This window comes from Klebsiella sp. F11 (genome assembly GCF_056712265.1).
In genome coordinates this window covers 2834344-3738942 of the sequence record NZ_CM160060.1, presented here as the reverse complement: position 1 = coordinate 3738942, position 904599 = coordinate 2834344, and the positions used below count along the sequence as shown (strand labels likewise).

The window sequence follows — 904599 nt, the reverse complement described above, 5'->3', positions numbered from 1 at the left end:
GCGTATACCAGCCGTTGTCTTTGCCGGTTGCCAGGCCCAGCAGCTCGCGAACGCGGGTAAAGTCGTCATTACCTTCATCATCCAGCTGCTCAATCAGCGCCAGATAGTCCTCTTTCTCCCATTCGCTGCCCGGCAGAGAGAGGAGCGTTTCGCGCAGATGGCTGCCCATGCTGTTGTTCGCCAGCCACAGGTCTTCTGCCGGATAGATATCCGACATCCCCGGGACGATGATCCGGCAGGCATAGACGCTCAGGTGCTCGTAATCGGCGATGTAGACCTCTTTATCTTCTTGTTTAAAGATGGCCATCAGGGTGGCGAACTCCTCTTCCGTGGTACCGGAGAAGTTCCAGTCGACGAACGGATAGTCGGCATCCTGTTTGAACATATCCCAGGAGATCAGGCCGCTGGAGTCGATAAAGTGGGTTTCAAGGTTGGCGTGTTCGGCCACTTCTTCGTCATCGAAGGTGGGCGGCGTGAAGACGTCGAGATCCTTCAGGCTGCGGCCCTGCAGCAGCTCGGTGACGGTGCGTTCCAGCGCGACGCCGAAGTCAGGATGCGCGCCGAAGGAGGCGAAGCAGGTTCCGTTTTCCGGGTTAAACAGCACCACGCAGATCACCGGATACTTGCCGCCCAGCGAGCCGTCGTAGGCAAAAATCGGGAAACCTTCCGCTTCCAGCTTATTAATCGACTCCACCACGCCCGGATAGCGGGCCATCACCTCGGCAGGGATTTCCGGCAGGCTGATGCTTTCCGCAATGATGCGGTTCTTGATATGGCGCTCGAAGACTTCCGACAGCCCTTGAACGCGCGCTTCGTTAGCGGTATTGCCCGCGGACATCCCGTTAGAGACGTACAGGTTGCCGACGATATTCATCGGAATATAGACCGTTTCGCCGTCGGACTGGCGGGTGAACGGCAGGCCACAAACGCCGCGATCGTCATTACCGGACTGCAGATCGACCAGCATGCTGGCGGTCAGCTGATCGTCAGGATCGTAGAAGGCGCGCAGGCGAGGATCGAGCAGCCCTTCCGGCACTTCGTCTTCGGTCAGCGGGAACCATTTTTCGTTTGGATAGTGAACAAACGGCCCGTTGGCGATGGTTTCGCCTAACCAGAAATCGGCGAAGAAATAGTTGGTCGACAGGCGTTCGAAGTATTCGCCCAGCGCGGAGGCCAGCGCCGCTTTTTTGGTCGCGCCTTTGCCGTTGGTGAAGCACAGCGAACAGGCTTTATCGCGGATATGAACTGACCACACGTGCGGTACCGGATTCAGCCACGAGGCCTCTTCAATATCAAATCCGAGGTCGAGCAATTTCTGCTGGAAGCGGGCGATGGAATCTTCCAGGGCGGCGTCTTTGCCGGGGATAAACGTTTGAGTCATAGCGGTCACTTTTTTCGTACGTAAAGCGCGCAATGATACGGGGTTTGCGTGTCAGGCGCTATCTTCGCGAGGGTCCCGGCGAAAATAAAAGCCTGGGCTATGCTTACAGGCAGTAACATACTGTTAAGGCATTAAAAAATGAAAGCGTTCGATCTTCATCGCATGGCGTTTGATAAAGTTCCGCCGGAGTTTTTAGGGGAAGTCGCGCTGCGCAGCCTCTATACCTTCCTGCTGGTTTTCCTGTTCCTTAAAATTACCGGCCGGCGCGGCGTCCGCCAGATGTCGCTCTTTGAAGTGCTGATCATTTTGACGCTCGGCTCCGCGGCCGGGGACGTCGCCTTTTATGACGACGTGCCGCTGATCCCGGTATTTGTCGTTTTTGTCACTCTGGCGCTGCTGTACCGCCTGGTGATGTGGCTGATGTCCAAAAGCGAGAAGCTGGAAAACCTGCTGGAAGGGAAGCCGGTGATCATCGTCGAGGAGGGCGAACTGGCGTGGGAGAAAGTCCGCAGCGCCAACATGACCGAGTTCGAGTTTTTTATGGAGCTGCGTCTCTACAGCGTGGAGCAGCTCGGCCAGGTGCGGCTGGCGATAATGGAAACGAACGGCCAAATCAGTATGTACTATTACGCTGATGAAGAGGTGAAGCCGGGTTTATGTATTCTGCCGGACGGCTGCTACGAGCGTTTTGTGACCATCCCTGAGAGCGGCGAATATGCCTGCGTGCGCTGTAGCCAGGTGATTGCGCTGCAGGCCGGGCAAAAGCAATTATGTCCGCGCTGTCAAAATCCAGAATGGGCGAGGGTTAGCAGAGCTAAACGCGTTACCTGACAGCCTTTTTGTCGGTTTTGTTACGAAGGGGGAGTGAATTCTTTTGTGTGAAGCCGATCATATTTTTCCGCTCATAAGTTTTAGGCATTGCGATGCGTGTCGCTGAATGATAAAACCGATGTTCCCGTCATACTTCAGGCTGCATGCGCGCTGGCTGCATTCATTCAATCCGCCCGCATACTTCAGCAGGCCCCAGCGGATTAATCCGCTGGTCGTCCGCCCGCAGCTCGAACGATCGGGGTTCAGATACCGGAATAACTTATGCGCGCGATGGTTCGCGGGCAAATAACTATAGCAACGTGGTGAGGGGAAATGGCTCAGGTCTATAACTTTAGTTCGGGCCCGGCAATGCTGCCGGCGGAAGTTCTCAAACTGGCTCAGCAGGAGCTTTGCGACTGGCAGGGGCTGGGAACGTCGGTCATGGAGATCAGCCATCGTGGTAAGGAGTTTATCCAGGTGGCCGAGGCGGCGGAGCAGGATTTTCGCGATCTGCTCAACATCCCCTCCAACTACAAAGTTTTATTCTGCCACGGCGGCGGCCGCGGCCAGTTCGCCGGCGTACCGCTGAACCTGCTCGGCGACAAAACCACCGCGGACTACGTTGACGCCGGCTACTGGGCGGCAAGCGCCATTAAAGAAGCGAAAAAATACTGTACGCCAAATACCATTGACGCCAAAGTCACCGTTGATGGCCTGCGGGCCGTTCGCCCGATGAGCGAATGGCAGCTGACGCCGGGCGCGGCCTACCTGCACTATTGCCCGAATGAAACCATCGACGGCATCGCCATTGATGAAACGCCGAACTTCGGCGATGACGTCGTTGTTGCCGCCGATTTCTCCTCGACTATTTTGTCTGCGCCGATCGATGTCAGCCGCTTTGGCGTTATCTACGCCGGCGCGCAGAAAAACATCGGCCCGGCGGGGCTGACGCTGGTGATCGTTCGCGAAGATCTGCTGGGCAAAGCGAGCGTCGCCTGCCCGTCAATCCTCGATTACTCCGTGCTTGATGCCAACGATTCCATGTTCAACACGCCGCCGACCTTTGCCTGGTACCTCTCTGGCCTGGTCTTCAAATGGCTGAAAGAGCAGGGCGGCGTGGCGGCAATGGATAAAATCAATCAACAGAAAGCCGATCTGCTCTACGGCGCCATCGACGGCAGCAGCTTCTATCGTAACGACGTGGCGGCGGCCAACCGCTCGCGCATGAACGTCCCGTTCCAGCTGGCCGACAGCGCGCTGGACAAGCTGTTCCTCGAAGAGTCCTTCGCCGCCGGCCTGCATTCGCTGAAGGGACACCGCGTCGTGGGCGGCATGCGCGCCTCTATCTACAACGCAATGCCGCTGGCTGGCGTGAAGGCGCTGACCGACTTTATGCAGGACTTTGAACGTCGTCACGGCTAATCATCGTTGTGCTTTTCATCCCCGCAGCCGGTCTGCGGGGTTTTTATTCCGTTTTTTTGAGAGTTGAGTTTGATGGAATCCCTGACGTTACAACCCATCGCGCGTGTGGATGGCACCGTGAACCTGCCCGGGTCTAAAAGTGTCTCTAACCGCGCTTTGCTGCTGGCGGCATTAGCCCGTGGCACCACGGTGCTGACCAACCTGCTGGATAGCGACGATGTACGCCACATGCTGAATGCTCTGAGCGCCCTGGGAGTTCATTACACCCTGTCCTCCGATCGTACCCGCTGCGAAGTGACCGGCAACGGCGGCCCGCTGCGGGCCAATAGCGCGCTGGAGCTGTTCCTTGGCAACGCCGGGACCGCAATGCGTCCGCTGGCGGCAGCCCTGTGCCTCGGAAGCAACGATATTGTGCTGACCGGCGAACCGCGGATGAAAGAGCGTCCGATTGGTCACCTGGTTGATGCGCTACGTCAGGGGGGCGCGCAAATTGAGTATCTGGAGCAGGAGAACTACCCGCCTCTGCGCCTGCGCGGCGGCTTCGCCGGCGGCAGAGTTGAGGTTGACGGCAGCGTTTCCAGCCAGTTCCTTACCGCTCTGCTGATGGCTGCGCCGCTGGCGCCGCAGGATACCGTTATCACCATTAAAGGCGATCTGGTTTCCAAACCCTATATTGATATTACGCTGCACCTGATGAAGACCTTCGGCGTTAACGTTGAAAACCAGTCTTATCAGCGTTTTGTCGTCCGCGGCAACCAGCAGTATCTCTCCCCGGGCGACTACCTGGTTGAGGGCGATGCCTCTTCGGCGTCCTACTTCCTCGCGGCGGGCGCCATTAAGGGCGGTACGGTGAAGGTGACCGGCATCGGCCGTAACAGCGTGCAGGGCGATATTCGCTTTGCCGACGTGCTGGAAAAAATGGGCGCTACCGTGAGCTGGGGCGATGACTATATTGCCTGCACCCGCGGCGAGCTGAACGCCATCGATATGGATATGAACCATATCCCGGATGCGGCCATGACTATCGCCACCGCGGCGCTGTTCGCCACAGGCACCACCACGCTGCGCAATATTTATAACTGGCGGGTAAAAGAGACCGACCGTCTGTTTGCGATGGCCACCGAGCTGCGTAAAGTCGGCGCCGAAGTGGAAGAGGGCGAGGATTACATCCGCATTACGCCGCCGCGCAAGCTGCAGTTTGCTGAGATTGGTACCTATAACGATCACCGCATGGCGATGTGCTTCTCGCTGGTGGCGCTGTCCGACACGCCGGTGACGATCCTCGACCCGAAGTGCACGGCGAAAACCTTCCCTGACTACTTCGAGCAGCTGGCGCGGATTAGCACTCAGGCGTAAGCGCCTGCGGTTGCGCCAACGTAAAGCTTTGTCATCTGCGGGCTGATATTCCGTCAGCCCGCTATAATTGCGCAATTATTCTGCATTTCATTTCCGGTCGTCCGTATTTTGCATCCAGTGCTCACTTTCCGTCGTATAGATGCGTATAATGCGCGGCGTTTATATTCTATGCGCCTTGCTGAAGGAGAAAAAGATGACGGCAGCTATTCCGGTAATCACCATTGATGGCCCTGGCGGTGCGGGTAAGGGAACGTTGTGCAAGGCGATGGCGGAAGCTCTGGGCTGGCATTTGCTGGATTCCGGCGCTATCTATCGCGTTCTGGCGCTGGCAGCGCTGCATCATCATGTGGATGTTGAATCTGAAGAAGCCCTGGTGCCGCTGGCCGCGCATCTGGACGTGCGCTTTATTTCCACCGACGGTAGCCTCGAAGTTATCCTGGAAGGTGAGGACGTCAGCGCGGCGATCCGCACGCAGGAAGTGGCGAATACCGCCTCGAAAGCCGCGGCTTTTCCCCGGGTGCGTGAAGCCCTGCTGCGCCGGCAGCGCGCGTTTCGCGAACTGCCGGGCCTGATTGCCGACGGGCGAGATATGGGCACCGTGGTATTCCCCGATGCGCCGGTGAAAATTTTCCTTGATGCGTCCGCGCAGGAACGTGCGCATCGGCGCATGCTGCAGTTGCAGGAAAAGGGCTTTAGTGTTAACTTTGACCGCCTTTTAGCCGAGATAAAAGAGCGTGACGACCGCGATCGTAATCGCAGCGTGGCGCCGCTGGTCCCGGCTGCCGATGCTTTAGTTCTCGATTCTACTGAACTAAACATTGAGCAAGTAATTGAAAAAGCGCTACAATATGCGCGCGAAAAATTGGCAGTCGCTTAACCGTTATCGGCAAAGCGCAGCGGCCTCCGAATTATAGCAGTACCCCCGCAGCAACGGAGTGTTAGCGGGTATGTTAAACAACCCCATCCGGCACGGAGCCAGGTGGACGTTAAATATGAAACCTGAAGATTAAACATGACTGAATCTTTTGCTCAACTATTTGAAGAATCCTTAAAAACAATCGAAACCCGTCCGGGTTCCATCGTTCGTGGTGTTGTTGTTGCTATCGACAAAGATGTCGTACTGGTTGACGCCGGTCTGAAATCTGAGTCCGCCATTCCGGCAGAGCAGTTCAAAAACGCCCAGGGCGAGCTGGAAATCCAGGTCGGTGACGAAGTTGACGTTGCTCTGGATGCAGTAGAAGACGGCTTCGGTGAAACCCTGCTGTCCCGTGAAAAAGCTAAACGTCACGAAGCTTGGATCACGCTGGAAAAAGCTTACGAAGAAGCTGAAACTGTAGTCGGTGTTATCAACGGCAAAGTTAAAGGTGGCTTCACTGTTGAGCTGAATGGTATTCGCGCGTTCCTGCCGGGCTCCCTGGTTGACGTTCGTCCGGTTCGCGACACGCTGCACCTGGAAGGCAAAGAGCTTGAGTTCAAAGTCATCAAGCTTGACCAGAAGCGTAACAACGTTGTTGTTTCTCGTCGTGCCGTTATCGAATCCGAGAACAGCGCAGAACGCGATCAGCTGCTGGAAAACCTGCAGGAAGGCATGGAAGTCAAAGGTATCGTTAAGAACCTCACTGACTACGGCGCATTCGTTGATCTGGGCGGCGTCGATGGCCTGCTGCACATCACCGACATGGCGTGGAAACGCGTTAAGCATCCGAGCGAAATCGTAAATGTTGGCGACGAAATCACTGTTAAAGTGCTGAAGTTCGACCGCGAGCGTACCCGTGTATCTCTGGGCCTGAAACAGCTGGGCGAAGATCCGTGGGTAGCTATCGCTAAGCGTTATCCGGAAGGTACCAAACTGACCGGTCGCGTGACCAACCTGACCGACTACGGCTGCTTCGTTGAAATCGAAGAAGGCGTTGAAGGCCTGGTTCACGTTTCCGAAATGGATTGGACCAACAAAAACATCCACCCGTCCAAAGTTGTTAACGTTGGCGACGTAGTGGAAGTTATGGTTCTGGATATCGACGAAGAACGTCGTCGTATCTCCCTCGGCCTGAAGCAGTGCAAAAACAACCCATGGCAGCAGTTCGCGGAAACCCACAACAAGGGTGACCGTGTTGAAGGTAAAATCAAGTCTATCACTGACTTCGGTATCTTCATCGGCCTGGACGGCGGCATCGATGGCCTGGTTCACCTGTCTGACATCTCCTGGAACGTTGCAGGCGAAGAAGCAGTACGTGAATACAAAAAAGGCGACGAAATCGCAGCAGTTGTTCTGCAGGTTGACGCAGAACGTGAGCGTATCTCTCTGGGCGTTAAGCAGCTCGCAGAAGATCCGTTCAACAACTGGGTTGCACTGAACAAGAAAGGCGCAATCGTAAACGGTAAAGTCACTGCAGTTGACGCGAAAGGCGCAACCGTAGAACTGGCTGACGGCGTTGAAGGTTACCTGCGTGCTTCTGAAGCATCCCGTGACCGCGTTGAAGATGCGACTCTGGTTCTGAGCGTTGGCGATGACGTTGAAGCTAAATTCACCGGCGTTGATCGTAAAAACCGCGCAATCAGCCTGTCTGTTCGCGCGAAAGACGAAGCTGATGAGAAAGATGCAATCGCAACTGTTAACAAACAGGAAGACGCAAACTTCTCTAACAACGCAATGGCTGAAGCTTTCAAAGCAGCTAAAGGCGAGTAATCTTAGTCTTTCAGGTTACAACAACCTGAATTACGACGAGTTTACTTGACAGATTGCAGGATTCGTCCTGTAATCAAGCACAAAGGGCGGCTACGGCCGCCCTTGTTTAACGCTGTTAGCTAATTTGGCCTTGAAGGAAACCGGAGGAAAAATGACCAAGTCAGAATTGATAGAAAGACTTGCCAGCCAGCAATCTCACATTCCTGCGAAAGCGGTTGAAGATGCTGTTAAAGAAATGCTGGAGCATATGGCCTCAACGCTTGCTCAAGGTGAGCGCATTGAAATCCGCGGTTTCGGCAGCTTCTCTCTGCATTACCGAGCACCTCGCACCGGGCGTAACCCGAAAACTGGCGATAAAGTCGAACTGGAAGGCAAGTACGTTCCGCACTTTAAGCCCGGGAAAGAATTACGCGACCGCGCCAATATTTACGAAGAGTAAGTTCCGCTGAACGGCGTTAACGTACTCCGAAGATAAAAAAAGCACCTGAGGGTGCTTTTTTTATGCCCGCAATCCAGCTCGCCTCGCAAACGATCGTCTGCCTTACTGCAACGAACCGAACTCTGTGGAAGCCGGCATCCACGCCGCCGCATTGCTGGCTGACGGCCTGCCGTCGCGGCGCGATACTTCCCTGAAACAGGGAGGTTGGCATGCGTTTACCCCAGCTTGCTGGTTGTGCGATTGTCGGGATCCTGCCGCTGCTGCTGTTAGCGCGACTGCCTGGGCTGTCTACGGTCTGGTGGCTTATGGGGCCGGCGCTTGCCGCGTCGCTATTGCGCTGGCGGCCCCTACGTTTCGTGGCGCTGATTCTGCTTTTTTTCCTCTGGGGCGTGCTGAGCGCCCATCAGGTTCTCTGGCCTACGTACGCCTTACCCGGTAGTCCGCGGCGAGTCGAGGTTGAGCTGACGGCGACGGACGAGGGGACTCGCCATCAGGGAAATATCATCCGGGTGGACGGGCGGCGGCTATTTCCGGCGCCGGGGATCGCGCTTTATGGCCAGCCTCTTCCCGAACCGCCGTGCGCAGGGCAGCGCTGGAGGATGACGGTCCATATCCGGCCGGTACACGGCCAGCTTAACGATGGTGGTTTTGACAGCCAGCGTTTTGCCCTGGCGCAGTCTCGTCCCGTGACCGGGCGCTTCACCTCCGCAGAGCCCCTCGACCTGCGCTGCAGCCGACGCGCGGTCTATCTGAGCTCGTTGACCCGTACCCTCGATGCGCTGCCGTGGCGGTTGGTGATATTAGGATTAGGGATGGGGGAGCGACTGGTGGTGCCGAAGGAGATCAAGCTCCTGATGCAGCAAACGGGGACCTCCCATCTGATGGCCATCTCCGGTTTACATATTGCACTGGGCGCCATACTGGGTGGGCTGCTGACCCGCGGCGCGCAGTTCTTTTTCCCCTGCCGCTGGATTGTCTGGCAGCTGCCGCTGCTGATTGGCCTGGCCTGCGCGCTGTACTATGCCTGGCTTACCGGCATGCAGCCACCCGCGCTGCGGACCTGCGTAGCACTCGCCGTCGGCTGCGGGCTGCGGCTATCCGGCAGGCGCTGGTCGTCATGGCAGATAGGGATATGCTGCGTGGGCGCCATTCTGTTTGCCGATCCGCTGGCCGTGTTATCCGATAGCCTGTGGCTGTCGGTATTTGCCGTGGCGACGCTCATTTTTTGGTACCAGCTGGCGCCGCTGCCCGCGACCTCCCGGGGCTGGCTGCTGCGCCAGCTGCTGGGGTTAAGCCACCTGCAGTTTGGGCTGATGCTGCTGCTGTTGCCGATGCAGATTGTTATCTTTCACGGTATCAGCCTGACCTCGTGGCTGGCGAACCTTGTTGCCGTGCCGCTGGTCACCTTTGCCATCGTGCCGCTTATTCTGGCGGCGATGCTGCTGCACCTTTGCGGGCCGGCGGCGGTTGAGATGGCGCTATGGCTATCGGCCGATCGCCTGCTGGCCGCGTTGTTCTGGTTCCTGCGCGCGCTGCCGCAGGGCTGGCTGCCGCTGGATTCTCGTTGGACGGGCGTCAGCGCGCTGCCCTGGCTGCTGCTAATTGTCTGGCGCTTTCACGCCTGGCGCTCGCTTCCGGCGCTGTGCTTTTGCAGTATGGTGCTGCTGAGCTGGCCCTTCTGGCGACCGGTGGTGAAGGAGGAGTGGCGGGTAACGATGCTGGACGTCGGACAGGGGCTGGCGATGGTCATTGAACGGCAGGGGACGGTAATCCTCTATGATACTGGTCTGGCCTGGCCCGAGGGCGACAGCGGCCAGCAGATCATCATCCCCTGGCTGCGCTGGCATCATCTGCGGGTAGAAGGGATTATTTTGAGCCATGAGCATCTTGACCACCGCGGCGGCCTGAATTCGATACGCGAAGTTTGGCCCGCGGCCTGGATACGCAGCCCCCTGGGATGGGCGGGGCATCAGGCATGCCGCAGGGGAGAGAGCTGGCAGTGGCGTGGCTTAACCTTTCGCGTGCTTTGGCCGCTGCCGGGAGCGACGGCGATCGGCAATAATCGCTCCTGCGTGGTGCGCATTGATGACGGCCAGCGCAGTATTTTGCTTACCGGCGATATCGAAGCGGAAGCAGAGCAGGCAATGCTGAGCCGCTACTGGCAGCATCTGGCGTCTACGCTTATCCAGGTTCCACATCATGGTAGCAATACCTCTTCGACCGTTGCGCTGCTGCAGCGCACCGGCGGCGAGGCGGCGCTGGCGTCGGTATCCCGCTATAATGCATGGCGTATGCCCTCGGATAAGGTTGTCCAGCGCTACCGACAGCAGGGGTACCGCTGGTTCGACACGCCCCATCAGGGGCAAATTACGGCTATTTTTTCCGCAGACGGCTGGCAAATCCTTAGCTTACGAGATCAACTTTTACCTCGTTGGTACCATCAGTGGTTTGGCGAGACCGAGGATAACGGGTAGAATATGCGGCTATTTCAACATAAGCTGGTTTACTGAATGCAGAATGATAAAGATCTCTCCACGTGGCAGACCTTCCGCCGCCTCTGGCCGCTTATTGCGCCATTTAAAACCGGACTGATCGTCGCGGCAGTTGCGTTAGTCTTTAACGCCGCTAGTGATACCTTCATGCTATCGCTTCTTAAACCGTTACTGGATGATGGTTTTGGTAAAACGGATCGCTCAGTGCTGCTATGGATGCCGCTGGTGGTGATCGGGCTGATGCTGCTGCGCGGCGTCACCAGCTATATTTCGAGCTACTGTATCTCGTGGGTTTCCGGCAAGGTCGTGATGACCATGCGACGCCGTTTATTCAGCCACATGATGGGGATGCCGGTCTCCTTCTTCGATAAGCAGTCCACCGGTACGCTGCTGTCGCGTATTACCTATGATTCCGAACAGGTTGCGTCGTCCTCATCCAGCGCGCTGATTACCGTTGTGCGCGAAGGCGCGTCGATCATCGGCCTGTTTATCATGATGTTCTACTACAGCTGGCAGCTGTCGCTGATTCTGATCGTGCTGGCGCCGATCGTCTCCGTGGCGATTCGCGTGGTATCGAAGCGTTTTCGTAATATCAGCAAGAATATGCAGAACACCATGGGCCAGGTGACCACCAGCGCGGAACAGATGCTTAAAGGGCATAAAGAGGTGCTGATGTTTGGCGGCCAGGCGGTGGAAACCAAGCGCTTCGATAAAGTCAGCAACAAAATGCGCCTGCAGGGGATGAAAATGGTCTCCGCATCGTCGATCTCTGACCCTATCATCCAGCTGATCGCCTCCCTGGCGCTGGCGTTTGTGCTGTACGCCGCCAGCTTCCCAAGCGTCATGGAAACGTTGACCGCCGGTACGATTACCGTGGTCTTCTCCTCTATGATTGCCCTGATGCGTCCGCTGAAGTCTCTCACCAACGTCAACGCGCAGTTCCAGCGCGGGATGGCCGCCTGCCAGACTCTGTTTGCTATTCTTGATTCCGGGCAGGAAAAAGACGAAGGCACGCTGGTCATCGAGCGCGCGAAGGGGAGCCTTGAGTTCAATAACGTCACCTTTACCTACCCTGGCCGTGAAACGCCGGCGCTGCGTGATATCAGCCTGAATATTCCGCAAGGTAAAACCGTTGCTCTGGTAGGACGTTCGGGATCGGGTAAATCGACAATCGCGAGCCTGATCACGCGTTTTTATGATATCGATGAAGGCCAGATTCTGCTCGACGGTCACGATCTGCGCGAATACACCCTGGCCTCTCTGCGCGATCAGGTGGCCCTCGTTTCGCAAAACGTGCACCTGTTCAACGATACCGTAGCCAACAACATTGCCTACGCGCGCAACGAAGAGTACAGCCGTCAGCAGATCGAAGAGGCGGCGCGGATGGCCTACGCCATGGACTTTATCAGCAAAATGGATAACGGCCTCGATACCGTCATCGGTGAGAACGGCGTGCTGCTTTCCGGCGGCCAGCGCCAGCGTATCGCCATCGCGCGCGCGCTGCTGCGTAACAGCCCGATTCTGATCCTCGATGAGGCGACGTCGGCGCTGGATACCGAATCTGAACGCGCCATCCAGGCGGCGCTGGACGAGCTGCAGAAAAACCGCACCTCGCTGGTTATCGCCCACCGTCTGTCGACCATTGAGCAGGCGGATGAAATCGTGGTTGTTGAAGACGGACGCATCGTTGAACGCGGCAGCCACGCTGACCTGCTGGAACATCGTGGCGTTTACGCTCAGCTGCATAAAATGCAATTTGGCCAATGATCGCGCGCATCTGGTCCGGTGAGTCGCCTTTATGGCGGCTGCTGCTTCCGCTCTCCTGGCTTTACGGCCTGGTGAGCGGCCTGATTCGGCTCAGCTATCGGCTGGGGCTGAACAAGGCCTGGCGGGCGCCGGTCCCGGTGGTGGTGGTAGGCAACCTTACCGCCGGCGGCAACGGCAAGACGCCGGTTGTCATCTGGCTGGTGGAGCAGCTGCAGCAGCGCGGGATCCGCGTTGGCGTGGTTTCCCGCGGCTACGGCGGCAAGGCGGCGAGCTATCCGCTGGTGCTCAACGGCTCCACCGCCACCGCGGAAGCCGGCGACGAGCCGGTGCTGATTTACCAACGCACCGGCGCGCCGGTGGCGGTCTCTCCCCGACGCAGCGATGCGGTGAAGGCGCTGCTGGCCGCACACGACCTGCAGCTTATCATCACCGACGATGGCCTGCAGCACTACGCGCTGGCGCGCGATAAAGAAATCGTGGTTATTGACGGCGTGCGCCGCTTCGGCAACGGCTGGTGGCTGCCGGCCGGGCCGATGCGCGAACGCGCCTCACGCCTGCGCAGCGTCGACGCCATTATCGTTAACGGCGGCGTCGCGCGACCCGGAGAGATAGCCATGCAGCTGCGTCCCGGGCAGGCGGTAAATCTGCTCAACGGCGAACGGCGTGACGTGGCGAGCTTTAATAACGTCGTGGCGATGGCCGGGATCGGCCATCCGCCGCGCTTTTTTGCCACCCTCGAAAGCTGCGGCGTGCGGCCAGTAAAAACCGTGGCGCTGGCCGATCATCAGGCTCTCACCCGGGCCGATGTTGTCGCGCTGGTGAGTGCCGGGCAGACGCTGCTGATGACCGAGAAAGACGCGGTAAAATGCCGGGCGTTTGCCGAAGCCGACTGGTGGTATCTGCCCGTCGACGCCATAATGACGGATGAACGCGCACAGCGGCTGCTTACGGATCTGGTGACGCTGGCGCAACGTTAGTTTTCGCCACGCCAGCCTTCGGTGCCGCTGTATTGGGATCCTTAACGGAGAACCTGCATGTCGGTACTATCGCTTTCGCTTAAAGAAGCCCGCCATCTTCACCTCGCGGCGCAGGGCCTGCTGAAAAAGCCCCGCCGTCGCGCCCGCCCGGCCGATATTCTGCAGGCTATCCGCCAGATGTCGCTGCTGCAAATTGATACCATCAACGTCGTCGCCCGCAGCCCCTATCTGGTGCTTTTCAGCCGCCTCGGCGGCTATCCGCAAAGCTGGCTGGATGAGGCGCTGCGCGCGGGCGAACTCATGGAGTATTGGGCCCATGAGGCCTGCTTTTTACCACGCAGCGATTTTTCGCTGGTGCGCCACCGCATGCTGACGCCGGATAATATGGGCTGGAAGTATCATCAAGGGTGGATGACGGAGCATGCGGATGATATTCAGCTGCTGCTGGAGCACATCGCGCAAAATGGCCCGGTACGCTCGGCCGATTTTAGCCATCCGCGTAAGGGTGCCAGCGGCTGGTGGGAGTGGAAGCCGCACAAGCGTCATCTGGAGGGGCTGTTTACCGCCGGCAAAGTGATGGTCGTGGAACGGCGCAACTTTCAGCGGGTGTACGACCTGACGCAGCGGGTGATGCCGCACTGGGATGATGAGCGCGATGCGCTGTCGCAGGCGCAGGCTGAAGAGATGATGCTGCGCAATAGCGCCCGCAGCCTGGGTATTTTTCGCCCGCAGTGGCTGGCCGACTATTACCGCCTGCGCCAGCCGGCGCTCGCCGGCCTGCTGGCGAACTGGCAGGAAGAGGGGCTGGTGACGGCGGTGAACGTCCAGGGGCTGGGCGATATGTGGCTGCACCGGGAGGTCCTGCAGCAGCTGGAAGCGGCGCCGGGCGGTAAGCTTGCGGCGAGCCATAGCGCGGTGCTGTCGCCGTTTGACCCGGTGGTCTGGGACCGCAAGCGCGCCGAGCAGCTGTTTAATTTTAGCTATCGCCTCGAGTGCTATACGCCGGCGCCAAAGCGCCAGTATGGCTATTTTGTGCTGCCGCTGATGCATCAGGGCAGGCTGGTGGGGCGAATGGACAGCAAAATGCATCGCAAAACCGGGGTGCTGGAAATTTTCTCGCTATGGCTGGAGGAGGGCGTCAAGGTGACCTCCGGTCTGGAGAGCGGTCTGCAGCGGGCCATTAACGATTTTGCCAGCTGGCAGGAGGCCGGGCGGGTGAGCTTCGGCCTCCTGCCGCCGGAACTCTTTGCCGACCGCCGGCAGGGCTGGCTGCTCGACGCTATCTGAGCGTCCGATATCCGCCCGTTCACGTCGCCAAACGCGGCGCGCCGACGGGCTTTCACTTCCCTGGCCGCGAGCGCAAACGGATCCCGGTGTCAGGTATCCTGTGCTATGCTGCTGCGGAATCTTTTCGGTCCATCAGGAGGAAACATGGATCACCGTTTACTTGAAATTATCGCCTGTCCTGTTTGTAACGGTAAGCTGTATTACAGCCAGGATAAGCAGGAGCTGGTCTGCAAAATTGACAACCTGGCTTTTCCTCTGCGCGACGGAATTCCCGTATTGCTGGAAACCGAAGCCCGCTCGTTAGCCGTTGGAGAGAGCCACTCATGAGTTTTGTGGTCATCATTCCTGCGCGCTTTGCCTCCACCCGTTTGCCCGGCAAGCCGCTGCAGGATATCAACGGCAAACCGATGATCGTCCACGTGCTGGAGCGCGCGCGCGAGTCCGGGGCCGAGCGTATTATCGTCGCTACCGACCATGAAGAGGTGGCGCGCGCGGTTGAAGCCGCCGGTGGCGAAGTGTGCATGACGCGCGCGGATCATCAGTCCGGCACCGAACGCCTGGCGGAAGTTGTCGAGAAGTGCGCCTTCAGCGATGAGACGATTATCGTCAATATTCAGGGCGACGAGCCGATGATCCCGCCGGCGATCGTGCGTCAGGTGGCCGAGAATCTGGCCGCCAGCACCGGTGGGATGGCGACGCTGGCGGTGCCGATCCACGACGCCGAAGAGGCGTTTAACCCGAATGCGGTGAAGGTAGTGATGGATGCCGAAGGCTACGCTCTCTACTTCTCTCGCGCCACGATTCCCTGGGATCGCGATCGCTTTGCGCACTCCCGCGACGCCATCGGCGATTCGCTGCTGCGCCATATCGGCATCTACGGCTATCGCGCCGGCTTTATTCGCCGCTATGTCAGCTGGGCGCCGAGCCCGCTGGAGCAGATCGAAATGCTCGAGCAGCTGCGCGTGCTGTGGTACGGCGAAAAAATCCATGTCGCGGTGGCCGAAGTTGTCCCGGGTACCGGCGTCGATACGCCGGAAGATCTGGAGCGCGTTCGCGCCGAGCTGCGTTAACCCCCCGATCCCCTCCATCAGGAGGGGATATCCTCAGGCTATTTTTCCATACTTTTTGCCGTAATTTTTGATCTCACCCGATGACAACCTCGCGACCGGCGCTCATGATGAAACCAGTAGTATTCATGAGGGTAATTCAAATGGAACAGTTGCGAACCGAGCTGAGCCACCTGCTGGGTGAGAAGCTCAGTCGGGTAGAGTGCGTTAGCGAGAAGCCCTTGACGGCGCTGTGGGCGCTCTACGATGCGCAGGGAAATCCGCTGCCGCTGCTGGCGAGAAGCTTCACCACGCCCGGCGTCGCGCGCCAGCTGGCGTGGAAGATATCGACGCTGGCTCGCAGCGGCTCCGTGCGTATGCCGGTGGTGTACGGCGTCATGACGCATGAAGAGCATCCCGGGCCGGATGTCCTGCTGATCGAGCGGCTGCGCGGCGTCTCCGTCGAAGCCCCGACCCGCACCCCGCAGCGCTGGGAGCAGCTGCAGGAGCAGATCGTCGAAGCGCTGCTGTCTTGGCACCGGCAGGATAGCGGCGGCTGCGTCGGGGTCGTTGATAGTACGCAGGAAAACCTGTGGCCAAACTGGTATCGCCAGCGGGTGGAGGTGCTATGGGGAACGCTTAATCTCTATCAGGATACCGGCCTGACGATGCAGGACAAGCGGATCCTCTTCCGTTCGCGAGAGTGCCTCGGCGAATTATTTAAAAGTTTCAACGACAACTGTGTCCTGGTGCACGGCAGCTTCACGCTGCGCAGCATGCTGAAGGACGCGCGTAGCGACCAGCTGCTGGCGATGGTGGGGCCGGGGATGATGCTGTGGGCGCCGCGTGAATATGAGCTTTTCCGCCTCTGCGACGGCGGGCAGGCGGAGCAGCTGCTGTGGCACTATCTGCACCGCGCGCCGGTCGCGGAATCCTTCCTCTGGCGGCGCTGGCTCTATCTGCTGTGGGATGAGGTCGACAGCCTGGTCAACACCGGGCGCTTCGATCGCGCCCGCTTTGATTTAGCCGCCAAATCACTCCTGCCCTGGCTCGCCTGACGAGCCTTTAAGCCACTGCCAGATGCGCCCGAGGGTTTCATAGCCGACGCGATCGCTGTGCATCAGCCAGAAGGGGGACGGGATCGCGCGCTCCCACGGGTTGAGCGGCGATTCGATCGCCAGCTGGTTGGCCGGCGCCGGCAGCGGATTGAGCCCAGCGTGGCGGAAGAAGATCATCGCCCGCGGCAGATGCGACGCGGAGGTGACCAGCAGGAAAGGCGCATCGCCGATCGCCTGCTTCACCGCCGCGGCTTCCTCTTCGGTATCTTTTGGGCTATCGAGAACGATAATCTCGCTGCGCGGTACGCCAAGGCTTTGCGCCACGCGGGCGCCGGCCTCCGCCGTGCTCACCGGGTTGGTTTTCGCCGCGGCGCCGGTAAAGATCATCTTCGATCCCGGGTTTTCCTGCCACAGGCGGATCCCTTCGGCCAGCCGCGGCAGGCTGTTGTTAATCAGGTTCGAACTGGGGGCCCACGTCGGATTCCACGTATACCCGCCGCCGAGCACCACTACGTACTGAACGCGCTCTGCGCCGCGCCATGTCGGATAGGTCTCTTCTATCGGTTTAAGTAAACCGTCGGCCACCGGCTGCAGGCTGAGCAGGGCCAGCAGCAGCCAGCCGATGCTGACGCAGGCCTTGCCGGTTTTTTGCCAACGGCTAAACCACAGCAGCGCGATGCCGAGGGCGATCAGCATCAGCAGCAGAGGAAGGGGCAGCATCATGCCGCCCAGATACTTTTTCAGCGTAAAAAGCATGCCAGATGGGTCCTTTTTAACCACATAACCAAACTTATGCCCCGATCTTATAACAGATCGCTTCACTCTCAGCGCGGGTATGACAAAATAGCGGTTTTGTGTTGGCTTGTGGAGTCGCCCGTGCAGGATCGCAATTTCGATGACATTGCCGAAAAGTTTTCGCGCAATATATACGGCACCACCAAGGGCGAACTGCGTCAGGCCATCCTCTGGCAGGATCTGCAGCCGCTGCTGGAGCGGCTGGGCCCCGTGCCGCTGCGCGTCCTCGACGCCGGCGGCGGCGAGGGGCAAACGGCGATAAAGGTCGCGCAGATGGGTCATCACGTCATGCTGTGCGATCTTTCTGCCGAGATGGTGGCTCGCGCCCGGCAGGCGGCAGTCGATAAAGGTGTGATCGACAACATGCATTTTGTACAATGCGCTGCTCAGGATATTGCGCAGCATTTGGAAAGCCCGGTCGATCTGATACTGTTTCATGCGGTGCTGGAGTGGGTGGCCGAGCCTCAGGAGATGCTGCGGGCGCTGTGGTCGGTGCTACGTCCCGGCGGCGCGCTGTCGCTAATGTTCTACAATGCTAACGGTCTGCTGATGCACAATATGGTCGTCGGGAACTTCGATTACGTGCAGATCGGGATGCCCAAAAAGAAAAAACGCACGCTATCGCCGGACTATCCGCGTTCCCCGGAGCAGGTGTACGGCTGGCTGGAAGAGCAGGGGTGGCAAATTACCGGCAAAACCGGCGTGCGGGTGTTTCATGACTATCTGCGTGAAAAACGCAGACAGCGCGATAATTTTGCGGCGCTGCTGGAGCTGGAGACGCGCTACTGTCGCCAGGAGCCGTATATCAGCCTGGGTCGCTATATTCACGTCACCGCGATTAAGAACCAGGCTCAGAGCTGCCGATGCAAGGATAAAGTATGAGTGAATTTTCCCAGACAGTCCCCGAACTGGTTGCCTGGGCCAGAAAAAATGATTTTTCTATTTCGCTGCCGGTCGACCGACTCTCTTTTCTGCTGGCGGTTGCCACGCTGAACGGCGAGCGGCTTGAAGGGGAAATGACCGAGGGAGAACTGGTGGACGCGTTCCGCCACGTCAGTGATGCGTTTGAGCAGACCAGCGAAACCATCAGCCAGCGCGCCAATAACGCGATTAACGATATGGTGCGCCAGCGTCTGCTGAACCGCTTTACCAGCGAACTCACGGAAGGCAATGCCATTTATCGCCTGACGCCGTTAGGTATTGGGATTACCGACTACTATATTCGCCAGCGCGAGTTCTCCACTCTGCGCCTGTCGATGCAGCTATCGATCGTCGCCGGCGAGCTCAAGCGCGCCGCCGACTCTGCGCAAGAGGGCGGGGATGAGTTTCACTGGCATCGTAACGTCTTTGCGCCGCTGAAATATTCGGTGGCGGAAATTTTTGACAGCATCGATCTGACCCAGAGAATCATGGATGAACAGCAGCAGCTGGTGAAGGACGACATCGCCCAGCTGCTGAACAAAGACTGGCGGGCGGCGATCTCCAGCTGCGAGCTGCTGCTTTCGGAAACCTCCGGGACTCTGCGCGAACTGCAGGATACTCTGGACGCGGCGGGCGATAAGCTGCAGGCTAACCTGCTGCGGATCCAGGACGCGACGCTCGCGCGCGACGACCTGCACTTTGTCGATCGCCTGGTGTTCGATCTGCAAAGTAAGCTCGATCGCATCGTGAGCTGGGGCCAGCAGGCCATCGACCTGTGGATCGGCTACGACCGCCACGTGCATAAATTTATCCGTACCGCCATTGATATGGATAAAAACCGCGTATTTGCCCAGCGCCTGCGCCAGTCGGTGCAGACCTACTTCGATGCGCCGTGGGCCCTGACCTACGCCAGCGCCGACCGCCTGCTCGATATGCGCGATGAAGAGATGGCGCTGCTCGATGAGGAGGTCACCGGGGAGCTTCCCGAGGATCTGGAGTACGAAGAGTTTAATGAAATTCGTGAACAGCTGGCGGCGCTCATTGAAACGCAGCTGGTTATCTATAAAGACAAAGGGCTGCCGCTGGATCTCGGCCTGGTCGTGCGCGAGTATCTGGCGCAGTATCCGCGCGCGCGGCACTTCGACGTGGCGAGAATCGTCGTCGATCAGGCGGTACGCCTGGGCGTAGCGCAAGCAGATTTCACCGGACTGCCGGCACAATGGCAGCCGATTAATGATTACGGAGCCAAGGTACAGGCGCATGTCATCGACAAATATTGAACAAGTGATGCCGGTTAAGCTGGCGCAGGCGTTGGGCAATCCGTTATTTCCGGCGCTGGATAGCGCCCTGCGTGCGGGCCGCCATATCGGCCTGGACGAACTGGATAATCACGCATTTTTAATGGATTTTCAGGATTACCTGGAGGAGTTTTACGCTCGCTATAACGTTGAGCTGATCCGCGCGCCGGAGGGGTTCTTCTATCTGCGCCCGCGCTCCACCACGCTGATTCCGCGCTCGGTGCTTTCCGAGCTGGATATGATGGTCGGCAAAATTCTTTGCTACCTCTATCTTAGCCCGGAGCGTCTGGCGAACGAAGGGATCTTCACCCAGCAGGAGCTCTACGACGAGCTGCTGACCCTGGCGGACGAGGCCAAACTGCTGAAGCTGGTAAACAACCGCTCCACCGGTTCGGACCTCGACAGGCAGAAGCTGCAGGAAAAAATGCGCGCGTCGCTTAACCGCCTGCGCCGCCTCGGCATGGTGTGGTTTATGGGCCACGACAGCAGCAAATTCCGCATTACCGAATCGGTGTTCCGCTTCGGCGCCGACGTCCGCGCCGGCGACGATCCGCGCGAGGCGCAGAAGCGCCTGATCCGCGACGGCGAAGCGATGGCGCTGGAGAATCACCTGCAGCTCAATGATGAGAATGAAGAGAATCAGCCGGATAGCGGGGAGGAAGAGTAATGATTGAACGCGGTAAATTTCGCTCGCTAACGCTGGTTAACTGGAACGGCTTTTTTGCCCGTACTTTTGATCTGGATGAACTGGTTACTACGCTTTCCGGGGGCAACGGCGCCGGGAAATCAACCACCATGGCGGCCTTCGTCACGGCCCTGATCCCGGACCTGACCCTGCTGCACTTCCGTAACACCACCGAAGCGGGCGCCACCAGCGGCTCGCGCGATAAGGGCCTGCACGGCAAGCTGCGCGCCGGGGTGTGCTACTCGGTGCTGGACGTGATCAACTCCCACCACCAGCGCGTGGTGGTAGGCGTACGTCTGCAGCAGATCGCCGGTCGCGACCGCAAAGTCGATATCAAGCCGTTTGCCATTCAGGGCCTACCGACCTCTATTCAGCCGACGCAGCTGCTGACGGAAACCCTTAACGAGCGTCAGGCGCGCGTCCTGAGCCTCAACGAGCTGAAAGATAAGCTTGAAGAGATAGAAGGGGTGCAGTTCAGGCAGTTCAACTCGATAACCGACTACCACTCGCTGATGTTCGACCTGGGCGTGGTCGCCCGTCGCCTGCGCTCGGCCTCTGACCGTAGTAAATACTATCGTCTGATCGAAGCCTCGCTGTACGGCGGGATCTCCAACACCATTACCCGCTCGCTGCGCGACTACCTGCTGCCGGAAAATAGCGGCGTACGCAAGGCGTTCCAGGATATGGAAGCCGCGCTGCGTGAAAACCGCATGACCCTGGAGGCGATTCGCGTCACCCAGTCCGACCGCGATCTGTTTAAGCATCTGATCAGCGAGGCCACCAACTACGTGGCGGCGGACTATATGCGTCACGCCAACGAGCGTCGCGTCCATCTGGATAAGGCGCTGGAGTATCGTCGCGATCTGTTCACCTCCCGCGCGCAGCTGGCGGCCGAGCAGTATAAGCACGTCGATATGGCCCGCGAACTGCAGGAGCATAGCGGCGCGGAAGGCGATCTTGAAGCCGACTATCAGGCCGCCAGCGATCATCTCAACCTGGTGCAAACCGCGCTTCGCCAGCAGGAAAAAATCGAGCGCTACGAAGCGGATCTCGATGAGCTGCAGATCCGTCTTGAAGAGCAGAACGAAGTGGTGGCGGAAGCGACCGATCTGCAGGAAGAGAACGAGGCTCGTGCGGAAGCCGCAGAGCTGGAAGTGGATGAGCTGAAAAGCCAGCTTGCCGACTACCAGCAGGCGCTGGACGTGCAGCAGACCCGCGCGATTCAGTACAACCAGGCGCTGCAGGCGCTGGAGCGCGCGAAGGCGCTGTGCCATCTGCCGGATCTGACTGCGGATAGCGCCGGCGAATGGCTGGAAACGTTCCAGGCGAAGGAGCAGGAAGCGACGGAGAAAATGCTGTCGCTGGAACAAAAAATGAGCGTTGCGCAAACCGCGCACGGTCAGTTCGAGCAGGCTTTCCAACTGGTGGCGGCCATCAACGGCCCGCTGGCGCGTGACGAAGCCTGGAGCGTGGCGCGCGAGCTGCTGCGCGACGGCGTTAACCAGCGCCACCACGCCGAGCAGGCTCCGGGGCTGCGCAGCCGCCTGAACGAGCTCGAGCAGCGCCTGCGCGAACAGCAGGAGGCTGAACGCCAGCTGAACGAATTCTGCAAGCGCCAGGGCAAGCGTTACGATATTGACCGCCTGGAAACGCTGCACGAGGAGCTGGAGGCGCGGATCGCCTCCTTGTCGGACAGCGTCTCCTCCGCCGGCGAGCAGCGAATGACGCTGCGCCAGGAGCTGGAGCAGCTGCAGTCCCGTACCCAGACGCTGCTGCGCCGGGCGCCAATCTGGCTGGCGGCGCAGAACAGCCTCAGCCAGCTCTGCGAGCAGAGCGGCGAGCAGTTTGAATCAAGCCAGGACGTCACCGAATATCTCCAGCAGCTGCTGGAGCGCGAGCGCGAGGCGATCGTTGAGCGCGACGAAGTCGGCGCGCGCAAGCGGGCCATTGATGAAGAGATTGAGCGTCTTAGCCAGCCGGGCGGCTCGGAAGATCCGCGGCTGAACGCCCTGGCCGAGCGTTTTGGCGGCGTGCTGTTGTCGGAAATCTATGACGACGTCAGCCTCGACGATGCGCCGTACTTCTCCGCGCTGTACGGTCCGTCGCGCCATGCCATCGTGGTGCCCGACCTGTCGCAGCTTACCGGGCAGCTTGAGGGGCTGGAAGATTGTCCGGAAGATCTCTACCTGATCGAAGGCGACCCGCAGTCGTTCGATGACAGCGTCTTCAGCGTGGATGAGCTGGAAAAGGCGGTGGTCGTCAAGGTTGCCGATCGGCAGTGGCGCTACTCGCGCTTTCCGACGCTGCCGCTGTTTGGCCGCGCCGCCCGCGAAAGCCGTATTGAAAGCCTGCACGCCGAGCGGGAGGATCTCTCCGAGCGTTTCGCGACCCTGTCGTTCGACGTGCAGAAGACCCAGCGTCAGCACCAGGCCTTTAGCCGCTTTATCGGCAGCCACCTGGCGGTGGCCTTTGAGGACGATCCGGAAGAAGAGATCCGCAAGCTGAACGGCCGCCGCGGCGAGCTGGAGCGGGCGCTTAACGCCCATGAGAGCGACAACCAGCAGAACCGACAGCAGTACGAACAGGCGAAAGAGGGCGTTTCCGCGCTTAACCGCCTGCTGCCGCGCCTTAGCCTGCTGGCGGACGATACGCTGGCCGACCGCGTTGACGAGATTCAGGAACGCCTCGACGAAGCAGAGGAAGCGGCCCGCTTTATCCAGCAGCACGGCGGCCAGCTGGCGAAGCTGGAACCGATGCTCTCGGTGCTGCAGAGCGATCCGCAGCAGTTCGAACAGCTGAAAGAAGATTACGCCTACTCGCAGCAAACCCAGCGCGATGCGCGCCAGCAGGCGTTTGCGCTCAGCGAAGTGGTGCAGCGTCGCGCCCACTTTAGCTACTCTGACTCCGCAGAGATGCTCAGCGGCAACAGCGATCTCAACGAAAAACTGCGCCAGCGCCTCGAGCAGGCGGAGAGCGAACGCAGCCGGGCCCGCGACGCCATGCGTACGCATACCGCGCAGCTGAACCAGTACAACCAGGTTCTGGCCTCGCTGAAGAGCTCGTATGACACCAAAAAAGAGCTGCTGGGCGATCTGTATAAAGAGCTGCAGGATATCGGCGTGCGCGCCGATAGCGGGGCGGAAGAGCGCGCCCGCGTGCGCCGCGATGAGCTGCATACGCGGCTGAGCAATAACCGCTCGCGGCGCAATCAGCTGGAAAAAGCCCTGACCTTCTGCGAAGCGGAGATGGACAACCTGACCCGCAGGCTGCGCAAGCTTGAGCGCGACTACAGCGAAATGCGCGAGCAGGTGGTCAGCGCCAAAGCCGGCTGGTGCGCGGTGATGCGGCTGGTGAAAGACAACGGCGTTGAGCGCCGCCTGCACCGCCGCGAGCTGGCCTATCTTTCGGCCGATGAGCTGCGTTCGATGTCGGATAAAGCGCTCGGCGCGCTGCGCCTGGCGGTCTCCGATAACGAACACCTGCGCGACGTGCTGCGCATCTCCGAAGATCCGAAGCGCCCTGAGCGCAAAATTCAGTTCTTCGTCGCCGTCTACCAGCATCTGCGCGAGCGTATCCGTCAGGATATTATCCGCACCGACGATCCGGTCGAGGCGATTGAGCAGATGGAGATCGAGCTCAGCCGCCTGACCGAAGAGCTGACCAACCGCGAGCAGAAGCTGGCGATCAGCTCCCGCAGCGTGGCCAATATCATCCGCAAGACCATCCAGCGCGAGCAGAACCGTATCCGCATGCTCAACCAGGGTCTGCAGAGCGTCTCCTTTGGCCAGGTCAACAGCGTGCGTCTGAACGTCAACGTGCGGGAAACCCACTCGACGCTGCTTGACGTGCTGTCGGAACAGCACGAGCAGCATCAGGATCTGTTCAACAGCAACCGCCTGACCTTCTCGGAAGCGCTGGCGAAGCTCTATCAGCGCCTCAATCCGCAGATTGATATGGGCCAGCGTACCCCGCAAACCATCGGCGAAGAGCTGCTGGACTACCGCAACTATCTGGAGATGGAAGTGGAAGTTAACCGCGGCTCCGACGGCTGGCTGCGCGCGGAGTCCGGCGCGCTGTCGACCGGGGAAGCGATCGGTACCGGGATGTCGATTCTGGTGATGGTCGTGCAGAGCTGGGAAGATGAATCCCGCCGTCTGCGCGGTAAAGACCTGTCGCCATGTCGTCTGCTGTTCCTCGACGAGGCGGCGCGTCTTGATGCCCGCTCCATTGCCACCCTGTTTGAGCTGTGCGAACGTCTGGAAATGCAGCTGATTATTGCCGCCCCGGAAAATATCAGCCCGGAAAAAGGCACCACCTATAAGCTGGTGCGTAAGGTGTTCAATAACCATGAACACGTGCACGTGGTTGGCCTGCGCGGCTTTGCGGCCCAGCTGCCCCAAACTCTGCCGGGCACGGCTGACGCCTCTTAGCGGCGTTAAATTAGTGAATAAAAGGGCAACAATGTGTTGCCCTTTTTGTTATCTAATCTGGTATGGTAAGGTTGGATAATCTTTAAACTTCTTTACATTTGGTAAGGCAAAAGCGTTACCACCTTTATATACTGTGAATAAGCCCCATTTTGTGGGGAGCAATGTGTTAACAGGGGGCAAGGGATGTTGCTAAAAAAACGGTATGGTCGTCAATTGTCGGCGCTGAGCTTGAGCCTGGCTTTTGCATTTGCTCCACTGTTCAATGTCCAGGCCGAAGAGCCTGAAGTGGTCCCTACGGACAGCTCCGCGACGCCGGGAGAGCCCTCGTCTGCGCTGCTCCAAAACGTCGGTCAGTCTGCCGCGGTGGCGAAAATGGCCGGCGAGCAGCCGCTGGCGGCGGACGTCGCCGCGAAAAGCCGGACTGAGATTGAAGCGCTGCTTCCGGCGAGCTATCAGCCCGTCTTTATGAACCCGCTGGTCTCGCTGTACGCGGCCAGGGATATGAAGCCGATGTGGGATAGCCGTGAGGCGGTACAGGCGTTCCAGCAGCAGCTGGCCGAAGTCGCTATCGCCGGCTTCCAGCCGCAGTTCACCACCTGGGTGAGCCTGCTGACCGATCCCGCGGTGAGCGGTATGGCGCGCGATATCGTGCTGTCCGACGCCATGATGGGCTACCTGCATTTTATTAGCGGTATTCCGATTCAGGGTAACCGCTGGTTGTACGGAACTAAACCCTACGTCATGGCCACGCCGCCGCTATCGGTTATTAATCAGTGGCAGCTGGCGCTGGATAACGGCTCTCTGCCGCAGTTTATTGCCGGGCTTACGCCGCGTCATCCGCAGTATGAGGCTATGCATCAGGCGCTGCTGCAGCTGGTGGCCGATTCGCGCCCGTGGCCGCAGATGACCGGCAGCGGGTCGCTGCGTCCGGGGGAGTGGAGCAATGATATCGGCGCGCTGCGCGAGATATTACAGCGTACCGGCATGCTGGATGATTCGGCGAAAATTACCCTCCCGGGCGACGTTGTCAGCCCATCGGCGGGCAACAAAGGCAAACCGGCCACGCGCGGCATTTACGATCGCCAGCTGGTTGAGGGCGTTAAGCGCTTTCAGGCCTGGCAGGGGCTGGGGGCAGATGGCGTGATTGGCCAATCCACGCGCGACGGGCTCAACGTCTCGGCGGCGCAGCGCGCTGGCGTTCTGGCGCTCAATATTCAGCGCCTGCGCCTGCTGCCGGGCAATTTGTCGACCGGCATTATGGTGAATATTCCGGCCTTTTCGCTGGTCTATTACCAGGACGGTAGCCAGGTGCTGGCCTCGCGGGTGATCGTCGGTCGTCCGGACCGTAAAACGCCGATGATGAGCAGCGCGCTGAATAACGTGGTGGTCAATCCGCCGTGGAACGTGCCGCCGACGCTGGCGCGCAAGGATATCCTGCCGAAGGTGCGTAACGATCCGGGCTATCTTGAACAGCATGGCTATACCCTGATGCGCGGCTGGAACAGCAAGGAGACGATCGATCCTTATCGCGTCGACTGGTCGACCATCACCGAGAACAATCTGCCGTTCCGCTTCCAGCAGGCTCCGGGCGCGCGTAACTCGCTGGGGCGCTATAAGTTCAACATGCCGAGTTCGGACGCTATCTATCTGCACGATACGCCGAACCACAATCTGTTCCAGAAAGACGTACGGGCGCTGAGCTCCGGCTGCGTGCGCGTAAATAAGGCCTCCGAACTGGCGAATATGCTGCTGCAGGACGCGGGCTGGAACGATACGCGAATTTCCGCCGCGCTTAAGCAGGGCGACACCCGCTATGTGAATATCCGCAATAATATTCCGGTGAATCTTTATTATCTCACCGCGTTTGTTGGCGCTGATGGACGGACACAATATAGAACAGATATTTACAATTACGATCTCACCGCGCGATCTGGCGCACAAATTCTGGCAAAAGCTGAACAATTAATCAGGTAAATGAAGTAGTTCAACGGATCTCGTTGTCCTAACTCTGGATGAAAACAGGCGCTGTTCGTCTACAGGGCCCGTTTTCTCTGGGGTTAGGCCGCCTTGACGTTGGCAATAATGCCCGGTAAGGTGCCTTTCGTGCGCCAGAAGTGCATATTACACAACACCATTAAAACTGCATTGAGGTGATGAGTCCGGGAACCTCCTGACGCTGTCTTTAGTAAGCGCGCGGGGGAATAGACATCGCCAATAAAGAGGCAGCTTGAAGGATGGCGTGTATATTTCGATTCATTTACTTGTAGACCTGATTATCATGGACAAATTTGACGCTAATCGCCGCAAACTGCTGGCGCTAGGTGGCGCTGCGCTAGGTGCCGCTGCCATTTTGCCTGCGCCGGCATTTGCCACCCTCTCGACCCCCCGACCGCGTATTTTGACGCTGAATAACCTGCATACCGGTGAATCACTCAAAGCGGAATTCTTCGATGGCAGAGGCTATATTCAGGATGAATTAGCAAGACTTAACCATTTTTTCCGTGATTTCCGCGCGAATAAAATAAAGTCCATCGATCCGAGCTTATTCGATCATCTTTATCGCCTGCAGGGATTACTTGGCACTAATAAGCCTGTCCAGCTGATCTCCGGCTATCGTTCCCTCGATACCAACGATAAGCTACGTGCACGAAGCCGTGGTGTAGCTAAACATAGCTATCACACCAAAGGCCAGGCTATGGATTTTCACATTGAAGGCATTTCGTTGAGCAATGTTCGCAAAGCGGCGTTATCTATGAGCGCCGGTGGTGTAGGATACTACCCACGTAGCAACTTTGTGCATATTGATACCGGTCCGGTAAGGCACTGGTAACGAAAGGAGCGTCATGAACTATCGTATTATTCCGGTTACCGCTTTCTCCCAGAACTGTTCTTTAATCTGGTGTGAGCAAACCCGACTTGCTGCGCTGGTCGATCCCGGCGGTGATGCAGAGCGAATCAAACAGGAAGTAGCGGCAGCGGGCGTGAGCCTGATGCAGATTTTGCTCACTCACGGTCATCTCGACCACGTTGGCGCGGCGGCCGAGCTGGCGCAACATTACGGCGTGCCGATTATCGGGCCGGAAAAAGAAGATGAGTTCTGGCTGGAGGGGCTTCCTGCGCAAAGCCGGATGTTCGGCCTGGAGGATTGCCAGCCGCTGCATCCTGACCGCTGGCTTAATGAAGGCGACGTCGTCAGCGTGGGGAACGTTTCTCTGCAGGTGCTGCACTGCCCGGGGCATACGCCGGGGCACGTCGTGTTCTTCGACGCCGCGTCGCGGCTGCTGGTTTCCGGCGACGTTATCTTCAAAGGCGGCGTCGGGCGCAGCGACTTCCCGCGCGGCGACCACGGCCAGCTGATCGAGGCGATTAAACGCAAGCTGTTGCCCTTGGGCGATGACGTGACGTTTATCCCCGGCCACGGGCCGATGTCGACGCTGGGTCATGAACGTTTGCACAATCCTTTCCTGCAGGATGAAATGCCGGTCTGGTAACCATACCGGACGCTAAATAGAAAAAAGGCCGCGGATGCGGCCTTCTTTTTTAGGCGACTGCGGCGTTACAGCACGGCGACGATCGCTTCACACAGCGGCGCCATATTGTCCGGCGTCATGCCGGCAACGTTAATGCGCCCGGAAGCCACGGCGTAAACCGCGAACTCTTCGCGCAGGCGCAGAACCTGCTCTTTGGTCAGGCCGCTAAACGAGAACATGCCGTTTTGCTTAATGATGAAGGAGAAGTCGCGGTTAGCGCCTTTTTCCTGCAGGGTATTCACGAACAGCAGGCGCATACGCTGAATGCGCTGGCGCATGTCGGTCAGCTCCTGCTCCCAGATAGCGCGCAGCGCATCGTTGCTGAGGATCGTTGCTACAACGGCAGCGCCGTGCGCCGGCGGGTTGGAGTAGTTCGCGCGAATCACCGACTTCATCTGGCTGAACGCGCGGTCGACGGTGTCGCTGTCGCTCGCCACCAGCGTACAGGCGCCCACGCGCTCGTTGTACAGGCCGAAGTTCTTCGAGTAGGAGCTGGCAACCAGCAGCTCTTTGTGCAGCGCGGCAAAGGCGCGCAGGCCTTCCGCATCTTCTTCCAGGCCGCGGGCAAAGCCCTGATAGGCGAAGTCGAACAGCGGCAGCCAGCCTTTATCAACGGAGAGCTGCGCCAGCTGCTGCCACTGCTCGAGGGTCGGATCGATACCGGTTGGGTTATGGCAGCAGCCGTGGAACAGAACAACGTCGCCAGCCTGCGCTTCGTTGAGGCTGGCCAGCAGGCCGGCAAAGTCGAGAGTGCGGTTAGCCGCATCGTAGTAGGTATACTCGCGAACCTCGAGGCCGGCGGAATTGAATACGCTCTTGTGGTTCGGCCAGCTCGGATTGCTCACCCAAACGCGCTTAACGGCGGTATTTTTTGCCAGGAAATCGGCGGCAACGCGCAGGCCACCTGTGCCGCCCGGGGTCTGGGCAGTGCGGGCGCGCTTATCGCTGACGATCGCGCTTCCTTTACCGAACAGCAGCTCCTGCGTGCATTGACCAAATTCCGCAATACCGTCGATACCCAGATAGTTTTTGGTGGTCTCATTCTCCAGCAGATATTGCTCTGCCTTCTTCACGCTGGTCAGGACCGGGGTTTTACCCGTTTCATCTTTATAAACGCCAATTCCGAGGTTAATTTTTGTAGGACGGTCATCGGCACGAAACAGATCGGCCAGGCCCAGAATAGGGTCGGCAGGGGCGGCAGTAATGTTCTCAAACATGACGAGGTTCCATTGTGATTACTGAAGGGAGTTGCGCTATCAGGTTAACGGGAGAATTGCCAATTGCCAACCGTTTGCGACAAAAAGCGCGAAGGTTTTGCAAAGTTACGATCTTTGCCTTAGTAACGCAGAAAAGCAGGACCGAAGTCCTGCTTTTTAGGCATATCACGAAGGGGTGTAGTGATTAAAACTTAGAACTGGTAAACGATACCCACGGCGACGGTGTCGTCGGAGTTCACGCCCAGCTTGTTGTCGCTATCGATCTGGTTGATCTGGTAGTCAACATAGGTGGACATGTTTTTGTTGAAGTAGTAGGTCGCGCCGACATCGATGTAGTTGATGTAGTCTTCGTTACCCACGCCTTCAACGTTTTTCGCTTTAGATTTGTAGTAAGCGATGGACGGACGCAGGCCGAAATCGAACTGGTACTGCGCAACGACGGAGAAGTCCTGAGTCTTGTTAGCAAAACCGTCGGTAATGCGGGTCGCATTGCGGGTTTCACCGTACAGCGCTGCCAGGTAGATGTTGTTTGCGTCATATTTCAGACCAGTTGCCCACTGCTCAGCTTTATCGCCTTTACCGCGAGTCAGAGCCTGCTGTGCATCGGTACGATCCGCTGCGCCGTATGCGCCGACAATGCCGAAGCCGTCGATGTCATAGCTCAGAGAGGTTGCCCAGCCGTCGCCGTTAGAGCGGGAAGCGTCTGCGTGCTCGTTTTTGCCCAGGTACTGTACGCCAAAGCTCAGGCCGTCAACCAGACCAAAGAAGTTGGTGTTACGGTAGGTTGCGAGACCGCCGGTACGACCTGCGAAGAAGTTATCGCTGGAGCCGGTGTCGCCGCCGAACTCAGGCAGCATATCGGTAATGCCGATTGCGTCATAAACCAGGCCGTAGTTACGACCATAGTTGAAGGAGCCTGCATCGCCGAATTTCAGACCGGCGTAAGCCAGACGAGTTTTGTTACCGCTCTGAGCGTCGCTACCTTCGGTGTTGTTACCCTGGAAGTTGTATTCCCACTGGCCGAAACCGGTCAGCTGATCGTTGATCTGAGTTTCACCTTTGAAACCTAAACGAGCATAGGTCTGGTCGCCGTCGTTATCCTTGTTGTCAGAGAAATAGTGCAGACCTACGGTTTTGCCGTACAGATCGAGTTTGTTGCCGTCTTTGTTATAGATTTCTGCAGCGTTAGCTGCACCGGCTACCAGCAGGGCAGGGATCACCGCTGCCAGAATATTGCGCTTCATCATTATTTATTACCCTCATTAGTATTTTTATATGAACACTTGCCACTGCCGCCAATACATTCTGTCAATGAAAGTTTACAGAACCATTGATGATAGTTTGGTGTCTGAAGGCATCTTTCCATCCGCGACATCGTTTCGCTAGCCGGAAAATGCTACCAATGTCGTATATGGGTAACAATTGGAAAGTGTATGTAACAAAATATGAATTTTGGGGAACTTTGTGAACTCAATCAAAATTCCATTCCACTTTGCGTATAAAACCGCCGTTGCTTATATATCTATATGAATTAATTATGATTAATTTAGATAAATGCCGATTTGTGCATTTTGTGGCTGGTTTTTGCTTCTTTTTTACGCAGCGTTTGTCTTTGCATGTTGTGCGGTGTGTGGTTAAAAAATGAGCAAAATAATCAGGTATTTCGCCCATGAATGAACATAAGGTGCGCTTTCTCGTTTCGGTGGGGGTCGAAATAGTGAGTAACATAAATGTGAAGCAGAGGGCTTGATGTTTAAATTTCTTAATGTTTGTTAACGAAAGTTGACATAAAAAAGGCCAGCTTACGCTGACCCTTTTTACAAAGCGGGAATAATATTTAGAACGTCGCGCTGCGCGGGGTGCGCGGGAACGGAATCACGTCACGAACGTTCTGAACGCCGGTTACGTAAGCAATCAGACGCTCAAAGCCCAGCCCGAAGCCGGAGTGCGGAACGGTGCCGTAGCGGCGCAGGTCGCGATACCACCAGTAGTCTTCTTTATTCAGACCCATTTCCGCCATGCGTGCGTCGAGGACGTCCAGGCGCTCTTCACGCTGTGAGCCGCCGATAATTTCCCCGATCCCAGGGGCCAGAACGTCCATTGCGGCGACGGTTTTGCCGTCTTCGTTAAGGCGCATGTAGAAGGCCTTAATATCTTTCGGATAGTTTTTGACCACCACCGGCGCTTTAAAATGCTCTTCCGCCAGGTAGCGCTCGTGCTCGGAAGAGAGGTCTACGCCCCAGTAGACCGGGTTTTCGAACGGCTTACCGCAGTTTTCGAGGATCGTTACCGCGTCGGTATAATCAACCTGGGCGAAATCGGCAGAGACGAAACGCTCAAGGCGATCGATCGCATCTTTATCCACGCGCTCGGCGAAGAATTTCATGTCATCCGCGCGCTCTTCCAGTACGGCCTTGAAGACGTACTTCAGCATCGCTTCCGCCAGGCCCGCGACGTCGTTGAGGTTGGCGAACGCCACTTCCGGCTCCAGCATCCAGAACTCCGCCAGATGGCGGCTGGTGTTGGAGTTTTCGGCACGGAAGGTTGGGCCGAAGGTGTAGATTTTCGACAGCGCGCAGGCGTAGGTTTCGCCGTTCAGCTGGCCGGATACGGTAAGGAACGACTCTTTGCCGAAGAAGTCCTTATCGAAATCCACTTTGCCCTGGTCGTTACGCGGCAGGTTTTCCAGATCCAGCGTGGAGACGCGGAACATTTCGCCGGCGCCTTCGGTATCCGAGGCGGTGATCAGCGGGGTAGAAACCCAGAAGAAGCCCTGCTCGTCAAAGAAGCGATGCAGCGCCTGCGCCAGGGTATGACGCACGCGGGCAACCGCGCCAATCAGGTTGGTGCGCGGACGCAGGTGGGCGACTTCACGCAGATACTCGATGCTGTGGCGCTTGGCGGCCATCGGGTAGGTATCGGGATCTTCGACCCAGCCGGTAACTTCTACGCTGCTGGCCTGAATTTCGAAGCTCTGGCCCTGGCCCTGCGAGGCCACGACTTTACCGGTGACGATAACCGAGCAGCCGGTGGTCAGACGCAGCACTTCCTGATTGTAATTGGGAAGAGAATTACTAATAACGGCCTGTACAGGATCAAAGCAGGAACCGTCATAGACGGCCAGGAAGGAAAAGCCAGCTTTTGAATCTCGGCGGGTACGTACCCATCCGCGGACGGTGACTTCGCTGTCAACCGCAACACGGCCCTGGAGTACGTCGGCTACAGGCACAACGCTCATAATAGTCTCTCTATTCGTAGTCCAATAAAAATATCTGTATCCCCCGGCAATCGGGGGATATCTATGTTACCTGTCATCTTCCATCAGACAAGCAGATTTCGCACCGGGAGCGGGAGTTTTCGGAAATAAATAAGGAACAAGGAGCCAGAACGGCTCCTTAGGGTGTTTAACTGGCCTTTTTAATCGGCGGCAGGTCGAAGGCTTCGCGCAGGGCGCGTACGAACGCCTTATCGTGACAGATGGTTTTGCCAGGGCTGTCAGAGAGCTTGGCCACCGGCTTGCCGTTGCACTCCACCAGCTTAATCACGATATTGAGCGGCTTAACCTGTGGAATATCGCAGGTTAAGCGCGTACCGATGCCGAAGCTGAGATTCACCCGCGATGAGAAATGACGATACAAATCGACGGCTTTCGTCAGGTCGAGGTTATCGGAGAAGACCAGCACCTTGCTCAACGGGTCGATGCCCAGCTTCTGATAATGGGCGATGGCTTTCTCACCCCATTCAACCGGTTCTCCGGAGTCGTGGCGCAGACCCTGATAGCGTTCGGCGAATTCCGGGCCGAAATCACGCAGGAAGGCGTCCATCGTAATGCAGTCGGTCAGGGCGATGCCCAACTGGTCCGGATACTCTTCCAGCCAGGCGGCAAGGGCCGCGCGCTGGCTGCTGGCAAGGTTAGGGCTGATCTGCTGATGGGCCTGGAACCACTCATGCGCCTGAGTGCCCATCGGCGTCAGATGCAGGCGCCGGGCCAGGTCGTAGTTGCTGGTGCCGGTAAACCACGGCTCCTGCTGCAGGCGTTCGACGATAGCCTGCTGGACTTCGCGCGAGAAGCGACGGCGGGTGCCGAAGTCCATCAGGCGGAAGCGGCTCATATCGATATCGGCGGTGATATCCCGGAAGTCGCTCAGCTTGCGCTCGAGGGTCTCCAGCGCCAGCTCAACGCCGATTTCCGGCGAGCGGTAGCGGTGAACCAGCTCGCTGATCACCGCCAGCAGCGGGACTTCCCACATAATGACTTCGCGCCAGGGGCCGGAAAGGCGAATATTCAGCTTGCCGTTGTCGTTGCTGACGCTGACCTGCTGCGGGTCGTAGCGGAAATCGCGCAGCCAGTCGAGATAATCGCGCGCAAAGAACGGCAGGGTCGACAGCCAGTGATACTCATCGTCCTGCAGCTTCAGATCGCGCATAGCCTCAACCTGCTCGCGAATCGCATCGGCGTAGATGCCGAGCAAATCATCCCCGCGGCAGCGGAACTCCGCCGCAACGTGTACATCGTTATAGCGGTGGAAGACGGCCTGCTGCATGTGCAGCTTGTAGGCATCCGTATCAAGCAGCGAGTGCAGTACAGGAGAAGTGAATTGTGTCATGGTGCGCGGTAGCATCCTCTCACTGGAGCGTTGCCATCAAAACCTGGGCAGAAAAAAGGAGGCGGAGTTATAGCTTTATTCCCCGACTCTGTCCCGCTGTGAAGGTCGATGGCGACGCTGACGGTCATTTGCGAGGCCTAGTTTAATATATTGAACACGGATCACACCACAAGCTTTGCACCGGGTCGAGCGCATTTCGTGCCTCCTGTGTTATCAATATGTAGCATGGTGATATGTAACATAATGATATTTCGATACATTAACCATTCAATGCAATGTCATGGGGCAGGGATGGGGCAAAATCAGATAGTTTCTGGTTCAAAAGCGCCACCTGCTCCGTGTTTTTTTCCGCCATCCATTTTCCATACACCTTGTAAACCATCTGCGCATCTGCGTGACCCATTTGCGTTGCGATAAAGTTTGGATTTGCGCCAGCTGACAATGACCAGCAGGCGTAAGTATGTCTCGTCTGATAAGCGTTACGGTGTCGAAGGCCGGCGCGCTTAATGTGAGCATCCCAAATTTTCTTTATCGACCCGACAGCATAATGGTCTCCTGCAAGATAGTTCCTCCCTGTAAGTCGCGGATCAAACACAAACGTGCATTCGTGCTTTTCCTTTCGTCCGTACTCCCGGAGGTTTACTTCTACCTCGTGCTGTTTACCAAACCTTGTCATCTCGGCCTGGCTGCGAAGTGCTTCTATTGCTGGTTCGATCAAGAAAACAACCCTGTTCGTACCAGCTTTAGTTTTTGGCATGGTAAATTCATTTGTGGGCGTGAAGTTCCTCCTGATCATCATCGTCCCTGCTTTCAGATCGATATCCTCCCAGGCCAGTGACGCCAGCTCTCCATGACGAATGCCGGTGTATACTGCAAGGGCCCATATGTTCCTTATCTGAGTATGCTTGCAACTATCAAGCAGTCTCAGAAACTCATCTCTCGAAAGAGGATCCGGGTCTGGGCGACTTCTCGTTAAAGCTGATATACCGTTAAACGGGTTTTCTGTCGTGTACCCACTCGCTACAGCAAAATTGAACATTCCTGAAATAATGGTCATGTAGTTGTTAACGGTGGGTACCGTTCTTCCTTTTGATGGCTTATGCCCTTTTTTAGGCACCTTCCACCCCGTAAGAAGCTCCTTCCTGATAAGCAGCAAATCCTCTCTGTTAACTGAAGAGATGAACCTGTCACCACCGATCCTTGGCACCATGTTTTTCACAATGGACACATAACCAACAAATCCGTTGCTACTCATCTCTATTTTTTTGAGTTCAAGCCATTTCTCAGCAATTTCGCTTACTGTTATTTCCTTTTTCTCAACCCCGAATTTTTTCAAGTTAAGGGATTCGGGAAACTGACTGGCATTGTTGAAGTTACCCATTTTAATTGAGAAACATACTGAGCTTCTTAGCTCGCCAGCCGTCTTTCTGTTTTTTGGAGTATCAGGAACGCCAAGGTTTTCCCTAACCCTGACACCCTGATAAATGAACCATATGCGAAGTGAACCACCATGGTTCTCAACGCCAGTTGGATATGACGATTTAGCCATTCTTCCTCCCTGGCGCCCAAGAGCATGTTAAGAATATCTCTTTCAGCATGAATGAGCACCAGGCTGTTTCGACGACTGACGCTCTATCCACTGATTTATTGCTTCCAGGTTATACATGCATTGGCTGTTAGGGTTAGGATCGCCATCAGGTGATACATGCATATACTCCCGGCCAACGAACCAGGAGTTCTTTCTGGCTCTCTCGATTGTTCCAGAACGAAGGCCGGTAATTTCTGTGAGTTTCTTTTCTGTAACCCACTTATTGGGCATCAGTTTAATTACGTCGCTCATATACTCTCCTGAATCAGGCCGCGTGATCGGTGCGCAGCCTGTTTGATTGTTACACTAATGCCTGACCTGGTAAGCGCCGCAGCCGCCGGGCGCAGTTCATGGCTGTGGCCACGTAGCTGCAACGCCGGTTCACGACCTCGACCGTAATTTTCGAACCCTGCACGACAACCGTGTAGGTCCGCTTTGTTTTCTGGCGCCCATACTCTCCGTAGAGCTCGACGTGTTTGGCCAGCGCCGCATCGCATGCCTGGCGCCCCAGCGGAGACTGCTTGCTTCGGTTTATCAGTCGCATGCTCACCTCACACAAAGACGTCAACGGGATCGCCGACGGCGCGTGCGTTGTCGTTCGCTTCACGGCGAAGTCCCAGCACATAGCCAACCGGATCCCAACTGGACAGAATCGCGTTGAGCTCTTTCTGGCTATGCCAGGTCGTAAGACGCATTTTCAGTCCAGTGGCGCAGGCGCGAACATTCGCCCGAGTGGGGCCGGCCATCTTCATGCACAGGCAGAGAGTTAGCAGCAGATCGGAATACTCATCGGCGGCCGCACGTAAAGCCGCCGGGTCAATGCTGGCTTCCAGCTCGGGTAATCGATGTTTGAGGCTCATGCTGCACCGCCTTCAACGCGCGCAAAATTAATTACCCAGACCCAGGGGTTAGCGTTCCAGTTTTCTTGCCCATAGATCGATTGCCACAGGTAGGCAAAGGCATCTGTCGCGTCAGGCTCTGGATTAGCGCAACCGCATGGCTCAGATTCCCCGCAATTGAGGCAGCCGCCGTCAATAATTCCCTCTGATCGCGCATCCTCCTCGCTGATATCGTTAAGCCGCTCAACCCGCACGTCTGTGATTTCCAGCAGAATGCGGCTGGCCCAGCGCGGCATGTGGATTGATGGACGCCATTTAGCCGTGCACACCGTCTCCTTGCGCATTTCATCAATCCAGTCATGGTCGGCGCGATAAGTGAGAAGACCGCTGTATTTGTTCCACGTCTCCCGTACCCATATGCGATCGCCTACAGCACCAAAGTGGCACGGATGCCAGTAATCGCACGCGTTCTCTGCATCTTCGCTCCAAGGCCATTTGCTGCCATCGTCAAGCTCCGCAATTTCGGTTGCCCGAGTCTGTCTCCATTTGATAGGGCGCCGGGTCTGCGTTTTCCGGCCGTCCAGCAGCGCCTGCACCATTTCCCCGTTGAAAATCATTCCGCGCTCAGTCATTCCATGCCTCCAGCTCGTTCTGAATTTCATCGTCGATTTCTTCAGTGGTGGCTTCTTCGTTCAGAAAGTCGCGCGCCTCCTTGAGATACTGCTCCCTGCGTTCGTCATACCAGTTCGAGAACTCTGGTGACCAGCCAACAGCAGAGCCGTCGAAATCAACTTTGGCGTTGCGCTCAGCCATACTCTCAACCATGCAGTAGGCAGTGATCAGCCCGGATTCGCGGATATAACCGCGCAGATCACGCTTGCGCCATACCGTGCTAAATTTCGAGTCGCAGCGGTCTTTAAATTCAACCTGCCAGCGGCGGATGCAGCGTGCGTTTAGTGATTTGCTCATATCATTACCGGGAGGGCGAACCCTCCCGCCTCCCTTAGCCCACGTATTCCGGTTTCATGTCGTCCAGGGTGATACGGAACTGGTCGTACAGTTCATCGCCCAGGTGACGTTTGGCTGCATTGAGGGTGCCTTCCGCTTTAGCAAACAGCTCTTCGGCCTCCGGTTCGCCGGGGTTAGGAAGGGAATTGATCGCGGCTTCAACCTTGTTGCGGGCATCGACCAAGTAGTAGCGCTTCACTGCCTTATTTTTCAATTCAGTAAATAGCGCGATACCCAGCAGTGCCTTCTGTGACTCAATATCGGCGCGGATGGCTTTCGCCTGGTCAACGGAGCTGGCGGCATCGATGCGATCGCGTATTTCGTCTGCAACCGTATCAACGTTAGTTGCTGATTCCTGCGCACTGGCCGTAGCACCTACTGCGCTAGTGATCTCGCTTAGCGTGATTTTTTCTGCCTGAGCCGGGTTGATTATTTTTTCCTCGCGCTCGTCAATCTCGTCTGCGGTATAGACGCCGAGGATCACATCCGGGCAATAGAGTCGCGCCCAGCGTTTAACAGCGAGATATGCTAACTGCTGACGAGGGTCGGTGGCCCATAAAGTTGAATTACGGACCTGCGCCTGATACAACATAAGCACCAGCTCGCGCGGTTCAGACTCACCTTTAAGCGTTGCCCAAGCGCGAACGCCCACTCCAGCTTCGTCATTCAAATTCCAGCCCGGAGCGATGTACTTTTTGTTCTGGCTGCTTGTTTTCTCCACGAAGCGGCCAACGATGTTTTCCCACGCTCCGAACCATTCAAAGTGAATACGGTCTTTCGTTGGTGCCATTGTGTTGATCACCGCATTGACGAGCTGAGCTTCGTACCCAAGGACCCCGGAATTACCGACGATGAAAGTTTTTTGGGCGACGGCGAATGGATCCATACCCCAGCGCGCTGCCTGCATAACAACTGCCATGCAGGAATCAGGCTTGCCGCGGTAATGTTCAGGAACAAAATTACCGCTGTTTGCCATCACCTCAGATATTTTCAGGAGGCGGTTAAATAATTCGCCATTCGTCAGAATCGAAATGTTGTCGATTTTCTGGGTCTGGTTATCAGTCGTAGTCATTAAATTGGACATAGTTATTTCCCCCTTAAGCCTGTACGCGCAGCGCTTCGACACGGCGCACATCAAAATCGTTGAGCTCTTCGGCGTAGTCTTCGGTGATCGGCGCCGGCCACTCGCCTGTGTCGAAACCGTGAGCTATGGCGCGCATCGCTTTGCGGTATTCCAGTATGCCGAGTTCCAGCAGCTCTTCGGATGCCTCAATGATGGCGATCCAGTGGTAGTTCTCGTCTTTGTTGACGAAAATCCAGAAGAACTGATCGAGGGCTGCGGTTTCGCAGTACATTGCTGCGCTCAGGTGGTAGTCGCGCTCGATGATTTCCCGGTGCAGTTTGGCGCGTAGACCTTCCTGTTTGATGTTCCACATGCTGATGGTCTTCAGGTCTGCGCCAATGCGCAGGCCTCCCATGTCGATCTCAAGGTCAGGGCGCACACGGATTTCCAGTCCAGTCTCTTCATCGATACCGAAATAACTCACCTCTACTGCGCGGCTCGGGTGTGTCAGCAACTTGCCGGCGGTCGGGTGATTCAACAGTGCTTTCTGAATGGCCAGCGCAGTGCTTAGCTGCTGACGGGTAACCAGCACTTTTCCTTCCGGGTTCTCGCGCCAGGCATCCAGCAGTTCGTCGGCAAACACGGCATCCGGCTTAACCGATTTCACAACCTGAATGAGATCCGTTTTGGTACCGGAGACTTTCAGTGGTTGCGGCTTCTGGGCTTCCTGTGCGACCAGGTCAGGGTTAATGATTGCCAACTGTTCCAGCAATGCGTCGCGGCTGCCGCTGGTTTTAATCGGCGCGGGCAGGATGGCGTTGTATTCTTTGATGCAGGCTTTCATCGCCGTAGCCGTATGCTTAGTCCCGTTTTCGATGCGCTGGAACTCTTCCGGGAGTTGCTCATATGACGCATAGGACTCGTCAACGGATGCCCCAAGCGGGAACGGCGCGGGCAGGGTGGCGTTATGTGCATCCAGCAATGCTTTGATATCGTCACTGCTCAACAGTGCCGGCAGAGTAGCGTTGTATTCGTCGATATAAGCGCGGATCGTCGCAGTGGTGGTAAACGCACCTTCCGGGATTTCCGGCTCAACGCTGAATTCTTTGTCCATATCGTCAGGCTGCAGCGCCAGCGCATGCACCAGATTCCCCATATCCAGAACCAGCGATCGTACTTTCTGGATGGTTTTGGCAACGTGGCGCGCTTCGAAATACATCAGGCTGATCCGCGCATCTTTAATCTGCGTCGAGCTGATACCGTTGGCGGCGTGATAAACCTCATTCGGCAGACCTTCGTAGCGCCCCGGCTCGAAAGACTCAGGCCACTCCGCCTTTAACTCTTCAGCGGTCGCGCTGAGTTCAGGCTGTGCTTCCGCCGGGGTTACGGCATCTGTTTGCGCAGCAGTTGCATCAGCGCTTTCGCCTGTTGAAACCGCAATGTCAATTTCGTTTTTGACCGGCTGAGCCGCTTCCATCTGCACATTGCTGGTGGCCTCTTCTTTGGTGCTTGTTGGGGCAGGAGAGGCCATCAGGCCTTCAATGGAGAACTTGCCAGCGCCGAGGTTGGAAACTTCAGGCTGTTTGGTTTTGGTCAGGTCTTCACTGACCCATTTTGGATCTGCCGGGTCGCTAATGCCCTCGACAAATTCACCGCGTTCGGCGGCCAGCAGTTTGCTGGTTTCATCACCTGCCGGATCTTCAACAACAGCGCCTTTGTTGGCGATAGCTACAGTTTCGGCTGCCGGCTTGTCATGAACGCTTTCTGTTAGGCTCGAATTGATGTAACGACGCAGGCTGTCAGGGAAATGATGGACGTTATCGCCAGCACCGCGGATCATGGCGAATATTGCTGCGCGGGAATAATCAAGGATGCCTGGTGTTTTTCGCAGCGCGGCCGACCATTCTTTCCACGGACTTTCTTTGGCTGCAATGATGTCTTTTGCACGACGATGAACCGAAACCGGGAAATCGTAGATATCAAAATCCATTGGCAGCGTTGCGAGTGCAATCTCCTGATCCAGCGTATCCAGAGTATGGTCATAATCCGGGTTACGGTCTGTCGTGTTGCCGCCGCCGGCGTTCGTACCGACATCCGTGCGCTGCACTGTGCTAATACGGTTGCCTGAGACCCATTCTTTAACCAGAAGGCCACGGTCAATATGTGGAGTTTCCATCCAGACTTTCAGGAAATTAAGCAGCAAGCCGAGCTCAGTCCGCTTGTCTTCGGGAAATACTTTTTTAACGGCGTCGGTTAATTTCCAGAGGTTGGCTGTCGAGAGTTCGTCGATCTCAGGAATACTACGCGTAACCAGCAACAGGTTCTGGATGTAGTTATTGTCGGTGTCCATTTCCAGCGCGCCGATTTGGATCCGCTGCCTCTGGGTGACATGGTGAGTCATGGCATCACTGATGAATTGCGAGATAACCCGCTGCGGGCGACGGAGCTGCGCCACCGGATAAAGGGTGTTTTTATCATCGTCTTCAGTGATATCGGCATTACCGGTGCCGGACTGGCCATCCAGAACTTCACCGGTCGAAGTATCGACACCATCTACGATGACAGCCCCGCTATCCGGGGTCTCTTCTTCCTGGTGAAATGCATCGGCAGGAACTGCGCCCGCCTTTAACTGCCAGGTGCGTTGGTCGTCGGCGAGCTCGTAACGAGTGCACCATTCGAAATCGAGCACGCCTTCCGCCGGCAGGTCGTTAAAGACCGGGAAATCGGTGCGGATCGGCTTATTGTAGTCATGACCACGGCCCGTTTCGATTCCCGCATCTTCCAGGTCTACTTCGAGCTGCAGGTTAGCGCGAGCTTCAGATTTTGCGGTGCGCCAGATAACGCCGTCAGGTTTACCTGATTTTTGAGTGGCCCTTATCAGATTAAAAAATTCCATGTCGTTGCCTCGATTTTGGATGTTAGAATCCACGGGCCATTGATAGCGCCCATTGGGTGTTCATTGGTTTTGGGTAATTTCCGGTGTACTTTGGTCGGTGGCACCGGACGTACAGCCCGCTTCGGCGGGTTTTACGTTATGCCTCGTTGGCCATCTGGTCGTATTGACCACAGAGCTTCGAGTAATACGTTCTTTCTCGTGGCGCCAGCTGCGAACCGTGAATGATGAGGATGGTCATTTTCACTTCTGTACCTTCCTCGATAGGCTTGCGGCAGTACGCGCAGTGTTTCTGCATCGTGCCTCCTACATCTGCGCCGTGAATGCGGCGGGGTGCTCTTCCAAAATGCCCTTCAGCGGCAAACATTCACCTTTAACTCCCTGCTCAACAGCGGCCTTCTTGCACTCCGATTCGCTGTCATAAACACCGAGCAGAACATCCTGATTCCCGCCAGTTAGCATGCCGACGGTGAGAATCAGCGCGAACATCGTGCTCATGACGGGTCACCTTTCTGTGCCAGCAGGTAACAAACCCGGCGAATGAAAACGCTGACCGGACCTAAGCGAACAGCCTGCTGACGAGCGGGCTTACGTGCGAAATCAACCATGAAATAACCCCCATCAAAGGTTTGTAACTAACAGCCCAGAAGATGAGCCCGAGTGCTGCCGAAATGACCATAGAGCGAATGCCGTTTTTACTCATTTCAACCTCTGCCTTGTCGCCGGCCAGCGGAACGTTTGAACCTACTGCGCATTGATAAATCCACCTCATCCCGGTCTTCGTATGCGCCGGGCCGCTACTTCGTGGGCGTCCTGCCTGGGTGGTTTGTTGCGATGGAGTAATTAAACACAATGTTTATTCTGGTGTCAACAAAATGAGTTATTGCAAGTAAACAAAAAGTTCAATTAAGGGTGCGTTTTTGCAGGGGGAGTCTGTTTTTAGTGCTTTTATAGGACGTAAAACAGACAATTGGGGTGAGCTATGGACTATGAGGAGATTGGACAGATCCGCTATCAGGAGATGTGCCGTATTGTCGGGTATTGTCGGGGATGTCGTGTTCGCTATGGTCGCCGAAGGTCACGAAACCAAGCACGTGACCATAGCTGACGTGATAAGAACAGAGATTGCAAAGGGGTTGGGTAAGTGGGATTAAGATCAGATTCAGGTGATGGAACTGGCGGTGAAGCTGCTGGAAGAGTAGTGCAGTAAAAACCCGACGCGGGGCCGGGTTTAGATTAGGTTAGTTAGTTCTAGATCAGGGATGAACAAGTATTTTCTTCGCGAAATTAATAGTATCTTTATGATTATCAGCAGAAGTGTGATTAATCTTCTTAGCGTCCATTGTTCTCTTGATTGTATCAATTACTTTTCGCTGCCCCGAGCTTGGATAGTCGGGAACCTCAAGAGTGAACAGAATGTCTTCTGTTGCCAGTAAGTTTTCTTCTGCCGCTCGGGTTATCCTCATTACCCATGTGTCACTGTGCTCCATCATTTTTCCTGGCTCAGATTGCGTGAAGGCCAATGGTTTGATTGCACACTGAATTAAATTCTGTTTTTTGGCAACTAATGGCATTGTGAATTTTGCATAAAACCCATCAATAGATTCTGGTTTGAAGGCGTTTTTTAACCCATCAATTCGATCGATGCTTCGCTTTATCTCTCTTGCCAAAACATCTTCCCTGCGCTCTTTGGTGTAGTCAGAATGGTTTACATATCTATTGTAAATATGCTCCAGCTCTTCCTTTGGATTAGCGCTAAGCACCACCCTTGTGGAGCTAAACTGGAAGATTGACTCTTTCTTGGATGTAAAGTACCGAAAAAACTGAGCAAGTTGTTGATACCCAATGATCTGGCTAGCCTGGACTTTTGCAAACTGCAACTCTCTCTGGATAGTATCTTTCGCTACAGGGAAAATACAATCGTCATGGAAAAAGCTTCGAACACGAGAGTCGTTGCGCTTAGTTATCTGAAAGTCAAAGAAATTTTCTTTAGGTGCGCACATGACTACGCCAATGTTTGCGAATTCTTCAGTCTCCGCATAAGGCGCATATCTAACAATGCTATATAGACATGGTGTGGTCATGCTATCGCACTCCAAAATTCATCACGGTCGCCTTTCTCTAAGGTGCTATTGACGAAAGGTAAAAAATCATCATCAACTACCCAGTCATTTGGTACATCGCCAAAAATCTCCGGCACTTTGCATAAACTATCAACAACTTTTTGACGGTACTCTACGCGGTCAATCAAATCATACTGCCATTTGCGATTACCCGGCCCATAGACATGAACAATAAAATCATCTGGTTCTGCATTTTGATCAAAGGATAGATTATGGTCAATCAGATAATACTTATCGTTGCCAACATCATAAATGATATTGACGTTGCCGCCTTTATCCGTAAGTGTTCTGTCCGCATTTAATACCCATCTATCAAAAGCATAGATTAACTTCTGCTGTTCTATGGGTATGATCGCCTCATTTCTGGACTGAATAAATGTTAGGGCAACGGCACCGTCAATGTACTGTGATGCAAAGGCATGACCGGTAGAAATTTCACGTTTTAATTCAGGTGCATATTCTATTAGTTCTTCAGGAACAAATACGACTTTAAAGTCTGGTAGCGGAAGTCCGATATCACTCGCCAAACAACCAGCAACAAACTCAGCAACAAGATTCTTTGGCGGCATTGAAGGTTTTGATTTCAAAACATACAGTTTCCCATCATCACACTTACAAAGAAACGGCTGAGTCGACCCCTCGTTGATGCGGCGAATTATTTCAATGACATGGGGGATTGCACCATCATTATTTTTTTGGAGTTCCATCACCAGTCCTTAAAAGAATAATCACCTAAACACCCCGTTGATGCGCCTAGCTTAAGCTTTATCGTCCTTCTGGGCGGCAAGCCACCGGGCAACGGTATTATCCATGCTTCCTGTACGTCGGCTGTGAGCTACTCGGTATCACTCTTAATCCGCCGCCCCATGTACTTGGCGTACAGCTCATCGAGTTCCTTTAGGCGCAGAGATACGATCCGCAGCATGTTCTGCTGCTCTTCATCATTCGGTAACTGGTTGTAGAGTTCCAGGAGTCTCCGTTCGTCGGGTCTTAAGCCGTCTTTGGAATCAACATCCTGCCCTAAAACCCACTCAAGACTTACACCTAGCGCATCAGCAAGTTTTATTGCAGAGCTTTTCCCGACCGCTCCTCTAACAAACCAGTTGTTAACAGATTGCGAGCTCACACCACAGATCCTCGCTATATCAGCTTTAGATATGCGCTTCTGCTCAATGATTTCGTTAAGCCGCTGTACCTGCGGGTTATCTGCTTGGTGCGTATTTTTTCTCATATATCACGATTTTAAACTAAAAGTTTATCGTCTCAACATTCATAAAGTTGACAATAAAATAAACATAATGTTTAATTGCGGTGTAACTTAAAGGGAGTGGTTTATGAACGCACTTGAAAAAGCCATACATATCGCCGGTGACGCTACAAAACTGGCAGAAAAACTGGACGTCTCATCAATGACTGTCAGTCATTGGAAAAAACGCCATAGCGGTGTTGTACCGCAAAAGCGGGTTTTCCCAATCTTTAACGCAACCGGCGTTACGCCGCACGAACTTCGCCCGGATCTTTATCCAAATCCGAATGATGGTTTGCCCTCTCAAGATTTGGGGGACTGATTATGCACTCACTTCATTTTCAGCAGGATACCGGAGCGTGCCTTCCAAGATTGATAAACCGGTATCAGCATAAAACCGAAGTTACCCATGAAATGATCTGTTCTGCCGTTCGGGCGTGGGCTTCAGCTCTGGATAACCAGGATGTTGTTGCTGGGCTCATCGTTGCGGAATGGGAACGGCAGGGCGGTACCGGGCTGGATTTTCCTGACGACCTGAGTCGCCGGCGCCAGAAGATGTTCCGCTGGCTCGATGGTGATACAGATTACGCCCGCGAAAATATCCGGAAATTAACCCCGGCAATTCTGGCCGTTCTCCCCCTCGAATTCCGTAATCGGCTGATGCCTCAGGACGACGCTTTGTCGCGTCTGGCTTCAGCTATCAAGGAGTGCGCAGAGGCCAAGCAGGCTGTGATGTTGAATGCTCCCGAGCACCAAAAACTGAAAGAGGTCAGCGAGGGAATAGCCTCCCTGTTCCGGCTGATGCCAGAACAAACCGGCGCCCTGATGACCATCGTTAGCTCAATGCTGGGTGTGCTGTAGGAGGGTTTATGGGCTGGGGTGATTTTGTTCGTAACCAGGTGGAAAAAACACTGCTTCAGGAGGGCTTCTCGCTTTCTGTGGCTCAGGGGGGGGCAAGGCATGTTGAGGACCTATACAACCGGATGTCACAAGCCAGCCGGAAAGGCGCGATTTTTGATGACGCGCTCAGACATGGCCGCTTGTGGGCAGAGAAACAAACCAGCACAACGGAGCGCCGTGAAGCTAAGCGAGCGGTACGAAAGGGTAGTAAGCAGGCTGGGTTGTTCTGAAAAAGGCGAAAGCCGGACTGCTCGAACAGTACCGACTTTCAGGTGCAAAAACGAAGAGGTAATTGCGAGGTAAGTATGTCAGTAACCCGTGTTGAGGTAAACATCCAGCCAACTCACAAGTGTTCTTTTTGCGGCGCGAGCAATGTTGAGGTTGCAGGCGTTCTCATTGCCGGGCCCGGAGTCTCTATCTGCCAAAAATGCGTCTTTCTGTGCGTCGAAATGGTTTTTCAGTACGCCGAAAAGACCGATAAGCCAACGTCATAAGTTCAGGAGTATCTATGCGTGACTATGCAACAGTCGCACCGCAATTCTGGCTTGGAAAAACAGGCCGTGAACTGCGGAAAAAAGGCGCTGAAGCGCAGGTGGTCTCGTTCTATCTGATGACCTCGCCACACGCAAACATGCTCGGATTGTATTACCTGCCAATTCTCTACATCGCCCATGAAACGGGCTTGGGTTTGGAAGGGGCTTCGAAGGGGCTTAAAAGTGCCATCGAAGCGGGGTTTTGTAGCTATGACGAGGACACTGAGATGGTCTGGGTGCATGAAATGGCCGCCTATCAGGTAGGCAAAGCATTAAAGGCGGGTGATAACCGCTGCGCAGGGGTCAGGAACGAGTATGCGTCACTTACTGAAAATTCATTTCTTTCATCGTTTTACGAGCGTTACAAAAATGATTTTCATCTGGATGTTAAACGTGAAACATGCCGAATTTTGGAAGGGGCCACGAAGGGGCTACTAAGCCAAGATCAGGAACAGGATCAGGAACAAGAACAAGATAAAGATCTTTTGGGGCATGGCGACGCCACGCCCCCAGAAGGTGGGGCTTCCGATGATGCTCCATCTGAAAAGCCAAAAAGCAAATACCCGGAAGAGTTCGAACAGGCATGGCGGGAATACCCAAAACGTGCCGGTGGCAACAGCAAGGCCGATGCGTTCAAAGCCTGGACTGCCCGAATTAAATCAGGCGCAACAGTCCAGGAGCTAACCGATGGCGTTCGTAGGTACGCGGATTACGTAACAGCTGCCGGAAAGCTACATACCGAGTTCGTGAAACAGGCATCTACGTTCTTTGGACCCTCAAAGCACTACGAGGAGCTGTGGACGTTCGTAGCGCCTGCTGGAAAACGGGACCCAAACACGGTGTCCCAACCCGGCAAATCAATTCCTAGTGGGTTCAGGGGGTAACGATGAAAAACATGATTGGTACTGGTAGTGCGTTGGAACGGCTGAAAAAACTCATCCCACCGGGTGTAGAGCCGAAGTTCGGCAGCGTCGATGAGTGGCGTGCCTGGCAAGCCGAGGAAGGGCGCAAGCGCTGTGAGGAACTGGACAAGCAGAATCAACGCGCACGCTCTGAGAAAATCTTTGGACGCGCAGGCATTCAGGATCTGCATCGGAGCTGCACGTTCGCAAATTACCAGGTGGCAGGCGATGGCCAGCGCCGGGCGCTCACAATGGCAAAAAGCTATGCGCAGAACTTCGGTTCCGGATTTGCCAGCTTCGTATTCAGCGGCGCGCCGGGAACCGGGAAAAATCATCTTGCCGCGGCAATCGGTAATCACCTGTTAGCTGGTGGACACTCTGTGCTGGTGGTGACCATCCCGGATCTGATGTTACGCGTTCGGGAATGTTACGACGGCGGGCAGTCGGAGGCTTCGCTTCTGGACGACCTTTGCCGGGTAGATTTGCTTATCCTCGACGAAGTAGGCATTCAGCGCGGCAGCAGCGGCGAAAAGGTCATTCTGAATCAGGTTATCGATCGCCGCCTGTCATCCATGCGTCCTGTCGGCATCCTGACCAACCTGAACTATGAATCGCTGAAGGAAACCCTCGGGGCAAGGATTCTTGACAGGCTCCAGATGGACGGCGGCATGTGGGTGAATTTTGACTGGGATAGTTACCGCAAAAACGTACGCCACCTGCGCGTCGTTAAGTGAGGAATGTATGGCTAAGGCACTATCAGCTACAGAGCGCCGGGAATACATCCGCGCGATTATCCGCATTACCCGACAGCATGGCCGCCTGACGACCGCAGACGCAATTAAAAAACTGGGTCTGTGCCGTGACACCGTCCAGAAATATTTCCGCGATGCAGAGGCTACCGGTGAGGTTGTTCGTCACGGCCGATTAGGTTTATTTCGCGACCAGCGAGCCGTCATCGACTTTGACATGAAGCGATATGGGCTGGCGCCAAAAGCAGCAACCGGACTGAATTACAGCCTGCTCGGTAGTCCAGTATTTCAACGCGTTTTAGATATTCAGGAGGCTATGCATGGCTAAAAATTCAATCGACGCTTACGGCGCCAGCGGCAAGACGAACGTTTTGATGTTCGAGCCGGAAAATCTGCATCTGGTAACTGACAAAGCGCATCCACTTTACGACGAGCGTATTCACCTGCCCATCAACGAGGCGATGGTGTTGAACATCATGGATCAGGGTGTGCTTGAGCCGATTATTGTCTGGAAGGACCCCGAAAGCGGGCTGGCCTGTGTGGTTGATGGACGTCAGCGTGTCGCCACACCCTGGAAGCCAATAAGCGCCTGGTAAAATCGGGTGAATCCCCGCTGCTGGTTCCAGCAGTAACTAAACGTGGCTCTGCCGTTCGTATGGCGCAGGCGATGGTCAGCGCAAACGAAATCCGCCAGGCGGACACTCCATTAGGCCGGGCGAAAAAAATGGCCGACGCGCTGGAGCGTGGGCATGACGAACAGGACCTCGCCCTGATGTTCGGCGTCAGTATTCCAACCGTTCGCACAACGCTTGCGCTGCTGGATGCCACTCAGGCAGTTAAAGACGCCGTGGAAGCCGGGACCGTCACATTTACCCAGGCTCGCCAGCTCGGCACGCTTCCGCCTGAAGAACAGCGGGAAAAAGTTAAGCAACTCGAAACGGCGACCGCCGGCACTAGGGGGCACGAGAAAGCCCGCCGGCAGTGGCAGTTTCTCGGCGATGCAAAGCCGCGGGTCAAATCTCGCAAAGAAATAACCAAAGCCCTCGACGGTGTCAGTGGTGAGTATGCCGCGGCTCTGCGCTGGGTGCTCGGGGAGGCTGTATGAACATCGAAACGGTAAACGAGCTGATTCAGTCGCTGGAGAGCGCAGGCGAGCTGTCGATCAGAGAGGAAAAGTTTCTGAAGCTGGCGAGGTCTTATCAGCAGCTGGCTGCGGAGAACGTAGGGCTGAAGGCTGGGCGCAATTTTTTCATGTACAGCGATGATGCAGGGTTTGAGACGTACCCGACTCGCGAAGAGGCAATCAAAGCGGCTGAAGAGATGATCGATGATTATCGCGGGGATGCTGGCGATGGATGGCCGGAGGAAGCAGGCACAACCCGCTGGGGCGTGATTATCCAACAGGCCACTGAGTGTGATTACGAAAAGCCGTCAGCTGAAAACGGGTGGCAGGGCTCCTGCGACTACAGATTGCTGCCAGAAACCCCCGCCACCGTTCGCCGAGGCACTGGTGAGGGCTAATTTGCCGGAGCTATGCCAGTCAAAAGATATCGCAGCTTAAAAAAACGCATCAATTCAACCCGCTACGGCGGGTTTTCTTTTGCGGCCACCACTGCATAGTTAACAATTCGCGCTCTTAAGATATTGATCATTCCTAGTTACAGGTGTACTGTATATTCAAACAGTACTGTGTATAAATACATATATCAATACCTGTCAGGAGAATCCACCATGGCGAACGACAAGAAGAAAGTTTTGAATGAGAAACCTGTTACTCAGGAAGAAAAATCAAAAGCGCTACAGTCCGCCATGGGGCAAATTGAAAAGCAGTTTGGTAAAGGCTCAATTATGCGGCTGGGTGAAGGTTCTTGCATGGCTGTTGAAACCATTTCCAGCGGTTCGTTGTCTCTCGATATTGCGCTGGGCGGCGGTCTCCCGGTAGGCAGAATTGTTGAGATATACGGCCCGGAATCATCTGGCAAAACCACGGTGGCGCTATCTGCAATAGCCATCGCGCAACGGCTGGGGCTTCAGTGTGCTTTCATCGACGCAGAGCATGCGCTTGATCCGTCTTATGCGGCAAAGCTGGGCGTTAACATTGATAATCTGCTGGTGGCACAACCTGACACGGGAGAACAGGCTCTCGAAATCACTGATGCCCTGGTCCGTTCTGGCGCGGTTAGCGTGGTGGTAGTTGACTCTGTAGCCGCACTCACGCCAAAGGCAGAAATCGAAGGTGAAATAGGTGACTCTCATATGGGGTTGCATGCGCGCATGATGAGTCAGGCGATGCGCAAGCTGAAGGGAAACATCAATACCTCTAAATCAATTGTTATTTTCATTAACCAGATCCGAATGAAAATTGGCGTAATGTTTGGAAATCCCGAAACGACAACCGGCGGCAATGCCCTCAAATTCTACGCATCGGTGCGTATGGATGTGCGCCGGATCGGCTCTGTGAAAGATAAGGACAATAATCCGGTAGGTAATGAAACCCGCGTTAAAGTTGTAAAAAATAAAGTGGCGCCACCATTCCGTCAGGCTGAGTTCAATATTCTTTATGGTGAAGGTATCTCCCGCGCAAGCGAGGTTCTTACCTTGGCCGAAAATGCCAAAATCATCACTAAGGTGGGAGCATGGTATAGCCTGGGCACTGAACGCATCGGGCAGGGTAAGGCAAACGCTATGGAGTGGTTAAAGCAGAATTCAGAGGTGTTTGCCGACGTAGAGTTGCAGGTTCGCGAATGGTATCTGCGTCCGGACGCTGAACTGCCAGCATCCTCCCGCAAAAAAACCGTATCCGACGATGATGAAACTGAGGCATACACGGAATCCGAAGAATAATTGTCGCGAACATGATTTGTCATTGTCGCCTGACGTGGTAAGAGATAATGAAAATTGAACTGACGATTGATAAGAGTAAATCTTTACCAGACGGTGCTGTGCCAGCTCTTGAAGAAGAACTCCTGCGTCGCATCAGCAAAGATTATGCAGACTGCTTATTACGGATCCGGGTAGCAGGCTCAGACGGCCTTAGCGTAATCGGTGGTGCAGACGGAGACAAGCAACGTATACAGGATATTCTCCAGGAAACGTGGAAAAGCGCTGACGACTGGTTTTATTAATTCACCTTTAAAGGTGGCGGGCATTTTTAAAGTATCGCAACAAGCGTTTCCCTTTGATGCTGCTACCGGATTTTATTTTTGCGTCGGAATGTCGCTCTGGGGGATCGTGTGAGTGATAGTGTTGAAGTTCCCGATGGTCACGCGTGGTATGATGTCGTAAGGAGATCTGATGGAGCAATCATCTGTAGTTTCCCTTCCTCTGGAAGACATTTGATATACAGGTCTAATGGTATTGTTTCGATGCGACCATTATTGTCTGATGAAGAAATTTTTACGCTTAATGGGTTCATGAGGTTTGCTGAAAGACTGGGCTACCGCCTCATTCCACCTTCTGATAATATGAAATCAACGGCCTGAACAACCGTTAACCTACTGCGCCACGGAGATATACCATGGCGCAAACACTGCAATTCGAGAAAAGCTTTCAAAACGTCCTGATTTCTGCTGAGCCGGGAACCAGCGAATACCTGCAACTGATTCCCGTCGGGCAATTGCTCTGCGGTGAGTTCCGCAAGCCCCGCAACTACGCCTTCCACAAAAAGTTTTTCAAGCTTCTTACGCTTGGATATCACTACTGGACGCCGACTGGCGGACTCATTGAGCCAGCCGAGCGCGCTCTTATCTCCGGGTATGCCGATTTCCTTTCATCTGACATGGAGCAGCGCGCTGCGCTCCATAACGCCGCAGAGATGTACCTCTCTTCGGTGGGGCTTTCTCGTTCCCGTGATATGGCGCTGCTGAAGAATTTCGAATCCTTTCGCGAGTGGGCAACCATTCAGGCCGGTTTCTACGACGAATACCAGATGCCTGATGGCAGCCGTCGCCGAATAGCCAAATCCATCTCCTTCGCCAGCATGGACGACAGCCAGTTTAACGGCGTCTACAAATCGGTGCTGAACGTGCTGTGGAACTACATTCTGCGTCGCAAATTTCATTCTCCGGCTGAGGCAGAGAATGCTGCCAGCCAGTTGCTGAGCTTCGCGGGGTGATGACTATGAAAAAATCATGGTTCGCCCACACCGAATGCACAACAGCCCAGGCAGACGAGCTGGTGGCTAAATACCGGCAGCGGGGGATCAAAGTTGAACGCAGCTTAAACCCTGACTTCCTTACCTGGACCGTCAGCGCGCAACTGGTGGAGGACGAGAATCCACCCCGCCCGGATTCCCGCTGGCGTAACCGGATGTGGGGGTGAGCATGGCTAAGAGATCTCGCCGTAAATGTGCCCACTGTCGCGAGTGGTTCTATCCGGCCCGGGAAGGGCAGACCGTTTGCTGCTTCGAATGCGCCAGCGCGATCGGCAAAAAACAGGCGGCAAAAGCCCGAGAAACCGCAAAGAAAAAGGCGCTACAGCGTCAGCGCGAATCGGAGAAAGAGGGCCGTCAACGCCGCCGGGCTAAGCGTATTGAGCTGAAAACAAAATCTCAATGGCGCGGCGAAGCACAGACAGCGTTTAACAAATACGTACGCCTGCGCGACGCCGGTAAGCCCTGCATCAGCTGTGGGCGACTGCCAGAACAAAAGTTGGGCGGAACTATGGATTGTGGACATTACCGCACCCGGGGCGCCGCTCGTCATCTGTCGTTCAATCTGCACAATACCGCAGCGCAATGCGTCTATTGCAACCGTGACCGCGCCGGCGCTCAAAAGGCATTCGAGCAGGGGCTTATTCAGAGAATCGGCCCGGCAACCGTGGATGCCCTGAACAACGACAACGCCATTCGCAATTTCGACATCCCATACCTGCAGCGCATCAAATCAATATTTACCCGTAAAGCCCGCGCGCTGGAGAAGCGCCGCACTCGCCGTTCGGAGGCAGCATGAACCACTTCGACTTCCTGCGATACCAGGCAGAAAGCGTTAAGCGCGCCAGCATGCCGCCAGTAGCGAAACATAGTCAGGCCAAACCCAAACAGAAGGAAGCCGCATGAACACTCAATACCTTCAGTACGTACGCGAGCAGCTCATCGTGGCAACTGCCGACCTGAGCGGGGCAACAAAAGGGCAGCTGATGGCATGGCTGGAAAACGCCCAATTCGACACGAACACCTTCCCACGTAAAAAACAGCGCATTTGGGATGAGGAAACGGAAAAGTGGATAACGTTGAACAATCCTCCGATCCCCGGAAAGCAGTCACACGCTAAAGGCTCACATATACCGCTGGTACAACCGGTGGAGTACGTAACCGCATCATGGCGCCGTGCGCTGCTGTCTTTGGACGAACATCAAAAGGCCTGGCTGCTGTGGAACTACAGTGAAAACATCCGCTGGGAGCATCAGGAGACGATCACCCGGTGGGCGTGGGAGCAATTCAGTGCGCAGCTGGCCGGGAAGCGCATAGCGAAGAAGACCATGGACAGACTGCGTCAACTTATCTGGCTGGCGGCGCAGGATGCGAAAGCGGGGCTGGCAGGGCGTGAAATGTATAAGTATTGCGAGCTTGCTGAGATGGTAGGTGTAGAGGAAAAAAACTGGTCCAAGACATTTACTGAGCATTGGCAGGCCATGCTAGCTATTTTTGTTCAACTTGATCGAGAGTCATTGCTCGCTTTAACAAAATCACGTTCGCAACAAAAATCGACTTTTTCGCAGCAGAGTGTTGCAAAAGTAGATTGATTGGCATATATTTCGTGTAAATCTGATATTGTGCCACTGTTGTATGCACTGGCAATAAGTTGAATTTTAAGCCCGAGGTTAACGCCTTGGGTTTTTTGGGTCTTGGCCATTAAGTTATCGAAAAAAGAGCTATAGCCTTACAGACTTATGGTTCAGGTTTAAGTCCTCAGTGACGAGCATACCTAAATACCTCGGCACAACCATTTGACGGTTCAGGGGTTAAACAATTTTAGCGAGTAGAATACAAACTTTGATCTAAATCAAAGTGATATACACCCAACTTAAGAAATATTAAAGAATCGTAAATAATACTTCTAAGTGGTGGATTTATGGCGTTAAAAGACCTTTTTGTACAGACCGAACCTCGTAGGCGGCGTTATGGCGTTGCTTTATTGATTGGGCTTATTTCGGGTGTGGTTTCGGCATTTGTAAAATGGGGCGCTGAAGTGCCTCTTCCTCCTCGTAGCCCTGTGGACATGTTTACCACTGCATGTGGTCCTGAATCGCTAATCCGAGCTGCTGGCCAAATCGACTGCTCCAGAAACTTCCTTAATCCTCCATACATTTTTCTTCGTGACTGGCTGGGATTGGCAGACCCCAACGCGGCTGTCTACACCTTTGCAGGACATGCTTTTAACTGGGTTGGTGTAACACACATTATCTTCTCTATAGTGTTCGCAGTTGGGTACTGTATCGTTGCTGAAGTGTTCCCAAAAATTAAGTTATGGCAAGGGCTGCTAGCCGGTGCACTTGCACAGATCTTTGTCCATATGATTTCATTCCCACTTATGGGCTTAACTCCTCCGCTTTTCGACCTTCCATGGTATGAAAACGTGTCTGAGATATTCGGCCACTTGATATGGTTCTGGTCTATTGAGATAATTCGACGGGATCTCCGAAACAGGATTACGCATGAACCTGATGCAGAGGTTTCTCTAAATTCAGCGTCCAGATAAACTGAGCTACAAACACTAAAAGCCCAACAAGTTCGGGCTTTTACTCTCAAGGGCTGCGCAGTCGCGCGGCCTTTTTCATTTCTGGAAGATGCTGCTCAGTGGTGGGCGAACCGGTTTGAACCCCGTGGTGCCGCTAACGACACGGATTGGACTCCTCCATCTTCCGCCAGCTTTAAAGGTCAGCGAAGTGATGCTTAGTTGGTAACAGTAGGGCCAACAGCCTGAAATAGCATTCAGTGTTAAAGAAACTGGTCAAATTTTGATTGATACAAATGCAGAAATTAATATGATTTCTGTGTGATGAATCCCCCTGAGCGGAGGGCGCATCAGCAGACTTTGTTCTAACCCTACAGAGTCATTGTCAGTTATGGCGGAACACTATTGCTGAGCAGTGTTCACCGGGAGGCACCCGGCATCACACACATTACTGCGCGACACCCCCAAAGGCTCACTCCGGTGGGTCTTATCTTTGGGCGAAAAAAAAGCCTGCAACAGGAGCAGGCTAAAACAGTGTTCAATCAAATTGGACAAATCTCTGCTTTTATAACAGACAGCCTCATAAATTTAACTACATCCTTGAAGATGCATTAACCATAAAATGCGAAGGGTTATTTTTTTGTTTGACATCTTGAACTCTTCCCGCCAGTCCGCACCCATAAAAAACCCCTAGACGGCCTGAGCCATCAAGGGGAATGTTGGGTAGTGTTATCTTTTTTTTGGGGAGCCGGGACAAAGTGTAGTCGAAAAAAAAGCCCGCATCAGAGAGCGGGCGGGAAATAAAACAACTATGACACATATAAGGGTTCTGGAGGTCTCAATTCCAGAGCGCTCATGATAGTTTTCTAAGGCAGTTAAGTAAATCCTGATTTCAATGGCTATGCATATGCGTGGCCTTTTCTGTTTTGTGCCGCCAGAACGTCACTCACTCTGTGTTTTGTCGTAAATCCATCTGGCGGCCTTTCCCTATATAGGGCTCACCGACGGCGGTACATAACCCAATCGTCGGGCGCTTGCGCAGAGCCCGCCTATTTCCTTCACACCGCGCCATCCGTCATCAACGGAGGTGAGGCCTATGAAAATGCCCTACAAACAAGATTTCATCGCCGCTCTGCTGGCAGCTAAGGAGCAGGGTATCGGCGCAATACTGGCTTTCATTATGGCGTATCTCCGTGGTCGCTATAACGGCGGAGCCATGACCAAGACGCTAATCGATGCGCTTATGTGCGCGATGATTGCCTGGTTCGTTCGCGACCTTCTCGACTTTACAGGGCTGAGCAGCAATCTCGCCTACATCGCCAGCGTGTTCATTGGCTATATCGGTACGGACTCGATCGGCAGCCTGATTAAGAAATTCGCCGCCAGAAAGGCAGGAGTTGATGATGCAAACCAGTCCTGAAGGCATTGCACTGATTAAAGGTTTCGAAGGCTGCCGGCTTACAGCATATCCCGATCCGGGTACGGGTGGTACTCCGTGGACGATTGGCTTTGGATGGACATTGCCAGTTGATGGTAAGCCAGTAAAGCCGGGAATGACCATTAACCAGGCTACCGCTGACCGGCTGCTGAAAACAGGGCTGGTGAGCTACGAGAACGACGTGCTTAAAATCGTTAAGGTTAAGTTAACCCAGGGTCAGTTTGATGCGCTTGTATCGTTCGCGTACAACGTCGGCTCCCGCGCGCTTTCAACCTCTACTCTGCTGAAGAAGCTCAACGCTGGCGATATCAAAGGAGCTGCTGATGAGTTCCTGCGCTGGAATAAATCGGGCGGAAAGGTGATGGTGGGTCTGACCAACCGACGTCAAGCAGAGCGTGAGGTATTTCTGTCATGAAGATTGAACTGGTTGAGGACTGGAAAGGGTGCTGGAAGTGGTTTTCGTCATGGGCACTGACGCTGGCCGGTGCGATACCAGTGGTATGGGTGGAACTGCCTGAAGACCTGAAAGCGTCCATACCGCCGGGAGCCATGAGCGCCATCACGGCGGTGGTGGCGGGATGTGGTCTGGTCGGGCGTCTGGTAAATCAGGCTAAGCCAAAATGAGCGCCTCACTGAAAGTGTCTGTCATCATTGTACTGTTTGTGCTGGTTATCTGTGTTGGTGGCTGGCTCGGGTATCGCTATGAACGCAACGTCAGCCGGGCAGATGCTGCAGAGAGCCGGGCGGAGGCTGCCGCTCAGGACTCGAGTCAGGCAGAGACGGTGACAGAGAATGTCATGAAAACCGTATCGATAATCAACACCATTTCGCAGGCGGTCACTGATGAAAAGCAGCAGAACAGTGAAGAGAGCACGACGCGGGCGAGTGATATCAGACAGGCCGTTAAGGACGATAGCTGTGCTGTTAAGCCTGTTCCTGCTGTCGCAACTGACAGCCTGCGTACGCACCGAAACAAAATACGTACCCGCTCAGCCGGTACCACTTCCGGCAAACCTGACGGCTGACTGCCCTGTACCCGAAATCCCTGACCCGTTCACCTGGGGCGACAGCCTGACTCTGAATGAGCAGCTGCTGACAGCGCTGGAAAACTGCAATACCGATAAATCCGCTATCCGTAAAATTGAACAATCGAGGCAGACCCGATGACCACACTACTGACGTATATCAATTCCTGCATTCTGGCCGCAATGCTTATCGCCGGAGGCTGGGTGAAAATCCGCGACTATTTCCGCAACAAGACCGCAGCAAAAGCTGAAGCCGCAGAAGTAGCAGCAAAAGCCAAAGCTGATGAGATTGAAGCCGCTGTGCAGGAACGCCTGAAGAAATTGCAGGCTGATGCTGCAGCCGCGCCAGAAGCAACGGCGACAAGCGGCACCGGCCCCACTGTGCAGTAAACCAGTTCACACAACAGAGGAAATATACATGGATATAACCAAATCCGACCTCGCCATTGTTCTCGCTGATGCAGAAGTGGCGGCGCTGGTGAAAAACAAAATCATCGCGCTGAAAACTGACGGCATCGACGCGGCATTGCAGGAGGAATTCAAAAACGCGGGTTTTGTGAAAGACGCTGACGCGCTGACAGTGAGTGACGACAACGTGGAAGTGGCTAGGGGCGCCACCGTGGTTATCGACGTGACCGCCACCGGCGACAGTCCGATCACGGTCAGGGCTGCTGATGAAAACCTGTCAACGGCAACCTATGCAGACGGCAAACTGACGATTAAGGGCGTTAACGCTGGCGCAACCACGGCGACGTTAACAAAAGGCGCCGTTAACGTGCCGGTCAAAATCACGGTTAAGTAAGGCATTACAGAAGCCCTTCCCCGAGGGGCTTCGATAATGCTTTGAGTGGGCTGATGCTGGATGTATTATAAAATCTGCCTATTATCTAGGGGATTAAAATGTTAGAGAATTTTCCACTAAATGCCCACACTCCTGAGCTGGAGACACTGCGAAGAGTTTCAGCTATGGCTGCAGCTTTAGAGATTGCAAAGGCTTCTGCGGCTTCGTCAACACATAAAACGCACAGCGATAAAGTAGCTGACGATTTGAAATATGCCTCACAGCACGTTGAGGCATTAGCAGATAAAATCCTTAACTACATAAACAAATGAGCTAAAAGCCATTTGAAGTCGTTGATATAAACCCTGCGATGCGGGGTTTTTTATTGCCATCGCGAAGGCCGCCCACGGGTGGCTTTTTTAATGGCTTTAACCAAGGGAATTCAGGCATGACAACAGTTGCATGGGATGGGGTTACTCTGGCAAAACGCTTGCATCGATATCACTTCAATCAGACCCCTATGCAATTGGAAGTGGTGGCATGATTTCCCGAGCAGCTATGCACTGCGGGAAAAACGCAATAGATGCCGTACAGATAGCCATTGAGATGGATGTGTGCAGTGGCGGTAAGGTCCAGTCATTTACTTAAAGTGCAGAAGTTCAAATCATCAAACAGGATTAACTCATGGCAAAACCGGACTGGGGCGAGCTTCAGCAACGGTTCCTGTCCGATCATGCCGCAACCGGCGTATCACCGAAGGATTGGTGTGAAGCGCAGGGACTGAACTACGCTACCGCCCGTCGATATATCAAAAAACCTGCTGCGCAAACTGCGCAAAAACCTGCGCAGAAGAAATTGCGCACTGCGCAAAGGGAAAACTGCGCAGAAGAGCTGGTAGACGATGACGGCCTTACAGCTCAGCAGCGTTTATTTGTCGCGGAATACCTGAAGGATGGCAATGCCACACAGGCAGCTATCCGCGCAGGCTATAGCAAAAAGACTGCTGAACAAATTGGCTATCAGCTACTTCAGAAAACTTCAGTTGCGCAGGCCATTGCGCAGCAGCAGAAAGCGTCCATTGTGCGCACGCTTGGCAGCGCTGATGAAGTGCTTGAGCAGATGTGGAAGCTCGCTACCTTCGATGCCAACCAGCTATCACAGTATCGCCGCGGGAGCTGCCGTTACTGCTGGGGCTTCGGGCATCAGTATCAATGGCGTGACGTCGTGGAGTTCGATGAGGCTGGCGAAGAAGCCAAGGCGAAGAAAAGAGGCGCACCGCGCGATGTTGGCGGCTACGGTTACGATCACACCAGCGCACCTAACCCTGAATGCCCTCGTTGCAATGGCGACGGCATCGGCCAGCCGTTCTTCGCTGACACGCGCAAACTGGCTCCAGATGCTGCGCTTGCCTATTCCGGCGTGAAACTCGGGAAGAATGGCGTTGAGATAACCGCCATCAGCCGCGAACGAATGTACGAAGCAGTGATGAAACGCCTCGGCCTGGCTGACAGTGAATTTGCTCAGCGTCTGCAGCAGATTGAAATCGAGCGCCGGCAGCTGGAGGTCGAAAAATTACGCAAGGAACTCGCAGCTGATCCTGAAGATGACGAACCAACGCCGGTAGCAATCAATATCAATGTCGTGGATGCGAGAGTGGAGGGAGACGATGATATCGCCGACGCTTAACATCCCTCAGGCCCGCTTCCTCGCGATGAAGCACAAATTTAAAGCCTACGTGGCCGGGTTTGGTTCCGGTAAGACGTGGGTAGGCTGCGGCGGTATCTGCAAGGGGATGTGGGAACACCCTAAAATCAACCAGGGCTACTTTGCACCAACTTATCCGCAGATCCGCGACATCTTTTATCCCACGGTTGAAGAGGTGGCCTTTGACTGGGGGCTGAATGTCAAAATCAACGAGGGGAACAAAGAGGTTCACTTCTACGCCGGGAAACAGTTCCGCGGGACGACTATCTGCCGCTCGATGGAGAAACCGCAAACCATCGTGGGTTTTAAAATAGGTAACGCGCTGATTGATGAGCTGGACGTGATGCCAGCCAAGAAGGCGCAGTTAGCCTGGCGAAAAATCATCGCGCGTATGCGTTACAAAGTGGCCGGCCTGCGTAACGGAATAGACGTCACCACTACGCCGGAAGGGTTTAAATTCGTTTATCAGCAGTTCGCAAAAGCTGTACGCGATAAGCCTTCGCTCTCAACGCTGTACGGCCTGGTGCAGGCATCGACGTTTGACAACGAAAAGAACCTGCCGGCGGACTACATTCCATCCCTGATGGAGTCTTATCCGCCGGAGCTGATTAAAGCGTACCTGCGGGGCCTGTTTACCAACCTGACCAGCGGCACGATTTACCACCAGTTCGACCGCAAGCTGAATAACTGCAAAGAAGAAGAGCAGCCAGGGGAGCCGCTGCATATCGGCATGGATTTCAACGTCGGAAAAATGGCCGGAATTGTTCACGTTCTCCGCCTCGGGCTTCCCTGTGCAGTAACGGAAATCATCAAGGCTTACGATACCCCGGACATCATTCGCATCATCAAAGAGCGGTTCTGGCTGTATGACGGCCATGACTACCGAAAGGTGCGTGAGATCTACATTTACCCGGATGCCTCTGGTGATTCTCGGAAATCAGCTCATGCCAGCACTACGGATATCGCTCAGCTCAAGCAGGCTGGCTTCAACGTGATAGTGAACGATTCAAACCCACCGGTAAAAGACCGCATCAACTCAATGAACGCCATGTTTTGTAACGGTAACGGTGAGCGTCGCTACAAAGTGAATGTGAGGCGGTGCCCGGTCTATACGGAATCGCTTGAGCAGCAGGTATGGGGTGAAAACGGCGAGCCTGACAAAAAAGCCGATAACGATCACCCCAACGATGCCGGCGGCTACTTCATCGTTAAACAGTTCCCAATCGTCAAACCAACCGGCAAAGTCACTCAACTTCGGATGTAAACCATGCCTGATATCTCAACACCCAATCTCGACTACAACGATATGGTTGAGGCGTGGGACATTAACGATGCGCTGATGGGCGGTACGCTTGAAATGCGCCGGCAGAATACAACCTATCTGCCTAAGTGGCCTAAAGAGGACAAAGAGGCATACGAACAACGTTTGGCCGTGGCTACGCTTCTCCCTGCATATGAAGAGGCGATTAAGCAAAACATCGGTCGCGTGTTCGCTGAGCCGACGAGGCTTAGCGAAGACACTCCCGAGAAGATTGTCGAGCTGGCTGAAAACATCGATATGGAAGGAGACCGGCTTGATGTATGGGCGCAGCAATTCTTCTCGCTCGCGTTCCAGTACGGCCTGGCGCATGCCCTTGTGGATTATCCACGAACGGATCCAGAAGCGGTTAAGACGAGGGCTGACGAGCAAGCAGCTGGTGGTCGCCCATACGTGACAATGCTTAATCCCCGGCAGGTCATTGGCTGGAAGTCTGATGTTCGGGGAGGCAAAGTCATTCTGACCGATTTGCGCGTAAAAGAGGTTATCGTCGTTGATGGCAATGACTACGGGCAGACGAAGGTAGAACAGATACGCCACATTATGCCGCGCAAGGTTGAGATATATCGCCGCAACAAAGGTGATAACGGCGAAAGCCAGTGGCAACTTCACGACGCGTGGGGTACCAGCCGTGATGATATTCCTCTGGTGACGCTATACACCAAGCGCACCGGATTTATGCGCGGATCTCCGCCGCTGCTGAACCTGGCACTGCTGAACATCAAACACTGGCAGAGTCAGAGCGAACAGGACAACATCCTGCACGTCGCGCGGGTGCCATTGTTGTCGGTATTCGGGCTCGAGCAAGGGCAAGAACTGACCATAGGGTCATCGGTAGCAACTCAGTTTACTGACCGCGCAAAGCAAGGGCTGGAATACACCGAGCATACCGGATCGGCTATAGATTCAGGAAAAACGTCTCTTGATGACCTCGAAAATCAGATGCGGCAGGCCGGGGCTAAATTGCTCCGTACCGAAAATACGTCCACCAAATCTGATGACCAGACGCATGAAGAGCATATGCAGGAGAATTCACCCCTCTACACCATGTCGAATTCGCTCGAAGACACTCTCGATAACATCCTGCAGATCATGGCGGAATGGCTTGGCGAATCGGAGGGCGGTAACGTCGATGTTCGCACTGAGTTGGATGTTTCGGCTCAGACCTTTGATGCTACCGCAGCGACAGCTATTCAGTCGCTACGGCAGGGCGGAGATATTCGCCAGATTGATGCCATTCGTGCGCTGCAGGCTCTGAAATTCATCGACCCGGACGCCGATCCGGAAGGGGTGATCGACGAGCTGAGAAATCAGCAGGTCACGCTGGCCAATGTCCTGAATAATCCAGGCGGTTGAGATGGCAACGGCGAATGAAAAGCTCAGTGACGAAAGTCTGGCTCATTCAATTTGGGTGAGTCAGTACAGTACCGGCGTCGCAAACAGGATGATAAAAATCCTGAATGACAGCGATGCAGAGCTGACGGCCAGGCTGCTGGTGGCGATGGATACGCTCGATGCGGAGAGCTTTACTGTGTCGCGGCTGGAAGCTTTGTTGGTCAGCGTCAGGGCGCTAAATCGTGATGTGGTTCAGTCGATGAGCGAAAGCCTCGCTGGCGAGCTGCAGGAGCTGGCGCAGCATGAGGCAGGATTTCAGTTAAGTCTCTTCCAGTTTGCGATCCCCGATGATGTGCTGGCGCTTCATCCGCTGGTGGGCATTTCCCCGGACGCCGTTTATGCTGCGGCAATGGCCCGACCTTTTCAGGGGCGCCTGCTTTCTGAGTGGGCGGATAACCTTGAAGCTGACAGGATGACGCGGATATCCAATACCGTGCGGCGGGGGTTCCTGCTGGGCGATACAACGGAACAGATTGCGCGTAAGGTTCGCGGTCATGCTAACCGCGGCTACCAGGATGGCGCCTTGCAGATGAGCAGGGCAAACGCCGGCAGCATTGCCAAAACTGCTGTTGGGCACCTGGCGGCGACGGCGAGGCAGAGTTTTGCGACTGCCAACGATGATATTCTGAAGGGTAAGCAGTGGCTGTCCACACTCGACAATAAAACGTCAAAAGACTGTCGAATTCGCGACCGCCTCAAATACACCCTGGACAATAAACCGATCGGCCACAAGGTGCCATATCTGCAGGGCCCCGGGAAAATCCATTTCTGCTGCCGCAGTGTTGAAACCTACATTCTGAAATCCTCCGATGAATTGGGTATCAAAGTCGGTGAGATTAAGGACAGCTCCCGCGCCAGTATGGATGGACAGGTGCCTGCGGATACCGATTATCAGGGCTGGTTCTCGCGGCAGTCATTCACACGGCAGTCCCAGATTGTCGGCGTGACGCGCGCCAGGCTGATTCGTGACGGTGGCATGTCTCCTGATGAGTTCTACAACGACAAAGGCGAATGGTTGACGCTGGAGCAGTTACGGGAACGTGACGAACAAGCATTCAGTAACGCCAGTCTTTAATTTTCCATACAACATCAAACAGGCTGCCTCCGGGCGGCCTTTTTTATTGCCGCGATCCGGATGGTGAGCGGTGCAACGGTCGGATGACCAAACGAAAGGTAACAGCATGAAACTCAAGACAGTAGAAGTGAATGGTAAGCATTACGCGGAAGTTGATGCCAACGGTCTGCCGGTGTTCATTCATGACGACGGCAAAGAGATTGGCTTTGATGCGGCACAGGCTGTCAGCAAAATCTCTTCGCTGAATGGCGAAGCGAAAACTCATCGTGAAGCTAAAGAGGCTGCTGAAGCCAGCCTGGCGAAGTTCTCGGGTATCGCTGACCCGACCAAGGCGCTAGAAGCACTGGATATGATGACCAAAATCGACCAGAAGAAACTGCTCGATGCTGGCGCCGTTGACCAGGTGAAGGCCGAAATCACCAAATCATTCCAGGCGCAGTTGGATGACGCTAACGGCAAGAGCCAGAAACTGGAAAGTCAACTCTACGATGCCATGATCGGCGGTAGCTTCTCAGGTTCGAAGTTCATCACCGATAAAATTGCCATCCCTTCTGACATGCTTCAGGCGCGCTTTGGCCAATCGTTCAAGGTCGAAGAGGGAAAGGTTGTGGCCTATGACGGCACCGGCAATAAGATTTACTCTCGTGCTAAACCGGGTGAACTGGCCTCATTTGACGAGGCGCTCGAGTTCCTGGTGGAGCAATACCCACAAAAAGACCACATCCTGAAAGCCAGCGGAAACAGTGGTGGTGGTTCACAGCAGTCGCAACATCAGGCTGGACAGAAAACCATGAAACGCAGCGCGTTTGATTCACTGGATCAGACGGGTAAGCAAACCGCACTCAAAGACGGTATCACCATCGTCGATTAATCCTCTTTTGCCAGTCTCCGGATGGTGGCTGGCGCCAGAGCTGGATAGCTCAACCAACCCTATTATCAAATCAAAGGAATTAAATTTATGAGTAACACGCTCACCGGGTTGATCCCGACTATCTATACCGCTCTGGACATTGTCTCCCGCGAGCAGGTGGGCTTTATTCCCGCCGTCGCCCGCAATACCAAGGCAGATGCCGCGGCAAAAGACCAGACGGTTACCGCGCCGGTTGCTCCGGTAGCTGTCACTGAAGACATCGTGCCGGGCCCTTCAGCTCCGAACACGGGCGATCAGAACATCGGTACCGTCGATGTGAAAATCACCAAATCCAAAATGGCGCCGGTCAAATGGAATGGTGAAGAGCAACTGGCCCTCGGCCCTGCCGGTACTTACAACACCATCCTTGCCGACCAGTTCAAACAGGCGTTCCGCGCGCTGGCGAATGAAGTCGACGCGGATCTGGGCGCGCTGTACTTCAACGCATCCCGTCAGGTCGGCACGCCGGGCACGACGCCATTCGGTATCAAGGAAGACCTCAGCGATGCCGCGCTGGCGCGTAAAGTGCTGGAGGACAACGGCTCACCGACTACCGATCTCCAGATGGTTCTCGGTTCGGCGGCTATCGCAAATCTGCGCGGTAAACAGTCTGTATTGTTCAAGGTGAACGAAGCAGGAACGGAACAGTTACTGCGTGAAGGTACCCTGGGTCGTCTGGAAGGCTTCAATATCCATAACTCTGCAGGCGTTAAAACTCATACGGCCTCTGCTGCTGCTGACTACCTGGTGAACGGTGCGAAAGTCGAAGGTGACCGTATCATCGCCATTGATACCGGTACCGGAGCGTTTGCCGCTGGTGATGTGGTGAGCTTCGCGGGCGACGAAAATAAATACGTAGTCGCCGCGGCAACTGCCAGCACTATCACTCTGGCTCAGCCTGGGTTGCGCAAAGCGCTGGCGGATAATGCTGCTATTACCCGTGGTGCAGGGTATGTGGCGAATATGGCGTTTGACCGTAATGCGCTGCTGTTGGCATCTCGTACACCGGCAATGCCGCAAGGCGGGGATACTGCGGATGATGTGATGAACGTTACCGACCCGGTATCAGGCATTACCTTCCAGGTGGCGCTGTACCGCCAGTATCGCCAGATCCGTTATGAAGTTGGTCTGGCGTGGGGTGTCGCTGCTCCGGTTCCGCGTCACAGCGTCATCATCGCTGGCTAATAACCATCAACCATGAGGGGCTCCGGCCCCTTTTTTAATGGAGGGCTTATGGCCGGATTGACGAAAGGGCAGCGGGCGGCGGAAAAGCTTGCTGAACAAGTCGAAGACGATCTGCAAGGATTGGTGTCAATGGTTATTGACGCGCCTGAGTTCCCCGGCGCAGCCACTGAGGCCAACGTACACGCTGACGAGGTGGAAAACTGGAAAGCGCACGGCTGGAAAGAAATGGAGTGATGCATGATTACGTTCATCACCGTTGAAGAAGTCGATTCGATTCTGGGCGCCACCTGGACGGATGGAAGCAAAAAAGCCAAATCTGTGCTGATGGCTAACATCTGGATGAATGGCCTCAATCTGAAACTGCCATGCAATCGCGTAACTAACGAAACCATCATTCCCGACGATGTGAAACAGGCTGGCGTCTATGCGGCCCTGGCTGCGTCAAATGGCGGCCTGTATCAGCAGAAAACCGATTCCGGGGTACTGCTCAGTAAGACTGTGGATGCTGACGACGTATCTGTGTCGAAGACGTTTGCTGAGCTCGCCACCAATAGCTTAGCATTGCTTGATTCTGACCTGCAGCTGGCTCTGGCGATGCTTAAGCCTTATGGCGTCAATCAGTCTCAGATACGGTTGGTGAGGGGGTGATATGCAAAATCCAGGTGTGCATTATGCCGGTGACGGGCTCGGCCCTCGCGATGTGTTTGTGAATGGAAACCAGATCAATCATGTCGTTTACGCAAACCCGGCAAAGGGCGTTGTTGAGTTTGCTCCTCGGCCGCTGCGGATTAAACGCAACGGCGAAATCTATACCCGCCGGCTTCTCGGTACTGTAACCGTTAGTTTTCGTCAGGGCGGCGGTGAATAAAATGGGCATTCGTGACGAGCTTCAATCCGAAGTCGCCGCGGCGTTCGATACCGACCTGAGCGATGCCGTTAATGAGTTCACCGGCAGTTACACCGTTCGTGGCTCATGGGATCCGGTAACGGAAACCGGCAGCGAAACGGTGGTGACCTATTCAGGGCGCGGTATTCTGGCGCGGTACAAACTCCGCCGTATCGATGGCGTTAACATCCTGCATGGTGACCTGAAATTAACCGCCCTGGTTAACGAGGTCACCGATAAACCGGCGGTCGGACATTTCATCACAGCGCCGGATCCGATTACCAAAGAGGCTCAGCGCTACGAGGTCATAACAGCCGCGGCTGATTCTGCCGGTGCTGCATATTCCATCCAGTTACGGAGGGCGTGATATGGCTAAGGGCTGGAGTATCGACCCGGCGGCGTTTGCCGGGCTGGTGGCCGACGATGTCAAACTTCGCCAACGAACGATCGCCATTCAGCTGCTGAATGAAATCGTTCAACGGTCGCCGGTTGGCAATCCTGAACTCTGGGCCATCAATGCCACTGCCGTTCAGTACAACAAAGCAGTGGGCGAGTGGAACGAATCCCTCTATGCCGATCCTGCCAACCTGACCAAAACTGGACGCCTAAGGAAGAAAGTCCGCGTTAACGACAGTATGGATATCCGGCGCCCGGCGGAATACCGCGCAGGCACCTTCAGGGCATCGCATTTCGTGAGTATTGGCGCGCCCGATTATACGGTGCCAGCCGAACCGGATCCGCGGGGCACGACGACGTTTCTCAACGGAAAAAACATCATCGACCAGGCGCAAGCCTATTCGGTGATTTATATCCAGTCAAACCTCCCGTACTCCGTACCGTTGGAGAATGGACACTCAACACAGGCGCCGACTGGCGTCTATGCCGTCTCGTTTAATGGTGTGATTCAGGCCTACAAATGACCCTCACAGAAATCAGAAACGCTGTCATTTCCCGAATGGCGGCACAGACTGCTATTGCCTCTGATGCGGTGGATTATCCCAATGGCCCGGTATTCGACCCCAGCGGTCGCAGTATCTGGGCACGCTTCACCAACATTTCAGGGCAGCCGGGAGCCAACGAAATCGGAGATGGCCCGGTAGTTCATCGAACCGGTGTACTCATTATTCAGCTATTCGTGCCGGTTGGCTCCGGCACGCTGCTGATTACTCAGACGGCGGACAAATTAACGGCGCTTTTTGAGTTTCAGGATGACGGGAGACTGAGTTATTTCGCCGTCTCTGCTGTGCCGGCCGGTGAAACAGACGGCTGGTCACAGCTAAATCTTCAAATCCCTTATCGCGCTCTGTAGCGCACAATAACAGGAGGCTCCTGTGAGCTCAGGTGCAAAAGTAGTAACCGCGTTTATGCGCGAAACCACCCCGGGTGTTACACCTACCGTCGGCGTGTGGGATCTGCTTCGGCGTGCATCCTTCGGCCTTGCTCCAACCCAGAACACCAATGACAACGATGAAATCGGTGGCAACCGGATGTCTCAGGGCGTATCGCGTGGAACTATCGATGTCGGCGGTGATATCGGCATGAAATTTCGCTGGAATCAGCACGATGCCTTTCTGGCGAGCTGCTTTGGCGCCGAATGGCTGGACAATGTGCTCACAGTGGGCAACAGCCGCATCACCTTCTCAGTAGCGTCCTACGCTGAAGATGTGGGTATTGCATCCATCGCCCGCGGCTGCCAGGTTGCTACCTTACAGATCGAAATTCCGAATGATGGCGACATCACTGCCACGGTTACGTTTGCTGGTCTGGACTGGGAAACTAAAGGGGACGATACCAGCTTCTTTACCGCGCCAGTCGATAATGCCGGAGCGCTCCGCTATTCGTTCAAAGAGGTAACAGCACTTAGCCTGAATGGCGTTGCTGGTGGCAATGGTTTCTGCGTCGATACCTTCAACATCCAGTTCGACAACAATATGCAGACCCAGCGCTGCGTCGGTACCGGTTCGGCGTTTGCCGGCGCGAATATCCCGACAACCTTTACGCCGTCCGGGCAGATCACGCTTTCATGGTCAAAAGCAGCCTGGGAAATCTATAAGAAGACGTTTACCGGAGAAACAGTGCCGTTCAGTTTCACCCTGGAAAATGCTGAAGGTGCATATACCTTCGATTTTCCGGAAGCGCAGATCTCAGGCGACTGGCCGGACGCCGGCAACACCGATATCGTTCAGGTTCAGCTCGATATCACGGCAGCCAATACGCCACCGACGATCACCCGCGTTCCTACCGTGCCAGCAACGGCCATTAGCGTAGCGCCGGCGACGTCTTCCGGCGCTGTTGGTTCCACTGTGAACCTTACCGCCACTTTAACCCCGGCAGACTCCAGCGACACCGTTGTATGGGATTCTTCGGATCCGGCGATTGCCAGCGTGGTATCTACTGGCCAGAAAACAGCGAAAGTTACACGCAATGCTGCGGGTACTGCGACCATCACCGGTAAGGCCCGGACATTTACCGCAACGTCTGAAATTACCGTCACCGCCCCTTAATTTCCCTGACCCGTTCCGCTGAGCATCGCGGTTCGGGCTTTTTCATGGAGTTTTTATGCTTATCATTACCACGAAAATTGACCTCAACGGCGAGCGCTGGTTTTCCCCCTACAAAAAACCAGAAGACAGCAAAAAGAAATTCACGCCTGAAGAAGAGTCGTTGTTCACACTTCGCTTGCTGGTGGCCAGCAGTGAGAATCATCAATACCGTTCGCGTAATGCCTTAGTGCGCCGGCACATCGATAAAATGGACGCCAGCTATCAGGTGGGAACTAAAAATTTTGACCTCGCCAGCGTCGGCGAGATTGATTCCGTTGATGACCTGATGATCGACAACTGTACGCGTTATCTGCTGAAGGGCTGGGAGGGGGTGGGGGAAATGGTGGATGGCGCGGAGGTTGCTATCAACTATACGCCAGAGCTTGGGGCATCCATGCTGAAACAGAAACCTGAACTGTACTGGCTGATACTGGCCGAGGCCGCCAGCATTGCTCAGGGTAAAGAGCAGCAGACTCAGGAGACCGTGGGAAAGCCCTAGAGGCTCAGCAGTGGCTAAAGGAGTTCGGGGGGGATCAGGGCGAAAAAGCAAAGTGGCGACGAGAGAAATTAAATCTCCCGCCAATCCCTGAACCTGTTATTGATGCTGTAACCGGTGAGATCCTCAACGCATATGCCATGATATCGCGTGGAAGGCAGTATGCAGGAATGGCTGGCGTTCCTCTTCCGCTGTCTCTGGGCGACATTGAACGCTATCTGGCTTCGCGCTACATATTGATTGACCGCACTGAGTTTGATGCCGCGATAATGGCTCTTGATGATGCCTGGCGCGATGAGTGGGCTGCGGAACAGAAGCGGAAGAATAAAACTAAATAGTCGTGTCGTTGCCTCTCTCTATCCCTGTGCTAATCTGTGTGAAAATGTTAATAATGGGGAAAGGGATATGAAAAAAATTCTGGCTGTAGCTTTTGCCGCCTTACTGTTGGCAGGGTGCGCCAATAATGTTGGATTAAATGCTGAAACTAGCGTCAGCAAATTTGACGGCGTTAAAACTGTATCCATCCAGCCTCATGGTGCGGATTGCTGCATGGCTATTGGTGCATTTTGGACAGAAAAAGTACCTGATATGGCGGTTCTGAATTTAACAACGTATGTTCAATATATGAATCTTGAGGAGGCTGAATTACGTGTCGATGATAAGATCATCAAACTTCAGCCTGTAGATACATTAACCAAGTTTGAACAAATGACGCCCGGCGATAACGTAGTCAATATGCCAACGTCGACGCGAGGCTTTGCCCTGCCTCTTTCAGATTTAAAACAAGTTATGGCCGCGAAAACGTCAATGATTAGACTTACCACCCTTTCAGATGGGGCAATTGTTGGCACGATTAAAGATGGTCAGAATGACACCAAAGCCTATTATGCTTTGCAAAGGTTCTTAAACCAGATCCCTAATAAATGAAGTACCAAAATGGTTGACTAAACCTCGCTCCGGCGGGGTTTTTTATTGCCCGGAGAAAGGTAAATGACAGAACAAACATCCCGTCTCGCGATTATTCTGGATAGCTCTGGGGCAGAGAAAAACGCTGATAGTTTAGCCGGCGCCCTCAATAAGATAACTGTTGAGGGAGGAAAGGCGGAGGTAGCGACCGATAGCCTGACCGACGCGACTAAAGACCTAAACTCCTTTCTCAAAGTTGGCCCAAAGCATGCCAGTGAAAATGCGAAGGCGACGAAGGAGCAGCGAGAAGAGATCGAACGACTGCTGGACAAGCTCGATCCCACATCAAAGGCGTTTGATGAACTTGACAAAGCAATGGACCGGCTGTCAAAAGCTAATATATCTGGTGTGCTGGGAATTGAGGAATTCAGCCATTACAGCACCATCATTGACCAAACGCGTAACCGTCTTCAGTCTGCGCAGGATGAGTTAACAGGATATACGCAGGCTCAGAGGGAGGCGGCTAAAGCCGCCCAAGAGTCTGCGGCACAACAGGCGCAGCAGGAAAAAACTCTTTCTCAGTTGCAGGCAAGGCTTGACCCTGTAACCCATGCATTACAGGCTCTGGACGAGCAGCAGCGGCAGATCTTCGAATATACCTATAGTGGTGCGCTCAGTATCCAACAGTATGACGCCTATAGCGCTAAAATTGCCGAAGCTTGCTGTGGTCGAATAATCAGGACACTAAACTTACATCCAAAATGGAGGTGTTTAGTGAATCAGAAGCGAAAGTTTACGCCAGAATTTAAGAAGGAAACGGTGGCCCTGGTGCTGACGCAAAATTACTCCATTGCGCGTGCCGCAACTTCTTTGGGGATCAGCGCCAAAACATTGCGCAGTTGGGTCGCCGCCGCGCGCCAGCGCCATGAAAGTCCGCTTAGTGAAGATGAACAAGCTGAACTCCGAAGGCTACGTCTAGAAAACAAAGAGTTACGCATTGAGAAGGAAATATTAAAAAAGGCGAGCGCCTTCTTTGCGAAGCACATGTCGTGAGATACCAGTTTATCCTCGATAACGCAGGTAATTACAGGCTACGGACGCTTTGTCGCGTGATGCGCATTAGCCCGTCCGCATGGTATGCCTGGCGAAAAAAGCCGATAGCCTGCCCGCCGAAAGATACCGCAGTCAGGGTGATGCTCAAGGCGTTATTCTCTGCCAGTCGGGAAAGTGCCGGGAGCCGAACGCTGGTTAAAAAGCTCCGTGAAGAAGGCGTCACCATAAGTCGTTGGCGCGTTAGAAAAATCATGAGCGAAGAGGGACTTCTCTGCCGGCAACGTCGTGCCTGGAAGGTCACAACGAAACCGAAGAAAGGGGCTGATTTTGCACCAAATCTGTTGAATCAGAACTTCAATCCTCCCGGACCGGACCAGATATGGGTGAGTGATATTACGTATCTGAAAACGGGTGAAGGCTGGTTGTACCTGGCTGCGATCATGGATTTATATTCCCGCCGGATCGTCGGTTGGCACATTGACAAGAGAATGACATCGTCGCTGGTTTGCCGGGCTCTCATGCAGGCTTACAACCTGCGCAATCCACCGACAGGGCTGGTCGTCCATACCGATCGTGGAGCGCAGTATACCAGCAAGCGCTTCCAAACGCAGTTAACCAGTTACGGACTCAGAAGCAGCATGGGAGATGTTGGCGCCTGCTGGGATAACGCGGTAATGGAGCGTTTTTGGGGCAGTTTGAAACATGAATGGGTGCTGTTGATCCCGCAGCAGACGCGGGCAGGTATGAAACGTGATGTTGCAGACTATATGCGTTATTACAATCTTGACAGAAACCATGCTTCGAATGGGTATTTATCGCCAGTGCGATATGAACAGATGGCTGAGAAAAAAGTGTCCTGTTTAACTTGACCAGATCAGCTCGTCGCGAGTTGAACGGTGAAGCACAGGCAGAGCGCGATGCAGTAAAGGCACAGGAGGAGCAGAGGGCTTCTTTACAGCGATTAGTTGGTCAGCTTGACCCCTTTTCGGCGGCCCTTGATAAAATCAAGAAGCAGCGCGCAGAACTGTCGGCAGCCAAAGATGCGGGGCTGCTTACCCCTGAGTATCACGCAGAGCTTTCAAATAAGCTGGATTTGACGGAGAAGGGACTTAATCAGGTCAGTAATGAAATGCGCTACGGGGCCATTTCTGCTGGTCAATATAAAAACGCGATGCGTCTTCTGCCGATGCAATTTAATGACATTTCCACGTCGATTGCTGGTGGCATGCCGCTGTTTACCATTTTCATGCAGCAGGGTTCGCAAATAGCCGACTCGTTTGGTGGTTGGGGTAATCTGTTCGAAATCATAAAAGAGCAGCTACTGGGTGCTGGTGATGCCGCCGACGACTCCAGTGATTCTCTTTCAGATAACGCTAATTCGTTGTCAGAAAATGCAGAGAACGCCAAGAAACTCACTGGTTTTCTGAATCCAATGACTATCGGGATCGGTGCTCTCGTTGCTGTTGTTGGTACGCTTGCATATGCATGGTACAGGGGCAGTCAGGAGCAGCAGGAGTTCAATAAGTCCCTTGTTCTGACCGGGAATGTTGTGGGGAAAACAACAGGACAGCTTTCCGATATGGCTAAAGCTGTTGCTGACAGTACCGGTAATCCCACAGCTGTTGCAGCTCAGGCTCTGAATCGCGTGGTTTCCGGCGGCAAGATCGCGGCGGATTCAATGCAGTCGGTGACTGAGGCTGTTGTAGCTATGAACGATGCGACCGATGAATCTGTAGATAGTATGGTGGCTGAGTTCGAAAAAATAGCCCAAAACCCGGTGGCGGCGATCGGTGAACTGAATGACAAGTATCACTTCCTGACACTGGCGACCTATAACCAAATTAAAGCTTTACAGGATGAGGGTAACCAGCAGGAAGCTGCCCGACTGGCGACTGAAACATATGCTGCGACTGTGAAGCAGCGTGCAGATGAAATTGCTGGAAGCTTAGGTTCATTGCGAGAGGCATGGAAATGGCTCGGGGATGAGGCTAAGGGAGCATGGGATGCGATGCTGGATATTGGCCGAGAAAAAACTCTAAAAGAGAGGTTGGATACCCTAAATGAAACCATTGCCGACACGCAACGTGCGCAATCAGAGGGTGGAATTTTCAACAGGTTGAATAACCGATTTACCAACCTGCCTGAAATGCTGAAACAGCGGGATGCATTGTTGTCGCAGATTGCAGCTCAAGATGTGCTAAATGATTCGATCAGCAATTATAACAACAGACAACAAGAAGGCATCAAAGCCCAAACTTATATCAATACGCTAACGGAGCAAACATTAACAAATTCTCAAAAGCGCACCAAAGAGCAGGATAAGTTAACCAAGGCACTAGAAAAGACCAGAGCGGCAGGAATTGCTATAAGTGCTGAAGAAGAAGCCAAGCTCCGTGCAAATATCAACGATAAGTACAAAGACCCTAAAACCCCGAAGACACCAAAAGGCAAAGCCTACACCGAGGACGCAGCCACGCGGCTGCTCGACCAGATAAACCAGCAGACTGCCGCGATGCAGTCTCAGCTTGATGCCAGCGACAAGCTAAACAGCGCAACCCAGGCACGGGTTAAGTTCGAACAGCAGATTGCTGACCTCAAGTCTAAAACGCAACTCACTGCTGACCAGAAGTCGATTCTTTCTCGTTCTGATGAAATATTGCAGGCCTACAAACAGCAGGAGGCGCGGCAAAACTCCGTCAAGACCTTGGACGACTACCGGAAGATGCAGGAGCAAATTGCGCCAAAAGAAGTTAAGCAGAACGATATCCTGCAAAAACGTCTGCAGATACTGCAGGAAATGGTGAGGCTGGGTAAGTTAAAAAAACCAGAAGCTAATAAGCAAGCATCTGACCTTATTGCCAGCATGCCACTGCCAAATTCTGTAATTTCAGCGGTAAACAAAACAGGAGGGACGCTTACATCTGGGGCTACGAGCCACGACATGGCAGGTCAGGGGCAAAATATGATTGGCCTGCAAGTTGATCCTCAGCTGGATGTAATTGAAAAGCTCAAAAGGGCACAGATTGACTATGCCGAGTGGATGAAGGTGCAAAATCGGTTGATAGCACAAGACTCTATTCTGACCGAGCAGCAGAAGGCTGATAGATTGATGGAAATTCGTAACAATCAGCAAACTTTGGAAGCTGCCATGTATGTGGCGCAGGCCCAATCTGCACAGAACTCCTTTACCAGTATCACCGACTCAATGGGCACAATGTTTGGCGAGCAGTCAGCAATGTATAAAGCTGCCTTTATGACGCAGAAAGCATTCGCGATAGCCCAAGCAGCCTTGCAGCTCCCGATGGCAATGGGGCAAGCCCTGGCTGGGTTACCGTTCCCGGCTAACATTGCGGCCATGGCCTCGGTTGTAGGATTGATGGCAACGATTACCTCCAGCATAACGAGCGCGGCAGCTGTTGGTTTTTCCTCTGGCGGCTATACCGGTCCCGGCGGGAAGTATCAGCCTGCTGGTGTCGTCCACAAAGGGGAGTATGTCTTCGACCAGGCATCTACTAACCGGATCGGCGTGTCTCAGCTTGAGGCGCTTCGAAATGGCAAGCCGCTTGATGCAACGCTGGGTCGCACCGGGTACGGTACGGGCGTGCAGAACGTCAGCAATAATCAGCAAACGACTGTAATCCAGCCTACCGTTATGGTGCCGCCAATAACCATTAACGGGAACCCGTCTGATGCGACTGTGATGCTTGTGAAACAAGCCGCTCGCGATGGTGCCAAGCAAGGTTACCAGCAGGTAGCTAGCGATCTCGCTAAGGGGGTTGGGCAGGTGCATAAGGCGCTAACTGGCGGTTATAACACTGGCAGGAGGCAAGGATAATGCCTGACATTTTTTACCCGCATGACTATCTCCCCATGCCTCTACAGGATGGCTATGGGTTTCAGCCCGTAAGTCCCCTGAAACGTACCGATATGGCCACCGGCCGATCGCGGCAGCGTAGGGCGTATACATCAACGCCAACCCAGGCGACCGTTGCCTGGTTCATGGAGACTGACGCTCAGGGCCTGGCGTTTGAATCATGGTTCCGGGATGCCCTTTCCGACGGTGCCGCCTGGTTCATGATGAAGTTGCAGACCCCCGCAGGCGTAAAGTTCTACAAATGCCGCTTTACGGATATCTATCAGGGACCGGTGCTGGTGGCACCGATCTACTGGCGTTATTCCGCCACTCTGGAACTGTGGGAACGTCCTCTTATTCCTGCGCCTTGGGGGAATTATCCGGAGTGGGTTGTCGGGAGCTCGTTACTTGATATAGCTCTGAACAAGGAGTGGCCTAAACATGACGATTCTTGATCGGCTTTATGCCAGCAGCGGTTCGGAGGTCATCATTGAGACGCTGCAAATTAATATTGGTTCTACAGTCCATTTTTTCTGTAAAGGTTATGAGGACATAACAGCAACGGTTGAAAATGGTGATGTGCTTAACTTTTCCGCCGTGGGCATTGATATCGCCCTACCAGCCAGAAATAGTGACGGCACCCAGGATTTGCAGTTTGCTATCAGCAATATTGATGGCGAGGTGAGTACGGCTATTCGTAAAGCCCTCTCAAATCTTGAAATCGGCTCGCTGACATATCGCCAGTTCGTTTCAACTGACCTGAGCGCGCCGGCGACAGTGCCATACACCCTGGCGATAAAATCGGGCTCCTGGACGGCATTACAGGCGCAAATCACCGCTGGCTACATGAATGTGCTCGATACCGCCTGGCCCCGTTTTCGCTACACGCTGAATGAATTCCCCGGTTTACGCTACATGAGTTGAGGTTCCTCAATGTTCAACCCTGACAAATACCGTTCAGTCACCTGGCTGAAGGGCGGCAGAGTGTACCCGCAGCTCGACTGCTTTGGCATCGTGAATGATATCCGGCAGGATCTCGGATTACCTGAATGGCCAGATTTTGCCGGTGTGACGAAAGATGGCGGTGGCCTCGACCGCGAGGCGAGAAAACTGATGCTGCGCCTTGAGCGTTGCGAACCTTGTGAGGGCGCAGGAGTGGCTTGTTATTCCGGCTCCATCGTGACCCACGTAGGAGTTGTGGTGATGCTGGACAATCAGCTGCAGGTCGCCGAATGCAATCCCGGTTCAAACGTAACGTTTATGCCCGTATGGCGTTTTAAGCGCCGGTTTATCAAGGTGGAGTTCTGGCGATGACGATCCGTATATATCCCTCCCGGCTGCCGGGCGAGCCGCTGGAACGGCACGAACACGGCACCCTGACTTTTCACGACTGGATGTTAAAAAACGTCAAAGACTACTCGACGGCAACCAAACATCCGATTGCCGTTGAATTAAATGGTAAGCCCCTCCCTCCAAATGAGTGGCCCTTGTGCCTGTTAAAGCCAGAAAACGACATTAAAATGTTTCCCGTTCCCTACGGTACTGGCCTTGAAATTGCTGCCTGGGCAGCGATAGCCGTCGCGGTTGCTTCTGCTGCCTATTCCATTTACATGATGTCCACGATGGATAAGGGGGGAGGTTATTCATCTACAAATGGCCTGGGGCTTGATTTAAACCCTGCAAAGGCAAACACAGCCAAACTCGGCGATCCCATTCGCGAGCTGTTTGGCCGCTATCGCATTTACCCTGATTATGTGGTGCAGCCTGTAACGAGGTTTGACCCGGATGACCCGACCCGCATGATCGTCGAAATGCTGATTTGTGTGGGTGTTGGGGATATCGCGTTTACAAACGGCGATATTCGCGTTGGCTCAAGCCCTGCAACCTCCCTTGGGACTAAATTCTCCTATAACGTTTTCTCGCCTGGCGCGGATGTGTCGGGAGATCATCGAAGTGAAAACTGGTTTAACTCCACTGAAGTCGGCGGCACGTCCAGCGGTAGCGGGCTTGATATGGCCCAGACTTCACCAGATTCGACGGACATCAACGCCGATAGCATGACAGTTTCTGGCGCGTCGGTGACGTTTAACGGGCTGGATGACGGCAACGATGATGACGACGCTGGCAATGCGCTTCCTGAGTCGTGGGTTGAGGGTGCCATTGTCACGATCGTCGCCCCGATGAATTTTCTCGTTTCAACCTCGTCGGGTTATAGCGTTCTGTCCAGTAATTCGCTGGGTGAAATTATCCCACAGTAAGCGTAAACCCAGTGCCGTATGTAGCCATTAAACCAGTACTGGTAACTTAGACGCCCACTTGTTACAGACGGACATCTAAGTATGGAATCCCAATACTGGCGAAAAGAACCCCGCAAGAATTATTCGAATGACTTCAAGCTCCGTATGGTTGAACTGGCTTCCCGTCCCGGCGCCTGCGTTGCTCAGATTGCCCGTGAAAACGGCGTTAATGATAACGTCATCTTCAAATGGCTGCGGCTCTGGCAGAATGAAGGCCGCATATCGCGCCGCCTTCCGGCTACCGTAGTGACTTCATCACTACCAACGATACTACCTGTTGAGGTTGTACCTGATCCGACTCCATCTGGCAGGATGAACACTGAGCCAGCTCAGTTCTCAGCGCTGAACGCCTCCTCCTGTTGCGTCGAGTTCCGCCACGGCAAAATGACGCTTGAGAACCCGTCACCGGAGTTGCTGGCCGTGCTGCTCCGCGAGCTGACCGGGAGAAGCCAATGATATCCCTCCCGTCAGGCACCCGTATCTGGCTGGTTGCTGGCGTCACGGATATGCGTAAATCGTTCAATGGACTGGGCGAGCTGGTACAGCATGCACTTGATGAAAATCCGTTCTCCGGGCACCTGTTTATCTTCCGTGGCCGCAAAGGTGACACCGTGAAGATCCTCTGGGCTGATGCTGACGGTCTGTGCCTGTTTACCAAACGGCTGGAGGAAGGCCAGTTCATCTGGCCTGCTGTACGCGAGGGTAAAATCGCCATCACCCGCTCACAACTCGCCATGCTCCTCGATAAGCTGGACTGGCGTCAGCCAAAAACAGCCCGACTTAACTCACTGACAATGTTGTAAAAAGAGCATGACCGCATTATAAATGAGGTCATGAGTCAGGACTATATCGCCCGTATCGCCGCGCTGGAAGACGCGCTTCGCCAGAAAGACAGTCGGCTCAGCCTCGTTGCAGAGACTGAGTCGTTCCTGCGTTCTGCGCTGGCCCGCGCAGAAGAGAAAATAGAGAACGAAGAGCGCGAAATAGAGCATCTGCGGGCACAGATAGAAAAACTACGGCGGATGCTGTTCGGTACCCGCTCCGAAAAACTTCGCCGACAGGTTGAAGACGCCGAAGCCCTGCTGAAACAGCAGGAGCAGCAAAGCGATCGTTACAACGGCCGGGATAACGATCAGCAGGTTCCGCGTCAGCTTCGACAGTCGCGCCATCGCCGTCCTCTGCCTGACCATCTTCCACGCGAAATAAACAGGCTGGAGCCCGCCGAAACCTGCTGTCCGGACTGCGGCAGCGATATGGCATACCTCAGAGAAGTCAGCGCAGAGCAACTGGAGCTGGTCTCCAGCGCTCTGAAAGTGATCCGCACGGTCAGGGTGAAAAAGGCCTGCACCCGATGCGACTGCATCGTTGAAGCGCCTGCGCCATCACGCCCTATCGATCGGGGTATCGCCGGTCCGGGTCTGCTGGCCCGGGTGTTAACGGCCAAATACTGTGAACACCTGCCGCTATATCGCCAGTGCGAAATCTTTGCCCGTCAGGGCGTGGATCTGAGCCGGGCTCTGCTCTCCAACTGGGTGGATGCCTGTTGCCGGTTGATGGTCCCGCTGGATGAGGCTCTTTACCGCTACGTGATGGACTGCCGCAAACTGCATACGGATGACACTCCGGTGCCGGTACTGGCACCGGGCAGAAAGAAGACGAAAACCGGGCGCATCTGGACGTACGTTCGCAATGACCGGAACGCGGGGTCGTCAGACCCGCCCGCAGCGTGGTTCGCCTTCTCGCCGGATCGGCAGGGGAAACATCCTCAACAACATCTTCGCCATTACCATGGCGTTCTGCAGGCCGATGCCTTCGCTGGTTACGACAGGTTGTTCAGTGCAGAGCGTGACGGCGGCCCGCTAACAGAAGCAGCCTGCTGGGCTCACGCGCGCCGAAAAATCCACGACGTCTATATAAGTACTCAGACGGTCACAGCAGAGGAAGCCCTGAAACGTATCGGTGAACTGTACGCGGTAGAAGAGGAAATACGCGGCCTCCCGGCAACTGAGCGGCTGGCAGCCAGGCAGTCCCGGAGTAAGCCGCTGCTGGCATCCCTGCATGTGTGGTTGGAGGAGAAAAGCGCAACGCTGTCGAAAAAATCCCGGCTGGGGGAGGCGTTCGCATATGCCCTGAACCAGTGGGATGCGCTGTGCTACTACTGCGATGATGGCCTGGCAGAGCCTGATAACAACGTGGCAGAACGCGCGCTGCGAGCTGTCTGCCTTGGCAAGAAAAATTATATCTTCTTCGGGAGCGATCACGGTGGTGAGCGTGGAGCCCTGCTGTACGGTCTGATCGGTACGTGCAGGCTGAATGGCATCGACCCGGAGGCTTACCTACGCCATATCCTGAGCGTTCTGCCGGAGTGGCCCAGCAACAAAGTGGCTGAACTTCTGCCCTGGAACGTGGATCTCACCAATAAATAGCCGTCAATACGGCACTCGCTGAACGCTTACATCCCACATGCCGGTTACCCTGGAAATTAACGGCACTGAATATGAGCTGGTCATTGCCACGTATACGGCAAAACAGGACGCGATACCGGGGACGGGTGGAAATGCTGCCAGTCTGAAAGCAAACGCCTCCCCATCAACATATGATTACTCCGGTACCGGGCAGACGTTCACGATCACCTGGCAGGGACACGTATACACCATTTCCCTCGTTGCAGACTATATGAATATGTCCGGTCTGCTGGCGGTGATAAATGAGGGCCTGACGGGGTCAGGATTACTGGCTCAGGATGGCGGCGGTGTTGTGCTGATTGCTGAGACATCGAGCCCCTGGCTCGGCGGAAACATTACCTCATCATCGTTGCCGGTAACCGTTTTTGGCGATGGTCCTGTATTCACGTCCGGTACCGCGTCCAGCGGCGGGAGCCCGGCACTTACTGCTAACGTCACGCTGGCTTACGGCAGTGCAGCCGGAGCGGCATTTTCCGGGATACCGGAGGGAACACAACGGTTGTCGTTGTCTCACCGCGGTAACGAGTACCGTATTGCGGATGCTGGCGGCACGACCGCAACTGTTCAGCGGCTGATTGACGGCGTTATCGATCCCTCATGGCTGGGATTTTCTCCGCGCACGATGATCGACTACCAGGCCACCGGTATAAACGACAATGATACGTGGATGGGTCCATTCCTGGCCTGCCCTGAAAATGAGGTCGTTGACGCATTCGAATTGAACGTTTCGTTCCCGAGCGGGCTTTGCGGGTTTGACAGTAAAGGCAAGAAGCGAATTAGGCACACCGGTATCGATGTTCAATATCGGGCATACGGAACCGGCGGCGGGTGGCAAACACTATCATTCCCGTACGCTGAGAAAAACGTTAATGCGCTGGGATACACGCATCGCATAACGCTGTCTGCACCCGCGCTGGTTGAGGTGCGCATGCGGCGCCAGAATGAGCAGGGGAGTAACAACGCCCGAGATTCTATGTACTGGCAGGCGCTACGGGGCCGATTGTTGGCGCGTCCATCGTCTTATGCTGGCGTGACCCTCATGGGGGCAACGGTCGAGACAGGCGGAAAACTGGCGGCACAGTCAGATCGCCGGGTGAACGTTGTTGGTACGCGCATTTATGAAACTGGTGCAGCACGCAGTATTTCAGGCGCGCTGTATCACGTCGGTAATTCGCTGGGGCTGACAATGGATACCGAGGCTATCAATGTTCTGGAATCCACGTACTGGACGCCAGGCAGCGAGTATTTTGATTACGCCACCGGCGACAGCATTTCGGCGCTTGAAATGTTGCAGAAAATCACCAATGCGGGGAAATCGTATTTCCTGCTCAGCGACGGGCTGGCATCGGTTGGTCGGGAGGGGGTTAAAAACTGGTCCGGCATTATCAGCCCTCATGAAATGACGGAGGAGTTACAAACGTCATTCTCCGCGCCTTCGGCTGATGATTACGATGGCGTCGATGTGACATACATCAACGGGACGACCTGGGCGGAGGAAACGGTGCAATGCCGGACACCGGACAACCCAACGCCACTGAAAGTGGAGAAATATACGCTTGATGGTGTCCTGGACCCGGATCGTGCTTATCGTATCGGTATGCGTCGCCTGATGAAATATCTGCATCAGCGACTTGGCCACACAACGAGCACGGAGCTTGATGCGTTGGTATACCAGTTTGGCGACCGCATACTGCTGACCGATGATATCCCTGGCAATAAAACAGTGAGCTCCCTTGTCGTAGATATGACAACCGAGGGCGGGCAGACCACGTTTTTGGTGACGGAGCCGCTCGACTGGTCATTTGAAAATCCGCGGGCGATTTTGCGTTACCAGGATGGTTCTGCCTCTGCTTTGCTGGTGGCCACGCGGGTAGGGGATTACGAGCTTACGGTACCGTGGCAGCCGGCCTTTGACGATATCTTCCTTGACGATCAGTGCATCGAACCACCGCGGCTTATTTTCTGTAGCTCCACGCGCAGTTATTACGACGCAATTTTTGACGAAATAGGTTCACCGGCAGACGGCACCTGCGCGATAACTGCCAGGCAGTATTCCGAGATTTTCTATCAATATGACAACGCCATCTACCTCGGCGACGTCGCGTAACACCCACTAAAACCCCTTTCAACATTTCTTTCGCACAAACCCTCGTTTGCGCGAACGCTATTTTTTGGAGCAAAAAACATGGCTTTTACTCCCCCGCTCGGGAGCACTTCCCCGGAGGTGCTGCTCGGTAATGCCGCGCGCCTGGATGAACTGGCGAACGGGCCTGCGGCTACTGTTCCCGATCGTGCAGGTGAACCACTGGACTCCTGGCGGAAAATGCAAGAAGACAACGCTGCACTGGTGGATGAAACCCGCCAGAACCTGGTCCCCTTGAGCAAGCAGTACATGACGCTGGCAGAGGCGCAGGCTGATATTGCGAATATCCCGGAGGGCTCTACCACGTATGTGCGCAGCGCAGACGGGAGTTCGCTGGCTGACGAGTACATCAACAACGCTGGTACGCTGGAAGCTACCGGGCGCCAGATGCCATCGGATTTAACAGTAGATAATAAAATAGATGCCAGACTCACTCCCGGAGACTACCTTCCAGAAATGATCCCATTATTTCACGACAAAGATGGCTACGTTCCTTTGTGGTTGGTTAACAGTCTGTTGGACGCCGCAGGGTTCGGGCCTCAACTCAAAGAAGCCGTAGCATCAATACCTAACCTACTGGTTAGTAAAATGATCAACAAACTCGATTACAACACATCATATTTCCCCTTGATTTATGACGAAGATGGCAATGTTCCCTTCTGGTTGGATAATGGAAGAATAGACGCCGCAGGGTTCGGGCCAACTCTTCAGGCAATCATTAGTGCAGCCGGCGGAGCGGACTCAAAATATATTGAAGGGGATATTTTTAAATTCCTTTTCAAGAAAGGCCAGGTCTTTAATTCCGAAGCACCGAGCGTTAACGTGGCTTTCACTGGTGACTCCTGGACAGAAAAAAACACCATTCCTAAATCACTAATCAGTATGTTGGGTGGGGCGTATAAAGACCCTGGCTGGATTAGCGTATCTACGCGTCCCGATGCCGTGATGGCCGGGATTACGCTCTCCTCTACCGGCTTCACAATTTATGATGGTGACAACGAGCACAATAACGCTCCGCCGGCATATGGTTGTGGTCCGGACGGAAACGCGATGTATAACACCGGTTCTGTGGCCACAATGACCTGGTCAGGCGTGAAGGCTACCGAACTTTCACTTTTTTATTACGATGGCACCGGCAGCTTTAACCTGATTGTTGACGGCACTACAGTGGCAACGATTGCCGGTACCAATACCGGGCAGGGTAAAAAATATGATTTATCAGGCCTGACCTCAGCAGCCCACACAGTCATGATCACCACCGTAGGTAACGGGTTAGTTTCAATCTTTGGTATGTATGGTAAGGATTCCGGAGTGGCTTCCGGGGTGACAATTTCTCGCATGGGGAACGGCGCTTCAACAGCAGGCGATTACCTTAACTGGTCAAACTGGATAAAGCCTACCGCTCAGTATCTGGATATCGATCTGTTATTCATTATCCTCGGGACAAATGACTTCAGGAAGAGCAAGGGACTGGACCAGTATCGCGAAGGTATCACGGAGATCATTACGCAGTATCAGCAAGCAATCCCAGGCGTATGTATCTGCCTGATATCTCCAGCGCAATCAAATGCGACAGGGGTTCCTGCTCTGTCTGACTATGATAATGAAATGCGCGATATCGCCATTGAAACGAACTGCAGCTATATCAGTGGCTATAAAATTTTCCCCAAAACCTACAGCAATTCTAATGGGGCGTGGGAAGACACTTTGCACCTGAGCAATCTTGGCGCTTTCGTTTTGACCAAAAGCATAAAAAAAAACTTTTTTGAGGAATAACTGATGTCAATCACTTCTATCTATATCGACGGGAAATTGCCGGTTATTTCTGGTATGAAAACGCTGGCTGATTTTACAGTGAAAAACTGGTTTAAGGATTTTCCTGGTTTAAGTACTGCAACGCCCTATGCTGGGTACTACTTTGGTCAGGATGTAACAGATGTCGCGAACAATAGCTTTAATCCCGAAAATCCAGCAAAGATAACTGGTTCACTGGCCAGCAGCAAAGGCTATGTTTCCGTGAGTGCTGATAATTATCTTGATACGAATGAAAAAGCCGCATTGCAGCTCACCGTTGGCGGGTGTTTTAAACGTCCAGCGGTACCATCCGGTAGTCTGTATTTTATCAGCGATTTCACCGGTTCCGGTTCAGACGGAATCGGTTTTGCTGTTGGGGTTAGCGCCGCCGGACAACTACGAGCTGCTGCACAAAATTCCGGGGTTGCTCAGACGACTATTGCTGATGTTGATTTCCCGTCATCAATCGCGGTTGGCGATTACTGTGCTTTTACAGCCTTCATCCGCAATGGTACGGTGACTGTTGTCGTCTATAACCCGGATACTCAGCAATATGATTCTACTGCTGTAGGTCTGGGCGGAGAGCGTGCAGCTGGAACTAAAAATGTACTCATTGGAAGAAAACAAGACAACAACGCAACATCATTAAGCAGTGATGTCCGCTCAGTCATCCTGATTAATGGAGCTTTATCTACAGCTGAGCATATCGCCGTTCAGCAATATCTCCTTGCTAAATAATCAGCAGCATCATAGCGCCTGTCACAAAAATTGACAGGCGCAACCGAGCTTGATCTGCCTCTTTGATGAAACCACTGTATTCACAACCAGTATTAATAAGGAGGCTAGCATGCTCTGTCAATCATTTCACGAGAAAAAATACCATCCAGAACCACTCCATCGTGCTCGTGCGAGGGAGTAATTTTTAGCCGGAGTGAGTGAATATGAAGTTTCATCATTTACATTCACAGATAAATTGTTAGATTTCACCGTGATGGTTTTCATTCCGAATATTTCGAAATCGATCTCCTGTCCTGCAGTAAGGTTTGTAGTTGGTAGAATAATGATAAATTCTGATGTGTTATTGTTAATGAAATAAGATGCATAATCTAAAGTTAAAGTAGCTCCTGAGACGGCTTGACTGATAACTGAACCCCCTTTAATCTTGAATCCATTAGGGTTTAATGCTGCGGGATATATATCGGTGCCGGGATATCTCCATAGTATTGAGTATCTGGAGTTTTGTCCCTGAAACCGTATGCCGGTAACATTTGATGAGGCGTCAACAAATGAGCCAAGGGATGCGTTAACACCCGCAGAACCATTCGCAATGTATATTCCGGCATAAGTGATATCCTCTAGGCGCATACCTGATGACCAGCCTAAACCATCTGCCGCGCTTCTCACCCGAAGAGCAGTATCCATTCCGTAAGTGCTGGATGAGTGCAGCACTTGATCCAGACCGTTCTTTTCGGTGATTGCTGAGCTGGCAATCATATAGTCCCATTCCGCACCGACCACTTTGGTTCCTGTATACGTTGATGGGATCCACATCACCAAGTTAGAAAAGTATGTTTTATCAATTCTATTCAGCTCAGCAGTGGTCCCGGCAGGGACCCCAGCAACTTTTGATTTATACCAAAAATCTACACTGAGTGTTTTATTCGAGATACTGGTGACCTTTCCCCAGTATCCATCAGATGTTTTTATAACACTATCAACTTTAATCTTAGAAATATCTGCATCATCATTGATGGTTATTGTTTTTTCAGTGTATGACGGAGATGATGTAGTTACAGATGACTTACCAATGATACCGCCATAAACAAGCAGGTCCTCTACCATTGCATAGCCAGACATTACAGAGGTGTTGCCACTGACAATCTGGGACCTGAATGAATTATTATTATTGCCAAGCAAATTTAGTAAGGCTGCATTATTTGAAGTGCCATATAAATCGGAGGAAATATTCAGTTTTGCGGGAAGATAAAGGTCATTATCAGCAGGCTTATCTGTAAATACTTTTGTGTAGAAATCCATGTCGTAGCCATCAATCGGCAACTCTTTTCCGTAATCTGAATAGGTTTTTGTTCGCTTAATACTGTCGCGAACAGTGTGGTGTACATTAGCAGAAACTAAATCTGCACCAAGACCATCTTCGCTAGATGCAAGGTCTGCCCGTAAATCGTCGTCCGAAGAAATATCACTCATTTCACATCTCTCTCATGTCTCTGGTTTAGATTGAATTTAGTTATAGCGTAGAAACAGAGATTACGGGCGGATTGGGGCATTAATAGTTAGTGCCAGCATTGACTGTTCCGAAATACAGCCATGCAATCTAAGTGTAGTAAAACCCCGCCCGACAGCCGTATGCAAGAGCTGACGGGCGGGGACTAGGCTGAAGATTTTTCGATAGTGCGAATATTGATAAATAACCAGCCGACACGGAGTCTACATAAGGATCAGCGTACAAACCAGTCGTCAGCCGTCTCCCTGGCATCTTTCAGAGTAGTCTCGACAATCAAATATGCTACACACAGTACCTGGAGCCTAACCTGTGGTTAGATTTACCGGTCTTCATCCAGTTTGTAGTTTTTCATACACGAAAGCATTACACCGTCAAACCACATACATTTTTTTCTGACGACCTCTACTGAAGGTGTTTTGATGAAGGCGTTAAAAATTAATATCAAGAAAATCAGCAACAAGGGAAGAACCAGAAAACCTTTCACTGTCAGTTAATCCATGTAAACAGTAATAATATCCACTAATTTACACCTGAAGTGTGATTAATGACTCATTAATTATTCTAATGTTCCCAGACAGACAACGAAAGCAGAGCTCAAGGGCGGGCAAGTTGAGACGATAAGGCGATCGAGGGTGATGGAGTAGAGGTGTTCGGTGTCGTCACGTTCACCGTCAACAATCTGCGTCGGGACGACTGCACGATTTGATGATGGGGCATGGATGGGGCATAAAATGAGTGTGAACATGGGCGAACTTAGTAACCATGTATCCATCAAGGCCATAACCTGTTGTTTGTGAATGCGCTCTTGGGCGACCTTGGATGTTAATAGAAACTACGCTCTTATATTATCAAAATGTAGCGATTTTCGTGTTTGACGTTGAAAAGATGAAGATTCTGCATAGCGAGAACATCACAACAGGAATAGACTGGGTTTGACACTTTATGGAACATGCTAAAGGTGTTTTATGACACAACAGCCCCAAGCCAAATACCGCCACGACTATCGTGCGCCGGACTATCTGATTAGCGATATCGATTTGACCTTTGACCTGGATGCCGCGAAAACCGTTGTTACGGCCGAGAGTAAAGTCTCCCGTCACGCGGCTGCGTCTGATGTGCCATTGCGTCTGGATGGCGAAGACCTGACGTTGGTCTCTCTGCAGGTTAACGGTCAGCCGTGGAGCGACTATAGAGAAGAAAATAACCAGCTGGTTATTGGCGGATTACCGGAACATTTCACCCTGACTATCGTCAATGAAATCAGCCCGGCGGCCAATACCGCGCTCGAAGGGCTGTATCAGTCAGGCGAAGCCCTGTGCACGCAGTGTGAAGCGGAAGGTTTCCGTCATATCACCTGGTATCTCGACCGCCCGGACGTTCTGGCGCGCTTCACCACCAAAGTTATCGCCGATAAGGCGAAATACCCGTATCTGCTCTCTAACGGCAACCGCGTGGCGCAGGGCGATCTGGAAAACGGCCGTCACTGGACGCAGTGGCAGGACCCGTTCCCGAAACCGTGCTACTTATTCGCGCTGGTGGCCGGTGATTTCGACGTCCTGCGCGATACCTTCACCACCCGTTCCGGACGCGAAGTGGCGCTGGAGCTGTTCGTCGATCGCGGCAACCTTGACCGCGCGCCCTGGGCGATGACGTCGCTGAAAAACTCGATGAAATGGGACGAAACCCGTTTCGGCCTCGAGTACGATCTTGACATCTATATGATTGTCGCCGTCGACTTCTTTAATATGGGCGCGATGGAGAACAAGGGGCTGAACGTCTTTAACTCCAAATACGTGCTGGCGCGCACCGATACCGCCACCGATAAAGATTACCTCGATATCGAACGCGTGATTGGCCACGAATATTTCCACAACTGGACCGGCAACCGCGTGACCTGCCGCGACTGGTTCCAGCTGAGCCTGAAAGAAGGCCTGACCGTGTTCCGCGATCAGGAGTTCAGCTCCGACCTGGGCTCGCGCGCGGTGAACCGCATCAACAACGTCCGCACCATGCGCGGGCTGCAGTTTGCCGAAGACGCCAGCCCGATGGCCCATCCGATTCGTCCGGATAAGGTTATCGAGATGAACAACTTCTACACCCTGACGGTATATGAAAAGGGTGCGGAAGTGATCCGCATGCTGCATACCCTGCTGGGTGAGGAAAACTTCCAGAAAGGCATGCAGCTGTACTTCGAGCGTCACGACGGCAGCGCCGCCACCTGCGACGATTTCGTTCAGGCGATGGAAGACGCGTCCAACGTTGACCTGTCGCACTTCCGCCGCTGGTACAGCCAGTCCGGTACGCCGGTAGTGAGCGTGCATGATGACTATAATCCGGAAACCGAGCAGTATCGTCTGACCATCAGCCAGCGCACGCCGCCGACTTCCGAGCAGGCGGAAAAACAGCCGCTGCATATTCCGTTCGATATCGAGCTATATGATAATGAAGGCAAGGCGATCCCGCTGCAGAAGGGCGGTCACCCGGTACACCACGTCCTGAACGTCACCCAGGCCGAGCAGACCTTTGTCTTCGATAACGTCTACTTCCAGCCGGTTCCGGCGCTGCTGTGCGAATTTTCCGCGCCGGTGAAGCTGGAATATAAGTGGAGCGATCAGCAGCTGACGTTCCTGATGCGCCACGCGCGCAACGACTTCTCCCGCTGGGATGCGGCGCAGAGCCTGCTGGCGACCTACATCAAGCTTAACGTCAACCGCCATCAGCAGGGTCAGCCCCTGTCGCTGCCGGTTCACGTCGCCGATGCGTTCCGCGCGATCCTGCTGGATGAGAAGATCGATCCGGCGCTGGCGGCAGAGATCCTGACGCTGCCGTCCGCCAGTGAAATCGCCGAGCTGTTTGCGATTATCGATCCGCTTGCCATTGCGGCGGTGCGCGAAGCGCACACCCGCACGCTGGCGAAAGAGCTGGCGGACGAATTCCTCGCTATTTACAACGCCAATAAGCTCGACGGCTATCGCGTAGAGCATGCCGATATTGGCAAGCGTTCGCTGCGCAATACCTGCCTGCGCTATCTGGCGTTTGGCGACGTTGATCTGGCGGATAAGCTGGTGGTTGCCCAGTATCGTCAGGCCGACAACATGACCGACGCGCTGGCGGCCCTGTCGGCGGCGGTGGCGGCGCAGCTGCCGTGCCGCGATGCGCTGATGCAGGAGTATGACGATAAGTGGCATCAGGACGGCCTGGTGATGGACAAATGGCTGATTCTGCAGGCTACCAGCCCGGCGGATAACGCGCTGGAGACGGTACGCGCGCTGCTGAACCACCGTTCGTTTAGTATGAGCAACCCGAACCGCGTCCGCTCGCTGATTGGCGCCTTTGCCGGCAGCAACCCGGCGGACTTCCACGCCGAAGACGGCAGCGGCTACCGGTTCCTGGTGGAGATGCTGACCGAACTCAACAGCCGCAACCCGCAGGTGGCGTCGCGTCTGATTGAGCCGTTGATTCGTCTGAAGCGTTATGATGCCAAACGCCAGGCGCTGATGCGCGCGGCGCTGGAGCAGCTGAAAGGTCTGGAGAATCTCTCCGGCGATCTGTTCGAGAAAATCAGTAAAGCGCTGGCGTAAAGGGCATTGCGCTCCCGGATTGCGGCGGCAGCGTCGCGCTCCGGGAGCCGTTTAGCCGTGACTAAACAGGCGCGGTGAGGCTTCGTGCCTGCCGCGCTTCATTACCCTGTTGAGCACTTCCGCCTCCAGCTCCGCCATGCGCGCCGATCCGGTGTGCCGCGGGCGCGTAATATCCACCGCGACGTCCAGCCCAATCTTGCCCTCTTCAATCAGCAGCACCCGATCTGCCATCGCCACCGCTTCGCTCACGTCGTGAGTCACCAGCAGTACGGTGAAACCATGTTCCTGCCAGAGCGAGACGATTAAATCCTGCATTTCGAGGCGGGTGAGGGCGTCCAGCGCGCCCAGCGGCTCGTCAAGCAGCAGCAGGCCGGGGCGATGGATCAGCGCCCGGGCCAGCGCCACGCGCTGCTTTTGTCCGCCGGAAAGCGCCGCCGGCCACTCGTTGGCGCGATTTTCGAGGCCGACGCTGGCCAACGCCTGCAGGGCCGCCTCCCGCCACGAGCCCTTCAGCCCGAGGCCGACGTTATCGATCACCGTTTTCCACGGCAGCAGGCGCGAATCCTGAAACATCATGCGGGTGTCGTCCTGGACCTGCGCCAGCGGCGTCGAGCCCGCCAGCAGCTCGCCGGCGTTGGGCTTCTCCAGCCCGGCGAGCAGACGCAGGAGGGTACTTTTACCGCCGCCGCTGCGCCCGACCACCGCGACGAACTGCCCGCTGGGAATGTGTAAATCAAGCGCGTTAAGAATCGTATTCTCGCCGTAGCGTTTGGTCACGCCGTTGAGCAACAGCGGGATCCCAGGGTTCAGACGGGCGGTGGTCATGCGTTAGCCTCCTGAAGATGATAGGCCGGATTCCAGCGCAGCCAGACGCGCTCCAGCAGCTGCGCGCTGAAGTCGGCCAGTTTGCCCAGAATGGCGTAGAGAATGATGGCCACGACCACCACGTCGGTCTGCAAAAATTCGCGGGCGTTCATCGCCAGGTAGCCGATGCCGGCGTTAGCCGAAATGGTCTCGGCGACGATCAGCGTTAGCCACATCAGGCCAAGCGCAAAGCGGATACCCACCATGATTGACGGCAGGGCGCCGGGCAGTATGACGTGGCGGAACAAGGCAAAGCCCGACAGGCCATAGCTGCGCGCCATCTCGACCAGCCCGCGGTCAATATTACGAATTCCGTGCCAGGTGTTGATGTACATCGGGAACATGGTGCCCAGCGCAACGAGAAATATCTTGGCGCTCTCGTCGATGCCGAACCATAAAATCACCAGCGGAATCAGGGCCAGGTGCGGAACGTTGCGCAGCATCTGAATCGAGGTATCCAGCAGGCGCTCGCCCCAGCGCGAGAGGCCGCTAATCATGCCTAACGTCAGGCCGATGGAACCGCCGATCGCGAAACCCAGCAGCGCGCGCCACGAGCTGATGGCCAGATGCTGCCAAAGCTCGCCGCTGGCAGAGAGGGTCCAGAAGGCCTTCAGCACGCCTTCCGGCGAAGGCAGGATCCGGGTGGAGAGCCAGCCCACCGACGAGGCGAGCTGCCAGACGATGACGGTGCCTACCGGTAAAAACCAGGGGGCGAGGCGAATCAGCAGTTTTTGCCCGGGGGTTGCCATATGTCGCCCCTTAGCTCTGCGCCGCTTTACGCGGGATAAATTCATTCGCCACCGCTTCACCCTGTGGAAGCAGGCGCTGCGGCTGCGGGATTGACGGAATATTGACGTCCAGCAGCGGGAACAACAGCTCGCCGACGCGCAGGGCTTCTTCGAGATGCGGATAGCCGGAAAGCACGAAGCTATCGATGCCGAGCGCGGCATATTCGTTGATGCGTTCGGCAACCGTGGCGGCGTCGCCGACCAGCGCGGTTCCGGCGCCACCGCGCGCCAGCCCGACGCCGGCCCACAGGTTAGGGCTGATTTCGAGCCTGTCGCGCTGGCCGTTGTGCAGCGCGGCCATGCGGTGCTGGCCGACGGAATCGGTTTGCGCAAAGGCGGCCTGCGCCCGGGCGATAGTGTCATCGTCCAGATGGGAAATCAGGCTCTCCGCCGCCTGCCAGGCCTCTGCGTTGGTTTCACGCACAATCACATGCAGACGGATGCCGAAGCGAACCTTACGCCCGTGAAGCGCGGCCTTTTCGCGCACCTGGGCGATTTTTTCCGCCACCTGCGCCGGCGGCTCTCCCCAGGTCAGATAGAGATCGACCTGCTCGGCGGCAAGATCCTGCGCCACCTCAGAGGATCCGCCGAAGTAGAGCGGGGGACGCGGCTGCTGCAGCGGCGGGAACATCAGCTTCGCGCCGCGCACGCGCTGGTGCTTGCCGTTGAAGGTCACGGTTTCGCCCTCCATCAGCCGCCGCCAGATATGGGTAAATTCCGCCGAGGCTTCGTAGCGCTCGGCGTGATCGAGGAACACGCCGTCGCCGGCAAGCTCCTGCGGATCGCTGCCGGTCACCAGGTTAAACAGCGCCCGGCCGTTGGAGAGCCGATCCAGGGTTGCCGACTGGCGCGCCGCGACCGTTGGCGAAACCACGCTCGGGCGCAGGGCGACGAGAAACTTCAGCCGCTGGGTCACCGGGATCATCGAGGCGGCCACCAGCCAGGCGTCCTCGCACGATCGTCCGGTGGGGATCAGGACGCCGGTAAACCCCAGCCGATCGGCGGTCTGCGCAATCTGCTGCAGATAGCCGTAATCAACCGGACGCGCGCCTTGTTCGGTGCCAAGATAGCGGCCGTCACCGTGGGTGGGTAAAAACCAGAACATATTCAGACTCATGATTTCGCTCCTTGCAGGGCTGCGGGCTGCGCCGCGTGTCCCGGGGCGGAGAGCATCAGCATCCCGCTGAGTGCCAGGAGTTTACGCATGTTCGACTCCGCGGGTGGTTTTCAGGGCCGGCGCGCGGCTGGTTGGCCGATGCAGCGCCTGCCAGAAGGTCTCCAGCGCAAGGTCGAGGCGACTCTGCAGGTTGGGCGTAAACTGCGGCTTGTGCTGATAGTCGGTCACCTGGCTATCGTCGGCAAACACGCCGTGGAGGATCTCCTGGGCCTTCAGCGCGTTGAGAACCGGCTTCAGGGCATAATCTACCGCCAGCATATGGGCGATAGTGCCGCCGGTCGCCAGGGGCAGAACGATTTTGCCCTCCAGCGCGCGTTCCGGCAGCAGGTCGAGCAGCGTCTTCAGCGCGCCGGAAAAAGAGGCCTTATAGATCGGCGTGGCGATAATCAGCCCGTCCGCGCCGGCCAGCTGTTCGTTGAGGGTATGCAGCGCCGGGTTATCGAAACGGGCATAAAGCAGATCTTCCGGGGCAAAATTCTGCAGATGCCAGTGGCAAACTTCAACATCAGCGGCGGAGAGCGTCTCCCTCGCGTATTCCAGAAGGGCGCTGGAACGGGAAGGGTAGCGCGGGCTGCCCGCAAGTGTGATAACGCGCATGTTCTCTCTCTCCTTATAACCAAATGTCTGCATTTATCTAATATTGATAACATTTACCGGCAGTGTGACAGAGGCGATTTATTTACCTAAATGATTTTTCCACCCTTGTTTTGTCAAAATTTGCATAAAGAAAGGCGGAAAAGTAAACGTTTGCGTGGGATGGGCTATTTTTTGTCGCAGGTCAATTCCCTTTCCGCTGAGGATCGAACATAATACGCCCCCGGTTTGCACACCGGGAATCCAGGAGAGTTCATGTACTACCCCTTCGTTCGTAAAGCTCTTTTTCAGCTCGATCCTGAGCGCGCTCATGAAGTAACCTTCCAACAATTACGCCGCGTATCGGGAACGCCGCTTGAAATGCTGATCCGCCAGAAGGTGCCGGCTAAACCGGTGACCTGCATGGGGCTTACGTTTAAAAATCCGCTGGGTCTTGCCGCCGGGCTGGATAAAAACGGCGAGTGCATCGATGCGCTCGGGGCAATGGGTTTTGGTTCCATCGAAATTGGTACCGTGACGCCGCGCGCGCAGTCGGGCAACGATAAGCCGAGGATCTTCCGTCTGGTGGCGGCAGAAGGGTTGATCAACCGCATGGGCTTTAATAATCTCGGCGTTGATAATCTCGTCGAGAACGTTAAAAAGGCGCATTTTGACGGTATTCTGGGGATTAATATTGGTAAAAATAAGGATACCCCGGTTGAGCAGGGCAAAGATGATTATCTGATTTGTATGGAAAAAGTCTATCCCTACGCCGGCTATATCGCCATTAATATCTCCTCGCCGAATACCCCGGGGCTGCGTACGTTACAATATGGCGACGCGCTCGATGATTTACTTTCCGGTATTAAAAATAAGCAGCTTGAGCTGCAGCAAAAGCATCAGAAATATGTTCCTGTGGCCGTGAAGATCGCCCCGGATCTTTCTCTTGAGGAATTGATCCAGGTAGCCGATAGCCTCGTGCGCCATAATATTGACGGCGTCATTGCCACCAATACCACTCTCGATCGATCGCTGGTGCAGGGCATGCAATATTGCGATGAAACCGGTGGCCTCAGCGGTCGTCCTCTGCAATTAAAAAGCACTGAGATTATCCGCATGCTGGCGACAGAATTAAACGGCCGTCTGCCAATTATCGGAGTAGGTGGGATTGACTCTGCTATTGCAGCCCGGGAAAAAATCGCTGCCGGCGCGACGCTGGTTCAGATTTATTCTGGCTTTATTTTTAAAGGCCCGCCGCTGATTAAAGAAATTGTTACCAATATCTAATCTTTTCCCCCTCTGAAACACCCCCAGGGCTTTATTTCCGGCCCTGGTTGTTTTATATTCCCTCATTGTTGCTTATTTAGACATTTTAGTCTTTTCTTAATTTTGGAAATAATTCTGTTGCCGTATGCCGTGCATTACAGATAGAAGTGAAAGAGGACGGGGGAAAAATGCGGATTAAACCTGACGATAACTGGCGTTGGTATTACGATGAAGAGCACGATCGCATGATGCTCGATTTGGCCAATGGTATGTTGTTCCGCTCGCGCTTTGCGCGCCGGATGCTGACGCCCGATGCATTCGCGCCATCCGGGTTCTGCGTTGACGACGCCGCTCTTTATTTTTCCTTCGAAGAAAAATGCCGGGATATAGAATTATCGAAAGAGCAGCGCGCGGAATTAGTACTTAACGCGCTGGTCGCCATTCGTTTTCTGAAGCCTCAAATGCCGAAAAGCTGGCATTTCACCACTCATGAAGAGAGCTGGCAGCCCGGCGGCGGCGATGCCGCCAGCGCCTGGATCAGCGAAACCGGGCAGCAGGTGAATCTGCTGGTGGTGGAGCCTGGCGAAAATGCCGCGCTGTGCCTGCTGGCGCAGCCGGGGTTAACCCTGGCCGGGCGGGTGATGCAGCTTGGCGACGTGATTAAAATTATGAACGACAGACTGCAGCCTGCCCCGCGTATCTCCAGCTACAGCCTCGGCGAGGCGGTTTAGGCCGGCGAGCCTCTTTGGCCCCGCCGACCGATGCGCTCCTGAAGACCTCAGGGCGCCAGGCGTAAGTCGGTTTTTGGTACGCAGCTACAGCACAGAATAGTGCCATCCGCCGCAACGGCGTCGTTCTTCAGCGGGCTGACTTCACCCTCCTCAAGCCGAATGCGGCAGCTGCCGCAGATGCCCGCCCGGCAGGAGTAGGGCACGCGGATCCCCTGCTGCTCGAGCTGTTCCAGCAAAATCTGCTGGTTATTGCCGGTAAAACGCTGTCCCTGCCACTCAATATCCACCGTCGCATTCTGCTGAGCTGCAGAAGGTTCGCTATCATTGCTTTCGCCCGCGCCGTAGGCCTTTGCCGGGCCGCGGCTCAGCACCTCGACTTCGTCACCCACGCGAATAACGCCGCTGCTGCGGGCAATCAGGTTTTGACCGAAATCGACATCGCCATTGTCCAGCGCGGTGCGAAAACGCTGCAGCGTGGCCAGCGGCTCGCCGGAAGGATGCTTTTGCCCGCGCTCGGGACTAACGGTGGTAAAAATACAGCGGCTGCAGGGCTTGGCGACATCAAAAATCACTTCGCCAATGCGAATCACCTTCCAGCTATCTTCCTCCCATGCCTCGGCGCCGGTGACCACAAGGTTAGGGCGAAACTGCTCCATACGTACGCTGGCCGGGCAGCGCTGCTGCAGATCGCGCAGCGAGGCTTCGTTGGTGAGTAAATAGGGGAAACCGTCGGCAAAGGTGAGCGGGACGGCGTCATGGCGCTTAACGCGGCGGGTTAGCTGCGGCCCCAGCCAGCGCAGCTGCACCTGGCGATTAAAAAAGCCGCTTAGCCACTGGTTAACCGTTGGCGGCGCAACCACGGCGGTGAAATGGTTTCCCCACACCTCGGTCGGCTCGCCCTGCGGCGCGAAATCCGCGAAGCGTACGATTGCGCTGCTGCCGTCAGGGGCGGTCAGGTGCACGCCATCCTGCAGCGGAGCGGGGGTGAATTTCACCATCTGTGGAAACTGGCGGGCGGTAATAAAGGTGCCGTCCGTTTCCGTCACCATAAACAGGCGATCGAAGGCCAGGCCGCTGATATCGGCAAACGCATGCGTCAGGCCAATTCCACGCATCGATTTGACGGGATGAATAAAAAGTCGCGATAGCGTTGCCATGTGGAGTCTCTGGGCTTAAAAATAAGCCTTTAACTTTATGACATGGGGCGCATATTGGCTATAATGCGCACCAATTTTCTTTTAGTAAAAGTGACGATATGAATTCTCTGTTTGCCAGTACGGCTCGTGGGCTTGAAGAGCTGTTAAAAACTGAACTGGAATCACTTGGCGCAGCGGAGTGCCAGGTAGTCCAGGGCGGGGTCCATTTTCAGGGAGATACGCGCCTGCTGTATCAAAGCCTGATGTGGAGCCGGCTGGCCTCACGCATCATGATGCCGTTAGGCCAGTGTAGCGTGTATAGCGATTTGGACCTTTACCTCGGGGTACAGGCCATTCCCTGGACGGAGATTTTCACCCCTGACGCCACCTTCGCCGTACACTTTAGCGGGCTGAACGAAGAGATTCGTAACAGCCAGTACGGTGCGCTGAAGGTAAAAGACGCCATCGTCGACAGCTTTACGCGTAAAAACCTGCCGCGGCCGAATGTCGATCGCGAAAATCCCGATCTGCGAATCAACGTCTGGCTGAACAAAGAGACGGCGCATATCTCTTTAGATCTGAGCGGCGAAGGCCTGCATCTGCGCGGCTACCGTGACGGTACCGGTATGGCGCCAATTAAAGAGACCCTCGCCTCGGCGATCGTCATGCGTTCCGGCTGGGTGCCGGGAACGCCGCTGCTCGATCCGCTGTGCGGTTCCGGTACGCTGCTGATCGAAGCCGCGATGCTGGCTACCGACCGCGCGCCGGGCCTGCATCGCGGTCACTGGGGCTTCAGCGGCTGGCTTCAGCACGATGACGCGGTCTGGAAAGAGGTGAAGGCCGAAGCCCAGACCCGCGCCCGCAAAGGGCTGGCGGCCTATGAGTCGCGCTTCTACGGCTCCGACGTCGACGCGCGGGTTATTGAGCGCGCGCGCAGCAACGCCCGCCGCGCGGGCGTCGGTGAGCTGATTACGTTTGAAGCGAAAGACGTTGCTCAACTGAGCAACCCGCTGCCGAAAGGCCCGTACGGAACGGTGATTAGCAACCCGCCGTACGGCGAGCGTCTGGAGAGCGAGCCGGCGCTGATTGCCCTGCACAGCCTGCTTGGCCGGACGATGAAAAGCCAGTTCGGCGGCTGGAACCTGTCGCTGTTCAGCGCTTCGCCGGATCTGCTGAGCTGCCTGCAGCTGCGGGCGGACAAGCAGTTTAAGGCTAAAAACGGCCCGCTGGACTGCGTGCAGAAAAACTACCACATTGCCGAAAACGAAGGCGGCAAGGCGGTATCGCTGGCCGAAGATTTCGCCAACCGTCTGCGTAAAAACCTGAAGAAATTTGAGAAATGGGCGCGCCAGGAAGGTATTGAGTGCTACCGTCTGTATGATGCCGATCTCCCGGAATATAACGTCGCTATCGACCGCTACGGCGAGTGGGTGGTGGTGCAGGAGTACGCGCCGCCGAAAACCGTCGATGCGCATAAGGCCCGCCAGCGTCTGTTCGATATTATCGCGGCGACGATTTCGGTATTAGGTATCGCGCCGAATAAGCTGGTGCTGAAAACCCGCGAACGGCAGAAAGGCAAAAACCAGTACCAGAAAATGGCTGAAAAAGGCGACTTTATCGAGGTGCAGGAGTACAACGCCCGTCTGTGGGTCAACCTGACCGACTATCTCGATACCGGTCTGTTCCTCGACCACCGCATCGCGCGGCGCATGCTGGGTGAGATGAGCAAAGGCAAAGATTTCCTTAACCTCTTCTCCTACACCGGCAGCGCCAGCGTCCATGCCGGTCTCGGCGGCGCGCGCTCGACGACCACCGTCGATATGTCGCGCACTTACCTCGAGTGGGCCGAGCGAAACCTGCGCCTCAACGGCTTAACCGGCCGATCGCACCGCCTGATGCAGGCCGACGTGCTGGGCTGGCTGCGCGAGAGCACCGAACAGTTTGACCTGATCTTTATCGATCCGCCGACGTTTTCTAACTCGAAGCGGATGGAAGAGGCCTTCGACGTACAGAGCGATCACCTGCGCCTGCTGACCGATCTTAAACGTCTGCTGCGTAAAGGCGGCACGATTATGTTCTCGAACAATAAACGCGGTTTCCGTATGGATCATGACGGGCTGGCGCAGCTTGGGCTGAAGGCGCAAGAAATTACGCAAAAAACGCAGTCTCAGGATTTTGCCCGTAACCGTCAGATTCACAACTGCTGGCTGATTACCGCAGCTTGAAAGGAATAAAGAATGTCATTGATTAGTATGCATGGTGCCTGGCTCTCCTTCAGCGACTCTCCGCTGCTGGATAACGCCGAGTTGCATATCGAAGATAACGAGCGTGTGTGCCTGGTTGGGCGTAACGGCGCGGGCAAATCCACCCTGATGAAGATCCTCAACCGCGAGCAGGGTCTGGACGACGGGCGCATTATTTATGAACAGGATCTGGTTGTGGCGCGTCTGCAGCAGGATCCGCCGCGCAATATTGCCGGCACCGTGTACGACTTCGTTGCCGAAGGCATCGAAGAGCAGGCGGCGTATCTCAAAGGCTATCACGACGTTTCGCGTCTGGTGATGACCGATCCGAGCAACAAAAATTTAAACGAGCTGGCGCGTCTGCAGGATCTGCTGGATAACCTCGGCCTGTGGCAGCTGGACAACCGCATTAATGAAGTGCTGGAGCAGCTGGGCCTTGATGCTAACGCCGAGCTGGCTTCGTTGTCCGGCGGCTGGCTGCGTAAAGCGGCGCTGGGCCGCGCGCTGGTCAGCGGCCCGCGCGTGCTGCTGCTGGATGAACCAACTAACCACCTCGATATCGAAACCATCGACTGGCTGGAAGGCTTCCTGAAGACCTTCAAAGGCACCATTATTTTCATTTCGCACGACCGTTCATTTATTCGCAATATGGCCACGCGGATCGTCGATCTCGATCGCGGCAAGCTGGTGACCTATCCGGGTAACTACGATCAGTATTTGCTGGAAAAAGAAGAAGCGCTGCGCGTTGAAGAGCTGCAGAACGCGGAGTTCGATCGCAAGCTGGCGCAGGAAGAGGTCTGGATCCGTCAGGGGATCAAGGCGCGCCGTACCCGCAACGAAGGCCGCGTGCGTGCCCTGAAGGCGATGCGTCGCGAGCGCGGCGAGCGCCGCGAAGTAATGGGCAGCGCGAAGATGCAGGTAGAAGAGGCCGCGCGCTCGGGCAAAATCGTCTTTGAGATGGAGAATGTTGATTACCAGGTGGGCGGTAAAGTGCTGGTGAAAGACTTCTCGGCGCAGATTCAGCGCGGCGACAAAATAGCGCTGATTGGTCCTAACGGCTGCGGCAAAACCACGCTGCTGAAGCTGATGCTCGGTCAGCTGCAGGCCGACAGCGGACGGGTTCACATCGGCACTAAGCTGGAAGTTGCCTACTTCGATCAGCACCGCGCCGAGCTGGATCCGGATCGCACGGTGATGGATAACCTCGCTGAAGGTAAGCAGGAGGTGCTGGTTAACGGCAAGCCGCGCCACGTGCTGGGCTATCTGCAGGACTTCCTGTTCCATCCGAAGCGGGCGATGACGCCGGTTCGCGCGCTCTCCGGCGGGGAGCGTAACCGTCTGCTGCTGGCGCGTCTGTTCCTGAAGCCCAGCAATTTGCTGATTCTCGATGAACCGACCAACGACCTGGATGTCGAAACCCTCGAGCTGCTGGAAGAGCTTATCGACGGCTACCAGGGCAGCGTGATGCTGGTCAGTCACGATCGTCAGTTCGTCGATAACACCGTCACCGAATGCTGGATCTTCGAAGGCGAAGGGCGCATCGGTCAGTACGTTGGCGGCTACCACGACGCGCGCGGACAGCAGTCGCAGTCGTTGGCGCAAAAACAGCCCGCGGCTAAAAAAAGTGTTGAAGCAGCGCCGCCGAAAACGGAAAGTGTCAAACGCGCGGCGAGCAAACTAAGCTATAACCTGCAGCGCGAGCTGGAGCAGCTGCCGCAGCGTCTGGAAGAGCTGGAGGCCCGGCTGCAGAGTCTGCAGGATCAGGTCGCTGACGCCTCCTTCTTTGGTCAGTCGCATGACCATACGCAGCAGGTGCTGGCGCAGCTGGCCGAAGCGGAACAGGCCCTGGAAACGGCCTTTGAGCGCTGGGAATATCTCGAAGGATTAAAAAACGGCGCATAAGCCGAGGAGTTTTCATGTGCGATCATCATCATGCTGCGCGGCATATCCTGTGTCCACAATGTGATCTGCTGGTGGCGTTGCCCCAGCTGGAGCATCGCCAGAAAGCCGGATGTCCGCGCTGCGGTACAACCTTAACGACTTCATGGGACGCGCCCCGGCAGCGTCCCACAGCCTATGCGCTGGTCGCGTTGTTTATGCTGCTGCTGGCAAACCTGTTTCCCTTTGTCTACATGAAGGTGGGGGGGCTCAACAGTGAAATTGAGCTGCTGGAGATCCCCAACGTGCTGTTTAGCGAGGATTACGCCAGCCTCGGCACCTTCTTTCTCCTTTTTGTGCAGCTGGTTCCGGCCTTTTGCCTGATAACCATTCTGCTGCTGGTCAACCGCGTGCGGATGCCCGCGGCGCTGAAGACTTTCCTCGCGAGGATCCTGTTCCATCTCAAAAGCTGGGGGATGGCGGAAATCTTTCTCGCCGGGGTGCTGGTGAGCTTCGTGAAGCTGATGGCCTACGGCGATATTGGCGTTGGTCTGAGCTTTTTCCCCTGGTGTATGTTCTGCCTGCTGCAGCTGCGCGCGCTGCAGTGCGTGGACCGACGCTGGCTGTGGGACGATATCGCGCCAATGCCCGCGGTTAGTCAGCCGCTGAAGGTTGGCGTCGCGGGTATTCGCCAGGGGCTGCGCTCGTGTTCCTGCTGTACGGCCATATTGCCCGCCGAGGCAACGGTATGCCCGCGCTGTCAGACGAAAGGAACGGCACGGCGTAAGCACAGCCTGCAATGGACGCTGGCCCTGCTGATCACCTCGTGTCTGCTCTATCTCCCCGCCAATATCATGCCGATTATGATAACCGACCTGCTGGGCGACAAAATGCCGTCGACGATCATGGCCGGGGTGATCCTGCTATGGAGCGAAGGATCGTATCCGGTGGCGCTGGTGATATTCATCGCCAGTATTATGGTGCCGACGCTGAAAATGATCGCGATTGGCTGGCTGTGCTGGAACGCCAACGGCAACGGCTCGCGTGATTCAGAACGCATGCATCTGATTTATGAAGTAGTGGAGTTTGTTGGCCGCTGGTCAATGATTGATGTTTTTGTCATCGCTGTACTCTCGGCGCTGGTGCGCATGGGAGGGTTGATGAATATCTATCCTGCGATAGGGGCGGTGATGTTTGCGCTGGTGGTTGTGATGACCATGTTTTCAGCGCTGATGTTCGACCCTCGTTTGTTGTGGGACCGTGAACCAGATTCAAGCCATGAGGAAATACGGCAGCATGGAAAATAATAGCGGAGAAGCAAAAGTGCAAAAGGTGAAGAACTGGTCACCAGTGTGGATCTTCCCCATCGTCACTGTGCTAATCGGCGCATGGATTCTGTTTTATCACTACAGCCATCAGGGGCCGGAGGTGACGCTGATCACCACCAACGCCGAAGGCATTGAGGGTGGTAAAACCCGGATTAAAAGCCGCAGCGTTGACGTCGGCGTGGTGGAAAGCGCCACCCTGACGGACGATCTGACGCACGTAGAGATTAAGGCCCGCCTGAACGCCGGTATGCAGAAGCTGCTGCACCAGGATTCGGTGTTTTGGGTGGTAAAACCACAGGTAGGGCGTGAAGGGATCAGCGGGCTTGGGACGCTGTTATCCGGCGCCTATATTGAGCTTCAGCCCGGAACGAAAGGGGAGGATGCCGCGCAGTATCCGCTGCTGGACTCTCCGCCGCTGGCCTCGCCGGATGCGAAGGGGATCCGCATCCTGCTGGAAAGCAATAAGGCCGGTCAGCTCTCTCCCGGCGATCCGGTGCTCTTTCGCGGCTATCGGGTCGGGTCGGTCGAGACCAGCACCTTCGATCCGCAAAAGCGCAATATTACCTATCAGCTGTTCATCAACGCGCCGAACGATCGGCTGGTCACCACCAACGTTCGCTTCTGGAAAGACAGCGGTATCGCCGTGGATCTGACTTCCGCCGGGATGCGGGTTGAGATGGGCTCGCTGTCGACGCTGTTTGGCGGCGGGGTGAGCTTTGATATTCCGGAAGGGCTGGATCTGGGTGAACCGGTGGCGAACAAGACCGGCTACCATCTGTTTGACGATCAGAAAAGCATTCAGGATTCGGTCTTTACCCAGCACATCGACTACGTGATGTTCTTTAAAGATTCGATCCGCGGGCTGCAGCCCGGCGCGCCGGTAGAGTTCCGCGGCATACGCCTGGGCACGGTCGGTAAGGTACCGTTCTTCATTCCAGGGCTACAGCAGCCGCTGAATGACGATTATCGCATTCCGGTTGAGGTGCGTATTGAGCCGGAAAGACTAATCAACCAGCTTGGGAGCGATCCGGATATTCGTACCCATATGGACGATCTGATCAATCGTGGCCTGCGCGGTTCGCTGAAAACGGGCAATCTGATTACCGGCGCGCTGTATATCGATCTCGACTTCTATCCTAAAGCGCCTCCGCGCGGCAGTATGCATGAGTTTGGCGCGTATCCGATCATTCCAACGGTTAGCGGCGGTCTCGCGCAAATTCAGCAGCGCCTGATGGATGCGCTGGATAAGATTAACAATCTGCCGATTAATCCGCTGCTGGAGCAGGCGACCAGTACGCTGGCGCAGAGCGAAAAAACGATGCAGCACGTTCAGGCAACGCTGGATAGCCTGAATAAGATCACCTCAAGCCAGTCGATGCAGCAGCTGCCTGGCGATATGCAGAACACGCTGCGCGAGCTGAACCGCAGTATGCAGGGCTTCCAGCCGGGGTCCGCGGCGTACAATAAGATGGTTGCGGATATGCAGCGACTCGATCAGGTTCTTCGTGAACTGCAGCCGGTACTAAAAACGCTCAATGATAAGAGCAATGCGCTGGTATTTGAGGCCAAGGGTAAAAAAGATCCGCAGCCGAAGGGAGCGAAATAATGAAAAAGTGGTTAGTAGCGGCAGCGGTGTGCGCGCTGGCGGCCTGCAGCAGCAGCGGAGAGGATAAAACCTACTATCAGCTGCCCGTTGCCCAAAGCGGTGCGCAAAGCGCGACCCATCAGGGGAAGAACCTGCTGTGGGTTGAACAGGTGACGATCCCGGACTATCTGGCGGGCAACGGGGTGGTCTACCAGACCACCGACGTGCAGTACGTGATTGCGAGTAATAATCTGTGGGCCAGCCCGCTCGATCAGCAGCTGCGCACGACCCTGGTCGCGAATTTAAGCAATCAGCTGCCCGGCTGGGTGGTGGCCTCGCAGCCGCTGGGCAACGAGCAGGATACGCTTAACGTCTCGGTTAACGGCTTCCATGGCCGGTATGACGGGCGGGTTATCGTCAGCGGAGAGTGGCTGCTGAAGCATCAGGGGCAGCTGATTAAGCGGCCGTTTAATATTGAGCTTAAGCAGCAGCAGGACGGCTATGATGCGATGGTGAAAACGATGGCTCAGGCCTGGACTCAGGAAGCGAGCGCTATTGCCAACGAGCTGAATCGCCTGCCATAAGTAAAATTAATGAAGCTAAATAGCCGCCGCGGTCTGCAAAACCGCGGCGGTTTTTTTATTTGTCTCGTCAGATTGTTACTTGTGCTGGTTCACAGTTTTTGTACAAATTGCTGTGGTCGAATAATCAGGACACTAAACTTACATCCAAAATGGAGGTGTTTAGTGAATCAGAAGCGAAAGTTTACGCCAGAATTTAAGAAGGAAACGGTGGCCCTGGTGCTGACGCAAAATTACTCCATTGCGCGTGCCGCAACTTCTTTGGGGATCAGCGCCAAAACATTGCGCAGTTGGGTCGCCGCCGCGCGCCAGCGCCATGAAAGTCCGCTTAGTGAAGATGAACAAGCTGAACTCCGAAGGCTACGTCTAGAAAACAAAGAGTTACGCATTGAGAAGGAAATATTAAAAAAGGCGAGCGCCTTCTTTGCGAAGCACATGTCGTGAGATACCAGTTTATCCTCGATAACGCAGGTAATTACAGGCTACGGACGCTTTGTCGCGTGATGCGCATTAGCCCGTCCGCATGGTATGCCTGGCGAAAAAAGCCGATAGCCTGCCCGCCGAAAGATACCGCAGTCAGGGTGATGCTCAAGGCGTTATTCTCTGCCAGTCGGGAAAGTGCCGGGAGCCGAACGCTGGTTAAAAAGCTCCGTGAAGAAGGCGTCACCATAAGTCGTTGGCGCGTTAGAAAAATCATGAGCGAAGAGGGACTTCTCTGCCGGCAACGCCGTGCCTGGAAGGTCACAACGAAACCGAAGAAAGGGGCTGATTTTGCACCAAATCTGTTGAATCAGAACTTCAATCCTCCCGGACCGGACCAGATATGGGTGAGTGATATTACGTATCTGAAAACGGGTGAAGGCTGGTTGTACCTGGCTGCGATCATGGATTTATATTCCCGCCGGATCGTCGGTTGGCACATTGACAAGAGAATGACATCGTCGCTGGTTTGCCGGGCTCTCATGCAGGCTTACAACCTGCGCAATCCACCGACAGGGCTGGTCGTCCATACCGATCGTGGAGCGCAGTATACCAGCAAGCGCTTCCAAACGCAGTTAACCAGTTACGGACTCAGAAGCAGCATGGGAGATGTTGGCGCCTGCTGGGATAACGCGGTAATGGAGCGTTTTTGGGGCAGTTTGAAACATGAATGGGTGCTGTTGATCCCGCAGCAGACGCGGGCAGGTATGAAACGTGATGTTGCAGACTATATGCGTTATTACAATCTTGACAGAAACCATGCTTCGAATGGGTATTTATCGCCAGTGCGATATGAACAGATGGCTGAGAAAAAAGTGTCCTGTTTAACTTGACCAGATCAAATGAACTTTCTTGTAGCTCACAATTATGACAATGGCGTGAATTTTGCGCATTGACGTTACCCCTGATTCGCGGTATTCGTTAACCGTGGTTGCATATTTAGTGACCACTGTTTTCTTTTCCACCAGATCAAAGAATGAGGGAAACGAGGCATGAAGAGACAAAAACGAGATCGCCTGGAACGGGCACATCAACGTGGATATCAGGCCGGGATAACCGGAAGATCGAAAGAAATGTGTCCCTACCAGACCCTGAATCAGAGGTCCTACTGGCTAGGAGGCTGGCGAGAAGCCATGGAGGACAGGGTACAAACTGCCTGACTGTCTCTTTAAAAAAGAAGCCTCCGCAAGCGGGGGCTTCGCCTTTTTTAAGCGTTACTGCTTATCAGAACGCAGAAGTATCCTGGAACAGGCCTACTTTCAGATCGGCTGCGGTGTAGATCAGACGATCGTCAACCAGCACCTCACCATCCGCCAGGCCCATAATCAGACGACGGTTAACAACGCGTTTAAAGTGAATACGATAGGTCACTTTCTTCGCAGTCGGCAGCACCTGGCCGGTGAATTTAACTTCACCCACGCCCAGCGCGCGGCCTTTGCCTTCGCCGCCGAGCCAGCCCAGATAGAAGCCAACGAGCTGCCACATTGCGTCCAGGCCCAGACAGCCCGGCATGACCGGATCGCCGATAAAGTGGCAACCGAAGAACCACAGGTCCGGGTTGATATCGAGCTCAGCTTCGACATAGCCTTTATCGTAGTTACCACCGGTTTCGGTCATTTTGATGACGCGGTCCATCATCAGCATACTCGGCGCGGGCAGCTGCGGGCCTTTTGCGCCAAACAGTTCACCACGGCTAGAGGCAAGAAGGTCTTCTTTCGTATAGGATTCGCGTTTATCTACCATGTTTTAAGTAAGCCTTATTTTGAGTTCGGGACGCAGGATAGCTAACACGTGTAAGCTGAACAAGTCCGATCAGTTAGAACCTGAACCACCTAACCAGCGTAGCGGCCACGGAAAACGATGACGACTCTCTTGCTGCGTCGCCTGCGCAATCCGCTCCTGAATGGTTTGCCGTAAGGTTTGCCCTTCGCCATCCCACAACAGCTGGGTCAGCATGGGCAGCGCTTCCGTAACGTCTTCCACCGCCCAGATGGAAAACTTCTCTTCAGCGACGGCCTGCTGGAGCTCTGGCGCCAGGCTCAGATGGCGAACATTCGCCGCAGGAATGATGACCCCCTGTTTGCCGGTCAGCTCGCGCTGCTGGCAAATGGTGAAGAAGCCTTCAATTTTTTCATTAAGCCCGCCTACCGGCTGTACGCGGCCGAACTGGTCGACCGAACCGGTGACGGCGATACTTTGATTAATGGGCACGCCGGCCAGCGCGCTGATTAAGGCGCACAGTTCGGCCATGGAGGCGCTATCGCCGTCCACTTCGCTGTAGGATTGCTCAAAGGTCAGCGATGCGGAGAAGGGGAGCTGCTGCTCGAGTTCCAGTTCGGACATCAGGAACGCCTGCATAATCATCATGCCTTTGGCGTGGATATTACCGCCCAGCTCGGCCTTGCGTTCAACGTCAATGAACTCGCCGTCGCCGATATGTACGACGCAGCTGATACGCGATGGCTCACCAAAGGCCCGCGGATGTCCGGGGAATTCGATGACCGACAGCGCGTTGATTTGCCCGATGCATTCGCCTTCGGTCTCAATCAAAATCTGTTCTTGCAGGATTTCGTCCTGTATCCGCTCGGCCAGATAGCCTTCGCGCCATTCGCGACGCGCCAGCATGGTCTGCATCTCTTCAGCGGAGATAATCTCGCCTTCGCAGAAAGCGGCGGCTTCGCGCAGCTGACGGGCAATCCACAGCGGACACAGCGGCAGCGTTTCCCGATCGCCGGTATAGCGTGCGCCTTCCTGAATCAGCGGCGGCCAGGCATCGACGTCCGGCCCGGGCAGCTCAAGCTGCTGGGCGTTTTGCCACACCCATTGACACCACTGCTTCAGGGTGTCGCCATCCGTGATTTGCAGGTTATCTTCATACTCGCTGTAAATTGCCTGGGCAGAGAGTTCGGGTTCCATATCCTGGAAATCAGCCAGCGAGTCGCGCTCGCCGACCAGAACAATCTTCAGATTGAGCGGCATCGATGGAATGCTGACCGGCAGCGGACGCGACTCATCGATGGAGAGCCAGTCAAAGCGCTGGCGGGTAACGATGTTCTTCAGGCGCATCCACAGCAGCGGTTGGGCTAATAACGCACGCAGGGCGATAATCAGCACGCCGCCGTTGCTACGATGTACCAGGCCCGGCTGCAGGGATATTTCGCCGTTAAACTGGCGCACGCAGCCAAAAAGCTGCTCTGCTTCAATCCAGTCGGCTGATTCAACCGGCGCGGTGCTGGCAAAATTATCATCGGCGCTTTTTGCCGGCGAAAGGGTGACGTTTCCGCCGTTAACCTGGTAGCGTACGCCGTAAAGCGGCGCGGCCGGCTGGTATAAGCTGCGGGTCTCTGCGGCTAACCACTGCAGGTATTCCGGCTCTTCCGGGGCCTTAACCAGCATGAACGGCGAAATGGTCGGAGTCACCAGAAGCTGCTCCAACGCATAGAATAGACGGGGCTGCAGTTCGCCTGACAGGGAAGCTTCCGGCTGGGCTAAATCAGCTTGTGCAAACAGCGCCTGATAACTTTCCGTATCAGGAGCAAGGTCGTTTCGGGTAAGTTTCGTAATGGTCAAAGTCGCTGTTTTTTAGTGAGATGTAAAACGCGCGATTATACCTTATGCCGCGTCCGAGCACACGGAGGATCGTGTTTGCATTAACGATAACGACGCAACGTATATCACGAATGATGATTTATTCTCAGCACATCGAAAAAAAACTGATATCCTGAAGTGAGTTACACGGTCACATTGAGATCGCAATGAAATATCAACAACTGGAAAATCTTGAAAGCGGCTGGAAATGGAAGTACCTGGTTAAAAAGCACAGGGAAGGTGAGCTGATTACCCGCTATATTGAAGCCAGCGCAGCGCAAGCCGCGGTCGATGTCTTACTGACGCTCGAGAATGAACCGGTTCTGGTGAACGCCTGGATTGAGCAGCATATTAATCCGGAGCTAATGAACCGGATGAAGCAGACTATCCGCGCGCGCCGCAAGCGTCATTTTAATGCCGAACATCAGCATACGCGTAAAAAGTCTATCGATCTGGAGTTTGTGGTCTGGCAGCGTCTCGCGGGTTTGGCGCAGCGACGGGGAAAAACGCTGTCGGAAACTATTGTGCAGCTGATTGAGGACGCTGAGCATAAAGAGAAGTATGCCAGCAAGATGTCCAGTCTGAAGCGCGACCTGCAGGTATTGCTGGGTAAAGAGTAGCCCGCAGATGCAGGGCTGATGGCGCTGTGCACGAGCGCTTTTCGCGTTGACGCCAAAGTCGAGACAAAAAAAACCCCGCGTTAGCGGGGTTTTTTATCGGTAGTAAAACTTAAGCCTGCGGCTGAGTTACTACGTCTTTGTAACCTTTAACTTCGATCTCTACGCGACGATCCGGAGCCAGGCAATCGATCAGTGCAGCGCGAGCTTTCACGTTGTCACAGGTGTTGCCAGTAACTGGGTTGGATTCGCCCATACCGCGAGCGGAGATTTTACCAGCCGGGATACCTTTAGAAACCAGGTAATCAACAACGGACTGAGCACGTTTCTCAGACAGCTGCTGGTTGTAAGCGTCAGAACCGATGCGGTCAGTGTAGCCCAGAACAACTGCGGAACCGTCTTTCGGATCCATGTTGCTCAGCTGGGTGTACAGCTGATCCAGAGCCTGCTGACCTTCCGGTTTCAGAGTAGATTTGTTGAAGTTGAACAGTACGTCAGACTTCAGGGTGAAGTGCTTGGTAGTCACTTCCGGAGCCGGAGCCGGAGCCGGAGCTACAACCGGAGCTTCTTCCTGACCGAAACGGTAGGAAACGCCTACGCTCAGCATGCCGTTATCAGGACGTGTACCAACGGTACCTGCATCACCGATGTTGTTAACCCACTGGTATTCCAGACGGGTAGCGATGTCGCGAGTCATTGCCCACTCGATACCACCAGCAAATACCGGAGATACGCCAGTGTCGTGTTCGCTGCGGGAAGTACCGGTAGAACCGTAGTTACCTTTCGAATCTGCACGCCAGACCATACCACCCAGACGGGTGTAGATGTCCAGATCGTCAGTGATCGGGTAACCCAGTTTAGCGGTCAGCTGAACGCCCTGAGCTTTGAAAGCGCCGTTATCAACGCTGCCTTTATAGGCCATACGTCCCAGCCAGTCGTAACCCATTTCGAAACCGAGGTACGGGTTAACCTGATAGCCACCGAACGCACCAGCACCCAGCTGATCGTTACGGGTCGGGCCATTGTTGTTCTGGAAACCGTTACCGTAGAAACCGGTATCGTGATACTGGGACCAGCCCAGTTTACCACCTGCATACCAGGTGTTATCTTTCGGTGCGGCCTGCGCTACGGTAGCGAAGCCAGCCAGTGCCACTGCAATCGCGATAGCTGTCTTTTTCATTTTCTGCGCCTCATTATCATCCAAAATTCGCCATGAAGGTACAAAAGACCTCACGGTTAGATCCTTCACCCGGGGCGTGACTTGTTGTTAACTATGCTGATACATGCAGCGTAAGCCGATCACCCCTGGCGATGTAAAGTCTACAACTTAGTTCGAAACTTACAAGTGTGAACTCCGTCAGGCATATGAAAAAAAAGGGTTGTATACACAATATTTAACAAATATGGTGGGTTTTCGTTCACCGACGAAACCCGCGAGACCGCATCAGACAGGCCTCCGCACCAAAACAACCCTTATAAAAGTACGCCTGTGGAATGCGCAAAAAAAATTCCAGGATTAATCCTAATTTAGCTTAATGATACAAATTAGAGTGAATTTTTAGCCCACTTAGTTGTCTTCCATGCTGGCTTGTATTTCCTACAGGCCTCATGATAAACCCCATCGCATGACCTTCTTCCGCGGCGCTGACCAGCCGTTCATGTTCTTCGGCAGTCAGCTCATCTGCCAGCCAGCCGATTACTACGCTATAGTTACCCGTGCGCAGGGCGCGGATCATTGATTCTACCGTGTTGTACGGAGAGAGCTGGTTTATCTGCATGACTTTCGACAGCGGCAGGCCGGAGGATTGCACCCACTCGCGGCTCAGCTTCTGCTTTGGCGTGAGCCAGAGCTGCCAGCGGGATTGCTGGCCCAGCTGCTGTAATAAAGGAAGCAGCAGCAGCTGAGTCATCATTGGCTGATCTTCACGGTAGACAATCTCGCTAATCAGCCCGCTAGCCGATTGTTCGACGGCGTCATGGGAGCGGCGACGTACTGAAGCAGAAGTCAGTGATGAACGATTTGCGTAAGCTGAAGTAAGCATTGTCTATTTCCGCCTGTAGTTACTGTATGCATGTACAGTATATCCAGCCAGTGAAAAGATCAACCTCATTTATCGTGCTGTCGCGTGAAATTTGTTCGACACTGTTGGCCATCATCGGCCGCGCTCGCGACGAACGGCTCTCACCGGAGTGAAGCTGCGCCTGAATTTTTGCGCAATAAAGGTCAAACCGCACGAGCCTGGCCGCGCATTTTTACGTAGCCCCAGGCTTAGCGCTGCTCTCCCGGGACACCAACTATTTGTGCAACTATTAATTAATGCCCTGTTTATATTTTATTTTGAATACATCCACTTTCGGCCAGGAGTAATTTCTTGAAAGCACCTCGCAAAATGGCGAGTTAATTGCGTGGAACGTTAAAATCATCTTGCTGCAATAAAGGAACTCACTTATTTTCTGAACTAACGGATCCGTTAACTAAATAACTCCGTATTCGCATGATTAACCAAGGAATAATCATGAAAAAGATATCATCCCTACGTTTTCATAAATTTCAGAAGTGCTTGTTACCATTGGGGAAAATAATCTGTCGTCCTTTGTTTGGCGGCTATAGCCTGGCAATAGACGATACCGTATTTGCGATGGTTGCCGAGGGGGAAATCTATCTTAAGATTTGCGAGCAGGGTGCCGCATATTGCGTGGCCCACGCCAATCCACTTTTAAAAATGCGCAAAAACGGGCGGCCAATTTTTCTTAAATATTATCAGATAAACGAAACGCTTTGGAGTGATAGTAAAATGCTTTTCAAACTATCATCGCTTTCATTGCAGGCCGCGCAAAATGAAAAGAACCAGCAGCGTTATTCCGGCAGGTTGAAAGATCTGCCAAATATTAGTTTTCATATGGAGCTACTATTAATTAACTCGGGCGTAATAGATCAGCAGGCGCTACGTCATATTGGTGCACAGCGCGCGTGGCTTAAGCTGCGAGAGTCGAATAAGGCGCTGACGCTGAATATTCTCTATTCGCTGGAAGGGGCAATTACCGGCGTTCACGCCGCTGCGCTCCCGACGGCGCGGCGCCGGGAGCTGCAGGAGTGGGCTCTCAACCAGCGGTAGGCCTGGCCATGGTTTACTCGGGCTGAACTACCACCTGCTGCTGCAGGCGGCAGATTTCCGGTAATAGCGCTAACAGCAGACTGATTTGCTGGAGCACCAGCGGCTCTTTGCTATCTGCCCGAGGTTCCAGATGTTGGATTCGGGTCTGCAGGCGGGTGAGCGCCTGCTGTACCCGCTGTTCATCGGCCGGGGAATGATGCAGCGCATCGTCCACATAGCAGACCGCGTCATCCAACAGCGCCAAAGTCTCCGGCGTGGTCAGCTGTTCACGATGCGCGCCCAGCGCGGAAATATAGCTGGTGAAGGTATGATTCAGGCAAAGCAGGCGAAAGGCCGTTTCGCGGATGTCGGCATTTGCCCGTGGCTCCGTGGATAAATTTGATACCACGGAGGCCAGCTCACCGTCCCGACTATGGGCATCCCGGCGCGCAACCCGATACGCCAGACGGTTATCGCGACCCTGATGATACTGTTCAAGAATGGCGTCGAGGTAGTGGCAGTTGGCGTTTATCGCCTGATCCAGAGCCCGCGGCAGGTTACGGAACTTCCAGTCCGGCCAAATAAAGCTGACCGCAGCCCAGGCAATCGCACAGCCGATGAGGGTGTCAAAGATGCGCGGCAGGGCAACCTCGAAGCCTTCACCCAGCAGGTTAAAGCACAGCAGCACCAGTAAGGTAATGAACATGGTGGCGTGGGCATATTGTACATTGCGAAAGGCAAAGAACAGGACGCCGGTAAGGACGATCAGCAGCAGCTGGCCTTCGACCGAGGGCACCAGCAGCAGTAGCGGTAGACCAACAGCCACCCCTATCAGGGTGCCAATAATCCTCAGGGCCAGGCGGTGGCGGGTGGCGTTATAGTTTGGCTGACAAACAAACAGGCTGGTTAGCAGGATCCAGTAGCCGTGATTGAGCCCGGTTAACTGGATAAACGCATAGCCTGCGCACAGTACCAGCGACATTCTCACCGCATGACGAAAGAGGGCCGATTCCGGTGACAGGTTGCGGCGTAAGCGAAGCCAGATATCGCTAAGGCCGCTCAGACGCTCTTCCGCGAGCAAATTCTCCGTCGTCCCGTGAGCCGGTGCGGCGACCTGAGCGGACTCGATGGTTGCCAGCTGGGCGTCAATCGCTCTCAGGTTATTCAGCAGGAAGCCCAGCGCTTTAACTTGCTCCAGCGGCTCTCCGCTGGCACGCACGCGATCAAGCGCGGCATCGAGATGCATAAACGCGCGCTCGAAATGCGCATCATGCTGGTACGGTTCGCGCAGCAAAATCGCGCGGGACAATTTCTGACACGCCTGGGCCTGCATCGACAGCATGCGCTGAAAGCGAAACATGATATCGCTGTAGCGGAAGCGGTCGCGTAGCGTTTGATACTGAATATGCGATGAGCTGGCGCGCTCGTGGATATCCTGGGCCACGAAGTAATACTGCAGCGTCCTTCGGGTGCCTCGCTGCCCGCGGTCGCCGCGCAGGCGGGTGAGCAGCGACGTTTTTGTCTGGTTGAGCGTCGTAACCAGCTGGCCATTCGCGATGGCCAGATCGTAGAGTGGCGCCTGGCTTTCATCTTCAATATCCGGGTCAAACATGCGCGATTTGAGATCCAGATAGCGCGCCAGCAGCTCATAGCTGCGCGCAAGGTTGTCCTGAAGCGGGCGAATCGGGAAAATAATATGTCCGGCCAGGGTCAGCAGGTTGTACCAAACGGCGCCGGTCAGCAAAAATAGCGGCTGCAGGTACCAGCGATCGTAGAGCGTGACCCCCAGCATGGTGTAGATAGCGATCAGCAGCGCGCCGAAGGCGATAGTGGCGTAACGCTGCCCCAGGCCGCCGAGTAAAATAAATCCGGTGGTAGAGAGGGTTAAACCGATTGCAAACAGCCACGGCCAGGGAAAAAGGAGCTCCACCGAAGCCGAGGCGATAAAAAAGCACACCAGGGTGATGGCCAGATTGCGTAACCGTCCGGTCAGGCGATCGTCGAGATCGGTTAACGCGGCGGCAACCACCCCCAGCGTTAAAGGAATAGTCAGTTTTACTTCGCCAAGCCACCATGGAACGGCGGTTGTGCCGCAAAGTGCGACGAAAATCCTGGCGTTATAGAGCCAGGCGCTGTTCCATGTATAACGGCGTAGCAGAGGGCTAAGCATGTCAGTATTCCGTTCGATTACTGGAAACGGCGGCGCGCGTTAGCTTCACGCGCGGCGCGGGCAGTTTCGACGGAAACAACCCGACGTCCCACGGGCCACAGCGCAATGGCAGCGATTTTAAAGTTGGCGATACCAACCGGGATACCGATAATGGTCAGACACTGGGCGATGCCGCTAAAGATATGCATCAGGCACAGCCACCAGCCGAAGAAAATAAACCATAAAATATTCAGCACGGTACCGCCTGCATTCAGCAGGCTGTTTTTGCCCTGCGGCTCGAGTTCATCGACGTGAATGGCTTCATTGCCATAGGGTAGAAGGGAGAGTCGGGTAATTTCCCAGCATGAGCGGGTCAGCGGCAGCGTGAAGATCAGAATGATGCTGACCAGCGTCGCCAGCAGCCAGCCCAGCGTAGTGGCGAAACCGCCGAGGATAAAGTTCAAAATATTCAGAATGGTACGCATAAACCCTCCGTTCACTCCTGTGGATAATAAGACCCGGCCATTGTAACGTTTTTTACGCTGGAGCACCCGGTCACTGGCGGTTAAACTTAAAAACATCCAACCTGATTGATATTCGGCATGATATGGAACTTAAAGCGACAACATTGGGCAAACGCATGGCGCAGCATCCCTATGACAGGGTGCAGCTGCTTAACGCCGGGGTGAAGGTTTCCGGCGATAGCCACGAGTATCTTATACCTTTCAATCAGTTATTGTCAGTTCATTGTCGGCGCGGGCTGGTCTGGGGCGAGCTGGAGTTCGTACTACCGGACGGTAAGGTTGTGCGTTTGCATGGTACCGAATGGAGTGAAACCCAGCGTTTCTTTCATCATCTGGATGCGCTATGGCAGCAGTGGAGCGCGGAAATGAGCACCATTGCCGCCGACCTACTGAGCCAGCAGCTGGCGGAGATCGCCCGCTCCAGCGCAGAAGGCAAGTGGTTGACCCGTCAGCAGGTCAGCGAAGTGCAGGGTAAAATTCGCCGGGCGCTCACCGGGCTGCCGATACCGACCAGCCGGCTTGACGCTTTCGACAACTGCCGCGAGCCGTGGCGCCAATGCCAGCGCTGGCTGGGTGATACCGAGGCGGCCAGAGTTGCCCATAATCAGGCTTTCACGGCGTCGATGCTGGAGCAGTACGGCGCATTTTTTGCGGGCGTGGAGTCGTCGCCGCTGAACCCGGCGCAGGCGCGAGCGGTGGTGAACGGCGAGCGTTCTCTGCTGGTCCTTGCCGGCGCCGGCAGCGGCAAGACGTCGGTGCTGGTTGCCCGTGCCGGATGGCTGCTCACACGAGGCGAAGCGGCGGCTGAGCAGATCCTGCTGCTGGCGTTTGGTCGTCAGGCGGCGCAGGAGATGGATGAGCGCATTCGCGAGCGGCTGGGCTCAGATGATATTTCGGCGCGGACGTTTCATTCCCTGGCTCTGCATATTATTCAGCAGGGCAGTAAAAAAGTACCGTCTATTAGCCAGCTCGAGAGCGATAGCCAGGCGCGTCAGGCGCTGCTGGTGAAAAACTGGCAGCAGCAGTGTCAGGAGAAAAAGGCGCATGCCAAGGGGTGGCGACAGTGGCTGGAAGACGAGATGGGCTGGGAGGTGCCGGAGAGCGGCTTCTGGCAGGATAAGAAAATAGCGCGGCGAATGGCGAGCCGTCTCGATCGCTGGGTCAGCCTAATGCGCATGCACGGCGGCTCGCAGGCAGAAATGATTGCCGACGCGCCGGAGGAGATACGCGAGCTTTTTGCTAAGCGCGTCAAATTAATGGCCCCGCTGCTGAAGGCGTGGAAAACGGCGCTGAAAGAGGAAAACGCGGTCGATTTCTCCGGCCTGATCCATCAGGCCATCAATATTCTTGATAAGGGACGTTTTGTCAGCCCGTGGAAGCATATTCTGGTTGATGAATTCCAGGATATTTCACCGCAGCGGGCCTCGCTGCTGGCCGCGCTGCGCCGGCAGAATGCCCAGACCACGCTATTTGCGGTCGGCGACGACTGGCAGGCAATCTATCGCTTCAGCGGCGCCCAGCTTTCGCTGACGACCGCGTTCAACCACTATTTTGGTGAAGGGGATTGCTGCGCGCTGGATACCACATATCGCTTTAATGGCCGCATTGGCGAAGTGGCGAACGGCTTTATTCAACAAAACCCGCACCAGCTGAGCAAACCGCTCAATAGCCTGACCGCCGGGGATAAAAAAGCCGTCACGCTGCTGGCGGACGATAAGCTTGATGATTTGCTCGATAAGCTGAGCGGCTATGTGAAAGCGGATCAGCGGATCCTGCTGTTGGCGCGCTATCACCATCTGAAACCCGCCGCGCTGGAGAAGGCCGCAACGCGATGGCCGAATCTGCAGCTCGATTTTATGACGATTCACGCCAGTAAAGGGCAGCAGGCGGATTTCGTCATTATTCTTGGGCTTCAGGATGGCGATGATGCGTTCCCGGCTCCGGCGCGAGAGTCGATCATGGAAGAGGCGTTACTGCCGCAGCCGGAGGATTTTCCCGATGCAGAAGAGCGGCGCCTGCTCTACGTTGCCATCACTCGTGCGCGTCTTCGCGTCTGGCTATTGTTCAGCAGGGAACGACCGTCGGCCTTTGTGGAGATGCTGGAAGCGCTGGATGTGCCGGTCGCGAGAAAACCGTAACGGCTGGCGGCCGGGCCGCCAGCCGCAGAGGCTACTTAAGACGTTCCGCCAGGTAACGTTGATAATCCGGGATCAGAATATCAAGAGGCTCGCCAAAGTTTGGCGACAGGATAATAAAGTCGGCGGTTGAGGCGTTGGTGGCGACGGGAATATTCCATACCGTCGCCAGGCGCAGCAGCGCCTTAACGTCCGGGTCGTGAGGCACGGCGTTGAGCGGATCCCAGAAGAAAATCAGCACATCAATTTTCCCTTCCGCAATTAGCGCGCCGACCTGCTGGTCGCCGCCCATCGGGCCGCTAAGCATCGCGTTAACTTCAAGTCCGGTTGCCCGGGAGATGAGGTTGCCGGTAGTACCCGTTGCGTAGAGTTCGTGTTGCGTCAGCAGCGTCTGGTGGCGAGCAACCCACTTCATCAGCATATCTTTGCAGTGATCGTGAGCAACCAGGGCGATATGTTTGCGCGCGGGCAGCGTACGTGTCGTCAGTTCCATAGTTTTATTCCACATTTTAGTCTGCAGACAGATTACTGGAAGTGACTGCTGCTGCAAGCCTCAGGGTGAAAAATTTTGACGTATCCATTAATCGGAGCGGATGGCCGGTTAGCCTGGTTTAGCTTACACTTGGGCTAAATAGCGGGAGGATAAAATGAAAGAGAACGATATTGCCGGCATTCTGACCTCAACCCGGACTATTGCGCTGGTGGGCGCCAGCGACAAACCGGACCGCCCAAGCTATCGGGTGATGAAGTATCTGCTGGAGCAGGGGTATCACGTGATCCCGGTTTCGCCAAAGGTGGCGGGTAAAACGCTGCTGGGGCAGCAGGGCTACGCAACGCTGGCTGATGTGGCGGAAAAAGTGGATATGGTCGACGTATTTCGCAACTCCGACGCGGCGCTGGGCGTCGCTCAGGAAGCTATTGCCATCGGCGCCAGGACGCTGTGGTTGCAGCTGGGAGTGATTAACGAGCAGGCGGCCGTCCTGGCGCGTGAGGCTGGGCTAAACGTGGTGATGGATCGCTGCCCGGCGATTGAAATCCCGAGGTTAGGGCTGGCGAAGTAAATAAAAAACCCCGCAGCGGCGGGGTTTTTTCTGCTAGTTGCGCAGTCGAGGCGCCTGCAGCTGCTGGCGAATGGTCCTTGCCAGCTCGTCCATTGAGGGTTGCTCAGGATGCTCGTCGCTGGGCTCGCTGCTGAGCTGCGCTTCGGCAAGATAGGTATGAACGGGCTGACCATCCTCATCTTCCATCACCACATGATACCAGGGCAGTGCCCGCAGCTCGTCATTGGCCGCAATTTCGTCCTCCGCCGGCTCGGCAAGCGAATATTCTGGATCGATATCAACGACAACGCCGAGGAAGCCTAACAGAGTATGGCGAACCTGCTGGCCGATACCGAATTTGCTGGCAATCATAGGCACCTCCTGGGAAACGTTATTACCTGCTATATGCGGGCGACGTTCCACTTTTCAAGTTACATGATGCGGCAGGCAAACCCTTTCAGATACAGACCTTCCGGGTAGGTTGCGATCACGGGATGGTCGGCAGCCTGGCGGAACTGTTCTATAAATTGTACATCACGTCCGGCGTCAATTGCGGCATCGGCGATGATTTTCTGAAATAAATCGGTAGTCATCAGGCCTGAGCAGGAGAAGGTCAGCAGAACTCCGCCGGGATTGAGCAGCTGGATAGCCAGCATGTTGATATCTTTATAGCCGCGGCAGGCGCCCATCAGCTGGTTTTTGTTCTCAACAAATTTCGGCGGATCCATCACGATCACGTCAAACTTTTCATTCTGGTCACGATACTTACGCAGCAGCTTAAAGACGTCGTCGCGGACAAATTCAGCTTTGGAGAGATCGAGCCGGTTCAGTTCGATATTCTGCTTCGCCACGTCGAGCGCCTCCTGGGAGGTATCGACGCTGATGACCTGGCTGCAGCCGCCCATTAGCGCGGAAACGGCGAAACCGCCGGTATAGGAGAAGCAGTTGAGGACGCGTTTGTCGGCAACGTAGCGGCGGGTCGCCAGGCGGCTATCGCGCTGATCGAGATAGTAGCCGGTTTTGTGGCCGCCCTGAATATCTACCAGCAGCTGCATTCCGTGCTCGGTGATGGGCAGCAGCGCAGGCGGCATTTCGCCGGTAACCAGCCCCTGGGCCAGATCCAGACCCTCTTTTTTACGTACCGCGACATCGCTGCGATCGTAAATAGAGCAGGTGGGGAACAGCGTCTGCAGTGCGCTAACGATGGAGGCACGCTGGTATTCGGCGCCGGCGCTGAGCAGCTGCAGAACGAAAAAATTGCCGAAACGGTCAATGGTGGCGCCCGGAAGCCCGTCGGACTCGCCGGCAATCAGGCGATAGCTGTCGAGGCCATCGCGTGCCGCCAGCCATTCGCGCCAGGTTTGCGCCTGCTGCAGACGGCGTTCGAAAAAGGCAATATCGATCTCCTCGTTGCGGTCAAAGCTCCAGACGCGGGCGCGGATCTGCGACGACGGAGAGAACGCGCCGCGGGCCAGCCATTTCCCCTGCGAATCGACAATATCGATGGTTTCGCCGGAACGGGCTTTACCTTCCATACGGGCGACGGCGCCGGAGAAAATCCAGGGATGGCGACGCAGCAGGGATTTCTCGCGTCCTTTGGTCAACACTAAGCGGGGGAAAATGGAATCTGTCATGGGGCTACCTTTAGCAACGGGAATGTCGGCACCGAAAAATGGCGCGTAGGTTAGCACATGTGGCCGCCGCAAGCACCATGCCCTCTGCGCGAGCAGGTGAGCGTTTCGGCACAAAACGCAGGCACTTTGGCACAATAAAGATCACCCGCGGATCTTACAGTGTTTTCCTCAACCCAACGGAGGAAAATACAATGAAAACGGGATTTGGCTTGGCAACGGCCTTGATGTTAGCGATGAGCGGTAGCGCGGCGGCGGCGCAGTTTCAGGCGACCAGCGGCGATATGCGGGATGAAGGAAGCCTCGCCCAGGCTCATTGGTTCAGCGGTTTTGGCTGCAGCGGCGGCAACGTCTCGCCGCAGCTGGCCTGGAAAAATGCGCCGCCGGGGACCCGTAGTTTTGCCGTCACTGCCTATGACCCGGATGCGCCAACCGGCAGCGGCTGGTGGCACTGGACGGTGGTGAATATCAGCAGCAGCGTGACGAGTTTAGCCGCTGGCGCCGGGGATAAAAACGGCGCTAAACTGCCGGGCGGAGCGGTGCAGGGACGCAATGATTTTGGCTATGCCGGATTTGGCGGCGCCTGTCCGCCCGCCGGGGATAGGCCTCATCGCTACCGCTTTACCGTATGGGCGCTTGATACGCCGACATTACCCATTGATGCGCAGGCCAGCGGCGCGCTGGTCGGATTTATGTTGCATAGCCACGCTATCGCCAGCGCGCAGCTGACGGCAAGGGCGGGGCGCTAACCCCATAAGGATGGCCTGATGCAGAATATAAACTTTCGCCATAACGCCTTAAGCGCGGCGGAAATCACTTCCCGGCGGCTGTATAAACTGCATCGCGTGACGCTATTTGCCCCCGCTCTGTGCCGGGTCAATCGCGGCAGCAAAATTATCGTTCAGGGCGTCAGCCAGATGCTGGCCACCCCGCAGCAGCTGATTATTCTGCCAGCCGATCTTGAGCTCGAGGTGATTAATCAGCCGGATAACGGGCTTTTTTGCTCCGATCTGCTCTCCCTGACGCCCGACCTGCTGGCGGATTTTAAAGCGCGCTATATGAGCGAGCCGCAGCCCGGGCGGCTCACCTCCCTGTGCGCGCCGGTAACGCCGGATCTGCTGTTTATGTGGCAAAACGTCCTGCAGGCGGTGCGCGGCGGGCTGTCGGCGGAGCTTCAGCATCATCAGGCGATGGGGCTGCTGCTGGCGCTGCATCAGGCGGGCTACGCCGGGCCGCTGCTCAATGAGAGGCAGCAGAATCTGAGCGGCCAGGTGCGGCAAATTATTATGCTGTCGCCCGCGCAGGCGTGGAGCGTCCCGCGGGTGGCGAAGATGCTGTTTCTTGGCGAATCGACGCTGCGCCGTCGCCTGCAGCAGGAAGATCAAAGTTTTCGCCAGATTGTTGAGGAGGTGCGTATGGCCTATGCCCTCGGCCAGCTACAATCGACCTCATTACCGATAGGTGAGATCGCCCTCAACAGCGGCTATCAGTCCGGTTCGCGTTTCACGGCGCGCTTTCGCCAGCACTATGGCCTGCTGCCGAAACACGTACGCTAGCCAGAATTTGCTATTCTCAGCATAGAGTTATTGGCAACAAAGGAGATTAATCATGGCGACGCTCTGCACGATGGCATGGGTATATGGTTCAGTTCAGGGGGTTGGCTTTCGCTACACCACGCAGCGGGAGGCGCTACGCCTGGGGCTAACGGGCTATGCGCGCAATCTTGACGACGGCAGCGTCGAGGTTCTGGCCTGCGGCGAGGCGGAGCAGGTGGCGGCGCTGGTTAACTGGCTGAAGGAGGGCGGGCCCCGCAGCGCGCGGGTCGACCGGGTGCATACCGAGCCCCATCAGCCCACCAGAGAGTGGCAAAAGTTCTCTATCCTGTACTAGATGCATTTCACCGGTTTGGGCAGGCCGGCAATTTTCGTTGCCTGTTTGGCGGGGCCTTTGGGGAACAGACGGTAGAGATAGCGGCTGTTGCCTTTCTCTTCGCCGAACTTATTTGCCATCGCCTTCACTAACATCCGAATGGCCGGCGAGGTGTTGAACTCCAGATAAAAGTCGCGAACAAAACGCACGACCTCCCAGTGTTCAGCCGACAGGACAATACCTTCCTGCCCGGCAATGGCCGTGGCCAGGGCTTCACTCCAGAGGGTGGTATCTTTCAGATAGCCTTCGCTATCGGTCTCAATTTCATTGCCTTCAAAGATCAACATAATTCTTCACACACCGCTAAAACTGGCGGCAGTTTAGCAAAAAAAAAGGCCCCGCATAAGCAGGGCCCGAGAAGAACGCGGGAGAGATTAGTCTTTGCTGGCGAAGCCCAGAATGCTCAGCAGGCTGACAAAGATGTTGTACAGCGACACGTACAGGCTCACGGTTGCGCGGATATAGTTGGTTTCGCCGCCGCGGATGATGTTGCTGGTTTCAAACAGAATGGCGCCGGATGAAATCAGAATAAACACCGCGCTGATGGCCAGATGCAGAGCCGGCAGCTGCAGGAAGATATTCGCAACCATACCGATCAGCACCACCACGACGCCCGCCATCAGCATTCCGCCAAGGAAAGACATATCTTTGCGGGTCGTGAGCACGTAAGCCGAGCAGCAGAAGAACACCAGCGCGGTACCGCCCAGCGCCAGGCCGATCAAATCACCCATACCTGCTGACAGATAGGCGTTAAGCATCGGCCCAAGGATATAGCCCAGGAAGCCGGTAAAGGCGAAGGCCGCGAGGATACCCGAGGGCTTATCGGCCAGCTTATAGGTCAGGAACATCAGCCCGTACATGCCGACCAGGGTCAGAATCAGCCCGGGAGAAGGCAGCATCAGGACCGTGCTTGCCGTTGCCGTGATGGCAGAAAATGCCAGCGTCAGGCTGAGCAGGAAATAGGTATTCCGCAGAACTTTGTGCGTGCTGAGCAGCGATGAACGGTCACGCGACGACGTAATTATACGATCCATGAGTCACTCTCTTATGACAGATGTTATTAATAATGCAGCATAAAAAAACCACGCCGGAAGCCATAGTGCTTTTACCCATCTTTACTTAGACCTCAACGCAAGTGACTAGCATATTATTCCGATGAATAACCAAAAGGCAGTGTGTTTGTGCGTTTAGCGTCGAAAACCAGATCGAAATCTGATAGGTTACTGAAAAATATTGCGTTATAGCCATTCTGTGGCTAAGTGTGGAGAGGGTACAAACGAAGCGTCATAAAGGCAAGGGATATGAAATTACAAAAATATAACGACATCACGCAGGCATTAATGATGGTGGGTTTACTCGCCGCAGCGGCGCCGGCTCTGGCTGCGCAGGTCCCGGTTGGGACCGCGCTGGCAGAGAAGCAGGAGCTGGTCAGAAATAACGGCAGCGAGCCCTCATCGCTGGATCCGCATAAAGTCGAAAGCGACGTTGAATTCAACATCATCAGCGATCTCTTCGAAGGGCTGGTCAGCGTCTCTCCCGGGGGCGAGATTGAGCCTCGTCTGGCCGAGAAATGGGAAAATAAAAATAACACCGTTTGGACGTTCCATCTTCGCCCGGGCATCACGTGGTCTGACGGGACCGCGATTACCGCGCAGGATATTGTCTGGAGCTGGCAGCGGCTGGTCTCCCCGGCTACGGCATCACCCTACGCCAGCTATCTGGGGAATATGCATATTGTGAATGCTCAGGATATCGCGCAGGGTAAAAAAACGCCCGATACGCTGGGCGTGAAGGCTATCGATGACGCCACGCTGGAAGTCACCTTAAGCCAGCCTAACGCGGCGTTCTTACCGATGCTGGCGCACCCGTCTCTGGTGGCGCTTGATAAAGTGCTGGTTAGTCGCTTCGGCGAGAAGTGGACCAAACCCGAGCATATGGTGACCAGCGGCGCCTATAAATTGTCCCAGTGGGTGGTGAACGAGCGTATTGTGGCCGAGCGCAATCCGCGCTATTGGGATAATGCCGATACCGTCATCAATAAAGTGACCTATTTGCCCATTAGCTCCGAGGCGGCAGATGTTAACCGCTATAAAGCGGGGGAAATCGATATCGTTTATACGGTGCCGATTAACCAGTTTGCTCAGTTGAAAAAAACCATGGGCGAGCAGCTGGACGTCTCGCCGCAGCTGGCGACCTACTATTATGAGTTCAATACCACGAAGCCGCCGTTTAACGACCCGCGGGTCCGGCTGGCGCTGAATATGGCGCTGGATAAAGACATCATCGCGGAGAAGGTATTGGGACAGGGTCAGCGTCCGGCATGGCTAATTAGCCAGCCTGATATTGGCGGCGTAAAGCTGCAGAACCCTGACTATGCCAGCTGGCCGCGCGACAAGCGTATTGCCGAGGCGAAAAAGCTGCTGAGCGAAGCCGGTTATAACGACAGCCACCCGCTGGTGTTCAATTTGCTCTACAACACTTCCGAATCGCATCAGCGTGTGGCGATTGCCGCCAGCTCGATGTGGAAGAAAAACCTCGGCGTTGAGGCGAAGCTGCAAAACCAGGAGTGGAAAACGATGCTCGACACCATGCATACGCATAACTTTGATGCCGTGCGCTATGCGTGGATTGCCGATTATGATGATGCCGCAACCTTCCTCAATAACTTCCGTACCGGCGATAGTGAAAACACCAGCCAGTACAGCAACCCTGCGTACGATGAAGCGTTGCGTAATGCGGCTAAAGCGCCGGACGTTGCCACCCGCGGCAAGTTTTATCAGCAGGCGGAGGATCTGTTGGGCAAAGATGTCCCGGCCGTCCCGGTTTACCACTACGTCCGCACGCATCTGGTGAAGCCGTGGGTTGGCGGATTTACGCCGGATAAGCTGGGGTACTACTTCACCAGGGATATGTACATCAAAAAACATTAACGCTGAGAGGGCGCCTGACGCTGAAATTCTGCACAAACCGCCTGATTTTCAGACGAATAACACGTTTTTGTTTATTTTTAAGGCAGTTGAACAAGATCGTGCTTTACAGCCTGAACAGAGGTGTTTATAGTGCGCCCCATACCGGAAGCGTGGCCGAGCGGTTGAAGGCACCGGTCTTGAAAACCGGCGACCCGAAAGGGTTCTAGAGTTCGAATCTCTACGCTTCCGCCAAATAAAACAAGGGGTTACCGAAAGGTAGCCCCTTGTTGCTTTGGGCTCTTGGTATAGTGTTGGTATATTCACTTGGTATATTCCATGATTGATTTCCTTCATATACATATCTTTTACATCTCGCACTCATCCCTTTCAGAATTTTCTTGATACAATAACCCTACTTTGCAAAGAACAAAGCATTGTGCTCACTTCTTGGTCGTTTTAGCCCTATCATTGCTTTTTTATTGACCGTTGTTTCTTTGCTGTTATGTGATTAAGTATCTGTTTTACCTATATTAAAATTTTGATTCTCCTTCAAAACTCACGGGTTAGTAAGAAACACTTATATTCATGATGCTTCTTACGCGACTTTTCCGTTACAATGTCTGCAACTGGATTTTAGTTGCAATCAGGCCCTTGATGGATATACTGGAATGAGTAAAAGTAAGAAACTACGCGAGCGACTTGGATCGCTTCCGAAAGATTTTACCTGGGATGAGCTCGTTACTTTGCTGGGTCAATATGGCTTTAATGTCCTCAATGGCACTGGTTCTAGGCGAAAATTTGTTAATCAAAATGGTCGTTTGGTCTCCTATCACTGTCCTCACCCAGGCAATATCGTAAAAGAGTACGTGCTGAAGGATGTTAGGGCTCTTTTAGATGAGCTAGATAATTATGAGTAATATGCTGAAATTTAAAGGTTATTTTGGAAGTGTTGAGTTTTCTTTAGAGGACAAAGTTCTCCATGGGAAGATTCAATGCGTAAATGATCTTGTTACGTACGAGGCGGAAACACTTGATGGTTTGCAGTCTGCCTTCGAAGAAGCTGTCGATGATTATCTTGAAACCTGTATGGCTCTCAATAAAGATCCAGAGAAGCCTATGAGTGGTACGTTTAACGTTCGTATCGGACCTGATTTGCATAAGAAAGCGTATCTGGCAGCATGTGCTGACGGTAAAAGTCTCAATGATTATGTTAAGTCAGCAATCGAAGAGAAAGTCGTCGGTAAAACGGAATACCACTTCCACATTGAAAAGCGCGAGAAAACAGAAGTATTCGCCCATGAATACAATGCCAGTTCATTGCGTGAGACTAAGTGGGTCGGTGCTATCAGCAAAGGGACGCGTCACTGATGCTAGAAAAAATTAAATACGGCGGATTCGAGATTTCATCTTCGCAGTTCGTACAGCATAAGGACAGCGAAGGCGGTCGATTTAAGCTATCCGTGGATAAATGCCAGTTTGGATATGATTATGATGAGTCTGAAGAGAAGGGTAATATTCAGATCATTGTCGAATCATCAATCAAAGGTTTTGACGAACAGGCTCTAGAAGATCCTGAAAACCCAAATGAGGACGGTCTCGCCTTCGAGGTAAATTCTAAAATTTTAGTTTACTTTGATGTTGAAGATAAACAGCCTATTACAGATGAGTTTTGTAAAGAAAACTCTTGGTTTTTTGAGAACTTTTATTCGATATCCATGAAGTTGGCCCTTGAGTCAACGATGCAGAATACACCTATGCAAAGTATCGATTTGCCTTGGTACATTCCTTCGGTTGCAACGGAAGAATAAAATTAAAGCCCTGCTCTAACAGGGCTTTAGAGGAGCGGAAAGTGCTCTAACACATTCCGCAGAGTATGGAGGTAATTCAACCGCAACACTCTTCTTTGACAAGCGCAGTGTAGTGGTTCTCCCAACAAAGTGCAATCTGTATGGATTTACAGGTATGCAGGGAAGTAAGCTTATGGCTACTGGAACCTGTCGCAAATGTGGCAATACTTGCGAGATTATTTTTCGCTATACCGTATGTGTAGATGGTGTAGTGCGTCACGCAAAGAAAGGAAGACCATTTCCTATTCCACTTTGCAACTGCTCTGAGAAAAAAGCAGCGTAATCTTTCTATATCAAAGCCCGCGTTAGCGGGCTTTTTCTTCGGCGACAAGAGGATCAAAGTTTAGAGTTGGTGTGATTTTTACTTTTCGATCATAGATTATAACTTGACTTTCAGTTTTATGACCTGAGAAAAGTTGTTTATCCCTGCTACTGCCTTCATAGTCGGAAATCGCCTTTGCCTTGATATCGTGAAAGGTCCCGGGGATCTTTCTGCCTAATTTTAACGCTGCCTCTCTCTTGGCATCATTCCACCAGGTGTTAAACGTTTTTCGGTTTAGCCTGCCACCTGATGGGCTTGGGATAACGTAACCTGCAGCTGACCGACCAACTAAATGGATCCGTGCCATTTCGATCGCATCGCGCAGACGAGGGGACCATTCTTTAATCTGCTTTTTCCCTGTTTTATTCTGTTCAATGAAAATCCCGCGTTCCATCAGGTCAGATATCTTTAAATCAAACACATCGCCTTCTCGTGCTGCGCACAGATATGAGATCTCCATTGCCACCTGAATCTCTGTGCGAGCATGTTGATAAATTGCCAGATAATCCTCATCGGGTAATGCCTTCAATCGATAGAAAACCATGATATGCTACTGGTATTTAGGGCTTTCTATGGCTACCGTTACTGTTCATTGTCCTCGTTGCCATTCCGATTCTGTTTATCGCCATGGGCACAGCTGTTCCGGGCACGAGCGCTTTCGTTGCCGGTCATGTCGCCGCGTTTTTCAGCTGGCTTATACCTGTGAAGCCAGAAAACCCGGTGTAAAAGAACAGATAGTTGAACTGGCACACAACGGTGCCGGCGTCCGCGATACCGCCAGAGTTCTTAAGGTCGGTATCAATACCGTCATACGGACATTAAAAAGCTCTCGCCGTCCCGGATAACCGCTTCTCCTGTCGCTCATGCCGATGTGGCACTCATCTGCGAGCTTGATGAGCAGTGGGGCTTTGTTGGCAGTAAAGCCCGGCAGCACTGGCTCTGGTATGCTTACAATACCAAAACGGGTGGCGTACTGGCTTATACTTTCGGCCCACGTACCGATGAGACATGTCGGGAACTGTTGGCCCTGTTGACGCCCTTTAGCATCGGCATGATTACCAGCGATAACTGGGGCAGTTATGCCAGAGAGGTGCCGAAGGAGATACATCTGACTGGTAAAATTTTCACACAGCGCATTGAGCGAAACAATCTGACGCTGCGAACCCGTATCAAGCGGCTGGCACGCAAAACAATATGTTTTTCACGTTCCATCGAATTGCACGAAAAGGTCATCGGTGCCTTCATCGAAAAGTACATGTTCTACTGATTGGAGGCATTACCAAATACTGAAACTTAATGTAGATATTTTAATTTGCAGGTATCGCCATGTTAAAAATAAGTGACGTTGAGCCACTCACGGCCCTTGATGGCCTTTTTACTAACGGAAAAGTTGCAAGCGGTATTGCGCCAACAAGGCTGGTTGCCGAATGGTTTAATGCAGTTCAAACTGAACTGGTAAATGTTGTTGAGGGATTTGGTCTTACACTTAACCCGGATGATTCGACCCAGATTTTTCAGATTTTAAAAACAATATCGTCCGCAACTGTACCAGCGGGCACGCCTATCGCATGGCCATCTGACTCCTTACCTTCCGCCGGCTCCTTTGCATTTATGCAAGGACAAACATTCAGCCTGACAGCTTACCCGTTACTCGCGGCAGTATACCCATCTGGTGTTCTCCCTGATATGAGGGGATGGACTATCAAAGGTAAGCCGTCTTCAGGTAGAGCGGTGCTTTCGCAAGAGCAGGATGGCGTGAAGTCGCACGCACATACAGCCTCTGCGACATCCACAGATCTCGGTACGAAAACAACAAGCAGTAACGGAGATCACTCTCACACGTGGGGTGGTGGTATGCAGAAGCAGGGTGGTAGCGATCAGGAGGTTGGCAGCAACAGCGCCAATAACTTTGGCACAACCTCTACTGCCGGCGCGCATACGCACACCCTGGCTCTTGGCGCCCACTCGCACATCATTACGGTTGATGCTGCTGGTAACGCAGAAAACACCGTCAAAAACATCGCATTTAACTACATCGTGAGGCTCGCATAATGGCTTTTGAAATGTCTGACAAACCTCAGGTGGTAACTGCTTATCATATCAGCAGCGATACGGGGGAGCTGGTGGGCGTTGAAGAATTATCGATCCCGCCTCACACTGGCTTGCCTGCCTACAGCACTCAAAATTCACCACCCGAAACAATCACAGGAGAAACGGCGGTTTTCAATACCGCTGCGGGCCTGTGGTCTATTTTTGAGGACCATCGCGGAAAAATCGTATACAGCATCGTATCTGGAGAACCCGTAGAGATTTCTGAGCTAGGTGCCCTGCCGGATGACGTGACAGCAATAGCACCTGCTGACAGCTACCAAAAATGGAATGGCGATGGTTGGATTGGTGACCCGGAAGCCAAACACCAGGCCGATGTTAATGCAGCAGGTGAACTGCTGACTAAGTTGATGCGGGAGGTTAACGAAAAAATAGCCCCCCTGAATGATGCCGTCGAACTGGGCATTCAGACTGATGATGAAATAGCTCAGTTGGCAGAGTGGAAAAAATACCGGGTCGTTCTTAGCCGTATTGATACAACTACCGCCCCTGATATCGCCTGGCCCGAAATCCCCGTCTGATCTGTTTCTGAGGTAATACTAATATGCCATTTTATTTAACGGGCAACCCTGTTCCGTCGGCAAGCGTGCTCGACATTCGCGATAACTCGCAGAATTTAGATCTGGCCCTGAACGATGTTACATCAGCCCTTTGGGCTGACAGGCTTGGCCGCAACCGTATGACATGGTATGGCATGGAGTCTGCCTTCACTGTAAAGCTGAGTGACTTTGAATCTCTATTTACCTCGCAAATCACGGAACAGGAAACTGCTTTCGATGTTGCACAGGCAGACAAAGAAAGTCGCTTCCTGCAGTTCCTGAACAGCTCTGGCTATGTTTTCCTGGGCGACTATGAAGACGGCCCGTTCCAGTTTAGCGCCCGTAACCAGTATATCCGCTACGATAACCAGTATTACCGCCTGAATGCCACTACTGACGTCGGTTTTACCACCACTGGTATCGATGCGGTCAGTTTCGCAAATGACGTCACTCACTTCGTTCTGATGGATGGAGACACGCTTCGTCAAAACTTATTCTCAAGCGACGGACAATTACTGATTGGTGCACCATCCACAATTGAGGATTTGAGGCTTATTGCACCTATAATTTCCGCGAGAATTCAAACTAAAGGGGCGTTTAGTGCTTATGATATGGGGCATGGTGATTGGATATATGACATTTCAGACATGAGCTCTTTTGTAACACAATACCCAAGGCTGTTTATTGCACCTAACATTGACCCGACAGGTGCTTCAGGTGCATGGAAACTAAACTTAGGTAACGACATCCCAACTAGAAGCTACGGAGTTGGTTTAACATCTGATCCAAATATCAATGCTGAAATATTGAATCAAACATTCAAATATAATAATGGGAAAAGATGGGTGGTTCTTCCTCCTTTTAGTATATGGCTATCATCTGTTGAGGTGCGAGGAGCGGACCCAAAAGTTAAAGGAACTCCTGGTGCGACTGCAGGTGTTAATGGAGGTAATGGTACTGCCATAATTACAAGGGACTCATTTTCATCCGCAGATGTTTTTAAGGTTACATCATCGTCTGACTCTAGTGCTAACAGAGTTACAGGATGTAATATTAAAGACATTAAAATAGTTTCATACGATTTCTTTAACACTCCTGGTTACGATACTTTCTCTACCAGAACGAATAGAAGGGCATTCTCATTTAATTACTGTGGGGCACAGCTTGAGATTAGCGGTCTTGTTGCAATTGGATTCAAACAGGGCATGTATTGCAATGAGTTATGGGATGGTAGCTTAAGCAATATAAGATTAATGTACTGCTCTGACTCCGCTGGAGCTGGTATTACACCTGCCTGTTATATTGGATCTGCAGGGACAGATAACTCAAACAACTTAAGTTTAAACCATTTGCACATTGAGTTTTCACCATACGCACTTAATCTAGGATTTGTCGAGCACTGTAGATTTAAAGACATTAAATGTGAATCATGGCGGAATCTTGATGCTACAAATAATGTTGTCCGTATAGAGGCTTCTGCAACGAAGAATGTGTTTGATGGTGCTTTATTCTCCACTCAGAATTCAACACTTACGCATTTCATGTATAACGCCGGGCAATTCATAACCTTTAATGACCCTAATTTTGCAGCTGGTGAATCTGCGGCATATCCATATGCTGGGGTGAAGTGGTATTATGGTGCAGCAACAACGAATTCAAGGTGTGTATTTAAAGATGCGCATTTCAACAGGTGCAATCCAGGAGATGGAACAAATGCAGACGATTACCCAATAGTTGTTGGGAATTACACTAGGTTTAGTGGGGTAATCAGAGCGTCAACAACTTATCAAACATCGTCTGGATCGCTAACAAATACCAAGTCAGGATTGTTAGCTGTTGGAACATCGTGCTTAGTTGATGCTTTACATATTATTGTTGGGACAACAGAAAAGACATCTGGTCCAGTAATATATTTCAAAGGTTCAGGGAACGTAGTTGAGGACGTTACCCATACCGCTAATGACTTAATTTATTCACTAGCAGCAGGTAATGCTGATAATGAAATCAGATCGTATGGTTCGCCTTTCCTAAGAACGAGCAATTCGGTCATAAACGCATACGGTAAAAATACTATACTCAATAAACTTCAAAGTGCAGATTGTTTCAGGGAGCCACATTAAGTCCTGCAGATGAAAATATTTATTTTTGACTTTATTGAGTATTTTAACCTTGGTCTTTATTATCAGCAGCCATTAACTCCAGCAGATTTCCATCAGGATCCCGAAAGAAAACAGATTGTGATGGCTGACCTGAACTCGTTTCACGGGGCACCGGGCCATGGATTATTTCGATATCGTTTTTCTCAAGTAGCTCTAACACGCTGAGAATTGTCCCTCCCCACCGGAAGCATAAATCAGCACTCCCTGGCATTGGCCTTTTAGCTACAAGTTCCACGCCATTCTCAACCTGATGTAAACTCAGGACAATATCACCCAGCGATACCTGCCTTACAAGCAGTTTCCCAAAGGGGGCGTACTCTGCATGAATTTTTGCACCAAACAATTTATCGTAAAAACAGTAAGATACTTCAAGGTCGGCAACAGTTATTGCAACATGATCAATGAGAGTTATTTTGTTCACAGGTGAACACCTTACGCTATACGTCGTTATGTCTCTGACACGGAACTGAGCACCTGAAAATTGTCGTTGATACGACAGCCCAGTTTCTGCCCCAGTTCCGGCAGGGTTCGTTCAAAAAATCCTCTTATCGCGTCCCTGAAGGCTTTCGCTGACGCAAAATACCGGTTATTCCGCACATGCTCATTCATCACCTTCCACAACCGTTCTGTCGGGTTCAGGTTCGGGCTGTACGGCGGCAGATAATGCAGTTCAATATTCATCACGAAGGCCCAGTCCTTAACCAGCGATGCCCGGTGATAAGGCGCACCGTCCAGTATCAGATGCACTTTCTGCGACACCGGATAAGTCTGGCGAACTGCAATAAAAAAACGGCAGATAGCATCCGCATTAATCTGCGGATAATCACGGGTCACCGTCCGGGCCAGGTCGTTCACGCTGAGGGCGCTGATGATGTTCAGGCGGGTCCGGCTCCCGGTGGTTTTCACCGCTTTCAGTTCCCCCTTTCTTATCCAGCCACAGCTCAGCTTCGTTGACTGCGTCGGATGTACCGCATCCATAAACAGAATGGGTTCGCTGTCACCGGCAGCCTGCTTCAGCGCTTCATAATGCGTCATGAACTGCTGCTGTTGTGCCGGGCAGAACTTATGGGGAATACCTGACGGTTTTTTCCAGGTGAACCCGTTGCGGTGAAGCCACTTATTCATACCCGGAATGCTGTAGCGCACACCGAAGCGGTCACGGACAAGCGACACGATACTGGCCGTCGTGATGTGAACAGTGTCAGTCAGAAGCTGACGAAGTTCGGCAGACTCCCCGGGAGTCAGATGCTCCTGCGAACCGCCGTTATCAGAGGTGAGCTTACCGTCGCTGAGATAATCCGATAGATGACGCAGAACCGTGGTCTCATGAATGAGCTGAGACTGCGCAATCATGGCAGGAGACCAGCCCTGAGCAGAAAGCAGCACGCAGCGTATCCGGTCGCAGACACGGCGGTCACGACTCTGCCGGTGCTGAGCCTCAAGGGCGGCAATCTGTGCGGAGGTCAGTTTTACGTTCATGGCCTGAGCATGATCCTCAGCACCGACGAAATCAAGCAGTTTCAATGATCACGGGTATATAATTTTAACTTCAGCAACTGCTGTGACACAAATTTTGGGCCTGACCGGTCAAGAAGTTACAATTTGGTCGGATGTTACTGGTAGTTCTTTGGTGAACAATTCATCTCTATTGGTAACTGATACGGGGGCTAACATATCAATGGCCTCAGGGAAGCCATTTAAATTCGCCCTGCAATCTGGAACAAAATCAAGACAAATAGTCTAAGGAGGAAATGTGTCATTTTCTATAGAGCAAGAAATTGTAAAAAGATACCGACTTCCAGGGATAGGGATTGAAATGAAAGATGAGATATCAACGGAAGTGTTATTGTATGAGGTTGTCAGCATGACGCTATCTACAAGTAATCAAGCGGTAGCCCAGTTTGAGGTCTCAGTAGAAGGCGGGTTTCTTAAAGGAGGCAAGGAGTATTCATTCACCTACTCTGGGGAGGGAAACCCTTTGGTTGAGGCTGAAATCAAATACAGAACCGAGCTACTGGGCAGCTAACTATACGCAAGTATTAATTTTTTACGACAAGGAAGTCCCTGATCCATAAAAAATAAGAATACCCTCATCTATAGCTGTCAAAGATTAAGTTTTCTTGCTGGACAAAGCGAGGTGGTTTTGATAGAAGTGATTTCTTTGGCTTTGGCCTTTGTGAATGATCTTGTGTAGGGCTCACTGGTGAGGGGTTACAATGAGCAGTATTAAATATCGTAAAGATATTGATGGTTTACGTGCGGTAGCAATATTGCCTGTATTGCTTTTTCATGTTGGGTATTCTGGATTTAGTGGTGGGTATGTTGGTGTAGATATATTCTTCGTTATCAGCGGGTATTTAATCACAAAGATTTTAATAAACGATATTAATAATGGAACCTACAGTCTATTAACCTTTTATGAAAGAAGAATTAGGAGGATAGTTCCAGCTCTGACATGCGTTATTTTATTTGTTTTGATTGCATCTCCTTTTTTTCTTGCCCCAGATAACTATTCCTTTCTACCAAAGGAAATAATAGGGACTCTTCTTTTTGCTTCGAACATTGTAAGTTTCTTAAAGTCTGGTTATTTTTCGACTGATGCAGAGCAAAGACCTCTTCTTCATACATGGTCTTTGGGTATAGAAGAGCAGTTTTATATTATATCTCCGATTGTGTTATTTTTATCATTTAAATACTTTAAATCAAGAGTAGGTTTGATTCTTTCGCTCTTTGCTATTGTATCATTTGCGTTTAGCGCAATTCTTACAAAGAACCACCCTACAGAATCATTCTACCTTCTTCATACAAGGTATTGGGAGCTGTCTTTCGGTGCTCTTGCAGCTGCAGGAGTATTCAAAAAAGCGAAAGGGAGGGGCAAAAACGAGGTGCTTTCCATTCTTGGTTTGTTGCTAATATTATTTTCTATATTTACATTTACATCGAAGACTGTTTTCCCCGGCTACGCCGCACTTCTACCAGTACTTGGAGCAACCCTCATTATACTGAACGCAGAGGATACTCTCGTAGGAAAAATGCTAGCTTTAAAACCGTTTGTCTTTATCGGTGTGATTTCTTATTCCCTTTATTTATGGCACTGGCCGCTTGTAGTCTTTTCTCATGATAAATATATAATAGATCTCAATCTATCAAGAGAGATGTTGGTTGTTTTATCGATTCTAATCGCTTGGTTTTCGACAAGGTTTATTGAGGCACCTTTTAGAAACAAGCAATCCTATGATAGAATGAGAATTTTCAAACATTCTAGTGTTGCATATTCATTACTATTTTTGACTTCGTTAGCAATATGGCCTCTTAAGGGATGGTCAGATAGACTTAGTGATGAAAAAGCATATATTTTATCCTCAACTAAAGACTACAGCCCTGTAAGAGACAAGTGTCATTTCAGTTCAGGCGTTCCGGAAACTACGCAGTATTGTGTTTTAGGTGCAAAAGATATTGAACCGAGCTTGTTTGTTTGGGGTGATAGTCATGGGGCCGAGATGTCCTATGCGCTGTCTAAATTGACAAGCCTATATACAGCCACTTACTCAGCGTGTCCGCCAGTGGTAGGCTTCACCTCAACCGAAAGGCCGGAGTGTCAAACTCATAATGTCCGCGTTCTTGATTTTATTCTAAATAATAAAAACATTAAAAATGTGGTTCTTGCAGCCAACTACAGCAAGTATGAAGGGGATGAGAAATATAGTGGTTTTGTTAAAGGTTTTGAAAATACAGTCAAGAAGCTTACTGACGGCGGTAAGAGAGTAACAGTTTTAGACCAGATTCCATCACCCGGTGTAAACGTACCTAACGATTTAGCAAATGCAAAGTTCATAGTTAATAAGGGTTTCGCTTATGATGATGCAACTTTTAAAAAGATTGAATTTAAGAATGGCGTAAATATATTCCATTTCGAAAAATATCTATGTGACGGTAATTCTTGCTCCATGATGTATGAAAATCACCCTATCTCATTTGACGATAATCATTTATCTTTAACTGTTGCTAAGATTATGGCCCCTCACGTATATGAAATGATTAGTGATAATAGAAAAACGAATGAGAGGCTTTAAACATTACTAAGAGCCTATCCCAATAGGATTTTGTTCCAGACAATGATGCCGCAGGCAAAATGCAACATGGCCTCGTAATTTTCGGCCTTCTTTTCCCATCGGGTCAGAACCCGGCGAAAGCGATTCATCCAGCTATGAGTCCTCTCGACAACCCAGCGATGGGCTTTGAAGTCGGTGTTTTTACCTGCATCAGACTCCTCTTTACGGGACTGGATATGCGGCTCGTAGCGGCGGCTCTGTAGATACGTTTTCAGCCAGCCAGCTTCGTAACCTTTGTCCAGGCAGAGTCTGAGTTTTTGCCCCGGACGCCCCGTCTGAAGTGCATCGAGCGTATCTGCAACCAGTTTGATATCGTGCGTGTTCGCTGCTGCAACAACCAGCGACAGAGGAAGCCCGTTGGCGTCTGTCAGCAGGCTACGCTTTACGCCTTGTTTCCCTCTGTCCGTGGGATTACGGCCTGTTTTTTTGTTCCTGACAATGGCGATTTGGTCATACAGCCGTCCATCGACAGCCAGGACCAGTCAATGCCGTCCAGATGTTCGCAGGCAAGCAAACCGTTCTGCCAGAAGCGTTCGAAGACTCCCGCATCGCGCCATTCCTGGAAGCGTCGGTGTGCAGAACTCGATGAACATATCCCGGTGGCGTTCAGGGCGTTCCACTGGCAACCGGTCCTGAGGACGAAGAATATGGCATCCATGGCAGCACGGTTATCAACGCGTCTACGATGAGTCCCCAGTGGGTGGCTGGTTTTATGCTCCGGGATGAGTGGAGCCATTTTTTCCCATAGTTCGTCGCTGATCTGCCACTTGCTACCCGCCATACATTCCCCCTCAGAAATTACCGTAACGTATTATACGATAATTCCTTTTGGGATAGGCTCTAAAGATTAAGTAAAACAGTTAAATCACCCACTGGCAGAGTTTTAGCGCCAGTGGGTGAGTGTGAAGTTTAAAATTTAAGTCTGTAATTAAATTTTTCTTCAATTTTTCCCAAGAAATTATTTTTTATTTTTCTTCAACATATCATTCAGATTATCAATACGTTATGTCAGGTCGGGAAATTGATAGGCGCAACCTCTCTTGATCTAAACCATCGATAAAAATACTGTATATAAAAACAGTATCATTGAGAGGTCCAGATCATGCCGCGTTTGTACGAAATTGAGGTCGCCTGCCGCAATGCGATCGAGATACAGCCTAACGGTCGGCGTATCCTTACCACTAGGCGTTTTCTGCAGGAGCTTGAGTGGTATAACTGGCACTGGTCACCACGACAGGCCAATCAGTGGATAGAGGGATATGTGACGACGTTCCGCGACTGATGTAGCCCCCTGAAACACCGGACAGTAGCTGTATCTCCAGATAAGAGATAGGCTTAAATATATGTCTAACAACCATGTTAATTTTGAGATGACCGGGATCCTGTTAGGGCAAGAAGCCCGTAAGCGTAAGACTCCGCAAGAGAAAATTGCCATCATCCAGCAAACAATGGAGCCGGGTATGAATGTCTCCCACGTTGCTCGTCTGCACGGTATTCAGCCCAGTCTGCTGTTTAAATGGAAGAAGCAATATCAGGAAGGTAGCCTCACCGCCGTTGCGGCCGGAGAGGAAGTGGTTCCGGCTTCGGAGCTGGCGACTGCACTCAAACAGGTCCGGGAACTACAGCGTCTCCTGGGTAAGAAGACGATGGAAGTTGAGATCCTCAAAGAAGCGGTGGAGTACGGCCAGTCGCGAAAATGGATAGCGCACGCGCCCTTGTTGCCAAAGGACGGGGAATAGCTCTGGTTAGTCGCACCATGAGCGTGTCGCGTGCGCAGTTATCACTGCGGGTGAGCCGCTCTGCCGACTGGCAGGACAGGCGCAGCAACCGGCGTAATGACGAAGCTGATGCAGAGATACTGTCGGAGATCCTCGGCATCATCAGCGACATGCCCAGCTACGGTTACCGGCGGGTGTGGGGTATCCTGCGTAAGCAACGCCGTGTAGAGGGACTTCCACCGGTGAACGCCAAACGGCTTTACAGGATAATGAGCGAACATAATCTGCTGTTGTTGCGTGATAAACCAGAGCGTCCGAAGCGGGAGCATAAAGGCAAAATCGCGGTAGCGGAAAGCGATATGCGCTGGTGTTCAGACGGCTTCGAGTTCGGTTGTGACAACGGCGAGAAGCTTCGGGTGACGTTCGCACTGGACTGTTGCGACCGGGAGGCCATAGACTGGGCAGCGAGCACGGGAGGCTACGACAGTTCAACGGTACAGGATGTGATGCTGAGGTCAGTGGAAAGGCGCTTCGGTAGCACGCTGCCGGGTAAACCAGTGCAGTGGCTGACAGATAACGGTTCAGCGTACACCGCGCATGAAACGAAGAAGTTCGCGCGAGAACTGAATCTGGAGCCGTGTACAACAGCGGTGAGCAGCGCACAAAGTAACGGCATGGCCGAACGGTTCGTGAAAACGATGAAGGAAGATTACATCGCGTTCATGCCAAAACCAGATGTGGGAACAGCGCTACAGAACCTTGCAGCGGCGTTCAATCACTAGAATGAAAATCACCCGCACAGTGCGCTGGGATATCACTCTCCGAGAGAGTACCGGCGGCAGCGGGCATCGTTAACTTAAGATACAAAAGCTGTCCGGAGATGGCGGGTCAAGATCAACGACGTTCCGCGACGTCTCCACCCAGGAAGGCGACGACCGTACGTTTCAGCTCTACAACCCGAACGGAGGGCTATGATATGGGCTTTCCGTCGCCAGCTGCTGATTACATCGAGGATACACTCACCGTCACGAAACTGTGCCAGGTGGATGGCAACTCACGGTTTGTTAAAACAGACTCCGGTTATGCAATTTTGGATATGTCTCTGCACCCAGGGCAGGGAGATTATCTGCTAATCCGCTACGACGGCATGACCGATTTCGGTCGGATAATGGGGCGCTCGTTTATCACCAGAGACGGTGAGGCGATCGAGGGTGATGGAGTCGAGGTCTTCGGCGTGGTTACGTTTTCCGTTAACGATCTGCGTCGGGACGACTGTCCTGTATAGCAAGGGATCTAAATATTGTTGGTATACTATGTGCGAGAAAGTGTCTAACTTATTGAAAATAGAGCCAAGAAAAAATACCAAATATACCAGCTAATTACGCTATATCATTGATTAATATGTCTTTTTCTCCGGTCTTGAAAACCGGCGACCCGAAAGGGTTCTAGAGTTCGAATCTCTACGCTTCCGCCAAATAAAAGAAGGGGTTACCGAAAGGTAGCCCCTTTTTGCTTTGGTCTCATTAAGCCATTCACGTAAAAAAAACGACCCGCCCTGCGCTAAAAAGATTTGCGGACGTAGTCAGCGCGCTTGCGTAAGTCAACGGATTCGTACCGTACCGATCGCCGCCTTCGGACTTGGTCGGTTGCATAGCGACTGATACCGATACCGTTGCCGGAGCGAATTAGCGGGCTGGGATGTCGTTACTTATTGCTGCAATACGGGGCATGCTGCTGCATCAATTGTAAGCGTAAACCCAGTGCCGTATGTAGCCATTAAACCAGTACTGGTAACTTAGACGCCCACTTGTTACAGACGGACATCTAAGTATGGAATCCCAATACTGGCGAAAAGAACCCCGCAAGAATTATTCGAATGACTTCAAGCTCCGTATGGTTGAACTGGCTTCCCGTCCCGGCGCCTGCGTTGCTCAGATTGCCCGTGAAAACGGCGTTAATGATAACGTCATCTTCAAATGGCTGCGGCTCTGGCAGAATGAAGGCCGCATATCGCGCCGCCTTCCGGCTACCGTAGTGACTTCATCACTACCAACGATACTACCTGTTGAGGTTGTACCTGATCCGACTCCATCTGGCAGGATGAACACTGAGCCAGCTCAGTTCTCAGCGCTGAACGCCTCCTCCTGTTGCGTCGAGTTCCGCCACGGCAAAATGACGCTTGAGAACCCGTCACCGGAGTTGCTGGCCGTGCTGCTCCGCGAGCTGACCGGGAGAAGCCAATGATATCCCTCCCGTCAGGCACCCGTATCTGGCTGGTTGCTGGCGTCACGGATATGCGTAAATCGTTCAATGGACTGGGCGAGCTGGTACAGCATGCACTTGATGAAAATCCGTTCTCCGGGCACCTGTTTATCTTCCGTGGCCGCAAAGGTGACACCGTGAAGATCCTCTGGGCTGATGCTGACGGTCTGTGCCTGTTTACCAAACGGCTGGAGGAAGGCCAGTTCATCTGGCCTGCTGTACGCGAGGGTAAAATCGCCATCACCCGCTCACAACTCGCCATGCTCCTCGATAAGCTGGACTGGCGTCAGCCAAAAACAGCCCGACTTAACTCACTGACAATGTTGTAAAAAGAGCATGACCGCATTATAAATGAGGTCATGAGTCAGGACTATATCGCCCGTATCGCCGCGCTGGAAGACGCGCTTCGCCAGAAAGACAGTCGGCTCAGCCTCGTTGCAGAGACTGAGTCGTTCCTGCGTTCTGCGCTGGCCCGCGCAGAAGAGAAAATAGAGAACGAAGAGCGCGAAATAGAGCATCTGCGGGCACAGATAGAAAAACTACGGCGGATGCTGTTCGGTACCCGCTCCGAAAAACTTCGCCGACAGGTTGAAGACGCCGAAGCCCTGCTGAAACAGCAGGAGCAGCAAAGCGATCGTTACAACGGCCGGGATAACGATCAGCAGGTTCCGCGTCAGCTTCGACAGTCGCGCCATCGCCGTCCTCTGCCTGACCATCTTCCACGCGAAATAAACAGGCTGGAGCCCGCCGAAACCTGCTGTCCGGACTGCGGCAGCGATATGGCATACCTCAGAGAAGTCAGCGCAGAGCAACTGGAGCTGGTCTCCAGCGCTCTGAAAGTGATCCGCACGGTCAGGGTGAAAAAGGCCTGCACCCGATGCGACTGCATCGTTGAAGCGCCTGCGCCATCACGCCCTATCGATCGGGGTATCGCCGGTCCGGGTCTGCTGGCCCGGGTGTTAACGGCCAAATACTGTGAACACCTGCCGCTATATCGCCAGTGCGAAATCTTTGCCCGTCAGGGCGTGGATCTGAGCCGGGCTCTGCTCTCCAACTGGGTGGATGCCTGTTGCCGGTTGATGGTCCCGCTGGATGAGGCTCTTTACCGCTACGTGATGGACTGCCGCAAACTGCATACGGATGACACTCCGGTGCCGGTACTGGCACCGGGCAGAAAGAAGACGAAAACCGGGCGCATCTGGACGTACGTTCGCAATGACCGGAACGCGGGGTCGTCAGACCCGCCCGCAGCGTGGTTCGCCTTCTCGCCGGATCGGCAGGGGAAACATCCTCAACAACATCTTCGCCATTACCATGGCGTTCTGCAGGCCGATGCCTTCGCTGGTTACGACAGGTTGTTCAGTGCAGAGCGTGACGGCGGCCCGCTAACAGAAGCAGCCTGCTGGGCTCACGCGCGCCGAAAAATCCACGACGTCTATATAAGTACTCAGACGGTCACAGCAGAGGAAGCCCTGAAACGTATCGGTGAACTGTACGCGGTAGAAGAGGAAATACGCGGCCTCCCGGCAACTGAGCGGCTGGCAGCCAGGCAGTCCCGGAGTAAGCCGCTGCTGGCATCCCTGCATGTGTGGTTGGAGGAGAAAAGCGCAACGCTGTCGAAAAAATCCCGGTTGGGGGAGGCGTTCGCATATGCCCTGAACCAGTGGGATGCGCTGTGCTACTACTGCGATGATGGCCTGGCAGAGCCTGATAACAACGTGGCAGAACGCGCGCTGCGAGCTGTCTGCCTTGGCAAGAAAAATTATATCTTCTTCGGGAGCGATCACGGTGGTGAGCGTGGAGCCCTGCTGTACGGTCTGATCGGTACGTGCAGGCTGAATGGCATCGACCCGGAGGCTTACCTACGCCATATCCTGAGCGTTCTGCCGGAGTGGCCCAGCAACAAAGTGGCTGAACTTCTGCCCTGGAACGTGGATCTCACCAATAAATAGCCGTCAATACGGCACTCGCTGAACGCTTACCATCAATTCAACGATCCAGTCAATAAAAACTCGCAGTTTGGCGTTGACGTGGCGGTTCGGCGGAAACGCCAGGTGCAGGGGCATTGAATTTATACGCCATTGCGTAAATAGCGGAATTAAAGAGCCGCCAGCCTGATGCGTTGCCGCCATATAGATTGGCAGCGCAATCACTCCTAACCCAGCTAACCCAGCCTCGAGGTAAGCATTGCCATCATCCACGGCAAGCACATAGCTGCTCGTGATTTCAATATGTTCACTTTCACGGCGCAGTACCAGAGGATCAATCTTACCGGTGCGTGAGGAAAAAAATCCGACTATGCGGTGGTCGGTGTTTTCCAGCTCTCGCGGGTGCGCAGGGGCCCCAAGGCGTGCCACATAACTCGGTGCGGCGTAGACGCCGATTTGCAAATCGCCGACGTGGCGTGCGATCAGGGACTGGTCGTTGATTTCTCCACCGCGCAAGACGCAATCCACGTTGTCGCCGATCAGATCCACCACCCGGTCGCTCACGCCCATGTCGAACTGGATATCAGGGTAGCGTGCGTGGAAATCAGGTAGCGCCGGCACCAGGACGAGGCGGGCCAGCGGGCTGGGCACATCCACCCGTAGCCGTCCCCTGGGCGTAATCGCCGCGCTGGACAGGCTGTTTTCAGCATCTTCCATGTCCGCCAGCAGGCGGATGACGCGCTCGTAGTAAACCGCTCCATCGGGAGTGACGCTGAGCCTGCGGGTGGTGCGATGGAGCAACCTGACGCGCAGGCGCGCTTCCAGCTGCTGAATGAGCTGCGTCACCGTGGTTTTGCTCATATGAAGCGTTTGGGCAGCCTTGGTGAAGCTGCCTGCTTCCACCACGCGAGCAAAGGCACGCATCGCATCGAAACGATCCATTCCTTAATCCTCTCTTTTCACAGATTGTTTGGATTTTACAAACAATGATGGACAAAGTCGCCTGTTTATCCGCCCGATCCGGCTGCTGTACAGTGTCTTTATGTTCACCGGGCAGATTTTGCCCCATAGCAAAGGTACAAACATGACGGCACGCGAAGCAGTATTTCCCATCGGTCGGCAGGCGCTGTATGAGCGCAATCGGTATTCACCGGCCATCAAATCTAACGGTTTCTTGTTTGTTTCGGGGCAGGTGGGTAGCCGCGAGGATGGTTCCCCTGAACCGGATCTAAAAGCGCAGATCGGGCTGGCATTCGATAACCTTAATGCCGTTCTCGCGGCTGCGGGCTGTACGTTCGGTGATGTGGTTGACGTCACCCTCTTTGTCGTCGATCCTGAGTCGAACCTCGACGCTATCTGGAGCGTCCTGCCCGAATATTGGGGGGAAGCGCCTTATCCCACGTTGACCGGGATCGGCGTGACATGGCTTTACGGATTCCAGTTTGAGATTAAGGTGGTTGCCAGGCTGCCCTAAGCGTTACGGAGCCAGGCGACAGCGAGCGGCGGTTGTGACTGCCGAGCGGTCAGAGATACGGAGGAAGACTTGTGAAAGCAGCGGTTTATGACGCGGAAGGCGCTCCCGGCGTCCTGAAATATGTCGATATCCCCGAGCCGGTCGCCGGGCCTGACGATGTCCTGATTTCTGTCGAGGCCATCTCGATTGAAGGGGGAGATCTGATCAACCGCCGTTCAACCCCGCCGCCTTGTCCTTCATGGATCGTCGGCTACGCGGCCGCGGGCACGGTGGTTGCCGTCGGAGCGAACGTCCGTAGCCGGGCGGTTGGGGACAGAGTTACTGCTTTTAACATGCAGGGCTCCCATGCGGAACGTTGGGCCGTGCCCGCGGAACGAACGTGGCTGATACCCGATGGCGTGGACGCGGCAGAAGCGGCGGTGCTACCGATCTCTTTTGCCACCGCGCATCACTGTCTTTTCACCCGCGGCATGCTCCGGCATGGAGAAACCGTCCTTATTCAGGCGGCGGCCGGTGGAGTGGGGCTCGCCGCCGTCCAGCTGGCCTCGCAGGCGGGCGCGACGGTCATCGCCGTGGCGAGCGGCACGCAGCGCAGAGGCCGGCTGCTTGAACTTGGTGCCGACCATGTTGTGGATCGGGCTGAGAATAACGTGGTGGAGAGCGTCCGACAGCTCACCTACGGCGCCGGCGTTGATCTCGTCATCGATCCCGTTGGGACGACGCTGTCTGCTTCCCTTTCGGCACTCGCTGAGCAAGGACGTCTGGTCTTCGTCGGTAATGCGGGCGGTGGTAGCCTGACCGTCGATCTGTGGCCGCCAATGCAGTCTAACCAGACGCTGATGGGGGTATTTATGGGACCTCTTTTTGCAAGGCCCGAAGTTCGCTCAAGCGTGGACGATATGCTGCAGGCCGTAGCAGCAGGGCGTATCAAGGTTGTCATCGACCGCATATTCCCTCTGGCCGACGCTGCCGAGGCTCACGAATTCGCCGAGACGGCAAAACCGCTTGGCCGTATCGTTATGAAACCATGAGGCGCCGGAAGCCGGCATGCGCCGTTCATTGATGGATCTGCAGGCGGATGCCGCCGTGCCGGCTACTCTTCACTCTGACGACGCAGCATCTGCAGCGCCACCTGGCAGGCATTATTGACGTGTAAAGAGGCAATTGCCTGGGCCTGTTCGGCATCCCGATCGCGCAGCGCCTGGGCTAACCGATCGATCTCCGCCAGGCTGGACGGCATACGATGCGGCTCCATCAGCGAGGTAGCGCGCAGGAGGTTCACCCGCGAATGCAAGCTGGTGAGGATCTCTTTCACCAGGCTGTTATTACAGTTATCAAAAATGATGTCATACAGGGCGGTTTTGGCACGCAGGACCTCTTCCTGCTGGCCCGTCTCGGCGGCTGCGCGCAGCTGAGTCGCGGCCTGAGCGAATTGCGCGATGCTGGCGTCGCTGCCCTGCAGCGCAAATTCTCTGGCGGCAAACCCTTCCAGCACGCTGCGCAGCGCATACAGCTCCTCGGCCTCTTTCAGGGAGATACTGGCGACGGTGGGGCCTTTATGCGGCACGATGCAGATTAGTTTTTCCGCTTCCAGCTGGCGTAACGCCTCACGGATAGAGGTACGGCTCACGCCGAGATTTTCGCACAGCTCGCGTTCGATCAGACGCTGGCCGGGATGAAAGCGACCGGACATGATGGCTTCACGAAGGGCATTTTCCACCTGACGGCGCAAGGTATTCGGCCGGACTAAGTTCATCTCCGTGTTCATTTTTGTATTCCTGTATGACAAAAGACACCGCAATTTGTACCACATCTTTCTAAGTCACAGCAAGTTGCCCTGCTGTGACTCAGCTATTCAGCGCTGGTTCAGCGCCTGTTCCAGCAGCGGCGCCGCCGCTTCCGCCCCGTGCATACCTATCAGGCTAACGATCTCCAGCACTTCCATAATCTCTTCTTTCGTGGCGCCGTAGCCGATTGCGTTGCGCATATGCAGCTTCAGACCCTGCTCATACAGATGCGTGGCCGAGGCGTCAAAGGCACAGTAGATAAGTTCCTTAACTTTGGGTGATAGTACGCCCGTTCGCCAGGGGACGGATGAAAATTCGATATAGTATTCAAACAAATCTGGATCCAGCTCTAACAAACCGTCCCATGAGGCGTGCCAGTAGCCGCGATTTGCAACAAAGCTCGCCTTCAGCGCCTGCTGACGCTCGCTCAGCGGCGCCGGCCCCTGGCGTAGCCCTTCCTCCTCCAGCACCTCCAGCAGCAGGGGGACGCCAATATTGGCCGCGTGAATCCCCAGCGTGCTGGTGAGCTCGAGGATTTCCACCAGCTCTTCGCGGGTCGCGCCGTATCTTAGCGCCACGTCGATATGGCGGCGGATCCCCGGCTGATAAATATGCGTCGAGGCCAGGCTGGCGCTGAGCGCGACCATGGCTTTCACTTTGTTTTCCAGATGATTTTTTCTTAACGGCACGCAGGCCAGCTGGTGCCAGGCCTGCAGGAAACCGGCATCAAGACGCAGCAGCGCATCCTGACCCTCTTCCCAGTAGTGATGCGCATCCAGCACCTGCTGGCGTAAATCGGGTTGGCTATTATTCATTGCGCCCTCTATCAACGTGTTGACTGTTCGTATTGGTCCTGAGTGACTTCGTCCTGCCATCCGGTTTTGCCGATCGAGGTCGCGGTATGCAGCATATAGCTATCCTGCGCCGCGCCGTGCCAGTGGCGTTCGCCGGCGGGGATCCATACGGTGTCGCCCGCGCGGATCGGCTGCGCGCTTTCTCCGGCCACGCAAATCCAGCCTTTACCCGCGGTGACCTGCAGAATCTGCCCCTGCTCGTGGGTGTGCCAGAAGGTGCGTGCGCCCGGCGTAAAAAAGACGTTGTTAATGGTGATCCCGTCGGCTGCCGGCATCACCACATCGGCCCAGACCTCGCCGGTGAAGGTGGCTCCCCGTTTTTCGGAAGGTAAGTTCGCTTCGCGGCCATGAAAAATACGCATAATGTGCTCCGTATCAGTTATCGGAAGAAGAGAGGCGGATACCGCCAGAAATATCGCCGATGGCGTCAACCACGCGATTGCTAATGGCATCGCCGTAGCCCAGCGCGGTGGCCAGACCGAAGCTGGCGAGCGGCCCGGCGCTGTTTAACGATGTTACGCCGAGCTGGTGCAGCAGATCGGTATATAGCACGATATCTTTGGTCATCAGCTTGCCGGTTAATCCGCCTTCCAGGTAGTCGCCCTGCACGATCCGCGGGAAGCGGTTGAGGGTGGCGAAGTTCACCCCGCTGCTGCTGTTCAGCACTTCCAGCAGCCGCGGTAAATCGAGACCGGCCTTTTTACCGGCGACCATCACCTCGGCGGTTGCCGCCAGGCTGACCGCATTGAGGAAATTATTCAGCAGCTTGGTGGTGTGGCCCGCGCCGCTGGCCCCCATGACCACCACTTTGCTGGCGATGGGGGCGAACGCCCACTCAATCGCCTGAATGGCGGCCTCCTCGCCGCCGACCATCAGCGTCAGCTGGCCTTTCTCCGCCGCCGCGGCGCCGCCGGAGATCCCCGCGTCGATATAGGCTACGCCTTTGTCCCGCAGCAGGTCGTGCAGGCGCACGGTTGAGGCCGCCGCGGCGGTGCTCAAATCAACGATAATCTGCCCGCTGCGGCAATGGGTAAGCAGCCCCTCTGGCTGTAGCATCACCTTTTCAACGACGTTGCTATCCGGCAGCGACAGCAGGATCAGGTCGCACTCCGCCGCCACCTGACCAACGTCCCGTGCTTCGCGGGCGCCGGCTTTTTGCACCGCGCCGGGCTGGGGATCGAACCCCAGCACCTCGATACCGGCGTCCACCAGGCAACGGGTCATGCGTCCTCCCATGTTGCCTAAACCAATAAAACCTAACTTTTTACCGGACATCACTTTTCTCCTGTGATTGTGATTAGTGTGCGCTGAAATCGACATTTTTGGTTTCGGGCCCCATCAGGGCGCCCACCATGCCAATCACGCCGCCGAGCACCAGCAGGCAGACGGCGGTCAGGGCCAGCGGCATCAGGGCGCTTAGCCAGCTCATGTAAAAGGCGTAAAACGACGGCAGGATCACCGACAGGCTGAAGCCCACGCCAAAGCCGGTCGCCCGGACATCGGTCACGAATCGTTCGTTGATATAGGTTACGATCACTCCCCAGGGGGAGGTCACCAGCACGGCCAGCAGGCAGACCAGCGTCATCACCGCCCACAGCGGCAGATGCGGCACGCTGCTGAGGAAATAGAGGATGGCGGCGCCAACGGTGGCAATCAGCGGCCCGACGACGATAAAGAAGCGACGGCGGCCATATTTTTGCCCCAGCAGGCCGGCGCCGATATAGCTGAAGAACAGCACCAGGTAGGTGAGCATCAGCGTGGCGGTCATTTCGAAGCCGCTCAGATGCAGGGTATTGATCAGCAGGCCGGTCGGCAGATAGATGGTGACGATATTCTGCGTTAACCAGAAGCCGGTCATCATAATCAACACCTGCAGCAGGTTGCGGGCGCTTTTGCCGCTAATCAAATCACGCAGCGGCAGCTTCTCTTTCACCGCGCCTTCTTCGCTTTGCCAGACCTCCGACTCCGCCACCTTATGGACATAATAGAGGGCGAGAGCGCCCGCCAGCAGCGCGCCAATGATGAACGGAATACGCCAGCCCCACTGCGCATACGGCGAGTGGATGCCGTCGAGCGGGAACAGGAAGAACATCAGCATGGTGATTAAGTTGATGGTCACATAGGCGGCCGGGAAACCGGCGATGATCAGCCCGCCGACAAAGCCGCGCTGCTCTTTTTTGGCGTACTCGATGGTCAGCGGCATGGCTCCGGTATAGCCGCCGCCGAGAAAGATGCCGTCAATAAAGCGCAGCAGCACCAGCAGTACATAGGCGGTGAGGCCGAGCGTCTCGTAGCCCGGGAGCAGGGCGATCAGGAAGGTGACGACCCCAAACCCGGACACCGAATAGATGGAGGCTTTGCGCCGCCCGAGCTTGTCGGCCACGATGCCAAAGATCAGCGCCCCCAGCGGCCTGCCCAGCAGGGTGGTGATAAACACCAGCGAAGCCAGAATGGTGGCCGTGCCGCTGGAGAGGTTTGGCGGCTGGAAATAAAACAGCACCGGCGACAGCGCAACCACCGGCAGATAGATGTCAAACATGTCGATATATTCGGAAAAGAACGCGCCGCGCACGGCGCTCTTGCGCTTCTCTTCGTGTGATTGTTGTTGTTCCATTTCAGTGACGGCCTGGTTGGCACCGATGCTTACCATGTCTGTCTCCTGCTTTGTTCGCGCCTCTCAGGGCGCGTTTGGCGTAGGGAACTCACCGCCTGCGGCGGTGAATGCGTAGGGTCAGAATGCGTGGCTATGTCCGGGGTATATTCTCCTTTTCCCATTCGCCAATGGCGGCGCTGGCGACGCGAAACGCGGCGAGCGCGGCAGGCGCGCCGCAGTACACGGCGGTTTGCATCAGCACGGCCTGGATCTCGGCCTTGCTGACGCCGTTGTTGAGCGCGCCGCGGACGTGAACCGCCAGCTCATGGTGCTGGCTCATCGCGGTCAGCATGGCGATGTTGAGCATGCTGCGGGTTTTAAACGGCAGGGTCTCATCACCCCACACCCGTCCCCAGCAGAACTCCGTCACCAGCCGCTGGACGGGGCGGTTAAAGTCGTCGGCGCTGGCCCAGGATTTATCCACGTGCGCCTCGCCTAAAACCTCTTTGCGGTTCGCAAAGCCTTGTTGAAACAGTTCACTCTCTTCCATCATGCCTCCTTGAGGAACGACTCCTCATTTTTCGTATGATTGTATGACACTAAAAATGGCTAAAATTTTTTGGCCGATCAGGCCGGGTGATAGCCGATCATCGCCTTCACCTCCAGATACTCGCGCAGGCCGGCCTCTCCCCACTCGCGTCCGTTGCCGGAACGGCGATAGCCGCCGAAGGGAGCGTGAAAATCCGCGGGGGGATAGTTGATATGCACCTGGCCGGCGCGCAGCCGCCGGGCAATCGCCCGCGCGCGTTCGGGATAGCCAGACTGCACGTAGGCGGCCAGGCCGTAGTCGGAACCGTTGGCCATATCGATGGCCTGGTTTTCATCGTCATAGGGCAGGATGCAGAGCACCGGGCCAAAAATCTCTTCGCGGGCAATGGTCATGTCCGGAGTCACCCGGCTGAAAATCGTCGGCTGCACGTAGTAGCCTTTCTCGACGCCTGCCGGCCTGCCGGTGCCGCCGATCAGCAGTTCCGCCCGTTCATCGATGCCGCGCTGAATGAGCTGCTGAACGCGGTCAAACTGCGTGCGGTTGACCAGCGGGCCGAGCCGGGGTTTATCATCGTCGCCGGGCCCCGAGCGATACTGCATGGCGGCCCGCCGCGCGATGGCGTTGACCTCATCCAGCCGGGCGCGAGGGACCAGTAAACGCGTCGGGATTGAGCAGGACTGCCCGCTATTGGTAAAACAGGCGGCGACCGCGCGGGTCACGGCGTTTTCCAGATCGACATCATCCAGCAGGAGATTGGCCGATTTACCCCCCAGCTCCTGCGCCACGCGCTTGACGCCCGGAGCGGCCAGCCTGGCGACTTCGATCCCGGCGCGAGTCGAGCCGGTAAACGAAACCATCTCTACGTCCGGGTGCGCCGCCAGAGCGGCGCCGACGCCGGGGCCGTCGCCGTTGACCAGGTTGAATACCCCGGCGGGCACTCCGGCGTCATGCAGCACTTCGGCAAGCAGAAGGGCGCTGAGCGGAGAGTATTCGCTGGGCTTCAGCACCATGGTGCAGCCCGCCGCCAGCGCCGGCAGCACTTTCACCACCACCTGATTCACCGGCCAGTTCCAGGGGGTTATCAGCCCGCAAACGCCGATCGGCTCCAGGCGCAGGCGGGTGCTGCCGCGCCGTTCTTCAAAGGCGAAATTTTCCAGCACCGCAATCAGCGTCTCCAGATGGGCTACGCCGCGTACCGCCTGCCCGTCGCGGGCGAATGCGCGCGGCGCGCCCATTTCACGATGAATCGCGTCGACAAATTCGTCGTAGCGGCGCTGATACCCGCTCAGAATGCGTTTTAACAGCGCGATGCGTTCGGCGACTGCGGTTTCAGCCCAGCCGGGAAAGGCCCGGCGCGCGGCGGCGACCGCCCGATCGACGTCCTGCACATTCCCGAGGGCTAACTGACAAATGGGCTGTTCGGTGGTCGGGTCGATCGCCGTGAACCAGCGCGGCGCGACGGGCTCAACCCAGCCGCCATCGATATAAAACTGTGTGGTATGGGACATGGTCAGCTTCCTGTGGATGGCGCGTTATCGTCCAGCAAACGGTACATCTCCGTATGGTCGGCGCTGGCCGATACGGTTGCCGCGCACTGGTGCCAGAGATCGATACACTGCTCGCCGAGGCGCAGCGGATAATCGACCGCGGTGGCCAGCCCTTTGGCGATTTGCAGATCTTTATCCATTAACTTCAGGGCAAAGCCTGAAGCGTAGCTGCCGCTCAGCATAAATTGTTTCACCTTGTTTTCTGAGGTGTTGCTGCGGCCGCTGGAGGCGTTTAGCACATCGGTCATCACCTGAGGGTCGATACCGAAACGGCGGGCAACCTGCAGCGCTTCCACCGTGGCGGTCAGCCCGGCGGCGGAAACATAGTTATTCAGCGCCTTCGCCGCGTGACCGCTGCCGGCAGAGCCGATATGCAGGACGGAGCTGCCCATCGCCGAGAGCAGCGCCTGGCAGCGGGCTAGCACCTCCTCCTCGCCGCCAACCAGAATGGCCAGCTTGCCCTGTTCCGCGCGCTTGACGCCGCCGGAAACCGGGGCATCGAGATAATGTAAGCCCTGCTGCTGCAGGCGCTGCGCCAGATCCCGCGAGCGGGACGGCACGGAGGAGCTCATATCAATGACCACCGCGCCAGCGGGCAGGCGTTCGGCCCACCGCTGGCCGAACAGCACCTCCTCGACGATGTCGGAGTTGGGCAACATGGTGATGAGCACGTCCAGGCCGGCGGCGCCGTCCGCCGACAGCAGTCCGGCGCGCAGGGATTCCGCCAGCGCGCCGGCGCGCGACCGATCGGCGTCATGCAGCTGCAGGGCGTAGCCCGCCTCGCTCAGGCAGGTGGCCATGGGCGTTCCCATCATGCCTAAACCAATAAATCCCACGGTGTGGATACTTTTCACGTCAACCTCTCTTAACGACAGAAACGACGGCGCTAGCGCAGCGCCGAAAAATCAGTGGGTAGCAGAAAGCTATTTTCGATACGGCAAACAATGGCCTGCTGACGCTCGCTCTCCGCGCGCTTCTCCTGCCATTCCACGTCGGCCTGGAACGCATTCCAGCATTTTTCGCGTTCGGCCATATCTTCCCAGCTCAGCAGATAGGTCAGGGTGTGGTTGCTCTCGCCGACGGCGGTCGTCCAGAAACCAATTTGTTTAATACCGTATTTCTCAAAGAAACCGAGGGTGGTATGGCGAAAACGTTCCAGCAGCGCCGGTAGGCGGCCTGGCATACAGTGGTAAATGCGCATTTCAACGATCATGGGATGCTCCTTTTCAGCATGAAGAAACCGGCAGCGGCTGCCGATCGACGCGGACGATCCATTCCTCCGTTTCGGCGGAGAATGCCGGGTAGCGGCGTAGAACCAGGGGATCGTGACCGGGAACGATATGGTCGGCGGAGTCGGCCAGGCGTTTGACGATGTCGTAGCCTTCCATCATATCGCCAACGTTGAACACCACCGGATAGGGGCGGCCCTGCTCGATATTGGCGTAAAAGTGCGCCGCGTCCGAGGCCAGTACCACCCAGCCGCGGGCGGTATTGACGCGCACGATCTGCAGGCCGTCAGAGTGGCCGCCGGTGCGATGCAGGGTAATGCCCGGCGCCAGCTGGCCGTCGCCGTTATGAAAGCGGACGCGGCCGACGAACAGCTTATCGATCATCGCTTTTACGTCTCCCACGTCGAAGGGGTGACGAACTTCCTGGTGGCACATGCAGCGCCCGGTGCAGAAGGCCATTTCGCGATCCTGCAGATGAAAGGTCGCGGCCGGGAACAGGGCGTGGTTACCGGCGTGGTCGTAGTGCATGTGGCTGATAATGACGTAGGCGACGCTTGCCGGATCGACGCCAATTTGCGCCAGGCCTTCGGCGATCGGATGGATGATGGTGCGCCCGCGCTGCTGCGCCATCTGCTCATCGAAGCCGGTATCCAGCACGATGGTGCGGGCGTCGTTCTGGATCACCCAGATGAAGTAGTCGATGGGCATCGGGCCATCATGGAGATCGCCGCCGATAAAGTTGTCCCGCGCCATCCGATGGTGATGGGCATAGCGGATTGCGTAGATTCGATACTGTTCAACGCCGGAAGACATAGCTGACTCCTTGTTAAAAGGCCGATAACTGCACGATCGTTTTTTGTAGTAAAGAAGTTATAATCTTGTATGACAATAATTCAATAATACAAATATGATCGATTTCACAAATTTCGACCGCTGGCCGGTAAAGCGCGGCTTAATGTGATGTCCGTTTGATTTTCTAAGCTGATTTAGCGGGTTTTGAGTCAGAGAGGGGCCAGACGCGGAGCAAAGCGCGGGTTTTATCGTGCAAGGGCGTAAAAAGGCAGCAGGAGGCGTATTACGCTTCCCGCCGCGCTGCCGGCTATCGTAAGCGGGCTGGAAACTTGACGAAGCGCTCTATCTATCTGACCGCATTATCGTTTTGAAGCAGCAACCCGATCGTGTACATCACCAACAGGAGGTCGCTTTATCACGCCCCCGATCGTTGGACGCTCCCGCTCTGCTGGATGGGGGAATAACGGCGGCAGGCGAACCCGGCGAGGCGATTCGCAGCCAGAGTCGTTTTTGCACCACACGGCCAACTAAAAAAGTTACCGATTTTAGTTGGGCAAAGAGGGGTTATGGCCGGCAGCCGGCAAATAATGGCGTTAAAAACACTCAATAATAGTCGTGACAAACTCCTGCCACGTACGGCATTCGCTGGCCTTTTTCAAATTCGGCGGCTCGAGGAGCAATACGATAAGGTTATCGAAAATATCGTAGAACAGGGCTCTTTCGGCCTGATTAATCGAAAATAGCAGCACCACGTTGACCATATTATTGCCCCACGGAAAGCTTTTTTCGCTAATCACGACGCAGAGCCCGGTTTTGTCCGCATTCATCTTCATTGAGTGCGGAACGGCGATATTGCCAAAGGTGGTGGAGTAGTTGTGCTCCCGCTGGAAAACATCGTGCACGAAATCCGCATCCACGTAGCCGTGACGGTGCAGCGCATCCGCCATAAACGGAATCGCTTCGTTTTCATCCGCCAGCGGTGGATTATGGAAAAACAGCTTTTCGTTGGAGATTAGCTGCAGGTTTTCCAGCAGCCGGGCTCGTTTCTTCTTCTGCCGCACGCGCTCGACTTTATACTGCAGGGCCGAAATATCCCTGTCGGTCAGGAACGGATTAATATAGACCCATTCCATCAGGGTCTGCGGGATCCGCAGCGTGGAGATCAGAAAGTCAGGCGCCGGCAGGTTGGCAAACTCTTCATAGGAGGTCACGATCGCCCGAATAATAAGCTGCTGGCCGAACAGGCTGTCAATCTGCGATATCAGCTGGTTGGTATGGTTATGATAGTGCGGCACCAGCAGCACGCAGCTCACCTTATTTTGTCCGGCGATCTGGTTGCCCAAAATGCTGCCAATATGCAGCGCAATATAGGCAATTTCATGCTCGTCCACGGTGAAGCCGGTGGCCTGGCGAATTTTTTCCGAAATCGCCACCGCGCAGTCAAAAATAAGCGGACAGGATGTCCGAATCTGTTCAGTCAAGGGATTACGCGTAACGTGCCCATGCTGAAGCCGCACCAGCAAATTTTTAATATGGATAGTGAAACGCACCAGGAACTGCTCGCTGTCGCCATCAATAAAATCATAGCGCCGCATTTCTTTGCACAGTATCGCCACCAGCTCCATGCACTCTTTGCCGGCCAGCATCTCGATATTGCCGGCGTGGATTTCGTCCATGTCGATTCTGATAAGGCTGCTGAGCAGGACCACGGTGAGGGCTTCGGCCTCCTGTTCGCTATAAATCACCTCAAAGTGCTGCTCAATTTCGTTAATGACGTGACGCGCCAGCGTGGTTTCGCGCTCATCATATTTTCTTTCACCGGCAGCGGGCGAGGTGGCGGAACACGGATTAAAGGTGTGGTCGTTACGAATACGGTCAATGCTGATAACAACATCCAGCACCAGGCTTAGCAACGCATACTCATTGATGAAGTAGTGCCAGGATTTGCACGACTCGACCAGAATAGAGACCAGCTGGTCGATGTCGTAGCGGGGAAATATCCGCCCGATTTCCGTCAGGCTGAGGATATTTGCGCTAAATTCCGCGTACAGAATGCTGGAGAACATCCTTCGTTTGTCCTGCTCCAGCCCCTCAACCGCCAGGCAATCGTTGGTCACGGTGAGGTACAGATTAAAGTCCTTCAGTTTTTTTCTCACCAGCAGCAGATCTTTTTTGACGGTTTCATAGCTGACGCACAGCACATCGCTCAGACCGTACAGGTCGGGTAATTCCGCCGCCGGCTGCCGGCTGTTGAGGAGCTGGGTCAACAGATAGTTAATTCTCTCTTCCGGCGTTTGCGGCATTTTATGGGCATGGCTGGAGAGTACGCGCATGATGCGCTCCTTATCCACCGCATAGCCGCGATGCGAGGACTGGATAAGCCCGGGCTCATTTGCGTTTATCTCGGCGATGTAGTTCTTCACGCTGCGATCGCTGACGGCCATGTTCATAGCCAGCATCTGTGCGGTTTGCGCGTCAGCGCCGTCGAGAAACAGCCGCAGCAGTTTCAGATGCTTGTTTTGCATTTCCTCTCCTGTTTGTCTGACGCGTTTCAGCGCGGACCTGAGCCTGCCGATAGGGAGCCTTCCCGCCGCGGCGAGCGGTTCATCACCATGAGTCCTGCGATCGTCAACAGCATGCCCAAACATGCCCACAGCCCCAGCGTTTCATGGAAAAATATCATTCCTGACAGCGTAGCCACTACCGGTTCTATCGAGGCCATCATCGCCGCCTTGCTCGCTTCCCCCTGGCCGACCGCCTGAGTATAAAGCAGATAGGGTAGCGCCGTATTCAGTATGCCAATAACGGCTATCCAGACTGCCGACCCGGGCGCCGCGCGCAGGATGCCAAGCCCATGAGGTATATCGATCGCACACAGCGCGGCCGCGGCGCCGAAGATAAAACACCAGGCGGTCACCGTCAGCGGATTGCCGCGCCGCGCCTCTATCTTCGCCAGCACGGCGTAAAGCGCATACAGCAGCGCGGCGAGAAGACCAAAACCGATCCCGCGCGCGGAATAGTGCTGAGCCGCGGGGGTGATACCGGCCGCAAGGCAGATCCCGCCTAACGTTAACCCCAGCGCCGCCGTTTTACGCGGCGTCAGCGGTTCATGAAATACCCGGACCGAAAGCAGCATGACGATGGCCGGCGACGTATAAACCAGCACCGCGGTTAGCGAGAGCGAAAGTTCCCGTACCGACAGCACGTAGCACAGCGAGTAGAAGAACAGGCAGCCAGCGCCCATCATCGCCAGCGAGGGAAGCTGGCGCAGATGGATACGCATTCCGCCGGGGCGGCGCAGCGCAATGAGGCTCACCGCCGCGGCGGCAACAGTCAGGCGCAGGGCGCCGATTTCGGCCGCCGTGAAGCCACAGGCGCCAAGATGGCGCATGACTACGCCTGACGTACCCCAGCAAATGCCGGCGCCCAGCGCCAGCAATGCGGGTTTCTCTGATGCTATCAAAGCTCTTCACCGTGGCTGGCAATCGCCCGCTGATACCAGCTATAGCTTTTCTTCGGACTCCGCGCGGCGCTACCCCGGCCGTAATCGTCCAAATCAACATAGATAAAGCCGTAGCGTTTGCTCATCTCCGAGGAGGAACAGCTGACGATATCAATCGGCCCCCAGGGGAAGTAGCCCATGACGTCAACGCCGTCGCGAACCGCTTCTTTCACCTGCGCCAGATGAGTACTCATATAATCAATGCGATAGTCGTCATTAACCTCGCCATTCTCTTCTTTCTTGTCGAATGCGCCAATCCCATTTTCGGCAATCATGATAGGAACCTGATAGCGATCCCAGTAGAGGTTGAGCTTGGTGCGCAGGCCGATAGGGTCGATGCCCCATCCCCAGTCGCTGGCCTGAATATTGGGGTTAGGGTAGGACGTTTTATGCTTCAGCACGCTCTGCGCGTCGCTTATGCGGGTGTAGTAGTATGAGATGGCGAGAAAATCGGCCGTATTGCGTAAAGCCTCTTCGTCGCCGGGATAGAAATGCAGCTGAATATTATGCTCGGCAAAATAGCGGAACGCATATCCCGGATAGCGACCCCGCAGCAGCACATCGCCGTAAAAATACTCCATTTGATTGCGACGCACGGTCGCCAGCACGTCTTCCGGTTTGCAGGTCGCCGGGTAGCTAATACCGTCGGCAAACATCATACCGATACGAAATTCCGGGTTGATACGGCGCGCAATCTCGGTGGCTTTTGCGCAGGCGACCATCTCGTTATGCACCCCCTGATATTTTGCTTCATGAAGATTGGCGACTTTATCTTCCGCAATCCCGAGGTGGTTGAATGACTCATGAACGATCAGGTTAATCTGATTCACGATAATCCAGTACTTCACCTTGTGCTGATAGCGGGTAAAGACCGTCTCACAGTAGCGTACGAAGAAATCAACCAGCTCGCGTGAATACCAGCCGCTATAGGCGGTGGTCAGATGCAGCGGCATTTCGTAGTGGGAGAGAGTAATCACCGGCTCCATGCCGTTGGCGATAATCTCATCGATCAGATTATCGTAAAACTGCAGTCCGGCCTCGTTGGCGACCCGATCGTCACCGTTAGGATAGATTCTCGACCAGTTAATCGAGGTACGGAAAGCGTTCATCCCGGTGGCGGCTAGCAGCTGCAAATCTTCTTTGTAGGTGTGGTAAAAATCGATGGCATTACGTTTTGGATAAACACCCTGGTCATCCGCCATCGCATTGCGGATATATTCGGTAGTGATCTCTTCGTTGTATTTTTTGTCGAGCGCGACGTCATTACGGAAAAGGTTAATATCCGCCACGCACCATCCTTTGCCATCCTCCTGCCAGGCACCTTCACATTGATTAGCGGCGACCGCGCCGCCCCACAGAAAGTTCTTGGGGAATCCATCAGGAACGCGTTTACTGGTCAAAATAGGTCACTCCTTTTATTAAGCGGCCGGCCGGCCGCTGTTTGGGTACAGGATATAAAGTATTGTTTCAGGATGCCGCAGCTTCCGATTCAACCTGCTGTTTTTCATACATTTTGAAAAAGGGATACCAGATCAACGTACTCACGGTCGCCACAACGGCGAACAGCACCAGCCCGCTTAAATCTTGCGACACAATCCACGTCGAAATAGGGAACGGGCAGTACCACATATCAAATACGGCGGCCGGGATATTGACGGCTCCCATATCGAGAACGACATAGGTAATGAGCGGTAAAATAATGCCCTGCAGCCACAGCGGTACCATTAATATTGGGTTCCAGGCGACGGCGCCAAAAATAACCGGTTCATTAATATTAAAGATCCCCGGAACCAGCGATGCCGACCCCAGCGCTTTCAATCTTTTAGATTTCGATCTGACCAGCATAATGACCAGCGGTAGGGTTGCGCCAATCCCGCCGATCGCCACCCACCCGGAATAGAGCACTTCTGCCGTCACAATGTTTTTGGCTACCCCTCCGGCGGCCACCGCCGCCATATTGGCGGTAATACCGGCGAGGAAAATAGGTTTGGTGATCGGGAACAGCACCCAGCCGCTGATCCCCATTGAGTAGAGAAACACGCCTAAAAAGGTTATCAGTAAAAATCCTGGCAGCGTTTGCGCGAAGCTGGTGATCGGCATAAAAATATTAAGTAATATTTGATACAGATCCAGCTGCAGTACGTATACCGCCAGCCATCCGGTCACCGTGACCACCAGGATTGGAATAATCGCATCAAACCATACCCTGACAAAATCTGGAATCGCGCTATCTTCTTTAAAAAATGAATACCTGCCGGCAATCCCCATAATAAAGGCAACATAGATCCCGGCAATAATAGAAACAAACATCCCGCCAGCGCCAAAGTATTTAAACTGCAGGACTGAAACCTCCTGCAGTTTGACAATAATCATAAACAGGGCAACCCCGGACATACCGGCAATTAAGCGCATTTTATTGATTTTCTTTTTTTCCATATAGTTAAATGGAATCAAAAATGCAATAAATACGGAGATCAGTCCCATCGTGTAGCTGGATATTGTCGATAGGTTGGGGAACCAGGGCAGAAAATTTTTCAAAATCGATAAAACGGTTACCAGCGAGCCAACCAGAATCATCGGCAGCACCTGCATGATTGAGTCTTTCAGCGTTAAAACCCAAACATTACGGTTGACCTTGTTCATTGGCGGTGCAAAATGCACCTCCATCCAGTCGATAAATTTTTGCATATCGGTTATGCCTCGCTTAACCTTTATTTAATTCGCTAAGAAGATGATCCAACGCTTTAGCACCATCCAGCAGGGAGTAATACGACTTATCCATTAAGATGACTTTGATGTTCATTGTTGCCACTTTCTCTTCCAGTTCCGGAATTAAATATTTGAGGTGTGGGCCAACCATCAGGCAGTCGATTTCCTGTAAAAAACTTTCAACTTCGGCTTCGCTACGGGCGACGACGCTGCAGTCGAGTCCGCGCTTTGCCGCTTCCTTGCGAATGTTTGCGGCAAGAAAACCGCTGGATGCTCCTGAGCCACAAATCAGCAATACGTTTAATTTTTTCATTTGCGTATGAACCTTTATATAAGTGTTGTGATGTAGGGTCATCTTATTATCGTCATCGTTATTACTGGCATTCAAATATGCTGTTTCACTGTCGAAGTGAAAATATTTACTTACGCCGTGAACGATGAAAATAAGTGATCGCCATCACGCTGAGTGAATGTTTTTATTTCAAAATAATTTGCTGAATCGCTTTTTTTAACGGCAAGAGTCCCGGAGGCGATACGGAAAGTTCAGCAACACCCAGACGAATAAAATATTCGCTCAGCGCTAAATCTGCTGCCAGTTCGCCGCAGACGCCCACCCATACTCCATGCTGATGCGCATGGGCGCAGACCTGTTCAATCAGGCGTAATAGCGCCGGGTGCGTCGGATCGCCGTAGGGGGCAAGGGCCTGGTTCTGGCGATCGACCGCAAGGGTGTACTGAGTTAAATCGTTGGTACCGATACTAAAGAAATCCACCTCCGGCGCTAACAGGTCGCCGGTCAGTGCGGCCGCGGGCGTTTCGATCATGATCCCCAGCTCAATATCCGCCCGATAGGGGATACCTTCCGCATCCAGCTGCTGGCGACACTGCTGGTAGAGAGCTTTCAATGCCCGCACTTCCCAAAGCGACGCCACCATCGGGAACATAATGGCAATACGTCCCCAGGCGCTGGCCCGTAAAATCGCGCGGAGCTGGGTTATCAGCAGTTCGGGTTGCGACAGGCACAGGCGAATTGCCCGGCAGCCCAGCGCCGGATTTTCTTCCTTCTCCAGGCGCAGCGCTGCGGTCTGTTTATCCGCACCGAGATCCAGCGTACGAATAATCACCCGCTTGCCGTTCATGCCTTCGGCAACGGCGCGATAGGCGGCAAACTGCTCCTCCTCGCCGGGCAGATCCTCGCGGCCGAGGTAGAGGAATTCGCTACGAAACAGGCCGATGCCTTCTGCTCCGTTGTCCAGCGCCGCCGCCAGCTCCTGCGCTGAGCCGATATTCGCGTACAGCGCGATGCGGCGTCCGCAGCGCGTGATAGCCGGTTCATCTTTGGCGGCGAGCAGCATCTCGCGCTGTCGGGCCTGCTGTTCCAGCTCCTCCTTATAGCGTTGACGCGTTTCATCATCGGGCGTCAGGCAGATGCGGCCGCGATTGCCGTCAATAACTGCCTCCAGACCGTCCCACGCGGAGGGAAGTTCCGCCAGATCCAGGTCGACGAGCGCGGGGATCCCCATTGCGCGCGCCAGAATCGCGGTATGGGAATTGGCTGAGCCCTGGCGGGTGACGATGCCGGTGATGCGCTGCCTGTCGAGCTGTACGGTCTCGCTGGGGGTCAGATCGTCGGCAAGCAGAATAGCCTCTCCGTCGGGCTGCTGTAGTCCACAGGCCTGATGGCCGCAGAGAATGGCCACCAGTCGCCCGGATACATCCCGCACGTCAGCGGCGCGCGCCTGAAAATAGGCATCCTCCATGACGGCCAGCTGGTTGGCAAACAGCTCTCCGGCCTGCTCTACGGCCCAGGCGGCGCTGCGTTTCTGTTCGCCGATCGCCTCGCGTATTTCCTGCTGGAAATCGTCATCCAGCAGCATCAGCTGATGGGCGGCGAACAGCTGGGCGGTTTCTTCTCCGGTTTCCGCACGGACCTTATTCTCCAGCGCCTGCAGCTGTATCAACGCGGTACTGCACGCGCGCTCCAGCTTCGCCAGTTCCTGCTGTGGATTGTCGATGGGCTCCGGGCTGACGGATGATTTTGCGGGCCGGTAGCACCATATTTGTCCCCGTGCGATACCTGATGAAACGGCTTTACCTGCTACGATCTGCATGAACTTTCCTTAAGACTTAATCAGAGATGCTGCTGGAAAAAGTCGTGCAGCGCGGCGATCGCCTGCTGCTCGTCCGGGCCGCTGGCGCTGATCGTCACCGTATCGCCAACCTTCACGTTCAGGCCCATGACGGTGAAGATTTTTTTCAGGCTGACCTGCCGATCGTCCCTGGCAATATGCAGGGTCGAGCTGAAGCCCAGCGCCAGCCGTACCAGCAGACCCGCCGGGCGAGCGTGGATGCCGAGATCGTCGCGGATAGTGTATTGAAATTGTTCCATTAACGTTTCCTGTTAAAAGGGCGGGGAGTTTTAGCGCTATCTGCGTGGTTCCAGCTCGCCTATGCGCTTATCAAGGGTGCGAAAGATTTTTAGCAAATGACGGCTCATCAGCAGCTCGCTATTAATGGTCATCAGCGTATCCTGCGCGTGGGTAAATAGCAGAGAGGGCGGGAAGACTTCACCGTGAATTTCGCTCTGCACAATATCGGTCTGGTTGCCGTGGGCCGTTTTTATTTTCTGCTGGGCCTGGGTGATTTTCTCATCGGCCAGGGAAAACTGATTTTGTTCAATGGCAGAGAGCGCATCGGTAATCAAGGCGCGCGCATCGCCGGCATCCATAATTATATTCATTGCCGTACTATTAATCTTTTCTGTTTTATCCATTGGGTATCTCACTATGCAGTTGAACTCTCCATTAGCGTTATTTATTCGCTGCGGGTGGAGAGGATAATTAATTCTTGCTGCGGAGCAGTTCACCACGGGCCCCAGGGGAGCAACAAATAAATAATTTCCAGGCGGCAGGGAAGATTTTTACTTTTTGATGGGTTTTATTATAATTGTTTGTTTTTTTAGGTGGTTATGTAATGTTTATGATGCGAGCGGTGCTTGATAAACGCGATGCGGCTGGTTTTAATTTAATTGTGATGCGTATCACATTATTAGTTTATAATATGCATATTGTCGCTATTGCGATCTTTTTTGTTGCCGTTTAATTCTCATTTCAGCGCCTGAAGTCCAGCATTTATAAAAGCAGCATCAGCCGCTGGCAAATAGAATAGCCGCATTCATTGCGACGTTTTATTCAGAGTTCGTGCGATAGTCCACGAGCGGCAAGCTTACGATATAAAACCCTGCTGTTACTCTCCGCTCGGGTACCAGGAAGATATCGACTATCGGCAGAGTATTTTTTAAACCGCTGCGTGCCGAACCCGGGTTCTACGTACTCTGTTTAAATAAACTCAATCTGCCCCGCGGTTTCCCAGTGCCGATATATCAACGGGAGCGTCATCAGGTTTTGAATCATTGTACGACGTCCGTCTGGCGCAGATGATGATGCAAAGCGGAATATTTGTCTGCGCAGAGTATTTCTGTACCGATATCTGCAGTCAGGAGCGGGCTCTCCGTTCCAGAGCCCGCGGAACGGAGAGGTTTTCTCTAAATCATCGTCATGACCAAAAAGCCGGCCGCGGTCATCAGCAGCGAACCAAAGACGTGCGCCAGTACCGAAATGACGGCCCACGAATAATTACCGTTCTGAAGCAGCACCACAACTTCGGCAGAGAAGGTGGAAAACGTCGTCATGCCGCCGCATAGCCCGGTAGTAATAAAAAACTTCCACGCCGGATCAAGATGCGGTTGTCTGACAAAAAAGGCCAGAGCGAGTCCGATAATAAAGCCGCCAATCAGGTTAACCAGCAGAGTGCCCGGCGGCAGATTGGGAAAAGATCCATTAAGGCGCATGGAGAGCACCCAGCGGATCACACAGCCCAGCGATCCGCCGATAACCACGGCGAATAATGATTTATACATAAAACCTCACAGGTATTCGGGACCATCGGCGCCGGTTTCAGGGATTAACGTTTTTTAAAGGCGGATTTACCCGCAAAGACGGCCGCATCGCCCAGCTCGTCTTCAATTCGCATCAGCTGATTGTATTTTTCAATCCGCTCCCCGCGGCTGGGGGCGCCGGTTTTCAGGTGCCCGGCGCGAAGCCCTATGGTCATATCGGCAATAAAGCTGTCCACGGTTTCTCCGCTGCGGTGCGAAATAAAGGTCCCCCAGCCGTGGTCCTGACACAGCTGCACGGCCGCAATCGTCTCACTCAGGGTGCCTATCTGATTGAGCTTAATCAGCGCCGCGTTGGCCAGATTCTCATCAATGCCGCGCTGGATATATTTCACGTTGGTCACAAAAATATCGTCGCCAACCAGCTCGATTTTATCGCCCAGCGCGCCGCTCAGGATTTTCCAGCCGGCCCAGTCATCTTCCGCCAGGCCATCTTCAATCAGGACGATCGGGAACTCATTCACCAGCTGCTCATAGTAACGGGTCATCTCCTCGGCGCTAAGCTGGGCATTTTCCGTGCGCAGGGTATATTTTCCATCTTTATAAAACTCGCTGGATGCCGGATCCACGCAGATCGCGATATCCTCCCCTGGCCGGTAGCCGGCCCGCTTAATGGCTGCGACAATCAGCTCCAGCGGCTGCCGGTTGGAAGAGACCACCGGCGCAAATCCCCCCTCGTCGCCCACGCCGGTGGAGAGGCCTTTTTCAAGTAAAACCTGACGCAGATTCTGATACACCTCGCTGCCCCAGCGAATAGCCTCGCGCACGGAGGAGGCTCCCCAGGGCGCAATCATAAACTCTTGAAAATCGGCTCCCTGCCAGCGGGCGTGAACCCCGCCGTTAATGATATTCATGCAGGGAACCGGCAGCAGATTAGCGCCGATGCCGCCCAGATAGCGATACAGCGGGATACCGGATAGCTGCGCGGACAGGCGCGCGACGGCCAGCGAGACGCCGAGGATGGCGTTGGCGCCTATTCGGCCCTTGTTTTCCGTCCCGTCCAGGGCTATCAGGCGGCTATCGATATCCTTCTGCCGGCGGACGTCATAGCCCTGCAGGGCCCCATTAATTTCCGTATTGATGCAGTGAACGGCATCCCGTACTCCCTTGCCGCCAAAGCGCCGCTCGTCGCCGTCGCGACGCTCAATAGCCTCACGTGATCCCGTGCTGGCGCCAGAAGGCACCGACGCTCGCGCCGTGCGGCCATCGGCGGAGGTCACTTCCACTTCGACGGTCGGATTACCCCGGGAGTCGAGAATTTCTCTGGCAATTACGCGTTCGATTTCATAGCTCATACAATGACCTTATTTTACGGAACAGGGATATGTTTAATCAGTACATCAACGGAGAGGTGGTTGATTAACTCAAAAGAGAACGAGGAGTACACCCCGAACAGGCGGTTCTTATGTCCCAGCATGACCAGGTCGATATCCTCATGCTGTACGACGGCCTCAATGTCTCTGAAACGATGAATACTGACGATAGATTTGACTTTGATATCAAGACTGCAGGACTCCACCAGCCGGCTCAGCATCGCCTTTGCGTCGATAATCTCGCGCGACTGGCGGTCCATGGTGAGTGAATCGCTGGTGTAATACATTTCCCGATAATCGGCGCTGAGATGGCCTACGGTGATGCGGGTTGCCATCTCCTTTGCCAGCCGTTCGGCATGCTGGAGCAGCAGCAGCCCGTCGGTTTCGTTTTGAACAAGTAACAGTGCATGCCGGTAGATGTGCATAGCTCACCCCTTCGCCGGAGCGAAATGAAGGATCATCGAGGGAAGTCCGTCTTTTACCGGGCGCAGCGCTGGTCGCGCGGCGGCGGATTGATGCCGAACGGATGGCGTTTTCGGGGGCGTGTCCCCGAGATAAGAGGGTCTTACGCTATGGCCGGGCCGGCAGGCCATAGTCGGCGCGCGGCTAACGTCAGGATGGCCATAGCCTAAAACGCGAACAGGAAATTCGCTTGCCGATGAGAAACTAATGAGAAGTGCAGAAAAATCAATTACGTTTTGCATAGCAACACCTGACATACATGCCTAAAGGAAACAGCAACGGTTGTATATCAGGCGTCATCATCCGGTTCGACGGAACCGGCGGTTGGGAAAGGTGGAACACCATCACCTTGTAAATTGAGCTTATATGACGATTTTCGCGAAATCAATATTTATTGATGCCGAGGGGGTGCTTTTTCTTCCGCGGCGGCGGTGAAACGAACACCGTTTTTTACGCAGGATTGAGTTTGTTCTCATTCTGTAACCTTTAATAAAAATGAGCTCCGCGGCGCCCGGAAGATGAGGGAATGATATTCATACCCATGCTTTAAATAGTGACATAACTTTTATGGCGTTAATTTTTGTGCCATCAATAAGCCCGCTTAGGCTATTTTCCTCCACATCTACCGATGCTTCTTGCCCATATTACTGGCGGAGCCTGCGGTGGCGCTGCCGGCCAGAGATGCTTGTGGCAAGAGCCGTAACGATGGGTTACATTGTGATTAACCTGTTTGCACAATTTTCTCCTGTGATTCTGTCAATGCATACTGCTATACCTCTGGATTGGTTTATATGGATAACATAATGTTAACTGATATTTCATATCGTCATTTCGTTGAAAATGTTAAAGATTATGCTATCTACATGCTGGAACAGGATGGCACGATAGCCAGCTGGAATGAAGGCGCGCGCCGGGCTAAGGGCTACACCAGCGAAGAGATTATTGGCCGCAACTTCAGCACATTTTATAGCGCAGGCGAACAGCAATCAGGAGAGCCGGCGAGAAACCTGGCGATCGCCCTGAAAACCGGGAAATTTGAGGGGGAAGGGTGGCGCTACAGAAAAGACGGTTCATGCTTTTGGGCGCACGTCGTCATCGATGCGATCAGAAATGACGACGGGACCTTATTGGGATTCGCCAAAATAACCCGGGATATTACCGAACATAAGGAAGTGATTGATAAGCTTTCGTGGCTGGCGAGGTATGATTCTCTGACCGGGTTGCCTAATCGGGTGGCCTTCTTCGCGTTTGTCGAAGGATTGATGGCGGGTAATAACTATAGCCAGCTGGCTATCTTTACTATAGACCTTGATAAGTTCAAGGAAATTAATGACGTTGAGGGTCATCTTATTGGCGATCTCCTCCTGCAAAGGGTTTCGGCAAACGTGACTAAAATGGTCAAGAACGATGAGCTCGTGGCCAGGTTTGGCGGCGATGAGTTTGTGGCGGTAAAGCCGTTTGAGTCGGCCGACGAGCTCGATCTCTTTATCGAAAAGCTGCAGGGCTGTTTTACCGGAATACACGATTTTGCCACGACGTCGGTTGCCGTCATTGCGAGTATCGGGATTTCCATTTTTCCTCGCGACGGTTCCGATATTAATACCTTAATCAGCAACTCCGATTTGGCGATGTATCGTGCCAAATCGGATATCGACAACAAGGTATGCCGGTACGAGCCCGAGATGGATGAACGGACGCGCAAGCGTAATCAAATGATTTCGGATATCAGGCAGGGGATGAAGGAGGGGCAGTTTTACCTTCATTATCAAGAAAAACGCTCGATTTCCGGAAAGCAGGTGACGGGATATGAGGCTTTACTACGCTGGCAGCACCCGCAGTTCGGGTTGATATACCCTGATGAATTTATTCCCATGGCGGAAGAGAGCGCGACGATTATACCGCTGGGCTATTGGATATTAGAGCAGGTATGTCGTGAAGCGCTGGTGAACAAAATTCACAAGAAAGTTTCGGTAAATATCTCCCCGGTGCAGCTGCGCCATCGCCATTTTATTGACAACGTCCGCAGCATTCTCATGAAAACCTGTTTCCCGGTTAGCCTCCTTGAATTTGAGGTGACGGAGACGGCGTTTATTGTCGATAAAAAGCTGGTGTTTAACGTTCTCTCTCAAATCAAAAATATGGGCATCAGTATTGCCCTGGATGACTTTGGAACCGGCTACTCCTCCATCAGTATGCTGCGTGAATTTCATTTCGACCTGATCAAAATGGACCGCAGCTTTTTGCAAAACATAGAGAACGATTCCGAAGTGCGCTCCTTCGTGAGAGCGGTTATCTCACTCAGTAAATCGATTAATACCCCGCTGATTGCCGAGGGGGTTGAGACCCTGGAACAGCTGAAAATTCTGGAAGATGAAGGCTGCAACGAAGTTCAGGGTTTTCTTTTTGGCAAGCCGACGATTATTGAACAATTAAAAAAGTAGCCCCTCGGGGTCTTTATCCCCGCGCGGCGAACAGGCCCGCCTGCCGGTAGAAAGCCGGCTTCTCCAGCGGCTCGCTCAGCAAATAACCCCCTGCGCATGAAAAACGTTAGCGCTCCCCCAACGGGGAAGGCGTGATGGCATTGACATTTAATCTACCAACTAGTAGGTTGTTTTGATTTGCCGATATCCCGCCGCCAGATCCTGACCGCTGCGGGTCGGTGAATCAACGCCAGCCGCGGTCTTTAAAGCGGCTGGCTGCCATTAGATTTTTCCCGCGGGAATCGCTTCTCGCGTCTTTCTTTGTGGGTTCAATGTTAATAGTGTGAGCAAAAATATGACAACCTCTTCACTTTCCGCTGGCCAGAAAATAGCGCGCCTGCTGCTGGTGGCTGTTATCCCTTTAGGCGCGATACTGCTCTTTCTGTGGGCGGGCGGCTGGCTGACGCCTAACCGCCTCAGCGCAGACAAACTGGTCACGGTGCTGCAAAAATCGGGCGGCGAGCATCCGGGCTTTCGTCGCAATCATGCCAAAGGCGTATGCGTGGTAGGGCGTTTTATCTCTAACGGCAACGCCAGCTCCCTGTCGCGCGCGGCGCTGTTCGCCGCCGGGGAAACGCCGGTAACGGGTCGCTTTGCCATCGCCGGCGGCAACCCCAACGCGCCGGATTATGCCGTCCCCATACGCAGCATGGCGCTGGAGTTCAGGCAGGGGAACGGCGAGCAGTGGCGGACGGGGATGAACGCCATGCCGCTGTTCCCGGTCTCCACCGTTGAAGAGTTCTACACGCTGCAAACCGTCACCTTGCCCGATCCGGCAACCGGCAAGCCGGACCCGGAAAAGCTGAAGGCGTTTGTCGGCTCGCACCCCCAACTGCAGCGCTATCTGGCCTGGGCGAAGCAGTACGTCCCCTCGTCGAGCTGGGCGAGCGATCGCTATAACAGCCTGAATGCGTTCCGCTTTATTGATAAGAGCGGGGCCGAGCATCTGGTTCGCTGGAGCATGGTGCCGCATACCGGCTATCAGCCCATCAGCGAGGCGGATAAAAACGATAAGGATTTCCTGCAGCGCGATATTACGCAGCGTCTGGCGCAGGGGCCGCTGCGCTGGGATCTGGTCATCACCGTCGCCCGGGCGGGCGATGCGAGCAACGACGCGGCTAAGCTCTGGCCTGACGATCGGCAAACCATCAATGCCGGCACGCTTGAGCTGGTAAGCGCCAGCGCGCAGGAGAACGGCCCGTGCAACGATATCAACTACGATCCGCTGATTCTGCCATCCGGGATCGCCGCCTCGGACGACCCTCTACTCAACGCGCGTTCGTCGGCCTACGCCAAATCGTATAACGCGCGCACCCGCGAACAGTCCCAACGCTCAGGAGCCCACTTATGAAACCGGTAACCCATTTTCATCCGGCGCTGCGCTGGCTGCACTGGCTGATGGCCGCGGCAATCGTGGCGATGCTGTTTATTGGCGTGGCGATGGTTTCCACGGTTTCGTCGCTGCATGCGCTGCTGGTGTCAATTCACAAGCCGCTGGGCCTGATGATTCTGCTGCTGGTGGCGGTGCGGCTGTGGCTGCGCTTTTACACCGCCGTGCCGCCTCTGTCGAGCGCCATACCCGCCTGGCAGCGGCGGCTGGCCCATCTCTCGCACTGGATGCTGTACGCGATGATGATCCTCCAGCCGCTGGTTGGCTGGGCGATGCAGTCGGCCGCGGGGTATCCCGTTAGCGTCGGCGGGGGATTTGTGTTACCGCCTCTCGCGCCGGTGAATAATGACTGGTATGCGATCCTGCGTCCGCTGCACTCTGCGGTTGCGCTGCTGCTATTTATCACCGTGATGCTGCATCTGGCCGCCGCGCTATTTCATGCTTTAGTACGCCGCGACGGCGTCTTTGAAAGTATGTCCGGCAGGCGATAGGCGCCTGAAGCCAGCCCCGTGGCGAACTATTTCGGCACGGGGCTGGGGGCTAATCCGGGTTCATAGCGCGGAAAAGCGTCGCAAACGTGCCCTCTTTTTCCGCCCAGCGGCGGCCCTTATCGCCATCAAGCAGGATCTCGCCGTTGGGGTGCCGATGGTGCTCAATCAGCTCCATCGCCCTTGAGATATACTCCGCCAGCGGCATCGCCCTCGGGTCCGCGGCCTGAGCGCTGCCCGTCAGCCCGGTCTGCACGTACGGCGGCGACAGCTCAAGGACCTCAACCGGGATATGCCGCATCTGGTGGCGTAACGAGATCATCCACGAGTGCAGGAACGCCTTGCTGGCGCAGTAGGTGAGGAAGTCAGCCTTAGGCACAAAGGCCAGCGCGGAGCTGGTTGCCATAAAGGCGGCGTCAGGCCGGCCCTGAATCAGCGGTAGAAATGCCGCCGCGAAGCGGAGGGTGCCGAGAATGTTAGTCCTGACTATCTCCTGCGCGATGGCCATATTTCCGCCGTCGACGAGGAAATTTTCGCTGCGCGAAATACCGGCGTTGGCGATCAGCACGTTGAGCTGCGGAAAGCGCGTTTTGACCTCTGCGGCCACGGTAGCCGTCATCGTCCGTATCGAGCCTGAAGCCCGTCATTCCGGGATGTACGTGGGTGATTTCATCGAGCAGGGCCTGGCGGCGTCCGGTGATGATGACCCGGTTGCCGCGCGCGTGAAACGCTTCGGCCAGCGCGCGGCCGATACCGCTGGTGGCGCCGGTAATCAGAATGGTGTTACCGCTAATGTTCATAGCAATGTCCTCTCCGAATAGAGCAGATGGAAAGGCGGCGAGGGGCTATCGGGGCTGTCGTAGTCGCTGATAGCCGCCTGAAGGGGCAACGTCGCCGCATAGATCCCCTATTCTCTGCTGAGACCCTGGGGTATCCGGGCGCGTTGGATGACGGTAACGCCTACGGCATTGTGGAAATGCCCGGTGATTATATTAACGCCCTCTCATGTCGGCAAGGGAATTATCCGATCGGCGCCCCTCGGCGCAATCCCGCCAGCAGCGGGGCTACCTGTTGGTAGGTTTCCTGCCAACGCTCTGATAATATGCACCTTATTCAGTATCATATGCACACGCGGATCCAACTATGGCGACTGAGCGTTCACCGAAAGCAAACGAAATTATTTCCTATACCCGACAGCTACTTACCACCGGCGGCTATCAGAGCTTCAGCTTTGCCGATATCTCTGCAAAGGTGAATATTCGTAAGGCGAGCATACATCACCATTTCCCGAGCAAGGCGGAGCTGGTGAAGGCCGTGGTCACCGAATATCGCGAAGAAGCCCGGGCCGGAATGCAGGCGATGAGCCAGCAGATGAATAATCCGGTGGCGGAGCTTCAGGCCTACGTCGACTACTGGGCGACCTGCATTCGCGAGGGCTCCTCGCCGTTTTGCATCTGCGCCATGCTCGCCGTCGAGCTGCCGACGCTGCCGCCGGAAGTGGCCAGCGAAGTGAGCGGACATTTCAGCGACCTTACCGAATGGCTGACCTCTTTGCTGCGCAGAGGGGAAAGCGAGAGGCGCCTGCAGCTACCCGGCACCCCTGCGGATGAGGCGAGCCTGCTGATGGCTACGGTACATGGCGCGATGCTGTCGGCGCGCGCCTTTAACGATGCGGATATTTTCCGCAGAATCGTGCAGCCGCTGATCGATAACATCGTGCTTCGCGCCTGATCGTTCGTGGAAAGTACCGTTATTGCGCCGGCGAGCGGGAACCGACGCGGCGAAATATAAGCGCAAAAAGATTGATAACCCCCACCATGCGCGGGCAGGCGGCAGCAAATTCGCCGCTGGTTTACGAAAATAAGGATTAATAGCATGAAAACTATCGGTATTCTTGGCGGCATGTCCGCGGCTTCGACGCAAACTTACTATCGGCAGCTTTGTAACCTGACCCGGGCGCGTTTGGGCGGCCTGCACTCCCCGGAGCTGCTGATACGCTCCCTCGATTTTGCCACCATCGAGAAGCTGCAAATGGTGGGCGAGTGGGAGCAGGCTGGCGAGGTGTTGAACCGGGAAGCGAAAGCACTTGAGCGCGGCGGCGCCGACTTTATTGTGCTGGCGACGAATACCATGCACAAGCTGGCCGACCAGCTGATGACGGGCGTTTCGATCCCGCTGCTGCACATCGCCGACGCCACCGCCGCGGCTATCCGCCAGCAGGGATTGCGCGCGCCGGGACTGATGGCGACGGCCTTCACGATGGAACAATCCTTTTATACCGACCGTCTGGTCGCGGCCGGCCTGACGCCGATTATCCCGCCGAGCGCCGACCGGGCCACAACGCACCGGATTATCTATGACGAGCTGTGCTGCGATATTGTCACCGGTGAAAGCGAGGCGGCTTACGTCGGTATTGCGCAGCGGCTGGTTGAGGCCGGCGCCGACTCGCTGATTCTCGGCTGTACGGAAGTGGGGATGCTGCTTAACCAGGGTAATGTAGCGGTGCCGGTCTTCGATACCACGCTCATTCACTGCGATGCCGCGCTGGCGATGGCCCTGGAAGAGCCGGTCGCCTGATCTTCAGCGTGCCGCCGCCGTTACTTCAGCGGCGGCAATCGCGGCGCCTGGAGGCGGTGGCAGGTTATTCATCCGCAAAAAGCGCGTTCATTTTGTCTGCATCATAATAGCCCCATATTTTTACGATTTTCTGGCGCTCAAGGCGCAGCACCCAGCAATACTGCATATTAAAATCTGCGCCGTTTTTACCTTGACCGCCGGTGGCGTGGAACTGCAGGCAGGCAAGATCGCCGTCAACGATCAGGCTATCGACGATCGGTACGGGCCACGACGCCAGGCGCTCATCCAGCCGTTTAAGCAGCCGCTGGCGGTAGTTTTCTTTTCCCCGATAGCATCCAGCGATCGGCGAGGTGCCCATCGCGTTGAATTCCAGGTCGTCATCTAATGCGGCGATAAAGTTCTCTCCCCATCCCCGATCCGCTATCGAAAGGAAAAGCGACGATAAAAACTGGCGGTTCTCTTCACTCATGATTTTGCTCCGTAGCGCTTAATGGATTGTGGTATGTCGCCTTAAGGACATCCGTGAGGCCTTGCGCCAGCAGGCGACGCGGGGCATCGCTCCCGTCAACGGGAAGCAGCGTTCGGCTGCGTATTTTCCAGCGCCCGTCGCGGCACTCAAGCTCCCAGCGGTTAACGACAACCCGGTGGATGCGGTACCCGGTGGAGATGCCGTGGTTGGCCATCTCCCGCGGCGCGCCTTCTTTATCCAGCTGCAAAAGCTGCAAATAGGAGGTGACCACCGCCGTATCGCCGCGCAGATCGATAAGCGGCAGGCCGGCAAAATGCGCCAGTCCGCTCCTAATCGCCTCTTCGTGGGCCGGCCTGAGGATAAAGGCCGCAATCGCCTCCACGCCCTTCGCGCCGTCCAGCCCCTCGCCGCGGTTGAAAACGCCGTCCTGCGTATAGACGGACGCCGTATATTCAGCGAGCCCGCTGTCGGCGCTGGGCGGATGAGAGGCAATAAGTTCATAGATCGCTAATTTGGCCTCGATGATGCGCAGCCGTTGTTCGGTCGTCAGTTGATTTTCATTAGCCATACGGCATCTCTTCCTGTTGTTGCAAGCTTGACTGAAGCGGTATGAGCATCATAATTGTTTTGTTGATCTGCATAATCAGCTTAAAACTTGATGAAGTGATTAGTAATATTTAATAAAGGGGTAACGAATGCTCAGCCGCGTGCAGTTTCCGGCGCTGAATACCTTTGTGATGGTCGCCGAGAAGCTGAACTTCAGGGCCGTAGCGGACGCCCTGGGCGTCTCCGCATCCGCCGTGAGCCAGCAAATTAACGGGCTTGAAGAGCAGCTGGGGCTGCGGCTTTTCAATCGAACAACGCGTTCCGTCAGCCTCACCGAAGATGGCAGGGGGCTGTATCTGCAGGTCGCTCCGCTGCTGGAGAACCTTGCCGGCGCGCTGACGCAGGCGCAGTCCCGCAGCCGAATTATCAAGGGGCATATTCGCCTTCACGCCTTTCGTTCGGCGGCAGAAATGTTTCTCGACGCCAGGATCCCCGCTTTTCTCGCCGCGTTTCCCGACGTACGCGTGGATATTGCCGTCCACGACTCTCCCGTCGATCTTATCGCCGGCGGATACGATCTTTCGCTACGCCTGGGCGAGGTGCTGGCGCCCGGGCTGGTTGCGGTCCCCGTTGGCGGGCCGCTGCACCAAATCGTCGTCGCGGCGCCGTCCTGGCTGCAAACGCATGGCAGCATCGAGAGACCGGAGGATTTAATCCATCACAACTGCATCGGCTGGCGCTGGCCGGGAGCGGCCGCGCCGGAGCCCTGGCAGTTTGCTGATAACGGACGGCTAAAAAATATTGCGGTGAGCGGGAATCTGGTGGTGGACGATCGCGAGCGGCAGTATCAGGCGGCCATCGCCGGCGTCGGGCTGGCTCAGGTTACCGAGGAGAGGGTGAGGCCGCATCTGCTTTCCGGCGCCCTGCAGCGCATTCTTGGCGCCTGGGAAACCGAATTCGCCGGATATTATCTGTGCTGGACGGCTGGGAGGACGATGTCGCCGGCGATGAGGGCCTGTATCGACTGGCTGCGCCATGAGCCGCCAGAGCCTCGGGCATCAGACGGCTTTTCTCCGCACGGAGAACCTCATGGATAATCAGCGGGAGGCCGGCGGCTACTTGCCGAATTTTTCATGAAACCTGCGCACTATTCCGCCGAGGTGCCAGTGCAGCTTCTCTTGCGCCTGCTGGTCCAGCTGCTGCTCCAGCAGCCCAACGATGGTTTCATGATCGACCTGGGAATTGTGAAACTCTTCCGGCGTTCTGGTCAGATGGTTCAGGAAGGCGCGGATGCGGTTGATGCTGGTTTTATAGAAGCCGATTAGCTCCCGGTTCTGGCTGGATTCAATAATCGCCATATGGAAATCCGCGTCGGCCTGACGGTAGTTCTCCGGCGCATTTTGTAACGTCTCGCGTCCCCGCGCAACGTGCTCTTTCAGCAGCGCAACCAGCGCCTGGCGGTCTCTTTGCAGCGCCAGGGTTAGCGCGCCGGCCTCCAGAATTTGCCGCATTTCGCAGGTTTCCCGCATCTCCTGCTCGTTGAACTCAAAGACGAAGGTGCCGCGCTGGGGAAATATCTGTACCAGGCGTTCCATCTCCAGCTTTTGCAGCGCGGCTCTTACCGGCGTCCGGCTCACGTTGAGCTGGGCCGCAATCTCATTTTCTGAAATTAGCGAGCCGGGCTCTATTTGGCAATTGACGATGAGGTCGCGAATGTGGTCGGCCAGAATACTACTCAGTGACTGAGGGCGGATTATCTTCTTCGAGGACCAGTCAACAAATAGTTTATCGGAGGACATAGCGTGGCGTAGTTCCTTAAAACAAATAGCCTTTATTGCCGCCATAGTTGCACGATCCGATTTAAGATGCAAGGAGTAGTATACAAGATACATCCCCCTCAGGCGGCAGCAAATTCGCCGCCCGAGGGGGCCGGATCAGGAGGTGAACAGGTACTCCTGGTGCCGGATGTGCTCAGGGTTGAGCGCCATCCCCATGCCCGGAACTTCAGGCACCCGAATCAGACCATTTTCCGGGACCAGCGGTGCGCTGAGGAAATACTGGTGAATATCGTTCCACTTCACCAGGTACTCCTGATACGGCGTGTGGATCGGCGACTGGGTGGTAGTAAAGTGGGCCGTCGCGATGGTGGAGTGGCCGTGCGGAATGACCTGCAGATCGTACATCGTGGCGGCGGCGGCGATTTTTAAGGTTTCAGACAGGCCGCCGCACCAGTAGATATCCGGCTGAATAACGTCCAGCACGTCGGCCTCAAAGAAGCGTTTGAAGCCCCAGCGGGTATATTCATGCTCGGCCCCGGCCAGCGGGATGGTCAGCCGCTCTTTCAGGCGACGCATGCTGTCGATTCTGTCCGGCATCACGCACTCTTCCAGCCAGCGCGGGCGGTAGGGCTCGATGGCCTTCGCCAGCTCGATGACGTAGGTCACGTCCATCGACTGCCAGCAGTCAAACATCAGATCGTAATCCTCACCCACCGTCTCGCGCAGGGTTTTCACCAGCTCAACGTTTTTCCTGAACCCCTCTCTGCCGCTCATTGGCCCATGACGGAAGAACCATTTTTGCCCGCGATAGCCCAGCGCTTTGTACTGCAGCGCCCGTTCACGCACTAAGCCCATATCCTGAACGGCAAAGCCCAGCATCGAGGCGTAGGCCGGGATCTCCTCGCGAATGGAGCCGCCCAGCAGACGATAAACCGGCTGCTGCATCCACTTGCCGCGCAGATCCCACAGCGCGCAGTCGACCGCGCTGATCGCCAGCATAGCGTCTCCCTGGCGGCCGTGGATCAGCGCCCGATGCATCTGGTCCCACAGGCGCTCGCTGTCGCGCGGGTCCTGGCCCAGCAGTAAAGGGCGCAGCTGGCCGTGGACAATCGAGGCGACGGCGTGGGGGACCGGGCCCGCCAGCCCTTCAACGCCTTCGTCGGAGATAATTTCCACAAACACGGTGGAGATGGCGAATCCCTCTTTTAGCTGCACGCCGCCGTCATGGTTGTCGACGACGCGATACTGGGCGTACACGTCGGTCGGGCGAGCGAGGCGCTCCTCCCAAAAATCCACTTCCCCGGGTAACACGCCCTTAACCTGAAGTAACCGGACATCGATAATCTTCATCTTACTGACCCTCACGTTGTTCATTGCTGTTTTGATATGCCGATGCTTGCTGGCGGCGGAAAATGATGCTCAGGGTAATGATGGAGAGCAGGGCCATTGCCGCCAGCCAGTAGAATCCGCCGTTATAGCTGCCGCTGCGATCGCGGATAATGCCGATGACCCACGGGTTAACTACGCTGGCCATGCTGCCGAGGGCGTTAATCAGCGCGATGCTGCCCGCCACCACCGAGGCGGGGAAAAACTGCGCCGGCAGGCCCCAGAACACGGGCATCGCGCCGAAAAAGCCAAACGCCGAGCCGCAGAGGAACGCCATTTTGAGCAGTGAGTTATCAAACCATGCCACGCAGAGCAGGCCGAGGCATGAGATAAGCAGTGCGGCATAGTTAGCCAGCAGGCGCGAGCCGGGACGGTCGGCGATGCGTCCTAATACCAGCATGCCAATCAGACCGAAGATATAAGGAATGATGGTGATAAAGCCGGTCTGCACGTGGCTTAAACCCGTTTCGCTGATGATTAACGGCAGGAAGGTGCTGACCGCGCCGTTGAGGTTAGCCAACCCGTAGTAGGTGAGGCTAAATAGCAGCACCAGCGGGCTAAACAGCGCTTTGAGCAGGCCGCCGTGTCCGCGCGGCGGCAGCGTTTTTTGTTCCGCGGCGAGGGTGGCCATCAGCCAGCGCTGCTCGTCGGCTGCAAGGAATTTGGCGTCTTTAGGCCTATCGGGCAGCGCGAAGGGGACAATCAGGCCCAGAACGATGGCCGGAATGGCTTCAATCAGGAACATGATCTGCCAGCCGCTGAGCCCCATCCAGCCGTGCAGCTCCAGCAGCAGGCTGGAAATCGGCGTGCCGATAATCAACGCAATCGGGATGCCGGTCATGAAGGAGGCAATAATGCGTCCGCGCCAGGCGGCGGGGAACCACATGGTGAGATAGAACACGATCCCGGGGAAGAAGCCTGCTTCGGCGGCGCCGAGCAGGGCGCGCATTACGTAAAGGCTATTTTCGTTCCAGACGAAGATGTGTGCGCCGGAAACGAGCCCCCAGGTCACCATGATTCTGGCTATCCACCAGCGGGCGCCAATTCTCTCCATCAGCAGGTTGGAGGGGAGCTCAAGCAGCGCATAGGGGACAAAAAACAGTCCTGCGGCCAGGCCAAAGCTTGCGGCGCTGAGGCCGATATCCGCATTCATGGTTAACGCGGCGACCCCGATATTGGCGCGATCGATAACGGCGATGACGTAGCAAGCGATCAGCAGCGGGATCAGCCGCCAGGAAAGTTTGCGTATAACCCTTTTTTCAATTTCAGAATCTGTGGTTTGCATGGTGTGTCCTGATGATGAGGTTATAAGTACCTAAGGTTCTTGTATACAAGTTCTGTTGTATTCATCTCCCGCCTGGAGTTCAATACCGTCATTATCGAAATGAGATGTGAAACGTTTCAGCCTGCGATTATCGCCCCTGAGTGATTGGCAATCCTGGGCGCTGGCCGTAAAAAAGCCGGCGGCGACCTGCGCGGGCGGCGCTCCGCTGAGTCAGGGAGGCAGGGAGAAGGCGCGGAGAAAGCTACGGAGATACTACGGATAAAGCAGGGTAAAGAATGGCGAGGGGCGCCGACGCTGAGCGGGAGCGCCGACGCGCGGCGCAATTAGCGCCCGTTGCGGGCGCCTCCGCCCGATGCTACTTTGCCGGGGAGTGGGGAAAGAGCAGCCAGAAGCGCGTCTGCCGCTGCCCGGAGCTTACGCCGCAGCGTCCCTGGTGCAGCTGCATAATGCCGCGCACGATAGACAGGCCCAGCCCGCTGCTGTTTTTCGAGGCGTGGCGGGCGCTGTCGGCGCGCCAGAAGCGATCGAACAGCCGCTCCTGTTGCTCCGGCGAAATCGTCTCGCCGCGGTTGGTGACGCTAAGCAGCACGCCGTCGGGCTGGTGGCGCGCTTCGATCTGCACTTCGCTATCGCCGTCGGCGTAGCGAATCGCGTTATCGAGCAGATTGGCGACCGCCCGCCGCAGCAGGTCGGCATCGGCGGTAATGTTTCCGCTGGCGGAAAAGCGCAGGGCGATCTGCCGCTCTTCGGCCAGGCCTTCAAAATATTCCGCCAGCGGAAGCAGAACCTCATCCAGCGACAGCGGCGCTTTGTTAATCGCCTGGCTGGCGTTTTCCGCCCGGGCGAGGAACAGCATTTTGTCGATCATGGTGGACAGGCGCACCAGCTCTTCAAAATTGGAGCCCAGCAGCGCGGTGTAATAGTCTTCGCTGCGTTTTTGCGTCAGGGCTATTTCGGTCTGCCCCAGCAGATTGCCGATGGGCGTGCGCAGATCGTGGGCCATATCCGCGCTGACCTGGCTGAGCTGCTGAAAGCTGTTTTCCAGCCGCTCCAGCATCTGATTAAAGGCGCCGATCAGCGGCTGGAGTTCGGCCGGCGGGTTGGGCAGCGCGATGCGCCTTCCCAGATGGCGTACGTCAATCGTCGAGGTCTCTCTGGCCAGGCGCTGCAAAGGCCGCAGGCTGCGGCGGGCGAACAGGGCGCTGAGCGCTACCGCCACCAGGGCCGCGCACAGCGTGATCAGCGCAATCTGGCGCAGGTAGTTCGCCTGGGTTTGCGTCCGTTCGGTCATCAGCCTGCCGGTAATAATTTCCAGCTGGCGGGAAGGCGAGTGGCCGGTCACCGCCAGGGCGGCGGCTGAGATAAAGGGCACGCCGTTTGGCGTCTGCTGGTGATGGACGTCCTCGGGGACGATGGGCCGGCTGGCGGTCACCGGCGCGATCGCCGGCAGCGGACGCTTGCCCGGATTGACCTCAATCAGCGGAGGCTGGCCCGGAAAACGCAGCACCAGCAGCGATTCGGTGTTGCCCAGCATGTTGGTAAACAAATGCGGCTTTTCGCGGATCATCTGCTGGACGTCCTCGTTAAGCACCAGGGTGCGGATTTGATCGAGGCGGTTGGTTAGGGCGATGTCGTCGCGGATGCTGAGCTGCTGGCAGAGGGAGCGGTAGAGCGCCGTACCGACGCCGAGCAGTACCACCAGAACTGCGGCGCCCATCATCAGCGATAATCGGGTGCTGATCGACAGGCCCCTCATTCTTGTTCCTCACAGCAGTAGCCCACGCCGTGCACGGTATGGATCAGTGGAAGGTCAAAGGGCGCATCGACCTTTTGCCGCAGGCGGCGCACCGCCACGTCAACCACGTTGGTGTCGCTATCAAAATTCATATCCCACACCCGGGAGGCGATCAGGGTTCGGGTCAATACCTGGCCGGGGTTGAGCATAAACAGCTGCAGCAGGTTGAACTCTTTGTTGGTCAGGTCCAGGCGCACGCCGGCGCGCTCCACCCGCCGCGTGGTGAGGTTGAGGCGCAAATCGCCGACCGCCAGCTGCTCTTCGCGCTTCGCCTGTCCGCCGCGGCGCAGGGCGGTGCGGATGCGCGCCAGCAGCTCGGCAAACGAGAAGGGCTTGACCAGATAGTCATCTGCGCCAAGCTCCAGCCCTTTGATTTTGTCCTCGACGGTGCCTTTGGCGGTGAGGAAAATCACCGGGGTATCAAGCTGCTTGTCCAGCTGCGCCATCACTTCCCAGCCGTTCATCTGCGGCATCATTACGTCCAGCAGGATGAGATCGTAATGGTGCTCCCGGGCCATAAATAGCCCCTCCTGGCCATTTACGGCAACGTCGACCACGTAGCCGGACTCGGTCAGGCCGCTGCGCATGTACTCACGAGCTTTGGGTTCGTCTTCTATCACCAGTATTTTCACCATGGCTCCTGAACGCGTTTCCCAGCGCAGCGGCAGCAACTCACTTCTGCGCGCCGGTAGCCGCCTGCTCAATCAGCGCGGCGACCTCTTTGGGATGAGATTGAAAAACGGAATGGCTGCCGTCAACTTCCACGGTATGGCTTTTCGCGCGTTTAGCGTACATACGCTCCAGATCGGGGTTAATAATTTTGTCCGATTTCGCCACCATATACCAGCTAGGTTTGGTTCGCCACGCGGCTTCGGTTACCACGGCGCCAAGCGAGGTCGGCGAGGTGGGGATCTGCGACTGCGCGCCAAACTGAGCCTGCTCGCGCGGCAGGTCGGCGGCAAAATCCCCCGGGAAATAGTGCGGATCGAGCATCACGTAGCCGTCAGACGTCTTGATAAACGGGTGCGCGGAGTTGGGATATTTTTTGCTGACCTCCGCCCGGTTCTCGCCGGCATCCAGCGCGTGGGCGGCGATATAAACCAGCCCGGCGACCTTCGGATCGTTACCGGCCTGGGTAATAATCGCGCCGCCGTAGCTATGGCCGACCAGAATAACCGGGCCATCCTGGCGATCCAGAATACGTTGGGTGGCGGCGACATCGTCGGCAAACGAGGTCAGCGGCTCCTGCACCAGCGTAACCCTGTAGCCGTCGCGGCTCAGAATGTCGTAGACCGGCTTCCACCCGGAACCATCAACAAAGGCGCCGTGTACCAGCACGATATTTTTCACCGGCGCGGCCTCGGCCGCGTGGCTGGCGCCGGCCATCATCATGGCCGCGGCAACAAGGCTCATTACTGCTTTATGTTTGATTTTCATGCTCATTCTCACTCTCTCCTCAACGGGACTGTTTTTCGATACAGGAGGGAGTGTAGCGGGAGGGTTCTGACAGGAGGGTGAGCCAGTTATGACAAAAAAATGACGGCCGGATAGGGCGGGTTACGTCCGGGAGCCGGCCTTCGGCGTATAGCCGAACTCCCGGCGGAAGGCGTGGGTAAAGGCGCTCTGCGACCTATAGCCGACCCTGCTCGCGATGCTGGCGATAGTCGGATCGCCGCGCATTAGCGCCGTACGCGCAAGGGTGAGGCGCCACGTGCGTAAATAGGAGAGCGGGGGCTGCCCCAGGCGACGGCTGAACTCAGCGGAGAAGGCGGCGCGCGACATGCCGGCTACGCCCGCCAGCCTGGCTACCGTCCACGGCTGCGCGACGTCCTGATGCATGGCGTGAAGCGCCCGACCGAGACGCGGATCTGAAATCGCGCTGAGCCAGCCGATTTCACCCGGCCCGATATTTTCTGTGTAAGCCCTAATCGCCTCCACGACCAGAATATCGGCAAGACGGGCGCTGACTATCTCGCGTCCTGGCTGGCCGCGTTCGATTTCGCCGTTGACCAGGTCGAGAAGCGTCGCGATCGCCGAGGAGGCGGGCGCGGAGCGGGGAATAATCATGAACACCGGCATTCTTTCAAGCAAAAAATCGGCGTTTGGTACGGCGAAGGTGACCGTTCCTCCGATGCTCACCGTATCATTTCCGCCGATGCGCACGACGTCGCATCCGGGGCCGTAAAGGGCCTGGCCGTCAATCGGCGCGGCGTCCGGGTCGCTGGCCACGGCGTATGCCGTGGGGCCAAGCAGGCATATGTCCCCCTCGTGCAGACGCTGCGGTTCCCACCCCGGCACTATCATCCACTGGCTGCCCCGCAGCAGGGCGACGAACTTGAGCCGGTCGATGGCGGGGAATGCTAGCGCCCATCTCCCCGCCGCTTCCAGGCGCGTGCGTCGGGTCACCCTGGCGCCGAGCGTGTCAAGGACATCCGATAGAGGGTCGAGCCTATTTTTAGATGATTTCGCTAATTTCATGGACGTTTGAGTATAGATGATCTTAAACCTAACGCTTATCATGACCAAAATCATCTTGCAAAGGAAATCATCATGAGCGTCGTGGGAAAAGTTGTCGCGATTACGGGAGCCAGCAGCGGCATTGGCCGCGCCAGCGCGAAACTACTGGCGCAGCGTGGGGCGTTCGTTGTGCTGGGCTCGCGTAATGCCGCAGATCTGCAGGCCGTTGCCGACGAAATTATCTTCGCAGGCGGCAAAGCCGCGTTTAAGGCCACTGATGTGCGTCTGCGCAGCCAGCTTGATGAGTTTGTCGCCTTCGCGGTGGCGCAAGGCGGCAGGCTGGACGCCATCGTCAACAACGCCGGAGTCGGTCCGATCTCCCGTTTTGACGCGCTCCGCGTGGAGGACTGGGACCTGATGATCGACGTGAATTTCCGCGGCACGCTTTACGGCATCGCTGCCGCGCTGCCGGTATTTGCCCGCCAGGGGAGCGGTCATGTCGTTAACGTGATTTCAACGGCAGGCATCCAGATCGTCCCCACCATGGGGGTTTATGCGGCGACCAAAAACGCGGTGCGCACGGCAACAGAGGTGCTGAGGCAGGAGGCGGGTCCCTATCTGCGGGTGACCGAAATTTCTCCGGGGGCGATCGCCACTAATTTCGGCGACACTATCCCGGATCCGGCGACGAAAAAGCTGATCGATGAGCGCCTGGGGGGCATTGCTATCTCGCCGGATGCCATCGCTCGCGGAATTCTCTTTGCGCTTGAGCAGCCGCCTGAAGTCGACGTGGGCAGCATCGTTATTCGCCCAACGGCACAGGGCTGATCGTTCGCCGTCCTGCGCTCATCCGGTTTGTCTGCCGTACCCGGCGGCTTCAGCGTTCGCTGATGCCGACGAGAAACAGGTTGACCAGGTGCGCGATGCGCGACAGCGGCGAGCCATCCTGCTCGGCGGCCAGAGAGATTGCCGTGATCACATACACCATATCGTCAAAGGTCACGTCGCGGCGCAGGATGCCGGCCTCCTGTCCGCGGCGGAGCAGGCGCTGGCCCTCTTCGGTTATCGCGTGGCAGCCGGGCGTGCCGCTTTGCAGAACCGTTCCGAGCGAGGCGGCAAAGCTGCGATAGATAATGGTGTTAGTCACCAGCTCTTCAAGATAGAGGCGTATCGCGCTCGCCGGATCGACCTCGGCATCCCGGGCGCGGCTGACCTCAGCCAGCGATAGGAAGCGCTCGCTGCAGGCGGCGGCCAGCAGGGCTTCACGGGTCGGGAAGCGTCGATAGAGCGTACCGATGCCGACGCCTGCCCGTTTAGCCACGTCCTCCAGCGAGACGGCGGCCCCTCTGGTCAGAAATACCTCTTCGGCAGCGGCCAGAATGCGCTCGCGATTTCGCAGCGCGTCAGCGCGCAGTATGGATTCATCGTTCAATTTTTTTCTCCCCCTTTGACAAGTGGAGGATACCTCCGTATTTTAAGTGGAGCAACACTCCACTTATTGATTGAGAGGGCGGTAAAATGACGAAGCGGTTTGAGAACAAGGTGGTGGTTATTACCGGCGGCAGCGACGGTATCGGCCTGGAGACGGCGAAAGGGTTCGCCGCTGAAGGCGCCCACGTCTACATCACCGGGCGTCGGCAGGAGCATCTCGATGCCGCCGTGCGGGAGATCGGCGGCGGCGCGGTGGGGGTGCAGGGGGACGTCGCCGTTTCAGCCGATCTCGATCGGCTCTACGCGCGGATCCGGGATGACCACGGCAGGGTGGACGTTGTCTTTGCCAATGCGGGGATTGCCGAAACGCAGACGCTCGAGGCGATCGACGAGGACCATTTCGACCGAATGTTCGCGGTGAACGTTAAGGGCCTGCTTTTCACCGTGCAGAAGGCGCTGCCGTTGATGAGCGCGGAGGGCGCGATCGTTCTCAACGGGTCGGTTGCCGGCAGCAAAGGCTTTGCCGGCCAGTCGCTGTACAACGCCAGCAAGGCGGCGGTGCGCTCGTTCGCGCGAACCTGGACCAATGACCTGAAGGAGCGGGGCATCCGCGTGAACGTGGTCGCGCCGGGCGGCACCGAAACGCGCCTGATGCGCGGCTATCTTGACGCGCGTCCGGGATTTGAAGAGGCGCTGAACCAGCAGGTTCCGCTCGGCAGGCTGGGGCGGCCGGACGAAGTAGCGAAGGCGGTGCTGTTCCTGGCATCCAGCGAGAGCAGCTTCATCGCCGGCAGCGAACTGTTTGTCGATGGCGGCAGCGTCGCGGTTTAAGAGCCTCCGGTAAAAACATAAAGCGCGGTGAACAAACCGCGCTTCTTTTATGGAAGGTTAGCCCTGCCTTTATCGTACCGGGGCCGCGCTTACGCCCCCCGCACGGCAATACACTTTATTTCGACCAGCAGGCCGGGATGCGCCAGGCTCGTCACCTCTACGCAGGTCCATGCGCTTCTGCCGCGCGGGAAAAGAGCGTCCTTCACGCGGCGAAAGGTGCCCATGTGTTCAGCCATATCAACGTGATAAGTGGTCATCTCCACCACGTCGTCAAAGCTGCAGCCCGCTTCGTTGAGCACTAACTCCAGGTTGCGCCAGCAGGCAATAAACTGCTGCTCCGTGTCGCTAATCACCTCCAGATCGGCCGTGCGGCCTACCTGTCCGGCGCAGTAGAGTGTGTTGCCGACCAGCACGGCGGGCACGTAGCCGGTGCGTTCAGAGAGCGCCTGCATGGCGGCGGGGATAATGAATGTTCTATCGGTCATGACGTATTTAATCCTTCGTTACGCAGACGAGCGGCTTGCGTTTGTCCTTCCGCCGCTGCTAGTATAGGAACCAATCGGTTTATAATTTAAACCTCCTGACTGGGTTTATCAATGAAAAATCTATCTGCTGTCGGGCGTCCGCGGGAGTTTGAGCTGGAAGAGGCCGCCCGCGACGCGATGAACGTTTTTTGGGATCTCGGCTATGAGGCGGCGTCGCTGCCGGATCTGATCGCCGGTACCGGCCTGTCGCGCGGCAGCCTTTACAAGGCGTTTGGCGATAAAAAGGGGCTGCTGCTGGCCGCCCTGGATCTCTACACCGCCGACGGGCTGAAGGCGACGGCGGATATTCTGTCGCAGCCCGGTTCGGTCAGCGAGGCGATTCGCGCCTCGCTGCTGCGCTACGCCGCGCTCTCCTGGGGAGAGAAGGGGCGGCGCGGCTGCCTGGTGGTGTCGCTGACTACCGAAATGGCCGCGCGCGATGAGCAGGTGGCCGAGCGAACCGGGCGCATGTTCCGCCGCTTGCAGCAGCTGTACGCCGCGGCGATTGTGCGCGGGCAGGTCGACGGCGAGCTGCCCGAGTGCGATGAGCAGGCGGTGGCGCATTTTCTGGTTTGTCAGATTGAAGGTATGCGGGTGCTGGGCAAAACTGGCGCCAGCGAAGAGGAGATGCGCGCCGTGGTCGATTGCACGATGCGCGTTATCGGGCGTTAATTTTTTTACCCTATTGGGAACTGAATGGTTCCATTTGGAGAGCGTATATGTCCCACTTAGGTCCTGGCTCAGTCGAACCTCACCGCTGGGCGATGTTTATCGTCCTGCTGGTGGGCGCCTTTTACCGCCGCTGGATTTCTTCATCGTGAACGTGGCGCTGCCTTCCATCCAGGAGGAGCTGGGGACCTCGGCGTCGGCCGAGCAGTTTGTTATCTCTTCCTACGCCGGATTCTATGCCGTTACGCTGATCACCGGCGGGCGGCTGGGGGATCTGTTTGGCCGCGGACGGATGTTTTTTGCCGGATTGATCGGCTTTGCCGCGGCGTCGGCGCTGTGCGGTTTTGCCTGGTCGCCCGGGGCATTGATCGGCGGCCGCGTGCTGCAGGGCATCGCCGCCGCGGTTATGGCGCCGCAGGCGCTGGCGTCGATTCAGGCGATTTTCCCGGAAGCGGAAAAATCGCGCGCGCTGGGCCTGTACGGGGCGGTGTTCGGCCTGGCGTCGGTTATCGGCCAGGCGCTGGGCGGCATTCTGATCTCTTTAAATCTCTTTGATAGCGGCTGGCGGGCTATTTTCCTCGTCAACCTACCGATTGCGCTGCTGGTCCTTCTGTTCGGCATTCCGCTGATCAAAGAGACGCGCGCGCGGCAGGCCCGCAGGTTAGATATGGGCGGGATGGCGCTCTCCGTCATCGCCCTGGGGCTGCTGATCGTCCCGCTAATCGAAGGTCGGGAAGCGGGCTGGCCGTGGTGGGCCTGGCTGGCGTTGGCGCTGGCGCCGGTCGCTGCCTGTCTGTTCTGGCGCTATGAAAATCGGCTTGCGCGCAGGGGCGGCGATCCGCTGATCGACCCGATGATTTTTCGCGAGCCGGACATGGGGCTCTCCCTGCTGCTGGCGCTGCTGTTCTATTCGATCGGCGTCTTTTTCCTCCTGTTCTCGATCTATTTGCAGAGCGCTCTGCAGCAAAGCGTGCTGCGGGCAGGGCTGATCTTTCTGCCGTTCGGCGCCGGCTTTTTGCTGGGGCCGCTCTCCACGCCGTCTGGCAGGCGGATCGCCGGCCCTTACGTCAATCCTATTGGGATGGGGCTGGAAACGCTGGGTCTGCTGGGGTTTGCCGGGCTGATGACCACCACGGCGGAAGGTATTCCACCGGCCTCGCTTCCTCTGTCGGCGGCGCTGTTTATTATCGGCTTTGGCCAGGGGCTGGCGCTCCCGACGCTGATGCACATTATTACCGGCCGCGTTGCGCCGGCCTATGCCGGGATGATTGCCGGCGTGGTCAGCTCGACCCTACAGCTCAGCACCGCCCTTAGCGTGGCGGTGATTGGCGGCATTTTTTACGCCGTTCTGGGTTCTCGCAGCGATCCCGGCGCTATCACCCACGCGTTTATCGTCGCCATTTTGTGCATCGCCGCCTGCCTGACGGCCGGGGCAGGGCTGAGTATCCGCCTCGCCCGGAAGTCGGCGGCTGCGCCCAAGCTCAGCAAATCGAACGTATGAGTCATCCAGGCCGCGCTGGGGCAAAACCGATAGCAGCGCGGGTATTTCAAATCCCTTTAACAGAAGAGCATTATGAATAGAGAGAATACGCAGGTTGTTATCTACGTCAGCTACCAGGGTCGCGCGGAGGATCGTTTCGATCGGCAATACTATGTTAACGGCCATCTTCCGCTGGTGATGGACCTTTGGGAAAAATATGGTCTGGTCAGCGTGGCCGCTTTCTTCCCGCTGCGGGAGCAGCCGGGAACCCTGGCCATTTGCGAATGTATTTTCCGCGATGAGGCGGCGGTATCCGCGGTATTTTCTTCGCCGGAAGTCGCCGAAGTGATGGCGGACGTGCCGCTGTTTACCGATATCCACCCCGTACGCATGCGCGCGCATCCGCTTTGATTGCGTAAATAAGCCACCTGCGGAGCAGGTGGCATTAATCTACTTTGCAGAAAATAGCCGAACGTTGCCGATGTACCTTATGGCTGCCGTGCCAGGGGGCGTAAGCTCAGGCGCAGGCCGCAGAATTTGAGGCTCAAGGCCCGGCATCACTCGGTCAATTTATTTGATGCATTATGTTAAACAAACGATATTTATCCTCAGCAGCGAATGCGTAAAGTAGAGGTTAACCTCGGCAGGCGCTGATTTACGGCATCACCGCCTGCGGATCATTTCCCTGCAAACCAGGATGAATACGTCATGAAAAAGATTGGATTTTTGTCATTTGGTCACTGGACGCCGTCGGCGCAGTCCGCAACCCGTTCGGCCGCTGACGCGCTGCTGCAATCCATCGATCTGGCCGTTGCCGCCGAAGAGCTGGGCGCGGACGGCGCCTACTTTCGGGTGCATCATTTTGCCCGCCAGCTCAGCTCGCCGTTTCCTCTGCTGGCCGCGATAGGCGCGAAAACCCGCAGCATTGAAATCGGCACCGGCGTTATCGATATGCGCTATGAAAACCCGCTGTATATGGCCGAGGACGCGGGGGCGGCGGATTTGATCTCCGGCGGTCGCCTGCAGCTTGGCATCAGCCGCGGCTCTCCGGAGCAGGTGATTGACGGCTGGCGCCATTTTGGCTACGTGCCCGCGGATGGAGAAAACGAGTCAGATATGGCGCGTCGCCATACCGAAGTGCTGCTGGACGTCCTGCGAGGAGAAGGTTTTGCCAAACCGAATCCGCAGCCCATGTTCCCCAACCCGCCGGGCCTGCTGCGCCCCGAGCCGCATTCTGCGGGGCTGCGCGAACGTATCTGGTGGGGCGCGGGCTCCAACGCCACCGCGGTATGGGCGGCGAAGCTGGGCATGAACCTACAAAGCTCGACGCTGAAAGATGACGAGACCGGCGAGCCTTTCCATATTCAGCAGGCCAAACAGATTCGGGCATACCGCGAGGCCTGGGCGCAGGCGGGGCATGTCCGTACGCCGCGGGTCTCGGTCAGCCGCAGCATTTTTGCCCTGATGGACGATCGCGATCGGATGTATTTCGGTTCCGGCCGCGATGAGGGCGATACGATCGGCCTGATTGATGAGAAAACGCGCGCGATATTCGGCCGCAGCTATGCCGCAGAGCCGGACCGGCTTGTCGAGCTGCTGAAGAAGGATGAAGCGATTGCCGAAGCGGACACCCTGTTGCTGACCGTGCCGAATCAGCTCGGCGTGGATTACAACGTCCACGTTATCGAGTCGATCCTCAAACACGTTGCGCCGGCGCTGGGCTGGCGCGGTTAATTGGCTGTAAGGCAAAACGCCCCGCAGGCATTGCGCCATGCGGGGCGTTAATCATCGATACGCTGCACGCACGACCCTACGGCTGAACCTGCGGCTGTAGCTGATAGATCCACGCGGACAGGCATTGCCCGTCGGCCGTCGTCACCTCAGTCTGCACCCGGTCGTAGCCCGCTTCAAATTCATCCAGCGCCGGCCAGAACTCCGCCAGCCTGCTGGACATAAACAGATAGCCGTGGACCTGCGGCCCGCTTTTACTCAGGACGATCCCCGGAAAATCAGCGGCAGCGCCCCAGCCGCGCTCGTAAAAGGTGCCGCTCACCGCGCCCGGCAGCCACTCTCCGCCGATATTTTCCAGAATATGGGCATTCGCGTGGCCCGGACGCAGCGTGCCGTAGACAAATAAGCGTTCCATTATCCCTCGTTAAGCAAAGTGATGAATTCCCCGGCGGGCGGGGGAGAGAGCCCATACTGGCGCAATCGCGACGTTTTTAAAAGCGCTGCGGCCCGGTCGGTCATCCGCGTGGACAGGGGCTTATTCTGCCCGATTGCGCAATGGCACGACGGGCTGCTGTTTCTTACCGCCCCTTTGGTGATAAACATTCGCCATATTGATGCCCCTTGAGTTCACCCAATGAATGGACTACTGTAGAGCGCGCCTGTTTATTGCACGTTCAGTGGGTCCGACAACCGGCGTAAAAATACTAATAAGATAATCCTTGCCGGTCCTTTTTATCAGGGCGACGGCGCGATGCGTTTTTACACACACAAAATCATAATGCGGCTGCTGGAGTTGGAGTTCATATGTGGACGATAATTGGCATTCTAATTGTGCTGGCGGTTATTGGTAATTTAATAAAAAAAAAGGAAACTCCCCCTACTAAATCAGGTAGCCAGTCGCCGCCGGGGTTCATCAGGCCTGAGCCGCTCCGGCCGGAGAGCGACTTTTTACGCGAGGCCGCGCAAAGGCGCAATCTGCAGGTTAACCTCCTTGCGGGCGTGAATAAAGAAAATCCGCCGCCCAGCCGCGAGCTTAATAATATACCGGCGTCGATTACGATGAGCGAGGCGCTGGCTATTATTATGCACGTCGTCGGCTTTAAGGATTATATGCTAATGCGCTATGCGATAACCGGGCTAACCCATCTGGCGCCGGCCTATATGTCGGATTTACACCATGCGTTTATGGGTAATGCCTTCAATCGATAGAAAACCATGATATGCTACTGGTATTTAGGGCTTTCTATGGCTACCGTTACTGTTCATTGTCCTCGTTGCCATTCCGATTCTGTTTATCGCCATGGGCACAGCTGTTCCGGGCACGAGCGCTTTCGTTGCCGGTCATGTCGCCGCGTTTTTCAGCTGGCTTATACCTGTGAAGCCAGAAAACCCGGTGTAAAAGAACAGATAGTTGAACTGGCACACAACGGTGCCGGCGTCCGCGATACCGCCAGAGTTCTTAAGGTCGGTATCAATACCGTCATACGGACATTAAAAAGCTCTCGCCGTCCCGGATAACCGCTTCTCCTGTCGCTCATGCCGATGTGGCACTCATCTGCGAGCTTGATGAGCAGTGGGGCTTTGTTGGCAGTAAAGCCCGGCAGCACTGGCTCTGGTATGCTTACAATACCAAAACGGGTGGCGTACTGGCTTATACTTTCGGCCCACGTACCGATGAGACATGTCGGGAACTGTTGGCCCTGTTGACGCCCTTTAGCATCGGCATGATTACCAGCGATAACTGGGGCAGTTATGCCAGAGAGGTGCCGAAGGAGATACATCTGACTGGTAAAATTTTCACACAGCGCATTGAGCGAAACAATCTGACGCTGCGAACCCGTATCAAGCGGCTGGCACGCAAAACAATATGTTTTTCACGTTCCATCGAATTGCACGAAAAGGTCATCGGTGCCTTCATCGAAAAGTACATGTTCTACTGATTGGAGGCATTACCAACGTGGGCATACCACATCAATCTTTGCCATCAGAAATCCAAAAAGCAAAGCATACTACAACACTAAATTTGAGTCATGACCGCCGAATTTACACCACGTCCTAAGACTCTACCCTCATTCATCGAGAAATACATGTTCTACTAATTGGAGGCATCACCCGTTTATGCAGCAGGTTCCGGGTAAGCCCTTTTATGCCATTCAGCAATTTAACTGGTCAAGAGCCATCGACTTTTCGCAGGTCAGACGGCGGAATATCTCTTCGCTGTATCATTTCACCCACCTGAATAATCTGCAGGGAATATTTTCATCGGGCATTATGACCCGCCAGCAAATTGAAAATAAAGGCTATCCTTTTCACTATAATGATGAGCTGCGGCTGGATGGCGTGAGGGACTCAATATCTCTCTCGATTGGCCACATTAATAATAAAATGCTCTACAAATATTCCCGTGGGTTAAGCGATAGCGACTGGGTGATTTTGAAAATCAAAAAAGAGCTGCTGAGCGGACCCGTCGAACCCTCTTTTGACTTTCCACAGCTGTTAAACCGGGCGGTGTTCTGCCGCAGCAACGCGGCGTCGAGCGCGGTTAAGGCAGTAAGCCTTGGCGAGCGTAAAAAACATGCGGCCTTTCAGACCATGTTTGTCGGGGAGAACGGCGAAGAGTCGGGAGATCGTCCGTATGATATCCAGGCCGAGATCCTCTATCTTGGCAATATTGCGCCCGGGTTTATTAGCGAGGATATTTTTTACAGCGCCGCGAGTATTCCTTTATGGCTACGCGAGAGTTCGGTGATAATCACCGTCGATCCTTCCCGTTTTTCTTTCAGGTAAATTTATGGCCGTACGCCCCGTCTTTATCCCGAGGAGCCAGGGGGATACCCTGGTCGATATTGCTAACGTGGATTTCAGCTGGTCAGCCGGGCTGGCGGTGTCGCAAAAGCAGAAATCAATCGCCTCCCTGCACGAGAACTATCGGCAAAGCGTCCCGGAAGCGAAAATTCTCGAAGTTTCCAGTAAGTCCACGCAGGAGACGGGCAGGGCGCTGAGCGCCTTTAATATGGGGGTACAGAGCAGCGGCGGGCAGTTTATTAGCGTGGAGTCGCTGTTTCAGTCTTCGAAAGTCTTTATGGATAACGGAGCGCTGCGCGGGCCCTTTCGCGAGCTGATGCGTATGGCGCCGAAGGACGCAAAGCGCGCGGAGCAGCTGAAAACCTCCGGGCGGCTGGCGCACTTTTCCTTCCAGCCCAGCGAGCAGCGCGCGGCCATCATCTGGCCGCTCGAGCCGAAAACCGCCTTCTATGACTGGCTGTACCTTAACGCGCTCAGCCATTCGCCGCTTAAAGAGAGCGTGCTGGAGTACTCCGCGTTTACCGACATTGAATTCAACCCGGAAAAATCGGTGAACTGTCAGGCCTACTCCGTGGCGCTGTGGTGCGCCCTGAGCCAGCGCAGGCTGCTGGAGAACGGGATCCCACCGCGCGACGAGTTTATTGAATTAATCGAGAGATTCACGATTTACAACACCAGCGACGGCGATCCGCGCAATATGCGTCTGTTTTAAATTATCAGGAGGCACGATGGTCAGGCGACTTTCCGGCATGGTTTCCCCAGCCGGCTCTTCATCAACGGATGCCTTTGCCGATATTGGTAATGCCTCCAATTAGTAGAACATGTATTTCTCGATGAATGAGCCGATGACTTTTTCGTGCAATTCGATGGAACGTGAAAAACATATTGTTTTGCGTGCCAGCCGCTTGATACGGGTTCGCAGCGTCAGATTGTTTCGCTCAATGCGCTGTGTGAAAATTTTACCAGTCAGATGTATCTCCTTCGGCACCTCTCTGGCGTAGCTTCCCCAATCGTCGCTCGTTATCATGCCAATGCTGAAGGGGGTCAATAACGCCAGCAGCGCCTGACATGTCTCATCATTACGGGGGCCGAACGTATAAGCCAGAACGCCCCCTGTTTTGGTGTTGTAGGCATACCAGAGCCAGTGCTGCCGGGCTTTACTGCCGACAAAGCCCCATTGCTCATCGAGTTCACAGATAAGAGCCACATCTGCATGGGCAACCGGAGAGGATGTTATTCGCTTCGGCGCGAGTTTTTTAAAGTGCGGATGACGGTGTTAATGCCGATTTTTAGCGTTCTTGCCGTATCCCGGACACCGGCACCGTTGAAGGCCATTTCGGTAATTTTCTCTTTGACACCCGGCTTACGGGCTTCATAGGTATAGGTGAGTAAAAACACGCGGTGGCAGTCACGACAGCGAAATCTGTCACGGCCTTTAGGGTTCTGACCATGGCGATAAACCTGAGCAGACTGACAACGGGGACAATGAACGTTAACGCTGGCCATGAGAAAACCTCAAAAGCGGGCATTATACATCATTCAACTAATTAGAGGCATTACCCCGATATTCCCGCCGAACGTCGGCGGGAGATTGAGGCGGAGGTGCAGCAGGCGTACTTCGCCCGCGTCAGCGCGGTGAAAAAGCAGGTGGATGCGCTGAGCGTCGCGCAGCGGGAAATGTTTCATCGCCAGCTGGCAGAGACGCTGAGGCTGGTTTCGGCCGGGGGAACCGAGCAATGATCGAGAATAAAATATTGGCCGCCGTCGCCGAATCGCTGCAAAAAAGCAGCGCCGCGATTGAGCAAGCCAATCGCAAAATGGGCCTGCTGGCGCGGGAGTCCCTCTACCGCTCAAAGCTGGAAAGCGAGCTGGCAGGAGAGCTGATGGCGATGGAGGCGGCGCTGAAGTCGGTGCAGGAGAGTATCCGCAGGCACGAGCAGCATGAGGCGCTGGTGGCGGGCTTAGACCCGCAGAGCCGCGAGACGTTTAACGCCCTCTTTGCGCACAACCACGCCCGGCTAAGCGACCTGCTAAAAAACGAAAAATCAGGCCAGTAACGGCCAAAAAAAACCAGCCAAAAGTCTGGCTGGCAAATACTCGGATAGTGCTCAGTTTTATTGTGGATGTTCAGAATGATTCCTGAGCATCGGTCTGGAGGCTGCGCCAGGCAGTACCCAGACGGCTGGTCAGGATCCTCGCGCGCAGCGTCCGCCTGAGGCGTTCTTCTCATACTCCCGGCCAGCAGGCTGCGTCCGGCGATACCGAATTTGTCATACAAATATGGCAGTATTTGTTTCAGAATGAAAATGAATAATTTTTATAAAAATTATGCCATTAGGGAATGACAGGTTAACTTTTGCTATAGCGTGATTGGTCGGCGGGCAGGGCGCCGGTCTGCTCTCTGGCAGTCCGGCGCCGGCGGAAAGCGAGCGCCTCCGCTAGAGATCGATCAGCAGGTTGGGCGAGCGGCTACGGGAGCAGCAGAGCGCGATACGCTGCGCGACGGCGGCCTTCTCCGCCGGGGACTGTACCGTATCCCGATGATCGACCACCCCCTCGATAACCGGCGTGAGGCAGGCGCCGCACATCCCCATTTCGCAGGAGAGCGGGACCGCAACTCCCTGCTGCTGGAGCACCTGGGCGATAGTCTGGTGCGCCGGAACCGGCCACCGCGCGCCTGACGAGGCCAGGGTAACGGTAAAGGTGTCGGCCTCGCCGCCGACGTCGGCGACCGCCGGCGCTGCCTGAAACGCTTCGCTATGGATCTGCGCCTCCGGCCAGCCCTTTGCCGCCGCGACTTCGCGTGCGCAGGTCATAAAACCGTGGGGCCCGCACAGATAGAGATGCTGCCCGGCGCGCGCCCCGGCAAGGGTCGAGGCGAGATGCTGGCGCGGGCTGTGCCCCTCTTCTGAGCAGTACAGGGCGCAGGTTCCCTGGCTGAAGCGCCGCGCCAGCGGGCGGATAAAGGCCGCGTTCTCCCGGCGCTTGACGTAATAGTGCAGCTCAACCGGCACGCCGTCCGCTTCGAGCTGCAGCAGCATCGCGTAGAGCGGCGTAATGCCAATACCGGCGGCCAGCAGCACAACGCGTTCCGCCGGCTGTAGCGTAAACAGGTTGCGCGGGGGAGAGATGCGTAACGCCTGGCCCGGGCGCAGCGTCTCGTGGATATAGCGCGAACCGCCGCGCGAGGCGCGATCCCGGGCGACGCAGATAAGATAGCCCTCCGCACCGCTCGTCGGGCCGGTCAGCGAGTACTGGCGCATCATCCCATCCGACAGATGGAGATCGATATGCGCCCCCGGCCGCCACTCGGGCAGCGGCTTGCCGTCCCTGGCCACCAGCCTGACGGCGAGGCTGGCATCCCCCTCGCGCCACATTCCGTCAACCACCACCTGCAGCAGTTCGCTCATTTACGCCTCCGTCTAGACGAGGAAAAAGTCGCCAAAGCCCATCTTCTGCAGCCCGCGACGATAGGCAATCGAGCTGCGGTCGGCGGGAATATGCGCCTCAAGGGTTAAGTCCAGCGGCAGCCTCTCCGGGCGCTGGGTTTCGACCATCAGCCGGTCCTCCTCGAAGACGCGCAGATTGAACGCGTGCACGTCGGCAACCGGAACGTGGAGATCGAAGTTGCGCGCAATCGGCGCGAACATGCGGGTGACGCGCGACGATACCGGCGAAGCGGCGTTCATAATCACCAGCCGGGCTTCGCCGGGGAAGTGGATGGTCAGCGTCGCGGTAAAGGGCAGATGCATCTCGAAATGGCGCAGCCACTGAAATCCCTCCGGCGCGCGGAATCCGGCGCTGGCCGGATAGTTGCCGACCGAGCTCCAGTAATCGGCAATAAAGCCAAAAGACGTTTCCTGCGGGCTGTAGGCCGGCACCTCCTGATTATCCGGGTCGGCGAAGGTATCGGTATGGATCCAGGCAAAGTGGGCGACATCGAGAAACCCCTCCACCTGACGGCCGGCAAAGCCGTTGACTTCAAACGCCGGGCAGTTGATCTGCTGAAACCCCTCATCGTGCCAGTGCGGCATGGTGGGCAGCGGCATCGGGTTCTCCGGGTCGAAGGCCATGCACACCCAGATCAGCCCAAAGCGCTCCTCCACCGCATAGTGGGTCAGGTGGAGCCTGGCCGGAACCGGCTGGTCGGGGCTGGAGGGGATTCGGTTGCAGCGCCCCTCTTCGCCGAAGCGCAGGCCGTGATAGGGGCAAATAATCCCTTCGTCGTCGTGAGAGCCGAGGGTCAGCGGTACGCCGCGGTGGGGGCAGACGTCGCGGGCGACCACCACCGAGCCTTTAATCCGGTAGATAACCAGCGGTTCGTCCAACAGGGTCGCCTTCAGCGGGGCGCCGCCGACGTCCTCGGCGCGGGCGACCGGGTGCCAGCATTTCGCCAGCCTGAGCCAGTCGTCCGGTTCGAAGGTGCAGCGGGCCGGTGGGGGGGGATTGGTTCTGTTCATCATGTTCCTTCCTGCTCACGGAAAAGCATTTGTTTAATTGTTGTGAGTTTATTGTTGTCATATTAGGGTGTTGACATCCATCGCCATTAATTCACTCAGGCGTTGCAAAAAAGAGAACAGGTGGGATATGAGTCCGTTTTCGCGTTTCGCTATCTATTTCGCCGCGGTGGCCCGCAGCGGCAGCCTGCGCCGGGCGGCTGAAAAGCTGCATATCTCGGCCTCGGCGATTAATCGCCAGATCCTGCAGGCCGAAGAGGAGTTCGGTACGCCGCTGTTTGAACGGCTGCCGGAAGGGCTGCGCATGACCACCGCCGGAGAGCTGCTCTATGACAACCTGCTGCGCTGGCAAAAAGAGTTTCAGCTTACCCGCCAGCAGTTTGACGAGCTGCAGGGGCTAAAGCGCGGCAGCGTCAGCATCGGCATGGTGCAGGCTCTGGCGGAGGGCAGCTTTGCCGCGGCGCTGGCCGATATTATTACCGGGTGGCCGTGGCTGGAGCTCAATCTGCGGGTGGCGGAGAGCCACGCGGTGAGCGAAAAGGTTCGCCAGGCCGACGTCGATTTTGGCCTGATCCTCGACCCGGAAGGCCAGGCGGGGCTCAGCGTGTTGGCGTTCGTCGAGCTGGAGATGGGGGTGGTGATGCGCCCGGACAGCCCCCTCGCGCAGGCGGCGACGCTGTCGTTGGGCGATCTTAGCCAGCAGCGGCACATCGTTCCCGGCGCGCCGCTTATCGTGTACGATCGGGTGGCGATGCTCTACCGGCACTACGGCTTTTCGCCGGCCAACGCCGTTAGCTGCAATGATATTCGGCTGATTAAATCGCTGATCCTCAAAGGCAGCGGCGTGACGGTACTGAGCCTGCTGGACGTACTGGATGAGGTCAAAAGCGGGCAGCTGGCGTTTATTCCGTTGCGCAATAAGCTGCTGCGGCCGCTGACCCTGGCGCTGTGCGCCGCGCCATCGCGCCAGCTCTCGCGTCCGGCACAGATGGTGATTCAGAAGCTAACGGCGGTAATGGAGGAGATGCGCGCCGTTGGCGAAACCCGGCGTGCGCTCCCTGAAGGCGGCGGTTAGCCGAGCGGGCCGCCCTGTATCGTCTCGCACAGGCCGTTGATGATCCGCTCTCCGCTCTCCTCTTCGAGCTCCCGGTACCAGGCCTCGGTCAGCGCCATCTCCTTGCCGTGGGTGATATCGCAGCGTTTGCGCGCCTTCAGTATCAGATCGCGAACCCGCTCGCAGCGCCGGGCTTCGTAGCGGAGCAGCGCGGCGGCGATATCCCCGCCTTCGCGTAACGCCTCGCCCAGAACCACCGCGTCCTCCAGCGCCGCGCAGCCGCCCTGGCCTATATCCGGAGTGGTGCTGTGCCCGGCATCCCCGAGCAGCGCTACCTTCCCGCGCACCAGCCGGTCGAAGGGCTCAATATCGTGAATTTCGATACGGTTGGTGGTGGCCGGATCGAGGCGGGCGATCAGCTTCTGCACCGGCGCCGCCCAGCCGCTGAAATAGCGCCTAAGATCCGCCCGCAGGGTGCTGCGATCTTCCGCCAGTCCGGCCGGCAGGGGGACGTCAAAGAAAAAATAGAAGCGCCCCCTGGCGACCGGCATCAGCGAAACGCGCTTGCCCTCGCCGACAAAGGTGGTCCACTGATCGGCGGGGGCGATGGACTCGTCAATTTCCACCAGGCCGTTCCAGTTAACGTAGCCCGCGTAGCGCCGCTCGGGGGTAAAGCCGAGCACGTAGGGGCGCAGAGCTGAGTGGCTGCCGTCGGCGGCAATCAGCATATCGCCGTGGGCGGTGGTTCCGTCGCTGAACCACACCGTCACGCCGTCGTCATCCTCCGCCACGCGGGTGGCTCGCTTGCCGAACCGTACCGCGTCGCGGCCCCAGAAATTGAGCATCTCGCCCTGCAGTTCGCTGCGCGAGACCGGGCAGGGGCGGCCGCCGGTGCGTTCGACCAGCGGCGCAAGGCTAAAGCGGGTCAGGGTTTTTCCCTCCAGGTAATCCTGATAGGCCATATAGCGCATCGGGCCGCCGTAGGTCTCCGTGATGTCGCCCATGCCCAGCCGGTTCATGCACTTCACCCCGTTGGGCCAGATTGAGATGGCGGCGCCAACCGGCTTAATCTCCTGCACCGCCTCAAACACCTCGCAGCTAATCCCGGCCTCTTTCAGCGCGACGGCCGCGCTCAGGCCGCCGATACCGGCGCCCATCACTAATGCTTTCATTATCTTCTCCTGTGGCATGCGTCGGGAAGAAGCCAGCAATTTGCGTACCAGCTTGCCGCCGGCGCGATAGAGGCGTCTGGCGGACGCGGCAGCGGAGGGTATGCGCTAAAGTGGTGCATTATCGGGCAATAATTGCCTTTTTTTGCATCAAAAATTGTAAATTGGACAACGCCGAATCAACCGTTTCACCTGGCCGCGGCGGCCAGACCCGGAATAAGGGAATGTGGCCTGCTTTGTGCAAGCCGCTCTGTGCAATACTGCGCTAACGCTATTGACGACAAAAAAGGGGCGAAACATGTCCGAAGAGGCCGCGACGATCGCGATTGAGGAGTTTAACCGGCTGGATGAAGAGGCGGCCTGCGGCCTGCTGCGGCCCTGCGTGGCGATCCCCGCCTGGGCCGCGGCGCTGGTGCGGGGCCGTCCTTATCCTGACCTTGCCGCGCTGCTGGCCGCCGCGCAGGACGCGGCCCAGGGCTGGGGGGAGGCCGAGCTGGACCGGGCGCTGAGCGCCCATCCGCGCATCGGCGAAAAGCCGCCCGCAGGTGGGGCGCACGCCGCGCTGTCGCGGCGGGAGCAGGCGGCGGTCAACGAGAAGGATGCGCGCCTTGCTCAGGCGCTAAAAGAGGGCAACGCTCGCTACGAGGCCCGCTTCGGGCGGGTGTTCCTGATCCGCGCCAAAGGCCGCAGCGGGGAGGAGATCCTGCGGGCGCTGACGCAGCGGCTACAGCACGACGAGGCGCAGGAAGCGGAAGAGGCGCTGGCGCAGCTACGCGAAATTACCTTATTAAGACTGACGGGAGTCATAGGCGAATGAATACGTTGAGTACCCATATTCTCGATATCTCCAGCGGCAGGCCCGCCGAGGGCGTGGCGGTGAACCTGCTGCTGGGCGGGCAAACGATCGCCAGCGGCCTGACCGACGAGCAGGGCCGCATTGCGCTGCTGGCGCCCGGTATGCTGATTGCCGGGCGCTATCGGCTGGTGGCTGATATTGGCGACTGGTTTACGCGCGACGGGCGGGAAACGCTCTACCTTAGCGCACAGATCGATTTCGCCATCGGCGAAGATGACGATGAGCACTTTCACCTGCCGTTTTTGATCGCCCCCGGCGGCTGGTCAACCTACCGGGGGAGCTAACTTTTCCTGGCGGCCCGGCCCGCGGCGTCAGCCCTGCTGGCGCCAGACTCGCTCGCCGTTGACCCAGGTCTCGCTGATATTGCGCTCGTCGCCGAGGGTCATCAGCACAAACAGCTGCTCGTAGATATCCTTACAGCGGCCGATGCGCAGCCGCTGCAGCGGCGTGGCGGCCGGGTCGATAACCACGAAGTCGGCCTCTTTTCCCGGCTGGAAGTTGCCAATTTTGTCGTCGAGGCGCAGGGCGTGGGCGCCGCCGAGGGTGGCGTGGTAAAAGGCTTCGCAGGCGGGCAGGCGATAGCTCTGCAGCTGCGCAACTTTATAGGCTTCCCCCAGCGTGCGCAGCATGCTGAAGGTGGTTCCCGCCCCCACGTCGGTGCCGATACCGATCCGCACCCGCTGCTGCCAGCTGGCGGGCAGGCGAAACAGGCCGCTGCCGAGGAACAGGTTCGAGGTTGGGCAGAAGGCCAGCGCGGAACCGGTCTCGTGCAGGCAGCGCCACTCCGCGTCGGCCAGATGAATACCGTGCGCAAACACGCTGCGCTCGCCGGTCAGCCGGTAGTGGTGATAGACGTCGAGATAGTGCTCATGCTCCGGCCACAGGCTTTTCACCCACGCCACCTCGCTGAGATTTTCGCTCAGATGGGTATGCAGCCAGGTGTCCGGAAACTCCTCCCTCAGCCGCTGAACGGCCGACAGCAGCTCCGGCGTGGAGGTGGGGGCAAAGCGCGGGGTAATGGCGTAGCCCAGGCGCCCGCGGCGGTGCCAGCGCTGGATCAGCTCTCGGGTTTGCCGGTAGCTCTGCGCAGCCGTTTCCGTCAGATAATCCGGCGCGTGGCGGTCCATCATCACCTTCCCGGCGAGGAGCCGCATATTCAGACGCAGCGCTTCGCTAAACAGCGCATCGACCGACTCGGGATGCAGCGTGCAGAACACCAGGGCGGTGGTGGTGCCGTGGCTGAGCAGCTGGTTGACAAAAAACTGGGCGATCTCCGCGCTATAGGCCTCATCCGCGAACTGGCTCTCCACCGGGAAGGTGTAGGCGGTGAGCCACTCCAGCAGCTGTTCGCCGTAGGCGCCGATCATCTCCGTTTGCGGATAGTGGACGTGGGCGTCGATAAAGCCCGGCAGCAGCAGCCGGCCGCGCAGGTCGCTATAGCCCCTGTGCGGATGGAGAAACTGCTCGCCCTCCTGCCACGGCAGTAGCGTCTGGATCGTACCGTCCTTAATAAACAGCAGTCCGTCGGCAAGATAGCGCGCGTGACGGGCGATATCGTCAGCGCCGTCGGCGACCCGGGCAATATCAAAAAACGCCCCGCGAACTGCGGTATCGTACGACCTGATGGTTTCCGTCATGTTGGCTCCCTGTTGCATCGCGCATTGAGCAAAATCTAAAGCAATATTGATGCCAGCCGCCGCGGTTGCGGAATATGCCGCGCCGGCGGGCGCGGCCAGAGAGGGGAAACTACTCTTTTTGCGCCACGGCGCGGGCGTCATAGCGCGCGGCGGCGACGGCGGCGCGATCGTCGCGGGCAATCCAGCGGTAGGCGGCGCCGCTCAGGAACACGCCGATAAACCAGCTAAAGTTGGCGACCTCATGCAGGGCGGGGATAAAGCTGATCACCAGGCCGATAGCCACGGAGGGCACCAGTGCGGCGATGGCCTTCGGGTTAAAGCCGTTGCGATACCAGTATTCTCCTTTCGGCGTGTCGTCAAACAGATCGTCAACCGAAACTTTCCCGCGCTTAATCAGGTAGAAATCAACCAGCAGAATCCCGAACAGAGGGCCGATAAACGCCCCCAGCACGTCGAGGGTGTAGTGGATAAGCTCCGGGGAGTTGAACAGGTTCCACGGAGTGAGCAGGATCGATCCCACCGCAGCGATCATGCCGCCGGTGCGGAAGCTGATTTTTTGCGGCGAGCAGTTGGAAAAGTCGAAGGCCGGGGAGACAAAGTTGGCGACGATGTTGATCCCGATGGTCGCGGTGATCATCGTCAGCAGACCGATGGCCACCGCCAGGTCGTTACCGACGCGGCTCACGGTCTCAATCGGGTCGGTTATCATGCGGCCAAACAGCGACTGCGTCCCGGAGACAATTACCACCGTAACGACAGAGAACAGCAGGAAGTTAAACGGCAGGCCCCAGCGGTTGCCGCGGCGGATTTCGCCCATGCTTTTGCCATAGCGCGAGAAGTCGCCAAAGTTAAGCAGCGGGCCGGAGAAATAGGAGACCACCAGCGCGGTAGCGGTGATCATCTGCCAGGTTTGCTCCCCGGCGCTCAGCGACTTGCTGGCGAGGGTAAAGGAGATCCCGTCGAAGCCGGTCTGGTATACAATCCAGCCCGCCAGCGCCAGCATCACCACGTAGACCGCCGGACCGGCGATATCAATAAAGCGCTTGATGGCGCTCATCCCGTGCCAGAACACCATCGCCTGCAGCAGCCACATGGTGGCGAAGCACAGCCAGCCGAGATGCGACAGCCCGAGGAAGCTGCCGGCGGTAAGCGTCGCCAGCGACGGCCAGAACTTGAGCAGCACCAGCATCAGGGCGTTGGCGGCCAGATAGGTCTGGATCCCGTACCAGGCAAAGGCGATAAGCCCGCGGATCACCGCCGGAATATTGGCGCCGAAGACGCCGAACGCCTGGCGGCAGATCACCGCATAGGGCACGCCGGCCATCTGGCTGGGGCGGGCCACCAGGTTGGCGCACAGCTGGACGATACAGATGCCGACCAGCAGGCACAGCAGCACCTGCCAGCTGGCTAATCCCAGGGTAAAGAAACTCGCCGCTACCACATAGCCCCCCATGCTATGCACGTCCGACATCCAGAAAGAAAAGATGTTGTACCAGCTCCAGTTCTGGTCGCGCGTCGGCGCCAGATCCTCATTGCACAGCCGTGGACTGTAGCCGGCGCTGGAGCCCGCGGCCTTAACCTGATGCGTATTTTGTGAATGTGGCATGAAACCTGCTCCTCTTGATGAAACCCCTGATATGGATTGCTGAGGCCGTTGCAGGAATTAGGCCAAAATAGTTAATCTTGTATGCAATACTTAATTTTTATGTATACAGTCTGGTATCGAAACGTGAATACGGAGCCGGTTAATGAGTCACGAAAATCATCTGCACGCCGCGCCAGGCCTGCAGGACAAGGATGAAGCCATCTATCAGGCGCTGATGACCGCCATCGTCGAACATCAGCTGCCGCCGGGCAGCAAGCTGCCGGAGGAGGCGCTGGCGGAGGTCTTTGGCGTCAGCCGCACCGGGATCCGCAAGGTGCTGCAGCGACTCGCCGCTGTGCAAATGGTCACCCTGGCGCCCAAACGTGGTGCACAGGTTGCCAGCCCCACGGAGGAAGAGGCGCGGGATATCTTCCGTACGCGGGAGCTGCTGGAGGTGGCCAATCTGCCCGACGTGCTGGCCCGCTGCCGGCCGCCGCATCTGGCGGCGCTGGAGGCGATTATTCGCCAGGAGCAGCAGGCGCATGAAGCCTGCGATGGTCCGGCGGCGATCCGCTACTCCGCCGAATTCCATATTCAGCTGCAGGCGATCTCCGCCAACCAGGTGCTGACCGAGATGGTCACCCGCCTGAGCCAGCGCTCGTCATTAGCCATTGCGGCATGGGGCTCGCCGTGGCGCCAGGGCTGCCGCTGCGACGATCACGGGCAGCTGATCGGGCTGCTGCGCGCCGGGGAGCTGCAGCCCCTGAGCGAGGCCCTGACCCACCACTTTGCCCATATTGTTGCCAGCCTGCGCTTTGACCGGGCGGGCGTTTCCCTGCCCGATTTCGCCCGGCTGTTTGCCGGCTACAAGGAGCCGTAATGTCTTCCTTTTGTATACAAGTGATTAACCCCAACACCAGCCGCGCGATGACCGAGACCATCGGCGCCGCTGCCCGCGCCGCCGCCGCGCCGGGAACCGAGATTCTGGCGGTCTGCCCGACGGAGGGAGTGCCCTCTATCGAAGGGCACTTCGATGAAGCCATCGCCGCGGTCGGGGTGCTCGAACAGGTTAAGGCCGGGCGCCAGCAGGGCGTCGCAGGCCACGTGATCGCCTGCTTTGGCGATCCGGGACTGCTGGCGGCGCGCGAGCTTGCGCAGGGGCCGGTGGTCGGTATCGCCGAGGCGGCGATGCATATGGCCACCCTGGTCGCCACCCGCTTTTCCATCGTCACCACGCTGCCGCGCACGCTGATTATCGCCCGCCACCTGCTGCACCAGTATGGCTTCTACCACCACTGCGCCGGGCTGCACGCCATCGACCTGCCGGTGCTGGCGCTGGAGGACGGCAGCGGCCGGGCGCAGGAGCTGGTGCGTCAGCGCTGCGTTCAGGCGCTGAAGGAGGATGGCTGCGGGGCGATTGTGCTGGGCTGCGGCGGGATGGCGACGCTGGCGCAGGAGCTCACTCGCGAGCTGCGCGTGCCGGTCATCGACGGCGTCAGCGCGGCGGTAAAAATGGTCGAGTCGCTGGTGGCGCTCGGCCTGTCGACCAGCAAGCAGGGGGACTTAGCCTTCCCGGAAGCGAAAGATTTAGGCGGCAGATTTCAATCATTCAACGGATAGCGATTAGTGAAGAGGTGGGAGATGGGTCAGCAGTCAGCGCTTTTTAATCAGGACTATCCTCGCGATCTGCGCGGTTACGCCGGGCAGACGCCGCGCGCGCCGTGGCCGCAGAACGCGCGTATCGCCGTGCAGTTTGTTCTAAATTATGAGGAGGGAGCGGAGAACCACGTCCTGCACGGCGACGCGGGCTCCGAGCAGTTTCTCTCCGATATTATCGGTGCCGCCAGCTACCCTGACCGGCATATGTCGATGGACTCGCTGTACGAGTACGGCAGCCGCGCCGGGTTCTGGCGCATTCACCGCGAGTTCAGCCAGCGCGGGCTGCCGCTGACCGTGTTCGGCGTGGCGATGGCGCTGGCGCGGCATCCGGATATCGTGGCGGCGATTAAGGCCGCCAACTACGACGTGGTCAGCCATGGCTGGCGCTGGATCCACTATCAGCATATGGATATCGAGACCGAGCGCGCGCATCTGCAGCAGGCGGTGCAGGTGTTAACCGATCTCTTCGGCAGGCCGCCCAACGGCTGGTACACCGGGCGCGACAGCCCCAACACTCGCCGGCTGGTGGTCGAGCACGGTGGCTTCGATTACGACAGCGACTACTATGGCGACGATCTGCCGTTTTGGGTCGAGGTACCGTGCGGCGACGGTTCGCGCAGGCCGCATCTGATCGTGCCCTATACTCTCGATACCAACGATATGCGTTTTGCCACCGCCCAGGGGTTCAATACCGCGGAGCAGTTTTATACCTACCTCAAAGATAGCTTCGACGTGCTGTATGAAGAGGGGCGCGAGGCGCCGAAGATGATGTCTATCGGCATGCACTGCCGCCTGCTGGGTCGGCCGGGGCGCTTTCGGGCCCTGCAGCGCTTCCTCGATTACGTCCAGCAGCATGAGCAGGTGTGGGTCTGCACCCGCCAGCAGATTGCCGACCGCTGGCGGGAGGCGTTTCCGTTTCGCCCGTAGCCGCTGAGCGGACCGGAGCCTGCTCCGGTCCGCTTGTCTGTTAGTTCATCAGGCTTACATGGGCGGCGACGATGCGCCAGCCGAAGGGAAAGCGCACCCAGGTCTGCTGCTGGCGGCCTACGCGATCGCTGCCCTCGCGGGTGAACTCGGTGCTGCACACCGCGTAATCCTCGCCGAAGCTGGTGATGACCGTGTGGCGCAGCTCGCGCTGGAGCCCGGCCGCCGGACGGGCGGCGCGAAAAGCGCGGATCTCGTCGGCGCCGTAGAGATTCTCCCCGGCGCCGAGGCGCACCGTGCGTTTATCCTCCCAGAACAGCTCGTCGAGTACCGCGACGTTGTTGCTGATCAGCGCCTCTTCATAGCGATAAAAGGCGGCCGTGACCTCGGCCAGAACGCGAGGCCGGTTAATATTATCCTGATCGATCATGCTATTACCTCCGCAGGGCTGGCATCGGTAAGCCCCATCTCTTCCAGTACGCGCGCTGCCCGCAGGCAGGCCTGTTCATTAAACGGAGCGGCGATCAGCTGTAGGCCAATCGGCCGCCCGGCGGCGCTGCGCAGCGGCACCGTAACGACCGGCAGCCCCACGAAGGAGATGGGCTGGGTGAGCATTCCCATGCTGGCGCGCACCGGCAGCATATGACCGTTGATCTCCATCGTCTGCTCGCCGATGAGCGTGGCGCTGCGCGGCGTTGCCGGGGCGATCAGAATATCGGCGTGGGCAAACAGCGCCTGAAACGCCTGCCGGGCGTGGCGGCGAAAGCGCTGGGCCTGAATATACCAGCTTCCCGGGATCATCGCCCCGGCCAGCAGCCGCTCGCGGGAGTGGGGCTCGAAGCGTTCCGGCTCGCGGCGCAGCGCCGGCAGGTAGTGGTTGCCGCCTTCGGAGGCGCTGATGATAAACGCCGCCGAGCGGGAGAGCTCGGCCTCAGGGAACTGCAGCTCTTCACGAGCGTCGAGGGCCCGGGCCACCCGGACGACGGCGGCCCGCGCGTCGTCATCGCACCAGCGGCTAAAATAGCCGCCGAGCACCGCGCAGCGCAGGCCTTCCAGACCGCGCGGCAGCAGGTTGCTGGTGCGCTCGCTGGCCTTATCCGCCTGGAAACCGTCGCCGGGATCGCGCCCCTGCAGCGCATCGTAGACCGCGGCGAGGTCGCCGACGCTGCGGGCTAAGGGGCCAATGTGGTCGAGGCTGGCGACAAACGGATGGCTGCCGGATCGCGACAGGCGGCCAAAGGTCGGCTTGAGGCCAAAAATACCGCACAGGGAGGCCGGTACGCGGATGGAGCCGTTGGTATCGCTGCCTAAGGCGAAGTGCACCAGCCCGGCCGCCACCGCCGCCGCCGAACCGCCGGATGAACCGCCGGCGATGCGCGCCAGGTCGTGCGGGTTACGCGTCGCGCCGTAGTGGCTATTTTCGGTGGTAAAGCCGTAGGCGTAGGCGTCCATATTGAGCATCCCTGACAGCAACCCGCCGGCGGCGTGCAGCTGGCGCACCGCCCAGCCGTCGGCCGCAGCGGGGGCGCGTTCGCTAAACAGCCGGGCGCCGGCGAGGGTGGTCTGTCCGGAGACGTCGAACAGATTCTTTACCGCGTAGGGGACCCCGGCCAGCGGCGGCAGCGGCTGCTTGCCCCGGCGCAGGGTATCAATGCTCTCCGCTTCGGCGAGCATTCGCCCCTCCGTTACCGTGGTCCAGGCGTTGATGTGCGGGTTGACCCGCGCAATATCGTCGAGGGTCCGGTGGGCGATCTCCCGGGCGCTGAGCTCCCCGGCCTGCAGCGCGCGCTGGATCTCGCTAATCGTCATTTGGTTAAGCGTCATGCTTTATACACCCCGGCGATCTCCAGGCGTTCATCAAGGGGGAAGGCCATCAGCGGTTCGGCCATGGCGGCGATGCGGCTGAACTGCAGCTGAAGCTCGGCGCGGCGGGCTTCATCCAGCTCCATCCCGAGGATCTGCTCCATTTGTGCCAGGTAAGTGCTCCAGTCGAGAGTGGTTTCTTGCATGTTGAACTCCTAATAACCGGCGGCTGAGCCGTTGCTGCGCGGATCGGATGCCCCTTCAAGCAGGCCGTTCGGATGACGGACGATGGCGCCGGCGTGGCCCATGACCTCGCTGAAATCGTCGAGCACGTCGACCTCATGCCCCAGCGCCCGCAGATGGGCGATGCTCTGCGGCGTAAAGCGGCCCTCCAGCTTCAGCGAGTCGGAGGTTTGTCCCCAGGTGCGCCCCAGCAGCCAGCGCGGCCGGGAGATGCTCTCCTGCAGCGGCACGCCCTGCAGGACGTAGCGGGTGAAAAGGGCGGCCTGAGTTTGCGGCTGGCCATCGCCGCCCATCGAACCGTACACCATCACCCGGCCGTCGCTGAGGCGCGCCGCCGCCGGGTTCAGGGTGTGGAACGGCTGCTTGCCGGGAGCCAGCGCCAGCAGGTGCTGCGGATCGAGGCTGAACGAAGCTCCGCGGTTCTGCCAGACAATCCCGCTTTCCGGCAGCACCACGCCGCTGCCGAACTCGTGGTAGAGGCTTTGAATAAAGGAGACCGCCAGCCCGCTGTCGTCCATCACCCCCATCCATACCGTATCGCCGGGGCCTTTGCCGGCGCCCCACGGGGCGGCCTGCCGGTCGCTGACCCGCCCGGCCAGCTCCCGCAGCGCATCGGGTTCGAGCAGGCTCTGGATATCGACATCGAGGTGGCGTGGGTCGGTGATATGGGCGTCGCGCAGGCCGAACGCCAGCTTGGTGGCCTCGACGATGCGGTGCACGGTCAGGGCCTCATCGGCCTCGGCCATCGCCAGGCTGTCGGTAATGCCGAGAATCGCCAGCGACACCAGCCCCTGGGTCGGCGGCGCGAGGTTCCACAGTTCGCCGTGCCGATGCGTCAGCTTTAGCGGCGCAGGGCGGCGGGAGCGATGCTGCCGCAGGTCGTCGAGGGTGACGGGCAGCCCGTACTGCGCCATGCCCGCGGCCAGGGTTTCGGCCAGCGGGCCGCGGTAGAAGCTGTCCAGCCCCTCGTCGACCAGCCGCCTGAGGGTGTTGGCCAGCGCCAGCTGGCGAAAGCGGCTGCCGGCGACCGGCGGCCGGCCGTCGACCAGAAAGGTTTCGGCAAACCCCGGCAGCGAGCGGAGTTCATCGAGCTTGCCGGCGGTGGCGCTGGCCTGGGATTCGGTGACCGGAATACCGCCGCTGGCGTAGCCGATAGCATCTTCCAGCAGGCGCGCCAGCGGCAGCGCTTTTCCGCTCAGGGAGCGCGACACCCGGAGCGCTTCGTCCCAGCCGCTGACGGTGCCGGCGACGGTCAGCGCGGCGCGCGGGCCGCGGTGCGGGATCTGCGTCAGGTCGGAATAGGCGCTCAGCGTTGCCCCCGAGCCCGCCGCGCCGCTGGCGTCGATCGCGATCGGCTCGCCTTCCGGCGGTACGATAAGCCAGAAGCCGTCGCCGCCGAGGCCGTTCATATGGGGATAAACCACGGCGATGGTGGCCGCCGCGGCGACCATCGCTTCGATTGCGCTGCCGCCTTCGCGCAGCACGGCAAGCGCGCTTTGGCTGGCCAGGTGATGGGGGGCGACCGCCATCCCCCGGGTGGAAACATGACTGTGCATTGGTTGTCCTCGTGACGCGATGTATTCTTTCAGAGTGCAAAAGCCGTTCCACTTCTGAACCCAAAGTTTCATTCCCTGCCGCCGACGCTTTTTTGCGGACTGGCACGCATCGTGAAAGGAAGGGGATGCAACGTTGTGTGCGCCGCCGGTCGGGCATATATAGCGAAAACCGCGGCGGACGCATCGCCAGCGCGGAGTATCACGGGTATAGTTTGGTGAAACAAAAGTTACAGGGGCCTTATGCAACAGCTTGATGAACGACTGAAAGAGCAGTACGCCGCCCTGTCGCCCCAGGAGCAGCGGGTGGCGGATTTTATTTTCGATCACTTCGATGATCTGATTAGCTACAACAGCGCCGAGCTGGCGCAGCTCAGCGGGGTGTCGAAGGCGACGGTGAGCCGCCTGTTCAAGCGGCTGGGGTATGAGAAGTATAAGGATATGCGCGACGAGCTGCGCACCCTGCGCCAGAGCGGGATGCCGCTGACCGATAACCGCGACGCGGTGCAGGGCAACACGCTACTGGCGCGCCATTATAAGCAGGAGATGGCCAACCTGACCCAGTGGGTCAACGCCCTCGACGCGCGCCAGTTTGCCGAAGCGATTAACGCAATGGTGACCGCCGAGCGGGTGGTTATCGTCGGCATGCGTAACTCCTGGCCGGCGGCGCTGCACCTGCGTCAGCAGCTGCTGCAGGCGCGCGGGCAGGTGCAGGTGCTGCCGCAGCCGGGGCAGAGCCTGAGCGAGGAGCTGGTGGATCTGTCGGCCAGCGACGTGGTGGTGGTGATGGCCTTTCGCCGCCGCCCGCGCCTGATTCGTCCGCTGCTGCAGCAGCTCCAGGCCCGCGGCGTTCCGGTGCTGCTGATGTGCGAGCCGCAGGCGCACGGCCTGTTCCCGCTGGCGCGCTGGCAGCTCTGCGCGCCGCTCGATAGCGTCTCGGCCTACGATAGCTATGCCTCGGTCAACAGCCTGATCAACCTGCTGGCCAACGCCTTTTTGCATGAGATCCTCGATAAAGGTCGTCCGCGCATTCACGAAATCGCCACCCTTTATCAGCAGCTGGACGAGCTCGAGCAGCGATAATGGGGCGTCAGTCTGGTGCTTTGCCTTATTTTGGTGCGTATTTCCGCCGATGAGAGAGGGCGGTATTTCCCCGCTTTCTCTCTCTTTTCCTTGTTTAATCGCTAGTTAATGGCGCCTTTCGCGTTGGTGTTGGCGTTGCGTATATCTGGCACATTAGTTGCAAAAGTTTATTTAAAGAATCTTTTGTTTCATAATAATGTAACGGGTAAACATCATGAAAAAACTGTTGATCGCACTGGCCGGGGCCGCCTGTCTGTTCACGCAAATGAGCGCGGCCAAAGCCGACCAGCTGCAGGATATCGAAAAGCGCGGCGTTATCCGTATCGCGGTACCGCAGGACTTCCCGCCGTTCGGCTCGGTGGGCACCGATCTCCAGCCCCAGGGATATGACATCGATATGGCGCGCTACCTGGCGAAGCAGATGAAGCTCAAGCTGCAGCTGGTGCCGGTAACCAGCGCCAACCGCGTGCCCTATCTGCAGACCGATAAGGTCGATCTGGTGATCTCCAGCCTCGGCAAGAATGCGGAGCGCGAGAAGGTGATTGATTTCAGCCGCGCCTACGCACCGTTCTTCCTCGGCGTCTTCGGGCCGAAGGGGCAGGAGCTGAAGGACGCGGCGGCGCTGAGCGGGAAAACCGTCGGCGTTACCCGCGGCGCAGTGGAGGATATGGTGCTGACCGGCATCGCCCCGAAAGAGGCGCAGATTAAGCGTTACGAGGATAACAACACCACGCTGTCGGCCTACCTCTCCGGGCAGGTGCAGTACCTGGCGACCGGTAACCTCGTGGTGGCGGCGATCTCCCGGCAAAATGCGCAGAAGGCGCCGGTGGCGAGCTTTATGCTGAAGGATTCGCCGTGCTTTATCGGCCTGAAAAAGAACGAGCCGGCGCTGAAGGAGAAGGTGGACGCGCTGATTGAGCAAGGGGTTAAGGACGGCACGCTCAACGCGCTGTCGCAGCAGTGGCTGAAGGCGCCGCTGCCCGCAGGCTTTGGCGCATAAGGTCTGCGAATGACGGAGCAACTTCATTTTTCTGAGCTCTGGCCGCACTGGCCAGAGCTGCTGGCAGGGCTGTGGGTCACCGTGCAGCTGACGGCGCTGGCAACGGCGGGGGGCCTGGCGCTGGGCATTTTCGGCGCCGCGATCCGCAGCGGACGCGCGACGTGGTTTAGCCGCATCTGGGGCGGCTACGTGGAGCTGATTCGCAATACGCCGTTCGTGGTACAGCTGTTTTTTATCGTCTTTGGCCTGCCCAATTTAGGCTTAAAGATGACCGCCGGCGAGGCCGCGCTGCTGGCGATGGTGGTTAACCTCGGAGCTTACAGTACTGAGATTGTGCGCGCCGGGATTCAGGTTACTCCCAGGGGGCAGTGGGAGGCCGGGCGCGTGCTGGGGCTAAGCCGCACGCAGACCTTTATTCAGGTGGTTCTGCCTCCGGCGCTGCAGCGGATTTATCCGGCGCTGGTGAGCCAGTGCATCATCGTGATGCTGGGATCGTCGGTAGTGTCGCAGGTTTCCTATGAGGAGCTGACCTTCGCGGCGAACCTGATCCAGTCGCGTACCTTCCTCAGCTTTGAGGTCTATCTGGTGACCACGGGGATCTACCTGGTGCTGTCGATAACAATGCGCCAGCTGCTGATGGCGGCGGGGCGAAAATGGCTGGGAGTACAGGCATGATGGCCACCTTTACCGACTGGGACATTATCCGCAATCTGCTGCTGGCCGGACGCTGGACGGTGCTACTGTCGCTGGCGGCGTTTCTCGGCGGGGCGCTGGTGACGCTGCCGCTGCTGCTGCTGCGCCTTACCGGCGGGCGGCAGGTTAAGCGGCTGATCCGCGGCTACGTCGAGCTGTTTCAGGGCACGCCGCTGTTAATGCAGCTGTTCCTGGCCTTCTTCGGCGTGGCGCTGTTCGGCATCGACGTCTCGCCGTGGACCGCCGCGTCGCTGGCGCTGACCTTCTACACCAGCGCTTTTTTGCTCGATATCTGGTTCGGCAGCATCCGTGCGCTGCCGAAAGGGCAGTGGGAAGCCTCGCGCTGCCTCGGGCTGAGCTTCGCCCAGACCCTGTATCGCGTGGTGGCGCCCCAGGCGCTGCGCATCGCCATCGCCCCGACGGTGGGCTTCGCGGTACAGGTGGTGAAAGGCACCGCCCTGGCGTCGATTATCGGCTTCGTCGAGCTGACCAAGGCCGGGACGATGCTGACCAACGTCACCTACCAGCCGTTTAAGGTCTTTGCGCTGGTGGCGCTGGGCTACTTCATTCTGTGCTACCCGCTGTCCCGCTACAGCCGCTATCTGGAGAACAAATTCAATGCCTCTCATCACCATTAATCAGATGCAGAAGTACTACGGCGACAACCACGTGCTCAAGGGCGTCGATCTGGATATCGATATGGGCGAGGTTGTCTCGATTATCGGCCGCAGCGGCTCGGGGAAAAGCACGCTGCTGCGCTGCATCAACGGCCTGGAAGGGTATCAGGACGGCAGCATTAAGCTCGGCGGCATGACCATTACCGACCGCGATTCGCAGGCCCGCGAGATCAGCCGCTCCGTCGGGATGGTGTTCCAGAACTTTAACCTGTTCCCGCACATGACGGCGCTGGAAAACGTGATGCTGGCCCCGCGGCGGGTGCTGAAAAAGAGCGCCGCCGAGTGCCGGGAGCTGGCCCGGCGGATGCTGGAAAAAGTGGGGCTCGGCGACCGCCTGGACTACTATCCGGCCAATCTTTCCGGCGGCCAGCAGCAGCGGGTGGCGATCGCCCGGGCGCTGGCGATGTCGCCGAAGGTTCTGCTCTGCGACGAGATCACCTCGGCGCTGGACCCCGAGCTGGTGGGCGAAGTGCTCAAGGTTCTCGAGCAGCTGGCCGCCGAGGGGATGACGCTGATCCTCGTCACTCATGAAATGAATTTTGCCCGGGAAGTGGGCGACCGCGTGGTGTTTATGCATCAGGGGCGCGTCTGGGAGCAGGGCGACAGCAAAACGCTGTTTGCCAACCCGCAGACTCTCGAGCTGAAGCAGTTTATCTCTTCCGTGCGCGGCTTAAATCAATAAGGAATTAACGATGGATATCACTCAGTTTTCGCAAATCAATCCGCCGCCGCGCCTGCTGATGGGGCCGGGGCCGATCAACGCCGACCCGCGCGTGCTGCGCGCCATGTCGAGCCAGCTTATCGGCCAGTATGACCCGGCGATGACCCACTATATGAACGAAGTGATGGCGTTCTATCGCGGCGTGTTTCGCACCGCTAACCGCTGGACGATGCTGGTAGACGGCACCTCCCGTGCCGGCATTGAGGCGATTCTGGTCTCCGCCATTCGTCCCGGCGACAGGGTGCTGGTGCCGGTATTCGGCCGCTTTGGCCACCTGCTGTGCGAAATCGCCCGCCGCTGCCGCGCCGAGGTTCACACCATCGAGGTGCCGTGGGGCGAAGTCTTCACCCCTGACCAAATTGAAGAGGCGATCGGGCGCGTCCGCCCGCGCCTGCTGTTAACGGTGCAGGGCGATACCTCCACCACCATGCTGCAGCCGCTGGCCGAGCTGGGGGAGATCTGCCGCCGCTACGACGTGCTGTTCTATACCGACGCCACCGCGTCGCTGGGCGGTAACGTCCTCGAAAGCGACGCCTGGGGGCTGGATGCGGTATCGGCGGGGATGCAGAAGTGCCTTGGCGGCCCGTCAGGCACCTCGCCCGTCACCCTCAGCGAGCGGATGGAAGAGGTGATACGCCGCCGCAAATGCGTGGAGGAGGGCATTCGTACCGACGCCCATCTCGACGGCGTGGAGGAGATGGTGTACTCCAACTACTTCGATCTCGGCATGATCATGGATTACTGGGGGCCGGAGCGCCTGAATCACCATACCGAGGCCACCTCGGCGCTGTTCGCCGCCCGCGAATGCGCCCGCCTGATCCTTGAGGAGGGGCTGGATAACGGCATTGCCCGGCACAAGCTGCACGGCGATGCGCTGCTGAAGGGGATCCAGGCGATGGGGCTGGAGACCTTCGGCGACCTGCGGCACAAGATGAATAACGTGCTGGGGGTGGTTATTCCGCAGGGGATCAACGGCGACCAGCTGCGTAAAATCATGCTCGACGATTTCGCGATAGAGATCGGCACCTCGTTCGGGCCGCTGCACGGCAAGGTATGGCGCATTGGCACGATGGGCTATAACGCGCGCAAAGATTGCGTGATGACCACCCTCAGCGCTCTGGAGTCGGTGCTGAACCACCTCAAATTTGCGACCACTCAGGGCGCCGGCATGCAGGCGGCATGGGACCACTACCGCAGCGAGAATCCGCAATGAGCCAGGCGCTACGCCAGCAGGCGGAGTGGGCGCAGGCCGCGGCACGGGTGATGGCGCGGGCCGATGAGCTGGCGGCGATCAGCGAAAGCGCGGATGCGCTGACCCGGGTTTATCTTTCACCCCAGCATCTGCAGGCCAACCAGCAGGTCGCCCGCTGGATGACCGAGGCCGGGATGCGCGTCTGGCAGGATAGCGTCGGCAATATCTGCGGGCGCTACGAAGGGGAGCAGGAAGGGGCGGCTGCTATTTTACTCGGCTCCCACCTCGATACCGTGCGCAACGCCGGGCGCTACGACGGCATGCTGGGAGTGCTGACGGCGATTGAGGTCGTACACCGCCTCCATCAGCAGGGCCGTCGTCTGGTGAAAGCCGTTGAGATTGTCGGCTTCGGCGATGAGGAGGGGACGCGCTTCGGCATTACCCTGCTCGGCAGCCGGGGTTTGACCGGCACCTGGCCCGAAGGCTGGCTGGCGCAGACCGATGCCGAAGGCATCAGCGTGGCGCAGGCGATGGACCAGGCCGGGCTCGATCCGACGCGGGTCGCGCTCGCCGCCCGCCGGGTGGAGGAGATTGTCGCCTACCTTGAGCTGCATATCGAGCAGGGGCCGTGCCTCGAGCAGGAGGGGCTGGCGCTGGGCGTGGTTGAGGCGATCAACGGCGCGCGCCGTCTGAACTGTCGTTTTAGCGGCGAGGCGGGCCACGCCGGGACGGTACCGATGAGCCATCGCCGGGATGCGCTGGCCGCCGCCGCCGAATGGATGACGCTGATTGAAAACCGCACCCGCCAGCGGGGAGGCAACCTCGTGGCGACGGTGGGTACCCTGCACTGCGCGCCGGGGGCGGTCAACGTGATCCCCGGCGAGGTGACGCTGAGCCTGGATATTCGCGGCCCGCAGGAGGGGCCGCTTGAGGCGCTGCTGGGCACGCTGCTCGACGATGCGCGGACGATTGCCGACCGCCGCGGCCTGCAGTTTGGCTCCGAGGAGTTCTACCGGATTGCGGCCACCGCCTGCGATGAGCGGTTGCAGCAGGTGATGAGCGCGGCCGTATGCCGGGTACAGGATCGTTCCCTGGCGCTGCCGAGCGGCGCCGGGCACGACGCCATCGCGATGGCCGAACGCTGGCCGGTAGGGATGCTGTTTGTCCGCTGCAGGGGCGGCGTCAGCCATCATCCGGCGGAGTCGGTGACGGCGGCGGACGTTGCCCTGGCGATCGCCGCCTTTAGCCAGGCAACCCTGGCGCTGAGCGATATGACCTGAGGTTTCCCCCGGCGCTTCGACAGGAGAAAGTTGGGGTGATTTGTAAATAAATTAGCACTAAATGCTAAAAATGCCGCTGACGATCGCTATACCATCCGCGGCACTGACCTCGTCGCCATGGATTGGTAGTCAGTTGGAAAAATTCCGCGGGGTCAGTCCACTCTCTTTATCCACCGTTTTTACCCACTCCATGCCACTTTATTGACGCGTCCGCGACGCGGGTTTTTAATGTGCCGAATTTCACCGGACTGCTATGCTGCGTTTGAGAGAGACAACGTTGTTTGAGAGACATGCCAATGCCTGATTTACAAAAACATTTGCCTCCCAGAGCCCCGCAGGCCACCTCCCCGTTTAACCTGCTGCCCGCGCTATTGGTGATTATCGCCGTTTCGGCGCTCTGTATTTTCATCTCGCAACCCTTAGGCCCCTGGAGCGTGATATTTGCCAACTCCGGACTCTATATCGATCTGCTGGCCCTGCTGTTTCTGGTGTTTATGCTGTGGACTTCGGCAAAAGTCAGAATGAGCCACGTGGCGGTTAACTGGGTGCGCTACGGGCTGCTGCTGTGGATCGCCGGCGGCACCTTCGACTTAATGGACGAGATTTTCGTCCAGCCGCGATGGATGGGCTACTACTGCGAAGATCTGCTGCGTCTGTCGGGCATGCTTCTGACCACTATCGGGATCTACAAAATTATCGATCGCATTAACATCCTCTACGTCAATGCGCGCTCGCAATCGCTGAAGGATGAGCTAACCCAACTGCCCAACCGGCGCTTTTTTATTGATACCATTCGCGAAAAGCAGGGCCACCAGCTGGCGCTGATGATTCTCGATATCGATTTCTTCAAGAAAATAAATGACACCTACGGTCACCTGGCGGGCGACGAGGTGCTGTTTGCGCTCGGCAAGCAGCTGGCAAAATTAACCAGCGATAAAATACAGCCGGCGAGGATTGGCGGCGAGGAGTTCGCTATTATCGTTGACGGCATGTCGCCTGCCGAGGTGCGGAGCCTGGCGCAGTCGATTCTGGAGAACGTCCGCACCATTTTGATTAATAGCGACTACCCGCTGTCGGTAAGCATTGGCGTCGGCATGCGCGGCCGCGATGAGCCGCAGGACGCGTTTATCAAGAAAGTGGATGAAGCGCTGTACAAGGCGAAAAATAACGGCCGCAGCCGGGTGGAGTGGGCCTGAGGCGTGAACTACGCCTGCTGCGCGCTGCGACAGTGGCGACGATATTCTGAAGGGGAGCGCTCGGTGTAGCGCTTAAAGACCCGGCAAAAATAGTTGCTGTCAACGAAACCGCAGTTATGGGCGATCTCTTTAACTTTTAAATCATAGCCGCGCAGCAGCTTTTTGGCTTTTTCCAGCCGAACGCCGGTCAGATATTCGTTAAACCCGACGGAGCCCGATTTCTGGAATATATGCGAGAGGTAGTTGGGAGTAATATGGAAACGTTTCGCCACCGACTCCCGGCTTAAGGGCTGGCTGAGATTGTCCTCCAGATAATCCTGGACGGCCAAAAACAGATCGCGGCTCCGGCTGACCCGCATCTCAAGCCCGACGAGCTGCTCAAGACAATGGCTTAATAGTGCCGACACCACCAGCCTGGCGGTGACCGGGTCCGGCTGAAGGCAGATTTCATTCAGCGCCAACAGCAGATACGATCCGACGCGAGGCCCAAGCCGGGCGACGTTTTGCTTCTCCGTGCGCAGCTGCTTGCCATCCCAGCGCTGGATGCAAAATCCCAGCTTTTGTCTGCCGAACAGGATGCTCAGCGTAGACGCCGGGCCGGTCCACTCTGGTAACGTCCATTTACCTGCCTGCACGTACAGCGCCTGCGATAGCGTTAGCTGGCTATCAGACAGCGGCAAACCGCGCTCTCTTAGCTCGCCGTCCAGTACAATTTCCAGCCGAGGGAAGGGCACCTTATAGGCCAGCTCAGGGACCGATACGTCCGGCTCAGGGAATCTGACCTGCAGCGTATCCTGCTGATTGACCAGGCGATGTAGAATTTCCGGCAGATCTGCAATCATCCTCTAAACCCCGAAAGATAGCTATTATCCTTTTGATTATAAAATATTTTATAAATAAATGACGCGGTTGGATCACCTTGCAGCGCGTTGGCTTCACCGCGGGCGGCAGCGAATGTGGAGATTTTGATGGCAATCACAGTTTGCTCCCCCGCGTACGGATATCCAGTTTTTCGTAGGATTAGCCTCATGTATTTCAGCAGGCCGGCGTTTAAAGTTTATTTCGTGTTATCGAAAGGTTAAAGGAAATAAATATGGAACATCAGTCTGCCGTATATCTGGATGCGCTTGGCGCCAATATTGCGCTTACAGAAAAGATGAAAGAGGAGTTGAATACCCTCGGCTACATCGTGGTGCATGGCGTCGCCGATCCGCAATGGCTGGAAGCGATGCGGGACCTGATCGACGCGATTGTTGAAAAAGAGGGGGATAGTCTCGCTATCGAACACCACCAGGAAGCGACGGCGATCCGTATTGCCAACCTGATTAACAAGGGAGTGATTTGGGAGAAAGTCTGGGCTCATCCGCTGATCCTCTCCGCCTGTCGCTATATTTTTCAGGGCGATTTTAAGATTTCCAGCCTCAACGCGCGAGAAGCGTTGCTCAACGGCGGCAGCCAGCCGCTGCATGCCGACTGGAAAAAGCCGCGACCGGATTTTCCGAAAGTCCATCTGGTGAATACGATTTGGGCTATTGACGATTTAAGCGCCGAAAATGGCGCGCCGCGCATTATTCCCGGTACTCATCTGCGACCGGAACTGCCGGAGGAGGTGCTGGAGGACCCCGAGCAGCCGCATCCTGACGAGGTGGTATTCGCCGCGCCGGCGGGAAGCGTGATGATCTATAACGCCCATACCTGGCATGGCGGTACCCGTAATAACATCGGCAGCAGAAGGCGAGTGCTGCACGGTCTCTATATCGACAGACAAGATACGCCGCAGCAGGACCAGCAGCGCTGGCTCAGGCCGGAAACGGCAAGTCGTCTGACGCCGGCGCAAAAATGGTTGCTTGATGTGAAGTAGGCCAGCGAAATAAGGGCGGCTCAGGGGAGCCGTCCTTTGCTGAAGAGAAGGTCAGGGAATATCCAGATAGACGACCGGTTTTTTCATGATGCACTTCACCGCCTCAATAACCTGCTGCGGCTGAAGTAAAAAAGTTTTGATGCTGGTTTTAATGGTCCGTACGCCGATAAAGCGTTGCGCATCGTCAATTTCAATATCTGTCACCAGCAGCACCACGTCGGCATGGGTAATTTCGTCAGGGGTAATCTTATTTTCAACGCCTAATGCGCCCTGGGTTTCAATTTTCATATGCCATTTTTCATGGTGAGCTACTTTTACCAGACGTTCCGCCGCCATATAAGTGTGCGCCACGCCGCTGACGCAGGCGGTCACCGCTACGATATTCAGTTCCATATTCTCCTCCCGGCGCTAACCGCCGATGGTGACGCGAAAACCCGCTTTCTCAGCCATAATCCTGAATGGCTCAATCTGTGACGCGTCCGGGGCCTTAATTTTCGCCATCGACCACTTCCTGCCGAGCAGCGCGTATTTAGGCTCGCCATATTGATGGAACGGTAGAAGATGTATTTCAGGAAGCTTAAATGGCGCCAGAAACGCCAGGATTTGCCGGAAGTTCTCTTCGCTAAGCGTATACCCGGGAATGAGCGGAGCCCTGGGAATAACCTGAATGCGCTTGTCCACCAGCCTGCTGAAATTGTCTAACACCCGCGGTAGATCGATCCGCAGCAGAGTCTGCGCTTGTTCAATATCCATGATTTTCAGATCGAACAGCACTTCGTCACACTGCCTGGCGAGCGGGTAAAAGCGGCTGAATGCCGCGTCGCCGGCCGTTTCAATCGCCGTGCGTATTCCCAGCTGGCGTAAGGTTTGCAGAAAGCGGGTTGCAAACCCGGCCTGCATTAATACTTCTCCGCCTGACAGGGTGACGCCGCCGCCGGAGGCGCGAAAGAAAACGTCATCCTTGAGGACTTCCCTAACTAAATTATTTAGCGTCACGTCGCGACCGATTTGCTCCCATGCGCCGGAGGGGCACTCTTCGACATCCTGCTGGCAGCGCGTACAGTGCAGGCATTTGCTCTCCCGGCGTACGGTTTCTATCCTGGTGGAGATAGATTCCGGGTTGGCGCACCACGGACAGACGTGCGGGCAGCCTTTAAAAAAGACCACCGTCCTGATCCCCAGTCCATCGTTCAGCGAGTAGCGCTGGATGTTAAAAATGCGCGCCCGATCGGCGCGCGTCTCCAGAACCTCACAGCTGATGCGCGGTGCGGTGGATAATGTCATCCTGAATCTCCTTTGATAGCTCGACAAAGAAGGCGCTGTAACCCGCTACGCGTACCACCAGACCGGCGAAATCCTGGGGACGCTGCTGCGCTTCGCGCAGGGTATCGGCATTGACCACGTTGAACTGGATATGCTGAAGCTTGAGCTTGCTGAATGCCTGCAAAAAGTCAGCCAGCTTATTGAGGCCGCCGTCACCGGCAAGGGTAGCCGGCGTAAACTTCACGTTAAGCAGCGTACCGTTGGATAAAAGATAGTTATCCAGTTTGCTAACGGATTTCAGTACCGCCGTCGGCCCTTGGGAGTCCTGGCCGACCATTGGCGAAAGTCCGCCGTCGGCCAGCTGATCGCCAGCCAGACGACCGTCGGGCGTTGCGCCAACCACTGACCCCAGGGGCACATGCGCTGAGACGGTGTAGGAGCCCGGCGTGAAATGCCCGCCGCGCGGGTTGAGATACTGCTCGACCTCTTTACAGTAAAAACGCAGTAAATCGGCGCTGATATTGTCGACTTCATCGATATCATTGCCATATTTTTCGAAACGGTTAATCAGCCGCGCGCGGAGTTTTTCCCCTTCTGGAGTTTGGTAATTGGCCTTAAGAACCTGAATGAGCTCATCAAAACTCATTCGCTGCTGCTCGAACACCATTCCCTTGAGCGCATGCAGGGAGTCGCTGAGGTTGGCGATACCAATGCCCTGCACGCCGGAGAAGTTATAGCGCGCTCCGCCCTCGGTGATATCTTTACCGCGTTCAATACAGTCCAGAATAAAAGAGGAGAGCAGGGGAACCGGCGCCTGGTCGCGATGGCCGATATCGCAAATATTGCTGCCGTTAATCATCAGCTTGATGTAGTAGCGAATTTTTTCGCGGATTTGGTTGAGCAGCCCGTTCCAGCTAACGTCGGGATTGCCCTCATTCTCCAGGATTACGATCTCCATAACCTTGAGCAGGTTAAACATTGCAATATCGTGCAGTCCGTATGTTCGTCCGGGGATCGACAGCTCAACGCAGCCGACGACGGCGTAGTCGCGAGCATCCTCAAGCGATACCCCGCGGTTCAGAAACGCCGGAATCACGACTTCATCATTAAAGACCTGCGGGATACCGGTACCAAAGCGGATCGTTTCTGCGGTTTTGCGCAGGAATGGACGATCGATCAGCTCATTGACCCGAACGCCAAGATTAGGCTGCGGTAGCCTGACGTTCTGATACGCGTCAAGAGCCAGAAACGAGAGGACGTTCACCGCGCTGCGTCCGGTTTCGCTCAGCCCGCCGAGCAACGCGGTATAGCCGGTCGGGAAGCCGGCAAAATAGCGAGCGCTGCTTGACGAGCGCAGCAGGACGATATCGTTACACTTGACCCACAATGACTCCAGCAGCTCCTGCAGGAAAGCCGGGTCCTGGCCGAGATTTAACGATGTCTGATAGAACGGCAGCATGTACTGGTCGAAGCGCCCCAGCGAGAGGGAGCTGGCGTTAGATTCATGCTGCAAAATAATATTTATATGCCAGAACAGCTGACAGGCCTGGTAGAAATCCTCCGGCCGATGAACCGCGTTATGCCGGGAGATCGCGGCGATTGTTGCGAGCTCCTGACGCCGCTTAGCGTCGCTGCAGGCGGCAGCCATCTCCTCGGCCAGCAGCGCATAGCGTAGAATGTGCCGCTGCGAGGCCTCCAGCAGAATCAGCGCGGCCTGATAGAAGTGGTTGCGGGGCGCGCCCTCGGCCGCCGCCCGGAGTTCTGCAACCAGGGCCGCGAGGCCATTATTGAGCAGCCGGGGGTAGTCGATAATGATATGGCCCTGGCCCTTATCGGTCTGGTTGACGCTGAAAATCTGGGTGCTGACGGCCGCTTTGACCTCGTCGGTCATTCGGGCGTTAATAAAGTCTTTCATCGAGCGCTTTTCCCAGTAAGGAAACAGCGCTTCGCGGTAAATGCGTTTATCTTCTTCGCTGATGACAAAACGATCCTGGGGGCGAGAGGCGAAATCGTCCAGTTCGTTCAGTAACCAGTAAGGGTCCATTTCCGGGGAGACTATCCCGGCCCGCGGCTTGACCGTGCGGTTGCCGACAATGAGTTCATCCTCACGAATCGATATCTGCACATGGTCAAGGATCCACGCGGTGGCTTTCGCCCGGCGTAATAGCATCGGTTCACCCGCCGTTTGTTTGTGGCTTGCGGTATACAGCAGCGCCCGCTCAAGCGAGATCTCCCGCGGCTGGGCGAACAAACTCTCTTTTAAGCGTTGAGTACGATTCGTCATGACAAACTCCATGTTAGTCCGGCGGAGCGCCAGGGCGCTCCGCTCTGTTCAGGCTTTCTGTGCAAGATGGCCGTCGATTTTTTGCATGATGGTCTCCGCGCGTTTCACCGCATCGCTGATATTGACGCGGACGATGGTTTTGCCGGAGAAACGCTCTTCAAACTTGATGCCGATATCCTTAGTCAGGATGACCATATCGGCGCGGGCGACATCTTCCGCCGTCAGTTCATTTTCGATCCCGATAGAGCCCTGGGTCTCAACTTTGATCTGCCAGCCTTTAGCTTTGGCGGCGCTCTCCAGCGACTCGGCGGCCATATAGGTATGCGCTACTCCCGACGGGCAGGCGGTGACGGCAATAATGTGGGTCATAGAATTATCCTCTCTGCTTCTCAGTTAATTTCGAAATCAAGATCCAGCTCGTCATCGGCTTTAGCGGCCGGCGTTTTCTTTTTTGTCAACGCTTTAAGAGTAATGACGCAGGCGGCGGCGACGCATGCGCCGACCAGCAGGCCAGCGACAAATCCGCCTTTACCCTGCACGACCGGCAGCACGATTAGCCCGCCCCAGCCGGCATAGCACTGCACGCCGAGCAGGGCGGTGGTGACGCAGCCGCTGGCGGCGCCAATCATAATTGAGGGGATCACCCGCAGCGGATCAGCGGCGGCAAAGGGGATGGCGCCTTCGGTGACGCCAACGCAGCCCATCACCAGCGCGGCTTTGCCGGTCTCACGCTCTTCGGCGCTGAAATATTTGCGGCCGATAAGCGTTGCCAGCCCCATGCCCAGCGGCGGAACGGCGATACCGACGGCGGCAATGGCCACGACGCTGTAAATGCCCTGGGAGACGCAGATCAGCATAAAGGCGTAAGCTACTTTATTGACCGGACCGCCCATGTCGAAGGCCAGCATCAGGCCCATAATGATGGCGAGCAGGACAATACTGCCCTCGCGCATTCCCTGGAGCCATCCGGTGAGGCTGGCGGTCAGCGCACCGACAGGCTCGCCTAAACCCCACATCATTATCCCGGCGGTAATAAAGGTGCCGACGATCGGGATGACAAAAATGGGCATCACCGAGCGCAGCACCTTGTGGACCGGGATCTTCTTGAGGTAATAGACCACCAGACCGCCGATAATCCCGGCGATCAGCGCGCCAAAGAAGCCGGCGCCAAAGCTGTTGCCTACCCACGCCCCGATGGCGCAGGGCGCCAGAGCCGCGCGGTCCGCGATGGAGTAGCCGATATACGCCGCCAGAAAGGGCACCATTAGCGTCAAACCGGCGACGCCAATATCAAACAGCTTTTTCAGATTCGGATCGGTCGCGACATCCGGGACCGCGCCCTTGCCGTACAGCATGACGGAGATGGCGAGCAGGATGCCGCCGGAGACCACGAAGGGGATCATATGTGAAACGCCGGTCATGAGATGCTGGCGTGTATTTTTTAGTATTTGCACCAGTTCGATCATTGCTTGCTCCTGAGCGTGCTCTCGCTCGTGACGGTATTGATGTCTCAACAGTAGGAAAATGGCGGTACAGAAAATAGAAGAGAAAAAGTGCATTTACTGGATATTTGTAAGATGAGAATAAAATTGCGATCCATCTCAAATCTTAGCGCTGGCGGCTATAAAACCAATTTATACGCCGCATTTGTGACCGCGGGCATGGAAAAGAATGCTGTGTACAATAGTCCAGTAATTAAGAGTTATTTCGCGTAGTGCCGTCGGGGTTCTTTCTTTACCTTTTGGGTAACTAACGTATTGCTCAGGAGAAAGGCGATGGCTTTGGTCATTAAATTCATATGCGATTTGTCGAATGGCGTTCACGCCCGCCCGGCCAGTCTGGTCGAAACGCGCTGTAATACCTTTTCGTCCTCCGTTGACTGGCTGAATACGCGTAGCGGAAGGCGCGGGAATGCGAAAAGCGCGCTGGCGATCATCGGTACCGATACGATTAAGGGGGATGAGTGTCAGTTAATTATCTGCGGCGATGACGAGCAGCAGGCGTTTACCGCGCTGTCGACGTTTATTGTGGAGGAGTTTCCGCACTGCGATGCGCCGCTGGTAATGGTAAACAGCATGGACGTGCAGCCGGTTCCTGAATCGCTTTCCCGCCTCAACCCGACGCTATTTCGCGGTCAGCCCGTCTGTGGCGGGAGCGCGGGAGGCAGGCTCAGTCATCTGAAATCCCTTGAGCTTAGCGACCTCGGGCCGCTGCCCGCAGCCGGCAGTATCGAAGAGGAACAGGCGCTGCTGGATAAGGGATTGCTGCTCCTGGTCAGAAATATCGAATTCCGCCTGCTGGACAACGACGGTACCGCCGGCGCCATCCTTGAAGCGCATCGTTCTCTGGCGACCGATGCCTCCTTGCGCCAGCATCTGCTCGACGGGCTGCTTAGCGGATTGAGCTGCGCGCAGGCGGTTGTCGCCAGCGCGGAGCATTTCTGCTCCCGGTTTAGCGAATCCGCGAATAGCTACCTGCAGGAAAGGGTGCTCGACGTCCGCGATATCTGCTTTCAGCTGCTGCAGCATATCTACGGCGAGGCCCGCTTTTCGGCGCCGGGTCAACTGAACGCACCGTCTGTTTGTCTGGCGGAAGAGCTAACTCCCGGCCAGTTTCTTGAACTGGATAAGACCCTGCTCAGAGGCCTGCTGCTGCGCAGCGGCGGGACCACCTCGCATACCGTGATTCTGGTGCGTTCGTTTAATATTCCCACGCTGGTTGGCGTCGATATGGACGCGCTGCTCCCCTGGGTCGGCCAGGCGGTGCATATCGACGGCAACGCCGGGCTGGTGGTGGTCAATCCCGATGAGGCGGTCGCGCGCTATTATCAGCAGGAGGCCTGGGTTCAGGCGCAGGTACACAGCCAGCAGCAGGCGTGGCTGGATAAGGAAGGACAGACCAAAGACGGCCTGCGTCTGGAGGTGGCGGCAAATATCGCGCACTCCGTTGAAGCCGCTGGGGCATTTAATAACGGAGCGCAATCGGTAGGTTTGTTCCGCACCGAAATGCTGTATATGGACCGGCCCGGCGCGCCGTCCGAGTCCGAGCTCTATAATATCTTCTGCCAGTCGCTGGAACCGGCCGGTGGGCGCAGCATTATCATCCGCACGATGGATATCGGCGGAGATAAGCCGGTGCCCTATCTGAATATTCCGGCTGAAAACAACCCGTTCCTCGGCTACCGTGCGGTGCGGATTTATGAAGAGTATCAGGCGCTGTTTCATACCCAGCTCAGGGCCATTCTGCGCGCCTCCGCGCACGGTTCGCTGAAAATCATGATCCCGATGATTTCGTCGATGGAGGAGATTCTATGGGTGAAAGATCGGCTGGCGGAAGCCAGGCAATCGCTGCGCGACGAGCATATTCCGTTTGATGAGAAGATCCCGCTCGGCATCATGCTTGAAGTGCCGTCGGTGATGTTTATCATCGATCAGTGCTGCGAAGAGGTCGATTTCTTTAGCATCGGGAGCAATGACCTGACGCAATATTTGCTGGCGGTAGACCGCGATAACGCGAAAGTGACGCGCCACTATAACAGCCTCAACCCCGCTTTTTTACGCGCGCTGGACTACGCGGTTCAGGCCGTACATCGCCAGGGAAAGTGGATCGGTCTTTGCGGCGAGCTGGGCGCGAAGGGCTCCGTTTTACCGCTGCTGGTCGGCCTCGGAATGGATGAGCTGAGCATGAGCTCGCCGTCAATTCCGGCAGCTAAATCGCGCCTGGCGCAGCTCGACAGCCGGGCGTGTCGCCAGCTGCTGAACCAGGCGATGCAGTGCCGAACCTCGCTGGAAGTGGAGCATCTGCTGGCCCAGTTCCGTATGACCCAGCAGGACGCCCCGCTGATCGCCAGCCAATGCATCACCCTGAACAGCGACTGGCGCAGCAAAGAGGAGGTGATTAAAGGCATGACTGACAACCTTCTGCTGGCGGGCCGCTGCCGCTATCCGCGCAAGCTGGAGGCCGATCTCTGGGCGCGGGAGGCGGTGTTCTCCACCGGGCTGGGCTTCAGTTTCGCCATTCCGCACAGCAAGTCGGAACATATCGAACAATCAACCATCAGCGTTGCCCGCCTGGCTGAGCCGGTGGAGTGGGGAGATGACGAGGTGCAGTTTGTCATTATGCTGACATTGAATAAGCACGCCGCCGGCGACCAGCATATGCGGATTTTCTCCCGTCTGGCGCGGCGCATTATGCATGAAGCGTTCAGAAATTCGCTGGTCACGGCGCAGAGCAGCGAAGCTATTGCTGAACTGCTACGCCGCGAACTCGAACTGTAAACCGCTACGGACTGCGCGGACCTGAGTACGGAACGGAAAAAAGCAGATACCAGAGCCCGGTATCTTCGAGGGGCAGGCCGCGTCGGCGACGCGGCATCTATTCTACCTGCTGCACTTAACGCAGAATAGCCTGACAAATGGCCTCGCTGACCTGCCGGGTCGAGGCCGTGCCCTGCATATCCGGCGTTTTTGGCCCGCTGGCGATAACCTGTTCAATCGCCGCCAGAATACCGTTATGCGCTGCCTGGTAGCGCGCGTCGTCCGCGCCGAGGAAATCAAGCATCATCGCTCCGGCCCAGATGGTCGCTATTGGGTTCGCGATATTTTTGCCGTAAATATCCGGCGCCGAGCCATGGACCGGCTCAAACAGCGAGGGGAAGGTGCGCTCGGGGTTGAGGTTCGCCGAAGGGGCGATACCGATGGTGCCGGTACAGGCCGGGCCGAGGTCGGAGAGAATGTCGCCAAACAGGTTGGAGCCGACCACCACGTCAAAGCGTTCGGGCTGCAGCACGAAGCGGGCGCAGAGGATATCGATATGCTGCTTGTCCCAGCGGATCTCCGGGTAGTCCTGCGCCATCGCCGCAACCCGCTCGTCCCAGTAAGGCATGCTGATGGCGAGACCGTTGGACTTGGTCGCCGAGGTCAGGGTTTTGCGCGGCCGGCTTTGCGCCAGCTCAAAGGCGTAGCGCAGAATGCGGTCGACGCCGCGGCGGGTGAACACCGACTCCTGAATCACCACCTCGTGCTCGGTGCCCGGATTCACGCGCCCGCCGAGGGAGGAGTATTCACCTTCGGTATTTTCACGCACTACGTAGAAGTCGATATCCCCGGGCTTTTTCCCCGCCAGCGGGCAGGACACGCCCGGGAACAGGCGTACCGGGCGCAGGTTGACGTACTGATCGAACTCGCAGCGAAACTTCAGCAGCGACCCCCACAGGGAGACGTGATCCGCTACGGTATCGGGCCAGCCGACGGCGCCGAAATAGATGGCATCGAACTCTTTGAGCTGAGCATGCCAGTCGTCCGGCATCATTTTGCCGTGCCGGGCATAATATTCGCAGCTCGCCCACTCAATCTGCTCAAAGCTCAGCGCCAGATCCCAGCGTTCGGCCGCGGCCTGTAAGACGCGAATACCTTCAGGCAAAACTTCTTTACCAATACCGTCACCGGGGATGGCGGCAATGCGCCAGGTTTTCTTCATAGCGGTTCTCACTTATTAGCGTTCGGAATTGACTTCCCCCTTATCCTATAATTGACTGGTTCATAATTAATCACGCTAACTGGTGAAACATAAAATACAGTTCATGAATAATCTGCCGCTGCTAAATGATTTACGCGTGTTTATGCTGGTTGCCCGCCGCGCCGGTTTTGCCGCCGCCGCCGAAGAGCTGGGGGTCTCTCCTGCCTTCGTCAGTAAGCGAATTTCCCTGCTTGAGCAGACCCTGAACGTGGCGCTTTTGCACCGCACCACGCGGCGGGTCACCATCACCGAGGAGGGTGAGCGCATCTACGAATGGGCGCAGCGCATTTTGCAGGATGTCGATCAGATGCTGGACGAACTCTCCGACGTCCGTCAGGTCCCGCAGGGTACCCTGCGCATTATCAGCAGCTTTGGCTTCGGCCGACGGGTGGTGGCTCCCGCGCTGTCGGCGCTGGCCTCGCAGTACCCCCAGCTGGAGCTGCGCTTCGACGTCGAAGACCGGCTGGTGGATCTGGTCAACGAGGGCGTGGATTTAGATATTCGGGTGGGGGACGACATCGCGCCGAACCTGATAGCCCGCAAGTTGGCGAGCAATCACCGCATTCTCTGCGCCTCGCCGGGCTTTCTGGCGCGCTATCCGCAGCCAAAACAGCTCAGCGATCTGGCGGCCTTGCCGTGCCTGGTGATTAAAGAGCGCGATCGGCCCTTCGGCGTGTGGCAGCTGCAGGGTAAAGAGGGGGAAAGGGCTATTAAGGTCACCGGTCCGCTGTCGTCGAACCACGGAGAAATTGTCCATCAGTGGTGCCTTGATGGTCAGGGCATCGCTTTACGCTCCTGGTGGGACGTGAATGAAAATATCGCCAGCGGCCATTTGGTTCACCTGCTGCCGGACTATTACCAGCCCGCCAACGTTTGGGCGGTATACGTGTCGCGGCTGGCGACCTCAGCTAAAATTCGCGCTACCGTAGAGTTTTTGCGCCACTATTTTCAGCAGCACTATCCGCAGCAGCGCATCGTCAGCGACGAGGTGAAATAGCCGGCGGCGCGGGCCGCCGGCCGAGGGAGCTACGAGCGAGTCACGTTTTGCAAAATAGCCAGCGCGCTGGCGAACTGCGCGTCCGGGATGGTCAGCGGATAGAGGAAGCGGATCACGTTGCCGTACTGGCCGCAGGTCAGCAGCAGCAGGCCCTGCTCCAGCGCCCGGCGCTGGATTGCCTGCGCCAGCGCCGCCGAAGGCTCGCCGCTCGCCGGGTCAACGAACTCGGCGGCAATCATCGAACCCACGCCGCGTACTTCCGCCAGGCCCGGACACCAGGCCTTTGCCTCTTCCAGCGTTGCAGTCAGGCGCTCGCCGAGGGCCTTCGCGCGGGCGCACAGCCCCTCTTTATCGATAATATTTAGCACCGCGTGGGCGGCGGCCACCGCCAGCGGGTTACCGGCATAGGTGCCGCCTAGCCCGCCCGGCGCCGGCGCGTCCATAATCTGCGCGTTGCCGACCACCCCGGAGAGCGGCATGCCGCCCGCCAGGCTCTTCGCCATGGTCATCAGATCCGGCTGGTCGGCATAGTGATCCATGGCGAACAGCTTACCGGTACGGGCGAAGCCGCTCTGCACCTCATCGGCGATCATCACGATGCCGTGCTCGTCGCACAGGCGGCGCACGGCGGCGACCAGCTCTTTTGGCGCGACGTTAAAACCGCCTTCGCCCTGTACCGGTTCAAAAATAATCGCCGCCACCTGTTTGGCTTCAATGTCGGCCTTAAACAGACGTTCGATGGCGGTTATCGAATCCTGAGTGGTAATGCCGTGCAGGGCCGATGGATAGGGGACGTGGTAGACGGAGCCGGGGAACGGTCCGAAGCCCAGCTTATAGGGGGCGACTTTACCGGTCAGCGCCATCGTCATATAGGTGCGGCCGTGGAAGCCGCCGCCAAAGGCGATAACGCCGGGGCGTCCGGTATGGGCGCGGGCGATTTTAATCGCGTTCTCTACCGCTTCGGCGCCGGTAGAAAAGAAGGCGGTTTTGGCCGGACCGCGCACCGGCGCCAGCTCGTTAAGCTTCTCGGCCAGCGCGACGTAGCTCTCGTAGGGCACAATCTGGTAGGCGGTATGGGTAAATTGCTGCAGCTGCTGCTGTACGGCGGCGACCAGCTCCGGATGGCGATGCCCGGTATTCAGCACGGCGATGCCGGCGGCAAAGTCGATGTAATCCCGACCTTCGACGTCGGTCAGGGTGGCGTTTTGCGCCGATTGGGCAAAGAAGTTGCACATTACGCCCACGCCGCGCGGGGTTGCTGCAAGACGACGCTGATGAAATTCGCTGTTGCTCATGTTTCACACCTTTTAGCAAAAATTAATGACGTTGACCAGCGCGGGGGATTACACCCCGAGGCGATCGCGCAGGCTGTAGTAGGCGGCGCCCATCGCGGTGAACGGAATGCGCAGGCTGCGCCCGCCCGGGAACGGATAGTGCGGCAGTTTGGCGAAGGCGTCGAAGCGCTCGGCGTCGCCGCGCAGCAGCTCGGAAATCAGCCTGCCGGCGAGGTGCGTACAGGTCACGCCGTGGCCGCTGTAGCCCTGCATGTAGTAAATGTTCTTATCGAGACGGCCGAACTGCGGCATCCGCGACAGGGTCAGAAGGAAGTTGCCGGTCCAGCGATAGTCGATCTTCACCCCCTTCAACTGGGGGAAGGTTTTCAGCAGCTTGGGCATAATCAGGCGCTCAACGTCGTCCGGATCCCGGGCGCCGTACACCACGCCGCCGCCGTAGAGCAGGCGGTTATCGCCGGTTAAGCGGTAGTAATCCAGCAGGTAGTTGCAATCCTCCACGCAGTAGTTCTGCGGGATCAGCGAGCGCGCCACCTCATCGGAGAGCGGCTCGGTAGTGACCACCTGGGTGCCGCAGGGCATGCTGCGCTTCGCCAGCTCTGGCTCTAGCTTGTCGCCGAGATAGGCGTTACCGGCGACGATAACGTAGCGCGCGGTGACCTGGCCGCGGGCGGTGCTGACCACCGCCGGGCTGGTGTGCTGAATCTGCGTGACCGGCGAGCGCTCGTACACCCGGCCGCCGTTGAGGCGGATAGCGTCCGCTTCGCCGATGGCCAGATTCAGGGGATGAATATGACCGCCGCTGCGATCGAGCAGCGCGCCGGTGTAGCGGTCGCTGTTGACTTCGCGACGGATAGCGGCGGCATCCAGCAGCTCCAGCTGGGTATTGCCGTAGCGCTCCCAGTTCTCTTTTTGCTCTTCCAGCGTCTCCAGCTGCTTGTGGTTCATCGCCACAAACAGGCCGCCCGGGCGGTAGTCGCAGGCAATCTGATAGCGCTTGATGCGTTCGCGGATAATATCCCCGCCCTCAAACATCATGCTGCCCAGCATTTTTGCCGCATCCGGGCCGTAGGTGCGTTCAATGACGTCGATGTCGCGGCTGTAGGAGTTAACCAGCTGGCCGCCGTTGCGGCCGCTGGCGCCGAAGCCGATGCGCGCGCCTTCCAGCAGCACCACGTCATAGCCCAGTTCCGCAAGATGCAGGGCCGAAGAGAGGCCGGTATAGCCGCCGCCGACGACGCAGACGTCGCAGCTGATGGATTCATCCAGCGTCGGGAACGGCTCATAGGCGTTGGCGCTGGCGGCGTAATAGCTGGTGGTATGTTCGGTCATGATTAGGACTCCAGAGCAATCCAGATGGTTTTCAGTTCGGTGAATTTTTCCAGCGCATGCAGGGACTTATCGCGTCCGTTTCCGCTCTGCTTGTAGCCGCCGAAAGGTACGGTCATATCGCCATCGTTGTAGTTGTTGACGAAGACCGAGCCGGCTTTAAGGCGGCGGCTCAGGCGGTGGGCGCGGGAGAGATCGCGGGTCCATACCGCGGCGCCGAGGCCGTAGCGACTGTCGTTAGCCAGCCGCAGCGCCTGTTCCTCGGTTTTGAAACGGGTCACCACCAGTACCGGGCCGAAGATCTCCTCCTGGCTGATGGTCGAGGCGGGATCGACGTCGACAAAAATGGTCGGGCCAATGGCTGCCGGCCACGGATTTTTGCGCCCGTCGAGCAGCAGGGCGCTTTTGCTCTCCCCGGCGCGAATAAAGCTGTGAACGCTGTCGGCGTGGGCGTTATCGATAAGCATGCCCATCGTGTTGTTCGGGTCGAGCGGATTGCCCGGCTGCCAGAGGCTCGCCTGCTCCTGCAGCAGGGCGAGAAACGCGTCGGCGATGCTCTCTTCGAGCAGCAGGCGGGTGCCGGCAATGCACACCTGGCCCTGGTTATAGAAGATGCCGCCGGCGGTGGCGTTCACCGCTTTTTGCAGATCGGGGCAGTCGGCGAAGACGATGTTGGCGCTTTTGCCGCCGGCCTCCAGCCACACGCGCTTCATATTGCTGTCGCCGGCATCTTTTAACAGCTGCTTGCCGGTGCGAGTCGAGCCGGTAAAGGTGATGACTTCAACATCCGGGTGCAGGGAGAGGGCCTGGCCCGCCTCGTGGCCGAAGCCGCTGATGACGTTGAGCACGCCGTCCGGCAGCCCGGCCTCTTTCGCCAGCCCGGCAAGGCGTAGCGCGCTGAGCGGCGATTTTTCTGACGGCTTCAGGATCACGCTATTGCCAGCCGCCAGCGCCGGGCCCAGCTTCCAGCAGGCCAGCAGCAGGGGGAAGTTCCACGGCACGATCGCGGCGACGACGCCAATCGGCTCGCGGACGATCATTGCCAGCTCGCTGGCGCCGGTCGGGGCAACCTCGCCATAGACTTTATCGATGGCCTCGGCGTACCAGCGGATCGCCCGCGCCGCGCCGGGAATATCGTCGCGCAGGCTGTGGCGAATCGGCTTGCCGGTGTCGAGGGTTTCCAGCAGCGCCAGCTCTTCGCGATGGGCCTCCATCAGGTCGGCAAATTTGTGCAGCACCGCCTTGCGCCGGGCCGGCGAGGCCTGGGACCAGTCGCCGCGATCGAAGACGCTGCGCGCGGCCTGAACGGCAAGCTCGACGTCGGCCTTTTTACCGCGCGCCACGTGGGCCAGCGTCTGCTGGGCGGCGGGGTCGATGGTTTCAAAGGTGCTATTATCAGCCGCGGCGCAATACTCGCCGTTAATAAATAACCGGGTTTCCGGTTGCAGGCTATTTGCTTGTTCCTGCCAGTAGGTCAGATGCTGAAAATCCATATATAGACTCCATCATAATATAAGCGGGTAATATAATCGGATAATAATATTCGGTATTTTTAGACAGCGCGGGGCGGCTTCGGCCAGAGTGCTGCCGATGCGTTGGGATACGGAAGATCCCCGGAGTCAGATACCGTTCAGCGCTATTTATTTGCGCATCATATTGCGGCCGGCGGGGAATAATATTCCCGCGCTACGCAAATAAACTATTTGCGTACTCTGCGCGCCGGCGGAAATATTTCATCCGCCGCCGCGGGCCTGAAGAAAACCTGAAACCAGCTCAGGCTAAAAATTAGAACGTGGTAGGGGTATGGGCACTGATAATTCGGCAAACGCCTGCCGAGGTGTTGCTGAAGCTGTGCGGTATGCCGGTATTAATGGCATAGCTCTGTCCGGCAACCAGGTGATACGACTGACCGTTAATAATCAGCACGATCTCACCTTCCAGTACGGTGCCTATCTCCTCACCCTGATGTTTGATCCTCTCCCCGGTGGTGGTTCCAGGCTGGTAAGTTTCAAAAATCATCGCCAGCGTACGGTTCGGATTTCCGTTGTGGACCAGCTTCATCGAAACGCCCTGACTGCCCATTTCGATAAGGTCATCCTGATTAATAACCACCTGCGGTTCATCAGGTTTTTCTGGTTCAGAAAAGAATTCCGAGAGCGACAGCCCATAGACTTTCAGCAGCTTTTGCAGCGTACTGATGGCAGGACTGACTTTATCCTGCTCTATGGTACTGATGGCACTATGTGTTAACCCAGACAGTTCGGCGGCACGACGCTGTGAGAGACCCAGCTGTTGGCGGATCTCTGACAGACGTTTCCCTGGCGCCAGTCCGTCATCGCTCATATTTGCATTTCCTTAACTGTAGTGGTCAGAGCCGCTGCTTTTCAGCAACGTGGTTCTGACAGGCGGTGATAAAACCTTCAAACAACATACGCGACAGGGCGTATTCGCTACTGTTCCATTCAGGATGCCACTGTACGCCCAGCGCGAAAGGGTGGTCGCTAACGCTGACCGCTTCCGCCAGCCCGTCCGAAGAGCGGGCCTCCACGCGCAGGCGTGGGCCTAACGTTTTTGCTCCCTGGCCGTGTAGTGAGTTTACCCAAAACGTGTTGCAGCCCGGTATTAACTGAGAAAGTAATCCTCCTTCCTGAACCTGAACTTCGTGAGAGGGAGCGTACTGCTGCTCTACCGGAAGCTCGGGATCTTCGCGATGTTCAAGCAGTTCCGGCTGCTCGAAAAGACGACGATACAGAGTCCCGCCGGTGGCGACAACCAGTTCCTGCAACCCACGGCAGATGGCGAAAATGGGGATGCGCCTTTCGAGTGCGGCGGCAATTAATGCCATGCTCAGAAGATCACGCCCGGGATCGGCGTCAGGCTCATCGCCGTTTTCACCATAAAGGTGCGGCTGAACGTTGCTGGGGCTGCCTGGCAGATAGATGCCGTCCAGTTTGGGGAGCAGAGCGGCAAGCAGCTCCGGCTCGGCCAGCGCGTGCGGCAGGGCAATCGGCAGTCCGCCGGCGTGAATAATCGCATTCAGGTACTTTTCTTGCAGGGTCTGGGTCTGGTGACCCTTCAGTCTGTTCCTGCACATCACGACGCCAATAACTGGCTTGTACATTATATTTTCCATGATCGCCCTCACAAAGTGGACTAAATTATGACCGTTTAGGGTGTTAAAAGGCCATATCGTTCAATATTTTCTCAATCTAGCAGTGAGAATAGCCGTTTGCAAACTTAATTTAACATTTGACAAACATTTTGTTTGCATACACATTCGAAGAGTGGACATTATATTTAACGGCAAGCAGGCCAAAGTCCGAAACCAACACAACGGCGGTGAATGATGGAAACCAATATCGTAGAAGTTGAGAATTTTGTTCAGCAGTCAGAAGAGAGACGGGGCAGCGCTTTTACTGCCGAAGTAAAGCGCTACCTTGAACGCTACCCTGATACCCAGTACGTCGACGTGCTGTTAACCGACCTGAACGGCTGCTTCCGCGGCAAGCGCATCCCGGTCTCCAGCCTGAGCAAGCTGGAGAAAGGCTGCTACTTCCCGGCCTCGGTTTTTGCGATGGACATTCTGGGTAACGTGGTGGAAGAGGCGGGCCTCGGCCAGGATATGGGCGAGCCGGACTGCACCTGCGTTCCGGTGCCGGGCACCTTAACCCCTTCCGCCGCCGATCCGCAATACATCGGCCAGGTGCTGCTGACCATGGTTGATGAAGATGGCGCTCCCTTTGACGTTGAGCCGCGGAACGTACTGAACCGTCTCTGGCAGCAGCTGCGCCAGCGCGGGCTGTTCCCCGTGGTAGCGGTAGAGCTGGAGTTCTATTTACTCGATCGCAAGCGCGATGCCGAAGGCTATCTCCAGCCGCCCTGCGCGCCGGGCACCGACGTGCGCAACACCCAAAGCCAGGTTTACTCGGTTGATAACCTCAACCACTTCGCCGACGTGCTGAACGATATCGACGAGCTGGCCCAGCTGCAGCTGATCCCGGCCGACGGCGCGGTCGCGGAAGCCTCGCCGGGACAGTTTGAAATCAACCTTTACCATACCGATAACGTGCTCGATGCCTGCGATGATGCGCTGGCGTTAAAACGCCTCGTGCGTTTAATGGCGGAGAAGCATAAGATGCACGCCACTTTTATGGCTAAGCCCTATGAAGAGCACGCCGGCAGCGGGATGCATATCCATATCAGCATGCAGAACAATAAAGGTGAAAACGTGCTGGCGGACGCGCAGGGCGAAGATTCCGCCCTGCTCAAGCGCGCGCTGGCCGGGATGATTGACCTGATGCCGGCGTCGATGGCGCTGCTGGCGCCGAACGTGAATTCGTACCGTCGTTTCCAGCCGGGAATGTATGTCCCGACCCAGGCGTCGTGGGGACACAATAACCGCACCGTGGCGCTGCGCATTCCCTGCGGCGATCGCCATAACCACCGCGTCGAGTATCGGGTGGCGGGGGCGGACGCCAACCCGTATCTGGTTATGGCGGCAATCTTCGCCGGGATTTTACACGGGCTGGATAATACGCTGCCGCTGCAGGAAGAGGTCGAGGGCAACGGGCTCGAGCAGGAGGGGCTGCCGTTCCCGATTCGCCAAAGCGACGCGCTGTGGGAATTTATGCAAAACGACTCCCTGAGAGAGCTGCTCGGCGAGCGCTTCTGCCACGTTTACCATGCCTGTAAGCATGATGAGCTGCTGCAGTTTGAGCGCCTGATCACCGAAACAGAGATTGAGTGGATGTTGAAAAACGCCTGATCGCCGCCCCGTAAGGGGCCAACGGGCGAGAACCATCGGTAGCATCATACGGCCTGAGCGGAGCCTGGCCGAATATTTTTGCTGGGGATCCAGCCGCTTCCCGGATGTCGCGTTAAGGAGCGCAGGCGACAGCGGGGTTTCAGTTAACGACACAGTGTGTGACGAGGTAGGAGATGATGCAGATGTTCAAATATCCGCAGGGAGAAGGGGGCCGCGAGGGCCGCTATGAATGTGAATCCGCCGCCGTTTGCCGGTACGTTTTACCCTGTTATTTCCGATTAACCCCCTTGCTAAGCAGGTTTGTAACCCGGTCGCCGTACCCACAAACCCGCGCCTGCATGGGGGAGAGCGTCTATGGCTGCTAATACCTCTCTTAACCTCCCGGCCGAGGCGGGAAAGCCCCGGCTGCGCAAGTCGCTCAAGCTTTGGCAGGTGGTGATGATGGGACTCGCCTACCTGACGCCGATGACGGTGTTCGATACCTTCGGTATTGTCTCCGGCATCAGCAACGGTCACGTGCCCGCCTCCTATTTACTGGCGCTGGCGGGGGTGCTGTTTACCGCCATCAGCTACGGTAAGCTAGTGCGCCAGTTCCCGGAAGCGGGATCGGCGTATACCTATGCCCAGAAATCGATCAGCCCCCACGTCGGCTTTATGGTCGGCTGGTCGTCGCTGCTGGACTATCTGTTCCTGCCGATGATCAACGTTCTGCTGGCGAAAATCTATCTTTCCGCCCTGTTCCCTGAAGTCCCGCCGTGGGTGTGGGTGGTGTCGTTTGTGGCGATCCTCACCGCCGCCAACCTCAAGAGCGTCAGCCTGGTCGCCAACTTCAATACCCTGTTTGTGCTGGTGCAGATCGCGATCATGGTGGTCTTTATCGCGCTGGTGGTGCAGGGGCTGCATAAAGGTGAAGGGGTGGGGACCGTCTGGTCGCTGCAGCCGTTTATCAGCCAGAACGCGCATCTGATTCCGATCATCACCGGGGCGACGATCGTCTGCTTCTCGTTCCTCGGCTTTGACGCGGTGACCACCCTGTCGGAGGAGACCCCGGACGCCGCGCGGGTGATCCCAAAGGCGATTTTCCTCACCGCCATGTACGGCGGCATTATCTTTATCGCCGCCTCGTTCTTTATGCAGCTCTTTTTCCCTGATATCAGCCGCTTTAAGGACCCCGACGCGGCGCTGCCGGAGATCGCGCTCTACGTCGGCGGCAAGCTGTTCCAGTCGATTTTCCTCTGCACCACCTTCGTCAATACCCTGGCGTCGGGTCTGGCTTCGCACGCCAGCGTCTCGCGTCTGCTATACGTGATGGGGCGCGACAACGTCTTCCCGGAGCGGGTTTTCGGCTATATCCACCCGAAATGGCGGACGCCGGCGCTGAACGTGATTATGGTCGGCATTGTCGCCCTGTCGGCGCTGTTCTTCGACCTGGTCACCGCCACGGCGCTGATCAACTTCGGCGCGCTGGTGGCCTTTACCTTTGTCAACCTGTCGGTGTTCAACCACTTCTGGCGGCGCAAGGGCTATAACAAAACCTGGAAGGACCGCTTCCACTATCTGCTGCTGCCGCTGATTGGCGCGGTGACGGTTGGCGTGCTGTGGGTGAACCTGGAGGCGACGTCCCTGACCCTGGGACTGGCGTGGGCCGCGGTTGGTCTTCTTTACCTGACCTGGCTGACCCGGCGCTTTCGCAAGCCACCGCCGCAGTTTGACGGCGCGAAGGCGGAGCAGGCCTGGGAGTCGTAGCGCGCAGTCGGGCGCTGAATAAAGAAAAGCAGGCATAGTGCCTGCTTTTCTTTTGTCGCTATAGTCTCTCTATAGCGGAACGGGGGTTATTTTTTCTTCTTGTGAAAAGGCAGCTGGCTGGCGCGACGCTCTTTGACGTATGACACCAGACTGTAAAGCGCAACCCCCAGCAAAATGACCGCAGCGAGAAGGAGAATAATACCGGACATACACAATCCTGGGTCCTGGTTGAAAACGATGCACTTTATAAATGCGCGGCTAAGATAGCATCGGGATGTGTCTGAAAGATGAATCTTCCATCGGTAAAACCTAACAAGCGCGGGCTAAATCTGTTGTTTTGTCGGCCGGAGTAACACTCCGTTAAGCGATTTTACAGACGCGCGGCCCCGAGGCTGCTACCCTGCAGGCGAGTACGAATTGTCTGAGAATAATATTGAATGCGTAATAAACATGTCGTCATCCTGTCAGGGCTGGCACTTATCCTGGTCTCGTTTGCCTCACAGGCGGAGTCCGAACGTCAGCAAACCCGGGAGCGGATCGTCGATCAGGTGCTTAAACCGTGCGAAGGCAAGAAGGCCGGAGATAAAGTGGTGATGGTCGATCGCCGCGGCGGAGAGCACGAGGCTATCTGCACCCTGGCGGCGGTACCGCTGCCGGAGTAGCGTCTACCGCCGCCGGGGAGATTAGAGATTTCCCGTGCCGCCATCCACCAGCAGCTCGGTTCCCACCACGTAGCTGGACTCGTCCGAGGCGAGATACAGCGCGGCCTTCGCTAGCTCCTGGGGCGTATCCATTCGCCCGAGCGGGACCAGATTTTTAATCTCCTCCTGCAGGGCGCCGAGCGCCTGCGCGCTGAGGCCGAGCTTATCTAACGCCGGCGTGCGCACCGGGCCCGGGCTTAGGCCGTTAACGCGAACGCCGCGCGGCAGCAGCTCTGCCGACAGGGTGCGGGCAAGCGACAGCAGCCCGGCCTTGCTGGCGGCGTAGGCGCTGCTGGTCGGCAGGCCAATATGGGCGCTCACCGAGCCGCAGAGGATCACTGAGGACGGGTTCGCCAGCAGCGGCAGCAGGGCCTGAAGTAAAAAGAACGGCCTTTGAGATTGGTATTCATCAACCGATCCCAGCTCTCTTCACGCCAGTCGCCAATATTCGCGTGGCTGACGTCGCCGGCGTTAATGAATACCGCATCGAGGCGCTCCCAGCGGCCGGCAAGAGTTTGCGCGAGCCGGCGCTGGTCTGCGGCGTCGCCCGCATCGGCGGCGATGGCCCATCCCCGATCCCCCAGCAGCGCCTGCGCCTGTTGAAGCGCCTCAGGGCTGCGGCCGGTGACCGCAACCTGGGCGCCCTCGGCGATAAACTCCTGCGCCGTCGCGAGGCCGATGCCGCTGGTTCCACCGGTAATCAAGGCTAATTTTCCTGCTAAACGTCCCATCGTGATGCTCCCGTTCGCTTACTGGAAATCACACTATAAAAGCATTGGTATCCAAAAGGTACCAGGTACCAATTGGATACTAATGAGGGAAGAGGTGTGCTATGGCGAAAACAGCGGCGCAGGCTGCGGAAAATAATTTTGTCCCCCCGGTCTGCCCGATGACCAGCTTCGTTAACCTGATCGCCGGGAAGTGGGCGATCCCGGTGCTCTATCGGCTGATCGTGCTGAATGCTCCGCTGCGCTTCGGCGAACTGCTGCGCGCCATCGCCCCGATTACGCAAAAAGAGCTGACCCGCCAGCTGCGGCTGTTTGAGCAGCGCGGGCTGGTGTCGCGCCGCGTCTATCCGGAGATCCCGCCGCGGGTTGAGTACCAGATAACCGAGCTCGGGCTATCGATGCGCGAGGCGCTGCAGCCGCTGGCGGAGTGGATGAACCACAACGGCCACCGGCTTAAGCGCTAAAAGGATGCCCGCTGCCTCAGTTTGCGCGCTGCTGTCTGGCAAAATGTCATAAATTTGTCACAATCAGAGCGATGATAATCACTGACTGAGGGTAAAGGGATGAGAAAAAGTCTACTCGCCGGCGCGATCGCCGCCGGCGTTTTGCTATCTGCGGGCGTCCAGGCACAGGAGCCAGCGGCTCCGCAGGGCTATCAGCTCCAGCAGGTGCTGATCATGAGCCGTCACAACCTGCGCGCGCCGCTGGCGAATAACGGCAGCGTGCTGGAACAGTCAACGCCGAAATCGTGGCCGGAGTGGGACGTTCCCGGCGGCCAGCTGACCACCAAGGGTGGGGTGCTGGAAGTCTATATGGGGCATTATATGCGGGAGTGGCTGGCGCAGCAGGGGCTGGTGACCAGCGGCGAATGCCCGCCGGACAATGCGGTATATGCCTATGCCAATAGCCTGCAGCGTACCGTCGCCACCGCTCAGTTCTTTATCACCGGCGCCTTTCCCGGCTGCGGCGTAACCGTCCATCACCAGCCGCAAATGGGCACTATGGACCCAACCTTTAACCCTGTTATCACCGATGACTCCGCGGCGTTCGGCGAGAAAGCGGTGCAGGCGATGGAAAAAGAGCGGCAAAAAATGCAGCTCACCGACAGCTACAAGCTGCTCGAAGAGATGACCGACTATCGCAACTCGCCCTCCTGCAAAGAGAAGCAGCAGTGCTCGCTGAGCGACGGGAAAGACACCTTCAGCGCCAAAAATCAGCAGGAGCCGGGCGTCTCCGGGCCGCTGAAGGTCGGCAACTCGCTGGTGGATGCGTTCACCCTGCAGTATTACGAAGGCTTCCCGCAGGACCAGGTGGCGTGGGGCGAAATCAAAACCGATAAGCAGTGGCAGGTGCTGTCGAAGCTGAAAAACGGCTATCAGGACAGCCTGTTTACCTCAACGGAGGTGGCGCGCAACGTCGCTAAGCCGCTGGTGAAATATATCGACAAGGCGCTGGTGGGCGACGCGGCGCAGGCGGCGAAGGTGACGCTGCTGGTGGGGCATGACTCCAACATCGCTTCGCTGCTGACGGCGCTCGATTTTAAACCCTATCAGCTGCACGATCAGAACGAGCGCACGCCGATTGGCGGGAAAATCGTCTTCCAGCGCTGGCACGATAGCGGCAGCAACCGCGAGCTGATGAAGATTGAGTACGTCTATCAAAGCACCGCGCAGCTGCGCAACGCCGAGGCGCTGACGCTGCAGTCGCCGCCGCAGCGGGTGACCCTGGCGCTGAACGGCTGTCCGGTGGACGCCAACGGCTTCTGCCCGATGGAAACCTTTAAAACGGTGATGAACCAGGCCGCAAAATAAAACAAAAAACCCGGAACGGTCCGGGTTTTTTTATTCTGCCGCGTTGCGGCTACACGTTTTTACGCTCGATGGTTTGCTCGCCCCAGAACAGCGAATCCTTATCGGTTTTCGCAAAGGCCAGCGATAGCACGTCGTCGCTGCCTTCTTCCCAGATTTTTTCCGCTAACTTTTCATCGTATTTAGCTAATTCGAAAATCGCTTCGGCGATCTCCACCGAGGTATTGCGTAAACTTGCCCATTCACCGACGTGGTGAGCTTTTGCTTCTTGAGTTGGCATGCAGATCCTCCTGCTGAGGGTTAACCGTGTAATTTAACCGCCAGGCCGGCGACGTGTTCGCCCTGGTAGCGGGCGATCGCCAGCTCTTCCTCGCTCGGCTGACGAGAACCGTCGCCGCCGGCGATGGTAGTTGCGCCATACGGGGTCCCGCCGCGAACCACCGAGATATCAAATAATTCCTGCGCGCCGTAGCCAATCGGCACGATCACCATCCCGTGATGGGCGAGGGTGGTCCAGGTCGAGGTAATGGTCTGCTCCTGCCCGCCGCCGGTGCCGGTGGAGCTGAATACGCTGGCCAGCTTGCCGTACAGCGCGCCGGAGGCCCACAGGCCGCCCGTCTGATCGAGGAAGGTGCGCATCTGTCCGGACATGTTGCCGAAACGGGTTGGGGTACCAAAGATGATGGCGTCATACTCTGCCAGCTCCTGCGGCGTGGCGACGGGCGCATTTTGCGTTTTCCCGCCCGCTTTGGCGAAAGCCTCAGCATGCATAGTTTCCGGCACGCGCTTCACCACCACGTCCACGCCGTCTACTCTGTTCGCCCCTTCGGCGACGGCATGAGCCATGGTCTCGATGTGTCCATACATTGAATAATAAAGCACCAGAATTTTAGCCATTTGCATCACTCCTCGGTTGCGTTATAGGCCAGCCAGACGACTGGCTATCTTTAAAGATAAGGCCTCTGGCGGAGAGTGCAAATCTAACAATCATTTATTTGATTTATAACAAAATTGCAAAGATTGCTTTTGTCGCAAAAAGATACATTTTGCGCTGCGCTGTTTTCGTCCGCCTTAAGAGAGGCTTAGCGCACGGCAGGGGCGGAAATATGTCTGCAAAGCCGAAAGCTGTTGCAGGATGTTACTATTGGCGAGATGAATGAGTTTCGTTCGCTACGCTTAAAGGCACGCGATACGATAGTGGTGATGCCACAGGCCGCAGCCGCTGTGGCTGCGTATCGCGCGTAATGCACTATGATGTCTAACCAAGTGGAGGTCAGTGATGGCAAACCATCGTGGCGGTTCCGGCAACTTCGCCGAGGATCGTGAAAGAGCATCAGAAGCAGGTCGTAAAGGAGGTCAGCACAGCGGGGGGAACTTTAAAAACGATCCCCAGCGCGCCTCGGATGCGGGCAAAAAAGGGGGCAAAAACAGTCACGGCAATCGTCATAGCTGATGTGTCGCCAATGACGTTGAACGACCGTTTATGATGCGGGGTTAATCTCCCCCCGGCACCCTCCGCATCGCCCTCGCCGCCGGCAGCCGCCGGCGGTTTTTTTATCGCCGACGGTTGCGCTCGCGGCCGGCTGATTGCACACTAGCCGGCTACCACTCGTTACCGGCCACGCTATGTCTTCATGCAAATTCTCCATTAAACCCCAGGAAGCGATCCTCATCGCCATCACCATGTTCTGGGGCGGTACCTTCCTCGCCGTACAGTATGCCGTGACGCTCAGCGGGCCGTTCTTTTTTGTCGGCGTGCGTTTTGCTACCGCGGCGCTGGCGGTGGCCCTGCTATCGCTGCGCGTTATGCGCGGGCTGACGTGGCTTGAGCTGAAGGCCGGGGTAGCGATTGGCGTCTCGATCGCGCTGGGGTACAGCCTGCAAACCTGGGGCCTGCAGTCGATCTCCAGCAGCAAGTCGGCTTTTATTACCGCCATGTACGTGCCGTTGGTGCCGCTGCTGCAGTGGCTGTGCCTCGGGAAAATGCCGGGGGTGATGTCCTGCCTGGGGGGGGTGCTGGCGTTTACGGGGCTGATCCTGCTGGCCGGGCCGGAAAATAATCTGCTGGCGCTCGGCGTTGGCGAAGCGATCACCCTCGCCAGCGCGCTGGCGATCGCCGCGGAGATTATCTTAATCAGCGCCTGGGCCGGGAAGGTGGACGTCCGGCGGGTGACGGTGGTGCAGCTGGCCACCGCCTCGCTGGTGGCCTTTGCCGCGATGGTGCCGGCAGGGGAAGCTATCCCGGCGATGTCGCCGGGGCTGCTGGGCGTCGCGCTGGGGCTGGGCATTTTCAGCGCCATTATTCAGGTCACCATGAACTGGGCGCAGCGCAGCGTGTCGCCTACCAAAGCGACGCTTATTTATACCGGTGAGCCGGTGTGGGCGGGGATTTTTGGCCGCATCGCCGGCGAGCGTCTGCCGCTGTTGGCGCTGGTGGGCTGCGCCTTTATCGTGGCCGGCGTTCTGGTGAGCGAGCTGAAGCTGAAGCGGAAAAGGGCCTCCGATGTACAGGAGGCTCCGGCAGAGGTCGCGGCGCTGTCCGATCTTGCCGAGCGCCCGGACCCGGAATCCCGGTCGGCTTAGCGCGACCGGGAAACTCCCGTTTATACGATGGCGTTAGGCGCTTCCGCGACCCGCGCGCGGCGGTTAAGCAGCGCGTGTAGAAGGATGGCGCCAAAGGTCGCGGTGCCGATCCCGCCGAGGGTGAAGCCGCCCAGCGAGAGGGCAAAATCACCGGCGCCGAGCACCAGGGTTACCGCCACCATAATCAGGTTGCCGTTCTGGCTCAGATCGACCCGGTTTTGCACCCAGATCCGCGCCCCGGCCACCGCAATTAGCCCAAATACTACGATCGAGGCTCCGCCGATGACCGGCCCGGGAATGGTGTGGATCAGCGTGCCAAACTTGGGCGAAAACCCGAGCAGGACGGCAATCAGCGCGGCGGCAACGAACACCAGCGTCGAGTAGACTTTGGTTACCGCCATCACCCCGATATTCTCCGCATAGGTGGTCACGCCGCTACCGCCGACGGCGCCGGAAAGCATCGTCGCCAGCCCGTCGCCGACGAACGCCCGGCCCATGTAGGGGTCCATATTGCGCCCGGTCATTCCGGCCACCGCCTTCAGATGGCCGAGGTTCTCCGCCACCAGAATCACCGCCACGGGCGCAATCAGCATCATCGCCTGGCCGTTAAAGGTCGGAGAGGTGAAGTGGGGAAGACCAAACCACGCCGCCTGTTCCAGCAGGGAAAAATCGAGCGGCTTGCCCAGTCCGAGGCCGTTTGCCAGCAGCGCGTAGAGCACGCAGGCCGCGATCAGGCCGACGAGGATCAGCAGCCGCTGCAGCATGCCGCGGGTGAAGACCGCCACGAGGCCGATGCACAGTACCGTCAGCACCGCCATCCAGCCGTCAAACGGCGTCGCCGAAACGCTGTGTACCGCAATCGGCGCGAGGTTGAGGCCAATCGCCATCACCACCGCGCCGGTGACCACCGGCGGCATCAGGCGCTCAATCCAGCGGGTGCCGGCCTTCATCACCACCAGACCAATCAGGGTATAGAGCAGGCCGCAGACGATAATCCCGCCGAGGGCGACGTCCAGATGCGGGTTCAGCCCCTGGCCGTTAAAGCCGGTGACGGCGATGACCACCCCGACAAAGGCCGCGCTGGAACCCAGATAGCTCGGCACCCGGCCGCCGGTCACCAGGAAGAACAGCAGGGTGCCGATGCCTGACATCAATATCGACAGGTTGGGGTCGAGCCCCATCAGTATCGGCATCAGCACGGTGGCGCCGAACATGGCGACCGCGTGCTGCACGCCCATAACCGCGGTCTGTCCGACGGAGAGGCGTTCATCGGGGGCCACCACGCCGGACGCGGCGGAGGGGGAGGTTAACTGCCAGCGAGGAAAATCGAAAAGTGCCATGATGATATCCCGGGTTCAAGGTTAACAGGCTGGGCGCATAAGCGTGTGATAGCCGCGGTCGAACCACATCAACCCGCGCGGCTGCGGATGCTTGACGATGGCGGCGACCTCGCAGAACAGAATGTCGTGGCTGCCGACGCTGACGACCTGGCTGATGCGGCAGTCGAAGCTCGCCAGCGCGTCGTTCAGGCGCGGGCAGCCGGTGGCGCCGGGCTGCCATTCGGCGGCGGCGAAGCGCTCCGCCATCGGTGTTTTACCGCCAAACAGATTGGAGAGCGGCTCCTGTCCCGCCGCCAGGGTATTGACGCACAGCGCCTGATGCTGGCTGAAGGTCGGCCACACCGAGGCGGAGCGGTTCAGGCAAACCAGCAGCGTCGGCGGCTCGTCGGTCACGCTGCACACCGCGCTGGCGGTAAAGCCGGCGCGGCCCGCCGGGCCGTCGGTGGTAATAATGTTCACCGCGGCGCCGACCTGGGCCATGGCGTCGCGAAAGCTTTGTTTATCCGCTATAGGCATGGAGGCTCCTTATGCCAGCCGGCAGGCGTCGTCAAAGGCGAGGCGCGGCAGGCGATCGTAGAGCTTTGTTTCATCGCCGTAGCCGATGTTAATCAACAGGTTGCTTTTCCAGCCGCTGTCGGCAAAGAACGCCGCGTCGACCTTTTCCCGATCGAATCCCGACATCGGCCCGGTATCCAGGCCGAGGGCGCGGCAGGCGAAAATCAGATAGGCCGCCTGCAGGGAGCTGTTGCGGAACGCGGTCTCCTCGGCGAGCTGGGGGCTGGAGGTGAACCAGCTGCGGGCGTCGCCGTGGGGAAACAGCTCCGGCAGGAGATCGTAAAAGGCGCTGTCCCACGCCACGATGGCGGTGACCGGCGCGCGGAGGGTTTTTTCCACGTTGCCGCTGGAGAGCGTCGGGCGCAGCTTCTCTTTGCCCTCCGGGGTGCGGACAAAAACGATCCGCGCCGGGGAGCAGTTGGCCGAGGTTGGGCCCATTTTCATCAGCGCGTAAATTTCCTCCAGCAGGCTGTCGGCTACCGGCTTATCCAGCCAGCCGCTGTGGGTCCTGGCGTGGCTGAACAGCGTGTCGCAGGCGCTTTGGCTAATACTCTCACTCATAGATTCTCCTGGCCGGCGGGCAGCATCGCGGCCAGCCCGTCGCATAAAATAGGGTTGAAGGTCTCGGGATCGGTAACGTTACAAGCATGGCCGCCCCAGGCCATCTCTACCAGCTGGCTGCCGGGGATCGCGGCCTGCAGCGCGCGCGAACAGGAGGCGGGCACCAGCAGATCGTCATGGGCGCTGACGATCAGCGTCGGGCAGCTCAGCGTACCGGCCTGACGGGAGAAGTCGGCCTGCTTCAGCGCCTGTAGCCGCTTCAGCAGATTGTCCTTACCCTGAAAATGGCTGAGCGCCAGGGACTCCTCCGCCTCCAGCCGCGGGGCGCGGGCGGCCATCCACTCCGCCGGATAGAGGAACAGCGGCTGTGCTTCCACCCACGCCTGGGCGCCGCCGGTATGCAGCAGGCGTTCGCGCACCTGGAAGCAGCGGCGGGTGTGGGTCGACAGCGTCAGCCAGGCGTTGACCAGCACCAGCGCGCTGACCGCCCGGGGGTTGTCCAGCGCCAGCTGCAGGCCGATCAATCCTCCCAGCGCGTGGCCCACCAGCGCGAAGCGCGTAATTCCGGCCTTCTCCAGCGCCTGCCACAGCTCCTGAGCCATGGTCGCCATGCTGTAGGCGGCGGGCAGCGGGCCGGCGTTTTCGCCGGTGCCGTTCTGGTCATAGGTCACCAGCTGGTATCGCGCTGCCAGCGGCGCGCGCTGGGCGGTCCAGTAGCTGCCTGCGCCGCCCAGTCCGGCGCTCAGCACCACAACCGGAGCGCCCGCATAGGGCGCAGGGGCGATATTGAGCTTCATGGCGCCGGTTTCCCGATATGCGCCACCGTAGCGATCTCCACCAGCGCCTCGGGCTTCACCAGGCCGCACTGAATGCAGAACCGCGCCGGCTTATCGCCGGGGAAAAACTCGGCGTAGACTTCGTTAATCGCGGCGTAGTTTTTCCAGTCGGTGATAAAAATGCTGTTGAAGGTCACATCCGCCATACTGCCCCCCGCCGTTTCGATAACGCTGCGGATGGTCTGCAGAACGTGACGGGTTTGCGCCTTTGGGTCGCCGATGTAGACCACGTTGTTTTGCTTATCGAACGGCAGCGTGCCGGAGACATAGACCACGCCATCGGCCAGCGTGCCGGGAACGAAAGGGGCGATCGGCGTAGTGGTGCCGGGTGGAATAATGACCTGTTTAGGCATAACGTTTCTCCTCCGGGAACGGAACTGGGGTGGCGGGCTGCAGGGCGTCGCAGAAGCTGGCGACGTCGCTGACCCAGCCAAAGAAGGTCTCAATGTTGAACAGCGCCGCCTGCTGGGCGAAGGCCGGCCCGGCCTGGTGGGTGGCGTCCTCCAGCACGATGCCGAAATATTCGAGGAAGAAGCCGTCGCGCAGCGTCGACTCGACGCAGACGTTGGTGGCGATGCCGGTGAACACCAGGTGGCGAACGCCGTGGCTGCGTAAAATGCTGTCCAACTGGGTGTTGTAGAAGCCGCTGTAGCGCGGTTTTGGCAGCACTACGTCGCCCGGCTGCGGCTTGAGCTCATCAACCAGCTGGTAGTCCCAGCCGCCTTTAGCCAGCAGCTTGCCCTGCAGCTCGGGGCGGCGGCGCATGGTCTTCAGAGCGTTGGATTTATGGTAGTTCGGCGAGCCGGGGCCGCCGGCCTCCATGTACTGGTCGTCCCAGCCGTTCTGAAACCAGATAATCAGCATCCCGGCGGCGCGAGCGGCGGCGACGGCGGTGTTGATGTTGTCGATAACCGGCCGGGTGGCGGAGACGTCAAACCCGGCGAGGTCGAGATAGCCGCCCTGGCTGGCATAGGCGTTTTGCATATCCACCACGATCAGCGCGCTGTTTTGCGCCGCAAAGGTTAAGGGTTCCGGGCGAGCGGGAAGGGTAATCATCAGGCAACCTCGCGAGTAGCGGTAGCAATGTGGTCGCGGCAGCGCATCAGCGGCTGAATGCGCTCGCCGAAGGCGTCAATGCCGGAGAGGAAATCATCAAAGGTCAGCAGCACGCCGTCGGTACCGGGGACCGCGGCGACCTCATCGAGCATGCGGGCGACGTTGGCGTAAGAGCCGACGAGAGTGCCCATGTTGATATTGACCGCTGAGGTGGGGTCGGCCATCTGGCGGACGTTGGTATCGCTGCCGGAGCGGGTATCCTTCTGGCTCTGCTCGGTGAGCCACGCCAGCGCCTCTTCGTCGGCGCCGGCCTTGTAGTGCTCCCATTTGGCGCGCGCGGCTTCATCCGTTTCGTCGGCGATAACCATAAACAGCACGTACGAGCCGACGTCGCGGCCGGTTTTTTCCGCCGCCTGCATCATGCGCGCGGCGGTCGGGGCGAAGGCGGCCGGAGTGTTGACCCCTTTGCCGAAGCAGAAGTTGTAGTCGGCGTACTGGGCGGAGAAGGCCATACCGGCATCGCTCTGCCCGGCGCAGATCACCTTCATCGGCTGCGACGGCTGCGGGCTGACGCGGCAGTCGTTCATCGTGAAGTAGTCGCCCTTAAAGTCGCTCTGCCCGGTGCCCCACAGGTCGCGCAGCACCTGGACATATTCGCTGAGATAGTCGTAGCGGCTGGCGAAATAGTCATCCCCAGGCCAGATCCCCATCTGCTCGTACTCCGGTTTTTGCCAGCCGGTCACCAGGTTGACGCCGAAGCGGCCGCCGGAAATCGAGTCAATGGTGGAGGCCATGCGGGCGACGATGGCCGGCGGCAGGGTCAGGGTGGCGGCGGTGGCGTAGATTTGGATCCGCGAAGTCACCGCCGCGAGGCCCGCCATCAGGGTGAAGGATTCGAGATTGTGATCCCAGAATTCGGTTTTACCGCCAAAGCCGCGCAGCTTGATCATCGACAGCGCGAAGTCAAAGTTGTAATGCTCGGCTTTCTGCACAATCGCTTTATTCAGCTCAAACGTCGGCATGTACTGCGGGGCATGGGTGGAAATCAGCCAGCCGTTATTGCCGATCGGAACGAAGACACCAATTTTCATATGCACCTCTTTGCGCTCGTTAAACAAGAAGGCGTGCGGCGCTGCATCCTGCATCTTCCTGAGCCACCTCGCTAATCTGATAAAGCAAAGACGATGCCAGTTTTACAAAAGCCAATGTTATTAATGTGTTGATTAATAGTTGCCGGAAGTGAGGTCTGAAAAAGTAGACTAAATGGTCAAAATCAGTGCACGAATAAACGGCAGTTGTGCGCAATTGGGGTGCAGGAGGTCGTGTCGGCGATGGGCTTTTGCTATGCTGATGGCGTTGAATGAAGGAGATAATAAATGGCACAGGGCGCCGGGAAAAAAAGCGGCAAGCGTTCGCTGGCGGTGAGCGCAAAAAAAGAGGCTATCCTCGCCGCCGCGCTGGACGCGTTTTCGCAATTTGGCATTCACGGCACGCGGCTCGAGCAGGTTGCAGAGCTGTCCGGGGTCTCGAAAACCAATTTGCTCTACTACTATCCCTCGAAAGAGGCGCTGTACGTCGCCGTTTTGCAGCAGATTCTTACCATCTGGCTGGCGCCGCTGAAGGCCTTTCGCGAAGATATCAGCCCGCTGGTGGCGATCCGCGAGTACATCCGCCTGAAGCTGGAGGTCTCACGCGACCATCCGCAGGCCTCAAAGCTGTTCTGCCTCGAGATGCTGCAGGGCGCGCCGCTGCTGATGGGGGAGCTAACCGGCGATCTGAAAGCGCTGGTGGATGAAAAGTCGGCGATCGTTTCCGGCTGGGTCGAAAGCGGCAAGCTGGCGCCGGTCGACCCGCAGCATCTGATCTTTATGATCTGGGCCACCACGCAGCATTACGCCGATTTCGCCACCCAGATTGAGGCGGTGACCGGCGCAACGCTACGGGATGAAGCGTTCTTTCAGCAAACCGTGGAAAACGTCCAGCGGATGATCGTTGAAGGGATCCGGGTGCGCTAGTTGGCCGGCGGCAGCGGGCAGCTCTGATCGCCATCTTCGCACTGCAGCAGCGAGGAGAGGTACGATTCGCGCTCCACGGTTTTGTCCGCCATGCACTGGTTGATCAGCATCGGCTGGATGCTGCCGCCTTCGGCTCCGGAGGCCAAAAACGCGCAGTCGGCGTCGCGCAGCGCGATCCACGCCAGCTGGGATTTTTTCAGCAGCGCCTGCTGGCCGTCTGAGGCGCGCTTCAGCGCCTGCTGATAGGTCTGGTTGAGCTTGCCGTCGGCCGCCTGATACTGCGCCGCCGTGCACTGGTTCATCTCCATCTGATTATTGGCGTTAGCGCATTCGTCCGCCAGCGCCTGTCCGCTTGCGATCAGGGCGGCAAGAGCGAGAAAAGTGCGTTTCATTGTTCCACTCCCATACATAAAAAGGCCCCCGTCCGGGAGCCTTAATTAACCACAGCTTTGGCCTGCTGTCATCCGGTCCGCGATCCCCGGCCGCACGCTGGATAAGCGCCGCCGGGGATCGGCCCTAGCCGATAGTCATCAGGCTGGCGTTGCCGCCCGCCGCGGCGGTATTGACGCTCAGCGAGCGCTCGATATAGAGGCGCTCCAGCAGCAGGTTGCTCTCGCCGCGGGCGAATCCCTGTACCGAAACGATCGCCCCGTCGCGCGCCGCCACCTGCTCGCACAGCGCGCGCAGCTGATCGGAATCGCCGTGGTAAATCACCGCGTCGAAGGCCTGAGCGGTCAGTTCGGCCTCTTTGGCGAAGCGGATGCGCTCGCTGACTTCGCGCGGCAGCTTCTTCGCCAGATCGCGATGCAGGGCGTTATCCGGCCACAGGATCTCGCAGCCGACGGCGGTCACCGCCGCCAGCTGGGTCAGCGCATCCTGTTCATTATCCGCCACGCACAGCACGCGGTCGCGGGGGATAAAGGTCAGGGTGTTGCGCTCGCCGGTCGGCCCCGGCAGCAGACGCTGGGTGCCGGCCTGCGCCTGTTCGCTATACTGCCGGCACAGCGCCTGCAGCTCCGGCCGGCCGGCGGCCCACTGCTGCAGGGCGAGCAGCGGTTTTTCCAGCAGGGTTTTCAGCTGGGCGTCCAGCGGACGTTCCGCGTCCTGACGGGCGAGGGTGGCGCCGACGGCGTTGTGCGGACGGCTTGAGAGCAGACGGTAGAGATACAGCGGACCGCCGGCTTTCGGGCCGGTGCCCGATAGCCCTTCGCCGCCGAACGGCTGAACGCCAACCACCGCGCCGACCATATTACGGTTGACGTACAGGTTACCGACTTTTGCGCTGCCAGTGACCTGGGCAATGGTTTCGTCGATGCGGGTATGGACCCCGAGCGTCAGGCCGTAGCCGGAAGCGTTGATCTGCTCAACCAGCCGATCCAGCTCATTGCGACCGTAGCGCACCACGTGCAGGACCGGGCCAAAGACCTCTTTTTTCAGCTCGTCAAAGCTGTCGAGTTCGATAAGTGTCGGCGGAACGAAGGTCCCGCTCTGCCATTCGCGCGCGTCCTCACCGTTCTCGCGCACGGCCTGGAAGACGTTGCGCCCCTTGGCGCGCAGGGTCTGAATGTGACGCTCGATATTCTCTTTCGCCTCGGCGTCAATCACCGGCCCGATATCGGTGGTCAGGCGGCCGGGGTTGCCCATCCGGCATTCGCCCATCGCGCCGCGCAGCATGGTCAGCGTATGGTCGGCGATCTCCTCCTGCAGGCACAGCACCCGCAGGGCGGAGCAGCGCTGGCCGGCGCTATCGAAGGCGGAGGCCAGCACGTCAACCACCACCTGCTCGGTCAGCGCGGAGGAGTCGACGATCATCGCGTTCATGCCGCCGGTTTCGGCAATCAGCGGCGTCGGGCGCCCCTGGGCATCGAGGCGGCTGGCGATATTGCGCTGCAGCAGCGTCGCGACCTCGGTTGAGCCGGTAAACATCACCCCGCGCACGCGCTGGTCGCCGGTGAGCGCGGCGCCGACGGTTTCCCCGCGGCCCGGCAGTAGCTGGATAACGCCCGGCGGGACGCCGGCCTCCAGCAGAATCGCCACGCCCTGAGCGGCGATCAGCGGCGTCTGCTCGGCGGGTTTCGCCAGCACGCTGTTGCCCGCGGCCAGCGCGGCGGCAATCTGGCCGGTGAAGATCGCCAGCGGGAAGTTCCACGGGCTGATGCACACCACCGGACCCAGCGGACGGTGGGTTTCATTATCAAAGTCGTCGCGGACCTGGCCGGCGTAGTAGTGCAGGAAGTCCACAGCCTCGCGAACTTCGGCGATGGCGTTGCTGAAGGTTTTACCCGCTTCGCGCACCAGAATCCCGATCAGCGTCTGCGTTTGGCCTTCCATCAGGATCGCCGCGCGCTCAAGGATGGCCGCGCGCTCCTGCGGCGGAGTGGCGAACCAGATCGGCGCGCAGTTGACCGCGCTGGTCAGCGCCTGCTGCACCTCTTCGTCGCTGGCTTCGCGCACGTGGCCGACGATATCTTTCGGCTCCGCAGGGTTGACGATCGCCTGCAGCTCGCCTTCGGCAACCGGATGCTCCAGCATCGGCAGGGCCTGCCACTTATGCAGGGCGCTGTTGAGTAAAGAGGAGGAGAGGGAGGCGAGGCGGTGCTCGTTCGCCAGATCCAGTCCCGCCGAGTTGCTGCGGCCCTGACCATAGAGATCGCGCGGCAGCGGAATTTTCGGATGCGGCAGGCCGGCCTGGCCCTCCTGCTGGGCCAGCTTCTCCACCGCGCTGACCGGGTCGGCGACCAGCTCGTCAAGCGGCAGGCTGGTATCGGCGATGCGGTTGACGAAGGAGGTGTTGGCGCCGTTCTCCAGCAGACGGCGTACCAGGTAGGCCAGCAGGGTTTCGTGGGTGCCGACCGGGGCATAGATTCGGCACGGTCGGTTGAGCTTACCGTCGGCCACTTTACCCACTACCTGCTCGTACAGCGGCTCGCCCATGCCGTGCAGGCACTGGAATTCGTACTGTCCCGGATAGTAGTTTTGCCCCGCCAGCTGGTAAATAGCCGCCAGGGTGTGGGCGTTATGGGTGGCGAACTGCGGGTAGATCAGGTTCGGCACCGTCAGCAGCTTTTTCGCGCAGGCGAGATAGGAGACGTCGGTATACACCTTGCGGGTATAAACCGGATAGCCTTCCAGGCCGTCCATCTGCGCGCGCTTGATTTCGCTATCCCAGTAGGCGCCTTTAACCAGGCGGATCATCAGACGGCGGCGGCTGCGGGTGGCAAGATCGATCAGCGAGTCAATGACGAACGGACAGCGCTTCTGATAGGCCTGAATGACGAAGCCGATCCCGTTCCAGCCCGCCAGCTCCGGCTCAAAGCACAGCTTCTCCAGCAGGTCGAGCGAGATCTCCAGGCGATCGGCCTCTTCGGCGTCGATGTTGATGCCGATATCGTACTGGCGCGCCAGCAGGGTTAACGACTTCAGGCGCGGATAGAGCTCTTCCATCACCCGATCGTACTGCGCGCGGCTGTAGCGCGGGTGCAGGGCGGAGAGCTTGATGGAGATCCCCGGGCCCTCGTAGATGCCGCGGCCGTTGGAGGCTTTGCCGATAGCGTGGATAGCCTGCTGGTAGGAGACCATATAGGCCTGGGCGTCGGCGGCGGTCAGCGCCGCTTCCCCGAGCATATCGTAGGAGTAGCGGAAGCCTTTCTCTTCCCGCTTGCGGGCGTTGGCCAGCGCTTCGGCGATGGTTTCGCCGGTGACGAACTGTTCGCCCATCAGGCGCATCGCCATATCGACGCCTTTGCGGATCAGCGGTTCGCCGCTTTTGCCAATGATGCGGTTCAGCGAGCGCGACAGGCTGGTTTCATTGTGGGTGGAGACCAGTTTGCCGGTAAACAGCAGTCCCCAGGTGGCGGCGTTTACGAACAGCGACGGGCTGCGGCCGATATGCGACTGCCAGTTACCGTTGCTGATCTTGTCGCGAATAAGGGCGTCGCGGGTGGCTTTATCCGGAATACGCAGCAGCGCCTCCGCTAGGCACATCAGCGCCACGCCCTCCTGCGAGGAGAGGGAGAACTCCTGCAGCAGGCTCTGCACCATGCCGGCGCGCCCGCTGGCGGTTTTTTGATTGCGCAGCTTTTCCGCCAGCGTCCAGGCCAGCTTATGCGCCTGTTCGCCCAGCGCCTGCGGCAGACGGGCCTGCTCGAGGAGCATCGGCACGGCGTCGGTTTCGGCGCGGCGATACGCTGCGGTAATGTCCGCCCGCGCCACCGACTGGGGCAGGATCTGCTCGGCAAATTCAAGGAACGGCTGGTACGGCTCTTCGGTCAAAGGACCCGATTCGTCGCTTTCGTTGGCCGCGCCGGAGAGCAGCGCCGGCAGCTCGGGCAGCGATTCATCGCTCTCCAGCTTTTCCAGATAGTTGAAAATCGCCTGCTTAATCAGCCAGTGCGGCGTGCGGTCGATACGGCTGGCGGCGGACTTGATGCGGTCGCGTGTGGCTTCGTCAAGTTTAACGCCCATGGTGGTGGTGCCCATGTCAGGAACTCCTGTTATTGGTCATTCGCTGCATTCATTGCCCGGCCTTGCTGGCGCGGCATGCTGCGGCGAATTTGGCCTCTGTGCGGTTATGCGGTTGCGTAGGAATATCTACTATGTTGCAACTTTGTGCAACCTTGTTAATCGCAACTTGTGGGCCAGGTTGAAAAAGGCGCTTATTGTTAAATTTAATCGCAGAACTGGTGACGGTATAACCTTTATTAAATGACGTATTTATCTGCGTCAGTTAACAGTTTTACCCGGTGCAACCGATAAAAACGTGAGAGAGTGCAACTTATAACAAAATGAGGTTTGGCCATTGGCGGAATTAGTGTAAATGCTGTGTTAAATCGTTTGTGAAAAACCGAAGCTTCCGTCAGGATACGGTCGCCCAATACAACCCTTATGCCATTACCCCGTTCCGGTAGTGGAATAAACGACAAATCTGGACGTTGTCGACAAAAAAATCTGGAGATTTGCATGGCTATTAGCACACCGATGTTGGTGACTTTTACTGTTTATATATTTGGCATGGTACTGATCGGGTTTATTGCCTGGCGATCGACGAAGAACTTCGATGATTATATTCTTGGCGGCCGCAGCCTCGGGCCATTCGTGACCGCGCTGTCCGCCGGGGCCTCGGATATGAGCGGCTGGCTGCTGATGGGGCTGCCGGGAGCCATATTTCTTTCCGGTATTTCCGAGAGCTGGATTGCCATCGGCCTGACCCTGGGGGCGTGGATTAACTGGAAGCTGGTGGCCGGGCGCCTGCGCGTTCATACCGAGGCGAATAACAACGCCCTGACCCTGCCGGACTATTTCACCGGCCGCTTTGAAGATAACAGCCGGGTGCTTCGTATTATCTCCGCGCTGGTTATTTTGCTGTTCTTCACAATTTATTGCGCCTCCGGCATCGTTGCCGGCGCGCGTCTGTTTGAAAGCACCTTCGGCATGAGCTACGAAACGGCGCTGTGGGCCGGTGCCGCCGCGACGATTATTTATACCTTCGTCGGCGGATTCCTCGCGGTAAGCTGGACCGATACCGTGCAGGCCAGCCTGATGATCTTCGCCCTGATCCTGACGCCGATGATGGTGATTATTTCCGTCGGCGGCTTCGGCGATTCGCTGGAGGTGATTAAGCAAAAGAGCATTGAAAACGTCGATATGCTAAAAGGGCTTAATTTCGTCGCCATTATCTCGCTGATGGGCTGGGGGCTGGGCTACTTTGGACAACCGCATATTCTGGCCCGCTTTATGGCCGCGGACTCCCACCACAGCATCGTCCACGCGCGCCGCATCAGCATGACGTGGATGATCTTCTGCCTGGCGGGCGCGGTGGCGGTTGGCTTCTTCGGCATCGCGTGGTTTAACAACAATCCGGCGCTGGCCGGGGCGGTCAATCAGAACTCCGAGCGCGTCTTTATTGAACTGGCGCAAATCCTGTTTAACCCGTGGATTGCCGGGATCCTGCTGTCGGCGATTCTGGCGGCGGTGATGTCAACCCTGAGCTGCCAGCTGCTGGTCTGCTCCAGCGCGATCACCGAGGATTTATACAAGGCCTTCCTGCGTAAGAACGCCGGCCAGCAGGAGCTGGTGTGGATCGGCCGGGTAATGGTGCTGGTGGTGGCGCTGGTATCGATTGCGCTGGCGGCTAACCCGGAAAACCGCGTGCTGGGCCTGGTGAGCTACGCGTGGGCGGGCTTCGGCGCGGCCTTCGGTCCGGTGGTGCTGTTTTCGGTGATGTGGTCGCGCATGACCCGCAACGGCGCGCTGGCCGGGATGATTATCGGCGCGCTGACTGTCATCGTCTGGAAGCAATTTGGCTGGCTGGGCCTGTACGAAATTATCCCCGGCTTTATCTTCGGCAGCCTCGGGATCGTGGTCTTCAGCCTGCTGGGCAAGGCGCCTTCGGCAGCGATGCAGCAGCGTTTTGCCGAGGCCGACGCGCACTATCACTCCGCGCCGCCGGTACCTGCGACCGCAGAGTAACCCTCGGCCTTCTGCTATAGCCCGCCGTCGGCGGGCTTTTTTGTGCCTGCGGCTCGCCTCCGCTGGTCGATGTGGGCTGGCGTCCTCTTGCTAATTCTCTGAAAATACGCTGATATCTCAGCACAAATAACAATGAGGATAGCAATATGAGTTTCAGACAGGGTGCGCTGGCGTTGGTGCTGGCAGGGCTGCTTGGCGGCTGCGTGGCGCCGGGCAAAACCACCGTTTCAGCGCCGGCAGCCGGCGCCTGCCCGGCGGACAATACGATGGAGCAGACCACGCTGTACTTCGGCCTCAGTCGTCCGGCGGGTAAAGATATCATCCCCGCGGAGTGGCAGCAGTTTGTTGATCGCGATGTCACCCCGCGCTTTCGCGATGGTTTGACGGTGTTTGACGCCCGCGGCCAGTGGCTGGGTAACGACGGTAGCGTTGCCCGCGAGCAGAGCAAGGCGCTGATGCTGATCCACGCTAAAGATGCGAAGAGCGAAGAGGGGATTGAAGCGCTGCGCACGCTCTATAAGTCGCGCTTCGCCCAGGAGTCGGTGATGCGCGTCGATCGCCAGGTTTGCGTGCATTTCTAAAAATCGTTCATTTATAAATAGAAGGCGGGGCCACGCCGGCCCCGCCTTGATTGTCTCCGCTGGCGTCTCGCTTACAGCACCAGCCCGGCGAAGCTGGCGGAGAGCAGGCTGACCAGCGTCGCGCCGTAGACCAGGCGCAGGCCGAAGCGGGAGACGATGTTGCCCTGCGGCTCGTTAAGCCCTTTAATGGCGCCGGCGATAATGCCAATCGAGGCGAAGTTGGCAAAAGAGACCAGGAAGACCGACAGAATGCCCAGCCCGCGCTGCGTCATGCCGGCGGCAATTTTCTGCAGCTCGATCATCGCGACAAATTCGTTGGCTACCAGCTTGGTCGCCATAATACTCCCGGCGTTCAGCGCGTCGCTGAGCGGAATACCAATCAGCCACGCCAGCGGGTAAAAGACGTAGCCCAGAATCTGCTGGAAGCTGAGGCCAAATAGGGTGGCGAAGAGGGCGTTAACGGCGCTGATTAAGGCAATAAAGCCGATCAGCATCGCCAGAATAATCATCGCCACCTTGAAGCCCGCCAGAATATATTCGCCGAGCATTTCAAAGAAGCTCTGCGACTCATGCAGCTTCTCCAGCTTAATCTCCTGTTCGCTGCCCGGGCGCGTCGGGTTAATAATCGACAGCACAATAAAGGTGCTGAACATATTGAGGATCAGCGCCGCGACGACGTATTTCGCCTCCAGCATGCTCATATAGGCGCCGACAATCGACAGCGATACCGTCGACATCGCGGTGGCGGCCATGGTGAACAGGCGGCGGGAGGAGAGATCGCCGAGCACGCCTTTATAGGCGATGAAGTTTTCCGACTGCCCGAGGATCAGTGAGCTGACCGCGTTAAAGGACTCGAGCTTGCCCATGCCGTTGACTTTAGACAGCAGGGTGCCGATGACGCGAATAAAAATGGGCAGAATGCGCCAGTGCTGAAGAATACCAATCAGCGCCGAGATAAAGACAATCGGACACAGCACGCCGAGGAAAATAAAGGCCAGCCCTTTTTCACCCATGCCGCCAAATACAAAATTGGTGCCCTCGGCGGCAAAGCCGAGTAATGAGGTGAAAAAGCCGGAGATATTTTTAACTATCCACAGGCCGCTTTCGGCGTGGAGAAAAAAGAAAGCCAGCGCAATTTCAATAACAATTAACTGGATAATATAGCGAACGCGGATTTTTTGTCGGTCGTAGCTGGCAAGCCAGGCAAGGCCGAGGATAACCGCCAGCGCCAGCAGGAAGTGTAAAAACTGTGTCATATTGTTCTTTTCGCAGGTAAATAAGGCCGCTATTTAGCCACAGCCGCTACGCCCGGTAAATATTCTGCTGCGAAAAAACCGCCGATCCCGCCCGCCGCCGCGGGGGCAGGAGAATGCTTGCCTAAGTAATTATTTTCCAGCAATTAATTTACAACTCGTCACTATTCTCTACACATTTCACTTGTGTTTCTGATTATTGTAATGATAATCACTATCAGAAATATTTACCTATCTTTGCATCCGTTGACGGCGGCTCACATTTAAGGATGTCGGCATGTTTGTTCCATTTCTCATCATGTTACGTGAAGGTCTGGAAGCAGCGCTGATTGTCAGCCTGATCGCCAGCTACCTGAAGCGCACTCAGCGCGGAAATTTGATTGGCGTAATGTGGGTTGGGGTGATCCTCGCGGCGGCGCTGTGCCTCGGGCTGGGGATCTTTATCAACGAAACCACCGGCGAATTTCCGCAGCGTGAACAGGAGCTGTTTGAGGGCATCGTGGCGCTGGTCGCGGTCTTTATCCTGACCTGGATGGTGTTCTGGATGCGCAAAGTGTCGCGTAACGTGAAGCAGCAGCTGGAGCAGGCGGTGGATAACGCCCTGCAGCGCGGTAATAACCACGGCTGGGCGCTGGTGATGATGGTCTTTTTTGCCGTGGCGCGAGAAGGACTGGAGTCGGTATTTTTCCTGCTGGCGGCGTTCCAGCAGGATGTCGGCATCTGGCCGCCGCTGGGCGCGATGCTTGGCCTCGCCACCGCAATCGTCCTCGGCTTCCTGCTGTACTGGGGCGGCATCCGTCTTAACCTCGGCGTCTTCTTCAAGTGGACCAGCCTGTTTATCCTGCTGGTCGCCGCAGGCCTCGCCGCCGGCGCCATTCGCGCCCTTCACGAGGCCGGGCTGTGGAACCACTTCCAGGACGTGGCGTTCGATCTGAGCGGCGTGCTGTCAACGCACAGCCTGTTCGGCACCTTGCTTGAAGGGATCTTCGGCTATCAGGAAGCGCCGACCGTCAGCGAAGTGGCGGTGTACTTTATCTATTTGATTCCGGCGCTGGTGCTGTTTGCGCTGCCGCCGCGTAGCAATCCAGCAGCCTCGCGTACCGCCCCGCTTAAGTAGGGCGCCGCAGGATATATCGTTACCACATACTTACCGAAAGGGATGATCATGATGACTCATTTTCGCCGTAGTGCGCTGCAGCTTGCCGTCGCAGCGTTGTTCAGCTCCGCCTTTTGCGCCCAGGCTGCGGATATTCCGCAGGTAAAAGTGACCGTTAATGACAAGCAGTGTGAACCGATGGACGTAACCGTGAAGGCGGGTAAAACGCAGTTCATCATTCAGAACCATAGCCAGAAGGCGCTGGAGTGGGAGATCCTCAAGGGCGTGATGGTGGTGGAAGAGCGCGAAAACATCGCCCCGGGCTTTACGCAAAAGCTGACCGCTAACCTGCAGCCAGGCGAATACGATATGACCTGCGGCCTGCTGACCAACCCGAAAGGCAAGCTGACCGTCACCGGTACGGCCACCAAAGATGCGGCGAAAGCCGACGCGCTGCTGAGCCTCGGCGATGCGATCACCGCCTATAAAGCCTACGTCACGGCACAAACCGCCGAGCTGGTTTCCGGCACCAAAGCCTTCACCGACGCGGTGAAAGCGGGCGATATCGAAAAAGCGAAAGCGCTGTACGCCCCGACGCGTCAGCACTACGAGCGCATCGAGCCGATCGCCGAGCTGTTCTCCGATCTTGACGGCAGCATTGACGCCCGTGAAGACGACTATGAGAAGAAGGCGGAAGATCCGAAGTTCACCGGCTTCCACCGTCTGGAAAAAGCCCTGTATGGCGACAACAGCACCAAGGGCATGGAGAGCTATGCCGACCGCCTGAATACCGACGTGCTGGAGCTGCAAAAACGCATCAGCGAGCTGGCGTTCCCGCCGTCTAAAGTGGTGGGCGGCGCTGCCGACCTGATTGAAGAAGTCGCCGCCAGCAAAATCAGCGGCGAAGAAGATCGCTACAGCCACACCGACCTGTGGGACTTCCAGGCTAACGTCGACGGCGCGCAGAAAATTGTCGACCTGCTGCGTCCGCAGCTGCAAAAAGAGAACGGCGCGCTGCTGGCGAAAGTTGACGCTAACTTCAAGAAAGTTGACGTGATTCTCGCGAAATACCGCACCAAAGACGGCTATGAAACCTATGACAAGCTGACCGATGCGGATCGTAATGCGCTGAAAGGCCCGATCACCACCCTGGCGGAAGATTTGGCTCAGCTGCGCGGGATCCTGGGTCTGGACTAAGCCGATGGCAGAACAGAAGCAATCCGACGTGAATGAGCCTTCACGTCGTCGGTTATTAAAAGGGATCGGCGCGCTAGGCGGCGCGCTGGCCATCGCCGGCGGCTGTCCGGTTGCCCATGCGGCCAAAAGCACCAGCTCGCCGGGAACGCTGGCGCCCAACGCGCGTATGGAGGCGCAGCCCTTTTATGGGCCGCACCAGGCGGGGATCCTCACCCCGCAGCAGGCCGCGATGATGCTGGTGGCCTTCGACGTGCTGGCCAGCGATAAGGCCGACCTCGAGCGCCTGTTCCGTCTGCTGACCCAGCGGATTGCCTTCCTGACCAAAGGCGGGCCGGCGCCGGACACGCCGAATCCGCGCCTGCCGCCGATGGACTCGGGCATTCTTGGGCCGTGGATCGCCCCGGATAACCTGACGATGACCGTGTCGGTCGGCCATTCGCTGTTTGACGAGCGCTACGGGCTCGCGGAACACGCGCCGAAGAAGCTGCAGAAGATGACGCGCTTTCCTAACGATTCGCTGGATGCCGCGCTCTGTCACGGCGATCTGCTGCTGCAAATTTGCGCCAACACCCAGGATACGGTGATCCACGCCCTGCGCGATGTGATTAAGCATACCCCGGATCTGCTGAGCGTCCGCTGGAAGCGCGAGGGTTTTATCTCCGATAGCGCCGCGCGGAGCAAAGGCAAAGAGACGCCGGTTAACCTTCTGGGCTTTAAGGACGGCACGGCGAACCCGGTCAGCACCGACAGCGCGCTGATGGATGAGGTGGTATGGGTCACCGCCGGCCAGGGAGAACCGGCGTGGGCGACGGGCGGCAGCTATCAGGCGGCGCGGATTATCCAGTTCCACGTGGAGTTCTGGGATCGCACGCCGCTGAAAGAGCAGCAGACGATTTTCGGTCGCGACAAGCACAGCGGCGCGCCGCTGGGGATGCAGCACGAGCACGACGTGCCGGATTACGCTAAGGATCCCGATGGCGATATTATCGCCCTCGATAGCCACATCCGCCTCGCCAACCCGCGCACGCCGCAGACGCAGTCGAACCTGATGATGCGTCGCGGCTACAGCTATTCGCTTGGGGTGACCAACTCCGGACAGCTGGATATGGGGCTGCTGTTTGTCTGCTATCAGCACGATCTGGAAAAAGGTTTCCTGACGGTGCAAAAGCGGCTCAACGGCGAAGCGCTGGAGGAGTACATTAAACCTATTGGCGGCGGCTACTTCTTTGCGCTGCCGGGCGTGGCGGATAGCCAGCACTACCTGGCGCAGTCGCTGATTGAAGCCTGACGTTCCTGCCCGCAAGGGCAGGGCGTTTTCTGCTGTTTTTCCATTCTTTTTTTGTATTTCCTGCCTTGTGTTATTTTTCTGTAATCTATTTGTCGGAAACTCTTCTGAGCTGCGATGAGAATTATTTGTTGTCTATATGTAAGAAATAAGTTGCATTAAGAATTATTTTTGATGTACTTATTACAGACGCGGTAGTTCCCGGCAGTGATGTCGTTTCACTATGGAGATCGCGAATGCCCGATTGCTGTAACGGAAAATGTAAATCTTCTTACCGTACTCATCAGCACGGGGGCCAGACTTCCGGCCGCGATTCCCACACCTCGAATTTTTCTCCAGTCACCACCGATAACCTAAACCCAGACCGGGTATGCGGTGCGCGTAGCCGCGACCCGTTGTCAATTCGACAGGCAAGCAATGGCTTACAAGGAAGCCAAACCTCAATCGTTCGTGCGCATAATCGCGTCGATATTGACGCGTGTGATGTAAACCAACAACGCAAGGTGCTATCCATGGGAAGACAAAAAGCAGTGACCAAAGCTCGTCGTGAGGCCAAACGTGTGCTGAGACAGGATTCGCGCAGCCATAAGCAGCGCGAAGAAGAATCGGTCACATCGCTTGTGCAAATGAGTGGCGTAGAAGCAATTGGTATGGCGCGGGACAGCCGCGATTTGTCGCCAATTGAAGCGCGTAATGACGCTCAGGTGCATTATTTGAATGCCATTGACAATAAACAGCTGATCTTTGCCACCGGCGAAGCCGGATGCGGGAAGACCTGGATCAGCGCGGCGAAAGCAGCTGAGGCTCTGATCCATAAAGACGTGGACAGAATTATTGTTACCCGTCCCGTTCTGCAGGCCGATGAAGACCTCGGCTTCTTACCGGGAGATATCGCCGAGAAATTCGCCCCCTATTTCCGCCCGGTGTATGACGTGCTGGTGAGAAGGCTGGGCGCTTCCTTTATGCAATACTGCCTGCGGCCGGAAATTGGCAAGGTGGAAATCGCGCCGTTCGCCTATATGCGCGGACGTACATTTGAAAATGCGGTTGTGATTCTGGACGAGGCTCAGAACGTGACCGCCGCGCAAATGAAAATGTTTTTGACCCGCCTCGGGGAGAACGTGACGGTTATCGTCAACGGCGACGTTACCCAGTGTGATTTACCCTCTGGCGTAAGGTCTGGCCTGGTCGATGCGCTGGCGCGTTTTGAAGAAGACGAGATGGTCGGTATCGTTCGCTTTACGACCGACGACTGCGTCCGCTCGATGCTCTGCCAGCGGGCGCTGAAAGCCTACTACTAGCGGTTACATGGTGTGCAAAGCCCGGGGAAACCCGGGCTTTGTTTTTTCTGCGGCCCGCCGGCGCGGTTCGCGGCTTAGCCAATCGCCCCTAGCGCATCTTCGTTGCCCTGTTTTTTTGGCAGCAGGAACAGGGTGGCGAAAATATCCAGCAGATAGAGCAGGGCCAGCAGGGTGATCGCCGCGGTAAACGACCACTGGCTGACGAACAGGCCAATCACCAGCGGCCCGAAGCCGCCGACGCCGCGCCCGAGGTTAAACAGGACGTTCTGCGCGGTGGCGCGCACTTTTAGCGGATAGGTATCGGAGATCAGCGCCCCGTAGCCGCCGATCATCCCGTTGACAAACATCCCCATCAGGGCGCCGGTAAACAGCATGACGGTAGGGTCGCGCAGCTGGGCGTAGATAATCACCATCACCACGGCGCCGACCTGGTAAATGAGGAAGATTTTCCAGCGCGAGAAGCGATCCGCCAGCACGCCAAACAGCCAGATGCCGAAGGTCATTCCGACCACCGTGACCGCCGTCCATAGCCCCGATTTGGTCAGCGAGAAGCCAAAGCTGGAGGAGAGATAGCTGGGCATCCAGATCATCAGGCCGTAGTAGCCAAAATTCTGCACCGAACACAGGATCAGGATACCGATGCTGGCCTTCGAGGTGGCGCTGTCGGCAAACAGCATCCTGATCCGCGACGTGAACGATATTTCCTGCGCGACGCGGCTATCTTTGGTAAACGCCTCCGGTTCCCCCATCCCGCGGCGGATGGCAAATGAGACCAGCGCCGGCAGGAGGCCGACCAGAAACATCCCGCGCCAGCCGATGATATCCAGCAGCAGCGGGGTGATAAAGGCGGCAAGCAGCACGCCAAGCTGCCAGCCGATGCCGACCCACGCCGAGGCGCGGTTGCGCTTATGGGCCGGCCAGACTTCGGCAATCAGCGCCATGCCGATACCGAATTCGCCGCCAAGCCCCATACCCGCAAGGGTACGATAGGCCAGCAGATCCCAATAGCCCTGGGCGACCGCGCACAGACCGGTAAAAACGGAGAACATCAGAATCGTGAAGGTCAGCACGCGAATGCGTCCGAGGCGATCGCTGAGATGGCCAAATAAAATCCCGCCCAGCACTGCGCCAATGAGCGTCCAGGTCACCAGGGAACCTGCCTGAGAGGTGCTGAGCGCCAGAGAAGCGCTGATTGCCGGCAGCATGAAGCCGAGGATCAGCAGGTCGAAACCATCCATTGCGTAGCCGCTGATCGCCGCGACCATGGCTTTAGCCGGCGTCACGCCGCGTTTGTTTTGTGGGGAAGAGAAGGTCATGTCCAGGCCTTAGGATTAAATTGTGCGCCAAGTATAGATTTGTCAGCGGCCGCAATCTACCTCAAAGAGGAGCCGGGGGGCGGGGGAGGTGAGCAAAGCCGGAGCATCGCCAGATGCTCCACCGTCGCGAGAAACGAGACTAAATAGTTATGGATAGCGGGAGGAGCGGCCGGTGCCGCTCCTTTGCGAGGGATTGCGGATGGACTAGCCCGCCAGCTGGCGGTCCAGGTTGAGCAGGGTTTGCGCCATCACCGCCGCACCATCCGCCAGCTGCTGTTCGGTAATCGACTCTTCCGGGCAGTGGCTGCGCCCGCCGAGGCACGGAATAAACACCATTCCCACCGGGCCCGTCGGGGAGACGTACACCGCGTCGTGCCCGGCTCCGCTTGGCAGGCGCTGGTATTCCAGTTGCAGGTGCTCGGCGGCTGCGGCGATCGCCCGCATCACGACGTCGGAGCAGGGAGTTGGGCTGGCGCGGCTCACGTGCTCAAGGGTGGCGGAGAGCCCCATAGCCGCCAGCTCCGATGCGCACAGCTGCAATCAGGGCGTTGAGCTGGCGCTGAACAACGATCTCAGCGAATTGGCGCATAGCCTGGATGGGCTCAGCCTCTATTCCACCTATACCTATACCCGCGCGGTATCCGTCAGCGGCGAGTTTTCGGGTAAAGATCTGCCATTCTATTCCCTCCAGGTGCTGACGGTGGGCTCCCGCTACGCGACGGGCAGCTGGGTGTGGAACGTCGATGGCTATTCGCAATCGCGCCAGCATTCTCCGGGATCGTCTGATGCCGGGAACGGTTATATCACCCGGGAGAGCGATGATGGCCAGTACGGTAATATTGCCGGCTATATGGTGTGGAATATGCGCGGTGAATATGACATGGGGCCGTCGTGGTCCAACCTGAAGCTGGGCGCCAGGGTTAAAAACCTTTTCGATCAGCGCTACTACACGCGTTCAACGGATAATAACTACGGCAAATATGTCGGCGAGCCGCGTACCTTCTTTGTTCAGGCGTCGCTGGCTTTCTAAACGTGTGACGCTTCGTGGGGCAGGGATGCACCGCGAAGCGGTCAGGTCAGAGAGCGGGGGACTGGCGGAGGAGTGATAAAGCCATACCTCCGGCTGGGTGCAATATGCGAAAAAAAAAGCCCGTACGCAAGTACGAGCTCTTCTTCAAATATGGCGGTGAGGGGGGATTGACTCGCTTCGCTCGCCCTGAAGGGCAGCCCGCTCGCAGGCTCGCGGTCTGTCCAGCTGGCTTTGCCAGCTGTCGAACCCCGGTCGGGGCTTCTCATCCCTCCCGGTGGGTGCAATATGCAAAAAAAAAGCCCGTACTTGCGTACGAGCTCTTCCTTAAATATGGCGGTGAGGGGGGGATTGACTCGCTTCGCTCGCCCTGCGGGCAGCCCGCTCGCAGGCTCGCGGTCTGTCCAGCTGGCTTTGCCAGCTGTCGAACCCCGGTCGGGGCTTCTCATCCCCCCGGTGGGGTGCAATATGCGAAAAAAAAGCCCGTACTTGCGTACGAGCTCTTTCTTAAATATGGCGGTGAGGGGGGGATTGACTCGCTTCGCTCGCCCTGCGGGCAGCCCGCTCGCAGGCTCGCGGTCTGTCCAGCTGGCTTTGCCAGCTGTCGAACCCCGGTCGGGGCTTTTCATCCCCCCGGTGGGGTGCAATATGCGAAAAAAAAGCCCGTACTTGCGTACGAGCTCTTTCTTAAATATGGCGGTGAGGGGGGGATTGACTCGCTTCGCTCGCCCTGCGGGCAGCCCGCTCGCAGGCTCGCGGTCTGTCCAGCTGGCTTTGCCAGCTGTCGAACCCCGGTCGGGGCTTCTCATCCCCCCGGTGGGGTGCAATATGCGAAAAAAAAGCCCGTACTTGCGTACGAGCTCTTTCTTAAATATGGCGGTGAGGGGGGGATTGACTCGCTTCGCTCGCCCTGCGGGCAGCCCGCTCGCAGGCTCGCGGTCTGTCCAGCTGGCTTTGCCAGCTGTCGAACCCCGGTCGGGGCTTCTCATCCCCCCGGTGGGGTGCAATATGCGAAAAAAAAGCCCGTACTTGCGTACGAGCTCTTTCTTAAATATGGCGGTGAGGGGGGGATTGACTCGCTTCGCTCGCCCTGCGGGCAGCCCGCTCGCAGGCTCGCGGTCTGTCCAGCTGGCTTTGCCAGCTGTCGAACCCCGGTCGGGGCTTCTCATCCCCCCGGTGGGGTGCAATATGCGAAAAAAAAGCCCGTACTTGCGTACGAGCTCTTTCTTAAATATGGCGGTGAGGGGGGGATTGACTCGCTTCGCTCGCCCTGCGGGCAGCCCGCTCGCAGGCTCGCGGTCTGTCCAGCTGGCTTTGCCAGCTGTCGAACCCCGGTCGGGGCTTCTCATCCCCCCGGTGGGGTGCAATATGCGAAAAAAAAGCCCGTACTTGCGTACGAGCTCTTTCTTAAATATGGCGGTGAGGGGGGGATTGACTCGCTTCGCTCGCCCTGCGGGCAGCCCGCTCGCAGGCTCGCGGTCTGTCCAGCTGGCTTTGCCAGCTGTCGAACCCCGGTCGGGGCTTCTCATCCCCCCGGTGGGGTGCAATATGCGAAAAAAAAGCCCGTACTTGCGTACGAGCTCTTTCTTAAATATGGCGGTGAGGGGGGGATTGACTCGCTTCGCTCGCCCTGCGGGCAGCCCGCTCGCAGGCTCGCGGTCTGTCCAGCTGGCTTTGCCAGCTGTCGAACCCCGGTCGGGGCTTCTCATCCCCCCGGTGGGGTGCAATATGCGAAAAAAAAGCCCGTACTTGCGTACGAGCTCTTTCTTAAATATGGCGGTGAGGGGGGGATTGACTCGCTTCGCTCGCCCTGCGGGCAGCCCGCTCGCAGGCTCGCGGTCTGTCCAGCTGGCTTTGCCAGCTGTCGAACCCCGGTCGGGGCTTCTCATCCCCCCGGTGGGGTGCAATATGCGAAAAAAAAGCCCGTACTTGCGTACGAGCTCTTTCTTAAATATGGCGGTGAGGGGGGGATTGACTCGCTTCGCTCGCCCTGCGGGCAGCCCGCTCGCAGGCTCGCGGTCTGTCCAGCTGGCTTTGCCAGCTGTCGAACCCCGGTCGGGGCTTCTCATCCCCCCGGTGGGGTGCAATATGCGAAAAAAAAGCCCGTACTTGCGTACGAGCTCTTTCTTAAATATGGCGGTGAGGGGGGGATTCGAACCCCCGATACGTTGCCGTATACACACTTTCCAGGCGTGCTCCTTCAGCCACTCGGACACCTCACCATATTGTTTTGCTGCCCACCTTGGGTGGGCAACGGGGCGGTACTATAGGGAGTTGCGCTAAAACGGTCAAGCAGTATTTATGCTTTCCTTACCGTTCGCTCAAGCAATGAACACCGCCCCGGTAAAAAACGCCAGGCCGGTGACTTTAACGCTGTGAATCAAACCGTTTGCTAACGCTTATCGCTTCCTGAGCGTGTCGGCATCGCCGCAACAGAATCGCTAACGCTGGCAGGAGCAAACATATTATTCCCCTCCGCCGTCTCAGATTTGGCCAAAGCGGCCGCTATTAAAATCGCGTACCGCCTGCGCGATTTGCGTTTTGCTGTTCATCACAAATGGGCCATAGCCGACAACGGGCTCGCCCAGCGGTTCGCCGGCCAACAGCAGGACTTTGGCATCAGCGGTAGCGCTGAGGTACAGCGTTTCACCCTGCTGGCTCAGCACTACCAGCTGGCCTTCGCGCGCGTTCCCGGCGTCGTTAACGCTGACTTCACCTTCAAGCACAACCAGCGCAGTGCTCCAGCCGGCAGGCTGACGTAACTCGACCTCGTGGCCCTGCGTCAGCTGCATATCCCAGACGTTCAGCGGCGAGAAGGTATGCGCCGGACCGGAAGCGTCGGCGTAATGGCCGGCGATGACCCGCACGTGGCCCGCGCTATTCGGCAGAGCGACGCGGGGAATCAGGTCAGCGGTGATGCTCTGGTATCCCGGCGCGGCCATTTTATCTTTGGCCGGCAGGTTGACCCACAGCTGAATCATCTTCAGCTCGCCTCCGGTACGGGTAAATTCCGCCGAGTGGAACTCTTCGTGCAGGATCCCGGCGCCTGCCGTCATCCACTGCACATCGCCGGGGCCAATCACGCCGCCGCGGCCGGTCGAGTCGCGGTGCTCAACTTCGCCTGAATAAACAACGGTTACGGCTTCAAACCCGCGATGCGGATGCTCGCCGACGCCGCGTTTGCCGCTCCCCGCCGGGAAGCTATGCGGTCCTGCGTAATCCAGCAGCAGGAAGGGGCTCAGCTGCTCGCCGTGGGTCTGATAAGAAAACAGCGAACGCACCGGGAAACCGTCACCGACCCAGTGCTGAGGTGGTGCGGTATAGATGCCTGTAATCTGTTTCATTACTCTCTCTCCTGTGCAGGTGCTGCGATGTCAATAAGCTTAGATGCGCGACCTGTAGCCCGGTAGATAGCAAAAATGACCTATACTGTTCTAAAAATGGAACAACGGGGGAAGGATGCAGGATCTCAACGACTTAGCCTGGTTTGTCCAGGTGGTGGATCATGGCGGATTCGTCGCTGCGGGGAGGGCGCTCGATCAGCCGAAATCGAAGCTAAGCCGCCGCATTGCCCAGCTGGAAGAGCGTCTCGGCGTGCGCCTGATTCATCGCACCACCCGGCAGTTCGCGGTAACCGAGATCGGCCAGGCCTTCTATCAGCACTGCAAAGCGATGCTGATCGAGGCGGAAGCGGCGCAGCAGACGGTTGAAACGCTGCGGGCCGAACCCTGCGGAAGCATCAGGCTGACCTGTCCTGTCACCTTGCTGCATGCCCACGTCGGGCCGATGCTGGCGCGGTTTATGCTGCGCTACCCGAGCGTCAATATTCTGCTGGAGGCCACTAACCGGCGGGTCGATGTGGTCGGCGAGGGGATCGATGTTGCGATCCGCGTGCGGCCGCGGCCCTTCGATGATAGCGATCTGGTGATGCGGGTGCTGGCCGATCGCGGACACCGGCTGTTTGCCAGCCCGGCGCTGGTGGCGCGTATGGGGCAGCCGCGGGCGCCGTCTGAGCTAAGCGGGTGGCCGGGATTGAGCCTCGACGCCGGCAGGCATCAGCATAAATGGCAGCTGACCGGTCCGCAGGGCGCGCGGGCGGAGATCTACTTTACGCCGCGAATGGTGACCACCGACATGCTGGCGCTGCGTGAGGCGGCGATTGCCGGAATTGGCGTCGTGCAGCTGCCGTTGTTAATGGCGCGCGATAAGCTGGCGACGGGTGAGCTGGTGGTGGTACTTGATGAGTGGCAGCCGCGGCGGGAAGTGATCCATGCGGTCTTTGCCTCCCGCCGCGGGCTATTGCCGTCGGTGCGCGCGCTGGTGGATTTTCTCAGCGCAGAGTATCAGCGGATGGAAGAGGATTGATGCAGGGCCGGGTGCGCCGGCCCTGGTCAAAGGTCTATGATGACTTTTGTTCTCTGAAGGCGACGACCGTATCCCATGCGGTTTGCTGCAGGGCGCGGGCCGTCTGTTCGGTCATATCGCTGTCGACGGGCAGGGCGCCGCCTACCGGAGATTGATTATAGAGGGTAGCAAACAGCACGCAGGCCGTCAGGTAGGTGCCGGCCAGCGATGGGTGGTTGCCATCGCTGTGGTATAAATTTATCTCCGGATGCTGCGCAATGGCGCGCGCGAAAGCGAGGCCGACCGGGGCCACGTAGCCGTGCGTCTGGCGGGCGATATCAAGATAGGCCTTTTCCAGTTTATCCGTCTGCTCCGGTTTATTTTTGCTGGCCCAGGTCATGAACCAGACGACCTTTTCATTCGCTTTATGCGCAATGTCCGCCATGGTTATCGCCGACTGGGTAAAATACTCCCGGGTGGCGGCCTTTTTGCTGATAGCTTCCGTCGAGTTTCCCTGGAAGATGACCACGTCCCATTTTTGCAGACCGTTCTGGAACTGTAGGTTGGGGATATGCCAGCCCAGGTGTCCGGTCGAGATGGTAATACCGCGATACGCATAGCCTTTGCCGCGCTCGGGCAGCAGCGAGCGGGCGAGGTCGCGCAGGCGAGTATTCACATTGTTATTATAATGGGTGTACGAGTTGCCATATATTGCGACGGTTTTATTTTCGCCATCCATTATCGCCCGTGGAGAGGGCGCAATAATGGTATCAGCCAATGCGAGGCTTGACAGGCACAGGTAGCCGGCCAGCAAATAACGTGCTTTTTTCATCTTACTTATCCTTAAAAGTCGTAGCGCAGCCCGGCGATAAATGCATCGTCATGGGTTGGCTTATTTTTATTGGCTAACTCCTTCACATAGCTCAGAGACAGCCAGATATCTTTCGCCAGGGTTAATTGCGTTTCGGCACGCCAGCCCCGGCGTTCGGCATATTTTTTGCCATCTTCATTCAGCGTACTATATCCTCCTAAGAATCTGACTTTTTGAAATTTCCATGAGGCTAAAGAGTCGAAACTGGTATAATCATTATCGCTATTATTATCGCGGGCGATAGCCACACGGCCTACCGTGGTAGCGAGCGAAATATCGCCATAGTCCAGCTGCAGCCCGCCGAGATATTGCGTATGCTTTTTCCGCCCATCCGTGGTTTTGACGCCTTCCTTACGCTTATATTCGCTGGCGGCGATGGCCGGCGTTATTTGCAGATCGGCCAATGACCAGGTTTTTCGATAGCTGGCCATCATGCCGTCATCGAGGGCGTCGGTATCGCTATTACCGTTGCCCATCACGTACGCCAGCTGGAGCTGATGTCCGGCAAAATCGCCGTTCCACTGAACGGTGCCGTCCTGGCGGTTAAACTGGTACGAGCTATCTATCGTCGTGATCCCGTAGCTATAGACGTTGGGGGTAAAGTTTTTATAGCGGTCGGTCATTTTCATCACCTGATAGAGCGGGTTTTTGGTGCGCCCGCCAATTAATTCACCGTAGCGCTTGTGGGAAAGACCGAGGTAGGCATAGCGAGCGTCCAGATCTTTATCTCCGGTTTTATTATCGTTTTTTTCAGTTCGCACCTGCCATTCAACCCGACCGACTATTTTGGTCTCATCTAATAGATCTAGTTTATGCGTTAAATAGAGCCCCAGGCGGCCGCCGAGCTGGCTGCGCGAATCGTCTTCGGCGAATGAAGCGTCGCCGTGGGCGAGCTGCCATTCAAACCTGCCATATATATCCAGCGTGCTCTTGTTATCTTTATAAACGTTCATTGCCGAAGCGGAATAGCTGACACTGATTAATGCGCCAATGATGATGGCTTTCGTTGTTATATGCATAGGATCCTCGGGCCAGAGAAGGAGTGAGGTAACGGTTTATGTTCTATTGTTGGGAGTACGCGTTTTTTTTAAACCTGAACGGCGGCGGGAAATAGGGGAAACATTTTTTCTCATGACCAATTGTGAGCTTAAACACAAATTGTCATAAACTCGCCTCTTTTTGCTGCGAATAAATCCCTCGACGGCGCGGGGGATAATTATTTTAACCGCCGTAATGGCGTAAATCAGGGTGGATTTGTTAAGCCGCTCACATTCCAGCAGGGGGATCCGGGCGCGACTGCGGGAAATAAACTTTCCCATTTTTCCGCTTAATTATTTAACGCACAATCGGCGCAGATAGAGAAAACCATTCGGTTGTTGCAAAATGGCGCCATGCTGTTGGTAAGGGCGCAATCCATACAGGAGTTAATGATGCGAGGTAGTCAAAGTTCGGTATTTGATTCAGAACTCTATTCCTCTCTGTTTACCCAATCGGAGATGAAGGTTATCTGGTCGGATGAAAATCTGATTCGCTGTTGGCTAACGTTCGAATCGACCGTGGCGCGCGTTCAGGCAGAGCTGGGGATTATTCCGCAGCAGGCGGCGGATGATATTGGCGAAACCTGCCGGACGCTTTCCCTTGACTGGGACCGCCTTGCCCAGGAGACCCGCAGCGTGGGTATGCCAATCAAGCCGCTAATCGATCAGATTGCCGATGCCGGGACGCCGCGGGTGAAAAAATATCTGCACTGGGGCTGCACCACCCAGGATCTTCTGGATACCGGACTGGCGATGCGTCTTCATCAGACGCTGACGCTGCTGCGGCGCCTGACGATCGGGCTGGGAAACGCGCTCAAAGAGATGGCAGTAGAGCATAAGTACAGCGTCATGGTGGCGCGTACCAATTCGATAGATGCATCGGCTACCACGTGGGGGCTGCAGGTAAGCGGCTATCTGGGAGAGCTGACCCGGCATTTGCGGCGTCTGGATAATCTGTTCGCGACGGCGACAACCGGTTTATTTGGCGGAGCGGTGGGTAACCTGGCGTCGGTCGGCGCGCAGGGGCTGACTATTCGCAACCGTTTGATGGGCGAGCTGGGATTAAGCTGTCCATCAGGCGCCATGAACGCCAGCCAGGATAACGTCGTTGAGGTGGTGCAGTTTTTCGCCCTCGTGCACGGCACGCTATGCCGGATCGCCAATGACGTCGAGACGCTGGGGCGCACGCCGATTGCCGAGCTGCGGGAAGGGGAAGGCGGCGGCGGTTCCAGCGCGATGCCGCATAAAACCAACCCGCGCTCCAGCAATATGATACAGACGCTGGCCCGCATGGGCTGGATGTACTCCTCAGGCGCGCCAAACCTGCTCGATCAGCATGACGTCCGTTCCGCCTCCGCCCGGGTGCTGAACTGGACGCTGGTGCCGGAAGCGGCGCTATGTCTTGCGACCAGCCTTGAGCGCGGCGAACGCCTGATTCGTCATCTGGTAGTGGATACCGCTAAGATGCGTGAGAACTTCAGCGCCTCGCATCACTTTATTATGTCTGAATCCGTCTCCATGAAGCTGGCAGAAAAGGTTGGCCGCAGTGAGGGATACAATATGCTGAAAAACCTGCTAAACCAGGCGGACGGATCGCAGAACCTGCGCGAGACCCTCACAGGATGTCCGGCGATCGTCGATCTCCTGTCCGAGGAGGAGATCCGCGAGGCCTGCGAACCGACCAGCTGGCTTGGCAGCAACGATGCGTTAATCGATGAAGCGATCGATGCCTTCGATCGTCAGCTATCCCCCCCGGTCTGATCGGCGATTTCTGCTCATCCGGTGGCCCTTCAGGTACCGGATGAGAAGGTTTCAAAAAAGCCGAAAAGATCTTCCAGCTGTTCAAAATTGCCTTCCCCGCCGCCTTTTTCATAGGCCAGATGCAGCGTCAGCTCAATAAAGAAAAAACCAATGATCCGACTTTTAAATACCGAATGAGTATCGCTTGGTAACACGAATTGCAGATTGCAAAATTTCCCGTAGGGGTTGGATTCAGAATTGGTGATCAGCACTACCAGCGCTTTTTTACTGCGAAACCATTCGGCGATGCGTAGCGCCATATTATTAAATCGATAGTATGAGAAAACGATCAAAACGTCGTTATCGGTCAGGTTTAGCAACGATTTTGGTAATTCTCCGGCATCCAGCGATAATAGCGTGACGCGATCGCGAAAATACTTGATGAGCGTGACGAAGTGCGTTGCCATCGCATGGGATGATGAGGGGCCGACGACATATAATTTACGCTCGTCGTTGAGGATAATATCGATAAATTGATTCAGGCTGTTGATATCGATACTCTCTTTGAAGCTGGCAAAAAGGCCCGCCACGTTATTATTGAACTCCGTGACCACCTGTTCGGTTGCCACGTGGTCTCTGGCCGGCGAGCGCGAGGCCAGCTCATAGGGGGAAATCATCTTTTGTGGCGACAGCGACTCCTCAACGACGCGCCGGAACGCCGCGTAACCGGTGAAACCGAGTTTATTTAAAAACCGCCCAATAGTTGCTTTACTGACCGCCGCGTTGTTTGCGATATCGACAATGCCGTGATAGGGAATTTCATTAAAATGGTCGCGGATATAGTTATCCAGGCGCTGTTCTGACTCGGTTAAAGCGGATAAATGCGCGGTGTTGGCTTTATATTCATCCAGCGTTAAGGGTGATTTAATCGGCATTTCATTGACCCCGAAGACTTATTTCTCTGTGAAATATCTCATAGTTAGAGAGATAAGTAAGTATTACGCTAATGCCATCAGCAGGGACGCTTCAGGTTATGGGATCGTGCGCACAGTTTGCTGTGGGAAAATCATTTTCTCATTTTTTACGCCGTCCGCGAAATTTACTCTGTTGCCATCTAAAAAAACAACCCACGACCAGAAACGAAGCATTTCATATCTTACCCGGCTTCATACAAGGATATCATCCATGATCGCATTTATAATCGCCATTGTGATTACCATTATTGCTGCATGGTTAATCATCAAAAACGTTCAGCCCCAGACGGTTCTGCTGCTGGCCGGTCTGACGCTGCTGACCGTCACGGCGCTGTTTTATCCGCAACAGAGCATTCTTTACGGGAGTGCGAAATCGACAGGTTCAATATGGCTCGATATTTTCGCATTTGCCAAAGAGTCCCTGGCCACCCAGGTTGCGGGGATAGGGCTTATCATCATGGCGGCCGGGGGCTTTGCCAGCTACATGGATCATATCAAGGCGTCGAATGCGATGGTGAACGTTTGCATTCGCCCTTTACAGGTAATTAAAGCTCCGTACGTGATTCTTGCGCTGGGATATATTTGCGCTCAGCTACTGCACGTGGCGATCTCCAGCGCCGCCGGGCTGGCGATGCTGCTGCTGGTGACCTTTTTCCCGGTGCTGGTGCGTCTGGGTGTGAGCAAAGCGGCGGCGGCTTCGATGATCGGCCTGTGCGCATTTATGGATTTAGGCCCGGCGGTTGGCACCGCTAACCTCGCGGCTAAGCATGCCGGCATGGAGGCGGCGGTCTATTTTGCCCACTACCAGATGCCGGTGGCGCTGGCCGTGATGCTGGCGGTAGCGGTGCTGATTTTCTTCACCGCGAAATATTACGACAAAAAAGAGGGGCATTATCCAGGCGAGGCGTTGGTGGCGCAGGAGAGCGTCAGCGAAGCCGGGCCGCGGGCGCTGACGTTTTACGCCATTCTTCCGGTCTTTCCCGTGATACTGGTGCTGGTATTCAGCCCGTTAGTCATCACCTCGGTTAAGGTTGATGTGGTTACCGCGATGATCGTCGGTACGCTGCTGGCCTTTGTCTGCGAGCTGGCGGTGACACGGGATTTTCGCGCCAGCTGTAAAGGCGTGCAGAGCTTTTTTAAAGGGATGGGCAGCATGTTTACCAGCATCGTTTCGCTGCTGGTGTGCGCCGATATTTATGCCCAGGGGATGCAAAAGATTGGCGCTATCGACTATTTACTCGACGCCGTACGCAACGCCGGTTTTGGTTTTGCCAGCATGACGCTGGTCATGACCGCCCTGGTCGGCGTGACCGCCGTGCTCACCGGCTCCGGCGTGGCGGCCTTCTTCTCCTTCTCCGGTATGGCTCCTTCTATTGCAAAGACCTTTGGTGAAAGCGCGGTAAAAATGATCCTGCCGATGCAGATGATGGCCGGCATGGGACGCTCTATCTCTCCGGTCGCTGGAATTATCATCGCCGTCAGTAAGGCCGGAGAGTGTTCGCCATTTGCTATCGTCCGCCGGACGCTCATTCCCGCTATCGGCGGCATTATCGCCATGCTGGCGGCCAACTATCTCCTGTTTTGAATATCAATATTTCGTCACTTTAGCCACAGGATCTTGTTATGGAAAATGAACCAAGGGAACATCCGCTGTATATTCCGTATGCCGGTTCGCTGCTGCTTGAAGCGCCTTTATTAAATAAAGGAAGCGGTTTTACCCAGGCCGAGCGCGATAATTTTAATCTGCATGGTTTGATTCCGGCGGCGGTCGAATCCATCGAAGAGCAGGTGCAGCGCGCCTGGCAGCAGTTTCAGGATATTGAATCGGATATTGCCCGCCATATCTATTTACGCAATATCCAGGATATTAATGAGACGCTGTTTTATCATCTTATCGAGCGCTATTTACCGGAGATGATGCCGATCATTTATACCCCGGTAGTTGGACAAGCCTGCGAGCATTTCTCGGCGATGTTCCGTCGCCCGCGCGGGGTGTTCATTGCATGGGAAGATCGCGATCGTATCGATGATATTCTGCACAACGCCTCCCGCCAAAATATTCGGGTTATCGTGGTTACCGACGGCGAGCGTATTTTAGGCCTCGGCGATCAGGGGATGGGCGGTATGGGGATTCCGATCGGCAAATTGTCCCTGTATACGGTCTGCGGCGGCATCAGCCCGGAACATACGTTACCCATTTTTCTCGACGTCGGAACGAATAATTCCCGCTTGCTCAACGATCCGCTGTACATGGGGCGCCGCCATCCGCGCATTACCGGTGAAGACTATTTTGAGTTTATCGACCGCTTTATTCGCGCGGTGAAGCGCCGCTGGCCGGAGGTGCTGCTGCAGTTTGAAGATTTTGCCCAACAGGCGGCGATGCCCCTGCTGGAGCGCTACCGCGATGAGCTGTGCTGTTTCAACGATGATATCCAGGGAACCGCCGCGGTAACCCTGGGAGCGCTGCTGGCGGCGAGCCGGGCAAGCGGACGGGCGCTGTGTGAACAGACGGTGGTGTTCCTTGGCGCCGGGTCGGCAGGATGCGGGATTGCCGAACAGATTGTGACGCAGATGGTTGCCGAAGGTTTAAGCGACGCCCAGGCCCGGGCGCGGATCTATATGGTCGATCGCGCAGGCCTGCTCACGCAAGATCAGGCGGGGCTCCTCGCCTTCCAGCTACGCCTCGGCCAGCCGCGTAGCCGTCTGGAGGAGTGGGAGGGTAAGGACGGTAATTACGGCCTGCTGGAGGTGATGCGCCGCGCGCAGCCGACGGTGTTGATTGGCGTAAGCGGCCAGCCCGGTCTGTTCAACGAAGCCGTGATAGCCGGGATGTATCGTCATTGCCGGCAGCCGATTATCATGCCGCTCTCTAATCCGGACTCCCGGGTCGAGGCGCGGCCGGAAGATATTCTGGCCTGGACCGACGGGCAGGCGATCGTCGCGACCGGTAGTCCCTTTAAACCCGTGCAGCGGCAGGGGAAAAGCTACCCCATTGCGCAATGCAATAACGTCTATATCTTTCCCAGCATCGGGCTTGGGGTTGCGATCGGCGAGGCCCGGAGGGTGACGGAAGGGATGCTGATGGCGGCAAGCCGAACGCTGGCGGAGCACTCTCCGCTGGCGCTTCACGGTTCGGGGCCGCTGCTGCCTGACATCTCGGATATTCAGTCGATCACCAAACATATTGCGATTCGCGTAGCGCAGGCGGCGCAGCAGGACGGCGTTGCCCCCGTGCTGCCAGAAGAGACGCTGCGGGCACGTATTGCGGACAACTTCTGGCATCCGGTATATCGACAGTACCGGCGCACGCCGTTCTGAACGACCTGATTATCCTGGAGGGGGAGGACGGACGGCGAGCCTGGTCGACGCTCCCCATCTCTTGCTGCGAAAGCCTGTTCTATCGTGATGGCGTATATCTCCCGCGAGCTCAAATCAATGACCCTCGTTGCGTCGAAATGGACGAGTGGAACGCGAAAAATTAGCCCTCAGAAAATCAACCCGCTTATTTCGTTATCAATACTATACTCCTCGGATGACACCCCGCATTTGGTCCTCCTGACCCCCTGAAGAAACTGCGCATTCCCTTATTTTTAAGAGGGGGGATAATTCCTAATATTCACCGCTCAAATCCATTAATCTCTGATTATTATTGATAATGCTAATGATATTGGTAATCATTATCATTAGCATTCGTTATTGGGCTTTTATCTGGCAAGGTTATAGCAGAGGTCGCGAGGGAAGCGGGGCGATTGATCAACGGTATCTCTTCTCTTGTCGGCGAGCGCATGCTGACGCCATCAGGATGATGGCAACAGGTTTTGTCAGCAGGAATAACCGACACAGCAAAAACTCGTTGACCGATCTCTGTGCCCGGCGGATGCGCAAGGCCAGATCGGCGCCAGGCAGCACGGCGCCGTTTCTGGTTGTTTGAGGACAATGACGCTCAGGCGTTACCGGTAGTCGGGACACGGAAAGCCCGATTCGCCAGCGGAGGTCTCCGGGAGCCGAAGGTCCGCACTGGCTGCGGCATCGGGAAGCCGGCGACCTGCCTCTGGCGAAACCTACTCTGACGCAGGTTCTGACGCCGGGCGGCGGCCTGATGAAAAATATATCGCCGTCCTGGCCGCAGAGCGACTGCGTCAATTTCCAGACTTCAGTTAGTCAAGCGGAGAGGGATTTTCTCATGCGTATTCTGTTTGTGGGCCCACCTTTATATGGGCTGCTGTACCCGGTGTTGTCTCTTGCTCAGGCTTTTCGCGTCGATGGTCACGAAGTGCTGATCGCCAGTGGCGGAAAATTTGCGCAGAAAGCGGCAGAAGCGGGGCTGGTGGTGTTTGACGCCGCGCCTGGTTTTGATTCCGAAGCCGACTATCGCCGCCGGGAAGCGTTACGAAAGGAAAGCAACATCGGTACCAAAATGGGGAACTTTTCTTTCTTCAGCGAGGAGATGGCCGACCAGCTGGTGGAGTTCGCCGGACACTGGCGGCCCGACCTGATTGTCTACCCGCCGCTGGGGGTTGTCGGGCCGCTAATTGCCGCCAAATATGGCATTCCGGTAGTGATGCAAACCGTAGGCTTCGGTCATACCCCGTGGCATATCAAAGGCGTGACGCGATCGCTGGCGGACGCCTATCGCCGCCACGGCGTCGACCAGCCGCCGCGGGATATGGCGTGGATCGACGTGACGCCGCCGAGTATGAGCATTCTGGAAAATGAAGGGGAGCCGATTATTTCTATGCAGTACGTCCCCTACAACGGGGGCGCCGTCTGGGAAAAATGGTGGGACAGGACGCCGGATCGCAAACGCCTGCTGGTGAGCCTGGGGACCGTCAAACCGATGGTCGATGGCCTGGATCTGATTGCATGGGTCATGGACTCCGCCGGCGAGGTGGATGCCGATATCATTCTTCATCTGTCCGCGAATGCGCGGTCTGATTTGCGAACGCTGCCGCCAAATGTACGCCTTGTCGACTGGATCCCGATGGGGGTCTTTCTCAACGGCGCCGATGGCTTCATTCACCACGGCGGGGCGGGAAACACTCTGACGGCCCTGCACGCCGGGATACCGCAGATCGTGTTTGGCCAGGGCGCCGATCGTCCGGTCAACGCCCGCGCGGTTGTGGAACGCGGGTGCGGGATCATCCCCGGCGATGGTGGGCTGACCAGCGGAATGATTAACGATTTCCTCGGCAACCGCGCGCTTCGTACAGCGTCAGAGGAAGTCGCCGCAGAAATGGCGGCGCAAGCCACTCCGTCCGAGGTGGCGAATAACCTGGTCGCCCGGCTGCAACGCGGCTGATCGCTGTCTGCTGATGATGACGTTGCGTCAGGGCGAACGCTTCTGTTTTTCTCCCGCTGCGGGGCCGCAGAATGCCGCGCTGGCGCAATTTTTTGCGCGGATCTTTCCGGCGGCGGTTTGTCGCCGTCGTATTGAGGGATCCCACTTTTTATCGATGAAGGAGGCTTGATGCCTGCATCTCACTCTCCCATGCCCGCCCGCTCCTGGATAGTTCGCCTCGCCGGCGTGTGTTGGGAACGTAAGAAACTTAGCCTTATTGTGGTGGTGGCATCGGTGGCGACGATCGTTCTCGCCGCCTTGACGCCGCTGCTGACCCGCCAGGCGGTTAACGATGCGCTGGCGGGTAACCCGACCCGGCTGCCGTGGCTTGCCTGCGGCCTGTTGCTGATTGGACTTTTTGATTTTATCGGCAACTACGTGCGGCGCGGATACGCCGGGGAACTCTCGCTTTGGGTTCAGCATACCCTGCGGGGAAGGGCCTTCGACAGTATCCAGAAACTGGATGGCGCCGGACAGGACGCCCTGCGCACCGGGCAGGTGATTTCACGCACCAACAGCGATCTGCAGCAGATGCATAACCTGCTACAGATGTGTCCTGTTCCCCTCGCGGTTTTCACCTACTACGTCGCCGGCATCGCGGTGATGCTGTGGATGTCGCCGGCGATGACGCTGATTGTCGTCGGCGTGCTGGCCTGTCTGGCCGTTACCGCGCTACGCGCCCGCCGTCGCGTTTTTGCCCAGACGGGGCTGGCTTCCGACAGGCTGGCTCACCTGACGGAACATATGCGCGAGGTGCTGACCCAGATCTCGGTGGTGAAGTCATGCGTGGCGGAGCTGCGCGAGACGCGCTGGCTGGATCGTCAGTCGCGGCAGATGGTTCGCGTACGCATCGGCGCCGCTATCTCACAGGCGATGCCGGGGGCGACCATGCTGGCGCTGCCGGTACTGGGGCAAATCGTGCTGCTCTGTTTCGGCGGCTGGTCGGTGATGAACGGCCGAATTGACCTCGGTACGTTCGTCGCTTTCGCCAGCTTCCTGGCGATGCTCACCGGGCCGACCCGCGTGCTGGCTTCGTTTCTGGTCATCGCCCAGCGCACCCAGGCGTCGGTAGAGCGCGTTTTCTCTCTGATCGACACTCGGTCGCAGATGGTGGATGGGACGCAGTCCGTCAACGGGCAGGTCGTTGGCCTGGAGCTGGAGCAGGTGAGCTTTCGCTACGGCAGCGGCGCGGGCGTTCTGCAGGACGTTTCGTTTTCCCTACGCGCCGGTGAAACGGTGGCGGTGGTCGGGGCGTCAGGCTCGGGCAAATCAACGCTGTTGATGCTGCTCGCGCGCTTTTACGATGCCACCGCCGGCAACCTGTGGATCAATACGGCAGATGGCAGACAGAACATCCGCGATCTCAAACTGGAAGAGCTGCGCCGCGCCGTTGGCGTAGTGTTTGAGGACGCTTTTCTGTTTGCCGGGACGGTGGCGGAGAATATTGCCTACGGCCACCCGCAGGCGACGGACGAAGACATACGACGGGCCGCCGATGCGGCCGGCGCCACCGGCTTTATCTCGGTGCTGCCGCAGGGCTTTAAAACCCGCCTCAGCGAGCGCGGCACCAATCTCTCCGGCGGGCAAAGGCAGCGTATTGCGCTGGCCCGGGCGCTGATCACCGCGCCGGGAGTACTGGTTCTCGACGATACCACCTCGGCGGTTGATGCCGGCACCGAAGCGGAGATCAATGCTGCCCTGGGACGCTATGCGGACGAGCGGCATATGCTGCTGGTGATTGCGCGCCGCCGCTCAACGCTGCAGCTGGCCAGCCGGATTGTGGTGCTGGACAAAGGAGAGGTGGTGGATATGGGGACGCAGGCGCAGCTTGAGGCTCGCTGCCCGGCGTTTCGCGCGCTGATGTCAGGGGCGGGCGATTCCCTGGAACAGCCTGTGGCCTCGCATGTCGAACTGTGGCCGACCCCGTCCGCTCCGGAGGACGAGGTGGCAGCGGAGAGACCGGCGGCCGAGGAGAAAGGTTTTGTTGCGCGCATGACCCGCGTGCCGGATAAGGCGGTGCAGCTGGCGTTGGCAGGCCAGGGAAAACGCGTGTCGTCGCTTCTGTCGCCTGTCGCATGGATGTTTGCCATTGCCGCACTGCTGATCGCGCTGGATTCAGCCGCGGGCGTCGGCGTCCTTGTGCTGCTTCAGCGCGGTATTGACTCCGGCGTGGCCGCCGGCGATCTGTCCACGATCGGCATTTGCGCCCTGCTCGCGCTCTGTCTGGTGACCATTAGCTGGTGCTGCTATGCCCTGCAGACGGTGTTTGCGGCGCGAGCGGCGGAATCGGTGCAGCATACGGTACGCTTACGTAGCTTCGGGCATTTGCTGCGGCTTGGCCTGCCTTACCACGAGAAAAATGTCGACTCCCGGCTTACCCGTATGACGGTCGACGTCGATGCGCTTGCCCGGTTCCTGCAAAATGGTCTCGCCGGCGCGGCAACCAGCCTGGTGACGATCGTCGCCATTGCGGCGGCGATGTTCTGGCTCGATCCGATCCTGGCGCTGACGGCGCTAAGCGCGGTGCCGGTCGTCGTGCTGGCGACGTGGATTTATCGCCGCCTGAGCTCCCCTGCGTATGCCCAGGCTCGCCTTGAGATTGGGAAAGTCAACAGCACGCTGCAGGAGAAAGTGTCCGGTCTGCGGGTCGTGCAGTCTCACGGTCAGCAGGCGCAGGAGTCGGCAAAGCTGCACGCGCTGTCGGACCGCTTTCGCGCCACCCGCGTGCGGGCGCAAAAATATCTTGCCGTCTACTTTCCCTTCCTCACGTTTTGTACCGAGGCGTCCTATGCCGCCGTGCTGCTGGTGGGAGCCACCCGCGTCGCCGATGGCGAGATGACCGCCGGCGTGCTGGCGGCGTTCTTCCTGCTGCTGGGGCAGTTCTATGGTCCGGTCCAGCAGCTGTCGGGTATTGTGGACTCCTGGCAGCAGGCGACGGCCAGCGGTAAACATATTGATGAACTGCTGGCGACCGAGGGGGTGGAGCCAGTCGAGCCGACAGCGGCGGCGTCGGTCAGAGGCGCGCTGAATCTGGAAGAGGTAACGTTTCGCTATCCGGGCAGCGACGAGCCCGCGCTGGATAAGCTCACCCTTTCCATTCCGCAAGGAACGGTGGTGGCGGTGGTGGGACGCAGCGGCGCGGGCAAGTCAACGCTGATCAAGCTGATTGCCGGCCTCTATGTTCCCACCGGCGGGCGGATCCGCATCGGCGAACACGGCGTCGATGAGATCTCCCTGGCGGATTACCGCATGCAGGTGGGGCTGGTCGATCAGGATGTAGCGCTGTTCAGCGGCGATATTGCGGAGAATATCCGCTATGCGCGGCCATCTGGCAGCGATGCCGAGGTGGAAAACGCGGCTCGGCGGGCAGGTTTGTTTGACATGGTACGTTCGCTGCCGCAGGGGTTCCGTACGCCGGTGAATAACGGCGGCGCCGATCTTTCCGCCGGTCAGCGTCAGCTGATCGCGTTAGCCCGCGCCCAGCTTGCCAGTGCGCACGTTCTGCTGCTCGACGAGGCCACGTCGCGGCTGGATCGGACCGCCGAAGAGACCTTAATGACGTCGTTGACGGAGGGCGCGCGCGCCGAAGGAAGAACGGCGCTGGTGGTCGCGCATCGGCTCACCACCGCGTGCCGCTGCGACCGGATTGCCGTCCTGGACAAGGGGCGGATTGCGGAATATGGCACGCATGACGAACTGCTTGCGGCGGATGGCCTCTACGCCCGTTTATGGCATGATAGCGTTGGCAACGCAGACCCTGGCAGCGCAGCGCGCCAGACCGCGGGGGAAATTGTGGGATAACCGTTGCGTGCGGAGCGATGATTCCGCCCCTTTCGCGTGAATAAACTACTGCGGCCGTTCTTTGAACGGCCGCAGTAGTTAACGATAGTTAAGAAAAAACACAACTTTTCAATGATATGGAATGCTGAAAATGAGACATACCCCGCCCGAAGCGCCAACCGATATCCGCACCGCGGCCACTCTTCTTAGACAGATGGCCGAAGGCTCCCTGCCGGATGTCTCTCTGTTCTGGCGCGAGGTTGCCGCGATGAATATCCCGCTGGTCACCAGGGCGGCCGACGACCGCGATGAGCGCGAGGTGACGTTCCTGTGGCGTGCGGAAAAGCCGCTGCAGGGGGTTTACGTGCGCCTCAACCGCGTGACGGATAAAACCAACGTCGATAAGGGCCTCATGCGCCGCCTTCCGTCCAGTGATATCTGGACCTTAACTCTGCGCCTGCCGGCGACCTACTGCGGCTCGTACGCGATCGTTGAAATTCCGCAGGAGACCCCGGACGAGGTGCTTTCCCAGCTGGGTGGGCGCTTCTCAACGCTGAGTGGGCAGGCCGATCCGCTGAATAAGACGCCGGGGATTAACGTGCGGGGGAGTGCGAAGGAGTCGGTTCTGGCGCTCGACATGGCGCCGGCGCAAGATGAATGGGCGGGGGAACCGCATATTTTTTCCGGCAGCCTGAGCGTTTCACAACGGCTTATTGCCGGGAAACAGCGCCGCGTGCGCTTTTACCTCCCGGACGTGCCCGTATCGCAGCCTCTCGGGCTGCTGGTGCTGCCGGATGCCGAAACCTGGTTTGATCACGTCGGGGTTGCGCCGGCGATTGACGCCGCCATCAGGAATGGCCGTATCCCGCCCGTAGCTATCCTCGGCGTGGATAACATCGATGAGCGCGATCGTACCGCCATTCTCGGCGGACGCCGCGAACTGGTGCTCGATATTGCCGGGCGCCTGCTGCCGGAGATTCTGGCGGAACAGGCGCACCGGCGCTGGGCGGGCCGTTCGCAGACAGTGCTGGCGGGGCAGAGCCTCGGTGGCGTGACCGCGCTGATAGCGGCCCGGGATGCGCCGGAAACCTTCGGTCTGGTGCTATGCCACTCTCCGTCGATGTGGTGGACGCCGGACGGCAATGGCCGTCCTTTTCTGTTTTCCGCCAGCGATACCTCGTGGGTAAGCGAGCACCTGCTCTCTATGCCTCCGCAGACGGTACGCGTTCGGCTATGCGTAGGATCGTTAGAAGGTTCGACGGTTCCGCACGTGCAGCAGTTGCACCAGCGGCTGCTCGCCGCGGGAGTCGATAGCCGCTGCGCCATTTATACCGGCGGTCATGATTATGCGTGGTGGCGCGGAGCGCTCATCGACGGCCTGACGCTGCTGTAGCGGTTCGAGAGCCATTTCCGTTAACCGTATGTCATGTAATAAAAATTCAACTTTCACCTGTAATTAAGGAATAACAAACAGATGTATGGCCGCAAGTATCAAAACGGGGGCCGTCGCAGGGTGCTGTTTTCAGCGATCTCTTGTATGACTCTCCTCTACGGCGCGAAAGGGATTGCTAAACCCGATATGGCGCCGCTGGGGCCGAATATCGCCGATCGGGGCTCCGCGTTTTACCATTTTAGGGTCGACAATTTCGACTCCGCCGATGGAAAGAGACACTATAGGGTCTGGATCGGCATTCCGGATAAAACCCCACCGGCGTCAGGTTACCCCATTCTTTATATGCTGGATGGCAATGCGGTGATGGATCGTCTGTCGGAACCATTGCTTAAGCAGCTTGCGGAAAAATCACCTCCCGTTATTGTCGCCGTTGGTTACCAGACCAATTTACCTTTTGATCTGAACGGGCGGGCTTACGATTACACGCCCGCGCTGGATATGAAGAGCGGGGACGTGGAGGAAGTGAACGGGCGCTACCGTCGCAAGGGCGGCGGTAGCGAGGGTTTCCGTCAGCTGCTGCAGGTGCGTATTTCGCCGAATGCGGAACGAGGCATTAAAATCGATCCTGAGCGGCGCGGCCTCTGGGGGCATTCCTACGGTGGTTTATTCGCCCTGGACTCATGGTTGTCGTCCTCTTTCTTTCGTGTTTACTACAGCGCCAGCCCGTCTTTGGGAAAAGACTATGTTTCGTTATTGACCCGGTTAACGGCGATCGATAAGGCGCAATATTGCCATAAGAGTTTATTTTTCATGGAGGGCTCCGCATCTCCGGGGAAAAATACGCAAACTCAATCCCACGATATTCTGAATCAAATCCACAACAGCGTTTCCTCCCTACAGCAAAATGGGCTCACGGCGGAATATTGGGATTATCCGGGGGTGACGCACGGACCGATGTTTAACGCCTCTTTTCAGAGCGCGTTAGTACATATGAGTACGGATAAGGGGCGCGGACCAGCGCAATGTGATGAGTCTGACGGGCGTTGAAGGAGAGCGGCGTAAGGTCAGACCTGTCCGCCGCCCTTATTTATCACGCGATAGTGCGCGACAGGTTGTTATCAGAAATGCAGCCCCACCTGCATGTAGTAGGTACGACCTGATTCGTTATACGTGTTCGCCCCCGCGCCCCACAAATAGGCGCCCGTGGTGGCGTTGCCGGTACTCTGGGCGTTGCCTTCGCGGAAGTGGCGTTTGTCGAACAGGTTATCGATCCCTGCCGTCACGTCGAGGTTTTTCGTCATGGCATAGGTTGCGCTCATCCCCACCAGCGCATAAGGCGATACCTGACGGATTTCGCTACCTGAAGTGGGTTCACCCTTATAATTATATTTTTTCGGTTTCTGTCGGCCGTACCAGGTCAGCATCCCTTGCACCGAGAGATCGCTGGTGGCCTGCCACTCCAGCGTCGAGTTGATGGTGTATTTAGGAATAACCGACAGATAATCGCCGGTCTTTTTATTTTTGTTCTCGATGATATAGGTGAAGTTATTGTTCATCTTCAGCGTGTCGGTGATCGGGAAGTTGAAGGTCCCTTCCAGCCCCTGTACGACCGCTTTGGGCACATTTTCCCATTGGTAGATATTCGCAGAAGTGGTTGTGCCCGCTAATGTGTCGCCGGCTTCGATTTTGTCATGGTAGTCATTACGGTACCAGGTCAGCCCGGCCTGTACGTCGTCATGGTTGTACTCAATCCCGACCTCTTTATTGACGCTGGTTTCCGCTTTCAGGTCGTTGTTGCCCTGCAGGTAGCAGGCCTGACCGCCGGAGCAGCCCTGGCCTTTACTGTAGAGCAGGTAGTTGGGGTTGGTCTGATACAGGTTCGGCGCTTTCCACGCCCGGGCGATGCCCAGCTTGAGGGTGAAGTCGCTGCCCAGTTCCTGGGAGAGGTTCAGCGCCGGGCTCCAGTTACTGCCGCTGATGCTCTGGTGGTTGAAACGGATGCCCGGGGTCAGACGGGTTGTGTCGGTCAGCTCAATGTTATCTTCGGCAAAGATGCCATAAATATCCGCTGAGCTGTATTTGCTCCGTCCGGTGTCGGCAATCCCGGGAACCGAGCCGCCGCCGCTGGTGGATTCGGTATTCGACGCGGGATCTTTCATCGCCTGGTGATTAAACTCCGCGCCGAGGGTCAGGGTCTGGTTGACCCACAGATCAAACGGGATATTCACATCCGAGTGCAGATTGGTGTCATACAGCGTAATGGTCGAAAACCCTTCATTGGAAGGGCTGAAAATCCCCGCGATACCGCCGGACAGGCCCTCATTGAGTCGAGTATTACGCGTTTTTTCAAACTGCACGTAGTTGTTGGTGGTCACGCCGCTATCCCAGGCGCCGGTATATTTCAGGTTGAGGGTCTGGCGATAGAGAACGTTGGTTTCTTTGCCGTAATACTTTTTCACCAGCGCATTACTGTTGGTATTTTGCGTGTCACCGGCGTACAGGTTGCCCTGGCGGCTGTAGCCGGCCCCCAGCTCCAGCGCCTGCATTGGCATAAATTCCCAGCGCAGAACCGAATTGATGTCCTTATTGATAAAACCTTCACGGCCAGAGGGATAGGAGCCGGCATAGGAGCCGATACGCGGGGTGGTATGGCTTTCATTAATATCCTGGGCATCCGCCTGGGTTTTATTCCAGTTCCCGTAGAGACGCAGGGTCAGGTTATCAGCCAGCGCGCCGCTTAAACTACCGTTGTAGCGTTTGGTGCTGCCTTCAGATTTATGTTGCGGAACGTTGTAATAGGTGTTGAAGCTGCCGTGCCATTCATTCGTGGCGCGCTTAGTGATGATATTCACCACTCCGCCCATTGCGCCGCTGCCGTACATCGCCGCGGCCGGGCCGCGAATGACCTCAATGCGCTCGATCATTTCGGGGGGGACCCAGTTGGTGTCGCCGCGGGTATCGCGTTCATCGCTCCAGCCGTAGCGCACAGAATTGCGGCTGGAGACCGGCATACCGTCAACCAGAATCAGGGTGTTTTCCGGTCCCATGCCGCGGATATCAATCTGGCGGTTATTCCCGCGCTGCCCGCTGTTTGAGTTACCCGTGAGGTTAACCCCCGGCATGGTGCGGATTATCTCAGCGACGTCGCGCTGTATTGGGTGCTTTTTGATGGCCTCGCTGTCAATGATCGAGACCCCCGGCGCCTGCAGCGTTTGCTCTTTGGCCGTGACGACCATGGTTTCATCGCTGGTAACCTTTTTTGCACTTTGGTCACTGCCGCTTGTTTGTTCTGTTTTCTGGTTTGTCGTTATATTGGCGTCTGCGGCCTGTACCGCCGGAATTGCCAGACAACCAGAAATAAGTGAACTCAGAAGTGAGTATTTATAGACGTTTTTTATCATAAAATTAGCCACTTGCCATTGTTAAAAAGAGAGATGCGCAAAGTAATTTATTGCTAATGGTTATCATTTGCAACAAGGTAATGAGTATTATTCTTATTTGAGTTGCGCGTAGAACAAAATAGGTTAGCTATTTCAGATGATTAGAAACGTACAAAAAGGCGTCGGTTATAAGGATTATTTTTCAGTGCCCGATGTTTGCGGATGAGAAACTACATGCGTATACAGGGGAGCCGATGTCTACCTAAGCGTGAAAACTGTAGCTGGAGCGCAAAGGCTGGGGAGGGCAAGGGTTGGGACACTCATTCCGCAAATACCGGGGCGGACCGACCCGCTCCGGGATTTTCGTAGTCAAGTCATATTGGCCACGGTTTTACAGTAAAAATGGTATTTGTTCTATGGCTCTTGCGGTGGCGTACCCGGCTCTCAGGCGTGGCAGAACCGACATTCATCGCTTCGCTGGCTTGTCGATATGAATAACCCTTATCAACAATCCGCTGCGCATATTCCAGCCTGAACTCAGGGGGGAAGTACTTGTTCATTAGCCACCTGTTTTTTTGAGGTGAGAATATCACCTTTAATCAGGTGGCCAAATTGACTGCGTCACTACAAATATAAGGGAGAGGCGGGAAATCCTGTTGTTCGTTTATCCCGCTCCCTTAATTCACTCGTTCGCTCCTGCGTGGGCGTATCGCTGACGTTTTATCAACCCGCCTTCACGGCAATCACGTCGATCTCAACTTGCCATTCCGGACGCGCCAGATGTGAAATCATCAGTCCGGTAGAGACCGGGAACACGCCTTTCAGCCAGCGCCCCATGATGTTGTACACCGTTTCGCGGTGGCGAACGTCGGTCAGATAAACGGTGATTTTGCAGATCTCTTGCAGATTGCTGCCGCTCTCTTCCAGCAGCATGTTGATGTTGTACATCGCCTGCTCGGTTTGCGCCGCAATATCACCAATACCCACTGATTCACGGGTGTCTAAGTTTTGCCCAATTTGCCCGCGTAGAAAGACCATATTCCCGGCGACAACGGCCTGACACAGGTCGTTATCGAGATTTTGCTCCGGATAGGTCTCTTTGGTGTTAAACGGACGAATACGCGTATGTACCATTTTTTTGCTCCAGGTGGATAAGCGGCCCTCAGGCCAGGAATTGACGAAGTTCTGCCGTTTGCGGCTGAGTAAACAGTGTGTCCGGGGTGCCCACTTCGTGGACGCGTCCTTGATGCATAAACACCACCCGGTCGCTGACTTTGCGCGCGAAATTCATTTCGTGCGTGACCATGATGATGGTCATGCCTTCCTGCGCCAGCGACTCAATCACCTGCAGCACTTCGCCGACCAGTTCCGGATCCAGCGCGGAGGTTATTTCATCGCACAGCAAGATTTCCGGATTCATCGCCAGCGAGCGGGCAATCGCGACGCGCTGCTGCTGACCGCCGGAGAGGCTATCCGGCCAGGCATCAAATTTATCGGCCAGGCCGACGCGTTCCAGCAACCGTCTGGCCGTGCGCTCGGCTTCGCCCCTGGCCATCTTTTTCACCAGCGTCGGGGCCAGCATTACGTTCTTACCCACGGTAAGGTGAGGAAAAAGATTAAAGCTCTGAAAAATCATGCCGACGTTCTGCCGCAGTTCGCGCAGAGCGGCGCCGTTGTCCTGCTGCACCGGCTGCCCGTCCACCAGCAGCTCTCCCGCCTGATAGGTATCCAGGCCATTAATGCAGCGTAATAAGGTGCTTTTCCCCGAGCCGCTTTTGCCGATAATGCACACCACTTCCTGACGCTTTATCTGCAAATCAATGCCTTTCAGCACCTCGTTTTCACCAAAACGCTTACGCAGCGCGCGTATATCCACCAGGGAAAAATCGGCCGTCTGGGTCATCAGTTGGTTCTCCGTGACAAACGTTGTTCAAGATGCCGGCTCCATATGGAGAGCGGAAAGCACAGAAAGAAGTAAAACAGGGCCACGCTGCCGTAAATCAGGAAGGGGGAAAACGTGGCGTTCGAGATAATCTGTCCGGCGCGCGTCAGTTCGACAAAACCAATCACCGACGCCAGCGCCGTGTTCTTAATGGCCTGCACCAAAAAGCCGACGGTAGGGGCGATGGCCACGCGCAGGGCCTGGGGCAGAATGATGTAGCGCAGCTGCTCGCGAAAGTTAAGCGCCAGACTTTGCGCCGCCTCCCACTGCTGGCGCGGAATGGCTTCCACGCTGCCGCGCCAGATTTCGGTTAAATAGGCGCTGGCGTACAGCGTCAGGCAGAAACTGGCGGTAAATAATGGTGAAGTATTAATGCCGGCGATCGCCAGGCCGAAATAGACCAGAAAGAGCTGAAGCAGCAGCGGCGTTCCCTGAAACAGCTGCACATAGCCGCGGACAAAATAGCCGGCGATACGCGAACCAGAGAGGCGCAGTACCAGCAGTAGCCCACCGACGACGCCCCCGCCAATAAATGCGATAGCGGACAATCCAACCGTCCAGCGCAGCGCCAGCAGCAAGTTGCGATAGATATCCCACAAGGAAAAGTCGCTCATCATGGATCCTCAAGGTCGACGGAAAATAAAGCGCGGGCCTACCCAGTTCAGAATCTGGCGCACGGCGATTGCTAATACCAGATAGGCAGCGGCGGCGATAATGTAGGCTTCGAAATTACGGAAGGTGCGGCTGGCAATCAGGTTGGCGCTGAACGACAGCTCCTCGGTTGAGATCTGGCTGCATACCGCCGAACCCAGCATGATGATAATGACCTGACTGACCAACGCGGGCCAGACTCTGCCAAGAGCCGGAGGCAGCACCACGCGGGTAAAAATTTGCCAGCGGTTCAACGCGAGGCTCTGCGCCGCTTCGATTTGGCTACGCGGCGTGTTGTCAATACCGGCACGGGCGATCTCACTGGCGTACGCGCCAAGGTTGAGGATCAGCGACAGCACGCTGGCCGTCAGCGCCGACATCTGTACCCCGACCGCCGGCAGGCCGAAAAAGATAAAAAATAGCTGGATGATGTAGGGAGTATTACGGACCAGCTCGACATAGCTGGCAATGAGCCACCGCAGCGGGCGCGGGCCGTTGGCGCGCCCCCAGCCGCAGGCAATCCCCAGGGCAATCCCCAGCAGCGTGGCCACCAGCGTCATCATGAGGGTGATGGCGATGCCGTTAAGCAGCATCGGCCACTGGCTCAATACCGGCGCAAAATCAAAGCTCATGGTCTGGTTTCTCCAGTAGTCGTGACAGCTGCGCCACGGAGGGCAGGGCGATAACCTGGCGTAGCTGGGCCAGAAGGTGACGACTCGTGGCCGCGGGTAGAGCACGCTGGGCGCATGACAGGAATTTTTCATCCAGCGCTTCATCGCTCAGAGGATGGGCGGCATTGCCCAGCGCGCGATCGACACGGCAGCTGAGCTGCCGTCCCGATTTCAGATTCAGGGTGACGCAGGCGCCTTCCGGGGCGGTTTGCACACTCTGCGGGTGTTGCCACTGCGGGCTGCTTGCGATCGTGACTTTCGCCATCAGAGCATAGATCTCCGCCGGTTCCAGCGACGCCTGCGTCAACTGCTTCAGGGTTAACTCGCCATAAAATAGCGTAGCGGCGATGGCATAGGGCAGGCTGAATTGCGCCTGTTGCGGAGTCTGCGGAACGGCGTAAATCAAGTTTGCGAGCACGATCTGCGGCACATCGCAGCGGATCTGCTCTATTTCATCCACCGCAAGCGTATGCCGTTGCACCAGGGCGACTACCGCATCGACCGCCGCGTGAGCAGACAGGCATACAGGGATGCGTTTAACGTCCAGCCCCGGCTGCAGCAAGCGCCAGCCGGGAGCGGTTAACCGCTTCGGCTGCCATTGGGCATCGTTCATCAAGGCTGGCAATCCGTAATGATGCTCCAGCGTATTGAGCGGACCCGTGATTCCCGCTTGCGCCATCAGCGCCGCCTGAACGCCTCGCTCGGCGGCCAGTCCGGCCATCACGGCTTTCGCATCGCTGCCAAAGGCGCTTTTACTGCCGCCGGCGGCGGCGAGAGCTAACGCAATGGCGTGCGCAACCTGAGGCGTATCCAGGCGTAGCAGGTGGGCGGCGGCAACGGCGGCGCCGACCACGCCCAGAACCCCGGTTGTCCACCATCCGCGTTGATACAGCTGCTGGCCCAGCGCTTCGCCGAGCCGGTATTGGCATTCGCTTCCCGAGACAATGGCCGTCAGCAGACTGGCGCCGTCGCGGTCATACTGCTGAGCAACTGCCAGTGCGGCCGGGATGATGACCGCGGAGCCATGGACGAATCCGGCGTAGCAGTTGTCATCGAAATCCAGCGCGTGCGCGGCGCAGCCGTTGATCCGCGCGGCGTCCAGCGGGTTGACGCGCAGCGCGCCGCCCAATGTGCTGGCCTTACCCTCGCTCATTAGCGTCCGTTTCAGACGCTGTACTATCGGCATTGTGCTGCCAGCCAGCGCCACGCCCAGCGTGTCGATCAGCGCGCGACAGGCGATCCGCCGCACGTCGTCTGGGATCGACGACAGCGTCATGGCCGTTGCCTGCCGGGCCAAAATATGGGTTGCGTAATGGTTCATGCTATTCCTCGCCAGAGAAAAGACTCCCCGCCCACAGGGAGCCACTATGCTCAGGATTCAGGCAGATCGCCCGCTGGCGCGCCCAGCCACTTCTGCGAGATCCGATTGATAGTGCCGTCGGCTTTCGCGGTGCGCAGAATTTCATTCACTTTGGCAACCAGCGCAGGGTTACCTTTCGGCAGGCCGACGTAGCACGGGGCGTTAGCCAGAATCACTTTTAACTGGATATCCAGGCCGGGGTTTTTCTGCTTCAGCGCGCCGGCGACGGTGGTCCCGATTGCCACTAATTGCGTTTGGCCGGACATGAACGAAGCGATAGTGCTGTTGTTATCTTCGAAGCGTTTGACGTTAGCTTTCGGTGCCAGGGTCGTTAACTCTTCATCCTGCATTGAGCCGCGGGTTACCGAGACCGTTTTGCCCGCCAGCTCGTCGGCGTTGCTGGCTTTCACCTCAGCCTTGCCAAACACCGCATCAAAGAAAGGCGCATAGGCGATGCTGTAGTCGATCACTTTGGCGCGCTCCGCGGTTTTACCCAGCGAGGAGATGGTCATATCCGCTTTGCCGCTTTGCAGATAGGGGACGCGATTTGGGCCCGTGACCGGCACCAGCTGCAGCTTCACGCCCAGTTTGTCGGCGATTAGCCTGGCGGTGTCGATATCAATGCCCTGCGGCTGCATATCACTCCCCACAAAACCATAGGGGGCGTAATCCTGAGGGACCGCGATACGCACCACTTTTTGCTGCATAATGGTATCCAGCAAATCGGCGGCGCTGGCGGAGAGGCTGGAGAAAGCGCAAGCGAGCCCCAGCATTGCTGCAAATGCAAACTGTCTTTTCATCTCATTATTTCCCGTTCAGGTTATTGTTACGTAAATACGCGGTCATGAGGCGGATTGACTATTTTTATTGAAATAACCCGCGCGCACCGCGGTGCCAATTAAATTGACAAAGAAGCGACAGGCGGTAATAGCGGTAATTTGGTTAATATCTTTCTTCGGCGTGATTTCAACCAAATCCATACCCACGACTTTGCCTTTTGCCACCAGTCCGTGGATTAATTTGCGCATTTGGTGATAAGTTACTCCACCTAATGCCGGGCCGTTGACCGCGGGCATAATCGTTGGGTCAATACCATCGGCGTCACAGGTAATATAATAATGACCGCCATCAGGAATACGTGCTAACAGGCTGTCGATACCTTCATCATGCAGCTGATGGGCAGGAATCAATTTCGCACCATATTCCAGCGCTGCGTCCACTTCTTCCTGGCGGGCCGAACCGTTTGCGCGCAGGCCAATTTGCCAGATTTCGCCGATGTGCTTCATTTCCGAGGCCCGGCGAATGGGGCTGGAGTAACCATCGGTCACGCCGTTGACATCCTGACGCCAGTCCAGGTGAGCATCGACATGGATCAGGGTGATGGTTTCATTCAATTCATCCAGCGCGCGCAGCACCGGAATCGGAATACCGTGGTCGCCGCCAATCACCAGCGGCATGCCGCCCAGCTGTAGAATTTTACGTACCACCGCTTCGGCCGCTTCGTAATGTTGACCCAGGGCGCGCGCATCGCCTGCGATATCTCCGCAATCGATCATGCGGATATCCTGATTATCCATCAGCGGGCCGCCAATATCGAAATCGTAACGCTCGATGCTGCGCACCGCGCGATCGGTTGCCTGACGCACTGCCGTTGGTCCATTGGTTTGATCGTTGGTGACTTCGTCAATGGAATAAGGCGAGCCATAAGGAATCCCTAATACGGCGATATCTACACGATCCAACATATTTAAATCACTGACTACTTCGGAATAAAGCAGGCTCTTATGACCATGTTTCGGTGCGGTGGTCATTTCGGGTTTATATCTCATTTTATCCTCTGATCTGTCGTGAATAACTAGTTAAGACTCCACCACTCTCCGGTGGCCCATAATTGCTCTTCGGTTCTTTTTACTGCTGAATGAATATTGATCCGGGCGTTGGCGGCAAATAATGCCACCAGCAATTCACTAACTAATAAGGCAGGCGTAATCGTGTCGAAAAACGACGCCGTTTTCTTTTGTACCAATATTGATTCCGCTGCCAGTCTTGCGACAGGGGAACTGGCATTATCGGTAATTGCGACAACGCGAATTTTCCGTTGCGCTAAGTAGCGGGCCAGCGTGACGGCCCGTCGGGAATAGGGAGCCAGACTGACCACCAGCAGCACATCTTTGGCATTAATCTCCCCCATCAGCGTCATCATGCCGCTTTCGCCTGCGCCATCAATCAGGCGCACATTGTTGGCGAACCAGGCGCTGACGTGTTGAAAATGGAAGGCGACAGGAAACGATGATCGAAGCCCCAGACAGTAAATGGTCCGCGCGTCTGCCAGCAGCCTGCTGGCTCGGATCATCGCCTCAAGATTCTCCTGACGACACAGTGTTTCAATATGGGCCTGCGTGGTGGCGGCCAGATCGCGCAGCAAAGAGTCTTCTCCCTGCTTATTCATCGCAACCAGCCCCGGCACTCGTGATTCATAGATGCTGCTTTTGCTACGCAAGGCGGCGATAAACACTTCGCGCAGCGCATCATAGCCGCCGAGTCCGAGGCGTTTTGCCAAACGGGTCATCGTGGAGGGCGGAACGCCGGCAAGACGCGACTGCTCACGCATCGACATCACCGCTACTTCCTGGGCGTGGTCTAACACAAAGCTGGCAGCCAGCCGTTCCTGACGAGGAAGCTGTTCGTACATCGCTTTTAGTCTGGAAATAACTTCAGCCTGTTCCATATGTGATTCCCTTTCGGTTTGACTCAATCACAATTGCAACGGCTGTGCCAAATATGATTGCTGTTGATTGGAATGAATCAAAATTAAACCAACAGTAAGACCCCCTGGTGGTACAGGAGGGGAACGCTGATTCCCGGAATGATTAGTCTGATTCAAAACGGCGTGAAAAAAGTGGCGGGCGTTATTTTTCCAGGCCGTTAACGGCCTGAGGCTGTGCGTTTTTTACGCGCCAGCATGGAGCATCGACTGCATGCTGCCAGGGCAAAGGGACGTTAATGAAGCAAACTGCCGGCGATGCCAGTAGTCGAACCCTGGTCGGGGAGCTTATCCCTCCCGGCGGGTGCAATATGCGAAAAAAAAAGCCCGTACTTGCGTACGAGCTCTTTCTTAAATATGGCGGTGAGGGGGGGATTCGAACCCCCGATACGTTGCCGTATACACACTTTCCAGGCGTGCTCCTTCAGCCACTCGGACACCTCACCATATTGTCATTCCCGTTGCTGCCGGGAACGGGCGCTAATTTAGGGAAATACCTATCTCTCGTCAATCAACTTTTTAAAAAAAACGCGCGTTTAGCCAAACTTCGCGCAACTTGCTGGCTAAGTGCGCGACAATCGTTTTTTTTGTCACCACTCTCTTTTTATCCGCCAGCCAGGCGAAATTTGCTATGCTGGCAAACCAATAGAAAACAACAAGTAAAATACGGCGCTAACGCAAACCTGCTTAAGACATTCGCTATCAGGAGTCACAATGGAGATTATCTTTTACCACCCGACGTTTGATATCCCATACTGGATTGCCGAGCTGGAAAAACAGCTGCCCGGCTCGCGCGTACGTGAGTGGAAGCCTGGCGACGATCGGCCCGCCGACTACGCGCTGGTCTGGCATCCGCCGGTGGAAATGCTCCAGGGCCGCGACCTAAAAGCCGTCTTTGCTCTCGGCGCGGGGGTGGACTCAATCCTCAGCAAACTGCGCGAACATCCGGAAATGCTGCCGCTATCGACTCCGCTGTTCCGCCTCGAAGATACCGGTATGGGGCTGCAGATGCAGGAGTATGCGGTCAGCCAGGTGCTGCACTGGTTTCGCCGGTTTGACGATTACCAGGCGCTGAAACAGCAGGCGCGCTGGCAGCCGCTGGAGGAGTACCTGCGCGAAGATTTTACTGTCGGCATCATGGGGGCCGGCGTGCTCGGCGCGAAAGTCGCGGAAGGGCTGCAGGCATGGGGCTTCCCGCTGCGCAGCTGGAGCCGCAGCCGCAAGGCGTGGCCGCGGGTGCAAAGCTTTGCGGGGGCTGAGGAGCTGAATGAATTCCTGCGCGGAACGCGGGTCCTGATCAACCTCCTGCCCAATACGGCGGAAACCGTCGGCATTATTAATCAGCAGCTACTGGCGCAGCTTCCGGATGGCGGCTATGTTCTCAATCTGGCGCGCGGCGTCCACGTCGTTGAGGACGATCTGCTGGCGGCGCTGGAAAGCGGTAAACTTAAAGGCGCGATGCTGGATGTCTTCAGCCGCGAGCCGCTCCCGGCCGCAAGCCCGCTGTGGGCGCATCCGCGAGTGGCAATGACGCCGCATATCGCCGCGGTGACGCGGCCTCAGGAAGCGATTGCCTATATAGCCGCTACGATTAGCCAGCTGGAGCGAGGGGAAACGGTCAGCGGGCAGGTCGATCGCCTGCGCGGTTACTAAAAGAGAACCCCGCTGCGGCGGGGTTTTTACTAATCATGCGTCCTGATTCCTGCTATTCTTGCCACAAACAGAGAAGGAGATTGTGATGTATCCTGTTGACCTGCACATGCATACCGTCGCCAGTACCCACGCCTACAGCACCCTGCACGATTATATTGCCGAAGCAAAGCGCAAGGGGATCAAACTCTTTGCGATCACCGACCACGGCCCGGATATGGCCGATGCGCCGCATTACTGGCACTTTGTCAATATGCGCATCTGGCCGCGGCTGGTGGACGGCGTTGGCATTCTGCGCGGTATTGAAGCCAACATTAAAAATATCCACGGTGAAATTGACTGTTCCGGTCCGATGCTCAGCTCTCTGGATCTGTTCATCGCCGGTTTCCACGAACCGGTTTTCCCGCCGCAGGACAAAGCAACCCATACCGAGGCGATGATCGCCGCGATGGCGAGCGGCGCGGTGCACATTATCAGCCACCCGGGCAACCCTAAATTCCCGGTCGATATCCCGGCCATCGCCGAGGCGGCGGCAAAATATCAGGTGGCGCTGGAGATCAACAACTCCTCATTTATCTCTTCACGCGTCGGCAGTGAGGATAACTGTCGGGCCATTGCCGCCGCGGTGCACGATGCCGGAGGCTGGGTGGCCCTTGGCTCGGATTCGCATACCGCCTTTACGCTTGGCGAATTCAGCGAGTGTCGCAAGATCCTCGATGAGGTGAACTTCCCTGAGGAGAGGATCCTTAACGTCTCTCCGCGCCGGCTGCTGAACTTCCTTGAATCTCGCGGGATGCCGGCGATCGCTGAATTTGCCGATCTTTAATTTGTATAACTGGAATAAATGAATGAACGAGTTTTCAATCCTCTGCCGCGTGCTGGGCTCCCTGTACTATCGTCAGCCCCAGGACCCGCTACTGGTGCCGCTGTTTACCCTTATTCGTGAAGGCAAGCTGGCGGCAAGCTGGCCGCTGGAGCAGGATGAGCAGCTGGCGCGCCTGCAAAAGAGCTGCGACGTGCAGCCGCTGGCCGCTGATTACAACGCGCTGTTTGTCGGCGAAGAGTGCGGCGTCCCGCCGTACCGCAGCGCCTGGGTTGAGGGGGCAACGGAGGCCGAAGTTCGCGGTTTTCTGAGCGAACACGGGATCCCAACCGGCGAGGGGCGGGCCGATCATATTGGTTCTCTGCTGCTGGCCGCTTCGTGGCTGGAGGATCATGCGCCGGAAGATGAAAGCGAGACCCTGGAAACGCTGTTTGCCGACTATATCCTGCCGTGGTGCGGAATTTTCCTCGGCAAGGTCGAAGCCCATGCGGTGACGCCCTTCTGGCGGACAATGGCGCCGCTGACGCGCGAGGCGCTCTCCGCCATGTGGGACGAGCTGCAGGAAGAGAATGAAGAATAAGTGTGACTTTTATCACGCTATAAATGCAACGAAAGGAACGTAGTTTAAGATAGTGTGCTTGGGGTCACATTTGAACGCCGCGTATCTGCTATGATACGCGCCATGAATATACTTCTCGCAATTGCAATAACGACGGGCATTCTCTCCGGTATCTGGGGATGGGTGGCGGTCGCGTTCGGTCTGCTGAGCTGGGCCGGTTTTCTCGGCTGCACGGCCTATTTTGCCTGCCCGCAGGGCGGCCTGAAAGGGCTGCTGATCTCTGGCTGCACGGTAATGAGCGGCGTGATATGGGCGCAGGTTATTATTTACGGCAGCGCGCTGGCGCCGCATCTGGAAATCCTCGGCTATATGATGACCGGGATCGTGGCGTTTTTGATGTGCATTCAGGCGCGTCAGCTGCTGCTCTCCTTCGTTCCCGGAACCTTTATCGGCGCCTGCGCAACCTTTGCCGGCGGCGGCGACTGGCGGCTCATCGTGCCTTCTCTGGCGCTGGGGCTGGTTTTTGGCTACGCGATGAAAAACAGCGGACTTTGGCTGGCGGCGCGCGCGGAAAAGCGTAAATTACTATCCCACGAAACGCCCGGCGAAGCCTGAGCGGCATTCTCCCACACCGATAAACAGGGCCTCCGGCCCTGTTTTGCTTTCCTGCAACTTATCCTTTTGCTGTGCTTCTGTTCTCCGCGGCGGGGGCAATCTGCGCCCGGATATGATTTATCCGATGGATATTCACATTGTTACGATCCGCCTGCGGTGAAAAATTGTACGAATTGCCGATCGGGAAGCCGGAAAAGGGGGGCTGGATGATGAAAACAGCGAATCAGTGCAATTAAAGTATATTAATCCGCAACATACCCTTGCTATTCTGGCAATCGAATATCGGCCGTTGCCGGGCCCTGGGCTTTCGTCCTTTGGCCCGTCATGCGAAATTACCGCTAAGCTTTACTATAAGACGTTTGCCGACAGGAGGCGAAATGGCTGTTAAACCTGAGGTTATTCTCGGAGACATCACAACGCTGGCCGTCGATGTTATCGTCAACGCCGCTAACCCTTCGCTGCTCGGCGGCGGTGGCGTTGATGGCGCTATTCATCAGGCTGCCGGGCCGGAGCTGCTTGCCGCGTGCAAAATCGTGCGCCAGCAGCAGGGCGAGTGCGCTCCCGGTCATGCGGTGATCACCACCGCCGGCAGGCTTCCGGCCAGCGCGGTTATTCACGCCGTTGGCCCGGTCTGGCACGGCGGCGATCGGCAGGAGGCTGAACTGCTGGCCGATGCCTATAAAAATAGCCTGCAGCTGGCGGCGGCCAATAGCTACCGCTCTATTGCCTTCCCGGCAATCAGCACCGGCGTGTACGGCTACCCTAAAGAGGCCGCGGCGGAGATCGCCGTGCGGACGGTGAACGCCTTTCTCACGCGCTACAATCCGCTGGAACGCGTCTGCTTTGTCTGCTTTGATGCCGAAACGGCCGAGATTTATCGCCGCCTGCTGCAGGCGCAATAGCCGCGATACGGCTTGTCTGCCCGCGGGCAAATAATCTTCGCCGATCCGGCGGGGCTGCGCGCCTGGCGCGGCCCCGATGAGGCTATCCGTTGGCCGAAACCTGCGATTTCGCCGTTTTAGTCTCGAATTTGCCCGAAAAGAGGAAGCGCAGCAGCGGGATCCGCAGATGAATTTCGTAGAGGATCAGCGCAATCCCCACCACAAAAATCAGACCGGCGATAAACCCCAGGGTATTCGATTTGATGGCCGGAGCAACCCACGCGCCGTACAGTAGGGTGAGCGGGTGGTGCACGAGATAAATGAACAGGGATGCGTTGACAAAATAGGTCACCCGCGCCGAACGGAAGTTCAGCAGGCGGTGGCCAAGAGAAAACACCACGTTCACCATCCACAGGCCGAGCACCATAGTGATAACGTACTCGGTTTCAAACATCCACGCGTCCCCGGAGCCATACTGCTGGTTGAGGCGATAGGCGATAAAACCCAGCAGCGCCCCGACGAAGCACCACGGAGAAGGCTGCGTAAACAGCGCCTTCAGGCGCGGGTTAATGAAGGTCTGCGCCCCGAGAATGAAGAAGGGCAGGTAGAACAGCGTCTGCATAACGATAAAATTAAACAGGCCGTTGCTGAGAATCGGCGGGTAGAGGATAAACAGCGTGCGGCGGATCAGCGCGTAGAGCACGCCGAGCGCGAGAAAAATCATCGATAGCTGAGACAATGTGACGGTGTCACCAAAGGTCGCGCCGCCTCCGGTACGCCGCCCGGTGAGCCATTTGAACAGCACCACGCCGAGGGTGGTCAGCACCACCAGCACCAGCAAAAACCATAGATGCGAGATCAGCTCCCAGACGAGGGTGTTGAATTTGTCATACCCCGAGAGGGCGTGCCAGCTATCGGCTTTACCGTTGACGTACTGCAGCATAATAAACTGCGGCAGGGTCAGCAGCGGGATGGCGGTTAGCAAGGGGATGCCTACGCGCTCGACCCGCACCTTCCACCATTTTTTAAGCGGGTAGCGCAGAAAAAGCATGTAGGAGAAATAGCCGGAAATGACGAAAAACACCTGCATGCGGAAAGCATGAATAAAATCGTTGAACAGCGTTAGCCACCAGGAGGGCTCGGCGCTATTAACATGCCAGCTGTGGCTGGAATAGATAAGCGATATGTGAAAAGGTATGCCCAGCAACATTAACCACGCGCGGATGCTATCGAAGAAATATTCACGTTCTACTGGCGCATTATTCATACAGTTTCACTACATTCTCAGACAATTCGTCTTATCACTCAAGGTGATAACGTTTAAATTCTCAGCAACCCTACATCAACTCTGGATATCTGTCTCCAGGATAAGCACGCAAAATGCAAAAGTGACAGACAACTGTCCATTACCTGTACTGCTAAGCTGAACAAAGCAGGGATTATGTTGTCGGATTGCCTGAATTTCCATTAAAATAGATCGGATCGATTTAAGCACACAAAGGGGGAAGTGCTTACTTATATGAAACATAAACCACAGATGATGAAAATGCGCTGGTTAAGCGCAGCCGTAATGTTGTCCCTGTGTACTTCATCTGCATGGGCGTTTAGCATTGATGACGTTGCAAAAGAGGCAAAATCGTTAGCCGGGAAGGGCTATGAAGCGCCGAAGAGCAACCTGCCCTCCGCTTTCCGCGACATGAAATACGCGGACTACCAGCAAATCCAGTTTAACCACGATAAAGCATACTGGAATAACCAGAAAACCCCGTTCAAACTTGAATTTTATCATCAGGGTATGTACTTCGACACGCCGGTCACCATTAATGAAGTGACTGCCAGCAGCGTGCACAAGATCAAATATAGCCCGGACTACTTCAATTTTGGCAGCGTCCAGCATGACAAAGACACGGTAAAAGACCTTGGCTTTGCCGGGTTTAAAGTGCTGTATCCGATCAACAGCAAAGATAAGAATGATGAAATTGTCAGCATGCTCGGAGCCAGCTACTTCCGCGTACTGGGCCAGGGCCAGGTTTATGGGCTCTCCGCTCGCGGGCTGGCTATCGATACCGCGCTGCCTTCAGGCGAAGAGTTCCCGCGTTTTCGCGAGTTCTGGATCGAGCGTCCAAAAGCGACCGACAAGCGTCTGACGATTTATGCTCTGCTCGATTCCCCGCGTGCAACCGGAGCATACCGTTTTGTCATTATGCCGGGCCGCGATACCGTGGTTGACGTGCAGTCGAAGGTATACCTGCGCGATAAGGTCGGCAAGCTGGGCGTTGCGCCGCTGACCAGCATGTTCCTGTTCGGGCCAAATCAGCCCTCTCCGGCGACGAACTACCGTCCGGCGCTGCACGACTCTAACGGCCTGTCGATTCTCGCCGGCAACGGGGAGTGGATCTGGCGTCCGCTGAACAATCCGAAGCATCTGGCCGTCAGCAGCTACGCGATGGAAAATCCGCAAGGGTTTGGCCTGCTGCAGCGCGGACGTCAGTTCTCCCGCTTTGAAGATCTCGACGACCGCTACGATCTGCGCCCGAGCGCGTGGATCACCCCGAAAGGCGATTGGGGCAAAGGTAAAATCGAGCTGGTTGAAATCCCAACCAACGATGAAACAAACGATAACATCGTGGCCTACTGGACGCCGGATCAGCTGCCGGATGCGGGTAAAGAGATGAACTTCAAATACTCGATTACCTTCAGCCGCGACGAAGACAAGCTGCACGCGCCGGATAACGCCTACGTCATGCAAACCCGCCGTTCCACCGGCGACGTGAAGCAGTCAAACCTGATTCGTCAGCCGGACGGCACCATCGCGTTCGTCGTCGATTTCACCGGCGCTGAGATGAAAAAAATGCCGTCAGATACGCCGGTAACGGCGCAGGCGAGCATTGGCGACAACGCGGAAATCGTTGAGAACACGGTGCGTTATAACCCGATCACCAAGGGCTGGCGTATGATTCTGCGCGTGAAGGTGAAAGATCCGAAGAAAACTACGGAAATGCGCGCTGCGCTGGTCAATGCCGACCAGACGCTGAGTGAAACCTGGAGCTATCAGCTGCCTGCCAATGAATAACATAACCAAGTACATTGACGCCTTACCGCTGCCGGGTGCGGAGAAATCCGCACTGCCTGATACCAGCCTGAAGGCGGTACATGACGCGCTGGACGCCGATCGTCACAACTTTCCCCGCGAAGAGGACTCCCCTCTCGGTTCGGTGAAATCGCGGCTGGAGCATAGCTGGCCAGACGCGCTGGCGGGCGATCAGCTCATCAAAGATGATGAAGGCCGCACCCAGCTGCACGCCATGCCGAAGGCGAAACGCTCCTCCATGTTCCCGGATCCGTGGCGGACCAACCCGGTTGGCCGCTTCTGGGATCGGCTGCGTGGACGCGATGTCACCCCGCGCTACCTTTCTCGCCTGAGCAAAGAAGAGCAGGAAAGCGAACAGAAATGGCGCACCGCCGGTACCATCCGTCGCTACATTCTGCTGCTGCTGACCCTGGCGCAGACCGTCGTCGCGACCTGGTACATGAAAACCATTCTGCCGTACCAGGGCTGGGCGTTAATTAACCCGGCCGACATGGTGGGGCAGAACCTGTGGGTTTCATTTATGCAGCTGCTGCCGTATATGCTGCAAACCGGCATTCTGATCCTCTTTGCGGTGCTCTTCTGCTGGGTATCCGCGGGATTCTGGACGGCGCTGATGGGCTTCCTTCAGCTGCTGATGGGGCGCGATAAGTACAGTATTTCCGCCTCCACCGTTGGCGATGAGCCGCTGAATCCGGAGCATCGGACGGCGCTGATCATGCCTATCTGCAACGAAGACGTCGATCGCGTTTTCGCCGGTCTGCGCGCCACCTGGGAATCGGTGAAGGCGACGGGCCAGCAGCAGCACTTCGACGTCTACATCCTGAGCGACAGCTATAACCCGGATATCTGCGTCGCGGAACAAAAGGCGTGGATGGAGCTGATTGCCGAAGTGCAGGGCGAAGGGCAGATTTTCTATCGCCGCCGCCGCCGCCGCGTGAAGCGCAAAAGCGGTAACATCGACGACTTTTGCCGCCGCTGGGGCAGCCAGTATAGCTACATGGTGGTGCTGGATGCCGACTCGGTGATGACCGGCGAGTGTTTGACTGGCCTGGTGCGCCTGATGGAAGCGAACCCGAACGCCGGGATCATCCAGTCGTCGCCGCGCGCCTCCGGAATGGACACCCTCTACGCCCGCTGCCAGCAGTTCGCGACCCGAGTATACGGCCCGCTGTTTACCGCCGGTCTGCACTTCTGGCAGCTTGGCGAGTCGCACTACTGGGGCCATAACGCCATTATCCGCGTCAAACCGTTCATCGAGCACTGCGCGCTGGCGCCGCTGCCGGGTGAGGGCTCCTTCGCCGGATCGATTCTGTCGCACGACTTCGTCGAAGCCGCGCTGATGCGTCGCGCCGGCTGGGGCGTATGGATTGCCTACGACCTGCCGGGCTCCTATGAGGAGCTGCCGCCGAACCTGCTGGATGAGCTGAAGCGCGACCGTCGCTGGTGTCACGGTAACCTGATGAACTTCCGCCTGTTCCTGGTTAAAGGCATGCACCCGGTACACCGGGCGGTGTTCCTGACCGGCGTCATGTCCTACCTCTCCGCTCCGCTGTGGTTTATGTTCCTCGCCCTGTCGACCGCGCTGCAGGTGGTGCACGCGCTCACCGAGCCGCAGTACTTCCTGCAGCCGCGCCAGCTGTTCCCGGTCTGGCCGCAGTGGCGTCCGGAGCTGGCGATCGCGCTGTTTGCCTCGACGATGGTGCTGCTGTTCCTGCCGAAGCTGCTGAGCATCATTCTGGTGTGGTGCAAAGGGTCGAAGGAGTACGGCGGGTTTATCCGCGTGACGCTCTCGCTGCTGCTGGAGGTGCTGTTCTCGGTGCTGCTGGCGCCGGTGCGCATGCTGTTCCACACCGTGTTCGTGGTCAGCGCGTTCCTCGGCTGGGAAGTGGTCTGGAACTCGCCGCAGCGCGATGACGACTCCACTCCGTGGGGCGAAGCGTTTATGCGCCACGGTTCCCAGCTGCTGCTGGGCCTGGTGTGGGCCGTCGGCATGGCGTGGCTGGACCTGCGCTTCCTGTTCTGGCTGGCGCCGATCGTCTTCTCGCTGATTCTGTCGCCGTTCGTGTCGGTGATTTCCAGCCGCTCGACCGTTGGTCTGCGCACCAAACGCTGGAAGCTGTTCCTGATCCCGGAAGAGTATTCCCCGCCGCAGGTGCTGAAGGATACCGATGCTTATCTGACCCTGAACCGTCAGCGTTCGCTGGATGATGGCTTTATGCACGCCGTGTTTAACCCATCGTTTAACGCGCTGGCAACGGCAATGGCCACCGCTCGCCACCGCCACGGCCCGATCCTCGAGATCGCCCGTGAGCGTCACGTTGAGCAGGCGCTGAACGAGACGCCGGACAAGCTTAACCGCGACCGCCGTCTGGTGCTGTTAAGCGATCCGGTAACGATGTCGCGCCTGCACTATCGCGTATGGGCCGCGCCGGAGAAATACTCTTCGTGGGTGGACGCCTATGACCAGCTAACGCTGAATCCGCTGGCGCTAAAAACGAAGTAAGCCGCGCGTTAAGAAAAATACCGGCAATGTTGCCGGTATTTTTTTCTCCAGGAGCTGAGATTACAGATGAGAATTTTGCTGGTCATCGTCATGACCGTGTTACTCAGCGGCTGTGGCAGCATTATTAGCCGCACGGTGCCGGGGCAGGGGCATGGCAATCAGTATTACCCCGGCGTCCAGTGGGACGTTCGCGATTCATCGTGGCGCTATATCACCATCCTCGACCTGCCATTTTCACTGGTGTTCGACACGCTGCTGCTGCCGCTTGATGCGAGCCATGGACCCTACAATTAGCTAGCGCTCGTCCCACTCATCGGCCGCCGTCTGACCCTCTTCCGTATCCAGAGAGGGTTCAAGCTGGAACTCGCCTTCGTCCCATTCGTGGAGCGTATTCTCCTCCAGCCACTCCTGGCGAAGCTCTATCTCATCGTAGTCGCCGTCAAAAACGCTCTGCGCCGCTTCGCCGCTGAGTATCGGCAGGCACTCTCCTTCTCCTTCATCATCGGCAAAGAACTCGGCCTGCCAGGCGATATCGCCATCCTGCAAAACGTACTTCTGGATATTTAGCTGTTCGACGTTGGCGCTCTCTTCGTCGCTATCCGGATTATTGGCCAGGTACTCTTCGCGGGCCGCATCGATAGCTTCTTCGAGCGTGGCATAGAAAACGGAATCCTTTGGCATGGCTAACCCCCTAAGAAGAATGAGAAATGGACTCGATTCAATCTATAGAAGTCGGCGGGCGATGCGTCAAGGGGAAGGGCGCCTTGCCGACCTAATTTACCGAACGATCGCCGGAGCCCCGGCCGTCAGAGGGTTCGCTGCTTCGCGGCTGGCGTAAGGTGATAGTCGAATAGATGGCGTTAAACATCACCACGCAGGCGGTGACCAAGAAGACCGCCCGGAAGCCATAGTTGGCGGAGACGGAGGCGCCGATGAGCGGGCCGGTGACGTTGCCAATATCGCGAAACGACTGGTTATAGCTGAAGATGCGGCCGGCGACCTGGCTGGTGGAGTTGTACACCAGCAGCGTTTGTACCGCCGGTAGCAACGCGCCGTCGGCGGCGCCGAGCAGAAAACGCAGGACGCCCAGCTGTAGCGGGGTCTGGACGAATGACATCGGGATGAGCAGCAGCACGGAGAGGATCAGCGCCACGATGAGGATTTTTTCCGGCCCGATGCGGTCGCCCAGCCTGCCGAGACGCGGGGCGCTGATCAGGGCGGCAACCCCGGGAACGGAGGCGATCATCCCGCTGATAAAGGCAATATTGCTGATATCCCCGCTCAGATCCCGTACGTACAGCGTCAGGATCGGCGCAATTGACCCGGTAGCGACCTGGATAATCAGGGTGGTAACGAACAGGCTGAGCACCAGTTTTGGGCTTTTCAGCGAGGAGAAAACCTCTTTGGCGCTGAGCATCTCTTTTTTCGCCACCGGCGCAAACTGTTCGCGAATGAAGAACAGCGTCAGGAGGAAGCAGGTAAACAGGACCCCGGCGGTGAGAAAGAAGACCGGGCGCAGGCCCCATAGATCGGCGAGAAAGCCGCCGGCCAGCGGGCCAAGCAGGGCGCCGCTGACGGCGCCGGTGGAGAGCGTCCCCAGCGCCCAGCCGCTCTTCTGGCGCGGGATTTGGGTGGCGATAAGGGCGTTGGCGTTCGGCACAAACCCGCCTAATAATCCCAGTAGCGCGCGCAGCAGCAGAAATTGCCAGATATTTTGCGCCAGCCCCATCAGCACCATGACGATAGCCATGCCGAGTGCGGAACGGAGCAGCATGATTTTGCGCCCCTTGCGGTCGGCCAGTCCGCCCCAGAACGGCGAGGCGACGGCGGAGAAAAGAAAGGTAATGCTGAAGACCAGCCCCGACCACATATTCAGGGCCGCGTGGCCCGTGACGCCGAGCTGTTCAACGTAAAGCGGAAGGAACGGCATCACCAGGCTGAAGGCCGCGCCGGTCAAAAAACAGCCGAACCAGGCGACGGTAAGATTGCGTTTCCAGTTAACGGGTAGATCGGCAGACGACATAGGATCCCACTGGCCTGCGCCGCAGGTCAAAAGTTGAAAATATGAGCCTGCTAATTATGCGCCTGAGAAACGGTTGCCGCAATGGGAGAGCGCGTTTAATGCTAAGGTCGTGGCCCCCGAAACGGGGGCTTTGTGCGGAGTAACGGCGGTTATTCGTAGCGTGAAGGGACGCCGGGCGGGCGCGACTTGAAGCGGCGGTGCATCCACATATACTGCTCCGGCGCCATCAGAATGCACTTCTCGACGATATGGTTCATCCATACGGCGGTCGTTTGCGGGTCATCCAGCGGCGGATCGCACTCCGGCGGCAGAATAATCAGCTCGTAGCCTTTGCCATCGGGCTTGCGGCGCGGCACGAAGGGCACGACGCAGGCTTTCGACATTTTTGCCAGCATCCAGGTACCGGACGTGGTGGCGGCCTGGTCGACGGCGAAAAACGGCACAAAGACGCTGGAGGCCGGGCCGTAGTCGTGATCCGGCGCGTACCAGATAACGTCGCCTTTTTTCAGCGCCCGCACCATGCCCTTCAGATCCTTACGGTCGATCATATCCTTGTTGGAGCGCAGTCGTCCCCACGTCTGCAGCCAGTCGATGACCGGATTATCGTTCGGACGATAGACGCCAATCCCCGGCTCATTCATCCCGAACATGCGGGCGCCCATCTCTAGGGTGAGGAAGTGGATACCGATCAGCAAAATGCCGCGCTTTTGCGCCTGCACGGCCCGGATATGTTCGACGCCAATAGAATCCGTCCAGCGCGCAATGCGCCGCGTGGGCCAAAACCAGGCCATGCCGGTTTCCATCAGGCCCATGCCAACGGATTCAAAGTTTTGTCTGATTAGCTGATGGCGCTCCTGCTCGCTCTTCTCGGGAAAGCAGAGCTCCAGGTTGCGATAGGCAATTTTCGCCCGCCGGGTCATCAGGCGCATCGCAAGGCGGCCCAGGGCGGTGCCCAGACGATAAATCAGCGGATAGGGAAGTTGGACAACTAACCACAGCAGGCCGATTCCTGGCCAAAGTAGCCAATAGCGTGGGTGTAGTAACGCCATGGTAAATTTAGGTAAATGGGTCATCTCATACCTGTTCAATTAAGCAACGCGTTCTATTATCGCATTTTTTTATGGTTCAGCCAAAACGAGCGGCCCGGTTGGCATTTATTGTTAAATCATAGCTAAGGTTGCTATCAAAAATGTAGCGCGAAATGTAGGGATGTAAATTAACGCCTTTTACTATATGATGCCGGCCGTTTGTTTTACTCATTTTTATGTCGAGCAGGTACACCATGCCAGTGTTACATAACCGCATTTCAAATGAGACGTTAAAAGCGCAGATGCTGGCCGAGACCGAGCCGCGCACGACGATCTCTTTCTATAAGTACTTCACTATCGTTGACCCAAAAGCGACGCGCGACGCCCTGTGGATTGCGCTCACAAAGCTAAACGTGTTTGGCCGTATTTACCTGGCCCACGAAGGGATCAATGCGCAAATCAGCGTCCCGCAAAGCCGCGTCGAGGCCCTGCGCGAATATCTGTACGCTTTCAACCCGGCGCTGGAAGGGCTGCGCATGAATATCGCTCTTGACGATGACGGGAAATCGTTTTGGGTGCTGCGCCTGAAGGTGCGCGACCGAATTGTTGCCGACGGTATCGATGATGAGACATTTGATGCCTCTAACGTCGGTGACTACCTGAAGGCGGCGGAAGTTAATGCGATGCTGGATGACCCCGACGCGGTCTTTATCGATATGCGCAACCATTACGAATACGAAGTGGGGCATTTCGAGAAGGCGATGGAGATTCCCGCCGATACTTTCCGCGATCAGCTGCCGAAGGCGGTGGAGATGATGCAGGAGCATAAGGATAAAAAAATCGTTATGTACTGTACCGGCGGCATCCGCTGCGAAAAAGCCAGCGCCTGGATGAAGCACAACGGCTTCAGTAAGGTCTGGCACATTGAAGGCGGCATCATTGAGTACGCGCGTCGCGCGCGCGAGCAGGGTCTGCCGGTACGCTTTATCGGTAAAAACTTTGTTTTTGATGAGCGCATGGGCGAACGTATTTCTGACGATATCATCGCGCACTGTCACCAGTGCGGCGCGCCCTGCGATAGCCACACCAACTGCCTGAACGACGGCTGCCATCTGCTGTTTATTCAGTGCCCGAGCTGCGCGGAGAAGTTTGCCGGCTGCTGCAGCGAATCCTGCATGGAGGAGCACAAGCTGCCGGAAGAGGAGCAGCGCAGGCTGCGCGCCGGGCGTGAGAACGGGAATAAGATCTTCAATAAGTCCCGCGGACGTCTGAATACCAAACTGGGGATCCCGGATCCTGAGCCTTCAGAAAAACCATAGCCAGACAAGGTCGATGACCGCCAGCAGCAGCCACAGCGCGAGATAAATCATAAAGTGCTCGCGGACGTTGTTGATCAGTAAGTCATACAGGCGACGCATAGGATCTCTCAGTGATAAACGGCCTCCGGTGAGGCCGTTTTTTTATCGGCGCGCGGGCACCGCGGGGTGGCTATTATTGCTGAAAGCGCGCCAGCGAGAAGGAGGTCAGATCAAAGGCCGGCGATTCTCCCTGGGCAAACTGGACGGCAATCTCGCCCAAAACCGGAGCAAATTTAAAACCATGACCGCTTAATCCGCTAATCAGCAACGTCTGCGGATGACCGGGGAGGGTATCGATAATGAAATCCTCATCCGGCGTATTGTCGTAGGTGCAGGATGCGCCGTGCAGGCAGCCGCCAATGCCGGGCAGGACGTTGCGCAGGAAATTGAATGATTCCGAACCGTCCGTCGCTACGCTGCCAAACGGCGTACGTTCTTCCGCGCTGGAGATGAGCTGCCCGCCGTTGTGTTTGCCGATTTTCAGTTCATTATCCTCCGCCGGGAAGCCGTAGAACTGATCGCCGTTGGGCAGCTCGCCGGTAAACGCCGGAAAGTTATTTTTGCTGCTGTAGCGGCCATCGGCCTGGAACCAGGCGAAGATTTTGCGCACCGGCTGAACCGGCAGCTCAGGCAGCAGGCGGGTCACCCAGGTACCGGCACTGATCAGCAGCTTTTTCGCGCTGTACTGACCATCCGCGGTGTCGATAGTAACGCCATCCTGGTGATGATGGATCGCGGTGACCGGACAGTTGAACAGCTGCGCACAGCCTGCTTCACGAGCCAGGCGAATCCAGGTTTCAACGGCCAGCTCGCTGCGCAGGACGCCTGATGCCGGTTCAAATACCCCGCGATAGCCTTCTGGCACACGAATTTCCGGCCAGCGGGCCATAATAGCCCGGGCGTCCATCTCCTCAACGTTGAGCGCAAATTCGCGCGCGCTGTTCATGACGTTAGTGAGAAACGCGGATTCGGCCGGGCCGAGGTTAATCACCCCGGTACGCTCAAAAACGGCTTCACCGCTGAGGGTGGCCAGTTCGTCCCACAGCTGCTGCGCCCGCAGCACCAGCGGGACATAGCGTTCACCTTCACCATAGGCGTGGCGGATAAGGCGCGTGCTGCCGTGATGGCTGCCTTCCTGATGCGGAGGCTGGTGGGCGTCGGTCATCAGTACGTTGAGTCCTGCGCGACGAGCGTAATAGCCTGCGGCGGCGCCGGTTGAGCCGCTGCCGATAATGATGAGGTCGTATTGCATGGTATGTTCCGGGTTTTTGCTTTATTAGCAGGGTAATTAACAACCCGCACTTATACAAGTCTGAAAATAAATCAGGCACCAATTCGGTGCCCGTTTAGTTAGAGTATATGGATGACAGCAGAATCACTAATGTCTGCGGTACTCATTGACCTGGTATTCACCTGCTTCAATCTTGGCAATGCCGGCTTCAAGGATAGAAATAAATTGACGTGCGACGTCCGTCGTCAGCCATAAAGTCTGGCCAATTTCAGCTTCATTACAGCTTTCATGAGTGGGGTTCTGGTAGTGCAGGCGCAGCATCAGCGCGTCGTAGCTATCTACGGTGCTGATGTCCCATCCGACGAGGGGATGGGTCTGGATGACTTCATTATTCTTTTCCATCATAACCCCTTATTCATATGTTAAAAGACAACAATTCTCGAGGTTTAATGCATGTTTTCTGAAGCAAGTTAATTATATCAGGAGTTAAGTATAAACTCGAGAAATTAACGCAAACGGGGCGAGCTTTTCTCTTTTTGTCGCTTTTTTGCGCAAATCTTGTCCCGCTGTACGTTATTTTGTAAGGAAATAATCAGCAAATTAAAGAAAAGTCTGAGTATTGGCGAAGGGAATAAAAAAAGCCGGGGCGACCCGGCAAAAAAAGCACAATGAGGGAGCAAATTAATTTGCTGTACCGGTCAGGCTTCGAACCGCATGAGCATTGCGCGGGCAAAAGCCTCGATTAATCGCCCGAGGCGTTCTGCGCCGCCGCTGTCATGCAGCCCGAACGACTCAGGGTACGTCGTGGATAAACCAGTCATCAGCGCTTTCCCAGGTTTCCTGCAGGATTTCGCTTATCCGGTCTTTATCTTCTTTAAGGCCACCGATAACGGAAAGATTGTTAGCGGTGGCGAAGCGTACGGTTACCTGGCTTGGTTTGGCCGGGAACTGCCGATCGATTCGTCGGGAGAGTTCGCTATTCAGCGCTTCTAAAGCGCCGCTCGGTAAGGCGGTAGTTTTGGCGATAGAGACTTCGATACGCATGATGGCCCCCTGTGCAATATGCTGTTTATTTATACAGTATCTTTTCTCTATTTACAACAGAGGGCGGCGTTTTATTTTTTCATCGTCCAGCGTACGGTTTCACCGGCGAGGAAGGGGACCAGCGTGTAGTTGGGCAGTGCGATGCTCTCCGCCACAACGCTCTCTTCGCGTACCAGCTCAACGAAGGTTTCGTTGACCGGCAGACCGTAGAAGCGCGGGCCGTTAAGCGAGCAGAACGCCTCGAAGTGCGGCAGCGCATTCATCTCTTCAAACACCGTCGCGTAGCTACCCAGCGCGGTTGGCGCATTAAAGCAGCCGGCGCAGCCGCAGCTGGTTTCCTTGCGGTGGCGGGCGTGCGGCGCGGAGTCGGTACCGAGAAACGCGCGGGTAAAGCCGCTGGCGACCAGCTCGCGCAGCGCCTGCTGGTGAACGTTACGTTTCAGGATCGGCAGGCAGTAAAGGTGCGGGCGAATACCGCCGACCAGCATGTGGTTGCGGTTAAACATCAGGTGCTGCGGCGTAATGGTGGCGGCCAGCAGCTCGTTGCCGTCGCGAACGTACTCTGCGGCATCCCTGGTGGTGATATGTTCGAATACCACCTTCAGGCCCGGCAGACGCTGGCGCAGATGCTCCATCACCGTTTCAATAAAGCGCGCCTCGCGATCGAAGATATCGATCTCCGCGTGCGTGACTTCACCGTGTACCAGCAGCGGCATGCCGAGTTTTTCCATGCGCTCAAGCACCGGCATAATGGTATCGATGCTGGTTACGCCGTGGCTGGAGTTAGTGGTGGCATTGGCCGGATAGAGTTTAGCCGCGGTGAACACGCCGGCCGTAAATCCGCGCTCCAGCTCGGCGGGATCGAGCGTATCGGTCAGGTAGCAGGTCATCAGCGGGGTAAAGTCATGCCCGGCGGGCACGGCGTTAAGGATTCGCTGGCGATAGGCGACGGCGGCTTCAACGGTGGTGACAGGCGGCGCCAGATTCGGCATCACGATCGCCCGACCGTAAAACTCGCTGGTGTAGGGCACGGCGGTTTCCAGCATATCGTCATCGCGCAGATGGATGTGCCAGTCGTCAGGGCGACGGATTTTCAGTACCTGGGGTTGTGCTGTCATGGAAGGCTCCGGCTAATAGGTTCAGTCATCAGGGCTGTTTTTCACCGGGCACAAAGGATAAGCGTAAACGTTTTCCTTTGCATCAACTTCCGTAAAAAAACGGGCGCCGGGGCGCCCGTAAGGTTAATTGGTGAAGGGGATGATTATCTCACCCGGCTTGACCTCGATGCCTTTGGCGTATTTTTTCGCCAGCGCTTCGCCGGTGCTGGCATCTTCGCGCAGAACGTAGGCGGGCTGCTGATTAAAATAGCTGCGCAGGGATTGATTCAGGTAGGGGATCAGCGTCTGCACGACCGATTGCAGCTTCTCCGGCGCGACTTTCGCATCGACGACTTCCATCTCCTGCAGGAAGATCGCTCCTTTTTCCTTATTGAACACCGGCAGCGCCTTCAGCTTGAGGTCAATAGTGGCTTTTTGATTGCCGAACAGCGAATTGAGATCGAGGTTGGCCACGCCGCTGAGGGTCACTTTATTCGGCTCTTCGCGACCAATCGCACTGGTTAAATCGTGCAGCTCGATATGCGCATCCGCCACGCCCGGCAGGCCGATATCCTTGGCGAAGTGATTGCGTTTCTGCAGCGCCTGGTTAATTTCCTGTTCGCTTACCGAATATTGCGTAAGCTGGTTACAGCCGCTCAGGAGACCGCTTACGATCAGCGCGGCCGCGATAAACATCTTTTTCATTGGGTTCCTTAACGTAATGCGATGGGCTCATCCTGACACAAAGCAGCATGGCCTGCCAGCATCGTAGGCGCTAGCGGAAAATGCTGAAAATCAGCCATGCTGAATCAGGTGCGCGGCTCCAGCATACCGGAGGCTGAACGCTTCGCGCTGAACTGCCACCACAGGGCGATAAAGGTGATAAAGCCGATAATACCCAGCATCAGCCACGGCAGCTCCGGCTGATTGACCGCTTTACCGGCGTCAAACAGCCACCCGCCGCCGGCGTAGCCGAAGGCGCCGCCAAAGGCCAGCCCCAGCCGGCTAAAGCCCATGTAGCTGCCGCGCGCGCGGGCATCGGCCAGCGAGGCGCCCAGAGTTTCACGGGCGGGTTCAGCGATAATCGAACCCATATAGAAAATGCAGATCAGCGTAAACAGCTGCTGCAGGTTGCTGGTTAGGCCAATCGGCAGCATGGCGAGCGTCATGACCAGCAGGCCGGCCATCAGCCGGTGCTCCAGCCGATAGCGCTTTTCGCTCCAGCGGGCAATTGGATACAGCAGCGTCAGCGAGATCGTCGCCTCAATGGCATACATCCATTTGACCGCCGAAGGGGAGCCCGCGATGTCGTTGACCATAATCGGCAGCATCAGCATTACCTGCACCGCCAGCATGTAGTAACCGGTGAGCGTCAGGACATAGGTCACGAAGCGCCTGTCGCGCAGCACGCGCCCCAGCCCCTCGCGTACCGGCGTTTTCACCGTCGACAGCTTCCAGGCCGGGAGATACCAGGCGTTAAATCCGGCGCAGGCGACGAACAGCGCCGCGCCTACGCTGCAGACGAGGCGAAAATCGTACTGTAACAACCAGCTGCCGAGCAGAGCGCCGATGACCGCGCCGGCGCTGTCCTGCATCATCAGGAGCGAAAAGAAGCGGCCGCGCTGATGCGGGCGCACCAGCTTCACCACCAGCGCCGCGCGCGGCGGGTCAAACAGCGTCCCGCCGAGGCCCGAGAGAATGCAGGAGAACCACAGCACCCACGGCTCATGGGCCACCGCCATCGCGGCAAAGCCGCCCGCGCGCATCAGCATGCCGGTAACGATCATCGGTTTGGCGCCGAAACGGTCGGCCACCGCGCCGCCAAAAATCCCCAGCCCCTGCTGCACCAGCTGACGCAGGCCGAGGGCGATCCCAACCATCAGCGCGGCCCAGCCCATCTGGTCGACAAAGCGAATGGAAATCAGCGGGAAGACGACAAAAAAGCCGAGAACGACCAGCATATTGTCGACCAACAGGAAGTATTTACCCAGGCTCCTTGCCTGCGATACGCGGGACATTTCCCCTCCTGGGAAAATAGAGATTAGCCCTTCTAGTGTGCGGGGAAGCCCGGGCGTTTCCCAGCGGACTTGCGACAATATTTTTTTATCAAAAAGCAAGTTTGATAGAGGCTATTCATCGAAAAGGGGAGATGGTGCAGAAAATGGTATGTTGCTGTTTTCACTCCGCCGTTCAGGACAGGTATAGTGAAGGGAGCAGGGTAATCAGTCAGGGGAACAGGAGAGGGAAATGTTTGGCTATCGCAGTAACGTACCAAAGGTGCGTTTGACGACGGACAGGCTGGTCACGCGGCTGGTTCACGATCGTGACGCCTGGCGTCTGGCCGACTACTACGCGGAGAATAAAGGGTTCTTAAAGCCCTGGGAGCCGGTGCGCGACGACAGCCACTGCTACCCCTCCGGCTGGCAGGCGCGCTTGTCGATGATTTCGGAGTTTCATAAACAGGGTTCGGCATTCTATTTTGCGCTCCTCGATCCGCAAGAGAAAGAGATAGTCGGCGTGGCGAATTTTTCAAACGTGGTGCGCGGCTCGTTTCACGCCTGCTACCTCGGCTACTCCATCGGTGAGAAGTGGCAGGGGCAGGGGCTGATGTTTGAAGCGCTAACCTCGGCAATTCGCTATATGCAGCGCACGCAGCATATTCATCGCATTATGGCCAACTATATGCCGCACAATCAGCGCAGCGGCGCTTTGCTGGCGCGTCTTGGCTTTGAAAAAGAGGGCTACGCCAAAGATTATCTGTTAATCGATGGCCAGTGGCGTGACCACGTACTGACGGCGTTGACGACACCGGACTGGATCCCGGGTCGCTAAGGAGAGAGCATGAAATATCAGTTAAGCGCGCACGAAGCGCGCGTTATTGGCTGTCTGCTGGAGAAACAGGTCACGACGCCGGAGCAGTATCCTCTATCGGTCAATGCGGTGGTGACCGCCTGTAACCAGAAAACCAACCGGGAGCCGGTGATGTCGCTCAGCGAAAGCGATATTCAGGATCTGCTGGATACGCTGGTTAAGCGCCACTTTCTGCGCACGGTGAGCGGGTTTGGCAACCGGGTGACCAAATACGAGCAGCGCTTTTGCAATTCCGAGTTCGGCGATCTGAAACTGACGCCGGCGGAGGTGGCGGTGGTCACGACGCTGCTGCTGCGCGGCGCGCAGACCCCGGGTGAGCTGCGCAGCCGGGCGCAGAGAATGTACGAATTCAGCGATATGGCGGAAATCGAAAGCGTACTCGAGAAGCTGGCTGGCCGTGATGACGGCCCGTTCGTCGCCCGTTTGCCCCGCGAACCGGGGAAACGCGAAAGCCGCTACATGCATCTGTTCTGCGATGATATGGACTCGCTGATTACGGCGGTAGAAGCGGTATCGCCGTCGGGAGACGATCTCCAGACGCGGGTTGAGGTACTGGAGGCCGAAGTGGCGGAACTAAAAGAGCGGCTGGCATCGCTGCTGGCCCATCTGGGGGATTAATCGTGACGGCGAAACTACGCGTTGGAGTGGTGGGACTGGGCGGCATTGCGCAGAAGGCCTGGCTGCCGGTATTGGGCGCTGCGGACGGCTGGACGCTGCAGACGGCCTGGTCACCGGGTAAAGAGAAGGCGCTGCGCATCTGTGAAACCTGGCGCATTCCCTACGCCGATTCCCTGGAGCAGCTGGCGGCGCAATGCGACGCGGTCTTTGTCCATACTTCGACGGCCTCGCACTTTGAGGTCGTCAGCCGGCTGCTTAATGCCGGAGTGCATGTCTGCGTGGATAAACCGCTGGCGGATAAGCTTAGCGAAGCCGAATCCCTGGTTGAGCTGGCCGTCCGCCGCGGGCTGACGCTGATGGTAGGATTTAACCGCCGCTTTGCGCCGCTGTATCGTGAGCTGAAGGCGCATCTGGATGACGCCGCCTCGCTGCGCATGGATAAGCATCGTAGCGACAGCGTCGGTCACGATCTGCGCTTTACCCTGCTTGACGACTATCTGCACGTGGTCGATACCGCGCTGTGGCTGGCGGACGGCAAGGCGCGTCTGAGCGGCGGCCTGCTGCAAACCACCGCCCAGGGCGAAATGCTCTATGCCGAACACCGCTTCAGCTCGCCGCAGCTGGAGATCACCACCAGCATGCACCGGCGCGCCGGCAGCCAGCGGGAGTGGGTGCAGGCGGTTACCGACGGCGGCCTGTATGAAGTTCGCGATATGCGCGAGTGGCAGGAGGAGCGCGGCCAGGGCGTGGTGCAGCGTCCGGTTCCCGGCTGGCAAACCACCCTTGAGCAGCGCGGATTTGTCGGCTGCGCGCGTCATTTTATCGAATGCGTGCAAAATCAGACGGTTCCTGAAACCGCTGGCGAACAGGCGCTGCTGGCCCAGCGCATCGTTGAAAAGCTGTGGCACGAGGCGATGAGCGAATAATTCGTTGTAACAACTGGCAGTAGTATTTCATGACGAACCCGGTAGACTATCGCCACTTTCCAGCGCCCGCCATTGCGGGCGTTTTACTTCAGGGTTGTGGAAAACACCTTAATGAACCTTTTAAAATCACTGGCGGCAGTCAGTTCGATGACCATGTTTTCGCGCGTGCTGGGCTTTGCGCGAGACGCCATCGTCGCGCGTATTTTTGGCGCAGGCATGGCGACGGACGCCTTTTTTGTGGCGTTCAAATTACCCAATCTGCTACGGCGTATTTTTGCCGAAGGCGCGTTTTCTCAGGCCTTTGTGCCGATACTGGCGGAATATAAAAGCAAGCAGGGCGAAGACGCCACCCGCGTATTCGTGGCCTACGTTTCGGGTCTCCTGACGCTGGTGCTGGCGGTGGTTACCGTGCTCGGCATGCTGGCCGCGCCCTGGGTCATCACCGTGACCGCGCCGGGGTTTGCCGACTCCCCGGATAAATTTGCGCTGACGACGCAGCTGCTGCGCATCACCTTCCCCTATATTTTGCTTATCTCGCTGGCCTCGTTAGCCGGCGCGATCCTCAATACCTGGAACCGCTTTTCCGTTCCCGCCTTTGCGCCCACCTTTCTTAACGTTAGCATGATTGGCTTTGCGCTTTTTGCGGCGCCGTATTTCCACCCGCCGATGCTGGCCATGGCGTGGGCGGTCACCGTCGGCGGCGTGCTGCAGCTGGCCTATCAGCTGCCGCATCTGAAAAAAATCGGCATGCTGGTGCTGCCGCGTATCAGTCTGAAAGACGCCGGTGCGATCAGGGTGGTGAAACAGATGGGGCCGGCGATCCTCGGCGTATCCGTTAGTCAGATTTCGCTGATTATCAATACGATTTTCGCCTCTTTCCTCGTTTCCGGGTCGGTCTCCTGGATGTACTACGCCGATCGTCTGATGGAGTTTCCCTCCGGCGTACTGGGCGTGGCGCTGGGGACGATCCTGCTGCCGTCGCTGTCAAAAAGCTTCGCCAGCGGCAATCATGACGAGTACTGCCGGCTGATGGACTGGGGGCTGCGCCTCTGCTTCCTGCTGGCCTTGCCGAGCGCGGTAGCGCTGGGGATCCTCGCGAAGCCGCTGACGGTCGCCCTGTTCCAGTACGGCAAGTTTAACGCTTTTGATGCGGCCATGACCCAGCGCGCGCTGGTGGCCTATTCCGTCGGGCTGATGGGGCTGATTGTCGTGAAGGTCCTGGCGCCGGGGTTCTACTCGCGCCAGGATATTAAAACGCCGGTCAAAATCGCCATCGTCACCCTGATTATGACCCAGGTGATGAACCTGATCTTTATCGGCCCGCTGAAGCATGCCGGCCTGTCGCTCTCTATCGGGCTTGCCGCCTGCCTCAACGCCGCGCTGCTCTACTGGCAGCTGCGTAAGCAAAAAATATTCACCCCGCAGCCGGGCTGGTTTACCTTCCTGCTGCGTCTGGTGATTGCGGTGCTGGTGATGTCCGCGGCGCTGCTCGGGATGATGTCTATCATGCCGGAGTGGTCCCAGGGGACCATGCCGTTCCGCCTGCTGCGCCTGATGGCGGTGGTGGGGGTGGGCGTGGTGGCCTATTTTGCCAGCCTGCTGCTGCTGGGCTTCCGGGTGAAAGAGTTTGCCCGACGCACGGCCTGATGCTAAACGCCGGGTAAGAAAAAGACCCGTTCCGCAGCGCGGAGCGGGTTTTTTTATTCTCCCGCCCGCTCTAGCGCCGCGATCCGCGCGTTTTCCAGCAGGCGAATCGCAAGGGCGATAGCGCCCGCGGCTACGGCGAGGATCGTCACGCCGCTCCAGCCGGCTATCACGTACAGTTTGCTGCCGAGCACGGAACCGAGCGACATGCCAATAAAGACCCCGGTGAACAGCAGGGCGTTGAGCCTGCCGCGGGCCTGCGGTTCCAGGCCGTAGACCAGATTCTGGTGCGCCACGAGGCTTGACTGCAGCCCAAGGTCGAAGCCGATAGCCGCGATAGCGATTAGCACCAGCTGGCCGTGGGGCGGCAGCGCCGGCATCAGGAGCATCAGGGCAAAAGAGAGGGTAACCAGCGCGGCGCCCATCTGGGTGACCTTGCCTGCGCCGTATTTATCCGCCAGTCCGCCGGCCAGCGGCGCGGCAAGCGCTCCCGCGGCCCCGGCGATGCCGAATCCGCCGGCCACGGCGCTGCCCAGCTGATAGCGTTCGAACAGCATCACCGCCAGCGTTGACCAGAAGGCGCTGAAGGCGACGGAGAGAAAACCCTGCGCCAGCGCGGCGCGGCGCAGAGCGGGGTAACGCCGCCAGAGATGCGCCATCGACTTCATCAGCTGCGGGTAGCTTAGCGCGGAGTGGATTTCAAACCGCGGCACCACGCGCCATATCAGCAGGCCAATCAGCGCGATGCTCACCGCCGCGGCCTGGTACATTACTCGCCAGCCAAACAGCGCGCCGACCACGCCACTCACCGTTCTTGAGAGCAGAATGCCCAGCAGCAGTCCGGTCATGACCGTGCCCACCATTTTCCCCTGTTTCCCCGCCGGAGCGAGGATGGCGGCCGCCGGAACGATATCCTGCGCCATTGTCGCCGCCATGCCGATCAGCAGGCTGACGATTAGCAGGGAAGCGAGCTGCCCCGTCAGGCTACACAGCAGCAGGAGTACGGCCAGCGCCGCGCTTTTCAGTAAAATCAGCGTACGGCGGTCATGACGATCGCCCAGCGGCAGCAGAAACAGAATACCTAGCGCATAGCCCGCCTGAGTCAGGGTTGGCACCAGCCCCATGCCTTCGACGCTGAGATGCAGGTTGGCACCCATTAATGGCAGCAGCGGCTGGGCGTAGTAAATCGAGGCAACGCTAAAGCCGGCGCCCAGCGCGAGTATGAAGATAATCCAGCCGGCTTCACGGGAGGATAGGGTTGTCGGTGCCATGGTAAAGCCCTCGTAGATGCAATGGCGCTATTTTCCCTGAATCAGGCTGGCGCGGTAGATAGCGTGGTGGTAAAACGGTTATACGCAAAACGTATAGGCATAGTAAATATGAAGCGCCAGGAACGTATAGACCGAATTGAACTGATGCGTACCTTTATTCGAATCGTCGAAGCCGGGTCGCTTTCTGCCGCCGCGCTTCAGCTGACTACCACCCAGGCGACGGTAAGCCGGCGACTGCAGTCGCTGGAGGGCCTGCTGGGGAGTAAGCTTATTCTGCGAACCACCCACGCGATGAAGCTGACCGACGACGGCGAGCGCTGCTATCAGCATGCGCGTCGGGTGGTCGATGCGTGGCTGGCGCTGGAGGACGATCTGCGCATTGCCGATGACCGGCCCGTCGGCGTGCTGCGGGTACGCGCGCCGCACGCTTTTGGTCAGCAGCATCTGCTGGGGCCGCTGGTCAGCTTCCTGCAACGCTATCCGCAGCTGTCCGTCGAGTGGATGCTGAATGATAAAAACGTCGATTTTCTCAGCGATAATATCGATTGTGCGATTCGCGTGGGGGCCGAAGTGGACCCGGAGACGGTATCGGTGCTGCTGGCTGAGGTACCGCGCAGCGTGGTTGCCGCTCCCTCGCTGCTGGCGCGCTATCCGACATTAGATACGCCGCAGGAGATGTCGCAGCTGCCGTGGGTGGCGATCAGCACTTTTTATCAGCACGAGGTGAAGTTATTCCATCAGGAGTGTAATCAGCAGCAGGTTTTCGGCATCGTGCCGTGCCTGAGCACCGACAGCGTGTACGTGGCGCGCAATACCGCGCTGGCGGGATTGGGAGTGGCTATCGTTTCAAGCTGGGCGGTGGGGGAGGATATCGCCGCCGGGCGGCTGGTTGAGCTGTTCCCGCAGTGGCGAGCCTCTTCCCTGCCGGTTCACCTGGTCTATCCGTGGGCGCGGTACTATCCGACCCGTTTACGCAAGTTTCTCGATCTGATGCGCGAGGTTATGCCGCAGGTTGCCGGCATGCAGCGTCCGGAAAGGGAATAAAAAAACCGGCCAGAGAGGCCGGTTTTTTTAGGCTTAACGCTTACTTGACGGGCTGTGGGCGGGTAGGTTCCGCAGTCGCCTGATGAGTTGCGCTATGGCCGCCGGCAGAACCTTTGCCGTCGAACGCGAACGACGGGCGAACCCAGTCGCTGCGACGCGGTGCTTCCGGTTCGTAAGCCGGAGCCGGGGCGCGGGTCATCGGCGCGGTCGCGTGGCGGTCAGAAACGATAACCGCTGCGGCGACGGGAGCTGGCGCCACCGTGGCAACAGGGGCCGGCGCTGCTGCCGGAGCCGGAGCTTCGTCAACAACCTGCGGCGCTGCCGCTTCTTCAGCTTCAACCACCGCTGCTGCTGTCGGCGCTTCGTCAACACCCTGCGCTGCTACGGTTTCTTCCACTTCAGCTTCAGCCGGTGCGGCTGCCTGGATTACCGGTGCTTCGTCAACGACGGCGGCTTCAGGCTCGGCGGCAGCCTGCTCAACCACGACAACTTCGTCTGCGGCTGCAGATTCAGCGGCGATAGCCGGCTCGGCTGCGGTTTCGGCTTCCGCTACGGTCTCAGCAACGACTTCCTCAGGGGCCGACTGCGGTTCGCTGGCGATAACCTGCGGAGCCGGTTCTGACGCTTCAGCTTCGTTGGCGGTGGCTTCAGCCGCTACCGGAGCGATGGCTTCAGCAACGGCCGGTTCGTTAACGGCCTGCTCGGCAATTGCCGGCTCAGCGACGGCAGCCGGCGCTGCGGCTTCGGCAACGAAAGCCTGAACCTGTTGCTCTTCCTGCTGCTGTTCCTGCGAACGGGCTACCGGGTAACGGATCCAAACTTTACCCGAAGCCATTTCCGGCGACGCGCAGGCGACGCTCAGCGGCATCGGCGATTGGGTCGGATAACGCTCATCGCGATAACGGCGACGACGCTGGCCGCTCACGCGCAGATGGCGCGGCGAACGACGGGAGCGACGCGGCATACCGTTAGCATCGCGAGATTCGCTGTTCTCTTCTTGCTCGACAGGGGCCTCGACCACCGCAGGCAGGTCAACCTTCGCCAGTTCAGTACGCGGTTCAGGTTTCGCTTTCTCAACCACGGCTTCAGCGGCCTGTACGGCGACTTCCGCTACTCCAGACTCGATGCGAACCTTCTGGGCCAGCTGGCGTGGTTTACGACGCGGCATGTTCTGAACGCGCTCTTCCTGCTCGGTTTCCTGTTGAACAACCGGCTCATCCTGCGCCTTAACGGCTTCCAGCGGCGCCTGACGCTTATCGTCATTATTACGACGACGGTTACGTTCACGGCGCGGCTGCTGCTCGTCGCGGGATTTAGCTTTTTCCGCTTCGTCGCCGGTCGCCTGGCGCGGTTCGCGCTGCTCAGCGTTCTGCTGCTGCTTCTCACGACGGTTACGGCGGTTCTCTTCGCGAGATTCACGGCCTTCGCCATTTTCGACGCGGTTGTCGCGGTCGGCACGGTTATCGCGTTCTGCGCGGTTGTCACGATTTTCGCGGTTATCGCGACGATCGTTGCGATCGCGGCGGTTATTTGCGCGCGGTTTACGGCGCTCCTGCGGACGTTCCGGCTTCTCTTCGGCTTTTTTCTCTTCCTGAACTTCAGCCGGTTTGGCTTCTTCCGCACCAGAGAAGATGTTTTTCAACGCGCCAAAGAAGCGAGAGAGCAGGCCCGGCTGGGCCGGAGCGGAAGCAACGGCCGCTGTCGGCGCGCTGGCGGCTGCGGCGACGGCCGCAGGCTCTTCATGCGCAGGCGCCGGCGGAGCATCCGGCATCACGAAGGTCGCCAGGGCCGGCTGTTCCGGACGTTTACGTTCCGCCGGTTCTTCATCGGCCGGCAGAGCCATCTCCTCTTCATGCAGCTTCGGCAGCAGATAGCTCAGGGTCGAGGTCTCTTCGCCTTTGCGCACGCGCAGCACGGAATAGTGCGGGGTTTCCATCTGATCGTTTGGCACGATGATGACGCGCACGTCGCTCTGGCGGGTTTCGATTGCACTTACCGCCGCGCGCTTCTCGTTCAGCAGGTAGGAGGCGATTGGCACCGGAACGATCGCGTGAACTTCTTTGGTGTTCTCTTTCAGCGCTTCTTCTTCAATCAGACGCAGAATGGAGAGCGACAGGGATTCATTATCGCGCACGGTGCCGGTACCGCTGCAGCGCGGACAGACGTGATGGCTGGATTCGCCGAGCGACGGGCTCAGGCGCTGACGCGACATTTCGAGCAGGCCAAAGCGAGAAATATGGCTGATCTGGATGCGCGCGCGATCCTGACGGACGGCTTCGCGCAGGCGGTTTTCTACCGCACGCTGGTGGCGTACCGGGGTCATATCGATAAAGTCGATAACGATCAGACCGCCGAGGTCGCGCAGGCGCAGCTGGCGGGCAATCTCGTCGGCCGCTTCGAGGTTGGTGTTGAACGCCGTTTCTTCGATGTCGCCGCCGCGGGTTGCGCGGGCGGAGTTGATATCGATGGCGGTCAGCGCCTCGGTGCTATCGATAACGATAGAGCCGCCGGACGGCAGGCGCACTTCGCGCTGGAAAGCGGATTCGATCTGCGACTCAATCTGATAGTGGCTAAACAGCGGGATTTCACCGGTGTACAGTTTAATTTTGCTGCTGAAGTCCGGACGACCCAGCGCGGCGATGTGCTGGCGAGCCAGCTCAAGCACTTTCGGGTTATCGATAAGAATTTCACCGATATCCTGACGCAGGTAGTCGCGGAACGCGCGCACGATGACGTTGCTTTCCTGGTGGATCAGGAACGGCGCCGGGCGGCTTTCTGCGGCTTTCTGGATAGCTTCCCAGTGCTTCAGGCGGAAGCTCAGGTCCCACTGCAGCGCTTCGGCAGATTTGCCGACGCCCGCGGTGCGCACAATCAGCCCCATGCCGTCCGGCAGCTCGAGGCTGGCCAGCGCTTCTTTCAGCTCCGTGCGATCGTCACCCTCGATGCGGCGGGAAATACCGCCAGCGCGCGGGTTGTTCGGCATCAGTACCAGGTAGCTGCCTGCCAGACTAATAAAGGTTGTGAGCGCGGCGCCTTTGTTGCCACGTTCTTCTTTATCAATCTGCACAATAACTTCCTGACCTTCACGCAGCACGTCCTTAATGTTCGGACGGCCGTGAGCGTTGTAGCTGGCAGGGAAGTATTCGCGGGCAATTTCTTTAAGAGGGAGGAAACCATGACGCTCGGCGCCGTAATCAACAAATGCGGCCTCCAGGCTAGGTTCAATACGGGTGATTTTGCCTTTGTAGATGTTCGCTTTTTTCTGTTCGTGCCCGGGGCTTTCGATATCCAGGTCGTACAGGCGCTGCCCATCAACAAGGGCGACGCGCAACTCTTCCTGCTGAGTTGCGTTGATTAACATTCTTTTCATCGTAACTTACTCATTATTCTTACATTGACGACTAAGCTGCGGGCAGAGTAACGCCTTGCCGGGGGAAACCGATGGCCTCGTGTCTGTTTCACGTCGCCAACCTCACGGTTGTCGCGCGCTTAAGAGGCGCAGAGTGTCGGTCGCCTGCATTTCAAACGGAAACACAGCGCAATTGTCAGGGGAATTGCCTGGGATGTATCACCAGAGAATATTCCATTTATACACTTCATGCATCGAGCTGCTTCTGCACTGGCTGCGCTCGCTCATCCCTGTTACCTGGCGATGCAGGCTTCCGGGGATTCACTCTCTTGCTGCCATGACGCATCTCGAATAATTTTGCGTATATTCTATCGTCTTTCACGTTGCAGGCGTGTTGGCTTAACCTGCTCATCACAATCATGTGATTATAATGAGCTCCCGGGGATACCCGGAGTCGACGCCTTCCTGCGACGTGAAATCCATAGAGCCTGTACCGGTAAGGACTGCAACCCGCAGCCCGCTAACTGTCTGAAAGATCAATACGTCTTACGCCATTGCTGCGTTGATGATCGGTCAGACAAAATTGGTCATTCCGCTAATCCCTTGTTCTAACAAGATTCAACACGGAAAACGGCATCATTATTCCATTGCTAAGCTTGTTATAGCAAGTTGACTTTTACCTTTTATCACCCGGTTACTCACAGTTTTATCACCAGCGTATACAGATTGTTCTAATAACAAACAAAACGACGATGATGCATACGATGAAAACCGGATAATGATAAATATAAGCATATAAAAATGAGTGGCGCTAATGCGTCGGGCTATTTAGAATCGCGCACCATGAAAACTGAGACCCCAAGCGTAAAAATGGTTGCTATTACCGCTGATGAAGCGGGGCAACGTATCGATAACTTTTTGCGTACGCAGCTTAAGGGCGTACCGAAGAGTATGATTTATCGCATCCTGCGTAAAGGCGAGGTGCGGGTGAACAAAAAGCGCGTTAAGCCTGAGTATAAGCTGGAAGCGGGCGACGAAATCCGTATTCCGCCGGTACGCGTTGCCGAACGTGAGGAGGAGGCGGTCTCCCCACATCTGCAAAAAGTCGCGGCTCTGACGGAGGTGATTCTGTATGAAGACGATCATATCCTGGTGCTCAACAAGCCTTCCGGTACCGCGGTTCACGGCGGTAGCGGCCTGAGCTTTGGCGTGATTGAAGGCCTGCGCGCGCTGCGTCCTGAAGCGCGCTTCCTCGAGCTGGTGCACCGCCTTGACCGCGACACCTCCGGCGTGCTGCTGGTGGCGAAGAAGCGCTCCGCGCTGCGTTCGCTGCACGAGCAGCTGCGCGATAAGGGGATGCAAAAGGATTATCTGGCGCTGGTGCGCGGCCAGTGGCAGTCGCATACCAAAGTGGTGCAGGCGCCGCTGCTGAAAAATATTCTGCAAAGCGGCGAACGCATCGTGCGGGTGAACCAGGAAGGCAAGCCGTCGGAAACCCGCTTTAAGGTAGAGGAGCGATTTACCGACGCTACGCTGGTGCGCTGTAGTCCGGTAACCGGTCGCACCCATCAGATTCGCGTGCATACGCAGTATGCCGGGCACCCGATCGCGTTTGACGATCGTTACGGCGATCGGGAGTTTGATAAGCAGCTCACGGGTACCGGCCTCAATCGCCTGTTCCTGCACGCCGCGGCGCTGAAGTTTACCCACCCGGGAACGGGCGAGGTGATGCGCGTTGAGGCGCCGCTGGATAGCCAGCTGAAGCGCTGCCTGCAGGTGCTGCGCGACAAGAAGTAACGCTGCGGCGGATCCGCTATCGGCCGCCCGGGCCGCTAAGCCCGCGTCGGCGGTGCAAATTCGCGCCTCAGGCGAGCAGCGGGTTATAGTCTTCCCGGCGCAGCATCTGACAGAGCGCAATCAGCGGCAGGCCGACCAGCGTATTGGGGTCCCGGCCTTCCAGGCGCTCGAAAAGCGTGATCCCCAGTCCTTCGCTTTTAAAGCTCCCGGCGCACTGCAGCGGGTTCTCTTTACGCACATAGGTCTCTATCTCCCGGTCGCTTAAATGGCGAAAATGAACGTCAAAGGGCTCGCATTCGGTTTGCAGATGGCCGTTCGCCGAATTATAGAGCGCCAGCCCGGTGTAAAAGGTCACGATGGTGCCGCTGGCTTTTCTTAACTGCAGGCGGGCGTTCTCTTCGCTATGCGGTTTGCCGGTTATTTCGCCATCAAGGACGCAAACCTGATCGGAGCCTATAATTAAATGCTGCGGGTAGCGGGCGGCGAGAGCCTGCGCCTTAGCCTGCGCCAGACGCACGACCAGCTGGCGAGCGGGCTCGCCGGGATGGGGCGTTTCATCGACCTCAGGCGCCGCGCATTCAAACGGTACCGACAGTTTTTCCAGCAGCATCCGCCGCCAGGGCGAGGTTGACGCCAGGATAAGCTCAGACATATTTTTTCATCCACATATAGCGCTTCGAAGAGCATCATTTTAAACTATGGGCCGCAATGTGTGCGAATAAATGGCAAAAGGCAACCTGAGGCTGCCTTTTTCTTTGACTCTATGACATTACAAAGTTAATATGCGCGCCCTATGCAAAAAGTAAAATTACCACTGACTCTTGACCCGGTTCGCACGGCTCAAAAACGCCTTGATTACCAGGGCATTTATGCCCGCGATCAGGTAGCGCGTGTGGCCGATTCTGTAGTCAGCGTGGACAGCGATGTGGAATGCAGCATGTCGTTCGCTATTGATAACCAGCGTCTTGCCGTTATAACCGGCGATGCGAAGGTGTCAGTAACCCTCGAATGTCAGCGTTGCGGGAAACCGTTCCCCCATCATGTCCACACAACGTATTGTTTCAGCCCGGTCAGAAATGACGAACAGGCCGAAGCACTGCCGGAAGCGTATGAGCCGATTGAGGTTAACGAATTCGGTGAAATCGATCTGCAGGCGCTGGTTGAGGATGAAGTTATTCTCTCCCTGCCCGTAGTTCCGGTGCATGATTCTGAACACTGTGAAGTGTCCGACGCGGACATGGTCTTTGGTGAACTGCCTGAAGAGGCACAGAAGCCAAACCCATTTGCCGTATTAGCCAGCTTAAAGCATAAGTAATTGAGGAGTAAGGTCCATGGCCGTACAACAGAATAAACCAACCCGTTCCAAACGTGGCATGCGTCGTTCCCATGACGCTCTGACCGCAGTCACCAGCCTGTCTGTAGACAAAACTTCTGGTGAGAAGCACCTGCGTCACCACATCACTGCCGACGGTTTCTACCGCGGTCGCAAGGTTATCACTAAGTAATCACGCGATACTCTGTGAATTTCGTGTTGCAGAAAACCCTTGCAGTTAACGGTTCTGCGGCATGAAGGACAACGAGTATAAGCGTGGTGAAGCTTAGTGAGGATTTCCCCAGGTAACTGGGGAATAACCGAACCGGGCAGCGACGATACCTTGACACGTCTAACCCTGGCGTTAGATGTCATGGGGGGCGATTTTGGTCCTTCCGTGACGGTGCCTGCAGCACTGCAGGCACTGACCTCTAATTCGCAACTCACACTTCTTTTAGTCGGCGATCCCGACGCCATCACGCCATTACTTGCCAAAGCTGATTTCGAACAACGTTCGCGTCTGCAGGTTATTCCTGCGCAGTCGGTTATTGCCAGTGATGCGCGACCCGCGCAGGCGATTCGCAGCAGTCGCGGTAGCTCAATGCGCATGGCGCTCGAGCTGGTGAAAGAGGGGCGGGCGGAGGCCTGCGTCAGCGCGGGAAATACTGGCGCGCTGATGGGGCTGGCAAAATTATTGTTCAAGCCCATAGAGGGGATTGAGCGCCCGGCGCTGGTGACGATACTTCCGCACCAGCAGAAGGGAAAAACGGTGGTGCTGGATCTTGGCGCCAACGTCGACTGCGACAGCACAATGCTGGTGCAGTTTGCGGTGATGGGGGCGGTACTGGCGGAAGAAGTGGTCGGTATTAAAAATCCCCGCGTCGCGCTGCTGAATATTGGCGAAGAAGAGATGAAGGGCCTCAGCAGCATTCGCGACGCCGCGGCGGTTTTGAAAACGCTGCCGTCCCTCAACTATATAGGCTATCTTGAAGCCAATGAACTATTGACGGGCAAAACCGACGTCATGGTTTGTGATGGATTCACGGGCAACGTCACATTAAAAACTATGGAAGGCGTTGTCAGAATGTTCCTTTCGCTGCTGAAATCGCAGGGAGAGGGCAAAAAACGGTCGTGGTGGCTGCTGTTATTGAAACGTTGGTTACAAAAAAGCCTCGCAAGGCGATTCAGTCACCTCAACCCCGACCAGTATAATGGCGCCTGTCTGTTAGGATTGCGCGGTTCCGTGATTAAGAGTCACGGTGCTGCCAATCAGCGCGCCTTTAGCGTTGCAATAGAGCAGGCAGTGCAGGCGGTGCAGCGGCAGATACCTCAACGGATCGCCGCTCGCCTGGAATCTTTATACCCAGCAGGTTTCGAACTGCCGGGAGGCGGCAAAGGCGGGAACTCCCGACAGCAAAGCGGGACGAACGAGCAGGACTGACGCCCCGGCGGTTTGAACAAGGCGGGTATGTTACCCAAGAGTGACTGAGCGTACATGTATACGAAGATTATTGGTACCGGCAGCTATCTGCCCGAGCAAGTGCGTACTAACGCCGACCTGGAAAAAATGGTAGATACGTCTGACGAGTGGATTGTCACCCGTACGGGTATCCGTGAACGTCGTATTGCCGCACCGAATGAAACCGTTGCTACGCTGGGTTTTGAAGCTGCAAAAAACGCGCTGGAGATGGCGGGCGTTAAGCCGGAGCAAATTGGTCTGATTATTGTTGCGACCACCTCCGGCACCCACGCCTTCCCGAGCTCGGCCTGCCAGATTCAGTCGATGCTGGGAATTAACGGCTGTCCGGCGTTTGATGTCGCCGCGGCCTGTGCCGGCTTCACCTACGCCCTGAGCATCGCCGACCAGTACGTCAAAAACGGCGCGGTAGACTACGCGCTGGTTATTGGCGCTGACGTTCTGGCGCGCACCTGCGATCCTGCCGATCGCGGGACGATCATTATTTTTGGCGACGGCGCCGGCGCCGTGGTACTGGGGGCTTCTGAAGAGCCGGGGATCATCTCGACCCATCTGCACGCAGACGGCCGCTACGGTGAGCTGCTAACGCTGCCGAACGCCGATCGCGTGGATCCGCAAAATCCGATCTATCTGACGATGGCGGGTAATGAAGTCTTTAAAGTGGCGGTGACCGAGCTGGCGCATATCGTTGACGAAACGCTGACCGCGAACAACCTCGATCGCTCCGCGCTGGATTGGCTGGTGCCGCATCAGGCCAACCTGCGTATTATCAGCGCGACGGCGAAAAAGCTCGGGATGTCGATGGAGAACGTGGTGGTGACGCTCGATCGTCATGGCAATACCTCCGCCGCCTCCGTCCCCTGCGCGCTGGACGAAGCGGTGCGCGATGGCCGCATTCAGCGCGGTCAGCTGATTCTGCTGGAAGCCTTTGGTGGCGGTTTCACCTGGGGTTCCGCGCTGGTTCGTTTTTAGTATAAGGATTTAGAGATGACGCAATTTGCTTTTGTGTTCCCGGGACAGGGCTCGCAGGCGGTAGGAATGTTGTCCGATATGGCAGCAGCTTACCCCGTTATTGAAGAGACGTTCCGTGAAGCCTCCGCGGCGCTGGGTTACGATCTGTGGGCGCTTGCCCAGCAGGGCCCGGCAGAAGAACTGAATAAAACCTGGCAGACCCAGCCCGCGCTGCTCACCGCCTCCGTGGCGCTGTACCGCGCGTGGCAGCAGCAGGGCGGCAAAGCGCCGGCGCTGCTGGCAGGCCATAGTCTGGGCGAATACTCGGCGCTGGTTTGTGCCGGAGTCCTCGACTTCGCCGACGCCGTGCGTCTGGTTGAGATGCGCGGCAAATTTATGCAGGAAGCGGTACCGGAAGGGACCGGCGCCATGTCGGCCATCATTGGCCTCGACGATGCGTCCATTGCCAAAGCCTGCGAAGAGTCTGCTGAAGGCCAGGTGGTTTCACCGGTTAACTTCAACTCCCCGGGCCAGGTAGTTATCGCTGGCAACAAAGAGGCCGTGGAACGCGCCGGAGCCGCCTGTAAAGCCGCCGGCGCCAAGCGCGCGCTGCCGCTGCCGGTGAGCGTACCGTCCCACTGCGCGCTGATGAAGCCGGCGGCAGAGAAGCTGGCGGCTGAGCTGCAAAAAATCGCCTTTAACGCGCCGGCTATTCCGGTGGTGAACAACGTTGATGTGAAGTGCGAAACCGCGCCTGAGGCCATTCGCGACGCGCTGATCCGCCAGCTGTACAGCCCGGTTCAGTGGACCAAAAGCGTCGAGTTTATGGCCTCTCAGGGCGTAGAACACCTGTATGAAGTGGGCCCGGGTAAAGTCCTCACCGGCCTGACTAAACGTATTGTTGACACCCTGACCGCTTCCGCGCTTAACGAGCCTGCAGCGCTGTCTGCGGCGCTTGAGCAATAAAAGAGGAATATCATGAGTTTTGAAGGAAAAATCGCGCTGGTTACCGGTGCAAGTCGCGGGATTGGCCGTGCAATCGCTGAAACGCTCGTTGCCCGCGGCGCGAAGGTTATCGGCACGGCCACCAGCGAGAGCGGTGCGCAGGCCATCAGCGACTATTTAGGCGCTAACGGTAAAGGTCTGCTGCTGAATGTGACCGACCCGGCATCTATCGAATCTGTTCTGGGAAATATTCGCGCAGAGTTTGGTGAAGTTGATATCCTGGTTAATAATGCCGGTATTACTCGTGATAACCTGTTAATGCGGATGAAAGATGACGAGTGGAACGATATTATCGAAACCAACCTGTCATCAGTTTTCCGTCTGTCAAAAGCAGTAATGCGCGCTATGATGAAAAAGCGTCACGGCCGCATTATTACTATCGGTTCTGTGGTCGGTACCATGGGAAATGCTGGTCAGGCTAACTACGCTGCGGCGAAAGCGGGTCTGATTGGTTTTAGTAAGTCGCTGGCACGTGAAGTCGCGTCCCGCGGTATTACTGTTAACGTTGTTGCTCCGGGCTTTATTGAAACGGACATGACGCGTGCGCTATCTGACGATCAGCGTGCGGGTATTCTGGCGCAAGTTCCGGCGGGTCGCCTCGGCGATGCAAAAGAAATCGCCAGTGCGGTTGCGTTCTTAGCTTCTGACGAAGCGGGTTACATCTCTGGTGAAACCCTGCACGTCAACGGCGGAATGTACATGGTCTGACCGAGTTTTGCGCAAAACGTTCAGGAACCGCGCAGTCTGTGCGGTTCCGGGTACGGTTTTGTGCAAAATGATTTGCGTTATGAGGGCAAACAGCCGCAAAATAGCGTAAAATCGTGGTACGACCTGCCGGGATTTAGTTGCAAATTTTTCAACATTTTATACACTACGAAAACCATCGCGAAAGCGAGTTTTGATAGGAAATTTAAGAGTATGAGCACTATCGAAGAACGCGTTAAGAAAATCATCGGCGAACAGCTGGGCGTTAAGCAGGAAGAAGTTACCAACAATGCTTCCTTCGTTGAAGATCTGGGCGCTGATTCTCTTGACACCGTTGAGCTGGTAATGGCTCTGGAAGAAGAGTTTGATACTGAGATTCCGGACGAAGAAGCTGAGAAAATCACCACTGTTCAGGCTGCCATTGATTACATCAACGGTCACCAGGCGTAAGTGAACATCTCCAGGCGGTCATTCGACCGCCTGAGTTTTATCTTTAGTTTGTCCCACAAGCATCTATTTTCCCTCCCTGGAGGACAACCGTGTCTAAGCGTCGTGTAGTTGTGACCGGACTGGGCATGTTGTCTCCTGTCGGCAATACCGTAGAGTCTACCTGGAAAGCTCTCCTTGCCGGTCAGAGTGGCATCAGCCTGATCGACCATTTCGATACTAGCGCCTATGCAACAAAATTTGCTGGCTTAGTAAAGGATTTTAACTGTGATGACATCATCTCGCGCAAAGAACAGCGCAAGATGGATGCCTTCATTCAATATGGAATTGTCGCTGGCGTTCAGGCCATGCAGGATTCTGGTCTTGAAATAACGGAAGAGAACGCGGACCGCATCGGCGCAGCTATTGGCTCCGGCATCGGCGGTCTCGGCCTGATCGAGGAAAACCACAGCTCGCTGACCAACGGCGGACCTCGTAAAATCAGCCCGTTCTTTGTACCGTCTACAATTGTTAATATGGTGGCCGGGCATCTGACCATCATGTTTGGCCTGCGTGGGCCGAGCATTTCCATTGCCACCGCCTGTACTTCCGGGGTGCATAACATCGGTCAGGCCGCGCGTATCATTGCGTACGGCGATGCCGACGCAATGGTTGCCGGCGGTGCGGAAAAAGCCAGTACCCCGCTCGGCGTGGGCGGCTTTGGCGCAGCTCGCGCGCTCTCTACCCGCAACGACAATCCGCAGGCGGCAAGCCGTCCGTGGGATAAAGATCGCGACGGCTTCGTGCTTGGCGACGGTGCGGGTATGGTGGTGCTGGAAGAGTACGAGCACGCTAAAAAACGCGGTGCGAAAATCTACGCGGAGATCGTCGGTTTTGGTATGAGCAGCGATGCTTACCACATGACCTCTCCTCCGGAGAACGGTGCGGGTGCCGCGCTGGCAATGGTTAACGCCATTCGCGATGCGGGCATTGAGCCGGGCCAGATTGCCTACGTCAACGCGCACGGTACTTCGACGCCAGCGGGCGATAAAGCGGAAACTCAGGCCGTTAAGTCAGTCTTTGGCGATGCGGCTCGCCGCGTGATGGTCAGTTCGACTAAATCGATGACCGGGCACCTGCTGGGCGCCGCAGGAGCGGTAGAGTCTATCTACTCCATCCTCGCGCTGCGCGATGGCGTGGTTCCGCCAACCATCAACCTGGATAATCCGGACGATGGCTGCGACCTTGACTTCGTTCCGCACGAAGCCCGCCAGGTCTCCGGCATGGAGTACACGCTGTGCAACTCCTTCGGCTTTGGCGGCACCAACGGTTCGCTGATCTTTAAAAAGGTCTAAGCGCGCTAATCGCCTTGCCCAGCCATGACTCAGGCCTGCATTTATGCGGGCCTTCTTTTTTCTTCAGCTTTCTCTGCTTGTCCTGCGTAATTCATCCTGCGACACTGGCGGGCCACCGATAAGGAGCCACTATGTTCTTGATTAATGGCCGCGAACAGGACGTTCTGGCCGCTAACGACCGGGCGATACAGTTTGGCGACGGATGCTTTACCACCGCGCGGATTGTGGAAAGTCGCGTGCAGATGCTGCCCGCCCACCTGCGGCGTTTGCAGCAGGCCTGCGAAAAGCTGATGATCCCCTATACCGACTGGCAGACGCTGGAACAGGAAATGCTGCGTCTGGCGCAGACTCAGAAAAGCGGCGTCCTCAAGGTTATCCTGACGCGCGGTTCCGGCGGCCGCGGCTATAGCGGTACGCTGTGCCAGCAGCCGACCCGTATCCTCAGCGTATCTCCGCTGCCGGCACACTACGCTCGCTGGCGAGAAGAGGGCATCGCCCTGGCCCTCAGCCCGATACGGCTGGGGCGCAACCCGTCGCTGGCCGGCCTTAAGCACCTTAACCGCCTGGAGCAGGTGCTGATCCGCTCTCATCTTGAGCAGACGGACGCCGACGAGGCGCTGGTTCTTGACAGCGAAGGGTGGCTTACGGAATGCTGTGCCGCGAATCTGTTCTGGCGCAAGGGAATGGAGGTCTTTACGCCGCGTCTCGACCAGGCGGGCGTGAACGGAATCATGCGCCAGTATTGTATCGCCCGGCTGGCACAATCGCCGTTTGGCGTTGTCGAAGTCACCGCGGGTCCTGATGCGCTGCGCGATGCCGATGAAGTGCTGGTTTGCAACGCCCTGATGCCGCTGGTGCCGGTTCGCGGCTGGGACGAAAGCCATTGGTCCTCGCGCGAGCTTTATCATTTTTTAGCCCCACTGTGTGAGCTGTCTGGTTAGTCATGAAGAAAATGTTACGTTTTACTCTGCTGTTGTTAGTGGTGTTCGGCATTGCCGCAGGCGTGGGGATGTGGAAAGTCCGCCAGCTCGCTGACAGCAAGCTGCTTATCAAAGAAGAGACCATCTTCACCCTTGCAGCAGGCACCGGGCGCATCGCGCTGGGCCAGCAGCTATACGGCGATAAGGTCATCAACCGGCCTCGCGTCTTCCAGTGGCTGCTGCGCATTGAGCCGGAGCTGTCGCACTTCAAAGCCGGGACCTACCGCTTCACGCCGCAAATGACGGTGCGCGAAATGCTCCGCCTGCTGGGCAGCGGCAAAGAGGCCCAGTTCCCGCTGCGTTTTGTCGAAGGCATGCGGGTGAGCGACTATCTGCGCCAGCTGCGCGACGCGCCGTATGTGAAGCATACGCTGGCCGACGACAGTTATGAAACGGTAGCGAAAACGCTCGACCTTGAACACCCGGACTGGGTCGAAGGCTGGTTCTGGCCGGATACCTGGATGTATACCGCCAATACCAGCGATGTGGCGATCCTCAAGCGGGCGCATCAGAAGATGGTCACGGAGGTGGACAAGGCTTGGGAAGGGCGGATGGATAACCTGCCGTACCAGGATCAAAACCAGCTGCTGACCATGGCGTCAATTATCGAAAAAGAGACGGCGGTGCCGGAAGAGCGCGATCGCGTGGCGTCGGTATTTATCAACCGCCTGCGCATCGGCATGCGTCTGCAAACCGACCCGACGGTGATTTACGGCATGGGTGAGAGCTATAATGGCAAGCTGACGCGCAAGGATCTCGAAACCCCGACGGCCTATAATACCTATGTGATTAGCGGTATGCCGCCGGGGCCGATTGCCGCGCCCGGGGAGGCCTCGCTGACCGCCGCCGCGCATCCGGCGAAAACGCCGTACCTCTATTTTGTCGCTGACGGCAAGGGCGGACATACGTTTAACACCAATTTGTCCAGCCATAACCGCTCGGTTCAGGATTATTTAAAAGCTCTTAAGGAAAAAAATGCGCAGTAATTACATCGTTATCGAAGGCCTGGAGGGCGCAGGGAAAACCACCGCGCGTAACCTGGTGGTGGAGGCGCTGGAGCAATACGGCGTCAGCGATCTGCTGTTTACCCGCGAGCCGGGCGGCACCATCCTTGCCGAGAAACTGCGCAGCCTGGTACTCGATATCCAGTCCACCGGCGATGAAGTGATTAATGATAAAGCCGAAGTGCTGATGTTTTATGCCGCTCGCGTTCAGCTGGTGGAAACGGTGATTAAGCCGGCCCTGGCCCGCGGGCAGTGGGTGATTGGCGATCGCCACGACCTCTCAACCCAGGCCTACCAGGGCGGCGGTCGCGGCATTGATCAGACGATGCTGTCGACCCTGCGCGACGCGGTGCTCGGCGATTTTCGCCCGAACCTGACGCTCTATCTCGACGTCACGCCCGAGGTGGGACTCAAGCGCGCGCGCGCGCGCGGCGAGCTCGACCGCATTGAGCAGGAGTCGCTGGACTTCTTCAACCGCACCCGCGCGCGCTACCTTGAGCTGGCGGCGCAGGACCCAACGATCCTCACCATCGATGCCACCCAGCCGCTGGAAGCGGTCGCGCGCGATATCCGCGCGGCGATCGGCCAGTGGGTGGCGGAGCAGCGCGCATGAAATGGTATCCGTGGTTACGCCCGCCGTTCGAGCAGTTAGTCACCGGCTATCAGGCCGGGCGGGGTCACCATGCGTTACTGCTGCAGGCGCTGCCGGGAATGGGCGGCGATGCGCTGATTTACGCGCTGTGCCGCTACCTGATGTGCCGACAGCCGGAAGGGCATAAAAGCTGCGGTCACTGCCATAGCTGCCAGCTGATGCAGGCCGGTACCCACCCCGACTACTACACGCTGCTGCCGGAGAAGGGCAAAAGCGCCCTCGGCATTGATGCCGTTCGCGAGGTGAATGAAAAGCTCTACGAGCGCTCGCGTCTCGGCGGAGCCAAGGTGGTGTGGATTAACGACGCGGCGCTGCTGACCGACGCGGCGGCCAATGCCCTGCTGAAAACGCTGGAAGAGCCGCCGGAAAATACCTGGTTCTTCCTCGCCTGTCAGGAGCCGGCGCGGCTGCTGGCCACGCTGCGCAGCCGCTGTCGCCTGTATCATCTTGCCCCGCCGGCGGAATCCTATGGCCTGGCGTGGCTGGAGCGCGAGGTAACGCTGGAGCAAAACGCCTTGCTGGCCGCGCTGCGCCTGAGCGCGAATGCGCCAGCGGCGGCGCTCGAGCTGCTCGCAGAGAGCCGCTGGGCCGCCCGGCAGCAGCTTATCCAGGCTCTGACAAATGCATTAACCGGCGGTGACTGGCTAACGCTGCTGCCGATCCTCAATAATGAACAGGCCGCCGTTCGCCTGCACTGGCTGGCATCGCTGCTGCTGGATGCGCAAAAAAGGCAGCAGGGGATCTCTTTGGTGAGCAACCCCGATGCCTGGACGCTGATAAACCAGCTGGCGCAGGCGCTGCCGGCCAGCCGCCTGCAGGCTATTGCTCGGGACGTCAGCGCCTGCCGCGAGCAGCTGCTGAGCGTGGTCGGCGTCAACCGCGAACTGCTGCTAACCGAGCGCCTTCTGCGCTGGGAACATTATCTGCAACCTGGGGCGGTTCTTCCCGTTTCCCACCTCTGAGCGAGACATTATGTTTTTAGTCGACTCCCACTGCCATCTTGATGGCCTGGATTATGAAAACCTGCATAAAGACGTGGACGATGTGCTGGCAAAAGCCGCCGCGCGTGACGTGAAGTTCTTCCTTGCCGTTGCGACAACGCTGCCGGGATATCGCGGGATGCGCGAGCTGGTCGGGCAGCGTGACAACGTGGTTTTCTCCTGTGGCGTGCATCCGCTCAACCAGGATGAAGCCTACGACGTTGACGAGCTGCGCCGGCTGGCCGCGGAAGAGGGCGTGGTGGCGATGGGGGAGACCGGGCTGGACTATTTTTACACCCCGGAAACCAAGCCCCGCCAGCAGGAGTCCTTCCGCGATCATATCCGCATCGGCCGCGAGCTCAACAAGCCGGTGATTGTGCATACCCGCGACGCGCGGGCCGATACGTTGACAATTTTGCAGGAAGAAAAAGTGACGGATTGCGGCGGAGTACTACACTGTTTCACAGAGGATAGAGAGACCGCGGGTAAGTTGCTGGACATGGGGTTCTATATCTCGTTTTCCGGTATTGTCACGTTCCGCAACGCCGAACAGCTGCGCGATGCCGCGCGCTACGTTCCCCTCGATCGCCTGCTGGTGGAGACCGATTCGCCGTACCTCGCGCCGGTTCCCCATCGTGGTAAAGAGAATCAGCCGGCGATGGTCCGCGACGTTGCCGAATATATGGCGGTTCTGAAGGGCGTTTCGCTGGAGCAGCTGGCGCAGCAGACTACCGATAATTTCGCCAGATTGTTCCATATCGACCCCTCCCGCCTGTAACCTGCCGATCTTCCTATTATTTTAAGGCTCGTAATTAATACTTAAAGCGAGTAAAGTTCACCGCCACAAAAGGGGCGGTGACGTGCTTTTGGTTACATTTAGATACAGGTTATGTAAGTTGATGTAAACTTTTCCACGCCGACTGATTGAAACGTGATAGCCGTCAAACAATCATTTCGCCAATTATTTTACTCTGTGTAATAAATAAAGGGCGCTTAGATGTCCTGTCCACGGCGCGGTTCTCCCCCCGTGCCAATGCGTGAAAACGTAAAAAAGTACCAAATACTCAGGAGCACTCTCAATTATGTTTAAGAATGCATTTGCTAACCTGCAGAAGGTCGGTAAATCGCTGATGCTGCCGGTCTCCGTGCTGCCTATCGCAGGTATCCTGCTGGGCGTCGGTTCCGCAAACTTCAGCTGGCTGCCAGAAGTCGTTTCCCACGTTATGGCAGAGGCGGGCGGTTCAGTATTCGCTAATATGCCGCTGATCTTTGCTATCGGTGTGGCACTTGGCTTCACCAATAACGACGGCGTATCCGCGCTGGCGGCGGTCGTGGCTTACGGCATCATGGTGAAAACCATGGCGGTCGTTGCGCCTCTGGTTCTGCATTTACCTGCGGAAGAGATTGCGGCGAAACATCTGGCTGATACCGGCGTACTCGGCGGTATTATCTCCGGTGCAATTGCCGCGTATATGTTCAACCGCTTCTATCGCATCAAGCTGCCTGAGTATCTGGGCTTCTTTGCGGGCAAGCGTTTTGTGCCGATTATCTCCGGTCTGGCCGCTATTTTCACCGGCGTGATCCTCTCCTTTATTTGGCCACCGATCGGCTCTGCTATCCAGACCTTCTCTCAGTGGGCTGCGTACCAGAACCCGGTTGTGGCGTTCGGTATCTACGGCTTCATTGAGCGCTGCCTGGTGCCGTTTGGCCTGCACCACATCTGGAACGTTCCTTTCCAGATGCAGATTGGTGAATACACCAACGCAGCGGGTCAGGTCTTCCACGGCGATATCCCGCGCTACATGGCAGGCGACCCGACCGCGGGTAAACTGTCCGGCGGCTTCCTGTTCAAAATGTACGGTCTGCCGGCCGCAGCTATCGCTATCTGGCACTCCGCTAAACCGGAAAACCGCGCGAAAGTTGGCGGTATCATGATCTCCGCGGCGCTGACCTCGTTCCTGACCGGTATTACCGAGCCGATCGAGTTCTCCTTCATGTTCGTTGCGCCGATCCTGTACGTTATCCACGCAATTCTTGCGGGTCTGGCGTTCCCGATCTGTATCCTGCTGGGTATGCGTGACGGTACGTCGTTCTCCCACGGACTGATCGACTTTATCGTCCTGTCCGGTAACAGCAGCAAGCTGTGGCTGTTCCCGATTGTCGGTATCTGCTATGCGATCGTGTACTACGTTGTCTTCCGCGTGCTGATTAAAGCGCTGAACCTGAAAACTCCGGGTCGCGAAGATTCAACCGAAGACAGCAAAGTGGGCGCAACCAGCGAAATGGCTCCGGCTCTGATCGCGGCGTTCGGCGGTAAAGAAAACATCACTAACCTTGATGCGTGCATCACCCGTCTGCGCGTTAGCGTGGCTGACGTCGCGAAAGTTGATCAGGCTGGCCTGAAAAAACTGGGCGCTGCCGGTGTGGTCGTTGCAGGTTCAGGCGTTCAGGCTATCTTCGGGACTAAATCCGATAACCTGAAAACTGAAATGGACGAGTACATCCGCACTAACTAAGTTGTGATGTGGGGAGACTAAGGCAGCCGAATGGCTGCCTTTTTTAATGGCTATAGCCGGTAAAAAGGGGAGCCGGATGGCTCCCCCTGGTTCTGGCGATCGGCCTGCTGAAGAACAATCAGAACTGATAGCTGGCGGTAATGCTGAAGTTGCGCGGCTCGCCGTAAACAATCGATCCGTCAATGTTGGTATCGTAGGTTTTATCGAACAGGTTGTTGATATTACCCTGCAAGGCGAAGTTTTTGGTGACCTGGTAGCGGCTGAACAGATCAACCAGCGCGTAGCTGCCTTGTTCTGCGCGGAAGGTACCGTACGGCGTGACGGTGTCTTTATAGACGCGGTTTTGCCAGTTCACGCCGCCGCCGACGGTCAGATCGGGCATTGCCGGCAGGCGGTAGCTGGTGAACAGCTTGACGCTGGTGCGCGGCAGGTTAGGGTTTACCGCGTTGCCTTCATTATCTTCCGCGACAAAGCGCGTTGCCCCGAAGGTCATCTGCCAGTTATCGGTAATCGCCCCGTTAACTTCGAACTCGACGCCCTTGCTCACCGTACCGTTGGCGGTTTTATAGGCCGTCTCGCCGTTGCTGCCGGAAATCGGCGTCCCGGTAGACTGGCCCAGGTTATCCTGTTCGATACGGAACACGGCCAGCGTCGTGGTCAGGCGGCTGTTCATCCAGTCCGACTTCAGACCCAGCTCGTAGTTATTGCCGGTGATCGGCGTCAGGTATTTACCCGAGCTGTCGCGGACGTTCTGCGGCTGGAAGATTGAGGTATAGCTGGCGTACGTCGACCAGTTATCATCAATGTCGTAGACCAGCCCGGCGTACGGCGTCGTATGGTTTTTCTCCATGCTGTAGGAGAGCGTGTCGATGCGCCAGTTGGTGTAGCGAACGCCGAGAATTAAGTGCAGCGGGTCGGCCAGGGAAAAGCGAGTCGCGGCATATAAGGACTTCATGCGCGTGGTGTCGTCCTGGGCGAGGCTCTGCGGGCCCCAGCTGGTTTCCGGGAAGCTGGCGCTGTTATAGTTATAGAAGCTGCCGATCTCATCCGGGAAGACGTTTGCCCAGGAGCTGAAGTAGCGGTTATTTTGCTTACTGTAGCTGCCGCCAAACATCAGGTTGTGCTGGCGGCCAAACAGGTCGTAGCCGCCGTCGGCGAACAGATCCGCGGCGTCGACTTTACGTTTTCCGCTGTTCCAGCCCGTTCCGCCAACGTAGTCATAGCCGGGGCCATAGTTGCCGTATGGGCCCACCAGCATGCCGGTCTCTTTGTTGACATACGCATCCACGTACATCATTTTGCTGTCAAATTTGATCTCGGAGTGGGTTGCATTCAGGGTTGCCTGCCAGGTATCCGCAAAGCGCTGCTTCAGCGCCACGAAAACCTTGTTGCTCTCTTTATCGTTGTAGGCCCAGTCCGGCGAGGTGCTGTGGGCGCGGTCGTAGTGGTTTTTGCTGCCATCGGTATTCCAGCGCGGCAGCCCGCCCCAGGTCGGGCTGTTAACATCGATACGCTGATACTCGTAGCCCGCGGAAAGGCTGGTGGTCTCCCCCAGATCGGCATCCAGAATACCGGAGAAGAACGTTTTCTCGCTGTTGTACCGGTCAAGCCAGGAGTCATTGTTCTGATAGCCGGCGACAATTCGGGCGCGAACGTTGCCATCTTCGGTCAGGTAATGCCTCCAATCAGTAGAACATGTACTTTTCGATGAAGGCACCGATGACCTTTTCGTGCAATTCGATGGAACGTGAAAAACATATTGTTTTGCGTGCCAGCCGCTTGATACGGGTTCGCAGCGTCAGATTGTTTCGCTCAATGCGCTGTGTGAAAATTTTACCAGTCAGATGTATCTCCTTCGGCACCTCTCTGGCATAACTGCCCCAGTTATCGCTGGTAATCATGCCGATGCTAAAGGGCGTCAACAGGGCCAACAGTTCCCGACATGTCTCATCGGTACGTGGGCCGAAAGTATAAGCCAGTACGCCACCCGTTTTGGTATTGTAAGCATACCAGAGCCAGTGCTGCCGGGCTTTACTGCCAACAAAGCCCCACTGCTCATCAAGCTCGCAGATGAGTGCCACATCGGCATGAGCGACAGGAGAAGCGGTTATCCGGGACGGCGAGAGCTTTTTAATGTCCGTATGACGGTATTGATACCGACCTTAAGAACTCTGGCGGTATCGCGGACGCCGGCACCGTTGTGTGCCAGTTCAACTATCTGTTCTTTTACACCGGGTTTTCTGGCTTCATAGGTATAAGCCAGCTGAAAAACGCGGCGACATGACCGGCAACGAAAGCGCTCGTGCCCGGAACAGCTGTGCCCATGGCGATAAACAGAATCGGAATGGCAACGAGGACAATGAACAGTAACGGTAGCCATAGAAAGCCCTAAATACCAGTAGCATATCATGGTTTTCTATCGATTGAAGGCATTACCTTCGGTCAGCGGGCTCTGCATATCGGCGACGTAGCGCTGCTTGTTCCAGCTGCCGTATTCCGCCGACACATTACCTTTAAACTCCCGGCTGGTGGCATGTTTACGGATCATGTTGATCGACGCAGAGGGGTTGCCGGTGCCGGTCATCAGACCGTTAGCGCCGCGAACGACTTCAATCCGCTCAAAAAGGGCGGTATCAGCGAGGGCGTCGCCCAGGTTCCAGCGGGATTCAAAATAGGTCGGAATACCGTCGACCATATAGTTGTCTATCTGAAAACCGCGGGAGTAATAGCTGCTGCGATCGGAGTCCGCCTGGCTCCGGCTGATCCCGAGCGTGTTATCCATAACGTCGCCAAGGGTTTGCAGCTGCTGATCCTGCATCCGCTGCTCGCTGATGATGCTGACCGACTGTGGAATGTCGCGCTGGGTCATCAGCATTTTCGTGCCGGCCGACGTGGTTTTAACGCTGTAATCCTGCTGCTGTTCGTCGGTGCCGGCTGGCGTGGTCCCTTCGACAATGATGGTGTCATCGGTCGTTCCGGCGGCAAGGCCGAGGGCGGGGTGGAGCGCCAGCGCGATGCCGACGGCGAGTAGAGACGGCGCGCGGCGACCGTCCCGTGAGCTGATGGTGAAAGACATTATTAACCCTTAGTTAGAAGACAAGCATTTTACGCCGAGGCTCTGTGGCCGCGGTCAAACCATTCCCGAAGTGCGTTGCGTCCATGAGATAAATACAAATGAGAAATATACGCATTTATATTTAATGTGTAAACAGACGTAAGAATGGTGGTCAGGAATGGTCTTTATCGCTGCCGCCGGCGGACATAATCAGGGATATGCCTAATCCGTCATCAGCTAAGTCGGCCGCGGAGTAAGAAAAAGTGCATTCGGGTTGAAAGAGGGGGAGTAACTCGCTCATACTCTTAGGCGAATCCTGTGCGTTCGCGTTTATCTGCAGAGGCAGGCCAGAGCACGGTATAAAAATTAATAAGGAATCAGTCATGGCAGAAGAAACGATTTTTAGCAAAATCATTCGCCGGGAGATCCCGTCGGATATTGTTTATCAGGATGAGCTTGTTACCGCCTTTCGCGACATTTCTCCCCAGGCGCCGACCCATATTCTGATTATCCCCAATATCCTGATTCCTACCGTCAACGACGTCACCGCCGAGCACGAGCTGGCGCTGGGACGGATGATGACCGTCGCGGCGAAAATTGCGCGTGATGAAGGTCTTGCCGACGACGGCTATCGCCTGATCGTCAACTGCAACCGCCACGGCGGCCAGGAAGTCTACCATATCCATATGCACCTGCTTGGCGGTCGTCCGCTGGGTCCCATGCTGGCTCACAAAGGCTAATCAATGCGCGCAGCTCATTTCGGCACTCTTCTGGCGGCGGCGCTGCTGGCCGGCTGCGGTTCTCACGCGGAAATTCCGGTGGGAGAGCAGCAGACGCTGGTGATGGAATCTAACGTCTTAGCCGCAGGTATCAGCGCCGATGCGCCTGAGGTCACCGCCTCACAGATTCAGGCCACCGCAACCTCAAGGCTGTTCAACGAACGCCAGGAGCCGATCGTCGTGCATTACCGCTTCTTCTGGTATGACGCCAGAGGACTGGAGATGCACCCGCTGGAGCCGGCACGCAGCATCACGGTGCCCGCACGCTCATCGGTGACGCTTTACGGCAGTGCGAATATTTTGGGGGCGCATAAGGCCCGACTTTATCTTTATCTGTAAGAGGTAATTGTGATGATGAAAATGTGTCGCTATGCGTTGATCACAGCACTGGCGATATTCCTTGCCGGGTGCGTCGGGCAGCGTCAGGAGCCCTCGCCGGTAGGGGAGGCGCAGCCGAAGCCGGAACAGCCCGCGCAGCCGCAGCCTACGGTGCCGACCGTGCCGGGCATTCCGGCAGTGCCGGCGCAGCCGGGTCCGATTGAGCATGAGGAACAGCCAACGCAGCCGACGCCGCGCGTTCGCCACTACGACTGGAACGGCGCGGTACAGCCGATGGTTGGGCAAATGCTGCAGGCGGGCGGCGTGAATGCGGGCAGCATTCTGCTGGTCGATAGCGTCAATAACCGCACTAACGGGACCCTGAACGCGGGTGAGGCGACCGAGGCCCTGCGCAATGCGCTGACGGGAAACGGCAAGTTTACGCTGGTCTCGGCGCAGCAGCTGGGCGTTGCGAAACAGCAGCTTGGCCTGTCGCCGCAGGATAGCCTCGGCAGCCGCAGCAAAGCGATGGGCATTGCGCGCACCGTCGGCGCCCAGTACGTGCTCTACTCTAATGCCACCGGTAACGTCAATTCGCCTGAGCTGAAGATGCAGCTGATGCTGGTGCAAACCGGCGAGATTATTTGGTCAGGTAAAGGTGCAGTTCAGCAACAGTAAGCTAACGCGCGATGAGCTATTGTCGCGCTATTTCCCCCGCTATTCGCCGCTCGACGATCCGGCCTTTGCCGGTCTGAGCGGCGGTAGCTGCATTATCAGCAACGGCACCCGGCGGCTGGTATTACGCCAGCCGCACGATCCTGCCGCGCCCGCCAGCGATTTCCTTCGTCAATATCGCGCGTTATCACGGATGCCGGATACGCTTGCGCCGTCGCCTATTTTTTACTCCCCGCGCTGGATGGTGGTGGAATACTGCGTCGGTGAAATGAAAAGCGCGCTGCCGCCGTGCCCGCAGCTGGCCGGAGTGTTGTATCATCTGCACCGCCAGCCGCGCCTCGGCTGGCGCATCGCGCTGGCGCCGCTGCTGGAGCGCTACTGGCAGCAGAGCGACCGCGCGCGACGAACCCCGCTCTGGCTGCGCTGGCATCAGCGTCTGTTACGTCGCGGAGAGCCGCGGCCGCTGCGCCTGGCGCCGCTGCATATGGACGTGCATGCCGGCAACCTTGTCCATACCGAGGGCGGGCTGCGGCTGATCGACTGGGAATATGCCGGCGATGGCGATATTGCGCTGGAGCTTGCAGCCGTGTGGATTGATCCCGTGCAGAGGCGGCGGCTGGCTGCGGAGTATGCCCGGCTGGCGAACGTTAATGAACGCCAGCTGTGGCGACAAATTCAGCGCTGGCGCCCGTGGGTATTGATGCTCATGGCTGGCTGGTACGAGCGTCGCTGGCGGCAAACCGGCGACCGGCAGTTTATCGCCCTGGCAGATGCGGCCTGGGGTCAGTTAGACACATAATATAAGAGAGGTCAGTGTGGGTCCGGTAATGTTGGATGTCGAAGGTTTTGAGCTGGATGCGGAAGAGCGGGAGATCCTCGCGCATCCTTTGGTTGGCGGACTGATTCTCTTCACCCGCAACTACCACGATCCGGCGCAGCTGCGCGAGCTGGTGCGGCAGATCCGCGAAGCTTCGCACAATCATCTGGCGATCGCGGTCGATCAGGAAGGCGGGCGCGTGCAGCGCTTTCGCGAGGGCTTTACCCACCTGCCGGCCGCGCAGTCCTTTGCCGCGCTGCTGGGGATGGAAGAGGGCGGCAGGCTGGCGGCGCAGGCCGGCTGGCTGATGGCCAGCGAAATGATCGCCATGGATATTGATATCAGCTTTGCGCCGGTGCTCGATGTCGGCCACATTAGCGCCGCCATCGGCGAGCGCTCCTATCATGAGGATCCCGAGAAGGCGCTGGCTATCGCGCGCTGCTTTATTGACGGTATGCATGAGGCGGGCATGAAGGCGACCGGGAAGCATTTCCCGGGCCACGGCGCGGTAACCGCGGATTCACATAAAGAGACGCCGCGCGATCCGCGGGCTGAGGCGGAAATTCGCGCCCGGGATATGGCCGTTTTCCGCACGCTGGTGGCGGAGCAACGCCTCGATGCGATTATGCCTGCCCACGTTATTTACACCGACGTCGACCCGCGTCCGGCCAGCGGTTCGGCGCACTGGCTGAAGACGGTGCTGCGCGGGGAGTTAGGCTTTGACGGCGTGATTTTCTCTGACGATCTGTCGATGGAAGGCGCGGCGATTATGGGCAGCTACGCCGAGCGCGGGCAGGCTTCCCTGGACGCGGGTTGCGATATGATCCTGGTCTGTAATAATCGTAAGGGGGCGGTCAGCGTGCTGGATAACCTGTCGCCGATCAAAGCAGAGCGTGTTACGAAATTGTATCATAAAGGTTCCTTTACCCGTCAGGAACTAAGGGATTCCGCCCGCTGGAAGGCGGTCAACGCGCAGCTGGAGCAGCTCCACGCGCGTTGGCAAGAAGCGAAGTCCGCGTAGCAAACCTGAAGGGCGTTGTTGTCTGGTGAGGATACGATGATTATCTATTTACACGGTTTTGACTCTAACAGCCCCGGTAACCATGAAAAGGTGCTGCAGCTGCAGTTTATCGACCCCGACGTGCGGTTGATTAGCTACAGTACGCGGCATCCGAAGCATGACATGCAGCACCTGTTAAAAGAGGTCGATAAGATGCTGCAGCTCAACGCCGACGATCGGCCGCTGATTTGCGGCGTTGGTCTCGGCGGTTACTGGGCGGAACGCATTGGCTTTCTCTGCGATATCCGCCAGGCGATTTTTAACCCGAATCTGTTTCCCGACGAGAACATGGAGGGGAAAATCGATCGCCCGGAAGAGTACGCGGATATCGCTACTAAGTGCGTGAATAACTTCCGTGAAAAAAATCGCGATCGTTGCCTGGTGATGCTCTCCCGCAAGGATGAAGCGCTGGACAGCCAGCGTTCGGCCGAGCTGCTGCATCACTACTATGAAATCATCTGGGATAACGAGCAGGGCCATAAATTCAAGAGTATCTCCCCGCACCTGCAGCGGATAAAGGCCTTTAAGACCCTGGGCTAACAGCCTCCCTCCGGCCCGCCGTGCGAACGCACCGCGGGCTTTTTTTATCTATTCTGTGATTGTCTGCTCAAAAAATATGCGGTAAAACTTGATGCATATCAATTTTGGTATGACCAATGAACCGTTCATGTTATTCTCGATTTCGCTGAATGGTTTCAATGCTGTAACCTGTTGTTAATTAAAGGCTATTTGCATAACTTTTAATTAACAATTGGTTAATACTTTTAGGGGGTCACGTGACTACACCATTGAAAAGAATAGTAATCGTGGGTGGCGGTGCCGGCGGGCTGGAACTGGCTACTCAGCTGGGTAAAAAGCTGGGCCGCGGCAAAAAGGCGAAAATCACCCTGGTGGATCGCAACCATAGCCATCTGTGGAAACCGCTGCTGCATGAAGTGGCAACGGGTTCGCTCGACGAAGGTGTAGACGCGCTGAGCTACCTGGCTCATGCCCGCAATCACGGTTTTCAGTTCCAGCTCGGGTCAGTCGCGGATATCAACCGCGAAGCAAAAACCATCACGCTTTCCGAACTGCGCGACGAAAAGGGCGAGCTGCTGGTGGCCGAGCGCAAGCTGCCTTACGACACGCTGGTTATGGCGCTGGGCAGTACCTCGAACGACTTTAATACGCCGGGCGTAAAAGAGAACTGTATTTTCCTCGATAACCCGCACCAGGCGCGCCGTTTCCATCAGGAAATGCTAAACCTGTTCCTCAAATACTCCGCGGACCTCGGCGCCAACGGCAAAGTGAATATTGCTATCGTCGGCGGCGGGGCCACCGGCGTTGAGCTTTCTGCCGAGTTGCATAACGCGGTTAAGCAGCTGCACAGCTACGGCTACAAAGGGCTGACCAACGAAGCGCTGAACGTCACCCTGGTTGAGGCCGGCGAGCGTATTCTGCCGGCGCTGCCGCCGCGCATTTCCGGCGCCGCGCACAGCGAGCTGACCAAGCTCGGCGTGCGGGTGCTGACAAAAACCATGGTCACCAGCGCCGATGCCAACGGCCTGCACACCAAAGACGGCGAGTTTATTAATGCCGATCTGATGGTCTGGGCCGCCGGGATTAAGGCGCCGGACTTTATGAAAGAGATCGGCGGTCTGGAAACCAACCGCATCAATCAGCTGGTGGTCGAACCGACGCTGCAAACGACCCGCGATGCCGACATCTATGCCATCGGCGACTGCGCCTCCTGCGCCCGTCCGGAAGGCGGATTCGTGCCGCCGCGCGCGCAGGCCGCACACCAGATGGCAACCTGCGCGTTGCATAACATCCTCGCGCAGATGAAAAACAAGCCGTTGAAAACCTATGCTTATAAGGATCACGGCTCGCTGGTTTCGCTCTCCAACTACTCGACCGTCGGCAGCCTGATGGGTAACCTGATGCGTGGTTCAATGATGATCGAAGGTCGTATTGCGCGCTTCGTTTACATCTCCCTGTACCGCATGCACCAGATTGCGCTGCACGGCTACTTTAAAACCGGCCTGATGATGCTGGTGGGGCGCATCAACCGCATCATTCGTCCGCGCCTGAAGCTGCACTAATTTTCGGACGCCCGGCTCCCGGATGATGGCGTTAGCGCCTTCTCCGGGGGCGCGAAACGCGCCGAACCGCCGCCCGGTCAGATAACGCGCTGCCGGGCGATTATCCGGAATATCATTCTGTAATATTCGCTATATCCTCTCGGATTCCTCTGAATCACCGCAGTTTGCTGCATATCCTCGCATTTTTCATCCGCTTTCTGATTTGCAAGCTCCCCGGGCTGATAGCAAAATTATCGCTATCAGCAACAAAGGAGGATGTCCCGTGAATAAATCAATGTTGGCGGGTATAGGGATTGGCGTGGCCGCCGCGCTGGGCGTGGCCGCCGTCGCCGGTCTTAACGTACTGGATCGTGGCCCGCAGTATGCGCAGGTGGTCTCCAGTACGCCGATAAAAGAGAGCATTAAAACGCCGCGCCAGGAGTGCCGCAACGTCACCGTTACCCACCGTCGTCCGGTGCAGGATGAAAACCGGATTGCCGGCTCGGTGCTCGGCGCGGTTGCCGGCGGGGTTATCGGCCATCAGTTTGGCGGTGGCCGCGGCCGCAGCGTTGCCACGGTAGTGGGCGCGCTGGGTGGCGGCTATGCCGGTAATCAGATTCAGGGATCGCTGCAGGAAGGCGACACCTACACCACCACGCAGCAGCGCTGCAAAACGGTGTACGACAAATCGGATAAAATGCTGGGCTATGACGTCACCTACAAAATCGGCGATCAGCAGGGCAAGATTCGCATGGAACATGACCCCGGCACGCAAATTCCGCTGGATAGTAACGGTCAGCTGATTCTGAATAACAAAGCGTAAAAAAGCGTTTATTGCTATTTGCCCCTCATCACTCAGGATGAGGGGCTTTTTTTATCAGAAGCTCAGGGCGTAGTTCAGACCAAAGGTGCGGCCGCGGCCTTTGTACTCATACAGCGAACTGCTGCCGTAGGTTGGGCTATAGAGCAGCGGCGCGCGCTGGCCCCAGAGGGTGACGTAGTCTTCGTTCAGCAGGTTTTCGATGCTGAAGGTCAGCTTGCCCAGCGGGAGCGCGTAGCTGCCGATAAAGTCAACGGTGTTGTAGCCGTCAAGCTTGTTGCCGCTGGCGTCGCTAATATCGAACACCTGTTGGGTTTGCACGCGCAGCGACCACGGATCCGGCGCCCAGCCGACCCAGGCGGTGGCTTTTGACGGCGAGGCCAGGGTTACGTCCCATTTCTGCCAGCTGCCGTCGCTCTTCACCTGCGATTTCAGCACGTTGAAGTTAGCTCCCGTGCTCCAGTCGCTCTGCGGGAAGGCGTAATCCACCGCCCCTTCAACGCCGTAAATACGCCGCTTATCGGACTGAACGTCTATCGTCATATCGGCGCGATTGACAACGATATTTTTGTCCGACGTCGAGTAGTAAGCCGCCAGCTGGGTGCGCAGGTTATCGCCGGTGTAGCGCCAGCCCAGCTCGTAAGAGTTAACTTTTATCCCCTGCAGCGGCGAGTCGCCGACGTTGACGCTCGACACCAGCGGAAGGTTGCCGTTAACGGCGGCGCCGTATTGACCAATGCCGTAGTATTTACCCGGATCCGGCAGCTCGACGCCCTGCGAGAAGTTAAACCAGGTCTGCTGACGGTCGGTAATGTGGGCGACAATCCCGGCGTTAAACAGGAAGTTATCGTAATCCGTTTTCCCGCCGGGGATGGCGTCCGCCGAGCGGGCTTTCCCGTTGGCGACGTCCTGCTGCTGCGCGTAGCCGACAAAATCATCTACCCGGTTTTCCGTCCACTGGTAGCGCACGCCGCCGCTGACGGTAAAGATATCGTTCAGGTCATAGCTGCTTTGCAGGAACGGGGCGAGGTTGGTGATGCTGTAGCCCGGGTAGCGGCCGGTGGTGTAGATCGACTGATTATTCAGCCCGCCGGAAGCCATCGATTGGTTGAGATCGAAGAACATCTGGTTGGCGTTGAAGGTTTCATGATCGGCATCGAGCCCCCAGGTCAGATCCAGGCCCTCCAGCGGCTGGCTGTTGAGGGTAATTTTGGCCCCGTACTGATCGGTATCCTGCTTCGAGGAGGAGAAGCTGCTGACCTGGCCCTTAGAGAGGGTTGGGAAGGGGTAAAAGGTCAGGGATTCGTCGCGATAGTAGATCTGGCTGACCAGATTCTGGCCGTAGAAGTCGGCGTCGGAATACTGGAGGCTGATCAGATGACGCTCGGTGCCGGGCACGCGGTCGGAATCCAGCCCGCCGGTGGTGTAGGCCTTGCCGTCGCCGGTCACCGCCGACATATTTTTCCCCAGGTACAGGCCGTAGTCGTCGCCCTGGCTTTTATAGTATTGCGTCACCAGCTGGAGCTGACGATTATCGTCTATGTCGATGGTGCCGGTGCCCATCACGTCGAGGCGGTCGGAGTGCTGTAAGCCGGTCTGGGTATTATCGAGGATCAGCGCATCGTTATTGCCGTCATACCAGCCGCCGAAGCGCTGATAAGCCACCGATAATCTGCCGGATGCGTGGTCGGTTCCGCCGCTGACCGCCGCCGCCACCCGCTCGTCATGGTCGTTACTGTTGGCAAACCCCGTTTTGCCGCCCAGTTCGAGATCGACCTGGCTATCCTGCTGGCCTTTTTTGGTCACAATATTGATCAGGCCGCCGGTGCTACCGCCGCCGTACAGCGAGGTGGCGCCGGAGATAACCTCGATATGTTCAATATTGAACGGGTCGATAGCGTCGAGCTGACGGCTGTCGGTGCGGGAGGAGTTCAGCCGTACGCCGTCGATCAGCACCACGATCGCGCGACCGCGCATATTCATGCCGTAGTTCGTCCGTCCCTGGCTGCTGACGTCGATGCCCGGGATAAGCTGCGCCAGCACGTCTTTGAACTCCTTGCCGCCCTGAACCTGCTGTTCAATTTCGTGACCTTCAATAACCCAGGTGGTCTGCGCCATTTCGGCAACGGTACGGTGCGTACGGTTGGCGCTAACGATAAGACTTTCTTCGGCCGCCTGGGCGCTAAAGACGGGGAGGGTGGTAGCCAGCAGCAGTGGGTTAAGCACCCAGAGACGCGTGTTCATTCGCATTCCTTTTATGAGTTAATTGCTTTGTTGTTAAGCATTGTTGTTTTAGTTTTTCGGCGCGGGCGCACCGATTGTTACAGGGTGAAACAAATTGAAAAACGCAAATGCGAATTCTGCACGCAGTGATTATTGTTATCAATATCATTTACAACAAATTAACGCTTAAAGGTGTGAAAACATTAATAAAAATGGGGTCAAAGCGGAGGGGTAACGCAGGCCCGGTGACTTAGGTCACCGGACAGCAGAGCGGATTAGGGCTGGAGAATTTGCGGCCACAGGCGCAGGGTGGTGTCGGCAATTTGCATTAATTTGCTGAAATCGGCGCCTTCGCGGGCGCTTATCGACATGCCCTGCAGCACGCAGCTTAAGAACTGCGCGAGCTGGCGAACGTCGCCATTTTCCGGCAGCTCACCGCGCAGCTGGCGCTGCTGCAGGAACTGGATCAGGGTCTGCTCCTGCATCGCGTGCCGCGACTTAATAGTGTTGGCGATGTCGGTAGAGGAGGCCGCCAGCACCGCGGAGGTGTTGATCATAAAGCAACCCGCCGGCGTGTCTTTACTGGTAAAGCAGGTGGCAATCGCGGTGAAATAGTCCCGCAGCGCCTGGTCGACCGACTTATCTTCGTCAAACAGCTGCGCTTCGTGCCTGGCGGCAAAGCGCGAAATATAGCGATCCAGCACCGCGCGAAACAGCCCTTCTTTGTTGACGAACTCGGCGTAGAGCGTAGGGGCTTTTGCCCCGGTGGCTTCCACCAGGTCGGCAAGGGAGGTTGCCTCATACCCATGCTGCCAGAACAGTGCCATGGCCTTATCCAGCGCCGCTTCCCTGTCGAACACTTTAGGTCGGCCACGGCTTTTTTTTGTGCAACTTTGGACGTCAGTTGTCATGATGCCGCTTGTACCTATGTTGGTTTGTTGAGGGGCCATTATAAAAACAAACGCCGCAACCTACCAGCAGAGTCGGCCCAAAAATAAATAATTCATATATATATGAATTTTAAGTTGTTTATAAATAATTAAACGATCGTTATAAAAATGCGTTGACGTGTGATGTGAGTCACATTATTATTTACCTATCGATCGTTAAGTTAATTCTTGCGACCCTAATAAAAAATCATCTGCATAGGTACAATAATCATGAAAACCATCAAAACGCTGACCCTCGCTGCTGTCCTGAGCTCGCTCTCTTTCGCCAGTTTTGCCGCCGTTGAAGTGCAATCCACTCCTGCCGGCCAGCAAAAAATCGGCACCGTTTCCGCCTCCGCCGGCACCAACCTGGGCTCTCTGGAAGACCAGCTGGCGCAGAAAGCGGAAGAAATGGGCGCGACTTCATTCCGCATTACGTCGGTAACCGGTCCTAACACCCTGCACGGCACTGCGGTTATCTACAAATAAGCTGTTCCCTCTGTCATGCCACTGACAAACGTGGCTCTGATCCCTTTATCAGGCCGCGGTAGTAAGCAGTAAGCTGTTCCCCTGTTATGCCAATATTGCGAAGCGGTCCACACCCCTTATGGGACCGCGACTCGCTCTCTGAATGCCCGGCTCTCTTCCCCATAAAACGTCATCAAGAACCCGTCGATTAATCGGTATTCCGCGCGTCGTGCGATTACAGTGCCTGTCCGGCGTTCGGCTGATGGCGGGTGACATCAATCGGCATCCCCGATCGCAGTCCCATCGCCCGCTCCATGACCGGCTGGTCGGTGAGCTGCGCCTGCTTAAAGGCCTGCATTGCCGCATCAAGTACGATTGGCAGCGTTTGCGGATCGTCATCAAGATGCTTCGATAGCGGCTGATGAATCTCGACCAGCCGGCTGCCGTTTGGCTCAACGGAAACCTTGATCGGCGCGTTGATAATATTGACTCGGGTTCCGGGGGTAATTTTGTTGTACAGCGTTTTAATATCGTTGTCGCGCAGGCGAATGCAGCCCGAGCTTACGCGCATGCCAATGCCAAAGTCGGCGTTGGTGCCGTGCAGCAGATAGACGCCGCCGTAGGCCGCAAGGCGAATTGCGTGGTGCCCCATCGGGTTATCCGGCCCGGCGGGAACCACGGCCGGCAGCTCGATCCCCATCGCCTTATAGCGCGCGCGAATATTGGCCGTCGGCGTCCAGGTCGGGTTGGCGCGCTTATCGGAAACGGTCGTCATCATTGTCGGCGTCAGGGTATCGCCCCCGAGCTGGCCGATACCGATAGGGTAGACGGTCACCTGATTCTTGCCCGGCGGATAGTAGTAAAGACGAAGTTCGGCGAGGTTAATCACCAGCCCTTCGCGCGGCGCGTCCGGCAGCAGCGTCTGCAGCGGAATGGTCAGCACGCTGCCGGCGCGGGGAACGTAGGGATCGACGCCGGGGTTGGCCTGCAGGAGCGCCAGAAAACCGACGTTATACTTTTTGGCGATGGCTTCCAGCGAGCCGCCGTTGTTCTGCACCACGTGGAACTGATTTTGCCCTACCAGGCGGCTGCCCGGCGGCGGTAAAGGCCAGGTGTTAGCGCGGGCCGGAAGCGCCAGGACGGCGACAACGGTAGCCAGCGCCAGCCACAGAGAGATACGCGAAGAGTTTATAGCCATAATAAGTAAGTGGTTATTTTTTTACGAAAACAGAAACAAATTATGGCGCGGGAGAGTGTGGTGAAACCCTGGTAGATTGCAAAACATTTGTAAAGCTTGCTGAATGTGTCAGATGGAAAAATGGCTGCGATGAATGTCACCGCAGCCATTTCCCGGTTACGATCAGGCGACGGCGTTCTCTTCCAGCTGGCGCATAAACTGACGAACCCAGTCCATCCGCGTTTTACGCTCGGCGAGATCCTGCATAAACTTCAGCCGCGTCGGCCCGTCAAGGCGGAAGCGCTGCGGCTGCTTCTGCAGCAGGCCAATCAGCCACACCGGGTTGACGTGGTTCTTTTCGTTAAACTCAATGATGCCGCCTTTTTCGTTGCCCTCCAGCTTGCGGATGCCCAGCTTTTGCGCCTGCTGGCGCAGGCGGGCGATATCCAGCAGATTTCTGGCCGCGTCCGGCAGCAGGCCGAAGCGGTCGATGAGCTCAACCTTGATCTCTTCCAGCTCGTGCTCGCTTTTGGCGCTGGCAACGCGCTTGTAGAACGAGAGGCGGGTATTCACATCCGGGATAAAGTCGTCCGGCAGCAATGACGGCATACGCAGTTCGACCTCGGTTTGCTGGCTGGTGAGATCTTCCAGCGACGGCTCGCGCCCGGCCTTCAGCGCGTCGACGGCGTTCTCCAGCAGCTCCATATACAGCGAGAAGCCGATGGTGGTCATCTGCCCACTCTGGTCTTCGCCCAGCAACTCCCCGGCGCCGCGAATTTCCAGGTCGTGGGTTGCCAGGGCGAACCCGGCGCCGAGATCCTCCAGCGAGGCGATTGCTTCCAGACGCTTTTGCGCATCGCTGGACATCGCCTTCGGATGCGGAGTCAGCAGCCAGGCGTAGGCCTGGTGGTGCGAACGCCCGACGCGCCCGCGCAGCTGGTGCAGCTGGGCCAGGCCGAAATGATCGGCGCGCTCGATGATAATCGTATTGGCGGTCGGAATATCGATCCCGGTTTCAATAATAGTGGTGCAGACCAGCACGTTAAAACGCTGGTGGTGGAAATCGTTCATCACCCGCTCAAGCTCGCGTTCGCGCATCTGCCCGTGGCCGATGGCGATGCGGGCCTCCGGCACCAGCGCGGCCAGGCGATCGGCGGCTTTCTGGATGTTTTCTACGTCATTGTAGAGGTAGTAAACCTGGCCGCCGCGCAGTATTTCGCGCAGCATGGCCTCGCGGACCACCAGCGCATCGTACTCGCGCACGAAGGTTTTCACCGCCAGGCGGCGCGCCGGCGGGGTGGCGATAATCGACAGATCGCGCATGCCGCTCATCGCCATATTCAGGGTACGCGGGATCGGCGTCGCGGTGAGCGTCAGAATATCGACATCGGCGCGCATGGCCTTGATGCGCTCTTTGTGCCGCACGCCGAAGCGGTGCTCCTCATCGACGATCAGCAGCCCAAGATCGCGCAGCTTCACTTCGCTCTGCAGCAGCTTATGGGTGCCGATCAGAATATCGATTTTGCCCTCCGCCGCCTGTTCCAGAATCTGCGCCTGCTCTTTGGCGCTGCGGAAGCGGGACAACATTTCGATGCGCACCGGCCAGTTGGCGAAGCGGTCGCGGAAGTTGTCGAAGTGCTGCTGCGCGAGCAGGGTCGTCGGCACCAGTACCGCCACCTGCTTATGGTTCTCTACCGCCAGGAAGGCGGCGCGCATGGCGACTTCGGTTTTACCAAAGCCCACGTCGCCGCACACCAGACGGTCCATTGCCAGCGGCTGGCACATATCGCTCAGCACCGCGTTGATGGCCTGGGCCTGATCGGGAGTGGTCTCAAACGGGAAGCCGTCGCAAAAGAGCTGATACTGTTCGCGATCGTGCTTAAAGGCAAACCCGGATTTGACCGCGCGCTGGGCATAGATATCCAGCAGCTCCGCCGCCACGTCGCGCACCTTCTCCGCCGCTTTTTGCCGCGCCCGCGTCCAGGCGTCGCCGCCGAGCTTATGCAGCGGGGCGCTCTCTTCCGCGCCGCCGGCGTAGCGGCTAATCAGATGGAGCGAGGAGACCGGCACGTACAGTTTGGCGTCGTTGGCGTAGGTGAGCATCAGGTATTCACCCTTGATGCCGCCGGCCTCGAGGGTGGTCATTCCCGCATAGCGGCCGACGCCGTGCTCAAGATGCACCACCGGCTGGCCGGTATGCAGCTCCGCGAGGTTGCGAATCAGAGTATCAGGATTGATGGTGCGCCGCGAATCCTGACGTCGGCGCGCCACGCGCTCGCCCAGCAGATCGCTTTCACAAATCAGCGCCAGGCCGCGCGGGCTATCGATAAAGCCGTGCTCGGCGGCGCCGATCATCAGATAGCGGCCGCTGCCGGTGGCCTCTTCGAGCCGCAGGATATGCTTTGGCGCAACCTTAATGCGCGCCAGCATTTCGCCCAGCGCTTCGCGGCGGCCCTCGCTCTCGACCGAGAAGATAACCGGCCCGTTGAAGGATTCGAGGAAGCGGCGCAGGTTATCCAGCGGCGCTTTGTTCTGCGCCTGAATCGCCAGCTCCGGCAGCTTCTGATAGCCGAGGTTGGTATGGGCCGCTTTCTCCGCCAGGCGGTCGGTTTTTAACTGCACGCGCGGCCATTTTTTCAGCTCGCTGAACAGCTCATCGCTGCGCAGCCAGAGCAGCTCCGGCGGCAGCAGCGGGCGCATGGGGTCAACGCCGCGGCTTGCAAAGCGGGCGTGCGTTTCGCTCTGGAAACGTTCGGCGCTGGCTTCCAGCTCGCCGGTGTTGACGATCAGCGTATTCGCCGGGAAGTAGCTGAACAGCGGCGGCAGCGGCTCGTTGAAAAACAGCGGCTGCCAGTATTCGATGCCGGTGGGCAGGGTGCCTTTGCTGACCTGTTGATAGATGTGCTCGGCATCGCGCTTGACCTCGAAACGATCGCGCCACTGGCTGCGGAACAGCTCGATGGCGGCCTGGTCGGTCGGGAACTCGTGGGCCGGCAGGAGATCGATCGCCGCCACCTCTTCAAGCGTGCGCTGGCTGTCCACGTCAAACAGGCGCAGGCTGTCGATTTCGTCATCGAAGAAATCGAGGCGATAGGGCTGTTCGCTGCCCATCGGGTAGAGGTCGAGCAGGGCGCCGCGGGTCGCGTATTCGCCGTGCTCCATAACCTGATCGACATGGCGATAGCCCGCGCTATCCAGCTGCGCGCGGAGGGTATCCCGCGACAGGCGCTGGCCCTTTTTCATCACCAGCGCGTGGCCGTGCAGGTAGTTATGCGGGCAGACGCGCTGCATTAAGGTGCTGACCGGTACGATCAGCACGCCGCGCTGCATGGTCGGCTGCTGGTAAAGGGTCGCCAGCCGGGAAGAGATAATATCCTGATGCGGCGAGAAGCTATCGTAGGGCAGGGTTTCCCAGTCCGCCAGGGCGATGACCATGCTGTCGGTAAACTGCCGAATTTCATCATTCAGGCGCAGGGCGTTTTGCATATCGGGGGCGACGAGGATCACCGGGCCGTCGTGACGTTCGGCCATTTCCGCGACCAGGGTCGCGCAGGCCGCGCCGGTTAGTTCGCCGAGCTGCCGCTGATCGCCGGGTTTGACCGGCAGTGAGTATCGATATTGTTGAGACATAGCGGTTGTCAGGATCCCTTAGAGCCTATCCCATTAGGCTTTTTTATGTGCCAGCAAAGTACGCCTACCGCAATAGGCCCTGAGTGATTCGCTCTACGATGTAGGGGCAAATTGCTGATATTCAATGCCTCTGATTATCCGCGATTGGTCTTAATTCGCCAACCTGAATGACAAAAGGATGTTCGGCGGCGGGGAAAGATTCTGATAGATAAGAACTGACATATCAAATATCCGGTTGATTTATCTTTACTTTTTCCCCGTTCGGCGACAAAAACTTACCGTTTCAGTGATTTACGCGTTGTGCTATGACATATATACTCGTGTATCGGCTATCAGCAACCAGATGGAATACATGTACCAACCTGCCGCACTCTTTATCGGCCTTCGCTACATGCGCGGGCGCGCAGCCGACCGCTTCGGCCGTTTCGTCTCCTGGCTCTCAACCATTGGCATCACGCTCGGTGTGATGGCGCTGGTGACCGTCCTGTCGGTGATGAACGGCTTTGAACGAGAACTGCAGAACAACATCCTGGGGCTGATGCCGCAGGCCATTCTTAGCGCCCAGCAGGGCTCAATCAATCCGCAAACGCTGCCGGAAAGCGCCGTGAAGCTGCAGGGCGTCAGCCGGGTCGCGCCGTTGACCACCGGCGACGTGGTGCTGCAAAGCGCGCGCAGCGTTGCGGTTGGGGTGATGCTTGGCATCGATCCGGCGCAGAAAGATCCGCTGACGCCGTACCTCGTTAACGTCAGGCAGAGCGACCTGCAGGCCGGGAAATATAACGTTATTCTCGGCGAGCAGCTGGCCGGTCAGCTCGGGGTTAATCGCGGCGATCAGATTCGCGTGATGGTACCGTCCGCCAGCCAGTTTACGCCGATGGGCCGGGTGCCGAGCCAGCGCCTGTTTAACGTCATCGGTACCTTCGCCGCCAGCAGCGAAGTCGACGGCTACCAGATGCTGACCAATATCGACGACGCCTCGCGCCTGATGCGCTACCCGCTGGGCAATATTACCGGCTGGCGCCTGTGGCTCAACCAGCCGCTGCAGGTCGATACGCTCAGCCAGCAGACCCTGCCCGAGGGGACGAAGTGGCAGGACTGGCGCGAGCGCAAGGGCGAGCTGTTCCAGGCCGTGCGGATGGAAAAAAATATGATGGGCCTGCTGCTGAGCCTGATTGTGGCAGTGGCGGCCTTCAATATCATCACCTCGCTCGGGATGATGGTGATGGAAAAACAGGGCGAGGTGGCGATTCTGCAAACCCTCGGCCTGACGCCGCGGCAGATTATGCTGGTGTTTATGGTGCAGGGCGCCAGCGCCGGGATCGTCGGCGCGCTGCTCGGCGCGCTGCTCGGCACGCTGCTCGCCAGCCAACTGAATAACCTGATGCCGATTATCGGCGCGTTTCTTGACGGCGCCGCGCTGCCGGTCGCTATCGAACCGCTGCAGGTGACGATTATCGCCCTGGTGGCGATGGTGCTGGCATTGTTATCTACGTTGTATCCTTCCTGGCGCGCTGCCGCCATCCAACCCGCTGAGGCTTTACGTTATGAATAAGATCCTGCTGCAATGCGACAACCTGTGCAAACGCTATCAGGAAGGCAACGTGCAAACGGACGTGCTGCACGATGTCAGCTTCAGCATCGAGGAGGGCGAGATGATGGCGATTGTCGGCACCTCGGGTTCCGGCAAAAGTACGCTCCTGCATCTGCTTGGCGGCCTCGATACTCCGACCTCGGGCGACGTTATTTTCTCCGGCCAGCCGATGAGCCAGCTCTCCGCGGCGGCCCGCGCCGACCTGCGTAACCGCGAGCTGGGCTTTATCTATCAGTTTCACCACCTGCTGCCTGACTTCACCGCCCTCGAAAACGTGGCGATGCCGCTGCTGATCGGCAGGCAGAAGGCGGCCGATATCGAACGCCAGGCCAAAGAGATGCTGCGCGCGGTCGGCCTTGAGCACCGCAGTAACCATCGTCCGTCCGAGCTTTCCGGCGGCGAACGCCAGCGCGTGGCGATCGCCCGCGCGCTGGTCAATAAGCCGCGGCTGGTGCTGGCGGATGAACCGACCGGCAACCTTGACGCCCGCAACGCCGACAGCATTTTCCAGCTGCTGGGCGAGCTCAATATCGCTCAACGTACCGCGTTCCTGGTGGTGACCCACGACCTGCAGCTGGCAAAACGGATGAACCGTCAGCTGGAGATGCGTGATGGCCACCTGAACGCGGAACTGACCCTGATGGGGGCCGAGTAATGGCCTCTCCGTTATCCCTGTTGATCGCCCTGCGCTTTAGCCGCGGCCGCCGACGCGGCGGCATGGTATCGCTGATTTCGGTGATTTCGACCATCGGCATTGCGCTGGGCGTGGCGGTGCTGATCGTCGGCCTGAGCGCCATGAACGGCTTTGAACGCGAGCTCAATAACCGCATCCTGGCGGTGGTTCCCCACGGGGAGATCGAGCCGGTTAAGCAGCCCTGGAACAACTGGAGCGACGCGCTGGCGAAGGTTGAAAAGGTCAAGGGCATCGTGGCGGCGGCGCCCTATATCAACTTTACCGGGCTGGTGGAGAGCGGCAGCAACATGCGCGCCATTCAGGTGAAGGGCGTCGATCCGCAGCAGGAGAGCCGCCTGAGCTCGCTGCCGACCTTCGTGCAGAACAACGCCTGGGCCGGCTTTAGGCCCGGCGAGCAGCAGGTTATTTTAGGCAAGGGCGTCGCCGATGCCCTGCACGTCAAGCAGGGCGATTGGGTCTCGATAATGATCCCCAACTCCGACGCCGAGCACCAGCTGCTGCAGCCGAAACGCGTCAGGCTGCAGGTCACCGGGATCCTCCAGCTGAGCGGCCAGCTCGATCACAGCTTCGCGATGATCCCGATGGCGGATGCCCAGCAGTATCTGGATATGGGCAGCAGCGTTACCGGCATCGCCATCAAGGTCACCGATGTCTTCCACGCCAATACCCTGGTGCGCGACGCCGGCGAAGTCACCAACAGCTACGTCTATATCAAGAGCTGGATCGGCACCTACGGCTATATGTATCGCGATATCCAGATGATCCGCGCCATTATGTATCTGGCGATGGTGCTGGTTATCGGGGTCGCCTGCTTTAACATCGTCTCCACCCTGGTGATGGCGGTGAAGGATAAAAGCAGCGATATTGCGGTGCTGCGCACGCTCGGGGCGAAAGACGGCCTGATCCGCGCGATTTTCGTGTGGTATGGTCTACTTGCCGGTTCGGTCGGAAGCCTGATTGGGGTCGCCATTGGCGTGGTTTGCGCGCTGAAGCTGACGTCGATTATTAACGGCCTTGAATCCCTGCTTGGGCATAAATTCCTCTCCGGCGACATCTATTTTATCGACTTCCTGCCGTCTGAACTGCACTGGCTGGACGTCATTTACGTGCTGGTGACGGCACTGTTGCTGAGTTTGCTGGCCAGCTGGTATCCCGCCCGCCGCGCCAGCCGCATTGACCCGGCGAGGGTGCTGAGTGGCCAGTAATTTACCGTCATGACCCGCTAATGCGCTTCATTTTGCAAGGTGGAGCGCAGGGTTAGAAAGAGGAATTGCTGAAATGTATTACGGATTTGACATTGGCGGCAGCAAGATTGCGTTGGGCGTATTTAACAAGGAGCGGCGGCTGCAGTGGGAAAAGCGCGTCGCCACTCCGCAGGACAGTTATGAAGATTTTCTCCAGGCGGTAGCGGCGCTGGTGCTTGAGGCGGACGCCCGCTTCGATTGCCAGGGCTCGGTCGGGATCGGCATTCCGGGAATGCCGGAGACCGCGGACGGTACGCTATACGCCGCCAACGTGCCCGCCGCCAGCGGTAAACCGCTGCGCGCCGACCTGAGCGCCCGCCTGGGGCGCGAGGTGCGTCTCGATAACGACGCCAACTGCTTTGCGCTCTCGGAAGCCTGGGACGACGAGTTTACCCGCTATCCGCTGGTGATGGGGCTGATTCTCGGCACCGGCGTAGGCGGCGGCCTGATCCTCAACGGCAAATCGATTACCGGACATAGCTATATCACCGGCGAATTTGGCCATATTCGCCTGCCGGTGGACGCGCTGGAGGTGGTCGGACGCGATTTTCCGCTGACCCGCTGCGGCTGCGGCCAGCTGGGCTGTATTGAAAACTATCTCTCCGGCCGCGGCTTTGCCTGGCTGTATCAGCACTTTTACCAACAATCCCTCACCTCACCGGAAATTGTCGCGCTGTGGCAGCAGGGCGATGAAAAAGCGCGCGCCCACGTTGAGCGCTATCTTGACCTGCTGGCGGTGTGTCTGGGTAATATTTTAACCATCGTTGACCCGGATCTGCTGGTAGTTGGCGGAGGATTGTCTAACTTTACTGCAATAACCGAAGGGCTGGCGCAGCGCCTGCCGCGTCATTTACTTCCCGTTGCCCGGGTGCCGCGTATTGAGCGGGCGCGCCACGGCGATGCGGGAGGAATGCGCGGTGCGGCCTTCCTTCATTTGACTGATTAATCACAGAGGTAGCTATGTTGTCGCGCCGCTTACATCGATTGAGCCGTTTTCGCCGCAATAAACGACGCCTGCGCGAGCGACTGCGTCAGCGAGTTTTCTTTAAAGAGGATAAGGTGGCTCCGGAAACGATGGACAAACCCAGGATAGTGGTGCTGACCGGCGCAGGGATTTCGGCTGAGTCGGGAATTAAAACCTTCCGCGCGGCCGACGGCCTGTGGGAAGAACATCGGGTGGAAGACGTGGCGACGCCGGAGGGCTTTGCCCGCGATCCGGCGCTGGTGCAGGCGTTTTACAACGCCCGCCGCCGCCAGCTGCAGGGGCCGGATATCGCCCCTAACGCGGCGCATCTGGCGCTGGCGCGGCTGGAAGAGGCGCTGGGCGATCGTTTTGTGCTGGTGACGCAAAACATCGACAACCTGCACGAGCGCGCCGGCAACCGCCGGGTGATCCATATGCACGGCGAGCTGCTGAAGGTGCGCTGCGCGTGGAGCGGGCAGGTGCTGGAGTGGACCGGGGACGTCACCGTGGACGACAAGTGCCACTGCTGTCAGTTCCCGGCGCCGCTGCGCCCGCACGTGGTGTGGTTTGGCGAGATGCCGCTGGGAATGGACGATATTTATAGCGCGCTGGCCGATGCCGATATTTTCATTGCTATCGGCACTTCCGGGCACGTCTATCCGGCGGCGGGCTTCGTTCATGAGGCCCGCCTGCAGGGGGCGCATACCGTTGAGCTCAACCTTGAGCCGAGCCAGGTGGGCAGCGAGTTTGCCGAGAAGCACTATGGCCTGGCAAGCCTGGTGGTGCCGGAGTTTATCGACCAGCTATTAAAAGATCTCTGATCGATCGGCGAGCGTTTCGAAGCCGCAGGGCGCCAGCGCTCTGCGGCGTATTTCCATACGCGATCCCGGCATTATCGTCTGAGGTTGTGGAATTGATGCGGTGATGTGACAGGGAAAACGGTATTGCATGCTTTTTTATGACATCTTCCTACATTCTTGTAACGGAAAGGGAGTGTTAGCGTGCACCCGGAGTATTTTGACTACCTGATCCTCGGCGATGAACATCACGGCGAAATCTACAGCGGGGTTAAAACCCAGCGTCTTGCCGTTCGTTCGAAATATCCGCTGACGCAACATGCACACTCTTCGACCGAAGAGGCCCCGGGCGCTCAACCGCGGATGGTGAATTACAACGTTCATGAGTATCCGGCGCAGGACGGCCGCTTCTATATGGTGGCGACAAACTATCCGCTGAGCGATTTTGACGTCGAAGATGCGCTGATTAAATCGCGGGCGCACCCCGTTCGCGCCTGATCTCTGGCCGCGAAACCGAATCCGGAAATTTGCATATCCCATAAGGCGCCCGTATTGGCGCTTTTTTTTGCCCGAAAAGCGCGCCGACGCCGCGGAGAACCTGCCATGCACCCATCGATGATGTATCAGGATTTAACCACCGGAACGTTAATCAATCACGCGGGGCGCTATCATGCCGATAGCGAAATCGTCTCCGTGAGCACGGGCGGGGAGACGGAGTACAGCAGCTGGGGGGCGGTGGCGGCTAACGCGCGCCGTCTGGCGTCCGCCGTCGAACGGCTGGGTATCCCCGCCGGCGCCCGCTGCGCCACCCTGGCGTGGAATAATCGCCGTCATCTGGAGATCTACTTTGCTATCGGTTCGGGAGGTTGGGTCACCCATACCCTCAATCCGCGGCTGTCGATCGAGCACCTGACGTTTATTATCAATGACGCCGCCGATCAGGTGCTGTTTTTTGACGCCACCTTTCTACCGCTGCTGCGCCAGCTGCGGCCCCATCTGCCCAGCGTGCGCTACTTTGTCCTGATGGAACCCCGCAGCGAAGAGGCGCTCAGCGAGCTCGATGCGCTGCTGTTTTATGATGAGCTGCTGGCCTCAGGCGATCCCGGCTACGACTGGCCGGCGCTGAGCGAAACCACCCCCGCGTCGCTGTGTTACACCTCGGGCACCACCGGGCAACCCAAAGGGGTGCTCAACACCCATCGTTCGCTGGTGCTGCACGCGCTGAGCGGCAATCAGCCCGACGCCGCCGGCATCTCGGCGCGCGACTCCCTGCTGCCGGTGGTGCCGATGTTTCACGTCAACGCCTGGGGTACGCCCTTTATCGCTGCGATGGTTGGGGCGCGGCTGGTGCTGCCGGGGCCGCATCTCGACGGCGAGAGCCTGCTGCGGCTGCTGAGCGTCGAACGGGTCAGCGTGGCCTTTGGCGTGCCGGTGATTTGGGCCGGGCTGCTGGCGGCGCTGCGCAAATCGGATATCCGCCTGCCCTGTTTTAAACGCTCGTTCGTCGGCGGCTCAGCCCTGCCTCCCTCGATGGCGGAGGCGTTTCGCCGCGACTACGGTATCGAGCTGATCCACGCCTGGGGGATGACCGAAACGTCGCCCATCGGCACCATCAATATGCCACTGGGCAAGCATCAGGCGCTGACGGATGAGCAGCGGCAGCGGGTGGCCGAGGGGCAGGGAAGGGCCATTTTTGGCATCGACCTGCGGGTGGTGGACGTCGACGGAGAGCCGCTGCCCAGCGATGGCGAAAGCCGGGGCTATCTGCAGGTGCGCGGCCACTGGGTGGTGGCCAACTACTTTGGCCGCAGCGAAACGGCGCTCACCGACGACGGCTGGTTTGATACCGGCGATATCGGCACCGTCGATGAGAACGGCTATCTGACGATTCAGGATCGGGCCAAAGATATTATCAAGTCCGGCGGGGAGTGGATCTCAACGGTGGAGCTGGAAAATATAGCGCTTGCCCACCCGGCGATTCGCAGCGCGGCGGCGATTGCCGCGCAGCATCCGCGCTGGGACGAGCGCCCGGTGCTGCTGTGCGTCAGGGCGGAAGGGGCTGAAATCGAAGAGCAGGCGCTGCTGGCGTGGTACCAGCAGCGGGTGCCGAAATGGCAGGTTCCGGACCGCATCGTGTTCATCGATGCTCTGCCGGTGAGCGCCACCGGCAAGGTCCTGAAGAATCAGCTGCGGGCTGAATTCGGCCAGATACTGATGGACGATCGGCGGGATTAACGGCCGGCCTTGAGCTTCTGATAATACTCTTCGTACAGGGTACTGGCGCTGCCGACATCGTTCTGCCATTCGCCTTTCTGGATCGTTCCCGCGTCCGGGTAGAGCGATTTATCGTTGGCAACGCTCGGGCTCAGCATCCGGCGCGCGGCGAGGTTCGGCGTCGGATAGCCGATGGTTTCGGCGACCTGTTTGGCGACATCCGGGCGCAGGAGGAAGTTAATCAGCTTCAGCGCGCCGTCGACGTTTTTGGCGTTGGACGGAATCGACAGGCTATCCATCCAGAAGATCCCGCCCTCTTTCGGCCACACCACCTCCAGCGGCGTCCCGGCCTGGCGAGCGACGAACGCCGAGCCGTTCCATACCATGCCGAGATTCACTTCCCCTTCCATATAGGGGTTCGCCGGGTTATCCGAGTTGAATGCCGCGACGTTTGGCATCAGCTTTTTCAGCTCGTCGTACGCGGCGGCAATCTCTTTAGGGTCGGTGGTGTTGCCGGAGTAGCCCAGCTTGCGCAGCGCAATCTGGAACACTTCCCTGGCATCGTCGGTCAGCAGCAGGCTGCCTTTATATTCCGGCTTCCACAGGTCGGCCCAGCTGGTCACGGTTTTCGGGTCGATGGCGTCGCCGTTGACGCCGATGGCCGTGGCGCCCCAGATGTAGGGAATGGAGTAGTCGTTGTCCGGGTCGAACGGCTTGTTCAGCATCTGCGGATCGAGGTTGCTGAAGTTAGTCAGCTTGCTCTTATCGATCTTCTGCAGCATACCCTCTTTGCGCATTTTATCGACGAAATAGGTCGACGGCACCACCAGGTCGTAGGCGCCGTCCTTGTAGGTTTTGAGCTTGGCGTACATGGTTTCATTCGATTCATAGGTCGAATAGATAACCTTGATCCCGGTCTCTTTGGTGAACTGCTCCAGCAGGCCCGGCGGTACGTACTCGGTCCAGTTATAGAAATAGAGCGTTTTGCTATCGTCCGCGTGCGCGGCGCTCATCCCGACTGCCAGAGCACCCGCCGCGAGCAGGTGGCGTGACCATTTTTTCATTTTAACGTCCCCTGAGTTTTATCACGTGCAATCAACTGGCTGGCGATAACCATCACCAGCGACAGAACTAACAGAATCGTTGCCAGGGCGTTCACCTCCGGCGATACCCCCACTTTGACCATCGAGTAGATCTTCAGCGGCAGGATTTCGTAACCGGGACCGGTCACGAACGACGAGACCACCACATCATCCATCGACAGCGTAAAGCTCAACAGCCACCCGGCGGCAACCGCCGGCAGCGCCAGCGGCAGAATAATCTTGCGCAAAATGGTCAGCTCGCTGGCGCCAAGATCCTTCGCCGCCTCCAGCATTCGCACGTCGAATCCCTTGAGGCGCGAATAGACCGTGACCACCACGAAGGGCAGGCAGAAGGTGATATGCGAGAACAGCAGCGACCAGAAGCCGAGCTGGATGCCAATCAGCATAAACAGCACCAGCAGAGAGATCGCCATCACGATATCCGGCGACATCATCACCACAAACAGCATTCCGCTGACGAACGGCTTGCCGCGAAAGCGGTAGCGGTAGAGCGCGACGGCGGTCAGCGAACCGATCAGGGTGGCAAAGGTCGCCGACAGCACCGCCATGGTGAGCGAGTGCTGCGCGGCCTGCAGCAGACTGTCGTTGTTCATCAGCAGGCCATACCAGCTGGTGGTAAATCCCTGCCAGCTGATGCCGAAACGCGAACTGTTAAACGAGTTAACGATCAGAATAATAATGGGAATGTAGAGATAGGCGTAAATGGCGGTCATAAAGCCGCCGCGCAGCAGTCGACCGATCATTCCAGCTCCGCCTTGTTGTTAAGCAGCCTTGCCGCGCGCCAGTAAATCAGCAGCATCAGGCCCATCACGAGGGTTAACGTAATGCTGGTGGCGGCGCCAAACGGCCAGTCGCGAATATTGAGGAACTGGCTCTTAATGACGTTGCCGATCAGCAGGTTCTTCGCGCCGCCCATCAGGTCGGAGACGTAGAACAGCCCCATCGCCGGCAGCATCACCAGCAGGCAGCCGGCGATAATCCCCGGCATGGTCAGCGGGATGATAATGCGGATAAAGGTTTGCAGCCGGCTGGCGCCGAGATCTTTTGCCGCCTCCAGCAGCGGGCGGTCCAGCTTCTCAATGCTCGAGTAGAGCGGCATCACCATAAACGGCAGCAGAATGTAGACCAGGCCGATAATCACCGCCGACGGGGTGTACATGATGCGCAGAGGCGTCTCAATAACCCCCAGCCACAGCAGAAACTCGTTGAGGTAGCCTCGGGTGCTGAGAAAGATTTTCAGCCCGTAGATGCGGATCAGCGAGTTGGTCCAGAACGGGACGATCAGCAAAAACAGCAGCAGCGGGCGGACCTTCTCCGGCAGCCGGGCGAGAAACCAGGCAAAGGGGTAGCCGAGCGCCAGGCAGGCGAGCGTCGCCAGCAGCGCCATATTCAGCGAGTGCAGCAGCACCGCGTAATAGAGCGGGTCCAGCAGGCGCGCATAGTTATCCAGCGTAAAGACCAATTTGACGAAGTTCGCGTCGTCGCGGGTCAAAAAGCTGGTGGCGATAATCATCAGGTTGGGCAGGAACACGAACAGCACCAGCCAGCCGACGATGGTGGCAATCACCACGTTTTGGAATTTACTGGTGTTCTTCATCAGCCAGTACAACCTCCCAGCTCTCTACCCAGTTGATGGCCATTTTCTGGTCAAGCGGGTGGTCAAAATCGGGATCGTCCTCGTTAAAGAATTCGCTGACCAGCACCATTTTGCCGTTTTCCAGCTCGACCACCGATTCGAGGGTCATGCCTTTGTAATTGCGCTCGCGGATGTAACCGATCAGGCCGTCGGCTTCGCTGGCGTCGTGAACCTCATCGACGCGCAGGTCCTCCGGGCGCAGCATGACGTTCAGCGACTGCCCCTGCTCAACGGTGAAGTTAACGTAAATATTGCATTCGCGTCCCTCAACGCGGGCGCGGACGCGCTGTTCGTCGAGGCGCTCGATCACCGTGGCGTTAAAGATATTGATCTCGCCGATAAAGCTGGCCACGAACAGGTTCTTCGGCTCTTCGTAAATTTCGCGCGGGGTGCCGTCCTGCTCGATTTTGCCGTCGCGCATCACCACGATGCGATCGGACATCGTCAGCGCCTCTTCCTGATCGTGGGTGACGAAAACGAAGGTGATGCCGAGCTTGCGCTGCAGCGCTTTGAGCTCGTTCTGCATCTGCTTGCGCAGCTTATAGTCCAGCGCGGAGAGGGATTCGTCGAGCAGCAGCAGGCGCGGCTTGTTGACCACCGCTCTGGCGATGGCCACGCGCTGCTGCTGGCCGCCGGAGAGCTGGTGCGGCCTGCGCTGGGCAAACTCCTCCAGCTGCACCATGCGCAGGGCGTCGAGGACGCGCGGCGCTATCTGCGCCGCCGGCGTTTTCTGCATCCGCAGGCCGAAGGCGACGTTTTCAAACACCGTCATATGCGGGAACAGGGCGTAGCTTTGAAAGACGGTATTGACGTGGCGGTTTTCCGCCGGAACGTGGGTGATATCGTGGTCTTCGAGATGAATGTGTCCGCTATCGACATTTTCCAGCCCGGCAATAAGACGAAGAACGGTGGTTTTACCGCAGCCAGAAGGGCCAAGCAGAGTGAGAAACTCACCGTTATTGATGGTCAGATTCAGATCGGCGATAACCGTTTTACCATCAAAGCTTTTGCCAATTCCCGCCAGCTGAACCAGCGGCGAACGTGAACGCGGTTGTATATTCAATTTTTGACTCTGTCCCATGTAGACGCAGCGGAGGGCTTACCGATGCGGGGTTTGTGGTTAACCACCTTTGGGGCTGCACATAATTAATAAGGGCAAGCATTCTACGGCAAACGCTACCGATCGCCAATCCTTGTCGCCCGCAGAGAGCTTACCTTTACAACATTACGCGCGTTAATGTATTAAATTCCTCTTTGCCGGGCTAAAAATGACCTGACGCAATATTTGTCTTTTCGGGCTTATGAATAATGTTGTCACAAATGATGAGGGTGGCCACATGGATAAATTGCTTGAGCGTTTTTTACAGTACGTTTCTTTAGACACGCAGTCGAAGCCCGGCGTGCGCCAGGTTCCGAGCACGGAAGGGCAGTGGAAGTTGTTGCGCCTGCTGCAGGCGCAGCTGGAAGAAATGGGGCTGGTTAACGTGACGCTAAGTGATAAAGGGACGGTGATGGGGACCCTGGCCGCCAACGCGGCGGGCGATATTCCCCCCGTTGGCTTTATCTCCCACGTCGATACGGCGCCTGATTTCAGCGGCAAGCACGTCAGTCCGCAAATTGTCGAAAACTATCGCGGCGGCGATATTGCCCTTGGCATCGGCGACGAGGTGCTCTCGCCGGTGATGTTCCCGGTGCTGCATCAGCTGCTGGGGCAAACGCTGATCACCACCGATGGCAAAACGCTGCTCGGCGCCGACGATAAGGCCGGCATCGCCGAGATTATGACCGCCCTGGCGACGCTGAAGGCGAAAAACGTTCCCCACGGCGATATCCGCGTGGCCTTTACCCCCGACGAAGAGGTGGGGAAAGGGGCGAAGCACTTCGACGTTGCCGCCTTCGACGCGCGCTGGGCCTATACCGTGGACGGCGGCGGCGTCGGCGAGCTGGAGTTTGAAAACTTCAACGCCGCCTCGGTGACCATTAAAATCGTCGGCAATAACGTTCACCCCGGCACCGCCAAAGGGGTGATGGTTAACGCCCTGTCGCTGGCGGCAAGAATTCATGCCGAGGTCCCGGCCGACGAGGCGCCGGAAACCACCGAAGGCTATGAAGGCTTTTACCATCTGTCGAACATCAAAGGCACCGTCGATCGCGCCGAGATGCACTACATTATCCGCGACTTTGACCGCAAGCAGTTTGAGGCCCGCAAGCGCAGGATGATGGAGATCGCCAAAAAGGTCGGCAAAGGGCTGCACCCGGACTGCTATATCGAGCTGGTGATTGAAGACAGCTACTACAATATGCATGAAAAAGTGATGGCGCATCCGCACGTCGTGGAGATCGCCCGTCAGGCGATGGTCGATTGCCATATCGAACCGCAAATGAAGCCGATTCGCGGCGGCACCGACGGGGCGCAGCTCTCTTTTATGGGCTTACCCTGCCCGAACCTGTTTACCGGCGGCTATAACTACCACGGCAAACACGAGTTCGTGACGCTGGAAGGAATGGAGAAGGCGGTACAGGTTATCGTGCGGATAGCCGAGCTGACGGCAAAGCGGGGCGCGCAGTAGCGCCGCGCTGAATCGGGCTACCGGCGACGACCCCGTAGCCCGGCCCGCAGGCCGGGAACGCTGGTCTAGTCTTCGAAGAACCAGTAGCCGCTGTTAACCAGCGCCGCCAGCATTGCGAGGAACGACGGATCCTCCAGCGCATCGCCGAAGTGCTCCGCGCTGAGCGCCAGATGCATTGCCAGCGCGTCCAGCGCCGGGCGATGCGGGGAGTTAATCTTCTCGCCGTTAACGAACACCTCGCCGTCAATGCGCACCACGCGCAGCCCGCCGAGCCTGACCAGCCTGTCGCCCTGCTGCAGCGCATCGTAAACCTCATCCGGCTGATACGGCGGCTCCGCGGGGGCCACGTCCAGCTCGTGACGGGACTGGGTAATAAACTCGCCAAACCACTGTTTGAAGTGCTCAGGCTGATTAATCAGGCCCAGCATCATCTCGCGCAGGCGGTCCAGCTCGGCCGGTAAAATATCCGCCGGATGGTCGCGCGACGGCACGTCGGGATCGGCGTAGCGCTGGCTGCCGAGCTCGCGCTGCAGGATATAGTCGGCAAAACCGCTGAACAGCTCGCGGGCGTTCGGCGCGCGGTAGCCCACGGAGTAGTTCAGCGAGTTTTCCAGCGAATAGCCTTCGTGCGGGAATCCCGGCGGAATATAGAGAATATCGCCCGGTTCCATCTCTTCATCGATAATCGCCTCGAACGGGTCAACCTGCAGCAGATCCGGATGCGGGCAGTGCTGTTTCATCGGCACCTTCTCGCCCACGCGCCAGCGGCGGCGGCCGGTTCCCTGAATAATAAATACGTCGTACTGATCGAGATGCGGGCCGACGCCGCCGCCGGGCACCGAGAAGGAGATCATCAGATCGTCGATACGCCAGTCCGGCAGGGCGCGGAACGGGTGCATCAGCGCCGCCGTCGGCTCGTGCCAGTTGTTGACCGCCTGCACCAGCAGCGACCAGTTGTTCTCGCTCAGGTGATCGTAGCTTTCGAACGGGCCGTGGCTGACCTGCCATTTTCCGTCCTGGTGGCTGACCAGGCGGCTATCGACTTCGTTTTCCATCGCCAGTCCGGCCAGCTCATCCGGGCTAATGGGATCGACGAAATTGGCAAAGCCCCGTTTTAATACCACCGGGCGTTTTTGCCAGTAGCGTTCGATAAAGTCAGGCCAGTTAAGCGTTAATTGATAATCCATTTTTATATTCCACAGCAGGTGTCTGTTTGGGATTATACACGCCATCCCTCAAACTGCCTCTTTGTTGGCAGCGTTTGTTTGTCTGGTCACAGAGATCCGCGACGCCCGCCGGAGGCAGGCGTCGCTGGGGGAGAGGGGGCGGTTAGTCTTCCGCCTCGTCGGGCAGCTGGCGGCCGAAAATCACCTCCATACAGGTGCCGCCGAGCAGGCTGTCGCCAGTAAGAATATTGCCATCGTACTGCTCGACGATATCGCGGGCGACGGCGAGGCCGACGCCCTGGCCGGGACGCAGCGTATCGGCGCGCTGTCCGCGATCGAACACCGCGCTTCGTTGGCCGTGCGGGATCCCCGGTCCGTCGTCCTCCACCAGAATATGCAGGTAGCTATCGTTGGTCTGACGGACGGAGACTTCAACAAACTCCAGACAGTATTTACAGGCATTATCCAGCACGTTGCCCATCACCTCCATAAAGTCGTTCTGTTCGCCGACAAAGCTAATTTCGGGCGAGATATCGAGGGTGATGTTGACCCCTTTGCGCTGATAGACCTTATTCAGCGCTGAGGTGAGGCTGTCGAGCAGCGGGGCGATGGGATGCAGCTCGCGGCTGAGTAGAGTTCCGCCGCTGCGCATGCTGGCGCGGTGCAGGTAGTAGCCAATCTGCTGCGAGATGCGGCTGATCTGTTCCAGCATCACCGGCTCCGCGGCGTTGACGTCGATCTTTTCGCTACGCAGCGAGCGCAGGGTGCTCTGCATTACCGCCAGCGGCGTTTTCAGGCTGTGGGTCAGATCGGTCAGCGTCGTGCGGTATTTGTCGTAGCGCTCGCGCTCGCTTTTCAGCAGGCGGTTCAGGTTGCTGACCAGCCGCGTCAGCTCGCGGGTGGTATTGGGATCGAGCATTTCGCGATGGTGCTCTTCCAGCTCGCGGACCTCTTTGGCCAGCGATTCGATCGGCCGCAGGCTCCACCACGCGGCGACCCACAGCAGCGGAATGACCAGCAGCAGGTTGGCGACCAGCACGTAGATAAACCAGCTCCACACCATATAGGAGCGTTTGAGCTCCACTGGGATGGTGTCGACCACCACGATGCTCAGCTGCGGAATTTTGTCGGTTGCCGGGTAGATGTTGATGGCCACCGAGTGGGTCATCTCGGAGCCGTCGTCCTGCTGGCGCAGGGCGTCCAGCTCCTCCTGTACCTCATGATTATTGCGCAGCAGCTTGCTGGTGCTGTCGACGTCGGATTCGATTTCGTGAAAGCCGTTGCTCTTCAGCCACTCCGGCTGGATGCGTTTTGCCAGCCACGGGACGTCGTGCTGGGTCCACAGCAGCTTGCCGCTGGCGTCGTAGATTAGCGTGACCGTCGGGCTCTGCATATTGAGGTTTTCGGGGATATCAACATCGATGCGGTTGTTTTCCCACTTCGCCAGCATATAGAACAAATTGCTTTCGCCGCGCAGCAGGCGGAAGGTGGTTTTGTCGAAGCTGACGCTATAGCCGACCAGCGCGACCATGCCGTAGGCCAGCGAGAGCACCAGCACCACGGCCGCCGTCGCCAGCAGAAAGCGGACGCGCAGGGAAAGCGGCAAAATATGCCGTAGCGGACCTTTCATCCGCGCAGTTCGAACAGATAGCCCTGGCCGCGCACCGTGGTAATCACGTCGTGCGGGTGCTGAGCCTGGATTTTTTTGCGCAGACGGCCCATCAGCACGTCGATGGTGTGGCTTTCGCGCAGCTCGGCGTCGGGATAGAGCTGCAGCATCAGCGAATCTTTGCTGACCACCTTGCCGCGGTTGCGGATCAGCGTTTCCATAATGGTGTATTCAAAGGCCGTTAGCTTAATCGGCCGATCGTTGACCGACAGCTCGCGGCGCGACAGGTCGACCTGGAAAGGCGGCAGGGATATAACCTGCGAGGCGAGGCCGCTGTTGCGGCGCAGCAGGGCCTGCATGCGGGCGGCGACCTCTTCGATATGGAAGGGCTTGGTGACGTAGTCGTCCGCCCCGGCGCTCAGCACCTCGACCTTATCCTGCCAGCCTTCGCGGGCGGTGAGCACCAGCACCGGTACCGACACCTCGTGGCTGCGCCAGCGGCGGATCAGCGACAGGCCGTCTTCATCCGGCAGGCCGAGATCGACAATGGCGATATCCGGCATGTGTTCACCGAGATAGTAATCGGCCTCTTTTGCATCCTCCGCCGCATCGACCTGGTGGCCTAACTCCTGGAGCTGAACCTTCAGGTGATGGCGCAGTAAAGCGTTATCTTCAACCACGAGTACGCGCATGCCGCTTCTCCATATTCATTATTTGATTTGGATAGTTTAGCTCTAATTATACACCTTGAATATAAACGGCTGTTAAATAACGAATTTCAATTGATTTTCGCGTGTTTTTGCGCGGCACCGACCGGGCAGGTGCGCTATTTCAGCAGCAGGTCATTGATAAACTGGCGGAATATTGAAAAGCGCGCCGCCCTGGCTGGTGGGGAAACCGGCCGCGTGGGAAAGTGGGCCGACGCGGTTACGGGTAGTGAACCAGCGCCGCGGGCGTTTAGACGGTCGGGATGGTGCCGCCGTCAATCACGTACTCGGCGCCGGTGATGGCGCTGGCGCGGTCGGAGGCCAGAAAAGCGATCAGATTGGCTATTTCATCTGGCCGGCACGGCCGGCCGAGCGGAATGCCGCCGAGGGCGTCCATAATGATCTTTTGTCCGCCGGCGTAGTCCGTCCCCGCCTGCGCCGCCAGCCGGTTGGCTAAGCCGACGGCGGCCTCGGTTTCAATCCAGCCGGGGGAGACGCTAAGCACGCGCACGCCCGCCGGGGAAACCTCTTTGGATAGGCTTTTGCTGTACACCGACAGCGCGGCTTTGGCGGCGGCATAGGCGGTGGTCGCTTCCGGCAGCGGTAGCGTCCGCTGAATGGATGAGACGTGGATAATTACCCCGGATCTTCTTTCGACCATTGCCGGCAGCAGCAGTCGATCCAGGCGCACCGCCGGAAAGAGATTAAGCGCCAGCTCCCGCTGCCACTGCGCGTCGTCCAGGGCGGTAAACCCGCCCGCCGGGGCGGAAGAACCGCCGAGCATATGCACGATAATATCGATGCCCCCCAGTTGCTCTTGTACGCGCTTTGCCAGCAGGGCGCAGCCCGCCTCCTCGCTTAGATCGGCGCTGACAAAGAGCGCCTCAGAGGACCGGGTGGGCGGATGGCGAGCGCAGGTTATCACCCGCGCGCCGAGCTGGCTGAACAGCGCGACGGTGGCGGCGCCCGCGCCTTTAGTACCGGAGGTGATCAGAACTCGTTTTCCGCTGAAGGTCAGAAAATCAGCCATTATTTAATCTCCAGCCGGGCGATGTGCGCATCCGCCAGCTGAAAGCGATAATCGAGCACCACCGGGCTGCCGGGGAAATTACCGCTCACTTTAGCGCGCACCGTCACTATATCGTCCCGGGTCAGGGCTTCGAAAGGCTCGGCAATAAACTGATACTGCGCTCTTGCCGCGATCCTCCATGCCCGAATGGCCTGTCGCCCGCTGTAGGTATGACCCTCATCGCGAACGACGGCGTCGGTGGTGAACGCTTCGGCAATCGCATCCGCATCCCGGGCGGTGAAAAAAATCTGTATGGCTGCTGGCATATCCATCGGTAAACTCCCGTAATTAAATGACCCGCTTACTGTAAGAACTCTTTATAATTTAAACAATTGGGCCCAACCGGGATGCCACAATGAAGGAATCGGGACAATGTCGCGTATTGCGCTTACTGATTTAGATGCCGTTATGGCGATAGCCCGCCGCGGAACGTTTCGCGCGGCGGCCGTTGAGCTCGGGGTGTCGACCACCGCGCTGAGCCACGCCGTGGCCAAATTTGAGGCCAGCCTCGGCGTGCGGCTATTTAATCGCACCTCGCGCAGCGTGGCGTTGACCGACGCCGGGCAGCTGTTTATCGCGCGGATGGGGCCGTCGCTGCAGGGCGTTCACGACGCGCTGACAGAGGTTCGCTCGCGGCGGGAGACCCCGTCGGGCGTGCTGCGGATAAACGCGCCGCCGTTTGCCGGGCGCGCGATTCTGACGCCGCTGGTGCTGGAGTTTCTGCGGCGCTATCCGGAGATGCACGTCGATCTGGTGACCGAGGGGCGGCTGATTGATATCGTCGCCGAGGGGTTTGATATCGGCGTTCGCGTCGCGCATCTGGTTCCCAATGATATGATCGCGCTCTCCCTCGGCCAGCCGCAGCGCTATGCGGTGGTCGCCTCGCCGGGCTATCTGGCGAACCATGAGGCGCCGCGCGAGCCGGCGGATCTGCAAAATCATCCCTGCATTCGCGTGCGGCTACCCGACGGCTCTCTCTATCGCTGGCATCTGGAAAAGCAGGGGGAGGTCGTGCATCCGCAGATCGAGGGCCCGCTGACCCTGGACGAGGCTTCGCTGGCCCGCGCGGCGGTGCTTGAAAACGTCGGGATCGGTTTTTTTCTTGAGCAGAACGTTGCCGAGGATATTGCCGCCGGGCGGCTGGTGCGGCTGCTATCGGACTGGACGCCGCCGTTTCCGGGGCTGTGTCTTTACTATCCAGGAAGGCGTAATCCCTCCGCCGGGCTGGCCGCTTTTCTGGCGCTGTCGCGCGAGGTGGCAAAACCCTCTTCCCCTGCGGGAAGAGGGTAGCGGAGCTTACTTCAGCTCATCAACCATGGTGGCCGCGCGGCCGATGTAGTTGGCCGGCGTCATGGCCTTGAGGCGCACTTTTTCGTCTTCCGGCAGCGGCAGGCCGTCGATGAACTGCTGCATGCCTTCGGCGTCCACGCGCTTGCCGCGGGTCAGCTCTTTCAGCTTCTCGTACGGCTTTTCGATTCCGTAGCGGCGCATCACGGTCTGAATCGGCTCGGCCAGCACTTCCCAGTTGTGATCCAGCTCGTCGAGCAGGCGATCGCCGTTGAGCTCCAGCTTGCCGACGCCTTTCAGGGTCGACTGGTAGGCGATCAGGGAGTAGCCGATACCGACGCCGAGGTTGCGCAGGACGGTGGAGTCGGTCAGATCGCGCTGCCAGCGGGAGACCGGCAGCTTGCTTGCCAGGTGCTGCATCATGGCGTTAGCCAGGCCCAGGTTGCCTTCGGAGTTTTCGAAGTCGATAGGGTTCACTTTATGCGGCATGGTGGAAGAGCCGATTTCGCCGGCGACGGTTTTCTGTTTGAAGTGGTTGAGCGCAATGTAGCCCCACACGTCGCGATCGAAATCGATCAGGATGGTGTTGAAGCGCGCCATGCAGTCGAACAGCTCGGCGATATAGTCGTGCGGCTCAATTTGCGTGGTGTACGGGTTCCACTGAATACCCAGCGAGGTGACAAACTCTTCGCTGAACTGGTGCCAGTCAACTTCCGGATAGGCGACGATGTGGGCATTGTAGTTGCCGACCGCGCCGTTAATTTTGCCGAGGATCTCGACCTGGTTCAGCTGGCGATACTGACGCTCCATGCGGTACGCGACGTTAGCCATCTCTTTCCCCATAGTGGACGGCGTTGCCGGCTGGCCGTGTGTGCGGGAGAGCAGCGGCACGTCGCGGTACTGGGTGGCGAGGTTTTTGATCGCGTCAATCATCTGGCGCCAGTAGGGCAGGATCACTTCGTCGCGGGCGGTTTTCAGCATCAGCGCGTGGGACAGGTTGTTGATGTCCTCGGAGGTGCAGGCGAAGTGAATGAATTCGGAAACCGCGTGCAGCTCGGCAACGTCGGCCACTTTTTCCTTGAGGAAATACTCAACCGCCTTCACGTCGTGGTTGGTGGTGCGCTCGATGGTTTTAATACGCTGGGCATCTTCGACGCTGAAATCGGCAACGATTTTATCAAGGAAACCGATTGCGTCAGCAGCAAAAGCAGGAACTTCCTTGATCGCTGCGTGCGCGGCTAATTTCTGCAGCCAGCGTACTTCTACCTGAACACGGAACTTCAGCAGACCGAATTCGCTGAAGATACCGCGCAGCGCGCTGACTTTATCGCCGTAGCGTCCATCGACAGGGGAAACGGCGGTCAGTGAGGATAATTCCATAGATCATAACTCCGGGGTTAAATGAGCAAGAATTTGTTTTGCCTGGTTAACCAGACGATTACGAGAAAACATGAGCTGCAGACGTCCGCCGCCTACCTGGTGCCACAGCACGGCGGCGCGAATGCCGGCCAGCAGCGAGGCGCGAACCTTCGCCTGCACCTGTGGGCTCTGCAGCACGGCGGGAGAGCCGGTGACCTGAATGCGCGGCCCCAGCGGGCTGATAACGTCAACATAGATGCCCGCCATGGCGCTAAGCAGGGTTTCGGACTGCAGATCGAAATGTTCCAGCTGGCGATGCAGGCCGGCGATGCGGTTGCCGAGGGTATCCATGGCGCCTTTGCCTGCCGCAAGCTTACGTTCAAGCACCATCATGCTGAGCGTGTAGCGGGTCAGCTCGGCGTTCAGCCCCTGGCGGTTGCCGGTATTCAGAACGCCGAGCAGGGTTTCAAGCCCTAGGCGAAGATTGGCTTCACTGCTACCGAACACCGCCAGCGTTGAATCCGGGTTGCGGTCGATGATGCTGTTCAGCGAGACGTGCAGGGCATCGCTATCGCAATGCCCTTGGTGCGCCAGCTGCTGAACCAGACGGGCTGCCTGGCAAACGCCAGCCAGCGCCAGCGTGATGTCATAGTAATTCTTCGCCACACCTACTCCTTGTAAGCCGCCGCTGGCCAATTCAGCCGTCGGCGGTAAAAACGCTCTGTCAGGCCTGCAGCGGCAGGCGCTGTTCGATAATGCCGCCGCCGAGGCACACTTCGCCGCTGTAGAACACCGCCGACTGGCCCGGCGTCACCGCCGCAACCGGCTCGTCAAAGATGACTTCGATGCGCTCGTCGTCCAGCGCCTTCACGGTGCAGGGGATATCGGTCTGGCGATAGCGGGTTTTCACCGTACAGCGCAGGGTGCCTTTCAGCGGCTGGCGATCGACCCAGTGCAACTGCTGGGCAATCAGCCCCACCGACATCAGGCGCGGATGGTCGTGACCCTGGGCCACCACCAGAATATTTTTTTCGACGTCTTTATCGACGACGTACCACGGATCTTCGCTACCCTCTTTGGTGCCGCCGATGCCAAGGCCCTTACGCTGGCCGAGGGTATGGTACATCAGCCCCTGATGCTCGCCGATCTCCTCGCCGTCGACGGTGAGGATTTTACCCGGCTGGGCGGGCAGGTAGCGGCCAAGGAATTCGCGGAACTTGCGTTCGCCGATAAAGCAGATGCCGGTAGAGTCTTTTTTCTTCGCGGTGACGAGGTCCAGCTCTTCGGCGATTTTGCGCACCTGCGGCTTTTCCAGCTCGCCAACCGGGAACAGGCTCTGGGCAATCTGCTCGTGGCCGAGGGTATAGAGGAAGTAGCTCTGATCTTTGTTGCCGTCGAGCCCGCGCAGCAGCTGGCTTTTGCCGTTCACGTCGGCGCGGCGCACGTAGTGGCCGGTGGCGATATAGTCGGCGCCAAGATCTTCCGCCGCGAACTCGAGGAAGGCTTTAAATTTGATCTCTTTATTGCACAGAATATCCGGGTTCGGCGTGCGTCCGGCTTTATATTCAGCCAGGAACAGCTCAAACACGTTGTCCCAGTATTCGGCGGCAAAGTTTACGGTGTGAAGCTCAATGCTGAGCTTATCGCAGACGGCCTGAGCGTCGGCGAGATCGGCAGCGGCCGTGCAGTATTCCTCACCATCGTCTTCTTCCCAGTTCTTCATGAACAGGCCTTCGACCTTGTAGCCTTGCTGGATCAGCAGCCAGGCGGAAACCGAGGAGTCGACGCCGCCGGACATGCCGACGATCACTTTTTTTGGATTTTCTGACATTGGAATACTCACCACATTGAACTTCAAGGCGGCATATTCTAGCACGCAGTCGCGCCTCAGGCACCCCCTCTTGCGCGCCGCTGCACGGGCCGGACTTATCGCCGGAGGGCTAGCTGTGAGATCCGGGAGCGCTGGCCCCCGTTTTGCCTGTTAAAACGGCCAGTTAAAGGCCCCGATCAGCGACAGCGGGTGGCGCTGATCGCGCTGATAGCTGTGGATACTTTCCGCTACCAGCTGCGAGCGCAGGTTGGGCGCATTGAGAATTTCCTCGGCGCTTAGCCACAGGCAGCGGTCGATGTCGCTATCGTGCGGCTCGGTAGCGCACGTATCGTCAAGCTCAATGGCGAACAGAAAGCGCAGAAACGGCGTACGGTCCGGGGCAATCCACTGATGCAGGCGGATAAAGTGCTGCACAGTGGCGCGGATCCCGGTCTCTTCCCACAGTTCGCGCTCTGCGGCCTGCACCAGGGTTTCATCTGCTTCAAGATGACCGGCCGGCTGGTTCCACAGCGCTTTGCCGTTGATCGTCTCCTCAACGACCAGAAATTTGCCTTTTGCGTGTACCACGCAGGCGACGGTGACGTGCGGCTTGAACATAGGCATCCTTATTAAAGCGGCTTATTGATGCTGGCGTACATCTCATCCAGCTGTTTCAAACGCTGGTCGTAGGCTTGCGTCAGGCAGGAGAGGTTTCCGCCGCACTGCTGGCGTTTTTTGAGCCAGCTCTGCTGCGCGTCCTGAATGGCGCCGCGTCCGCCCATGGCGAACAGTCCTTTCAGAAACTGGTATTTAGTGGCCATTTCGACATCTTTATCGTTTAGCGAGAGATGGGCGCAAATGGCCTTTTCATCCGCCGCCCTGGCCTGCTGGCAATCAAAGCTCGCCGCGCCGGCGGCGAAGGGGCTAAGCAGGATGAGGGCAAGGATCGGTCGCTTCATGGTTTGTTCTCCTGGGGGATCTCCCGCCACTGGCCGTTGTTCAGGCCGTCGAGAGTATAGTCGCCCATGGCGTAGCGAATCAGGCGCAGCGTGGGGTAGCCCACGTGCGCGGTCATGCGCCGTACCTGACGGTTGCGGCCCTCGTAGAGGGTGATTTTCAGCCAGCGGGTGGGGATCGCCTTGCGTTCGCGGATCGGGGGATTGCGCGCCCATAGCCAGTCGGGTTCCGCCACCGTTTCAACTCCGGCGGGCAGGGTGGGGCCGTCGTTAAGAGTGACACCGTCACGCAGCGCGGCCAGCGCCTCTGGCGTCGGTTCGCCTTCAACCTGGACGTAGTAAATTTTGCCGGTGCGTTTGCCCGGCTGGGTGAGCCGCGCCTGCAGTGCGCCGTCGTTAGTTAACACCAGCAGCCCTTCGCTATCGCGATCAAGGCGACCCGCTGCGTAGACATCTGCGTGCGGAATAAAATCTTTTAGCGTGCTGCGCCCGGCTTCGTCGGTAAACTGCGGCAACACATCGTAGGGTTTATTAAACAAGATCACGCGGGTTGGTTGGCGTTCTTTGCGTTGTCTGGTGACTTGTTGTGAGCTGAATCGCTCAACGCGATGTTTTCTAAATGAAGTTTTCTGCATGGTATTTTCAGGCCCCGTCAATTGCCGCATTATAGCCTAATTACGAATGCCTTTCATGGACGCAAACATTCAGGTAGTATTGACATGCTCATCACAATTTTTTAACAAAAATATTGCTCAAACTGATTCGCGCTACTAGAAGGCGGCACGGACGCGAATCTCCGCTTAGCGGGATCACCCGGTAGCGGAGTGGGCGGATAAAGCCAACGCTCGGTTAGTGTGAAAAGGAAGAGCAGAACCAGAAGCGCTCGAAGGAGAGGTTAATGGAAAGCAAAGTAGTAGTTCCGGCGGAAGGTCAAAAAATCACCCTGAAAGATGGCAAGCTGAACGTCCCTAATAACCCGATTATCCCGTTTATCGAGGGTGATGGTATCGGTGTTGACGTGACCCCGGCGATGCTGAAAGTGGTGGATGCCGCCGTTGAGAAAGCCTATAAAGGCGAGCGTAAAATTTCCTGGATGGAAGTTTACACCGGCGAAAAATCGACCCAGGTTTATGGCCAGGACGTCTGGCTGCCTGCCGAAACTCTTGATCTGATTCGTGACTATCGTGTTGCTATCAAAGGCCCTCTGACGACGCCAGTTGGCGGCGGTATTCGTTCTCTGAACGTTGCCCTGCGCCAGGAGCTGGACCTGTACGTCTGCCTGCGCCCGGTACGCTACTACCAGGGTACGCCGAGCCCGGTTAAACATCCTGAACTGACCGATATGGTTATCTTCCGTGAAAACTCAGAAGATATCTATGCGGGCATCGAATGGAAAGCGGACTCCGCTGAAGCCGAAAAAGTCATCAAATTCCTGCGCGATGAGATGGGCGTGAAGAAAATTCGCTTCCCGGAACATTGCGGCATCGGCATCAAGCCGTGCTCCGAAGAAGGTACCAAACGCCTGGTGCGCGCGGCTATCGAATATGTCATCACCAATGACCGTGATTCGCTGACCCTGGTGCACAAAGGCAACATCATGAAGTTCACCGAAGGCGCCTTTAAAGACTGGGGCTACGAGCTGATTCGCGAAGAATTCGGCGGTGAACTGATTGACGGCGGCCCGTGGCAGAAGGTTAAAAACCCGAACACCGGGAAAGAGATCATCATCAAAGACGTGATCGCTGACGCCTTCCTGCAGCAGATCCTGCTGCGTCCGGCCGAGTATGACGTTATTGCCTGTATGAACCTGAACGGCGACTACATCTCTGACGCCCTGGCGGCGCAGGTTGGCGGTATCGGTATTGCACCGGGCGCGAACATCGGCGACGAGTGCGCGCTGTTTGAAGCGACCCACGGTACTGCGCCGAAATACGCAGGTCAGGACAAAGTGAACCCGGGTTCCATTATCCTGTCCGCTGAGATGATGCTGCGCCACCTGCAGTGGTTCGAAGCCGCAGACCTGATCGTTAAAGGCACCGAAGGCGCTATCGCCGCTAAGACCGTGACCTATGACTTTGAGCGTCTGATGGAAGGCGCTAAACTGCTGAAATGTAGCGAGTTTGGCGACGCGATCATCGCGAACATGTAATCCAGTCTCTGGGTTAGACAAAACGGGAGCCATTGAGCTCCCGTTTTTTATGATTAGCTTTCGCATGGATATCTAAGATTTATCAAGACAGGCTGTCAAAACCCCGGCATAACCTTCAGCACCTGCCCGGCGATAAGGTTTCGACAGCGAAACCGCTGGCTGAGACAGAAGTTATTCAGGCGCAATAATTCAGGATGTTGAAGGTCGAATCCCGGCGGACCAGGGCTTTCTGGTTCACGCCGGCGTCTGATTGCCTACATTTCTAATCGAGAAATTATCAATGGCGACTACAGAAGAAAAATAACTAAAACTTTTCATTTTTTAGTTTTAATAAATAGGCATAAACTATTTTTCTGTTTTCCTCGCCGGAATAATAAAATTCTTTCAGAGGACAAATGATAGCGACTTTCCCTATATCTTCCTCCCGGAAAGGGTTTATTGAGTCAGCGCAATAATTTTCACCGCTTAAAGCTTTTAAGTTAAATTTCTTATCCGCATGCGGCTTTTCTTTGAATTTATTTATGCCGATGAGAGTAAATTCATTGGCTGTTGAATAAACGATGTACCATGTTTTATTTGAATAGAGGATGGATCGTTTTAGCTTGAATATATCAGCAAGATCAATTTTCTCCTGAGCGTGTAATTTTTTTAAAGCTCTTGATATGCATGCGCTAACTAACACAGAGTCAATCGCTATATTTAAAAGCACTATAGAAAATAAGGCAATAAATGAGATTGATAATAAATACACAAAAGCCTGGATGGTATTCTCTGAGTAAGAGACATAGGAAATAGAGAAAGCAAGAGCCAACCAGATTAAAATATTTAAAATGGAGTCTTTTTTATTCGGGGATTTTATTAAGCTTATGATCACGTAAATCAGCAGACTTAATATTATCGCGCCAAAAAATATCAAAGAAAAATCTGGCATGTTGTTTCCTTACGGTTAATTTTTTCCGATTAACATCATACAGTTGAAAATACACCATTGTAAAACTCATCCGCATTTTTGCTTGTCCCTAATTTGAGCTGGATGTTGATGGTAGCTGTTCAGACGGCAACTTCATGACTGAAGGTGAAGCTTTAGCGCTCAATGGAAATTAGACGGAATATTCGACCTCAGCAAGCACATGCTCAGCTCGAATTGCAAAGCGGGTCTGGAGAGCGTCTTCAGCGAGTTACTGCATGACGCCGGTCCAGCCGTGATAACCCATATAAATCCCCACCAGAGCAATCAACACGCAGGAAAAATAGGGAGCACGTCGCGCCAGCATATCAAGGCCACCCCAGCGCTTTGTCGCCTGCCGCACGCTGTATGCCGCAGCAGCACCGACCGTGACCAGGGTGATCGCCAGACCGACGCTGAAGCATAAAACCAGCGCCGCACCGAGCGAAAATTCTTTCACCTGGATGCAAAGCAGAAGCACGGTAATGGCCGCCGGGCACGGGATGAGTCCGCCCGTCAGGCCAAAGAGGATTATCTGACCCGTGGTCACATTTCGGTTGGCAAAACGTTTTGCAATGTCGTTGGCGTGCGCTTTTTCATGCGCATCCTGGTACTCCTTTGATGATGCATCTACTCCTGCCAGCGCCGAACGATCGTGATGGTGCTCATGGAATGTCAGGTCGTAGTCATGAACATGGCCGCGATGGCCCAGCGTCAGACGAACATCAAAGCTGTGCGGTTCAGGGATAGTCTTTGTGGACTCCATGAAGCCGTCTATTTCGACAAAATCGAAAACCTGCGAGAGAGTGCCTTGCCCCCGGTGTGTCACCAGTGACACATCCCGTGCCTGCCAGCTGCGCCCGCTCAGGGTACGCAAACGCCAGTGCGCTAGCCGTCCTTCTGCAAAAATAGAGAGTTCAACTCTACCGTGGCCGGTATCAATAATCCGCGTTTCGGCATGATGATGATGGCCGTGCGCATGCTCTTCTTCCTGCTCCCGTTGCCACAGGCGCTCTCCGCGCCAGGTACGCCAGAACATCCAGGCCGCAGTGCCCAGAATGATGACGGCAGAAATTAGCTGAAACCAGGGTTCAGCCGATTCAGCGGTAAATTTTCGGCTTATATACATGCCGCCTACCGCAATCATCCAGACTATTACCGTATGCGAAAGCGTGGCGGCAAGACCCAGCATAACGGCCTGCTTCACCGTTCCGCGGATAGCGATGATAAAAGCCGCCATCATCGTTTTTGAGTGACCGGGCTCCAGTCCGTGCATGGCGCCGAGAAGGATCGCGCTGGGGATGAAGATCCAGGCATTGCCCTGCTGCAAAAGCGTTGTGAATTCAAACATGAGGATGATCGACATCGTAGAATACGTGACAGGAATTCTACTCCCCCCCAGTACCAAATACTACCCCCCAGTAGAATGGCAATGATATAATCTCTAATAATTTACTGCTTTTAAGAGGGCAGCATGTCCCACACTATTCGTGATAAACAGAAACTTAAGGCCCGGGCCAGTAAAATCCAGGGGCAGGTCGTTGCGCTGAAAAAGATGCTCGATGAACCTCATGAATGCGCTGCCGTACTGCAGCAAATTGCCGCCATTCGTGGAGCAGTCAATGGCTTGATGCGTGAGGTTATTAAAGGTCATCTGAGCGAACACATTGTTCATGAAGATAGTGAAGCAAAACGTGAGGGTGATTTAGACGTAGTGCTGAAAGTTTTAGACTCTTATATTAAATAAATCAGTTACCTGGCACTCACCTGCATTGTGGATTAATCAGGCAGCCTGGGCGATAAACTGAAGCGGCAGCGGATGGGTGATTTTTAAACCTTAAATCACCCTCCGGCGCCATCGAAGCCACTACATGACATACGTTGAAATCAGCAATCGGGTGGCAATTCTGGCGCTTGAAACCAGGCACTGATAATTTCGCACGATCCTCTCTGTAACCTGACCCGGAATTCCCCTTCAGTTTGTACTTAATTCAAAATTAATATTGATCGTTATATCCAGAATCGTGAACGGTTATTCGAACGGGCGGCCCTCGGCGCCAGCATCTGATTGTGACTGGAGCACATTGCTCAGGGCAGGGTCACAGCATTAGATTTAACTCATTCATCCGCTGGGTATTACGGCGCAATCGGACGGCCGCGTCGGGCGTTGATGAGGGGCAAGTATTGGCGAAATAATGGTGCTCAATGTAAAGCTTTGTATGACCTCCTGCACAGTTTCTCCTCAATTTTCGTGCATTCACGGTAGCTGTTTTTGGCGCAACGCCGCTGAGCACGGGAAAAACCAGATAATGACAGGGTGTTATTACGGTTTTCATTACTATGATTTTTAAGAACATTAATCAATGTGTTGTGATTGAGTATTTTCCGATACGGGTTTCTTTTTTTGCCCGGCAGCTGACTTACGTTTATTTACATATAAACCGCAACGCCATCAAATAATGTAGAAAAAAAGGAGGAGCTATTTCGGTGTGTGTACAATGAGAATTACTCTCATTATCATAAGCATTTACTTACAAATATTAACTCTTCTGGGGATTATTTAAGTGAATGTAACTTTAGATAAAAAGCGCCCAATTGCGCTGTTTTTGGCTGGCTTGCTCAGCTCACCCGTTTTTGCGCAAGAAGCTACGGAGAAATTGGCTGACGACGAAACGATGCTCGTCACCGCTGAGCAGGGGCTGAAACAGCAGCCCGGCGTGTCGATTATCACCGAAGAAGATATTCAAAAAAGCCCTCCTGTTAACGATCTTGCCGACATCATTCGCAAAATGCCGGGTGTGAACCTGACCGGCAATGGCGCCAGCGGCAGCCGCGGTAACAATCGGCAAATCGACATCCGTGGCATGGGCCCGGAAAACACCCTTGTGCTGATTGACGGCGTGCCGGTGAGCTCTCGTAACTCCGTGCGCTACAGCTGGCGCGGCGAACGCGACTCTCGCGGCGATACCAACTGGGTGCCGGCAGAAATGGTGGAACGTATTGAGGTGATTCGCGGCCCGGCAGCGGCCCGCTATGGTTCTGGCGCTGCGGGCGGTGTGGTCAATATTATTACTAAACGCCCCACCAATGACTGGCATGGCTCGCTGTCCCTCTTCACCAATCAGCCGGAAAGCAGCAAAGAAGGTGACACCCGACGCGCTAACTTCAACCTCAGCGGCCCGCTGGCGGGTGACGCGCTAACGATGCGTCTGTATGGCAATATCAACCGCACCGATGCCGATGCCTATGACATCAATACCGCACAAAACGGTTCCTATGCTGCGGGTCGCGAAGGCGTACGTAATAAAGATATTAGCGGCGTGCTCTCGTGGAAAATTACTCCGGCCCAGATCGTTGATTTCTCCTATGGCTATAGCCGTCAGGGCAATATCTACGCGGGCGATACGCAAAACAGCAACAGTAATAGCAGCGCTGGTGGCTTAGTCGAGTCGCTCTACGGCGATGAAACCAACCGCTTATACCGTCAAAACTATGGCATCACTCACAACGGTATTTGGGATTGGGGGACGTCCAGGCTTAACTTTAACTATGAAAAGACCAATAACACCCGCTTAAAAGAGGGCACCGGCGGCAGTACGGAAGGGATGATCAACAGCGATGTCTATTCGACCAGCCGGCTGGAAAGCTATCGGGCGGGCGGGGAGGTCAGCTTCCCGCTGCAGCTGCTGGTCGATCAAACGGTGACCCTGGGCGCGGAGTGGAACCGCGATGAGCTCAACGATCCCGCCTCTATGCAGTCGTCGAGCACTGACTTCTATTTACCGGGGAGCTCAGGCGATCCTTCCCAGCGCAGCAGTGAAAACTCGGCCACGATTAGCTCCCTCTATTTCGAGGATAATATTGCCGCGACCGACAGCACCGAGGTGATTCCGGGGCTGCGCTTTGACTATCACGATAATTTCGGCGCTAACTGGAGCCCAAGCCTGAATATTTCGCAGGGGCTGGGGGAATATTTCACCATGAAAGCCGGTATTGCCCGCGCGTTCAAGGCGCCAAACCTTTATCAGTCAACGCCGGGCTACCTGCTTTCCACGCGCGGCAACGGTTGCCCGATTGGCCTCACTCAATGTTATTTACTGGGTAACGATAACCTCGATCCTGAAATTAGCGTGAACAAAGAGGTGGGGATTGAATTCAGTCATGCCGGCTACGCCGCTGGCATTACCTACTTCCGCAATGACTACAAAAACAAAATCGTGTCCGGCACTTCGGCCATTTACACCAACGGCACCTATAACGTGCTGCAGTGGGAAAACGGCGGTAAAGCCATCGTTGAAGGGCTGGAAGGCAACCTGACCATTCCTCTGATTGCCGATACGCTGGAGTGGCGCTCTAACGCCACCTACATGTTCCGTTCTGAAAGCAAGAAGACCGGCAATCCGCTGTCGGTGATCCCGGAATTTACCATCAACTCCCAGCTGGAATGGCAGGCCACTGAAGATCTGAGCGCGAACGTTAACTGGACGCAATATGGTCGCCAGAAACCGCGCCAATATGCTGAGACGTCCCTTGAAAGCAGGAATGGCCTTTCACAACGTGAAATTAGCCCTTATTCCATCGTTGGCCTGAACGTCAACTACGATATCACCAAAAATCTGCGCGCCAATGCGGGTATCAACAACCTGTTTGATAAGCAGATCTACCGTGAGAACGCGGGGGCTTCAACCTATAACGAACCGGGGCGCGCTTATTACGCCGGCGTAACCATGTCGTTTTAATTAACGGGGCGGTCTTCAGGCCGCCCTCATTGTTTTTATCGCTCAGCTATTGGCTTGCCAGCTCAATCAGGACGCGGATCGGAAGAGGGGGAAGAACCGTCCGTCGCTTCCGGGTTTATCTCATCGGCATGCGTGCTGATCAGCTGCGTCAGCGCGATTTGCTCGTGGAATTTTGTCAACAGAAGCTCAGCGTCCGTTTTCAGAACCTCTTCGGAAGATTCGAGAACGGAATTTATCGCCTTAGAAACGCTGCCTACCAGTTCTGATACGCCGCCTTCCTTGCCGATGGCCAGCATTAAGGCGCTGATAAGTAATGACTGAGCTTCAACCTGAGCAGCAAGCTGTTTGCTTTCCGCGTCCATAGAAGAGATTTTCGCGATTATGCTGAGAATGACATTGTTCATGATACTCCTCAAATCAATAAGATAAACGGGGTTGCCGGTGGCTATCTTCGTTGTTGGTGCGGCGAAATACCCATAGCACATAAATATGCCAGAAAAAATATCTTCAGTGTTAGCAGGGCGGCGATCTTGTTGCCGTGTCGTCACAAAACGGGCCGTTTTTCCGATGCGGATATCCTGAAGCGGAGGTCACAACCGGGCGTTCGCCGGGGCCGGTACGCGAGCGTACGCCATCTGAAAAAGAGAGAATCAAGCAGAGGAGGGCGTTTTGATATTAACGTGGCGTTTCGGCTATTTATCAGCATGCCTTAATAAGGCCGATTTTGTTTAATTTTAAATAACTTCAGCGCCGCTTTGACGTGTAAAAATAAACGTTATCAATCCGAATTTCCCGCCCCACGCGCGGAGGTTAAAATATCGCCGCGAGCGCACGTTCATTCGCCTGCGCGGTCAGGAAGCCGCGGTTTTACGCTCGGCGAAATAGTGCGCCGGGGTGCTCCCCATCATTTTTCTGAACATGGTGATGAAGGCATTCACGGACTCATAGCCCAATTGAGCCGCGACGTTCTGCACGGAGGTGCCGCTGGCCAGCTCCCGTAGCGCAATAATCAGATGCAGCTGCTGGCGCCAGCGCCCGAAGGTCAGACCCGTCTCTCGCTGCATCAGCCGTGCCAGCGAGCGCTCGCTGAGCGCCAGCCGCTTCGCCCACTCCCGCAGCGTACTGCGATCCTCCGGATGACTCACCAGCGCATCGGCCATGGCGCGTATTTTAGCATTCGCCGAGACCGGCAGGCTGAAGTTCTGCTGCGGCATGGCGGCCAGCTCATCGAGCGTAACTCGAGTCAGCCTGGCGGCGTGGCTATCTGCCGAATAGCCGACCTCCTCGCGGGTTAAGCGCTCGACCAGCTCTTTGATCAGCGCAGATACCGCCAGGGTACAGCAGCGCTCCGGCAGCGCCGCGGCGCCGGGCTCAATGAATAAATAGTTGAGGTGCGCGTTCCAGGTGGCTTTAGCGCTGTGGGGGACGCCGCCGGGGATCCACACGGCACAGTCGGGGGGGACGATCCACAGGTTGTTCTCCGCGCGGCAGATAACGGCGCCGTAAAGCGCGATAATCAGCTGCCCTTTCAGGTGGGTGTGGACCGGCACTTCCGCAGCGTAATCAGCAAAATCAAGCTGCCGGGCGACCGCCGGAGATCCTGCGGCGTCCGGGTCAAAGAATGTAGTGGCGTATTGAGACGGCATCGTATTGGCAGTATTTAGGGATTTTTTGACAGAATATAGTATTTAATGAGATGCGCAACCCGGTAATAATTGCCGGCATGAGCCAAATAAACGATTGTCCTTCCCGCCTGCTGCGGGCTAAAAGCGTGGTCTTCCGTCGTGCGGGGGTGCTACTCTCCTCGCCCGGCCTCCTGAGCGATGCCAATGCTCTGCTCTATTCCGCAAGAAGTTTTGCGGCCGCGATGCTGGCCTATTACCTCGCCTTATCCATCGGCCTGGAAAGACCCTCCTGGGCCATTATTACCGTCTACATAGTGTCGCAAACGTCGGTTGGTGCGTCGCTGAGCCGGTGCGTCTATCGCCTGATCGGCACGATAGCCGGCGCCGGGGCGACCGTGCTGATCGTGCCGGCCTTTGTCAATACGCCGCTGGTCTGCAGCGCGGTGCTCGCCGGCTGGATTACCTTCTGTCTTTACCTGTCGCTGCTTGAGCGCACGCCCCGCGCCTATGCCTATCTGTTAGCCGGCTACACCGCCAGCCTGATCGGCTTTCCCGCGGTACTCGATCCCGGCGCCATTTTTGATGTCGCCATCACCCGGGTGCAGGAGATTGCCATCGGCATCTTCTGTGCAGCCCTGGTCCACAGGTACGTTTTGCCAAAGCGGCTATCCGGGCTGTTTAACAGCAAGGTTGCGGAAACGCTGCGCGCCGTGCGCCAGACCCTCGCCCACGCGTTAACGGGTAAACCCGATGAGGCCGCGGGGAGCCTGCAGCTGGCGCTGGCGCTGCAGTTCCTGCAGGGCGTCAATCACCATCTCCCCTATGACTTTGCGATCCCGGGATTTGCCCGCAACGGCAGAAAAGCAATCCATGACCGGCTGGCGCAGCTGCTGGTGGTCAGCTGCGAATTACGCGATCGCCTACAGCCGATCGGCGCCATCCCGGGCGATCTGCAGCAGCTGCTGGAGGATGTCAAAACATGGCTGGCCTGCGAGGAGGCGGAGCTGCGGAAAATAGCGGGAGACGGGCTGGCAGAACGCAGCGCGCGCCTAACGGCGCGGCTCGCGGCCGATGCGCAGACGTTTGCCCGGTACCAGCAGGTGAGCCTGGCCCGTCACCTTCAGCAGGCAATCATCCTGCTGCAGCAGTGCGAGCGGCTCGCTGACGCCATCCGCCATGCGCAGCCCGCGCAAATAGCCGCCGAAAGCAGGGCGGTAACGGGCTACGTTTTCCATCGCGACGGCCTGTCGGCTGCGCGTACCGCGCTGGGCGCTTTCACGATAATAGCGAGCGGCTGCGCGGTCTGGATTTACTCTGCCTGGCCCGATGGCGGCACGGCGGTTTCCATTCTCGGAGTCTGCTGCACGCTGTTTGGCAGTTTCGATACTCCGGCGCCCCATATCGTTAAGTATATCGTCGGCTCGGCCTACGGCGTGGCGGCCAGCCTGATCTACAGCTTCGTGCTCCTCCCCCAGATTACCGATTTCAGCGTGATGGTTGCGGCGCTGGCCCCGGTCTATTTGCTGGCCGGATCGCTGCAGGCGCGGCCGCCCACCACGTTTATGGCCATGGGGATTACGCTGACGCTGCCCATTTTATGCGAGCTGGGCCCTCACTACAGCGGCGACTTCGCGGTGGCGATCAACACGGCCATCGCCCTGTTTGCCGCCACCGGTTTTGCCGTGGCGAGTATGCGGGTGCTGCAAACGGTGCAGGCAGACTCCGCCATCAATCGCCTGCTGCGCATTTGCCGCCGCGACGTCAGGCGCAGCCTGAAGGGGACGTTTGCGCCGGATGAGGCGCAGTGGACCAATCTGATGATTGACCGCACGGCGCTCCTGCTGCCGCGCCTGCCGCGAAGCTGGCAATCGTCGGGGCACGCGCTCAACCACATGCTGCACCATCTGCGCGTGGGGCTCTGCGTGATGCGGTTACGCCGCCTGCGTCTTCAGATGGGGAGCGAGGCGGCGAAGGAGATTAATGCGCTATTTTCCCGGCTGGCTCGTGGGGATGAGCCCGCCGCCTTACGCCCGCGGATCCTGGCCATCGTGGACCGCTATGCGCCGGCGCCGGATGGCCTATCGCGTCTGCTGACGGACGAGCTTGTCGATCTGCACTGTGCTCTGAGCGAACAAAACAGGAGGTCATCCGATGATGAATGACGTTAATTTCGGCGGAGTCTTCGTTCCCGGCCTGCTGGCGGTCGCGCTGGTGGCCCTGCTGTGCACGCTGCTGCTGGTGGCGCTTTTCGCTTTCAGCAGGCTATACCGCAGTTTGCCCTGTCGTCCGCTGATTGGGCTTTCGACCTATATTTTCACCTTTTTCCTGCTGCTGCAGGGACTGAACGCGCTGGGGTTATTAGCATGAAGTCATTTCTGTCTCTACTGAGCCGCTACGCGCTGACGCTTATTGCGGTCGCGGCGGCATCCATTCTGGCTTTCATGATGTGGAAGCATTATGCCCAGAGACCCTGGACCCGGGATGGCCGGGTTCGCGCGGATGTAGTGCGTATTGCGCCGGATGTTTCCGGGCCGGTGAACGGCGTGGCGGTGAGGGATAATCAGTGGGTCAATCGGGGCGATGTGCTCTATACCATCGATCCGCACTGGCTAAAGCTGGCAGTAGCCAGCGCCGAGGCCGAAGTTGAAGCCCGGCGCCATGAGATGTCCATGCGTCAGGACGCCGCCCGCAGGCGCGCGCAGCTCAGCAGCGTGATTTCGAAGGAGGATTTACAGCAAACTGGCAGCGCGGCGAACGTCGCGGCGGCGAACTATCACGGGGCGCTGGCGGCGCTGGAGCTGGCGCAGCTCAACCTGGCCCATGCCACGGTTCGATCGCCGGTCGCCGGCTACGTCACCCATCTCAGGCTGCGTCCCGGCGATTACGCCACCGCCGGAGTGACCACTGTTGCCGTTATCGATGCGCAGAGTTTTTGGGTGGTGGGCTATTTTGAGGAGACGAAGCTGCGTCATATTCGGGTGGGCAACAGCGCGCAGATCGTGCTGATGGGGTTTGAAGCGACCATCGCCGGCCACGTTGAGAGTATCGGACACGGCATCGGCGACAGTAATGATGACACCGGCGGGCTGGGTCTACCGGAGGTAAACCCAACCTTCAGCTGGGTGCGGCTTGCGCAGCGGGTGCCGGTACGTATCCATATAGATACGCTACCGGCAGGGGTTGAGCTGGTCGCCGGGCTGTCGGCGAGTATCGCCATTACCCCGTAACGCGACTACCCGTTTGCGAGCTCGCGGCGAATAATCTCTGCGCCCGCGCTTAGGGCGTTGAGTTTGCCCGTGGCCACCCGGCGAGGCAGGGGAGCCATACCGCAGTTGGTTGAAGGATAGAGCTTGTCGGCATCGACAAACTGCAGCGCCTTGCGCAGGGTGCCGGCGACTTCTTCCGCCGTCTCAATAGTATGGTTTGCCACGTCGATGGCCCCGACCATCACTTTTTTACCGCGGATCAGCTCAAGCAGATCCATCGGCACGTGCGAGTTGTGGCACTCCAGCGAGATAATATCAATATTAGAGGTCTGCAGTTTAGGGAACGCCTCTTCATACTGGCGCCACTCTGAGCCCAGGGTCTTTTTCCAGTCGGTGTTGGCCTTAATGCCGTAGCCATAGCAGATATGCACCGCTGTTTCACACTTCAGCCCCTCGATGGCTCGCTCTAAAGCGGCGATCCCCCAGTCGTTCACCTCGTCAAAAAAGACGTTAAAGGCGGGCTCATCAAACTGAATAATATCGACGCCGGCCGCTTCCAGCTCTTTTGCTTCCTGGTTGAGAATTTTTGCGAACTCCCAGGCGAGCTTTTCGCGGCTTTTATAGTGGTTATCGTACAGCGTATCGATCATCGTCATCGGGCCCGGGAGAGCCCACTTGATTGGTTGAGCGGTTAGCTGACGTAAAAAGCGGGCATCTTCGACGAAAACGGGCTTTTGACGCGCCACGGCGCCAACCACCGTCGGCACGCTCGCATCGTAGCGGTTGCGAATTTTAACGACCTCGCGCTTCTCAAAATCCACGCCGCTGAGGTGCTCAATAAACGTGGTGACAAAGTGCTGCCGGGTTTGCTCGCCGTCGCTGACAATATCGATGCCCGCCCGCAGCTGATCTTCCAGGGAGAGGCGCAGAGCATCCTGTTTTCCCTCAACTAACTCCTCATTTTGCAATTTCCACGGCGACCACAGGGTCTCGGGCTGCGCGAGCCAGGAAGGTTTAGGTAAGCTGCCGGCGGTTGAAGTCGGTAATAGCGTTTTCATAATGAATGACCTTTTATTTTTGATTAATTAAAGAGTGTTGCTGGCAGACCATTGCGCAAGAATATTCTGGTATGGTTTGATGAAATGCTCTTCGGTAAATTTTCCCTGTTCAATAGCCAGCCGGCTACGCTCTTCCCGGTCATAAACGATTTTGGTCAATGAGTGATCCTGGTGGTTCAGGTCGGGCTGATAATATTGTCCTGCCGCCGAGTTGGCGTTGTAAATCTCCGGGCGGTAAATCTTCTGGAAGGTCTCCATCGTGCTGATCGTCGCGATCAGCTCAAGATCGGTGTAGTCGCTCAGTAAATCCCCGGTGAAATAAAAGGCTAAAGGCGCAACGCTGTTTTTCGGCATGAAATAGCGAACCTTCAGGCCCATTTTGCCAAAGTACTCTTCGGTCAGCGATGTGCCGTTTTGCTGGTATTCGATGCCCAGTACCGGATGCTGATTGCCGGTACGCTGGTAGGTGTCTTTACTTGAGATGCTTAAACAGATAACCGGCGATTTTTTAAACCGATCTTTATACGCGGCGGAGTTAACAAAATATTTAAATATATTGCCGTGCAGCACGCCGAAGTTGTCCGGGATGCTAAACTGCGCCTGATTCTTATTGTGCTCTAACAGCACGACGCTAAAGTCATAATCTCTCACGTAGGACGAGAAATTATTCCCCGCAATACCGTCAATGCGCTGCTGGGTCTTTTTATCAATAATATAGGGTTTTAAAATTTCGATCGCCGGGAAGGTTTCGCCGTTGGCTTCGAGCTTCATTTCAACGGAAATGATTTCAAGTTCGACGGCATAGCGATCGCCCTGGGGGTTATCCCAGTACGCCAGCGTATTGAAACGATTGTTCATCATCACCAGGGTGTTGCGCAAATTCTGCTGACGGTCTTTCCCTCTGGCTAAATTAGCAAAGTTGGTGGTAATACGCGTATTTTCAGAAGGGTTATAGTTTTCATCGAAAAGCGTGCTCTTAACCGTAAACGTAACGTCTTTATTCATCGCGATCTTGCATCCCAGGTTCTGACATGAAAACTGAATTTCTTTGCTGATTTTCCGCTAGCGGCTGATTTTCTCAGCCGCCGCTCTTCATGTTGTCAATAAGTTAACATTATGTATTTTATGCCAGAGGCTCTGGATGAGTGAAAGCGACTTAATTTCATTACAACATGAGCCATCTTCATGATCGGGGTTTGGCTGGGGCATCGTCGCCGCGTACGGCCGAGGATTAAAGGTTTCCCCCGCGAATCGGCGGGGGAAGGGGTATTGCGCCGGAGATTAGCTTTCGCAGAAGCGCAGCCGGTTGCCAAAGGGATCGTGAACCTCAAGGGTTTTTCCCCAATCCTGGCGCACGATGTCCGGCCGTCCGTAACCGTAATTTTTGTGCCTTAACTCATCCCTGAACAATTCAATGTTGCGCATCGGTATAAAAATTGTCGCGCCCGGGCTGGCGTCGCCGTGATGTTCAGAGAGGTGCAGCTGCAGGTCGTTTCGGCCGATTCCCATATAAAGAGGAAGGTCAGGCGCAAAGCGGTGTTCAAATTCAACGCTGAAGGCGAGGAAATCCACATAGAATTCGCGCGCTTTGCGCTCGTCAAACATGCGTAAAATCGGGATGCTTTTCTCAAAAGAGACGCCTGCGGGAGCCGCCGACGAGTCTAACCGTGCCGATGCCGTATTCCAGTCCTTATAGCCCAGCTGCTGCGCGACGATTTCAAGCGCGGAAGAGTGGGGAAGGGTGACGTTGCGCGACTCCAGCGAGTTGCGCAGTTTTGTGGCCATAACCTTTGCCTGCTCGATCGAAAACATCTTTTCTCCTGTCGTCAGGGTATGTTGGCGCTCGCATTACCAAACCCCGATCGTCACAAGATATAGGCTAAGCAACGTGGGTTAATGACGCGCTTTCACCTTTTCCTTACGGAAGCGAGCGGCGGGCAGCGCGGGCCAAAGAGTAAAATATATAATCGCCGCCAATGACGCAAGCCCGGCACGAGACGAAAGAAACCCGTCGTCAGCGGGGCCGGCAGCCTGGCACATTGGCCAAAATAACGGGTATAATCCCACGCATTATTCAACGGGTTTAGAAGCGAAAATGACAAAACTTACCTTACAAGAGCAGATGCTAAAAGCGGGTCTGGTGACCAGCAAAAAAATGGCCAAGGTCCAAAGAACGGCTAAAAAATCGCGCGTTCAGGCGCGTGAGGCCAGAGAGGCGGTAGAGGAAAACAAAAAGGCGCAGCTTGAGCGCGATAAGCAGCTAAGCGAACAGCAAAAACAGGCTATCTTATCCAAAGAGTATAAGGCTCAGGTCAAGCAGCTGATTGAAATGAACCGCATCCGCGTGGCAAAAGGCAACATCGATTTCAACTTCACCGATAACAATTTGATTAAGAAAATCGTTGTCGATAAGCCGACCCACGCCCAGCTGATTAGCGGCCGCCTCGCCATCGCGCGTCTGGTTGCTGAGGCCAGCGGCGAGAGCGAATACGCGATTATCCCCGCCGTTGTTGCCGATAAAATCGCGCAGCGCGATGCGAACAGTATCGTATTAAACAGCGCGCTGAGTCAGGAAGAGCAGGATGAGGACGATCCGTACGCCGACTTTAAAGTGCCTGACGATTTGATGTGGTAAGCCTGCATTTGTCGCGGCCTGCAGATGAAAAGTCCTTCGGGACTTTTCATTCAGTTTTACCCCGGCGGCCTGCCTGAAATACGGCTTCAGACCTTAAGCATTTTTACCGTGGCATCGACGTCTATTTCATCCTCCGAGAAGATGAGCGTCGTTCCCTGGAAGGTGGTAATCGCCAGCTTCTTCAGCGCGCGCATTTCACCCGGCGCCGCGGCCGTCTTCGGCCGGATGCTGCCCATCAGCGCCCCCACGGACAGCACCGCATTTTCTTTATCAATACGGATATCGGCGGGTACTTCTTCGCTGTAGACCAGGTAAGATTTGATTGACGTGAGCTTAATGCGCTCGCCGGCGATATAGATATATTTGCTTTCCGGGACCACCTTCACCGCATAGGCTGACAGGCCCTTGTTATTGGTCGTGGGCTCGAAAGTCACCGCCGCATCTTTCTTAATCAGCTCCGGATTGGCGACCTTAATCACATGAAAATAGCGGTTATCGCCGTTTTCATCTTTGATAAAGCCAAAACCTTTATCTTTAAACCAGGTTGTGATTGTTCCGTTCATCGCCATTACCGCCTACCTAATCGTTTATCTACTGAGTTTTTGCAGCGCGCAGTGTAAAACACAATCCCTGCGCAGACTACGTCTTTGCTTTAAGTCTGGCTGATAAATTTCAGCTACGCGAGCAGGCGGCGGTCGGCTAACGCAGAATGACGAGCGCGAGCGTCGTTCAGGGAATGAGCCTCATCTGCCGAAACCGGGTAAACAGCTGGCAGAACATGGCCTCGGTCTCACAGTAATCATGGAAGCCGGCGCGGCGAATTTTGCTGCCATCGGCGAACATGTCGTAGTCCCAGCTGAAGACAAAATCGACGAATTCCCAGCCCGTAATCGCGGCAATATCGCTCTCCCTGAGCCGATATTTGGCCGCCATTGTTTGCCAGATGGCCGCTTTATCCGCCATCACCTCCTGCAGCGACATTGGCAGGGGCGGTGCAACCGGCAGATCGAACCAGGCCGCAATCCGGGGCCACATCTCCTGCCAGCGGAACAGGTCGCCGTTATTGACGTTGAACGCCTGGTTCTGCGCCGCCTCGCTGGTGGCTGCCCACAGCGTCGCCTTCGCCAGCAGGCCGGAATCGGTCATCTCAATCAGGCTGTGCCAGGCGCCCGACTTGCCGGGGAAGCGCAGCGGAACGTTTAACTCCTTGCAAATCGCCGCATAGACCGCCAGCGACAGGGCAAGGTTCATCGGATTGCCGGTGGACAGCCCGCCCACGATGGACGGGCGCAGCGCCGTCCAGCGCCAGCTTTTCCCGGACTGGCGCGCCTCCAGCAGACTCTGCTGGGCAACGTTGAACTCCGGCGGCATATGCCCCGCGTCGCTTTCGCGCGCGGGGGTCTTAAACGGGCCAAGATGAGCGCCGTAGACCTTATAGCCCTGCATCAGGCTGACGTGCGCAAGCTGGGGCGACTGCTCCGCGGCGCTGAGCGCGTTATCCAGCATATTGAGGTTCGGCTCCACCAGCCCGGCCCAGCTATCGGCGTGCTGGTAGGCGGCATAAAACAGATGGCTGACCGGCAGATCCGCCAGCGCCGCCATCGTCGCCTTCCGGTCATGCAGATCCACCGCCAGGTAGCGAACGCCGGGACGCGAGGCGCCTCCCCGCCGCGACAGCCCAATGACCTGCCAGCCGGCCTGCTCTAGCTCGTCGATAAGCCTGCTTCCGGCGACGCCGTTGGCGCCGGCCACCGCGGCCAGGCGCGGATGTTGTTGAGTTTTCATGCTGAGTTCCTCTTTTCGGGTCGAAAGTGAAATCAGAGCATGATTCATTAGCGATAAAGGCAGAAGACCGGCATATATAATAAGATTAATAACAAAATCTTTGAGGTGAAAAGAGTGAACAAGCTCAAGGCGATGGACGTTTTTATCCGGGTGGCCGAAACCGGCAACCTCTCGGCCGCGGCCCGCAGCCTGGGTCTGACCCAGCCTGCGGTCAGCCAGCAGGTCATGGCCCTCGAGCAGAGCCTCGGCGTGACGTTACTGCTGCGCACCACCCGCGCGGTGACCCTCACCGAGCCGGGCGAGCGCTATTACCGGCAGATTCGTCCGATCCTCGATGCGCTGGCGGAAACCGAGGAGGCGCTGATCGGGCAGCAGCAGAAGCTTAGCGGGACCCTGCGCGTGCAGGCGCCTACGGGGATCGGCCAGCATCTCCTGACGCCGATCGTTATCGCCTTTCAGCAGCGTAATCCGCAGCTCAGCGTCGAGCTGATGCTGGAGGACCGGCTTGCCGACGTGGTGGGCGAGGGAGTCGATCTTGCCATCCGGCTGGGAGAACCCACCGGCCTCAGCCAGGTAGTCAGACGGCTGGCTAACGTTCAGCGCGTGCTGGTCGCCGCGCCGGGCTATCTGCAGCAGGCCGGAACGCCGGTGCGGCTGTCAGATCTGGTGCTGCACCGGACGCTTCGCTACAGCGGCCTCGCCGCCGGGGATGACCTGACGCTGGAAGGACCGAACGGAAAAGAGAGCGTCCGTCTGAACGCGGTTTTCCGCGCCAACAATAGCTTTTCGCTGATTGCCGCGCTGGAAGCGGGGGGCGGGATCGGCGGCATACAGCAGCCGCTGGTGGCCAGACAGCTGGAGCAGGGAACCCTGATCCGGGTGCTGGCGGACTACCGCTGGCAGCCGCTCGGACTGTACGCGCTCTATCCCACCGGGCGCTTTATCCCGCTGAAGGCCCGGATGCTAACCGAGGCGATTATCAACGGAATAAGCAACGTTAGCGGGATAGCCATGACTCCGTCCCTGGGCCCTCGCGAAGAATAGCGGGTTGAATTCAGTCGGCTTTAAGCATGCCGAAGCTGACGATCCGCGAGCGGCCAAGCTCTTTTGCCCGATACAGCGCGGCATCGGCGGCGCGCAGCAGGCTGTCGCTCTGCGTATGCTGCGGGAAGCTGGCGATCCCGATAGAGACGTCTATCTGGCCCATTTCGCTCAGGCCGTAGCGTAGCGTCATATTGCGGACGTGGTTGTAGATATCCTCGGCGCACGCCAGCGCCGACTCTTCGTCGGTCCCGGCGAGGAGGACTAAAAACTCTTCGCCGCCGTAGCGGAAGGCTATGCCGATATCACGCACCGCGCGCTGAACCACGGTTGCCACGTTTTTAATCACCAGATCGCCCGCTTCGTGGCCGTACCGGTCGTTAATTGCCTTGAAGTGATCGATATCGATCATCAGGCAGCTCAGCGGCGTGCCGTTGCGCATCGCCAGATTCATCTGGGTGTGCAGGGCGTCTTCAAGATGGTGACGGTTGCGCAGGCCGGTCAGCGAATCGAAAAGCGCCTTTTCCTGCAGCGCATTGCGCAGACGCTGGTTTGCCAGCGCCAGGCCCAGCGCTTCGGCCATCAGCTCAAGGTAGGCGCGTGAAGGAGCGGTGGCGGGAGTGACGTTTCTGAAGGAGAGCAGGCCAATGGCTTCCCCCTGGGCAATCAGCGGAATGCAAAGCGACCATTCCGCGCCGGGCTTCGGCAGATGATAGCAGGCAATATCCGGCTCGCCGTTGACCGGAGGATGGCTCTGCCCGCGGCGCACGGCCCAGCAGTTATCGGGATGAAAGACGTCCGGTTCATCCGGCGGCGAGAGCCAGCTGGCGACGCAGCGCATCTGCCAGGGATCGAGGTCGAGAATATAGAGCCGCCCGGGGATCTCCGGCGCGATATTGGGCGCGAAAAGCTCGGCGACCTTAACCACGTCCTCGAAAGATTCGCATCCCTGCAGACGCTGGGTCATCCGCGCCAGCAGCTCGCGGATCGCCCAGTCGGCGTCGCGCTCCTGTTCAAGGCGCTGGCGCGCCAGGCCGTTCTCGCGGAAAATGCGGATCGCCTGCGCCATATCGCCAATCTCATCAATCTGGGTGAAGTTCGGCGCTTCAACCGCATAGTCCTGCGAGGCGAGCCTTTGCACGACATCGCTCAGGCGTACCACCGGATACAGCACCCGGCGTTGCAGAATAAAACCCAGCACAAACAGGAACATCAGCGCCGTCAGCCCGACCATCAGCTCGGACAGGCTGCGCCAGGTATGGGACTTCTCGGTGGCTTGCACGATAGCGCCGTTGGCCCGGCCTTCCAGCAGCTGGCGGAAGTGGTCGATCTGCGTCTGAACCCGATCCAGCTCCTGCTCGTAAGGCTTACCGTATAGCAGGCCGATTGCCTCTTTATCCTCACCGCGGGCGATATTAGCCAGCGCCGTTTGCTGTTCGTCCTGCAGCTCGTCGGCAATGCGTAAACCCTCGTGCAGAAGCGCCAGCTCCTGGGACGTTGCGCCGCTATCCTTAAGCTTTCCTAGCCGGCGTTCGATGGAGGTCATCGCCTGAGCCTGCTGACGATACTCCGCTAAGACGTCCGGGTTTTTATTGATAACGTAGGCTCGCGCGAGGTCTGAAAGCTCCCAGGCGTCTGATTCAACTTCCTCGGTTAGCTGGTCGAAAATTTGGCGCTGCTGCACCGCCTGGCGTTCGGCAGTATCCGCGTTGGAGGCCATCAGCATAGCAATGCCGGAGGCGAGGGTCAGGGCGACGGTGATACCGTAGGCCCAGTTGGTCATGGTGGCGATTCTCACCGGTGATTTCCTTGCGTGCAGATGAATTTATAACGTTATTTTTTATTATGGGACCCCGTCCTGTCCGCAGGCTGCCGGCAGGTCACGGTGGCGACCGGTCGCGTTGTTTACCGATGATTTCGCGATGGAGCGTATCGGCATGCTGGCGTAAAACGGCAAAAACATTCGCATCCAGCGCGCCATTTATAACATCGTTTTCAATTAGCCGTAATGCCTGCTGATAGCTCATCGCCTGGCGATAGGGGCGATTTTCGGTCAGCGCGGTAAAAATATCGGCGATGGCGATAATTCTGTCCGGCAGATGCAGATAATCCGCGTTCAGATGCAGCGGATAGCCGCTGCCGTCGAGCTTTTCATGATGGTTGGCGGCCCAGTTAATAATCTCGCCGAGCTCGCTAAAGGCGCTGAGGAGCTCGCCGGTCATATAGCTGTGTTCGCGCACCAGCAGACGCTCTGCGGGGGCGAGCTCGCCCTGTTTCTCCAGAATATCCAGCGGGATAAAGATCTTGCCAATATCGTGCAGGTAGCCGGCGGCCTCGATTTTCTTGCACTGTTCTGCCGGTAGATCCATATAGCGCGCCAGCTGCCAGGATATTTCGCCGACCATAATACTGTGGCTGGCCGTGAAGCTGCTGTAGGTATCAACGATTTTGGCAATCAATAAGCAGATGTCTTTCAGGCCGTCGACATCGATGTACAGATCGTTAATCGGGCCGATGATTTCCAGCATCCGCTGGATATGGCCGGGGTTAAGATGCAGCCAGAAGTGCTCTTTTTTCGCCAGCTGACACAGGGTTTGGCACAGCTGCGGGTCCAGCTCCTGATGCAGGGCGCGGAATTTATCAATAATAGTGCCGGTCTGATACTCGATCGGGGCGGCATCAGCGGAGAGCAGGCGTTCGAAGGCATCGGCAAAACAGACAATATGCTCGTCGAGGCTACCTTTATAGTCCGCGCTGAGGTGGTGGTGGCGAATAATAGGCAGGATCGGCGCCAGAGTAGCGAGACCGCTAAGCATTTCCGCCCCCCGCTGCTGGTGGGGATCGTCAAGGTTATCTATCGCATTGAGCGAGGTAATCATCCGCTTGTCCCCCAGCACTCCGATGTCGTGCAGCAGCGCGGCGCAAAAGATAGTCTGCTGCCGCTGACGCGGCAGCCGTAGCGCCAGCGAGAGCTCAAGGGCGATAAGGGCCGTTCGCTGCATATGCAGGTGGAGTTCGGGATTGATTATCTGTATGACGCGAGTGGTAAGCATCAATGCTGATTTTAAGGCGAGACGCATCGTTTTTCCCTCTTCGCGATATCCACATAAAATAGGCCGATTCCGGCCGTTAGTGTATTGATAATTTACTAGCAACGCGTCTGAGGCGGGACAACTAACAATAATAAACGGTTGGTCCGGCGGCGGTTTCATCATCTGGCGCGCCCATCCCGGGGGCGTCGCTGCAGCAAACCGGCGTGAATGATGCATGAAAAGCCTTTGTTGCCCGACAGTTAATCATTTTGCCTGTAAAAAGAAAATAAATAGTGGCAGGCCGTTTGCGTTAACTCCCCGCCCGTTTGCTAAATAGCTATTCTGGGGATGAGTAAAGATGAATTTTAGAGCATGACTTGCGATTGCGTTACTGACGATGCGTTCCCTGGCCGCTCGCGCAGCATAGCCCACATACTCGCTCCACGATGGCGGGAAGTTCTGCCCGTTCCGCCGCCAGCAATCAGCAGCATCGCCGCCTCAGGGCGAGGCGGCGAACGGACTTGGTCAGAATTTCAGCGATCCCTGTAGGTACAGGGTGCGCGGCTGACCGGCGTAAATGCCTTTGTTGTTATCGTCGTACGAGCGGGTGTAGTACTCGTGGTCGAAGATATTCTTCACCCCGACCGCGAGGTTAAGGTTGGCCATCTGCGGACCAAAATCGTAGGCGACTCGCGCCCCCCACAGCATAAAGCCCGGAATGCGGCCGGTGCTGCCGTCGGCGCTCTCCGCAACGGTGTTGGCGTTGTCGGCAAACTGGCTGGACTGGAAATCGCTATTGAGGTTGAAGGTCCAGCTGCCCGGCTTATAGTCGACGCCGAGGGTGCCTTTATGCTTCGGCGAGAACGGGACCTGATTGCCGTAGGTGTCGCCTTTTTCGCGAATTTCGGCGTTAACGTACGCATAGCTGGCGTACACCGACAGGTTGTCGAGGCGCGGCGTGAGATCGCCAAGATCGTAGCGCGCCTGGGTTTCCAGCCCGCTGTGGCGGGTTTTGCCGCGGGCGGTGACGGTATCGTTGGTCTGGTTGGAGTCGTACTGATTATTGAAGTTAATCAGGAACAGGCCCAGCTCCGCGCTCAGCGCGCCGTTGTCGTAGCGGCTGCCGATCTCCCAGGTACGCGCCTTTTCCGGTTCCACGTTGCCGCTCTCCACGGCCTTGCCAATTTGGCTGTACTGGACGGTGCCGAACGAGCCTTCGGTATTCACATAAAGATTCCAGCTGTCGGTGAGATGATAAAGCACGTTCAGCGCCGGCAGCGGGGCGTTGTAGCTGACCCGCTCGCGGCTACCCTTGAGGTTGTTGTCCTGATAGGACTCAATATGCTCGAAGCGCATGCCCGGGGTGAGCGTCCAGTCGCCGATATCAATCCGGTCGTCGAGATACCAGGCGTGGGCCTCGGTACCGGAACGGGTATCGCGATCGTAAGGGCTGGCGGTGCCCGGCAGCTCACCGCCGGCGGTGGTGGTGTAGTAGCGCATCTCGTGGGTGGATTCATTCACGTAGCGATAGCCGACGCCCACTTCATGCGCGGTAGCGCCGAGCGTAAAGCTCTGGCTGTAGCGCGGCTCGATCCCGCGCACCCAGTATTCGCGAGGCGAGAGCGTAATGCGCTTGCCCTGCTCAAGGTAGCCGCTGCGCAGCGTATGGGTGTAGAAGCCCTGAATATTGAACTTGTGCAGCGCGTCCGGCTGAAATTGATAGCCGAGGCTGGCGAGCTGGCGGCGCCCCCAGAAGCGGTCGTACGGGCGGGTAGACTGCCAGCGGTCGGCGTTATAATCGGCGCGGGAAAGCCCGCCGGGCATATCGGCCTCGCCGTCATAATATTGCAGCAGGCTGTTAAAGGTATGCACCTCGTTGGGCGCATATTTGCTTTTCAGCATCACGTCGTCAATGCGGGTGGCGCTGTGCTCGCGCCAGTCGCTGCCGCGGGTGCCGGAGTAGAGCAGCGCGGAGCCAAAGCCGTTATCCGCCGTGCCGCCAATCAGCAGGTTGTGCGTCTCTTTGGGATTGTTCTGCGAGGAGGTTGGGCTCAGCTGGCCTTCAACGCCGGCCTCAATGCCAAAATCCTGCGGAATGGCGCGGGTGACGAAGTTTACTACGCCGCCCACGCTCTGCGGCCCGTAGCGCACGGCGCCCGCGCCGCGAACGACGTCCACGGCATCCATATTGCCCAGCGATACCGGCGCCAGCGACAGCTGGGGCTGGCCGTAGGGGGCGAAGGGCACCGGGATACCGTCCATCAGTACCGTGGAGCGGCTGGCCAGGCGCGGGTTGAGGCCGCGGATGCCAAAGTTCATCGCCAGATCGTGGCTGCCGGTGCCGGTGTTATCCGGGGCGTTGACTCCCGGGATGCGGTTCAGCACCTCGCGCATGGCGGTGGCGCCGGTTTTGGCAAACTCGTCGCGGCGGATAACGTCGCGGGCGCCGGCGTGTTCAAACACGTCGTTTTCCCGGGCGTCGCCCAGCCAGTCGCCGACAACCGTCAGCGTTGACTCGTTGTCAACGGGGGCCGGCTCCAGAGTCCAGGCGTTATGACCCAGGGATTTGAGCCGCAGGCCGCTGCCGGCCAGCAGCCTCTGCAGGCCATCTTCAACGTCGTAGCTGCCGTGCAGGCCGTCGCTGTGCTTGCCCCGGGTCAGGCCTGCGTCGGCGGCGAGGGTGATGCCGCTGCGGGCGGCGTACTGATTGAGCGCGGTAGCTAAATCTCCGGCGGCGATATCAAACTGCGCGGCGGCAAAGACCGGCGCAGCGGCCAGCGCCGCCAGCGGCAGCAGGCTTAAACGGATTGCCATCACCAGAGGCATGGGTTTGCGTAGAACGCGTAAAGGCGTCATCTGATCTCCACGATTGTTTTGGTTGTTTTCACCCGTTAAGTCGAACGAGCAGGGGAAAAGGGACAATGGAGAATGAGAATTTTTTGTGTTTTTTCTCAGGCGGGGACGACGGTGACCCAGTAGCGGGTGGCAACCTGCAGTTTGACCGGCAGCGTTTGCGTAATAACCTGCAAAATCGTCCCGGTGTCGTCCAGCGGGAAGGTGCCGCTCAGGCGTAAATCGGCAACCCGGGGATCGCAGCGCAGAATACCGGGGCGATAGCGGGCGAGGGTGGCGATAACCTCCCGCAGGGGGCGGTCGCGAAAGCTGAGCACGCCCTCGGTCCAGCTATCTTCACCGGAGCTCAGCGTTTGTATCGGGGAAAAGGCTTCGGCGCTAAAGCGCAGGCTTTCTCCGGCCTCGACCCGCTGGATCTCGCCGTGCGCCAGGCGCACCTCAACGGCGTGCTGCTGCACCGCCAGGCGGGTCTCATCGGCAAACTGGCGAACGGTGAACTCCGTGCCCAGCGCGGTGAGGTTCCCGTCGCGGGTCTGCACGCGGAACGGTCGCTGGAGCGCGTCGCGGGCGGTGCGGATGGCAATTTCGCCGTAGCGCAGACGCACCAGGCGCTGCCGGGCGTCGAAATAGACGTCGGCGGCGCTGTCGGTGTTCAGGGTCAGAACCGAGCCGTCCGCCAGCGGCTGGCGACGCGTCATCCCCCTGGCCGTGCGGTAGTCGGCGCGCAGCCCCTCCGCCAGCTCGCTGCCCCACAGCCGCCAGCCTCCGCCGGCGATCGCCAGCAGCATCAATCCTTTCAGCACCTGACGGCGGGCGGCCCGACCGTCGTTGAGGGCCCGGCTGGCGAGCGCGCCGGGCAGGTGACCCATCTGCTGACGCAGGTTTTCGACCTGCTGCCAGGCCCAGCGGTGGTCAAGATCCTGCTCGTACCACTGCTGCCAGCGGGCTTCCTGCTGCGGGCTGGGGCGGCCGTCGCTGAGCAGGGCATACCAGTGGGAGGCCGAGCGCAGGGCCCGGCGACGGGAGTCGGTCAGCTTTCCGATCACAGACCGTTCTCCAGGCGAAAAATCAGGCAGTGCTCGGTCGCTTTGGCGACATATTTTTTCACCGAACTGACGGAGACCGTCAGGCGTACGGCGATTTCGGCGTAGGTCAGACCTTCCAGCTGGGAGAGCAAAAAGGCCTCCCGCGCCTTCTGGCTCAGGCCGTCCAGCATCGCATCGATCTGCTGCAGCGTTTCCAGCTGAATTTGCTGCAGTTCGGCGGAGGGCGCCAGCGCCTCCGGGAGCTGGGCAATCAGCTCCAGCCAGGCGCGCTCCAGCGCATTGCGGCGAAACAGATCGATCATCACCCGCTTCGCGACGGTGCACAGGAAGGATTTCGGATCGCGGATGGTCGTTAAGGCTTCGCCGCCCATCAGCCGCATAAAGGTATCCTGAGCGACGTCATCGGCGTCAAAAGAGGATTGCAGCCTGCCGGTTAGCCACTTTTTCAGCCAACCGTGATGGGCGTGATACAGCGAAGCAAGCGTCAGCGGCGCGGCGGTGGCGGAAAGTGAGGACATGGCCGTATTTCAGGAAAAATGGAACGATAGCGCATATGTTAATATGAGAATGGTTCTCATTACAATTGAAACGCAGCGCGAACCTTTCCTGCGGAACGGGTTGTTACTTTAAGTAATTGTTATCAATTATAATTGATTTTACATCTTCGGCGGCGTTCGTATGCTCAAATGCAAATAAAAGTCATTATCAATATTCCCTCGCCAAAGATAATGATGTATTTATAATGCATCTTATAAGCCATGAGGTGCTGCAGATGAATGCGAGTGAAAAGGCCGGACACACATTTTTAGCCAGCCTGGGGAAAACCCGGTTGCGGCCCGGCGGCGTAGAGGCGACGGAATGGCTGTTCCGTCAGGCCGTGCTCTCTTCCGAGAGTACGGTGCTGGAGGTGGCCTGTAATATGGGGACCACCTCAATAGAGCTGGCGAAACGTTTTGGCTGCCGCGTGTACGCCATCGATATGGATAAAGACGCCCTGGCGAAGGCCCGGCAAAATATCGTCCTGGAAGGGGTGGATAATAAGGTTCTGGTAATGGAGGCGAACGCCACCAGCCTGCCGTTCCCTGATGCCACCTTTGACGTGGTGATTAATGAGGCGATGCTGACCATGTATGCCGATAAAGCCAAAGCGAAGCTGGTGGCGGAATATTATCGCGTGCTCAAGCCCGGCGGCCGCCTGCTGACCCACGATATTATGTACACCCAGCAGACGCTGGGGGAGGGAGAGCGCGCGGCGCTGCAGGGAGTGGTCAAATCTCACGTCAGCCCGATGAGCCAGGCGCGCTGGCAGTCGCTGTTTGAAGAGGCGGGGTTTGACGCCGTGCGCTACCACGCGGGGCCGATGTCGCTGATGTCGGCGCGGGGGCTGATAAAAGATGAAGGTTTCAGCCAGGCCCTGAGAATCATCTGTAATGGCCTGCTTAAGCGGGAGAATCGTCCACGTTTCCTGGCGATGATGCGTTTTTTCCGCCGCCAGCGCCGGCAGCTGAATTTTATTGCCTGCTGTTCGGCGAAAGGTATTGCTGTACATAAATAATGCGAAATAAGCGTGCGAAATAAAAGCGACCTTATATATCTGTCATTATTTGTCAGGAAGATAAAATAAGCCGAGTCTTATTTTTGCTCCCCCCGCCGGCGATAACTTTTTTGGTCCAACGTCAGCGGGGAGAATTATTCTTCCCGATCTCGTCCGGGGCTTCATGGTTGATTTTTCGGCGCGTCGGCCCGCGGCGTTATTACATCGGGCCGGAGGCGGCCGAACGCGCCGGCTTCGCCGCGGTGCCGGGCCCGGTCCGCACGGGAGATGTGCGGGGAGCGGCGCTCGACGGCGGCGTGTCAGCAGGCGGAAGTTTGGCATTTGTATAAATGAATAGCGTGTGAATGATTCTTCTGGCGAATATTCTTAATCTATTATTTGTTTTTTAATTTACATTTTGTAACAAGTGTGCTGGCATTATGTTTTTTTACCCTCCCTGCTCGTTTTTACTTGCCCGAGTGAATTTAGGCAGATTACTATTGTCGTACCTGCTTTATGTACCGCCTAACGACTGATGAAGGGAATCGTTTTTTCCTTAAGCGTTACCTCATGTTGGATGTTTACAGGAAAAATCATGTATTCCGCTTTTGATAAGAGTCTTTTGCACCCCCGCAACTGGGCGACCTGGTTTGGCCTGGCCATTCTCTGGTCGATCGTGCAATTACCCTATCCGTTCCTGCACAGCATCGGCACCCGCGCCGGTAAGATCTCGCGACGCTTCCTCAAGCGCCGGGAGCATATTGCCAGAAGAAACCTTGAGCTCTGTTTCCCCGACATGCCTGCTGAAGCGAGAGAAAAGCTGATCGAGCAGAACTTTATGTCGCTGGGGATGGGACTTATTGAAACCGGGATAGCGTGGTTCTGGAGCGATGAGCGCGTCAGGAAATGGTTCGACGTGGAAGGTCTCCACAATCTCGAAAAGGCCATGAATGCCGGTAAGGGCGTGATGGCGGTGGGCGTGCATTTTATTTCGCTTGAGCTCGGCGGCCGCACTATGGGCCTGTGCCGGCCGATGATGGCAACCTATCGCCCGCACAACAGTCCGCTGATGGAGTGGGTGCAGACCCGCGGACGCCTGCGCTCGAATAAAGCGATGATCGATCGCCGTAATTTATCCGGCCTGGTGCACGCCCTGAAAGCCGGCGAGGCGGTGTGGTTTGCCCCCGATCAGGATTACGGCCCGAAGGGCAGCGTCTTTGCCCCGTTTTTCTCCGTGCCTCAGGCCGCAACGACCAACGGCACCTACGTCCTGTCGCGCCTTTCCGGCGCCAAAATGCTGACCATCAGCATGGTGCGTAAAGCGAACGGCCAAGGCTACACCTTATATATCAGCGACACGCTGGACGATTATCCCGGCGAAGATAAGCAGGAAGCCGCCGGCTACATCAACAGGGTCATCGAGAGAGAGATTCTGCGCGCGCCTGAGCAATATCTGTGGGTTCACCGACGTTTCAAAACGCGCCCGCTGGGCGAAGGTTCTCTGTACTAAGCCAACAGGCACCCTAAGCTCTTTCAAAATCACGTTAGTTGCGTTAACGTGAGCGCGATCATATTTTTGTTGAACGCGAAGGAGTGCAGTGTGTTCGCTGAGTTTGGTGTTTTGAACTATTTGACCTACCTGGTCGGGGCCATTTTTATCATTCTGGTGCCTGGGCCAAATACCTTTTTTGTCCTCAAAACCGGTATCGCGCACGGCATCAGAAAGGGCTATCTGGCGGCAGCCGGCGTGTTTATCGGCGATGCGGTGCTGATGCTGCTGGCCTTTGCCGGCGTCGCGACGCTGATTAAGACGACGCCGGTGCTGTTCAATATCGTGCGCTACCTCGGGGCCATCTATCTGCTGTGGCTGGGCGGGAAAATGCTCTACGCGGTGCTGACGCAGCGGGAAGGGCATGCCGATACCCACGCCGAGCCGGCGAGCGCGATCCTCAAGCGGTCGCTGACCCTCAGCCTGACCAACCCGAAAGCTATTCTGTTTTATGTCTCGTTTTTCGTCCAGTTTATCGACGTTAGCGCGAAGACGCCGGGCCTGGCCTTCTTTATTCTGGCGCTGACCCTGGAAGTGATTAGCTTTATTTACATGAGCTTCTTAATTGTTTCCGGCTCGTTCGTTACGCGCTACGTTAGAACGAAAAAGAAGCTCGCCAAAATTGGCAACAGCCTGATTGGCCTGGTCTTTGTCGGCTTTGCTGCGCGCCTGGCGACGCTGCAGTCGTAGCCTGTTGGCCGGTATGCTGAGCCGGCCTGGCAGCGATAATCTCTGGGTGGTAACAAAAGCCCTTCAATTTTAATTGCATTGGTGTTACATATACAGCCGATTATCGGTCAGATAAAAGGGAACCCGGATGATTCTGCATAAGCTCATCAGCAATAAAAACAGTAAGAAATTTTTCATGTCGATAGCGGTGGTATTTGCCATCGCGCTTGCCGTCGTTGGACGCGCGACCTTTGGCGGCGTGGTGAGCGAGTACAATATGCCGTACTCCGAATGGACAACCTCGATGTTCTTCCTGCAGGGGGCGATGGTGACGGTCTACAGCATCGTGTTTACGCTGCTTTTCTCCATTCCGCTGGGCTTCGTCTTTTTAGGTTCTGACCGCCAGGACTAAGTAAAACAAGGCGAACCTGCGTTCGCCTTGATCCGCCTTTTTTCACCAGCCTCTGCCGTCGTAATGATGGTGGTGGTGTCTGTGATGATAGCCATCATCAACAATGCATCCCGATAACAGCGTGCATAACGCAAGCAGCAACGACAACACGATCGGTTTTTTCATCTCACTTCTCCGTTAATCCGCCGTCCGCCCGCGGCTGGCGGCGGTTTCGGCTGGTGAAGTGAGTGTATCGCGTTAAGTTATTGAGTGGATAAGACAACTCTGCAATTCAGGCGCGGCGGCAACCGGCGATTACCACCAGCCAAACTGCGCGCCAGCCAGCGCGATAGCGGCGATGATAATCATCAGGATAGTGCTTTTTTTCACGACGAACCGCCCGGTGCCGCGTATCCGCCAACAAAAAACCAGCCAAGAAAAATGACGGCGATAATAAAAATTACTACCGGGAAAAGAATACCCAATCTCATTGTGTTGTCCCTGAGCCTGCGAATGATACCCGCTATCATACTGGAAATTTCGGCGATTTAGTCAATATCCAGAAAAGTCTCTTTGCGGATTGACGTCGATGGCGCCAAAGCTGGCGCGCGGGTAGCTGATCTGCTGCCCGGCCAGGAAGTAAATCCCGGTGATTTCCTTACGCAGCGCAGCGATAAACATCTGCTGCCGTTCGGCGCCCGTCATCCGGCCCGACAATCAAAAACTCGTCGCCGCCGAGACGACCCGCGAGATACATTAGCTGAGGGAATATTTGTGGTTGCAGCGGGGAAAAAAGCCCCGTCGGGGGCGACGGGGAAAACTCATTGATTATGGAATGATCTGTTCTCTGGTCAGTTCGAGAACAAGGGCTACTCTAAGACGTAAAAGTGTAGTTAAAATGGAGAAACCGTGAAGAATCAGGGCACGATAACGGCTTTGATCAACAAAAGGAGTCAACATGAAGTGGATGACCATACTACTGCCGCTGGCGCTGGCCGGATGCGCGAAGCAGCCGCCGCCGCAGGACGCTCCGCCGCCGCCGAAGGCTATCGGCATGGCCAACCCGGCCTCGGTCTACTGCGGCCAGAAGGGCGGCACGCTGATACCGGTCCAGACGCCGCAGGGCGTGCGTAGCGACTGCAAGCTGCCAGGTGGCGAAACCCTCGATGAATGGGATCTGTGGCGCCGGGATCATCCCGCTAAGGCGTAACCTCGCCAGCGGGCAGGTTTTCCAGCCACTCGGCCAGCACCAGCGCGTGGTTTTGTCGCGTATCTTTGGCGGCGTAGATCAGCGTGAGCGGCTGCCGGCGAGCCAGCGCGGCCAGGCGTAGCCCCTCGTCGCGCTGGCTTTCCAGCTCCCGGCGGTACTGCTCGCGGAAGCTGGCGAAGTCGATAACTTCGCCGTGCAGGGCCTTGCGCAGTTCCGCGGAGGGCGTCAGGGTTTTGCACCACTCATCGTAGCGCAGCGCCTCTTTTTTAATCCCCCGAGGCCAAAGCCTGTCGACCAGAACGCGATAGCCGTCGCCGGCTTCAGCCGTCTCGTAGACGCGTTTACATTGGATCATCGCTATTCTCCATCCGTCTTATCCAGGCAAGCAGCTGTGGGATCTGCCCGTCGGAAAAAACCGTAATACCGTGTTCGCGCAGCAGGGCGGCCGCGACGCCGGAGCCGGGCTTGCGCTGCCCGCTAAAGGAGCCGTCGTAGATAAACTGGCTGCCGCAGGTTGGGCTGCCGTCGGTGAGCAGCGCCGCCTGGCAGCCCTCTTCCAGCGCGGCCTTCAGCGCCAGCCAGCTGATAGTGCGCGGTGACGTCGCGGCCGTCGCTTTCAACGATGCGTCCGCGGTTTCGCATCACCTCCGCGCCCTGGGCATCGAGAATTTCCGCCGGCAGCCTCGGTACCGGCAGTCCGGCGGCCAGCTCGGGGCAGTGGATCACCAGCCGGTTTTCGCGCTGCCAGCGCGCCAGCGTCTCGTTCAGCTGCGCCTTGTCGCTGCCGTTATAGCGCACCTGAAAGCCCATCAGGCAGGCGCTCACCAGCAGTTTACCGCCGCCGGGCCTGGGCGAAAGCAAACGGGTCGTCCCGGCATCATCCGTAACGGGAAGTGATTTTAGCATCGGTATCTCCGGTATAAAAAATTCACTGTGATGCCTCAGTGATATCGCCGCAGGCGCGTAAGGCAGCCCCAGCTTTTGCAATGCCAATATTATCATCTGCCATCACCGACTGCCAAAGCGTCGCCAGGGCCTCTGACCCATTCGGGGACAATCCCCCAGCGATCGCGAGCGCTATATTTTTGCCATTCAGCGAATCGTGCGGTAGCCATTGAGACGGATTGCTGTCAATGGATATCATCCCGTAGCGCCGCAGGTTTTTATTTAAAATATGGGGCTGTTCTACCCCATGCGGCTCTTGTAATATAATATTGTGGCTGCGTGAAATCTTTTTTTATAATAACGTATTAAAAATGATACCTTAAAAATATATTAAATCTCAGGTGCTATTTTTGATACTTTAAAAGTCCTCGTGATAAATCAGGTTATGTGATCGCCGTATATAAAGCAGTTTGGCTTAATTTAATAAAATAGCAAAACAAACACGGCAATTTATTACCTGAAACAGAGCCAGCTAAATCTGGCTCCACTCTATATTATTGAGGCCATATTATGGAAAGCGTGCAAAATACCCTCGTCGCTCGCGAGAGCAGCGGCTGGAGAAAAAGTGACACCGTCTGGATGCTGGGACTGTACGGGACGGCTATTGGCGCCGGGGTTCTTTTTCTGCCGATTAACGCCGGGGGTGGCGGTTTAATTCCGCTGATCATCATGGCTATTCTCGCCTTTCCGATGACCTTTTTTGCCCATCGCGGTTTAACCCGTTTCGTGCTCTCAGGTAAAAACCCAGGCGAAGATATTACCGAAGTGGTGGAAGAGCATTTCGGCATCGGCGCCGGCAAGCTGATTACTTTGCTGTACTTCTTTGCGATTTACCCGATTCTGCTGGTCTATAGCGTCGCGATCACCAATACCGTCGACAGCTTTATTACCCATCAGCTGGGGCTGGTCTCGCCGCCGCGGGCGATTCTGTCGCTGATTTTAATTGTCGGCATGATGGGCATTGTGCGCTTTGGCGAAAAGATGATTGTTAAGGCGATGAGCGTGCTGGTGTTCCCGTTTGTGGCGGCGCTGATGATCCTGGCGCTCTATTTGATTCCACAGTGGAACGGCGCGGTTCTGGATACCCTATCGCTGAGCAGCGCCTCCGCAACCGGAAACGGCCTGTGGATGACGCTGTGGCTGGCTATTCCGGTGATGGTGTTTTCCTTCAACCACTCGCCGATTATCTCCTCTTTCGCGGTGGCGAAACGGGAAGAGTACGGTCAGGACGCCGAGCGTAAATGCGCCCGGATCCTCAGCTATGCGCACATCATGATGGTGCTGACGGTGATGTTCTTCGTCTTCAGCTGCGTGCTGAGCCTCTCCCCGGCAAACCTCGCGGAAGCGAAAGCGCAAAACATCTCCATCCTCTCCTATCTGGCGAACCACTTTAACGCGCCGCTGATTGCCTGGATGGCGCCGATTATCGCCATGATCGCCATTACCAAGTCCTTCCTCGGCCACTACCTCGGCGCGCGTGAAGGCTTTAACGGCATGGTGATCAAGTCTCTGCGCAGTAAGGGCAAATCTATCGAAATTACCAAGCTGAACAAAATCACCGCGCTATTCATGCTGGTGACCACCTGGCTGGTGGCGACCCTGAACCCGAGCATTCTGGGGATGATTGAAACCCTCGGCGGACCGGTTATCGCCATGATCCTGTTCCTGATGCCGATGTACGCCATCAATAAAGTTCCGGCTATGCGCAAGTACAGCGGTCACATCAGCAACGCGTTTGTGGTGGTGATTGGGCTGATTGCCATCTCCGCCATCTTCTACTCTCTGTTCAGCTAAGCTCCCGGCGCCTCTCGTTGCGGGAGGCGCATCCGTTTTGCTTTGTAACCCTATGGGTGCCACATGATTAGCGTTTTCGATATTTTTAAAATCAGTATCGGTCCCTCCAGTTCACACACCGTTGGGCCGATGAAGGCCGGAAAACATTTTGTTGATACCCTACAGGAAAAGGGCCTGCTGCATAAAGTGACCCGCCTGGTGGTGGACGTATACGGCTCCCTTTCGCTAACCGGCAAGGGCCACCATACCGATATTGCGATTATTCTTGGACTCTCCGGCTATTTGCCGGATACCGTCGATATCGACGCCATTCCCACGATTATTCGTGACGTTAATAGCCTGCAGCGTCTGCGTATTGAGCAGGGCCAGCGGGAGGTTGAGTTCCCGGTGGCGGAGTGCATGCGCTTTCATCATGAGTTTCTGCCGCTGCATGAAAACGGTATGAGCATCACCGCGCTTTGCGACGGAAAAATCGTCCACTTTCAGACCTATTACTCCATCGGCGGCGGCTTTATCGTCACCGAGGAGGAGTTCGGTAAAAGTCAGGACGCGGAGGTCGATATTCCTTTCCCGTTCTACTCCGCCCGCAACCTGCTGGCGCACTGCCACGATAACTGCCTGTCGATCTCCGCGGTGATGATGAAAAACGAGGTCGCCCGCCACGGCAGAGAAAGCGTTGAGCACAATATGGCGAAAATCTGGGAGACCATGAGAAACGCCATTAACCGCGGCATGAGCACCGAAGGCCTACTGCCGGGGCCGCTAAAGGTACCGCGCCGCGCCTCGGCGCTGCACCGGGTGCTGGCTCCGCAAAGCCAGTCGATTACGCCGCTGAGCGCGATGGACTGGGTCAATATGTTCGCGATGGCGGTGGGGGAAGAGAACGCCTCCGGCGGCCGGGTGGTGACTGCGCCCACCAACGGCGCCTGCGGTATAGTACCGGCGGTGCTGGCCTATTACGACCGCTTTATCAAAACGGTGACGCCGGAAATCTATATGCGCTACTTCCTCACCGCCGGCGCGATAGGCATATTGTACAAAATGAACGCCTCTATTTCCGGCGCGGAAGTTGGCTGCCAGGGGGAGGTGGGCGTGGCCTGTTCTATGGCTTCCGCCGGGCTGGCGGAGCTGCTGGGCGGCAGCCCGGAGAAGGTTTGCATTGCCGCCGAAATTGGCATGGAGCATAACCTGGGACTAACCTGCGACCCGGTTGCCGGCCAGGTTCAGGTACCCTGCATCGAGCGCAACGCCATTGCGGCGGTGAAAGCGATCAATTCGGCCAGCATGGCGATGCATCGCACCAGCGATCCGAAAGTGTCGCTGGATAAGGTCATCGATACCATGTTTGAGACCGGGAAAGACATGAACGCGAAATATCGCGAAACCGCCCGCGGCGGGCTGGCGATTAAAGTCGCGGTCTGCGAATCCTGAAGTCCGCCTGCGCCGCCTGCAGCGCAGGCGGCTTTTTCGCGAAGTCCACCTCCTGCGCGACGCCCTTAGCCCTTATCAGGCCGGCCTTTTTTATCGGCCTCCGACGGCGGAAAAGACCAGACAACGCTGTGGGACGCCGACGAGGTGTACCATTCGTTAATGGTGGCGTTCGCCTTGCTGGCCTGTTCGGCGACGGCGCATTTCTCTTTTGGCTGCGGCGCTTTTTTGCGAATACGGATGCGGGGAGGGGCGGTGGCGTTGATTTGCGCATTAAAAGTACGAATATGCGAATCGAATAAAATAGACTCCAGCTGATGCAGCCGATCCAAACCGCGCAATATACCGATCAGCGTGCTCAGGGTGACGGATTCACCTAATTCTACGCGTTTGATGGTGGCGGCGCCAACCTGCGCACGTTCGGCGAGCTCAATTTGGGAGAGCCCGAGCTGCATACGCGTTTCTTTAATTCTGCGGCACAGTTCAGAAATAATTTCGCTATCGGACATCGTACTGAAACGCATTTTGCTGCCTCTACTGCTTAATAAATCATTACGGATTATTTAACAGGCTAATTTATAAATAAAGCGAATAATTTCTTTTTTGCGAGAGTAATAACACTGTTTTTTTATTTAACAAAACAGCTACAGGAAATGGGGTAAATAAGTACCGGGAATGAAATAAAAGAGTAAAAATTCGGATATAGATTTTTAGGTATTTTCAGCGAGGATAATGCCCCGCAGGCCGCCCGCCGGGCAGAAAATAGGGATTGTGTTCCGCGCGGGAGATCGCTAATCTGAGGCTCCTTGTGTTGCCCGAAAAATCGTTCTGACATAAGGATCCTGCTATGAACACTCCCCTGCGTATTGCCCTGGTTGGCGACTACAACCCTGACGTTGTCGCGCACAAAGCTATTCCCTTAGCCATCGACGATGCCGCTGCCGTGCTGGAGCTGCCCCTGCGCTACGACTGGCTGGCGACCAGCGATATCCGCGACGCCGAGGCGCTCGCCGATTACGACGCTATCTGGGTGGTGCCCGCCAGCCCCTATAAAAATGCCGCCGGCGCGTTTATCGCGATCCGCTATGCGCGCGAAAACGGTATTCCGTTCCTTGGCACCTGCGGCGGCTTTCAGCACGCGATCGTCGAGTACGCGCGCAACGTCATCGGCTGGCAGGATGCGGGGCATGCGGAAACGGATAGCGGAGGGCGAATGGTGATTGCGCCGCTAAGCTGCTCGCTGGTGGAGAAAACGGCGGCGATTGAGCTGCGCGCAAATACGCTGATCGCCCGCGCCTACGGCCGCGACAGCATCGAAGAGGGCTATCATTGCAGCTACGGTATTGCCGAGGAGTTTGCCCGCGAGCTGGAGCAGGGCGATCTGCGGGTGACCGGCTGGGACGAAGAGGGCGATATCCGGGCGGTGGAGCTGGTGACGCATCCGTTCTTTGTCGCGACCCTGTTCCAGCACGAACGCCACGCGCTTGCCGGACGTCCGTCGCCGCTGGTGCAGGCCTTTTTACGCGCCGCCAGCCAATAATTAACTCACGGCCCCTGGACGGCCCCGCAACGCCGGGGCCGTCCAGGCCGAGGGCAAAAGAGCGCTTTAGCCGTTAATCTCCCGGGCGCGGCCGGCGAGGGCGCCAAAGATGGCCATCACCACGGCGCTCAGCGCCACGGCGATCAGCGGAATGTGCCAGTCGCCGTTGGCATCGTGGATTTTCCCCATCACCGGCGGCCCGCAGGCGGCCAGCAGGTAGCCGACGGCCTGCGCCATGCCGGAAAGCGCCGCTGCCTGGTGCGCCGAGCTGGCGCGCAGGCCGATAAAGGTCAGCCCCAGAATCATCGTCGCCCCGGAGCCGAAGCCAAAGAGCAGCGCCCAGAGGACCGCCTGCCCGGGCGCCAGCCACAGCCCGGCCGAGCTGACGGCGCACATCAGCGCCACCAGCACCGCGATGCCGCGCTGGTCTTTCAGCCGCTGCAGGATCAGCGGGACCGCAAGGCCCGGCGCGGCGGTGGCCAGCTGAAGCAGGCCGTGCAGGGAGCCGGCCTGCGCTTCGCTATAGCCAAGACTCTGCAGAATGGCCGGCAGCCAGCCGACTATCACGTAATACACCAGCGAGTTAATGCCGAGGAACAGCGTCACCTGCCAGGCCAGCGCCGAGCTCCAGATTCCGCGGTTGTGCATAGCGCCTGACGCGGTCAGCGGGGCGGCGCCCTGCCTGCGCGACTGCGGCAGCCAGAAGAATAGCGCCAGCAGCGGGAAGGCCATCAGCATGAGCAGCGCGCCGCGCCAGCCGAAGCCGGCCAGCGCCAGCGGGACCACCGCGGCCGAACCCAGCGCCGCGGCGGCGCCCATGGTGAGCGAATAGGCGCCGGTCATTTTGGCGACATGCTGCGAGAAGTCGCGCTTGATTAAGCCCGGCAGCAGTACGTTGCCCAACGCAATACCGCAGCCAATGACGGCCGTTCCGCCAAAGAGCATGCTTGTGGAAGGCAGCGAGCGCAGGCCGATGCCGAGGCAAATCAGCCCCAGGGCGAGCAGCAGGCTGCGTTCGATACCGAAGCGGCGGGCAACGCCTGCCGCCAGCGGCGAAACCAGGCCAAAGGCCAGCAGCGGTAGGGTGGTTAACAGTCCGGTCTGGGCGGTGGTCAGACCGTACTCTGCGCGAATGGCGTCCAGCAGCGGGGCGGCGCCGGTAAAGGTCACGCGCAGCGTGGTGGCGATCAATAAAATACCGGCAATCAGCAGCAGATTACGGCGGCCGGCGGCAGGAAGAACAGAACTCATGGCTATCTCAGACCAGTAAACAGGAACGCTACAATAGCGCGTTTGCCGATTGTTTAAATCAAGCTAAAATGACAGATTATCGCTAATATCGGACAATTTGATGCTTGGATTAGGTCTTGACGGCTATGACCCGGACAGCGGGCACGAAGCGGCCCTTGCGTTTCATATTCAGGTGGTTGAGGACGAACAGTTTATTCCGCGTCATCAGCACCGCAAAGGGCAGCTGATTCTGGCGCTGCACGGCGCGCTTACCTGTGAGGTGGAAAATGGAATGTGGATGGTGCCGCCGCAGTACGCGGTGTGGGTTCCGGGCCAGCAGCCCCACAGCAATCGCGCGACGCCGGGAGCGCGGATCTGCTTTTTATTTATCGAGCCGGGAGCGGCCCCGATGCCTCAGCGCTGCTGCACGCTGAAGATCTCGCCTCTGGTGCGCGAGCTGATTCTAAGCCTTGCCGGGCGCAGCGCGAAGGAGAGCGAAAACCCCACGACCCGACGGCTGGTGCAGGTTCTGTTCGACGAGCTTCCGCAGCAGCCGGAGGAGCATCTGCAGCTGCCGGTGTCCGCGCATCCGAAAATCCGCCAGATGGCGGATCTGATGGCGGTCGCGCCGGCGCAGTGGCAGACCCTCGGACAGTGGGCGGCGGAGTTCGCGATGAGCGAGCGCAACCTGGCGCGGCTGGTGGTTCGCGAAACCGGCCTCAGCTTTCGCCGCTGGCGCCATCAGCTGCAGCTGATCCTGGCGCTGCAGATGCTGATCCGCGGGCAAACGGTGCAGCAGACCGCGCACGAGCTGGGGTATGACTCGACGACGGCGTTTATCACCATGTTCAAAAAGGGCCTCGGCCAGTCGCCCGGACGCTATCTTGCCAGCCTGACTACGACTTCCCGATAAACAGCGAGATGATCCCCGCGGCGATCAGCGGGCCGACGGGCACCCCGCGGAACAGCGCGACGCCGAGGACGGTCCCCACCAGCAGTCCGGCGACCAGCTGCGGCTGCGACCCCATCAGCGAAACGCCGCGCCCGCCGAGCCAGGAGACAAACACCCCGACGGCGATAGCCAGCAGCGACTTCCAGTTAACGAACGAGTGCAGCAGCGTCGAGGGGGGCAGAGTGCCGCTGGCGATGGGCGCCATCACGCCGATGGTTAAAATGATAATACCGATCGTCAGCCCCTGTTTTTCAATCCACGGGAAAAAGACGTTGAGCGGCGTGACGCGCACGATAATTAAAACGAGGATAGATATTGCCACGGTGGTGTTATGGCTGATAAAGCCGAGCGCGGCCAGCCCCAGCAGCACGAACAGGGTGGTATCGAACATGTCAGAAGATCCTTGCCAAAATAATAAGCCCAACTACTTTACGCATAATAGCGTGAATAAACAGGCTTATTTGTCACGCTGGCACGCTTTCAGCAGGCTTCCGCTCAGGCTTGCCGACGAAAGGCGACCAGCTCGGGACGCGCGATGCGCAGATAGTCGGCGGTATTGAGAATAATTGAGCGGTCCAGCCGTCCGGCGTTGAAGGCAATTTCGCTGAAGTTCTCGAACAGCAGCGGGTCGGCCACCAGGCGCAGCGCCGGATGGAAGCTGAAAGGGGGAATGGCGCCAAAGACGCAGGCCGTCAGCGCGTCGACTTCAGCGGGGCTTGCCAGCGAGGCTTTGCTGCCGCCAACGTGCAGCGCCAGGCGCGAGAGATCGGCCTGCTGGTCGGCGGCGAGGATCGCCAGCACGTGCTGATTGATGCCGTGGCCTTTCACTTTACAGACCAGCGCCTTCGCCCCTTGCCCCAGCGCGGTGCCGCGAATTGCAGAAACCGCCTCGCATTTTCCCACCGCCTCATGCTCTACCAGCCGGTAGCGGGCCTGACGTTCGTCGAGCAGCGCCAGCAGCTGGCGGTGGGTGTTCGGTTTTTCAGGGACATTCATGCGCGGTTATCTCCGGTGACAAAACCGCCAGTTTAATCCTCCCCGCGGCGAATGAAAACCGCCGTCCGCCGCCGCGATCTTTCACATTAAATCCCTAATTCACTCATTTTGTCTCCTGAAAGATATGCTGGAATAGCGAAAAGTATTACTATCCACCCGCTGCTTAAAGCGAACGAAATTTATTAATCAAGAGAACTTTTCTCATTTTCATTAGTCCTTAATGGGACTAACGAGGTGCTGTTGATAGTGGTAACGAGGTTATGATGATGGAAAACGCAGCGGTGCAGGTATCCCCCCGGAAGTTCAAAAAAATAAGGGAACTGAACAGGCGCCGTAATTATTTTATTAAGAAAGTTCGTAACGTGATGCGCGTTTATATTGCCAAAGCGTTCTGGGACCGACGTGTCCGCCAGGAGGTCGACGTCAGGTCGGCGAAAACCGTGCTGCTGATGCGCAACGAAGGCGCGGTAGGGGATGTGGTGGTTGATTCCGCGCTGGTTAAATGCCTGCATGAATCGGGCTATATCGTGGATTTCCTGCTGACCAAATCGAACAGTCAGGTGATGCGCCACAATCCCAGGATTCGTCACATCTATGAGGCTGATAACGTCGACTCCGCCACTTTTTTGCGCAAATTTACGCACAACGTTCCTCAGTCTGTTATTAATGAGCTGGCGAATAATAAGTACGATATAGTTATTGACCCCTCGTTGTTTGATATGCCTATACACAGGATGTTGCTTCTCCGGCAAATAAAAGCAAAATCAGTGCTCGGTTTTAATAAATGGCCATCAATTAACCACTACACCACCTCGTTTAAATTTGATTGTGAAAACTGGCACGTCAGCAAAACGTTTGATTTTATTGCTGAGCATTTGCAGCTGGATAAGAAACATCTCACAACCTACGACCTGCATATCCCGCAGGATGTTCACCAGCAGGTTCGCCAGCATCTGGCCGCTATTGACGGACCCAGGGCGGTGGTGAACATTTTTGCCGGCCATCCGGACCGCAGCCTGTCGCAGGAGCAGCTGTCGACGCTGATCGCCAGGTTGCAGGCGGAGTATCCGCGGCTCAACGTTATTCTGCTCGATCATCGCAGCGAAATTCGCATTCCGCTGCCGGAAAAGGTGAGCGTAAATCCGTTTAAAACCCTGTACCACGCGATGGCGCTGATTGCCGAAGCTGACCTGGTTATCTCGCCGGATACGTCGATCGTACATATGGCGGCGGCGTGGAAAAAGCCGCTGGTGGCGATCTATAAAGATGTGCGGATGAACAACCGGCTGTGGGCGCCGGGGTATGACAACGCGCAGCAGATCATCGTTAAATGCGGCAAGGTCTATCAGCAGCACGATATCGCCGATCTGATCGTCGACCGGATCGATCCCCAGGTGCTGAAAAGCCGCCAGACGCAACGTTGACCCGGCCTTCCGCCCCGAGCCAAAGTCCGGCGGCGGGGCGGAAGACTGCCGATATGCAGCGGCTCCCGCAATGACGGGCGGCCACTGCCGGCGAATTTACGCCTGCCGCAGATCCTGCAGGACGGCAAGCAGGCGCTGGGTCGAAAGCTCGTTTTCACTCTCCCGATAAGCTAATCCCAGCTCTCTCCACAGCGACGGCTTTAAGGGGCGAACGGCGATGCGGCCATCTGCGGAGAGCTGCGTTCCCGATTCAAGCGGCAGCAGCGTGGCGCCGTAGCCGGCGCCCACCAGGCTTTTAATGGCATCGTTGTAATCAAGCGTGATCCGCGGCGCGGGGCTATGGCCCGTTTCGGCAAACCAGCCGCTGGTCAGCTGCGACAGATGGGTACCGGAGCCGTTCAGCACCAGAGGTTTTGCGCTTATCCATTCCGCGGTCACCTCGTCCGGGGCCGTCCACCCTGCGGGCAGGAAGGCGACAACGGGATCCCGCCGCCAGGCGTCAATTTTCACGCCGCTGCTCCGGGGCTGCGGCAGAGCCACGATACCGATATCGAGCGAGCCGGATTTCAGCTGCGCAAGGGTCTGCTGCGACGTCAGGATGGTGATGTGCACGTCAATATGCGGATGGGACTGCGCCAGCCGTTCAAGCGCCTGGGGCAGCAGATAGGCAATGGCGCCGGTGGATGCCCCAAGCCGGACCTGGCCAGTCAGCCCCTGTGCCTGGCGGGATATGTCATCGAGCGCATAGGCGACGTCGGCGAGTATTCGGCGGGCGTGGGTAACCATGTTCTCGCCAATCGCCGTCGGCCTGACTTTGCCGCGGGTGCGGGAGAGCAGCTTTGCCCCCACGCGGTCTTCGAGCTCGGCGATGTGCAGGCTGACCGTCGGAGGCGCCAGGTGCAGCAGCCGGGCGGCTTCGTTGAACGAGCCGGTATCGGCGATCGCGATCAGCGTGCGCAGCCGATCGAGATTGATCTCCCGCATGTCGCATACCTCAGAAAAACTGAATTTGACGTTAGGATAATTCAACTTTACCAATTCTTAAAGCGGGCACAACATTCATGCACTGACGTTCTGTCCGGTTTAAGGAAATGACAATGACTCACGTATTTATTGATGGCGAACAGGGCACGACGGGGTTGCTAATCCACGAACGTTTGCGCCATCGTTCCGATATTGAACTTATGACTCTGCCCCTTTCCCGACGCAAAGAGCGGCGTCTTCGCGCGGAGATGCTGAACGACTGCGACATCGCGATTTTGTGCCTGCCCGATGAGGCGGCGCGTGAGTCGGTCGCGATGCTGGAGAACCCGCGGGTGCGCGTTATCGACGCGAGTTCGGCGCATCGCACCGCCCCCGGGTGGACCTACGGTTTTCCGGAGATGGACGCCGACCAGCCGGAACGCATCAGAGCGTCGAAGCGCGTCACCAATCCCGGCTGCTACCCAACGGGGGCTATTGGCCTGCTGCTACCGCTGGTGAACGCCGGGCTGCTGCCCGCGGATTATCCCGTTTCCATCCACGCCGTGTCCGGCTATTCGGGCGGCGGAAGGGGGGCGATTGAGCAGTATGAAGGCGGCTCCGCGGGCGCTGAACCCGCTTTTCAGGCGTATGGTTTAGGCCTCAGGCACAAACATGTTCCGGAGATCGCGTGCTACGCCGGGCTTTCGGCCCCGCCATTTTTCATGCCGGCTTACGGCGCGTACCGTCAGGGGATTCTCCTGAGCGTGCCGCTGCAGCAGCGCCTGCTGCCTGAACATGCTGATGCAGCAGCAATACAGGCCTGCCTTGCGCAGCATTATCGCCATAGCGGGCAGGTCAGGGTGCTGGCGCCTGAAGTCGCCGGTGGGATCGAGCGCCTCAATCCGCAGCATCTGAACGGCACCAACGAGATGGAGCTGGGCGTATTTTTCAATCCTGAAAGCGGACAAATCCTGCTGACGGCGGTTTTTGATAACCTCGGCAAAGGGGCGTCGGGAGCCGCGGTGCAAAACCTGGACCTGATGATCGGCGCCGGCTTCAGGCGTTAACCGCTATTCCATGCAGCGGGAGGAATATTCATTTTAACGATGGCGGCGGTATGGCCTCTATTTATCGCCCTGCCGTCGCCGACGTTAATAACACTCTTTTTTTGCACTCAAAATATGAAAAAACATACATAAATAAAAACATAATAGTTTTTATTTTAACATATCCGATACAATTAAATTTTTGTTTGTGAGCCGTTTCATCATTTTTAAGCGGAGAGTGCGGTATGGTTTAGGGGCTTTTAAATTTATTCGGCGGATGTCATGAATAATAAATATAAATTACACGAATTTCTTGATGTCGATCGCCTGCAAACCCTCCAGGACAACTTCAGTAAATCAATGATGATTGCTCTCGTAGTGGTGGATCAGGAGGGCGTTCCTGTGACTCGCCCGAGCGGTTTTTCGGATTTTTGTGCCCGTTCCAGAATGAATGAGGCGCTGGCCCGGCACTGCTACGACAGCGATAGCGCGGGCGGCGAAGCGGCAATGCGCGCCGGGGAGCCGGTGGTGTATCGTTGTTACTGCGGCTTTGTGGAGTTTGCCGTACCAATAATGATTAACAACCACTATCTTGGCGCATTTATTTCAGGCCAGGTGAAAGTCGAAGAAGATAAAGAGAAAAGCATCCCTTACATCCTCGATAACAACCATCTTTGGCAGGAAAATCCCTGGCTTATTAATTTGCATCACAATACCCAGCGCATGCCTTATGAGCGCTTTGAATCCACGGCCTACACGCTCCTGCACGTGGCCTCATATCTGGTAGAACAGGCGCACGCTAATAACATTCAGCGTGAATTACGTCATAAAGAGCAGGAGCTGACCGGAGAGTTGCGCAAGCGCGTTGAGATTGAACGCTCGCTGCACGACGCGGAGTTCAAAGCGCTTTCGTATCAGATTAACCCGCATTTTTTATTTAACGTGCTCAATACGATTGGCCGCCTTGCCTTTCTTGAGGATGCCAGCCGCACGGAAACCATGGTGCACGATTTCTCCGATATGATGCGCTACCTTTTACGCAAGAATAACAATGGATTGATTACTCTTGGCCAGGAGATGAACTATGTGAATTGCTATATGGCAATTCAGAAAGTCAGAATGAATGACCGCTTTGATTACGTTTGTGATATCCCGGAAAAATATAAGGATGTGGTGTGCCCATTTTTAATTCTTCAGCCGCTTGTAGAGAACTTTTTTAATTATGTGGTTGAACCGCGTGAAACGCAGAGCCATATCGTTCTGCGGGCCAATGACGATGGCAAAGATGTGATTATTGAAATTACCGATAATGGCGATGGGATCTCTCCTGAGGATATTGAGCACATCCTGTCTGGAAACCAGAATCGGCAAAAAGGCGGTATAGGCATTAATAACATAAAAAATCGCCTGCAGCTGTTATTTGGAGAAAGCTACGGCTTGCAAATCTCCAGCCCCCATAAGCCAATGTTCGGCACCACGATCAAATTGCGGTTCCCCATGATGCCCACCTGAGTCCGGAGCGTGCGTATGTATAATATTGTCATTGTTGAAGATGAGTATATCGAGTCGGAATCGCTAAAGCGTATTATTTCCCGCTGCGTTGAAAACTCGGTCATTCATGAGGCATCAACCGGCAGAAAGGCTATCCAGCTGATCGATCGGCTGGATCAAATCGACATGATGTTTGTTGATATTAATATCCCGCTGCCGAACGGGAACCAGGTTATCGAGTACCTCAAGCAGAAAAACACGCAGACCAAGGTGATTGTGACGACGGCGAATGATGATTTTGAGATCGTTCGCCATATGCTCAGCCTGAAAGTTGACGACTATCTTCTGAAGCCGGTGAAGCAAAGCACCCTGAGCGATACTATTCGTAAAACGCTGCTGGTCGATGAGCAGGAGGCCGAGGTCGTCCGGGAGCTGCGACAAAAGATAGGCGATCTGATCGGCCGCTGCGATTACCCTGGCTGGCACACTTTTTTATTCAGCATCCTTGATGCGGCCTGCACCGGTCAGACTTTTGGCAGCGATCGCTCGAAAACGGTGACCGATGTCCTTGAGCTACTGCAGCAACATCTTGCAGGACTGGGGGAGAGGTATGCTGCCTGCCGTCACAAAGCTGCCGCGATTATTCAAACTATCCATCAGCAGGGATTATCCTCCGGCCACTACTGGCGCATCATGACCGGCTTATTAAGCCTTAGCGATGATATTTTTGAGCAGCTATTCAAGGGCGCGAACGGCAGTATGGACTTTGTCAGCCGGGCGCAGTTTCACATTGAGAAAAATATCTTCAAAAACCTCACCCTTGATGACGTTGCGGCTAAAACGTTTGTCAGCTCTTGCTATTTGAGCCGGGCATTTAAAAAGACCATCGGCGCGGGCTTTTCGAGCTACATTACCAGCCGTAAAATCAGCATGGCAAAATCGCTCCTGCAATTCAGCGACCTAAAGGTCAATACGATCGCGCTGGAGCTTTCCTGGCAGGATGCGAACTATTTCTGCCGCATCTTCAAAAAAGAGACCGGTATTGCCCCATCGGATTACCGCCGCATCGTCTCGCCGGAGGCGTGCTGATTACCCCGGGATTTTTTGCGCTTGCCGCAAGCGTGAGCGCAAAAAAGTCCGCTATCCCCGCAATATAGTTTACCTGCGCGAAAAACGGCGGCCGTTAAAATGAAGCACTCTCCTTTTAATATGGCGCCGGCATGGACGAATACCTTTTTACCTCTGAATCGGTTGCCGAAGGGCACCCGGATAAGATGGCGGACCAGATTTCTGACGCCATTCTCGATGCGTACCTGTTGCGCGACCCGTGGGCGAAAGTTGCCTGCGAGTGCCTGGTGAAAACGGGCGCCGCGATCCTCGCCGGGGAAATATCATCCTCTGCAAACATTGACGTCGAACAGATTGTGCGCAGCACGGTGAAAGCCATCGGCTACGATGACTCAGAGAAAGGCTTCGACGGCGCGACCTGCGCCGTTATGAGCATGCTGGGCCGCCAGTCGGACGATATCGCCAGGGGCATCCGCGCCAGCGATTCGTCCGCCGTTGGCGCCGGCGATCAGGGGATTACGTTCGGCTATGCGTGCGATGAAACGCCGCAGCTGATGCCCGCACCTCTGCTGTATGCCCACAGATTGATGGAGCGACAGGCGCTACTGCGTAAAACGCGCCGGCTGGAGGGATTGTTGCCGGATGCCAAAAGCCAGGTCACGTTGTGCTATGCTGACGGGCGCGTACAGCACGCTGCAGCCATTGTGGTTTCAACGCAGCATCGCGCTGACGTTTCGCTCGCCGCGCTGCGTGAAGCGATCGTCGAAGAGATCGTTAAGCCGGTCATTCCCTCATCGTGGCTGACGCCGAAAACGCGTTTATTGATTAACCCCGCGGGCCCGTTTATCAGCGGAGGGCCGGCTGCGGACTGCGGCCTGACGGGGCGTAAAATCATCGTCGATACCTACGGCGGCGCGGCCTGTCACGGCGGCGGCGCCTTTTCAGGCAAAGACCCCTCTAAGGTCGATCGTTCCGCCGCGTATGCCGCGCGCTATGTGGCAAAAAATATTGTTGCCGCCGGCCTGGCAAAACGTTGTGAAGTGCAGCTTGCCTGGGCCATCGGCGTATCCCGGCCGGTTGCGGTTCGCATTAATACCTTTGGCACTTCGCGGCTGGCATCAGAAACGCTGGCCCGCCTCGTGGAACACCATTTTGACCTGAGCGTCTACGGCATTATTCAGCAGCTCGATTTGCTCGCGCCCCGCTATCGCCAGACGGCGTGCTATGGCCACTTTGGTCGTGAAATCTTTCCATGGGAGCTCACCGATAAGGCCGCGCTGCTTCGTGATGATGCGGCGGGCCAGGCGTGCGCGCCCGCGTATACCTTATTGAATTGAAAATAACAGGAGAAAGTTATGTCCGGGCAGAGCTTAGGCTTAATTGAAACCGTCGGCTTAACTGTGGCGGTGGAAGCCGCCGATGCCGCAATGAAATCTGCGAATGTCGACCTGGTCGGATACGAGCTGACGAAAGGCGGGGGGCTGGTGGCGGTAAAACTAACGGGCGACGTTGGGGCGATGAACGCGGCGGTCGCGGCCGGCGTGGCCGCCGCAAACCGAATAGGGCAGGTTTACGCCTGGAAGGTCATTGCGCGTACCGCCGCGGGCATTGATGCGCTGATCGCCCGCGGGTCCGAGCCTGCGGCACCGGTGACGCAAGACCAACCGGCGGCAGCGGCACGGAAAGAGGAGAGGATCGCGGTTATCAACATTGAGCCCGCGGCGGGCGCGTCAGATTGCCTGGCATTGGCGGAAGATGTAGCAGAGGCATCGCTCCCGCCCGCCCCGCAGGCGCTACCCGCGCAGGGCGAAGGCGACGCTGAACTTAGCCCGGAAGAGGCGCCAGAAACGCTAGCGCATGACGATAAAAAGCCGCCGCGGACAAGAGCAAAGGGCGCCCGGCGCTAAAAAAACGTTATGGAATCAAGCCACCTGCGGGTGGCTTTTTTGTGCGCCTCGGGCGCAGGTCCCGGCCGGTGACGGTAAATATCAACAAAAACGCCGTCGCACCCGCAGGCGCGACGGCGTCGATCGCGTTTTATCCGTCAGGCGGTGCGGTTTACCACCTGTTCGGTTTTTGCGGCGGGTAAATTACGCCCGATACAATAGCGATAAATCGCGGCCCCGAGGATCCCGCCGATAACCGGCGCAATCAGCGGCACCAGAAAGTAGGGAATATCCCTGCCGCCGGTCATGGCCACCGATCCCCAGCCGTTGAGATAGGTAAAGAGTTTTGGACCGAAGTCGCGGGCCGGGTTCAAGGCAAAACCGGTCAGGGGCGCCGTCGCTGCGCCGATAACCGCAACCAGCAGGCCGATCAGGAGGGGCGCAAGCGGCCCTTTCGGCACGCCGTTACCATCATCGGTTAGCGCCATGATAAGTCCTATTAAAATTGAGGTGATGATGATCTCCACCAGCCCCGCCAGCCATACGCTGATGGATGCGGCCGGATACGTTGAAAAGATACTCGCCAGAAATAGGCTATCCTGGCTGCCGCGTATCATCTGGTGGGCATGCTCGTAATCGGCAAATAAATTGTGATAAATCAGGTAGGTTAACGCCGCGCCGCAAAATGCGCCGGCCATTTGCGCCGCAATGTAGGGCACCACTTTTCTGGCGTCAAAACGGGCAAACATCCATAGGGATATTGTCACCGCCGGATTAAGATGCGCGCCGGATATGCCGGCGGTCAGGTAGACGGCAAGCGCAATCCCGAGCCCCCACACCACGCAGATTTCCCAAAGACCAAAGCCGGCGCCCGCCAGCTTTGCCGCACACAGCACGCTGGTACCGAAAAATATAAACAGGCCGGTACCCATAAATTCTGCAATGCATGGCCCGGTTATTGATTCGTAAGATTTACTCATGATAGTTTCCTGTATTAAGCACTATATTTATCGCTTAACGCTATGAGAGTACAAAGGATGTATACTCGTCATACTTCAAGTTGCATGTGTGTTGGCTACGTTCGCTCACCCGAATCACTTACTGGTGTATGCTCATCGGGATTCACTCCCTTGCCGCCGTCCTGCAACTCGAATTATTTAGAGTATAAAAATAACGGTATTATTTTTTATTACTGATTAACCACCAATATGGCAATGGAACCCCATTGATTCGACGACTTTTTTGAGACTTTCTATTTTATCTTCGGAGTGCGATTTCGCTTCACCCATAGGGTAAATTCTACCGAGCAGGTTATATTTATTTTCCCCGAAGGTGTGGTAAGGCAGCAGGTGGATGGTATCGACGCCGGACATTAGCCGGGCAAACTCGGCAATGCCGCGGATTTCATCCGGGTTGTCGTTTACTCCGGGAATAACCGGAATGCGAACAATAACTTTAGTAATAAATGAAATTCGGATCAGGTTCTCGAGAATTTTGCTGTTATTTACCCCGGTGTTCTCTTCATGAACGGCCGGGTTGATGGCTTTAATATCGGTTAATGCCAGATCGACCCACGGGAATACGTCTTCAACGACCTCTTTCGTGGTAAATCCGGTGGTCTCGATGGCCGTATGCCAGCCTTTTTCTTTACACGCTTTTAATAATTCACGGGCGAACTCCGGCTGGGCGAGCGGCTCTCCCCCTGACAGCGTCACGCCGCCGCCGGATCGGCGAAACAGATTTTCCTCTTTTTGTAATTCCCGCATCACCTCGCTCACCGACATCCGTTTGCCTTTCATTTCCAGCGCCTGGGTTGGGCACACGCGCGTGCAGTCGCCGCACTGGATGCATCGCTCGCGATCGATAAAAAAAGGGTTGTCGGGAGATAGCGCCTTTTGCTTGCAGACGGCAACGCATTTTCCGCAGCGGATACAATCGCTCTTTTTATAAATTAATTCCGGCTGCGGGCGCTGCGATTCCGGATTACTGCACCATCTGCAGGCGAGGGGGCAGCCTTTAAAAAAGGGGATTGTCCGGATACCGGGGCCGTCGTGCAGAGAATAGCGTTGAATATTGAATAATACGCCTTCGGTATCGTATTCGACTCTCTTCATAACATTACTCGTCAAAAAAGCGACCACCGGGCAACCGCAGGATAGCCGCTAAAATCGTGTCTGATACAGGGCCATACCGGTAGGTATGGCCCTGACGGGGCTAAATCAGAACTGCTGCTCGGTACGGCTGATAATGTCATCCTGAACTTCTTTGGCCAGTACCACGAACTGAGCGCTGTAGCCCGCAACGCGAACCACCAGATCCTGGTGCTGCTGCGGGTTTTTCTGCGCCTCGACCAGCGTGTTGCGATCGATGACGTTGAACTGCACGTGCATCCCTTTCTTGTCGAAGTAGTTACGCACCAGCCCGCCAAAGTTGCGCAGACCTTTCTCGCCGGCCAGAGAAGAGGGCAGGAATTTCTGGTTATAGAGCGTGCCATTAGAGGCGATGAAGTGATCCAGCTTCGCCACGGAGTTCGCTGCGGCGGTGGGGCCCTGGGTATCCTTACCCTGGCGCGGCGATACGCCGTCTGCCAGCGGCTCTTTCGCCAGGCGGCCATCCGGCAGCGCGCTCACGTCTTTACCAAACAGGACGTTAGCCGATACCGGGTAGATGCCCGCCTGGAAACGACCGCCGCGCGGGTTGGTGTATTTTTCCACTTCCTGGCAGTAGATCAGCGCGCAGTTGCGGGCGACAAGGTCCACCTCGTCGATGTCGTTGCCGAAGCATGGCGTGTTTTCCAGAATGTGCCGGATCTCTTCATAGCGAGAGCCGCCGGCGGCTGGCGCCGCGCCGGTAGCGGAGAGCTGGCGGTACACTTCATTTTTGATCGCCGCCGGATCGAGTGAACCGTGCTGGTCGATAATGCGTTTTACCACCTCATAGACATCCTGCTCGCCCAGCGACGTTTTGCCTGCGGCGCCCTGCGGATTAGCCCCCACCGGGTAACCGAAGTTGGCATCCAGCGCGCCTTTCAGCTCCTGGAGCGTCATGCGCCGGTCTTCAAACACCTGTTTCTGGATGGCATACACCGAGTCGCCGGTATCCGCCACGCCGAAGGCCTGCGGGCCGGTAAAGTTATAGATTGCGCCGCCTTCCTGCAGGGATTTCCCCCGGCCGATGCAGTCATCCACTAGCGCAGAAAGGAAGGGCAGCGGGCAGCGTTCGCCGTGCGCAATATCCACGCTGTTACAGGCCTCAACTAGCTGGTGCACGAAGTGCGCCATCTGTTTTTTGAACGCCGCGTAGAAGTCATCGATGCAGGTGTACTGGGTCAACTCGCCCGTAACCGGGCCGAGCTGTTTGCTGCCCGCACGGCCGTTGTTAAGGGTGATTTCCAGCACTTTCGCCACGTTAAAGAACGCGGCATCATGCCAGCCCTCCGTGCGGTGCGGGGCCTGCGGTTCTACGCAGCCGATGATGCAATAATCCCGGGCGTCGTGCAGGGAGACGCCGCGGTTCTGCAGCGCCGGAATGATCACCTCATCGTTATACATGGCCGGTACGCCCAGTCCCAGACGCACCAGCTCGCAGGCGCGGTAGAGGAACTCATCCGGCGTGCCCTGCCAGACGCGAATTGAGAAGGAGGGCTGCGGCAGGCGCACGTGCGCGGTCGCTTCCATGCACATGTAGGTCAGCGGGTTGGTGGCGTCGCGGCCATCTTCCGTTTGCCCACCGACGCACAGGTTCTGGAAAACGGCATAGCCCGCAAACGCCTGCGCGGAGACTTCGTCGCGCGTTTTGTTGATGTCGTTAAGCTTGATCCAGCAGCAGTCCACCAGCTCCTGGGCAAATTCTTTGTCGATCGATTTGTCGGCGGCAAGGTAGGGGTACATATACTGGTCGAAGCGCCCCGGGGAGATCGAGTGCCCGCTGGATTCAATCTGCAGCATGCTCTGGATAAACCAGAATGTCTGACATGCTTCCCAGAACGTGGTGGCGCCATATTCCGGCACGCGGGTACAGTTCTGGGCGATTTGTTCCAGTTCGCGCTGGCGAACCGGATCGCGCTCTTCTCGCGCCAGGCGAGACGCCTCCTGGGCATAGCGATGCGCGAAGCTGATAGCCGCCTGGTAACTCATAATGACGGCATGATAGAACTGCTCTTTTTTGATGTAATCCGGCGAGCTGCGATCGAGATTCTCCAGCGCGCGGGTCACTTCATTAATGATGCCGCGAAAGCCGATTTTCAGCACCTTACCGTAGTCAACGCTGACGTGGCCTACGCCGCCGAAAAAGTAGTTGCCGACGGTGAACACGCCGTTCCCCATGCTCTCTTTGGTCCCTTCGGACATATAAGAGGCGGCCAGCGAGCTGGTGGTTTTACCCGGCCAGTATTGAAATGCCTGGCGCAGCTCCTCGGCGGTTTTTTTCTCAATAATAAAGGGGTCGGCAACGCGCTGCGCCATGGTGTCGAACTCTTTCTCAACCCAATCGTAAGAGAACTCCGGGCAGATCTCCGTTGAGCGCGGATTAATGGTTACGGCGCCAACAATTAATTCATCCGGGCGAATCGTGACCGGTAATTCATTAAATATTTTCTCAACCACTTTTGCCCTGCGCATAATAGCAGGCAGATGTTCGTTCTCTTTATAAGCCTCGGTTGCCAGCACCGCGCGCTCTGATTCTACATAGGGTTTGGCATGCAGAATCGTATTTTTGAGTCTTACAACACGATCGGTCGGATTAGTAAAGCCTTTCTCTAACATACAATAACTCCCGAAATGATATGCGCGTGATTGAGTAACCACGCCTGAATTGTTTAACCTGACGGCAGTGCCGGGTACGCTAGTGGATAATGCTGGTGCCGATTAAGGTCATAAACTGACGTAATATTGCCGGATGCCCCATCCAGGTGGCCGCAGTGACAAGGTTGCCGTCGAGGACGGCCTCATCATCTGCGGCAATAACCCAGCTGCCGCCGGCCATTTCAACCTCTGATTTTAAGGTAAAATATCCCGTTAGCTTCTTGCCTTTCAATACGCCGGCCGCCACCAGAATTTGTGGTCCATGACAGATTGCGGCAATGGGCAGTGAAAAGTTATTCGCATAATGAATAATGTTCAGCACCGACTTATTCAGGCGAAGATATTCAGGTGCGCGTCCACCCGTAATATATACGCCGGCGTACTCCTGCATCCTGATTTCATCAAAGGATGCGGTTAAGCGAAATAAATGTCCGGGTTTTTCGGTATACGTTTGATCGCCTTCAAAATCATGAATGGCGGTCTTAATATATTCCCCGGCGCGTTTTCCTGGGCAAACAACATCTACTCTGAAACCTAACATGCTTAACGCCTGCCATGGCACCATGACCTCATAGTCTTCAGAGAAATCGCCTGCGAGCATCAGAATTCTTTTCATAAGCGAACTCTCAGAATGTACTGGCATCATCCTCAATAATGCGCATGGCTTCATTCACTGCGGCAACTTCGCCGAATATGGCCAGCGTCGTGATATGCTGCGGGCAGCTGCCAAAGATTTCCGATACCGCCACATGCGCGCTTTTACTGGCCCGATCGGCAAAAAAATACAAATCGGGTATCGGCAGCATAATCAACCCGATAGCGTCGATACGCACCGTTTCCAGGCGGTTGCGCGACTCGGAAGGCATCCGCCGCTTCAACATGGCCAGCGTTTCCGGCGTCGGCGCGTTGATAATACGGTTTTTCATCTCTGGGCTACCCGTCCTGCTGCTATCAGCGAATATTGAGCGCTTCGACCATCACGCACCGGCGGTTTCTGGCAAAGGTGCGCGCGGAGGTCAGTCCTTCCCCGGTTGGCCCGGCGATAGTAAAGGTGGCATGACCTTCGCCGCCCACGCCAATACCGGCATATGAGGGGCCGTTTTTCACAAAAATCGTGGTCTGAATCGACCGCGCCATTTTGGTGAGTTTCTCCACGTTGGTGGAATGCATTATCGCCGTATGGCGGTTCCCGTGTTCCACCTTCACCGCCAGCTCAATCGCCTCATCGACATTTTCGACCCGCACCACGGGCAGAATCGGCATCATCAGCTCATGCACGACGAACGGATGGTCACGCTCGGTTTCGATCAGCACGACTTTGATCTCCTCCGGCACGCTAATGCCAATCTGCTGCAGGATGTATCGCGCATCTTTACCGACGAAAGCGGTATTTGGCCCGGTCCCTTTTTCATTCAGCACAAGCGCCTGCAGCTGCTGGATATGCTGCTTATCGCACAGCAGCCAGGCGCCGCTTTTTTTCATGCAATGGATCAGGTAATCCGCGACGTCGTTGACGACGATGACCTCTTTCTCGGCAATGCAGGGCAGGTTATTGTCGAAACTGCAGCCGTTGATGATATCGCGAGCGGCTTTCTCGATATTGGCGGTTTCATCGACCACCGCCGGCGGGTTGCCGGCGCCGGCGCCAACCGCCTTCTTGCCTGACGACATTACCGTTTTCACAATCGCCGGGCCGCCGGTCGCCACCAGCATGTTGACGCGGGGATCGTGAATTAACGCATTGGTGTTGTCGATCGACGGCTGGCTGACCGTGACCACCAGGTTGGCCGGGGCGCCGAGGCGCGCCAGCTGCTGGTTAATCAGCGCGACGCAGTGCAGAGAGACGCGGCGCGACCGCGGATGCGGGCTGAAGATAACGGTGTTGCCCGCCGCCAGCATGCCGATGGTGTTGTTGATAATCGTCTCCGTCGGGTTGGTGGTGGGGGTAATGGAGCCAATCACCCCGTAAGCCGAATACTCCGTTAGCGTCAGACCGCCGTCGCCGCTCAGCGCGCCGGTCGCCAGATCCTCGACGCCCGGCGTTTTTTGCGCGGCAACGCGGTTTTTCACCAGCTTGTCGGCATAGTTACCCATTCCCGTCTCTTCCACGGCCATTGCGGAAATGGCCTCCAGCACCTCGTCCTGCAGAAAGAGCTGACGAATACCCTCGACAAAGCGGCCGCGATCCTGCATTGAGCAGTGGCGATACTGGATTTGCCCGCGCTGCGCTGCGGCGATGGCTTCATCCATTGTTGCAAAAGCGCCATCGTCGGAGGGAAGGGCGGCGGCAGGCTCCGCGCGGACGCGATCCGCCAGCACGCTGGCGACAATAGCTTCAATGCCGTCGTGGTCATGAGCCGTCGATGCAGAGGGGGCCTGGTGTTGCTGGACGTCCGGCGCCGTTTGGGTGTATTTACCCAGGACGCGGGAGACGGCCTGGGTAATTTCAAGATCGTTCATGTTCTACTTTCCTTACGCTACTTCACACGGGTTGCCGCTTGCCATCAAATGTACGGCGTTGTCGTCGATTTGATGGGCGTCGGATCCAGGGCGGCCAGCAGCTGCTTCCCGACATCCCTTGCCGCAATCACCGCCTGACGAACCGCGCCCGAGTCGCCTGCGAAAGTGAAGATCACTTCGTTACTAAAGCTGGTGCCTTTCGCCGGGCTGGCGTAGCCCACCGGTTCAATCACCGCCGCTTTCGCCGCGGCGTCGGCAATCACCACGCCAATCGCCGCGGGCGAGGCGCAGGTCATACCGAAGGATTTACCCAGCGGTGCGCCGAGGGCTTTATTCAGGGCGTAGCTGGCACGGGCGGTGTACTGGAATTCCAGGTGACCCGCCGGCGAGCCGTAGACGTCGCCCATTGTTCGCTCAATTTCAGACAGGGCGACCTCAATCGCGCGGCGCACATCGGACACGTCGGACGCGCCGAAAATGATCAGGCAGCCGTGCCCGCCGCCGCCTTCGGTATCGCGGGCCAGTTCGATGGAGAGGATTTCGCTGTTGGTGGCTTTAATGGCTTCATCCGCGGCGAAAATATGCGGGCCGGCACCGGTGCGCGCGCCAAGAATACCGATTGAGCGATATTTCTTGTCGATATTCATGACCTCATGGAGCTGATGATCGACATTGGCAATAACCAGCCCGATAGTATGCCCCAGGGCCGTACCGACAAACTCCGTTAAGCCACAGCCGGCAAAGCTGGCCGCCGTTTTGTTATTTGTAGCGACGTCGGGCTGTTTATTCATTACTTCAGATATAATCTGTTCAACAAGATTATCTCTCATGGTCAGTATCCTCTGTCTTTATTAACTGACAGCTTTCGGCAGAATTTTTTCCACTTCGATATGCGGGCGCGGAATAACGTGTACGGAGACCAGTTCACCCACTTTACCTGCCGCCGAGGAGCCCGCGTCAGTTGCCGCTTTCACGGCGCCAACGTCGCCGCGAACCATGACGGTAACTAACCCGGAGCCAATTTTCTCATAGCCGACCAGCGTCACGTTCGCCGATTTAACCATGGTATCTGCGGCTTCAATTGCGGATACCAGACCTTTTGTTTCAACCATGCCTAATGCTTCTTGTTGCATAACGACCTCAATATTTACAGGTAAGAGTAAACGTCAATAATGAATTAACCCAACGCGGGATAGTCCATCTATCTAATAAATTCATGCACTATGATGTTATTGCGCTAAGGACAAAATGTTTTGCCCGTCAGAGAGATTTTCTTGTTATTCGGCCAGGCCCTGGACAATAAAATCCTCCCCGCAGGCAAGGGAGCGCAAAACTCAGGCGACGCCCTCAACGGCGCAGGAGAGCGTGGCGGCGTCCTGAGCGATCATCTTCTCTTCATTGGTCGGAATGACCGCCACGATGGGCGAGCCGGGGGCAGAAATGACGCCCTCATGGCCCGCAACCATCTGCGCATTCTTCGCCTTATCGATACGTACGCCGAAGACGGCCAGCCGCCGGGCGGTCAGCTCACGCACCAGCGCCGAGTTTTCCCCGATGCCGCCGGTAAAAATCAGGGCATCAAAGCGGTGCAGCGAGGCGAGGTGCGCTCCGAGATGACGGGCGAGACGGTGCACCATCACGTCAATGGCAAGCGCGGCGCGAGGATCGCCCTTACTGCGCGCTTCCTGCAGCGTGCGGCAGTCGCTGGAGAGCCCGGATAAGCCCAGCAGGCCTGAGTCGTTATTCACCATTTTGTACAGCGACTCGAGGGTTTGACCGGTACAGCGAGCAATATAGGCCGCGGCGCCAAAGTCCAGATCGCCGCAGCGCGTCCCCATCACCAGCCCTTCCAGCGGCGTCATGCCCATGGAGGTATCGACGCTTTTGCCGTTTTTGACGGCGCATACCGACGACCCGTTGCCAAGATGGGCGATAAGAATGCCGTGATCGGCGGGATCGAGGCCCAGTCGCGCAACGGCTTCTGCGGCGATAAACCGGTGCGACGTGCCGTGGAAACCGTATCGTCTGACCTGATGCTGCTGCTGATACGCCAGGGGAATGGCGTAGGTATAGGCTTCCGGCGGCAGGGTCTGGTGGAACGCCGTATCAAACACGGCAACCTGCGGCAGATGCGGCAGTAGCGACCTTGCGGCCTCGATGCCCGTCAGGTTCGCCGGGTTATGCAGCGGGGCGAGGGCGGAGAGTTCGCGAATGCGGGCAATGACCTCATCGGTGAGCAGCGCGGAGCGTTTGAAATCGCTGCCGCCATGCGCCACGCGGTGGCCAATAGCGCATACGCGGGGGAGCAGCGCCAGATGTTCAAGTTTTGCGAACAGCGCCTTCAGCGCGCCGACGTGGCTGGCATCGGCCAGCCCCTCAACGCCTTTATTCCCCGCCGCGTCTTTGAACGTAATACAGGCGTCCGCCAGTCCGAGCCTTTCCGCCAGCCCGGAGAGCACGGGGGCGTCGTCGTTGAGCGGAATTGCTGAAAACTTTAAAGAGGATGAACCGCAGTTAATGACCAACACCAGTGACGCTAACGACATAATGACCTCTGTCTCTCTTTTTCTTTTTAGATAACTATTCATTGAAGGGGGCGAGGGGAAATCGCGCGCGGCTGAAGCGCGTGAGGGCCGCGCTGGCGATAGCAATATCCTCATCCACGCTCCCGCCGCTGATACCGATCGCGCCGAGCAGCGCACCGCCGGACCAGCAGGGCAATCCGCCGCCAAAGCAGCAAATCCCCGGCTCGTTTTGCAGGCCATACAGGCTGGCGCCCGGCTGCACTTCCGCCGCCAGCCTGTGCGTCGGCATCCTCAGCGCCAGCGCCGTCCAGGCTTTTTGCCCCGCCAGCGTGTGGCTGACGAGCAGCGCGTTATCCATGCTAAAGAAGTAGCGCTGCTGACCGCAGGCATCCACGAGGCTGAAAACGATGGGGACGCTGGCTTCCTCTGCGGCATCGCTGGCATATTTCGCCAGCAGCGCGGCGTCCGTCAGGCTCAGAGAGAGGTGGCGCGGCGACAGCTGACGCGCAATGGCCGCATTAATGCGCTGTTCCAGCTCGGTATTGTGTTCAGACTGCATGGGTTTTCCTCGCGTGGACGCTACTGGCCGTTAAGATCGAGCGAATCGACAATGCCGACAACGGCAGCGTCAATGACGGAGTGCTCTTTGCTGGTACTCATGCGCGCGGAGCTGCCTGTCGTCACGATCACCGTTTCCCCGTTGCCCGCGCCGACAAAGTCCACGGCAACCTGCGCGGTGCCGGTGGGGTGATAGTGTTCATCCAGGCGGGCGACAATGAGCAATTTCGCGCCATTAAGCGAGGCGTGCTTGGTGGTGGAAACTAACGCGCCGGTTACTTTGGCCAGATACATGCGTCCTCCTGGTGACGTTGAACAATGACGAGGCCGCGGTCCCTGATTTCATCGCGGGCTGCGGGGGTGATGAGCGCGCGGTGGCCAATATGCAGCGTCTGTCCTTTGTGATACCGGCGCACGTCGCTGAGGGTGACCAGCTGCCTGTGGACGTGGGCCGATGGCGTTGGCGCAGGCCCGGGGGCCTGCTGGCCGATCACGGTGAAGCCATACTCCGCAAGCGCGCCGGCGTAGCGCGCAAGGCGCTCCCGGAACGCCTGCGGTAGCGAACCGTTTTTGTCCGGCCGGCATTCGGCGCCGAGCGTCACGATGACCTTTTTCTGCCTGCTGAGCGCATAAAATGCCCATCGGCATACCAGGTTATCGCGGATGCCCAGCGCGATTTTGCTCAGGCTATTGGCGGAGAGCGCCGGAAAATAGACGTCGCCGCAGGATTCACCCGCCGGCGGCTCCTCCTGGCCCGCGCAGATCGCCTCGATGCCGCGCTGGCTCAGCGCATCGAGGCAGGAGGACTGCAACGACGACTGCCTGGCGCTGTGGGAAAAGATCATGACCAGCAAATAGCCGCAGCGGTGCAGGGCGCTAAGGCACTCCAGGGTCGCGGGCAGCGTCGTCAGATCGTCTCCGCTTATGATCACGTGCATGACTTTGTCACGCGTCTGCAGGCGCAATCTGCGCTGTTGCAGAATGTCCTCAATCATGGCGTCGACCAGGTATGAGAGTCGTTGTGAGTCCATCGTTTTCCTTCTCAGCGTCAGGCACCGCTTCTGACCTTTTCCGCCGGATTTCGGGGCCGTTAGCCATAGCGGCACTGCGTCAGTACGCGCTTCACGCAATCGCCGTTGCGCAGGCCGAAGCCGTTGGCCTCTTCCACGTCGATATGCATTTCCAGCACCGCGTCGGCGCTCACGCGCACGACAACGTGGCTCAGAATGCCGCCGCGATGGCCATCAATACGGACATCAATCTCCCCCCCGTCGCGCAGGCCGTAGCGTTGCGCTTCGGCGTGGGAAATATGGATGTGTCGCCAGGCGACAATGGCGCCGCCCGTTTTGGTAACCCGTCCGCGGGGCCCGATGATGTCAACGCCGGGGGAGTCCTGCAGATCGCCCGACATCCTGACGGGCGCCTTGATGCCCAGCGCGAAGCCGTCGGAAACGGAAATTTCAATTTGGGTGGCGCTGCGAAGCGGGCCGAGCACGCGGACCTTAGTTAATTCGCCTTTGGGGCCGCGCAGGGTCACGGTCTCTTCCGCGGCAAACTGGCCGGGCTGCTTGACCGCTTTCATGCGGGTGAGGGTGGAGCCGTAGCCAAACAGGACGTCCATATCTTCCCGGCTCAAATGCACGTGGCGATTGGAGATACCGACGGGGATCTCCAGCGTCTGCGGGCTATGGGGCTCCGGGGAGCTAAGCGGGGCGCCGCCGGCCGCCAGCTCCTGAAGAATTTGTTGGGTAATCAATTCGGCTTGCTGCTGGTTGTAATTCATAACGTCAACGACCTGAAAAAATGATAAAGGGTGCACTATCCAGAATATTCACTCCTGCGCTGCGCTTTTTGCCGTCACGCAGGACTTTTTTGACCGTCCGACTACCGAAGGACAAACTTGTCCAGATTTACCCGGCAATTTGCGTCAGCAGCCGATCCACGTCGGCGGCGCCAGGCTGAGCTGGATTTGACGCGGTGCAGCCATCGGCTAACGCGGCGCGAATGAGCGCCTGGCGTAAGGATTCGAAACCGGTGAGATCGATACCCAGCTCGCGTAGCGTAGCGGGAATGCCAAAATGGCGATTAATCTCTCTGAGACGGTTTATCAGCGCGTTCAGGGTTTGTTCCGGCGCGCCGGTATCAATCCCCATGATGGCGGCACACTTCAGATAGCGCGGTAGCGCGTGCGGGGCGTAGCGAGCATTCCAGGCAATCACGAGGGGCAGCAGCATGGCGTTAATTTTGCCATGCGGTATGTGCAGCATGCCGCCGATGGCGTGCGCCATGCCGTGCACCAGCCCCAGCCCCGCGGAGTTAAAGGCCATTCCGGCCATGCACGAGGCATTGTGCATATGCGTGCGGGCCTGAATGTCTTTCTCGTCCCGGAAAACGTCGGGCAGGTATTGCCAGGTGAGCGCAATCGCTTTTTCCGCCAGGGCATCGCTAAAGTCGTTGGCGCCCGAGGAGACCAGCGCTTCAATCGCGTGCGTCAGTACATCCATGCCGGTATCGACGGCGACCTGGCGGGGAACCGACAGCACCAGCTGCGGATCCAGGATGGCGTAATCGGGAACCAGCGCCTCGGCAATCAGCGGATATTTTCGGCCATTTTGCGGATCGGAAATAATGGCATAGGAGGTGACTTCGGAGCCGGACCCGCTGGTGGTGGGAATGGCAATAAGGGCGATCGCATGGCCGGGGAAATACTCCTCCAGCGTGGCTTTGATCCCCTTGGCGGCATCGAGCGATGAGCCGCCGCCCAGGGCAATAATGACGTCCGGCTTGAAGGCTTTAAACTGGGCCGCGCCGGCGCGCAGGATCTCAACGCTGGGATCGGGCTTGACGTCGCTGAAAATAGACACCGAGGCCTGCGGCATTTCACTAATCAGATAGCGAGTTTTACCTGAAGTCGCCATAAAACTGTCAGTAACAATCCCCACCTTTTTATGATCTAACTGGCGCAATGCCTGAATGGCATTCTCGCCAAAATAGACTTTCGGAATAGAAAAATAATAGCTCGCCATCTCTCGACTACCTTATTCCTGAATGCTAAGTGCCGACATGCGAACGCCGGGCGTGAAAAGAGATTGGATGGTGTCACAGGCGCCAAAAGAAGAGGCTAGCCGCGGTTGCGCACAGACAGGATTATGTTGCTGTTGTGTCAGGCTACGGACAAAAAAATACAGCGCGGGGAGAGTCGGGCAGAAAAAGCCTCGTCGGCGACGAGGCGGGTCTGTTTAAACGATCGGGGTCCGGGGCGTATACGCGGGAAAATCACTATAGCCGCGCTCGTCGCCCCCAAAGAAGGCTTCACGTTTGTAGGCGGCAAGAGGAGCGGCGTGACGGATCCGCGCCGGCAGGTCGGGATTGGAGGTAAAAAGGCGGCCAAAGGCGATCAGATCGGCCTCGCCCTTCTGCAGCGTTTCTTCCGCATCCTCGGGCGTAAAACCGCCCGCCGCGATGAGCGTTCCCTGATAGAAGGCGCGCAAATTGCGGCTGGCTACCGGCTCCGCATAATAGCCTGCGCCCCGATCTTCCGGCCCCACGACGCGGGGTTCAATAACGTGCAGATAGGCCAGCTCAAAGCGGTTCAGCCGTTCAACCAGATAGCGGAAGGTTGCTGCCGGATCGCTGTCGTTCATATCGCCATAGATACCGCTGGGGGAAATACGCACGGCGACGCGTCCCCGGCCCCAGACCTCCATCAGGACCGCAACCGACTCAAGCAGAAAGCGCGCCCGGTTTTCCAGCGTGCCGCCATAGCGGTCGGTGCGTTTATTACTGCCGTCCAAAAGAAACTGTTCGGGCAAATAGCCGTTGGCCGCATGGAGCTCGACGCCATCGAAGCCGGCCTCTTTGGCCCGAATGGCGGCCAGGCGTAATTCGGCCATGAGTTCCCCAATCTCATCCGCTTCCAGCGCGCGCGGAGCGGGAAAAAGCCTGCCCTCATAGGCGCCGCGTTCGTTTTTGACGACGCCATAGGTCTCTCTGGCGACGAGCGCCGACGGAGCGATGGGCTGACGCCCCGATGAGAGCTCAGGCAGCGACTGGCGGCCCGGGTGCCAGAGCTGAAGCACGATTTGGCCGCCGCGCGCGTGCACGGCGTCAACCAGGCGCCGCCATCCCGCCTGCTGCTCGTCGGTAAAGATGCCCGGCGCATCCTCATAGGCGTTAGCAAACGGGGAGATCGCCGTGGCTTCAGCGATAAGCAGCCCTCCCTGACTCGCCCGCTGGCGGTAATACTCAATCATCAGGTCGCCGGGCACGCCGCCCTGAGCGGCCCTCATTCGCGTGGTGGGCGCCATGACGACGCGGTGATCCAGACGCAGTTTTCCTGCTGTAATCGGTGACAGTAACGTTTTCATCATCTTTCCCCGCGGTGGCCCGGAGCGCCTTGCCACCGCATTAATCAATTCAACGGATTCGGCGTCTGCAGCGGATGCCCGACGGGCTTACGAGCGCGCCGCGGCGTGGGCGACCTGCGCCGCGCTTATCCCTTCGAGCGCCAGCCCGTAGCCAATACCTTCTTCCAGCAGGCGTTTCAGGCGTTGAGTCAGCGCCATGCGGGTATAGCGTGAGGTCAGCGGCGGGAGCGCGGCGATACCGTCGGCAATTTCATGGGCGCGGAGGAGGAGTTTCTCCGCGGGAATAATTTCGTTAATCACGCCCCAGTCCTTCGCCGTTTCCGCATCAAGCACCTGGCGGGTGAGGAGGAAGTAACGACCGCGGATCGAACCTATCGCTTCCGGCCACAAAATATGTACGCCGTCGCCGGGCACAATTCCGAATTCGAAATGCGGTTTGTCCTGGAAAACCGTCTCTGGCGTGGCCAGCACGATATCGGTCAGAAGGACATATTCGCTGTGCAGCAGGACCGGGCCGTTCAGCGCTGAAATCATGGGAACCTCGATATCCAGAATATTGCTGAGCACCTTGCGGCCTTCGCGCAGAATTTTGTCAAAACCGAGGGGGCTGAAGAAATCGAATCCTTCCGGGGCGATCGCGTCTATAAAGGCATCGCCCGATCCGGTCAGTATCACCGCGCGGTTTTCGCGGTCTTCGCCGATGGCGTGGAATAACTCAACGAACTGTTCGTGCGTGTGGCCATCAAACAGCAGTTTTTCACCGGCGGTGTGGAATTTAACTTCCAGCACGCCGTTGGGTTTACGGGTCAGGCGGGCGTTGGAGAAGGCGTTACGGTAAGTTTCAAACGTTGACATGGCGGCGATCCTTGTTGTGGACAGCCCGCAGCGGCCGGCGGTGCAACAACCTTATTCCATTCCTTATAAAATGGGATCGCCTCAAAAACAGATAACGGCTATTCCTTTATGGCATGGCCCGGGCCTGCTTTTCTGCCATAACGGTTTCGACAAAGCCGGCGAACTGCCGCGCCTTGGCGCTCGCCAGCCGGCCGTTCGGGAAAACGGCCCACAGATCGATGGATGGCAGCTGCCACGAGGTCAGCACCCTGCGGACCGCGCCATTTTTTAACTCCTCGGCAAACATCCAGTCGGAGGCAACGCACAGCCCCATATGGTTGAGCACGGCGGCGCGCTGTCCTTCAGCGGCGCTGACGCGAACGCGCCCACTCACCGAGGCGGAGGCGACTTCGTCCCGGCGGGTGAAGGACCAGAGGGTGGGCTGCGGATCGTACAGGATCGCCTCGTGTTCGGCGAGTTCGCCCGGCGTTGTAGGCTCCCCCCTTGCTGCCAGATAATCCGGCGTCGCGATAACCGAGCGGGGGCTGGTGGCGAGCCTGCGCGCCACGACGCCCGAGTCGGGCAAAACCCCCATACGCAGCGAGACGTCGATGCCTTCGGCAATCAGATCGATCACCCGGTCATCAAGAATGATATCGATCTCCAGCTGCGGATGCTCCTCAAGAAAGCGCGGGAGATGGGGGAATATATGCAGCCGGGCGAAGGTCGTTGCGGCGGAAATGCGCAGCTTCCCGGTCAGCCCTTTCCCGGCGCCTCTGGCGGCCAGCTCGGCTTCGTCGGCTTCCTGCAGGGCAGCCCGCGCGCGTTCGTAAAATCGCTGCCCGGCCTCGGTTGGGGTCAGGCCGTGGGTCGAGCGGGTCAGTAAACGGGTTTGCAACCGTGACTCCAGCCGGGCAATGATTTTGGATACCGCGGATTGACCGACGTTGAGTTGCCTGGCGGCGGCGGAAAAGGAGCCCGTATCCACCACGCGTATATAGGTTGCCATTGCCTGAAAGCGATCCATTTCATTCCCCTGAAGAATAGCGGCTAGCTCAGAAGCATATCCGGCATTCCTTATACGCGCCAGCCGCTCTGCTGCTCGGGGTGGCCGGGTTACGCCATCCAGTCGCCGATAATCTCCCCGTACAGCCGCTCGGCCTCCTCCAGCCGGCTAAGCAGGCAGTACTCGTCGGTCTGGTGGGCCATCGACGGTTCGCCGGGGCCGAGAATAATGCAGGGCGGACTACCGAGGGCGGGCAGCAGCAGGGAGGCGTCGGTGAAGTAGGGCACCACCCGCGGCTCCAGCGGCCCGTCGTGCAGCGGCCGGCAGCGCTGATAAATCTGCGCTATCCACGCGTGCTTCTCTTCGCTCAGCACCGCCGGCAGATCGACCAGGGTGGTGAGCGTTACGCTCTCGCCAAGCAGCGCGCTCAGCCGCTGTCGAATGGTGGCGTGCTGCAAATTGGGCGCGCTGCGGATATCCACATCAAAGCACGCACGGTCCGGCACGGAGTTAATATTGAGCCCGCCCTCAATGCGCCCGACGTTGAGCGTGGGCTGCTTCATCAGCGGATGCGGCGCGCCCGGCGAAAAATGGCGGATCTTACCCAGCGCATCCGCCGCCAGATAGATAGCGTTAATCCCCAGCTCCGGCATCGCCCCGTGGGCGGTTTTGCCCCGGTTTTCCGCGCGCAGCCACAGCGCCCCTTTATGGCCGATAACCGGGTAGTTGGCGGTGGGTTCGCCGACGATCAGCGCGCCGATCTCCGGCAGCGTGCCGGATTCGATCAGCGCCCGCGCGCCGTCGCAGCCGGTTTCCTCCCCGCCGGTGATCAGCAGCACCGCGCCGCGCCCGGCGAGGATCTGCTCCCGCCGCTGGACGCAGGCGACGGCAAATGCCGCCACCGCCGCCTTCATATCGCTCGATCCTCGCCCGTAGAGCCGCCCGTTTTCAACCTGCGAGCCGAAGGGATCGTAGCGCCAGCGCGCGTTGCCGAGCGGCACGGTATCCAGATGGCCGGTAAAGGCCAGCGGCTTGCCCGCCGTCGCCCCCGGCAGTCGGGCAAGCAGATTGCAGCGCCCCTCGCCGAACGACGACAGCGACACCTCAAAGCCGCTATCGCATAGCCAGTCGGCAAGAAAGCGCATGCAGTCGGCTTCATTTCCCGGCGGATTGATGGTGTTAAAGCCCAGCAGCTGCCGGGCCAGTTCGAGGGTGGTGGTCGCCATCAGCCGCGTTCCGTCAGCCAGTCGAGGCAGTTAATCCACAGCTGGCGATAGCCGGGCCATTGCGCAAACTCGTCGGGCAGCCAGTGGGCGGACATATCGCTGGTCCACACCAGCGAACGGCCCCGCTGATATTCGCGCACCGCCAGCAGCGGGTGCCCGGTGCCGGCCACGGTCGCCAGCAGCCTGCCTTCCGGGTGCATTTCCACCTCGTTATAGCCCAGCAGCCACGGCCACTCGCCGGGAATATCGTTAAACAGGGCGTGGGATTCGGTGACTTCGGCATAGCAGCCTTCCGGGGTTTCAATACGATCGTCCCACGCGAGGCAGCGCACCGGCAGAACTTTCTCCACCGCGGTGTGGCGATAGCGCGCGCCGCCGTTGATTCCCTGGAAACTGTAGTAACCGCCGATCATCATCAGCGCGCCGCCAGCGGCCACGTAGTCGTGCAGCAGCGTCAGGCGGTTGGCGGTGCGGCGGCTTTTCAGCCAGGTGTCAGGGTGCAGCAGCAGCGTGTTGGCGCCAATGTCCGAGAGGATAATCGCATCCCACTCCTGCAGCTCCTCCAGGGTCAGCGGGAACTCGGTCGCCGCCGCGTGGGCCGGCATATAGGTGATGGCATAGCTGCTGTCGGCCAGCGCGGCGAGGAAATCCGTCGCGCCGGTGTGCCAGGTGGCGGTAGCAAACTGATCGAAGCCTTTAACGTGCGTTGCGGTGCTGGTCCAGGATTCACCGACCAGTAAAACTTTCTTCTTCATTATGACGTTCCTTTTTTATCCGCCAAATACCCGCCGGGGATTGTCAATCATCAGGGTTTCAAGTTGTTCGCCGCTGACGCCGTGGCGCCGCAGGCGCGGAACAAAATGCTTGAGTATGTAGCCGTATCCGTGACCGCCGTAGCGGGTGAGCATGGTCTTCAGGAACACGTCCTGCGACAGCAAAATCTGCTGGATGTAGCCGTCGTCAATCAGCTCCCGAATGGCGCGGGCGTTCTCCTCGTCGGAGGGGGACTGCGCCGACTCGTCGGCGTAGTAGTAGCTCATGCCGATCATGTCGTATTCGAGGAACGCCCCGCGCTGGGCCAGCTCGCGTTGATAGCGTTTATCGGCAAAGCTGGGATTCATATGGCACAGCACCGTATGGCGCAGATCGGCGCCTTCCTGTTCGAGGATATCCAGCACCCGATGGCCCAGCCGCTCCCAGCCCGGCAGGTGGACCTCGATCGGCACCCCGGTCGCGGCGCTGGCCCGGCCCGCGGCGCGCAGGGACTTCTCCTCATCCGCGGTAAAGCGGCTGGAGATGCCGATCTCGCCGATCAGCCCGGCGACAATCTCCGGCTTCTCCTCCGCGCCGCCGAGGTCGTAGATCAGCCGCTCGGTCAGCCGTTCGACGCTGCTGCTCTTCACCCACTCGGGGTGCGACGGCTCGAGATAGAAGCCGGTGCCCATAATAATATTCAGCCCGGTCAGACGCGCGATGCGCGCCAGCGCTTGCGGATCGCGGCCGATGCCGATATTGGTCGGGTCGACCACCGTTTCCCCGCCCAGGGCGCGATATTTCATCAGCTCTTCGATCGCCACGTCGACGTCAAACAGCTGGCAGTTATCGCGGCTGATCAGCGGGTTCAGCGACAGTTCTCCGAGGTTTTCTATCTTCACCGGCATTTCGGCAAGATGGCGATCGCTGCAGCAGCAGGGCGGTACCCACTTGCCGGAGGCATCCAGCAGGATATGCTCATGCATCAGCGTGACGCCCATCTCGCTGGCCGGCAGCGGGCCGAGCACCGTCATTACGTAGCCGCTGCTGACGCCGACCGGCAGCGGCGTGGGGTGGCGAAAAATTGATCCTTTCATGAGCTATCCTTTTGCCGCTGAGCGCGTGGGGTTAAGAATGCGGGTGTTGAGCCAGATCGCCAGCAGGATAATGGTGCCGGTGGCGATCTGGGTATAGAACGGCGAGATATGCGACAGGATCAGCCCGTTCTGAATCACCGCAATCGACAGCGCGCCGAGCAGCGTGCCGATAATGGTGCCGAAGCCGCCAAACAGGCTGGTGCTGCCGAGGACCACGGCGGCAATCACCTGCAGCTCGAAGCCTTCCCCCTGGTTGGAGGAGCCGCTGCCGAGGCGGGCGGTAATAATCATGCCGGCCAGCGCGGCGGCCATGCCGCTGATGATGTACACCCGCATGGTCACCGCTTTGGTGTTAATCCCGCTGCGCCGCGCGCCCTCGGCGTTGGCGCCGATAGCCGTCACGTAGCGGCCAAAGCGCATATGATTCAGCACGATATGCCCGATAACCAGGATCATAATGCCGATCAGCGCCGGCATCGGGATCCCCAGCACCCAGGCGCGCCCGATAAAGGTAAACAGGCTGTCGGCGGGGACGGGGATCGAGTAGCCCTGGGTCACCAGCAGCGCGATGCCGCGGACCACGGCGAGGGTGGCGAGGGTGACGATAAACGCCGGAATGCCTTCATAGGCTATAAAGAAGCCGTTGATGGCGCCGACTAATCCGCCGAGCAGCAGACCGCCGAGCAGCACCACCGGCCACGGTAAGCCCCAGCTGTTGAGGGCGATGGCCGAGAGCGCGCCCACCAGCGCGAGGGTGGAACCCACCGACAGGTCGATACCGCCGGTGGTGATCACCAGGGTCATCGCGGTCGCCACGATCAGCAGCGGGGCGCTCTGGCGGATGATGTTCAGCCAGTTGGTGCCGGTGAGGAAGTTGCCGGTGATGAGCGAAAACACCACGCAGCAGAAGACGAAAAACAGCGCAATGCTGACCACGCCAGAGTGGTTATGCAGCAGGCGGCGCGGCAGTGAATGCTGGATCATGCGGGAGCTGCTTAAGTTCATGATACTCATCCTGTTACCTCAGTGTGCTGCCGCAGAGCGAGCGGTGAATTTTTCGCCCACGATCAGGTTAACGATATCGCTCAGGCTGGTGTCGGCCACCCGTCGATCGGCGACGTTGGTGCCTTCATACATCACCATGATCCGATCGCAGACCAGGAAGAGATCCTGCAGACGGTGGGTGATCAGAATGACGCTGACGCCGCGCGCGGAAACGCGACGAATAAGCTCCAGAACCGCCTCGACTTCCGCCACGGCGAGCGCGGCGGTGGGCTCATCCATAATCAGCACCTTGGGGTCAAAAGCCGCCGCGCGGGCGATGGCAATGGCCTGGCGCTGGCCGCCGGAGAGATTGCGGACCAGCAGGCGGGTATCTGGAATGGAAATACCCAGCCCCTTGAGCATCTCCCGCGCGTCGGCGTGCATTTTGGCCTCGTCGAGGAAGGGGATGCCGAGCACCGATTTCATCGGCTCGCGGCCCATAAACAGGTTGCCCGCGACGTCGACGGTATCGCACAGCGACAGGTCCTGATAGACCATCTCGATATGGCAGCGGCGCGAGTCCGCCGGATTGGTAAACTGCTGCTGTTCGCCGTCGATGCGGATAGTGCCGCCGGTGGGGATCACCGCCCCGGACAGCACTTTGGTCAGGGTTGATTTTCCCGCGCCGTTATCGCCCACCAGGCCCAGCACTTCGCCCGGAGCCAGCTCCAGGTTTACGCCGCGCAGGGAGCGTATTGACCCGTAGGTCTTGGTGATATTGATCATCTCTACCCGTGGCGGGGTAGTTTGTGGCTGCTGCATCCGATTCGCTCCCATCGCTATTGCCGGGAAAATGTTTGCCATTGCGGTTGAAAGACTCCATCCAACACGGTTTACGCCCTTGTAAACCGGTTTACCTGCGGAGTGGAGCTTTCACAAACACGGTCAGGTCAAACGCTATTTAAGATATTTGTTCGCCAGTAAGAACATTGCAGCATCCGTGCCAGGGCAGAAAAAACACAGCAGCCCCATCACTTAACCCTATGTAACAGATAGAATTTATTTGCGGCTTATAGGTAAACCGGTTTACTAATTATAATCAACGAATTTTGAGGTGAGCGTTTTTTGCGCCAAAACTGGGCGCTTTTGCGCCATTTTGGGACGCGCTTAACAAATCTTAATCGAATCGCGGCCGATCCATTCCACCGGCAGGCGGGTTTCCGCCGGGATATCTTTCTCGTTATTCAGCAGGCGCAGCATAATGCTCACCGCGGTGCGGCCCAGCTCCCGCGCGGGCTGGCGGACGGTGGAGATACGCGGCTGGGTAAAGTCGGCATAGTTAGCGTCATCGAAGCCGACCAGCGACAACGCCTCTGGCGCCTGCAGTCCGCAGGCGCGCAGTCCGTCGAGCAGGCCAAGCACCAGATAGTCGCTGGCGGCAAAGACGGCGGTGGGGCGCAGCGGCTGGCTGAAGAGGCGCTTAAGCGCCTGCTGGCCGAACTCGCGCTGGTAGTCGCCGTACATGACCCACTCGGCGGGCCAGCTCAGGCCGGCCTGCTCCATCGCGGTGCAGAATCCCTGGTAGCGTTCACGCACGCTCATCAGCTTGTCCGGCCCGCCGATGAAGGCGATATGGCGATGCCCGGCGGCGATCAGCTTCTCCGTCGCGATCCGTCCGCCCTGGACGTTATCGGCAAAGACCTTCGGCACCGTACTGCCGGGAATATCCTCATCGAGCAACACGATGCGCTCGTGACGCTGAACCTCTTTTCGCAGCAGGCCGTTGTCGGGGCGGTTGGTGGTGAACAGCAGGCCGTCAACCTGGCAGGTGTCCAGCCAGCGAATGAACTGGGACTCTTTTTCCGGGTTGTTGCGGGTGATGCACAGCACCAGGCTGTAGCCGCTGGCCGAGGCGGCCTCCTCAGCGGCGTCGGCCAGTTCGGCGAAGAAGGGGTTGGTAATATCGGGAAGAACCAGGCCGAGGGTTTCGCTCCCGCCTTTGCTCAGGCGGCGCGCCAGGCTGTTGCCGCGATAGTCCAGCTCGCGGATCGCCGTTTCAATGCGGTCGATGGTTTCCTGCGGCAGCACAATATTGTTGTTCATATAGCGGGATAAGGTGGCCTTCGACAGTCCCGCCAGCTTTGCCACATCGGATAACAATACGCGTTTTATACTCATTTCCTGCGCCATTTCTGCCAGAGTCGGCTATCTGTAACATAGTTAAGCGCGGTCAATACAGCAATTTTTCCGCCGGCGGCGGCGCTAAATAAGTGCTTGACAAAATTTAATCGGCGGAGAATTGTATAGGCAGTTTACCGCATCATCCGGGAAGTCATTCCCAAATCCGCTTAAAACATTCCAGTCGCGCACCGCAACGGACCGGTTGCCGGAATGAGTCAAGCAGGGATTAGCCGAACGATCTTCGATCGTCCCGGCCATACGCGATATTTGCCCGCCAAAAAATAATCCTTCTGCGTTCGCATTGCGGCGCGGAACTCTGCTGGCTATCAACTATTCCCGACGAGGATACTGATGATGTTATTTAACCCCGGAAAACTGCGTTTTATTGCTGTGGCAACGTCTCTGCTGGCATCGCTGAGCTTTATTTCTGCCGCCAGTGCCGCCAATCCCACCTATGCGTTAGTGCAAATTAATCAGCAGGCGCTATTTTTTAATCTGATGAATAAAGGCGCGCAGGATGCGGCTAAGGCGAGCGGTAAGGATTTAGTGATTTTCAACTCCAACGATAATCCCGTTGCGCAGAATGACGCGATTGAAAACTATATTCAGCAAGGCGTTAAAGGCATCATGGTTGCCGCCATCGATGTTAACGGAATCATGCCCGCGGTGAAAGAAGCCGCCGCCGCGAATATTCCGGTGATTGCTATTGATGCGGTATTACCGGCGGGTCCTCAGGCGGCCCAGGTCGGCGTGGATAATATCGAAGGGGGCAGAATTATTGGTAAATACTTCGTCGATTACGTGCAGAAAGAGATGGGCGGCCAGGCGCGACTGGGTATCGTCGGCGCGCTGAACTCGGCGATTCAGAACCAGCGGCAGAAAGGCTTCGAAGAGACCCTGAAGAGTAACCCGAAAATTACCGTTGCCAACGTTGTCGACGGGCAGAACGTGCAGGATAAAGCGATGACCGCGGCGGAGAACCTGATTACCGGCAACCCGGATCTGACGGCGATCTACGCCACCGGCGAACCCGCGCTGCTCGGCGCCATTGCCGCGGTGGAGAACCAGGGGCGGCAGAAGGATATTAAAGTCTTCGGCTGGGATCTGACGGCGAAGGCGATTTCGGGCATCGACGGCGGCTACGTTACCGCCGTGCTGCAGCAGGATCCTGAGCAGATGGGGGCGGAGGCCCTGAGGGCGCTGAATGCGATTACTTCGGGTAAAACCGTGCCGAAATCCATTCTGGTTCCGGCTACGGTGGTGACCAAAGCGAACGTTGATAGCTACCGTTCGCTGTTTAAGTAATCTTCAGGCATCGCCCGTCGCTAACAGGGCGGCGAGCTCGCGGCCGTCGGGAAAGGCGCTAAAGGTACCCCGACGGCTCACGGTGATGGCGGCAGCGCGGCTGGCATGGGCCAGCGCCAGGCCGTCCGGCGCTACGCCGCGCCGCAGCGCGGAGGCCAGCATAACGGCGAGAAAGGTGTCGCCGGCGCCGGTGGTATCAAGCGCCTCGACGGCGGCGGCGGGAGAGAAGCGGCGCTGGCCTGCGCTCACTAGCCAGGCGCCGGCGGCGCCCTGGGTAATGACCAGGACTGGTACGCCATCAGGCTGCAGCTGCTCTGCCTCTGACTCATTGACTACCGCGATATCGATAAGCGGCCACAGGAGGGAAAAATCAGGATTGACCGGGGAAGGATTAAATACCGTGGTCATCCCGCGCGCTTTGGCGAACTGGAACAGGGCGCGGGTCTTTTCCAGCGAGAAATTACCCTGCTGCAGCAGAATATCGCCTGCGGCGCTCTCGGCCAGATGCGGAAGAATATCATCGAGGCTAAAGGTATCGGCGGCGGCGGTAGTGGTAATAATTGCATTATCGCCATCGGCGCTATTTAAGATAATTGAGGTGTCGCTATGTTGGTTGCAATTCCCGACGGGTAGCAGCGTCAATGGTTCATTTATTAGCTGCTGGCGTATCCAGGCTCCATTGCTGTCATTTCCCGTGGCCGCAATTAAGCATGTATCTATGCCGCAGCGGGATAATATAATCGCCTGGTTCGCGCCTTTTCCGCCGAGATCCTGCGAAACTTTAATGCCATGAATCGAGGCGCCTTTTTTCGGTATATCCGAAATGGCCCACGTTTCATCTACGGTAATATTACCGATAACGTAAACACGCATAGTATTCCCTTAACAGGATGGATAACATGACTTCTATATCAGCAGAAAAACCCAGCGCAATACAAGATATTTTTTCACGTCACAAAGCGGTCATCGGTGTCATTCACTGTGACCCCTTTCCGGGTACGCCTAAATATCGTGGTAAATCAGTAAGTGGTATTATTGAGCGGGCGCTTAGGGATGCTGAAAATTATATTTCGGGCGGCGTTCACGGTCTGATTATTGAAAACCACGGCGATATTCCCTTTGCCAAACCGGAGGATATTGGTCCTGAAACCTCGGCGCTGATGGCGGTGATTACCGAAAAGGTTCGCGAGCGTTTTGGCGTGCCGCTGGGTATTAACGTGCTGGCCAACGCCGCGATTCCCGCGCTGGCTACCGCGCTCGCCGGTGGGGCCGATTTCGTCCGCGTAAACCAGTGGGCCAATGCCTATATCGCCAACGAGGGGTTTATTGAAGGGGCGGCGGCGAAGGCGCTGCGCTATCGTAGCCAGCTGCGCGCGGAGCATATTCGCGTCTTTGCCGATAGCCACGTGAAGCACGGCAGCCACGCCATCGTCGCCGACCGTTCGATTCAGGAGCTGACCCGCGACGTGGACTTCTTCGAGGCCGACGCGGTGATCGCTACCGGCCAGCGCACCGGCGACAGCGCCACCCTCGAGGAGATCGATGAGATCCGCGCCGCCACCGCGCTGCCGCTGCTGGTGGGGTCCGGCGTAACCCCGACCAACGTCTGCCAGATCCTCGGACGCACCCAGGGGGTGATCGTCGCCAGCACCATGAAAGTGGACGGCGTCTGGTGGAACGATGTCGATCTGGCGCGGGTTAAGCACTTTATGGCGGTCGCCCAGGCCGCGCTGGAGGAGGCGTGATGGAAGCGTTTAGCGAGCGCCTGCTGCGTGAACATCAGCAGGTATGGCAGGCGATGCAGCAGCACCGCTTTGTGGTGGATATTGAGCAGGACCGCCTGCCGGAGACGGTATTTAACCGCTATCTGGTCTTTGAGGGGAATTTTGTCGCCACGGCGATCGCCATTTTTGCCCTCGGCGTCAGCAAGGCGCCGGATATTCGCCAGCAGCGCTGGCTGATCGGCGTGCTGAACGCGCTGGTGGACACGCAGATCGCCTGGTTTGAGCAGGTACTGGCCGAGCGGCGGGTTAATCCTGCCGATTATCCGGACGACCTTCCCGGGGTGCGGCGCTTTCGCGACGGCATGCTGCATATCGCCCGGGAGGGGAACTATGCGCAGATTATCACCCTGATGTTCGGCGCGGAGTGGATGTACTACCACTGGTGCCGGCGGGTGAGCGAGCGTAGCCAGAGCGACGCGGACCTGCGGCGCTGGGTCGAAATGCATGCGGAAGAGGAGTTTTACCGCCAGGCCCGCTGGCTAAAGGAGGAGCTGGACCGCTGCGCGATGGCGCTGAGTGAAGGCGAAAAGCAGGCGCTGTCGGCGCTGTACGGCGAGGTGCTGCAGTGGGAAATCGATTTCCATAGCGCGGCGTACGAAGCGTAACCGCAGCGATACGCACGGGGCGGCCCGCAGCGGCGCCCCGTCACTCTACCGACAAACAGACCCGGCAGCATACCGCTCCGTTGGCCTGCAGACTATGCCCTCATCGTGCAGGCGTCGCTCTTTTATCTCATTCAGCACAATCAACGCCGATAATTTTTCATGACTGTTTTAAGATAATAGCTTCCGCTCATTTTCACTCCAACCGCAGGTGTCACCGAGTGCTTCAGCGTATTGACCGAAGAACAGAGCGGCTACGTCAGCAGACCGCCGCGATCCGTAAGGATATTGCGAACCTGATTCAGCGCCACACCGCCGGCCAGCCGGGCATTTTTACGCCTTTTCCCGGCGTGATGATGTCGCAACTGCATGAGCCGATGCCGCCGCTGGCTCATGTTTATGAGCCCAGCCTGTCGCTGGTGATTCAGGGGGAAAAGAACGTGACCGTGGGTGAGACGGTTTACACCTATAACGAATCGTGTTTTTTCCTCACGGCGATAAATTTACCTACCGTCTCTGAAGTCCCCGCCGTCAGTCCGGACGCGCCGTTTCTCTCGCTGCTGATCGGGCTGGATTTAGGGCTGGCGCGTGAAGTGATGGCCGATATGGAACTACGCGGCGGGCGCGTGAGTCAGCAGAGCGCCGGCATGGCCCTGGGAGAGGCAAACGATCGCCTGCTCGATGCCGTGCGGCGCTACCTGGCCAATGCGGAACTGCCGGAGCATGAGCGGCATTATATTAATGACTTAGAGCCTATCCCAATAGGATTTTGTTCCAGACAATGATGCCGCAGGCAAAATGCAACATGGCCTCGTAATTTTCGGCCTTCTTTTCCCATCGGGTCAGAACCCGGCGAAAGCGATTCATCCAGCTATGAGTCCTCTCGACAACCCAGCGATGGGCTTTGAAGTCGGTGTTTTTACCTGCATCAGACTCCTCTTTACGGGACTGGATATGCGGCTCGTAGCGGCGGCTCTGTAGATACGTTTTCAGCCAGCCAGCTTCGTAACCTTTGTCCAGGCAGAGTCTGAGTTTTTGCCCCGGACGCCCCGTCTGAAGTGCATCGAGCGTATCTGCAACCAGTTTGATATCGTGCGTGTTCGCTGCTGCAACAACCAGCGACAGAGGAAGCCCGTTGGCGTCTGTCAGCAGGCTACGCTTTACGCCTTGTTTCCCTCTGTCCGTGGGATTACGGCCTGTTTTTTTGTTCCTGACAATGGCGATTTGGTCATACAGCCGTCCATCGACAGCCAGGACCAGTCAATGCCGTCCAGATGTTCGCAGGCAAGCAAACCGTTCTGCCAGAAGCGTTCGAAGACTCCCGCATCGCGCCATTCCTGGAAGCGTCGGTGTGCAGAACTCGATGAACATATCCCGGTGGCGTTCAGGGCGTTCCACTGGCAACCGGTCCTGAGGACGAAGAATATGGCATCCATGGCAGCACGGTTATCAACGCGTCTACGATGAGTCCCCAGTGGGTGGCTGGTTTTATGCTCCGGGATGAGTGGAGCCATTTTTTCCCATAGTTCGTCGCTGATCTGCCACTTGCTACCCGCCATACATTCCCCCTCAGAAATTACCGTAACGTATTATACGATAATTCCTTTTGGGATAGGCTCTTAACGCTTCGCGAAATCTTCTACCTGATACTGATTGGGGATGCCGGCAGCGTATTCCGTGAGACGGTAGTGGCGGGTACCAGCGGCCAGCGCGTCTCCATGGCGATCGGCTGGCTGCGCGATAATTATCTGCAGCCGCTGAAGGTCGAAGAGCTGGCGCGGATGGCCGGCATGGGCGTTTCGACGCTGCACCACCATTTTCGCCGGATGACCTCTTTGAGCCCGCTGCAGTATCAAAAGCGGCTGCGGCTGCACGAAGCGCGCCGTCTGCTGATTGCCGAGGAGGGCGATGCTGCCGGCGTGGCAATCCGCGTAGGGTATGAGAGCGTGACGCAGTTTCATCGCGAGTATAAGCGGATGTTTAGCGTGACGCCGATCCAGGACAAAGAACGGCTGCTGAAAGGGGCCGGCTACCCGGCCTTCGGCGTGAAATAAAATCAGCCGGGTGACCGGCTGATGCGCATTCAGGCGGCGGTGAGCGACGCCATATCAATTACAAAACGATACTTCACATCGCCCCGTTCCAAGCGTTCGAACGCCTCATTGATTTGCTGCATGCTGATGGTTTCGCAGTCGGGATAGATGCCTTTGCGCGCGCAAAAATCCAGCATCTCCTGCGTTTCTGCAATCCCGCCGGACGGCGATCCGGTAATCCGTCGACGCCCCATAATCAGCGGTAGCGTACTGAACCCCTCCATATCGCCCAGCGCGCCAACGATGACCAGCGCACCTTCGACATCCAGCAGCTGCACGTAGGGAGAGACGTCGTGATGCGTCGGGATCGTATCGATAATGACGTCAAACGAAGACGCTGCCTGGCGCATGGCCTCATCCGACGTGGAGAGCAGGACATGTTCCGCGCCGAGCTTGTGCGCCTCTTCGGCCTTGCCGGCGCTGCGGGTGATCACCGTCACCTCTGCTCCGAGGCCCGCCGCCATCCGCACCGCGAGGTGGCCTAAACCGCCAATCCCCACCACGCCGACGCGCGATCCCGGCCCGACGCTCCAGGTTCGAAGAGGCGAATAGACGGTGATCCCCGCACACAGCAACGGCGCGGCCCGCGATGGATCGAGCCCCTGCGGCAGGTTGAGAACAAACTCTTCGCGTACCACGATCTGTTTTGAGTATCCGCCATAGGTGATGTCACCGGTCTGGCGGTCGCGACCGTTGTAGGTGACGGTGGGGAATTCACGGCACATCTGCTCTTCATGACGCCGGCACTGATCGCACTCCTGACAGCTATCAACGATCGTGCCTACCGCGACCATCTGACCGATGGCGTAGCGTTTCGCGTTGGCGCCGACGTCAATCACCCGACCGACGATCTCGTGACCGGGAACCAGCGGGTAAACGGTTGGCCCCCACTCCTGCCAGTCGTTACGCGCCTGATGGAGATCGCTGTGGCACACGCCGGAGTAGAGGATTTCGATCGCCACGTCGTTATCGCGCAGGGCGCGGCGTTCGAAGGCGAAAGGGACTAACGGCAAATCGGCGCTCAATGCGGCATAACCATAAGTTTTCATTGTTGCTCCAGCTGTTTGCGGGTAAGAAAGCCACACTGTAGCGGGGTGATAGCGCAAGGGGTGAGCCTGATTCTGCCTGAAAGTTGCCTGTTTCTCTGGCGAGGACCGTTCTTGTCGGGATTGAAAGCGCGGGGATCGCCTTATATCATCGGGCCGCTGCCGATAAACTTTATGCCGTCGGCAATCGCTCCCCTGCGGGCTAAAGCCGGGCATATCGCAGGACGCAACGCGCCGTGCCACAGGAAAACGCCATGACCCGTACGCATAGACTGCTTGAACTGCTTCAGATACTGCGCGAGCACCGCTACCCGCTAACCGCCTTGACCCTTAGCGAAAGATTGGGAATCAGCGTGCGTACCGTTTACCGGGATATTCAGACGCTCCAGCAGCAGGGGGTGTGTATTGAGGGCAGTTCCGGCATTGGATATGTTATTAAGTCTGACTATCATTTGCCGCCGCTGACTTTTACCCCGCAGGAAATTAACGCCCTTACGCTCGGGCTAAACTGGGTATGTCATAACACCGATGCTGATTTTAAAAAGATCGCCAAAAGCACGCTGGCTAAAATACGCGCAGTTACGCCGGATAAATTGAAAGAGCACATCGAGTATCAATCGTTGCTGACCGGGCCGGGTGAAAAAGATGCCGCTTTTTTTGCCGAGCTGCGCCATGCGATTAATAACAGAAACAAAGTTCAAATCGCGTATTGCGCTAAAAACGAGCGGCTATCCTCGAGAGTTATATGGCCAGTCGCGCTGGCTTATATGGAGGAGTGCTGGCTGCTGGCCGGATGGCGCGAGCTGCGCAAGGATTTTCGTCATTTCCGAACCGACCGGATAATGAGCATCTCGCTGCTTGCCGATAAATATAACGACAGCAGGATCGGCTTATTGAGAAAATGGCGGAAGCAAGAGGGGCTTCACCAGGATGATGAGTACTGACAAAAGCTGTCACTCCCTTTTCATATGCTTCTGTAGAGCATAAAAATCATTCTTTACAGGAGCGAACATGAGCTTTCACAACAAAGTAGCGGTAGTTACCGGCAGCACCGCCGGCATTGGGGAGGCGGTTGCAGAACAGTTACACCAGTCAGGTGCGCGGGTGGTTGTGGTTGCCCGATGCCGCGAACAGGCGGAGCACAAGGCTAAATCGCTGTCGCCAGAGGGACGGACCGCCGTGGGGATCGCGTGCGATGTTTCGCAGCCGGAGCAGGTGAGGCAGATGATTGATGAAGTCGTGGCCCGCTTTGGCCGACTTGATTATGCGGTTAATAACGCGGGTATAACCGGCGATCGTCAGAAAAATATTGCGCAGCAGACGATAGATAACTGGCAGAGGGTGATCGCGACCTCTTTGAGCAGCGTTTTTTACTGTATGAAATATGAAATTCCCCAGATAGTAAAATCCGGCGGCGGGGCGATCGTTAATTTATCCGCCGTCAATGGCCTGGTCGGTATTCCCGGACTGGCGCCTTATACAACGGCCAAACATGGCGTGATTGGCCTAACCCAAACCGCGGCGCTGGAGTTTGCGCAACAGGGGCTGCGGGTCAATGCGGTAGCGCCGGGATACGTCGGCACGCCGCGTATTAATGAGCTCCCCGCGTCCGTTCAGCGCGCGTTTGCCGACAGCCATCCGCTCAAGCGAATGGCTAAAATGCAGGAGGTGGCCGATTTTATCCTGTTCCTGCTGTCGGAAAAGGCCGGGTTTTGCAGCGGCGGCGTTTATCCCATTGATGGCGGCTACCTGGCGGAGTAAATTTCCTGCCTTAAGCGATCTTTTCTCAAAGGAGCAGGGCGGTGATTTCAAAAGATAACGCCGGGCATTACGTCTGGGGTGATAACTGCGACGGCTGGTATCTGCTAAACCGTCCGGACATGCTGGTTATTCACGAAAAGATGCCGCCAGGCACCTGCGAGAAGCGCCACTATCATTGCGTTTCCAGACAGTTTTTCTTCGTGCTTCAGGGCGTGCTTACCATGGAACTGGCGGGTGAGATGCATGAGATCTGCGCCCGGCAGGGATTAGAGATCCCTCCCGGGGCGGCGCATCAGGCCCGAAACGATAGCCTCTCTCCCGTCGAATTTATCGTTATCTCCCATCCGACGACGCGCGGAGATCGTACGGACCTTCCGCCGTCCTGACAATTCCTCCGCGCGGTTATTAACCCTGTTCCGGGCTACCGTCGAAAGGCGACGTTCTACCCGTGGCTACGCTTTTTACCGCCGGCCAGGCGCTACGGGATCATGGCGGTCGTATCCGATGCGAACTGGGCCATGGCGATGCAGGCATTTAGCCGGGGAAAACCGGGGCTGGGGTGACTCTTTGGCGGCGGTCTTGCGCTGTGGCTTTTTGGGGTTGCCGGCTCTCCGCTGTGCTTACCACTGTTTCGCTATCCAGGCAGCAAAGTCGCGCATGGCGGCAGTTTCGGGGCGAGATTGCAGCCGCGTGAGCCAGTAGCCGCCGGAACTAATCTCCGTAGGGAACGGTTGCACGATGCGCCCGCCGTTGAGCAAGTGGCTGAACATGCTGGCTGGCGCAATCGCAATGCCGGCCCCGCACTGCGCCACCTCGAGCATCGCAAGCGAGGTATCAAAAACCATCACCGGATGCGTGGGCGCCGGCGGGGTCTCTCCGGCTTTCATCATCCATGTCGCCCATTCGTCGCGGCGATAGGAGCGCAGCAATGTGTACTGAAGCACATCGGCCGGTTTGCGTAGCGCTCGCGCAATCTCCGGCGCGCAGAGCGCGGTGAGCGGCGCATCGCAAAGGAATGTGGCCGCAGTATCGTGCCAGGCGCCGTTGCCGAAACGAATGGTATAGTCCAGCCCCTCTGCCGCAGGGTCGACCCGATTATTATGCGTCGACAGATGCAGGTCGATATGCGGGCAGCAGCGGCGAAAATCCTCCAGCCGGGGCAGCAGGAATCCCACGGCGAATGTCCCCACGACGCCTGTTTTTAGTTTTTCTCGACGTTGGCGGGCGCTAAAACGATCGAGCGTATCGGCGATAATATCGAAAGAGCCGTTCAGCACCGGCAGTAAGTTTTCGCCCTCTGTCGTCAGCATCAGGCCGCGAGAAACCCGCACAAAGAGCTGACAATTAAGATGTTCTTCCAGCGAACGCACCTGCTGACTAATGGCGGAATGCGTCACGTTGAGCTCAATTGCGGCGCGAGTAAAGCTTAAGTGCCGGACGGCGGCTTCGAAAGCGCGCAGAGCGTTGAGCGGGAGGTAGCTTCTGGTCATGGGTGTATGTGTTAGAAAAACTTTAGGCAGATGCTAAGTTTAATCGTTTGTCAGAGGCTGTCAAAACCCACAGACTGAGCGCGTTTTCCGGTCCCGGATATCTCACTTACTCTATGGAAGGTTTACCCATGCAAAAAATGCTGAATGGCGTTCTGGCACTTGCCGCGCTTTCGCTCACCGCGGCAGGCATTGCTGCGCCGCAAAAGCTGACACCGCGGCAAATCTCTCAGGTGGTCGCGCAGGCTATCGAGCCTCTGCTGAAAGAGCAGGCGATCCCGGGCATGGCGGTGGCGGTAGTTTATCAGGGCCAGCCGTACTATTTCACCTGGGGCAAAGCGGACGTCGGCAACGGACGCCCGGTGACGAAGGAGACGCTATTCGAACTCGGTTCGCTTAGCAAAACCTTCACCGGCGTATTAGGCGCAGACGCCGTCGCCCGCGGTGAAATCAGGCTAAGCGACAGCGCCAGCCGCTACTGGCCAGAGCTTAACGACAAGCGGTGGCAGGGGATAACGATGCTGGAGCTGGCGACTTATACCGCAGGCGGGCTACCGCTACAGCTGCCGGAAAGCGTCACTGACGGTGCCTCGCTGCGCGATTTCTACCGGCGGTGGCAGCCGCAGTGGGCGCCGGGCAGCATGCGACTCTACGCCAACAGCAGTATCGGTCTGTTCGGGATGCTGGCGGTGAAACCTTCCGGGCTCACTTTTGCCGATGCCATGAGCCAGCGCGTATTGCAGCCGCTGAATCTCAACCACACGTGGATTAATATTCCGCCGGCGGAAGAGAAAAACTATGCCTGGGGCTACCGCAACGGCCAGCCGGTGCACGTTTCACCCGGCATGCTGGATGCCGAATCCTATGGGGTGAAATCAACGGTTACGGATATGGCCGCCTGGCTACAGGCCAATATGGCACCCCGGCATGTCGACAGCCCTGTGCTCAGAACCGGCCTCGAGATGGCGCAGGCGCGCTACTGGCGCATCGGCAATATGTATCAGGGATTGGGCTGGGAGATGCTCAACTGGCCGGTCAATGGCGCCGAAATGGCGAAAGGCGGCGATAACGCGGTGGCGCTGGCCCCGCATCCGGCAGCGGCGATAGAACCGCCGGTTCCGGCGGTCGCCGCGTCGTGGGTGCATAAAACCGGTTCTACCGGCGGGTTCGGCGCCTACGCGGCGTTTATCCCCGAGCGGCAGCTTGGCATCGTCATGTTAGCGAATAAGAGCTACCCGAACCCGGCGCGTATCGCGACCGGATACGCCATTTTAAACGCTTTACAGTAAAGATTTTCCTGATTAATTAATAAGTTGTCTGATGCCTAACAGCATGATCAGGCCACCGCAAAGCCTATCAATGACTTTTTTGGCCCGCTGATAGGCGGATGAAATACGGGATTGAGAAAGCGTCATGGCCACTGACCCGTACCACAGCGATGCAATGATGCCGACAACACCGAGCATGGCAATAAATGTGCCCGCCGAGACGTGCGCCGGCGCGGCAGTTGAGAATATGGCGGCGTAAAAAGCCATGGATTTCGGATTGCCGATATTAGTCATCACGCCCTGAGTAAAGGGCTGGCGGAAACGACCCGGTGATAGTGCATTTGCTTTCGCAGCAGGCTGGCTTCCCGCCTTAAGGATTAGCCGTAAGCCAAACCACAGCAGATATCCTGCGCCTGATATTTTTACAACCAGCGCAGCCCAGGGGAATGCGGCAAATACCAAACCGATTCCGCCGATGGCGCAACTTGCCCAGAATAGGTTGACCACTACAATACCTGCGACCAGCGCAAGGGCGTCTGAACGCGTAGACGCGACCGCTTTATGCACCACAGCGACAAAATTTGGCCCGGGTATCACCACGCCAGCGAGATAAATAAGCAGTACGGTAAGAACAGCGTGTGTATCAGTCATGGGGTTCCTTATCAATCGCTGACGTTAAAATGGTTAAACTCACCGGGCAAATAACTCGCTTCCCACTATGCCATGATTTCTCCCGTCGCTTAACGAATGACGCTATTTGGCACATAGCGGGTTAACCGCGCATATCAAAGCCCGACTTTTGAAAATCTCGATATAGCTCAGGAGTGCTAAAGGCCGGGAATTTGGCTTTCTGAGCGGCTGATTGTACCGCTTCGCAATAGGCCTTATTGCCGTTGCTGGTTGATATATTTGAAGCCGTGCCGTCGAGGGCAAATTCTATATGCAACCTGCATTTCTTTCCCTTCCAGCTTTGCGGATCGGCAAGTTTGGCATTTATTGCTGCTCTGATGGCTCGCGCTTGTGCCCCCCATTCATCGGCATCGTCCCAGCGGCCAGAGCTGCAGCTACCCGTTGCCGTAGTTTTATGGCACCCGGAAGGATGCAGCGGCGCGCACCCGGCCAGGCCTGCCACCACTACCAGCATAAAGATTTTCTTTACCATTTCACGTGCTGCCACTCCTTGCTCCCCATTTCCGTTATTGTGCTCCCGCTGGAGCCTTATGCTTTATTTCAATTATATGGATATATAGCAATAAAAGTCATAAAGCTGCTGGTTTATGCGGCAACGACCATACCAGTAAATTAACGCGGACGGCCCGCGTTTAATCACTACGGCGTTTACCAGGTCTGATATTGGCTCGGACGGGCGCGGGAAGTCAGGTGGTAAGCAGGGTGGTGAAACGGAAACGAACCGCTGAGGTGGAGAGAAAATCAGCCAGAAAATAGAATTAACTGGCTGATTTATTAACGCTAGCTGGTGGTATTGGCCCCCTGCTTGTGGAACAGCTCGCGGAATACCGGGTAGATATCTTCCTGGTCGCGGATGTGCTGCATGGCGAAGTTTTCAAAGGTCGCCTGCAGATGTTCATATTCACGCCACAGCGTCTGGTGGGCGCGACGGGTGATCTCAATGTAGCTGTAGTAACGCACCACCGGCAGGATGTTCTTCGCCAGCAGTTCGTGACACAGCGGCGAGTCGTCCGCCCAGTTATCGCCGTCCGACGCCTGCGCGGCGTAGATATTCCACTGCGCCGGGTCGTAGCGCGCTTTCACCACTTCATCCATCAGCTTCAGCGCGCTGGAGACGATCGTGCCGCCGGTTTCCTGCGAATAGAAAAACTCGTGTTCATCCACCTCTTTGGCCTGAGTATGGTGGCGGATATAGACCACCTCGACGTTTTTATAGGTCCGGCTGAGGAACAGGTACAGCAGGATGTAAAAACGTTTGGCCATATCCTTGGTGACCTGATCCATGGAGCCGGAAACGTCCATCAGGCAGAACATCACCGCCTGGCTGGAGGGTTCGGGCCGTTTTTCGTAATTTTTATAGCGCAGATCGAAGGTATCGATAAACGGCACGCGGTCAATCTTCGCCCGCAGCTCGGCTATCTCCTGGCGCAGCCGCTCCTCTTCCAGCAGCTGCACAGGCTCGCTTTTGGTAATGAGGTCCAGATCCGCTTCCAGCGCGCGCAGCTCGCGTCGCTTACCGGCGGTCATGGCGGTACGTCGCGCCAGGGAGTTTTGCAGCGAACGCACCACGCTGATGTTTGCCGGGACGCCGTTAGCGGTGAACCCCGCCCGGTGCGTCTTGAACTCGGTAAGCTGCCGCTGCTGGTTTTTCTTCAGGTTCGGCAGAGCGAGATCCTCAAACAGCAGATCGAGATACTCATCTTTGGATATCTGAAAGACAAACCCGTCCTCGCCTTCGCCGTCGGGGCTGGCCTGCCCCTGGCCGCTACCTCCGCCTCCGCCGCCGCCCTGCGGGCGCTCAATACGGTCGTTTTGCACAAAATGGTCGTTGCCGGGATGCACGCGATTGCGCAGGCCGCCGCGACCCTGATGAAACATCGGTTCGTTGATATCATCCGTTGGAATAGAGACGGATTCCCCGCTCTCAATATCGGTCACCGAGCGCTTGTTGATCGCCTCGGAGATCGACTGTTTTATCTGCGCCTTGTAGCGACGCAAAAAGCGCTGGCGATTCACCGCGCTTTTATTCTTCCCGTTCAGGCGCCGGTCTATAAACCAGGTCATATGCCCCCCGTACTGCATTTGCCAACCATACACCTCATACTTCAGGCCGCATGTGCGCTGCATACCCCGGAGTAAACCTCCGGGGTTCCCTGCAACCCGAATCGTGCCCCGCAGCGGCCGGACCTGCCGCGCGTCAGGATGATTTACGTACGCGCAAATACCATTCGCACAGCAGACGCACCTGCTTACGGGTGTAGCCTTTCTCCATCATCCGGTCGACGAAGTCATCGTGCTTTTTCTGCTCGTCGGTAGAGGTCTTGGCGTTGAACGAAATTACCGGCAGCAGCTCTTCGGTATTGGAGAACATTTTCTTCTCAATGACCGTGCGCAGTTTTTCGTAGCTGGTCCAGTTCGGATTGCGTCCGCTGTTATTTGCTCTGGCGCGCAGCACGAAGTTGACTATCTCGTTACGGAAGTCTTTCGGGTTGCTGATCCCGGCCGGTTTTTCAATTTTCTCCAGCTCCGCGTTCAGCGATTCGCGGTCGAACAGCTGGCCGGTATCCGGATCGCGGTACTCCTGATCCTGAATCCAGAAATCCGCATAGGTGACATAACGGTCAAAAATGTTCTGCCCGTATTCGGAGTAGGATTCGAGATAGGCGGTCTGGATCTCCTTACCGATAAACTCGGCATATTTCGGGATCAGATAGCCTTTGAGGAACTCCAGGTAGCGTTCCGCCAGCTCCTGCGGGAACTGTTCGCGCTCAATCTGCTGCTCGAGAACGTAGAACAGATGAACCGGGTTAGCGGCAACCTCAGTGTGATCGAAGTTAAATACCCGCGACAGTATTTTAAAGGCGAAGCGGGTGGAGAGTCCGTTCATGCCTTCGTCGACGCCGGCATAATCGCGATACTCCTGGTAGGACTTCGCTTTCGGGTCGGTATCTTTCAGGCTCTCGCCGTCATAGACGCGCATTTTGGAGTAAATGCTCGAGTTTTCCGGTTCTTTCAGACGCGACAGAATCGAGAAGCGCGACAGCGTTTCAAGGGTGCCCGGCGCGCAGGGCGCATGGGTCAGCTCGCTGTTGTTCAGCAGTTTTTCATAAATACGCATCTCTTCGGAAATGCGCAGGCAGTAAGGCACCTTGACGATATAGACGCGGTCGAGGAAGGCCTCGTTGTTTTTGTTATTACGGAAGGTCACCCACTCGGATTCGTTCGAGTGCGCGAGGATAATCCCGTTAAACGGCAGGGCGGAGATCCCTTCGGTACCGTTATAGTTGCCTTCCTGCGTGGCGGTCAGCAGCGGATGCAGCACCTTAATCGGCGCTTTGAACATCTCGACGAACTCCATAATCCCCTGGTTGGCGCGGCACAGGGCGCCGGAATAGCCGTAGGCATCCGGATCGTTCTGCGCGTAGTGCTCCAGCTTGCGAATATCAACCTTACCGACCAGGGCCGAGATATCCTGGTTGTTCTCATCGCCGGGTTCGGTTTTGGCGATGGCAACCTGCTCCAGAATCGACGGCCACACCTTGATGACGCGGAATTTGGTGATGTCGCCGCCAAACTCATGCAGGCGTTTGGCCGCCCACGGCGACATGATGGTGCCGAGGTAGCGGGTCGGTACGCCATACTCCTTCTCGAGGATCTGCGCGTCCTCCCGCGGATTAAACAGGCACAAAGGATGGTCGTTTACCGGGCTGCGCTCGCCGTTCGCGCTGAGCACGTAAATCGGTACGCGCTGCATTAATGATTTCAGGCGCTCGGCAAGGGATGATTTACCGCCGCCGACCGGTCCCAGCAGATACAGAATCTGTTTCTTCTCTTCCAGACCTTGCGCGGCATGCTTCAGGTAAGAAACGATCTGTTCAATGGCATCTTCCATGCCGTAAAACTCTTCAAATGCCGGATAGCGAGCGACGACCCGGTTTGAAAAGAGACGGGACAGCCTTGGCTCCAGGGCCGTATCGACCATTGCGGGTTCACCAATGGCCATCAGCAGCCTTTCTGCCGCGTTGGCATAAGCACTGCGATCTTGCCGGCAGATGGTAAGAAACTCCTGCAGTGTGAACTCTTCGTCCTTGGCAGCTTCATAACGCTGGCGATAGTGATCGAATATATTCATGGCATGCCGTCCTTTCGTATTTAGCACAAGTTGAGAGCGTTCATATGAATAGTGGGTGCTCCCGGAAGAGGTAAGCAGAGCGCGACGTCTACTTATTCTCCAGCAACCCTTATGCCAGGTTGTCGATGAGATCAAGATAACGTGCCCTGCAATGACGCCTTCTAAATTAAAGCGTAGATGCATTTAGAAAACTTGCATGCAGCGAAAAATCAATTTCAATGACATATCAATAACTCATCCCAAAAAGGGGGGCTTTTTAGCACGTCTTGCCGGGGGCCTTCATCCTGTTGTCATGAAGCTGAGGGTCCGGGCTCCCGTATTAACGCGAGGGTGAGTCATTTTTTGTAATGACGGGTAAAGAATTTGAGGCACGAGGCCTACGACGCTAAACTGCCTGCGCGGATTATTTGACAAACGGGAATATGGATTGTGAAGAAGATCAAATCTCTGGCACCAGGCGTGTGTCTTTTGGCCTGTGTCTCAGCAGCACACGCCGACGGGAAGTTAACGCTGGGGGCCGGCGTGGGTATCGTCGAAAGCCCGTATAAGCAATATGACGTCGACGTTTACCCGGTGCCGGCTATCAGCTACGAGAGCGATAATTTTTGGTTCCGTGGCTTAGGCGGTGGTTACTACTTATGGAATGACGAGAGCGATAAGCTGTCGGTTACCGCCTACTGGTCGCCGATGTACTTTAAGCCGGGCGATAGCGACAGCCAGCAGCTGCGCAAGCTGGATCGGCGTAAATCGACGATGATGGCCGGGCTCTCCTACGTGCACAACACCCAGTATGGCTTCCTGCGCACCACCCTCGCTGGCGACACGCTGGACAACAGCAACGGGATCACCTGGGACATGGCCTGGCTCTATCGCTATACCAACGGCAACCTGACCCTAACGCCGGGTATCGGCGTGGAGTGGAGCAGCGACAACCAGAACGAACACTACTACGGCGTCTCAAAGCATGAATCCGAGCGCAGCGGCCTGCGCAGCTACGACCCGGATAGCAGCTGGAACCCGTATCTCGAACTGTCGGCAAACTATCGCTTCCTCGGCGACTGGAGCGTTTACGGCCTGGCGCGCTACACCCGCCTGTCCGACGAAATCACCGACAGCCCGATGGTGGATAAATCCTGGAGCGGTCTGATCTCCACCGGGATCACCTACACTTTCTGATTGTGCATCTTTATAGCGATATCTGTGCATCAAAACAGGGCGTCACGCCCTGTTTTGCATTACGGTGGTGCAATAAAAGACGGGAGGCGGCAATGAAAGTAAAAACGTACCCTTTGGGCGATCGGCCGGCGGCGCCTGCCATTGGGCAGGGGAGCTGGTATATGGGGCAAAACGGCGCGCATCGTGCGCAGGAAGCGGCTGCACTGCGAGCGGGCGTTGAGCTCGGGCTGACGGTTATCGATACCGCCGAAATGTACGCCGACGGCGGGGCGGAAGAGGTGGTGGGCGAGGCGATTCGCGGCCTGCGCGACCGCGTGACGCTGGTATCCAAAGTCTATCCGTGGCACGCCGGCGGGCACAAGATGCGTGAGGCCTGCGAAGCCAGCCTGCGTCGCCTGAAGTGTGACTATCTCGATCTCTACCTGCTGCACTGGCGGGGGGATTTCCCGCTGGCCGAAACCGTCGAGGCGATGGAGGCGCTGGTAGCCCAGGGTAAAATTCGCCGCTGGGGCGTCTCCAATTTCGATACCGACGATATGCGAGAGCTGTGGCAGGTGCCCGGCGGCAGACGCTGTGCGACCAACCAGGTGCTGTACCATCTGGCCTCGCGCGGCATTGAACACGAGCTGCTGCCGTGGTGTCAGCGGCAGCAGCTGCCGGTGATGGCCTACAGCCCGCTGGCCCAGGCCGGCCGCCTGCGCGATGGTTTAATCAATCATCCGGCCCTCAACAACCTGGCGCAGGAAAAGGGCGTCACCGTCGCGCAGCTCCTGCTGGCGTGGGTCATCAGCCACCAGGGGGTGATGGCGATTCCAAAGGCGGGAAGCATCGCGCACGTTAAAGAGAACGCGGCCGCCCTCGAGGTGACGCTGGAGGAGAAAGATATCGCGGTGCTGGAAAAGGCCTTTCCGGCACCAGGGCGCAAAACGCCCTTAGACATGGTTTAAGGGAGCTGATTTTACAAAGGCATCTGCGGGTTTCGTTGATGAATATCAATGCTCAGCTGTGATTATCCTCTTAAAGATAAAAGAAAAAGGAGAATCACATGACTGAAGCTAACAAACCCCTGGACGTGAAGCTGGCCTTTCCCCTCTGGAAAGCCGCCCTGACAATTCTGTTTGGCGCACTTATCTGGTTTACCCCTCCGCCTGATGGGTTGGCCATTCACGCATGGCAAATGTTTGCTATTTTTGCCGCCACGATCTTTGCCATCATCCTGAAGGTGATGCCTATGGGGGCGGTGACGATGATTGCGCTGATCGTCTCCGCGTTTTTAGGCGTGACGCCTCTCTCGCCGGGTAAAAGCGACAAAGTCGCCGCGCTTTCCGGGTTTGCCAACGGTACGATCTGGTTGATTGGCATCGCGATGTTCATCTCCCGGGCGGTGATTAAGACCGGGCTGGGCAAGCGGGTGGCGCTGTGGTTTATTTCCAAATGCGGTTCAAGCATGCTGGGCGTAGCCTATGGTCTGGCCCTCTCTGACGTTGTCCTGGGGCCGGGCATTCCCTCGGCGTCGGCGAGGGGCGGCGGCATTATGTATCCTATTACGCAGTCCATTGCCACCGCCTACCAGTCGGAGCCAGGCGCGACGGCCAGAAAAGCCGGCGCCTTTTTAATGCTCTGCGTTTCGCAGATTGACGCCATCGTCTGTACGATGTTTTTAACGGCGATGGCGGGTAACCCGCTGATAGCCGAACTGGCGAGGAGCCAGGGCATTGAAATCACCTGGACGACCTGGTTTGTCGGCGCGATCGTGCCGGGGATCGCCTCTTTGATCCTGCTGCCGTTGGTGCTGTACGTTATTTATCCGCCGCAGCTGAAGAAAACGCCGGAAATTCCGGCGATCGCCAGAGAAGAGCTGAGCAAAATGGGGCCGATGTCGCTGGCGGAAAAAATCCTCGCGCTTGATTTTGTCCTGCTGATCTTGCTCTGGACGGTGGGCGACATTTTCTTTGCCATTCCCGCTACCCTTTCGGCGTTTATTGGGCTGATGGTGCTGCTGGTCAGCAATATCATGTCGTGGAAAAATATCATCGAAGAGAAAACGGCCTGGGATACCATGTTCTGGTTTGCCGTACTGGTGATGATGGCCAATGCGCTCAACAAGTACGGCATGATTAGCTGGATATCCGAGCGGATTGTCGGCTATGTCGGCCACTTCGCATGGATAACGGTCTTCTTACTGCTGGTGGCGGTCTATTTCTATACCCGCTATTTCTTCGCCTCGGCGATGGCGCATATTTCCGCGATGTATCTGGCGTTTCTGGCCGTTGCCGTTTCCGTCGGCGTGCCGCCGCTTTTCGCCGCCCTGGTGCTGGGCTATACCTCGAACCTGTCGATGGGGCTGACGCAGTATTCCGGTGGCCCGGGGCCCGCGCTGTTTGGTTCCGGCTATAACACCACGGGTCAGTGGTGGGGCGTCAGTTTCGTGGTGTCGATTGCGTCTATCTTCATCTGGCTGGTGCTGGGAGGGGCGTGGATGAAGCTGGTGGGGTTCTGGTAACGGAACCGCGTCGTATGCGTCATCCGTAAAAAACAGGGCCATTGGCCCTGTTTTCGATCCCGCGTCTCCGCTTCAGGGAGCGTAGCGGGGTTAGCGTCGAGTGACGCGAATAGTCTGCGCCAGACGCGACGGCTTCTCTTCGCTGGCTTTCTGCGTCTCGGTGACGCAGCAGGTTTCGACGCAAACGAAGGTTTTGTAGCCGTCGTCCGGCATATCGCCCATGCTCACCGAAAGCGCCGGGCCGGGGTTCCAGCCCACCACGTTGCTGTTATGGTGATGAATAACGTCAATGCTGCGGCTCAGCGCGCCGTCGTGAATAACGCTGCAGGCATCCGCGTTCAGATAGACGCGGTCGGTACGATCCGGGAAGGTCTCCTCGCCGTGGCTTAACACGCCTTCCTGCGCGTTGTTAACCTTATCAATATAGCGATCGCCGAGGCCGCTGACCTTCACCGCCGCGATATCCCCGACGTTGAAGTAGCTATGCAGGGCGGATGTGGTTTCGAATTCGCCGTGCGCTTCCAGTTCGATTTCGCAGGTTTTACCCAGCTTGAAGCGCGCGTACAGCGTAAATTCGTGCGGCCAGTACTGCCGGGTCTTATCGCTGCTTTTCAGTTCGAAGGTCAGCAGCACGCCGCTTTCGTCTTCATTATGACCCTTCAGCGTCCACGGCAGGTTGCGCGCGAAACCGTGAGAGGGGAGTCCCTGCTGCGCCGACGGGCCAAACCACGGCCAGCAGACAGGCACGCCGCCGCGCAGCGCGACGCCGGTTTTAAACGGCGTGTTCCCGCTCAGCCACAGCACCTCTTCTTCTCCGGCGGGTTTCCAGGAGAGCAGGTGCGCGCCCTGGAAGGCGACGGAGGCTTTGACCTGCGGATGGTCAACGACAATCAGCTCAAGGTCGTCAAGCTGGCGGCGGGAGAGGACAGGGGTAACTTGTTCAACAACCGGGAGAGCAAAAATTTTGTTAATCATGGTGCAATCCTTGGTGTACAGGTACGGAGTTAAGCCATAAAAAAAGGCGACCGAAGTCGCCTTTTTGGATCAGGTTCTCATCTCAACTTATTTGGAGATGTGAGCGATCAGGTCCAGAACTTTGTTGGAGTAGCCGGTTTCGTTGTCGTACCAGGAAACCAGTTTCACGAAGTTGTCGTTCAGGGCGATACCTGCTTTAGCATCGAACACGGAAGTGCAAACTTCGCCGTTGAAATCGGTAGATACAACGTCGTCTTCGGTGTAGCCCAGAACGCCTTTCATTGCGCCTTCGGAAGCAGCTTTGATAGCTTTCTTAATGTCTTCGTAAGAAGCCGCTTTTTCCAGACGAACGGTCAGGTCCACAACGGATACGTTCGGAGTAGGAACGCGGAACGCCATACCGGTCAGTTTGCCATTCAGTTCTGGCAGGACTTTACCTACAGCTTTAGCAGCGCCGGTAGAGGACGGGATGATGTTCTGGGATGCGCCGCGGCCGCCGCGCCAGTCTTTGTGAGACGGGCCATCAACGGTTTTCTGAGTCGCGGTGGTCGCGTGAACTGTGGTCATCAGCGCTTCGACGATGCCAAAGTTGTCGTTGATAACTTTAGCCAGCGGTGCCAGGCAGTTAGTGGTGCAGGATGCGTTGGAAACGATGTCCTGACCTTCGTATTTGTCAAAGTTAGCGCCTTTAACAAACATCGGAGTGTTGTCTTTGGACGGGCCAGTCAGAACGACTTTTTTCGCGCCAGCAGTGATGTGTTTACGAGCGGTTTCGTCAGTCAGGAACAGACCAGTTGCTTCAGCAACGATGTCAACGCCCACTTCGTCCCACTTCAGGTTAGCCGGATCGCGTTCAGCGGTAACACGGATTTTTTTACCGTTAACGATCAGATGACCGTCTTTCACTTCAACGGTACCGTTGAAACGGCCGTGAGTGGAGTCATACTTCAGCATGTAAGCCATGTAGTCAGCGTCTAACAGGTCGTTGATTGCAACGATCTCGATGTCAGAACGTTCTTGAGCAGCACGGAAAACAATGCGACCGATACGGCCAAAACCGTTGATACCTACTTTGATAGTCATATATTCCACCAGCTATTTGTTAGTGAATAAAAGGTTGCCTGTAAAATTACAAAAACCTTACGCAGCGTCAAGCGGAATCGTGTCAATCATTGCGACAAATCAATCCAGAGCACACCTTTGCGCGATCGATTTGCCTCACTCTCCCTTTGAGCCCAATTCCATATGGGGCCTGCGCGCGGAATTTTAAAGGTCATTAAAGATAAAAATGTGATTCATGTCACAATTATCTAGCTGCCCATCGGCATCGAATAAGTTTAGAACAAAACTCCACGCTTCATTGTTAATGTTTTGTTAGAATCGAACGGTTAAAGTTGTCCTTTCACAGCGAGAAGCATGCACATGTCGAATAAACCCTCCTCGGACGAGCTCAAAAAAGAGTTGAGCGAGATGCAGTTTTACGTGACGCAGAATCACGGCACCGAGCCGCCGTTCACCGGCCGACTGCTCCACAACAAGCGAGACGGCGTCTACCACTGCCTGGTGTGCGATGCGGCGCTGTTTCACTCGCAAACCAAGTATGATTCAGGCTGCGGCTGGCCGAGCTTTTTTGAGCCGGTAAGCGAAGAGGCCATTCGCTATCTTAACGATTACTCTCACGGTATGCAGCGCACGGAAATTCGCTGCGGTAAGTGCGATGCTCATCTTGGACACGTCTTCCCGGATGGTCCGCAGCCGACCGGCGAGCGTTTTTGCGTAAACTCGGCCTCGTTAAGCTTCAGCGATGAGGATAATGGCGAGCAGATCAAGGGTTAGAGAAACGATTCAGCAAATTATTCCAATGCGGAGTTGAGCGGACGATGGATATCGAGCAAATTATCGACAGTATGACCCCGGAAGTTTATCAGCGTCTGGCCACGGCGGTGGAGCTGGGAAAATGGCCGGATGGGGTAGCGTTAACTCCGGAGCAGAAAGAGAATAGCCTGCAGCTGGTGATGCTGTGGCAGGCGCGGCACAACGTCCAGGCCCAGCATATGACCATCGATACCAGCGGGCAGATGGTGATGAAGAGCAAGCAGCAGCTGAAAGTGGAGTTCGGCATTACGCCAGAACCTATTGTGACCTTTAAATCCTGAGCGGATGCTTATGCAGGCCCGGCGGGTTGCGCCGCCGGGCGCTGACGCTTTAGGAACCGGTTACTTCTTGTTCATCATCGCCTTAAGATCGGCAAACGGATTATATTTCGCCTCACCGACGCTCTTTTGCGCATCTTCGCCCGCCACCACCGTTGAACCATATAGATCGGCTTCCGTGTATTTGGAGTGCTCGTGGTCGTGACAGTACAGGCACAGCATCTCCCAGTTGCTGCCATCTTCCGGGTTATTGCTGTGATCGTGATCGATATGGTGCACCGTCAGCTCACGCAGGTTCGAATAGACAAATTCACGGGAACAGCGTCCGCAGACCCACGGGAAGAGTTTTAGCGCCTTTTCGCGATAGCCAACTTCCAGACGGGCGTAGTTTTTGGGGATAAAAGCCATAAAGCCCCATGCCTCCTGTAGCAAATGAAAAGCTGCGCCATGACCTGGCGTAGCCGATTGCGGCAATCATAACCTATCCCAGGGCGCGATACACCTCATCTCCGGCAGGGAGCCGGGTTCGCGGGTTAGTGCTTAATCCCCAGCGATTCAGCCAGCTGCCTGGCCAGCTGGTTTTGCTCGTCGGCGCCGTATTCCCAGAACATCGCGCCTGCCAGTCCCTTACTCTTGATGTAGCCGGCCTTGAGGGCCACGAAGCGAGGATTTTCGTAGGAGAGCGCAAACAGTTCCTTGCCGTCCGCCGACTGCACCGACAGCCACGGCACCTTCGCCTGGTCGTCCCAGTGCTCGCTAAAGCGCTGGTGCGGATCGTTAAGCAGCTTCGCGACGATATCGTTGTACTTCACGTAGGTATCTTTGCTCAGATCGAAGCCCAGAGATTTGAACAGAGCGATCTGCTCGGCGCCGAAATAAGGCTGGGTGGCGGGATTTTTCTGCGCATCGGGTTTGCTCCAGTCGATACCCGGCTCAACCGCCCGTTTGGGCACCCGGCCATAGAAACCAATGCCGAGGTTCATCTGACCCGGCTGCAAACCGGCGGCAAGATAGTTATTCACCACAAAATCGGCGCTGTACTTATCCGCCGCCGCCACCGTCGGCCACCGCGTTGAATCATACAGATTAGAGTTGAAGTACTGGGTGCCGTAGGCCATGTCGTAGGTCATCAGGTTGATGTAATCGAGCAGCGGGGCGATAGCCTTGACGTCGACCCAGCTTTTGGGGCTTTCGGCGTTGGCTCCCACGGCGATGGTCACCAGTTTTTTCTGGCCAAATGCGGCCCGCAGCTCCTTCAGCAGCGCGGTAAAGTTATCGCGATCGGCCGGCTGGCTGGCGACCAGCCCCCACGCGCCGTTGACCGGATACTCCCAGTCGAGGTCGATACCGTCGAGGCCGTACTGCGCGACGATCTCCTGCGCTGAACGGATAAAGGTCGCGCGGCTCTCCGCGCTGGCCGCCGCGCCGGAAAATCCGCGTGCCCCCCAGCCGCCAACGGAAAGCAGCACCTTCAGCTCCGGGTTCTGCTGGCGCAGGGCGGGGATTTTTCGCAAATCAGCCTGTACTTTTGGCGACAGCCAAATCTGATGCTGGCGGGCGGGGTCTTTTAACGCCGGGTTGGTTTCATCCTTTTCGTCGTTGTAGACCAGGCCAAAGGAGTAGTTGAGGTGGGTAATCTGGCGCACGTCCAGCTTATCGATGTCGCCACCCGGCCCGGCGGTCACGTCGCCGCCGCCGTTAAAGTAGCCGACGGACATCAGGGAGTGAGCGGAGACCGCTGAGGCGCAAAGCAGGGGTAATGCTGCCAGCAAAGGCAAAAGTTTCATGGACGATCCTCTTTGACATTAAAAAAGCAAACGCGCCACGGGAATAGCGTGGCGAAAAAATAGCCCACCCACACTAGCAGCAATAGCCTGTTGAATCTGCGTGTTAGCTCAATGAATCGCGCAGAGGAAGCGCAAAGGAGTGGCCCGAAGCGCCGGCTTCGGGCGAGGGCTCAGGCCTGGGTTTCCAGCCAGTCGCTGAGAGTGTAGAGCGTCGCGCCGGCGGCGGCCATCGCCATAAAGGCGTGGGCGCCGTCCTGCGGCTGGATATTGACGGCGCGGCAGCCGTCGGTGATCACGTTAACGCGATATCCGAGGTTGAGCGCGTCCAGCACCGTAAACTGAACGCAATAGTCGGTCGCCAGGCCCAGCACGATAAGCTCGGCGATCCCGCGTTCCCGCAGCCAGTCGTCGAGCCGGGTTTTGTGGCGATGACCGTTGTCGAAAAAGGCGCTATAGCTATCAATCGCCGGATTTTCGCCCTTGTGGAACACGGCGGCGATATCCTGCTGCTGAAGCAGCGGATGCAGTTCCGCCCCGGCGCTATGCTGCACGCAGTGATCCGGCCAAAAGGTCTGCGCCAGCCCGTCGAGGTCGCCCTGCGAGTAGGGCTCGACCTGATGCTGGCTGGCAACCACGATTTCGCCGCGCGCTAGGCTCCAGTCGATCAGCCGGTTGGCGACATCAACGGTGCTATCGCCCTCGGGAACGGCGAGCGCGCCGCCCGCGCAAAAATCATTTTGTAAATCAACCAGCAATAGTGCTCGATTGGTCATCATCAGCTCCTTACTCATCGGGAGTCAGCTCGCCGCGCAGGTTTTCCTGCATCAGGCGGCGAATGGCCTCAGCGTCAAGATTCTGGCTCAGCAGGTAGTGCAGCTTGGTCAGCGTCGCCTCGACGGTCATATCAAAACCGCCGATCACGCCCGCCTGGGCGAGGGCGTTGCCGGTGGCATAACCGCCCATGTTGACCTTGCCGGACATACACTGCGTCAGGTTAATCACCACAATTCCGCGCTGGCTGGCTTCCGTCAGAACCTGAATAAACTCGCCGTTCTGCGGGGCATTACCGACGCCATAAGAGCGCAGAATCAGCGCCTTCACCGGCTGGCGGAGAAAATTGCGCACCACGTCGGCGGAGATCCCCGGATAAATCGTCACCACGCCGATCGGCTGCGGCGTAATCGGGTGCACGATCAGTTCGCCCACGCCGTGCGGCGCCGGCGGCGTCCCGAGGCGGCGAATATGGATCCCGGCCTCCAGCAGCGGCGCCAGGTTCGGCGAAGCAAAGGCGTTGAAGCCGTCGGCATGGGCTTTGGTGGTGCGGTTGCCGCGATACAGGCAGTTGTTGAAAAACAATGCCACTTCGTTAATCGGATAGTTCGCGGCAACGTACAGCGCGTTGAGCAGATTGATCTGCCCGTCGGAACGCAGCTCGGCCAGCGGTATTTGTGACCCTGTCACAATTACCGGTTTGCCCAGATTCTCCAGCATGAACGACAGCGCCGAGGCGGTAAACGCCATGGTGTCGGTGCCGTGGAGGATCACGAAGCCATCATACTCATCATAGTGGGTGCTAATATCTTCCGCGATATGCTGCCAGTCCCCCGGCGTCATGTCGGACGAATCCATCAGCGGGGCATATTCGTGAATGGTAAAGTCCGGCATCTCCGGACGGTGGAACTCAGGCATCAGCGCGAGCTGACGCTGCAGGTGGCCGGAGACGGGAATATAGCCGTGTTCGGAGCGCTGCATACCGATGGTCCCACCGGTGTAGGCAACGTAAATCGATTTTTTTTGCATAGCATCGCTTAGGTTGTACGTAGACAGGCGCAGTATAAGGTGGTCGCGAAAAAAATACAGCGTCTATACCCGTCATACTTCGAGCTGCAGATGCGTTGGCTGCGCTTGCTCACCCCGGTCACATAGTGGTCTATGCCCCCGGGGATTCGCTCGCTTGCCGAGTGATTCGGCCTACGGCCTCACCCCTTCGGGGCGAGCGCAAGCGCTGTTCAAAACGGTTAACCGTTTTGTCATGCAACTCGAATTATTTAGGGTATATCCGTTATGGCATGGGGACAGATGTGTCGGCTGGAGTGGCAAACCCCGGCCGATAGCCGGGGTTTGCTGTCGAACGGGGAGGTCTAGCGGATATTGGCGCAGGTCAGGCAGAAGGCGTAGCGGTTCTGCGGATCGTTAAACGCCGCCAGCTTGTCGCCTTCGGCCTTCACCGCATTGGCTGCCGCCGCGACGGGCGCGGGCAGCCAGGCCTGCAGCGCCGCCGGCAGCGACGCGCGCACGGAGCCGGTCAGGCTATCAACCACCATTGAGAAGAAGGTCGGGTCTTCCTGGTAGTAATCGATGTGCCACTGCTTCAGTTTCGCCAGCTCTGCGGCTTTCGCCACCGCATCGTCAAAGTCGCCGAGGCTATCAACCAGGCCGTTGGCTTTGGCATCTTCGCCGGTCCAGACGTGGCCCTGGGCAATCTGGTCGACTTTTTCCGGCGTGCTCTTACGCGCGTTAGCCACCAGGGTAATAAAGCGCTTGTAGCCGTTCTCAATGCTCAGCTGCATCATTTGCTGCACTTCCGGCGGCAAGGATTTGGTGGTGGAGACATCCGCCAGCGGCGAAGTGGACACGCCGTCAGTATGCACGCCGATCGAGCCGAGGGTGTTTTCGACGGTGTTGATCACGCCAAAGATGCCGATGGAGCCGGTGAGGGTGCTCGGGTTCGCCACGATGTAATCCGCCGGGGTGGAGATCCAGTAGCCGCCGGAGGCCGCCATGCCGCCCATGGAAACCACCACCGGTTTGCCCGCCGCTTTCGCCGCGGCCAGCTCTTCGCGAATCACTTCCGAAGCGCTGACGCTGCCGCCGGGGCTGTTAACGCGCAGCACGATGGCTTTCACCTTCGGATCGAGGCGCGCATCGCGGATCTGCGCCGCGGTGGTATCGCCGCCGACGTTGCCTGGGGTCTCTTCGCCGTCCATGATCGCGCCGTTCGCGAAGATAACCGCAATTGCGGCACCCTGGTCGGACGGCGTTTTCACGCTGTAGTCGTAATAGCTGATGGCGCGATAGTTGTTATCCGCCTTGCTCCAGCCAAACTGTTTGGTCAGCGCCTTTTCGATATCGGTAGAGGTTGCCAGCTCGTCAACCAGCTTGCTGTCGAGGGCGTATTTTGCCGTATCGCCGTCGACTTTACGCAGGCCGTCGAGCACGCCCTGGGCGCCGGGGAACAGCTGCTGGGCGGTGATCTGCCGGTTGGCGGCGATGGTATTGAGGTAGTTCTGCCACAGCTCGCCAATCCAGCGGCTGTCGGCCTCACGGGCGGCTGGGGACATATCGTCGCGGATAAACGGCTCGACCGCCGACTTATAGGTGCCGACGCGGAAAACGTGGGTGGACACCTTCAGCTTATCGAGCAGCGACTTGTAGTACAGGCCGTTGGTGGCGAAACCGTGCAGGTCAACTTCGCCCTGCGGCGAGAGCCAGATTTTATTGGCGAAGCTTGCCAGATAGTACTGCCCCTGGCTGTAGCTGCTGCCGATGGCGTAGACCGGCTTGTCGCTGTCGCGGAACTCGCGCAGCGCCTTGCCGATGTACTGCATCGACGGCTGGTCGCCGCCGGCAAAATTCTTCAGATCTAGCACGATACCGGTGATATTGCGGTCGTCTTTCGCCTGACGGATGGTTTGAACGATATCAAACAGCGAGTTTTCCTGCAGGCGGTCCGAGCTGGCGCCAAACAGCTGGCGGCCAATCACGCCAAGCTTGCTGCTGGCCGAAGGCTTGTCGACCACAACGCCGGTAATATCCATCAGCAGCGCGCCGCGGGCGGTATGCTCCGCGGTGCTGCTGCTGAACTGCGCCCAAATGCCGACGCAAACCAGCACCAGCAGCAGGAAAACCAGGTTTAGTGCGAGCTGACGAACAAAATTAAGTACTCGCCACGTCCATTTAAAAAATCCGGCAATCAGTCGCCAAAGGGTTCGCATGTATTCTCCCTAACATTATCAAAAGTGGGCTAGCCGCAGGGGCTGCCGCGTCTGGCTATCCTAAAGAGAGCATCGGCGCTTGTCAGCAGGAATCACCCGTCGGGCTGTAACAAAATTCTTGTGCATGTTAATTTTGTGAAAAATAACCTCACAGGAGTCACATAGATGGATGCTCTCGATCTACTGGTTAATCGCCGCAGCGCTTCACGCCTGGCCGAGCCGGCCCCGGCCGGCGAACAGCTGGAAAATATCCTCCGCGCCGGCCTGCGCGCTCCGGATCACGGGACGCTGCAGCCGTGGCGGTTCTTTATTATTGCCGATGAAGGGCGCGAGCGCTTCAGTCAGCTGTTGGAAAAAGGCGCGCTGGCCGCCGGGCAGGATGAAAAGGGCGTCGAGAAAGCGCGCAGCGCGCCGTTCCGGGCGCCGCTGATTATCACCGTGGTTGCCCGCTGTGAGGATCACCCGAAGGTGCCTAAGTGGGAGCAGGAGATGTCGGCGGGCTGCGCGGTGATGGCGATGCAGATGGCGGCGGTCGCTCAGGGATTCAACGGTATCTGGCGCAGCGGGGCGTTAACCGAAAGCGCCATCGTGCGGGAAGGGTTTGCCTGTCGCGAGCAGGATAAAATCGTCGGTTTCCTCTATCTGGGCACGCCGCAGCTTAAAGCGTCAACCAGCATCGCCGTTACCGATACCGCGCCGTTCGTCGTACGTTTCTGAGCATGATTCGCCCGGCAGGCGCCTGCCGCCGGGCTGCCTTAGGGGCTATTTCTGCTGTTTGGCAAACTCATCCTTCGCTTTCTGCAGCTGCTGCTGGAAAGCCGGATTGGTATGCAGCGTCGCGACGACCGCCGAACCGACAATCCGCGCGGCGTCAACGTCGCTTTGCCAGTGATAGCCGCAGATGACCCGACTCTCGCCGAGCTCGTAGCCGCGCTCGAGGATTTCGTTCTGCCGCTGCGGGTTAACTTCGGCCAGCACCAGCGCCGTGGCCCAGCCGATAGAGGTGTGGCCGGAAGGATAGGAGCCGTTTTTCGCCAGCTTATCCTGCTCGGTGGTGTTGCAGGTGGCAACGCCGTAAAACGCGAATGGACGAATGCGCATGTACTTCTCTTTCGCCCCGCGGGTCGCCAGATCGCCGGCGTCTTCAATCATATTGGTCAGCAGCTTGTGCAGCGCCGGCGCGTCCTTTTCGGTGATCGGCGAGCCGAATGCGCCGGAGAAGGCGTTCGCCACGCCGCCGGCGCTAAGGTTTGCGTCCTCCGCCGCCAGCTTGCCGCGCTCGGTTGACCGCAGCAGGCGTCCTTTCTCATACATCGCCTGATCGTTTAAAAAGGCAATGCTGCCCACTTCCGGCGGCGGCGGCAGGAGCGCGAGGCTATCGATGGCCTGAGCATTTTTCAGGTAATAGAGGTCAGGTTTGGTTGTGGCATCGTTACCGGTTGCCACCAGGGCAAAAGCGTTAACGGAGAAGAGGCCTGCCAGGCAAAGGGCGAGAACGCGCTTTTTCATCAAAATCTCCTTTCGTTGGTATCTGTCCACAGAGAGCAGAACGTTTCGTTGTCACATTTCTGTCATTTTTTAGTTAAAGTTAAAATGGCGTTGAAAAAAGGGTGCCTTATCGCAAAATCGCATATTTGTGTGCTTAATAAGCAACTATTCGCGATTTCAGACTGTCGTACTTACCACCTTGACGTTTGGGCGCTACCATAGCGGGATTGCAATGACAGGAGATGTCCATGAGCGAGCAAGCTATTCGTTTAACGCAATACAGCCACGGAGCCGGTTGCGGGTGTAAAATTTCCCCTAAGGTGCTGGAAACTATCCTTAAAAGTGACCAGGCAAAGTTTATTGACCCCAACCTGCTGGTAGGCAATGAAACCAGCGACGACGCGGCGGTCTATGACCTGGGTAACGGCACGTCCATCATCAGCACCACCGACTTTTTTATGCCGATTGTCGACAGTCCGTTCGACTTTGGGCGCATTGCCGCGACCAACGCCATCAGCGATATTTTCGCTATGGGCGGCAGGCCGATTATGGCCATCGCCATCCTCGGCTGGCCGATTAACACCCTGGCGCCGGAAATCGCCCGCGAAGTGGTTGACGGCGGCCGCTTTGCCTGCCAGCAGGCGGGGATCGCGCTGGCCGGCGGCCACTCCATTGACGCGCCGGAGCCGATTTTTGGCCTTGCGGTGACCGGCGTGGTGCCCACCGAACGCATCAAGAAAAATAGCACCGCCGAGGCGGGCTGCCGGCTGTTCCTCACCAAACCGCTGGGGATCGGCGTACTGACCACCGCCGAGAAAAAATCGCTGCTCAAACCTGAGCATCAGGGGCTGGCCACCGAAATCATGTGTCAGATGAACCTCGTCGGCGCCGCATTTGCCAATATTAATGGCGTGAAGGCGATGACCGACGTCACCGGCTTTGGCCTGCTTGGCCACCTGAGCGAAGTATGCCGCGGGGCGGGCGTACAGGCGCAGCTGAACTATGCCGACATCCCGAAACTGCCGGGGGTGGAAGAGTACATTCTCGCCGGCGCGGTTCCCGGCGGCACCGGACGGAACTTTGCCAGCTACGGCCACCTGATGGGCGAAATGCCGACGGAGTGGCGCGATCTGCTGTGCGATCCGCAAACCTCCGGCGGCCTGCTGCTGGCGGTATCGCCGGAAGCCGAGGCCGAGGTCCGCGCGGCGGCAGAGGCGTCCGGGGTGACGCTGGCCGCGATCGGCGAGCTGGTTCCCGCCCGCGGCGGACGCCCTATGATCGAGATCCGTTGATTAGATGCGGCTGTTTATTGCAGAAAAACCGAGCCTCGGCCGCGCCATCGCCGAGGTGCTACCCAAGCCGCATCGCAAGGGCGACGGCTATATTGAGTGCGGCAACGGGCAGGTGGTCACCTGGTGTATTGGCCATCTGCTGGAGCAGGCGCAGCCGGATGTCTACGACGGGCGCTACGCGCGCTGGAACCTCGTCGATTTGCCCATCGTCCCGGATAAGTGGCAGCTACAGCCGAAACCATCGGTCAGTAAACAGCTTAACGTTATCAAGCGGCTGCTGGGCGACGCCGAGGAGGTGATCCACGCCGGGGACCCGGACAGAGAAGGTCAGCTGCTGGTGGATGAAGTTCTCGACTATCTGCAGCTGGCGCCGGAAAAGCGCCAGCAGGTGCAGCGCTGCCTGATCAACGATCTTAACCCGCAGGCGGTCGAGCGGGCGATTGCTCGTCTGCGCGCCAACAGCGAGTTTATTCCGCTCTGCGTATCGGCGCTGGCCCGCGCGCGCGCCGACTGGCTGTACGGGATCAACATGACCCGCGCCTATACGCTGCTCGGGCGCAACGCGGGCTATCAGGGCGTCCTCTCGGTCGGGCGCGTGCAGACCCCGGTGCTCGGGCTGGTGGTACGCCGGGATGAAGAGATCGAGAACTTTGTGGCGAAAGATTTCTTCGACGTTAAGGCGCATATCGTCACTCCTCAGGAGGAGCGCTTCGTCGCCACCTGGCAGCCGAGCGACGCCTGCGAATCCTGGCAGGATGAAGAGGGGCGCCTGCTGCATCGCCCGCTGGCCGAACACGTGGTCGCGCGGATTACCGGCCAGCCGGCGCTGGTCACCGCCTATAACGACAAGCGGGATTCGGAGCCCGCTCCGCTGCCGTTTTCGCTCTCGGCGCTGCAGATTGAGGCCGCAAAGCGTTTTGGCTTCAGCGCGCAAAACGTGCTGGATATTTGCCAGAAGCTGTACGAGACCCACAAGCTGATCACCTATCCGCGTTCGGACAGCCGCTATCTGCCGGAGGAGCACTTCGCCGGTCGTCATGCGGTACTCAACGCTATTGGCGTCCACGCGCCTGATTTACTGCCGCAGCCGGCGGTTGACCCGGAAATTCGCAACCGCTGCTGGGACGATAAAAAGGTTGATGCGCACCATGCGATCATTCCCACCGCGCGCAGCAGCCAGGTGCGGCTGACGGAGAACGAGGGCAAAGTCTACGGCCTGATCGCGCGTCAGTACCTGATGCAGTTCTGCCCGGACGCGGTGTTCCGCAAATGCCAGATTGATCTTGAGATCGCCAATGGCAAGTTCGTGGCCAAGGCCCGCTTCCTCGCCGAGGCCGGCTGGCGAGCGCTGCTGGGCAATAAAGAGCGCGACGAAGAGAACGACGGCACGCCGCTGCCGGTGGTGGCGAAAGACGACGAGCTGCTGTGTGAAAAGGGCGAAGTGGTGGAGCGGCAAACCCAGCCGCCGCGCTATTTTACCGACGCGACGCTGCTCTCCGCGATGACCGGGATCGCCCGCTTCGTGCAGGATAAAGACCTGAAGAAGATCCTCCGCGCCACCGACGGTCTGGGGACGGAAGCGACCCGCGCCGGGATTATTGAGCTGCTGTTTAAGCGCGGTTTCTTAGTTAAGAAAGGGCGCTATATTCACTCCTCGGACGCGGGGCGCGCCCTGATCCATTCCCTGCCGGAAATGGCCGCCAGGCCGGATATGACCGCCCACTGGGAGTCGGTGCTGACGCAAATCAGCGAAAAGCAGTGCCGCTATCAGGACTTTATGCAGCCGCTGGTGGGAACGCTTTATCAGCTTATCGACCAGGCGCGCAGCACGCCCGCTCGCCAGTTCCGCGGCATCGTTGCGCCGGGAGGCGGTAAGAAAGAGTTCAGTAAAGGCAAGCCGAAGGCCAGGGCGAAGGGCAAGAAGCCGGCGGCGGATGCGCCTGCCGACAACGCATAATAAAAGACCCCGCAGGCGGGGTCTTTTTTCGTCAGCGGCGCTCGCGGATACGCGCTATCCGCGAGGGAGTGCGGATTAGATCACGCCCTGCGCCAGCATCGCGTCGGCCACTTTAACGAAGCCGGCAATGTTGGCGCCGCGTACGTAGTTAGTCTGCTTCGCTTCGCCGCCGTACTCCACGCAGGCGTGGTGGATGTCGAGCATGATGTGGTGCAGGCGAGCGTCAACTTTCTCTGCTTTCCAGCTCATTCGCGCGGCGTTCTGCGCCATTTCGAGACCGGAGGTCGCCACGCCGCCGGCGTTAGCGGCTTTACCCGGCGCGAACAGCACGTTGGCTTCGAGGAACAGGTCGGTTGCGGCGATAGTGGTCGGCATATTGGCGCCTTCGGCCACGGCCTTCACGCCGTTGGCGATCAGCAGGCGGGCGGCGTCAACGTCCAGCTCGTTTTGCGTGGCGCACGGCAGCGCAATATCCACCGGCACGGACCACGGCTGATGGCCTTCGAGGTAGTGCAGACCAAACTCGCGGGCATAGTCGGCCACGCGACCGTCGCGGCTGGCTTTAATTTCGCACAGACGCGCCAGCTTTTCAGGGGTAAAGCCCGCTTCGTCGACCACGGTGCCGCTGGAGTCAGAGGCGGTAATCACGCGCGCGCCGAGCTCCATGGCTTTTTCGATGGCGTACTGGGCGACGTTGCCGGAGCCGGAAACCGCTACGCGCATCCCTTCGAAGCCGAGACCGTGGCGTTTAAGCATCGCTTCGGTGAAGTAGGCCAGGCCATAGCCGGTCGCTTCCGGGCGAATCAGGCTGCCGCCGAAGGAGAGCCCTTTGCCGGTGAACACGCAGGCGCTGTTGTTGGAGAGCTTGCGCATCATTCCGGCCATAAAGCCCACTTCGCGCCCGCCAACGCCGATATCGCCCGCCGGGACGTCGGTGTCCGGGCCTAAATGGCGATACAGTTCGGTCATCAGCGACTGGCAGAAGCGCATCACTTCGCCGTCGCTCTTGCCTTTCGGATCGAAATCGCTGCCGCCTTTACCGCCGCCCATTGGCAGGGTAGTCAGGGCGTTTTTGAACGTTTGCTCGAAGCCGAGGAATTTCAGAATCGACAGGTTTACCGACGGGTGGAAGCGCATGCCGCCTTTATACGGGCCGATGGCGGAGTTGAACTGCACGCGCCAGGCGCGGTTAACCTGAACCTGATTGCGGTCATCAACCCATACGACGCGGAACTGGATGGCCCGCTCCGGTTCAACCAAACGTTCCAGCAGATTGAGCTGGCGGTAGCGCGGATTTTCCTCAAGGAAAGGCCACAGGGTGGTCATCACCTCGCGGACGGCCTGAGCAAATTCGGTTTGATGAGGATCGCGCTGTTGAACGCGGGCGAGAAAACCTTCCAGAGTGCACGTCTGATCCATAGATATAAGTTCCCCTTATGGTTGTGGTTGCGTTTGAACACATCATCCTTCAGTCCGCCTCTTTGCCGGCCGCGCTCGCTCACGCAAGCGCCCGGAGATCGGCTCTCTCGCCGTCTCGGTATAACCTGAATGATTTTATGTATTTTTATTATGGTTCGGCCCTTGAAAAAGCCGATTTTCCGACTATAACACCGGCAATCGTTAGGCAAGCAAGGAAAAGTTATCCTGACAGCAAAATTTATAATCCGCCGCCTGTCATAACTAAAAGCGATGATGGCGGGGGGCGATATTAGCGGGAATGGAGAGACGCGCGTTGGGCGATATAGGCTTCCAGCAGAGGAACGTCGGCGGGCGCGAGGCTGAGGGTCAGGGCCTCCTGCGGCGAGCACCAGCGTAGCTGGCTGTGGTAGTACGCGGTCGGGGTACCGCTAAAGCGGGGGACCCACCAGGCGTGCAGATGAATCAGCCGCCCGGAGACCTCCCGCCGCTGGCTGGCGATGTAGCGGGTGGGAAGGGCGGTGATGCCAAGCTCCTCCCGCAGCTCGCGGGCCAGAGCCTGCGCCTGGCTCTCGCCGGATTCCACCTTTCCGCCGGCAAATTCCCACATTCCCGGCTGGTCGGCGTGCGGCGGGCGCTGCGCAAGCAGAATATTGCCGTCCTGCTCAATAATGGCGGCGACAACGTCAATGGTTTTTAGCATCTGAATCATCGTTCGGTACGGAAGAATGGCTCATTATCACCGCCTTTATGACGACCAGACAACCCCTTGCCCGCCGGGTATATGTCGTGCCGGCCGCCCTGGGATCGCCGCCACCAGAACGGCGACCGGGGCCAGGTACCGCGTGGCGATAATATATAACGCGACGCCGGGCAGATTGCCGGAGGCGCCGCGTTATTGATTTTGCTCAGGATAATGGGACTCTCCGGCCAGTCGCGGCCGGAGAGTTGGGTCTGCGGAGGTTACGGCTTAAAGGTGGCCCATACCGGCGCGTGATCGGAGGGTTTTTCCATGGCGCGAATTTCGTAATCAATGCCGGTTTCTATGCAGCGCTGCGCCAGCGGGGTGCTGGCCAGCAGCAGGTCGATACGCAGGCCGCGGTTATCATCGAAGCCTTTGGAACGGTAGTCGAACCACGAGAACTGCTCGTTGTTTTCCGGGTTGGCGTGACGCCAGGTATCGACCAGACCCCAGCCCAGCAGGCGCTCCATCCACTCGCGCTCTTCCGGCAGGAACGAGCACTTACCGGTACGCAGCCAGCGCTTGCGGTTCTCTTCGCCGATGCCGATATCGAGATCCGTCGGGCTGATGTTCATATCGCCCATAATCAGTACCGGATTGTCCTTTTTCAGCTCGCTGTCGAGGTAGTTTTGCAGGTTCTGGTAAAACGCCGCCTTGGCGGGGAATTTGGTCGCGTGATCGCGGCTTTCGCCCTGCGGGAAGTAGCCGTTGATTACCGTCACGTTACCGGATGTGCAGGGGATTTCCGCCATGATAATGCGGCGCTGGGCCTCTTCATCATCGCCCGGGAAGCCGCGACGCACGCTAACCGGCGTCTCTTTGGTCAGCAGGGCGACGCCGTAGTGGCCTTTCTGCCCGTGGTAGAAGACGTTGTAGCCGAGCTTTGCCACCTCTTCGAGAGGGAACATGTCGTCGTGAACTTTGGTTTCCTGTAGGCCAATGACGTCAGGCTGATGCTTGTCGACGATGGCGGCCAGCTGGTGCGGGCGCGCACGCAGACCGTTGATATTAAAAGAGACAAATTTCATAGTCGCTGCCACTGTGCAAGGTGAATAGTGCAGGGATGTTAGCAGAAATTCGCCAGGCTGGCTGCCGGAAGGCACTTTATTGTCGACGGCGGCGGGATCGCGGCGGCGAATGGCCAAAATCTGCACCATTTTGGCGCGCCGCGCGCCAAAAAAGAGCGAATATCTACGATAAATTTCGTTGAGGATCACAAATACAGAATTATATCTTACTGATGAATAAAGTATCTATTTTATTCACTATTCATCGGCCTTTATCGGATTGTTATTCACTATTTATGCATTAAGTGTGAATGGGCGGCTTTTTTAAGTTATTGATATTCCGAACTCCACCGCAATTTATGCATTTTTTCCTCTGGCTGGCACGATGCGTGCAATCTACATTAACAGCGTAATCACTCATAATATTTAACATTATTAATACTTTTTATTTACCGGAAGAGGTCGATATGTCTCAGTCAATTACGCGCAGCAATTTTGATCAATGGATGATGCCGGTTTACGCGCCGGCGGCGTTTATTCCGGTACGCGGCGAGGGTTCACGCCTGTGGGATCAGCAGGGGAAAGAGTATATCGATTTTGCCGGCGGCATTGCGGTGAACGCGCTGGGGCACGCCAATCCTCGCCTGGTTAACGTTCTGACGGAGCAGGCCGGGAAGTTCTGGCATACCGGTAACGGCTATACCAACGAGCCGGCGCTGCGGCTGGCAAAGCAGCTTATCGATGCCACTTTTGCCGATCGCGTCTTTTTCTGCAACTCCGGTGCTGAGGCCAACGAAGCGGCGCTGAAGCTGGCGCGCAAATACGCTCACGATCGCTACGGCAGCCAGAAAAGCGGCATCGTGGCGTTCAAAAATGCGTTCCACGGCCGGACGCTGTTTACCGTTTCCGCCGGCGGCCAGCCGGCCTATTCCGCGGACTTTGCGCCGCTGCCGCCGCAGATCCAGCACGCGGTCTATAACGATCTGGACTCCGCCCGGGCGCTGATTGATGCTAATACCTGCGCGGTCATCGTCGAGCCGATGCAGGGCGAAGGCGGCGTGGTGCCGGCAGACCCGGCTTTCCTGCGCGGCCTGCGCGAGCTGTGCGACGCCCACGATGCGCTGCTGATTTTCGATGAGGTGCAAACCGGCGTCGGGCGAACCGGCGAACTCTATGCCTACATGCACTATGGCATGACGCCGGACGTGCTGTCGACCGCCAAGGCTCTGGGCGGTGGCTTCCCGATTGGCGCGCTGCTGGCCAGCGAAAAATGCGCCAGCGTAATGACCGTCGGGACCCACGGCACGACCTACGGCGGCAACCCGCTGGCCTGCGCCGTCGCCGGAGAGGTGCTCTCTATTATCAATACCCCGGCGGTGCTGAACGGCGTTAAGCAGCGGCACCAGTGGTTTAGCGAGCGGCTGGCGGCGATTAACGCCCGCTATGGCCTGTTCAAAGAGATCCGCGGCCTCGGGCTGCTGATTGGCTGCGTGCTGAAGGATGAGTACGCCGGCAAGGCCAAAGCCATCAGCACCCAGGCGGCGGAGGATGGGCTGATGATCCTGATTGCCGGTGGGAACGTGGTGCGTTTTGCGCCGGCGCTGATAGTGAGCGAGGAAGAGGTGAATGCGGGGCTGGATCGCTTTGAGCTGGCCTGCCGCCACTTTCTCGCGGGAGCGTCATCATGATGATTATCCGTCCGGTGGAACAGGGCGATCTGGCGGGCCTGCTGGCGCTGGCTGGGGAAACCGGCGGCGGTCTGACCTCGCTGCCGGCCGATGAAGCGACGCTGGCGGCGCGCATCGATCGTTCGCAAAAGACCTGGCGCGGCGAGCTGCCGAAAAGCGAGCAGGGTTATGTTTTCGTGCTGGAGGATACCGCCAGCGGGAAGGTTGTGGGCATCTGCGCCGTCGAGGTGGCGGTGGGGCTGAACGATCCCTGGTACAACTATCGGGTTGGTACCCAGGTGCACGCTTCGAAAGAGCTGAACGTCTATAACGCGCTGCCGACCCTGTTTCTCAGCAATGACCACACCGGCAGCAGCGAGCTGTGCACGCTGTTTCTCGACCCGGCGTGGCGTAAAGAAGGCAACGGCTATCTGCTGTCGAAATCGCGCTTTATGTTTATGGCCGCCTTCCGCGAACGCTTTAACGAAAAAGTGGTGGCGGAGATGCGCGGGGTGATCGACGACAGCGGCTATTCGCCGTTCTGGGAAAGCCTGGGCAAGCGCTTCTTCGCGATGGAGTTCTCCCGCGCTGACTATCTGTGCGGCACCGGACAAAAGGCGTTTATCGCCGCGCTGATGCCGAAGCACCCGCTCTATATCGACTTTTTATCCGATGAAGCGCGGGCGGTGATTGGCGAGGTGCATCCGCAAACCGCTCCTGCCCGGGCGGTGCTGGAGAAGGAAGGATTTCGCTACCGCAACTATGTCGATATTTTCGACGGCGGCCCGACCCTCGAGTGCGATATCGATCGGGTGCGGGCGATTCGCAAAAGCCGGCTGGTCGCCGTGGCGGAAGGACAGCCGGCGCCGGGCGAGTGGCCGCTGTGCCTGGTCGCCAACGAACAGTATCAGCAGTTTCGCGCGATGCTGGTACAGGCCGACCCCGATAGCGATCGTCTGCTGCTGAGCGCCCGCGAGCTGGATGCCCTCAAATGTCACCCCGGCGACCGTATCCGCATGGTGCGCCTGATCCCCGAGGAGAAAAAGTGATGAGTCTATGGATTAACGGCGAGTGGCAAACCGGGCGCGGCCCGGCGCGCAGTAAAAGCAACCCGGTGAGCGCAGAGCCGCTGTGGCAGGGGAACGACGCCGACGCCGGGCAGGTTGCGCAGGCGGTGGAGGCCGCCCGGCGCGCGTTTCCGGCGTGGGCCAAAGAGCGGTTTAGCGTGCGGCAGGCGATCGCCGAAAAGTTTGCCGCCCTGCTGGAGGCCAACAAAGCGCAACTGACGGCCATCATTGCCGCCGAAACCGGCAAGCCGCGCTGGGAGGCTGCGACGGAAGTTGGCGCGATGATCAATAAAATTGCCATTTCGCTAAAGGCCTACCACAGTCGTACCGGCGAGGCGCAAACCGTCATGGGCGACGGGGCGGCGACGCTGCGCCATCGGCCGCACGGCGTGCTGGCGGTATTTGGCCCGTACAACTTCCCGGGCCATCTGCCAAACGGCCATATCGTTCCGGCGCTGCTGGCGGGGAATACGGTGGTGTTTAAACCGAGCGAGCTGACCCCGCAGAGCGGTGAGGCGGTGGTGAAGCTGTGGGCCGAGGCGGGCCTGCCGCCGGGAGTGCTGAACCTGCTGCAGGGCGGGCGCGAAACCGGCGCAGCGCTGAGCGGCCAGCCCGACATTGACGGGCTGTTGTTCACCGGCAGCTCCGCTACCGGCTTTCAGCTGCATCGCCAGCTGGCCGGGCAGCCGGAGAAGATTCTCGCGCTCGAAATGGGCGGCAACAATCCGCTGATCGTCGACGAGCCGCAGGATATCGACGCCGCCGTGCACCTGACCATCCAGTCGGCCTTCATTACCGCCGGCCAGCGCTGCACCTGCGCCCGCCGCCTGCTGGTGAAACGCGGCGAGGTAGGGGATGCGTTCCTCGCCCGGCTGGTGGCCGTTGCGCAGCGGCTTATTCCCGCCGCGTGGGATGCTGAACCCCAGCCGTTCCTCGGCGGCCTGATCTCCCCCGAGGCGGCGCAGAAGGTCCACCAGGCCTGGCTGCAGCACGTCGCCAACGGCGGCAGAACGCTGCTGGAGCCGCGGCTGCTGGAGGCCGATACCTCGCTGCTGACTCCGGGGATAGTCGAGCTTACCGATGTCGCCGAGGTCAAAGATGAGGAAGTTTTCGGTCCGCTGCTGTGCGTCTGGCGCTATGACGAATTTGAGCAGGCGATCGCCCTGGCGAACGCCACGCGTTTTGGGCTCTCGTGCGGGCTGATTTCCGCCGAGCGCGAGAAGTTTGATCGGCTGCTGCTGGAGGCGCGGGCCGGGATCGTCAACTGGAACAAACCGCTGACCGGCGCCGCCAGCACCGCGCCGTTTGGCGGCACCGGCGCCTCCGGCAACCATCGCCCAGGGGCGTGGTGCGCGGCGGATTACTGCGCCTGGCCGATGGCCAGCCTGGAGTCGCCGGAGCTGACGCTGCCGGAAACTCTCAGCCCGGGCCTCGACTTCCGGCAAGGATCGGCCCGATGAACGCGTGGGAAGTGAATTTTGACGGCCTGCCCGGCCTGACGCACCACTACGCCGGGCTCTCCTTTGGCAACGAGGCCTCGACGAAGCATCGCTATCGGGTATCGAACCCGCAGCTGGCGGCGAAGCAGGGACTAAAAAAAATGAAGGCGCTGGCGGACGCGGGTTACCGACAGGCGGTGATCCCGCCGCAGGAGCGGCCGAACGTACCGCTTCTGCGCCAGCTCGGTTTTACCGGCAGCGATGCGCAGGTGGTGGAGCGCGCCGCGCGCCAGGCGCCGGATCTGCTCTCTGCGGCCAGCTCCGCTTCGTCAATGTGGGTGGCGAACGCGGCGACGGTGTCGCCCTCCGCCGATTCGCTGGATGGCAAAGTACATCTGACCGTTGCCAATCTGAACGATAAATTTCACCGCGCCAGCGAGGCGCCGACCACCGAGGCGCTATTGCGCGCCATATTCCCGGACGAAGGGCGCTTTGCCGTGCATCCGGCGCTCCCGCAGGTGGCGCTGTTTGGCGACGAAGGGGCGGCGAACCATAACCGGCTCGGCGGCGAGTACGGCGCGCCCGGCCTGCAGCTGTTTGTCTATGGCCGCGAGCAGGGGGGCGACGGCCTGCCCGCGCGCTATCCGGCGCGTCAGGCGCTGGAGGCCAGCCAGGCCGTCGCTCGTCTCAATCAGGTCAACCCGCGGCAGATTATTTTTGCCCGGCAAAACCCGGCGGTGATCGACAAAGGCGTTTTCCACAACGACGTTATTGCGGTGAGCAATCAGCAGGTGCTGTTCTGCCATGAAGAAGCGTTTGTCGACCAGCCGCAGCTGCTGCGGCAGCTGGCCGGGCAGGTGGCCGGATTTACGCCGGTCGTGGTACCGACCAGCGCGGTGACGGTCGAAGAGGCGGTGGCGACCTATCTGTTTAACAGCCAGCTGCTGAGCAAGCCCGACGGGACGATGCGGCTGATTTTGCCCCAGGAGGCGCAGGAGCACACCGGCGTCTGGCGTTATCTGAACCGGCTGCTGGAGCAGGACAACCCCATCGACGAGCTGCAGGTCTACGATCTGCGGGAGAGCATGGCCAACGGCGGCGGCCCGGCCTGCCTGCGCCTGCGGGTGGTGCTAACGGAAGAGGAGCTGCGGGCGGTTAACCCGGCGGTATTGATGAACGATCGCCTGTTCAGCGCGCTTAACGATTGGGTCGAGCGCTACTACCGCGATCGTCTGACGCAGGCGGATCTGGCGGACCCGCAGCTGCTGAGCGAAGGCCGCGAGGCCCTTGACCGGCTGACGCAGATTTTGCAGCTCGGCTCAGTTTACCCGTTCCAGCAATAAAGGAGGCGCAGTGGACGACTTTCTGGCATTAACCCTGGCGGGGCGTTTGCCCCACCATTTTCACGGCGAAACGGCGCACTTCCGCTGGCACTGGCTGGACCACGGCGTTTTACAGCTCACGCCGCACGCGCGCTGCGAGCGGGCGCTGGTGCTCTCATCCGGGATCCACGGTAATGAAACCGCGCCGGTAGAGATGACCGATATCCTGCTGCGGCAGCTGTTCAGCGGCGAGCTGCCGCTGCGCTGGCGGCTGCTGGTGGTGCTGGGCAATCCTCCGGCGCTACGGGCCGGCAGGCGCTATCTTGATGGCGATATCAACCGCATGTTTAGCGGACGGTGGCAGGGCTTCCCCGCCGGCGAGGAGACGAGGCGGGCGCGCCAGCTGGAGCGGGTGCTGACGCGGTTTTATGCCAGCGCCGAGGGCCCGCGCTGGCATCTCGATCTGCATACCGCGATCCGCGGATCGCACCACCTGCGCTTTGGGGTGCTTCCGGCGCGGCAGACCCCGTGGGATGATGCTTTCCTTAGCTGGCTGGGGGCGGCGGGACTGGAGGCGCTGGTCTTTCATCAGCAGCCGGCGGGCACGTTTACCCACTTCAGCAGCGACCGCTTTGCGGCGCTCTCCTGCACCCTCGAGCTGGGCAAGGCGCTGCCGTTTGGCGCAAATGAGCTGGAGCAGTTTGCCGTCACCCGGCGCGCGTTAATGCGGCTAGTGGTCGGCGACATGGCGGTCGAAGAGGGGCATGAGGCGCTGCGCTATCGGGTGGTGCAGCAGATTACCCGCGCCAGCGAACGTTTTCAGCTGCATATGTCAGCGCAGACGCTCAACTTTACGCCGTTTAGCGCCGGGACGCTGTTGGCGGAGGATGGCGAGACCCGCTACGTGGTGCAAAAGGCCGAGGAGTATGTGCTGTTCCCCAACCCTTCGGTTGCGCTGGGACTGCGGGCCGGGCTGATGCTGGAGCGGCTGTCCTGAACATAAATACGCCCGCCGCCATCCCGCGGCGGCGTAAATTTTCCGCGCGGATCGAATTGTTTAATCTTATTTTTTCGTGCTTTGATGGTCGCTTGCGGATTATTCCTGGTTAACCGCTTTGTTTTTAATCTCCTCTGTTTTATAATCTCCATGGTTTCTTTATAAAACAGCTCGTTAAATATTTTTCGTTGCAATTATCCCCTCATTTTCCTTATTTTCTCCACAATTGGTGAGAAACTGTTTTTTATACTTTCATTGTTTTACGCTTGCTCTGACTAATTGACGATAAACATCGTAAAGTTTATCTCGTCAACGCGGCGCAGGCCGTAAGAATAACTTAAAGTAAGGACTGAATATGAAGAAGATTACCGCTCTGTTTGTTGCCTCTACCCTGGCCCTGGGTGCCGCTAACCTCGCTCACGCCGCGGATACCACCGCGACCCCGACCGATAGCAAACCCATGATGCACCATAAGGGAATGCACGGCGGCCCGCATGAAATGATGTTTAAAGGTCTGAACCTGACCGATGCGCAAAAACAGCAGATCCGCGACATCATGAAAAGCCAGCGCCAAAATATGAAACGTCCTTCCCTCGACGAGCGCCGCGCGATGCATGAGCTGATCGCCAGCGACACCTTCGATAAGGCGAAAGCGGAAGCGCAAATCGACAAGATGGAAGCGCAGCATAAAGATATGGCGCTCTCCCGTATCGAAACCCAGAACAAGATTTACAACATTCTGACGCCGGAACAGAAAAAACAGTTCAATGCAAATTTTGAGAAGCATCTGACAGATCGTAAAGCGCCGGAAGGTAAAATGCCTCCATCTGCTGAGTAATTCAGCCCGCGGAATGAAGACCGCCGGTTCTGCCCAACATACGCCGTCAGGCTTTGGGCAGGACCGGCGGTTTTTTCGTTTGTCAGGGCGCCGGCTGGAGCGGGTGGAGCGTAAAATCGCCGCGCAGCAGCGGCTTGCAGAGAATTTTGTAGCCATCGTGATCGAAGCCCGCCGGCAGCTGCGTCAGCGTTTGCGCCTGCGCCAGCGTCTCTACGGCCCCCAGCCACAGCCAGTTATGAATCACATGATAGCGGGTCATATCGGGCCCTTTCTCTTCCAGCGCCACCGGCCCCGGCCAGGGCCAGCACACCAGCCGCATCTGCGCCAGGCTGGCGTGCAGCCGCGCGTTATGGGCCTCTACGCTCTCTTTACCGCAGCAGGCGCCGGCGCAGCGCCCGAGTGCGGAACGAAAGCAGGCCCGGCCGCGGCTGAGCGGTTCCAGCCCCAGCAGCCCGTAGCACAGCCGATGTTCATCGGCGAGGCTGGTTAGCGCCTGCAGGGCCGCGCGGCGGTTGGCGAACAGGCCGTACAGATGCTCCTGGCGGGAAAAGTCCAGCTCGCGGGCATACGCCACCTGCGGGCGGGAATCGCTCAGCAGCAGCGAGCAGAGCTGCTTAGTGCGCCGTAGCCGCTTATTGAACAGCGGCTGCTGCTGCTTAATAAGCTGCGCTTCGAGCAGCAGCGCGCCGAGTTCGCCCGCGGTACGATGCCAGCTAATACGCCGCGCCTGGCGCAGCATGGCGGCTTCATCCGGCGTGCGCAGATGCGACAGCACCCGGCTGCGGATATTGACGCTTTTACCGATATAGAGCGGCAGGGTGTCGCTTTCGCCATGAAACAGATAGACGCCCGGCAGGCTGGGCAGAGACGCCAGCCAGGGGCGCAGATGTTCGGGATATGCATAAATTGCCGCCGCTTCAAACTCCAGACGCGGGGCGGATTGCCTTCTGACCACAATGACTCCTGATGCTGTTTATTTAACCAGTATAGCAGCCGGGGGAGGGGGCGAAAAGGGCAAAAAATAACCCGGCCGGAGCCGGGGCTGTGGTGAAGGCTATTTCTTCCAGAAGTCGTCGAAGACGGTGATCGGCGGCCGCCGCTTGTGTTCCGTTTTCAGGTACCAGCCTTCGATAATTTTGGCCGTTTTCTCGTCGAGGGTTTTCCCTTCCAGATAGTCGTCGATATTGTCGTAGGTGACGCCCAGCGCCGCTTCATCCGGCAGGGATGGGCGGTCATCTTCCAGATCGGCGGTCGGCAGTTTCTTGTATAAATGCTCCGGACAGCCCAGCCGCGCCAGCAGCTGTTTCCCCTGGCGCTTGTTGAGGCGGAAAATCGGGTTGATATCGGTGCCGCCGTCGCCGTATTTGGTAAAGAAACCGGTGATGGCTTCCGCCGCGTGGTCGGTACCGACCACCACGCCGTGGGTCATGCCGGCGATGCTGTACTGCGCCTTCATGCGCTCGCGGGCTTTTTCATTGCCGCGAACAAAGTCGCTGAGCTCAATCCCGGCTTCCCGCAGCGCCTGTTCGCTGGCCAGTACCGCGCCCTTAATATTGACCGTCAGCACGCGATCCGGCTGAATGAAGGCGATGGCATCCTGGCAATCCTGCTCATCCGCCTGTACGCCGTAAGGCAGGCGCACGGCGATAAACTGACGGCTGTCGTCGCCTTCTGCCCGCAGTTCATTAATTGCCTGCTGGCACAGCTTACCGGTCAGGGTGGAGTCCTGGCCGCCGCTGATGCCCAGAACCAGCGCCTTAATAAAGGGATAGGTCTGCAAATAGGATTTCAAAAAATCTACGCTGCGGCGGATCTCACCGTCTGTATCGATCTGGGGACTGGCACCCAGCGCCTGGATAATCTCTTGTTGTAGCGTCATCGCGCCCTCCGGAAAGTGAATCTGTTTGGCAACCAGCATGGCTTAAAGCTACCTCTTTGCCGTTGAAACGACAAGGATCGTCGTTTTGAGTGCTGCAAAATAAGGCAATCAATGACATACGATTTTTTTATGGTACGCGCGGCGGCCCGCAGGAGGCTCGATGCGGCGGGCTAAACCGGCATATCGCACTGAAATTTCGCTTAAATCGACCTTCGGCTTGAAAAATAACGATATTTATTCCAGGCTTATTCACACGCCAAATAAAAGAGGACGGAATATGAATAAGAATTTAGCAGGACTTATGGGCGCAGCGGCAGTACTGACTATGTTGGCCGGGTGTACGGCCTACGATCGTACCGCAGACCAGTTCACACAGCCGGTTGTTAAAGATGTCAAAAAAGGGATGTCGCGCTCCCAGGTACTGCAGGTGGCGGGCAAGCCGTCATCTGAGGTGACGATGATTCACGCCCGCGGCACCTGCCAGACCTACATCCTGGGTCAACGGGATGGTAAAATGGAGACCTACTTTGTCGCTCTCGACGACACCGGTCACGTGATGAACTCTGGCTATCAGACCTGCTCGGAGTACGATACGGACCCGCGTAACAGCAAGTAGTCCCTGATACTGAGTCCCGAGAATGCCCGACGAGAATGCCCGACCATTGGTCGGGCTTTTTTATGCGTGCTGATGCTTATTTAATTGCGCGAATTATTTGAGGGAAATGTGAGGGTAGTCAAAACACGAGGTCAATGAGAGACAATTTTGTTTAACCAGGAATTATCCAGGCGCCGAGGGATGCCGTATACTCAATGCATAAACAAGATCAATTGAACAGCGACATGCCTTACCCGGTTCTTCGGCATAATATTCTGCAGGAGGCCGCCAGGTTCTACAAATTGAGGAAGCATTCATGGAAAAGAAACATATCTATCTGTTCTGCTCGGCTGGAATGTCCACTTCGCTGCTGGTATCCAAAATGCGTGCCCAGGCTGAAAAATATGCAGTGCCGGTCATTATTGAAGCATTTCCTGAAACCCTCGCCGGGGAGAAGGGACCGGAAGCCGACGTCGTTTTATTAGGCCCACAGATTGCGTATATGCTTCCCGAGATTCAGCGGCTGCTGTCCAACAAGCCGGTGGAAGTAATCGACTCTGCGCTGTACGGCAAGGTTGATGGTTTAGGTGTTCTGAAAGCGGCCGTTGCGGCCATTAAGAAAGCTGCTGCACAATAATTTAATTTTAAAACTCGACCTTTCGGGCAACCTGCGTAGCTAATTTCGTGGTAATGAAATATCTGCGCTGCCGGCCGCCCGAATAATAAAGAGTTTATTTTCCCGTCAAAGAGTAATTTCATCATTATGCCGTAATTGTACGATTACGGCTTTTAAAGGGTATTGACTATGAGTAAAGTGATTGATTCGCTTGAAAAGGTACTCCTTCCTTTTGCTGTTAAAATAGGAAAACAACCGCATATTAATGCGATTAAAAACGGCTTTATTAAATTAATGCCGTTGACCCTTGCCGGGGCCATGTTTGTATTAATTAACAACGTATTTCTTAGCTTTGGTGAAGGCTCTTTCTTCTATTCCATGGGGATCCGCCTGGATGCCTCAACCATTGAAACCTTAAATAGCTTTAAAGCCATCGGCGGTAACGTTTATAACGGTACGCTCGGCATTATGTCGCTGATGGCGCCGTTCTTTATCGGCGCGGCGCTGGCTGAAGAGCGCAAGGTCGACCCGATGGCCGCCGGGCTGTTAGCCGTTGCGGCATTTATGACCGTCACGCCCTATAGCGTCGGCGATGCCTACGCCGTCGGCGCCAACTGGCTGGGCGGACAAAACATTATTTCGGGGATGATCATCGGTCTGGTGGTGGCGGAGCTGTTTACCTTCGTTATTCGCCGCAACTGGGTCATTACCCTGCCGGACAGCGTGCCGTCATCGGTATCGCGTTCGTTCTCGGCGCTGATCCCGGGCTTCCTGATTCTGTCTATCTTCGGCATCATCTCCTGGCTGCTGGCCTCCTATGGCAGCAACTTCCACCAGATCATTATGGACTCCATCTCCACGCCGCTGGCGGCGATGGGCAGCGTTGTCGGCTGGGCGTACGTTATTTTCAACTCCCTGCTGTGGTTCTTTGGCGTACACGGTTCGCTGGCGCTGACCGCGCTGGATAACGGCATCATGACCCCGTGGGCGTTGGAAAACATTGCGCTGTATAACCAGTATGGTTCCGTTGAAGCGGCCATCGAAGCGGGCAAACAGTTCCACTTCTGGGCCAAGCCGATGCTCGACTCCTACATCCTGCTGGGCGGCTCCGGCGCGACTCTGGGTCTGATTATCGCCATCTTTATCGGCTCACGCCGCGCCGACCATCGTCAGGTTGCGAAGCTGGCGCTGCCGTCAGGCATCTTCCAGATTAACGAACCGATTCTGTTCGGCCTGCCGATTATTATGAACCCGGTGATGTTTATCCCGTTCGTGCTGGTGCAGCCGATTCTGGCAGCCATCACTCTGGCGGCCTACAGCATGGGGATTATCCCACCGGTGACCAACCTTGCCCCGTGGACCATGCCGACCGGCCTCGGCGCCTTCTTCAACAGTAACGGCAGCGTCGCCGTTCTGCTGGTGGCGCTGTTCAACCTTGGCGTTTCGACTCTGGTCTACCTGCCGTTTGTCGCGATTTCCAATAAAGCGCAAAGCACCATCGAGCAGGAAGAGAGCGAAGAAGATATCGCTAACGCACTGAAATTCTGATGTCGAGCGGTACGGGAGCTTTCCCGTACCGCCTGAGAAATGAGGAAATACTATGTTTGATCTGGACCATATCGAAGCAGCAGAGATGCCCGAGAATGACCTCGAAGAGGTGGTGATGGGGCTGATTATCAATTCCGGGCAGGCCCGCAGCCTGGCCTATGCCGCCCTGAAGCAGGCGAAACAGAGCGACTTCGCCGCCGCGAAGGCGATGATGGAGCAGTCGCGGTTGGCGCTGAGCGAAGCCCACCGCGTGCAGACCCAGCTGATTGAAAGCGATGAAGGCGAAGGGAAAATGAAGGTCAGCCTGGTGCTGGTTCATGCGCAGGATCATCTGATGACCTCGATGCTGGCCCGCGAGCTGGTCGCCGAATTGATTGAGCTACATGAGAAGGTACAATAGGCCATCTACACGATGAGGCAGCCAAAGATGATGACCACAGAAATTAGTACCGCCCGCGAACAGCAGCTCTTCAACGGGAAAAACTTTCATGTGGTCATCTATAACAAGACGGAGAGCGTGAGCGGGCTTCACCAGCATGACTATTACGAATACACCATCGTGTTAACCGGGCGCTATTATCAGGAAATTAACGGCAAACGGGTGCTGCTGGAGCGCGGGGATTTTGTCTTCATCCCAATGGGGTCGCACCATCAAAGCTTTTACGAGTTTGGCGCGACGCGCATTCTTAACGTTGGCATCAGCCGCAGTTTCTTTGAGAAACACTATCTGCCGCTGCTGCCGTTTGGTCTGGTGGCCTCCCAGGTCTACGCGGTAAAAAGCACCTTTCTCAGCTACATCGAATCGGTGATTGCCTCGCTGAATTTTCGCGAAACCGAATTTGACGAATTTATTGAGCTGGTCTCGTTTTACACCATTAACCGTTTACGACACTACCGCGAGGAGCCGGTGCAGGATGTTATTCCGCAGTGGCTAAAAAATACCGTCGAGGAGATGCACGATAAACATAAATTTGGCGAAGGGGCGCTTGAGCAGATGGTCGAGCTCTCCGGGAAAACTCAGGAATATTTAACCCGGGCGACCCAGCGCTATTATGGTAAAACGCCGATGCAGATTATTAATGACATTCGCATCAACTTCGCCAAGAAACAGCTGGAAATAACCAACTACTCGGTAACCGATATTGCCTACGAATCAGGATACAGCAGCCCCAGTTTGTTTATTAAGACATTCAAAAAACTGACCTCATTTACGCCAAGCAATTATCGTAAGAAGCTTACCATCCTTAATTAACCGGAGCGGAACCTTCCGCGCTGGAAAATGTTCAAGTTAACTGTCCGTATTGATACGGAGAGTGGGCTACGCGCAGTTCGTGGCGCCACAAGGGAGAATATAATGAGCCAGAAATTAAAAATCGTTACTATCGGCGGCGGCAGCAGCTATACCCCTGAACTCCTCGAAGGATTCCTCAAGCGTTATCACGAGCTGCCGGTTACGGAGCTGTGGCTGGTGGACGTGGCGGAAGGACAGGAGAAGCTCGATATTATCCACGCCCTCTGCGAGCGGATGGTGGAAAAAGCCGGCGTTCCGCTGAAGGTCTATAAAACGCTGGATCGCCGCGCGGCGCTGGAAGGCGCGGACTTCGTTACCACCCAGCTACGCGTCGGCCAGCTCAAGGCGCGCGAGAAAGACGAGCGCATCCCGCTGAGCCACGGCTATCTTGGCCAGGAAACCAACGGCGCCGGCGGCCTGTTCAAAGGCCTGCGCACCATTCCGGTGATTTTTGATATTGTCAAAGACGTGCAGGAGATCTGCCCGGACGCATGGGTAATTAACTTTACCAACCCGGCGGGAATGGTGACCGAGGCCGTCTATCGCCACACGAGTTTCAGACGCTTTATCGGCGTGTGCAATATTCCGATCGGCATGAAAATGTTTATTACCGACGTACTGCAGCTGAGCCCGAACGATGAGCTGAATATCGACCTGTTTGGCCTCAACCACCTCGTGTTTGTCCGCGATGTGCTGGTAAACGGCGAATCGCGCTTCGACGAGCTGCTGGAGGGCGTCGCCTCCGGCTCCCTGAGCGCCAACTCGGTGAAAAACATCTTCGATCTGCCGTTCAGCGAAGGGCTGATTCGCTCCCTGCGCCTCATTCCGTGCTCCTATCTGCTGTACTACTTCAAGCCGAAAGAGATGCTGGCGATTGAAATGGGCGAGTACTATAAGGGCGGCGCCCGCGCTCAGGTGGTACAGAAGGTGGAAAAACAGCTGTTCGAGCTATATAAAAATCCGGACCTTAACGTTAAGCCGAAAGAGCTGGAGCTGCGCGGCGGGGCCTACTACTCCGACGCCGCCTGCGAAGTGATCAACGCTATCTACAACGACAAGCAGGCCGAACACTACGTAAATATCCCGCACTATGGCCACGTTGATAATATCCCGGCAGACTGGGCGGTGGAAATGACCTGTACGCTCGGCCGCGACGGGGCGAAGCCGACGCCGCGCATCACTCATTTCGATGAAAAAGTCCAGGGACTGATTTACACCATCAAGGGCTTTGAAGTGGCGGCGAGCCAGGCGGCGATAAGCGGCGAGCTGGACGATGTCCTGCTGGCGCTCAATCTGAGCCCGCTGATTCACTCCGACCGCGATGCCGAAACGCTGGCGCGCGAAATGATCCTCGCCCACGAAAAATGGCTGCCCAACTTTGCGGCGACGATTGCGAAACTAAAACAGTAACGGGAGCGGCTGATGGAACGCGTGTTAATCGTTAATGCCGACGACTTTGGTCTCAGCAAAGGGCAGAACTACGGTATTATTGAAGCCTGCAAAAATAGGCTGGTGACCTCGACCACGGCGCTGGTTAACGGCGCGGCGATCGGCCATGCGGCCCGGCTCAGCCGCTGCGTGCCGGAGCTGGGCGTCGGAATGCATTTTGTCCTGACGCTGGGCGAGCCGCTCTCCGCGATGCCGGGCCTCACCCGCGAAGGGCGCCTGGGCAAGTGGATCTGGCAGATTGCGGAAGAGGGAAGCCTGCCGCTGGATGAGATCGCGCACGAGCTGGAGTGTCAGTATCAGCGGTTTATCGAGCTGTTTGGCTATGAACCGACGCATATCGACAGCCATCACCATGTGCATATGATCGCGCCGATCTATCCCATCGTGGCGGCATTTGCCCGTGAGAAGGGCGTGGCGCTGCGTATTGACCGTCAGCAGGCGCAGCGCGACGGCCTGGCGCAGGATGCGGCGCGCAGCAGCGATGGCTTTGCCAGCGAGTTCTACGGCGAAGCGATTTCCGCCGCGCTGTTCCTACAGATCCTGGATGATTCAATCCAGCGGCAGGAGGCGTCGCTGGAGGTGATGTGCCACCCGGCGTTTATTGACCACGCCATTATGAGCAGCGCCTATTGCCAGCCGCGGCTGGCGGAGCTGGAGGTACTGACCTCCGAAGCGCTGAAATATGCGGTTGCCGAACGCGGCTATCGTCTCGGGACCTACCGCGACGTCTAAAGAATGGAGTCGCCCGTGATAAGGGCCCGACGGCGGTGACGCCGCCGGGCCTTTTGCTATGCCGGGATCGCCGCCATCAGGGTTCACATATTAGCCATCGCGCCATTACGGCAACGGTCGTTGCTGAACCCAAACCCCTATGAGGATGGAACGTTGCGGCTCTCGCGCTTCACCGGATAAAACGAGCGGCAAGCAGGGGGCGACGCGATGGGGGATTTTCAGCTATGATGACGGTTCTGTTCCCGCTTTGTTTAGTGAATCCATAAGCCATGAAAACGCTTCGCCAACAAAATCGCCCTGTCATTAGCTACGTGCCTCGAGCGGAGCCAGCGCCGCCGGAACACGCCGTCAAAATGGACGGTTTTCGCGACGTGTGGCTGCTGCGGGGTAAGTACGTGGCCTTTATTTTGCTCGGGGAACGCTTTCGTCGCTCTCCTGCGTTTAGCGTACCGGAAGCGGCGCAGCGCTGGGCGACGCAAACCCGCCAGGAAAACGAGCTGGCGCCCTGAACGCAGAATTGAGCAATAAAAAAACCGCAGATAGCGCGCTATCTGCGGTTTTTTTTATCCCGGCCTGAGGTTAGCGCTGCGCCAGTTCGGCGTCGTCTTCGTTCTCAAGAATGGTTTTATCGGTCTGGCGTAGCCACTGGCTGGTCAGGGTCCCGGCGGTCATCGAGCCGTTGACGTTCAGCGCGGTGCGGCCCATATCGATCAGCGGCTCAACGGAGATTAGCAGCGCGACCAGCGTTACCGGCAGACCCATCGCCGGCAGGACGATCAGCGCGGCGAAAGTGGCGCCGCCGCCGACGCCGGCAACCCCGGCGGAGCTGACGGTCACAATGCCGACCAGGGTGGCAATCCACAGCGGATCGAGCGGGTTGATACCAACGGTAGGGGCAACCATCACCGCCAGCATGGCCGGATAGAGGCCGGCGCAGCCGTTTTGGCCAATCGTCGCGCCAAAGGAGGCGGAGAAGCTGGCGATCGATTCAGGCACGCCCAGGCGACGGGTTTGCGCTTCCACATTCAGCGGAATGGACGCGGCGCTGGAGCGGCTGGTGAAGGCAAAGGTCAGCACCGGCCACACCTTGCGGAAGTATTTCAGCGGGCTCACGCCGTTAACCGCCAGCAGCAGCCCGTGGACCACGAACATGATGCCAAGGCCGAGGTAGGAGGCGACGACGAAGCTACCGAGCTTGATGATGTCCTGCAGGTTGGAGCCCGCCACCACTTTAGTCATCAGCGCCAGCACGCCGTACGGCGTCAGCTGCATCACCAGGCGTACCAGCTTCATCACCCAGGCCTGCAGGGTATCTATGGCGGTCAGCACGCGCTGGCCTTTGGCGACGTCGTCTTTCAGCAGCTTCAGGGAAGCGACGCCGAGGAAGGCGGCGAAGATAACGATGCTGATGATAGAGGTCGGGTTAGCGCCGGTCAGGTCAGCAAACGGGTTCTTCGGCACAAAGGAGAGGATCAGCTGTGGAACGCTGAGGTCCGCGACCTTACCGACGTAGTTGCTCTGAATGGCGTTCAGGCGGGCGGTCTCCGCGCTTCCCTGCACCAGCCCTTCGGCGGTCAGGCCGAACAGGTTGGTTACCAGTACGCCAACCAGGGCCGCGATAAGGGTGGTGAACAGCAGGGTGCCAATGCTCAGGAAGCTGATTTTACCCAGCTGAGAAGCGTTGTGCAGGCGCGCGACGGCGCTCAGAATAGAAGCGAATACCAGCGGCATGACGATCATCTGCAGCAGCTGTACGTAGCCGTTGCCGACGATATTGAACCATTGAATGGAATCTTTCAGTATCTGGCTGTCGGAACCGTAAATAAGCTGCAGCGCAAGACCGAATACCACGCCAATGACCAGACCGGCCAGCACTTTTTTGGCGAGGCTCCACTGTTTGTGGCGGGTTTGGCCCAGAGCAAACAGCAAAATCGCGAACACGATAACGTTCGCTATAAGTGGAAAGTTCATTCCCATTCTCCTGATATCTTTTATTACCCGGGCTGGCCTGTTTACCAGCTCTTATGGCGCAAGGGTAGCAGAAGAGGAATTCATTACTTATATTCAAATGGAATTGATTATAACTTATTTGATATTTCGTTTATTTATCGTCCGGTCTGCTGACTAATAAAGCGATTAAAGGTTATCTGCAGCGTATTAATCATACCCGACGACCAGCGAACGGCGCTATTCTCGGCGAAAGTCTGCGGCATCCACACCGCGTAGACGAACAGCGCCATGCACAGCGCGCGCTCGAGCTGGTTGCCCTTGCGCGGCGCGAGGATGGGCAGGCGAAAACGCCAGCGGCAGGGCCACAGCAGCGGCACGCCGGCGGGGGTCAGCATATCGGCCAGAATATGGCTAAGATAGCCGAGCACCAGCCCCTGCAGCGCGTCGGCGGGGACAAACCAGCTCTCCGGGACTTTCAGATAGAAAAGGGTGATCGCCGCGAATACCGCCAGCAGGCTGTGGGTGAATCCCCGATGGCCAAATGCGCGCGCTACCGGTCTCGAGATCCAGCTCAGCCGCTGGCCCAGGAAGGATTTAGGATGATCGATATCGGGCAGCAGGCAGGTCAGCACCGCGGAGGGGACGATATGCCACCAGTCGCCCTGGGCCAGCACCGGCGTAAGTTGCGCATTTTTCGCAAATACCGTACAGGCGATAGAAAAGAGGAGATGGCCTTCCGCCGTCATGATAAAAACCCTAAACTGTCGATTCATACAGTATAGGGTTTTTATACAGTGTACGGAAGAGGTGACGGTGTAACTCTTTGTCACAAAATTGTCAGCGCGCCAGCCACCCGCCGTCCACCGCCAGGGTATAGCCGTTCACGTAATCCGCCGCGGCCGAGGCGAGGAACACCACCGGCCCCTGCAAATCGTCCGGCAGCCCCCAGCGCCCGGCGGGGATGCGGTCGAGGATCTCTTTGCTACGCTCGCTATCGTCGCGCAGCTGTTGGGTATTATTGGTCGCCATATACCCCGGAGCGATGGCGTTAACGTTAATATTGTACGCCGCCCATTCGTTGGCCATCAGGCGGGTTAAGCCGAGGACGCCGCTCTTGGAGGCGGTGTACGACGGGACGCGGATCCCGCCCTGGAAGGAGAGCATCGAGGCGATATTGACGATCTTGCCGCCGCCGCCCTGTCGAATAAACTGCCGGGCGACCGCCTGCGATAAAAAGAACACCGACTTCAGGTTGAGGTTCATGACGTCGTCCCAGTCGCGCTCGCTAAAATCGAGCGCGTCGGCGCGGCGAATCGTCCCGGCGTTATTGACCAGAATATCTACCCGGCCCATATCGGCAACGGCCGTCGCCACGATTTGGTTTATCTCGTCCTGACGGCTGAGATCCGCCTGAACGGCGCTGAAGCGGCGGCCCAGCGTCCGGACTTTTTCTGCGGTTTCGTGCGGGATCTTCCGGTTGACGCTGACGATATCGCACCCGGCCTCGGCAAGCCCCACGGCCATTCCCTGACCCAGACCCGTGTCGCATCCGGTTACGATTGCGACCTTACCCGTAAGATCGAAGGCGTTAAGTACCATATCTCCCTCCGTATGCTGATGTATGCGTGAATACACGCCGCTGTAGCCCAGCATAGAGGGAGCAGAGGGAAAAGACAAATAAAATGAAACGATGTTTTATTTTGTGTGATGAGGCAGCGGCTGCAGCCCCATCACGCCGGCCGCTTAGCCGCGCAGGTCGCTGACGCTAAGCGCCGCCAGCGTCGTCAGCTTCACGTCGGCGAGCGCAAACCGGCGGTCGTGGCTATGCTCTTCGGCGGGGATCACGATTGAGCGCATGCGCGCCGCCTTACTGGCGATCATGCCGTTAACCGAGTCCTCCAGCGCCACGCAGCTCATCGGGTCAACGCCGAGCTTTGCCGCGCAGTCGAGGTAGACCTGCGGATGCGGTTTGCTGTAGGCCAGCAGTTCGGCGGAAGCGAGGGCGTCGAACTGGTCGCGCAATTCAAACATGGTGAGCACTTTTTCCAGCATCCGCAGCGGCGAGGCGGAGGCGAGGCCGATCTTCAGCCCCTGCGCCTTGCACAGCGCCACGGCTTCGCGCACGCCGGGCAGCAGCGGCCGCGAGGCTTCCACCAGCTCAATGGCCCGGCTGATGATACGTGCGGTGACGTCGGCGCGATCCACCCCCGTCCACGGCTGCTGCGCAAACCACAGGTCCACCACTAAATCGATGCGTAACCCGAGAATATCGGGCAGTTCGTCGCGACGGCTGATATCCACGCCGAGGCTTGCTATCACCTCCAGCTCCGCCCGATCCCATAGCGGCTCAGAATCAATCAGTAATCCATCCATATCGAAGATTGCGGCATGAATTTGGCGCCTGGCTGACATATGTCCCTCTCCTGTAGCGTAAGTCGATAACCAATTTGCGTTCATGGTATATCATACCGCGCTTTATTGGGCGAAATTCGCCGATGCAGGTAGACTTAGAACCTGACCGGTTGGTTCTTGGCAGTGAAGGCGTCTTAAATAAGGGGAACCCATGACGTATCAACAAGCTGGACGCATTGCAGTACTTAAACGTATTTTGGGGTGGGTCATCTTTATTCCGGCGATCGTATCGACGCTAATTTCCGTGCTGAAGTTTATGTATGAGCACAGCGAGAAGAAGCCGGGTATTGATGCGGTGATGATGGATTTTGCGCACATCATGATTGAAATGATGCGTTTCAATACGCCGTTTCTTAACTTTTTCTGGTACAACTCGCCGCTGCCGGACTTTAAGCACGGCCTCAATATTGGTTTCTGGATAATCTATATTCTGGTCTTTGTCGGGATGGCGCTGCAGGCGTCCGGCGCGCGCATGAGCCGCCAGGCAAAGTTTATCCGCGAAGGGATTGAGGATCAGCTGATTCTGGAGCAGGCCAAAGGCGCGGAAGGGCTAACGCGCGCGCAAATCGCCGAACGTATCGTGGTGCCGCGCCACACCATCCTCGTGCAGTACTTCCCGCTGTACGTTCTGCCGGTAGTCATTATTATTATCGGCTACGTCTTCTTTTCGCTGCTCGGCTTCCTGTAAAGAGAGAGATTGCCCGGCAGGCCGGGCAATGTTTCACTCGCCGGGGATGGCGCGCGGCTTGCCCTGACTATCCACCGCCACGTAAATAAACAGCGCTTCCGTTGCTTTGTAACGCTGGCCAATGGGTTCCGATGAGACCTTTTTCACCCACACTTCAATGTTAATGGTGATGGAGGTATTGCCGCGCTTGACGCAGCGGGCGTAGCAGCACACCACGTCGCCGACGGCGACCGGGCACAGAAAGGTCATGCCGTCCACGCGTACGGTGACGACGCGGCCGTGGGCAATCTCTTTGGCCATAATCGCGCCGCCGATATCCATCTGCGACATCAGCCAGCCGCCAAAAATATCGCCATTTGCATTGGTATCTGCCGGCATCGCCAGGGTGCGTAAAACCATTTCGCCCTTCGGGGCGAGGTCTGTTGTTGTCATTCTGTACTCTGTATGGTCAATGAAGATCTGGCGCGATGCTACTATGAAAACCGCCGCGTGAGAATAGCCGGCGCCGCTGCGGCGGCGGGCCGGCTAAGAATTAAGAGGTATGGAAAATGTATGATGGCTAAATCATACTCACTCTTTGCGTATAGGCTGAGGTTACGAGCATGAACGATGATTTCCAGGCGATAAAAGATGAGTTCGGGAAGCACGAGGGAGAGGCCGGGGAAGCGATCGCGCAGGCGATGTACGGGGCCTTAGCGCAGCGCCTGGCGCCTTACTTCTTTAACCTGGACGACATCAATAAGCGCAGATTTCTCCTCAAATTAGATGAGGGAGAAAAAGAGATCGGCACGCGGCAAAAGTATGATTGGTTTGCCGTCCTCAATCGACACAAACCCCTGGGGTAAAAAAAGCACGCTTCGCGTTATTATAATCCGCAAGCGTGCCCTTTAGTTTTAAACCCTTATATTACTTATCATCCTGCGGCATATGGCGATAGATATAGACGCCGCTCAGCAGGGTGAAAACCAGGGTCAGCGCGGTCAGGCCAAAGACCTTGAAGTTGACCCAAATGTTCTGCGGCAGCCAGAACGCAATGTAGATGTTCGCCAGCCCGCAGAGGATGAAAAACAGCGCCCAGGCCAGGTTTAAACGCGACCACACGTGCTGCGGCAGCGTCAGCTCCTTGCCGAGCATGCGCTGAATCAGCGGCTTTTTCATGACCCACTGGCTGAACAGCAGGGCGCCGGCGAACAACACATAAATGACGGTCACCTTCCATTTAATAAACTCGTCGTTATGGAAGAAAATCGTCAGCCCGCCAAAAACGGCGACCAGCACAAAGGTGATCAGCGCCATTTTTTCAATTTTGCGATAGCGCACCCAGGTGTAGATCAGCACGATCGCGGTGGCGATAATCAGCGCCGTGGTGGCGGCGTAGATATCGTAGAGCTTATAGAATGCGAAGAAGACGACCAGCGGTAAAAAATCCAGAAACTGCTTCATGCATAGGTTCCGTAGTTCAGAGCGGGGCGGGAGGTTTCCCGACCCGGGTTAAATTTAGTTGCGAATAAGCATATACAAGCGGAATAAATAGATCAGCAACAGCGCGGAAATCAGGTTGCTGATGGTATTAATCACCACCGCGCCGACGTTTGGCGTCAGCACCGCAAAGCTGGAAGCCAGCAGCAGCAGGGCGGTTTTCGCCAACAGCCAGCCGAGAACCGCCGGCGCCACCAGCCGCATATTCGCCCACGCCAGGCGGATGCTGCCGCGCATGGCGCTGAAAACTCCCAGCTTATCCTGCACCAGCATCACCGGGGCAAAGGCCAGCACGATGGCTAACAGGACGCCAGGCACCAGCACCAGCATCATCCCAATCTGTACTACGAAGGTGGTGAGCAGGATCAGCAGCAGCAGCTTGGGCAAAACCGGCGCAGAGGCACCAATCGCGCGCAGAGCGCTGACGCGCTGCCCGGCGGAGACCAGCTGAATCATCAGCAGCACTCCGCCGGCAAGGATGGCGTTGCCCACCAGGCCGGAGAAGGTTGAGGCCGCTGAGGCGCGCAGCAGAACCTGCTGCTGCTCCGGCGTCATGTTCTGTACCAGATCGAACAGGCCTGCGCTACCCGCCAGATTATCGCCTTCACTCAGAATCGAGAGCTGCTCTTCGCTGGGTGAAAACGCGTGGCCAAGGACTACCGTTATTAGCGCGCACAACAGCGCAACCAGCAAAATGGTAATGAACTGATTACGAAAAAAATTTCCCGTGTCACGGTAGACGGACTTCGCCGTGATAGACATGCACTCTCCTTGAGTATGGCAGGTGTTAGCTAGCCGGCGATTGTACCGCAAATTGCTTCAGCGTAGCAGCCTCTGCTCGCGCCAGGCTAAGTATATCTTTGTAAAGAGGAGTGAGCGCCGCATCCCGTCGAGTATGGCTTTTGACGCAGACGCTGTCGCCGTAAAAGCGGGGCGACGGTTCGCCTGGGCCAGGAAATGCTAAAAATTGATCTGCTTAATCATTTGCTTATTGCATCAAGCCGTAAAAATTAATCTGGATCAACAAATGTTAAAACTAATGATTTTGTGTGATCCAGGTTGGATCAAACATAACTCATTATGAGTATATTCACCGCGCTGAATAACCATAATGAGGAAGTGGATATGAAGAAGTTAGCAGCGGTGGGATTAATTTTGAGTACTCTTTCCGGGGGCGCCTGGGCGCACGAAGCCGGAGAGTTTTTCATTCGCGCGGGTTCGGCCACGGTTCGTCCGACGGAAGGCTCTGACAACGTGTTAAACAGTCTGGGGAGTTTTAACGTCAGCAATAACACGCAGCTGGGGTTAACCTTCACCTATATGGCCACGGATAATATCGGCATCGAGCTGCTGGCGGCCACACCGTTCCGCCATAAGGTCGGCACAGGTCCGACGGGAACCATCGCCACGGTACACCAGCTGCCGCCAACCCTGATGGCGCAGTGGTATTTTGGCGATGCGCAGAGCAAAGTGCGTCCCTATATCGGCGCCGGTATTAACTACACCACCTTCTTTAACGAAGATTTTAACGACACCGGTAAAAAGGCCGGGCTGTCCGATCTGAGCCTCAAGGATTCGTGGGGCGCCGCGGGGCAGGTAGGGCTGGATTATCTGATTAACCGCGACTGGCTGCTCAATATGTCGGTGTGGTATATGGATATCGACACCGACGTGAAATTCAAAGCCGGCGGCGTGGACCAGAAGGTCAGCACCCGCATCGATCCGTGGGTGTTTATGTTCTCCGCGGGCTACCGGTTCTGATTTCTTCTGCAAAATCCCGGCAGGGCGGATCATTATATGACCCAACCCTGCCGGTGCGATCGCGCAACTCTATGCCGCAGCCGAAATCAATCGCTGCCGGGGGCGGCAGTACCGGCGTCGATTCCTTCGTCGATCCGCGTAATCATATAGGGGAAGAATGGATTTGAAGACTGGCGCATGAGTGAATCCAGCCCGACAACGAGCACCGAACGTTCGCCGCGTGCGGCAAATGTCCCCAGGCTGATACCATATTGATTCAGTGGATGTGGATAGCGTCCATATAAGGAATCGCTCAAAGGGAAGGGAAGCGCAACGTGGGAGAGCGAGTAAACGTCCGGCAAATAGCGCTGTCCCTCCAGTTTATCCACCGATTGCGCTGTTTTCCCGGCAGGCATGGTGCGGATCTCCATTTCCGTACTGGCAGAATTAGCGTTAGTGATAATCGTGGTTCTATAAAGTCGCGGAGCGGCAGGGAGCAGCCTCGACAGCGCGGTGTATGATGCTCTGCGTAATAACGAATTAAACCTCACCGCATGGTTCAAATCGAACAACACTATTTCACTGCCATTAGCAGGCAAACGGTTGTACAAAGCCGTGACGATCGCCCGCGTGCTGACGGTTGAATCCACAACCGATTGAAACGTCAGTACCGGCGGTAAGCTTGCAATTTTTTTATTTCGCGAGTCAGTCACTATTTGGCTCTGAAGTACCTTAGTGAGAAGGAACGACTGGCGGGCGGCATTGGTTGGGAATGAGTTATATTTAAACGGATTGAACTCCGGCATTATGCTTAACCATGCGGCTTTTGCGAATGCGGGTAGAAACGCAGGCCACCCTGCCAGGCCGGAGAAGCGCGCGAAGCTTGTAATACCAATCATCGGCGATATCAGGATCACGCGCTGCGGCCTGGCCAGGGCGGGATTATCCAGCGCATCCAGCGTATATTTCATTGCCAGGGCGCCGCCATTGGAAAATCCGACAATATGTAGCGGCGCATCACTACCCGTAAGCTTTTTCGCTTCTCTCACGGCAAGGCGCGCTGCGGCAAGCCAGTCCTGCCAGTTCACATCGGTCAACGCTGCGGGGACAGTTCCATGCCCCGGTAATCTGATCCCAATCGCGACATAGCCATGCTGACGGTACTCATTGGCAATATGCCTTAGGCTGTAGGGCGTATCCGTCAGACCATGCAACAACACCACCGCGCCTTTGGGTTTGGCGTCCGGCATCATTATGTAGGACCGGTTCCAGTTCGTTGGGAATTTGTCCGGATAGATAGGGCTGTCGGCGTAGTAACGATTCAGTTCAGTTTGCTGTTGAACATCGAGCTTATCCGTGACGTTACGTTTAACTTCGTTGAAGAGAGCGTTTTCTCTCTTGATGTAATCGTTCCAGTCCGCGCTGTCGATTTCATCCGCGTCCATCTCATGGGGGACATACGTATGCCAGAGTTGAAGGTCGGGTCCGCGCTGAATGTCATAAAACCGTATCCCAATAGCGCCAACTGCTAAGAGAAGTAAGGAGAATACGATACGTTTTAACCACCTTGCGAGCTTCATCGCTTTGGTTCCTGTCCTAATCCCATATTTTTTAAGTATAAAATAAAAACAGGCGTTACTTACAGAACGTATTGATGCTTATCCAGCCTCTTCCCCCGTCATACCATCCTACAAAGCGTTACCACGGTACGGTGCGTCCCTGATAATCCAGATACTCCAGCCCCGGCCGCTGGCGTTTTTCCAGCAGCACTTTGACCAGGCTGGGGATGGTCTCCTTGATGGTCAGCGGCGCAGCGTCGCCGCCCAGCGCGTGACGCTCGTCTTTACGGCTAAAACTGAGAAGGATCCACAGTTTTTGCGCGAGGGGCGCGTGGACCTCGAAATTGGCGTGCTCAAGAATATGGGGCCGGAAATCCGTCTGCAGGCGCTGTTCCGCGATCGCTTCGTTGGCGTGCTGGCAAAGGACCATCCGCTGGCGCAATCGGCAAACATCACCCGGGAAGCGTATGTCTCCTGCGGCCACGTGATTACCTCCCGCCATGGCCTGGTGCGGGGGCCGGTTGACGACGCACTGGCCGGGTTTGGCCTGCGGCGTAAGATTACCGCCGTGGTGCCGAGCTTCGCCGCCGCGCTGGCGGTTGCCCGTCGTTCACGGCTGATTGCGCTGGTCCCGGCGTCCTACATTGGCAAAAGCCCTACGGCCGATGTCGCGGTTTTTGAGCTTCCGGTGCCGACGCCGGAAATTACCGTTTCGCAGATGTGGCACCCGCGGCAGGAGCAGGAGCCGGGCCATCGCTGGTTGCGTCAGCAGGTGCTTCGCGTGTGTCGTTCGGCGGAATAGGAGCAAAAAAAAGCCCGCAACGAGTGCGGGCGAAAAATACTGGAAGCAATGTGAGCAATGTCGTACCGAATACCTGAGTGTTTTGCTCAACTATTCGGTAATGAGAAAGATAATGTTTCTCATTTAAGATATCAACCCCATCTTTTGTGCGGAAGCGATTTTTTTTAATTAATCACAAAAACGGTGCGTTTCTGGCTGTCATCGCGCGGCCATGCGCTCGCCACCTCGCTCAACGGAAGCGGGGTGGTGGTGATGGTAAAACCGCCCGTCACGGCGGCCTGCAGCATTTCGCCGGTCGCTGCCAGCAGCTGGGCCATCGACAGGCTGCCGATCCCGCTGCCCATCAGCTGCAGCGGCGCCGAACGCAGCACCGCGCCGTTGAGCGAGATATCCGCCCCGGAGAGGGAACCGACCTGTACGTAGCGCACCGGCACATGGCCGGGGCTGCTTTTTGCCAGCGCCGGCAGCAGCAGTTCGGCGCTGTGACCCCATAAATAATCCACCACCACATCAATCTGCTGCGCGGCCTGCTCGCTAAACTGCGCGTGCAGCGTCGGATCGTCCGCCGTCAGGTTGATGCAGACGTCCGCGTCGAGCGCTGCCAGCGCCTGCACGTTACGTCCGGTGGCGATCACTTTTTTCGCGCCCAGGTAGCGGGCGATCTGGATGGCCAGCCGACCGGCGCTGCCGGTGGCGCCGTTGATCAGCACCGTCTCGCCGGTGATAAAGCCCGCGCGCGTAACCAGCGCAGCCCAGGCCGACATCCCGGGGTTGGCCATCGCGGCGGCGGTAATATCGTCCAGCGCGTCCGGCAGCGGCAAGCAGTGTGCCACCGCCACCGGCGCCCGTTCCGCCATGCTGCCCCAGGGGGCGCGGGGGAAGGCGAAGTAAACGCGCTGCCCGTTCGGCAAGGTTCCGACGCCGTCGATGCCGACGACAAAGGGCAGGCGGCCGTCAAAGCTGTAGTGTTTGCCGCTCGCCCGCCCCTTGACGACGTGGCTGATGGCGGCGGCGTGTACGTCGACCAGGAGGTGATTCTCATCGGCCTGCGGATCGGCAAAGTCGGCCCACACCGGGCCCTGCTGGAGTTCAAAGACGACGGCTGCTTTCATGGTGTTACCTCCGGGAAGTAATTATGTGTAAAATGCACGTATCAGATAGCGGCACTATACATCGGGTTAAATAATATATGCAACATGCACATAATAATTACGACATCACCGACTTCCACGGCGCGCTGCTGGATATCATCAGCGTGATGAATCAGCCGATGCGCGACGAGCAGATACTGCAGGCTGCCGGCGTGCAGCTCGATCAGATCCTCTTTCCGCTGCTGGTGACGATAGGCCGCTACGGGCCGGTCGGCGTGGTTGAGCTGGCGGATAGACTAGGGCGGGATTACACCACCGTCAGCCGGCAGGTGAAAAAGCTGGAGGCGCAGGGCCTGGCGCTGAAGCAGCCTAACGTTAACGATCGACGAATTAGCGAAGTGACCCTGAGCGAGCAGGGTAAGGCGCTGATTGAGCGTATTGCGGTAGCCAGAACGCGGCTGATGAACCAGGTGCTGAAGGACTGGGCGCAGGAGGATGTGCTGGCGCTGTTTCGCCTGACGCGCAAATACGCGGACAGCCTGCAGCAAAAATAACCGCCTGACGGGCCGCCAGGCGGTAGAGGTATTACGCCGCTTTAGTGGCGGCTTTCAGGCTCTGCACAAACGCTTTCAGTTCGGCCAGCATCGTTTGCGGGTCGTTGACGTTGCGCTCGATGATTTTGACGATGGCGGAACCGGAAATGGCCCCGGCGGCGCCGGCGTCAATCGCGGCGGTAACCTGATCGGCGGCGGAAATACCGAAGCCCTGCAGCGGCGGCGCGGCGTTATACTCGCGCAGCTTCTCAATAAGATGATGCAGCGGCAGGGCGGCGCGGTTCTCGGCCCCGGTGACCCCGGCGCGCGACAGCAGATAGGTGTAGCCGCGGCCAAAGGAGGCAATCTGGCGAAGCAGATCGTTATCGGCATTCGGCGGGCAGATGAAGATGGGCGCAATATTGTGCCGCATCGCCGCCTGGCGGAACGGCGCCGACTCTTCGACGGGCACATCGGCGACCAGTACGGAATCCACGCCGACGCGGGCGCATTCGGCATAGAACGCGTCAATGCCGGGGCTGAACACCAGGTTTGCGTACATCAGCAGGCCGATGGGGATCGTCGGGTGCTTGTGGCGGATTGCCGCCAGCATCTCGAAGCACTGCGCCGGCGTCACGCCGGCGGCGAACGCGCGCAGGGCCGCGCCCTGGATGGTCGGGCCATCGGCCAGCGGATCGGAGAAGGGAATACCCAGCTCCAGGGCGTCGGCGCCCGCTTCGATCAGCGCGTCGATGATTTGTAGCGACAGCGCCGGGCTGGGGTCGCCAAGCGTCACGAAGGGAACAAACGCGCCTTCCTGGCGGGATTTCAGTTGTGCAAACAGCGTCTCATAACGTTCCATCAGATTTCCCCTCGCGCTTTCAGAATATCGTGTACGGTGAAGATGTCTTTATCGCCGCGACCGGACAGGTTAACCACCAGCAGCTGCTCTTTTTCCGGGTTCTCACGCATCATTTTCAGCGCGTGGGCCAGGGCATGGGAGGACTCCAGGGCCGGAATAATCCCCTCATGGCGGGAGAGCTCTTTGAAAGCTTCCAGCGCTTCGTTGTCGGTAATCGACACGTAGTCGGCGCGGCCGGTGCTGTTGAGGAACGCATGCTGAGGGCCCACCGACGGGAAGTCCAGCCCGGCGGAGATAGAGTAAGACTCCTCAATCTGGCCGTCAGCGGTCTGCATCATCGGCGATTTCATGCCGAAATAGATGCCCACGCGGCCGTGCTTCAGCGGCGCGCCGTGCTCGCCGGTTTCAATGCCGTGGCCCGCCGGTTCCACGCCGATCAGGCCGACGTTGGTCTCCTCGATAAAGTCGGCAAACATGCCGATTGCGTTGGAGCCGCCGCCGACGCAGGCGATGACCGCATCCGGCAGACGGCCTTCGCGCTCGAGGATCTGCGCTTTGGTCTCTTCGCCGATCATGCGCTGGAACTCGCGGACGATGGTCGGGAACGGGTGCGGGCCGGCTGCGGTACCGAGCATATAGTGAGCGGTATCGTAGCTGCCGGACCAGTCGCGCAGCGCTTCGTTACAGGCGTCCTTCAACGTGGAGGAGCCGCTGTGCACCGGGATCACTTCCGCGCCCATCAGGCGCATGCGGAAGACGTTTGGCGACTGGCGCTCAACGTCTTTCGCGCCCATATAGATGCGGCACTTCAGGCCAAGCAGGGCGCTGGCGAGCGCAGAGGCCACGCCGTGCTGTCCGGCACCGGTTTCGGCAATGATTTCGGTTTTGCCCATACGCTTCGCCAGCAGCGCCTGGCCCAGCACCTGGTTGGTTTTATGCGCGCCGCCGTGCAGCAGATCTTCACGCTTGAGGTACAGCGTGGTGCGGGTGCCGGCGGTCAGATTACGACATTTGGTCAGGGCCGTTGGGCGCCCGGCGTAGTTTTTCAGCAGGTCGCTAAATTCAGCCTGGAACTCGGGATCTTTCTGCGCGCTGACGAAAGCTTCTTCCAGCTGGCGCAGGGCGGGCATCAGGATCTGCGGGACGTACATACCGCCAAATTCGCCAAAATAGGGGTTCAGTAAAGTGCTCATTATTGCATTGCTCCTTAATATGCGCGCAGCGTCTGGAAAACCGAGGCCAGCTTGCTGGCGTCTTTAATACCCGGCTGCGACTCAACGCCTGAATTAAAATCGAGTCCGGCACAGCCGCTTTTGGCGGCTTCTACGCAGTTATCGGCGCCGAGTCCGCCTGCCAGCAGGACGTTACGCAGATCCTGGCCTTGCAGAAGCGTCCAGTCAAAACGCTGGCCGCTGCCGCCCTGGCCGTTATCGAAGAGATACTTATCAACGTGCTGCAGGTTGCGTTCCGGCAGCGTGTCGCCCACGCTGAGCGCTTTCCAGATCTGAATTTGGTCCGGCAGCCGCGCGCGCAGCGCATTGATATAGTCCTGGTCTTCGCCGCCGTGTAGCTGAACCGCGGCCAGCCGCAGGCTCTCTGCGCGGTCAGCCACCTCCTGGAGCGGCGTATCGCGGAACACCCCGACGTAGCGCAGCCCGGCGGCCTGGATAATCTCTTTCGCCTGCGCCTCGTTGACGGCGCGCGGCGAGGTCGGAACAAAAATCAGCCCGCCGTAGATGGCGCCGGATTCGTAGGCTACCTGCGCGTCCTGAGGACGGGTCAGGCCGCAGACTTTGTTTTCACCGAGCAGCACGCGCTTCACGGCCGCGTCGAGGTCGTCGTGCTCCATCAGCGCTGAGCCAATCAGGAAGCCGTTAGCAAAGTGGCTGAGATCGCGAACCTCGGCGTAGGTATGAATCCCGGATTCGCAGATCACGGTGACGTCATGGCCCAGGCGCGGCGCCAGCCGGCGGGTGCGGTTGAGGTCAATCGACATATCGCGCAGATCGCGGTTGTTGATGCCGACCACCTTCGCCTTCAGCGCAATGGCGCGCTCCAGCTCCTCTTCGGTACTGACTTCGGTCAGCACGCCCATATTCAGGCTGTGGGCGACGGCGGCGAGCTGGCGATACTGTTCGTCGTTAAGCACCGACAGCATCAGCAGGCAGGCATCGGCCTGATAGTAGCGCGCCAGATAGATCTGGTAAGGATCGATGGTGAAGTCCTTGCACAGTATCGGCTGCGGCGCGATGGCGCTGACGATGGGCAGAAAATCAAAACTGCCCTGGAAATACTTCTCATCGCACAGCACCGAGATCGCTGAGGCGTAGTTCTTATACACTCCGGCGATGGCCGCCGGGTCAAAATCCTGGCGAATCAGGCCTTTCGACGGCGAGGCTTTTTTGCACTCGAGAATAAACACGCTGCGCGTCCCCGCAAGGGCATCGTAAAAGTTACGCTGCGTCGGGACGACCTCGTTTTGAAAACTGGCTAACGGCTGCTGCTGCTTGCGGGCTTCTACCCAAATCGCTTTGTCGGCAACGATTTTTGCTAAAACGGTCTGCATTATTTACCCTCTTGCCGCTAATGCGGTCACTCTGTCATAGGCCGCTCCGCTGCGCAGCACGTCAATCACCTGCCGGGCGTTGGCTTTCAGGTCTTCATGCCCGTGTAAACGCATCAGCATCGCGACGTTGGCGGCGACTGCGGCTTCGTGGGCGGCTTCACCTTTACCTTGTAGTAAGCGCGTCAGAATGTCACGGTTTTCTTCCGGCGTGCCGCCGGCCAGCTGCTCCTGATGATAAGGCGTCAGGCCAAAGTCATCGGCGGTCAGCTGATAGCTTTTGATCTCGCCGTTATTCAGCTCGGCGACCACCGTCGGCGCGTGGAGCGACACTTCATCCATGCCGCCGCTGTGGACCACCGCTGCCCGCTGGTAGCCCAGCACGCGCAGGGTTTCGGCGATAGGCAGCACCAGCTCCGGGCTGTAGACGCCAATCAGCGCCAGCGGCGGATGCGCCGGGTTAATCAGCGGCCCCAGCACGTTGAACAGCGTCCGGGTCTTCAGCTGCTGACGGACCGGCATCGCGTGGCGGAAACCGGTATGATATTTCGGCGCGAACAGGAAGCAGACGCCCAGCTCATCCAGCGCGGCGCGGGATTTATCGGCGTTCATATCGAGGTTGATGCCGAACGCGGCCAGCAGGTCGGAAGAGCCTGATTTGCTGGAGACGCTGCGGTTGCCGTGCTTCGCCACCTTCAGCCCGCAGGCGGCGGCGACAAAGGCGCTGGCGGTAGAGATATTGATGCTGTTGCTGCCGTCGCCGCCGGTGCCGACGATATCGGCAAACAGATAGTCAGGGCGCGGGAACGGCGCGGCATTTTCCAGCAGGGCGGTGGCCGCTCCGGCAATCTCCTGCGGCTGCTCGCCGCGCACCTTCATGCTCACCAGGGCGGCGGCCAGCTGCTCGGGCTTCACCTCGCCGCGCACCACCGCTGAGAACAGCTGGTGGCTCTCCTGCTGGCTGAGGGTTTCCGCCTGATATAGCTTTTCCAGAATCGGCTGGATGGTATTGGTTTGCTCCAGCTTCTGCAGCGCCCAGGCCAGCGTTTGCTCCATCAGACGCGCGCCCTGGGTGGTAAGAATCGACTCCGGGTGGAACTGGAAGCCGCAAACGCGATCGGCATCATGACGCACCGCCATCACCATCCCGTTATAGTTGGCGTTGATGGTCAGCCCGGCCGGAATATTGCTGCCGACCAGCGAATGGTAGCGGGCAACCGGCAGCGGGTTAGTCAGGCCGGCAAACATCGCCTGGCCGTCGTGCTCGATGCTGGAAGCTTTACCGTGCAGGATTTCGCCCGCCTGGCCGACGTAGCCGCCGTAGGCTTCAACAATCGCCTGATGGCCAAGGCAGATACCGATAATCGGCAGCTTGCCGCGCAGCCGGGTCAGCAGCTCCGGCATGCAGCCGGCTTCGCTCGGCGTGCCAGGGCCCGGGGAGAGCATCAGCACCGGATTGTCCATCGTGCCGATACGCTCAATTAAGGTCTGTGCCGGAACCGAGTTACGGTAAATCACCACGTTATGGCCGTTGGCGCGCAGCTGGTCCGCCAGGTTATAGGTAAAGGAATCGATATTATCGAGCAGCAGAATGTCGGCCATTAGAAAGTCTCCTTCGCGTGGTGGGCCTGGGCAATTGCGCGCAGCACCGCGCGAGCTTTATTTCGGGTTTCATCTGCTTCGGATTGAGGCACCGAATCGAGGACAATACCGGCGCCAGCCTGAACGGTGGCCACGCCGTCCTGCACGTAGGCGGAGCGAATCACGATGCAGGTATCCAGGTCGCCGTGGGCGGTGAAATAGCCGACGGCGCCGCCATAGCTGCCGCGACGCTTGCCTTCAGCGGCGGCGATCAGCTGCATCGCCCGCACCTTCGGCGCTCCGCTCAGGGTGCCCATATTCATACAGGCGCGATAGGCATGCAGAACGTCGAGGTCATGGCGCAGTTCGCCGACCACCCGGGAAACCAGGTGCATGACGAAAGAGTAGCGGTCGACTTTGGTCAGATCGGCCACGTAGCGGCTGCCCGGGGTGCAGATACGGGCGAGGTCGTTACGCGCCAGATCGACCAGCATCAGGTGCTCGGAGAGCTCTTTATGGTCGGTGCGCATTTCGAGTTCGATCCGGCTGTCGAGATCGCGGTCCAGCGAACCGTCGGCGCGGCGGCCGCGCGGGCGGGTACCGGCAATCGGGTAGATCTCAATCTGGCGGTTGACGGCATCGTACTTCAGCGAACTCTCCGGGGACGCGCCGAACAGGGTGAAGTCGTTATCCTGCATAAAGAACATGTACGGGCTCGGGTTGCTCTTCTTCAGCACGTCGTAGGCCGCCAGCGGCGACGGGCAGGGCAGAGAGAAGCGGCGCGATGGCACAACCTGGAAAATTTCGCCGGCGCGAATTGCGCGCTGCATTTTGCGGACCACGGCGCCGTACTCGTCGTCGCTCTGGTCGCAGTCGCAGGTCATCTGCTCTACCGTGGTGACCGGCAGCGCAGCCGGCGGCTCGTTGAGCTGCTGGCGAAGCTGGGCGATGCGTTGCGTCAGACGCTGCTTTTCGCTCGCCAGCGGCGTGAACAGGCTCGACTGGATGCGGGTGCTTTTGCTCTGGTGATCGATAACCAGCAGCGTTTCCGCCAGGTAGAAGCAGTAGTCCGGGCAGGCGGTGTCGCTCTCCAGAGGCGGCAGGTCTTCGAAACCGGCCACCAGGTCATAGGCAAACAGGCCGCCGAAGAACATCGCTTCGCGCTCATCGTGCGGCACGGTCACCAGCTCCTGCAGCAGGCGGAAGGCGTCAAAGACCGACAAAGAGCACAGGCGGGCGTCTTCATCCAGCAGGGCGCTGACCGGTGGGAAGGTTAAGGTCCTGCCGTTCGGCTGACGCAGATTTTCGATGCCGGAGGGCAGAGCGTTGTCGAGTAAATCCAGCAGCGACGCGCCGTTGCTGGAAAGCGCCTGAATAGTGACGGTGTCACCTAATGCGGTGATGCGCAGCGCGCTGTCAACCAGCAGCAGGCTCTTTAAATCGTCTTTACTGTCGATATCCGCAGACTCCAGCAGCAGGGTTGCCGGACGCGCGCCGCACAGCTGGTGGAACAATGCCGTCGGGTTTTCGCGGTAGATGGCGTTGCTGGTGAGAAGCTCGAGTGCCGGTTTTGTTGTTTGCATTATTGTTCTCGCCTTTCGGTATAATAATTTGTCCAATAAAAAGCCCGCTCATGGCGGGCCGGGTATCTGTATGCTGAGTGCAAAACGCGATCACGCCGCCCGTTATCAGGAGGTGCGCCACCAGCCGTGCAGAGTGATAATTTGCGTTTCCATCGTAATACCCCTTCATGTGAACTTGCGTACTAGTTAACTAGTCCAGAGGAATAATGTCAACCCCTGTTTGCAGATTTTCTCCGCGAGTCGGTATGATAATGCGCTTATTTAAGTCCATGTCCAGCAGGAGTCATCTTGAGCGATACCCTTTACGCAGTGATTTACGATCTGCATAGCCATACCACCGCCTCTGACGGGCGGCTGACTCCGGAAGAACTTGTCCATCGTGCCCACCAGATGCGGGTCGGGACGCTGGCGATTACCGATCACGATACCGTTGCGGCCATTCCCGCGGCGCGGGCGGAAATTGCCCGCACCGGCCTGCCGTTGACGCTGGTGAGCGGGGTGGAGATTTCAACCCTGTGGGAAAACCATGAAATTCATATCGTGGGCCTGAATATAGATATTGAGCATCCGGCGCTGCTGGCCCTGCTTGATGAGCAGAAGGCGCGCCGCCAGCTGCGGGCGCAGATGATTGCCGAGCGGCTGGATAAGGCCCGAATTCCCGGGGCGTGGGAAGGGGCAATGAAGCTTGCCGACGGCGGGGCGGTGACCCGCGGGCATTTCGCCCGTTTCCTCGTGGAAGCCGGCCATGCCAGCAATATGGCCGATGTTTTTAAAAAATATCTTGCCCGTGGGAAAACCGGTTACGTTCCGCCGCAGTGGTGTACAATAAAACAAGCGATTGATGTCATTCATCATTCTGGCGGCAAAGCGGTTGTCGCTCATCCCGGGCGCTACGATCTCTCCGCCAAGTGGTTGAAAAGGCTGTTGGCCCACTTTAGCGAGCAGGGCGGCGATGCCATGGAGCTGGCTCAGTGTCAGCAGGCGCCGCATGAGCGCACGCAGCTCGCCGCGTACGCCGTCCAGTTTGGTCTGCTGGGTTCACAGGGGTCTGATTTCCATCAGCCCTGCCCGTGGATTGAGCTGGGGCGAAAACTTTGGCTACCCGCAGGTGTAGAAGGGATCTGGCACAGCTGGGAAACGGCCGCAGAATAAAATTGAGAGGGAAGTATGAGCCAGTTTTTTTACATCCATCCGGACAACCCGCAGGCGCGGTTGATTAACCAGGCGGTGGAGATCGTGCGTAAAGGCGGGGTGATTGTCTACCCCACGGATTCAGGCTACGCATTGGGGTGTAAGATTGAAGATAAGGGCGCGATGGAGCGGATCTGCCGCATTCGTCAGCTGCCGGACGGCCACAACTTCACCCTGATGTGCCGCGATCTCTCGGAGCTTTCGACCTACGCGTTTGTCGACAACGTGGCGTTCCGCCTGATTAAAAACAACACCCCCGGCAACTACACGTTTATCCTCAAAGGGACCAAAGAGGTGCCGCGCCGTCTGCTGCAGGAAAAGCGTAAAACCATCGGCATGCGCGTGCCGTCGAACCCGATTGCCCAGGCGCTGCTCGAGACCCTGGGCGAGCCGATGCTCTCCACCTCGCTGATGCTGCCGGGCAGCGAATTCACCGAGTCCGACCCGGAAGAGATTAAGGATCGGCTGGAGAAGCTGGTCGATCTGATTATCCACGGCGGCTATCTCGGCCAGCAGCCGACCACGGTTATCGATCTGACCGAAGATTCGCCGGTCGTGGTACGCGAAGGCGTTGGCGACGTGAAGCCGTTCCAGTAACCAGTAACGGAATCCCTTCTCCCCGGCAGCATCGCGATCCAGGCTGCCGGGATCGCGACAGGCTTACCCCATCGGAGCCTGATACCATCGCCGCGCTTTTGGACATCGTTGAGAAAAAACGTTTATTTTCGGCTAAATAATAATTTTTATTAACGGCTTGCAACTCAAATATAGATTGTAACATGGCCGTGCATTTATTTTTGGTGACCCTGGAAAGCCAATATATAAAACTGTCGGCGGCGCTAATGCCTTTTATTAAATCAATATACGTTTTCTGCATTAGCTTATTTTATTTCTGCGATTAGATGGCCGGGAAAGTGAAAACTCCAGGCTTCATCCAATAACCATGCCTTGACCTTTTCCTGCGTCGCCGAGGCGGGTTTAGCGCTGGCGGAAATCAGGTAATAGCCGCGTTCGGTACGGTGCATCGGGCCGCACTGTACTAGCTGTTTACTGGCCAGGAACGGCGCGATCAGAGGCTGCCAGCCGAGGGCGATCCCCTGGCCTTCCAGAGCGGCCTGGATCACCAGGGAATAGGCGTTAAAGGTCCGGGAAGCGGCCTGGTGCGGCCCGCGTACCTGATGCTGGCGGAACCAGTCGTCCCACGTCATCCAGCGCTGGGGCAGGGATTCCGGCAGCTTCAGCAGGGGATAATTCAGCAGAGATTCGGGAGAGGCGGCTGGCGCCATTTCTTGCTTAATCTTTTGATTGCAAACGGGAATGACAATTTCAGGGAACAGCCGCTGGTTCTGCGTTCCGGCCCAGTTGCCCTGGCCAAAATAGATAGCCAGATCCGCGCTGCTGTCGCGAGGGTTATAGTCGTTAGGTGAGGTGGTTATCTGTACCTCCACCCCCGGAATTAGCGCCTGCAGCCTCTCCATCCGGGGTAAGAGCCAGTAGCTGGCAAAACCCATATCGGTATCGATGCGCAGGACATTACGCCGCAGGCGCGTGCGTTCGAGCTGCTCGCTGATTTCCAGTAGGCTGCTGCGGACGATCAGATACAGACTATTGCCGGATTCGGTCAGCTGCACGCCGCGATGACGGCGTTCAAATAGCGGTGAATTGACCAGATTCTCCAGCATCTGAATACGCTGACTGACTGCCGGCTGCGACAGCCCGAGCTCATTGCCGGCTGCGGTAAAATTACCTAAGCGCGCCGCCGCTTCAAATACCACCAGCGCCTGTAAAGGCGGAAGCTGTAATTTCCCTGCCATAAATTCACCTTATGCCATGATAAAAAAATAGCCTCTTCACAGGGCCTGGCGATACATGAGATAAGGCTAACACGTTTTATTCATTATTTTACTTTGCAGGTAGGTCATGCTTATAAATAAACCGAATATCGTTATTCTGATGGCCGATCAGTTAACTGCCAGCGCCTTAAGAGCATACGGGAATAACGTCAGTCTGACGCCAAATATAGATAAATTAGCCCGTGAAGGGGTGGTATTTGATTCCGCCTATTGCAACAGCCCGCTGTGCGCGCCATCGCGGGCATCGTTGATGACCGGGCAGCATATTTCCCGTAACCAGGTGTATGACAACGCCGCCGAGTTCCACGCCGACTCGCCGACCTTTTGCCATTATCTGCGCGAACAGGGCTACCGCACCTGGCTGTCGGGGAAAATGCACTTCTGCGGCCCCGATCAGCTGCACGGCTTTGACGAACGGCTGACAACAGATATCTACCCCGCCGATTTCGGCTGGACGCCGGACTGGCAACACCCGGAACGCCGCCTCGACTGGTATCACAACATGAGTTCGGTGCTGGAAGCCGGCGAGTGCGTGCGCACCAACCAGCTCGATTTCGATGATGAGGCATTATTCCTCGCCCGCCAGCGACTGTATGACGCCGCCCGTCGCCGCGAAGAGCAGCCGTTCATGCTGCTCCTTTCGCTAACGCATCCCCACGATCCTTTCGCGATACCCAAACGCTACCTCGATCGCTTTGCGCAAAAAGATATCGATATGCCCGTCATGCGCGGTAAAGATATTGCAGACGATGCGCATTCGGCGCGGATGCGCACCATGTATCAGCTGGAACCGGGCTTGATCCACGATGAGCATATTCGGCGCGCCCGCCACGCCTACTACGGCGCCCTGGCCTACGTTGATGATTGCTTTGGCGAAATGGTGCGTACCCTCGAAGAGACGGGACTGGCCGAAAATACCGTGGTGGTGGTGATTGCCGATCATGGGGAAATGCTCGGCGAGCGCGACCTGTGGTACAAGATGAACTTCTTCGAGAACGCCGTAAGGGTGCCGTTAATCGTGCATAACCCCGCGCGCTTCGCGGCCCGTCGGGTCAGCGAAAGCGTATCGCTGGTGGACCTTTTACCCACGCTTGTCGAGCTGGCCAGCGGCGAAGATCGCAAAGCGCGGGCTATCGCCCCGCTGGACGGCAACAGCCTGATGCCGCATCTACAGGGGCAGCCTGGGCCGGACGGCGCGGTGAGCGAATATCTCGCCGAAGGCGCGCTCGGGCCGATGCTGATGTTTCGCCGGGGCGAGTGGAAATATATTCATTCCGCCAGCGAGGCGCCGCTGCTGTTCAATTTACGCGACGATCCCCACGAGCGGGTAAACCTGGCGGAGAATGAGCATTATCAAACGGTTGTGCAGGCGTTCGCCGATGAAATTCGGGCGCGCTGGGATCTTGAGGCCCTATACCAACAGGTGCTCGCCAGTCAGCAAAAACGGCTGTTTTTGACCCAGATCGCCGGACGGGATGCCATTCCGAACTGGGACTATCAGCCGTTTCAGCGCGCATCAACGCGCTATATCCGTAACCATCAAACCCTGGATGAGCAAGAGGCGTTCGCCCGCTATCCTTCCCCCGTGAAACACCAGGAATCATAATGAAAATAAAACGCATGACCCGACCGGAACTGCTGGCGCGCGCGATGGAGCGTCAGCGGCGGATCGCGCTCCTCGGCCTGCAGCCGCGCGCCATAAACACGCGCTTGTGGCTGGTCTACCTCAGCGGCGGCGAACCGGCAAAACCCGCGGTTATGCGCGATCTCGGGCTATGAGTCATCATATCAAGCAGTTCCAGCTGATGGCGAAGCCATCGGGAGCGGTGTGCAATATCGCTTGCACCTACTGCTACTATCTGGAAAAGCAGCGGCTCTATCCGCAGCAGCAGGCCCGCTGGAAAATGGACGGTGCGACGCTGGAAAACTACGTGCGGAAAAATATCGCCAGCCAGCCGGCGCAAACGGTTCATTTTCACTGGCAGGGCGGCGAGCCGACTCTGCTCGGGATTGACTTTTTCCGCGAGGCGCTGCGGCTGCAGGAACGCTACCGCGGCGGCAAGCGCATCGACAATGTTTTTCAGACCAACGGGATAAAGCTCGATGATAATTGGGCCCGCTTCCTGAAACAGCACGGTTTTCTCGTCGGCCTCTCCCTCGATGGCGATCGCCTCAGCAATGATGCATATCGCCTGACGCGCGGGGGAAAAAGTACCTTCGACGCCGTTATTCGCGGTCTGGAGGCGCTGAAGCGGCACAACGTAGACTTCAACACTTTGACGGTGGTGAATGCGGAAAACGTCAAACGGCCGCTGGAAATCTACCGCTTCCTTAAGCATATCGGCAGCCGCTACATGCAGTTTATTCCGCTGGTGGAGCGGCGAGCCGCGCAGCCCGATGCCAACGGATTGACGCTGATTGCTCCTGATTTTTCCGCCCAGTGCCGGGTGACCGAATGGTCGGTACCGGCCAAAGCGTACGGGCGCTTTCTCAACGCTATCTTCGATAGCTGGGTGCAAAACGATATGGGAAGCGCATTCGTGATGAATTTTGAACAGACGCTGGCAAAAATAGCCGGCCGATCCGGCTCCTGCGTGATGAGCGAAACCTGTGGCGACAATCCGATCGTCGAGTCCAACGGCGATATCTATTCCTGCGATCATTTCGTTTATCCCGAGCATAGGCTAGGCAACATCAACCACGATAGCCTCTCGGCGCTGGTTAACTCGGCGCAGAATATTGCTTTTGCCCGGCGTAAGCGGACCAACATCGGCCGCGAATGCCTTAACTGTTCGCTCCGTCCGCTCTGCAACGGCGGCTGCCCGAAGCACCGCTTCATGCTGTCCGACGATGGACGACCCAACAAGAATTACTTCTGTGACGGCTACAGGCTGCATCTGCGCCACGTTTTACCGATTATGCAGACGCTGTTGACATTGATGCAGCAGGGGCTCGCGCCGGAGAGGATCAGGAAAGCCCTCGCACAGCATTATTACCGGCAGAGCGGAGGCGCTGAGGGCGGCGACTGAGCGCCGCAGCCTCCGGGGAGAAGCGCCATGCCTTCGACATTTTATTGCTGCCTGGCGCAGGATTTCGCTCCGGGGCAGGGATAAATGACCGCGGCTGGTTCATAATCAATGCAGCCCACCTCCGGACACCGCTGCCGGGGCGCGGCGAATATAAGCTGAAGAAGCATTCATTTTGAAGTTAGTGTAATATGAGCGACCACGTTTGCAGGCGTGCCTCAGTCGTGACGGTTATCAGACTCCGGCTGCGGTACCCCTCGGGACAAAAGTATTTACCCAACAGCAGGTCATGGCTTTATTAACTTGTTGTTTCATAAAGTATATCAGACGCCTGGGAAGGCGACACCTTAAGGAAGCTCAATGAGCGAGAAACTACAGAAAGTGCTGGCGCGCGCCGGCCACGGCTCCCGCCGTGAAATTGAATCTAAAATCGAAGCTGGCCGCGTCAGCGTCGATGGCAAAATCGCCACCCTCGGCGATCGCGTAGAAATTGTTCCTGGTTTAAAAATTCGTATCGACGGCCATCTGATTTCGGTGAAAGAGTCCGCCGAGCAAATTTGCCGCGTTCTCGCCTACTACAAGCCGGAAGGCGAGCTCTGCACCCGCAACGATCCGGAAGGCCGCCCGACGGTCTTCGACCGTCTACCGAAGCTGCGCGGCGCGCGCTGGATCGCGGTCGGTCGTCTGGACGTGAATACCTGCGGTCTGCTGCTGTTCACTACCGACGGCGAGCTGGCGAACCGCCTGATGCACCCGAGCCGTGAAGTTGAGCGTGAATATGCCGTACGCGTGTTCGGCCAGGTCGATGAAGACAAGCTGCGCCAGCTGTCGCGCGGCGTGCAGTTGGAAGATGGCCCCGCGGCCTTCAAAACCATCAAATTCACCGGCGGTGAAGGGATTAACCAGTGGTATAACGTCACGCTGACCGAAGGACGCAACCGCGAGGTTCGTCGTCTGTGGGAAGCGGTTGGCGTTCAGGTGAGCCGCCTGATCCGCGTGCGCTACGGTGATATTCTGCTGCCGAAAGGCCTGCCTCGCGGCGGCTATACCGAGCTGGATCTGGCTCAGACGAACTACCTGCGCGAGCTGGTGGAGCTGCCGGCGGAAACCGCCTCTAAGGTGGCGGTAGAGAAAGACCGTCGTCGCGTGAAGGCGAACCAGATCCGCCGCGCGGTTAAGCGCCACAGCCAGGTAGGCAGCGGCAATAACCGCCGCTCCGCGGGTCGTAATAAAGACTGATGCCATAACGTCCGGCGGCTCCCGCCGGACGCTTATTTCCCCTCCCCGATGTGATTCCTTTCACACTTCCGTATAAAGACAAAAAACGGGAAATACCCGGACAAATAACGCAAAGTGAAGCGGCGACGAACGCCATATACTGGCAATACTGATTACAAAAACAGGTAGCCAAAAATGGATACAGCAGGAAAACTATCGGCAAGCTATACTCACGATACTTCAAGATGCATGTTGTGTTGCCACAGAGTGCCGTTGTTATGACGGACTCACAAGATGACATCATGCATCTTGAAGTTTAATGGGTATATGTTGTCATCGGCGTCAAAGAAAAAATAGGCTATGGCTTCGGCGACTTTGCTTCTAATTTATCATTTGGTTTTGTTTCGCTGTTTTTACTCTTCTTTTATACCAATATTTACGGCATTAGCGCGGTGCAGGCCAGTCTGATATTTGTTATTGCGCGGGTGATTGATGCCATCTTCAATATTCTGATTGGCTTTGCGGTTGATAAAACGCACAGCCGTTACGGTAAATTGCGCCCCTGGTTATTATACGGTTCGATTCCGCTCGGTTTTCTGACGGTGCTGTGCTTTGTGCCGTTTGGCGGCGAGGCGAAATTTTATTTTGGCCTAATCTCTTATACTATATATTGTCTGGCGTATACCGCGGTAAATACGCCGTACTCGGCGCTGACTAATCGCCTGACGCAGCATGAAGCCTCGCGCTCGTCGCTGTCGGTATATCGCTTCGTGCTGGCGATCGTCGGCTATTTAATTGTTTCGACGACCGCTGACCTACTGATTTCACCGTTTACCGATAAACAGACGGGCTACGTTTTCGCGGTCTCGTGCTTTGCGCTGCTGGCTACCTTCCTGTTCCTCGCCTGCTTTGGCATGACCAAAGAGCGGGTGGGCGATCGAGAGGACGAGGTACCGGCGCCCACGCTGCGCGAGATGCTGCGCGCGGTGACCGGCAATATACCGCTGCTCAACCTGTCGTTGTTTACGGTATTTTTCTACATCGCCTATACCGTCTGGATGGCGATCGCGATCTACTTCATTAAATATATTATTGGCAGCGAAGGCTATACCGCAACTTTCTTTATGATTCAGTCCGCTGCGTATATCATTGGGACGGTTATTTCTGAAAAAATAATTGCCCTGATGGGCAAAAAGAAGATGACGCTGCTGGCGCTGGGGATAGGTATTCTAGGCGTACTGATGCAGTATTTTGTCGCTGGAAATAATCTGTGGCTGATTATGACCGGGGTGTGCCTGTACAGTATTACGCTGGGAATGGGCTTTGTGGCAATGTGGTCGATGATTGCCGACACCGTAGAATATGCCGAATGGCACCATGGCGTGCGCACCGAAGGCGCTATTTACGGCTTCTTTAATTTCATTACTAAAATTGCGATGGCGATTGGCGGCGGCTGCGCGGGATGGATGCTGGACTATTATCATTATGATGCCGGGAATATTACGGCGAGCGCCATTAACGGAATTAATATCCTGATGACATTATTCCCCGGGGTCATGTTTGCTCTGAGCGCGATATTCGTCGGGTGCTATTCGCTGGATGAAAAAACCTACCGCGATATTGTCCATAAAATTAGCCTGCGCAAGCAGGATGCGCTTTAACCTCAGGGAGCCAGAGAGATGAGTAGTGAATTTAATACCGTGATTGCCGCGATGACGGCCGAAGAAAAAGTGGCGCTGCTGACCGGCAGCGGCCTGTGGCGCACGGCGTCGCTGCCGCAGCATGGCATCAGCGATATCGTTATGACCGACGGCACCTACGGCGTGCGCTACAGCAGCGCGCAAATCGACGGCAGCGAAAAATGGAGCATGGATGACTTTATTTCGGTCATCACCCAGACCGCCGACCAGGCCAGCGCGGAGGAGCCGGCGGTTAAAGGGGGCAGCGAAGCGCTGTTCAGCGCCTCCCTGCCGGCAACCTGCTTTCCCAACGGCTCCAGCCTGGCCTGCAGCTGGGACGTGGAGCTGGTCTATCAGATGGGCCAGGCGCTGGGCCGCGAGTGTCAGCAGATGGGGGTTGGGATCCTGCTGGGGCCCGGCATCAATATTCGCCGTACGCCGCTTGCCGGCCGAGGCTATGAATATTATGCCGAAGATCCGGTCATCTCCGGGGATATCGCCGCGGCGCTGATAAACGGCCTGCAGCGCGAAGGGGTGGGGGCCAGCCTGAAGCATTTTGCCGCCAATAACTCTGAATACCGCCGTACCGAGATGGATTCGATAATCGAAGAGCGGGCGCTGCGGGAGATCTACCTGGCGGGGTTCCAGCGGGCAATCGCGAAATCGCAGCCGTGGACGGTGATGTCCTCCTACAATCGCCTGAACGGCGTCCAGACCTCGCAGGATCCCTTTTTACTCACCCAGGTGCTGCGCGACGAGTGGGGCTACGACGGGCTGGTGATGTCCGACTGGTACGGCATCAAGGACCGCCCGGCGTCGCTGCTGGCGGGCAACGATCTGGCGATGCCGGAAACCCGGCGCGACAAGCAGACGCTGCTGGCGGCGATCGAATCGGGAGAGGTTCCTCAGGAGGCGGTCGACCGCGCCTGCCGGAGAATGCTGGCGCTGGTGGGGAAGGTACAGCGCCACCGCCGTCCGGAGACGAAGGCCGATTTCGCGGCCCACCACCAGCTGGCGCAGCGGCTGGCCGGGGAGTCAATTGTCCTGCTGAAAAATGAAGATAATCTCCTGCCGCTGAGCCCGGAGCGCAGCCGCCGGATTGCGGTACTGGGCAAACCGGCGCAGGAACCGGTGATTCAGGGATCGGGCTGCGCCACCACGGTTCCCTACCTGCTGGATCGTCCGCTGGATGAGATCTTCGATCTTGCGGGCGATGACTTTACCGTCACCTGGGCGGTTGGCGCCCCGGATGATTTGCGCTGCGACGAGCAGGCGCTGGCGCAGGCGCGGGCGGTAGCTCAGGAGGCGGACGTGGCGGTTATCTTTGTCAGCACCGCGGTGGGGGAAGATGGCGAAAACGGCGATCGTCATGATTTAAATATCCTGGCGGTACATGAACGACTGATTCGCGAAGTGGCGGCGGTGCAGCCCAACGTGGTGGTGGTGCTGGCCAACAGCGATGCGGTGGTGATGCCGTGGCTGGCTGAGTGTAAAGCGCTGCTGGAAACCTTCTTCGCCGGCCAGGGCATGGGCCGGGCGGTGGCGGAAATTCTCTTCGGCCAGCGTAACCCCTGCGGTAAACTGACGGTGACGGTGCCAAATACGTTGGAAGAGACGCCGGCGTGGCTACACTACCCGGGAGAGAACCTGCGCCACTATTACGGCGAAGGGCTGTTTGTCGGCTATCGCTACTATGACAAACGCCGGATGACGCCGCTGTTCCCGTTTGGTTTTGGCCTGAGCTACAGCCGGTTTAGCTACGATCGGCCGGGGCTTTCAGCCTCCCGCGTCGGGCCTGAGGATACGCTGACCGTGTCGTTCACCCTGACCAACGACGGAGATCGGGCGGGGAAAGAGATCGCGCAGCTGTACGTTAGCGCGCCGGGCGGCGAGCCGATCCGCGAAGAGCAGGCGCTGAAGGCGTTCTGTAAAGTGGCCCTTGCTCCCGGCGAGAGCCGCCGCGTCAGCCTACAGTTGCCGATCGCCGAGTTGGCCTGCTATCACCCGGGGCTGGCGGATTGGGTTATCACGCCGGGCCGCTGGTAGGTGCGGATCGGCGGATCTTCGCGCGATCTGCCCCTCGCTGTCGAAGTCGATGTGGTCTGCCCGCCGCGCTACGTGCCGCTGCGTGATGACAATTCGCTGCAGCAGCTGATCCAACAGCCCGAGGCGCTTGACCGGGTGGTTGCCCTGATTGCGCGCAAGAGCCAGCTGCCGCCGGCGCAGATCCGCGACCGGCTGATCCAGCTGGCGCCGGATCTCTTCTGCGGCCTGCTGATCGCCCTGACGGAGTTTTTGGCGCTTGATATCGACCGCGATGAGCTGAATCGCGTCCTTGCCGGGCGCGAATAATCGTCCGACTACAGGAGATGGCGCATGTTTCCCTTTTCAGTCACCCACCCCCGTTCGGCGACAGAGGCCGGGCGGCATACGGTTAACAGCGGCTATGAGCTGATCGCTTTTGACGCCGAGAAGCTGAACGCGTTCGCCGCCGAGGTGCGCTACTGCGAACCGCACTGGCATCCTGCGCCTGAGCTGATAACCGTGCTGACGGGACGATTTTCTATCGTTGTCGGCCAGCAGAGCGTGGAGCTGGCCCAGGGAGACATGCTGTATATCAACGCCGAGGCGGTGCACTCTTTATGCGCCGGGGAGGCCGGCAGCCAGCTGGTGACCGTGCAGTTTTCACCGGGCCTGTTCGACGAGCTGCATCCCGCGCCGGTGCTGAGCTGGTGTACTCAGGGGCGCAGCCGCACCGAGGCCGACGTCGCGGTGCGCCAACGGCTGCAGAGCCTGTTAAGGCAGCTGATTGACAACCGCGCCCCGTTTCAACGTATCGCGACGATCTATCTGCTGCTCGATGCCCTGGTGCTGGCGGGGGAAGCGGTACCGCAGGCGGAAAGCTCGCTGCGGGAAGAGGCGATGATAAAGAAAGGCATCGACTTTATTAACCAGCATTTTGACCAGCCGCTGACCCTGAGCGAGGTGGCGAGCCGCAGCGGAATGAGCTATTCGTGGTTCTCGCGGCTGTTTAAGAAGGTGAGCCGGCATAATTTCAAGGAGTATCTGACGCTGGTGCGGCTGAACAAGGCGAAGACGCTGCTGCGCGATACCCGCACCCCGATCACCGAAATCAGCCACAGCTGCGGCTTTCAGGAGCATAAGTACCTGATTGCCGCCTTCAAAAAATACGCCGGGCTGACACCGACCGAATACCGTAAGCGCTTTATCTCCCGACAAAATAGTATCGAGAGCGTACTGGCGCCGGGCGAAGATTGCCTGTGCCTGCCGCTAAACGACACGCTGCTGGAGAGGCTGGCTCTTAGTAATCAATGCCCATCTGCGCCTTGATACCGGCGTCAAAGGCGTGCTTAACCGGGCGTAATTCGCTGACGGTATCGGCAAACTCGATGATGTCGCGGTGGCAGCCGCGGCCGGTGATAATCACCGTTTGCCGGGCCGGGCGATTGCGCAGCGCGTTAAGCACCTCTGCAAGCGGCAGATAGTCGTAGGCCACCATATAGGTCAGCTCGTCGAGCAGAACCATGTCGAGGCTCTCGTCGGAAAGCATGCGAAGAGCGTGCTGCCACACGGCAAGGCAGGCGGCGGTATCGCTTTCGCGATCCTGCGTATTCCAGGTGAAACCGGTCGCCATCACCTGAAACTCGACCCCGTGCGGCTCCAGCAGATTGCGTTCGCCGTTCGGCCAGGTGCCTTTAATAAACTGGATCACCCCGGCCTTTTTACCGTGCCCGATTGCGCGGGTAACGGTACCAAATCCGGCGGTGGTTTTACCTTTGCCGTTGCCGGTAAAGACGATGACGATCCCGCGTTCTTCCTGGGCTGCCGCGATTCGGGCGTCAACCTTCTCTTTTACCCGCTGCTGGCGTTCGCGGTGGCGTTCTTCACTCATTGGGCCATTCCTGGTTTGCGCCCTGGCTGGGCATCGAAGGTCATTCCCGTTTTGCGACGGCTATCATCGCCCATCAACCACAGGTAAACCGGCATGATATCGGCGGGGGTTTTCAGCTTTTGCGGATCTTCCGTCGGGAAGGCGCTGGCGCGCATTTGCGTGCGCGTGCCGCCCGGATTGATGCAGTTGACCCGCAGGTGGCGGCTCTGATACTCCTCCGCCAGCACCTGCATCATCCCTTCGGTAGCGAATTTTGACGCCGCGTAGGCGCCCCAGTTGGCGCGCCCCTGACGGCCTACGCTTGATGAGGTGAAAACCAGCGAACCGGACTCGGATTTGAGTAATAAAGGAAGCAGCGCCTGGGTCAGCATAAAGGTGCCGTTGACGTTGACCTGCATAACCTGTTGCCAGACTTCCGGCTTCTGCTGGTCCATCGGGCAGACGTCGCCGAGCAGACCGGCGTTGTGCAATACGCCGTCGAGGCGCGGGTAGTGGACGCTTATCTGCTGTGCCAGCTGCTGGCACTCCTGCGGGGTGCAGGTGAGCAGATCGAGGGTAAACCAGGGCGCCGGGATGCCGCCGTCCTGCTCAATTTCCTGCGCCACGCGGCGCAGCTTCTCTTCATTACGGCCAACCAGGATAACGCTGGCGCTGTAGCGGGAGTAGGTCAGCGCGGCTTCGCGGCCGATCCCGTCGCTGGCGCCGGTTACCAGGATGATGCGATCTTTCAATAAATGATTCTGCGGCTGATAGTGCACGGTGACTCCTTGGGTGACCTGCTGACGGGTCACGCTTTCTCTGCGGTCGCTCACTTTTGCGTTTTATGCCTGAAACGGCTGGGTAATGCAATCGGCGAAGCGGAAACTCTTTGCGGAATTAATATCTTGCAACGATTTCACCGTCGCTGAAAAAAACGGGAAGGCGCCACGCACACGACACAAAGCGCAGAGACTTCCCGGCAAAGGCTGATGTACACTGTGCTTCAACGTCAGTGGCTTACACAAGGTGAAAACGTGGAATTACTTGCTCAATATGGCTTGTTTTTGGCCAAAATAGCGACCGTTGTCGTCGCTATTGCGGTTATCGCCGCAATTATCGTTAACCTCGCCCAGCGCAAGAAACAGCGCGGGGAGCTGCGGGTCACCAACCTTAGCGAACAGTATAAAGAGATGCGGGAGGAGCTGGCGGTAGCGTTGCTCGACGGCCCGCAGCAGAAGCTTTGGCATAAAGCGCAAAAGAAAAAGCTCAGGCAGGAGGCCAAAGCCGCGAAAGCGCGGGCGAAGCTCGGCTCTACGGAGCCAAACGGCAAGCCGCGCGCCTGGGTACTCGACTTTAAAGGCAGCATGGACGCCCACGAGGTGAGCAGCCTGCGCGAAGAGATCACCGCCGTACTGGCAACGGCGAAAGCGCGCGATCAGGTCATTATCCGCCTGGAGAGCCCCGGCGGCGTGGTGCACGGCTACGGCCTTGCCGCCTCGCAGCTGCAGCGCCTTCGCGACAAGCAAATTCCGCTGACGGTGGCGGTAGATAAAGTCGCCGCCAGCGGCGGCTACATGATGGCCTGCGTTGCCAATAAAATCGTCTCGGCGCCGTTTGCCATTCTCGGCTCCATCGGCGTGGTCGCACAGATCCCTAACATTAATCGTTTCCTTAAAAACAAGGATATCGATATCGAGCTGCATACCGCCGGGCAGTACAAGCGCACCTTAACGATGCTCGGTGAAAACACCGACGAGGGGCGGCGCAAGTTCCGGGAAGACCTGAACGATACCCATCAGCTGTTTAAAGATTTCGTCCACAAAATGCGGCCGACGCTGGATATTGAACAGGTGGCAACCGGCGAGCACTGGTACGGCGTGCAGGCGCTGGAGAAAGGGCTGATCGATGCCGTCGAAACCAGCGATGAGCTGCTGCTGGGGCTGATCGATAGCCACGACGTGATTAGCGTGCGTTACCAGCGGAAGAAAAAGATGCTTGATCGCTTCACCGGCAGCGCCGCTGAGAGCGCCGACCGCCTGCTGCTGCGCTGGTGGCAGCGGGGGCAAAAACCGCTGATGTAGGAAAAATAACGCGAGGCTCTGGCCTCGCGTTATCGTTTCATGCCCCGTCGAAAGTCAGGGCTTAATCGACCAGATGATATTTTTCAGACAGCGCATGCGCCAGGTATTTAAACATGTTAAATACCGCCGTGCTCTTCGCCGTAGGCAGACCCTGCTCATCAAGATAAAACTCGCCGCTAAATACCAGAATGCCGTTACGCTGAACGACGTCGGTGGCTTCGATCCCGGCAAGCGTATCTTCATGTTCGCGAATAAGTTTATTGGCTTTTTCAAGCAGAGTCTGGCGATCGATTGGTTGGGTGGTACCTTGCATAACGGCCTCCTGTGATGCTTTGCGCAATAGTCTACGCCGCACGGCGGGCAGGGGCAAATTTTCCACTTACTCTGCAGGGATACTGACAACGGCATGAGAAACATGACTTTACTGGCAGGATTCGCTTTTGCATGCTAATAAAGTTGCGTAACGAATTTTATCAGGTACAGTGTGACGCTTTCAGCGATCTGGCAGCAGATTTGCTTGACATTCGGCCAAAAATTATTCGTGCTATGTCACCTGATCAGACAAGTCAGTAAGCCCGGCTATCTGGTTTTATGGACGTGAGACCGGACGTGCAGAGGGTTGATATCCTTCAACGACGACGCAACATATGACGGACGTCGCCAGCGGATGGTGAAGCAATGTGCGATGTATTCCTGGATGAATCAAATTAGGTAAGGTGAATATGGGTAAAGCTCTCGTTATCGTTGAGTCCCCGGCAAAAGCCAAAACGATCAATAAGTATCTGGGTAATGACTACGTGGTTAAGTCCAGCGTCGGTCATATCCGCGATTTGCCGACCAGTGGCTCAGCTTCCAAAAAGAGCGCCGACTCTACCGCCACCAAAGGGGCCAAAAAGCCTAAAAAGGACGAACGTAGCGCTCTGGTTAATCGCATGGGCGTCGACCCGTGGCATGACTGGGATGCGCAGTATGAAGTACTCCCGGGTAAAGAAAAGGTAGTTTCAGAACTCAAGCAGCTGGCGGAAAAAGCCGACCACATCTATCTCGCAACCGACCTTGACCGCGAAGGGGAAGCCATCGCATGGCACCTGCGGGAAGTTATCGGTGGTGATGAAAAACGCTATAGCCGCGTTGTATTTAACGAAATCACCAAAAACGCGATCCGTCAGGCGTTTGACAAGCCGGGCGAGCTGAATATCGATCGCGTTAATGCCCAGCAGGCGCGCCGCTTTATGGACCGCGTTGTGGGCTATATGGTCTCTCCGCTGCTGTGGAAAAAAATCGCCCGCGGCCTCTCCGCAGGCCGCGTTCAGTCCGTTGCCGTGCGCCTTGTGGTTGAACGTGAACGCGAAATTAAAGCCTTCGTACCGGAAGAGTTCTGGGAAATTGACGCCAGCACCACCACGCCGGGCGGAGACGCTTTAGCGCTGCAGGTCACCCACAAGAACGACAAGCCGTTCCGTCCGGTCAACCGCGATGAGACCATGGCTGCCGTCGCGCTGCTGGAGAAAGCCGGCTACAGCGTGCTGGAACGCGAAGATAAGCCGACCAGCAGCAAACCGGGCGCGCCGTTCATCACCTCGACTCTGCAGCAGGCGGCCAGTACGCGCCTCGGCTTCGGGGTGAAGAAAACCATGATGATGGCGCAGCGTCTGTATGAGGCTGGCTACATCACCTATATGCGTACTGACTCCACGAACCTGAGCCAGGATGCGCTGAGCATGGTGCGCGGCTACATCGGCGATAACTTTGGTAAAAAGTATCTGCCGGAGAGCGCCAACCAGTACGCCAGCAAAGAAAACTCGCAGGAAGCGCACGAAGCGATTCGTCCTTCTGATGTGAACGTGATGGCGGAAGATTTAAAAGGCATGGAGTCTGACGCGCTGAAGCTCTATCAGCTGATCTGGCGCCAGTTTGTTGCCTGTCAGATGACGCCAGCGCAGTACGACTCCACCACCCTGACGGTGAAAGCCGGCGACTTCAAGCTCAAGGCGCGTGGCCGTACCCTGCGTTTTGACGGCTGGACGAAAGTTATGCCTGCGCTGCGTAAGGGCGATGAAGATCGCGTCCTGCCGGTGGTCAATCAGGGCGACAGCTTAAGCCTGGTCGAACTTAGCCCGGCGCAGCACTTTACCAAACCGCCAGCGCGCTTTAGCGAAGCATCGCTGGTTAAAGAGCTGGAAAAACGCGGCATTGGCCGTCCGTCAACCTATGCGTCGATCATTTCGACCATTCAGGATCGCGGCTACGTTCGGGTAGAGAACCGTCGCTTCTATGCGGAAAAAATGGGTGAGATCGTCACCGATCGTCTGGAAGAGAACTTCCGCGATCTGATGAACTACGACTTTACCGCGCAAATGGAGGACCGCCTCGACCAGGTGGCAAATCATCAGGCCGAGTGGCGGCAGGTGCTGGATAGCTTCTTCGGCGACTTTACCGGGCAGCTCGAAACGGCGGAGAAGGATCCGGAAGAGGGCGGCATGCAGCCTAACCCGATGGTGCTGACCAGCATCGACTGTCCGACCTGCGGTCGCAAGATGGGTATTCGTACCGCCAGCACCGGCGTATTCCTCGGCTGCTCCGGCTACGCGCTGTCGCCGAAGGAGCGCTGTAAAACCACCATTAACCTGGTGCCGGAAAACGAAGTGCTCAACGTGCTGGAAGGCGACGACGCCGAAACCAACGCGCTGCGCGCTAAGCGCCGCTGCCACAAGTGCGGCACGGCGATGGATAGCTACCTTATCGATCCTAAGCGTAAGCTGCATGTCTGCGGTAACAACCCGACCTGCGACGGCTATGAGATTGAAGAGGGCGAGTTCCGCATTAAGGGTTACGATGGCCCGATAGTTGAGTGTGAAAAATGTGGCTCCGAGATGCACCTGAAAATGGGGCGCTTCGGTAAGTACATGGCCTGCACCAACGACGAATGTAAGAATACGCGCAAAATTCTGCGTAATGGGGAAGTGGCTCCGCCGAAGGAAGATCCGGTTCCGCTGCCGGAGCTGCCGTGTGAGAAATCGGACGCTTACTTTGTTCTGCGTGACGGCGCCGCCGGCGTATTCCTCGCGGCAAACACCTTCCCGAAATCCCGCGAAACTCGCGCGCCGCTGGTTGAGGAGCTGTTCCGCTTCCGTGACCGCCTCCCTGAGAAGCTGCGTTATCTTGCCGATGCGCCGCAGCAGGATCCGGAAGGCAACAAAACGCTGGTGCGTTTTAGCCGTAAAACCAGGCAGCAGTACGTTGCGTCTGAAAAAGAGGGCAAAGCCACCGGCTGGTCAGCCTTCTATATCGACGGCAAATGGACTGAAGCTAAAAAGTAAGCGCCTTTCCCCTAAAAAGGGCCGCACCGCGGCCCTTTTCTTTTCCGTTCTCCGCTGAAATCCTTGAGGTTTTGCTGCGTTCCCCCGGTCTTATAACCGCCTTATTATTTTCTGTTAGCGTCTATACACTGTAGATATAAATGATATAGTGGTTATAGTTAATCCCTTTTTTATTATTAAATCGTCTTACTACATTCTCGTTTCAGGACGCCGTGCGGCGCCAGGGCGGTGAAACGCCGCGGCGCGCGGCCTGTTTTTCGCAGGCGGCCTGAACGTCAACTGGACCAGACGAATTCATTTTTACGCGTTAACGGATATCAGCCATGAAACTACAGCAACTCCGCTACATCGTTGAGGTTGTTAACCATAATCTGAATGTCTCCTCTACCGCCGAAGGCCTGTATACCTCGCAGCCCGGCATCAGCAAGCAGGTGCGCATGCTGGAAGATGAGCTGGGTATTCAGATTTTTGCCCGCAGCGGCAAGCATTTAACTCAGGTGACGCCTGCCGGTCAGGAGATTATCCGCATTGCCCGCGAAGTGCTGTCGAAGGTTGACGCCATCAAATCAGTGGCGGGCGAGCACACGTGGCCGGATAAGGGGTCGCTGTACGTGGCGACCACTCATACCCAGGCCCGCTATGCGCTGCCTGGCGTGATTAAGGGCTTTATTGAACGCTATCCGCGCGTCTCGCTGCATATGCATCAAGGCTCGCCAACGCAGATTGCCGAGGCGGTATCGAAGGGGAATGCCGATTTTGCCATCGCTACCGAGGCGCTGCATCTCTATGATGACCTGGTGATGCTGCCGTGCTACCACTGGAACCGTTCGATTGTCGTGACCCCTGAGCATCCGCTGGCCTCCAGAGGCTCGGTGACGATTGAAGAGCTGGCCCAGTATCCTCTGGTGACCTACACCTTTGGCTTTACCGGGCGCTCCGAACTCGATACCGCGTTCAACCGCGCCGGCCTCACGCCGCGCATCGTTTTCACCGCGACCGATGCTGACGTTATCAAAACCTACGTTCGCCTGGGGCTGGGGGTGGGGGTTATTGCGAGCATGGCGGTCGATCCTGTGTCCGATCCGGACCTCGTCAAACTCGACGCCAACGGCATTTTCAGCCACAGCACGACGAAAATAGGCTTCCGTCGTAGTACCTTCCTGCGTAGCTATATGTATGATTTTATTCAGCGTTTTGCTCCGCACCTGACGCGTGACGTGGTAGATACTGCGGTGGCGCTGCGTTCGAATGAAGATATTGAGGCGATGTTTAAGGATATTAAACTGCCTGAGAAATGATTTGGCGAAATATTCGGCATCCCATCCCCGGGATGCCAATACTTATAATGGCCCGTATTTAACATTGTAAACCTCGTATAACTCACAAATTTCATTATTCTTTTTAACACGGTTGCAATTATACCTACCCCGATCAAATTAACGGTTAAAGATAATAATTCTGAGCAAAATTCACTGGATTAATACAAAGTCCATAATTAATATTTAACTGTACCTGATAATTTCAACGATTGGTGGTGAAGATATGATAAGTGATATCGATTATATGAAGTTGGCGATGTCACAGGCCGGTGACAAGACGGAAGTGGATCCTGTGTTGAGAAGTCGGGCCTGGGGCGCTGTGTTTATCGGGCTGGCAATGTTCTGGAGTATCGTTGCACTAGTCATCTGTAACGTCTGGATCGTGAGCTAAGCGACGCTTTTTCGTCTCGCTGAAAGTGTCACTTTTATGACAGTAAGAACCTCGGTGTTTATTCCAGTTTAATAAACCAACGGCATTAAGGAGGATATATTTCGCCACGATGGTTTTTAATCAACAATCCATACCTTTGAACTAATCGTCAGTGAACCGGCGATTAGTTCTTTTTCGCGTTTTGCTACTTAGAGCCTATCCCAATAGGATTTTGTTCCAGACAATGATGCCGCAGGCAAAATGCAACATGGCCTCGTAATTTTCGGCCTTCTTTTCCCATCGGGTCAGAACCCGGCGAAAGCGATTCATCCAGCTATGAGTCCTCTCGACAACCCAGCGATGGGCTTTGAAGTCGGTGTTTTTACCTGCATCAGACTCCTCTTTACGGGACTGGATATGCGGCTCGTAGCGGCGGCTCTGTAGATACGTTTTCAGCCAGCCAGCTTCGTAACCTTTGTCCAGGCAGAGTCTGAGTTTTTGCCCCGGACGCCCCGTCTGAAGTGCATCGAGCGTATCTGCAACCAGTTTGATATCGTGCGTGTTCGCTGCTGCAACAACCAGCGACAGAGGAAGCCCGTTGGCGTCTGTCAGCAGGCTACGCTTTACGCCTTGTTTCCCTCTGTCCGTGGGATTACGGCCTGTTTTTTTGTTCCTGACAATGGCGATTTGGTCATACAGCCGTCCATCGACAGCCAGGACCAGTCAATGCCGTCCAGATGTTCGCAGGCAAGCAAACCGTTCTGCCAGAAGCGTTCGAAGACTCCCGCATCGCGCCATTCCTGGAAGCGTCGGTGTGCAGAACTCGATGAACATATCCCGGTGGCGTTCAGGGCGTTCCACTGGCAACCGGTCCTGAGGACGAAGAATATGGCATCCATGGCAGCACGGTTATCAACGCGTCTACGATGAGTCCCCAGTGGGTGGCTGGTTTTATGCTCCGGGATGAGTGGAGCCATTTTTTCCCATAGTTCGTCGCTGATCTGCCACTTGCTACCCGCCATACATTCCCCCTCAGAAATTACCGTAACGTATTATACGATAATTCCTTTTGGGATAGGCTCTTAGTACTCCTTCAGCTAATAATAATATCCCTCGCGAACTCATCTCTTTATAACCACAAAATTTCTGCTGTCTATTTTGGTGCAATATCTTTGATGCGGTTTTGCCGATTTTAGCAATTCGGGTTGTTATCAAAGTGTTATGCCTGGGATGTGTTATCTTTAATATTAACCCTGAGGAGCATCAGGGCATGCCATCCCTGAGATAAAGGAGGAGCTATGTCGTCAACCCTACGAGCAGCCAGTAAGGACGCGCTACAGGTCAATGATAAAACCTACCACTATTACAGCCTCGCGCTGGCCGCTAAAGAACTGGGCGATCTGACCCGGTTACCGAAATCGCTCAAAGTACTACTGGAAAACCTGCTGCGCTGGCAGGACGGTGACTCGGTCACCGCAGAGGATATCCACGCGCTTGCCGCCTGGCTCAAGCAGGCCCATGCGGATCGGGAGATTGCCTATCGCCCGGCGCGCGTACTGATGCAGGACTTCACCGGCGTGCCGGCGGTGGTGGACCTGGCCGCCATGCGCGAAGCGGTGAAGCGCCTGGGCGGCGATACCGCTAAGGTTAACCCGCTTTCCCCCGTCGACCTGGTGATTGACCACTCGGTAACGGTAGACCGCTTTGGTAACGATAATGCGTTTGAAGAGAACGTTCGCCTGGAGATGGAGCGTAACCACGAACGCTACGCGTTCCTGCGCTGGGGGCAGCAGGCGTTCAGCCGCTTTAGCGTGGTGCCGCCGGGTACCGGCATTTGTCACCAGGTCAACCTGGAGTATCTCGGCAAAGCCGTGTGGAGCGAAGAACATAATGGCGAATGGTTTGCCTGGCCCGACACCCTGGTCGGCACCGACTCGCATACCACGATGATTAACGGCCTCGGCGTGCTCGGCTGGGGCGTCGGCGGCATTGAGGCCGAGGCGGCGATGTTAGGCCAGCCGGTATCGATGCTGATCCCCGACGTTGTCGGCTTTAAGCTGACCGGTAAACTCAGCGAAGGGATCACCGCGACGGACCTGGTGCTGACCGTCACCCAGATGCTGCGCCAGCACGGCGTGGTGGGGAAATTTGTCGAATTTTACGGCGACGGCCTGGATTCGCTGCCGCTGGCGGACAGGGCAACCATCGCCAATATGGCGCCGGAGTACGGTGCAACCTGCGGCTTCTTCCCGATCGATGCGGTGACCCTCAGCTATATGCGGCTGAGCGGCCGTAGCGAAGAGCAGGTGGCGTTAGTGGAAGCCTATGCCAAAGCGCAGGGAATGTGGCGCATGACCGGCGATGAGCCGGTATTTACCAGCACCCTGGCGCTGGATATGGGCTCGGTAGAAGCCAGCCTCGCCGGGCCGAAGCGTCCGCAGGATCGCGTGGCGCTTGGCGACGTACCGAAAGCGTTTGCGGCAAGCACCGAGCTGGAGGTCAATCACGCGCAGAAAGACAAACGCTCGGTTGATTATACGCTGAACGGACAGCAATATTCGCTGCCGGACGGCGCGGTGGCCATCGCCGCCATTACCTCCTGTACCAATACCTCCAACCCCAGCGTACTGATGGCCGCCGGCCTGTTGGCGAAAAGGGCGGTCGAGCTCGGCCTGCAGCCGAAGCCGTGGGTCAAGGCGTCGCTGGCGCCGGGATCGAAGGTGGTTTCTGATTATCTCGCGCACGCGCGACTCACCCCTTATCTCGATACGCTCGGCTTTAACCTCGTGGGATATGGTTGCACCACCTGTATCGGCAACTCGGGTCCGCTACCGGAGCCGATTGAAGAAGCGATTAAAAAGGGCGACCTGACCGTAGGGGCGGTGCTGTCCGGCAACCGCAACTTCGAAGGGCGTATTCATCCGCTGGTGAAAACCAACTGGCTGGCCTCGCCGCCGCTGGTGGTAGCTTATGCGCTGGCCGGCAATATGAACGTCAACCTGACCCGCGATCCGCTGGGCGTCGGCGCGGACGGACAGCCGGTCTATCTGAAGGATATCTGGCCGAGCGGCCTGGAAATAGTGCAGGCGGTAGAGCAGGTCTCTACCGAGATGTTCCATAAAGAGTATGCCGAGGTCTTTGAAGGTACGCCTGAGTGGAAGGCGATTGACGTTGAGCGTTCGGATACCTACGACTGGCAGAGCGACTCCACCTATATCCGCCTGTCGCCGTTCTTCGATGAGATGGGAGTTGAGCCGAAGCCGGTAGAGGATATCCGCGGCGCGCGGATTCTGGCGATGCTCGGCGACTCGGTGACCACGGACCATATCTCTCCTGCGGGAAGCATCAAGGCGGAAAGCCCCGCCGGACGCTATCTGCAAAACCGCGGCGTTGAGCGCACCGATTTTAACTCCTACGGATCGCGGCGCGGTAACCACGAGGTGATGATGCGCGGGACCTTTGCCAATATTCGTATTCGTAACGAAATGGTGCCCGGCGTTGAGGGCGGCATGACCCGACATCTGCCCGATAGCGAGCCGGTGGCGATTTATGACGCGGCCATGCTCTATAAGGACGAAGGGACGCCGCTGGCGGTAGTGGCCGGGAAAGAGTACGGCTCCGGCTCCAGCCGCGACTGGGCGGCGAAGGGCCCGCGTCTGCTCGGCGTCCGGGTGGTGATCGCCGAATCCTTTGAACGTATTCACCGTTCTAACCTGATAGGCATGGGGATTCTACCGCTGGAGTTCCCGCAGGGCGTAACCCGTAAAACGCTGGGGCTAACCGGCGAAGAGCGGATTGATATCGGCCAGCTGCAGGCGTTAGAGCCCGGCGCAACGGTGCCGGTGACCCTGACGCGGGCGGATGGAAAGCAGGAGGTGATTGCCTGCCGCTGCCGTATCGATACCGCCACGGAGCTGACCTACTATCAGAATGACGGCATTCTGCACTATGTGATCCGCAATATGCTGTAAAAAAAAGGGCCAGCAGTCGCTGGCCCTGAATTTATGCTGCCGAATCAGTTCTTCAGCAGATGCCCCATTTTGGCGGCTTTGGTATCCAGATAGTGGGCATTTTTCGGATTGCGTCCGACGATGAGCGGCACGCGCTCCACGATATTAATCCCGGCTTCGGTCAGAATTTCTACTTTTTTCGGGTTGTTGGTCAGCAGGCGCACGCGCTCGACGTTCAGCAGTTTGAACATATCAGCGCACAGGGTAAAGTCGCGCTCGTCGGCGGCAAAGCCGAGCTGGTGGTTCGCTTCTACGGTGTCGTAGCCCTGATCCTGTAAGGCATAAGCGCGAATTTTGTTTAGCAGACCAATGTTGCGGCCTTCCTGACGATGATACAGCAGGATCCCGCGACCCTCTTCGGCGATATGCGACAGCGCCGCTTCCAGCTGAAAACCGCAATCACAACGCAGGCTGAAAAGAGCATCGCCCGTCAGACACTCAGAGTGTACGCGAGCCAGGACGGGCGCCTGGCCCGCAATATCGCCGTAAACCAGCGCGACATGGTCCTGCCCGGTCGCCAGTTCTTCAAAACCCACCATCAGGAAATCGCCCCAGGGGGTTGGCAGTTTGGCTTCTGCCACACGTTTAAGCTGCATGTGATTCTCCAGACTTTGTCAGCACCTGAATGTGCTTTCTGTTTGCCGCTATTTTGCCACAAGGCCGCGAGGTTCTCCTAATTACGCACTGCTGCCTGCGCGTAAAGCGCACAAACCAACCACTTTCCGTTATGATAGTCAGCAGAAAGGATTAAGGAGATGAAATGCTGTCGATTGCCAGACGAACCGCCACCGGTGCGGCACTATTAATGATTATGCCCGCGGTGATTTGGCTCGCCGGCTGGAAGTGGCATCCCGAGCTTCCGGAGCGGGGGGTAAGGCTGCTGTACTGGGTTACCGAGAGCGTGACCCAGCCGTGGGGTATCATCACCCATACGATACTTTGCGGTTGGTTCCTGTGGTGCTTGCGCTTTCGTCTGCGGGCGGCGGTGGTGCTGTTTTTGATTCTGGCGGCGGCGATTTTGCTCGGCCAGGGCATTAAGTCCTGGATCAAAGGCCAGGTGCAGGAGCCGCGTCCCTTCGTTATCTGGCTGGAAAAAACGCAGCAGGTCCCGGTCGATCGATTCTACGCGTTAAAACGCAAAGAACGCGCTAAACTGGTGCATGAACAGCTGGTTCAGCAGCAGGAAATTCCTAAATTCCTGCGCAAACACTGGCAGAAAGAGACCGGTTTTGCTTTTCCATCCGGACACACCATGTTTGCGGCCAGCTGGGCGCTGCTCGGCGTGGGGCTGCTGTGGCCGCGGCGGCGCTGGCTGACCATCGCGCTGCTGATGGGCTGGGCTACCGCGGTGATGGGGAGCCGTCTGGCGCTGGGAATGCACTGGCCGCAGGATTTGATGGTCGCCACGCTTATCTCATGGCTGCTGGTGACGCTGGCCACCTGGCTGACACAGCGCCTGTGTGGCCCGCTGACGCCGCCCGGGGAAGAGGCGCAGGATATTGAGAAACGGGCGCAATAACGGAGCCAACGTTGTTTTTCTCGCCATACGCCCCCATATCCTGCAGTGGTGTCGTGCTTTTCCATTCCACCGCCGCAGCGAAAATGATACTTTATAGGGCTGAACGCGGGATTTTTTCGCGCAACCCACATAACGGGAAGTAGTGTGAAATATTTACTTATTTTCTTACTGGTACTCGCGATCTTCGTCATCTCCGTGACGCTGGGTGCGCAAAATGACCAACTGGTTACGTTCAACTATTTACTCGCACAGGGTGAATTCCGGATTTCAACGCTGCTGGCGGTGCTCTTTGCGGCAGGGTTTGCCATTGGCTGGCTGATTTGCGGCCTCTTCTGGCTGAGGGTTCGCGTGTCGTTGTCTCGCGCCGAGCGCAAAGTTAAGCGCCTGGAGCAGCAGATTGCGCCCGCGGGCGTAGCGCCGGTCGACGCAGGTATCCCTGCGGTGAAGGAATAATCGTTTATGCTGGAGTTGTTGTTTCTGCTTTTGCCCGTAGCCGCCGCGTACGGCTGGTACATGGGGCGCAGAAGTGCACAACAGTCCAAACAGGACGACGCTAGCCGCCTGTCGCGTGATTATGTGGCCGGGGTTAACTTCCTGCTGAGCAATCAGCAGGATAAAGCCGTGGATCTGTTCCTCGATATGCTGAAAGAGGATACCGGTACCGTCGAGGCCCACCTGACGCTTGGCAACCTGTTTCGCTCCCGCGGCGAGGTTGACCGGGCGATCCGCATTCACCAAAGCCTGATGGAAAGCGCCTCGCTGACCTACGACCAGCGCCTGCTGGCCGTGCAGCAGCTGGGACGCGACTATATGGCCGCCGGCCTGTACGACCGCGCGGAGGATATGTTCAAACAGCTGGTGGATGAAACCGATTTTCGCCTCAGCGCGCTGCAGCAGCTGCTGCAAATCTACGAGGCGACCAGCGACTGGCAGTCCGCCATTGACGTTGCCGAACGTCTGGTAAAGCAGGGCAAAGAGAAGCATCGCGGCGATATCGCCAACTTCTGGTGCGAGCTGGCGCTGCAGCAGATGGCGAACAGCGATATGGACAAGGCTATGTCGCTGTTGAAAAAAGGCGCCGCGGCCGATCGCAACAGCGCCAGGGTGTCGATCATGATGGGCCGGGTGTGGATGGAAAAGGGCGATTATCCGAAGGCGGTCGAAAGCCTGGAGCGGGTGATCAATCAGGACAAAGAGCTGGTCGGCGAGACCCTCGAAATGCTCCAGACCTGCTACCAGCAACTGGGTAAAATCGACGAGTGGGAAGCGTTTCTGCGCCGCTGCGTCGATGAAAATACCGGCGCGACCGCCGAGCTGATGCTGGCGCAGATCCTTGAGCAGCGCGAGGGGATTGAGGCGGCGCAAAGCTACGTCACCCGTCAGCTGGAGCGCCATCCGACGATGCGCGTGTTCCATAAGCTGATGGACTACCATCTAAACGAAGCGGAAGAGGGGCGCGCGAAAGCGAGCCTCGGCGTGCTGCGCAATATGGTTGGCGAGCAGGTCTGCAGCAAGCCGCGATACCGCTGCCAAAAATGCGGCTTTACCGCCCACTCCCTGTACTGGCACTGCCCGTCCTGCCGCTCGTGGTCGACCATCAAGCCGATTCGCGGCCTTGACGGCCAGTAAGATTTAAAAAAAGCCCTTAATTAGTTACAACATACTAATGATTTTTTGCACCTTGCCAGCGTGAAACCATCGAACCGCCATCGCCTTGCAGGCGCGGAAACGCGGCCTGTTATTTTCCCCTTATCGCAGGTAGAATGCTGCCCGTTTACCTTTTTTGCGCCGAGCCCGGCGCCCATCAACAATTAAGGTCTGGCCATGACGTCTACTGCTACATCTTCTTCTCGCGTTGTCACATCTTCTCCCGTTGTTGTGGCTCTCGATTATGATAACCGCGATAAAGCGCTGGCGTTCGTCGACCGCATCGACCCGCGGGAGTGCCGCCTGAAGGTTGGCAAAGAGATGTTTACGCTGTTTGGGCCGCAGTTTGTTCGTGATTTGCACCAGCGTCATTTCGACGTTTTCCTCGATCTCAAGTTTCACGATATCCCTAACACCACCGCTCACGCCGTTGCGGCGGCGGCCGACCTTGGCGTCTGGATGGTCAACGTCCATGCCAGCGGCGGAGCGCGGATGATGACCGCGGCGCGTGAAGCCCTGCTGCCGTTTGGCAAAGATGCTCCGCTGCTGATTGCCGTTACCGTGCTGACCAGCATGGAGGCCGGCGATTTGCAGGATCTGGGGATCACGCTCTCTCCGGCCGACCATGCGGCAAAGCTGGCGGCGCTGACCCAGCGCTGCGGCCTTGATGGCGTAGTCTGCTCGGCGCAGGAAGCGGCGCGCTTCAAGCAGGAGCTGGGGCAGGCGTTTAAGCTGGTGACGCCCGGCATTCGTCCGCAGGGCAGCGACGCCGGCGACCAGCGGCGCATTATGACGCCGGAGCAGGCGCAGGCGGCGGGCGTGGACTACATGGTTATCGGCCGTCCGGTGACGCAGTCCGTCGATCCGGCGGCGACCTTACGCCAGATTAACGCATCGCTGAATAAGGGGGCATAATGACCGATTCTAACAGCCGTCTGGTTTACTCGACGGAGAGCGGACGTATCGATGAACCAAAGCAGGTTATCGCGCGCCCGAAAGGCGATGGCGTGGTGCGCATTCAGCGCCAGACCAGCGGCCGCAAAGGTAAAGGTGTATGCCTGATCGTCGGCATTGACGCGGATGATGACGCGCTGGCGAAGCTGGCCGCTGAGCTGAAAAAGAAATGCGGCTGCGGCGGGTCGGTAAAAGAGGGAGTGATTGAAATTCAGGGCGACAAACGCGACCTGATAAAATCGCTGCTCGAAGCTAAGGGCATGAAGGTGAAGCTGGCCGGCGGTTGATATAAACAACAGGGCCACGGTAAATACCGTGGCCCTGATTTTTTCGGTGCGTAAGTCAGAAAATCCGCGAGCAGTTATTTTTTTATTTGCACTGATTTAAACCTTATTTACCTACCTGGTGACCGATAATCCCGCCGACCGCTGCGCCGCCCAGGGTCCCCAGGGTGCTGCCGTCGGTTAATACCGCGCCGCCCAGTGCGCCAGCGCCGGCGCCGATGGCGGTGTTACGATCGCGTTTTGACCAGTGAGAGCACGCGCTCAGGGACATTGCCACCGTTACAGCCAGAACCGCCGCAGCCATTTTTTTGCTCATTGAAGTCATCATAATTTTTTCCTGAATAATCTATTCATGGATACAACTTCCTTTAAAGCATAGCGTGAACTATGAATTAATGGCTATTCCATGAAGTTTAGTTGCGCAGGTGTTACTTTAATCACGCGGGTGATAGTCACTTCCTGTTATATCGCTAACAATAATTTTACTTTTTTTAAATTTTACCGACAGGTAAATAGTCTTAATTGGCGGCTCAGAATACTCTCAGACGTGATGCGGCGCGGCCTGCGCCCATTTGGATGGGCGCGAAGAAAGGATAGCGGAGGGGTCAGGAGACGTTGACGATATCGACGGTTAAACCGCTTTTGGCCAGCTGCTGGCGAGCGGTATCGTGCAGATTGCTATCGGTAATGATGCGATTAAAGCGCCTAACCGGGCCGAGCGGATAAGGGTGCACGACGCTGAATTTTGAACTGTCGCTCAGCACAACCGCTTCGCAGCCTTTTTCCAGCACCGCGTTAACCACGTCCGCGCGCATCATATCCCGTCCGGTAAAGCCGGTCTCAGGCTGCCAGCCGTCGATGCCAATAAACGCTTTGCTAAAATGGACCTGCTGAATAAACTGCCGGGTCAGCGGACCGACCATGCTCTCGCTGCGCTTTTGGTAGATCCCGCCGAGCAGAATCACCTCACCCGGCGTCTCTTTCAGCAGGTGGGCGATATAGCTGCTGACGGTAATGATGGTGATATCGCCGCGCTCGGCAAGCGCCCGGGCGAGCAGAGCGTTGCAGCTGCCGTTCTCGATAAATACCGTCTCGCCGGCAGAGACCAGCCCGGTGGCCCGCATAGCCAGCTCACGCTTAATGGCGAAATAGGTCATCATCCGGGTTTCTACGTCCTCGCTATCCAGCGGCACGGCAAAACCGTGGGTACGACGCAGATAGCTCTGCTTTTCCAGCAGATTTAAATCCTGACGCACGGTCACTTCAGAGACTCCGGTCATCTTCGCGAGATCGGCCACGCTCATGCGGCCCTGATCGATGACCATTTGCAAAATACTTTGTTGTCGGGCGTTCATAGCAACATCACTGTTAGGGGGCGATTTTATGGGCAATCGACGCTGCGCGGTCGCTTGCGGCGCGAAGGGCGGTCAGATTTCCCAGGGGGCTTTCGGCTGACCGGGCTTGCTTTCCGGCTCATCGTTGGCCAGAGCCTGCAGTTCGGCCTTGAGGATCTCCAGATTATGAATCGCGGAGTGATAGTCCCCGGCAACCAGAATATCCAGCACGGTATCGATACGCTGGGCGAGCAGGCGGGCATTCAGATCAGACATAGTATTATCCTGGTTACAAAAGCGAATGAAATCAATGATGCAAAAAACGGATGCAAAAGAGAAGTGAAAAGATCGCACAACTTATCTCATCCGGAGGTTTTTAGCGCAGTGCGGGGGAGAGGGATTTGAGAAAAAGAACGGCTCCCGGAGTCGGGAGCCGCTGAGGAGGGCTATCAGGCGAACGGACGGGCAATCACGCTGCGGGTTTCCATTCTGACTTCGGCAATTTTAACGTCAATAACGTCGGTCACCTTGTAGACGGTTTCACCCTTAATCTGCACGGTGCCGTTTTCCTGGCTGCAGACCAGCTCATCGCGGACGGCGTGCAGGAACGGTGCCGGGATAAAGGCGACCGCGCCGTTATCGACCAGGCGCACGCGCATACCGCCGCGGCTGATATCGATAATTTCAGCCGCAAAGCGCGTATCGGTGCCGGCGCTCGGGCTCAGATAGCGCGCGTACAGCCAGTCGCCGACATCGCGCTCGGCCATCCGGTTCAGACGACGGCGTTCTGCCATCTGCACCGCGATGTCATCATTAGGGCGCGCGATGGTTTCACCTTTAATGATGGCTTTCAGCAGGCGATGGTTAATCATATCGCCGTACTTACGAATCGGTGAGGTCCAGGTGGCGTACGCTTCGAGGCCAAGGCCGAAGTGCGGGCCCGGTTCGGTGCTGATTTCGGCGTAGGACTGGAAGCGGCGAATGCGGCTATCGAGGAAGCCGGACGGCTGCGCGTCCAGCTCGCGGCGCAACTTGCAGAAGCCGTTTAGGGTCAGCACTTCCTGCGGATCGACGTGCACGTCATGGGTCTTCAGCAGCGCGGCCAGCTGTTCGGTATTGGCCGGATCGAAGCCGGTATGGACGTTGTAAACGCCAAAGCCCAGCCTGTCGCGCAGCACGCGAGCGGCGCAGATATTGGCGGCAATCATCGACTCTTCAACGATGCGGTTGGCGATACGGCGCGGCTCGGCAACGATATCCAGCACTTCGCCTTTCTCGCCCAGCACGAAGCGGTAGTCCGGACGGTCCTTAAACACCAGCGCATGGGTTTTACGCCATTCGCTGCGGCGCAGGCACACGTCCTGCAGCAGGGTAATCTGCTGAGCGATGGCTGCGCTTTCTGGCTGCCAGCTGCCGGTATTTTCCAGCCAGTCGGAGACGCTGTCGTAGGCCAGCTTCGCCTTCGACTCAATGGTGGCGGCGAAGAATTCAATATCGTCTTCAATGGTACCGTCGGCCGAGAGGATCATGCGGCAGGCCAGCACCGGACGGATTTCGTTGGCGCGCAGCGAGCACAGATCGTCGGAGAGCTCGCGCGGCAGCATCGGGATGTTAAAGCCCGGCAGGTAGTTGGTGAAGGCGCGAACTTTCGCCACGCCGTCCAGCTTGCTGCCTTCGGCAATCCAGGCGGTCGGGTCGGCAATCGCCACGGTCAGGTGCAGCTTACCGTCGGCGGCGGCTTCCACGTACAGCGCGTCGTCCATATCCTGGGTGCTGGCGCTATCGATGGTCACGAACGCCAGCGCCGTCAGGTCGCGACGCTGCAGCCCTTCGTCCAGCATCTCGGTAGCCACGCCGTTTGGCGCTTCTTTTTCCAGATTATGGCGCGCCAGGGTGACCCACCACGGCACGAAGTGATCGTCGCTAAAGGTGATGAACTGGGTTAATTCGGCATAAAAACCGCGATCGCCTTTCAGCGGATGGCGGCGCATTTCGGCAACCGCCCAGTCGCCCTCGCTAAAATCGTGGCTGACGCTGCGATCGGCGCGGCACGGAATGGCATCTTTCAGCAGCGGATGATCGGGAACGATGGACAGACGATCGTCTTTTTTATGCACTTTACCGACGAAACGCGTCAGGAAAGGCTCAATCAACTCTTCCGGCTCCGCGCTTTCACGTTCTTTTTCGCTGTGAACCACGGCGGTAATCCGATCGCCATGCATCACTTTTTTCATTTGCGGCGGCGGAATGAAGTAGCTTTTCTGCGCGTCAACTTCGAGGAAGCCAAAGCCTTTTTCCGTACCCTTAACGACGCCTTCAACGCGAGGAGTCTGAGAATGCAGTTGCTGTTTAAGCTGCGCTAGCAGCGGGTTGTCCTGAAACATAATTTGGTATTTTCGTGGCTAAAAGAGCGGCTGTCATTTTTACGCGATTATGCCTGTTGCAGCAAGCGCTGTTTGGCATTTTACGTCCGTTGACCAACATTGCCGAGGGCGATTTTCAGCCGGTTGATCCAGCCGCACAACCCGCACCACGCCAGAATATCGATAACCTGCGTGCGGGAAAGCCCATATTCGATGAGGGGAGTTAGCTGGGCGGCGCTGAAGCGGTCGGGAGAGCGGGTTAACAGCTGCGCTGCCAGATAAATTGCGCGTTCGGATTGATGCGTCTCGCCCCACGCCTGAAGCGCGCGATCGTCATGGCGTAACGCGTCGGGAAACGCCTGGCTGCCGGTCCACTCCCGCTCCCAGGCGTTAAAACAGCTGACGCTACCGTTGATCCGCGCCGTCATCAGCGCGACCAGCGGCGCAAAGGGCTGGTTTTCACTCAGCCGGGTCAGCAGCTCATCCTGGGCGCGGAGGATCGTATCGTCGACCGCCAGCAGCGGCGCCAGCTCGGCCAGACCGGGATGTCGCTGCCAGCTGACCAGCCGCGCCTGCCTCTCGTCGTTAGCGTAGCGCAGGTCGCTATCGTTGACGTCGGCCAGCCAGTCGACGTCCGCGGCGGTAAAACCTTCCGCCGGCGCATCTTCCTGCTGCGGCATGCCCGGCATCCAGCGCACCGGGAAGCCCAGCATCGCCTGGAAGGTGGCGATCGCCCGGGCCTGGAAGCCGACGAAACCGATAATCTGGTTAATCAGGATAATATCGCGGCTGGTTAAGCCAACTTCGTCCAGCTGGCTGCGGGAGAGGGCGGTAATGACCGAGGGAGAACCCGCCAGCTGGCGGGCAAATTGCGTAATCTGCGCCAGACGACGATTGCTCTCGCGCGACGAGTCCGGGCCCGGCAGCGGCGCCAGACGCGCCGCGTAGTGGTTACATAGCCGCTGCACGCCGTAGACCTGAGCCACGGTTAGCGCCGTGCTCAGACGATCGTAGGCGCTAAAGGTTTGCAGACGATTCACCGTCACCGACGTCGGAAAGAGCGCGTCGGCCAGACATCGCGCCGGAGCCAGCCAGCCCGCATGCGCGTGGAGCAGCTCTGCGGGCAACGTCAGGTCGAGTAAAAAGCGGTCTTCGACATAAGCGGCTTCAGGGACGAGCGGTAATACATCCACCGGGCAGATTGTTGACTGGGTTTCGTGATACCAGTGGTTTTTGCCATACACGCGGCGTTGCTCCATGGGCGTTCCTTGATCGATATGTGTCCGGCCGCACTTCTGTGGGCCATCTATGCATAACTATCCTGGCGTAACCCTGAAGCAGGAGAAAATATTGATACGTGCTAACAAATAGCTGATTGGAATAACAGAGAGGGAGGGATATCGCGAAAGGTCGCCAGCTGCCGCAGAATAAAACCCTCCTCACGACGTGAGGAGGGTAAAGAACTTATTTCAGTTCCAGCTCGTTCATGGCGGCGATGCTGAAGCCGCCGTCAACGTGAACCACTTCACCGGAGATGCCGGCAGAGAGGTTAGAGCACAGGAATGCCGCGCTGTTGCCGACGTCTTCGATGGTCACGGTGCGACGAATCGGGGTGACGGCTTCGCAGTGGGCCAGCATTTTACGGAAATCTTTAATCCCGGATGCCGCCAGAGTACGGATCGGACCGGCGGAGATGGCGTTGACGCGCACGCCTTCCGGACCCATCGCGTTCGCCATGTAGCGGACGTTAGCTTCCAGAGAGGCCTTAGCCAGGCCCATCACGTTGTAGTTAGGGATTGCACGTTCTGCGCCGAGGTAGGAGAGCGTCAGCAGGGCGGAACCCGGGTTCAGCATCTCGCGGCAGGCTTTCGCCATGGCCACAAAGCTGTAGGCGCTGATATCGTGAGCGATTTTGAAACCTTCGCGGGTTACCGCGTTAACGTAGTCCCCGTCCAGCTGATCGGCCGGTGCGAAGCCGATGGAGTGAACGAAGCCGTCGAATTTCGGCCATACTTTGCTCAGTTCGGTGAACAGAGACTCAATGCTCTCATCTTCAGCCACGTCGCACGGCAGTACGATGTTGGAACCCAGTGCCGCAGCAAATTCTTCCACGCGACCTTTCAGCTTGTCGTTCTGATAGGTGAACGCCAGTTCAGCCCCTTCACGATGCATTGCTTGCGCAATACCGTAGGCGATGGACAGTTTGCTGGCAACGCCAGTCACCAGAATGCGCTTACCGGAAAGAAAACCCATAGCTTTAATCCTTATCGTTATTGCTTATTTTTACTTTAACAATCATATAGTTAGTGTTGTTATTTCAAAATAACTCAAATTTAGCCGAGAATTATATCCCACTGACGACCCCTTGTGTCACGCTATTTTTCAGCGAAAGCCGACATCCAGCGGGCGACGCTGGCGCCCCGTCGCATCGCCGTCGTCGCGTACTCTCCAGTATATCACCGGATGTTGCGGACGTTTTGCGACGTTCTCCGGGCGAAATGCGGCTAATTTACGCTAACGGTCGCCAGCAGCAGCTTGGCGTCGGCGGACTGCGGGATCAGCGCCCCCGGCGGCGCCTCCTGCCACCAGATACCGCTTTGGGCAGCGCACGGCCGTTCACCCAGCAGCCAAAGTCCTTGCAGCACCCAGGCGACTCCCGCTGCGCCGGGCCGCTGCGCGGTGGACACCACGCTAACCTGCGCCGTGGCCCGGCCGCGCTGGGTCATGATGTTGAAGTCCAGCCCCGGCTGCGAAATCCCTTCGCTGGCCAGCGGCCATTCCCCGGCAAAAGCCCACGGTTCCCATAGGTTCAGGCGCTGGGCTTTATCACCGCCGCGCAGCCACAGCGGGCTGCCGTCTATCAGGGTTATTACCCGATCCACGCCCGGAAAGAGCGAAAACGGTCCGTTGGTTTGGAGGGTAGCGATACTGGCCCGCCAGAGAAACGGCGCATCAGGCGACGGCGCGCTGACGATTTTACGGGTTTCGCCGCCGCCGTTTTTCCACGGCGTAACAGGCAGGGAGGAAAATGTAAAGGGCACAATCATCGCAGGAATACCGCCTTTATATGCTTACATGTAAATTTTTTGATACATCCAATTTTCAATTTAATCACAAATTATTTACAGCATGGCTCACAAATCCATCATCGGAACAGTGTATGGATTTGTCAATGCTTGTATATACATGATCTGTCATCTGCGATTTACACCCTGCCTGGCAGTCGCCGTTCGGCAATTATTTTAATGACCTCAGGAGAATCAATTATGAAGCAGAGCATTACTTTTCGTCAGACCTGCCTGTCAGCCCTGTTTTCTGGACTATTGCTCTGCGGTGGATCGGTCAATGCGAAGGAATGGAAGTCGATTACCATCGCGACCGAAGGAGGGTATGAGCCCTGGAACCTGACGCTGCCGGGAGGGAAGCTGAGCGGATTCGAGCCCGAGTTGATGGCGAATCTCTGCCAGCGTATGGGGATTGAGTGCAAGCTGGTAGTGCAAAACTGGGACGGGATGATCGCCGGCCTGAACGCGGGCAAATACGATGTGATTATGGATGCCATTGTGATCACCCCGGAGAGAAAGCAGGTGGTCACCTTCACCCAGCCTTATGCCGCCACGCCGGCCTCATTTATTGCGGTAAAAGGCACGCTGCTGCCGCCGGCGACCGGCGCCGGCCACACCATCAAGCTCCACGATGACGAAAAAGAGATTCAGGCGGCGATTGCGCCGCTGCGGGCGACGCTTAAAGGGAAAACCATCGGTATCGCCTCCGGCACCGTCTACACGCCGTTTATTGACAAGTATTTCAAAGACATCGCCGATATTCGTGAATACAACAGCTCGGCGGATGCGATTCTCGATCTGCAGTCCGAGCGTATTGATGCCGTATTTGACGATATTACCTTTGCCAATACCACGCTGGCGCGTCCGGAAAATAGCAACCTGAACTTTAGCGGCCCGCAGCTGAGCGGCCCAATCTGGGGCGAGGGCGAAGCGATGGGCGTTCGCCATGCCGATGCCGATTTGAAAGCGAAGCTCGATACGGCGATTCAGGCCGCGCTGGCCGACGGAACGGTGAAAAAGCTGAGTGAAAAATGGTTTAAGAGCGACGTCACCCCATAAGCGAGGTTGAAGATGGTAAGTCTGCTGAGTTTTGGTGAGAACGGCTGGGGAACGGTTATCCTTAGCGCAACCCTGACCACGCTTCTCCTGTCCCTTGCCGCGCTCGCGGTGGGGGCCGTTGTGGGAGGCGTTATCGCCGCCGCTAAGCTGTCGCACCGGGCGCCGGCCCGCTGGTTTGGCTCGGCCTATTCGGTGGTGTTTCGCGGCATCCCCGAACTGCTGGTTATCTACCTGTTCTATTTTGGTGGGTCGGGGCTGGTGTCGTGGATAGGGCAGCTGTTTGGCGCCGACGGCTTTATTGAAACCCCGCCGTTTCTGATTGGCTCGCTGGCAATAGGTTTAATCTCCGCCTCTTATCAGGCGGAGGTGTACCGCGCGGCGCGCCTGGCGCTGACGCCGGGTGAGGTCGAGGCGGCGCTGGCCATCGGCATGCCGCGCTGGCGCATCTTCCAGCGGATTATGCTGCCGCAAATTGTGCGCTACTCGCTGCCGGGGCTGTCCAACGTGTGGCAAATGAGCCTGAAGGACTCGGCGCTGGTTTCGGTCACCGGGATCGCCGAGCTGATGCGCGCCAGCCAGATAGCCGCCGGATCCACGCGCGAGTACTTCCTGTTCTATCTGATCGGCGGCGGCTGCTATCTGCTCCTGACTTTACTCTCTAACCGGGCATTTATTCGGGCGGAAAATCGTCTCAACCGGGCATGGTCCCGCCGTACCGCGGCTCAGGCTTAAGGAGAATCTATGTTTATCGACTTCGCCTTTCTCAGCGACACGTTTTTAAAGCTCGGCGCCGCGCTGCCGGTGACGCTGGGGCTGTTTATTAGCTCCTTCATCTGCGGCGGGGTGCTGGCGCTGGGCGTGCTGGCGCTGCGGATGAGCCGCTGGCCGCTGCTCAGCGGCTTTGCGAAGGGCTATATTCTGGTCTTTCGCGGCTCTCCGCTGCTGATCCAGCTGTTTCTGATCTACTACGGATTGGGGCAGTTCGGCGTTATCCGCCACAGCTTTTTATGGCCGCTGCTGCGCGAGCCGTTCATCTGCGCGGTGCTGGCGCTGGCGCTGTGCACCGCGGCCTATACGGCCGAAATCCTGCGCGGAGCGCTGCTGGCGGTTCCCGTCGGCCAGATTGAGGCCGGCCAGGCCTGCGGCATGTCGCGCTTCCTGCTGCTGCGCAGGATTGTCGCCCCGGTGATGCTGCGCTACGCGCTGCCGGCTTACTCCACCGAAGCGATCCTGCTGGTGAAATCGACGGCACTGGCGAGCCTGGTCACGGTATGGGACGTCACCGGCGTCGCCCAGCAGATTATCCAGCGAACCTACCGGACGATGGAGGTTTTTCTCTGCGCCGCGGCTATCTACCTGCTGCTTAACTTTATCATCGTGCAGCTTTATGCCCTGCTTGAGCGTCGCCTGACGCCGCACACCCGGCAAAACCCTGCCACCGTTTCACTCAAAACTGCCGCTAAAGGAGAATAGTATGCACGATTCCCGTCCCGTGACGCTGTCGGTCAGCGACATCCATAAATCCTTTGGCTCGCTTGAGGTGTTAAAGGGGATTTCTATCCAGGCGCAAAAAGGCGATGTGATCTCTATCCTTGGCGCCAGCGGTTCCGGAAAAAGTACGCTCCTGCGCTGCATTAACCTGCTGGAAACGCCGGATGCGGGCGTGGTCAGCGTCGGCGGTGAAACCATCGAGATGAAGCATCATGCCCGCGGCCACCGCCTGGCGGCCAATCCGAAGCAGATTGAACGCCTCCGCTCGCGGCTGGGGATGGTTTTTCAAAGCTTCAACCTGTGGTCGCATATGACGGTTCTGCAAAACGTTATCGAAGGCCCGCACTACGTTTTAAAACGCAGCAGGCAGGAGTGCATTGAGCAGGCGGAGCAGCTGCTCGATCGCGTGGGTATGCTCAACCGCAAGGACTTCTATCCGGCCCAGCTCTCCGGCGGGCAGCAGCAGCGCGTGGCCATCGCCCGCGCGCTGGCGATGGATCCGGAGGTAATGCTCTTTGATGAGCCGACCTCGGCGCTGGACCCGGAGCTGGTCGGTGAAGTGTTGAAAGTGATGCGCAGCCTGGCAGAAGAGGGGCGCACCATGCTGGTGGTGACCCATGAACTCGGGTTTGCCCGCCACGTCTCTAACCGCGTGGTGTTTATGCATCAGGGGACGATTGATTGCGACGGTCCGCCGGACGCGCTGTTTGGCGCCCACGCATCGCCGCGTTTTCAGCAGTTTATTTCCAGTCACCATCAGCCGGGGCAGTCAGTATGAGTGAGCAAGTGCTGTGGGGCGACGCCCCGTTATGTTGGCAGGAGGTGGTGCGGGTCGCTCGGGAAAAAGCGCAGCTGGCGCTGAGCGACGGCGCCTGGCAGCGCATTGCCCAGGGGCGGGCAATTGTTCAGCACATCATCGACGCCGGGCAGATAGCCTACGGCATTAATACCGGCCTCGGGGCGCTGTGCAACATCTCGCTGCCGGAAGAGCTGCTCGGGCAGCTATCGCGCAACACTCTGCTCAGCCACGCCTGCGGCGTTGGCCCGCTGCTCGATGAGGCGCACACGCGCGCGATTATGTGCGCGGCGATCGCCAACTACAGCCACGGGAAGTCGGGGATTTCCTGCGCCATCGTTGAGCAGATCCTCGCGTTCCTGAACCTGCAGATTACGCCGCAGGTTCCGTCGCAAGGGTCGGTGGGCTACCTGACCCATATGGCGCATATCGGTCTGGCGCTGATGGGGATCGGCGATGTGAGCTGGCAAGGACAGGTGGTTCCCGCCGCGCAGGCTCTGGCGCAGGCCGGGCTCGAGCCCATTGCGCCGGGAGCCAAAGAGGGGCTAAGCCTGGTCAACGGTACGCCTTGTATGACCGGCATGGCCTGCCTGGCGCTGGATGACGCCGCCCGGCTGCTGGACTGGGCCGATGTGACCGGCGCCATGAGTTTTGAAGCCTTGTGCGGGCAGACGGCGGCCTTTGACGCCGAGATCCTCGCCCTGAAGGCCAGTCCGGGAATGCAGCACAGCGGCCTTCGCCTGCGCCAGATGCTGGCGGATAGCCCGCTGCTGGCGGCAAGCCGGGGAGTACGTACTCAGGATGCGCTGAGCCTGCGCTCGATGCCTCAGGTCCACGGCGCCTGTCGCGATCAGTTCGCGCACGCGGCGGGGCAGGTCGACGTTGAGCTGAACGCCTGTACGGATAACCCGCTGATTCTCGGGACGCTGGATAGCTGGCGGGTGGTCTCCCAGGCGCATCCGCACGGTGAGTCGGTGGCAATGGCCTGCGATTTACTGGCGATTGCGATGGCCGAACTCGGCGCCATTGCCGAGCGGCGTCTGGATCGGCTGGTTAATCCGCTCGTCAGCGGCCTGCCGGCGTTTCTGGTGGCAAAGCCGGGGGTGAATTCCGGGATGATGATTGCGCAGTACGTCGCGGCCTCGCTGTGTGCGGAGAACAAACAGCTGGCGCAGCCCGCGGTGCTCGATAATTTTGTCACCTCGGGCCTGCAGGAGGATCACCTGAGCCTCGGGACCGGCTCTGCGCTGAAGCTCCAGCGCCTGCTGAGCAACCTGTATCAAATACTGGCGATTGAGTATTTACTCGCCGCCCAGGCGCTGGAGTTCCATCCTGCCGATATGCTGGCGCGAGGCACCCGCCACGGGCTGGCGCTGCTGCGGCAAAGCGTGGCGACGTGGGAGGACGATCGCTGGCTTGCTCCGGAAATCGCCAAAGCGGTCGCGACGATTAAAAAACAGTCGGCGAACTGGCTGGCATAGCGGGTCGGCGGCGAAAAACACAACGCAACAAGAAAATCGTTTACAGCGAGGAAACTATGTCTTCTTTTTCGTCAACAGATGGACAGTCAAAAGGCAGTGAACGGGGCATACGGGAAACGCGCTCGATCGATTTTATCCCCGAAGGCGAGAGACATGGACATCCTTTCAGCCAGTTTACGCTCTGGTTTGGCGGCAACCTGCAGATCACCGCTATCGTTACCGGCGCGCTGGCCGTGGTGCTGGGCGGTGACGTGGTATGGTCGCTGATTGGCCTGCTGCTGGGCCAGGTCCTTGGGGCCGCGGTGATGTCGCTACACGCCCTGCAGGGGCCGCGCCTGGGGCTGCCGCAGATGATCATCAGCCGCGCGCAGTTTGGCGTTTTTGGCGCGGTGGTGCCGTTGGTGCTGGTCTGCATTATGTACGTTGGTTTTTCCGCCAGCGGCACCGTCCTGGCCGGGCAGGCGATGGCGAGGCTGCTGTCGGTCTCGAACGTCGCCGGCATGCTCCTGTTCAGCGCGATTATCATCGTCATTGCCGTGCTGGGCTATCGCGTGATCCATAAGCTGGGCAAAGTGGCGAGCATCGTCGGCGTGCTGGCGTTCGCCTATCTGTTTATTACGCTGCTGCTCTCCGCAGACCTGACGGCTATCGCGCAGAATAGCCATTTCTCCCTGCCGATGTTCCTGCTGGCCGTGTCGCTCTCCTCGTCGTGGCAGATAGCCTTCTGCCCGTACGTCTCCGACTACTCGCGCTATTTGCCGAGCAACGTGTCGGGTAGCAAAACCTTTTTCTCCGTCTTCTGCGGGACCGTGCTTGGCACCCAGGCGTCAATGACCCTGGGCGTGCTGACGGCGGCCATTGCCGGCAGCGCCTTCCCCGGGCATGAAGTGAGCTTTATCGTGGGATTAGGCAACAGCCAGGTGATGGCGATGGTTATCTACTTTGCGATCTGCTTCGGCAAAATCACCTTCACGACGCTGAATGCCTACGGCAGCTTTATGTCGCTGAGCACCATCGTTTCCGGTTTTCGCAGCCAGACGTCGCTATCGCAGCGATCGCGCCTCGCTTTTGTGATTCTGATGGTGTCGATATCGTGCGGTATCGCCCTGCTGAGCGAGCCGGCGTTCCTCAAGAACTTCACCCATTTCCTGCTGTTCCTGCTGGCGTTCTTCGTTCCGTGGAGCGCGATTAGCCTGACCGATTACTACCTTATCTCTGCCGGCGCCGTGGATATTCCCGCGCTCTCTGACCCGAAAAAGCGCTACGGCTACTGGAATATTTACGCCATTACCATCTACGCGGTGGGGGTGCTTATCCAGCTGCCGTTTATCGAGAACCCGCTATTCCACGGCTCGTTGACGTGGATATTTGCCGGTAACGACGTGTCGTGGCTTATCGGCTGGTTCGCCACCGGGCTGCTCTACTACGCGCTGCGTCGTTTTGACCGGCGGGTGCTGCCGGCGCAAACCATACTGCCGGGCTAAGCCGGCGGCAACAGGCTCGGGTAAGGCGCTCGCCTTGCCCGGGTGTGATGGCGGGACTATTTACCGTCTTTACGCCACGCGTCGGCGGTCAGCGCTTCACCAAAGTGGCCGGCGATTAGCCGCCGGGTCAGCTCATGCAGCGGCGAAGCCAGCACGTCAGCGGTGCTGCCGCGTTCCACCACTTCTCCCTGGTGCATCACCAGTACCTGATCGCTAATATGCTTCATCATGCCTAAATGCTGGGTAACGTAGATATATGAAATACCCTGTTTCTCCTGCAGCTCCAGCATCAGGTTGATCAGCTGCGAACGCATCGACATATCCAGCGACGCCAGCGCCTCATCGCACACGATGACCTTAGGCCGCAGGATCAGCGCGCGCGCGAGGCCAAGACGCTGCTTTTGCCCAGGCGCCAGCATATGCGGGTAGTAGCTGACGTGGTCCGGCAGCAGGCCGACCATTCGCAGCGTTTCAATAATCTGCTTCTGCCGCGCCTCCGGTTCGAGCTCGGTATTCAGGCGCAGCGGAAAGTCGAGGATCTGCGAAATGCGCTGGCGCGGGTTCAGCGAGGTTGACGGGTCCTGGAAAATCATGCGGATACGCTGGCTGCGGAACGAGTAGTCGCCAAACTCGAGGGGGTGATCGTCAATCAGCAGGTCGCCGGACGTCGGCTCAATCATCCCCGCCAGCATTTTCGCCAGCGTGGACTTTCCTGAACCGTTTTCCCCGATGATCGCCAGGGTCTGGCGTTCGCGCAGCGTAAAGCTCAGCGGCTTGACCGCTTCCACCGTCTGCCGCCGAAACCAGCCGGTACGGTAGCGAAAGGTCTTACTCAGATTGCGGACTTCGAGCAACGTTTCGACCATTTCACTCTTTCTCCATATTCAGCGGGAAATGACAGGCGTAGAGATGCGTTCTGGCGCCGGTCAGGCGCGGCGTTTCGATACACTCGCGCTGGGCGTACGGACAGCGCGGCCCGAGCCGGCAGCCGATCGGCAGCTGCTCCAGCAGCGGAATGGCCCCCGGCATGGTGTTCAGGCGGCTTTTGTGCGGCAGCGCGCTGCCAAAATCAGGGATCGCGCGGATTAACGCCTGGGTGTAGGGGTGATGGGGCGTGGTGACCAGCTCTTCGCTCGGCGCGGATTCTACGGTTTGCCCGCAGTACATGACGTTGATTCTGTTCGCCCACTTGCTCAGCATCTGCAGATCGTGGCTGATCAGCAAAATAGTGGTGCTGTTGTTCTGATTCAGCCGCGTCAGCAGGCGGATGATTTGCGCCTGGGTGGTAGGCTCCATCGCGTTAGTCGGCTCATCGGCGATTAGCAGACGCGGCTGGTTGGCAAGGGCGATGGCGATCATCACCTTCTGACACTCCCCATCGGTTAGCTCGTAGGGGAAACTGCGCATCGTGTCCTTATGATCCTTAATCCCCACGCGGTGCAGCAGCTCTATCGCCCGGCGTTTACGCCAGCCGAAACGCTGCCACCAGCGGCCTTTAAAGGTCCAGCCGGGAATGTTCTGCATCAGCTGCTGGCCGATACGCTCGGAAGGATCGAGACAGGACTGCGGCTCCTGAAAAATCATCGACACGTTGTGACCGATCAGCTTGCGGCGCTCGCGGGCGGAGAGCCGCAGCAGGTCGATATCGTCGAAGCGCATGCGGTCGGCGGTAACCCGCCAGTTATCCTTGGTTACGCCGCATATCGCTTTGGCAATCAGGCTCTTACCGGAACCAGATTCGCCGACCAGACCGCGAATTTCGCCCTCATTCAGGGTCAGGCTGACGCGATCGACGGCTTTAACCCAGCCCTCGTTGGTTTTGAATTCAATGGTTAAATTGCGAATATCGAGCAGCGGCATTATTCCACCCCGGCGATAATTGCGCGGCGGATACCGTCACCCAGCAGGTTGACCAGCAGGACGCTAATCATAATAGCTGCCCCCGGCAGCATTACCGTCCACGGAGCCACGTAGATCAGCTCCAGGGCGTCGCCGAGCATCGCGCCCCATTCCGGAGAGGGGAGCTGCGCGCCGAGGTCGAGAAAGCCCAGCGCGGCGATATCAAGAATCGCCATCGACAGCGCGCGGGTGATCTCGGTCACCAGCCCGGAGGCGATATTGGGCAGAACCGCGAACCAGAGAATATTCAGCGTTGAGGCGCCGTCGAGGCGGGCGGCAATCACGTACTCTTTTTCCAGCTCGTCGTGCACCATGCTATAGACCGAACGCACGATGCGCGGCAGCAGCGCCAGCCAGACGGCGAACATGGCGTGGCTCAGATGCGGTCCGGCAAAGGCGACGACGATAATAGCCAGCAGCAGCGACGGAATCGACAGCAGGGTATCGAGCACGTGGTTCAGCATCGCCGACAGCAGGCCGTGGGTCGATCCGGCAATAACCCCGAGCACCAGGCCAAACAGCGTGGCGCCGAAGGTGACGAGGAACGCGCCGCCGACGGTGGGCGCCGCGCCGCTAAGCAGACGGCTCAGAACGTCGCGGCCGAGATCGTCGGTGCCGAGAAAGAACGACACCTCGCCGTAGCGCGACCACGAGGGCGGCAGCAGCTGGTAGCCGAGGAACTGCTGATCGATGCCGTAAGGGGCAAACCAGCCGCCAAAGATGCACAGCAGAATCAGCGCGGCGCAGCCGTACAGGCCGATCATGGCGCTGGTGTCGCCGTAGAATTTGCGCCACACGGTGCGCAGCGCTCCCGGGGGGCGCTTCTCCAGGTAAACGCTATCGTAGGGCATATGAACCCGATTTAATCTTGTTAGTCATGCTTTATGTCTTTTTAAAGTTTCCACTAGTGTCAATGCCTTGCCGACAGTTAATGCTTTAATTCTGCGCACTTATTTGAGGGTTATCCATTTACGCAAAATGCGTACGCTGATGCGTATATCTTCTCCCGGCGTCTCTCCATTGCTCACCGCCGCAAAATTAAGAACAGCCGCTGGCAAAAAAGACAAAATCGAGGTCATTTCAGACGCTCACGGTCTGAATGTCAGGCTGCCTGTATCCGGCAGTATAACATTCTTTTTCCGCGACAGATGGCACGGGAAAGCCGGGCAGCCGACGATTGGCGATTATCCGACCGTATCGCTATTGCATGCCCTGGAGCGCAGAGCGCCGTTCCGGGCATGGCCGACAGCAGGAGGCGATCCCGGTCGTCGTTGAGAAGCAGAAAAAAGAGGCCAGCCTCCGGCCGTGCGCCACGATGGCGGGCTCGCCCAACCGCACTAAATCAGAACAGATATCAATTCCGCTGCCACTTTTGGGTGCAAATCTCTCTGCTTATCTGCCAGGAGCGTTGCTATATGCGTAGAAATATAACGATGGCACCGTTCTTGCTTTATCTCCTTCACGATCTCAATAAAACGCTGAATCATTCCCGACGAAGGGGGTGATTCAGGCTGGACAACGGCGCCCATACTTCCCGCATCGATTAATACCGGTGTTCAGGGAGGCGTGGGCGTTTTTTTATCATTGAAACAATGACCGTCAACGGTCTTTCTGCCCGACAACATGACCACAATTCAGGAGCGACTGGAATGAACACCGAGCCCGCTATAGCCGTGAAAACCGTTTGCCCCTACTGCGGAGTGGGCTGTGGCATGGCCCTGGAGGTACAGGGGGAAAAGGTCATCAAGGTATCAGGCATCAAAACGCACCCGACCAACTTTGGCCGCTTATGCACAAAAGGCGCTACCAGCGCCCAGGCTCTCCGCGATTCCGGGCGAATGGAGTTCGCATTCCTGAGGCACGATCGCAAGAGCGATCCGCTACAAACGGCGATGGATACCGCCATAAAACAGACCGCCGGGCGTCTCAGGGAGATCCTGGATAAAGATGGCCCCGATGCCATTTCCCTTTATGTTTCAGGGCAGATGTCGCTGGAAGCGCAATATCTGGCAAATAAGCTGTGCAAGGGCTATATCGGAACCAACCAGATTGAATCGAATTCCCGGCTCTGTATGGCCAGCGCGGGCAGCGGCTACAAACTATCCCTGGGTTCAGATGGCCCCCCGGGCTCTTATCAGGATTTTGACCGGGCCGGGGTGTTTTTTGTGATTGGCGCTAACATGGCCGATTGCCACCCAATTCTCTTTCTCCGGATGATGGATCGGGTGAAAGCCGGGGCGAAGCTGATCGTGGTTGACCCCCGGCGCAACGCTACGGCGGATAAAGCCCATTTATTTATGCAGATCAAGCCCGGGACAGACCTCGCGTTGCTCAACGGGCTGCTGCATTTGCTGCACGCCGATGGTCATACCGATGCTGAATTTATCATGCAGTACACCGAAGGCTGGGAGGCTATGCCTGAGTTTTTAGCTGACTATTCCCCGGATAAAGTCAGCGCCGTAACCGGCATTCCCGAAAGCGATATTCGGCGTGCGGCGCAGATGTTAGGGGAGGCCAGCGCCTGGATGAGCTGCTGGACGATGGGGTTAAACCAAAGCACTCACGGGACCTGGAACACCAATGCCATCTGCAATCTTCACCTCGCGACCGGCGCTATTTGTAAGCCCGGCAGCGGACCATTTTCACTGACGGGTCAGCCGAATGCGATGGGCGGGCGGGAGATGGGATATATGGGGCCCGGTCTGCCGGGCCAGCGCACGGTCCTGGTCGAAGAGGATCGACATTTTGTTGAGGAAGTCTGGGGCGTTCCGCGGGGAACCCTGCACACCCGGCTGGTTGGCGGAACGGTGGCAATGTTTGAACGCATGATGGCCGGTGATATTAAGGCCTGCTGGATCATTTGCACCAATCCCGTGGCAACGGTAGCCAACCGCAAGAGCGTGATTGCAGGGCTACAAAAGGCGGAACTGGTTATCACGCAGGATGCGTTTCTGGATACCGAAACCAATCGTTATGCCGACATTTTGCTTCCCGCCGCGCTCTGGGCCGAGGCGGAAGGCGTGATGATCAATTCAGAACGCAACCTCACGCTCATGCAAAAAGCCGTTCCACCTCCCCAGCAGGCCTTACCCGACTGGCTGATTATCGCCCGCGTTGCCTGTGAAATGGGATTTGCTGACGCCTTCAGCTACACCTGCGCCGAAGAGGTATTCGAGGAAATTAAACTATTCTGGAATCCCGGGACCGGCTATGACATTCGCGGAGCAAGCTACGACCGCCTGCGTGAAACGCCCTTACAGTGGCCCTGCCCACCGAACGATGAGGCAAATCGCCATCCCGTTCGTTACCTTAATGATGGTATCAGTCAGAAACTCAAGGTCAGGGAGGATGGTAGCCAACCGAAAATCGCCTTCGCCACGGCGAGCGGGAAGGGGGTGTTCTTCCCTCGTCCTTACGGTAACCCGGCAGAGATGCCCGATATGGACTTTCCTTTCGTGCTGAACACCGGTCGCCTTCAGCATCAGTGGCACACGATGACCAAGACGGGCAAGATCCCTACGCTGGTCAAACTCAATCCCGGCCCCTTTGTCGAAATCCACCCGGAAGACGCGGCGGCGTTAGGCGTCAGGGATAACGATCGCATCGAGATCCGCTCCCGTCGGGGACGGGCAATACTGCCCGCGGTGGTTACAGATCGCGTCCGCGCGGGGAACTGTTTTGCTCCCTTCCACTGGAATGACGCCTACGGCGAGAATCTCGCCATTAATGCCGTCACCAGCGACGCCGTCGATCCCCTGTCCCAGCAGCCTGAATTCAAATACAGCGCCGTTGCGCTCATCCGCCTTGAGTCTGAACCTGATGCGGGCGCCTCTCAGCCTGAAGGCGACGCTACGCCACAAGCTACCGTCGCGGCCATGGCCGATATGCCGGGTGAGGGTACCGATTCTGCCGACATTTATGCAAGGGAGCACCACAGTATGCAAATCAACGCCCTGGCCCGACTACTTAACATTGACAGCGCGCCGGTTCCGGTTCTCGAACCCCACGAACAGCTGTATCTGCAGGGATTCCTGACCGGCCTGCGCAATAGCGAACAGGAGCAAAAGGGGGGCGTGGTGCCATCCTTACCGCTGACGGCGCCGCTTGCCCCCGCCAAACGCATGCTGATAGACGGCATGCTGGCCGGGCTATTTTCCCGCACCCGGCTGCCCTGCGCAGAAACGGAAACCCCGGTACTGGCCGCGCCGGCCGCAGAATCCACCAGAAGACTCACGATCCTGTGGGCCTCCCAGACGGGCAATGCCGAAGGCTATGCCAGCGAGTGCGTAACTCAGTTGGCAAGCGATGGCTGGGAGGTGCACCTGCACAGCATGGACGCCTGTAAGCTGGAGCAGATCCCGGCGAATTCCCCCCTTCTTCTGTTAACCAGCACGTTTGGCGATGGCGATCCGCCAGACAACGCCATCTCCTTCTGGCAGGCGCTGGCATCCGATGCGGCAGGCAGGCTGAAGTCCAACCCGTACGCGGTGCTTGCTTTTGGCGATTCAAGCTATGACCAGTTCTGCGGCTTCGGGCGTAGACTCGATGAGAGGCTGTCGGCGTTAGGCGCGCCGCGGCTTACGGCCCGCGTCGATTGCGAACCCGATTATCAGGTTAGCGCATCCGCCTGGACGATGATGGTGCGGGACGCGCTGAAGTCATTTTCCCCGGCCTCGCGACCCCTGTCAGCCGGTGCCGGGCTGGCAGCGTCAGGCAGCGATAGCAGCATATTAAGCGATCGGCCCGTGCAGCAGGTCGTTCAATCCCCGTACGACAGGCTGAATCCTCTACGTGCTCGCCTTTTGCAAAACCGGGCGCTCAATACGCCCGGATCTGCTAAAGAAACGCGCCAGTTTGTTTTCGATCTCAAGGGATCGGGCCTGAGCTATGAGGCTGGGGATGCTCTGGGCGTATGGCCAACGAATTGCCCTGGTCTGGTGGAGGAGATGCTTACCGCGATGAATATTTCCGCATCAACGACCGTTGCAGTAAAGGAACTTGGTGAGATGTCGGTGATGGAGGCGATGTTGCACCACCACGAAATAGCCAGGGTGACTCCCGATATCCTGGAGTTTATCCGGGAACGCTCGGGCAGCCAGGAGTTGGCGGAGCGGCTTAAACCTGAACGCGCCGCGGACCTTAAACAATGGCTGTGGGGGAAACAGATTATCGATCTTTTGCAAGAGTTTCCCGTTCAGGTTACGGCGCAGGAGTGGATGATGACGCTTCGACGATTACAACCACGGCTGTATTCGATCTCTTCCAGCCCGAAGGTACAGATCAATGAAGTTCATTTGACCGTTTCAACCGTTCGCTACGACTATCAGGGCCGGCGTCGGGGAGGGGTCTGCTCGACGTTTTTGGCCGATCGGGCGGCGGAGGTCGAAATACCGATTTTCGTCCAGAAGTCAGCGCATTTTCATCCGCCTTCAGGCAAAGATACCCCCATGATAATGGTTGGGCCAGGGACCGGAGTCGCACCGTTTCGCGGCTTTCTGCACGAACGCCGCGCGCGGGGAGATCGCGGTCGCAACTGGCTGTTCTTCGGTGAACAGCATGCTGAAACTGACTTCTATTACCGCGATGAATTGCTGGCAATGCACGAAGAGGGTTTTCTCAGCCAGCTCAGCCTGGCTTTTTCCCGCGATCAGGAGAAAAAAATTTATGTTCAGGATCGTCTGCGTGAACAGGGCGCGCAGCTCTGGTCCTGGCTACAGGATGGGGCGCACTTCTATGTCTGCGGTGATGCCAGCCGCATGGCCAAAGATGTGGATACCGTGCTCAGGGAAGTCGTTCAGGAACATGGCGGTCTGAGCGCCGATGCGGCAAGTGATTATGTGGTCCAGATGTCAAAGGAGAAGCGCTACGTCCGGGATGTCTATTAGATAAAGATCGGCTCCGGCAGTCACCGGCGGATTGCCGGAGCGAATGGCAAAAAGAGGGGGGCACATTTTTGTGTGCCTAACCCCATAAAACCTCAGCGAAACAATTCCACGGATTGATTTTATTGCCGTTACTATCGTAAGGCATACCATTCTTTATGTTTCAGAGGGTTAGCCATAGCGCCCAGAATATCGGAGAGCACGTTAACGGTAATGACCAGCGCGCCGATGACCATCACCCCCGCCGAGATGGCGGCGTAATCCTGCTGACGAATGGCGTTGATCAGCCAGCGGCCCAGCCCCGGCCAGCTGAAGACCATTTCGGTGATCATCGCCAGCGTCAGCATGGTGGCAAACTGCAGCCCCAGGCGGGGAATCACCGGCGGCAGGGCGTTATGCAGTACGTGGCGGAGTACAATCGTCCGCCGCGACACGCCGCGGGTGGTGGCGGCCTTCACGTAGTTAGTATCGTATACTTCGCTGGTGCTGATGCGCATCAGGCGAATCACTTCGGTCGTTGGCGCAACGGCGAGGGTCAGAACCGGCAGCACCATATGGCGCGCGGCGCTGACGATCATTTCATGACGCCACGGCGAATCGGACAGCCAGGCGTCGATAAGCGCAAACCCGGTCACCGTTTTGACTTCGTAGAGCAGATCGAAGCGCCCGGATACCGGGAACCAGCCCAGCGTCAGGGAGAAGAAGAGCGTCAGCAGCAGCGCCAGCCAGAAAACGGGAATCGAAAAGCCGAGCAGCGCCAGGGCGCTAATCAGGGTATCGGGCCATTTGTTACGCATAATGCCGGCCAGCATACCGACCGGGATGCCCATCAGCAGCGCAAAGCCAAAGGCGAGAATGCACAGCTCCATGGTGGCCGGAAAGACCTCTTTTAGCTGCTGCGAAATCAGCTGGCCGTTGATGCTGGAGACCCCGAAATCCCAGTGCAGCAGCCCGCTGAACCAGAACTGCCAGGCGTTCCACAGCGACGCGCCCTGCAGCGGAGCATGCGGGGTAAAGTAGCTCAGGCTGAAGCCGACGAAGGTCAGAAAAAAGAGCGTGACCAGCAGCAGCAGCAGGCGTCGCAGGGTAAAAATGATCATGGTTTTTGCACCTCATCTTTTTTCACGTCGTCTTCTTTCACATCGTCTTTTTTCTCCCGCGAAACGCCGGCAAAGGAGGCGTTGCCAAACGGGCTCAGGATCAAACCTTTCATATCATAGCGGTAGGCCTGTAGACGCAGCGACGAGGCGAGCGGCAGCACCGGCAGATCGCGGGCGAGAATATGCTGCGCCTCTTTATAGGCTTCAATACGCGAGGCCAGCTGCTGTGAGATTAGCGCCTTTTGCAGCACCTCGTCGAACTCGCGGTTGCACCAGTGGGCGAAGTTGGTCTGCGAGGCAATCGCCGCGCAGCTCAGCAGGGGGCGGAAAAAGCTGTCCGGATCGTTACTGTCCGTGGCCCAGCCGGAAAGGGTCAGATCGTGGTTCATATCCATCAGCCTCGCCTCCTGAAAACGGCCCTCAACCGGAACAATGATCACCTTCACGCCAACCTGCGCCATATCGGCCTGAATCAGCTCGGCGGTTTTCAGCGGGCTGGGGTTCCAGGCCTGTGAGCTGGTGGGCACCCACAGCCGAAGCGTGAGGTTTTCCAGCCCCAGCGCCTTGAGCCGGGCGCGGGCGACGCTCGGGTTGTACTCTGTGATCTTCGCTTCGTTATCGTAGGCCCAGGAGGCGCGGGGCAGCATCGAGGCGGCGGTTTCCGCGGTGCCGTAATAGATCGATTGCATCAGGCGCTGGTTATTGATGGCCAGCGCCAGGGCATGGCGAACCTGCGGATTATCCAGCGGCGGCCTGGCGGTATTGAACGCCAGCCAGGCGATGTTCATCCCCGGACGCAGGGTCAGGCGCAGGCGAGGATCGTCGCGCAGAATGGTCAGCTGGCTGGCGGCGGGCCAGGCCAGCACGTCGCACTCGCCGGTCAGCAGCTTCGACAGGCGGCCGGTGCCGCCGGAGCCCAGATCGACCACCACCTGCGGCATCAGCGGCTTGCCGCGCCAGTAGCCGGGGTGGCGCTGCAGGCGAACGTACTGGCCCGCGCGGTACTCTTCCAGCTGGAATGGCCCGGTGCCCACCGGCTGGCGGTCGAGCTGCTCCTGACGATCGCTTTTGGTTAACTGGGCGGCATACTCTGCGGACATGACGGACGCGTAGTGGGTGGCGAGGTGCCAGAGGAACGAGGCGTCCGGGCGCTTCAGGCGAAATTCGACGGTTTGGTTATCGAGCTTGCGCACGCTTTCGACGCTGTCGGCGAACAGCAGGCTGTCGAAATAGGGGAAACTGCCGCCGTTGACGTTATGCCACGGGTGATCGCGATTAAAGATACGGCTGAAGGTGAAAATAACGTCATCGGCATTAAAGGCGCGACCAGGCTTAAACCACGACGTCGTCTGGAAAGCCACGTGGCTGCGCAGGTGGAAGCGGTAGGTGGCGCCGTTGTCCAGCACCTCCCAGCTTTCAGCCAGCTCGGGAACCAGACGGTAGGTATAAGGGTCAACGTCGAGCAGGCGGTCGTAGAGTTGGGCTGCCAGCGTATCGACAATCAGGCCGCTGCTGACTTTCTGCGGGTTAAAGGTATCAACCTGGCCGCTAACGCAGTAGACAAAGCCGCTATCGCGAATATCGGCGTGAGCAGGCAGCGCGGGGGCGGCAACGGCCTGGCCGCACAGCATCGATACGGCTGCCAGTAGGGAGCATAGTTTCAGGCGCATAATTCAGATTCTTTAAATTTTCATGCAAAGCGCGGCGGGTCATCCACGCGGGTTACGCCAGCGGCAAATGCCGCAAAATATAGGGCGCCGGAGTGCAGGGTGCGCCGGGCGCAGCCTTGTCGGGTGAGATATGGTAGCTTTTTATTGCTCACTTCTCCAGTTAGCAACGACTGAGGAGTGCGGATCGCCTGTCTTCTGTCAATCCGCACGGCGTCGCGTATATAAGGCTACGGCGAGATTAGAAAAGAGATTGCGGCATATGGGCGATGGCAAACTTCAGGACCTTTTCGCCATCGAAAGATGCATACGGCAAGCTCTCAATAATGGCAATCTCCTGATGATGACCCAGCGCGTTGGTGAATTCTGCTATTTTATATTGAATGTGAGGCGCGACCAGGACGCAGTCATACGCGGGGGCCACGCCAGGGTAATTCTCAATACCCACGGCGCTAATTAACAGATCCAGATCCTGAGCATCGGCTATTTTTTGCATTTTTTTCGCTAAAATAGCCGCGGTTTCACCAAATAAGCAACATATTAGTAACTTTTTCACGGTTTAACCCTCTATGAAATCCCGTGTTTACCTTATTACGCTGCCGCAGGCGAAAATGCGTTAGCCATCAATTTTTTGGCTAACGCTTACTCACTTTACCGGATCCCGAGCTTTGCGCCGAACGGATGCTAAAAATGGCGCAGGCTAGCGCATTCAGGAGACGGTTTTCTTCCGTGAAACGACGAAACGATCGTTGTTTCGGGTCAGCTTGGTTCCGTTCGTGCAGTACTCCATCGCAAAGTTAAAAAACTCATCAGAGTCGAGCTCAAAATCAAGCTCGATCTTAATGGGTTCACCGGACTTCAGAAGCTCTTCTGCTTGTTCTAAACTGCTGGCTTTAATGATTCCCACAACTGCACCTCGTCTTAGCTTTGGTGGCGTCCGAGCCCTGTCATACACCCTAAACCTTACAAACATACGACAATCGTCTTTTTTATTTGCATTTTTTTTAAGCGATTATCGTCGGCAGGGATCGGGGCCGAGGGCGGTAAAAAGGGCGGGATCGTTCCAGCGGCGGCGGCCGATTATCGCGTCGATGCGCGAAGATCATCATTACGATGCGCGCGCTGGCGCGGGAAGGCGACAGCGGCGCGTTTGCGGTTATCGTGACGTTGTCACGCTACGATAATCCATATTATGCAGATCGTCGAGCAGCGTTGGGCCCTGCGGCTGCCAGCCGAGCTGCTGGCGGGTGAGGACGGAAGTGGCGCGTAAATCCATATTGGCAAAAGCGGCAAACCAGCCGAAATGCGCCAACGATTGTTCGGCGGTTAACGATTTAAGCGGAATGCCGAGCTTTTCTGCCACCACGTCGGCAATCAGCCTTGAGGCCACCGCCTCCTCATCAACGGCATGATAGCGCCTGCCTTTTTCACCGCGTTCCAGCACCAGCAGATACAGCCGGGCCACGTCGCTAATGTGCGCGGCCGACCAGCAGTTATTGCCGTCGCCGACGAACGCCGCGACCCCTTTTTCGGCGGCCTGCTGAATATAGTACGTCAGCAGCCCCTGGCGCGTGGTGTCATGGACCTGCGGCAGGCGTACCACCCGCACGTCCACGCCGGCTTCCAGCAGCTGATTGCCGGCGAGTTCGGAGGCCACGCGCGGGTTGGGGTGTGCGGGATTAAAGTTCGTCTCGCTCGCCGGCTGACCGTCGTCACCGTCGCCCATGCCGGTACCTGAAGTGATAATCAATGGGCAATGGCGGCCCGCCAGCGCGTTGCCGATGGCGAGAATGACGCGGCGGTCTTTTTCGCAGTTAGCGACAAAGCGGCTGAAATCATGATCGAAGGCGGTATGGATCACCGCATCGGCAGCGCTAACCGCCGACAGCAGCGTTTCGGGGTCGTCCAGGGTGCCGTACTGAACCTCCGCGCCGGCGGCCTTCAGCGCGGCGGCGCTGGCGTCAGAGCGCGCGAGGCCGATGACCTGATGTCCTGCCGCCTGCAGTTGTGTGAGAATACGCGAGCCGATAAAACCGGTCGCGCCGGTAAGAAAAATTCGCATGATCTACCTCCAGAATGAGTATCCAGGCTATGGTAGCTTTTGCGTGATACTATAAAAGTAGAGTCATTATCAGGGTATAAATACTAACAGGATAACCATGACCGACTCTTCAACCCAGGCGCTGGGTGAATTTTTGCGGGCGCGACGTTTACGTCTTGACCCCACCGCGTTCGGCTTTCCGGCCGGTCGGCGGCGCACGCCCGGACTGCGCCGGGAGGAGGTTGCCCAGCTCGCCAGTATCAGCCCGACCTGGTACACCTGGCTGGAGCAGGGGCGCGGAGGCGCCCCCTCCCGTGAGGTGCTTGGCCGCATTGCCGGCGGGCTAAGGCTGACGACGCCGGAGCGCGAGCATCTGTTTATTCTGGCGTTCGGGCATTTGCCGGAGTCCCGCCTGACCGTCAGCGACGATATTACCCCGCGCCTGCAGCGCGTGCTTGATGTACTCCAGGTTCCGGCGATTATCAAAACCGCGACCTGGGACGTTATTGCGTGGAACCACGCCGCGGCCTGCATCCTGACCGACTACGGGCAGCTGCCGCTGGCCGAGCGGAATATTCTGCGCCGGCTGTTCACCAATCCCCAGGCCCGCGGCGCGCTGGAGGAGTGGCACGCCGTCGCCCGGCTTATCGTCAGCGCCTTTCGCGCCGACGTCGCGCGGGTTGGCCCCTCGCCGGATACCGATCGGCTGATTGCCGAGCTTTCCCGCCACAGCCCGGAGTTTGACGCTTACTGGCGGAGTAACGATGTCGCCGGACACGGTGAGGGGTTTAAGCGCATGCATCACCCGCAGATAGGGATGATTGAGCTGGAGTTTTCTACCTTTAGCGTCGAAGGGCGCGCGGACCTGAACATGATGGTTTTCAATCCGGCCAGCGAAGAGCGCCGGATTAAAATCGACGCTCGGGTCAAGGAGCAGATGCCGCGGGCGGAAGATCGATAGGCTCTTCATTCAGCGGAGAGAATTCGTACAGCACCAGCGCGTTGCTTTGCAAAGAATCAACGCGATGCCAGCCCGGCTGCGGGCTCTCCTCGGCGACGCTCAGCGCCGGGCGCGCGTGGTGCATCAACCAGTCGTAGTCTTCATCATCCGGCCCGCTGCGGCTGCGAAACGTCTCAAAAAGCGGAAACAGCGCCCCGTGATGCTGATCGAACAGATGCTGTTTAATCCGCCAGCGCCCGCTCAGGCCAAGCAACTGAATGCTGTAGGGCTGGCTGAAGCGCCGGGTAAAGGTCTCTTCGCTGGAGAGCCACGGGTTGAACACCACCGTATTGCGCAGCAGCAGCTGGTAGTGCCCGTTATGGCGCAGCAGCAGCAGGTTTTTATCCGCAATCAGCACTTCGCCGCGCAGGCGCCGCCACAGCCAGAGAACCCAGTACACCGGACGCGGCAGACCGTGAAGATAGTGCAGGGCCAGGCTGGAGGTATCCAGCCTGCCGTTAGCGCGGGCCTCGCCCTGCAGGCCCGAGTTGAGCCAGAATCCCGCCAGCCACACCCGATCGGCCAGCCCCAGCAGGTTATCCATCAGCAGCGCGCCGCGAAAGAACCGGCCGTTGGTATCGCGGGTGTTGCCGGTTAGCGTATTCCACGACAGCAGCCAGATGGGCTGCGTGAGCTGATGCTGGCGCAGCGCGGCGTGGATCTGGCGCAGCTTATGCACCGGATAGCTTTCGCTGGAGGCCAGCCTGCTGCTATCCAGCTGCGCCAGATCCAGCAATTCGTTAGCATCGGCCTGGCAGGCGAGAAAATCGGCTTCGGCGAGGATCGGTGAACAAAGAAAAGGATCGTCGCTAATCGCTTCTTCGCTAAAGCGGTGCCAGACTCCCAGCTGCGGCTGCGGCAGTAAGGCCCGCAGGGTTTCACGCTGCTGACGCCAGGCGTGCAGGCGCGCCTCTGCGCTGGCCTGGGGCGACCAGTGCCAGACAAAGCGCCAGCCGGCGAGCGTGGCGGGGGGGAAATGGTTCGCGGCGAGGCGTAAGAAACGCTGGAGCAGGTCGCAGCGGGTGGTCAGCCCGGTATGCAAAATCGCTCCCCAGCCCATTTTTGCCAGCCAGCCAAAAATGCGCTGCAGGTTATACCAGCAGGCGTAGCCCGCCATCTGCGGGTCGTCCCAGCCGGTGCCGAACAGCCGGCTGCTGAGAAAGGGATCGTGAATATCGATAGCGTAGATCGGCAGGCTGCTGTGCAGCTGTTCGAGCTCGCGGCGCACGTCTTCGCGCAGGAGATCGTCGAGTTCGCGAACGGTAACGACCATTCGGGTATGGCGCAGCGGCGGCGCGCGGTCGGGAAAGTGGCGGAGATCAATCTGCCGCGTCTGCTGGGGAGTGAGCCGCAGCGGCGGGCTGTCCCAGCCTTTTATCTCCGGCTCATTCAGGCGAGCGTAGAGCCGCTCGACGGCCACCGGCTGCCAGTCGTCGCCGGCCACGGTCCCGGCGCGCGGGCGCGCGGCCTCCGCCATCGGCTGCGGGTGCTGCTGACGATACTGCCGCGGCGTCAGGCCGTGCTGGCGTTTAAACAGATCGCTCATCATGCGGGCGCTGGCAAAACCGTGCTCCTGAGCGACCTGCTGTACCGTTTTACGGGTGCTGATAAGCTGTTCGGCGGCTTTGTTCAGGCGCAGCGCGGTGAGGTACTGCACAAAGCTCATGCCGACCTCTTTGTGAAACAGACGCGACAGCCAGGCCTCGGAGACAAACTCGGCGGCGGCGACTTCGTGCAGCGATAGCCGATGGCGGTAGCTGGCCTCTATGCGCGCGACGACCCGGGCAATTCGCCGGCTCCAGTTTTCCGCTCCGCGCCTCGCGCCGGCGGCGATCGGCTGCGTAAAGCGGGTCGCCAGCAACAGGACGATTTCGCTCAGCCAGCGGTTGGCCTCGAGGCGATAGCGGGGCTGGTGGTTCACCAGCTCGATCGCCAGCAGCTGGCGCATCAGGCGGCGCAGGCTGTCGTCGGCGTCGCGGGTATCGGGCGAGGTCTGATAGTCGAAGGCAAAAAAGTCGCCGTCGAGACGCGTCAGCCAGCTGCCGGAGAGCGTCAGAACCATCACCGCGTTGGGCACGCCGCTGCTCAGACGCCAGGGGCGGTTGCGGTTCACTATTTTCAGCCGGTCGACATCCAGCAGCCGATCCGCCTCGCCGTCATGCAGGCTGACGCTACCCTGCAGAATCCACAGCAGCGTCAGCACGTCGCCCTCTGGCTGGCTGAACTGACGAATATCGCGAACCGCGACGCTAAAGTCGCCTGACTGATGTTCCACCGTCGTCTCCTGGTGAGGACAAAAAATAGCGTGTTATTTTTTGTCATAACCGATTTATATGAAAAACACTTCTCAATATCCCGTCAATATAAAACAAAAAACGGCGTATTAAAGCCGCTTAGGCAGCATAAACTCGAAAGTGTCGCGCAAACACAACAACAGGAATAATAAAAATGACACATCCGCTTATTGAAGCATTACAGGTTAATGAAGCGCAGTTTATTGCCCTCCGTCGTCGCTTTCATCAGCAGCCGGAAATTGGTTTTGAGGAGCATAAAACCAGCGATGAGGTCGCCCGGCTGCTGGGCCAGTGGGGCTATGAGGTGTACCGCGGCCTGGCGGGTACCGGCGTGGTCGGTACGCTAAAAGTCGGCGGCGGCGAGCGCCGTCTTGGCCTGCGCGCGGATATGGACGCGCTGCCGATGCAGGAGGCCAGCGGGAAAGCGTGGGCCAGCCAGGTCGACGGCCGCTTTCATGGCTGCGGGCATGACGGGCATACCACCACCTTACTCTACGCCGCCGAGTACCTGGCGCGCACCCGTCGGTTCAACGGCACGCTGCACCTGATTTTCCAGCCGGCGGAGGAGCTGCTGTACGGCGGTCGGGTGATGGTTGAGGATGGGCTATTCGATAAGTTTCCCTGCGACACCATTTTTGGCCTGCACAACATGCCGGGGCAAACGCTGGGGAAAATCGGCCTGCGCGACGGGGCGATGATGGCCTCCTCGGATACGTTGCACATCGAGGTAAAAGGCATCGGCGGCCACGGCGCGGTACCGGAGCATACCGTCGACGCGACGCTGGTAGCCTGTCACATCACACTGGCGCTGCAGTCCATCGTGTCGCGCAATATCACGCCGTTTGAGCCGGCGGTGGTGACCGTTGGCAGCATTCAGGCCGGGCATGCGCCGAATATTATCAACGACAGGGTGCTGATGAAGCTGACGGTGCGCACGCTGAATGAAGGGGTGCGTGAAACCGTGCTGCAGCGGATCCATGATATTGCCGTCGCGCAGGCGGAAAGCTTTAACGCCACCGCCACGCTGACCCACGTCAACGGCAGCCCGGTGCTCAGAAACGATCCTGCCGCCAACGAAAGCGTGCGCAAGGTGGCGACGTCGCTGTTCGGCGCCGCGCTGGTCGGGGAAGTGAAGCCGTTTATGGGCAGCGAAGATTTTGCTTTTATGCTTGAGCACAATCCGCACGGCTGCTACTTCACCATCGGCGCCGGGGATGAGGCGGATCGCTGCATGGTGCATAACCCCGGCTATGACTTTAACGACGAGATCCTTCTCCCGGGTGCGGCGCTGTGGTGCGGCCTGACGGAAGAGTATCTGCGTTAATCACCTGCGACGGGAGATCCCTATTATGAGTTCCGTATCTTTGAACGCGACGTCGTTCGTCGGTACCGATCGCCTGCTGGCGGGTATTGTTCTCAGCGTGCTGACGTTCTGGCTATTTGCCCAGTCGGTGATTAATGTCGTTCCGGCGATGAAAAGCAGCCTCGATATTTCCCTCGAAACCCTGACCCTGGCGGTCAGCCTCAGCGCCCTGTTCAGCGGCTGTTTTGTAGTGGCCAGCGGCGGGCTGGCGGATAAGTTTGGCCGGATGCGCATGACCCATCTGGGCCTGGGGCTGAGCATTGTCGGCAGCGCGCTGCTGGTGGTGGCCCAGGGGCCGGGGCTGTTTCTGACGGGCCGCGTGCTGCAGGGGCTATCGGCGGCCTGCATCATGCCGGCGACCCTGGCGCTGATTAAAACCTGGTACGAAGGCAAGGCGCGTCAGCGGGCGGTGAGCTTCTGGGTGATTGGCTCCTGGGGCGGCAGCGGCCTGTGTTCATTCGTCGGCGGCGCGATTGCTACCGGCCTCGGCTGGCGCTGGATCTTCGTCTTCTCCATCGTCGTGGCGCTGGCGGCACTGCTGCTGCTGCGCGGTACGCCGGAAAGCCGTAGCCAAAGCGCGCAGCGGCAAAAGCTGGATCTCAGCGGCCTGTTGAGCCTGATTGTCTCGCTGGTGCTGCTGAATTTGTTTATCAGCAAGGGGCATAGCTGGGGCTGGATCAGCGGGCTGTCGCTGGCGTTGCTGGCCGGTTCGCTGGTTTCGGGCGGCTATTTTATCCACAGCGGGCGGCGCAAAGGCGACGCGGCGCTGATCGATTTTGCGCTGTTTCGCAATCGCGCCTACGGTGCGGCGGTTTTGTCGAACTTTATGCTCAACGGCGCTATCGGCACCATGATGATTACCAGCATTTGGCTGCAGAAGGGCCACAATATGACCCCGCTGGAGACCGGGATGATGACGCTGGGCTATCTGGTCACCGTGCTGGCCATGATTCGCGTCGGGGAGAAGCTGCTGCAGCGCTACGGCGCGCGGCTGCCGATGATGACCGGCCCCATTTTTACCGCCGTTGGGATCCTGCTTATCTCCTGCACCTTTCTTGATAAATCGCTCTATATCGTGACGGTCTTTTTTAGCAACGTGCTGTTTGGCCTCGGGCTGGGCTGCTACGCGACGCCGTCGACGGACACCGCGGTGGTTAACGCGCCGGAGAGCAAGGTCGGAGTGGCCTCGGGTATTTACAAAATGGGCAGCTCGCTGGGCGGGGCGATGGGCATCGCCGTGACGGCGTCACTTTTCGCGCTGTTTCTTCCCCTCGGCATGGCCAGCGCCGCGCAGTACGCGCTGTGGTTCAACGCGGCGCTGTGCCTGGGATCGACGGCGGTCAGCGCGCTGATGCTGCCGCGAACGCTTCATAGCTGATGTTTTTTGAGCAGCGCCCGCAGCTGGTGGTAGGTGAGCCCGAGCAGCTCCGCCGCCTGCTTCTGATTGTACTTTGCCTGCAGCAGGCTGGAGTGCAGCAGGCTTTTCTCCTGTTCCTGCTGAAAAGCGCGCAGATCCAGCGGCAGCGCGGGGCCGTCCGGGGTTTGCTCCGCGACGGCCGGCGGAGGCTGCTGGGGCTGAAAGGGGTTAATAATAATGTTATCCAGCTCGCTGTCGCTGGTGCCGTGGCGATAAACCGAGCGCTCCACGACGTTTTTCAGCTCGCGGATATTGCCCGGCCAGCGGTAGCCCAGCAGCGTCGCGGTCGCCCGCTCGCTAAAGCCGGGGAACAGCGGCAGCCCCAGCTCGCGGCACATCTGAATGGCGAACTGGTTTGCCAGCAGCATAATGTCGCTCTGCCTTTGGCGCAGCGGCGGCAGTTGCACCACGTCGAAGGCCAGGCGGTCGAGGAGATCGGCGCGGAAGTGGCCGCTTTCCACCATCTGCGGCAGATCGGCGTTGGTGGCGCACACCAGCCGCACGTTGACCTGCAGCGGCTGGCTACCGCCCACGCGCTCCAGCTCCCCGTACTCAATTACCCGCAGCAGCTTTTCCTGTACCAGCATCGGGGCGGTTGCCAGCTCATCAAGAAAGAGGGTGCCGCCATCGGCGCGTTCAAAACGTCCCGGGTGGCGCTTGCTGGCGCCGGTAAACGCCCCGGCTTCGTGGCCAAATAGCTCGGAGTCCAGCAGGTTTTCATTCAGCGCGGCGCAGTTGAGGGAGATAAACGGCCCCTGCCAGCGGGATGAAAGAAAGTGCAGACGGTTGGCGATAAGCTCTTTACCCGTCCCGCGTTCGCCAATCACCAGCACCGGCTTATCCAGCGGCGCCAGCCGTGAGACCTGTTCCAGCACCTCAAGAAAGCTGTTGGCTTCGCCGAGCAGGTTGTCCTTGTATTCCGCCATGATGAAATTCGCCATTTAGTCGTGTGATTCACCAGGTTACTTTAGCAACCCGCTGAGCATATAACAACCATGCCTTTTAAAATCAATAAGATAAAAAATTGGCATGCTATTTGTATTAGTCTCTGCACAGGCCGATGCCTGATAACAGAACTATGAGGATTGAAATTATGGGTATTTTTTCTCGTTTTGCCGACATCGTGAACGCCAACATCAACTCGCTGCTGGAGAAAGCGGAGGACCCGCAGAAGCTGGTTCGCCTGATGATCCAGGAGATGGAGGACACGCTGGTTGAAGTTCGCTCGACCTCGGCGCGCGCGCTGGCGGAAAAGAAACAGCTGAGCCGCCGCATTGAGCAGGCGCTCGCGCAGCAGGCCGAATGGCAGGAAAAAGCCGAAATGGCGCTGCGTAAAGATAAAGAGGATCTGGCCCGGGCGGCGCTGATTGAAAAACAGAAGCTGACCGACCTTATCGGCAGCCTGGAAAATGAGGCGCAGCTGGTGGATGAAACCCTGGCGCGGATGAAAAAAGAGATCGGCGAGCTGGAGAACAAGCTCAGCGAAACGCGCGCTCGCCAGCAGGCCCTGACCCTGCGTCACCAGGCGGCCAGCTCGTCCCGTGACGTGCGCCGTCAGCTGGACAGCGGAAAAATTGATGAAGCGATGGCGCGTTTTGAATCCTTCGAACGCCGCATCGATCAGATGGAAGCGGAAGCGGAAAGCCACGGCTTCGGCAAACAAAAATCGCTGGACCAGCAGTTTGCCGACCTGAAGGCCGACGACGAAATCAGCGAACAGCTGGCGGCGTTGAAAAGCAAAATGAATCAAAATAACTGATGACCTACGCAAAATCCTTCAGGCCGCGCTGCGCGGGAGCTTTGCCCGGCGGGAGAGCGGGGCAGACGATGCCGCCGGCCTGAAGGATCAAGCGTCGCGGCGCCGTAACGCGCCGCCGCTCACTCACTGTAAGGAGTACACATGAGTACGCTTTTTATTGCCATACCCCTGACGTTATTTGTGCTGTTCGTTTTGCCGGTGTGGCTCTGGCTGCACTACAACAATCGCTCGGCCAGCGGCAGCCTGTCGCAGAATGAACAGCAGCGCCTGCTGCAGCTGACCGATGACGCGAAGCGCATGCGCGAACGGATTCAGACGCTGGAAGACATCCTTGACGCCGAGCATCCAAACTGGAGAGACAAATAATGGGCGGACTCGATTTGAGTAAAAAACTGTGGCGCATTCCCCAGCGCGGCATGGTGAAGGGCGTTTGCGCCGGGATCGCGCACTACCTTGATGTGCCGGTGAAGCTGGTGCGTTTGATAACCGCACTGGCGATGATTTTTGGTCTCTTTTTCTTTGTGGTGGTGGCATACGTTATCCTGACGTTCGCCCTCGACCCGATGCCGGAAAGCGAGCTGCACGGCGAGAAGGCACCGGCCAGCGGCGAGCTGCTCGCCGAGGCGGATCGCGAGCTGGCGGCCAGCGAGCGGCGCCTGCGGGAAATGGAGCGCTACGTCACCTCCGACACCTTTACCCTGCGCAGCCGCTTTCGCCAGCTGTAGCTTAAACCGAGGTCAATGATGAACATGAAATGGCAGCAGGCAGGACAAAAAGTGAAACCGGGTCTGAAAATCGCCGGCCGGCTGGTGCTGCTGACCGCGCTGCGCTATGGCCCGGCGGGCGTTGCCGGCTGGGCAATCAAGTCGGTTGCGCGTCGGCCGGTGAAAATGCTGCTGGCGGTTGCGCTCGAGCCGCTGCTCAGCCGCCTGGCAAATCGCTTAGCTCGCAATATGAAGTAGTGGGCGGGGATCGGCAGCGCCGCACGTTATAACTTCTCGGCTTATCCCCACCTAATGGCTTATGATTAAAGCACTTTCTTCAAAGCACTAGCCTGAAATATTACGGATAGCATGGGATGGCAATGAAGCGACTTAAAACTGAATTCAATGCGCTGGTCAACCGTGGCGTTGACCGGCACCTGCGTCTGGCCGTTACCGGCCTTAGCCGCAGCGGCAAGACCGCGTTTATCACCGCGCTGGTCAACCAGCTGCTGAACATCCACTCCGGCGCGCGTCTGCCGCTGCTCAGCGCGGTCAGGGAGGAGCGCCTGCTGGGCGTCAAGCGCGTTCCGCAGCGCGACTTCGGCATTCCGCGTTTTACCTATGATGAAGGGCTGGCTCAGCTCTACGGCTCGCCGCCGATGTGGCCGACGCCGACCCGCGGCGTCAGCGAGATTCGCCTGGCGCTGCGCTATCGCTCCGGCGAGTCGCTGCTGCGCCACTTCAAGGACACCTCTACGCTGTATCTGGAAATCGTCGATTACCCCGGCGAATGGCTGCTGGATTTACCCATGCTGGCGCAGGACTATCTCGGCTGGTCGCGACAAATGACCGGGCTGCTGCAGGGCCAGCGCGCGGAGTGGTCGGCGCGCTGGCGTCAGCTGTGCGAAGGGCTGGATCCGCTGGCGCCGGCCGATGAGAACCGGCTGGCGGAGATTGCCGCCGCCTGGACCGACTACCTGCACGCCTGCAAGCGCGAAGGGCTGCACTTTATTCAGCCGGGGCGCTTCGTGCTGCCCGGCGATATGGCCGGCGCGCCGGCGCTGCAGTTCTTCCCCTGGCCGGACGTGGACGCCGTCGGCGAAGCCCGGCTGGCCCAGGCGGACAAGCACAGCAACGCCGGGATGCTGCGCGAGCGCTTCAGGTATTACTGCGAGAAGGTGGTTAAGGGCTTCTACAAAGATCATTTTCTGCGCTTTGACCGCCAGATAGTACTGGTGGACTGCCTGCAGCCGCTGAACAGCGGGCCGCAGGCCTTCAACGATATGCGCCTCGCGCTGACCCAGCTGATGCAAAGCTTTCACTACGGCCAGCGGACGCTGTTCCGCCGCCTGTTCTCCCCGGTGATTGATAAGCTGCTGTTTGCGGCGACCAAGGCCGATCACGTGACCGTCGATCAGCATGCCAACATGGTGTCGCTGCTGCAGCAGCTGATTCAGGACGCGTGGCAGAATGCGGCCTTCGAAGGCATCAGCATGGACTGCCTGGGGCTGGCGTCGATTCAGGCCACCCAGGGCGGGCTGATTGCGGTCAACGGCGAGAATATTCCCGCCCTGCGCGGCGATCGGCTGAGCGATGGCCAGCCGCTGACTATCTATCCCGGCGAAGTGCCGGCGCGCCTGCCAGGCCAGGCGTTCTGGCAGCAGCAGGGCTTCCAGTTTGAGAATTTTCGTCCGCGGGTGATGGATGTCGATAAGCCGCTGCCGCACATTCGCCTCGACGCGGCGCTGGAGTTTTTGATTGGAGATAAATTGCGATGAGCGAACCGTTAAAACCGCGGGTTGATTTCGACGGCCCGCTGCAGGCGGAGCAAACCGAGGCGCTAAAGTCTGCCCGCGCGTTTGCCGGCGCTGACGCGGAGAAGTTCGCCCCCGCGCGCGTCGACCTGCTGGCAGAAGACGAAGAGGGCACGGCGGAAGCGGTGGTGGAATCGGTGCTGCGGCCGAAGCGCAGCCTGTGGCGGCGGATGGTCAGCGCCGGGCTGGCGATATTTGGCGTCAGCGTGGTGGCGCAGGGCGTGCAGTGGACGATGAACGCCTGGCAGACGCAGGACTGGATCGCGCTCGGCGGCTGCGCGGCCGGGGCGCTGATCGTTGGCGCGGGCGTCGGTTCCGTTGCCACCGAATGGCGGCGCCTGTGGCGGCTGCGCCAGCGCGCCCACGAGCGCGACGAGGCTCGCGATCTGATGCACAGCCATGCGGTAGGAAAAGGGCGGGCGTTTTGCGAGAAGCTTGCCCAGCAGGCGGGGCTCGATCAGGCGCATCCGGCTCTCCAGCGCTGGTATGCCGCGATCCACGAAACGCAAAGCGATCGCGAAGTCATAAGCCTGTATGCGCAGCTGGTTCAGCCGGTGCTGGACGCTCAGGCGCGGCGGGAAATCAGCCGCTCGGCGGCGGAGTCAACGCTGATGATCGCCGTCAGCCCGCTGGCGCTGGTCGATATGGCGTTTATCGCCTGGCGTAATTTACGCCTCATTAACCGAATTGCCACGCTGTACGGCATCGAGCTGGGTTACTACAGCCGCCTGCGCCTGTTCCGTCTGGTGCTGCTGAATATTGCCTTCGCCGGCGCCAGCGAACTGGTGAGGGAGGTCGGCATGGACTGGATGTCGCAGGATCTGGCGGCCAGGCTCTCGGCCCGCGCGGCGCAGGGCATCGGCGCCGGGCTGCTCACCGCCCGGCTGGGGATCAAAGCGATGGAGCTGTGCCGCCCGCTGCCGTGGATCGCTGACGATAAGCCGCGGCTGGGGGATTTCCGCCGCGAGCTGATCGGCCAGCTGAAAGAGACGCTGCAAAAAAGCAAAGCCCGCCCGGAATAGTCTGCTTAGCCGCCGGCCATCGCTCCCCGGCGGCTAATTCCCGCGTTTATTATTCGTCCGCCTTGACGCCCCGGCGGCCATTTTTCCACCATGCTGTCAATATTTGTTGACAGCTATCTTCCCGCCGGCAAATAACTGTCCTATTATTCATCCGTCATTGGCCTTTTTAGGGTGAAAACTCCTATGCGTCTTGAAGTCTTTTGTGAAGACCGTCTTGGTCTGACCCGTGAACTGCTCGATTTGCTGGTGCTGCGGGGGATCGATCTCCGCGGTATCGACATCGACCCTATTGGCCGAATCTACCTCAATTTTGCCGAGCTGGAGTTTGCTAACTTCAGCAGCCTGATGGCGGAAATCCGCCGTATCGCCGGCGTTACCGACGTGCGCACCGTGCCGTGGATGCCGTCTGAGCGTGAGCATCTTGCGCTGTCGGCGCTGCTGGTGGCGATGCCGGAACCGGTGCTCTCTCTGGATACCAAAGGGAAAGTTGAGCTGGCGAACCCCGCCAGCTGCCAGCTGTTTGCGCAAAGCCCGGAGCGGCTGCGCAATCATCCGGTTGCGCAGCTGATTACCGATTTCAACATCCAGCGCTGGCTGGAAAGCAGCCCGCTGGAGTCGCACAGCGAACACGTGGTGATCGGCGGGCAGAACTTTGTGCTGGAGATTACGCCGGTCTATCTCGAAGGCGAGCACGGCGAACGCGTGCTCACCGGGGCGGTGGCAATGCTGCGTTCCACCGTACGCATGGGGCGTCAGCTGCAGACCATGACCACCCAGGATACCAGCGCGTTCAGCCAGATCCTCGCCGTCGGCCCGAAAATGCGCCACGTGGTTGAGCAGGCCCGCAAGCTGGCGATGCTCAGCGCGCCGTTGCTGATCGTCGGCGATACCGGTACCGGGAAAGATCTTCTGGCGCACGCCTGCCACCTCGCCAGCCCGCGGGCGGGCAAGCCCTATCTGGCGCTGAACTGCGGTTCTATCCCGGAAGACGCGGTGGAAAGCGAGCTGTTTGGCGATGCCATTCAGGGCAAAAAGGGCTTCTTTGAGCAGGCTAACGGCGGCTCGGTGCTGCTGGATGAGATCGGCGAGATGTCGCCGCGCATGCAGACGAAACTGCTGCGTTTCCTCAACGACGGCACCTTCCGCCGGGTGGGGGAAGATCATGAGGTTCACGTCGATGTGCGGGTGATTTGCGCCACCCAGAAAAACCTCGTGGAGATGGTGCAGAAGGGGCTGTTCCGCGAAGATCTTTACTACCGTCTCAACGTCCTGACCCTGTATTTACCGCCGCTGCGCGACTGCCCGCAGGATATCATTCCGCTGACCGAGCTGTTCGTCGCCCGTTTTGCCGATGAGCAGGGGATCCCGCGGCCGAAGCTCTCCGCCGATCTCAGCACGGTGCTGACCCGCTATAGCTGGCCGGGCAACGTTCGCCAGCTGAAGAACGCGGTGTATCGCGCGCTGACGCAGCTTGAGGGCTACGAAGTGCGGCCCCAGGATATCCTGCTGCCGGACAGCGATGTCGGGTCTCTGCCGGTCGGCGAAGAGGCGATGGAAGGCTCGCTGGACGATATTACCCGTCGCTTTGAGCGTTCCGTTCTGACCCAGCTTTATCGTAGCTTCCCGAGCACTCGCAAACTGGCGAAACGTCTGGGGGTTTCCCACACCGCGATTGCCAATAAGCTACGCGAGTATGGCCTCAGCCAGAAGAAGGGTGAGGAATAGTGTTGCATCGTTGGTCGCAGATGAGGCCAACGACGCGTTGCGCTATGAACTTATCTCGATATGTTAATGGTATTAGAGCAATTAATATCGAAACATATGATTGTATGTGGTTATTAAATCTGAGAAAATGTCAGTTAATACTGACACATTAACCTTATAATATTGCTAGATTTTTGGAGATTGAGAATGCCACGTCAAAAACGGAGCAAAAATACAAATATCGAACTTACTTTAAAAGATATTGAATTGATAAAGAAAACTAAGAAATTAAAAACTCAGACCACCTGTTTTTTTAATAACAAAGGTGGTGTGGGAAAAACAACACTGGTTGCGAATTTAGGTGCTGAGTTGTCAATTAATTTTGGTGCAAAAGTGTTGATTGTTGATGCAGATCCTCAATGTAATCTTACTCAATATGTATTAACAGATGCGGAAACACAGCAGCTTTACGGCCAAGATAACCCTGAGAGCATATACACTGTCATCAGACCTCTATCTCTTGGTAAGGGATATGAAAGTGAACTCCCGATTCGTACCGTTGAAAACTTCGGTTTCGATATAATCGTGGGAGATCCACGACTTGCACTTCAAGAGGACTTATTGGCTGGTGACTGGAGGGATGCAAAAGGTGGTGGTATGCGAGGAATCCGAACAACATATGTATTTGCAGAGTTAGTTAAGAAAGCTCGTGAATTAAATTATGACTTTGTTTTCTTCGATATGGGGCCTTAACTTGGTGCAATTAATCGAGCGGTATTACTTGCAATGGAATTTTTTGTAGTCCCTATGTCAATAGATGTTTTTTCATTATGGGCAATAAAAAATATCGGTTCGACTGTATCAATTTGGAAAAAAGAGCTTGATACAGGGATCAGTTTATCGGAAGAGCCAAGCGAATTATCGCAGTTGTCTCCACAAGGAAAATTAAGATTTCTTGGATATGTGACACAGCAGCATAAAGAGCGTTCAGGATATGATACTGTACGTTTAGATAATACTGAAGAAATAAAAACTAAGCGTCGAGTCCAGGCATATGAAGATATCGGTGAAAGTTTTCCATCTAAGATAACTGAGTATTTATCAAAATTATATGCGGCAAAGTCAATGAATCCACACTTAGGTGATATTCGGCATTTAGGAAGTTTAGCTCCAAAATCTCAGTCCCAACATGTACCAATGATTTCTGTTTCAGGAACAGGAAACTATACAAGATTAAGAAAAAGTGCGAGAGAGTTATATCGTGATATTGCACGGCGTTATTTAGAAAACATCCAAGAAGCTATTAGCGAGAAATAATAGTATGATTTACAATGAAGATTTAATAAATGATCTTGCACAACAAAAAGTTGTTTTGTTTTTGGGATCGGGTGTCTCTTCAAGTGTGAATCTAGATGCGATCAACAGATTTAAAGGATGGCCAGAGTTTTTAGAAGAAGCGGCTAAAGATAGAAGTCTAACTTTAAAAAAACAGATAAAAAATCTTTTAAAAGCCAAAGATTATCTGTTGGCCTGTGAGTTATTGCAAGCAGACTATGGCGATGCATGGGAAAGAAAGGTTACAGAGGAGTATGGGCGTGCTGCTCAGCCATCTGTATTACATAAGGCTTTAATTTCTTTAAGGCAAAGAATCATACTTACAACTAATTTTGATAAGTTGATCGAAAGTGCATGGGCTTCATCATTAGCGGATGGTGAAAGACATTTTAAAGTAATATCAAAAGTGGATAATGATATTTTCAAAGTGTTAAAGGAACATGATACTTCTTATATTATTAAAATACATGGTTCAATTGATGATGTTAGTAATATAGTATTCTCTCGTTCGCAATATATAAGGCTAGCATTTGGTAATTAAAATTATTCATTGTTTTTGGATTCGTTGTTATTAAATTATACTTTTCTTTTTGTTGGTTTTTCAATGGATGATCCAGCTATAACGTCACTAATGGAATTATATACATATAAATATCCTAAATCACGACCTCATTATATAATTACTAGCAATAAAATACCTCAAAATATTCGAGATATACATAGATCCTTGAGAAAGTTAATTGTTATGCCATACGATCCAAAAAGTAATCATGAAGAACTACCTAAGCTGATTGAAAATATGGCTGGGAAAGTAGACCTGAAGGTTAAAGCTAATATCGCAAGTTTGCTTGCGAAGACAAAATAATTTAAGTTATTCGAATGTCCGAGGTGAATATAAAAGATTTATACTATTAACATTTTTCTGTATATACTCGGTTTTTATTCATTTATTCCAGGACTACGGATGTTAACTTTGCCTGGTCATCTGCTTCACTGGATGAAACTCCTGACCCTCTCCGCCGCGCTGTCGTTCGTGCTGTTCTGGCTGCATCTGCCCGCGGCGCTGCTGCTGGGCCCGATGATCGCCGGCATTGCCTTTAGCCTGCGCGGCGCGGCAATCCGCGTACCGCGGCCCTTTTTTATCGCCGCGCAGGCCATTATTGGCTGCATGATCGCCCAAACCCTGACGCCCTCGATCTTTGGCGTGCTGCTCGGCCACTGGCCGCTGGTGCTGTTTATCCTCTTCGCCACGCTGGCCTTCAGCGCGCTGGCCGGGTGGCTGCTGGTGCGCTACAGCTCGCTGCCCGGCTCGACAGGCGCGTGGGGCAGCTCGCCGGGCGGCGCCTCGGCGATGGTGGTTATGGCGCAGGATTACGGCGCCGACGTGCGGCTGGTGGCCTTAATGCAGTATCTGCGGGTGCTGTTCGTCGCCGGCGCCGCGGCGCTGGTGGTGCGTTTTGCCCTTGGCGGCGAGGCGCAGGAGATGAATCAGCAGATCGTCTGGTTTCCCGCCATCGGCTGGCAGCTGCCGCTGACGCTGTTGCTGACCGCCGCCGCGGGCTGGCTGGGCCTGCGCATGCGCTTTCCTTCCGGCGTGATGCTGTTGCCGATGCTGGCGGGAGCGCTGGTGCAGGGCGAGGGCTGGCTGATGCTGGAGCTGCCGGAATGGCTGCTGGCGCTGGCCTATGCCGCCATTGGCTGGAGCGTTGGTCTAAAATTTAATCGGGAGATCTTTCTGCTGGCGCTGAAGACCCTGCCGCAGATCGTCGCCTCTATTATCGGCCTGATTTTACTCTGTTCGCTGATGGCGTTTGGCCTGACGCAGGTGCTGCCGCTCGATTTTATGACCGCCTATCTGGCGACCAGCCCCGGCGGCCTGGATACGGTGGCGATTATTGCGGCGGGAACGCGCGCCGATATGTCGTTTATCATGGCGATGCAGACCCTGCGCCTGTTCACCATCCTGTTGACCGGCCCGGCGATTGCGCGGTTTATTTCCCGTAATGCGCCGCGGAAAGAAAAAAGCCCTCGATACACGAGGGCTTAGAGCATTCGGGCCGGGCGTGATGCGCGGTCCGGGGCGGAGACCTGATTACGCTTTCAGCGCCGCCAGGGCCGCATCGTAGTCCGGCTCTTCGGTGATTTCATTTACCAGCTGGCTGTAAACAACCTGGTCATTCTCATCAATAACGACCACAGCGCGAGCGGCCAGGCCGGCCAGCGGGCCAGCGGAAATGGCAACGCCGTAATCGGCCAGGAACTGCGGCGCGCGCAGGGTGGAGAGGGTGACGACGTTGTTCAGGCCTTCCGCGCCGCAGAAGCGTGACTGGGCGAACGGCAGGTCGGCGGAGATGCACAGCACGACGGTGTTGTCCAGCTCGGATGCCAGTTGGTTGAATTTACGAACCGATGCCGCGCATACGCCGGTATCGATGCTTGGGAAAATATTCAGTACTTTACGTTTGCCGGCGAACTGGCTCAGCGCGACGTCGGAGAGATCTTTGGCGACCAGCGTAAACGGCTGCGCGCCTGCGCCTGCCTGCGGAATGGTGCCCTGAACGGCAACGGGGTTGCCCTGGAAATGCACGGTTTGTGACATGTTTATCTTCCTGTTTACATATAGTTAACGTCACGAGTAGTGTATGACATCCGTTATCAGCACGGCAAATCCTATTTAACGTTTCCCCTGGAGGAACCCGGGAATGCGAAACCTGCAAGTGTACGAAGAAGCCTGGCCGTTACATACTCCGTTTGTGATTGCCCGCGGCAGCCGCAGCGAGGCGAAGGTGGTGGTGGTAGAGGTCGAGGAGAACGGCGTTAAAGGCGTCGGCGAGTGTACGCCGTACCCTCGCTATGGGGAGAGCATTGCCTCGGTGATGGCGCAAATCCTGACGATTGGCGAGCAGCTGGAAAGCGGCGCAACCCGCGAACAGCTTCAGCATCTGCTGCCGGCGGGCGCGGCGCGTAACGCCGTCGATTGCGCGCTGTGGGATCTGCAGGCGCGTAGCGTGGGCAAAAGTATCCCGCAGCTGCTGGGAGTTGCGCTGCCGAATCAGATGGTGACGGCGCAGACGGTGGTGATCGGTACGCCGGAGCAAATGGCAGCCAGCGCCGCGGCGCTGTGGGAAAAGGGCGCGCGTCTGCTGAAGGTCAAGCTTGACGATCGCCTTATCAGCGAACGGCTGATCGCCATTCGCGGCGCGGTGCCGGAGGCCACGCTGATTGTTGACGCCAATGAATCCTGGCATAGCGATGGCCTGGCGGCGCGCTGCCAGCTGCTGGCCGATATTGGGGTGGCGATGCTGGAACAGCCGCTGCCGGCGGACGACGATGGGGCGCTGGAGAATTTTATTCATCCGCTGCCCATCTGCGCGGATGAGAGCTGCCACACCCGCGACAGCCTACCGCGGCTGCGCGGGCGCTATGAGATGGTCAACATTAAGCTCGATAAAACCGGTGGCCTGACCGAAGCGCTGTTCCTCGCACAGGAGGCGGAGCAGCAGGGCTTTGGGCGCATGCTCGGCTGTATGCTCTGCACCTCGCGGGCGATTTCAGCTGCGCTGCCGCTGGCCCCGCTGGCGCGCTTCGCCGATCTCGATGGCCCGACCTGGCTGGCGGTTGACGTGGAGCCGGCGCTGCATTTCAGCACCGGCGTGCTTCATCTTTGAGCGTGCCAGCGTAGCAGGTCGATCATCGCCGGCAGGTACGTTTCCGTGGCCTCGTCGGCGGATATCGGCGGAAACTCTGCGGTAATGCACGGCAGGCCGATATCGGCGCACCAGCTGCCGAAAGAGCCGGGCGTTTCGTAGCCCACGCTGCCGACCAGCGGCAGGGCGAAGGCGTCGGCCAGCCACCGTCCTAGCTCGCTGTGACCCGGATCCTCGATGCAGGCCAGCGGATCGTGAAACGAGACCACCCACGCCGGGTGGATCTGATGGATCAGCTGACATAGCGCCTGGGTTTCCGGCTCCGAACCGGGTTTTTCGCCGGTCAGCAGTACGACATCGCGCTGCTCGGCCGCGCTGTTCCAGCGATAGACCGTTTCCCCTTCTTGCCAGTTTGCCGCGGGAAAATTGCGATTGAGATCGATGCCGCGCGCGTTGGCGCGCAGCCCGAGCTGGCAGCCGTCGGGGTTGACCGCCAGCACGACGTGATGGCGCCGCAGCTCCGGCTTCAGGGTTCGGAGCGCGCAGGAGAGGGTGACCACCGAGGAGTTTTCATCGCCGTGAGTGCCGGCAAGAATCAGGCCGCTGCGGCTATCGGCCAGCGGCGCGGGGAACCACAGCAGCGGCGCGCCGAGGTGCGACTGGCCGTAGCGCTGGGTGCCGGGCGGAAAGGCGCCGCGCTGGGTGCGAGGACGAGAAACGGGCATAGGGCATCCTGTTAGCAGGTTATTTTCAGCAGTGTTGTGTAAAACCGCCCCGGAATCAAATAGTTTCCCTGGACGATGAAATCAGAGTACGCGTCAATTTTCTATCATAAGCCGTTTGCAATTTCAGGTGATGAAACAAATAATCATCCTTCTGCCAGCTCTGGTTTTTTTATTTTAAAGGGGATCTTATGAAGTATCCTGTCACATTGACATGCGGCGCGCTGTGGTTAGCCAGCGTTTCATCTTTGGCCTGGGCGGCGGATGTCCCTCCGGGAACCGTCTTAGCCGAGAAACAGGTACTGGTACGGCACATTAAAGATGAGCCGGCCTCATTAGATCCCGCCAAAGCCGTGGGCCTGCCGGAAATTCAGGTGATCCGCGATCTTTTTGAAGGTTTAGTCAACCAGGACGCGAAGGGCAACCTTATTCCCGGCGTCGCGACCCGCTGGCAGAGCAACGATAACCGGACCTGGACCTTTACCCTGCGCGATGACGCCCGCTGGTCGGACGGTACCCCGGTCACGGCGCAGGACTTCGTCTACAGCTGGCAGCGTCTGGTGGATCCGAAAACGACCTCACCTTTTGCCTGGTTCGCCGCGCTGGCGGGCATCACCAATGCGCAAAATATCATCGACGGTAAGGCTGCGGTCGATACGCTGGGCGTGACCGCCGTGGATGCGCGTACCCTGCGGGTGCAGCTGGATAAGCCGCTGCCGTGGTTCAGCAACCTGACGGCCAGCTTTGCCTTCTATCCGGTGCAGAAAGCGAACGTCGAGAGCGGCGCTAACTGGACGCGTCCGGGCACTCTTATCGGCAACGGGGCCTACGTGTTAAAAGACCGGGTGGTTAACGAAAAGCTGGTTGTCGTACCTAACAGCCACTATTGGGATAATGGCAAAACGGTTATCCAGCAGGTGACCTTTGTGCCGATTAACCAGGAGTCGTCGGCGACCAAGCGCTACCTGGCCGGGGATATCGATATCACCGAGTCCTTCCCGAAAAATCTGTATCAAAAATTGCTGAAAGATATTCCCGGCCAGGTGTACACGCCGCCGCAGCTGGGGACCTACTATTACGCCTTTAACACGCAGAAGGGGCCGACCGCCGACGAGCGCGTGCGCCTGGCGCTGAGCCTGACCATCGACCGTCGCCTGATGGCGGAAAAAGTTCTGGGAACCGGCGAAAAGCCGGCCTGGCACTTCACCCCGGACGTGACGGCCGGGTTTACGCCGCAGCCCTCGCAGGCGGAGAGCATGAGCCAGGCCGAGCTGAACGCCCAGGCCAGGGCGCTGCTGCAGGCTGCAGGCTATGGCCCGGGCCGCCCGCTGCAGCTGACGCTGCTGTATAACACCTCGGAAAACCACCAGAAGATTGCCATCGCGGTGGCGTCAATGTGGAAGAAGAACCTCGGCGTCGACGTCAAGCTGCAGAATCAGGAGTGGAAAACCTATATCGATAGCCGAAACACCGGTAATTTCGACGTGATTCGCGCCTCGTGGGTGGGGGATTACAATGAGCCCTCCACCTTCCTGTCGCTGCTGACCTCGACCCATAGCGGTAATATCTCCCGCTTTAACGATCCAGCTTATGACAAGATCTTAGCCCAGGCGGCGCAGGAGACGTCGGATAAAGCGCGCAACGACGATTACAACGCGGCGGAAAAGATTATCATGGCGAAAGCGCCTATTGCGCCAATTTATCAGTACACCAACGGACGGTTGATTAAGCCGTGGCTGAAGGGCTATCCGATTACCAACCCGGAAGATGTCGCCTATAGCCGGACAATGTATATCGTCAAGCACCCGTAGTTTCGTTATCCCACCGTGAATCGGTAATGGCGCGGTTCTCCACGCCATTACCGCCTGCCAGCGCTGGCGTTTTACTCAAGGGATTACTGCCGCAGCACTTCGGCAAATTTCGCCAGCCACTGCGGGTGCGCGGGCCAGGCGGGAGCGGTGACCAGGTTGCCGTCAGCGTGCGCCTGATCGATGCCGATATCGGCATAGTGTCCGCCGCTAAGTCGGACTTCCGGAGCGCAGGCCGGATAGGCGCTGCAGGTACGCCCTTTTAGCACTCCGGCCGCGGCCAGCAGCTGCGGGCCGTGGCAAACGGCGGCAATCGGCTTGCCCGCGCGGTCAAACGCCTGCACCAGCTTGAGCACCTCCTCATTCAGGCGCAGGTATTCAGGCGCCCGCCCGCCGGGGATCAGCAGCGCGTCGTAGTCTTGTTCTTTCGCGGCGGCAAAATCGGCGTTAAGCACGAAGCGGTGGCCGGGTTTTTCGCTATAGGTCTGGGCGCCGTCAAAATCGTGGATCGCCGTCATGATATAGTCGCCTTTGGCTTTATCAGGGCACACCGCGTCAACCTGATGACCAATCATCTGCAGCGCCTGAAACGGCACCATCGTTTCGTAATCTTCGGCGTAATCGCCGACCAGCATCAGAATCTTCTTGCTCATCATCACCACTCCTGCACGAATAAAGGTGTCTAAGATATAGCCTGGTGGAGGAGGGAATGCGAACCGTCAATCTCTGCCCTGGGAGCTCGATTCCATCCGGCGACGGTTGATTTCTGACCTGTTGCTCGCGGATGCGACATTCCGCCATATTTTTGCCATCTCATGGTAATGAAAACGGTTGCTTACTGGTTTCATAGAGTCCTTAGCATGACCCATAATATTAATTGATAGATAAAGGGACGTTGTGAACGTTGCTGAAACCGGTGCTACTCTGTTATGGCTTGTTGGTGTGATTGTGGTTATTTTTGCTATAGATCTGAAATTTAAGCGTAAATATCGGCGCAAGAACAAGAAGAAGTAGGATTTGCCGGCTATTTTCACGGCCAGCGCGTCAGCGCTCGCGGACGATAAATCGTGGAGATGCCGCGGCCCTGAAAAGGAGGATTGCGCGCCAGCGGCGGTAAGGGCAAGGTGCGCAATATGCTTTTTCTGCACAGGAGAGGGTGGCGGTACGGCAAAACGATTATCGCTGACGTGTGGTAGATAGCATCAGCGATAGAGAGTCCTGGAGGTTCGCTAACGGCCCGAAGGGTAATCAGAATTCGTCGGGGTTATTGGATACGGCGATGCCAACTTTTGCCAGGCTCAATGCCAACAGGCTAAGTACGGCCAGCGTTGTTACAACAATCATAAGTGTGGTCACAGCAATCTCGATAGTTTAATACTGACAGTGGTCAGACTACGTACCTGAGCAATAGTTCCATAAATAAGCGGAATTCGTTCGGGATGCGCTGGCCTGACGTTACGCATAATAATATATTGCGCCGCCCTAAGCCGGGGATGCGCAATAATTCTGGTTATTCAAGGTATTGCAAATAGATGTCGTTTAAGGACGGTCCGTGCGATCGCGCAGCGGCGTGGGTTAAAGAGACTAAACGCGCGTTCGTTCCCTGACTTTACTGCCGTTAGCGTCTTTTTTTGAAAGTAAATTTTTGTTTCTTGCGATCCCCTATATACGAAATAAGAGAAAAAACAGCGACCAGGAGTAGCGCGACCGCCAGTGCCAGAAAAAGAAAATTCGCCATACGCATTTATTCCCCGAGAAATTTATGGATATTCTTGCTTTTATGCGAAGAAATTTACTCTCGCCTTAAGAAAAATCCTAATGAAATATTTTGCATAGTTATAAGAAAAGTTTTTTAAATGATATTTATGTATTGATTTTGGTGTTTAATGTCGATAAATGCGCTTAACTTTAGAATAATATTTCAATGAATTATCGATATTTTGCTTAAAGATGCTGAGAGAGATTTGGGTTGTTCGGGCCAGTAGCGAGCATCATCCGCTCCGCGTTGATGAACTAACTAACTGAAACAAATTAGAAACATGGGGTCATCTTTGGATGAGCCGCGCAGGAGAGGAAAAACGTGCCGCCGAGCGATGACGCCTGCCGTACCCCGCTGAGCGTTGCCTGCGTTTTTGCGGCAAACCGTTGCAAAAAATGGCTATGGGCAGGACGGGAGCCATTCCCCGGCCGCCATGGCTAGGTTAATCTGCAGGGCATCTCACTTTATTCAGGCTATGAATATGAAATTGCGTACTATTCAGGGAGTGTGTTTCTGCCTGGCATTGGCGCAGCCCCTTGTTTCCCTGGCTTCAGATGACAGAAATCAGCCCGGCAGCGATTTAAACGATGGCGTTGAAACTTTCAGCATTAGCTGTTTTGGAATGCCGCAGCAGACCACGATCGATATTAATGAGTGCATGGCAAAGAAACTCGCGCAGATCGGCTGGGTGAAGGATAAATATCTGGCGACGGCCGCGAAAAGAATAGCGCAGGACGGCAGGGACGATCCGGCTCGGTTACAGAAAACGCTGTCGGCATTTAATGATGAAGGTCAAGCCTGGGATAATTTAATTGATAAGGCGTCTACTGCGGCCGGGATCGATGCTGAAGGCGGTACGCGGCGCGGGGCTATGATGGCTTTACGCCAGGAAGAGCTTATTGAGCTGCAGGTTCATGATATCTGGCAGCACTGGCTGCGCTTTGAGGACTCAACGCCGCCGATTTTGCCGGAGCCTAAATTTAAGTCTGGCGAGTAGGCGGGCGTATTTAAACGGCTGGCGAGCAGCGCCGGTAGCCGGGAAAATAGCTGCAGGGGAAATTGATGTCCAGGGAGCGGTATTGCTCAATGCTAACGCCGGTCCCTGAAAAGCCCGCCGTTGATATCAACGCTGCGGCCCGGCTTATTCGTCTGCGGTCATCCACATATCCGCTTCTTCAAACATCTCCTGAACGACGCGGCCGATCTGCTCTTTTTCATGCTTACTGGCATCCGTATTGATTGCCGGCAGCGTCATCATCGGCTTTACGCGAACGTCGGCCTCGGGAAAAATGCGGTGAATACGTTTCGTGAGTTCAGCCATAATGGTCTCTTTGGCTCCGGCTAACCCTTCAAAATTTCTTTTGTCATAAACCAGTTCTACAAACATGCTTCGGCTCCTGTAACGGTAGGCAGTAGTTATACTGTTTTTTTGTACAGTGTCAAGGCGAGAGGGAGAACAGCGCGCGTTTTCCGCCTCGCCGGCCGGCCAGCATGGGGCTTTCACGTAATGAGCGGCGGTCGTTTATCCCGCCACGCAACGACGTTTAATCGACGTTGTTGAAATAGTCGCGCGCAGCCGCCTCGACCTTCTGCGCATCAATCCCCGTTTTCTCAGTAATCAACTCGATGAACTGCCTGAACTTGTCGGTCATTACGTTGCCGCCATCCCAGTGGGCAACGTAGAAACGGCACTGATAGCGATAAAAGTGGAGGGTGGTATCTCCCAGCGTGTAGTACATAAGAATCTCCCGTTCAGTATGTCGGACGAATCGCCATAGCTTGCGATATGGCACCTCACCATAACGCGCTGCTTACGGCCTCTATCCTGCTACGAATTACGTGAGTTTTCCAGAGACGCCTTATTTTTAACGCCGCAGAGCACGGTGAGCCGCGCGTTCGGCTAAATATGGCGGAACTTCAAGACCTTCGCGATAGGGTGGCATAAGCGGCTTGCCTAACCCGAATGATTTAATAATACTGTATATAAACACAGTAATTATGCCAGGTGAGTTTATGTTGACGTTCTACAAGCCGGTTGAGCCGTCGTCACGGTTTTTGGTGCCGCTGTTTCGCGATCTTGTACCCTGCGGGTTTCCCAGCCCGGCCCAGGATTATGTCGAAGATACGCTCGATTTGAACAAGCTGGCCATCAGGCATCCAAATGCGACCTACTTTGTCAGGGTGAGCGGCGATTCAATGACGGACGCCGGAATTGACGATGGCGACCTGCTGGTGGTCGATCGCTCGCTGACCGCCGAGCACGGCGATATTGTGATTGCCGCCGTTGCCGGCGAGTTTACCGTAAAGCAGCTGCAAACCCGACCGTTCCTTCAGCTCATGCCGCGTAACCTCAACTACTCTCCTGTCGTCTGCCAGCCGGGAGAGGAGCTGCAAATATTTGGCGTGGTCACCTTCAGCTTAAAATCACACCGCCATGTTCGCGCTTGTTGATGTCAACAGCTTCTACGCCTCCTGCGAAGCGGTTTTCCGGCCGGACCTGCAGGGAAAAGCGGTGGTGGTGGTCTCAAATAACGATGGCTGTATTATTTCACGTTCGGCGCAGGCAAAGGCGCTGGGCATCCCCATGGGCGCGCCTTATTTCAAAATTAAGGATGATTTGCAGCGTTTGCAGGTGGCGGTTTTTAGCTCGAACTACGCGCTCTATGCCGATCTCAGCCACCGGGTCATGCAGACGCTGGCGGAGATGACGCCGGGGATTGAAATATACTCCATCGATGAGGCCTTTGTTCATTTAGCCGGTATCTCCGGCTATATGCCGCTTGAGACATTTGGCCAGCAAATGCGCGATCGGGTCCTGAAGCATACCGGGCTCACGGTGGGGGTTGGCATCGCGCCGACCAAAACGCTCGCCAAGTTGGCTAATTTCGCGGCTAAAAAGTGGCGCCAAACCGGCGGCGTTGTCGAACTATCGCATCGCGATCGCCAGCGCCGGCTGCTCGCTCTGGTGCCGGTGCATGAAGTGTGGGGCGTGGGCCGGCGGATCGCAAAAAAGCTGGAGCTGATGGGCATCGAAAACGCTCTGCAGCTTGCCGACAGCTCGACCTGGGTGATGCGTAAGCACTTTAACGTCGTGCTGGAGCGCACGGTGCGCGAGCTGCGGGGGGAATCCTGTCTGCAGGTGGATGAGTTTGCGCCGGCCAAACAGCAGATTATCTGTAGCCGTTCCTTTAGCCACCGCATTACCCAATATAGCGATATGCATCAGGCGGTTTGCGCCTATGCTGAGCGCGCGGCGGAAAAGCTCAGGGCCGAGAAGCAGCGCTGCTGCGTGGTCAGCGTCTTTATGCGCACCAGCCCGCACGCCGAAAACGAAGCCTTCTACGCTCCCCAGGCCAGCGGCCGACTGGCAACGCCATCTGACGATACCCGGGATATTATTCGCGTCGCGATCCATGCGCTGGAGAGAGTGTGGAAGGAGGGCTTTCGCTATATGAAGGCCGGCATCATGCTGAGCGATTTCTTCAGCCAGGGCGTGGCGCAGCTCAATTTGTTTGATGAGTATCAGCCGCGGGCGAATAGCGCCGCGCTGATGCAGGTGGTGGATAGCCTGAACCGCTCGGGGCGCGGCAGCGTGTGGTTTGCCGGGCAGGGGATTCAAAAAAGCTGGACGATGAAGCGTGAGATGCTATCGCCCGGCTATACGACCCGCTACGCCGATTTGCCCGTCGTTAAATAGGTCGCCTGCGCCACCGCGGCAAGCGATCTGCCGCCGGAACGTACGGAACGAGCGTAAACGATGACCTTTGAAAGCGACGCCCCGAGTGAAGGCCGGGAGAAGGGCGTGGCCTGCGCAGCCGCAGGCCACGTTAATGTGAGGCTTACTTCAGCGCGGCCAGCTCGTCGGCGGTCAGCTCCAGCGTCTGCAGGGTGCCGGTTTCGGCGGAGCGAACGGCGGCCTCCAGCACCGCCATCACGGCGAGCGCCTGCAGCGGCTGTACCGGGTTTTCAATCCTGCCGCTGAGCGCATCGCGCACGTTGATGTAGTACTGACGCTGATCTCCGCGCGGGGCGGCCACTTGCTGAACCTGCGACTGCGCGTCAAAAACGCTCAGGCTGTCGTCGTCGTGGCCCCAGCTTTCGCTGCCGGGAATGACGCCCGCCAGCAGCTGGCTCTCCTGCTGGTCGGCTTTTTGTTTGACCGCGCTGCCCTGGTCACCATGAACGGTAAAGCGCGCGCTGCCGCCGGCAACCAGCATGCTGCAGTGCAGAATGACCTTATGCTGAGCATAGTTCAGGACCACGTGCGCCCAGTCGTTAATCTCGGCGCCCTGGCGCAGGGTGGCGATGTTGCCCTGCACCGACTGCGGCAGGCCGAACAGCTGCAGAGCCTGATCGATCAGGTGCGGCCCTAAATCAAACCACAGGCCGCTGCCCGGCACGTTTTGCTCTCTCCAGCGGACGCGAACTTCCGGACGGAAGCGGTCGAAATGGGACTCGAAGTGCTTAACGTTGCCGATAAGTCCCTGCTCAATAACCTGCTTGATCCCGAGGAAGTCGCTGTCCCAGCGGCGGTTGTGGAATACCGAGAGCAGCAGCTGCTTCTCCTGCGCCAGGGCAATCAGCTCGCGGGCTTCCTGCATATCGAGGGTAAAGGGTTTATCCACGACCACGTGCTTACCGGCGTTTAACGCCAGCTTCGCGAGCGGGGCGTGCGTGGCGTTAGGGGAGGCGATCACCACGAGATCGATATCCGGGTGCTGAATCGCCTCTTCGGGTGAAGCAATAACGGTGACGTCGGGAATGTCACGCTTAACCTTTTCTTCATCGCGAGAAGCGACGACGGCCAGCTTCAGGCCGTCAATCGAGCGGATCAGCGGCGCATGGAACGTTTTGCCCACGAATCCATAACCGATCAGCGCAATATTAATGTTCTTACCGTCACCGGCGATAACTTTGTTCATTATTCTCTCCACGTTATTGAGCGTCAGCAATGTTGATGTGTACTGAAATGTCGTCCCCGGCGTCTTCCCAGGCTTTATCCAAAAAGAGCTGATGAATTTCTGCTAATCCGGCGACCAGATAGGGCTCGCAGTGGTTCAGCTTCAGATGGTCGGCAACCAGCCAGCACTCGGTGCTGGCGGCCAGCATAGCGCGCTTGATTTCGGCGTCCGCCTCCTGGCTGGCGCTGAGGCCCAGCTGCGCATGCAGCGCGCAGGCGCCGAGGATGGCGATATCAGCCCGATAGCGCGCGAGCAGCGCGAGGGTGGCGCTGCCGGCAAACAGGCGCTGCTGCATATCCCATCTGCCGCCCAGCAGGATCAGCTGAATATCCGCCCGGTCGCTGAAGTGCTGGGCGATATCTAAAGAGGTGGTGATGACGGTCATCGGCCCCTTGATGTGGCTGGCGACGGCCAGCACGGTGCTGCCGGCATCTAAAAAGATCGTCGAGCCGGCGGGAATTTTCTCCGCCACCATTTTGCCTAAGCGCTGCTTCGTTTTCGGCAGCAGGGCATTTCTGCCCTGGCGATTCATCGCCGACAGGTCGAGGGCGATAGCGCCGCCGTGGTTCTTTTGCGCCAGCCCCTGCTTTTCAAGATCGGTCAGGTCGCGGCGTACGGTATCCGCGGAAACCTGCAGCCTGGCGACCAGATCGCTGATGCTGACCTGGCCATTTTCACTGATGATATCCAGGAGGAACTTTTGTCTGGCGGTTTTGTGCACGGTTTTCAATCCTGCAAATTGCTGCAATAAATCGCATAATACAGCATTTTGCCGCAAAAGAAATCCCGCATCGGCTAAAGCGGGCGTCGCGTGAGGGAGAGCGGCGTGGGTGAGTAAAGGGCAGGAGGGCGCTTCTGCCCTGAATCCGGCCCGCGGGCGCCTCGCAAGAGGGCCTGCGGGCAGGGAGGCTAGCGCATCACCCAGTGCTGGGGGCCAACCTGTTCATAGCTGCGGACGGGGGGCTGCCAGGCGTTATCGCGAAACGGCGTCGGCAGCTCGTCGTTACTGCCTTCGCGCAGCAGATGGCGACGCGCGGGATCGGTCTTGGGGATCGCCGCGATCAGCTTTTGCGTATACGGGTGCTGAGGATGGGTGAAAATCGCCTGTCGAGGGCCAATCTCGACGATTTCGCCGAGGTACATCACCGCCACCCGATGGCTGATGCGCTCGATAACCGCCATGTCGTGCGAGATAAACAGAAAGGCGATCTGCATGGTGCGCTGCAGTTCGATAATTAAATTGACCACCTGCGCCTTCACCGAAACGTCCAGCGCCGACACCGACTCATCGGCAATAATCACCTTCGGATTCATCGCCAGCGCCCGGGCGATGCAAATGCGCTGACGCTGGCCGCCGGAGAACTCATGCGGATAGCGGTTCAGCACCGACACGCTCATCCCGACCTTTTCGATCAGCTCCTGCGAGCGCGCCAGCGCCTGCTGGCGGGTGGCCAGCCCGTTTTCCAGCAGCGGTTCAATCAGCGTTTCCTGGATCTTTAGCCGCGGGTTGAGGCTGGCGAAGGGATCCTGGAAAATCATCTGCATATCCTGACGCAGGCGCTTTTGCTGCGCCCGGTCGGCCTGCAGGACGCTATAGCCATTGAGCGTCACGTCGCCGGACTGCGCCTGAATCATGCGGATCAGGCTGCGCCCGGTGGTGGATTTACCGCAGCCCGATTCGCCTACCAGCGAGAGCGTCTCTCCCGGCCACAAATCGAAGCTGACGTTCTCCACGGCGTGAATATGGCCGGCCAGCTGATTGAAAAAACCGCGCTTAACCGGGAAGCGGGTCACCAGATTCTTTACCGACAGCAGAGGCGGCTGCGAGCGGTCGGGCAGCGCGGCCTCGGGCGGATAGCGCCGGGTCTCGCCGGTCTGCAAATCCACCGACGGGAACCGGCACGGCGCGGTAACGGCTGCCATTTCGCCGGCCGCCGGTACCGAGGCCAGCAGCGCCCGGGTATAGGGCTGTCGGGGGGCAGAAAACAGCCCCGGCGTCGGCGCGCATTCAACCGCATCGCCGCGGAACATCACCAGCGTATGATCCGCGGTTTCCGCCACCACGCCCATATCGTGAGTAATAAACAGCACCGCGGTATTGTTTTCCGCCTGCAGCGTTTTAATCAGATCGAGAATCTGCCCCTGAATCGTCACGTCGAGGGCGGTGGTCGGCTCGTCGGCAATCAGCAGCTTAGGCTTGAGGGCCAGGGCCATCGCAATCATAGCGCGCTGGCGCATGCCGCCGGAAAACTGATGCGGATACTCGTCATAGCGCTGCGCGGCGTGGGGAATGCGCACCTTTTCCAGCAGGGCGATCGCCTGACGCTTCGCCTCGCGCCTGGATAATCCCTGGTGATGAATAAAGACTTCGGCGATTTGGTGCCCGATGGTAAAGGCGGGATTGAGGCTGGTCATCGGCTCCTGGAAAATCATCGCCACCTCGGCGCCGCGGATGCGGCGCATCTCCTCCTCTGGCAGCAACAGCAGCGACCTGCCGCCGAGGCTCACGCTGCCCTCCGTGCGGCTGTTGCGCGATGACAGCAGGCGCATAATCGCCATCGCGGTGACGCTTTTCCCCGAACCCGATTCGCCGACGATGGCCAGCGTTTCTCCCGGATTAAGGGTAAAGTTGATATTACGCACCACTTCCTGCCAGCTGTCGCCGCGGCGAAACGAGACCGACAGATTCTCTACGCTCAGCACCGGAGCAGGCGTCGGGGTCTTCATCACTCAGCACTCCCCGGCAAAAGGGGCTCTGGCGGAAACGAAAACCTGCGGCGTGAACGCAATATCGCCGGTGAACGGCCAGGTCGGAGTGAGCATCCGCCGGCGCGGCACGCGCTCGATATCCTGATCGACCACGCCTTTGGAAAGGGCCATCAGGTTTGGATTGGCCAGCGGCGCCAGATCCGGCGACAGGTAGCCCGATTTGACCACCAGAATCTTTACCCGGCTCAGATCGAGGCCGAGCGCGCTAAAATCGGCGAGATCGTGATAGGGGCGACGGCGGTCGGCGACCACCACGGTGATGCCGGCCACCTGTAATACGGCCTGGTTAGCGCTACCGTGCGCGCCCGCGGGCAGGAGATGCTTCACGGTAAAGCGGGCGCTGACGCTTTCGCCAGCCGGATCGAGCCGTGCGCCAACGGTCAGCTCAAGTTCTGCGCCAACGCCGGCGCGAAACGCGGCCTGGGTCGCCGGGGCATCGGCAATGCCCGCCACCAGGGTATTGCCGGCATTCTGGCGCAGGAGCTCGGCCAGCACGTCGCCGCGATCGCCGACGCCGCCGCCGGTGGGGTTATCGCCGGAGTCCGCCAGAATAACCGGCGCCGTGGGGCTGGCGATGGCCTCCTTCACGCACTCCGCCACGCTGCCGGTACGGCAGCCGAAGACAAACTCCTCGCGGACGTTCCAGTAAGACTGCGCCAGCTTCATCGCCTGCTGTTTCAGCACCTTCGCGTCGGTGCCGGTAAAGATGGCGGCGGCGGTGGCGCGCGGTTCATCGGCCCAGACGTAGCCCACCATCAGCGAACTATCGAGTACGCCGGGGAGGCGATCGCTTGCCGGCAGGGTGGCGTAGAGGCTTTTCGCCGGCTCATCTTCGGTACTGGTGCGCTCGCCGGGGAGCAGCACCGGCACCGGCGCCCACACCACGCCGGGCCGCACGCCGGTGGTAATGCTGTTGACCAGCATGGTGACGGAGCGGCGCATGGTCTCCTCAACGTCAATATGCGGCGCGGTGCGGTAGGTCGAATACATATCAATGGCGTCGATAATGCGCTGGGTGACGTTGCCGTGCAGATCGTAGCTCACGGCTATCGGGCAGGCGTCGCCGACGCAGGCCCGGGCGGCGGCGATCCAGTCGCCTTCCGCATCCTCCAGCCCTTCGACGAACATCGCGCCGTGCATCGCCAGATAGAGACCATCAACGGGCAGCGCGGCCTGCAGGCGGGTCAGAAACTCGGCCTTAAAGCTCTCATAGGCGGCACGCGCGACCGGGCCGCCGGGAATGGCGCGGGCGTGCAGGGTAGGCAGAAAGGTCGCCGGATAGTCTTTGAGGAACTGAAAGTAGGGCGCCGCCAGCAGCGCGTCGCCTTCGACCGTGCGAAACTCGTCCTCGTGAGTCAGTACCGGATTGAAGGTGCTGCACTCAATATGTATTCCACCAACGGCAATGCGCATAGGGACCTCGTTAATATTCGGGAAATAAAACGTGAGTAAGGGCCACGCTTGCGGCAGCAAGCGCCCAGCTGTCCTGTTCAAGCGGGCGGTAGATGAGCGGCGTTTTTCCCGCCATGCCGGGGAGCAGATAGGTTTCGATGGCCTGCTGCATCACGGTATTGAGCAGCCCCTGAAAGCTATCGGGCTGGTGCGCCAGCATGATCGCCGCCGGATCGTGGGTCTGAATTTGATGAGAAATAGCCATGCCTAGCGCGTCGCCGGCCTGGTGCAGGATATGAATCGCTCCGGAGTGTCCTTTGCGGGCCAGCGCCTCCAGTTCGGCGAGGCTGCTGGCCTCGATGCCCTCCATGCGCGCCTGTTCAAAAATGGCGGTCAGGGAGGCTACGGTGTCGAGGCAGCCGCGCTTCCCGCAGCGGCAGGGCTTACCCGCCGGCACGATAGTACAGTGGGCGATTTCCCCCGCGCCGCCGTGGGCGCCGCGCCAGATGCGCCCGTAAATCACCGCCGCGCTGCCGATACCGCTGCCGTGGGAGATAGCGACCGCGCTTTCGTACTTGCGCAGATGGCCAAAGGTCTTCTCGTAGGTCGCCAGCGCGCGGGTATCGTTTTCGATAACCACCGGGATCCCGCCGGTGGCGCGGCTCAGCAGCTCTGCCAGCGGAACCTGATGCCAGCCCAGCAGCGCGGACTGCACGCAAACCGACTGGGCGGCGTCAACGAAAGCGGAGAGCGCAAAGCCGATCCCGGCCAGGCGCTGGCGGTTAATCGCCGCGCTGCTGAGCAGATCGGCTATTTCAGCGGCCAGCTGCTGGATCAGCGCCGGGATCTCCTCCTCGGGGATGAGATAGCGCTCGGCAAGCTTTTCGCCGACGCCGTTCATCAGCACCACCACCAGCTGATGGTCGATCAGGGAGATGCCGATCGCACAGGCGGCATTCGGTGAAAGTGACAGCGTAACCGAAGGCCGCCCCTGGCCGCTGGAGGCGGCCATCGCGCTCTCCTGCAGCACGCCCGCCGCCAGCAGCTCTTTGACCAGCGCGCCGATGGCCGGCTTACTCATGCCGGTCAGCCGGGCGAGGTCGGCCCGGCTGGCTCCCTCTTCGCTGCAGACCAGATGAACCAGTTGTTGTTGAAGTTTGTTCAGCATAGTGCCCCGATCCTTCGCTTTTTTTTGAACATAGTGGCGGCCTGCTGATTTAGCAATCAGTTTTTTCACAAAAGTAACTAAGTGAACGCATATAAGTTAAATTTATTACCTAATTAAGCGCCAATGGTGGCTAATATCACATTTAAAGAAATTTGTTATGTGTAAAAACAAAACTTAATAGCAACATAATGGCCACAACTGGCGAAATAACATACGGGCAGGGGTTAAGCGATGAAGGTATTGATGAGCAAATATCGACTTGCCGTTCTGGCAGGCGTTCTGGCGGTAGGCAATATCACGGCGCTGCAGGCGGCGACGCTGAACGTGATGCAAAATGAAGCGCCGCGCAGTATGGATCCCGGCGATCAGACGGCGACCTTCACCGATACGGTCCTCAAGCCGATGTATGAAGGGCTGGTCGATCTCTCTGCGGATTACAAAATCGCCCCCGCGCTGGCTACCGCCTGGCAGGTGAGCGAGGACGGCAAGGTCTGGACCTTCACGCTGCGCAAGAACGTCACCTTCCATGACGGTACGCCGTTTAACGCCGACGCGGTGGTGGCCAATATCCAGCGCCATATCGATCCCAAAGGCAGCCTGGCCGCCAGCTCGCGGATGCGCAACGTTATTGCATCGGTGAAAAAAATTGACGACGGCAGCGTCGAAATTACGCTGAAAAAAGTCTACCCCTCGTTCCTCAATTTACTCACCGGCGGCGCGGCGAAAATGGTCAGCCCGGCGGCGGACAAAGCCGGCACTATTGGCCGTAAGGCGGACGGAACCGGCCCCTATATGCTGCAGGAATATAAAACCGGCGAATATGTTTTAGAGAAAAAGAACCCGCACTATTGGGGTGACAACGGCGGTCCGGAGCAAATCAAATGGACCTGGAGCGCGGAACCTTCGGTCATGAATATGGCGCTGCTCTCCGGTCAGGTTGACGTAATCAACCCGGTGCCGCCGCAGTTCGGGATGCAGCTGAAGAGCAACCCGCAGGTGAAGCTGGAGCAGGGCAAAGGCGCGTCGGTGTTCTGGGTGGCGCTCAACGTTGAGCAGAAGCCGCTCAACGATGTGCGCGTGCGCCAGGCGCTGAATCTGGCCACGGATAAAGACGCCCTGCTGAAGGCGGTGATGTTCGGCTACGCCTCCGCCGCTAACTCGCCGCTCGCCCCGGTGAATGAAGGCTACGATAGGTCGCTCAACGAATACCCTTACAATATCGACAAAGCCAGGGCGCTGCTCAAGGATGCTGGCTATCCGCAAGGGTTTGACATCAACATCGCCGTACAGGGGCCGGACGCCCGGACCGCGCAAATCCTGCAGGCGATGTGGGGCAAGGTAGGGGTGAAGCTGAATATTCAGCAAATGGAAAGCGGCGTCTGGAGCAAAGCCGCCTTCGCGCCGGCCGCTGAAAAGCTGGCCAACCGCACTGACTCCGTTCTCGCCTCCTGGTCCTCGGGCCTCAACGGCTCAGATTTACAGCTGCGTCCGCTGTACTACTCGCAGAGCGCCGCGCCGGTTGGCGCCAACCTCGGCTTCTATAAAAACCCGACCCTCGACGACCTGCTGGATAAAGCGGCGACCACGATGGATGACAAGGCGCGCATCGCGGATTACGTGCAGGCGCAGAAGGTCATCATGCAGGACGCGCCGCAGGTGATGCTCTACTTCCAGGATGATCTCTACGCCACTCGCGCGGATATTAAAGGCGTGCGGATGGAGCCGGGCGGCGAAATTATCGTCATCGACGCGCAGAAGCCGTAAAGCCGGGGCCTGACTGGAGTCGTTATGAAAGCCTACGTCATCAAAAAACTGCTCTCCCTGCCGCTTATCCTGCTCGGCGCGTCGCTGATCGTCTTTTTGGCGATCAGGATGCTCCCCGGCGATCCTGCGCGGCTGATGGCCGGTCCGCAGGCAACCCAGGACGACGTGAGCCGGATGCACTCCCGCCTCGGGCTCGACGATCCGCTGGCGCTACAGTACGGGCGTTTTGTGGTCGGGATGCTTAAAGGCGACTTCGGCGTTTCGCTAAAATCGGGGCAGCCGGTCTCCGCCGAGCTGGGCGAGCGGGCGCCCTATACCCTCGGCCTGGCGCTGCTGGCATGGCTGATGGCGGTGGTGCTGGGCATTCCGATGGGGATGTGCGCGGCGATTTATCGCAATCACGCCGCCGATCACGCCCTGATGCTGATCGCGATTGCCGGCGCCTCCATCGCCAACTTCTGGTTGGCCCTTATCGCGATGGATACCTTCTCGGTGAAGCTGGGCTGGCTGCCGCTGTTAGGGGCCGAGGGCTGGAAAAGCTATATTCTGCCCTCGGTGTGTCTCGGTATTTTCCCGATGGCGGTGATGTCGCGCATGACCCGCTCGAGCATGGTGGACGTGCTCGGCGAAGACTATATTCGCACCGCCAGGGCCAAGGGGCTGGCGCCGTTCTACGTCTACTTTAAGCATGCCTTGCGCAACGCCTTAATTCCCATCGTGACCATTATTGCGCTCAACTTTGGCAGCCTGATCGGCGGCGCGGTGGTGACGGAGTCGGTATTTAACTGGCCGGGCATCGGGCGTTACCTGGTGGATTCCGTGCGCTATCGCGATTATCCGGTTATTCAGGGCGTGACGATGATAACGGTCGCCAGCGTGGTGGTGATGAATCTGGTGGGCGAAATGATTATCGCCAGAATCAACCCGAAAATAAGGTTTGATTAATATGTCTGAAATCTCACTCGCCAAATCGCGCAACGGCCTGATGAACGGCCTGCGCTGGGGAATAGAGCATCCGTCGATCGCCATTGGCGGCTTTATCGTGGCGCTAATCGTCATCGGCGCGCTCTTTGCGCCGTGGCTGAGCCACTACGATCCCTATGACCAGGATCTCCTCAATATTCTCTCCGCGCCTTCGGCCGAACACTGGCTGGGCACCGACGACTACGGGCGCGATATTTTTTCCCGCACCATTTACGGCGCGCGGATCTCCTTAATCGAAGTGGTGGTCAGCGTGGCGCTATCGCTGGCGATGGGGCTGCCGCTGGGCATTATGGCGGCGCTGTGCGGCAAAAGCGTGGACCACATCATTATGTGGATTATGGACGTGATCTTCGCCTTCCCGGGGATCGTGCTGGCCATTCTGCTGGTGAGCGTGCTGGGGGCTGGGCTGATCAATATGCTGCTGGCGATCGCCATTTTCTCGGTGCCGGTTTACGCCCGCCTGAGCCGCAACCTGACGCTGGGGATTAAAAATATGGAGTATATGGAAGCGGCGCGCGCGCTGGGGATTGGCTACCGGCGGCAGATTATTCACTATATTCTGCGCAACACGCTGGGGCCGATTACCGTGCAGGCTACCCTGACCGGCGGGTCGGTGATTCTCGCCGCCGCCTCGCTGTCGTTTTTGGGCATGGGGGTACAGCCGCCGATGCCGGAGTGGGGCACGATGATGAGCGACGGGCGTAACTTCCTCGGGATCAGCCTGGGCATTTCGCTGTGGCCGGGGCTGGCCATCGTCCTTTCCGTCCTCGGGTTTAATATTCTCGGCGACGGCCTGCGCGACCTGCTGGACACTCGCCTGTGAACGCGCGCGTGCTCTGCCTCGATATTGGCGGTTCCTTTATCAAAAGCGCCATCTCCGGGGCGGCGGGGGCGATCGCCGATATCCGCCAGCGTCCCGTTCCCACCGGCGGCTGGGACGATTTTTCCGCAGCGATTGGCGATATCATTGCCGGCTACGGCGACGGTCTGTCGGCGGAAAGCCCGCTGGCGCTCTCCTGCGCCGGGGTGGTGGATGTCGCCACCGATCGCATTCTCTCCAGCAACGTGAAGCCTTTTCGGGGCGTCAGCATTACCCGGACCCTTAGCGCCGGGCTGCGGCGTGCGGTGGTGATGGCCAATGACGCCGACTGTTTTACCCTCGCGGAGGCGAGCAGCGGCGCAGCGCAGGGGCTCCCGGTGGTGCTGGGGATTATCCTCGGCAGCGGCATCGGCGGCGGCATCGCGATTCATGGCAATATTCTCTACGGTAATCAGGGGATAAGCGCAGAATGGGGCCACGGACCCATTGTGCAGACCGCGCTGAAGGTCGGGGATCGCAGCCTGAGCCTGCCGCGCCTGCCCTGCGGCTGCGGGCAAAGCGGATGCCTCGACACCCTGGGCGGGGCGAGGGGCATTGAGCGGCTGCACCATATTCTGAGCGGGCAGACCCTGAGCAGCCGGGAGATTGTCGCCCAGGGGCTGGCGGGACGTGAACCCCAGGCCCTGACCCTCGTCGCGTGGCTGGAGGTGGTGAGCGAGCCGCTGGCCCATACGGTGAATATCCTCGGGCCGCACCGAATCGTGGCCGGCGGGGGGATGGCGAGCGAGGCGGCGCTGATTAGCCGCCTTGACGAGGCCCTGCGGCGTAAGATTTTGCTGAAAACGGAGCGGCCGCTGATCGTGGCGGGCCGCCACGTAAGCGACGGCGGCCTTATCGGTGCCAGCGTGCTGGGGCAGCGGCTTTTATCAGCGAATTCAGCACCCTGCTCCTTTTAGCCCTTGCTTAACGGAGGCGTCAGGCTAGACTACGAAAATTAAGCATGAGTTAACGGAGGTCTGGTGGAGGCGATTAAAGGTGCGGAACTGAATGTCCCGGATGCCGTTTTTGCATGGCAGTTTGACGGCAAGGGCGGCGTAAAACCGCTGACAAATAGCGACACTATCGATAAAGACCATCCCTGCTGGCTACATCTGAACTACACCCACGCCGACAGCGCGCAGTGGCTGGCGGAAACGCCGCTGCTGCCGAACAGCGTGCGCGATGCGCTGGCGGGGGAAAGCACCCGGCCGCGGGTGACGCGGGTCGGCGATGGGACGCTGATTACCCTGCGCTGCATTAACGGCAGCACCGACGAACGGCCGGATCAGCTGGTGGCGATGCGCTTATATATGGATGAGCGCCTTATCGTTTCAACCCGCCAGCGGCGGGTGCTGGCGCTGGACGACGTGCTCGGCGACCTGCGTGAAGGCACCGGCCCGGTGGACTGCGGCAGCTGGCTGGTGGATATCTGCGATGCGCTGACCGATCATGCCAGCGAGTTTATCGAACAGCTGCACGACCGGATAATCGACCTGGAGGATAATCTGCTGGATCAGCAGGTTCCCCCGCGCGGCTTCCTCGCCCTGCTGCGCAAGCAGCTGATCGTGATGCGTCGCTATATGGCCCCGCAGCGCGATGCCTACTCCCGGCTGGCCAGCGAACGTCTGCCGTGGATGAATGACGACCAGCGTCGGCGCATGCAGGATATCTCCGATCGCCTCGGCCGCGGTCTGGATGAGATCGATAGCTGCATTGCCCGCACGGCGATTATGAGCGATGAGATCGCGCAGATTATGCAGGAGGCGATGTCGCGCAGAACCTATACCATGTCATTGATGGCTATGGTTTTTCTGCCCAGCACCTTTCTGACCGGCCTGTTTGGCGTCAACCTCGGCGGCATCCCCGGCAACGAGTGGCATTTGGGCTTTTCCATCTTTTGCGTAATGTTAGTTGTTCTGATCGGTGGTGTTGCATGGTGGTTACATCGTAGTAAATGGCTGTAAATAATCGCCTTTTATCAGCCTTTGGCCGCGAAAACCCGGCAATGTTTGAGCGAAATCAATAAACCTACTACCCATTCGGGGCAATATCTCTCTCGCAGGTGAATGCAACGTCAAGCGATGGGCGTTGCGCTCCATATTGTCTTACTTCCTTTTTTGAATTACTGCATAGCACAATTGATTCGTACGATGCCGACTTTATTGAGTCGGCTTTTTTTTTGCTCTCCGGCGGCCAGCTTCTACGCTTAATGGGTGGTACACCCGCTCACAACCGGGAGAGTCAACATGCGATATCAGCCATTAACTTCCATACCCATTTCACCCGAGCCTAACGACCCGATGCCGGTGCCGGACCCGCGGCCTCGTCCGCACCCTTTACCCGACCCGCCGCCGGACGATGAACCGATTAAATTGTCGCATCAGAGGCGCAATTCTGCGAGGATACGCGCCTGCCAATTGCGCGCCCTTTAACACGAGAAAATATTGTGACCGCTTTTTCAACCCTGAACGTTTTGCCCGCCGCCCAGCTCGATAACCTCAACGAGCTGGGATACCTTGCGATGACTCCGGTCCAGGCGGCGGCTTTGCCGGCGATTCTGGCCGGTAAAGACGTGCGCGTACAGGCGAAAACCGGCAGTGGGAAAACGGCCGCATTTGGCCTCGGTCTGCTCCAGCAGATTGACGCCACGCTGTACAAGACGCAGTCTCTGGTGCTGTGCCCGACGCGCGAGCTGGCCGACCAGGTCGCCGGCGAACTGCGCCGGCTGGCGCGCTTTCTGCCGAATATTAAAATTTTAACCCTCTGTGGGGGCCAGCCCTTCGGCGCCCAGCGCGATTCGCTGCAGCACGCGCCGCATATTATCGTCGCCACCCCGGGACGCCTGCTCGATCATCTGCAGAAGGGCACCGTCTCGCTGGACGCGCTGCAGACGCTGGTGATGGACGAGGCGGATCGGATGCTTGATATGGGGTTCAGCGACGCCATTGACGAAGCCATTCGCTTTGCCCCCGCCGAGCGGCAGACGCTGCTGTTCTCCGCGACCTGGCCGGAGGCCATTGCGGCGATTAGCGGACGCGTGCAAAACGATCCGCAAACCATCGAGATTGATTCCGTTGACGCGCTGCCGGCAATTGAACAGCAGTTCTTCGAAACCTCGCAGAAGGGCAAAATCGCGCTGCTGCAAAAGCTGCTCAGCCAGCATAAGCCGGCCTCCTGCGTGGTGTTCTGCAATACCAAAAAGGATTGCCAGGCCGTTTGCGATGCGCTCAACGCTGCCGGGCAGAGCGCGCTGTCGCTGCATGGCGATCTCGAACAGCGCGATCGCGATCAAACCCTGATCCGCTTTGCTAACGGCAGCTCCCGCGTGCTGGTGGCGACCGACGTGGCGGCTCGCGGTCTCGATATTAAATCCCTGGAGCTGGTTATTAACTACGAGCTGGCCTGGGACCCGGAAGTTCACGTTCACCGCATCGGCCGCACCGCGCGCGCCGGAGAGAGCGGGCTGGCGATCAGCCTTTGCGCGCCGGAAGAGGCCCAGCGCGCCAATATTCTTGCGGAGATGCTGCAGCTCAAGCTGAACTGGATGAACGCGCCGGCCGGCGGGACGATCGTCCCGCTGGAAGCCGAAATGACGACCCTGTGCATTGACGGCGGTAAGAAGGCCAAAATGCGCGCCGGGGACGTACTCGGGGCGCTGACCGGAGATTTAGGATTCGATGGCGCCGATATCGGCAAGATTAACGTTCATCCGGCACACGTCTACGTGGCGCTGCGCCAGGGCGTGGCCCACAAAGCGTTTAAGCTGCTGCAAAACGGCAAGATTAAGGGCAAGAACTGCCGGGTTCGTTTGCTGAAATAGGGTAGACAAGGGCGTCTCAGCCACCGCGCTGAGGCGCCCGTTCGCGGTTTACTTCACTTCCACCACGTTCAGCCGCAGCTCGTCCAGCTGGGCCTCATCCTCTTCCGGCTGCCAGCCGGCAGGCCGGTGCGGGATCTCTTCGCGATCGAACGCCAGGTCGCCGCCGTCAACCACCTCAGAGCCGTGGGTAATCCCTTTAAAGTCAAACAGGCTGACGTCGCTAAGATGCGACGGCACGACGTTCTGCATGGCGCTGAACATGGTCTCGATACGCCCCGGATAGCGCTTATCCCAGTCGCGCAGCATATCGCCGATCACCTGACGCTGCAGGTTAGGCTGGGAGCCGCACAGGTTGCATGGAATGATAGGGAACGCTTTCGCCTGCGAGAAGCGCTCGATATCCTTTTCGCGGCAGTAGGCCAGCGGGCGGATAACGATATGCTTGCCGTCGTCGCTCATCAGCTTCGGCGGCATGCCCTTCATCTTGCCGCCGTAGAACATATTGAGAAACAGCGTCTGCAGAATGTCGTCGCGGTGGTGGCCGAGGGCGATTTTGGTCGCGCCGAGCTCGGTGGCCGTGCGGTAGAGGATCCCGCGACGCAGGCGCGAACAGAGCGAACAGGTGGTTTTACCCTCGGGAATTTTCTCTTTGACGATCCCGTAGGTGTTCTCTTCGACAATCTTATATTCGACGCCGAGCTGCTGCAGGTACTCCGGCAGAATGTGCGCGGGGAAGCCGGGCTGCTTCTGATCGAGGTTGACCGCCACCAGGGAGAAAGAGATGGGCGCGCTTTTTTGTAAGCTGCGCAGGATCTCCAGCATGGTGTAGCTGTCCTTGCCGCCGGAAAGGCAAACCATAATCCGGTCGCCTTCTTCAATCATATTGAAATCGGCAATGGCTTCGCCGACGTTGCGGCGCAGGCGCTTCTGCAACTTGTCGATGTTGTATTTTTCTTTCTTTGTAACTTGCTGATTATCGAGCATTATTAGCGTTCTCTGAAACAAAAAGGGGCATCTAAGGGGCAACGTTAAATCACAGTTCACGCCTGGCGTTGAGCATCGATAGCCGATCGCCGTTCATTTCTTCAATCCATGTACTGTAGACTTCATACACCGTTTTCGCGTTTTCATGCCCCATCGGGTTAGCCATAAAAGATGGGTTAGCGCCGGCCGATCGCAGCCAGCAGGCAAAAGTATGTCGCGTATGGTACGGATTCCGGCGACGAATGCCAGCGCGTTTTGCAGCGGCCGCCCATCTGCCGTGGGAATAGTGAGTTTCTGGCTCCCCGCGGGGGGGCCCGCCAGCGCCATACTCCCGCTGGGGAAGGGATCGCTTAGCTTAAGCAAACGGGGTGAATTCGCCGCGGCCGTTATTCCGCTGACGATCGGAAGCAGGGAGCAAAAATAGGCCCTGGATGATCCATCTAAAGCGCCGCTGATATCCCTGGAATAGAGTGATGGCAGATGGTTCTGCCATCACTCCGGCTGCATTTTACAGGTAGCGCGTAGCAATCAATAACGTTCAGGAACGATCATCTCATCCGGTACCGGGTGACGAATATAATCCGCGCTATGGAGCCGCGGGGGCAGGGTAATCGTCGGGGTCTCCGCCTCTGTATAGGGGATCTGGTGCAGAAGATGGGCGATACAGTTGAGGCGCGCCTTTTTCTTGTCCACTCCCTGCACGACCCACCAGGGGGCTTCGACAATATGCGTGCGTTCAAGCATGACCTCTTTTGCTTCCGTGTAATCCTCCCAGCGGCGCCGGCTCTCCAGGTCCATCGGGCTGAGTTTCCACTGCTTCAGCGGATCGTGGATGCGGCTCAGAAAACGGAGCTCCTGCTCGTCATCGGTAATGGAGAACCAGTATTTGATAATCTGAATCCCGCTGCGGGACAGCATCCGTTCGAATTCCGGGACGCTGCGAAAGAACTCTTCATATTCCTGGTCGTTACAGAAGCCCATCACTCGTTCCACGCCGGCCCGGTTATACCAGCTGCGGTCAAACAGCACCATCTCCCCGGCGGCCGGTAAATGGGAGACGTAGCGCTGGAAGTACCACTGCGTCTTTTCACGGTCATTAGGCGCGGGCAAAGCCGCCACGCGACAGGTACGAGGATTCAGCCGCTGGGTAATGCGCTTGATCACCCCCCCTTTTCCGGCGGCATCGCGGCCTTCAAAGATAATCACCACCCGGTGGCCGGTGCGGGATATCCAGTCCTGCATCTTGACCAGCTCTCCCTGGAGATGAAGCAGTTCGCGGAAATAGCGCCTGCGCGCGGCTTTCTTTTCATCGCCGTCCACTTCTCGCGAATCCATGCGTAAATCATCCAGCTCCATTTCCAGTTCTTCATCGTAACTGTCGTAGAACTCCTGCAACAGGCGTTGATTGAACTGCTCGTCGCGGTTGATGTATTGCTCTGACATGATTTACTCTCCTGTCGGATCCCATCACAGTTTATTGAAAAGCCAGTGTAAAATGGCGGAAAGCAGCACCGAGGCCGGTAACGTTAGCACCCAGGCCAGCGCCAGGTTACGTACCGTCGAAAGCTGAAGGCCGGAGTTATTGGCCGCCATGGTGCCGGCGATACCGGAAGAGAGAACGTGCGTCGTGGAGACCGGCAGGCCAAAAGCGTCGGCCGCGCCGATGGTGCCCATCGCCACGAGCTCCGCGCTGGCGCCCTGGGCATAGGTCAGATGGGTTTTACCGATCTTTTCGCCGATGGTGATAACGATTCTTCGCCAGCCCACCATTGTCCCGAGCCCCAGAGCAATCGCTACCGCCACTTTGACCCAGAACGGAATAAAGCGGGTTGAGCTGTCCAGCTCGCTTTTCAGCGCATCAAGGTTGTTTGCCAGATCCGGCGGAAGCTGTACGGCAGGGTTTTTCTTCAGATGCTTGATGGTTTCTGAAGCCAGATACATATCGTTACGGGTGTTCGTGACCGACCGGGCCGGTATTTTGTTCACCGCTCCGTACTGGCGGATCTGATCGCCGATCATGCCTGACAGCCGCCCCAGCGCCGGCAGCACCGCTGGCGTTAACTCGCCGCTGCGCACGTAGGTGGTCAGCACTTCGCGAGGATTGGGCGTCGCCACGCCGGGAGAAACCTGCAGCAGCCGGCTTTCCGTAACCTGGGCAAGGGCGGCCACCCGCGGCGCCTGTTCGGGGGGCAGGGTGCGGTTCAGCGCATAGGCAATTGGCATGGTGCCCACCAGAATCAGCATAATCAGCCCCATCCCTTTCTGCCCGTCGTTCGAACCGTGGGCAAATGAGACGCCGGTACAGGTCAGGATAAGCAGGCTCCGGATCCACAGCGGCGGCGGCGCATCATTTTTGGGCGCGGCATAGAGCTGTTTGTTTTTGACAAATTTTTTCAGCAGCAGCAGTAAAACCGCGGCGCAGACAAACCCGACAATGGGCGAGAGCAGCAGAGAGTAGCCAACGTTGACCGCCTGTCCCCAATCCACGCCGCTGGTGCCGTTGCGCCCGTGAATCAGGGCGTTCGCCACGCCAACGCCAATAATAGAGCCAATCAGAGTGTGGGAGGAGGAGGCGGGCAGACCAAACCACCAGGTGCCGAGATTCCAGATAATCGCTGAAAACAGCAGGGCATAAACCATGGCAAAGCCATTCCCGGTACCGGCCTGGAGGATTAATTCAACCGGTAGCAGCGAAATGATGCCGAAGGCAACCACGCCGCTGGAGAGCAGGACGCCAAGAAAGTTAAAAAATCCGGACCAGATCACGGCCACGGTCGGCGGCAGGGAATGGGTGTAAATCACCGTGGCAACGGCGTTGGCGGTGTCATGGAAACCATTAACAAATTCAAATCCGAGGGCGATTATCAGCGCCAGTCCTAATAAAAGAAAGGGAATGTAGCTGGTATATACCTCACCGGAATCCGCGACATCATTAAATAAGCTAACGCCCGAGAACGCCACGCCCGTTATTAATAATAAAACAAAAAAGAGGATCGTTTTTTTACTGCTCTTTTTATGGATCCCGGAGCGTATGGACGAAGGGGCGAGACCCTGTTCTGCTGATAATGAGGGACTATTATTACTCATAAAAACCATCCTCTGATGACAAAACTCATGCGATATACACGAACTTCCTGGCCGAGTTTATAGGAGTGAATGATCCCTTAGGTTTATTTTTTGTGAATAAATTGTTGCAGTTGGCAGGGGAATAAAAAGAGGGTAAGCACGGGAATTTACGAAACGGGAAGATAAAAAGCCCGCACCGGCGGCGGGCTGAAGGAAGAAGTTAGCGGACCACCAGTACGGAACACTCGGCGTGGCGCACGACGGCCGCGGCGTTAGAGCCGAGCAGGTAGGTGGTGATATCCGGGCGGTGCGAGGCGATGATGACTAAATCTGCCGGCAGCGACTTCGCCAGCTCCAGAATGTTGTCCTTCGGCGAACCTTCGGCAATATGGAAATGCACCCGATCTTCAGGGATGGCAAACTGCTTCACCACCTCTTTCAGCCGCGTTTCGGAGTCCGCTTTGAACTCATCCATCGGCGGCATCTCTGCGGTATAGGCCATGCCCAGCGAGGCGTAATAGGGAAGAGAGGGGATCACGCTCAGAAAATGGACTTCAGCATCATCAATCCGCGCTTCGGCTTCAACGTGGCTGATAACGCGTTGAGTTAATTCTGTATCAGAAATATCTATGGGTACAAGAATTATTCTGGTCATAAAACCTCCGGTTTAATTAACCTCTAAAAGTGTACGCCATTCAGGGGCAATATGTACAATGACCAGGGTCAGACTTTGGCTTCAGGTCGCGGAACGTTCGCTAAATTTACCTTTGATCACCCCGTCATAAAAACGCCCTTTGGAAACGACCTGCAGAAAGTTGTGAAAAACCCGCGGCGGAACGTCGCAGTACTGCAGCGTTTTGCCGTCGCGAAAACGTATTTCAAGGATGCCGAAGGTTTCGTCGTAGGCGACGGAGGCGATTCGCGATGATTTTACGGGATGATGATGCATTGCTGGCGTCCTTTACGAGCGGTCTGGTAAGCAATATATCATCCGCCGGACGACTATTTTAACGCAACAGGTATATTGTTTTGATTTGGTTAACATATCGGCAGAAAGGCGCGCGGACCCGCCGTCTGCGTCTCGATCTGCGTCGTCGCCGACGGTAGAACGGCGGAACCTGGTCTTCGGTAGCTCCTGATACCGCAGCGTCAGGCTCAGGCCGCAGCGGCGACCATAGCCGAACGGGTTGTAGCCGCCGAATCCCAGACCGGGCGTGCCAGCCGGTCCGGGCGCCGTGCGTATCGGGCTGACGATAGTTGGTCTGAATGTTATATTCCCATCCTCTTTTATTTAAATATGCCTTTGGTGACTTTGATTTTAACCCACTTCAGGGAAGTAAGAATCAGACGAAATAATAAGATGGAAGGGCGTAAATATTAATTATTTGGTTATGGATGAATCCTGAAATAAAGAATTCCGCGGCTATGGCGATAATCTTCATGAATCTTTCAAGGGTATTTATATGAAATAAAAATTATACGCCGGGAAGTTAATGGGATATTATTCGCGCGTTGTATGCCTATGTTTATTGTCAGCCGCATTTTTGCTGCCGCAGCTCGCCGTCCTCTTGCGGGCTATTTAAACGGTAAAATGACAAGCCCGAATATTCATTCGGGCTTTTTTTATGGCAACGCGCAAGGCGCGGTAAACATTAGCTTTCGACGGTGGGTTTCTCCGCTTTACCGGCCATCTGCGCAAGGAAGTCATAGCGTTTTTGCAGATCGGCCGCCGCGTCCTGCCACAGCTGCTCCGCTACCTCCGGCTGCTGCGCGTTGAGGCGACGGAAGCGCTGCTCGTTGAGCAGGGTTTCCGCCAGCGCGTCCGACGGTGGGCGAGAGTCCAGCGCCAGCGGGAGCTTGCCCTCATCCGCCCGGCGCGGGTCGAAGCGGTACAGCGGCCAGAACCCGGTGGCGGTCAGCTGGCGCATCTGATCGTGGCTCAGCGCCAGATCGTAGCCGTGCTCTTCGCAAGGGCTATAAGCGATAATCAGCGACGGTCCCGGATAGGCCTCCGCTTCCTGAATCGCTTTCACCGTCTGATTAAACTGGGCGCCCAGCGAAATCTGCGCCACGTAGACGTGGCCGTACATCATCATGCTGACGCCAAGGTCTTTGCGCGATTTACGCTTACCGTGTTCGCCAAACTTGGTCACCGCGCCGAGCGGCGTGGCCTTCGAGGCCTGGCCGCCGGTGTTGGAGTAGCACTGGGTGTCGAGAACCAGGATATTGACGTTTTCGGTCAGGCTCAGCACGTGGTCGAGGCCGCCGAAGCCGATATCGTAGGCCCAGCCGTCGCCGCCGATCAGCCAGATCGATTTTTCCACCAGCGCGTCGGCGTCGGTCAGCAGCTCCTGCGCTCCCTCAACGCCGGCCAGCGCGCGGCGCAGCTCCGCCACCTGCTCACGGCGGACGTCAGGCGCGGCCTCGGCGTGCAGGGCAGCGTTCAGCTCCGCCGGGATCGCATCGGCAAACTGCTCCAGCAGGCGCATCACCCGCTGACGGTGCTGGTCCACAGAGAGGCGGAAGCCGAGGCCAAACTCGGCGTTATCCTCAAATAAAGAGTTGGCCCATGCCGGGCCACGCCCGTTGGCGTCGGTGGTATACGGTGTTGACGGCAGGTTGCCGCCGTAAATCGACGAGCAGCCGGTGGCGTTGGCGATCAGCATCCGGTCGCCGTACAGCTGGGTCAGCAGCTTGATATAAGGCGTTTCGCCGCAGCCGGAGCAGGCGCCGGAGTATTCAAACAGCGGGCTTATCAGCTGAGAGGTGCGAATATCGATGCGCTCCAGTGCGCTGCGGTCGATCTCCGGCAGGTTGAGGAAGAAGTCGTAATTGACCTTCTCCTCCTCAACGTGCTCAAGGCGCGACATCATATTGATGGCCTTGATCTCCGGGTTTTGCCGGTCTTTCGCCGGGCAAACCTCAACGCACAGGTTACAGCCGGTACAATCTTCCGGCGCCACCTGCAGCACGTATTTTTGGCCGCGCATATCGCGGGATTTCACGTCCAGCGAATGCAGGCTGGCCGGGGCGGCTTCCATTGCCTCCGGGGAGATAACCTTGGCGCGGATTGCCGAGTGCGGGCAGGCCGCGACGCAGTGGTTACACTGGGTACACAGCTCCTCTTTCCAGATAGGGATCTCTTCGGCGATATTGCGTTTTTCCCAGCGGGTGGTGCCCATCGGCCAGGTGCCGTCCGGCGGCAGGGCGGAAACCGGCAGCGCATCGCCGAGTCCGGCCAGCATGGCGGCGGTCACGGTTTTGACAAAGTCCGGCGCGGCATCGGAGACCACCGGCGGGCGGTTCGGGCTGGCGGCGTTGACCTGCTGCAGCGGCACTTCGGCCAGCGACTCGCGGGCCATCGCCAGCGCCTGCCAGTTGCGTTCAACCAGCTCCTGGCCCTTGCTGCTGTAGCTTTTGGCGATCGCGCCCTGCAGCTCGGCCAGGGCGCTGTCGCCCGGGAGAATCTGCGTCAGATGGAAGAACGCCATCTGCATGACGGTGTTGATACGCGCGCCGAGGCTGCATTCGCGGGCAATTTTGGCGGCGTTGACGATATAAAACCGCGCCCGCTTCTGGTTGAGCATCGCCTGCACTTCCTGCGGCAGACGCGACCACGCCTCATCGGCGGCGTAGGGCGTATTCAGCAGGAAAATCCCGCCGGGCTTCAGCCGCTCCACCATCTGGTATTTGTCGATAAACTGTAGCTGATGACAGCCGACGAAGTCGGCCTGCGAGATCAGGTAGGAGGAGCGAATCGGCTTCTCGCTGACGCGCAGATGCGAAACGGTCAGCCCGCCGGCCTTTTTCGAGTCGTAGACGAAGTAGCCCTGCGAGAACCACGGCGTCGAGTTGCCGATGATTTTGATGTTGTTCTTGGTGGCCGATACGCTGCCGTCGCTGCCCAGACCGTAGAACAGCGCTTCCAGCTTTGCCTCCGACGGCAGGGTGTTTTCCCCCAGCGGCAGGGAGAGGTTGGTGACATCATCGTAGATCCCGACGGTAAAGCGCGGTTTCGGCTGCGCCGCGCTCAGCTCGTTAAATACCGCCAGCACGCACTCGGGGCCGAACTCTTTTGACGACAAGCCGTAGCGGCCGCCGATGGTGCGCGGCAGCGTTTCGCGTTCGCCGCGATTAAACGCTTCCGCCAGCGCGGTCATAACGTCGAGGTACAGCGGCTCTGCCTGGGCGCCGGGCTCTTTGGTGCGGTCCAGCACGGCGACGGCGCGCGCGCTTTCCGGCAGCGCTTCCAGCAGGTGAGCGGCGGAGAAGGGGCGATAGAGCCGCACTTTCAGCACGCCGACTTTTTCACCGCGGCTGAGCAGTTCATCCACCACTTCTTCGCAGGTGCCGATGGCGGAACCCATCACCACAATCACCCGTTCGGCCTGCGGGTGGCCATAGAACTCGAACGGCTTATAGCGACGGCCGGTGGCGGTCGCGAAAGCGTCCATTGCCGTTTCGACATGCTCGTAGACCGCGTCGTACCACGGGTTGGTGGCCTCACGAGACTGGAAATAGGTATCGGGGTTGGCGGAGGTTCCGCGAATTACCGGATGTTCGGGATTCAGCGCGCGCAGGCGATGGGCGTCGATTTCATCCTGCGGCAGCAGGCTGCGGATGGTGTCATCCGCCAGCGGCGCGATTTTGTTGATTTCGTGCGAGGTGCGGAAGCCGTCAAAGAAATGGATAAACGGCACCCGGCTTTTGAGGGTCGCAATATGCGAAATCAGGGCGAAATCCTGCGCCTCCTGGACGTTGCTGGCGCAGAGCATCGCGCAGCCGGTCTGGCGCACGGCCATCACGTCCGAGTGATCGCCGAAAATCGAGAGCGCATGGGTGGCGACGGTACGCGCGGCGACGTGCAGGACAAACGGCATCAGCTGACCGGCCAGCTTGTACAGCGTCGGGATCATCAGCAGCAGACCCTGCGAGGAGGTAAAGGAGGTCGAGAGGGCGCCGGTTTGCAGCGCCCCGTGCACGGCGCCGATAGCCCCGGCTTCCGACTGCATTTCAACCACCCGAGGTACGTCGCCCCAGATGTTTTTTAGCCCGTTGCCGGCCCAGGCGTCGGCCTGCTCGGCCATCGTTGAGCTGGGGGTAATCGGGTAGATGGCGATAACTTCACTGGTGCGGAACGCGACAGAAGCGGCCGCGCCATTACCGTCGATAGTAATCATAAAAAGAGACCCTAACATTGCGCAAAAAAGAAGGGACCCGCAAAACGGCGGCGAATCCTGTAATTATATGTAGTGAGTATAGGGGCTTTCGCTATGCCCTTGAAGTTGTGCGCCTTTCGAGTGCACAAATTGATCCATGGCGCGCGCCCCGCTGACGGGCTAAATAAGCTTATATGCTATTGACTTATAAGATCATATTCTGGCGCCGGGGCGAAAGGGAGCGCGCGCGGCCAGCTCGCGTTTGTGAAAACTGGATCGATCTTGCCGCTATTTACCCGGCGGTAGCGCGGCGGCGATTGACGTCGGCGGAAGAGAGAGGCGATCCCGCCGAAAATCGGCGATCCGGCGGGAAATTTGCTAGAAAATGTTAATGGGGCGCATAAATACGTATTCCGCCTCTCGACGTCGGGCGCCGGTCTGCCTATTATTCTTGGGTTTGTTTATTTTAAGATGTTTCTGAGGGGAGAGACGATGCGAGCTGCGTTTTTAGTTGGGTGTGCCGCGTTATTACTGTCGGCCTGCAGTAGTGAACCCGTTCAGCAGGCGACGGCGGCCCACGTATCACCGGGCATGCGCGCGGCGATGAGCAGTACCGGCCAGGCAAACTGCGCGATGATTGGCGGCTCGCTGTCGGTGGCGCGTCAGCTGGACGGCTCGGCGATTGGGATGTGCGCGCTGCCTAACGGCAAGCGCTGCAGCGAGCAGGCGCTGGCCGGCGGCAGCTGCGGTAACTACTAAGCATAACTTCCGCGCGGACGCGCTCTGCGGGCAGCGTAATTACGGCATGCCCGCTGCGTTGAGGCGCCGCGGCGTGCGGGATCAGTGAACCAGATCGGCGAGCTTATACACCAGCGTCCGATCGGCGGTCGCCAGCGTCAGCTGCTGTTCGGTGAGATCGACCTGCGCCCCGTCGCGGAGCATTTTGCCGAGCGTGGCGTCCAGCTCGTTAAGCTGCGGGTCAGCGCACAGCATCCGGGTCATCGCCAGCTCTTTAACCTTCAGCTCGCCATCCGACACCTTGCCTTCGCCGCTAAAGCGGTTGCACATATTGCCCGAGACGAACGTCTTCTCGCCAAAGCTCAGCTCCAGAGGCTTCGTGCCGTCCTTAAGCGGCTGACCGTCGACGCTGGTGAGGATAAACCGATGGTGCTGAAGCTGCTCCGCGCCGGTGGATACCTTGCTGTTATATACGCAGCCGGAAAGCAGCACTCCTGCCGCCAGCAGCGCAGCAAACTTATTCATTGTTTCTCCAGAAATATTTCACATCTTTAAGGTAGGCAGAGTGTAACTGTACTGCAGGCAATTTCTGTGGGGCTTATCTGAATGTGCCCCCCGCGGCGGGAGGGCACAAAAGGGGAAGGAAATCAGGCCAGCGCGTTGGCGCAGGCTTCACCGGCGGCAACCTGGCGCAGGTTATCGAGGGTGGTTTGCGAAATACTGATTAACGCCTCGGCGGTGAGGAACGCCTGGTGCCCGGTGAACAGCACGTTATGGCAGGCCGACAGCCGGCGGAACACGTCATCCTGAATCACGTCGTTGGATTTATCTTCGAAGAACAGATCGCGCTCGTTCTCATAGACGTCCATCCCCAGCGCGCCGATTTTCTGGTGCTTCAGGGCGTCGATGGCCGCCTGCGAATCAATCAACGCGCCGCGGCTGGTGTTGATGATCATCACGCCATCCTTCATCCGATCGAATGCCGCATGGTTCAACAGATGATAGTTCTCATCAGTCAGCGGGCAGTGCAAAGAGATCACGTCCGACTGGGCGTACAGCGTCTGCAGGTCAACGTACTCGACGCCGAGATCCAGCGCGGCGGCGTTAGGGTATGGATCGAACGCCAGCAGGCGCATGCCAAATCCTTTGAGGATCCGCAGCGCCGCCACGCCGATTTTGCCGGTACCGATCACGCCTGCGGTTTTACCGTGCATGGTGAAGCCGGTTAAGCCTTCGAGGGAGAAGTTGGCATCGCGGGTGCGCTGATAGGCGCGGTGAATGCGCCGGTTCAGCGACATCATCATGCCGATGGTGTGCTCGGCGACCGCTTCCGGCGAATAGGCCGGCACGCGCACCACCCGCAGGCCCAGCTCTTTGGCCGCGTCCAGATCGACGTTATTAAAGCCGGCGCAGCGCAGGGCGATGTACTTCACGCCGTGCGCCTTCAGCTCTTCCAGCACCGGGCGGCTACCGTCGTCGTTAACGAAAATGCATACCGCCTCGCAGCCGTTGGCGGTTTTTGCCGTTTTTTCGGTTAACAGAAAATCGAAAAATTCGAGTTCAAAGCCATATGTATCATTAACGTGCTGAAGGTACTTTTTATCGTACTGCTTCGTACTATAAACAGCGATTTTCATAAGACTTTTCTCCAGTGATTATACCGTCACGGTAGCATATTTAAAATAATCATACAATTATTAAAAATTAGTTTAATTAACAGGTTATAATCATAATTCTAGAGCATATCTCTGCACCGAGGTATCGCTTTAAAACATAATGCCTTTTTACTCCAGGCTGAAGCCGAAGGCGCCGGGCGCCAGCAGAATAAGCGGCCACAGCAGGCCGGAACTGACGTTGGCGAGCTGAAAGCGCCAGAAAGAGACGCCGCCGGCCCCGCTGGCGAGCGGAAGGGTGGCGCGCAGCGGAGAGAGAAAGCGGCTGAAAAATACCGCCCAGGCCCCGTGGCGGCGCAAAAACCGCCGGCTGCGGGCGAGGCGCCCGGCGCTAAGCCAGCGCAGGCGGTGGAGATGGCGCCGGTAGCGGCGTCCTGCCAGCCAGGAGAGCCAGAATCCGCCGATAGCTCCGATCCCGGCGCTGAGCCACATTAGTAAAAAATGCCCGAGGCTGGCGGAGGCGAGGGCGCCGAGCAGCAGCAGGCCGGAGGTGCCGGGCACCAGCAGCGAGACGATGGCGCAGGATTTAGCGAACGTCAGCAGGAACACCAGCAGCATCAGCAGCGCATAGTGGCCCTGCGTTGCCTCAATCAGCGAGTAAATAAACGCCACGTTCCCCCTCCGGCCTGCTCTGATGACGGATAGCCAGTGTGGCAGGCGCCGGTTAAATGAAGGCTAAATCAGCGGCGGGTCAAAAAATCGCCGCAACGATGGCGGCGTAGCGGCTATCCTTAGGCAGGACGCAAACTTTAACTCATTGGTCGAACGTGCCACAATAAGCGCTACATTCGGCATATACTATTGTTGATTCAGGATATTAAGCGCCCATGAAGGGTAATTATAAAGCCGCTATCGCGCTGGTGCTGGCACTCCTTTTGCTGCCGCTGGCCCTGCTGTCTACGCTGACCCACTGGGTGCCGACGCTAGCCGGGATCTGGCTTCCTGAAGGGACCCGGATCTCGCTGAGCGAGAGCCCGCGCCTGACGCGCACCGCGCTGCGTATCCCCGATTTACGCTACCTGGTCGGCGACTGCGAGCTGGCAAGGGTCGCCAATGCCGAACTTTCCCATCCCAGCCGCTGGCGCCTGCATCTCGATGAGCTGGATATCAACAGCGTCTGCCTGAGCAAACTCCCGGAGAGCGAACCCGCGCGCGGCGCGCCGCGCACCCTGGCTGAATGGCAGTCCATGCTGCCCTATAGCTGGCTGACCATCGAGAGCCTGCGCCTGTCGCCGTGGGAAAAATGGCGGGGGCGGCTGGTGATGTCGCTGACGCCGACGCAGCAGGATATCGGCTACAGCGGGCCAGAGGTCAGCGTACAGGCCCGCCTGCGCGGTCAGGCGCTGACCGTCAGCGACTTCTCCGCGCGGCTGGTTGAGGGCCAGGCGCCGGTCCGACTGGTCGGCGAGTTCCATATGCCGCTGGTGCCGGACGGTTTGCCGGTTGACGGCCATCTGCTGAGCACCTTCGAATTTCCAGAGCCGCCGGGGCTGGTTGACGCCGAGCTGGAGTGGCAGAAAAACCGCGGGCAGCTGCTGGTGACCCCGCGGGGCGAGGTGCAGCCGATGCTCGACCTGCCGTGGGAAATTACCCCCGAACGCATTGCGATTAGCGACGGCCGCTGGAGCACCGAATATGCCGGCTATCCGCTGAGCGGCCGGGTGGCGCTGGCGGTCGATGACTGGCAGCAGGGAACCGAGAATATGCAGGTCAGCGGGCGCCTGAACGTGCTGACCCAGGGGGAGGCCGGAAAGGGCAATGCGGTGCTGAACGTGGGGCCCGGTAAGCTCAGCATGGATAGCAGCGATATGCCGCTGCGGCTAACCGGCGAGGCGAAGCTCGGGGAGCTTATCGTCTACGCCGCGCTGCCGGCGAGGCTGAGCGGTCCGCTAACTCTGCCGGAGCTGACGTTCCACCCCGGGGCGCTGCTGCGTTCGCGCGGGCGGGTGATTGATTCCCTGAATATCGATGAAATACGCCTGCCGCTGGCGGGGGTCAAGGTCACCCGCCAGGGCGTCGACGGCCGGCTGCAGGCGATTCTGCGCGCCCATGAGCAGGAGATGGGCGACTTCACGCTGCATCTTGACGGCAAGGCCGACAATTTTATGCCCGATAGCGGCCGCTGGCAGTGGCGCTACTGGGGCGATGGCCGCTTCACGCCGATGCAGGCGCGTTGGGACGTGAAGGGCGCGGGAGAGTGGGTGTACAGCGCCATCGTCCTGAACAGCCTGTCCACCGGCTTCGATAAGCTGCAGTATGGCAGCATGCTGGTCAGCTCTCCCCGGCTGACCCTGGAGCAGCCCATTCGCTGGCTGCGCGACGAACAGCATCCGCAGCTGACCGGCGCGCTGTCGCTGGACGCCGGCAAAACCAGCTTTAGCGGCGGCGGCGAGCTGCCGCCCTCGACGCTGAAGTTTAGCCTCGACGGGCGCGACCCGACCTGGTTCCAGTTTAACGGGGCGCTGCACGCCGATAAAATCGGCCCCGTGCGGCTGGCCGGCCGCTGGGACGGCGAGCGCCTGCGCGGCCAGGCGTGGTGGCCGAAGCAGTCGCTGACCGTCTTCCAGCCGCTGCTGCCGCCGGAGTGGAAAATGAATCTGCGCGAAGGGTCGCTGTACGCCCAGGTGGCCTTCTCCGCCGCCGCCGATCAGGGCTTTGAGGCCGGCGGCCACGGGGTGCTGAAGGACGGCAGCGCCTGGATGCCTGACAATCAGATCAACGGCGTCGATTTCGTGCTGCCGTTTCGCTTCAGCGAGGGGACCTGGCAGCTCGGCACCCGGCGGCCGGTTTCGCTGCGCATCGGCGAGATAGTCAACCAGGTGACGGCGCGCAATCTCAGCGCCGACCTGCAGGGCTCATACCCGTGGAGCGAAAGCAATCCGCTACAGCTCAGCAACGTCAGCGTCGATATTCTCGGCGGCCAGCTGACCATGCAGCAGCTGCGCATGCCGCAGCGCGATCCGGCGCTGCTGCGCCTGCGGCACATCTCCAGCAGCGAGCTGGTGAGCGCGGTGAATGTCAAACAGTTCGCCATGTCCGGGGCCTTTAACGGCGCGCTGCCGCTGTGGCTGGATAACGACAAGTGGATAATCAAAGACGGCTGGCTGAGCAACCCCGGCCCGATGACCCTGCGGCTCGACCAGGATATGGCCGATGCGATGGTTAAAGATAATATTTCGGCGGGCGCGGCGATTAACTGGCTGCGCTATATGGAGATCGCCCGCTCGTGGACGCGGATTAACCTCGATAATCTGGGCGTCCTGACGCTGCAGGCGACGATTAGCGGCACCAGCCGCGTCGGAGAGAGAAGTAATACGGTGCACCTCAACTACTCTCATGAAGAGAACATTTTTGATCTGTGGCGCAGCCTGCGCTTCGGCGACAACCTGCAGGCATGGCTTGAACAGAACGCGGCGCTTCCCGCTCAGCGCTGTAAGGATAAGCAACACTGTACGCCTGCAGGGACAGGCGCTAAGGAACAACGATGATAAAACTGCTAACGATGCTGCTGGCAACGACGATACTGCTGACGGGCTGTACGCCGCGGATTGAGATTGCGGCATCGAAGGAGCCGATCACCATCAATATGAATGTCAAAATTGAACATGAGATTCATATTAAAGTGGATAAGGACGTCGAGGACCTGCTCAAGTCGCGTAGCGATCTATTCTGAGGTGGCGATGAGAAAACGACTGTTGATAACCGCCCTGGCGCTGGCGCTCTTTAGCACCTCGGCGATGGCCCTGACGCTCGGCGAGGCGCGGGAGCAGGGACGGGTGGGCGAAACGCAGAGCGGCTATCTTGCCCCGCTGCGCCAGAACCGGGAGACCCTGGATCTGGTGAAGCAGATCAACGCCGCGCGCAGCGAAGGCTATCAGCGGCTGGCGGATGATAACAACCTGCCGGTTGATGAGGTGGCGAAAATGGCCGGCCAGAAGCTGGTCGCCCGGGCGCAGCCGGGGGAATATGTGCAGGGCCTGAACGGCAAATGGCTGCGTAAATAATCAGCGGCAGCGCTTGCGGTACTCGCCCGGCGAAACGCCGAAGCGCTGCTTAAAGGCGGTCGAGAAGTGGCTGTGGTCGCTAAAGCCCCAGCTGTAGCCGATCCCCGCCAGCTTTTCATCATCGTGGGCGTTGCTCAGCGCCCTGGCGCACAGATCCAGACGCCGGTTCTTAATATACTGGGCTACCACCAGCCCCTTATCGGCGAACAGCCGGTAGAGGCTGCGCACCGACATCCCGGTTTCGCTGGCCAGCCACTCCGGGCGCAGATGCTCCGCCTGAATCGACTCATCAATCAAAGCCATAATTTTCTGAAACTGCTTCTCCCGGCGCGACGGCTGGGCGTCGTGATGGTGCAGCATCGGGCGCAGCAGGCAGACGATGGCCTCCAACGCGGCCTCGCTCTCGCTCTGCGAAAGCGCCGGGCTGCTCATGCTTTCATGCAGCAGGCGCTGGCTTAGCTGCACCATCGGCAGGGATTTCTCCAGCCGGGTGACGACGCGGATTTCGCTCCCGCGCAGCTGCTGCTCCAGCAGCTGGCGGGGCAGCAGCAGCGACGCCTGACGCGACGTTTGCTGCCAGAAGATTGAGCAGGGGCGGGAGGCATCGATCATGGTGATATCGCCCGTTTCCAGCACCACCTGGCGATCGTCCTGCTCAATGGCCGCCTGGCCGGAGAGCTGGAACACGGTGTAAAACCAGGCGTCGTTATCGCGCTTGATTTCGTTACGGGTGCGGAACAGATTGACGCCGCGCGCGGTGACGGTGCTGACCTTGAGATTGCCGGCATAGCTGGCGTCTATCTCCCCGTGAAAATCGCTGTCCAGCGGGCGTGCGGCAAAGTGTCCGCAGACCTGATTGATTTTCGCCAACCAGCGCTGGTAGTCCTGTCCGTTATCTGCCGCCGCCATAGCTCGTCTCTTGTAATAATAATGTTTTCGTATTGTTGCATTTACGCTGCGTCAAACAAGGGCGAAGCGCGGAGTATATGAAAGAACTATTACCTGAGGCACATTTTTGCCCGCGCAATATGCCTAATTGCGGCGGCTGTCACAGCGGCAAAAACGAATGTCACAGAGAAAAAAGCGCGAACCCTGAGCGCGTCGTAGACTGAATTCACGATCCGTAAGGAATAAGGAAGCGATATGTCCACAGCACAGGTAGCGCTGCTTGCCAGCGTACAGCAGTTTTTAGATCGGCAGCATGGCGTGTATATCGACGGCAGCCAGCAGGCGGCGCAGAGCGATAAGCGACTGACCGTCTGGAACCCGGCGACCGGAGAGGCCATCGCCAGCACGGCGGACGCCGGCGCCGCGGACGTCGACCGCGCCGTGATGTCGGCGTGGCGCGCGTTTGTCTCCCGCAGCTGGGCCGGACGTACCCCGGCCGATCGCGAGCGCATTCTGCTGCGCTTTGCCGACCTGGTGGAGCAGCACGGCGAGGAGCTGGCGCAGCTGGATACGCTGGAACAGGGCAAATCGATTAATATCTCCCGCGCCTTTGAAGTCGGCTGCACGCTCAACTGGATGCGCTATACCGCCGGGCTGACCACCAAAATCAGCGGCCGCACGCTGGACGTGTCGATTCCGTTCCCGCAGGGGGCGCGCTACCAGGCGTGGACCCGCAAGGAGCCGGTCGGCGTGGTGGCGGGGATCGTACCGTGGAACTTCCCGCTGATGATCGGCATGTGGAAGGTAATGCCGGCGCTGGCGGCGGGCTGCTCCATCGTGATTAAGCCCTCGGAAACGACGCCGCTGACCCTGCTGCGCGTGGCGGAGCTGGCCACCGAAGCCGGCGTGCCGGACGGCGTATTTAACGTGGTCACCGGCAGCGGGGCGGAGTGCGGCGCGGCGTTAACCTCGCATCCGCAGGTGGCGAAAGTGAGCTTTACCGGCTCGACGGCGACCGGCAAGCAGATTGCCCGCGTGGCCGCCGACCGCCTGACCCGCGTCACGCTTGAGCTGGGCGGTAAAAACCCGGCAATTGTGCTGAAAGACGCTAACCCGGAGTGGGTCATTGAAGGGTTGATGACCGGCAGCTTCCTCAATCAGGGGCAGGTGTGCGCCGCCAGCTCGCGGATCTATATTGAAGCGCCGCTGTTCGATACCCTGGCAAGCGGCTTTGAGCAGGCGGTGAAGTCGCTGCAGGTCGGCCCGGGAATGCTGGAATCCACCCACATCAACCCGCTGGTCTCCCGGGCGCACTGCGACAAAGTCACCGCCTATCTCGATCAGGCGCGGCAGCAGAACGCCGAGCTGATTACCGGCAGCGGCGGGCCGGACGGCAAGGGCTACTACATTGCGCCGACGCTGGTGATTAACCCCGACGCCGGGCTGCGCCTCAGCAGAGAGGAGGTCTTTGGCCCGGTGGTGAACCTGGTGCGCGTTGCCGATGGTGAAGAGGCGCTGCGTCTCGCCAACGACAGCGACTTTGGCCTGACGGCCAGCGTCTGGACCGGCGATTTGAGCCAGGCGCTGAGCTACACCGAGCGCCTGCAGGCGGGCACGGTATGGGTCAACAGCCATACGCTTATCGACGCCAACCTGCCGTTTGGCGGCATGAAGCAGTCCGGCACCGGGCGCGACTTCGGCCCGGACTGGCTGGACGACTGGTGTGAGACGAAATCGGTCTGCGTGCGCTATTAGCCGCTGAGCCCGGCGCCTGGCAGATGTACGATAACAACCGCGGCAGCGTCGCCCTGACTATCAGCCGTTAAACCAGCCACGGGCCGCCAATAATCGTTTTCTGCGGGGCGGGACTTGCTGAAGGCGATGATTTATCGCTACTGTTTGTTTTCCTTCCCGCCGTCAGAGCGGGAACTGACTCAACAGGAGGCGATCGTCATGTCGAAAGAACCTGCAGTTGCGCTTATTGGCCCCGGCGCTATCGGTACCACCATCGCGGCGGCGCTGCACGAGGTCGGGCGCACGCCGGTGGTTTGCGGGCGTACCGCCCATCCACAGCTATCGCTGCGCTTTGACGGCGGGCAGATTAGCGTTCCCGGGCCGGTGCTGACCGATCCGGCGGCTATTGCGCAGCCGTTCGATCTGGTTTTCGTGGCGGTAAAGGCGACGCAGATTGACGGCATTGCTCCGTGGCTGGCAGCGCTGTGCGACAAAAATACGCTGGTTTGCGTGCTGCAAAACGGCGTTGAACAGCAGGAGCAGTTTGCCGCCAGGGTCGCGGGCGCCGCGGTGCTGCCGGCGGTGGTGTGGTTTCCGGCGCTGCGCGAGTCTGACACCTCCGTCTGGCTGCGCGCGGCCCCGAGGCTGACGCTGCCCGACACCGCCCAGGCCAGGCGGGTACAGGAGGCGCTGCGGGGTACCCGCTGCGCGGTGGATCTGGCCGCTGATTTCACCAGCGTGGCGTGGCGCAAGCTGCTGCAGAACGCCGTCGCCGGCCTGATGGTGCTGGCGGGACGCCGCGCCGGTATGTTTGCCCGGGAGGATATCACCGACCTGGCCCTGGCCTATCTGCGCGAGTGCCTGAGCGTCGCGCGCGCCGAGGGCGCGATATTAAGCGATAGCGTGCCGCAGGAGATCGTTGAGGTCTTTCAGCGGGCGCCGGCCGATCTGAGTACCTCTATTCTTGTCGACCGCGAGGCCGGGCTGCCGCTGGAGTGGGATATTCGCAACGGCGTGGTGCAGCGACGCGCTCGCCGGCACGGTATCCCGACGCCGCTGAGCGATCTGATCGTGCCGCTGCTGGCCGCCGCCAGCGACGGGCCGGGCTGAGGGGAAAAAGAGGGCGGGAAGCCGCCACGCAAACTCTGCTATCATCCCGCTTTTATCGTGCCGTGCTGAACATGCTAAACCACGCCATCTGTTACCACCGTTACGGGCCGCCGGAGCGCGCGCTGGCCCTGCATACGCAGCCTCTGCCGCCGCTGGCGGCGGGGTACGTGCGCGTGCAAATGCGCTATGCTCCGCTCAACCCTTCCGATCTGATTCCCGTCACCGGCGCCTATCGCCACCGCACGACGCTTCCCGCCGTGGCCGGCTATGAGGGGGTTGGCGTGGTGGTCGCCGCATCGCCGGGGGCCGGCGTCGCGCCTGGCCAGCGCGTGCTGCCGCTGCGCGGCGAAGGAACCTGGCAGCGCTATCTGGATATTCGCGAAGCGTGGCTGGTGCCGGTGCCGGATGAGATTGACGACCGGCTCGCCGCGCGGGGCTATATCAATCCGCTCACCGCGCTGCTGATGCTCAGGCGCTGGCCGGTGGCGGGTAAAAATATCGTCCTGACCGCCGCCGCTTCATCCGGCGCCAGCCTGCTGGGCCAGTGGGCGCTGCGGATGGGCGCCCGTTCGGTATGCGGGGTGATTCGTTCGCCGCAGCATCGTGAACGGCTGGAGCGGCAGGGGATCTATCCGCTGCTGACGACGGACCGCGGCATGCTCGGGCTGGTGCTGCAGCGGACCGATCTGCTGTTTGATGCGGTGGGCGGCGAGTCCGCCAGCGAGATGCTGGCCATGCTGCCGGCATCCTCGACGCTTATCTCCTGGGGCCTGCTTTCCGGCGCGCCGCTGACGCAGTCGCGCCACGGCGCGCGGGTGAGCAAATTTCATCTGCGCGAGGCGCTGCCGCCGCTGGACGTCGGCGAGTGGCGGGCGGCGTTTCGCGACATCTGGCAGCTGCTGCCGCAGAGCGCCATGCCCGCGGCGCAGGTGCTGCCTTTTCGGCGCTGGCGGGAGGCCATCGTCGCCAGCGAGCGGCAGGGAAGCGCGCACAAAATCCTGCTCGATTTCAGCGAACCCGGCGAGGCCTGATAATAAAAAACGCCGCCGGAGAGGGCTCCGGCGACGCCAGTTGATCACGCTTTGCCTGGGGCAGTTACTTCTTCTTCTCGCCCAGGGTTGGGGTTTCGTCGAAGAAGTTCCACGGTTTCAGCAGCGCGTGGGCCCACTCGGTGGGCATAATCGGCCACTCTTCGGCGCGCGCCACGTGGGTGGTGCCGGTGGTGATCCACACCACGTCGTCGTGGTTGTCCAGCGACTCGTTATCTTTCGCGTACTGGCCAAGGCCGGTATCGTGAGTCGAGCGGTTGGGATATTTGCCTTCCGGGTAGCGCTCCTCCTGATGATAGCGGGTGACCCACAGCTGCTTATCCATAAAGCTCAGGCGATGATAAATCCACTCGTCGGGGGCAAACTTAGCGCCGGTCGCCACCGGATGCGTCCCGCCGGCGTAAGGGATTATCTGATACGACACCGGGTTACCCATCCGGTTTTCTTTCGTGGTGTTGCTCAGCAGGCGGATCGTGCCCGGATCGAACTTCTGCGCCGCCTTCTGCTCCGTATCAATAGCGTACTGATTAATCTGCATGGTGCTGGTACGCGGCCCGCCGGCGGTATTCGGCTTCACTTCCGGGTCCATCGCCACCAGGCTGTTATTCTCGCCATCGACGTCGAGATCGAGGCGGAAGTTGTAGATGTGCTGGTGGGTGGTGCCGACGATGTTATGGTCGATCAGCGTCCCGTAGCGGGTATCCTCTTTGGCGCTCGGATCGTGCATGGTCTTCGCCAGCACGCCCTTCACCGCCTCAATCCCGGTGGCGCCGGCGTCGATGCCGATGGTGCCGTTCTCGTGGAAGACCCAGTCAAAGATGTAGTCGTAGTTGCCGACGGTGCTTATCCAGCGCACCACCAGCTCGCGGCGCTCGGTGCTGACGTTGGGCTGGCCCATCTCCTGGTGCTTGTACTCCGGCCCGGCGTAGCGTTCAAAGATCGCCACGGCGCGCGGGATGGTGGTTGGCGTGCCGGTGTAGTCGGCGATGGTTTCGTCCAGCAGCACCGAGTTGGCCGGCGCGTCTTTGCCGCGCACGATAGGCGAGGTTAAAGTGCCCATGCCGTAATCACCGGAATCGAGATAGGCCTTAAAGTACCAGCCCACGTCCGGATCGCCGTAGGGGACAATCATCCCGCCGAGGGAGCCTTCGTACATCACCTGGCGTTTTTTACCGTTGTCGTTATAGGTAACGGTGGACAAAATTGGCACGACGCGCGAGTTCAGGCGCAGGTGGAAATCCCAGTTCTGCCAGTGGATCATGTCGCCGGTAATGGTGTAGTTTTTGCCTTCCGGCTCGGTGATATCCAGCGGCTTCATCGCCGGCTTCACGCGATCGCGACCGTCGTAAGGACGGGACTCCATCGGCACCGGGATCACCGGACCTTCCTCAATCTTGATGATTTTCTTCTGCTCGAGGTCGACCACCGCCACCAGGTTCTCAATCGGGTGCGCCCAGTAGTTGCCGTCGCCGGTATCGAGATAGCTCACCACCTTCAGCAGCCGGGCGTCCTGCTTAAGGCCATCTTTGCCGTCAAAGTAGCCGACGGTCAGCGGGGTGGTGATCACCTTTTTGGTATCGGTGATGCCGTGCTTTTTCAGCACCGCGGCAAACTCATCGCTGGCGTTGATGATGTTTTGCACGCTGGCGAAATCGTCAAGCAGCACCATGCCGTGGGCGTCTTTGATCGCTTTCCACGAGAGGATCTTCTTGTTCTGTAAATCGACCACGCTTTCGATAACGTGCTTACCGTCGAGCATCACCACGTCGGCGGTGCGCGGCGCGTCCACGGCGGTGCCGTTGAGGGCAAAGGCCCACACCGCCGCCTTATCCGGCTCGTGCAGGGAGATTTCGGTGAAGCGCGTATTCGGCCGGAACTCCGGCGCCGCTTTGACGATGGTGACCGCTTCGCTGATTTCCGCCGAAGTTAAGGAATTGAGCGGGTGGGGGCGTTTTTCAACCTGGAAGGTTTGATCGAGGCCGGACTGGAACACGTCGTTGATAAAGGTGTCGGAAACCCAGGCCTTACCCTCTTTCATCACCACCGGAACCTGCAGGTTCAGCGGCTTGCCGTTGACGATGGCCGTTTTGGCGCCGGGCTTCACTTTGACATAGGCGCCGTCTTTGATCAGCGTAAACATCCGGGCGTAGTCGTCCCACTGCACGTCGGCGCCAAACTCCTGCAGCGTCTTGTCCATCGGAACCATATGCGCTTCGCCGCCGTGCGCCAGTACCGGCGTCTGCCAGGTGCAAAACAGGGCGACCGCCAGGGCCAAAGCCGTTTTACGCGGGGAAAGAATCGAGCCGTTTGCCATTGTGACCTCGTCTTATTGTTGTGTTATGCCTTGCCGCTGCGAAAGTCGGCTTCAGTAGCACTAAGCTATCAGCGCCGGGTCATCAGGCGTTTGTTTGCTCTTGCCAGGTTGTTTGTCAGATTTGCCAGTTATGCCCCGGGAGGGCGCTGCGGCCAAAACCCGGGGCGATGGGGAGGGCGTTTTGCCGTCAGGCCGGGAAGTCGCCGCGCTGGCGGGCAACGAGGGTCAGAATGGAGTAGAGCGCCACCGGCTGCTGGTGCTGGTTAAATATCTCTACCGCCCACTCGACGACGCCGGTTGCTTTCTCTTCCGCTGTGCGCTGGCGTTTGACCGTTTTACGCTTGCAGGTCAGGCGTACCTGGATGGTGTCGCCCGGCTTCACCGGCTCGATAAAGCGCAGGTTTTCCATGCCGTAGTTGGCGATAACCGGCCCGACTCCGGCGTCGACGAACAACCCGGCGGCCGCGGAGATCAGGAAGTAACCGTGCACCACCCGTTCGCCGAAAATCGACTCGGCGGCGGCAATTTTATCCATGTGGGCGTAGAAGTGGTCGCCGCTGAGGCAGGCAAAGTTGACGATATCCGCTTCGGTCAGCGTCCGGCGCGGGGTCAGCAGGCTATCGCCGGGCTGGATCTCTTCGAAATATTTGCGGAACGGATGGATGCGGTCCTCCGTAACCCGCGCGCCGCGCACCCACTGCTTTGAAATGGCGGCCAGCATGGTCGGGCTACCCTGAACCGCCGTGCGCTGCATATAGTGTTTCACCGAGCGCAGGCCGCCGAGCTCCTCGCCGCCCCCCGCGCGGCCCGGGCCGCCGTGGACCAGCTGCGGCAGCGGCGAGCCGTGGCCGGTGGATTCGGCGGACGACTCTTCGTTCAGCACCTGAATACGGCCGTGGCAGCGGGCGGCGCCGAGAATAAATTCTCGCGCCAGCTCGCCGCTGGCGGTGACCAGCGTCCCTGCCAGGCTGCCTTCACCCGCCCGGGCGAGGGCCAGGGCGTGCTCGCGGTTTTGGTAGGGCATCAGGGTCGCCACCGGGCCGAAGGCTTCGATGGCGTGCACCGCCGGGGTTTCGTCCGGCTGCGGGCAGAACAGCAGCGTCGGCGGGAAAAAGGCCCCGGCGGCGTTGAGGTCCGCCCGGCCGCCGAGGCGGACTTCGCAGCCGGCCGCAATCAGCTTATTGACGTTCTCCTGCACGTCCCGGCGCTGCTCGCCGTTCACCAGCGCGCCCATCTTGACGCCCTCCTGCGCCGGGTCGCCAACCACCACCTTCTGCAGGCGGGCGATCAGCGCCTCGCTTACCGCGTTGACCTGCGCCTGCGGCACGATGATCCGGCGGATGGCGGTACATTTCTGCCCGGCTTTGGCGGTCATTTCGCGCACCACTTCGCGGATAAACAGCGCGAACTCCGGCTGCTCCGGGGTAACGTCGTCGCCCAGTACGCAGCAGTTCAGCGAGTCGGCCTCCATGGTGAAGGGAATCGATTTCGCCACCAGGTTGGGGTGCACGCGCAGCTGCTGGCCGGTAGCGGCGGAGCCGGTGAAGGTCACCACGTCCTGGCCGTCGAGATGGTCGAGCAGATCCCCCGCGCCGCCGCAAATCAGGCTGATGGCGCCTTCCGGCACCAGCCCGCTGTCGACAATCGCCTTGACCATCGCCTGCGTCAGTTGGGCGGTGGCGGTCGCTGGTTTAACGATCGCCGGCATTCCGGCCAGCCACGTGGGCGCCAGCTTCTCCAGCATTCCCCAGCAGGGAAAGTTGAAGGCGTTGATATGCACCGCGACCCCGGACTTCGAAGTCAGCACGTGGCGGGCGGCGAAGCCTCCCTGTTTTGACAGCGGAATCAGCTCATCTTCCGGCCACAGGTTATCGTCCGGCAGCTCCCGGCTGCCCAGTCCGGCGTAGGTAAAGAGCGTGCCGATGCCGCCTTCGATATCGACCCAGCTGTCGGCGCGGGTCGCGCCGGTTTGCGCCGAAATAGCGTAGAACTCGGCCTTGTGCTCCAGCAGGTGTTTGGCCACCGCCTTGAGCATCGCGCTGCGCTCGATAAAGGTCATGGCCTGCAGCGTCCTGCCGCCGCGCTCGATGGCAAAGCGGCGCGCCTGCGCCATATCCAGCCCTTCGCTGGTGACGTCCCACAGCGCCTCGCCGCTGATGGCGTGGTGAATAGTACGGGTGCGGCCCTGGCCGGTCTGCCAGGCGCCGGATAAGTAGCTGGCTAACTGCTGCATCGCGAATCTCCAGATGTGTTACGTGAAATATCTATAAATAGTTCTTTTGTGAATCATAAAATGCAAGTCTATATTTAATAATTTATTAACATTGTGATCGATAGCGCCGCACGTCATGGCGCTATCTCACTGTATTTTCTGTGCTTACGGCAATGTTTTGCGGCGGTCATCACAAAAAGAACAAACAAAATTTGTGGTTTTATTTAACCTGAGTGTAACTTTTATAAAACAAAGTGATTCACAAAAATTTATTTGTTGAATTTACATGAATCATAAGGTGATGACGTGACAGAAGAACAACGCTTTGACCAGCGCATCGCGCAGGATACGGCCATCGAACCGCAGGACTGGATGCCCGATGCCTATCGCCAGACGCTGATCCGCCAGATTGGCCAGCATGCGCACTCCGAAATTGTCGGCATGCTGCCGGAAGGGAACTGGATCACCCGCGCGCCGACGCTGCGCCGCAAGGCGATCCTGCTGGCTAAAGTGCAGGATGAGGCCGGCCACGGCCTCTATCTATACAGCGCGGCGGAAACCCTCGGCTGCGCCCGGGAAGATCTCTATCAGAAGATGCTCGACGGGCGGATGAAGTACTCCTCCATTTTTAACTACCCCACGCTGAGCTGGGCGGATATCGGCGTGATCGGCTGGCTGGTGGACGGCGCCGCCATCGTTAACCAGGTCGCCCTGTGCCGCACCTCCTACGGCCCGTACGCCAGGGCGATGGTCAAAATCTGCAAAGAAGAGAGCTTCCATCAGCGCCAGGGATTTGAAGCCTGCATGGTGCTGGCCCAGGGCAGCGATGAGCAGCGGCGGATGCTGCAGGACGCGATCGACCGCTTCTGGTGGCCGGCGCTGATGATGTTTGGCCCGAGCGATGACAGCTCGCCCAACAGCGCGCGCAGCATGGCGTGGAAGATCAAGCTGCACTCCAACGACGAGCTGCGCCAGCGCTTTGTCGACAACACCGTCCCGCAGGTGGCGATCCTCGGCATGCAGGTGCCGGACCCCGACTTGCAGTTTGATGAAGCCAGCGGACATTACCGCTTCGGCGAAATCAACTGGCAGGAGCTGAACGAGGTTATTAGCGGCCGCGGGATCTGCAACCACGAACGGCTGGCCGCCAAGCGTAAAGCCTGGGAAGAGGGGGCATGGGTGCGGGAAGCCGCGCTGGCCCATGCGCAAAAACAACACTCCCGCGATGCGGCGTAAGGAGCACCACCATGAGCAACGTTTACTGGCCGTTATATGAAGTTTTTGTCCGCAGCAAACAGGGACTCTCGCACCGCCACGTGGGCAGCCTGCACGCCGCCGACGACCAGATGGCGCTGGAAAACGCCCGCGATGTCTACACCCGCCGCAGCGAAGGCTGTTCGCTGTGGGTGGTGAAGGCCAGCGAAATTATCGCTTCGCAGCCGGAAGAACGCGGCGAATTCTTTGACCCGTCGGAGAGCAAAATCTACCGCCATCCTACTTTCTACAGCGTGCCGGACGGCATGGAACATATGTGAGGCAGCGATGAATAACCTGAATCCCGTTGCAGCTTATGCTCTGCGTCTCGGCGATAACGGCCTGGTACTGGCCCAGCGCCTGGGCGCGTGGTGCGGCCACGCGCCGGAGCTGGAGATCGATCTGGCGCTGGCCAATATCGGCCTCGACCTGCTCGGCCAGGCGCGAAATTTCCTCAGCTACGCGGCGGAGCTGGCGGGGAGCGGCGATGAAGACACCCTGGCCTTTGGCCGCGACGAGCGCCAGTTCCACAACCTGCTGCTGGTGGAGCAGCCGAACGGCAGCTTCGCCGACACCATCGCCCGCCAGTTCTTTATCGACGCCTGGCATGTAGAGCTGTTTACCCGCCTGGCGGAGAGCCGCGATGCGCAGCTTGCCGCCATCGCCGCCAAGGGGCTGAAGGAGGTGCGCTATCACCTGCGCTTCAGCCGCGGCTGGCTGGAGCGGCTGGGCAACGGCACGACGCTCTCCGCGCAAAAAATGCAGCAGGCGGTTGACGGCCTGTGGCGGTTTACCGGCGAGCTGTTTATGGCCGACGCCCTGGAGCTGAGCCTGGCCGAAGAGGGGATTGTCGTTGACCCGTGCGAGCTGCAGGAGCCGTGGCAGAGCGCGGTGCATACCGCGCTGCTGGAGTCGGGCCTGCGGATCCCGCAGGAAGCGGCGTTTCGCAGCGGCGGTAAGCAGGGCCTGCACAGCGAGCACCTCGGACCGATGCTCGCGGAGATGCAGTATCTGCAGCGCGCCTATCCCGGCCAACAGTGGTAGCAGGAGGAGACTATGCAGCGACTCAGCGCTATCGCGCCCGCCGACGTTCACGCTATCTGGGCCCTGCTCAGCGCGATCCCCGACCCGGAAGTGCCGGTGCTGACCATTACCGACCTCGGAATGGTGCGCAGCGTGGCGCCGCGCGGCGAGGGTTGGGTGATTGGCTTTACGCCGACCTACTCGGGCTGCCCGGCGACGGAGCATCTGCTGAGCGAGATCCGCGCGACGATGGCCCGCCACGGCTACACGCCGGTGCATATTGTCCTCCAGCTTGATCCGCCGTGGACCACCGACTGGATGAACCCGACGGCCCGCGAGCGCCTGCGCCAGTATGGGATCAGCCCGCCGCAGGGACACGCTTGCCACGCCGATATGCCGCAGGAGGTGATCTGCCCGCGCTGCGGCAGCGTCCACACCTCGCTGATCAGCGAATTCGGCTCTACGGCCTGCAAAGCGCTCTACCGCTGCGACAGCTGCCGTGAACCCTTTGATTACTTTAAATGTATTTGAGGTTGCCATGACCACGTTTCATTCGCTTACCGTCGCGAGAGTGGAGCCGGAAACCCGCGATGCGGTGACCATTACCTTTGCGATCCCCGACGCGCTGCAGGCGGAGTACGCCTTCCGTCCCGGCCAGCATTTGACCGTGAAAGCCCGCCTCGGCGGGGAAGAGCTACGCCGCTGCTACTCCATCTGCCGCAGCCGCACGCCGGCGGAAATCAGCGTGGCGGTGAAGGCTATCGACGGTGGCCGCTTCTCCCGCTATGCACAGAACGATATCCACCAGGGCATGGCCCTGGAGGTGATGGTGCCGCAGGGCCATTTTGGCTACCAGCCGCAGGCCGAACGCCGGGGCGAGTACCTGGCGATCGCCGCCGGCTCCGGCATTACGCCGATGATGGCGATTATCGGCGCCACGCTCGCCACCGAAGCGCAGAGCCGCTTCACCCTGATTTACGGCAACCGCAGCAGCCACAGCATGATGTTTCGCCAGGCGCTGGCGGACCTGAAAGACCGCTATCCGCAGCGGCTGCAGGTGATTCATCTGTTCAGCCAGGAGTCGATGGACAGCGACCTGCTGCAGGGGCGCATCGACGGCGACAAGCTGCGCGCGCTCTCCGGCCGTCTGCTCGACTTCAGCCGCTTCGACGAGGCCTTTATCTGCGGCCCGGCGGCGATGATGGATGAAGCGGAAGCCGCGCTGGGCGAACTGGGGATGGCGGCGCACGACATTCATCTCGAACGCTTTAATACCCCGGGAAGCAGCGTCAAACGCGCGACCGGCGTGCAGGCAGAAGGACGCACCGTCACCATTCGTCAGGACGGCCGCGACCGGCTGGTGGCCCTCAGCGCGGAGGATGACAGCATTCTCGACGCGGCGCTGCGCCAGGGGGCGGATCTGCCGTTCGCCTGCAAAGGCGGCGTCTGCGCCACCTGCAAGTGCAAGGTGCTGCGCGGGGAAGTGGCGATGGCGGCCAACTACAGCCTTGAGGCCGACGAACTGGCGGCCGGCTACGTGCTTAGCTGCCAGGCGCTGCCGACCAGCGGCGACGTGGTGGTAGATTTTGACGCCCGGGGGATGGCATGAGCGAACTGCTGATGACCCGCCACGGGCGGGTGCTGCATCTGACCCTCAACCGCCCGCAGGCGCGCAATGCGTTAAACAATACGCTGCTGACTTTGCTTGCCGAGGCGCTGGAAGCCGCGGCGGCCGACCCGGACGTTAGCGCCTGCGTGATTAGCGGCGGCCAGCGCGTGTTTGCCGCCGGTGCCGACCTTAACGAAATGGCGGAGAAAGATCTGGCCGCCACGTTCGACGATATCCGCCCCCGCCTGTGGGCGCGAATCGACGCCTTCAGCAAGCCGCTGATTGCGGCAGTGAACGGCTACGCCCTCGGCGCGGGCTGCGAGCTGGCGCTGCTCTGCGACCTGACGGTCGCGGGGGATAACGCCCGCTTCGGCCTGCCGGAAATTACCCTCGGCATAATGCCCGGCGCGGGCGGCACCCAGCGGCTGATCCGCTGCGTCGGCAAGGCGCTGGCCAGCCGCATGGTGCTGAGCGGCGAAACGATCGACGCCCGCCGGGCGCAGCAGGCCGGGCTGGTGAGCGATATCTATCCGCCGGCGTTAACCGATGAGTATGCCCTCAGGCTGGCCGCCACCGTGGCCCGCCACTCGCCGCTGGCGCTGCGGGCGGCGAAGCAGGCGCTGCGCCAGGCGCAGGAGGTGGGGCTGCAGGCCGGGCTCCAGCAGGAGCGCCAGCTGTTTACGCTGCTCAGCGCGACGGAAGATCGACGCGAAGGCATCGACGCCTTTTTACAAAAACGTACCCCGCAATTTAAAGGACGCTAATGGTGGAAGCTTTTATTCTCAGCACCGTAGAACAGGGCGTGATGACGATTACCCTTAACCGTCCGGATCGCCTGAACAGCTTTAATGACGTGATGCATCAGCAGCTGGCCGAGTACCTGACCCAGGCCGAACGGGATGAGAGCGTGCGCTGCCTGCTGATTACCGGCGCCGGGCGCGGCTTTTGCGCCGGCCAGGACCTTAACGACCGCAACGTCGACCCCAGCGGCCCGGCGCCGGATCTGGGCCTGTCGGTGGAGCGCTTTTATAACCCGCTGGTGCGCCGCCTGGCGGCGCTGCCCAAGCCGGTGATTGCGGCGGTGAACGGCGTGGCGGCCGGGGCCGGGGCAACCCTGGCGCTGGGCTGCGATATCGTCCTCGCCGCGCGATCGGCGAATTTTGTTATGGCCTTCAGCAGGCTTGGGCTGGTGCCCGACTGCGGCGGCAGCTGGTTCCTGCCGCGGATCGCCGGGCGGGCCCGGGCGATGGGGCTGGCGCTGCTGGGCGAGAAGCTCAGCGCCGAGCAGGCCGCGCAGTGGGGGATGATCTGGCAGCTGGTGGAGGATGCCGAACTGGCGGACACCAGCCTTCAGCTGGCCCGCCACCTGGCGGCGCAGCCGACCTTCGGCCTTGGCCTAATTAAGCAAGCTCTGCTGGCCGCGGAAACCAACGGCCTCGATGCTCAGCTTGACCTGGAACGCGACTACCAGCGCCTGGCCGGACGCAGCGCCGACTACCGCGAAGGCGTGAGCGCTTTTCTCGCCAAACGTCCTCCACGGTTCAGCGGGAAATAGCCTATGAGTACAACACTGCAAACCGTCGCCGTGATCGGCGGCGGCACTATGGGGTCAGGGATTGCGGAAGTTGCCGCCGGCGCCGGACATCAGGTGCTGCTCTACGATATCGCCGGCGATGCGCTGACCCGCGCGGTGGACGGTATTCGCCAGCGCCTGGACTCGCGCGTCGCGCGCGGCAGGCTGGCGGCAGAGCAGGCCGAGGCGCTGCTGGCCCGCATCGTGCCGACGACGGAGCTGGCCGCGCTGGCGCCGGCGCAGCTGGTCATTGAAGCAGCATCCGAGCGTCCTGAGGTTAAAAAAGCGCTGTTCAACCAGCTGGCGGAGATCTGCTCGCCCTCGACGCTGCTGACCAGCAACACTTCATCGATTTCGATTACCACGATTGCCGCCGGGGTGAAGCACCCGGAGCGCGTGGCCGGCCTGCACTTCTTTAACCCAGCGCCGGTGATGCAGCTGGTGGAGGTGGTCAGCGGCCTGGCCACCTCGCCGGAAGTGGTCGAGCAGCTGTGCCGGTGTGTCACCGCGTGGGGCAAGCAGCCGGTGCGCTGCCGCTCAACGCCGGGGTTTATCGTCAATCGCGTCGCGCGCCCGTTCTACGCCGAAGCCTGGCGGGCGCTGGAGGAGCAGGTGGCTTCCGCGCAGGTCATTGACGCCGCGCTGCGCGACGGCGGCGGCTTCCCGATGGGGCCGCTGGCGCTGACCGATTTGATTGGCCAGGACGTCAACTTCGCGGTGACCTGTTCGGTATTTAACGCCTTCTGGCAGGAGCGGCGCTTCCTTCCCTCGCTGGTTCAGCAGGAGCTGGCGCTGGCCGGGCGGCTGGGCAAAAAGAGCGGGCAGGGGGTGTACCGCTGGCCGCGGGACGCCGAGGCGGATCTGACCCTCAGCGCGGTGGCCGAGACGGCCGGTGCGACGACCATTAGCCGTAAAGGTGACAATGTCACCGAGCTTGACGAGCTGCTGCTGCTGGAGACTGAAGGCCACACCGCCGAGGCCCTCAGCGCGCGACACGGCCGTCCGGTGGTGGTTTATGACCACAGCGCCGGGGAGACGGTGGTGCTGGCGAGCGCCGAGTCTAACCCGCAGTCGGCCACCGATAAAGCGGTGCGCTATTTCCAGCAGCAGGGCAAAAAGGTGCTGCAGATTGCCGATTATCCGGGGCTGCTGGTGTGGCGCACGGTGGCGATGCTGGTAAACGAAGCGCTGGACGCGGTGCAGAAAGGGGTGGCCGACGCCGAAGATATCGATACCGCTATGCGCCTGGGGGTGAACTACCCGCACGGTCCGCTGGCGTGGGGCGCCCGGCTGGGCTGGAACCGGGTGCTGTGCCTGCTGGAAAACCTCCAGCAGCACTACGGGGAAGAGCGCTATCGCCCCTGTTCGCTACTGCGCCACAAGGCGTTACTGGAGATGCGCCATGAACGATAAGGCCTGGCGCAACGCGCGCGCGATGTACGAACTCGATACCTGCGCCCAAACGCTGGGGATCGACATTATTGAGATGGACGAGGGCTACGCGCAGATGACCATGACCGTTGCGCCGAACATGCTTAACGGCCATCAAACCTGCCACGGCGGGCAGCTCTTTTCCCTCGCCGACACCGCCTTTGCCTACGCCTGCAACAGCCAGGGACTGGCGGCGGTGGCCTCGGCGGCAAGCATCGATTTCCTGCGCCCGGCCTTTGTCGGCGACCAGCTGGTCGCCACCGCACGGGTCAAGCAGCAGGGCAAACTGACCGGCGTTTACGACATTGAAATCGTTAACCAACAACAAAAAATTGTGGCCCTGTTTCGCGGCAAATCGCACCGCATCGGCGGCACAATCACAGGAGAAGTCTGATGCGTGACGCCTTTATTTGTGACGGAATTCGTACGCCAATCGGCCGCTACGGCGGAGCGCTCGCCGGCGTGCGGGCCGACGATTTAGCCGCCATTCCGCTGCGCGAGCTGCTGAGCCGCAATCCGCGTATCGATCCCGACTGCATTGACGATGTGATTTTCGGCTGCGCCAACCAGGCCGGGGAAGATAACCGCAACGTGGCGCATATGGCGACGCTGCTGGCGGGCTATCCGCCGAGCGTCTCCGGTACCACCATCAACCGCCTGTGCGGCTCCGGGCTGGACGCGATAGGCTTTGCCGCCCGCGCCATTAAGGCCGGGGATGCCGACCTGATGATTGCCGGTGGCGTGGAGTCGATGTCGCGGGCGCCGTTTGTGATGGGCAAGGCCAGCGCGCCGTACCAGCGTCAGGCGGAGCTGTTTGATACCACCATCGGCTGGCGTTTTGTGAACCCGCTCATGCAGCAGCAATTTGGCACTGACAGCATGCCGGAAACGGCGGAGAATGTAGCCGAATTGTTAAATATTAGCCGCGCTGATCAGGACGCGTTCGCCCTGCGCAGCCAGCGGCTGACGGCGAAGGCCCAGCGCGACGGCATCCTGGCGCAGGAGATCGTGCCGGTGCAGATTATCGGCAAGAAGGGGGCGGTCAGCGCCGTTCGCGACGATGAGCATCCGCGCGCCGAAACTACCCTGGAGCAGCTTTCTCAGCTAAAAACCCCGTTCCGCAAGGGCGGCGTGGTCACCGCCGGCAACGCCTCCGGGGTCAACGACGGCGCCGCGGCGCTGATTATCGCCAGCGAACGGCAGGCGCTGGCCCAGGGGCTAACCCCGAAGACGCGAATCGTGGCGATGGCGACCGCCGGGGTTGAGCCGCGGCTGATGGGGCTCGGGCCGGTGCCTGCCGTGCGTAAAGTGCTGGAGCGTGCGGGGCTGAACATTAACGATATGGACGTCATTGAGCTGAACGAGGCCTTCGCCGCCCAGGCGCTGGGCGTGCTCAGGCAGCTGGGGGTGGCGGACGATGCCGCGCACGTTAACCCCAACGGCGGCGCCATCGCTCTCGGCCACCCGCTGGGAATGAGCGGAGCCCGGTTGGCGCTGAGCGCGAGCCTGGAGCTGCAGCGCCGCGGCGGGCGCTACGCCCTGTGTACGATGTGTATTGGCGTGGGTCAGGGCATTGCCATGATCCTCGAGCGAGTGTGAGCTAATTTACCTGCGAGTACCCTAAAATGATAACTAATACAAAATTAGATCCGATTGAAAACGCTTCTCGTGACGAATTACAGGCTCTGCAAACCCAGCGTCTGAAGTGGACTCTGAAACACGCTTACGACAACGTTCCGATGTATCGCCGCAAGTTTGACGCGGCCGGCGTGCATCCTGATGATTTCCATGAGCTGAGCGACCTGAGCAAGTTCCCGTGCACCACCAAGCAGGATCTGCGCGATAACTACCCGTTCGATACCTTTGCGGTGCCGATGGAGCAGATTGTGCGCATCCACGCTTCGTCCGGGACCACCGGCAAGCCGACGGTGGTGGGCTACACGCAAAACGATATCGATACCTGGGCCAATATCGTCGCCCGCTCCCTGCGCGCCGCCGGCGGCACGGCAAAAGATAAAATCCACGTCGCCTACGGCTACGGCCTGTTTACCGGCGGCCTTGGCGCACACTATGGCGCGGAGCGTCTGGGCGCCACGGTGATCCCGATGTCCGGCGGCCAGACGGAAAAACAGGCGCAGCTGATCCGCGATTTTCAGCCGGATATGATTATGGTCACGCCCTCCTACTGCCTGAACCTGATTGAAGAGCTGGAGCGGCAGATGGGCGGCGATGCCAGCCGCTGCGCGCTGCGGGTTGGCGTATTCGGCGCCGAGCCATGGACGCTGGCGATGCGGGCGGAAATCGAACGTCGTCTCGGGATCACCGCGCTGGATATCTACGGTCTGTCGGAAGTGATGGGGCCGGGCGTGGCGATGGAGTGCCTGGAAACCGCCGACGGCCCGACCATCTGGGAAGACCATTTTTATCCGGAGGTTGTTAACCCGCACGACGGCACGCCGCTGGCGGATGGCGAAAACGGCGAGCTGCTGTTCACCACCCTGACCAAAGAGGCGCTGCCAGTGATCCGCTACCGTACCCGCGATCTGACCCGCCTGCTGCCGGGCACCGCGCGCAGCATGCGGCGGATGGATCGCATCAGCGGACGCAGCGACGACATGCTGATTATTCGCGGCGTCAACGTCTTCCCGTCGCAGCTGGAGGAGGAGATCCTCAAGGTCGAGCATCTGGCGCCGCACTACCAGCTGGAGGTCAATCGTCGCGGCCATCTTGATTCACTTTCGGTACGCGTGGAGCTGAAGGAGAGCAGCCTGTCGCTGAGCCACGAGCAGCGCTGCCAGATCTGCCATCAGCTGCGCCACCGCATCAAGTCGATGGTCGGCATCTCCACCGATATCAGCATCGTCAACTGCGGCAGCATTCCGCGTTCTGAAGGGAAGGCCTGCCGGGTGTTCGACCTGCGTAAGGTCGCCGCCAACGGCTAGGTTGGTTCTCCCCGGCGCGCGTCTCAGCGGGCCTGCGATTCCCCGGACGGACGCCGCGCGCCCACGGGGAATTCCCTGTGCTATGATTCGTCATGGACCTATAACCGCAACGGAATGAATCAGATGAGCAGGCTTGATAATTTTATTCAACAGGCGGCGACGGCGATGCCGATTAGCGGGACCTCGCTGATCGCCTCGTTGTACGGCGATTCCCTGCTGCAGCGCGGGGGCGAAGTGTGGCTCGGCAGCGTGGCGGCCCTGTTCGAAGGGCTGGGGTTCGGCGAACGCTTTGTGCGGACGGCGCTGTTTCGCCTCAACAAGGAGGAGTGGCTGGACGTGGTGCGTATCGGCCGCCGCAGCTTCTATCGTCTGAGCGACAAAGGGCTGCGCCTGACCCGCCGCGCGGAGCACAAAATCTATCGCGCCGGCGCCCCGGAGTGGGACGGCACCTGGCTGCTGCTGCTCTCCGAGGGGCTGGAAAAAAACACCCTCGCGGAGGTGAAAAAGCAGCTTCTGTGGCAGGGCTTTGGCGCGCTGGCGCCGAGCCTGCTCGCCTCGCCGGCGCAGAAGCTGGCGGACGTGCAGTCGCTGCTGCACGAGGCGGGGGTAGCGGAAAACGTTATCTGCTTTGAAGCGCACTCTCCGCTGGCGCTCTCCCGAGCGGCGCTGCGCGCGCGCGTCGAGGAGTGCTGGCATCTGACCGAGCAGAACGCGATGTACGAAACCTTTATTTCGCTGTTTCGCCCGCTGCTGCCGCTGCTGCGCGACGTCGATAGCGCGGAGCTGACCGCAGAGCGCTGCTTCCAGATCCAGCTGTTGTTAATCCATTTTTATCGGCGGGTGGTGCTCAAAGATCCGCTGCTGCCGGAGGAGCTGCTGCCGGCGCACTGGCTGGGGCAGACCGCGCGCCAGCTGTGCATCAATATTTATCAACGCGTCGCGCCCGGCGCGCTGGCCTTCGTCAGCGAGCACGGGGAGAGCTCGGTCGGCGAACTGCCGGCGCCGGGGCCGCTCTATTTTCAACGTTTTGGCGGCCTGACCGCCGCTTAAGGAGAGCCGATGCCGATTTATCAGATCGACGGTATGACCCCGGTGGTACCGGATGAGAGTTACGTTCACCCCACGGCGGTACTGATTGGCGACGTGATCCTTGGTAAAGGCGTCTACGTCGGCCCTAACGCCAGCCTGCGCGGCGATTTCGGGCGCATCGTGGTGAAAGACGGCGCCAACATTCAGGATAACTGCGTGATGCACGGCTTTCCCGGCCAGGATACGGTGGTCGAAGAGGACGGGCATATCGGCCACGGGGCGATCCTGCACGGCTGCGTGATTGGCCGCAACGCGCTGGTGGGGATGAGCGCGGTGATTATCGACGGCGCGACGATTGGCGAGAACAGCATCGTCGGCGCCTCGGCGTTCGTTAAGGCCAAAGCCGAGATGCCGGCCAACCATCTGATCGTCGGCAGCCCGGCGAAGGCCATCCGCGCCCTGAGCGAGCAGGAGATCGCGTGGAAAAAGCAGGGGACGCGGGAGTATCAGGCGCTGGTCGAGCGCTGCCAGCAGACGCTGCACCAGGTGGAGCCGCTAAAAGAGGCGGAGCCGCAGAGAAAGCGGCTGGAGTTTGATAAAAACCTGCGGCCGAAATCATCATCCTGAACCAGAGCCCTCCGGCATTGAGGGCCTAATATTTAGCCAGCTCGCCAAAGAGCGCCGGGTTCGCCTGAATCGCCGCCAGCACTTTTGCCGCGAGTCCCGTTGGGTTACGGCGCCTGGATTCCCAGCTTTTAATGGTATCCACGCTGGTTCCCAGCGCTTGCGCCATTTCCGCCTGGGAAACGTTCAGCTGCGCCCGAATGGCTTTCACGTCAGCAATCTCATAGCGAGTCACGCGGGCCGGGGCTTTCTCGCCATTTTTGATATCAACGGCTTCTTTGAGAGACGTTTGAAGCTCATCAAAAAAACTCATGTCACACCTCATTTTTCAGTCGTTTTGCTAGTTTTTTGAGCTGCGCTTTTTCAGCATCGGTCAGATTATCTTTGATGCTTTTTGGGTACGCCAAAACCAGATAGATAATCTCAGCGGTTGCGAGGAAATAAATCACCCTCGCGCTGCCGCTTTTACCCTGAACGCCTGTCGCCATCCTGATTTTCCGTAATCCACCCGTATTCTGGATGATATCCCCGGCATCCGGATTGCCAATGAGCTCTTTCTGCAGCGCCCGAAGCTCGTCGTCAGTAGCAAGCTGTTTTATCTGCCGGGTAAACAGCGGCGTTTCGATAAATTCAATCGCACAGCACATGAGTACGCTCCATATTAAGGTACCATGTACACTCTGGTGTGTACATAGTACCTATCGATGATTTTTCGACATTTTGTCAGGTCAGGCCTGGAGGTCGGAGCCAGCTGGCCGCAAGCCGTGAGCGCTATCGTATACGTTGGAGGATTTACAGACAGAATTAGCTGCTGATTTTACGAGGCGTCTCGTAAGGTGGGGGACGGTGAGAAAAAACTCCCACCGGGCGGTGGGAGTGGCAATCTATATTACGCTGCAACCACGCTATCGATGGCCGCTTTCGCGTCGTTCTGCGCTTTGGCAGCCACTTCCGGACCATAAGCGATACCTTCAGCGAAGACGAAGTTCACGTCGGTGATGCCGATGAAGCCGAGGAAGGTCGACAGGTACGGGGTTACCAGGTCAGTCGGGGTATCTTTATGGATGCCGCCACGGCTGGTGACAACGACGGCGCGTTTACCGGTAACCAGACCTTCCGGCCCTTTCTCGGTGTAACGGAAGGTGACGCCGGCGCGTGCTACCAGGTCGAAGTAGTTTTTCAGCTGCGTCGGGATGTTGAAGTTGTACATCGGCGCGGCGATAACAATCACGTCATTCGCCTGCAGCTCGGCGATCAGCTCGTCGGACAGCGCCAGCGCTTCCTGCTGACGCGGGGTCAGCGGCGCATCGCTCGGACGCAGAGCACCAACCAGTTCACCATCCAGTACCGGGATCGGGTTTGCTGCCAGGTCACGCACGGTGATAACGTCTTCAGCATGCTTTTCACGCCATTGTTCAACAAAATAGTCGGACAGCTGACCGGATTGCGAGTACCCTGCCAGAATACTGGATTTGAGAACTAATACTTTGCTCATGGGTGTTTCCTTATATGAGATTGACGGGTCGATGCCCTGGTGCTTGCTGACACTTTATTCACAATCATGCCACAGAGAAAGCGCAATAAATCGAACTCAGTGTTCAGTTTTTTTGAACAAGGCATGAATTGAGCAGCTGTGGTAATCTACAGCAATACTTCAAAAGAGATTTTTCCTGGCAGAGCACTGCCCGATAACGCTATGACAGAACAACAAATTTTCACCTTTCCCCAGCTCTTCCAGCAGCTCGACGGTCTGATGCTGCGCGACAGATCGCGCTTTTCCCGCCGTCTGCACGGCGTGAAGAAGGTTAAAAATCCTGAATCCCAGCAGGCTATTCTGCGGGAGATGGCGCAGGAGATTGCGGCGGCGGCAGGGAGAGTCCTGCTGCGCGAAGCGGCGCGGCCAGCGATTACCTATCCGGAAAACCTGCCGGTAAGTCAGAAAAAACAGGAGATCCTCGAAGCCGTGCGCGACCACCAGGTGGTGATCGTGGCGGGGGAGACCGGCTCCGGTAAAACCACCCAGCTGCCGAAAATCTGTATGGAGCTGGGACGCGGGGTAAAAGGCTTAATCGGCCACACCCAGCCGCGTCGTCTGGCGGCGCGTACCGTGGCGAACCGCATCGCCGAGGAGCTGCAAAGCGAACCGGGCGGCTGCATCGGCTATAAGGTGCGCTTTAGCGACCACGTCAGCGACAACACCATGGTCAAACTGATGACCGACGGTATCCTGCTGGCGGAGATCCAGCAGGACCGCCTGCTGATGCAGTACGACACCATCATCATCGATGAAGCCCACGAACGCAGCCTTAATATCGACTTCCTGCTGGGCTACCTGCGGGAGCTGCTGCCGAAGCGTCCGGATCTGAAAGTTATCATCACCTCGGCGACCATCGACCCGGAACGTTTCTCGCGCCACTTTAACCACGCGCCGATTATCGAAGTCTCCGGCCGCACCTGGCCGGTCGAAGTTCGCTACCGGCCGATTGTGGAAGAGGCCGATGATACCGAACGCGATCAGCTGCAGGCGATTTTCGACGCCGTCGATGAGTTGGGCCATGAAAGCCCCGGCGATATTCTGATCTTTATGAGCGGCGAGCGGGAGATTCGCGATACCGCCGATGCGCTCAATAAGCTCAACCTGCGGCATACCGAAGTGCTGCCGCTCTACGCCCGGCTGTCGAACAGCGAGCAGAACCGCGTCTTCCAGTCACACAGCGGGCGGCGGATCGTGCTGGCGACCAACGTCGCCGAAACCTCGCTGACGGTACCAGGAATTAAGTACGTTATCGACCCGGGCACCGCGCGCATTAGCCGCTACAGTTTCCGCACCAAGGTGCAGCGCCTGCCGATTGAGCCCGTGTCCCAGGCCTCCGCTAACCAGCGTAAGGGCCGCTGCGGCCGCGTATCGGAAGGGATCTGTATTCGTCTCTATTCCGAGGATGATTTCCTGTCGCGCCCGGAATTTACCGACCCGGAAATTCTGCGCACCAACCTGGCGTCGGTTATTCTGCAGATGACCGCGCTGGGGCTGGGCGATATCGCCGCCTTTCCGTTCGTTGAGGCGCCGGACAAGCGTAATATTCAGGACGGCGTGCGCCTGCTGGAGGAGCTCGGGGCGATTACCACCGACGAGCAGCTGACCGCCTATAAGCTGACGCCGATGGGCCGCCAGCTCAGCCAGCTGCCGGTTGACCCGCGCCTGGCGCGGATGGTGCTGGAAGCGCAAAAGCACGGCTGCGTGCGCGAGGCGATGATCATCACCTCGGCGCTGTCGATTCAGGACCCGCGCGAACGGCCGATGGACAAGCAGCAGGCCTCGGATGAGAAGCACCGCCGCTTCCACGATAAAGAGTCGGATTTCCTCGCCTTCGTCAACTTATGGAACTACCTCGGCGAGCAGCAGAAGGCGCTGTCGTCGAACCAGTTCCGCCGCCAGTGCCGCGTCGATTTTCTTAACTACCTGCGGGTGCGCGAGTGGCAGGATATCTACACCCAGCTGCGCCAGGTGGTGAAAGAGCTGGGCCTGCCGGTCAATAGCGAACCGGCGGAGTACCGCGAAATTCATATCGCGCTGCTGACCGGGCTGCTGTCGCATATCGGCATGAAGGATACCGACAAGCAGGAGTTTACCGGCGCGCGCAACGCTCGCTTCTCGATCTTCCCGGGTTCCGGGCTGTTTAAGAAACCGCCTAAGTGGACCATGGTTGCCGAGCTGGTGGAAACCAGCCGCCTGTGGGGACGCATCGCCGCGCGCATCGACCCGGAGTGGGTGGAGCCGGTGGCGCAGCATCTGATTAAACGCTCATACAGCGAACCGCACTGGGAGCGGGCGCAGGGGGCGGTGATGGCGACGGAGAAAGTAACCGTCTACGGTCTGCCGATCGTCGCCGCCCGCAAGGTGAACTACAGCCAGATTGACCCGGCGCTGTGCCGGGAGCTGTTTATCCGCCACGCGCTGGTGGAGGGCGACTGGCAGACCCGTCACGCCTTCTTCCGCGATAACCTCAAGCTGCGAACAGAGATCGAAGAGCTGGAGCACAAATCGCGCCGCCGCGACATCCTGGTCGATGACGAGACGATGTTTGAGTTCTACGATCGGCGCATCGGCCATGAGGTTATCTCGGCGCGCCATTTCGACAACTGGTGGAAGCAGGCCAGCCGCGAGACTCCGGATCTGCTCAACTTCGAAAAGAGCATGCTGATTAAAGAGGGCGCGGAGAAGGTCAGCAAGCTGGACTACCCGAACTTCTGGCATCAGGGCAGCCTCAAGCTGCGCCTGACCTACCAGTTTGAACCGGGGGCCGACGCCGACGGGGTGACGGTACATATTCCGCTGCCGCTGCTCAATCAGGTGGAGGAGGCCGGATTCGAATGGCAAATCCCCGGCCTGCGCCGGGAGCTGATTATTGCCCTGATTAAGTCGCTGCCGAAACCGGTGCGGCGTAACTTCGTGCCGGCGCCGAACTACGCCGAAGCCTTTTTAGGCCGCGCGACGCCGCTGGAGCTGCCGCTGCTGGACTCCCTGGAGCGCGAGCTGCGGCGGATGAGCGGGGTGACTATCGACCGCGAGTCCTGGCAGTGGGATCAGGTGCCCGATCACCTGAAAATCACCTTCCGGGTGGTGGATGATAAGAATAAGAAGCTCGCCGAAGGCCGTTCGCTGCAGGAGTTAAAGGAGGCGCTGAAGGGCAAAGTGCAGGAGACGCTCTCAGCGGTGGCCGATGACGGTATCGAGCAGAGCGGGCTGCATATCTGGAGCTTCGGCACGCTGGCGGAAAGCTATGAGCAAAAGCGCGGCAACTATCGGGTTAAGGCCTGGCCGGCGCTGGTGGACGAACGTGACAGCGTGGCGATTAAGCTGTTCGACAATCCGCTCGAGCAGCAGCAGGCGATGTGGCGCGGCCTGCGGCGTCTGCTGCTGCTGAACATTCCGTCGCCGATTAAATATCTGCACGAGAAGCTGCCGAATAAAGCCAAGCTGGGGCTCTATTTTAACCCCTACGGTAAGGTGCTGGATCTGATTGACGACTGCATCTCCTGCGGCGTCGATAAGCTTATTGACGAGGCCGGCGGGCCGGTATGGAGCGAAGAGGGCTTTGCGAAGCTGCACGAAAAGGTCCGCGCCGAGCTTAACGATACGGTGGTGGAGATTGCCAAACAGGTTGAGCAGATCTTGACCGCAGTGTTCAACGTCAATAAGCGGCTGAAAGGGCGCGTGGATATGAGCATGGCGCTGGGGCTGTCGGATATCAAGGCGCAGATGAGCGGCCTGGTCTATCGTGGATTCGTCACCGGCAACGGCTTCCGCCGGCTGGGGGATACGCTGCGCTATCTGCAGGCGATTGAAAAACGCCTGGAGAAAATGGCCGTCGATCCGCATCGCGATCGTGCCCAGATGCTGAAGGTTGAGAGCATCCAGCAGGCTTGGCAGCAGTGGTTCAATAAGCTGCCGCCGGCGCGCCGCGACGATGAGGATGTGCAGGAGATCCGCTGGATGATCGAGGAGCTGCGCGTCAGCTTCTTCGCCCAGCAGCTGGGGACGCCGTACCCGATTTCCGATAAGCGGATCCTACAGGCGATGGAGCAGCTCGTCGCCTGATCGGCCGGTTGATGGTCGTTTTTAGGGGGGGTTGGGCGAATAAGCGCGTTGGCTGCTCGTGTTATGGATCTTCCGTCCAGTTTCGTGGAATGTTCCGTTCACGATGAATCCAGCGCTTTTCTCACACCCGCTGCGGGTGAACGGCACGGGGGGCGTTTCGCCCGCCCCCCGTGGCCCCCAGCATGGCGCTGAAAACTGCCGCTGCGCGGTACGCTCCACTCCGGCTTCATCTGGCGGACCGGGCAGGACTCGACGTCCCTGTCTCGACCTGCCTCTCTGGCCGCTTTATTCGTCCCATCCATGGGACTCACCCCTTCGGGGCCGACGCTAGCGTCGTTCATAAACGCTCCCGGCGTTTTTGTCCTGGCGGCCAGTCCTGGATGCGCGCCTGCGTTCCCGCCAGTTTTCTTGATGCGCCTTAACTCCCGCGCTGCCAACCCGTGGCAATTAGGTTGCGATTTCATTGCTGGAAGAACTTTCAGCAATGACCATGCAGGCATGAGGCATCGGGATATGTAGCAGGGGGTTGGGCCGGCTAAAAATCGCTGAGGCGCAGGCGGCTGGCCGGGGCCGCCAGCATGGATGCTGGCGGAGGCAAGCCTTACAGGGACGTTACCTCTTGCCGTCCCCGAATAGCCAGACGGCGGAGACGAAGGTATCGCGCAGCGACGATTTTTCTTGCCGGGATGCCGGGTCCCCAGGGCCGGGCGAAACCGGCCCTGGGCCGTTCACCAGCACCCCTGGAAACAGAAAAACGCGGAACCGATAGTGAACGGAACATTCCGCCGAACATTTCACAGAACAAGCTAAGAAAACACGCCTTCGCCCAAACCACCATTTACGGCGATCCATTAGCTAAGCCCGACCCGAACCGCGCAAAATCTACCCGTTGACCCATGCCAGCGTAAACCCGTCCCAGCCCTTGCTGCCCACCGTCTGCAGCGCCGTCACCGTCAGGCGCGGGTCGCTGCCCATCATCTCAATAAACCGCCGCACGCCCTGGACTCGCTCGTCAGCGCTATGCGGATTCGTCACTTCCCCATCCCGCACCACGTTATCGCCGATAATCAGCGTTCCCGGCCGGGAGTAGCGCAGCGCCCGCTGCAGATAGTGCGGATTGTTGGGCTTATCGGCGTCGATAAAGATCAGATCGAAAGCGGGGCGCTCGCCGAGGCTATCGAGGACTTCCAGCGCCGGGCCTTCGCGCAGCTCGACCCGGTCGTCCACGCCCGCCAGTCGAAGATTCTGCCGTGCAATGTGCGCATGATGCGGGTCGGCCTCCAGGGTCAGCAGCTCGCCGTCCGGCGGCAGCTCGCGCGCCATCCAGATGGTGCTATAGCCCCCGAGCGTGCCGATCTCCAGCACCCGACGGGCCCGGGTGATGCGCACCAGCAGCGCCAGAAACTGGCCCTGGTTGGCGGCAACGTCGTAGGCCGGAAGGCCGGCGCGCTGGTTATTCTCCAGCACCCGCTGCAATAGCGGGTCGTGGGGGATCAGTGCTTCAACAAGATAATTATCTACAGCAGACCATTGTTGTTGCATGCACAATTTCCTGTATTACGTCCCTGATGAATCAGACCAGCCGCCTCCCAGCGCCCGATATAAATCAACCTGCGCCAGCAGCAGATTATTTTGCACCTGCACGACGCTGATTTGCGTCGAGAACAGGGTGCGCTGGGCGTCCAGAACCTCGAGATAAGAAGAGTAGCCGTTGCGATAGCGGTTGCCGGCAATCCGCAGCGTCTCCTGCGCCACCGCCTCCTGCTCCTGCAGCTCCGCGATCTGCTCGCCGTAGCGGGTGATGGCGTCCAGGCTATCGTTGACCTCGCGAAACGCGCCGCGCACCGTTTTCTCATAGCCGTACAGCGCCTGGTTACGCTGGGCCATCGACACGTCGACCTGGGCGTTCAACGCCTGGCGGTTAAGCAGCGGGGCGAGGATGCTGCCGCCGATGCTCCACAGCCGCAGCGGATTATCGAGCAGGTCGGGCAGCGTGCGGTCCTGCATGCTGCCGGTGGCGGTCAAATCGATCGACGGCAGCAGGCGGGCCTGAGAAGAGGCCAGGCTGGCGTCGGCGGCCAGCAGCTGGCGCTGGGCCTGCACGATGTCAGGACGGCGGTTCAGCAGGCTGGAGGGCAGCTGCGACGGCATCGCCAGCGGGGTCAGACGGGCAAAATCCTGGCGTCGGATGGCCTGCGGGTTGCCGCCAATCAGCACGCTGAGGGCGTTCTCCTGCTGGGCGATTTGGTGCTCCAGCGGCGGGATCTGCGCCCGGGTAGAGCGCAGCTCCGAATCGGCCTGCATTAGCTCGAGGCGCGAGGTATAGCCGGTCTCAAACTGACGCTTCGCCATGCTGTAGGCGGCGTCGCGGGATTTCAGCGTCTGCCGGGTGACCCGCAGCTGTTCGTCGAGGGAGAGCAGCGTCAGGTAGCCGGCGGCCACCGAGGCGGCGACGGTCAGATCGGCGGCGGCGGCGGCGGCCTTCTGCGCCTCAAGGCTGGCCTCGGCGGCGCGGGAGGCGCTGCGGTTGGCTCCCCAGATATCGACCTCATAGCTGGCGGTCAGCCCGCCCTTATAGAGCGTGCTGTGAACGGGCAGGCCGGTGGCGGCGGACTGCGCGCGGGCGCGGCTGCCGGTTAGGGATGCGTCGAGCGTCGGAAACAGGCTGCTATCGGCGGCGTAGGCCCGCGCCTGGTACTCGTTCACCCGCTCGCGGGCGATCAGCACATCGCTGTTATAGCGCAGGGCCTGTTCCACGTACTGATTGAGCTGGCTGTCGTGAAAATTGCGCCACCATACGCCCTCAAGCGGGCTGGCGGGGCCGATATCGGCGCGCCAGGCGGCGGGGATCTGCAGCGACGGCGCGGCGGGCGGCACGTCGGCCGACCGGCAGCCGGCCAGCGCGACGCCGAGCGCCAGCGCAAGGGTGAGCCGGCGCATCATGGCTTCTCTCCCTCATGGGTATCGATGGTGACCTGCACCGACATGCCGGGGCGCAGGCGCGGGCTATTTTTCTGCCCCTCATCGACCGCGATGCGCACCGGAATGCGCTGGGCAATTTTGACAAAGTTGCCGGTGGCGTTGTCCGGCGAAATGGCGCTGAATTCAACCCCGGTCGCCGGGGAGATGCTCTGGACGACGCCGCTGAACTTCTCGCCGTTGAGCGCATCGACGCTAAAGGTCGCAGCCTGGCCAATGCGAATGTGCGCCAGCTGGGTCTCTTTCATATTGGCGATCACCCAGTGCTGCGGCGGCACCAGCGACGTCAGGTGAGTGCCAGCGCTGACGTAGGCGCCAAGCCGCACGGAGATCTGCCCCAGCTGTCCGCCGGTTGGCGCGACGATCCGCGTGTTCTGCAGATCGATATCCGCCAGCTCCAGCGCGGCCCTGGCGCTGGCAACGTCGGCTTCCAGCGCGTCGCGGTTAACGATGGCGGATTGCAGATCCTGGCGCGACACTTCCAGCGTGGCTTTCGCCTGTTCAATATCGGCGGTGCCCTGCGCGGCGCTGGCCCTTGCCGAGTCGCGCTCGCGAACCGACAGCGAACCGTCGGCGGTCAAATCCTGCACGCGCTTCAGGTCGGCCTGGGTTTTCTGACTCTGCGCGCGGGCGTTTTGCAGCGCCGCCTCATTGCGGGCAATCACCGCCTGGGCGCTTTTGCGCTGCTGCTGGTTATTTTTCAGCGCCGACTCCTTCATCGCCAGGGTCGCCTGCGCCTGGTGGACGCGCTGCCGGTAGATCCGGTCGTCAATCTGGAACAGCGTCTGCCCGGCCTGGACCTGGGCAAAATCCTGGACGTTGACGGCGGTGATATAGCCGCTGACCTGCGGGCTGATAAAGGTGGTCTGCCCGCGCACATAGGCGTTATCGGTAAACTGACTGTGGCGGGTAAAGGGCGGCAGCTGCCACGCGTATAAAACCACCAGCACCCCAACAAGGCCAATGGCGGCGGCGGTGAAAATAGAGACTACGCGAATATTATTGCGGGTATTGGCCTGTTGCCTGGCGGCATCCTGCTGACTCATAACGACTCCAGAGTAAAAATTATCTTTGTTATTTGCTTCCCGTCGCGCGTTTCAGCGCAATGCGAGCGGTAATACGCAGCCTTATCAGGCGCCAGAAGACCCAGATCAGCGTAGCGGCGGAAATGATCGCCGTCAGCAGGTAGGTGTCATTGTAGGCGAGAATATTGGCCTGTAGCGTTGTGGCGTTCTGCAGGAGCGTGCTGGCCTGCACGCTCAGCAGCGCGCTGTCGCCAATCTGGCTCTGATACATCTGGCTGTACTGCTGCAGGCGCTCGGCAACCAGCGGATTGAGCGTGGTTATCTGGTCGGCGAGCTGGCTGGAGTGAAATTTCTCCCGCCAGGTCTGGAAGGTGCCGAGGAGCGCCGAGCCCAGCAGGCCGCCGATATTCTGGCTCATGCCGAACAGCACCGAAAAGCTCACCAGGTTGCGCTGGTCGGCAATGACCCCGCCGATCCCGGCCAGCATCGCCGGCGCCAGGAAGAACGCGCTGCCGAAGCCGAGCAGGAACTGGCTGAACATCAGCTGTTCGGGACGCGTCAGGATGGTCGACTGGCTGTCGAGCAGCGAGGCTACCATGATCAGCGCCAGGGCGGTGGCGGTGGGCCAGTAGAGCCGCTGCGGGTTCAGCGTCAGGCAGCTGGCGATAATTCCGCAGAGGATCCCGGCGAAAATCGACCACGCCAGCTGGGTCATCTGCTCGTTCTGGAGCCCCACGTACTGCAGCCAGCCGATAACCCCGGTATTCTGCTCCGCCAGCACGATACGCATCAGCAGCATAATTAACCCCAGCCGCAGGATACTGCCGCTGGAGAGCCAGTGGATGTTAAGCAGCGGGTTGCTGCGGCCGTTCTCAAAGGCGATGGCCGAGACAATCAGCACCACCGCCCCCGCCAGCGCCCAGCCGATCCACGGCGCCTCAAACCACCAGTCAAGGCGGCCCAGCGAGAGGACGGCGCAGACCAGAGCCATGCCGGGGGCCAGCAGAATAAAGGTAATAAAGTCCTTTTTCTCGAACACCTTCTTCCGATCGCTGGGGGGCAGCTTGAGCACCATTACGCAGGCGAGGGAGACCAGCGCCAGCCCCAGTTCAAAAAAGTAGAGGCCGCGCCACTCGTCAAGCTGCAGCAGCTCCGTTGAGAAAAGGCGGGCGAGGGGGATCGCCAGCGAGGAGCCGGTGATCCCGATGGTCAGCGCCTTCAGGCGGTGGCGGGCGGGCCATGCCTGCACCTGATAATAGATGCCCAGCGAGCTGAGGGCCGCCGCTACCATGCCGTGCGCGGCGCGGACCATGATCGCCGAGCTGAGATCGTTGACGAAGAGGTGGAAAAAGGTCACCAGCACGTACAGCACCAGGAAGCCTTCGGTAAAGGCGCGCAGGCCGAACTGCTGGCGAAATTTGACCAGCAGCAGGTTGATCGAGACGTTGGTCATGACGTAGACCGCTGGCAGCCAGGCGATCTCCGTCGACCAGGCGGCGAAGGTTCCCTGCAGGTTCTGCAGGTTGGCGGTGACCACCGCGTTGCCGAGCGCGCCGGTCAGGCAGACCAGCAGCCCGACAATGCCGTAGGCGATACGCTTTGGCGTCGGGTGGATCGGCGTCGAGGGCGAACCGAGGATCGCCGGCTTTTCATGCGGCGCCCAGTCGTGGGGCACGTAGGGGTTTTCAGGACGGCGAGGCATTACTTTTTCTCCACCTCGTGCAGCAGTTTTTCCAGCACCAGGTGCGTTTGCTCCCGCTCTTCGGGGCTAATGGCGCTTAAGATCTCTTCGCGTAAATCATCGGCCACCGTTTTGACCTGCTGATAGAGCGCAAGGCCTTTGTCGGTGGCAACCAGCAGACGCTTGCGCCGGTCGCTGTCGGTTTTGACGCGTTCCACCAGCGCCAGATCCACCAGCCGGTTGATCAGCGGCACAATGGTGGCACTCTCTACGCCCAGCTCCTGGGCCAGCTCGCTTTGCGACAGCGGCTGCTCGTTGCGGGCAATCGCCGAGACCGCGACCCAGCTGGCCTGGCTCATGCCGAGGTCCTTGAGGCGGCGGTTGACCGCCAGCCGCCAGTGATGGGCGGTGAGGTACAGTAAATGGGAAAAGGTAAGCTGTCGGTTATCCATAGTTTTCTGCAAAAGCTTCCGCAAAGTCATTAGAGCTCTAATGATTTTATGCCCGACGGATTGTCGAATTCAAGGTGAAATAAAATAATTGTTAATGGGTTGTACGAAACATGTACGGCGGCGGTGAATATGCGCACAGCTCCCGCGCTGCCGGTCTTCAATCAGCAGGAGGCCGCGTTAGCGCGGAAAATAATATAAGCGGGCGGTGAAAGGGCAAAAAAGCCCGGGCGAGAGCCCGGGCGGTTGGGGCGATCGGCGTTGAGCCTTAGCCCGGATAGATCCCGCGATCTTTACGCGCCATCAGAATACGCTCACAGGCGACGATATAGGCCGCGGTACGCAGAGAGCACTCTTTCTCGATGGCTTTCTCGCAGACGTGGACGATCGCATCGGTCATGATGCGGTCCATTTTGGCGTTGATCTCCTCTTCGCTCCAGAAGAAGCTTGCCATATCCTGCACCCACTCGAAGTAGCTGACGGTAACGCCGCCGGCGTTGCAGATAACGTCCGGTACCACGATCACGCCGCGCTCGGCCAGCACGTCATCGGCTTCCGGATAGGTCGGACCGTTCGCGCCTTCCAGCACCAGCTTGCAGCTGATTTTTTCCGCGCGCTCGCGGGTGATCTGCCCCTCCAGCGCCGCCGGGATCAGAATATCCATCGGCGTGGTCCAGAAGGCTTCTTTGTCGATTTCACGCGCGCCGGGGAAGCCGGCAATCTGCTTCTTCTCCGTCTGCCATGCGGTCAGGGCGGCCATATCGATCCCGCCCTCGTTGAACAGCGTCGCGGTGTGATCCTGAATCACCACCACGCGAGCGCCAACCTCGGAGAACAGGCGGGCGGCTTCGCTACCGACGTTACCAAAGCCCTGCAGCGCGACCTTCGCGCCTTCAATTTCAATCCCGAAGCGGCCAGCCACTTCGCGACCGGTGATAAATACGCCGCGGCCGGTGGCCTTTTCACGCCCCAGAGAACCGCCGAGGTGGATTGGCTTACCGGTGACGACGCCGGTGACGGTGGTGCCGTGGTTCATGGAGTAGGTATCCATCATCCACGCCATCACTTTGCCGTTGGTGCCGACGTCCGGCGCCGGAATATCTTTTTGCGGCCCGATGATAAGGCCGATTTCGCTGGTATAGCGGCGGGTCAGACGCTCCAGTTCGCCTTCCGACAGGCTGAACGGGTCGACGCGAACACCTCCCTTCGCGCCGCCGTAAGGAATATTGACCGCGGCGCACTTAATGGTCATCCAGGCAGAAAGCGCCATCACTTCGTTCAGGTCAACGTCCGGATGGTAGCGAACACCACCTTTACCCGGTCCACGCGAAAGATTGTGCTGTACGCGATAGCCTTCGAAGTGGCGGATGGTGCCGTCATCCATCTGCACCGGAATGTCGACGATCAGCGCACGCTTCGGGTGGCGCAGGGTTTCCACCCAGTAGGCCAGGTCGCCCAGATAGGGCGCTACGCGGTCGATCTGGCGCAGATAGGTTGTCCAGGGAGATGCACTACTTTCAGATGCGTAAGATAACTTTTCCATAAGAGTCCTGTTCTCAATGTTATTTATGTCGTGTGAAACCGTGGAATGGCTACAGCAGTAAACTCTGTGCGATGAATATTATCACCAATTTTATAAAGCAATATTTGACGGCCGCTGCGAATTTTAAATTTTTGTTAGAAATTTTATTTTCAAGTGAATAACTAAGCACGGAAAACTCGCCTCATGCACTGCATTTATATGCATAAATTATGCAGTAAAGTGAATATAAAAATAAATTATCTATATTTTTCATTATCTTGATGATCATCAAAAAGTGAATAAATGCTGGTCTGCCGTATTGACTTTACTGTGCAACAGGCCCCAGCATGAGAGTACGCAATACACAAGGTATTAACCGTGACTTAACAATTACCGCGTACTTATAAGGGTTTTATTTCCTGCGCTGAATTTCGCTTCCTCGCAGCGGATCCGCTCGCAATAAAAACGGCGCGCGCGAATTGTTAATTTTGAATATCCACGACTGACAACATTAATTATTGTCAACCATTGTTCCGGAGAAGCGTTATGTCAGGCAGTATTACTCGTGAAGATTTTGATTCTTATATGGTTCCCTGCTTTGCTCCGGCGCCGTTTATTCCGCTGAAGGCGGCGGGGTCGCGGGTATGGGACCAGCAGGGCAAGGAGTATATCGACCTCGCGGGCGGCATCGCCGTTAACTCTCTTGGTCACTGCAATCCGGCGCTGGTGGCGGCGCTGAAAGACCAGCTCGACAGCCTTTGGCATATCGGCAACGGCTACACCAACGAGCCGGTGCTGCAGCTGGCGAAAACCCTGGTTAACGCCACCTTTGCCGATAAGGTCTTCTTCTGCAACTCCGGGGCGGAAGCCAACGAAGCGGCGCTGAAGCTGGCGCGTAAATATGCGCACGATAAGTTTGGCGCCGATAAAAGCGAAATTATTGCCTTCAACAACGCCTTCCACGGCCGCACCCTGTTCACCGTATCGGTGGGCGGGCAGCCGAAATACTCCAGCGATTACGCGCCGCTGCCGCCGGATATTACCCATCTGCCGTATAACGATATTCCGGCGCTCACCGCCGCTATCTCAGCGCGAACCTGTGCGGTGATCGTTGAGCCGATTATCGGCGAGGGCGGCGTGGTTCCGGCCGATCCGGCGTTCCTGAAGACGCTGCGGGAGCTGTGCGACCAGCATGAGGTCACGCTGATTTTTGACGAAGTTCAGACCGGCGCCGGGCGGACCGGCGCGCTCTACGCCTACCAGCACTACAACGTGATCCCGGATATCCTCACCAGCGCCAAGGGGCTGGGCGGCGGCTTCCCGATCGGCGCTATGCTGGTGAAAGAGGCGTGGGCCCAGGTTTTCCAGCCGGGAACCCACGGCACCACCTTCGGCGGCAATCCGCTGGCGGCCACGGCGGCCAACGGCGTGCTGGCGCAGCTGGATGAGGCGCTGCTGGCCGGGGTTGGCGAGCGCCACGACGCGATCGTCGCGGGGCTGGAGGCGCTGAACGCGAAGTACGATCTCTTTAGCGCGGTGCGCGGCGTCGGGCTGCTGATCGGCGCCGAGCTGGCGAGCCGCCTGCGCGGCCAGGCCAAAGCGCTGACCAACCTCGCGGCGCAGGAGGGGCTGATTGCCCTGATTGCCGGACCTGACGTGCTGCGCTTTGCCCCCGCGCTCAACGTTCCGCTGGCGGACATTGAGGAGGCCTTCGTGCGCCTCGATCGCGCCGTCGCCCGCCTGACGCGCTAATCCGGGAGACGGTTTATGATGCTATTTCGCCCCGTAAGGGAAAACGATCTCGACGATATTATTCGCCTCGCTTCCCGGGCGGGGGTCGGCATGACCTCGTTACCCAACGATCCCGCGCGCCTGGCCGCGCGGATCCAGCGTAGCGTCGATACCTTCGCCGGCAGGCTGCCCCGCGGCCAGCAGGGCTTCCTGTTCGTGCTGGAGGATACCGACCTGTCGCGGGTGGTTGGCGTCAGCGCCATTGAGGTGGCGGTGGGGCTCGACGAACCCTTTTACAATTTCCGCCTGCAGCGCACGGTTCGCGCCTCGAAGGAGCTGGGGGTCTATAAAAATCAGGAGCTGCTGAACCTCAGCTACGACCACACCGGCCATAGCGAGCTCTGCACCCTGTTCCTCGACCCGGAGTACCAAAAAAACCGCAACGGCCTGTTTCTCTCGAAGGCGCGGTTTCTGTTTATCGCCGCCTTCCGGGAGCTGTTTTCGCCGCATCTTTTCGCCGAGCTGCGCGGGCGCAGCGATGAGCAGGGCAATTCCCCGTTCTGGGACGCGCTGGGCCACCACTTCTTCGATATTCCGTTTGCCGACGCCGACCGGCTGACCGGCACCGGCATGAAAACCTTTATCGCCGAGCTGATGCCGGCGTACCCGATTTACGTCTCGCTGCTGCCGGAAAACGCCCGCCAGGCGATCGGCGAGGTGCACCCGAATACCTCCCCCGCGCGGGCAATTCTCGAAAAAGAGGGCTTCAGCTGGCGCGGGTCGGTGGATATTTTCGACGCCGGCCCAGTGCTGGAGGCGCAAACCGACAGCATCAGAGCGATCGGCGAGAGCCGGTTTGTGCCGGCCACGCGCGTCATGGCGCAGCGGACGGCGCCGATCATCGTCGCCAACAGCCAGTTTGAACAGTTCCGCGCGGTGCTGCTGACCGCGGAAGAGAACCACGAATGCGAACGCGCCGCGCTGGACGCCTTACAGGTTAGCGAGACTGACCGGGTGCATGCGGTAACACTCAATCCGGAGAGCAGAACATCATGGCAATAAACGCACATTTTATCGCAGGAGAGTGGCGGCAGGGCTCGGGCGCGCCGTTAACCAAGCTGGCGCCGGAAAACCAGGCGCCGCTGTGGCAGGCGGCCAGCGCGGGGGCGGTGGAGGTGCAGGCCGCCTGCGCGGCGGCGCGCGGCGCCTTTTATGCCTGGTCTCATCTGCCGCTGGCGGAGCGCGTGACCTGCGTGCAGCGCTTTGCCGCGCTGCTTGACGCGCATAAAGAGGCCCTGGCGGAGATGATTTCTCGCGAAACCAGCAAGCCGCTGTGGGAAACCCGCACCGAGGTGCAGGCGATGATCGGCAAAGCGGCGATCTCCATTGACGCCTACGCCGAGCGCACCGGCGATCGTGAATCGGTGATGCCGGACGGCAAGGCGCTGCTGCGCCACAAGCCGCACGGGGTGATGGCGGTCTTCGGCCCGTACAACTTCCCCGGTCATTTGCCGAACGGGCATATTATTCCGGCGCTGATCGCCGGCAACACGGTGGTCTTTAAGCCCAGCGAGCTGACGCCGGCGACCGCCGAGCTGACCGTGCAGCTGTGGCAGCAGGCCGGGATCCCGGCAGGGGTTATCAACCTGATTCAGGGCGGCAAAGAGACCGGCCAGGCGCTGCTGGAAAACCGCGATATCGACGGGGTGCTGTTTACCGGCAGCGCGTCAACCGGCTTCCACTTCCACCGCTATCTCGGCGGCCAGCCGGAGAAGATGCTGGCGCTGGAGATGGGCGGCAACAACGCGCTGATCGTCGCCGACGCGGAGGACATCGACGCGGCGCTACACGTGATTATCCAGTCGGCGTTTATCTCCGCCGGACAGCGCTGCACCTGCGCCCGCCGGCTGCTGGTCAATAGCGGGGAGCAGGGCGACGCGCTGCTGCAGCGGCTGGTTACCGCCAGCGCCGGCATTCGCACCGGCCGCTGGGACGCCGAGCCGCAGCCGTTTATGGGCGGCGTCATCTCGCTGCAGGCGGCGCAGGGAATGCTGGCGGCGCAGGACAAGCTCGAACGCCTCGGCGGCAGGGTGCTGCTGCGCATGACCCAGCCGGACCCGAACTCCACGCTGCTCACGCCGGGAATTATCGACGTGACCGGGATCGATGTGCCCGACGAAGAGTATTTCGGCCCGCTGCTGACGGTGGTGCGCTACGAGCAGTTCGATGAGGCGATCCGCATCGCGAACAACACCCGCTACGGGCTGGCGGCGGGGCTGATTTCCGCCGACCCGGCGCTGTTCGCCAGGTTCAGCGACGAAGCGCGCGCCGGGATCGTCAACTGGAATAAGCCGCTGACCGGCGCCTCCAGCAAAGCGCCGTTTGGCGGCGTGGGCGCCTCCGGCAACCACCGCGCTTCGGCCTGGTACGCGGCGGACTACTGCGCCTGGCCGATGGCCTCGCTGATTAGCGAAACGCTGACGCTGCCGGCGGCAATTTCGCCCGGCCTGCCATTCTGACAACGGATTCTGTGAGGACACTATGTCTGGTTTTGAAGCTAATTTTGACGGCCTGGTTGGGCCAACGCACCACTACGCCGGGCTGTCGGTCGGTAACGAAGCCTCGCAAAATAACCGCGACGGCGTATCCAACCCGAAGAAGGCGGCGCTGCAGGGATTATGCAAAATGAAGGCCCTCGCCGACAGGGGCTTTATTCAGGGGATTTTACCGCCGCAGCCGCGGCCGAATATCGCCGCGCTGCGCGGCCTGGGCTTTTACGGCAGCGATGAGCAGGTGATTACCCGCGCCGCCGCCGACGCGCCGCATCTGCTCTCGGCGTTTAGCTCCGCGTCGTCGATGTGGACCGCCAACGCGGCGACGGTATCGCCCTCCGCCGATAGCGCCGACGGCAGGCTGCACTTTACGGTCGCCAACCTGACCAACAAGCTGCACCGCTCTCAGGAAGCGCCGACCACCGCGGCGATTTTACGCGCGACCTTTGCCGACGAAAGCTATTTCGTCCATCACCATGCCCTCGCCCAGCACGGCGACCTGGGCGATGAAGGGGCGGCGAACCACAACCGCTTCTGCTACGACTACGGCCGCCAGGGGCTGCAGCTCTTCGTCTACGGCAGGCGCGCCAGCGGCGGTGTGGCCCCGCAGAAATATCCGGCGCGCCAGACCCTGGAGGCGAGCCAGGCGGTGGCCCGGCTGCATCGGCTGAACCCGGAATATACCGTTTTTGCCCAGCAGAACCCGGCGGCCATCGACGGCGGCGTGTTCCACAACGACGTGATTGCGGTGAGCAATCGCCACGTGCTGTTCCACCATCAGCAGGCCTTTGTCCAGCAGCAGGCGCTGCTGGAAACTCTGCGGGAAAAAGCGGCCCGTCTGGATATTCCGTTTGTCAGCGTCGAGGTTCCGCAGGACCAGGTGGGGCTTAACGACGCCGTCGCCTCGTACCTGTTCAACAGCCAGCTGCTGAGCAAGCCGGACGGCAAAATGCTGATTGTGGTGCCGGAAGAGTGCCGCCAGCGGGAGAACGTCTGGCAGTACCTGAATGGGCTGGTGAGCGACGGCGCCTCGCCGATCGACGAGCTGGCGGTATTCGACCTGCGCGAAAGTATGCGCAACGGCGGCGGCCCGGCCTGCCTGCGCCTGCGGGTGGTGCTGAACCACGCCGAACTGGCGGCGGTGAATCCGCACAGCCTGATGGACGACGCGCGCTATCGGCAGCTCACGCAGTGGGTGGAAAAACACTACCGCGATCGCCTCCACGCCAGCGACCTGGCCGACCCGCAGCTCCTGAGCGAGGTCTATCAGGCCCTTGATGAACTGACGCAGATTTTGCGCCTGGGCTGCATCTATGACTTCCAGCGCTAAGGGGCCGGGAATGGACGACAAGGTGAAGGATTTACTGCATTGCCGGCTGACGGAGTGGGCGTTTCCCGCGGAAATTGAGGCGCGCTGGCTGGCGGACGGCGTGCTGCAGCTGCTGCCGCAGCGGCCGTGGCGGCAGGCGACGATCGTTTCGGCCGGCATTCACGGCAACGAAACCGCGCCGATCGAGCTGCTGCTGGAGATGGCGCACGCGCTGAGCCAGGGCCGGCAGCCGCTGTCGCAGGCGCTGCTGATCGTCTTCGGCAACCTGCCGGCGATCCGCGCCGCGCGGCGCTATCTGCATACCGATCTCAACCGCTTATTTGGCGGGCGCCACCTGCGCGCGGCGCCGGACAATGAGTCCCGGCGCGCGGCGGAGCTGGAGACGACGGTCGGGGCGTTCTATGCGGCGGCCGATGCCCACGGCCCCGTCGGCAGGATCCATCTCGACCTGCATACCGCCATCCGCGGCTCGCGCTACCGCCAGTTTGCGCTCCTGCCCGCCCGGGAGCAGGAGTACAGCGCCGATTTGTATCGGCTGCTCGCCGCCAGCGGCATGGACGCGGTAGTTCGTCATACCGAACCCGGCGGCACCTTCACCCACTTTACCGCCGAGACGTTCGCCGCCGAAAGCGCGACCCTCGAGCTGGGCAAGGTGATGCCCTTTGGTGAGAACGATCTGCGCCTGTTTGCCGCCGCCGGCGCGGCGATCCGGGCGACGATCGGCGGAGAAGCGCTGCCGTCGCGCCTCAAGGAGCCGATGCGCTATTTTGTGGTTCAGGAGAGCATCATCAAGGGCGATGATAGCTTCACTCTGCACCTCGACCCCAACGTGGAAAACTTCACCGCGCTTGCCGCCGGGCACGTCATTGCCCGCCAGGCGGAGAAGACGTGGGTTATTGATGCGCAGGCGCCCTACATTCTGTTTCCCAATGCGGGAGTGGCAAGCGGGCAGCGCGCCGGTTTGCTGTTGAAGTCTGCCGCGCCATGCCTTTCTTTGCCTCTCTGAAGGAATCGACATGACTCAACATCAACACGAGGGGCAGGAGCATCCTGCCATCGACGGGGAGCGCCCGTCGCAGCTCAAACGCGGCCTTGGCGCCCGGCACATTCAGATGATTGCGCTGGGCGGCGCTATCGGTACCGGCCTGTTTATGGGGGCGGGAAGAAACATTGCGGTGGCCGGGACTTCGATCCTGCTGATTTACCTGCTGGTGGGCTTTTTTACCTATATGGTGATGCGGGCGATGGGCGAAGTGCTGCTTACCCGCCTGGACTATCGCTCCTTCGCCGATTTCGTCGGTGATTATCTAGGACCGCAGGCGAGCTTTTACCTCGGCTGGACCTACTGGCTGAGCTGGGTGGTGACCTGTATTGCCGACGTGGTGGTCTGCGGCAGCTATATGCAGTACTGGTTTCCCGAAATGTCGGCGTGGATGCCGGCCCTGAGCACCCTCGGCATTCTGTTCCTCTTCAATTTGCTGTCGGTGAAGATGTTTGGCGAGGCGGAGTTCTGGTTTGCGCTGATTAAGGTGATCACGATTGTCGCGCTGATCGTCACCGGCGCGTGGATGATCGCCATCGGCTGGACCTCGCCGGACGGCGTGAAGGCTTCGCTGCACCACATCACCGATCCGGCGGTCTTTATGCCCCACGGCGTCACCGGCTTCCTCGCCGGCTTCCAGATAGCGATTTTCTCCTTCACCGGGATTGAACTTCTCGGGACGATGACCGCGGAGACCCGCGATCCGCAGAGGATTTTACCCAAGGCGATCAACGCGCTGCCGCTGCGGATTATCATTTTTTATCTGCTGTCGATGGTGGTGATTATTGCCGTGGCCTCGTGGCCGGGCGTCTCGCCCGACGCCAGCCCGTTCGTCACCCTGTTTGCCAAAGCCGGCCTGCCCGCCGCCGCGGCGGTGATTAACTTTGTGGCCCTGACCTCGGCGATGTCGTCGGCCAACAGCGGGGTCTACTCCAGCACCCGCATGCTGTACGGCCTGTCGGTTGAGAAGCATGCCCACGGGCAGTTCCGCATCCTGTCGCGCCATACCCGCATTCCGGTGCGCAGCCTGCTGTTCTCCTGCTTCTGCATGCTCAGCGGCACGCTGCTGCTGTTCCTTGTGCCGAACGTGATGACCCTGTTCACCATCGTCTCGACGCTGGCGGCCATCATGGTGGTCTTTAGCTGGGGAATGATCCTCGTGGCCTATCTGGTTTATCGGCAAAAGCGCCCCGACCTGCATGAACGCTCGGCCTTTAAGATGCCGGCGGGCGTGGCGATGAGCTGGCTAAGCCTGCTGTTTTTTGCCTTCGCCATTTTTATCATGATCTTCGACCCCGATACCCTGAAGGCGCTGATCGCCACGCCGCTGTGGTTCATCGCCCTGTGGCTGTGCTGGCGAGTGAAACAGAAGCGGGAAGGGCAAACGCGGCTGGAGAAACTTAACGCCTGACAGGATACAATCGCCAAATCTGCCGCGCGGCGACAAAGGAGGACTTTGGCGCCGCGCAAACTGAAAAGGAGAGGGTATGTCAGATAATTTCCCGGCGCTGTCCGCCGACACGCTGGCGGCGGCCAACCTCGTCGGCGCATGGCTGGCGCAGGACGATTTTACAACGCTGGCGCAGAAGCCGCCGTTTGAGGTGGTGGTGCTGGCGGGCAACGCGGTGATCCCGACCATTGACGCCGCCTGTCGGCTGGCGGCAGACGCCGAGGTTCCGCTGCTGATAAGCGGCGGGATTGGCCACTCGACGTCATTTCTCTATGAGGCGGTACGCAACGACCCGCGCTACGGCTCGCTGCCGGTAGAGGGGCGCGCCGAGGCGCACATCCTTGCCGATATCGCCCATCAATACTGGCACATTCCGCGCACGCGCATCGTGGCGGAAGCGCGCTCCACCAACTGCGGCGAGAATGCGCGCTTTACCCGCGAGGTGCTCGAGGCCGAGGGGCTGGCGCACCGTGCGGGCGTGGTTATCCAGGACCCGACCATGCAGCGGCGCACGATGGCGACCTTCGCCCGCGTCTGGCAGGGGGCAGATCCGCTCCCGCGCTGGTACAGCTACCCGGGCTGCGCGCCGCAGCTGCGCAATACGCCGGAGCAGGGCCTGGCGTTCAGCGGGGCGGCGCAGGGGCTGTGGCCGGTGGGCCGCTATCTGGCGCTGATCCTCGGCGAGCTGCCGCGCCTGCAGGATAGCCCCCAGGGTTACGGCCCGCTGGGTAAAGATTTTATTGCCCACGTTGATATGCCTCCGCGGATTATCGAGGCGTGGCGCCAGCTGCGCGAAGACGGCCTCCTGACCCACGCCCTCGGCGATCGCACCCTGGGCTGATGGTTTTTGCCCGTTTGCGCCTGATTTGTCGCAAACGGGCAGTCTGTGTTGCCTGAATGTAACGTTTTCTCCGGGCTCCGGCCCCGTTTTTATGAAGTAATTCACATAAATGCACCTGCGGACTGCTCGGGTCGCCTCTTATGGATAGATTTTTAACAAATAAATCACTTGTTAAAAACAATAAATCTACAGGAGCAGGCTATGACAGCACCCGTTCAGCACCCGATGTATATTGATGGTCAGTTTGTTGCCGGGCGCGGCGACGCCTGGATTGACGTGCTTAATCCCGCTACCGAAGCGCTGCTCTCCCGCATTCCCGACGGCAGCGCCGAAGACGCGCGGCGGGCCATTGCCGCCGCCGATCGCGCGCAGCCGGGATGGGAGGCGCTGCCGGCCATCGAGCGCGCCGGCTGGCTGCGTAAAATCGCCGCCGGGATCCGCGAGCGCGCCGACGAGATTGCGGCGCTTATCGTCGCCGAAGGCGGGAAGACTCAGCAGCTGGCGGCGGTGGAGGTCTCCTTTACCGCCGATTATCTCGACTATATGGCCGAGTGGGCGCGGCGCTACGAAGGTGAAATCGTGCAAAGCGACCGTCCCGGCGAAAATATCCTCGTGTTCAAACGCGCCCTCGGCGTGACCACCGGCATTCTGCCGTGGAACTTCCCGTTCTTCCTGATTGCCCGCAAGCTCGCCCCGGCGCTGCTGACCGGCAATACCATTGTGATTAAACCGAGCGAGTTCACGCCCAATAACGCCGTGGCCTTTGCGCAGATTGTCGATGATATCGGCCTGCCGAAGGGGGTGTTTAACCTGGTGTTAGGCCGCGGGGAGACCGTCGGCCAGGAGCTGGCGGCGAACCCGAAGGTGGCGATGGTCAGCATGACCGGCAGCGTCGGCGCGGGGGAAAAAATCATGGCCGCCGCGGCGAAAAATATCACCAAAGTGTGCCTCGAGCTGGGCGGCAAGGCGCCGGCGATTGTGATGGATGACGCTGACCTCGAGCTGGCGGTTAAGGCGGTGGTCGATTCGCGGGTGATCAACAGCGGGCAGGTATGCAACTGCGTTGAGCGCGTGTACGTGCAGAAGGGGATCTACGATCGCTTCGTGAACCGTCTCGGCGAAGCGCTGAAGGCGGTGCAGTTCGGCGACCCGGCGCTGCGCGATGATATTGCCATGGGGCCGCTGATTAACGCCGCCGCGCTGGAGCGGGTCGAACAGAAGGTGGCCAAAGCCCTGGCTCAGGGCGCACGCCTTGCCCTCGGCGGCAAAGCGGTCGCCGGCAGCGGCTATTTTTATCCGCCGACGCTGCTGCTGGACGTGCGTCAGGAGATGGATATCGTCCACGAAGAAACCTTTGGCCCGGTGCTGCCGGTGGTGGCGTTTGACACGCTTGAAGAGGCGCTGGCGATGGCCAACGACAGCGACTACGGCCTGACGTCGTCAATCTATACGCGCGACCTGAACGTGGCGATGAAGGCGATTAAGGGGCTGAAGTTCGGCGAAACCTACATCAACCGCGAAAACTTTGAGGCCATGCAGGGCTTTCATGCCGGCTGGCGCAAATCGGGCATTGGCGGCGCCGACGGGCGCCACGGCCTGAACGAGTACCTGCAGACCCAGGTGGTCTATCTGCAGGCCTGAGCCGCGGGGTGAAAAGGCGGATAGCCGAGGGCTATCCGCTGCGGTTACAGCCTATTTAGCAAACTTATCCAGCACGCGGATAAGCTGGGTGACGAAGCCGTATTCGTTGTCGTACCACGCCACGGTTTTGACCAGCTGAACGTCGCCCGCCTCGGCGACTTCAAGCTGGGTGGCGTCGTAAATCGAGCCAAAGTGGCTGCCAACCACGTCGGATGAGACGATCTCCTCTTCGGTATAGCCGAAGGATTCATTATTCGCCGCCGTGTTCTTCATCGCCTGATTGACCTCTTCGGCGGTGACCTTTTTCTCAAGAATCGAGACCAGTTCGGTGACCGATCCGGTTTTGGTCGGCACGCGCTGGGCGTGGCCCTTCAGCTTGCCGCTGAGCTCCGGAATGACCAGACCAATCGCCTTCGCCGCCCCGGTGGTGTGCGGGATGATGTTTTCCGCCGCCGCGCGCGAGGCGCGTAGATCTTTGCCGCGCGGACCGTCCACCAGCGACTGGGTGCCGGTGTAGGCGTGAATGGTGGTCATCGTGCCGAGCCGGATGCCGAAGGCATCGTTGAGCACTTTGGCCATCGGCGCCAGGCAGTTGGTGGTGCAGGAGGCGACGGAGATAATGGTGTCATCCGCGGTGAGGGTGTCGTCATTGACGTTGTAGACGATGGTTTTCATATCGCCGGCGGGGGCGGAGATCAGAACCTTTTTCGCCCCGGCGCTCAGGTGGGCCTGGGCTTTTTCCGTCGAGGTATAGAAACCGGTGCACTCAACGATAAGCTCCGCACCTGCGCTTTCCCACGGAATGTTCCGGGCCTCTTTCTCCGCATAGACGGTGATGCTCTTACCGTTGACGATCAGCGCATCGTCGGTGAAGTCGACGCTCCACGGGAAGGGACCGTAGTTAGAGTCATGTTTTAGCAGATAGGCCAGCACTTTTGGCAAGGTGAGGTCGTTGATGGCCACCACTTCCAGCGGACTGTTAACTTCCAATAAACGGCGTAATACCAGACGTCCGATACGACCAAAACCATTAATTCCAAGCTTGCTCATGGAAAATCTCCTGGTGAGTCGGTTAGAGGGTAAAACTCATACAGGCATACTCCAGTCGGTCGATTTGGGCAACCCGCAAAATCGACCGGGCGGCTAAGCTTTTGAAAAAACGCTACAGAAAAATTAACGTATTCGGCGATGAAGAGGGGCAGGAAAACGTTCCCCGGCGGGGCAGACTCGCGCGGTACGAGCCTGCTGTCGCGGGAAATAACCGCTGCGGTCATCGCGGAGAATAGGGTGACGCCGGAGAATTTTTGCCTCTCAGCCTTATGGAACCTGTATTGCGCAGTAATTCACGCTCGTTCAGAGGTGGGAGAAGCCCTGCGTCGTGCTGATAACCACGGTATTGCGGCCGGAGCGTTTGGCTTCATAGAGCGCCAAATCAGCTTTACGCAGCACGGTATAAACATCATTGCCGCTATCGCCGAACCTGGCGACGCCGAGGGAGATTGTCACCCTATCGGCGTGGGGGTAATCGGCATTTTCGATCGCCATCCGGATGCGTTCAGCCGCGGCGGCGGCCGCTTTCAGGCTGCTAGCAGGCAGGAATACGACAAACTCCTCCCCGCCAAACCGGCAGGCAACCTGCCCGTCGGCGCAGAGGTTGCGCAGCTTCTCGCTGAAGGTAACCAGCACAGCATCGCCGCCGCCATGCCCGTGCAGATCGTTAATCTTTTTAAAATGGTCGATATCAATCGCGATGATGCAGCGATCGGCGGAAGCAGGGGACTGTTTTAGTAGGGTGCTGAAACCCTTGTGGTTATAGAGTCCGGTAAGCGAGTCCGTCATCGTTTCATCGCTGAGGGCGTTTACCCGCCGGGCCATTATCTGTAGATGCAGGCTAAAAGCCTCTTTCAGGCGTTCCGCTTCCTTGTACCAGACGTGAATATTGGCCAGCTTTTTGAGCGTGGAATCGTTGTTTTCCTCGCGCGTAAATTCGGCGAGCTTTTCCAGCGGAGCCGAAATGATGGCGGCAAAAATCGTTACGGTCGTCACCGTGAGGATGATGATCGCGAGCGTGAACCAAAACGCGTTAACTACCGTCTGCATTAATATACGGGATACGCTTTCCGACGCTCCCGAGATGATGACCTTCCAGTCGGCCTGCTTCAGGCTGGCGTAGCCAACCAGGTTGCCGCCGCTTTTGTCATCGCCAAAAAAGTGGCCGTTTTGCGCTTTGATAATCTGTTCCCGCAGGCCGGGGGCAGAGTTAAAACCGCTTCCCACCCGTGCTGGATCGCGATTAAAAATTATCTTGCCGTCATTATTGATGACGCTGACGTCCGTGGTATTTTCATAAAAATGCATGCTCAGGATATCGCTGAGCATGCTCTCTTTTTGCAGGTAGATGCTGCCGCCGATAAAGCCGAGATAGTCGCCGCCTGGGCCAAATAATGGCTGCGAGACAAAGACGACGTAATTACCCGCCGCCGAGACGAAGGGTTGAGAGATAAAGAGTTTTTTAGAGGCAATGGCCTGCCGACTAGCGTCAGAGTGGAGCTTTATTCCCACCAGCTTCAGGCTCTCCGGAGAGGCGGCGGCAATCACGGCGTCGGAATTCACGATCACCACCGAGTTGAAAAAGCCGGACTGCAGGCGCAGCCGTTCAGCTTCGTTTTGCAGCGGACGATGGTCGGCAAGAGTTTTTATCTGCCCGGCGCTGTAGGCCAGCTCCCGCTGCGCCGTCACCAGGTAGCGGTCAGTGGTATCCGCCAGCTTACGGGCGTAGGCGAGGTTGTTCTCGAGCAGCCGATCCTCAATGTTGCCCTTCTGGAAAAGCGTCAGGGCGCTGAGCAGCAGCATTGATGTCAGCAGGATCCCTCCGACGGACAACATCAGCATGAGGGGGCGCAGATGCAGTTTTTTCCCTGGCATAGCTCTTCACGTATCTCAAAAATTTTGCGCATTTTATCAGTTTTTGAGCGCTGAATATAAGCGGCTTCTGCTGCGCCGGCGGTGGATAGCAGCTTCTGACAAGCGGGCAGCCGTTCGGTATGACGGCGCTCCCTCGTCGGGGATGATAATCGCCGCTATTCATATGATATGCGGGATACCGAATAGAGGACGCAGTCAGAGGGTCATTGCCGGGGAACGGTACGTGACATGGCTCCAGTAGCCTGAACCGGTACTCGCAATTTTTTTCCACCCCAGCTGCGTTAATTCCTGCGAAATAAAGGTGTGATGTTTTCCCGGTTGCAGAAGGCCTTTTGGGTATTTCAATTCCGGTGCGAAGCATCGATTTCGCGGGTGAAGATGTCGTATTACGCAGACTTGAACAGCTTGAGTATTTTGACCTCTGGCAGGGCTGCTGGCGAAAACCCAAGCGATGTTGGTTCTGGTGAAGTTCAGCTCTGAGCGAGTAGCTGATATTCTTGTGAAAAATATGTCGCTCGATTACAGTGAAGTTATTTTCGACCAAAACGATAGCCAGCTGAACAAGCAGGAAGTTAAAAGATATGAGCAGGAGAATATGCAGGGATAACCGCACCAAAATACGAAATATTCCCCGTCGTATAAAATCACTTAACCGTTGGGCTGAAACTTTTCATAACCCAGTTCGTGCAGTTTTTCCGGAAGAGCAACGTTACTGGAATTATAAGATACCGGTAGAAATTAATCTTGTTGAAGGAAAACACAGCAAGCAGAAAGTTAGGGCTGATTGTGCGCAAGCCATGATCGATGCCTGTTCCAACTTGATGCTCGCTACAGCAGATTGCGATAATACCCCTCGAATTACTGCCGTAATTTGTCTCCCGGATATGTTTACAAGTGAGGTCTGTTTATTTCACTCAGCGGAATACTTTCAAGGCTTCATTACAGAGAGGAGTTCTGAAAATGGTTCATCGGTACTCATCAGGGAACGAAGCCTTGCCCGGGAGTGGGGGCTTATTCTTCCCGATGGGGTTCAGGAATTAGGTATTAAGCTTGACTATTATGGTGGTGACGACCCGGATGAGTGGTTTTCAGGCGAACGCTGGTATTATGGACAATTACAGTGACCTGCCTATTTAGCGATTTAACTGCAAGAGTAACTGAATACCTCAGGATACTCACCAGGCCTACTGTCATTATTGGGTTTATCAATTGTCATTAGCAAATTAGCAGCCAATGAAAAAATCTTCGCCAACGCAACCAGGCCTGGATCTCCCGGCAATTATGAACTGCTCCTGGCACAACGCGGGCAGAACCGAGGCGCATGACTTCTGCTAAGAGAGAAGCGGCGGTTCCTCTCGCAGCTCTTTTCCCCGCTCAGCAAACTCTATTAATGCAATTGAGTGCCATTCTCATCTATCATTATCCGCAATTCACGATCCATAGCTGCTGTAACAAGGGAGGTCGTCAGTGCTACTGGCTATCAGGTACGTCTTCGCGTCATGCCCATTTCGTATTAGCGCGCTCATCGCCGTTGTATTGCTCCAGGGGTTGATACCGGCCCTCAACGTTTTTATGACCGGCCAGATAATCAATACGCTGCATGCGACGCAAACCACCGACGGCGAGCTGATGCTGAGCGTTGCAATTTGGTGTGTCTCACTCCTCGGCATGCAGCTTATGCAGCCCCTGGTCAATCTTGTTCAGGGCGATGTCACGGAGATTTCGACCAATCATTTCAGCGCCAGGATCATGTGCCGGATGAATGATTCCTTTTCCCTGAGCCTGTTTGATAACAAGGCGCGCTATGAGCAGCTGGAATATTTGCAAAAAGAAGCAGCCTACCGGCCGCTTAATTTCATTATCTGTATCATTTACGTTATGCGGGCAGCCGTCATGGCCGGCAGCCTGCTGCTGGTTTTAATCGGTTACTCAGGGGCAGGAGCGGCCATTTGTGCGCTCTCCGCAATACCGATGATTGTCATCAATGTTCGTATCCAGCAGAAATACGTACGAGATTTATTCTTAAATTCCAAAGAGGCCATTGCGATGCGCTACGTATACGGCGTCAGTATGGACAAGAGTTTTTTGCAGGAAATCCGCCTTTACGGGCTGGGACAATATCTGCTGAATAAATTCAACGCCTCCGCCCGCAGCACCTATGCTCGCATGCACAAGCAGCGCATCCGCGCGCTTATCACGCCCGTACCGGCGATGGTGCTGAGCCTGTTAATGCTGTTTGCGGGCGTGTCTCTTTTCCTGAGCAACTTGCGCAGCAGCGATATTGCGGTGGGGGCGCTGGTGATGGTGTTCCAGTCCATTGTAATGATGAAATCTCACCTCGACGAGATAGCCAACTTTGGTTCGAGTCTGGTCAGTATGAGCAGTTTTTTCACCCGCTATCATTCGTTTATGACGGATGAGATCGAACCGGTAAAAAATGGTCATCTTACGCTAGCCGCCGAAAAGCCTTTTGCTCTCAGTATTCGCAATCTCCGGTTTCAGTATGAGGGACGTAATCATCCGGCCCTGAATGAGGTTAACCTTGAAATTGCTCCAGGTGAAAAGGTCGCTATTCTCGGCGATAACGGCAGTGGGAAAACCACGCTGATTAAAATCATCCTGCGTATGTATGGCTTCAGCGAAGGAGCGGTGTCGGTGTCGGGCGTTCCGCTTGAGATGCTGGATATCGAAAACTATCGGAATCAGATAGCAACCGTGTTTCAGGACTACGGAAAATATGAGTTCACGGTGGGTGAGAATATTGCCCTGAAGAACTACGATGCTGAAAAAAATTCGCCAGAGGTTGATGAATTGCTGAAACAGGTAGGCTTCCCGTATGACCAGCGCACCCGGCTGGGCAAGCAGTTCGGCGGCGATGAGCTCTCCACGGGGCAGTGGCAGCGACTGGCGATTGCGCGAGCGCTATACCGAAAAGCCAGTTTGTTTATTTTTGATGAGTTCTCGTCGTCACTCGATCCCGAAACCGAACATCGGCTGTTTAATGACATTCTTGCCCTGAACACAACCGTGCTCGCCGTGACGCACAGGCTCGGTAACATCAAAGAGTTCGACAGGATTATTGTGATGTCCGCTGGAAAGGTCATCGAAAATGGCGACTTCGCAGCGCTAATGAGCCTCCAGGGAAAATTTTACGACATGTGGCATGCGCAGTTTAAATCAGTGATAGCCCCGGCTGTTTAAGCCGCCGGAATAAAACGCAGAGGTTTTTATATGTCATTCCTGAGGTAAATTGCCCAAAGAAAACGCTGTTGCACTTTGGCCTGTGGCTGTAAGGAGAACCGTATATCCGGGTGAAGGATAATTCTCTTTTACTACTGGCCGACGCTGAATCGTTGTCCATCTGCATCCAAATTCAGGAAGTGGGGCGCGGATCGTTGAAACCGCTGAATGCCCGCGCCCGCTGCGGCCCGATAAATACCGGGAACAAGAGGTTAAGCAGGGCGGCTTAGTTTCTTAAGCAGGGCCGACATACTCCAGTTAATAATGAATGACGCTACCACTCCGATAACCCATGGAATTTTGGATCCCGCAAAAAACCGCTCTCCAATAATGTCACCCAGCGCCAGACAGGTAAAAATCGATGAAAAATAGAGCCACGATCTTAAAACGTTGAGGTTGTTAAACACTGTCATCATCCTTTGATTTTCGAACACCGAACCATCTCCCATTGAAGCTGCCGAAAGCAACTGCCAAATCATTGGATTGACAGAGCATAGCGGTGCTAACCGTGTCGATATCTTGCCGGGATATGCTGCCGTAGCCTTACTGACGGTTTGCTACCGGGACATCTGCAGGCCTGTTTCTATTCTACGTTAATGGGAAGTTCAATATGGAGCGAATGCGGCGGCAAAGCCGTTAGCAACCGAGCCCAGGCTGCGTTGATTGCGGCTGCCGCCCGCCGCAGGTGCTGTTCCCGGCGCGATGAGGTGGCCCGCCCGGGATCCATATGCAAGAGCACAAGGGCGGGCCTTTGGCTATAGGGGGTCTACAACCGTTGCGAATTTTACCATTTAAGATATGGCCGAAATATTAAAACCCTGTCCAGGCAAACGATTTAAGATTAACCTCAGCTTAGGCATCAATGCGTTGGAGCAGAGTGAGGTGGTGGTACAAAAACCGCCCGGCCTCAGGGACGTTGGTACCGACGGAAATGCCGCCTGTATACGTTCATTAGCGTCAACCGAGGGTATGAGACGTGAGAGACGAAACTAAAGAGGCCATGCGTATGTTTTTCGGCAGCAGGTGTTACACCGCTGACAATCTTGAAAGGGATTACCTGTCCTAACCCCTTGTATTCCCACTAAACGCATGATTACTCGCGATTGTTTCTTATAAGTACGTAAAAGTTAATGAATTTTTAATAAAAGGTCGTTATGTTGTCGGCATCACTGTTTTGTTAAGGGTTTTTCATGCGCGATAAATACTCCGGCCTGCAGATAGGCATCCACTGGCTGGTATTTTTATTAGTGGTTGGCGCCTACGCCGCCATGGAGCTGCGGGGCTTCTTCCCCCGCAGCGACCGGCCGCTGATTAACATGATTCATGTTTCCTGCGGTATTTCCATCTGCGTACTGATGGTGGCGCGGCTGCTGGTGCGCCTGAAATCGCCCGCACCGCCGATTGTGCCGAAACCATCGCCGATGATGACCGGCCTCGCGCACCTCGGGCACTTGGTTATCTTTGTGCTGTTCATCGCCTTGCCGGTCGTCGGCATGGTCATGATGTATAACCGCGGCAACCCGTGGTATGCGTTTGGCCTGACGATGCCCTTTGCGGCGCAAAGTAATTTTGAGCTGGTGGATACGCTGAAGGGGGTGCACGTTCTGCTGGCGAATACCGGCTATTTTGTCATTGGCCTGCATGCGCTGGCGGCGCTGATGCATCACTACCTGTGGAAAGACAACACGCTGCTGCGCATGATGCCGCGCAGGCGCTAGCCGCCGTTCGATTTTGAATTCAGACCCCGCCCCGAGCGGGGTTTTTTTATCGCTTTAAGCGCAGAGTGTGATACATCCGATCGCCCCAACGGGAAGAGGGGATGAAGCGCCAGCGCTATGGGAAATCCGCAATCAGGCGATACGCCGCAGCTTTGTGGCGCTCGGTGAAAAGTGGCTGCCATCAAAGCTCGCCAATGCCGATTTAGGCCGTGTGGATATGATGCTGGAGCTGAGCTGAGCCCAAAACCGCGCCGCTGTGCTACGGTTAAAGCGGCGTTTCAATTTGCCATATTGCTTAATTAAATATAGTATACCCCCCTATATGATATGGAGGGCGTCACCGTGCCACATTCACCTGAAGATAAAAAGCGCGCCCTGAGCCGCGTGCGCCGTATTCGCGGGCAAGTCGAGGCGCTTGAGCGCGCGCTGGAGTCCGGCGAATCCTGTATGACAATCCTGCAGCAGATCGCCTCGATTCGCGGCGCAGCCAACGGTTTGATGGGGGAGATGGTGGAAATTCATCTCCAGGACGAGCTGGTAAGCGGCGAAACCACCCCCGACCAAAGAGCGATACGCATGGCGGAAGTCGGCCATCTGCTACGATCCTATTTAAAATAAATCACGACGAAGGAAGAGACCCTTATGAAATCACGTGCAGCAGTCGCGTTTGGCCCGGGCCAGCCGCTGAAGATCGTTGAGATTGACGTCGCACCGCCGAAAAAAGGCGAAGTGCTGGTCAAAATCACCCATACCGGTGTCTGCCATACCGATGCTTTTACCCTCTCCGGCGACGATCCGGAAGGCGTGTTCCCGGCGGTGCTGGGCCACGAAGGCGGCGGCATTGTCGTTGAAGTGGGCGAAGGGGTGACCAGCCTGCAGCCGGGCGATCACGTTATTCCTCTGTACACCGCCGAGTGCGGCGAGTGCAAATTCTGTAAATCCGGCAAAACCAACCTCTGCCAGGCGGTTCGCGCTACCCAGGGCAAGGGCCTGATGCCGGATGGCACCACCCGTTTCTCCTACAACGGCGAGCCGATTTATCACTATATGGGCACCAGCACCTTCAGTGAATACACCGTTTGCGCGGAGATTTCGCTGGCGAAAGTTAACCCGCAGGCTCCGCTGGAAAAAGTCTGTCTGCTGGGCTGCGGCGTGACCACCGGGATCGGCGCCGTCCACAACACCGCCAAGGTGAAAGAGGGCGATACGGTGGCGGTATTCGGCCTCGGCGGAATTGGCCTGGCGGTTATTCAGGGCGCGGCACAGGCGAAAGCCGGGCGTATTCTGGCGGTCGATACCAATCCGGATAAGTTCGCACTCGCCAAAGAGATGGGCGCAACCGACTTTATCAATCCGCGTGATTATGAAAAGCCGGTGCAGGACGTCATCGTTGAACTCACCGACGGCGGCGTGGACTTCAGCTTTGAGTGTATCGGCAACGTCAACGTTATGCGTTCGGCGCTGGAGTGCTGCCATAAAGGCTGGGGCGAGAGCGTGATTATCGGCGTGGCCGGTGCGGGTCAGGAGATTAAAACCCGGCCGTTCCAGCTGGTAACCGGCCGCGTATGGCGCGGTTCCGCATTCGGCGGCGTCAAAGGGCGCACACAGCTGCCGGGGATGGTGGAAGACGCGATGGCGGGTAAAATTCGCCTCGATCCGTTTATTACCCACCGCCTGCCGCTGGATCGGATCAACGACGCGTTTGACCTGATGCACGAAGGTAAATCAATTCGTACCGTTATCCATTTCGGCGACCAGTAACGGGCAGAACGGGTTGACGCCAAACAACCGGGTTCCCTCGCTGGGGAAAGTAGCTGCTGGCGGCTTCGTCGGCAGCTATGACGGCTCGGCGCGGTGGGCTTTGAATCGTCGCGCCATTTTCCCCTGCCGCCGTCAACGTCCGGCCAGCGTCAACGTAGTGAAACCCTTCAAGCAGGCATTGATTTTCGAATCGCGCTGAGCAGGGTCTGCGCGCCGGAGGTCAGGGGGGCATCAACCCGGGTCAGAATGCCGATTGGTTCACCAGCGCCCTGCGTCGGTACCGGCAGCGCGCTAAGCAGGCCGCGCCGCAGGTCGTCCTTCACCGCTCCGGTGGGGACGAACCAGATATAGTCGTAATTAACGGTTAGCTGGCGCGACAGCGACGCCGAGAGCGTCTCGATACAGCCCGCGGGAATTTTACAGCCCTGGCTTTGCAGCAGCGTTTCGGCATTCTGGCGGGGGAGCGTCCCCTTAGGCGAAACGACGACCGGCCAGTCCATCACCCGGCTGAGCGTCACCGTCTCCTGCAGCAGCGGGTGTCCGGGGCGAACCACCAGCTTCAGGGATTCCAGAAACAGCAGCTCATAGTTCAGGCCGCTCATCAGCTCCGGGTCGGACATGCGCCCGATGCCAATATCAATCTCCCCCGATTTCAGCCCCGCCAGCAGCATGGTGTTATTCATAGTGGCGACCTGCAGGGTGATATCTTTCTGCTGCTGGTGAAACTGGCCGATTACCGCCGGCAGAATGCCGAGCGCGGCGGTAGGCAGCGCGCCGATGCGCACCACGTCGGGGTTTATCCCCTCTTTGCGGTTAAGCGCCTGACCTGCGGTGTTGAGCGCGTCAAGGACCTTTACCGCGTGGGTTAGAAACTGCTCCCCGACCAGCGTCAGCTGGGCGCCAAGCCGCCCGCGCTCAAAAAGCCGCGTTCCGGTCAGCTGCTCCAGCTCGTTCAGCGTTTTTGATAAAGCGGGTTGGCTAAGATTAAGAGTTTCAGCCGCGCGCCCCAGCGTTCCCTGTTGAGCGACGGCCACGAAGGTGTGTAGATGGCGCAAGCGAATGCGCTGACTAAAGAGAGCGTTTTTTTCCATAATTGATACTAAAAACAGAGCGGTATGAGTGACAAGCGATATTGTTGAAATTTGATAACCCAATGGCAAAATATTATTAACATTTACTCTTGTTCTATTACAAATAATTTTACCTGACGCTAAAAAGCCGATGCGAGGGCGAAACCGGGGGCGCGATGACCGTAAAGATCGAAAAAGACGATTTCGGCGCGCGCGTTTCGTGCCGGGCAATGAGCGTCCGACGATGAACCTCCCACGCGATCGGATTGCGCACCGGATCGTCCCGCCTGGCCTCCTGCTCGTCGACAGGCGAGCTCTGCGGGGAGAGCGACGCATTGCGCGGCGAGCGCAGGACGCTGATTTTGTCGCCCGGGCCCTGGCGGGAGAATGGCTGTTATCGTCGCGATGAATCGCTTCCCGTGGAGACCATTTATCGTTTATGGGGGTACGTACCGCGTTTTATTCGCTTCAGGGCATCTTGTTTTAATATCGCCAGAAACGGTACATGTAAATGTTTTGTTGATTTAAAGTGAAATTAAAGGGGTTTTTTCATAACTCAGGGTTATGTTCCGCGCCGGGCAAAGGGCAGGGGCAGGTTACCCGCATCACAGTTTGTAAATTCTTCCTGCTGGCGCGAGATGCCTTCTCTACACTCCAGGAAGTATTCACTGGAGGTAAGACATCATGGCGAACAACATCACGGCTGATGAGATTCGGGAACATTTTTCACAGGCGATGTCGGCGATGTATCAGCAGGAAGTTCCGCAGTACGGGACGCTGCTCGAGCTGGTAGCGGACGTCAATCTGGCGGTACTGGAGCACAATCCCCGGCTGCATGAGCAGCTGGCGAACGCCGACGAGCTGGCCCGGCTGAACGTTGAGCGCCACGGCGCAATCCGCGTCGGCACCGCTGAAGAGCTGGCGACGCTGCGCCGTATGTTTGCCATCATGGGGATGTTCCCCGTGAGCTATTACGATCTCTCCCAGGCCGGAGTGCCGGTCCATTCCACCGCCTTTCGCCCCGTTGACGATGCCGCCCTGGCGCGCAATCCGTTCCGTATTTTCACCTCGCTGCTGCGCCTGGAGCTGATCGCCAGCGAGGAACTACGCCAGCGGGCGGCGGAGATTCTGGCTAAGCGCGATATTTTTACCCCGCGCTGTCGGGAGCTGATTGCGCAGCACGAAGAGAGCGGCGCTTTCACGCCCGCGCAAGCGCGGGAGTTTGTGCGCGAGGCGCTGGAAACCTTCCGCTGGCACAGCCACGCTACGGTAGATGATGAAACCTATCACGCCCTGCAGAACGAGCACCGGCTGATTGCCGACGTGGTCTGCTTCCCGGGCTGCCACATTAATCACCTGACGCCGCGCACGCTGGATATCGACCGGGTGCAGGCCCTGATGCCGGAGTGCGGCATCGTGCCTAAGGCGCTGATTGAAGGTCCGCCGCGCCGGGATGTACCTATTCTGCTGCGCCAGACCAGCTTTAAAGCGCTGGAGGAGCCGGTGATTTTTGCCGGGGAGCATCGGGGCACCCATAGCGCCCGGTTTGGCGAAATCGAACAGCGCGGGATCGCGCTGACGCCGAAGGGGCGGGCGCTGTACGATCGCCTGCTGAACGAGGCCGGGGTCGGAAAAGACAACCTCCAGCATCAGCGCCACCTGCAGGATGTGTTCAGCCAGTTCCCGGATAGCGAGTTTCTGCTGCGCCAGCAGGGGCTGGCGTGGTTCCGCTATCGGCTGACGCCGGCGGGAGAAGCCCATCGTCAGGCCTTCGGTCCCGGCGACGATCCGCAGCCGCTGATTGAGCGCGGCTGGCTGATTGCCCAGCCGATTATTTATGAAGACTTTTTGCCGGTGAGCGCCGCGGGGATCTTCCAGTCTAATTTGGGCAACGAAACCCAGGCCCGCAGCCACGGCAACGCCAGCCGCGAGGCCTTCGAAACGGCCCTCGGCTGCCCGGTACTCGACGAGTTTGAACTCTATCAACAGGCGGAAGAACGCAGTAAACGGCGTTGCGGTCTGCTCTGAAACCGGTACTCTGCTGGCATAAACCGCAAAAGGAAGCAGGTCATGCAGAATCCGTCTACGCCGCTGGTGAAAACTCGCCAGGGCACTTTATCCGGGATCTCAGAGCAGGGGATTGATATCTGGCGCGGCATCCCCTTCGCCGCGCCGCCGGTTGGCGAACTGCGCTGGCGCGCCCCGCGCCCGCCGGAACGCTGGCAGGGCGTGCGCCGGGCTGATGCCTTCTCCGCCGCCAGCTGGCAGGACGTTGAGTACTGCCGCGAGCTGGGAGGCGGCGATCCCGGCCGCTTCTCGGAGGACTGTCTCTATCTCAACGTCTGGTCGCCCGCCGTCCGCACCCAGCCGCTGCCGGTAATGGTCTGGCTGCACGGCGGCGGCTTTACCATCGGCGCCGGCAGCCTGCCGCCGTACGACGGCCTGGCGCTGGCGGGCCGGGAGGTTGTGGTGGTGACGGTGAACTACCGGCTGGGGCATCTCGGCTTCTTCGCGCATCCGGCTCTGGAAGGCGAGGAGGACGAGCCGGTGTATAACTTTGCGCTGCTCGATCAAATTGCCGCCCTGCAGTGGGTGCAGGAAAATATTCACGCCTTCGGCGGAGATGCGGCCAACGTTACCCTGTTCGGCGAGTCGGCCGGCGCGCGCAGCGTGCTGTCGCTGATGGTCTCGCCAAAGGCCAGGGGACTATTCCATAAAGCGATTATCCAAAGCGGCTATACGCTGCCCGACCTCCCGCGCGCCAGGGCGCTGGAGAAGGGGCGGCTGTTGGCGGAGCATTTTTCGCTGCCGAACGCCAGCGCGGAGCAGCTGCGGGCGATCCCCGCAGAGGCCTTCTGGCCGCTTACCGCGCCGCTAAGTATCGGCCCGGCGCCGATTGTCGGCGATGCGGTGCTGCCGCAGCCGATGCTGGAGACCTTTTTCGCTGGCCGTCAGCATCCCATGCCGGTGATGGTCGGCTCAAACAGCGACGAGGCCAGCGTGATGGCGGTCTTCGGCGTTGATATTGCCGGGCAGATCCAGAAGCTGCGCCGCGAGCGGCGCTTCGGCCTCGGGCTGATTAAACTGCTCTATCCCGGCGTCAAGGGCGACGCGGCGCTCGGCCGAGAAGTATGCCGGGATATGGCCTTCACTACCCTCGGCTACGTGGTGATGCAGGCCCAGCAGCGGGGTGGGCAGCCCTGCTGGCGCTACTGGTTCGACTACGTGCCGCAGGCCGTGGATGAGACCTATCCGCACGGCGCGTGGCACGGGGACGAGGTGCCCTACGTTTTTGATACCCTCGCGCTTGCCGAGCCGGTGCGCGGCTATGCCGATGATGACGATAAAGCCTTTGCCGGGCAGATAGCCGACTACTGGGCCAGCTTCGCCCGCCTTGCCGGCAACGGCTGCAGCGAGCTGCCGGGCCCGGTGCGCTGGCTGGCCTGCCGGCGTGGCCGCGATCGGCTGCTGCGTATCGGGCTGCATAAAAGGGTGGGGTTTAAGCTGGAGAACCGCTTTATGCGCGCGCGGCTGGCGCTGTTCCGTCGGGTGATGCGCCATCACGTGACCCTGGATTAACCAGCTCCTCGCGAAACCGCGCCAGGCCATCGGCTTTGCTCTGCGACGCCCGCACCAGCAGGCGGTAGCTGGCGCCGGTTTTCACGCTGAGGGCGAACGGGCGCGCCAGCCGGCCAAGCCGCAGATCTTCCGCCACCAGCGTCGCATCGGCGATGGCGATCCCCAGCCCCTGCATGGCGGCGGTGATCGCCAGATCCATGGTATCGAAGTGCTGGTTTTTGCGCATCGCCAGCGGCGCATCCGGAGAGTAGCGGGTCAGCCACAGCGACCAGTCGGTTTTATCCCGCGTCGGATGTAAAAACGTCGCGCCGTCGAGGCGGGCGTCGCAGGGCGTACTGCCGCTGATAACCGGCGTCAGCGCCTCTTCAAACAGCAGATCGCCGGCGCTTTGATGGGTGCCGAAAACGATCGCCGCATCGTAGGGCTCCGTTTTGAAGTTAACGCTATGTTCGGTGGTGGTGGTCAGAGCTATCTGCAGCTCCGGGTGGCGCTGCTCTATCGCCACCAGCTTTGGCACCAGCCAGCGGATGGCGCAGGTCGGCGCCTTCAGGCGCACCACGGTTTGCTGCTGGCGGGCCTGTTCGGCGACGGTCACCAGGCGGCCAAACGCCGACTGGAGCTCCGGGTAGAGGGCGCTGCCCTGGGGCGACAGGCGCAGCCCGCGCGCGTGGCGTTCAAAAAGCGGAAAACCGAACCAACCTTCCAGCGCCGCAATCTGGCGGCTCACCGCGCCCTGGGTCAGGCACAGCTCGCGCGCGGCGTGGGTCAGGTTGAGGTGCCTGGCGGTCACCAGAAAGGTCTCGACGGTATTAAAAGGCAGGGCGCTCCGCGACATGTCGTCTCCAGCTATGCATTTTGATCATAGGCAGTATGCCACGCTTCGTTCCGGGAATGGGACAATGCGTTGCACTTTCGCCGTCTAATCAGCGGCCCGCCGGTAAACTATGATCGACCTTATAGCGAGAACATCTGCCGGAGCGCCCGCTCTGGCGGGATCATCTGATGTTAATATGAGGAGAAGGTCATGGCTAAACCGTACGTTCGTCTGGATAAGAGTGATGCAGCGGTGCTGCTGGTCGATCATCAGGCCGGGCTGCTGTCGCTGGTGCGCGATATCGACCCGGATAAATTCAAGAACAACGTCCTCGCCCTTGGCGACCTGGCAAAATATTTCGGCCTGCCCACCATCCTGACCACCAGCTTTGAAAACGGCCCCAACGGCCCGCTGGTGCCGGAGCTGAAAGCGCAGTTCCCGGATGCGCCCTATATCGCCCGCCCGGGCAATATTAACGCCTGGGATAACGAAGATTTCGTCAAGGCGGTGAAGGCCACCGGCAAGAAGCAGCTGATTATCGCCGGGGTGGTCACCGAGGTGTGCGTGGCGTTTCCGGCGCTGTCGGCCATCGAAGAGGGCTTTGATGTCTTCGTGATAACCGACGCTTCGGGGACTTTTAACTCGATTACCCGCGACGCGGCATGGGATCGGATGTCGCAGGCCGGCGTGCAGCTGATGTCGTGGTTTGGCGCAGCCTGTGAGCTGCATCGCGACTGGCGAAATGATATTGAAGGGCTGGGGACGCTATTCTCTAACCACATCCCGGACTATCGCAACCTGATGACCAGCTTTAACACCTTAACCAACAAGTAATCCCTGCCGCGGCCGGCCTGCGGCTGGCCGCTCTTCTTTCTCAGCCATGATCAAATCTCATAGCTACTATGACAACAATTCGTTTGTCGCCGTCGGTAGCTTTAGATTGAATGGTTATGCAAATATAATGAGAAAGGATTAACCATGCGTCTCAGTTCTCCGCTGACCACCCGCTCCAAACTACCCGACGTCGGCACGACCATTTTTAGCGTCATCGGCCAGCTCTCCGCCGAGCATAATGCGATCAACCTTTCTCAGGGCGCGCCCAATTTTGCCTGCGATAGCCGGCTGGTTGAGGGGGTAACGCGGGCGATGGCCGCAGGGCATAACCAGTATGCGCCGATGACCGGCCTGCGCGTGCTAAAGGAGCGCATCGCCGAGAAAATCGCCGCGTTCTACGGCACCCGCTACGACGTTGACGACGAAATTCTGATCACCGCCAGCGCCAGCCAGGGGCTCTACTCCGCCATCGGCGGGCTGGTGCACCCCGGCGATGAGGTTATCTATTTCGAACCGGCGTTCGACAGCTACGCGCCGATTGTTCGCCTGCAGGGGGCCACGCCGGTGGCGATCAAGCTGACGGTGCCCGATTTCGCCATCAACTGGGACGAAGTCGCCGCCGCCATCACGCCGCGGACGCGGATGATCGTGATCAACACGCCGCATAATCCCAGCGGCCAGGTTCTCTCCGCCGACGATTTAGCCCGCCTGGCGGCGCTGACCCGCAATACCGATATCGTTATTTTGTCGGATGAGGTGTATGAACACGTGGTGTTCGACGGGGAGCGGCACCACGGGATGGCCACCCATCCTCAGCTGGCGGAGCGCAGCGTGATCGTCTCCTCCTTTGGCAAAACCTATCACGTGACCGGCTGGCGGGTAGGCTACTGCGTCGCGCCGGCGGCGCTGATGGATGAAATCTGCAAGGTCCACCAGTTTCTGATGTTTTCGGCCGATACCCCGATGCAGTACGCGTTTGCTGAGCAGATGACCGACCCGAGTTCCTGGCTGGGGCTGGCGCCGTTCTACCAGAAAAAGCGCGATCTGCTGCGTCAGCAGCTGGCGGATTCGCCGTTTCGCCTGCTGCCGAGCGCCGGCTCCTTCTTTATGCTGGCGGACTATAGCCACTTCAGCGATGAAAGCGACAGCGAGATGGTGAAGAGGCTGATCGTCGACTACGGCGTCGCCACCATTCCACTGTCGGCGTTTTACGCGGATGGTACTGATAACAAACTGATTCGGCTCTCTTTTGCTAAAGATGAAGCCACGTTACGGGCCGGCGCGCAGGCGCTGTGTCACGTTAAGCCGCGCTGAGGAGCTACACGATGAAAATAAAAGCCCTTACCCTCGCTTTGGGGATGATTTGCACCTTCTCCTCCTTTGCCGCCAGCGAATTGCGCTACGGCGTGGAAGCGGAATACCCGCCGTTTGAAAGCCGCAATACGGCCGGAGAGTTGGAAGGTTTCGATATTGATCTCGGAAACGCCATTTGTCAGGCGGCGCAGCTCAAGTGCAGCTGGGTGGAGACCTCGTTTGATGCGCTGATCCCGGGGCTGGTGGCGAAGAAATTCGACGCCATTAACTCGGCGATGAACATTACTGAACAGCGGCGCAAGAGCATCGACTTTACCCAGCCGATCTACCGCATCCCGTCGCAGCTGGTCGGGAAGGCCGACAGCGGCATGCAGGCCACTCCTGAAGGACTGAAGGGGAAAACCATCGGCGTATTGCAGGGTTCCATTCAGGAAACCTACGCCAAAGAGCACTGGGAAAAACACGGCGTCAGCGTGGTCTCCTATAAGGACCAGAATATGGCGTGGGCCGACCTGCTCAACGGGCGCATCGACGCTTCGCTGGTGATGTCCGCCGCCGGGCAGGCCGGCTTCCTCAGCAAGCCGCAGGGCAAAGGCTTTGGCTTTATCGGCAAGCCGGTGGCTGACGATACGATCCTCGGCAGCGGGATTGGCTACGGGCGACGAGGCGACGAAAAAGCAGCTTGATGCGGCGATTGATAAAGTGCGCGCCGACGGCACCATCGCCCGACTGGCGGCGAAATACTTCCCGGGCATCGACGTTAGCGTTAAATAATGCGCCATTCTCCGCCGGTTTATCCGGCGGGGAATTCAGTCTGGTCCGCTGGACATATTTTTTTCACGCTTTTTCTGTCGCCAACAATTGGATTATTAATCGTTTTTGTCTAGAGTGAGCGAAATTCACGACGCATCTGTTTGTCGCGTTGCCTCCCAACTGGCATAACTGAAGGACGCTTTCTCAGGCATGAATCGCAGACGTTTTCTTAAATCTTCCATGGCCGTTGCCGCCGTATGCGGAACGTCAGGAGTCGCCTCTCTTTTCTCAAAAGCCGCGCTTGCTGAAGAATCGGGCATTGCCGACGGGCAGACGCGCCGCTTTGACTTTTCCGTGCTTCAGGGAATGGCCCACGATCTCTCTCGTCAGCCCTGGGGCGGCGCGCCGCGCGACCTGCCGCCGACGCTGGCGAACCTGACGCCGCAGGCCTATAACAGCATCCAGTACGATGCCGGGCACTCGCTGTGGAACAACATCGAAGATCGCAAGCTGGATATCCAGTTCTTCCACGTCGGCATGGGCTTCCGCCGCCGGGTGCGCATGTTCTCCCTGGATACGCAGAGCCAGCAGGCGCGTGAAATTCACTTCCGTCCGGAGCTGTTTAACTACAACGACGCCGGCGTAGACACCCGGCAGCTGGTCGGGCAGACCGACCTCGGCTTCGCCGGGTTCCGCGCCTTCAAAGCGCCGGAGCTGGCGCGTCGCGATATCGTGGCGTTCCTCGGCGCGAGCTACTTCCGCGCGGTGGACAGCACCTACCAGTACGGGCTATCCGCCCGCGGCCTGGCGGTGGACACCTTTACCGACACCCCGGAAGAGTTCCCGGACTTTACCTCGTTCTGGTTTGAAACCGTCAAGCCGGGTGCCGCCGTCTTTACCGTCTACGCGCTGCTCGACAGCCCGAGCGTGACCGGCGCCTACAAGTTCGTGATCAACTGCCAGGAGACGCAGGTGATTATGGATGTGGAAAACCACATCTACGCCCGCAAGGACATCAAGCAGCTCGGCATCGCGCCGATGACCAGCATGTTCAGCTGCGGCAACAACGAACGGCGGACCTGCGATACCATCCACCCGCAAATTCACGACTCCGATCGCCTCGCTATGTGGCGCGGCAACGGCGAGTGGGTATGCCGCCCGCTGAATAACCCGCAGAAGCTGCAGTTCAACGCCTTCCAGGATAAGAACCCGCGCGGTTTCGGCCTGCTGCAGCTCGACCGCGACTTCTCGCACTATCAGGACATTATGGGCTGGTACAACAAACGCCCAAGCCTGTGGGTTGAGCCGCGCAACCAGTGGGGCAAGGGGGCGGTCAGCCTGATGGAGATCCCGACCACCGGCGAGACGCTGGATAATATCGTCTGCTTCTGGCAGCCGGAAAAAGCGATCAAGGCGGGCGACGAGCTGGACTTCAGCTACCGCCTCTACTGGAGCGCGCAGCCGCCGGTCCGTTCGCCGCTGGCCCGGGTGCTGGCCACCCGCACCGGCATGGGCGGCTTCCCGGAAGGCTGGGCACCGGGCGAGCACTATCCGGACAAGTGGGCCCGCCGCTTTGCGATTGATTTCGTCGGCGGAGACCTGAAGGCCGCGGCGCCGAGAGGCATCGAGCCGGTGATCACTCTCTCCAACGGCGAGGCGAAGCAGGTTGAAATCCTCTACGTTGAACCGTTTGATGGCTACCGCATCCAGTTCGACTGGTATCCGACCAACGACTCCACCGATCCGGTAGAGATGCGCATGTTCCTGCGCTGCCAGGGCGATGCGATTAGCGAAACCTGGCTGTATCAGTATTTCCCGCCCGCCGCGAACGAGCGTCGCTACGTCGATGACCGGGTGATGAAGTAACCGTCCTGCAGGCCGATCTGTCCGAACGCGGCAGGTCGGCCTGCGCGCAGTGAGAGAGTGCGATGACCACAGAAAATACCCCCGCAGCGGAAGAGATCGTCGTAAACGACCGGCTGGTGCTGCGCGCCGTCGATGAGCGTTACGTCACCGTCTTGCATCAGCTGGTGGAAAAAAACAAAGGCTGGCTTCAGCACTCGCTGAGCTGGCCGGCAGAGGTGCTCAGCGAAGATGAAACCCGGCGCCACGTGCAGGGCAACGTCATGCTGCACCAGCGCGGCTACGCCAAAATGTTTCTGCTGTTCCAGCAGGATGAGATGGTCGGCGTTCTGTCGTTTAACCAGATTGAACCGATCAATAAGACGGCCTATATCGGCTACTGGATTGACGAAAGCCACCAGGGGCAGGGGCTGCTCTCGCAGGCGCTACAGGCCTTTATGGACTACTATGCGCGCAGCGGCGTCGTGCGCCGCTTCGTGATTAAGTGCCGGGTCGCTAACCGCAAAAGTAATCAGGTGGCCTTGCGCAACGGGTTCACCCTCGAAGGCTGTCTGCAGCAGGCGGAATATCTGAACGGCTCCTATGACGACCAGAATATCTACGGGCGGATTATCGATTACCGCGCCGCAGAGGATTCACGGTGACAGAAAGCCGGCCAGCGGCGTGCGGGTGATATGCTCGTCGCCGCCGATAAGCTTGCGGCCGCGCAGGTGAATCGCCTCCCCGTTAAGGGCTTCAATCAGCGCGTTATCGCTAATTTCCACCTGATGTTCGATCACCACGTCGCCGCTGACGCGGGCGTGGCCCGCAATTAGCACCTCGTCATCCAGCAGAATGGGGCCGCCGCAGAGCCGGGCGTGACCGCCCACCATCACCCGATGCTTGAGCAGGCAGTTGCCCTCGACCACCGCATTTTCCGCCACCTGAGAGCTGTAGCGCAGGGTCGGGATGGCGTCCTCTTCGCGCCCGGCGATCAGCCGCGCGTGGTCGTACACCCTCGCGTTATCGCAAACCCAGACGTCGTTGACCTCGTTGCCCTCCAGCCGGGCGTGGTCGAAAATCTCCGCCCGATGCTCCACGAAGGCCCGCTCGACGAAGGCATCGCCGTAAATTTGCGCCTGATGGACGATCCGCGAGGCGCTGACCGTGGCCCGCTGGTAAATTTGCAGGATTTTTTCACCGCCGTCGGTAAGACCCTGGGCGGCGATAATCAGGCAGCGGGGGAGGATTCGCGCCTCGTCGGCCAGCCGGCAGCGGCCGCGCACCTGCGAATCGGTGATAGTGACGTTGTCACAAATGTGGGCGTAGTGGCTGACGTCGACGCTCTCCAGCCGGGCATTGCCGCCGACGATGGCGCCGTGGCTGACGGTGCAGGTGCCGCGGAGCCGCGCGTTGCCTTCAACCCGCGCGCCGGCGAACACCGCGCTGTTGGCGTCATAGATCCAGCACTCTCCCTCCTGGCTCAGGGCCGCCTCATCGTCCAGCCAGCCGCCTTCGCTGCCTGCTTTCACGTCGGCGAAATCACGTAAGGCCACAATTTGCCGCAGGTTTACGCTATGTTTAATTCCGTCCTCCTGGTAGTGGAACTGGCGAACCTGCGCGCCCAGGCAATATTTATTCATCCGTGGCTCCCTTTACTTTTGCTTAACATAAACATAGCAAAGATCTCCGTAGCGCGTTTTCAAAGGTTCTTTTAAAATGCGACTTAAAGATAAATTGAAAAATTAAACAAAATGAATAAAAAAGAGTTGGATCGGCGAGTACTGAACCTACCTGCGGGCTATTTCGGCATGGTGCTGGGCATTATCGGAATGGGCTTCGCCTGGCGCTATGCCAGCACTATCTGGCCGGTCAGCCGCAGCGTCGGCGATGGTCTGGTGCTGCTGGCGATGACGATATGGGCGCTGCTGGCCGCCGCCTTTATCACTCGTGCAATCCGCTTTCCGTGGAGCATCCGCCAGGAGATGCGCCACCCGGTCGCCAGCAGCTTCGTGAGCCTGTTTCCGGCGACCACCATGCTGGTCTCCATCGGCCTGGCGCCGTGGTGCCGCCCGCTCTCGCTGGGGCTGTTTATCGTCGGCGTGGCGCTGCAGCTCTCCTATTCGGCCTGGCAAAGCGCCGGGCTGTGGCGCGGCAGACACCCCAGCGACGCGACCACGCCGGGGCTCTATCTGCCGACGGTGGCCAATAACTTCATCAGCGCTATGGCCTGCGGCGCGCTGGGCTTTAACGACGCCGGGCTGGTGTTCCTCGGCGCCGGGATTTTCTCCTGGCTGAGCCTGGAACCGGTTATTCTACAGCGACTGCGCAGCGACGGCGAGCTGCCCGCCGCGCTGCGTACCTCGCTGGGCATACAGCTGGCGCCCGCGCTGGTGGCCTGCAGCGCCTGGCTGAGCGTCAACGGCAGGGAGGCTGATACCTTAGCCAAACTACTGTTCGGCTACGGCCTGCTGCAGCTGCTGTTTATGCTGCGCCTGATGCCGTGGTATCTGCGCCAGCCGTTCAACGCCTCGTTCTGGAGCTTCTCGTTCGGCATCTCGGCGCTGGCGACGACCGGGCTGCGCCTTGGGCACAGCCAGCCGAATGGGTTTTTCCACTTTTTGGCTATTCCGCTGTTTATATTTACCAATCTGATTATCGGGCTGCTGCTGATTCGTACTTTCCTGCTGCTGGTGCGCGGTAAGCTGCTGATCCGCGTCGAGCGGGCCACTCTGTTAAAAAATAAGGATGAAGCATGACTATCCGTGACGAAAACTACTTTACTGAAAAATATGGTATGATCCGCACCCACTCTGAGGTGGTGCACGCCGCGACGCTGATGCAGCCGGGAAAGACCCTGGATCTCGGCTGCGGTAACGGGCGCAACAGCCTCTACCTGGCGGCCAACGGCTATGACGTTACCGCCTGGGATAAAAACCCGGCGAGCATCGATAATCTGGAGTCCATCCGGGCGCAGGAGGGGATTGATAACCTGCAGTCGGCAATCAAGGACCTCAATACCCTGAGCTTCGACGGCGAGTACGATTTTATTCTCTCCACCGTGGTGATGATGTTCCTCGAAGCGAAAACCATCCCCGGCCTTATCGCCAACATGCAGCGCTGCACCAGGCCGGGCGGCTATAACCTGATCGTGGCGGCGATGGATACCGAAGATTATCCGTGCACCGTCGGCTTCCCGTTCGCCTTTAAGCCGGAAGAGCTGCGCAGCTATTACGCCGGCTGGACGTTCCTCAAGTACAACGAGGAGGTCGGCGAGCTGCACCGCACCGACGCCAGCGGTAATCGTATCAAGCTGCGCTTCGCCACCATGCTGGCGCGTAAACCGGCCTAGCGCGCCGCCAGCAGGCAGAGCTGGAACGCGGTATGGTAAGAGGCCTCAAAGGCGCGCAGCGGCAGAAACTCAAACTTTGAGTGGAAGTTATGTGCGCCGGTAAAGAAGTTCGGCGTTAGCAGGCCTTTGGCCGACAGCGCCGCGCCGTCGGTGCCGCCGCGCATCGGCGTCGGCTTTGGCGTAATCCCCAGGCTCTCCATCGCGGTAAACAGCAGGTCGATGGCCCGGCGGTCTTCCCCCAGCGCGTTGCTGATATTGCTGTAGGTATCGCTCACCTGATAGTCAACTTTTGCCGTTGGGTAGCGCGCGGCGATTTTCGCCGCCACCTCGCCGATCTGCTGCTTGCGGCGGTTAAAGCCGTCGAGGTCGAAATCGCGAATGCTGGCCTGCAGCAGAGCGCTGCTCTGGTCCCCCTGAATACCGTTAAACCACACGTAGCCTTCGCGTCCGGCGGTGTGTTCGGGGGTCTGCTGGCGATCGAAGTGGCTGATGTACTCGGTGGCCATCAGCAGAGGGTTGACCAGCACGCCTTTCGCCGACATCGGATGCGCGGTGACGCCGGTAAAGCGGATTTCCGCCGCCGCGGCGTTGAAGTTCTCATAGACAATCTCCCCCAGCTCGCAGCAGTCGATGGTCCACGCGAAATCGACGGCGAAACGGCTCAGGTCGAGCGCCTTGGCGCCGCGCAGGCCAACCTCTTCATCCGGGACGAACGCCACCACGATATCGCCGTGGCGGTCCTGCGGCGTCAGGCTTTCCAGCACCGTCATCACCACCGTCACCGCCGACTTGTTATCGGCCCCCAGCACGCTGGTGCCGTCGCTGAAAATAATCTCCTCTCCATGATAGGCGAGGATCTCCGGGTGCTCGGCAACCCGCAGCCAGATCTCTTTTTCCGCATTCAGGCACAGGTCTTCCCCGTTGAAGCGCAGGATCTGCGGGTGGATATCCGGCGACAGCCCGACGTCGACGGTATCAATATGGGTGATAAAACCGATCCGCGGCGCCCCGGGCACGTTGCCTCTCTTCACCGCGGTGACGGTCGCGTGCTCATCGATTTCGATATCGTCCAACCCCAGCTGGCGCAGCTCCTGCGCCAGCTCGCGCGCCATCTCGTGCTGGCCTGCGGTGGTTGGCAGCGTGGTGGCGCGGGGATCGCTTTGGCTGCTAATCGCGAGGTAGCGGAAGAAGCGCTGGGTGAGCCGTTCGGCGAGTGGAGATGACATAGTCGTTCCTTATTTATTATTTTTTCAGGTGTTTGCAATCAGGCTTTAGTGTTATGTATGGATTGGAAAACAACAAGCTATTCATTAGCTGACAAATTAAAAAGGAAACCCAATGCAACGCAAACTCACAACGCTTGCCCTGGCATTCGCCGCTCTGACGGTCAGTTCCGCCGTCGCGGGCAAAACCCTGGTCTACTGCTCCGAAGGATCGCCGGAGAACTTCAATCCTCAACTTTATACCTCCGGTACCAGCGTCGACGCCAGCGCGGTCCCGGTCTATAACCGGCTGGTGGACTTTAAGGTCGGCACCACCGAGCTGCAGCCGAGCCTTGCCGAAAGCTGGGAGGTCAGCGAGGATGGTAAAACCTACACCTTCCATTTGCGCAAGGGCGTGAAGTTTCAAAGCAACAAGTACTTTACTCCCACGCGCGATTTTAACGCCGATGATGTGATCTTCTCCTTTATGCGGCAAAAGGACCCGAAGCATCCTTACCATAACGTCTCCAGCGGCAACTACTCCAATTTCGAAAGCCTCGAATTTGGCCAGCTGATTACGGCGATTGATAAGCCTGATGACTATACGGTGCGCTTTACCTTAGCCCATCCGGAAGCGCCGTTTGTAGCCGACCTCGGCTGGTACTTCGCCTCGATTCTGTCGGCGGAGTATGCGGATGCGATGCTTAAAGCGGGAACGCCGGAGCGGGTTGATAACGATCCGATCGGCACCGGGCCGTTTAAGCTCGCCCAGTACCAAAAAGATTCGCGCATTCTTTATACCGCCTTCCCGGAATATTGGCAGGGCAAAGCGAAGATCGACCGCCTGGTATTTAGCATTACCCCGGACGCGTCGGTGCGCTATGCCAAACTGGAAAAGAACGAGTGCCAGGTTATGCCGTTCCCTAATCCTGCGGATCTGCCGCGAATGAAGGAAAATAAAAATATTAATTTGCTGAGTAAGGCGGGCCTGAATACCGGTTTCCTTGCCTTCAATACCCAAAAGCCGCCGCTGGATAATGTCAAAGTGCGCCAGGCGCTGGCGCTGGCGATTAATAAGCCGGCGATTATCGAAGCCGTATTCCACGGCACCGGTACGGCGGCGAAAAATCTGCTGCCGCCGGGCGTCTGGAGCGCGGATGCGGATCTGAAAGATTATGACTATGACCCGCAAAAGGCCAAAGCGCTGCTGCAGGAGGCGGGGATGGCCAACGGCCTGACCATCGACCTGTGGGCGATGCCGGTCCAGCGCCCGTACAACCCCAACGCGAAGCGTATGGCGGAGATGATTCAGGCGGACTGGGCGAAAATTGGCGTGCAGACCAAAATCACGACCTACGAGTGGGGGGAATACCTCAAGCGCGTTAAGGACGGCGAGCATCAGGCGGCGCTGATGGGCTGGACGACCGCCACCGGCGATCCGGATAACTTCTTCGGGCCGCTGTTTACCTGCCAGTCGGCCAACGGCGGCTCCAACTCGGCGAAGTGGTGCTATCCGCCGTTCGATAAGCTGATTAGCGAGGCGAAATCGATTAGCGATCGCCCGCAGCGCGAGGCGCTCTACAGGCAGGCGCAGCAGATGATGCACGATCGGATGCCGGCGGTCATGATTGCCCACTCGACGATTTTCGAACCGGTGCGCAAAGATGTTTCCGGCTACGAGATTGACCCCTTTGGTAAGCATATTTTTTATCAGGTTGATATAAAATAAACGCCGCCCGGTCTGGAAACAGGCCGGGCGTTTTTTATTGAAACTGTGAGATGGATTGGTTTCACACCGCTGACTTCTTGCTAAAGCCCGTTTAAAGCAACATGGTTGCCCATCTGAAATGATGGCAACTGCGGGGAAACGATGTCAGCAAAAGAGAATCTTTATCGCAAACTGAATACCCTTTATCGCGATAGTGCATCAGGATTTACCACGCGCGAGTATGAGTCCTTTACGTCCGCGAGCCGCAGCGTGATTAGCCTTTATCTGAATCAGCTGTGCGATGAGGGTTATTTACGTAAGGAGGCGACGCGGCCCGTGCGCTTCTGGCTAACGGACCGCATACCTTCTCTGGCCGCTGATGAACCGCAAAGCCCCGGCGTATTCCAGTCGCTGATTGGCGCCAACGGTAGCCTGAAGCATGCCGTTGAGCTGTGCCTCGCCGCGGTCAGCTATCCCGATGGCGGCCTGCCGGTATTGATTACCGGAGAGAGCGGCGTCGGCAAAAGCTATCTGGCGCAGCTGCTGCACCAGCACGCGGGAGCGGTAGGGATTATCTCGTCCCAGGCGAAGCTAATCGAACTCAACTGCGCCGATTACGCGAATAATCCGGAGCTTTTATCCGGCACCCTGTTTGGTTATATCAAAGGCGCTTTTACCGGCGCGGAGAAAAACAAATCCGGCCTGCTCGATGAGGCCGACGGCGGTTTTCTTTTTCTTGATGAAATACATCGGCTGTCGGCGGAGAACCAGGAAAAGCTCTTTTTATTTATGGATAAAGGTTATTTTTATCGTTTAGGAGATAACCGTCAGCCCCATCACGCGAAGGTTCGCTTCGTATTTGCGACGACGGAAAATAGCGAAAACGTACTGTTGACCACCTTCCTGCGACGTATTCCTGTTAGCGTTGAGCTGCCCGGCTGGAACGCGCGCCCCTATATGGAGCGGCTGGCGCTTATCTCCCATTTCTTTGCCCGGGAAGCGCGACGTTTTAAGCAGCGAATCCGCGTTGACGGCGCGCCGATCCGCCAGCTGCTCGCCACGCCGGTAAAAGGCAATATCGGTGAGCTAAAGAATCGAATCAAAGTGCTTTGCGCCTCGGCGTGGGCGCAGCGGGGCGCCGAGGAGATAGCCATCTGCAGCGCCTCCGGCGTTCGCGGCGAGCACGATACGGTCGCTTTTAGCGAGGAGGATGACGGGACGCAGCCCGTCGATCTTCTGGCAACCTCCTGGATAAGCCGCGATGAGCAGCTGCTGGAGAATTTTTGTCGCGCCGCCAACGTGCCGCTGTTCGTCAACAAGCTGGAGGAGCATGCCGTCCTGCCCGGGGGCAATCTGTACCACGGGATCGTCTGGCAGCTGGTTCGGGATACGCTGCAGGAGTTTAGCGAGCTAACCGGTATTGCCGTTGCGGCGACGGCGGAGAAAGCGGTGTTTCATAGCCTGCAGTGGTGTCTGGGCAGGGAGGCCGATCCCGACGGCGTCGCGCGGCTCATCGGCGTGACCGCCTACGTTCCTCAGCGGGCGCGGCTGCTGGCGGATGAGTGTATTACGCTGTTTGCCAAACAGTTTCCCCGTACGCAGCTTGCCCTGATGAAGCCGCTGCTCAGCGCGATTTTTTATCATCAGATCGAGTCCGCTCCGCTGATCCAGGGCATCGTTGTCGCGCACGGGCGCTCGACGGCCTCGAGTATCGCCGGCACCGCCAATCGTCTGCTGGGCGGGTTCTATCTTAAGGCCTTTGATATGCCGCTTTCGGTAAATACCCGCGGCATTATTTCCCATCTGACGACCTGGATTAATCAGCTGGAAGAGCAGCACGGCATGATTATTCTGGTCGATATGGGGTCGCTGCAGGATATTTATAGTGAAATAAAGCTGCATATTCAGGGCGATCTGCTGGTGATGAACAACGTCAGCACCTCAATGGCGCTGGATATTGCGGGAAAAATTCAGCATCAGCTGTCGATGAAGGAGGTGGTTGACAGTATTAAAGGCGCATGGGAGGTAGAGGCCCGCTACTATTCCGGCCTGCTGCAGGGCAATAAAATTATTATCTCCTGTATTTCCGGTGAGGGCGTATCGCGCCAGCTGCAGGAAATTACCCGCCGCTATATCGATGATGACACGCTGGAGATTGTGACCATGGAATATGACGATCTGAAGTGGAAACTCTCGAAAGCCGATAGCGCCCTGTACGGCACGCGTTTGCTGATCACCACCACCGAGCTCAATGCCGGCTATATTCCGCAGGTTAATACCCGACAGCTCATCAACGACAGGCCCGAGCTGCTGTGGAAAAACTACTTTTCAGATTTGCTCACCGCGGATGAACTGCAGAAGATGATTGATGAAATCGTCATTCTTTTTACCCTCGAAGGGGTGGTGAGCCATCTCACCTTCCTCAACCCGAATATCATCATTGAGGAAGTGGAGCAGGTTGTTAAGTATTTTGAGCTGAGCTACAGCATTCACTTTGAGAGCTATCTGAGGATCAATCTTTTTATGCATCTGGCGGCGTTAATTGAGCGCCTGCTGACCCATGATGGCCTGACCCACCGCGATGCGTTTGAACTTAACGACCGCCAGCAGCGCTTTATGGCCCTGGTTCCGGATGCCTTTCGCACGCTGATTAATAAATATCGTATTTCGCTGACAACCACCGAAGCATTGATGATTTATGAACTGATGGAGCCGTGGATCGCGCTGCCCGAAGAGGAAGTGTTGAAAAGCGGGGTGAATAGTGTTTAACGAAAAATAAACCTTAAACACTATGTTTAACTATTTGAAAAATATACTAAAATAAAACTGGCACGCAAATTGTAATAGCCATTGCACTGACTCTCAACTGGAGATAATGCAAATGGCATCAACACAGTGGATCGCGCTGGGTCCCAAAGTGGTTATTGTTACCGGCGGCTGTTCAGGAATCGGCGAATGGATAGCGAAAGGGCTGGCCGGCAACGGCGCTCAGGTGGTAGTGGCGGATATTCAGCAGCCGGCGGCGGGGAGCGCTATCAGCGGCGTTGATTACCGTCAGTGCGATATTACCGACCGTCCATCCGTATGCCAGCTTATCGCCGATGTCGTCGCGCGCTACGGGCGTCTTGACGGGCTGGTGAATAATGCCGCGGTCAACCGCGCGCGTCTGCTCGTCGATTATTACGGCAGCCAGCCTGAATATGAATTAAGCGACGATGATTTTGACTTTATGGTCAGAATTAATCAAAAAGGCCCTTTTATTTTTACCCAGGAAGCGGCGCGGATCATGATCGGCCAGAAGTCCGGGGCGATCGTTAATATCGTCTCGGAAGCTGGTATTGAGGGGTCAAAAGGGCAAAGCTGCTATGCCGCAACCAAAGCCGCGCTGCACGGCTTTACGCTCTCGTGGGCGAAAGAGCTTGGGGCGTTTGGCATTCGGGTCGTTGGCGTCGCGCCGGGCATTAATGAACCCACGCCGATGGGGAACGCTGTGCACCGTAAAGCGCTGGCCTATACCCGCGGAATGGCCTTCGCCAGCATAGACGAAGACTATAGCCACAAAATCCCCCTCGGACGGCCCGGTCGTCTGGAAGAGATCGCCGATCTGGTGAGCTGGTTACTGTCGGACAGGGCCAGCTACATCACCGGAACGACGATTAATATCACCGGAGGGAAATCCCGCGGTTAATTATCTCTATCAGGATTTCTTATGGATCAAAAGATTGCTGCACCCTGGATTCTGGTGATTTCTCACGGTGGGTTTGGCCGCGAGTTAGTCAAAAGCTGTGAAATGATTTTAGGCAAAATGGACAATGTTTACTGCTTTTCCCTTGAGCCGGGCATGGCGCCGGAACAGCTCATGGACGATATTTCAGCATTACTCTCCGCCGCCCCGGAGAATATTATTATCTTTACCGATATTTATGCCGGAACGCCCTCTAACGTGGCGGCTATTTTTGCCAAACTCAGAGGCTACCCGGTTATTTGCGGGATGAATTTACCGATGTTAATTGAAGCGGAAATGCAGCGTGAAGAATTCGCTTTGCCTGAGCTTGTCTTGCGAATTATTGAAGCAGGAAACGGAAGTATAAAAAACATCACCTCTATAACCAATGGTAATGAATATGAATAATATAAAACTGGTCCGGGTCGATTTTCGACTGATTCACGGTCAGGTCATTACAAAATGGCGTAACATCATCGCAGCAACTGAAATTGTTATTGTTGATAATAAGCTATCGCAGGATAGTTTTCTGGCGGATATCTACGTCATGGCGGCGCCTCCGGGCGTTGACGTTCACGTCCTGTCGGAAGAAAGCTTTCTCTCCCGGCTTCACGATGGCTATTTTAGTAATGGCAAAAATAATGTGCTTCTCCTTTTTAAATCGATTGGTAACGTTAAGAAGCTGGTTGAGCGCGAGGTGCTATTTAGCTCGGTGCAGATTGGCGGCCTTGGCGGTGGCGTGAATCGGCGCAGCGTCGTCAGCGGTATTTCGATCGATGAGCAGGATTTACAAGACCTGAAATATATACGGCAACGTGGTGCAGAGGTTTATTTCCAGGTGACTCCGGAAGAAGTCAAATTAAGCCTGGATAAAGCCATTGCCCGCCTGGAGGGTTAATCATGGTTGAAGTCGCAATTTTTACCGGCATCTGGTACTGGATTTGTAAAACGGACGTTGGCTATGCCATCACCCACGCGATTCGTCAGCCGCTGTTCGCCTCGGTGCTTATCGGCCTGATTATGGGAGACGTCACCCAGGCGGTGATTATCGGCGCCGCGATCCAAATTCTTTATATCGGCCTGGTGGCCGCGGGCTCGAATCTTCCCGCGGATGACTGCCTGGCGGGGCTGGTGGCTATTCCGCTGGCGCTGAATACGGGGCTGTCGCCGACGCTGGCGATCGCTATCGCCGTCCCGGTCGGCGTCATGGGGGTCTTTTTAGACCAGTTCCGCAAAACGGTGAATGCCGCATTTGTGCATATGGCCGACAGGCACGCGGAAGAGGGAAACGTCAGACAGATAAAAATGTGCGCGATCGTATGGCCGACGGTCCTTGGCTTCTTTATTCGCTTCCCGGTTCCCTTTTTAGCCAATATGTACGGGAAAGACAGCATTACCGCTTTCCTGAATAGCGTTCCGGAATGGTTAATTCACGGATTTAGCGTTGCCGGTGGGCTTCTTCCCGCGCTGGGATTCGCCCTGACCATTTTTGTGATTGGTAAAGCTGCGCTCCTGCCATGGTTCTTTATTGGTTACTTTCTGGTGCAGTTTAGCGGTATTCCAGTATTTGGCGCCGCTATTTTTGGTCTCAGCGCGGTTCTGCTTATCTCCTATTATCAAAACCAAAAAGGTGCCTGAGGATAAACGCTATGGACTCCAAACAAATTACTGAAAAAGACGTAAAGAACAGCTGGCTTTATTACTATATCGTCGCTGAAATGGGGATCTCATACGAACGCCTGCAGGCCCTGGGATTCGTCACCGCTATTTTGCCGATTTTACAAAAACTGTATCCGGAGAAGGAAGACCTGAAGCAGGCGATCAAGCGTCATCTGGTATTCTACAATACTGAAGCCGTCTACGGCGCGCCGATTAACGGTATTGTGATCGCGATGGAGGAGCAGAAGGCCAGGGGGGCCGATATTGATGATGATACTATTACCGGTATTAAAACCGGGCTCATGGGGCCGATGGCGGGAATAGGCGATTCCATTGACTGGGCGACCTTAAAGCCGATTATTTTTGGCCTTGCCGTCACGCTCTCAACCAATGGCAGTATTCTGGGCGCATTTTTCTTACTGATGCTGCCGCTGATCCAGATCGTCGTCGGACGCAAGCTCGCCGCCTACGGCTATCGGGCGGGTCAGGCGTCAATTCGCGAAATCCTGCAGTCGGGGCATATCCGCACCTTGATAAACGGCGCCAGCACCCTCGGGCTGTTTATGATGGGCGCGCTGTCGTCGACTTACGTGAAGCTAAGCACGCCGCTCCAGTTTAGTTTTGGTAACCAAAATAAGCCGTTTATTTTGCAGCAGGTCATCGACAATATTGTCCCTGGTATTTTACCGCTGCTGGCCGTATTCGGTATTTACTGGTGGCTGTTAAAACGCAATCAAAACTTTACGATTATTATGGTCCTGATTATTGCCGTTTCTATTTTTGGCGCTTTGTTTGGCATATTCTGACAGGAGGTAATATGCGAGCCCTACATTTTGGCGCCGGCAGCATCGGACGCGGGTTTATTGGCGATCTGCTGGCGGAGTCTGGCTATGATATTACGTTCGTTGAGCGCAACGTCGAGCTTAACGCGCAAATAAACGAACAGCATGGCTACAGTTTGTACATTATCGAGAAAGGGTACCAAAAAAAATTCATCCCGGCGGCGCGCGCGCTCTCTCCGGAGACCGAGCGCCAGGACGTTATTCAGGCTATTGTTGATGCGGACCTGATTACTACCGCGGTGTGGGCGGATAACCTGCCGAAAATCGCGCCGCTGCTTTTGGCGGGGCTGAACGCCCGGGGGCGCGCCGGCCGCCCGCGCGTCAACGTGCTGGCCTGCGAGAATGCGCTGCTTAACGGCGAGATCCTGCGCCGCGAAATTCAGCGCTGCGCCGCTGGCGAGATGGCGGAAATTGATGAGCTGGCCGCATTTCCCAATACCGCGGTAGACCGCATGGTCTTAACCACCCGGCGGGAAGGGATCGACGTCGTTGATATCGGCGTCGATTATGAACTGGTTATTGATAAAAGTGGCCTCGTCGATGAGGGCTCGCGGCCCATTAACGACGCTATCTATACCCATGACCTGCGTAAATACCTCGAGCGTAAGCTGTATATTATTAACGGCGGGCACGCGTGGGCCGGATATATCGGACACCTCAAAGGCTATCAGACGATGCAGCAAATCTTCAGCAATGACGGGCTGCGGGAGGAGATACAGCAGAGTATGCGCGAAACGGCGCGATTGCTGCACCTGAAGTATGCGTTTCCTGTTGCCGATCTGGAGGAGTATATCCGCTTTGTTATCAAGCGTTTTAGCACTCCTGGCATCACGGATACCGTTCGCCGGGTATGCCGTTCGCCGATACGCAAGCTGTCGCAGGAGGATCGCCTGACCGCCCCCTGCGTACAGTGCGAGGCCGCGGGGCTCCCCGCAGATTATTTAGTTAAGGGCGTTGCGGCCGCCATGCACTATTTCGACCCGGAAGATGAGCAAAGCATTATCCTGCAAAAATATATCGCTGAGCATAATGCAAGCCAGGCAATAACGCATTTTACCGGCATTCGACAAAATACGCGGCTACATGATGCCATTTTATTTCAATATGCAGCGCTAATGCCGCATTGATATTCTGATTTTTGAGGTGCTTATGTCTTTTACCAACAAAGACGGGCTTGCTATTGCCAAAAATATGATTGCCGTTATTCAGGAAAATAAAGCCTGGCTGAGCGAAATAGACGGCGCGGCGGGCGACGGCGACCACGGAATCAATATGAATAAGGGATTCACCCTTGCCGGACAGGCGCTAACGCCGGCAATGACCATGACCGGGGCTTTTCAGATTATCGGCGAGACGCTGTTAAACGACATTGGCGGCTCAATGGGGCCTCTGTATGGCTGCTGGTTCGCCGGGCTCAGCCGCGCCGGCGCGGCTGAGGAGGTGATTGACGCCGCCGTGCTCAGGCGGATGTTCACTACCGCGCTGGCCGATCTGCGTGAACTCACCCCGGCAGGGCCCGGAGATAAAACGCTGCTCGACGTGCTGATCCCCGCCGCCGACGCGCTCGGCTCGGCGCTGGATCGCGGCGAAGGCGAGCAGCGCGCCCTGGCGCTCATGCGGCAAACGGCCGAGGAAAGCTTTGCCGCGACGAGCGGCCTGGTTTCCCGGGTCGGCCGTGCCAGCCGTCTGGGCGAGCGCAGCCGGGGCTGCCCCGACGCCGGAGCCGGCTCCTCAATGCTGCTGCTGAGGGCGTTTGCGGACGCAGCGATTTTATTAATCAAGCAAGGAGAATGCTGATGCAACGATTTATAGATGACCCTGATAACGTCGTGGACGACATGCTGGCGGGCTTTCTGCTGGCCCACGGCCGCGAGGTGCAGTTGAGCGCCGAAAATCATCGGGTTGTGCACCGTCGCCATTCCGCCGATATGGCGCCTCGCGTGGGGCTGGTCAGCGGCGGCGGCAGCGGACATGAACCGGCGTTTCTCGGCTACCTCGGCGCCGGCATGCTGGATGCCGTTGCCGTTGGCGAAGTCTTCTCATCTCCGGTAGCCAACGCTTTCCTTGATGCGATGCGCATTGCCGATCGCGGCAGGGGCGTGGCCTGCCTGTTTGGCAACTATGCCGGCGACTCGATGAACGTGCAGATGGCGGTGAAGCAGGCCAGGGCGCAGGGCCACAGCGTCGCTATCGTCAAAGCGCGGGATGATATTGCTTCCGCGCCGCCGGAGCAGGCGGACCGGCGGCACGGCATCGCCGGCGGCATCTTTATGTGGAAGGCGGCCGGCGCGGTTGCCGCGGCGGGCGGCTCGCTGGAAGAGACCGTCGCTGCGGCCAGCCTGGCGGCGCAAAACACGCGCAGCGTCTGCGTCGGGCTGGCGCCATGCGCCATTCCGGCCGTGGGTAAGCCTAACTTTGCCATTGCCGATGGTACCTATGAGTTTGGCATCGGCCACCACGGCGAAGCCGGACGCCACGTTTCCCCCTTAGCCAAAGCGGAAGCGATCGCCGAGGTGATGGTGGAGGCGCTGCTGGATGATTTTTCCCTGGCGGAAGAGAAAGGAGAGTTCGCGGTCATGGTGTCAGGACTTGGTGCCACGCCGTTAATGGAGCAGTACCTGATGGCCGACCGCATCGGCAATATCCTGACCCTGCGCGGCCACCGCCAGTGGCGCAGCTACGTTGGCAACTACGTCACCTCGCTTGAAATGAACGGCCTGTGCCTGACGCTGCTACTGCTCAACGACTCCCTCAAAGCCTACCTTGACGCCCCGGCTGCGGCCGTGGGTCTGGCATCTTTGTGATCAAAAGGACGATACGATGAAACTGCAATTAGCTTTGGATGAACTACCTCTTGCTGAGGCGCTGGCGCTGGCGGAAAAACTCCGCGAGCACGTGGATATCATTGAAATCGGTACGCCGTTTGTCATTGCCGAGGGAATGGCGGCGGTTCAGCGCTTTCGCGAACGCTTTCCCGAGAAGGAGCTGCTCTCTGACGAGAAAATTATGGACGGCGGCTACTTCGAAAGTAAGCTGGCTTTTGATGCAGGCGCAAACTACGTTACGACGCTCGGCGTCACCGATATTCTCACGGTGAAGGCCTGCCTGAAGGCGGCGGAAGAGGCCAGCCGCGATGTGGTTGTTGATATGATTTGCGTTGACGATCTGCCAGCGCGCATTCGCGAGCTGGAGGACGCCGGCGTTCGGCACCTTGCGGTGCATACCGGCGCCGATCAGCAGGCGGCGGGAAGAGTGCCGCTTGAGGATCTGCGGGTTATCAAACAGCACGCGAGGCGTTCGCACATCTTCGTTACCGGCGGCATCAACAGCCGGACGATTGCGGACTATGTGGCGCTAAAACCAGACGTGGTGATTGTCGGATCGGCCATTACCCGCGCCGAGGATCCGCTGGAAGAAGCGCGCCTGATCAAAGCTGCGATGGTTAACGCCTAAGGAGATGACGATGAAAAGCTGCGATAACCTGCTCGCTATTATCTCAGAACTGGCCGACGACGCCCGTCAGGTGGACGGCGATGCGGTGACGCGTCTGGGGGAAATGGTCCTCAACGCCGGCCGCATCTTTGTCGCCGGCGCCGGGCGTTCCGGATTTGCCGCGCGGGCCTTTTTTAACCGGTTAATGCATCTGGGCTTTAGCGTCTGGTTCGTCGGGGAGCCGACCACCCCGTCGATTCAGCAGGGTGATTTACTGATTATCGGTTCGGGGTCGGGAGAAACCGGCAGCCTGGTGACGATGGCGCAAAAAGCCAGCGGGCAGGGGGCGCGGATTGCGACGCTAACCATTTATCCGGACCACACGATAGGCCGGCTGGCGGATGTGGCGATCCGTATTCCCGGCATTACGGCCAAAAGTGCGGAATCATCGACCAAGGCGGCGACCATTCAGCCCAGCGGATCTTCTTTTGAACAATTAAGCTGGCTTATATATGACAGCTTAATTATTTACCTCAAAGATAAAACGGCGCAAAGCGACGCGCAGATGTTTAGCCGCCATGCGAATCTGGAATAATCCGTCAGTCGATGAGCGGCCGCGGTCGTGAATAGCGCTTGTCTTAAGTGGAAATAAATCCGCCCATCGTGGCGGATTTATTTTTCTTCACGCCAGGCATTTCACCCTTTTTGTCACAACACTTACCAGGTTATCGGCGATATGGCCATCGACGCGGTGAAATTCGACCCGACGCAGCAATAATCACCCAGGCGGCATCGCGCTGCCGGGGCGCGTGGATAGCCGCCTATGCCAGCCTGCGGCGGAGGAAAAGCTGCTCCGGGCGGGCGAACATCACCAGATTACCCACCAGAATCAGCGCCAGGCCAATGACCGCGTTGCCGTGCCAGACGTAGCCTTCATAGAAGGTGGAGATGGTCAGCGCCACCAGCGGGAACAGCAGGGTGCTGTAGGCGGCCTTGCCGGCGCCGATTCGTCCGACCAGCGTAAAGTAGGCGCCGAAGGCGATAACCGAGCCGAACAGGGCCAGGTAGAGCAGCGCGCTCATATAGCTCAACGTCCACTGCGGGGTGAAATCATCCCCGCGGATCAGGGCGATGGCGCCCATCACCAGGGTTCCGTAGAGCATTGCCCAGCTGTTGGTGGTCAGCGTTTCCAGACCCCGGCGCTGGTGGCGGATGCTGAGCATATTCCCCAGCGAAAAACCGTAGGTTCCCAGCGCGCTGAGGCCAATTCCCCATAGCAGCGAGGCGTTCAGGCCGTTACGCGTCAGATCGTCCCAGAACAGCGTCACGATCCCGGCCAGGCCCAGCGCGGCGGCGAGCCAGAAGCGACCCGGCGGCTGCTGGCGGAAGAAAATAAAGCCGTTGACGGCGTTAAACAGCACCGCCATCGAAAAAATCACCGATTCCAGCCCGGTGTTGATATGCGCCGCGGCGGTATAAAAGCACCAGAAGTTAAAGCAGAACACGCAGCAGCCCTGCAGGACGCAGAACAGATGATCGCGCAGCGCCAGCGGGCGCAGGCGGCGGGTGACCAGCAGGATCGCCAGCATAGTCAGGCTGGCAACGGCGAAGCGCCAAAAGATCGATATCGGCGCGGCAACCGGGCCCTGCTGAAGAAAAATGGCAATCCACGTCGTGCCCCAGATAACGACGACCAGCCCATAGAGTAATGCGTTCAAAATATCTCTCCCGTAAGAACACTCGCCGGCAGTGTGGCGGCTTTTCGCCCGCGCCGCTGTCACCATCTTGTTACTGACTTGCAAATTCTTGCGCTTATTTTGTTTTAACCGGCGGGGAGGTCTGGTATCCGCCGTCGACTCTTCATAGACTATGGGTTTGCGGAATCTGATTTGTGAAGGCTATGGCTTACGGGACTTTCGAAACATTACGTCGACAAAACGCCGTGCTGCGGGAAACGGTGGAGCTGAACTCAGGCATTCAGCTGGCGGCGTGGTACAACAACCTCGACACGGTGACGGTGCGCAGCGACCACCACACGCTGAGCCTGTACGTTGCCGACGGTTACGAAAGCTATCAGAAAACGCCGCAGGGCTGGAAAAACGGCGGCGGGCCGGACCGCTTCTGCCTGATGCCAAAGGGCGCGGAAAGTACCTGGGATATCCGCGGCGACCTCTCGTTTGTCCACCTGTACTGTACCGATGCGCATCTGCGACGCGTCGGGGAACAGATCTGGGACCGCAGCCCGGCCTCGTTTAGCCTGCAGGAGCAAACCTTCTCCCGTGATGACAAAATCACCGCGGTCTATCGCCAGTTTCTCCTCGACTACGACTGGCAGCAGCAGGCAAACCAGCTGACCTTAAGCTCCGCCAGTACGCTGCTGCTGACCCACCTGATCCAGCACTATTCAAACGTCCAGTGGCGTCTGCCGACGGTCACCGGCGGCCTGGCGCCGCACGTTCTGCGCACGCTGCTGGCGTGGATTGAGGAGCATCTTGACCAGCCGCTGACGCTGGCCGACCTCGCGCAGGAGACGGCGCTCAGCGAATATCACTTTGCGCGCATGTTCCGCCAGTCGATGAAAATGGCGCCGCATCAGTACGTGATGCAGCGGCGTATGGCCCGCGCGCAGGAGCTCATCTGCCACAGCGCCCGTTCGCTGACCGACATTGCGCTGGCCTGCGGTTTTAGCTCCGCCAGCCATTTCAGCAACCGCGTGAAAAGCGCCACCGGCCTGACGCCGTCGCAGCTACGCGCGGCGCAGGGCTGACAGCAGAGCGTAGCTCGCCCCGCCCAGCAGCAGTCCCCAGAAGGCCGAACCAATTCCCGCCAGCGTGATGCCGCTGGCGGTGACCAGAAAGGCCACCATCGCCGCATCGCGCTCGTTCTCATTATTTAGCGCCTGAAACAGGCTCCCGCCGAGGGTTCCCAGCAGCGCCAGGCCGGCAAGCATCTGGATCCACGCCGCCGGCAGGGCCGACATCAGTGCGGTAATCGAACCGCCAAAAATACCGGCCAGCAGATAAAAGCCGCCAGCCGCCGCCGCCGCAAGCCAGCGGCGCTGAGGATCGGGATGGGCGTCCGGGCTTTGACAAATCGCGGCGGTGATCGCGGCAATGCAGATGGAATAAGCGCCAAACGGCGACAGCAGCAGCGCCAGGCCGCCGGTCGCCACGATAACCGGCGACGCCGGCACCGAATAGCCGGAGGCCTGCAGGGTGGCGAAGCCAGGGGCGTTTTGCGACGCCATGGTGACGAGGAAAAACGGCAGCCCGACGCTGAGCAGCAGAGAGGGGGTAAACTGCGGGGCGATAAACGCCGGCGCGACGAAAGAGAGGCTGAGATGTTCGGTGCCCACCTCGCCGCTGGCCCAGGCGATAGCGCCTCCCGCCAGCAGCGCCGCGACCACCGCAAAGCGCGGGAGCAGGGCCTTGCAGATAAGCCAGGCGCCGAACATGCCGCCGCAGAGGAGCAGATTGGTCTGCAGGCTGGAGAAGGCCTGCAGGCCAAAACGGAGTAAAATCCCCGCCAGCATCGCCGCCGCCAGCGAATGGGGGACGATTTTCATCAGCCGGGCAAACAGGCCGGTCATGCCGCAGAGCACGATCAGGGCGTTGGCAAAAACAAACACCCCCACCGCCTGCGCCAGCGTGGCGCCCTGCAGCCCGCTGACCAGCAGCGCCGCGCCGGGCGTGGACCACGCGGTAAGAATCGGCACCTTACGCCACAGCGTCAGCGCGAGGGTGCTGACCCCCATACCGAGCCCCAGCGCCGTCATCCAGCCGGCGATTTGTCCGGCATCGGCCCCCGCGGCGGCGGCGGCTTGCCAGATAATGGCCGCAGAGCTGGCGTAGCCGACCAGCACTGCGATAAAGCCGGCGAGCAACGTCGGCAGCGGGAGGGAAAACGGGCGCATAAATCTCTCTTGTGCGTAATATACTGGCCGCTATCATGCGGGGCCAAAGATACGAAAAATGTAGCATTGTGCGTTATAACGCACAACTGGTAATATCAGGAAAAAGCCGAGGGGGATACTATGAACATTGCGCAACATCTTGCAGCGACCCTGAAAACGCTGCGTCAACAGCGCGGCTGGAGCCTGTCGCGTCTGGCGGAGGAGACCGGCGTATCGAAGGCGATGCTCGGGCAGATTGAGCGCAACGAATCCAGCCCCACCGTGGCGACGCTGTGGAAAATCGCCACCGGGCTGAACGTGGCCTTCTCGACGTTTATCGTTGCCGATGATTCCGCCGCGCCGGCCGCCTTCGACCCGCAGCAGCAGGCGATGGTGGTGACGCCCGTTTTTCCGTGGGACCCGCAGTTGCGTTTTGACCATTTTTCTATCACCCTCGCTCCCGGCGCGCTCAGCGAGTCAACGCCGCACGAAAAAGGGGTGGTTGAACACGTGGTGGTGATAAGCGGCGCGCTGGATCTGTGCCTGGAGGGGCAGTGGCTGACTCTCCAGCCGGGGGAAGGGCGACGCTTTGCCGGCGACCTGGCGCACGCCTACCGCAACAGCGGCGCGCAGACGGCCCATTTCCATTCGCTGATCCACTACCCAAAAGAAAAAGCCGCCGGGGGTTAACCGACGGCCAATCAAGATGACTGATAAAACAATCCACAACGTGACGAGGAAATCCGGAATACGCAGTGACTTTACCCTGCGACGTTTTGTCCGGGAAATAGCTTTTCCTTCAATGCTTTGCCAGAATTTGAAAATTCACGCCGCGGCCGCGGCGGAAAGTGTTTTGGTCTCTGCCCACTTCTGACTACAATAGCCGCCATTTCGCCCCCTATAACGGATAACAACGATCGTATGCGCCTGCAAAACCATCATCTTGAACTTCTTAGCCCCGCCCGCGATGCCGGGATCGCCCGGGAAGCTATTTTACACGGCGCGGACGCGGTCTATATCGGCGGACCGGGCTTTGGCGCTCGCCACAACGCCAGCAACAGCCTCAGCGATATCGCCGGGCTGGTGCCTTTTGCCCACCGCTACGGGGCGAAGATTTTTGTGACGCTGAATACCATCCTCCATGATGATGAGCTTGAGCCGGCGCGGCGCCTGATTACCGACCTGTATGAAACCGGCGTTGACGCGCTGATCGTGCAGGATATGGGGGTGATGGAGCTGGATATCCCGCCGATTGAGCTGCATGCCAGCACCCAGTGCGATATCCGCAGCGTCGAAAAGGCGAAGTTTCTTTCCGACGTCGGCTTCAGCCAGATCGTGCTGGCGCGCGAGCTGAATCTGCAGCAGATCAAGGCGATCTATGAGCACACCGACGCGACGATCGAGTTCTTTATTCACGGCGCCCTGTGCGTGGCCTACTCCGGGCAGTGCAATATCTCCCACGCGCAGACCGGCCGCAGCGCCAACCGCGGCGACTGCTCGCAGGCGTGCCGCCTGCCGTATACCCTGAAAGATGACCAGGGCCGGGTGGTGGCCTACGAGAAGCACCTCCTGTCGATGAAAGATAACGATCAGACCGCCAACCTGGCCCAGCTGATCGATGCCGGCGTGCGCTCCTTCAAGATTGAAGGCCGCTACAAAGACATGAGCTACGTGAAGAACATTACCGCCCACTATCGCCAGATGCTGGACGCGATTATTGCAGACCGCGGCGACCTCGCGCGCGCCTCCGCCGGGCGTACCGAGCACTTCTTCGTGCCGTCCACGGATAAAACCTTCCACCGCGGCAGCACCGACTATTTTGTCAACGCGCGCAAAGGGGATATCGGCGCGTTCGATTCGCCGAAGTTTATCGGCCTGCCGGTGGGCGAAGTGCTGAAGGTAGGTAAAGACCATCTTGACGTTGAGGTGAGCGAAGCGCTGACCAACGGCGATGGCCTGAACGTGATGATTAAGCGTGAAATTGTCGGTTTTCGCGCCAATACGGTGGAGAAAACCGGCGAAAACCGCTACCGCGTATGGCCCAACGAAATGCCGGCGGATCTCTATAAAGCGCGCCCGCGCCAGGCGCTGAACCGCAATCTCGACCACAACTGGCAGCAGGCGCTGCAAAAGACCTCCAGCGAGCGGCGGATTGCGGTGGATATCACCCTCAGCGGCTGGCAGGAACAGCTGGTGCTGACGATGACCTGCGAAGATGGCGTCAGCGCGACCCACACCCTAGACGGCGAGTTTGCCGAAGCGACCCAGGCCGACAGGGCGCTGGCCAGCCTGCGCGACGGGGTGGCGAAACTGGGCCAGACCATCTACTTCGCCCGCGACGTTGAGATAGCGCTGCCCGGCGCGCTGTTCGTGCCTAACGGCCTGCTCAATCAGCTGCGTCGTGAAACGGTAGCGATGCTGGATCAGGCGCGGATTGACGCCGCCCCTCGCGGCCGGCGCAAGGCGGTGTCCGTGCCGCCGCCGGTCTATCCGGAAACCCATCTCTCGTTTCTGGCTAACGTCTACAACCACAAGGCGCGCGAGTTTTATCAGCGCTACGGCGTGAAGCTGATCGATGCCGCCTATGAAGCGCACGAAGAGAAAGGCGACGTGCCGGTGATGATCACCAAGCACTGCCTGCGCTTCGCCTTTAATCTGTGTCCGAAGCAGGCAAAAGGCTCGATCAAGAGCTGGAAAGCCACGCCGATGCAGCTGATTCACGGCGACGAGGTGCTGACGCTGAAGTTTGACTGCCGGCCGTGCGAAATGCACGTGGTGGGCAAAATGAAGAACCATATTCTGAAAATGCCGCTTCCGGGGAGCATCGTGGCCTCCGTCAGCCCGGACGAGCTGCTGAAAACCTTACCCAAACACAAAGGCGCCTGAGCGGCGGCGGGCGGGAGCGCCCACTAACCGGCAGCCCATCAGCCGGTTAGTGGGCGGTTAAGATAACGATAACACCTTAGGCTTTTAGCCCGGCGGCGGTCATTAGCAGGCGAAAGCCCATGCTCACCGCCGCCAGCGCCAGCACGCTGCCGCCCCACAGCGCCACCATCCAGACTATCTGCTTAAACCATAATCGATTCATCAATGATACCCCTCACCGTGTTGAACTTTGCCGCGGAATACGTAGTAGCTCCAGAAGGTATAGCCGAGGATCACCGGAATAATCAGCACCGCGCCCACCAGCATAAACCCCTGGCTCTGCGCCGGCGCGGCGGCCTGCCACAGGGTGATAGCCGGTGGAATAATATGCGGCCAGATGCTGATCCCCATCCCGCTAAAGCCGAGGAACACCAGCCCAAGCGTCAGCAGGAAAGGGCGCGCGTGATGAGCGCGGCTGCCTAAGGCCCGCCACAGCCAGAGGCTGAGAGCCAGCACCAGCAGCGGCACCGGCAGCAGGAAAAAGATGTTCGGGAAGCTGAACCACCGGGCGGCAATGGCGGGCTGCGCCAGCGGGGTCCACAGGCTGATCGCGGCAATCACCGCCAGCAGCGCCAGCAGCAGGGTCCGCGACGCGGCGCGCATTTTTTCCTGCAGCGGCTCCTCGCTTTTCATCACCAGCCAGCTGGCGCCCAGCAGAGCGTAGGCGATGGTCAGCCCGAGGCCGCAAAACAGGGTGAACGGCGTCAGCCAGTCGAGCATACCGCCGCTAAAGGTCCGGCCGCTGACCGGGAAGCCGTTAATGACCGCGCCAACCACCACGCCCTGGGCGAAGGTCGCCAGCAGGGAGCCGCCGAGAAAGGCGACGTCCCAGAAAGGGCGGTGCGACGGCGTGGCCTGAAAGCGAAATTCGAAAGCCACACCGCGAAAAATCAGGCCCACCAGCATCAGCGTCAGCGGGATCGCCAGGGCGTCGATAATTACCGCGTAGGCCAGCGGGAAGGCGCCGAACAGCGCCGCGCCGCCGAGCACCAGCCAGGTCTCATTTCCGTCCCACACCGGAGCGACGCTGTTCACCATCACGTTGCGATCCTCGGCGTCGCGAATGGTGCAGAATAAAATGCCAATGCCTAAATCAAAGCCATCCATAACGATATACATCAGGGTGGCGAAAACGATGATGGCAAACCAGATTACCGACAGGTCGATAGCCATTAGTGGGACTCCTTATGCTCAAAATTCCCGGTGGCGGCGGAAAGCGGGCGCGCCGGGGTGCCGGTGACCGGTGGATTGACCTCCTGTGGGCCTTTGCGGATCAGGCGCAGCATGTAGCTGTAGCCCACGCCAAAGACCGAGCTGTAGACCACGAAAAACGTCAGCAGGCTGAGGGTCATATGCAGGTCGCCGTGAGCGGAAACGGCGTCGGCGGTACGCTGTACGCCATAGACGACCCACGGCTGGCGGCCCACCTCGGTGGTCACCCAGCCGGCGAGGATGGCGATCAGCCCCGATGGCCCCATCAAGAGCGCGAAGCGCAGGAACGGCTTCGAGTGGTACAGGCGCCGGCGGTAGCGCAGCCACAGCGCCAGCACCCCGAGCAGGATCATCAGCATGCCGAGGCCGGCCATCAGGCGAAATGACCAGAATACGATGGTCGAATTGGGGCGATCCTCTGGCGCAAACTCCTTCAGCGCCGGAACCTGTTTATTCAGGCTATGGGTGAGGATCAGGCTACCGAGCGCCGGAATTTCGAGGCCGTAGCGGGTGCGCTCCTGCTGCATATCCGGCCAGCCGAACAGCAGCAGCGGCGTCGGCTCTCCCGGCAGGTTTTCCCAGTGGCCCTCGATGGCGGCAATTTTTGCCGGCTGATGCTCGAGGGTATTCAGGCCGTGCATATCGCCAATCATCGCCTGAATAGGGGCGACGATCAGCGTCATCCACAAGGCCATCGAAAACATGGCGCGAATGGCCGGGGTTTGATTACCGCGCAGCAGGTGCCATGCCGCCGAGGCGCCGACGAACAGCGCGCTGCTAAGAAAGGCCGCCACCGACATATGCAGCAGCCGGTAGGGGAATGACGGGTTGAAGATCACCGCAAACCAGTCGACGGGCACCACCTGGCCGTTAACCACCTCAAACCCCTGCGGCGTCTGCATCCAGCTGTTGGAGGCGAGGATCCAGAAGGTTGAAATAATGGTCCCGGTTGCCACCATGCAGGTGGCGAAGAAGTGCATGCCGGGGCTGACTCGGTTCCAGCCAAACAGCATTACGCCGAGGAAGCCGGCTTCAAGGAAGAAGGCCGTCAGCACCTCATAGGTCAGCAGCGGTCCGGTAATGCTGCCGGCGAATTGAGAAAACCCGCTCCAGTTGGTGCCGAACTGATAGGCCATTACCAGCCCGGAGACCACGCCCATGCCGAAGTTAACGGCGAAAATTTTCGACCAGAAGTGGTACAGCGAGCGCCAGACGGGATTTTTGCTTTTTAACCACAGCCCTTCCAGCACCGCCAGATAGCTGGCAAGCCCAATGGTGATGGCGGGAAAGATGATATGAAACGAGACGGTACAGGCGAATTGAATCCGCGCCAGGTGGAATGCATCAAGACCGAACATGCAGTGCTCCGCAACAAAATTGATTCAGCATAATTTTAGATGCCGCTGGCCGTCGGTTGCAGAAGCAGAAAGACTCTTTTTTCCTATAACAGTCGCGGGACTGTTATGGATTTTTCGCCGCCGCGGGACGGAAGCGGGTTAAAGACCTGCCGGCGCCTTTAGGCATAACAGTTTTTATAAACTGCCATTTTTTGCCACCTGTTATACTATAGGCCAATACGTTCATCGGCGGACTCATCTATGAAAAAGTACCAACAGCTGGCACAGCAGCTGACCGAACAGATTGCGCTCGGTGTCTGGCAGCCCGGCGACCGCTTGCCCTCGCTGCGCGAGCAGGTGATCAGCAGCGGAATGAGCTTTATGACGGTCAGCCACGCCTATCAGCTGCTGGAGAGCCAGGGGCGAATTATCGCCCGCCCGCAGTCGGGCTACTACGTCGCGCCAAAGCCGGTTAAGTCGCGCCAGCCCGAGCCGCCGGCGCAGGTGACCCGCCATGAGTCGGTGGATATCAACACCTACATTTTTGAGGTGCTGCAGGCCAGCCGCCAGGCCTCGATGCTGCCTTTTGCCTCTGCTTTCCCCGACCCGCGCCTGTTTCCTCTCCAGCAGCTCAACCGCTCCCTGGCCCAGGTCAGTAAAACCGCCTCGGCGATGAGCGTGATTGAAAACCTGCCGCCGGGTAACGACGAGCTGCGCCACGCCATTGCCCGCCGCTATGCGCTACAGGGGATGAACATTTCGCCGGATGAGATCGTGATCACCGCCGGCGCGCTGGAGGCGCTCAACCTCAGCCTGCAGGCGGTCACCGAGCCGGGCGACTGGGTGGTGGTGGAGAATCCCTGCTTCTACGGCGCGCTGCAGGCGCTGGAAAGGCTGCGACTGAAGGCGCTGTCGGTGGCGACGGACGTCAAAGAGGGGATCGATCTGGCGGCGCTGGAGCAGGCGCTGCAGAACTATCCGGTGAAGGCCTGCTGGCTGATGACCAACGGCCAGAATCCGCTCGGCTTTACCCTCAGCGCCGGGAAAAAGGCGCGCCTGGTCGAGCTGCTGGCGCGCTACGGCGTGGTGCTGATCGAAGATGACGTCTACAGCGAACTCTATTTTGGCCGCGAGAAGCCGCTGCCCGCCAAATTCTGGGACCACCAGGATATGACCCTCCACTGCAGCTCCTTTTCCAAATGTCTGGTACCCGGCTTTCGCATCGGCTGGGTGGCCGCCGGCAAGCACGCCCGGCGCATTCAGCAGCTGCAGCTGATGAGCACGCTGTCGACCAGCTCGCCGATGCAGATGGCGCTGGTGGACTATCTGTCGACCCGACGCTACGACGCCCATCTGCGCCGCCTGCGTCGTCAGCTGGCCGAGCGCAAACAGCAGGCCTGGCAGGCGCTGCTGCGCCATCTGCCCGCCGAGGTCAAAATCCACCATAGCGACAGCGGCTACTTTCTCTGGCTGGAGCTGCCGGCGGGGGCCGATGCCGGGGAGCTGAGCGCGCGCGCCCTGCGCGACAACATCAGCATTGCGCCGGGAAAAATGTTCTCCACCACCGCCAGCTGGACCTCATTCTTCCGCTTTAATACCGCCTGGGGCTGGGGGGAGAGGGAGGAGCAGGGGGTTAAACGCCTTGGCGAGCTTATTCGCGAGCTGCTGGCTGAGCCGTAGGCTTATTTTCTCTACGGCTAAGCGCAGGCGGAAAAATAACTACATATTATTATCAGACGCTACCGGTCGTTATTTTACCGGTGTCGGTCATAGGAAATTCGCATAGCCGTTCCCGGTCTCTAACTCCTTGTCTATAATCCATATTGTTGTTCAGCTGTTGCCGTTTTTTGCGGAATGCGCCCCTTGTCACAACCTGAATAAATTTCCCGTGAGGGGCATAGCGCGCCGTCTACTGTTATTAAGGGAGATATTTTTACGGCACGGCTGCCGCTAATTTTATTGTGACAGGAGTAACACCCGATGAGCAAAAAAATTGCCCGTGGCAGCCTGTGCGTGCTGGGGATGGCCTTTCTGACCGCGCAGGCCGCGGAGCCGCCGACCTCGCTGGATAAAGGCGAAGGCCGGCTCGATATCATTGCCTGGCCGGGATATATCGAACGTGGTCAAACGGATAAGAACTATGACTGGGTGACCCAGTTTGAAAAAGAGAGCGGATGTCAGGTTAATGTGAAAACCGCCGCCACCTCCGATGAGATGGTCAGCCTGATGGCGAAAGGGGGCTATGACCTGGTGACCGCATCCGGCGACGCCTCGCTGCGCCTGATTATGGGGAAACGCGTGCAGCCGATTAACCCGGCGCTGATTGCCAACTGGAAGACGCTCGACCCGCGGGTAGAGAAAGGCGCGTGGTTTAACGTTGGCGGAAAAGTCTACGGGACGCCGTACCAGTGGGGGCCAAACCTGCTGATGTACAACACCAAAGTCTTCCCGACCCCGCCGGACAGCTGGAACGTGGTGTTTGTAAAACAAAATCTTAGCGACGGCAAAAGCAACCAGGGGCGCGTGCAGGCCTACGACGGCCCGATCTATATCGCCGACGCGGCGCTGTACGTCAAAGCTACCCAGCCGCAGCTCGGGATCAACGACCCCTATCAGCTCACCGATGAGCAGTATCAGGCGGTGCTGAAGGTGCTGCGCGATCAGCACGGGCTGATTCACCGTTACTGGCACGACACCACCGTACAGATGAGCGATTTCAAAAACGAAGGCGTTGTCGCCTCCAGCGCGTGGCCGTATCAGGCCAACGGCCTCAAGGGCGAAGGCCAGCCTATCGCCACCGTCTTCCCGAAAGAGGGGGTGACCGGCTGGGCGGATACCACCATGCTGCACAGCGACGCGAAGCATCCGGTGTGCGCCTATAAATGGATGAACTGGTCGCTGACGCCGAAGGTGCAGGGCGACGTGGCGGCGTGGTTCGGCTCGCTGCCGGTGGTGCCGCAGGGCTGTAAAGCCAGCCCGCTGCTGGGGGACAAAGGCTGCGAAACCAACGGCTATAACCAGTTTGCCAAAATCGCCTTCTGGAAGACCCCGATTGCGGAAGGCGGCAAGTACGTCCCTTACAGCCGCTGGACCCAGGACTATATCGCGATTATGGGCGGCCGTTGACGGGGCGGAGGCGTGAAATGACGTATGCGGTAGAGTTTCATAACGTCTCGCGGCTGTACGGCGACGTGCGCGCGGTGGATGGCGTCAGCATCGCCATCCGCGACGGTGAGTTTTTCTCCATGCTGGGGCCGTCCGGCTCCGGCAAAACCACCTGCCTGCGGCTGATCGCCGGTTTTGAACAGCTCTCCGGCGGGGAGATTACTATTTTTGGCCAGCAGGCCAGCGAGCTGCCGCCGTGGCGGCGCGACGTCAATACCGTCTTCCAGGACTACGCGCTGTTTCCCCATATGTCGATTCTCGATAACGTCGCCTACGGGCTGATGGTGAAGGGGATCGGCAAAAAAGAGCGCCACCGCCGCGCGCAGGAGGCGCTGGAAAAGGTCGCGCTTGGCTTTGTCCACGCGCGCAAACCCTCCCAGCTTTCCGGCGGCCAGCGCCAGCGGGTGGCCATCGCCCGGGCGCTGGTCAACGAGCCGCGGGTGCTGCTGCTGGACGAGCCGCTGGGGGCGCTGGATTTAAAGCTGCGCGAGCAGATGCAGCTGGAGCTGAAAAAGCTGCAGCAGGCGCTGGGGATCACCTTTATTTTTGTCACCCATGACCAGAGCGAGGCGCTGTCGATGTCCGACCGGGTGGCGGTGTTTAATCACGGGCGCATCGAGCAGGTCGACGCGCCGCACGATCTCTACCTGCGCCCGAAAACGGCCTTTGTCGCCGGGTTCGTCGGCACGGCCAACGTCTTTGACGGCGAGCTCTCCGCCCGGCTGTGCGGCATGCCGGGCAGCTGGTCGCTACGTCCGGAACATATCCGACTGAGCGGCGGCGGCGAGGTTCAGGTCGAGGGCGTGGTGCAGGCGGTGCAGTACCAGGGGGCGGCAACGCGAATCGAGCTCAAGCTGGCCGACGGCGACCGGCTGCTGGTGAGCCAGGCGAATAGCGACGGCGCTGCTGCGCTGAGCGTTCCGCAGGCGGGACAGCGGGTGCTGGCGTCCTGGTCGCGCGGGGCGATGGTTCCTCTGGAAAACGGGGGCTGATATGGCAACGATCATCGCCAACGCTCCCTCCGGGCGCCTGTCGGGACTTTTCTGGCGCCGGCCTTCGCTGGGGCTGTTTTTGCTGCTGCTTGGCCCGCTGATGTGGTTTGGCATCGTCTATCTGGGTTCGCTGCTGACGCTGCTGTGGCAAAGCTTCTACACCTTCGACGACTTTACCATGTCGGTTACCACCGACCTGACGCTGGCCAACCTCAAGGCGCTATTTAACCCGGCCAACTACGACATTATTATCCGCACGCTGGTGATGGCGCTGACGGTCACCGTGGCCAGCGCCGTTCTGGCCCTGCCGATGGCGTGGTATATGGCCCGCTACACCAGCGGCAAGATGAAGGCGTTTTTCTATATTGCGGTGATGCTGCCGATGTGGGCCAGCTATATCGTGAAGGCCTACGCCTGGACGCTGCTGCTGGCAAGAGATGGCGTGGCGCAGTGGTTTCTGCGCCATCTTGGGGTGGAGGGCGCGCTGAACCTGCTGCTGACGATCCCGGCGGTGGGTGGCAACACGCTGTCGACCTCGGGGCTGGGCCGCTTCCTGGTATTTGTCTATATCTGGCTGCCGTTTATGATCCTGCCGGTGCAGGCGGCGCTGGAGCGCATACCGGCGTCGCTGCTGCAGGCCTCTGCCGATCTCGGCGCCCGGCCGCGGCAGACCTTCCGCTACGTGGTGCTGCCGCTGGCTATCCCCGGGATTGCCGCTGGGTCGATTTTTACCTTCTCGCTGACGCTGGGGGATTTTATCGTGCCGCAGCTGGTGGGGCCGCCGGGCTTTTTTATCGGCAATATGGTCTATTCCCAGCAGGGGGCGATCGGCAATATGCCGATGGCGGCGGCGTTTACCCTCGTGCCGATTGTCCTGATTGCCCTCTATCTGGCGTTTGTTAAGCGCCTGGGAGCGTTTGATGCACTCTGAACGCGCACCGCTATTGCTGAAAATAGCGACCTGGGGCGGGGTTATCTTCCTGCATTTCCCGCTGCTGATCATCGCTCTGTACGCCTTTAATACCGAAGACGCCGCCTTCAGCTTTCCGCCGCAGGGCCTGACGCTGCGCTGGTTTAGCGAAGCGGCCGGGCGAGGCGATATCATCGATTCCGTGACGTTGTCACTGAAAATAGCCGCGCTGTCGACCTCGATAGCGCTGGTACTTGGCACGCTGGCTGCAGGAGCCCTGTGGCGCAGCGCTTTTTTTGGCAAGAGCGCCGTGTCGCTGCTGCTGCTGCTGCCCATCGCGCTGCCGGGGATCATTACCGGCCTCGCGCTGCTGACGGCGTTTAAGGCGATTAACCTCGAACCGGGCCTTTTGACCATCGTGGTGGGGCACGCCACCTTCTGCGTGGTGGTGGTCTTTAACAACGTTATCGCCCGCTTTCGCCGCACCTCCTGGAGCCTGGTGGAGGCGTCGATGGATTTAGGGGCCACGGGCTGGCAGACCTTCCGCTACGTGGTGTTGCCCAACCTCGGCTCGGCGCTGCTGGCCGGGGGAATGCTGGCGTTCGCGCTGTCGTTCGATGAAATTATCGTCACCACCTTTACCGCCGGGCACGAGCGCACGCTCCCGCTGTGGCTGCTGAATCAGCTGGGACGCCCGCGCGATGTACCGATAACTAACGTTGTCGCTCTGCTGGTGATGCTGGTGACGACCATTCCGATTTTAGGGGCCTGGTGGCTAACCCGTGACGGCGATATCAGCGCTGAAAACGGCAAATAACTGACGTGTACAGGATCATACTATGCAACATAACCTTTTGATCAACGGCGAATTAGTGGCGGGTGAAGGCGAACTGGTGCCGGTATTCAATCCTGCTAATGGCGAGGTGCTGCTGGAGATTGCGGAGGCGACGGCGGCCCAGGTGGATGCCGCCGTGGAGGCGGCGGATCGGGCCTTTATCGACTGGAGCCAGAGCACGCCGAAAACCCGCGCCGAGTGCCTGCTCCAGCTGGCGGAGGTGATTACCGGGCATGCGGAAACCCTCGCCAGGCTGGAGTCGCTGAACTGCGGCAAACCGCTGCACTGCGTGATTAACGACGAGCTGCCCGCGGTGGCGGACGTATTTCGCTTCTTTGCCGGCGCCGCGCGCTGCCTGCCCGGCATGGCAGCCGGCGAGTACCTTGAAGGGCACACCTCGATGATCCGCCGGGATCCGGTTGGGGTGGTGGCCTCCATCGCGCCGTGGAACTATCCGCTGATGATGGCGGCCTGGAAGCTGGCCCCGGCGCTGGCGGCGGGGAACTGCGTGGTGATTAAGCCTTCCGAGATCACGCCGCTGACGGCGCTGAAGCTGGCCGAGCTGGCAAAGGATATCTTCCCGGCCGGCGTCCTCAACGTGCTGTTTGGCCGCGGTAAAACCGTTGGCGATCCGCTGACCGGCCATCATAAGGTGCGGATGGTCTCGCTGACCGGGTCGATAGCCACCGGGGCGCATATTATCGGCCATACGGCCTCCTCGGTTAAGCGGACGCATATGGAGCTGGGCGGTAAGGCGCCGGTGATCGTCTTTGATGATGCGGATATTGATGCGGTCGTGGAGGGCGTGCGGACCTTTGGTTTCTATAACGCCGGCCAGGACTGCACCGCCGCCTGCCGCATCTACGCCCAGCAGGGCATTTATGACCAGCTGGTGGAGAAACTGGGGGCCGCCGTTGCCAGCCTGAAAATCGGCCCGCCGGAGGACGCCGCGACGGAGCTGGGGCCGCTCAGCTCGCAGGCGCACCTCGAACGGGTGAGCGCCGCCGTTGACGCCGCGCGCGCGCTGGCGCATATCAAAGTGGTGACCGGCGGCAGCAGGGCGTCAGGGAAGGGATACTACTACCAACCGACGCTGCTGGCCGGGGCGAAGCAGGAGGACGATATTGTCCAGCGCGAAGTGTTTGGTCCGGTAGTGAGCGTCACCGCGTTCAGCGACGAGGAGCAGGCGCTGGCGTGGGCCAACGATTCGCAGTACGGTCTGGCCTCGTCGGTGTGGACCCGGGATGTTGGCAGAGCGCACCGCCTCAGCGCGCGCCTGCAGTACGGCTGCACCTGGGTGAATACCCACTTTATGCTGGTGAGCGAAATGCCGCACGGCGGGCAAAAGCTGTCGGGCTATGGCAAGGATATGTCGATGTATGGCCTCGAGGATTACACCGTCGTGCGCCACGTGATGATCAAGCACTAAACGCAGCATGCCGCCGGCGGAGCGCGTTCAGGCCCGTCGGCGGCGAAATCTGGCAATCAGTGGCGCGTCAGGCCGTTAATCGAATCAGAGTAGCGTTTTAATTTGATGATCTTATCTTTCATTATCCAGCTCAGCTCTGAAATTTTATCCCTGATTTCGCTGACTTTCGCTTCATCCACGTTAATGAGGTTGGCTTTCGCGCCCGGCACGCCCGTCGCCATCGTTCTGTTGGTTTCACAGAGGAACAGGAACCCCGGGTTGTTGGATTAGATTTGGCGCCGGCCCGTTGGCGGCAAAACGGCGGGCCGTGAAGTGCAATAATAACCTGCAGATTATGTTAGCCAGCTAATAATCATCGATGACAGGAATTGCTAAGACAAGGGGAGGAGAATATGAGACTATTCTTATGCCCCTTCAAGAGCTAAGCCATGATGAGTGCCGGAGATAAGCGCCGGATGGGGCCCGCAAATATCCTCGCCCCTGCATCAGCCATGCAGGGGTTTTTTTGCGCTTTTTCCGCGTCGCGGAATGTTGCGTTCACGTTTACCCCGGATAGTTTCCTCTGCGGCTGAACGGCGCGGGGGCGTTTCGCCTGTCCCGAAGCCCCCGTCACGGGTGGCCGCATGAGCGCGGGAATAATCAAAGCGGGGTAGATGGAGCAGGGTGTAGGAAAGAGGTTGGTCTACGCTATTGATTCCGGAAGTGGTTACATTGACGCAACACACCCACGCCGCCGGGCGCGTGAGCCAATACGCACAAAATGAGAATGGTAAATAAATTTTTCGCTATTGCCGAGGCTATTCGGCGAGGCTGGTGCATTAGCCTAGCGTTTATCCTTTTTACTCGGCAGATTTGACTGACGCCGTTCGCGCACGTAAGAAATAAGATTGTAAACTGCGATAACCAGTAATATTAACGCCACAATAAGCACGGCAATCCCGGACATATTCCACCTCAAATTTAAAATGAGCAACTGAAAAGGTATTCATAACCAATGTTTATGAATGTAAATTCATCTTTGAAATAACGCAAATGGTATTTGTTATCTTTCAAATGAAGACCAGCCAGGCTGGCGCGGTGAGGATCGGCCTAAGGCCGCACCAATCATAGGGTTGTCCGCATTTTTAGCGCTCTGGCGGCAAAGTGAGATTTAAGAAGTATCGCATTTTCCGCTAATAGAACTCTTCGTCATACATTATTGTTAGTTAACTATCCGCGTGCGTTTATGCTGGTTTTTTAAGCATAATCTGATACTTCCTGATGGCCAGATGGGGATTTGTAGCAGCGAAGGCTCGTTTTCTTTAAGAAGTCCGGTTAATTTATTTTGTTCGCACCCTAATAAATCATATCCATTCTTTTTATGGTGCTATTTGCCAGCCCATGCTTTGACCCGGACTCTCTTTTTAAGCGTGTCAGCAGTATTGCCGAAATGTATTTCAGGTTTATTTCTTAGCCATGACGTTATTAGTTAAAATTAATGTTTAATTAATGTTAATGGTTAGATCGAGTTTGTATCTATTGAATGTTAGCGGCCGTTTGGCGTTTGACTTTAACGGGGCGGCCATGCGAACATTTGTCATAATTTGTTACTTTGAAGTTGATTTTGTTTTGAAAAACATAGCATTTCTTCTGCTGGTGGCCTGTGCCAGCGTCATCCTCTATGGGAACCTGCCCGCTCAGCGCGTTTTAAGTTGTGAAAAACAGGGGGCGAGCGAAGCCGTTTGTCTCTCCGCTGAATGGGATAGCGAAAAGGTTAATCCGCTGCCGGCGTATAATCCTGAGAACCTCAAGGCTACCGCCGTGTTGCAGGCTGCGTCGCGGGCGGACAATGCCCATACGGCCGCTATCAAATCGTAAAAAAGCAGCCCATTAAGGCTGCTTTTTTAGGTTTCTTTGCTGAGAAAAAATCAGTAAAACCAACCAAAACGAACGGATAACAGGCTAATTAGCGCTAATGCTGCGCCGACATTAATCAGAATTACGGTTTTGCTGGAAACATCCATAACGCCACCTTTATGAGTAAGCCTCTACAGGTATAGTACGAGGTCAAAGGATGTGCTATCAGACAAGGACGAATCGGGCGTTTTCTGTTGGCTACGCGTAGCATTTTTACTTTGTCGAGCATGAATCTCTGGCCCGCTTTCCGCTGCTGAAAGAGGCGCGCCGTAAGGGCGTTTTCAGGGAAGGACTAAGAATGACCCTATATCAAAAGATGCTGATTTTTTATGCGGTGATGGGATTTATCTGCGCAGTTATCAGCTGGTTTTTAACCAAAGAGAGCCGTCTGATTCGCCTGCTGGCCGCGCTGCTAATCGGCGCAACCTGGCCGTTTAGCTTTCCGACCGCGCTCCTCATTTCGCTGTTCTGAGACGAAGAAAACGTTGGCATCCGCCAATGATTACTGTATAAAAATACAGTATCAATTGACAGGGGCCTATCTATGCACGCTTTCTTCTCCTCCCTGGCCGGCGCCACCGTGCGCTGGTTCGACCTGCCGGGTAGCGGCGACCCGATCGTTTTTATTCACGGTCTGGGGTGCGCCTCCTCGTACGACTATCCTCGAATCGCTGCCGATCCGGCGCTGTGCGGGCGACGGGCCGTGCTTATCGATCTGCCGGGCTACGGCTATAGCGATAAACCCGCTGCGTTTGGCTACAGCACCACCGAACAGGCGCAGGTGGTGGTTGAGCTCCTTGATCATCTGCAGCTGGCGCGCTGCTATTTATACGGCCATAGCATGGGCGGCAGTATTGCCATTGAAGCGGCTGCACGGTTAGGTGAACGCGTGCTGGCGCTGCTGGTGGCCGAGCCTAATCTGTACGCCGGCGGCGGGGTATATAGCCGGGCCATTGCCGGGCAGACGGAAGAGGCGTTTGTCGCCGGAGGCTATGCCAACATGCTGGCGGCGGAATCTTCGCCCTGGGCCGGGTCTCTGCAGAGCAGCGCGCCCTGGGCCGTCTGGCGAGGGGCAAATAGCCTGGTATCCGGCGTAACGCCGTCGTGGTTTACGCTTTTCTGCCAGCTTTCTTGTCCGAAGACGCTTATCTATGGCGAGCTGTCGCTCCCGGCGCAGGAAGCCAGGGATGCCGTCGCGCAGGGGATTACGCTGCAGGTTGTGCCCGATGCCGGGCATTCAATGGCCTGGGAAAATCCCGCCGCGCTGGCGGCAGCGATCGCCAGCCGCTGCTGACGCGGCCTGCCGCAGTTGGTGAGCCGGTAACATTGATCCGCCGCACCGCGGGATGGGCGATCGGCGATTTGACTAGCTTTAGGCCGCTGACGACTTCAGCCGATTAAACGCGGCAACAAGGCGGCGGGTGTTGAATAAATCGGCGAAAACGGCGTTTTCAGCATAACCTGATACTAAGAGCCTATCCCAAAAGGAATTATCGTATAATACGTTACGGTAATTTCTGAGGGGGAATGTATGGCGGGTAGCAAGTGGCAGATCAGCGACGAACTATGGGAAAAAATGGCTCCACTCATCCCGGAGCATAAAACCAGCCACCCACTGGGGACTCATCGTAGACGCGTTGATAACCGTGCTGCCATGGATGCCATATTCTTCGTCCTCAGGACCGGTTGCCAGTGGAACGCCCTGAACGCCACCGGGATATGTTCATCGAGTTCTGCACACCGACGCTTCCAGGAATGGCGCGATGCGGGAGTCTTCGAACGCTTCTGGCAGAACGGTTTGCTTGCCTGCGAACATCTGGACGGCATTGACTGGTCCTGGCTGTCGATGGACGGCTGTATGACCAAATCGCCATTGTCAGGAACAAAAAAACAGGCCGTAATCCCACGGACAGAGGGAAACAAGGCGTAAAGCGTAGCCTGCTGACAGACGCCAACGGGCTTCCTCTGTCGCTGGTTGTTGCAGCAGCGAACACGCACGATATCAAACTGGTTGCAGATACGCTCGATGCACTTCAGACGGGGCGTCCGGGGCAAAAACTCAGACTCTGCCTGGACAAAGGTTACGAAGCTGGCTGGCTGAAAACGTATCTACAGAGCCGCCGCTACGAGCCGCATATCCAGTCCCGTAAAGAGGAGTCTGATGCAGGTAAAAACACCGACTTCAAAGCCCATCGCTGGGTTGTCGAGAGGACTCATAGCTGGATGAATCGCTTTCGCCGGGTTCTGACCCGATGGGAAAAGAAGGCCGAAAATTACGAGGCCATGTTGCATTTTGCCTGCGGCATCATTGTCTGGAACAAAATCCTATTGGGATAGGCTCTAATTGATTATTTGCCGGTTGATTCCTGCTGTGCTGTTATTAGGGGGCATATAACAAATTTATAAGGTTTATAACCATGTCTACAGGGAAAACACGTCTTGCTCTGGCGCTGAGCGCGCTGCTGCTGCCGGCCGCTGCGGCCTCGGCGGCCGGTAACGATACGCTGGTCTACTGCTCTGAAGCCTCGCCGGAATCCTTCAATCCGCAGATTGCCAGCTCCGGCCCCTCGTTTGTGGCCAGCTCCCAGGTACTCTACAACCGCCTGATTACGTTCGACCCGCAGAAAAATACGCCGGTTCCTTCGCTGGCCACCGACTGGAGCGTCTCCCCGGACGGCAAAACCTGGACTTTCACCCTGCGCAAAGGCGTGCAGTTCAACAGCAACAAATACTTCAAGCCGACCCGCGATTTCAACGCCGACGACGTGCTCTTTTCGGTGCTGCGCCAGCAGGATGCAAAACATCCGTACCATAACGTCTCGCAGGGCAGCTACGAATACTTCCACGACGTCGGGCTGGATAAGCTGATCAAAGAGGTGAAAAAGATCGACGATTATCACGTCCAGTTCGTGCTGACGGAGCCCAATGCGGCGTTCCTCGCCGACTGGGGGATGGATTTCGCCTCAATTCTCTCCGCGGAATATGGCGACGCGATGCAAAAAAAAGCACCCCGGAGTATGTCGATACCTGGCCTATCGGTACTGGCCCGTACGCGCTGCAGCAGTATAAGGTGGATTCACAGATCCGCTACATCGCCAACCCGCACTATTGGGAAGGCGAGGTGCCGACAAAGCATCTGATTTTCTCAATCACGCCAAACGTTGAGACGCGGCTGGCGAAGCTGCAAACCAATGAGTGCCAGATTATTCCGGCGCCGTCGCCGGTGCAATTCCCGGTGATCAAAGGCAATAAGGATCTGGCTCTGCACTCGGTTGAAGCGCTGAACGTCGGCTATCTGGCGTTTAACACCGAGAAAAAACCGTTCGATAACCTGCTGGTGCGTCAGGCGCTGAACTACGCGACCGACAAGCAGGCGATCGTTAAAGCGGTGTTCCTCGACTCCGGCTCCGTGGCGAAATCGCCGCTGCCGGCTAACATGCTCGGCTATAAGAAAGATCTCCCTGACTACGACTACGATCCGCCGAAGGCCAGAGCGCTGCTCAAGCAGGCCGGGCTGGAAAACGGCGCAGAGGTTACCCTGTGGTCGATGCCGGTGCAGCGGCCGTATAACCCGAACTCCCGCCGCATCGCGGAGATGATTCAGAGCGACTGGAGCAAAGTTGGCATTAAGGCCAAAATCGTCACCTACGAGTGGGGTGAATATCTCGCCGGTATGCGCAAAGGCGAACACGATAGCGCCCTGTTCGGCTGGATGTCGGATAACGGCGATCCGGACAACTTTGCCGGCACGCTTTTGAGCTGTGATAACATCCAAACCGGCTCCAACGTCGCCCGCTGGTGCGACAAGTCCTACGACGCGCTGGTGAAAAAGGCGCTGCTGGTCAGCGATCCGCAGGCGCGGGCGAAGCTGTACGGCCAGGCGCAGGAGATTTTTTATCAGCAGGCGCCGTGGATTGCCCTGGCGACGGGGAAAACCTTCTACGCCACGCGCAGCAACGTCAGCGGCTATAGCGTGAGCCTGATGGGCAGCGACTTTTCGAAGGTAAAACTAAATTAAGCCGAAAGGAGGGCAGGATGGCACATCTGGATGAGGTTATCGCCCGCGTGGACGCGGCGATTGCCGAAGGGGTGATTACCCATATGAACGAGCTGCTGATCGAGCTTAGCGATGACGCTGAGCTCGACCGCGACGATCGCTATACCCAGCAGCAGCGTCTACGCACCGCGATTGCCCATCACGGACGCCAGCACCAGGAAGAGCTGGAAGGGCGGCGTGAGCAGTTGACCAAAGGCGGCTCTATCCTCTGATATCCGCGTCAGAACTGGCGTCTGGCAACCAGCCAGGCGCCAATTACCAGCATGACCGCTCCGCAAAACGGCCCCACCAGCGCGCGAAACGGCGCGCCGTGGGCGCGCACTAAATCGATGATCAGGCCGCCGACCAGCTGACTGGCAATGAGCACCGCAATGGTGGTTGCCGCGCCGACGTTCTGATAGCCGCTGATGCTGACAAAGACAAAAAATGACCCCAGCAGGCCCGGAATCAGCGTCCACCACTTCACGCTCACCGCCAGCTCATGAACGCCCGCCGCGCCGTGGCGCAGAAGCAAAATAGTAACGAAAATAACGATCCCGACCAGCGAATTAAGCAGCATCGCAATCAGGATGGTGGAGGCGGACTGGGTAATGCGCACCATCAGCGTATTCTGCACTACCAGCCCGATTCCGGCGGCGATAAGGCAGGCTAGCGTCAGCGACTGGTTCATGCCTCGGGATCCGGTTCGCGGCGATCGTCGAGCTGGAGCTGCATAAAGGTCAGATCCAGCCAGCGGCCGAATTTGGTGCCGACCTGCGGCATCTGGCCGGTGGTCACAAAACCGAGGGTTTCATGGAGATGCAGCGAAGCGTGGTTCTGCGCCTCAATGCCGGCGACCATCACGTGTTTCTTCAGACGACGGGCCTCTTTAATCAGCGCCACGAGCAGGGTGCGGCCAAGCCCTTTTCCCTGATGATCCGGGTGTACGTAGACCGAATGCTCGACGGTATGGCGAAAGCCGTCGAACGCGCGCCAGTCGCCAAACGATGCGTAGCCGGTCACCACGTCGTCCTCTTCGCTTACCAGCACCGGGAAACCGGCCAGCTGGCGGGCTTCAAACCAGGCAATGCGGTTATCGGTGTCGACGGTTTTATCATTCCAGATAGCGGCGGTGTGCAGCACCGCATGGTTGTAGATCCCGGCAATCGCCGCACAATCCTCTTTACAGGCATAGCGGATGGTCATAGTAAACCTCAGGTTTTGTACACTATAGTAGTACGATATTATTACAATAATGTACGCGGCGCTGTCACCTGTTTTAGGCATAATTTTTACGCTGGTACGCCATCCCGCGCGCTTGTGGGCGGAAAAAGGGGAACCAGCGCCGCCTTGTTACGCCGCTTTCTATACACTATAGTACTACGCTATGAATACTATCGAAGACAATATCAATCAGCGCATCAGCGCGCGCATTCGCATCGAGCGGGAGTCCCGAGGCTGGTCCCTGAGCGAGCTGGCGGAACGCGCCGGCGCGTCGCGGGCGATGATCCACAAAATCGAACGCGGTGAGAGCAGCCCGACGGCTTCGATGCTCGGGCGTCTCTCCGGCGCATTTGGCATCAGTATGTCGACGCTGATCGCCCGGGCGGAGGTGCAGGAAGGTAAGCTGCTGCGCTTTGCCAGCCAGCCGGTGTGGCGCGATCCGCAGAGCCACTACCTGCGCCGCCACGTCTCCCCGCGTAGCGACCTGCCCATCGATCTGGTGCAGGTGGAGCTGCCCGCCGGCAGCGACGTCCCGATGCCCGCGTCCTCCTATGCGCTGGCGCGCCAGCTGATTTGGCTGCAGCAGGGCGAGCTGGTCTTTGTTGAAGGCGCCGCGCGTCATGAAATGCGGGCGGGAGACTGCCTGGAGCTGGGGCCGCCTAACGACTGTCGGTTTATCAATGAGTCTTCCTCTTCGTGCATCTATCTGGTCGTCAGGCTGAATCAATCTGCCTCATAATGCCAATGCAGGCGGCGGTAATTGCGGCTAGCCTCAGTACAGGTCTTTAAAAGAGGAGTTTGCTATGGCTTTTAATTCGCAACGTCACCGCCGCTGGGTGCTGGCTTCTCGTCCACACGGCGAGCCGACCGGAGACAATTTCCGCCTGGAAGAGGGCGATGTGCCGTCTCCGGGTCCGGGGCGGGTGCTGCTACGTACCGTGTTTCTCTCTTTAGATCCCTATATGCGCGGCCGCATGAGCGACGCGCCGTCCTACTCGCCGCCGGTTGCTATCGGCGAGGTGATGGTGGGCGGCACGGTGAGCCGGGTTGTTGCCTCAAACCATGCCGACTTTACCCCCGGAGAGTGGGTGCTGGGCTACGGCGGCTGGCAGGATCACGAGCTGTCTGACGGCAGCGGACTGGTGAAGCTGGGCGCGCAGCCGGAGCATCCCTCCTGGGCGCTCGGTCTGCTGGGCATGCCCGGTTTTACCGCCTATATGGGGCTGCTGGATATTGGCCAGCCGAAGGCCGGCGAGACGCTGGTGGTCGCCGCCGCCACCGGGCCGGTGGGCGCAACGGTAGGGCAGATTGCTAAGCTCAAAGGCTGCCGCACCGTCGGGATTGCCGGCGGCAGCGAGAAGTGTCGCTATGCGGTCGAGACGCTGGGCTTTGACGTCTGCCTCGACCATCGGGCGCCTGTTTTTGCCGAACAGCTGGCGCAGGCCTGCCCGCAGGGCATTGACGTTTATTATGAAAACGTCGGCGGCAAGGTGTTCGATGCGGTGCTGCCGCAGCTGAATACCTCGGCGCGGGTGCCGGTATGTGGCCTTGTCAGCGGCTACAACGCGACCGCGCTGCCCGACGGGCCGGACCGTCTGCCGCTGCTGATGGGCACGCTGTTGAAAAAACGCATTCGGATGCAGGGTTTTATCATCGGCCAGGATTACGGCCACCGTATTGCCGAGTTCCAGCAGGAGATGGGGCGCTGGGTGCAGGAAGGCAAAATCAAGTACCGCGAGCAGCAAATCGACGGCCTGGAGAGCGCTCCGCGCGCGCTGATCGGCCTGCTGAAGGGCGAGAACTTCGGTAAAGTCGTGGTCCGCGTTTCACCCGACGAGTAATATATGATGCCCCGGCGGCGCCAGGCGCCGGGGCGACGATCTGCAAGGCGCATCCCTTCGTTAACTCCCTTTTTTACCTCTCAAAAACTATTGATTTCAATATTGATAGAGTAATACCTAATTGTTGCATAGATAAGCATTTCAATTCTATGTATGCCCGTGATCAATGAAATTCCTTGATGGCCAGGAAGTTGGGAAATGGTTTAAAAGTTTCCTGACCATGCATTTCTCCCGGAGGTATCATGATGGCATGTGGCCGAGAGACTTATTGTAAGCATACCTGTTTTTGTTCCACTCGTTTTTTGAGACTTCCGGGTTTTCAGCCATCGGTCGATACTCTTCCTGCGTCAGATTATCCAGGGGATTTATGGGGTCGCTCGCTGTTTTATCATTGTTGACGCCTGTAAAAAAATTGATAACATGGGATGTTAAATAATTAGAGATCCTTTTAATGGTGTGACTGGTATACGTGCAGGTATTCTTGAAAAAGCGATGAGTTTTAATGGGGCATTGAAATGAAAAATATAGATGAATTAACTCTTTTTCCGCTTGATGAGCAAGAAATAACATTTGAGGGTTACATTGTTTATCAGGATGATGGTGATCTTTATATTATTGGATTGGATTATGGTGAGGATTATACTAAGAGTCCTTCCATTGCTGTTAAAAATAAAAATCTGTCTGATAATCTGGAAGCTAATGTCAGCTTGTATGGTGGAGGAAATACGCGATTATTCCATCATGTAAAGTTGAAAGGTGTATTAGAAAAAGAAAATCTAACTGGTAAAAAAAGTATCCTTGTAAAAGAGTTGAGTGTGGAGGATAACGGACAATGGATATCAATTGATGTAGATAAATATTATGAGACGAGGAGCGGGAAAGGCTTTAATTGGCATGATCTGTTTGATAACTAATATTAATTTTATCTGCTGTTGAGGGCGGGGGGGTAAAAAATGACACATGTCTGAGGAGATAGATAAAATGCATTATTTAACAGAAAGGCTGTACCAGAGACACTGTTGCAAAAATCTGGAGTTATCATCTCCTTTTACTGACGGAGCATTACATGAACCCATTCAAAGGCTGGGATTTTCAGCGTGACATTATCCTGTGGGCCATACGCTGGTACAGGGGTTTGAGGGCCAATGGAGTGAAAACGTACGCTAAGGATTTAATTAATTGTTTATATTGAAATTTAACGATGTTATCTGATGGCTTCATCCACGGTAGTTCGCCATTCCTGAGCCCTGATTTCTCTGAACGTCTTCGAACCCACCGACACACTTGAAATCACCATGGCCGGAGCCAGAGCCTTAAGGGGTTCCAGACTGTTAACCAGTGCAGCCCGGGAACCGCCATCTGAGCTGTTTATATGTGACTCCCAGACCCCATTTTTCATATAGATGGTGTATCGCCTGTGAAAAGGTGATTTTTTCCAGACGGGGATTTGACGTAAAAACAAACACTGCCGTCTGTATGCCCCCAGATGTTTGAATAACTCCAATATTTCCTTGTACCCATTCTCTTTTCTCAAAAAGAATATCGATTACTCAACGCTGGTAGACAGCTACGGCTTCAACGGCCAGGTGATGATGCAGGGATCGTGCAACGGCGAGCTGATCTTGACCCGCCATCTCCGGACAGCTTTTGTATCTTAAGTTAACGATGCCCGCTGCCGCCGGTACTCTCTCGGAGAGTGATATCCCAGCGCACTGTGCGGGTGATTTTCATTCTAGTGATTGAACGCCGCTGCAAGGTTCTGTAGCGCTGTTCCCACATCTGGTTTTGGCATGAACGCGATGTAATCTTCCTTCATCGTTTTCACGAACCGTTCGGCCATGCCGTTACTTTGTGGGCTGCTCACCGCTGTTGTACACGGCTCCAGATTCAGTTCTCGCGCGAACTTCTTCGTTTCATGCGCGGTGTACGCTGAACCGTTATCTGTCAGCCACTGCACTGGTTTACCCGGCAGCGTGCTACCGAAGCGCCTTTCCACTGACCTCAGCATCACATCCTGTACCGTTGAACTGTCGTAGCCTCCCGTGCTCGCTGCCCAGTCTATGGCCTCCCGGTCGCAACAGTCCAGTGCGAACGTCACCCGAAGCTTCTCGCCGTTGTCACAACCGAACTCGAAGCCGTCTGAACACCAGCGCATATCGCTTTCCGCTACCGCGATTTTGCCTTTATGCTCCCGCTTCGGACGCTCTGGTTTATCACGCAACAACAGCAGATTATGTTCGCTCATTATCCTGTAAAGCCGTTTGGCGTTCACCGGTGGAAGTCCCTCTACACGGCGTTGCTTACGCAGGATACCCCACACCCGCCGGTAACCGTAGCTGGGCATGTCGCTGATGATGCCGAGGATCTCCGACAGTATCTCTGCATCAGCTTCGTCATTACGCCGGTTGCTGCGCCTGTCCTGCCAGTCGGCAGAGCGGCTCACCCGCAGTGATAACTGCGCACGCGACACGCTCATGGTGCGACTAACCAGAGCTATTCCCCGTCCTTTGGCAACAAGGGCGCGTGCGCTATCCATTTTCGCGACTGGCCGTACTCCACCGCTTCTTTGAGGATCTCAACTTCCATCGTCTTCTTACCCAGGAGACGCTGTAGTTCCCGGACCTGTTTGAGTGCAGTCGCCAGCTCCGAAGCCGGAACCACTTCCTCTCCGGCCGCAACGGCGGTGAGGCTACCTTCCTGATATTGCTTCTTCCATTTAAACAGCAGACTGGGCTGAATACCGTGCAGACGAGCAACGTGGGAGACATTCATACCCGGCTCCATTGTTTGCTGGATGATGGCAATTTTCTCTTGCGGAGTCTTACGCTTACGGGCTTCTTGCCCTAACAGGATCCCGGTCATCTCAAAATTAACATGGTTGTTAGACATATATTTAAGCCTATCTCTTATCTGGAGATACAGCTACTGTCCGGTGTTTCAGGGGGCTACATCACGTGCAACGGCGAGCCAACGAGCCCCGATACTCCGCTGAATGAGCAAGTGCGCCAGTTGCAGCATCTGCAGAAAATGTGCTGAGGTATAATTTTCTGATGCATGATGAGCCCGCCAGAATGGCGAAAAAACTGACTGTAAAGGAAGCAGCGGTTGTGAAACCGGTGTGCGTAAGGAAATGCTGGCCGGAAAATCTGACGCTGCTGGCGACAGAGAGCTGGGGATTCAGATTGGGTTTGGTATCACCGGACAGTAACAGCAGATGGGGTGCGGGGGTAAGTATGTCGCTCCTGCTATTGGAAAATATGGTGATGCCTCTAATTAGTTGAATGATGTATAATGCCCGCTTTTGAGGTTTTCTCATGGCCAGCGTTAACGTTCATTGTCCCCGTTGTCAGTCTGCTCAGGTTTATCGCCATGGTCAGAACCCTAAAGGCCGTGACAGATTTCGCTGTCGTGACTGCCACCGCGTGTTTTTACTCACCTATACCTATGAAGCCCGTAAGCCGGGTGTCAAAGAGAAAATTACCGAAATGGCCTTCAACGGTGCCGGTGTCCGGGATACGGCAAGAACGCTAAAAATCGGCATTAACACCGTCATCCGCACTTTAAAAAACTCGCGCCGAAGCGAATAACATCCTCTCCGGTTGCCCATGCAGATGTGGCTCTTATCTGTGAACTCGATGAGCAATGGGGCTTTGTCGGCAGTAAAGCCCGGCAGCACTGGCTCTGGTATGCCTACAACACCAAAACAGGGGGCGTTCTGGCTTATACGTTCGGCCCCCGTAATGATGAGACATGTCAGGCGCTGCTGGCGTTATTGACCCCCTTCAGCATTGGCATGATAACGAGCGACGATTGGGGAAGCTACGCCAGAGAGGTGCCGAAGGAGATACATCTGACTGGTAAAATTTTCACACAGCGCATTGAGCGAAACAATCTGACGCTGCGAACCCGTATCAAGCGGCTGGCACGCAAAACAATATGTTTTTCACGTTCCATCGAATTGCACGAAAAAGTCATCGGCGCATTCATCGAGAAATACATGTTCTACTAATTGGATGCATTACCGAAAATATCTTACTGAAGTCGGCATTCTTTCACAGAAAGATGTGCCTGCGTACATAAAAACACACATAAAATGGCTTAGGGATGCCAGAGAGGGTTGATTATTACAAAAAATTAATGAAAGATGAATCATTCAGATTTGATAAAAATGAATTTATCATTGCCGGATTTAAAGATTCAAAGGGATGTATTCTGTGTCAGAAGGAAATCATCGTATGGTATCGGCTATTGAAATATATAATGAGGCAGGGAGAGCAAAGTATATATACCCGTGATCATTGAAACTGCTTGATTTCGTCGGTGCTGAGGATCATGCTCAGGCCATGAACGTAAAACTGACCTCCGCACAGATTGCCGCCCTTGAGGCTCAGCACCGGCAGAGTCGTGACCGCCGTGTCTGCGACCGGATACGCTGCGTGCTGCTTTCTGCTCAGGGCTGGTCTCCTGCCATGATTGCGCAGTCTCAGCTCATTCATGAGACCACGGTTCTGCGTCATCTATCGGATTATCTCAGCGACGGTAAGCTCACCTCTGATAACGGCGGTTCGCAGGAGCATCTGACTCCCGGGGAGTCTGCCGAACTTCGTCAGCTTCTGACTGACACTGTTCACATCACGACGGCCAGTATCGTGTCGCTTGTCCGTGACCGCTTCGGTGTGCGCTACAGCATTCCGGGTATGAATAAGTGGCTTCACCGCAACGGGTTCACCTGGAAAAAACCGTCAGGTATTCCCCATAAGTTCTGCCCGGCACAACAGCAGCAGTTCATGACGCATTATGAAGCGCTGAAGCAGGCTGCCGGTGACAGCGAACCCATTCTGTTTATGGATGCGGTACATCCGACGCAGTCAACGAAGCTGAGCTGTGGCTGGATAAGAAAGGGGGAACTGAAAGCGGTGAAAACCACCGGGAGCCGGACCCGCCTGAACATCATCAGCGCCCTCAGCGTGAACGACCTGGCCCGGACGGTGACCCGTGATTATCCGCAGATTAATGCGGATGCTATCTGCCGTTTTTTTATTGCAGTTCGCCAGACTTATCCGGTGTCGCAGAAAGTGCATCTGATACTGGACGGTGCGCCTTATCACCGGGCATCGCTGGTTAAGGACTGGGCCTTCGTGATGAATATTGAACTGCATTATCTGCCGCCGTACAGCCCGAACCTGAACCCGACAGAACGGTTGTGGAAGGTGATGAATGAGCATGTGCGGAATAACCGGTATTTTGCGTCAGCGAAAGCCTTCAGGGACGCGATAAGAGGATTTTTTGAACGAACCCTGCCGGAACTGGGGCAGAAACTGGGCTGTCGTATCAACGACAATTTTCAGGTGCTCAGTTCCGTGTCAGAGACATAACGACGTATAGCGTAAGGTGTTCACCTGTGAACAAAATAACTCTCATTGATCATGTTGCAATAACTGTTGCCGACCTTGAAGTATCTTACTGTTTTTACGATAAATTGTTTGGTGCAAAAATTCATGCAGAGTACGCCCCCTTTGGGAAACTGCTTGTAAGGCAGGTATCGCTGGGTGATATTGTCCTGAGTTTACATCAGGTTGAGAATGGCGTGGAACTTGTAGCTAAAAGGCCAATGCCAGGGAGTGCTGATTTATGCTTCCGGTGGGGAGGGACAATTCTCAGCGTGTTAGAGCTACTTGAGAAAAACGATATCGAAATAATCCATGGCCCGGTGCCCCGTGAAACGAGTTCAGGTCAGCCATCACAATCTGTTTTCTTTCGGGATCCTGATGGAAATCTGCTGGAGTTAATGGCTGCTGATAATAAAGACCAAGGTTAAAATACTCAATAAAGTCAAAAATAAATATTTTCATCTGCAGGACTTAATGTGGCTCCCTGAAACAATCTGCACTTTGAAGTTTATTGAGTATAAGTAATAAGTCCGATGAAAGTATTTTTGAATACCACAAATATTTTCTGGCGAAACCCACCTTAAGGTGGGTTTTGTTATTTTAGAGGTCGGTTTGGATGTGGGGGTTGTCATAACGGCTCTTCGGAGCCGTTATCCTTGTATACCTTTCCCGTGTAAACGCTTTTTGTCGGTCACGATATTGAATTTAACGCTCTGATAGATCCAACCGGGCAGACCAAAGGCAGAGTCATTGACGAACGACAGACAAACTCGTCGCCTGATACTCTGCAAACTGCCGACGTTTCCGGTCGGCTCGTCTTTATCCAGAAGGCAGTATCGCAATTATTAACGTCTTGCAGAACCCTGATTCAGCCATAAAACGCCAGCCGCTCGGCTAACAGGTCGACAAAACCCTCCCGGTCGACATCCAGCAACACCGTGGTGTTCGGCTGCTTGCCGGTCAGGAAGTAATAATCGACCACCGTCATGCCCTGGGTGTATTTCCCCTGGGTTTCCACGCCGACCCAGCGCTCAACGCTGGTAAACAGTTGTGGCTTCAGCAGCCAGGCGATGGTGCAGGGATCGTGCAGCGGGGCGCCGGTGAATCCCCATTTGGCATCCTTGTGATACTCCATAAAGAAGTCGAGCAGCTCGGCAACAATGGTGGCTACCGGGTTGCCAACCTGGCGGAAACGTTCGATATCCAGGCCATGAATCTGCGCCTTATGGGTGACGTCCAGCCCGGCCATCACCACCGGAATACCCGACTGGAAGACGATCTCCGCCGCTTCCGGGTCGACGTAGATATTAAACTCGGCGGCGGGCTGCCAGTTGCCGAGCACCATCGCGCCGCCCATCATCACGATGCGCGCGATCTTATTATGCAGTTCCGGATGGCTATTCAGCAGCAGGGCAACGTTGGTTTGCGGGCCGGTGGCGACAATCGTCACCGGCTGCGGGCTTTCGCGCAGCGTTTTGGCCATCAGCTCTATGGCGGTACAGTTCCGCGGGGCAAAATCAGGCTCCGGCAGCGCCGGGCCGTCGAGCCCGCTTTCGCCGTGAACGTTGTCAGCAATGATCAGCTCCCGCATCAGCGGTTTACGCGCTCCGCCGGCCACCGGAATATCCTGGCGTTGCAGCAGCGTCAGCATACGCAGCACGTTACGTAGGGTTTTCTCCGGCGTCTGGTTGCCGGCGGAGGAGGTGATGGCTTTGACGTCAATCTCGGGTGAGGCGAGGGCGAGAACGATAGCGATGGCGTCATCATGACCCGGGTCGCAATCAAGGATGATTGGCAGTGCCATAGCGGCTCCTTTTTATGGGCGATATTTGTGATAAGGGTAACGCCAGGGAGCACAACAGACGAGGGAGGATAAAACAAAGCGTGATGCACGCCGCATTATGATGGCGGGGGAAGAAGAATCTCCGACTACGGGCTGGCGTATGTCGGCTTGCCGTTCGGTCCATGCCTGCAGGGGCGACGAAAGACAGCGAGACTGTCGCCGTAACGGGCGCGTTAACGCCGCCGCCCGGCGTTATCCCCGGGCGACGGTGGCGGCGTGTTACTCAAATCGCCATGCGAGGTTGAGGCCAACGCCGTAGTTACGGCCGGGCGCCGGCTCGTAGTAGCGGCCGTTGGACTCATTGACGATCACCGAGCCCGCGTAGCTGCGGTCAAACAGGTTGTCGATACGGCCGAAAACGTCCATATCCATGTTGCCGTAGCTCCACTTATAGCCGCTGGTGAGCCCAACGACGGTCCACGACGGCGCCTTAGCGGTGTTCTCATCGTTAGCCATAATGTTGCTCATGTAGCGGATATCGCTGCCCGCGTACCAGCCGCGATCCGGCTGATAGCCAAACGAGGCGTAGCCCATATTGCGGGCAATCCCCGGGATGCGGTTGCCGTTACAGCTGGCGTCGTCGCAGACGTTGGTCCGATAGGTGGCGTCCAGCCAGGTCCAGGCCGCTTTCAGGCGCCAGTTCTCAGCGAACTGCTGATCCAGTCCCAGCTCCATCCCCTGACGGCGGGTTTTGCCGGCGTTTTTATAGCTGGTGCGTCCGCCGCTGCTGGCATCAACCACAATCTCGTTGTCGGTATTGGTCTGGAACAGCGCGGCGGTAAACAGGCCGTTACCGACTCGCGTTTTGCTGCCAATTTCAACCGTTTCATTGGTCGAGGGCTGCAGGCCGAAATTGAGGCCGCTCTGGTCGCCTGAACGGTAGGAGAGCTCGTTAATAGTCGGCGTTTCAAAGCCGCGGCCGGCGGAGACATAGAGGTTCCACGCATCGGTAACCGCATACTTCAGCGAGCCGGCCGGCAGCCATTTGTGGTAGCTGGCGTCGCCGCTGTCGTCCCCGTTGCCCGGGGTAACGTAATAGTCGTTGGAGTCGAACCACACCGAGCTGTAGCGCACCCCGGCATCGAGAGTCAGTTTCTCCGTCAGCTGCCACTGGGTTTGCAGGTAAGGATCGATATTCCACATCAGGTTGCGTTCGTTACGCCGCAGGTTGCCCTCTTCGCCGTACTGTGGCGCGCGGTTGAGCATGACGAAGTTTTCGAACCCTTTGCGGCGCTCGCTCATGGTCTCGTAATCAAGCCCGGTGGTGAAGGTTACCGGCACCAGCAGCTCGCCGCGGTGGGTCCAGCGGGTATCGATGCCCTGATAGTGGCGGGTGAGGTCAATCACGCCGCCGGCGTGGCTCGGGTTGAGCTGCGGCGCGCGCGGGATCGACTGATACTGCGTGGTTTCTCGCTCGCCGGCGTACATCATCACGCTCAGGTCGTCGCGCTCGCTCAGCTGACGCTCATAGCGTAAACCCGCCTGGGTCTGTTTGGTCGATTTGCGGGTGTTGTACTGATCGCCGCGCGGCGACTGGCGGGGGTTATTTTGCCACTCGTCGTAGCTCAGGCCGCCGGCATCGTTGGCTTTGATATCCACGCTGTTGAACAGCAGCGTCAGCTTACTGACGTCGTTGATGCGCGCGCCGAGCTTAGCGTTGGCGAGATTTTTTCGCGCCCCGCTGTGGTCGCGATAGCCGTGGGTGGTGAAACGGTTGGTCGAGACGGTGTAATCGACGTCCCCGGCGTGGGTGCCGTCGCCGACGGCGCCGGTGGCCTTCAGGCCGTAGTGCCAGGTGCCGAAGCTGCCGTAATAGCTGCTGGCTTCGATGGTCGGCGGCTGGCTGCCGCTCTGGCTGGTAACGTTAATCACCCCGCCGGAGGAGTTGCCGTACAGCGCGGAGAACGGTCCGCGCAGGACGTCGATACTCTCGACGCTGCCGATATCGATATTTGAGGTCTGCCCCTGGCCGTCGGGCATGGTGGCCGGAATGCCGTCAACGTAAATACGCAGCCCGCGTACTCCGTAAGTGGAGCGAGAGCCAAAGCCGCGAATAGAGAGCTGCAGGTCCTGGGCGTAGTTCTGGCGGTTTTGTACCTGCAGGCCGGGCACGGCGCCCAGGGACTCGGAAAGGTTGACCCGCGGCGCGGCCTGGCGCATGTCGTCGCCGTTGACCACGCTAACGGCCGCGGGGGTATCGAGTTCGGATACCGTGGTTGGGGCGGCGGTAACGACCATCGTCTGCTCGCCCTGAGGGCCGGACTGAGCCATCGCGGCCAGCGGCAGGAAGAGGGCGGGAAGCGCAACCCTGCGCACGGAAAGGATTTTCATGAAAATACTCGCAAAACAAAGCAAACGGAATATATCTCCATATGTTAACTCTTTTGTAATTTTTTGAAAATTATTAACGGAGGTTTAGTTAAATAACGCCATGTATCGGCTATTTTTTTCGTCCGTGAGCGCAATTAACGCTCCACTTTGCGTTAAATAATGATTACTATTCGTATTTACAAAATAACGTAAAGCTATGACTTTATGCTGCGGAAGCACTGTCGAGCAGGCACATATTTGTTTTATCAAAGGGAGTCGTCATGTCATTACGTCATCTGTCCACGCCGCGTCTGCGCCGTTCACTGTTGTTAACTTCACTGCTGCTGGCGGGGAGCTTCAGCGCCCACGCGGCGGAAGAAATGCTGCGCAAGGCGGTTGGAAAGGGCGCATACGAGATGGCTTATAGCCAGCAGGAAAATGCCCTATGGGTCGCGACTTCGCAAAGTCGTTCGCTGGATAAAGGCGGGATCGTCTATCGCCTCGACCCGACGACGCTGGAGGTGACTCAGGTTATCCATAACGACCTCAAGCCGTTCGGCGCGACGATCAACAACGTCACCCAGACGCTGTGGTTTGGCAACACCACCGACAGCACCGTCACCGCGATTGATGCCAAAACCGGCGCCGTAAAAGGTCGTCTGGTGCTTGACTCCCGCAAGCGCAGCGAAACCGTGCGCCCGCTGGCGCCGCGCGAGCTGGCGGTGAATGAGAAGACCAACACCGTTTATATTACCGGGCTGGGTAAAGAGAGCGTTATCTGGGTGATTGATGGCGACAAGCTGACCCTGAAAGATACCATTGCCAACACCGGCCCTATGGCCACCGGGCTGGCGGTTGACGCCGACGCGAAGCGCATCTACACCACCAACGCCGACGGCGAACTGCTGACCATCGACAGCGACAGCAATAAAATTTTGAGCCGTAAAAAGCTGCAGGATGATGGTAAAGAGCACTTCTACCTGAACCTGAGCCTCGACGCCGCAGGCCATCGCGCCTTCATTACCGACAGCAAACAGCCGGAAGTGCTGGTTGTCGATCTACGCGACGGCAAGGTGCTGGAGAAAATCGCCGCGCCGGAATCGCTGGCGGTACTGTTCAACCCAACGCGTAATGAAGCCTACGTGACGCATCGTAAGGCCGGTGAAGTCAGCGTGATCGATGGTAAAACCTACAAGGTTGTTAAAACCATCAAAACGCCAACTTATCCTAACAGCCTGGCGCTCTCCGCCGACGGTAAAACGCTGTACGTCAGCGTGAAGCAGGAATCAACCCGTCAGAAAGAAGCCACCCAGCCTGATGACGTTATCCGTATCGCGCTGTAAAGATTTACAGGAGGGGGAGACCCCTCCTGCTCGCCTGAATCACCCTCTGTTACAAACGTCTATTGGCCTCATTAATGTAATGGCTTTACAATCAACGCTTTCCGCCTGACGTTGGCGGTGATAAACACTCTGGAGGATGTATGAATAAGCCATTTATGGTTCTGTGCGCCGGCGCGATGCTGGCTTTACTGGCGGGCTGTACTTCGAACTATGTGATGACAACGAAAAGCGGGCAGACCATTGTGACCCACGGCAAGCCGCAGCTGGATAAAGACACCGGCATGACCAGCTATACCGATGAATCGGGCAACCAGCGTCAAATTAACAGCAGTGACGTTTCGCAGCTGGTTAAAGATAACTAAGTTGCAAAGTGCGGTTTGACCGGCTTCGGCCAAACCGCAGCAGCGCTATTTTTGCGCCGTCTGAGCGCCCGGCGCGGTGCTATGAATAGCCGCAACGCGACGGCGAACGCCAAACCAGCCGGCGACCAGCAGCACCGCAATCAGCGGAATTGAACCGATAGTGTAGGTGCCGTTCGGATAATCGAAGGCCATCAGCACCAGCACGCTGAGCAGGAACAGCAGGGTCAGCCACGAGGTGAACGGCGCCCCCGGCATTTTGAAACTCACGTCCGCCGCCTTACCTTCCTTGATTGCTTTACGCAGCCGCATCTGGCACACCACGATAAAGCCCCATGAGGCAATAATCCCCAGCGAAGCCACGTTGAGCACGATCTCAAAGACCTGCGACGGCACCAGATAGTTGAGGAATACGCCGATGATGTAGATCGCCAGCGTCGCCAGAATCCCGGCGTAGGGCACCTGATGGCGGCTCATCTTCGACATAAACTGCGGCGCGGAGCCGCCCATCGACATCGAACGCAGAATGCGCCCGGTGCAGTACAGGCCCGAGTTGAGGCTGGAGAGCGCCGCGGTTAAAACCACGATATTCATCACGCTGCCAATGTACGGCACGCCGAGCTTCGAGAAGAAGGTGACGAACGGGCTTTGTCCCGCCTGATAGGCGTTCCACGGCAGAAGCAGCACCAGCAGCACCACGGAACCGACGTAGAACAGGCCGATACGCCAGATCACGCTGTTGATCGCACGCGGCACCATGGTCTGCGGCTCTTTACACTCTCCGGCGGCGGTGCCGACCAGTTCGATAGAGGCAAAGGCGAACACCACCCCCTGCACCAGCACCAGCGCTGGCATCAGGCCGTGCGGGAACAGGCCGCCGTTATCGGTGATCAGGTGGAAGCCGGTGGCGTTGCCGTCCAGCGGTTTTCCGCTGCCGAGAAAAATGGTCCCCACCACGAGGAAAGCGACAATCGCCAGCACTTTGATTAGGGCAAACCAGAACTCCATTTCGGCAAACCACTTCACGCCGATCATATTCATGGTGCCGACGATCGCCAGCGCGCCGAGGGCGAACACCCACTGCGGAACGTCGCCGAACGCGCCCCAGTAGTGCATATACAGCGCTACGGCGGTGATATCGACGATACCGGTCATCGCCCAGTTGATAAAGTACATCCAGCCGGCAACGTAGGCCGCTTTTTCACCGAGGAATTCGCGGGCGTAGGAGACGAAGCTGCCGCTGGAGGGACGGTGCAGCACCAGTTCACCCAGCGCGCGGAGAATAAAGAATGAGAACAGGCCGCAGACCAGATAAACCAGGGCCAGCGCCGGTCCCGCCATCTGCAGGCGCGCACCGGCGCCGAGGAACAGGCCGGTGCCAATCGCGCCGCCGATGGCGATCATCTGCACCTGACGGTTGCCCATCGCCTTGTGGTAACCCGACTCCTGCGAGTTGAGCCAGTGGCGTTTTGCGGCCTGATGTTCGGCCGCAGCGTTGTGTTTTGTATTCATTGATGTACCCATTTTCCTGTCAATGTCCATGAGTGGTTCCCCGCGCCGCCGATTAGCAGCACGTTATGCTGGCTTTCTCATCATTCTGGCGTAGGAGATAAGCAGAGCATGGCGCAGCATCCTACACGCAACGTGATAGTGACGCACGCAAAACATGTTTGCACCGCACTTGCTTATATATCAATGGCTTCAACGTTATGGATTGTCCGCAGGCGGGGAAATACCGGCGGCGGCGGGGCGGATGTGGCCATCGCCGAGGCGGAAAACGGCGGCGTGGTCACCTGGCTGGAACACGTGCGCGGCGAGCGCTATCAGGACTGCTGGGCGGCGCCGATATTTTCATCACCCGGAGCGGCCGTTTGTCGGCTATTATTCTCAGCCCACAACAAGACATAGCTGAGCGCAGACGATGAAAATCAACGTAGTAGGGACCAGCGGCGTTGGCAAATCGACCCTCGCCCGGCGGCTTGCCCGCCAGCTGGCGCTTCCCTGTATCGAAATGGACCGCCTCTACTGGCTGGCGCAGTGGCAGGGTACGCCGGACGAGGAGTTCTTCGTAAAGATTGCCGCCGCCATCGACGCCCCCGGCTGGGTGCTGGACGGCAACTATAACCGCAGCCGCGAGGTCAAGTGGCGCGAGGTCGATCTGGTTATCTGGCTCGACTACGGATTCTGCCGCACGCTCCGCCAGGCGGTGTGCCGCGCCGCCGCCCGCGCCAGCCGCCATCAGGAGCTGTGGCCGGGAACCGGCAACCGCGAGAGCTTCCGTCGCTCCTTTTTTAGCCGCGAATCCATTATCTGGTGGACCATCAAAACCTGGAAGCAAAATCGCCTGCGCTATCAGTCTGATATGAGCGACCCGGCGTATCGGCACATTCGCTTTGTGCGCCTGCGCAACCCGCGGCAGACGGAGGATTTTCTCCGCCAGCTGGCGGCGCAATCTGCTCAGCGTTAAGCCGGTATATCTATTTTCCGGCAGAGTACATGTAAATAAATTGTTTCTCAGCCGCTGCCCCAGATTCTAATAATGCAGACATGTTAGTTAACACGAGTCTGCAAAATGTCTTATCGAATCAGTATTCTGGATAAAAGTCCGCTTGCGGCCGGGGAGACCGCCGCCCAGGCGCTGGCGCGAACTTTAACCCTCGCGCAACAGGCGGAAGCCTGGGGATATCATCGATTCTGGCTAGCCGAACACCATAATACCGATCTGCTGGCCAGCCCGTCGCCGGAGCTGGCGATCGCCTGGATCCTCGGCCAGACCCGGCAGATTCGCGTCGGCTCCGGCGGGGTGATGCTCCAGCACTACAGCCCCTATAAAGTCGCGGAAAACTTCAACCTGCTGGCCTCTATTGCGCCGGGGCGGGTGGATCTTGGCGTCGGCAAAGCGCCCGGCGGCCTGCCGCTCTCTACCCGCGCGCTGCAGCAGGGGCTGAATCAGGAAGATAAAGGCACCTTTGCCGACCAGCTGGCGCAGCTCGATAACTGGCTGTCGCTGACCGAAGCTGAAGGCGAAGAGAGCGTGCGGGCCACGCCGATCCCGCCGCGGCGGGCGGAGGGTTTCCTGCTCGGCGCCAGCCTTGAGAGCGCCCGGCTCGCCGCCCAGCTGGACTGGAACTTTGTCTTTGCCGCCCACCTTAATGGTGATAAAGCGCTGCTGCGCGAGGTGCTGACCCGCTGGCGGACGCTGAGCCGCCGGGACGCCATTATCGCCGTGCAGGCGATCGTCGCCGAGGATAGCGCGGCGGCGCGCGAACTGGCGCGGCAGGTTGAGGTCTGGGGCGTCGAACTGGAAAACGGCCAGCGGGTGACCGTCGGCAGCGAGGCCCAGGGCATCGCCTTTGCCCGCCAGGCGGGCAGCGCGCCGACGCGTATCGCCCGCCGCGAATCCTCCCTGCTGGCCGGAACCGCCGATGAGGTTAAAGCGCAGCTGGACGCCCTGCACGCGGAGTGGGGCATCGACGAGTTTATTATCGACACGCCGATCGCCGAAGGGCCGGCGCGGCTCAATTCGCTGCGCCTGCTGGCTCAGGCCCATCTGGGCGCGGAGGTGCTGCCATGAGCTTCGCTGAACAGCTGATCCGCTGGCGCCGCGAGCTGCACCAGTACCCGGAGCTCTCTCTGCAGGAGGTGGCCACCACCGCACGTATCCGCGACTGGCTGGAAAGCGGCGGCCTGCGCCCGCTGCCCTACGAGCTGAAAACCGGCCTGGTGGTGGAGGTGGGCAGCGGCGAGAAGGTAATAGCCCTACGGGCGGATATCGATGCGCTGCCGATCGAAGAAGCGACCGGGCTGGTCTATCGCTCGCAAAACGAAGGCGTGATGCACGCCTGCGGCCACGACATCCACACCAGCGTGATGCTGGGCGCCGCGCTGCTGCTCAAAGAGCGCGAAGCGCAGCTGCCGGGCCGGGTGCGGATCCTGTTCCAGCCGGCGGAAGAGAATTTTGGCGGCGCCAAAACGCTGATCCGCGCCGGCGCCCTCGAAGGGGTGACGGCTATTTTCGGCATGCACAATGAGCCGGGGCTGCCGGTGGGGGAATTCGCGACCCGCGGCGGCGCCTTTTATGCCAACGTCGATCGCTTCGTCTTTAAGGTTACCGGCAAAGGCGCCCACGCCGCGCGGCCGCACGAAGGCAAAGACGCCATTCTGCTCGCCAGCCAGCTGGTCACCCTGCTGCAGAGCGTCGCCAGCCGCGAGGTGAACACCCTCGATTCGGTGGTACTGAGCGTGACGCGGATCCAGGGCGGCAACACCTGGAACGTTCTGCCGGAGAGCGTGGAGCTGGAGGGAACATTACGCACCCACAGCAGCGAAGTGCAGCAGCGGGTAAAGGCGCGGGTGAGCGAAATCGCCGCTGGTTTTGCCAGCGCCTTTGGCGTGCAGATTGACGTTTTCTGGTACGCCGGGCCCACGGCATTGGTCAACGATGAGCGCTGGGCGGCGTTTGCCCGCGAGGTTGCCGACGACGTCGGCTACCGCACCCATCACGCGGACCTGCATATGGGCGGGGAAGATTTTGCCGTCTACCTGCAGCATATTCCCGGCGCCTTCGTCAGCATCGGCAGCGCCAGCGAATTCGGTCTCCACCATCCCGGCTTTAATCCGGATGAGAATTTAATCGCCCCGGCGGCGCGCTATTTTGCGAGTCTGGCAGAACGGGCCTTACAGCAAATTTAAATTTTAATTATCGGCAAGGGAAGGGTGAACTATGTCTGAAAAACGACAGCTGCGTCTTGGCACGATATTACATGGCGCCTCGGGAAATATGTCCGCCTGGCGTCATCCGCTAGCGCAGGCGGATGCCAGTATTAATTTTGAGTTTGTTAAACAAACGGCGCTTAAAGCGGAAGAGGGGAAACTCGACTTTATATTTGTTGCCGACGGCCTGTATATTAATGAAAAATCAATCCCACATTTTTTAAACCGCTTTGAGCCGCTGACGGTGCTCTCCACCCTGGCGGCGGTAACCCGCAACCTCGGCCTGGTGGGCACGCTATCAACCTCCTACAGCGAGCCTTTTACCACCGCGCGCCAGTTCGCCAGCCTCGATCATCTCAGCCAGGGCCGGGCGGGCTGGAATGTCGTCACCTCCCCGCTGGAGGGCTCGGCAAAAAACTTCTCCCGCGCTCAGCACCCCGACCACGCGCTGCGTTATCGCATTGCGGATGAATATTTAAAGGTGGTTAAAGGACTGTGGGATTCATGGGAAGAGGACGCCTTCGTGCGCAATAAGGCCAGCGGCCAGTTCTTTGACAAAAATAAGCTGCATACTCTCGATCATCATGGCGACTTTTTTAAGGTTGCCGGTCCGCTGAATATTGCCCGCACCCCGCAGGGGCGTCCCATTATATTTCAGGCGGGCGCTTCTGATGATGGTAAAAAGCTGGCGGCGAGCCACGCCGACGCCATTTTTACCCATCAGGAATCGCTCGAGGAGGCGCAGGCGTTTTATCGCGATGTTAAGGGTCAGCTCGCGGCGTACGGCCGCCAGGAAGATGAGCTGCATATATTCCAGGGCGTCAGCGTCATCGTGGGTGATAGCGCCGAAGACGTGGAGCAGCAGTATCAGACCACCGCCGCGCTGGTGTCGATTGAGGATGCCCTCAACTACCTCGGACGCTATTTCGAACATCACGACTTTGCGCAGTATCCGCTTGATGAGCCGTTCCCGGATATCGGCGATCTCGGGCAAAACAGCTTCCGCAGCACCACGGATGAGATTAAGCGCAACGCCCGCGAGCGCGGCCTGACCCTGCGCCAGGTGGCGCTGGAAGCCTCCAGCCCGCGTCCGCGCTTTTCCGGAACCCCGCAGCAGGTCGCTGACGGTCTGCAGGCGTGGTTCGAACGGCGGGCCGCCGACGGTTTTATTATCCAGGGCGGCATGCCGGACGCCTTCCCGCGCTTTGTTGACCAGGTGGTGCCCATTCTGCAGCAACGGGGGCTGTTCCGCGAGGCGTATCCCGGTACCACGCTGCGCGCAAGCTTAGGGCTGGCCGAGCCGGTCAATCAATTCCAACAACAATAATAAGAGAACCGCCGCTATGCACAAAAAGTCACTTATCCTCGCGCTCTCCCTGGCCGCCAGCGCTTCGTCGTGGGCGCAGAACGTCAATATCAACGGCACCGGGGTCAGCATCGAAGCCAATAAGGCGCCGGTTCATACGGCAAAAAATCCGCAGGCTATCGCTCAGTTGCCGAAGGATTTGCACCTCGCGGTGCCGGGGAAATTCACCGTCGCGGTAGCGGCGCTGAACTCGCCGCCGCTCACCGTCTTTTCCGACGATAACAAAACCCTGCTCGGCAGCGAGGTGGATATCGCCCGCCTGGTGGCCGATAGCCTCGGCCTGCAGCTGAACGTGGTTCCGACCTCGTGGGAAGACTGGCCCCTCGGCGTGGTTTCCGGCAAATATGATGCCGCGATCAGCAATATTACGGTGACCAAAGAGCGCAAAGAGAAGTTTGATTTCGCCACCTACCGCAAGGATTCGCTGGGTTTCTACGTCAAAAGCAGCAGCCCGCTGAGCAAAATTGACCAGGCGGAGGACATTGCCGGCCTGCGCATTATCGTCGGCTCCGGTACCAACCAGGAAGCCATTCTGCTGGCGTGGAACGCGGAAAACCTCAAGAAGGGGCTGAAGCCTTTTACCCCGGTCTATACCAAAGATGACGCCGCTCAGACCCTGGCGATCCAGTCCGGCCGCGCCGACGCCTTCTTTGGCCCCAACGTGATTGGCGCATGGAAAGCGGCGCTAACCGGCAAAACCAAACTGATTGGCAGCGTCGACGGCGGCTGGCCGAAGGCGGCCCATATCGCCGTGACGGTGAAAAAGGATAGCGGCCTGGTCACCCCGGTACAGACGGCGCTAAACGGCGCCATCCGCAGCGGCGACTACGGCAAAGTGCTTAGCCGCTGGGGGGAAGGCGTCGAGAGCATCCCGCAGTCAGAGATTAACCCGGCCGGACTGGGCGATTAAAGGAGTCAGCATGAGCGACCTGTTCCGCGATGTTTCACCCGAGGCCCCCGAGCTGCAGCCGGTTATTGACGGCCTGTTTGCCGAGTACGCTTCGCGCTACGGGGACTATTTTTCCCGCGATGCCGAAGTTGAGCTAACCGAATGGTATCTGGCGCCGCAGGGGCTGTTTATCGTGCTTGAGCGCGAGGGCGAGATTATCGCCACCGGCGCCTATAAGCCGAAGGACGCTAATACCGCCGAAATTAAGCGCATCTGGACCCACCACGCGCTGCGCCAGCAGGGGCTGGCGGCGAAGGTGGTGCGGGAGCTGGAGCGCCGGGCGCTGCTGGCGGGCTATAGCCATATCTATCTGACCACCGGCTTTCGCCAGCCGGAGGCGGTGAAGCTCTATCTTAGCCAGGGCTATGAGCCGCAGTTCGATCTCGACCGCAACCCGGAAGAGTACAGCCAGCCGCCTTTTGACGGCCGGCTGCGGTTTAGCAAGGCGCTGGCGGTTAGCGCGCTTGGCCAGAGCGCCTGAGGAGAAATGATGAAAACAGCAGAAACAATAAAAGTTATCCCGGCGCGCTATCCGCTGCGCGCCGTCGGGGCGGTGCTGGCGCTGCTGGTGCTGGCGGTCGTCGTGCAGTCGGTGGCCTTTAACCCGCGCTGGGAGTGGGCGGTGTTTGCGCGCTGGTTCTTCGATCCGGTGATCCTGGAAGGCCTCGGGCAGACGCTGCTGCTGACCCTGCTCGGCACCGTGCTGAGCGTGATTTTTGGCGGCCTGCTGGCGCTGGCTCGGCTCTCCTCTTCATGGCTGCTGAGCAGCCTGGCCTGGGGATATATCTGGCTGTTCCGCTCGCTGCCGCTGATCGTGGTTCTGATCATCCTCTATAACTTCTCCTATCTGTACGACACGCTGTCGCTCGGCGTCCCGTTTACCAGCATCAGCTGGGGCAGCTATCAAACCATTAACGTGCTGGGGCAGTTTTCCACCGCGGTGGTCGGCCTGACGCTGGTGCAGAGCGCCTATACCGCTGAAATTATTCGCGGCGGCTTCCTCGGCGTCGATCATGGTCAGTATGAAGCGGCGGCGGCGCTCGGCCTGCCGGCGTGGCGGCGTACGCTGCGCATTATTCTGCCGCAGGCGCTGCGCACCATTTTACCCTCCGGCTTCAATGAAATTATCAGCCTCGCCAAGGGGACGGCGATGGTCTACGTCCTGGCGATGCCGGAGCTGTTTTACACCATCCAGATGATTTACAACCGCACCCAGGAAGTGATCCCCCTGCTGATGGTCGGGGCGGCGTGGTACCTGGCGATCACCAGCGTTCTGTCGCTGATTCAATACCTGGTCGAACGCGCGCTGGCGCGCAGCGAGCGCCGCTCGGCGGTGAACAGCCCGCGCCGCAGCCGCATGGCCGAACCTTCTCGTTCATCGCAGCCGCAGGAGTCCATCCATGCCCAACTCTCATAACGGCCACATTTCGATTACCGGCGTCAGCAAATATTTTGGCCGCCATAAGGCGCTGGACGATGTCTCACTGGAGATCGCGCCCGGCACGGTGACGGTGATCCTCGGGCCCTCCGGCTCCGGGAAGTCCACCCTGCTGCGCGCCATTAACCACCTCGAGCGGGTCGACGAAGGCTTTATCCAGATCGATGGCGACTATATCGGCTATCGTCGCGAGGGCGACAGGCTCTACGAGCTAAAGGAGAAAGAGATCCTCCGCCAGCGGGTGAACGTCGGCTACGTGTTTCAGAACTTCAATCTGTTCCCGCACCTGACGGTGCTGGAGAACCTGATTGAAGCGCCGATCGCCCACGGGCGGGCCAGCCGCAGGGAGGCCATCGAGCAGGCCTACGATCTGCTTGACGTGGTGGGGCTGCGCAACAAAGCCGACGCCTGGTCGCGGCATCTCTCCGGCGGTCAGCAGCAGCGCATTGCCATCGCCCGGGCGCTGGCCCTCAAGCCGCGGGTGATTCTGTTTGACGAACCGACCTCGGCGCTGGACCCGGAGCTGGTGGGCGAAGTGCTTGACGTTATCAAGAAGCTGGCGCGTTCCGGCACCACGCTGGTGGTGGTGACGCATGAGATTGGTTTTGCCCGCGAGGTCGCCGACCAGGTGGTCTTTATGGTCGATGGCAAAATCATTGAACAGGGCAGCAGCGATGAGGTCCTTAACCATCCGCAGCATCAGCGCACGCGGCAGTTTTTATCGAAGGTGCTTCCGGCATGAGAAAAGGACTTTTGGCGTTAACGATCGGCATTCTCCCCCTGGGGGCGCAGGCGGACATTGACCTGCAGGCCAACGAGCGGCCGCTGCCAGTGACGGCGGACAGCCGGGCGATTGCGCAGATCCCGGCGAACTATCGCTTCGTTGAGCCCGGGACGCTGACGGTGGCGATCTCGGCGCTGAATTCACCGCCGCTGGCGCTGTTGGCGAGCGATAACCGCACGCGCATCGGCAGCGATCCGGATATCGCCCGCCTGCTGGCCGGCAGCCTCGGGCTCAAGCTCCGGCTGGTGCCGACGGCGTGGGAGGACTGGCCGCTGGGCATCACCTCCGGGCGCTACGACGTGGCGCTGATCAATATCGCGGTAACCGAGCAGCGCAAGCAGAAATTCGATTTCGCCACCTACCGCGTCGATTCGCTGGCCTTTTCCGTGAAATCGACCAGTCCGATCGCCAGGGTGAGCGGCGCGGCGGATCTCTCCGGGCGTAAGGTGATCGTCGGTTCCGGCACCAATCAGGAGCGTATCCTGCTCGGCTGGAACGCCGAGAACGCAGCGGCGGGGCGCCAGCCGGCGCTGCCGGTGTACCTGACCGATGACGCCTCCGCTAATCTCTATATTCAGTCCGGGCGCGCCGATGTGTTCTTTGGCCCGCAGTCGGTGGCGGCCTATAAGGCGGCGCTGACCGGTACGACAAAAGTCGTCGGACTGGGGCCGAAAAAAGCTTACGTTGCCACCACCACCAAAAAGGGTAGCGGCCTGGTTTATGCGCTGCAGGCGGCGCTCGACGGGGCGATCGCCCGCGGGGAGTACCAGCAGGTGCTGGCGCGCTGGGGGGAGCAGGGGGAGGCGGTGACGCAGTCGGTGGTTAATCCGCCGGGGATTACCTACTAAAAAGCCGCTGTTTCGCAGGAGTGTGTTGCGAAACAGCGGGGGCGAACTCTCGCCAGGTTTGAGAATCAGGCCGCGCGAGGCGTCAGGTTGATACGATCCAGCGGCCCGACAATAAACAGATAGGAGAGCAGGCCGAGCACGCCCATCGAGCCGACGTAGAGAATGGCGTAATCAAACGAGTGGGTATTGGCAATAATGATCCCAATGACCAGCGGCGTGATGATGCTTGCGAGGTTGCCGCACATATTGAAGACTCCGCCGGCGATGCCCAGCATCTCCTTCGGTGACGTATCGCTGAGGATGCACCAGCCGAGGTTGCCAAAGCCTTTTGCAAAGAAGGCCAGGCTCATGGCGGCGATAACTACGGCCTCAGAAGCGGTATAGTTAGCGACGACGATGACGCAGGAGAGCAGCATGCCGCAGATAACGGGTATCTTGCGGGCCGCGGTCAGACTATGGCCGCGCTTAAGCAGCCAGTCGGAAAACAGCCCGCCGAGCAGGCCGCCGATAAACCCGGCAATGGCCGGAATACTGGCGACAAAACCGACTTTCAGTATCGACATTCCCTTCGCCTGGTAAAGGTAGGTCGGGAACCAGGTCAGGAAGAACCAGGTAATGGAGGTGACGCAGAACTGGCCGATATAGACGCCGATCATCATGCGATTTACGCACACGCTTTTGATCTGCGCGAGGGTTAATTTCCGCTGCGTTTTTTGGCTGCCTAATTCCGGTTCGCCGCCGCCCTCGCGAATATATTCAAGCTCCTGCTGGTTTATTTTCGGGTGATGTAGCGGGTCCTTAACCTTAACCAGCCAGAATGTCCCGAGGATCACCCCGATGGCGCCAATATAATAGAAAACATAGTGCCAGCTTAAATTATGCAGAATAATAGTCATTAGCGGCGTGATAATACCCAGCGAAATATACTGCGCCGCCTGATATACCGAGGTGACAAATCCGCGCTCTTTATTTGGGAACCACTGCACGCTGAGGCGGCTGTTGGCGGGAAAGGCCGGGGCCTCTATCGCGCCCATCATCAGGCGCAGAATAACCAGTACCACCAGCGGGCTGGCAAACAGGAAGATGGTCCCCTGAAACATAGTCACCACCGACCAGCCGATCAGCGCGCAGCCGTACACCAGCCGCGAGCCGTATTTATCCAGCAGCCAGCCGCCGGGGATTTGCATTATCACGTAAGAAATACCAAATACGCAAAAAGCCAGGCCCATAGCCTCCGGATCGAATCCGAGCTCTTTACTCATAATCGGCGCGACGACCGACAGCGTGGCGCGGTCGGCATAATTAAATACGGTGGCCAAAAAAAGAAATAATAAAATACCGTAGCGCACGTTGCTGCGTTTTAATTGTGTATTCACTTTTCAACTCCGTTTCAGGGTTGGTGATGTGGGTACAGCAAGTCAGGAGCGGGAGGAGGGATGAAGGGGCTCCCGCCGGTCGTTAATAACCTATCCCCGGTCATGAGCTGACCGGACTACGGAATGGTGGGGGATTCGCTTATCCGCCAGCCCGGACCCGGCGCGTTCGCTCCCGGTCCGGGAAAGTAGCCTGCACAAGCATCAGGGGCGCTGGCTAAACTCGCAGCTGTGCTGGGTCCAGCGGCGCGCCTGCTCGCTCAGGGAGAAGCCCAGACCGTGGCGTTCCGATACCCACATCCGCCCGTCGCGCAGCTCTAGCTGTTCGTTAAACAGCGGGTTCAGCCACTCGAAGTGCTCCAGCCAGGGCTCAAGCGGGTAGGCGGCGGCGAGGTGCAGATGCACTTCCATCGCAAAGTGCGGGGCCAGCTTGCGGCCATGCTTCGCCGCCAGATCCATAATCTTGAGGAAGGGGGTGATACCGCCGACGCGCGGAGCATCCGGCTGGACGAAGTCGCAGGCGTTGCCGAGAATAAGCTGTTCGTGTTCGCGGAAGCTGGTCAGCATCTCCCCGGTAGCAATCGGCGTATCCAGCGCGGCGGCCAGCTGCGCGTGACCTTCAATGTCGTAGGCGTCGAGCGGCTCTTCAATCCAGATCAGGTTAAACTGCTCCATTTTACGCCCCATACGAATGGCGGTTTCCCGGTCCCACTGCTGGTTGGCGTCAACCATCAGCGGGAAATCCGGGCCCAGCGCTTCACGCACCGCCGTCAGGCGGCGGATATCTTCGGCGGTGTTCGGCTGGCCCACCTTGAGCTTGATCCCGCCGATGCCGTTTTCCCGCGAGATGGCGACGTTTTTCAGCACCTGATCCAGCGGCGTATGCAGGAAACCGCCTGACGTGTTGTAGCACTGCACCGAATCGCGATGGGCGCCGAGCAGCTTCGCCAGCGGCAGCCCGGCGCGTTTGGCTTTCATATCCCACAGCGCAATATCAAGCGGAGAGATGGCCTGTACCGCCATGCCGCTGCGCCCGACGGAGGCGCCCGCCCACAGCAGTTTGGTGTAGATCTTATCGATATCGCTGGGATCTTCGCCAAGCAGGTTATCGGCAATCTCTTTGGCATGGGCGTAAATCCCCTGGCCTCCCGCGCGTTTGGAATAGCTAAAGCCTACCCCTTCGAAACCGTCGCGGGAGCGGATTTCGGCGATGATAATCGCGACTTCGGTCAAGGGTTTTTGCCGCCCGGTGAGGACTTTGGCATCGCTGACCGGCGTGGCTAAGGGGAGAAAAGCCAGGGAGAGCTTAACGTGCTCAATGCGGTCTCCGGTTTCGGCGGCGGTTTTGACGCCGGTGGTTTTGGCGTAGGTCACGGAGCTGGAATTGGCGCTGGCGGTCATGACATGTTCCTTATTGGTTATAAAATGTTTGCGCTAACATTTTTAATCCAGCTTTTTCTTTTCGACCACAGGAGTGCGTTTAATTTGTACAAACGATCACAACTTTAGGTTATTAGTGGTAAAATTATGCAGGTGACATCACGATCCAAAAGAGTCTGTGAAATAGCACAATTATTAATGATAGCGATAACATTATATCTCTCAGGCTGTTGATTCTCATGCGGATGCGCGGGCGGGCGCTGGCAATTGGCTGGGGCATCATCAATAATGCCCGCTGGGAACGACTCAACACAGGGGCTTAGTCGTGAAAAGCAGAAAACCGACGCGCGTGCCGACGCTGGATGATGTTGCCCGCGCGGCGGGGCTATCATCAATGACGGTCAGTCGGGCGCTGAACGCGCCGCAGCTGGTGCGGCCAAAAACGGTGGAAAAGGTGCTGCAGGCGGTGCAAGCCACGGGCTACATTCCCAATGCGCTGGCCGGCGGATTGGCTTCACGCCGCAGCCGGCTGATTGCCGTCGTGGTTCCGCAAATCAACAACAATATGTTTGTCGATACCATCCAGGCCCTGAGCGATACCCTTGCGGCGCGCGGCTACCATATGCTGCTGTGCGTGGCGGGCTACAGTCGGGAGACCGAAGCGGAGCTGGTGGCAACCCTGCTCTCCCGTCGCCCGGATGGCGTCGTGCTGACCGGCATTCAGCATGCGCCGGCGTTAAAGAGAACCATCCTCAACGCCGCGATCCCGGTGGTGGAAATTTGGGATCTGACCCCGACGCCGCTGGATATGCTGGTGGGCTTTTCGCATGAAAAAGTTGGCGAGTCGATAGGCGAGTTTTTGCTGCAGAAGGGCTACCGGCGCCCGGGGCTGCTGTGGGCAGGGGATGCGCGAGCGGCGCTGCGTAAGCAGGGGCTGTGCGCCCGGCTGGTCAAAGGCGGTATGAGCGATACGCCTCAGGCGGAAGTGCCGCTTCCCGCCTCGCTGGCGCTGGGCCGCAGCGGCCTGGCCCAGCTGCTTGACGCCGGCGAGTTCGATATTATCGTCTGCAGCTCCGATACCCTGGCGCAGGGGGCGATAATGGAGGCCGAAAGCCGCGGCCTGCGCGTGCCGACGGATTTAGCGGTGATGGGCTTCGGCGATCTGGATTTTGCCGCCAGCAACCGACCGGCGATTACCACCGTGAGCGTCGATCGCCATGCGATTGGCGAACAGGCGGCAAGGCTCCTCGCCGACCGCATTGAAGGCGTGGGGGAAGGGGAAGCGATCATCGATCTGGGCTATCATTTGCTGGAACGAGAGTCGGCGTAGGCATGCCGTTAAATAGCACGCGACGGGCTTTTTTTCCGGCTTTCACCCGATACCAGACGTTTACCGTCGAGGCCGAACATGATCACCGTCTATGGCGTACCGGGCTGGGGGTCGGCAATCAGCGAGCTGATGCTGACGCTGGCCGAAATTCCGTACCACTTTGTTAACGTTGAAGGTTTTGATAAACCCGGGCCGCAGCGCGATAGACTGATGCAGATAAACCCGCTGTGTCAGGTACCGACCCTTAAGCTGGCGGACGGCAGCGTGATGAGCGAATCTGCCGCGATTGCTTTAACCATCCTCGACCAGCGGCCTGACCTGGCGCCCGAGCCCGGAACGCCGCAGCGGCATCAGTTTCAGCGCCTGCTGATTTGGCTGGTCGCCAACGTCTATCCCACCTTCACCTACGCGGATTACCCGGAGCGCTGGACGGCGGATGCCCCACAGCAGCTGCGGGAAAGCTGTGTGCACTATCGCCGGTCGCTATACCTGTGGCTGGAGCAGCAGCTCGTCGCCAGGCCCTACGCGCTGGGCGAGCGGATAAGCCTGCTGGACTGCTATATCGCGGTTATGTACTCGTGGGGGCCGGGGCGGGAGTGGTTCGACGCCCACATGCCGAAATTCGTCGCCGTTGCGGATGCCGTCTATCAACGCGCCGAGCTGGAGCCGGTGCTGCGCCGCAACGAGCTGATTTAAAGCACAAAATGAAAACCGACGCGCCCGGGCTGTGCTAGTTTTATCGTTCTGACAATAAGGAGTCTGCTATGCCGCATGTTGATATTAAGTGTTTTCCTCGCGAGCTGAATGATGAGCAAAAAGCGGCGCTGGCCGCCGATATCACCGCCGTACTGGTACAACACCTGAACAGTAAGGACAGCTCGGTGAGCGTGGCCCTCAAGCAGGTTGACCCGAGCGACTGGCAGCAGGTGTGGGACAGCGAAATCGCCCCGCAGATGGCGCAGCTGATTAAAAAACCCGGCTACAGCATGGCATAAACCCTGTCCCGGAGGGCGGTATCGTGTCCGCCCATTTCCGGGCTATACCCCGGTGCCGATCTCGGCATATAGCTCAGGATGCGAAGCCAGGACGCGCAGCATCGCCGCGCGGACCTCATCCTCGGTCTCCTTGAGCCACATTGCCGCCAGCGGTAGTCCCGGACGCTTGTTCGCCAGCAGCGCGACAAACGTCACCCCGCTGACGGAAAAACGTCGGCTCCATTGCGGCACAATCGCCAGGCCTAAGCCCGCAGCGACCAGATTAATAATGGTCTGTTTCTCATCGGCCACCTGCGTAATCGTCGGCTGTAGTCCCACGTCCTGGAATAAATTAATAGTCAAATCATAACTGTGCGGGCGGGAGCGGCGCTCAGGCACAATCATCGGCTCATCGGCCAGCTCCTCAATACTGATGACTTCGCGCGTCGCCAGCGGATGGTTAGCGGGCAGGGCGACGATGGCCGCTTCATAGCAGAGGAAGCGCTGGGCGAATGCCTCGTCGAAATGTACGGGAGGACGGACAAACGCGATATCCAGCCGCCCGCTCTTAAGCTTAGGCAGCAGGCTGACGGTTTTATCTTCATAAATTTGCACCTCAATGTGCGGATACTGGCGGCGAAAGTGCTGCAACAGTAACGGCACCAGCCCGATGGCCGCGCTATCGATGGCGCCCACCCGCAGCAGCCCCGGAGTACGTTGCGAATTTTGACGAAATTGCAACATAATGGCATCGGCGTGCGCCAGCAGTTTCCGCGCCTCTCCGCGGAGCATGACGCCGTTCTCCGTTAGCGCCACCCGCCGGGTGGAACGGGTGAACAGACGGGTGCCAAGCTCTTCTTCTAAAAGCCTAATTTGCCTGCCCAATGCTGACGGCAGCATAGCCAGCTGCTGCGCGGCATGGCCGAAATGCAGGGTCTCCGTTACCGCCAGGAAACAGCGTAACTGGTGTAGCTCCATAGGGTCATCCTCTCGATTATTGCTTTTTTTTGTATAAACCTAAGCGAATGATCGCGCAACAAATCTCTGCATACTCATCACGACGGCAACAGGCCGCATACCCTACAAAATAATGACAGAGGATAACCTCACATGACCTGCGAACTCGAAACACGGGTGCTGCGCAAAATTACCTTGCGCATCGTACCCTTCATCATGCTGCTCTATTTCATCTCGTTTCTCGACCGCGTCAATATTGGTTTCGCGGCCCTGACCATGAACAGCGATCTCGGTTTTTCTCCCTCGGTATTTGGTTTCGGCGCTGGGATCTTTTTCCTCGGCTACTTTCTTTTCGAAGTCCCCTCAAACCTGATTTTGCACAAGGTCGGCGCGTGCATCTGGATCGCCCGGGTGATGATCACCTGGGGGCTGGTCTCCGGGGCGATGGCGTTCGTGCAGGGCTCCACCAGTTTCTACAGCCTGCGCTTTTTGCTCGGCGTGGCGGAAGCTGGTTTCTTTCCGGGGATCATTCTCTATTTAAGCTACTGGTTCCCCGCGCAAAAAAGGGCGCAGGTTACCGCAATCTTTATGGCGGCCGCGCCGATTTCCACCGCGCTGGGCTCGCCGGTCTCCGCGGCGCTGCTGGAGATGCATGGTCTGCTGGGGATGACCGGCTGGCAGTGGATGTTCCTGCTGGAGGCGGTACCGGCGGTGGTGCTTGGCGTGGTGGTGCTGTTCTGGTTAACCGACCGACCGGAAAAGGCCCGCTGGCTGACGGAAGAGGAGCGCGGCTGGCTGACGGCGACGATGGCGGCAGAGCAGTCGCGTAAAGCGCCCGGCGGGCACCACAGTATTCTCCGGGGGCTGCTGGATAAGCGTGTCCTGGCGCTCTCGCTGGTCTATTTCGGCACCTCCGCCGGGCTCTATACCCTCGGGATCTGGTCGCCACAGATCATTAAAACCCTCGGTTTATCCGACCTGACCATCGGTTTCCTTAACGCCGTGCCCGCGGTCGTCGCGGTGGCGGCAATGGTGCTGTGGGCGCAGCATTCCGACAGAACCAACGAACGCAGCTGGCACGCGATCGCCGCCTGTCTGCTGGCCGCGGTAGGGCTGTGGTTTGCCGGTAATGCCGGAACGATACTCACCGTGCTGTGCGCCCTGACGCTGGTCAACTGCGGGATTAGCGCCGCTAAACCACCGCTGTGGAGTATGCCGACCCTGTTTCTTTCCGGTTCCGCCGCGGCGGCCGGTATCGCCACGATCAACGCGATCGGCAATCTCGGCGGCTTTGTCGGCCCCTTTATGATTGGCCTGATTAAAGAACAGACCGGCAGTTTTACATGGGGATTGTACTTTGTTGCCGCCCTGCTGGTGATCTCTTCGCTCATCGTCTTTTTGCTGTCGGGGAAGGCGCGCAGCCGGCCCCTCGACACGCCATTAACCCATCGTGAAAACCATTAATTGAAGGAATCTAATATGAAAAATTACGCTATCGCCGCTATTCCTGCTGACGGCATTGGCCCGGAAGTGATCTCCGCCGGCGTTGAGGTACTGCACGCCGTGGCAAAACGCCAGGGCGACATTCAGTTTTCAGTTCATACCTTTGAGTGGGGGTCGGATTACTACAAAGCCCATGGCGTAATGATGCCTCAGGATGGCCTGCAGCAGCTAAAAGCGTTCGATGCGATTTACTTCGGCGCGGTGGGGGCGCCGGATGTCCCGGATCATATTACGCTCTGGGGGCTGCGCCTGCCGATATGCCAGGGCTTCGATCAGTATGCCAACGTCCGCCCCACGCGCATTTTGCCCGGCATTCAGTCGCCGCTGCGTCATGCCGAAGCGGGCACTCTGGATTGGGTCATCGTCCGCGAAAACTCGGAAGGTGAATACTCCGGCAACGGCGGCCGCACCCATCGCGGTCTGCCGGAGGAGGTGGGAACCGAAGTGGCGATTTTCACCCGCACCGGCGTCACCCGCATTATGCGCTATGCCTTCCAGCTGGCGCAGAGCCGCCCGCGTAAACGGCTGACCGTGGTGACTAAATCGAACGCCCAGCGTCACGGGATGGTGCTGTGGGACGAAATTGCCGCCGAAGTGGCTCAGGAGTTCCCCGACGTGCAGTGGGATAAAATGCTGGTGGACGCGATGACCGTGCGCATGACGCTGCAGCCGCAATCGCTGGATACCATCGTGGCGACCAACCTGCATGCCGATATCCTGTCCGACCTGGCCGGCGCGCTGGCCGGAAGTCTGGGGGTTGCGCCAACGGCCAACATCGACCCGCAGCGCCGTTTCCCGTCGATGTTTGAACCGATCCACGGCTCCGCCTTCGATATCACCGGCAAAAGGATCGCCAACCCGGTGGCCAGTTTCTGGACCGCCGCGCAGATGCTGGAACATCTCGGCGAAGCCGCGGCGGCGGCGCACCTGATGCGGGCGGTTGAACAGGTGTGCGCGGCGGGGATCGCCACCCCGGACGTCGGCGGCCAGGCCACCACCCGCGAAGTGACCGCGGCGGTGGTGCAGGCGATTCAGGCTAGCTAAAGGAGGCGCCATGAGCAACACGCGGATAGCCGATGAACTCAGGACGTTGTTTACCGCCGCCGTGCGCAGCGCGGACCCGCATGCCGTTCTTCTGGCACAGCTGCCGGATAAACCGAGCGGGCGCTGCATTGTGGTCGGCGCCGGAAAGGCCAGCGCGGCGATGGCCGCTGCGCTGGAGGCCGCATGGCCGGACGTCGATATGCAGGGGGTGGTGGTCACGCGCTATGGTCATGCCGTGGCGACGCAGAAGATTCGCATCATTGAAGCCGCGCATCCGGTCTCGGACTCGATGAGCGAAATGGCCTCGATGCTGGTGCTGGAGCAGGTGAAAAATCTCCGTGCCGATGACTGCGTTATCGCCCTGATTTCCGGCGGCGGGTCGGCGCTGCTGGCCCTGCCGCGCCAGGGAATAACTCTGGCGGACAAGCAGGCGGTCAACCGCGCGTTGCTGCAAAGCGGGGCGACGATTACGGAAATGAACATCGTGCGTAAACAGCTCTCCGATATTAAAGGCGGCCGGCTGGCGCTAGCGGCGATGCCTGCGCAGGTCGTGACGCTGATCGTTAGCGACGTGCCGGGGGACGAGCCGCAGGCCATCGCCTCCGGGCCGACGGTGGCGGATAGCAGCAGCCCGCAGGCGGCGCTGGAGATCGTGGCTCGCTATGGCCTCACTCTGCCGCCGCCGGTGCTGGATAGCCTACATACTCCGCGCCCCGCGGTGACGGCGGCGGATATCCGCAGCGAGGTTCGCATGATTGCGACCCCTTCCGGCGCGCTGGAGGCGGCGGCGGAACGGGCACGCGCGCTGGGCTATACGCCGCTGATCCTTGGCGATGCGCTGGAGGGCGAGAGCGCGCAGCTGGGAGTGATGATGGCGGGGATTGCCCGGTCCGTGAAGCACCACGGCTATCCGCTGCGTCCCCCGGCGGTGCTGCTGAGCGGCGGGGAAACGACGGTGACCATCGGTCCTGAGGGGGCGGGGAGAGGCGGGCGCAACAGCGAGTTTCTGCTGGCGCTGGCCTGCGCGCTGCAGGGCGAGGAGGGGATCTGGGCGCTGGCGGGCGACAGCGACGGTATCGACGGTACCGAGGATGCCGCGGGCGCCATCGTCACCCCGGATACGCTGACGCGCGCCAGGCAGGCCGGGCTGGATGCCAGGGCGATGCTGCGCGCCCACGACAGCTACCGCTTTTTTGCCGCGCTGGATGATCTGGTTATCACCGGCCCAACGTTGACCAACGTTAACGATATTCGGGCGATTATCATTACCTGACCCGACGCACCCTGGTCGCGGCGTCATCAGCGACGGCCAGGGAGCGAATCGACGGTAAACGCATAAAAAGTCCTCGCCCGGCCTCCGCTTTCAGGAGCTCAGGAAAATTGACCGGCGCTACTCTTCCGGCGTGTTCGCCCGCACGTGCCGGCCGCTGGCGACAAAGTTGCCGGTGCCGAGATGATGCAGCGTATTGAGCTTATCGTCGTCGAACTGCCAGCGCCCGGTGACGAACGCGCGCTCATCGGCGGCGGCGGAAACCACTTCGCCAAACAGGGTGTCGTACTGCTCCAGGGCGGCGGTTGCCGGCAGCAGCCGACACTCCATCCACGCCAGACACTTCTCTTCAATCAGCGGCAGCCCGAGCTCCGGCCCTTTGACTACCGGAATACCGTAGGCGTTGAACTTATCCTCGTCGCGCCCGCTGATGCTGCCGACCGCGTAGGTCCAGCTGGCGGCGGCCACTCCCGGCACCACGATGCCGAAGATCCCGTTGCGCTCAATTATCTCCCGCGTCCAGGCGCTCTTATCGACCACGATGGCGACGCGCGGCGGCGCGAACTCCACCGGCATCGACCACGCGGCGGCCATCACGTTGCGGCGACCGGATTGAGCGTCGTAGCTGGTTATCAGAATGGTGGGGCCGTGATTGAGCAGGCGGCTGGCGTACTGAAGTTCGACGTGGCGAAAGCGGCTCATATGCGTTCCTTGGTAAATGGGTCTGATGCCAGACCACACGTTAAGCCGCAATGAAACTGTAATCAATACGTCATCGAGGCTCCCTATAGTTGGCGACACTAAGTCCCAAAGAGGATAACAACATGTTAGCTCCCCTGTATTTATCGCAGGTGGGCGCGGCCCGGCGGGTTTTGACCGCCGGTAGAGCATCGCTTTCCCAACGGGGAGGGCGATAATGCGCGCGCTTACCGGCATCAAGCTTGAGGGCGTTTCCTTCGCTTTCGGCGCCAACACCGTTCTCAATAATATCGATCTGCATATCGACGCGGGCAGCATCGTCGCGCTGCTGGGGCCCTCCGGCTGCGGCAAAAGCACGCTCCTGCGCCTGCTGGCCGGGCTCACCGTGCCCGCCAGCGGCGAGATCCGCTTTGGCGACCGCCTGGTGGCGAAAGCCGGCTGGGGGATGGCCCCGGAGCTGCGCGATATCGGCATGGTTTTCCAGGACTACGCCCTGTGGCCGCATATGACCGTGGCGCAAAACGTCGCCTTCCCGCTGCGCATGCGCGGGGTGCCTCGCGGCGAACGCCAGCAGCGGGTCGACGCCGCGCTGGCGCGGGTCGGGCTTACCGGCTTTGCCGAGCGTAAACCCTCCGGCCTCTCCGGCGGCCAGCAGCAGCGCGTGGCGCTGGCGCGGGCAATCGTCGCCGAACCTCGCGTGCTGCTGTTTGATGAACCGCTCTCCAATCTCGACAGCGAGCTGCGCGAGTCGCTGTGCATCGAGATGAGCCGCCTGCTGCGCCAGCTTGGCATCACCGCCGTCTACGTGACCCACGACCGTCGCGAAGCAGAGCTGTTGGCTGACCGCATTGTGCATTTATCGGCGGGCAGCGTTGCTGCCGTCCGCATTGTTACTTCATCCTCAGGGGAACCCGCATGAAATCCATTATGACCTTTAAGAAAGGAGCAGCGCTCGCGATGATGCTGTCGGCTACGATGATCTCCAGCGCCCACGCGCTAACCGTTTATACCGCCGGCCCTGGCACGTTGGCGAAAGGCCTCGCCAGCGGTTACGAAAAGAAAACCGGCGTCAAGGTCAATATCTTCCAGGCCACCACCGGTAAGGTGATGGCGCGGCTTGAGGCCGAGCAGGCCAACCCGCAGGCGGACGTGCTGATCTCCGCCTCGTGGGACACCGCGGAAGATCTCCATGCCCGCGGCTGGCTGCTGGCCTATCAAAGCGCCAACGCCGACAAGGTTCCGGCCAATTTGAAATCGGCCGACTACGTGGCGCAGGGCATTTCGGCGCTGGGGATCGTCTGGAACAGCAAAAGCGGCACGCCGGAACCGAAGGAGTGGCACGACCTCACCGGGGCGGCGTTTAAGGATAAGGTGACCACCCCGGACCCGGCGCTGTCCGGCGCATCCCTGGATTTGCTGATCGGGCTGCAGAACGGGATGGGCGATAAGGCCTGGACGCTGTTTGACGAGCTGAAAAAGAACGGGATGGTGGTCAGCGGGCCGAATGCGCAGGCGGTGACGCCGGTGATGCAGGGCGCCAAGGCGGCGGTATTCGGCGCGGTGGACTACGTCTCTTACGGCAATATCAGCCAGGGCGAATCGCTGAAGGTGATTTTCCCGGCCAGCGGAACGGTGATTGCGCCGCGCCCGATGATGATCCTGAAAACCACCCAGCACGCTGACGATGCGAAGGCCTTTGTGGACTACGTGCTGTCGCCGGAAGGTCAGGCGATGGTGGCCGATGCCTGGCTGATGCCGGCGCGGTCGGACGTCCCGGCGAAGCGCCCGCTGCTGAATGAGCTGAGGGTTCTGCCGACCAGCGGCGACGGCAGCAGCGAACGCCGGGCGGTTCTGACCCGCTTCAATACGCTCTTCGCGCAGTAATCTGCTTTTCTCCTCGCCGTTCCGGGCTCGCGTTGGCCCGAGCGCGGCGGGGGGAATCCCTCGCTTGCAGGAACATACGGTGAATCAAAAACTCATTTCTGGCGTTACGCTAGCGGCGCTGATGGTGCTGGTGGCGCTGCCGCTGTTTTTTATCGTCTTACAGGCGATATTTCCCCACTTCAGCGCCGGTTCGCTGGCCGGCGCCTTTAGCGGCGTCGCGGCGCTGGCTGCCGATCCGCAGCTGCCGGCGATGCTCGGCGGCACTCTGTGGATCGCCTGCGGCGTAGCGCTGGTCAGCGTTGCCATCGGGCTGCCGCTCGGGGTGCTGCGCGGGCTGTTCAATCTGCCGCTGCCGCGCCTTTGGGATCTGCTGTTCTTAATTCCGTTTCTCACGCCGCCCTATATCGCCGCGCTGTCGTGGATGCTGGTGCTGCAGCGCAACGGCTATCTGCAGCAGCTCACCGGCTGGGATCTCAACGACCTGTTGTTCAGCCGCAGCGGGATCGTGCTGGTGATGGCGCTGAATATTTTCCCGGTGGTCTATTTTGCCGTCTCCCGCAGCCTGCTGGCGAGCGGGCAGCGGCTGGCTATCGTGGCGCGGGTACACGGCGCCAGCGCCTGGCGTGCCTTCTGGCATATCACCTTGCCGATGCTCTCTCCGGCGCTGGCGGCGGGCATGCTGCTGGCGTTTACCCTGGCGATCGAGGAGTACGGCGTTCCCGCGGCACTGGGCTCCCGCGCCGGCGTAGTGATGCTGACCGTCGGGATCGAGAAGAAGCTCGCCGACTGGCCCATCGATCTCAACGGCGCCTCGCTGCTCTCGCTGCTGCTGATCGTCGTCGCGCTGCTGGCCTGGTGGCTGCAGCGCCGGCTGGTGGGGGATAAAGAAGTGACCAGCGTGACCGGCAAGCCGGGAGAGAACAGCGGGGCGACGGCGGGCTGGTTTACCGTCCCGGCGCTGCTGCTGATGGCGGCGGTCGCCGGGCTGGCGGTGGCGCTGCCGGTGGCATCGACGGTGATGACCAGCCTGATGGGTACGCTGTCGGGCGGGATCAGCGCGGATAATTTTACCTTTAACCACTTTATTGCGCTGTTTAACCAGCAGGGCGATGCGCTTTCGGCGCTGGGGACCAGCCTTTCTCTGGCGCTGACCTCGGCGCTGGTTGTTGGCTTGCTGGGGCTGGTGGCGGCGTGGCTGGTGCTGATCCAAAAAATACGCGGCAGCGCGATTATCGATGCGCTGTCGCTGATGCCGGCGGCGCTGCCCGGCGTGGTGGTCGGGGTGGGGCTGATTCTGCTGTGGAATCGCCCGTTCTGGCCGGTTTCGCCCTATAACAGCTGGTTTATGCTGCTGCTCTCCTACTGCTGCCTGCTGCTGCCGTGGCCGGTGCGCTACGTGGGCAGCGCGCTGCGCCAGCTCGGCAATAATCTGGAACCGGCGGCCAGGGTGCATGGCGCCTCGCCGCTGCGAGCGCTGCGCCTGATCGTCCTGCCGCTGGTATTTCCGGCGCTGCTGGCGGCGATGCTGATGGTGTTTGCGGTGGCCTCGCGGGAGCTGGTGACCTCCCTGCTGCTGGCCCCGGCGGGCACCCAGACCGTGGCGGTATTTATCTGGCGTCAGTTTGAGCAGGGCTCGGCAGGACAGGGCATGGCGATGGCGACGCTGACCCTGTTAACCGGCCTGACGCTAATGCTGAGCGCCCTGGCGCTGATGCAGCGCAGCGCGCGCTGAGCCTCGCGACCGCACAAAAATACCGGTGGGATGGGAAAAATACGCTATAAATGACGCACACTGATTGCTGGAGACATTGATGAGCCCATTTTTACGCGCCTATTTTTCTCGTCTGGGCTGGACGGGAACCCCTGATGTGTCGATTAACACCCTGCGGACGTTGCATATTCACCACAACAGCGCGATCCCGTTTGAGAATCTCGACGTTCTGCTACCCAGGGAGATCCATCTTGACGATCGGTCGCTGGAAGAGAAGCTGATTAACGCCCGCCGCGGCGGCTACTGCTTCGAGCAGAACGGCCTGTTTGAGCGGGCGCTGAGCGAGATTGGTTTTTCGGTACGCAGCCTGCTGGGCCGCGTGGTGCTGGCGAACCCGCCGCAGATGCCGCCGCGCACCCACCGCCTGCTGCTGGTGGAGGTGGAAGGCGAGCGCTGGATCGCCGACGTCGGCTTCGGCGGGCAAACGCTGACGGCGCCCATTAAGCTGCTGGCGGACGTAGAGCAGCAGACCCCGCACGGCGCTTACCGCCTGCTGCACGAAGGCGAACGCTGGACGCTGCAGTTCAGCCACCATGAGCACTGGCAGTCGATGTACCACTTCGATTTAGGCTGTCAGTTCGCCGCCGATTACGTGATGGGCAATTTCTGGTCGGCCCACTGGCCGCAGTCGCACTTCCGCCACCATCTGCTGATGTGCCGCCACCTGGCTGACGGCGGGAAGATGACCTTAACCAATTTTCATTTCACCCACTGGGATAACGGCCGGTTGGTGGATAAGGTTGATTTGCCCGACGTCGCCGCGCTGTATGAAACGCTGCAAACGCGGTTTGGCCTCGGCGTGAATGATGCGAAGCACGGCTTTAGTGAGGCCGACCTCGCGGCGGTGATGGCGGCGTTTGATACCCATCCGGAAGCGGGTAAATAGCGGTAGCGCCGCCGCCCGGATGGGTTTCCTGCGGGGATCAGCGCCTTGAGCGCACCACCTGGTAGCGGCGGGTCAAGAAACACGTCGTACTGGCGTTCGTAGAAATCGGTTTCATGCTCGGTGCTGGCCGCTTCGTCGATGCGCGGCTAGCAGAAGATGCATTTTCCGACTTGCCGCTTTTCCAGTTGAAGTAGATTTTTTGTTCGGGCAGCCGCTGATTTACATGCGTCAGCCCGGAAGAGAGGCCGGTGAGGGACCAGGGGGCTATTCGGAAGAGGCGAACAGCTCCAGCGTTATATAATGGTTTATATATCGACTAAATGCGGCGTCATCGATCTCTTTCATTCCCAGCGCGTAAATACCGTCCAGGCCGCAGACGAGGGCGATAAGCCGCCAGGCAATATTCTCCGCGCTATCGCCGGGGTGAAACTCCCCGGCCGCGGTGCCGCGCTGAATAATGTTGACCGTCTCTTCGTGCCACAGGTTCATAGTGAGCAGGTACGCCGCTTTGATATCGCTATCGCTGCTGGAAAGCAGCTGCCCTTCGCGCCACAGGCGAATGTACGGCTCCAGTCGGCCATCTTCGCTGCCGAGCATCGAAAACAGACGCTCGTTCCAGCTTGCCGCATCGTCAACCAGCTGGATGGCCAGCATATCCCGAATCAGCTGGACGAAGGCGTGGGCCTTAAGCTCGCCGATGGAGCTGAAGTGGTGGTGCAGTTGCCCGGTGGCGATGCCGGCCTCGCTGGCTATCTGCCGGACGGTCATCGCGCCAAGGCCGCCGCGCAGGGCCACGCGCATCGCCGCCTGCAGGATAACTTCCCGCCGATCTTCCCGACTTAAATAGTTCATATTCTTCCGCCGCACAGTGGTTTTCATTGATGGTAACAAAAAGTTGGACAGTTGTTCAACAATCCGGCAGGATCGCAATCCTGGACGCGTGTCCAACTTAGTTAATTGAGGAAATGTAGTATGTCTCGGCAATGGTTAACGCTAATCGCGATTTTGCTGGTTTATCTGCCAGTGGCGATCGATGCCACGGTGCTGCACGTGGCGGCGCCAACGCTTAGCGTATCCTTGAGTACCAGCAGCAACGAGCTGCTGTGGATCATTGATATCTATTCATTAGTGATGGCCGGCATGGTGCTGCCGATGGGCGCGCTCGGCGACAAAATTGGCTTTAAGCGCCTGCTGCTGCTCGGCAGCGCAATTTTCGGCGTCGCGTCGCTGGCGGCGGCCTTTTCCCCCAGCGCGCTGGCGCTGATTGCCTCCCGGGCGCTGCTGGCCATCGGCGCCGCGATGATCGTTCCGGCGACGCTGGCCGGCATTCGTAACACCTTCGCCGAAGCCCGCCACCGCAATATGGCCCTGGGACTGTGGGCGGCGATTGGCTCCGGCGGCGCGGCTTTCGGCCCGCTGGTGGGCGGAATGCTGCTGGAGCACTTCTACTGGGGATCGGTATTTCTGCTCAACGTCCCCATCGTGCTGGTGGTGATGGCCTTCAGCGCGCGGATGGTGCCTCGGCAGCCCGCGCGGCGTGAGCAGCCGCTGAATATGCTGCAGGCGCTGCTGCTGATTACGGCGATCCTGATGCTGGTCTTTAGCGCCAAAACGGCGCTGAAAGGGCAGCTTGCGCCGTGGATCGCTGGCGCGGTAGCCCTCGCCGGGGCGGGGATGCTGTTCTCCTTCGTGCGCCGGCAGCTCTCGTCGCCGCGGCCGATGGTCGATATGCGCCTCTTTACGCACCGCATTATTTTAAGCGGCGTAATGATGGCGATGACGGCGCTGATTACGCTGGTGGGTTTCGAACTGCTGATGGCGCAGGAGCTGCAGTTTGTGCACGGTAAAACGCCGTTTGAGGCCGGGCTGTTTATGCTGCCGCTGATGGTGGCAAGCGGGTTTAGCGGGCCGATCGCCGGGATGATGGTCTCGCGCCTTGGCCTGCGCCAGGTGGCTACCGGCGGGATGCTGCTAAGCGCGTTCAGCTTCCTCGGGCTGTCTCTGACCGACTTCAGCAGCCAGCCGTGGCTGGCGTGGGGGCTGATGACCCTGCTGGGCTTCAGCGTTGCCAGCGCGCTGCTGGCCTCCAGCGCGGCGATTATGGCCGCCGCGCCAAAAGAGAAGGCGGCGGCGGCGGGAGCGATCGAAACGATGGCCTATGAGCTCGGCGCCGGGCTGGGCATTGCGCTATTTGGCCTGATCCTCAGCCGCAGCTACAGCGCGTCGATTGTGCTGCCGACCGGCGTCGACGGCGGCGCGGCGGAGCAGGCCGCATCCTCTATCAGCGAGGCGATAAAGCTGGCTCAGTCGCTGCCCGCCATTCCGGCCCATGCGCTGGTTGAGGCGGCCAAAACGGCGTTTATCAGCGCCCACAGTATCGTGCTGGCGACCGCCGGCGTCCTGCTGCTGCTGCTGGCGATAGGGATCTGGCGCAGCCTCGCCAAGGCTCCGCCGGTGAATGACGCCCTATAGCCGAAGAGAGAGCCGCTGCGGCCCGGCGCCTGTCGCGGCCGCAGGCACGTCAACGTTGAGCACCGCCAGCGAGCGCTGCTCTCAAATCTCAGAACGGAAGGCTAGCGGCGGGTTGCATACCAGCAGAGCAGGGAGCCGGCGCATACCATGCCGGCTCCCTGCCAGAACGACCACGAGAGGGACGCGCTCAGCAGTACCGCCGCCAGCGCCGATGAGAGCACCGGCGTAAAGTACGATGCCGCCGCCAGCAGGCTGACGTTGCCGTGGAGAATCCCCAGGTTCCACGCCGCGTAGGCCAGCCCCAGCGCTACCGCGACCATCACCAGCTTGATAACCACCGGCCAGCTAAAGACCATCGGCGGCTGCGCGCTGAACAGAAACTTCAGCCACAGGGTCAGGGCGGTTAATAATACGAACAGGGTGATGCCGTTTTTGCCCTTCGCATATTTGGCGGTAACCGTGCAGTAGGCCGCCCAGATAAAAGCGCCGACGAACGCCAGAATATAGCTCAGGGGGCTGGAGACGACGTTGCTGATAATTTCATCGCTATTCAGGCCGTGCTCGCCGCCTAATACCCAGACGACGCCAAACAGCGCAATAAATAAGCCGGGAATTACCAGCCAGGTGCTTTTCTGCTGATTAAAGAGAATGGCGAATAAAATCGTCAGGCTGGGCCACAGATAGTTGACCATACCCACTTCGATCGCCTGCTGGCGGGTGCCGGCAAAGCCCAGCGAAAGCGCGAGGCAGATTTCATAGCTGACGAACAGCAGGCTACCGGCCAGTAAATAGGGGCGCGGGATCTGCCGCAGCTGCGGGAAACCGACGGTAAACACCAGCAAAATACCGCTCAGGCTGTAGATCATCGCCGCACCGCCCACCGGGCCTAACCCTTCGCTCACCCCGCGAATCAAACCGACCATCGTGCTCCACAGCACAATAGCCGCCAGCCCGGTTAATGTTGCCTTCTTCTTTTCCATTTTAAACCTGATGCCAATCCACATTCAGCTTCGATTTATAACACTTTTCTATTCCCCCGGGCCGATATTTTCGCTGGCCTTTAATACCTTGGAGGTAATTAAACTCGCCAGACCTGACTATTAAGGGGGCGAGCGTTTTCGACATTGATTTGACGCAATAAAAACAGGGACATTGCTGTTAGTTTGCCCCCGCAATGAACAAAATTCCTGCATGGAGAAAATCAATGGACGTCAGCCGCAGAAAGTTTTTCAAAATCTGCGCAGGCGGTATGGCCGGAACAACAGCTGCTGCTCTGGGTTTCGCACCCAAAACGGCGCTGGCTCAGGCGCGTAACTATAAGCTATTGCGCGCCAAAGAGATCCGCAACACCTGCACATACTGCTCCGTGGGCTGCGGGCTATTAATGTATAGCCTCGGCGACGGCGCGAAGAACGCGAAAGAAGCGATTTACCATATCGAAGGCGACCCGGATCATCCGGTGAGCCGCGGCGCGCTGTGCCCGAAAGGCGCCGGCCTGCTGGACTACGTGCACAGCGAAAATCGCCTGCGCTATCCGCAATATCGCGCTCCGGACTCCGACAGCTGGCAGCGTATTTCGTGGGATGAGGCCTTCGAGCGCATTGCCAAATTAATGAAAGCCGACCGCGACGCCAACTTTATTGAGAACAACGAACAGGGCGTAACGGTTAACCGCTGGCTTTCCACCGGGATGCTGTGCGCATCCGCGGCGAGTAATGAAACCGGCATGCTGACGCAGAAGTTCGTGCGCTCTCTCGGCATGCTGGCGGTAGACAACCAGGCGCGCGTCTGACACGGACCAACGGTAGCAAGTCTTGCTCCAACATTTGGTCGCGGTGCGATGACCAACCACTGGGTTGATATCAAAAACGCTAACGTCGTGATGGTGATGGGCGGCAACGCCGCTGAAGCCCATCCGGTGGGATTCCGCTGGGCGTTAGAAGCGAAGAACAATAACGATGCGACGCTTATCGTCGTCGATCCGCGCTTTACGCGCACGGCATCGGTGGCCGATATCTATGCGCCGATCCGCTCCGGCACCGACATCACCTTCCTGTCGGGGGTGCTGCTGTACCTGATTGAAAACAACAAAATTAACGCCGAATACGTCAGGCACTACACCAACGCGAACCTGCTGGTGCGCGATGACTTTGCCTTCGACGACGGCCTGTTCAGCGGCTATGACGCGGAAAAGCGCCAGTACGATAGGTCCTCCTGGAACTACCAGTTTGATGAAAACGGCTTTGCCAAACGCGATGAAACCCTGACTCATCCGCGCTGCGTCTGGAACCTGCTGAAACAGCACGTCTCCCGCTATACGCCGGACGTGGTGGAGAACATCTGCGGGACGCCAAAAGCGGACTTCCTCAAGGTGTGCGAAGTGCTGGCCTCCACCAGCGCCGCCGACAGAACCACCACCTTCCTCTACGCGCTGGGATGGACGCAGCACACCGTCGGGGCGCAGAACATCCGCACCATGGCGATGATCCAGCTGCTGCTCGGCAATATGGGGATGGCGGGCGGCGGGGTTAACGCCCTGCGCGGCCACTCCAATATCCAGGGGCTGACCGACCTCGGGCTGCTGTCGACCAGCCTGACCGGCTATCTGACGCTGCCATCGGAAAAGCAGACGGATCTGCAAAGCTACCTGCAGGCCAACACGCCAGAAGCGACGCTGGACGAGCAGGTGAACTACTGGAGCAACTATCCTAAGTTCTTCGTCAGCCTGATGAAATCCTTCTACGGCGACGCGGCGCAAAAAGAGAACGACTGGGGCTTTAACTGGCTGCCGAAATGGGATCAGGCCTACGACGTCATCAAGTACTTCAACATGATGGATAGCGGCAAAGTCAACGGTTATATCTGCCAGGGCTTTAACCCGGTGGCCTCCTTCCCGGACAAAAACAAGGTAGTGCGCAGCCTCAGCAGGCTGAAGTTCATGGTGGTCATCGATCCGCTGGTGACCGAAACCTCCGTCTTCTGGCAGAACCACGGCGAGTCCAACGACGTCGACCCGGCGGCGATCCAGACCGAAGTCTTCCGCCTGCCGTCCACCTGCTTTGCCGAAGAGGACGGCTCCATTGCCAACTCCGGACGCTGGCTGCAGTGGCACTGGAAGGGCCAGGACGCGCCGGGCGAAGCGCGCAACGACGGAGAAATCCTCGCCGGTATCTACCACCGCCTGCGCGAAATGTACCGCGCCGAGGGTGGTAAGGGCGCCGAGCCGCTGCTGCGGATGGGCTGGAACTACAAACGGCCGGACCACCCGGAATCGGAAGAGGTGGCGAAAGAGAACAACGGCTACGCGCTGGCGGATCTCTACGACGCCGGCGGCGCGCTGGTGGCGAAGAAAGGCCAGCTGCTCAATAGCTTCGCGCTGCTGCGCGACGACGGCTCGACCTCATCCTCGTGCTGGATTTATACCGGCAGCTGGACCGAACAGGGTAACCAGATGGCCAACCGCGACAACGCCGACCCATCGGGCCTCGGCAACACGCTGGGCTGGGCCTGGGCGTGGCCGCTGAACCGCCGGGTGCTCTATAACCGCGCGTCGGCGGATAGCAACGGCCGGCCGTGGGACGCGAAGCGGATGCTGATCCAGTGGGACGGCGTGAAGTGGGGCGGGAACGATATTCCGGACTTCAACAGCGCGCCGCCGGGCAGCAGGACCGGGCCGTTTATCATGCAGCAGGAGGGCCTCGGCCGGCTGTTTGCGCTGGATAAGCTGGCGGAAGGTCCGTTCCCCGAGCACTACGAGCCGATGGAGACGCCGCTGGGCACCAACCCGCTGCACCCGAACGTTATCTCCAGTCCGGTGGTGCGTCTGTACGCAGAGGACGCCGTGCGTTTAGGTAAGAAAGAGAGGTTCCCGTACGTCGGCACCACCTATCGCCTGACCGAGCACTTCCACACCTGGACCAAGCACGCGCGGCTTAATTCCATCGCGCAACCGGAACAGTTCGTCGAAATCAGCGAGGGGCTGGCGAAGGCCAAGGGGATTGCCAACGGCGATCGCGTCACGGTCAGCAGCATGCGCGGCTTTATTCGCGCCGTGGCGGTGGTAACTCGTCGCCTGCGGACGCTCAACGTCAACGGCCAGCAGGTGGAAACCGTCGGAATTCCGCTGCACTGGGGTTTTGAAGGGGTGGCCCGTAAGGGCTACATCGCCAATACCCTGACGCCGAACGTCGGCGATTCCAACTCGCAAACGCCGGAGTATAAGGCGTTTCTGGTCAACATCGAGAAAGCGTAAGGGGCGATTCAATGGCGATGGAAACACAGGACGTTATTAAACGCTCCGCGACTAACCCTATGACTCCCGCGCCCCGCGCGCGGGACTTTAAGGCGGAAGTCGCCAAGCTTATCGATGTTTCATCCTGCGTGGGCTGCAAGGCCTGCCAGGTGGCCTGCTCCGAGTGGAACGATATCCGCGATGAGGTGGGGCACTGCGTCGGGGTTTACGATAACCCGGCGGATCTCAGCGCCAAATCCTGGACGGTGATGCGCTTTAGCGAAACCGAACAGAACGGCAGGCTGGAGTGGCTGATCCGTAAAGACGGCTGTATGCACTGCGAAGATCCGGGCTGCCTGAAGGCCTGCCCCTCCGCCGGGGCGATTATTCAGTACGCGAACGGCATCGTCGACTTCCAGCAGGAGAACTGCATCGGCTGCGGCTACTGCATCGCCGGCTGTCCGTTTAACGTCCCGCGCCTCAATCAAGAGGATAACCGGGTCTATAAATGCACGCTGTGCGTTGACCGCGTCAGCGTTGGTCAGGAGCCGGCGTGCGTGAAAACCTGCCCGACCGGGGCGATTCACTTCGGCAGCAAGAAAGAGATGCTGGAGGTGGCGCAGGAGCGGGTCAACAAGCTGAAGGCGCGCGGCTATCCGCACGCCGGAGTGTACAACCCGCCCGGCGTGGGCGGCACGCACGTGATGTACGTGCTGCATCACGCCGACCGGCCGGAGCTGTACCACAAGCTGCCAAACGACCCGACAATTGATACCAGCATCAATCTGTGGAAAGGGGCGCTGAAGCCGCTCTCGGCGCTAGGCTTTGTCGCCACCTTTGCCGGGCTGATTTATCACTACATCGGGATCGGGCCGAACAAGGAAGTGGATGACGATGAGGAGCAACATGATGAGTAAATCGAAGATGATTGTGCGCACGAAGTTTATCGACCGCGCCTGTCACTGGACGGTGGTTATCTGCTTCTTTCTGGTTTCGCTATCCGGGATCGCGTTCTTCTTCCCGACCCTGCAGTGGCTGACGGAAACCTTCGGTACGCCGCAGATGGGGCGCATTCTGCATCCCTTCTTCGGGGTGGTGATTTTTATCGCCCTGATGTTTATGTTCGTCCGTTTTGTGCACCACAACATCCCCGACCGGCAGGATATTCCGTGGCTGAAGGGGATCGTTGAGGTGCTGAAAGGCAACGAGCATAAGGTGGCGCGGGTCGGGAAATATAACGCCGGGCAGAAGATGATGTTCTGGACCATTATGAGCATGATTTTTGTGCTGCTGGTGAGCGGGGTGATTATCTGGCGCCCCTGGTTTGCGCACTATTTCCCGATACAGGTCATTCGCTACGGCCTGCTGATCCACGCGGCGTCGGCGATTGTGCTGATCCACGCCATCCTGATCCATATGTATATGGCGTTCTGGGTGAAAGGGTCGATTAAGGGCATGGTTGAAGGCAAGGTGAGCCGCCGCTGGGCGAAAAAGCACCATCCGCGCTGGTACCGCGATGTCGAACGTCTGGAAGCGAAGAAAGAGAGTTCGCAGGGGATGAAATAGGCCTGCCGCGGAATTCTGCATGGCGCGACCGATGTCGCGCCATTTTTAGCCTTCGCCGCGCAGAACCTCCAGCTCCACCCGCTGGCCGTAAGAGAGCTCGAGGGTATTGCCGTCCGGGTCGGCAAAGAACACGTAGTAGCCCACCGGCTCGCCGAGCTGTTCAGGCTGCGCTGCGCAGCACCCCCTCCCGACGCGCCATCGCGGTTTTTTCATCGATCTCCTGCCGCGTCGCGCACGCTACCCCGAGATGGCCGAACGGCCCAAGCGGGGTATCGGTGTGGCTATCCGTCTGCACCAGCACCAGCGCGAACGGGCGGGTGCGGTCGCTCAGCCACGCTACGTGGCGGGCGGAGGGCAGATCGGGCGAACGCCGGTGGATCACCTGCATCGCGGCGTAGCGGCTATAAAAATCGATACTTTTTTGCAGATCGCGCACCATAAAGGCGACGTGGGTAAAACCGCTGTCTACTTCCTGCATCATGCTGCTCCTGTAAGGTCGTTTTGTTCTGCCGACAACGGTAATACCTCAGGTTAACCTGAGGTAAAGCGCGAATTGTGCCATTGGCGATCGCCAAAACGGGTAGGGCGAAGAGGCTCCCGCCGATGCGGGAGCCGGCGGAGGACGCTAGAAGTGTTCCTTAATAAAGCGGAAGGGGTATTCGGTGGATTTGGCCTTGCTCGTTTTGCGTTTAGGCAATTTGACCGGCTCGATATGCGGGTTCTTGTAGGGGATTTGCGCCAGCAGGTGGGTAATGATATTCAGGCGAACGCGCTTCTTCTCCTCCGAACGGGCGACAAACCACGGCGCCCAGGCGGTATCGGTGGCGGCGAACATCGCGTCCCGGGCGGCGGTATAGTCGTCCCAGCGGTTAAACGACTTGATGTCCATTGGCGACAGCTTCCAGATTTTGCGCCCGTCGTTGATGCGGTCGCGCAGGCGGCGCTCCTGCTCTTCCGGCGTGACCTCCAGCCAGTATTTCAGCAAGATGATCCCCGATTCCACCATGGCCCGTTCGACCATCGGCGCGCCTTCGAGGAATTTGTCGGTCTGTTCGGGGGTACAAAAGCCCATCACCCGCTCGACGCCGGCGCGGTTGTACCAGCTGCGGTCGAAGATCACTATCTCTCCGGCGGCGGGTAAAAAGGGAATATAGCGCTGATAGTAGAGCTGGCTCTTCTCGCGCTCGGTGGGCGCCGGCAGGGCGACCACCCGAAACACGCGCGGGCTGACCCGCTCAGTGATGGCTTTGATGGTGCCGCCTTTCCCGGCTCCGTCGCGCCCCTCAAACACGATGCAGACCTTCAGCCCCTGTCTGACGACCCACAGCTGCAGCTTGACCAGCTCAACGTGCAGCTTGCGCAGCGCCTTTTGATACTCTTTTTCGCCGAGCGGCTCGATTTTACCGGCGCGATCGCTGGCTTTGCTCTTTTTCTTGTTGCCCATGGGCTCTTCTCCGTCGTCAACAGCGCCGGGTTAAGCGCGCTACTATGAAGTGTAATAACCGCGCCAGCGGGCGGCGGAAAATATTCATTCTCCGCGCCGTCCGGTTATTTAGCGAATGATGCGGCCGTTGGGCTTTGGCTGGAGTTCGGTTGCGCTGGCCGCCGCGCGCCGCTTCCGGCCCGGCGCGCGGGGCCGAAGGTTTAATCCGTGAACGGCTCACCGAGGGTTAGCATCAGGCGATTGGCCCAGGCGAAAAATGCCGCGGATTGCAGCAGGTCGAGCTGGGCGAGGATATCGAGCCCCTGGCGCTCAACGGCGGCGAGGTGAGCGGCGCCGAGCGCCGACGGAGTGACCGAGACCGCGGCGGCAAAATCAATCTCCGCCTGCCAGCGCGCCGACTGGCCGTCGCTGAGATTATCGCCCGGCGTTACCGCCAGCAGGGTTTCCACCGCCGTCTCCTCTTTTGCCAGCTGGGCCGCCTTGCGGGCGTGCACCGACGCGCAATAAATACAGCCGTTAACTTTGCTGGCCACCGTCGCCGCCAGCTCCCTTTCGGCGCGCGGCAGCCCGCCCGGCGTATAGAAAATACCTTTATCGGTTAGCGTGCGCTGCTCCAGCAGCGGCTGATTGCGGGCCAGCAGGCGAAAGTAGGGCGAGTCGCTGTGGCCATATTTCGCCAGAATATCCTGTTCGTCCGCGCTGAATTCGTCCAGCGGCCTGGCGGCGATCCACGGCTCCCAGCTCAGCTCGTCGCGGGTGAAGCGCACCGGCGCGCGCTTACCGCTGACCGTCTGCGGCGCGGTATGCCAGAAGCCGGCCACCACCGGCGTCTCGGCGCTGGCCGCTGGCTTACCGTTCAGCAGCCGCAGCCCGGCGACCAGCCGGCTCTGGAAGCTCACAAAGGCGATTAGCTGGGCGAGGGTGACCACCGCCCGCAGGCTCCAGCCGGCGTGAGTTAACGCCTGCAGCGCCGCTGGCGTCGCCTCGATCGGGGTAAAGGTCAGCAGGCGGGCAAACCCCAGCGCCGGGATCAGCCGCGGCGAGGTCGGGTCGGCAAGGCCAAACCCGGCATAGTGGGCGGCGAGGGAGTCGGCATGGTGCAGCTTGGCCACCTTCGCGGCGACCGCAAAGCGCTCGCTCAGGGGGAAATCCTCCTCCTGCTGGCCGAACAGCGTTTCATAGCTGCCCTGGGCATGGCTGGTGGCCGCCTCGCGTACCGCGCGGGCCTCGGCCAGGGCGGAATTCGGGGCAATCTCGGCCAGCTCAGCCAAAATATCCTGACTCAGTGTCATGGTGACTCCTTACTGTAGTTGCGGGGCAATATGCTGAGCGATCAGCTCAATGGAGCGCAGCGTGTCGCGATGCGCCGGCTCAACGGAGTGGACCTGGAACGAAATATCGGTCACCCGCGCCAGCACGCTATCCTGCGCCAGCGAAGCCTGCACCTGCTCGACGTCGCCGACGTGAGCATCCAGCTGAGAGAGATAATCGGTGACGGTGTCACCAATAAGCTGATGTCCGGCAGCGCGGTGCGCCGCCGCCTGACGGCGCAGACCCGGCTCCGCCACCTGCAGGGCGTACTGCCGGCTGTCGGCAATAAACGCGGTGCGCGAGGCGAGGATCCTCGGCGCGACGCCCGCCGGCAAAGCGTTGAGGTAGGCGTCAATAATCGGATTCTGGATGGCGTCCAGCGGCAGCCGCGGCTGACCGACGGGGCGCGGCTGGGTGCGGGAGAGCATCAGCCCGTGACCGGCCTGGCCCGCGCGGATGGCCCCTTCGGCGGAAAACGTGGCAATCCATATGCGTTCGGCGAGCTGCGGCGCCGGCGGGTAGAGATGGTTATCCGGATGGGTCAGCGAATCGCCGCGCCAGGCGCTGTGGATCAGATACAGGTGTTCGGCAAACACCTCCGCCCGCCGTTCGCTGGTCAAGCCAAACGGTAAAAAGGAGGTCGCCGTGCCGCCTGAACCAAAGCCCACCTCAAGCCGCCCGTCCGCGAGCAGATCCAGCACCGCCGCGTCTTCGGCGACGCGTAGCGGATTTTCCATCGGCAGGGTAATGATGGCGGTGCCAAGGCGAATACGCTCGGTATGCGCGGCGGCATGGGCGAGAAACACCAGCGGCGACGGCAGGCCGCCCTCATGCTCATGGAAATGGTGCTGCGCAATCCACGCGCTATCGAAGCCGAGACGTTCGGCGTGGCGGATCTGCTCGGTCGCCAGGCGGTAGCGCTCCTTCGGCGCCGCATCGTCCAGCAAACGGGTGAAAAAGCCCAGACGTTTACGCGTCATGCAACCTCCTTGCTTAGGGTGGAAAAGTGGGGAATAGCGGCGATAAGTTCGCGGGTGTAATCGTGCTGCGGCGCGGCGAACAGGCGGCTAACCTCGCCGTGTTCGACAACCTGGCCGGCGCGCAGGACCGTCACGCTGTGGGCGATGCGGCGCACCGTGGCCAGATCGTGGGTAATAAACAGATAGGTCAGCCCCAGCTGCTGCTGGAGCTGCTGCAGCAGGGCCAGAATTTGCGCCTGCACCGTGACGTCGAGCGCCGAGGTGGCTTCATCCAGCACCAGAATGGTTGGCTCCAGTACCAGCGCGCGGGCGATGGCCACCCGCTGGCGCTGGCCGCCGGAGAGCTCGCGGGCGGTTCGCGCCAGCAGCTCAGGGGCGAGGGCCACCTTGGCGGCAACCGCCTCGACGCGGGCGCGCCGCAGGGGCGGGCTGAGTCGGTCAAAGTTCTTCAGCGGCTCTTCGATAATTTCCCGCAGCGTCTGCCGCGGATCGAGGGAGGCGAACGGGTTTTGATAGACGAACTGAATTTTGCGCCGCAGCTGGCGCTGCGCTTCGCGGCTTAAATGTCCGGCGTTGATGCCGTCAATGGCAATCTCGCCGCTATCGGCGTGCTCAAAGCCGAGCAGGATCCGCGCGAGGGTGGTTTTTCCCGAACCGGATTCGCCGACCAGCGCGTGGGTGCTGCCGCGCCGCACCGCAAAGCTCACGCTATCCAGCGCCTGCAGATGCGAATGGCCCAGCGAAAAGCGCTTGCTGACGCCTTCGAGACGCATGGCCGACGTCGCCAGCCCGCGTCCGCCCGCCGGGGCGATAGTCAGGTTTTGCCCCTGCAGGTCGCTGAGCAGCTGGCGGGTGTAGGCGTGCTGCGGGGCACGGATCACCTCCGCCGTGGCGCCATGCTCCTGAATCTCGCCGTGGCGAAACACCAGCAGGCGGTCGGCGCGCTGCGCCGCCAGCGCCAGATCGTGGGTCACAAACAGCACCGCGGTGCCGGATTCGCGACGCAGGGTATCGAGCAGGTCGAGAATGCGCTTTTGTACCGTGACGTCGAGGGCGCTGGTGGGCTCGTCGGCGATGATTAAATCGGGCTTCAGGGCGATGGCTATGGCGATCAGCACCCGCTGCTTCATGCCGCCGGAGAGCTGGTGTGGGTACTGGTTAAAACGCTGTTCGGGATGGCTCAGGCCGACTTTCTCCAGCAGCGCCAGCACCTGCTGCCTGCGCCCGGCGGCGCTGTCCTTTTGATGCAGGCGGAGGATCTCCCCGAGCTGGGCGCCGATGGTCTGCACCGGGTTCAGCGAGTTGCCGGGGTCCTGGGGCACCAGGCTGATGCGCGCGCCGCGCAGGCTATCGAGCCGTTTTGCCGACCAGCCGCTGATATCCTCGGCGTTAATGACGATCCGTCCGCCGTCGCGGCGAGCGTTATCCGCCAGCAGGCCGATAATCGCCTGGGCGGTGGTGCTCTTGCCGGAGCCGGACTCGCCGACAAACGCCAGCATTTCGCCGCGCCTGATGCTAAAGCTGATGCCATGCACCACCTCGCGCCACTGCTGCCCGCTACGGTAGCTGATGCGCAGGTTTTCGACGCTTAATACGTTCATGCGCGTTCTCCGCTAAATTGACGGCTGATGCGGTTGGCGGCGAGCACTACCGCCACCACCGCCACGCCGGGGAAGGTGGTCAGCCACCAGGCGGTTGCAAGATAATTGCGCCCTTCGGCAATCAGCAGCCCCCATTCCGGGACCGGGGGCGGAGTGCCGTAGCCGAGGAAGCTCAGGGTGGAGAGCGCGAGGATCGCCTGACCGAACTGCAGGGTGGCGAAGGCCAGCACCGCGGTCAGCGAATTCGGCAGAATATGCCGCCAGAAGACGGCGAAGAAGGTCCCGCCGCTGCCGTAAGCCGCTTCGACGTAATCGCTATGGCGTACGCGAACCACCTCCGCCCGCGCCAGGCGGGCAAAGCTGGCAATCGCCGCGACGCCAACGGCCACGGCGGCGTTAACGGTGCCGAAGCCGAGGATAATGATCACCGTCAGCGACAGCAGCAGCGAAGGGATCGCCAGCAGAACGTCAACCAGCCGCATCACCACCGACTCGACGCGTCCGGCGGCGGCCCCGGCAAGGGTGCCGAGCGCGCTGCCGACGATCAGCCCGATGGCGACCGCCGCCAGCGCCGCGCTGAGGGAGTGCACGGCGCCGTAAACAATTCGCGCCCACAGGTCGCGACCCAACTGGTCGGTGCCGAGCCAGTGCCCGGCCTGCGGCGGCAGGCGCTGGGCGCCGGGTATCCCTTCCAGCGGATTCCAGGAGGTAAAAAGCTGCGGCGCGACGGCCAGCAGGGCGGCGGTAACGATGACCGCCCAGGCCAGCCACAGCCCCGGCTGCAGGCGCAGGCTGCGCCGGCTAAACGTCCGGCGGTGGGCGGCGATAGCGTAATCGACCAGGCTCATAGGGCACCTCCGGCAAGCGGTTTCAGGCGCGGATCGAACAGCGGCATCAGCAGATCGACCAGCAGATTAATCAGCACGAAGCCTAGGGCCGAGATCATCACCACCGCCTGCAACACGGCGATATCCTGATTATTCACCGCCTGCTGGGTGAGCTGCCCGAGCCCGCCGCGGCCAAATACGGTTTCGGTAATCAGCGCCCCGGCAATCAGTTCGCCGAGCAGCAGGCCGGCAATGTTCAGTACCGGCAGCAGGGCGTTGCCGATGACGTGTCGCCACAGGACGCCGGTTTCGCTCATCCCTTTGGCCCGGGCGACGGCAACAAAGGGCTGCGCGGCAACCTGATCCATGCTGCGCAGCAGAATTTGCGCCAGCGGCGCGGAGATCGGCACCGCCACGGCAATAATCGGCAGAATCAGCCCCTGTAGCGGGCCGGGGTTGATCACCGGGATCCAGCGCAGCTGGAAGGAGAACAGCTGAATCAGGGCGATGCCGAGCCAGAAGGTGGGCAGGGAGATAAACAGCACCGGCAGCGATTGCAGGGCGTTGCTCAGCCAGCGTAGTCCCGGCAGCCGCGCGGCGAAGGCGAGGGTAAAGGCCAGCGCGATCGCCGCGATAAAGGCCGGAAACGCGAGGCTCAGGGTTTGCGGAAGATTGCTGGCGAGCAGCGCGTTGACCGCGATCCCCGCCTGCAGCGAGTAGCCAAAATCGCCGCGCAGCATCGCCAGCAGGCTGTGCAAATACTGACGCCACAGCGGGCTATCGGCGCCGTAGGCGAGGCGCATTTCGGCAATTTGCACCGGGCTGAGGCCAAGATCCGGATTCTGGAACTTGATCAGCACCGCATCGCCCGGCAGAACCTGCAGCAGCACGAAGGAGAGGGTGAACGCCGCCCACAGCACCAGTAAACCCTGGCCCAGCCGGCTTAGAAGATAGCGGCTCATCATCGGCTCCTTAACGCTTGTCGAGCCACGCGCCGTAGAACGACGGGCGGCCAACCGCTTCAAAACTGACGCCTTTCACCCATTTCGCCCCGGCAAACACCTGCGGCTCTTCAAAGATCGGGATTACGTAGGCGTTATCCAGCAGATAGCGCTGGGCGTCGCCGGTGAGCTGCAGGCGCTTTTGCGCGTCAACTTCGGCGGAGATGGCGGTGAGCAGGGCGTTGAGCTTATCGTCGCGGAAGCTCTGCACCTTGTCGCTGGAGCCGCCTTTTTGCAGCAGAGCATCGCGGTTGCCCGGGAAGAACATGCTTTTCACCACGTCCGGATCGGCGCGGCCGACCTCGGAAACGGTGAGCGGCGTTTTCAGCGGATCGAGGTTATCGAGGGTCCGGCTGCCGGCGTCTCCGGCCTTGACGCTGAGCACCACGCCGACCTGCCGCCACTGTTGAGCAACCAGCTGCAGCACCTCTTTATTTTGCGGCTGCGGCAGCGATTCATAGACCGTCAGCGCCAGCCGCTGGCCATCTTTGGCGCGAATACCATCGGCGGCCGTCTTCCAGCCCGCTTCGTCCAGCAGGGCGTTGGCCTTCGCCGGGTCGAAGGTTAGCCTGTCGCTGAGGTTGACATAGCCCGCCGCCGAGCTGGCGATGGCCGAGGTGGCCTGCGGATAGTTGGCGGAAAACAGCGTCTCGACGACCTGCTTCGCGTTGGTGGCATGCAGCAGCGCCTGGCGAACGCGCAGGTCGGAAACCAGCGGGTTATCCGGGCGGAAGCTCAGGCTATCGTTCACTCCGCGAGTCGGCGCGGCGTAGATGGTAAAGCCCTGGTCGGTGGCCTGCTTTTCATCGTAGGCCTGAACCTGGCGGATAAAGTCGGCCTGGCCCGCCAGCAGCGCGCCGATGCGCACGCTATCTTCCGGGGTGACGATAAAGGTAATGCCGTTGAGGTTCGCCGGCCCCTGCTGCGGCAGGTTTTTCGGCCCCCAGCGGTAATCTTTGCGCGCCACCAGCGTCAGCTCGCGGCCCGGCTTTTCATCCTTAACACTGAACGGGCCGGAGCCGATAATGTTGCGCGCATCGCCGAGCTCTTCGAAGTTGCGCTGCAGCGTGCTAAGCGACACCAGCCCCGAGCCGATGGTCGCCGTGCCCTGCAGGAAGCCGGGAGAGGGCTTTTTGAAATAGAACTTTACCGTCAGCGGGTCGATGACCTCGCTGCGATCGTAGTTGTTTATCACCTCCGAGACCGGCAGGCGGTGGGCCTTATCCCCCAGTCCGTAGGTATCGAAGTTTTTCGCAACCGCGTTGGCGTCCAGCGGGGTGCCGTCGGAGAAGGTGACGCCGGGGCGCAGCCTGAAGGTATATTCGGTTTTGTCGGCGTTAGTGCTCCAGCTTTCGGCAATCCACGGCTCGACCGCTAAGGTTTTGGGGTTCTGCCAGGTCAGCTTATCGGTGATCTGGTTGAGGATCCCGCCGTTGGGGTAGAAGCCGCCGGCGGGTGGATAGAGGTTGGTGTGCGGCTGCTGCTCAAGATAAATCAGGGTGCCGCCTTTAATCGGCGTATCGGCGGCCCAGGCTGAAAAGGCGCCTGATAAAAAGAGTGCTGCCAGCGCGGGCAGGCGAAAACGGCTTTGCATGGTGAATTCCTTTGTTATCTATTGCGTTGCCATCATCGGGCGCGGTTATTAACAAAGGAACAAAGGAATTGCGCTAAGCATGTGCATAAAAAGCATTAATATCCGCCATCGCTTCGGCAGCACGCGCGCCGGCGACGGCCACGCGCCTGAGGCAGCCTTGCTGCGGCGTGAATCATTTCGGGGACTTTATTTTTTGGCTGGCACTAATCTCATAAGTTTATAAAAAGATTGAGATGAGACTTAGAGCCTATCCCAAAAGGAATTATCGTATAATACGTTACGGTAATTTCTGAGGGGGAATGTATGGCGGGTAGCAAGTGGCAGATCAGCGACGAACTATGGGAAAAAATGGCTCCACTCATCCCGGAGCATAAAACCAGCCACCCACTGGGGACTCATCGTAGACGCGTTGATAACCGTGCTGCCATGGATGCCATATTCTTCGTCCTCAGGACCGGTTGCCAGTGGAACGCCCTGAACGCCACCGGGATATGTTCATCGAGTTCTGCACACCGACGCTTCCAGGAATGGCGCGATGCGGGAGTCTTCGAACGCTTCTGGCAGAACGGTTTGCTTGCCTGCGAACATCTGGACGGCATTGACTGGTCCTGGCTGTCGATGGACGGCTGTATGACCAAATCGCCATTGTCAGGAACAAAAAAACAGGCCGTAATCCCACGGACAGAGGGAAACAAGGCGTAAAGCGTAGCCTGCTGACAGACGCCAACGGGCTTCCTCTGTCGCTGGTTGTTGCAGCAGCGAACACGCACGATATCAAACTGGTTGCAGATACGCTCGATGCACTTCAGACGGGGCGTCCGGGGCAAAAACTCAGACTCTGCCTGGACAAAGGTTACGAAGCTGGCTGGCTGAAAACGTATCTACAGAGCCGCCGCTACGAGCCGCATATCCAGTCCCGTAAAGAGGAGTCTGATGCAGGTAAAAACACCGACTTCAAAGCCCATCGCTGGGTTGTCGAGAGGACTCATAGCTGGATGAATCGCTTTCGCCGGGTTCTGACCCGATGGGAAAAGAAGGCCGAAAATTACGAGGCCATGTTGCATTTTGCCTGCGGCATCATTGTCTGGAACAAAATCCTATTGGGATAGGCTCTTAAGGTTGATAAATTACCGGCTGACAAATGAATGTCGCTAAACGGGGAAAGGGTCATGCGGAAATATTTACTGGCGCTGACGGTGGTGATATTAACCGGCTGCGCCGCGGCGCCGAATTTACCGCCGACCGATACGATCACCACAGTTAAGCCGATCTCAACCGGCGTTATTGCGGCATCCAATAAATACACCTATCGGTTTTATCGGGACGGCGCTCCGCAGGAGTATCAGCGCTATAGCACCTTCTACCAGCGCTTTAATCAAGTCGCTTCGGGCGTGCGGGTAAACTTTGCGGTTAAGCAACATGAGGTGGTGGCGGAATATCTGGTGGTGCTTGATAAGCGCAAACTGGACGCGGCGCAGCAGACGGTATTAACCAATGAATACAGAGCGACGGCGCTGGATAGCGAACATCTTGGCGTGCTGTTTAAGGCGAGCGGCTACTGGACGGAAGCGGTTCCTGGCGAGCTGGAAGAGTCATATCGGCTCTCCCGCCCGGTGGTGGTCTCGATCAACGATCGAACGCAAACCATTTCGACCCTCGGGACGATTGCGCTGATCCCGCTGGTGCCGCTGTTCCCGCTGTACATGATGTACGGCTGCGCGACCGGGCCGTGCGTTTAGCGTGAATTTACGCCTCTCCCCAGGCGAGGAGAGGCGTAAATTCAGCAGCGCTTCATGTTGCAGGGGGCGCCGCGTTTTTTCCATTACGTTGACCTGCTGGTCGTGAGTGACAACGGCAGCTCTTATGCTTTCTCCTTGATATAAAGGACAAATTACGTCGCGTTCTCTATGAATAACGCTCACTAATGATTAATCTTCATGCCGTTTAATTCATATTTATTAGTTAAAGATGCTGTGTAAATGGTAGTGGATAGCAAAAATTCCGTTATTTTGGCAGAACTATGGCTGTTAATATTTATGACATCAATTGGTCATACTCCTTTCATGGCCGACCGGCAGGCTGTTAGCGGACAATTAATGAGATGGTCACTCCCTCTTCCTGAGCACTATGCTGAAAACAGGTTTAATTCGGAGAAGCATCATGGAAAACATTGCACTTATTGGTATCGACCTGGGTAAAAATTCCTTTCATATTCATTGTCAGGATCAGCACGGTAAAGCGATTTATCGAAAAAAATTTACCAGGCAAAAACTGTATGAATTTCTTGCAACATGCCCGGCGACAACCGTCGTAATGGAAGCCTGCGGTGGAGCTCATTTCATGGTGCGTAAACTATTCGAACTGGGGCATACGCCAAAGCTGATATCCCCTCAGTTTGTTCGCCCATTTGTTAAAACGAATAAAAATGACTTTGTTGATGCAGAAGCCATCTGTGAAGCAGCATCACGACCATCCATGCGATTTGTCAGGCCCCGCACAGAATCTCAGCAGGCTATGCATGCCTTGCACCGGGTCAGAGAATCTCTGGTCAGCGACAGGGTCAAAACCACAAACCAGATACAGGCATTTTTACTGGAATTTGGTGTGAGCGCACCAAAAGGTCCGGCGCTGATAAAGCGACTCGCAGAAATCATGGAGACAAACAATCTTCCGCCTTACATAACCGGCTTGCTGGAAAAACTGCGCAAACATTACGATTATCTTGTTGAGCAAATTAAAGATCTGGAGATTCAACTGCAAATATCGCTCGGCGAAGACGATGCCGGCCAGCACTTACTCTCCATCCCCTGTGTCGGTCCTTTAACTGCAAGCCTGCTTTCTACTCAACTGGGAGATGGTAAACAGTATGGCAGCAGCCGGGATTTTGCTGCCTCAACAGGTCTGGTGCCCCGGCAGTACAGCACGGGAGGACGGACTACCCTGACGGGCATCAGTAAACGGGGAAATAAAAGGCTGCGGGCATTGCTGGTTCAGTGTTCCCGGGTCTATCTGCGGACGCTGGAGAGCCGGACAGGGAAGCTTGCCGACTGGGTCAGGGGATTATTGCTGCGGAAAAATAATTTTGTCGTGACCTGTGCTCTGGCAAACAAACTGGCCAGGATTGCCTGGGCGATGACGACCCGAAAGCAGTGTTTTGAGGCGTAATTATCGGATGTATTTACATGTCTGAACAGTGACTCACCTGGTTTTGCGAATACTGATTATTGATGATATTAACGGCTAACCGGCCCGACGAAAAACCTGTGTATAGGAATGGCTGATTAAGGTCGCTCAATTTATAAGGTTCGTCAGGCGCGGAACTCATCGGGGCGCGGGCATACACAACCCATTCAGACGCCGGATAGATTCATGCAAGCCAACAATATTTTCAGTATCGGTATTGCAAAAACGGGAGTGACCATAGATTCCTATAACAACAGAGTGATAACCCAATGCATCTGGTAAAAAACATCCTCGCCGCAACGCTGCTCTTCTCCGCCGCCGCTCAGGCCGACAACGTGCTGGATTTCCCGCAGCCGGAAAACAATCCGGAGGAGTTTTACGCGGTCACCGAAATTCCGACCGGCGGCATTATCAAATATGAAACCGACGCCAAAACCGGGTTTATCATCGCCGATCGTTTCCAGTCGATGCCGGTGGCTTACCCGGCCAACTACGGTTCGCTGACCCAGTCGCTGGCCGGCGATGGCGACCCGCTTGATGTGGTGTTCTATACCCGCGCGCCGATGGCGCCCGGCACCTTAATTAAGCTGCGGGCGATTGGCGTGCTGAAGATGATCGATGGCGGTGAGAAGGACGATAAAATCATCGCCGTGCCGGCCAGCAAAATTGACCCAACCTATGATGATATTAAGAACATCAGCGATCTGCCGAAAATTGAGCAGGAGCGCCTGCAGGCCTTCTTCCGGGTCTATAAGCAGCTGCCGGATGGCCGCAAAAAGGTCGAACTGAACGGTTTTAACGATGCTGCGGCGGCGAAGCAGGAAATTAAACAGGCATGGGATGCCTGGAAAGCGAAAAAGCCGCAGTAATAGACTAAACGAAGCCCGGCCCTGGCTTGACGCCTCGGGCCGGGCGGGTTTGCGTTTAACTCAGTCTGGCATTGATGTCTGCGATCTCCTTACGCCACTGCGCCTGCAGCTGCGGTTTTTGATGCTTCGGCCTGCGCGCCATATCTTCAGCCAGGCGCCGTTCGAGGCTAATCAGCCGTTCCAGCAGCGCATCGCTCTCCTCTGCGCGCATCACCGCCTCCGGTGCCCGCGCTGGCCGTTCGCAATGGCCGGTAATGTTACGCAGCCGGGCATAGACCTCGTCCACATCATGCCATTCGCTGAGACCCTGATCGTCGATAAGCCAGAAGCGGTTACAGCTGCTGGCGATCAGCTGACGGTCATGGCTCACCAGCAGCAGGCCTCCGGGGTAGTCCCGCAGCGTAGCCGCCAGCGCCTCTTTGCCTTCCATATCAAGATGGTTGGTGGGCTCATCTAACAGCAGCAGGCTATAGCGCGCCAGCGACAGCCCGACAAACAGTAGCCGGGAGCGTTCGCCTCCGCTCAGAGTGCTGACCTTCTGCCCGTGACGGGCCCAGCCGAAGCCGGCGGCAATCAGCGCGCGTTTCCGCGCCTCCGCCGCCGGGGCGAAGGCTTCGAGCGCCTCCAGCAGGCTATGATTATCCTCCAGCTGCTGCAGCGTCTGGTCATAGTAGCCCGGATTAAGGCGCGGATGCAGACGCAGCCCGGCGTCCGGTGCCGGCTGCTGCAGCTGTCGCCACAGCAGGCGCAGCAGCGACGATTTCCCGCCGCCGTTGCGGCCCATGATGGCGACCCGATCGCCGCTTTTCAGCCGCGCCAGCCCGGTGGTAAAGAGGGCGGGCAGCCCCGGCGCCGGCGGCACCGGCAGACGTTCCATCTCCAGCAGCCGGTCGGCCTGCACCGCGTCGCCGTGTAGCGCCAGCCGCCACGGCGTTCCGTCGGTGACGCTGGTTTGGTTCTCCTGGAGACGCTGCACCTGTTTTTCCATCTGTTTGGCCTTGCGCGAGAGGCTCTCGTTGTCATAGACCTGACCCCAGGCCGCCAGGCGTTTAGCGCTGACGGTGACGCGGTCGATCTCCTTTTGCTCGGCCTTATGGCGCAGGGCATCGCTTTCGTCCTGCTCCTCCAGCGCCTGACGGGCCGCGCTGCAGGGGAGGGAGAAGGCGTGCATGCTGTTGTCGCGCAGGATCCAGCTGGTATTAGTTACAGCATCCAGTAAGAGGTTGTCATGTGACACCACCACGAAGCTCCCCTGCCAGGTTTGCAGGAAGCTTTCCAGCCACAGCAGGGTCGGCAGATCGAGATGGTTGCCGGGCTCGTCAAGCAGCAGCAGATCGGGCTGCTGAATCAGGGCCCGCGCCAGCAGCAGCCGGGTATGCTGGCCGCCGCTGAGGGTGGCCGCCTGCCGATCGAAGCCGCCGACGTCAAAGCCCATTTCGGCCAGCAGTCGCTCCGCCTGCCAGCGATGGTTTTCCCGATCCGCCGCGGGTAGGCGCGCCAGTACCGCCTGCACCAGCGATTGCGCCAATAGCGCCTGCGGCAGATGCTGCTCCACCCGGGCCAGCAGGCAGTGGTTAGCCAGCGCCACCTGGCCGGAATTGGGCGTAAGCGTGCCGTCGAGTACCTGCAGTAGGGTACTTTTCCCGCAGCCGTTGTAGCCCATCAGGCCAATGCGGTCGCCTTTTTTGAGGGTAAAGGAGAGATCGTTGAATAACGGGCCAAACGGCATTTCAACGTACAGAGATTGTGCGGTTAAGAGTGTGCTCATTGTGACTTACTCAAGAGTTACAGGCATGAGAATGCCTCGTCAAACATCGCTGACGATAACCCGGTAAGCCCGAGGGAAGGGGACTAAAGTTTGGTTTCTTCGCTCAAGCTAAAGTTATCGCAGCACGATACCGATAACGCTTGAGGGGGTGCGATCGCCAAATGTATGTGAAAAATTAAACATTTCACAGTACGGCATGGGATCCTCCTTTTTTATTCAGTTAGTTGACAGGTGCAGGCAGTGTAGAGGGAGAACGCGGCTTTAGCCAGCGGCTAAAAATGGGGGGATGGGACAAAAAAGCGGGCCCGTTGGGCCCGCCGTGTTCGCTGCGATTCAGATGAATCGCGCTTAAATCGACGTCCGGCGATAGTTGCGATACTCCGGCTGCCAGAAGTTATCGTTGATCGACTGGAGCAGCGCCTCGGCGGAGGTTTTCACCGCCACGCCCTGCTCCTGGGCGACTTTACCTACCGCAAAGGCGATGGCGCGCGACACGGTCTGAATATCCTTCAGCTCCGGCAGCACCGGGCCTTCGCCGTTGTTCACCAGCGGCGAGTGCTTCGCCAACGTTTCGCTGGCGGCCATCAGCATATCCTCGGTGACCCGCGAGGCGCCGGAGGCGATCACCCCGAGACCAATGCCGGGGAAGATATAAGAGTTATTGCACTGGGCAATCACGTACTGCTTGCCTTTCAGCGTCACCGGCGCAAACGGGCTGCCGGTAGCGACCAGCGCTTCGCCGTCGGTCCAGCTGAGAATGTTCTGCGGCGTTGCTTCCACCCGGGATGTGGGGTTCGATAGCGGCATCACGATCGGCCGCGGGCAGTGCTTATGCATCTCGCGAATAATCTCTTCGGTGAACAGCCCCGGCTGGCCGGAAACGCCGATCAGAATGTCGGGCTTGACGTTGCGCACCACGTCCAGCAGCGAGAGGACGTCGCTGCTGGTATCCCACTGCAGCAGGTTGTCCCGCTTCTGTACCAGCTTGCTCTGGAACGACAGCAGGTTCGGCATTGCGTCGGTGAGCAGGCCGAAGCGATCGACCATAAAGACGCGCTGGCGCGCGGCTTCCTCGCTGAGTCCTTCGCGCTGGATCTGGGCGACGATCTGCTCGGCGATACCGCAGCCCGCGGAACCGGCGCCGAGGAAGACAATTTTCTGTTCGCTCAGCTGGCTGCCGGCGCCGCGGCTGGCGGCGATCAGCGTACCCACGGTGACCGACGCGGTGCCCTGGATATCATCGTTGAACGAGCAGATTTCATTCCGGTAGCGGTTAAGCAGCGGCATGGCGTTCTTCTGCGCAAAATCTTCAAACTGCAGCAGCACGTCCGGCCAGCGATGCTTAATGGCCTGGATAACGTCATCAACGAACTGATAGTACTCGTCATCGGTGATGCGCGGGTGACGCCAGCCCATATACAGCGGGTCGTCGAGCAGCTGCTGATTGTTGGTTCCGACGTCCAGCACCACCGGCAGGGTGTAGGCCGGGCTGATGCCACCGCAGGTGGTGTACAGCGACAGCTTCCCGATAGGGATCCCCATCCCGCCGATTCCCTGATCGCCGAGGCCGAGAATACGCTCGCCGTCGGTGACCACGATCACCTTCACGTTGTGGTTAGGCACGTTTTGCAGGATATCGTCGAGGTTATGCCGGTTCTGGTAGGAGATAAATACGCCGCGGGCGCGGCGGTAGATCTCGGAGAAGCGTTCGCAGGCGGCGCCGACCGTTGGGGTATAGATGACCGGCATCATCTCTTCAAGATGGTTGCCAATCAGGCGATAAAACAGGGTTTCGTTGGTGTCCTGGATGTTGCGCAGGTAAATGTGCTTGTCGATCTCGGTTTTGAATCCCTGATACTGGATCCACGCGCGCTCGGCCTGCTCTTCGATGGTTTCGACCACTTCCGGCAGCAGGCCCAGCAGGTTGAAGCTGCTGCGCTCTTCGGCGCTGAAGGCGCTGCCTTTGTTAAGAAGCGGAAACTCGAGCAGGACGGGGCCCGCGTAGGGGATGTACAGGGAACGGTTTTTTTTATGGGTGAATTGCATCGCACTAACTCCTTGATAATCGCTTCAGGCCCGGCGCGGCGATAGACGAGCGGGCTGGCGGGGAATGCTGCGGGCAGAGTATAGAGCAGTTGCTGTTTAAAGAGGGGAGATAGCGTTAAAAAAAAACACCATCCTGACGAAAGGACGGTGTTTTTATCATCACTCAGTCGGGGAATCAGCCCGCGCGGCGTTTACGGCCGGTGGCGTGAACGTGGTTGACGGTGGTTTCCTCGTCGCCGTCCAGCACCACTTTTTTCTGCTGGGACAGCTTATAGTTCAGACCGAGAAGATGACGTGCCTGATGGTTCGATTTCATTCTTACTCCTTAATCCACTTCTGTTTCAAGGACAAGCCCGGCGTAACCGGACGAAATGTAACCCTAACGGCGGCCCGTTAACCGAACCGCGCTATCTATGGTGGTCTATATTTTCACCAATGGCAACCTCACCTTCGCGGATTAGGAACAGTCCGCGCCTACCACTTCATCTCGCCGGTGTTCACCTTCGCACTCAGCTCCAGCGAGCTCTCTTCCGCCAGCTTCGGCCAGTGCTGCTTCATCTCTTTAATCACCCCGGCGGAATCTTTATGGTTCTTCAGCGCCTGCTCAAACTGCTGCAGATAGTCGCGGGTAAAGGCGATCGCGCGGTCGCCCGCCGGCGGGGTGCCGAGATAGTGTCCCGGGATCACCTGCTGCGGATGCAGGGCGGCCATGTCGTCGAGGGTTTTGCGCCACTGCAGGCGGCTTTCGGCGGTCTGGGTATCGGCAGTCCAGACGTGCATGTCCCAGGCGACGCCGGTCCCGCCCAGAATGGCTTTGTTAGCCGGGATCCACACGAAGGCGGCGTAGCTATTCGGCTCGCGGATTTCGACCTTCTCGCCGTCGATGGTAAAGGTGCCGGCCTCAATGACCTGCGGAGCATAGACCTGCCGCGGGGCGCCGTCTTTCATCTGCGGGCCCCAGTAGGCCAGCTTCGCGGCCTTGGTGGCGTTAATGTGATTGACCACTTCCTGCGTCGCAACGATTTTCGCCTGCGGGAAGGCTTTAACCAGCGGCTCGAGGCCGAAGTAGAAATCCGGGTCGCCGGAGGTGATCACGATGCGGGTCAGCGGCTTGCCGTTTTTGCGGATCATCTCAACCAGCTTTTCGCCATCCTTGACGCTGAACTGGGCGTCAAACAGCACCGCTTCGTGGGGGCCGGAGGCCAGCGTCGAGTTGACGGCGAAAATGCCTTTATCCTGCGGGTTGTAGGTCTGCAGCTGCAGCGGCGCGGCGAAGGCGGCGCTGCTGAACAGGGCGGTGGCGATGGCAAGGGTCGATAGTTTCATGATTGTTTTCTCAATGTCGGGTGAATAACGCTATTTTACGCATTTCCCGATTTGCGAAAATTCCTGAAAAAAGAGATGCTGAGTTTCATAAAACGTGCAGATGGAAACGACGTATGGATCGAATAATCGCCGCCAGGGTATATATCCGCATTTGCGAGCTCGGCAGCCTTAGCGCCGCGGCGCGGGCGCTGGGCATGTCGCGGCCGATGGTCAGCCGCTATCTTGAGCAGATGGAGCACTGGGCCGGCAGCCGCCTGATCCACCGCTCCACGCGTCGGCTAACGCTTACCGCCGCCGGAGAGAAGGTGCTGCAAAAAACGCGCAGCCTGACGCAGCTATCGGACGAAATTGCCGGGCAAACCGCGCGGGCGGTGCCCAGCGGTACGCTGCGGGTGGCCTGCGCCCACTTTACCGCCATGCAGCTCATTTCCCCGCTACTGCCGGATTTTCTGGCCCGCTACCCGCAGCTGCGCCTTGAGCTGGATATCAATAACCATCCGGTGAGCCTGATCGGCGAACGCATCGACGTCGCCATCCGCATCACCGATAACCCGGAGCCGGGAGCCATCGCCCGCCGGCTGGGGGTCTGCCGGTCGGTGCTCTGCGCCTCCCCGCGCTGGCTGCAGCTGAACGGCCAGCCACAGACGCCCGACGACCTGAGCCGGCACAACTGCCTGCACTACAGCCACTTCGCCACCCAGACCTGGCAGTTTATCTCCCCCGAAGGCGAGAACGCGGCGGTGGCGGTGACGGGAAATTTAAGCGCCGGGATTTCCTCGCTGCTGCTGGAGGCGGCGGTGGCCGGCTGCGGTATTGCCATGCTCCCCGAGCTTGAGGCCCAGCGCGCGCTGAGCTGCGGGGAGTTGAAGCCGATCCTGCCCGGCTGGACGCCGAAGCCGCTGAGCGTTTTCGGTCTCTATCTTTCACGCGACTACCAGCCCAGCGCGCTGCCGCTGTTTCTCGATGACATTCAGCAGCGGCTGGCGCAGCCCGCGAACGCGTAGCTTTGTCGGACTCTTCACTAAAGGAATGGAACCATGATGGTATTTAAACCGATGCAGGAGGCCGAGTACGCGGCGTATCTTGCGTACTTTATCCCTGATTATGCCGCTGAAATCGCTAATAATTATGGACTTTCACCTGCGGATGCTTACGCTCAGGCGCAGCGGGAGATCGCCGGGAGTCTCCCCGACGGCGCCAGCACGCCGGGCCAGGTGTTACTCTGCCTGATTGAGCGCGTCGGGGATGCCGAGCGGCACGTGGGCTACCTGTGGTATAAGCCGGATGCCGACATGCGTTCCGCCTTTATTTGCGACTTCTATATTCACCCCGACAGTCAAGGGAAGGGGTTGGGCAAACAGGCGATGGCGGCGCTGGAAAACGATCTCAGGCGGCAGGGCTTCATGCAGATAAAGCTGCGGGTCGCCGGGGATAACGCCCGCGCCCGTCACCTGTATGAGGCCAGCGGCTTTGGGATCACCGGCGTCAATATGAGTAAGAATATCGCGCCGGACGGCGGGGAAAAATGACAACGAGATAAATGACGCAGGCCGAATCCGCCATCCGCTCCTATACTTACTCCTTTAACGTCAAAAAAGGAGCGAATCCATGGCAATTCATAAGAAAGGTCAAGCGCACTGGGAAGGGGATTTGAAAAGCGGTAAAGGAACCGTCTCAACGGAGAGCGGGGCGCTGGACCAGCAACCTTATGGCTTCAACACCCGCTTTGAAGGCGTCAAGGGCACCAACCCGGAAGAGCTTATCGGCGCCGCCCATGCGGCCTGCTTCTCAATGGCGCTATCGCTGATGCTGGGTGAAGAAGGGTATACGCCAACCTCGATTGATACGGTCGCCGTCGTGACTCTCGATAAATCCGCCGGCGGCTTCGCCATTACCAGGGTGGCGCTGCAGAGCAAGATCGTCCTGCCGGGCATCGCCGACGCGGCTTTCGAAAGCATCATTCACAAAGCGAAGGCCGGCTGCCCGGTTTCGCAGGTGCTTAATGCCGAAGTGAGCCTGGATTATCAGCTCAATCCGTAACCGCGACTCCCTCCGCTATTTCCGTCCACGGTGCCCGCGACCTGCGGGCACCGTGCATTTTGTGCCGGCAAATGAGTCCGCCGTCGAATAGTGGTATGTTTTGCCTGTTACGCAATGGAACAGGCACAGCAATGACCAGCATACGCGGCATGATTGAAGCGCAGGTATTGGGTTTAACCGGCATGGCGCTGAAAGAGATTGATTTTGAACACCCGCCCGGCGAGCCGGGGCTGTTTGGCCCGCGTTCGGCTATCTGGCCGGTGCACGGCGACTTTACCTCAATGCTCTGTGGCGGCATCAGCGCGCTGCTGCTGCAGATGCTCCACCCGCTGGCGCTGGCCGGCGTCTGGGATCACTCTAACTTCCGCGAAGATATCTTTGGCCGCCTGCGGCGTACCAGCCAGTTCATTTCGGCGACTACTTTTGGCACCACCGCTGACGCCGAGCGGCTGATCGCGAAGATCAGGGCGATTCATCTGCAGGTGCGCGGGCAGGATCGGGACGGCACGCCGTACGAAGCCAGCGACCCGGCGCTATTAACCTGGGTACACGTTGCCGAGTGCAGCAGCTTTATGGCCTCGCATCTGCGCTACCGGCGAACCGTGGTGAGCGACGCGCGCCAGGCGCAGTATTTCGCCGAGGCCGCAGAGATTGCCCACCGCCTCGGCGCGCGGGATATTCCCGTCACGCCGCGGCAGGTGGCGGAGTATCTGCAGGATATGCGTCCGCGCCTGCGCTGCGACGAACGCACTCAGGAGGTCGCCCGGGTGTTGTTTGCCACCCGCCTGCCCGGACGGCTGAGCCAGCCCGTGGGCCAGCTGATGATGCGCGCGGGAGTCGATCTGCTGCCGCCCTGGGCGCAGGAGATGCTCTCCCTCAGGATGGGTCGCCTGCAGCGGCACTCTACCCGGCTGGCGGTGCACGGCATTGCCCGCGTGCTGCGCGCTTCGGTGCGTAACGGCGCCTGGCACTGCGCGATGCGCCGGATGAACGGCGGCGTTTTATAAACCGGCAACCATTAACCCGGTTAATATAGTGGTTATCGCTGCTGCGGTTTTATTATTGCCCGGAGCCGGGACCGCATATTGCCGGGTAAATAAAAAGAGACCATAATCAGCCGGCCATTAATCCATCGCTGGTGAGTGGTAGATAATTAACGCCTTGTCGTGTTAGTGCTCAATAAAATAAGCCAGTGGCGTAATAGATAATATTAAGCCATGCTCAATGGCATTCATCAGGAAGTAGTACAATGATTATCCGACCAGAACAACACTGGTTCCTTCGCCTGTTTGACTGGCACGGCTCGGTGCTGTCAAAAATCGTTTTTCGCCTGCTGCTCAACGTGCTGATGTCGATTATCGCGATTATTAGCTATCAGTGGTACGAGCAGCTGGGGATCCATTTAACCGTCGCGCCGTTTAGCCTGCTGGGCATCGCCATCGCCATTTTTCTCGGCTTTCGCAACAGCGCCGGCTACAACCGCTACGTCGAGGCGCGAAACCTGTGGGGAACGGTATTAATTGCCGAGCGCACGCTTATGCGCCAGCTGAAAAATATTCTGCCCGCCGCCGCCCAGACGCATAAAAAAATCGCCAGCTACCTGATTGCCTTTAGCTGGAGCCTGAAACACCAGCTGCGCAACACCGATCCCAGCGCCGACCTTCACCGCCTGCTGCCGCGCGAGGCGGTGGCGGAAATTACCGCCAGCTCGATGCCAACTAACCGGATCCTGCTGCTGGTAGGCAATGAGCTGGGCCAGCTGCGCGAGGCGGGGAAGGTCAGCGATATCACCTACGGCCTGATGGATAATAAGCTCGATGAGCTGGCGCACGTGCTGGGCGGCTGCGAACGTATAGCGACGACGCCGGTGCCTTTTGCCTACACCCTGATTTTACAACGTACCGTCTATCTGTTCTGCACGCTGCTGCCGTTTGCGCTGGTTGGCGACCTGCACTATATGACGCCGTTTGTCTCGGTCTTTATCTCCTACACCTTTTTGTCATGGGATTCGCTGGCGGAGGAGCTGGAGGATCCGTTCGGCGTCGCCGCCAACGATCTGCCGCTCAACGCAATGTGCAACACCATCGAGCGCAATCTGCTGGATATGACCGGACAGCATCCGCTGCTGGAAAAATTTCAGCCCGACCGCTACTACAACCTGACCTGATCCCCGCCGCGCTGCCAATGTTAAATAAGTTAAATCTAATGTGTGATAGATAACATTGATTATACAGATTCGGCCTTGATTGTTATTCTTTCGTTAACAAAACCCTCACCGGCGGCGGCTATTAACCGCACGTCGGCGAGCGGCCACAAAAACGGTGCCGATCGATCTGCTATAGCGGTCTGCCGCACGCATTGACCTGCCTGGCGACGGTGCATTCAGGAGCTAGCATGAACAAAAAAAGACGCGCAGTGCCGGGGGTTCATCCCTATGACGGCCCGGCCGGCGGCTGGGGCGCGCTGAAAGCCACCGCCATCGCCGTTCGCACCCAGATGGATGCTCTCGATGCCCCCGCGACGCTGCTGCGCACCAATCAGCCGGACGGTTTTGACTGCCCGGGCTGCGCATGGCCGGATAAAGAACACAAATCAACCTTCCAGTTTTGCGAAAATGGCGCCAAGGCGGTGACCTGGGAAGCGACCAGCAAGCGCGTCACCGCCGAATTTCTGGCGGCCAATTCGGTAAGCTCGCTGCTGGCGAAAAGCGATTTTGAGCTCGAGGGCTACGGCCGCTTAACCGATCCGCTGGTCTACGACCGCGCCAGCGACACCCTGCGCCCGGTCTCCTGGGAGAGCGCCTTCGCGCGAATCGGCGAGGTTGTCAGCCGCACGCGGCCGGAAGAGGTTGAATTCTACACCTCCGGACGGGCCTCCAACGAGGCTGCCTATATGTTTCAGCTGTTCGCCCGCGAGCTGGGTACCAACAACTTCCCGGACTGTTCCAATATGTGCCACGAGGCAACCAGCGTCGGGCTGCCGCAATCCATTGGTATTGGGAAAGGGACGGTTTCGCTGGATGATTTTGACAAAACCGAGCTGGTCATTTCCATCGGTCACAACCCGGGAACCAACCACCCGCGGATGATGGGAACGCTGCACGAGCTGTCGCGGCGCGGAGTGCCGATTATTGTCCTCAACCCGCTAAAAGAGCGGGCGCTGGAGCGTTTTGCCGACCCGCAGAACGTGATCGAAATGGCGACCTATCGTTCAACTAACATCGCCTCGACCTATTTCCAGGTCAAGGCCGGCGGCGACGCCGCGGCGCTGAAGGGGATTGCCAAAGCGCTGCTGCAGATGGATGACGATCTGGATAATGTTCTCGACGGCGCGTTTATTGCCGAACATACGCAGAACTTTCCGGCTTTTGCCGAAGACCTGCGCCTGACCCGCTGGCACGACATCGAGCGCGAGTCGGGTCTGACCCGCGACGACCTGCAGCGCGTTGCCGCGGCCTATGCCAAATCCAACGCCACCATCGTCACCTACGGCATGGGCATCACCCAGCATAACAAGGGCACCTCCAACGTGCGCCTGATCGCCGACCTGCTGCTGATGCGCGGCAATATCGGCAAGCCGGGAGCCGGGATCTGTCCGCTGCGCGGGCACTCCAACGTGCAGGGCAACCGCACCGTCGGGATTACCGAAAAGCCGAGCGCCAGCTTCCTTGCTAACCTGCAGCGAGAGTTTGGCTTTGTGCCGCCGCAGGCGCATGGCCACGACGCGGTGAAGGCGCTGGAAGCGATGATTGTGGGGAAATCGAAGGTGCTGCTCTGCCTCGGCGGCAATTTTGCCGTCGCCATGCCCGATCGTCAGCAGGCCTTCCCGGCGATGCAGAAGCTGGATCTGAGCGTGCACGTTGGCACCAAGCTCAACCGCTCGCACCTGCTGATGGCCAAAGAGACCTATATTCTGCCCTGTCTGGGGCGCACCGAACTCGACCTCCAGGAGAGCGGCCGCCAGTCGATTACCGTTGAGGATTCGATGTCGATGGTCCACGCCTCGTCGGGCAAGCTGAAGCCGGCTTCGCCGCAGCTGCGTTCGGAACCAGCCATCGTCGCCGGGATGGCGATGGCGACGCTGGCGAACAGCAAAGTTGACTGGCTGGCGCTGGTAGCCAACTACGATCGCATCCGCGAGCTGATTGAACGCACCGTTCCCGGCTTTGAAAACTACAATCAGCGCATTCGGCACCCGGGCGGTTTTCGCATGCCGCTGCCGCCTACCGAACGAGTCTGGCCGACGCCTACGGGCAAAGCGATGTTCTCGGTTTTCGACGGCGTCCATGAGAACGTGCAGGTGGACGGCGAGGACGTGATGCGCCTGGTGACGCTGCGCAGCCACGATCAGTACAACACCACGATTTATGCCCTCGATGACCGCTATCGCGGAGTTTTTGGCCGCCGCGACGTGCTGTTTATGAACGAGCAGGACATGGAAAATATGGGGCTGGAGCACGGCGACCGGGTTGATATCAGTACCGCGCTGCCGGACAGCCACCAGCGGCTTGAGAACATTACGGTGGTGGCCTACAGCATTGCGCCGGGCACCGTGGGCACCTATTACCCGGAGGCTAACGTCCTGGTTCCGCTCAACTATCTTGATCAGGAGAGCGGCACACCATCCTACAAATCGGTGCCGATTCGCCTGACCCTGCGCTCGAAAGAGATCCTACCCATCGCGGGAATACGCTAATACCTCCCGCGCTTCGTCGCCGGCGACCGCTGGCGACGAGGCCCCATCAGCGCGGCGTCAGAATAAGCCTGATGCCCAGCGCAACAAACCCGACGGCAAAGCACAGGTTCAGACTCCGCAGGATCGCCGGGCGCGCGAGAACGTGCCGGCGCACGGCGGCGGAAAAGGCGCCATAGAGCATAAACACCAGCAGAGTCATCAGCATAAAAATCGCGCTCAGCAGCAGCATATCTTCCGTCGGCGAGGGGGAATCGCTGCGCATAAACTGCGGTAAAAACGCCAGGAAAAAGAGCGGAAGCTTGGGATTAAGCAGGTTGATCAATACCGCATGAACGATGATTTTACCCGCCGTTCGCGTGGTATCTGCCGCGTCGAGGCGCAGCGAACCGCGCTGCCTGAGCGTTGTCCACGCCAGGTACAATAGCCAGGCGACGCCGAGATAGCGCACCCCCTCAAACGCCAGCGGGCTGCCGTGTAGAATGGCCGCCAGCCCGGTCACCGCCGCCAGCATATGCGGAATAATCCCCAGCGTGCAGCCCAGCGCGGCGGCGTAGCTCATTCTGCTGCCGGCGGAGAGCCCGGTTGCGATGGTGTAGAGCGCGCCGGTGCCGGGGGCGACGACAACGATCAGGGAGGTAATAATAAATTCAGGCGTGATAAGCGACATAGCATGCTCTTCGTTTCAGGAGGAAGAGCCCGAGTATTTCGCAGCGAAGCCGGCGCGTATTGAACAAAATTGCAGGCAGGCTAGCCAATCGCGCAGAGGTAGTATCCCGGCGTTAGCCCAAACTGTTTATGGAAGGCGCGGGTAAAGTGGCTCTGATCGGCAAAGCCCGCCATCAGCGCCGCTTCGGCCAGGCCGTATCCCTCCGTCAGCAGCCGGCGGGCCAGGCGCACGCGGGACTGAATCAGATAGGCGTGCGGGGTGATCCCGGTTTCGCGGGCGAAGCCGCGTATCAGCTGGAAACGGCTGATGCCGCAAAGCGCGGCGAGATGTTCGAGGGTTATCTTATTTTCCGGCGCATCGTCGAGATACTCTTTTGCCAGGGCGATGCTCGGCGACCCGGGCTGTCGCGGCGCTTTCACCAGCAGGTGACGGCGCGAGATCTGCATCAGGCAGAGAAGAAACGCTTCCTCTACGGCGGCGCCGTCGGGGGACGCGGCGCGGATTTCGCGGAACATGCGCGCCATCAGTCCGTTCAGCCGAGGATCCTCAACCACCGGGCGCAGGATAATATCTTGCGCTTTTGCGCCGCCGGGGAGCGCCTGCTCGACCAGCAGGGGGTCGATATACAGCATCTGCCAGCCGCGAGGGCCGTGTAGCGGCGCGCCGTCGTGAATTTCGCCGGGGTTGACCATAATGACGTTGCCCGCAGCGGCGTCAACTTTGCCGATATGACTCCAGGAACGCTGGGCGCCGTGGGTAAAAATACCGATGCCGAACCGGTCGTGGGAGTGGCGGGAGAAGCTGTGCTCGGTGAGTAGCGACAGCGCTTCAAGACCGGCGAGCGGAACTTTGTGCTGCTGAACCTGATGTACATACCGCGTCACGTTATCTCTCCGTTTACCGATAGCCCTGTACCCAGTCTGGCAGCGTCAGCCCAGGAATCAAGCGCGCGGCGCGTTTAGCCGTGCCGGCGGCGGGCCTCTTACGGCCTTAAAATAACAGTTAGCTAACATATTTGGGCTACAATAGCGCTCTGTACCGCGCCGGCGCTTCTTTGCGCGCCAGTGCAAATAGAGTGGATCAATTATGGATATTAAACAGCTTAAGTATCTTATCGCCCTCGATCGGACCCGTCATTTTGGCCAGGCCGCGGCGGCCTGTCATATCACCCAGCCGACGCTCTCGATGCGTATTCGCAGCCTCGAAGATGAGCTGAACCTCGTGCTGATCCAGCGCGGGCAGCGCTTCGAAGGGTTTACCCCCGAAGGCGAGCGCATTCTGGCGTGGGCGCGGGCGCTGCTTGCCGCCCACGACGGGCTGGAGGCGGAGGCGGCGATTTGCCGCGGGCAGATGGTGGGTCAGCTGCGGGTCGGCATGGTGCCGCTGGCCAGCCTCAACCCGATGCAGCTGATTAAGCCCCTGACGGAGAAGTATCCCGAGCTGCAGTTTAGCCTGCTGTCGCTGACCTCGGAGCAGATTATCGACGGCGTGAGCCGTAATCAGCTCGATCTCGGGATCTGCTACCTGCACCACGTCGATAGCCAGCTGTTTAACGTGCAGCGGCTGCCGGCGACCCGGATGGGGCTACTGCACGATAAACGCCATTTTCAGTTCGCCGAAGGCATCCCCGGCTGGGAGGCGCTGGCCGAGCTGCCGCTCGGCTTTCTCACCAAAGGGATGTACTACCGCGAATCGATCGAGATGAGCTTTAAAGCGAAAGGGCTAACGCCGAAATACGTTTTTGAAAGCGACTCTACCTTTCAGATAATCCAGGCGGTACAGGCGGGGGTCTGCTGCGCCATTATGCCGCTCAATAATGGCCTCGAGGAGCTGAGCGATAATCTGGAGATTATCCCGATTGCCGAAACGGCAGTGGATTCGATGCTGGCGCTGATTATGCGCAATAAAGAGCCGGTGTCGTCGCTGGCGGAAAAATGCTTTGCCGATGCGCAGGCGATATTTGGCTAACTCTTTAGCCGCATATAATGTATGAATTAACGCTCTAAAGACATCGGGGCGTTAATTAAGAATATCGCGGAACCGTTGCGTAATTAATGACAGCCGTAGGCGGTTATTCTGCCATAAAGATCCTGGAACGACTCTTCCGTTAGCACATCGCCCCGCAGCACCGAAACGGTAAAATGAAAGAACGGCGTGAAGATGCTATCCATATCGCTATATTCGTGCTGCTTTAAACCGCAGGCGGCATACAGCCTGCCGGCCAGGGTGGTGGACGGGAAACGGGCGATATCAAGCAGCTTCCCCGTAGCGTCCGGAGATGAGACAACCGTTCTTAGCGCCTGCTCCCCGGCGCTTTTATGCGCAATGAAGCCGTTATAACCGGTGGAAAAATACTGCGCGCTGGCGATGGTTTTTACAGCAGCAGGTAATTCAATTTTCGCGCTGACTGCCGCAGCCGGACAAGCTATTAATAGCGGAACCAGTAATTGTACAATGATTTTTGTTTTTTTAAGCATCGGGCTTGAGCCATAAATAATTCATTGGACATCTATAGCACGCGAAAAAAATAGCGATCAATAAATAGCGCTGATTAACCGTTTTGCCATTGATATTTATCAGGTCAGTGAATATGGGGTTTTTATTATATTGGCGACAGAGGGGCTTATAAAGCAAGACCCCGGCGCTGCCGTCGCCGCCGGGAGAGACCCGGCGACGCGGCGTGAGGTTAGATTTTTTCCAGGCTGATGCCGCGAGTTTTCGGCCCAAAAATTCCGACCGAGAGCATCACCATCAGCATGCTGGCGACGATAAAGCTAATGACTCCCGGCGCGCCGGCGTATTGCAGAATGATGCCGATCAGAATGCTGGTGACCGCCGTCGACAGGCGGCTGAACGAGTAGCAGAAGCCAACCGCCCGGGCGCGAATATGGGTCGGGAACACTTCGGCCTGATAGGCATGATAGCTGATGGTCAGCCAGGCGTTGGACCAGGTGATCATAAACCCGCAGATAACCAGCATCACCGGGCTATTCTGCAGGGCGAACAGGGTGCCGAACACCACCGTCATCAGCGCGGAGAGTACGATCTGCCATTTGTTCTCAAAGCGGTGAACAAAGCGGGTGCAGAACAGGCAGCCAATCGGATAGGCGAGGGTAATGAAAAAGGCGTACAGCAGGCTGTGGGTAATGCTGGCGCCCTGGCCTGACAGCAGCGCCGGCAGCCAGTTGCCGAAGCCAAAAAAGCCGATCGCCTGGAAGAAGTTCATCACCATCAGCATGATGGTGCGTTGGCGATACTCCGGCGCCCAAATCTCTTTAAAGGTGCCGGTCTGCGTTTTGGCTGTCCCGGGCTGCGTACGGTGCTGCGGCGAGGGGGCAATACCGCAGCGCCGCTCCATCTCGCACATTACCGCGTGCGCGTCGTCGTTGCGGCCTTTGACCTCCAGCCAGCGGGCCGATTCCGGCAGCTTCTTGCGGATGACCCAGATAACCAGCGAGCACAGCGCGCCGAAGATAATAACCCAGCGCCAGCCGCTCAGGCCGAACAGGGTGATGGGCACCAGCATCCATGACATCAGCGCCACGGAGGGCACCGAGAGAAACTGAATGAAGAAGGCAAAGGCGAAGGCTTTATTACGCAGATGGGTTGGAACCCATTCGCTCAGGTAGGTGTCGATGGTGACCAGCTCAATGCCGAGGCCAATGCCGACGAGGAAGCGGAAGAAGATCACCCCCTCCGCGCTGCTCTGAAAGGCCATCAGCAGCGAGAAGACGCCGTACCAGGCAAGCGCAAACATAAAGGTCAGGCGGCGGCCGAGCTTATCCGCCAGCGGCGCGAGGAGGCTGGCGCCGATAAACAGGCCGAAAAAGGTCGCCGAGGCGAAGGCGGCCTGATCCGATATACCGAAAACTCCCTGCGCGCCGACGTGGAAAATATTCTCCGCAAGCAGGCCGGTGCTGATGTATCCGGTCTGAAAAAGATCGTACAGCTCGAAGAATCCCCCGAGCGCCAGCAGGGTGATAAATGACCACAGGCCGAAGGAGCCGGGCAGCGCGTCGATACGGCTGGTTAAGCTGGAGTGGGGCTGTCCCGCGGAGGCCAAAGGCGCATCCCCCAGAACGTGGGTGGTAGACATATTATTATTTCCCTCAGAAAAATGTTCGCCTGCTAATGTTAATTGATTGTTAATAGTTTTAAATTTTTAATCATCGTCTCTATATCCATTCTTCAGAAGGATATCTGGCGAATTTTCTCAGAGGTTGTGGAATGCGCTGGTTTTCCGCCAGCGTGCGCGGCGGATTTGAATGAAATGACTAACAGGCCGCAGAAGCGGGCTTTCAGGATTTAACCGCGGGTGGTCACGGAACGCGCCGGCGATGAGCGTATCGCTTTACTCCGGCTGGTAGACAATCCGGTAGCCGTCGCCGACCGCCTTAAGCCGGGCAAAGCCGGCGCCGGCGAGGTGCATGCCGGCAATCAGCCACTGCTCGCGCGCCGCCTGCGCCAGAATCCGTTTCCGTGTGCCTGCCGCTTCGACGGGGTCGGCGTCAAAGGCGATAGCCACGGCCGGCAGGGCCGACTGAATGTGCGGAAAATGGACAATATCGCCCCAGATCAGCAGGGGCTTATCCCCGGCATCGATGCGAAATCCGCTATGGCCCGGCGTATGGCCGGGTAGCCAGATCGGGCGAATGCCGGGGAGCACCTCATCTTCCGTCAGCAGGTTAACCCGCTGTCCATAGGCCGCCAGCGCGCGGCGAAACAGCGTAAAATTGCGCTGGACGCGTTCGCTGGCCCGCATGAACAGGGTCTCATCCTGCCAGTAATCGATCTCCCGCGGGTGCAGATACAGCCGCGCATTTTTATAGACGGCCTCGCCGTCGGCGTCGAGCAGCCCGCCGATATGGTCGGGGTGGCCGTGGGTCAGGAGGAGCGTATCGACGTCGGCCGGGGCGATACCCAGCTCGCGAAGGCGCAGGGGGAGCTCTCCTCCGGCGTTATTCCGCCCGCCGGTGCCGGAATCAACGAGGATCGTACGCCCCCGGCCGCGAATCAGATAGGCATTGATATGCAGCGCTTCCGGGTCAGCTATTCCGGCAGCCCGCTGCCTTTCGTCGGCTTCCTGCGGGTCAATGCCCGAAAGTATCCCGAGGCTGACGGACATATTTCCGTCGCTCAAGGCGCTCACCAGATAATCGCCAACCTGACGGCTGATAAAGTTAACGATGCGCACGATCGCCTCCTTTTTGCGGACGTAGCTGCCCGGTTAGCGGCTGATACCGGTGGATATCCGCCGCTGCGGTGAGCAGGGCGGCATGGTCTGCCGAAATGACGTACGCCAGCCGGCCTTCAGGGAAGCTATCCAGACCAGCGGCCCGCAGCCGCCACGCCCGGTAACCCAGCTCATGGGCAATAAAGTCGATGGGCCGCGCCGCCAGCAGCAGGGTCTGGTCGGGGGATACCGCCGGAGCCGGGGCCGCGCACTGATACAGACTGCGCCGCCAGTCGCCGATGCTGGCCTGCCAGCGGACAAAGCTGCCGCCGCCCTTCAGGCGGTACTCCGCGCCGGTGAGGACCGCGGCGTCTCGGATGGTATGGATGGCCAGATAAGCCGGACAGCCCGGGGTGAGGGCCCTGAAGCGTTGGGAGGTACTGAAGCCGTCAACGCTCAGTAGCGCCGGGAGCTTATCCCGGGTGTAAAAATCGTTCCATTCGGCTTCGCTTGTCGGGTCGGTATAGGTGCATTCAACGATATACAGCATAAACGGGCCTCTGCATGAAGGAATTATCAGCGTCTTGCTGATAATTCCTCATGTTAATGGCTGTATTACGCCGTCTGAATCGATATTATTTCATCAGTTAGTGATATTTCGTCACTGAACGCACTCGTAGCCGAAGGGGCGCTATTATGCGAAGAAAACTGCCCAGCAGCGCGTCATTACAGGCCTTTGAAGCGGCGGCAAGGCACGGTAATTTTGCCCGCGCGGCGGAGGAACTCTCCCTGACCGAAGGGGCGATCAGTCGGCAGATTGGGCGGCTTGAAGCCCTGCTAAACTGCCGATTATTCGACCGCGCGGGCACCCGCGTGCGGCTGAACCCCAACGGCGCGCGCTACGCCCACCGCGTGCGCGAGACCCTTGAGCGCCTCGACCGGGATACCCAGTACCTGACGGGAATAGCCGACGGCAGCCGCAGCCTCGAGATTGCCGCACTGCCAACCTTCGCCAGCCGCTGGTTGATCCCACGGCTCAGCGGTTTTTACCGTCGGCACCCGGATATCACGCTGAATATTGCGGTGCGCACGGATCCCTTTATTCTCACCGGCAGCGGGTTTGACGCGGCGGTCCATTTTGAGCACCCGGCGTGGGCCGGAATGCGTATCCGCTTTCTGCTCCAGGAAACGCTGGTCCCGGTGTGCCACCCCTCGCTGCTGACCGATCGCGACGGCGGGGAGCAGCTGAACGCGCTGCCGCGTATTCATCGGCGGCAAAATCCGGATGCGTGGCAGCTGTACTCCCGGGAGAGCGGTATCGCGCTGGATAATCCGTCCCGGGGCGTGCGCTACGATCTGCATGAGATGGCTATCTCCGCCGCGCAGGCCGGGCTTGGCGTCGCGCTGGTGCCGCAGGTGTACGTCGAAAAAGAGCTCAGCAGCGGGGCGCTGGCCGCTCCCTGGCCGGTCTCTACGCGGCTAAGCAAAAATTTCTGCCTGGTTAAGCCGGTTGAAACGGGCATCAATGAGAGCGCGTTAGCGGATTTTGAGCGCTGGCTGCTGGCGGAAATTGGCGGCGGTGCGGCATAACGGGCGCTGATTTTGCCACCGGCGCGGCAGGGGGTTATCAATCGTGCTGGTGAGCGAATGCGGATTGCCTACGCGGATCGCAGGGGGTGAGAGTGCAGGGACTGGGCGGGAAGAGAAAAGCCCCGGCGGGCGAGAGGCCTGCCGGGGAGGGAGATTACAGATCGAAACGATCGAGGTTCATCACTTTGGTCCACGCCGCCACGAAGTCTTTGACCAGCTTCTGCTGCGCGTCCTGGCTGGCGTAAACTTCCGCCAGCGCGCGTAGCACCGAGTTGGAACCAAATACCAGGTCGGCGCGGGTGGCGGTGAATTTGCTCTCGCCGCTCTTACGATCGCGGCCTTCAAACAGTTCACCGCTTTCGTCGGTGGCTTTCCAGACCGTCGCCATGCTCAGCAGGTTGACGAAGAAGTCGTTGCTGAGAACGCCCCGGCGGTCGGTGAAGACGCCGTGCTGGCTGCCGTCGAAGTTGGCGCCCAGTACGCGTAAACCACCGACCAGCACGGTAAGCTCCGGCGCGGTCAGCGTCAGCTGCTGGGCCTTATCCAGCAGCAGCGTTTCGGTTGAAACGCCCCCTTCAATGCGGCGATAGTTGCGGAAACCATCCGCCAGCGGCTCCAGCAAACCGACGGATTCGATATCGGTCTGATCCTGACGCGCGTCCACGCGGCCCGGCGCAAACGGTACGGTGACCTGCACGCCAGCGGCGGCGGCGGCCTGCTCAACGCCGACCGAGCCCGCCAGCACGATAACATCGGCGAGCGATGCTTTACCGGACGCTTTTTGAATCGCCTGCAGGGTAGGCAGAACCTTCGCCGCAATGGCGTTGACCGGCCAGTCTTTCTGCGGCGCCAGCGCCAGACGCGCGCCGTTGGCCCCGCCGCGCTTATCGCCGCCGCGGAAGGTGGAAGCCGAAGCCCAGGCAACGGAAACCAGTTCGCTAACCGACAGGCCCGCATCGGCAATGGCGGTTTTCAGGGTGGCGATATCCGCTTCGCTCGGGCTGTGGACAGCAGCCGGGAGCGGGTCTTGCCAGATCAGGTCTTCTTTCGGGACTTCCGGTCCGAGGTAGCGGGATTTTGGCCCCATATCACGGTGAATCAGCTTGAACCAGGCGCGGGCAAAGGCTTCGTTAAACGCCTGCGGATCGTTGAGGAAACGGCGGGAAATCTTATCGAATTCCGGGTCGAAGCGTAGCGTCAGGTCGGTAACCAGCATCGTTGGCTTACGCTTTTTCTCCGGGTCAAACGGATCCGGGATCAGGTCCGGCGCGTCTTTGGCTTCAAACTGAATGGCGCCAGCCGGGCTGCGGGTCTGTACCCACTCATATTTGTAGAGGTTTTCGAAGAAGTAGTTGCTCCACTGGGTCGGCGTCTGGGTCCAGACGACTTCAAGGCCCGAGGTGATAGCGTCCGCCCCGGCGCCGCTGCCGTAGGTGCTGGACCAGCCGAGGCCCTGGGCCTCAATGGCGGCCGCTTCCGGCTCGGCGCCTACGTGGCTGGTGACCGCCGCGCCGTGGGTTTTACCCAGCGTATGGCCGCCGGCAATCAGGGCGACGATCTCTTCATCGTCCATCCCCATGTTGCCAAAGGTGGCGCGAATCGCCGCCGCTGCGGAGAGCGGCTCGCCGCTGGCGTTCGGGCCTTCAGGGTTGACGTAAATCAGGCCCATTTCGGTTGCGCCCAGCGGCTGCTGCGCCAGGCTTTCCGGATGGCGGTGCTCAAGCCAGGCTTTTTCATGACCCCAGTCAACGTCGAGGTCCGGTTCCCACACGTCTTCGCGTCCGGCGCCGAAGCCAAAGGTACGGAAACCGGCATTCTCCAACGCCACGTTCCCCGCCAGCATATAGAGGTCGGCCCAGGAGATTTTCTGGCCATATTTTTGTTTGACCGGCCACAGCAGGCGGCGGGCCTTATCCAGGCTGACGTTGTCCGGCCAGGAGTTCAGCGGGGCGAAACGCTGCTGGCCGCGGCCGCTGCCGCCGCGCCCGTCAACGGTACGGTAGGTACCGGCACCGTGCCAGGCCATACGAATAAACAGGCCAATGTAGCTGCCCCAGTCCGCCGGCCACCACTCCTGGGAGTCGGTTAGCAGGGCCCGCAGGTCGGCTTTTAGCGCAGAATAATCGAGCTTTTTAAACTCTTCCCGGTAGTTAAATTCTTCGCCCAGCGGATTTGAGCGGTTGGAGTGCTGGTTCAACAGATCCACGCGCAGCTGGTTTGGCCACCAATCTCGGTTGGCTGTGCCGCCACCGGCGCTTTGCGTGGGCGCCGCGGTGTGAAAAGGACACTTCCCTGCGGATGCGTTGTTAGATGAATCGTTAGACATGCTCATATCAGGCTCCGTTTACTTTTGTGAATGCCATTACGATATACACTGCTTCCAATAAGCGATACTTGAATAAATCTACGGAATTAATAGTTATATCCTTTTAACAGCGAGTGATAAAGAAATCCATATGTTATTTGTGGTTAAGGCGCAAAATACGTAAAAGCGACTTACTAACCATAGTATTAACGTATTAGTTTAGGAAACCGCTGCGGCACGTTTGGCGATAAAAGCGTCATTTTGCCAGCAAAATCTTATGCCCCGGCGACGGTGGGCAATATGGGCATTACCAGGGACGCGAAGCCGGGCATCTGCGGCGAAATTTGAGGGGTTGCTGAGCGGTGAGCGCCAGGCTATTACTATTCACGGCCATGTAACTGGCGCCTTGAGACAGAATACTGTCGGGGAGCATGGTCGCAACCGCCGCGCGCCTGGGCATAACTTTGTCTGACGGAGATAAGCTATGCCTGAATTGAGCTCGTTAATGACATTCGCGTTCGTTGCCCTGGGGCTGGTGCTGACCCCCGGGCCGAATATGATCTACCTGACCTCGCGCTCGATCTGCCAGGGCAAACGCGCCGGCCTGATCTCATTAGGCGGCGTGGCGCTGGGATTTGTCTTTTATATGCTATGCGCGGCGCTGGGGATTAGCGCGCTGATCTTTGCGGTGCCCTATGCCTACGATATTTTGCGCATCAGCGGGGTCGTCTACTTACTCTACCTGGCCTGGCAGGCGATAAAACCGGGCGGTCGTTCGCTGTTTGCCGTGCGCGACCTGCCGGCAGACAGCGGCCGTAAGCTCTTTCTGATGGGCTTTATTACCAACCTGGCGAATCCTAAAATCGCCATTATGTATCTGTCGCTATTACCGCAGTTTATCTCCCCCGGCCACGGCAGCATTCTCAGCCAGTCTTTGGTGCTCGGCTTCATCCAGGCATTGATTAGCGTGGCGGTAAACGCGCTGATTGTGGTGATGGCCGGTGAGGTTTCGCTGTTTCTTACCGCTCGCCCGCTCTGGCAGCGCTTGCAGCGCTGGCTGATGGCGACGGTGCTGGCAGGGATGGCGGTCAACATCGCCCTTGAGACGCGTAAATAGCGCCCGGGCAGGCGCGAGCCTGCCTTTCTTCTGCACCAAATCTACGCGCTGCCCCAAAACGACTCCCCATCCTGGTGTGTCGGCGCCGGTAAATATTCCATCCTTTTGATTTTATAATAATTATTATTTTGGCATATGCTTTGCAAGATAAAAACAGAAGGCAGCGCACCATACAATTTAGATGATCAAATAGCTGGCTAGGGTTCCGGTTCACGCAGGTGAATGACTGGTCCGAGAGCTGGCGACCTCTGCGAGGTTACACGGCGGGACAAAAGCCCGGGAGACAGCAGCACCAGTATAGGTGTCGCGCTGCTCCTGTTTTTTGTGCCAACCAGAGGTTCATTATGAAGCGATCGCCACTACTCCGTTCTATCGTTCTGTCACTGGCGCTGTTGGCCAGTTTCCCCTCTTTTGCCGCGGTGAAAAAAGAGCTCAACATCTGCTGGACGATTTATGCCGGCTGGATGCCCTGGGGCACCATCAGCAACGAAAAAATCATCGATAAATGGGCCGGTAAGTACGGTATCAAGATCAATATCGTGCAGCTCAACGACTACATCGAATCGATTAACCAGTATACCGCCGGCCAGTTCGACGGCTGCACCATGACCAATATGGATGCCCTGACCATTCCTGCCGCCGGCGGGGTGGATACCACCGCGTTGATTACCGGCAGCTACTCTGACGGCAACGACGGCGTGGTGCTGAAGGGCGCGGACAAAAAGCTGAGCGACCTGAAAGGGATGCAGGTTTACCTCCCGGAGCTGTCCGTTTCCCACTATCTGCTGGTTCGCGGACTGGAAAAGGCGGGGCTGCAGGAGCGAGATGTCAAAGTGGTCAATACCTCTGACGCCGATATTGTCTCCGCCTTCGGCACCAGCAGCGTGCGCGCCGCCGTGGCGTGGAACCCGCAGCTGTCGGTTATCAAAAAGACCCCGCAAACCAGCGAAGTTTTTAGCTCATCACAGGTACCTGGCGAGATCATCGACATGATGGTGGTCAATACCCAAACCCTGAAAGACAACCCGGCGCTCGGCAAGGCGCTGACCGGCGCGTGGTTTGAAATGATGGCCAAAATGCAGGCCGGAGATAAGACGGCGCTGAGTGCGATGGCGGCGGATTCCGGCACCGACCTCGCTGGCTATCAGGGGCAGCTGAAAACCACCCATCTGTTCTGGACCGCTGCCGATGCGCTGAGGTTCATCTCCAGCCCCGATCTGGCAAAGACCATGCAGCGCGTGGCGCAGTTCTCCTTCGATAAAGGGCTATTGGGCGAGGGCGCCCAGAGCGCTGACTTTATCGGCATGCGCTTCCCGGGTGGCCTCGCCGTCGGTGACGCGGGGAACGTCAGGCTGCGCTTCGACGATAGCTACCTGAAGATGGCCACCGCGGGCCAGCTGTAATGATTGCTGACGGGAGTCAACGCCATGCGACAAATTAACCGCCATCCCCGGCAGGGCCTGCGGCTGACGCTGATGCTGATGCCCTTTGTGCTGATGATCGCCGCCTGGTTTATCGGCTCTGCGCTGCGGCTGGAGGCCAATCCGCAGGACAAGCTGCTGCCCGGACTGTCGCAAATGGCCGCGGCTATTGAGCGGATGGCGTTCACGCCGGACAAACGCAGCGGCGAATACCTGCTGTGGGCCGACACCCTGATCAGCCTCGGCCGCCTGCTGACCGGGCTGGCGCTCTCCTCGCTGGTTGGTCTGGGCATCGGTATCGCCGCCGGCGTTTTTCCGCTCTACCGCGCCGCGCTGTCGCCGCTGATGACCGTGATTTCGATGATCCCGCCGCTGGCGATCCTGCCGGTGCTGTTTATCGTCTTTGGCCTCGATGAGCTCTCCAAGGTGATGCTGATCGTTATCGGGGTGACGCCAATGCTGGCGCGCGATCTGGAGCAGCGGGCGCGGGAAATTCCGGCGGAGCTGTTTATTAAAGCGCAGACCCTCGGCGCCAACAGCTGGACGCTGGTGCTGCGGGTGGTGCTGCCGCAGCTGCTGTCGCGCCTAATCGTCTCCCTGCGCCTGCTGCTGGGGTCGGCGTGGCTATTTCTGATATCGGCGGAGGCCATTTCCGCCACCGCCGGTCTCGGATACCGCATTTTCCTTGTCCGCCGCTACATGGCGATGGACGTCATCATCCCCTATGTGATCTGGATAACCCTGCTGGCCTGGCTGATGGATCTGGCCCTGCGGCAGCTGCACAAAGCCTGCTTCCCGTGGGCGGAAGGAGGCCGGGCATGAGCTTTATTGCCATTAAAAATATCTGGCAGGAGTACGGCGACCACGTGGTGCTGGAACGCATCAATCTCGAGGTCAGAGAGGGGGAGTTCTGTTCAATGGTCGGGGCCTCCGGCTGCGGAAAATCGACCTTTTTGCGCCTGCTGCTGGGCCAGGAGAAGCCGACCCGCGGCGCAATTACCCTTGACGGTCAGCCGCTGGCCGCCGAGCCGGATCGCAGCCGCGGCGTGGTGTTCCAGCGCTATTCGGTATTCCCGCATCTCAACGTGCTGGATAACGTCGCGGTGGGCCTTGAGCTGCCGGCCTCGCCGCTGCTTGGCCGTCTTTTTGGCGCCCGCCGGCGGCTCGCCCGCGAACGGGCGGCGCAGATGCTGGAGAAAGTCGGCCTCTCCCACGCGCTCGATAAGTACCCGGCGCAGCTCTCCGGCGGGATGCAGCAGCGGCTGGCTATCGCCCAGGCCTTCGTGATGCAGCCGCGCATCCTGCTGCTTGATGAGCCGTTTGGCGCCCTCGACCCGGGCATCCGCAAGGATATGCACGGGCTGCTTTTGCAGCTGTGGAGCGAAACGCGGATGACGGTCTTTATGGTCACCCACGATTTGGCCGAAGGCTTCAATCTTGGGACCCGGCTGCTGGTCTTCGACAAGGTGCGCCACGACCCGCAGGCGCCCAACGCCTACGGCGCGCGCGTGACCTACGACATACCGCTTAACGAAGCCCGCATGTCGCAGATGCTCGGCACCGGCAGCGATAACAACGTTTATGCATTAAGGAGATAGTCAGATGAAACCACTTTTTCATTCGTTACCGAGCCTGCGCGAAGAGTTCGTCCCGGGCGGCGGCCATACCTCGTTTATTCTGCGCCGCGGGCAAATTCTGCGCCTGACCGATATCGACGGCGACGCCAACGTCAGCATGATGATGCTCAATCCCCATGAAAAGAGCGAACGCCTGAACCTGCCGGATACGCTGAAAGGTCAGCATACCGCGCGCCTGACGGCCGGGCACTGTTTCTACTCCGATATGGGCCGCGTGCTGGCCGGGATCGTCGCCGATAGCTGCGGCTGGCACGATCCGTTCGGCGGGGTTCTCAACGCCGAAGAGACCTTAGAAAAGTACGGCGCGGGGCGCTACCAGGAGCTGCGCAACGGCTACTACCGCAACGGCGTCGATAACCTGCTGGTTGAAATGGGCAAATGGGATCTGGGCCTGGAGGATCTGCTGATGGTGGTCAACTTCTTCAGCAAGGTCACCGTAACCGCCGACGGCAGCTTCCATTTCTGCGCCGGGCACTCCGTTCCGGGCAGCTACGTCGAGCTGTTCGCGCCGATGGACGTGCTGATTGTCCTCACCGCGCTGCCGCATCCGCAGGACCCCGCCGCGGAATATGCGCCGCGTCCGGTCCAGCTCAGCTGGTACCAGGCCGATGATGAAGCGGCGGCGGTCGCCTCGTTACTGACCCGCGATGAAAACCAGCGCGCGTTTGCCAATACCCAACTTTTTGCCCTCTGAGGAGCCGACCATGAGCCTTGTTACCAGTCCCCGCAACCCGGCTGACGCCGTTTATCGTCACGTGATCCCGGCGGGCGAACCCTGGCTGTTCGAAGTGAAGAAAGGGCAAACCCTGCGGCTGCTCGATCTTGAAGGCAATCAGGCGATCGATACCCTGTTCTATAACGCCGATAACCCGCGCGAGCGCTACGATCCGCAGCGCACGCTGCGTCGCCAGGGGAATGCCTATCTGACGACCGGCAGCGTGCTGTTCTCCAATCTCGGCCGGCCGCTGCTGACCATCGTTGCCGATACCTGCGGCCGCCACGATACCCTCGGCGGCGCCTGTGCCCAGGAGAGCAACACCGTGCGCTACGCCGCGGATAAGCGCTATATGCACAGCTGCCGGGATAATTTCCTCTGCGCCTGCCTGCACGACGGCCGCCTGCACAAGCGCGATATCGGCGCCAATATCAACTTCTTTATGAACGTGCCGGTGACGGAAGAAGGCGGGCTGACCTTTGAAGACGGCATTTCTGCCGCCGGGAAATATGTCGAACTGCGCGCGGAGTGCAATGCGATGGTGCTGATCTCCAACTGCCCGCAGCTGAATAACCCCTGCAACGGCTGGAATCCTACCCCGGCAGAGGTGCTGGTATGGAACTGACCCGCTGGCAGCGCTGGCGGCTGATGGTCTATCGCTTGTTTGCCGTACGCGCCGATCGCCTGAACGGTACGCCGTCGCGTAAATCGTAACGCCGACGCGCCCCGGGGACGACCCCGGGGAAGAACGCTATTTTGCCGCGGGACGACCCGCCCTGATGTGAGTCCCGTTTATGTTCAATACCCTACTTATTGCCAACCGCGGCGCCATCGCCTGCCGAATTCTGCGCACCCTGCGCGCTATGCGGGTTAAAGGCGTTGCCGTCTATTCCGATGCCGATCTCAGCAGCCTGCATATTCGCGAGGCCGATGAAGCGATAAGCCTCGGCGACGGCCCGGCGGCGCAAACCTATCTGGTGGTGGAGAAAATCATCGCCGCCGCGCGGCAAAGCGGCGCCGAGGCGATTCACCCCGGCTACGGCTTCTTATCGGAAAACGCCGCCTTCGCCGAAGCCTGCGAAGCCGCCGGGCTGGTATTCATCGGCCCGACGCCGCAGCAGCTGCGGACCTTTGGCCTTAAACATACCGCCAGGGCGCTGGCTAAAGCGCAGGGGCTGCCGCTGCTGGAAGGCACCGGGCTGCTGGCCGATAGCGCCGAGGCGTGTCGCGCCGCGCAGGAGATTGGCTATCCGGTGATGCTGAAAAGCACCGCCGGCGGCGGCGGGATCGGCATGCGGGTGTGTCACGATGCCGACGAGCTGGCGGAGGCCTTTGAGACCGTCCGCCGCCTCGGGCAGAACAACTTTAGCGATGCCGGCGTGTTCGTCGAAAAATATATTTCCCGTGCCCGTCACCTCGAAGTGCAGATCTTTGGCGACGGGCAGGGGGAGGTTATCGCCCTCGGCGTGCGCGACTGTTCGATTCAGCGGCGTAACCAGAAGGTTATCGAAGAGACGCCGGCCCCCAATCTGCCTGAGGGGGTGGCGCAGGCGCTGTGCGAGGCGGCGATCGCCCTGGGCAAAGCGGTCAGCTACCGCAGCGCCGGAACGGTGGAGTTTGTTTACGACAGCCTGGCGCAGCGCTTCTATTTTCTTGAGGTTAATACCCGCCTGCAGGTTGAGCACGGGGTAACCGAGCAGGTGTGGGGCGTCGATCTGGTGCGCTGGATGATCTCCCTGGCGGCGGGGGATTTACCGCCGCTCTCCAGGCTGATGGCGGAGCTGCAGCCGCGCGGCCACGCGATTCAGGCGCGGATCTACGCCGAAGATCCCGGCCGTCAATTCCAGCCGTCGCCGGGGCTGCTCAGCGAAGCGATCTTCCCGCCGGCGGATGGGGTAAACCTGCGGATTGACCGCTGGGTGGAGGCCGGCTGTGACGTGCCGCCGTTCTTCGACCCGATGCTGGCAAAAACCATCGCCTGGCAGCCAGATCGCGATCGGGCCATTGCCCACCTCGGCGAAGCCCTGGCGGCAACCCGGCTGTACGGCGTGGAAACCAATCGTCTCTATCTGCAGCAAATACTGGCTTTCTCCCCCTTCGCCGACGGCGAACCCTGGACCCGCTGCCTTGAGCAGCTGGATTATCAGGCGGCAACCGTCGAAGTCCTGAGCGCCGGGACCCAGACCAGCGTACAGGACTATCCGGGGCGCCTCGGATACTGGGCGGTGGGGGTACCGCCTTCGGGGCCGATGGACGACCGGGCGCTGCGCCTGGGTAACCGGCTGCTTGGGAACCCGGAGGGCGAGGCGGCGCTGGAAATCACCCTCAGCGGGCCGACGCTGAAGTTTAACTGCCTTGCCCAGGCCGCGATATGCGGTGCAGCGGTGGCGGTAACCCTCGACGGCGTGGCTCAGCCGATGAACCGCGTCTTCACCATTCCCGCCGGCGCGACGCTGAAAATAGGACCGGTCAGCGGCGCGGGCGTGCGCAGCTATCTTTGCCTGCGCGGCGGTATTCAGGTGCCGGACTATTTAGGCAGCAAAAGCACCTTTACCCTTGGACAGTTTGGCGGCCACGCCGGACGCGCGCTGCGCGGCGGCGACGTTCTGCATCTGGCCTCCTGCAGCGCGGCGGACAACGCCGGCGCCGCGCTGCCCGTCGCCCTGCAGACCTCGCTGGACGCGGTGCGTACGCTACGGGTCATCTATGGCCCCCACGGCGCGCCGGAATTCTTTGCCGCAGAGTATATCGCCACCTTTTTTGCCACCGACTGGGAAGTGCATTTCAACTCCAGCCGTACCGGCGTGCGGCTGATTGGCCCGCAGCCGCTGTGGGCACGCGACAGCGGCGGAGAGGCGGGGCTGCATCCGTCGAATATTCACGATAATCCCTATGCTATCGGCGCGGTCGACTTTACCGGCGATATGCCGGTGATCCTCGGCCCGGACGGCCCGAGCCTCGGCGGATTTGTCTGCCCGGTCACGGTGATTGAGGCCGACCTGTGGCAGCTCGGCCAGCTGAAAGCCGGAGATAAAGTGCGCTTTGTGGCGGTCGATCTCGCCACCGCCCGTCGCCTGGCGCAGGGGCGCCGCGAGGAGCTGGCAACCCTTGAGCCCGCGACTATCGCCTGGCAGCCTGCGCCGCTGGCGTCGCCGGTGGTGATGTCCTGCGGGGAAGCCGATAAGCGCCTGGTGGCGCGGCTCTCCGGCGATACCCATCTGCTGCTGGAGGCCGGAGAGGCGGAGCTGGATCTGGTGCTGCGCTTTCGTATCCACGCGCTGATGCAGGCGCTGGAGGGCCAGGCCCGGGTTGGTGTGATTGACCTGACGCCGGGGATCCGCTCCTTACAGGTTCACTTTCAGCCGGAAACCCTGACCCTCGAGGCGCTGCTGGCATGGGTGCGCGCGGAATGGGCGACGGTGTGCGTCAGCGATGACCTTGAGGTTCCCACGCGGGTGGTGCACCTGCCGCTGTCGTGGGACGATCCGGCCTGCCGCAAGGCGATCGATAAATATATGACCACCGTGCGCCGCGACGCGCCCTGGTGCCCCAGCAATCTTGAATTCATCCGGCGGATTAACGATCTGCCTGACGAGCGGGCGGTATGGGACACGGTGTTTGACGCCAGCTACCTGGTGATGGGGCTGGGGGATGTCTATCTTGGCGCGCCGGTGGCCACGCCGCTCGACCCGCGGCACCGGCTGGTGACCACCAAATACAACCCGGCGCGCACCTGGACTGCGGAGAACTCGGTCGGGATTGGCGGCGCCTACCTGTGCGTGTACGGCATGGAAGGCCCCGGCGGCTATCAGTTTGTCGGCCGTACGCTGCAAATGTGGAATCGCTATCACGAGGTGGCCGATTTTGCCGGCAAGCCGTGGCTGCTGCGCTTCTTCGACCAGCTGCGTTTCTATCCGGTCTCTGCCGAAGAGCTGCTGCAGATCCGCCGTGATTTTCCGCTTGGCCGCTATCCGCTGCGCATTGAGCACAGCACCCTGCGGCTGGCGGAGTATCAGCAGTTCCTTGCCCGCGAGGCCACGAGCATTGACGCTTTCCGCCAGCACCAGCAGCGGGCGTTTAATGAGGAGCGCGATCGCTGGATAGCCAGCGGCCAGGCGCATTTCGAAAGCCAGGAGACGGCGGCTGAAGAGGGCGAAGACGCGCCGCTGCTTAGCGGGCAGCAGGGGGTAGAAAGCCCAATTTCCGGCAACCTGTGGCAGGTGCAAACCGCGCCGGGCAGCCGGGTGCGCGCCGGAGACGTTCTGCTGGTGCTGGAGTCGATGAAAATGGAGATCCCGCTGCTGGCACCCTGCGACGGGGTGATCGCCGAGGTTAGCGTTCAGCCTGGCGCCTCGGTTCGCGCCGGGCAGCGGGTAGCGGTCATTATTGAGGAAAACGTATGAATCAGCACAATTTTGATTTACGCCTGAGCACCCTGGCGACAGGCTACCGCAACGGCCAGCTGACGCCCCGGACGTTGATGGCGGAACTGCGCCAGCGGGCCAGCGCGCTGAATCCAGAGTATCAGCTGTTTATTCATATCCTGACGGCAGAGGAGCAGGAGCCCTGGCTGGCAGTGCTGGACGGCGTGGCGCCGGAGAGCCTGCCGCTGTACGGCGTGCCGTTTGCGATTAAGGATAATATCGATCTCGCCGGGATCGTCACTACCGCCGCCTGTCCGGCGTTCGCCTATAGCGCTGAACGGGACGCGACGATTGTGGCCCGGCTGATTGCGCTGGGCGCGGTTCCGGTGGGTAAAACCAACCTCGATCAGTTTGCTACCGGCCTCAACGGCACGCGATCGCCGTACGGACGCTGTCGTAACGCCGTGCACCCGGAGTATCCGGCGGGCGGCTCGAGCGCCGGTTCGGCGCTGGCGGTGGCGCTCGGCGTCGCCTGCTTTGCGCTCGGTACGGATACCGCCGGCAGCGGACGGGTTCCGGCATCGTTAAATAACCTGGTGGGGCTGAAGGCCAGCAAAGGGCTGATTTCGACCGCCGGGGTGGTGCCGGCCTGCCGGACGCTCGATTGCGTGACCTTTTTTACCGCCACCGCCGCCGAGTCCAGCCGGCTGCTGGCGCTGACCGCCGCCGTCGATCCGCGCGATGCCTACAGCCGACGCAATCCGCAGTGGAACGCGGAGCAGGCCTTCGGCGCGCCGGCGCCGGGATTTCGTTTCGGCGTTCCGCAGACGCTTAATTTCCTCGGCTGCGCGCAGAGTGAGGCGCTGTTTTTACAGGCCAAAGCGCGGCTGCTGGCCCTCGGCGGCGTGGCGGTGAGCCTCGATATGACGCCGTTTCTCGCCGCCGCCAGCCTGCTGTACGACGGCCCTTGGGTGGCGGAACGCTACGCGGTGGCGGGGCCGCTGATTGAACGGCAGCCGGAGGCGGTTCTGCCGGTGATTCGCAACGTGCTGGCGAAGGCGCCGCAAACTGACGCGGTCGCCGCGTTTAAGGCCATGTATCAGCTGCAGGCCTATAAAGCGCAGTGCGACGCGCTGCTCGATGGAGTGGATTGCGTCCTGACGCCGACCTATCCGCGCCCGGTCACGCTTGCCGAGCTGGAAGCGGAGCCGGTGAAGCGCAACGCCGACCTCGGTTACTACACCAACTTTATGAATTTACTCGATTATGCGGCCGTCAGCGTGCCGGCAGGATTCTTGCCGAACGGCGTGCCTTCCGGCGTTACGCTATTTGGCCGGGCGTTTACCGACCAGTATCTTCTCGGACTGGCCGATGCCTTCCAGCGGGCGCAGCCGCTGCCGCTGGCCGGCGGGGCGCAGGTAGCGCCTGAGCCGCCCGCGGCCGTAGCCAGCCACGATCGCCAGGCGCTGGTGGTGTGCGGCGCGCATCTCGACGGGCTGGCGCTGAACGGGCAGCTGCGGGCCCGGGGCGGACGCCTGCTGGCGGCGACGGAGAGCGCGGCCAGCTATCGGCTGTACGCGCTGGCCGATGGCAAACGTCCGGGGATGGTACGGGATGAAAACGGCGGGGCGGCCATTGCGGTGGAGGTGTGGGAGCTGCCCTCCGCCGAGCTGGGATCGCTGCTGGCCGCGATTCCGGCGCCGCTGGGGTTAGGCAAGGTGGAGCTGGCGGACGGGCGCTGGCTCAGCGGCTTTATCTGCGAGGCGTACGGCCTGCAGGGCGCGACCGATATTACGGCCTACGGCGGATGGCGGGCCTGGCTGGCGCGTTAGGTGACGGTGTCACATATCCTGAAAAAATAGCGTCAGTCCGCTCCGGGCTGGCGCTGCTCACATGCTGAAACATTTCTGCCAATTCATTAGCAACCTTTCTGTAGGGCTACCGCGTCGATAGGGCTATCCTTCCCCGCTTTTAATTTTTGGCTTCTTATTGAAACTCAGGTGAATTACCGCCAATGACTCTATTGAGAGATGAAATTCGCGATCACTCAGCGGAAAAGATGCTGTTTATTCGCCGGGCCGTGGTGGCTTTTATCCTGGTGGTGACCTGCTTTAGCATTCTGATCGTTAACCTCTATCGGCTGCAGGTTAAACAGCACGATTTCTATCAGACGCGCTCGAATCAGAACGATATCAAAATGCTGCCCATCGCGCCGAGCCGCGGGCTGATATTCGACCGCAACGGTATCCCGCTGGTACAGAACATCACCCTCTATCGCCTGCAGGTGATCCCCAGCAAAATCGCCGATATGAAGGCGCTGCTGCAGCAGCTGACGCCGATCGTTGATCTGACTCCCGATGATATCGCCGGCTTCCGCGACGATATGCTGCACAACAGCCGCTACAAAGAAGTGACGTTGAAATCCGCTCTGAGCGATGTCGAAGTGGCGCGCTTTGCGGTGAACGAATTCCATTTCCCCGGCGTCACCGTGGAGAGCTACCAGCAGCGCGATTACCCTTACGGCGCCGAGCTGGCGCACGTTGTCGGCTACGTCTCGAAAATTAACGATAGCGACCTGCAGCGGCTGGCCAAAAATGGCGAAGCGGAGAACTACGCCGCCGACCACAATATCGGCAAGCAGGGGATTGAAGGCTATTACGAACGGGAGCTGCACGGAACCACCGGCTACCAGGAGGTGGAGGTGGACAACCACGGGCGGGTGGTGCGGCTGCTGAAAGAGGTGCCGCCGGTCGCCGGCAAAAATATCTATCTGACGCTCGATCTGCACCTGCAGCAGTATATTGAATCGGTGCTCAAGGGGCAGCGCGCGGCGGTGGTGGCGGTCGATCCGCGCGACGGCGGGGTGCTGGCGATGGTTTCCAGCCCGAGCTACGATCCCAATCCCTTTGTGAAAGGCATCGGCTATCAGGCCTACCGCTCGCTGCTCGATAACGCCGACCGGCCGCTGATCAACCGCGTCACCCAGGGGCTGTACCCGCCGGCGTCAACGGTTAAACCCTATATGGCGCTGTCGGCGCTCTCGGCCGGGGTGATTACGCCGACCACCACCTTCTTCGGCGCGCCGACCTGGACGCTGCCGGGGACCCAGCGCCGCTACCGCGACTGGCTGAAAACCGGCCACGGCATGCTCAACGTCACTAAGGCCATTGAAGAGTCGGCGGATACCTTCTTCTACCAGGTGGCGTTTGAGATGGGCATCGACCGGATTCACAGCTGGCTGAGCAAGTTTGGCTACGGCCAGCCGACGGGCATCGACCTCAACGAAGAGTATTCCGGGGTGTTGCCGAGCCGCGAATGGAAGCAGCGGGTTCATAAGAAGCCGTGGTATCAAGGGGATACCATCTCGGTCGGCATCGGCCAGGGCTACTGGATCGCCACCCCGATTCAGATGGTGAAAGCGCTGACGACGCTGATCAACAACGGCAAGGTGAAGAATCCGCACCTGCTTTACTCCATGAAGCGCGGCAATAAGGTTGAGCTCTATCAGCCGCCGCAAAACGCGGCGCAGGTGGGCGATCCGAAATCGTCGTACTGGGGGATTGTGCGTAACGGGATGTACGGTATGGCCAACCAGCCAAACGGCACCGGCTACAAGCTGTTCCACACCGCGCCGTATCAGATTGCCGCGAAGTCCGGGACCTCGCAGGTCTTCAGCCTGAAGGAAAACCAGACCTACAATGCGAAAATGATCCCGGTCAGGCTGCGCGACCATATTTTCTATACCCTGTTTGCCCCGTATCAGCATCCGCGGGTGGCGATGGCGCTGATCCTGGAGAACGGCGGCGGCGACGGAGTGGTGGCAGGACCTACGGCGCGCGCGATTCTCGACCATATCTTCGATCCGGCCAACGCGCCGGCGGCGGCAGAGGGCGGCGCAGAGGCTAACGTCCCGCAGGTCGATAGCGCCGACGCGCAGTAGCCATTTGCCACGTTTATTCCCGCATGGCGCGGCTCATAGATATTGGTTATTTGCCGAAAGCGCCGGCTTTCTCCATAGTGGGAGTCTGAATATGCATTGGGGAATAGGGTGATGGCATTGAGAAACAGGCTGCTGATCGTGCAGACCGGCACGCCGCCGCAGGAGATTGTCGCCGATCATGGCGACCTGCCGCGCTGGTTCGCCGATCTGCTGGCGCCGTGGCGTGCGCAGATGAAAGCGGTGCGCGTATTTGCCGGCGAGGCGCTGCCGGCGCCGGATAACGATACGGTGGCGGTGATCACCGGTTCCTGGGATATGGTGACGGATCGCCTGGCGTGGAGCGAGCTGACCGCAGAGTGGATCCGCGCCGCGATGGCCATCGAGATGCCGCTGTTTGGCGTCTGCTACGGCCATCAGCTGATGGCCCACGCGCTGGGCGGCGAGGTGGATTACCATCCGGCAGGGCGTGAAACCGGCAGCAAAACCATTTCGCTCTCGGCCGTCGGCCTTCGCGATAGCCTGGTTGCCGACCATCCCGCGCCCTTTAGCGCCCATCTGACGCACCTGCAAACGGTGACCAGGCTGCCGCAGGGGGCGGTGGTGCTGGCCTCATCCGAGCACGATCCGCATCAGATTGTCCGCTATGGCCCCCACGCGCTGTCGACCCAGTTCCATCCTGAAATCACCCCGGAGATTGCCCGCTCGCTGATCTACTACCGCCAGGCGGTGCTGCGCGCCGAGGGCATAGATCCGGATACGCTAAGCCGCGCGGTGGAGGAGAGCCCCGTAGCCTCGGCGATTTTGACCCGCTTTGTCGCGAACTATCTGACCCCGCACCCCGGGGCGGCTTAACCCTGCGGCGCTTTCTCCTGTAGCCAGGCCGCGGTTTCGCGAAGAATTTCGTCCGATAGCGCCGAGTCGCTGGTCATTCGCGCCAGAATTACCGCCCCGACCATCGCCGACCAGGCGCCAACTGCCGCGCGGCGCCTCGCCGCTTCATCCTCCCCGGGAATGGTCCGGCTGAGGTTGGCTATCTGCTGCCTGAGCCCGGCGCTCATTTCACTCCGCGCCGGCTCCGGTTGGCGGATAGTGTCCGCCGCCAGGGCCGCCAGCGGGCAGCCGCCGGCACAATTATCCCGGTGTTCGGGGGAGAGGTAGCGTTCGATTTGCGGCGCGCTGCCGTTTTCAACGGCGCCGCTCGCGGTCTGCAGCTCCGCCAGGGTCCGGGCGATCAGCTCATCCTTCGATTTAAAGTAGCCGTAAAATCCGCCGTGGGTGAGGCCCGCCGATTGCATAATCTCGGTGACCGTTACCGCATCAAAACCCCGTTCACGAAACAGACGGCCCGCAGCGGCAAGGATTGTCTGCTTATTCTCTTCGACCTGCTTTCTGCTCACTCTCATGGCGTCATCCCGCGCTGAAATTATTTATGATGACCATCATATAACAATATTTACATCATACCCAGCCTGTGACAGTATTCATGACGACCATCATGTATAAATTCTGGAGAGCAAAAATGAGCAGCAAATCAGCGGTACTGGTAACCGGCGCATCGACCGGGATTGGCGCAGTCTACGCCGAACGCTTTGCCCAACGCGGCCACGATCTGGTTCTCGTTGCGCGAAATACCGAGCGCCTTACCGCGCTGGCCCAGCGTCTGCGTAGCGAGGCGGGGGTGCAGGTCGACATTTTAACCGCCGATCTGACTAACGATAACGACGTTGCCGCCGTCGAGCAGCGCCTGCGGGAAGATACGCGCATCGGCGTGCTGATTAACAATGCCGGTACCGCCATTCCCGGCGATTTTATCAACCAGAACGGGGAAGAGATCTCCCGGCTGATTGCCCTCAACGTAACGGCGGTGACCCGCCTGGCTCATGCTATCGCTCCCCGGCTGGCGGCCGAGGGCGAAGGGGCTATTGTCAACATTGCCTCGGTTGTCGGACTGGCTCCGGAAATGGGTCTGACGGTGTATGGCGCAACCAAAGCCTTCGTGCTGTTTCTTTCGCAGTCGCTCGACGTGGAGCTGGCCGCGAAAGGGGTCTACATCCAGGCGGTGCTGCCGGCGGCGACCCGCACCGAGATTTGGCGCAATAGCGGCAAAGACGTGGATGCCATTCCCGGCCTGATGGAGGTGGATAAGCTGGTGGACGCGGCGCTGGTTGGTTTCGATCGCCGGGAGCGGGTCACCATTCCGCCGCTGCATGACGAAGCGCAATGGAACGCCATGAATGCGGCGCGCCAGGCGATGCTGCCCGGCTTCGCGCAGTCGGAACCGGCACCGCGCTATCGCGCTTAACGTCTTTGATGAAGAACGTTAGTGACATTGTCACTTAATCGTCAGCCCGCTCAGCGCCTCGGCCATCAGCTGTCCGAGCTTCGCGCAGGCGGCGTTCTGTGACTGAAGCGGAGCCTCTTCCAGGGCGATGGCCAGGGCGCCGGGGGATGGCAGCATCGCGCCTGCGGTCTGCAGGTTCGCCGGCATGCCGATACGGGTTCTGACCGTCAGCCCGAGCCCGGCCTGCACCGCCGCCCAGACGCCGCTCAGGCTATGGCTCACAAACATCACCTGCCACGCAATGGCGGCCGCATCGAGCGCGGCGATAGCCCTGGAGCGCATCAGGCACGGGCTTTCAAACATCACCAGCGGCAGCGGCTCTCCGGCGGCCAGCAGGGCGGCGACGTCGAGGTCCGGATGACAAATCCACTCCAGCTGACACTGGCCCAACGTTGGGCCGCTATCGTCGGTTTGCCAGAGCAACGCCATATCCAGCGCGCGTTCAGCCAGCGCCTGACGCAGCGGGAGATTGCGGTCCACTCTGGCGACGATCCGCAGCTGCGGGTGATGACGCTTAAACTGGCCGAGGATCCCCGGCATCAGGGATTCGCCAAAATCCTCCTGCATCCCAATGCGAACCTCACCGGTAAGCCGTTCGCCTTTGAGGGCGCGCAGGGTCTCATCGTTGAGCTCCAGCATGCGCCGGGCATAGCCCATCAGCTTTTCGCCCTCGGCGGTGAGCGCCAGGTGACGGCCCTGCTTAACCACCAGCCCGGCGCCGCACTGCATCTCCAGCTTCTTAAGCTGAGCGCTGACCGCGGAGGTTGAGCGCGCAAGGCGTACCGCCGCGCGGGCAAAGCTGCCGCATTCGATCCCGGTGACAAAGGTGCGTAGCGCATCGAGATCCAGCGCTGGAGTGAGCTTTTCCATAATCATCCTCTTATTCAGGATGATGGCTCCTGAATTATTCGATTTTCAGGAAGGTACTGTGGCATCACACTGGCCTCAACGTCAACATGACCCTTCGGAGCGACCATGATCGTGATGCAATATCGTTTTACGCTACCCGCCGACTACGACATGGCGATTATTGAGCGCCGCATTCGCCACGGCGGTGCGAAGCTGGACGGCTTTCCCGGCCTGCTATTTAAAACCTATCTCTACTCCCGCCGCGATGACCGCGCTGCGCCGGGCGCGGAGAACAGCTACGCGCCGCTGTACGTCTGGCAAAACGCCGGGGCGATGGCGAGCTTTCTGCAGAGTCCCGGTTTTGCCCGCCTGAGCGAGGATTTTGGCTGGCCGCGCATTGAAAGCTGGCTGACTCTGCGGGTCCCGGAGGTCCCGGAGGTCGCGGAGGTGCTGAATAACTCCTGGCTGAACGTCGAAAAGCGCGCCGTCGCCCCGTTCAGCGATCTGGCGAACCTCGACCTGCAGGGGGCGCTCTGCGCGTGGGATCCGAGCCGCTGGCAGCTGCTGGAGGTCAGCTTTGGCGATGCGCCGTCGGGGAGCGGAGAGAGCTATCGCATCGGCTACGTTGCGCGGGGAGAGGCGTAAAAAAAGCCGATAGGGTGAGCTATCGGCTTTCGGGAGGAGGCGGGGCGGCAAGGGCCGCTATCCCGGATCGGGCGCAGGCGCCGCAGTCCGGGAGCTCAGCTTACTTTGCCAGCACTTCCTGGGCGGTGCGTTCAACCAGATTCAACAGCACCTTGACGTCATCGAGGGTGACGATCGGGTTAAGCAGCGTCAGCTTCAGGCAGGTCACGCCGTTGTGCTCGGTTACGCCGACGTTGGCGCGACCGTATTCCAGCAGCGCGTCGCCGATGCGCTGGTTGAGCAGGGCGATAGCCGCATCGTCGCTGCCCGCCGTCTGCTGCGGGCGCGAACGGAACAGCACGCTCGCCAGCTGCGGCTCCATCACCAGCTCCAGCGTCGGCTGGCTTGCGACGTATTCAGCGACATTTTTTGCCATCGTCACGCCGTGATCGATGATCTCCGCGTACTGCTTCTGTCCCAGCGCTTCCAGGCCCATCCACAGCTTCAGCGCGTCGAAGCGGCGGGTAGTCTGCAGCGATTTGGAGACCAGGTTCGGTACGCCGTTTTCTTCATCGAACTCGGAGTTCAGATAGGCCGCCTGATAGCGCATCAGCTCGTAGTGGCGCGCATCTTTTAGCAGGAACGCGCCGCAGCTGATGGTCTGGAAGAACTGTTTGTGGAAGTCCAGGGTGATGGAGTCCACGCACTCAATGCCGTCCAGGTAATCGCGGTAGCGCTCGGAAAGCAGCAGCGCGCCGCCCCAGGCCGCATCGACGTGCAGCCAGATCTGATGCTCTGCCGCAATGCCGGCAATCGCCCGCAGCGGGTCGATAGCCCCCGCGTCGGTGGTGCCCGCAGTTGCCACGATCGCCATGATCTGCTCGCCGTTAGCCTGCGCTTCGGCAATTTTCGCCTTCAGGTCTTCGACGTCCATGCGCGCAAAGCGGTCGGTTTTGACCAGGGTGACCGAACGGTAGCCGAGGCCCATCAGCGCCATGTTCTTCTGTACCGAGAAGTGGGCGTTTTCAGAACAGAACACTTTGTACTTGCGGATATCGCCCGGCAGACCATCCTGCTGAATCGAGTGCCCCTGGCGGGCGAAGAAAGCATCGCGCGCCAGCATCAGGCCCATCAGGTTACTCTGGGTGCCGCCGCTGGTGAAAACGCCGGCGTCGCCTGCCCGGTAGCCGACCCGGGCGCGCAGCCATTCGATCAGCTTCATCTCAATGATGGTCGCCGACGGGCTCTGGTCCCAGGAGTCCATACTCTGGTTGGTGGCGTTAATCAGCACTTCCGCCGCCTGGCTTACCACCAGGCTCGGGCAGTGGAGATGCGCCACGCACTGCGGGTGATGCACCGACAGGCTGTCTTTCAGGAAGTACTCGATCGCACGCTCAATCGCCGCCTGGTTGCCCAGACCCTGTTCGGTGAACTCAAGGGTAATGCGCTCGCGCAGCTCGGCGACGCTTTTGCCTTGATACATCTCAGGCTGCTGCAGCCACTGGGCGACGGCCTGGCTGGTCTGAGCGATAACCTGCTGGTACGCCTCAATGCTCTGCGGCGAACCGGCAAGGATCGGATTCAATTGGGACATGGCGGTCACTTACTCCACTCAGACCGGTTTTACGCCGGCGGCCAGCAGGGCCTGTTCAAATTTATCGAAGAAAATTTCCAGTTCCGCATCGCTGATCAGCAGAGACGGCAGCAGGCGCAGGACGCAGCCGTTACGGCCGCCGCGCTCAAGGATCAGGCCCGCTTCGAAGCATTTTTTCTGCAGCAGGGCAGACAACGCGCCGTCGGCCGGGTAGCAGCCCATATGGTCCTGAGCTTCGTTCGGCTTCACGATTTCGATGCCGATCATCAGACCGAGACCGCGAACGTGGCCGATGACCGGGTAGCGTTTCTGCATGTCGGCCAGCTTGCCTTTCAGCCACTCGCCCTGGGCCGCGACTTTACCGGCGATGTCGTTCTCTTTCAGGTGACGCAGGGTGGTCAGGCCGGTAGCCATCGCCAGCTGGTTGCCGCGGAAGGTGCCGGTATGGTGGCCAGGTTCCCAGGCGTCAAACTGCTTCTTGATACCGAGAACGGCCAGCGGCAGACCGCCGCCTACGGCTTTGGACATCACGATGATGTCCGGCTCAATGCCGGCGTGTTCAAAGGCGAACAGCTTGCCGGTACGCGCGAAGCCGGCCTGGACTTCATCGATAATCAGCAGAATGCCGTGTTCCTGGGTCACTTTACGGATGCGCTGCAGCCACTCGACCGGCGCCGGGTTCACGCCGCCTTCGCCCTGAACGGCTTCAAGGATCACCGCCGCAGGCTTACGCACGCCGCTTTCAACGTCGTTGATCAGGTTTTCGAAGTAGTAGGTCAGCGCCTTCACGCCGGCTTCGCCACCAATACCCAGCGGGCAGCGGTACTGATGCGGGTACGGCATAAACTGGACTTCCGGCATCATGCCGTTAACCGCTTCTTTCGGCGACAGGTTGCCGGTTACCGACAGCGCGCCGTGGGTCATCCCGTGGTAGCCGCCGGAGAAGCTGATCACCGAAGAGCGGCCGGTGTATTTTTTCGCCAGCTTCAGTGCCGCTTCAACGGCGTCGGCGCCGGACGGGCCGGTGAACTGCAGGCAGTACTCTTTACCTTCGCCCGGTAATAAGGAGAGCAGGTATTCGGAGAAGCGATCTTTTAACGGAGTTGTCAGATCGAGGGTATGTAACGGCAAGCCGCTGGTAATGACACTTTGGATGCTCTGCAGCACGTCAGGATGGTTATGGCCAAGCGCCAGAGTTCCCGCGCCGGCAAGGCAGTCGAGGTACTGTTTGTTATCCGCGTCGGTCAGCCATACGCCTTCCGCTTTGGTAATCGCGAGCGGCAGCTTGCGCGGGTAACTTCTGACGTTCGATTCGAATTCGGCCTGACGGGCCAAAAAGGTTTCGTTGTTTGCGTCCAATAAATCTGCACTTAAAGTATCAATACGGACTTTATCCGTCATCATATCACTCCCACAACCAGCGTTGCGGTTGAACACTGGTTGAATAATTGGTTTTAGAAAATGAATCGCCATTCATAAAGCGCGCACAATATATGGCTTTTTAAATCCGCATTCAACGTTTTATTTATTGCGCTATTTTTACGTTATTTTTACATTGTTAAATTCAATGCTAATCGATTGATTCATATCTATTATTTTAACGGTCACGAAAGCACAAAAAGTGTAATTATTAGTGTGCGATTAGGCCCCGTTTTATTACCGCTTCGCTGACGCTGCCGGCGGAAATAGTTCCGCCGGCAGTAAGGTTACTCAATGCAGTTCGATAGCGTACTGCGATAAAGGTGTGATTTTTTTAACCAACTTGTTGTTAAACAAAAACTGTTCGTAGGCTTCGTAGCGCGCCTTATCCAGCGCCGCCGGGTCGCTGGCGAACAGCGGCGTGGTTTGCAGCCACGCCTGCTTGTTGAGCTCGGTGTTCAGCTCCGGATGAGCGGCAGCGAAAGCCTGCCAGGTCTCCTGCGGGTGGGCTCGCAGCCAGGCCCCCCCTTTTTGCAGGGCAACGAGGAATTTTTTGATCTTCGCCGCGTGCGCTTCATCCCGATTGGCGACAATTACCAGCTCGTCGTAGGCCGGCACGCCGTAATCCTCCACGTTCATCACCTGCGGCTCTTTGCCCTGCAGCTTCAGCTCCAGCGCCTCAATATTGCGGTAGCCGCCGATAACCGCGTCGACCTGGCCGGCAAGCAGGGCGCTGGTCAGCTGGAAGTTAACGTTGATCAGCTTGATACTTTGCGGGTCGATATGCGCCGACTGCGCCATGGTTGCCAGCGTCGCCTGCTCGATGCCGCTCACCGAGTAGCCCACCTTTTTCCCCTTCAGGTCGGCCGGCGTTTTGATGCTTTTATCCAGCGCAATAATGGTGTTGAGCGGCGAGTTAATCAGCGTCCCGACGCGCACCAGCGGCAACCCCTCATCGGCGAAAAAATGCACCTGCGGCTGGTAGGTGATGGCCAGATCGGCCTGGCGAGCGGCCACCAGCCGCGGCGGCAGCGCCGGGTCGGATGGCGGAATGATTTTGACGTCGAGGCCCTGTTCCTTAAAGGCGCCAATCTGCTCCGCCACCATAATCGGCGCGTGATCCGGGTTGATATACCAGTCCAGCACCAGGGTGAGCTTCTCGTTGGCCAGGGCGTGCCCGCTGATAGCCGCGCTAAGGGCCATCCCGGCAAAGATACGTTTATTCATGGTCTTCCTTATTATCCGTACAGGTCATTATTCCGGCGTCCAGTCGATCAGCCGGTGCAAGAAAGCGTCGACCGCCAGCCACAGCAGGACGGTCAGCAGCACTAAAATAAACAGCGCCGCAAAGCAGATGTCGGTCTGCAGCCGGGCGTTGGCGTTGAGCATGACGTAGCCGAGCCCTTCGGCTGAGCCCACCCATTCGCCGATGATGGCGCCAATCGGCGCGACGGCGGCGGCCATCCGCAGGCCGGATCCCAGCGCCGGCAGCGCGGCCATCAGCCGCACGTGGCGCAGCTGCGCGCCGAAGGAGGCGCCCATCGTGCGGGCCAGATCGAGATAGTCGTGATTGACCCGCCGCAGGCCGTCAAAGAACGCGGAGGTGACGGGGAAGAAGATCACCAGCACCGCCATCATCACCTTGGCGCTCATTCCGAAGCCAAACCACAGCACCAGCAGAGGGGCGAGAGCGAACACCGGGATGGCCTGGCTGGTCAGCACCAGCGGCATCAGCCAGCGCTGCAGCCGCGGCGAGATAATCATGCATAGCGCCAGCACCACGCCGAGCAGGACCCCGAGCAGCAGCCCGCTGACAATTTCGCTCAGCGTTACCAGGGTATGCCAGCCGAGATACGCGCGGTTGAGCCACAGGGCGTCGGCGACCGCCGCGGGCAAAGGCAGCAGAAAGGCGGGGATCCCGCTGCGGGTCACCAGCCACCAGGCCAGCAGCAGGCCGCCAAACACCACCGCGCCGCGCAGGAGTTTGCCCTTCATCCGTCGGCCCTCATAAGCTGCTGCAGCAGCTCCGCCTGGCTGGCAAGCAGCGCGGGATCGTTCGCCGCCCGCGGCGGCAGGCCGCTCAGATGGTGCGAATCGTCGATCCCGCCCGCCGACGGAGCGAGCACCAGCAGGCGGTGGCTCAGCCGACAGGCTTCCATCGGATCGTGGGTAATCAGCACCACGGTGCGATCGGCCAGCAGCTCCGCCGCCAGGGTTTGAATGCGCGTGCGGGTGATGGTGTCGAGGGCGGAGAAGGGCTCATCCATTAAGACCACGGGGCGGTCTTCATACAGCGTGCGGGCCAGCGCCGCGCGCTGGCGCATGCCGCCGGAGAGCGCCGCCGGGCGATCGTCGGCGCACTGCTCCAGCCCGACCTGACGCAGCAGGGTTGTCACGCGCGAACGGTCAACGCGCTCCCCACGCAGGCGCGCGCCAAGGGCGACGTTATCGCGCACGCTCAGCCACGGGTAGAGCAGGTCCTTCTGCCCCATCCACGCCAGCCGTTTCGCCACGGGCAGCCCGTCGCTGGCGTACACCTGGCCGGAGGTCGGCGCCGCGAGGCCGGCGATGATGCGCAGCAGGCTGGTTTTTCCCGCGCCGCTGGCGCCCAGCAGGGAGACCCACTGCCCGCCGGGGATATCGAACGATAAATCCGCAAAAATGACCCGCGAGCCGAAGCGCAAACCCAGCTCCCGGACGTGGATGGCCGGGGGCGTCACGCCGACGCCTCCGTGACCGCATTCAGCCCCATCTGCCAGAAGTTGGCCTCCAGGCGCGTGGCGGTGGTGAAGATGGCGCTGAGCTCAGCGAATCTCGACTCGCCGCCGCGCTGCTGCCAGAGGGTTTCCAGCAGGGCGATCGCCGCGTTGACGCCGTTGAGGTAGCCTTCGTCGCCATAGTTGCGGATCCACGAGGCGTAGGGGCTATCGTTCAGGCGGGTCTGCGGATTGTGCAGCAGGCCGAGGCCAATTTCCGCGTAGCCGGCCACGCAGGGCATCAGCGCGGCCAGCAGATCCAGGGCGTCGCCGGAGTGGCCGATATCCAGCACGTAGCGCGTGTAGTTGACCGTCTCCGCCGCCTCCGGCTCGGCGGCCATGGTCGCTTCATCCAGCCCCCAGCCGGCGCAGTAGCCGACGTGCAGCGGCAGCTCGCTGAGGATGGCGTTCATCGAGGCCGCCGCGGCGCGCATCTCCGGCAGGGTGCGCAGCTTGCTGACCAGCAGGGCATAACTGCGGGCAAAGTGGATCAAAAACAGATAATCCTGCGTCAGGTAGCGGCGGAATGCGCGTTCGGGCAGGGTGGCGTCAGCCAGCTGGTGTAAAAACGGATGGGCGACGTAGTGCTGCCAGTCGCCTCCCGCCTGCTGGCGCAGACGACCGTAGATGCCTTGAGTAAATGCGGGAAGAATCACAGGACCTCCTGATTAAGGGGAGATCCGGGCGTGCAGAAGTATGAACAGGCAATGGCGGAAAACTGGCAAAATTGCCGACCCGTCCCTTCGCTGGCATGACCCAGATCAGGTTCAAAGGGTTCGGCTTACGCCATCTCAGCCCTCACGGGACACCCCTCGGTAGGGCCATGTTATACGGCATTCACTTTTTGATTACAATCCCGGCTTCGGGTCATTGCGCCGGGGGAGCGCGCGGCGTTTAGGTGACAGCGTCACTATCAGGTTGGCTAAGGAGTGGAGGGCGGATAGGTGCGGGAAATTTTTATCGCTGATTTTTGCCGGATCGGACACCGTCTGTGATTAAAAAGAAGACTATAATAGGCACTTCTACGTCATCCCTTTGAACTCTCTAACTAATTTTCTTTAATTTTGCGCCAGCAGGCGATGAATGCGCAGGCGGCTGGATGTGTGCTTGACGATGTACGGCGGGTGGAGAGCTGCATGCTATTGCGGTCAGCGGCTATCAGCTGCCGGATCGCCCCGGCCCGGTTACCGTTAGCATTGGCGTCGCCGCGCGTCAGGATGACGAAGAGATCGACCAGCTGTTCAACCGCGTCGACAAGGCGCTGTATGCGGCGAAGAAAGAGGGGCGAAATCAGGTGAAGCTGCACCTGGTGGGAAAATATTGAGGCGCGGCGCAATGCCGCCCTGACTGAGCGATCGGCGCCGTAGTAAAAGATTCACCGCATAAATATATTTAGCCGTTTTTTAAAATTCTTAGCAATATTTCTCCGGCTCATTCGTCTACCTCATCAGCAGTCACTATTCACGACAGTCATGAGGTAGCAACAAGATGAGAGATTTTGATATGCATGAAAACCGCCGTCACTACGGCTTTGGCCACCATCGGATGGGCAAACCGCTGATCGTTGGCGTGGCGATCGTCGCGATACTTGGCCTGGTGGTGATGTCGCTGTGGAACGCGCTGCTGCCGGCGATTCTCGGGGTTAAAAGCATCGGTTTCTGGCAGGCATTAGGTCTGCTGGCGCTGTCGCGGATCCTCTTCGGCGGCCTTGGCTTCCGTCCGGGCATGTTCGGTATGGGGCGCGCGCGTCGCCGCATGCACGAACGCTGGATGCAGATGAATCCCGAGCAGCGCGAAGAGTTTATGCAGCGCTTTGGCCGCCACGGCCATCGCGGACACTGCGGCTGGCACGATCGGCGTAACGAACCCGCCCGGCCGGCAGACGATGCGTCGAAAACGACACCGACCGAGTGAGCGAAATGAAAGGCGTAACGGCGGGGGAATCGCTGCTGGTTTCGGCGCTCAACGCCTGCCGCTCCCGGCTGAAGGCCTTTATTCGCGGCCGCATCTCGGTACGAGACGAGGCTGACGATATCCTGCAGGAAGTGAGCTGGCAATTAATGAAGGTCGAGCAGCCGGTGGAGAACGTCGCTGCCTGGCTGTTCCGCGCCGCGCGCAACGAAATGACCGACCGGGCGCGCAAAAAGCGCGAGCTGCCGCTGGCGGACTACTTCAGCGGGGACGAGGAGGGCCAGTTTCCGGAAGATGAGCTGGCGGAGACCCTGTTCGGCGTGCCGCAAACGCCGGAAGACGAGTACCTGAAAGAGCTGCTGTGGGAGGAGCTGAACCAGGCGCTATCGGAATTGCCGGCCGCCCAGCGGGAGGTCTTTGAAAAGACCGAGCTGCTGGGCTACAGCTATAAAGAGCTGGCCGCCGAGTGCGGGGCCAGCGAGCAGGCCCTGCTATCGCGTAAGCACAAAGCCGTGCTCTATCTGCGTACCCGCCTGCGCGCCCTCTATGATGAGCTGATGACCAACTAAAGCTGGCCCGATCGCCGGGCGCCACGACCAATATCCTTGAGTGAGGATATTTCATGACATATCCCCACTAAAGGATATCGCAGTATTTATCCTCTTATGGGGATATTTACGTTGAGCGTTGACATTATCCTCACCAGGGTATAAACAGGGTCTTATCCCTACAAGAGGATAGATAAGATGATGATAACGCCCCCGACGATCTACAGCCCGACCCAGCTGGCGAACCATATCAAGCTGGTGCGGCAAAAAAACCAGTGGACGCAAAGCGATCTGGCCCGCCGGATAGGCATTAAGCAGGCGACGATCTCGAACTTCGAAAACCACCCGGACAAAACCACCTTAACGACGCTGTTTAAGATTTTACAATCTCTGGAAATGACGATGACGGTGTGCGAAAAGGGCGCGGCGCCGGACCTTGCGCAAAACGATAGCCAACCGGATCTGGAGTGGTAATGGCGACGCTCGTGACGTGGATGAACAATGAACGCGTCGGGGAGCTGATCAAGCTGAGCAACGGCGCGCATCAGTTCCGCTATGAGTCGCGCTGGCTGCAAAACCCGCGCGCCCGACCGCTCTCCCTGTCGCTGCCGCTGCAGTTCGGCAATATCACCTCGGATGCGGTGTTTAACTACTTCGACAACCTGCTGCCCGATAGCCCGCTGGTGCGCGACCGCATTGTTAAGCGCTACCAGGCGCTCTCGAAGCAGCCCTTCGATCTGCTGGCCGAGGTGGGGCGGGATAGCGTCGGGGCGGTCACCCTGCTGCCCGCAGGCGACGCTCCGGCAGCCGGCGGCCTGACCTGGGAAGCGCTCGACGACGCCCGGCTTGACGCGCTGCTGACGGCCTACCGTGCGGATATTCCGCTCGGCATGATTAACGGCCAGGAGGAGTTCAGAATATCGGTCGCCGGCGCCCAGGAGAAAACGGCGCTGCTGAAGATGAACGGCCGCTGGTGCATACCGACGGCGACAACGCCAACGACGCATATTATCAAGCTGCCGATCGGCGAGATAAGGCAGCCGGACGCGGTGCTGGATCTCAGCGAAAGCGTCGATAACGAATATTTATGCCTGGCGCTGGCCCGCGAGCTGGGCTTTGCCGTTCCGCAGGCTGAAATTATCACCACCCGCAGCACCCGGGCGCTGGCCGTTGAGCGCTTTGACCGCCGCTGGGCGCTGGAGAAAACGCGGCTGCTGCGCCTGCCGCAGGAGGATCTGTGCCAGGCGTTCGGGATGCCTTCCTCAATGAAGTACGAGTCGGACGGCGGGCCGGGCATCGCCAAAATTATGGCGTTTTTGCTCGGCTCCAGCGAGGCGCTGAAGGATCGCTACGACTTTATGAAATTTATCGTTTTTCAATGGCTAATCGGCGCCACCGACGGGCATGCGAAGAATTTTTCCATTTTTCTGCAGCCCGGCGGCAGCTACCGCCTGACGCCGTTCTACGACATTATCTCGGCCTTTCCGCTGCTCGGCGGCGCGGGTTTGCATATCAGCGACCTGAAGCTGTCGATGAGCCTGAAAGCAACCAAAGGAAGGAAAACGGAGATTCAGACGATCTACCCGCGTCATTTTTTCGCCACGGCAAAAGAGGTGGGATTTGCGCAGCAGCAGATGCTGGAGATCCTGCGCTATTTTGCCGATCGCCTGCCGCGGGCGGTCGATGCGGTCAGCGCCTCGCTGCCGGCGGATTTTTCACCGACGGTTTACCGGGCGATTATCTCCCACGCGCTCAAAAACCATACCCGCCTGCAAAGCGCTCTGACGGGTTAGCGGACGCTAACCCAACGCTTGCCGATAATCACCGTCAGCGCGACGATCGTGGCGATCGCCGCCAGATGCAGCGCAAAATCGAGCGCGTGCAAATGCACCGGATGGCAAAACGCCAGCAGGCTCACCGCCAGGCTGGCGACGCCGAGCCCGGCCATCGCCAGGCTGCGCGCCGGATAGAGCGCCCGCGTGCGCCGCAGGCTGGCGATCGTTAGCACCATCATCGGCGCGCTGACGACCAGCAGAAAGGTAAAGCAGCTGACGCTGTCGTCATCGTGCAGCGGCGGCGCGTCGCCGGGAATGCTGCTGATGCTCAGGCCGAGCCACATCAGGCCGATGGGCAGCAGGGCCTTCCAACTGATGTTCCGGCGCCCGGCAATGCTCATGGTAAAGGCGCGGCGAATGGTTAACGTCCCGAGCAGAAATGCCAGCACCAGCTGCATCGCGGCCAGGCCCGCGCCGGGCTGCGACCAGTCGGTCTGGTCGCGCTGTACCAGCAGACTGGCGGTGCCGGCGCACGGCAGGGCAACGGCCAGCCAGCCCGCGACGCGCCAGCCGGTGGGCCACGGACGTTTTACCGGGCGCATGTCGCGGCCCAGTTTTTCAATAAGCAGATTATGATCGGTCATGGTGAGCTCCAAATCGGCGCAGGTTTTTCAACGCCCGATGCAGCAGCGATTTCACCGCCGCCACGCTGAGATTGTTATGGGTGGCCGCTTCCGCCAGGCTCATTTCGCGCAGATGAACGTGCTCGACGATTTCGCGCTGGCGCAGGGGAAGCTGACGCAGGTAGCCCGCCAGCTCCTCCCGGCTGTCCTGGCGCGGCGGGTCGGCGGCCGCCGACTCCGGCAGCGCCTCGTCAGAGACCTCCCAGTGCTGATAGCGCCCGCGCCGCCGCAGCGCGTCCACGGTGCGGGCTGAGATAATCGCCAGCAGCCAGGGCAAAAAGGGAAAGGCCGGATCGTAGGTGTGACGCACCCGATGTACGCTGAGCAGTACATCCTGAATAACGTCTTCCACCAGCGCCTCGTCGGCGATCCGTTTGCGCACCTGCGAACGGATCGTCGGAACCAGCGCCTTGAGCAGGCGGGTATAGGCGAACCTGTCGCCCGCCTGCGCCTGCTCCATTAGCGCGGGCCAGCTGTCGCGCGCGCTATCGTTTGTTTGCATAGTCCGCCTTGTTATGACGCTTTCTTGCCGGCGGCCTCGGTCAGGGCATTCACCACAATCCCCGGCGTCAGCACCTGCGGCAGGACCTTCGGCGGCCCGCCGTCGGCCGGGTAAACCACGTACAGCGGCAGCCCGCCCTGGCCGAACTGGTTGAGCGCATCGTCTACGTCCGGATTAAATTTAGTCGAGTCCGCTACCATATAGACGGTATCGGTTTTTACCAGCGCCTCTTTTACCGCCTGGGTGGAGAGGGAGGTTTTTTCATTTACCTGGCAGGTAATACACCAGGAGGCGGTAAAGTTGACAAAGATCGCCTTACCGTGACCGCGCTGGGCAGCGACGGTTTGCGGCGTCCAGCGCTGGGACGCCACCTCTGCCGTCTGCCCGGCATCCGGCAAGGAGGCGACGGGTTTAACCAGTCCCGGCAGCGGCGCGAGGACCGCCACAACCAGCGCCGCGGTTAGCGCAAACAGGGCCCTGTGCCCCTTGCCCTGGAAGGCGCGACGTTGCGCAATGCCGTACAGCCAGGCGGCGAAGCTGAGCACCACCGAGGCGGCAAGCAGGACGGCTAGCGCCGTGCTTCCGGCCTGCTGCGCCAGCACCCACACCAGCCAGGCCCAGGCGCCAAACATCGGAAAGGCGAGCGCGCGTTTAAGGATATCCATCCACGGGCCGGGGCGCGGCAGTATTCTGGCCAGCGCCGGAAAGAGCGACACCAGGGTAAACGGTGCGGCGAAGCCGAACGCCAGCGCGAGGAAGATGGTTAACGACACCGCCGGCGGCTGGACCAGGGCGTAGCCAATCGCGCTGGCCATAAAGGGCGCGGCGCAGGGGGTGGCGACCACGATTGCCAGCGCGCCGGTGAGCGCCGAGCGGATAAACGCGCCGCGGCCGATGTCCAGACCGCCGACGCGCTGGGCCGTCAGTCCGACCTCAAAGACGCCAAGCAGGTTAAGGGCCGCGCCGAGGATCGTCAGGGAGAGCAGTGCGATCACCAGCGGCGACTGCAGCTGGAAGCCCCAGCCGACCGCGGTGCCGCCGGCGCGCACCGCCAGCAGAATACCTGCCAGCGCCATCATGGTGACGACGACGCCGAGCAAAAACGCCAGGCCTTCACGGCGGGCGCTGGCGGCGTTATCCGAATGGCGCAGCAGCCCCAGCGCCTTCAGGGAGATCACAGGAAAAACGCAGGGCATAAAGTTGAGAATGATGCCGCCAATAAAGGCGGCCAGCATCGCGGTTAACATCGCTGGCCTCTTTACTTAATGGGTTTGCGGGTGAGAGGCGTCGTACTGCTTGACGGCAGCGAGCGTCTTCTCGATATGTGCATCCGGGTTTCTATCAGTGTAACTCAGCAGGATGTTGCCATCCGGCGCAATGACGTACGAAGTGCGATCGGAGAGCGTTTTACCTTTCATCTCCATCAGCGTCTGGTACTGGGCGGCGACTTTGGCGCCCGGATCCGCCGCGACGGCGAACTTATCGCGGCACTCCAGTTTGGAGAAGTCGCTGACCTGGTCGGTATTCCCCGCGGTTACGCCAACCACCGTGGCCCCCATTTTGGTGAAGCTATCGGTCGCTTCGGCAAAGTCATGGGCTTCAATGGTACAGCCGGCGCTGAAGGCCGCCGGGAAGAAGTAGAGCACCACCGGCCCCTTTTGCAGCGCCTGCTGCAGGGAGAAGGTCAGCGGTTTACCGGCGAGGGCGCCCTGCAGCTTGAAATCCGGGGCTTTAGCGCCCACCGGCAGCGCCGCGTCGGCGTTGAAGGCGGTGGCGGAGAGCCCCAGCGCGGCGGTCATGGTCAGGGTACGGATGAGGGTTTTGATGCGTGTCATTATCTGCTCCTGCGATTTTAGGGAGTGCCGGTTTGGCCAAACTCGTTCATCTCATCTATTCAGTTCGCCGCCGCGGAGAAAAAGTTGCGCGCAGGTGAAAAAAAAGTGCGCCTGTTCATCGCGCGATGAACGGGGCTGCGGACGCGGAGAGGAGCCGCCCGCGAAACGGGTTTGGCAGGCGGAACAGGCTAGCTTCCCCAGCGGCTCTGCAGATAGCTGACGGCCTGGCGGGTCTGCGGCTGGTTCAGGTTGTTCTCGCGAAACAGAATGGTGCCCTGGATTTCGGGGATCGATTCGTTGAGGTCCAGCTGCTTTTTCAGCTCCGGCACGCCGCCGTTAACCATCCAGTCGGGTTCATTTTTTGACGGCTCACCGATTTTGTAGAGCGCCACGCCGATATAGAGCCGCGTATGGGTAGGTTTCACGACCTGCGCCCACCATTTCGCCAGCACGTCGTAGCGGGCGGCGTCGCGCGCAAAGGGCCAGTAGAGCTGAGGCGCGATGTAGTCGAGCAGCCCCTGCTGTACCCAGCTGCGGGTATCGGCGTAGGACTCATCGTAAGCCGCCGCGCCGCGGGTGTCGGAGCCGGCGGGATCGTGGGAGCGGTTGCGCCAGACGCCGGCCGGGCTGACGCCAAACTCAACGCTGGGGTTAATCTGCTTAATCGTGCGCGACACCTGGGCAATCAGCTGCTGGGTATTGTGCCGGCGCCAGTCCGCTTTGCTGGCGAACCCCTGGCCGTACTGCTGAAAGGTTTGATTATCGTTAAGGGCCGAGCCGGCCGTCTCGGTATAGAAATAGTCGTCAAACTGCACGCCGTCGACCGGGTAGCGCGCGACAACTTCGGCGACGATGCCGGTTATCCAGTCGCGGACCTGCGGAATGCCCGGGTCGAGGACAAAGCGGTCGCTTGCGCTGCGGATCCAGTCACGATGCAGCACAAAGACGCTGGCCGGGCTTTGCGACCGCGTACGGTTGAGCTCGGCGACGGTTTTCGGGCGGGTGTTCACCGAGACGCGGTAGGGGTTAAACCAGGCGTGAACCCGCATACCGCGCTTGTGCGCTTCATCCAGCATAAACTGCAGCGGATCGTAGCCCGGGTCCTCGCCGATGGCGCCGGTCAGCATATCGGACCACGGTAAAATCTTTGACGGCCACAGGGCGGTGCCGTCGGGTTTGACCTGGAAGAACACGGTATTAATCCCGAGGCGTTGCAGATTATCGAGTTTGGCGATCAGCGCCACCTTCTGCTGGCTAATCCGGCTCTCCGGGCTGCTGGCAATGATCGACCCCACCGGCGGCCAGTCGAGGCGCGAGACCGTGGTCAGCCAGACGCCGCGTACCGGCGCTTGCGTTTTGGGCCGTACCGCCTGTTTAACCGCCGGCGGCAGCGGCGTAACCAGCGAACGGGGCGGCTGGCTGCTGCAGCTGGCGAGGATAAAGGCGGTCGCCACCGCCGCAGCGGATGCGGCCACGGTGGCAATAAAAAAGCGCCGGGAGCGGATAATCATGGGCGTGGGCTTATTCTGTGAGTCGCGTAAAAGAAGCATTTTCGTATTATGCGTAGTTAAGTCAATCCTTTATGCGGGGAATTATCAGGACCCGCTATCGGCGCTGATCTTAAGCTTTTTAGGCTTGCGTTAAATCGCATGCGCCTGCGGTCTGGTGACGCGTAATCTATTTTTTTGATTACGTATTAAAACCGCGGGGCGAAACGATCGCTCTTGCTATCTTGTTCACAATATTGCAACAAAACTTTTCACGCCCATGATCGTTTTCGCACTTTTGCACCAGCCCGGTGCGCAACGTCAGCGAAGAACAACTATGTTTAGCTCGCGGGTCGGAACGGATGCCGCAGTCCTCAATTCGCCACGTGATGGCAACATATCTCCTGACTTGTCCTGAAATGCACGTTGGTCGGTGGCGGTGACCGCGGCTGTTGCGCGTTGCTGCCATCTATTAGTAAGCGATCTGTCATGTCATTTCTTCCTGGCGGGATTTTTGCTTCTTCCACCTTTAGCCGCTGCGGCTGGATAACGGCCTTCGGCAAACAAAACGGTAAGTGATATTTACCGCGTCATTTAATTAATGGCGCCAGATTATAAATCGCTGAGGATTATCTGAATGTCTCTGAAACTTAAAAAGTTGACTCTTCATTTTGCGATTGCAGGTTGTATGAGCGTGGCATTTTACGCACAGGCGGATGTGAAGATCGGCGTGGCCGGGCCGTTCACCGGACCTAATGCCTCCTACGGCGCTCAGTACTGGAAAGGGGCATCGCAGGCGGTAGCAGACATTAACGCGGCGGGAGGAATTAAGGGCGAAAAAATTGTGCTGGTGCAGGGGGATGACGCCTGCGAACCGAAGCAGGCCGTCGCGGTGGCCAACCGGCTGGTTGATGAGTCGGGGGTTTCCGCGGTTGTCGGACACTTCTGTTCATCATCGACGATGCCGGCATCCGAAGTGTACGACGAGGCGGGAGTCCTGACGATTACGCCGGGGTCGACTAACCCGCTGATCACCGAACGCGGAATGAAGGATATGTTCCGCATGTGCGGCCGCGACGACCAGCAGGGGGCGATTGCGGCGGACTATATGCTTGACGTGCTGAAGGCGAAGAAAATAGCCGTCATTCACGACAAGGATACCTACGGTCAGGGGCTGGCCGACGCCACCCGGGCGGCGCTGGCAAAACGCGGTACCAAAGAGGTGCTGTACGAAGGGCTGTCGCGGGGCGAAAAGGACTTTAACGCTCTGGTCACTAAAATTGGCGCGCTGAAGCCTGACGTGGTCTATTTCGGCGGCTGCCATCCGGAAGCCGGCCCGCTGGTGCGGCAGATGCGGGAGCAGGGGCTGCAGGCGAAGTTCTTCTCCGGCGACTGTGTCGTGACCGAGGAGCTGGTGACGACCGCCGGCGGACCGCAGTTTACCAACGGCGTGCTGATGACGTTTGGTAAGGATCCGCGCACCATTCCTGAGGGTAAAACGGTGATTGAGAAGTTCCGCGCCAGCGGCTTCGAACCGGAAGGCTATACCCTTTACGCCTACGCCTCGATCCAGGCTATCGCCGCGGCCTATAACGCGGTGGGCGCCGACAACGCCAAGGCCAGCGAGTGGCTGAAAAGCCATAGCGTTGACACGGTGATGGGCAAAAAGGCCTGGGATGGTAAAGGCGATCTGAAAGTGTCGGATTATGTGGTCTACGCGTGGGATGACAAGGGCAAGTATCACCAGCTTTAACCGTTTGCTGAACTCTTTGTCCCTGTAAAAAAGGGCGGCGTACTACTGAGGGCGGCGCGCGGCGGGAGCTTTGCCGGGCGCTGCCTGCTTACTGGCAGGATGGTTTCTATGGAAGCGTTTTTTCTGCAACAACTGATTAATGGGCTGACGCTGGGGGCCGTTTACGGATTAATTGCCATCGGCTACACCATGGTGTACGGCATTATCGGGATGATTAACTTCGCGCACGGCGAAGTCTATATGGTCTCCGCCTACCTTTGCGCCATCGGCCTGGCGCTACTCTCCTGGTTTGGCATTCACTCCTTTCCGCTGCTGATCTTCGGCACCCTGGTATTCACCATCGTGGTGACCGGCGTTTACGGCTGGACTATCGAACGTATCGCCTATCGGCCGTTGCGTAATTCAACCCGCCTGGCGCCGCTCATCTCGGCTATCGGCATGTCGCTTATCCTGCAGAACTATGTGCAAATCAGCCAGGGGCCGAACCAGCAGGGGATCCCGACCCTGCTGACGGGAGTGCTGCGCTTTGAGGTTGGCGACGGCGTGGTGCAGATTACGTGGACCAAAATATTTATTCTCGTCGCCGCGCTGGTGGGGATGATGATCCTCTCGTGGATCATTAACCATACCCGGCTGGGGCGAGTATGCCGGGCGACGCAGCAGGATCGGCGCATGGCGGCAATCCTCGGCATTAATACCGACCGGGTTATCTCGCTGGTCTTTATGATCGGCGCCGCGATGGCCGGGCTGGCCGGGGTGCTGGTGACGATGAACTACGGCACCTTCGATTTTTATATCGGCTTCATTATTGGCATTAAGGCCTTTACCGCCGCGGTGCTGGGCGGGATTGGCTCCCTGCCGGGCGCGATGCTCGGCGGTCTGCTGCTGGGCGTGGCTGAAGCCCAGTTTGCCGGGATGGTGAACTCTGATTACAAAGACGTGTTTTCCTTCGCTCTGCTGGTGGCAATTTTGATATTTCGCCCTCAGGGGCTGCTGGGTCGTCCGATGGTCGCAAAGGTTTAAGGGGTAAAACATGGGTGAAGTATCGCGCGGGCAAGGGCTGGATATTAAAAAAAGCCTGATTGATAGCGTGTTGGCGGGGCTATGTGCGCTGATCGTGTTTGGACCAATCGTCGGCATTGTGCTGAAAGGCTATAGTTTCGAACTCTCTACCCAGCGGGTGGTGGCGATCGTCGCGGTGGTGATGGTCGGCAGGCTGCTGCTGAGCCTGCTGCTGCAAAGCCGCGGCGGGCGCAAATTTATCGCCCGCTTTGAAGGGGCCGATGACGGGGTTTACGTCCGTCCGGTCGGCTACCGCTCGCGGCTGCGCTGGATCTTACCGCTGCTGCTGGTGGCGGCGGCGATCTTTCCGGCTATCGCCACCAAGTATCTGCTGACGGTGGCCATTCTCGGGCTGATCTACGTGCTGCTCGGGCTCGGGCTGAATATCGTGGTGGGGCTCGCCGGCCTGCTTGACCTGGGCTACGTGGCATTCTATGCCATTGGCGCCTACGGCCTGGCGCTGGGCTACCAGTATCTGGGGCTCGGGTTCTGGGCGATGCTGCCGTTGGGGGCCGTGATGGCGGCGCTGGCGGGGGCGCTGCTCGGCTTTCCGGTGCTGCGAATGCACGGGGACTATCTGGCGATCGTCACCCTCGGCTTCGGCGAAATCATTCGCCTGGTGTTGAATAACTGGGTCAGCTTTACCGGCGGGCCGAACGGCGTTTCCGTGCCGGCGCCGACGATATTCGGGCTGGAGTTCGGGCGCAGGGCGAAGGACGGCGGGGTGCCGATCCATGAGTTTCTGCACATTAGCTACAACCCCAACCTGAAGTTTATCTTTATCTACGGCGTGCTGTGCCTGGTGGTGGCGCTGGTGTTGTTTATTAAACACCGGCTGACGCGGATGCCTATCGGCCGCGCGTGGGAAGCGCTGCGCGAGGACGAAATTGCCTGCCGCGCGATGGGGCTCAACCACGTGCTGGTGAAGCTTTCGGCCTTTATGCTCGGCGCCTCTACCGCCGGTATCGCCGGGGTCTTTTTCGCCACCTATCAGGGGTTCGTTAACCCGACGTCGTTCACCTTTTTTGAATCCGCGCTGATTCTGGCCATTGTGGTTCTCGGCGGCATGGGATCAACGTTGGGCGTGGTGCTGGCGGCCTTTGTGCTGACCGTCGCGCCGGAGCTGCTGCGCGGCTTCGATGAGTATCGCGTCCTGCTGTTTGGCGTGCTGATGGTCCTGATGATGATCTGGCGGCCGCGCGGGCTGGTGCGAACCAGCCGCATGGGGGTCACCGTGCGTAAGGGAGTGGCGCCATGAGCGACAGCATTCTGCGGGTGGAGCATCTGATGATGCATTTTGGCGGCATCAAGGCGCTTAATGACGTTAACCTCGACGTGGAGCGGGGATCGATTACCGCGCTGATCGGCCCCAACGGCGCGGGGAAAACCACGGTATTCAACTGCCTGACCGGCTTTTATCGCGCCACGGGCGGGGCGATCGTGCTTAACGCCCACGCCGCGACGACCGACGTGATTCAGGTCCTCGGGCAAAAAATACGTCCCGATGATTTTCTCCATCCGGCGCGTCTCGGGTCGCGGATCTACTACAAAATGTTCGGCGGGACCCATCTGGTGAACCGGGCCGGGCTGGCGCGCACCTTTCAGAATATCCGCCTGTTTCGCGAGATGTCGGTGATTGAGAACCTGCTGGTGGCCCAGCATATGCAGGTCAACCGTAACCTGGTGGCCGGTATTCTCAACACCCGCGGCTACCGTCAGGCCGAAAATCAGGCCCTCGACCGCGCCTTCTACTGGCTGGAGGTGGTGGATCTGGTGGACTGCGCCAACCGGCTGGCCGGCACGCTCTCCTACGGTCAGCAGCGGCGGCTGGAGATCGCCCGCGCCATGTGCACCGGCCCGGAGATGATCTGCCTGGACGAGCCCGCCGCCGGGCTGAACCCCGCGGAAACCCACGCCCTGAGCCGAATTATCCGCTTTCTGCGCCAGCATCACGGCATCACCGTTTTACTGATTGAGCATGATATGGGGATGGTGATGGAGATCTCCGATCATATTATCGTCCTCGATCGCGGGGACGTGATCGCCCGCGGCGCTCCGCAGGAGATCCAGTCGAATATCAGCGTTATCGCCGCTTATCTGGGCGCGGATGAAGAGGAGATTGCGGTATGAGCCAGCCGTTGCTTGAGTTTCGCCAGGTGGACGTCTTTTACGGTCAGATTCAGGCGCTGAACCAGGTCTCGCTGACGGTTAATGAAGGCGAGACGGTGGCGCTGATCGGCGCCAACGGCGCCGGTAAATCCACGCTGCTGATGTCCATTTTCGGCCAGCCGCGTATCGCCGAGGGGCAGATCCTCTATCGCGGGGAGGATATCAGCCGCAAATCGACCCATTTTATCGCCGGCAACGGTATCGCTCAGGCGCCGGAGGGACGGCGCATTTTTGCGGATATGACGGTAGAGGAGAACCTGCTGATGGGGACCATCCCCATCGGCAGCCGCTATCAGGAGGAGGATAAGCGGCGCATGTACCAGCTTTTCCCTCGGCTTGAGGAGCGGCGGGCGCAGCGGGCGATGACGCTCTCCGGCGGCGAGCAGCAGATGCTGGCGATCGCCCGGGCGCTGATGAGCCGGCCGAAGCTGCTGCTGCTCGACGAGCCGAGCCTCGGCCTGGCGCCGCTGGTGGTTAAGCAGATCTTTCAGATCCTGCGCGAGCTGACGGCGCAGGGGATGACGCTCTTTCTGGTGGAGCAGAACGCCCACCACGCGCTGAAGCTCTCTGACCGGGCGTACGTGATGGTCAACGGTCAGATCCGGCTTAGCGGAACCGGCAGCGAGCTGCTCGACAACCCGGATGTCAGGAACGCCTATCTGGGGATGGTGTGACAGGTGACGCTGTCACGCATCATGGGCCGTTATTGATTGGTGGCGGCAATAATTGCCCCTTTTAGCTATTCATATCAAAGAATAGCGGCCTCGCTGCGGCTATGTTGAAGGCTGCGCCTGAAAAATCGATTCAGGTTTATGACTCGCTTGTTGTACAGGGGGAACTTTACAGGATGGCCACTCAACCGCTAACGCTTTCTTTCGACGGGCAACCGCCCGTTCCCCTGGAGACGGTTTCCGGGACGCTGGGCCGCGTGGGTATTGATATCCGCGCGCTAAGTCAGTCGGCGCTCTGCAGCTTCGACCCGGGTTTTACCAATACCGCCGGCTGCCGGTCGGCCATCTCCTATATTGATACCGATAACAGCGTGCTGCTGCACCGCGGCTACCCGGTGGAACAGCTGGCGCGAGAGTGCGAGTTCCTTGAGGTGGCGTATATCATGCTGCAGGGCGAGGCGCCCGACGAAGTAAGCTATCAGACTTTCCGCAATACGATCACCCGCCACACGCTGGTGCATGAGCAGATGTCGCGGATGTGCAGCGGCTTTCGCCGCGACTCCCATCCGATGGCCCTGATGTGCGCGATGGTCGGGGCGCTGGCGGCGTTTTACCATGACGTGCTGGACGTCGAAAACCCTGAACACCGCGCCCTGGCGGCCACGCGTCTGCTGTCAAAAATGCCGACGCTGGCGGCCATGAGCTATAAATACGCCATCGAACAGCCGGCGCCGTATCCGCGCAACGATCTCTCCTATGCGGGGAACTTCCTGCATATGCTATTTGCGGTTCCGGCGGAGAAATACGTGGTGAATCCGGTCATTGAGGAGGCGATGAACCAGATTCTGGTGCTGCACGCCGATCACGGCCAGTGCGCGTCCACCACCACGGTGCGGGCCGCCGGTTCCTCCGGGGCAAACCTGTTTGCCTGCGTGGCGGCGGGGCTCGCCTCCCTGTGGGGGCCGATGCACGGCGGAGCCAACGAAGCCAGCATGCGGATGCTGGAAGAGATTGAAACCGTGGATCAGGTGCCCGTCTTCCTGAGCAAGGCGAAGCGCGACCCGCAGGCCTTCCGCCGTCTTGGCTTTGGCAATTCGCGCTACCGTCACCTGGATCCGCGAGCCGCAATTCTGCGCGATACCTGTCATCGGGTGCTGGCGGAGCTGGGAATGTCGGACCAGCTGCTGCAGGTGGCGATGGCCCTGGAAGAGGTGGCGCTGACCGATCCCTATTTTGTTGAGAACGGCCTGTCGCCCAGCGTCGATTTCTATACGGCGGTGATCCTTAAAGCAATGAAGCTGCCTTCATCCATGTTTGTGGTGGTCACCGCCGTTGGCCGCACCCTGGGCTGGGTGGCCCACTGGAATGAGATGCATGAAGCGCCGCTGACTATCTATCGCCCGCGGCAGATCTACACCGGCGAAGCCCCGCGAGATTACGTCTCCCGCCGCAAGGCATAATCCCGCGCCGCCTCCTCAGCGGGGCGGCGTCCGTTACATATCACGATCGCTCATCAGTAGCGGCCAGGCGCTCGGTTAGCCAGGGTAGAATCTCCTTTTTTCTGCTGGTCATGCCCGGGAGGGAAACCTGCTCGCTGCGGATAAGGCTGTTATGCGTGAAGTAGAGGTCGGAATGGCGATGAGTAATGTCGGTGACCATCAGCACCACCATCTCCAGCCCTGCGTCGCGCCTGGCGCGCTCCATCTCCTGTTTCAGCCCGGGCAAATGCGGGCTGATATCCGCCATATCGGCAACCTCAATCTGCGCCAGCAGGAGAGAGACGCCGTGGATCCGGTAATTTTTTGCATCGCGGTGCAGCAGCTGCGCGGCGGACTGGCCCTCCAGAGAGGTTTTCGCCGCCAGCAGCCCGGCGGCGAAGGCGGCGTAATCGACGCCGGCAATCTCGCGCAAAATCGCCACCGATTCGCGGTCCCGCGGCGTGGTGGTAGGGCCGCTAAGGGCGACTGTGTCGCTGAGAATGGCCCCCAGCAGCAGGGTCGCCTGGGCCGCGCTGAGCGGCATCGGGCTCTCCGTGGTCAGGATGGTGAGAATCAACGTCGCACAGCTACCTACCGCGCGGATCCAAACGTCCGGCGGATTTTTGGTTACCAGGGTGCCGACGCGGTGGTGGTCGATAATGCCGATCACATCGCTATCGGGGAGCGTTAGCGGACCCTGCTCAACGTCGGTGAAATCAACCAGCCACACCTTTTTATCGGTCAGATCGTCGTGGAGTAAATCCGGCGACGCGACTCCCGCCGCCTGCAGGATATAGCACGTTTCCGGGGTTAACTCCCCCAGACGAAAAGGGCGCGCCGGCCTGGCGGTGTAGTTGAGCCAGTCGGCAACCACCAGCGCGCTGCAGATCGTGTCGCTATCAGGATTGCGATGGCCAAAGACGTGGATAATAGATTCTTGCGCAGCGGTAAGCGGTAGGGAAAAAGCGGTTTGATTGGGCATAGCGGCTCCTGACATACGTGTCCGTGGGGGAACAGAAATAATTGTATATCAGGCGTCATCATCCGGTTCGAGCGAGCCGGCGGTTAGGAAAGGTGGAACACCATCACCTCGTCGGCAAACCTTATCCGAGGCGCAAAGAGAAATCAATAACCCTCAACGATGAATCGGAATCGATCCAGCACGTCGAACCGCGCTTTCTAAGGATCGCGTCCCTGCACGACGGGGTTAAATGACGCTATATTTTGGAGGCGCCGGCCGCGCTTCGCCCGGCCGGTGAAATTCAGCCCCTCACTATTATCGCTTCAGGGAGATACCGCATGAGCGCCGCTAAACCATTACGTTTCGCCATTAACCTCGGTAACGCCGTTCTGGCAAGGCAGCTCGCGGATGGCCAGCCGGGCGGGATTACGCCGGAGATTGCCGGGCGCATCGCGGCAGAACTGGGCGCGACGCCGCAGTTCGTCACCTATCCGGCGGCGGGCAAGGTGGTAGACGATGCGCAAAACGATATCTGGGATATTGCCTTTTTGGCTATCGACCCGAAGCGCGAAGAGACGCTGCGCTTCACCCAGCCCTACATCACCATTCAGGGCACCGTGCTGGTCAGGGCGCCGAGCCGCTGGCAGAGCGTCGCGGAGATGGACGAAGAGGGCGTGGTGATTAACGTCGGCAAGGGCGCGGCGTACGATCTACACCTCACGCGCCAGCTGCGCTTTGCCACGCTCAACCGTCTGGACTCCTCCCAGGCGGCCATCGATGAGTTTCTCAACGGAGAAGGCGATATGGCCGCGGGCATCCGCCAGCCGCTCGAACGCGCCGCCGCCGGGCGCGCCGGCTTTCGCGTGCTGGCCGATAATTTCACCCAGATAAATCAGGCGATTTGCGTTGCCCGGATCCGCGACGCGCGGTATGCAGAACTGGTTGCCCTGCTGACGCAATGGCAGCAGGACGGATCGGTCCAGCAAATTATCGATAAGCATCTGGCCGACCAGTAATGGCGCAGGCCGGAGCGCAAAGAGGAGGGCGTGCGCCGCTGAATTATAGGGTAGAATCGTCCGACGGCCGTCACCTGCGCCGGGAAGGCGATGCGGATTAACGCGCCGGGCGTTCAGTCAATCAATACAACCCATGAGGAAAGACGTAATGACCAATGAAATACCGCTGAAATTTTATGACATCGTGGATGAGTATGCGACTGAATCAGCCAAACCGGTCGATGAATCCGAACGCCAGCCGCTGGCCGCCTATTTCCAGGCGCTGATTACCCGCTTAATGGCGAACGAAGAGATCAGCGAGGATACGCAGCAGGAGCTGGCCGCCGAGGCCGGAATAGCCGCGTCGCGGATCGACGATATTGCGGAGTTTCTCAATCAATGGGGCAACGAATAGGCGTGCTCTCAGCGGACGCCGCCTCTTCACCCTTTAAGGCGGGTATCAAAGCGGAAGGGGATCTTTTTGACGCTGGCCAGCAGATCGAAGGCGGCAGGGTGTTCGGGGTTGAATAAATAGTTATATTCCACCGGCGACAGGGCGCTCGGCACGCGCAGCGCCGCTGATGCCGCGCTTGCGGCCCATTCATCACCGTATAATGCCAGCCGGGCTGGCGCCTCTTCGCGGGCCCAGTCCGCGGGGAGTGAGGCCGGATCGACGGTTAGCACCTGGTCGTCCGGTACCTCAATGCTCAGCAGCGTGAAATCGTCCAGCAGCTGCGGAGCATTAATATGCACCAGCGTTTCCAGCATGGTCAGCGACGCGGCTTCCGACAAATAGACCATCGCCGTCCCCACGCTGTTCCAGCGCCCCCCGGCCTCCTTCGCCCCAAAACCAGACCAGGCGGTCAGCAGATAGCGGGTTTTGGTCAGGCGATAGAGGATCACGAATAGACCCCATGCTCAACGCGCGCGATCAGGCGCATCACCTCCAGCGCGCCGGTTTCCGAGGACACCACCTCGGCCGGCGTTTTCCAGCCGAGCGCGCGGTTGGGTTCATTCAGCCACTTTTGCGCCGCCTCTTTATCGCCTTCGAACAGCTCCACCGCGCGCTCGATAACGCGGAGAATGCGCACCAGACGCTCGCTTTGGTCGGCGCTAAAGCGCGATTTAATGCCGCGGTTAAAGGTAGTGTTCGGAATGCCCGACATCCTGCGCAGTTCGGCAGGGGTGATCTCCGCCCATGCGGAAATGTGCCGGGCGACGGAACCCTCAAGCCCGTGGCTGATTTTCCCCATCAGCGCAATGCCGTCCTGGGCATCGAGGCCGACGGCGTGCCAGGGGCTGAGATTTTTTTCCTCGGTAACGTTTGGGGAATAGACTTTCATGGCAAACCTCCCATTTGGTACAAAAATTATACCATATGGAATGAGTTCGGCCAGCGCTGGCGATGAATTTTTGCCGCGGCGGATCGTCAGCGCGTCTCAGGGAAGGGGAACAGGCCACGCGCGGTGGCCTTTTACGACTACGCGCCAAATGCGCCGTCGATGGTATGCATGGCGCCGGTAACGAAGGACGCCTCCGGGCCTGCCAGCCAGGCGACCATTCCCGCCACTTCTTCAGGACGGCCGTGCCGTTTAATGGCCATAAAGCTGTGCATCAGCTCCTTCATCGGACCATTCTCCGGGTTAGCATCGGTGTCGATAGGTCCGGGCTGAACGACGTTAACCGTAATCCCGCGCGGGCCAAAATCACGCGCCAGGCCGCGCGCCAGCCCTTGCAGCGCCGATTTGCTAACGGCATAGGAGGCCATTCCCGGGATGGGCATGCGATCGCCATTCACCGAGCCGATAACGATAATACGTCCGCCGTCCGGCATTTTACGAGCGGCCTCGACCGCCGCGTGGTAGGGGGTGTGAATGTTGATGCGGAACAGACGATCGACGGCGTCGCTGTCCTGTTCCAGCGCGTCGCCGAAAAGGACAACACCGGCGTTGACCACCAGCAGATCCAGCGGGCCGCTGTCGCGCACCAGCTTGATCACCGCCTCGCGGTCGGCGCTGTCCGCCTGTACCGCGACGCTGCCGGTTTCCGTCGCCAGCTCTGCCGCGGCCTGCGGCGATCCGGCGTAGCTGAAGACAACCGAGGCGCCATCTGCGGCAAAGCGCCGCACGATAGCCGCGCCGATGCCGCGACTCCCGCCTAAAACCAGTACCGATTTCTGCTGTGATGCTGCCATAATCTGTTCCTCATGATATTGTAGTGGGGATTACAATATGCTTCGGCAAATCACGCTGTCAAGGAGTAATGTAGTGAGTGCTACAAAACAGATTCGCACCCCGGGGCGCCCCCGCCAGTTCGATCCGCAGCAGGCCGTTGAAATCGCGCAGGGCCTGTTTCATTCCCGGGGCTATGACGCGGTCAGCATTACCGATCTGACAAAAGCGTTCGGCATCAATCCGCCCAGCTTCTACGCCGCATTTGGCAGTAAACTCGGCCTGTATACCCGCGTGTTGGAGCGCTATAGCCACACCGGTGCGATCCCCTTTGCCGAGCTTCTGCGCGATGATCGTCCGGTGGCGCAGTGTCTGATGGACGTGCTGCACGAGGCGGCAAGGCGCTATGTTGCCAACCCGACTGCCGCCGGATGCCTGGTTCTGGAGGGGATTCATTGCAACGATCGGCCTGCGCGCGAGGCCGCGAGCGAGCTGCATACCGCCGCGGAAGATTATATTCGGGCCTATATCGCCCAACGCTATCCGCAGGACGCCGTGCGGCTGACCGACTTTATCAGCACCCTGATGGCCGGCCTTTCCGCGAAAGCGCGGGCGGGGGATAGCCTGGCGCGTCTTGAGGAAACCGTACGCCTGGCGGGCCTGGCTCTGCAGCCGCTGCTGCCTCGCTGAGGCCAGACCCTGGAGAGAGGAATAAGGGGCTAGATGGTCTGGCCGCCCGACACCTCGATACGCTGAGCGGTCACCCAGCGGTTATCGTCCCGCAGCAGGCTGGCGATCATCGGCCCGATATCGTCGGGCACGCCGACGCGTCCGAGCGCGGTCATGGCGGCAAACTGGGCGTTGACGTCGGCGTTGTCGCGCACCAGTCCGCCGCCGAAATCGGTTTCAATGGCGCCAGGCGCGACGCTATTAACGGTAATACCGCGCCAGCCCAGCTCGCGGGCCATGTAAACGCTCAGCATCTCCACCGCCGCTTTGGCCGCGGCGTAGGCTGAAAATCCCGGATACGACACCCGGGTCAGCCCGGATGAGAAGTTGACGATCCGTCCGCCGTCGGCCAGCAGCGGCAAAAGCGCCTGCACCAGGAAAAATACCCCTTTGACGTGCACGTTGAACAGCCCGTCGAACTGCGCTTCGGTGGTATCGGGCCACCGCGGCAAACTCTCCGTGACCGGCGTTGTTGATCAGGCGATCGAAGGTGTCGCGCCCCCAGACTTCGGCAAGCCGCATGCGCAGCGTTTCGGCGAACGCCGGGAAGCTCGCCGTCTGCGCCATATCAAGCTGCAGGGCGATCGCCTGGCGGCCAAGAGCGCGGATCTCTGCGACGACCGCGTTGGCCTGTTCCGCGTTGCCTCTGTAGGCGACGATAACGTCGCCTCCCTGTCGCGCAATGGCGAGTGCGACGTTGCGGCCAAGGCCGCGGTTGGCGCCGGTAACGAGTGCGATTTTATTCATGATATGTCCTTTCTGTTTGGTGGTGTCCCTACAATAGAATCTGCACCTCCGTGCAAATTGCCCGATCCTTGCTATTTTTTGCTCATTTCTCTTTTGGGCGTTCACACAGCTGCGATTTGTCGCATACTAGCGTTTAAAAACTTGCCTGAAAGGATGTTATGCGCACCGCTTTGTTCGATCTCTCTCGCCGTTATGCCGACGCTCATGCCGACCGTAGCGGGATTGCCGTTACGCCTGTTCCGGGACTGACGATTATCCGGGCGTTGTATCCCGCGGAGCTGCAGGCGGCCATTAACCGGCCGCTGATTGCGATGCTGCTGCAGGGGCGTAAACGCGTCACTACCGGCGGCAGGAGTTTTGAATATGGCCCGGGCGAGGCCATGGTTATTGCCGCCGATGTCCCGACGACCAGCCAGATTACCCAGGCCAGCCTGCGCCATCCCTACTATTCTCTGGTGCTGGAGCTCGATATCGCCATCCTGCGCGAGCTTCAGGACGCAGCGCCGACAAAACAGGGGGATACCCCCTGCATCGGGATTGAGCCGATGAATGCCGAGGTGACGGACGCGGCTTATCGGCTGGCCCGGCTGTTTGAGCGGCAGGAGGCGCTGACCGTTCTGGGAGACGGGCTACGACGCGAGCTGCACTACTGGCTGCTGCGCAGCGTGCACGGGCCCGCTATTCGCGCCCTCGGCGCGGCGGATAGCTATTCCGGGCGAATTAGCCGCGCGGTGGCGATTTTGCGTAAAGATTTTATGCGTCAGATAAGCGTTGAAGAGCTCGCCGACGCGGCGGGCATGAGCGTTTCCGCGTTCCATCAGCACTTTCGGACGATCACCACGACGTCGCCTCTCCAGTTTCAGAAACAGCTGCGGCTGATCCACGCCCGTCGCCTGATGCTGGCCGACGGCACGGGCATCGCCCAGGCGGCGTATGCGGTTGGCTACGCCAGCATTCCGCAGTTCACGCGCGAATATGCCCGTATGTTTGGCACGCCGCCGGGGCGTGATATGCGCATCGCGAAGGCCAGTATTTGACTGCGCCGGGGTATTTCTTTGACTTGTGGCCGAAAAGTACGATTTATCCGCGCTCATGAGCATTTTATTTTCGTTGAATTATCATTATCTCAGGCACTGCGATACTTAAAGATAACTTCCCGCTCAGCCCCTTTACTGGAACCGCTCAATGAAAAGATCCCCGGCTTACCATCGCCCCTTGCTTCTGGCGTTTTTCCTGCTGGTGATGAGTCTGGGTACCGCGCTGTGCTATCTGCAGATGCAGCATTCCCTGGATGAAGATATTCATTCCCGCCTTAAGCAGGCCGTCGCCAGCCTCGACGTTACGCTCGGCCACGCCGAGCTGGCGGCCGAGCGCGCCAGAGGATATCTCGGAGAAAGCTGCGGCGAGGCGGTTCTGACGGGGCTGCGAACCATTGTTGCTACCGTCCCGGATGTCAGGACGGTGAGCATGGTGAAGAATAATGAAATATACTGTACCTCCGTTTTTGGCGGTAAGACATTCAGCATCAACCAGGCCAACTATCCGGACGGCTCGCTGGTTCTGCTGGGCGGCAATCAGATCACGCCGTCCAAATCGCTGATTGTTTACGCCCTACAGGACCAGCGCGGCAACAGCGCGCTTATCGGTATTGATGGTTACTATCTGTATAACGTCCTGCGGGTTCTGGACGGCGATTCGCACCTGTATCTGAAGGTGGGTGACCGCTACCTGGACCGTAACGGCCAGGTCACCCGTTCGCCGCAAATCGGCATTCCCGTACCGCTCGAATCCAACCAGTTCCGGTACGCCGTCATCGCCGATCGCGCCGGCCACGCCGGTCTCTCCATGTTTGTCCACTATGAGCAGAACCTGTTTATTGCCATTGTCGTGGTGTCGGCGCTGCTGACCTGGCTGTTCAGAATCTATCTGGGCTACCGCGACACCCTGGAGTTTATGCTGCGAAAAGCGATACAGAAAAAGCAGCTGAAGCCCTTCATTCAGCCGATTGTGGAAGGCGAGCACGGGCGGATTGTCGGCGGGGAGGTGCTTATTCGCTGGGAACATCCGAAGCTCGGCTTTATTCCCCCGGATAAATTTATCGCGGTGGCCGAGCAAACCGGTCTGATTAAGGGCGTTACGGCAATCTGCTTCAACGAGGTGATCCGCCAGCTGCGTGAACATGAGTCGCTGCTGCCGAAAGGGCTGTATATTTGCTTTAACGCCTGCGCCGTTAACTTTCAGGACGATGATATCGTGGCGCTGTGCACGCGATTTCAGTCGCAGCTGAAAAGGGCGGCCGTCCGGGTGGTCCTCGAAATTACCGAACGCGAATCGATTGAAAACACGCTGCAAACTGACGCGGTGACCGGGAAGCTCCGCCAGCTCGGGGTACAGTTTTCCCTCGATGATTTTGGTACCGGCTACGCGAACTACAGCTACCTACAGCAGTTTCAGCCGGAGTTCATTAAGGTGGACAAGGTCTTCATTTCCAACGTCGGGACGAACGAGGCCTCGGCGCTGGTTGTTAAAAATATGGTGAACCTGGCGCGCAAGTTTAATTGCCACATTATTGCGGAAGGGGTCGAGGATAATAATCAGCTGCAGATTCTGCAGGCGCTGGGGATCGAGATATTTCAGGGGTACTATTTTTCCCGGCCGGTGTCGGTAAACGACTATATCCGCGCCTTAAGCGCCGCGCCCAAAAATAAGGCCTAAGGAAAGCGATGATTCTTCAATGAGCTTCACCCCGCCCACGATCTCAATGATGATATTTGCTCGAATTTTAATCAGATAAGAAAGAGCTGATACCCGCCGGGGCTGACGGCCCCTCAACCGTAGGCATATCCTGTCTCTGCGAGCAGATCCGCTCGTTAGTGTGATGCGCATAGTAATATCATTACTTGCTTTCCTGTGAATATAGAAATGCGTGTTTACTCACAGAAAGAAAATCAGGAGTAATTATTCTGAAGACAGATAATACCAAATACGTACGGCACATTTAACTTACTTTTCAGGAGGTTAATCACTCTATATTTGTGGACTACTGACATGTCTTAAGGCTCTGGAATAACGGGTTGATATTTCGATGCGTAGCATCGCCGCGGAATATTACCGGATCAATAAAGCAGGAAGAGAGGTTTTAATTCTTTCCGCAGGATGATAGTAGGGTGACTGACATGTCTGATTATAATGATAAAAGTGTGATTTCAGCACTTCTTGCAGGCCATTGTGCCGATCCATTCTCCGTACTTGGCATGCACGCCACCGATGCCGGGCTGGAAGTACGCGCATTATTACCCGATGCCACCGACGTGTGGGTGATTGAACCGAAAACCGGACGCAAAGTCGGCAAGCTTGAGTGCCTCGACTCGCGCGGTTTCTTTAGCGGCGTTCTGCCGCGGCGAAAAAATGCTTTCCGCTATCAGCTGGCCGTCACCTGGCACGGTCAGCTCACTCTGATCGATGACCCTTACCGCTTTGGCCCGCTGCTGCAGGAGCTGGACGTCTGGCTGCTCTCTGAAGGCACCCACCTGCGGCCCTATGAAACCCTCGGCGCCCACGCCGATACGATGGATGGCATCACCGGCACTCGCTTCTCGGTGTGGGCGCCGAACGCCCGTCGGGTTTCCGTCGTCGGCCAGTTCAACTACTGGGACGGCCGCCGCCACCCGATGCGCCTGCGTAAAGAGTCGGGGATTTGGGAGCTGTTTGTCCCCGGGGCGCAGAACGGCCAGCTGTATAAATTTGAGATGATCGACGCGCACGGCCACCTGCGGGTGAAGTCCGACCCCTACGCCTTTGAAGCGCAGATGCGCCCGGATACCGCCTCGCTGATCTGCGGCCTGCCGGAGAAAGTCGACCGGCCGCCGGAGCGCAGGCAGGCCAACCAGTTTGATGCGCCGGTTTCGATTTATGAGGTCCACCTGGGTTCCTGGCGCCGTCATACCGACAACAACTTCTGGCTGAGCTATCGCGAGCTGGCGGAGCAGCTGGTGCCTTATGCCAAATGGATGGGCTTTACCCATCTGGAGCTGCTGCCGGTCAACGAACATCCGTTTGACGGCAGCTGGGGCTACCAGCCTACCGGACTCTACGCGCCGACCCGCCGCTTCGGCACCCGGGAAGACTTCCGCTACTTCATTGACGCCGCGCACGCCGCGGGTCTCAACGTGATCCTCGACTGGGTGCCGGGCCACTTTCCCGCCGATGATTTTGCCCTCGCCGCGTTTGACGGCACCGCGCTGTACGAGCACAGCGACCCGCGCGAAGGCTATCACCAGGACTGGAATACGCTGATCTACAACTACGGCCGCCGGGAGGTCAGCAACTTCCTCGTGGGCAACGCCCTGTACTGGATTGAGCGCTTCGGAATTGACGCCCTGCGCGTCGATGCGGTGGCGTCGATGATCTATCGCGACTACAGCCGGAAAGAGGGCGAGTGGGTACCGAACGAGTACGGCGGGCGGGAAAACCTCGAAGCGATTGAGTTCCTGCGTAACACCAACCGCGTGCTCGGCGAACAGACCCCGGGCGCGGTCACCATGGCCGAAGAGTCCACCGACTTTGCCGGGGTTTCGCGCCCCGCCCCGACGGGCGGGCTCGGCTTCTGGTTTAAATGGAACCTCGGCTGGATGCACGACACCCTCGACTACATGAAGCTCGATCCGGTTCACCGCCGACATCATCACGACAAGATGACCTTCGGCATGCTCTACAACTATACCGAGAACTTCGTCCTGCCGCTGTCTCACGATGAAGTGGTGCACGGCAAAAAATCGATTCTCGACCGCATGCCCGGCGACGCGTGGCAGAAGTTTGCCAACCTGCGCGCCTACTACGGCTGGCTGTTTGCCTTTCCCGGTAAAAAGCTGCTGTTTATGGGCAACGAGTTTGCCCAGGGGCGGGAGTGGAACCACGACGCCAGCCTCGACTGGCATCTGCTGGAAGGCGGCGACAACTGGCACCACGGCGTCCAGCGTCTGGTGCGCGACCTGAACCATACCTATCGTCGGCACAGGGCGCTGCACGAGCTTGATTTTGACCGCTACGGTTTTGAATGGCTGGTCGTGGACGACCACGAGGGCTCGGTGTTTGTCTTCGTCCGTCGCGACAGGGCCGGGAACGAGATTATCGTCGCCAGCAACTTCACGCCGGTGCCGCGTCACGGCTATCGCTTCGGGATAAACCAGCCGGGGCGCTGGCGCGAAGAGCTGAACACCGACTCGCTGTACTACCACGGCAGCAATACCGGCAACGGGGGAGCGGTGGAAAGCGAGGCGATCGCCAGCCACGGCCGCGAGCACTCGCTCGCGCTGACCCTGCCGCCGCTGGCAACCATCTGGCTGGTACGGGAATCTGCAGGCGAATAAAAAGCCGGATTAATTGCCATCTAATAATTACCCGAGGAGGCCGCTTCTGAATTTATTTACAGAAGAGTAATGCTTTTTCTTCATTATTTTCTTTGATGACTATTTATTTAATAGTAGGGCTTGATTATGAGTAAAATTGAATATACTGAAAACTTAATGCTGTCGCGCCAGTTACCGCTTAAATCCGTGGCTCTCATCCTCGCCGGCGGACGCGGCTCCCGATTAAAAGACCTGACCACTATTCGTGCCAAACCGGCGGTGCATTTTGGCGGTAAATTCCGAATTATTGATTTTGCCTTATCGAATTGTATTAACTCAGGCATAAGACGTATTGGCGTCATTACGCAATATCAGTCGCATTCTCTCGTGCAGCATATTCAACGCGGCTGGGCATTCTTTAATGAAGAAATGAATGAGTTCGTGGATTTATTACCGGCGCAGCAGCGGGTGCATGGTGAAAACTGGTATCGCGGCACGGCGGATGCCGTGACGCAGAATCTGGATATTATTCGCCGCTATGATGCTGAATATGTCGTGATCCTGGCCGGCGATCATATCTATAAACAGGATTACTCGCGAATGCTGCTCGATCACGTTGAAAAAGGCGCGCGCTGCACCGTAGCCTGCCTGCCGGTACCGGTAGAAGAGGCGACGGCGTTTGGCGTCATGGCGGTTGATGAAAACGACAGGATCATTGAATTTGTTGAAAAACCCGCGCACCCGCCCACCATGCCAGGCGATGAAACCCGCTCGCTTGCCAGCATGGGTATTTATATATTTGATGCGGAATATCTTTACCAGCTGCTGGAAGAAGACGATCGCGATGAACGCTCCACCCATGATTTTGGCAAAGATATTATCTCTAAAATTACGGCGGCTGGTGAGGCCTATGCGCATCCGTTCCCGCGCTCCTGCGTGCAGTCAGATAATAATGCCGAACCCTACTGGCGCGATGTCGGAACCCTTGAGGCGTACTGGAAAGCCAACCTTGATTTAGCCTCCGTGGTGCCTGAACTGGACGTTTATGACCGTAACTGGCCGATCCGGACTTATGTCGAATCGCTGCCCAGCGCCAAATTTGTGCAGGACCGTTCCGGTAGCCACGGTATGACCATGAACTCTCTGGTCTCCGGCGGCTGTATTATTTCCGGCTCGGTGGTGGTGCAGTCGGTTCTATTTTCCAAAGTGCGGATTAACTCGTTTTGTAATATAGATTCGTCGGTTGTATTGCCGGGCGTATGGATTGGCCGCTCTTGTCGGATAAGGCGCTGCGTAATCGACAGGGGATGCGTGATTCCGGAGGGTATGGTGATTGGCGAAAATGCCGTGGAGGATGCGCGACGCTTTTATCGATCGGAAGAGGGGATCGTTCTGGTCACCAGGGAAATGCTGGAAAAGCTCGAACAATGAGCCCGTTTGCGGAAAAAAGGTGTTCGGCGGCAGGGACGATATGCTCCTGTCGCGGGTCGTCTCTGTGGCTGAATAATAAGGAGCAGGCATGCAGGTTTTACACGTAGGAGCGGAGATGTTCCCCCTGTTAAAAACGGGCGGGCTGGCCGACGTCACCGGCGCGCTCCCGGCGGCGCAGATTGCCGAGGGGCTGGATACCCGCGTGCTGCTGCCCGGATTTCCGGCGATCCGCAGCGGGATACAGGATCCGCAGGTGGTGGCCAGCAGGGAGACATTCGCCGGGCCGATGACGCTGCTGTTTGGCGACTTTAACGGCGTGGGTATCTATCTGATTGATGCCCCGCATCTCTATGACCGGCCGGGTAATCCTTATCATGACCAGAAGATGCAGGATTATCCCGATAACGTACTGCGTTTCGCGCTGCTGAGCTGGGTCGCGGCCGAACTTGCCGGCGGTCTGGACCCGTTCTGGCGGCCTGAAATCGTCCATGCCCATGACTGGCATGCGGGCCTCACTCCGGCTTATCTGGCCACCCGCGGCAACCCGGCCAGGTCGGTGTTTACGGTGCACAACATTGCCTATCAGGGGCTGTTCCAGGCCCGGCATATGACGGAGATCGCTTTACCCTGGTCACTTTTTCAGATGCACGGAGTGGAGTTTAAAGGGCAGATCTCCTTCCTCAAGGCGGGCCTCTATTTCGCCGACCATATCACCACCGTCAGCCCGACCTATGCCCGTGAAATAACCGAACCGCAGTATGCGTTCGGTCTGGAAGAGCTGCTGCGGCAGCGTCAGCGGGAAGGGCGGCTGTCGGGGATCCTTAACGGCGTTGACGAAAGCGTTTGGGATCCGCGCAGCGATCCCATGCTGACCGCTCATTACGGCCCGACCTCGCTGGCTGAGAAGGCGAAGAACAAGCAGCAGCTGCAGACGACGCTGGGGCTGAAGGCGGACGCCCGGGCGCTGCTGTTCACCGTCGTCAGCCGTCTGACCAGCCAGAAGGGGCTGGATCTGCTGCTTGGCGCGCTGCCGGGATTAGTTGAACACGGAGGGCAGCTGGCGCTTCTGGGCTCCGGGGATCCTGATTTGCAGGCCCGTTTTCTTGCCGCCGCGGCGCAGTACCCCGGACAGGTGAGTATTCGCATCGGCTACGACGAGGCGCTGTCGCATCAGCTGATTGGCGGCGCCGACGTTATCCTGGTACCCAGCCGTTTTGAACCCTGCGGCCTGACCCAGCTTTATGGCCTGCGCTACGGCACGTTGCCGCTGGTTCGCCGCACCGGCGGACTGGCCGATACCGTTGCCGATTGCTCTCTCGAAAATCTCGCCGATGGCCTCGCAACCGGATTTGTGTTTGCCGACAGCGAGACCGAGTCGTTATCACGCGCTATCCGCCGGGCCTTTGTCCTGTGGTCACGTCCCTCGCTGTGGCACTACGTGCAGCGGCAGGCGATGAGCATGGATTTTAGCTGGCAGATTGCCGCAAAGTCTTTCCAGCAGCTGTATCAGCGCATTATTTAAATATTACGGATAAGAAAAATGGAACCACGCATAAGTTATAATTCACCCAGGCTGAATGAAGAAGCGCTGCAGCATGCTATCGCTTATAAGCTCATGTTTATTCTTGGTAAAGATCCTGCGCTTGCCAATAAGCATGAATGGCTCAACGCCACGCTGTTCGCCGTGCGCGATCGGCTGGTAGAGCGCTGGCTGCGGGCGCACCGGGCGCGGATCTCGCAGCAGGCACGGCAGGTTTACTATCTGTCGATGGAGTTTCTCATCGGGCGTACTCTCTCGAACGCCTTACTGTCGCTGGGCATCTATGAGGATGTGAAAACGGCGCTGGCAGGAATGGGGCTGGATCTGGAAGAGCTGATTGACGAGGAGAACGATCCGGGCCTGGGCAACGGCGGTCTCGGCCGGCTGGCGGCCTGTTTTCTCGACTCCCTCGCCACGCTGGGGTTGCCGGGACGCGGCTACGGCATCCGCTACGACTACGGCATGTTCAAGCAAAACATCATCGACGGCCGGCAGATGGAGTCGCCGGACTACTGGTTGGAATACGGTAACCCGTGGGAGTTCGAGCGCCATAAAACCCGCTATACCATCCGCTTTGGCGGACGCATTCAGCATGAGGGCAAAAACGCGCGCTGGCTGGAAACCGAAGAGATTATTGCGGTGGCCTACGATCAGATTATCCCGGGTTATGAAACCGATGCCACCAACACCCTGCGGCTGTGGAGCGCTCAGGCCAGCAGCGAAATTAACCTCGGCAAATTTAATCAGGGGGACTATTTCGCCGCCGTAGAGGATAAGAACCATTCCGAGAACGTCTCCCGGGTGCTCTATCCGGACGACTCGACCTATTCCGGGCGCGAACTGCGTCTGCGGCAGGAGTATTTCCTCGTCTCGGCGACGGTGCAGGATATCCTCGCCCGCCATTATCAGCTGTATCAAACCTATGACAACCTGGCGGATAAAATCGCTATCCACCTCAACGACACCCATCCGGTGCTGTCGATCCCCGAGCTGATGCGCCTGCTGATCGACGAACACAGCTTCAGCTGGGATGACGCGTTTGAGGTGACCTGCCAGGTCTTCTCCTACACCAACCATACTCTGATGAGCGAGGCGCTGGAGACCTGGCCGGTCGATATGCTGGGGAAAATCCTGCCGCGCCATTTGCAGATTATCTTCGAGATTAATGACTATTTTCTGAAAACCATGCAGGAGCACTATCCCGACGATATTGCCTTGCTGAGCCGGACCTCGATTATCGATGAATCCAACGGCCGCCGCGTGCGGATGGCCTGGCTGGCGGTAGTGGTCAGCCACAAGGTTAACGGCGTGTCGGAGCTGCACTCCCGGCTGATGGTGGAGTCGCTGTTTGCCGATTTCGCCACAATCTTTCCGCGCCGCTTCACCAACGTCACCAACGGCGTCACCCCGCGCCGCTGGCTGGCCGCCGCGAATCCGGCGCTTTCCGCGGTTCTGGACCGCTATATCGGCCAGACCTGGCGTACGGATCTCAGCCAGCTGCGTGAACTGGGCGAGTATCAGGATTATCCGCTGGTTAACCAGGCCGTCGGCGAAGCCAAGCTGGCGAATAAGCAGCGGCTGGCCGACTATATCGCCCGCCAGCTGGGCGTGGTGGTCAATCCGAAGGCGCTGTTTGATGTGCAGATTAAGCGTATTCACGAATACAAGCGCCAGCTGATGAACGTGCTGCAGGTGATCGCCCGCTATAACCGCATCAAGGCGGACCCGCAGGCCGAATGGGTGCCGCGGGTGGTGATTTTCGCCGGCAAAGCCGCCTCCGCCTACCATACGGCAAAACAGATCATCCATCTGATTAACGACGTGGCCAAAGTTATTAACAGCGATCCGCAGATTGGCGACCGGCTAAAAGTGGTGTTTATTCCCAACTACAGCGTCAGCCTGGCGCAGATGATCATTCCGGCCGCGGACCTTTCTGAGCAGATTTCGCTGGCAGGGACCGAAGCCTCCGGGACCAGCAACATGAAATTCGCCCTCAACGGCGCGCTGACCATTGGCACCCTGGACGGCGCCAACGTTGAGATGCGGGAGCACGTGGGCGAGGAGAACATCTTTATCTTTGGTAATACCGCCGCCGAGGTCGAGGCGCTGCGCAGCAACGGCTATCAGCCGCCCGATTACTACGAGCAGGATGAAGAGCTGCGCCAGGCGCTGACCCAGATGGGGACCGGAGCGTTCAGCCCGCAGGAGCCGGGCCGCTACCGCGGTCTGCTGGATTCGCTGATTAACTTTGGCGACCACTATCAGGTTCTGGCCGATTACCGCAGCTACGTTGACTGTCAGGACAGGGTGGATGCGCTCTACCGAACCCCGGAAGAGTGGACCGCAAAAGCGATGCTCAATATTACCAACATGGGATATTTCTCGTCGGACCGCACGGTGCAGGAGTATGCGAAAAAGATCTGGTATATCGACAAAACCCAGCTCTGAGCCGTATTGACTCGCCAGAACAGGCCGGGCGGGCATCAGGCGCCCGGCCTGCCTGATGGAGATCGAGGAAGGGAGGCGCAGGGACTTATTTGTCGATAAGTCCCTGTTCAGCCGACGCTGGCGGGGCGGTTTGATGAATAGTTATGCCAGCGCCGGCTCCTGCTCTTCCGCCGCCTGCTGACGCTTACGCTCCAGCTCCAGCGCGCCGCGATGGGACAGATAGCAGAACAGGATGCAGCAAATGACGCCGCCCATTAGCAGATAGAAACCGCCGTGCCAGCCCAGATTATCTACCATCACCCCGAACAGACTGGTGCCCAGCGAGGCGCCGAAGATATAGCTCATAAAACCGCGCAGACCGACGGCGGAGCCGACCGCGAAGCTCGGGACGATCTCCATGGTCTGTACCGAAGCCAAAAATTGTGGCACGTAAATCAGGCAGCCGACAATGGCGGCAAAAATCGTGACCATAAACAGTGAGTCGCTTTTCCAGTAACCAAGCAGGCAGAAGAAAATCAGCGCCATGCAAATCATCGCCAGCGGCATCCGGCGGCCCTTAAAGACCTTATCAGACAGCCAGCCGGCCAGCAGGGTTGACGGGATGGCCGCCCATTCGAAAAACAGAAACGCGACGCTCATCTCCTCTTTGGAGAAGTGTTTCACCGACAGTAAGTAGATGGGCAGCCAGCTGATCATGCCGAAGCGCACCATATAGACGAAGACGTCGACCATCGACACATACCAGGCGTTTTTATTCTTCAGCACGTAGGTACAAAAAATCTGCCATGCGCTCATGTTTTCCGGCGCTTTTTCGACTTTACCGGTATTCAGCAGCACTTTCTCTTCCGGCAACATTTCGTCCAGCGCCGGCAAGCCTTCGCTGCGCGGCGAGCCTTTACCGAGCACCAGCACTACGAGCGCAAACAGTACCGCCACCGCGGCCGGGACGATATAGCTGGCGGTTTGCCAGTGCTCTGAACCCAGCAGCGCAAACGCGGTGCCGACGATAGGGGCGACAATTCCGCCGCCGACGTTATGCGAGATATTCCAGAACGCGCCGACGCGGCCACGTTCGCGGCGTGGGAACCAGTTGGCGATAGTAATGAAAGAAGGCCCGACGCCCATACCCTGAAACAGCCCGTTGATCACTACCAGCACCACAAAAATCCAGAACGCGCTGCTAAAACCTAGGCCGACGTTAACAATGGCGCACATGACCAGGCCAAAAGCCATAAAGACCTTTGGGCTGGCCTTGTCCGCCAGGCTGCTCATCACGCCTTTGCTGATGCCGTAGGCGATCAGCATACAGCTGCTGAGCATGCCTATCTGGGTGGCGCTGAGATCGAGCTGCTCTTTGAGATACGGCGTCGACAGCGTAAAATTATTACGCACGATGTAGTAGGCGAGGTAGCCAAGAAACACGCTTAATAACGCCTGGAGACGATAGCGTTGGTAAGTGGGCCTTATTTGTTGCGCGGGAACCGGCGCCGCGGCGACTTTTTGTTTTAATAATGAAAACATGTTTAAGTACCTATTTAGATTATCGGTAGTGAATCATGGCGTTCAAAATTGGCGATGTGGCATGCGCTATGGATTGTGGTGAAAATAAATCAACGACACAATCCAGGGAATTTGAGTCAGATTTGACTCAAATATAAAAATGGGCGTCCATTTTTTGACTCAAATATATTTTTGCCTTCGGTTTGGCATTCAGGGATAATTGGTCTGAGCTCAGCGCTCTGCCACATCCTTGCGATAAGCGACTGGCACGCGTTAGTTTGACCATCTTAACAGTATGATTTTAATGAAGGTGCTAAACTATAATTCCTCTCCGGGGATTAAACAGAATATTGCCTTGCTCCATGGTTTAATCGCGGAGTTATCTATAAATGAACTTTTTTGTCACAAACCAGCACGCGCTTTTATTTATTATTTTCCCTGTTTTATGAAAATGATCACAAAACGATGGCAGTGAAAAGGACTCAATATGGGTAAGCGGTCAAATAAACAGCAGCACATTCTGGCTGTCGTTGGTTTATTTCTCAGTCTGCTGACGGTATTTCCCGTACAGGCCAAAAAGAGTGAGCTGGTGATTGCCACCACGTTTTCGCCCGATGCCACCGCCTATATCATCAGCCGCTGGCAAACTCAGCCGCAGTCGGTGATTATCCGTACCCTCAATCGCACCAGCGCCTCTCTGGAGCAGCTGTTGGATAGCGCCGGCGGGGAGAGTATCGATCTGGTGCTGACCTCTTCGCCGATGCTGCTGCAGCATCTGCAGGAACATCAACGTCTGGCGGCCTACCCGGATGCGCCGGCGCAGTCCCAGCAGCTGGTACCGGAATCAATCCGCAGCACCGCCGTCGCCGTGGCCATCTCCGGCTTTGGGCTGTTAATCAACCAGCGCAACCTCAGCGAACGTCATCTGCCGCTGCCCGCCAGTTGGGATGACCTGATGCAGGCTCGCTATCAGGGAACCCTGTTGATGAGCAGTCCTTCCCGCTCCGACACCAACCATCTGATGGTGGAGTCGCTGCTGCAGCAGGAGGGATGGCAGCGGGGGTGGGAAACCATATTGAGCGTGGCAGGGAACCTGATCACCATTTCCAGCCGCAGTTTTGGCGTGGCGGATAAAATTAAAAGCGGTTTGGGTTCGGTCGGTCCGGTCATCGATAACTATGCGAACCTGCTGCTCGACGATCCGAACCTGACGTTTCGCTATTTTCCCCACTCGGCCGCCTCGCCAACCTATGTGGCGCTGATCCGCCATAACCCGTATCCGGCGGAGGCCCGACGCTTTATTCAGTTTCTGCTAAGCCCGGAAGGGCAACAGGCGCTGTCGGATACCAATACCGGGAAATACTCGATTATCCCCGACCCCGGCAACGGCGCGCGTGCGCGGCAGCAGCATCAGCTGCTGAGCGAACCCTCCCTCAATTATCAGCTGATCCTGCAGCGTCAGCGTTTGGTGCAAACGCTGTTCGACACCGCCATCAGCTTTCGCATGTCTCAGCTGAAAGATGCCTGGCGCGCGCTGCACAACGCCGAAGCCCGGCTTAAGACGCCGCTGCCGGAGATCCGCGCCTTGCTGACCGCCATGCCGGTGAGCGACCGGCAAAGCGGCGATCGGCACTACCTCCAGCAGCTGGAGAATAAAGATCAGGCCGAGCAGCTGATGATGGAGTGGCAGCTTTTTTTTCAGGAGCAGCAGCGGCAGGCAATTGAGAAACTGGAGAACCTGAAATGAGGCTCCCCGGTTTTATTAAAAACCTGACCATTAGCGCCAGCCTGCGCGGCGCCTTCCTCACCGGGGCGCTGCTGACGCTGGTTGTCAGCGGCGTCAGCCTGTACTCCTGGCACGAGCAAAGTTCGCAAATCCGCTATGCGCTAAATGACTATTTCCCGCGGATCCAAACCTCATTTCTGATTGAAAATAACCTGAATACCGTGGTCGATCAGCTCAACGAATTTTTGCTGGCGGCCAATACCACCTCACGCCTGCAGCTGCGCAACCAGATCCTGCAGCATCTCGATCAAATCGCCGCTCTCAGCCAGCGTCTCGACGCGCCGGAGCGCCGGCAAATCGAACTGACGCTGCGGGATAGCCGCCAGCTTCTCGCCAGGCTTGACCGTTCGCTGTACAACATGTTTATCGCCCGCGAGAAGGTCAACGAGACCACCGCGCGGATTAACTGGCTGCATGAAGACTTCACCACCGAGATGAACTCACTGGTGCAGGATTTTAGCTGGCAGCAGGGCGCGCTGCTCGATCAGTTGGAGGCCAAACCGGGGAGCGCCATTCCCCGGCTACAGGCCAATCTTCGGGCGGTGCAGGGGGAGCAGCAGCAGGTCTATACCCTGGCGCGTATTGAAAATCAGATTATCAGCGACCTGCGCGACCGCTTGACCGAGGTACAGTCCAGCACGGAGGGCAACGGCAATATTGAGGGGCACATTCGCTATCTGGCCTATTTGAAAAAAACCGCCGATGACAATATGCATCTGCTGGAAGGTTATCCCAGTACCATAACCCTGCGCCAGACCATCGATGAACTGCTCGATATCGGTATTGCCGAAAATAAAATGCCGGCGGCGATCCGTGAATATATTCAGGCACAGGGCGCGCTATCGCAGGTGACGCAGGATAAAGAGACGACGCTGGCCCGCTTTCGCGCCCAGCTGGAGTCCCAGCTCAGCGATAGCCACGGCAAAATGCGCGCCTTCAATCAGCGCCTCGAACATACCATGTGGTTCAGCGGGAGCCTGATTCTGATCGCCACGCTACTGGCACTGATCCTCGCCTATTTACTCAACCACTATTTTATCCGCTCGCGTCTGGTTAAACGCTTTAACCAGCTTAACCAGACGGTGGTGCGTATCGGGTTAGGCGACGTTAACGCCGACATTCCGGTTTACGGCGAGGATGAACTGGGGCGGATTGGTAAACTCCTGCGCCATACCCTCGGCCAGTTAAATCAGCAGCGTCAGCTGCTGGAGCGGGAAATTACCGAGCGAAAACGGGTGGAAACGCATCTGCGCACCACCCAGGATGAACTGGTTCAGACCGCCAAGCTGGCGGTGGTGGGGCAGACCATGACCACCCTGGCGCACGAGATAAACCAGCCGCTCAACGCGCTGTCGATGTATCTCTACAGCGCGCGCAGCGCCATCAGAAACGGACAAGCGGATAACGCCGGCCAGACGCTGAGCAAGGCCGAGGGGCTGATTGGCCGCATTGACGCCATTATCCGCAATCTGCGGCAATTTACGCGGCGGCCGGAGGTCGATGCGCCGGCCAGCCCCGTCGATCTGCGCCATGCTTTTACCGCCGCCTGGGAGCTGTTATCCCTGCGGCATAAGCCGCTGCGCGGTTCTCTGCATCTGCCGCCAGGCGCCGCGCGGGTACAGGGAGACGAAGTGCGGATCCTGCAGGTGCTGGTCAACCTGCTGACCAACGCGCTGGATGCGGCGCAGGGCGCACCCGATATTACGGTGGCATGGGAAGAGTCAGCGGAAGGCTGGACGGTAACGATCGCGGATAACGGCTGCGGCTGGCCGCTGGAGCTGGCCGATTCGCTGCTGAAACCGTTTGTCACCAGCAAGCAGATGGGGTTGGGGATCGGCCTGTCGATCAGCGAATCCCTGATGCGGCAGATGGGCGGGCATTTACGCCTGGCGTCAACGCTGAGCCATCATGCCTGCGTTGTTTTGCAATTCTTACCAACGGATGTTAACCATGCTCACTCATCAACATAATATTCTGCTGATCGACGACGATAGCGACGTGCTGGATGCCTACACGCAGCTGCTGACGGAGGCCGGTCATCGGGTTTATGCCTGTCGCGATCCGCTGATGGCGCAAGATTTGGTGAGCGAGGAGTGGGCGGGTATCGTGCTGAGCGATGTCTGTATGCCGCATTGTTCCGGTATCGATTTGCTGAAGAGCCTGCTGAAACATGACCCTTATCTGCCGGTGATGCTGATTACCGGCCACGGCGACGTCCCGATGGCCGTCGAGGCCGTCAAAAAAGGGGCATGGGATTTTTTGCAAAAACCGGTTAACCCGGCGCAGCTGTTAGGCCTGGTCGATAAGGCGCTGGCCCAGCGCCAGACGCAGGTCGTGCGTCGGCAGTGGCAAAAGGAGCAGCTGGAAGATAACCTGATCGGCCGTAGCGAATGGGTCATTCAGATGCGGCACACGCTGCGACTGCTGGCAGAAACCGATGTCGCGGTCTATTTCCATGGCGAACGAGGCACCGGACGAACGCTGGCGGCGTGCTACATGCATCGCCTGAGTTCACGCCATTCGCAGCCGATTATCTTCGGCGACATCCTCGAAGATCAGGACCCGCCGCTCAATGAGTGGATAGGGCAAGCGCAGGGCGGGACGCTGGTCCTGCGCAATATCGAGTATCTGCCCCAGGCGCAGCAGCATATGCTGGCGCACCTGCAGGGACAAGATGAGCTGCCATTTCGCCTGGTCGGCATCGGGCTACAGCCGCTGATTGCCATGGCCGGCAATAACCACATTATCCCCGACTTATACTACTGTTTCGCTATGACCCAGCGGTATTGCCCGTCGCTGGCGCAGCGGCTTGACGATATCGAGCCACTATTCCTGCACTACCTGCAACAGGCCTGCTTGCGCCTGAATAACCCCGTACCTGAACTTCCGGCGGCGCTGGCTAAAAAACTGATCGCGCGGCCCTGGCCGAATAACGTCCGCGAGCTGGCCAATGCCGCCAAACTGTTTGCCGTCGGGGTGATGCCGCTGGCCGATATCCCGAACCCAATGCTGCATGCCGTTGAGCCCGTTCAGCTCGACCAGCGGGTCGAAGATTACGAGCGGCAGATTATTGTTGAGGCCCTGAATATCCACCAGGGCCGAATTAACGATGTCTCGGAATATCTGCAGATCCCGCGCAAGAAACTCTATCTGCGGATGAAAAAGTTTGGTCTCAACAAACATCACTACCGTTAACGGGGCGGCGCGCTGTTCGCTCAGGGGGAAGAGATCGGCCGGCAATGGCCGATAATAGCCTGTGGCATTTTAGTCCCTACAGCGACAGCAGCGGTAGCCAGGCCGCGCCGCGGACGCCGCTGGAATCGCCATGAAGCGCCTTGCGAACAGGAGTGTCGCATTCGCCGCCAAATATATATTGCGGTAGCAGCTGCGGTAAGGTGGTATATAAGCGATCGACATTGCTCATACCGCCGCCCAGTACAATCACGCCGGGGTCCAGAATATTGATTAGCGCGGCCAGCGCTTTGGCTAATCGCCGCTCGTAATATTGCATCGCCTGTTCTGCGGACGTTTCTCCCTGCGCCAGGCGTGAAATAATCTCTTTGCCTTTTAGAGCAACCCCGCTAAGCCGCTGATAGGTTCTCTCGAAGCCGGTGCCGGAAATAAAGGTTTCGGTGCATCCCGTCTTGCCGCAATAGCAGGGGACATCGCGCATATAGCGCAGATCTTCTTCATCAGGCCAGGGGAGCGGATTATGGCCCCATTCACCCGCTACGCCGTTATCACCGACGTAAACGCCCTGTTTTACCGTCAGCCCTCCGCCACAGCCTGTACCGATGATTACGGCAAAGACCACCTTATACCCGGCGCCCGCGCCATCAGCGGCCTCGGATATGGCCAGGCAGTTCGCATCGTTCGCCACCACGACGGGGCGTTTTAACAACGTAGAAAGGTCACGGTCTAAGGGTTGACCGTTCAGCCATACCGAATTTGCATTTTTTACTTTCCCGGTGTGACGGGAAATAGTGCCCGGAATACCAACCCCAACGCTTCCTTGCTGGCCTACGCTCGTTTCTGCCAGCCACACCAGTTCTGCGATCGTGCGTATCGTGGCGGCGTAGTCATTTTTAGGAGTAGGGACTCGATGACGGAAGTGTTCCACTCCCTGCTCATCCAGCGCGATAACTTCGGTTTTGGTTCCACCCAGGTCGATACCGATCATCATGACGTTTTTTCCTTATTTTTCATCCTGCGTTTTAACCACGAGAACAGGCTACGGAAGACAACGATAAAGATAATAATCGCCCCCCAGGTGGCGGTGCTCATAAAGGGATCGAGGCGCATCAGGTTGAGGCCGCTGGAGATGATTTGTAAAATGATCACCGCCAGCACCACGCCGGAAATGCGGCCAAATCCGCCAAATGGGCTGACTTTTCCAAGAAATGCCGCCAGCACGGCGACCAGCAGGTAGGAGTCGGCATAGCTGGCTTTCACCGAGTTGAGTTGGCCTATCATCACCAGCGATGTCAGCGCGGCGAAGCAGGACGAGAAGGTGTACTGCATCACGCTCGTTTTCACCAGACTGACGCCGGAGTATTGCGTTGCCGTGGGGTTAGAACCCATCATGTACAGGCTAAAGCCAAAACGCGTTTTATTAAGGATGATGGCGGCGGCTACGCTGGATAGCAGAAACAGAATCAGGGCATTAGGCAAGCCGAAGCTATCGCCATTGCCAATATTGAGCAGAATGTCGGGAAAGCCGGATAGCGTGTACCCTTTGGTCAACACGACGTTTATACCGGAGATTAACGTCATGGTGCCTAACGTCACCAGAATATCCGGGATTTTAAGTAGTGAAATCAGTAGGCCATTGATAACCCCGACGAGCAGGCAGCTCAGAACGCCAAGAGCGATAGCGAGCAGAATAATTTCATTGCTGGCGGCGCTCATCTGGCCGTGGGAGAAATACTGTAGGCATAGCGCAATAACGATCCCGTTGAGGTTAGCGGTGGCGATAATCGATAAATTGATCCCGCCGGAAAGCATAGAAATCATCATGCCGATGGCTAAAAGACCAATTATCGGTAGCTGATAGGCCATCGATATCAGATTTTGCGGGCGAATAAAGCGTTCGCCATTGAGCGCAAACATCAGCAAAAATACGCCAATGAGGACCAGATAAAGCGATAGATTCTCCGAAACAACTGCCGAAAGACGCAATTTTGCCGGCGTATAGGTTTTCATGGTTCCATTCCTCATTATTCAACGACCACTCTGATCTGAGCCCGCTTTTGTCGCCGTATTTGCAGGGCGTTCAGCGTGATACTGACCAGAATCACCAGACCGGTGAACACGTTGTAGTAATACGGCGAGACCTTCAGAAGCGTCAGGCTGTTGCTCAGGATGGCAAACAGCAGCACGCCCAACAGTGTCCCCAGCACGCTGCCTCGCCCTCCGGTTACGGAGGCGCCTCCGAGCACTACGGCGGCGATAACCTGTAGTTCAGAACCGACGATAGAGTTAGGAATGACCGTTTGTACTATCGATACCTGAATAATGCTGGCGAAGCCGGATACCGCCCCGACAAAGGTGTAGATAAATAACGTGGTGCGGCACAGGTTAAAGCCAACCCGCTCAGCCGACAGCGCATTGCCGCCGACCGCGAAAATACTGCGTCCCATCACGGTATGCTTGAGGAAAAAATGCAGAAAAATGGCCAGAAGGAACCAGAGACAGGTGACCAGACTCAGCCCGTACCATGCGCCATTGGCCGCCTGCATCGGAAAGACTTTCAGTTCGGCCAGCTGCAGCAGAGAGGGGGGAATGTCGTAGATCAGGTTACCTTGCGTCACGACATATAAGGTGCCATAGAACAAGCTATTGGTGGCGATAGTGACAATAATCGCCGTGATTCTGAAGTAGTAAATGAGCACGCCATTCAGCAACCCCATCACTGCGCCGAGAATCAGGCTACAGACGATCGCCAGCCAGATATTATCCAGACCTGCCTGCAGGAACCAGAAGACAATGATGTATTGCACTACCTGCGCGATGGCGGTAAACGAAACATCAAAACCGCCTGAGAGCAGCACCAGCATGACGCCAAGCGCAAAAATACCTAATACTGTCCAGGTTTTTAGCAGGCCAGTAATGTTATCAAAAGTCATAAATGACGGGTTGAGACTGGTAATTACGATCGACAGAAGCACGATTAATACCAGCAGCAGAGCTTCCCGATTTTTGAAGAGATTGAATACGCCCATCAAAGTTACCTCGAACTGACGCCAGGATTAATGGCTTTCCATTTCACGCAGTAGCGCATCGTTATCTACGTCGGCCGTAAGCCAGCTTTTGCCAAACCGACCGCGGCGCATCAGGATGATGCGGTCGCAATTCACCAGCAGCTCCGGCAGTTCGTCAGAGATAAAAATGATGCCCATCCCTTCGCTCGCCTTTTCCCTTACGGTCTGATAGATATAGCTTTTCGCGCCAACATCGATACCGACCGTTGGGCTGTCGAGGATGAACACTTTCGGTTTCATCGCCAGCCATTTTGCCAGGACGACTTTTTGCTGATTGCCGCCAGAGAGCATGCGAATGGGCCGGGACTGGTTATCAAATTTCACCTGCATCCCTTTCAGATAGCCGGCTACCGCATCCCGGAGCTTGCTGCTATCCAGTAGTTTTAGCGGGTTGAGGTAGCTATCCAGCGTGCAGATGGCGGCGTTGGCGGCAATGCTTTGATCCATGATTAACCCCTGCAGCAGCCTATCTTCGGGGACATAGGCGATACCGTTTTTCACCGCGTCCTGAATACTCCTGATGCGAATAGGGCGGCCGTTCAGCGCAATTTCTCCAGACTGAGCGGGTTCCACGCCAAATAGCGCCATCGCCAGCTCTGTTCGCCCGGCGCCGAGTAGTCCGGCAATCCCCAGGACCTCGCCCTGATGAAGATCGAAGCTAATATCTTTAAAGCTATTGTGCTTCGAGAGATTGCGTACGCTCAGGAGCACCTTGTCGCTGGCGTGCGACTCGTGGGCGGAGAATGCCAGCTCATAGCCCAGCATCATATTCTCAATCTGACTGCTGGTGAGGTTATGGACCGGAACCGTATCGATCAGTTTGCCGTCGCGCATAACGGTAATGCGATCGCATATTTCCAGCAGTTCGTTGAGCTTATGGCTGATAAAAATAAATGAGATCCCTTGCTCACGCAGGCGGTACAGAAGAGTAAACAGGCTGTTTATTTCTGTCCGGGTCAGGGCCGTCGTCGGTTCATCAAGAATGATCAGCCGTGAGTCGTTAATCAGCGCGCGAGCGATGGCCACTAATTGTTGCTTAGCAATCGGCAGCTCTTCTACCATCGCCTCTAAATCCAGCGTAATACCCAGCTGTTGGATAATTTGCTGGACTTTGTTTTTAAATCGGCCAGAGAAGACAAGCGATTTTTTATCGTTCAGCATTTGGCTGATATAAATATTTTCCAGGACCGTCAGGTTGGGAAACAGCGACAGATCCTGATAGATAATACCAATACCCTGCTGCGCGGCTTCAATGGCGTTGTATTTCTCAATCTGCTGGCCGCGGATTGTCAGAATACCGCGATCGTATTCCAGCACCCCGGCAATGATTTTCATCAGCGTTGATTTACCACAGCCGTTTTCACCGACCAAGCCATGAACTTCCCCTTGGTTAATATCGAAACTAACATCATTCAACGCCACCACGCCGTCAAAGGTTTTGGTGACGTGTTCAATGGATAAAAATTGCATAATTCCCCTTGGTATAGGCTGATGAGCCCCCGACAGTCGGGGGCGGATTAATCGCCGTCATGCTTCAAGCGGCATGCCTGATGGCGGGCCTCGCTCAGCCCGCCAGGGATTGACTTAGTTGCTGACGTAATACTTAGGGTTTAGAAGTCGTATTTTTTGTAATTCTCTTTGGTGACGGTCAGCGGTTTATCAAAAATGATATTCATGCCCTCGATTTCCGGTTTGCCCAGCCCGGGAATATCAAGGCCCGTTTTGATCTGATCGCGCTTGCCATCCAGCACCATTTTGGCGATATATGCCATAGCATAAGAGGCGTCGCCTGGGCTCCAGAGAATCGACTCAGTGATTGAGCCATCTTCCAGGAAGCGAGCGCTCTCTTTTGGCGAAGTGGTACCAATGACGGTCAGTTTTCCGACCAGGCCTTTTTCTCTTAATGCTTGTCCAGCCCCCGGAGCTCCCTGGCTACCAAAGGACAGCACGCCTTTCAGGTCCGGATAGGTTGAAATCAGCTCAAGAGTTTTTTGCCGTGAAGCGTTGCGATCCTCGCTGACCGGGAAACGTTCAGCAACCAGCTTCATCTGGGGATATTTTTCTTTCATTCTCTTGATGGCGGCGTCGGCCCAGATGTTATGCGCAGGCACGGTCAGGGAGCCGACGTAAATGGCGAATTCGCCTTTTTCACCGCTATGTTGAGCAAACTGGTCCATCATATAGCTACCAAATTTTTGGTTTTCGATCATTTCAACGTCATAATCAGCCTCTTTTTGATTAACTGATTCATGCGTGATCACCACGATATTTTGGCTCCGCGCCTGTTTAAATACCGGTTCGACAGAACTGGCATTATTGGGCACGACCAGCAGCGCGTTATTGCCCTGCGAGATGCTGTCGCGTATCACGCCCACCTGCTGCTGCTCATCGGCAGACGCCGGTGCCTGGAAGTAGGTCTTAATACCAAAGTCCTTTTCCGCTTTTTTCAGACCGTTTTCATAATCATTAAACCAGGCAGAACGAAGCTTAGGGATACCGACCATCGAATAGGTCTCGTCAGCGGCGGATGCGGGCGCCGTGGTATAAAGCGCTGAAAAACCGATGAGTACAGCAAGGGCCAGTGTATTACGTATTTTCATGATCTCGTCCTCAAAGCATTTATTCAGGCAGGATAACGGCGTTCAGGCTGCGGAATTGCGCCAGCATTGCCGATCTCAATGACCGCGCCCTGGAATTGTTCTTCAGTGTCAAGGTAGTAGAAAACATCGTCGCCAATATTGCCGCTCTGTACGACGTCGTAACCACGTGCCTTATAGCGCGCCAGCGCTTCTTCGCAGTCGGCAAAATAAAGTTTCAGATGATGCAGACCGTAGCCATGTTTCTCGATGTATTCGTCGTAAATGCTATAGCCGGACACGGGCTGCATTAATTCCATCTGCACGCCGTTAATCCAACATACGGCGATTTGATAAACGTGTTCGGCCGGTTTTCCACGATAAAGGGAGTTTTTAACGTTATGGGGACCGTAGGTATAGACATCCCACGGGCCGATATCAAAGACTTCGCTGTAGTGTTTCATCGCCGCATCCAGGTCTTCGACCAGATGAGCAATTTGAATGATATCGCCGTCTTTCATGAACTGGCCCTCAGGCAAATTTATGGGGTAGACCTTCAAGGTTGGTATGGCTGGCCTTCATGGTTTCCATCGAAATATTGCAGCGTTCGATCATCATCATGGTGACAATGTCGGTGAATAAGAGCAGCGACTGCTCCAGGAGGGTGGACATAGGCTGGATAGAGGGCACTTCCTCTTCGCCACCAAAAATTTGTCCAGGTACGCGAACCGCTAAATCGGCATACTGTCCATGCTCATTTTCCGGGTGCGCGGTAAGTAATACGATTCGGGCGCCGGCCTCTTTTGCCAGCTTGATAATGTTAAGTTCAACGTTGGTTACCGCGCAGTGTACGATCAGCAGATCCCCTTTACCGAGGTAAGGGGAGGTGGTGTCGTAGACAACATAGCTGTCAAATCCCATATGTTTCAGCCGCATAGCAAATCCACGGACGGATAGTTGCATCCTGCCCATCGCATAGAGCTGAATGGTTTTGGCCTGACGAATCTCTTCGATCAGCAGTTCAATTTCCCGTTCATCTACTTTCAGCAACGTTGTCCGGTTTTCTGCTATGACCTTTTCAACCAGATCGTGATATTGATACATGTCTAATTCCTCGGATAGGCACAGAGAGAAGGTTAGAAAGCTATATTTTTACATCTTTATTTTACAAATATGCAAAGCCATCTGGTGCTGGCTGTTAAATATCCTATCCGTTATTTTACAATTTCATTTGGTTCTGATCACATTTCATGCACTTCGGCTTTTTTATGCGCTCTTTTTTTTCTTAAAGGTGAGTTGCGTCACGATTTCTATAGAAAATTCTCTTTGCAGCGTGAAAAGCAACCAGTTATTCGCTATGAAGAAGTTATCTTTATTGTTTACAAATTTGATTCTTTTTATGCGGCGAGACTTTACTTATTATCCACTTTTGGCCACGACTGCTTTATACTGGCCATCGGCCGGCGCCGTTGAGTGACACGACGGATAAAAAATTTTGGGAATATGCGAACAGATAACATGGCGAAATCAGGCAAACTGGACACTATCTATCAGGAACTGGCGCAGCGTATCCGCAGCGGTATTTACGCGCAGGCGCAACGATTGCCGACGGAAAATAGTTTATGCAGTGAATTTTCGGCCTCGCGACCCACAATCTCACGAGCCCTGGCGAGGCTCCGTTCCGAGGGGTTGATTAGCAGTACCCAGGGATCCGGACATTATTTGCTGGAGCAGGGGAATGAACCTGTCAGAGCCTCCCTCCAGCATGAAGTGCAAACTTTTGGCATTCTTTCTCCGCGAATGGAAGAGAACGAAAGCGGTTTCCTTTTTGAACAAATTTTCAAATCTATCGCCTCGCTGTCGCAGCAGTTTAATTTTGATTTGATCTGGAATGGCGTGATGACGCTGGGTGCCGGAGCCACTCGTCAAGCCATCCTGAATAAAATTGATCATGTTATTGAACGCTATTTGCGGAGCAGCGTTAAGGGAGTCTTTTTTATTCCGATAGAATTTCATCCTTTTGCCGCCGAGATTAATCAGCTGATTTTAAATAAGCTGGATCGGGATGGTCTTGGCGTGGTGCTACTGGACAGTGATGTTGTTGCCTGGCCGAATCGCAGTCGCTGGGATCTTATCGGTATCGACAACGTCGCTGCGGGGCAGGAGGTGACGACTTATCTGCTAAACAATCAGCCGCGGCGCGTTGATTTCCTCTGCGAACGCTTTTCCGCCAATACCGTCAATATGCGTAAGATGGGCTACCGGCTGGCGCTGCTGGAAGCCGGGATCGTGCCGCAGGCCCATTGGGAACATGAAGGGAACGTGGGCGATAGTGATTTTATTGAGGAGCTCCTTGAAAACGGCGCCGTGGATATTGTTTGCGCGAATGATTTTACCGCCATGAAATTACTCTCGGTTTGTACTCAGAGCGGCAGAAAAATAAATGTCGTGGGGTTTGATGATAATGAATATTCTGTATTACTGGGTATTCCGCTAACAACCTATAAGCAACCTTTCAATGATATCGCGCGACATGCGGTTTTCACGATGTTGGACAGGCTACAGTATCCTGACAGTGCCGGGCGTCACTTACAAATAAGCGGTGAACTGATCGTCAGGTCATCATGTCGTTGGCGAGACGAGTAGCCCACGTTGCCCCGAGGCTTGTGGGTTGGTCGCATGATGCTATACCAGTTTATCGCCGAGCGTCCCGATCGGGCTCCCCATGGCGCTATCCGTGGCGGGAAGAGGGCGCCATGCCGGGAGCGGTGGCAATTAATAACCGTAATGTCGCCCTCCAGATGTCTATAAATGAAATGCGCGATGTCGACAAAGACATCGCGCATTTATCAGGACTTGAACAAATTTTTTAGCGTATGCGGCTGACAGCGAAGGTACTGATTCGGTACCTGAACCTGAGCGCCAAGCGCGGCCGCAGCATGCCATGGCCATCTCGGATTATAGAGCGCGCCACGGGCAATAGCGATGAGATCGGCATCTCCGCTGGCTACGATGGATTCCGCATGCTCCGGTTCGGTAATTAGCCCCACCGCCACAACAGGGATGTTGACAGCGGCTTTAACGGCTCTTGCCAGTGGAACCTGATATCCGGGATAAACATCAATTTGCTGTGCCGAGTGCAGACCGCCGCTGGAGACGTGGATGGCATCGACACCCCGGGCTTCCAGCATTTTGGCAAACGCCACGGCTTCCTCGAGGCTAAACCCGCCGTCGACCCAGTCCGTCGCGGAAATCCGCACGCTGATCGCTTTATCCGCAGGGAAATGCTCCCGCACCGCATCGACAATTTCCAGAGGAAAACGAGCTCTATTTTCCAGCGTTCCGCCGTAGTTATCCGTCCGCTGATTAGACAGCGGTGATAAAAATTGATGTAAAAGATAGCCATGCGCGGCGTGGATCTGGATGAGATCAATATTCAGTCTGGCCGCTCGCTTTGCCGCATCAGCGAACTGGCTGCGGATTTCGGCTAAGCCGTTGATGTCGAGAGCGGTAGGACTGGTATAGCCCTCGCTGTAGGGCACCGCAGAGGGCGCCAGGGTTTGCCAGCCGCCTTGCTGATCGGGCGGTATTTGACCTTGTCGATCCCATGGCTTATGGGTTGACGCTTTTCGTCCCGCATGTGCCAGCTGAATGCCAATGGGAATATCTGACCATTGACGGATGGCTTTGAGAACCCGAGACATCGCTTCCTCGGTTTTGTCATCATAGAGGCCAACATCAGCATAGGTGATGCGGCCTGCGGGTGATACGGCCGTCGCCTCTATGGTGAGCAGGCCCGCACCCGATTGCGCCAGCTGTCCCAGATGAAGAGTATGCCAGTCATTCATACAGCCATCTTCTGCGGAATACTGGCACATTGGGGCAATTACGATACGATTATCAAGCTCAAGATTGCGGATACGCAACGGTGTAAACAGCTTGGGTTTAGACATATTTGTCACTCCGGGTTGAAGCATTAGAAAACAGGGGCTGGCCGTGTGCGTCAGCGGTCTTCTGGATGATTTTGCTGAAGGCTCCAGGCCCGGTCAAAAGGAAATAATTTGCCGATGGTGTGGTCAGCTTTTTGCCGCCGCTAAACGTCGTCAGGTCACTGAAAAAGTTTTTGGCTTTGCGTTCCTCAAGGTAACCGAGCGATGCCTCAACAATGATAATTTTCATTAACAATAACTTATTGCTATCTGCAAATGAACATCCCGTTTGCGCAAAGGAAGGTTGCGTCAGATGCAATATTCTGGTGATACGCCAGACGTTAAAATGTAAAGGGAAGGGTGAAGTATGGGCTATGGATGCTGGTGAATCTGTGAGTTCTATATCCAATTTAACATAATATACATTATGCGCACCAGTGCGCAGATACGCCCGAAATCAGCCTGTAACCGTCACCACGGGGGCATTAAACGGTTATCGCTGAACCGTTCTTTCGTCTTCGACCGTCAGGCTTCTGGATCGCTTCTGAGAACGCAACAATGAAAAACAGGCTTTGCAGTGACGGGAATTATTATGGCTGACGCCATAACGCTTTTTATGTCCTCGCTTCGCTGCGGGGCTTCCGGCGCAACGCGCCTCCCATGCCTGACGGCATAAAAACCGGATATGCCGCCACGTCACCGCCTGTCTGCGTCCGTCGCCACCATCACCACGCGCGCTCCTCGTGGGAACTCGGTGCGTGCGTGGCGCTGGCGCGCCTGACCTTTTTCGCCTGTAACACGACGAGAATATCTGTTTTATTCTTCTCGTCGGACGAACTGGAGAGCCAGCCTTTTGGCAGGAAACTGAATCCCGTATCGGCGTTCGTCACCTTCGATTCAGCAAGACCGCCCAGCAGAATGATATCCCCGTCAGCCGCTGATACCTCCGTATTGACCTCGCGCTTAATCAGCGTCGGGCTGTTATTCACGCCCGTATCCGTCTTCGCAAAGCTGGAAAGCTGCTGCTTAATCACCAGGTCAATATTATCGGTGCGGATTTGCGGCTTCACGTCCAGAATAACGCCACTTGAGCGGTATTCTATGGACTGAATCGGCCTGTTATCGGCATAGCTCACCTGACCCAGCACCGGAACCTCATTACCCACTGAAAACGTCGCTGACGCGCCATCCTTCACCCTGAGCCGCGGGGAACTGACCACATGAAAACGGCTGTCCGTCCTGAACAACTCATACAGTGCATCGAGAGAGCCGGTATTCACCCGAATAAAATTATCAAAGCCGCCCGATGTGCCAATCTGAATATTCAGCTTACCGGAAAGCAGCTTCGCCGCCAGTGCAAGCCCTGAGCCGTTGCGTTCGCTGGTCTGCACCTCAAATACGTAAGCCGCAACAATCACTTCCTCAGAGGCGGTATCAATCAGGGGTAGCAGCGTCTGCAACCGCTTAATTTCTGATTTGCGGCCATAATAAACCAGCACATCCCCGGTGCGGTTCATGAAGTCCGATGCCGTTCCTGCTACAGCCGCTTCCGGCGATATCTGCCCGGACGGTAAGGAATTACGCTGGCTGTTAAACTGCCCGGTAAACTGTCCAGCCAGAATGTCAGAAAGGTACGCCACGGAACGGAATCGGGGACGATACACAAACGTTTCCTGCGGCGGCACGTACACTTTAGGCGTGAACGGCGCCACGTAATCAATGCCCTGTTTGTTGTAAATGGCAATGTTCATATTGCCGAGATAGCGCTTAATAAATGCCCGTTCATCGATATCCGGCGTGATGCGAAACGTCACCACCTTATCCGATTTTGCAAGCTCCGGGTCAAGCATGAATGGCTTATCAAACACCTGAACGTAAATCATATTCAGCGCCTGCGGAAGCGGCACGGCGTTAAGCTCCAGACTGACGCCCTTTGCCATAGCCAGCCCCGGAATCAGTAAAAAAAATAAAGCTGTAATCAGTTTCATCGTATCGCCCCTGAATATACCGTCACCGTTTCGCCGTCGATTTCACCTGTCATCATCATGCCGTCAAAGCTGAACTGAGAAGCCGGCTCTATACGCAGCCTGCCTGATGTGTCCGCCACGACAACCCATGCCTGACCGTCGCGCTTAAGCCGTCCGGCAAGACGCCACTTATCCGAAACAACGGGCTTTACTGGCGCGGCAGGAACAGAAGACGCAGCGTTATTTCCAGCAGGAAACTCTTTTTTCTGCTGCTCAGGTTCAGAATTACCGTTTGACGTGAAAAACCAGAACAGATAAAAAATGGCAATTACCGCCAGAATCAGTAACCCGGCAGCTTTAAACCACAACATTTTAGAACTGAAAATATTCTGACGCTTATCGGTGACAAGCTCCCTTCCCTGCCCGTTCTCATGAGATTTATATAAAGGGAATATCGCCTTGTCATATTTATTCTGATAACTGTTCGTCAGATTCGACTTAAACAGTTTGATGCCCGTAAATACGTCAACCCGGTAACGGTTATGCAGACCCAACGCCACATGCTTGCTCATGCGATACGTGGTTTCCACCCTGTCCTTGATGAATCGCGGAAGGTTAGCAACGGACTGATTCATAACCACTAAATCACAGGTTACGCCCGTTTTTTCATCGGCAAAATGACGGTGTTCAGCAATGAAAGAGCGATGATTTGCGGGTATGCCCTTGTCGCTCTCCCATATGCGCCATGCTTCATCAATACAGATTAAATCCCCCGGACGGCAGAACGTATCATCGGCAATGCCGGAATCCGTTTTATACGGAAAAAAGTTTTCATTCTGCACATCCTCATTCTGAACAAGCAAAATTTCACCTAGTGAATCCCTGTTCGCTTTTTTAATGTCAACGCAGTAATCATAAATACTTTGCGTGGCAAGGCCGTAAATATTACTGACAATGCGACGCCCCGCGATACAGGCAGGGATAATAACGCTTGCCACTACTTCGTAAGATTTACCGCTACCCGGAATACCCACATACGCAGAAATAGCCATAAATTAACCAATCAGAGGAATACGACGAATAATAAAGCGCGTTAACAATGCAGAAAACATCAGTTTAATCCCTTCCGTAACCATAAACAGATTCACGAAATACCATACGCTGTCAGGCAGTGAAGAAAATAACCCGGCAATATCAACAGACTTAGGCAGCAATGACGCGAGAACCGGAACGAACGCCTGTACAACAAAGTACAGGCCGAAAAACAGAATGAATTTGACAACCACCGTTCGCAGCACAAAAACCAGCGCCACGTTAAAAGCAGAAATCAGAATACCAAACATAACGCCTCCGTCACGCTGTCAGGATGATACGCAGCGAAATAATGCCCCAGATAAGCAGAAATACCGCTTTCAGAAGTGGCCTGATTTTTTCCAGAAGTTCGCAATGTGAATCAATGGAATACTTATTGTCCCACAACTCAAACGACCATACCGGACACTGTACGTCCTTAGACGAAATACTCAGGTTTTTAATGTCCGGCATTAATTCCGTAATCGGCTTGAGGATTTCCTCACCTGTAGGCGGTTTTTCAAGTTCCGGCGCTTTAATACCGGGGTCTTCGCCTAAATCAACAGACGTATCGGTATCAGTGCCTGTACCAGGGTGTACGCCTGTATCCGTTCCCGTACCGGGTCTGGCATTAACCCATGACTGAGGAACGACAACCGGACTATAAAGCAAGCCCTTATCAAGTTTTACGCCAACAGCATTAGCCGCAGCCGTCAATTCAGCCGCCGTAAAAGGTTTATCAAACGGTATACCCTGATATCCTTCCTGAACAACAGTCTGACCTGCAAGGCCATTAATAAGATTAACCAGCGCAGCCGGGTTTAACTGTTCCTCCGGCTTGAAATCTATATTATCAATAACCTCGCCATTAATTACCTGAGGTAAATTTGATGTATCAAATTCTGTATTAAAAAATATCTGGTCTTTAACGTCCTGAACGTCATTCGTCGTTTTATATACTGCCTTTTCAGGATGGCAAACGGACTTCCATGTAGATTTTGGATTTTCTGCTGTACTATTCGGGTCTGGTACTCGCTCGCTTTTACACAAGTCCCATGCATTCTCAAGAGTGACCGTTGTTGTTGAAACAGACAAAACCACAGTTACAATCGATGAATATCCACCAAAATAGGGATTCGGTTTTTCATACTGGAAGTCTTTAACAGAAACAGAATAGACCTTAAACATTCGGGGCATTCTGATATGTAAATTATTCTCGTCTGAATCCTCATGATAAGTCACATTGGGGTAAGTAAAACTATTAATCGACTTATAAAGCGCAATCATTACCGGATTGTCACTGACAATTACAGCATGGCCCTTTGTATCCCTGATATCAGCCGAATAAGGATATTTCGTCCCCTTTACTGACACACGATATACATCATTCGGAAAAGGCTGGCTTATCGGCGGTGGGGCATCAATATTGTAATAGGTTGGCGCAACCTGAACAGGTTTTACCTGCTGATTATACGGGTTTATCGAGTCCTGAATCTTCTTCGCAGAAAAGCCAGTAGCATCAGAGGGCAAATAAACAGCAACAGGGCTTTTAGGTGAAGGTGCAACAGAAGAAGTAACAGTAGCGCCATTGGACAAATTAAGTAAATAAGTTCCATCATCCTGTTTTATTCCACTTGTAATATATTCAACAGCTTTTGCGCCCTGCTTTAAAGCAAGGTCAGCAACGGAAATAACGCCCGCAGCCTGCCCCAGCAATCCCCATGTTGTCTGTCCGGCAGCCATCATATTACTGCCAAAACTTGAAATACCCGTAGATATCGAATCATCAATTGTATGCTTCGCAAGGCCATAAGCAGCCGCAAAAACTGACGTTCCGGTACAAAGCTGAGGATTACCCACTTTCTCGCCACACATGCGGATTGAATCGAAAACGTCAGGACGTTCGCGTATAACCTCCGCAGCGACAGCGATACCCGCGCCCATACCGAGAGAACTGGCACCCGTTGCGAATACACGCCCCGCAGACTGCGATACAACCTGAGCTTCACGGGCTTCAACCATTTGCTGAATTACACGTCCAAATCCATCTGCTGTTACAGCATCAGCATGTACACCGGATGAAACCAATAAAGCTAATAAAGTAATAGCTAACCGTCCAGACCCTGAATGACCGCCCAGGCGCATAAAAGCCCCCATAAAAAACACATAAAATCAAAAAGATATTGAGCCATAAATATAAAGGGGCTGTTACGCCCCTCACCTTTATGAATTAAGCGCCGCGAACCATACGCAAAATCCAGCGAACACCCGCCGAACCTGCATACAGAACAATCAGAGAACCCGCTACCGCCATAATCCCGGTCAGAACCGAACCGAAATTAACGCTATTAGTCAGCGGCGTGAGGTCAATACCTTTTGCAGCAGCAGGAGCCGGAGCACCATCAGCAGCAAATACGGCAGGTGCAGCGACTGCCAGCGCAAAAGCACCGATACGGGTTAAAGCCTGTTTAGTCTTACCAAACATAAAAACTCCTTTTATGCATTTCTTACATGTTTAAGAATTTCACCTATTCCCTTTGCAAACAGCCACAGGAAAAAGGTTGTCGTAAAAGCCAGCCCCCAAAATTGCGCCGCGACTGAATAATCAATATCGGGAACGGGCTTATCCTGAGAAACTACCGAAGACTGTAATTTAACCACTTCTGACTTCGGTAATTTCAAAGTCACTTCATCGCATCCGTCAGGGCTTCCAAAGCTCATATTCGGATTGCAATATTTTGTCTTGATGATTATCTCATCTGACATAAAATCTCACTCAATTGAAGAAGGTAATTATTGTTTCACATCTGGCTTTCCAACAATTTTATAATCCACTACGACAGGAACCATCACGCCTTTTTGCGCTTTCATCCCATAGGACGGAATAATCTCAAGGAAATCCTTCCCCGATTTAAAAGCGGATTCAAGGTCATCTCTTAAACGTAAACAAACAGCATGACGATTATCCGGTGTGATTTTCACTTTAGCAGGAGCAAAACCACACGAACTATTCGTAGATTCGAATTCAGTAGATAATGCCTGTGCATTACCCCAATTGAAGTCTTCATTTGTCTTATCATTTTTCATTGTGCCAAACTGCACAAAAAATACTTTAAGCGTTTCCTGTTCCATAAATAACCTCATTTAGAATGCACATTCACGGTTGTAAAATTTTTGAGCTACAATACTTTGATAAATATCCGGGGTCCTGAACTTAAGTGTTAAATCATCCATGTGTTCTTTCCTGACAATGGACGAAAAAACAGCTTCATAATCATTGCCAAGCTGATGAAAAATTCTGGCAATAGTCTTCGATGCCTGTTTTCTGAGCCAGCGAACGTCAGATTCAAAACTGTTAATCGCTAAACGGACAACCCCAGAACGTTGAAAATTTTTAGGTCTGGCAGGATTTATCTGCTGCGCATATTCACAAAGTCCAGTAAAAGCCCCTTCTATATCCAGTAGTATCTCAAGCGGAAAGCCTTTAAGCTCAGCCTCTGAACGATGCCAGATATCATCTACTTTCTGTTCAAGTGCTTTATTGTAAATACGCCAGTAAACACGAGATTCACGGGAACCAACAGTAATCATTTCCTGCTGTAAAGATCCATCACCATGATATTTGTGAGAAATACCAAGTCCCGGTTTGGGTCCCTTACCGCCATAAAACGCTTCACATTTATGGTCCCGCATGGCGGCAGAAACAGTAAATACACCGTCAAAATCATCAACCGCAAGATCGATACGCTTCAACATCGTTACATCAAGATGATTGAGCCAGTTATAAATTTCATGCGGTGGCGTACCATTAAAAACATGAGTACAACCCTCACCACTAACCTGAATATAAATCGTGTCGTTATTGCCCTCCCAGAACACCATCCCAAGATGTTCATAGCCGCCATCAACTGAATACAGAGGTGCAGAACGGTCATAATTATAGCCACCCCTGTCACGCTCAGGGCCAAGATGGAGCCCAAAGACTGTAGACAACCACAACTTGAGGCGATGCATACGCGCTAAATAAATTTCCCTGTTCAAGTCGTTTATTTTTTGCTCAAGCTCGTCTTTTGAGCAGGTACTGTAACTTTGAACCTGCTCATTAAGTTCATCGTCTGACGGACACCATTTCCCACCTTTGATCACATCGGTAAAAAAAACATCTTTATGGGATACATGATTATGAAATGTCGGATAAATGCCGTACTTACGCCACTCATTCAGCCCATGCGGGTAAGTTTCCAGTGACTTGAGCGAACAGAAAGGCATGGTGAAGGCCAGATAGTCAATTTTTACATTTCTTTCAGTCAGTTGCATGCCAGCGACTCCCTGTAACCAACAAAAGAGCCAGAATGCAGAACAACAGAAACTAAAAGAAAATCATCACCATAGAAGCCAGTACATTCGTCTATCAGTTCATCAAAGGAACGGTAGAAATCCCACTCCCCGCCAATGCTGGCGTTGACTCCAAAATTTGGCGTGTAGTCAAAGTAGACGATCTGCATGACGAGATACCGTATATAATATTTACACCATGCACACATGATAATCACAAAGATCGCATATTGTAAATACGCATGCGGTAAAACAACATGCCAGATATGAGACAATCAAACCCGATTTATAAAATGAGGCTAAGTGTATGAAAAGAGGCGACACCACAGTCAGAATCAACGAAGAAAGAAAACTTGAGATAAAGAGGAAAATACTAGAGATAGGAAATAAAACAGGTGATATACCTAAATCATCGGAGATTGTTAGTTATTTAATCGATAATTATTTAGATGATGCTGTTAAGGACATGATAAGTAAGAAATTATCAGATAAAAAAACAAAATAATGACACTGATATTCGAAATCACACTTAGCCTTAAACTATAGAGTTGCACGATTTATGTACAAAAACTAAAAGGTAGCCCATGCGATACAACATTATATCGTTTACATCAGCAATCTGCTGGCTTTCATTCTGGCTAGGCTCAGTGTTAACCGGAGCATCCTGGGTTTACGCTAGGCTGCAAGAAAAGGATTTTATAGTAGGATTATCAAAAGGATGGGTTAATCTGACATCGCCAGACAGTACCGTAGCATTGATGTTATCCATAGGAATAATGCTAATCGCAATTGGGCTATTATTCGTACCACTATACTACTCAGCGATTTTTGTCACAGCATTTATAAAAGTGTTAACCAGAAAGCCTATCAGGATCTAGCCATATGTGGCCGGAGCGACCTGATAGCCCGTAGTTATCCTGAGACTACCCCCGTTTTACAGGACGGGGGTATCCCCCTCACCGCCTGATGAGATGGAAAAATGAAGAACAAAAAACTCTTAAAATCAATTGAAAAAGTTGTAGAAACGTTGCACGGAAAAGAAGCAGAAGAAGGCGTTGTTGGGTATGCCCTGTTCGACACAGTAAAGCGAGCTTTTGTAACATTCGCGTACACAGATTACGCCACGTATACTGGAAACGTTGAAGACGCCTATGTAGCCGATTCCCGAGGTGAAGCGTTTTATACAATGATGAACCAAGTAGATGATTACTTAGACACGAAGATCGTCCCACTAATTTCAAATGACCTGTTCGGACTTACACCGCTGCCAGGCTCGCTGGAAAATAGTTATAACGAATTTGAATTTGATGAATAGATGGTGTGCGCCCTAATGCGCACAATGACGTTATGCTAAAGAGGCCGCTGCGGGATTCGATTTTCGCAGCGGCCTTTTCAACATAACGCGTTGACATTATGCGCACCAGTGCGCAGATACGCCCGAAATCAGCCTGTAACCGTCACCACGGGGGCATTAAACGGTTATCGCTGAACCGTTCTTTCGTCTTCGACCGTCAGGCTTCTGGATCGCTTCTGAGAACGCAACAATGAAAAACAGGCTTTGCAGTGACGGGAATTATTATGGCTGACGCCATAACGCTTTTTATGTCCTCGCTTCGCTGCGGGGCTTCCGGCGCAACGCGCCTCCCATGCCTGACGGCATAAAAACCGGATATGCCGCCACGTCACCGCCTGTCTGCGTCCGTCGCCACCATCACCACGCGCGCTCCTCGTGGGAACTCGGTGCGTGCGTGGCGCTGGCGCGCCTGACCTTTTTCGCCTGTAACACGACGAGAATATCTGTTTTATTCTTCTCGTCGGACGAACTGGAGAGCCAGCCTTTTGGCAGGAAACTGAATCCCGTATCGGCGTTCGTCACCTTCGATTCAGCAAGACCGCCCAGCAGAATGATATCCCCGTCAGCCGCTGATACCTCCGTATTGACCTCGCGCTTAATCAGCGTCGGGCTGTTATTCACGCCCGTATCCGTCTTCGCAAAGCTGGAAAGCTGCTGCTTAATCACCAGGTCAATATTATCGGTGCGGATTTGCGGCTTCACGTCCAGAATAACGCCACTTGAGCGGTATTCTATGGACTGAATCGGCCTGTTATCGGCATAGCTCACCTGACCCAGCACCGGAACCTCATTACCCACTGAAAACGTCGCTGACGCGCCATCCTTCACCCTGAGCCGCGGGGAACTGACCACATGAAAACGGCTGTCCGTCCTGAACAACTCATACAGTGCATCGAGAGAGCCGGTATTCACCCGAATAAAATTATCAAAGCCGCCCGATGTGCCAATCTGAATATTCAGCTTACCGGAAAGCAGCTTCGCCGCCAGTGCAAGCCCTGAGCCGTTGCGTTCGCTGGTCTGCACCTCAAATACGTAAGCCGCAACAATCATTAAAAACATGAGTACAACCCTCACCACTAACCTGAATATAAATCGTGTCGTTATTGCCCCCCCAGAACACCATCCCAAGATGTTCATAGCCGCCATCAACTGAATACAGAGGTGCAGAACGGTCATAATTATAGCCACCCCTGTCACGCTCAGGGCCAAGATGGAGCCCAAAGACTGTAGACAACCACAACTTGAGGCGATGCATACGCGCTAAATAAATTTCCCTGTTCAAGTCGTTTATTTTTTGCTCAAGCTCGTCTTTTGAGCAGGTACTGTAACTTTGAACCTGCTCATTAAGTTCATCGTCTGACGGACACCATTTCCCACCTTTGATCACATCGGTAAAAAAAACATCTTTATGGGATACATGATTATGAAATGTCGGATAAATGCCGTACTTACGCCACTCATTCAGCCCATGCGGGTAAGTTTCCAGTGACTTGAGCGAACAGAAAGGCATGGTGAAGGCCAGATAGTCAATTTTTACATTTCTTTCAGTCAGTTGCATGCCAGCGACTCCCTGTAACCAACAAAAGAGCCAGAATGCAGAACAACAGAAACTAAAAGAAAATCATCACCATAGAAGCCAGTACATTCGTCTATCAGTTCATCAAAGGAACGGTAGAAATCCCACTCCCCGCCAATGCTGGCGTTGACTCCAAAATTTGGCGTGTAGTCAAAGTAGACGATCTGCATGACGAGATACCGTATATAATATTTACACCATGCACACATGATAATCACAAAGATCGCATATTGTAAATACGCATGCGGTAAAACAACATGCCAGATATGAGACAATCAAACCCGATTTATAAAATGAGGCTAAGTGTATGAAAAGAGGCGACACCACAGTCAGAATCAACGAAGAAAGAAAACTTGAGATAAAGAGGAAAATACTAGAGATAGGAAATAAAACAGGTGATATACCTAAATCATCGGAGATTGTTAGTTATTTAATCGATAATTATTTAGATGATGCTGTTAAGGACATGATAAGTAAGAAATTATCAGATAAAAAAACAAAATAATGACACTGATATTCGAAATCACACTTAGCCTTAAACTATAGAGTTGCACGATTTATGTACAAAAACTAAAAGGTAGCCCATGCGATACAACATTATATCGTTTACATCAGCAATCTGCTGGCTTTCATTCTGGCTAGGCTCAGTGTTAACCGGAGCATCCTGGGTTTACGCTAGGCTGCAAGAAAAGGATTTTATAGTAGGATTATCAAAAGGATGGGTTAATCTGACATCGCCAGACAGTACCGTAGCATTGATGTTATCCATAGGAATAATGCTAATCGCAATTGGGCTATTATTCGTACCACTATACTACTCAGCGATTTTTGTCACAGCATTTATAAAAGTGTTAACCAGAAAGCCTATCAGGATCTAGCCATATGTGGCCGGAGCGACCTGATAGCCCGTAGTTATCCTGAGACTACCCCCGTTTTACAGGACGGGGGTATCCCCCTCACCGCCTGATGAGATGGAAAAATGAAGAACAAAAAACTCTTAAAATCAATTGAAAAAGTTGTAGAAACGTTGCACGGAAAAGAAGCAGAAGAAGGCGTTGTTGGGTATGCCCTGTTCGACACAGTAAAGCGAGCTTTTGTAACATTCGCGTACACAGATTACGCCACGTATACTGGAAACGTTGAAGACGCCTATGTAGCCGATTCCCGAGGTGAAGCGTTTTATACAATGATGAACCAAGTAGATGATTACTTAGACACGAAGATCGTCCCACTAATTTCAAATGACCTGTTCGGACTTACACCGCTGCCAGGCTCGCTGGAAAATAGTTATAACGAATTTGAATTTGATGAATAGATGGTGTGCGCCCTAATGCGCACAATGACGTTATGCTAAAGAGGCCGCTGCGGGATTCGATTTTCGCAGCGGCCTTTTCAACATAACGCGTTGACATTATGCGTACCAATGCTAAAGATAGCAGAATCTGCGATGTTACGGTCATGATTATGCTGGCTACTTTGTGCTTTATGCAACCGTGCGCATAACAGTTAAAATGTCTTGCGGCCTCTTGTCCAGATGGATTGCAGATTTTGAGTGATGGTTTCAGAAGCACTGGCTCAGTGTTCATCATTGGCCTGAAAACATATCCTATGTACGGTGATTAATCTTGTTATCAGTAAATGGAGTTGTTATCAATGAGCTCGCCAGCGCAGACGCCTTCTGTCGCGTTACCGTGAATCTGGCCCACTGGGTATGGCTAATCGTCGTCGCGGAAAATCCAGCAATAATCAGTTGCCTGATGGTCTTGCCCGGTATGCACTCAATATGGCAGCGGAAATGCTCTGCATCACATCGCGCCATTGTAGCCGTCTGCTAAAACGTTATCGTCAGTCCGGGCCGCTTGGCATGAATAACAAGAATCGCGTGAAGGGAGAAAAGAGCTCCGGCTCTTCCCTACTCCACTTATTATGATCGCCTGGCGGAAATCGGCTTGGGAGCTATCGTGGTGAAGGCGTTGCCAGCCACGGTTTTATTTAGCTGACTTAAAGTGACCAATAGTTATCCTGCCGGATTATATGAGATAAAAAATCAATAAAATTTTACCGTCACAACTGTTTTCTGGTGCTGGAGCGAACTTGTAAAGTTGATGGTAATTCAATGGTTTTATCTGTCGATTTGCCATCCAGTAGGTCAAGTAACGTTTTTCCTGCGACAGTTCCCGTTTCACTCCATGGGAATTCGACCGCAGTAAGAGCCGGTGAGCAAACTGCGGCCAGGGTACCACCACTCAAGCTAGCCAATGCCAGGGCGTCGGGCACTTTTTGCCCCGCACCATGGCAGGCCATAATGCAGCCGCAAGCAACTTCATCAGAGGTGCAAATCAGTGCATCCAGCTCAGGCCAGGTGATACGAATATCGCCCAGCAGGTTCAAACCGGTCGTAATACCAGCGGGTAGATGAGAACTAACCACACGATGTGGGGAATGGTTAAAAGAGAGCATGGCGCTGTTCCAACCGCTCAGTATCTGGCGAAACATAATGTTATTGGCAGCAATGCAAAGCAGTCCAATATTTTTATATCCGGACTGTACAAGCGATCTGACCAGCTTTTTGATGGCTGCAGCGTAGTCAACACCAATGCTGACCCAGCTTGCATCGTGATTTATGGCACCAATCTCAACAACCGGCACACCCGTATTGTTTATCATTTGCGAACAACTACTTATATTATCAATATTGAATTGAAAAATCGCCGCCGGGTTATAAGCGAGCATTTGCGCAAAAGCTTTTTCTTCACTTTGCCCCCCCTGGCCAGACTCGATAAACATCATACTGTAGCCCTGGGTCGCGAGCACGGTCTGCAGAGTTTCGGAGACGGCAAGAAAACCCGGAGAGGAAAAAGAAGGAACCACACCCATCACCAGGCTGGAGTCAGCAGAGGCGAGGTTTCGGGCCTGCAGGTTTGGCACATAGCCCAACTCGCTCACCGCGGCTTCAATACGGGTGCGTAGTTCAGGATTTACTTTTTCAGGCATCCGTAATGCGCGCGACACTGTCATCGTGCTAACGCCGACCAATTTTGCAACTTCAGCGAGCGTAATTTTACCTGTGTTTTTCCTGCGTTTCTCTCTCGCGCTATCGTCCGCTTCTAACGTCTGCACTAAGGCCTCCTTCTCTCCTGGCTGGGCTGCCATTGTAAAAGATGTTCGCAGGCAAGCAAACCGTTCTGCCAGAAGCGTTCGAAGACTCCCGCATCGCGCCATTCCTGGAAGCGTCGGTGTGCAGAACTCGATGAACATATCCCGGTGGCGTTCAGGGCGTTCCACTGGCAACCGGTCCTGAGGACGAAGAATATGGCATCCATGGCAGCACGGTTATCAACGCGTCTACGATGAGTCCCCAGTGGGTGGCTGGTTTTATGCTCCGGGATGAGTGGAGCCATTTTTTCCCATAGTTCGTCGCTGATCTGCCACTTGCTACCCGCCATACATTCCCCCTCAGAAATTACCGTAACGTATTATACGATAATTCCTTTTGGGATAGGCTCTAATTAATTCTTTTGGAGGTGAAGTATGGCAGCTAAATTTTCGCCCTCTTTAATGTGCATGGATTTGACACAGTTCAGAGAGCAAATTACAGCAATGAACGGTCGGGCTGATTTTTATCACGTCGATATTATGGATGGTAACTATGTTAAGAATATTACGTTATCACCGTTCTTTATCGAAAACCTGAAAAAAATCACCGATGTGCCGATTGATGTATACTCAAAAAACTTCAAGGTGCAGGATGATGTGGTCGATGTACGTTTTGATACCTCTGCCAAAGCAGTTGCATTCTGATGCAACGCAATCTGCAACTTGAAGTATCACGGGTATACATCTAATGGTGAATCATCCGGAAGATATTATTCCAATGTGCATTGATGCAGGGGCCGATATTATCAGCTTCCATCCAGAGACGGCGAATAACAAAATTTTCCGTCTTCTGAATCAGATTAAAGATGCTGGTCGTCGCTGTGGCGTCGTGTTAAACCCTGCTACTCCAGCAGCTGCTATTAAAGAGTACGCGCACCTGCTGGATAAAGTGACCGTCATGTCGGTTTACCCCGGCTACGCCGGCCAGAAATTTATTCCAGAATCGCTCAACAAAATCAAACAACTGATTGAGATGCGCGAAGTGCATGGTTACCACTATCTGACCGAAATTGACGGATCCTGCAACGAGAAGACCTTTAATGTAATCTCCCAGTCCGGCGTTGACGTCTTTATTGTGGGGACCTCGGGCCTCTTCTCCCTGGCGGATAATGTCAGCGATGCCTGGGATAAAATGGTCGATATATACCAGCGCGAAGTCGCTGCCTAAAATTGCAGCGCGCTCAGCCGTATTGAGCCATTGCACAAGGGGAAGAGTCTATTTAACCGGTCTGGCTCTTTGTCCTCGCGCTTGGTTTATATAGTTGAGGGCGCTGTAACCTTTTTATATCTGGAGTATCACATGACAACCCGTCGCACGCTAGCGAATGCTTTGCGCATGCTTTCTATTGATGGCGTACAAAAATCGAATTCCGGCCACCCGGGTGCCCCGATGGGTATGGCTGACATTGCCGAAGTCCTGTGGCGTGATTTCCTGAACCATAACCCTAACAACCCGGCCTGGGCCGACCGCGACCGCTTCGTGCTCTCCAACGGCCACGGCTCGATGCTGATTTACAGCCTGCTGCACCTCACCGGTTATGACCTGCCGATTGAAGAACTGAAAAACTTCCGTCAGCTGCACTCCAGAACACCGGGCCACCCGGAAGTCGGCTACACCGCCGGCGTGGAAACCACCACCGGCCCGCTGGGCCAGGGGATTGCCAACGCCGTCGGCATGGCGATTGCCGAGAAAACCCTGGCGGCGCAGTTCAACCGTCCGGGCCACGATATCGTCGACCACTTCACTTACGCCTTCATGGGCGACGGCTGCATGATGGAAGGCATTTCTCACGAAGTGTGCTCCCTGGCCGGTACCCTGAAGCTGGGCAAGCTGGTGGCGTTCTATGACGACAACGGCATCTCCATCGACGGTCACGTTGAGGGCTGGTTCACCGACGATACCGCCAAACGCTTTGAAGCCTACGGCTGGCACGTGGTGCGCGGCGTGGACGGCCATGACGCCGATGCCATCAAACGCGCGGTGGAAGAAGCGCGCGCGGTGACCGACAAACCGTCCCTGCTGATGTGCAAAACCATCATCGGCTTCGGTTCGCCGAACAAAGCCGGCACCCACGACTCCCACGGCGCGCCGCTGGGCGACGCGGAAATCGCGCTGACCCGCGAGGCCCTGGGCTGGCATCACCCGGCGTTTGAAATCCCGTCTGACATCTACGCGCAGTGGGATGCCAAAGAGGCCGGCCAGGCGAAAGAAGCGGCGTGGAACGAGAAGTTCGCCGCCTACGCCAGCGCCTTCCCGCAGGAAGCGGCTGAATTCACCCGCCGTATGAAAGGCGAGATGCCGGCCGACTTCGACGTGAAAGCGAACGAGTTTATTGCGAAGCTGCAGGCGAACCCGGCGAAAATCGCCAGCCGTAAAGCGTCGCAGAACGCGATTGAAGCCTTTGGCCCGCTGCTGCCGGAATTCCTCGGCGGCTCCGCTGACCTCGCGCCGTCGAACCTGACTATCTGGTCCGGCTCGAAAGCGATTAACGAAGACACCGCCGGGAACTACATCCACTACGGCGTGCGTGAATTCGGCATGACCGCGATTGCCAACGGGATTTCCCTGCACGGCGGCTTCCTGCCGTACACCTCCACCTTCCTGATGTTCGTCGAATACGCCCGTAACGCGGTGCGTATGGCGGCGCTGATGAAACAGCGTCAGGTGATGGTCTACACCCACGACTCCATCGGTCTGGGCGAAGACGGCCCGACGCACCAGCCGGTTGAGCAGGTGGCTTCCCTGCGCGTGACGCCGAACATGAGCACATGGCGTCCGTGCGACCAGGTGGAATCGGCGATTGCGTGGAAATACGGCGTGGAGCGTCACGACGGCCCGACGGCGCTGATCCTGTCGCGTCAGAACCTGGCGCAGCAGGAGCGTACGGCAGAGCAGCTGGCGAACGTTGCCCGCGGCGGCTACGTGCTGAAGGATTGTGCCGGCCAGCCGGAGCTGATCTTCATCGCCACCGGTTCTGAAGTTGAACTGGCCGTGGCTGCCTGGGACAAACTAACCGCTGAAGGCGTGAAAGCGCGCGTGGTTTCCATGCCGTCTACCGACGCGTTTGACAGGCAGGACGCGGCGTACCGTGAATCCGTACTGCCGAAAGCGGTCTCTGCCCGCGTGGCGGTGGAAGCGGGTATCGCCGACTACTGGTTCAAATACGTGGGCCTGAACGGCGCCATCGTCGGGATGACCACCTTCGGCGAGTCTGCCCCGGCGGAGCTGCTGTTCGAAGAGTTTGGTTTTACTGTAGATCATGTGGTAACCAAAGCAAAAAGTACCCTGTAAAACCTGTCTTATCAAGGGGATATTTTCATGTCCCTGATAAAGTATTTTAATGCTGTGGTTTTCCAGCGTAATGGCAAGCAATTCATACTGTGTCATTCAATCTTGATTCTATATTAACGAGGGTGAGTTATGGATATTTCGAATGTGCTTAATGTAAAAAACATTAAGTTAAATATGCTGGCTAAAAGTAAAGAAGAAGCAATTGAAGAATTAACCGATTTATTGGTGCGTGATGGTTCTGTTATTAATAAGAATGACTTTCTTAAAGATGTCTGGCTACGCGAGGAGCAAGGCTCCACTGGATTCGAGAATCATATTGCGATCCCGCACGGAAAATCCTCGGGAGTAGTCCATACAGCACTGGCCATTGGACGAACCCAGCATGAAATCTCCTGGGAAACTATGGATGGTAGCGATGTTCGCTGCATTATTTTATTTGCTGTTTGTTTGGTGGACCAAAATGAGACTCACATCCGTTTATTATCACATGTTTCAGGCTCATTAGCAGATGAGGACATAATAGCTAAATTATTGAAGGAAAATGACCCGCAAAAAATCATTGACCTTTTTAAATCTGAATCTGAAGGT

Annotated in this window: 851 protein-coding genes, 3 tRNA genes, 36 pseudogenes, 5 riboswitches and 1 other annotated feature (2 of these 896 cut by a window edge); of the genes and pseudogenes, 490 read left to right on the top strand and 400 right to left on the bottom strand. The window is 57.8% G+C overall.

Annotated elements, in window-relative coordinates; all coding sequences use genetic code 11:
* Positions 1 to 1381: the 5' portion of a 30S ribosomal protein S12 methylthiotransferase accessory factor YcaO gene (gene ycaO / locus AC1M2H_RS18570; RefSeq protein WP_480148531.1), read on the bottom strand. It extends 377 nt beyond the left edge of the window; the window shows 1381 of its 1758 coding nt (coding positions 1-1381); the start codon lies at positions 1379 to 1381; its stop codon lies beyond the left edge, outside the window.
* A gap of 138 nt (positions 1382 to 1519) precedes the next feature.
* Here ycaO and AC1M2H_RS18565 point away from each other — a divergent pair, with 138 nt between their 5' ends.
* The 13 genes from AC1M2H_RS18565 (at position 1520) to AC1M2H_RS18505 (ending at position 16721) form a co-directional block, all read left to right on the top strand.
* A complete protein-coding gene (locus tag AC1M2H_RS18565) occupies positions 1520 to 2212 on the top strand; it encodes a DUF421 domain-containing protein (protein ID WP_480148530.1) in 693 nt (230 codons plus the stop codon).
* A 312-nt stretch (positions 2213 to 2524) separates the two neighbouring features.
* Positions 2525 to 3613, top strand: coding sequence for a 3-phosphoserine/phosphohydroxythreonine transaminase (gene serC / locus AC1M2H_RS18560; RefSeq protein WP_480148529.1), 1089 nt, complete (start codon positions 2525 to 2527; stop codon positions 3611 to 3613).
* A gap of 72 nt (positions 3614 to 3685) precedes the next feature.
* A complete protein-coding gene (gene aroA, locus AC1M2H_RS18555; RefSeq protein WP_480148528.1) occupies positions 3686 to 4969 on the top strand; it encodes a 3-phosphoshikimate 1-carboxyvinyltransferase in 1284 nt (427 codons plus the stop codon).
* A gap of 193 nt (positions 4970 to 5162) precedes the next feature.
* The gene (cmk, locus tag AC1M2H_RS18550; protein ID WP_480148527.1) at positions 5163 to 5846 is read left to right on the top strand and encodes a (d)CMP kinase; all 684 of its coding nucleotides are present in this window, start codon (positions 5163 to 5165) and stop codon (positions 5844 to 5846) included.
* Positions 5847 to 5981: 135 nt separating this feature from the next.
* Entirely contained in the window at positions 5982 to 7655 is a 1674-nt protein-coding gene (gene rpsA / locus AC1M2H_RS18545) for a 30S ribosomal protein S1 (protein ID WP_010429251.1), read from the top strand.
* 151 nt (positions 7656 to 7806) lie between these two features.
* On the top strand, positions 7807 to 8094 hold the full coding sequence (gene ihfB / locus AC1M2H_RS18540; protein ID WP_004100704.1) for an integration host factor subunit beta: 288 nt from the start codon (positions 7807 to 7809) through the stop codon (positions 8092 to 8094).
* Between the two features lie 209 nt (positions 8095 to 8303).
* Positions 8304 to 10568, top strand: a complete 2265-nt coding sequence (locus AC1M2H_RS18535) for a ComEC family protein (protein WP_480148526.1) — start codon at positions 8304 to 8306, stop codon at positions 10566 to 10568.
* Positions 10569 to 10604: 36 nt separating this feature from the next.
* Positions 10605 to 12353, top strand: coding sequence for a lipid A ABC transporter ATP-binding protein/permease MsbA (gene msbA, locus AC1M2H_RS18530; protein WP_480148525.1), 1749 nt, complete (start codon positions 10605 to 10607; stop codon positions 12351 to 12353).
* On the top strand, positions 12350 to 13330 hold the full coding sequence (gene lpxK / locus AC1M2H_RS18525; RefSeq protein ID WP_480148524.1) for a tetraacyldisaccharide 4'-kinase: 981 nt from the start codon (positions 12350 to 12352) through the stop codon (positions 13328 to 13330). Before msbA ends, lpxK begins: the two co-directional genes overlap by 4 nt.
* Positions 13331 to 13387: 57 nt before the next feature.
* The gene (locus AC1M2H_RS18520) at positions 13388 to 14617 is read left to right on the top strand and encodes a winged helix-turn-helix domain-containing protein (protein ID WP_480148523.1); all 1230 of its coding nucleotides are present in this window, start codon (positions 13388 to 13390) and stop codon (positions 14615 to 14617) included.
* 144 nt (positions 14618 to 14761) lie between these two features.
* Complete coding sequence (ycaR, locus tag AC1M2H_RS18515; protein WP_480148522.1) at positions 14762 to 14944, top strand: protein YcaR; 183 nt, start codon at positions 14762 to 14764, stop codon at positions 14942 to 14944.
* On the top strand, positions 14941 to 15687 hold the full coding sequence (gene kdsB / locus AC1M2H_RS18510; protein WP_480148521.1) for a 3-deoxy-manno-octulosonate cytidylyltransferase: 747 nt from the start codon (positions 14941 to 14943) through the stop codon (positions 15685 to 15687). Before ycaR ends, kdsB begins: the two co-directional genes overlap by 4 nt.
* Before the next feature lie 140 nt (positions 15688 to 15827).
* Entirely contained in the window at positions 15828 to 16721 is an 894-nt protein-coding gene (locus tag AC1M2H_RS18505) for a YcbJ family phosphotransferase (RefSeq protein ID WP_480148520.1), read from the top strand.
* Here the strand turns inward: AC1M2H_RS18505 and elyC are convergent.
* Positions 16698 to 17477, bottom strand: coding sequence for an envelope biogenesis factor ElyC (elyC, locus tag AC1M2H_RS18500; protein ID WP_480148519.1), 780 nt, complete (start codon positions 17475 to 17477; stop codon positions 16698 to 16700). The genes AC1M2H_RS18505 and elyC overlap by 24 nt on opposite strands.
* A 120-nt stretch (positions 17478 to 17597) precedes the next feature.
* On the opposite strand from elyC, the gene cmoM reads away from it, so the two are divergent.
* From cmoM to AC1M2H_RS18465, 7 genes are all read left to right on the top strand, one after another.
* Positions 17598 to 18398, top strand: coding sequence for a tRNA uridine 5-oxyacetic acid(34) methyltransferase CmoM (gene cmoM, locus AC1M2H_RS18495; RefSeq protein ID WP_480148518.1), 801 nt, complete (start codon positions 17598 to 17600; stop codon positions 18396 to 18398).
* Positions 18395 to 19717: a chromosome partition protein MukF gene (gene mukF / locus AC1M2H_RS18490; protein WP_480148517.1), complete on the top strand. Its 1323-nt coding sequence runs from the start codon at positions 18395 to 18397 to the stop codon at positions 19715 to 19717. The genes cmoM and mukF overlap by 4 nt, the downstream gene beginning before the upstream one ends.
* Complete coding sequence (mukE, locus tag AC1M2H_RS18485; protein WP_464414787.1) at positions 19698 to 20402, top strand: chromosome partition protein MukE; 705 nt, start codon at positions 19698 to 19700, stop codon at positions 20400 to 20402. Before mukF ends, mukE begins: the two co-directional genes overlap by 20 nt.
* Positions 20402 to 24850 carry a chromosome partition protein MukB gene (mukB, locus tag AC1M2H_RS18480; protein WP_480148516.1) on the top strand — a complete coding sequence of 1483 codons (4449 nt, stop codon included), beginning with the start codon at positions 20402 to 20404 and terminating at the stop codon, positions 24848 to 24850. Before mukE ends, mukB begins: the two co-directional genes overlap by 1 nt.
* Positions 24851 to 25033: 183 nt before the next feature.
* A complete protein-coding gene (gene ldtD, locus AC1M2H_RS18475; protein WP_480148515.1) occupies positions 25034 to 26824 on the top strand; it encodes a L,D-transpeptidase in 1791 nt (596 codons plus the stop codon).
* Between the two features lie 304 nt (positions 26825 to 27128).
* Positions 27129 to 27680: a peptidoglycan L,D-endopeptidase MepK gene (gene mepK, locus AC1M2H_RS18470; protein ID WP_480148514.1), complete on the top strand. Its 552-nt coding sequence runs from the start codon at positions 27129 to 27131 to the stop codon at positions 27678 to 27680.
* Positions 27681 to 27693: 13 nt separating this feature from the next.
* The gene (locus AC1M2H_RS18465; protein WP_480148513.1) at positions 27694 to 28341 is read left to right on the top strand and encodes an MBL fold metallo-hydrolase; all 648 of its coding nucleotides are present in this window, start codon (positions 27694 to 27696) and stop codon (positions 28339 to 28341) included.
* Between the two features lie 65 nt (positions 28342 to 28406).
* On the opposite strand, the gene AC1M2H_RS18460 is transcribed toward AC1M2H_RS18465, so the two are convergent.
* From AC1M2H_RS18460 to AC1M2H_RS18390, 15 genes and pseudogenes are all read right to left on the bottom strand, one after another.
* Entirely contained in the window at positions 28407 to 29597 is a 1191-nt protein-coding gene (locus AC1M2H_RS18460) for an amino acid aminotransferase (protein WP_480148512.1), read from the bottom strand.
* A 191-nt stretch (positions 29598 to 29788) separates the two neighbouring features.
* Entirely contained in the window at positions 29789 to 30844 is a 1056-nt protein-coding gene (ompF, locus tag AC1M2H_RS18455) for a porin OmpF (protein WP_480148511.1), read from the bottom strand.
* A gap of 590 nt (positions 30845 to 31434) precedes the next feature.
* Complete coding sequence (gene asnS, locus AC1M2H_RS18450; protein ID WP_480148510.1) at positions 31435 to 32835, bottom strand: asparagine--tRNA ligase; 1401 nt, start codon at positions 32833 to 32835, stop codon at positions 31435 to 31437.
* A gap of 166 nt (positions 32836 to 33001) precedes the next feature.
* On the bottom strand, positions 33002 to 34204 hold the full coding sequence (gene pncB, locus AC1M2H_RS18445) for a nicotinate phosphoribosyltransferase (RefSeq protein WP_480148509.1): 1203 nt from the start codon (positions 34202 to 34204) through the stop codon (positions 33002 to 33004).
* A gap of 259 nt (positions 34205 to 34463) precedes the next feature.
* Positions 34464 to 35753 carry a tyrosine-type recombinase/integrase gene (locus tag AC1M2H_RS18440; RefSeq protein WP_480148508.1) on the bottom strand — a complete coding sequence of 430 codons (1290 nt, stop codon included), beginning with the start codon at positions 35751 to 35753 and terminating at the stop codon, positions 34464 to 34466.
* Positions 35754 to 35795: 42 nt separating this feature from the next.
* Entirely contained in the window at positions 35796 to 36044 is a 249-nt protein-coding gene (locus AC1M2H_RS18435; protein WP_480148507.1) for an excisionase family protein, read from the bottom strand.
* Positions 36045 to 36093: 49 nt separating this feature from the next.
* On the bottom strand, positions 36094 to 36336 hold the full coding sequence (locus tag AC1M2H_RS18430) for a DUF4060 family protein (protein WP_480148506.1): 243 nt from the start codon (positions 36334 to 36336) through the stop codon (positions 36094 to 36096).
* Between the two features lie 7 nt (positions 36337 to 36343).
* Positions 36344 to 36652, bottom strand: a complete 309-nt coding sequence (locus AC1M2H_RS18425; protein ID WP_480148505.1) for a DUF7740 domain-containing protein — start codon at positions 36650 to 36652, stop codon at positions 36344 to 36346.
* On the bottom strand, positions 36649 to 37263 hold the full coding sequence (locus tag AC1M2H_RS18420; RefSeq protein WP_480148504.1) for an ASCH domain-containing protein: 615 nt from the start codon (positions 37261 to 37263) through the stop codon (positions 36649 to 36651). The genes AC1M2H_RS18425 and AC1M2H_RS18420 overlap by 4 nt, the downstream gene beginning before the upstream one ends.
* Positions 37256 to 37600 carry a hypothetical protein gene (locus AC1M2H_RS18415; protein WP_480148503.1) on the bottom strand — a complete coding sequence of 115 codons (345 nt, stop codon included), beginning with the start codon at positions 37598 to 37600 and terminating at the stop codon, positions 37256 to 37258. Before AC1M2H_RS18415 ends, AC1M2H_RS18420 begins: the two co-directional genes overlap by 8 nt.
* 34 nt (positions 37601 to 37634) lie before the next feature.
* Complete coding sequence (locus AC1M2H_RS18410) at positions 37635 to 38723, bottom strand: RecT family recombinase (protein WP_480148502.1); 1089 nt, start codon at positions 38721 to 38723, stop codon at positions 37635 to 37637.
* 13 nt (positions 38724 to 38736) lie between these two features.
* Positions 38737 to 41598, bottom strand: coding sequence for a RecE family exodeoxyribonuclease (locus tag AC1M2H_RS18405; protein ID WP_480148501.1), 2862 nt, complete (start codon positions 41596 to 41598; stop codon positions 38737 to 38739).
* 136 nt (positions 41599 to 41734) lie between these two features.
* A complete protein-coding gene (locus tag AC1M2H_RS18400) occupies positions 41735 to 41893 on the bottom strand; it encodes a YdaE family protein (protein WP_480148500.1) in 159 nt (52 codons plus the stop codon).
* A gap of 8 nt (positions 41894 to 41901) precedes the next feature.
* Positions 41902 to 42093 (bottom strand): DUF1482 family protein, encoded by a 192-nt coding sequence (locus AC1M2H_RS18395; protein ID WP_480148499.1) that lies wholly within the window; start codon positions 42091 to 42093, stop codon positions 41902 to 41904.
* Positions 42090 to 42203, bottom strand: a pseudogene (locus AC1M2H_RS18390) (hypothetical protein); the annotation flags it as partial. The pseudogene AC1M2H_RS18390 and the gene AC1M2H_RS18395, both read right to left, overlap by 4 nt.
* A gap of 374 nt (positions 42204 to 42577) precedes the next feature.
* Here AC1M2H_RS18390 and AC1M2H_RS18385 point away from each other — a divergent pair.
* Entirely contained in the window at positions 42578 to 42703 is a 126-nt protein-coding gene (locus AC1M2H_RS18385; protein ID WP_480148498.1) for a DUF2767 family protein, read from the top strand.
* Positions 42690 to 42749 carry a DUF2767 family protein gene (locus AC1M2H_RS18380; protein ID WP_480151981.1) on the top strand — a complete coding sequence of 20 codons (60 nt, stop codon included), beginning with the start codon at positions 42690 to 42692 and terminating at the stop codon, positions 42747 to 42749. Before AC1M2H_RS18385 ends, AC1M2H_RS18380 begins: the two co-directional genes overlap by 14 nt.
* A gap of 102 nt (positions 42750 to 42851) precedes the next feature.
* Here the strand turns inward: AC1M2H_RS18380 and AC1M2H_RS18375 are convergent, their stop codons facing one another.
* The 3 genes from AC1M2H_RS18375 to AC1M2H_RS18365 form a co-directional block, all read right to left on the bottom strand.
* Positions 42852 to 43679 (bottom strand): DUF3037 domain-containing protein, encoded by an 828-nt coding sequence (locus AC1M2H_RS18375; protein WP_480148497.1) that lies wholly within the window; start codon positions 43677 to 43679, stop codon positions 42852 to 42854.
* Positions 43676 to 44425, bottom strand: coding sequence for a HipA family kinase (locus tag AC1M2H_RS18370; protein WP_480148496.1), 750 nt, complete (start codon positions 44423 to 44425; stop codon positions 43676 to 43678). The genes AC1M2H_RS18375 and AC1M2H_RS18370 overlap by 4 nt, the downstream gene beginning before the upstream one ends.
* 128 nt (positions 44426 to 44553) lie before the next feature.
* Entirely contained in the window at positions 44554 to 44949 is a 396-nt protein-coding gene (locus AC1M2H_RS18365; protein WP_480148495.1) for a helix-turn-helix domain-containing protein, read from the bottom strand.
* A 103-nt stretch (positions 44950 to 45052) separates the two neighbouring features.
* Between AC1M2H_RS18365 and AC1M2H_RS18360 the strand changes: the two genes are divergently transcribed.
* The 54 genes and pseudogenes from AC1M2H_RS18360 to AC1M2H_RS18095 all read left to right on the top strand — a co-directional run bounded on the left by AC1M2H_RS18360 (position 45053) and on the right by AC1M2H_RS18095 (position 84727).
* Positions 45053 to 45286 (top strand): transcriptional regulator, encoded by a 234-nt coding sequence (locus AC1M2H_RS18360; protein WP_110275605.1) that lies wholly within the window; start codon positions 45053 to 45055, stop codon positions 45284 to 45286.
* Between the two features lie 2 nt (positions 45287 to 45288).
* On the top strand, positions 45289 to 45825 hold the full coding sequence (locus AC1M2H_RS18355) for a toxin YdaT domain-containing protein (RefSeq protein WP_480148494.1): 537 nt from the start codon (positions 45289 to 45291) through the stop codon (positions 45823 to 45825).
* A gap of 8 nt (positions 45826 to 45833) precedes the next feature.
* Complete coding sequence (locus tag AC1M2H_RS18350; RefSeq protein ID WP_480148493.1) at positions 45834 to 46094, top strand: hypothetical protein; 261 nt, start codon at positions 45834 to 45836, stop codon at positions 46092 to 46094.
* Between the two features lie 75 nt (positions 46095 to 46169).
* Positions 46170 to 46358 carry a ClpX C4-type zinc finger protein gene (locus tag AC1M2H_RS18345; protein WP_243216753.1) on the top strand — a complete coding sequence of 63 codons (189 nt, stop codon included), beginning with the start codon at positions 46170 to 46172 and terminating at the stop codon, positions 46356 to 46358.
* A gap of 14 nt (positions 46359 to 46372) precedes the next feature.
* Positions 46373 to 47281 (top strand): DNA-binding protein, encoded by a 909-nt coding sequence (locus AC1M2H_RS18340; protein ID WP_480148492.1) that lies wholly within the window; start codon positions 46373 to 46375, stop codon positions 47279 to 47281.
* A 2-nt stretch (positions 47282 to 47283) separates the two neighbouring features.
* Positions 47284 to 48033, top strand: coding sequence for an ATP-binding protein (locus tag AC1M2H_RS18335; RefSeq protein ID WP_480148491.1), 750 nt, complete (start codon positions 47284 to 47286; stop codon positions 48031 to 48033).
* A 7-nt stretch (positions 48034 to 48040) separates the two neighbouring features.
* A complete protein-coding gene (locus AC1M2H_RS18330; RefSeq protein ID WP_480148490.1) occupies positions 48041 to 48376 on the top strand; it encodes a DUF977 family protein in 336 nt (111 codons plus the stop codon).
* Positions 48369 to 49153: pseudogene (locus AC1M2H_RS18325) on the top strand (ParB/RepB/Spo0J family partition protein). Before AC1M2H_RS18330 ends, AC1M2H_RS18325 begins: the two are co-directional and overlap by 8 nt.
* Complete coding sequence (locus AC1M2H_RS18320) at positions 49150 to 49569, top strand: hypothetical protein (protein WP_480148489.1); 420 nt, start codon at positions 49150 to 49152, stop codon at positions 49567 to 49569. Before AC1M2H_RS18325 ends, AC1M2H_RS18320 begins: the two are co-directional and overlap by 4 nt.
* 210 nt (positions 49570 to 49779) lie before the next feature.
* Positions 49780 to 50892, top strand: a complete 1113-nt coding sequence (gene recA / locus AC1M2H_RS18315) for a recombinase RecA (RefSeq protein WP_480148488.1) — start codon at positions 49780 to 49782, stop codon at positions 50890 to 50892.
* A 47-nt stretch (positions 50893 to 50939) separates the two neighbouring features.
* On the top strand, positions 50940 to 51173 hold the full coding sequence (locus AC1M2H_RS18310; protein ID WP_480148487.1) for a DinI-like family protein: 234 nt from the start codon (positions 50940 to 50942) through the stop codon (positions 51171 to 51173).
* A gap of 108 nt (positions 51174 to 51281) precedes the next feature.
* The gene (locus AC1M2H_RS18305; RefSeq protein ID WP_480148486.1) at positions 51282 to 51530 is read left to right on the top strand and encodes a hypothetical protein; all 249 of its coding nucleotides are present in this window, start codon (positions 51282 to 51284) and stop codon (positions 51528 to 51530) included.
* A 35-nt stretch (positions 51531 to 51565) separates the two neighbouring features.
* Positions 51566 to 52162 carry a DUF1367 family protein gene (locus AC1M2H_RS18300; RefSeq protein WP_480148485.1) on the top strand — a complete coding sequence of 199 codons (597 nt, stop codon included), beginning with the start codon at positions 51566 to 51568 and terminating at the stop codon, positions 52160 to 52162.
* On the top strand, positions 52162 to 52368 hold the full coding sequence (locus AC1M2H_RS18295; RefSeq protein WP_480148484.1) for a hypothetical protein: 207 nt from the start codon (positions 52162 to 52164) through the stop codon (positions 52366 to 52368). The genes AC1M2H_RS18300 and AC1M2H_RS18295 overlap by 1 nt, the downstream gene beginning before the upstream one ends.
* A 2-nt stretch (positions 52369 to 52370) precedes the next feature.
* Complete coding sequence (locus AC1M2H_RS18290) at positions 52371 to 52997, top strand: recombination protein NinG (RefSeq protein WP_480148483.1); 627 nt, start codon at positions 52371 to 52373, stop codon at positions 52995 to 52997.
* Complete coding sequence (locus tag AC1M2H_RS18285) at positions 52994 to 53104, top strand: hypothetical protein (RefSeq protein WP_480148482.1); 111 nt, start codon at positions 52994 to 52996, stop codon at positions 53102 to 53104. Before AC1M2H_RS18290 ends, AC1M2H_RS18285 begins: the two co-directional genes overlap by 4 nt.
* Positions 53101 to 53790 (top strand): bacteriophage antitermination protein Q, encoded by a 690-nt coding sequence (locus tag AC1M2H_RS18280; protein ID WP_480148481.1) that lies wholly within the window; start codon positions 53101 to 53103, stop codon positions 53788 to 53790. Before AC1M2H_RS18285 ends, AC1M2H_RS18280 begins: the two co-directional genes overlap by 4 nt.
* Before the next feature lie 329 nt (positions 53791 to 54119).
* The gene (locus tag AC1M2H_RS18275) at positions 54120 to 54746 is read left to right on the top strand and encodes a YagU family protein (RefSeq protein ID WP_480148480.1); all 627 of its coding nucleotides are present in this window, start codon (positions 54120 to 54122) and stop codon (positions 54744 to 54746) included.
* A gap of 1072 nt (positions 54747 to 55818) precedes the next feature.
* Complete coding sequence (locus tag AC1M2H_RS18270; protein WP_316541870.1) at positions 55819 to 56142, top strand: phage holin, lambda family; 324 nt, start codon at positions 55819 to 55821, stop codon at positions 56140 to 56142.
* Positions 56123 to 56575: a lysozyme gene (locus AC1M2H_RS18265; RefSeq protein WP_480148479.1), complete on the top strand. Its 453-nt coding sequence runs from the start codon at positions 56123 to 56125 to the stop codon at positions 56573 to 56575. The genes AC1M2H_RS18270 and AC1M2H_RS18265 overlap by 20 nt, the downstream gene beginning before the upstream one ends.
* The gene (locus tag AC1M2H_RS18260) at positions 56572 to 56784 is read left to right on the top strand and encodes a DUF7940 domain-containing protein (protein WP_480148478.1); all 213 of its coding nucleotides are present in this window, start codon (positions 56572 to 56574) and stop codon (positions 56782 to 56784) included. Before AC1M2H_RS18265 ends, AC1M2H_RS18260 begins: the two co-directional genes overlap by 4 nt.
* A complete protein-coding gene (locus tag AC1M2H_RS18255) occupies positions 56781 to 57185 on the top strand; it encodes a DUF2570 domain-containing protein (RefSeq protein ID WP_480152065.1) in 405 nt (134 codons plus the stop codon). The genes AC1M2H_RS18260 and AC1M2H_RS18255 overlap by 4 nt, the downstream gene beginning before the upstream one ends.
* Positions 57079 to 57327, top strand: coding sequence for an Rz1-like lysis system protein LysC (lysC, locus tag AC1M2H_RS18250; RefSeq protein ID WP_480148477.1), 249 nt, complete (start codon positions 57079 to 57081; stop codon positions 57325 to 57327). The genes AC1M2H_RS18255 and lysC overlap by 107 nt, the downstream gene beginning before the upstream one ends.
* Complete coding sequence (locus tag AC1M2H_RS18245) at positions 57324 to 57575, top strand: DUF1378 family protein (RefSeq protein WP_480148476.1); 252 nt, start codon at positions 57324 to 57326, stop codon at positions 57573 to 57575. Before lysC ends, AC1M2H_RS18245 begins: the two co-directional genes overlap by 4 nt.
* A gap of 28 nt (positions 57576 to 57603) precedes the next feature.
* Positions 57604 to 57987: a hypothetical protein gene (locus AC1M2H_RS18240; protein ID WP_480148475.1), complete on the top strand. Its 384-nt coding sequence runs from the start codon at positions 57604 to 57606 to the stop codon at positions 57985 to 57987.
* A gap of 98 nt (positions 57988 to 58085) precedes the next feature.
* Positions 58086 to 58298 (top strand): hypothetical protein, encoded by a 213-nt coding sequence (locus tag AC1M2H_RS18235; protein ID WP_480148474.1) that lies wholly within the window; start codon positions 58086 to 58088, stop codon positions 58296 to 58298.
* A 352-nt stretch (positions 58299 to 58650) separates the two neighbouring features.
* On the top strand, positions 58651 to 59652 hold the full coding sequence (locus AC1M2H_RS18230) for a terminase small subunit (RefSeq protein ID WP_480148473.1): 1002 nt from the start codon (positions 58651 to 58653) through the stop codon (positions 59650 to 59652).
* Positions 59633 to 60934: a terminase large subunit domain-containing protein gene (locus tag AC1M2H_RS18225; protein ID WP_480151980.1), complete on the top strand. Its 1302-nt coding sequence runs from the start codon at positions 59633 to 59635 to the stop codon at positions 60932 to 60934. The genes AC1M2H_RS18230 and AC1M2H_RS18225 overlap by 20 nt, the downstream gene beginning before the upstream one ends.
* Before the next feature lie 3 nt (positions 60935 to 60937).
* A complete protein-coding gene (locus tag AC1M2H_RS18220; protein ID WP_480148472.1) occupies positions 60938 to 62344 on the top strand; it encodes a DUF4055 domain-containing protein in 1407 nt (468 codons plus the stop codon).
* A gap of 1 nt (position 62345) precedes the next feature.
* The gene (locus AC1M2H_RS18215) at positions 62346 to 63458 is read left to right on the top strand and encodes a phage minor head protein (RefSeq protein ID WP_480148471.1); all 1113 of its coding nucleotides are present in this window, start codon (positions 62346 to 62348) and stop codon (positions 63456 to 63458) included.
* 106 nt (positions 63459 to 63564) lie between these two features.
* Positions 63565 to 64329, top strand: a complete 765-nt coding sequence (locus tag AC1M2H_RS18210; protein ID WP_480148470.1) for a DUF6651 domain-containing protein — start codon at positions 63565 to 63567, stop codon at positions 64327 to 64329.
* Between the two features lie 87 nt (positions 64330 to 64416).
* Positions 64417 to 65553 carry a major capsid protein gene (locus tag AC1M2H_RS18205; RefSeq protein WP_480148469.1) on the top strand — a complete coding sequence of 379 codons (1137 nt, stop codon included), beginning with the start codon at positions 64417 to 64419 and terminating at the stop codon, positions 65551 to 65553.
* Positions 65554 to 65601: 48 nt separating this feature from the next.
* A complete protein-coding gene (locus tag AC1M2H_RS18200; protein ID WP_480148468.1) occupies positions 65602 to 65787 on the top strand; it encodes a hypothetical protein in 186 nt (61 codons plus the stop codon).
* A gap of 3 nt (positions 65788 to 65790) precedes the next feature.
* Positions 65791 to 66201: a protein singed gene (locus AC1M2H_RS18195; protein ID WP_480148467.1), complete on the top strand. Its 411-nt coding sequence runs from the start codon at positions 65791 to 65793 to the stop codon at positions 66199 to 66201.
* 1 nt (position 66202) lies between these two features.
* Positions 66203 to 66421, top strand: a complete 219-nt coding sequence (locus AC1M2H_RS18190) for a hypothetical protein (protein WP_480148466.1) — start codon at positions 66203 to 66205, stop codon at positions 66419 to 66421.
* Position 66422: 1 nt separating this feature from the next.
* The gene (locus tag AC1M2H_RS18185) at positions 66423 to 66806 is read left to right on the top strand and encodes a glutamate 5-kinase (protein WP_480148465.1); all 384 of its coding nucleotides are present in this window, start codon (positions 66423 to 66425) and stop codon (positions 66804 to 66806) included.
* Between the two features lies 1 nt (position 66807).
* The gene (locus AC1M2H_RS18180; RefSeq protein WP_480148464.1) at positions 66808 to 67359 is read left to right on the top strand and encodes a hypothetical protein; all 552 of its coding nucleotides are present in this window, start codon (positions 66808 to 66810) and stop codon (positions 67357 to 67359) included.
* On the top strand, positions 67356 to 67748 hold the full coding sequence (locus AC1M2H_RS18175) for a phage tail terminator-like protein (RefSeq protein ID WP_480148463.1): 393 nt from the start codon (positions 67356 to 67358) through the stop codon (positions 67746 to 67748). Before AC1M2H_RS18180 ends, AC1M2H_RS18175 begins: the two co-directional genes overlap by 4 nt.
* A gap of 22 nt (positions 67749 to 67770) precedes the next feature.
* Positions 67771 to 68943, top strand: coding sequence for a phage tail tube protein (locus tag AC1M2H_RS18170; RefSeq protein ID WP_480148462.1), 1173 nt, complete (start codon positions 67771 to 67773; stop codon positions 68941 to 68943).
* A gap of 55 nt (positions 68944 to 68998) precedes the next feature.
* Positions 68999 to 69481, top strand: coding sequence for a hypothetical protein (locus tag AC1M2H_RS18165; protein WP_480148461.1), 483 nt, complete (start codon positions 68999 to 69001; stop codon positions 69479 to 69481).
* A 167-nt stretch (positions 69482 to 69648) separates the two neighbouring features.
* Positions 69649 to 69816 (top strand): hypothetical protein, encoded by a 168-nt coding sequence (locus tag AC1M2H_RS18160; protein ID WP_480148460.1) that lies wholly within the window; start codon positions 69649 to 69651, stop codon positions 69814 to 69816.
* A 67-nt stretch (positions 69817 to 69883) separates the two neighbouring features.
* A complete protein-coding gene (locus AC1M2H_RS18155) occupies positions 69884 to 70405 on the top strand; it encodes a hypothetical protein (protein WP_480148459.1) in 522 nt (173 codons plus the stop codon).
* Positions 70406 to 71119: 714 nt separating this feature from the next.
* Positions 71120 to 72306, top strand: a protein-coding gene (locus AC1M2H_RS18150; protein WP_480151836.1) for an IS3 family transposase whose coding sequence is annotated in 2 segments (ribosomal slippage) — positions 71120 to 71396 and positions 71396 to 72306 — 1188 coding nt in all. Because the reading frame shifts where the segments join, the coding sequence is not laid out codon by codon here.
* Positions 72303 to 75272 carry a phage tail length tape measure family protein gene (locus AC1M2H_RS18145; protein ID WP_480148458.1) on the top strand — a complete coding sequence of 990 codons (2970 nt, stop codon included), beginning with the start codon at positions 72303 to 72305 and terminating at the stop codon, positions 75270 to 75272. Before AC1M2H_RS18150 ends, AC1M2H_RS18145 begins: the two co-directional genes overlap by 4 nt.
* Positions 75272 to 75745, top strand: coding sequence for a hypothetical protein (locus AC1M2H_RS18140; RefSeq protein ID WP_480148457.1), 474 nt, complete (start codon positions 75272 to 75274; stop codon positions 75743 to 75745). Before AC1M2H_RS18145 ends, AC1M2H_RS18140 begins: the two co-directional genes overlap by 1 nt.
* Positions 75732 to 76214: a DUF1833 family protein gene (locus AC1M2H_RS18135; RefSeq protein WP_480148456.1), complete on the top strand. Its 483-nt coding sequence runs from the start codon at positions 75732 to 75734 to the stop codon at positions 76212 to 76214. Before AC1M2H_RS18140 ends, AC1M2H_RS18135 begins: the two co-directional genes overlap by 14 nt.
* 9 nt (positions 76215 to 76223) lie before the next feature.
* Entirely contained in the window at positions 76224 to 76604 is a 381-nt protein-coding gene (locus AC1M2H_RS18130; RefSeq protein ID WP_480148455.1) for a nitrite transporter, read from the top strand.
* Positions 76601 to 77542, top strand: a pseudogene (locus AC1M2H_RS18125) (host specificity factor TipJ family phage tail protein); the annotation flags it as partial. The gene AC1M2H_RS18130 and the pseudogene AC1M2H_RS18125, both read left to right, overlap by 4 nt.
* A gap of 87 nt (positions 77543 to 77629) precedes the next feature.
* The gene (tnpA, locus tag AC1M2H_RS18120) at positions 77630 to 78043 is read left to right on the top strand and encodes an IS66-like element accessory protein TnpA (RefSeq protein WP_480148419.1); all 414 of its coding nucleotides are present in this window, start codon (positions 77630 to 77632) and stop codon (positions 78041 to 78043) included.
* Positions 78040 to 78390, top strand: a complete 351-nt coding sequence (gene tnpB, locus AC1M2H_RS18115; protein WP_191939720.1) for an IS66 family insertion sequence element accessory protein TnpB — start codon at positions 78040 to 78042, stop codon at positions 78388 to 78390. The genes tnpA (AC1M2H_RS18120) and tnpB (AC1M2H_RS18115) overlap by 4 nt, the downstream gene beginning before the upstream one ends.
* 30 nt (positions 78391 to 78420) lie before the next feature.
* Complete coding sequence (gene tnpC, locus AC1M2H_RS18110; protein ID WP_480148418.1) at positions 78421 to 80013, top strand: IS66 family transposase; 1593 nt, start codon at positions 78421 to 78423, stop codon at positions 80011 to 80013.
* 37 nt (positions 80014 to 80050) lie between these two features.
* Positions 80051 to 82159 (top strand): annotated as a pseudogene (locus tag AC1M2H_RS18105) (host specificity factor TipJ family phage tail protein); the annotation flags it as partial.
* A gap of 78 nt (positions 82160 to 82237) precedes the next feature.
* Positions 82238 to 83971, top strand: a complete 1734-nt coding sequence (locus AC1M2H_RS18100; protein ID WP_480148454.1) for an SGNH/GDSL hydrolase family protein — start codon at positions 82238 to 82240, stop codon at positions 83969 to 83971.
* Positions 83972 to 83974: 3 nt separating this feature from the next.
* Positions 83975 to 84727, top strand: a complete 753-nt coding sequence (locus AC1M2H_RS18095; RefSeq protein ID WP_480148453.1) for a hypothetical protein — start codon at positions 83975 to 83977, stop codon at positions 84725 to 84727.
* Between the two features lie 126 nt (positions 84728 to 84853).
* On the opposite strand, the gene AC1M2H_RS18090 is transcribed toward AC1M2H_RS18095, so the two are convergent.
* A complete protein-coding gene (locus AC1M2H_RS18090) occupies positions 84854 to 86197 on the bottom strand; it encodes a hypothetical protein (RefSeq protein ID WP_480148452.1) in 1344 nt (447 codons plus the stop codon).
* Positions 86198 to 87199: 1002 nt separating this feature from the next.
* Between AC1M2H_RS18090 and pepN the strand changes: the two genes are divergently transcribed.
* Positions 87200 to 89815, top strand: coding sequence for an aminopeptidase N (gene pepN, locus AC1M2H_RS18085; protein ID WP_480148451.1), 2616 nt, complete (start codon positions 87200 to 87202; stop codon positions 89813 to 89815).
* A gap of 51 nt (positions 89816 to 89866) precedes the next feature.
* On the opposite strand, the gene ssuB is transcribed toward pepN, so the two are convergent.
* The 4 genes from ssuB to ssuE form a co-directional block, all read right to left on the bottom strand.
* On the bottom strand, positions 89867 to 90640 hold the full coding sequence (ssuB, locus tag AC1M2H_RS18080; protein ID WP_480148450.1) for an aliphatic sulfonates ABC transporter ATP-binding protein: 774 nt from the start codon (positions 90638 to 90640) through the stop codon (positions 89867 to 89869).
* Complete coding sequence (ssuC, locus tag AC1M2H_RS18075; protein ID WP_480148449.1) at positions 90637 to 91428, bottom strand: aliphatic sulfonate ABC transporter permease SsuC; 792 nt, start codon at positions 91426 to 91428, stop codon at positions 90637 to 90639. Before ssuC ends, ssuB begins: the two co-directional genes overlap by 4 nt.
* A 10-nt stretch (positions 91429 to 91438) precedes the next feature.
* Entirely contained in the window at positions 91439 to 92584 is a 1146-nt protein-coding gene (gene ssuD / locus AC1M2H_RS18070) for an FMNH2-dependent alkanesulfonate monooxygenase (RefSeq protein WP_480148448.1), read from the bottom strand.
* An 81-nt stretch (positions 92585 to 92665) separates the two neighbouring features.
* Entirely contained in the window at positions 92666 to 93241 is a 576-nt protein-coding gene (ssuE, locus tag AC1M2H_RS18065) for an NADPH-dependent FMN reductase (RefSeq protein WP_480148447.1), read from the bottom strand.
* Positions 93242 to 93493: 252 nt separating this feature from the next.
* Between ssuE and pyrD the strand changes: the two genes are divergently transcribed.
* Both pyrD and zapC read left to right on the top strand, forming a co-directional pair.
* Positions 93494 to 94504, top strand: coding sequence for a quinone-dependent dihydroorotate dehydrogenase (gene pyrD / locus AC1M2H_RS18060; RefSeq protein ID WP_480148446.1), 1011 nt, complete (start codon positions 93494 to 93496; stop codon positions 94502 to 94504).
* A 167-nt stretch (positions 94505 to 94671) separates the two neighbouring features.
* Entirely contained in the window at positions 94672 to 95214 is a 543-nt protein-coding gene (zapC, locus tag AC1M2H_RS18055; protein ID WP_480148445.1) for a cell division protein ZapC, read from the top strand.
* A gap of 47 nt (positions 95215 to 95261) precedes the next feature.
* Here zapC and AC1M2H_RS18050 read toward each other — a convergent pair whose 3' ends face one another.
* Complete coding sequence (locus AC1M2H_RS18050; RefSeq protein ID WP_480148444.1) at positions 95262 to 96371, bottom strand: YcbX family protein; 1110 nt, start codon at positions 96369 to 96371, stop codon at positions 95262 to 95264.
* Positions 96372 to 96469: 98 nt separating this feature from the next.
* Between AC1M2H_RS18050 and rlmKL the strand changes: the two genes are divergently transcribed.
* The 7 genes from rlmKL to rmf all read left to right on the top strand — a co-directional run bounded on the left by rlmKL (position 96470) and on the right by rmf (position 105605).
* Positions 96470 to 98575, top strand: a complete 2106-nt coding sequence (rlmKL, locus tag AC1M2H_RS18045; RefSeq protein ID WP_480148443.1) for a bifunctional 23S rRNA (guanine(2069)-N(7))-methyltransferase RlmK/23S rRNA (guanine(2445)-N(2))-methyltransferase RlmL — start codon at positions 96470 to 96472, stop codon at positions 98573 to 98575.
* A gap of 12 nt (positions 98576 to 98587) precedes the next feature.
* Positions 98588 to 100495 (top strand): ABC transporter ATP-binding protein, encoded by a 1908-nt coding sequence (locus tag AC1M2H_RS18040; RefSeq protein ID WP_480148442.1) that lies wholly within the window; start codon positions 98588 to 98590, stop codon positions 100493 to 100495.
* Between the two features lie 14 nt (positions 100496 to 100509).
* Entirely contained in the window at positions 100510 to 101778 is a 1269-nt protein-coding gene (pqiA, locus tag AC1M2H_RS18035) for a membrane integrity-associated transporter subunit PqiA (RefSeq protein ID WP_480148441.1), read from the top strand.
* Positions 101768 to 103405 (top strand): intermembrane transport protein PqiB, encoded by a 1638-nt coding sequence (pqiB, locus tag AC1M2H_RS18030; RefSeq protein WP_480148440.1) that lies wholly within the window; start codon positions 101768 to 101770, stop codon positions 103403 to 103405. The genes pqiA and pqiB overlap by 11 nt, the downstream gene beginning before the upstream one ends.
* On the top strand, positions 103405 to 103968 hold the full coding sequence (gene pqiC, locus AC1M2H_RS18025) for a membrane integrity-associated transporter subunit PqiC (protein WP_480148439.1): 564 nt from the start codon (positions 103405 to 103407) through the stop codon (positions 103966 to 103968). The genes pqiB and pqiC overlap by 1 nt, the downstream gene beginning before the upstream one ends.
* 123 nt (positions 103969 to 104091) lie before the next feature.
* Positions 104092 to 105278 (top strand): IS3 family transposase gene (locus AC1M2H_RS18020; RefSeq protein WP_480151836.1). Its coding sequence is split into 2 segments (ribosomal slippage): positions 104092 to 104368 and positions 104368 to 105278, totalling 1188 coding nucleotides; the frame shifts between segments, so codons are not numbered across the junction.
* A gap of 159 nt (positions 105279 to 105437) precedes the next feature.
* Complete coding sequence (gene rmf / locus AC1M2H_RS18015; protein WP_004871568.1) at positions 105438 to 105605, top strand: ribosome modulation factor; 168 nt, start codon at positions 105438 to 105440, stop codon at positions 105603 to 105605.
* 64 nt (positions 105606 to 105669) lie between these two features.
* Here the strand turns inward: rmf and fabA are convergent, their stop codons facing one another.
* Together fabA and AC1M2H_RS18005 are read right to left on the bottom strand one after the other, a co-directional pair.
* Positions 105670 to 106188, bottom strand: a complete 519-nt coding sequence (gene fabA / locus AC1M2H_RS18010) for a bifunctional 3-hydroxydecanoyl-ACP dehydratase/trans-2-decenoyl-ACP isomerase (protein WP_480148438.1) — start codon at positions 106186 to 106188, stop codon at positions 105670 to 105672.
* 69 nt (positions 106189 to 106257) lie between these two features.
* Positions 106258 to 108015, bottom strand: a complete 1758-nt coding sequence (locus tag AC1M2H_RS18005) for an AAA family ATPase (protein WP_480148437.1) — start codon at positions 108013 to 108015, stop codon at positions 106258 to 106260.
* A gap of 185 nt (positions 108016 to 108200) precedes the next feature.
* On the opposite strand from AC1M2H_RS18005, the gene matP reads away from it, so the two are divergent.
* Entirely contained in the window at positions 108201 to 108653 is a 453-nt protein-coding gene (gene matP, locus AC1M2H_RS18000; protein ID WP_095095789.1) for a macrodomain Ter protein MatP, read from the top strand.
* A gap of 109 nt (positions 108654 to 108762) precedes the next feature.
* Here the strand turns inward: matP and ompA are convergent, their stop codons facing one another.
* Positions 108763 to 109830 carry a porin OmpA gene (ompA, locus tag AC1M2H_RS17995; protein ID WP_480148436.1) on the bottom strand — a complete coding sequence of 356 codons (1068 nt, stop codon included), beginning with the start codon at positions 109828 to 109830 and terminating at the stop codon, positions 108763 to 108765.
* A gap of 352 nt (positions 109831 to 110182) precedes the next feature.
* Complete coding sequence (sulA, locus tag AC1M2H_RS17990; RefSeq protein WP_480148435.1) at positions 110183 to 110692, bottom strand: SOS-induced cell division inhibitor SulA; 510 nt, start codon at positions 110690 to 110692, stop codon at positions 110183 to 110185.
* Between the two features lie 474 nt (positions 110693 to 111166).
* Here sulA and AC1M2H_RS17985 point away from each other — a divergent pair, with 474 nt between their 5' ends.
* Positions 111167 to 111766 carry a TfoX/Sxy family DNA transformation protein gene (locus AC1M2H_RS17985; protein WP_480148434.1) on the top strand — a complete coding sequence of 200 codons (600 nt, stop codon included), beginning with the start codon at positions 111167 to 111169 and terminating at the stop codon, positions 111764 to 111766.
* Between the two features lie 13 nt (positions 111767 to 111779).
* Here AC1M2H_RS17985 and yccS read toward each other — a convergent pair whose 3' ends face one another.
* Together yccS and AC1M2H_RS17975 are read right to left on the bottom strand one after the other, a co-directional pair.
* A complete protein-coding gene (gene yccS, locus AC1M2H_RS17980) occupies positions 111780 to 113915 on the bottom strand; it encodes a YccS family putative transporter (RefSeq protein ID WP_480148433.1) in 2136 nt (711 codons plus the stop codon).
* Positions 113916 to 113932: 17 nt separating this feature from the next.
* Complete coding sequence (locus tag AC1M2H_RS17975) at positions 113933 to 114379, bottom strand: YccF domain-containing protein (RefSeq protein ID WP_041144834.1); 447 nt, start codon at positions 114377 to 114379, stop codon at positions 113933 to 113935.
* Between the two features lie 122 nt (positions 114380 to 114501).
* Between AC1M2H_RS17975 and helD the strand changes: the two genes are divergently transcribed.
* Complete coding sequence (helD, locus tag AC1M2H_RS17970) at positions 114502 to 116556, top strand: DNA helicase IV (RefSeq protein ID WP_480148432.1); 2055 nt, start codon at positions 114502 to 114504, stop codon at positions 116554 to 116556.
* A 31-nt stretch (positions 116557 to 116587) separates the two neighbouring features.
* Here helD and mgsA read toward each other — a convergent pair whose 3' ends face one another.
* The gene (gene mgsA, locus AC1M2H_RS17965) at positions 116588 to 117046 is read right to left on the bottom strand and encodes a methylglyoxal synthase (protein ID WP_480148431.1); all 459 of its coding nucleotides are present in this window, start codon (positions 117044 to 117046) and stop codon (positions 116588 to 116590) included.
* Positions 117047 to 117200: 154 nt separating this feature from the next.
* Between mgsA and AC1M2H_RS17960 the strand changes: the two genes are divergently transcribed.
* Complete coding sequence (locus AC1M2H_RS17960; RefSeq protein WP_426815208.1) at positions 117201 to 117614, top strand: CoA-binding protein; 414 nt, start codon at positions 117201 to 117203, stop codon at positions 117612 to 117614.
* A 33-nt stretch (positions 117615 to 117647) separates the two neighbouring features.
* Here the strand turns inward: AC1M2H_RS17960 and hspQ are convergent, their stop codons facing one another.
* Both hspQ and rlmI read right to left on the bottom strand, forming a co-directional pair.
* The gene (hspQ, locus tag AC1M2H_RS17955) at positions 117648 to 117965 is read right to left on the bottom strand and encodes a heat shock protein HspQ (protein WP_041144837.1); all 318 of its coding nucleotides are present in this window, start codon (positions 117963 to 117965) and stop codon (positions 117648 to 117650) included.
* A 59-nt stretch (positions 117966 to 118024) separates the two neighbouring features.
* Positions 118025 to 119200, bottom strand: coding sequence for a 23S rRNA (cytosine(1962)-C(5))-methyltransferase RlmI (gene rlmI, locus AC1M2H_RS17950; RefSeq protein WP_480151979.1), 1176 nt, complete (start codon positions 119198 to 119200; stop codon positions 118025 to 118027).
* A gap of 218 nt (positions 119201 to 119418) precedes the next feature.
* On the opposite strand from rlmI, the gene AC1M2H_RS17945 reads away from it, so the two are divergent.
* From AC1M2H_RS17945 to yccX, 3 genes are read left to right on the top strand one after another with little or no spacing between them, the layout of a single operon-like run.
* Positions 119419 to 119973 carry a YbhB/YbcL family Raf kinase inhibitor-like protein gene (locus AC1M2H_RS17945; RefSeq protein ID WP_480148430.1) on the top strand — a complete coding sequence of 185 codons (555 nt, stop codon included), beginning with the start codon at positions 119419 to 119421 and terminating at the stop codon, positions 119971 to 119973.
* An 18-nt stretch (positions 119974 to 119991) separates the two neighbouring features.
* A complete protein-coding gene (locus AC1M2H_RS17940; protein WP_480148429.1) occupies positions 119992 to 120780 on the top strand; it encodes a helix-turn-helix transcriptional regulator in 789 nt (262 codons plus the stop codon).
* A gap of 52 nt (positions 120781 to 120832) precedes the next feature.
* Positions 120833 to 121114: an acylphosphatase gene (yccX, locus tag AC1M2H_RS17935; RefSeq protein ID WP_480148428.1), complete on the top strand. Its 282-nt coding sequence runs from the start codon at positions 120833 to 120835 to the stop codon at positions 121112 to 121114.
* Here yccX and tusE read toward each other — a convergent pair.
* Together tusE and yccA are read right to left on the bottom strand one after the other, a co-directional pair.
* Positions 121111 to 121440 (bottom strand): sulfurtransferase TusE, encoded by a 330-nt coding sequence (gene tusE / locus AC1M2H_RS17930; RefSeq protein WP_426815205.1) that lies wholly within the window; start codon positions 121438 to 121440, stop codon positions 121111 to 121113. The two genes, yccX and tusE, sit on opposite strands and share 4 nt — an antisense overlap.
* 87 nt (positions 121441 to 121527) lie before the next feature.
* Positions 121528 to 122187, bottom strand: coding sequence for an FtsH protease modulator YccA (gene yccA, locus AC1M2H_RS17925; protein WP_041144843.1), 660 nt, complete (start codon positions 122185 to 122187; stop codon positions 121528 to 121530).
* Positions 122188 to 122454: 267 nt separating this feature from the next.
* On the opposite strand from yccA, the gene AC1M2H_RS17920 reads away from it, so the two are divergent.
* From AC1M2H_RS17920 to AC1M2H_RS17900, 5 genes are all read left to right on the top strand, one after another.
* Entirely contained in the window at positions 122455 to 124083 is a 1629-nt protein-coding gene (locus AC1M2H_RS17920) for an ABC transporter substrate-binding protein (RefSeq protein WP_480148427.1), read from the top strand.
* Positions 124084 to 124226: 143 nt separating this feature from the next.
* Positions 124227 to 124314: transfer RNA gene (locus tag AC1M2H_RS17915), tRNA-Ser, on the top strand.
* 416 nt (positions 124315 to 124730) lie between these two features.
* On the top strand, positions 124731 to 124979 hold the full coding sequence (locus AC1M2H_RS17910; RefSeq protein WP_032722434.1) for a type II toxin-antitoxin system HicA family toxin: 249 nt from the start codon (positions 124731 to 124733) through the stop codon (positions 124977 to 124979).
* Positions 124972 to 125430 (top strand): type II toxin-antitoxin system HicB family antitoxin, encoded by a 459-nt coding sequence (locus AC1M2H_RS17905; RefSeq protein WP_115193215.1) that lies wholly within the window; start codon positions 124972 to 124974, stop codon positions 125428 to 125430. Before AC1M2H_RS17910 ends, AC1M2H_RS17905 begins: the two co-directional genes overlap by 8 nt.
* On the top strand, positions 125430 to 125870 hold the full coding sequence (locus tag AC1M2H_RS17900) for a hypothetical protein (RefSeq protein WP_204111837.1): 441 nt from the start codon (positions 125430 to 125432) through the stop codon (positions 125868 to 125870). The genes AC1M2H_RS17905 and AC1M2H_RS17900 overlap by 1 nt, the downstream gene beginning before the upstream one ends.
* A gap of 344 nt (positions 125871 to 126214) precedes the next feature.
* Here AC1M2H_RS17900 and AC1M2H_RS17895 read toward each other — a convergent pair.
* Positions 126215 to 126751, bottom strand: a pseudogene (locus tag AC1M2H_RS17895) (tyrosine-type recombinase/integrase); the annotation flags it as partial.
* Positions 126752 to 126803: 52 nt separating this feature from the next.
* Here AC1M2H_RS17895 and AC1M2H_RS17890 point away from each other — a divergent pair.
* From AC1M2H_RS17890 to AC1M2H_RS17875, 4 genes are all read left to right on the top strand, one after another.
* Positions 126804 to 127498 (top strand): IS1 family transposase gene (locus AC1M2H_RS17890; protein ID WP_480148370.1). Its coding sequence is split into 2 segments (ribosomal slippage): positions 126804 to 127050 and positions 127050 to 127498, totalling 696 coding nucleotides; the frame shifts between segments, so codons are not numbered across the junction.
* A 59-nt stretch (positions 127499 to 127557) separates the two neighbouring features.
* Positions 127558 to 128283, top strand: a complete 726-nt coding sequence (locus AC1M2H_RS17885) for a phage tail protein (protein ID WP_480148426.1) — start codon at positions 127558 to 127560, stop codon at positions 128281 to 128283.
* A complete protein-coding gene (locus tag AC1M2H_RS17880) occupies positions 128283 to 128861 on the top strand; it encodes a tail fiber assembly protein (RefSeq protein WP_480148425.1) in 579 nt (192 codons plus the stop codon). Before AC1M2H_RS17885 ends, AC1M2H_RS17880 begins: the two co-directional genes overlap by 1 nt.
* Positions 128862 to 128884: 23 nt before the next feature.
* A complete protein-coding gene (locus tag AC1M2H_RS17875; protein ID WP_480148424.1) occupies positions 128885 to 130999 on the top strand; it encodes a hypothetical protein in 2115 nt (704 codons plus the stop codon).
* A gap of 43 nt (positions 131000 to 131042) precedes the next feature.
* Here AC1M2H_RS17875 and AC1M2H_RS17870 read toward each other — a convergent pair whose 3' ends face one another.
* Positions 131043 to 131459: a VOC family protein gene (locus AC1M2H_RS17870; protein WP_480147914.1), complete on the bottom strand. Its 417-nt coding sequence runs from the start codon at positions 131457 to 131459 to the stop codon at positions 131043 to 131045.
* Between the two features lie 26 nt (positions 131460 to 131485).
* A complete protein-coding gene (locus AC1M2H_RS17865) occupies positions 131486 to 132517 on the bottom strand; it encodes an IS630 family transposase (RefSeq protein WP_480151833.1) in 1032 nt (343 codons plus the stop codon).
* Between the two features lie 274 nt (positions 132518 to 132791).
* Here AC1M2H_RS17865 and AC1M2H_RS17860 point away from each other — a divergent pair, with 274 nt between their 5' ends.
* Positions 132792 to 133064 carry a hypothetical protein gene (locus AC1M2H_RS17860; protein WP_480148423.1) on the top strand — a complete coding sequence of 91 codons (273 nt, stop codon included), beginning with the start codon at positions 132792 to 132794 and terminating at the stop codon, positions 133062 to 133064.
* A 190-nt stretch (positions 133065 to 133254) separates the two neighbouring features.
* Positions 133255 to 135111, top strand: a complete 1857-nt coding sequence (locus AC1M2H_RS17855) for an acyltransferase family protein (RefSeq protein WP_480148422.1) — start codon at positions 133255 to 133257, stop codon at positions 135109 to 135111.
* Positions 135112 to 135125: 14 nt separating this feature from the next.
* Here AC1M2H_RS17855 and AC1M2H_RS17850 read toward each other — a convergent pair.
* A protein-coding gene (locus AC1M2H_RS17850; RefSeq protein ID WP_480147878.1) for an IS5 family transposase occupies positions 135126 to 135931 on the bottom strand; the annotation gives its coding sequence in 2 pieces (ribosomal slippage) (positions 135126 to 135578 and positions 135581 to 135931; 804 coding nt in all).
* 321 nt (positions 135932 to 136252) lie between these two features.
* On the opposite strand from AC1M2H_RS17850, the gene AC1M2H_RS17845 reads away from it, so the two are divergent.
* From AC1M2H_RS17845 to tnpC (AC1M2H_RS17815), 7 genes and pseudogenes are all read left to right on the top strand, one after another.
* Positions 136253 to 136432 (top strand): DNA polymerase V, encoded by a 180-nt coding sequence (locus AC1M2H_RS17845; protein ID WP_480148421.1) that lies wholly within the window; start codon positions 136253 to 136255, stop codon positions 136430 to 136432.
* 88 nt (positions 136433 to 136520) lie between these two features.
* Positions 136521 to 137728, top strand: a pseudogene (locus AC1M2H_RS17840) (IS3 family transposase).
* 37 nt (positions 137729 to 137765) lie between these two features.
* Positions 137766 to 137843 (top strand): annotated as a pseudogene (locus tag AC1M2H_RS17835) (DNA polymerase V); the annotation flags it as partial.
* A 1-nt stretch (position 137844) separates the two neighbouring features.
* On the top strand, positions 137845 to 138153 hold the full coding sequence (locus AC1M2H_RS17830) for a S24/S26 family peptidase (protein ID WP_480148420.1): 309 nt from the start codon (positions 137845 to 137847) through the stop codon (positions 138151 to 138153).
* A 545-nt stretch (positions 138154 to 138698) separates the two neighbouring features.
* Positions 138699 to 139112 (top strand): IS66-like element accessory protein TnpA, encoded by a 414-nt coding sequence (tnpA, locus tag AC1M2H_RS17825; RefSeq protein ID WP_480148419.1) that lies wholly within the window; start codon positions 138699 to 138701, stop codon positions 139110 to 139112.
* Entirely contained in the window at positions 139109 to 139459 is a 351-nt protein-coding gene (tnpB, locus tag AC1M2H_RS17820) for an IS66 family insertion sequence element accessory protein TnpB (RefSeq protein ID WP_191939720.1), read from the top strand. The genes tnpA (AC1M2H_RS17825) and tnpB (AC1M2H_RS17820) overlap by 4 nt, the downstream gene beginning before the upstream one ends.
* Before the next feature lie 30 nt (positions 139460 to 139489).
* Positions 139490 to 141082, top strand: coding sequence for an IS66 family transposase (gene tnpC / locus AC1M2H_RS17815; protein ID WP_480148418.1), 1593 nt, complete (start codon positions 139490 to 139492; stop codon positions 141080 to 141082).
* Positions 141083 to 141085: 3 nt separating this feature from the next.
* On the opposite strand, the gene AC1M2H_RS17810 is transcribed toward tnpC (AC1M2H_RS17815), so the two are convergent.
* Positions 141086 to 142000 carry a LysR family transcriptional regulator gene (locus AC1M2H_RS17810; RefSeq protein WP_480148417.1) on the bottom strand — a complete coding sequence of 305 codons (915 nt, stop codon included), beginning with the start codon at positions 141998 to 142000 and terminating at the stop codon, positions 141086 to 141088.
* A 142-nt stretch (positions 142001 to 142142) separates the two neighbouring features.
* Here AC1M2H_RS17810 and AC1M2H_RS17805 point away from each other — a divergent pair, with 142 nt between their 5' ends.
* Both AC1M2H_RS17805 and AC1M2H_RS17800 read left to right on the top strand, forming a co-directional pair.
* Positions 142143 to 142532, top strand: a complete 390-nt coding sequence (locus tag AC1M2H_RS17805; protein ID WP_480151978.1) for a RidA family protein — start codon at positions 142143 to 142145, stop codon at positions 142530 to 142532.
* Positions 142533 to 142603: 71 nt separating this feature from the next.
* On the top strand, positions 142604 to 143563 hold the full coding sequence (locus AC1M2H_RS17800; protein ID WP_480148416.1) for a quinone oxidoreductase family protein: 960 nt from the start codon (positions 142604 to 142606) through the stop codon (positions 143561 to 143563).
* A gap of 62 nt (positions 143564 to 143625) precedes the next feature.
* Here the strand turns inward: AC1M2H_RS17800 and AC1M2H_RS17795 are convergent, their stop codons facing one another.
* The 21 genes from AC1M2H_RS17795 to AC1M2H_RS17695 all read right to left on the bottom strand — a co-directional run bounded on the left by AC1M2H_RS17795 (position 143626) and on the right by AC1M2H_RS17695 (position 163788).
* Positions 143626 to 144300 carry a GntR family transcriptional regulator gene (locus AC1M2H_RS17795; RefSeq protein WP_480148415.1) on the bottom strand — a complete coding sequence of 225 codons (675 nt, stop codon included), beginning with the start codon at positions 144298 to 144300 and terminating at the stop codon, positions 143626 to 143628.
* 87 nt (positions 144301 to 144387) lie between these two features.
* The gene (locus AC1M2H_RS17790; protein ID WP_480148414.1) at positions 144388 to 145134 is read right to left on the bottom strand and encodes a carboxymuconolactone decarboxylase family protein; all 747 of its coding nucleotides are present in this window, start codon (positions 145132 to 145134) and stop codon (positions 144388 to 144390) included.
* A gap of 11 nt (positions 145135 to 145145) precedes the next feature.
* Positions 145146 to 145535 carry a cupin domain-containing protein gene (locus AC1M2H_RS17785; RefSeq protein WP_241721831.1) on the bottom strand — a complete coding sequence of 130 codons (390 nt, stop codon included), beginning with the start codon at positions 145533 to 145535 and terminating at the stop codon, positions 145146 to 145148.
* 13 nt (positions 145536 to 145548) lie between these two features.
* Positions 145549 to 146493, bottom strand: coding sequence for an NAD(P)-dependent oxidoreductase (locus AC1M2H_RS17780; RefSeq protein ID WP_480152300.1), 945 nt, complete (start codon positions 146491 to 146493; stop codon positions 145549 to 145551).
* Positions 146471 to 147823: an MFS transporter gene (locus AC1M2H_RS17775; RefSeq protein WP_480148412.1), complete on the bottom strand. Its 1353-nt coding sequence runs from the start codon at positions 147821 to 147823 to the stop codon at positions 146471 to 146473. Before AC1M2H_RS17775 ends, AC1M2H_RS17780 begins: the two co-directional genes overlap by 23 nt.
* 94 nt (positions 147824 to 147917) lie before the next feature.
* Positions 147918 to 148316: a carboxymuconolactone decarboxylase family protein gene (locus AC1M2H_RS17770; protein WP_480148411.1), complete on the bottom strand. Its 399-nt coding sequence runs from the start codon at positions 148314 to 148316 to the stop codon at positions 147918 to 147920.
* Positions 148317 to 148393: 77 nt separating this feature from the next.
* Positions 148394 to 149824, bottom strand: coding sequence for an aldehyde dehydrogenase family protein (locus AC1M2H_RS17765; protein ID WP_480148410.1), 1431 nt, complete (start codon positions 149822 to 149824; stop codon positions 148394 to 148396).
* A gap of 2 nt (positions 149825 to 149826) precedes the next feature.
* Complete coding sequence (locus AC1M2H_RS17760) at positions 149827 to 150717, bottom strand: NAD(P)-dependent oxidoreductase (RefSeq protein ID WP_480148409.1); 891 nt, start codon at positions 150715 to 150717, stop codon at positions 149827 to 149829.
* A gap of 32 nt (positions 150718 to 150749) precedes the next feature.
* Complete coding sequence (locus AC1M2H_RS17755; protein WP_480148408.1) at positions 150750 to 151076, bottom strand: NIPSNAP family protein; 327 nt, start codon at positions 151074 to 151076, stop codon at positions 150750 to 150752.
* A 13-nt stretch (positions 151077 to 151089) separates the two neighbouring features.
* Positions 151090 to 151905: an N-acyl homoserine lactonase family protein gene (locus AC1M2H_RS17750; RefSeq protein WP_480148407.1), complete on the bottom strand. Its 816-nt coding sequence runs from the start codon at positions 151903 to 151905 to the stop codon at positions 151090 to 151092.
* A 572-nt stretch (positions 151906 to 152477) separates the two neighbouring features.
* A complete protein-coding gene (locus AC1M2H_RS17745) occupies positions 152478 to 154409 on the bottom strand; it encodes a BglG family transcription antiterminator (protein ID WP_480148406.1) in 1932 nt (643 codons plus the stop codon).
* 26 nt (positions 154410 to 154435) lie between these two features.
* On the bottom strand, positions 154436 to 155347 hold the full coding sequence (locus AC1M2H_RS17740; protein WP_480148405.1) for a DMT family transporter: 912 nt from the start codon (positions 155345 to 155347) through the stop codon (positions 154436 to 154438).
* Positions 155344 to 156786 (bottom strand): glycoside hydrolase family 1 protein, encoded by a 1443-nt coding sequence (locus AC1M2H_RS17735; RefSeq protein WP_480148404.1) that lies wholly within the window; start codon positions 156784 to 156786, stop codon positions 155344 to 155346. Before AC1M2H_RS17735 ends, AC1M2H_RS17740 begins: the two co-directional genes overlap by 4 nt.
* 67 nt (positions 156787 to 156853) lie before the next feature.
* Complete coding sequence (locus AC1M2H_RS17730) at positions 156854 to 158074, bottom strand: PTS sugar transporter subunit IIC (protein WP_283825123.1); 1221 nt, start codon at positions 158072 to 158074, stop codon at positions 156854 to 156856.
* Positions 158075 to 158090: 16 nt separating this feature from the next.
* Positions 158091 to 158408: a PTS sugar transporter subunit IIB gene (locus AC1M2H_RS17725; RefSeq protein WP_283825124.1), complete on the bottom strand. Its 318-nt coding sequence runs from the start codon at positions 158406 to 158408 to the stop codon at positions 158091 to 158093.
* Between the two features lie 163 nt (positions 158409 to 158571).
* A complete protein-coding gene (ptsP, locus tag AC1M2H_RS17720; protein WP_480148403.1) occupies positions 158572 to 160206 on the bottom strand; it encodes a phosphoenolpyruvate--protein phosphotransferase in 1635 nt (544 codons plus the stop codon).
* 20 nt (positions 160207 to 160226) lie between these two features.
* On the bottom strand, positions 160227 to 160484 hold the full coding sequence (locus AC1M2H_RS17715) for an HPr family phosphocarrier protein (protein ID WP_480148402.1): 258 nt from the start codon (positions 160482 to 160484) through the stop codon (positions 160227 to 160229).
* 36 nt (positions 160485 to 160520) lie between these two features.
* Positions 160521 to 160835 carry a PTS lactose/cellobiose transporter subunit IIA gene (locus AC1M2H_RS17710; protein WP_480148401.1) on the bottom strand — a complete coding sequence of 105 codons (315 nt, stop codon included), beginning with the start codon at positions 160833 to 160835 and terminating at the stop codon, positions 160521 to 160523.
* 804 nt (positions 160836 to 161639) lie between these two features.
* Positions 161640 to 162014, bottom strand: coding sequence for a fluoride efflux transporter CrcB (gene crcB, locus AC1M2H_RS17705; protein WP_480148400.1), 375 nt, complete (start codon positions 162012 to 162014; stop codon positions 161640 to 161642).
* Positions 162015 to 162058: 44 nt separating this feature from the next.
* The gene (gene eno, locus AC1M2H_RS17700; protein WP_480148399.1) at positions 162059 to 163345 is read right to left on the bottom strand and encodes a phosphopyruvate hydratase; all 1287 of its coding nucleotides are present in this window, start codon (positions 163343 to 163345) and stop codon (positions 162059 to 162061) included.
* A 14-nt stretch (positions 163346 to 163359) separates the two neighbouring features.
* Positions 163360 to 163788 carry a universal stress protein gene (locus AC1M2H_RS17695; protein ID WP_480148398.1) on the bottom strand — a complete coding sequence of 143 codons (429 nt, stop codon included), beginning with the start codon at positions 163786 to 163788 and terminating at the stop codon, positions 163360 to 163362.
* Between the two features lie 320 nt (positions 163789 to 164108).
* Positions 164109 to 164183, bottom strand: a riboswitch (Fluoride riboswitch).
* 433 nt (positions 164184 to 164616) lie between these two features.
* On the opposite strand from AC1M2H_RS17695, the gene AC1M2H_RS17690 reads away from it, so the two are divergent.
* From AC1M2H_RS17690 to AC1M2H_RS17680, 3 genes are all read left to right on the top strand, one after another.
* The gene (locus tag AC1M2H_RS17690; RefSeq protein WP_480148397.1) at positions 164617 to 166266 is read left to right on the top strand and encodes a putative bifunctional diguanylate cyclase/phosphodiesterase; all 1650 of its coding nucleotides are present in this window, start codon (positions 164617 to 164619) and stop codon (positions 166264 to 166266) included.
* Positions 166267 to 166600: 334 nt separating this feature from the next.
* Positions 166601 to 167656 carry a catalase family peroxidase gene (locus AC1M2H_RS17685; RefSeq protein WP_480148396.1) on the top strand — a complete coding sequence of 352 codons (1056 nt, stop codon included), beginning with the start codon at positions 166601 to 166603 and terminating at the stop codon, positions 167654 to 167656.
* Positions 167653 to 168186 carry a cytochrome b gene (locus AC1M2H_RS17680; protein WP_480148395.1) on the top strand — a complete coding sequence of 178 codons (534 nt, stop codon included), beginning with the start codon at positions 167653 to 167655 and terminating at the stop codon, positions 168184 to 168186. The genes AC1M2H_RS17685 and AC1M2H_RS17680 overlap by 4 nt, the downstream gene beginning before the upstream one ends.
* A 49-nt stretch (positions 168187 to 168235) precedes the next feature.
* On the opposite strand, the gene AC1M2H_RS17675 is transcribed toward AC1M2H_RS17680, so the two are convergent.
* Both AC1M2H_RS17675 and AC1M2H_RS17670 read right to left on the bottom strand, forming a co-directional pair.
* Positions 168236 to 168802, bottom strand: coding sequence for an SDR family NAD(P)-dependent oxidoreductase (locus tag AC1M2H_RS17675; RefSeq protein WP_480148394.1), 567 nt, complete (start codon positions 168800 to 168802; stop codon positions 168236 to 168238).
* Positions 168803 to 168902: 100 nt separating this feature from the next.
* Positions 168903 to 168983, bottom strand: a pseudogene (locus tag AC1M2H_RS17670) (oxidoreductase); the annotation flags it as partial.
* 343 nt (positions 168984 to 169326) lie between these two features.
* Here AC1M2H_RS17670 and AC1M2H_RS17665 point away from each other — a divergent pair.
* Both AC1M2H_RS17665 and AC1M2H_RS17660 read left to right on the top strand, forming a co-directional pair.
* Positions 169327 to 169914 carry a TetR/AcrR family transcriptional regulator gene (locus AC1M2H_RS17665; RefSeq protein WP_480148393.1) on the top strand — a complete coding sequence of 196 codons (588 nt, stop codon included), beginning with the start codon at positions 169327 to 169329 and terminating at the stop codon, positions 169912 to 169914.
* Positions 169915 to 170058: 144 nt separating this feature from the next.
* On the top strand, positions 170059 to 170760 hold the full coding sequence (locus tag AC1M2H_RS17660) for an aspartate/glutamate racemase family protein (RefSeq protein ID WP_480148392.1): 702 nt from the start codon (positions 170059 to 170061) through the stop codon (positions 170758 to 170760).
* Positions 170761 to 170824: 64 nt separating this feature from the next.
* Here the strand turns inward: AC1M2H_RS17660 and AC1M2H_RS17655 are convergent, their stop codons facing one another.
* Together AC1M2H_RS17655 and AC1M2H_RS17650 are read right to left on the bottom strand one after the other, a co-directional pair.
* The gene (locus AC1M2H_RS17655; RefSeq protein ID WP_480148391.1) at positions 170825 to 171229 is read right to left on the bottom strand and encodes a nuclear transport factor 2 family protein; all 405 of its coding nucleotides are present in this window, start codon (positions 171227 to 171229) and stop codon (positions 170825 to 170827) included.
* Complete coding sequence (locus AC1M2H_RS17650; protein ID WP_480148390.1) at positions 171222 to 171797, bottom strand: nuclear transport factor 2 family protein; 576 nt, start codon at positions 171795 to 171797, stop codon at positions 171222 to 171224. The genes AC1M2H_RS17655 and AC1M2H_RS17650 overlap by 8 nt, the downstream gene beginning before the upstream one ends.
* Before the next feature lie 127 nt (positions 171798 to 171924).
* On the opposite strand from AC1M2H_RS17650, the gene AC1M2H_RS17645 reads away from it, so the two are divergent.
* Positions 171925 to 172872 (top strand): LysR family transcriptional regulator, encoded by a 948-nt coding sequence (locus AC1M2H_RS17645; protein ID WP_480148389.1) that lies wholly within the window; start codon positions 171925 to 171927, stop codon positions 172870 to 172872.
* A gap of 18 nt (positions 172873 to 172890) precedes the next feature.
* Here the strand turns inward: AC1M2H_RS17645 and AC1M2H_RS17640 are convergent, their stop codons facing one another.
* From AC1M2H_RS17640 to AC1M2H_RS17610, 7 genes are all read right to left on the bottom strand, one after another.
* Positions 172891 to 173574 carry a GntR family transcriptional regulator gene (locus AC1M2H_RS17640; RefSeq protein WP_480148388.1) on the bottom strand — a complete coding sequence of 228 codons (684 nt, stop codon included), beginning with the start codon at positions 173572 to 173574 and terminating at the stop codon, positions 172891 to 172893.
* A 135-nt stretch (positions 173575 to 173709) separates the two neighbouring features.
* Positions 173710 to 174903 (bottom strand): enolase C-terminal domain-like protein, encoded by a 1194-nt coding sequence (locus AC1M2H_RS17635; protein ID WP_480148387.1) that lies wholly within the window; start codon positions 174901 to 174903, stop codon positions 173710 to 173712.
* A gap of 1 nt (position 174904) precedes the next feature.
* On the bottom strand, positions 174905 to 176224 hold the full coding sequence (locus AC1M2H_RS17630) for an MFS transporter (protein WP_480148386.1): 1320 nt from the start codon (positions 176222 to 176224) through the stop codon (positions 174905 to 174907).
* Positions 176225 to 176579: 355 nt separating this feature from the next.
* Complete coding sequence (locus AC1M2H_RS17625) at positions 176580 to 177980, bottom strand: heavy metal sensor histidine kinase (protein WP_480148385.1); 1401 nt, start codon at positions 177978 to 177980, stop codon at positions 176580 to 176582.
* Entirely contained in the window at positions 177977 to 178651 is a 675-nt protein-coding gene (locus tag AC1M2H_RS17620; protein ID WP_480151977.1) for a heavy metal response regulator transcription factor, read from the bottom strand. The genes AC1M2H_RS17625 and AC1M2H_RS17620 overlap by 4 nt, the downstream gene beginning before the upstream one ends.
* Before the next feature lie 40 nt (positions 178652 to 178691).
* Positions 178692 to 179462 carry an alpha/beta hydrolase gene (locus tag AC1M2H_RS17615; protein ID WP_480148384.1) on the bottom strand — a complete coding sequence of 257 codons (771 nt, stop codon included), beginning with the start codon at positions 179460 to 179462 and terminating at the stop codon, positions 178692 to 178694.
* A gap of 114 nt (positions 179463 to 179576) precedes the next feature.
* Complete coding sequence (locus tag AC1M2H_RS17610) at positions 179577 to 180497, bottom strand: AraC family transcriptional regulator (protein ID WP_480148383.1); 921 nt, start codon at positions 180495 to 180497, stop codon at positions 179577 to 179579.
* 72 nt (positions 180498 to 180569) lie between these two features.
* Between AC1M2H_RS17610 and AC1M2H_RS17605 the strand changes: the two genes are divergently transcribed.
* Positions 180570 to 181304: an SDR family oxidoreductase gene (locus tag AC1M2H_RS17605; protein ID WP_480148382.1), complete on the top strand. Its 735-nt coding sequence runs from the start codon at positions 180570 to 180572 to the stop codon at positions 181302 to 181304.
* Positions 181305 to 181353: 49 nt separating this feature from the next.
* On the opposite strand, the gene AC1M2H_RS17600 is transcribed toward AC1M2H_RS17605, so the two are convergent.
* Positions 181354 to 181908 carry a TetR/AcrR family transcriptional regulator gene (locus AC1M2H_RS17600; protein ID WP_480148381.1) on the bottom strand — a complete coding sequence of 185 codons (555 nt, stop codon included), beginning with the start codon at positions 181906 to 181908 and terminating at the stop codon, positions 181354 to 181356.
* Between the two features lie 86 nt (positions 181909 to 181994).
* Between AC1M2H_RS17600 and AC1M2H_RS17595 the strand changes: the two genes are divergently transcribed.
* The gene (locus AC1M2H_RS17595) at positions 181995 to 182738 is read left to right on the top strand and encodes an SDR family NAD(P)-dependent oxidoreductase (protein WP_480148380.1); all 744 of its coding nucleotides are present in this window, start codon (positions 181995 to 181997) and stop codon (positions 182736 to 182738) included.
* 89 nt (positions 182739 to 182827) lie between these two features.
* Here the strand turns inward: AC1M2H_RS17595 and AC1M2H_RS17590 are convergent, their stop codons facing one another.
* A complete protein-coding gene (locus AC1M2H_RS17590) occupies positions 182828 to 183223 on the bottom strand; it encodes a RidA family protein (RefSeq protein ID WP_480148379.1) in 396 nt (131 codons plus the stop codon).
* A 111-nt stretch (positions 183224 to 183334) separates the two neighbouring features.
* Here AC1M2H_RS17590 and AC1M2H_RS17585 point away from each other — a divergent pair, with 111 nt between their 5' ends.
* From AC1M2H_RS17585 to AC1M2H_RS17570, 4 genes are all read left to right on the top strand, one after another.
* Positions 183335 to 183934: a TetR/AcrR family transcriptional regulator gene (locus AC1M2H_RS17585; protein ID WP_480148378.1), complete on the top strand. Its 600-nt coding sequence runs from the start codon at positions 183335 to 183337 to the stop codon at positions 183932 to 183934.
* Between the two features lie 145 nt (positions 183935 to 184079).
* Positions 184080 to 185432, top strand: a complete 1353-nt coding sequence (locus AC1M2H_RS17580; RefSeq protein WP_480148377.1) for an MFS transporter — start codon at positions 184080 to 184082, stop codon at positions 185430 to 185432.
* A 72-nt stretch (positions 185433 to 185504) separates the two neighbouring features.
* On the top strand, positions 185505 to 185822 hold the full coding sequence (locus AC1M2H_RS17575) for an EthD family reductase (protein WP_480148376.1): 318 nt from the start codon (positions 185505 to 185507) through the stop codon (positions 185820 to 185822).
* A gap of 297 nt (positions 185823 to 186119) precedes the next feature.
* Entirely contained in the window at positions 186120 to 187145 is a 1026-nt protein-coding gene (locus AC1M2H_RS17570) for an LLM class flavin-dependent oxidoreductase (RefSeq protein ID WP_480148375.1), read from the top strand.
* 76 nt (positions 187146 to 187221) lie between these two features.
* On the opposite strand, the gene AC1M2H_RS17565 is transcribed toward AC1M2H_RS17570, so the two are convergent.
* Positions 187222 to 187557 carry a gamma-glutamylcyclotransferase family protein gene (locus AC1M2H_RS17565; RefSeq protein ID WP_480148374.1) on the bottom strand — a complete coding sequence of 112 codons (336 nt, stop codon included), beginning with the start codon at positions 187555 to 187557 and terminating at the stop codon, positions 187222 to 187224.
* 584 nt (positions 187558 to 188141) lie between these two features.
* Between AC1M2H_RS17565 and AC1M2H_RS17560 the strand changes: the two genes are divergently transcribed.
* From AC1M2H_RS17560 to AC1M2H_RS17545, 4 genes are all read left to right on the top strand, one after another.
* Positions 188142 to 188351: a hypothetical protein gene (locus tag AC1M2H_RS17560; RefSeq protein WP_480148372.1), complete on the top strand. Its 210-nt coding sequence runs from the start codon at positions 188142 to 188144 to the stop codon at positions 188349 to 188351.
* Between the two features lie 36 nt (positions 188352 to 188387).
* Positions 188388 to 189082 (top strand): IS1 family transposase gene (locus AC1M2H_RS17555; protein WP_480148370.1). Its coding sequence is split into 2 segments (ribosomal slippage): positions 188388 to 188634 and positions 188634 to 189082, totalling 696 coding nucleotides; the frame shifts between segments, so codons are not numbered across the junction.
* A 178-nt stretch (positions 189083 to 189260) separates the two neighbouring features.
* Positions 189261 to 189929: a DarT ssDNA thymidine ADP-ribosyltransferase family protein gene (locus AC1M2H_RS17550; protein ID WP_480148369.1), complete on the top strand. Its 669-nt coding sequence runs from the start codon at positions 189261 to 189263 to the stop codon at positions 189927 to 189929.
* 4 nt (positions 189930 to 189933) lie between these two features.
* Positions 189934 to 190659, top strand: a complete 726-nt coding sequence (locus AC1M2H_RS17545) for a DarT1-associated NADAR antitoxin family protein (protein ID WP_480148367.1) — start codon at positions 189934 to 189936, stop codon at positions 190657 to 190659.
* A 99-nt stretch (positions 190660 to 190758) separates the two neighbouring features.
* On the opposite strand, the gene AC1M2H_RS17540 is transcribed toward AC1M2H_RS17545, so the two are convergent.
* A protein-coding gene (locus tag AC1M2H_RS17540) for an IS1 family transposase (protein WP_480148365.1) occupies positions 190759 to 191453 on the bottom strand; the annotation gives its coding sequence in 2 pieces (ribosomal slippage) (positions 190759 to 191207 and positions 191207 to 191453; 696 coding nt in all).
* Between the two features lie 96 nt (positions 191454 to 191549).
* Here AC1M2H_RS17540 and AC1M2H_RS17535 point away from each other — a divergent pair.
* Entirely contained in the window at positions 191550 to 191687 is a 138-nt protein-coding gene (locus AC1M2H_RS17535; RefSeq protein WP_480148364.1) for a hypothetical protein, read from the top strand.
* Positions 191684 to 192004, top strand: a complete 321-nt coding sequence (locus AC1M2H_RS17530; RefSeq protein WP_480148363.1) for a hypothetical protein — start codon at positions 191684 to 191686, stop codon at positions 192002 to 192004. The genes AC1M2H_RS17535 and AC1M2H_RS17530 overlap by 4 nt, the downstream gene beginning before the upstream one ends.
* Before the next feature lie 381 nt (positions 192005 to 192385).
* Here AC1M2H_RS17530 and AC1M2H_RS17525 read toward each other — a convergent pair whose 3' ends face one another.
* Both AC1M2H_RS17525 and hpxD read right to left on the bottom strand, forming a co-directional pair.
* Positions 192386 to 193357, bottom strand: coding sequence for a PDR/VanB family oxidoreductase (locus tag AC1M2H_RS17525; protein WP_480148362.1), 972 nt, complete (start codon positions 193355 to 193357; stop codon positions 192386 to 192388).
* 12 nt (positions 193358 to 193369) lie between these two features.
* Positions 193370 to 194407, bottom strand: a complete 1038-nt coding sequence (gene hpxD / locus AC1M2H_RS17520) for a molybdenum cofactor-independent xanthine hydroxylase subunit HpxD (RefSeq protein ID WP_480151976.1) — start codon at positions 194405 to 194407, stop codon at positions 193370 to 193372.
* A gap of 127 nt (positions 194408 to 194534) precedes the next feature.
* Between hpxD and hpxR the strand changes: the two genes are divergently transcribed.
* Positions 194535 to 195479 carry a LysR family hpxDE operon transcriptional regulator HpxR gene (gene hpxR, locus AC1M2H_RS17515; protein ID WP_480148361.1) on the top strand — a complete coding sequence of 315 codons (945 nt, stop codon included), beginning with the start codon at positions 194535 to 194537 and terminating at the stop codon, positions 195477 to 195479.
* On the opposite strand, the gene hpxO is transcribed toward hpxR, so the two are convergent.
* Complete coding sequence (hpxO, locus tag AC1M2H_RS17510; RefSeq protein WP_480148360.1) at positions 195476 to 196630, bottom strand: FAD-dependent urate hydroxylase HpxO; 1155 nt, start codon at positions 196628 to 196630, stop codon at positions 195476 to 195478. The genes hpxR and hpxO overlap by 4 nt on opposite strands.
* Before the next feature lie 295 nt (positions 196631 to 196925).
* On the opposite strand from hpxO, the gene uraD reads away from it, so the two are divergent.
* Both uraD and uraH read left to right on the top strand, forming a co-directional pair.
* The gene (gene uraD / locus AC1M2H_RS17505; RefSeq protein ID WP_480148359.1) at positions 196926 to 197444 is read left to right on the top strand and encodes a 2-oxo-4-hydroxy-4-carboxy-5-ureidoimidazoline decarboxylase; all 519 of its coding nucleotides are present in this window, start codon (positions 196926 to 196928) and stop codon (positions 197442 to 197444) included.
* Entirely contained in the window at positions 197441 to 197767 is a 327-nt protein-coding gene (gene uraH, locus AC1M2H_RS17500) for a hydroxyisourate hydrolase (protein WP_480148358.1), read from the top strand. Before uraD ends, uraH begins: the two co-directional genes overlap by 4 nt.
* A 27-nt stretch (positions 197768 to 197794) precedes the next feature.
* Here uraH and guaD read toward each other — a convergent pair whose 3' ends face one another.
* Together guaD and AC1M2H_RS17490 are read right to left on the bottom strand one after the other, a co-directional pair.
* Complete coding sequence (gene guaD, locus AC1M2H_RS17495) at positions 197795 to 199108, bottom strand: guanine deaminase (protein ID WP_480151975.1); 1314 nt, start codon at positions 199106 to 199108, stop codon at positions 197795 to 197797.
* Between the two features lie 121 nt (positions 199109 to 199229).
* Entirely contained in the window at positions 199230 to 200726 is a 1497-nt protein-coding gene (locus AC1M2H_RS17490) for an NCS1 family nucleobase:cation symporter-1 (protein WP_480148357.1), read from the bottom strand.
* A gap of 142 nt (positions 200727 to 200868) precedes the next feature.
* Between AC1M2H_RS17490 and AC1M2H_RS17485 the strand changes: the two genes are divergently transcribed.
* The 3 genes and pseudogenes from AC1M2H_RS17485 (at position 200869) to puuE (AC1M2H_RS17475) (ending at position 203291) form a co-directional block, all read left to right on the top strand.
* Entirely contained in the window at positions 200869 to 201585 is a 717-nt protein-coding gene (locus AC1M2H_RS17485) for a GntR family transcriptional regulator (protein WP_480148356.1), read from the top strand.
* Positions 201585 to 202301 (top strand): annotated as a pseudogene (hpxA, locus tag AC1M2H_RS17480) (allantoin racemase); the annotation flags it as partial. The gene AC1M2H_RS17485 and the pseudogene hpxA, both read left to right, overlap by 1 nt.
* 45 nt (positions 202302 to 202346) lie before the next feature.
* Positions 202347 to 203291: an allantoinase PuuE gene (puuE, locus tag AC1M2H_RS17475; RefSeq protein WP_480148355.1), complete on the top strand. Its 945-nt coding sequence runs from the start codon at positions 202347 to 202349 to the stop codon at positions 203289 to 203291.
* Positions 203292 to 203331: 40 nt separating this feature from the next.
* Here the strand turns inward: puuE (AC1M2H_RS17475) and hpxZ are convergent, their stop codons facing one another.
* Genes hpxZ through hpxW form a run of 4 tightly spaced genes read right to left on the bottom strand, consistent with a single transcriptional unit; the run spans position 203332 to position 206890 of the window.
* Entirely contained in the window at positions 203332 to 203718 is a 387-nt protein-coding gene (gene hpxZ / locus AC1M2H_RS17470) for an oxalurate catabolism protein HpxZ (protein WP_480148354.1), read from the bottom strand.
* Positions 203715 to 205112 carry an AtzE family amidohydrolase gene (locus tag AC1M2H_RS17465; protein WP_480148353.1) on the bottom strand — a complete coding sequence of 466 codons (1398 nt, stop codon included), beginning with the start codon at positions 205110 to 205112 and terminating at the stop codon, positions 203715 to 203717. The genes hpxZ and AC1M2H_RS17465 overlap by 4 nt, the downstream gene beginning before the upstream one ends.
* Positions 205109 to 205297: an oxalurate catabolism protein HpxX gene (gene hpxX, locus AC1M2H_RS17460; RefSeq protein ID WP_480148352.1), complete on the bottom strand. Its 189-nt coding sequence runs from the start codon at positions 205295 to 205297 to the stop codon at positions 205109 to 205111. The genes AC1M2H_RS17465 and hpxX overlap by 4 nt, the downstream gene beginning before the upstream one ends.
* Positions 205298 to 205306: 9 nt before the next feature.
* Entirely contained in the window at positions 205307 to 206890 is a 1584-nt protein-coding gene (hpxW, locus tag AC1M2H_RS17455) for an oxamate amidohydrolase (protein ID WP_480148351.1), read from the bottom strand.
* Between the two features lie 240 nt (positions 206891 to 207130).
* Between hpxW and hpxU the strand changes: the two genes are divergently transcribed.
* The 8 genes from hpxU to AC1M2H_RS17415 all read left to right on the top strand — a co-directional run bounded on the left by hpxU (position 207131) and on the right by AC1M2H_RS17415 (position 214729).
* A complete protein-coding gene (hpxU, locus tag AC1M2H_RS17450) occupies positions 207131 to 207970 on the top strand; it encodes a MurR/RpiR family transcriptional regulator HpxU (RefSeq protein ID WP_480148350.1) in 840 nt (279 codons plus the stop codon).
* A gap of 214 nt (positions 207971 to 208184) precedes the next feature.
* Positions 208185 to 208970 carry a transporter substrate-binding domain-containing protein gene (locus AC1M2H_RS17445; protein WP_480148349.1) on the top strand — a complete coding sequence of 262 codons (786 nt, stop codon included), beginning with the start codon at positions 208185 to 208187 and terminating at the stop codon, positions 208968 to 208970.
* Positions 208971 to 208979: 9 nt separating this feature from the next.
* Positions 208980 to 209645, top strand: coding sequence for an amino acid ABC transporter permease (locus AC1M2H_RS17440; RefSeq protein ID WP_480148348.1), 666 nt, complete (start codon positions 208980 to 208982; stop codon positions 209643 to 209645).
* A complete protein-coding gene (locus AC1M2H_RS17435; RefSeq protein ID WP_426815506.1) occupies positions 209645 to 210301 on the top strand; it encodes an amino acid ABC transporter permease in 657 nt (218 codons plus the stop codon). The genes AC1M2H_RS17440 and AC1M2H_RS17435 overlap by 1 nt, the downstream gene beginning before the upstream one ends.
* Entirely contained in the window at positions 210282 to 211022 is a 741-nt protein-coding gene (locus AC1M2H_RS17430) for an amino acid ABC transporter ATP-binding protein (protein WP_480148346.1), read from the top strand. The genes AC1M2H_RS17435 and AC1M2H_RS17430 overlap by 20 nt, the downstream gene beginning before the upstream one ends.
* Positions 211023 to 211032: 10 nt before the next feature.
* Positions 211033 to 212274, top strand: a complete 1242-nt coding sequence (locus AC1M2H_RS17425; RefSeq protein WP_480148345.1) for a pyridoxal-phosphate-dependent aminotransferase family protein — start codon at positions 211033 to 211035, stop codon at positions 212272 to 212274.
* Complete coding sequence (gene hpxK / locus AC1M2H_RS17420) at positions 212271 to 213533, top strand: allantoate amidohydrolase (RefSeq protein WP_480148344.1); 1263 nt, start codon at positions 212271 to 212273, stop codon at positions 213531 to 213533. Before AC1M2H_RS17425 ends, hpxK begins: the two co-directional genes overlap by 4 nt.
* A gap of 296 nt (positions 213534 to 213829) precedes the next feature.
* The gene (locus AC1M2H_RS17415) at positions 213830 to 214729 is read left to right on the top strand and encodes a GGDEF domain-containing protein (RefSeq protein WP_480148343.1); all 900 of its coding nucleotides are present in this window, start codon (positions 213830 to 213832) and stop codon (positions 214727 to 214729) included.
* A gap of 8 nt (positions 214730 to 214737) precedes the next feature.
* On the opposite strand, the gene AC1M2H_RS17410 is transcribed toward AC1M2H_RS17415, so the two are convergent.
* Together AC1M2H_RS17410 and AC1M2H_RS17405 are read right to left on the bottom strand one after the other, a co-directional pair.
* Positions 214738 to 215571, bottom strand: coding sequence for a helix-turn-helix transcriptional regulator (locus AC1M2H_RS17410; RefSeq protein WP_480148342.1), 834 nt, complete (start codon positions 215569 to 215571; stop codon positions 214738 to 214740).
* Positions 215568 to 215708 (bottom strand): hypothetical protein, encoded by a 141-nt coding sequence (locus AC1M2H_RS17405; RefSeq protein ID WP_480148340.1) that lies wholly within the window; start codon positions 215706 to 215708, stop codon positions 215568 to 215570. The genes AC1M2H_RS17410 and AC1M2H_RS17405 overlap by 4 nt, the downstream gene beginning before the upstream one ends.
* Positions 215709 to 215822: 114 nt before the next feature.
* Here AC1M2H_RS17405 and AC1M2H_RS17400 point away from each other — a divergent pair, with 114 nt between their 5' ends.
* Positions 215823 to 216590, top strand: coding sequence for a phytanoyl-CoA dioxygenase family protein (locus AC1M2H_RS17400; RefSeq protein WP_480148339.1), 768 nt, complete (start codon positions 215823 to 215825; stop codon positions 216588 to 216590).
* Between the two features lie 51 nt (positions 216591 to 216641).
* Here AC1M2H_RS17400 and AC1M2H_RS17395 read toward each other — a convergent pair whose 3' ends face one another.
* From AC1M2H_RS17395 to AC1M2H_RS17375, 5 genes are read right to left on the bottom strand one after another with little or no spacing between them, the layout of a single operon-like run.
* Complete coding sequence (locus AC1M2H_RS17395; protein ID WP_095096154.1) at positions 216642 to 216983, bottom strand: PTS fructose-like transporter subunit IIB; 342 nt, start codon at positions 216981 to 216983, stop codon at positions 216642 to 216644.
* 15 nt (positions 216984 to 216998) lie between these two features.
* Positions 216999 to 217874: a [formate-C-acetyltransferase]-activating enzyme gene (locus tag AC1M2H_RS17390; protein ID WP_480148338.1), complete on the bottom strand. Its 876-nt coding sequence runs from the start codon at positions 217872 to 217874 to the stop codon at positions 216999 to 217001.
* Positions 217840 to 220137 (bottom strand): formate C-acetyltransferase, encoded by a 2298-nt coding sequence (locus tag AC1M2H_RS17385; protein ID WP_480148337.1) that lies wholly within the window; start codon positions 220135 to 220137, stop codon positions 217840 to 217842. The genes AC1M2H_RS17390 and AC1M2H_RS17385 overlap by 35 nt, the downstream gene beginning before the upstream one ends.
* Positions 220138 to 220185: 48 nt before the next feature.
* Positions 220186 to 220506 carry a PTS fructose-like transporter subunit IIB gene (locus AC1M2H_RS17380; protein ID WP_480148335.1) on the bottom strand — a complete coding sequence of 107 codons (321 nt, stop codon included), beginning with the start codon at positions 220504 to 220506 and terminating at the stop codon, positions 220186 to 220188.
* A gap of 20 nt (positions 220507 to 220526) precedes the next feature.
* Positions 220527 to 221603: a PTS fructose transporter subunit EIIC gene (locus AC1M2H_RS17375; RefSeq protein WP_480148334.1), complete on the bottom strand. Its 1077-nt coding sequence runs from the start codon at positions 221601 to 221603 to the stop codon at positions 220527 to 220529.
* A 309-nt stretch (positions 221604 to 221912) separates the two neighbouring features.
* Between AC1M2H_RS17375 and ptsP (AC1M2H_RS17370) the strand changes: the two genes are divergently transcribed.
* The gene (gene ptsP, locus AC1M2H_RS17370) at positions 221913 to 224414 is read left to right on the top strand and encodes a phosphoenolpyruvate--protein phosphotransferase (RefSeq protein WP_480148331.1); all 2502 of its coding nucleotides are present in this window, start codon (positions 221913 to 221915) and stop codon (positions 224412 to 224414) included.
* A gap of 115 nt (positions 224415 to 224529) precedes the next feature.
* On the opposite strand, the gene AC1M2H_RS17365 is transcribed toward ptsP (AC1M2H_RS17370), so the two are convergent.
* Entirely contained in the window at positions 224530 to 225615 is a 1086-nt protein-coding gene (locus AC1M2H_RS17365) for a tartrate dehydrogenase (protein ID WP_480148330.1), read from the bottom strand.
* An 82-nt stretch (positions 225616 to 225697) separates the two neighbouring features.
* On the opposite strand from AC1M2H_RS17365, the gene AC1M2H_RS17360 reads away from it, so the two are divergent.
* A complete protein-coding gene (locus AC1M2H_RS17360) occupies positions 225698 to 226651 on the top strand; it encodes a LysR substrate-binding domain-containing protein (RefSeq protein ID WP_480148329.1) in 954 nt (317 codons plus the stop codon).
* 29 nt (positions 226652 to 226680) lie between these two features.
* Here the strand turns inward: AC1M2H_RS17360 and puuE (AC1M2H_RS17355) are convergent, their stop codons facing one another.
* The 5 genes from puuE (AC1M2H_RS17355) to puuD form a co-directional block, all read right to left on the bottom strand.
* On the bottom strand, positions 226681 to 227946 hold the full coding sequence (gene puuE, locus AC1M2H_RS17355) for a 4-aminobutyrate transaminase (protein WP_480148328.1): 1266 nt from the start codon (positions 227944 to 227946) through the stop codon (positions 226681 to 226683).
* A 48-nt stretch (positions 227947 to 227994) separates the two neighbouring features.
* Positions 227995 to 229275, bottom strand: coding sequence for an NAD(P)/FAD-dependent oxidoreductase (locus AC1M2H_RS17350; protein ID WP_480148327.1), 1281 nt, complete (start codon positions 229273 to 229275; stop codon positions 227995 to 227997).
* Between the two features lie 2 nt (positions 229276 to 229277).
* Positions 229278 to 230765 (bottom strand): aldehyde dehydrogenase PuuC, encoded by a 1488-nt coding sequence (puuC, locus tag AC1M2H_RS17345; protein WP_480148326.1) that lies wholly within the window; start codon positions 230763 to 230765, stop codon positions 229278 to 229280.
* Between the two features lie 292 nt (positions 230766 to 231057).
* On the bottom strand, positions 231058 to 231615 hold the full coding sequence (gene puuR / locus AC1M2H_RS17340) for an HTH-type transcriptional regulator PuuR (protein ID WP_480148325.1): 558 nt from the start codon (positions 231613 to 231615) through the stop codon (positions 231058 to 231060).
* 25 nt (positions 231616 to 231640) lie between these two features.
* Complete coding sequence (gene puuD, locus AC1M2H_RS17335; protein ID WP_480148324.1) at positions 231641 to 232393, bottom strand: gamma-glutamyl-gamma-aminobutyrate hydrolase; 753 nt, start codon at positions 232391 to 232393, stop codon at positions 231641 to 231643.
* 225 nt (positions 232394 to 232618) lie between these two features.
* Here puuD and puuA point away from each other — a divergent pair, with 225 nt between their 5' ends.
* Positions 232619 to 234037, top strand: coding sequence for a glutamate-putrescine ligase (puuA, locus tag AC1M2H_RS17330; protein WP_480151974.1), 1419 nt, complete (start codon positions 232619 to 232621; stop codon positions 234035 to 234037).
* Between the two features lie 354 nt (positions 234038 to 234391).
* On the top strand, positions 234392 to 235783 hold the full coding sequence (locus AC1M2H_RS17325; RefSeq protein WP_480148323.1) for an APC family permease: 1392 nt from the start codon (positions 234392 to 234394) through the stop codon (positions 235781 to 235783).
* Positions 235784 to 235869: 86 nt separating this feature from the next.
* Here AC1M2H_RS17325 and AC1M2H_RS17320 read toward each other — a convergent pair whose 3' ends face one another.
* Entirely contained in the window at positions 235870 to 235992 is a 123-nt protein-coding gene (locus AC1M2H_RS17320; protein WP_095096195.1) for a small membrane protein, read from the bottom strand.
* A gap of 228 nt (positions 235993 to 236220) precedes the next feature.
* Here AC1M2H_RS17320 and AC1M2H_RS17315 point away from each other — a divergent pair, with 228 nt between their 5' ends.
* Positions 236221 to 236445, top strand: coding sequence for a hypothetical protein (locus AC1M2H_RS17315; protein WP_480148322.1), 225 nt, complete (start codon positions 236221 to 236223; stop codon positions 236443 to 236445).
* A gap of 21 nt (positions 236446 to 236466) precedes the next feature.
* Here the strand turns inward: AC1M2H_RS17315 and AC1M2H_RS17310 are convergent.
* Positions 236467 to 237215: pseudogene (locus AC1M2H_RS17310) on the bottom strand (SDR family oxidoreductase).
* Between the two features lie 101 nt (positions 237216 to 237316).
* Here AC1M2H_RS17310 and AC1M2H_RS17305 point away from each other — a divergent pair.
* On the top strand, positions 237317 to 237676 hold the full coding sequence (locus AC1M2H_RS17305) for a winged helix-turn-helix transcriptional regulator (RefSeq protein WP_045854785.1): 360 nt from the start codon (positions 237317 to 237319) through the stop codon (positions 237674 to 237676).
* A 99-nt stretch (positions 237677 to 237775) separates the two neighbouring features.
* Positions 237776 to 239023, top strand: a complete 1248-nt coding sequence (agp, locus tag AC1M2H_RS17300) for a bifunctional glucose-1-phosphatase/inositol phosphatase (protein ID WP_480148320.1) — start codon at positions 237776 to 237778, stop codon at positions 239021 to 239023.
* 49 nt (positions 239024 to 239072) lie between these two features.
* Here agp and AC1M2H_RS17295 read toward each other — a convergent pair whose 3' ends face one another.
* Positions 239073 to 239300, bottom strand: a complete 228-nt coding sequence (locus AC1M2H_RS17295) for a YccJ family protein (protein ID WP_480148319.1) — start codon at positions 239298 to 239300, stop codon at positions 239073 to 239075.
* 20 nt (positions 239301 to 239320) lie between these two features.
* On the bottom strand, positions 239321 to 239917 hold the full coding sequence (gene wrbA / locus AC1M2H_RS17290; RefSeq protein WP_426815168.1) for an NAD(P)H:quinone oxidoreductase: 597 nt from the start codon (positions 239915 to 239917) through the stop codon (positions 239321 to 239323).
* Between the two features lie 382 nt (positions 239918 to 240299).
* On the opposite strand from wrbA, the gene AC1M2H_RS17285 reads away from it, so the two are divergent.
* Both AC1M2H_RS17285 and AC1M2H_RS17280 read left to right on the top strand, forming a co-directional pair.
* Entirely contained in the window at positions 240300 to 240473 is a 174-nt protein-coding gene (locus AC1M2H_RS17285; RefSeq protein WP_041144912.1) for a con-10 family general stress protein, read from the top strand.
* A 173-nt stretch (positions 240474 to 240646) separates the two neighbouring features.
* Entirely contained in the window at positions 240647 to 241603 is a 957-nt protein-coding gene (locus AC1M2H_RS17280; protein ID WP_480148318.1) for a DMT family transporter, read from the top strand.
* A gap of 20 nt (positions 241604 to 241623) precedes the next feature.
* Here AC1M2H_RS17280 and rutG read toward each other — a convergent pair whose 3' ends face one another.
* Genes rutG through rutA form a run of 7 tightly spaced genes read right to left on the bottom strand, consistent with a single transcriptional unit; the run spans position 241624 to position 247042 of the window.
* Positions 241624 to 242943 (bottom strand): pyrimidine utilization transport protein G, encoded by a 1320-nt coding sequence (rutG, locus tag AC1M2H_RS17275; RefSeq protein ID WP_480148317.1) that lies wholly within the window; start codon positions 242941 to 242943, stop codon positions 241624 to 241626.
* A gap of 21 nt (positions 242944 to 242964) precedes the next feature.
* Positions 242965 to 243459 carry an NADH-dependent FMN reductase RutF gene (gene rutF, locus AC1M2H_RS17270; protein ID WP_480148315.1) on the bottom strand — a complete coding sequence of 165 codons (495 nt, stop codon included), beginning with the start codon at positions 243457 to 243459 and terminating at the stop codon, positions 242965 to 242967.
* A gap of 9 nt (positions 243460 to 243468) precedes the next feature.
* The gene (locus AC1M2H_RS17265; protein ID WP_480148314.1) at positions 243469 to 244059 is read right to left on the bottom strand and encodes a malonic semialdehyde reductase; all 591 of its coding nucleotides are present in this window, start codon (positions 244057 to 244059) and stop codon (positions 243469 to 243471) included.
* On the bottom strand, positions 244056 to 244856 hold the full coding sequence (rutD, locus tag AC1M2H_RS17260) for a pyrimidine utilization protein D (protein WP_480148312.1): 801 nt from the start codon (positions 244854 to 244856) through the stop codon (positions 244056 to 244058). The genes AC1M2H_RS17265 and rutD overlap by 4 nt, the downstream gene beginning before the upstream one ends.
* Entirely contained in the window at positions 244853 to 245248 is a 396-nt protein-coding gene (rutC, locus tag AC1M2H_RS17255) for a pyrimidine utilization protein C (protein WP_480148311.1), read from the bottom strand. Before rutC ends, rutD begins: the two co-directional genes overlap by 4 nt.
* Complete coding sequence (gene rutB, locus AC1M2H_RS17250; RefSeq protein WP_480148310.1) at positions 245241 to 245951, bottom strand: pyrimidine utilization protein B; 711 nt, start codon at positions 245949 to 245951, stop codon at positions 245241 to 245243. Before rutB ends, rutC begins: the two co-directional genes overlap by 8 nt.
* Positions 245951 to 247042, bottom strand: a complete 1092-nt coding sequence (rutA, locus tag AC1M2H_RS17245) for a pyrimidine utilization protein A (RefSeq protein ID WP_480151973.1) — start codon at positions 247040 to 247042, stop codon at positions 245951 to 245953. The genes rutB and rutA overlap by 1 nt, the downstream gene beginning before the upstream one ends.
* A 285-nt stretch (positions 247043 to 247327) precedes the next feature.
* Between rutA and rutR the strand changes: the two genes are divergently transcribed.
* The gene (gene rutR, locus AC1M2H_RS17240; RefSeq protein WP_480148308.1) at positions 247328 to 247966 is read left to right on the top strand and encodes an HTH-type transcriptional regulator RutR; all 639 of its coding nucleotides are present in this window, start codon (positions 247328 to 247330) and stop codon (positions 247964 to 247966) included.
* On the opposite strand, the gene AC1M2H_RS17235 is transcribed toward rutR, so the two are convergent.
* Both AC1M2H_RS17235 and putA read right to left on the bottom strand, forming a co-directional pair.
* The gene (locus AC1M2H_RS17235; protein ID WP_480148307.1) at positions 247963 to 248358 is read right to left on the bottom strand and encodes a lysozyme inhibitor LprI family protein; all 396 of its coding nucleotides are present in this window, start codon (positions 248356 to 248358) and stop codon (positions 247963 to 247965) included. The two genes, rutR and AC1M2H_RS17235, sit on opposite strands and share 4 nt — an antisense overlap.
* A gap of 124 nt (positions 248359 to 248482) precedes the next feature.
* A complete protein-coding gene (putA, locus tag AC1M2H_RS17230; protein WP_480148306.1) occupies positions 248483 to 252445 on the bottom strand; it encodes a trifunctional transcriptional regulator/proline dehydrogenase/L-glutamate gamma-semialdehyde dehydrogenase in 3963 nt (1320 codons plus the stop codon).
* Between the two features lie 480 nt (positions 252446 to 252925).
* Between putA and putP the strand changes: the two genes are divergently transcribed.
* On the top strand, positions 252926 to 254434 hold the full coding sequence (putP, locus tag AC1M2H_RS17225) for a sodium/proline symporter PutP (RefSeq protein ID WP_480148305.1): 1509 nt from the start codon (positions 252926 to 252928) through the stop codon (positions 254432 to 254434).
* Between the two features lie 146 nt (positions 254435 to 254580).
* Complete coding sequence (locus tag AC1M2H_RS17220; protein WP_480148304.1) at positions 254581 to 255015, top strand: DUF3574 domain-containing protein; 435 nt, start codon at positions 254581 to 254583, stop codon at positions 255013 to 255015.
* A 71-nt stretch (positions 255016 to 255086) separates the two neighbouring features.
* Here AC1M2H_RS17220 and AC1M2H_RS17215 read toward each other — a convergent pair whose 3' ends face one another.
* Entirely contained in the window at positions 255087 to 256271 is a 1185-nt protein-coding gene (locus AC1M2H_RS17215) for a NupC/NupG family nucleoside CNT transporter (protein ID WP_480148303.1), read from the bottom strand.
* Positions 256272 to 256545: 274 nt separating this feature from the next.
* Here AC1M2H_RS17215 and efeU point away from each other — a divergent pair, with 274 nt between their 5' ends.
* The 4 genes from efeU (at position 256546) to phoH (ending at position 261147) form a co-directional block, all read left to right on the top strand.
* Positions 256546 to 257385 (top strand): iron uptake transporter permease EfeU, encoded by an 840-nt coding sequence (gene efeU / locus AC1M2H_RS17210; protein ID WP_480148302.1) that lies wholly within the window; start codon positions 256546 to 256548, stop codon positions 257383 to 257385.
* A 48-nt stretch (positions 257386 to 257433) separates the two neighbouring features.
* Positions 257434 to 258561 (top strand): iron uptake system protein EfeO, encoded by a 1128-nt coding sequence (efeO, locus tag AC1M2H_RS17205; RefSeq protein ID WP_480148301.1) that lies wholly within the window; start codon positions 257434 to 257436, stop codon positions 258559 to 258561.
* Positions 258562 to 258565: 4 nt separating this feature from the next.
* Positions 258566 to 259849 (top strand): iron uptake transporter deferrochelatase/peroxidase subunit, encoded by a 1284-nt coding sequence (gene efeB, locus AC1M2H_RS17200; protein ID WP_480148300.1) that lies wholly within the window; start codon positions 258566 to 258568, stop codon positions 259847 to 259849.
* 509 nt (positions 259850 to 260358) lie between these two features.
* The gene (gene phoH / locus AC1M2H_RS17195) at positions 260359 to 261147 is read left to right on the top strand and encodes a phosphate starvation-inducible protein PhoH (protein ID WP_283825819.1); all 789 of its coding nucleotides are present in this window, start codon (positions 260359 to 260361) and stop codon (positions 261145 to 261147) included.
* Positions 261148 to 261221: 74 nt separating this feature from the next.
* Here the strand turns inward: phoH and AC1M2H_RS17190 are convergent, their stop codons facing one another.
* Positions 261222 to 262463 carry an MFS transporter gene (locus AC1M2H_RS17190; RefSeq protein WP_480148298.1) on the bottom strand — a complete coding sequence of 414 codons (1242 nt, stop codon included), beginning with the start codon at positions 262461 to 262463 and terminating at the stop codon, positions 261222 to 261224.
* A 204-nt stretch (positions 262464 to 262667) separates the two neighbouring features.
* Positions 262668 to 262973: a M20/M25/M40 family metallo-hydrolase gene (locus tag AC1M2H_RS17185; RefSeq protein WP_480148297.1), complete on the bottom strand. Its 306-nt coding sequence runs from the start codon at positions 262971 to 262973 to the stop codon at positions 262668 to 262670.
* A gap of 28 nt (positions 262974 to 263001) precedes the next feature.
* Here AC1M2H_RS17185 and AC1M2H_RS17180 point away from each other — a divergent pair.
* Positions 263002 to 263493 (top strand): annotated as a pseudogene (locus AC1M2H_RS17180) (TonB-dependent siderophore receptor); the annotation flags it as partial.
* Positions 263494 to 265624: 2131 nt separating this feature from the next.
* Here the strand turns inward: AC1M2H_RS17180 and AC1M2H_RS17175 are convergent.
* Positions 265625 to 265712 (bottom strand) — tRNA-Ser (locus AC1M2H_RS17175).
* A 261-nt stretch (positions 265713 to 265973) separates the two neighbouring features.
* Positions 265974 to 266834, bottom strand: coding sequence for a pirin family protein (locus tag AC1M2H_RS17170; protein WP_480148296.1), 861 nt, complete (start codon positions 266832 to 266834; stop codon positions 265974 to 265976).
* A gap of 115 nt (positions 266835 to 266949) precedes the next feature.
* On the opposite strand from AC1M2H_RS17170, the gene AC1M2H_RS17165 reads away from it, so the two are divergent.
* Positions 266950 to 267855 (top strand): LysR family transcriptional regulator, encoded by a 906-nt coding sequence (locus AC1M2H_RS17165; protein ID WP_480148295.1) that lies wholly within the window; start codon positions 266950 to 266952, stop codon positions 267853 to 267855.
* 34 nt (positions 267856 to 267889) lie between these two features.
* On the opposite strand, the gene AC1M2H_RS17160 is transcribed toward AC1M2H_RS17165, so the two are convergent.
* Both AC1M2H_RS17160 and AC1M2H_RS17155 read right to left on the bottom strand, forming a co-directional pair.
* The gene (locus AC1M2H_RS17160; RefSeq protein WP_480148294.1) at positions 267890 to 268666 is read right to left on the bottom strand and encodes a hypothetical protein; all 777 of its coding nucleotides are present in this window, start codon (positions 268664 to 268666) and stop codon (positions 267890 to 267892) included.
* A gap of 11 nt (positions 268667 to 268677) precedes the next feature.
* A complete protein-coding gene (locus tag AC1M2H_RS17155; protein ID WP_480148293.1) occupies positions 268678 to 269724 on the bottom strand; it encodes a porin in 1047 nt (348 codons plus the stop codon).
* Positions 269725 to 270135: 411 nt separating this feature from the next.
* On the opposite strand from AC1M2H_RS17155, the gene AC1M2H_RS17150 reads away from it, so the two are divergent.
* Positions 270136 to 271503: a class-II fumarase/aspartase family protein gene (locus AC1M2H_RS17150; RefSeq protein ID WP_480151972.1), complete on the top strand. Its 1368-nt coding sequence runs from the start codon at positions 270136 to 270138 to the stop codon at positions 271501 to 271503.
* A gap of 29 nt (positions 271504 to 271532) precedes the next feature.
* On the opposite strand, the gene AC1M2H_RS17145 is transcribed toward AC1M2H_RS17150, so the two are convergent.
* Positions 271533 to 272417 (bottom strand): MurR/RpiR family transcriptional regulator, encoded by an 885-nt coding sequence (locus AC1M2H_RS17145; protein WP_480148291.1) that lies wholly within the window; start codon positions 272415 to 272417, stop codon positions 271533 to 271535.
* A gap of 250 nt (positions 272418 to 272667) precedes the next feature.
* Between AC1M2H_RS17145 and dcuC the strand changes: the two genes are divergently transcribed.
* The 7 genes from dcuC to AC1M2H_RS17110 all read left to right on the top strand — a co-directional run bounded on the left by dcuC (position 272668) and on the right by AC1M2H_RS17110 (position 284014).
* Entirely contained in the window at positions 272668 to 274041 is a 1374-nt protein-coding gene (gene dcuC / locus AC1M2H_RS17140; RefSeq protein WP_480148290.1) for a C4-dicarboxylate transporter DcuC, read from the top strand.
* 38 nt (positions 274042 to 274079) lie between these two features.
* Positions 274080 to 275774 carry an NAD-dependent malic enzyme gene (locus AC1M2H_RS17135; RefSeq protein ID WP_480148288.1) on the top strand — a complete coding sequence of 565 codons (1695 nt, stop codon included), beginning with the start codon at positions 274080 to 274082 and terminating at the stop codon, positions 275772 to 275774.
* A gap of 865 nt (positions 275775 to 276639) precedes the next feature.
* On the top strand, positions 276640 to 277755 hold the full coding sequence (gene iroB / locus AC1M2H_RS17130) for a salmochelin biosynthesis C-glycosyltransferase IroB (protein WP_480148287.1): 1116 nt from the start codon (positions 276640 to 276642) through the stop codon (positions 277753 to 277755).
* Between the two features lie 13 nt (positions 277756 to 277768).
* Positions 277769 to 277924, top strand: coding sequence for a hypothetical protein (locus AC1M2H_RS17125; RefSeq protein WP_480148286.1), 156 nt, complete (start codon positions 277769 to 277771; stop codon positions 277922 to 277924).
* Entirely contained in the window at positions 277924 to 281595 is a 3672-nt protein-coding gene (iroC, locus tag AC1M2H_RS17120; protein ID WP_480148285.1) for a salmochelin/enterobactin export ABC transporter IroC, read from the top strand. The genes AC1M2H_RS17125 and iroC overlap by 1 nt, the downstream gene beginning before the upstream one ends.
* A gap of 130 nt (positions 281596 to 281725) precedes the next feature.
* Entirely contained in the window at positions 281726 to 282967 is a 1242-nt protein-coding gene (locus AC1M2H_RS17115; protein ID WP_480148284.1) for an alpha/beta hydrolase-fold protein, read from the top strand.
* An 81-nt stretch (positions 282968 to 283048) separates the two neighbouring features.
* Complete coding sequence (locus AC1M2H_RS17110) at positions 283049 to 284014, top strand: alpha/beta hydrolase (RefSeq protein ID WP_480148283.1); 966 nt, start codon at positions 283049 to 283051, stop codon at positions 284012 to 284014.
* Positions 284015 to 284085: 71 nt separating this feature from the next.
* On the opposite strand, the gene AC1M2H_RS17105 is transcribed toward AC1M2H_RS17110, so the two are convergent.
* The 11 genes and pseudogenes from AC1M2H_RS17105 to AC1M2H_RS17055 all read right to left on the bottom strand — a co-directional run bounded on the left by AC1M2H_RS17105 (position 284086) and on the right by AC1M2H_RS17055 (position 294181).
* The gene (locus tag AC1M2H_RS17105; protein WP_480148282.1) at positions 284086 to 286368 is read right to left on the bottom strand and encodes a TonB-dependent siderophore receptor; all 2283 of its coding nucleotides are present in this window, start codon (positions 286366 to 286368) and stop codon (positions 284086 to 284088) included.
* Between the two features lie 392 nt (positions 286369 to 286760).
* A pseudogene (locus tag AC1M2H_RS17100) lies at positions 286761 to 286940 on the bottom strand (IS3 family transposase); the annotation flags it as partial.
* Between the two features lie 130 nt (positions 286941 to 287070).
* A complete protein-coding gene (locus tag AC1M2H_RS17095; protein ID WP_045854808.1) occupies positions 287071 to 287481 on the bottom strand; it encodes a RidA family protein in 411 nt (136 codons plus the stop codon).
* Between the two features lie 28 nt (positions 287482 to 287509).
* Entirely contained in the window at positions 287510 to 288250 is a 741-nt protein-coding gene (locus tag AC1M2H_RS17090; protein ID WP_480148281.1) for an amino acid ABC transporter ATP-binding protein, read from the bottom strand.
* Positions 288250 to 288903 carry an amino acid ABC transporter permease gene (locus AC1M2H_RS17085; RefSeq protein ID WP_123707411.1) on the bottom strand — a complete coding sequence of 218 codons (654 nt, stop codon included), beginning with the start codon at positions 288901 to 288903 and terminating at the stop codon, positions 288250 to 288252. The genes AC1M2H_RS17090 and AC1M2H_RS17085 overlap by 1 nt, the downstream gene beginning before the upstream one ends.
* A 9-nt stretch (positions 288904 to 288912) precedes the next feature.
* Entirely contained in the window at positions 288913 to 289572 is a 660-nt protein-coding gene (locus AC1M2H_RS17080) for an amino acid ABC transporter permease (protein ID WP_480148280.1), read from the bottom strand.
* Entirely contained in the window at positions 289562 to 290932 is a 1371-nt protein-coding gene (locus AC1M2H_RS17075) for an MmgE/PrpD family protein (protein ID WP_480148278.1), read from the bottom strand. The genes AC1M2H_RS17080 and AC1M2H_RS17075 overlap by 11 nt, the downstream gene beginning before the upstream one ends.
* Positions 290933 to 290982: 50 nt before the next feature.
* Positions 290983 to 291771: a transporter substrate-binding domain-containing protein gene (locus tag AC1M2H_RS17070; RefSeq protein ID WP_480148276.1), complete on the bottom strand. Its 789-nt coding sequence runs from the start codon at positions 291769 to 291771 to the stop codon at positions 290983 to 290985.
* 42 nt (positions 291772 to 291813) lie between these two features.
* Entirely contained in the window at positions 291814 to 292782 is a 969-nt protein-coding gene (locus AC1M2H_RS17065; protein ID WP_480148274.1) for an agmatinase, read from the bottom strand.
* A 44-nt stretch (positions 292783 to 292826) separates the two neighbouring features.
* Positions 292827 to 293699, bottom strand: coding sequence for a MurR/RpiR family transcriptional regulator (locus tag AC1M2H_RS17060; protein ID WP_480148273.1), 873 nt, complete (start codon positions 293697 to 293699; stop codon positions 292827 to 292829).
* Between the two features lie 394 nt (positions 293700 to 294093).
* Positions 294094 to 294181: transfer RNA gene (locus AC1M2H_RS17055), tRNA-Ser, on the bottom strand.
* 268 nt (positions 294182 to 294449) lie between these two features.
* Between AC1M2H_RS17055 and ghrA the strand changes: the two genes are divergently transcribed.
* From ghrA to ymdB, 5 genes are all read left to right on the top strand, one after another.
* Entirely contained in the window at positions 294450 to 295388 is a 939-nt protein-coding gene (ghrA, locus tag AC1M2H_RS17050; protein WP_480148271.1) for a glyoxylate/hydroxypyruvate reductase GhrA, read from the top strand.
* A gap of 85 nt (positions 295389 to 295473) precedes the next feature.
* A complete protein-coding gene (locus tag AC1M2H_RS17045; RefSeq protein ID WP_480148270.1) occupies positions 295474 to 296211 on the top strand; it encodes a PHP domain-containing protein in 738 nt (245 codons plus the stop codon).
* A gap of 22 nt (positions 296212 to 296233) precedes the next feature.
* A complete protein-coding gene (locus AC1M2H_RS17040) occupies positions 296234 to 296788 on the top strand; it encodes a TorD/DmsD family molecular chaperone (RefSeq protein ID WP_480148269.1) in 555 nt (184 codons plus the stop codon).
* A gap of 90 nt (positions 296789 to 296878) precedes the next feature.
* Positions 296879 to 297382: a DUF1097 domain-containing protein gene (locus AC1M2H_RS17035; protein ID WP_480148268.1), complete on the top strand. Its 504-nt coding sequence runs from the start codon at positions 296879 to 296881 to the stop codon at positions 297380 to 297382.
* Positions 297383 to 297759: 377 nt separating this feature from the next.
* Complete coding sequence (gene ymdB, locus AC1M2H_RS17030; protein ID WP_480148267.1) at positions 297760 to 298284, top strand: O-acetyl-ADP-ribose deacetylase; 525 nt, start codon at positions 297760 to 297762, stop codon at positions 298282 to 298284.
* A gap of 82 nt (positions 298285 to 298366) precedes the next feature.
* On the opposite strand, the gene mdoC is transcribed toward ymdB, so the two are convergent.
* Positions 298367 to 299530, bottom strand: coding sequence for a glucans biosynthesis protein MdoC (gene mdoC / locus AC1M2H_RS17025; protein WP_480148266.1), 1164 nt, complete (start codon positions 299528 to 299530; stop codon positions 298367 to 298369).
* A gap of 252 nt (positions 299531 to 299782) precedes the next feature.
* On the opposite strand from mdoC, the gene mdoG reads away from it, so the two are divergent.
* The 3 genes from mdoG to AC1M2H_RS17010 all read left to right on the top strand — a co-directional run bounded on the left by mdoG (position 299783) and on the right by AC1M2H_RS17010 (position 304151).
* On the top strand, positions 299783 to 301336 hold the full coding sequence (gene mdoG / locus AC1M2H_RS17020) for a glucans biosynthesis protein MdoG (RefSeq protein ID WP_480148265.1): 1554 nt from the start codon (positions 299783 to 299785) through the stop codon (positions 301334 to 301336).
* Positions 301329 to 303857 (top strand): glucans biosynthesis glucosyltransferase MdoH, encoded by a 2529-nt coding sequence (gene mdoH / locus AC1M2H_RS17015; RefSeq protein ID WP_480148264.1) that lies wholly within the window; start codon positions 301329 to 301331, stop codon positions 303855 to 303857. The genes mdoG and mdoH overlap by 8 nt, the downstream gene beginning before the upstream one ends.
* A gap of 66 nt (positions 303858 to 303923) precedes the next feature.
* Positions 303924 to 304151, top strand: a complete 228-nt coding sequence (locus tag AC1M2H_RS17010) for a YceK/YidQ family lipoprotein (protein ID WP_480148263.1) — start codon at positions 303924 to 303926, stop codon at positions 304149 to 304151.
* On the opposite strand, the gene AC1M2H_RS17005 is transcribed toward AC1M2H_RS17010, so the two are convergent.
* The 3 genes from AC1M2H_RS17005 to AC1M2H_RS16995 all read right to left on the bottom strand — a co-directional run bounded on the left by AC1M2H_RS17005 (position 304152) and on the right by AC1M2H_RS16995 (position 306953).
* Complete coding sequence (locus tag AC1M2H_RS17005; protein WP_480148262.1) at positions 304152 to 304538, bottom strand: MysB family protein; 387 nt, start codon at positions 304536 to 304538, stop codon at positions 304152 to 304154. It lies immediately after the preceding gene.
* Positions 304539 to 304629: 91 nt separating this feature from the next.
* Positions 304630 to 305880: a multidrug efflux MFS transporter MdtG gene (gene mdtG / locus AC1M2H_RS17000; RefSeq protein ID WP_480148261.1), complete on the bottom strand. Its 1251-nt coding sequence runs from the start codon at positions 305878 to 305880 to the stop codon at positions 304630 to 304632.
* Between the two features lie 149 nt (positions 305881 to 306029).
* The gene (locus AC1M2H_RS16995) at positions 306030 to 306953 is read right to left on the bottom strand and encodes a Kdo(2)-lipid IV(A) acyltransferase (RefSeq protein ID WP_480148260.1); all 924 of its coding nucleotides are present in this window, start codon (positions 306951 to 306953) and stop codon (positions 306030 to 306032) included.
* A 209-nt stretch (positions 306954 to 307162) separates the two neighbouring features.
* Between AC1M2H_RS16995 and trhO the strand changes: the two genes are divergently transcribed.
* Complete coding sequence (trhO, locus tag AC1M2H_RS16990; protein WP_480148258.1) at positions 307163 to 308227, top strand: oxygen-dependent tRNA uridine(34) hydroxylase TrhO; 1065 nt, start codon at positions 307163 to 307165, stop codon at positions 308225 to 308227.
* On the opposite strand, the gene AC1M2H_RS16985 is transcribed toward trhO, so the two are convergent.
* From AC1M2H_RS16985 to mdtH, 7 genes are all read right to left on the bottom strand, one after another.
* Positions 308213 to 308326, bottom strand: coding sequence for a YceO family protein (locus AC1M2H_RS16985; RefSeq protein WP_426815119.1), 114 nt, complete (start codon positions 308324 to 308326; stop codon positions 308213 to 308215). The two genes, trhO and AC1M2H_RS16985, sit on opposite strands and share 15 nt — an antisense overlap.
* Before the next feature lie 73 nt (positions 308327 to 308399).
* Positions 308400 to 309518, bottom strand: a complete 1119-nt coding sequence (solA, locus tag AC1M2H_RS16980) for an N-methyl-L-tryptophan oxidase (protein WP_480148257.1) — start codon at positions 309516 to 309518, stop codon at positions 308400 to 308402.
* A gap of 126 nt (positions 309519 to 309644) precedes the next feature.
* The gene (gene bssS / locus AC1M2H_RS16975; RefSeq protein WP_480148256.1) at positions 309645 to 309899 is read right to left on the bottom strand and encodes a biofilm formation regulator BssS; all 255 of its coding nucleotides are present in this window, start codon (positions 309897 to 309899) and stop codon (positions 309645 to 309647) included.
* 390 nt (positions 309900 to 310289) lie between these two features.
* On the bottom strand, positions 310290 to 310541 hold the full coding sequence (gene dinI / locus AC1M2H_RS16970) for a DNA damage-inducible protein I (RefSeq protein WP_426815118.1): 252 nt from the start codon (positions 310539 to 310541) through the stop codon (positions 310290 to 310292).
* Between the two features lie 71 nt (positions 310542 to 310612).
* Complete coding sequence (gene pyrC / locus AC1M2H_RS16965) at positions 310613 to 311659, bottom strand: dihydroorotase (RefSeq protein WP_480148255.1); 1047 nt, start codon at positions 311657 to 311659, stop codon at positions 310613 to 310615.
* Positions 311660 to 311782: 123 nt separating this feature from the next.
* Positions 311783 to 312343, bottom strand: coding sequence for a lipoprotein (locus AC1M2H_RS16960; RefSeq protein ID WP_480148254.1), 561 nt, complete (start codon positions 312341 to 312343; stop codon positions 311783 to 311785).
* Positions 312344 to 312447: 104 nt separating this feature from the next.
* On the bottom strand, positions 312448 to 313656 hold the full coding sequence (gene mdtH, locus AC1M2H_RS16955) for a multidrug efflux MFS transporter MdtH (RefSeq protein ID WP_480148253.1): 1209 nt from the start codon (positions 313654 to 313656) through the stop codon (positions 312448 to 312450).
* A 229-nt stretch (positions 313657 to 313885) separates the two neighbouring features.
* Between mdtH and rimJ the strand changes: the two genes are divergently transcribed.
* The 4 genes from rimJ (at position 313886) to murJ (ending at position 317700) form a co-directional block, all read left to right on the top strand.
* On the top strand, positions 313886 to 314470 hold the full coding sequence (gene rimJ / locus AC1M2H_RS16950) for a ribosomal protein S5-alanine N-acetyltransferase (RefSeq protein WP_480148252.1): 585 nt from the start codon (positions 313886 to 313888) through the stop codon (positions 314468 to 314470).
* Between the two features lie 9 nt (positions 314471 to 314479).
* Positions 314480 to 315127 carry a YceH family protein gene (locus AC1M2H_RS16945; RefSeq protein ID WP_480148251.1) on the top strand — a complete coding sequence of 216 codons (648 nt, stop codon included), beginning with the start codon at positions 314480 to 314482 and terminating at the stop codon, positions 315125 to 315127.
* 2 nt (positions 315128 to 315129) lie between these two features.
* Entirely contained in the window at positions 315130 to 316053 is a 924-nt protein-coding gene (locus AC1M2H_RS16940; protein ID WP_480148250.1) for a Gfo/Idh/MocA family protein, read from the top strand.
* Between the two features lie 111 nt (positions 316054 to 316164).
* Positions 316165 to 317700 (top strand): murein biosynthesis integral membrane protein MurJ, encoded by a 1536-nt coding sequence (murJ, locus tag AC1M2H_RS16935; RefSeq protein ID WP_480148248.1) that lies wholly within the window; start codon positions 316165 to 316167, stop codon positions 317698 to 317700.
* 53 nt (positions 317701 to 317753) lie between these two features.
* Here murJ and AC1M2H_RS16930 read toward each other — a convergent pair whose 3' ends face one another.
* Positions 317754 to 318968 carry an MFS transporter gene (locus AC1M2H_RS16930; RefSeq protein ID WP_480148247.1) on the bottom strand — a complete coding sequence of 405 codons (1215 nt, stop codon included), beginning with the start codon at positions 318966 to 318968 and terminating at the stop codon, positions 317754 to 317756.
* Positions 318969 to 318989: 21 nt separating this feature from the next.
* On the opposite strand from AC1M2H_RS16930, the gene AC1M2H_RS16925 reads away from it, so the two are divergent.
* Entirely contained in the window at positions 318990 to 320012 is a 1023-nt protein-coding gene (locus AC1M2H_RS16925) for a LysR family transcriptional regulator (RefSeq protein WP_480148246.1), read from the top strand.
* A 40-nt stretch (positions 320013 to 320052) separates the two neighbouring features.
* On the opposite strand, the gene rne is transcribed toward AC1M2H_RS16925, so the two are convergent.
* Positions 320053 to 323382 carry a ribonuclease E gene (gene rne / locus AC1M2H_RS16920; protein ID WP_480148245.1) on the bottom strand — a complete coding sequence of 1110 codons (3330 nt, stop codon included), beginning with the start codon at positions 323380 to 323382 and terminating at the stop codon, positions 320053 to 320055.
* Positions 323383 to 324204: 822 nt separating this feature from the next.
* On the opposite strand from rne, the gene rluC reads away from it, so the two are divergent.
* Positions 324205 to 325158: a 23S rRNA pseudouridine(955/2504/2580) synthase RluC gene (gene rluC / locus AC1M2H_RS16915; RefSeq protein ID WP_480151971.1), complete on the top strand. Its 954-nt coding sequence runs from the start codon at positions 324205 to 324207 to the stop codon at positions 325156 to 325158.
* A gap of 67 nt (positions 325159 to 325225) precedes the next feature.
* On the opposite strand, the gene AC1M2H_RS16910 is transcribed toward rluC, so the two are convergent.
* Entirely contained in the window at positions 325226 to 325810 is a 585-nt protein-coding gene (locus AC1M2H_RS16910) for a Maf family protein (RefSeq protein WP_480148244.1), read from the bottom strand.
* 141 nt (positions 325811 to 325951) lie between these two features.
* On the opposite strand from AC1M2H_RS16910, the gene yceD reads away from it, so the two are divergent.
* From yceD to ptsG, 14 genes are all read left to right on the top strand, one after another.
* Positions 325952 to 326473: a 23S rRNA accumulation protein YceD gene (yceD, locus tag AC1M2H_RS16905; protein WP_480148243.1), complete on the top strand. Its 522-nt coding sequence runs from the start codon at positions 325952 to 325954 to the stop codon at positions 326471 to 326473.
* Positions 326474 to 326489: 16 nt separating this feature from the next.
* Entirely contained in the window at positions 326490 to 326663 is a 174-nt protein-coding gene (gene rpmF / locus AC1M2H_RS16900; RefSeq protein ID WP_003857964.1) for a 50S ribosomal protein L32, read from the top strand.
* A 150-nt stretch (positions 326664 to 326813) separates the two neighbouring features.
* On the top strand, positions 326814 to 327911 hold the full coding sequence (gene plsX, locus AC1M2H_RS16895; protein WP_480151970.1) for a phosphate acyltransferase PlsX: 1098 nt from the start codon (positions 326814 to 326816) through the stop codon (positions 327909 to 327911).
* 54 nt (positions 327912 to 327965) lie between these two features.
* Positions 327966 to 328919 (top strand): beta-ketoacyl-ACP synthase III, encoded by a 954-nt coding sequence (locus tag AC1M2H_RS16890; RefSeq protein ID WP_480148242.1) that lies wholly within the window; start codon positions 327966 to 327968, stop codon positions 328917 to 328919.
* A gap of 15 nt (positions 328920 to 328934) precedes the next feature.
* Positions 328935 to 329864, top strand: coding sequence for an ACP S-malonyltransferase (fabD, locus tag AC1M2H_RS16885; protein WP_480148241.1), 930 nt, complete (start codon positions 328935 to 328937; stop codon positions 329862 to 329864).
* A 12-nt stretch (positions 329865 to 329876) separates the two neighbouring features.
* A complete protein-coding gene (fabG, locus tag AC1M2H_RS16880; RefSeq protein ID WP_041144966.1) occupies positions 329877 to 330611 on the top strand; it encodes a 3-oxoacyl-ACP reductase FabG in 735 nt (244 codons plus the stop codon).
* Between the two features lie 210 nt (positions 330612 to 330821).
* A complete protein-coding gene (acpP, locus tag AC1M2H_RS16875) occupies positions 330822 to 331058 on the top strand; it encodes an acyl carrier protein (RefSeq protein WP_000103754.1) in 237 nt (78 codons plus the stop codon).
* Positions 331059 to 331147: 89 nt separating this feature from the next.
* Positions 331148 to 332389 carry a beta-ketoacyl-ACP synthase II gene (gene fabF / locus AC1M2H_RS16870; protein WP_480148240.1) on the top strand — a complete coding sequence of 414 codons (1242 nt, stop codon included), beginning with the start codon at positions 331148 to 331150 and terminating at the stop codon, positions 332387 to 332389.
* 131 nt (positions 332390 to 332520) lie between these two features.
* Positions 332521 to 333330, top strand: coding sequence for an aminodeoxychorismate lyase (gene pabC / locus AC1M2H_RS16865; RefSeq protein ID WP_480148238.1), 810 nt, complete (start codon positions 332521 to 332523; stop codon positions 333328 to 333330).
* A gap of 2 nt (positions 333331 to 333332) precedes the next feature.
* Entirely contained in the window at positions 333333 to 334355 is a 1023-nt protein-coding gene (yceG, locus tag AC1M2H_RS16860; protein ID WP_480148237.1) for a cell division protein YceG, read from the top strand.
* Entirely contained in the window at positions 334345 to 334986 is a 642-nt protein-coding gene (gene tmk, locus AC1M2H_RS16855) for a dTMP kinase (RefSeq protein WP_480148235.1), read from the top strand. Before yceG ends, tmk begins: the two co-directional genes overlap by 11 nt.
* A complete protein-coding gene (gene holB, locus AC1M2H_RS16850) occupies positions 334983 to 335987 on the top strand; it encodes a DNA polymerase III subunit delta' (RefSeq protein WP_480148234.1) in 1005 nt (334 codons plus the stop codon). The genes tmk and holB overlap by 4 nt, the downstream gene beginning before the upstream one ends.
* 10 nt (positions 335988 to 335997) lie before the next feature.
* Positions 335998 to 336783 carry a metal-dependent hydrolase gene (locus AC1M2H_RS16845; protein ID WP_480148233.1) on the top strand — a complete coding sequence of 262 codons (786 nt, stop codon included), beginning with the start codon at positions 335998 to 336000 and terminating at the stop codon, positions 336781 to 336783.
* A gap of 304 nt (positions 336784 to 337087) precedes the next feature.
* Positions 337088 to 338521, top strand: coding sequence for a PTS glucose transporter subunit IIBC (gene ptsG, locus AC1M2H_RS16840; protein WP_480148232.1), 1434 nt, complete (start codon positions 337088 to 337090; stop codon positions 338519 to 338521).
* A gap of 118 nt (positions 338522 to 338639) precedes the next feature.
* Here the strand turns inward: ptsG and fhuE are convergent.
* The 3 genes and pseudogenes from fhuE to AC1M2H_RS16825 form a co-directional block, all read right to left on the bottom strand.
* Positions 338640 to 340199: pseudogene (fhuE, locus tag AC1M2H_RS16835) on the bottom strand (ferric-rhodotorulic acid/ferric-coprogen receptor FhuE); the annotation flags it as partial.
* A 7-nt stretch (positions 340200 to 340206) separates the two neighbouring features.
* Positions 340207 to 340901 (bottom strand): IS1 family transposase gene (locus tag AC1M2H_RS16830; RefSeq protein WP_480147781.1). Its coding sequence is split into 2 segments (ribosomal slippage): positions 340207 to 340655 and positions 340655 to 340901, totalling 696 coding nucleotides; the frame shifts between segments, so codons are not numbered across the junction.
* Between the two features lie 57 nt (positions 340902 to 340958).
* Positions 340959 to 341597: pseudogene (locus tag AC1M2H_RS16825) on the bottom strand (TonB-dependent receptor plug domain-containing protein); the annotation flags it as partial.
* 362 nt (positions 341598 to 341959) lie between these two features.
* On the opposite strand from AC1M2H_RS16825, the gene hinT reads away from it, so the two are divergent.
* The 8 genes from hinT (at position 341960) to AC1M2H_RS16785 (ending at position 348108) form a co-directional block, all read left to right on the top strand.
* Complete coding sequence (gene hinT, locus AC1M2H_RS16820) at positions 341960 to 342316, top strand: purine nucleoside phosphoramidase (protein WP_045854850.1); 357 nt, start codon at positions 341960 to 341962, stop codon at positions 342314 to 342316.
* Between the two features lie 3 nt (positions 342317 to 342319).
* Positions 342320 to 342694, top strand: coding sequence for a YcfL family putative periplasmic lipoprotein (locus AC1M2H_RS16815; RefSeq protein WP_045854851.1), 375 nt, complete (start codon positions 342320 to 342322; stop codon positions 342692 to 342694).
* 21 nt (positions 342695 to 342715) lie between these two features.
* The gene (lpoB, locus tag AC1M2H_RS16810; RefSeq protein ID WP_480151969.1) at positions 342716 to 343351 is read left to right on the top strand and encodes a penicillin-binding protein activator LpoB; all 636 of its coding nucleotides are present in this window, start codon (positions 342716 to 342718) and stop codon (positions 343349 to 343351) included.
* Positions 343332 to 344147 carry a thiamine kinase gene (gene thiK, locus AC1M2H_RS16805; protein WP_480148231.1) on the top strand — a complete coding sequence of 272 codons (816 nt, stop codon included), beginning with the start codon at positions 343332 to 343334 and terminating at the stop codon, positions 344145 to 344147. The genes lpoB and thiK overlap by 20 nt, the downstream gene beginning before the upstream one ends.
* A 28-nt stretch (positions 344148 to 344175) precedes the next feature.
* Positions 344176 to 345186 (top strand): beta-N-acetylhexosaminidase, encoded by a 1011-nt coding sequence (gene nagZ / locus AC1M2H_RS16800; protein ID WP_480148230.1) that lies wholly within the window; start codon positions 344176 to 344178, stop codon positions 345184 to 345186.
* Positions 345187 to 345222: 36 nt separating this feature from the next.
* The gene (ycfP, locus tag AC1M2H_RS16795) at positions 345223 to 345765 is read left to right on the top strand and encodes an alpha/beta hydrolase YcfP (protein WP_464414744.1); all 543 of its coding nucleotides are present in this window, start codon (positions 345223 to 345225) and stop codon (positions 345763 to 345765) included.
* A gap of 236 nt (positions 345766 to 346001) precedes the next feature.
* Positions 346002 to 347306, top strand: a complete 1305-nt coding sequence (locus tag AC1M2H_RS16790) for an NAD(P)/FAD-dependent oxidoreductase (protein ID WP_480148226.1) — start codon at positions 346002 to 346004, stop codon at positions 347304 to 347306.
* A gap of 262 nt (positions 347307 to 347568) precedes the next feature.
* On the top strand, positions 347569 to 348108 hold the full coding sequence (locus tag AC1M2H_RS16785) for a glycine zipper 2TM domain-containing protein (protein ID WP_480148225.1): 540 nt from the start codon (positions 347569 to 347571) through the stop codon (positions 348106 to 348108).
* Between the two features lie 54 nt (positions 348109 to 348162).
* Here AC1M2H_RS16785 and AC1M2H_RS16780 read toward each other — a convergent pair whose 3' ends face one another.
* The 3 genes and pseudogenes from AC1M2H_RS16780 to AC1M2H_RS16770 form a co-directional block, all read right to left on the bottom strand.
* Complete coding sequence (locus AC1M2H_RS16780) at positions 348163 to 350349, bottom strand: TonB-dependent siderophore receptor (protein ID WP_480148224.1); 2187 nt, start codon at positions 350347 to 350349, stop codon at positions 348163 to 348165.
* A gap of 254 nt (positions 350350 to 350603) precedes the next feature.
* Positions 350604 to 351239, bottom strand: coding sequence for a TetR/AcrR family transcriptional regulator (locus tag AC1M2H_RS16775; protein WP_480148223.1), 636 nt, complete (start codon positions 351237 to 351239; stop codon positions 350604 to 350606).
* Positions 351240 to 351302: 63 nt separating this feature from the next.
* Positions 351303 to 351368: pseudogene (locus AC1M2H_RS16770) on the bottom strand (hypothetical protein); the annotation flags it as partial.
* Positions 351369 to 351488: 120 nt separating this feature from the next.
* On the opposite strand from AC1M2H_RS16770, the gene bhsA reads away from it, so the two are divergent.
* Positions 351489 to 351746, top strand: a complete 258-nt coding sequence (bhsA, locus tag AC1M2H_RS16765; RefSeq protein ID WP_041144985.1) for a multiple stress resistance protein BhsA — start codon at positions 351489 to 351491, stop codon at positions 351744 to 351746.
* 214 nt (positions 351747 to 351960) lie between these two features.
* Here the strand turns inward: bhsA and ldtC are convergent, their stop codons facing one another.
* Complete coding sequence (gene ldtC, locus AC1M2H_RS16760) at positions 351961 to 352923, bottom strand: L,D-transpeptidase LdtC (protein ID WP_480148222.1); 963 nt, start codon at positions 352921 to 352923, stop codon at positions 351961 to 351963.
* A gap of 162 nt (positions 352924 to 353085) precedes the next feature.
* The gene (mfd, locus tag AC1M2H_RS16755) at positions 353086 to 356532 is read right to left on the bottom strand and encodes a transcription-repair coupling factor (RefSeq protein WP_480148221.1); all 3447 of its coding nucleotides are present in this window, start codon (positions 356530 to 356532) and stop codon (positions 353086 to 353088) included.
* 352 nt (positions 356533 to 356884) lie between these two features.
* Between mfd and lolC the strand changes: the two genes are divergently transcribed.
* The 7 genes from lolC to AC1M2H_RS16720 all read left to right on the top strand — a co-directional run bounded on the left by lolC (position 356885) and on the right by AC1M2H_RS16720 (position 364057).
* Positions 356885 to 358084: a lipoprotein-releasing ABC transporter permease subunit LolC gene (gene lolC, locus AC1M2H_RS16750; RefSeq protein ID WP_480148219.1), complete on the top strand. Its 1200-nt coding sequence runs from the start codon at positions 356885 to 356887 to the stop codon at positions 358082 to 358084.
* Positions 358077 to 358778: a lipoprotein-releasing ABC transporter ATP-binding protein LolD gene (gene lolD / locus AC1M2H_RS16745; protein ID WP_480148217.1), complete on the top strand. Its 702-nt coding sequence runs from the start codon at positions 358077 to 358079 to the stop codon at positions 358776 to 358778. Before lolC ends, lolD begins: the two co-directional genes overlap by 8 nt.
* On the top strand, positions 358778 to 360022 hold the full coding sequence (gene lolE / locus AC1M2H_RS16740; protein ID WP_480148216.1) for a lipoprotein-releasing ABC transporter permease subunit LolE: 1245 nt from the start codon (positions 358778 to 358780) through the stop codon (positions 360020 to 360022). Before lolD ends, lolE begins: the two co-directional genes overlap by 1 nt.
* 73 nt (positions 360023 to 360095) lie before the next feature.
* Positions 360096 to 361007: an N-acetylglucosamine kinase gene (gene nagK, locus AC1M2H_RS16735; protein WP_480148215.1), complete on the top strand. Its 912-nt coding sequence runs from the start codon at positions 360096 to 360098 to the stop codon at positions 361005 to 361007.
* A 14-nt stretch (positions 361008 to 361021) separates the two neighbouring features.
* Positions 361022 to 361846 (top strand): Sir2 family NAD+-dependent deacetylase, encoded by an 825-nt coding sequence (gene cobB, locus AC1M2H_RS16730; RefSeq protein ID WP_480148214.1) that lies wholly within the window; start codon positions 361022 to 361024, stop codon positions 361844 to 361846.
* Between the two features lie 180 nt (positions 361847 to 362026).
* A complete protein-coding gene (locus tag AC1M2H_RS16725; RefSeq protein ID WP_480148213.1) occupies positions 362027 to 362320 on the top strand; it encodes a hypothetical protein in 294 nt (97 codons plus the stop codon).
* Positions 362321 to 362425: 105 nt separating this feature from the next.
* Positions 362426 to 364057: a long-chain fatty acid--CoA ligase gene (locus AC1M2H_RS16720; RefSeq protein WP_480148212.1), complete on the top strand. Its 1632-nt coding sequence runs from the start codon at positions 362426 to 362428 to the stop codon at positions 364055 to 364057.
* Here the strand turns inward: AC1M2H_RS16720 and potD are convergent.
* From potD to potA, 4 genes are read right to left on the bottom strand one after another with little or no spacing between them, the layout of a single operon-like run.
* Positions 364054 to 365100 carry a spermidine/putrescine ABC transporter substrate-binding protein PotD gene (gene potD, locus AC1M2H_RS16715; RefSeq protein WP_480148211.1) on the bottom strand — a complete coding sequence of 349 codons (1047 nt, stop codon included), beginning with the start codon at positions 365098 to 365100 and terminating at the stop codon, positions 364054 to 364056. The genes AC1M2H_RS16720 and potD overlap by 4 nt on opposite strands.
* A complete protein-coding gene (gene potC, locus AC1M2H_RS16710) occupies positions 365097 to 365882 on the bottom strand; it encodes a spermidine/putrescine ABC transporter permease PotC (RefSeq protein ID WP_480148209.1) in 786 nt (261 codons plus the stop codon). Before potC ends, potD begins: the two co-directional genes overlap by 4 nt.
* On the bottom strand, positions 365879 to 366736 hold the full coding sequence (gene potB, locus AC1M2H_RS16705; protein WP_480148207.1) for a spermidine/putrescine ABC transporter permease PotB: 858 nt from the start codon (positions 366734 to 366736) through the stop codon (positions 365879 to 365881). The genes potC and potB overlap by 4 nt, the downstream gene beginning before the upstream one ends.
* Positions 366720 to 367856 (bottom strand): spermidine/putrescine ABC transporter ATP-binding protein PotA, encoded by a 1137-nt coding sequence (potA, locus tag AC1M2H_RS16700; protein WP_480148206.1) that lies wholly within the window; start codon positions 367854 to 367856, stop codon positions 366720 to 366722. Before potA ends, potB begins: the two co-directional genes overlap by 17 nt.
* A 256-nt stretch (positions 367857 to 368112) precedes the next feature.
* On the opposite strand from potA, the gene pepT (AC1M2H_RS16695) reads away from it, so the two are divergent.
* Positions 368113 to 369345, top strand: a complete 1233-nt coding sequence (gene pepT, locus AC1M2H_RS16695) for a peptidase T (protein WP_480148205.1) — start codon at positions 368113 to 368115, stop codon at positions 369343 to 369345.
* Between the two features lie 65 nt (positions 369346 to 369410).
* Here the strand turns inward: pepT (AC1M2H_RS16695) and AC1M2H_RS16690 are convergent, their stop codons facing one another.
* The 5 genes from AC1M2H_RS16690 to AC1M2H_RS16670 form a co-directional block, all read right to left on the bottom strand.
* Positions 369411 to 370532 carry a ribosomal protein uL16 3-hydroxylase gene (locus tag AC1M2H_RS16690; protein WP_480148204.1) on the bottom strand — a complete coding sequence of 374 codons (1122 nt, stop codon included), beginning with the start codon at positions 370530 to 370532 and terminating at the stop codon, positions 369411 to 369413.
* A gap of 142 nt (positions 370533 to 370674) precedes the next feature.
* Positions 370675 to 372141: a two-component system sensor histidine kinase PhoQ gene (phoQ, locus tag AC1M2H_RS16685; RefSeq protein WP_480148203.1), complete on the bottom strand. Its 1467-nt coding sequence runs from the start codon at positions 372139 to 372141 to the stop codon at positions 370675 to 370677.
* Positions 372138 to 372812, bottom strand: coding sequence for a two-component system response regulator PhoP (gene phoP / locus AC1M2H_RS16680; RefSeq protein WP_480148201.1), 675 nt, complete (start codon positions 372810 to 372812; stop codon positions 372138 to 372140). The genes phoQ and phoP overlap by 4 nt, the downstream gene beginning before the upstream one ends.
* A 265-nt stretch (positions 372813 to 373077) precedes the next feature.
* Positions 373078 to 373857, bottom strand: coding sequence for an SDR family oxidoreductase (locus tag AC1M2H_RS16675; RefSeq protein WP_480148200.1), 780 nt, complete (start codon positions 373855 to 373857; stop codon positions 373078 to 373080).
* Positions 373857 to 374168: a nuclear transport factor 2 family protein gene (locus tag AC1M2H_RS16670; RefSeq protein WP_480148199.1), complete on the bottom strand. Its 312-nt coding sequence runs from the start codon at positions 374166 to 374168 to the stop codon at positions 373857 to 373859. Before AC1M2H_RS16670 ends, AC1M2H_RS16675 begins: the two co-directional genes overlap by 1 nt.
* A 100-nt stretch (positions 374169 to 374268) precedes the next feature.
* On the opposite strand from AC1M2H_RS16670, the gene AC1M2H_RS16665 reads away from it, so the two are divergent.
* Positions 374269 to 375186 (top strand): LysR family transcriptional regulator, encoded by a 918-nt coding sequence (locus AC1M2H_RS16665; protein ID WP_480148198.1) that lies wholly within the window; start codon positions 374269 to 374271, stop codon positions 375184 to 375186.
* A 6-nt stretch (positions 375187 to 375192) separates the two neighbouring features.
* Here the strand turns inward: AC1M2H_RS16665 and purB are convergent, their stop codons facing one another.
* The 6 genes from purB to rluE form a co-directional block, all read right to left on the bottom strand.
* Complete coding sequence (gene purB / locus AC1M2H_RS16660) at positions 375193 to 376563, bottom strand: adenylosuccinate lyase (protein WP_480148197.1); 1371 nt, start codon at positions 376561 to 376563, stop codon at positions 375193 to 375195.
* A 3-nt stretch (positions 376564 to 376566) separates the two neighbouring features.
* On the bottom strand, positions 376567 to 377208 hold the full coding sequence (hflD, locus tag AC1M2H_RS16655) for a high frequency lysogenization protein HflD (protein ID WP_426815080.1): 642 nt from the start codon (positions 377206 to 377208) through the stop codon (positions 376567 to 376569).
* 58 nt (positions 377209 to 377266) lie between these two features.
* Complete coding sequence (gene mnmA / locus AC1M2H_RS16650) at positions 377267 to 378373, bottom strand: tRNA 2-thiouridine(34) synthase MnmA (protein WP_480148196.1); 1107 nt, start codon at positions 378371 to 378373, stop codon at positions 377267 to 377269.
* A gap of 150 nt (positions 378374 to 378523) precedes the next feature.
* On the bottom strand, positions 378524 to 378970 hold the full coding sequence (locus AC1M2H_RS16645) for an NUDIX domain-containing protein (protein WP_480148195.1): 447 nt from the start codon (positions 378968 to 378970) through the stop codon (positions 378524 to 378526).
* Positions 378971 to 378981: 11 nt separating this feature from the next.
* Entirely contained in the window at positions 378982 to 379311 is a 330-nt protein-coding gene (locus AC1M2H_RS16640; protein WP_480148194.1) for a lysozyme inhibitor LprI family protein, read from the bottom strand.
* A complete protein-coding gene (rluE, locus tag AC1M2H_RS16635; RefSeq protein ID WP_480148192.1) occupies positions 379308 to 379973 on the bottom strand; it encodes a 23S rRNA pseudouridine(2457) synthase RluE in 666 nt (221 codons plus the stop codon). The genes AC1M2H_RS16640 and rluE overlap by 4 nt, the downstream gene beginning before the upstream one ends.
* A 233-nt stretch (positions 379974 to 380206) precedes the next feature.
* Between rluE and icd the strand changes: the two genes are divergently transcribed.
* Positions 380207 to 381457 carry an NADP-dependent isocitrate dehydrogenase gene (gene icd, locus AC1M2H_RS16630; RefSeq protein WP_045854884.1) on the top strand — a complete coding sequence of 417 codons (1251 nt, stop codon included), beginning with the start codon at positions 380207 to 380209 and terminating at the stop codon, positions 381455 to 381457.
* A 304-nt stretch (positions 381458 to 381761) separates the two neighbouring features.
* Here the strand turns inward: icd and AC1M2H_RS16625 are convergent, their stop codons facing one another.
* Together AC1M2H_RS16625 and AC1M2H_RS16620 are read right to left on the bottom strand one after the other, a co-directional pair.
* On the bottom strand, positions 381762 to 382388 hold the full coding sequence (locus tag AC1M2H_RS16625) for a hypothetical protein (RefSeq protein WP_480148191.1): 627 nt from the start codon (positions 382386 to 382388) through the stop codon (positions 381762 to 381764).
* A 247-nt stretch (positions 382389 to 382635) separates the two neighbouring features.
* Complete coding sequence (locus AC1M2H_RS16620; protein ID WP_480151968.1) at positions 382636 to 383754, bottom strand: nickel/cobalt efflux protein RcnA; 1119 nt, start codon at positions 383752 to 383754, stop codon at positions 382636 to 382638.
* A 123-nt stretch (positions 383755 to 383877) separates the two neighbouring features.
* Here AC1M2H_RS16620 and rcnR point away from each other — a divergent pair, with 123 nt between their 5' ends.
* Together rcnR and AC1M2H_RS16610 are read left to right on the top strand one after the other, a co-directional pair.
* Positions 383878 to 384150, top strand: coding sequence for a Ni(II)/Co(II)-binding transcriptional repressor RcnR (gene rcnR, locus AC1M2H_RS16615; RefSeq protein ID WP_045854885.1), 273 nt, complete (start codon positions 383878 to 383880; stop codon positions 384148 to 384150).
* An 817-nt stretch (positions 384151 to 384967) separates the two neighbouring features.
* On the top strand, positions 384968 to 387142 hold the full coding sequence (locus AC1M2H_RS16610; protein WP_480148189.1) for a TonB-dependent siderophore receptor: 2175 nt from the start codon (positions 384968 to 384970) through the stop codon (positions 387140 to 387142).
* A gap of 62 nt (positions 387143 to 387204) precedes the next feature.
* On the opposite strand, the gene iraP is transcribed toward AC1M2H_RS16610, so the two are convergent.
* Together iraP and AC1M2H_RS16600 are read right to left on the bottom strand one after the other, a co-directional pair.
* Positions 387205 to 387546: an anti-adapter protein IraP gene (gene iraP, locus AC1M2H_RS16605; protein ID WP_045854887.1), complete on the bottom strand. Its 342-nt coding sequence runs from the start codon at positions 387544 to 387546 to the stop codon at positions 387205 to 387207.
* A 447-nt stretch (positions 387547 to 387993) separates the two neighbouring features.
* The gene (locus tag AC1M2H_RS16600; protein WP_480148188.1) at positions 387994 to 388788 is read right to left on the bottom strand and encodes an AraC family transcriptional regulator; all 795 of its coding nucleotides are present in this window, start codon (positions 388786 to 388788) and stop codon (positions 387994 to 387996) included.
* 77 nt (positions 388789 to 388865) lie between these two features.
* Between AC1M2H_RS16600 and AC1M2H_RS16595 the strand changes: the two genes are divergently transcribed.
* The 3 genes from AC1M2H_RS16595 to AC1M2H_RS16585 are packed head-to-tail and all read left to right on the top strand — an operon-like array spanning position 388866 to position 391994.
* A complete protein-coding gene (locus tag AC1M2H_RS16595) occupies positions 388866 to 390929 on the top strand; it encodes an FUSC family protein (RefSeq protein WP_480148187.1) in 2064 nt (687 codons plus the stop codon).
* Entirely contained in the window at positions 390919 to 391134 is a 216-nt protein-coding gene (locus tag AC1M2H_RS16590) for a DUF1656 domain-containing protein (protein ID WP_128878467.1), read from the top strand. The genes AC1M2H_RS16595 and AC1M2H_RS16590 overlap by 11 nt, the downstream gene beginning before the upstream one ends.
* Entirely contained in the window at positions 391131 to 391994 is an 864-nt protein-coding gene (locus AC1M2H_RS16585) for an efflux RND transporter periplasmic adaptor subunit (RefSeq protein ID WP_480148186.1), read from the top strand. Before AC1M2H_RS16590 ends, AC1M2H_RS16585 begins: the two co-directional genes overlap by 4 nt.
* Positions 391995 to 391999: 5 nt before the next feature.
* Here the strand turns inward: AC1M2H_RS16585 and AC1M2H_RS16580 are convergent, their stop codons facing one another.
* The 3 genes from AC1M2H_RS16580 to AC1M2H_RS16570 all read right to left on the bottom strand — a co-directional run bounded on the left by AC1M2H_RS16580 (position 392000) and on the right by AC1M2H_RS16570 (position 394843).
* A complete protein-coding gene (locus AC1M2H_RS16580) occupies positions 392000 to 393031 on the bottom strand; it encodes a methionine synthase (protein WP_480148185.1) in 1032 nt (343 codons plus the stop codon).
* Between the two features lie 27 nt (positions 393032 to 393058).
* Positions 393059 to 394036: a DUF1852 domain-containing protein gene (locus AC1M2H_RS16575; protein WP_480148184.1), complete on the bottom strand. Its 978-nt coding sequence runs from the start codon at positions 394034 to 394036 to the stop codon at positions 393059 to 393061.
* A gap of 276 nt (positions 394037 to 394312) precedes the next feature.
* The gene (locus AC1M2H_RS16570) at positions 394313 to 394843 is read right to left on the bottom strand and encodes a glyoxalase superfamily protein (protein WP_480148183.1); all 531 of its coding nucleotides are present in this window, start codon (positions 394841 to 394843) and stop codon (positions 394313 to 394315) included.
* A 283-nt stretch (positions 394844 to 395126) separates the two neighbouring features.
* On the opposite strand from AC1M2H_RS16570, the gene AC1M2H_RS16565 reads away from it, so the two are divergent.
* Positions 395127 to 395666, top strand: coding sequence for a DUF2058 domain-containing protein (locus AC1M2H_RS16565; protein ID WP_480148182.1), 540 nt, complete (start codon positions 395127 to 395129; stop codon positions 395664 to 395666).
* 86 nt (positions 395667 to 395752) lie between these two features.
* On the opposite strand, the gene AC1M2H_RS16560 is transcribed toward AC1M2H_RS16565, so the two are convergent.
* The gene (locus AC1M2H_RS16560) at positions 395753 to 396235 is read right to left on the bottom strand and encodes a cold-shock protein (protein ID WP_480148181.1); all 483 of its coding nucleotides are present in this window, start codon (positions 396233 to 396235) and stop codon (positions 395753 to 395755) included.
* Between the two features lie 160 nt (positions 396236 to 396395).
* The gene (locus tag AC1M2H_RS16555) at positions 396396 to 397451 is read right to left on the bottom strand and encodes an SDR family oxidoreductase (protein ID WP_480148180.1); all 1056 of its coding nucleotides are present in this window, start codon (positions 397449 to 397451) and stop codon (positions 396396 to 396398) included.
* Between the two features lie 114 nt (positions 397452 to 397565).
* Between AC1M2H_RS16555 and AC1M2H_RS16550 the strand changes: the two genes are divergently transcribed.
* On the top strand, positions 397566 to 398495 hold the full coding sequence (locus AC1M2H_RS16550; RefSeq protein ID WP_480148179.1) for a LysR family transcriptional regulator: 930 nt from the start codon (positions 397566 to 397568) through the stop codon (positions 398493 to 398495).
* A 10-nt stretch (positions 398496 to 398505) separates the two neighbouring features.
* On the opposite strand, the gene AC1M2H_RS16545 is transcribed toward AC1M2H_RS16550, so the two are convergent.
* From AC1M2H_RS16545 to fecI, 5 genes are all read right to left on the bottom strand, one after another.
* Entirely contained in the window at positions 398506 to 400290 is a 1785-nt protein-coding gene (locus AC1M2H_RS16545) for a diguanylate cyclase (RefSeq protein WP_480148178.1), read from the bottom strand.
* An 82-nt stretch (positions 400291 to 400372) separates the two neighbouring features.
* Entirely contained in the window at positions 400373 to 401572 is a 1200-nt protein-coding gene (locus AC1M2H_RS16540) for an HD-GYP domain-containing protein (RefSeq protein ID WP_480148177.1), read from the bottom strand.
* 477 nt (positions 401573 to 402049) lie between these two features.
* The gene (gene fecA / locus AC1M2H_RS16535; RefSeq protein WP_480148176.1) at positions 402050 to 404380 is read right to left on the bottom strand and encodes a TonB-dependent Fe(3+) dicitrate receptor FecA; all 2331 of its coding nucleotides are present in this window, start codon (positions 404378 to 404380) and stop codon (positions 402050 to 402052) included.
* Between the two features lie 95 nt (positions 404381 to 404475).
* On the bottom strand, positions 404476 to 405423 hold the full coding sequence (gene fecR / locus AC1M2H_RS16530) for a ferric citrate uptake sigma factor regulator FecR (RefSeq protein WP_480148175.1): 948 nt from the start codon (positions 405421 to 405423) through the stop codon (positions 404476 to 404478).
* Positions 405420 to 405941 (bottom strand): ferric citrate uptake sigma factor FecI, encoded by a 522-nt coding sequence (gene fecI / locus AC1M2H_RS16525; RefSeq protein ID WP_480148174.1) that lies wholly within the window; start codon positions 405939 to 405941, stop codon positions 405420 to 405422. Before fecI ends, fecR begins: the two co-directional genes overlap by 4 nt.
* Before the next feature lie 254 nt (positions 405942 to 406195).
* On the opposite strand from fecI, the gene AC1M2H_RS16520 reads away from it, so the two are divergent.
* From AC1M2H_RS16520 to AC1M2H_RS16505, 4 genes are all read left to right on the top strand, one after another.
* Positions 406196 to 406978: a class I SAM-dependent methyltransferase gene (locus AC1M2H_RS16520; RefSeq protein ID WP_480148173.1), complete on the top strand. Its 783-nt coding sequence runs from the start codon at positions 406196 to 406198 to the stop codon at positions 406976 to 406978.
* 574 nt (positions 406979 to 407552) lie between these two features.
* Positions 407553 to 408467: a kdo(2)-lipid IV(A) palmitoleoyltransferase gene (gene lpxP, locus AC1M2H_RS16515; protein ID WP_480148172.1), complete on the top strand. Its 915-nt coding sequence runs from the start codon at positions 407553 to 407555 to the stop codon at positions 408465 to 408467.
* Between the two features lie 90 nt (positions 408468 to 408557).
* Positions 408558 to 409196 carry a leucine efflux protein LeuE gene (gene leuE, locus AC1M2H_RS16510; RefSeq protein WP_480148171.1) on the top strand — a complete coding sequence of 213 codons (639 nt, stop codon included), beginning with the start codon at positions 408558 to 408560 and terminating at the stop codon, positions 409194 to 409196.
* Positions 409197 to 409323: 127 nt separating this feature from the next.
* Positions 409324 to 409587 (top strand): DUF2534 family protein, encoded by a 264-nt coding sequence (locus AC1M2H_RS16505; RefSeq protein WP_480148170.1) that lies wholly within the window; start codon positions 409324 to 409326, stop codon positions 409585 to 409587.
* A gap of 42 nt (positions 409588 to 409629) precedes the next feature.
* Here the strand turns inward: AC1M2H_RS16505 and AC1M2H_RS16500 are convergent, their stop codons facing one another.
* The 3 genes from AC1M2H_RS16500 to AC1M2H_RS16490 form a co-directional block, all read right to left on the bottom strand.
* Positions 409630 to 409752, bottom strand: coding sequence for a hypothetical protein (locus tag AC1M2H_RS16500; RefSeq protein ID WP_095096653.1), 123 nt, complete (start codon positions 409750 to 409752; stop codon positions 409630 to 409632).
* 200 nt (positions 409753 to 409952) lie between these two features.
* A complete protein-coding gene (locus AC1M2H_RS16495; RefSeq protein WP_480151967.1) occupies positions 409953 to 410057 on the bottom strand; it encodes a YoaK family small membrane protein in 105 nt (34 codons plus the stop codon).
* 61 nt (positions 410058 to 410118) lie between these two features.
* The gene (locus AC1M2H_RS16490; protein WP_480148169.1) at positions 410119 to 410271 is read right to left on the bottom strand and encodes a hypothetical protein; all 153 of its coding nucleotides are present in this window, start codon (positions 410269 to 410271) and stop codon (positions 410119 to 410121) included.
* Between the two features lie 253 nt (positions 410272 to 410524).
* Between AC1M2H_RS16490 and AC1M2H_RS16485 the strand changes: the two genes are divergently transcribed.
* Positions 410525 to 410776, top strand: a complete 252-nt coding sequence (locus AC1M2H_RS16485) for a putative hemolysin (protein WP_480148168.1) — start codon at positions 410525 to 410527, stop codon at positions 410774 to 410776.
* On the opposite strand, the gene AC1M2H_RS16480 is transcribed toward AC1M2H_RS16485, so the two are convergent.
* Positions 410766 to 411131: a DUF488 domain-containing protein gene (locus tag AC1M2H_RS16480; RefSeq protein WP_480148167.1), complete on the bottom strand. Its 366-nt coding sequence runs from the start codon at positions 411129 to 411131 to the stop codon at positions 410766 to 410768. The two genes, AC1M2H_RS16485 and AC1M2H_RS16480, sit on opposite strands and share 11 nt — an antisense overlap.
* Positions 411118 to 411586: pseudogene (locus AC1M2H_RS16475) on the bottom strand (2-thiouracil desulfurase family protein). Before AC1M2H_RS16475 ends, AC1M2H_RS16480 begins: the two are co-directional and overlap by 14 nt.
* Positions 411587 to 412231: 645 nt before the next feature.
* Here AC1M2H_RS16475 and AC1M2H_RS16470 point away from each other — a divergent pair.
* Together AC1M2H_RS16470 and AC1M2H_RS16465 are read left to right on the top strand one after the other, a co-directional pair.
* Positions 412232 to 413515 (top strand): HAAAP family serine/threonine permease, encoded by a 1284-nt coding sequence (locus AC1M2H_RS16470; protein WP_480148166.1) that lies wholly within the window; start codon positions 412232 to 412234, stop codon positions 413513 to 413515.
* 63 nt (positions 413516 to 413578) lie between these two features.
* Positions 413579 to 414946, top strand: coding sequence for an L-serine ammonia-lyase (locus AC1M2H_RS16465; RefSeq protein WP_480148165.1), 1368 nt, complete (start codon positions 413579 to 413581; stop codon positions 414944 to 414946).
* Between the two features lie 65 nt (positions 414947 to 415011).
* On the opposite strand, the gene AC1M2H_RS16460 is transcribed toward AC1M2H_RS16465, so the two are convergent.
* Complete coding sequence (locus tag AC1M2H_RS16460; protein WP_480148164.1) at positions 415012 to 415467, bottom strand: helix-turn-helix domain-containing protein; 456 nt, start codon at positions 415465 to 415467, stop codon at positions 415012 to 415014.
* Between the two features lie 323 nt (positions 415468 to 415790).
* Here AC1M2H_RS16460 and AC1M2H_RS16455 point away from each other — a divergent pair, with 323 nt between their 5' ends.
* Positions 415791 to 416483, top strand: coding sequence for a CTP synthase C-terminal region-related (seleno)protein (locus AC1M2H_RS16455; protein ID WP_480148163.1), 693 nt, complete (start codon positions 415791 to 415793; stop codon positions 416481 to 416483).
* Positions 416484 to 416549: 66 nt separating this feature from the next.
* Here AC1M2H_RS16455 and AC1M2H_RS16450 read toward each other — a convergent pair whose 3' ends face one another.
* Positions 416550 to 417734, bottom strand: a complete 1185-nt coding sequence (locus AC1M2H_RS16450) for a CynX/NimT family MFS transporter (protein ID WP_480148162.1) — start codon at positions 417732 to 417734, stop codon at positions 416550 to 416552.
* Between the two features lie 97 nt (positions 417735 to 417831).
* Between AC1M2H_RS16450 and AC1M2H_RS16445 the strand changes: the two genes are divergently transcribed.
* Positions 417832 to 418626 carry an AraC family transcriptional regulator gene (locus tag AC1M2H_RS16445; RefSeq protein WP_480148161.1) on the top strand — a complete coding sequence of 265 codons (795 nt, stop codon included), beginning with the start codon at positions 417832 to 417834 and terminating at the stop codon, positions 418624 to 418626.
* Here AC1M2H_RS16445 and AC1M2H_RS16440 read toward each other — a convergent pair.
* Entirely contained in the window at positions 418610 to 419056 is a 447-nt protein-coding gene (locus tag AC1M2H_RS16440) for a DUF441 domain-containing protein (RefSeq protein WP_045854946.1), read from the bottom strand. The two genes, AC1M2H_RS16445 and AC1M2H_RS16440, sit on opposite strands and share 17 nt — an antisense overlap.
* Before the next feature lie 104 nt (positions 419057 to 419160).
* Complete coding sequence (locus AC1M2H_RS16435; protein ID WP_480148160.1) at positions 419161 to 419661, bottom strand: YbaK/prolyl-tRNA synthetase associated domain-containing protein; 501 nt, start codon at positions 419659 to 419661, stop codon at positions 419161 to 419163.
* A 263-nt stretch (positions 419662 to 419924) separates the two neighbouring features.
* On the opposite strand from AC1M2H_RS16435, the gene AC1M2H_RS16430 reads away from it, so the two are divergent.
* Complete coding sequence (locus tag AC1M2H_RS16430; protein ID WP_480151966.1) at positions 419925 to 421085, top strand: glycosyltransferase family 9 protein; 1161 nt, start codon at positions 419925 to 419927, stop codon at positions 421083 to 421085.
* A gap of 96 nt (positions 421086 to 421181) precedes the next feature.
* Here AC1M2H_RS16430 and AC1M2H_RS16425 read toward each other — a convergent pair whose 3' ends face one another.
* Complete coding sequence (locus AC1M2H_RS16425) at positions 421182 to 422069, bottom strand: LysR family transcriptional regulator (RefSeq protein ID WP_480148159.1); 888 nt, start codon at positions 422067 to 422069, stop codon at positions 421182 to 421184.
* A 113-nt stretch (positions 422070 to 422182) separates the two neighbouring features.
* On the opposite strand from AC1M2H_RS16425, the gene argC reads away from it, so the two are divergent.
* The 5 genes and pseudogenes from argC to AC1M2H_RS16400 all read left to right on the top strand — a co-directional run.
* Entirely contained in the window at positions 422183 to 423115 is a 933-nt protein-coding gene (argC, locus tag AC1M2H_RS16420) for an N-acetyl-gamma-glutamyl-phosphate reductase (RefSeq protein ID WP_480148158.1), read from the top strand.
* Between the two features lie 261 nt (positions 423116 to 423376).
* The gene (locus tag AC1M2H_RS16415) at positions 423377 to 424606 is read left to right on the top strand and encodes a sensor histidine kinase (RefSeq protein ID WP_480148157.1); all 1230 of its coding nucleotides are present in this window, start codon (positions 423377 to 423379) and stop codon (positions 424604 to 424606) included.
* A 15-nt stretch (positions 424607 to 424621) separates the two neighbouring features.
* Positions 424622 to 425674 carry a response regulator transcription factor gene (locus AC1M2H_RS16410; RefSeq protein WP_480148156.1) on the top strand — a complete coding sequence of 351 codons (1053 nt, stop codon included), beginning with the start codon at positions 424622 to 424624 and terminating at the stop codon, positions 425672 to 425674.
* 131 nt (positions 425675 to 425805) lie between these two features.
* Positions 425806 to 426990, top strand: coding sequence for a methionine adenosyltransferase (metK, locus tag AC1M2H_RS16405; RefSeq protein WP_480148155.1), 1185 nt, complete (start codon positions 425806 to 425808; stop codon positions 426988 to 426990).
* Between the two features lie 18 nt (positions 426991 to 427008).
* Positions 427009 to 427284, top strand: a pseudogene (locus AC1M2H_RS16400) (BMC domain-containing protein); the annotation flags it as partial.
* 413 nt (positions 427285 to 427697) lie between these two features.
* Here the strand turns inward: AC1M2H_RS16400 and AC1M2H_RS16395 are convergent.
* The 23 genes from AC1M2H_RS16395 to AC1M2H_RS16285 all read right to left on the bottom strand — a co-directional run bounded on the left by AC1M2H_RS16395 (position 427698) and on the right by AC1M2H_RS16285 (position 450341).
* Positions 427698 to 428519: an MIP/aquaporin family protein gene (locus tag AC1M2H_RS16395; RefSeq protein WP_480148154.1), complete on the bottom strand. Its 822-nt coding sequence runs from the start codon at positions 428517 to 428519 to the stop codon at positions 427698 to 427700.
* Between the two features lie 216 nt (positions 428520 to 428735).
* A complete protein-coding gene (locus AC1M2H_RS16390) occupies positions 428736 to 429653 on the bottom strand; it encodes a glycyl-radical enzyme activating protein (RefSeq protein WP_480148153.1) in 918 nt (305 codons plus the stop codon).
* A 105-nt stretch (positions 429654 to 429758) separates the two neighbouring features.
* The gene (grpM, locus tag AC1M2H_RS16385) at positions 429759 to 432302 is read right to left on the bottom strand and encodes a glycyl radical diol dehydratase GrpM (RefSeq protein ID WP_480148152.1); all 2544 of its coding nucleotides are present in this window, start codon (positions 432300 to 432302) and stop codon (positions 429759 to 429761) included.
* A 79-nt stretch (positions 432303 to 432381) separates the two neighbouring features.
* Entirely contained in the window at positions 432382 to 432957 is a 576-nt protein-coding gene (locus AC1M2H_RS16380) for a DJ-1/PfpI family protein (protein ID WP_480148151.1), read from the bottom strand.
* A gap of 10 nt (positions 432958 to 432967) precedes the next feature.
* Positions 432968 to 433267, bottom strand: a complete 300-nt coding sequence (locus AC1M2H_RS16375) for a BMC domain-containing protein (RefSeq protein WP_480148150.1) — start codon at positions 433265 to 433267, stop codon at positions 432968 to 432970.
* A gap of 25 nt (positions 433268 to 433292) precedes the next feature.
* Positions 433293 to 434801 carry an aldehyde dehydrogenase family protein gene (locus AC1M2H_RS16370; RefSeq protein WP_480148149.1) on the bottom strand — a complete coding sequence of 503 codons (1509 nt, stop codon included), beginning with the start codon at positions 434799 to 434801 and terminating at the stop codon, positions 433293 to 433295.
* A 44-nt stretch (positions 434802 to 434845) separates the two neighbouring features.
* On the bottom strand, positions 434846 to 435631 hold the full coding sequence (gene pduB, locus AC1M2H_RS16365) for a propanediol utilization microcompartment protein PduB (protein ID WP_480148148.1): 786 nt from the start codon (positions 435629 to 435631) through the stop codon (positions 434846 to 434848).
* Between the two features lie 21 nt (positions 435632 to 435652).
* Entirely contained in the window at positions 435653 to 435934 is a 282-nt protein-coding gene (gene grpH, locus AC1M2H_RS16360; protein WP_352410949.1) for a propanediol utilization system shell hexameric protein GrpH, read from the bottom strand.
* A gap of 201 nt (positions 435935 to 436135) precedes the next feature.
* Positions 436136 to 437347: a propionate kinase gene (tdcD, locus tag AC1M2H_RS16355; protein WP_480148147.1), complete on the bottom strand. Its 1212-nt coding sequence runs from the start codon at positions 437345 to 437347 to the stop codon at positions 436136 to 436138.
* A gap of 34 nt (positions 437348 to 437381) precedes the next feature.
* Positions 437382 to 437885, bottom strand: coding sequence for a GlcG/HbpS family heme-binding protein (locus AC1M2H_RS16350; RefSeq protein WP_480148146.1), 504 nt, complete (start codon positions 437883 to 437885; stop codon positions 437382 to 437384).
* 20 nt (positions 437886 to 437905) lie between these two features.
* On the bottom strand, positions 437906 to 438178 hold the full coding sequence (locus tag AC1M2H_RS16345; RefSeq protein ID WP_045854996.1) for a EutN/CcmL family microcompartment protein: 273 nt from the start codon (positions 438176 to 438178) through the stop codon (positions 437906 to 437908).
* Positions 438160 to 438915, bottom strand: a complete 756-nt coding sequence (locus tag AC1M2H_RS16340) for a flavoprotein (protein WP_480148145.1) — start codon at positions 438913 to 438915, stop codon at positions 438160 to 438162. The genes AC1M2H_RS16345 and AC1M2H_RS16340 overlap by 19 nt, the downstream gene beginning before the upstream one ends.
* Positions 438916 to 438974: 59 nt before the next feature.
* The gene (gene pduL / locus AC1M2H_RS16335; RefSeq protein WP_480148144.1) at positions 438975 to 439667 is read right to left on the bottom strand and encodes a phosphate propanoyltransferase; all 693 of its coding nucleotides are present in this window, start codon (positions 439665 to 439667) and stop codon (positions 438975 to 438977) included.
* 127 nt (positions 439668 to 439794) lie between these two features.
* On the bottom strand, positions 439795 to 440910 hold the full coding sequence (locus AC1M2H_RS16330) for a 1-propanol dehydrogenase PduQ (RefSeq protein WP_480148143.1): 1116 nt from the start codon (positions 440908 to 440910) through the stop codon (positions 439795 to 439797).
* Between the two features lie 213 nt (positions 440911 to 441123).
* Positions 441124 to 442254 (bottom strand): alkene reductase, encoded by a 1131-nt coding sequence (locus AC1M2H_RS16325; RefSeq protein WP_480148142.1) that lies wholly within the window; start codon positions 442252 to 442254, stop codon positions 441124 to 441126.
* Between the two features lie 84 nt (positions 442255 to 442338).
* A complete protein-coding gene (locus tag AC1M2H_RS16320) occupies positions 442339 to 443106 on the bottom strand; it encodes an enoyl-CoA hydratase/isomerase family protein (RefSeq protein WP_480148141.1) in 768 nt (255 codons plus the stop codon).
* Positions 443107 to 443212: 106 nt separating this feature from the next.
* Entirely contained in the window at positions 443213 to 444112 is a 900-nt protein-coding gene (locus tag AC1M2H_RS16315) for a LysR family transcriptional regulator (protein ID WP_480148140.1), read from the bottom strand.
* An 89-nt stretch (positions 444113 to 444201) separates the two neighbouring features.
* Positions 444202 to 445317: a M20 family metallopeptidase gene (locus AC1M2H_RS16310; protein ID WP_480148139.1), complete on the bottom strand. Its 1116-nt coding sequence runs from the start codon at positions 445315 to 445317 to the stop codon at positions 444202 to 444204.
* Positions 445317 to 446072, bottom strand: coding sequence for a glutamine amidotransferase (locus tag AC1M2H_RS16305; protein ID WP_480148138.1), 756 nt, complete (start codon positions 446070 to 446072; stop codon positions 445317 to 445319). Before AC1M2H_RS16305 ends, AC1M2H_RS16310 begins: the two co-directional genes overlap by 1 nt.
* Before the next feature lie 15 nt (positions 446073 to 446087).
* Complete coding sequence (locus AC1M2H_RS16300; RefSeq protein ID WP_480148137.1) at positions 446088 to 447167, bottom strand: phosphotriesterase family protein; 1080 nt, start codon at positions 447165 to 447167, stop codon at positions 446088 to 446090.
* A 3-nt stretch (positions 447168 to 447170) separates the two neighbouring features.
* Positions 447171 to 448172 carry an ABC transporter permease gene (locus AC1M2H_RS16295; protein WP_426815034.1) on the bottom strand — a complete coding sequence of 334 codons (1002 nt, stop codon included), beginning with the start codon at positions 448170 to 448172 and terminating at the stop codon, positions 447171 to 447173.
* 18 nt (positions 448173 to 448190) lie between these two features.
* The gene (locus AC1M2H_RS16290) at positions 448191 to 448937 is read right to left on the bottom strand and encodes an ATP-binding cassette domain-containing protein (protein WP_480151965.1); all 747 of its coding nucleotides are present in this window, start codon (positions 448935 to 448937) and stop codon (positions 448191 to 448193) included.
* A 381-nt stretch (positions 448938 to 449318) separates the two neighbouring features.
* Entirely contained in the window at positions 449319 to 450341 is a 1023-nt protein-coding gene (locus AC1M2H_RS16285) for a LacI family DNA-binding transcriptional regulator (protein WP_480148136.1), read from the bottom strand.
* A 342-nt stretch (positions 450342 to 450683) separates the two neighbouring features.
* Here AC1M2H_RS16285 and AC1M2H_RS16280 point away from each other — a divergent pair, with 342 nt between their 5' ends.
* Entirely contained in the window at positions 450684 to 451637 is a 954-nt protein-coding gene (locus AC1M2H_RS16280; protein WP_480148135.1) for an ABC transporter substrate-binding protein, read from the top strand.
* A gap of 3 nt (positions 451638 to 451640) precedes the next feature.
* Here the strand turns inward: AC1M2H_RS16280 and AC1M2H_RS16275 are convergent, their stop codons facing one another.
* A complete protein-coding gene (locus AC1M2H_RS16275) occupies positions 451641 to 452510 on the bottom strand; it encodes a PfkB family carbohydrate kinase (protein WP_480148134.1) in 870 nt (289 codons plus the stop codon).
* Between the two features lie 26 nt (positions 452511 to 452536).
* Here AC1M2H_RS16275 and AC1M2H_RS16270 point away from each other — a divergent pair, with 26 nt between their 5' ends.
* The 3 genes from AC1M2H_RS16270 to AC1M2H_RS16260 all read left to right on the top strand — a co-directional run bounded on the left by AC1M2H_RS16270 (position 452537) and on the right by AC1M2H_RS16260 (position 454808).
* Complete coding sequence (locus AC1M2H_RS16270; RefSeq protein ID WP_480148133.1) at positions 452537 to 453382, top strand: BtpA family protein; 846 nt, start codon at positions 452537 to 452539, stop codon at positions 453380 to 453382.
* The gene (locus tag AC1M2H_RS16265) at positions 453382 to 454026 is read left to right on the top strand and encodes a TenA family protein (protein WP_480148132.1); all 645 of its coding nucleotides are present in this window, start codon (positions 453382 to 453384) and stop codon (positions 454024 to 454026) included. The genes AC1M2H_RS16270 and AC1M2H_RS16265 overlap by 1 nt, the downstream gene beginning before the upstream one ends.
* Positions 454027 to 454244: 218 nt before the next feature.
* A complete protein-coding gene (locus tag AC1M2H_RS16260; RefSeq protein ID WP_480148131.1) occupies positions 454245 to 454808 on the top strand; it encodes an AraC family transcriptional regulator in 564 nt (187 codons plus the stop codon).
* Here AC1M2H_RS16260 and AC1M2H_RS16255 read toward each other — a convergent pair.
* Positions 454777 to 455582, bottom strand: a protein-coding gene (locus tag AC1M2H_RS16255) for an IS5 family transposase (protein ID WP_480147878.1) whose coding sequence is annotated in 2 segments (ribosomal slippage) — positions 454777 to 455229 and positions 455232 to 455582 — 804 coding nt in all. Because the reading frame shifts where the segments join, the coding sequence is not laid out codon by codon here. The two genes, AC1M2H_RS16260 and AC1M2H_RS16255, sit on opposite strands and share 32 nt — an antisense overlap.
* Before the next feature lie 129 nt (positions 455583 to 455711).
* Here AC1M2H_RS16255 and AC1M2H_RS16250 point away from each other — a divergent pair.
* A complete protein-coding gene (locus tag AC1M2H_RS16250; RefSeq protein WP_480148130.1) occupies positions 455712 to 456077 on the top strand; it encodes a helix-turn-helix domain-containing protein in 366 nt (121 codons plus the stop codon).
* Between the two features lie 29 nt (positions 456078 to 456106).
* Here AC1M2H_RS16250 and AC1M2H_RS16245 read toward each other — a convergent pair whose 3' ends face one another.
* Positions 456107 to 457165: an NAD(P)-dependent alcohol dehydrogenase gene (locus AC1M2H_RS16245; RefSeq protein ID WP_480148129.1), complete on the bottom strand. Its 1059-nt coding sequence runs from the start codon at positions 457163 to 457165 to the stop codon at positions 456107 to 456109.
* 251 nt (positions 457166 to 457416) lie between these two features.
* Here AC1M2H_RS16245 and AC1M2H_RS16240 point away from each other — a divergent pair, with 251 nt between their 5' ends.
* From AC1M2H_RS16240 to AC1M2H_RS16230, 3 genes are all read left to right on the top strand, one after another.
* On the top strand, positions 457417 to 458106 hold the full coding sequence (locus AC1M2H_RS16240) for a helix-turn-helix transcriptional regulator (protein WP_480148128.1): 690 nt from the start codon (positions 457417 to 457419) through the stop codon (positions 458104 to 458106).
* 67 nt (positions 458107 to 458173) lie between these two features.
* Positions 458174 to 458923 carry an SDR family NAD(P)-dependent oxidoreductase gene (locus tag AC1M2H_RS16235; RefSeq protein ID WP_480148127.1) on the top strand — a complete coding sequence of 250 codons (750 nt, stop codon included), beginning with the start codon at positions 458174 to 458176 and terminating at the stop codon, positions 458921 to 458923.
* 41 nt (positions 458924 to 458964) lie between these two features.
* Entirely contained in the window at positions 458965 to 459309 is a 345-nt protein-coding gene (locus AC1M2H_RS16230) for a cupin domain-containing protein (protein ID WP_480148126.1), read from the top strand.
* A 234-nt stretch (positions 459310 to 459543) separates the two neighbouring features.
* Here the strand turns inward: AC1M2H_RS16230 and ampR are convergent, their stop codons facing one another.
* A complete protein-coding gene (ampR, locus tag AC1M2H_RS16225) occupies positions 459544 to 460413 on the bottom strand; it encodes a LysR family transcriptional regulator AmpR (protein ID WP_480148125.1) in 870 nt (289 codons plus the stop codon).
* 128 nt (positions 460414 to 460541) lie between these two features.
* Here ampR and ampC point away from each other — a divergent pair, with 128 nt between their 5' ends.
* Positions 460542 to 461699, top strand: a complete 1158-nt coding sequence (ampC, locus tag AC1M2H_RS16220; RefSeq protein WP_480151964.1) for a class C beta-lactamase — start codon at positions 460542 to 460544, stop codon at positions 461697 to 461699.
* A 12-nt stretch (positions 461700 to 461711) separates the two neighbouring features.
* Here the strand turns inward: ampC and AC1M2H_RS16215 are convergent, their stop codons facing one another.
* The 4 genes from AC1M2H_RS16215 to yeaG form a co-directional block, all read right to left on the bottom strand.
* Positions 461712 to 462329, bottom strand: coding sequence for a LysE family translocator (locus AC1M2H_RS16215; RefSeq protein WP_480148124.1), 618 nt, complete (start codon positions 462327 to 462329; stop codon positions 461712 to 461714).
* Positions 462330 to 462450: 121 nt separating this feature from the next.
* Positions 462451 to 462840: a cell envelope integrity TolA C-terminal domain-containing protein gene (locus tag AC1M2H_RS16210; RefSeq protein WP_480151963.1), complete on the bottom strand. Its 390-nt coding sequence runs from the start codon at positions 462838 to 462840 to the stop codon at positions 462451 to 462453.
* A gap of 308 nt (positions 462841 to 463148) precedes the next feature.
* Positions 463149 to 464432, bottom strand: a complete 1284-nt coding sequence (locus AC1M2H_RS16205; RefSeq protein WP_480148123.1) for a YeaH/YhbH family protein — start codon at positions 464430 to 464432, stop codon at positions 463149 to 463151.
* Between the two features lie 133 nt (positions 464433 to 464565).
* Positions 464566 to 466500: a protein kinase YeaG gene (yeaG, locus tag AC1M2H_RS16200; protein ID WP_426815004.1), complete on the bottom strand. Its 1935-nt coding sequence runs from the start codon at positions 466498 to 466500 to the stop codon at positions 464566 to 464568.
* A gap of 429 nt (positions 466501 to 466929) precedes the next feature.
* Here yeaG and AC1M2H_RS16195 point away from each other — a divergent pair, with 429 nt between their 5' ends.
* From AC1M2H_RS16195 to AC1M2H_RS16185, 3 genes are all read left to right on the top strand, one after another.
* A complete protein-coding gene (locus tag AC1M2H_RS16195) occupies positions 466930 to 467676 on the top strand; it encodes a MipA/OmpV family protein (protein ID WP_480148122.1) in 747 nt (248 codons plus the stop codon).
* A 92-nt stretch (positions 467677 to 467768) separates the two neighbouring features.
* Positions 467769 to 468623, top strand: coding sequence for an aldo/keto reductase (locus AC1M2H_RS16190; RefSeq protein ID WP_480148121.1), 855 nt, complete (start codon positions 467769 to 467771; stop codon positions 468621 to 468623).
* 98 nt (positions 468624 to 468721) lie between these two features.
* Positions 468722 to 470179, top strand: coding sequence for a DASS family sodium-coupled anion symporter (locus AC1M2H_RS16185; RefSeq protein ID WP_480148120.1), 1458 nt, complete (start codon positions 468722 to 468724; stop codon positions 470177 to 470179).
* Between the two features lie 90 nt (positions 470180 to 470269).
* Here the strand turns inward: AC1M2H_RS16185 and AC1M2H_RS16180 are convergent, their stop codons facing one another.
* Positions 470270 to 471154, bottom strand: coding sequence for a D-hexose-6-phosphate mutarotase (locus AC1M2H_RS16180; RefSeq protein WP_480148119.1), 885 nt, complete (start codon positions 471152 to 471154; stop codon positions 470270 to 470272).
* Between the two features lie 87 nt (positions 471155 to 471241).
* On the bottom strand, positions 471242 to 472237 hold the full coding sequence (gapA, locus tag AC1M2H_RS16175; protein WP_480148118.1) for a glyceraldehyde-3-phosphate dehydrogenase: 996 nt from the start codon (positions 472235 to 472237) through the stop codon (positions 471242 to 471244).
* 339 nt (positions 472238 to 472576) lie between these two features.
* On the opposite strand from gapA, the gene msrB reads away from it, so the two are divergent.
* Positions 472577 to 472990: a peptide-methionine (R)-S-oxide reductase MsrB gene (gene msrB / locus AC1M2H_RS16170; RefSeq protein ID WP_480148117.1), complete on the top strand. Its 414-nt coding sequence runs from the start codon at positions 472577 to 472579 to the stop codon at positions 472988 to 472990.
* Between the two features lie 44 nt (positions 472991 to 473034).
* Positions 473035 to 473310 carry a YeaC family protein gene (locus AC1M2H_RS16165; protein WP_464414730.1) on the top strand — a complete coding sequence of 92 codons (276 nt, stop codon included), beginning with the start codon at positions 473035 to 473037 and terminating at the stop codon, positions 473308 to 473310.
* Between the two features lie 60 nt (positions 473311 to 473370).
* Here AC1M2H_RS16165 and yajD read toward each other — a convergent pair whose 3' ends face one another.
* From yajD to sppA, 5 genes are all read right to left on the bottom strand, one after another.
* Positions 473371 to 473715: an HNH nuclease YajD gene (gene yajD, locus AC1M2H_RS16160; RefSeq protein ID WP_133597704.1), complete on the bottom strand. Its 345-nt coding sequence runs from the start codon at positions 473713 to 473715 to the stop codon at positions 473371 to 473373.
* 125 nt (positions 473716 to 473840) lie between these two features.
* A complete protein-coding gene (gene chiD, locus AC1M2H_RS16155; protein ID WP_480148116.1) occupies positions 473841 to 475094 on the bottom strand; it encodes a chitinase ChiD in 1254 nt (417 codons plus the stop codon).
* A gap of 170 nt (positions 475095 to 475264) precedes the next feature.
* Positions 475265 to 475867: a bifunctional nicotinamidase/pyrazinamidase gene (gene pncA / locus AC1M2H_RS16150; RefSeq protein ID WP_480151962.1), complete on the bottom strand. Its 603-nt coding sequence runs from the start codon at positions 475865 to 475867 to the stop codon at positions 475265 to 475267.
* A 10-nt stretch (positions 475868 to 475877) separates the two neighbouring features.
* Entirely contained in the window at positions 475878 to 476894 is a 1017-nt protein-coding gene (gene ansA / locus AC1M2H_RS16145; protein WP_480148115.1) for an asparaginase, read from the bottom strand.
* Positions 476895 to 477235: 341 nt separating this feature from the next.
* Entirely contained in the window at positions 477236 to 479089 is a 1854-nt protein-coding gene (gene sppA, locus AC1M2H_RS16140; protein WP_480148114.1) for a signal peptide peptidase SppA, read from the bottom strand.
* A gap of 165 nt (positions 479090 to 479254) precedes the next feature.
* Here sppA and AC1M2H_RS16135 point away from each other — a divergent pair, with 165 nt between their 5' ends.
* Complete coding sequence (locus AC1M2H_RS16135; RefSeq protein WP_480148113.1) at positions 479255 to 479806, top strand: NAD(P)H nitroreductase; 552 nt, start codon at positions 479255 to 479257, stop codon at positions 479804 to 479806.
* A gap of 45 nt (positions 479807 to 479851) precedes the next feature.
* Here the strand turns inward: AC1M2H_RS16135 and phoC are convergent, their stop codons facing one another.
* On the bottom strand, positions 479852 to 480598 hold the full coding sequence (gene phoC, locus AC1M2H_RS16130; RefSeq protein WP_480148112.1) for an acid phosphatase PhoC: 747 nt from the start codon (positions 480596 to 480598) through the stop codon (positions 479852 to 479854).
* 227 nt (positions 480599 to 480825) lie between these two features.
* On the opposite strand from phoC, the gene selD reads away from it, so the two are divergent.
* Both selD and AC1M2H_RS16120 read left to right on the top strand, forming a co-directional pair.
* Positions 480826 to 481869: a selenide, water dikinase SelD gene (selD, locus tag AC1M2H_RS16125; RefSeq protein WP_480148111.1), complete on the top strand. Its 1044-nt coding sequence runs from the start codon at positions 480826 to 480828 to the stop codon at positions 481867 to 481869.
* A gap of 4 nt (positions 481870 to 481873) precedes the next feature.
* Positions 481874 to 483826, top strand: a complete 1953-nt coding sequence (locus AC1M2H_RS16120; protein WP_480148110.1) for a DNA topoisomerase III — start codon at positions 481874 to 481876, stop codon at positions 483824 to 483826.
* A 75-nt stretch (positions 483827 to 483901) separates the two neighbouring features.
* On the opposite strand, the gene gdhA is transcribed toward AC1M2H_RS16120, so the two are convergent.
* The 3 genes from gdhA to xthA form a co-directional block, all read right to left on the bottom strand.
* A complete protein-coding gene (gdhA, locus tag AC1M2H_RS16115) occupies positions 483902 to 485245 on the bottom strand; it encodes an NADP-specific glutamate dehydrogenase (RefSeq protein ID WP_480148109.1) in 1344 nt (447 codons plus the stop codon).
* Between the two features lie 289 nt (positions 485246 to 485534).
* A complete protein-coding gene (locus AC1M2H_RS16110; protein ID WP_480151961.1) occupies positions 485535 to 485945 on the bottom strand; it encodes a pyrimidine (deoxy)nucleoside triphosphate diphosphatase in 411 nt (136 codons plus the stop codon).
* A gap of 260 nt (positions 485946 to 486205) precedes the next feature.
* The gene (gene xthA, locus AC1M2H_RS16105; protein WP_480148108.1) at positions 486206 to 487012 is read right to left on the bottom strand and encodes an exodeoxyribonuclease III; all 807 of its coding nucleotides are present in this window, start codon (positions 487010 to 487012) and stop codon (positions 486206 to 486208) included.
* A 446-nt stretch (positions 487013 to 487458) separates the two neighbouring features.
* On the opposite strand from xthA, the gene astC reads away from it, so the two are divergent.
* From astC to spy, 6 genes are all read left to right on the top strand, one after another.
* Entirely contained in the window at positions 487459 to 488679 is a 1221-nt protein-coding gene (gene astC, locus AC1M2H_RS16100) for a succinylornithine/acetylornithine transaminase (RefSeq protein ID WP_480148107.1), read from the top strand.
* Positions 488676 to 489707, top strand: coding sequence for an arginine N-succinyltransferase (gene astA / locus AC1M2H_RS16095; RefSeq protein ID WP_480148106.1), 1032 nt, complete (start codon positions 488676 to 488678; stop codon positions 489705 to 489707). Before astC ends, astA (AC1M2H_RS16095) begins: the two co-directional genes overlap by 4 nt.
* Positions 489707 to 491185: a succinylglutamate-semialdehyde dehydrogenase gene (astD, locus tag AC1M2H_RS16090; RefSeq protein WP_480148105.1), complete on the top strand. Its 1479-nt coding sequence runs from the start codon at positions 489707 to 489709 to the stop codon at positions 491183 to 491185. Before astA (AC1M2H_RS16095) ends, astD (AC1M2H_RS16090) begins: the two co-directional genes overlap by 1 nt.
* Positions 491182 to 492507, top strand: a complete 1326-nt coding sequence (gene astB / locus AC1M2H_RS16085) for an N-succinylarginine dihydrolase (protein WP_480148104.1) — start codon at positions 491182 to 491184, stop codon at positions 492505 to 492507. The genes astD (AC1M2H_RS16090) and astB (AC1M2H_RS16085) overlap by 4 nt, the downstream gene beginning before the upstream one ends.
* A 10-nt stretch (positions 492508 to 492517) precedes the next feature.
* On the top strand, positions 492518 to 493483 hold the full coding sequence (gene astE, locus AC1M2H_RS16080) for a succinylglutamate desuccinylase (protein ID WP_480148103.1): 966 nt from the start codon (positions 492518 to 492520) through the stop codon (positions 493481 to 493483).
* 355 nt (positions 493484 to 493838) lie between these two features.
* Positions 493839 to 494321, top strand: a complete 483-nt coding sequence (spy, locus tag AC1M2H_RS16075; RefSeq protein ID WP_464414725.1) for an ATP-independent periplasmic protein-refolding chaperone Spy — start codon at positions 493839 to 493841, stop codon at positions 494319 to 494321.
* 82 nt (positions 494322 to 494403) lie between these two features.
* Here the strand turns inward: spy and cho are convergent, their stop codons facing one another.
* The gene (cho, locus tag AC1M2H_RS16070; protein WP_480148102.1) at positions 494404 to 495276 is read right to left on the bottom strand and encodes an excinuclease Cho; all 873 of its coding nucleotides are present in this window, start codon (positions 495274 to 495276) and stop codon (positions 494404 to 494406) included.
* 99 nt (positions 495277 to 495375) lie between these two features.
* Complete coding sequence (nadE, locus tag AC1M2H_RS16065) at positions 495376 to 496200, bottom strand: ammonia-dependent NAD(+) synthetase (RefSeq protein ID WP_480148101.1); 825 nt, start codon at positions 496198 to 496200, stop codon at positions 495376 to 495378.
* A 277-nt stretch (positions 496201 to 496477) separates the two neighbouring features.
* Here nadE and osmE point away from each other — a divergent pair, with 277 nt between their 5' ends.
* The 8 genes from osmE (at position 496478) to cedA (ending at position 502940) form a co-directional block, all read left to right on the top strand.
* Positions 496478 to 496816, top strand: a complete 339-nt coding sequence (gene osmE, locus AC1M2H_RS16060; RefSeq protein ID WP_426815490.1) for an osmotically-inducible lipoprotein OsmE — start codon at positions 496478 to 496480, stop codon at positions 496814 to 496816.
* 295 nt (positions 496817 to 497111) lie between these two features.
* A complete protein-coding gene (gene chbB / locus AC1M2H_RS16055) occupies positions 497112 to 497432 on the top strand; it encodes a PTS N,N'-diacetylchitobiose transporter subunit IIB (protein WP_480148100.1) in 321 nt (106 codons plus the stop codon).
* A gap of 168 nt (positions 497433 to 497600) precedes the next feature.
* Positions 497601 to 498959 (top strand): PTS N,N'-diacetylchitobiose transporter subunit IIC, encoded by a 1359-nt coding sequence (gene chbC, locus AC1M2H_RS16050; RefSeq protein ID WP_480148099.1) that lies wholly within the window; start codon positions 497601 to 497603, stop codon positions 498957 to 498959.
* A gap of 52 nt (positions 498960 to 499011) precedes the next feature.
* Positions 499012 to 499359: a PTS N,N'-diacetylchitobiose transporter subunit IIA gene (gene chbA / locus AC1M2H_RS16045; protein ID WP_480148098.1), complete on the top strand. Its 348-nt coding sequence runs from the start codon at positions 499012 to 499014 to the stop codon at positions 499357 to 499359.
* A gap of 27 nt (positions 499360 to 499386) precedes the next feature.
* Entirely contained in the window at positions 499387 to 500211 is an 825-nt protein-coding gene (gene chbR / locus AC1M2H_RS16040; protein WP_480148097.1) for a transcriptional regulator ChbR, read from the top strand.
* Positions 500212 to 500313: 102 nt separating this feature from the next.
* On the top strand, positions 500314 to 501660 hold the full coding sequence (locus AC1M2H_RS16035; RefSeq protein WP_480148096.1) for a 6-phospho-beta-glucosidase: 1347 nt from the start codon (positions 500314 to 500316) through the stop codon (positions 501658 to 501660).
* Between the two features lie 12 nt (positions 501661 to 501672).
* The gene (chbG, locus tag AC1M2H_RS16030; RefSeq protein ID WP_480148095.1) at positions 501673 to 502431 is read left to right on the top strand and encodes a chitin disaccharide deacetylase; all 759 of its coding nucleotides are present in this window, start codon (positions 501673 to 501675) and stop codon (positions 502429 to 502431) included.
* Positions 502432 to 502700: 269 nt separating this feature from the next.
* Entirely contained in the window at positions 502701 to 502940 is a 240-nt protein-coding gene (gene cedA, locus AC1M2H_RS16025) for a cell division activator CedA (protein WP_095096931.1), read from the top strand.
* A gap of 70 nt (positions 502941 to 503010) precedes the next feature.
* On the opposite strand, the gene AC1M2H_RS16020 is transcribed toward cedA, so the two are convergent.
* From AC1M2H_RS16020 to hxpB, 4 genes are all read right to left on the bottom strand, one after another.
* Complete coding sequence (locus AC1M2H_RS16020) at positions 503011 to 504402, bottom strand: L-cystine transporter (RefSeq protein WP_480148094.1); 1392 nt, start codon at positions 504400 to 504402, stop codon at positions 503011 to 503013.
* 134 nt (positions 504403 to 504536) lie between these two features.
* Positions 504537 to 505127, bottom strand: a complete 591-nt coding sequence (locus tag AC1M2H_RS16015; protein WP_480151960.1) for a metal-dependent hydrolase — start codon at positions 505125 to 505127, stop codon at positions 504537 to 504539.
* Between the two features lie 91 nt (positions 505128 to 505218).
* Complete coding sequence (gene kduD, locus AC1M2H_RS16010; protein WP_480148093.1) at positions 505219 to 505980, bottom strand: 2-dehydro-3-deoxy-D-gluconate 5-dehydrogenase KduD; 762 nt, start codon at positions 505978 to 505980, stop codon at positions 505219 to 505221.
* Between the two features lie 144 nt (positions 505981 to 506124).
* Positions 506125 to 506793: a hexitol phosphatase HxpB gene (hxpB, locus tag AC1M2H_RS16005; RefSeq protein ID WP_480148092.1), complete on the bottom strand. Its 669-nt coding sequence runs from the start codon at positions 506791 to 506793 to the stop codon at positions 506125 to 506127.
* Between the two features lie 151 nt (positions 506794 to 506944).
* Between hxpB and AC1M2H_RS16000 the strand changes: the two genes are divergently transcribed.
* Entirely contained in the window at positions 506945 to 507481 is a 537-nt protein-coding gene (locus tag AC1M2H_RS16000) for a YniB family protein (RefSeq protein WP_480148091.1), read from the top strand.
* Positions 507482 to 507514: 33 nt separating this feature from the next.
* Here AC1M2H_RS16000 and yciA read toward each other — a convergent pair whose 3' ends face one another.
* Positions 507515 to 507913: an acyl-CoA thioester hydrolase YciA gene (gene yciA, locus AC1M2H_RS15995; RefSeq protein ID WP_480148090.1), complete on the bottom strand. Its 399-nt coding sequence runs from the start codon at positions 507911 to 507913 to the stop codon at positions 507515 to 507517.
* A gap of 170 nt (positions 507914 to 508083) precedes the next feature.
* On the opposite strand from yciA, the gene AC1M2H_RS15990 reads away from it, so the two are divergent.
* The gene (locus AC1M2H_RS15990) at positions 508084 to 508326 is read left to right on the top strand and encodes a hypothetical protein (RefSeq protein WP_480148089.1); all 243 of its coding nucleotides are present in this window, start codon (positions 508084 to 508086) and stop codon (positions 508324 to 508326) included.
* Positions 508327 to 508387: 61 nt separating this feature from the next.
* Here the strand turns inward: AC1M2H_RS15990 and AC1M2H_RS15985 are convergent, their stop codons facing one another.
* Together AC1M2H_RS15985 and AC1M2H_RS15980 are read right to left on the bottom strand one after the other, a co-directional pair.
* The gene (locus tag AC1M2H_RS15985) at positions 508388 to 508924 is read right to left on the bottom strand and encodes a septation protein A (protein WP_480148088.1); all 537 of its coding nucleotides are present in this window, start codon (positions 508922 to 508924) and stop codon (positions 508388 to 508390) included.
* Positions 508925 to 508978: 54 nt separating this feature from the next.
* On the bottom strand, positions 508979 to 509722 hold the full coding sequence (locus AC1M2H_RS15980) for a YciC family protein (protein WP_480148087.1): 744 nt from the start codon (positions 509720 to 509722) through the stop codon (positions 508979 to 508981).
* A 363-nt stretch (positions 509723 to 510085) separates the two neighbouring features.
* Here AC1M2H_RS15980 and ompW point away from each other — a divergent pair, with 363 nt between their 5' ends.
* Positions 510086 to 510721: an outer membrane protein OmpW gene (gene ompW / locus AC1M2H_RS15975; RefSeq protein WP_480148086.1), complete on the top strand. Its 636-nt coding sequence runs from the start codon at positions 510086 to 510088 to the stop codon at positions 510719 to 510721.
* 86 nt (positions 510722 to 510807) lie between these two features.
* Here ompW and AC1M2H_RS15970 read toward each other — a convergent pair whose 3' ends face one another.
* Together AC1M2H_RS15970 and AC1M2H_RS15965 are read right to left on the bottom strand one after the other, a co-directional pair.
* Positions 510808 to 512280 (bottom strand): alpha/beta hydrolase, encoded by a 1473-nt coding sequence (locus AC1M2H_RS15970; protein WP_480148085.1) that lies wholly within the window; start codon positions 512278 to 512280, stop codon positions 510808 to 510810.
* 118 nt (positions 512281 to 512398) lie between these two features.
* Positions 512399 to 512536: pseudogene (locus AC1M2H_RS15965) on the bottom strand (hypothetical protein); the annotation flags it as partial.
* Between AC1M2H_RS15965 and AC1M2H_RS15960 the strand changes: the two are divergent.
* Positions 512513 to 513061, top strand: a pseudogene (locus AC1M2H_RS15960) (LysR substrate-binding domain-containing protein); the annotation flags it as partial. The pseudogenes AC1M2H_RS15965 and AC1M2H_RS15960 overlap by 24 nt on opposite strands.
* A gap of 164 nt (positions 513062 to 513225) precedes the next feature.
* Here AC1M2H_RS15960 and AC1M2H_RS15955 read toward each other — a convergent pair.
* Entirely contained in the window at positions 513226 to 514173 is a 948-nt protein-coding gene (locus tag AC1M2H_RS15955; RefSeq protein WP_480148084.1) for a quinone oxidoreductase family protein, read from the bottom strand.
* A gap of 77 nt (positions 514174 to 514250) precedes the next feature.
* Here AC1M2H_RS15955 and AC1M2H_RS15950 point away from each other — a divergent pair, with 77 nt between their 5' ends.
* Complete coding sequence (locus AC1M2H_RS15950; RefSeq protein WP_480148083.1) at positions 514251 to 514706, top strand: MarR family winged helix-turn-helix transcriptional regulator; 456 nt, start codon at positions 514251 to 514253, stop codon at positions 514704 to 514706.
* 31 nt (positions 514707 to 514737) lie between these two features.
* Here the strand turns inward: AC1M2H_RS15950 and trpA are convergent, their stop codons facing one another.
* The 6 genes from trpA to trpL all read right to left on the bottom strand — a co-directional run bounded on the left by trpA (position 514738) and on the right by trpL (position 521427).
* On the bottom strand, positions 514738 to 515547 hold the full coding sequence (trpA, locus tag AC1M2H_RS15945) for a tryptophan synthase subunit alpha (RefSeq protein ID WP_480148082.1): 810 nt from the start codon (positions 515545 to 515547) through the stop codon (positions 514738 to 514740).
* Entirely contained in the window at positions 515547 to 516740 is a 1194-nt protein-coding gene (gene trpB / locus AC1M2H_RS15940) for a tryptophan synthase subunit beta (RefSeq protein ID WP_426814969.1), read from the bottom strand. Before trpB ends, trpA begins: the two co-directional genes overlap by 1 nt.
* 14 nt (positions 516741 to 516754) lie before the next feature.
* A complete protein-coding gene (gene trpCF / locus AC1M2H_RS15935) occupies positions 516755 to 518113 on the bottom strand; it encodes a bifunctional indole-3-glycerol-phosphate synthase TrpC/phosphoribosylanthranilate isomerase TrpF (RefSeq protein ID WP_480148081.1) in 1359 nt (452 codons plus the stop codon).
* A 3-nt stretch (positions 518114 to 518116) separates the two neighbouring features.
* A complete protein-coding gene (trpD, locus tag AC1M2H_RS15930) occupies positions 518117 to 519712 on the bottom strand; it encodes a bifunctional anthranilate synthase glutamate amidotransferase component TrpG/anthranilate phosphoribosyltransferase TrpD (protein WP_480148080.1) in 1596 nt (531 codons plus the stop codon).
* Positions 519712 to 521274, bottom strand: a complete 1563-nt coding sequence (locus AC1M2H_RS15925; RefSeq protein ID WP_480148079.1) for an anthranilate synthase component 1 — start codon at positions 521272 to 521274, stop codon at positions 519712 to 519714. Before AC1M2H_RS15925 ends, trpD begins: the two co-directional genes overlap by 1 nt.
* Before the next feature lie 34 nt (positions 521275 to 521308).
* Positions 521309 to 521403 (bottom strand) — a sequence feature (Trp leader region).
* Entirely contained in the window at positions 521380 to 521427 is a 48-nt protein-coding gene (trpL, locus tag AC1M2H_RS15920; RefSeq protein WP_480151959.1) for a trp operon leader peptide, read from the bottom strand. (Overlaps the previous feature by 24 nt.)
* A gap of 135 nt (positions 521428 to 521562) precedes the next feature.
* On the opposite strand from trpL, the gene rnm reads away from it, so the two are divergent.
* Both rnm and AC1M2H_RS15910 read left to right on the top strand, forming a co-directional pair.
* Positions 521563 to 522426 (top strand): RNase RNM, encoded by an 864-nt coding sequence (gene rnm, locus AC1M2H_RS15915; RefSeq protein ID WP_480148078.1) that lies wholly within the window; start codon positions 521563 to 521565, stop codon positions 522424 to 522426.
* A gap of 15 nt (positions 522427 to 522441) precedes the next feature.
* Entirely contained in the window at positions 522442 to 523062 is a 621-nt protein-coding gene (locus tag AC1M2H_RS15910) for an L-threonylcarbamoyladenylate synthase (RefSeq protein WP_095096985.1), read from the top strand.
* 284 nt (positions 523063 to 523346) lie between these two features.
* Here the strand turns inward: AC1M2H_RS15910 and AC1M2H_RS15905 are convergent, their stop codons facing one another.
* A complete protein-coding gene (locus AC1M2H_RS15905) occupies positions 523347 to 524279 on the bottom strand; it encodes a LysR substrate-binding domain-containing protein (RefSeq protein ID WP_480148077.1) in 933 nt (310 codons plus the stop codon).
* Between the two features lie 106 nt (positions 524280 to 524385).
* On the opposite strand from AC1M2H_RS15905, the gene betC reads away from it, so the two are divergent.
* From betC to AC1M2H_RS15870, 7 genes and pseudogenes are all read left to right on the top strand, one after another.
* The gene (gene betC, locus AC1M2H_RS15900; RefSeq protein WP_480148076.1) at positions 524386 to 525924 is read left to right on the top strand and encodes a choline-sulfatase; all 1539 of its coding nucleotides are present in this window, start codon (positions 524386 to 524388) and stop codon (positions 525922 to 525924) included.
* Positions 525924 to 526097, top strand: coding sequence for a hypothetical protein (locus AC1M2H_RS15895; protein ID WP_480148075.1), 174 nt, complete (start codon positions 525924 to 525926; stop codon positions 526095 to 526097). The genes betC and AC1M2H_RS15895 overlap by 1 nt, the downstream gene beginning before the upstream one ends.
* Entirely contained in the window at positions 526094 to 527347 is a 1254-nt protein-coding gene (locus AC1M2H_RS15890; protein ID WP_480148074.1) for an anaerobic sulfatase maturase, read from the top strand. Before AC1M2H_RS15895 ends, AC1M2H_RS15890 begins: the two co-directional genes overlap by 4 nt.
* A gap of 357 nt (positions 527348 to 527704) precedes the next feature.
* Complete coding sequence (gene rluB, locus AC1M2H_RS15885; RefSeq protein WP_480148073.1) at positions 527705 to 528583, top strand: 23S rRNA pseudouridine(2605) synthase RluB; 879 nt, start codon at positions 527705 to 527707, stop codon at positions 528581 to 528583.
* Positions 528584 to 528897: 314 nt separating this feature from the next.
* Positions 528898 to 530223, top strand: a complete 1326-nt coding sequence (locus tag AC1M2H_RS15880) for an MFS transporter (RefSeq protein WP_480151958.1) — start codon at positions 528898 to 528900, stop codon at positions 530221 to 530223.
* Positions 530224 to 530241: 18 nt separating this feature from the next.
* Positions 530242 to 532593 (top strand): annotated as a pseudogene (locus tag AC1M2H_RS15875) (beta-glucosidase family protein).
* 24 nt (positions 532594 to 532617) lie between these two features.
* On the top strand, positions 532618 to 533592 hold the full coding sequence (locus AC1M2H_RS15870) for a helix-turn-helix transcriptional regulator (RefSeq protein ID WP_480148072.1): 975 nt from the start codon (positions 532618 to 532620) through the stop codon (positions 533590 to 533592).
* Here the strand turns inward: AC1M2H_RS15870 and cobO are convergent.
* Together cobO and AC1M2H_RS15860 are read right to left on the bottom strand one after the other, a co-directional pair.
* A complete protein-coding gene (gene cobO, locus AC1M2H_RS15865) occupies positions 533564 to 534154 on the bottom strand; it encodes a cob(I)yrinic acid a,c-diamide adenosyltransferase (RefSeq protein ID WP_480148071.1) in 591 nt (196 codons plus the stop codon). The two genes, AC1M2H_RS15870 and cobO, sit on opposite strands and share 29 nt — an antisense overlap.
* On the bottom strand, positions 534151 to 534912 hold the full coding sequence (locus tag AC1M2H_RS15860; protein WP_480151957.1) for a YciK family oxidoreductase: 762 nt from the start codon (positions 534910 to 534912) through the stop codon (positions 534151 to 534153). Before AC1M2H_RS15860 ends, cobO begins: the two co-directional genes overlap by 4 nt.
* Positions 534913 to 535167: 255 nt before the next feature.
* Here AC1M2H_RS15860 and sohB point away from each other — a divergent pair, with 255 nt between their 5' ends.
* On the top strand, positions 535168 to 536214 hold the full coding sequence (sohB, locus tag AC1M2H_RS15855) for a protease SohB (protein ID WP_480148070.1): 1047 nt from the start codon (positions 535168 to 535170) through the stop codon (positions 536212 to 536214).
* A gap of 61 nt (positions 536215 to 536275) precedes the next feature.
* Here the strand turns inward: sohB and AC1M2H_RS15850 are convergent, their stop codons facing one another.
* On the bottom strand, positions 536276 to 536527 hold the full coding sequence (locus AC1M2H_RS15850) for a YciN family protein (protein ID WP_041145184.1): 252 nt from the start codon (positions 536525 to 536527) through the stop codon (positions 536276 to 536278).
* A gap of 409 nt (positions 536528 to 536936) precedes the next feature.
* On the opposite strand from AC1M2H_RS15850, the gene topA reads away from it, so the two are divergent.
* From topA to AC1M2H_RS15835, 3 genes are all read left to right on the top strand, one after another.
* A complete protein-coding gene (topA, locus tag AC1M2H_RS15845) occupies positions 536937 to 539534 on the top strand; it encodes a type I DNA topoisomerase (protein WP_480148069.1) in 2598 nt (865 codons plus the stop codon).
* A gap of 323 nt (positions 539535 to 539857) precedes the next feature.
* Positions 539858 to 540832: an HTH-type transcriptional regulator CysB gene (cysB, locus tag AC1M2H_RS15840; RefSeq protein ID WP_004861036.1), complete on the top strand. Its 975-nt coding sequence runs from the start codon at positions 539858 to 539860 to the stop codon at positions 540830 to 540832.
* A 244-nt stretch (positions 540833 to 541076) separates the two neighbouring features.
* Positions 541077 to 541244, top strand: a complete 168-nt coding sequence (locus tag AC1M2H_RS15835) for a YmiA family putative membrane protein (protein WP_071844914.1) — start codon at positions 541077 to 541079, stop codon at positions 541242 to 541244.
* A gap of 195 nt (positions 541245 to 541439) precedes the next feature.
* On the opposite strand, the gene AC1M2H_RS15830 is transcribed toward AC1M2H_RS15835, so the two are convergent.
* Positions 541440 to 542245 (bottom strand): IS5 family transposase gene (locus AC1M2H_RS15830; protein WP_480147878.1). Its coding sequence is split into 2 segments (ribosomal slippage): positions 541440 to 541892 and positions 541895 to 542245, totalling 804 coding nucleotides; the frame shifts between segments, so codons are not numbered across the junction.
* A gap of 276 nt (positions 542246 to 542521) precedes the next feature.
* Here AC1M2H_RS15830 and acnA point away from each other — a divergent pair.
* Positions 542522 to 545194, top strand: coding sequence for an aconitate hydratase AcnA (acnA, locus tag AC1M2H_RS15825; protein WP_480148068.1), 2673 nt, complete (start codon positions 542522 to 542524; stop codon positions 545192 to 545194).
* Positions 545195 to 545238: 44 nt separating this feature from the next.
* Here the strand turns inward: acnA and ribA are convergent, their stop codons facing one another.
* The gene (gene ribA / locus AC1M2H_RS15820; protein WP_480148067.1) at positions 545239 to 545829 is read right to left on the bottom strand and encodes a GTP cyclohydrolase II; all 591 of its coding nucleotides are present in this window, start codon (positions 545827 to 545829) and stop codon (positions 545239 to 545241) included.
* Between the two features lie 164 nt (positions 545830 to 545993).
* Here ribA and pgpB point away from each other — a divergent pair, with 164 nt between their 5' ends.
* From pgpB to yciH, 5 genes are all read left to right on the top strand, one after another.
* Entirely contained in the window at positions 545994 to 546752 is a 759-nt protein-coding gene (gene pgpB, locus AC1M2H_RS15815; protein WP_480148066.1) for a phosphatidylglycerophosphatase B, read from the top strand.
* Between the two features lie 144 nt (positions 546753 to 546896).
* The gene (locus tag AC1M2H_RS15810) at positions 546897 to 547205 is read left to right on the top strand and encodes a LapA family protein (RefSeq protein WP_480148065.1); all 309 of its coding nucleotides are present in this window, start codon (positions 546897 to 546899) and stop codon (positions 547203 to 547205) included.
* A gap of 6 nt (positions 547206 to 547211) precedes the next feature.
* Complete coding sequence (gene lapB / locus AC1M2H_RS15805) at positions 547212 to 548381, top strand: lipopolysaccharide assembly protein LapB (RefSeq protein ID WP_480148064.1); 1170 nt, start codon at positions 547212 to 547214, stop codon at positions 548379 to 548381.
* A gap of 195 nt (positions 548382 to 548576) precedes the next feature.
* A complete protein-coding gene (gene pyrF, locus AC1M2H_RS15800; protein WP_480148063.1) occupies positions 548577 to 549314 on the top strand; it encodes an orotidine-5'-phosphate decarboxylase in 738 nt (245 codons plus the stop codon).
* Positions 549314 to 549640, top strand: coding sequence for a stress response translation initiation inhibitor YciH (yciH, locus tag AC1M2H_RS15795; protein ID WP_480148062.1), 327 nt, complete (start codon positions 549314 to 549316; stop codon positions 549638 to 549640). The genes pyrF and yciH overlap by 1 nt, the downstream gene beginning before the upstream one ends.
* Positions 549641 to 549743: 103 nt before the next feature.
* Here the strand turns inward: yciH and osmB are convergent, their stop codons facing one another.
* The 7 genes from osmB to AC1M2H_RS15760 form a co-directional block, all read right to left on the bottom strand.
* Complete coding sequence (osmB, locus tag AC1M2H_RS15790) at positions 549744 to 549962, bottom strand: osmotically-inducible lipoprotein OsmB (RefSeq protein WP_100683974.1); 219 nt, start codon at positions 549960 to 549962, stop codon at positions 549744 to 549746.
* Positions 549963 to 550242: 280 nt separating this feature from the next.
* Positions 550243 to 550992, bottom strand: coding sequence for a DNA-binding transcriptional regulator YciT (gene yciT, locus AC1M2H_RS15785; RefSeq protein WP_480148061.1), 750 nt, complete (start codon positions 550990 to 550992; stop codon positions 550243 to 550245).
* A gap of 72 nt (positions 550993 to 551064) precedes the next feature.
* On the bottom strand, positions 551065 to 551247 hold the full coding sequence (locus tag AC1M2H_RS15780; protein WP_041145195.1) for a YciZ family protein: 183 nt from the start codon (positions 551245 to 551247) through the stop codon (positions 551065 to 551067).
* A 173-nt stretch (positions 551248 to 551420) separates the two neighbouring features.
* Complete coding sequence (locus AC1M2H_RS15775; protein WP_480148060.1) at positions 551421 to 553355, bottom strand: exoribonuclease II; 1935 nt, start codon at positions 553353 to 553355, stop codon at positions 551421 to 551423.
* 80 nt (positions 553356 to 553435) lie between these two features.
* Positions 553436 to 554593, bottom strand: a complete 1158-nt coding sequence (locus AC1M2H_RS15770) for a CMD domain-containing protein (RefSeq protein WP_480148059.1) — start codon at positions 554591 to 554593, stop codon at positions 553436 to 553438.
* A gap of 205 nt (positions 554594 to 554798) precedes the next feature.
* Positions 554799 to 555587 (bottom strand): enoyl-ACP reductase FabI, encoded by a 789-nt coding sequence (gene fabI, locus AC1M2H_RS15765; protein ID WP_045855073.1) that lies wholly within the window; start codon positions 555585 to 555587, stop codon positions 554799 to 554801.
* Positions 555588 to 555838: 251 nt separating this feature from the next.
* The gene (locus tag AC1M2H_RS15760) at positions 555839 to 556381 is read right to left on the bottom strand and encodes a HutD/Ves family protein (RefSeq protein WP_480148058.1); all 543 of its coding nucleotides are present in this window, start codon (positions 556379 to 556381) and stop codon (positions 555839 to 555841) included.
* Between the two features lie 219 nt (positions 556382 to 556600).
* Here AC1M2H_RS15760 and AC1M2H_RS15755 point away from each other — a divergent pair, with 219 nt between their 5' ends.
* The 6 genes from AC1M2H_RS15755 to AC1M2H_RS15730 all read left to right on the top strand — a co-directional run bounded on the left by AC1M2H_RS15755 (position 556601) and on the right by AC1M2H_RS15730 (position 562710).
* Positions 556601 to 557458, top strand: coding sequence for a transporter substrate-binding domain-containing protein (locus AC1M2H_RS15755; RefSeq protein WP_480148057.1), 858 nt, complete (start codon positions 556601 to 556603; stop codon positions 557456 to 557458).
* Positions 557459 to 557470: 12 nt separating this feature from the next.
* The gene (locus AC1M2H_RS15750) at positions 557471 to 558190 is read left to right on the top strand and encodes an ABC transporter permease (RefSeq protein ID WP_480148056.1); all 720 of its coding nucleotides are present in this window, start codon (positions 557471 to 557473) and stop codon (positions 558188 to 558190) included.
* A gap of 9 nt (positions 558191 to 558199) precedes the next feature.
* Positions 558200 to 558931 (top strand): ABC transporter permease, encoded by a 732-nt coding sequence (locus AC1M2H_RS15745; RefSeq protein ID WP_480148055.1) that lies wholly within the window; start codon positions 558200 to 558202, stop codon positions 558929 to 558931.
* Between the two features lies 1 nt (position 558932).
* Positions 558933 to 559727 (top strand): ABC transporter ATP-binding protein, encoded by a 795-nt coding sequence (locus AC1M2H_RS15740; RefSeq protein WP_426814944.1) that lies wholly within the window; start codon positions 558933 to 558935, stop codon positions 559725 to 559727.
* On the top strand, positions 559724 to 561226 hold the full coding sequence (locus AC1M2H_RS15735) for an HAL/PAL/TAL family ammonia-lyase (RefSeq protein WP_480148054.1): 1503 nt from the start codon (positions 559724 to 559726) through the stop codon (positions 561224 to 561226). Before AC1M2H_RS15740 ends, AC1M2H_RS15735 begins: the two co-directional genes overlap by 4 nt.
* Before the next feature lie 107 nt (positions 561227 to 561333).
* Positions 561334 to 562710: a purine-cytosine permease family protein gene (locus AC1M2H_RS15730; protein ID WP_480151956.1), complete on the top strand. Its 1377-nt coding sequence runs from the start codon at positions 561334 to 561336 to the stop codon at positions 562708 to 562710.
* A 56-nt stretch (positions 562711 to 562766) separates the two neighbouring features.
* Here AC1M2H_RS15730 and sapF read toward each other — a convergent pair whose 3' ends face one another.
* The 3 genes from sapF to sapC are packed head-to-tail and all read right to left on the bottom strand — an operon-like array spanning position 562767 to position 565460.
* Positions 562767 to 563576: a peptide ABC transporter ATP-binding protein SapF gene (sapF, locus tag AC1M2H_RS15725; RefSeq protein WP_426814942.1), complete on the bottom strand. Its 810-nt coding sequence runs from the start codon at positions 563574 to 563576 to the stop codon at positions 562767 to 562769.
* Position 563577: 1 nt separating this feature from the next.
* On the bottom strand, positions 563578 to 564570 hold the full coding sequence (gene sapD, locus AC1M2H_RS15720; RefSeq protein ID WP_426814941.1) for a putrescine export ABC transporter ATP-binding protein SapD: 993 nt from the start codon (positions 564568 to 564570) through the stop codon (positions 563578 to 563580).
* Positions 564570 to 565460 (bottom strand): putrescine export ABC transporter permease SapC, encoded by an 891-nt coding sequence (gene sapC, locus AC1M2H_RS15715; RefSeq protein WP_480148053.1) that lies wholly within the window; start codon positions 565458 to 565460, stop codon positions 564570 to 564572. Before sapC ends, sapD begins: the two co-directional genes overlap by 1 nt.
* A gap of 139 nt (positions 565461 to 565599) precedes the next feature.
* Here sapC and AC1M2H_RS15710 point away from each other — a divergent pair.
* Both AC1M2H_RS15710 and AC1M2H_RS15705 read left to right on the top strand, forming a co-directional pair.
* Positions 565600 to 565881, top strand: a pseudogene (locus AC1M2H_RS15710) (Arm DNA-binding domain-containing protein); the annotation flags it as partial.
* Positions 565882 to 566258: 377 nt separating this feature from the next.
* Positions 566259 to 570494, top strand: coding sequence for a bifunctional nitrate reductase/sulfite reductase flavoprotein subunit alpha (locus AC1M2H_RS15705; protein WP_480148052.1), 4236 nt, complete (start codon positions 566259 to 566261; stop codon positions 570492 to 570494).
* A 131-nt stretch (positions 570495 to 570625) separates the two neighbouring features.
* On the opposite strand, the gene sapB is transcribed toward AC1M2H_RS15705, so the two are convergent.
* From sapB to AC1M2H_RS15680, 5 genes are all read right to left on the bottom strand, one after another.
* Positions 570626 to 571591, bottom strand: a complete 966-nt coding sequence (sapB, locus tag AC1M2H_RS15700) for a putrescine export ABC transporter permease SapB (protein WP_480148051.1) — start codon at positions 571589 to 571591, stop codon at positions 570626 to 570628.
* Entirely contained in the window at positions 571588 to 573261 is a 1674-nt protein-coding gene (sapA, locus tag AC1M2H_RS15695; RefSeq protein ID WP_480148050.1) for an ABC transporter substrate-binding protein SapA, read from the bottom strand. The genes sapB and sapA overlap by 4 nt, the downstream gene beginning before the upstream one ends.
* A 238-nt stretch (positions 573262 to 573499) precedes the next feature.
* Positions 573500 to 573814 carry a PTS sugar transporter subunit IIB gene (locus AC1M2H_RS15690; protein WP_480148049.1) on the bottom strand — a complete coding sequence of 105 codons (315 nt, stop codon included), beginning with the start codon at positions 573812 to 573814 and terminating at the stop codon, positions 573500 to 573502.
* Between the two features lie 153 nt (positions 573815 to 573967).
* Complete coding sequence (locus AC1M2H_RS15685) at positions 573968 to 574165, bottom strand: hypothetical protein (RefSeq protein WP_480148048.1); 198 nt, start codon at positions 574163 to 574165, stop codon at positions 573968 to 573970.
* A gap of 249 nt (positions 574166 to 574414) precedes the next feature.
* On the bottom strand, positions 574415 to 575320 hold the full coding sequence (locus AC1M2H_RS15680; RefSeq protein WP_480148047.1) for an SDR family oxidoreductase: 906 nt from the start codon (positions 575318 to 575320) through the stop codon (positions 574415 to 574417).
* A 97-nt stretch (positions 575321 to 575417) separates the two neighbouring features.
* Here AC1M2H_RS15680 and AC1M2H_RS15675 point away from each other — a divergent pair, with 97 nt between their 5' ends.
* Complete coding sequence (locus tag AC1M2H_RS15675; protein WP_480148046.1) at positions 575418 to 576260, top strand: helix-turn-helix transcriptional regulator; 843 nt, start codon at positions 575418 to 575420, stop codon at positions 576258 to 576260.
* On the opposite strand, the gene AC1M2H_RS15670 is transcribed toward AC1M2H_RS15675, so the two are convergent.
* On the bottom strand, positions 576226 to 578574 hold the full coding sequence (locus tag AC1M2H_RS15670) for a helix-turn-helix domain-containing protein (RefSeq protein ID WP_480148045.1): 2349 nt from the start codon (positions 578572 to 578574) through the stop codon (positions 576226 to 576228). The genes AC1M2H_RS15675 and AC1M2H_RS15670 overlap by 35 nt on opposite strands.
* 173 nt (positions 578575 to 578747) lie before the next feature.
* Between AC1M2H_RS15670 and AC1M2H_RS15665 the strand changes: the two genes are divergently transcribed.
* Both AC1M2H_RS15665 and AC1M2H_RS15660 read left to right on the top strand, forming a co-directional pair.
* Complete coding sequence (locus AC1M2H_RS15665; protein WP_480148044.1) at positions 578748 to 579917, top strand: M20 aminoacylase family protein; 1170 nt, start codon at positions 578748 to 578750, stop codon at positions 579915 to 579917.
* 25 nt (positions 579918 to 579942) lie between these two features.
* Positions 579943 to 581334, top strand: coding sequence for an MFS transporter (locus AC1M2H_RS15660; protein WP_480148043.1), 1392 nt, complete (start codon positions 579943 to 579945; stop codon positions 581332 to 581334).
* On the opposite strand, the gene pspF is transcribed toward AC1M2H_RS15660, so the two are convergent.
* Positions 581325 to 582314 (bottom strand): phage shock protein operon transcriptional activator, encoded by a 990-nt coding sequence (gene pspF, locus AC1M2H_RS15655; RefSeq protein WP_480148042.1) that lies wholly within the window; start codon positions 582312 to 582314, stop codon positions 581325 to 581327. The genes AC1M2H_RS15660 and pspF overlap by 10 nt on opposite strands.
* A gap of 152 nt (positions 582315 to 582466) precedes the next feature.
* On the opposite strand from pspF, the gene pspA reads away from it, so the two are divergent.
* The 11 genes and pseudogenes from pspA (at position 582467) to AC1M2H_RS15600 (ending at position 591758) form a co-directional block, all read left to right on the top strand.
* Positions 582467 to 583132, top strand: coding sequence for a phage shock protein PspA (gene pspA, locus AC1M2H_RS15650; RefSeq protein WP_480148041.1), 666 nt, complete (start codon positions 582467 to 582469; stop codon positions 583130 to 583132).
* 141 nt (positions 583133 to 583273) lie between these two features.
* A complete protein-coding gene (pspB, locus tag AC1M2H_RS15645) occupies positions 583274 to 583498 on the top strand; it encodes an envelope stress response membrane protein PspB (RefSeq protein ID WP_041145218.1) in 225 nt (74 codons plus the stop codon).
* Positions 583498 to 583857, top strand: a complete 360-nt coding sequence (gene pspC, locus AC1M2H_RS15640; RefSeq protein ID WP_480148040.1) for an envelope stress response membrane protein PspC — start codon at positions 583498 to 583500, stop codon at positions 583855 to 583857. Before pspB ends, pspC begins: the two co-directional genes overlap by 1 nt.
* Positions 583858 to 583875: 18 nt before the next feature.
* A complete protein-coding gene (gene pspD / locus AC1M2H_RS15635; protein ID WP_480151955.1) occupies positions 583876 to 584094 on the top strand; it encodes a phage shock protein PspD in 219 nt (72 codons plus the stop codon).
* Between the two features lie 122 nt (positions 584095 to 584216).
* Positions 584217 to 585614 (top strand): YcjX family GTP-binding protein, encoded by a 1398-nt coding sequence (locus AC1M2H_RS15630; RefSeq protein ID WP_480148039.1) that lies wholly within the window; start codon positions 584217 to 584219, stop codon positions 585612 to 585614.
* On the top strand, positions 585611 to 586672 hold the full coding sequence (locus AC1M2H_RS15625; protein ID WP_480148038.1) for a TIGR01620 family protein: 1062 nt from the start codon (positions 585611 to 585613) through the stop codon (positions 586670 to 586672). Before AC1M2H_RS15630 ends, AC1M2H_RS15625 begins: the two co-directional genes overlap by 4 nt.
* A gap of 183 nt (positions 586673 to 586855) precedes the next feature.
* A complete protein-coding gene (tyrR, locus tag AC1M2H_RS15620) occupies positions 586856 to 588397 on the top strand; it encodes a transcriptional regulator TyrR (protein WP_480148037.1) in 1542 nt (513 codons plus the stop codon).
* Positions 588398 to 588583: 186 nt separating this feature from the next.
* On the top strand, positions 588584 to 589129 hold the full coding sequence (locus AC1M2H_RS15615; protein ID WP_480148036.1) for a ParA family protein: 546 nt from the start codon (positions 588584 to 588586) through the stop codon (positions 589127 to 589129).
* A gap of 33 nt (positions 589130 to 589162) precedes the next feature.
* Positions 589163 to 589693, top strand: a complete 531-nt coding sequence (locus tag AC1M2H_RS15610) for a hypothetical protein (RefSeq protein ID WP_480148035.1) — start codon at positions 589163 to 589165, stop codon at positions 589691 to 589693.
* Between the two features lie 4 nt (positions 589694 to 589697).
* Positions 589698 to 590576, top strand: a pseudogene (locus AC1M2H_RS15605) (SIR2 family protein).
* Positions 590577 to 590675: 99 nt separating this feature from the next.
* Complete coding sequence (locus AC1M2H_RS15600) at positions 590676 to 591758, top strand: AbrB family transcriptional regulator (protein ID WP_480148034.1); 1083 nt, start codon at positions 590676 to 590678, stop codon at positions 591756 to 591758.
* A 45-nt stretch (positions 591759 to 591803) separates the two neighbouring features.
* On the opposite strand, the gene tpx is transcribed toward AC1M2H_RS15600, so the two are convergent.
* Complete coding sequence (gene tpx / locus AC1M2H_RS15595) at positions 591804 to 592310, bottom strand: thiol peroxidase (RefSeq protein WP_480148033.1); 507 nt, start codon at positions 592308 to 592310, stop codon at positions 591804 to 591806.
* A gap of 103 nt (positions 592311 to 592413) precedes the next feature.
* Between tpx and ycjG the strand changes: the two genes are divergently transcribed.
* Positions 592414 to 593379: an L-Ala-D/L-Glu epimerase gene (gene ycjG, locus AC1M2H_RS15590; protein ID WP_480148032.1), complete on the top strand. Its 966-nt coding sequence runs from the start codon at positions 592414 to 592416 to the stop codon at positions 593377 to 593379.
* On the opposite strand, the gene mpaA is transcribed toward ycjG, so the two are convergent.
* Positions 593370 to 594083 carry a murein tripeptide amidase MpaA gene (mpaA, locus tag AC1M2H_RS15585; protein ID WP_426814923.1) on the bottom strand — a complete coding sequence of 238 codons (714 nt, stop codon included), beginning with the start codon at positions 594081 to 594083 and terminating at the stop codon, positions 593370 to 593372. The two genes, ycjG and mpaA, sit on opposite strands and share 10 nt — an antisense overlap.
* A 188-nt stretch (positions 594084 to 594271) precedes the next feature.
* Here mpaA and AC1M2H_RS15580 point away from each other — a divergent pair, with 188 nt between their 5' ends.
* Entirely contained in the window at positions 594272 to 595891 is a 1620-nt protein-coding gene (locus AC1M2H_RS15580) for a peptide ABC transporter substrate-binding protein (protein WP_480148031.1), read from the top strand.
* An 83-nt stretch (positions 595892 to 595974) separates the two neighbouring features.
* Here AC1M2H_RS15580 and AC1M2H_RS15575 read toward each other — a convergent pair whose 3' ends face one another.
* The 3 genes from AC1M2H_RS15575 to AC1M2H_RS15565 form a co-directional block, all read right to left on the bottom strand.
* Entirely contained in the window at positions 595975 to 596541 is a 567-nt protein-coding gene (locus tag AC1M2H_RS15575) for a DJ-1/PfpI family protein (RefSeq protein ID WP_480151954.1), read from the bottom strand.
* A 595-nt stretch (positions 596542 to 597136) separates the two neighbouring features.
* Complete coding sequence (locus AC1M2H_RS15570) at positions 597137 to 597232, bottom strand: YnaM/YnfT family protein (protein ID WP_480148030.1); 96 nt, start codon at positions 597230 to 597232, stop codon at positions 597137 to 597139.
* A gap of 274 nt (positions 597233 to 597506) precedes the next feature.
* Positions 597507 to 597626 carry a small membrane protein gene (locus tag AC1M2H_RS15565; protein WP_480148029.1) on the bottom strand — a complete coding sequence of 40 codons (120 nt, stop codon included), beginning with the start codon at positions 597624 to 597626 and terminating at the stop codon, positions 597507 to 597509.
* A 502-nt stretch (positions 597627 to 598128) separates the two neighbouring features.
* Between AC1M2H_RS15565 and AC1M2H_RS15560 the strand changes: the two genes are divergently transcribed.
* Complete coding sequence (locus tag AC1M2H_RS15560; protein WP_480148028.1) at positions 598129 to 598644, top strand: hypothetical protein; 516 nt, start codon at positions 598129 to 598131, stop codon at positions 598642 to 598644.
* Between the two features lie 144 nt (positions 598645 to 598788).
* Here the strand turns inward: AC1M2H_RS15560 and AC1M2H_RS15555 are convergent, their stop codons facing one another.
* Both AC1M2H_RS15555 and AC1M2H_RS15550 read right to left on the bottom strand, forming a co-directional pair.
* Positions 598789 to 599034 carry a DinI-like family protein gene (locus AC1M2H_RS15555; protein WP_480148027.1) on the bottom strand — a complete coding sequence of 82 codons (246 nt, stop codon included), beginning with the start codon at positions 599032 to 599034 and terminating at the stop codon, positions 598789 to 598791.
* Positions 599035 to 599191: 157 nt separating this feature from the next.
* Positions 599192 to 599386, bottom strand: coding sequence for a hypothetical protein (locus AC1M2H_RS15550; RefSeq protein WP_480148026.1), 195 nt, complete (start codon positions 599384 to 599386; stop codon positions 599192 to 599194).
* Between the two features lie 274 nt (positions 599387 to 599660).
* On the opposite strand from AC1M2H_RS15550, the gene umuD reads away from it, so the two are divergent.
* Together umuD and umuC are read left to right on the top strand one after the other, a co-directional pair.
* Complete coding sequence (gene umuD, locus AC1M2H_RS15545) at positions 599661 to 600098, top strand: translesion error-prone DNA polymerase V autoproteolytic subunit (protein WP_480148025.1); 438 nt, start codon at positions 599661 to 599663, stop codon at positions 600096 to 600098.
* Positions 600082 to 601344, top strand: a complete 1263-nt coding sequence (gene umuC / locus AC1M2H_RS15540) for a translesion error-prone DNA polymerase V subunit UmuC (RefSeq protein ID WP_480148024.1) — start codon at positions 600082 to 600084, stop codon at positions 601342 to 601344. The genes umuD and umuC overlap by 17 nt, the downstream gene beginning before the upstream one ends.
* A 142-nt stretch (positions 601345 to 601486) precedes the next feature.
* Here umuC and AC1M2H_RS15535 read toward each other — a convergent pair whose 3' ends face one another.
* The 5 genes from AC1M2H_RS15535 to AC1M2H_RS15515 all read right to left on the bottom strand — a co-directional run bounded on the left by AC1M2H_RS15535 (position 601487) and on the right by AC1M2H_RS15515 (position 607937).
* Positions 601487 to 602569 carry an oxidoreductase gene (locus AC1M2H_RS15535; RefSeq protein WP_480148023.1) on the bottom strand — a complete coding sequence of 361 codons (1083 nt, stop codon included), beginning with the start codon at positions 602567 to 602569 and terminating at the stop codon, positions 601487 to 601489.
* 13 nt (positions 602570 to 602582) lie between these two features.
* Complete coding sequence (locus tag AC1M2H_RS15530) at positions 602583 to 603329, bottom strand: DeoR/GlpR family DNA-binding transcription regulator (RefSeq protein ID WP_480148022.1); 747 nt, start codon at positions 603327 to 603329, stop codon at positions 602583 to 602585.
* A gap of 188 nt (positions 603330 to 603517) precedes the next feature.
* Entirely contained in the window at positions 603518 to 605335 is a 1818-nt protein-coding gene (locus tag AC1M2H_RS15525) for an ABC transporter ATP-binding protein (RefSeq protein ID WP_480151953.1), read from the bottom strand.
* A gap of 3 nt (positions 605336 to 605338) precedes the next feature.
* Entirely contained in the window at positions 605339 to 606790 is a 1452-nt protein-coding gene (locus AC1M2H_RS15520; protein ID WP_480148021.1) for a M81 family metallopeptidase, read from the bottom strand.
* A 10-nt stretch (positions 606791 to 606800) separates the two neighbouring features.
* On the bottom strand, positions 606801 to 607937 hold the full coding sequence (locus tag AC1M2H_RS15515; protein ID WP_480148020.1) for an ROK family protein: 1137 nt from the start codon (positions 607935 to 607937) through the stop codon (positions 606801 to 606803).
* Between the two features lie 231 nt (positions 607938 to 608168).
* Between AC1M2H_RS15515 and AC1M2H_RS15510 the strand changes: the two genes are divergently transcribed.
* The 7 genes from AC1M2H_RS15510 to dbpA all read left to right on the top strand — a co-directional run bounded on the left by AC1M2H_RS15510 (position 608169) and on the right by dbpA (position 615364).
* Positions 608169 to 609701, top strand: coding sequence for an ABC transporter substrate-binding protein (locus AC1M2H_RS15510; protein ID WP_480148019.1), 1533 nt, complete (start codon positions 608169 to 608171; stop codon positions 609699 to 609701).
* A 24-nt stretch (positions 609702 to 609725) separates the two neighbouring features.
* Positions 609726 to 610646, top strand: a complete 921-nt coding sequence (locus AC1M2H_RS15505; RefSeq protein WP_480148018.1) for an ABC transporter permease — start codon at positions 609726 to 609728, stop codon at positions 610644 to 610646.
* A gap of 1 nt (position 610647) precedes the next feature.
* Entirely contained in the window at positions 610648 to 611508 is an 861-nt protein-coding gene (locus tag AC1M2H_RS15500) for an ABC transporter permease (protein WP_480148017.1), read from the top strand.
* Positions 611505 to 612461, top strand: coding sequence for an ROK family protein (locus AC1M2H_RS15495; RefSeq protein ID WP_480148016.1), 957 nt, complete (start codon positions 611505 to 611507; stop codon positions 612459 to 612461). Before AC1M2H_RS15500 ends, AC1M2H_RS15495 begins: the two co-directional genes overlap by 4 nt.
* Positions 612462 to 612524: 63 nt before the next feature.
* The gene (gene zntB / locus AC1M2H_RS15490; protein WP_123707693.1) at positions 612525 to 613508 is read left to right on the top strand and encodes a zinc transporter ZntB; all 984 of its coding nucleotides are present in this window, start codon (positions 612525 to 612527) and stop codon (positions 613506 to 613508) included.
* A 282-nt stretch (positions 613509 to 613790) separates the two neighbouring features.
* Positions 613791 to 613976: a proline-rich small protein YnaL gene (gene ynaL, locus AC1M2H_RS15485; RefSeq protein WP_480148015.1), complete on the top strand. Its 186-nt coding sequence runs from the start codon at positions 613791 to 613793 to the stop codon at positions 613974 to 613976.
* A gap of 14 nt (positions 613977 to 613990) precedes the next feature.
* Positions 613991 to 615364 carry an ATP-dependent RNA helicase DbpA gene (gene dbpA / locus AC1M2H_RS15480; protein WP_480148014.1) on the top strand — a complete coding sequence of 458 codons (1374 nt, stop codon included), beginning with the start codon at positions 613991 to 613993 and terminating at the stop codon, positions 615362 to 615364.
* Positions 615365 to 615412: 48 nt separating this feature from the next.
* Here dbpA and ttcA read toward each other — a convergent pair whose 3' ends face one another.
* The 7 genes and pseudogenes from ttcA to nifJ all read right to left on the bottom strand — a co-directional run bounded on the left by ttcA (position 615413) and on the right by nifJ (position 624594).
* On the bottom strand, positions 615413 to 616348 hold the full coding sequence (gene ttcA, locus AC1M2H_RS15475; RefSeq protein WP_480148013.1) for a tRNA 2-thiocytidine(32) synthetase TtcA: 936 nt from the start codon (positions 616346 to 616348) through the stop codon (positions 615413 to 615415).
* Between the two features lie 49 nt (positions 616349 to 616397).
* Positions 616398 to 616628, bottom strand: a pseudogene (locus tag AC1M2H_RS15470) (tyrosine-type recombinase/integrase); the annotation flags it as partial.
* 248 nt (positions 616629 to 616876) lie between these two features.
* Positions 616877 to 617791, bottom strand: coding sequence for a polyphosphate kinase 2 (gene ppk2, locus AC1M2H_RS15465; protein WP_480148012.1), 915 nt, complete (start codon positions 617789 to 617791; stop codon positions 616877 to 616879).
* 24 nt (positions 617792 to 617815) lie between these two features.
* The gene (locus tag AC1M2H_RS15460; RefSeq protein WP_480148011.1) at positions 617816 to 619435 is read right to left on the bottom strand and encodes an inorganic phosphate transporter; all 1620 of its coding nucleotides are present in this window, start codon (positions 619433 to 619435) and stop codon (positions 617816 to 617818) included.
* A gap of 199 nt (positions 619436 to 619634) precedes the next feature.
* Positions 619635 to 620069, bottom strand: coding sequence for a universal stress protein UspF (uspF, locus tag AC1M2H_RS15455; RefSeq protein WP_480148010.1), 435 nt, complete (start codon positions 620067 to 620069; stop codon positions 619635 to 619637).
* 81 nt (positions 620070 to 620150) lie between these two features.
* Complete coding sequence (locus tag AC1M2H_RS15450) at positions 620151 to 620363, bottom strand: KTSC domain-containing protein (RefSeq protein ID WP_480148009.1); 213 nt, start codon at positions 620361 to 620363, stop codon at positions 620151 to 620153.
* A 703-nt stretch (positions 620364 to 621066) separates the two neighbouring features.
* Positions 621067 to 624594, bottom strand: coding sequence for a pyruvate:ferredoxin (flavodoxin) oxidoreductase (gene nifJ / locus AC1M2H_RS15445; protein WP_480148008.1), 3528 nt, complete (start codon positions 624592 to 624594; stop codon positions 621067 to 621069).
* A 471-nt stretch (positions 624595 to 625065) separates the two neighbouring features.
* On the opposite strand from nifJ, the gene AC1M2H_RS15440 reads away from it, so the two are divergent.
* The gene (locus AC1M2H_RS15440; protein WP_041145253.1) at positions 625066 to 625332 is read left to right on the top strand and encodes a putative hemolysin; all 267 of its coding nucleotides are present in this window, start codon (positions 625066 to 625068) and stop codon (positions 625330 to 625332) included.
* An 81-nt stretch (positions 625333 to 625413) separates the two neighbouring features.
* On the opposite strand, the gene hslJ is transcribed toward AC1M2H_RS15440, so the two are convergent.
* The 3 genes from hslJ to AC1M2H_RS15425 form a co-directional block, all read right to left on the bottom strand.
* The gene (gene hslJ / locus AC1M2H_RS15435; RefSeq protein WP_480148007.1) at positions 625414 to 625836 is read right to left on the bottom strand and encodes a heat shock protein HslJ; all 423 of its coding nucleotides are present in this window, start codon (positions 625834 to 625836) and stop codon (positions 625414 to 625416) included.
* A 122-nt stretch (positions 625837 to 625958) separates the two neighbouring features.
* Complete coding sequence (locus AC1M2H_RS15430; RefSeq protein WP_480148006.1) at positions 625959 to 626948, bottom strand: 2-hydroxyacid dehydrogenase; 990 nt, start codon at positions 626946 to 626948, stop codon at positions 625959 to 625961.
* Between the two features lie 147 nt (positions 626949 to 627095).
* Complete coding sequence (locus AC1M2H_RS15425; RefSeq protein ID WP_480148005.1) at positions 627096 to 627596, bottom strand: DedA family protein; 501 nt, start codon at positions 627594 to 627596, stop codon at positions 627096 to 627098.
* A 215-nt stretch (positions 627597 to 627811) separates the two neighbouring features.
* Here AC1M2H_RS15425 and AC1M2H_RS15420 point away from each other — a divergent pair, with 215 nt between their 5' ends.
* The 3 genes from AC1M2H_RS15420 to AC1M2H_RS15410 are packed head-to-tail and all read left to right on the top strand — an operon-like array spanning position 627812 to position 630988.
* A complete protein-coding gene (locus AC1M2H_RS15420) occupies positions 627812 to 630472 on the top strand; it encodes a YdbH family protein (RefSeq protein WP_480148004.1) in 2661 nt (886 codons plus the stop codon).
* Between the two features lie 14 nt (positions 630473 to 630486).
* Positions 630487 to 630657 carry a YnbE family lipoprotein gene (locus AC1M2H_RS15415; protein WP_370461201.1) on the top strand — a complete coding sequence of 57 codons (171 nt, stop codon included), beginning with the start codon at positions 630487 to 630489 and terminating at the stop codon, positions 630655 to 630657.
* 7 nt (positions 630658 to 630664) lie between these two features.
* A complete protein-coding gene (locus AC1M2H_RS15410) occupies positions 630665 to 630988 on the top strand; it encodes a YdbL family probable chaperone protein (protein WP_480148003.1) in 324 nt (107 codons plus the stop codon).
* On the opposite strand, the gene feaR is transcribed toward AC1M2H_RS15410, so the two are convergent.
* Complete coding sequence (gene feaR, locus AC1M2H_RS15405; RefSeq protein ID WP_480148002.1) at positions 630989 to 631897, bottom strand: transcriptional regulator FeaR; 909 nt, start codon at positions 631895 to 631897, stop codon at positions 630989 to 630991.
* Between the two features lie 234 nt (positions 631898 to 632131).
* Between feaR and AC1M2H_RS15400 the strand changes: the two genes are divergently transcribed.
* The 3 genes from AC1M2H_RS15400 (at position 632132) to AC1M2H_RS15390 (ending at position 635751) form a co-directional block, all read left to right on the top strand.
* Positions 632132 to 633631, top strand: a complete 1500-nt coding sequence (locus AC1M2H_RS15400; protein WP_480148001.1) for an aldehyde dehydrogenase family protein — start codon at positions 632132 to 632134, stop codon at positions 633629 to 633631.
* 198 nt (positions 633632 to 633829) lie between these two features.
* The gene (locus tag AC1M2H_RS15395) at positions 633830 to 634720 is read left to right on the top strand and encodes an oxidoreductase (protein WP_480148000.1); all 891 of its coding nucleotides are present in this window, start codon (positions 633830 to 633832) and stop codon (positions 634718 to 634720) included.
* A gap of 71 nt (positions 634721 to 634791) precedes the next feature.
* Positions 634792 to 635751: a zinc-dependent alcohol dehydrogenase family protein gene (locus tag AC1M2H_RS15390; RefSeq protein WP_480151952.1), complete on the top strand. Its 960-nt coding sequence runs from the start codon at positions 634792 to 634794 to the stop codon at positions 635749 to 635751.
* A 64-nt stretch (positions 635752 to 635815) separates the two neighbouring features.
* On the opposite strand, the gene tynA is transcribed toward AC1M2H_RS15390, so the two are convergent.
* Positions 635816 to 638083 (bottom strand): primary-amine oxidase, encoded by a 2268-nt coding sequence (gene tynA, locus AC1M2H_RS15385; RefSeq protein ID WP_480147999.1) that lies wholly within the window; start codon positions 638081 to 638083, stop codon positions 635816 to 635818.
* A gap of 187 nt (positions 638084 to 638270) precedes the next feature.
* Positions 638271 to 640316, bottom strand: coding sequence for a phenylacetic acid degradation bifunctional protein PaaZ (gene paaZ / locus AC1M2H_RS15380; protein ID WP_480147998.1), 2046 nt, complete (start codon positions 640314 to 640316; stop codon positions 638271 to 638273).
* Positions 640317 to 640601: 285 nt separating this feature from the next.
* Between paaZ and paaA the strand changes: the two genes are divergently transcribed.
* The 13 genes from paaA to paaY all read left to right on the top strand — a co-directional run bounded on the left by paaA (position 640602) and on the right by paaY (position 651783).
* Positions 640602 to 641531: a 1,2-phenylacetyl-CoA epoxidase subunit PaaA gene (gene paaA / locus AC1M2H_RS15375; protein ID WP_480147997.1), complete on the top strand. Its 930-nt coding sequence runs from the start codon at positions 640602 to 640604 to the stop codon at positions 641529 to 641531.
* Positions 641532 to 641542: 11 nt separating this feature from the next.
* The gene (paaB, locus tag AC1M2H_RS15370) at positions 641543 to 641830 is read left to right on the top strand and encodes a 1,2-phenylacetyl-CoA epoxidase subunit PaaB (RefSeq protein ID WP_480147996.1); all 288 of its coding nucleotides are present in this window, start codon (positions 641543 to 641545) and stop codon (positions 641828 to 641830) included.
* Between the two features lie 7 nt (positions 641831 to 641837).
* Positions 641838 to 642593, top strand: coding sequence for a 1,2-phenylacetyl-CoA epoxidase subunit PaaC (gene paaC / locus AC1M2H_RS15365; protein ID WP_480147995.1), 756 nt, complete (start codon positions 641838 to 641840; stop codon positions 642591 to 642593).
* Positions 642594 to 642605: 12 nt separating this feature from the next.
* Positions 642606 to 643103 carry a 1,2-phenylacetyl-CoA epoxidase subunit PaaD gene (gene paaD, locus AC1M2H_RS15360; RefSeq protein WP_480147994.1) on the top strand — a complete coding sequence of 166 codons (498 nt, stop codon included), beginning with the start codon at positions 642606 to 642608 and terminating at the stop codon, positions 643101 to 643103.
* A gap of 7 nt (positions 643104 to 643110) precedes the next feature.
* A complete protein-coding gene (gene paaE, locus AC1M2H_RS15355) occupies positions 643111 to 644181 on the top strand; it encodes a 1,2-phenylacetyl-CoA epoxidase subunit PaaE (protein ID WP_480147993.1) in 1071 nt (356 codons plus the stop codon).
* On the top strand, positions 644178 to 644945 hold the full coding sequence (gene paaF / locus AC1M2H_RS15350; protein ID WP_480147992.1) for a 2,3-dehydroadipyl-CoA hydratase PaaF: 768 nt from the start codon (positions 644178 to 644180) through the stop codon (positions 644943 to 644945). The genes paaE and paaF overlap by 4 nt, the downstream gene beginning before the upstream one ends.
* A 2-nt stretch (positions 644946 to 644947) precedes the next feature.
* Positions 644948 to 645736, top strand: a complete 789-nt coding sequence (gene paaG, locus AC1M2H_RS15345) for a 2-(1,2-epoxy-1,2-dihydrophenyl)acetyl-CoA isomerase PaaG (RefSeq protein WP_480151951.1) — start codon at positions 644948 to 644950, stop codon at positions 645734 to 645736.
* A 3-nt stretch (positions 645737 to 645739) separates the two neighbouring features.
* Positions 645740 to 647167: a 3-hydroxyacyl-CoA dehydrogenase gene (locus AC1M2H_RS15340; protein ID WP_480147991.1), complete on the top strand. Its 1428-nt coding sequence runs from the start codon at positions 645740 to 645742 to the stop codon at positions 647165 to 647167.
* Positions 647157 to 647579, top strand: a complete 423-nt coding sequence (paaI, locus tag AC1M2H_RS15335) for a hydroxyphenylacetyl-CoA thioesterase PaaI (RefSeq protein ID WP_480147990.1) — start codon at positions 647157 to 647159, stop codon at positions 647577 to 647579. Before AC1M2H_RS15340 ends, paaI begins: the two co-directional genes overlap by 11 nt.
* Entirely contained in the window at positions 647579 to 648784 is a 1206-nt protein-coding gene (pcaF, locus tag AC1M2H_RS15330) for a 3-oxoadipyl-CoA thiolase (RefSeq protein ID WP_480147989.1), read from the top strand. The genes paaI and pcaF overlap by 1 nt, the downstream gene beginning before the upstream one ends.
* 26 nt (positions 648785 to 648810) lie before the next feature.
* The gene (paaK, locus tag AC1M2H_RS15325) at positions 648811 to 650127 is read left to right on the top strand and encodes a phenylacetate--CoA ligase PaaK (protein WP_480147988.1); all 1317 of its coding nucleotides are present in this window, start codon (positions 648811 to 648813) and stop codon (positions 650125 to 650127) included.
* A 123-nt stretch (positions 650128 to 650250) separates the two neighbouring features.
* Positions 650251 to 651177, top strand: a complete 927-nt coding sequence (paaX, locus tag AC1M2H_RS15320; protein WP_480147987.1) for a phenylacetic acid degradation operon negative regulatory protein PaaX — start codon at positions 650251 to 650253, stop codon at positions 651175 to 651177.
* A gap of 9 nt (positions 651178 to 651186) precedes the next feature.
* Entirely contained in the window at positions 651187 to 651783 is a 597-nt protein-coding gene (paaY, locus tag AC1M2H_RS15315) for a phenylacetic acid degradation protein PaaY (protein ID WP_480147986.1), read from the top strand.
* A gap of 25 nt (positions 651784 to 651808) precedes the next feature.
* On the opposite strand, the gene nadS is transcribed toward paaY, so the two are convergent.
* The 3 genes from nadS to azoR all read right to left on the bottom strand — a co-directional run bounded on the left by nadS (position 651809) and on the right by azoR (position 653275).
* A complete protein-coding gene (gene nadS / locus AC1M2H_RS15310) occupies positions 651809 to 652093 on the bottom strand; it encodes a NadS family protein (RefSeq protein ID WP_480147985.1) in 285 nt (94 codons plus the stop codon).
* Between the two features lies 1 nt (position 652094).
* Complete coding sequence (locus AC1M2H_RS15305; protein ID WP_480147984.1) at positions 652095 to 652427, bottom strand: type II toxin-antitoxin system RelE/ParE family toxin; 333 nt, start codon at positions 652425 to 652427, stop codon at positions 652095 to 652097.
* A gap of 242 nt (positions 652428 to 652669) precedes the next feature.
* Entirely contained in the window at positions 652670 to 653275 is a 606-nt protein-coding gene (gene azoR / locus AC1M2H_RS15300) for an FMN-dependent NADH-azoreductase (protein ID WP_133599964.1), read from the bottom strand.
* A gap of 201 nt (positions 653276 to 653476) precedes the next feature.
* Here azoR and hrpA point away from each other — a divergent pair, with 201 nt between their 5' ends.
* Complete coding sequence (gene hrpA / locus AC1M2H_RS15295) at positions 653477 to 657379, top strand: ATP-dependent RNA helicase HrpA (RefSeq protein WP_480147983.1); 3903 nt, start codon at positions 653477 to 653479, stop codon at positions 657377 to 657379.
* A gap of 882 nt (positions 657380 to 658261) precedes the next feature.
* On the opposite strand, the gene AC1M2H_RS15290 is transcribed toward hrpA, so the two are convergent.
* The 7 genes and pseudogenes from AC1M2H_RS15290 to AC1M2H_RS15260 all read right to left on the bottom strand — a co-directional run.
* Positions 658262 to 658921 carry an O-methyltransferase gene (locus AC1M2H_RS15290; RefSeq protein WP_480147982.1) on the bottom strand — a complete coding sequence of 220 codons (660 nt, stop codon included), beginning with the start codon at positions 658919 to 658921 and terminating at the stop codon, positions 658262 to 658264.
* Positions 658922 to 658936: 15 nt separating this feature from the next.
* The gene (locus tag AC1M2H_RS15285; protein ID WP_480147981.1) at positions 658937 to 660322 is read right to left on the bottom strand and encodes an efflux transporter outer membrane subunit; all 1386 of its coding nucleotides are present in this window, start codon (positions 660320 to 660322) and stop codon (positions 658937 to 658939) included.
* Positions 660319 to 661404, bottom strand: coding sequence for an HlyD family secretion protein (locus AC1M2H_RS15280; RefSeq protein ID WP_480147980.1), 1086 nt, complete (start codon positions 661402 to 661404; stop codon positions 660319 to 660321). The genes AC1M2H_RS15285 and AC1M2H_RS15280 overlap by 4 nt, the downstream gene beginning before the upstream one ends.
* A 28-nt stretch (positions 661405 to 661432) precedes the next feature.
* Complete coding sequence (locus AC1M2H_RS15275; protein ID WP_480147979.1) at positions 661433 to 663085, bottom strand: MFS transporter; 1653 nt, start codon at positions 663083 to 663085, stop codon at positions 661433 to 661435.
* Positions 663085 to 663516: a MarR family winged helix-turn-helix transcriptional regulator gene (locus AC1M2H_RS15270; protein WP_480147978.1), complete on the bottom strand. Its 432-nt coding sequence runs from the start codon at positions 663514 to 663516 to the stop codon at positions 663085 to 663087. The genes AC1M2H_RS15275 and AC1M2H_RS15270 overlap by 1 nt, the downstream gene beginning before the upstream one ends.
* A gap of 265 nt (positions 663517 to 663781) precedes the next feature.
* Positions 663782 to 665056 (bottom strand): Glu/Leu/Phe/Val family dehydrogenase, encoded by a 1275-nt coding sequence (locus AC1M2H_RS15265; RefSeq protein WP_480147977.1) that lies wholly within the window; start codon positions 665054 to 665056, stop codon positions 663782 to 663784.
* 181 nt (positions 665057 to 665237) lie between these two features.
* Positions 665238 to 665357: pseudogene (locus AC1M2H_RS15260) on the bottom strand (hypothetical protein); the annotation flags it as partial.
* Positions 665358 to 665581: 224 nt separating this feature from the next.
* Here AC1M2H_RS15260 and AC1M2H_RS15255 point away from each other — a divergent pair.
* The 8 genes from AC1M2H_RS15255 to aldA all read left to right on the top strand — a co-directional run bounded on the left by AC1M2H_RS15255 (position 665582) and on the right by aldA (position 675622).
* Entirely contained in the window at positions 665582 to 666787 is a 1206-nt protein-coding gene (locus AC1M2H_RS15255; RefSeq protein ID WP_480147976.1) for a bifunctional succinylornithine transaminase/acetylornithine transaminase, read from the top strand.
* 18 nt (positions 666788 to 666805) lie between these two features.
* Positions 666806 to 667828 carry an arginine N-succinyltransferase gene (gene astA, locus AC1M2H_RS15250; RefSeq protein ID WP_480151950.1) on the top strand — a complete coding sequence of 341 codons (1023 nt, stop codon included), beginning with the start codon at positions 666806 to 666808 and terminating at the stop codon, positions 667826 to 667828.
* The gene (gene astD, locus AC1M2H_RS15245) at positions 667819 to 669285 is read left to right on the top strand and encodes a succinylglutamate-semialdehyde dehydrogenase (RefSeq protein ID WP_480147975.1); all 1467 of its coding nucleotides are present in this window, start codon (positions 667819 to 667821) and stop codon (positions 669283 to 669285) included. Before astA (AC1M2H_RS15250) ends, astD (AC1M2H_RS15245) begins: the two co-directional genes overlap by 10 nt.
* Before the next feature lie 22 nt (positions 669286 to 669307).
* A complete protein-coding gene (gene astB, locus AC1M2H_RS15240; RefSeq protein ID WP_480147974.1) occupies positions 669308 to 670648 on the top strand; it encodes an N-succinylarginine dihydrolase in 1341 nt (446 codons plus the stop codon).
* A 10-nt stretch (positions 670649 to 670658) separates the two neighbouring features.
* Positions 670659 to 671654 carry a succinylglutamate desuccinylase gene (gene astE, locus AC1M2H_RS15235; RefSeq protein ID WP_480151949.1) on the top strand — a complete coding sequence of 332 codons (996 nt, stop codon included), beginning with the start codon at positions 670659 to 670661 and terminating at the stop codon, positions 671652 to 671654.
* A 10-nt stretch (positions 671655 to 671664) separates the two neighbouring features.
* Positions 671665 to 673101: an amino acid permease gene (locus AC1M2H_RS15230; RefSeq protein ID WP_480147973.1), complete on the top strand. Its 1437-nt coding sequence runs from the start codon at positions 671665 to 671667 to the stop codon at positions 673099 to 673101.
* Positions 673102 to 673177: 76 nt separating this feature from the next.
* Positions 673178 to 673981, top strand: a complete 804-nt coding sequence (locus tag AC1M2H_RS15225; RefSeq protein ID WP_480147972.1) for a YdcF family protein — start codon at positions 673178 to 673180, stop codon at positions 673979 to 673981.
* Between the two features lie 201 nt (positions 673982 to 674182).
* Complete coding sequence (gene aldA, locus AC1M2H_RS15220; protein WP_480147971.1) at positions 674183 to 675622, top strand: aldehyde dehydrogenase; 1440 nt, start codon at positions 674183 to 674185, stop codon at positions 675620 to 675622.
* A gap of 51 nt (positions 675623 to 675673) precedes the next feature.
* Here the strand turns inward: aldA and gap are convergent, their stop codons facing one another.
* Both gap and AC1M2H_RS15210 read right to left on the bottom strand, forming a co-directional pair.
* On the bottom strand, positions 675674 to 676672 hold the full coding sequence (gene gap, locus AC1M2H_RS15215) for a type I glyceraldehyde-3-phosphate dehydrogenase (RefSeq protein ID WP_480147970.1): 999 nt from the start codon (positions 676670 to 676672) through the stop codon (positions 675674 to 675676).
* A gap of 303 nt (positions 676673 to 676975) precedes the next feature.
* Entirely contained in the window at positions 676976 to 678508 is a 1533-nt protein-coding gene (locus tag AC1M2H_RS15210; RefSeq protein ID WP_480147969.1) for a diguanylate cyclase, read from the bottom strand.
* A 620-nt stretch (positions 678509 to 679128) separates the two neighbouring features.
* On the opposite strand from AC1M2H_RS15210, the gene AC1M2H_RS15205 reads away from it, so the two are divergent.
* Both AC1M2H_RS15205 and AC1M2H_RS15200 read left to right on the top strand, forming a co-directional pair.
* A complete protein-coding gene (locus tag AC1M2H_RS15205; protein WP_480147968.1) occupies positions 679129 to 679671 on the top strand; it encodes a DUF3916 domain-containing protein in 543 nt (180 codons plus the stop codon).
* A 343-nt stretch (positions 679672 to 680014) separates the two neighbouring features.
* Positions 680015 to 681748, top strand: coding sequence for an ABC transporter ATP-binding protein (locus AC1M2H_RS15200; RefSeq protein ID WP_480147967.1), 1734 nt, complete (start codon positions 680015 to 680017; stop codon positions 681746 to 681748).
* A 251-nt stretch (positions 681749 to 681999) separates the two neighbouring features.
* Here AC1M2H_RS15200 and AC1M2H_RS15195 read toward each other — a convergent pair whose 3' ends face one another.
* On the bottom strand, positions 682000 to 682266 hold the full coding sequence (locus tag AC1M2H_RS15195; RefSeq protein ID WP_480147966.1) for a hypothetical protein: 267 nt from the start codon (positions 682264 to 682266) through the stop codon (positions 682000 to 682002).
* Between the two features lie 711 nt (positions 682267 to 682977).
* Between AC1M2H_RS15195 and cybB the strand changes: the two genes are divergently transcribed.
* The 4 genes from cybB (at position 682978) to AC1M2H_RS15175 (ending at position 685266) form a co-directional block, all read left to right on the top strand.
* Positions 682978 to 683505, top strand: a complete 528-nt coding sequence (cybB, locus tag AC1M2H_RS15190; RefSeq protein WP_480147965.1) for a cytochrome b561 — start codon at positions 682978 to 682980, stop codon at positions 683503 to 683505.
* Positions 683506 to 683572: 67 nt separating this feature from the next.
* Positions 683573 to 683743, top strand: a complete 171-nt coding sequence (locus AC1M2H_RS15185; protein WP_480147964.1) for a hypothetical protein — start codon at positions 683573 to 683575, stop codon at positions 683741 to 683743.
* A 104-nt stretch (positions 683744 to 683847) separates the two neighbouring features.
* Complete coding sequence (locus AC1M2H_RS15180; RefSeq protein WP_480147963.1) at positions 683848 to 684123, top strand: metal/formaldehyde-sensitive transcriptional repressor; 276 nt, start codon at positions 683848 to 683850, stop codon at positions 684121 to 684123.
* A 24-nt stretch (positions 684124 to 684147) separates the two neighbouring features.
* Complete coding sequence (locus AC1M2H_RS15175) at positions 684148 to 685266, top strand: S-(hydroxymethyl)glutathione dehydrogenase/class III alcohol dehydrogenase (protein ID WP_480147962.1); 1119 nt, start codon at positions 684148 to 684150, stop codon at positions 685264 to 685266.
* Between the two features lie 167 nt (positions 685267 to 685433).
* Here the strand turns inward: AC1M2H_RS15175 and AC1M2H_RS15170 are convergent, their stop codons facing one another.
* Entirely contained in the window at positions 685434 to 686357 is a 924-nt protein-coding gene (locus tag AC1M2H_RS15170) for a LysR substrate-binding domain-containing protein (protein ID WP_480147961.1), read from the bottom strand.
* A gap of 663 nt (positions 686358 to 687020) precedes the next feature.
* On the opposite strand from AC1M2H_RS15170, the gene hglS reads away from it, so the two are divergent.
* Both hglS and AC1M2H_RS15160 read left to right on the top strand, forming a co-directional pair.
* Positions 687021 to 688364 carry a 2-oxoadipate dioxygenase/decarboxylase HglS gene (hglS, locus tag AC1M2H_RS15165; RefSeq protein WP_480147960.1) on the top strand — a complete coding sequence of 448 codons (1344 nt, stop codon included), beginning with the start codon at positions 687021 to 687023 and terminating at the stop codon, positions 688362 to 688364.
* Positions 688365 to 688406: 42 nt separating this feature from the next.
* Complete coding sequence (locus AC1M2H_RS15160; RefSeq protein ID WP_480147959.1) at positions 688407 to 689915, top strand: carboxylesterase/lipase family protein; 1509 nt, start codon at positions 688407 to 688409, stop codon at positions 689913 to 689915.
* Here AC1M2H_RS15160 and AC1M2H_RS15155 read toward each other — a convergent pair.
* Positions 689854 to 690750 (bottom strand): LysR family transcriptional regulator, encoded by an 897-nt coding sequence (locus AC1M2H_RS15155; RefSeq protein ID WP_480147958.1) that lies wholly within the window; start codon positions 690748 to 690750, stop codon positions 689854 to 689856. The genes AC1M2H_RS15160 and AC1M2H_RS15155 overlap by 62 nt on opposite strands.
* A 189-nt stretch (positions 690751 to 690939) precedes the next feature.
* Here AC1M2H_RS15155 and ycaC point away from each other — a divergent pair, with 189 nt between their 5' ends.
* The 5 genes and pseudogenes from ycaC (at position 690940) to rimL (ending at position 696137) form a co-directional block, all read left to right on the top strand.
* A complete protein-coding gene (gene ycaC, locus AC1M2H_RS15150; RefSeq protein WP_480147957.1) occupies positions 690940 to 691563 on the top strand; it encodes an isochorismate family cysteine hydrolase YcaC in 624 nt (207 codons plus the stop codon).
* Between the two features lie 144 nt (positions 691564 to 691707).
* On the top strand, positions 691708 to 692877 hold the full coding sequence (locus tag AC1M2H_RS15145) for a methionine aminotransferase (RefSeq protein WP_480147956.1): 1170 nt from the start codon (positions 691708 to 691710) through the stop codon (positions 692875 to 692877).
* An 11-nt stretch (positions 692878 to 692888) separates the two neighbouring features.
* Positions 692889 to 693651 (top strand): annotated as a pseudogene (locus AC1M2H_RS15140) (transporter substrate-binding domain-containing protein).
* Between the two features lie 189 nt (positions 693652 to 693840).
* Complete coding sequence (locus AC1M2H_RS15135) at positions 693841 to 695496, top strand: glucan biosynthesis protein (RefSeq protein WP_480147955.1); 1656 nt, start codon at positions 693841 to 693843, stop codon at positions 695494 to 695496.
* Positions 695497 to 695558: 62 nt separating this feature from the next.
* Complete coding sequence (rimL, locus tag AC1M2H_RS15130) at positions 695559 to 696137, top strand: 50S ribosomal protein L7/L12-serine acetyltransferase (RefSeq protein WP_480147954.1); 579 nt, start codon at positions 695559 to 695561, stop codon at positions 696135 to 696137.
* Here rimL and ydcK read toward each other — a convergent pair.
* Entirely contained in the window at positions 696129 to 697115 is a 987-nt protein-coding gene (gene ydcK / locus AC1M2H_RS15125) for a YdcK family protein (RefSeq protein ID WP_480147953.1), read from the bottom strand. The genes rimL and ydcK overlap by 9 nt on opposite strands.
* 111 nt (positions 697116 to 697226) lie before the next feature.
* On the opposite strand from ydcK, the gene tehA reads away from it, so the two are divergent.
* Together tehA and tehB are read left to right on the top strand one after the other, a co-directional pair.
* The gene (gene tehA / locus AC1M2H_RS15120; RefSeq protein ID WP_480147952.1) at positions 697227 to 698231 is read left to right on the top strand and encodes a dicarboxylate transporter/tellurite-resistance protein TehA; all 1005 of its coding nucleotides are present in this window, start codon (positions 697227 to 697229) and stop codon (positions 698229 to 698231) included.
* A complete protein-coding gene (gene tehB / locus AC1M2H_RS15115) occupies positions 698228 to 698824 on the top strand; it encodes a tellurite resistance methyltransferase TehB (protein ID WP_480147951.1) in 597 nt (198 codons plus the stop codon). Before tehA ends, tehB begins: the two co-directional genes overlap by 4 nt.
* Here tehB and pepT (AC1M2H_RS15110) read toward each other — a convergent pair.
* Complete coding sequence (gene pepT, locus AC1M2H_RS15110) at positions 698821 to 700050, bottom strand: peptidase T (protein ID WP_480147950.1); 1230 nt, start codon at positions 700048 to 700050, stop codon at positions 698821 to 698823. The two genes, tehB and pepT (AC1M2H_RS15110), sit on opposite strands and share 4 nt — an antisense overlap.
* A gap of 112 nt (positions 700051 to 700162) precedes the next feature.
* Here pepT (AC1M2H_RS15110) and AC1M2H_RS15105 point away from each other — a divergent pair, with 112 nt between their 5' ends.
* The 12 genes from AC1M2H_RS15105 to hxlB all read left to right on the top strand — a co-directional run bounded on the left by AC1M2H_RS15105 (position 700163) and on the right by hxlB (position 711986).
* On the top strand, positions 700163 to 701755 hold the full coding sequence (locus tag AC1M2H_RS15105) for an ABC transporter substrate-binding protein (RefSeq protein WP_480147949.1): 1593 nt from the start codon (positions 700163 to 700165) through the stop codon (positions 701753 to 701755).
* A gap of 141 nt (positions 701756 to 701896) precedes the next feature.
* Entirely contained in the window at positions 701897 to 704503 is a 2607-nt protein-coding gene (locus AC1M2H_RS15100) for a sigma 54-interacting transcriptional regulator (RefSeq protein WP_480147948.1), read from the top strand.
* 112 nt (positions 704504 to 704615) lie between these two features.
* Positions 704616 to 705422 (top strand): sorbitol-6-phosphate dehydrogenase subunit, encoded by an 807-nt coding sequence (locus AC1M2H_RS15095; protein WP_480147947.1) that lies wholly within the window; start codon positions 704616 to 704618, stop codon positions 705420 to 705422.
* A gap of 21 nt (positions 705423 to 705443) precedes the next feature.
* Complete coding sequence (locus AC1M2H_RS15090; protein WP_480147946.1) at positions 705444 to 705866, top strand: PTS sugar transporter subunit IIA; 423 nt, start codon at positions 705444 to 705446, stop codon at positions 705864 to 705866.
* Positions 705859 to 706356, top strand: coding sequence for a PTS sugar transporter subunit IIB (locus tag AC1M2H_RS15085; protein WP_480147945.1), 498 nt, complete (start codon positions 705859 to 705861; stop codon positions 706354 to 706356). The genes AC1M2H_RS15090 and AC1M2H_RS15085 overlap by 8 nt, the downstream gene beginning before the upstream one ends.
* Positions 706357 to 706358: 2 nt before the next feature.
* On the top strand, positions 706359 to 707096 hold the full coding sequence (locus AC1M2H_RS15080) for a PTS mannose/fructose/sorbose/N-acetylgalactosamine transporter subunit IIC (RefSeq protein ID WP_480147944.1): 738 nt from the start codon (positions 706359 to 706361) through the stop codon (positions 707094 to 707096).
* 11 nt (positions 707097 to 707107) lie between these two features.
* The gene (locus tag AC1M2H_RS15075) at positions 707108 to 707923 is read left to right on the top strand and encodes a PTS system mannose/fructose/sorbose family transporter subunit IID (protein ID WP_480147943.1); all 816 of its coding nucleotides are present in this window, start codon (positions 707108 to 707110) and stop codon (positions 707921 to 707923) included.
* A gap of 11 nt (positions 707924 to 707934) precedes the next feature.
* Positions 707935 to 709086, top strand: a complete 1152-nt coding sequence (locus AC1M2H_RS15070; RefSeq protein ID WP_480147942.1) for a mannitol dehydrogenase family protein — start codon at positions 707935 to 707937, stop codon at positions 709084 to 709086.
* A 22-nt stretch (positions 709087 to 709108) separates the two neighbouring features.
* A complete protein-coding gene (dhaL, locus tag AC1M2H_RS15065; RefSeq protein ID WP_480147941.1) occupies positions 709109 to 709756 on the top strand; it encodes a dihydroxyacetone kinase subunit DhaL in 648 nt (215 codons plus the stop codon).
* Positions 709756 to 710763, top strand: coding sequence for a dihydroxyacetone kinase subunit DhaK (locus AC1M2H_RS15060; RefSeq protein WP_480147940.1), 1008 nt, complete (start codon positions 709756 to 709758; stop codon positions 710761 to 710763). Before dhaL ends, AC1M2H_RS15060 begins: the two co-directional genes overlap by 1 nt.
* A gap of 16 nt (positions 710764 to 710779) precedes the next feature.
* Positions 710780 to 711412 (top strand): 3-hexulose-6-phosphate synthase, encoded by a 633-nt coding sequence (hxlA, locus tag AC1M2H_RS15055; RefSeq protein WP_480147939.1) that lies wholly within the window; start codon positions 710780 to 710782, stop codon positions 711410 to 711412.
* 10 nt (positions 711413 to 711422) lie between these two features.
* Positions 711423 to 711986 (top strand): 6-phospho-3-hexuloisomerase, encoded by a 564-nt coding sequence (gene hxlB, locus AC1M2H_RS15050; protein WP_480147938.1) that lies wholly within the window; start codon positions 711423 to 711425, stop codon positions 711984 to 711986.
* Positions 711987 to 712212: 226 nt separating this feature from the next.
* Here the strand turns inward: hxlB and AC1M2H_RS15045 are convergent, their stop codons facing one another.
* Positions 712213 to 713109: a DMT family transporter gene (locus AC1M2H_RS15045; RefSeq protein WP_480147937.1), complete on the bottom strand. Its 897-nt coding sequence runs from the start codon at positions 713107 to 713109 to the stop codon at positions 712213 to 712215.
* 182 nt (positions 713110 to 713291) lie between these two features.
* On the opposite strand from AC1M2H_RS15045, the gene AC1M2H_RS15040 reads away from it, so the two are divergent.
* Positions 713292 to 714158 (top strand): helix-turn-helix domain-containing protein, encoded by an 867-nt coding sequence (locus AC1M2H_RS15040; RefSeq protein WP_480151948.1) that lies wholly within the window; start codon positions 713292 to 713294, stop codon positions 714156 to 714158.
* Here the strand turns inward: AC1M2H_RS15040 and AC1M2H_RS15035 are convergent.
* Complete coding sequence (locus tag AC1M2H_RS15035) at positions 714138 to 715304, bottom strand: benzoate/H(+) symporter BenE family transporter (protein WP_480147936.1); 1167 nt, start codon at positions 715302 to 715304, stop codon at positions 714138 to 714140. The two genes, AC1M2H_RS15040 and AC1M2H_RS15035, sit on opposite strands and share 21 nt — an antisense overlap.
* A 120-nt stretch (positions 715305 to 715424) precedes the next feature.
* Between AC1M2H_RS15035 and AC1M2H_RS15030 the strand changes: the two genes are divergently transcribed.
* Both AC1M2H_RS15030 and AC1M2H_RS15025 read left to right on the top strand, forming a co-directional pair.
* Positions 715425 to 715973: a helix-turn-helix domain-containing protein gene (locus AC1M2H_RS15030; protein WP_480147935.1), complete on the top strand. Its 549-nt coding sequence runs from the start codon at positions 715425 to 715427 to the stop codon at positions 715971 to 715973.
* Positions 715974 to 716204: 231 nt separating this feature from the next.
* Complete coding sequence (locus AC1M2H_RS15025) at positions 716205 to 718169, top strand: peptidase U32 family protein (RefSeq protein ID WP_480147934.1); 1965 nt, start codon at positions 716205 to 716207, stop codon at positions 718167 to 718169.
* Positions 718170 to 718245: 76 nt separating this feature from the next.
* Here the strand turns inward: AC1M2H_RS15025 and AC1M2H_RS15020 are convergent, their stop codons facing one another.
* The 3 genes from AC1M2H_RS15020 to AC1M2H_RS15010 are packed head-to-tail and all read right to left on the bottom strand — an operon-like array spanning position 718246 to position 720778.
* Positions 718246 to 718371, bottom strand: coding sequence for a DUF2474 domain-containing protein (locus tag AC1M2H_RS15020; RefSeq protein WP_426814837.1), 126 nt, complete (start codon positions 718369 to 718371; stop codon positions 718246 to 718248).
* The gene (gene cydB / locus AC1M2H_RS15015) at positions 718371 to 719381 is read right to left on the bottom strand and encodes a cytochrome d ubiquinol oxidase subunit II (RefSeq protein ID WP_480147933.1); all 1011 of its coding nucleotides are present in this window, start codon (positions 719379 to 719381) and stop codon (positions 718371 to 718373) included. Before cydB ends, AC1M2H_RS15020 begins: the two co-directional genes overlap by 1 nt.
* Positions 719381 to 720778 (bottom strand): cytochrome ubiquinol oxidase subunit I, encoded by a 1398-nt coding sequence (locus AC1M2H_RS15010; RefSeq protein ID WP_480147932.1) that lies wholly within the window; start codon positions 720776 to 720778, stop codon positions 719381 to 719383. The genes cydB and AC1M2H_RS15010 overlap by 1 nt, the downstream gene beginning before the upstream one ends.
* A gap of 240 nt (positions 720779 to 721018) precedes the next feature.
* Here AC1M2H_RS15010 and AC1M2H_RS15005 point away from each other — a divergent pair, with 240 nt between their 5' ends.
* From AC1M2H_RS15005 to patD, 6 genes are all read left to right on the top strand, one after another.
* Positions 721019 to 722437 (top strand): aminotransferase-like domain-containing protein, encoded by a 1419-nt coding sequence (locus AC1M2H_RS15005; protein ID WP_480147931.1) that lies wholly within the window; start codon positions 721019 to 721021, stop codon positions 722435 to 722437.
* A 300-nt stretch (positions 722438 to 722737) separates the two neighbouring features.
* Positions 722738 to 723883: a putative ABC transporter substrate-binding protein YdcS gene (ydcS, locus tag AC1M2H_RS15000; RefSeq protein ID WP_480147930.1), complete on the top strand. Its 1146-nt coding sequence runs from the start codon at positions 722738 to 722740 to the stop codon at positions 723881 to 723883.
* Between the two features lie 17 nt (positions 723884 to 723900).
* Positions 723901 to 724914, top strand: a complete 1014-nt coding sequence (locus tag AC1M2H_RS14995) for an ABC transporter ATP-binding protein (RefSeq protein WP_480147929.1) — start codon at positions 723901 to 723903, stop codon at positions 724912 to 724914.
* 1 nt (position 724915) lies between these two features.
* Positions 724916 to 725845 carry an ABC transporter permease gene (locus AC1M2H_RS14990; protein WP_480147928.1) on the top strand — a complete coding sequence of 310 codons (930 nt, stop codon included), beginning with the start codon at positions 724916 to 724918 and terminating at the stop codon, positions 725843 to 725845.
* Entirely contained in the window at positions 725835 to 726641 is an 807-nt protein-coding gene (locus AC1M2H_RS14985) for an ABC transporter permease (RefSeq protein WP_480147927.1), read from the top strand. The genes AC1M2H_RS14990 and AC1M2H_RS14985 overlap by 11 nt, the downstream gene beginning before the upstream one ends.
* 22 nt (positions 726642 to 726663) lie before the next feature.
* Positions 726664 to 728088: an aminobutyraldehyde dehydrogenase gene (patD, locus tag AC1M2H_RS14980; RefSeq protein WP_480147926.1), complete on the top strand. Its 1425-nt coding sequence runs from the start codon at positions 726664 to 726666 to the stop codon at positions 728086 to 728088.
* Positions 728089 to 728144: 56 nt separating this feature from the next.
* Here patD and AC1M2H_RS14975 read toward each other — a convergent pair whose 3' ends face one another.
* Together AC1M2H_RS14975 and AC1M2H_RS14970 are read right to left on the bottom strand one after the other, a co-directional pair.
* Complete coding sequence (locus AC1M2H_RS14975) at positions 728145 to 728309, bottom strand: hypothetical protein (RefSeq protein ID WP_480147925.1); 165 nt, start codon at positions 728307 to 728309, stop codon at positions 728145 to 728147.
* Between the two features lie 602 nt (positions 728310 to 728911).
* Positions 728912 to 729034: a small membrane protein gene (locus AC1M2H_RS14970; RefSeq protein ID WP_480147924.1), complete on the bottom strand. Its 123-nt coding sequence runs from the start codon at positions 729032 to 729034 to the stop codon at positions 728912 to 728914.
* 617 nt (positions 729035 to 729651) lie between these two features.
* On the opposite strand from AC1M2H_RS14970, the gene AC1M2H_RS14965 reads away from it, so the two are divergent.
* Positions 729652 to 729945 (top strand): hypothetical protein, encoded by a 294-nt coding sequence (locus tag AC1M2H_RS14965; RefSeq protein WP_480147923.1) that lies wholly within the window; start codon positions 729652 to 729654, stop codon positions 729943 to 729945.
* A gap of 50 nt (positions 729946 to 729995) precedes the next feature.
* On the opposite strand, the gene yncL is transcribed toward AC1M2H_RS14965, so the two are convergent.
* Positions 729996 to 730091, bottom strand: coding sequence for a stress response membrane protein YncL (gene yncL, locus AC1M2H_RS14960; protein ID WP_110274760.1), 96 nt, complete (start codon positions 730089 to 730091; stop codon positions 729996 to 729998).
* Between the two features lie 191 nt (positions 730092 to 730282).
* Here yncL and AC1M2H_RS14955 point away from each other — a divergent pair, with 191 nt between their 5' ends.
* The 5 genes and pseudogenes from AC1M2H_RS14955 to AC1M2H_RS14935 all read left to right on the top strand — a co-directional run bounded on the left by AC1M2H_RS14955 (position 730283) and on the right by AC1M2H_RS14935 (position 734253).
* Positions 730283 to 730456, top strand: a complete 174-nt coding sequence (locus AC1M2H_RS14955; protein WP_095097536.1) for a GhoT/OrtT family toxin — start codon at positions 730283 to 730285, stop codon at positions 730454 to 730456.
* Positions 730457 to 730528: 72 nt separating this feature from the next.
* Entirely contained in the window at positions 730529 to 731278 is a 750-nt protein-coding gene (locus tag AC1M2H_RS14950; RefSeq protein WP_480147922.1) for an alpha/beta fold hydrolase, read from the top strand.
* 237 nt (positions 731279 to 731515) lie between these two features.
* A protein-coding gene (locus AC1M2H_RS14945; protein ID WP_480147878.1) for an IS5 family transposase occupies positions 731516 to 732321 on the top strand; the annotation gives its coding sequence in 2 pieces (ribosomal slippage) (positions 731516 to 731866 and positions 731869 to 732321; 804 coding nt in all).
* An 80-nt stretch (positions 732322 to 732401) separates the two neighbouring features.
* Positions 732402 to 734002: pseudogene (locus AC1M2H_RS14940) on the top strand (ABC transporter substrate-binding protein).
* 17 nt (positions 734003 to 734019) lie between these two features.
* A complete protein-coding gene (locus AC1M2H_RS14935; RefSeq protein ID WP_480147921.1) occupies positions 734020 to 734253 on the top strand; it encodes a YdcY family protein in 234 nt (77 codons plus the stop codon).
* Positions 734254 to 734261: 8 nt separating this feature from the next.
* On the opposite strand, the gene AC1M2H_RS14930 is transcribed toward AC1M2H_RS14935, so the two are convergent.
* Together AC1M2H_RS14930 and AC1M2H_RS14925 are read right to left on the bottom strand one after the other, a co-directional pair.
* Complete coding sequence (locus AC1M2H_RS14930; protein WP_480147920.1) at positions 734262 to 734711, bottom strand: DMT family transporter; 450 nt, start codon at positions 734709 to 734711, stop codon at positions 734262 to 734264.
* On the bottom strand, positions 734708 to 735226 hold the full coding sequence (locus AC1M2H_RS14925; protein ID WP_480147919.1) for an N-acetyltransferase family protein: 519 nt from the start codon (positions 735224 to 735226) through the stop codon (positions 734708 to 734710). Before AC1M2H_RS14925 ends, AC1M2H_RS14930 begins: the two co-directional genes overlap by 4 nt.
* Positions 735227 to 735407: 181 nt before the next feature.
* On the opposite strand from AC1M2H_RS14925, the gene AC1M2H_RS14920 reads away from it, so the two are divergent.
* From AC1M2H_RS14920 to AC1M2H_RS14910, 3 genes are all read left to right on the top strand, one after another.
* Complete coding sequence (locus AC1M2H_RS14920) at positions 735408 to 735983, top strand: helix-turn-helix domain-containing protein (RefSeq protein WP_480147918.1); 576 nt, start codon at positions 735408 to 735410, stop codon at positions 735981 to 735983.
* A gap of 64 nt (positions 735984 to 736047) precedes the next feature.
* A complete protein-coding gene (locus tag AC1M2H_RS14915; protein ID WP_480147917.1) occupies positions 736048 to 737085 on the top strand; it encodes an NADP-dependent oxidoreductase in 1038 nt (345 codons plus the stop codon).
* A 515-nt stretch (positions 737086 to 737600) separates the two neighbouring features.
* Positions 737601 to 737999, top strand: a complete 399-nt coding sequence (locus AC1M2H_RS14910) for a hypothetical protein (protein WP_480147916.1) — start codon at positions 737601 to 737603, stop codon at positions 737997 to 737999.
* A 740-nt stretch (positions 738000 to 738739) separates the two neighbouring features.
* Here the strand turns inward: AC1M2H_RS14910 and AC1M2H_RS14905 are convergent.
* Positions 738740 to 739947 (bottom strand): annotated as a pseudogene (locus AC1M2H_RS14905) (IS3 family transposase).
* Positions 739948 to 740399: 452 nt separating this feature from the next.
* Here AC1M2H_RS14905 and AC1M2H_RS14900 point away from each other — a divergent pair.
* From AC1M2H_RS14900 to AC1M2H_RS14890, 3 genes are all read left to right on the top strand, one after another.
* Positions 740400 to 741094, top strand: a protein-coding gene (locus tag AC1M2H_RS14900; protein WP_480147915.1) for an IS1 family transposase whose coding sequence is annotated in 2 segments (ribosomal slippage) — positions 740400 to 740646 and positions 740646 to 741094 — 696 coding nt in all. Because the reading frame shifts where the segments join, the coding sequence is not laid out codon by codon here.
* 334 nt (positions 741095 to 741428) lie between these two features.
* Positions 741429 to 742460: an IS630 family transposase gene (locus AC1M2H_RS14895; RefSeq protein WP_480151833.1), complete on the top strand. Its 1032-nt coding sequence runs from the start codon at positions 741429 to 741431 to the stop codon at positions 742458 to 742460.
* Between the two features lie 26 nt (positions 742461 to 742486).
* Positions 742487 to 742903: a VOC family protein gene (locus AC1M2H_RS14890; protein WP_480147914.1), complete on the top strand. Its 417-nt coding sequence runs from the start codon at positions 742487 to 742489 to the stop codon at positions 742901 to 742903.
* Between the two features lie 440 nt (positions 742904 to 743343).
* On the opposite strand, the gene rihA is transcribed toward AC1M2H_RS14890, so the two are convergent.
* Both rihA and pqqU read right to left on the bottom strand, forming a co-directional pair.
* A complete protein-coding gene (gene rihA, locus AC1M2H_RS14885; RefSeq protein ID WP_480147913.1) occupies positions 743344 to 744279 on the bottom strand; it encodes a pyrimidine-specific ribonucleoside hydrolase RihA in 936 nt (311 codons plus the stop codon).
* A gap of 258 nt (positions 744280 to 744537) precedes the next feature.
* Positions 744538 to 746649 carry a TonB-dependent receptor PqqU gene (gene pqqU, locus AC1M2H_RS14880; protein ID WP_480147912.1) on the bottom strand — a complete coding sequence of 704 codons (2112 nt, stop codon included), beginning with the start codon at positions 746647 to 746649 and terminating at the stop codon, positions 744538 to 744540.
* Between the two features lie 260 nt (positions 746650 to 746909).
* On the opposite strand from pqqU, the gene yncE reads away from it, so the two are divergent.
* The gene (yncE, locus tag AC1M2H_RS14875) at positions 746910 to 747971 is read left to right on the top strand and encodes a 7-bladed beta-propeller protein YncE (protein WP_480147911.1); all 1062 of its coding nucleotides are present in this window, start codon (positions 746910 to 746912) and stop codon (positions 747969 to 747971) included.
* Between the two features lie 140 nt (positions 747972 to 748111).
* Positions 748112 to 748333: a YgdI/YgdR family lipoprotein gene (locus AC1M2H_RS14870; protein ID WP_041145366.1), complete on the top strand. Its 222-nt coding sequence runs from the start codon at positions 748112 to 748114 to the stop codon at positions 748331 to 748333.
* A 45-nt stretch (positions 748334 to 748378) separates the two neighbouring features.
* Here AC1M2H_RS14870 and ansP read toward each other — a convergent pair whose 3' ends face one another.
* On the bottom strand, positions 748379 to 749842 hold the full coding sequence (gene ansP, locus AC1M2H_RS14865) for an L-asparagine permease (protein WP_480147910.1): 1464 nt from the start codon (positions 749840 to 749842) through the stop codon (positions 748379 to 748381).
* Positions 749843 to 750025: 183 nt separating this feature from the next.
* On the opposite strand from ansP, the gene AC1M2H_RS14860 reads away from it, so the two are divergent.
* The 9 genes and pseudogenes from AC1M2H_RS14860 (at position 750026) to AC1M2H_RS14820 (ending at position 758428) form a co-directional block, all read left to right on the top strand.
* Positions 750026 to 750238: a hypothetical protein gene (locus AC1M2H_RS14860; protein ID WP_480147909.1), complete on the top strand. Its 213-nt coding sequence runs from the start codon at positions 750026 to 750028 to the stop codon at positions 750236 to 750238.
* A gap of 13 nt (positions 750239 to 750251) precedes the next feature.
* Positions 750252 to 750797, top strand: coding sequence for a P-loop NTPase family protein (locus AC1M2H_RS14855; RefSeq protein ID WP_480147908.1), 546 nt, complete (start codon positions 750252 to 750254; stop codon positions 750795 to 750797).
* A 105-nt stretch (positions 750798 to 750902) separates the two neighbouring features.
* On the top strand, positions 750903 to 751904 hold the full coding sequence (locus tag AC1M2H_RS14850) for an LLM class flavin-dependent oxidoreductase (protein ID WP_480147907.1): 1002 nt from the start codon (positions 750903 to 750905) through the stop codon (positions 751902 to 751904).
* Positions 751901 to 753022 (top strand): M20 peptidase aminoacylase family protein, encoded by a 1122-nt coding sequence (locus AC1M2H_RS14845; RefSeq protein ID WP_480147906.1) that lies wholly within the window; start codon positions 751901 to 751903, stop codon positions 753020 to 753022. The genes AC1M2H_RS14850 and AC1M2H_RS14845 overlap by 4 nt, the downstream gene beginning before the upstream one ends.
* Before the next feature lie 31 nt (positions 753023 to 753053).
* Positions 753054 to 755319 (top strand): annotated as a pseudogene (locus AC1M2H_RS14840) (NtaA/DmoA family FMN-dependent monooxygenase).
* 10 nt (positions 755320 to 755329) lie between these two features.
* Positions 755330 to 755839: a GNAT family N-acetyltransferase gene (locus tag AC1M2H_RS14835; protein WP_480147905.1), complete on the top strand. Its 510-nt coding sequence runs from the start codon at positions 755330 to 755332 to the stop codon at positions 755837 to 755839.
* A 9-nt stretch (positions 755840 to 755848) separates the two neighbouring features.
* Positions 755849 to 756775 carry an amino acid ABC transporter permease gene (locus AC1M2H_RS14830; protein WP_480151947.1) on the top strand — a complete coding sequence of 309 codons (927 nt, stop codon included), beginning with the start codon at positions 755849 to 755851 and terminating at the stop codon, positions 756773 to 756775.
* On the top strand, positions 756759 to 757538 hold the full coding sequence (locus AC1M2H_RS14825; protein WP_480147904.1) for an amino acid ABC transporter ATP-binding protein: 780 nt from the start codon (positions 756759 to 756761) through the stop codon (positions 757536 to 757538). The genes AC1M2H_RS14830 and AC1M2H_RS14825 overlap by 17 nt, the downstream gene beginning before the upstream one ends.
* Positions 757535 to 758428 (top strand): transporter substrate-binding domain-containing protein, encoded by an 894-nt coding sequence (locus tag AC1M2H_RS14820; protein WP_480147903.1) that lies wholly within the window; start codon positions 757535 to 757537, stop codon positions 758426 to 758428. Before AC1M2H_RS14825 ends, AC1M2H_RS14820 begins: the two co-directional genes overlap by 4 nt.
* A gap of 65 nt (positions 758429 to 758493) precedes the next feature.
* Here AC1M2H_RS14820 and AC1M2H_RS14815 read toward each other — a convergent pair whose 3' ends face one another.
* Positions 758494 to 759804: an MFS transporter gene (locus tag AC1M2H_RS14815; protein ID WP_480147902.1), complete on the bottom strand. Its 1311-nt coding sequence runs from the start codon at positions 759802 to 759804 to the stop codon at positions 758494 to 758496.
* Between the two features lie 201 nt (positions 759805 to 760005).
* Positions 760006 to 761202 (bottom strand): L-talarate/galactarate dehydratase, encoded by a 1197-nt coding sequence (locus AC1M2H_RS14810; protein WP_480147901.1) that lies wholly within the window; start codon positions 761200 to 761202, stop codon positions 760006 to 760008.
* Positions 761203 to 761506: 304 nt separating this feature from the next.
* Between AC1M2H_RS14810 and AC1M2H_RS14805 the strand changes: the two genes are divergently transcribed.
* From AC1M2H_RS14805 to pptA, 3 genes are all read left to right on the top strand, one after another.
* Entirely contained in the window at positions 761507 to 762511 is a 1005-nt protein-coding gene (locus tag AC1M2H_RS14805) for a LacI family DNA-binding transcriptional regulator (protein WP_480147900.1), read from the top strand.
* A 78-nt stretch (positions 762512 to 762589) separates the two neighbouring features.
* Positions 762590 to 763207 carry a glutathione S-transferase family protein gene (locus AC1M2H_RS14800; protein ID WP_480147899.1) on the top strand — a complete coding sequence of 206 codons (618 nt, stop codon included), beginning with the start codon at positions 762590 to 762592 and terminating at the stop codon, positions 763205 to 763207.
* A 68-nt stretch (positions 763208 to 763275) separates the two neighbouring features.
* On the top strand, positions 763276 to 763506 hold the full coding sequence (gene pptA / locus AC1M2H_RS14795; protein WP_480147898.1) for a tautomerase PptA: 231 nt from the start codon (positions 763276 to 763278) through the stop codon (positions 763504 to 763506).
* Positions 763507 to 763548: 42 nt separating this feature from the next.
* On the opposite strand, the gene AC1M2H_RS14790 is transcribed toward pptA, so the two are convergent.
* A complete protein-coding gene (locus AC1M2H_RS14790) occupies positions 763549 to 764463 on the bottom strand; it encodes a LysR family transcriptional regulator (protein ID WP_480147897.1) in 915 nt (304 codons plus the stop codon).
* Positions 764464 to 764595: 132 nt separating this feature from the next.
* Here AC1M2H_RS14790 and AC1M2H_RS14785 point away from each other — a divergent pair, with 132 nt between their 5' ends.
* The 3 genes from AC1M2H_RS14785 to AC1M2H_RS14775 are packed head-to-tail and all read left to right on the top strand — an operon-like array spanning position 764596 to position 768262.
* The gene (locus tag AC1M2H_RS14785; RefSeq protein WP_480147896.1) at positions 764596 to 765906 is read left to right on the top strand and encodes an MFS transporter; all 1311 of its coding nucleotides are present in this window, start codon (positions 764596 to 764598) and stop codon (positions 765904 to 765906) included.
* A 15-nt stretch (positions 765907 to 765921) separates the two neighbouring features.
* On the top strand, positions 765922 to 766989 hold the full coding sequence (locus tag AC1M2H_RS14780) for a tartrate dehydrogenase (RefSeq protein ID WP_480147895.1): 1068 nt from the start codon (positions 765922 to 765924) through the stop codon (positions 766987 to 766989).
* Between the two features lie 10 nt (positions 766990 to 766999).
* Positions 767000 to 768262 (top strand): glycerate kinase type-2 family protein, encoded by a 1263-nt coding sequence (locus tag AC1M2H_RS14775; protein ID WP_480147894.1) that lies wholly within the window; start codon positions 767000 to 767002, stop codon positions 768260 to 768262.
* A 117-nt stretch (positions 768263 to 768379) separates the two neighbouring features.
* Here the strand turns inward: AC1M2H_RS14775 and AC1M2H_RS14770 are convergent, their stop codons facing one another.
* Positions 768380 to 768961, bottom strand: coding sequence for a flavin reductase family protein (locus AC1M2H_RS14770; RefSeq protein WP_480147893.1), 582 nt, complete (start codon positions 768959 to 768961; stop codon positions 768380 to 768382).
* Positions 768962 to 769172: 211 nt separating this feature from the next.
* Between AC1M2H_RS14770 and AC1M2H_RS14765 the strand changes: the two genes are divergently transcribed.
* From AC1M2H_RS14765 to nhoA, 4 genes are all read left to right on the top strand, one after another.
* Entirely contained in the window at positions 769173 to 769877 is a 705-nt protein-coding gene (locus tag AC1M2H_RS14765; RefSeq protein ID WP_480151946.1) for an ABC transporter ATP-binding protein, read from the top strand.
* Entirely contained in the window at positions 769874 to 770842 is a 969-nt protein-coding gene (locus AC1M2H_RS14760; protein WP_480147892.1) for an ABC transporter substrate-binding protein, read from the top strand. The genes AC1M2H_RS14765 and AC1M2H_RS14760 overlap by 4 nt, the downstream gene beginning before the upstream one ends.
* A 121-nt stretch (positions 770843 to 770963) precedes the next feature.
* Positions 770964 to 772574 carry an ABC transporter permease gene (locus AC1M2H_RS14755; protein ID WP_480151945.1) on the top strand — a complete coding sequence of 537 codons (1611 nt, stop codon included), beginning with the start codon at positions 770964 to 770966 and terminating at the stop codon, positions 772572 to 772574.
* 79 nt (positions 772575 to 772653) lie between these two features.
* The gene (gene nhoA / locus AC1M2H_RS14750; RefSeq protein ID WP_480147891.1) at positions 772654 to 773499 is read left to right on the top strand and encodes an N-hydroxyarylamine O-acetyltransferase; all 846 of its coding nucleotides are present in this window, start codon (positions 772654 to 772656) and stop codon (positions 773497 to 773499) included.
* A gap of 32 nt (positions 773500 to 773531) precedes the next feature.
* On the opposite strand, the pseudogene AC1M2H_RS14745 reads toward nhoA, so the two are convergent.
* A pseudogene (locus AC1M2H_RS14745) lies at positions 773532 to 773718 on the bottom strand (4Fe-4S dicluster domain-containing protein); the annotation flags it as partial.
* Between the two features lie 45 nt (positions 773719 to 773763).
* Positions 773764 to 774351 carry a TetR family transcriptional regulator gene (locus AC1M2H_RS14740; RefSeq protein ID WP_480147890.1) on the bottom strand — a complete coding sequence of 196 codons (588 nt, stop codon included), beginning with the start codon at positions 774349 to 774351 and terminating at the stop codon, positions 773764 to 773766.
* Between the two features lie 120 nt (positions 774352 to 774471).
* Between AC1M2H_RS14740 and AC1M2H_RS14735 the strand changes: the two genes are divergently transcribed.
* Positions 774472 to 775971 carry a SmvA family efflux MFS transporter gene (locus AC1M2H_RS14735; RefSeq protein ID WP_480147889.1) on the top strand — a complete coding sequence of 500 codons (1500 nt, stop codon included), beginning with the start codon at positions 774472 to 774474 and terminating at the stop codon, positions 775969 to 775971.
* 101 nt (positions 775972 to 776072) lie between these two features.
* Here the strand turns inward: AC1M2H_RS14735 and yddG are convergent, their stop codons facing one another.
* The gene (gene yddG / locus AC1M2H_RS14730; RefSeq protein WP_480147888.1) at positions 776073 to 776951 is read right to left on the bottom strand and encodes an aromatic amino acid DMT transporter YddG; all 879 of its coding nucleotides are present in this window, start codon (positions 776949 to 776951) and stop codon (positions 776073 to 776075) included.
* Positions 776952 to 777175: 224 nt separating this feature from the next.
* On the opposite strand from yddG, the gene fdnG reads away from it, so the two are divergent.
* The 3 genes from fdnG to fdnI are packed head-to-tail and all read left to right on the top strand — an operon-like array spanning position 777176 to position 781768.
* Positions 777176 to 780223, top strand: a complete 3048-nt coding sequence (fdnG, locus tag AC1M2H_RS14725) for a formate dehydrogenase-N subunit alpha (RefSeq protein WP_480147887.1) — start codon at positions 777176 to 777178, stop codon at positions 780221 to 780223.
* An 11-nt stretch (positions 780224 to 780234) separates the two neighbouring features.
* The gene (gene fdxH / locus AC1M2H_RS14720; protein WP_480147886.1) at positions 780235 to 781119 is read left to right on the top strand and encodes a formate dehydrogenase subunit beta; all 885 of its coding nucleotides are present in this window, start codon (positions 780235 to 780237) and stop codon (positions 781117 to 781119) included.
* Positions 781112 to 781768 carry a formate dehydrogenase-N subunit gamma gene (gene fdnI, locus AC1M2H_RS14715; protein ID WP_480151944.1) on the top strand — a complete coding sequence of 219 codons (657 nt, stop codon included), beginning with the start codon at positions 781112 to 781114 and terminating at the stop codon, positions 781766 to 781768. The genes fdxH and fdnI overlap by 8 nt, the downstream gene beginning before the upstream one ends.
* 45 nt (positions 781769 to 781813) lie before the next feature.
* Here the strand turns inward: fdnI and AC1M2H_RS14710 are convergent.
* The 8 genes and pseudogenes from AC1M2H_RS14710 to AC1M2H_RS14675 all read right to left on the bottom strand — a co-directional run bounded on the left by AC1M2H_RS14710 (position 781814) and on the right by AC1M2H_RS14675 (position 790526).
* Positions 781814 to 782246, bottom strand: a pseudogene (locus tag AC1M2H_RS14710) (VOC family protein).
* Positions 782247 to 782393: 147 nt separating this feature from the next.
* Positions 782394 to 783212, bottom strand: coding sequence for a polyphosphate kinase 2 (gene ppk2 / locus AC1M2H_RS14705; RefSeq protein ID WP_480147885.1), 819 nt, complete (start codon positions 783210 to 783212; stop codon positions 782394 to 782396).
* 200 nt (positions 783213 to 783412) lie between these two features.
* A complete protein-coding gene (locus AC1M2H_RS14700; RefSeq protein ID WP_480147884.1) occupies positions 783413 to 784504 on the bottom strand; it encodes an alkylhydroperoxidase domain protein in 1092 nt (363 codons plus the stop codon).
* Between the two features lie 9 nt (positions 784505 to 784513).
* Positions 784514 to 785503, bottom strand: coding sequence for a putative FMN-dependent luciferase-like monooxygenase (locus tag AC1M2H_RS14695; RefSeq protein WP_480147883.1), 990 nt, complete (start codon positions 785501 to 785503; stop codon positions 784514 to 784516).
* Positions 785500 to 787104: a dipeptide ABC transporter ATP-binding protein gene (locus AC1M2H_RS14690; protein WP_480147882.1), complete on the bottom strand. Its 1605-nt coding sequence runs from the start codon at positions 787102 to 787104 to the stop codon at positions 785500 to 785502. Before AC1M2H_RS14690 ends, AC1M2H_RS14695 begins: the two co-directional genes overlap by 4 nt.
* Entirely contained in the window at positions 787101 to 787952 is an 852-nt protein-coding gene (locus AC1M2H_RS14685) for an ABC transporter permease (protein WP_480147881.1), read from the bottom strand. Before AC1M2H_RS14685 ends, AC1M2H_RS14690 begins: the two co-directional genes overlap by 4 nt.
* Positions 787949 to 788893, bottom strand: coding sequence for an ABC transporter permease (locus AC1M2H_RS14680; RefSeq protein ID WP_480147880.1), 945 nt, complete (start codon positions 788891 to 788893; stop codon positions 787949 to 787951). The genes AC1M2H_RS14685 and AC1M2H_RS14680 overlap by 4 nt, the downstream gene beginning before the upstream one ends.
* Before the next feature lie 10 nt (positions 788894 to 788903).
* Positions 788904 to 790526 carry a TIGR04028 family ABC transporter substrate-binding protein gene (locus AC1M2H_RS14675; protein WP_480147879.1) on the bottom strand — a complete coding sequence of 541 codons (1623 nt, stop codon included), beginning with the start codon at positions 790524 to 790526 and terminating at the stop codon, positions 788904 to 788906.
* Between the two features lie 303 nt (positions 790527 to 790829).
* Between AC1M2H_RS14675 and AC1M2H_RS14670 the strand changes: the two genes are divergently transcribed.
* The 4 genes from AC1M2H_RS14670 to AC1M2H_RS14655 all read left to right on the top strand — a co-directional run bounded on the left by AC1M2H_RS14670 (position 790830) and on the right by AC1M2H_RS14655 (position 794578).
* Positions 790830 to 791635, top strand: a protein-coding gene (locus AC1M2H_RS14670) for an IS5 family transposase (RefSeq protein ID WP_480147878.1) whose coding sequence is annotated in 2 segments (ribosomal slippage) — positions 790830 to 791180 and positions 791183 to 791635 — 804 coding nt in all. Because the reading frame shifts where the segments join, the coding sequence is not laid out codon by codon here.
* A 60-nt stretch (positions 791636 to 791695) separates the two neighbouring features.
* On the top strand, positions 791696 to 792265 hold the full coding sequence (locus tag AC1M2H_RS14665; protein ID WP_480147877.1) for a hypothetical protein: 570 nt from the start codon (positions 791696 to 791698) through the stop codon (positions 792263 to 792265).
* Positions 792266 to 792686: 421 nt separating this feature from the next.
* Positions 792687 to 793691 (top strand): IS110 family RNA-guided transposase, encoded by a 1005-nt coding sequence (locus AC1M2H_RS14660; RefSeq protein ID WP_480147876.1) that lies wholly within the window; start codon positions 792687 to 792689, stop codon positions 793689 to 793691.
* A 287-nt stretch (positions 793692 to 793978) separates the two neighbouring features.
* A complete protein-coding gene (locus AC1M2H_RS14655) occupies positions 793979 to 794578 on the top strand; it encodes an inorganic diphosphatase (protein ID WP_480147875.1) in 600 nt (199 codons plus the stop codon).
* 55 nt (positions 794579 to 794633) lie between these two features.
* On the opposite strand, the gene AC1M2H_RS14650 is transcribed toward AC1M2H_RS14655, so the two are convergent.
* The 4 genes from AC1M2H_RS14650 to AC1M2H_RS14635 form a co-directional block, all read right to left on the bottom strand.
* Positions 794634 to 796346, bottom strand: a complete 1713-nt coding sequence (locus tag AC1M2H_RS14650; RefSeq protein ID WP_480147874.1) for an ABC-F family ATP-binding cassette domain-containing protein — start codon at positions 796344 to 796346, stop codon at positions 794634 to 794636.
* 348 nt (positions 796347 to 796694) lie between these two features.
* Entirely contained in the window at positions 796695 to 798392 is a 1698-nt protein-coding gene (locus AC1M2H_RS14645) for an NAD-dependent malic enzyme (protein WP_480147873.1), read from the bottom strand.
* A 175-nt stretch (positions 798393 to 798567) separates the two neighbouring features.
* A complete protein-coding gene (gene sra / locus AC1M2H_RS14640) occupies positions 798568 to 798708 on the bottom strand; it encodes a stationary-phase-induced ribosome-associated protein (RefSeq protein WP_480147872.1) in 141 nt (46 codons plus the stop codon).
* Positions 798709 to 798866: 158 nt separating this feature from the next.
* Positions 798867 to 799718, bottom strand: coding sequence for a Vmh family MBL fold metallo-hydrolase (locus AC1M2H_RS14635; RefSeq protein WP_480147871.1), 852 nt, complete (start codon positions 799716 to 799718; stop codon positions 798867 to 798869).
* A 113-nt stretch (positions 799719 to 799831) separates the two neighbouring features.
* Between AC1M2H_RS14635 and AC1M2H_RS14630 the strand changes: the two genes are divergently transcribed.
* The 6 genes from AC1M2H_RS14630 to AC1M2H_RS14605 all read left to right on the top strand — a co-directional run bounded on the left by AC1M2H_RS14630 (position 799832) and on the right by AC1M2H_RS14605 (position 806453).
* Positions 799832 to 800722 carry a LysR family transcriptional regulator gene (locus AC1M2H_RS14630; protein WP_480147870.1) on the top strand — a complete coding sequence of 297 codons (891 nt, stop codon included), beginning with the start codon at positions 799832 to 799834 and terminating at the stop codon, positions 800720 to 800722.
* A 33-nt stretch (positions 800723 to 800755) separates the two neighbouring features.
* Complete coding sequence (locus AC1M2H_RS14625; RefSeq protein ID WP_480147869.1) at positions 800756 to 801247, top strand: GNAT family N-acetyltransferase; 492 nt, start codon at positions 800756 to 800758, stop codon at positions 801245 to 801247.
* Between the two features lie 79 nt (positions 801248 to 801326).
* Positions 801327 to 801758, top strand: a complete 432-nt coding sequence (locus AC1M2H_RS14620) for an OsmC family protein (RefSeq protein ID WP_480147868.1) — start codon at positions 801327 to 801329, stop codon at positions 801756 to 801758.
* Positions 801759 to 801889: 131 nt separating this feature from the next.
* Positions 801890 to 802765 (top strand): oxygenase MpaB family protein, encoded by an 876-nt coding sequence (locus tag AC1M2H_RS14615; protein WP_480147867.1) that lies wholly within the window; start codon positions 801890 to 801892, stop codon positions 802763 to 802765.
* 242 nt (positions 802766 to 803007) lie between these two features.
* Positions 803008 to 803925 (top strand): bestrophin family protein, encoded by a 918-nt coding sequence (locus AC1M2H_RS14610; RefSeq protein ID WP_480147866.1) that lies wholly within the window; start codon positions 803008 to 803010, stop codon positions 803923 to 803925.
* Between the two features lie 227 nt (positions 803926 to 804152).
* Positions 804153 to 806453 (top strand): FdhF/YdeP family oxidoreductase, encoded by a 2301-nt coding sequence (locus tag AC1M2H_RS14605; RefSeq protein ID WP_480147865.1) that lies wholly within the window; start codon positions 804153 to 804155, stop codon positions 806451 to 806453.
* 46 nt (positions 806454 to 806499) lie between these two features.
* Here AC1M2H_RS14605 and AC1M2H_RS14600 read toward each other — a convergent pair whose 3' ends face one another.
* Both AC1M2H_RS14600 and AC1M2H_RS14595 read right to left on the bottom strand, forming a co-directional pair.
* Positions 806500 to 807120 (bottom strand): LysE family translocator, encoded by a 621-nt coding sequence (locus AC1M2H_RS14600; RefSeq protein WP_480147864.1) that lies wholly within the window; start codon positions 807118 to 807120, stop codon positions 806500 to 806502.
* An 80-nt stretch (positions 807121 to 807200) separates the two neighbouring features.
* Positions 807201 to 808004, bottom strand: coding sequence for a helix-turn-helix transcriptional regulator (locus AC1M2H_RS14595; protein WP_480147863.1), 804 nt, complete (start codon positions 808002 to 808004; stop codon positions 807201 to 807203).
* Positions 808005 to 808206: 202 nt separating this feature from the next.
* On the opposite strand from AC1M2H_RS14595, the gene AC1M2H_RS14590 reads away from it, so the two are divergent.
* Complete coding sequence (locus tag AC1M2H_RS14590; RefSeq protein WP_480147862.1) at positions 808207 to 809088, top strand: LysR family transcriptional regulator; 882 nt, start codon at positions 808207 to 808209, stop codon at positions 809086 to 809088.
* An 83-nt stretch (positions 809089 to 809171) separates the two neighbouring features.
* On the opposite strand, the gene AC1M2H_RS14585 is transcribed toward AC1M2H_RS14590, so the two are convergent.
* From AC1M2H_RS14585 to AC1M2H_RS14570, 4 genes are all read right to left on the bottom strand, one after another.
* Positions 809172 to 809597, bottom strand: coding sequence for an MchS3 family protein (locus AC1M2H_RS14585; RefSeq protein ID WP_480147861.1), 426 nt, complete (start codon positions 809595 to 809597; stop codon positions 809172 to 809174).
* 209 nt (positions 809598 to 809806) lie between these two features.
* Positions 809807 to 811216, bottom strand: coding sequence for an MFS transporter (locus tag AC1M2H_RS14580; protein WP_480147860.1), 1410 nt, complete (start codon positions 811214 to 811216; stop codon positions 809807 to 809809).
* Positions 811217 to 811471: 255 nt separating this feature from the next.
* Positions 811472 to 812314 (bottom strand): MBL fold metallo-hydrolase, encoded by an 843-nt coding sequence (locus AC1M2H_RS14575; protein WP_480147859.1) that lies wholly within the window; start codon positions 812312 to 812314, stop codon positions 811472 to 811474.
* Positions 812301 to 812843, bottom strand: coding sequence for a sugar ABC transporter (locus AC1M2H_RS14570; RefSeq protein ID WP_480147858.1), 543 nt, complete (start codon positions 812841 to 812843; stop codon positions 812301 to 812303). Before AC1M2H_RS14570 ends, AC1M2H_RS14575 begins: the two co-directional genes overlap by 14 nt.
* Positions 812844 to 812989: 146 nt before the next feature.
* Here AC1M2H_RS14570 and AC1M2H_RS14565 point away from each other — a divergent pair, with 146 nt between their 5' ends.
* Positions 812990 to 813883, top strand: coding sequence for a LysR substrate-binding domain-containing protein (locus AC1M2H_RS14565; protein ID WP_480147857.1), 894 nt, complete (start codon positions 812990 to 812992; stop codon positions 813881 to 813883).
* 154 nt (positions 813884 to 814037) lie between these two features.
* Here the strand turns inward: AC1M2H_RS14565 and katG are convergent, their stop codons facing one another.
* Entirely contained in the window at positions 814038 to 816215 is a 2178-nt protein-coding gene (gene katG, locus AC1M2H_RS14560; RefSeq protein WP_480147856.1) for a catalase/peroxidase HPI, read from the bottom strand.
* 357 nt (positions 816216 to 816572) lie between these two features.
* A riboswitch (ZMP/ZTP riboswitch) is annotated at positions 816573 to 816653 on the top strand.
* 19 nt (positions 816654 to 816672) lie between these two features.
* Between katG and AC1M2H_RS14555 the strand changes: the two genes are divergently transcribed.
* The 10 genes from AC1M2H_RS14555 (at position 816673) to AC1M2H_RS14510 (ending at position 830234) form a co-directional block, all read left to right on the top strand.
* A complete protein-coding gene (locus AC1M2H_RS14555) occupies positions 816673 to 817305 on the top strand; it encodes a LysE family translocator (protein ID WP_480147855.1) in 633 nt (210 codons plus the stop codon).
* A gap of 186 nt (positions 817306 to 817491) precedes the next feature.
* Positions 817492 to 817590, top strand: a riboswitch (guanidine-I (ykkC/yxkD leader).
* Positions 817591 to 817649: 59 nt separating this feature from the next.
* Positions 817650 to 818708, top strand: a complete 1059-nt coding sequence (locus tag AC1M2H_RS14550; RefSeq protein WP_480147854.1) for a putative urea ABC transporter substrate-binding protein — start codon at positions 817650 to 817652, stop codon at positions 818706 to 818708.
* A gap of 24 nt (positions 818709 to 818732) precedes the next feature.
* Positions 818733 to 819548: an ABC transporter permease gene (locus tag AC1M2H_RS14545; protein ID WP_480147853.1), complete on the top strand. Its 816-nt coding sequence runs from the start codon at positions 818733 to 818735 to the stop codon at positions 819546 to 819548.
* Positions 819545 to 820324 carry an ABC transporter ATP-binding protein gene (locus tag AC1M2H_RS14540; protein WP_480147852.1) on the top strand — a complete coding sequence of 260 codons (780 nt, stop codon included), beginning with the start codon at positions 819545 to 819547 and terminating at the stop codon, positions 820322 to 820324. The genes AC1M2H_RS14545 and AC1M2H_RS14540 overlap by 4 nt, the downstream gene beginning before the upstream one ends.
* 4 nt (positions 820325 to 820328) lie before the next feature.
* Positions 820329 to 821057 (top strand): urea amidolyase associated protein UAAP1, encoded by a 729-nt coding sequence (locus tag AC1M2H_RS14535; protein WP_480147851.1) that lies wholly within the window; start codon positions 820329 to 820331, stop codon positions 821055 to 821057.
* A gap of 10 nt (positions 821058 to 821067) precedes the next feature.
* Positions 821068 to 821703, top strand: a complete 636-nt coding sequence (locus AC1M2H_RS14530) for an urea amidolyase associated protein UAAP2 (protein WP_133599820.1) — start codon at positions 821068 to 821070, stop codon at positions 821701 to 821703.
* A gap of 169 nt (positions 821704 to 821872) precedes the next feature.
* A complete protein-coding gene (uca, locus tag AC1M2H_RS14525) occupies positions 821873 to 825481 on the top strand; it encodes an urea carboxylase (RefSeq protein ID WP_480147850.1) in 3609 nt (1202 codons plus the stop codon).
* Positions 825478 to 827274 (top strand): allophanate hydrolase, encoded by a 1797-nt coding sequence (atzF, locus tag AC1M2H_RS14520; RefSeq protein WP_480147849.1) that lies wholly within the window; start codon positions 825478 to 825480, stop codon positions 827272 to 827274. Before uca ends, atzF begins: the two co-directional genes overlap by 4 nt.
* A gap of 182 nt (positions 827275 to 827456) precedes the next feature.
* A complete protein-coding gene (mrdA, locus tag AC1M2H_RS14515; RefSeq protein WP_480147848.1) occupies positions 827457 to 829382 on the top strand; it encodes a penicillin-binding protein 2 in 1926 nt (641 codons plus the stop codon).
* A gap of 111 nt (positions 829383 to 829493) precedes the next feature.
* Positions 829494 to 830234 (top strand): glutamine amidotransferase, encoded by a 741-nt coding sequence (locus AC1M2H_RS14510; protein WP_480147847.1) that lies wholly within the window; start codon positions 829494 to 829496, stop codon positions 830232 to 830234.
* Here the strand turns inward: AC1M2H_RS14510 and AC1M2H_RS14505 are convergent.
* Positions 830231 to 830785: a TetR/AcrR family transcriptional regulator gene (locus tag AC1M2H_RS14505; protein ID WP_480147846.1), complete on the bottom strand. Its 555-nt coding sequence runs from the start codon at positions 830783 to 830785 to the stop codon at positions 830231 to 830233. The genes AC1M2H_RS14510 and AC1M2H_RS14505 overlap by 4 nt on opposite strands.
* A gap of 116 nt (positions 830786 to 830901) precedes the next feature.
* Between AC1M2H_RS14505 and AC1M2H_RS14500 the strand changes: the two genes are divergently transcribed.
* Positions 830902 to 831684: an SDR family NAD(P)-dependent oxidoreductase gene (locus AC1M2H_RS14500; protein ID WP_480147845.1), complete on the top strand. Its 783-nt coding sequence runs from the start codon at positions 830902 to 830904 to the stop codon at positions 831682 to 831684.
* A 30-nt stretch (positions 831685 to 831714) separates the two neighbouring features.
* On the opposite strand, the gene AC1M2H_RS14495 is transcribed toward AC1M2H_RS14500, so the two are convergent.
* Positions 831715 to 832599: a LysR substrate-binding domain-containing protein gene (locus AC1M2H_RS14495; RefSeq protein WP_480147844.1), complete on the bottom strand. Its 885-nt coding sequence runs from the start codon at positions 832597 to 832599 to the stop codon at positions 831715 to 831717.
* Positions 832600 to 832698: 99 nt separating this feature from the next.
* Here AC1M2H_RS14495 and AC1M2H_RS14490 point away from each other — a divergent pair, with 99 nt between their 5' ends.
* The gene (locus AC1M2H_RS14490) at positions 832699 to 833217 is read left to right on the top strand and encodes a DUF4865 family protein (RefSeq protein WP_480147843.1); all 519 of its coding nucleotides are present in this window, start codon (positions 832699 to 832701) and stop codon (positions 833215 to 833217) included.
* 100 nt (positions 833218 to 833317) lie between these two features.
* On the opposite strand, the gene AC1M2H_RS14485 is transcribed toward AC1M2H_RS14490, so the two are convergent.
* The 6 genes from AC1M2H_RS14485 to AC1M2H_RS14460 form a co-directional block, all read right to left on the bottom strand.
* On the bottom strand, positions 833318 to 834799 hold the full coding sequence (locus AC1M2H_RS14485; RefSeq protein WP_480147842.1) for a pyridoxal phosphate-dependent decarboxylase family protein: 1482 nt from the start codon (positions 834797 to 834799) through the stop codon (positions 833318 to 833320).
* Positions 834800 to 834808: 9 nt separating this feature from the next.
* The gene (locus AC1M2H_RS14480; RefSeq protein ID WP_045855334.1) at positions 834809 to 836194 is read right to left on the bottom strand and encodes a diaminobutyrate--2-oxoglutarate transaminase; all 1386 of its coding nucleotides are present in this window, start codon (positions 836192 to 836194) and stop codon (positions 834809 to 834811) included.
* 306 nt (positions 836195 to 836500) lie between these two features.
* Positions 836501 to 837436 (bottom strand): ABC transporter substrate-binding protein, encoded by a 936-nt coding sequence (locus AC1M2H_RS14475; protein WP_480147841.1) that lies wholly within the window; start codon positions 837434 to 837436, stop codon positions 836501 to 836503.
* Between the two features lie 27 nt (positions 837437 to 837463).
* The gene (locus tag AC1M2H_RS14470; protein ID WP_480147840.1) at positions 837464 to 838204 is read right to left on the bottom strand and encodes an ABC transporter permease; all 741 of its coding nucleotides are present in this window, start codon (positions 838202 to 838204) and stop codon (positions 837464 to 837466) included.
* A complete protein-coding gene (locus AC1M2H_RS14465; protein WP_426814759.1) occupies positions 838201 to 838929 on the bottom strand; it encodes an ABC transporter ATP-binding protein in 729 nt (242 codons plus the stop codon). Before AC1M2H_RS14465 ends, AC1M2H_RS14470 begins: the two co-directional genes overlap by 4 nt.
* Positions 838926 to 839621, bottom strand: a complete 696-nt coding sequence (locus tag AC1M2H_RS14460) for a TenA family protein (RefSeq protein WP_480147839.1) — start codon at positions 839619 to 839621, stop codon at positions 838926 to 838928. The genes AC1M2H_RS14465 and AC1M2H_RS14460 overlap by 4 nt, the downstream gene beginning before the upstream one ends.
* Before the next feature lie 65 nt (positions 839622 to 839686).
* Positions 839687 to 839788: riboswitch (TPP riboswitch) on the bottom strand.
* Between the two features lie 321 nt (positions 839789 to 840109).
* Here AC1M2H_RS14460 and AC1M2H_RS14455 point away from each other — a divergent pair.
* The 5 genes and pseudogenes from AC1M2H_RS14455 to AC1M2H_RS14435 form a co-directional block, all read left to right on the top strand.
* Positions 840110 to 840289: pseudogene (locus AC1M2H_RS14455) on the top strand (GGDEF domain-containing protein); the annotation flags it as partial.
* Positions 840290 to 840453: 164 nt separating this feature from the next.
* Positions 840454 to 840879 carry a hypothetical protein gene (locus AC1M2H_RS14450; protein ID WP_480147838.1) on the top strand — a complete coding sequence of 142 codons (426 nt, stop codon included), beginning with the start codon at positions 840454 to 840456 and terminating at the stop codon, positions 840877 to 840879.
* Between the two features lie 5 nt (positions 840880 to 840884).
* The gene (locus AC1M2H_RS14445) at positions 840885 to 841445 is read left to right on the top strand and encodes an RNA polymerase sigma factor (RefSeq protein ID WP_480151943.1); all 561 of its coding nucleotides are present in this window, start codon (positions 840885 to 840887) and stop codon (positions 841443 to 841445) included.
* Between the two features lie 180 nt (positions 841446 to 841625).
* Positions 841626 to 841898: a type II toxin-antitoxin system antitoxin HipB gene (gene hipB, locus AC1M2H_RS14440; RefSeq protein ID WP_480151942.1), complete on the top strand. Its 273-nt coding sequence runs from the start codon at positions 841626 to 841628 to the stop codon at positions 841896 to 841898.
* A complete protein-coding gene (locus AC1M2H_RS14435; protein WP_480147837.1) occupies positions 841898 to 843217 on the top strand; it encodes a type II toxin-antitoxin system HipA family toxin in 1320 nt (439 codons plus the stop codon). Before hipB ends, AC1M2H_RS14435 begins: the two co-directional genes overlap by 1 nt.
* Here AC1M2H_RS14435 and AC1M2H_RS14430 read toward each other — a convergent pair.
* The 5 genes from AC1M2H_RS14430 to AC1M2H_RS14410 form a co-directional block, all read right to left on the bottom strand.
* Positions 843214 to 843843 carry an NrsF family protein gene (locus AC1M2H_RS14430; protein ID WP_480147836.1) on the bottom strand — a complete coding sequence of 210 codons (630 nt, stop codon included), beginning with the start codon at positions 843841 to 843843 and terminating at the stop codon, positions 843214 to 843216. The genes AC1M2H_RS14435 and AC1M2H_RS14430 overlap by 4 nt on opposite strands.
* On the bottom strand, positions 843830 to 844384 hold the full coding sequence (locus AC1M2H_RS14425; protein WP_480147835.1) for a sigma-70 family RNA polymerase sigma factor: 555 nt from the start codon (positions 844382 to 844384) through the stop codon (positions 843830 to 843832). Before AC1M2H_RS14425 ends, AC1M2H_RS14430 begins: the two co-directional genes overlap by 14 nt.
* Before the next feature lie 11 nt (positions 844385 to 844395).
* Entirely contained in the window at positions 844396 to 845631 is a 1236-nt protein-coding gene (locus tag AC1M2H_RS14420) for a protein-disulfide reductase DsbD family protein (RefSeq protein ID WP_480147834.1), read from the bottom strand.
* A 15-nt stretch (positions 845632 to 845646) separates the two neighbouring features.
* Positions 845647 to 846219 carry a peroxiredoxin gene (locus AC1M2H_RS14415; protein ID WP_480147833.1) on the bottom strand — a complete coding sequence of 191 codons (573 nt, stop codon included), beginning with the start codon at positions 846217 to 846219 and terminating at the stop codon, positions 845647 to 845649.
* 188 nt (positions 846220 to 846407) lie between these two features.
* Positions 846408 to 847730 (bottom strand): glycoside hydrolase family 10-like protein, encoded by a 1323-nt coding sequence (locus tag AC1M2H_RS14410; protein ID WP_480151941.1) that lies wholly within the window; start codon positions 847728 to 847730, stop codon positions 846408 to 846410.
* 670 nt (positions 847731 to 848400) lie between these two features.
* On the opposite strand from AC1M2H_RS14410, the gene AC1M2H_RS14405 reads away from it, so the two are divergent.
* The 6 genes from AC1M2H_RS14405 to AC1M2H_RS14380 all read left to right on the top strand — a co-directional run bounded on the left by AC1M2H_RS14405 (position 848401) and on the right by AC1M2H_RS14380 (position 854821).
* Positions 848401 to 849459 (top strand): branched-chain amino acid ABC transporter substrate-binding protein, encoded by a 1059-nt coding sequence (locus tag AC1M2H_RS14405; RefSeq protein WP_480151940.1) that lies wholly within the window; start codon positions 848401 to 848403, stop codon positions 849457 to 849459.
* 108 nt (positions 849460 to 849567) lie between these two features.
* Entirely contained in the window at positions 849568 to 850482 is a 915-nt protein-coding gene (locus AC1M2H_RS14400) for an ABC transporter permease subunit (RefSeq protein ID WP_480147832.1), read from the top strand.
* Positions 850483 to 850492: 10 nt separating this feature from the next.
* Complete coding sequence (livM, locus tag AC1M2H_RS14395) at positions 850493 to 851779, top strand: high-affinity branched-chain amino acid ABC transporter permease LivM (RefSeq protein WP_480147831.1); 1287 nt, start codon at positions 850493 to 850495, stop codon at positions 851777 to 851779.
* A complete protein-coding gene (locus AC1M2H_RS14390) occupies positions 851776 to 852651 on the top strand; it encodes an ABC transporter ATP-binding protein (protein ID WP_480147830.1) in 876 nt (291 codons plus the stop codon). The genes livM and AC1M2H_RS14390 overlap by 4 nt, the downstream gene beginning before the upstream one ends.
* On the top strand, positions 852648 to 853364 hold the full coding sequence (locus AC1M2H_RS14385) for an ABC transporter ATP-binding protein (protein ID WP_480147829.1): 717 nt from the start codon (positions 852648 to 852650) through the stop codon (positions 853362 to 853364). Before AC1M2H_RS14390 ends, AC1M2H_RS14385 begins: the two co-directional genes overlap by 4 nt.
* A gap of 173 nt (positions 853365 to 853537) precedes the next feature.
* Positions 853538 to 854821 carry a citrate synthase gene (locus AC1M2H_RS14380; protein WP_480147828.1) on the top strand — a complete coding sequence of 428 codons (1284 nt, stop codon included), beginning with the start codon at positions 853538 to 853540 and terminating at the stop codon, positions 854819 to 854821.
* Positions 854822 to 854861: 40 nt separating this feature from the next.
* Here AC1M2H_RS14380 and AC1M2H_RS14375 read toward each other — a convergent pair whose 3' ends face one another.
* Entirely contained in the window at positions 854862 to 855821 is a 960-nt protein-coding gene (locus AC1M2H_RS14375) for a DHHA2 domain-containing protein (protein WP_480147827.1), read from the bottom strand.
* A gap of 42 nt (positions 855822 to 855863) precedes the next feature.
* Positions 855864 to 855938, bottom strand: a riboswitch (Fluoride riboswitch).
* Between the two features lie 200 nt (positions 855939 to 856138).
* On the opposite strand from AC1M2H_RS14375, the gene AC1M2H_RS14370 reads away from it, so the two are divergent.
* Together AC1M2H_RS14370 and AC1M2H_RS14365 are read left to right on the top strand one after the other, a co-directional pair.
* Positions 856139 to 856816: a transporter substrate-binding domain-containing protein gene (locus AC1M2H_RS14370; RefSeq protein ID WP_480147826.1), complete on the top strand. Its 678-nt coding sequence runs from the start codon at positions 856139 to 856141 to the stop codon at positions 856814 to 856816.
* A gap of 148 nt (positions 856817 to 856964) precedes the next feature.
* Positions 856965 to 857210: a DUF2543 family protein gene (locus AC1M2H_RS14365; RefSeq protein WP_480147825.1), complete on the top strand. Its 246-nt coding sequence runs from the start codon at positions 856965 to 856967 to the stop codon at positions 857208 to 857210.
* A 26-nt stretch (positions 857211 to 857236) separates the two neighbouring features.
* On the opposite strand, the gene AC1M2H_RS14360 is transcribed toward AC1M2H_RS14365, so the two are convergent.
* The 3 genes from AC1M2H_RS14360 to bdcA all read right to left on the bottom strand — a co-directional run bounded on the left by AC1M2H_RS14360 (position 857237) and on the right by bdcA (position 858989).
* The gene (locus AC1M2H_RS14360) at positions 857237 to 857698 is read right to left on the bottom strand and encodes an RES family NAD+ phosphorylase (protein ID WP_480147824.1); all 462 of its coding nucleotides are present in this window, start codon (positions 857696 to 857698) and stop codon (positions 857237 to 857239) included.
* A complete protein-coding gene (gene parS, locus AC1M2H_RS14355) occupies positions 857695 to 858138 on the bottom strand; it encodes a type II RES/Xre toxin-antitoxin system antitoxin (protein ID WP_480147823.1) in 444 nt (147 codons plus the stop codon). The genes AC1M2H_RS14360 and parS overlap by 4 nt, the downstream gene beginning before the upstream one ends.
* Positions 858139 to 858275: 137 nt before the next feature.
* Positions 858276 to 858989 carry an SDR family oxidoreductase gene (gene bdcA, locus AC1M2H_RS14350; protein WP_480147822.1) on the bottom strand — a complete coding sequence of 238 codons (714 nt, stop codon included), beginning with the start codon at positions 858987 to 858989 and terminating at the stop codon, positions 858276 to 858278.
* 73 nt (positions 858990 to 859062) lie between these two features.
* Here bdcA and AC1M2H_RS14345 point away from each other — a divergent pair, with 73 nt between their 5' ends.
* Entirely contained in the window at positions 859063 to 859656 is a 594-nt protein-coding gene (locus AC1M2H_RS14345) for a TetR/AcrR family transcriptional regulator (protein WP_480147821.1), read from the top strand.
* Positions 859657 to 859685: 29 nt separating this feature from the next.
* Here the strand turns inward: AC1M2H_RS14345 and AC1M2H_RS14340 are convergent.
* Positions 859686 to 860442: pseudogene (locus AC1M2H_RS14340) on the bottom strand (SDR family NAD(P)-dependent oxidoreductase).
* Positions 860443 to 860600: 158 nt separating this feature from the next.
* On the opposite strand from AC1M2H_RS14340, the gene AC1M2H_RS14335 reads away from it, so the two are divergent.
* From AC1M2H_RS14335 to glgP, 6 genes are all read left to right on the top strand, one after another.
* Positions 860601 to 861479, top strand: coding sequence for an AraC family transcriptional regulator (locus AC1M2H_RS14335; RefSeq protein WP_480147820.1), 879 nt, complete (start codon positions 860601 to 860603; stop codon positions 861477 to 861479).
* Between the two features lie 148 nt (positions 861480 to 861627).
* Positions 861628 to 863157, top strand: a complete 1530-nt coding sequence (locus tag AC1M2H_RS14330; RefSeq protein WP_480147819.1) for an EAL domain-containing protein — start codon at positions 861628 to 861630, stop codon at positions 863155 to 863157.
* A gap of 461 nt (positions 863158 to 863618) precedes the next feature.
* Complete coding sequence (glgB, locus tag AC1M2H_RS14325; RefSeq protein ID WP_480147818.1) at positions 863619 to 865811, top strand: 1,4-alpha-glucan branching enzyme; 2193 nt, start codon at positions 863619 to 863621, stop codon at positions 865809 to 865811.
* Between the two features lie 126 nt (positions 865812 to 865937).
* A complete protein-coding gene (gene glgC / locus AC1M2H_RS14320; RefSeq protein ID WP_480147817.1) occupies positions 865938 to 867221 on the top strand; it encodes a glucose-1-phosphate adenylyltransferase in 1284 nt (427 codons plus the stop codon).
* Between the two features lie 88 nt (positions 867222 to 867309).
* Positions 867310 to 868743 carry a glycogen synthase GlgA gene (gene glgA / locus AC1M2H_RS14315; protein ID WP_480147816.1) on the top strand — a complete coding sequence of 478 codons (1434 nt, stop codon included), beginning with the start codon at positions 867310 to 867312 and terminating at the stop codon, positions 868741 to 868743.
* An 18-nt stretch (positions 868744 to 868761) separates the two neighbouring features.
* A complete protein-coding gene (gene glgP / locus AC1M2H_RS14310) occupies positions 868762 to 871209 on the top strand; it encodes a glycogen phosphorylase (RefSeq protein WP_480147815.1) in 2448 nt (815 codons plus the stop codon).
* Between the two features lie 141 nt (positions 871210 to 871350).
* Here glgP and pgtP read toward each other — a convergent pair whose 3' ends face one another.
* On the bottom strand, positions 871351 to 872730 hold the full coding sequence (gene pgtP / locus AC1M2H_RS14305) for a phosphoglycerate transporter PgtP (RefSeq protein WP_480147814.1): 1380 nt from the start codon (positions 872728 to 872730) through the stop codon (positions 871351 to 871353).
* A gap of 466 nt (positions 872731 to 873196) precedes the next feature.
* Here pgtP and AC1M2H_RS14300 point away from each other — a divergent pair, with 466 nt between their 5' ends.
* The 3 genes from AC1M2H_RS14300 to pgtA are packed head-to-tail and all read left to right on the top strand — an operon-like array spanning position 873197 to position 877690.
* Positions 873197 to 874456, top strand: a complete 1260-nt coding sequence (locus AC1M2H_RS14300; RefSeq protein ID WP_480147813.1) for an ABC transporter substrate-binding protein — start codon at positions 873197 to 873199, stop codon at positions 874454 to 874456.
* Complete coding sequence (gene pgtB / locus AC1M2H_RS14295; RefSeq protein ID WP_480147812.1) at positions 874453 to 876465, top strand: two-component system sensor histidine kinase PgtB; 2013 nt, start codon at positions 874453 to 874455, stop codon at positions 876463 to 876465. Before AC1M2H_RS14300 ends, pgtB begins: the two co-directional genes overlap by 4 nt.
* Positions 876446 to 877690 carry a two-component system response regulator PgtA gene (gene pgtA / locus AC1M2H_RS14290; RefSeq protein WP_480147811.1) on the top strand — a complete coding sequence of 415 codons (1245 nt, stop codon included), beginning with the start codon at positions 876446 to 876448 and terminating at the stop codon, positions 877688 to 877690. The genes pgtB and pgtA overlap by 20 nt, the downstream gene beginning before the upstream one ends.
* Positions 877691 to 877766: 76 nt before the next feature.
* On the opposite strand, the gene mak is transcribed toward pgtA, so the two are convergent.
* The 7 genes from mak to AC1M2H_RS14255 all read right to left on the bottom strand — a co-directional run bounded on the left by mak (position 877767) and on the right by AC1M2H_RS14255 (position 884435).
* On the bottom strand, positions 877767 to 878678 hold the full coding sequence (gene mak, locus AC1M2H_RS14285; protein ID WP_480147809.1) for a fructokinase: 912 nt from the start codon (positions 878676 to 878678) through the stop codon (positions 877767 to 877769).
* Positions 878675 to 879697, bottom strand: coding sequence for an ABC transporter permease (locus AC1M2H_RS14280; protein WP_480147808.1), 1023 nt, complete (start codon positions 879695 to 879697; stop codon positions 878675 to 878677). The genes mak and AC1M2H_RS14280 overlap by 4 nt, the downstream gene beginning before the upstream one ends.
* Before the next feature lie 14 nt (positions 879698 to 879711).
* On the bottom strand, positions 879712 to 880716 hold the full coding sequence (locus AC1M2H_RS14275; RefSeq protein WP_480147807.1) for an ABC transporter permease: 1005 nt from the start codon (positions 880714 to 880716) through the stop codon (positions 879712 to 879714).
* A 27-nt stretch (positions 880717 to 880743) separates the two neighbouring features.
* A complete protein-coding gene (locus tag AC1M2H_RS14270) occupies positions 880744 to 882225 on the bottom strand; it encodes a sugar ABC transporter ATP-binding protein (protein ID WP_480147806.1) in 1482 nt (493 codons plus the stop codon).
* A 140-nt stretch (positions 882226 to 882365) separates the two neighbouring features.
* The gene (locus AC1M2H_RS14265) at positions 882366 to 883355 is read right to left on the bottom strand and encodes a substrate-binding domain-containing protein (protein WP_480147804.1); all 990 of its coding nucleotides are present in this window, start codon (positions 883353 to 883355) and stop codon (positions 882366 to 882368) included.
* A gap of 23 nt (positions 883356 to 883378) precedes the next feature.
* On the bottom strand, positions 883379 to 883852 hold the full coding sequence (locus AC1M2H_RS14260) for a VOC family protein (RefSeq protein WP_480147803.1): 474 nt from the start codon (positions 883850 to 883852) through the stop codon (positions 883379 to 883381).
* 10 nt (positions 883853 to 883862) lie between these two features.
* The gene (locus tag AC1M2H_RS14255; protein WP_480147802.1) at positions 883863 to 884435 is read right to left on the bottom strand and encodes an SIS domain-containing protein; all 573 of its coding nucleotides are present in this window, start codon (positions 884433 to 884435) and stop codon (positions 883863 to 883865) included.
* Positions 884436 to 884504: 69 nt separating this feature from the next.
* Here AC1M2H_RS14255 and AC1M2H_RS14250 point away from each other — a divergent pair, with 69 nt between their 5' ends.
* Both AC1M2H_RS14250 and AC1M2H_RS14245 read left to right on the top strand, forming a co-directional pair.
* Positions 884505 to 884804 (top strand): hypothetical protein, encoded by a 300-nt coding sequence (locus tag AC1M2H_RS14250; RefSeq protein ID WP_480147801.1) that lies wholly within the window; start codon positions 884505 to 884507, stop codon positions 884802 to 884804.
* Between the two features lie 45 nt (positions 884805 to 884849).
* Positions 884850 to 885977: a GntR family transcriptional regulator gene (locus tag AC1M2H_RS14245; RefSeq protein WP_480147800.1), complete on the top strand. Its 1128-nt coding sequence runs from the start codon at positions 884850 to 884852 to the stop codon at positions 885975 to 885977.
* Positions 885978 to 886180: 203 nt separating this feature from the next.
* Here the strand turns inward: AC1M2H_RS14245 and AC1M2H_RS14240 are convergent, their stop codons facing one another.
* The 11 genes from AC1M2H_RS14240 to AC1M2H_RS14190 form a co-directional block, all read right to left on the bottom strand.
* The gene (locus AC1M2H_RS14240; protein WP_480147799.1) at positions 886181 to 887284 is read right to left on the bottom strand and encodes an NADH:flavin oxidoreductase/NADH oxidase; all 1104 of its coding nucleotides are present in this window, start codon (positions 887282 to 887284) and stop codon (positions 886181 to 886183) included.
* Positions 887277 to 887510 (bottom strand): hypothetical protein, encoded by a 234-nt coding sequence (locus AC1M2H_RS14235; protein WP_480147797.1) that lies wholly within the window; start codon positions 887508 to 887510, stop codon positions 887277 to 887279. Before AC1M2H_RS14235 ends, AC1M2H_RS14240 begins: the two co-directional genes overlap by 8 nt.
* Before the next feature lie 475 nt (positions 887511 to 887985).
* Complete coding sequence (locus tag AC1M2H_RS14230; RefSeq protein WP_480147796.1) at positions 887986 to 889248, bottom strand: type II secretion system protein GspD; 1263 nt, start codon at positions 889246 to 889248, stop codon at positions 887986 to 887988.
* Positions 889245 to 890279 carry a zonular occludens toxin family protein gene (locus tag AC1M2H_RS14225; RefSeq protein ID WP_480147795.1) on the bottom strand — a complete coding sequence of 345 codons (1035 nt, stop codon included), beginning with the start codon at positions 890277 to 890279 and terminating at the stop codon, positions 889245 to 889247. The genes AC1M2H_RS14230 and AC1M2H_RS14225 overlap by 4 nt, the downstream gene beginning before the upstream one ends.
* Positions 890280 to 890282: 3 nt before the next feature.
* The gene (locus AC1M2H_RS14220; RefSeq protein ID WP_480147794.1) at positions 890283 to 890570 is read right to left on the bottom strand and encodes a DUF2523 family protein; all 288 of its coding nucleotides are present in this window, start codon (positions 890568 to 890570) and stop codon (positions 890283 to 890285) included.
* Positions 890571 to 890580: 10 nt separating this feature from the next.
* On the bottom strand, positions 890581 to 892443 hold the full coding sequence (locus AC1M2H_RS14215) for a hypothetical protein (protein WP_480147793.1): 1863 nt from the start codon (positions 892441 to 892443) through the stop codon (positions 890581 to 890583).
* 85 nt (positions 892444 to 892528) lie between these two features.
* On the bottom strand, positions 892529 to 892783 hold the full coding sequence (locus AC1M2H_RS14210; protein ID WP_480147792.1) for a hypothetical protein: 255 nt from the start codon (positions 892781 to 892783) through the stop codon (positions 892529 to 892531).
* 11 nt (positions 892784 to 892794) lie between these two features.
* Positions 892795 to 893064, bottom strand: coding sequence for a hypothetical protein (locus AC1M2H_RS14205; protein ID WP_096259329.1), 270 nt, complete (start codon positions 893062 to 893064; stop codon positions 892795 to 892797).
* 27 nt (positions 893065 to 893091) lie between these two features.
* Positions 893092 to 893430: a type II/III secretion system domain protein gene (locus AC1M2H_RS14200; RefSeq protein ID WP_480147790.1), complete on the bottom strand. Its 339-nt coding sequence runs from the start codon at positions 893428 to 893430 to the stop codon at positions 893092 to 893094.
* Between the two features lie 12 nt (positions 893431 to 893442).
* Positions 893443 to 894615 carry a replication initiation factor domain-containing protein gene (locus tag AC1M2H_RS14195; protein WP_480147789.1) on the bottom strand — a complete coding sequence of 391 codons (1173 nt, stop codon included), beginning with the start codon at positions 894613 to 894615 and terminating at the stop codon, positions 893443 to 893445.
* Positions 894606 to 894803, bottom strand: coding sequence for a hypothetical protein (locus tag AC1M2H_RS14190; RefSeq protein WP_480147787.1), 198 nt, complete (start codon positions 894801 to 894803; stop codon positions 894606 to 894608). Before AC1M2H_RS14190 ends, AC1M2H_RS14195 begins: the two co-directional genes overlap by 10 nt.
* A gap of 137 nt (positions 894804 to 894940) precedes the next feature.
* Here AC1M2H_RS14190 and AC1M2H_RS14185 point away from each other — a divergent pair, with 137 nt between their 5' ends.
* Together AC1M2H_RS14185 and AC1M2H_RS14180 are read left to right on the top strand one after the other, a co-directional pair.
* A complete protein-coding gene (locus tag AC1M2H_RS14185) occupies positions 894941 to 895138 on the top strand; it encodes a hypothetical protein (RefSeq protein ID WP_059446944.1) in 198 nt (65 codons plus the stop codon).
* A gap of 474 nt (positions 895139 to 895612) precedes the next feature.
* Complete coding sequence (locus tag AC1M2H_RS14180; RefSeq protein WP_480147785.1) at positions 895613 to 895948, top strand: hypothetical protein; 336 nt, start codon at positions 895613 to 895615, stop codon at positions 895946 to 895948.
* A gap of 396 nt (positions 895949 to 896344) precedes the next feature.
* Here the strand turns inward: AC1M2H_RS14180 and AC1M2H_RS14175 are convergent.
* The 3 genes and pseudogenes from AC1M2H_RS14175 to AC1M2H_RS14165 form a co-directional block, all read right to left on the bottom strand.
* Positions 896345 to 897037, bottom strand: a pseudogene (locus tag AC1M2H_RS14175) (type II secretion system protein GspD); the annotation flags it as partial.
* The gene (locus AC1M2H_RS14170) at positions 897012 to 897545 is read right to left on the bottom strand and encodes a hypothetical protein (RefSeq protein ID WP_480147788.1); all 534 of its coding nucleotides are present in this window, start codon (positions 897543 to 897545) and stop codon (positions 897012 to 897014) included. The gene AC1M2H_RS14170 and the pseudogene AC1M2H_RS14175, both read right to left, overlap by 26 nt.
* The gene (locus AC1M2H_RS14165; protein WP_480147787.1) at positions 897536 to 897733 is read right to left on the bottom strand and encodes a hypothetical protein; all 198 of its coding nucleotides are present in this window, start codon (positions 897731 to 897733) and stop codon (positions 897536 to 897538) included. Before AC1M2H_RS14165 ends, AC1M2H_RS14170 begins: the two co-directional genes overlap by 10 nt.
* A 137-nt stretch (positions 897734 to 897870) precedes the next feature.
* Here AC1M2H_RS14165 and AC1M2H_RS14160 point away from each other — a divergent pair, with 137 nt between their 5' ends.
* Both AC1M2H_RS14160 and AC1M2H_RS14155 read left to right on the top strand, forming a co-directional pair.
* Positions 897871 to 898068, top strand: a complete 198-nt coding sequence (locus tag AC1M2H_RS14160; RefSeq protein ID WP_059446944.1) for a hypothetical protein — start codon at positions 897871 to 897873, stop codon at positions 898066 to 898068.
* A 474-nt stretch (positions 898069 to 898542) separates the two neighbouring features.
* Positions 898543 to 898878 (top strand): hypothetical protein, encoded by a 336-nt coding sequence (locus AC1M2H_RS14155; RefSeq protein ID WP_480147785.1) that lies wholly within the window; start codon positions 898543 to 898545, stop codon positions 898876 to 898878.
* 749 nt (positions 898879 to 899627) lie between these two features.
* Here the strand turns inward: AC1M2H_RS14155 and AC1M2H_RS14150 are convergent.
* Both AC1M2H_RS14150 and AC1M2H_RS14145 read right to left on the bottom strand, forming a co-directional pair.
* Entirely contained in the window at positions 899628 to 900683 is a 1056-nt protein-coding gene (locus AC1M2H_RS14150) for a LacI family DNA-binding transcriptional regulator (RefSeq protein WP_480147784.1), read from the bottom strand.
* A gap of 38 nt (positions 900684 to 900721) precedes the next feature.
* Positions 900722 to 901009, bottom strand: a pseudogene (locus AC1M2H_RS14145) (transposase); the annotation flags it as partial.
* Between the two features lie 85 nt (positions 901010 to 901094).
* On the opposite strand from AC1M2H_RS14145, the pseudogene AC1M2H_RS14140 reads away from it, so the two are divergent.
* The 4 genes and pseudogenes from AC1M2H_RS14140 to AC1M2H_RS14125 form a co-directional block, all read left to right on the top strand.
* A pseudogene (locus AC1M2H_RS14140) lies at positions 901095 to 901286 on the top strand (allulose-6-phosphate 3-epimerase); the annotation flags it as partial.
* A gap of 115 nt (positions 901287 to 901401) precedes the next feature.
* Positions 901402 to 901887 (top strand): annotated as a pseudogene (locus tag AC1M2H_RS14135) (beta/alpha barrel domain-containing protein); the annotation flags it as partial.
* Positions 901888 to 902019: 132 nt separating this feature from the next.
* A complete protein-coding gene (gene tkt, locus AC1M2H_RS14130; RefSeq protein WP_480147783.1) occupies positions 902020 to 904011 on the top strand; it encodes a transketolase in 1992 nt (663 codons plus the stop codon).
* A gap of 129 nt (positions 904012 to 904140) precedes the next feature.
* Positions 904141 to 904599: the 5' portion of a PTS sugar transporter subunit IIA gene (locus AC1M2H_RS14125; RefSeq protein ID WP_480147782.1), read on the top strand. 12 nt of this gene lie beyond the right edge of the window; 459 of the gene's 471 nt are visible here — the first part of the coding sequence; the start codon lies at positions 904141 to 904143; its stop codon lies off the right edge, out of view.

Excerpts from the sequence above, each read along its gene's own strand:
- tnpC (WP_480148418.1), top strand. The coding sequence starts at position 78,421 with ATGAGTCAGGACTATATCGCCCGTATCGCCGCGCTGGAAGACGCGCTT.
- ribA (WP_480148067.1), bottom strand. The coding sequence starts at position 545,829 with ATGCAGCTTAAACGTGTGGCAGAAGCCAAACTGCCAACCCCCTGGGGC.
- lolC (WP_480148219.1), top strand. The coding sequence starts at position 356,885 with ATGTACCAACCTGCCGCACTCTTTATCGGCCTTCGCTACATGCGCGGG.
- AC1M2H_RS17185 (WP_480148297.1), bottom strand. The coding sequence starts at position 262,973 with ATGGGGCTCTCCGCCACCCTTGAGCACGTGAGCCGCGCCAGCCCAACT.
- AC1M2H_RS16135 (WP_480148113.1), top strand. The coding sequence starts at position 479,255 with ATGGATGCTCTCGATCTACTGGTTAATCGCCGCAGCGCTTCACGCCTG.
- nhoA (WP_480147891.1), top strand. The coding sequence starts at position 772,654 with ATGAGCCCATTTTTACGCGCCTATTTTTCTCGTCTGGGCTGGACGGGA.
- chbR (WP_480148097.1), top strand. The coding sequence starts at position 499,387 with ATGATGACCACAGAAATTAGTACCGCCCGCGAACAGCAGCTCTTCAAC.
- AC1M2H_RS15010 (WP_480147932.1), bottom strand. The coding sequence starts at position 720,778 with ATGTTCGGTCTTGATGCATTCCACCTGGCGCGGATTCAATTCGCCTGT.
- AC1M2H_RS15035 (WP_480147936.1), bottom strand. The coding sequence starts at position 715,304 with ATGCGCCCGTTTTCCCTCCCGCTGCCGACGTTGCTCGCCGGCTTTATC.
- uraD (WP_480148359.1), top strand. The coding sequence starts at position 196,926 with ATGTCCGAAGAGGCCGCGACGATCGCGATTGAGGAGTTTAACCGGCTG.
- AC1M2H_RS16505 (WP_480148170.1), top strand. The coding sequence starts at position 409,324 with ATGATTCTGCATAAGCTCATCAGCAATAAAAACAGTAAGAAATTTTTC.
- pabC (WP_480148238.1), top strand. The coding sequence starts at position 332,521 with ATGTTCTTGATTAATGGCCGCGAACAGGACGTTCTGGCCGCTAACGAC.
- AC1M2H_RS14910 (WP_480147916.1), top strand. The coding sequence starts at position 737,601 with ATGAAAAATATAGATGAATTAACTCTTTTTCCGCTTGATGAGCAAGAA.
- AC1M2H_RS17635 (WP_480148387.1), bottom strand. The coding sequence starts at position 174,903 with ATGAAGATTATCGATGTCCGGTTACTTCAGGTTAAGGGCGTGTTACCC.
- puuA (WP_480151974.1), top strand. The coding sequence starts at position 232,619 with ATGGAAACCAATATCGTAGAAGTTGAGAATTTTGTTCAGCAGTCAGAA.
- AC1M2H_RS14425 (WP_480147835.1), bottom strand. The coding sequence starts at position 844,384 with ATGCAAACAAACGATAGCGCGCGCGACAGCTGGCCCGCGCTAATGGAG.
- AC1M2H_RS17650 (WP_480148390.1), bottom strand. The coding sequence starts at position 171,797 with ATGGCTAATGAAAATCAACTGACGACCGAACAACGGCTGCGCATCATC.
- mdoG (WP_480148265.1), top strand. The coding sequence starts at position 299,783 with ATGAAACATAAACCACAGATGATGAAAATGCGCTGGTTAAGCGCAGCC.
- AC1M2H_RS17905 (WP_115193215.1), top strand. The coding sequence starts at position 124,972 with ATGAGTAATATGCTGAAATTTAAAGGTTATTTTGGAAGTGTTGAGTTT.
- AC1M2H_RS15630 (WP_480148039.1), top strand. The coding sequence starts at position 584,217 with ATGAAGCGACTTAAAACTGAATTCAATGCGCTGGTCAACCGTGGCGTT.
- AC1M2H_RS16165 (WP_464414730.1), top strand. The coding sequence starts at position 473,035 with ATGGATATCGAGCAAATTATCGACAGTATGACCCCGGAAGTTTATCAG.
- AC1M2H_RS17080 (WP_480148280.1), bottom strand. The coding sequence starts at position 289,572 with ATGAGCTTTGATTTTGCGCCGGTATTGAGCCAGTGGCCGATGCTGCTT.
- AC1M2H_RS17435 (WP_426815506.1), top strand. The coding sequence starts at position 209,645 with ATGGCCACCTTTACCGACTGGGACATTATCCGCAATCTGCTGCTGGCC.
- AC1M2H_RS15770 (WP_480148059.1), bottom strand. The coding sequence starts at position 554,593 with ATGGAGCAACGCCGCGTGTATGGCAAAAACCACTGGTATCACGAAACC.
- AC1M2H_RS15990 (WP_480148089.1), top strand. The coding sequence starts at position 508,084 with ATGAACGATGATTTCCAGGCGATAAAAGATGAGTTCGGGAAGCACGAG.
- AC1M2H_RS14605 (WP_480147865.1), top strand. The coding sequence starts at position 804,153 with ATGAACAAAAAAAGACGCGCAGTGCCGGGGGTTCATCCCTATGACGGC.
- argC (WP_480148158.1), top strand. The coding sequence starts at position 422,183 with ATGACTCACGTATTTATTGATGGCGAACAGGGCACGACGGGGTTGCTA.
- AC1M2H_RS17685 (WP_480148396.1), top strand. The coding sequence starts at position 166,601 with ATGACAACCTCTTCACTTTCCGCTGGCCAGAAAATAGCGCGCCTGCTG.
- AC1M2H_RS17190 (WP_480148298.1), bottom strand. The coding sequence starts at position 262,463 with ATGACCTTCTCTTCCCCACAAAACAAACGCGGCGTGACGCCGGCTAAA.
- AC1M2H_RS14530 (WP_133599820.1), top strand. The coding sequence starts at position 821,068 with ATGAGCCTTGTTACCAGTCCCCGCAACCCGGCTGACGCCGTTTATCGT.
- AC1M2H_RS16465 (WP_480148165.1), top strand. The coding sequence starts at position 413,579 with ATGATTAGCGTTTTCGATATTTTTAAAATCAGTATCGGTCCCTCCAGT.
- potC (WP_480148209.1), bottom strand. The coding sequence starts at position 365,882 with ATGATCGGTCGACTGCTGCGCGGCGGCTTTATGACCGCCATTTACGCC.
- AC1M2H_RS15910 (WP_095096985.1), top strand. The coding sequence starts at position 522,442 with ATGAGCCAGTTTTTTTACATCCATCCGGACAACCCGCAGGCGCGGTTG.
- AC1M2H_RS18205 (WP_480148469.1), top strand. The coding sequence starts at position 64,417 with ATGAGTAACACGCTCACCGGGTTGATCCCGACTATCTATACCGCTCTG.
- AC1M2H_RS18465 (WP_480148513.1), top strand. The coding sequence starts at position 27,694 with ATGAACTATCGTATTATTCCGGTTACCGCTTTCTCCCAGAACTGTTCT.
- solA (WP_480148257.1), bottom strand. The coding sequence starts at position 309,518 with ATGCAATACGACCTCATCATTATCGGCAGCGGCTCAACCGGCGCCGCC.
- ptsP (WP_480148403.1), bottom strand. The coding sequence starts at position 160,206 with ATGCAGATCGTAGCAGGTAAAGCCGTTTCATCAGGTATCGCACGGGGA.
- AC1M2H_RS15450 (WP_480148009.1), bottom strand. The coding sequence starts at position 620,363 with ATGCATCATCATCCCGTAAAATCATCGCGAATCGCCTCCGTCGCCTAC.
- AC1M2H_RS15170 (WP_480147961.1), bottom strand. The coding sequence starts at position 686,357 with ATGGAAAAAAACGCTCTCTTTAGTCAGCGCATTCGCTTGCGCCATCTA.
- rpmF (WP_003857964.1), top strand. The coding sequence starts at position 326,490 with ATGGCCGTACAACAGAATAAACCAACCCGTTCCAAACGTGGCATGCGT.
- ghrA (WP_480148271.1), top strand. The coding sequence starts at position 294,450 with ATGGAGATTATCTTTTACCACCCGACGTTTGATATCCCATACTGGATT.
- AC1M2H_RS15550 (WP_480148026.1), bottom strand. The coding sequence starts at position 599,386 with ATGTACTACACGCTGGGAGATACCACCCTCCACTTTTATCGCTATCAG.
- pgtB (WP_480147812.1), top strand. The coding sequence starts at position 874,453 with ATGAGGCTCCCCGGTTTTATTAAAAACCTGACCATTAGCGCCAGCCTG.
- AC1M2H_RS14800 (WP_480147899.1), top strand. The coding sequence starts at position 762,590 with ATGATCACCGTCTATGGCGTACCGGGCTGGGGGTCGGCAATCAGCGAG.
- AC1M2H_RS14195 (WP_480147789.1), bottom strand. The coding sequence starts at position 894,615 with ATGCAACTGACTGAAAGAAATGTAAAAATTGACTATCTGGCCTTCACC.
- AC1M2H_RS15980 (WP_480148087.1), bottom strand. The coding sequence starts at position 509,722 with ATGTCTATCACGGCGAAGTCCGTCTACCGTGACACGGGAAATTTTTTT.
- betC (WP_480148076.1), top strand. The coding sequence starts at position 524,386 with ATGCTTATAAATAAACCGAATATCGTTATTCTGATGGCCGATCAGTTA.
- AC1M2H_RS15395 (WP_480148000.1), top strand. The coding sequence starts at position 633,830 with ATGTCGAAAGAACCTGCAGTTGCGCTTATTGGCCCCGGCGCTATCGGT.
- acnA (WP_480148068.1), top strand. The coding sequence starts at position 542,522 with ATGTCGTCAACCCTACGAGCAGCCAGTAAGGACGCGCTACAGGTCAAT.
- AC1M2H_RS14215 (WP_480147793.1), bottom strand. The coding sequence starts at position 892,443 with ATGCGCCTGGGCGGTCATTCAGGGTCTGGACGGTTAGCTATTACTTTA.
- AC1M2H_RS16670 (WP_480148199.1), bottom strand. The coding sequence starts at position 374,168 with ATGGATATGCCAGCAGCCATACAGATTTTTTTCACCGCCCGGGATGCG.
- ompA (WP_480148436.1), bottom strand. The coding sequence starts at position 109,830 with ATGAAAAAGACAGCTATCGCGATTGCAGTGGCACTGGCTGGCTTCGCT.
- AC1M2H_RS16480 (WP_480148167.1), bottom strand. The coding sequence starts at position 411,131 with ATGATCCAATGTAAACGCGTCTACGAGACGGCTGAAGCCGGCGACGGC.
- paaX (WP_480147987.1), top strand. The coding sequence starts at position 650,251 with ATGAGCAGGCTTGATAATTTTATTCAACAGGCGGCGACGGCGATGCCG.
- AC1M2H_RS17640 (WP_480148388.1), bottom strand. The coding sequence starts at position 173,574 with ATGTCCTCCGATAAACTATTTGTTGACTGGTCCTCGAAGAAGATAATC.
- AC1M2H_RS14475 (WP_480147841.1), bottom strand. The coding sequence starts at position 837,436 with ATGAATAAACGTATCTTTGCCGGGATGGCCCTTAGCGCGGCTATCAGC.
- aroA (WP_480148528.1), top strand. The coding sequence starts at position 3,686 with ATGGAATCCCTGACGTTACAACCCATCGCGCGTGTGGATGGCACCGTG.
- cybB (WP_480147965.1), top strand. The coding sequence starts at position 682,978 with ATGCGCGATAAATACTCCGGCCTGCAGATAGGCATCCACTGGCTGGTA.
- tehB (WP_480147951.1), top strand. The coding sequence starts at position 698,228 with ATGACTATCCGTGACGAAAACTACTTTACTGAAAAATATGGTATGATC.
- spy (WP_464414725.1), top strand. The coding sequence starts at position 493,839 with ATGAAGAAGATTACCGCTCTGTTTGTTGCCTCTACCCTGGCCCTGGGT.
- AC1M2H_RS14755 (WP_480151945.1), top strand. The coding sequence starts at position 770,964 with ATGGTGCTGGTGGCGCTGCCGCTGTTTTTTATCGTCTTACAGGCGATA.
- AC1M2H_RS14490 (WP_480147843.1), top strand. The coding sequence starts at position 832,699 with ATGATCGTGATGCAATATCGTTTTACGCTACCCGCCGACTACGACATG.
- pqiA (WP_480148441.1), top strand. The coding sequence starts at position 100,510 with ATGTGCGATCATCATCATGCTGCGCGGCATATCCTGTGTCCACAATGT.
- hglS (WP_480147960.1), top strand. The coding sequence starts at position 687,021 with ATGGCGAACAACATCACGGCTGATGAGATTCGGGAACATTTTTCACAG.
- hpxK (WP_480148344.1), top strand. The coding sequence starts at position 212,271 with ATGAGCCAGGCGCTACGCCAGCAGGCGGAGTGGGCGCAGGCCGCGGCA.
- bhsA (WP_041144985.1), top strand. The coding sequence starts at position 351,489 with ATGAAAACCATCAAAACGCTGACCCTCGCTGCTGTCCTGAGCTCGCTC.
- icd (WP_045854884.1), top strand. The coding sequence starts at position 380,207 with ATGGAAAGCAAAGTAGTAGTTCCGGCGGAAGGTCAAAAAATCACCCTG.
- tnpA (WP_480148419.1), top strand. The coding sequence starts at position 138,699 with ATGGAATCCCAATACTGGCGAAAAGAACCCCGCAAGAATTATTCGAAT.
- AC1M2H_RS18520 (WP_480148523.1), top strand. The coding sequence starts at position 13,388 with ATGTCGGTACTATCGCTTTCGCTTAAAGAAGCCCGCCATCTTCACCTC.
- dcuC (WP_480148290.1), top strand. The coding sequence starts at position 272,668 with ATGATCGCATTTATAATCGCCATTGTGATTACCATTATTGCTGCATGG.
- AC1M2H_RS15755 (WP_480148057.1), top strand. The coding sequence starts at position 556,601 with ATGAAGCAGAGCATTACTTTTCGTCAGACCTGCCTGTCAGCCCTGTTT.
- AC1M2H_RS18190 (WP_480148466.1), top strand. The coding sequence starts at position 66,203 with ATGCAAAATCCAGGTGTGCATTATGCCGGTGACGGGCTCGGCCCTCGC.
- AC1M2H_RS14480 (WP_045855334.1), bottom strand. The coding sequence starts at position 836,194 with ATGATGACGGATAAAGTCCGTATTGATACTTTAAGTGCAGATTTATTG.
- efeB (WP_480148300.1), top strand. The coding sequence starts at position 258,566 with ATGGCAGAACAGAAGCAATCCGACGTGAATGAGCCTTCACGTCGTCGG.
- phoC (WP_480148112.1), bottom strand. The coding sequence starts at position 480,598 with ATGAAAAAGCGCGTTCTCGCCCTTTGCCTGGCAGGCCTCTTCTCCGTT.
- AC1M2H_RS17145 (WP_480148291.1), bottom strand. The coding sequence starts at position 272,417 with ATGCCGATTAAATCACCCTTAACGCTGGATGAATATAAAGCCAACACC.
- AC1M2H_RS18365 (WP_480148495.1), bottom strand. The coding sequence starts at position 44,949 with ATGAGAAAAAATACGCACCAAGCAGATAACCCGCAGGTACAGCGGCTT.
- AC1M2H_RS16410 (WP_480148156.1), top strand. The coding sequence starts at position 424,622 with ATGTATAATATTGTCATTGTTGAAGATGAGTATATCGAGTCGGAATCG.
- AC1M2H_RS14950 (WP_480147922.1), top strand. The coding sequence starts at position 730,529 with ATGCACGCTTTCTTCTCCTCCCTGGCCGGCGCCACCGTGCGCTGGTTC.
- rutF (WP_480148315.1), bottom strand. The coding sequence starts at position 243,459 with ATGCCTATAGCGGATAAACAAAGCTTTCGCGACGCCATGGCCCAGGTC.
- ycaC (WP_480147957.1), top strand. The coding sequence starts at position 690,940 with ATGGCTAAACCGTACGTTCGTCTGGATAAGAGTGATGCAGCGGTGCTG.
- AC1M2H_RS17075 (WP_480148278.1), bottom strand. The coding sequence starts at position 290,932 with ATGAACCATTACGCAACCCATATTTTGGCCCGGCAGGCAACGGCCATG.
- gapA (WP_480148118.1), bottom strand. The coding sequence starts at position 472,237 with ATGACTATCAAAGTAGGTATCAACGGTTTTGGCCGTATCGGTCGCATT.
- metK (WP_480148155.1), top strand. The coding sequence starts at position 425,806 with ATGGACGAATACCTTTTTACCTCTGAATCGGTTGCCGAAGGGCACCCG.
- AC1M2H_RS15560 (WP_480148028.1), top strand. The coding sequence starts at position 598,129 with ATGAAATTGCGTACTATTCAGGGAGTGTGTTTCTGCCTGGCATTGGCG.
- mdtG (WP_480148261.1), bottom strand. The coding sequence starts at position 305,880 with ATGTCGTCTGCCGATCTACCCGTTAACTGGAAACGCAATCTTACCGTC.
- AC1M2H_RS18505 (WP_480148520.1), top strand. The coding sequence starts at position 15,828 with ATGGAACAGTTGCGAACCGAGCTGAGCCACCTGCTGGGTGAGAAGCTC.
- mnmA (WP_480148196.1), bottom strand. The coding sequence starts at position 378,373 with ATGTCAGAAAATCCAAAAAAAGTGATCGTCGGCATGTCCGGCGGCGTC.
- AC1M2H_RS15555 (WP_480148027.1), bottom strand. The coding sequence starts at position 599,034 with ATGTTTGTAGAACTGGTTTATGACAAAAGAAATTTTGAAGGGTTAGCC.
- AC1M2H_RS14740 (WP_480147890.1), bottom strand. The coding sequence starts at position 774,351 with ATGAACTATTTAAGTCGGGAAGATCGGCGGGAAGTTATCCTGCAGGCG.
- AC1M2H_RS17170 (WP_480148296.1), bottom strand. The coding sequence starts at position 266,834 with ATGAAACAGATTACAGGCATCTATACCGCACCACCTCAGCACTGGGTC.
- puuE (WP_480148328.1), bottom strand. The coding sequence starts at position 227,946 with ATGAGCAACAGCGAATTTCATCAGCGTCGTCTTGCAGCAACCCCGCGC.
- AC1M2H_RS17325 (WP_480148323.1), top strand. The coding sequence starts at position 234,392 with ATGGCTGCTAATACCTCTCTTAACCTCCCGGCCGAGGCGGGAAAGCCC.
- AC1M2H_RS18350 (WP_480148493.1), top strand. The coding sequence starts at position 45,834 with ATGGGCTGGGGTGATTTTGTTCGTAACCAGGTGGAAAAAACACTGCTT.
- AC1M2H_RS15085 (WP_480147945.1), top strand. The coding sequence starts at position 705,859 with ATGAATAATATAAAACTGGTCCGGGTCGATTTTCGACTGATTCACGGT.
- ldtC (WP_480148222.1), bottom strand. The coding sequence starts at position 352,923 with ATGGCTATAAACTCTTCGCGTATCTCTCTGTGGCTGGCGCTGGCTACC.
- AC1M2H_RS17150 (WP_480151972.1), top strand. The coding sequence starts at position 270,136 with ATGCGAGGTAGTCAAAGTTCGGTATTTGATTCAGAACTCTATTCCTCT.
- AC1M2H_RS15955 (WP_480148084.1), bottom strand. The coding sequence starts at position 514,173 with ATGAAAGCAGCCGTCGTCTTTGAACTCCAGCAGGGCCCGGTGTGGGCC.
- AC1M2H_RS16350 (WP_480148146.1), bottom strand. The coding sequence starts at position 437,885 with ATGCAGTCTGAACACAATACCGAGCTGGAACAGCGCATTAATGCGGCC.
- AC1M2H_RS14470 (WP_480147840.1), bottom strand. The coding sequence starts at position 838,204 with ATGAAGGGCAAACTCCTGCGCGGCGCGGTGGTGTTTGGCGGCCTGCTG.
- AC1M2H_RS15080 (WP_480147944.1), top strand. The coding sequence starts at position 706,359 with ATGGTTGAAGTCGCAATTTTTACCGGCATCTGGTACTGGATTTGTAAA.
- AC1M2H_RS17280 (WP_480148318.1), top strand. The coding sequence starts at position 240,647 with ATGTCTTCATGCAAATTCTCCATTAAACCCCAGGAAGCGATCCTCATC.
- AC1M2H_RS14760 (WP_480147892.1), top strand. The coding sequence starts at position 769,874 with ATGAAATCCATTATGACCTTTAAGAAAGGAGCAGCGCTCGCGATGATG.
- AC1M2H_RS17350 (WP_480148327.1), bottom strand. The coding sequence starts at position 229,275 with ATGACCGAACATACCACCAGCTATTACGCCGCCAGCGCCAACGCCTAT.
- AC1M2H_RS17400 (WP_480148339.1), top strand. The coding sequence starts at position 215,823 with ATGGAACATCAGTCTGCCGTATATCTGGATGCGCTTGGCGCCAATATT.
- AC1M2H_RS16460 (WP_480148164.1), bottom strand. The coding sequence starts at position 415,467 with ATGCGTTTCAGTACGATGTCCGATAGCGAAATTATTTCTGAACTGTGC.
- AC1M2H_RS15160 (WP_480147959.1), top strand. The coding sequence starts at position 688,407 with ATGCAGAATCCGTCTACGCCGCTGGTGAAAACTCGCCAGGGCACTTTA.
- astA (WP_480151950.1), top strand. The coding sequence starts at position 666,806 with ATGCTATTTCGCCCCGTAAGGGAAAACGATCTCGACGATATTATTCGC.
- AC1M2H_RS15520 (WP_480148021.1), bottom strand. The coding sequence starts at position 606,790 with ATGCGCATTGCCGTTGGTGGAATACATATTGAGTGCAGCACCTTCAAT.
- pspF (WP_480148042.1), bottom strand. The coding sequence starts at position 582,314 with ATGGCGAATTTCATCATGGCGGAATACAAGGACAACCTGCTCGGCGAA.
- paaC (WP_480147995.1), top strand. The coding sequence starts at position 641,838 with ATGAATAACCTGAATCCCGTTGCAGCTTATGCTCTGCGTCTCGGCGAT.
- rcnR (WP_045854885.1), top strand. The coding sequence starts at position 383,878 with ATGTCCCACACTATTCGTGATAAACAGAAACTTAAGGCCCGGGCCAGT.
- ppk2 (WP_480148012.1), bottom strand. The coding sequence starts at position 617,791 with ATGTCAGAGCAATACATCAACCGCGACGAGCAGTTCAATCAACGCCTG.
- glgP (WP_480147815.1), top strand. The coding sequence starts at position 868,762 with ATGGAACCACGCATAAGTTATAATTCACCCAGGCTGAATGAAGAAGCG.
- AC1M2H_RS16890 (WP_480148242.1), top strand. The coding sequence starts at position 327,966 with ATGTATACGAAGATTATTGGTACCGGCAGCTATCTGCCCGAGCAAGTG.
- AC1M2H_RS18330 (WP_480148490.1), top strand. The coding sequence starts at position 48,041 with ATGGCTAAGGCACTATCAGCTACAGAGCGCCGGGAATACATCCGCGCG.
- AC1M2H_RS14240 (WP_480147799.1), bottom strand. The coding sequence starts at position 887,284 with ATGTCTAAACCCAAGCTGTTTACACCGTTGCGTATCCGCAATCTTGAG.
- AC1M2H_RS16380 (WP_480148151.1), bottom strand. The coding sequence starts at position 432,957 with ATGAAAAGAATTCTGATGCTCGCAGGCGATTTCTCTGAAGACTATGAG.
- rne (WP_480148245.1), bottom strand. The coding sequence starts at position 323,382 with ATGAAAAGAATGTTAATCAACGCAACTCAGCAGGAAGAGTTGCGCGTC.
- AC1M2H_RS14210 (WP_480147792.1), bottom strand. The coding sequence starts at position 892,783 with ATGTTTGGTAAGACTAAACAGGCTTTAACCCGTATCGGTGCTTTTGCG.
- tnpB (WP_191939720.1), top strand. The coding sequence starts at position 139,109 with ATGATATCCCTCCCGTCAGGCACCCGTATCTGGCTGGTTGCTGGCGTC.
- AC1M2H_RS14540 (WP_480147852.1), top strand. The coding sequence starts at position 819,545 with ATGAGCTTTATTGCCATTAAAAATATCTGGCAGGAGTACGGCGACCAC.
- rluC (WP_480151971.1), top strand. The coding sequence starts at position 324,205 with ATGAAAACTGAGACCCCAAGCGTAAAAATGGTTGCTATTACCGCTGAT.
- murJ (WP_480148248.1), top strand. The coding sequence starts at position 316,165 with ATGAACCTTTTAAAATCACTGGCGGCAGTCAGTTCGATGACCATGTTT.
- AC1M2H_RS15780 (WP_041145195.1), bottom strand. The coding sequence starts at position 551,247 with ATGTCTGATCTGAATGCCCGCCTGCTCGCCCAGCGTATCGATACCGTG.
- AC1M2H_RS15440 (WP_041145253.1), top strand. The coding sequence starts at position 625,066 with ATGCGAGCTGCGTTTTTAGTTGGGTGTGCCGCGTTATTACTGTCGGCC.
- puuE (WP_480148355.1), top strand. The coding sequence starts at position 202,347 with ATGGGTCAGCAGTCAGCGCTTTTTAATCAGGACTATCCTCGCGATCTG.
- pepT (WP_480147950.1), bottom strand. The coding sequence starts at position 700,050 with ATGTCATCTCCACTCGCCGAACGGCTCACCCAGCGCTTCTTCCGCTAC.
- msrB (WP_480148117.1), top strand. The coding sequence starts at position 472,577 with ATGTCGAATAAACCCTCCTCGGACGAGCTCAAAAAAGAGTTGAGCGAG.
- AC1M2H_RS16245 (WP_480148129.1), bottom strand. The coding sequence starts at position 457,165 with ATGAAAACTTATGGTTATGCCGCATTGAGCGCCGATTTGCCGTTAGTC.
- AC1M2H_RS17730 (WP_283825123.1), bottom strand. The coding sequence starts at position 158,074 with ATGCAAAAATTTATCGACTGGATGGAGGTGCATTTTGCACCGCCAATG.
- AC1M2H_RS14790 (WP_480147897.1), bottom strand. The coding sequence starts at position 764,463 with ATGGAGCTACACCAGTTACGCTGTTTCCTGGCGGTAACGGAGACCCTG.
- rutG (WP_480148317.1), bottom strand. The coding sequence starts at position 242,943 with ATGGCACTTTTCGATTTTCCTCGCTGGCAGTTAACCTCCCCCTCCGCC.
- AC1M2H_RS16490 (WP_480148169.1), bottom strand. The coding sequence starts at position 410,271 with ATGACGGGCGCCGAACGGCAGCAGATGTTTATCGCTGCGCTGCGTAAG.
- AC1M2H_RS15515 (WP_480148020.1), bottom strand. The coding sequence starts at position 607,937 with ATGCTGAACAAACTTCAACAACAACTGGTTCATCTGGTCTGCAGCGAA.
- AC1M2H_RS14335 (WP_480147820.1), top strand. The coding sequence starts at position 860,601 with ATGCGCACCGCTTTGTTCGATCTCTCTCGCCGTTATGCCGACGCTCAT.
- AC1M2H_RS16395 (WP_480148154.1), bottom strand. The coding sequence starts at position 428,519 with ATGAGTAAATCTTACGAATCAATAACCGGGCCATGCATTGCAGAATTT.
- AC1M2H_RS17605 (WP_480148382.1), top strand. The coding sequence starts at position 180,570 with ATGAGCGTCGTGGGAAAAGTTGTCGCGATTACGGGAGCCAGCAGCGGC.
- nadE (WP_480148101.1), bottom strand. The coding sequence starts at position 496,200 with ATGACGCTACAACAAGAGATTATCCAGGCGCTGGGTGCCAGTCCCCAG.
- AC1M2H_RS14165 (WP_480147787.1), bottom strand. The coding sequence starts at position 897,733 with ATGCAGATCGTCTACTTTGACTACACGCCAAATTTTGGAGTCAACGCC.
- AC1M2H_RS18345 (WP_243216753.1), top strand. The coding sequence starts at position 46,170 with ATGTCAGTAACCCGTGTTGAGGTAAACATCCAGCCAACTCACAAGTGT.
- acpP (WP_000103754.1), top strand. The coding sequence starts at position 330,822 with ATGAGCACTATCGAAGAACGCGTTAAGAAAATCATCGGCGAACAGCTG.
- pyrF (WP_480148063.1), top strand. The coding sequence starts at position 548,577 with ATGACGTCTACTGCTACATCTTCTTCTCGCGTTGTCACATCTTCTCCC.
- AC1M2H_RS14970 (WP_480147924.1), bottom strand. The coding sequence starts at position 729,034 with ATGTCCGGGATTGCCGTGCTTATTGTGGCGTTAATATTACTGGTTATC.
- AC1M2H_RS14555 (WP_480147855.1), top strand. The coding sequence starts at position 816,673 with ATGCCTGAATTGAGCTCGTTAATGACATTCGCGTTCGTTGCCCTGGGG.
- AC1M2H_RS16560 (WP_480148181.1), bottom strand. The coding sequence starts at position 396,235 with ATGGCGATGAACGGAACAATCACAACCTGGTTTAAAGATAAAGGTTTT.
- ycaR (WP_480148522.1), top strand. The coding sequence starts at position 14,762 with ATGGATCACCGTTTACTTGAAATTATCGCCTGTCCTGTTTGTAACGGT.
- AC1M2H_RS14895 (WP_480151833.1), top strand. The coding sequence starts at position 741,429 with ATGAACGTAAAACTGACCTCCGCACAGATTGCCGCCCTTGAGGCTCAG.
- AC1M2H_RS15895 (WP_480148075.1), top strand. The coding sequence starts at position 525,924 with ATGAAAATAAAACGCATGACCCGACCGGAACTGCTGGCGCGCGCGATG.
- AC1M2H_RS15340 (WP_480147991.1), top strand. The coding sequence starts at position 645,740 with ATGAGTACAACACTGCAAACCGTCGCCGTGATCGGCGGCGGCACTATG.
- puuC (WP_480148326.1), bottom strand. The coding sequence starts at position 230,765 with ATGGATTTTCAGCATCTGACCTACTGGCAGGAACAAGCAAATAGCCTG.
- AC1M2H_RS14975 (WP_480147925.1), bottom strand. The coding sequence starts at position 728,309 with ATGGCGACGGGCGTGCCGGGCGCGAAAGCCAACCTCATTAACGTGGAT.
- wrbA (WP_426815168.1), bottom strand. The coding sequence starts at position 239,917 with ATGGCTAAAATTCTGGTGCTTTATTATTCAATGTATGGACACATCGAG.
- tdcD (WP_480148147.1), bottom strand. The coding sequence starts at position 437,347 with ATGTCGTTAGCGTCACTGGTGTTGGTCATTAACTGCGGTTCATCCTCT.
- AC1M2H_RS17695 (WP_480148398.1), bottom strand. The coding sequence starts at position 163,788 with ATGCACATCTACCGGCATGCACTGTTACTTGTTCAAAACGAAACCGAC.
- AC1M2H_RS14860 (WP_480147909.1), top strand. The coding sequence starts at position 750,026 with ATGGCTTCAACGTTATGGATTGTCCGCAGGCGGGGAAATACCGGCGGC.
- rutC (WP_480148311.1), bottom strand. The coding sequence starts at position 245,248 with ATGCCTAAACAGGTCATTATTCCACCCGGCACCACTACGCCGATCGCC.
- cydB (WP_480147933.1), bottom strand. The coding sequence starts at position 719,381 with ATGGCTATCGACCTGTCGGTAATCTGGTTTGCCATCATCGTTTTCGCC.
- yncL (WP_110274760.1), bottom strand. The coding sequence starts at position 730,091 with ATGGATGTTTCCAGCAAAACCGTAATTCTGATTAATGTCGGCGCAGCA.
- AC1M2H_RS17785 (WP_241721831.1), bottom strand. The coding sequence starts at position 145,535 with ATGCGTATTTTTCATGGCCGCGAAGCGAACTTACCTTCCGAAAAACGG.
- pepT (WP_480148205.1), top strand. The coding sequence starts at position 368,113 with ATGGATAAATTGCTTGAGCGTTTTTTACAGTACGTTTCTTTAGACACG.
- AC1M2H_RS16345 (WP_045854996.1), bottom strand. The coding sequence starts at position 438,178 with ATGTATCTGGCCAAAGTAACCGGCGCGTTAGTTTCCACCACCAAGCAC.
- AC1M2H_RS14780 (WP_480147895.1), top strand. The coding sequence starts at position 765,922 with ATGAAAAATTACGCTATCGCCGCTATTCCTGCTGACGGCATTGGCCCG.
- AC1M2H_RS17220 (WP_480148304.1), top strand. The coding sequence starts at position 254,581 with ATGAGTTTCAGACAGGGTGCGCTGGCGTTGGTGCTGGCAGGGCTGCTT.
- AC1M2H_RS15020 (WP_426814837.1), bottom strand. The coding sequence starts at position 718,371 with ATGAATCGATTATGGTTTAAGCAGATAGTCTGGATGGTGGCGCTGTGG.
- AC1M2H_RS17765 (WP_480148410.1), bottom strand. The coding sequence starts at position 149,824 with ATGTCCCATACCACACAGTTTTATATCGATGGCGGCTGGGTTGAGCCC.
- AC1M2H_RS18135 (WP_480148456.1), top strand. The coding sequence starts at position 75,732 with ATGACGATTCTTGATCGGCTTTATGCCAGCAGCGGTTCGGAGGTCATC.
- paaD (WP_480147994.1), top strand. The coding sequence starts at position 642,606 with ATGCAGCGACTCAGCGCTATCGCGCCCGCCGACGTTCACGCTATCTGG.
- cobO (WP_480148071.1), bottom strand. The coding sequence starts at position 534,154 with ATGAGTGAAGAACGCCACCGCGAACGCCAGCAGCGGGTAAAAGAGAAG.
- phoQ (WP_480148203.1), bottom strand. The coding sequence starts at position 372,141 with ATGAAAGGTCCGCTACGGCATATTTTGCCGCTTTCCCTGCGCGTCCGC.
- AC1M2H_RS17265 (WP_480148314.1), bottom strand. The coding sequence starts at position 244,059 with ATGAGTGAGAGTATTAGCCAAAGCGCCTGCGACACGCTGTTCAGCCAC.
- AC1M2H_RS16570 (WP_480148183.1), bottom strand. The coding sequence starts at position 394,843 with ATGTTTTCGATCGAGCAGGCAAAGGTTATGGCCACAAAACTGCGCAAC.
- AC1M2H_RS15305 (WP_480147984.1), bottom strand. The coding sequence starts at position 652,427 with ATGTGCTGTGCGATTGAATTTATCGAAACGCCGCTGTTTACCCGGCAG.
- sra (WP_480147872.1), bottom strand. The coding sequence starts at position 798,708 with ATGAAATCGAACCATCAGGCACGTCATCTTCTCGGTCTGAACTATAAG.
- AC1M2H_RS15570 (WP_480148030.1), bottom strand. The coding sequence starts at position 597,232 with ATGATTGTTGTAACAACGCTGGCCGTACTTAGCCTGTTGGCATTGAGC.
- hpxZ (WP_480148354.1), bottom strand. The coding sequence starts at position 203,718 with ATGATCGATCAGGATAATATTAACCGGCCTCGCGTTCTGGCCGAGGTC.
- hpxD (WP_480151976.1), bottom strand. The coding sequence starts at position 194,407 with ATGAACAGAACCAATCCCCCCCCACCGGCCCGCTGCACCTTCGAACCG.
- sapF (WP_426814942.1), bottom strand. The coding sequence starts at position 563,576 with ATGGTCGAAACGTTGCTCGAAGTCCGCAATCTGAGTAAGACCTTTCGC.
- AC1M2H_RS18310 (WP_480148487.1), top strand. The coding sequence starts at position 50,940 with ATGAAAATTGAACTGACGATTGATAAGAGTAAATCTTTACCAGACGGT.
- AC1M2H_RS16275 (WP_480148134.1), bottom strand. The coding sequence starts at position 452,510 with ATGCGTGTTTACGTTATCGGTAATATTACCGTAGATGAAACGTGGGCC.
- AC1M2H_RS15740 (WP_426814944.1), top strand. The coding sequence starts at position 558,933 with ATGCACGATTCCCGTCCCGTGACGCTGTCGGTCAGCGACATCCATAAA.
- AC1M2H_RS16320 (WP_480148141.1), bottom strand. The coding sequence starts at position 443,106 with ATGTCAACGTTTGAAACTTACCGTAACGCCTTCTCCAACGCCCGCCTG.
- AC1M2H_RS17160 (WP_480148294.1), bottom strand. The coding sequence starts at position 268,666 with ATGAAAAAAGCACGTTATTTGCTGGCCGGCTACCTGTGCCTGTCAAGC.
- AC1M2H_RS17570 (WP_480148375.1), top strand. The coding sequence starts at position 186,120 with ATGAAAAAGATTGGATTTTTGTCATTTGGTCACTGGACGCCGTCGGCG.
- AC1M2H_RS17645 (WP_480148389.1), top strand. The coding sequence starts at position 171,925 with ATGCTCAGCCGCGTGCAGTTTCCGGCGCTGAATACCTTTGTGATGGTC.
- AC1M2H_RS16425 (WP_480148159.1), bottom strand. The coding sequence starts at position 422,069 with ATGCGGGAGATCAATCTCGATCGGCTGCGCACGCTGATCGCGATCGCC.
- ansA (WP_480148115.1), bottom strand. The coding sequence starts at position 476,894 with ATGCAAAAAAAATCGATTTACGTTGCCTACACCGGTGGGACCATCGGT.
- AC1M2H_RS17385 (WP_480148337.1), bottom strand. The coding sequence starts at position 220,137 with ATGACGAATCGTACTCAACGCTTAAAAGAGAGTTTGTTCGCCCAGCCG.
- AC1M2H_RS17845 (WP_480148421.1), top strand. The coding sequence starts at position 136,253 with ATGCCGCGTTTGTACGAAATTGAGGTCGCCTGCCGCAATGCGATCGAG.
- AC1M2H_RS17655 (WP_480148391.1), bottom strand. The coding sequence starts at position 171,229 with ATGAGTGAAGAGAACCGCCAGTTTTTATCGTCGCTTTTCCTTTCGATA.
- AC1M2H_RS16265 (WP_480148132.1), top strand. The coding sequence starts at position 453,382 with ATGGAAGCGTTTAGCGAGCGCCTGCTGCGTGAACATCAGCAGGTATGG.
- azoR (WP_133599964.1), bottom strand. The coding sequence starts at position 653,275 with ATGAGCAAAGTATTAGTTCTCAAATCCAGTATTCTGGCAGGGTACTCG.
- AC1M2H_RS16280 (WP_480148135.1), top strand. The coding sequence starts at position 450,684 with ATGATGTTATTTAACCCCGGAAAACTGCGTTTTATTGCTGTGGCAACG.
- pspC (WP_480148040.1), top strand. The coding sequence starts at position 583,498 with ATGGGCGGACTCGATTTGAGTAAAAAACTGTGGCGCATTCCCCAGCGC.
- rutB (WP_480148310.1), bottom strand. The coding sequence starts at position 245,951 with ATGATTACCCTTCCCGCTCGCCCGGAACCCTTAACCTTTGCGGCGCAA.
- AC1M2H_RS14845 (WP_480147906.1), top strand. The coding sequence starts at position 751,901 with ATGAGCTTCGCTGAACAGCTGATCCGCTGGCGCCGCGAGCTGCACCAG.
- AC1M2H_RS16015 (WP_480151960.1), bottom strand. The coding sequence starts at position 505,127 with ATGACGGCGGAAGGCCATCTCCTCTTTTCTATCGCCTGTACGGTATTT.
- tehA (WP_480147952.1), top strand. The coding sequence starts at position 697,227 with ATGAATAAAAAAGAGTTGGATCGGCGAGTACTGAACCTACCTGCGGGC.
- AC1M2H_RS18160 (WP_480148460.1), top strand. The coding sequence starts at position 69,649 with ATGGCTGGCGTTCCTCTTCCGCTGTCTCTGGGCGACATTGAACGCTAT.
- AC1M2H_RS14580 (WP_480147860.1), bottom strand. The coding sequence starts at position 811,216 with ATGTCTACCACCCACGTTCTGGGGGATGCGCCTTTGGCCTCCGCGGGA.
- ttcA (WP_480148013.1), bottom strand. The coding sequence starts at position 616,348 with ATGCTCGATAATCAGCAAGTTACAAAGAAAGAAAAATACAACATCGAC.
- mgsA (WP_480148431.1), bottom strand. The coding sequence starts at position 117,046 with ATGGAACTGACGACACGTACGCTGCCCGCGCGCAAACATATCGCCCTG.
- AC1M2H_RS18375 (WP_480148497.1), bottom strand. The coding sequence starts at position 43,679 with ATGACCACACCATGTCTATATAGCATTGTTAGATATGCGCCTTATGCG.
- AC1M2H_RS17985 (WP_480148434.1), top strand. The coding sequence starts at position 111,167 with ATGAAAAAGATATCATCCCTACGTTTTCATAAATTTCAGAAGTGCTTG.
- AC1M2H_RS14610 (WP_480147866.1), top strand. The coding sequence starts at position 803,008 with ATGATTATCCGACCAGAACAACACTGGTTCCTTCGCCTGTTTGACTGG.
- AC1M2H_RS18180 (WP_480148464.1), top strand. The coding sequence starts at position 66,808 with ATGGCTAAGGGCTGGAGTATCGACCCGGCGGCGTTTGCCGGGCTGGTG.
- AC1M2H_RS17690 (WP_480148397.1), top strand. The coding sequence starts at position 164,617 with ATGGATAACATAATGTTAACTGATATTTCATATCGTCATTTCGTTGAA.
- holB (WP_480148234.1), top strand. The coding sequence starts at position 334,983 with ATGAAATGGTATCCGTGGTTACGCCCGCCGTTCGAGCAGTTAGTCACC.
- mdoC (WP_480148266.1), bottom strand. The coding sequence starts at position 299,530 with ATGAATAATGCGCCAGTAGAACGTGAATATTTCTTCGATAGCATCCGC.
- AC1M2H_RS18385 (WP_480148498.1), top strand. The coding sequence starts at position 42,578 with ATGGACTATGAGGAGATTGGACAGATCCGCTATCAGGAGATGTGCCGT.
- AC1M2H_RS15195 (WP_480147966.1), bottom strand. The coding sequence starts at position 682,266 with ATGATTTGGCAGTTGCTTTCGGCAGCTTCAATGGGAGATGGTTCGGTG.
- AC1M2H_RS16555 (WP_480148180.1), bottom strand. The coding sequence starts at position 397,451 with ATGAAAACTCAACAACATCCGCGCCTGGCCGCGGTGGCCGGCGCCAAC.
- AC1M2H_RS14685 (WP_480147881.1), bottom strand. The coding sequence starts at position 787,952 with ATGAGCCTGGTCGATTACGCTATCGCCGCCCACCGCCGGACGTTTAGC.
- ssuC (WP_480148449.1), bottom strand. The coding sequence starts at position 91,428 with ATGGCAACCCCCGGGCAAAAACTGCTGATTCGCCTCGCCCCCTGGTTT.
- AC1M2H_RS18335 (WP_480148491.1), top strand. The coding sequence starts at position 47,284 with ATGAAAAACATGATTGGTACTGGTAGTGCGTTGGAACGGCTGAAAAAA.
- topA (WP_480148069.1), top strand. The coding sequence starts at position 536,937 with ATGGGTAAAGCTCTCGTTATCGTTGAGTCCCCGGCAAAAGCCAAAACG.
- rimJ (WP_480148252.1), top strand. The coding sequence starts at position 313,886 with ATGTTTGGCTATCGCAGTAACGTACCAAAGGTGCGTTTGACGACGGAC.
- pcaF (WP_480147989.1), top strand. The coding sequence starts at position 647,579 with ATGCGTGACGCCTTTATTTGTGACGGAATTCGTACGCCAATCGGCCGC.
- AC1M2H_RS16500 (WP_095096653.1), bottom strand. The coding sequence starts at position 409,752 with ATGAAAAAACCGATCGTGTTGTCGTTGCTGCTTGCGTTATGCACGCTG.
- AC1M2H_RS16390 (WP_480148153.1), bottom strand. The coding sequence starts at position 429,653 with ATGAAGAGAGTCGAATACGATACCGAAGGCGTATTATTCAATATTCAA.
- hxlA (WP_480147939.1), top strand. The coding sequence starts at position 710,780 with ATGAAACTGCAATTAGCTTTGGATGAACTACCTCTTGCTGAGGCGCTG.
- AC1M2H_RS18415 (WP_480148503.1), bottom strand. The coding sequence starts at position 37,600 with ATGAGCAAATCACTAAACGCACGCTGCATCCGCCGCTGGCAGGTTGAA.
- AC1M2H_RS15230 (WP_480147973.1), top strand. The coding sequence starts at position 671,665 with ATGACTCAACATCAACACGAGGGGCAGGAGCATCCTGCCATCGACGGG.
- AC1M2H_RS15735 (WP_480148054.1), top strand. The coding sequence starts at position 559,724 with ATGAGTGAGCAAGTGCTGTGGGGCGACGCCCCGTTATGTTGGCAGGAG.
- ampR (WP_480148125.1), bottom strand. The coding sequence starts at position 460,413 with ATGACCAGAAGCTACCTCCCGCTCAACGCTCTGCGCGCTTTCGAAGCC.
- AC1M2H_RS17445 (WP_480148349.1), top strand. The coding sequence starts at position 208,185 with ATGAAAAAACTGTTGATCGCACTGGCCGGGGCCGCCTGTCTGTTCACG.
- AC1M2H_RS15205 (WP_480147968.1), top strand. The coding sequence starts at position 679,129 with ATGAGCAGGAGAATATGCAGGGATAACCGCACCAAAATACGAAATATT.
- AC1M2H_RS14270 (WP_480147806.1), bottom strand. The coding sequence starts at position 882,225 with ATGCAATTTTTATCCATTGAACACGTCACCAAAACCTTTGACGGCGTG.
- uspF (WP_480148010.1), bottom strand. The coding sequence starts at position 620,069 with ATGACCAGAATAATTCTTGTACCCATAGATATTTCTGATACAGAATTA.
- AC1M2H_RS15675 (WP_480148046.1), top strand. The coding sequence starts at position 575,418 with ATGACCGACTCTTCAACCCAGGCGCTGGGTGAATTTTTGCGGGCGCGA.
- lapB (WP_480148064.1), top strand. The coding sequence starts at position 547,212 with ATGCTGGAGTTGTTGTTTCTGCTTTTGCCCGTAGCCGCCGCGTACGGC.
- AC1M2H_RS15255 (WP_480147976.1), top strand. The coding sequence starts at position 665,582 with ATGTCAGGCAGTATTACTCGTGAAGATTTTGATTCTTATATGGTTCCC.
- AC1M2H_RS15665 (WP_480148044.1), top strand. The coding sequence starts at position 578,748 with ATGACACATCCGCTTATTGAAGCATTACAGGTTAATGAAGCGCAGTTT.
- AC1M2H_RS17725 (WP_283825124.1), bottom strand. The coding sequence starts at position 158,408 with ATGAAAAAATTAAACGTATTGCTGATTTGTGGCTCAGGAGCATCCAGC.
- AC1M2H_RS16110 (WP_480151961.1), bottom strand. The coding sequence starts at position 485,945 with ATGCTAAAAACCATTGACGTTGTCGCCGCCATTATTGAGCAGGACGGC.
- AC1M2H_RS16020 (WP_480148094.1), bottom strand. The coding sequence starts at position 504,402 with ATGAACTTTCCACTTATAGCGAACGTTATCGTGTTCGCGATTTTGCTG.
- paaY (WP_480147986.1), top strand. The coding sequence starts at position 651,187 with ATGCCGATTTATCAGATCGACGGTATGACCCCGGTGGTACCGGATGAG.
- AC1M2H_RS16415 (WP_480148157.1), top strand. The coding sequence starts at position 423,377 with ATGAATAATAAATATAAATTACACGAATTTCTTGATGTCGATCGCCTG.
- AC1M2H_RS17010 (WP_480148263.1), top strand. The coding sequence starts at position 303,924 with ATGAGAATTTTGCTGGTCATCGTCATGACCGTGTTACTCAGCGGCTGT.
- sapC (WP_480148053.1), bottom strand. The coding sequence starts at position 565,460 with ATGCCCTACGATAGCGTTTACCTGGAGAAGCGCCCCCCGGGAGCGCTG.
- AC1M2H_RS17105 (WP_480148282.1), bottom strand. The coding sequence starts at position 286,368 with ATGATAAAAAACGTCTATAAATACTCACTTCTGAGTTCACTTATTTCT.
- AC1M2H_RS17960 (WP_426815208.1), top strand. The coding sequence starts at position 117,201 with ATGAAAGAGAACGATATTGCCGGCATTCTGACCTCAACCCGGACTATT.
- ampC (WP_480151964.1), top strand. The coding sequence starts at position 460,542 with ATGCAAAAAATGCTGAATGGCGTTCTGGCACTTGCCGCGCTTTCGCTC.
- AC1M2H_RS17040 (WP_480148269.1), top strand. The coding sequence starts at position 296,234 with ATGAACGAGTTTTCAATCCTCTGCCGCGTGCTGGGCTCCCTGTACTAT.
- ompF (WP_480148511.1), bottom strand. The coding sequence starts at position 30,844 with ATGATGAAGCGCAATATTCTGGCAGCGGTGATCCCTGCCCTGCTGGTA.
- AC1M2H_RS14365 (WP_480147825.1), top strand. The coding sequence starts at position 856,965 with ATGACCAATGAAATACCGCTGAAATTTTATGACATCGTGGATGAGTAT.
- AC1M2H_RS17775 (WP_480148412.1), bottom strand. The coding sequence starts at position 147,823 with ATGGTAAGCATCGGTGCCAACCAGGCCGTCACTGAAATGGAACAACAA.
- astE (WP_480151949.1), top strand. The coding sequence starts at position 670,659 with ATGGACGACAAGGTGAAGGATTTACTGCATTGCCGGCTGACGGAGTGG.
- bdcA (WP_480147822.1), bottom strand. The coding sequence starts at position 858,989 with ATGGCAGCATCACAGCAGAAATCGGTACTGGTTTTAGGCGGGAGTCGC.
- AC1M2H_RS17305 (WP_045854785.1), top strand. The coding sequence starts at position 237,317 with ATGGCGAAAACAGCGGCGCAGGCTGCGGAAAATAATTTTGTCCCCCCG.
- tyrR (WP_480148037.1), top strand. The coding sequence starts at position 586,856 with ATGCGTCTTGAAGTCTTTTGTGAAGACCGTCTTGGTCTGACCCGTGAA.
- pgpB (WP_480148066.1), top strand. The coding sequence starts at position 545,994 with ATGCTGTCGATTGCCAGACGAACCGCCACCGGTGCGGCACTATTAATG.
- AC1M2H_RS14990 (WP_480147928.1), top strand. The coding sequence starts at position 724,916 with ATGGCAACGATCATCGCCAACGCTCCCTCCGGGCGCCTGTCGGGACTT.
- AC1M2H_RS15100 (WP_480147948.1), top strand. The coding sequence starts at position 701,897 with ATGTCAGCAAAAGAGAATCTTTATCGCAAACTGAATACCCTTTATCGC.
- AC1M2H_RS14410 (WP_480151941.1), bottom strand. The coding sequence starts at position 847,730 with ATGATTATCCGCTCCCGGCGCTTTTTTATTGCCACCGTGGCCGCATCC.
- AC1M2H_RS18185 (WP_480148465.1), top strand. The coding sequence starts at position 66,423 with ATGGGCATTCGTGACGAGCTTCAATCCGAAGTCGCCGCGGCGTTCGAT.
- AC1M2H_RS14775 (WP_480147894.1), top strand. The coding sequence starts at position 767,000 with ATGAGCAACACGCGGATAGCCGATGAACTCAGGACGTTGTTTACCGCC.
- tpx (WP_480148033.1), bottom strand. The coding sequence starts at position 592,310 with ATGTCACAAACCGTGCATTTCCAGGGCAACCCCGTTGCCGTTCAGGGC.
- efeU (WP_480148302.1), top strand. The coding sequence starts at position 256,546 with ATGTTTGTTCCATTTCTCATCATGTTACGTGAAGGTCTGGAAGCAGCG.
- AC1M2H_RS14400 (WP_480147832.1), top strand. The coding sequence starts at position 849,568 with ATGGAAGCGTTTTTTCTGCAACAACTGATTAATGGGCTGACGCTGGGG.
- chbC (WP_480148099.1), top strand. The coding sequence starts at position 497,601 with ATGAGTAAAGTGATTGATTCGCTTGAAAAGGTACTCCTTCCTTTTGCT.
- yccX (WP_480148428.1), top strand. The coding sequence starts at position 120,833 with ATGGCGACGCTCTGCACGATGGCATGGGTATATGGTTCAGTTCAGGGG.
- AC1M2H_RS14660 (WP_480147876.1), top strand. The coding sequence starts at position 792,687 with ATGGAAAACATTGCACTTATTGGTATCGACCTGGGTAAAAATTCCTTT.
- AC1M2H_RS17005 (WP_480148262.1), bottom strand. The coding sequence starts at position 304,538 with ATGCCAAAGGATTCCGTTTTCTATGCCACGCTCGAAGAAGCTATCGAT.
- yciH (WP_480148062.1), top strand. The coding sequence starts at position 549,314 with ATGACCGATTCTAACAGCCGTCTGGTTTACTCGACGGAGAGCGGACGT.
- AC1M2H_RS14590 (WP_480147862.1), top strand. The coding sequence starts at position 808,207 with ATGGATATTAAACAGCTTAAGTATCTTATCGCCCTCGATCGGACCCGT.
- AC1M2H_RS15535 (WP_480148023.1), bottom strand. The coding sequence starts at position 602,569 with ATGAACAAAGTTATCGCCGGTGACGGTAAGAACATTAATATTGCGCTG.
- AC1M2H_RS14675 (WP_480147879.1), bottom strand. The coding sequence starts at position 790,526 with ATGCAAAGCCGTTTTCGCCTGCCCGCGCTGGCAGCACTCTTTTTATCA.
- nifJ (WP_480148008.1), bottom strand. The coding sequence starts at position 624,594 with ATGATTACTATCGACGGTAATGGCGCGGCCGCTTCTGTCGCGTTCCGC.
- AC1M2H_RS14255 (WP_480147802.1), bottom strand. The coding sequence starts at position 884,435 with ATGTATCAATATCACGATCTGGTTGAAAAGGTCATAGCAGAAAACCGG.
- AC1M2H_RS16485 (WP_480148168.1), top strand. The coding sequence starts at position 410,525 with ATGAAGTGGATGACCATACTACTGCCGCTGGCGCTGGCCGGATGCGCG.
- mukB (WP_480148516.1), top strand. The coding sequence starts at position 20,402 with ATGATTGAACGCGGTAAATTTCGCTCGCTAACGCTGGTTAACTGGAAC.
- patD (WP_480147926.1), top strand. The coding sequence starts at position 726,664 with ATGCAACATAACCTTTTGATCAACGGCGAATTAGTGGCGGGTGAAGGC.
- AC1M2H_RS14655 (WP_480147875.1), top strand. The coding sequence starts at position 793,979 with ATGCATCTGGTAAAAAACATCCTCGCCGCAACGCTGCTCTTCTCCGCC.
- phoH (WP_283825819.1), top strand. The coding sequence starts at position 260,359 with ATGGGAAGACAAAAAGCAGTGACCAAAGCTCGTCGTGAGGCCAAACGT.
- AC1M2H_RS15275 (WP_480147979.1), bottom strand. The coding sequence starts at position 663,085 with ATGCCTCGCCGTCCTGAAAACCCCTACGTGCCCCACGACTGGGCGCCG.
- hpxX (WP_480148352.1), bottom strand. The coding sequence starts at position 205,297 with ATGCAAGAAACCACTCTCGACTGGAGCACTTACCTGGCACAAATGGAG.
- AC1M2H_RS16600 (WP_480148188.1), bottom strand. The coding sequence starts at position 388,788 with ATGCCGTCTCAATACGCCACTACATTCTTTGACCCGGACGCCGCAGGA.
- glgB (WP_480147818.1), top strand. The coding sequence starts at position 863,619 with ATGTCTGATTATAATGATAAAAGTGTGATTTCAGCACTTCTTGCAGGC.
- AC1M2H_RS16455 (WP_480148163.1), top strand. The coding sequence starts at position 415,791 with ATGAACACTCCCCTGCGTATTGCCCTGGTTGGCGACTACAACCCTGAC.
- umuD (WP_480148025.1), top strand. The coding sequence starts at position 599,661 with ATGTTGACGTTCTACAAGCCGGTTGAGCCGTCGTCACGGTTTTTGGTG.
- AC1M2H_RS14695 (WP_480147883.1), bottom strand. The coding sequence starts at position 785,503 with ATGACGCGTAAACGTCTGGGCTTTTTCACCCGTTTGCTGGACGATGCG.
- rutD (WP_480148312.1), bottom strand. The coding sequence starts at position 244,856 with ATGAAGCTCAATATCGCCCCTGCGCCCTATGCGGGCGCTCCGGTTGTG.
- AC1M2H_RS14625 (WP_480147869.1), top strand. The coding sequence starts at position 800,756 with ATGATGGTATTTAAACCGATGCAGGAGGCCGAGTACGCGGCGTATCTT.
- AC1M2H_RS15870 (WP_480148072.1), top strand. The coding sequence starts at position 532,618 with ATGTTTCCCTTTTCAGTCACCCACCCCCGTTCGGCGACAGAGGCCGGG.
- dinI (WP_426815118.1), bottom strand. The coding sequence starts at position 310,541 with ATGCGTATCGAAGTCTCTATCGCCAAAACTACCGCCTTACCGAGCGGC.
- fdxH (WP_480147886.1), top strand. The coding sequence starts at position 780,235 with ATGGCGATGGAAACACAGGACGTTATTAAACGCTCCGCGACTAACCCT.
- AC1M2H_RS16190 (WP_480148121.1), top strand. The coding sequence starts at position 467,769 with ATGAAAGTAAAAACGTACCCTTTGGGCGATCGGCCGGCGGCGCCTGCC.
- feaR (WP_480148002.1), bottom strand. The coding sequence starts at position 631,897 with ATGGCGGCGGCAGATAACGGACAGGACTACCAGCGCTGGTTGGCGAAA.
- AC1M2H_RS15525 (WP_480151953.1), bottom strand. The coding sequence starts at position 605,335 with ATGAAGACCCCGACGCCTGCTCCGGTGCTGAGCGTAGAGAATCTGTCG.
- AC1M2H_RS18225 (WP_480151980.1), top strand. The coding sequence starts at position 59,633 with ATGATATCGCCGACGCTTAACATCCCTCAGGCCCGCTTCCTCGCGATG.
- mepK (WP_480148514.1), top strand. The coding sequence starts at position 27,129 with ATGGACAAATTTGACGCTAATCGCCGCAAACTGCTGGCGCTAGGTGGC.
- cedA (WP_095096931.1), top strand. The coding sequence starts at position 502,701 with ATGAAAACGCTTCGCCAACAAAATCGCCCTGTCATTAGCTACGTGCCT.
- ihfB (WP_004100704.1), top strand. The coding sequence starts at position 7,807 with ATGACCAAGTCAGAATTGATAGAAAGACTTGCCAGCCAGCAATCTCAC.
- AC1M2H_RS18565 (WP_480148530.1), top strand. The coding sequence starts at position 1,520 with ATGAAAGCGTTCGATCTTCATCGCATGGCGTTTGATAAAGTTCCGCCG.
- AC1M2H_RS14585 (WP_480147861.1), bottom strand. The coding sequence starts at position 809,597 with ATGCTTAAAAAAACAAAAATCATTGTACAATTACTGGTTCCGCTATTA.
- AC1M2H_RS17810 (WP_480148417.1), bottom strand. The coding sequence starts at position 142,000 with ATGGATCGTTTCGATGCGATGCGTGCCTTTGCTCGCGTGGTGGAAGCA.
- AC1M2H_RS14450 (WP_480147838.1), top strand. The coding sequence starts at position 840,454 with ATGAGAGATTTTGATATGCATGAAAACCGCCGTCACTACGGCTTTGGC.
- trpB (WP_426814969.1), bottom strand. The coding sequence starts at position 516,740 with ATGAGCACTTTACTGAACCCCTATTTTGGCGAATTTGGCGGTATGTAC.
- AC1M2H_RS16450 (WP_480148162.1), bottom strand. The coding sequence starts at position 417,734 with ATGAGTTCTGTTCTTCCTGCCGCCGGCCGCCGTAATCTGCTGCTGATT.
- hipB (WP_480151942.1), top strand. The coding sequence starts at position 841,626 with ATGATAACGCCCCCGACGATCTACAGCCCGACCCAGCTGGCGAACCAT.
- hxlB (WP_480147938.1), top strand. The coding sequence starts at position 711,423 with ATGAAAAGCTGCGATAACCTGCTCGCTATTATCTCAGAACTGGCCGAC.
- kduD (WP_480148093.1), bottom strand. The coding sequence starts at position 505,980 with ATGGTACTTAACGCCTTCGATCTTACGGGTAAGGTCGCAATCGTAACC.
- AC1M2H_RS14445 (WP_480151943.1), top strand. The coding sequence starts at position 840,885 with ATGAAAGGCGTAACGGCGGGGGAATCGCTGCTGGTTTCGGCGCTCAAC.
- astC (WP_480148107.1), top strand. The coding sequence starts at position 487,459 with ATGTCTCAGTCAATTACGCGCAGCAATTTTGATCAATGGATGATGCCG.
- AC1M2H_RS16435 (WP_480148160.1), bottom strand. The coding sequence starts at position 419,661 with ATGAATGTCCCTGAAAAACCGAACACCCACCGCCAGCTGCTGGCGCTG.
- AC1M2H_RS17865 (WP_480151833.1), bottom strand. The coding sequence starts at position 132,517 with ATGAACGTAAAACTGACCTCCGCACAGATTGCCGCCCTTGAGGCTCAG.
- pncA (WP_480151962.1), bottom strand. The coding sequence starts at position 475,867 with ATGACCAATCGAGCACTATTGCTGGTTGATTTACAAAATGATTTTTGC.
- lolD (WP_480148217.1), top strand. The coding sequence starts at position 358,077 with ATGAATAAGATCCTGCTGCAATGCGACAACCTGTGCAAACGCTATCAG.
- AC1M2H_RS15270 (WP_480147978.1), bottom strand. The coding sequence starts at position 663,516 with ATGGATAACCGACAGCTTACCTTTTCCCATTTACTGTACCTCACCGCC.
- rmf (WP_004871568.1), top strand. The coding sequence starts at position 105,438 with ATGAAGAGACAAAAACGAGATCGCCTGGAACGGGCACATCAACGTGGA.
- AC1M2H_RS14615 (WP_480147867.1), top strand. The coding sequence starts at position 801,890 with ATGACCAGCATACGCGGCATGATTGAAGCGCAGGTATTGGGTTTAACC.
- AC1M2H_RS16185 (WP_480148120.1), top strand. The coding sequence starts at position 468,722 with ATGACTGAAGCTAACAAACCCCTGGACGTGAAGCTGGCCTTTCCCCTC.
- AC1M2H_RS14690 (WP_480147882.1), bottom strand. The coding sequence starts at position 787,104 with ATGAACGTATTAAGCGTCGAAAACCTGCGCATCAGCTACCGTAGCGGG.
- AC1M2H_RS15285 (WP_480147981.1), bottom strand. The coding sequence starts at position 660,322 with ATGATGCGCCGGCTCACCCTTGCGCTGGCGCTCGGCGTCGCGCTGGCC.
- AC1M2H_RS18255 (WP_480152065.1), top strand. The coding sequence starts at position 56,781 with ATGAGCGCCTCACTGAAAGTGTCTGTCATCATTGTACTGTTTGTGCTG.
- AC1M2H_RS14260 (WP_480147803.1), bottom strand. The coding sequence starts at position 883,852 with ATGAAAGACGGCGATATCATTCAAATTGCTCATCTGGTCGAAGACCTG.
- AC1M2H_RS15510 (WP_480148019.1), top strand. The coding sequence starts at position 608,169 with ATGAAGGTATTGATGAGCAAATATCGACTTGCCGTTCTGGCAGGCGTT.
- AC1M2H_RS18195 (WP_480148467.1), top strand. The coding sequence starts at position 65,791 with ATGATTACGTTCATCACCGTTGAAGAAGTCGATTCGATTCTGGGCGCC.
- AC1M2H_RS14620 (WP_480147868.1), top strand. The coding sequence starts at position 801,327 with ATGGCAATTCATAAGAAAGGTCAAGCGCACTGGGAAGGGGATTTGAAA.
- AC1M2H_RS14810 (WP_480147901.1), bottom strand. The coding sequence starts at position 761,202 with ATGACCGCCAGCGCCAATTCCAGCTCCGTGACCTACGCCAAAACCACC.
- AC1M2H_RS14985 (WP_480147927.1), top strand. The coding sequence starts at position 725,835 with ATGCACTCTGAACGCGCACCGCTATTGCTGAAAATAGCGACCTGGGGC.
- AC1M2H_RS16585 (WP_480148186.1), top strand. The coding sequence starts at position 391,131 with ATGAAGTCATTTCTGTCTCTACTGAGCCGCTACGCGCTGACGCTTATT.
- lpxK (WP_480148524.1), top strand. The coding sequence starts at position 12,350 with ATGATCGCGCGCATCTGGTCCGGTGAGTCGCCTTTATGGCGGCTGCTG.
- AC1M2H_RS16575 (WP_480148184.1), bottom strand. The coding sequence starts at position 394,036 with ATGAATAAAGACGTTACGTTTACGGTTAAGAGCACGCTTTTCGATGAA.
- AC1M2H_RS16780 (WP_480148224.1), bottom strand. The coding sequence starts at position 350,349 with ATGAACACGCGTCTCTGGGTGCTTAACCCACTGCTGCTGGCTACCACC.
- AC1M2H_RS14835 (WP_480147905.1), top strand. The coding sequence starts at position 755,330 with ATGAGCGACCTGTTCCGCGATGTTTCACCCGAGGCCCCCGAGCTGCAG.
- astD (WP_480148105.1), top strand. The coding sequence starts at position 489,707 with ATGAGTCTATGGATTAACGGCGAGTGGCAAACCGGGCGCGGCCCGGCG.
- AC1M2H_RS18320 (WP_480148489.1), top strand. The coding sequence starts at position 49,150 with ATGAACATCGAAACGGTAAACGAGCTGATTCAGTCGCTGGAGAGCGCA.
- AC1M2H_RS14630 (WP_480147870.1), top strand. The coding sequence starts at position 799,832 with ATGGATCGAATAATCGCCGCCAGGGTATATATCCGCATTTGCGAGCTC.
- AC1M2H_RS17110 (WP_480148283.1), top strand. The coding sequence starts at position 283,049 with ATGTATGGCCGCAAGTATCAAAACGGGGGCCGTCGCAGGGTGCTGTTT.
- asnS (WP_480148510.1), bottom strand. The coding sequence starts at position 32,835 with ATGAGCGTTGTGCCTGTAGCCGACGTACTCCAGGGCCGTGTTGCGGTT.
- AC1M2H_RS17755 (WP_480148408.1), bottom strand. The coding sequence starts at position 151,076 with ATGATCGTTGAAATGCGCATTTACCACTGTATGCCAGGCCGCCTACCG.
- AC1M2H_RS17465 (WP_480148353.1), bottom strand. The coding sequence starts at position 205,112 with ATGACGCTTAACCAAATGACGATTAGCGAGATCCAGCGCGCGCTGCAG.
- hpxW (WP_480148351.1), bottom strand. The coding sequence starts at position 206,890 with ATGCACAGTCATGTTTCCACCCGGGGGATGGCGGTCGCCCCCCATCAC.
- ssuE (WP_480148447.1), bottom strand. The coding sequence starts at position 93,241 with ATGCGCGTTATCACACTTGCGGGCAGCCCGCGCTACCCTTCCCGTTCC.
- pgtA (WP_480147811.1), top strand. The coding sequence starts at position 876,446 with ATGCTCACTCATCAACATAATATTCTGCTGATCGACGACGATAGCGAC.
- AC1M2H_RS16235 (WP_480148127.1), top strand. The coding sequence starts at position 458,174 with ATGAGCTTTCACAACAAAGTAGCGGTAGTTACCGGCAGCACCGCCGGC.
- AC1M2H_RS15610 (WP_480148035.1), top strand. The coding sequence starts at position 589,163 with ATGGAATTTTTTGTAGTCCCTATGTCAATAGATGTTTTTTCATTATGG.
- AC1M2H_RS17135 (WP_480148288.1), top strand. The coding sequence starts at position 274,080 with ATGGAAAATGAACCAAGGGAACATCCGCTGTATATTCCGTATGCCGGT.
- AC1M2H_RS15290 (WP_480147982.1), bottom strand. The coding sequence starts at position 658,921 with ATGCAACAACAATGGTCTGCTGTAGATAATTATCTTGTTGAAGCACTG.
- AC1M2H_RS17710 (WP_480148401.1), bottom strand. The coding sequence starts at position 160,835 with ATGAATATAATTATGGATGCCGGCGATGCGCGCGCCTTGATTACCGAT.
- AC1M2H_RS17410 (WP_480148342.1), bottom strand. The coding sequence starts at position 215,571 with ATGATTGCAGATCTGCCGGAAATTCTACATCGCCTGGTCAATCAGCAG.
- yddG (WP_480147888.1), bottom strand. The coding sequence starts at position 776,951 with ATGGAAAAGAAGAAGGCAACATTAACCGGGCTGGCGGCTATTGTGCTG.
- AC1M2H_RS17590 (WP_480148379.1), bottom strand. The coding sequence starts at position 183,223 with ATGACCGATAGAACATTCATTATCCCCGCCGCCATGCAGGCGCTCTCT.
- fdnI (WP_480151944.1), top strand. The coding sequence starts at position 781,112 with ATGAGTAAATCGAAGATGATTGTGCGCACGAAGTTTATCGACCGCGCC.
- AC1M2H_RS18095 (WP_480148453.1), top strand. The coding sequence starts at position 83,975 with ATGTCAATCACTTCTATCTATATCGACGGGAAATTGCCGGTTATTTCT.
- AC1M2H_RS17880 (WP_480148425.1), top strand. The coding sequence starts at position 128,283 with ATGGCTTTTGAAATGTCTGACAAACCTCAGGTGGTAACTGCTTATCAT.
- mfd (WP_480148221.1), bottom strand. The coding sequence starts at position 356,532 with ATGTCTCAACAATATCGATACTCACTGCCGGTCAAACCCGGCGATCAG.
- AC1M2H_RS16665 (WP_480148198.1), top strand. The coding sequence starts at position 374,269 with ATGTCGCGTATTGCGCTTACTGATTTAGATGCCGTTATGGCGATAGCC.
- uca (WP_480147850.1), top strand. The coding sequence starts at position 821,873 with ATGTTCAATACCCTACTTATTGCCAACCGCGGCGCCATCGCCTGCCGA.
- AC1M2H_RS17790 (WP_480148414.1), bottom strand. The coding sequence starts at position 145,134 with ATGAATAATAGCCAACCCGATTTACGCCAGCAGGTGCTGGATGCGCAT.
- AC1M2H_RS14190 (WP_480147787.1), bottom strand. The coding sequence starts at position 894,803 with ATGCAGATCGTCTACTTTGACTACACGCCAAATTTTGGAGTCAACGCC.
- AC1M2H_RS14665 (WP_480147877.1), top strand. The coding sequence starts at position 791,696 with ATGCGGAAATATTTACTGGCGCTGACGGTGGTGATATTAACCGGCTGC.
- AC1M2H_RS16440 (WP_045854946.1), bottom strand. The coding sequence starts at position 419,056 with ATGTTCGATACCACCCTGTTCGTGCTGCTGGGGCTGGCCGCGCTCGGC.
- pgtP (WP_480147814.1), bottom strand. The coding sequence starts at position 872,730 with ATGTTTTCATTATTAAAACAAAAAGTCGCCGCGGCGCCGGTTCCCGCG.
- AC1M2H_RS17045 (WP_480148270.1), top strand. The coding sequence starts at position 295,474 with ATGTATCCTGTTGACCTGCACATGCATACCGTCGCCAGTACCCACGCC.
- AC1M2H_RS14380 (WP_480147828.1), top strand. The coding sequence starts at position 853,538 with ATGGCCACTCAACCGCTAACGCTTTCTTTCGACGGGCAACCGCCCGTT.
- AC1M2H_RS17060 (WP_480148273.1), bottom strand. The coding sequence starts at position 293,699 with ATGGAACAGGCTGAAGTTATTTCCAGACTAAAAGCGATGTACGAACAG.
- AC1M2H_RS14330 (WP_480147819.1), top strand. The coding sequence starts at position 861,628 with ATGAAAAGATCCCCGGCTTACCATCGCCCCTTGCTTCTGGCGTTTTTC.
- AC1M2H_RS16930 (WP_480148247.1), bottom strand. The coding sequence starts at position 318,968 with ATGGCACCGACAACCCTATCCTCCCGTGAAGCCGGCTGGATTATCTTC.
- AC1M2H_RS18395 (WP_480148499.1), bottom strand. The coding sequence starts at position 42,093 with ATGAGCACGATGTTCGCGCTGATTCTCACCGTCGGCATGCTAACTGGC.
- AC1M2H_RS15075 (WP_480147943.1), top strand. The coding sequence starts at position 707,108 with ATGGACTCCAAACAAATTACTGAAAAAGACGTAAAGAACAGCTGGCTT.
- yajD (WP_133597704.1), bottom strand. The coding sequence starts at position 473,715 with ATGGCTTTTATCCCCAAAAACTACGCCCGTCTGGAAGTTGGCTATCGC.
- AC1M2H_RS17745 (WP_480148406.1), bottom strand. The coding sequence starts at position 154,409 with ATGCAAAACAAGCATCTGAAACTGCTGCGGCTGTTTCTCGACGGCGCT.
- AC1M2H_RS18420 (WP_480148504.1), bottom strand. The coding sequence starts at position 37,263 with ATGACTGAGCGCGGAATGATTTTCAACGGGGAAATGGTGCAGGCGCTG.
- AC1M2H_RS14385 (WP_480147829.1), top strand. The coding sequence starts at position 852,648 with ATGAGCCAGCCGTTGCTTGAGTTTCGCCAGGTGGACGTCTTTTACGGT.
- pncB (WP_480148509.1), bottom strand. The coding sequence starts at position 34,204 with ATGACACAATTCACTTCTCCTGTACTGCACTCGCTGCTTGATACGGAT.
- rutA (WP_480151973.1), bottom strand. The coding sequence starts at position 247,042 with ATGAAAATTGGTGTCTTCGTTCCGATCGGCAATAACGGCTGGCTGATT.
- elyC (WP_480148519.1), bottom strand. The coding sequence starts at position 17,477 with ATGCTTTTTACGCTGAAAAAGTATCTGGGCGGCATGATGCTGCCCCTT.
- AC1M2H_RS15070 (WP_480147942.1), top strand. The coding sequence starts at position 707,935 with ATGCGAGCCCTACATTTTGGCGCCGGCAGCATCGGACGCGGGTTTATT.
- AC1M2H_RS14735 (WP_480147889.1), top strand. The coding sequence starts at position 774,472 with ATGTCTCGGCAATGGTTAACGCTAATCGCGATTTTGCTGGTTTATCTG.
- AC1M2H_RS18430 (WP_480148506.1), bottom strand. The coding sequence starts at position 36,336 with ATGCGACTGATAAACCGAAGCAAGCAGTCTCCGCTGGGGCGCCAGGCA.
- hpxO (WP_480148360.1), bottom strand. The coding sequence starts at position 196,630 with ATGAAAGCATTAGTGATGGGCGCCGGTATCGGCGGCCTGAGCGCGGCC.
- ptsP (WP_480148331.1), top strand. The coding sequence starts at position 221,913 with ATGGCTTTGGTCATTAAATTCATATGCGATTTGTCGAATGGCGTTCAC.
- tynA (WP_480147999.1), bottom strand. The coding sequence starts at position 638,083 with ATGGCAAACGGCTCGATTCTTTCCCCGCGTAAAACGGCTTTGGCCCTG.
- AC1M2H_RS17975 (WP_041144834.1), bottom strand. The coding sequence starts at position 114,379 with ATGCGTACCATTCTGAATATTTTGAACTTTATCCTCGGCGGTTTCGCC.
- AC1M2H_RS15660 (WP_480148043.1), top strand. The coding sequence starts at position 579,943 with ATGAGTTCCGTATCTTTGAACGCGACGTCGTTCGTCGGTACCGATCGC.
- yceD (WP_480148243.1), top strand. The coding sequence starts at position 325,952 with ATGCAAAAAGTAAAATTACCACTGACTCTTGACCCGGTTCGCACGGCT.
- AC1M2H_RS14680 (WP_480147880.1), bottom strand. The coding sequence starts at position 788,893 with ATGAGCCGCTATCTTCTAAGCCGGCTGGGCCAGGGTTTACTGGTGCTG.
- AC1M2H_RS17665 (WP_480148393.1), top strand. The coding sequence starts at position 169,327 with ATGGCGACTGAGCGTTCACCGAAAGCAAACGAAATTATTTCCTATACC.
- AC1M2H_RS14375 (WP_480147827.1), bottom strand. The coding sequence starts at position 855,821 with ATGCCCAATCAAACCGCTTTTTCCCTACCGCTTACCGCTGCGCAAGAA.
- AC1M2H_RS14770 (WP_480147893.1), bottom strand. The coding sequence starts at position 768,961 with ATGAGCCGCTTTCGCCACGTCGAACTTCAGTACGCCAGCCGCCTGCTC.
- AC1M2H_RS17770 (WP_480148411.1), bottom strand. The coding sequence starts at position 148,316 with ATGGAAGAGAGTGAACTGTTTCAACAAGGCTTTGCGAACCGCAAAGAG.
- trpA (WP_480148082.1), bottom strand. The coding sequence starts at position 515,547 with ATGGAACGTTATGAGACGCTGTTTGCACAACTGAAATCCCGCCAGGAA.
- AC1M2H_RS16985 (WP_426815119.1), bottom strand. The coding sequence starts at position 308,326 with ATGCGTCGCCTGTATGACTTACTGATCAACAACGTCCGCGAGCACTTT.
- AC1M2H_RS17415 (WP_480148343.1), top strand. The coding sequence starts at position 213,830 with ATGCCTGATTTACAAAAACATTTGCCTCCCAGAGCCCCGCAGGCCACC.
- AC1M2H_RS16340 (WP_480148145.1), bottom strand. The coding sequence starts at position 438,915 with ATGGACTCACAACGACTCTCATACCTGGTCGACGCCATGATTGAGGAC.
- AC1M2H_RS14785 (WP_480147896.1), top strand. The coding sequence starts at position 764,596 with ATGACCTGCGAACTCGAAACACGGGTGCTGCGCAAAATTACCTTGCGC.
- tnpB (WP_191939720.1), top strand. The coding sequence starts at position 78,040 with ATGATATCCCTCCCGTCAGGCACCCGTATCTGGCTGGTTGCTGGCGTC.
- AC1M2H_RS16120 (WP_480148110.1), top strand. The coding sequence starts at position 481,874 with ATGCGGCTGTTTATTGCAGAAAAACCGAGCCTCGGCCGCGCCATCGCC.
- AC1M2H_RS18215 (WP_480148471.1), top strand. The coding sequence starts at position 62,346 with ATGGCAACGGCGAATGAAAAGCTCAGTGACGAAAGTCTGGCTCATTCA.
- umuC (WP_480148024.1), top strand. The coding sequence starts at position 600,082 with ATGTTCGCGCTTGTTGATGTCAACAGCTTCTACGCCTCCTGCGAAGCG.
- fabA (WP_480148438.1), bottom strand. The coding sequence starts at position 106,188 with ATGGTAGATAAACGCGAATCCTATACGAAAGAAGACCTTCTTGCCTCT.
- AC1M2H_RS17920 (WP_480148427.1), top strand. The coding sequence starts at position 122,455 with ATGAAATTACAAAAATATAACGACATCACGCAGGCATTAATGATGGTG.
- ydcK (WP_480147953.1), bottom strand. The coding sequence starts at position 697,115 with ATGAATAAATATTGCCTGGGCGCGCAGGTTCGCCAGTTCCACTACCAG.
- hpxU (WP_480148350.1), top strand. The coding sequence starts at position 207,131 with ATGCAACAGCTTGATGAACGACTGAAAGAGCAGTACGCCGCCCTGTCG.
- AC1M2H_RS17595 (WP_480148380.1), top strand. The coding sequence starts at position 181,995 with ATGACGAAGCGGTTTGAGAACAAGGTGGTGGTTATTACCGGCGGCAGC.
- AC1M2H_RS18240 (WP_480148475.1), top strand. The coding sequence starts at position 57,604 with ATGGATATAACCAAATCCGACCTCGCCATTGTTCTCGCTGATGCAGAA.
- astB (WP_480148104.1), top strand. The coding sequence starts at position 491,182 with ATGAACGCGTGGGAAGTGAATTTTGACGGCCTGCCCGGCCTGACGCAC.
- AC1M2H_RS14535 (WP_480147851.1), top strand. The coding sequence starts at position 820,329 with ATGAAACCACTTTTTCATTCGTTACCGAGCCTGCGCGAAGAGTTCGTC.
- gdhA (WP_480148109.1), bottom strand. The coding sequence starts at position 485,245 with ATGGATCAGACGTGCACTCTGGAAGGTTTTCTCGCCCGCGTTCAACAG.
- ycfP (WP_464414744.1), top strand. The coding sequence starts at position 345,223 with ATGATTATCTATTTACACGGTTTTGACTCTAACAGCCCCGGTAACCAT.
- hxpB (WP_480148092.1), bottom strand. The coding sequence starts at position 506,793 with ATGTCAGCCAGGCGCCAAATTCATGCCGCAATCTTCGATATGGATGGA.
- tnpC (WP_480148418.1), top strand. The coding sequence starts at position 139,490 with ATGAGTCAGGACTATATCGCCCGTATCGCCGCGCTGGAAGACGCGCTT.
- AC1M2H_RS17440 (WP_480148348.1), top strand. The coding sequence starts at position 208,980 with ATGACGGAGCAACTTCATTTTTCTGAGCTCTGGCCGCACTGGCCAGAG.
- recA (WP_480148488.1), top strand. The coding sequence starts at position 49,780 with ATGGCGAACGACAAGAAGAAAGTTTTGAATGAGAAACCTGTTACTCAG.
- ycjG (WP_480148032.1), top strand. The coding sequence starts at position 592,414 with ATGCGAAACCTGCAAGTGTACGAAGAAGCCTGGCCGTTACATACTCCG.
- trpD (WP_480148080.1), bottom strand. The coding sequence starts at position 519,712 with ATGGCCGACATTCTGCTGCTCGATAATATCGATTCCTTTACCTATAAC.
- AC1M2H_RS17285 (WP_041144912.1), top strand. The coding sequence starts at position 240,300 with ATGGCAAACCATCGTGGCGGTTCCGGCAACTTCGCCGAGGATCGTGAA.
- AC1M2H_RS15390 (WP_480151952.1), top strand. The coding sequence starts at position 634,792 with ATGCTAAACCACGCCATCTGTTACCACCGTTACGGGCCGCCGGAGCGC.
- AC1M2H_RS15575 (WP_480151954.1), bottom strand. The coding sequence starts at position 596,541 with ATGAGCAAGAAGATTCTGATGCTGGTCGGCGATTACGCCGAAGATTAC.
- pyrC (WP_480148255.1), bottom strand. The coding sequence starts at position 311,659 with ATGACAGCACAACCCCAGGTACTGAAAATCCGTCGCCCTGACGACTGG.
- AC1M2H_RS15890 (WP_480148074.1), top strand. The coding sequence starts at position 526,094 with ATGAGTCATCATATCAAGCAGTTCCAGCTGATGGCGAAGCCATCGGGA.
- hpxR (WP_480148361.1), top strand. The coding sequence starts at position 194,535 with ATGAGTCCGTTTTCGCGTTTCGCTATCTATTTCGCCGCGGTGGCCCGC.
- mak (WP_480147809.1), bottom strand. The coding sequence starts at position 878,678 with ATGATGATCGGTATCGACCTGGGTGGAACCAAAACCGAAGTTATCGCG.
- sapD (WP_426814941.1), bottom strand. The coding sequence starts at position 564,570 with ATGCCGCTGCTCGATATTCGCAATTTAACCATTGAATTCAAAACCAAC.
- chbG (WP_480148095.1), top strand. The coding sequence starts at position 501,673 with ATGGAACGCGTGTTAATCGTTAATGCCGACGACTTTGGTCTCAGCAAA.
- nagZ (WP_480148230.1), top strand. The coding sequence starts at position 344,176 with ATGTTGGATGTCGAAGGTTTTGAGCTGGATGCGGAAGAGCGGGAGATC.
- AC1M2H_RS14265 (WP_480147804.1), bottom strand. The coding sequence starts at position 883,355 with ATGAAAATACGTAATACACTGGCCCTTGCTGTACTCATCGGTTTTTCA.
- AC1M2H_RS17125 (WP_480148286.1), top strand. The coding sequence starts at position 277,769 with ATGATGACGTTGCGTCAGGGCGAACGCTTCTGTTTTTCTCCCGCTGCG.
- AC1M2H_RS14495 (WP_480147844.1), bottom strand. The coding sequence starts at position 832,599 with ATGATTATGGAAAAGCTCACTCCAGCGCTGGATCTCGATGCGCTACGC.
- ymdB (WP_480148267.1), top strand. The coding sequence starts at position 297,760 with ATGGCTGTTAAACCTGAGGTTATTCTCGGAGACATCACAACGCTGGCC.
- lpoB (WP_480151969.1), top strand. The coding sequence starts at position 342,716 with ATGTGTCGCTATGCGTTGATCACAGCACTGGCGATATTCCTTGCCGGG.
- AC1M2H_RS18175 (WP_480148463.1), top strand. The coding sequence starts at position 67,356 with ATGACCCTCACAGAAATCAGAAACGCTGTCATTTCCCGAATGGCGGCA.
- AC1M2H_RS16910 (WP_480148244.1), bottom strand. The coding sequence starts at position 325,810 with ATGTCTGAGCTTATCCTGGCGTCAACCTCGCCCTGGCGGCGGATGCTG.
- AC1M2H_RS14370 (WP_480147826.1), top strand. The coding sequence starts at position 856,139 with ATGAGCGCCGCTAAACCATTACGTTTCGCCATTAACCTCGGTAACGCC.
- AC1M2H_RS15030 (WP_480147935.1), top strand. The coding sequence starts at position 715,425 with ATGAACATTGCGCAACATCTTGCAGCGACCCTGAAAACGCTGCGTCAA.
- AC1M2H_RS14205 (WP_096259329.1), bottom strand. The coding sequence starts at position 893,064 with ATGTCAGATGAGATAATCATCAAGACAAAATATTGCAATCCGAATATG.
- AC1M2H_RS16270 (WP_480148133.1), top strand. The coding sequence starts at position 452,537 with ATGACTTCTATATCAGCAGAAAAACCCAGCGCAATACAAGATATTTTT.
- AC1M2H_RS15145 (WP_480147956.1), top strand. The coding sequence starts at position 691,708 with ATGCGTCTCAGTTCTCCGCTGACCACCCGCTCCAAACTACCCGACGTC.
- rpsA (WP_010429251.1), top strand. The coding sequence starts at position 5,982 with ATGACTGAATCTTTTGCTCAACTATTTGAAGAATCCTTAAAAACAATC.
- AC1M2H_RS14500 (WP_480147845.1), top strand. The coding sequence starts at position 830,902 with ATGAGCAGCAAATCAGCGGTACTGGTAACCGGCGCATCGACCGGGATT.
- AC1M2H_RS15760 (WP_480148058.1), bottom strand. The coding sequence starts at position 556,381 with ATGATTGTGCCCTTTACATTTTCCTCCCTGCCTGTTACGCCGTGGAAA.
- hslJ (WP_480148007.1), bottom strand. The coding sequence starts at position 625,836 with ATGAATAAGTTTGCTGCGCTGCTGGCGGCAGGAGTGCTGCTTTCCGGC.
- AC1M2H_RS17115 (WP_480148284.1), top strand. The coding sequence starts at position 281,726 with ATGAGACATACCCCGCCCGAAGCGCCAACCGATATCCGCACCGCGGCC.
- AC1M2H_RS17425 (WP_480148345.1), top strand. The coding sequence starts at position 211,033 with ATGGATATCACTCAGTTTTCGCAAATCAATCCGCCGCCGCGCCTGCTG.
- AC1M2H_RS18300 (WP_480148485.1), top strand. The coding sequence starts at position 51,566 with ATGGCGCAAACACTGCAATTCGAGAAAAGCTTTCAAAACGTCCTGATT.
- AC1M2H_RS17395 (WP_095096154.1), bottom strand. The coding sequence starts at position 216,983 with ATGGAACTGAATATCGTAGCGGTGACCGCCTGCGTCAGCGGCGTGGCG.
- AC1M2H_RS16815 (WP_045854851.1), top strand. The coding sequence starts at position 342,320 with ATGCGCGCAGCTCATTTCGGCACTCTTCTGGCGGCGGCGCTGCTGGCC.
- fabI (WP_045855073.1), bottom strand. The coding sequence starts at position 555,587 with ATGGGTTTTCTTTCCGGTAAGCGCATTCTGGTGACTGGCGTTGCCAGC.
- mdoH (WP_480148264.1), top strand. The coding sequence starts at position 301,329 with ATGAATAACATAACCAAGTACATTGACGCCTTACCGCTGCCGGGTGCG.
- AC1M2H_RS15090 (WP_480147946.1), top strand. The coding sequence starts at position 705,444 with ATGGATCAAAAGATTGCTGCACCCTGGATTCTGGTGATTTCTCACGGT.
- AC1M2H_RS15775 (WP_480148060.1), bottom strand. The coding sequence starts at position 553,355 with ATGTTTCAGGACAACCCGCTGCTAGCGCAGCTTAAACAGCAACTGCAT.
- AC1M2H_RS14390 (WP_480147830.1), top strand. The coding sequence starts at position 851,776 with ATGAGCGACAGCATTCTGCGGGTGGAGCATCTGATGATGCATTTTGGC.
- hspQ (WP_041144837.1), bottom strand. The coding sequence starts at position 117,965 with ATGATTGCCAGCAAATTCGGTATCGGCCAGCAGGTTCGCCATACTCTG.
- AC1M2H_RS14170 (WP_480147788.1), bottom strand. The coding sequence starts at position 897,545 with ATGCAACTGACTGAAAGAAATGTAAAAATTGACTATCTGGCCTTCACC.
- AC1M2H_RS18360 (WP_110275605.1), top strand. The coding sequence starts at position 45,053 with ATGAACGCACTTGAAAAAGCCATACATATCGCCGGTGACGCTACAAAA.
- AC1M2H_RS17090 (WP_480148281.1), bottom strand. The coding sequence starts at position 288,250 with ATGACCCAGACGGCCGATTTTTCCCTGGTGGATATACGCGCGCTGCGT.
- AC1M2H_RS18140 (WP_480148457.1), top strand. The coding sequence starts at position 75,272 with ATGCCTGACATTTTTTACCCGCATGACTATCTCCCCATGCCTCTACAG.
- paaZ (WP_480147998.1), bottom strand. The coding sequence starts at position 640,316 with ATGCAGCAGTTAGCCAGCTACTTATCCGGCGCCTGGCAGACCGGCCAG.
- AC1M2H_RS16775 (WP_480148223.1), bottom strand. The coding sequence starts at position 351,239 with ATGACAACTGACGTCCAAAGTTGCACAAAAAAAAGCCGTGGCCGACCT.
- bssS (WP_480148256.1), bottom strand. The coding sequence starts at position 309,899 with ATGGAAAAGAATAATGAAGTCATCCAGACCCATCCCCTCGTCGGATGG.
- AC1M2H_RS17900 (WP_204111837.1), top strand. The coding sequence starts at position 125,430 with ATGCTAGAAAAAATTAAATACGGCGGATTCGAGATTTCATCTTCGCAG.
- AC1M2H_RS14870 (WP_041145366.1), top strand. The coding sequence starts at position 748,112 with ATGAATAAGCCATTTATGGTTCTGTGCGCCGGCGCGATGCTGGCTTTA.
- AC1M2H_RS17585 (WP_480148378.1), top strand. The coding sequence starts at position 183,335 with ATGAAAAATCTATCTGCTGTCGGGCGTCCGCGGGAGTTTGAGCTGGAA.
- serC (WP_480148529.1), top strand. The coding sequence starts at position 2,525 with ATGGCTCAGGTCTATAACTTTAGTTCGGGCCCGGCAATGCTGCCGGCG.
- AC1M2H_RS17910 (WP_032722434.1), top strand. The coding sequence starts at position 124,731 with ATGAGTAAAAGTAAGAAACTACGCGAGCGACTTGGATCGCTTCCGAAA.
- AC1M2H_RS14180 (WP_480147785.1), top strand. The coding sequence starts at position 895,613 with ATGAAGAACAAAAAACTCTTAAAATCAATTGAAAAAGTTGTAGAAACG.
- osmE (WP_426815490.1), top strand. The coding sequence starts at position 496,478 with ATGAATAAGAATTTAGCAGGACTTATGGGCGCAGCGGCAGTACTGACT.
- AC1M2H_RS17085 (WP_123707411.1), bottom strand. The coding sequence starts at position 288,903 with ATGAGCGACTTTTCCTTGTGGGATATCTATCGCAACTTGCTGCTGGCG.
- AC1M2H_RS16620 (WP_480151968.1), bottom strand. The coding sequence starts at position 383,754 with ATGTTTGAATTCACAACGCTTTTGCAGCAGGGCAATGCCTGGATCTTC.
- pepN (WP_480148451.1), top strand. The coding sequence starts at position 87,200 with ATGACACAACAGCCCCAAGCCAAATACCGCCACGACTATCGTGCGCCG.
- agp (WP_480148320.1), top strand. The coding sequence starts at position 237,776 with ATGAGAAAAAGTCTACTCGCCGGCGCGATCGCCGCCGGCGTTTTGCTA.
- AC1M2H_RS17830 (WP_480148420.1), top strand. The coding sequence starts at position 137,845 with ATGGGCTTTCCGTCGCCAGCTGCTGATTACATCGAGGATACACTCACC.
- cmk (WP_480148527.1), top strand. The coding sequence starts at position 5,163 with ATGACGGCAGCTATTCCGGTAATCACCATTGATGGCCCTGGCGGTGCG.
- glgC (WP_480147817.1), top strand. The coding sequence starts at position 865,938 with ATGAGTAAAATTGAATATACTGAAAACTTAATGCTGTCGCGCCAGTTA.
- AC1M2H_RS17530 (WP_480148363.1), top strand. The coding sequence starts at position 191,684 with ATGATCGAGAATAAAATATTGGCCGCCGTCGCCGAATCGCTGCAAAAA.
- mukE (WP_464414787.1), top strand. The coding sequence starts at position 19,698 with ATGTCATCGACAAATATTGAACAAGTGATGCCGGTTAAGCTGGCGCAG.
- AC1M2H_RS16315 (WP_480148140.1), bottom strand. The coding sequence starts at position 444,112 with ATGGATCGCTTTCAGGCAATGGCAACCTATATACGCGTGGTGGATACG.
- rluB (WP_480148073.1), top strand. The coding sequence starts at position 527,705 with ATGAGCGAGAAACTACAGAAAGTGCTGGCGCGCGCCGGCCACGGCTCC.
- grpH (WP_352410949.1), bottom strand. The coding sequence starts at position 435,934 with ATGCAACAAGAAGCATTAGGCATGGTTGAAACAAAAGGTCTGGTATCC.
- AC1M2H_RS14930 (WP_480147920.1), bottom strand. The coding sequence starts at position 734,711 with ATGAACCAGTCGCTGACGCTAGCCTGCCTTATCGCCGCCGGAATCGGG.
- efeO (WP_480148301.1), top strand. The coding sequence starts at position 257,434 with ATGATGACTCATTTTCGCCGTAGTGCGCTGCAGCTTGCCGTCGCAGCG.
- AC1M2H_RS17550 (WP_480148369.1), top strand. The coding sequence starts at position 189,261 with ATGCAGCAGGTTCCGGGTAAGCCCTTTTATGCCATTCAGCAATTTAAC.
- mukF (WP_480148517.1), top strand. The coding sequence starts at position 18,395 with ATGAGTGAATTTTCCCAGACAGTCCCCGAACTGGTTGCCTGGGCCAGA.
- AC1M2H_RS18425 (WP_480148505.1), bottom strand. The coding sequence starts at position 36,652 with ATGAGCCTCAAACATCGATTACCCGAGCTGGAAGCCAGCATTGACCCG.
- paaI (WP_480147990.1), top strand. The coding sequence starts at position 647,157 with ATGAACGATAAGGCCTGGCGCAACGCGCGCGCGATGTACGAACTCGAT.
- AC1M2H_RS15105 (WP_480147949.1), top strand. The coding sequence starts at position 700,163 with ATGCAACGCAAACTCACAACGCTTGCCCTGGCATTCGCCGCTCTGACG.
- AC1M2H_RS14220 (WP_480147794.1), bottom strand. The coding sequence starts at position 890,570 with ATGTTTGGTATTCTGATTTCTGCTTTTAACGTGGCGCTGGTTTTTGTG.
- ptsG (WP_480148232.1), top strand. The coding sequence starts at position 337,088 with ATGTTTAAGAATGCATTTGCTAACCTGCAGAAGGTCGGTAAATCGCTG.
- cysB (WP_004861036.1), top strand. The coding sequence starts at position 539,858 with ATGAAACTACAGCAACTCCGCTACATCGTTGAGGTTGTTAACCATAAT.
- AC1M2H_RS18280 (WP_480148481.1), top strand. The coding sequence starts at position 53,101 with ATGAACACTCAATACCTTCAGTACGTACGCGAGCAGCTCATCGTGGCA.
- tkt (WP_480147783.1), top strand. The coding sequence starts at position 902,020 with ATGACAACCCGTCGCACGCTAGCGAATGCTTTGCGCATGCTTTCTATT.
- chbB (WP_480148100.1), top strand. The coding sequence starts at position 497,112 with ATGGAAAAGAAACATATCTATCTGTTCTGCTCGGCTGGAATGTCCACT.
- AC1M2H_RS17380 (WP_480148335.1), bottom strand. The coding sequence starts at position 220,506 with ATGACCCACATTATTGCCGTCACCGCCTGCCCGTCGGGAGTAGCGCAT.
- AC1M2H_RS16845 (WP_480148233.1), top strand. The coding sequence starts at position 335,998 with ATGTTTTTAGTCGACTCCCACTGCCATCTTGATGGCCTGGATTATGAA.
- fecI (WP_480148174.1), bottom strand. The coding sequence starts at position 405,941 with ATGTCCTCACTTTCCGCCACCGCCGCGCCGCTGACGCTTGCTTCGCTG.
- pduB (WP_480148148.1), bottom strand. The coding sequence starts at position 435,631 with ATGAGAGATAATCTTGTTGAACAGATTATATCTGAAGTAATGAATAAA.
- AC1M2H_RS15095 (WP_480147947.1), top strand. The coding sequence starts at position 704,616 with ATGGCATCAACACAGTGGATCGCGCTGGGTCCCAAAGTGGTTATTGTT.
- AC1M2H_RS14230 (WP_480147796.1), bottom strand. The coding sequence starts at position 889,248 with ATGAAACTGATTACAGCTTTATTTTTTTTACTGATTCCGGGGCTGGCT.
- AC1M2H_RS14235 (WP_480147797.1), bottom strand. The coding sequence starts at position 887,510 with ATGAAAATTATCATTGTTGAGGCATCGCTCGGTTACCTTGAGGAACGC.
- AC1M2H_RS17575 (WP_480148376.1), top strand. The coding sequence starts at position 185,505 with ATGAATAGAGAGAATACGCAGGTTGTTATCTACGTCAGCTACCAGGGT.
- dhaL (WP_480147941.1), top strand. The coding sequence starts at position 709,109 with ATGTCTTTTACCAACAAAGACGGGCTTGCTATTGCCAAAAATATGATT.
- AC1M2H_RS18260 (WP_480148478.1), top strand. The coding sequence starts at position 56,572 with ATGAAGATTGAACTGGTTGAGGACTGGAAAGGGTGCTGGAAGTGGTTT.
- AC1M2H_RS17795 (WP_480148415.1), bottom strand. The coding sequence starts at position 144,300 with ATGAACACGGAGATGAACTTAGTCCGGCCGAATACCTTGCGCCGTCAG.
- sulA (WP_480148435.1), bottom strand. The coding sequence starts at position 110,692 with ATGCTTACTTCAGCTTACGCAAATCGTTCATCACTGACTTCTGCTTCA.
- AC1M2H_RS15420 (WP_480148004.1), top strand. The coding sequence starts at position 627,812 with ATGAAGGGTAATTATAAAGCCGCTATCGCGCTGGTGCTGGCACTCCTT.
- AC1M2H_RS15175 (WP_480147962.1), top strand. The coding sequence starts at position 684,148 with ATGAAATCACGTGCAGCAGTCGCGTTTGGCCCGGGCCAGCCGCTGAAG.
- AC1M2H_RS15580 (WP_480148031.1), top strand. The coding sequence starts at position 594,272 with ATGAAGTATCCTGTCACATTGACATGCGGCGCGCTGTGGTTAGCCAGC.
- AC1M2H_RS18155 (WP_480148459.1), top strand. The coding sequence starts at position 69,884 with ATGAAAAAAATTCTGGCTGTAGCTTTTGCCGCCTTACTGTTGGCAGGG.
- AC1M2H_RS18265 (WP_480148479.1), top strand. The coding sequence starts at position 56,123 with ATGATGCAAACCAGTCCTGAAGGCATTGCACTGATTAAAGGTTTCGAA.
- AC1M2H_RS18100 (WP_480148454.1), top strand. The coding sequence starts at position 82,238 with ATGGCTTTTACTCCCCCGCTCGGGAGCACTTCCCCGGAGGTGCTGCTC.
- AC1M2H_RS16325 (WP_480148142.1), bottom strand. The coding sequence starts at position 442,254 with ATGATGAAAACGTTACTGTCACCGATTACAGCAGGAAAACTGCGTCTG.
- AC1M2H_RS14200 (WP_480147790.1), bottom strand. The coding sequence starts at position 893,430 with ATGGAACAGGAAACGCTTAAAGTATTTTTTGTGCAGTTTGGCACAATG.
- AC1M2H_RS14510 (WP_480147847.1), top strand. The coding sequence starts at position 829,494 with ATGGCATTGAGAAACAGGCTGCTGATCGTGCAGACCGGCACGCCGCCG.
- nadS (WP_480147985.1), bottom strand. The coding sequence starts at position 652,093 with ATGAGTTTTTTTGATGAGCTTCAAACGTCTCTCAAAGAAGCCGTTGAT.
- AC1M2H_RS15505 (WP_480148018.1), top strand. The coding sequence starts at position 609,726 with ATGAAAGCCTACGTCATCAAAAAACTGCTCTCCCTGCCGCTTATCCTG.
- ldtD (WP_480148515.1), top strand. The coding sequence starts at position 25,034 with ATGTTGCTAAAAAAACGGTATGGTCGTCAATTGTCGGCGCTGAGCTTG.
- atzF (WP_480147849.1), top strand. The coding sequence starts at position 825,478 with ATGAATCAGCACAATTTTGATTTACGCCTGAGCACCCTGGCGACAGGC.
- fabD (WP_480148241.1), top strand. The coding sequence starts at position 328,935 with ATGACGCAATTTGCTTTTGTGTTCCCGGGACAGGGCTCGCAGGCGGTA.
- sapB (WP_480148051.1), bottom strand. The coding sequence starts at position 571,591 with ATGATCATTTTTACCCTGCGACGCCTGCTGCTGCTGCTGGTCACGCTC.
- AC1M2H_RS18340 (WP_480148492.1), top strand. The coding sequence starts at position 46,373 with ATGCGTGACTATGCAACAGTCGCACCGCAATTCTGGCTTGGAAAAACA.
- rihA (WP_480147913.1), bottom strand. The coding sequence starts at position 744,279 with ATGGCACTGCCAATCATCCTTGATTGCGACCCGGGTCATGATGACGCC.
- AC1M2H_RS15265 (WP_480147977.1), bottom strand. The coding sequence starts at position 665,056 with ATGGAAAAGTTATCTTACGCATCTGAAAGTAGTGCATCTCCCTGGACA.
- AC1M2H_RS17095 (WP_045854808.1), bottom strand. The coding sequence starts at position 287,481 with ATGGTACATACGCGTATTCGTCCGTTTAACACCAAAGAGACCTATCCG.
- iroB (WP_480148287.1), top strand. The coding sequence starts at position 276,640 with ATGCGTATTCTGTTTGTGGGCCCACCTTTATATGGGCTGCTGTACCCG.
- fabG (WP_041144966.1), top strand. The coding sequence starts at position 329,877 with ATGAGTTTTGAAGGAAAAATCGCGCTGGTTACCGGTGCAAGTCGCGGG.
- AC1M2H_RS17805 (WP_480151978.1), top strand. The coding sequence starts at position 142,143 with ATGACGGCACGCGAAGCAGTATTTCCCATCGGTCGGCAGGCGCTGTAT.
- pptA (WP_480147898.1), top strand. The coding sequence starts at position 763,276 with ATGCCGCATGTTGATATTAAGTGTTTTCCTCGCGAGCTGAATGATGAG.
- AC1M2H_RS17215 (WP_480148303.1), bottom strand. The coding sequence starts at position 256,271 with ATGACACAGTTTTTACACTTCCTGCTGGCGCTGGCGGTTATCCTCGGC.
- AC1M2H_RS14965 (WP_480147923.1), top strand. The coding sequence starts at position 729,652 with ATGCGAACATTTGTCATAATTTGTTACTTTGAAGTTGATTTTGTTTTG.
- AC1M2H_RS17065 (WP_480148274.1), bottom strand. The coding sequence starts at position 292,782 with ATGACCACCGCACCGAAACATGGTCATAAGAGCCTGCTTTATTCCGAA.
- putP (WP_480148305.1), top strand. The coding sequence starts at position 252,926 with ATGGCTATTAGCACACCGATGTTGGTGACTTTTACTGTTTATATATTT.
- AC1M2H_RS17855 (WP_480148422.1), top strand. The coding sequence starts at position 133,255 with ATGAGCAGTATTAAATATCGTAAAGATATTGATGGTTTACGTGCGGTA.
- AC1M2H_RS17750 (WP_480148407.1), bottom strand. The coding sequence starts at position 151,905 with ATGTCTTCCGGCGTTGAACAGTATCGAATCTACGCAATCCGCTATGCC.
- puuD (WP_480148324.1), bottom strand. The coding sequence starts at position 232,393 with ATGTACAAGCCAGTTATTGGCGTCGTGATGTGCAGGAACAGACTGAAG.
- AC1M2H_RS16495 (WP_480151967.1), bottom strand. The coding sequence starts at position 410,057 with ATGAGATTGGGTATTCTTTTCCCGGTAGTAATTTTTATTATCGCCGTC.
- AC1M2H_RS17485 (WP_480148356.1), top strand. The coding sequence starts at position 200,869 with ATGAGTCACGAAAATCATCTGCACGCCGCGCCAGGCCTGCAGGACAAG.
- AC1M2H_RS14850 (WP_480147907.1), top strand. The coding sequence starts at position 750,903 with ATGTCTTATCGAATCAGTATTCTGGATAAAAGTCCGCTTGCGGCCGGG.
- AC1M2H_RS18165 (WP_480148461.1), top strand. The coding sequence starts at position 68,999 with ATGCTTATCATTACCACGAAAATTGACCTCAACGGCGAGCGCTGGTTT.
- AC1M2H_RS18275 (WP_480148480.1), top strand. The coding sequence starts at position 54,120 with ATGGCGTTAAAAGACCTTTTTGTACAGACCGAACCTCGTAGGCGGCGT.
- paaK (WP_480147988.1), top strand. The coding sequence starts at position 648,811 with ATGATAACTAATACAAAATTAGATCCGATTGAAAACGCTTCTCGTGAC.
- potA (WP_480148206.1), bottom strand. The coding sequence starts at position 367,856 with ATGGGACAGAGTCAAAAATTGAATATACAACCGCGTTCACGTTCGCCG.
- ansP (WP_480147910.1), bottom strand. The coding sequence starts at position 749,842 with ATGAATACAAAACACAACGCTGCGGCCGAACATCAGGCCGCAAAACGC.
- AC1M2H_RS17940 (WP_480148429.1), top strand. The coding sequence starts at position 119,992 with ATGCAGAATATAAACTTTCGCCATAACGCCTTAAGCGCGGCGGAAATC.
- yciA (WP_480148090.1), bottom strand. The coding sequence starts at position 507,913 with ATGACAACAACAGACCTCGCCCCGAAGGGCGAAATGGTTTTACGCACC.
- AC1M2H_RS14955 (WP_095097536.1), top strand. The coding sequence starts at position 730,283 with ATGACCCTATATCAAAAGATGCTGATTTTTTATGCGGTGATGGGATTT.
- AC1M2H_RS17715 (WP_480148402.1), bottom strand. The coding sequence starts at position 160,484 with ATGGAACAATTTCAATACACTATCCGCGACGATCTCGGCATCCACGCT.
- pyrD (WP_480148446.1), top strand. The coding sequence starts at position 93,494 with ATGTACTACCCCTTCGTTCGTAAAGCTCTTTTTCAGCTCGATCCTGAG.
- parS (WP_480147823.1), bottom strand. The coding sequence starts at position 858,138 with ATGAAAGTCTATTCCCCAAACGTTACCGAGGAAAAAAATCTCAGCCCC.
- AC1M2H_RS18050 (WP_480148444.1), bottom strand. The coding sequence starts at position 96,371 with ATGGCAACGCTATCGCGACTTTTTATTCATCCCGTCAAATCGATGCGT.
- AC1M2H_RS17675 (WP_480148394.1), bottom strand. The coding sequence starts at position 168,802 with ATGACGGCTACCGTGGCCGCAGAGGTCAAAACGCGCTTTCCGCAGCTC.
- AC1M2H_RS15460 (WP_480148011.1), bottom strand. The coding sequence starts at position 619,435 with ATGAGTAATAATAGTCCCTCATTATCAGCAGAACAGGGTCTCGCCCCT.
- AC1M2H_RS17295 (WP_480148319.1), bottom strand. The coding sequence starts at position 239,300 with ATGCCAACTCAAGAAGCAAAAGCTCACCACGTCGGTGAATGGGCAAGT.
- AC1M2H_RS14415 (WP_480147833.1), bottom strand. The coding sequence starts at position 846,219 with ATGACACGCATCAAAACCCTCATCCGTACCCTGACCATGACCGCCGCG.
- AC1M2H_RS14250 (WP_480147801.1), top strand. The coding sequence starts at position 884,505 with ATGCAAAGCCATCTGGTGCTGGCTGTTAAATATCCTATCCGTTATTTT.
- AC1M2H_RS16675 (WP_480148200.1), bottom strand. The coding sequence starts at position 373,857 with ATGGCTGATTTTCTGACCTTCAGCGGAAAACGAGTTCTGATCACCTCC.
- AC1M2H_RS16470 (WP_480148166.1), top strand. The coding sequence starts at position 412,232 with ATGGAAAGCGTGCAAAATACCCTCGTCGCTCGCGAGAGCAGCGGCTGG.
- AC1M2H_RS18130 (WP_480148455.1), top strand. The coding sequence starts at position 76,224 with ATGTTCAACCCTGACAAATACCGTTCAGTCACCTGGCTGAAGGGCGGC.
- AC1M2H_RS16295 (WP_426815034.1), bottom strand. The coding sequence starts at position 448,172 with ATGAACTTAAGCAGCTCCCGCATGATCCAGCATTCACTGCCGCGCCGC.
- AC1M2H_RS16625 (WP_480148191.1), bottom strand. The coding sequence starts at position 382,388 with ATGCCAGATTTTTCTTTGATATTTTTTGGCGCGATAATATTAAGTCTG.
- AC1M2H_RS14825 (WP_480147904.1), top strand. The coding sequence starts at position 756,759 with ATGCCCAACTCTCATAACGGCCACATTTCGATTACCGGCGTCAGCAAA.
- AC1M2H_RS17680 (WP_480148395.1), top strand. The coding sequence starts at position 167,653 with ATGAAACCGGTAACCCATTTTCATCCGGCGCTGCGCTGGCTGCACTGG.
- nagK (WP_480148215.1), top strand. The coding sequence starts at position 360,096 with ATGTATTACGGATTTGACATTGGCGGCAGCAAGATTGCGTTGGGCGTA.
- AC1M2H_RS16370 (WP_480148149.1), bottom strand. The coding sequence starts at position 434,801 with ATGAACGATCTTGAAATTACCCAGGCCGTCTCCCGCGTCCTGGGTAAA.
- AC1M2H_RS15225 (WP_480147972.1), top strand. The coding sequence starts at position 673,178 with ATGTCAGATAATTTCCCGGCGCTGTCCGCCGACACGCTGGCGGCGGCC.
- trpCF (WP_480148081.1), bottom strand. The coding sequence starts at position 518,113 with ATGCAGACCGTTTTAGCAAAAATCGTTGCCGACAAAGCGATTTGGGTA.
- AC1M2H_RS18295 (WP_480148484.1), top strand. The coding sequence starts at position 52,162 with ATGACTATGAAAAAATCATGGTTCGCCCACACCGAATGCACAACAGCC.
- AC1M2H_RS16035 (WP_480148096.1), top strand. The coding sequence starts at position 500,314 with ATGAGCCAGAAATTAAAAATCGTTACTATCGGCGGCGGCAGCAGCTAT.
- AC1M2H_RS16290 (WP_480151965.1), bottom strand. The coding sequence starts at position 448,937 with ATGATCAATATCACCAAGACCTACGGGTCAATACGCTCCCTGCGCGGC.
- AC1M2H_RS17945 (WP_480148430.1), top strand. The coding sequence starts at position 119,419 with ATGAAAACGGGATTTGGCTTGGCAACGGCCTTGATGTTAGCGATGAGC.
- rluE (WP_480148192.1), bottom strand. The coding sequence starts at position 379,973 with ATGCGGCAATTGACGGGGCCTGAAAATACCATGCAGAAAACTTCATTT.
- AC1M2H_RS17610 (WP_480148383.1), bottom strand. The coding sequence starts at position 180,497 with ATGAAATTAGCGAAATCATCTAAAAATAGGCTCGACCCTCTATCGGAT.
- selD (WP_480148111.1), top strand. The coding sequence starts at position 480,826 with ATGAGCGAGCAAGCTATTCGTTTAACGCAATACAGCCACGGAGCCGGT.
- AC1M2H_RS14300 (WP_480147813.1), top strand. The coding sequence starts at position 873,197 with ATGGGTAAGCGGTCAAATAAACAGCAGCACATTCTGGCTGTCGTTGGT.
- AC1M2H_RS16640 (WP_480148194.1), bottom strand. The coding sequence starts at position 379,311 with ATGAAGCGACCGATCCTTGCCCTCATCCTGCTTAGCCCCTTCGCCGCC.
- chbA (WP_480148098.1), top strand. The coding sequence starts at position 499,012 with ATGTTTGATCTGGACCATATCGAAGCAGCAGAGATGCCCGAGAATGAC.
- tusE (WP_426815205.1), bottom strand. The coding sequence starts at position 121,440 with ATGTTGATCTTTGAAGGCAATGAAATTGAGACCGATAGCGAAGGCTAT.
- rutR (WP_480148308.1), top strand. The coding sequence starts at position 247,328 with ATGGCACAGGGCGCCGGGAAAAAAAGCGGCAAGCGTTCGCTGGCGGTG.
- AC1M2H_RS16690 (WP_480148204.1), bottom strand. The coding sequence starts at position 370,532 with ATGGATTATCAATTAACGCTTAACTGGCCTGACTTTATCGAACGCTAC.
- pqiB (WP_480148440.1), top strand. The coding sequence starts at position 101,768 with ATGGAAAATAATAGCGGAGAAGCAAAAGTGCAAAAGGTGAAGAACTGG.
- AC1M2H_RS17165 (WP_480148295.1), top strand. The coding sequence starts at position 266,950 with ATGCAGGATCTCAACGACTTAGCCTGGTTTGTCCAGGTGGTGGATCAT.
- AC1M2H_RS18200 (WP_480148468.1), top strand. The coding sequence starts at position 65,602 with ATGGCCGGATTGACGAAAGGGCAGCGGGCGGCGGAAAAGCTTGCTGAA.
- ompW (WP_480148086.1), top strand. The coding sequence starts at position 510,086 with ATGAAGAAGTTAGCAGCGGTGGGATTAATTTTGAGTACTCTTTCCGGG.
- eno (WP_480148399.1), bottom strand. The coding sequence starts at position 163,345 with ATGAGCTATGAAATCGAACGCGTAATTGCCAGAGAAATTCTCGACTCC.
- AC1M2H_RS16540 (WP_480148177.1), bottom strand. The coding sequence starts at position 401,572 with ATGCGTCTCGCCTTAAAATCAGCATTGATGCTTACCACTCGCGTCATA.
- AC1M2H_RS14920 (WP_480147918.1), top strand. The coding sequence starts at position 735,408 with ATGAATACTATCGAAGACAATATCAATCAGCGCATCAGCGCGCGCATT.
- AC1M2H_RS14650 (WP_480147874.1), bottom strand. The coding sequence starts at position 796,346 with ATGAGCACACTCTTAACCGCACAATCTCTGTACGTTGAAATGCCGTTT.
- AC1M2H_RS16995 (WP_480148260.1), bottom strand. The coding sequence starts at position 306,953 with ATGACCCATTTACCTAAATTTACCATGGCGTTACTACACCCACGCTAT.
- phoP (WP_480148201.1), bottom strand. The coding sequence starts at position 372,812 with ATGCGCGTACTCGTGGTTGAAGATAACGCTTTACTGCGCCATCACCTG.
- AC1M2H_RS15905 (WP_480148077.1), bottom strand. The coding sequence starts at position 524,279 with ATGGCAGGGAAATTACAGCTTCCGCCTTTACAGGCGCTGGTGGTATTT.
- AC1M2H_RS17875 (WP_480148424.1), top strand. The coding sequence starts at position 128,885 with ATGCCATTTTATTTAACGGGCAACCCTGTTCCGTCGGCAAGCGTGCTC.
- aldA (WP_480147971.1), top strand. The coding sequence starts at position 674,183 with ATGACAGCACCCGTTCAGCACCCGATGTATATTGATGGTCAGTTTGTT.
- AC1M2H_RS16285 (WP_480148136.1), bottom strand. The coding sequence starts at position 450,341 with ATGGCGCAGGAAATGAGTATAAAACGCGTATTGTTATCCGATGTGGCA.
- AC1M2H_RS16000 (WP_480148091.1), top strand. The coding sequence starts at position 506,945 with ATGACGTATCAACAAGCTGGACGCATTGCAGTACTTAAACGTATTTTG.
- AC1M2H_RS14155 (WP_480147785.1), top strand. The coding sequence starts at position 898,543 with ATGAAGAACAAAAAACTCTTAAAATCAATTGAAAAAGTTGTAGAAACG.
- paaB (WP_480147996.1), top strand. The coding sequence starts at position 641,543 with ATGAGCAACGTTTACTGGCCGTTATATGAAGTTTTTGTCCGCAGCAAA.
- iroC (WP_480148285.1), top strand. The coding sequence starts at position 277,924 with ATGCCTGCATCTCACTCTCCCATGCCCGCCCGCTCCTGGATAGTTCGC.
- AC1M2H_RS14570 (WP_480147858.1), bottom strand. The coding sequence starts at position 812,843 with ATGCTGTATATCGTTGAATGCACCTATACCGACCCGACAAGCGAAGCC.
- potD (WP_480148211.1), bottom strand. The coding sequence starts at position 365,100 with ATGAAAAAATGGTCACGCCACCTGCTCGCGGCGGGTGCTCTGGCAGTC.
- AC1M2H_RS17630 (WP_480148386.1), bottom strand. The coding sequence starts at position 176,224 with ATGCAAACCACAGATTCTGAAATTGAAAAAAGGGTTATACGCAAACTT.
- AC1M2H_RS15430 (WP_480148006.1), bottom strand. The coding sequence starts at position 626,948 with ATGAAAATCGCTGTTTATAGTACGAAGCAGTACGATAAAAAGTACCTT.
- ssuB (WP_480148450.1), bottom strand. The coding sequence starts at position 90,640 with ATGACCACCGCCCGTCTGAACCCTGGGATCCCGCTGTTGCTCAACGGC.
- AC1M2H_RS17565 (WP_480148374.1), bottom strand. The coding sequence starts at position 187,557 with ATGGAACGCTTATTTGTCTACGGCACGCTGCGTCCGGGCCACGCGAAT.
- AC1M2H_RS18285 (WP_480148482.1), top strand. The coding sequence starts at position 52,994 with ATGAACCACTTCGACTTCCTGCGATACCAGGCAGAAAGCGTTAAGCGC.
- AC1M2H_RS14925 (WP_480147919.1), bottom strand. The coding sequence starts at position 735,226 with ATGACCATCCGCTATGCCTGTAAAGAGGATTGTGCGGCGATTGCCGGG.
- AC1M2H_RS14935 (WP_480147921.1), top strand. The coding sequence starts at position 734,020 with ATGGCACATCTGGATGAGGTTATCGCCCGCGTGGACGCGGCGATTGCC.
- AC1M2H_RS15025 (WP_480147934.1), top strand. The coding sequence starts at position 716,205 with ATGCGCCTGCAAAACCATCATCTTGAACTTCTTAGCCCCGCCCGCGAT.
- AC1M2H_RS15625 (WP_480148038.1), top strand. The coding sequence starts at position 585,611 with ATGAGCGAACCGTTAAAACCGCGGGTTGATTTCGACGGCCCGCTGCAG.
- AC1M2H_RS15600 (WP_480148034.1), top strand. The coding sequence starts at position 590,676 with ATGTTAACTTTGCCTGGTCATCTGCTTCACTGGATGAAACTCCTGACC.
- AC1M2H_RS16580 (WP_480148185.1), bottom strand. The coding sequence starts at position 393,031 with ATGAAAACGCTATTACCGACTTCAACCGCCGGCAGCTTACCTAAACCT.
- AC1M2H_RS16590 (WP_128878467.1), top strand. The coding sequence starts at position 390,919 with ATGATGAATGACGTTAATTTCGGCGGAGTCTTCGTTCCCGGCCTGCTG.
- chiD (WP_480148116.1), bottom strand. The coding sequence starts at position 475,094 with ATGAAACTTTTGCCTTTGCTGGCAGCATTACCCCTGCTTTGCGCCTCA.
- AC1M2H_RS15615 (WP_480148036.1), top strand. The coding sequence starts at position 588,584 with ATGCCACGTCAAAAACGGAGCAAAAATACAAATATCGAACTTACTTTA.
- AC1M2H_RS17155 (WP_480148293.1), bottom strand. The coding sequence starts at position 269,724 with ATGCATATAACAACGAAAGCCATCATCATTGGCGCATTAATCAGTGTC.
- AC1M2H_RS14505 (WP_480147846.1), bottom strand. The coding sequence starts at position 830,785 with ATGAGAGTGAGCAGAAAGCAGGTCGAAGAGAATAAGCAGACAATCCTT.
- AC1M2H_RS18435 (WP_480148507.1), bottom strand. The coding sequence starts at position 36,044 with ATGAGCGACGTAATTAAACTGATGCCCAATAAGTGGGTTACAGAAAAG.
- zapC (WP_480148445.1), top strand. The coding sequence starts at position 94,672 with ATGCGGATTAAACCTGACGATAACTGGCGTTGGTATTACGATGAAGAG.
- pspD (WP_480151955.1), top strand. The coding sequence starts at position 583,876 with ATGAACATGAAATGGCAGCAGGCAGGACAAAAAGTGAAACCGGGTCTG.
- yccA (WP_041144843.1), bottom strand. The coding sequence starts at position 122,187 with ATGGATCGTATAATTACGTCGTCGCGTGACCGTTCATCGCTGCTCAGC.
- astD (WP_480147975.1), top strand. The coding sequence starts at position 667,819 with ATGGCAATAAACGCACATTTTATCGCAGGAGAGTGGCGGCAGGGCTCG.
- AC1M2H_RS15850 (WP_041145184.1), bottom strand. The coding sequence starts at position 536,527 with ATGCAAGGTACCACCCAACCAATCGATCGCCAGACTCTGCTTGAAAAA.
- kdsB (WP_480148521.1), top strand. The coding sequence starts at position 14,941 with ATGAGTTTTGTGGTCATCATTCCTGCGCGCTTTGCCTCCACCCGTTTG.
- AC1M2H_RS17320 (WP_095096195.1), bottom strand. The coding sequence starts at position 235,992 with ATGTCCGGTATTATTCTCCTTCTCGCTGCGGTCATTTTGCTGGGGGTT.
- AC1M2H_RS14160 (WP_059446944.1), top strand. The coding sequence starts at position 897,871 with ATGAAAAGAGGCGACACCACAGTCAGAATCAACGAAGAAAGAAAACTT.
- osmB (WP_100683974.1), bottom strand. The coding sequence starts at position 549,962 with ATGACTTCAATGAGCAAAAAAATGGCTGCGGCGGTTCTGGCTGTAACG.
- yccS (WP_480148433.1), bottom strand. The coding sequence starts at position 113,915 with ATGCTTAGCCCTCTGCTACGCCGTTATACATGGAACAGCGCCTGGCTC.
- mdtH (WP_480148253.1), bottom strand. The coding sequence starts at position 313,656 with ATGTCCCGCGTATCGCAGGCAAGGAGCCTGGGTAAATACTTCCTGTTG.
- potB (WP_480148207.1), bottom strand. The coding sequence starts at position 366,736 with ATGAAGAACACCAGTAAATTCCAAAACGTGGTGATTGCCACCATCGTC.
- xthA (WP_480148108.1), bottom strand. The coding sequence starts at position 487,012 with ATGAAATTTGTCTCTTTTAATATCAACGGTCTGCGTGCGCGCCCGCAC.
- AC1M2H_RS18270 (WP_316541870.1), top strand. The coding sequence starts at position 55,819 with ATGAAAATGCCCTACAAACAAGATTTCATCGCCGCTCTGCTGGCAGCT.
- pspA (WP_480148041.1), top strand. The coding sequence starts at position 582,467 with ATGGGTATTTTTTCTCGTTTTGCCGACATCGTGAACGCCAACATCAAC.
- AC1M2H_RS16720 (WP_480148212.1), top strand. The coding sequence starts at position 362,426 with ATGCACCCATCGATGATGTATCAGGATTTAACCACCGGAACGTTAATC.
- AC1M2H_RS15060 (WP_480147940.1), top strand. The coding sequence starts at position 709,756 with ATGCAACGATTTATAGATGACCCTGATAACGTCGTGGACGACATGCTG.
- AC1M2H_RS14700 (WP_480147884.1), bottom strand. The coding sequence starts at position 784,504 with ATGACACTGAGTCAGGATATTTTGGCTGAGCTGGCCGAGATTGCCCCG.
- AC1M2H_RS16210 (WP_480151963.1), bottom strand. The coding sequence starts at position 462,840 with ATGGTAAAGAAAATCTTTATGCTGGTAGTGGTGGCAGGCCTGGCCGGG.
- AC1M2H_RS14550 (WP_480147854.1), top strand. The coding sequence starts at position 817,650 with ATGAAGCGATCGCCACTACTCCGTTCTATCGTTCTGTCACTGGCGCTG.
- AC1M2H_RS15280 (WP_480147980.1), bottom strand. The coding sequence starts at position 661,404 with ATGAGTCAGCAGGATGCCGCCAGGCAACAGGCCAATACCCGCAATAAT.
- trhO (WP_480148258.1), top strand. The coding sequence starts at position 307,163 with ATGCCAGTGTTACATAACCGCATTTCAAATGAGACGTTAAAAGCGCAG.
- AC1M2H_RS14430 (WP_480147836.1), bottom strand. The coding sequence starts at position 843,843 with ATGACCGATCATAATCTGCTTATTGAAAAACTGGGCCGCGACATGCGC.
- AC1M2H_RS14225 (WP_480147795.1), bottom strand. The coding sequence starts at position 890,279 with ATGGCTATTTCTGCGTATGTGGGTATTCCGGGTAGCGGTAAATCTTAC.
- msbA (WP_480148525.1), top strand. The coding sequence starts at position 10,605 with ATGCAGAATGATAAAGATCTCTCCACGTGGCAGACCTTCCGCCGCCTC.
- ydcS (WP_480147930.1), top strand. The coding sequence starts at position 722,738 with ATGAGCAAAAAAATTGCCCGTGGCAGCCTGTGCGTGCTGGGGATGGCC.
- iraP (WP_045854887.1), bottom strand. The coding sequence starts at position 387,546 with ATGAACAATGTCATTCTCAGCATAATCGCGAAAATCTCTTCTATGGAC.
- AC1M2H_RS18460 (WP_480148512.1), bottom strand. The coding sequence starts at position 29,597 with ATGTTTGAGAACATTACTGCCGCCCCTGCCGACCCTATTCTGGGCCTG.
- AC1M2H_RS18245 (WP_480148476.1), top strand. The coding sequence starts at position 57,324 with ATGACCACACTACTGACGTATATCAATTCCTGCATTCTGGCCGCAATG.
- AC1M2H_RS17660 (WP_480148392.1), top strand. The coding sequence starts at position 170,059 with ATGAAAACTATCGGTATTCTTGGCGGCATGTCCGCGGCTTCGACGCAA.
- AC1M2H_RS16960 (WP_480148254.1), bottom strand. The coding sequence starts at position 312,343 with ATGAAAAAGATGTTTATCGCGGCCGCGCTGATCGTAAGCGGTCTCCTG.
- ynaL (WP_480148015.1), top strand. The coding sequence starts at position 613,791 with ATGCGATATCAGCCATTAACTTCCATACCCATTTCACCCGAGCCTAAC.
- AC1M2H_RS16180 (WP_480148119.1), bottom strand. The coding sequence starts at position 471,154 with ATGATTAACAAAATTTTTGCTCTCCCGGTTGTTGAACAAGTTACCCCT.
- AC1M2H_RS16205 (WP_480148123.1), bottom strand. The coding sequence starts at position 464,432 with ATGACCTGGTTTATAGACCGGCGCCTGAACGGGAAGAATAAAAGCGCG.
- AC1M2H_RS18040 (WP_480148442.1), top strand. The coding sequence starts at position 98,588 with ATGTCATTGATTAGTATGCATGGTGCCTGGCTCTCCTTCAGCGACTCT.
- AC1M2H_RS18230 (WP_480148473.1), top strand. The coding sequence starts at position 58,651 with ATGGCAAAACCGGACTGGGGCGAGCTTCAGCAACGGTTCCTGTCCGAT.
- AC1M2H_RS18235 (WP_480148474.1), top strand. The coding sequence starts at position 58,086 with ATGTTAGAGAATTTTCCACTAAATGCCCACACTCCTGAGCTGGAGACA.
- AC1M2H_RS16305 (WP_480148138.1), bottom strand. The coding sequence starts at position 446,072 with ATGAAGAAGAAAGTTTTACTGGTCGGTGAATCCTGGACCAGCACCGCA.
- AC1M2H_RS15410 (WP_480148003.1), top strand. The coding sequence starts at position 630,665 with ATGAGAAAACGACTGTTGATAACCGCCCTGGCGCTGGCGCTCTTTAGC.
- yciT (WP_480148061.1), bottom strand. The coding sequence starts at position 550,992 with ATGAACGCCCGACAACAAAGTATTTTGCAAATGGTCATCGATCAGGGC.
- fecA (WP_480148176.1), bottom strand. The coding sequence starts at position 404,380 with ATGACGCCTTTACGCGTTCTACGCAAACCCATGCCTCTGGTGATGGCA.
- AC1M2H_RS15565 (WP_480148029.1), bottom strand. The coding sequence starts at position 597,626 with ATGGCGAATTTTCTTTTTCTGGCACTGGCGGTCGCGCTACTCCTGGTC.
- AC1M2H_RS14915 (WP_480147917.1), top strand. The coding sequence starts at position 736,048 with ATGGCTTTTAATTCGCAACGTCACCGCCGCTGGGTGCTGGCTTCTCGT.
- ppk2 (WP_480147885.1), bottom strand. The coding sequence starts at position 783,212 with ATGGGCAACAAGAAAAAGAGCAAAGCCAGCGATCGCGCCGGTAAAATC.
- AC1M2H_RS16430 (WP_480151966.1), top strand. The coding sequence starts at position 419,925 with ATGATGGAAAACGCAGCGGTGCAGGTATCCCCCCGGAAGTTCAAAAAA.
- AC1M2H_RS17070 (WP_480148276.1), bottom strand. The coding sequence starts at position 291,771 with ATGAAAAGACAGTTTGCATTTGCAGCAATGCTGGGGCTCGCTTGCGCT.
- pqiC (WP_480148439.1), top strand. The coding sequence starts at position 103,405 with ATGAAAAAGTGGTTAGTAGCGGCAGCGGTGTGCGCGCTGGCGGCCTGC.
- AC1M2H_RS18090 (WP_480148452.1), bottom strand. The coding sequence starts at position 86,197 with ATGAGTGATATTTCTTCGGACGACGATTTACGGGCAGACCTTGCATCT.
- lolE (WP_480148216.1), top strand. The coding sequence starts at position 358,778 with ATGGCCTCTCCGTTATCCCTGTTGATCGCCCTGCGCTTTAGCCGCGGC.
- hinT (WP_045854850.1), top strand. The coding sequence starts at position 341,960 with ATGGCAGAAGAAACGATTTTTAGCAAAATCATTCGCCGGGAGATCCCG.
- AC1M2H_RS14185 (WP_059446944.1), top strand. The coding sequence starts at position 894,941 with ATGAAAAGAGGCGACACCACAGTCAGAATCAACGAAGAAAGAAAACTT.
- AC1M2H_RS14600 (WP_480147864.1), bottom strand. The coding sequence starts at position 807,120 with ATGTCGCTTATCACGCCTGAATTTATTATTACCTCCCTGATCGTTGTC.
- astB (WP_480147974.1), top strand. The coding sequence starts at position 669,308 with ATGTCTGGTTTTGAAGCTAATTTTGACGGCCTGGTTGGGCCAACGCAC.
- AC1M2H_RS17035 (WP_480148268.1), top strand. The coding sequence starts at position 296,879 with ATGATACGCGCCATGAATATACTTCTCGCAATTGCAATAACGACGGGC.
- AC1M2H_RS14420 (WP_480147834.1), bottom strand. The coding sequence starts at position 845,631 with ATGTTAACCGCGATGCTGGCCGCCTTTATTGGCGGCATCATTCTCAAC.
- AC1M2H_RS18440 (WP_480148508.1), bottom strand. The coding sequence starts at position 35,753 with ATGGCTAAATCGTCATATCCAACTGGCGTTGAGAACCATGGTGGTTCA.
- hrpA (WP_480147983.1), top strand. The coding sequence starts at position 653,477 with ATGACAGAACAACAAATTTTCACCTTTCCCCAGCTCTTCCAGCAGCTC.
- AC1M2H_RS14280 (WP_480147808.1), bottom strand. The coding sequence starts at position 879,697 with ATGAAAACCTATACGCCGGCAAAATTGCGTCTTTCGGCAGTTGTTTCG.
- katG (WP_480147856.1), bottom strand. The coding sequence starts at position 816,215 with ATGAGCATGTCTAACGATTCATCTAACAACGCATCCGCAGGGAAGTGT.
- AC1M2H_RS15970 (WP_480148085.1), bottom strand. The coding sequence starts at position 512,280 with ATGAAGCTCGCAAGGTGGTTAAAACGTATCGTATTCTCCTTACTTCTC.
- AC1M2H_RS16520 (WP_480148173.1), top strand. The coding sequence starts at position 406,196 with ATGAATGCGAGTGAAAAGGCCGGACACACATTTTTAGCCAGCCTGGGG.
- AC1M2H_RS16215 (WP_480148124.1), bottom strand. The coding sequence starts at position 462,329 with ATGACTGATACACACGCTGTTCTTACCGTACTGCTTATTTATCTCGCT.
- sapA (WP_480148050.1), bottom strand. The coding sequence starts at position 573,261 with ATGCGCCTGAAACTATGCTCCCTACTGGCAGCCGTATCGATGCTGTGC.
- grpM (WP_480148152.1), bottom strand. The coding sequence starts at position 432,302 with ATGTTAGAGAAAGGCTTTACTAATCCGACCGATCGTGTTGTAAGACTC.
- helD (WP_480148432.1), top strand. The coding sequence starts at position 114,502 with ATGGAACTTAAAGCGACAACATTGGGCAAACGCATGGCGCAGCATCCC.
- AC1M2H_RS17315 (WP_480148322.1), top strand. The coding sequence starts at position 236,221 with ATGCGTAATAAACATGTCGTCATCCTGTCAGGGCTGGCACTTATCCTG.
- AC1M2H_RS15750 (WP_480148056.1), top strand. The coding sequence starts at position 557,471 with ATGGTAAGTCTGCTGAGTTTTGGTGAGAACGGCTGGGGAACGGTTATC.
- astA (WP_480148106.1), top strand. The coding sequence starts at position 488,676 with ATGATGATTATCCGTCCGGTGGAACAGGGCGATCTGGCGGGCCTGCTG.
- AC1M2H_RS17430 (WP_480148346.1), top strand. The coding sequence starts at position 210,282 with ATGCCTCTCATCACCATTAATCAGATGCAGAAGTACTACGGCGACAAC.
- crcB (WP_480148400.1), bottom strand. The coding sequence starts at position 162,014 with ATGTATAAATCATTATTCGCCGTGGTTATCGGCGGATCGCTGGGCTGT.
- ssuD (WP_480148448.1), bottom strand. The coding sequence starts at position 92,584 with ATGAGTCTGAATATGTTCTGGTTTTTACCCACCCACGGTGACGGCCGC.
- paaE (WP_480147993.1), top strand. The coding sequence starts at position 643,111 with ATGACCACGTTTCATTCGCTTACCGTCGCGAGAGTGGAGCCGGAAACC.
- AC1M2H_RS15040 (WP_480151948.1), top strand. The coding sequence starts at position 713,292 with ATGGCTTACGGGACTTTCGAAACATTACGTCGACAAAACGCCGTGCTG.
- AC1M2H_RS17545 (WP_480148367.1), top strand. The coding sequence starts at position 189,934 with ATGGCCGTACGCCCCGTCTTTATCCCGAGGAGCCAGGGGGATACCCTG.
- AC1M2H_RS16300 (WP_480148137.1), bottom strand. The coding sequence starts at position 447,167 with ATGAAAGGATCAATTTTTCGCCACCCCACGCCGCTGCCGGTCGGCGTC.
- cobB (WP_480148214.1), top strand. The coding sequence starts at position 361,022 with ATGTTGTCGCGCCGCTTACATCGATTGAGCCGTTTTCGCCGCAATAAA.
- AC1M2H_RS18370 (WP_480148496.1), bottom strand. The coding sequence starts at position 44,425 with ATGGAACTCCAAAAAAATAATGATGGTGCAATCCCCCATGTCATTGAA.
- pspB (WP_041145218.1), top strand. The coding sequence starts at position 583,274 with ATGAGTACGCTTTTTATTGCCATACCCCTGACGTTATTTGTGCTGTTC.
- AC1M2H_RS15925 (WP_480148079.1), bottom strand. The coding sequence starts at position 521,274 with ATGCAAACAACAAAACCGGCACTCGAGCTTCTCACCAGCAACGCCATC.
- AC1M2H_RS16595 (WP_480148187.1), top strand. The coding sequence starts at position 388,866 with ATGAGCCAAATAAACGATTGTCCTTCCCGCCTGCTGCGGGCTAAAAGC.
- AC1M2H_RS17885 (WP_480148426.1), top strand. The coding sequence starts at position 127,558 with ATGTTAAAAATAAGTGACGTTGAGCCACTCACGGCCCTTGATGGCCTT.
- AC1M2H_RS15745 (WP_480148055.1), top strand. The coding sequence starts at position 558,200 with ATGTTTATCGACTTCGCCTTTCTCAGCGACACGTTTTTAAAGCTCGGC.
- AC1M2H_RS18400 (WP_480148500.1), bottom strand. The coding sequence starts at position 41,893 with ATGCAGAAACACTGCGCGTACTGCCGCAAGCCTATCGAGGAAGGTACA.
- AC1M2H_RS17625 (WP_480148385.1), bottom strand. The coding sequence starts at position 177,980 with ATGAGGGGCCTGTCGATCAGCACCCGATTATCGCTGATGATGGGCGCC.
- AC1M2H_RS15985 (WP_480148088.1), bottom strand. The coding sequence starts at position 508,924 with ATGAAGCAGTTTCTGGATTTTTTACCGCTGGTCGTCTTCTTCGCATTC.
- AC1M2H_RS15500 (WP_480148017.1), top strand. The coding sequence starts at position 610,648 with ATGTCTGAAATCTCACTCGCCAAATCGCGCAACGGCCTGATGAACGGC.
- AC1M2H_RS16310 (WP_480148139.1), bottom strand. The coding sequence starts at position 445,317 with ATGGCGACCACCACCCTCGAACTGGCCCGGCAGCTGCTGGGCTTTAAC.
- AC1M2H_RS15135 (WP_480147955.1), top strand. The coding sequence starts at position 693,841 with ATGAATCGCAGACGTTTTCTTAAATCTTCCATGGCCGTTGCCGCCGTA.
- sppA (WP_480148114.1), bottom strand. The coding sequence starts at position 479,089 with ATGCGAACCCTTTGGCGACTGATTGCCGGATTTTTTAAATGGACGTGG.
- AC1M2H_RS18405 (WP_480148501.1), bottom strand. The coding sequence starts at position 41,598 with ATGGAATTTTTTAATCTGATAAGGGCCACTCAAAAATCAGGTAAACCT.
- AC1M2H_RS17365 (WP_480148330.1), bottom strand. The coding sequence starts at position 225,615 with ATGAAGAAAACCTGGCGCATTGCCGCCATCCCCGGTGACGGTATTGGT.
- yncE (WP_480147911.1), top strand. The coding sequence starts at position 746,910 with ATGTCATTACGTCATCTGTCCACGCCGCGTCTGCGCCGTTCACTGTTG.
- mrdA (WP_480147848.1), top strand. The coding sequence starts at position 827,457 with ATGACTCTATTGAGAGATGAAATTCGCGATCACTCAGCGGAAAAGATG.
- AC1M2H_RS18290 (WP_480148483.1), top strand. The coding sequence starts at position 52,371 with ATGGCTAAGAGATCTCGCCGTAAATGTGCCCACTGTCGCGAGTGGTTC.
- AC1M2H_RS15005 (WP_480147931.1), top strand. The coding sequence starts at position 721,019 with ATGAAAAAGTACCAACAGCTGGCACAGCAGCTGACCGAACAGATTGCG.
- AC1M2H_RS14995 (WP_480147929.1), top strand. The coding sequence starts at position 723,901 with ATGACGTATGCGGTAGAGTTTCATAACGTCTCGCGGCTGTACGGCGAC.
- AC1M2H_RS14245 (WP_480147800.1), top strand. The coding sequence starts at position 884,850 with ATGGCGAAATCAGGCAAACTGGACACTATCTATCAGGAACTGGCGCAG.
- matP (WP_095095789.1), top strand. The coding sequence starts at position 108,201 with ATGAAATATCAACAACTGGAAAATCTTGAAAGCGGCTGGAAATGGAAG.
- AC1M2H_RS17525 (WP_480148362.1), bottom strand. The coding sequence starts at position 193,357 with ATGAGCGAACTGCTGCAGGTGGTGGTTGACGGAATGTGGCGCGAGGGG.
- AC1M2H_RS15155 (WP_480147958.1), bottom strand. The coding sequence starts at position 690,750 with ATGTCGCGGAGCGCCCTGCCTTTTAATACCGTCGAGACCTTTCTGGTG.
- AC1M2H_RS17390 (WP_480148338.1), bottom strand. The coding sequence starts at position 217,874 with ATGACATTATCCACCGCACCGCGCATCAGCTGTGAGGTTCTGGAGACG.
- AC1M2H_RS14645 (WP_480147873.1), bottom strand. The coding sequence starts at position 798,392 with ATGCAATTCACCCATAAAAAAAACCGTTCCCTGTACATCCCCTACGCG.
- purB (WP_480148197.1), bottom strand. The coding sequence starts at position 376,563 with ATGGAATTATCCTCACTGACCGCCGTTTCCCCTGTCGATGGACGCTAC.
- AC1M2H_RS16645 (WP_480148195.1), bottom strand. The coding sequence starts at position 378,970 with ATGTTCAAGCCGCACGTCACCGTCGCCTGCGTGGTACACGCAAAAGGC.
- AC1M2H_RS14435 (WP_480147837.1), top strand. The coding sequence starts at position 841,898 with ATGGCGACGCTCGTGACGTGGATGAACAATGAACGCGTCGGGGAGCTG.
- AC1M2H_RS14635 (WP_480147871.1), bottom strand. The coding sequence starts at position 799,718 with ATGAAACTATCGACCCTTGCCATCGCCACCGCCCTGTTCAGCAGCGCC.
- AC1M2H_RS16240 (WP_480148128.1), top strand. The coding sequence starts at position 457,417 with ATGACCCGTACGCATAGACTGCTTGAACTGCTTCAGATACTGCGCGAG.
- AC1M2H_RS15835 (WP_071844914.1), top strand. The coding sequence starts at position 541,077 with ATGATAAGTGATATCGATTATATGAAGTTGGCGATGTCACAGGCCGGT.
- AC1M2H_RS17490 (WP_480148357.1), bottom strand. The coding sequence starts at position 200,726 with ATGCCACATTCACAAAATACGCATCAGGTTAAGGCCGCGGGCTCCAGC.
- glgA (WP_480147816.1), top strand. The coding sequence starts at position 867,310 with ATGCAGGTTTTACACGTAGGAGCGGAGATGTTCCCCCTGTTAAAAACG.
- puuR (WP_480148325.1), bottom strand. The coding sequence starts at position 231,615 with ATGAGCGATGACGGACTGGCGCCAGGGAAACGTCTGTCAGAGATCCGC.
- AC1M2H_RS15400 (WP_480148001.1), top strand. The coding sequence starts at position 632,132 with ATGTCCACAGCACAGGTAGCGCTGCTTGCCAGCGTACAGCAGTTTTTA.
- pqqU (WP_480147912.1), bottom strand. The coding sequence starts at position 746,649 with ATGAAAATCCTTTCCGTGCGCAGGGTTGCGCTTCCCGCCCTCTTCCTG.
- AC1M2H_RS14275 (WP_480147807.1), bottom strand. The coding sequence starts at position 880,716 with ATGGGCGTATTCAATCTCTTCAAAAATCGGGAAGCTCTGCTGCTGGTA.
- tnpA (WP_480148419.1), top strand. The coding sequence starts at position 77,630 with ATGGAATCCCAATACTGGCGAAAAGAACCCCGCAAGAATTATTCGAAT.
- AC1M2H_RS15705 (WP_480148052.1), top strand. The coding sequence starts at position 566,259 with ATGAACACCGAGCCCGCTATAGCCGTGAAAACCGTTTGCCCCTACTGC.
- AC1M2H_RS14830 (WP_480151947.1), top strand. The coding sequence starts at position 755,849 with ATGAAAACAGCAGAAACAATAAAAGTTATCCCGGCGCGCTATCCGCTG.
- AC1M2H_RS15950 (WP_480148083.1), top strand. The coding sequence starts at position 514,251 with ATGCAACATGCACATAATAATTACGACATCACCGACTTCCACGGCGCG.
- AC1M2H_RS16565 (WP_480148182.1), top strand. The coding sequence starts at position 395,127 with ATGACAAAACTTACCTTACAAGAGCAGATGCTAAAAGCGGGTCTGGTG.
- AC1M2H_RS18410 (WP_480148502.1), bottom strand. The coding sequence starts at position 38,723 with ATGTCCAATTTAATGACTACGACTGATAACCAGACCCAGAAAATCGAC.
- pduL (WP_480148144.1), bottom strand. The coding sequence starts at position 439,667 with ATGAATTACAACCAGCAGCAAGCCGAATTGATTACCCAACAAATTCTT.
- AC1M2H_RS15680 (WP_480148047.1), bottom strand. The coding sequence starts at position 575,320 with ATGCGAATTTTTCTTACCGGCGCGACCGGTTTTATCGGCTCGCGTATT.
- lpxP (WP_480148172.1), top strand. The coding sequence starts at position 407,553 with ATGTATTCCGCTTTTGATAAGAGTCTTTTGCACCCCCGCAACTGGGCG.
- AC1M2H_RS16330 (WP_480148143.1), bottom strand. The coding sequence starts at position 440,910 with ATGGCGAGCTATTATTTTTCTATTCCGAAAGTCTATTTTGGCGAGAAT.
- putA (WP_480148306.1), bottom strand. The coding sequence starts at position 252,445 with ATGGGCACCACCACCATGGGCGTTAAACTTGACGAAGCCACACGCGAC.
- rimL (WP_480147954.1), top strand. The coding sequence starts at position 695,559 with ATGACCACAGAAAATACCCCCGCAGCGGAAGAGATCGTCGTAAACGAC.
- AC1M2H_RS16925 (WP_480148246.1), top strand. The coding sequence starts at position 318,990 with ATGGCGCTATTTTCCCTGAATCAGGCTGGCGCGGTAGATAGCGTGGTG.
- AC1M2H_RS15210 (WP_480147969.1), bottom strand. The coding sequence starts at position 678,508 with ATGTTGTCCGTCGGAGGGATCCTGCTGACATCAATGCTGCTGCTCAGC.
- AC1M2H_RS18220 (WP_480148472.1), top strand. The coding sequence starts at position 60,938 with ATGCCTGATATCTCAACACCCAATCTCGACTACAACGATATGGTTGAG.
- gap (WP_480147970.1), bottom strand. The coding sequence starts at position 676,672 with ATGAGCAAGCTTGGAATTAATGGTTTTGGTCGTATCGGACGTCTGGTA.
- AC1M2H_RS16375 (WP_480148150.1), bottom strand. The coding sequence starts at position 433,267 with ATGAAAAACCGTATTATCAACGCGCCGACGCCGGAAACGCTGGCCATG.
- AC1M2H_RS17615 (WP_480148384.1), bottom strand. The coding sequence starts at position 179,462 with ATGAGCATGAAAATCAAACATAAAGCAGTAATGAGCCTTGTTGCCGCG.
- AC1M2H_RS14820 (WP_480147903.1), top strand. The coding sequence starts at position 757,535 with ATGAGAAAAGGACTTTTGGCGTTAACGATCGGCATTCTCCCCCTGGGG.
- AC1M2H_RS17780 (WP_480152300.1), bottom strand. The coding sequence starts at position 146,493 with ATGTCGATTTCAGCGCACACTAATCACAATCACAGGAGAAAAGTGATG.
- paaF (WP_480147992.1), top strand. The coding sequence starts at position 644,178 with ATGAGCGAACTGCTGATGACCCGCCACGGGCGGGTGCTGCATCTGACC.
- livM (WP_480147831.1), top strand. The coding sequence starts at position 850,493 with ATGGGTGAAGTATCGCGCGGGCAAGGGCTGGATATTAAAAAAAGCCTG.
- AC1M2H_RS14855 (WP_480147908.1), top strand. The coding sequence starts at position 750,252 with ATGAAAATCAACGTAGTAGGGACCAGCGGCGTTGGCAAATCGACCCTC.
- tmk (WP_480148235.1), top strand. The coding sequence starts at position 334,345 with ATGCGCAGTAATTACATCGTTATCGAAGGCCTGGAGGGCGCAGGGAAA.
- AC1M2H_RS16945 (WP_480148251.1), top strand. The coding sequence starts at position 314,480 with ATGAAATATCAGTTAAGCGCGCACGAAGCGCGCGTTATTGGCTGTCTG.
- AC1M2H_RS18535 (WP_480148526.1), top strand. The coding sequence starts at position 8,304 with ATGCGTTTACCCCAGCTTGCTGGTTGTGCGATTGTCGGGATCCTGCCG.
- AC1M2H_RS14545 (WP_480147853.1), top strand. The coding sequence starts at position 818,733 with ATGCGACAAATTAACCGCCATCCCCGGCAGGGCCTGCGGCTGACGCTG.
- AC1M2H_RS17235 (WP_480148307.1), bottom strand. The coding sequence starts at position 248,358 with ATGAAACGCACTTTTCTCGCTCTTGCCGCCCTGATCGCAAGCGGACAG.
- AC1M2H_RS15415 (WP_370461201.1), top strand. The coding sequence starts at position 630,487 with ATGCTGCTGGCAACGACGATACTGCTGACGGGCTGTACGCCGCGGATT.
- AC1M2H_RS18210 (WP_480148470.1), top strand. The coding sequence starts at position 63,565 with ATGAAACTCAAGACAGTAGAAGTGAATGGTAAGCATTACGCGGAAGTT.
- AC1M2H_RS18355 (WP_480148494.1), top strand. The coding sequence starts at position 45,289 with ATGCACTCACTTCATTTTCAGCAGGATACCGGAGCGTGCCTTCCAAGA.
- uraH (WP_480148358.1), top strand. The coding sequence starts at position 197,441 with ATGAATACGTTGAGTACCCATATTCTCGATATCTCCAGCGGCAGGCCC.
- rlmKL (WP_480148443.1), top strand. The coding sequence starts at position 96,470 with ATGAATTCTCTGTTTGCCAGTACGGCTCGTGGGCTTGAAGAGCTGTTA.
- mpaA (WP_426814923.1), bottom strand. The coding sequence starts at position 594,083 with ATGCCCGTTTCTCGTCCTCGCACCCAGCGCGGCGCCTTTCCGCCCGGC.
- yceG (WP_480148237.1), top strand. The coding sequence starts at position 333,333 with ATGAAGAAAATGTTACGTTTTACTCTGCTGTTGTTAGTGGTGTTCGGC.
- AC1M2H_RS14565 (WP_480147857.1), top strand. The coding sequence starts at position 812,990 with ATGCGAAGAAAACTGCCCAGCAGCGCGTCATTACAGGCCTTTGAAGCG.
- yeaG (WP_426815004.1), bottom strand. The coding sequence starts at position 466,500 with ATGAATATATTCGATCACTATCGCCAGCGTTATGAAGCTGCCAAGGAC.
- AC1M2H_RS17375 (WP_480148334.1), bottom strand. The coding sequence starts at position 221,603 with ATGATCGAACTGGTGCAAATACTAAAAAATACACGCCAGCATCTCATG.